This window comes from Rhodococcus sp. YL-1 (genome assembly GCF_001942025.1).
Taxonomy (GTDB): Bacteria; Actinomycetota; Actinomycetes; order Mycobacteriales; family Mycobacteriaceae; genus Rhodococcus_F; species Rhodococcus_F qingshengii.
This window is the reverse complement of record NZ_CP017299.1, coordinates 1395702-2318447: the sequence shown is the minus strand read 5'-3', so window position 1 is coordinate 2318447 and position 922746 is coordinate 1395702. Positions and strand designations below refer to the sequence as shown.

Here is a 922746-nt window from a genome sequence, read left to right as displayed (position 1 = left end):
TGGTTAGCCGGGACGGCTGTATTCACACGAACCCCACCGATAATGTGCGCGCACCTGCATCGACGGTTGTCGCCCGCTTCGCCGAGATCTCCGGACGGTTCGAATTCGTCCGAGTGGAATTCAGTGCTGAGGCGTAGGCATGACCGAAGAAAAAGAGGGCATCGACATCGGCCGACTTACGGCCTGGCCCCTTACCTTGTGCGTGCGTACCGCCACGAGGAAAGGCTAGTCCCCTGAGCAAGATCACTGTCGACCACGAAGACGAAGCAACCGAGAACACCGTTTCCGTCCAGCTCGACGACACCCATGTACCCCCGAGCTTCGCCGAACTCGGTGTCCGCGACGAAATCGTCCGCGCACTGAACGAGATCGGCATCGAGCGCACCTTCGCCATCCAGGAACTCACCCTTCCGTTGGCTCTCGCCGGTGACGACCTCATCGGTCAGGCCCGCACCGGAATGGGCAAGACCTTCGGTTTCGGCGTCCCGCTCCTGCATCGCATCGTCACCGCCGAGAACGGCACAGCTGTTCTCGACGGCACGCCCCGCGCTCTGATCATCGTTCCCACCCGCGAGCTGTGCATCCAGGTTGCCCGCGACCTCGAGAACGCCAGCAAGTACCTCCGGGTCGGCGACCGCGGTCTCCAGGTTCTGCCCATCTACGGCGGCCGTCCGTACGAGGCGCAGATCTCGGCACTCCAGAAGGGCGTCGACGTTGTCGTCGGCACCCCGGGTCGCCTGCTCGACCTCGCCAACCAGTCGCACCTGATCCTGGGCAAGGTGGGCGTTCTCGTCCTCGACGAGGCCGACGAAATGCTCGACCTGGGATTCCTCCCCGACATCGAACGCCTCATGGGCATGGTCCCCGACAAGCGTCAGACGATGCTCTTCTCCGCGACGATGCCCGGCCCGATCATCACCCTGGCTCGTACCTTCCTGACGCAGCCGACGCACATCCGCGCCGAAGAGGCCGAATCCTCCGCGGTGCACGATCGCACCAGCCAGCACATCTACCGTGCACACGCGCTCGACAAGGCCGAGATGGTCGCCCGCGTCCTGCAGGCCGAAGGCCGCGGCGCGACGATGATCTTCACCCGCACCAAGCGCACAGCCCAGAAGGTGGCCGACGATCTCGCGGAACGCGGCTTCTCCGTCGGTGCCGTCCACGGTGACCTCGGACAGATCGCCCGTGAAAAGGCGCTGAAGGGCTTCCGTAACGGCAAGGTCGACGTTCTGGTCGCCACCGACGTCGCTGCCCGCGGTATCGACATCGACGACGTCACCCACGTCATCAACTACCAGTGCCCCGAGGACGAGAAGACCTACGTCCACCGCATCGGTCGTACCGGCCGCGCCGGACGCACCGGCATCGCCGTCACGCTGGTCGACTGGGACGACATCCCTCGCTGGCAGCTCATCGACAAGGCACTGAGCCTCGGAATCCCCGACCCGGTCGAGACCTACTCCAGCTCGCCGCACCTCTACGAAGAGTTGTCCATTCCGGCCGATGCCAAGGGCACTGTTCGCAAGGCCAAGGCCGCACCTGAGAAGGCAGCAACGGACAAGGCAGCAACGGACAAAGCAGACGCGCCGAAGTCGACCGACTCGGACGGCAACGAAGAGAAGGCCGCTCCCCGCCGCAACCGGACCCGTCGCCGCACCCGCGCCGGCGCTTCGACCGACGCCCCGACGTCCACCACCGCCGGCGCCACCACAGCTCCCCCTTCGGCACCCGCGGCAACCGCTGCCGAGAACTCGGACGAAGACGGAGCGGCCAAGCCGCGTCGCCGTCGGCGTCGTCGCCCCGCGGCTTCCGCGACGGCAGGCGCCGCAGAGTAAGCTGCCGATGTGCTGGCTCCCGAAAGGCGTACTCGCTCAGATGTGATCGGTGCGCTGGCAATCGCGCTGGCCGTAATCGTGGCGGTGACCGTTGTGTGGTTGCGCAGTGATGCGCGCGGAACCACCTCGGTCACCGCTGAATCTCCACTCCCACCTCTGTCGACGTCGGTGTTGTTACCCGACATCCTGAAACAGACGTGGGAATCTCCGAGTGCCGACTCGACGGCACCGATCACCGTCGGAAATGCCGTCGTCACCGCCGACGGCTCCGAGGTGATCGGCCGCGATCCGGCAACGGGCGAAGAAGTGTGGCGATACGCGCGCAACATTCCGCTGTGCGGCGCGATCGGTTCGTGGGATCGCGTCGTCAGCGTCTATCAGGATGATCGCGGTTGCTCTCAGGTCACGTCACTGGTCGCCGACACCGGCGCCCGAAAGGACCAGCGCAACAGCGACGCCGATTCCGCGGTCAGCCTTTCAGCGGACGGCACCTACCTGATTTCGCGCGGCAGTGAGCGAATGGAGCTGTGGCGCTCGGACCTCGTCCGAACCCTCGAGTACGGCCGGGTCGACGCGAAGGTGAACCCCAACAAGCAACCTCGCACCGGATGCACGCTGCTCGACGCTGCGTCGAGCGCCAACCGAGTCTCGGTACTCGAGCGCTGCCCCGGTGAAGCCTCCAACAGGTTGACGGTGATGAATCCCGCACCGAAGGACGCCCAGGAACCCGAAGAGTACGGATCCGCGATTCTCCTCGACTCCGAGGGCGCCCGCCTGCTTGCCGTGGCCGGCGAAAAGACGGCCGTCTACCTCCCTGCCGCCAACGGAACCGTTTCTCGCATCACTATTTTCGACGGATCCGGCAATCCGATCGTCGACTATCCGATCGAGGGAACGGTGACCGAAGGCGCCCGCACCCACGCCGACAAGGCTTCGATCACGTGGTGGACCGGCTCGCAGACCGTCAACCTGCGCCTGAGCGATCTGGCTCCGACGTGGATCGTCAACGGAACGTCCGGACCCGGAAGCATGGTTGCCGGTCAGATGCTCATCCCCGTTCCGGGCGGCATTGCAGCCGTCAGTCCGTCGGACGGAGCGGTGCAGCGCATGATCGCAGTCGACCGCGGCGAGACGGCGACACCGATCGTGCTCGCCAGTGCGGGCGAGACGATTCTGGAACAGCGCGGCGATACCTTGTTCGCGCTGCGCTAGAAGCTCACCTTCCTCAGATCGCCAGCTCCGGCGCGAAAGTCACGACTTCGTTTCCAGCCCAATGCTTTACGAGATTGTCCGCGAGTTCACGATAGGCATCCGCACCCTTGTTCTTTCGTCCGGCGAGGACCGTCGCACCCGACGCGGACGCCTCGGCGAACTTGACGGTGCGTGGGATCGGAGGCGCCAGAACGGCCAGGGAGTAGCGGTCGCTGACGTCGGCGAGCACGTCGCGACTGTGCGTGGTTCGAGCGTCGTACAGAGTCGGAAGTGCGCCGAGCAGAACAAGATCCGGGTTGGTGATGGCTTGGACTTCACGAACCGTACGCAGCAGCTGTCCGACGCCGCGGTGTGCGAGGGTTTCGCATTGCAGTGGAACCAGAACCGACTGCGCCGCAGTCAATCCGTTGAGTGTGAGCACACCCAACGACGGTGGGCAGTCGATGATGATGACGTCGTAAGAGCCCAGGAGCGGAGACAGCGCCCGCTTGAGCGCGAACTCTCGACCGGGTCGCATCAGGAGCAGCGCTTCGGCGCCCGCGAGATCGATCGTGGCCGGCAGGAGATCCATACCGTCGTTCGTCTTCAGCACGGCGTCGACCGCGTCGAGATCACCCGCCAGGACCTCGTTGACCGAACGCTCGAGGCGATCCGGGTTGTGTCCGAGCGAGAACGTCAGGCAGCCCTGCGGGTCGAGATCCACCACCAAGACTCGTTGTCCGAGCGCGGACAAAGCCGCACCGAGAGAAGCGACGGTAGTGGTTTTAGCCACGCCGCCCTTTTGATTCGCCACTGCGAGAACCGTCGTCACACGTAGATCCTTGCGCACTTCGCGCCAGGAGGCGAGCTACACACGCGAGGCAGCCTGCAATGATGGTCGACATGACCTCCCAGTCCGCCCCCTCGTCGATCCCCCTCGGTGCTCGCGTCGTACTCATGCGCCACGGTGAAACCGAGTGGGCACGCACCGGGAAACACACGGGCCGGACCGAGGTTCCGCTGACTCCGCTCGGCGAGATGCAGGCAACCGCGACCGGAAATCGCTTGCGAACCCTCGACCTCCGGAACCCCATGATTCTGACGAGTCCGCGGCTGCGCGCACAGTTGACGGGTGATCTCGCCGGCCTGCCGGAAGAGCGAACCTGGGATGCACTGTCCGAATGGGACTACGGCGATTACGAAGGCCTCACGACGCCCGAGATCCGCGCAACGGTGCCCGATTGGACCGTCTGGACGCACCCGTGCCCCGGCGGCGAGCAGGCCGATCAGATCCACGCCCGGACCGACATGGTGCTGTCGATGGTGCGTTCGCAACTACCCGAACGCGACGTGATCCTGATCGGGCACGGCCACTTCTCACGCGCACTCATCGCCCGCTGGCTCGAGCTCCCGGTGACGGAAGGAAAGCGTTTCGCCTTGTCCCCCGGCGCTTACTCGGTTCTCGGTTACGAGCACGGCGCCACCCACCTCGTCCATCACAACGTGCCGCCGCTCGTCGAGGCTTGAGGCCTAAGATTCTCCCTATGATCCGACGCGCCACGCCCGCAGACGTCCAGCCGATCACCGACATGATCTACGAGTTGGCCGACTACCAGAAGGCCCTCGACGAGTGCACCGTGAAGGCGGAACAGATCGGCGAGGCGTTGTTCGGGCCGGCCGCGACGGCCTTCGCGCACGTCGCTGTGAATTCGGCCGACGACGTCGTCGGCATGGCATTGTGGTTTCGCAATTTCTCGACGTGGGACGGCGCTCACGGCATCTACCTCGAAGACCTGTACGTCAAGCCCAGTCAGCGCGGATCAGGCCACGGGAAGGCTCTTCTGGCCGCGCTCGCCAAGGAGTGCACCGACAACGACTACACCCGGCTGTCCTGGTCGGTGCTCAACTGGAACACCCCCTCGATCAAGTTCTACGAGTCACTCGGTGCCGACGCGAAGACGGAGTGGACCACGTATCGCCTGACCGGTACTCACCTCGGAGCTCTCGCCGCCGAAGCTGAGTAGAGCGGAAGCTGAGTAGGTCTGAAGCAGCGTAGGCGTTCCGTCCTACTTGTCCCGCGGCTCTTCGGTCTCGTCCGGGCGCCCCTCTTCCGGCGACACCTCGTCTGCGTACGCTCCGTACTCCGCTGCCATCCATCGAGACGTCGGAGCCGAGAACAGGCAGCCCAGAGCGCCGAGAACGACGACACCCAGAACGATGCCGAGCGGCACCTGATGCGAATCGGTCAGGAGCGACCAGGCGACCGGCAGGAGCAGCAACTGCGCGACGACGGCGATTGCCCGGCCCCACCGGCGGCCCGTCAGCAAAGCGATACCGGCAGCCAACACCGCGCCGCCGAGGATCGCGACCCACGCGGCAAATCCGTATCCGTTGGTGACGCTCTGATCGTGGCCGGTTGCACCGCGAATCACTGCGACGATCGCGAACCCGGCGGCAACCAGCCCTTGAAGCGTCACGAGGGCACCTGCCCATGTGACTGTCTTGGGCAGGGCGTTCGGACTGGCGGTATTCGGCACGAGGCCAGCCTAGAACACGACACCGGATAGGCTCATGCCCCGTGCGCGCACTGCTGATCGTCAACCCCAATGCCACCTCCACCACCGCTGCCGGTCGTGACCTGTTGGCACACGCCCTCGAGAGTCGGGTGCGACTTACTGTGGCGCACACCACACATCGGGGTCATGCCGCCGAACTGGCGCGCGAAGCCCACGAAGACGGCTTCGGCTCGGTGATCGTCCACGGCGGCGACGGAACGGTCAACGAAGTGGTCAACGGACTGCTCGGGTCACCGCATCCCGCGTCGATGAAATCGGTTCCGGTCGGTCCGATCCCGACGATCGCTGTCGTCCCGGGAGGCTCGGCAAACGTTTTCGCGCGCTCACTCGGTATTGCCGCCGACCCGATCGACGCCACGAACCAACTCGTCGACCTCCTCTCCGAACGGACCAGGCGCCGAATCGGGCTCGCACACTGCGACAACCGTTGGTTCACGTTCAACGCCGGAATGGGCCTCGACGCCGATGTGTGCGAGGCCGTAGACGCCAGCCGTAAGAACGGTGACGCCGCCACACCCGCCCGGTATGTCCGAACCGCGATCGCGGCGTTCTTCCGTGCCAAGCGAGCCGAACCAGCGCTGACCGTCCACCTTCCCGATCAGGATCCCGTCTCCGGAGTCCACTACGCATTCGTCTCGAACTCGAGCCCGTGGACATATCTGGAAGAGCGTCCCGTCCACACCAATCCGGGAACGACCTTCGACAGTGGACTCGGCATCTTCGCCATGACGAGCACCAAAGTTCTGCCGTCCCTGCGGGTTGTGCGGCAACTACTCGCACGCGGCGCGGAACCGAAATCGAAGGTCCTCTTACGCACCGACGACGTCCCGACAATCACCATCGAATCGTCGCGACCGATCGGACTCCAGATGGACGGCGACTACATCGGACTTCGTGAAAAGGTCGAATTCACCTCGGTCCCGGATGCACTGGAAGTGTTCGCACCGATTACGACGTGAGTCAGGCAACACGTTTGACCTGCAAAAACTCTGGTGCCAAAAGGTCGAAATCGGGTAAAATGCCGGTGACGCCCAGGTGGCCGTCAGGTGTGTCACAAATTAGTGAGTTGGCCCACGAACCCGTTCAAACCTATTGACATACCGCGAGTTCGTGAAAGCATTCACAAGTAACAGTGCGGAAACATTGATGACGCACACACAAACTCATTGGTACCAAATGGTGTGAATACACACCCAATTAAGGAGCGAAAAAAGATGGACTGGCGCCACAACGCAATCTGTCGCGACGAGGATCCCGAACTGTTCTTCCCTGTGGGAAACAGTGGACCGGCCCTCGCTCAGATCGCTGATGCCAAGGTTGTCTGCAACCGCTGCCCCGTCACCGCCGAGTGCCTGTCGTGGGCTCTCGAGTCCGGCCAGGATGCAGGCGTCTGGGGCGGAATGAGCGAAGACGAGCGTCGCGCACTCAAGCGTCGTAACGCACGTACCCGTGCACGCACTTCCGTCTAGGTAGAACCGAGACGTTCGACTCGCGGCGGAGAACAGCCCCTCTGCACAGTCGAAGACGACAGCCCGGCACCACATGGTGCCGGGCTTTTTGTCTGCTCGAATCGCTAACGCTGCTCGAATCAGTAACGCGCAGAACGTCTACCGAGCGGCACACGCAGAACCGCGTCGGTACCGCCTCCGCTTCCCGGGTGCAGTCCGAGCGAGCCACCGAGCTCGGCTCCCAGCAGAGTCCGCACGATCTGGAGTCCGAGGCGATCGGATTTCTCGAGGTCGAAGTTCTCCGGCAGGCCGCGCCCGTTGTCGTGGATGATCACGTCCAACCAGCGTGCAGAACGCTCGGCACTGAGTGTGACCGTGCCGGTCACACCCGGATCGAAAGCGTGCTCGATCGCGTTCTGCACCAACTCCGTCAGCACCATGACCAGCGGGGTGGCGCGCTCGGCGGAGAACACTCCGAAACTGCCCTCACGCCGAATCGTCACCGGCACACCTACTCCCGCGACATCGGAGAGCATGGGAACCAACCGGTCGATCACCTCGTCGAGATCCACCTCTTCGTCCACCGACATCGACAAGGTGTCGTGAACGAGGGCGATGGACGTCACGCGTCTCACCGACTCTGTCAACGCTTGTCGCGCTTCGTCGTTGCCGGTTCGCCTGGCCTGTAGACGCAGAAGCGCCGCGACGGTTTGCAGATTGTTCTTCACTCGATGGTGAATCTCGCGGATGGTTGCGTCCTTGCTCAGCAGAGCGCGATCACGACGCTTGACCTCGGTGACGTCGCGGACGACGACCGCAGCACCGACATGCCGGCCGCCAGGCTTGAGAACCAGGGCCCGCAGCAGAACGGTTGCCCCGCGCGCCTCGATCTCCATACGGCGACCGGGCTTGTCCGCCAACGTATCTCGGATGTATCCCGCAGCTTCCTGAGACTCGAACGGGTCGGTGACCAACGAACGGGTCAGTGCCGCGAGGTCTTGGCCCACCAGATCCGAGCTCAGACCCATCCGGTGATAGGCCGAGAGGGCGTTCGGGCTGGCATAGACGACTGTGCCTTCGGTGTCGAGGCGGATGAAACCGTCGCCCGCACGTGGGCTCGAGTTCGTGTCGGAGCGCGATTCTCGGATCGGGAAGGTTCCGTCGCTGATCATCTGACACAGGTCTTCGGCGCAATCGAGATACGCGAGCTCGAGTGGACTCTGCGCTCGCTGGTGCGACAAGTTGGTGTCGCGGCTCAGAACCGCGATGACTCGCCCGTCCAGACGCACCGGAACGGCTTCCCGACGCGGCGGCATTCCTTCACGCCACGTCTCGTCTTCCCCGCGCACGACGCGGCCCTCCACGAGAGCGCGAAGAACCTGCGGGTGCTCGGACTCGGAAACGACCGTTCCGACCGCGTCCTCCGGAAAAGCCGTCGATGCCGTTGTCGGCCGGCAATGCGCTACGCAGATGACCGTCCCCTCGGATCGGTTCTTCTCCGATTCGGTGCCCACCCACAAGAGAACGTCGGCAAAGGAGAGGTCGGCGAGCAGTTGCCACTCCCCCACGACGCGCTGGAGATGGTCGACCGCCGCACCGGGAAGGTCGGTGTGTTCGGCGAGGAGGTCGCTGAGAGTGGACATCGTCCGGCTTAGGAGATCACGGCGATCAGATCGCCTTGCTGAATCACGTCGCCGACCTTGACGCCCACCGTCGTCACCGTTCCCGGAACCTCGGCCAGGACGGGAATCTCCATCTTCATGGATTCGAGGATGACCAGGGTGTCGCCGTCCGCAACGACGTCTCCCTCGCTCACGACGACCTGGTAGACCGTCGAAACCATCTCGGCGCGCACGTCTTCTGCCATCGTGAACCTCACTTCTGTCGGAACTGCACTCTGACCACGAAAATACGTCGACGGATCACTCGATCGACCTGCCAATGGAACCACACCGGCATCGGCGTGAAACAATGACGCGAAAGAAACAGAAGGGAGACCAATCATGGGTAAGCGTGGTCGTAAGAAGCGCAGCCGTAAGGGCAACGCCGCTAACCATGGCAAGCGTCCAAACGCCTGACATGTAGCGCAACAAAACGTCCGAGGGGCGGGGAAGCATTGCTTCCCCGCCCCTCGGCGTTACTGCCTTCCGACTGCTGCCGCTCAGATCTTCGCTGACGGGCTAGCTGTCGGTTTCGGTAGTCGTTATGACGATGGTCCGACGCAACTCGACGGTGAGCCTCTGACGCAGGCTTTCCGGCGCGTGGTCTCCACCGCACTTACGGTTGATCAGGCTCTTGACCTTCTCTTCGATCCCGTAGGCCTCGAGGCACGATCCACAATCGTCGATATGACGCTGCAGGCGAGCACGACTTGAATCGTCGCATTCACCGTCGAGCATCAACCAGACGTCGGCGATGACTGCCGAGCAGTCGAGCCTTTCGAATTCGTCCTGCTCACTCATCGTGTGACACCTTCCGTCTCGGTGGCTGCGACTGTGGCTGTGTCGACCGCGCCGTCCCGATTGAATCCCCGGTCTTTTGCGACATCGGCCAAAAGACCACGCAATTGCTTGCGACCACGGTGCAGTCGCGACATCACCGTTCCGATGGGTGTGCCCATGATCTCCGCGATCTCCTTGTACGGGAATCCTTCGACATCGGCGTAGTACACGGCCATACGGAATTCCTCGGGAAGCGACTGCAGCGCCGCCTTGATGTCGTCGTCAGGCAACGCGTCGAGCGCCTCCACCTCGGCCGATCGCAGCCCCGTCGAAGTGTGCTCGGCGGTGGCGGCCAACTGCCAGTCGGTGATCTCGTCCGTCGGATACTGCGCGGGTTGGCGCTGCTTCTTGCGGTACGAGTTGATGTAGGTGTTCGTGAGAATCCGGTACAGCCAGGCTTTCAGGTTGGTACCGGCACGGAACGAACGGAAAGCGGTGTACGCCTTGACGTACGTCTCCTGCACGAGATCCTCGGCATCAGCCGGATTCCGCGTCATGCGCAGGGCAGCGCCGTACAACTGGTCGAGCAGCGGGAGCGCGTCGCGCTCGAACCGGGCAATCAACTCATCCGCAGTTTCGGGCGTTTCGGACACTGCGCCGTCGATAGGTTCAGCTACCCCTGACGGTTCGTCCTTGGGCCGGTCGTGTTCCAGCACTCTGATCCCTTCACTAGCCGTAGGGATCAAGGTTACCGCCAACTGAAGATCCGACCCACGGGCCGGTGGTGGCTCACACACAGCCAGCACGGTCGCTCCTTCGCTTCTCGGGACAAGTTTCATCAACTGGTACCAACACGGGAGTCAGCGACTCTGTTCCCGGCCTGGTCGGATGCACCTGTCGGCGATCCACATAGGGTGTTCCTCATGGCCGGAACAGCGACCCCTGCGACCGTACTTCTCGACAAGTCGAAGACACCGCACCGCGTCCACAGCTACGACCACGATCCTCGCGCCGAATCTTTCGGCGACGAGGCGGTCACTGCACTGGCAGAGTCGACAGGTGTCGTGGCTGCCCAGATCTTCAAGACCTTGGTCGTCAAACTCGACACCGGCAAGCTCGCCGTCGCGGTTCTGCCGGTCCCGGACAAGCTCTCCCTCAAGGCTGCAGCCGCTGCCCTCGGTGCGAGCAAAGCCGTCATGGCCGATCGCGCCGAAGCCGAGCGCTCGAGCGGCTACGTCTTCGGCGGTATCTCACCGCTCGGCCAGCGCAAGAAACTGCCGACCGTGATCGATGCGTCGGCGCTCGACTGGGACCGCGTTCTCTGCAGCGCCGGCCGACGCGGCCTCGAAATCGAGCTGGCTCCGACGGACCTCGCGCAGCTCAGTGGCGCGGTCACGGCGCAAATCACGGCGGGCTGAGTATCCGGTCGCTACGGTCTCACCATGCGACCACACCTGAAAACTCTTGCACTGACCGCTGCGACGGCAGCTCTCACCGTCTCGCTGACGGCCTGCGGGAGTTCGGACAATGCCGCCAAGGAAGTCACGGTAGTCGGATCAGGGCAGGTCCGCGGGGCGCCGGACATCCTCAATGCCGACATCGGCATCGAGGTGGTTGCCCCGGAAGTATCGGGAGCGGTCTCGGAGGCGAATGACAAGGCCCGTCAGATGATCGACGCGATAGTCGCCGCCGGGGTTGCCCCCGAGGACGTGCAGACAAGCGATCTGTCCGTCCAGCCGCAGTACGACGCCAGCGGCGGACCGTTCGTCGGCGGCAACGTGACCGGCTACCGGGCGACCAACTCGGTACGAATCGTCGTCCGCGATCTCGACAAGGCCTCTTCTGTCCTGGACGCCGGCATCGCGGCGGGCGGAAACGCGGCACGGCTCGGTAACGTCGCCTTCGCCATCGACGACGACTCTCAGCTTCTGGCCGACGCTCGCACCCGTGCCTTCGAGGACGCGAAGAACCGTGCCGAGCAGTACGCGGATCTGTCCGGGACGTCGCTCGAAAACGTCGTGACCATCACCGAGGCACACGACACGAGTGGCGGTCAGACCATGCGCGCTCCCGACGCCTCGATGTCCGACATGGTTCTCGCCCCGGGAACCCAGCAGGTCTCGTTCGAAGTGACCGTCACCTGGGCTCTCGGCTGACTGCTAGAGCAGGCTGATCTGCTCGCCGGCACGGTCGACGTCCGGCTCGATCAACTCGTGCCCGTTGTTCTTGACACTGTTGACCAGCGGCCGGACTCGATCGACGTCGATCCGCTCGAAGAGGTCCGGTACCGGTTCGAGCAGAGCCGAATCGACGGTGTTGTCGGGATCGAGCCACGCCTCCCAGCGGTCACGAGGCAGGGCGAGGGGCATGCGGTCGTGGACCTGCTCGAGGTGACCGAGAGAGTCGACCGTGACGATCGAGCAGCTCAGAACGGGGCTCGCGTTCTCGACACTCGGGTCCCGCCAGGCAGACCACACGCCCGCCATGAACAGCCGTGATCCGTCGTCGGGGTGCATGTAGTAAGGAATCTTCGCTGCCTTCTTCCCGCCGGTGGCCTCGGTCTGCCACTCGTACCACCCGTCCATGGGGACCAGGCAACGCTTGAACTTGAAGGCGGTCCGAAACGCCGGCTTCTCCGCCAGCGAGTCGGCGCGGGCGTTGAACAGGACCGGGCCTTTGCCCAGTTCCTTGGTCCACGACGGCACCAATCCCCACCGCATCCGCCGAATCCTCTTGGTCGGATCGCTGTCGGGGTTCTCCCGATCGTGGCGTTCGACGACGGTCAACACCTCGGTCGTGGGGGCCACGTTGTAATCGGCTTCGACGGGCGCCGAGTGGTCGGTCTCGTCGAGCGCGTCGAGTTCCACCGCCAGGGTGGCCGGGTCCGCTGTGGTCGCATACCTTCCGCACATGACACCCAGGGTGGCACGGTTTCGACCATTCCCCCACCGATGAGAGAAGATGGACCATGTGAGTCTGAGTCTGTGGAGCGCCCCGAGGGCCCAAGCACCCGTCGATGCAGTGGTGACGCTGCCCGGATCCAAGTCCATCACCAATCGAGCTCTGATTCTGGCCGCACTTGCGGATGGCCCGTCCACGATCACCGGTGCACTCCGCAGCCGTGACGCCGACCTGATGATCGCAGCTCTGCGTGACCTCGGCATCGGCGTCGAGGAAGCCGGTGATGCGACCACGCTTCGCATCACCCCTGGACCCCTGCGCGGCGGCGAGGTCGACTGCGGCCTGGCCGGCACCGTGATGCGCTTCCTGCCGCCACTCGCCGCGATGGCCGACGGCATCGTCCACTTCGACGGCGACGAGCAAGCACGCACACGACCGCTCGGCACCATCTTGGAAGCACTGCGCGGTCTCGGCGCTCGGATCGAGGGTGACGCACTCCCGTTCACCGTCACCGGAACCGGATCCCTACGCGGCGGGACGGTCACCATCGACGCATCCGGTTCGTCGCAGTTCGTCTCCGGTCTCCTGCTCTCGGCTGCTGCGTTCGAAGAGGGTGTCACCGTTCACCACGACGGCAAGCCCGTCCCGTCCATGCCACACATCGACATGACCGTCGAGATGCTCCGCGAGGCCGGAGTTTCCGTGACGACGCCAGCCACGGGCGGTGACGCGGACACCTGGCGTGTGGCACCGGGGCCGGTGCGCGCCGTGGACTGGGCGATCGAACCCGATCTCTCCAACGCCACACCGTTCCTGGCCGCTGCCGCAGTGACCGGCGGAACCGTCAGCGTCCCGATGTGGCCGTCGTCGACGACGCAACCCGGCGACGCGATCCGCGGGATCCTCGCCTCGATGGGGGCCGACGTCACTCTCGCCGATGGTGTCCTGACCGTCCGCGGCCCGGAGAAACTGCGCGGCATCGACATCGACCTCCACGACGTGGGAGAGCTGACCCCCACCGTGGCGGCCCTGGCCGCTCTCGCCGAGGGCACCTCGCATCTACGAGGAATCGCGCACCTGCGCGGGCACGAGACAGACCGTCTCGCCGCCCTCGCCGACGAGATCAACAAACTCGGCGGTTCCGTCACCGAAACCGATGACGGCCTGACGATCGTTCCCGCGGAACTCCATGGCGGACAATGGCTCTCGTATGCCGACCACCGCATGGCAACAGCCGGCGCCATCATCGGCCTGGTCGTCGACGGCGTCGACGTCGACGATGTCGGAACCACCGCCAAGACACTGCCCGGCTTCGAGAACATGTGGATCGACATGCTCGAGAGTTCGCCTGCGACACCGAAGGCAAGCTTCTGAGTCCGCGGCAGTACGACGAGTCCGACGTCCGGGTACGCCCCGGGCGCGGATCCCGCCCCCGTACGAAGACTCGGCCCGAACATCTCTCGGCCGAATCGGGGATGGTGGTGTCGAAGGATCGTGGCCGTTGGGGTTGCGTCCTCGGCGGCGATCCCGACCGGCTGATCGTCACGATGCGCGCCCGCGAACTTGGCCGAACCCCCATCGTCGTCGGCGATCAGGTGGACATAGTCGGCGATCTGTCGGGCAAAACCGACACCCTTGCGCGCATCGTCCGGGTCTCCGAGCGTTCGACGGTTCTGCGAAGGACCGCCGACGACACCGATCCCTTCGAACGCATCGTCGTCGCGAACGCGGAGCAGCTTCTCATCGTCGTGGCACTCGCCGATCCCCCACCGCGCACCGGCTTCGTCGAGCGCGCACTGGTCGCCGCCTACGTGGGTGGCCTGACGCCGATCGTCTGCCTGACCAAGAGCGACCTCGAACCGCCGGAGGAATTCGCGAGCACGTTCGCCGACCTCGACATCCAAGTGGTCGTCGCCGGTCGCGACGATCCCCTGGACGAACTGACGCAGATCCTCGAGCACAAGTTGACCGCCCTGATCGGACATTCCGGCGTCGGAAAGTCGACACTGGTCAATCGCCTTGTCCCCGATGCCAATCGAGCGGTCGGCATCGTATCCGGCGTCGGCAAGGGCCGGCACACGTCGACGCAATCGGTGGCACTCCCTCTCGCCGGTGGCGGCTGGGTGATCGACACCCCGGGCATCCGTTCGTTCGGTCTGGCGCACATCTCGCCCGAGAACGTGGTGGCGGCGTTCTCGGATCTAGCTGCGGCGATCGAGGATTGCCCGCGTGGATGCACGCACCTCGGACCGCCGGCAGATCCCGAATGCAAGCTCGACCTGTTGGAGGGCAAATCAGCTCGACGCGTCGTCGCTGTGCGACAACTGCTGGAAGCGATCAAGTCCAACGATCAGTACTGAGCGCCCCCGAGCGACGTTCCGGGCGAGAACAGCAAAGCGGCCCGACACCATCGAATGGTGTCGGGCCGCTTGCTGTCTACGGTCAGCGCAGTCGACGATCAGCGCAGGCCGAGGAGGCTGCGCAGCTTTCCGCTCTTGCGCTTACGTGCGATGGCGCTCTTGAGGCCACTGCGACGCCCGGTCACGGGATCGACAGTCGAGGTCAGTTCGCCGTCGAACATCCGCTCCGACGCCGTCTCGGGCGCATTGTCGACGGTGTCCTTGAGGTACTTGTTGGGCAGCGACAGCTTGGCGATGGTGCGCCAGGACTTGGCGTACTGCACGGCAAGCGGGCCCGTCGTGTACGGCAAGTCGTACTTGTCCGCGAGCTGACGCACCGTGACCGCGATGTCCTTGTAGCGGTTGCTGGGCAGATCGGGGAACAGGTGGTGCTCGATCTGGTAGCTCAGGTTGCCCGTCATGAAGTCCATGAGCGCGCTGCCCTCGATGTTGGCGCTGCCGAGCATCTGACGCAGGTACCACTGAGCCTGCGTTTCCTTGTCGATGTCTTCCTTGGTGAACTTCTCGGCACCGTCCGGGAAGTGGCCGCAGAAGATGACCGCGTTGGTCCACACGTTCCGCAGAGTGTTGGCGGTGAAGTTGGCCGACAACGTGCTCTTCCACGCCGGGCCGGTGATGGCCGGGTAGATGACGTAGTCGCGCAGGACCTGCTTGCCGATCTTCTCGCCGACCTCACGGAGCTTGCGCTGCGTCTCTTCCTTGTCGGCGCGGCCCTTGGCCACCTTGCCGAGCTCGAGGTGCTGAGCGGCGATGCCGTACTCGAAGAACAGCGCGAGCAGCGTGTTGTAGACCAGGTTGCCGGCGTTGAAGGGCTTCCAGCGCTGATCGCGGGTGACGCGGAGGAGTCCGTATCCGACGTCGTCGTCCATTCCGAGGACGTTGGTGTACTTGTGATGCAGGTAGTTGTGGGTCTGCTTCCAGTGCGCAGACGGGCCGGTGACGTCCCACTCCCACGAGGTGGAGTGGATCTCCGGGTCGTTCATCCAGTCCCACTGCCCGTGCATCACGTTGTGCCCGAGTTCCATGTTCTCGATGATCTTCGAGAGCGTCAGCAGGCCAACTCCGGCGAGCCACGCCGGACGACGACGGCTGGCGAAAAGCACTGCGCGGCCGCCGATTTCGAGCGAACGCTGCAGACGAATGACGTTGCGCACGTATCGCGCATCCTTCTCGCCGCGCGACTCCTCGATGTCGCGACGAATCGCGTCGAGTTCGCGGCCGAGCGCTTCGATGTCGGCGTCCGTGAGATGTGCGTATTCCTTGACATCTGCAATCGCCATGGAAAGCCTCCTAGCAGTGAGTTAGGCGCAAAGTAGTAAGTGCAGAACGATCATCGATTCGAATCGTTCAGATCAACTGCACCTACTGTAGCGTAACTTACGGCACCGTAGGTTAGGTTTTTCCCGATGTAACCTATATCACTTCCGGCGCTTCGGCATGCGGGAACGGGCCTGCGACTTGAGTGCGGTCAACAAACCGAGACGCTTACCGGTGATCGGATCGGTACGAAGGTCCTCGACCATCGCCATGGCTGCGTCCCGGAATCCCGAGTCGCGGAACCGCAGTTCCGAAGACGTTTCCGGAGCATTGTCCGAGGTTGCGGTCAGCCACTTGTCCGGCAAAGCCAACTTGTGGATGGTGCGCAGAGCCAGAAGATACTGCTTGAAGAGCGAACCGGTGGTGTACGGGAGATCGAACTTCTCGCACAATGCACGCATCTTCACAGCGATTTCGGGATAGCGGTTGCTCGGCAGATCGGGAAACACGTGGTGCTCGATCTGGTAGCTCAGATTGCCGCTCATGAGTCCCATGAGCTTGCCGGAATTGAAGTTCGCACTACCGAGCATCTGGCGCAGGTACCACTCGTGACGAGTCTCCTGCTCGAATTCGGCAACCGTGAACTTCTCGGCACCGTCCGGGAAGTGGCCACAGAAGATGACGACGTACGCCCACAGGTTGCGCACGAGGTTCGCGGTCGCATTGGCCGACATGGTCGACTTCCACGCCGGCCCCGTCAGCGCCGGGAACAAGATGAAGTCCTTGCCCACCTGACGAAAGATCTTGCGCGCGAAGTCTTTGTTCGCCTGCGAGTTCAGCTGCCCCTTTTCCGCGCCCTCCAACTCGGCTGCCGCCGTGAGGTCGTGCAGCGCGATGCCCCACTCGAACGTGGCCGCCAAGATCACGTTGGCGATCGGCTGGAAGAGGTTGATCGGCTTCCACGGCTCGTCACGAGTCATACGCAGAATCCCGAAACCGAGATCCTCGTCCATACCGACGACGTTGGTGTACGTGTGGTGCTGGTAGTTGTGGGCGCGCTTCCAATGCTCGGAAGGACCGGTCTGATCCCACTCCCACGAGACGGAGTGAATCTCGGGATCGTTCATCCAGTCCCATTGCCCGTGCATGACGTTATGCCCGAGCTCCATGTTCTCGATGATCTTCGACAGGCTCAGCAGGGTCGTGCCGACCAACCATGCCGGTCGGTACCGACTGCCGAACAATGCGATACGCCCGCCGAGCTCCAACGCCCGCTGGACGCGAATGACGCGACGAATGTAGCGGGCGTCCCGGATCCCACGAGAGTCTTCGATGTCGAGTCGAATCTGATCGAGTTCACGTCCGAGAGCTTCGACATCGGCCTCGGTGAGGTGCGAAAACTCTTTGATATCGGTGATGGCCACCGTGGTCCTCCGTGTGCCTAGAAGCTATGCGTCCAGCGTACAGTCGCCGGCGGCGGCGGAGATGCACGTCTGGATGCGCTCGCCCTCCGCGTGCTGTTTCCCCGAGCGTAGATCGATCGCGTGGCCGGCAACGAGAGGTACGACACACGTCTGGCAGATGCCCATGCGGCAACCGAACGGCATCAAGGCACCGGACTGCTCGCCTGCCTCCAGAAGCGTCGTCGCACCGTCGACGGTGATCGTCTTACCCGACTTCTCGAACGTGACCGTGCCACCGTCGGCCGAAGCGTCGATGCGCGATACGGCGAACCGCTCCATGTGGAGTCGATCCTCGATGCCTTCCGCCTTCCAGACGTCTTCGAGCTCATCGAGCAACGGGAGGGGTCCGCACGCCCAGGTGTGGCGCTCGCGCCAGTCGGGGCAGACCGTGTCGAGAGAACTGAGTTTGAACTTTCCGTCACGTCGCGTGAGTTGAACGTGGCTCACGAAGTCCTCGTGCTCGGCGTGCAGTGCTGTGAGTTCGTCGGCGAACATCACGTCGGATTCCGTCGGAGCCGAGTGGATGTGCATGACGTCGGGCAATTGACCGCGCCGGTTCATCGTCCGCAACATGCCCATGACCGGAGTGATGCCACTGCCGGCAGTGATGAACAGGATCTTCTCCGGTGGCGGATCCGGCAACGCGAAGTTGCCCGAAGGCGTGGCCAGTCGAACGATGGTTCCCGACGGCACGGCCCCGCTGACGAGGTGGCTCGAGAGAAAGCCCTCGGGCATGGCCTTGACCGCGATGGAAATGCGCTTGTTCTCCCAGTTGGGAGGCGAGGTAAGTGAGTACGACCGCCAATGCCAACGGCCGTCGATATGCAGACCGATGCCGATGTACTGCCCTGGCTGGTAGTTGAAGTCGAATCCCCAACCCGGCTTGATGACGATGGTCGCCGAGTCCGTGGTCTCGGGCCGGACTTCGACGATCTGGCCGCGCAGCTCGCGGGCGGACCACAACGGATTCGCGAGGTGCAGATAGTCGTCGGGAAGCAATGGTGTGGTCAGCCGAGCCGCCGCACCGCGAAGCAGATTGAGCTTCGACCGCGCTGCCGGAACTACCGACGCTGCCGGTGCCTCGATCCAGTCCTTCAGACCCATCAGACCTCCACCTCTCACCTTCCGAACCCACTGCCTACGGTACCGTAGGTTATCAGGTTACGGTACCGTAGGTTACTTCACGGTAAGCACATTCACAGCAGGTCGAGCAAGAACGGCAACTCCTGCGCGGCGTACCACGCCAACTCGTGGTCCTCCGCGTCACCGAGCGTGAACTCGGCATCGGCGTCACCGAGATCTGCCGCGTCGACTATGCCAGCAGCGCGCTCGATGTCCGATTCTGCCTGTTCGAGGTCGACATGCACAGATGCAACCTGAGCCATCGTGACAGGACCCGCCAATCGGACTACCGAATCGTCGAGATCTGGCCGTAACTTCACATCGGCATCGTCGACGTCGGCGGCAACGACAGCACGCCGGAAGGTGACGTCACCCTCGGTTCCGGCGATCAGCCGCAGCGACGCACGCGCAGCCTCACCCATGGCGACCTCGGCCAACTCGTCGTCGTCCCCCGCCGCGTACGACTCACGCAGAGTCGGGGTGACCGCAAAAGCCGTCCGGCTCATCGGGTCGAACTCCTGATCTGCGACCAACTGCTGCAAAATCTCGACCGTCGCCGGTACGTACACCCTCATGAGACCACCTTCATGCTCGTTCGTCACCGACTCGCATCCGTCAATTCCTCGAGTGACTCGAAGATCAGCGAACGAACGACGTCGACGTCCGACATCGCGTCACGGTCGGCATTCAAACCGTAGTAGACATTTCCGTCGTACGACGTCAGGGCGATGCTGAGTGTCTGATTCTTGAGTAGTGGCGACACGGGATACATCTCGAGCATCCGAGCCCCACCGAGGTAGAGCGGAAATTGCGGCCCTGGCGCATTGGTGATCATCAAGTTGAACATTCGCTGCGACAGACTGCTGGCCGCACGCGAGCTCATCGCATGCAGCGTCGCCGGCGCAAACCCGGACATTCGCACCATCGTCTGCGCGGTGACCCGCCGACCCTGACGCGCGAATGCCTCCGTCGCATGGGCCACGTGCGAGAGCCGAACCACCGCGTTGGGTTCACCGACAGGCAGGTCGATGAGGAACGAGGAAACATGTCCGGGCGCTTGCGGATCGTCGACGTCAGGACTCTCCGGGCCGTCGGTGTAGACCGACATGGGCACCATCGCTCGCACGATGGTCGCCTCGGTCACCGGTTCACCGCGCGAGAGCAACCAGTTCCGCATCGCACCTGCGATGACGGTCAGAATCACGTCGTTGATCTCGCACCCGTACCGCGCGCGAATACGTCGATAGTCCTCCAGAGACGTCTTGGCCACCGCAAGGCGTCGATTGCGCGAAATGGTGGCGTTGAGCGGGCTCGACGGGGCTACCTGCGTCGCCGTTCGAACCACTTCCGCGAGTTTCCCGAGTGCACTCACAGCCTCGGTGACGGATGTGGTCACGTCGTTGAACGCTGCACGCGCCCGTGCGATCCCCTCCCCCGGGCTCGTTACGAGATCCGCCAGTGCACTGACCAACAAGCTGGTATCGCTCGGCGGCCTGGCGGGCATCCACAATTCTTCGGGGCCTGGCGCTCGATTCTTCTCCGGATCGAAGATCACCTGACTGATCTCTGGAGCCGCCTCGCCGTCCACCAACGACGAATGAGACTTCGTGAAGATGGCAAATCTGTTTCTGGCCAGCCCCTCGACCAGGTACATCTCCCACAACGGCCTCGTGCTGTCGAGTGGTCTCGACGTCAGCCGCGCGATCAGATCCATCAGCTGTTCGTCGGAACCTGGTTTGGGCAGAGCAGATCGGCGTACGTGATAGGTGATGTCGAAATCCGAGTCGTCCACCCAGACGGGGCGGGCCAGACCGAACGCCACCTCGCGAACTCTCTGTCGGTACCGCGGAACCGATCCGAGCCGCTCTTCGACAAGTCGAAGCAACTCCTCGTGATCGATCCCGTTTCGCAGTTGCCTGAAGATCCCCAACGAGCCGACATGCATCGGCGTCGTCCCAGCTTCGAGGAAGTAGAAAGCGGCATCCTGAGTCGTCAGTCTGTTCACCATGGCTTCGTGTCCCCTCCTTCGCCGAGATCGAACAGAGTCGACAACTCCTCGATGGTCGATTCCGAGCCGACGTGATGGACCCCGACCATCCCGACGGCCACCGCCGCCCGGACGTTGATTTCGAGATCATCCACGAAAACGAAATCCTCCGGCTCGACGCCCAAACGACTCGCTGCCAACAGATAGATCTCGGCGTCGGGCTTTGCCATCTCGACATCACCGGACAAGATCACGTCGTCGACCAAGACCCCGTCGCCGAGATCCCGCAACCACTGAGCACTGGCGCCGCCGGGATCGTTGCTGACGATTCCCGTCACGATTCCGCGGGCCTTCACCGCGCGCACGACCGCGCTCAAGCCGTCGAGATCCGATCCCGGACCGAACAGCACGCCACCGACATCCAACAGAAGTCCCCGCACGCCATCACCCTAAGTCGCGATGGTGATCACGGCGACATCTCGAGCGATTCGTGTCATGCTTCTCACCATCGCTCGGGGGAGCGAAGTCCGAGACAGCTGTCTCGGACGCAGGATCATCCGGGGGGATGTCATGGAGCAGGACTGCAAGATCGTTCTCGAGCCGGCGCCGCAATTCGAGCCTCACCCGCATACCGTCGTGCTGTCGCGGCCCCAGTGCCGGCCAGACCGAACGCAGTGCCGAACAGACCGGATGCTGCGTCGCCCGCGAAAGACGCCACACAACGGAACGTCGCCCAGTACCGGGTTCACTCACGCTCCGGAACCGCGGCTGGTAGGTGCCGACATCTTCTGGAACCGATCACTACGTCTGGTTCTCGAAACCGTCGACCGACGACGAAATCCACGGCAGCTCAAAGGTGTGTTGACGCCGTCCGCCCTGGAAGTTGTTGCGAGACTTTACACTTCGGATTTCTCGGCCCGGAAGCTGGGCGGCGCGGCCGTTCACCGCACCCACGTTCAAGCAGTGTCGGAGAGTACCGCCGAAGTCTGTGCGACGTACACACGAGGCACGCAGACTTTTGCCGTCGCAGGCCGGATCGACCACACAGACGAAACAGGCTGGACGGTCACCGCACTACACGTGGTGTGACCGTCCAGCCTGCCGAGTACTGACTGCGCTAATACCTCAGCGCTTGCGCTTGGACTTCGGAGCTCGATTGCTCTTCGACTGCGTCCGTGCGGCTTCACGACGTTCGCGACGAGAGGCGGCACCGTCGCCGGTGTCGGCAGCCGAGTCACGTGTTGCCTTTGCCTTGCCGTCCTCGTCCGGGCCGGTGTACGTCAGACGCGACGGACCTTCGTCGTCAAGTCCCTTGGCGCGCAACGCCGTCGGGGCGGCAGTTCCGGCTGTCCTGGCCGCAGCCTCCTGCGTGGGGAGCGGCTTGGGCGCCGTGGCGGACGCCGCGGCGGCAGAGCCCGCGGTGACGGAAATTCCACTTGCGGGCTGCGCCGGAGCTGCCTCGACCTGCAGGTTGAAGAGGAATCCGACGGACTCTTCCTTCAATCCGTCGAGCATGCCGATGAACATGTCGTAACCCTCGCGCTGGTACTCGACCAGCGGATCGCGCTGGGCCATCGCACGCAGACCGATTCCCTCCTTGAGGTAATCCATCTCGTAGAGATGCTCACGCCACTTACGGTCCAGGACCGAGAGGAAGACACGACGCTCGAGTTCACGCATACCGTTTTCGCCGGCGATCGCATCGATCTCGGCTTCGCGCTTCTTGTACGCCGCGTGGGCGTCTTCGAGCAAAGCGGTTCGCAGGTCGTCACGGCTCAGGTCACTGTTGATGCCTGCGCCGTCCTCCCCTGCCAACGTCTTGTGATCGATGCCGACCGGGTACAGCGTCTTCAGCGCCGTCCACAGCTGCTCGAGATCCCAGTCCTCGACGTATCCCTCAGCGGTGGCACCGTCGACGTAGGCGGTGACCACGTCAGTGATCATCTGCTCGACCTGGCCTTCCATGTCCTCACCCTCGAGGATCTGGCGGCGCTCCTTGTAGATGACCGTTCGCTGCTGGTTCATGACCTCGTCGTACTTGAGGACATTCTTGCGAATTTCGAAGTTCTGCTGCTCCACCTGGGTCTGAGCGCTCTTGATGGCCTTCGAGACCATTTTGGCTTCGATCGGGACGTCGTCGGGCAGGTTCAGGCGCGTCATGATCGACTCGAGTGCCGAACCGTTGAAGCGGCGCATGAGCTCGTCACCGAGCGAAAGGTAGAACCGCGATTCGCCGGGATCACCCTGACGTCCGGAACGACCACGCAACTGATTGTCGATTCGGCGCGATTCGTGACGCTCGGTGCCCAGGACGTACAGGCCGCCGGCATCGCGGACCTTCTCGGCGTCTGCCTTGACCTCAGCCTTGACCTCGTCCAGGACTGCGTCCCAGGCTGCCTCGTACTCGTCCGGCGTCGTGACCGGGTCGAGGCCCTTCTTGCGCAGCGCGATGTCCGCGATGATGTCCGGGTTACCACCGAGCACGACGTCGGTACCGCGGCCGGCCATGTTGGTCGCGACGGTGACCGCGCCGGAGCGACCGGCCTCGGCGATGATGGTCGCTTCCTTCTCGTGGAACTTGGCGTTGAGGACGTTGTGGGCAACGCCGCGCTTGGTGAACTGCTTGGACAAGTACTCCGAGCGCTCGACGCTGGTGGTACCGATCAGGACGGGCTGGCCGTTCTCGTGGCGCTCGACGACGTCGTCGACCACCGCGTCGAACTTGGCTTCCTCGGTCTTGTAGATGAGGTCGCCGTTGTCGACTCGGACCATCGGACGGTTGGTCGGGATCGGGATCACACCGAGCGTGTAAGTCTGGTGAAGCTCGGCAGCTTCCGTCTCGGCGGTACCCGTCATGCCCGACAACTTGTCGTACAGACGGAAGTAGTTCTGCAGGGTGATGGTGGCAAGGGTCTGGTTCTCCGCCTTGATCTCCACCTTCTCCTTGGCCTCGATCGCCTGGTGCATGCCCTCGTTGTAGCGGCGGCCGACCAGCACGCGGCCGGTGAACTCGTCGACGATGATGACCTCACCGTCGCGGACGATGTAGTCCTTGTCCTTGGTGTAGAGCTCCTTGGCCTTGATCGCGTTGTTCAAGTAGCTCACCAGCGGCGAATTCGCGGCTTCGTACAGGTTGTCGATACCGAGCTGGTCCTCGACCAGTTCGACGCCCGCCTCGTGCACACCGATGGTGCGCTTGCGGATGTCGACCTCGTAGTGAACGTCCTTCTTGAGCAGCGGCGCGATGCGCGCGAACTCGCTGTACCACTTGCTGGAGCCGTCGGCCGGGCCCGAGATGATGAGGGGGGTTCGGGCTTCGTCGATGAGGATCGAGTCGACCTCGTCCACGATGGCAAACGCATGGCCACGCTGGACCAGGTCGTCCAACGAATGCGTCATGTTGTCGCGCAGGTAGTCGAAGCCGAACTCGTTGTTGGTGCCGTACGTGATGTCGGCTGCGTAGGCGACGCGGCGCTCGGCCGGCGTCATGCCCGAGAGAATCACACTGGTCTCGAGGCCGAGGGCGCGGTGAACGCGGCCCATCCACTCGGAGTCACGCTTGGCGAGGTAGTCGTTGACCGTCACCACGTGGACGCCGTCACCCGCGATCGCGTTCAGGTATGCCGGAAGAACACAGGTCAGGGTCTTGCCCTCACCGGTCTTCATCTCGGCGACGTTGCCGAAGTGCAGGGCCGCGCCGCCCATGATCTGCACGTGGAAGTGCTTCTGGTCGATCACGCGCCACGACGCCTCGCGGGCAACCGAGAATGCCTCGGGCAGCAACTCGTCGAGAGTTTCCCCGGCGGCATAGCGCTCACGGAACTCGGTGGTCTTGGCTTTGAGTTGCTCGTCTGTCAGGCCTTCGACATCGGGCGACAGAGATTCCACATGCTCGGCGATGTGCTTGAGCCGCTTGACCATGCGACCTTCACCAACACGGAGCAGCTTCGATAGCGACAGCGACGGCACAGTCTTCTTCGTCCTCAATCTTCGGCGACAGGGGGTCACACACTGAAAATCCGGCCGGGGTCCGAAAACTCCGGCCGGATTCCATGGTAGGCGCTACCGGCGGCGAGCGAGCAAACCCACCACCGATTGGGTCATGTCAGGCGGATCAATCCGTAGTCGAAAGCGTGACGACGGTAGACGACGGACGGCTTGTCCGACTCCTTGTCATGGAAGAGAAAGAAGTCGTGTCCGACCAGTTCCATCTCGTAGAGAGCGTCGTCGATGGTCATCGGCTCGGCCGGGTGATCCTTCGTGCGGACCACGCGTCCCGGGCCGTCGTACTCGTCCGGCTCTTGACCGTTCAGCGAAATGTCCGGTGTGACTCCGAGTGAGTCTGCGTCGACGAGGGAGGCGGTTGCCTCCGCGACGGACACCGGTCGCTTGTCGCCGTAATGGACCTTCTTGCGGTCCTTGGTTCGACGGAGGCGACTCTCGAGCTTGTCGATCACCGATTCGAAGGCGGCGTAGAAGCTGTCTGCGGACGCTTCGGCTCGGGCCACCGGGCCTTTACCTCGAGCGGTGATCTCGACGCGCTGGCAACTCTTGGCCTGTCGTCGGTTGCGTTCATGTTGGAGTTCCACGTCGAAGTGGAATATGGAGGGGTCGAAGTGTTCGAGTCGCGCCAGCTTTTCCGAAACGTAGATTCGGAAGTGATCGGGGATCTCGACATTTCGTCCCTTGACTACGATGTCGGATCTCGGAGCTGCGGCATTCTCGGAACGCTCGATGGTGGCGTCCTCGATGAAAAACGAGGCTTGCGAAGGGGTCGTCACTCGTACCTCCCAATTACGGCCCCGCCCCACGGTGGGCGGCGGCAAATTCTGCAAGTACCGAGAGGGGATCCGCCCGGCACCAGTATCGAAGTACCACCTCCTACCAGTATTTTCGGGTGTGCCGCCGACGCTAGTACGTAACGCGCGCGAGTGCCACTGTTCCAACGAAATTCATCTAAGCCCCTGCAAGGACAAGCACGAGAGTTGTCCGAATCCCACTGAGCGAGAGGGCCCGAACCGACTCTGCCGCAGTCGCTCCCGTGGTGAGGACGTCGTCGAGCAGGACGATGTCACTGTCCCCGGCAATCGAAGAGATCGCAGTGGTGTCGAGAGACACATGACCGTTCACGTTGGTCACCCGGTCGGCCGCGGACAGTCCCACCGAGTCACGTACACCTCGCGTCATCCGGAGAATCGGACAGACACGTACCGGACGACCCGCGACAGAACCAATTTCCCGCTTTCCGCGCATACTTTCGGCTATCCGGCGAACCGGATCGCCCCCGCGAGATCGCGCCGCTCGGGCGCGCGTGGGAGCCGGCACCAGCACGATCGGCGGACGACCCCCGCTGCCGAGCTCGCCCCACCGTTCCAGAGTGGCCAACGCGTCGGCCACAGCGATCCCCAGAGGCATCGCGAGGTCCCGACGACCCCGTTCCTTCATCTCGATCACACTGCGTCGCCTGGGGCCGTCGTAGCGGCCGAGTGCCCAGACGGGCACGCCCGGATCCACGCGCGGACTCAGTTGAAGCGGATGATCGCGCAGCAGTTCCGCGCACTCACCGCACCACAGAGTCCCCGAGCGGCCACACCCACCACACTCGCGTGGCAACAGCAGGTCGAGCAGACCGGCACCGAATTTCTTGTCCCCCATGGCCGAATCATGAACCTGAGCACCGACATGCATCAGAGCGCAGACATTCACCAGAGCGCAGAGACGTCAGCCAGGCAGAACCGGAATCGCCTTCTGTCCGGTCAGCACGGTCACCTCACGCCAGCGGCGATCCCCGGCGGGGTCGTTGTTGTTCAGTTGGAACACCGCACGCGCGTCGGCGACGTACTCGGTGGTCGGCGATGCATCCACGGAGGTGACGGGAGCGGTCAGGTTTCCACTCGGCAGCGCGTCCATCCGTGAGCCGTCGATCGCGACCTGGACGACCGGTATGTCGGCTCCACTGCGCGCGATCACGATGGTGTCGCTGTTGCTCCAGTCGAGTGAGAGCGCGGTACTGCCCAAGCCGGAGGCCACTGCGCGTGGACTCGTCAGGGCGTAGACCCCGCTGGCGGTGCGCACGACCACAGCCAGGTAGACCTTGCCGTCGATGATCATCGCCGCTCGCACGCCGTCCCGCGACAGACGCAGTTCCGAGATCGTGGAACCGACCGACGTCAGGGCCCCGACGTCGACGTTGGTGACCGACACCCGGCCGGTGCCTGGTTCACGGACGACCCGAACGACGGTATTGCCGTTCACAGCCGTCCAGACCGCGTTGTTGTCCAACTCCCACGAAGGCCTGGTGATGGCGCTGCCTTCGAGTACCGGAACGGACCCTTCGCCGTATGTCCCGAGCGACAAGTCGAATCTTGTGCCGGGATCCGGCCGAGCGGTGTCCGCGACGGCTGCCACCAACTTGCCGTCCCGTGAGAGAGCAGCCGCCGTGAGGTTGCCCGCATTGCCCGCGAAACCGGGCACCGGAGTCGCCTCTTGCTCGGTGACACTCACCAGTGAACCGTTGCGCAGTGCATGCAGTCCGACGGTTGCACTCGTGGTGGCCAGTGGGTTGGTGGATGCGACGTCGGCGGTGGTCCAGCCGTCGGCATGAGCCGCGTCCAGCGGTTCGCCGTCGATCTCCAGAACGTACGGCCCTGCCACATCGGCGTTGGCGAGCGTCCAAATGACCTGTGCTGCAAACAAACCGCGAGTAGCAGCATCCATCGGGTTGTCAAGGCGGAAGTTGATGCGCACACCACCGAGACCGACTCCGACCTGTCCCGGCTTACCGTCGGCCTTGGTGATCGGACCGATCACCGACACGCCATTGCCCAGTTCGTTTCGCACAGCCGGCGCCAGCGCTGCCTTCGGTCCGTCGATCATCAGACCGATCAGCTGAGCCGCCACCTGGTCCTGCCCGCCGGAGATCCAGCGAAGATCGGGGACGACCGTCTGGCTGGTGGGGTCGAGGAAGAACAACGACTTCCGCTGGTAAGCGCCGAGGAACTGCGGACGCTCCATGATCACGCCGGGAGGCAGATCACTGATCCGCCATTCGCCGTCGGTCAACGCCAGGGTCATCCTCGCTTCGAAACTGCCCTCTTCGGGAACGTACAGTCCTCCCGGGTCGAGGCGACCGACCTTGTTCACACGAATCGTGTAGACGGCTTCGGTGCTGGTTCGAGAAACCGAGAGCACATCGACCTTGTCGACGATGACAGCACTTGCCGCGTCGTCCCAACGCGCCGAAGCGTCCTTGGTCAGGTACTGACGGGCTGCGGCGTGCCGGTTGGACGGATCGGTACTCGCCTTGACGAAGTCACGTACCAGCAGGTCCGGCTCTCGCCCCGATGCCGGTGATTCGACGGAGGTTCCGGGCACGGCTGTCGCCAGAGTTCCGATTGCTTGTGGCGACGAGGACTCCGGCAAACTCGCGCATGCACCGGTCAGCAACAGAACGCTCAGGGTTGTTGCGAGAAGTCCCAGACGACGGCGGGTTCCGATCATGATCGATCCCCACCGTTGGACTCGTTCCGTGAGTCAGTTTCGCGCGGAGTCGGCAAGGACGATGTGACCTCGCCGACGGTATCGGCGACGATGTCGGCTTCGCTCGGCGTGCGGACGAATTTGGTGGTCGTCGGCTTGAGTGGCAGCGGACTCGACACGACTTTCTTGCCACGGGTGCGCGAGAGCGTCAGCCGGAAGCAGGCTCCGACTCCCGGTTCGCCCCAGGCCTCGAGCTTGCCGTCGTGCAGATTCGCGTCTTCGACGCTGATCGCGAGGCCGAGTCCGGTGCCGCCACTGCGGCGCACGCGGGACGGGTCCGATCGCCAGAACCGGTTGAAGACCAACTTCTCCTCGCCCGGACGCAACCCGACGCCACTGTCGCGGACGATGAAGGCGAGGGCATTGTCGTCGGCGCGAAGGCGAAGCAGAATCGGCTTCCCCTCACCGTGGTCGATGGCGTTGGCCAGGAGATTTCGCAGGATGCGTTCGACGCGGCGCGGATCGACATCTGCCATGACGGGCTCGTCGGGCATGTCCACGATCAGTTCGGTGCCGGATTCGCGGGCGAGATGGCGAACTGTGGAAACGGCCGCTCGCGCACACATACGCACGTCGAGTTGTTCGGATGCGAGTTCCGCGACACCGGCGTCGTGACGGGAGATCTCGAGGAGGTCCGCCAGTAGCCCTTCGAACCTGTCCAGTTCGGCGACAAGCAGTTCCGACGACCGACGCAGCATGGGGTCGAGGTTCTCGCTGCCGTCGTAGATCAGGTCGGCTGCCATCCGGACCGTGGTCAGTGGTGTGCGCAGTTCATGGCTGACATCGGAGGTGAAGCGCTTCTGGAGGCTGCCGAACTCCTCCAGCTGGGTGATCTGTTTGGACAGACTCTCGGCCATCTCGTTGAAGGACATGGCCAGGCGCGCCATGTCGTCCTCGCCGCGGACCGGCATTCGTTCCTTGAGTCGGCCGTCTGCGAAACGCACCGCGATTCGCGAGGCCGATCGGATGGGAAGCACGACCTGTCTGGCAACCAACAGCGAAATCGCCGCCAAGAGCACCAGCAACACGGCTCCACCGATCAGCAGGGTGCTTCGAACAAGAGACAGACTTCGGTCTTCGCTGGCGAGCGGGAAGATCAGATACAGCTCGAGTCCCGATATCGACGACGCGGTGGGGCTACCGATGATCAGCGCGGGTCCGGAGTAACCGTTCGGGTTGGACACCGTCGCGAATTGGTAACTGATCTGGCCGCGTTTGACGAACTCGCGAAGGTTGTCGGGGATCTGATCGACCGGTCCCGAACTCGTCGGCTGGCGCGGCCCGTCCCCTGGCACGATGAGCACCGGGTCGAAGGTTCCGGCCGACCCGGAGGCCTGGCCCGAGGTCTGGTTTCGACGGCTGGTCAGTCCGGATGCAGCGCTTTCCAATTGAACGTTGAGCGCCGTCGAATCGTCGACGCCCGCGAGTTGGTCTTCGACGATGCCGCGGGCTCGGTCCATTTCCTCGGTCGCCGCGGTGATCTTCGTTTCCAACAGCCGATCGGTGATCTGGCTGGTCAGCACGACACCGAGAATGACGATGACGATCAAGGACAACGTCAAAGTCGAGACGACCACTCGCAATTGGAGCGAGCGTCGCCACGTGTGCGCGAGGGTGTTGCTCATCGAGTGACACCACCGCAGAAATGGCGTCAGCCGTCGGTTGAGACGACGACGCCACCTGGAAACTCCGCTCACGGCGGTCCGGCCTTGTAGCCGACCCCCCTGACCGTCAGAACCACTTCGGGATTCTCGGGATCAGTTTCGACCTTGGCGCGCAAACGCTGAACGTGCACGTTCACCAGGCGGGTGTCGGCGGCGTGGCGGTATCCCCACACCTGCTCGAGGAGGACTTCACGGGTGAACACCTGGCGCGGCTTGCGCGCCAATGCGACCAGCAGGTCGAATTCGAGTGGTGTGAGCGAGATCTGCTCGCTGCCGCGGCTGACCTTATGTGCCGGAACGTCGATCACGATGTCGGCGATGCTCAGCAGTTCGGCCGGCTCCTCTTCCGTACGGCGCAGGCGAGCACGCACCCGCGCCACCAGCTCCTTCGGCTTGAACGGCTTCATGATGTAGTCGTCCGCGCCGGATTCGAGGCCGAGTACGACGTCGACGGTGTCGGTCTTGGCCGTCAACATCACGATGGGCACGCCGGAATCCGCACGCAGAACTCGGCATACGTCGATCCCGTTCATTCCGGGAAGCATGAGATCGAGCAGGACGAGGTCGGGCCGGGTCTCACGCACTGCCGCGAGCGCCAGGGTTCCGTCGCCTACCACGTAGGGATCGAAACCCTCACCACGCAGCACGATCGTGAGCATCTCGGCGAGTGCCGTGTCGTCGTCGACAACCAGAATCCTTGGTTTCATATCCCTATCGTTGCATCTCGGAGCGATGAATCAGACCGTTACGAGGCCGTGCGGCGTGCCGCGTCTTTCCCTCTACTGTGCCGGAAAGTTCGAATCCCGGCCGCAAGGGTGACCGATCACGCGAAATCCGCGAGCCTGCGCGCCAGTTCGCCCGGGTCCGTCTCCGGCCCCACGATCCACCAGGGCGAGACCCAGTCCGTCGCTGCCAACTGCTTGTAGAGCTCACCGGTTCTGGCCTGCAGGCCGCCGTCGCGCTCGTAGGCGTCGAGCTGACGCGACGCGTCCTCGGCCTCACGCGAGCGGGCACGCTGCTCGGCCAGAGCTACCGGCACGTCGAGGTACAACTGCAGATCGGGAGCGGGAAGACCGAGTCGACCCAACTCCAATTCACGGACCCAGGCGACCATCTCGCCGTCCACGCTCTGATGCGCGCGCGCCGCGTTGTAGGCGGCGTTGGACGCCACGTAGCGGTCGAGGAGAACAATGTCGTTGGCGGACAACAGGTCCGAGATCCGATCCGCCGCACCCGCGCGGTCCAGGGCGAACAGGACTGCCATCGCGTTCACGGATTCAGCCAGGTCTCCGTGCGATCCTTTGAGTGCCTCGGCAGCAAGATCCGCGTGGATCGACTTCCCGTACCGCGGAAAATCCAGAGTCGCGATCGACGTGCCGCCGCGGCGGAGTTCGCTCTCCACTTTGCCGATCAACGTTCGCTTTCCAGCGCCGTCGAGGCCTTCCAATGCCACCAGTGTTCCCACGGCGGACAAGCCTATCCCCCGGCCTGCTTGCGCAGACCGGGGGACGGCGGACACTACATCCTCAGTGACGAATCACCGGGTCAGTAGCGGTAGTGCTCGGGCTTGTACGGGCCTTCGACGTCGACGCCGATGTACTCTGCCTGATCCTTCGTGAGCTTGGTCAGCGTGCCACCGAGTGCCTCGACGTGGATCTTGGCGACCTTCTCGTCGAGGTGCTTCGGGAGGCGGTAGACCTCGTTGTCGTACTCGTCCGGCTTCGTCCACAGTTCGATCTGCGCGATGACCTGGTTGGAGAAGCTGTTGCTCATCACGAACGACGGGTGGCCCGTCGCGTTGCCGAGGTTGAGCAGGCGGCCTTCGGACAGCACGATGATCGAGTGGCCGTCGGCGAACGTGAACTCGTCGACCTGCGGCTTGATGTTGATCCGCGTGACGTCGCCGGACTTCTCGAGGCCGGCCATGTCGATCTCGTTGTCGAAGTGACCGATGTTGCCCAGGATGGCCTGATGCTTCATGGCCTTCATGTGCTCGAACGTGATGATGTCCTTGTTACCGGTGGACGTGATCACGATGTCGGCCCAGCCGATGGCCTGCTCGACTGTCTTGACCTCGAAGCCGTCCATGAGTGCCTGCAGGGCGTTGATGGGGTCGACCTCGGTGACCGCGACGCGAGCGCCCTGGCCGCGAAGTGCCTCGGCACAACCCTTGCCGACGTCTCCGTAGCCGCAGACCAGCGCAGCCTTGCCGCCGATCAGAACGTCGGTGCCGCGGTTGATGCCGTCGAGCAGCGAGTGGCGCGTGCCGTACTTGTTGTCGAACTTGCTCTTGGTAACCGAGTCGTTGACGTTGATAGCGGGGAACGTGAGTTCACCGGCAGCGGCAACCTGGTACAGGCGCAGAACGCCCGTGGTGGTCTCCTCGGTGACGCCCTGGACGGACTCGGCGATTGCCGTCCACTTGCCCTTGTCGGACTCGAGGGACTGACGCAGAAGTGCAAGGAAGACCTTGTACTCGTCGGAATCCTGGTCGTCGTCCGTCGGCGGGACGACGCCGGCCTTCTCGAACTGTGCGCCCTTGAGCACCAGCATGGTGGCGTCGCCGCCATCGTCGAGAATCATGTTGGCAGGCTCACCCGGCCAGGTCAGCATCTGCTCGGCTGCCCACCAGTACTCTTCGAGGGTTTCACCCTTCCAGGCGAAAACCGGAACGCCCTTGGGCTCTTCCGGGGTGCCGTGCGGACCGACGACGATGGCGGCGGCAGCGTGATCCTGCGTGGAGAAGATGTTGCATGAAGCCCAGCGGACCTCGGCGCCGAGCGCGGTCAGCGTCTCGATCAGCACCGCGGTCTGAATGGTCATGTGCAGCGAGCCGGAAACGCGAGCGCCCTTGAGCGGCAACACCTCTGCGTATTCGCGACGAAGCGCCATGAGGCCGGGCATCTCGTGCTCTGCCAGACGGATTTCCTTGCGACCGAACTCCGCGAGCGAAAGATCTGCAACTTTGAAGTCGATGCCGTTACGGCTCTCGGCCACGGGCGTTGTTGAAACTGAGGTCGTCATCTGCCTCTCCTGGTTGACGTGCATACTCTGCACAAGCCTATCGGTGTACCAGGCTATCGGTTAGACGCCCTCTCCCGCCCGCCCCTCTACTGCGCGGCCCTCGCGCGCCACGTCGATGAACGGCCCGAGCAGTATGCCCAGATCCTCCGCCACCGAAGCCTCGGACTCCGGCGGCATCGAAATGTAGCTCAGCCCGAGACGCGCAATCGCCCTGGCCAGAATTCCGGCGTCGGCGGGTGACGCCTGAATCCACCCTCGCTGGAAACTCTCCGCAAGCCGCGACGACGCGCGCTCGATGATGACCGCACTGTCGGTGGTGATCAGGCGAAGCAGGTCCGGCTTGGCCTCACCGGTGAGCAGAGAGATCACCAACGGGTCGGTTGCACTGGAGGCGAAAAACGATCCGAAACCCGCCGTCAACGCCTCGACTGCACGTCCGTCGTTCGCCACCATGGCCTCGTCCACCGCGTCGACGAAGCCGTCAGCAAGGCGAAGCGCGTACGCCTCGGCAAGCCCTTGCCTCGAGCCGAACTCGTTGTAGAGCGTCTGACGACTCACACCGGCATGCTTGGCCAGAACCGTCAGCGTCACCTCGGACCAGTCGCGCTCGGTCAACAACTCACGCATCGAATCGAGCACCGACGTACGCAGCAGCAGGCGCGACGCTTCTTTCTGCGGCAGACGAGTGGGCGTCGAAGTCATGGTGACGACACTACCGCCGCACCTAGGTCCGTTCGACGCCGACGCATCTCACCGTCGTTCGACCTCAACCATGAAGAAGTCGCTCTTCGCCGCCCCGCAGTCCGGGCAACTCCAGTCTTCGGGAATGTCGTCCCAGCGAGTGCCCGGTTCGATACCGTCCTCCGGCCAGCCGACTGCCTCGTCGTACTCGAAGCCGCATTGCGCGCACTGATACAGCTTGTAGTCGTTCATGATTCACTCCCCGCCGTTGCCGGCATCGGCCCGAAGTCCAGCTTTTCCCTCACGCCGCAGTCCGGACAGCACCAGTCGTCCGGCACGGCATCCCACGGCGTGCCCGCCGGAAACCCTTCTCGTGGTGCACCCTTCGATTCGTCGTAGACGTATTCACAGACCGGGCATCGATAGCTGCTCATCACGCTGCTCCGTACCGAGCAAGGATGCGATCACGCTTGGACGGCTGAACGTTGACGCGGGTGATGTCGCCGCCGTAGTGCGCAAGGACTTTGGGATCCATCACTTTTCGCCACAGCGGTGGAACGTAGGCGAGGATGATCATGCTCGCGTACCCACTGGGCAGGTTGGGCGCACCGTCCATGCTTCGAAGCGTCTGATAACGACGCGTCGGGTTCGCGTGATGATCGCTGTGACGCTGGAGGTGATACAGGAAGATGTTGGTGCAGATGTGATCACTGTTCCAACTGTGCTCCGGTGCTGCACGCTCGTACCGCCCGCTGTCCAGACGACGACGCTTCAGTCCGTAATGTTCGAGGTAGTTGACGGTTTCGAGCAGACAGAATCCGAACACGGCCTGCAGCACCAGGAACGGCAGTACCGAGAGGCCGAAGACGGCGACGAGGACACCGAACAGTACGACGGACATCAACCACGAATGCAGGACGTCGTTGCGAATTGTCCACGGCTTCTTACCCAGTCGATCGAGTCTGGCCTTTTCCAGGGACCACGACGAGCGCAGAGATCCCCACACACTGCGCGGCAGGAAGGTCCAGAAGCTCTCACCGAAGCGAGACGACGCCGGATCCTCGGGCGTGGCGACGCGCACGTGGTGTCCACGATTGTGCTCGATGTAGAAGTGACCGTAAAACGACTGCGCCAGAGTGATCTTCGACAACCAGCGTTCGAGATCGTCCTTCTTGTGACCGAGCTCGTGTGCGGTGTTGATCCCGATTCCTGCGACACAACCGATACTGATTGCCAGACCGATCTTGGAGATCAGCCCAAGTCCCCCGTCGATTCCGAGCCAGGACAGATCGGTCGCCGACCAGAGGTAGCAGGCCAGGACCAGGCTGACCAACTGGAACGGTATGTAGATGTAGGTGCAATACCGGTAGTACTTGTCGTTCTCGAGGCGCTCCATCACTTCGTCCGGCGGATTCTCGCCGTCCGGGCCGAAGAAGATGTCGAGGATCGGGAGCAGGATGTAGACGAGCAGCGGCCCGATCCACCACCACACCGGCGAGACCGCATTCCATCCGAGACTGTTGAACAACGCGACCAATCCGACGGCGATGAAGACCGCCGTCGGCGGCACGAGGCCGAGCAGCCAGAGGTATCTCTTCTTGTCACGCCACTGCTCGGGCGGGAGCGTCTGGCCGGATTGCGAGTCCACGTGCGTCGACACGGTCTACCTCCTCGATTCGGACCGACCCGAAAACTGTGAGTCAGTTCACTATGGGGTAGACAGTACTACTGATTTTGTACAAGTGATAGACAAATCATAAACTTTGTACATCTACTCGATTTCGCCGCGTTCACGCTTCCCGATCATCGAATGCTGCCTGCTGTAGGCAAAGTAGATGACAACGCCGAGGGCCATCCAGACCACGAACCTCATCCAGGTCTCCACCGACAGGTTGAACATCAGCCACAGACACGCGAGGACGGCCAGAATCGGGACCAGCGGGACCAGCGGCACCCTGAATCCGCGAGGTAGGTCGGGACGCGTCCGACGGAGCACGAGAACCCCGATCGAGACGAGAACAAATGCGAACAGTGTGCCGATGTTGACCATTTCCTCGAGGGTGCCGATCGGAAAAACGCCGGCGAGCACCGCGACCACGACGCCGACCAAGATCGTGATCCGCACAGGGGTTCCGTGCTTGCCGGTCGGCGCCAGGCGTCGTGGCATCAGACCGTCGCGTGCCATCGCGAAGAGCACCCTGGTCTGCCCGAGCATCAACACCATCACCACTGTCGTGAGACCGGCCAACGCACCGAACGAGATGACGTTTTTCGCCCACGTGATGTCGTGGAAGGCGAATGCCGTTGCCAGGTTGGAGGTATCGCCCTCGAGCTCGGAGTATTTCACCATCCCGGTCAGCACCAGTGTCACCGCCACGTACAGAACCGTGACGATCAAGAGCGAACCCAGGATGCCGCGTGGCAGCGCCTTCTGCGGCTCCTTCGCCTCCTCCGCCGTCGTGGCGACGACGTCGAAGCCGATGAACGCGAAGAACACCAGACTGGCTGCCGCGAGCAATCCGTACCACCCGAACGTGCTGCCACCGGCCCCGGTCACGTACGAGAACAACGACTGGTGGATGCCCTCTCCCGTCGAGCCCGGCTCCGACGGCGGAATGTACGGCGAGTAGTTGTCGGTGTCGATGTAGAACAGACCGACGATGATCACCAGCAACACCACCGCGACCTTGATCGCCGTGATCACCAGTGACACCCTCGACGAGAGTTTTGTGCCGGTCGCGAGCAGGATCGTGATGACAGCGATCACCAGCACCGCACCCCAGTCGAAGGATATCGGCCCCAACTCGACGATCGGGCTGCGTGAGCCCATCACTTCGCCGAGGTACAGCGACCAGCCTTTGGCGACCACCGAAGACGCCAAGGCGAATTCGAGGATGAGATCCCAGCCGATGATCCAGGCGACGAATTCGCCGAACGTCGCGTACGAGAACGTGTACGCGCTACCGGCAACCGGGACCGTCGACGCGAATTCGGCGTAACACAGCGCTGCCAGTCCGCAGGCGATGGCGGCAATGACGAACGCGAGCGAGACCGACGGCCCGGCGACATTTCCCGCCGTCCGAGCCGTGAGTGTGAAGATGCCCGCACCGATGACGACTGCGACACCGAACACCGTGAGATCCCACGAGTTCAGTTCTTTCCGGAGTTTGGTTTCCGGCTCGTCAGTGTCCTTGATGGACTGCTCGATCGATTTGGTTCGAAACAGCTTCGACCGTCCAGATCCGGCCTGCTCGTCCTTGACAGCCATTGCCGCCTCCTTGCTGGGGACCAGCAGGTCCCACCATGGGCAAGTAGAGAGATGGCATCAGCCTAAGCCCGCAGGCGCAGCTTTGTTCAGGGTTTGTCGGGAGCCTGTAGATCTGTTTCAGGGCGATCTCCTGCGCTGAGACGATCCAGGTCCGGCTCGAGGTAGATCACCCGCGCCGCAGGCACTGCAGCGCGCACGCGAGACTCGGCCTCGTCGATCGCCGTCGCCACGTCCGAGGTCGTCGATCCGATCGGCACCGCAACCTTGGCAGCAACAAGGATCTCCTCGGGACCGAGGTACTGCGTCTTGCAATGAATGACGCGTTCGATACGAGTTCCGTCGACCAGGGCGTTGAGGATCAGTTCGGTCTCCACCGCCGTTGCGCCCTCACCGATCAGCAGCGACTGCATTTCGATGATCAGAATGATCGCGATGATGCCGAGCAGGACACCGATGCACAGAGTCCCGATGCCGTCGAAGACCGGATTTCCGGTCACCATCGTGAGGCCGACGCCGCCGAGTGCAAGGACGAGACCGATCAATGCGCCGGTGTCCTCGAGCAGCACAACCGGGAGTTCCGGGCTACGAGAGGTTCGGACGAAGTTCCACCACGACGCATTTCCCTTGAGCGGTCGTGATTCCTTCGCTGCGGTCCGGAAGCTGTAGCCCTCCAGACAAATCGCTATGACAAGAATCGCGATTGCCACGAAAGCCGAATTGAGTTCTTCCGGATGTTGAATCTTGTGAATACCCTCGTAAATCGCGAACAGCGAACCGAGGGTGAAGAGCACCAGTGCAACGACGAACGAATAGAAGTATCGGTTGCGCCCGTAGCCGAATGGGTGCAGTTGATCCGCGTCACGTTCTGCCTTCTTCTGCCCCAGGAGCAGCAAACCCTGATTGGACGTGTCGGCCACCGAGTGCACCGATTCGGCGAGCATCGACGACGATCCGGTGATCAAGAATCCGGCGAACTTGGCTACGGCGATTCCGGCATTGGCTCCGAGGGCCGCCAGAATTGCCTTCTTGCCACCATGAGCCGACACAATGTCTCCTAGTTTCCGACTACGGCACTGAAAACCTGCGCAGTCGGGGTCCGTGTGCTCAGGTGTATCGCAGGCTCGTCGGCAGCGATCCACGCCGCTCGGCCTCGATCGAGGTAGAGAGTGTCAGTGCCGCACGTCGCAGTGACCGCGCCGTCGGTGCAGATCAGAATCCGCGGGCCTGAAGCGTCGACGACGATGTCCGTGGAATTCGCGTCGAACTCCAGACGCGTCAAACGAAATTCGGGCGCCGGCGTGACGTACTCGTATCTACCTGATCCTGACTGACCTGATCCAGATGACGGGGCCGGATCGAGCACTTCGATATCGGCCCCGACGAAGTCCAGAACCCTCAGCAATTCGGGCACGTCGACGTGCTTCGGTGTCAGCCCACCACGCAGAACGTTGTCGGAGTTGGCCATGATCTCGACCGCGAGTCCATGGAGATACGCGTGGAGATTGCCGGCAGCGAGAAACAGTCCTTGGCCGGGCTCGAGGGTGACGCGGTTGAGCAGCAGTGCCGCCAGAACACCGGCGTCGCCGGGGTACGCCTCGCTCAATTCCAGCGCGGTGCGGATCTCGGTCACGAATTCGGCGTCGTGGTGCGCGACGTAGGTGATGCACCCGGCAAGTACGGCAGGGAGCAAGGTCCCGAGCACCGTGGACGGCAGCGTGATCCATGTCGTGAACAACGCCCGCAGTCCGTCGGAATCGGGTTGGCCTTCGAGCAGACCGATGTACGGCTCCAACTCGTCGACGGCCAGAGCGCGCAGCAGTTTGACAGTCCGCGTCGGCTCGCGGAATCCGGCAAGCGCTTCGAATCTGCTGAGCGCGACAACGAGTTCGGGCTTGTGGCTGCCGTCCTTGTAGTTGCGAATCGGCGATTCCATGGGAACGCCGAGTGCGTTCTCACGACGAAAACCCTCGTCGGCTTGAACGGCGCTGGGGTGCGCTTGAAGCGACAGCGGTTCTTCCGCCGCAAGCAGCTTGAGCAGGAATGGGAGTCGCTCACCGAATGCCTCGAGGTTCTCACGGCCGAGTTCGCGTTCGGGTTCGCGGTGCAGGACCTCGAGCAACGACTCGCTTCCGGATTCGGTGATCACGCGCGCCGGGTCACCCGGGTGCGCGCCCAACCACAATTCCGCTTCGGGATGATTCGACGGAGTCGAAAGACCGCGTAGTTCGGCAATTGCCGTTCGCGAGCCCCACGCGTAAGAACGAAGTGCACCTTCGAGTTCACGCACTTACTTCGCACCGCCCGTCAACTGCACGTACGCCGCGGCCATGTCTATTCGAGACGCCAACACGAATACCTGCTCCATCTCCGATATGACCACGTTGGTCTGGTCTTCGTCTGCCGCAACCACCAGGTCGGCGTCAGCCAGTGCGTCCATCCGGCGCCTCGCCTCCCCGCGCGTGGATTCGGTCGCGAAGACGAACGCCCGCGCCGGCGGGGTCGGCAGCGCGCCGTCGAGTTGCGGATCGTGAAAGAAGGGGTCGTGGAACACCGAATCACGTGAAGCTGCGTCCGGCGCGAACAGTGCCCGCGCCGAACGAATCACCTCGGAGATCTCGGCGGCAGCGGCGTTCAGGCCGGAGCTCATCAACGCAACGCTCGAGAACTCTGCGAGTGCTGTTGTCACGGAACCACTTCCACACAGAACGACTCGCCGGCCGCTCATCCTGGTGGCCAACGACTTGGCCGGGTTGTGGAATACCTCGTTGGCAGGTCCGTCCCGCAGCGCCTCCGCATCAACTGCGTCGGCGATTCGACCGAGCACCGCCGAACGGTCCTCGATCGATCCCTTGCCCTCGATTTCGGCGGCAACCGCGAGGAAGACGGCGAGGAACCGCGTCATAGTGTGCCGGGGCGAGGCGTAGAGCCGCGGTGGCAAGGGCATGGTGCGCCCGGCCGCCACGGCTCGCATGGGCCCCTCGTCGGGAACGGCGACAACAACCTCGGCGCCGCGGCGTACGGCACTGTCAACGGATTCGACGAGGCGTGGATCACCGGCATCGTCACCGGCGACGACGATCACGTCCAATGGCCCGGCCCACGACGGCGTCCGGTCGAGAACGAGGAGCGGGCAACCGACCGAATCTCCGACGAGAGCAAGCGCGATCCTGGCTCCGTGCCGGGCGCCACCCGCGCCGGCGATGAGTACGACGCTGCGCGGACGCAGACCGGCCAATCGGGAGATCACACCCTCACCGACGGCCGACGCGGTGGCCCGAATCTGTGCGCCGCCCATGGCTACAGACCGCAGTAGCCCTTCCGAATCAGCAGCTGACAAACCCTCGCTGTCGTCGAGGTCGAGAAGCGGCATCGGCGCTGTCATCTCACCGCACCCCCTTCTCCGTTAGCAGTTCCCGCACCATCCAGCATTCCAGCTCCACGCGGTCCGTGGTGGCAAAGCCCTCGTTCCCGAGGCCGTCGTTCCTGAGATAGTCCCCCAACTATCCCAGGGCTTCGGCTCACCGACAAACCGATCAGACTCGGATTCAAGCCCGGACGATCGCCAGAATTTCGTTCACCAATGCGTCGACATCGGCGGACGTGGGTGCTTCGACGTTGAGTCGCAGCAGTGGTTCGGTGTTGGACGCGCGCAAGTTGAACCAGGCATTTCCCTCGAGGCTGACCGTGACACCGTCGAGGCGATCCACCGACTCGGTGCGGTCGGCAAATGCCGCCAGTACAGCGGCCGTACGATCTGCCGCGTCAGCCACGGTGGAGTTGATCTCGCCCGAGGCCGCGTAGCGGGTGTACTCCGCCATCAACTCGGAGAGCGGACGATCCTGCTCGCCCAGTGCGGCGAGTACGTGCAGCGCCGCGAGCATGCCGGAGTCGGCGCCCCAGAAGTCGCGGAAGTAGTAGTGAGCGGAGTGCTCGCCGCCGAACACCGCACCGGTCTCGGCCATCTCCTGCTTGATGAACGAGTGGCCGACTCGGGTACGAATAGCGACGCCGCCGAGTTCTTCGACCAGTTCGGGCACTGCCCGTGACGTGATCAGGTTGTGGATGATCGACGCGCCCGGTTCCTTCGCGAGTTCGCGCTTGGCGACAAGTGCCGTCACCGCGGACGGCGAGACCGGGTCGCCCTTCTCGTCTACGACGAAGCAACGGTCCGCGTCACCGTCGAACGCCAAGCCGATGTCCGCTCCGGTTTCGCGCACGTAGGCCTGCAGGTCGACGAGGTTGGCCGGATCGAGCGGATTGGCTTCGTGGTTGGGGAACGTGCCGTCGAGCTCGAAGTAGAGCGGCAGGACGTCGAGGGGCATCGGCCCGAATACGGCCGGCGCGGTATGGCCGCCCATACCGTTGCCTGCATCGACTGCGACCTTCAGCGGGCGCAACGCAGCCAGGTCGACCAATCCGCGGAGGTAGCTCGCGTATTCCTCGAGGACGTCCTTGGTGCTGGCGGTGCCTGCCGGTCCGTCGTACGCGGGAACACCCGAGACGACCTCGGCGGAGATGACTGCGAGGCCGGTGTCCTGACCGACCGGCTTGGCGCCGGCCCGACACATCTTGATGCCGTTGTACTTGGCGGGATTGTGGCTCGCCGTGAACATCGCGCCCGGGCAGTTCAGCAAACCGGATGCAAAGTAGAGCTCGTCGGTCGACGCCAATCCGATGTAGACGACGTCGAGCCCTTGAGCAAGCACGCCGTCACCGAAAGCCGAAGACAGTGTGGGCGACGATGCGCGCATGTCGTAGCCGATCACAACCGTCGTGGCGGCGCCGGCCTCGTCGCGGACCAGTCGGGCGAACGACGCACCGACGTCGCGGACAAAATCTTCGTCGATCTGCTCACCGACCACACCGCGTACGTCGTACGCCTTGATGATTGCAGCAACCGACTCGGCTGTTCGCCCCACTGAAAACTCTCCTTGTGCATGCACCCTCACAGACGGGAACGTCCGGGCGCATGGCGTCCGGAGATTCGCAGTACTCGGGTGTGGAAGTACTCGGGTGTGGAAGTACTCGGTCGAGCCTAGCGTCTACGGCGACGAATCTCGCGTCAGTTGGACGGGTCGGGCAGAACGCGTAGGTGTCCACGACGCCCTGTACGGGCAGTACTCGGAGCTGCGGGACGTATGTCCTCATCTGCATCGACGTTGGACTTGCTGCGATCTCCGAGACCGGCCTCACGTACAGCTTCGGCCAAAGCGGTCAGATCGTCTTCGTCGGGAGTACTCGACGCGAATCCGCCTTCGTGGCGGACGAGTTCCCACCCCTTGGGGGCGGTGATTCGAGAGCCGTGAGTGTCACACAAATCCCATGAATGGGGCTCGGCGACGGTTGCCAGCGGCCCGACAACCGCAGTGGAGTCCGAGTAGACATACGTAAGCGTCGCGACGGCGGGGTTCTTGCACCCGGGGCGGCAGCAGCGACGCAGAGATCTCACAGGTACGGAGCCTAGCCCTCCCCACGTCCGGAACCTACTCGGACACACCGAGCAGTTTCTCCTGTCGTAATCTGGCGCCATGCCACAAGCCCGCCGCCGACGCTCGGTCACCACTCGTTCCATCGAGCGACACGGCCGTGGCCTGCGCGGACCGCTACTTCCCCCGGAGGTGCCCGCCAGGCGTACCCGCGCGGAGAAGTTCGATCTCCTGGTGCTCGACGCCTTCTCTCCCGTCGACCTCACATGGCACGACCGGCTGACGAAACTCGACATCGCAGTGGACGAAGTTCCGAAGATTCACGCGCACGATCCGGAGTCCGTCACATGGCCGCCGGAGGTCATCGCAGACGGCCCGGTTCCACTGTCACGACTGATTCCGGCCGGAATCGACCGTCACGGAAATACGACTCGCGCAAGAATTGTGCTGTTTCGCCGCCCATTGGAGCAGCGAGCGAAGGATCCGGAAGAACTCACGGATCTGGTGCACGACGTGTTGGTCCATCAAGTCGGCACGTATCTGGGCGTCGACCCACAGGTCATCGACCCCACGCTGCCCGACGAGGACTGATACTGCCCGACGAGGACTGACGCACTGTCAGACGAAAAAACTGATGTCACACGAAGAAGTAAATCCACACGAAGAACAAAACAGTCGTTGCTTGACCTGCAATTCCCCGTTGCAGGTCAGACTTTCGAAGACCGCCCGTCAGCCCCGACGCTGACAGAACCGATTCAGCAGCAGATCAGATGATCCCCCGCTTGAGTCGCCGACGCTCGCGCTCGGACAACCCTCCCCAGATTCCGAACCGTTCGTCGTTCGCAAGCGCGTACTCGAGGCACTCGTCACGAACTTCACAACCGAGGCAGATCCGTTTTGCTTCCCTCGTCGATCCTCCCTTTTCAGGAAAGAACGCTTCGGGATCGGTCTGCGCGCAGAGAGCACGCTCCTGCCACTGATCCTCGATGGTGTCGAACAATTCTTCGAAGCCGGTGACGAGACTCAGCACTGGCCGAGTACTCATACCGTCGAACTCACTGCTGCAGGCACCTTCTGCTGCGCCTGCTCGGGAATCGGTCTGCGGTTCGTCGCTTACTGTCATTGCGAGAGAACTGATCTCGACATTTTCATTGGGCATCGTTCCGCCTCCTCACCTGTAATAGCGCAGAATTTTCACTCCATCTTCAACCCCACCCCGTCGACCGTTCGAAACTGTGTTCGAAACCGGCCCCGCTGCAAGTGAACTCACAAGTAGCGGTTGGAATGACACATTTGAGATTACACACGTCCAGCGTGTCGCGGTCAAGCTAAACGAGATGAATCCATTAGTATTCCGGCCCTCAATTGACGGGACCTTCTGCCCGCCAGACACGACGACGCGCCGACCGCCTAGGCTCTGTTGTCGTGAACGTGACTGTATTGGTTGGCGGCGTCGGCGGGGCCCGTTTCCTTCAAGGTGTTCAAAACGCGCTCGGAATCGCCGGTGGTGAATCCCTCGAGAAATACGAAGGCCCACATCGCATCACGGCCGTCGTCAACGTCGGGGACGACGTGTGGATGCACGGTCTGCGCATCTGCCCCGATCTGGACACTTGTATGTACACACTCGGCGGCGGCATCGACACCGAACGCGGGTGGGGGCACGCCGGCGAAACCTGGAATGCGAAAGAAGAACTCGCCGCGTACGGCGCGAAGCCGGACTGGTTCGGCCTCGGAGATCGCGATATCGCAACGCATTTGATTCGCAGCCAGATGCTCCGCACGGGATATCCGTTGTCCGCGATCACCGAAGCGTTGTGCAATCGCTGGAATCCCGGTGTCGCACTGCTTCCCGTCAGCGACGACCGCAGCGAAACACACGTCGTGATCACCGATCCGGAAGACGGTGAGCAGAAGGCGATTCATTTCCAGGAGTGGTGGGTACGCCATCGGGCACAGGTGGAAACGCACAGCTTCGCTCACGTCGGCGCCGAGCAGGCCAAGCCCGCGCCAGGGGTGGTCGAGGCGATCGACGGTGCCGACATCGTGCTGATCGCACCGTCCAATCCCGTCGTGAGCGTCGGCGCGATCCTCGCGGTGCCCGGCATTCGCGGTGCCCTGCGAACAACCGCGGCCAAGGTTGTCGGCCTCTCCCCCGTCATCGGCGGAAAACCGTTGCGCGGCATGGCTGACGAGTGCCTCGAGGTGATCGGGGTCGAGACGACTTCGGAGGCGATCGGTCGCCACTACGGAGCTCGTTCGATCAACGGTATTCTCGACGGCTGGCTCGTCGACGAAGGTGACACGGCCGACATCGACGGGGTGGACGTGCGAAGCATCCCACTTTTGATGACGTCCCCCGAAGAGACCGCGAAAATGGTTCGCACGGCTTTCGAGATCGCCGGAGTCGAACTGTGACCGAGCCCGGAACCGAAGCAAGCCGCGACAGAAATCACTCTCCCGGTGATCACTCCCCCGGCGCCGCAATCGAAGTCATTCCCGTGCTCGGGCTTCCCGAGTTCCGGCCCGGAGACGACTTGGCCACCGCTGTCGTCGACGCGACGCCGTGGCTCGAGAGCGGCGACGTCGTTGTCGTCACGAGCAAGGTGTTCTCCAAAGTCGAGGGTCGCATCGTTTCCTCACCGACCGATCCGGAAGAGCGCGACGCGGCACGACGCCTCCTGGTGGATCAGGAAGCCGTCCGCGTCGTGGCACGCAAGGGCCGCACTCTGATCACCGAGAACAAACTCGGAATCGTGCAGGCCGCATCGGGCATCGACGGCTCCAACGTCGACGGTGCCGAATTGGCGCTGCTCCCCGTGGATCCGGATGCGAGCGCTGCGGGTCTGCGCGCCCGAATTCTCGAGAGCACGGGCAAGTCCGTCGCCGTCGTCGTCACCGACACGATGGGTCGTGCGTGGCGCAACGGGCAGACCGACGCCGCAATCGGTTCCTCCGGCATTCCGGTCCTGCACGGCTACCTCGGAGCACAGGACAATCAGGGCAACGATCTGATCGTCACCGAGATCGCGATCGCGGACGAAATCGCCGCTGCGGGCGACTTGGTCAAGGGCAAGCTGGGCGGCGTTCCCGTCGCCGTCGTTCGTGGGCTTCGGTTCGAGGACGACGGTTCGAGTGGCCAGGATCTGATTCGCCGCGGCCCGGACGATCTGTTCTGGCTGGGCACCGAGGAAGCTACGGCGATGGGCCGTGGCCAGGCGCTGCTGTTGCGTCGATCGGTCCGACAGTTCGTAAGTGATCCCGTCGACGCGGAGATCATTCGCAGCTCGATCGCCGAGGCACTCACCGCTCCCGCACCGCACCACACGAGACCGGTTCGATTCGTGTGGCTACGCACGGAGTCGGTCCGCACGGCTCTTCTCGAGCAGATGCGCGAGAAGTGGGCCGCCGATCTTCGCGCCGACGGTCGCAGTGACGAATCCGTCGAGGCCCGGGTTGCCCGCGGAAACATCCTGTTCGACGCCCCCGAGGTCGTCATTCCCTTCTGCGTGCCCGATGGCGCACACAGTTATCCGGATGCCAGACGAACCGCGGCGGAGTCGACGATGTTCACGGTCGCCGCCGGCGCGGCAGTGCAGGGACTGCTGGTCTCGTTGGCCACCCGCGGCGTGGGAAGCTGCTGGATCGGATCGACGATCTTCGCCGCCGATCTCGTACGCGAACAACTCGATCTCCCGGCGGATTGGCAGCCACTCGGTGCCATCGCAATCGGGCACCCCCTCGAACCACTGACTCCGCGCTCTGTCTCCGCCCCCGGGGACGCGTTGGTGGAGCTGTAGGTCCATGTCAGCCGAATCGCTGCACGCCTCCGCCAAGGGCGTCCTGGAGGGCTGGGAGACGTCCTCCGAAGCGGACGAATCATTGAGGCACACGATGCTCGCGTTCCTCGATTCGGCTCCGGACGGCTGCCTTCGTCGCCACGCACCGGGACACATCACCGCGTCGTCTCTCGTTCTCGACGAGAGTGGCTGCCACGTCTTGCTGACCCTGCATCCCAAGGTGGGCAGGTGGATTCAGCTCGGCGGCCACTGCGAGCCCGACGACGAGACGGTGGTAGATGCGGCATTGCGGGAAGCTCGCGAGGAGTCCGGAATTCACGACGTTCGGATAGACGCGGACCTACTCTCCGCCCACACGCATCCGATCACGTGCTCACTCGGAGTACCGACTCGCCATCTCGATCTACGGTTTCTTGTTGTGGCGCCGGACAATTCACATATCGTCCGCAGCGCAGAGTCCACCGACCTCAGATGGTGGCCGGTGGACGCGCTCCCACCTACAGCGGAACGCGAGACCATCGACCACCTGGTCGCGCTCGCCCGTCAGCGCAAGAATCAGGACTGAATCGGAGAAAGCTGGGGCTGCTTGGCGCTCACTCCGTCGCCCGACGATGTTCCCTTCACGCGCCGAGCTACCCACGGCACCAAGAACTCTCGCGCCCATTGACGATCCTCGCGACGAGTTTCGGCTTTCGTGAGGACCGGCGCAGGCCCGAGATCGGGCGGGGTCAATCCGTGTTCGACGCCGAGCACGTCGAGCACACGCGTCGCCATGTTCTCGTGCCCGGAGGGCGACATGTGGAGGCGATCCCAGTCCCACATCCGAAGGTCTTGATATTCGGAGAATCGCCAGAAGTCGACGAGGGTCGCGTCGTGGCGGTCCGCCACCTCGCGAACAAGCTCGTTGTAGATCGCCAGACGTCCGCGGAGCTTGCCGAAGAAGGCGGACCATCCGGTGTCGTACGCGGTGAACATCAGAACCCGAGCACCGGATGCAGTGAGCTGACCGATTGCCGAATCGTAGCGGGCGACCATCGCATCGATGTCGAGCTTCGGACGCATCATGTCGTTTCCGCCGGCGTAGATGGTCACCAGATCGGGCTTCAACGCCAGAGCGGGTTCCAACTGCTCGTCGATGATCGGTCCGAGTAGGCGACCACGAATCGCCAGGTTGGCGTAGCGGAAGTCGGGATTGTTCACCGCCAGCTGCTCGGCCACTCGGTCTGCCCACCCGCGCAGACCGTTGGGGAATCGTTCGTCGGCGTCGCCGACGCCCTCGGTGAACGAGTCACCGAGGGCAACGTAACGGCTCGGAAGAGAAGTCATACCCGCCAGTATTCCAGTAGGTCAGCTAACGATCACACATCTGTGCTGAAGCGCACGCCACCGTCCGGCAGCGTCACCCCCGGCCACACGCGTGCGCCGCGCAACAATTCACACCGCGCACCGATGTCCGCGCCGTCGCCGATGACAGCGTCGCGGACCAGCGCTCGGGGTCCGATACGGACGCCGAATCCGAGGATCGATCGTTCGACCACCGCCCCGGCTTCCACAACGGCGCCGTCGAAGAGAATTGCACCGTCGAGGCGAGCGCCTGCACCAACTTCTGCGCCTCGACCGACAACCGTGCCGCCGATCAGAACAGCGCCCGGCGCGATTCCGGCCCCGGGGTGAACCAGCGACTCGCCGCGCGGACCTTCGAGAGCCGGCGAAGGTGCGATACCTCGCACCAGGTCGGCGGAACCGCGAACGAAGTCCTCGGGGGTTCCCATGTCACGCCAGTACGACGAGTCGACGTGGCCGAACACCCGCTTGCCCTCGGCCAGGAGATTCGGGAACACCTCGCGCTCGACCGATACCGGTCGTCCTTCGGGGATCTGTTCGATGATCTCGCGCTTGAAGACGTAGCAGCCGGCGTTGATCTGATCCGTCGGCGGATCCTGAGTCTTCTCCAGGAATGCCGAGACTCGTCCGTCCTCGTCGGTCGGAACACAACCGAATGCTCGCGGGTCTCCCACACGAACCAGATGCAGGGTCACGTCGGCGTCCGTCTTCTCGTGGGTCTCGAGAATGCCGTTCAGATCGGTGCCACCGAGCACGTCGCCGTTGAACACCATGACGTTGTCACCGCGCAACTTCGGCAGAACGTTGCGGATTCCGCCACCGGTGCCCAGCGGTTCGGTCTCGAAGACGTAGTCGATCTCGAGGCCCATCTTGGAGCCGTCGCCGAAGTAGTCCTCGAATACCTCTGCCTTGAAGGACGTTCCGAGCACGACGTGCTTGATTCCGGCTGCCTCGATGCGGGCGAGCAGGTGCGTCAGGAACGGCAGGCCGGCGGTCGGAAGCATCGGCTTGGGTGCCGACAGCGTCAGCGGACGCAGCCGAGTGCCTTTGCCGCCTACCAGGATTACGGCGTCGGTCGGATTCGGATCGGACATCATTTTCCCCCGTGGTTCGAAACTGATGGGTTGTCGGTCGAGTTGTCGGTGCGAGCGCGCTCGCGAACTGCAGAAGCTACGGCGATCTTGGATCGCACCGCGAGGCCACCGCGCAAGGCAAGTCGTAGCGGAGCCTGCCACCAGTGCGGATGGCGATCAGCCTGGAACTGGTACGCACTGCGATGATGGGCAGGCAACATCAGTTCCGGATGACGTCCTGCCGCATGGCCTTTGGCATGGGTGACGACGGCCGAGGGGACGAATACGTTGAGCCACCCGGCTTTTCCGAGGCGGTCACCGAAGTCCACGTCCTCCATGTACATGAAGTAACGAGAGTCGAAACCTGAGATGGTGTCGAAGGCGTCGCGTCGCACCAGCAGGCACGACCCGGAAAGCCACCCCACTGCACGCTCGGTGACGGCCTCGTTCTCCTGACGGTAACGAGCAGTCCACGGGTTCTTCGGCCATACGGTACCGAGCAACGCGTGCCCGACGCCCGAGGTGATGTCGGGCACCGTTCGCGCCGACGGATAGACACTGCCGTCCGGTTCGAGGACCTTCGGCCCCAGTGCACCGGCCCTTGGCCACCGATTTGCCGCAGCCACCAATTCGTCGAGTGAACCGGGTGCCCATTGGACGTCCGGGTTGGAAATCACGACGAATTCGATCGACGAATCGATCTCCGCTACAGCCCGATTTATCGCTCCCCCGTACCCGATGTTTCCGCCGGTTCGAAGCAGACGGACATGCTCGTACTTGGCATCGGCGGCCTCGGGGGCACCATCGGTCGACCCATTGTCGGCCATGATGACCTGGGGTTTTTCTGTCGTCGCCACAGCGAGCGTGCTCAAGAAATTCTCGAGATGCTCGCCTGGCGAGTAGGTCACCGTTACCACGGCCAGCTTGGGACTCACGCCGGTCAGCCTAGCCGTCCGCGGCCACTGTCCCGAACAATGCTCACGCCAGAGCGGCGTGCAGAGCCTCTCGCCACGGACGCAGCGGCGTCATTCCCGCGGTAACCCACGCGCGCTCGGACAAGACCGAATATGCCGGGCGCGGGGCAGGGCGTACGAACTCCGCACTACTGCACGGGCGCACCCGAGCAGGGTCTGCTCCGATCTCCTCGAAAACAGCTCGCGCCAACTCGTACCAACTTGCTTGCCCGCCGTTCGTCACGTGGAATGTCGACGCACCCGTGAAGTCCAGCAGCGCGAGTTCGACGATGCCGCCGGCCAGATCGACGCTGTACGTGGGTGACCCGATCTGGTCGTCCACGACGTTCACGAATTCGCGTTCGGCTTCGAGCCTTCTCATCGTGGCGACAAAATCCGTGCCGACACCGGAATACACCCACGCGGTGCGGACAACGGCCGCGTCAGCCCCCGACTCTCGAACAGCGATCTCGCCGTCCAGTTTGGTTCGGCCGTAGACCGTCGCGGGACCGGTCGGTGCATCGACGTCGTATGGCGAGCTTGCATCGCCCGGAAAGACGTAGTCCGTCGAAACGTGGATCAACCGCGAACCCGCCCGCGCACAGGCTTGCGCGAGATTCCGCGGTCCGATCTCGTTGACCGCCCTCGCCGCCTCCTGGTCGGTCTCGGCAGCATCGACGGCCGTGTACGCAGCGCAGTTGATCAGCACCGAATCAGGCGAGACGAAGTCGTCAACCGCGCGGCTGTCGGTGATGTCGAGCTCGCGGGAACCGACGGCCGTCACAGTGTGACCCGCCGACGTTGCGAGAGCATCGATACGTGTTCCGAGCTGCCCTCGGGCGCCGGTGAGCAGGATATTCGTCACACGGTTGAGTCTGGCACGCCGCGTCGAGGTACCCGCGGCCGAGCATCGGACCAGTAACCTGAAGGAGTGTCCCACCAGCAACCGCAGCGCCGCGCGCGTCCACGACCTGCGCCGATTCGGACCAAGACGAGCCCGGCTCGCATAGCGGTCGCGGTGCTGTCCGTGCTCGTACTGCTGGTCACCGGGTTCGCATGGCGGGGTGTGGACTCGTTGAGAAACAGCCTTGCCACTGCCAGCGGACTCGGCCTCGGTGGCGGCAAGGACGGAGCAATCGACATTCTGATGGTGGGAACGGACAGTCGAACGGACGCGCACGGCAACCCGCTCTCACAAAGCGAGCTCGACTCGTTGCGCGCAGGTGAGGAAGTTGCGTCCAATACCGACACCATCATCTTGATCCGCGTCCCCAACGACGGGAGTTCCGCGACCGCGATCTCGATTCCCCGCGACGCGTACGTCAACGTCCCGGGTATCGGTATGTCGAAGATCAACGCCGCGTTCGGTGCCACCAAGGAAACCGAGCGACTGAAGTTGGTCAACAACGGGTCGTCCGACAGCGATGCAGACAAGAAGTCGACGGAAGCCGGCCGGACCGCGCTCATCGGAGCGGTGGCGAATCTGACCGGCATCACCGTCGATCACTACGCCGAAGTCGGACTACTCGGATTCGTCCTGCTGACCAACGCAGTGGGCGGAGTCGACGTGTGCCTCAACGCGCCGGTAGACGAACCGATGTCCGGAGCCAATTTCGCGGCCGGGAAACAGACACTCGACGGCGCCGACGCGCTGAGCTTCGTGCGACAACGACACGACCTTCCTCGCGGCGACCTGGACCGGATCGTTCGCCAGCAGGTGTTCATGGCTTCTCTCGTCAGCAAGGTACTCAGCGCAAAAACCCTCAGTGACCCCGGCAAGCTCAGTCAGCTGACCTCGGCTGTCCAGCGTTCCGTCGTGATCGACGACGACTGGGACATCATCGAGTTCGCCAAGCAGTTGCAGAATCTGGCTGGCGGCAAGGTGCAATTCGAGACAATTCCCGTTCTCGACATCAACGGCATGACCGATTACGGCGAGTCCATCGTCAAGGTCGATCCCAAGGCCGTCAAGAAGTACATCGCGGGATTGGTCGGCGCCGACAGCGAGGACTCGGAGGAGACCTCCGAAGCACCGACCACGGTGAATGCGTCCTCGATCACGGTCGACGTCGCAAACGCCAGTGACATCGCAGGGTTGGCCAGCGGGGTTTCCGAAGCGTTGAGTGCCCTCGGGTACAAGCAGGGTCAGGTCGGCAACAACACCGGCTCCGACGTCACCGAATCGACGGTGTTCGCAAAGTCCGCGGACGACGACGCAGCACTCGCGGTCGCCGAGGCACTCGGCGGTCTGACGGTCAAGGCGGATTCGTCATTGTCCTCGGGCAAGGTTCGGGTTGTCATTGACGAGGACTACAGCGGCCCGCAGTCCGCGGACGCGGTATCCCCGTCCGAAGGAGCGACAAGCACGACTGAATCGTCGAGCACCACCGAGACCAGCCCCACTCCCGCCCCTCCCGGCCCGCCGATCGACGCGGCCTCCAACGGCCCGCGCTGTGTCAACTGAAAAATTGTGTGAACTGAACGGCTGCGTAAGCTGACGACGTGCCTTCGCCTGTAGACAACCTGACCGACGCCCTCCTCGGACCGATCCTGGCTGCCGACCCGGCCGGCCCTCGCGTGACCTACTACGACGACGCCACCGGCGAGCGCATCGAATTGTCTGCGAGCACTCTGGCCAACTGGGCGGCAAAGACAGCGAACATGGTTCGCGACGAGTTCGCTCTCGAGCCCGGCGGCAAAGTTGCCGTGCTGCTTCCCGCGCACTGGCAGAGCGTCGCCGTCTTGCTGGGTGTGTGGTGGGCAGGCGGTGAGGTGGTCCTCTCCCCCGACGCCGACGCCGAACTGGCTTTTGTCACTGCCGACCGACTGGACGATGTTGCGGACGTACCGGAAGTAGCCGCACTCTCCCTCGACGCGTTCGGCAAAGGTTTGAGCGATCTTCCGCTCGGCGTCGCCGACTACGCAACCTCCATCCGTGTGCACGGCGACCAGTTCCGTAGCGCCGGAGCCGGTTCGGCGCTGGAAGGCCGGTCCGTAGCGGACACGATCGACGCGGCACGGGCATCGGCGAAGAACGTCGAATTGGTGTCGACGGATCGTGTCCTCTCCAGTCGCACGTGGGACACGGCAGACGAATTGATCGACGGGCTTCTGGCAGTTCTCGCCGCGGGCGCCTCACTCGTGCAGGTGGCCCACCCGGACGCGGAAGCTACCGCGCGCCGAGTGGGCACCGAGAAGGTCACGAAACAGTTCTGAACGCTAGCTCGCGAGAGCTGTTACCGGTGACACCAGCCCCGCCCGCCTAGCGGGGAGCAGTGACGCGATCACACCGCAGATTCCGCCGATCAACACGATGGCTACCAACTGCACCCACGGCACTGCGCTGAGGGCGACGTCCTCGATCCCGAATACCGATGCGGTACCGGCTGCACCGAACACCATCCCGAACAGCACTCCGATCACCGATGCGACTCCTGCCACGAGCAGCGCTTCCCAGATCAACATGGCTCGAATTCCCTTCTTGGTCAGTCCGAGTGCGCGAAGCAGTCCGGATTCGCGGCGCCGTTCGAGAACGGACAGTGCCATGGTGTTTCCGACGCCGATCAAAGCGATCAACACCGCTACCGACAGCAATCCGGCAACCACCATGAGCATGGTGTCGAGGATCGAATCGAGAGCTGAACGCATCTCGGTCATGCCCTGAACATCGCTGCCCGGCGCTTCCTGGCGTGCCAGTTCCGTGATGCGGTCGGTGGCGGCCAAAGCCTGTTCGTCAGTATCCGTCCCCAGCCTTACCCAGTACGAATCGGTGGTCGGCGCGGTGGCCGCTGCACCGAGATCGCCTCGATCCAGTAGTGCTGGTTGACCTTTCACGCCCTCGACCACGCTGACGTTCACGACGCCGCGATCCCCACGCACCGTCGCCGTATCGCCCGCCGAGAGCTTGTATTCGGTCAGGTCAGCGGGCGAGAGCACCAACTGACCGGCCGCGGGTACCGAGATCTCGGTACGCAGAACATCTTTCACCCGCGCAGCGTCGACGCCGAATCCGGCCAACGAACCGCGCCCGTCGATCGTCAGTTCGGCCTTGTCCAGACCGCTCACCGCGCCGACACCGTTGACCGCGGCGATGTCTGTGCCCAACCCTGCGGGAAGCGGTGCCGAACCTGAACTGCTCACCATGACGTCGACGGGGAATTGACTGTCCATCGCCGCGGGTGCGGCTTCCTTGACCGTCGCGATTCCCACGACGAGCGTGCTCGTCAAGGCAACACCGATCAACAATGCGGTGGCCGTCGCCGAGGTGCGGCGTGGGTTCCTACCGGCGTTGCCTGCTGCCAGGCTTCCCACCGGACCGATCAGTCTCGCCAACACTCCGCCGGCCGCATTGATCAGTGCAGGCACGATTCGACCGGACAGTGCCGCGATCCCCAGGAACGAGAACAATCCACCGGCGGTTGCGGCCGGCACCTGCTGATTCGTCACTCCCAGGACGGTCATCGCGATGCCCGCGAGCAGGGTCACGACGCCGAGAACCCGGCGCACCACCGATACCTGAACGCTCTCGGGCTTGGACTCCATCGGCTGCAGTGCTGCCAGCGGGGAGAGCCTCGTTGCCGCCCGCCCGGGCGCAGATGCAGCGAGCATCGTCATCACGATGCCGACGGCAAGACCGACGAGCACGGTCACCGGGGTGACGCTCAGTGACGAAAGAGGAACCGGCACATCTGCGGCCGTTGCTACGCGACCGATTGCCCAGGCAAGTCCGACACCGAGTCCGACGCCGATCACCGAGGCGATCACGCCGACCGCCGCGGCTTCACTGCGAATGCTCCGGCGAACCTGTTTGGCCGTGGCGCCGACGCATCGCAGCAACGCAAGTTCCTGAGTGCGCGCCGCGAGCAGCACGGCAAATGTATTGGCGATCACCAGCGCGGCAACAACAACGGCGATGGCGCCGAAGGCGAGCAACACCGTGCTGAGGATCTTGGTGCCGCCCATGTATTCGGCTGCGGCGTTGTCTGTGGCTTCTTCGCCGGTCAGCACGGTGGAGTCCGCGGGCAACGCGCTCGAGATCGAATCCACGAGTTCTTGCTGAGAGCGTGAACCGTCACCGGCGACACGGAACTCACGTTCGGCACTGTCACCGGCCCACGCGCTCACCTGCTCGGCGGTGGTGAATATCTTGATCCCGCCCAGTCGTTGCGCCGAACCGGAGAGGTCGACCAGTCCGACTACCTCCGCGGTGGGTGCGGCGGCACCGACCGTCGAATCCCGTGCCGTGACTGTGATTCGGGCACCGATCGGTATCCCGGAGTCCGCGCTCACCAACACCTGCCCCAGACCGGCCGGAATCGATCCCTCCGACACCTTCTCCCAACGCAATTCGGGATTGTCGGCAATCGAGAGCGCATCCCCGTAGGACGCGCCCTTTGCCTCGGAGTCGACACGAACATAGGTCGACACGTCGTCGGCCACCGCCGAGACGCCCGGCACCGCGCTCAGCAGTGCTTCTGTCACGCCTGGACCGGACGCGACGACATCTGTGGTTTCGTATTGCGTCGCAAGTGATTTGCTCACACTCGCGTCGACCGTCGAGCTCAAGGTCAAAGTCGCGACGATGTATCCGACGGCGATCACCACCGCGAGTATCGACGCCACATAGCGCCCGGCATGTGCCCGCGCCTGCGCAAAAGCCAGACCTCTCATCGCAGTGCACCCGAAACTGCAGGAACATCGGCCAGGTCGTCGGCACCGAGAGCTCGCATGGCACCGATCACCGAGTCGACGGTGGGATGGTCGATCTCTCCGGCTATACGCCCGTCCGCGATCAACACGACTCGATCCGCGTACGACGCCGCCACCGGATCGTGTGTCACCATCACGACCGTCTGACCGGTCTCCCGGACACTGGTGCGCAAGAGTCCCAGAACCTCTGTCCCGGAACGGGAATCCAGGTTGCCGGTAGGCTCGTCGGCAAAGATCACGTCGGGCTGGGGCAGTAATGCACGGGCGACAGCTACACGTTGCTGCTGACCGCCGGACAACTCGTGCGGCAGGTGGTCGAGGCGCTGCGACAGGCCCAGCTTTCCGATCACCTCGTCCATCCACTCGGACGAGGGCTCACTACCTGCCAGCTTCATCGGCAGCAGCATGTTCTCCCGAGCAGTGAGCACCGGTAGCAGGTTGAACGCTTGGAAGACGAATCCGATCCGCTCGCGTCGCAGTTCGGTGAGCTCCGTGTCGCCGAGTTTCGTGACTTCGGTGTCGCCCAGGAAAACCTGCCCACCCGAGACCGTGTCGAGTCCGGCCAGGCAGTGCATGAGCGTCGACTTTCCGGAGCCGGACGGGCCCATGATCGCGGTGAACCGCTCGCGACCGAAGTCCACATCGACTCCGCCGAGCGCGTGAACCGTGGTCTCACCGGTGCCGTACACCTTGGTGACACCGCGGGCAGTGATCGCCGGCACTGCGGCTGGTTCCGTCGTGGTGTGCGCATGCATTTTTTGCCCTCCGTAAAGCTTCTCGCTATGACGGAATCGACGTTATTGCAGCGCAAGTGGTCTCCGCGTCGGAGTGCGGGGCGATCTTGGAGAGCCCGGTGTCATCCCGGGGTAGGACTGGACAGGGCGGCGTGTCAGCCCTCGGTGCCGAGGAGATCTGCGCGCCGGACAAGTCCGATCTGGAAGGCGAAGACGACTGCCTGTACACGATCACGAGAATGAGTCTTTGAAAGAACCCGTCCGACATGGGTTTTCACTGTCGTCTCGGAGACGTGGAATTTCGCAGCGATCTCCGAATTCGACAGCCCGTACGCCATGGCTTCGAGCACCTCGACCTCGCGCGGCGTCAACTCTTCGGGCAACTGCGCTTCGGGCGCCGAGCCTTCCAGAAGTGGCCCGACGTGCTGAAGCAGTCGCCGAGTGGCCCGGGCTTCGATCACCGCGTCCCCGCGGTGCACGGTGCGGATGGCGTCGAGCAACTGCTCCGGTGGCACGTCCTTGAGCAGGAAACCACTGGCGCCCGCCCGGATAGCCGACATCACGTACTCGTCGTTGTCGAAGGTGGTGAGCACCACGACCTTCGGCGCATCGGGGTCGGCCAGGAGCCGACGAGTCGCCTCGATGCCGTCCATCTTCGGCATCTGGACATCCATCAGAACGACGTCGACATGACGGGCGGCCAACTCGGTCAGCGCCTGCTGACCGTCCGAAGCCTCGACAACCACCGACAGATCCGGCTGTGAGTCGATGACCATTCGAAAACCTGCGCGGACCAGCTGCTGATCGTCGATCAGTGCCACTGCGATCGGAGCCACGTGTTCGTCCATGCCACTCACCTTAAGACCTTCGGACGTTTCAAGACCTACCCAGACGTTCGTTCGTACGGCAAGACGGCCCGGACGCTGTATCCGCCGCCTGATTTCGGTCCGGCGGTCACTTTGCCTCCGTGCAGCTTGGCTCGCTCGGCCATTCCGATCAGTCCCTGTCCGCCTGGTGACGATTCGACCAGCGCGGCGCTGCCGCCTCGTCCGTCGTCGGTGATACCGAGAACGAGTTCGGTTTCAGCCCATGTCATCTCGACGCTCGCCTGTGCTCCAGGCCCCGCATGTTTGAGAACGTTCGTCAGCGATTCCTGCACGATGCGATACGCCGTCAACCCCGCACCCGCAGAGAGTTCGCGTGGTTCCCCGGTCACGCTGACGGCGATGTCGAGTCCGCTGCTGCGTAACTCGTGGAAGAGACTGTCGATGTCGCCGGCGCCCGGGATCACCGAGAAATCACGGGGCGTGTCCTCACGCAGGACGGACAGCAGCGATCGCATGTCGGTCAACGCTTGGCGGCCGGTGGAGGCAATTGTTTCGAGTGCCTGAATTGCAGCCTGAGGATCCTTGGCCGCGCTGTAGCGTCCACCGTCGGCCTGAGCGATGACAACGGTCAACGAATGCGCGACGATGTCGTGCATCTCGCGCGCAATCCTCGAGCGTTCGCTGATCGTCGCGATTTCCGCTTCCTGCGCACGCTCGAGTTCGAGCAACCGTGCGCGCTCGGTCAGACCTTCCAATTGTTTGGTACGAACTCGACGCAAATCACCGAACGCCCAGACCGCGAGCATGAAGATCATGACGGCCACGGACTGCATGACCTGCGAGGACATCGGGATTCCGTCGTAGCCGAAGTATCGAACAGTCCCGGCAATCGAGCCGAGCAACGCGAGCACCAGCCCGGTGAGTGAACTCCACCGAGCACCATAGGCGGCCAGCGCGTACAGGGAGATGGGGACGACAACGGCCGATGCGAGCAGTGTGTTGCCGATGAAGATCACGTGTAGAACTGCGAACCCTGCGATCACCATGCCGGAGAGTTCGGGGCGCGAGCGTCGCCACGCCAACGGAACGGTCATACCCAGCGAGATGAACACCGCCAGCGGACTCGCCTCGACCGCCACGACAACGCTGAACAGTGCGGCAACCGTCGCAATGCAGATGTCCACACCGCGAGCATGATCCGCGCTCCAACGGACGAAGCGCTCACTAGTCGGAAAACGAGCCATGCCGCCAAGAGTAGCTTTTACTGACGAGCTTTCACTCAGGTGCGGTAACCGCCGTCTTCGAGACCGGCCTCGATTTCGAAGCGGTTGCGCGGCCCGCGATGACGCAGTTCCTCACGCAGGTACAACAACCCGAATATGATTCCGTACCTGGCCCATTGGTCTGCATGAACGGCCTCGTGACGAAGGACGGATCGAGTCGTGTTCCGCCGCGTGAGATACACACCACCGAGAGTTGTTCCCCCTCTGGCGAACCCGCTGAGCAGCCCGGAAGCGACGAAGATCCCGGACTCGTCGTCGAAGCGGATGTCCGCGCCGAGAATCCTGGCGTACAGCAGGGCGACGCGTGTGACGAACGCGGACTGCGCGCTGCCCCGACTCGCTCGGATCAGCGGCAGCCCGCGTCGTGCACACACGAGAAGATCAGCCCAGCAGTTTTTCGCGGAGCGCCTTGTCCTTGTCGAGCACCATCGACTCGAGGCTCTCCTGGAACGCCACCATCCGCTGCTGCAGTGCGGGATCCGAAGCACCGAGAATCCGAGCAGCCAGCAGACCGGCGTTGCGAGCGCCACCGATCGAGACCGTCGCCACCGGGACGCCGGCCGGCATCTGCACGATCGAGAGCAGCGAATCCATACCGTCGAGGTACTTGAGCGGCACCGGAACACCGATGACGGGCAACGGCGTGGCCGAGGCAACCATGCCCGGAAGATGCGCGGCGCCACCGGCACCGGCGATGATGACCTTGATTCCGCGGCCGGAAGCTTCCTTGGCGTAGTCGAGCATCCGCTGAGGCGTGCGGTGCGCCGAGACGACACCGACCTCGAAGCGGATACCGAACTCGGCCAAAGCTTCGGCTGCAGCTTCCATGGTCGGCCAATCCGAATCGCTGCCCATGATCAGGCCGACCTGCGCGCTCTCACTCACCGTGTACATCCCATCCGTCGGTCCAAACTGCGTACGAAAGCCAATGTGCTGCACGCTCGGCGCGTTCCCGAACTGCGGCAACGTAATTCGGATCGTCGATGGATCCGGCGCCGCCCACGATGTTGACGTGTCCGATCTTGCGATCCTTGCGCTCACCCTTGCCGTACAGGTGGATCTTCGCGTCAGGCATCCGCGCGAACAGGTGATGGACGCGCTCGTCCATCGTCATCTCGGGAGCTTCCGGCGCACCGAGAACGTTGGCCATCACGGTGACCGGCGCGATCGGCGAGGTGTCGCCGAGCGGGTAGTCGAGAACTGCACGCAGATGCTGTTCGAACTGAGAGGTGCGTGCGCCGTCCATCGTCCAGTGACCGGAGTTGTGCGGGCGCATGGCCAGCTCGTTGACCACGAGAGTGCCGTCAGTCGTCTCGAAGAGTTCGACGGCCATCGAGCCGACAACACCGAGCTCGGACGCGATGCGCAACGCCAATTGTTCGGCTTCCTCGGCAACGGCACTCGAAAGGGCGGGAGCAGGTGCGATCACGACGGCGCACTGGCCGTTGCGCTGAACGGTCTCGACGACCGGCCACGTAGCGCCCTGGCCGAACGGCGACCGCGCGACCATGGCGGACAGTTCCCGACGCATCGAGACCATTTCCTCGACGATCAGCGGAACACCCTTGTCCAGCTGCTCGGTGACAATGGCCTCTGCTTCGTCCTGATCGTCGGTGATCCAGACTCCGCGGCCGTCGTAGCCTCCGCGAGTTGCCTTGATGACAAGCGGCCAACCGTGTTGCGCACCGAAACGCACGACGTCTTCTGCCCACGTCACTTCGGCGTACGCAGGTACGGGCGCGCCCAGTTCGGCAAGTTTGCGACGCATCAGAAGTTTGTCCTGAGCGAAGATCAGAGCCTGCGGCGGCGGCTGAACGTTCACGCCTTCGGCAACAAGAACCTCGAGATGCTCCGTGGGCACGTGCTCGTGGTCGAACGTCAACGCGTTGGAACCGACCGCTGCGCGTCGAAGAGCGTCGAGGTCGGTGTGGCTGCCGAGCACGACGTCGGGGCTGACCTGAGCTGCCGGCTCGTCCGAAGTCCCGGAGAGCACTCGGAGCGTCTGGCCCAGGGCCACCGCCGCCTGGTGAGTCATCCTGGCCAACTGTCCGCCACCGATCATGGTGACGACGGGCATGGATGCTTTTGCCGGTCGAGGGGTGGTCGGGCGGGCGGGGATCTGCGCGGGATCGTTGTTGCCGGTCACGGCTCTCTATGTTGTCATGTGCCGCGTTCACCCGTTCATTCAGCGTTCCCAATCTGTGATTCTGCTGATGAATCCGCGGCAAATTGGTGGTAACGCGGTTTCGTTTCGTAAACTCATCTGTTGTGCCATTTGTCGACGGGGTCATTGCCCGCATACCCCAACCGTTTCGTGACATCGCTCTGCGTCACAGCGAGCTGATCAAATTCGCGATCGTCGGCGGAACGACCTTCCTCATCGACTCGGGCATCTTCTACACACTCAAGCTGTCGATCCTCGAATCCAAGCCGATCACGGCCAAGATCATCGCCGGCGTCGTCGCGGTGATCGCGTCGTACATTCTCAACCGCGAGTGGTCGTTCAAGAACCGTGGTGGCCGTGAACCAGCGCACGAAGCTGCGCTGTTCTTCATCATCAGCGCCATCGGTGTCGTCATCAGCTTCATCCCGCTGTACATCTCCAGTTACGTCTTCAACCTGCGCGTACCCGAAGTCAGCCTGGCGACGGAGAACATCGCCGACTTCATCAGTGCATATGTCATCGGCAACCTGCTGCAGATGGCGTTCCGATTCTGGGCCTTCCGCAAGTTCGTGTTTCCCGACGAGAATCCGGAACCGCTCGAGCTGTCCGACACCACAGGATTGTCCGAAACCACAGCGTTATCCGGAACCACAGCGCCTGAGCCGGTAATTCCTGACGCCGAAGAGGAGCTCGGGCACTCCTGAGTTTTCCGTCTGCGCCGACCTTTCGGTCAGCGCGGTTCGCGGTGCGGAACGACGTCCGCGGTCGGCGCCGTGTTGGCCACCGGCAGGAAGACGGCGAACAAGGCAGGCTTACGCCTCTGCAGTTCCAGGCGGCCCCCGTCGGCTTCGATCAGTGCACGTGCGAGCGCCAACCCGACGCCGGTGGACCCCGCCCCCGAAAATCCTCTGTCGAAGATGTGCGGCGCCAGATCGTTCTCCACACCGGAGCCTTCGTCGGTGACCTCGACGCACACCATCGAGTCACGGCGAGACGAACTGCGACCCGTACCGTCGATCAAACGCACCGACACCGTGCACGTGCCTTCACCGTGTTCGAACGAATTGTCGACCAGAACGGAAACAGCTTCACGCAGACGCGAACCTGTGGTCGCAGCCATCACCGTGCGATCGCCGCGTAGTCGCAGCCTGCGTCCCTCTCCGTCGAACTGAGCCTGCCAGTCGCGAGTCACCTGTTCCAGCTCGCCGACTACCGACACCAGACTCGCCGATGACCCACTGGTGCGCGACGAGCGAATCAGGTCGTCGATTCCGTCGGTGAGCCTGTCCACTTGCGCCATGGCTTCCTCGGCCTCGTTCACGACGTCAGGATCTTCGTGAACGGACAACTCGTCCAGGCGCAGCCGCACTGCAGTCAGTCGACTGCGCAGTTGATGCGAGACGTCCGCAACCAGCGCGCGCTCTCGTTGCAGCCGCACCGAAATCTCCACGGTTGCCGCATCGAGGACGTCGGACACGCGGTCGAGTTCGGGGATGTCGTGCCGACGAGGATCCGGCCGGAAGTCGCCTTCGGCGAGGCGCGCCGCCCGGTCGGCCACATCCTGCAGCGGATCGGCCAGCCGACGCGCAGTGACCACAGCAACCACGGTGCCTGCCGTGATGGACAGAAGCACGAGCACGCCGACAGCCATCACCGCCTGCTTCTGCTGGGTGCGCAGGTTCTCCGACGGCACCTCGAGACGCAACGAGCCGGACGTTCCCATCGCGAGCGATTCGACGAGTGCGTTCTTGACCGTCGCCTCACCGACGTCGACGCGTGCGGCGCCGTCGACGACGGTCGGATACACGACGACGAGGCGCCCGTCGTTCGGGGTGAGAACCTTGAGCGAATCGGTGTTCAACGCACCTTCGACGAGTCCGTTCGTCCCCTCTTGCGCGATGACCTCAGCGGCCATCCGGTCGAGGCGCACCCGGAGATCACTTCGCGTCACGTCCTCCACCCAGAGCCACGCCGTGTAGATCAGCGGAACCCCCAGCAGCAACGCCGTCATGATCACGACAGCGAGAATCGACTGCAATATGCGACGCCGCATGCCGGCAGTTCCTGATTCTCGAGAAGTTAGTCGGTGTTGATTCGGAAACCGACACCGCGGACGGTGGCAATCCTGCGTTCCACGGCGGGGCCCTCGTCGCCGATCTTGCGGCGCAGCCACGACATGTGCATGTCGAGCGTCTTCGATCCACGAAGCTCGACGTCGCCCCACACCTCACGAAGGATCGTATCGCGCGAGACCACTTCCCCGGCGTGCTCGAGGAGGACCCGCAGAAGCTCGTATTCCTTGTTGGCCAAGGCGATTTCGGAGCCGTTGACGAGTACGCGTCGTGCCGCGGGCTCGAGCCTGATGCCACCGACCTCGACGATCGTGTCCTCGCGGCCACCGTGGCGACGCAGGAGTGCTCGCACACGTGCCATCAACTCGGCGAGACGAAACGGCTTGCTGACGTAGTCGTCGGCGCCCGCGTCCAACCCGACCACGAAGTCGACTTCGTCGGTCCTGGCGGTCAACATCAGCACGGCGAGCGAGGTGCGATGCGCACGAATCTGTCGGCAGACCTCGAGGCCGTCCATGCCCGGAAGGCCGAGATCGAGAATCAACAGGTCGAAATCACCTTCGAGCGCCTGCTGCAACGCAGCGGGTCCGGTCGGTTCGACCGTCACCGAATACCCTTCACGCCCCAAGGCGCGGGAAAGGGGTGCAGCAATGGCCTCGTCGTCTTCGGCTAGCAATACGGCAGTCACACGAACAGACTACGGACAACACGCCTTTGCACGTTGATTACCAGCCATTTCGATCATTCGGGTCGTCGTTTTCACCTGACAGCCACTGCGGTGCCTGCGATGGTGGCTGCTGCATGGAATCGAAAACCTGGTGATACAGCAGGGCGTGAACGTGCTCGACGTCAGGAATGTCGTCGAACTCGAGCGGATCGTCACTGGCAGATGCGATGACCAGAGTTCCGGTCTTGAGCATTCGATCGATCAGGCCGTGACGGAACTGAACATTGCTGATCCGTCCCATGGGAATGTCGATACCCGTGTGCGTGAGCACTCCGTGGCGGATGAGCACTCGCCGATCGGTGACGATGAAATGCGTGAACTTCCAAACCGTGAAGGGCGCAACCGACCGCCAGGCCACGACACCGAGCCAGATGATTCCGACGGCAATGGACGACACGGTGCGAGCCGTGCCGTCCAATCTCGTCTGTGCGAGGCCCAACAAGAACCCGGCGACGGCCGTCGCAAGCACGAACGTCAGCGCCGGAAGCACCAACATCTTCCAATGAGGATGGCGATGCAGTATCAGTTCCTCGTCCTGAGCGAGGGCGTCTTCGGGATATCCCATGACGGGAAGTCTGCCACCCCGCACCGACTTTCAGGCATACCGACTTTCAGGCACACCCGCCTTCAGGGCAACGCTCAGGGCTGCGCGAGCTTTCGCAGCACCAACGGGGTCACGACGATGATGATGCCGTACAGCACCATCCACACGCCGACCACGATGCGGAAGACGTCGAGTGAAAGTTCGGGCTGCAGAAGGACGATTGCACCCGCGACGATGCTGATGACTCCGAGCACGATCGATAGACCGCGATCAACGGTGTGCCCGGACGCCGCGTCGACCAGATCGAGAACGCCACGGAATACCCACCAGGCACCGATCACCAATGCGATCAGAACCACCGTCTGCAGAGGGCTACGGAGAACCAGGAATCCGAGGAGCACTGCCAACGCGCCGGAGATCGCGACGAGCGTGCGAGTTCCACCCGAAGCCGTCACGTCCGCGAACGAACGGATGATCTGGACGATTCCGAATCCGAACAGCTGGATCGCAATGACAACCGCGACCACGAACAGGGTGGCATCCGGCCACGCGAGTACCGCGATACCCAGGCCCAATGTGAGGACACCGAGCAGCACCGTCACGCCGGTGAGTACGCGGCGAGCGCTCTCGGCCGTCTCGGCTTCGGTCGGAACAACGATCGGTGTGGTCATGACGCCCCTAGGCAGCTCGGTAAATCCCGCAGTTGAGTGAAATGAAGGACGGACGGTTGGTTCGAAAACCGGTCCGGGCCAAAAATTAGCACTTTGGTGCCAGAAAATCCGGCAACGTTCACGATTCGGTGACCGGGGCGGCGCGAAGGTGCGTGATATCACCTGCTGCGACCGCAAAGGTCTCCCCATCTGTTCCCTCGATTTCGATGACGACGCGTCCGGAAGTGTCGACGTCGGTCGCGATACCGAACACCTCCTTGTCGCCCGGCAAGACCGCGCGGACTCGTTTGCCCAGCGTCCCGCAGCGCTGCCGGTATTCGGCAGCCAACACAGATGTATCCCATTTCGACGATTCCCAAGCACGGAATTGCGTCGCCAATTCACGGGCGATTGCGCGAACGAGAGTGTCGCGGTCGACAGTCGATGCTTCTTCGATCAGCAGTGACGTAGCGGTCGGGACGGGCAGCTCCTCGACGCCGAGGCTCACGTTCAGCCCGATCCCCACCACCACCGCGGGATCGGGCGCCGTCCTCGCCACCTCGGCCAGAATGCCGGCGACCTTCTTGTCACCGATGAGAACGTCGTTCGGCCACTTGAGTTCTGCGGGCACTTCGGCCACGTTGCGCAGCGCGTCGACGACCGCGATTCCCGACAATAGCGGGAGCCAACCCATGTCCGCGAGATTCATTCCGGGCATCGACAGCAGAACCGACATCGAGATCTGCGCTTGCGGCGGACTCACCCACGTGCGCGAATGACGGCCACGGGCACTCGCCTGATATTCGGCGATCAGAACGTGACGGTCGGCATCCGGATCTGCCGCTCGCGCAAGGAGATCCGCGTTCGTCGAACCGGTCTCCTCGACAACGTCGAGGCGGTTCCAGAAAACGCGCGCGTCGTCGTTGTCACTGCGCACCAGTGCGCGTCGTAGGGCATTGCCGTCGAGGGGCGGTCGGTTCAAGTCGGTCCACATAGCCCCAGCCTATGACGACGGCGAGAATGTACTGGTCAGTAGCTTGAGCCTGCAAGACAGCGACAATCGGACCTGCCTTCGAAGCCCCCCACGCACTCTCGTTAAGCTCACGTCCATGACCACTGTCCAAGAGCCGAACGCGCCGGAGGCGGCGGCCGCACCCGATATCCACACGACCGCGGGAAAGCTCGCGGACCTGCGGAATCGCCAAGCCCAGGCGCAGGCACCGAGCGGCGAAGCCGCCATCGACAAGGTGCACGCCAAAGGCAAGCTGACCGCCCGCGAGCGCATCACCGCCCTCCTCGACGAGGGCTCCTTCGTCGAACTCGACGCACTGGCACGGCACCGAAGTGTGAACTTCGGTCTCGCTGACAACCGCCCGGTCGGCGACGGCGTCGTCACCGGTTACGGCACCATCGACGGCCGCGACGTCTGTGTCTTCTCACAGGACGCCACCGTTTTCGGCGGATCGCTCGGCGAAATCTACGGTGAGAAGATCGTCAAGGTCATGGACCTCGCGATCCGCACCGGGCGCCCCCTCGTCGGCATCAACGAAGGTGCAGGCGCGCGCATTCAGGAAGGCGTCGTCTCGCTCGGCCTCTACGGCGAGATCTTCCACCGCAACGTCCAGGCCTCGGGTGTCATCCCCCAGATCTCACTGATCATGGGACCCGCCGCCGGCGGCCACGTCTACTCCCCCGCACTGACCGACTTCGTCGTGATGGTCGACGAGACTTCCCAGATGTTCGTCACCGGCCCCGACGTCATCAAGACAGTCACCGGTGAAGACGTCACGATGGAAGACCTCGGTGGTGCTCGCACCCACATGGTCAAGTCCGGAGTCGCCCACTACGTCGCTTCCGGCGAGCAGGATGCCCTCGACTACGTCAAGGACCTGCTCAGCTACCTGCCGTCCAACAACCAGGCAGCAGCTCCCCGCGGCGAGATCACCGACCCCATCGTCGGTTCGATCGAAGACAGCCTGACCGCCGAGGACATCGAACTCGACACCCTCATCCCGGACTCGGCCAACCAGCCGTACGACATGCACGAGGTCATCCGTCGCATCCTCGACGACGACGAGTTCCTCGAGGTCCAGGCCGAGCGCGCGATGAACATCATCGTCGGTTTCGGTCGCGTCGACGGACGCTCGGTCGGCATCGTCGCCAACCAGCCCACCCAGTTCGCGGGCTGCCTCGACATCGACGCCTCGGAGAAGGCCGCTCGCTTCGTGCGTACCTGCGACGCGTTCAACGTCCCGATCATCACCCTCGTCGACGTTCCCGGTTTCCTCCCCGGAACCGAGCAGGAATACAACGGCATCATCCGTCGCGGCGCGAAGCTCCTCTACGCGTACGGCGAGGCAACGGTCGGCAAGATCACGGTCATCACCCGCAAGGCTTACGGCGGAGCGTACGACGTCATGGGCTCCAAGCACATGGGCGCCGATGTGAACCTGGCATGGCCGACCGCTCAGATCGCCGTCATGGGTGCATCCGGAGCAGTCGGATTCGTCTACCGCAAGCAGCTTCTCGAAGCCGCGAAGAACGGCGAAGACGTCGATGCATTGCGCCTCAAGCTGCAGAACGAGTACGAGGACACCCTCGTCAACCCGTACGTCGCCGCTGAGCGCGGATACGTCGACGCTGTCATTCCTCCGTCGCACACCCGCGGACAAATCGTTTCCGCATTGCGACTGCTAGAGCGCAAGGCCGTTTCCCTTCCGCCCAAGAAGCATGGGAACATTCCCCTATGACCGCAACCACCGAGGACATTCTCAGCGAAGATGTCGCACTGGCGGAGACCGCACCGACCAACGGTGCGGTCGTCGAGGGAACCGCGACGGATGCTTCGCTCACGGAGCTGACCGAGACGTCGACCTCCGACGCGTCGGTCATCAAGATCGTCAAGGGTTCGCCCACGGACGTCGAGATCGCGGCACTGGTCAGCGTGCTTGCTGCGGCTGCCGGCAGCGGTCAAGCTCCCGAGTCGAACGTTCCCGCGGAGACCTGGGGCGATCCGACTCAGTTCCACCGCACGCGTGCGCCGTTCTCGCCGTACGCGTACCTGAACCCCGCGATCCGTCGCAGCTGACGATCACTCTGCTGACGTGACTCAACTGGTTCTAGCTTCAGCGTCCCCGGCTCGCCTCGCAGTTCTGCGGGCGGCCGGGGTTTCGCCGCTTGTGCGTGTCTCCGGCGTCGACGAGGACAAGATCGCCGACAACCTCGGACCCGACGCCGCCCCCGAAAAAGTCGTGACGGTGCTGGCGGAGGCCAAGGCCGCCGAAATCGTCCCCGGCCTCGCCGCCGACAATCTCACCGACGTAGTCGTTGTCGGGTGCGATTCGATGCTCCTGATCGACGGGCAACTTCAAGGCAAGCCGGGCAGCGTCGATATCGCCCGAAAGAGATGGGCCGCAATGGCCGGACGCAGCGCCACTCTCTTGACCGGGCACTGTGTCCTACGCGTCGCCGACGGCCGCATCGTCCGCATGGCCTCGGATCACAGCGCAACAGTGGTTCATTTCGCGCAACCGTCCACCGAGGATCTCGAGGCATACCTGGCAACGGGCGAGCCGCTCCAAGTCGCCGGAGCATTCACGCTCGACAGTCTCGGCGGCTGGTTCGTGGAGAGGATCGAGGGTGATCCCTCGAGTGTCATCGGTATCGGATTACCTTTGGTACGAACACTTCTCGAGCGTGTCGGGGTTTCCGTCTCGGATCTCTGGCGCACGCAGAGCATCTTCTGACGCGTTTTCTCCAAGCACGTTTTCTCCAAGCACCACTGACCAGCCCCGCATCGGGTCCATGCCGATGCGAAGCTGGTCGTTTTTGTTGTCACCGAAAAGGTTTGACCCTTCAGGTTTTGAAGGTGGTGTTCGCCGGCCTCGGTTGCTGTCCGGGGTCGATCGAGGGCGGCGGAATGAACCACGGCTTGTTGTCGACACCGATCCGAATCGCCCACTTCCCGACGAACCCTGATTTCCGGTGCATCAACCGGTGGTGCGAACGGCACAGCAGGACCAGATTGTTCATCACCGTCGGGCCACCGTTGGCCCAGTGCCGGATATGGTGCGCATCAGTCCACGCCGGTACACATGTGCAACCCGGGAACGCACAGCCTCTGTCTCGGGCAATCAACGCCACTCGCTGTTCGGCGGTCACCAACCTCTTCCCTGGTTTCGCATCGAGCGGCGCGCCGTGATCGTCGAGCAGAACGGTCGACAGGAAACAATCACACCCGAGAAGCCTGGTCTGCGACACCGACAGCGGTCCCAGCCAGGGCATGTGCCCGACATCAAGATCGGACAGCTCCAGTGAGCCGTCATCACCCGAATCCGAAGACTGTGCGGCACAATCCCGATGCTCAGCCAAATCACGAGCATTGATGTGAACATTCACATGCGGACGCTGACCACCATCGGTACCAGTCTTGGCGCAATCGAGATAACGCCGGATCAGTTCGGTGAACCCATCCGCAGTCCGCTTCGCCGCCGACCGGGCATCGGGAGTCCCGTCCGGTGCCGGGGTCGGCATCGTCAGATTCGACAACGCCGACAACAACATTTCCCCGGTGAGGGCATCGAAATCACCACGCACCACCACCCGACCGTTCAACGTCGACGCGATCCGCAACTCATTGAGATCGACATCTTCAGCGGGCGGAATCTCATCCGATTCGAACAACCGCTCCAACGTCGCGATCACGTTCCGCACCTTCGTGGTCGTGGCCTCCACACCCGACGCAGCAGCGAGCAACAAATCGATACAGCGAGGGAGCGCCTCCTCCGGCATCCCCTTCGGCGGTGACTCACAGAACGCCACGATCAACACAGCATGATCGAACGAGCAATCCCCGCCATCGAACCGAGCAGCCACCGCCGGAAACGGCCGCAAAGCCGCACCCAACGCGGCGATCTTCTTCCCGTCCCGAACCTGCAGCATCGTGTTAGCCGCCAACCAGGACCCCACCCCGCGGCTCGCAATCACCTGATCATCCGGCCGCAACGACAACTCGTCCAGCACAGACACACGAACCGCCTCGAGGCGCAGAATCTCCGCACTCGCCTCGACAGCAGCAGCACGCAACTCCGCAGCAGACAACTGCCACAACCGTCCGCGTAACCCCACCGCAGAACCAGACACCACGTCCGACAACAAGACACTCATTGAATCCCCCGATCCCCTGCACACAGGGTACCCGAACACCTGTTCGAGTCAAGGGCAATTTTCAGACCGGCGAATTGACCCGCGGCAGAGCAGTCGACGCCAATCCGATACCGAGCGCAATTGCTGCGATGATCGCGAGCACACGGCGCTGCGCTTCGAGAAATGCTTCGCCGGCCGCCGCGCGAGTCGATGCGTACGCGGCATCAACTGCCACCTGAACGGATTGACCCCCGGCACCGGCGGAGCCGTCCCGGCGACATTCCGGCGCCACCTCCATCGGTGTTCCGGATGCCAATTGGCTTGTCGCGCAATCGACAAAGGCCTTTTCGGCGATGTCGATCAGACCGGGACCAACGCCGGCAGCTTCAAGGTTCGCAACGTACTCGGGCCGCTCCCCCTGCACTGCTTGCGGAGCTTGCCCCGCGACGAGCGAGAAGAACACCACTCCGATCAAGGCCAGTCCGATGGAGCTGCCAACCTGCTGAACGGTAGGAAGCAGTCCCGACACCGAACCCGCGTGCGCGGGTTCGACCGTCGCAAGGATCGCGGTTTGCAGTGGTGCCACGAACAGTCCGAGACCTGCGCCCCCGAGAAGCAGCGGACCGGCGAGCGCGAGCCAGCGTGGATCGGTTCCTTCGCGTTCGAGGATGATCGACAGCGCGATCAGCGAGCCGGCAAAGACGACCATCCCCAGGATCAGAACACGGTTTCCGAGCATCCGGTACACCGCCGATGAGAGAACCGCCGCCACGCCCATTCCGACGGCCCACGGCAGCGTCATGACGCCCGCTCGCAATGCGGAGAACCCGAAGCCGAACTGAAGGGTGAGACTGATGGTGAAGATCAAGGAAGTCAGGGTTCCGAAGAAAACGAACGCAAGAACCGCGCCGATTGTGAAGGCTCGGTCGCGGAAAAGCTCGAGACGAAGGACCGGATCGCCGCCTCGTTTCGCCAAACGCGATTCGTAGAGCACAAACGCCACTGCCACCGGCGCCGACATCGCGAGCATTACGACAAGACCTGTGGGCCATCCGCGCGCCCTTCCCTCGGCCAGGGGAAGGATCAGCAGGAACAGCGCCAGTGATGACAGTGCGGCGCCGATGAGGTCCAGTGAGCGCACATGCTCAGCGCGAGCATCGACGAGATGGAAATATCCGAGAATCAAGGCGGCGATGCCGATCGGGATGTTGACGAAGAAGATCAGGCGCCAGCCCCAGTCGAACAGATTCCACTCGATCAGCAGCCCGCCGATCAGAGGCCCGCTGACCGTTGCGAGCCCGATGGTCGCACCGTAGATCCCGAAGACTCGCGGATGCCTGGCCTTCGGAAACAGACCCGAGATGATGGCGAACGTCTGGGCGGACATCGAACCGGCCGCCAATCCTTGCAGACCCCGGAAGACGATCAACATCGTCGCGCTCTGCGCGAGCCCGCACAGCAACGAGGCAACCACGAATACGGACAAGGCGGTCAGAAAAACAACTCTACGGCCGAACAGGTCCCCCAGCCGCGCTGCAGTGATCAACGAACACGCGAAAGCCAGGATGTACACGCTGACCATGAGCAACTGCGCCGATACGCCTGCTTGAAGATCGACGGCGATACTCGGAAGCGCGACGTTGACGATGGTCGCGTCGAGCAATTGCATGAATGCCGCCGCCAGACTCGTCGCCAACCCGAGCCAGGGCGTCAGAGAACCAGCTCGCCGCCCGCCCTTGTGGTCGGCGCCGACAGCGTCACCTAAAGGGTCCGGAAGCACCGAATGATCCTAATCGAACACAACGCTTCTAGAACCTGTTCTTGTTTAGATTGTAGTATTTCGGACAATTCAGTCCCCCAGATGGGATAGTTCGTCGTCTGCCCATTTTCAGAGCAGGCTTCTCGACGACACACGCAGGAGTTCTACTCGATGGATCTGAACTTGATCACCCATTGGCACCCGCTTCCTGGGCGGGTAATCGAATGGGGCGTCACGCATGCTTCCGCTCAACGAGCCGCCGAAGCCGAGATCGACCGAGAACTACCCCCGACCACGATGCAGGATCGCCACCTGCGACGCGCCCGCGTCACCGCAGAGAAGGGCGATCCGCAGTCTCCGTGGATCGGTATCGCCTTCGATTTCGCAGGAACACTGGACCGCGACGCCATGACGCGAGCCCTTCAGCGCTACATCCGTCGCCACGACACGCTGCACAGCTGGTTCTCGTTCGACGAAGCAACCACCGACGCTGCGGACACCTCGTTCGAGGTCCGTCGACACGTGGTGCCGGTCGAAAGCATCGAACTCGAGTACCGCGTCGGCGACGACGTCTCCGAATCCGAGGCGATCCGCGCGCTCGTCGCGACCAAGTTCGCCACCGAAACCAGCGCGCTGCAGTGGCCGGCCTTCGTGTTCGGTGCCGTCGAGCACCACCATGCCGACCTCGAAGCCGATCCGAGCTTCACCCTGTTCCATGCAGTCGACCACGCCCATTCGGACATGAACTCGATGGTGCTGATGTACGCAGAATTGCGTCAGCTCTACGCCGCGGAAACGACCGGATCGCATCCCGAGCTCGGGCCGGCCGGAAGTTACGCACAGTTCGGTCGCGTCGAACGCGAGCGAACAACCGAACTGACGATGCAGTCACCCGAAGTGCACCAGTGGCTCGGTTACCTCATGCGCAGCGGCGGCTCGTTCCCCGGATTTCCGCTCCCGCTCGGGGCCGAAGACGCGCCCAAACCGGCTATCGGTTCACGCTTCGACCTGGCCGACGACATCGAGTGCGAGAAGTTCGGTGCGGTTTGTAAAGCCAACGGCGCCAACTTCATCGGCGGAATGTTCACCGCGCTCGCGATTGCGGAATTCGAACTCGCCGGACGCGACAAGTACATCGCCCTCTCGCCGGTCAGCACACGAACCGAGGCCGACTCGTTTGCGCAGGGCTGGTACATCAACCTGATCCCGGTCGGCATCGACGTCGACGACAAGCGACGCTTCACCGAGTTGGCAAAGCTCGGGCAGCAGGGGTACCACGACGGCAAGGCACTCCTCGATGTCTCTGTGCAGCAGGTCATCGATCTGGTTCTGTCGAGCTTGGCCGAGTCGGATTCCGCACCCGGCGGACTGTCGAAGACGCTCACCCCGCCGCCGATCGTCTCGTACATCGACGGCCGACGCATGCCGGATCCATACAGTTACGCCGAGACGAAGGCAACGGGAATCGTCGGCGGCAAAGAGACTCAGATCGCGTCGATGTGGATCAACCGGATGCACACCGGAACCTGGATCGCCGTGTCTCACCCCGACACCCCCATTGCCCACGAATCGGCCACCCGCTTCGCCGAGCATGTCTCGAAGATCATCAAAACTGTTGCAGCTCAGGGCGACTACTCGTTCGCGGCACCAGAGGGAGCGGCCTGATGCATGTCACCTCGATCGATCGGTACGGACTCGAGCCCGGAATCGTCACCGAATGGTCGCTCCAGCCCGCGGACGGCGCCGTCACCGAGTCGGAAGTACCACCGTCGTACAACCAGCATTTTCACCTCGAGACTGCGCGAACACACGGCATGGGCCGGAGTGTGTGGATGGCAGCCGCATTCGACCTTCCCGGAGAACTGAATCGGCCTGCACTCGATCTCGCGCTGCGCCTGTTCATCAGTCGCCATGACACTCTGCACACAGGATTCGAGGTGGGCGAGTTCACCACCACCCGAATGGGACTCGATCCCGACGGCACACACATCGAGACTTCGGAACCTCTGAAATTCGATTCGACCGAAGACCTCCGAGCGCATCTTAAGAAGCGATTCACGACGGTATGCGATCCACTGACCTTCCCTGCATACACGTTTGCCACGGTCGAACGCGAAGAGCACTACACGGTCCTGAGCGCGTTCGATCACACACTCGTCGACGGCTACTCGTTGGTCATCGCTCTCGGGGAACTGCGACAGATCTACGAGGGACTGATCGCCCTACCCGATCTGACCGACCACGAGGCCGTCGACGCAGTGATGAGCCGACTGGGTGACCCGGGAAGTTTCGTGCGGTACTGCGAACTGGAGGCAGACGCTCTGCTTCCCGTCGACAACGACCCTCGAATCCGAGAGTGGGCAAGGTTCTACGAGATCTGCGGTGGCACATCACCGAGTTTCCCCTTGGATCTCGGCGTCGAGGGCGGAAAGCCCGCGCCGCAGGGCGCCGATGTGCGCGTGCTGCTCGACGAGGAGTTGACGGCGACGTTCGACGAGATCTGCCTATCCGCCGGCGGTAGCGTGTTCACCGGAATCCTCACTGCGATGGGACTTTCCGTCCACTCGTACACCGGGCAGTCGACGCTTCCGCTGCAATTTCCGCTTCACATTCGCAAAGATCCGCGGTGGGCCGACGCGATCGGCTGGCTCACCACCAGCGCGCCGATCACGGTCCAGATCACTCCCGACGCGGATTTCGGTGCATCCCTTGCACATACGCACGCGTCGTTCCGAGTTGCGTTGACGCTCGAGGGCGTCACCATGGCCCAGGTTCGAGATGCTTTGGGCGACAAGATTCGACGCACGCGCACCGACGTCTTCATGGTGTCGTACATCGATTACCGCAAACTACCCGGCACAGACGATCATGATCTCCTCAACGCCCATCACATCAGCAATGTGACGGTCGCCGACGACGCCCAGTTCTGGATTTCGCGAACGAACCGTGGTCTCTCGCTGCGTTCACGCTTTCCCGACACCGAGACGGCAAACGACACCATGGTGAATTTCCTCACCGAACTCGACCGGATTCTGAGAGAAGTCTGCGCCCGGGGCGTGACGCCGATCGGAAGTGTCACCGAACAATTGAGAGATTCGAGCGTCGGAGCAGGAACACCGAGGATTTAGGGTCGGTAACGGGCACGAGCAGGCAGAACCTGCTTCCGGGCGCCTCACCTTGCGCACAGCGCATAGAATCGATCAAGTCCGTGTTCGAACCGAACGATTCGTCTTCAGGAGTACGCCCGTGCCCGTTGCCCCCGATCCCTCAACCGCGTTTGCCGAGTTCGCGCATCCCGACCGGTTGGTCTCGACGGAATGGCTCTCGGCGAATCTCGGTGCGCCGGGCCTCAAGGTTGTCGAATCCGACGAAGACGTGTTGTTGTACGACGTCGGCCACATCCCCGGAGCCGTGAAGATCGACTGGCATCTCGACCTCAACGATCCGGTCACCCGCGACTACATCGACGGTGCGAAGTTCGCAGAGTTGATGAACCGCAAGGGCATCGGCCGCGACGACACCGTGGTCATCTACGGCGACAAGAGCAACTGGTGGGCGGCCTACGCACTGTGGGTCTTCACTCTGTTCGGCCACGAGGACGTCCGTCTTCTCGACGGTGGCCGCGATGCGTGGATCGCCGAGAACCGCGACACCGCTTTCGACGTTCCCGACATCACGTCAACGGATTACCCGGTCGTCGAGCGCAACGACGCTCCCATCCGCGCATTCAAGGACGACGTTCTCGCGCACTTGGGCGACGGGCCGCTCATCGACGTGCGATCTCCGCAGGAGTACACCGGCGAGCGCACCCACATGCCCGACTACCCCGAAGAGGGTGCGTTGCGTGGTGGACACATTCCCAGCGCGCTCAGCATCCCGTGGGCGAAGGCAGCGGCACCGGACAGCCGCTTCCGCACCCGTACCGAACTCGGCGAGATCTACGGCGACCTGTCGGCCGACGACAACATCGTCGCGTACTGCCGCATCGGTGAGCGTTCCAGTCACACCTGGTTCGTGTTGACTCATCTTCTCGGCTACCCGAACGTTCGTAACTACGACGGTTCATGGACCGAGTGGGGCAATGCCGTGCGCGTCCCGATCGTCCAGGGCGAAGAGCCCGGCGCCGTTCCGTCCTCTGTATCGGCGTCATGAGCGCTCTTCCTTCGGCTCTGGCCGAGATCGTCGACGACTTCGCGGCCGTCGGCGCCTCGGACAAGCTCACCCTTCTTCTCGAGTTCAGCCGAGAGCTGCCGCCGTTGCCGGCGGAGCTCGAGCAGAGCGCGATGGAGCCGGTCCCCGAATGTCAGTCGCCGCTCTTCCTCTCGGTCGACGATTCGGATCGCGACAACGTCCGTCTGTACTTCAGCGCTCCCCCCGAGGCTCCCACGACGCGTGGTTTCGCATCGATCCTCGCGCAGGGGCTCGACGGCCACAGCGCCGACGAGATCCTCGGTGTACCCGACGACTTCTATTCGGCGCTCGGTCTCGCAGAAGCCGTGAGCCCGCTCCGTCTGCGCGGAATGTCGGCCATGCTCGCGCGCATCAAGCGGCACTTGCGGGGCTGAAAACATGGAGTTCACCGAACTGGCCGACTATGCGATTCCGGCCGGCGCACTCGTCGAATGGTTGCCGTGCGCAACCGGGCCCTGGGTTCCGGATCCGCGGCCCGTCTCCTACATTCACGAGGCACATCTCAACCGTTCCGCTGCAGGCGCAGGCGACAAGTCTTGGCTGGGAACAGCTTTCGAGATTTCCGGCCCGCTCGACGTCGATGCGTTCCGAGTCGCTCTCGGCCGGTGGATCGACCGTCACGAAGTTCTGCGCTCGCATACCGTCCTCGAGCCCTCGAGCGGCGAGATCACCCGGCACACGGTCCCGCTCGGCGGAATCGACATCGGGGTCGTCAGCCACGGCTACGACGCGTCCAGCCAGGACAACTTCGACCACCTTCACCGCCTGTTCGACGATTACGCGTCCCCGCACAGTTGGCCGTCGTACGTCTTCGCGACGTTGACGCCCCGCGGTGGCGACGGTCCGTTCACCGTGTTCTTCGCGGCGGACCACTCGATCATCGACGGGTTCTCGATCGTGCTGGTCGCTCACGAGATCGCAGCTCTGTACCGCGAGGCCTCGACCGGTAGTGCTGCAAATCTGTTTCCGGTGGGCAGCTACGTCGATTTCGGTGCCGTCGAACGCGAGCAGATGGCCGACATGGAAGCCGAGAAGGCTGCGGTCGAGATCTGGCGAAAGGCTCTCGGCACGGACGGTCTACCCCAGTTCCCGCTACCGATCGGTGACCGTGGAACCGATTCTCAGAACGGCCTGTCGACCTGGCTGCTCGACGCCGACCAGTCCAAGGCCTTCAGTTCGACGTGTGCAGCCACCGGCGTGGGGTACTTCGCCGGACTTCTCGGCGGACTTGCCGCTGTAGGTCGCGAAGTCGCGGGATCCGATCGATTCGAGGTCGTGACGCCGGTTCACACCCGCAGCGCTCAGGAGTGGGCGGGTGCGCTCGGCTGGTTCGTCGGACTGTGCCCGGTCGAGTTCGCCGTTGGATCGGACTGTTCGTTCGGCGACCTCGCGACACGCGCCGCCGAATCCATCGCTTCGGTCAAGCCTGCCGCAGCTGTCCCGTTCGATCGGATCGGTGAGCACCTCGAAACCCCGATCCGACCGCGATTCGTCGTGTCCTACATGGACGTTCGCTTCGTGCCCGAAGCCGCACAGTGGCCCGAATGGAACGCCAGAGCACTTCGAAGCAAGGCATATACGCACGACGTCTACATCTGGATCAACCGCACACCCCAGGGACTCAACCTCGCGGTCAGGTACCCAGGCAACGAGACGGCGAACGCCGCGGTTCACGCCTACGTGGCCGCACTGCGCCGGACCATCGAAGAAATCGTCACCGAACCGGACGCCGCCGCCTCCGACAGCTACTCATCGGTAGTTTTCGAAACCGTTTCCTAAGCCGGAGTGGGCTTTAGCGATCCGGTTACAACCAGCGCCGAAGCGATGCATACACTCCGAAGTGATGCCAATCCCCCGATGGTGAAATCCCAGAGGAATACACCGCGGAGACAGACTATGCGAACCACAGGAGGCTCAGTGCCCAGTCATGCCAGCGCGCACATTACGAAGGTGCTTGTCGCGAACCGCGGTGAAATCGCGGTACGGGTCATCCGGGCGGCCAAGGATGCCGGCTACGGCAGCGTTGCCGTTTACGCCGAGCCCGATGCAGACGCGCAGTTCGTGAAGCTCGCAGACGAGGCATTTGCCCTCGGTGGACAGACGTCCGCCGAGTCCTACCTCGTGTTCGACAAGATCCTCGACGCAGCCAAGAAGTCCGGCGCCGACGCCATCCACCCCGGCTACGGTTTCCTCTCCGAGAACGCCGACTTCGCCCAGGCCGTCATCGACGCGAACCTCATCTGGATCGGTCCGTCACCGCAGTCCATCCGCGACCTCGGCGACAAGGTCACAGCACGCCATATCGCAGAACGCGCGAAGGCGCCGATGGCAGCCGGCACCAAGGATCCCGTCAAGGGCGCCGACGAGGTCGTCGCATTCGCCAAGGAATACGGCGTCCCGGTTGCGATCAAGGCTGCCTTCGGTGGCGGTGGACGCGGCATGAAGGTCGCCCAGACCATCGAGGAAATCCCCGAGCTGTTCGAGTCGGCCACCCGTGAGGCCATCGCAGCCTTCGGTCGCGGCGAGTGCTTCGTCGAGCAGTACCTGGACAAGGCCCGCCACGTCGAGGCTCAGGTCATCGCCGACCAGCACGGCAACGTCGTCGTCGCCGGTACCCGCGACTGCTCGCTGCAGCGTCGCTTCCAGAAGCTCGTCGAAGAGGCTCCCGCTCCCTTCCTGACGGACGACCAGCGTGCACGCATCCACGCATCCGCCAAGGCCATCTGCAAGGAAGCCGGCTACTACGGCGCCGGAACGGTCGAGTACCTGGTTCAGGGCGACACCATCTCCTTCCTCGAGGTCAACACCCGCCTGCAGGTCGAGCACCCCGTCACGGAAGAGACCGCGGGCATCGACCTCGTGCGTCAGCAGTTCCTCATCGCCAACGGCGAAGAACTCTCCATCAAGGAAGATCCCACCCCGCGTGGACACTCCTTCGAGTTCCGCATCAACGGCGAAGACGCCGGCCGCGGCTTCATGCCTGCCCCCGGCCCGGTCTCCGTCTACCGTGAGCCCACGGGCCCCGGCGTTCGCGTCGATTCCGGTGTCGTTGCCGGCGACGTCATCGGCGGACAGTTCGACTCCATGCTCGCCAAGCTCATCGTCACCGGCGCCACCCGCGAAGAAGCCCTCCAGCGGGCATCGCGCGCTCTGGCCGAGTTCGAGATCGACGGCCTCGCGACCGTTCTCCCGTTCCACCGCCACATCGTCGAGAACCCGGCGTTCATCGGTGACGGCGAGAAGTTCGACATCTACACCAAGTGGATCGAAACCGACTGGGTCAACCCCATCGAGCCGTACGCAGGCGCCGGTGCTCCCGTAGACGACGAGGACGAGGCTCTGCCGCGTCAGAACGTCGTCGTCGAGGTCGGTGGACGTCGCGTCGAGGTTTCCCTCCCGGGCCAGTTCTCGCTCGGCAACGGCGGCGGCGCTGCCTCCGGTGCGATCCGCAAGAAGCCGAAGGCGCGCAAGCGCGGCGGCGCCGGCGGAGGTGCAGCATCGGGTGACGCTGTCACGGCTCCGATGCAGGGCACCGTCGTCAAGGTTGCAGTGACCGAAGGCCAGGAAGTCGCAGAAGGCGATCTGATCGCCGTTCTCGAAGCCATGAAGATGGAAAACCCCGTCAACGCGCACAAGGCCGGTGTCGTCACCGGACTGTCCGTCGAGCCGGGTGCAGCAATCACGCAGGGAACGGTTCTCGCAGAACTGAAGTAGGGCCTCCGGCCCCGTGCGCCTTTCCGGTAGTCCCCACTACCGGAAAGGCGCACAGTCGTTTGAGTAGGCTGTAACGATGGCTGACGTCCCCGACATTCGCATCGGCACTGCAGAACGCGAGCAGGCACTCGATCTCCTGAGCGAGCACTTCGCCGCAGGCCGCCTCACCGTCACCGAGTTCGACGAGAGAAGCGGAATCGTCAGTGCCGCAACAACTCGCAGTGAACTCGTTCCGGTGTTCGCCGATCTTCCGGGCAACTACCAAGCCCCCGGCACCGCTCCACTGTCGATGGTGACGCCTCCCGACGCGCCGGCGGAGCGAGGCTTCAACCCCGACTGGTCCGGTCGCGTCATGGCCGTCGTCCCGATTCTCGCGGTGATCCTGTTCTTCGTCACCGGCACCTGGTTGTGGTTCCTCGCGATTCCCCTGGCCGGTGCACTGCTGTTCGGTACCGACCGGGAACGCAAAGCCAAGCGCCGCCGCGAGCGGGACTCCGACTGATGGAGCCGATCGAGATCAACGCAGGCGGCTGGTATCTACGCGCACTACGCGCAGACGAGCGTGTGGACGACCGCCCCGCCCTTGCCGATGGTGGTATCACCGACCCCGATTACGTGAGTCAGCGAAGCGCTCAGTGGCACGAAAACAGCGTCTACTCCTGGGCAGTGTGCCAACCCAACACCGGTGAGCTTCTCGCCGAGGTCGTTCTGACGCCTCTCGACTCCACCGCCCTGCTCACCGGCTGGGCCCGCGACGGGCACACCGAGGCGCTCACGACGGCCGCCGACGCCGTCACCAGATTCGCCGAAGGTGCACTCGGACTCGTCGTCGTCGAGGGGCAGACGAATTGAAGAACAACCGATACTGGCCGTTGGCGATCGCCGTGGTCATTGCCCTGATCATGCTCTTCTCCCCGGGTTCCACCGTGCCCTCGAGCCCGGAGAACACCGACAAGATCACTCACACGCTGATGTTCGCGGTATTGGCGATCACCTCGTTGCACGCGCGGATCCCGGTGTGGCTCACGGCTGTGTGGTTGTTGATCTTTGCCGCGACGTCCGAGGTTCTTCAAGCAGCGCTGCCCATTTCGCGTTCCGGTTCGATCTGGGACGGCAGCGCCGACCTGCTCGGCATCGCCATCGGGATCGGTATCGTCAGCCTCGTGACGAGGCGACGAACTTCCCGCCGAGACGAGCCGAGCAGGTCCTGATCAGCTGAGCAGGTTGCTTCGCAATTGGTCCTGGGTCGACGCGTCGATCTTCAAGCCGTCGGTGAAGTAGGCCTCGATGGATCCGTGTACCTGCGCGAGCTCTGCCATCGACGCCTCCAGGTACTCGCGCCTGACACCGAGGACACCCTCGAGCAGGGTCGGGTCGATCCCCTTGGCCTCGAATCGCTCGAGGAGCGGCGCGAACATCGGCAACAAAATCTTGTTGGTTTCGAGGTAGTCCGCGAAGACCGCGTCCTCGGAGGCACCCAGGAACAGCAGTAACGCGGCCGCTGCCCAACCCGTGCGATCCTTGCCCGTGGTGCAGTGAATGAGTGCCGGCGAGCTGGGCGGCTGCGCCAAGTCGACGAACAGTTGCCGGTACGACGCGACCGCACTCGGCAAGGTCACGAAATCGCGGTAACTTCCCTGAAAGTACTCGAGCGCCTGGCCGCTGCCCAACGCTTCGGCAGCAAACGCCGGGTCGGCGATCATCTGCTGCATCTGAGCCGGAATGGCGCGATACTGCTTGTCCGCCAATACGTCCAGGCCGATTTCTCGGATACCGTCCGGCGTCAGATCCGGTGCCGTCTCGCGTTCGGATTCGGTGCGCAGATCGTAGATCGTGACGATGCCCAGATCGGCGAGGGTCTGTGCGCCGTCCGCACTGAGCGATGCCAGATCGGTGGAACGAAACACGCTCCCGGTGCGGACGGTGCCACCGAAGCTCGATTCGGGGCCACCGATGTCTCGGAGGTTCGCCAGGGACGGTACGACGGAAGACAGCTTCGGAGTATCGGTCATACCTGAGAATGTATCGGTCGCCGAGAAACCGTGATCGGGGAAGAGCAGCCGGAGAAATAAGATCGAGACACATCATCTCCCGTAATTGCTGCGCTACAGATCCGTAACATGCTCAAGTAATCCTGTGGACATGCCTACAACGAATTCCAGTGGTCTCGGAGCCTTCGATGCGCTCGGTGACCACCAGGCAGTCGCGGCGCTGCTCGAGTGTTGCCATTCCGCCGTGTGGGCACAGGAAATCGCCTCGTCTCGCCCGTTCGCCGATCTGGAAGCTCTGTTCGACAAAGCAGATGCGGTGCTGGCCGAGCTTCCCGAGTCCGAGATCGACGACGCTCTCTCCGGCCACCCACGAATCGGTGAGCGAAGCGAGAGCGCGGCCTCTACCCGTGAACAGTCGGGAGTCTCGTCGGCGACAGAAGACGTACTCGCGGAACTTCGACGGAAGAACGCCGAGTACGAAGAGACATTCGGCCATGTTTACCTGGTCTGCGCGTCGGGGAAATCTGGAACGGAGCTCCTCGACATCCTTCGAGGTCGTCTCCGAAACGACCCGGCGACCGAGCGTTCCGTGCTTCGAACCGAATTGGCCGCCATCAATCGGATCAGACTCGCCCGTCTGATCGATGCACTCGCCGGAGGCACAGCATGAGCAAGACCCTCAGCACGCACGTTCTCGACGCGACGACGGGCAACCCCGCGGCGGGGATTCGCGTCGAACTTCGTGATCGAGACGGCGCCTCCGTCACCACTGCGGAGACCGACTCCGACGGCCGCATCCCCGAACTTGCTCCCGGTGGCCTGACCGCCGGTCACTACACCCTGACTTTCGACACCGGAACGTATTTCGAGACCAACGGACAAGAAAACTTCTACCCGGAAGTGACAGTGACCTTCCGGGTGGACGACACGGCACGGGGCTATCACGTCCCACTGTTGCTGTCTCCCTTTGCTTATTCCACCTATCGCGGGAGCTGAACACGTGACTACCGAAAACATCACGACCGGCAACATCACAACCGGCAGTACGAACACCGAACGGTTGAGCGGATCGATCGAACTATCGGGTCACCAGTACGGCAAAGCGGAAAATCGAGTAGTCCGAATCTATCGAGACACCCCCCGTCACGAAATTCACGACATCAACGTCTCCACCTGCCTGCGTGGAGATTTCGCCGACGCGTACCTCACCGGTGATCAATCGAAGGTTCTGCCGACCGACACGCAGAAACAAACGGCCTACTCCTACGCCAAGGAAAAGGGTCTGATCTCGATCGAGACGTACGGACTCGAACTCGCCCGTCATTTCGTCGACGACATCGAACCGGTCAGTGGCGCGCGGATCGAGATCGAGGAATACGCCTGGGAGCGTGCGATTGTCGACGGCAGCGAGCACGACTACACCTGGATTCGGAAGGGTCAGGAAGTTCGGACGGCGTCGATCACCATCGCCGATACCGGGACATGGGTGATCGGCGGCCTGAAGGACCTGGTGATCCTCAAATCGACCGGTAGTGAGTTCTCGGGTTTTCTCGAAGATCCGTACACCGTTCTCGAGCCGACCGACGACCGCGTCATGGCGACGACGTTGGTCGCCCAGTGGCGATTCGTCACCACCGACGTCGACTGGGAATCGGTCTACACGGGCATCAAGGCACAGATCGTCAAGCAGTTCGCACAGGTACATTCACTTGCCCTGCAGCAGACGCTCTTCCACATCGGCAAGGCAATCCTCGAGGAATTCCCGATCATCGCGGAGGTTCGACTGTCCGCACCCAACAAGCATCATTTCGAATATGCACTCGGCCGCTTCGGAGTGGAGAACGACAACGAGGTGTTCCACGCTGCAGATCGTCCGTACGGCCTGATCCAAGCTGCGGTCAGCCGATCCGACGCACCAGACGCGGGACCGTCGTGGACCACCTACGCCGGTTGGTTGTCGTGACCGAATCAGCTCTCGGGGCAACACTCGTCGTGGCGGGCGCTCATGTGGTCACGATGGACGGCGACCGCTCCGAGTACTCCGACGGCTATGTGGTGATCTCGGGCAACAAGATCGTCGACGTCGGCGCCGGAACGCCACCCGAATACCCGGGTGCGCAAGTGATCGACGGGAGTGGTTGCCTGATCACGCCGGGTCTGGTCAACACACATCATCATCTCTACCAATGGATCACCCGAGGCCTGGCCGCGGACTCGACGCTTTTCGAGTGGCTGACCACCCTGTACCCCGTCTGGGCGGGTATCGACGCCGACGCCGTCCACGTGGCGGCCACCGGCGGCCTCACGTGGTTGGCGAAAACCGGATGTACGACCACCACCGACCACCACTACGTCGTTCCCCGCGACGCCGGCGACGTTTTCGAGGCCGAGATCACCGCTGCTGCGCAGGTCGGCCTTCGATTCCACCCGTGTCGTGGGTCGATGGATCTCGGCCAGAGTTCCGGCGGCCTGCCACCGGATCACGTCGTGGAAAAACTCGATGACATCCTGACCGGCACGCAGTCGGTGATCGACCGTTGGCACGACCCGAATCCCGGATCGATGCTGCAGATCGCGGTAGCTCCCTGCTCACCCTTCTCGGTGACGGAGGCATTGCTCCGCGAGTCCGCGACGCTGGCCCGCGAAAACGGCGTGCGTATGCAAACGCATCTGGCCGAGACACTGGACGAGGAGAGATTCTGCCGCGAGCATTTCGGTTGCACGCCGGTCGAATACATGGAACGAGTCGGCTGGGTGGGCCCGGACGTCTGGTACGCCCACGCAGTCCATCTCGACGACGCCGGTATCGAGACGATGGCGCGAACCGGAACTGCGGCGGCGCACTGCCCGACCTCCAATGCGCGCCTGGGAGCCGGTATCGCCCGTGCCGCCGATCTGGTGAACGGCGGGGTCACCGTGGGGCTCGGCGTGGACGGCGCGGCGAGCAATGAAGCTTGCAGCCTGATCGAGGAGTCTCGTCATGCACTTCTGTTTGCTCGCTCCAAGGGCGGACCGCAGACGATGACGGTGCGAAAAGCCTTGGAATTGGGAACCATCGGCGGCGCACGAGTTCTGGGCCGCGAGGGCGAAATCGGATCGATCGAGGTCGGAAAACTTGCCGACCTGGCGGTGTGGAAACTCGACACCGTCGCACATGCCGGCATCACCGATCCGGTGGCGGCGCTCGTACTCGGCTCGACTCCCCCGCTGAAGTTACTGCTCGTCAACGGGCGAATCGTAGTTGCCGACGGACGAGTCACCACCGTCGACGAGGACGTCGTGGCCTCGGATGTCGCACGCGCACACCGCGATCTACTCGGAAAGGCTTGAGGTCGCGATGGACCTGCACAGCGTCGACGAAGTTCTGGTGCCGCGGACCCGCGCCGAACTCCCCTGTGCGTCACCCGGCATCGGGTTCATCGGTGGCGGCACCTGGCTGTACTCGGAACCGCAGCCGCACCTGACCACCCTTGTCGACCTTGCGGGCTTCGACTGGGAAGCTGTGGCGGTCGGCGATCTCGGTCTCGAGATCGCGGCCACCTGCACCATCGAGGAACTGTGCCGCGCCGAACTTCCCGCATCCTGGCGCGCCGCAGCGCTGTTCCAACACTGCGCTGACGCACTACTCGCATCGTGGAAGGTGTTGCGATACGCGACAGTCGGCGGCAACATCGCGCTCTCCTTCCCGGCCGGAGCGATGACGACTCTGTGTACCGCTCTCGATGCCGAACTGACGATCTGGCGTCCGGACGGTACCGAATACTCGTTCCCCGTAGTCGATTTCGTTATCGACGATTCTCGAAACGTACTCAGGTCCGGCGAGATCATCCGCAGTATCCGGATTCCCGTGCATGCATTGACTGCCCGTACCGCGATGCGAAAGCTGGCTCAGACGTCACTCGGGCGATCGGCCGTAGCCGTGGCCGGACGCTGCGGCGCCGACGGTTTCACGCTGGCGATCACCGCCGCGACCCGCCGTCCGTACGCTCTCAAATTCGACGAACTCCCCGACGCCACAGCACTTGCGGATGCGTTGCGCAGCAGGATTCCGGAAGACGCCTACTTCACCGATGTCCATGGAACTGCGCCGTGGCGGAAGGCGATGACCGAGCTTCTTGCCGAAGAAATCCGAGGTGAACTGGAATGAAGTACTCGGTGGACGGAGTTCCGCGCGACGACCAGCCCCGCCCAGGACAGTGCCTGCGAACTTTCCTCCGCGAGCACGGAGCGAACTCCGTCAAGAAGGGGTGCGATGCCGGAGACTGCGGCGCCTGCTCGGTGCTGGTCGACGGACACCCCACCCATTCGTGCATATTTCCCGCCCATCGCATCGACGGCCGCGACGTCGTCACCGCCTCCGGTCTCGGAACACCGGAGAAACCTCACCCCATTCAACAGGCATTCGTGGATGCGGGCGGATTCCAATGTGGTTTCTGTACAGCGGGAATGGTAGTCACCGCATCAGCGTTGTCGGTCGAGCAAAAATCCGATCTCGCGTGCTCGATGAAAGGTAACCTGTGCCGCTGCACCGGTTATCGGTCCATTCGTGACGCTCTCGCCGGTACATCCAATACGGAGACTGCCAAAATAGGCGGGGCACAAGGGCGTTCGATCGCAGCACCGGCGTCCGCGCGCATCGTCACGGGAACCGAGCAGTACACCATGGACTTCTCCCCGGGTGAGAAGCCGGTCGACCTGCTTCACGTCGCAGTACTCGGCAGTCCGCACGCACACGCACACATAAGCCGGATAGACACGGCAGCAGCCGAAGCGGCGCCGGGCGTCACCGCGGTCCTCACTTTTCATGACAGTCCGGACGTGCTGTTCTCGACCGCCCGGCACGAGGACCGCAACGACGATCCGGACGACACGCGCGTGTTCGACAGCACCCTCCGTTTCCGCGGCCAGCGCGTAGCCGCGGTCATCGCCGAAACCCCGACGCAGGCGGAACGTGCACTCTCGCTGATCGAAGTCGACTACGAGGTACTCGACGCGGTATTCGAACCAGATCTGGCGCGTTCCCCCGGCGCTCCACTCCTGCACGGCGACAAAGACGAGAGCTCGCGGATCGCCGAGGCCCCTCGCAACGTGGTTGCCGCGCTTCACGATGGCGTCGGCGATCTGGACCGTGCGCTCGCGGATGCGACTGCAGTCGTCGAAGGTACGTGGAAAACTGCGCGAGTCCAGCACGTGGCCTTGGAAACTCACGGCGCAGTGGGGTGGCTCGACGAGGAGGGCCGTCTCGTCATCAGAAGCAGCACACAGGTGCCGTTTCTGGTTCGGGACGAATTGGCCCACATCTTCGATCTCGATCGCAGCCGAATCCGGGTGTTCGCAAAACGGGTAGGCGGGGGTTTCGGCGGGAAGCAGGAACTACTCACCGAGGATCTGGTCGCACTGGCCGTCTTGAAGACCGGCAAGCCCGTAGCCTACGAGTTCAGCCGAAGCGATCAGTTCACCATCGCACCGTCACGGCATCCGATGCGAGTATCGGTGCGTGCGGGAGCCGACGCCGACGGAACTCTCACTGCGCTCGCTATCGACGTGCTTTCCGACGCGGGGGCGTACGGGAACCATTCGATCGGAGTCATGTTCCATGGGTGCGCCGAATCCATGGCGGTCTATCGCGCTGCGACCAAACGCGTCGACGCCGAAGCGGTCTACACGAACAACGTTCCCTCCGGGGCCTTTCGTGGTTACGGGCTCGGTCAGATCATCTTCGCCGTCGAGTCGGCCATGGATCAGCTCGCGGATCGTCTCGGCATGGACCCCTTCGAGTTTCGGCGGCGCAACGTCGTCGTTCCCGGAGACGATTTTGTCGACTGGCACGTCGAGGACGGTGATCTCGAGTTCGGCAGCTACGGGCTGGACCAGTGCATCGACCTCGTCGACAGTGCACTGTCAAGCGGACGCGGAGAGGCTGCACCGACTGGGTCGCGTTGGCGGATCGGTCGGGGCATGGCAATTGCCATGATCGCGACGATCCCGCCGCGTGGTCACTTCTCCGACACCACCGTCGCGCTCGAGGCCGACGGTCGGTACGTCGTGAACATCGGCACCGCTGAGTTCGGCAACGGAACCACTACGATTCACCAACAGATCGCGGCCACCGAATTGCGGACGACAGTCGATCGCATCACGATTGTTCAATCCGACACCGATGCCGGCGGATACGACACCGGAGCGTTCGGGTCGACGGGAACGGTGGTCGCCGGAAAGGCGCTCCTGATCGCCTGCGAGCGCCTTCGCGAGCGGATACTGACCCGTGCGGTGCGATCGAGCGGTCGCGGCGCGCAGATCGACGACCTTTCGCCGGACGGTGTCGAAACATCCCACGGTTGCCTCGATTTCGCGACGCTACTCGAAGGTGGCCCGCTCGCCGCTGACGGTCGCCACGAAGGTACACCGCGCTCGGTCTCGTTCAACGTTCACGGTTTTCGCGTTGCCGTCGACACGAACACCGGCCGGGTGAAGATCCTGCAGTCGGTTCAGGCCGCCGATGCCGGCACCGTCATGAACCCGGCACAACTGCGAGGGCAGGTGGAAGGCGGTGTGGGACAAGCGCTCGGCGCTGCGCTGTCGGAGGAGATCGTCATCGAAGAAGGTCGGGTGATCAATCCGCAGTTGCGCAATTATCACGTTCCCCAGATCGGGGATCTGCCGATCACCGAAGTACTGTTTGCCGACACGTACGACAAGCTCGGGCCTTTCGGCGCGAAATCGATGAGTGAGGCCCCCTTCAATCCTGTAGCACCGGCGTTGGCAAACGCGATTGCCAACGCGTGTGGAGTGCGTATGTACTCCACACCGATGACACCGGATCGAGTGTGGGAACAGCTACAGAGGCCCTAGGTCTCGCGTGCGAGCACGCGCTCGACCGCGTCGACCGCGTCGTCCAGCTCACTGGTGGTCACCGTCAGCGCGGGCCGGAATCTGATTCCCCTCTTCCCGGTGGGCAGTATCATCACGTGCTCGTCTTCACGCAGTCGCTGTACGACGCGATCGCGAAGGTCACTGTCTTCCAGAGTGATCGCGCACATGAGGCCACGACCGCGCGGCTCGGTTGCCGCCGCGTACCGCCCGCAGACTTCGGTCAACCGGGCAAGGAGATGCGCACCCGTGAATCGCACGCGGTCGATCAGTCGGTCCTGCTCGACGACTTCGAGTATCCGCCGGGCACGAACCATGTCGGTGAGGTTGCCACCCCACGTCGAATTGATCCGAGAACTGACGTGAAACACGTTGTCATGCACTTCATCCACGCGCCCGCCGGCCATGATTCCGCACACCTGCGTTTTCTTGCCGAACGCCACCACATCCGGACTCAGACCCAATTGTTGGTAGGCCCAGGCAGTTCCGGTGATTCCGCAACCGGTCTGTACTTCGTCGAGAATGAAGAGGGCGTCGTTTTCGTGGCACAACTCCTGCATCGCCTGCAGAAATTCCGGCCTGAGGTGATGGTCGCCGCCCTCGCCCTGGATCGGCTCGGCGATGAAACAGGCAATGTCGTCGGGGTTGTCGGCGAAAGCTCGGCGCGCTTGATCGAGAGCTTGCCTCTCCGCAGCTTCGACATCGCGGCCGTCTGCCAGGTACGGCGAGTCGATACGTGGCCAGTCGAACTTGGGGAATCGCGCGACCTTGCCCGGTTCGGTGTTGGTGAGCGACATCGTGTAACCACTGCGGCCGTGAAAAGCCTCGGTCAGGTGCAGGACCTTTGTCCCCAGATCTGCTGACAACCCGCGGCTTTCGTTCCACCGACTCTTCCAGTCGAAGGCAACCTTGAGTGCATTTTCCACCGCCAGGGCTCCGCCGTCGACGAAGAACAAGTGTGGGAGTGCCGAATCCCCCAGTACCCGAGCGAAAGCCGCAACGAAGCGCGCCATGGGTTCGGTGTAGATGTCGGAGTTACTCGGCTTGTTGGAGGCCACGACAGCCAACTCCTGTTGAAACTCCTCGTCGCCTGCGATCGCAGGGTGATTCATACCCAGGGCCGAAGAGCCGAAGAAACCGAACATGTCCAGATACTCGGTTCCGTCTCGCAGGTCACGGAGATAGGAACCCCGCGACCCTTCGACGTCGAGAATCAGATCGAATCCGTCGACGAGGATGCTGGCCTTCAACACGTCGTAGACCGGAAAGAGCGCACTGTCACCGAAGTCTCGCATCGCAGTACTCATACGCGAAGGCTATGTCAATTTTCCGGGAGTGTCGATAGAGGACCGTAAAAGTTATTGAACAAGCGTCATTCGTCGTAAAAAGTTTGTAGGATGATGGTGCTTCGTGTGTTGACGTTGGCTGCCGTACGGATCTCCTGCAGCAATCGCTCCAACGCCCGAGGTGACGCCACCCGGACCAGGAGGACGTAGCTTTCGCTCCCGGCTACCGAGTGACACGAGACGACCGCCGGCAGATGACGCAAGCGGGCAGGCGCATCGTCGGGCTGCGAGGGATCGAGAGGAGTGATGGCGACAAATGCTGACAGATTGTGACCGAGTGCCTCCGGATCGATCTTCGCGGAGTACCCACGGATCACCTTGCGAGATTCCAAACGACGCACTCGCGATTGGACTGCGGAGATCGAGAGTCCAGCCTTCTCAGCAAGACTCGCGAGAGTGGCACGGCCGTCCAAGACCAATTCACGCATCAAAAGTCGATCGGTTTCGTCGACCGGAACACCGGCAACGTCACTGGTTTCTGTTTCTCGCACCTGCGCAGGCTAACGCAATCGGACATTCGTATGGTTGAAACCTGGGAGCTACGTGCACGGTTCGCAGCGGCCCTCGCCAAGATGTATGGCGACGAGGTCCCCGCTTACAACACCTTGGTAGATGTAACGATGCAGGTGAACCGTGATTTTGCCGCCGAACATCCGGATTCTGCGGAGCGCCTGGGCAGCCTGGCGAGAGTCAGCGCCGAGCGTCACGGCGCCATCAGACTGGGGACTCTCGACGAACTACGTGACGTAGCCACCGTCTTCGGCGGATTCGGTATGTTTCCGGTCGGCTATTACGACCTCCGGCTCACCGACTCCCCCATTCCCGTTGTCTCGACGGCATTTCGCCCCACCGATCCCGCCGAACTCGCCCGGAACCCGTTCCGCGTTTTCACCTCGGTGCTGACCAGTTCCGATTCCAGGTTCTTCGACACCGACCTCGAGCGTCGGATCACCAGGTTCCTGCGTCGCCGGACCCTGTTCTCTCCCGAACTTCTGCAGTGGGCACGGCAATCGAGTCGCGAGGGCGGGCTGACGGAGCCCGAGGCGACACAGTTCGTCGATGCAGCGACCTCGGCGTTTCGGCTCGGCACCGATCCCATCGACGCGGGCTGGTACCGCGAACTCGCCGCAATCTCGCCGGTCGCTGCAGACATTGCGGGGCAGGGCTCGACCCACGTCAATCACCTCACCCCGCGAGTGCTCGACATCGACGAGTTGTACCGCCGCATGACCGAGCGCGGTATCACCATGATCGACCGCATCCAAGGCCCGCCGAGATGGAGCGGACCACCACTACTTCTGCGGCAGACGTCGTTTCGTGCATTGGCCGAAGACAGACTCTTCCGTCAGCACGACGGATCGGTCACCACTGAGCCCGTCCGCGTCAGATTCGGCGAGGTGGAGGCACGCGGAATCGCGTTGACCCGCAGCGGGCGAGCGATCTACGACCGACTGATCGCCACGCCCGAGGACGCCGATTGGGACAGCGAATTTCCGCACTCCGAAAGCGAACTCGATGCCGCGGGGTTGGCGTACTTCACGTACCGAAACGAAGGAACTGTTGTCGTCCGCGACCCGATCGTCTACGAGGACTTCCTACCTGCCTCCGCGGCCGGGATCTTCGCATCCAATCTCGATTCCGTGACCGGATTCGTTTCCGATGCGCCCGGCGCCGAATACGGGCAGGATCGATTGGAGGGCGCCATCGACCGCACCATCGAAGATCCGTTCGAGCTGTACCGCGCACAACAAGAGGCGTCACGTGCCGTGCTGCCTCCCGCCCACAACAACAGAGGACTCCCCAGTGAACCTGCCTGATTCTTCGAGCCTCGCCGATCGCGCCGAAAGCGCCCTTGCCGCGTGCGGTGTCGAGTGGCCCGCCGGCGACCTGAGCGCACGAACCCCCATCACCGGTACGCAACTGCGTACCGTTCGGCAGCACTCCGGTAGAGAAGTCGACGACGCCGTCGACGCGGCGCATCGCGCGTTCCTCACCTGGCGCACCGTCCCCGCTCCGGCGCGCGGCGCGGTCGTGCGCCGGCTGGGCAGCCTACTGACCGAGCACAAGGATGACCTCGCGGAAATCGTGACGTTGGAGGCCGGGAAGGTCACCTCGGAGGCTCTCGGCGAGGTACAGGAGATGATCGATATCTGCGAGTTCGCCGTCGGTCTCTCCCGGCAGCTCTACGGACGCACCATGCCGTCCGAGCGTCCCGGACACCGGTTGACGGAAACGTGGCACCCTCTCGGCGTTGTCGGAGTCATCTCCGCGTTCAACTTTCCCGTCGCGGTGTGGTCGTGGAATACCGCCATCGCTCTCGTGTGCGGTGACGCCGTCGTCTGGAAGCCTTCGGAGACCACGCCGCTGACTGCGCTGGCATGTGACGCCCTCCTCCGACGCGCCCTCGCCGACTGTGATGCACCGATCGACGTGCACCAGTTGATCATCGGCGGACGCGATGTCGGTGAGGCCTTGGTGGTCAACCCACTGGTGGCCTTGGTCAGCGCCACCGGTTCCGTGCGGATGGGCCGCGCGGTGGCTCCGCGGGTCGCCGAACGCTTCGGGCGAAGCCTCCTCGAGTTGGGTGGCAACAACGCCGCAGTCGTCACACCGTCGGCAGATCTCGAGCTTGCCGTACGCGGAATCGTGTTCTCCGCCGCCGGAACTGCGGGGCAGCGGTGCACCTCACTTCGTCGGCTCATCGTGCACGAGTCGATCGCCGATCACGTCGTCGAGCGCGTTGCGGCCGCGTACGCACAGCTCGAGGTCGGCAGTCCCTTCGATTCCGGTGTTCTGGTCGGGCCGCTGATCAACGAAGCCGCGTTCGAGACGATGCAGAAATCGCTCTCGGCCGCACGCGCGGACGGCGGAACTGTGGTGTGTGGCGGGGACCGCGTCGGCGATTCCGGGTTCTACGTGACACCTGCCCTCGTTCGTATGCCCGCACAGACCGAGGTGGTGCGGGCGGAGACTTTTGCACCCATCCTCTACGTCTTGACCTACACCGACTTCGACGACGCCATTGCGCTGCACAACGGCGTGCCTCAAGGACTTTCGTCCTCGATCTTCACACTCGATCAGCGAGAAGCAGAGCGCTTCCTCGCCGCCGACGGCTCCGATTGCGGCATCGCGAACGTGAACATCGGAACGTCCGGTGCGGAGATCGGCGGCGCATTCGGCGGGGAGAAGGAGACTGGCGGCGGACGCGAGTCGGGTTCGGATTCGTGGAAGGCATACATGCGCCGAGCCACCAATACCGTCAATTACTCGGACCAGCTTCCGCTGGCTCAAGGGGTCGAGTTCGGCTGAACACCTGCCGGGCGAAATCGGTGATCGCGTCGATCAACTCCGGGAGCGCCGACAACTGCGGTGCATGGTCGGTGCCCAGGCTGACCACCTGGGCACCGGGGACAAGTCTCTGCATGGCGCGTTGAGCCTCGATCGGCACGGTTCGATCCAGCGTGCATTCGACATACAACCTCGGCACGGTTCCGAATCGCTCTTCCGTCCAGACCGGTGCCATCAGGCGGGCTGACTCCAGTTGTGGAACGAGCATGCGCGCGGCGAAGATCGCATCAGCCACCGGCGCTTCGTGGAAGAACACAGCGGCACCGGCTTCGGGCGGAACAGTCGTCGCATCCCCGTCGTCGGCGGGAACCAACCAACGTGAGATCCCGACCGGACTTTCCAGACCGAGTTCGATGCAGAGCATCCCGAAGTCCGTCTGCGATGGAAGCATCATCCCTGCGACGTACACAAGACCCGTTACCCGCGAAGGCAGCAACTCAGCCACCTGTGAGGCCACGATGCCACCGCCGGAGTGACCGACGAGGGCGCACTGCCCGTCCAAGGACTCGACAACTGCCACAACATGTTCGGCAACGACATCGAGATCGATCACGTCGTCTGAGTTCCAACTTCCCGAGCCGGGAAGCTCCACCACAACAGGATTGAAGCCGGCCGATTTCAGTGGGCCACACACACGATCCCAGACCCACCCGCCGGCCCATGCTCCGTGGATCAGGACGATGTTCCGTGCACTCACTGCTTGACCTCGAGCTCTGCAGCCGAAAGTACCCGAGCCGCCTCACGACCTGCGGCGGCGTTGGACTTCCCCTGCCTCGACCCGGCCAATTTGGCCTTGATGTGATCGCGAACGGTAATGGGTTCGTACTCCAAGCCGGAGTCGTCCTGAAAACTCGGCAAGGTCGCAATCACCGCGTCGACGTTTCCGTCATGGAAGAAGGCCGCCGATCGCCGGCGCTTGATGGTGCCGTTCACCACCGGAGGCGCAACTCGGTGCAGCGTGGACATCCACCTGTCGTTGGTCAGTCGCGCGGTGAGATCCCCGAGGTTGACCAGTAGCGCGCCGTCGTGCGGCCAGACATCGTGCCAGCGTCGGTCGCTCCCGAGTACTTGCAAACCTTCGACCTGATCCGCCCACAGCACGGTGACCAGCCCGAAATCGGTATGTTCGCCCATCCCCTTCAACTCACCGTCCAACGTCACCGTCCCTTCGGGTAACGCGTAGTTGTTCATCCGCAGTACGTCGATGGAGTGGTCGGTGATCGACTCGAAGAATCCTGGGGTCAGCCCGAGCGCGTCTTCGAAAATGGTGGTCAGTGTGCGTGCCACCCGCTCGCCATGGGCGTAGTAATTCTCCACCCGCTCCGTGAAACCAGACACTGCGGGCCACAGGTTGATTCCGTAATCGTCCTCCGACAGTTCGAGTTCGGTGAATGATCGGGCTTCGGTTCCGACGTTGAAGGCCTCGAAAAAGTCGTTCATTCTGGTCGCGGATTCGACGCCGAGGCTCAGGCTCAGCGACTCACTCTTGGGCGGGCTGTACCCACGATTCGCGCCCTCGATTCGGTAGCCCGACTTCGTCTCCATCGGCAGCCCGAAGAAGTCGTCCATCGCTTCGGCGAGGCCGGAAGAAACAGCGGCCGGAACACCGTGGCCCCGAATCTGCATGAAACCTACAGTCCGACAAGCATGGTCGACTTCGGCAGCCACTCGCGCCTTGTCCTGGTCGGCACCACCGAGCACGTAAGGCGAGATGTCGACGACGGGCACTTCGAAGGGATCAGACTGGGACTGTGACACTGGCGTCTCCTGCAGAGCTGGTGGCGGGTTCAGATTTTGCAGTGGCATGGAGGCTCTCTCGCGATCGCCTCGCGAGTTCACCGAGTCGGGTGTGATTGAACAGCAGATTGAGCGAAAAGGCCGAGGCCGCAGCCAAGGTGATGCCGCTACCGAGGAGGATCTGAGCCGAGGAGGGGAATCGCTCGAACATCCCCTCCGCAAATTCCGGAAGAATACCGATCCCCACCGATACAGCGGCGATCGTGGTGTTGATCGGGTCGCTGAGATCGACCTTGCGCAGCGTGTTGATTCCGACCACGGCGACAGTGGAGAACAAGATGATTCCGACACCGCCGACCACCGGATCAGGCAGGGCTGCAACCACTTCACCCATTCGCGGGATGAGGCCGAGGACGATCAGAATGGCACCGCTGGTAGCGGTCACGTACCGGCTGTACACCCGGGTCGTGGCAACGGCGCCGACATTCTGCGAGAAAACGGTGTCGACAAAGGCATTGAAGATTCCGCCCAGAACTCCCGACATCCCGTCGGCCACCAGCCCTCGTGCGAGATCTGCTTTCTTCAAAGGCTTTCCGGTGATCTCGCTGACCGCCAGCATGCTCGCCGTCGACTCTGCGAAGACGACTGCCATGACGATACTCATCGCCACCACGGCGGTGACGGGAAACTCCGGAGCGCCGAAGTGGAACGGCATCGGGAAGCCCACCCAGGCCGAGCCGCCGACGCCACTCAGATCGATCAGGCCCATCGGGATGGCGATCACGGTGCCGATCACAAGCGCCATCAGTACACCGAGCTGCGTCCACATCCCGCGGCCGAGGCAGATGAAGGCCACCGCGACCACAACGACTGCGGCAGCCAGCGCCAGATTCTTCGGGTCGGCGAACGACGGGGAGGTGGGGTCGTTTCCGACGATCAGTCCTCCTGCGACACCGATCAACGAGATGCCGATCACTGTGAGGACGACGCCGGTAACCAGGGGTGGGAAGTATCGGACGATCGTGGCGAACGGCACGGCCAACGCAATGCCGACTACGCCACCGACCAGCATGGACCCGTACACCGCCTGCAGGCCGTACTCCTTGGCGATCAGAATCATCGGCGTCAGCCCGGCGAAGGTCGCCCCGCAGACGATCGGCAGCCGGACACCGGCGACCTTCCCGACGCCCAGGCTCTGAATGATCGTGATGATGCCTGCAACGAGCAAGTCCGCGCTGATCAGCATCGCGACTGTGCTGCGGTCCAGCCCTACGGCGGCACCGAAAACCAGCGGAACCGTGATGCAGCCGGTGTACATGATGAGGACGTGCTGAAGAGCAAAAGCAGACTGGCGGGCAAATGGGAGCCGCTGGTCGACAGGATGGATGGCCATGCGCCGATCTCCGTCCGAAGCTGGAAGTGTTTCGTGTACGGGACTATTCAGCACGTCGATAATTTCTTACCGTGGTCGAATTTGTTTCGTCTGTGTAATCAAAACTTTCACCAGAGCACTGCTATCTTCGGCACATGGACGACGACCAGAAGGCGATAGCGACCGCAATCGGGGCTGCCGTGCGGACGGCACGAAAAGAAGCCGGACTGACGTTGCGCGAGGTTGCCGTGAAGTCGGGCTTGTCCCAGCCCTTCCTGAGCCAGACCGAAAACGGCCACGCAGTACCCAGTGTCATGAACCTTCATCGCCTCGCGCAATCGCTCGGCACCACGGCGCACGCACTCTTGGCACAGGGTGAGCGAACTCCGTCCAGCCTCGTCCGCGCCGGCGAGGGGCGAACCTTCGAACTGGCACACGATTCGGTGATTCGATTCTGCTCCACCGGCTCACGGACCATGGAACCCAACGAGATCACGGCAGCACCTCATTCCGAGGCAGGTGAGCACACCGAGCACGCCGGCGAAGAGTTCATTCATGTTCTCGAAGGATCTGTCGAGGTCGAGGTGGGACTGGACGAGCATCACGTTCTTCACGTAGGCGACACCCTCCTCTACACCTCGACCATCCCGCACCGGTGGTTCAATCGCACCGATGCGGTCGCGAGGTTCCTCATCGTGAGTTCGCCGCCCTCGTTCTAGATGCGCGGCTGTAGTTCCACACCACAACCCCCGGCTCACGGCTTACCCTGACAGCGTGACCATGTGGCCGGAACTTGCGCGCGAAATCGCCGATACCGTTCTGTTTCCCGTCGCCGACAGCGTCGACGCCGACGGAGAAATCCCCAGCAGCCATTTCGACGCGCTCGCCGCCGACGGCTTCTACGGCATCGCCGCCCTCGGTGAGGGTGGCCCCAGCAGCGAAGAACTGGTCGAGGTCCTCGAAACCTTGTGCGGCGGTTGCCTCGCGACGACGTTCACCTGGATGCAGCATCACGGCGTCGTCGGAGCCCTGGCGGCGAGTCCCAATGCACCTCTGCGCGAACAATACTGGGACGGTCTGGTTTCCGGCACGATTCGCGGTGGGGTTGCCTATGCCGGCGCCATCCCCCGCCCACCGCTCCTGTGGGCGAAGCGGGTGAACGACGGCTACGTCCTCGACGGGATCGCCCCCTTCGTCACCGGTTGGGGCATCGTCGATGTTCTCTTGGTGTCGGCGCGCGACGAGTTCGACAATTCCATCGTTCATTCCGTCGTACCGGTAGGCGAGGCCCCGGGTCTGACGATCGAGGAGCTTCCACTGATCGCGGCGCGCGGGAGCAACACCGTCCGAATCGTGTTCGACGCTTTCGAAATTCCCGATACCGACGTCTGTGCTGTCGTCAGCGACGAACAATTCCAGAGCACCCAGCTCCCCGGCTTGTGGCTCAACGGCGCGATGGCCATGGGCATCACCCGCCGCGCTGTCACCGAACTTGCGGATCTGGGAGTCGACACCGACGCGTTCGAGGAACAAGCCACCCGGGCGCGCGCCGATCTCGATGCAGCACTGCGCGACGGCGGCGACATGTCGGCCGCCCGCGCCCGAGCGTCGGAACTTGCGATACGCGCGTCGGCCGCACTCGTGACTGCGACCGGAAGCCGCGCTCTGGTCGGCAGCAACACCCCCGAGCGGCTCATGCGTGAAGCCACCTTCACTCTTGTCGCGGCTGGTCGCCCGGAGATCAAAACAGCTCTCGTGGAACGACTCAGCGGATACTGAGTACGCACGGTTGTACTCGATTACGCTGGGGCTCATGACCAGTGGAGAACCAGTACTCATCCCGGCCGGAACCGTGTTCACGCCGGAGGACCTGACGTTCTATGCCGATCGCGACTCCCGCAGTCTCGACGACGCCATCGCCGAAGCCGACCTTCTTGTCAGTTGCCCACACTCGGGTTCCGCGATTCCAGCAGAACTCTCACGTTTTCTCGCACCCGAGTTCACACAGCGGCTGCAGTTCGACTTCACCGACATGTCCACCAGTCCCATCGTGCGCCGTTGGGCCGAAATCGATTCGCGCATCGTGTACGTGGAGAATCCGCACCCTCGCATGATTCGCGATCCCAACCGTGCGAAGCCCGAAAACCTGGAAGCGTCACTGCGCGAAGCATTCGCCCGCGTCCACGAGGCCGGTGCCGGCAACAAAGCGGACCTCACCGGCGTCGACGCAGTTCGCCCTGTCACCTTCTCGTTCTACCCCCTGCTGCTCGAGCCGACCGACGACGCGGGTTGGAAGGACCTCGCCGAGACCTTCACCGAGACAGCTAAACACGGTTTGGGCGTCTACGAGAGAACTCGCGACGCACTGATCGAAGCCATGGTGGCGAAGAGCTTCGAACTCGGTCGATCGTTCACGACCTTGTCGTTCCACGACACGATGAACCACACCACCCGGCAGGACGGCGCCGTCAATGTCGAACGGCCGGAAGCAGATCGGCTCCCCGACGTCGTCGCACTCTCCAATCGTGGCGATCACGACGGTAATCGACGCGGCGACAATCCCGTGACGATGGATCCGGAGCTCATTCGCACACTGGCGGTCTCACATCGCAAGGGATTTCAGGTCGACGATCCGGATGCCGTCGCTCTCAATCAGCCGTACCTCGGCAGTTTCGAAATCATTCGAGCCGGAGCCAGATTCGCCGAATTGAGCGCCCGCGCCGCCGAAGCCGGGATCACGTTGAGCGCGGTTCAGGCCGAATTCAAACGAGAATTCCTACTGGGAGACGAACTGGCCGCCTACATCATGGAACCCGGCGTCGACTGGCCTACACCCGACGCCGAACGGGTGGACCAGCTCGCCCACGCGTGCAAGGCGAGCTGGGACCACTACCGCAACAGCTGACTCAGCGCTGTCACTCAGGGCTGACTCAGCCGCAATACTCAACCGAGCACCACTCCGAACAACGCGCCGGCCGCAATCGTCGTGACGGCCAAGATGATGGTCGGCAGGAAGAACGAGTGGTCGACGAGCTTGGAACCGAGCTTCGTGCTGCCCGAGAGGTCGAAGTTCGCAGCCGCGATCTGCGAACCGTTTGTCGGCAACAGATAGACGCCGGCAAACGCTCCGGCCCACATTCCGCTCACCAGACCGGGTGCAATCCCGGCAGCGAGACCGATCGGCACGATGGTCCTCGTAGCGGTCGACTGACTGGTCGTCAGTACACAGACCAGGAAGACACCGAGCGCGAAGATCCACGGCGCGGCGTTGACCCAGTCGCCGACGGTGCTCGTGATCAGCTCGGAATGGGCGCTGATGAACGTGTCCGTCAGCCATGCCAGACCGAACAGCGCGATGGCCGAGACCATACCGGCACGGAACACCGTCGACGACGGCACGTCGGCGACATTCGGGCGGCACACCAGCAGGATCAACGTACCCACGACGAACATCAGCATTTCGATGATCGGTGTCATCCCCATCGGAGTACCGTCGGCAGCTTCGGGACGAATCCCCTTGAACAGGCCGAAGATCACGATAGCCAGGACGCCGGCGAGGAAGATCAGTGCCGCGTTTCGTCCGGTCTTCGTCGAGACGAGTTCGGTCTTGGAGGCTGCACCAGGTCCGGCCAATTCGCCCGACTTCATCTTCGCCTGTATCTCCGGGTCGTCGTCGAGATCTTTGCCGAGTCGGTTGACCGCGATGGAGGAAAGGACGATGCCGACAACAGCAGCCGGGAAGGTGATCTTGATGATGTCGATGAGTTCGAAATCGTAAGGCGGCACGTCGGTCAGCGTGACCATTGCCGCCATTGCCGCGGACACCGGACTACACGCCAGCGCCACACCGGTCGAGACAACTGACAGCGACAGCGGTCGTGACGGCCGCACACCGTTCTTGTACGAGACGTCGTAGATGACGGGGAGCAGTGGGTAGAGGATGTTGGACGTGCCGGCACCGACCGAGAACAGGAATGACACCAACGGCGCGATCAGCGTGATCTGTTTCGGGCGAGATTCGATCAACTTGGCCGCGATGGTGACCATCCAGTCGATACCACCGGCCGCCTGCATCATCGACGACGCGAGGACGACGGACAGGACGATGAGGAGAGCGTCGACCGGCGGACTGCCGACGTCCTCTCCGAAGACGAACACGAGGACGGCAACACCTGCGCCGCCCCACAGACCGAGAGCGACACCGCTCGATCTGGTACCCATGACAATCGCCCCGAGCACTACCGCCAGCTCGAGGACAATCTTGACTGCTTCCATCAGGCACTCGCCTTCTCGATAACAAGAGAATCGCTATAACAGGGCAAATAGTATGCTCTGCGCTTCGGCTGCAGGCACGAACACGCTGTCGGTGGGAAGGGGCAATATGGTGGTCGTGACCAACGTCCTCGGTAGGTTCTCGCCCGCCACACGCGAGTGGTTCGGCGGGGCTTTCAGCGCGCCGACTGCTGCGCAGCTCGGTGCCTGGGAATCCATCGCGAGTGGCTCTCACACTCTTGTCGTCGCACCCACCGGCTCCGGCAAGACATTGTCGGCGTTCCTGTGGGCGCTCGATCAACTCGCCGCCAAGGACGAAGGCGAACGCGCCACCAAAGTCCTCTACATTTCGCCGCTCAAAGCGCTGGGTGTGGACGTCGAGCGGAACCTTCGCGCGCCGCTGGTCGGCATCACGCAGACGGCGAAGCGTCTGGGCCTCACCCCGCCCGAGATCACCGTCGGTGTCCGTTCCGGCGATACGTCCCAGGCCGATCGACGCTCGTTGATCAAACGTCCTCCGGACATCCTGATCACCACGCCTGAGTCGTTGTTCCTGATGCTCACCTCCGCTGCCCGGGAAACACTGGTCGGTGTCGACACCGTGATCGTCGACGAGGTTCACGCGGTGGCGGGTACCAAGCGTGGCTCGCACCTTGCGCTCTCACTGGAACGCCTGGACGGCTTGCTCGAGCGTCCGGCGCAACGCATCGGATTGTCGGCCACTGTCCGTCCGCACGAGGAGATCGGGCGGTTCCTCGCCGGTTCGGCACCGATCCGAATCGTGGCACCGCCTGCCGCCAAGACATTCGACCTCACGGTCCGTGTTCCCGTCGAGGACATGACCGAACTGGGGATCGCGACGCCGGACGACGGTTCCGAATCTCCCACCCCGCAAGCCGGTTCGATCTGGCCCCACGTCGAGGAACAGATCGTCGACCTCGTTCTCGACCACCGATCGTCCATCGTGTTCGCCAACTCTCGCCGCCTCGCCGAACGATTGACAGCCAGGCTCAACGAGATTCATGCAGAACGCATCGGTCTGGCCGTCGAGAAAACATCTCGCCCGCCCGCGCAGATCGGGGCTCCCACCGAGGTCAACTACGGCGCAGAACCCCTCCTTGCTCGCGCCCACCACGGATCGGTCAGCAAAGACCAGCGAGCCCTCATCGAAGACGACCTCAAATCGGGTCGATTGCGATGCGTCGTCGCCACCAGCAGTCTCGAACTCGGAATCGACATGGGCGCCGTCGACTTGGTCATCCAGGTGGAGGCACCGCCTTCTGTTGCCAGCGGCCTGCAACGTGTCGGTCGCGCCGGCCACCAGGTCGGCGAGATATCGCGAGGCGTCGTCTTCCCCAAGCATCGCACCGACCTGATTCATTGCGCGGTGACCGTCGAGCGCATGGTCGAAGGCAAGATCGAAGCGATGGCCGTGCCGGCCAATCCCCTCGACATCCTCGCTCAGCAAACTGTTGCGGCCACCGCTCTCGAACCGATCGACGTCGACGACTGGTTCGAGACGGTGCGCCGAAGCGGTTCCTTTGCAACGCTTCCCCGTTCGGCGTACGAATCGTCTCTGGACTTGCTGGCGGGGCGGTACCCCTCGGACGAGTTCGCCGAATTACGTCCTCGCCTTGTCTGGGATCGTGAGTCCAACACGCTCACGGGCCGCCCGGGTTCGCAGCGTTTGGCCGTCACTTCCGGCGGCGCAATCCCCGACCGCGGCCTCTTCACCGTCTACATGGTTGGCGAGAAAGCGTCCCGCGTCGGCGAACTCGACGAGGAAATGGTCTACGAATCCCGGGTCGGTGACGTCTTTGCGCTCGGCGCCACCAGTTGGCGGATCGAGGAGATCACCTTCGATCGGGTTCTGGTCAGCCCCGCCTACGGCATGCCGGGTCGTTTGCCCTTCTGGCACGGCGACGGACTCGGTCGCCCCGCCGAACTCGGACAGGCGTTGGGGCAGTTCGTCCGCGAAACGGCTCTCGGCAACGAAGCCGACGTCGTCGAGCGTTGCCGCGTGGGCGGGCTCGATCACAACGCGACTACCAACCTGATCCAACTCGTCGGTGAGCAGAAGAATGCCACCGGGCAGGTGCCGTCGGATCGAACCCTGGTGGTCGAACGCTTCCGCGACGAACTCGGTGACTGGCGTCTGGTGCTGCATTCCCCGTACGGCCAACGGGTTCACGCACCGTGGGCCCTCGCCATCGGGGCGCGCCTGCAGGAACGATACGGCGTCGATTCCAGCCCGACGGCCTCCGACGACGGCATCATCATCCGACTCCCCGACACCGAGAACGAACCTCCCGGCGCCGAACTGTTCACCTTCGACGTCGAGGACATCGAAGATCTGGTCACCCAGGAGGTGGGCGGCTCCGCGCTCTTCGCTTCCCGATTCCGCGAATGTGCCGCCCGCGCACTGCTTCTCCCCCGCCGCAATCCCGGAAAACGTGCACCACTGTGGCAGCAGCGTCAGCGGTCGGCGCAACTGCTGGACGTCGCCCGCAAGTTCCCGACCTTCCCGATCCTGCTCGAGACCGTACGCGAGTGCTTGCAGGACGTTTACGACCTGCCTGCACTGAAGGAATTGTTCGGCAAGATCGAGAAAAGGCAGATTCGAATCGTCGAGGTGGAGACGGCCTCTCCGTCTCCGTTCGCCAGTGCGCTCCTGTTCAACTACGTGGGTGCGTTCATGTACGAGGGCGACAGCCCCCTCGCCGAGCGACGCGCCGCCGCTTTGTCCTTGGACTCCACGCTGTTGGCCGAACTCCTCGGCCGCGTCGAACTGCGCGAGCTCCTCGACGCCGGAGTGATCGAGCAGGCCGAACGTGAACTGCAACGGCTCGTCCCTGACCGAAAGGCCAAGGACCTCGAGGGTGTTGCCGACCTCCTCCGCATGCTCGGCCCGCTGACCACCGAAGAAGTCACCGAACGCTGTCTCGAGGACCCGGTCTCATGGCTCGAGAAGTTGGTTACGGACAAACGCGCCCTCCACGTCTCGTATGCGGGCGAGAGCTGGTGGACCGTCGTCGAAGATGCAGCGCGGCTTCGCGATGGACTCGGCGTTCCCCTACCCATCGGCGTTCCGGCCGCGTTCATCGAGCCGGTCGATCAACCACTCGACGACCTCCTGAGCCGGTACGCCCGCACCCACGGTCCCTTCACTCTCGCCGACGCGGCTGCACGCTTCGGTCTCGGAGTATCAGTCGCGCGTGACGTTCTCGGTCGGCTCGCGCTCGAAAAGCGGGTCCTGGAAGGTGAATTCCGCCCGTCTGCAACCGGGAGCGAATGGTGCGACGCCGAGGTCCTGCGTCGCTTGCGGCGTCGCTCGCTCGCCGCGGCACGGCAGGAGGTCGAGCCGGTCAGCACCGCGACCCTCGGGCGATTCCTTCCCAGTTGGCAGCACGTGGGCGGCACGCTGCGAGGAATCGACGGTGTTGCAACGGTGGTCGATCAACTTGCCGGCGTTCCGATTCCGGCGTCCGCTCTCGAATCGTTGATCCTGCCGAGCCGAGTTGCCGACTACTCTCCCGCGATGTTGGACGAACTCACGTCGACGGGTGAAGTCCTGTGGTCCGGATCGGGAGCTATCTCGGGCAAGGACGGGTGGGTAGTGCTGCACCCCGCCGACCTGGCACCGATCACGCTCAATTCACCCGCCGACACCGACGTCTCGGAATTGCAGAAGCGCATCCTCGACCTGCTGTCCGGCGGCGGTGCCTACTTCTTCCGCCAGTTGGTCGACGCGTTGCGAACTACGGAGTCGGCTGCGGACACGGTCGACAGTGCGGTGACGACGGCACTGTGGGAGTTGGTGTGGCTCGGACACATCGGTAACGACACCGTTGCACCGCTGCGCGCACTTCTCTCCGACACCACCAGAACAACAACCAGTCACCGATCACCTCGCCGTGTTCCGCGGGCCCGTCCGTACCGCGGAATGGCCCGCGCTTCCACGCCCGCGCGCACGGGACCGGCAACTGCCTCCGGTCGGTGGTTCCAGCTGCCAGGTATCGAACCTGACCCCACTATCCGGGCGCACGCCACGGCTGATCTGCTGCTCGAACGATACGGCGTCGTCACCCGCGGTTCGGTGATGAGCGAGAACGTGCCGGGCGGTTTCGCGTTGATCTACAAGGTACTGAGCACGTTCGAGGACAACGGGCGCGCTCGACGCGGATACTTCGTGGACACCCTGGGCGGCGCTCAATTCTCCACGCCTCCCGTGGTGGACCGCTTGCGGACGTTCGGTGATTCCATCGAGGGGCGCCACACCTCCTCGGCTGCAGTCACTCTCGCGGCGTGCGATCCGGCAAACCCGTACGGCGCGGCGCTGCCGTGGCCGGCGTCGGGGGGCGAAGAGTCACCAGGACACCGACCCGGACGCAAAGCCGGCGCACTGGTAGTTCTGGTGGAGGGTGAGTTGGTTCTGTTCGTCGAGCGCGGCGGTCGCACGATCCTGACATTCACCGACGACGGCGGAACGTTGCGCCTGGCAGCACTGTCACTTGCTCAGAAGGTGACTTCTCGCGCCATCGACAAGTTGGTAGTGGAGAAGGTCGACGGAGAGACCATCCACGGCAACGATTTTGCTCCGGTCCTGGTCGAAGCCGGCTTCGCGGCCACCCCTCGCGGATTCAGGTTGCGGTCATGAGGATTGGGGTCATGATGATTGGGATCGTGGCAGTTGAGATCCTGAAGTGTGGGTGCGGCGACCATGCCTGAGGGCGATACCGTGTGGCGGGCCGCCAATGAACTGCGCGCTGCCCTGGCCGAGAAGGTACTCACCACCTGCGACGTCCGCGTTCCTCGTTACGCCACGGTTGATCTCTCGGGCCACCGCGTGGATTCCGTCGCGAGCCGCGGAAAACATCTCCTGATCCGAGTGGGCGAAGCGTCCATTCACACGCATCTGAAGATGGAAGGTCAGTGGCAGATTTATCGCCCCGGCGAGCGCTGGCGCCGACCCGCCCATCAAGCGCGCATCCTCTTGGCCACCGAAGACTCTGTAGCAGTTGGCTTTTCACTGGGAATCACCGAGATCCTCGAACTCGGGCAGGAACAGGAGGCCGTCGGACATCTCGGACCGGATCTGCTCGGGACCGATTGGGACAGTTCCGTGGCCGCCCGAAATCTTCGGGCTGCCGACTCCGTACCGATCGGAATCGCGCTCCTGGATCAGCGGGTGATGGCCGGACTGGGCAACGCGTACCGAAACGAGATCTGCTTCCTACGAGGTATTCACCCGAAAACGCCGACACATCTCGCGGGGAATCTCGACGCGATAGTGGATCTGTCTTTTCGCACCATCAACGTCAACAAGTCACGTCGCATCCGGGTCACCACCGGCGACACCCGCCCCGGTAGGCAGACATGGGTGTACGGCAGACGCGGAAAACCATGCCGCCGTTGCGGAACTCGCATCACAGAAGACACCCTCGGACCGGATCAGCTCACCGAGCGAAATATCTTCTTCTGCCCGGCCTGCCAGCCCTTCACGCCTGGTTAGCGTTGATCAGCAGCCTGACGCAGTGGCGGACGAATCGTTCACGGTCCACGACGATCGTGCCGTCCAGATAACCGATGAACAGTGTGAACAACGCCCCGACCAGCCCGACTGCCACCAGCTGCTTGTCCACGGGATCAGCGATCTCGGACAACTGGTCGTACACCAGGTCGACGAACGCCGGCATCGATTCGATACCGCGGCCACTCAGGACGGGTTCCGAGAGCGGGGCGATCAGGAGCACTCTCCCCATCGCCGGATCGTCGACCATGAGCTTGACGAAAGCGTCGACCGCAGCGGTGGCGACGGCCTCGGATGCCGTCTCCGACTCCACTGCCGACGCAAGCGCCGACTGCGCGCGCTCGGCGACAAACGTGTGGACCGCGACAACGTACTGATCGCGATCGGTGAAGCTTTCGTAGAAGTACCGCTCGGTCAAACCGGCGGCCTTGCAGACCGCACGCACGTTGACGGCCGGACCGTCGACCGCACCGAGCAGTGTCACTCCGACGTCGAACAACGTCGCCTTTCGAGTGGCCCTGCGTTCTTCGATGCTCACAACTTCCCCACTTCGCCGACACTTGATCTTCAATGCACCCGGTATTCGATCCTTGACTACCGCTGTTGTCGATCCTAATCTGACAACATGCGTAGTCAACTTGACGACAGCAGCACCCCGGTTCCCCTCGGTCCGGATTCCCTGACGTGGAAGTATTTCGGCGACTGGCGCGGGATGCTGCAAGGCGTCTGGGCCGGTTCGATGCAGAACATGCACCCCGGCCTCGGCGCCGGAGTCGAGGAGCATTCACAATTCTTCGACGAGCGGTGGGAACGGCTGTACCGCTCGCTGTATCCCATTGCAGGCGTGGTCTTCGACGGCGATCGCGCGCAGCAGACAGCCGAAGAAGTCCGCGGCTATCACACACGAATCAAGGGCGTCGACAAGTTGGGGCGTCGATATCACGCACTCGATCCCGACACTTTCTACTGGGCGCACGCAACGTTCTTCATGGGCACCATCGTCACTGCCGAGAACTTCTCCGGTGGCTTGACCGAGGCCCAGAAACGTCAGCTCTTCACCGAGCACATTCAGTGGTACCGCCTGTACGGGATGAGCATGCGCCCTGTTCCCGAGACCTGGGAAGCATTTCAGGAGTACTGGGACCACATGTGCCGCAACGTACTCGAAGACAACAAGGCGACCCGCGACGTCCTCGACCTGTCGGGACTCGGCAAGCCCCCGTACATGACGTGGCTACCCGATCCGTTGTGGCGGCTCGCCCGAATCCCCCTCGCCCGCGGATTCGTGTGGCTGACGGTCGGAATGTACGACCAACCGGTTCGAGACCTACTCGGCTACTCGTGGACCAGTCGCGATCAGAAAATTCACAACGCTGTCGGCCGCACCGTCAACGCCGTCTTCCGTCTGGTGCCGTGGCGATACCGGTATCAGCCACGTGCTCGCGCGGGATGGGATCGAGCTGACGGCCGAATCCCCGCCGATGCACCACTGGTCCACACACCGGCGCGCAACCTGCCCCCGCTCGAGCAGCGAGATAACCCGATGCACTACAGCCCCAGGGTCTGATCTGCCATGCTCTGAACATGGAGTGGGACCTGCGAACCCTGCTGAACCGTCCGATCACGTCTCACGGTGCGCCGCTGGGACAAGAACGTGTGGCGGCGAGGACCACCGCGTACATCTACGGCAACATTCTTGTCCTCGCCGCACTCATACCGGTGACGAAATCTCAGGAATCGCTCGGCGCCGCGATTGTGGTCGGCACGGCATTGTCGACATACATTGCCCACACATTTGCCGAGGGCGTCGGCGAGAGCATTCGCAACGATCGCCGACTGACGACCGCGGAGAGAATCGACTCGCTTCGCGATTCCGTCCCGATCCTCACCTCTGCGGTTGTTCCTGTCGTCATTCTCGCGACGGCGTGGTTCAACTTCCTGGAGCCACGGACGGCGCAGTTGATCGCGGAAATCGTCTTGATCCTACGGATCGGTTCCACCAGTTACGTGATCAGCCGACTGCACGGCGAGAAAGTCAGTACGAACACACATCTGGCAGCCTTCGGCCTCGCTGCCGTCGCCACCCTCATAGTCGGGTTGAAGATAGTGCTCACTCATTGACGAGTCCCCCGATCGCGAATCCCCAGGCCTGAAGGGGTACTGCCGTTACCCGGCTGAGCAGTCACTCCCGCCGAACCCCCGGCCGCCGCTACCGTGGACGACATGAGCATCCCGAGTCTGAAACTGAACAACGGCGTCGACATCCCCGCGCTTGGCTTCGGCGTGTACCAGACGCCGCCGGACGAAACACTCGCCGCCGTCGAGTCCGCGCTATCGACGGGTTATCGCCATATCGACACTGCCGCGGCCTACGGCAACGAGAAGGGCGTCGGTGAGGCGATCCGGCGATCCGGACTCGATCGCGCGGACATCTTCGTCGAGACGAAGGTCTGGATCACCGACTACGGATACGACGAGACTCTGCATGCCTTCGACAAGAGCGCAGGCAAACTCGGTGTCGAACAACTCGACCTCCTGATCCTCCATCAGGCGTTGCCGAGCGAGTTCGAGCGCACGATCGACGCGTACAGGGCGTTGGAAACGCTTCTGGCCGACGGCAAGGTCCGCGCCATCGGAGTCAGTAACTTCATGCCGGATCACCTCACCCGACTCCTGGACGCAACGTCCGTGGTGCCGGCGGTCAACCAGATCGAGGTTCATCCGTACTTCAGGCAGTCGACTTTGCTCGAGGCCGACGCCGATCACGGGATTCTGTCTCAGGCATGGTCACCGATCGGCGGAATCACGTTCTACCGCGACGGCTCCCACGGCTCGACCCTCGAGGACGCCACCATCGGCGCCATCGCGACCGCTCACGGCAAGTCGCCTGCACAGGTGATGCTGCGTTGGCACCTCCAGCAGGGCCGCCAGGTGATCCCCAAGTCGGTGACTCCCTCGCGGATCGCGGAGAACTTCGACGTGTTCGACTTCGAACTCACCGCCGAAGAACTCTCCGCAATCGACGCACTCGACACCGGAGTTCGCGGCGGTCCCGAACCCGAGGTCATCACCCGCGAGAAGTTCGGAATCGAGATTCCCGAAGCCTGAACCCGGCAGCTTGAACAACACAGCAGCCCCAGTGATCTAGCTGGCGCTCCACCCGCCGTCGATGGTGTACGAAGCCCCCGTCACCATCGACGCCTCGGTCGATGCCAGCCACCCCACCAGCGATGCCACTTCCGCGGGCTCGACCATCCGTTTGATCGCGCTCTCGGTGAGCATCACCTTCTCGACAACCTCGGATTCACTGATTCCGTGAACCTTTGCCTGGTCGGAGATCTGGGATCGCACGAGTGGTGTCAGGACGTAGCCCGGATTGACACAGTTACTGGTGACACCGTGTGGGGCACCCTCGAGCGCAACAACTTTCGACAGGCCTTCGAGTCCGTGCTTTGCCGTGACGTACGCACTCTTGAATGCCGAAGCGCGGAGCCCGTGGACCGAGGAAATGTTGACGATGCGCCCGAATCCTTTGCGGTACATGTACGGCAGGGCCGCTCTGACCAGGAGGAACGGCGCTTCGACCATGAGGCGTTGAATCTTCCGGAAGTCCTCGACGTCGAAATCCTCGATGGGACTGACCCGTTGAATGCCGGCGTTGTTGACAAGTACGTCCGTCTCGAGTGCCAGATCCACGAGTTGGTCGGTGTCGAGGAGATCGACGGCCAACGCAGTGCCGTCGATCTCGTCGGCCAGCGCCTTCGCGGCGACGTCGTCGAGATCAGCGACGGTGACGTGGGCGCCGCGGGCGGCAAGGAGTCGAGCACACGCCTCGCCGATACCGCTGGCACCACCGGTGACCAGTGCCGTTTTGCCGGAGAGCGTCATGCGGAAACACCGGCCCGCTCGTCGGCGAGCACTCGTGCGTCGGCAGCATCGACGGACTCGAGCGAGATTCCCTTGGTCTCCCGCGCGAAAACGACTGCGACGATAGTGACCAGGGATGCCAGCAGGAGATAGATCGCGATGGGGACCGAGGAGTCGAACTTGCTCAGCAGTCCGGTCGCGATGATCGGAGCAAGTGAACCTGCCACAATCGACGTGACCTGATATCCCAGGGAGACACCGGAATAGCGCATCCGGGTTGGGAACATCTCGGCCATGATCGCGGGTTGGCCGGCGTACATGAACGCGTGGAACACAAGCCCGATGATGATTGCCGACAAGATGACTGCATTGTGCCCGCTGTTCATCATCGGAAAGGCGAAGAATCCCCATGTTCCGGCGGTGACGGCGCCGATCATGTACACCGGGCGTCGACCGATCGTGTCGGACAGTTTGCCTACCAACGGAATCACTGCGAAGTGCACGGCATGTGCCATCAGCATCCACCAGAGGATGTGCGCCGTGTCCGCATGAACGACGACCTTGAGGTAGGTGATCGAGAATGTCACCACAAGGTAGTACATGACGTTTTCGGCGAAACGCAGGCCCATCGCGGTCAACACTCCGCGCGGGTAACGCTTGACCACCTCGAAAACGCTGTACGAGGTTGCCTTGACCAGTTCTGCTTCCTTCTGCGCCGCAATGAAAATGGGAGCGTCGGTGACCTTGGTCCGAACGTAGTACCCGACCAGAACGATCACCGCGGAGAGCCAGAAGGCAACGCGCCAGCCCCAACTCATGAAGGATTCGTCCGAGAGCGTCGACGTCAGGATCAACAGCACGACAGTGGCCACCAGGTTGCCCATCGGTACGCCGGCCTGAGGCCAGGACGACCAGAACCCGCGAGATCGATTCGGGCTGTGCTCGGCGACAAGGAGTACCGCCCCTCCCCATTCGCCGCCGACAGCAAATCCTTGGATGAAGCGCAGCGTGACCAGCAGTGCCGGCGCCCAGTAGCCGATCTGACCGTAGGTCGGTAGGCAGCCCATCAAGAACGTTGCGGCGCCGACCAGCAGCAAACTGAACTGCAACAACTGCTTCCGGCCGAACTTGTCTCCGAAATATCCGAAGACGATTCCGCCGAGTGGCCGGGCGGCGAATCCGACGGCGTAGGTGATGAAAGCCGCGATGATCGCATCCAGCTCGTTGCCGCCGCCAGGAAAGAAGACTTTGCTGAAGACCAGAGTGGCCGCCGTGCCGTACAGAAAGAACTCGTACCACTCGACCACGGTGCCCGCCATCGAGGCGCCGACCACCTTCTTCAGCCCCGATGGTGGGGCTTGGCTCTCGGGTTTCGGCATGTTGTCGACACTCATCGTGGACTCCCTCGTCTTCAGTTCGCGATTCGCCTGCTCTTCACGATCAGGAATGTGACCGCTCGCACATTTTTTGTGACTCGATGAGTATCGGTGCAGATTCTTGGCACGACAATGACAAATCTCGCACCATACAGGTGCAAAAATGCAGATATGACACTCGGACTGAGCCCGGACGACCTACTGGTGCTTCTCGCGGTCGGTCGCACCGGCCGCTTCAACACCGCCGCCGACGACCTGGGCCTCAACCACACCACCATTTCGCGCCGCATCGCCTCGCTCGAGAAGAGCCTCGGCGGCCGTGTACTGGTCCGCTCGTCCGGCGGCTGGGAGTTGACCGACCTGGGCAGACAAGCCCTCAGCGCGGCCGAGCGCATCGAGGCCGCGGTGAACGAACTGGCACTCGACTCCACCGGTCAGCAGCAACTCGACGGCGTCGTGCGGGTCTCGGCCACCGACGGCTTCAGCGCATACATCGCGGCCCCCGCCGGCGCAGCGGTTCGCAGACGCCATCCTCGCGTGAGCGTGGAGATAGTCGTCGCGACCAGAAAGGCGTCGCAGATACGCTCGGGGCTCGACATCGAGGTTGTTGTCGGCAAACCTCAAGTTCACCGCGCCGAGGCCGTCCATCTGGCCGACTACGCGCTGGGTTTGTACGCCTCCCGAGAGTATCTACGTCAGAATGCAGTGCCCGAAAGCGCCGAAGAGCTGGCCGAACACTCGCTCGTGTATTTCATCGACTCGATGCTGCAGGTCGACGAACTCGATCTGGCCCGCAAGCTCACGGTTTCCATGCGCGAGGCCGTCACGTCCACCAACGTGTTCGTCCACATCGAGGCAACGCGCGCGGGTGCCGGCATCGGCCTGCTCCCCTGCTTCATGGCCGAGCAGCACGACGATCTGATTCGCGTGCTGCCGACTCACATCGAAGTCAGACTTTCGTACTGGTTGGTGGCTCGTTCTGAATCCTTGCGCCGACCGGAAGTCGCAGCGGTGGTGACGGCACTTCGAGAGACGGTGGATCGCAAGCGATCTCAACTCCTCGGCTCTCCCGGGGCGAACGAAGCGCTCAGTCCAGAGTCGAACGATGCTGGACGATGACCTTGCGCGCCAACTCGGCGATCTTGACGTTCATGTTCTGCGAGGTTCGCACCAGAATGTCGAAGGCCTCGTCGTCGGACACCCGATGCAATGCCATCAGCAGACCGACGGCCTGACCGATTTCGCGACTGCTCGCCAGACCTCGCCGCAGCGAGTCGGCATCCTCTCCTCGGTTCAGCGCGGTGACGGCCACGGATGCAAACGATGCCAACATGATCGCGTGGTCGGCAACAGTTTCCGTGAATGCTCCCGGAGTGTCGGAGAAGAGGTTGAGGGCACCGAACTTCTGACGATCGACCATCAGTCGGAACCCCATCGAGCCACGAATGGGTGTCTCTGCCACTACTTTCCGAGCGAACTCGGGCCACTGATTCGGAGTGCGAAGATCTGACTCGAGCTGCGGCGCCTCCGTGTCGAGGGCGTCGATGCACGGCCCCTCGCCAGTCGCACGTTCGAGATCGTCTGCATGCTCGGCGATCTCGTCGCTTGCCGCTACCGTGACGTTGGTGTTTCCCCGTCGCAGCATCAGGCTTGCGTGATCGCAACCGGGAATCAACTCGACAGCCGCCGAACAGATCGCGGAGTACACCTCGGCGCTGTCTGCGGCGGAGTAGAGGATCTCCGCCAACGCCGCGAACACTGCCGTGGGTTCTGTCAGTGCTTGGTCGCGCTCAGCCATCTCCATACACCTCGGGGTCTACCGTTCATCGAATTCTTCACCGAACGGTACAAACCTTACTTACTCGAGCGGATGGGGTCGCCGCCGCTCGCCGATTCCCGCCCGTCCGTCCCCTGAAAAGCTTCCGTGGCCGCGCGGTGATGCAGAGCCGTGACGGTGGTGATCTGCTTGGACACCAGGTCGTTGAGCTCGCGGTACTGCTCCTCCGTCTCCCCGGCCGGAATGTCTCTCAGGACCTCCCACATCGCACTCTTGCCGCACAGAGCGGTCCGCATGATCTCGAGAGTTGCCAGCTTCACGAGACGGTTGCGCCAGATGGCGTCGACATGGACGAGGCGCCTGATCCGATTGACCGTCGCGTCGATCTTGGAGTACCGCGGCAGAGATATGCCCTGGGTGTCCTCGATCAGTTGCAGCAGCTGCTCGATCTCGTACTCGAGCTCACCCGGCAACGAGTCCAGCTCACCGTCGGCCCACGCGCCGTACGAGTCCGAGAGTGACCGCGAGAGTTGCAGCCCTACCATCGCTCCGCACAGGTGAGTGACCAGATAAGCAGTGGCTATGTGTTCCTCAGCAGATCTCGACCGACTACCGAACATTGGGATCCTCCTGGGCGACGCTCGACCGGTCTGTGCTGACACGGGTGGTGATTCGACATCCGCCTACCCGCGACAGACCGAGAACAAACGACGGGCGACTCAGACCCGATCCGGCACCACGACGACGGGTTCGAGGATCTCGGCCCGAGACTCCGGCGCTGCGGCGCGCAAGGCGTCGGCCGACTCGTCGTCCGGCTGGGTCTGCGACTCGATCTCCGCTTCGACGCGCGCTCGGTACGTGTCGACCTCGCGCTCGACGGTGGCGGCATCCCAACCGAGAATCGGGGCAACCAATCCGGCAACCTGTTGCGCACAGTTGACACCACGATGCGGGTACTCGATTGCGATGCGCATGCGGCGAGCCAGGATGTCGTCGAGGTGCAATGCACCCTCGGCCGCGGCGGCGTACACAGCCTCGACCTGAAGGTAATCGGGGGCATCTGTGATGGGCTGCAACAACTCCGGCGTCTGTCGGCCGAGTTCGAGGACCTCCGTGATGAGTGAACCGTAGCGGTCGAGCAAGTGCTTGACGCGATACGGATGCAAGCCGTACTGCTCGCCCAGTTGCACAGTCTGATTGATCAACGCGAAGTATCCGTCGGCGCCGACGAGCGGCACCTTCTCCGTGATCGACGATGCCACTCGCGCCGGAATGTCTTCTGCTGCGACGTCGACGGCGTCTTCCGCCATGACCCGATACGTCGTGTACTTTCCACCGGCGATGGCGACCAGGCCTGGAGCCACACGGGCAACGGCGTGCTCGCGCGAGAGCTTCGACGTCTCGTCGCTCTCACCGGCAAGCAGCGGACGCAGGCCTGCGTAGACACCGTCGATGTCGGCGTGCGTCAGCGGCGTGACCAGAACGGAGTTCACGTGGCCGAGGATGTAGTCGATATCTGCTTTGGTTGCCGCTGGGTGAGCGAGATCCAAGTTCCAGTCGGTGTCCGTGGTGCCGATGATCCAGTGACTGCCCCACGGAATGACGAACAGCACCGATTTCTCGGTACGCAGGATGATGGCGGCTTCACTGACGATGCGATCGCGCGGGACGACGATGTGTACGCCCTTCGACGCTCGCACCCGGAACCGTCCGCGCTGACGTGAGAGGGCCTGGATTTCGTCCGTCCAGACACCGGTTGCATTGATGACGACGTGACCCTTGACCTCCGCGGTACGGCCGTCTTCGCAGTCGCGAACACGAACTCCCGAGACCCGGTCCGCTTCACGCAGAAATCCCACGACCTGCGTCGACGTTCGGACGACCGCGCCGTAGTGGGCGGCGGTCCGTGCAACGGTCATGGTGTGCCGAGCGTCGTCGACGACGGTGTCGTAGTACTGGATGCCACCGGTCAGTGAACTGCGCTTGAGGCTCGGCGACATGCGCAGTGCGCCCGCCCGCGTCAAGTGCTTCTGGGAGGGGACCGACTTGGCGCCGCCCATTCGGTCGTAGAGGAAGATTCCCGCGGCCATGTACGGGCGCTCCCACACGCGGTGAGCCAGAGGGAACAGGAACTTCAGCGGCTTGACCAGGTGCGGAGCGAGCGTGGTCAGCGAGAGCTCGCGCTCACGCAATGCTTCACGAACGAGGCCGAATTCGAGTTGCTCGAGATAGCGGAGACCGCCGTGGAACATCTTCGACGAGCGACTGGACGTACCGGATGCGTAGTCACGGGCCTCGACCAACGCAACCTTCAGCCCGCGGGTGGCCGCATCGAGGGCCGCTCCGACACCGACGACACCACCGCCCACCACGACGACGTCGAATTGCTCGGTCTGAAGTTGTTCCCAAGCAGCTTCGCGCTGCTGCGGGCCGAGAAACTGCGCACCTTGCTGCTTACTCAACCCGGTCTCCTGTAAGTCGACGACGAATCCGTTTACAGGCTAGTAGCTTGATCCACATACTGCGACAGCGCACGGATTACTGCGAACACGCCCGAACCTAGGAGCACAGTGAATCAATACATCGCCGCCATCGACCAAGGCACGACGTCGAGCCGCTGCATGATCTTCGATCACGACGGCGCCGTGGTGAGCGTTGCGCAGAAAGAACACGAGCAGATTTTCCCGCGAGCAGGTTGGGTCGAGCACGATCCGGCGGCGCTGTGGATCAACACTCGGGAGGTGGTGGCCGGCGCTCTCGCGAAGGTCGATCTCACGCGGGCCGACATCGCTGCCGTCGGAATCACGAATCAGCGTGAGACGACCGTCGTTTGGGAGCGTTCGACGGGTGAGCCGATCTACAACGCGATCGTGTGGCAGGACACGCGCACGGATCAACTGTGTGTCGAACTGGGCGGCGACGAGGGTCCGGACAAGTATCGAGACAAGACCGGACTACCACTCTCGACCTACTTCGCCGGGCCGAAGATCCGCTGGATTCTCGACAACGTCGACGGTGCGAAAGCAAAAGCGGAGGCCGGCGAATTGTGCTTCGGCACTGTCGACACGTGGATCGTGTGGAACCTGACCGAGGGCGTCCACGTGACAGATGTCACCAATGCGTCACGCACGATGCTGATGGATCTCGAGACCCTCCAGTGGGACGAATCGATCTGTGCGGACTTCGGAATCCCGATGTCGATGCTCCCGGAAATCCGTAGTTCCTCAGAGGTCTACGGCACAGGACGTCCACGCGGCAATCTCGCCGGTGTGCCGGTCGCCGGAATCCTCGGTGACCAGCAGGCAGCCACATTCGGCCAGGCCTGCCTCTCCGAGGGTGAAGCCAAGAACACCTACGGCACCGGCAATTTCATGCTTCTCAATACGGGCACGAAGCCGGTGCACAGCAAGCACGGACTACTGACGACCGTCTGCTACAAACTCGGCGAAGCCCCAGCCGTGTACGCACTCGAAGGTTCCGTCGCCGTGACGGGTTCCTTGGTCCAGTGGCTTCGAGACAATCTCGGAATCATTCAGAACGCCAAGGACATCGAGCCGCTCGCCGCAAGTGTCGACGACAACGGCGGCGCCTACTTCGTGCCCGCGTTCTCCGGGCTGTTCGCACCTCGGTGGCGACCGGATGCCCGGGGTGTCATCGTCGGTCTGACGCGGTTCGTCAACAAGGGACACCTGGCCCGCGCAGCGCTCGAGGCGACGGCATACCAGACCCGCGAGGTCATCGACGCCATGCGAGCGGATTCGGGAGTCGAACTGTCCGCACTGAAGGTCGACGGCGGCATGGTGGTCAACGAAACCCTGATGCAGTTCCAGTCGGACATCCTCGGAGTTCCCGTCATCCGCCCGGTGGTCAACGAAACGACAGCTCTCGGTGCTGCATACGCAGCGGGCCTCGCCATCGGTTATTGGGCCGACACCGAAGACATCCGCAACAACTGGGCCGTCGGCCAAACCTGGGAACCGGCGATGGACGAGTCCGAAAGGTCACGGCTGTACGCGGAGTGGAACAAGGCCGTCGAGCGGACGTACAACTGGTCCGAGTAATCACCCCGATCCTTCCATACCGGAAGAGCTGATCATGGTCGCCTATTGATACTCCTGAGGTATCAATAGGCGACCAAGTTGGTATTGGACGTGACCTACACCACTCTGCGAATCTCATTCAGGCACGCCACGTTTCGGCGCCGCGAATGTTGCAGAGAAAGGTCGCCACGCATGAGTTCACCCACTCGCAGTTCCGAGGAGATCAACGCCAAGGCGCGAAGAGCCGGTATCGCTTCGTTCATCGGAACCACTATCGAGTGGTACGACTTCTACATCTACGGCACTGCCGCTGCCCTGGTATTCGGCGACATCTTCTTCTCCGACACTCTCCCGAACGGAGTCGGAACTCTCCTCGCCTTCATCACACTCTGGGCAGGCTTCCTCGCCAGGCCGATCGGCGGGATCATCTTCGGTCACCTCGGCGACCGGATCGGACGCAAGAACACTCTCGTCATCACCTTGATGATGATGGGTGTCGCCACGGTAGGCATCGGACTCCTCCCCACCTACGCACAGGTCGGGATCTGGGCGCCGATCGGTCTGGTCACCCTTCGCGTCATCCAAGGAGTCGCGGTCGGTGGCGAGTGGGGCGGCGCAGTGCTCATTGCCAGCGAGAATGCACCGAAGGGCAAGAGCATCCTCTACTCCGCGTTCGCCCAACAGGGCTCACCCGCCGGAAATCTGTTGGCCACCATCGCGTTCTTCCTTCTGTCCTCGATGCCGACGCCGTCGTTCCTCCTGTACGGATGGCGCATCCCGTTCATCATCTCGGCGGTGCTGGTCATTCTCGGGATGATCATTCGCCTCAAACTCGAAGAGTCGGACGAGATGAAGGCCGTTCTCGCACGCAAGAAGGTCGTCAAGCTTCCGCTCGCCGAAGTCTTGCGCAAGCACTGGGTACTGGTTCTCCTCGGCGCCGGCGCACTCCCCCTCGCCCAGGTCACCTATTTCAAGAACACCTTCGCATTGTCCTGGGCTACAAAAGAACTCGGATACGATCGAGGAACCTTCCTGGCCGCCATCGCGATCGCGCTCGTCGTGCAGTTCATCGTCCAACCTTTCGGTGCCGTCCTGGTCTCCAAGATCGACATGCGAAAAGCCATGTGCCTGATGGTGATACCGGAGTTCGTCCTCATGCCCGCCATGTTCTTCGCGATCCGAACCGGGAACTTCACCATCGCAGTCGTCGCGATGTGTCTGGCCACGATCCCGCACTCGATGTTCTACGGCGCCATCGCCGGCGTTCTCGCTCGGGCCTTCCCCGCCAACATCCGTTACACCGGTCTGTCGACGGCGTACCAATTGTGTTCCCTTGTCGTCGGCGGCGGAACTCCCGTACTGGCGCAGTGGATGCTCAACACGTCAGGCAATATCGTCGGGGTCGCGATCGTATCCGGGCTGTACGCCCTTGTCTCGCTGATCTGCACCCTGCTCCTGCTCCGACGTACCGGCTACAACGCGGGCGAACTCTCGACGGCCGAACAAGCGGACTACGACGAACTCGAACTCGAACTCGAAAACACTCTTGTCGATATTGCGAACTCGCCGAAGTCCGAAGCGGGTGAGATTCCTACCGGTCGGGCAACCGTCTAGGCCAGGGACGGCAGCGCCTGCTCGGACAATTTCAACACTTCGAGAAGAGCAGGTCTGTCGTCTCCCTCTCGCCAGGCGATACGCAGTTGAAGAGGAGGAGGTGGGTCCATGACCGGAACAAAGACAACATCAGGATTCACGATGCTCTGGGCCACCGAGGAAATGGTCAACGAGCATCCGATTTCCGCGGACACCAGCGCGATCAACGACATCGAATCCGGTGCCGTCTGCACGATGCGAGCCAGGAACCCTGCGTTCTTCGAGGCAGTGAGCAGAGACTCCCGCAGAATCGAACCTGGCTCCGCCGGAAGCGTCACCCAATTCTCGGACTCCAATTCGATCAACCGAACCGAGTCCCTCGACGCCAACGGGTGGTCTTTGGACATGGCCACCAGAAAGTTCTCCTCGGCGATCAATCTCGACGTGATCCCGAGCGGCGGTACGGTCCACCGCACCATCCCGATGTCGAGTCGTCGATCGAGCAGCATCAACAACGCCTCGTTCGCGAAAGCAGAACTGTCGAGCACGAATTCGATACCGGGATTGGTCTTTCTCACCAATTTCGCCCACCGCCCGACGAGCAGATGCGAAGAAGTCCCCGCGAAACCCAGGCGAACGCGACCTGTCGTTCCCTTGCCTGCCGCAGACACCGCGATCTCGGCCATCCGGCACGCGTCCAGAATCTCGCGCGCCGGAAGCAGCAGCGCTTCACCGGCAGCAGTGAGCCGCACAGTTCGAGTGCTCCGATCGAACAACGGCGAACCGAGCTGTTTCTCGAATTGCCTGATCGTTCGACTCAGCGGCGGTTGCGCAATCCGAAGCCGCTGCGCCGCACGGCCGAAATGTAGCTCCTCAGCCACCGCGAGAAATGCGTTGATCTGATGAATTTCCACCCGACATTGTTGCGCCACACCGGCCGAACATGTCAAGTTCCGAAACCGACCGAGTGCGCGAAAGAACAAGAAGAGGTACACACGTGGACAAGACCCTCTCGATGAAAGAGGCCGTCGGCCGATACGTCGAAGACGGGATGACCGTTGCGCTGGAGGGATTTTCGCATCTCATTCCTTTTGCCGCGGCACACGAGATCATCCGGCAGGGCAGAAAGGACCTCACCCTCTGCCGGATGACGCCGGACATCGTTTCCGATCAACTCGTCGCCGCCGGCTGCGTCCGAAAGCTGGTTGCCTCGTTCTTCGCCAGTGGCTCCGCAGGTTCTCTGTACGAGTTACGCAGACGCATCGAGAACCAGGACCCGCTCCCCCTCGAAGTCGAGGAATACAGCCATTACGGCATGGTGTGCCGGTATCAGGCGGGAGCGGCCAGACTTCCCTTCTTCCCGCTGCGGTCGTACGCCGGTAGTGATCTACCCGCACTCAACCCACAACTGAGACTCGTCGAGGATCCGTACGGAGGCGGGAGCGTCTACGTTGTGCCGCCGTTGAATCCGGATGTGACGATCATCGGCGCACAGCGAGCGGACACGTCCGGGAACGCACAGATCTGGGGCATCGCCGGGGTGCAGCAAGAAGCCGTTTACGCCGCGAAGAAGGCGATCGTCGTTGTGGAAGAGCTTGTCGACGACGAGGTCATCAGGTCAGATCCGAGCCGAACTCTGATTCCCTCGCACGCCGTCGACGCGGTTGTCGTCTGCCCGCGCGGCGCGCACCCGTCGTACGCACAGGGATACTACGACCGCGATTGCGGCTTCTACCGACGCTGGACCGAGATTTCCAAAGACCCTTCGTTGCTGAGAAATTGGCTCGACGAATGGGTGTACACACTCGGCGATCACGACGAATATCTCGCCAAGCTCGGAGCCGACTACTGGTCGGATCTCGAGGTCGGATCAAAACTCTCCACACCTGTCGACTACGGGAGCAGACTGTGACCACCACGATTGTCAGCGGTAACACCACCTCCACCGAAACGATCGTCGCCGTCGCGGCACGCGAGTTGGCAGGTAAGCGCCGGGTCTTCGCCGGAGTCGGGCTCCCCACGCTCGCAGTCGATCTCGCGCGCCACACGTCGAATCCGGACGTAGAACTGATCTACGAATCCGGAGTGTGCGGCGCGCATCCGTCGGCGATGGCCGAAGGTATCGCCGACTCCGTCGTGGTCTCCGGCGCCGAATCCGTGCTCAGTATGGCCGCACTCTTCGGTTATGTCCTGCAAGGTGGCAACGTCGACGTCGGTTTTCTCGGGGCGGCTCAAATCGATCGAACGGGAAGCCTGAACACAAGTTTCATCGGTGACTGGAAGAACCCGACGGTCAGACTGCCCGGAGCAGGCGGGGCCGTCGAGATCATCGCGAACGCGGCCGAGATCTTCGTCGTGATGCGTCGCCACGACCTCAGTTCCTTTCCGGCCGCGCTCGACTTCTGCACCTCACCCAGCCCCGCCCGCGCCCACGCCAGCGGAAAGGGCATCATGCCGGCAGGTGCAGGAGTGACAAAGGTGTTCACCAACCTCGGTGTCCTGACACACCAGGGCCCCGGCGGCGAGTTGGAGCTGACCAGTGTCCACGAAGGCATCTCGGTCGATCAGGTGCGAGAGGCGACGGGATGGGATCTGGCCGTCGCCGACCACGTCACCGTCACCACCCCGCCGTCCGGTACGGAGATCGATCTGCTCCGCAACACTATCGACAAAGTCAGGCTGTACCTGCGGTGACACTGTCCCGGAGCCTGCCGACGGCGTCGACCAGCACCGCTTCGGGATACGTCGCGAAACACAGTCGAGCGCTTCGACCAAGGTCCGCTTCGACCGCGAAGGCCGAACCTGGGACAAATGCCACGCCATGCGCGAGCGCGGCACCCAGGAGTTCGGTGGTGTCGACGTCGTCGAGGAAATCCATCCAACAGAACATCCCGCCGCGGACCTCGGAAAAGCGTGCACGCCCACTCAATTCCGTCTCGGCGGCCGTGACCAACGCCTTCGCCCTCGCGCCGTACCCCGCTCGAAGCACGTCGAGATGCGCGTCGAACCATTCGACGTCGGAGAAGAGGTCTGCGGCGATCTGCTGGGTGAGCGAAGACCCGCACAGGTCAGCGCCTTGCTTGATCAGTTCGACCGCCTCGCAGACCTTTCGGTCGCCGTGCAGCCAGCCGACGCGCAGCGCCGGTGCCAACACTTTGGAAGCACTGGACAGCCGAATCACACTGTCCGACAACGCCGCCAGCGGTGCTGGCGGTTTCTCGCCGAAGTACAGTTCGCCGTACGGGTCGTCCTCGAGCACCCAGAACCCGTATCGGTCCGCCAGTGCCGCCAAGTGCGCTCGCCGCTGCGCCGAAAGCACCGCGCCGCGCGGGTTGTGGAAATTGCTCACGGTGTGAACAACTTTGGGCCGAAGACCGGCGGCGAGTTCCGTCTCGAGCGCGTCGGTATCCATTCCGTCCTCGTCCAGCTGGACCGGAACGAGACGGGCCTGCGCCGTTCGAAAGACCTGCAGCGCACCGGTATATGCCGGTTCCTCCACGACCACGACGTCACCGGCGTCGAGGAGGACCTGCGCGAGCAAGCTCAAACCTTGCTGAGAACCGTGGGTGATCACGACTTCGGACACGTCGAGTGTCCGCCCGATCTTGGATGATTCGCGCTCGGCGATCACCTCACGGAGGCGCAGCAGGCCGGAGGTCTCGCCGTACTGAACGGACGAGGGGTCACCGAGTGCGTCGTGGGCTGCCTTCGAGATTCGCTCCCGCGGAATGAAATCGGGATCGGGCAGTCCGCCGGCCAAGCTGATGACGTCAGGCCGGGCAGTCAGGGTGAGCAGATCGCGAATTGCAGAACTACGGAGTCCGTCCATGCGAGCGGACAGCGCGGCGTGTGTCATATGAAGCTCCCAGGCACGCAGAATGAAGGTCAGAGGAAAAACACCCTGAGCCGTCCTGGGTCAACGGGGCGGGAGAGCGCCGAGATACCGACCCTTGATTCGGTCGGTATCTCGACTATCCCACCAATACTTCAGTATGTGAAACAGAGTTCCCACATTGTAAGAAGACTCTGGTCGGTTGTCAGTCCAGGTCGTCGTGACGCATGAGCTGACGAGCAGCCTCGGTGATCGATCCGGTCAGCGACGGGTACACCGAGAACGTCTGCGCCAGGTCGTTGACCGTCAGGTTGTTCTGTACGGCGATCGCGATCGGCAGGATCAGTTCCGAAGCAGTGGGTGCGACCACAACACCGCCGATGACCACGCCGGTAGCCGGGCGGCAGAAAATCTTCACGAATCCGCGACGCAAACCGGACATCTTGGCGCGCGGGTTGGTGTTGAGCGGCAACATGACGGTGCGCGCAGGCACCTCTCCGTTGTCGATCGCTGCCTGCGAAACACCCACCGTTGCAATTTCGGGGCGTGTGAAGACGGCCGACGCGACGGTCTTCAACTTGATCGGGCTGACGCCTTCACCCAGTGCGTGGTACATCGCGATACGTCCCTGCATCGCAGCCACCGACGCGAGCGGGAGCAGTCCGGTGCAGTCACCGGCAGCGTAGATACCGGAAACCGTGGTGCGCGAGACCCGGTCGACACGCAGGTATCCACCCTTGTCCAACTCGATGCCGACCCGCTCCAGGCCGAGACCGTTGGTGTTGGGGACGGAACCGACGGTCATCAGAGCGTGGCTTCCTTCGACCGTGCGGCCGTCGGAGAGCTTGACGACGATGCCCTTCTCGGTGCGCTCGACGGCGTCCGCGCGGGCGTGCTTGACGAGGGTGACACCGCGCTCGGCGAGGGCGTCCTCGAGCACGAGCGCCGCATCGGCATCCTCGCCGGGCAGAACACGGTCGCGACTGGACACGAGCGTGACCTTGACGCCCATCTCGGTGTATGCGGAGACGAACTCGGCACCGGTGACACCGGAACCGACCACGACCAGGTGCTCGGGAAGCTCGTCCAAGTCGTAGAGCTGGCGCCACGTCATGATTCGCTCACCGTCGGGCTCGGCTCCCGGGATGATGCGGGGGCTGGCGCCGGTGGCGATCAACACGACGTCTGCGTCGATGGTCTTCTGCTCGCCGCTTCCGAGCGTCGCGCGAACCTGGTGTGCTGCCATGCCGAGGAGTGGATCGGTCAGTTCGGCGGTGCCGGAGAGAACCTCGACGCCTACCGTCTGCAACCGTGCGCGAATGTCCGAGGACTGGGACAACGCGAGACTCTTGACTCGGGAGTGGATCTTCGGCAGTGACACCGAAGCCTGCTCCGGATCCAGAGTGATGCCGAGGTCGGATGCACGACGCATGTCGGTGCGGATCCCGGTGGACGCGATGAACGTCTTCGACGGGACACAGTCGAACAGCACACACGCACCGCCGACACCGTCCGAATCGACCAGGGTGACCGTGGCCCCGTGCTGCGCGGCTACCAGTGCCGCCTCGTAGCCGGCGGGTCCGCCACCGATGATCACGATCCGGGTCATGTGTCCTCCAAGTCCTCGCGTGGCCGGCAGGGGTCTCCCGTCGACCAGTGTCACGCTATTCGAGCACCACGTGTCGCGCAGTGCTTGTACCAGATTACTTGCGTCCGGTGGTCCGCTTCGCCACACCCTCGGACCACGGTTTAGGCTTGCGCCCGTGTCGATTTATGCCGCCTACGGTTCCAACATGCATCCCGAGCAGATGTTGTTGCGCTGCCCACACTCCCCCATGTCCGGGACAGGGTGGCTGCGAGGCTGGCGCCTGACCTTCAGCGGCGAGGACCTCGGCTGGGAGGGTGCTCTCGCCACCGTGGTCGAAGATCCCGATTCCAGTGTTTTCGTGGTGCTCTACGACGTCCCGGAAGAGGACGAAGTGAGTCTGGACCGCTGGGAAGGTGCCGAACTGGGTCTGCACCGCAAGATCCGCGTGCGGGTCGACACCGCCGGCGACGCGGTACTTGCGTGGCTCTACGTCATGGATGCGTACGAAGGCGGACTGCCGTCGGCCCGCTACATCGGCGTGATGGCCGACGCCGCCGAGATTGCCGGAGCGCCGGCCGAGTACGTACGAGAGTTGCGGACGAGAAACAGCCGCAATGTCGGTCCGGGTAACGGTGTTACCGATTAGATAGCTGTCCTGCTCAAAGCAGCAGGAAATACGCGAGCACTGCCAGTGCTGCGAGCACCACCACAACCGTCACGCCGATGAGCACACGCTTGGAACCGCGCGACTCCGATTCGCCTGCGACAACTGCAGTTTCCGGCTCGGCGGTCGCCACCCCGGCAGCGGTTTCTGCCGCCACCTTCTCGCGTCCCAGGGTGTCGAACACCTCGGTCACGTCGTGTGAAGGCGGCAATCCGATCGGCACGATAGTGTGCGACGTCGAGGTGAATCCGGCAGCCAGAATTGCGGCTCCCAGCGCAGCCGACTGCTCAGGCCCGGGACCGAGTTCACATCTGACACCGAGCTTTTCGGCAATCCCGGCCGCTATGGACATCATGGCCGCTTTGTCTGTCGCCGGTTCGCCGTCACCGGTGACGACTACGGCGTCCAAGTTCTCCGGCATCCAACCGAACGCACCCAGAGCCGTCGCGAGGCGTGAACTCGGCGAACTCCCGTCGCCGGCAAAGCCGAATGCACGGCCGGCCGCGACACCAGAACGCACGAGGGTGACCGCTGCCCCGGTGTCGTCCACGTGATAGATGCCGATGAGCGTGCCGGCGAGTGCCGCGATTTCCGACTCGAACCACGCCGACACGGCCTCGGCATCCGAGACGAGTGTGACCCGTTCGAGGCCCGCGTAGACCAGCGAATCCTGCATGAGGGCCGCTGTCGACGAGTCCCAGCGTGACGGGTAGGTCGCGACGATGTCGGGCGCTCCCCCGCTTCGACCACCACGATCGGGCAGCGGCTCGCATTCCTGCAACAGACAGCGAATCGAGGTCGCCACCAAATCCTCGGCGCGGTAACGAGTATCGGCCGTTCCTGCGACGCCACTCGGGTCCCCGACGCGACCGACAAAGCCCGACCAGCTCTCGGCGAACTCACGGCCGGCACCCAGTTGCTCGGTGCCACCGAGCACCGTCGTTCCGTCCTTGCGTTGATTGAGGATCGTGTCCCTGACCAATACCACCGGATCAGCCGAACCTGGATCGTTCGACGCAACGACAGCCGTCGACACCAATGTGCCGATTCGCACTCCCACACCTATGGACATGCCCGTACCTTCACTCGAACGAACGAAAAACGGTACCCCCGACGGGAACCGGAACTATCCCAGAACCAGGCTCGTGAGAACCTTCACACCGACGCCGAGTGCTCGCTCGTCGAGATCGAAAGTGGGTTGGTGGATGTCGAGCTGATCGCCCTCACCCGACCACACGCCGAGCCGCGCCATGGCACCCGGCACGGTTTCGAGGTACCACGAAAAGTCTTCGCCACCACCGGATTGCGGGGTGTCCGCCAAAGCATCTTGTCCGACGGTCGCGATGGCGTCCTCGAACATCCGAGTGGACACCTCGTCGTTGACGACCGGAGGCACTCCGCGACGATAGTTGAGTTGGTAGCGAACTCCGGTGGGTGCGAGCAGTCCGTGGACGATTTCTTCCACGAGCGGTTCGAGCAACTCCCAGGTGTCGTGATCGCCGGTACGTACCGTGCCCGTCATCATGCCGGTCTGCGGAATCGCGTTGGGCGCCTGACCTGCACTGACCGCGCCCCACACCATGACGGTTCCGGTACGCGGATCGATACGACGGCTGAGCATTCCCGGCAGCCCGGTCACGACGGTGCCGAGCGCGTAGATCAGATCCGTGGTCAAATGCGGCCGCGACGTGTGCCCACCCGGAGAGTCGAGGACGACCTCGATCGTGTCGGCAGCAGAGGTGATCGCACCCAGGCGCATTCCCACCTGGCCTGCCTCGAGTCGCGGATCGCAGTGCAGAGCAAAGATTCTGGACACACCGTCGAGCGCGCCCGCGGCGATGACGTCGAGTGCTCCGCCAGGCATGACTTCCTCGGCGGGCTGGAATATCAGCCGAACCCCGACGGGAAGTTCGGGCAGCGTGGCCAGAGCCAGTCCGGCGCCGAGCAAGATGGTGGTGTGGGCGTCGTGCCCGCACGCATGGGACACACCGGGGACTGTGGACGAGTACGTCGCTCCGGTCGCCTCCTGCATCGGCAAAGCGTCCATGTCGGCGCGCAGTGCGATTCGTGGACCCTCCGGTCCGATATCGCACGTGAGACCGGTGCCACCGGGAAGGATCTTCGGCGACAATCCAGCGGCAGTGAGGCGGGTGGCGACGAATTCGGTGGTCGCGTATTCGCGGCGAGCCAACTCCGGGTTGGCATGGATGTGTCGACGCCACGCGACGAGGTCGTCGGTGTGCGCGTGAATCCACGTGTCGATTGCCGCGTTCACCGGCGATCTACCCCTTCCAACAGACGGGCGCGTTGTTCTGGATCGGACGCTACCCGGACAGCAGTGCGGGCCAACGCAATTGCACCGTCGACTACCGCTCGATCTGCGGAGGTGGTGATACACGCAGCCGCGAACTCCGGCTGATGTGTCACTGCCCCCGATGAATCCAAGCCTATGACCGGGTGAATTCCCGGAATCACATTGGTCACATTACCCATATCCGTACTACCCAGTGGACGGGAGCGCTCCCATTCCGCTGCCAGTGGCACCCGCCCGAGATCGACGATCTGTTCACGGTACGCCGCCGCCAGCCACGGATCGGGGGTCAGCTCGGTGTAAGTAGGCGATACCGTGCGGATTTCGTGGGTGCACCCGGTGCCGAGTGCACCCGAGGCGAAGCACGCGTCGGCACGCTCGGACAGATTGGCCAACGACGCGGCCGTTTCGGCACGCAGGTAGTAGAGCAATTCGGACCGAGCCGGAACGATGTTGGGAGCCGTGCCGCCGTCACTGACGATTCCGTGAATCTGCTGACCTGGCTGCAGGTGCTGACGCAACAGTCCGACCGCCACCTGAGCGAGCGTCGCTGCGTCGGCGGCGTTACGACCGAACTCCGGCGCAGCAGACGCATGCGCCTCGCGACCGTGATAACTCACGGCGATGTCCGCCAAGGCCAGCGAGGTCGCACCGATGATGTCGATCGGCCCTGGATGAACCATCATGGCAGCGCCGACGCCGTCGAAGGCACCACGCTCGAGCATCAGGACCTTGCCGCCACCGGTTTCCTCCGCCGGAGTACCGATCACTCGGACGGTGATCCCCAGTTCGTCGGCCACGGTAGCCAACGCGATGCCGGCCCCGACCGCGGCGGCGGCAATGATGTTGTGCCCACAGGCATGACCGATCTCGGGCAACGCGTCGTACTCGGCGCAGATCGCGATGACCAACTCTCCGCTGCCGTAGGTGGCATCGAAGGCCGTCGGCAGATCGACGATCCCGTGAGTGACCGCGAAACCGTGCTGCGCCAGCAGGTCCGACACTTTGGCAGCGCTGCGGAACTCCTCGAAGGCGAGTTCCGGGTCGCTGTGAATCGAATGCGACAGCGCAATCAGATCGGCCTCTACGGACCTGACTGCGCTGTCGACATTCTGGTTCACGCGATCATTGTCTCACCCGAAGGAGAAGTTGCTCTTGTCAGTCACCTGAGCGAGGTCTGCAAGAGCATCGCGGTGGATGCCTGCCTTGATTTCCGCCAAGTTCTTGCCGTGAGTCGACGTCAGTGCCGACGCCTTGGCCACAGCAGCGGCGAGCACTCCGTCTCCGTCGACCGTTTCCTGCACGATGCCCGCAGCAAGTGCGTCGGCACCGCCGAAGCGACGCCCCGTCGTCATGGCATCGACTGCCGTCTGCTTGGGCAGACGACTGTTCAGCAGTGCAGACATCCCGACAGTGAACGGCATGTTCAGTCCCACCTCGGGCAGGCAGTAGAAGCCGCGGTCCGCGCGCATGATCTGGAAATCGTGCGAGGACGCGAGCATGGCGCCGGCGCCGAACGCGTGCCCCTGCACGGCCGCGACCGTGGCCATCGGGAAGGTCAGCAAACGGCTGTAGATGGTGTGGACCTTGTCCAGGTAGCCGGGCAGACCGTCGAGATTGCCGAAGATCCACGTCGTGTCCAGGCCGTTCGTGTAGAACTTGCCCGTCGCCGTCGTCACCAGGGCTGCGGGCCCCTCGTGCGCTTCGATCTCGTCCAACTTGCTGTGAACAGCGTCGATCCACTCAGGGCCGAAGCGGTTCTCGTTGTCCGTTTCGCCCTCGTTGCCGAGGTACAGGATGAATACGTCGCCGTCGCGTTCGAGATAAGGCATGGATGGGAGAGTAACGCCCGCCAACTCACCCGGCGAACCGACCCGACTCCTCAGTAGGGTTGCTCACATGGGAACGATCGCCGAGGCCGCCGCCGCTGCTCTGTCCGCCATGACTGGCTCTTCGTCACCGTCAGTCGCCATCGTGCTCGGGTCGGGGTGGACCGATGCCGCAGACGTGTTCGGCGACGCCGGTGCGGACGTGACAGCCGAAGTCTCGATGGCGGATCTTCCTGGCTTCGCCCCACCGTCGGCGCTCGGGCACGCGGGCACCATTCGTTCGGTGCGCGTCGGGAATACCGAAGTCCTGCTGCTGCTCGGGCGCGCGCATGCGTACGAGGGCCACGATCTCGCCACCGTCGTCCACCCGGTCCGGACGGCCATCGCTGCCGGCGCCGACACCGTCATCCTCACCAACGCGGCCGGCGGTATTGCTGAAAACTACACAGTCGGTCAACCGGTGCTGATCAGTGACCACCTGAACCTCACGGCCCGCTCTCCCCTCGTCGGCGCAGAGTTCGTCGACCTGGTCGACGCCTACTCGCCGGAACTGCGTGCGCTGGCTCGCTCGATCGACCCGGACCTTGCCGAGGGTGTTTACGCCGGGCTTCCCGGTCCGCACTACGAGACTCCAGCCGAGATTCGAATGCTTCGTACACTCGGCGCCGATCTGGTCGGCATGTCGACGGTTCACGAGACCATCGCGGCTCGCGCGCTCGGCGCTCGCGTTCTCGGCATCTCCATGGTCACCAATCTGGCCGCCGGAATCACGGGCGCCCCGCTCGACCATCAGGAAGTGCTGGCGGCAGGCAAAGCCTCGGCGGCCCGGATGGGAGTGCTGCTGCGTCAACTGGTCGAGCAGCTGTGACACCACTGAACGTCACCGAGTGGATCGACGCCGATCCGGACCCAGTTACCCGCGCAGAATTAGCCGCCCTTTCCGAACATGAACTGACCGAACGCTTTTCCGCACCACTGACGTTCGGCACTGCTGGGCTTCGCGGGCCGGTGCGCGGTGGACCCAACGGCATGAACCTCGCGGTCGTCATCCGGACCACCGCCGGTCTGGCGGCCTGGCTGACAGCTCGCTGCCAGGGCGGGTCCCGCGTTGTGGTCGGCCGCGACGCCCGGCTCGGTTCAGAGGCATTTGCTCTCGCCGCCGCCGAGGTCATGGCAGCGGCCGGGTTCGAGGTGACCCTGCTCCCCCGCCCACTGCCGACACCGCTGGTGGCGTTCGCGGCGCGCAGGCTCGGGGCAGCGGCAGGTATCCAGATCACCGCCTCCCACAATCCTGCCGCCGACAACGGTTACAAGGTGTATCTCTCGGGCGGAGCGCAACTCGTCTCCCCCGCCGATCGTGAAATCGAGAGCGAGATCGCTCGCATCGGTAGTGCCGCCGACGTCGCGCGAGCATCGGTGATTCCGGCCGACGATTCTCTGGTCGAGGAGTACCTCGCCCGCATCGCGACCCTCCCGCACGGCGACGCCCGCTCGATCCGGATTGCGCTCACGGCAATGCACGGCGTCGGGGGTGAGACTGCGACCGCGGCTCTGCGAGCAGCAGGATTCGAGGACCTGCACGTCGTGGCGGAGCAGTTCGATCCCGACCCCACGTTTCCGACCGTCGAGTTCCCCAATCCCGAAGAGCCCGGCGCCGCAGACCGCCTGCTCGCCCTTGCCCGACGTGTCGACGCGGATCTGGCGATCGCACTCGACCCGGATGCCGACCGCTGCGCCGTCGGAGTTCGCGACGGTGATCAGTGGCGCATGTTGCGCGGCGACGAAACCGGGGTGCTCCTGGCCGACCACGTACTGAGCACGGCGCCCGAAGATTCGTTGGTGGCGACGACGATCGTCTCCTCGACCCTGCTCTCGAAGTTGGCGAAAGCCCGCGGAGCCAGGTTTGCGCAGACACTCACCGGATTCAAGTGGCTCACGCGCGCCGGCGACGGACTCGTCTACGCCTACGAGGAAGCGATCGGGCACTGCGTCGATCCGGATGTGGTGCGGGACAAGGACGGAATCTCAGCTGCCGTTCTGGTGGCCGACTTGGCTGCCACCCTCGCGGGCAGCAACAGAACCCTGTTGGACGTTCTAGGCGACTATGCCGTCGAATTCGGACTGCACCGCGGGGACCAAGTATCCCGCCGCGTCGAGGACTCGAGTGACATCGCGGAAATGATGAAACGGCTACGCGCCGATCCGCCTGGCCAACTCGCGGGTGAGCCGGTCACGACCGAGGACTTGTCCCTGGTTCGCGGTGGTATGCGCACTGACGCAGTGATATTCGACGGGCCGTCGATCCGCGTGGTGGTGCGACCGTCCGGAACCGAGCCCAAGCTCAAGTGCTATCTCGAAGTTGTCGTCCCGGTGGCGAACCGCGCCGACCTCGCGAACGCAGTAGAGCAGGCGAAGGCCCGGCTGGCCGAACTCCGAACCTTCGCCCTTTCGCTCTAGCGGGGTCCGAACTGCCGATCGCCGGCGTCACCGAGACCGGGGACGATGAAAGCGTTCTCGTCGAGTCCGTCGTCGATGCTCGCGATGACCAGACGAACCGGGTGGCCGGACGCTGCCAGCGCGTCGACGCCGGCCGGAGCGGCCACGACGCACACTGCCGTGACATCCGTCGCGCCACGCGCAACCAGCAAGTCGATGGTGTGCACCATCGAACCACCGGTGGCGAGCATCGGATCGAGCACGAACACCGGGATCCCGGACAGATCCGCCGGCAGGGATTCGAGGTACGGAACCGGCTGATGAGTCTCTTCGTCACGTGCCATTCCGACAAAGCCGACGCCGGCCGACGGAATCAGCGCACTCGCCTGTTCGACCATGCCCAGACCGGCCCGCAGCACCGGTACCAACAACGGCGGCTTCGCGAGCCGGATGCCCGTCGTCGCTGCTACCGGGGTGTCGACCGGAAATTCCTCGACCTCCGCGTCACGCATGGCCTCGTAGACCAGCATGTGCGTGAGCCTGCGAAGTGCGGAACGAAAAGTCGCGTTCTCACTGCGTGCGTCACGCATTGTCGTCAAGAGGGCCGCCGCGAGCGGATGGTCGACTACGTGCGTTTGCATGACCATCAGAATAGTTCCTCGGGAACCGGAGCACCCCGCGCGGCGTCCAAGAAGGAGTAAGCGCAACGGGGGGAAGACAAGTTGACAAATCTGGATCTGGACACTGAAAGCATCGCGGAGTTCGCCACGCGGTTGGGCACTGTTGCCGACAACGTCGCGCAAGCTCGACAGGACGCGGCGGGTGGCGATCACTTGGCTCTGTCCACTGTGCTGGGGCTGATCGGCGGCGACTTCGTCGATGTCGCGAGCCGAGCACAGCAAGCGCACATCGACGACATCGATCGACTGTCCGCTGTGATCTCCAGCGTCCAGTCAGCCACCCGCGACGCTCACGCCGTCTATCTCGACTCCGAGGAATCTGTAAGAAGGACTCTCGCTGAAGCCGCACGCTCATGATCGACGTCGACGCACTCGCACTCGCACGACCGATCATCGACCTGGTCGACACTGTCGGGACTGGTGTCCCCAGCACAAATGGACCTGACGTCGGCATCCGAATCGCCACGGACGCCCTCGAGATCGCCTACCAACTGGGAAGCGCTGCTCTGAGCGAACTGGCGTCCTCTCAGAGCTCGTCCACGGCACTCACCGCTGCGGTGACCAAAACCGAGCAGACGCAGACGTCGACGCGAAACCTCGCCGATCGCGGAAACGACATCGCCGGCGTCGTGGACGAAGCGACAACGTCCGTGTACGCGGGAATGACCGAACTCGGTGAGATTCTCCAGTCCTTTCTGACACTCGCGATCAAGGCCGGGCCGACGCTGATGACACCGACGGGCCAATTGATGTTGTTGTCGGCCGCGTTGGAGCACCTCGGACGCGCGGTATCGGTTATCGAGCGGGTACGCGGTGAGTTGGCCGGGTCGACCGACAAGATGTCCGCACTCGTCCCGTCCGTCCCGATACCCGATCCCGCACCTGGGGTCTCCGAGTCGGCGGGTGGTTCCGGTTCCGCAAGTGGTTCCGGTTCCGCAAGTGGTTCCGGTTCCGTCGGTGGCGTTGAGGTCGAACTTCCCGACGGCTCGATTGCCACCGCACCGAACGCCGAGGCCGCTGCTGCCGTACGCAACGCGCTCACTCAACAGGGTGTCCCGTACGCCTGGGGAGGCACGACGCCGGGAGTCGGTCTGGACTGCAGCGGGCTGACTCAATGGGCGTACGGCCAGGCCGGAGTCGATATTCCGAGGTTGGCTCAGGAACAGGGAATCGGGAACCAGGTCGATCAGAACAATCTGATGCCGGGCGACCTCGCGGTCTGGGACGGACACGTCGCCATGGTGATCGGCAACGGTCAGATGGTCGAAGCCGGCGATCCTGTCGAGATCAGCGCCATCCGAACCACGAACAGCGGCATGGGCTTTCACGGCTTCTACCGTCCGACGGAATGACAGGGAATCATGCCCGAGAACAAGCGCGAATCACCGCCGATCATCACAGCCGTAGCCGTCAACCGCGCCAGAACCATCGCGGTCCGCGCCACGGAGCACGCCGTGCCCGTGGACCTGCGGATCAGCCAGGACGAACTGCGGTACGGCGGGCAGCGGTTGGCGCAGCAGATACTCACGCTGTGCTCACATGCAGCAATCGAAGCCGGCGCCCGCCATCGTGTGGAGCTCGAGGAGACCGGAGTCCCGGCAGCGATCCTCGATCGGCTCGGTCTACCGACCCGAGACGAACTGGCCGATGTCGACGCCGCCGAGGGCCAGAACCTTCCGTCGAGCTGGATGCGTTCGATATGAGCGAGATTGATCGAATCATGGAGCTGGCGAAACACCGGACGGGACTCTTGCAGGACGCCGTCGACGGGGTCGGCGCTCTTCGGGTAGTCGTCTCGAGCGAGGGTGGGATAGTCACGGCGACTGTCGACGGGCTGGGCGCTCTGGTCGACCTACGGATCACCGACGCAATCACCGCGATGAATTCTCAGACGGTGGCCGCATTGACGGTGGCCACGATTCACCAGGCAGTTCAACAGTCCAACGACGAACGCGAGCGACTGGTCAGTGAGCTCCGAGTAGCCCTGAAACAAACGTGACGAACCCCCGCTATGCCTTTCGCGCTGCGGTGGATAGGCTTCCGCCCATGGCTGGAGACATCGTCCCTATCGAAATCGGACTCACCGACGGAGACCTCGTCACTTTGTGGGCACCTCGCTGGCGCGAGGGCGACGACGAGTGGGAAGCGTTTCTCGGCCATGAGGAAGACCTCTACGGGTTCTCCTCCGTCGCGGAACTCGCGGCCTTCATCCGAACGGACTCCGACAACGACCTGGTCGAGCATCCGGCGTGGGCCGTCGTCTCCGGACTGTCGGCAGCCGAGTTGGAACCGGAAGAGAACTTCACGTTCGACTTCGTCGGCGTGCCGGAACTGGCCGCAGGTGACCCTGAGGCACTGGTGGTCTCGGAACTCGAAGACACCCTGAACATGGCTCGCAACATCGGTGAGGTGTGCGAACTCGACGCGGTCATCCGCTTCTTCAGCGGCCATCCGGTACTCGGCGCGCTTGCCACCGGCGCCGGCACCTTCGAAGGCCGCGAAGGCCTGGAGCTGTGGGACCAGGTCGGCGCTGCGATCGTCAAGGACTGGGACGCCGTTCTCGACGCCATCGACAAGGTGGTCACCTCCCCGAAGGTCGATGCAGCCGCCGTCGCGGTCGCCGAAGCTGAACTGCTCGCTGCCGCCGAGAACACCGTCGACGCCGACGATGTCGCCGAGGAGGGCGAGGACGAGGAATTCGACGAAGACGACCTCGAAGAGGACGAAGACGAAGTCGAGACCTTCTGGGGCGAGGTCGGTGTCGACCCGATCCGCATCATCACCTCGGCCGAGACGTTCTACACTCTGCGCTGCTACATGGGAGATCAGGCGATCTTCCTCGGCAAGGACGGACTGATCACCGTCTTCCGTAGCGAGCGCGCACTCGCTCGCTACCTCGCCGACAACCACGAACACGATCTCTCGCAGGTCAGTACGTACGGCGAAATTCAGAATGCGGCCGTCGACGGTTCACTCGAAATCGAGGTCACGGACGAGAACGTCTACGTTCTGCCCGGTATCGCCGACGACCTCGCCCAGGGCCCGGACGTCGTAGATGCCGAGCAGCTGGAACTCGCAGTCGAATTGTTCACCGATGCAGCAGATTTCGCCGACGACGACTCCACCGAGGAGGCTCTGTCCGCGTCGAACGAGCTGGGTTGGTACGTCTCGTACCTCCTCAACCCCGATCCGTCGCGGATGGCTCCGAGTGCGCCGTTCACCAAGGAATCCGAGGCCTGGCGCGAACTCGAACGCGAGTTCGAGGCCCGGCTTCGATCTGAGTAGTCGGGCGCACGTCATCTAGCCGATGAGCACGGCGTAGCCCGGCTTGATGACGTCGTCGATCAACGCGAGGCGCTCGTCGAACGGGATGAAGGCCGACTTCATCGCGTTGATGGTGAAGCGTTCGAGATCGGTCCATCCGTAACCGAAGGTCTCGACCAACGCGGCCATTTCCCGGCTCATGGTGGTGTCGCTCATCAGCCTGTTGTCGGTGTTGACGGTCACTCGGAAGCGCAAGTCCGCCAAGAGTCCGAACGGATGGTCCGCCAGGGCGGCTACGGCTCCGGTCTGCACGTTCGAACTCGGGCACAGTTCCAGGGGAATGCGCATGTCACGGACGTAGTTCGCGAGCCGACCCAACTCTGCCCCACCTTGCACTCCTACGTCGATGTCGTCCACGATCCGCACGCCGTGGCCCAACCGATCCGCTCCGCAGAAGGCGATGGCTTCGTGGATCGACGGCAACCCGAAAGCCTCACCCGCGTGAATCGTGAAGTGAGCGTTCGCATCACGCATGTACTCGAAAGCATCGAGGTGCCGGCTCGGTGGGTTACCGGCCTCGGCACCGGCGATGTCGAACCCGACAACCCCGCGGTCCCGGAATCGCACCGCGAGTTCGGCGATCTCCCGCGACCGCGCGGCATGCCTCATCGCCGTGAGAAGACAGCCGATGCGGATCTCCCGTCCCGCGACCCTGGCAGCGGATTCGCCGGCCCGGAAACCTTCGAGAACGTGCTCGACGACCTCGTCCAAACTCAGGCCTTGTTCCAAGTGCTGCTCGGGCGCAAAACGGACCTCGGCATAGACGACGTTGTCGTCGGCCAGATCCTCGGCACACTCACGTGCCACCCGTGCAAGCCCTTCGGGGGTCTGCATCACGGCGACTGTGTGCGCGAACGTTTCGAGGTAGAGCTCGAGCGATCCACTGTCAGCGGCAGTTCGGAACCATTGCGCCAGTTCGGATGCCGTATTCGCCGGCAGCTCGTCGTAGCCACATTGCTCGGCCAGTTCGAGAACGGTCTCGGGTCGGAGTCCTCCGTCGAGATGATCGTGGAGAAGAACTTTGGGTGCGCTGCGGATCGTGGTCAACTCCGGTGCGTTCATTCGCCAACGCTAACGCGAATCACCCACAATTCGCTCGATGAGCAACGGTCGCGAAACGGTGTCGGAATCGGTCCCGATCGACCATCCACCGCCGAGGCTTCGTCGCGCTGCATCAAATCTCTCGGGAGTGTCGGTGTGCAGTGTCATCAGCTTCTGCCCGGCACGGACCACGTCGCCAGGCTTTGCATGCATCTCGATGCCGGCACCGGCCTGAACGGCTTCGCCCTGCCGTTCGCGTCCGGCTCCCAGTTTCCAGGCCGCGATGCCCACCGCCATGGCGTCGAGTCGGGTCAGTACGCCGTCTCGGTCCGCGGTGACGACGTCGCTGTGCCGAGCTGTCGGCAGCGTCGCGTGTGGGTCCCCACCTTGGGCGGCGATCATCGCGCGCCACCGGTCCATGGCTGTGCCGTCGGACAGTTTGTCTGCGGGGTCGATACCGTCGATCCCAGCCGCGGACAGCATCTCCCGAGCCAGGACCAGGGTCAGCTCGACGACGTCCGACGGCCCGCCTCCTGCCAGCACCTCGACGGATTCACGTACCTCGAGGGCGTTGCCCGCCGTCAATCCGAGCGGGGTGTCCATCCCGGTGATGAGAGCGCTTGTACGCACGCCGGCGTCGTTGCCAAGCTCGACCATCGTGCGTGCCAACTCTCGCGCGTCGCCGAGGTCCTTCATGAACGCTCCGGAACCGACCTTGACGTCGAGCACCAGGGCGCCGGTTCCCTCGGCAATCTTCTTGCTCATGATCGAACTTGCGATCAGCGGAATGGATTCCACCGTTCCGGTCACGTCGCGCAGCGCGTAGAGCTTCTTGTCCGCGGGGGCCAGATTCGCTCCGGCAGCGCAGATCACCGCGCCGATTTTCGGGTCCGAGAGAATGTCGACCATCTCCGTCCCCGTGAGCTCGGCTCGCCAACCTGGAATGGCCTCGAGCTTGTCGAGAGTTCCACCGGTGTGGCCGAGTCCGCGGCCCGACAACTGCGGGACTGCAAGACCACAGGCAGCGACGAGGGGTGCAAGCGGAAGGGTGATCTTGTCCCCCACTCCACCGGTCGAATGCTTGTCGACGGTGGGCAGCGGCAAGTCCGAAAAGTCCATCCTCCCGCCGGATTCGATCATCGCCTCGGTCCATCGGCCGGTCTCTGCTCGCGACATTCCTCGGAAATAGATCGCCATCGCGAGCGCCGACATCTGCTCGTCGCCGACGACCCCCTGTGTGAACGCCTGAACTATCCAGTCGATCTCGGTTCCCGACAGCTCGCGGCCGTCACGCTTGGCGCCGATGATGGAAACTGCGTCAAACATGGCGGAGCCCCTCTGCTTGTTCCGGCCCGAAAGCATCAGGCAACAGCTCGCTCAGCGGCTTGAACCCACTGCTCGTGTCGACAAGCATCTCACCCCCGCCGTGCTCGAGGAGAAGCTGTCTGCACCGGCCGCACGGCATCAGAATCGAGCCCTTCGCGTCACAGCACGTGAAGGCAAGCAGCCGGCCACCCCCGGTGGCGGCCAAGTTACCGACGAGTCCACATTCGGCACACAGGCTCAAACCGTATGAGACATTTTCCACATTGCATCCTGAGACGATCCGACCATCGTCTACCAGGGCCGCTGCACCCACCGCGTACCCCGAGTACGGCGCATAGGCGTGCCGCATGACCACTTGCGCGTTGTGCCGCAACAACTTCCAGTCGATGTCACCCATGGTTCGTTATCCAATCACGCCGACTGAATGGATGCAGAAACCACGCCGAAACCGTCTCGGCGAGATTGGAAAGGCAAACCTTACAAAGAGTTTGGTACGCGTACGAATCCCGCATCTGATTAGTTCCCGGTTTCACATAGGTTTAGAGTCTGAGTCAAGTCGGTTCAGGATCCCGTCGAGCCCGGGCTGAGGTACATCGAAGCTCTCTGCAGGCTCGACGCGTCCACCAATGACGTTGGAGGCACAGCACTCGATGAGTACTACGACTGAAGCCGCTCCTCAGAAGGAGCGCACGAGGTCGCTTTACCGGGGCGACCCCGGAATGTGGTCCTGGGTTCTACACCGGATCACGGGCGTCGCTACTTTCTTCTTCCTATTCGTACACGTTCTCGATACGGCACTCGTTCGGGTCAATCCCGATACGTACGACGCCGTCATCGACACGTACAAGAACCCCCTCGTCGGCCTCATGGAGATCGGCCTCGTCGGCGTAGTCCTCTACCACGCCCTCAACGGCGTGCGCGTGATGTTGGTGGACTTCTGGTCGAAGGGCCCGAAGTACCAGCGCGTCATGCTCTGGACCATTCTGACGATCTGGTTCCTGGTGATGATCCCAGGCGCCGGACGCATCCTCATCAACATGTTTGCGGAGCACTGACATGGCGACTACTCACGGACCCGAAGCCAAGAGCCTGGGCACCTCATACGACCGTCCCGCAAGCCTGGACAACCCGCGGTCCCCGCGCGCGAAGGCTCGGAACAACTTCGAGTTGTACGCATGGCTGTTCATGCGCTTCTCCGGCGTCGCCCTGATCGTTCTGGTCCTGGGCCACATGTTCATCATGCTGATGCTCGACGGTGGCGTTCACCGTCTGAACTTCGCGTTCGTCGCAGGTCGCTGGTCCAGCCCGTTCTGGCAGTTCTGGGATCTGACGATGTTGTGGCTGGCACAGCTGCACGGCGGTAACGGTCTGCGCACGGTCATCGCGGACTACTCCCGCAAGGACTCCACGCGCTTCTGGCTGACCACGATCCTCGTTCTCTCGATGATCCTGATCACGGGCCTGGGCACGTACGTCATCTTCACCTTCGACCCCAATATCTCGGCGAGCTAGGGGAGCACAGACTTCATGCAGGAACATCGTTATGACGTGGTCATCGTCGGCGCCGGTGGCGCAGGCATGCGTGCGGCAATCGAAGCTGGCCCCCGCGCCCGCACGGCCGTACTGACCAAGCTCTACCCCACCCGCAGCCACACCGGCGCGGCCCAGGGCGGCATGTGTGCCGCACTGGCGAACGTGGAGGAAGACAACTGGGAGTGGCACACCTTCGACACCGTCAAGGGCGGCGACTACCTCGCCGACCAGGACGCCGTCGAGATCATGGCCAAGGAGGCCATCGATGCGGTGCTCGACCTCGAGAAGATGGGTCTGCCGTTCAACCGCACGCCCGAAGGCAAGATCGACCAGCGTCGATTCGGTGGCCACACACGCGACCATGGCAAGGCACCCGTCCGCCGTGCGTGTTACGCCGCCGACCGCACCGGTCACATGATCCTGCAGACGCTCTACCAGAACTGCGTCAAGCACGACGTCGAGTTCTTCAACGAGTTCTACGCGCTCGACATCGCCATCACCGAGACCGAGGACGGCCCGGTTGCCACCGGTGTCATCTGCTACGAGCTCTCGACCGGCGAGCTGCACATCTTCCACGCCAAGTCGATCGTCTTCGCGACCGGCGGCTCGGGACGCATGTACAAGACGACGTCCAACGCGCACACCCTCACCGGTGACGGCATGGGCATCATCTTCCGCAAGGGCCTGCCCCTCGAGGACATGGAGTTCCACCAGTTCCACCCGACAGGACTCGCCGGTCTCGGCATCCTGATCTCGGAAGCCGTCCGCGGTGAAGGTGGCATTCTCCGTAATGCCGACGGTGAACGCTTCATGGAGCGTTACGCACCCACCATCAAGGACCTCGCTCCTCGTGACATCGTGGCGCGTTCGATGGTCCTCGAGGTTCTCGAAGGCCGCGGCGCCGGCCCGAACAAGGACTACGTCTACATCGACGTGACGCACATCCCCGAGGAAGTTCTCGACGAGAAGCTCCCCGACATCATGGAGTTCTCGCGCACCTACCTCGGCGTGGACCCCGTCAAGGAGCCCGTGCCCGTCTACCCGACGTGCCACTACGTCATGGGCGGTATCCCCACCAAGATCAACGGTGAGGTGCTGCGCAACAACGACGAGATCGTCAAGGGTCTGTACGCGGCCGGCGAATGCGCCTGTGTATCCGTACACGGTGCAAACCGTCTCGGTACCAACTCGCTCCTCGACATCAACGTGTTCGGCCGTCGCGCCGGCATCGCTGCCGCCGAGTACGCGAACTCCACCGAGTTCGTCGACATGCCGGAAACCCCGGCCGCGATGGTCGAAGACTGGGTCGGCGTCATCCTGTCCGATCACGGCCACGAGCGCGTTGCGGACATCCGCACCGAGCTTCAGCAGTCGATGGACAACAACGCCTCCGTCTTCCGCACCGAAGAGCGCCTCACCCAGGCACTCAAGGATGTGCGTGCTCTCAAGGAGCGCTACAACCACATCACGGTCCAGGACAAGGGCAAGCGCTACAACAGCGACCTGCTCGAGGCCATCGAGCTGGGCTTCCTCCTCGAAATGGCAGAGGTCACCGTCGTCGGCGCCCTCAACCGCAAGGAATCGCGTGGCGGCCACGCTCGCGAGGACTTCCCGGATCGCAACGACGCCGAGTACATGAAGCACACGATGGCGTACAAGGAGGGTGACGGCCTGCTCTCCGACATCCGTCTGGACTACAAGCCGGTGATCCAGACCCGCTACGAGCCGATGGAGCGTAAGTACTGATGTCTGCGCCTGCTGTAGATGCACCCAAACTCCCCGCTGTTCCCGAGGGGGCCGTCATGGTCACTCTCAAGATCGCGCGGATGAACCCCGAATCGGGCGAGGGCCAGCACTGGGACAGTTTCCAGGTCCCGGCACTGCCCACCGACCGTCTGCTCAACCTGCTGCTGTACGTAAAGGGTTACCTCGACGGCACCCTCACGTTCCGTCGCAGCTGCGCACACGGTGTCTGTGGATCGGACGCCATGCGGATCAACGGTGTGAACCGTCTGGCCTGCAAGCTGCTGATGAAGGACATGCTGCCCAAGGACGGCAAGCCGGTCACCATCACGGTCGAGCCCATCAAGGGCCTGCCCGTCGAGAAGGACCTGGTTGTCGACATGGAACCCTTCTTCGACGCATTCCGCGCCGTGAAGCCGTTCCTCATCACCAGTGGCAACGAGCCCACTCGTGAGCGCATCCAGAGCCAGCACGACCGTGCTCGTTTCGACGACACGACCAAGTGCATCCTCTGCGCATGCTGCACCACGTCGTGCCCCGTGTACTGGAGCGACGGCAGCTACTTCGGTCCCGCTGCCATCGTCAACGCACACCGGTTCATCTTCGACAGCCGTGACGAGGCCGCTTCCGAGCGTCTCGACATCCTGAACGACAAGGACGGCGTGTGGCGTTGCCGCACCACGTTCAACTGCACCGACGCGTGCCCCCGCGGCATCCAGGTGACAAAGGCTATTCAGGAAGTCAAGCGAGCACTGCTCTTCGCTCGATAGTCAGGCCTTCGACCCTGTGCGCGGTTAGGGAGTCTCCGGACTCCTTGACCGCGCACAGCTATGTCGGGGGCATGTTGAGCGGTGTCACAACTTGAACCGGTGACGTCGTAAAGCCGAAGTGAGCGCCCATGGCGCCGTGTTCCTTCATGACCACCTGACAGGCAGTGCGAACATCCGCACGCAGATCGTGGTGGAGCACCGCTGATATTCGCCTCTCCCCCAGCAACTTTCGATTGTCACCGTCGAGATCGTGGGCGATGAAGACACTGCACTCCCGGTTCAGTTCTTCGAACGCGTCGACCGTGGCCAGGTTGCCACCACCGATCGAATACACGGCACGGATCTGCGGATCGGATTCGAGTGCCGCTCGCACCAGTTTCCTACTCGTCTGATCCAGACCGTCACTGTTCGGAATGTCGATCAACCGTCGATGCGGAGCCGAGACTCGCATGGCGGAGCGAAAGCCCATCTCCCGTTCTTCCTCCCCGCGGAAGAACCCGCTGCTCATGCTGACCAGCACGTTGCCGTCCCGATCCCCCAGCCACTGATCGATCAAATACGCGGCGGTGGCTCCGGCGGCTCGGTTGTCGATGCCGATGTAAGCGGCTCGCCTGCTGCCGGCAACGTCGGTCACCAACGTGACGACCGGAATCTTTGCCGCCACGAGCCGATCGATCGCCGCCACGACTTCCGCAGTGTCGGGAGCCTTGACGATGACACCGTGGGACCCGCGTCGGCGAATCTTGTCGAGCGTCGATGTCATCGCTTCTACCGAACCGGTTTCACGAAAGTGAAACCGGGACCGCACCACAGCGGGCGCAAGGGTCGGCAGTTCGGCCTCGAGCGCATCGCGGACGGCGTCGGAAAACCGTGCGGGAGTTTGCAACACGACGTCGACGATGAATGTTCGACCGACCAGTTTCAGTTGCGAGCGTTGACGTTCCAGGTCCGTGATCGCCTGGCGAACCTCCGATCGTGTGCCGTCGCGAACTCCAGGACGGTCGTTGAGCACCCGGTCGACGGTGGCCTCACTCAAGCCCGACTGTTGGGCGATCTCCCGCACTTTGAATCGATGCGCCACAACTACCTCACAATGATGGATATTTGATGGTTTTTCGCTGTTGCTCGAGGTCTTCGTCACAGCCAGACTAAACCCATGACTTCTCCGCCGGGCGTAATCAGGCCCGCACTCCTAGCCGACACTGTCGTACTGGTCAGTGGTGGCTCGCAAGGCGTCGGCGCCGGCGTCGTACGTGCCGCTGTCCGTGAGGGCGCGCAGGTGGCTTTCACCGGCCGACGCCCTGACGTCGGAAAGACTCTCGAGGCAGAACTTCCGGGAACTCACTTCATCGAAGCCGATGTGGCACAGACGGATTCCGCACTCGCCAGCGTTGCCGAGACGATCTCACATTTCGGCCGCGTGGATGCCCTCGTCAATTCTGCCGGGCTCACCTCGCGCGGCACGCTGCTCGACACCACCGAAGAACTCTTCGACCAGCACATCGCGGTGAACCTTCGCGGTCCGTTCTTCACGATGCAGGCAGCAGTCAAAGACATGCGCGAGCGTGCGGTCCCCGGGTCCATCGTCAACATCATCTCCACGTCCGAACTCGGCGGGCAGCCGTATCTCGCGCCGTACGTGGCAGCGAAGGCCGGGCTGGCGGGTCTGACCCGCAACGCCGCCCATGCGCATCGCTGGGATCGTATCCGGATCAACGGTCTCGACATCGGGTGGACACAGACCGAGGGAGAAGACCTCACGCAGAGAGCTTTTCACGACGCCGGTGACGACTGGCAGGAACGCGCGGGCAGCACCCTCCCCATGGGCAAGCTCGGACAGGTCGACGAAATCGCCGACTTCGTCGTCTTCCTGCTCTCCGATCGCAGCGGAGTCGTGACGGGTTCGATCATCGACTGGGACCAGAACGTCTTCGGAGGGCTGGACTGATGGGCGCTCGCATCGGAGTCGTCGGCCTCGGACGAATCGGCAGCTACCACGCCCGAAATCTACTGACGCTAAACGGCGTCGACGCACTGGTTGTCACCGATGTCGACGCACGTCGAACCTCGGACGTGGCAAGCGAACTCGACGTGGAGTCCGCTGCCGATCCCGACGCGCTTCTAGCGTCAGGCATCCACGGCGTTCTGATCGCCGCGCCGTCGAGTTCACATGCCGAATTGATCGAAGCCGCTGTTCGCCTAGACATCCCGACGTTCTGCGAAAAGCCGGTAGCCGACTCCATCGAATCCTCCGTTCGTGTACTCGCGACTGCCGAGCAGACGTCGGTACCAGTCCAGATCGGATTTCAGCGCCGATTCGACCCGTCATTTGTGGCGGCGTACGACGCGGTTCGATCTGGAGAACTCGGTTGGATCCACACTCTCCGATCGACCACCCTCGATCCCGCTCCCCCGCCGATCTCGTACATCGAACACTCAGGCGGCATCTTCCGCGACTGCTCGATCCACGACTTCGACATCGTACGGTGGATCAGCGGCCGCGAAGTCACCACTGTTTTTGCCACCGGCTCGAATCAGGGTGATCGCGGGATCGCCGATGCCGGTGACGTCGACACCGCCGCAACGGTTCTCACTTTCGAAGGCGGAACCATCGCGGTCGTGTCGAATACCCGCTACAACGGCCGCGGCTACGACTGCCGACTCGAGGTACTCGGCTCGGCGGACTCCGTCGTTGCCGGGCTGGACGACCGCTTGCCACTCCGCTCCCTCGACCCCGAAACATCGTTCCCCTCGAAGGAGCCGTACACGTTCTTCATGGACCGCTTCACGTCCGCCTACCGTGCGGAACTCGAAGCATTCCTCGGCGTTGTCGCCGGGCGTCGGGAATCACCGTGCACGCCCGCAGATGCGGTCGAGTCGGCCTGGATCTCCGAAGCTGCAACGCACTCTCTGCGCGAGGGTCGGCCCGTCACGATCACCGAAGTCAAAGATCTGTTCCTTCACGACAAGAATGAGGCACACACATGAGCACTCCTCGCATCGCCGGCGCACCGATCTCCTGGGGCGTGTGCGAAGTCCCGGGCTGGGGCTACCAGCTCGACCCTGCGCAAGTCCTCCGGGAAATGCGCGAAGTCGGTCTGGCGGCAACGGAAATCGGACCGGAGGGCTTTCTGCCGACTGCACCCGCCGAAATGGCCAAGGTGCTCGCGGATCACGATCTGAGCGCAGTCGGCGGGTTCGCACCGGTACTGCTGCATGATCGCGATCATGATCCGGTTCCCGGCATCTCCCCCATCCTCGACGGTTTCGTCGCCTCGGGTGCCGAGGTTTTGGTCCTGGCCGCCGCGACGGGTTCCGACGGCTACGATTCACGCCCGGAACTGGACGAGCAGAGTTGGAAAACCCTGCTGCACAATCTCGATCGCCTCACCGACGCCGCGGCCGAGCGCGGAATCAGGGCAGTTGTCCACCCTCACGTCGGAACGATGATCGAGCAGCGCGACGAGGTCCTGCGAGTGCTCGACGGCTCGGCCATCCCCCTGTGCCTGGACACCGGCCACCTGTTGATCGGCGGCACCGATCCGGTCGACCTGGCGCGTCAAGCTCCCGAGCGCATCACCCACGTGCATCTCAAGGACGTCGACGATGCCCTCGCATCACGCGTTCGCAGAGGTGAGCTCACCTACACCGACGGCGTGAAGGCGGGAATGTACCGTCCACTCGGTGGCGGCGACGTCGACATCGCCGGTGTCACAGCCATATTGCAGCGCCACGGTTTCGACGGGTGGTACGTGCTCGAGCAGGACACCATTCTGGCCGAAGCGCCGTCGGACGAGGGACCGGTGCGCGATGTGCGAGCGAGCGTCGAGTATCTGCGGTCGGTTCTGTGACACCTCCTACCCCGCTGCGGATAGGCATTCTGGGAGCCTCACGCATCGCCGAGAACGCGATGATCAAACCTGCAACGGCCACCGGGCACCGCCTGGTGGCCGTTGCCGCACGCGACCCCGAGCGGGCCAGAGCCTATGCGGCCCAGCATGGGATCGAACGGGTGGTCGGTTCGTACGCCGAGCTGATCTCGGATCCGGAGGTGGAGGTCGTCTACAACGCGCTGCCCAACAGCCTGCACGGACCGTGGAATCTCGCCGCCGTTCAGGCCGGCAAGCACGTGCTGACGGAGAAACCGTTTTCGAGCAACGCGGTGGAAGCGCGTGCTGTAGCCGAGGCAGCACGCGTGAGCGGCGTGACGCTGCTCGAGGGGTTCCACTACCTCTTTCATCCGGTGAACCGGCGCCTGCTGGATCTGGTTCGAAGCGGCGCCGTCGGCGCGGTCACTCGGGTGGAAACCGTACTGCGGATGCCCACACCATCCGAGAACGACCCGCGGTGGGAGCTCGCCTTGGCAGGCGGGTCACTGATGGACCTGGGCTGCTACGGGTTACATGCTTCCCGGACGCTGAGTGACGTCTGTGGTGGTGCGCCAGTGGTGACCGAGACCCGCCACGAGGAATATGCTCCGAGGGTTGATTCGTGGTTCGACATCGAACTCGAATACCCCAGCGGCGCCACGGCATCCGTGGTGACCACGATGTTGGACGAGCGGTATCACTTCACCTTCCGAGTATTCGGCACTGAAGGAGACGTCCTGGTACACAACTTCCTGCAGCCGGACATCGACGACCGTGTCTCCGTCACGGCCGGTGGGCGCACGAGCGTCGAGCATCTGGGCACGAAGTCGTCGTACACCTATCAACTCGAAGCGTTCGCCGATCATCTGTCCGGGGTCTCGGCGCTGCCGATCGGGCCGGGCGACGCGGTAGCCAACATGACGATGATCGACGAGGCGTACATGCATTCCGGCCTCGGGGTTCGGCCGACGACCATCCTGTGACGAAACGACTACAGCCTCGGTTCGATTCGAACCGAGGCTGCAGTCGCGAGGTTTTGATCTAGCGGCGAAGCTCGTGGGTCAGCGTCTCGAGCTCGTCACCGCCCGCCATCTCCTTGGTCAGTTCTTCGAGTGAGATGTCGTCGTACTTGGCGTCGAGCTTCTGCCTGCCTCGGTTGAGGAGCACGAAGTGATCGCCGACCATGTACGCGTGGTGCGGATTGTGCGTGATGAAGATGACGCCGAATCCCTGTTCCTTGGCAGCGGTGATGTAGCGCAACACCATTCCCGACTGCTTGACGCCGAGCGCTGCTGTCGGCTCGTCGAGAATCAGCACGCGCGCGCCGAAGAAGATGGCGCGGGCGATGGCAACACACTGACGCTGACCGCCCGAGAGACTACCGATCGGTGCGTCGACGTCAGGTAGTTCGATGCCCATCTTCGACAGTTCCGAAAGAGTCGTCGCGCGCATGGCGTTGGCGTCGAGCGACTTGATCAGACCGCCCTTGCGCAGTTCCTGCCCGAGGAAGAAGTTGCGCCACACCGGCATCAACGCAACGACGGCGAGGTCCTGATAGACCGTCGCGATGCCTTTGCCGAGAGCTTCTTTCGGCGAGTGGAACGTTGTCGGTTCACCGTCGACGAGTAGTTCACCTTCGCTCTGTTGGTGCAGACCGGCGATGATCTTGATCAGCGTGGACTTGCCTGCGCCGTTGTCACCGAGCACGCCTGTTACTTCACCCGCACCGACGCGCAGGTTGATTCCCTTGAGCGCGATGATGTTTCCGTATTGCTTACCGACGTCCTTGAGCTCGATCAGTGGCACGTTGCCGCCCGAGTTCGAGAGAGCGGGAACTTCAGCTGTGGTACTCATGTGTCACCTTTTCGCAGCGTAGTTGCGGAATGCGTTGTTGGCGATGACCGCGAAGAGCAGCATGGCGCCGAGGAAGAACTTGAACCAGTCCGGGTTCCAGCCTGCGTAGACGATGCCCTGGTTGGTCATACCGAAGATGAATGCACCGATCGCAGCGCCGATCGCGGTTCCGTAACCACCGGTGAGCAGGCAACCGCCGATGACTGCGGCGATGATGTACAGGAACTCGTTACCGACACCCTGACCGGACTGAACGGTGTTGAACGAGAACAGCAGATGCATGCCCACGAACCAGGCAGCAAAGCCGACGGTCATGAACAAGCCGATCTTGACTGCGGTCACGGGCACACCGATCGCGCGGGCACTGTCCTGATTGCCGCCGACCGCGAAGATCCAGTTGCCGATCTTGGTCTTGAACAAAACAAATGTTGCAATCGCGGTGAACAGCAGCCACCACACGACCGTGATCTTGACGGACACCCCGAAGACCGAGAACGACGACGCGAATACCTTTTTGGCGGAATCGAATCCAGCCATGTCGGAGACGCTGGGTGTGGCCACCTGACCACTCACGAGCTTGGTGACGGCCAGGTTGATACCGGTCAACATCAGGAAAGAACTCAAGGTGATGAGAAAGCTGGGAATCTTCGTCTTCATGACGAGGTAGCCGTTGAAGAATCCGACGGCGAGCGAGACGACCAGCGCCAGAATCGCGCCCACCCACAGGTTGAGGTGCAGGTTGTAGGCGATCATCGACGCGGCGAGAGAGGACGTGGTGACTGCGACGCCGGCGGAGAGGTCGAACTCGCCGCCGATCATGAGCAGGGCGACCGCGCAAGCCATGATGCCGATCGTGGAGCTGGAGTAGAGCACTGTCGCAAGCGCTTCCGGCGTGCGGAACGGTGCCGCGACGATACAGAAGAAGATGAAGATGGCGATGGCGCCGACAAGTGAACCCATCTCCGGGCGGAGCAGCAGACGCTGAATGCGCTTTTGCTCCTTCACCCGTTCATCGGTCACGACTTTATGGGCGGCAAGGTCGAGATCTGCCTGAGTGGACATGATTTCCCTTCCGTGCTGGACAGGCGCACGGAGGGCGGACTCTCAGCCCTCCGCGCGCCCGGATCAGCGAGTTCCGTTCTTGGCGTACTCGGCGACCGAGTCGATGTTGGTGTTGTCGATGAACGCGGGTCCGGTCAGGGTGGGCAAGCCACCACCGATCACGTTGCCGTTGTTGAGGTAAAGCCACAGCGAATCGATGGCGAGGTAGCCCTGCAGGAAGGGTTGCTGGTCCACTGCCCACTGCACGTCACCGGATTTGATGGCGTCGACGAGCGCCGCGTTGGTGTCGAAGGTGACGACCTTCGCCTTGCTGCCCGCATTGCCGACCGACGTCACGGACGTCAATGCAAACGGCGCACCGAGCGCGAGAACTCGATCGATTGCCGGGTCCTGTTGAAGTTTCGCGGTGATGGTCGACTCCACCGACGGCATGTCCTTGCCGTTGACGTTGAGAATCTCCGTCGTTCCCTTGAACGACTTCTTCACACCGGCGCACCGTGATTCGAGGCTCACGTTGCCCTGCTCCTGAATCACGCACAGCACCTTGGTCGCACCTTCGGTGTTGAGTCGCTCGCCGGCAGCTTCACCGGCAATCGACTCGTCCTGACCGAAGTACTCCTTGACGCCCATGTCCTTCCAAGTTTCGAGGCCCGAGTTGAGGGCGACCACCGGAATGCCCGCGGCGGTGGCACTTTGGACCGCGGCAACCATGGCGTCGGGCTTCGCGAGGGTAACGGCAATCCCGTCGACCTTGCTGTCGATCGCGCTCTGAACCAAGTTGGCCTGATTCGGTGCCTCGGGATCGGCGGAGTACCGAAGTTCGATGTTGTCCTTCGCCGCTGCGGTTTCGGCTCCCTTGCGCACCAGATCCCAGAACGTGTCACCGGGAACTTCGTGGGTGATCATCGCAATGGTGGCGCGGGGCGTGTCCGCCGTACCCGCGCCCATTCCGGATCCGGATGAATCCGGCTTACCGCCGGTGCTGGAACAGGCGGCCAGACCCAAGACCACGACTGAGGCTCCGGCCAGTACGGCAACGCTCTTGCGCCCCGTGAGAAACGACATGTGAACTCCCTCTCGACATCAACCAACGGCCCGCGAACGGATGGTGCTCGGTTGTATGTGAAAGATGTAATACCCGTCACAGTCGAATGTCAATAGTTTGTTCTGACATTAGGACTGCTTATCAAAGACCAGACAAACTGAAGGGAGTGGAAAGGCCAGGTCAACGCGCTGCAGGTCCAGTTGAACCTCGAACCACTAGTTGTGGTTGCGCGACTATGTCCTTGCCCAAGAGTCCACTTCCGGCGTCGAGACGTTCGGAGATTCGCTCCACCGCGGCGCCACCCAGAAACGCCGTGTCCTGCCCGACACTGGTCAGATCGATGTGCGCCAAACCTGCCAATGCACTGTTGTCGAATCCGATCACGGAGACGTCGCCGGGCACCGAGACTCCCGCACGCAAGAAGACGTCCAGGACTCCTAGCGCGCAACGATCATTGAAAGCGAAGACCGCACTGGGAATCCCTTGGTCGACCATCGACCGCGCGGCGTCCGCGCCGAACTCCTCCGTGAGGCCGCCGGGAAGTATCCGCGATTCCAGTCCGGCCGCCCGCATGGCCTTCCGGTAGCCCTGACGCCTCTCCTGGGCGCCCGGACCGCGTCCGCCGTCGACGTGGACGATCGAGCGGTGCCCGAGTCCGACGAGATGATTCACGGCCATCACGGCGCCCGCCTCGTCGTCCGTGCGGACAACGTCCACATGTGCTGAGGGCATCTTCCGGGCGAGCACGACGACGGGAACCTTGGCCGCCAGGTCGACGATCTCCGATTCCGGCGCCTGCGAACCCAACAGCAAGATCGCCTCGCATCGGTCGTCGAGCAGGGTGCGCACGGCGCGCGAGCCAGGCCTGCGGTCCGAGACAGCGCTGAGAACGACGTCGTAGCGCAAGCGTTCGGCTGCGTCGTAGATCTCGTCGAGCAGCTCCGCGTGAAAGGTTTGCGCGGCAACATAACTGACACCGATCAGGCGGCTGCGATGCTGGCGCAGCAGTCGCGCCGCGTTGTCGGGTCGATAGCCGAGTTCGTCCGCGGCCGCCTTGACCCGTACCCGCGTCGCATCGCTGGCACCCGGGACATCGCGAATGACGATGGACACCAGTGCGCGTGACACACCGGCCAGGTCTGCTACGTCTTGCAAGGTGGGGCGTCGACTGTTCACCTCCACAGACTAGATCGTTCCAGCGAATACACGCCGAAACGTTGACGCACGAGGCAACCAGCGCTTTACTGACACGACTAGAACGATCTAGTTCCTCATCCTCACTCCGAACGGAGCCCCCATGTCTGCCTCTGTTGCAGTCGGTCTGATCGGCGCTGGATGGATCGGCCGTTTCCACGGCGAGTCCGTCGCGCTGCGTATCCCCGGCACCCGTCTCGTCGCCGTCGCCGATCCTGCGCCCGGCGCTGCGGCGTCGTTGATCGAACGTGTCAGTCCCGACGCCCGCGCGTACACCGACGCCCTTGAGCTGATTGCCGATCCGACCGTCGAAGCGGTGCTCATCAGTACGCCCGCATCAACTCACACCGATCTCGTGGTAGCAGCAGCGGAGGCCGGCAAGCATGTCTTCTGCGAAAAGCCGATGGCTTTGACACTCGAGGACGCCGATCGCGCAATCGGCGCATGCGCCGCGAACAATGTTGCGCTGCAGGTCGGTTTCAATCGCCGTTTCGCCGCCGATTTCGCGGCGGCCCACGACGTGATCACCTCCGGCGGAATCGGGACCCCGCAGCTACTTCGCTCTCTGACTCGCGATCCGGGAATCACCGCCGACGTCGCCTCTCGAGTCAAGCCGTGGACGATCTTCAACGAGACACTGATTCACGACTTCGACGCCCTGCTCTGGCTCAACCCGGGGGCACGCGTCGTCGAGGTGTTCGCGCAGGCCGATGCTCTCGTCCATCCGCAGTACAAGGAGCAGGGGTACCTCGATACGTCGATGGTTCAGTTGCGGTTCGACAACGGCGCCTTCGCGTCGGCCGAGGCCAACTTCCAGGCCACCTACGGTTACGACGTTCGCGGCGAGGTTTTCGGTTCCGGTGGAATGGTGAGTGCAGGCGAGGTCACGCGGACCGCGATGCGTCATTACAGCTCACCGGGCGTTCGGGCCGACACACCTCGGGTGAACATCGAACTGTTTCACGACGCCTATGTTGCCCAGCTAGCGCACTTCGCAGACTGCATCCGCTCCGGCAGCGCGCCGTCGGTCGACGGTCTCGATGCTCGCAACGCCCTGGAAATCGCACTGGCTGCAAAAGAATCCGTGGAAACCGGACTGCCCGTATCGCTGCTGTCGGTGCCGCAGTGAGCCCCTTCGATTTGGCGGTCTCTGCCGAGATGACGTTCACCGAACTCCCTGTCGTCGAACGCATTCGGCGGATCTCGGAGGCGGGGTTCGCAGCCGAGATCTGGAGTTGGCAAGACAAGGACCTCGATGCTCTGGTCGCCACCGGGGCTCGGTTCTCCTCGATGACCGGCTATCTTCACGGCGATTTGTTCGACGAAGCGGGCAGCGCCGAACTCGTACGTACAGCGGCGCTATGCCTCGCGCCGGCAGCGAAACTCGGCGTTCCTCGGCTGAACTTCCATACCGGCGAGCTGATCGACGGACAGGCCGCGCGCCCGCAGTATCGAACTACGGGAGCGATGTGGCTGACGGCCCAACGCGCTCTCGAGAAGATCGCGCGACGGGGTGAAGACGCCGGAGTCGTCTTCTGCCTCGAGAATCTCAATACGATCGTCGATCACCCTGGCGTACCGATGGCCAGAGCCAAAGACACTCTGGCACTGGTGGAATCCGTCTCACACCCCAACCTCAAGATGATGCTCGACCTCTACCACGCACAGATCGGCGAAGGAAACCTCATCGAACTCGTGCGGCGTTGTGGTGACAACATCGGCGAGATTCAGGTGGCCGACGTACCCGGCCGATGCGAACCCGGAACCGGCGAGATCAACTACCCAGCCATCGCACGCGTTCTCGCCGAGCAGGGTTACGCCGGCACGATCGGATTGGAGGGCTGGGCATCCGGAGACAGTGACACCGCACTCACTGCTTTCCGGAACGCCTTCACTCTCTAACTCTCACGCAGGAACGTGATCCCGTCGTAGCGCGCAGATTTTCCGTCACCGGTCGAGTCCACGGGGAGCGCCTCCTGAGGTCTTTTTGATGGATTTCAGGGGTAGTTTCGATGGCTTTTCCTTGGCAGTCTTTGAGTCACAGCACATCGTGAACTCCGCAGGAAGGCCCCCGAATGACTCCAGCACTGACCGACCACACCGTGCCGTTCGCGGGTAGGTTGCACCGAGAAGATTGCAACATCGAAGACTTCGCCGCTCTGGTCGCACACGAGACAGACCCCGTCGATTACCCGTACGCCCATTCGGTGGCCGACGGCGTTCTTCTCTACCGCTCGGATGCTCTGGTCGACAAATTGTCGAATCCTAAAATCCGGGCGGAGATTCAGGACGAGATCGCCCGCGCGTTACTCACCGGTCCAGGCATCACGGTCTTCCAAGGCGCGTTCGACGCGGAGGTATTGGATCGCGCCAGTGCGGTCTTCCGTGAACTCATTGCGCGCCAACACGAAGCCGGCGCGGTGTCCGGAGATCACTTCGCCAAACCCGGAGCCAATGACCGGATCTGGGGAGCACAACTGAAGTTGGCGCTCGAAGATCCCAAGGCTTACGTCGACTACTACGCAAACAGCATTGTCGCTTTGGCTTCGGAAGCCTGGCTCGGCCCCATGTATCAGGTGACGTCGGACGTCAACGTCGTCAATCCCGGTGGCGCCGCACAGAATCCACATCGCGACTACCACCTCGGTTTCATGTCGAGCGACGTCGCTGCGAAGTTCCGAGCGCACGTTCATCGCTTGACCCCCGCCCTCACCTTGCAAGGTGCAGTCGCCCATGTGGACATGCCGGTCGAGACGGGCCCGACGAAATATCTGCCGTACTCCCAACAATTCGAATCCGGATACCGCGCGTTCGAGCGTCCCGAGTTCAAGGAGTTCTTCGAGGCCAATTACGTCCAATTACCTTTGGAGAAGGGAGATGCCGTCTTCTTCAACCCTGCACTGTTCCACGCCGCCGGCCACAACAAATCCGCCGACGTCCTGCGCATGGCAAATCTTCTTCAGGTGTCGTCAGCCTTCGGTCGCGCCCTCGGAACCATTGACCGGGACGCGCTCGTCAACGCGATCTATCCGGCACTGCTCGCCCTCAGCGAAGCAGGTTCCGACGAGTCCGTTCGCTGTGCCGTCGCCGCTTCCGCTGAGGGCTACGCCTTCCCGACCAATCTGGACCGAGACCAACCGATCGACGGCCTCGCGCCTCAGACGCAGGCCGAACTAGTGATGGAGGCGGTTCGCGAGCGGATCTCGCCTGACCTTCTGGCCGAGTTGCTGAAGGCACAGTCCGAGAGACGAATGGCCTGAGGGACGACAGCGCTGACGAGACTTGGACCGCCCAATGCCGGTCAGTCGGTACGCTCGTGGCATGGGGTGGGACTTGTTAGTGCTGTTCGCCATGATCGGCCCGTTGGCGGTGTTCGGGTGGGCGGCTGTTCGGGCAAGGCGCCGCGGGCTTGGGGGGTCGTTCGTCGGGCCGTTTCAGGAGATGTTCGATCCCGGTGCGGCGCGAGCACAGACTGTCATCGAACAGATCGCGGAACTTCCGGATCCTGCGGACTCCGGCGACCCGGACAACGACGACGATGTGCCGTACACAGTCGCCTACGAGGGTGTTCGGCTCCACATCAACCCCGGTAAGGCTCGACAGCGCGGAGGCGACGGGACCACCAAGCGAGCTCAGTGAAAGTCGGACCGGATACAACGCGAGGGAGAACTGGTTCAGTCAGGGCCGGCGAAGTTGATAGGTGACACCGTTCTCCAACTCATCTGAGCTGAAGGACTCCGGAGAGAAGTGGCCCAAGCTCACCTCATAGTTTCTCTGGTTTGCGGGGACGGCATCAAAATGTGCGGTGTAGGAGCAGGTGCTCATTCCGTCGGGAAGTTGATCGATTGCCTCGACCTCGAGTGCCGACCTTGTGGATGCAGCGCCGCTGCCCCCGAAAATCTGAATCTGGTCGTTCGGAGCAACACGAATCATGTCGATCACGCACTCTCCAGAGACCGTCTCGGCCTGCTCTGCCTGACCGGTCACCGTTATCGTGGCGGCAAAGGTTTTCGGCACATCGACATTGGTCGTGCAGCTTGTCAGCATCAGCGCTCCCACAGAGCCCGCTGCCGCAGCCGCAACCTGTGCTGACCTTCGCCTCATAGTCGTCAACGGTAGTGCGTCCGAGTCGCCACGGTGCTCGGTTGCCGAATCCGAAGAGTCACACGGGGCCCGTCGCCGGCCGGCCGAACCACGTGGACAGCTGAGTATCCAACTCCGCCTGCGAATCCCCCACCCATGCCACGTGACCGTCCGGCCGAAGCAGGACAGCCGGAGCGTCCAATTCAGTGCTTGTGTCAACGATGTGGTCGGCGCGATCGCTCCAACCATCGACGGACAGTTGGCCACCCTGGTCGAGAAGAAGTCCGCGGCCGGATCGCATCAGGTCGTACAGGTTGCCGCGCGTCAACGCGATGTTCCGCAGCCGCCGACCGAGTAGGTCGTCACCTTCGCCGAAGTCGTAGCGAATCGAGATCGCAGTGATCTTCTCGGTCAGATAACGCATGACGTCTTCGAAGTCCATCAACTCGGAGATCAAGCGTCGCACAGCTTGTGGACCGGCTGCGGTGGAGATCAGCTCCGCCTGCGCGCGCGTGTTGTCGAGAACGTCGGCAGCCACCGGACGCCGTTCCGATTCGTACGTGTCGAGCAGGACGTCCGGTGCCCAGCCGTTGATCTCTGCGGCGAGCTTCCAGCCGAGGTTGAAGGCATCTTGGACACCGAGATTGAGGCCTTGTCCGCCCATCGGTGGGTGGATGTGTGCGGCATCGCCGGCGAGGAACACCCGGTCGCGCCGGTAGTGCTCCGCCAGACGGGTGGCGTCACCGAAGCGCGAGAGCCACCGCGGTGAGTGCACACCGAAGTCGGTGCCCGCAATGGCCAGTAGCTGTTGCTTGATGTCGTCGAGGGTGGTGGGAACCGCGCGACCGTCGGCAACTTCGGCCGCGGGTACCACGACGCGAAAAGCACCATTGCCGGCGGGACCGACTCCGAATCGTTTGTGCGTTTCCCGGATTTCGGCGACAACGGCGGCCAGTTCATCAGCCGGCATGGTCACGTCCATTTCGCCGATCAACGTGTCGGCGCTCGACGGCTCGCCGGGAAACCCGACGTCGATCAGCTTCCGAACAGTGCTGCGGCCGCCGTCGCAGCCCACGAGATAACGCGCGTGAAGTGTTGTGCCGTCGGACAATTCCGCTATGACGCTATCGGTGTCTTGACGGATCGCGACGACGCGCTTCCCTCGCTGAATGTCCGCACCGACTTCGGTGGCATGTTCGGCAAGAATCCTGTCGATCTCGGGCTGAGGAATGCCCAGTACGTACCCGTGCGCAGTATCGAGGTGCGCCGGTGCCGGTTTGCTGATCCCCGCGAAGAATCCACCGAGCGGATATTTGCGGCCGTGCGCGAGGAACTTGTCCAGCAACCCGCGCTGCTCCATTATTTCGATGCTGCGCACATGGATGCCGAGGGCACGGACGAACTGAGTCGGCTCCTCGTCCTTGTCCACGACGACGACATCGACGCCCTGCAGCCGGAGCTCACCTGCCAGCATCAATCCAGTTGGTCCAGCACCGACAATGATGACGTCACTCATGCGATCCCCTCCTTCGGGCAAGGCTTTTGCTTGCTCGCAGCAGACGAGTGTGCACCATCACCGGGGCCTTGCCGCAAGCCCCGGGTCCCGCGTTATGATGAAGGTGGCGGAAGACGCTTCATCATCGGCGCACCAACACCACAGCACCTGCATCGCGTGGGAGCCGCCAACTCTCGATCACCGTCGGCACCAGCATGGCCCCGAGAACACCCAGCGTCAGAGAAAACGGCACTCCGCCGCTCAGATCCCCCGACTCCGCCAACGGTGTGCAGAGCGTGATCACCAACGCGGACAGTGCAATACCCAGACCGGACGCCAACTCTTGCAGCGTTGCATGCAGAGTATTGGCATCGGTCAGCTCACCCGAGTCGACGTCGGCGAACGCCAAGCTGTTGTACGCGGTGAACCCGATGGATCGCAACGCGCCACTGACAAACAGTGCGACAGCGATTACGACGTCCGGTGTCGTCGACGAGATCAGTACCAGCGCACCGAAGCACACCACCGACAGAACTCCGTTTCCCACCAGAACTAGTCTGATCCCGAACCTGCGCATGAGCGGAGTGGTGAGCGGTTTGATCGCGATATTCCCCGCGAACAGAGCCATCACCAGCAGACCGGCCTTGAACGCCGACATTTCGAATCCCACTTGGAACAACAACGGCAGCACAAACGGCACGCCCATGATCACGAGCCGGTACAGCGAGCCGCTCGACGCGACGAGCCGAAACGATCGAAGTCGGAGGACGCCGAGCGCGATGAGCGGATGATCCGACCGGACGAGGTGAATGACGGCCAAGCTCAACAAGATCAGAGCCGCAACGATCCCGAGGCACACTCTTAGCCAGTCGGTTCCGGCACTGTGCACGTTATCGAGCGCCACGACAAGCACTGCGACGCCTGCTCCGATCACCACCAATCCCAGCCAGTCAAGGCTCCGTTTCTGCGTTTGCCGAATGTCGGGCACCATGCGCAATGCCAGCAGAAACCCGACGATCCCGATCGGAACGTTGATCAGAAAGATCCAGCGCCACGAAGCGATCGACACGATGGCTCCACCCACAGCGGGCGCAAGAACCGGCGCTGTGAGCGCCGGCCACGTCAAGTAAGCGATAGCCCGTACGAGTTCCGCCTTCGACGTCACCCGCAATACTGCGAGCCGCCCTACCGGCACCATCATGGCGCCGCCTACCCCTTGTAAAGCACGCATTCCCACCAGCATCGGGAGGGAGGTGCTCAGTGCACATCCCACCGATGCCACCGCGAAAACGGCTATGGCAGAGATGAAGACACGTCGCGTTCCGAATCTGTCGGCCATCCATCCGCTCGCCGGGATCAGGACGGCCAACACCAGGAGGTACGAAGAAACGGCGACATTGACGTCGACGGCATCAACTCCGAAAGATTGGGCGATCGACGGCAGTGCCGTTGCGAGAATCGTCGCGTCCAGCATCTCCATGAACAGCGCTGCTGCCACGAGCAGCGCCAGTCCGCGGGGAAATGTCACTGCACCAGAGCCTTTCGGAGGAGCTGTCGATCAGCCGAGAGAAATCCAGCTGCCGGAGGTCACCGAGGCGACCATCGCGTCCAGAGCCTGTGCGGACGCGACTGCATCAGCGATGGTCGCGCCCTGCGGCGCTCCGTCCACGATCGAGGCGATGAAATTGCGAGCCTCGATCACTTTCAGGTCGTCGTAGCCCATCGCGTTGGCCGCGCCAGGCTGGAAGCGGCCGAACTCACCGGACTCGGGGCCGACCAGAACCGTCGTGACGGATTGGTCCTGATACTTCGAGCCCAGGCTGGTGCCCAGTTCACCCATCCGGCGGTAGTCCCAGAACACGGCACCCTTCGTGCCGTGAACCTCGAATCCGTAATTGTTCTGCTCTCCCACGGCGACGCGGCATGCTTCGAGGGTGCACCGGCCACCCGAGCCGAGGCGCAGCAGTGCGCTGACGAAGTCTTCGTTCTCGACAGCCCCCATCTCCCCACCGCTGGCCCGCGCATGTCCACTGGTAGCGGCGGACGGACGCGCACGCTCCGGGATGAAGATCGCAGTATCCGCAACGAGAGCGTCGACGTCACCGAGAAGATGACGAATCAGATCGATGCCGTGCGAGGCCAAGTCGCCCAGGACGCCGGCGCCGCCGCGTTCACGCTCGTATCGCCAACTCAAAGCACCTTCAGGGTGGGCCGCATAGTCGCTGAGGAAACGAAAACGCGAGTGCGTGATCGTGCCCAACTCCCCTGAGTCGATCAGGCTTTTTGCCAGGGCCACAGCCGGCGCGTTTCGGTAGTTGAAGCCGACGGTCGACTGCACACCGGCATTCGAGACTGCTGCGGCAACAGCTTTGGCGTCTTCCGTGGACAAGCCGACGGGCTTCTCGATCCAGATGTGTTTGCCGGCTTCTGCCATTGCGACGCCGATTTCACGGTGCAAGAAGTTCGGGGCCGTGATGCTCACCGCGTCGATGGCCGGATCGGCTGCGATATCGCGCCAATCCTGGGTGAAAGCTTCGAAACCGAATTGGTCCGCTGCTTCCTCCCCTCGGCCAGGCACCTCGTCGGCGACGGCAGCCAGGCGGATCACGGGAAGCTGGGGATAGTGCTGCCGCAGACGCAGATACGCCTGCGTGTGGACGCGGCCCATCCATCCGAATCCGGCAACTGCTACTGAAATGCCTGTCATGAGGCTCCGTTCGGGTCGAATGATCGAAGGATCGCTGAAATGCTGGGATCACAAATCACCCCCACTGACTCGGTCAGGCGGGTACTCGTGTCACCGGGATCGAGATCTAGCGGTCGACCACGGTGGTGTCGAAGTAGTAACGCGACGCTCGGTAGCAGTGGCTGCCGTACTCGACGGCGCTACCTGAATCGTCAAATGCAGTGCGGCTCATGGTCAAGAGGGCAGCACCCACTTTCTCGTCGAGCAATCCTGCTTCTTCGCGAGTCGCCGCCCGAGCGCCGATTCGCTGCCGCGCGACACGGATGTGAACACCGCGAGTTCGCAAGGTTTGGTACAGCCCCTGCGTCTCCAACTCCTCGGGATCGGGTGCGATGTCCACCGGAATGTAATTGGTCATCACGGCAAGCGGTTCGCCGTTGGTGCTTCGCAGACGCCTGATGGTGGCCACTTCGGCGTCAGGTTCGAGGTTGAGTTCCGCGGCAACGTCCTCGGCGGGAACTCCCACCGTGAACTCGAGCAGCTTGGTCGTCGGCGCCTGGCCGGCCCTCGCAAGGTCGTCGAACAGGCTGGTGAGCTCGACCGGGCGGTGCACCGGACTTTGCACCACCTGTGTTCCGACTCCCCGCTTACGAACAAGTAGTCCCTTGTCCACCAGTTCCTGGATCGCGCGTCGAGTGGTCGGACGTGAGAGATTGAGCCGTTTGGCCAACGCCAGTTCGTTCTCGAAGCGATCACCTGGGGCAAGTTCGCCACCGAGAATAGCGCCCTCGATTGCCTGTGCCAGCTGAAAATACAGCGGCACCGGGCTCGAGCGGTCCAACTCGACGGCGAGTGCTGCGACCACGGCCAACTCCGATCTGTCTTGGGAAGGCGCCGTATCGACGCTACTTCTCTCGGCAGTGTATGCGAACACTAACATTCACTTGACCGCAAGTCATAATGTCCAGACAAACTATTGACAATCGCTATGTCGCGGCGCACAGTTTCAGTCATACATCGGTGCCCTGCGTGGGCAACCCACCACGAACTCTCGGGAGTCAGTTTTGACAAGCATCAACACTCACCAGAGCGGGTCACACATCCCTGACGCACCCTTCGACGTGCTTGCCATCGGCCGATCGGGTGTGGACATCTACCCACTTCAGACCGGTGTCGGACTCGAGGACGTCGAGACGTTCGGCAAGTTCCTCGGCGGCAGCGCAGCCAATGTCTCGGTGGCGGCTGCACGCCTCGGCCGGCGAGCAGCACTGATCTCCGGCGTAGGCAGCGATCCTTTCGGAAAGTTCGTCACACGCGAGTTGGCACGTCTGGGCGTCGACAACAGGTTTGTCGTCACCAATTCCGAGTACCCGACACCGGTGACGTTCTGCGAGATCTTCCCTCCTGACGACTTTCCGCTGTACTTCTACCGCAAGCCGCATGCGCCCGATCTTCGGATCACCCCGGAAGACATCGACCTCGACGCCGTTCGAACAGCGTCCCTCTACTGGTCGACTGTGACGGGGCTGTCCGAAGAACCGAGTCGCAGTGCACACTTCGCGGCCTGGGAAGCCCGCGAACGACGCCCGCTGACGGTCCTCGATCTGGACTACCGCCCGATGTTCTGGTCGACGCCCCAGGAAGCAACCACTCAGGTGCAGCGCGCTCTGGCGCACGTGACGGTAGCCGTGGGGAATCGTGAAGAGTGCGAAATCGCTGTCGGTGAGACCAACCCGAACAAGGCCGCGGACGCGCTTCTCGACCTCGGAGTCGAACTGGCCATCGTGAAGCAGGGCCCGAAGGGTGTACTCGGCAAAACACGAAAGCAATCGATCACCGTGCCGCCCAACGCCGTCGACGTGGTCAACGGGCTGGGAGCAGGCGACAGCTTCGGGGGATCACTGTGCCACGGACTGTTGGCCGGGTGGCCGCTGGAGAAGGTACTGCGGTACGCCAACGCGGCCGGCGCGATAGTCGCATCTCGGCTCGAATGCTCCACTGCGATGCCGACCGCCGAAGAAGTCCACGATCTCGCCGAAGCCACAGCCACGGAGGCAGTCAATGTCTGACAAGCTCGCCGCCCGCCCCCTCGCCACCACCTACGCCGAAGTGACGGAACTGCGTGCGAGCGATCCGCAGATCATCGAAAAGGCCTGGGCAGCGCGAACTCCTCGCGCCACTGTTCGAGGCAATGGTCGACTGATGATCGTCGCTGCCGATCACCCGGCCCGTGGGGCACTGTCTGTCGGTGGCAAGCCGACAGCGATGAACAGTCGTACCGATCTGCTCGACAGATTACGCACTGCGCTCGACAATCCCGGAGTCGACGGCGTTCTCGGCACCGCGGACATTCTCGACGATCTGCTCCTCCTCGGCGCCCTCGACGACAAGGTCGTCTTCTCGTCGATGAACCGCGGCGGCCTGGCAGGCGCGAGCTTCGAACTCGACGACCGCATGACGGGTTACACCGCGGCGGGCACCGCGAAGTTCGGAATGAACGGCGGAAAGATGCTGCTACGCATCGCACTCGACGACGCGGGCACACTGCCCACCATGACGGCATGTGCCGAAGCCGTGGACGAACTGGCCGCGGCCGGACTGATCGCGATGCTCGAGCCGTTTCTCTCCAGTCGCGTAAACGGCAAGGTGGTCAACGATCTCAGCCCTGACGCCGTCATCAAATCCATCCACATCTCCCAAGGTCTCGGCTCCACCTCGGCGTACACGTGGATGAAACTGCCGGTCGTCGACGAGATGGAACGCGTCATGGATGCGACCACCCTCCCGACGCTCCTCCTGGGGGGAGATCCGCAGATCGCGCCGGAAGAAACGTACGCAAAGTGGGACGCTGCACTTCAGCTGCCGTCCGTGCGCGGACTGATCGTCGGACGCGCGCTGCTCTACCCACCCGACGGCGACGTGACCGCGGCCGTCGACACCGCAGTCAAGCTCGTCCACTAGAACCGACCTGGCAGGAGCAAGATGTTCAGCAAGTACTACGTCCCCGCCGGATCGTCCGCCGACCGTGATTTCACGACAGTGGTCACGCCGGAGTCCGCCGGGTGGACCGAATCCAGCTTGTGGACACTCGAACTCGCCCCGGGTGCGAACGTCCACCTGCAGTCCGGCGAGAACGAGATCATCGTCGTTCCACTGGCGGGTTCGGCCGTCGTTGTTGCCGAGGGGACGGAGATTCCCCTGACCGGCCGCGCATCGGTTTTCGACGGTCCGAGCGATTTCGCGTACGTCGGTCGCGACGCCGACTACTCGGTCAGCAGCACGGGCGGAGGCCGCTTCGCCCTGTGCGGAGCGCGCGCCGGCGCCAAGCTTCCCCATCGATACGGTCCCGCGTCCGGAGTCGCGGTCGAACTTCGCGGCGCCGGAAACTGCAGCCGACAGGTTCACAACTTCGCCACTGCAGACACCTTCGAGGCCGACTCCATCATCGCGTGTGAGGTCATCACGCCCGGCGGGAACTGGTCGTCGTATCCCAGCCACAAACACGACGAGAACAGCGACGTCGAATCGGCCCTGGAAGAGATCTACTACTTCGAGATCGACAGAAGCCCCACCGGGACCGAAGGTTTCGGCTACCACCGCGTGTACGGAACTGCCGAGAGACCTATCGAGGTGCTCGAGGAAGTCCGCTCGGGCGACGTCGTCCTCGTGCCGCACGGCTATCACGGCCCGTCCATCGCAGCGCCGGGCCACCACATGTACTACCTCAATGTCATGGCAGGTTCGGGCGAGATCCGGGCGTGGAACATCTGTGACGATCCGCAACACACCTGGCTACGTGGAAGCTGGGATCACCAGGACATCGACCCTCGACTGCCGTTGCAGTCCCACAACTGACGGAAGTGAAAGCTGTGGCACCCACCAACAACGCAACCGGCAATCGTCCACCTCGCGACGAGCCGACCGTATACCTCACCGTTTCTCAAGCTGTCGTCCGCTTCCTCGCCAACCAGTACACCGAACGCGACGGCCAGCGCACCAAGCTGTTCGCCGGCTGCTTCGGAATCTTCGGGCACGGCAACGTCGCCGGACTGGGGCAGGCACTCTTGCAGGCCGAGATCCAGGATCTCGACGCCGGCCGTGAGCCGACACTCCCCTACGTGCTCGGCCGCAATGAACAGGCGATGGTGCACTCGGCTGTCGCGCACGCCCGCATGAAGGACCGCCTGCAGACGTGGGCAGTCTCGTCCAGCGTCGGCCCCGGTGCCACCAATATGATCACCGGCGCGGCACTGGCCACCATCAACCGTCTACCTGTATTACTCCTTCCCGCAGACACTTTCGCGACCCGCGCCAGTGCCCCCGTCTTGCAGGAACTCGAACTCCCGTCGAGCGGCGACGTCACAGTCAACGACGCTTTCAAACCGGTCTCACGATACTTCGATCGGGTATGGCGCCCGGAGCAGTTGCCGAGCGCTCTGCTCGCCGGGATGCGCGTTCTCACTGATCCCGTCGAGACCGGCGCAGTCACCATCGCCATCCCGCAGGACGTGCAGGCCGAGGCTTTCGACTGGCCCGAGTCCTTCTTCGCCGAGCGAGTCTGGCACGTGGCCCGCCCGCTCCCCGAACGATCGGTGATCGAACGCGCCGCCGCGATCATCCGCTCGGCTCGCAAGCCACTGATCGTCGCCGGCGGCGGCGTGATCTACAGCCAGGCCAGCGACTCTCTATCAGCGTTCTGTGCGCAAACCGGAATCCCCGTGGGGCAGAGCCAGGCCGGCAAGGGTTCCTTGGTCTACGACCATCCACAATCCGTCGGGGCGGTGGGGTCCACCGGCACTACGGCTGCAAACGCACTGGCCACCGAGGCTGACGTCGTCATCGGTATCGGCACGCGGTACAGCGATTTCACGAGCGCGTCCCGCACCGCGTTCACCAATCCCGACGTTCGCTTCGTCAACATCAACGTCGCATCACTGGACTCCGTGAAGCAGGGCGGAGTCAGCGTTGTCGCCGACGCACGTGAGGCACTCGACGCGCTGGCACTTGCACTGAACGACTACCGGGTGGACGACGAATACGCGTCCAGGATCGGTGACCTCGCTCGCGATTGGGATGCGATCGTCGAATCCGTCTACAACCCAGCCGAACCCGCTGCCGACGGGTCACTGAATCAGAATCAGGTGATCGGCCTGGTCAACACACTGTCCGATCCACGTGACGTCGTGGTGTGCGCTGCCGGGTCCATGCCGGGTGACCTCCACAAGCTGTGGCGAACCCGTGATTCCAAGGGGTATCACGTCGAATACGGGTACTCGTGCATGGGATACGAAGTTGCCGGCGGTCTAGGCGTCCGCATGGCGTGCCCCGATCGCGACGTGTTCGTGATGGTCGGAGACGGTTCCTATCTGATGATGGCCACCGAATTGGTCACCGCCGTACAGGAACGCCTCAAGGTCATCGTCGTCCTGGTGCAGAATCACGGATTTGCCTCCATCGGTTCACTGTCCGAGTCGCTGGGTTCCCAGCGCTTCGGCACGCAGTACCGCTACCGCTCGAATGACGGACGTCTCGACGGAGGGGTTCTCCCGGTCGATCTGGCCGCGAACGCTGCCAGCCTCGGTGTCGACGTCATCCGCGCCAACACCGCTGCCGAGTTCGCCGACGCGATCAAGGTTGCCAAAGCAAGCGACACCAGCACCGTCATCCACGTCGAAACCGATCCGCTGATCGGCGCCCCGGACAGCGAATCCTGGTGGGATGTACCGGTATCGGCCACCTCCGAACTGGAGTCCACCAAGAAGGCACGGACAACTTACGAGTCCTGGAAGAAGATCCAGCGACCGTACCTCCGTCCATCCGAATGAAAATTCCGCACAACCACACCCCATAAAGCTTGCCCGCGAAAGGAATCTAGACATGAGCGCGATTCGCGTCGGATCAGCCCCCGACTCCTGGGGCGTGTGGTTTCCGGACGATCCACAGCAGACCCCTTACACACGATTCCTCGACGAGGTATCCGCGTCGGGATACGAATGGATCGAACTCGGCCCGTTCGGATACCTTCCGACCGATCCAGCCAAGTTGACGGACGAACTCGGCGCCCGCGGCCTGAAGCTTTCGGCCGGTACCGTTTTCGAACACCTGCACCAGGACGATTCCTGGGATGCCGTCTGGAATCAGATCAAGGACGTCGCCAAGTTGACCGCAGCCGTCGGCGGCAAGCACGTGGTGGTCATCCCTGAGATGTGGCGCGACCCTTCCACCGGAGCGGTACTCGAAGACCGCAATCTGACGCCCGAGCAGTGGCGTAAGAAAACCGACGGCATGAACGCTCTCGGGAAGGCAATGCTCGAGGAGTACGGCGTCATGGCGCAGTACCATCCTCATGCCGACAGTCACGTCGACATCGAGGACAACGTCTACAAGTTCCTCGAAGGGACCGACGAGCGTTTCGTGAATCTGTGTCTCGACACCGGCCACATCAGCTACTGCGGCGGCGACAATCTCGCAATTATCGACAAACATCCGGAGCGCATCGGGTACCTACACCTCAAGCAGGTGGATCCGACGATAGTCGCCAAGGTTGAGGCGGAGGACCTGCCGTTCGGTGAGGCCGTCAAACTCGGTGCCATGATCGAACCGCCGCGCGGAATCCCCGACATGCCACCGCTTCTGGAGGCCATCGAGAAGCTCGGCATCGACGTGTTCGCGATCGTCGAGCAGGACATGTATCCCTGCCATCCCGACACACCGCTGCCCATCGCAGCGCGCACCCAGAAGTACCTGTCCACCTGTGGCGTCCCCGCCGTCCGTTTCAGCTGAGCAACACAATCGAGGAGTACCACCGCATGTCTGACAACCAGGATCTCCGGATCGCAGTGCTCGGCGTCGGCATCATGGGGGCCGATCACGTCGACCGCATCACCAACAAGATCGGCGGTGCCCGCGTCACCGTCGTCAACGACTACTCGCTGGCCCGCGCCGAGGAAATCGCAGCACTGACGCCAGGGGCGCGCGTCGTCGTCGATCCCTTCGATGCCATCGCAGCCGAAGACGTCGACGCCGTTGTTCTCGCAACCCCGGGCCCGACCCATGAGAAGCAGGTTCTTGCCTGCCTCGAAGCGGGCAAGCCTGTTCTCTGCGAAAAGCCGCTGACCACCGACGCGGACAGTTCGCTCGCGATCGTGAAAGCCGAAGCAGCGCTGGGCAAGAAGCTGATCCAGGTCGGCTTCATGCGGCGGTTCGACCACGAATACACCCAGCTCAAGGATTTGATCGACAGCGGCGATCTCGGTCGCCCGCTCGTGGTGCACTGTGCGCATCGTAATCCTGCGGTTCCGAAGGGTTTCGACAGCGCGATGATCGTCAAGGACTCACTCGTCCACGAGGTCGACGTGACGCGTTTCCTGCTCGACGAAGAAATCACCTCCGTCCAGATCATCCGACCGGCCGCGAATTCGCTGGCTCCCGCGGGTATTCAGGACCCGCAGATCGCGATCTTCGAGACCGAGTCAGGCAGGCACGTCGACGCCGAGGTGTTTGTCACCACCGGAGTTGCCTACGAGGTGCGCACCGAAGTTGTCGGCGAACTCGGAAGCGCGATGATCGGACTCGACGTGGGACTGATCCGAAAGACCAAGCCCGGCAACTGGGGTGGGCAGATCACCCCAGGATTCCGCGAACGCTTCGGGCAGGCCTACGACACCGAGTTCGCCCGGTGGATCAAGGCAGTGAAGACGGGCGCCGGCACCGGCAACTACATCGACGGACCAGGTGCTTGGGACGGGTACGCCGCGGCCGCTGTCTGCGCCGCCGGTGTGAAGTCTCTGGAGACGGGTCAGCGCGTCGTCGTGGACATGGTTGCGCGCGACTCTGTGGCCGGAGCTTAGCGATGAAGGTCGCACTCGACCCCACACCTTTCCATCACGATTACTCACTACTCGAGCTACCTCAGGTTGTTGCCGATCTCGGGTACGAGTACCTGCAGCTCACACCGCACGTCGACATGATCCCGTTCTTCAATCACCCGAAAGCCGACGACGCGCTCGTCACCGAGTTCCGGAAGGCCTGCGCGAGTGCGGGAGTCGGCATCGCGTCGGTGCTCCCGGTCCTTCGGTGGTCCGGCCCGGACGAGGACGCTCGCGAAGCAGCCGTGCGCTACTGGAAGCGGGCCATCCAGATCACGGTCGATCTCGGTGTCAACGTCATGAACACCGAATTCTCCGGCCGCCCCGAAAAGGCCGAAGAGTCCGAGCGTGCGTTCTATCGTTCGATGGAGGAACTGGTTCCGATCATCGAACGCGAGGGAATCGACGTCCTGATCGACCCCCACCCGGACGATTTTGTCGAAGACGGACTAGCCGCGATCCGCACGATCCGTGGTGTGAACTCCAAGAACCTCGGCATGGTGATCGTGGCGTGCCACCAATTCCACATGGGTGGGGACCTTCCCGCCATCATGGAGGCCGCCGGCGACATGGTCCGACTCGTTCACGTGGCGGACACCATGGATCATCACCGTTCCCACGGACTGCGCTACATCACCAACCCGCCAGGCAATGCCGTTCGAGTGCATCAGCATCTCAAAATCGGTGACGGAGACGTCAACTGGGACGAATTCTTCGGCGGTCTCGGCAAACTCGGCTTCTACGAACGTGAGAACGCCGTGATGGTGTCGAGCGTCTTCGCCGAGAACGAAAACGCGCACGAGGTTTCCCGGTACCAGCGCGAGACGATGAACGACTACGTCGCCAAGTACACCTCCCCGAACTCCTGAGTCACCAGACCACTAGGAAATACCATGACCAGCACTGATACTCGTGTCATCGCGCACTGGCTGGACGGCAAGCCGTTCGCCGGAACGTCCGAGGACACCGCCACCGTCACCAACCCCGCCACCGGACAGATCACCGGCCGACTGGCCCTGGCGAACCTCGAGGACGCCCGCGCTGTCATCGACGCGGCTGCGGCGGCCTTCCCCGCCTGGCGTGACACCTCACTGGCCCGGCGCACACAGGTACTGTTCAGCTTCCGCGAACTCCTCAACGCTCGCAAAGGTGAACTCGCCGAGATCATCACAGCCGAGCACGGCAAGGTTCTCTCCGACGCCCTCGGCGAAATCAGCCGCGGGCAGGAAGTTGTCGAATTCGCTTGCGGAATACCGCATCTCCTCAAGGGCGGATACACCGAGAATGCATCGACCAAGGTCGACGTCTACTCCATCCGCCAACCCCTCGGCCCCGTCGGCATCATCTCGCCCTTCAACTTTCCCGCGATGGTCCCCATGTGGTTCTTCCCGGTCGCCATTGCCGCCGGGAACACCGTGATTCTCAAGCCCTCGGAGAAGGACCCCACCGCGGCGATCTGGCTCGCCGAACTCTGGGCCGAAGCCGGTCTGCCCCCCGGCGTCTTCAACGTCCTCCAAGGTGACAAGCTCGCCGTCGACGAACTTCTGGAAAACAAAGCAGTCAAAGCGATTTCGTTTGTCGGATCCACCCCCATCGCCCAGTACGTCTATGCCACCGGCACCGCCAACGGCAAACGCGTGCAAGCACTCGGCGGCGCCAAGAACCACGCCATCGTTCTGCCGGACGCCGACCTCGACCTCGCCGCCGACGCAATGGTCAACGCGGGATTCGGCTCCGCGGGTGAACGATGCATGGCGATCTCCGCTCTGGTCGCAGTCGGCGACATCGCCGACGAACTTGTCGCCAAGATCGTCGAACGCACCACTCCCCTCGTCACCGGTGACGGCACAAAGAACTCCGACATGGGTCCGCTCGTCACCAAGGCCCACCGCGACAAGGTCGCCTCATACGTCGATGCAGGCGAGAAGGACGGCGCCACCATCGTGGTCGACGGACGCACAGTCCAGGCCGATGGTGGACCGGACGGCTTCTGGCTTGGGCCCACCCTCATCGACCACGTCACCACCGACATGTCGATCTACACCGACGAAATCTTCGGGCCTGTTCTCTCCGTCGTGCGCGTCGATACCTACGACCAAGCCCTCGAACTGATCAACAACAACCCGTACGGAAACGGCACCGCCATCTTCACCAACGACGGCGGCGCTGCCCGACGCTTCCAGAACGAGGTGGAGGTCGGCATGATCGGCATCAACGTCCCCATCCCGGTTCCCATGGCCTACTACAGCTTCGGCGGCTGGAAGAACAGCCTCTTCGGTGACACCCACGCTCACGGGACAGAAGGTGTTCATTTCTTCACGCGAGGTAAAGCCGTCACCAGTCGCTGGCTCGACCCCAGCCACGGCGGCATCAACCTCGGCTTTCCCGAAAACAGTTAGCCGGCAAGACATCTGTGGCCGAGACTCTCGAAGAGGCTCGGCCACAGATGTTTTCGAGAGGTCTACGTGACCGTGGGGTGGTACGTCAGTACCTGAACTCCGGATTCGTACCGACGATCGTCCTTCAACTCGAGGACGATCTTGTCGGCCGATTCGGGGAACACTCTCCCGCCGGACCCGAGAATGACCGGGAAGACCATCAGACGAAGCTCGTCGACCAGACCGGCCAGCAACAACGCGTGGACGAGCGTCCGACTTCCCGCGACCAGGATCTCGCCGTCGATCTGCTCCTTGAGCTTCGGGACAGATTCCTCGATGGGACCGTCGAGCGCCGTCGAGTTGTTCCATTCGAGCGGTTCGGTCGAACTCGTGACGACGTACTTGGGCATCTCGTTCATCTTGTCCGCAAAGCCTTGGTCGTCCTCGCGCTCGGGCCAGGCACCGGCGAAGCTCTCGTAGGTCCGCCGCCCGAGCAGAAGGACGTCCGCGGCGAGGGTTTCGTCGAGTTTGAACTTCATCTGATCGCCCTCCTGGTACGGAAAGACCCATCCAGTGTGCGCATAACCCGGTTCGCCACCGGGAGCTTCCATCACCATGTCCAAAGACACGAATTCTGTCACCACGATCTTGCCCATACCGATCCCCTGTCGTCAGTGCGTGTGCGCCATTCGAGTAGCCGACTACCCCACTGTTACAGACTCTGCGTGGTGGTGGAACTCATCGGCGGCGATCGTCCACTATGACCGATGTACAAACCGAATCGCCTGTTTTCGATCCCTCTGCTTGCGTCGCGATTCGGACGTTCCCTCAGGTTCGCATACCCTCGTATATCGATGATGTGGCGTCGAAAGTGTGCAGTGGCAGTAGCCGGAACAGTGCTCTCAGGGAGCATTGCGTTTACCGGTGTCGTAGAGACCTCGGGAGTGGCCGGCGCCCAACCGGCCCCGCCGCCGCCCACCACCACCGAAGCGCCGTTCACAACACCCAACACCGACAGCTGCCCTTTCACGAGTAGCCCGGCACCGGCGATCGATCTCTCCGAAGCACCCGCGCCCGGATCTACGGCCCCGACTGCTGTCCCGATTCCGGAAAGCCCTGTCGGTGGAGACAAGCTCGGCGAGTGCGGTGTTGTACTCCCTGACGGCGCTCCCCCGCTCCCGGCGGATATCGCGGCATCCGGATGGGTACTCGCGGACGCCGAAACCGGTGAGGTCCTCGCCGCGAAAGATCCGCACGGTCGCTACCGACCGGCCAGCACCATCAAGATGCTCTTGGCTCTTGTCGCGCTCGACGAACTCGATCTCGACACCGAAATCACCGCAACTGCCGAAGACGCGGACGCTGAAGGTAGCGCTGTCGGCATCGGCAAGGGCGGCAAGTACACCAACCGGCAACTGATGCAGGGTCTGGTCATGGCGTCGGGAAACGATGCCGCGCATGCTCTTGCCCGCCAACTCGGCGGTGACGCTGCAGCCGTGTCGAAAATGAACGCGCTCGCGGCCGAACTCGGCGCCCTCGACACTCGCACGGCAACTCCATCCGGACTCGACGGCCCGGGGATGAGCAGCTCGCCGTACGACCTGGCCGTGATTTTCCATACCGCCCTGCAGAATCCGACGTTTGCCGGTCTGATCCATACCGAGACCGTCGAATTTCCCGGCTTCCCCAAGGATCCGACGATTCCCGACGATCAGGACCGCCCCGGATTCACTCTCGCCAACGACAATCAGCTGCTCTACAACTACGACGGCGCATTGGGCGGCAAGACCGGCTTCACCGACGACGCCCGCCACACGTATGTGGGTGGCGCGGAGCGTAACGGCCGGAAACTACTGGTGACATTGATGGGCGGCGAAGCCAAGCCGATCCGTCCGTGGGAACAAGCTGCCCGTCTACTCGACTACGGATATGCACTCCCCGCGAGCACAACCGTCGGCTCGTTGACGGACCGATCCACCGACGATGCCTCGCCCGAGGTCACTCGCACACCGTCTGCCGCTGCACCAGGCTCGATCTCGGCTGCACCCACCGCTACCGACGCCGAATCCGACACCACTGACCGCATACTCATCGGTGCGGTCGGCGGAGTAGTGGTGATCGCGCTGGTGGCGGGAGCCGTTGCCCTCAACCGTCGGAGGCGCTAGCGCGGCCGACGACGCATGAAGCCCGAAAGACCCAGGCCGGCAACCGCACCCGTGGCGATCAGCGCAGCCACGCGAGACGGTGAAGCACCGTCACTGACAACGATTCGCGGCGAGATCACTGCGGGATCCGGCGGCGGAACGAACGCCAGGGCCATACTTTCCTTGGTCGTCGCCGCCCACGCCGTGCAGAACAGCAGCATCCGTGACGCCGTGAACACGAACACGAGCAAACCGATGATCGGACCGAATGCCACGCCCGCTGGTCCGTTGGTGACGGCAGCGAGGTAGATCGCACCCACCTGCTTGAAGATCTCGAACACAATCGCGGCGATAACCGCTGCCTGCGCAGCGCTACGCAGCGTGACAGGCTCGCGCGGCAGCCGGGCGATAACCCACAGGAACACCGCCCACGTCGCCAGGAGTGAGAGCAACAGTGAAACAACTCTGAGCCCCACGCCGACACCGGTGATGTTCTCGAGGTTGAGCCATTTCACGATCTGAGTCGCAACCGGCCCACTGCTCAGCGCCGACATTCCCAGTGAGACGACCATGGCGAGAGCCAGACCGACGAGGGCCCCTGCGTCACCAAGTTTGGTACGTACGAACCCCTTGGGCTCGCGCTTGCTCTCCCACATCGCCGTCAGCGCGTCGCGAACATTTGCCATCCAACCGAGACCCGCGTACGCAGCACCCAGGAGGCCGAAGATTCCGACGCTCGCGCGCGAGTCGATGGCCGAATCGATCAGCGTGTTGATGGTGTCACCCAAGCTGCCCGGAATGCTCTTGGTGATCTGCTCCTGAATCGACTCCAGGTACTCGGGATGCCCGGCCAATACGAAACCGGCCACTGCAAACGCGACCATCATGATCGGAATCAACGCGAGAACGCTGAAGTACGTGATACCAGCAGCGTAATAGTCGCCTTTTTGCTCTTGAAACCGTCCGGCCGCGCGAACCAGATGATCGAGCCAGGGTCGCGCTGCCCGTTGCTTCTCGAGGAAGCTCGGTGCGTCGTCGTCCGTGTCAGCCATTGCCGTCCCCCTCATGTTCGGTCAGGCGTCGTGAGTCCGAATTCGCGTAAGTCAGCCCTTCGGTGCCAGGAATCCGACCTTGTCATAGACAGCGGCGAGAGTGCGTGAAGACACCTCACGGGCGCGGTGCGCTCCGGCCGCGATGATGCGATCCAGCTCTGCCTCGTCGGCGAGGTAACCGTCGACCTTCGCCTTGAGTGGGGTGACGAACTCGGTCAGCACGTCAGCGGTATCGGTCTTGAGGTCGCCGTACCCCTTGCCCTCGTAACCGGCCACCAGAGTCTCGATCGGTACTCCCGAGAGAGCCGACTGAATGGTGAGCAGGTTGCTGACGCCCGGCTTGGCCTGCGGGTCGAAACGAATCTCGCGCTCATTGTCGGTGACGGCCGACTTGATCTTCTTCGCCGACACCTTCGGATCGTCGAGCAGATTGATCAGTCCGGCCGCACTGGCGGCGGACTTGCTCATCTTCGCGGTTGGATCCTGCAGGTCGTAGATCTTTGCCGTGCCCTTGATGATCTGCGGCTCGGGAACGACGAACGCCTTGCCGTAGCGGGTGTTGAACCGGCCGGCCAGATCGCGTGCGAGTTCGAGGTGCTGACGCTGATCCTCACCCACGGGGACTCGCTGCGGGCGGTACAGAAGGATGTCCGCGGCCATCAGAACCGGATACGTGAACAAGCCGACACTGGCGTTGTCGCTGCCTTGCTTGGCGGACTTGTCCTTGAACTGCGTCATACGACTGGCTTCACCGAAACCGGTGATGCAGTTCAGGACCCACGCCAACTGTGCGTGCTCGGGAACCTGACTCTGCACGAACAGCGTCGCCCGATCCGGATCGATCCCCACCGCAAGGAGCTGAGCCACCGCAACCTTGGTGCGACGACGCAATTCCTTCGGGTCCTGCGTCACCGTGATGGCGTGAAGATCCGGAATGAAGTAGAAAGCGTCGAAATCGTCCTGCAACGGAACCCACTGCTGCAGCGCACCCAGGTAGTTGCCGAGGTGGAAAGAATCCGACGTCGGCTGGATTCCGGAAAGCACGCGAGGCTTTGCGGTGGGCTTCTGTTCTGCAGGGGTCGACATGGTTCCGATCTTTTCACGAGTGGAAATCAGTGCAGTGGCGTGGTGCCCGGGTAGTCGAGTTCGACGAGGTCTTCACCGTGGGCGGTGAGGTCCTCCGCACCGAACTGGTAGACGGTCCGGAAAACGACGGGTTCCCATTCTTCGGCGTAGAAGTCCATCGTTTCGCAGAACCACTCCAACTGATCCTGTTGCTCGGACAGTAGAGAACCCGCGCCTCGGACCACAACTACATATCCGGCGCCGAGTCCGAGGACGTCGTCGAGATCGCGCATGACATCGTCGAAAGCGTCTTTGTTTCGTCCGAAGTGGGACGGAAACTGGAAGGCTGCCGCGAACTCGTCGAAGACCTGCGCCGTTGTTCGCATGTTCTCGCCGCGAACCACCCGAACGACAAAATTCTCGGCACGGAGTTGACGTGCAAGATCATCTGCAACGGCCGGGTCGCTCTGCAGGGCCACCGAAGCCACATCCGAAGACGGATCCAGCCACTGCGCCACGCTGACCGTAGACGAGTCGGACATCAGCGAATCCTCACAAACGTGTCGTAGTGATCGAGGGTGTACCACGCCGAACCGTCGTTGCCGGTGACGATTCGCTCGGCGTCGCGTCCTTGGCCGTTCTTCTTCGGGTTCACGTCCCATTCCTGATAGACGACACGTCCGCCACCGGCACCGACAGCGGGTAGACGTCCTTCGCTGTTGCGGAAGGTGATGCCGCCCTTGGTGCCCGGCGCATTGGCGGAATCCGGCCACCGTCCGGCGTCGATCTCCACCAGCGTGGCGAGCACTCGCGCCGGCGCATCGCTGTTCGTCTGCTGCGTTGTCTTGACAGCGGAGCTCGAGGGCACGGAACTCGACGGCGCAGCCTTGGTGGTAGCACCCGGCTTGGCTTGACCACTCGAGGACTGAACGCTCGAGGACTTCGTACCCGACGACGCCGAACTGTCGGAGTCACGTGAAGAAAGGGTGACCGCCAGTACGAGCGCAACCACCGCCACCACGACGGTGATGATGGCGTTGCGCGTCTTTGCGCTCGGCATTTTCAGACCTTCAGACATACGCGTCTCTATCGGTACGAGACGGTGACAGGCGCATGATCCGACCAACGGAGGTCGTAGGACTCAGCGCGTTCCACGAGCGCGACCTTGGCCCGCTCGGCGTATCCGCGAGTGGCAACCTGGTAATCGATACGCCAACCCGAATCGTTGTCGAATGCCTTTCCGCGGTACGACCACCACGAGTACGGGCCGTCGACACCCGGATGGAGGGTGCGGAAGACGTCCACCCACGCGGAATCTTCGGCGAACAGCAGATCCATCCAGGCGCGCTCCTCGGGGAGGAATCCCGAGGACTTCTTGTTGGTCTTCCAGTTCTTGAGGTCGAGTTCGGTGTGCGCGATGTTCCAATCGCCGCTGACCACCACGTGACGATCGGCAGCCTCGGCCGCCGCAGCGGTGGTAGCGAGGTGAACTGCGAAGGACGCCATGAACCGCTCCTTCTCCTCCTGCTTCGGCGTGAGCGCCTCACCGGAGGGCAGGTACAGGCTCGCGACGGTCAGATCCGCGAAGTCGGCTTCGATGTATCGACCGGCGTCGAGAAACTCGTCGTCCCCGTGACCGATCCGCACCGCGTCAGGTTCCGTGCGTGAGAGCACCGCGACTCCGTTGCGTCCCTTCGCGGACGGCTCGGCGGAGACGAGGAACCATCCGTTGCCGAGCGCTGGTTCGAGAGTCTCGCGAAGCTGATCGTCCGACGCACGCGTTTCCTGAAGGCAGATGAAATCCGCCGACGTCTTCTCCAGCCAGTCGAGCATGCCCTTGCGGGCAGCTGCTCGAACGCCGTTGACGTTCACGGACGTGATGGTGTGGGGCGCGAGAATGTGGGAGTCAGCAGTTTGTGGCACGGCAAGCACCGTAGCCGATTCCACCGACGCGGATGGGCGCCCAGGTCAGCGCGCGGCCCTACGCTGCAGAATCACCGCTACCGCCAGCACGACGAGACCCGCGACGGCCAGCAACGACCCCACCGCTGCCGGCGCGGTGTACCCGTAACCGGCTGCGATGACGACGCCGCCGATCCACGCTCCGAAGGCGTTGGCGATGTTGAGTGCGGCGTGATTGAGAGACGCGGCCAAGGTCTGAGCATCCTCGGCGACATCCATCAACCGTGTCTGGAGGCCAGGCACCATCGACGACCCGGCGAGCCCGATGAGGAAGACGAAGATCAGTGCCGTGTACGGATTGCGCACGGCGATCACGAAGACCGCGAGGATCACAACGAGGGATCCCATCGACAGGAACAAGCCCTTCATCAGTGCGCGATCCGCGAGGTATCCACCGACGAAGTTGCCGGCCACCATGCCCAGTCCGTACAGCATGAGTGCGAGGGGAATGAACGAAGCGCCAAGCCCGGACACGTCGGTGAGAGTCGTACTGATGTAGGTGTAGACGGCAAACATCCCGCCGAATCCGACCATGCCCACGATCAAGGTCATCCACACCTGAACGCGGCCCAGTGCCCCGAGTTCGGTGATCGGATTCGTCACCGGCATACCGTCCAACCGCGGAATCCAGACGAAAAGCGAAGCAACCGTTGCCACTCCGATCACCGCAACCAAGGCGAAGGCGCTGCGCCAGCCGAGTGCCTGGCCGATCCAGGCCGCGACCGGCACACCGATCACGTTGGCCACGGAAAGACCCATCATCACCATCGCGACGGCCTTCGCGCGTTTTCCCGGTTCGGCCAGGTGAGCTGCGACCAGTGCGGCGACTCCGAAGTAGGCGCCGTGCGGCAATCCGGCGACGAAGCGGGCCATCATCAGCGTCGTGTACGAGGGCGCGAAAACCGAAGCGGCATTGCCGACGGTGAACGCGACCATGAGTGCGATCAACAGGGTGCGGCGCGGAACCCGTGCGGTGAGTGCAGCGATCAGTGGAGCACCGACGACAACCCCGAGCGCGTATGCCGAGATCACGTGGCCCGCGATGGGTTCCGAGACACCGAGCCCGGTTGCCATTTCCGGGAGCAATCCCATGGCGACGAACTCGGTGGTGCCGATACCGAAACCGCCGAGGGCAAGAGCGAGCATCGCCGGACCTCTGGCGGAACGAACCCCGGGTGTCGAGGTGTCAGAAAGGGAGAGGGTAGACGAAGTCACTGATCAATTGTGGTCTCACACCTGGTTGAACTTCCAAGTGAGAGCGGGTGAGTTCACTCACTTGAGACCGCGAACACAAATGGGACGCCCGGTTTCCCAGACGTCCCATTTGACAGGTGAAGCGGTGAATCTACTTCGCGGCCATGGCCTTCTGCAGGTTCACGTCGAGCGCGCCGAGGAACTCCTCGGTGGTCAGGTAGCCCTGATCGCCGCCGACCAGCATCGAGAGGTCCTTGGTCATCTGGCCGCTTTCGACGGTCTTGATGACAACGTCTTCGAGCGCCTGCGCGAAGCCGATGACCTCAGGGGTGCTGTCGAGCTTGCCACGATGCTCGAGCCCGCGGGTCCACGCGAAGATGGACGCGATCGGGTTGGTCGAGGTGGGCTTGCCCTGCTGGTGCTGACGGTAGTGACGCGTCACGGTGCCGTGAGCAGCCTCTGCCTCACAGGTCTTTCCGTCCGGTGTCAGCAGAACCGACGTCATGAGGCCGAGCGAACCGAAGCCCTGGGCCACGGTGTCGGACTGGACGTCGCCGTCGTAGTTCTTGCATGCCCAGACGTATCCGCCCTCCCACTTGAGTGCGGAAGCGACCATGTCGTCGATGAGGCGGTGCTCGTAGGTCAGACCTGCAGCATCGAACTCAGCCTTGAACTCGGTCTCGTAGACGTGCTGGAAGATGTCCTTGAAGGCACCGTCGTACGCCTTGAGAATGGTGTTCTTGGTGGACAGGTACACCGGGTAGTTCTGCTGCAGTCCGTAGGTGAGCGACGCGCGAGCGAAGTCACGGATGGACGTGGTGAAGTTGTACTGCCCCTGGACGACGCCGCCCTCTTCGGGGAAGTTGACCAGTTCGTGCTCGATCGGTGCGCTGCCGTCCTCAGGCGTGTAGGTGATCATCACCTTGCCGGGGCCGGGGACCTTGAAGTCTGTGGCGCGGTACTGGTCGCCGAATGCGTGACGGCCGATGATGATCGGCTTGGTCCAGCCCGGAACGAGTCGCGGAACGTTGGAGATGATGATCGGTGCGCGGAAGATCGTGCCGCCGAGAATGTTGCGGATCGTTCCGTTCGGGGAACGCCACATCTTCTTGAGACCGAATTCCTCGACACGTGCCTCGTCCGGCGTGATCGTGGCGCATTTGACGCCGACGCCGTGCTTCTGGATCGCGTGCGCTGCGTCGATGGTGACCTGGTCGTCGGTCTCGTCGCGGTACTCGATACCGAGGTCGTAGTACTCGAGGTTCACATCGAGATACGGATGGATCAACTTGTCTTTGATGAACTGCCAGATAATGCGCGTCATCTCATCGCCGTCGAGTTCGACGACGGTGCCCTCAACCTTGATTTTGGACATGGGTGCTTCGCGTCCTCCTAGGAAGTTTCCCTGGTTACACGGTTGCGGTCACACTTTGTGAGTGGGTCCGCGAACGGTTCGATTATCAAACCTAGACGGTGTGGACTGATCTCGGGAGATGAGTCCCAAACAAGACAAGCGTACTGCTAACCCGTGAGGCCGCAACCGGCAGGTCCACTCATCGGTCTCTACTCGCGAGTAACTTTTGCCTGCTAGTGGGCTGCGTCGCCCTGCCTCGCGTGCGGTTGCGGCTCACATTTCGCCCCGTGTCAGGACTGCGCTCACTTCCCGGTAGAATCCGACTTGGTCATGAGTGCCAGCGTCAAGCCCCGGCTCGCTGGACGGCAACCCTCCAACCGCGGTGGGGTGCCCCGGGTGATGACCAGGTTTCCCGACGTGGATCTGCTCGCGCAGTTCCACCGCAATTCGGGTGACAAGCGCGGGTCCGACAGGGACGGACCCCAGACCGGGCCGAGCCCCACGGAGGTATTTCAGTATGTGTCGCACTTGTAGATAGACCCCAGCACGGGGCGGCGATCATTCGCCCCCGTCCGACATCTATCCGTCAGACCACTGGAGTGAACAGATCATGACCGACAACACAGCCGACGCCGCAGCAACTTCGGATCCGACCGCCAACTGGTCGTTCGAGACCAAGCAGGTCCACGCCGGACAAACAGCGGACACCGCCACAAATGCGCGCGCTCTGCCGATCTACCAGACCACCAGCTACGTCTTCGACAGCACCGATCACGCTGCTGCACTGTTCGGCCTCGCCGAGCCGGGCAACATCTACACGCGGATCATGAATCCCACACAAGACGCCGTCGAGCAGCGCATCGCTGCCCTCGAAGGCGGAGTCGCCGCACTCCTCCTCTCCTCGGGTCAGGCCGCCGAGACCATCGCGATCCTCAACATCGCCGAGGCCGGCGACCACATCGTCTCCAGCCCGTACCTGTACGGCGGCACGTACAACCTCCTGCATTACACCCTTCGTAAGCTGGGCATCGAAGTCACGTTCGTCGAGGATCCCGACAATCTCGAGCAGTGGCGCGAAGCCATTCGCCCGAACACGAAGGCGTTCTACGGCGAAACGATCGCCAATCCGAAGAACCACATCCTCGACCTACCCGGTATCTCGTCACTGGCCCACGAGAACGGTCTTCCGTTGATCGTGGACAACACAGTCGCGACGCCGTACCTGCTTCGCCCACTCGAACACGGCGCCGACATCGTCGTTCACTCCGCCACCAAATACCTTGGTGGACACGGCACCGCGATCGCCGGCGTCATCGTCGACGGTGGCACTTTCGACTGGACGCAGGGTCGCCACACGAACTTCACGACGCCTGATCCCAGCTACCACGGCGTCACCTTCGCGGACCTCGGCGCGCCGGCGTTCGCACTCAAGGCCCGCGTCCAACTGCTGCGCGATCTCGGTTCCGCCGTGGCGCCGTTCAACGCGTTCCTCATCGCGCAGGGTATCGAAACCTTGAGCCTGCGCATCGAGCGCCACGTATCCAATGCACAGAAGGTCGCCGAATTCCTCGACGGTCACGTCGAGGTGGCCTCCGTTTCCTACGCGGGACTTCCCTCCTCGCCATGGTTCGAACGTGGAAAGCAGCTGACGCCCAAGGGAACCGGCGCCATCGTCACCTTCGAGCTGCCCGGCGGTATCGATGCGGGCAAGACATTCGTCAACGCCCTGACGCTGCACAGCCACGTCGCCAACATCGGTGACGTTCGCTCACTCGTCATCCACCCCGCGTCGACGACACACTCGCAGCTCACCCCCGAAGAGCAGCTCGCCTCCGGTGTCACACCCGGGCTCGTCCGCCTCGCGGTCGGCATCGAAGGAATCGACGACATCCTCGCCGATCTCACCGTCGGCCTGGCAGCGGTGGCAAACTCGTGACCGTGAACGAATTGGAGCCCAGGATCGACCTCCTGCCCCCACCCGACGGCCAGGTGGGGTTCGTCGACATCGGTGCCTTGGAACTCGAGAGCGGCGCGGTGCTCCCATCGGTTTCGCTCGCCGTTCAGCGGTGGGGTGAGCTTTCCCCGAACCGCGACAACGTCGTACTCGTCGAGCACGCACTGACCGGAGACTCACACGTCACCGGACCGATCTCCGCGAATCAGCCCTCCCCCGGCTGGTGGAACGGGATGGTCGGCCCCGGCGAACCGATCGACACCGGCGAATGGTGCGTCATCGCAACCAATGTCCTCGGTGGTTGTCGCGGCACGACCGGTCCCAGTTCGCCGGCCGACGACGGCAAGCCGTGGGGCAGCAGGTTCCCGGAGATCTCCATCCGGGATCAGATCGCGGCGGAGAAGAAGCTCGTCGATCTCCTCGGGATCGACCAGTTGGCCTCGGTAGTCGGCGGATCCATGGGGGGCATGCGCACCCTCGAATGGGCAGTTACCTACCCGGACGGCATTCGCTCCGCGTTGGTTCTCGCAACCGGTTCACGGGCCACTGCAGATCAGATCGGCACCCAGACGACGCAGATCGCTGCCATCGTCTCCGATCCGGATTGGCAGGGCGGTGACTACCACGGAACGGGGCGGGCACCTCGCACCGGACTCGGCATCGCCCGTCGCATCGCGCACCTGACGTACCGCACCGAGTCCGAACTGGACGCGCGCTTCGAGAACTCCGCTCAGAACGACGAAAATCCTTGGAACGGTGGACGATACGCCGTACAGAGTTACCTGGAACATCAGGCAGACAAGCTGGTCGACCGCTTCGACCCGAGCACGTACGTCCTCCTGACCGAGGCCATGAACCGGCACGACATCGGTCGTGGACGCGGCGGTGTTGCGGCGGCGTTGGCATCGATCACGGCACCGGTCGTGGTGGGCGGCGTCGACTCGGATCGGCTGTATCCCCTTCGCTTGCAGGAGGAGATCGCCGACGGAATTTCCACGTGCAGCGGCCTCGAGATTCTCAAGTCCAAGGACGGCCACGACGGCTTCCTGACGGAGGCGGACGCCGTCGCCGGACTGCTTCGCCGAACGATGGAGTTCGCACGTACGGCTCGCTGATTCGGCACAGAGCCACGTTTTCAGGATTCGTCAATGTCGGGAAAACCACAGCTGATCTGCGGGTTTTCCCGACATTCTCATTGGCGAACGTGAGCCGGCGCGGCTAGCATCGGCGAACGTGAATCAGCCATGCTCGACGCGCCTGCAGGCTACGTACATTCCCGAGCACATGTCCTTCGCGTTCTGGGGTGACGCAGACCCGGCAGCGCGGCTGTCGGCACTGGGGATGCCGACCGGGTCGCCGGGCGTGTGCAGGCTTGCGATCCCGGTCGACGAGTCGATCACAGCAACCGACGTCGGAGCGCAACTGCTCGACCTCACCACCGCGATCGACGCGTTCCACAACCTCGATGCTGGTCGCGGCGACCTCGGATCGTCGCTGCTCGCGTGGAAGCGCGTCATCGACACCGGCGCACATGACATTCCGACCGCAGCGCATGCCGCTATCGAGCGCGACGACACGAAGATCCGAAGCGCCGAGTCCACGGTGCGGTTGTTCACGGATGCGCGTACAGCCGTGGACAGCCTTCGCCGAGCAAAGATTCAGGCGACTCTTCGCCCGTATCAAATGCAGGGAGTTGCCTGGCTGACGGCTCTGTCGGGTTCGGGTGGTGGGATCTTGGCCGACGAGATGGGTTTGGGTAAGACACTGCAAGCGATTTCGATGATCGCGATCCGCGCCGGCGACGGTCCGCATCTGGTTGTGTGTCCCACCTCGGTGATAGGAAACTGGCGCCGCGAGATCGAGCGATTCGCTCCGCATCTGCCACTGCGCGTTCATCACGGGGCCGCCCGTGCACTTCCCACTCGTATCCCCGCCGGCACTACGGTTCTGACCAGCTACAGCGTCTTGCGTTCCGACGCAGCCCAATTGGCCCCGGTCCATTGGAGTTCAGTGGTCTTCGACGAGGCGCAACAGATCAAGAACCCCGCTTCCCTCGCCGCGAAAGCAGCAATGCAGTTGTCGGCGGACGTCAAGGTAGCGATGACCGGCACGCCGGTGGAGAACCGTCTCGAAGAATTGTGGTCGCTCTTTCGCGTCGCCAATCCCGACGTCCTCGGAACTCGCGCACGGTTTCGTCAACGCTTTGCCGTACCGATCGAATCCGGTCGATCGGCCACCGCGGCGACCAGGCTTGCCGCGGTCATCGATCCCTTCATTCTGCGCAGAACCAAAGACACAGTGGCCAAGGATCTTCCGCCCAAGCAGTTCTCCACGGTCTCGTGCACTCTGACGTCTGAACAGGCGCGCATCTACCGGTCGGCAGTTGCCGATGCTTTCGACTCCGGATTGGGCACGGGAATTGCCCGGCGTGGCAACATCCTTGCGCTTCTGACCACTCTCAAGCAGGTATGCAATCACCCGGCGCAGGTCACCGGCGATACGGACGACCTCTACGGAAGATCCGGAAAGCTCGACCGCGCAACGGAAATGATCGCCGAGATCGTCGACGACGGCGATCACGCGCTGATATTCACGCAGTACCGGACGATGGGCGAGATGCTCTCGCGACACCTGGGAGCCGAACTGGGTATCGGTGCCGTGCCTTTCCTCCACGGCGGCCTGAGCACCGACAAACGAGACGCGATGGTCGACGCGTTCCAGAACGAGACGGATTCACCACCGGTTCTGATTCTGAGCTTGCGCGCCGCCGGCTTCGGCCTCAACCTCACGCGCGCAAGTCATGTCGTGCACTTCGACCGGTGGTGGAACCCAGCCGTCGAGGATCAAGCAACCGACCGGGCACACCGCATCGGCCAGAAACGCACCGTCAACGTCCACACCTTGGTGACGGGCGGTACCGTGGAGGATCACATCGCAGCGATGCACGAGTCCAAACGAGCTGTGGCCGATGCTGTCTCCGGGAACGTCGAGGCCGCCCTGGCAGATCTTCCCGACACCGAACTGCGTGAACTTCTCGAACTCGACGGCGCGGTGATCATCTGATGGCCAACGAATTCGGCGTCACCGCTTGGGGTCGGGCGTGGCTGCGCACAGTGGAGCGGACAGCGGCATCCGGTCCGAACCCGTCCCTGCCGACAGCTCGAACCCTCGCACGCAACGGGTCGGTGGAATTCACCGCGGTCTCATCGGGGACCGTCGTCGCCGAGGTGAGCACCAAAGCAAAAACCTCGTCGGTGACGATTGGTGTCCCACTGTGGACCAAATCCGAAATCGCTGCAGTGAAGAGCCTTCTCCGCTCGGCTGGCAAGGCCAACAGATCCGTCTCCACCGGCGAACTACCGGACAGCGTCGTCACCGAACTGCAGGCTCGAAATATCGCAGTAGCCGTTGATCTTTCGGAGTGTACTGCCAGCTGCGACTGCTCAGGCCGACGCTCGCCGTGCGTTCACCATCTCGCCGCAATCTACGCCCTGGCCGGGCGAATCGACGAGGAACCGGTCCTCGCAGTGACGCTGCGAAGTGCACCGGACAAGGCCGGAAAGAAGTCGGCATCCACTCAGTCACCGGAGTGGATCCCCTTGAGCGACATCAACATCCGCTCGTTCTACGGGAACTGACCTTCTCAGTCGGTACCGAGCGGATCGATGGTCAGGGCGAGCGTCGCGATCAGCACACCCATAACGCCCATCGCCGCAGTGTCGAAGACCCTTCCACGCACCGCGAGCAACCCCACACGGTTCTCGGGAACGAACCACCGAGCGGCAGCTCCGATGATGACGGCAACACCGAAGACGAGGGCGCCGCGGCGCCACCGGTCGGCCAGCACGAGAACCACGGCCGCCGCGATCACGGCGAGGACCGCGAGCATGGGCAGATTCTTCTTCGCGAGGCCGACCAGTGAGGACATCGGACTCAGACTCCGGCCAGAACCCGCTCGGCGCGCTCGACCACGTTGGTGATCAGGAACGCGCGGGTCAGCGGTCCGACACCACCGGGGTTGGGTGAGACGAAGCCGGCGACCTCGCTGACGTCGGCTGCGACGTCGCCGCGCAGGCCGTCGTCGGTGCGACTGACGCCGACGTCGAGGACCGCTGCCCCGGGCTTGACCATGTCTGCGGTGATGAGGCCGGGAACGCCTGCGGCAGCGACGATGATGTCGGCGCGGCGAACCTCGGCCGCGAGATCGCGGGTACCGGTGTGGCAGAGCGTGACCGTCGCGTTCTCGCTACGACGCGTCAGCAGCAATCCGATCGGGCGACCGACTGTGACGCCTCGTCCGACTACCACCACGTGTGCGCCTGCAATAGGGACCTCGTAGCGGCGCAGGAGATGCAGGATTCCACGCGGGGTGCACGGCAGCGGGGCTTCCTTGCCCAACACCAGTCGACCGAGGTTGACCGGGTGCAAGCCGTCGGCGTCCTTGTCGGGGTCGATGCGCTCGAGGGCTGCGTTCTCGTCAAGGTGCTTGGGAAGCGGCAACTGCACGATGTAGCCGGTGCACTCGGGATTGGCATTGAGCTCGTCGATCGTCGCGTTGAGCTGCTCCTGCGTGATGTCGGCAGGCAGGTCGCGTCGCAAAGAATTGATGCCGACCTTGGCGCAGTCGTTGTGCTTGCCGCGCACGTACGCCGCGGATCCGGGGTCGTCGCCCACCAGGATGGTGCCCAAGCCGGGTGTGATGCCCTCTGCCTTCAGAGCGCTCACCCGCACCTTCAGGTCTTCGAAGATTTCGTCGCGGGTAGCTTTGCCGTCGAGGATCGTTGCAGTCACGGCGACCATTGTTCCAGGTTAGGGTCGATGAGTGACAACGGCTCCGGAACTACGCGGCCGGAGGGTGCTCCTCTCCCCCGTCGCGCCCGATCATCACGCCCGTCTGCGGGCAATTCACCTGCACCCGGACGTCGTGCAGTGGTGGCAAAATCCCGACGACGACTGGCCTGCGGCGCCAGAAGCCGGCACCACGCACTACAGCATCTTCCACGGCGACCAACTGATCGGCTTCATCCAGTGGTACGAAGCGGAAGACAACCCCGACTTCCGCCACGCCGGGCTCGACTTGTTCCTCGATCCCGACTTCCACGGCCGAGGGTTCGGTCGCGAATCGATACGGGTGCTGTGTGCCCACCTGATCGACGACCTCGCATTCCACCGTCTGGTCATCGACCCGGAAGTCGACAACTCCGTCGCCATCGCGTGCTACCGATCGGTGGGCTTCAAGGACGTCGGGGTGATGCGCGAGTATTCGCGAGATCGCCACGGTGCGTGGAAGGACGGACTGTTGATGGATCTGCTCGCACGGGAATTCATCCGCTGATCGACTGGGACGAGTTCGAAAGGACCGACATCATGTTGCTGGACAAGGAATTCACGGCCACCCTGCAGAAGAGCGACGCCAAGGGCGGGTGGACTTATGTGATCTGGCCGGAGTCCGCCGAGTTCTTCGGCACCCGCGGCCTGGTCAAGGTACGCGGGACGATCGACGGACATCCGTTCCAGAGTTCGTTCATGGCGCTGGGAGACGGCAACCACAAGCTGCCGGTCAAAGCAGATCTTCGCAAAGCCATCGGCAAGGAGACCGGCGAGCTGGTGACAGTGCGCCTCGAGGAGCGTTTGGAGAGCTAGGCGCTGCTACTTCATGTCGACGACAAGACCGTGAGCCGACGCGTACGCCACCGCCTGCATCAACTCGATCTGTGCGTTTCCGACGGACGCGGACGTCCACAGGCTCGGATCGATCCGCGCACCGCGCAGGTCTGCACCTTCGAGTTTGAGTCCACCCGTGCGAGCACCGGACAGATCCGCCGACGCCAGGACCGCGCCCCGCATGTCGGCCCGAACCAGGTTCGCTTCACGGAAGCGGCATGAGGTGAAGTCGATCTTTCTCAGGTCCGCCCCACCGAGTGAGGTCAACGAGAAGTCGACTTCGTCGAGCGTCAACGGCCGGATGCGGCAACCGTCGAACGTCGACCCGAGCAGACTGCAGTTTCGGAACGTGCTGTGCCACAGGCTGGTCCGGGCAAAATTGCACGAGCGGAACGCAGTTCCCGTGTGCACGGACTCCCCCAGATCGGTGCCGGTGAAATCACAATCCGTGAACACCACCGACTCCGTCGTGAGTCCGGTGAGGTCGGCATCTCGGAAATTGCAGTTGGTGAAAGTGCGCTGACGCCACTTCTGCCCGGCCAGCCGCGCGTCTGAATAGTCTTCGCCGACGACATCGTCGGATTCTTCGGGGAGCATGCCGTCCATACTGCCCCGCCGCACCGACACCGGTTCGATCGCCTAGGTCTCGCAGGCCACGCCGTCACCGTCACGATCAAGCTTGGACGAATAGCCGGGATCGCCGCGGTAGATCGGGGCAGCACCGGCCGCTCGCACGGCTGCACAGTTGGCGTAATACACCCCCGCGTCAGGCACCTTGGCCGGCGGCGGAACGTAGGCGGGTTCCGTTGTCTTCGGGGGCGTGTACGCCGGAGCGGGCGGAACGTACGGCGTTGTCGTGGTCTCCGGAACCTGAGGCACCAGCGGCACGATTGCCACGGTGGTTGTCGTGGTCGGCAGCGTCGTCGCGGTAGTCGTGGTCGGCGGGGCGGACGACGTTGTGGTCTTTGTCGTCGACGGGACAGTGCTCTTGGTTGTCGTCGCTGCAGCTGTCGCCGAAGAGGTCGCAGCAGGCGTCGTCGATTCTTCCGACTTGCCCGCTCCCGTCGCCGCGGCGATGGCAACCAGCCCCACGACTGCCGCGCCGGCGATCCACGGCCACTTACGCCGCGTCTTGCCTTCCTCGGCGTTAGTGTCCGGCGCCGCCGATCCGGGTGCGCCGAAGACCTGCGTGGGAGTGCCGAAAGCCTGAGTGGGTGCGTCGACGCCCTTGGGCCGTGTCTGCGCGGTCCACTGCTGACCGTCCCAGTAACGGTCGATCGTGGGGTCGAAGGGGTCGGGGTTCCAACCGGCGGGAGGGTTCATCAAAATGTCCGTTCTGCGAAGAGTGCCGGAAATAGATTCGCACGGACTGGCCGGTTTGTTACCAAATCGCCCACACTTACCTACCGGTCTTCTCACGGACGTGGGCACCGATACGTCGCCCGGTACAGTTCCTCGAGTGTTCCGAGTGATGTTCCACGAGCCCCGCATCCCACCCAACACCGGAAACGCGATCCGCATGGTCGCAGGCACCGGTTGCGAACTCCACCTGGTCGGCCCTCTCGGGTTCGACTTGTCGGAGCCGAAGCTCAAGCGCGCAGGCTTGGACTACCACGATCTGGCGACTGTCACGGTCCACGAAGACCTGGCCGCTGCCTGGAAAGCCGTCACCCCCGCTCGCGTGTTCGCCTTCACCGCACACGCGACCACGTCGTATGCCGATATCGCCTACCAACCAGGGGATGTCCTGCTGTTCGGGCCCGAACCCACCGGATTGTCCGAGGAAGTGCTGGCGGACGAACACATCACCGAGCGTCTGCGTATCCCGATGCTTCCCGGACGCCGGTCCCTCAACCTGTCCAACGCTGCCGCCCTGGTGACGTACGAGGCCTGGCGTCAGCACGGGTTCAAGGGCGCCGTCTGATCGACGTCAGTAGACGTCTCGGACGTAGCGCTTCTCCGCCGAAAGAGCCTTCACATACGCCTCGGCACTACGAGGGGCCAGTTTTCCGTGTTGCGCGACTACACCGTTGAGGGCGTTGTCGACGTCCTTGGCCATCCGGTTGGCATCGCCGCAGACGTAGAAGTGTGCGCCCTTCTGCAGCCACTCCCACAGCAGCGCACCCCGCTCACGCATCCGGTCCTGCACGTAGACCTTGTCGGCTTGATCCCGGGAAAACGCGAGGTCGAGTTCGGTGAGGAAGCCGTCTTTCCGCAATTCTTCGATTTCCTCGCGGTAGTAGAAGTCGGTCGCGGCGTGCTGTTCTCCGAAGAACAGCCAGTTCGGGCCCGTGTGCCCCAATGCCCGCCGCTCATGCAGGAAGGCACGGAACGGTGCAATGCCGGTCCCCGGACCGACCATGATCATCGGGGTCTCGGGATCGGAAGGTGGCCGGAAGTGGGTCGACTTCTGCACGTAGATACCGATGTCGTCATCGTGAGCGTGGTCGGCGAGGTAAGTCGAGCACACTCCACGCCGTGGGACACCCGCAACGTTGTATCGCACCGCGGACACCGTCAACTGCACTTCGCGTGGGTTCTCCTTCGGACTGGAAGATATCGAATACAGCCGCGGCTGAATCGGTTTGAGCAGCGAGAGCCATTCGTCTGTCGAGGCACGAACGGGCGACTGCGCGAGAATGTCGACGGACTGTCGTCCCCACGACCAGTCTTTGAACGTGGAGACATTCTCCGGCTTCAACAACTCGGCCAGGTCCGAATCGCGGGTTCGTTGATGCACGAATCGAATCATGTCGGTCGAGATTCGAGTGATCTCCAGGCGCTCGGTGAGCGCGGTACGCAGCGTCATTTCCCCGTACTGCCCCAGTTCGACGGTCTCGTCACCGTCGAGGCCAGTAAGGGTGAGCCACTCGTCGACAAACGGAGAGCTGTTTCGGGGCCAGACTCCGAGAGCGTCGCCGGCTTCGTAACTGACCGTGTCACCTGGAAGGTGAAAGCCCAACTGCCGCACGTCTTTGGAAGAACCCGGACGGTTGAGCACGACATTGCGCGTCAAGGCTGTGGTCAGTGGCGCCTTCTTGTTGTATCGCAGCGGCGGCGACATCGCCGGTGAAATCGGCGCGGCTGCAACGGTTGTCCCAGAATTCTTCTTTGCAACGAGGACGTCGGTCGTCTCGCCGGCCACCGAGCTCCGAAGCTCAGCCGTGACCGCCTCCAGCCATCCAGCAGCGGTGTCCTCGAAATCGGGCTCGCAGTCGGCGCGATCGACGATACGACTGGCTCCCAGTTCGGCAAGGCGGGCGTCGAGCTTTCGTCCGTGTCCACAGAAGTCGGCATAGTTCGAGTCGCCGAAAGCGATGACTGCATAACGTGTCTCGGACATGCGGGGCGCCGTGTCAGCAGACAACGCATCCCAGAAACCGCTGCCGTTGTCCGGGGATTCGCCGTCACCGGAGGTACTGGTGATCAGCAGGACCTCTCTGGTAGCTGCCAGGTCGGCGGTCGGGAACTCGTCCATCGCGTGCATCACCACGGGTAAGCCGATTCCCCCGAGACGAGTGGCGCACTCAGCAGCGAATTCTTCCGCGTTTCCGGTCTGCGATGCCCAGAGCACCACGATCGGCGCGCGCTCGGATCCAATACTCGGACTCGATGACAACGCAGGCCCGTCGGTGTCAGGAAGTGAGATCCGCGAGTACAGGCCGGCCAGAACACCGTCGACCCACATCCGCTTTTCGGCATCGAAGGGTGCCGTCGACGGCAAGGTAGGTACCCCGGCAGTGCGATCGGCGTCCGCACGCAACGCGGCGAGAAGGCCGGCCAGGTAGCTCTGTTGGAGCGGATCGAATACCACTGCAGGTGTTCCTGTTTGACCGAGAACGCCCGCGAGGACATCGGTTCGTGACAAAGCCCGATCAGCTGGCGCGGGAGCCACCAGCGCCGCCTCGGCGAGCACCGTTTCAGGTGTGTTCACGGCGACCTTCGTCATAGTGACAGCGCAGGCTTTGAACTCCGGTTGCTGCGAGGCCGGGTCGATGGCGTCGTTGGTGACGGCGTTGATGGACAGATATTCACCGAAGGCGTCGTTCCAGTGAAATGGGGCAAAGCAGTTCCCCGGACGCACTCGGTCGGTGACAACAGCCGGAAGCACAGCGCGACCGCGGCGTGAGGCAACCTCGATCGCATCCTGGTCGACGATACCGAGCCTGGCGGCGTCGTCGGGATGGATCTCGACGAAGGGACCTGGGTTGAGCTTGTTCAACTTGGCCACCTTGCCGGTCTTGGTCATGGTGTGCCACTGGTGCGCGAGACGACCGGTGTTGAGCAGGAAGGGGTAGTCGTCGTCGGGCATTTCGGCGGGAAGCATGTGCGGCCGTGCGAAGAACATCGCACGGCCAGTGGCGGTGGGAAATGCGAGCCTCGGAGTGCTGCCGTCCTCGCGGATCAGGAGTCTTTGACTGACACCGTCATTGACGTATCGGATGGGATGACGGTCCTGATCACTATCTGGCGGGCATGGCCACTGGATCGATGTCTTGCGGAGGCGCTCGTAGGTGACGCCGCGTAAGTCGTAGCCGGTCTTCGGATTCCAGAACTGCTTGATCTCTTCGAACACCTCTTCGGCACAGGTGTAGGTGAACGCTTCGGCGTACCCCATCTCGCAGGCGATCCGGGCGATGATCTGCCAATCAGGCAGCGCCTGCCCGACCGGATCCAGTGCCTGCTGAAAGAGCGTCAGGTTGCGTTCGGAATTGATCATCACTCCGTCGGACTCTGTCCACAGCGAAGCAGGCAGCAGAACATCGGCGTATTCGTTGGTCTCGGTGACCAGGAAAGCATCCTGGGTGATGACGAGGTCGGCCTTCTCCAAGCCGTCGATGACGGTCTTGCGGTTGGCTACCGTCGCAACGGGATTGGTGCAGATGATCCAGCACGCTTTGATGTCGCCCGCCGCCATTCGGGAGAACATGTCGATGGTGCCACCGCCGATGTCGGTGCGCAGCGAGCCTTGCGGGATCCCCCACCTCTCCTCGACGAATTCGCGATCGGCGTCGACCATCACGGCGCGCTGACCTGGCAAACCTGGCCCCATGTAGCCCATTTCGCGCCCACCCATGGCGTTCGGCTGACCGGTCAACGAGAACGGACCGCTGCCGGGCTTGCAGATCGCACCGGTCGCAAGGTGAAGGTTGCAGATGGCGTTGGTGTTCCACGTGCCGTGGGTGCTCTGGTTCAAACCCATTGTCCAACAGCTCATCCAGTTTGCAGCCTCACCGATCCACTGCGCTGCAGTGCGGATGTCGGCCTCGGGGATACCGGTGATCTCGCTGACCTTCGCAGGCGTGTACTCCGCGAGGAAACTGGGCATGACCTCCCAGCCTTCGGTGAAGTCGGCGATGAAGTCCGGATCGGTGTGGCCGTTCACGACGAGCAGGTGGAGTAGTCCGTTGAGTAGCGCGAGATCGGTGCCGGGAGCGATCTGCAGGAACAAGTTCGCCTTGTCGGCGGTGGCGGTGCGTCGAGGATCGACGACGATCAACTTCGCGCCTGCCTTGATCCGCTCCTGCACCCGCAGAAAAAGGATCGGATGGCAGTCCGCCATGTTCGCGCCGGTCACGAAGAACACGTCGGCGTGTTCGAAGTCCTGATAGGAACCGGGCGGTCCGTCGGCCCCGAGTGACTGCTTGTAGCCGGTGCCGGCACTCGCCATGCACAAACGGGAATTCGATTCGATCTGATTGGTCCCGATGAAGCCCTTGGCCAGTTTGTTCGACAGGTACTGAGCTTCGAGTGACATCTGCCCGGACACGTACAACGCAAACGCGTCGGGACCGTGCTCGTCGATTATTGCCCGCAGGCGCTGGGCGGTGTCAGTGATGACTGCGGCCATGTCCGCCGCTTCGATCGCATCACCTCGGCGCGGACGGCGATATGCAGATTCCATGCGCCCCGGGCCGGCGAGCATGTCTGCGGTCGTGGTGCCTTTGGTGCACAGACGCCCGAAGTTGGTGGGATGTGTCTTCAGACCGGAAGACTTCGCAGCCTTCCGACGACCCGTCTCGGGATCGGTGATGATGTCGAGGACAAGACCACAGCCCACCCCGCAGTATGCGCAGAGTGTGTCGACACTGGTGGTGGTGAGTTGAGCGCCCATCGATTCATGCATCCCTTCGACCGAGGATCAAGGTCGACTTCTATCTTCGGATGCAGTTGTTTCGGGAGTTCATGCCCGATGTTGCGTATCAATCACTCTTTCCTCACCGCGACCTTCGGACCGATGTGCGGTCCCGGGACCAGCGGTCGTCGACGTGCAGCTGTACGCGAATGCCCAGTTCTACGCTCTGCCGCCGAATCGAGCGATGTAGTGCCAAACCTTCTTGACGTCCTGCGGATCGAAGGATGCACCCCGTGCGAGCCCCAGGACGGCAGGCGTCAGCCGCCTGCCGTGCGCAATTTCTCGGGCAAGGTCGATCACGGCCGCTCCCCGGTATTCGGGATGTTCGGCTATTTCGTCGACATCGACCGCGTATCCCTCGTGCCACAGCACCGGGCACGTGAGCGAGTGGGCGATCTCTTCGATCCGTGTGCCCCGGTAACTCGGATCCAGAACGAGCGCCTCGACGTCCGTCCCGATGTCGACGACGCCGTGAACGTGCGCCTCGATGTAGTGGTCGAGCGGATCGTCGAGCTCGGCAGCCCGTGCGGCGCCGACCAAGCTCATCGCTTCGGCCGTTCCGAAATGATCAGGCTCGAAGACGCTGTCGGGAAAGCAGAAAGTGGTGCGGTCGAGCGTGTGCTCGGCAAGCCGGAAGTAGGACGAGCCGAACCGAGGGGATGCCCCGTAGGGATCGGAGCGATAGTTCAACGATCCGTACTTCGGCCGTTCCGAGGGCTCTCGCTCGTCGTAAGCTCCGCCGAATATCCGACTCTCCCAACGCCAACGATCGCCGCCGTGATGCGCCGTCAGTCCGCCGTTGCTCGTTCGAGACTCGAACTGGGTCACATAGGTGCCTTGACGTGCGATCGAGGCCAGTGTCAGACCACGTTCAGACGGGAGGTCCGGATGAAAGTGCAACGTCACCCGGTGATTTCGATCCAACGGGCCGCCCTTCGAGAGACCGCTCACGTGCGCAATCGCGGCAGACCAAGGAGTGGAATCAACAGGCATTCGCCCATTATCCGGATATGGAAGCAGCGCCGGTGAAGAAATCGACCAGTGAATACGGTGCGCCTTCACCGAGGCAGAGATCAAGGATCACGTGCGAGTCCGCGGCCTCGGATGCGCTGCGCACGAACATCGCTTCTTCGTACTCGGCGAGTGCCCCTTCGATGTCGTCGGGGTGCGCGGCGATCGCCTTTCCCAGTTCGGCGCCGTCGAACATGGCCAAGTTCGCACCCTCACCGGACGGGGCCATCAGGTGCGCCGCGTCACCGAGGAGCGTCACCCCAGGCACTCGATCCCATCGGTGCTCGTCGGGAAGTGCATGGATCGCGCGCGGAATCGGAGCGGTTTCGCCATCGGTGATCAGCGCCGTGAGTTCCGTTGCCCAACAGTCGAACTCGGCCGCGACCCGCGCTGTCGCAGCGGCGGCGTCGGTGAAATCGATACCGGCAAACCACTCCGCCGGACGGTTCAGCTGAACGTAGGTGTGCACGATGTCTCCCGCCTCTCGATGCGCGGCGATCGCTTTTCCTGGTGCGGGCGCGTACATCGCCCCGTCCCCGACGGCTTCGGCTACAGCCGAATGCTTCTCGTCGACGTCGTAGAGGTAGGTCTCGACGAACGTGGTGCCGACGTATTCCGGCTTCGCATCGGAGAGCAGCGGCCGGATCTTCGACCAGGCACCGTCTGCACCGACGAGAAGGTCGGTGGTCACTGTCGAACCGTCGACGAAGGTCAACTCGTGGCGATCATCTCCGAGCGAGCGCACAGTGTCGACTTTGCGTCCCCATTCGATCGTGTAGTCCGGAAGGGAATCAATCAGGATTCGACGGAGGTCGCCGCGCAGCACCTCGGGACGTGCTCCCGTGCCGTCGTCGGGTTCGTCGAGGAGCACGGCGGCGTGTTGATCGAGTACGCGCGACGCGGCGCCGCCCGCGTGGATGATCGCGCGGAACTCGTCGGTGAGGCCGGCAGCGTCGAGCGCGGCCTGACCGTTGTGTTCGTGGATGTCGAGTTGGCCGCCCTGCGTGCGAGCTTCTGCCGACAGTTCCGCCTCGTAGATCTTCGACGGAATTCCATGAACGTGGAGGACACGCGCGAGGGTCAGACCGCCGAGGCCCGCCCCGATGATCGTTATCGAGTTGCTCATGTTGTTTCCTTTCAGGCTTCGATTGGAACGTCGTTCCAATGACATCTTGGAACGGCGTTCCAGATATGTCAAGATGGTTCGCATGGCGACCAGGAATCAGCGGACCGAACGACGTACGGATGCGCTCTCGAAGGAGCGAATCGTCGAGGCTGCGATCGAGATCCTCGACGACGAGGGCGAAGCCGCGCTGACATTTCGCGCGCTCTCCGCACGCCTGGCAACAGGTAGCGGGGCGATTTACTGGCACGTTGCCAACAAGAGCGAACTGCTCGCCGCGGCGACCGACGACGTCATCGCCCGCGTGACAACCGGTGCAACCGAAGGCGCAGCCCCACGGGAGGCGATCCGGACCATCACCCTCGGCGTGTTCGACGCGATCGACGCCCACCCCTGGGTCGGCACCCAACTCTCACGTGAACCGTGGCAATCAGCGGTGATGCAGATCTTCGAAAGTCTCGGCGAGCAACTCCAGGCGCTCGGCGTTCCCGAATCGGCACAGTTCGACTGCGCGTCCGCGCTCCTGAACTACGTGCTCGGTCTCGCCGGACAGTACGCCGCGGGCGCCCGTCTGCTCCCCCGTGAGACAGATCGGTCCGCTTTCCTCGCGGGCGTCGCCACGCGATGGGAAGAACTCGACTCTGCGAAGTACCCGTTCCTCAATCAGGTGACGGCGCAGTTGCGCGACCACGACGACCGAGAACAGTTTCTGGCAGGCATCGAGCTCATCCTCGCGGGGATCGACACCGTCCGATAGCGGCCGTAGCCGTCAGCGTGAATGAACAGCGGTGTTGGATCCGAGCGCTATATCGAGGAAATCTCTTGCCGCACCGCGCAATCCGCGATCGGGATCCCAGACGGCTTGGAGTCGACGCGGCATCCGCAAGCCGTCGACGTTGACCGCGACCAGTCGGCCGTCCGTCAGGTCGGCGGCAACTGCCAGCGACGACAGAACAGCCGGGGCGTTGCCTGCCACCACCGCAGCCTTGACAGCGGTACACGAGGTGAGCTCGAGCAGCGGCGGCACACAATCGGGAACAGCATTCTCGAGCGTCAGGCGCGTACCGGACCCTGATTCTCGCTGAATCAGCGGTGTGCGTGCGAGTTCCTCGACCGGAACGGGCACACCATTCGCCCAGTCGTGTCCCGGCGGCACAACCACGACGAGGTGATCACGCGCTACTTCGCACGACGCGAGCGCCGACGGCACATCCGGCCCTTCGACAAATCCGATATCGGCCTGGCCGGCCTGAACTTGAGCAGAGACGTCCGAGGAATTGTGCAAGCTCACCGACGCCACGACGTTGGGGAACTTGTGCCGCATCGCGACCGTCCATCCGGGAACCAGATACTCGGCGATGGTCATGCTGGCGGCAACCGTGACGGCAGCATCACGTTCACCGCGAAGTGCGGCAACTCCCGATGCCATTTCCTCGGCACTGACGAGGATGTGACTTGCCCACTCGAGAATCAGACCGCCCTCGGCGGTGGGACGAACACCGGTCGCCGCTCGATCGAACACCTTGATTCCGAGTTGGCGTTCGACCGAACGCACCCGGGCGCTGACCGCCTGCTGACTGAGTCCGTGCTCCCGGCCGGCAGCACCCATGCTGCCCAGACGCCCTACGGAAAGGAGGACGTCGAGGGCACTGAGTTCCGGCACCCGAGGAGACAACGACATAGTCCCAAGATTAGACCCACAAGGCGAGTTTGTGGGCATTCAAGAACAACCGGTCTACCGGTACGGACCGGATGAGACGACAGTGAAATACATGACCACCACAACGAGTTCCACCTTCGCCCACATCACTCCGAACTGGTTCGCGGCAGCGATGGGAACGGGAATCGTGTCGGTAGCCGCCGCTTCGCTCGAACCGGAGATCGAGGGCTTGAAACTGGTCTCCGAGATCTTCTGGGTTCTGGCGGTTCTCGTACTGTGCGCCTTGATCGGAGCATTTGCCACCCATTGGTCACAACATCGATGTCAGGCCCTCGCCTACCTGCACAGCCCCGCGATGTTCCCCTTCTACGGCGCCGTCGCAATGGCACTGCTGACCGTGGGATCCGCAACCGGCATCACCGGCCCGGACTTCCTCGGCCACGACGTGGCGATCACCGTGTCGCTGACACTGTGGACACTCGGCACGGCACTCGGCCTGGTCACCTACGTCGTGATGATGATTCGACTCGTTCGAGATGCCGGGATGGCGACGGCAATGCCGTTCTGGCTCATGCCCGTCGTACCTCCGATGGTCTCGGCCACCACCGGCGCAGCGGTCAGCACCCACATGCCCGAAGGCGCTCCACGCATCGCGGTACTGGTTTTCTGCTACATCCTGTTCGCTCTGGCGCTGACCGCCGCCATCGGCATTCTGGTAGCCGTCGCCAGGCAGTTCGCACGCAACCGTTCGGCCGGCGTCGACGTGATCCCGTTCAATGCCATTCCCTCACTGTGGATTCCGTTGGGCGTGATCGGACAGTCGATCGCGGCATCCAACCTGTTGGCCGCCGCCTCACGGCATGCACTCAGCCCCGAGCATGCCGACACCCTGCACGAATTCGGGATCGCCTACGGAACCGTCGTCGGAATCATCGGCGTGATCGCGTTTGTCACCGTCACCGTCGTCACCATCCACGCACTGCGCCGCGGCTTGGACTTCTCGCTCGGCTGGTGGAGCTTCACCTTCCCCATCGGAGCATGTGCCGTCGGAGCGAATGCCTTCGGAGTCGCCACCGGTTCCACCCTGATCCTGGGAATCGCACTTGCCCTGCTGACCGTACTGATCCCCATCTGGGCAACCGTCGCGGTCAGGACCGTCCGGTCGATCCGCAGTGGAGTTCTACCGGCGGCTGCATGAATTCGCACCGATGAGTTTTGGCTCGCCGTACGGTCTGTACTCACGTAGACCATTGTCGAGAGCAGGAGTACACGGTGAGTCAGTTATTGCGAGTGCAGAATTTCGGCGTTTCGAGTGACGGAATAGCCTGCGGTCCGGACCAGAGCTTCGAGAGCCCGTTCGGCCTGGACCACGGTGAAATGTTTGCGTGGGCAGGAGCTACGGCCAGCTGGCCCAATCGCACCGATCCCGGCGGCAGCCGAGGCCTCGACGACTATTTCACGCGGGACTTCTCCAACAACATCGGCGCCGAAATCATGGGCCGCAACAAATTCTCACCCTACCGCGGCCCTTGGGAGAATCTCGAGTGGCAGGGCTGGTGGGGCGACGAGCCACCGTTCCACACCCCGGTTTTTGTCTTGACCCACCACGTGCGGCCGTCGTTCACGCTATCGGACACGACATTCCACTTCGTCGACGCCGACCCCGCGACGGCCCTCGCGCAGGCACGTGAGGCAGCGCAGGGCAAGGACGTTCGACTCGGCGGCGGAGTCAGCACTATCCGTGAATTCCTCGACGCCGATCTGGTCGACACGATGCACATCGCTGTCTCCCCGATCGAATTCGGATCCGGTCTACGACTGTGGGAGACACCTGACGAGTTACTCGACCGCTTCAACCTCGACGTTGTGCCGAGCCCGAGCGGCGTGACGCACCACCTGTTCTGGCGGAAGTGACGTGTTGGGGCAGCTCCGTAAACGGGAGCTGCCCCAACAGTTACGCACTATTCGCCGGTCTCGACCTGGCGCCCCGACTGGTACCACGCCATCGTTCCACCGGCCACCGAAACGGCATTGATGCCGCGAGCCTGCAGATACTCAGCGGCTTGCAAGCTCCGACCACCGACGGCGCAGATGATGTACACCGTTTCCGCGTCCGGAATTTCACCCACGCGAGAGACGAATTCGCTGAGCGGAATGAGCGTCGCACCGGGAACTCGGACCTGAGCGAACTCGTCGGCCTCACGGACGTCGATCAACGGCTCACCCGCTGCCAAAGCCGTGTCCAGTGCATTCAAATCGACTTCCAACATTTCTTCTGCGCCTGCCTTCGTGTTCGCTGCTGTCCGAATAGACGGTACCCGCGCGTTTTCGTGCAGCTCCCTTTACGATCTGACAATGACCAATACGGTTCCCGAAAAGTCCGGTTTTTGGAGTCGCCCCACCGTATGGAAAGTGCTCCTGCTGATCGTCGTCTACCTGGCGTTCTATCTTGCTGTCGGGCAGGTTACCTCCCGGGTTTTTGCAGACCAGATCGACACGGACAATGTCGTGGCAAGCGCCTCCAGCATCCTCCTCGGCGTCGCATTGCCCATCGCGATCGGCGGGATCGCCCTGCTGGTTTTCACGACAAAGGTCGGCTGGCTGCGCGGCGTCTTCGGCCCACAACCCATTCGTGGGCGCGGTTGGATGTGGATCGGTCCGATCATCGTGGTCGCCGCCATTGTTGCGCATCTGGCGGGAACCGATTGGAGCGCCTGGACCACCGGCGAGGTAATCGCCCTGCTGGTGCTCGGTGCGTGCGTCGGCCTGACCGAGGAATTGGCCACCCGTGGCCTGGCAGTGAAGATGTTGCGCGACGCCGGCCACCGGGAACGCTTTGTCGCCGTCGTGTCTTCACTGGTGTTTGCACTCATGCACACCGTCAACCTCATCGCCGGGATGAAGGCGTCAACCGTTCTGGTCACCGTGGTCTACACCTTCGGTTTCGGTATGTGCATGTACCTGACAATGCGTGTGACGGGCACGATCTGGGCCGCAATCGTGTTACACGGCCTCACCGACCCCACCACAATTCTCTCGACCGGCGGGCTGGACACTTCGGTGACCACGGAAGTGAGCGGCGCCGCCGCCATCACCTCTCTACTGACGGTCCTCTTGGTCGTCTTCGGGGTGATCGCCGTCTTCCTCATTCGAGATCGAATCGGCGAAGATCGGCACACACCCGTCTCGGCCTGACCGACCGCGACCGTACAAGACATACTTGTGCCCATGCCTTCTCGAACCACGTACTCGTTCGCCGTCGTGACTGCATCGTGTCTGCTGGCACTCTCCGGTGCCGTCACTCATGCCACCGCGGGGGTTCCGACAACTCCCGAAGTCGCGACCACCGAATCCATCGCGTCGGAATCGATCAGCGATCTGTATGCAGCCAAGGGTGCGCATGAAGTGGCTGCCGATTCAGTTCCCGGGTACCAACTGTTCTACCCAGCCGGCTTGTCGTCTGATGGCAATCGGCATCCCGTCGTCACCTTCGGCAACGGCAGCTATGCGACTTACGAAGAGTACGAAGCGCTCCTGCAGCATCTCGCTTCTTGGGGTTTTGTCGTTGTGGTGGCCGACAGCAGCGTCACCGGCGACGGGACGGAGATCTTGGGGGCTGCCCAGTACGTCGTCGATCAGAACACCAACGCTGAGAGCATTTTTCACCAGCGGATCGACACCGACAACATTGCCTCGGTCGGACACTCCCAGGGCGCCGGTGGCGCGATCAACGCGGCAACCCAGTCCGCGAATCTGATCACCGCCACGGCGGTACTCGATTTGCCTGACCCGTGGTGGGCCTCGCGACCTGTCGACGTGATCGACGTGGCCCAGTTGACCGGACCGACGTTCTTCATGACCGGCGCCGACGACCCGGTCTCCACCGCCGATCCGCAAGCTGAGTACTTCGACAAAACCGCCGGACCGGCGGTCCGCGGCAGACTGCTTGGCGTCGGCCACAATTGGGCCGCAGATGGCGAAGGATTCCGGGGCTACCTCACCGCGTGGCTGAGATTCACCCTGAGCGGCGACCAGACTGCCGCACGTGCATTTGTCGGCGACTCGGCGGAAATCCTCACCGATCCCCGTTGGGACCGGCAAGCGATCAAGGGTTTGTGATGACGATCTTGCCGTAGGCCTGCCCGGATTTCTGCTGCTCGAAAGCGTCAGCGAGGCGGTCGAGGCTGTAGGAAGAATCTATGACGGGACGAAGCGCCAGGCTCTCCAGCCCGGCGACCATCTCCTCCTGATGTGCACGACTGCCCACCAGAACACCTTCGATGGTGACCTGTTTGGTCAGTAGCGAAGTCAGGTCGATCGACGACGAGGGGCCGTTCATGATGCCAAGCGCGCAGATTCGCCCGCCTGGTCGGACTGCCGCCAGAGATTGGCCGAGGGTGGACGGCCCGCCGACGTCGAGGACGAGGTCGATCCCGCCGCTGAGCCGCATCGCTTCCGAACCCCAGTCCGGGCGCTCACGGTAGTTGACCACGTGATCGGCACCGAGCTCGACCAATCGTGCCATCTTGTCGGGGGCCGACGACGTTGCGATCACCTGAGCTCCAACAGCTTTGGCCAGCTGGACGGCAAACAGCGCCACCGTGCTGGTCCCAGGGATCAACACCGACGACCCTGGGATGATCGGGACTCCGGCAAATAGTGCGCGCCACGCTGACAAACCTGCGGTGGGCAAGGTAGCGGCTTCCTCGTAGGTGTAGTTTCGCGGCATCACTGTCACAGCAGATACCGGCACGGTGACGGTGTCGCGGGCGAACCCGTCGACACCGTCACCCGGCGAATTTCCGAATCCGTCGAAATCCGGTGTGCCGCTCCGCCAATGCGGCAAATAGGTGCTCATCACGCGATCTCCGACGCTGAACTGTGTTACGCCGTCTCCGACCGCAACGACCTCCCCGGCAGCATCGGACAACAGGATCCGCGGACCGTCGGTTGCTATCTCTCCGGTCGCCACGAGGTAGTCATGGTGGTTGAGCGAATTCGCGTGGATCGCGATCGTCACCTCACCCGCACCCGGGCCCGGGGTCTCGATCGTCCTCGATTCGAGGTTGTTCAATCCTCCAGGCGGGAGTACGTACACGGCGCGGTTGGTCATGGTGTGGATCCTCGCACGAATGGTGATCGGGTGACGTTCGGAAAGGGTTCTGCTGCTCAGAGGAGAGAAGCGGTGAACCCTCCGTCGAGAACCAGGCTGCTGCCGTTGCACCACGACGACTGGTCGCTCGCAAAGAACACTGCGGCGGCGGCAACTTCCTCGGTCCGGCCATAGCGCGTCTGCTTCGTGACCATCAAGTCGTCGAATCCCCCGGACTCGAGGCCGAGGGCATTCTCGAAATCCTGCTGGTGACTCTTGACCAGGTCGGTATCGATGAATCCGGGCAGCAATGCATTCGCGCGGATTCCGTGGAAGCGAAGTTCGGCTGACAGGGTTTCGGTGAGATTGCGAACTGCTGCTTTGGCTGCGGCATAGCTGCCGATCAAAGGCGAGCCGGTGGTCGACGAGATCGACGAGATGTTCACGATCGAACCGCCACCGGATGCGACGAGAGCGGGCAGCGAATGACGCACTGTCAAGAACACTCCATCGAGGTTGACCGACATCACTTTCCGCCAGTCCTCGAACGAGGTCTCGATCAGCGGGGTCGTGGTGGCGATACCGGCGTTGGGTACTACGACGTTCAGTCCGCCGAACTCTTCGACCGCTCTGGCGACGAGATCCTTGACCTGCTGTTCGTCGGTGACATCAGTTGTGACAGCGATAGCTCCGTCGATCGAGTCCGCCACTGCCTGTGCTGCGCCACCGTTGATGTCGGAGACCACGACCCTCGCGCCCTCCGCCCCGAACGCCCGGGCAATGGCGGCGCCGATTCCGGCACCTGCGCCGGTGACAATTGCAACTTTGTTCGCGAGAAGATCGGACATGTCAGCGTTCCCCTTCAATTCTCGGTCGGGACGTAGAAAAGCAATTCGGGTCCGGTGTCGCCGGTGGTCGCGATGGCCTCGGACATGTCGAGAGTTCCGTCGCCCAAAGCACTTCCCAACGCCTGCGCGGTGCCCGCGAGATCTTCCGTGTCGAGTTGATAGATGCTCAGGTAGCGGCGCGCGGGCAATGCATCCTCGGGCAGCAACTGCACATCCGCCAGGAAGAATCTGGAGGCGGAGACAACTCCGGGCACTCGTTCGACGACCTGCGGAATATGCACGTCGTCGTACCAGCGGTTGAACGCATCCTCCGAAGACGGATCGGCGGGGTGTACGTGTGCGACGAGAATCGCTGTGCTCATGAAGTTCCTCTTCGACTCGAAGTGCTTTTGGTTCAGCGCGTTTGGAAGGCGACGATATTCACGCGCAAGGCAACTGACCGCGGCTGCGTGTGGTGAATCGATCGCGCTCAAGCGACAACCCTAGGGAGCAAATGTGACCCGCACCATATGCTCGGAGGTCAGAGTTGAGCTCCACATTTGTCCTCTCGGCACAAAACTGTCTCTCGGCACTAACACGGTGGCCAGAATCAGGCGTTAACGGAAGTCTCGCGATTTGGCCGTAACTCGCAGATCCATCAGCTGCATCCGGTCTGCCACGACGGTGACAGCGCCTTCTGCATTCTGCACCTTCCCTCGAATAAGCAACGCCGGCGCCGTATTTGCCAATTTTCGGTACTTTGCCCACAACCCCACCGAACAGACGACGTTGACCATGCCGGTTTCGTCCTCGAGGTTGATGAACGTGACGCCCGCAGCTGTGGCCGGACGCTGCCGGTGTGTGACTGCTCCCCCCACCAGCACACGGTCACCGTCCGGGATGTCGAGAAGTCTCGACGCCGGCACCACGCCGAGCGCGTCGAGCTGTGGGCGGAGGAATTGTGTCGGGTACGTGTCGGGAGATACTCCTGTCGCCCAGACATCCGCCGCCGCTAATTCGACGTCGCTCATGCCGGGCAAGGTGGGAGCTGTGACCGACGCACCGATACCGGGCAAGCGGTCGGGGCGCTCCCCCGCCGCAGCGCCCGCTGCCCACAGCGCTTCTCTACGCGAGATACCGAAGCTGGCTAGCGCACCGGCGGTCGCCAGCGATTCAGCTTGTGCGGTAGTCAGTTCCACCCGCCCGGTCAGATCGAGAAACGACGTGAACGGTCCACCGAGGTCGCGCTGTTCGACAATTTTCTCGGCGAGTGCATCGCCGATGTTGCGCACTTCCCCCAGCCCCAGCCGAACCTCGAATCCACCTGCCTCGACGGTGGCATGCGCGAGGCTGACATTGATGTCTGCACCGTGTACCTGCACTCCGTGCCGGCGCGCATCGGCAACCAAGGACTGCGGCGAGTAGAAACCCATGGGCTGCGCGCGCAGAAGTCCGGCGCAGAACGCAGCGGGATGATGAAGTTTGAACCACGAGGAGTAGAAGACCAGCGCGGCAAAACTCTGTGAATGGCTTTCCGGGAAACCGAAATTAGCGAATGCATACAGCTTTTCGTAGATCCGGTCGGCAACCTCGTCACCGATGCCGTGTAGGTCTCGCATGCCCTGATAGAACCTCGCGCGCAGTTGTTCCATCTTCTCGGTGGAGCGTTTCGATCCCATTGCCCGACGCAATTGATCGGCCTCGGACGGCGTGAAGCCCGCAACGTCGACGGCCATCTGCATCAACTGTTCCTGGAACAGCGGAACCCCCAACGTGCGTTCGAGTGCCTTCTCGAGCGACGGATGGTCGTAGGACACAGGTTCGAGTTTGTTGCGCCGACGAATGTACGGATGCACTGATCCGCCTTGGATCGGCCCCGGACGGATGAGCGCGACCTCGACTACCAGGTCGTAGAAGTTTCGAGGCTTCAGACGCGGCAGTGTCGCCATCTGCGCACGTGATTCCACTTGGAACACCCCCACCGAATCTGCCCGCTGCAGCATCTCGTACACCGCCGTTTCCGACAGATCGAGTTGCGCCAGATCGACTGTGATGCCTTTGTGTTCGGCCACCAGATCCATCATGTAGTGCAAAGCAGAAAGCATGCCGAGGCCGAGCAGGTCGAATTTGACCAGCCCAGCGGCAGCACAGTCGTCCTTGTCCCACTGCAGGACACTACGATTGGCCATTCGCGCCCACTCCACCGGGCAGACGTCGGCGATGGGACGATCGCAGATGACCATGCCGCCCGAGTGGATACCGAGGTGCCGCGGATAGCCTTCGATCTGCGCCGCCAGTTCGAGTACCGGACGCGGAATATCGGTATCCGCATTCTTGTCGATACCGCCCCACCGGCCGACCTGCTTACTCCACGCATCTTGCTGGCCCTGCGAAAAGCCCAGCGCCCGAGCCATGTCCCGCACCGACGACTTTCCTCGATAGGTGATGACATTGGCTACCTGCGCGGCATACGTACGCCCGTACTTCGCGTACACGTGCTGGATCGCCTCTTCCCGGCGATCCGACTCGATGTCCACGTCGATGTCCGGCGGGCCGTCACGTTCAGGCGCAAGAAACCTCTCGAACAGCAGTTTGTTGCGAACCGGATCGACATTGGTGATGCCGATCGCGTAACACACCGCCGAGTTCGCAGCGGAACCTCTTCCCTGACAGAGGATGTCGTTGTTCTTGCAGAACGACACGATGTCATGCACCACCAGGAAATATCCGGGAAAGTTCAATCCCTCGATGATGGCAAGTTCATGTTCGAGCTGTTCGTATGCCTTCGGTGCACCTTCCGGCGGTCCGTAGCGTTCCAGCGCCCCCACCATGGTGAGCTCACGCAACCACGACGCCTCGGTATGCCCGGCTGGCACGTCGAACGGTGGCAATTTGGGCGCGATGAGCTTGAGATCGAAAGCGCACTCACGACCAAGATCGGCGGCACCACTGACAGCCTCGGGATAGAGCGAGAACAGTGCCGCCATCTCCGCGCCGGACCGCAGGTGCGCTCCGCCGGTAGGGGCCAACCATCCTGCTGCCTCGTCCAAGCTTTGACGCGACCGCACAGCCGCCATTGCCATGGCGAGGCGTCGACGCGGAGGAGCGGCGAAGTGCGCGGCGGTGGTCGCCACCGTACGTAGTCCATGCTCTCTCGCCAATTCGGCCAGAACGGCATTGCGCTCGTCGTCCTCCGCCAACCCATGATGAGTGAGTTCCACCGACACTCGCTCCGCCCCGAAACGCTCGACCAGATCCTGCAAAGCCTCCGTCGCCGCGTCGCGACCACCCGACGTCAAGGCTTGCCGCACATGACCTTTCCGGCACCCGGTCAGGATCTGCCAGTGGCCACCGGCCGCTTCGGTCAATACGTCGTAGTCGTACTGCAGTTTGCCCTTCTCGCCGCCCGCCAGATGCGCGGCGGCGATCTCCCGCGAGAGCCGGCGATACCCTTCCTGCCCACGGGCAAGTACCAGGAGGTGCGTTCCACCGGGATCTGCCGTGCCGGTTCTGGGTACCGAATCCAGAGACAACTCGGCCCCGAACACGGTGCGCATTCCCCATTCACGTGCGGCTTCCGCAAACCTCACCACGCCGTAGAAGCCGTCGTGATCGGTGACGGCGATAGCTTCGAGCCCGAGACGCACTGCTTCCTCGACCAGCTCTTCCGGCGGTGATGCACCGTCGAGGAAACTGAAGGCCGAGTGAGCGTGCAGTTCTGCGTAAGGAACTACACCGGCACCACGGGTGAGCTCGCCCGCGTGGTACTCGCCGCGCTTTCTTGACCAGGCGGGGCTGTCGCTTCCATCGCCCGGAAACAAATCCTCGTGTTCCACACGGCCGGGTCGTCCGGAAAGCACCCGTTCCATCTCGGACCACGTCGGCGGCCCATTTCCCCAACCCACACTGACCTCGCACCTGATCGAGTCGGCCGTCAGGGACGACCGACTGCTCGAGGATGCCGAAAGGGAAGACGCACCACATGCATCGAACTGATGTTCGATGCAGATTCAGTCTGACAGGTCACTCACCCACAGTCAACAGAGCGAATCTCAACCCTCACCGTCTCGTCACATTCAGATGTACGCATGTCTGCACTCCGTTCACTTTCGCCCCAGATCATTAGCGGCGTTCATAATCTCCATCCATACTGTTTCCAGGAGTACTACTCGTATGTCGTTCTCGCGCAACACACGTAGGTTGACGGCCGTCGCCGGCGCCGTCGCCGTTCTGGCCGCTGCCGGCTGCAGCAGCAGCGCCGACGAGGCCACCGGCTCGAACGGCGCGACCGTCGATCGCGCCGCGACCGGCGAACTGTCCTCGAACGGTGGCGCTCGTCGCATCGACGGTGATCAGTCGGCCGCAGTGCGCGACGCCGTCAATGCCTCCGGCGCGAAGAACGTCATCCTCCTGATCGGGGACGGCATGGGCGACTCGGAGATCACCGCCGCACGCAACTACGCCGAAGGCGCTGCGGGCAGCTTCCCCGGCCTCGACGCCCTGCCGATCACCGGCCAGTACACGCACTACGCACTGACCAAGGACGGCAAGCCCGACTACGTCACCGACTCCGCAGCCAGCGGATCGGCATGGTCCACCGGCACCAAGACCTACAACGGCGCGATTTCGGTCGACATCAAGGGGCAGGCCCAGTCGACCGTCCTCGAGATCGCCAAGGCGAACGGCAAGGCCACCGGCAACGTCTCCACCGCCGAGGTGCAGGACGCCACCCCCGCAGTGCAGGTCGCGCACGTCAGTGGCCGCAAGTGCTACGGACCGGAGGCGACGTCCAAGTCCTGCCCGGAGAACGCCCTCGAGAACGGCGGCAAGGGATCGATCAGCGAACAGCTCCTCGACACCCGCGCCGACGTCACCTTTGCCGGCGGCGCCAAGTCCTTCGCCGAGACTGCGAAAGCCGGTGACTGGCAGGGCAAGACGCTCAATGAGCAGGCCGCCGCCCGTGGCTACCAGCTGGTGAAGAACGCCGCCGAGATGAACGAGGTCGGCAAGGCCGATCAGGATGCACCCGTGCTCGGCTTGTTCGCCGACGGCAACATGCCCGTCCGCTGGGAAGGCTCTGTCGCCACCCGTGACGGTTACCTGCAACCCGCCGAAACCTGCGTCGACAACCCCAAGCGAACCTCCGACGTGCCCAAGCTCGCGGACATGACTCAGAAGGCCATCGACCTACTGAAGGTCAACGACAACGGATTCTTCCTCCAGGTCGAAGGTGCCTCGATCGACAAGCAGGATCACGCAGCCAACGCATGCGGTCAGATCGGTGAAACCGTCGACCTCGACGAAGCTGTGCAGAAGGCACTCGAATTCGCGAAGACCGACGGAGAAACCCTGGTCATCGTCACAGCCGACCACGCTCACACCAGCCAGATCGTCACCAATGTCAGCGCCGACGACATCGCCACCATCGCCAAGGACCAGAACATCCCGGTCGAGCGCGCCCAGGAAATCGTCTACCCCGGCCTGACCCGCAAGCTGACCACCAAGGACGGCTCGGAGATGACGATCAGCTACGGAACGTCCGAGGATCCGGCCGTCGAGTCCGAAGGACACACCGGAACTCAGTTGCGCGTAGCAGCTTTCGGCCCGCATGCGGCCAACGTCAGCGGTCTCACGGACCAGACCGACCTGTTCTTCACAATGACCGACGCGCTGGGACTCGACCGTTCCAAGGTCGCAGCTCACTGATCCGACAACACCTGAATCCGCCCACCCACAGTCACACCAGAGCAGCCAAGGCGCGCACCCGATCTTCGGGTGCGCGCTTCGGGCAACTGGTGCATTTGCCTTCACCGGGTACCTCGTAGATCAGGCAGCACGACGCCCGCTGCGTGAATCTGCGTCGCCCGAATGCCACCGGCGTCAATGGATTACTTACGCGCACAGCAGATTCTCTGCGATCCACGTCCACGAAACGCGGGACCGGAATGCCCGGGTTCTCACCGCGGAGAACTTCGATCAGACCGGCCGCAAATGCACTTCCGCGCTCCCGCGCATTACCGGCGGCATCGAGGCTGCGATTGGCGATGGAGTCCGTCGTGATCGCCCACAGCGCCTGCTGCCGAACGCCGGAGACCTCGGCGAGTACCTCGATCACGGGATTGAGCGAGCGGAACATCGCGTGGCCCAACTCCGCCACACTCCGCGAGATCGGAATGACCGATCCGGCAGCAAAACCGCCCAGATAGCCGTCGTCACGCAAGAAGATCCGCCCACCGTCCAACGATGGATCGGCCGCGAACCCGGTGACCATCCCGGTTCCGATCGGAATGCCGGTCAGCGTCGAGCTGGCCGAGTACCACCACAACGTGCCGTTCACTCGACTGTCCGCACTCCCCCATCGCTCTGCCGTATCGGCGACACGTGCTGCCAACCACTGGGGGTCGGTCATCAACACCGCGGGCACCGTATCCGGATACGCGCTCAGGTTGTCGAAGAACGGCACAGCTACTGCCATACGGGCGTAGATCCCGGCCACCGATTCCGTCATGCCAGCCCCAATATCTCCATCCGCGGACGTACTCCGCGTTCGACTCGCGCCCTGATGCCGAAAACCTCGGCCAACAACGGCTCGTCCAACACCTCGACCGTAGACCCACACGCGCGGAGTTCACCTTCGGTGAGCACGGCAAGGTTGTCGCAGTACTCGACTGCCAACCGTAGATCGTGCATCGTGACCACAACTGCGAGCCCCGCCGACGCAAGTTCGGTAAGCAGTTCCATCACGATCAACTGGTGACGAAGATCGAGATGATTGGTCGGCTCGTCCAACAACAGAACCTTGGGCTCCTGAGCCAATGCGCGAGCTATCGAGACACGTTGCCGCTCACCACCCGACAGGGTCGATACGTCTCGTCCGGCAAGCTCGACCAAACCGACCTGCTCGATGCACCGGTCCACGATGGCGGTATCGCGCTCCGTGCTTCGGTCCAACCAGCTGCGGTGCGGAGTTCGTCCGAGCGCGATCGATTCACGAACCGAAAGTCCTGCCGAGACAGTGGGTTCTTGAACACTTGCCGAGACAGTTCGGGCGATGTCCTTACGCGAGAGCGTCGTCGAGTCGACTTGATCGATCAGAACTGCGCCACCTGTCGGCGTCAAAGCGTTGTAGCAGCAGCGCAGCGCCGTCGTCTTGCCACTGCCGTTCGGCCCGACCAAGCCCAATATTTCACCGGACTTGACTGCGAAAGTGATGCCGCGCAACACTTCGCGATTTCCGAGCCGCGCCCGGGTCTCGACGAGTTCGAGCGGGGGCGCAGTTTCGGAGTCTTTCGGGAGTGTCACTGTTCTGGCCTGTGTCACTGTTCGAGCCTCCGATACTGCCGGTAGAGCATCCAGACGAAGATCGGTGCACCCACGAGGGCCGTGATCACTCCGACCGGAACTTCAGTGGATTGTGCCACCGAGCGCGCAGCGGTATCCGCGGCAACCATCGCGACGGCGCCCAGCAGGGCTGCAGCAGGGAGCAGTCGAATTGCTCTGGTGCCGACGATGAAGCCGGCCAGATGCGGGATCAGCAGACCGATGAAACCGATTCCACCGGCAACGCTGACTGCTGCGCCCGCGAGTACGGAGACCGCGAGCAAGGACAAGACACGGAACCGTCGGACGTTCATACCGAGTGCAGCGGCCCCGTCGTCACCGGTCTGCAAAACGTCCATCCATCGCGAACTGAACAGAAGGGCTGTGCCGACGACGGCGAGTGCGATCGTCGGGAAGATCAGCGTCGACCATCGTGCATCACCGAATCCGCCGGCAATCCAGTGCATCACCGACGTCACGTGCCGATCATCGGCCAATACCAGGATGCAAAAGGTGATGAGCGCCGAGAATATCTGGGCGAGCGCGACACCCACCAAAATGATCGCGGTCGGCTGCGGATACCGGCCGCCGATCAGCAGTGCGAAAAACAACGGGATCATCGCCCCGGCGAATGCTGCGACCGGAATCGTGAAAACCCCGAGGAGGCCGGCGCCGAAACCCAGCACCGACACGAGCACCACCATGAATCCCGCGCCCGACGAGACTCCGAGCAGATACGGATCGGCAAGCGGATTACGGGTGACAGCTTGAGCAACTGCACCTGCCATGGCCAACGAAGCACCCACTACCGCGGCAGTGAGTGCACGTGGCAGGCGGGAGTCGATCACGATCGACTCCCGCGCCGCGGTCCACCACGTCTCGAAAGTCCCTGGCGCCAAACGGGCTCCGACTATCGCCCAGACGTCACCGACGGGAATGCGAACCGATCCCAAGGAGACGGCCAACCCCAGGACGATCGCCAAGGCGACCGCCAAGCCGACAAGCAGGGCGCCGTACCCGTAACGCGTGCGGGTCACTTCGCCGCGTCAGCGCCTGGATGGAAGGCTGTTGCGATGGTCTGTGCCGAACGCACCAACCGTGAACTCTCGAACAGGTCAGCGAGAGGAACCACGACGAACCGGTTCTGCTGCACAGCAGGGGTGGTCGCCATCAACGGCTGGGCACGGAGGAAGTCGATCTTCTGCTCGGCGGTCTTGTCGCCGTAGTCGATGACCACGATTGCCTGGGGTGCACGCTCGGCAACAGCTTCCCACGATGCGTCGATGTAGGGCTTTGTCCCTTCGGCGAAGATGTTCGAGACGCCGGAGTATTCCGCGACCAATTGACCGACGCCGACTCCGCCGATGGTCGTCGGAACCTGGTCACCGCTGTCGTAGAAGAAGGTCGGTACCGGCGCCGCGTCTCCGACCGAAGCGCGGACGGAATCGAGACCATCGCTGATCTGCTCTGCGACCTCGCGGGCGGAATCTTCGACGCCCAGGACTCGACCGAGTTGCGTGTAGTCGTTCTCGAGCAATCCGATGTCGGGGAAACCGGTGCCACAGTATTCCGAGAAGAGGAAGGTGTTGATTCCGCGCTCGCCGAAAGCGTCTCGGGAACGGCCTTGCTTCTCGTTGAAGGCACTGGTCATTCCTCCGACCACGAAGTCCGGATCGACGTCGAGGACCTGCTCCATGCTGGGGAACGTATCGGAAAGGCTGGGAATCTTGTTGAATACATCGGCGGTCTCGGCAGTTGGCGGGTTGTCGCTGTACGCCCGCCCGACAATCCGATCACCCGCGCCGATCTCGATGAGGGCTTCGGTGACGTGTCCGTTCAAAGACACGATGCGCTGCGGCGGCGAATCGAAGGTCATCTCGCGATCGCAGTTGGTCACGGATACCGGCTGTGCGAAGGATTCCGCAGCAGACGCCGACTCTGATTCCTGACCTTTGGAACAACCTGCCGAAACCAAGGCGACCGCGATGAGAACAGCGGCGGCGCGGGACGGGGAGAACTGAAGTGACACGGGGACCTCGTAAGGGCTCTGAGCCACGAATGAGAATCCGACAGACAACTCCGCCCGCACGCTGATCCTCGGCCAGAGCTCCTGCTGGACTTCCTTTTCGTAGACCACGACGAATGGATGTCGCACACCGCGCGGCGGGTAATCGGGCTTGCCGACACTCGGTGACTACCGAGAATCGACCTACCGTTGCGGGTCAGCGCCGGATTCGGACCGGCTTCCCCCACACGCGTGGCTTGCAAGTGCTTCGAGCAGTATGCATGACGTTTCCGATTCAAGACCAAACGCCCACTACAGTCGATCTGGCCAGACGCCCCCACACACCGGAGTTGATACATGACACGCTGGGCCCAAACCGTCGTCGCCCGGAAATGGTGGGTACTGAGCCTCGCGGTTCTGATAGTTCTCATCAGTGGGGTGTGGGGACTCGGAGTGTTCGGCAAGCTCAGCCAGGGCGGCTTCATCGATCCGGGCAGCGACTCCGCGAAGGTCGCCGACATCATCGAAGACAATCTCGGACCGCAGACCCCGGACATCATCGCGATCTACTCGCCCACGGACGGCAAGACTCTGGACGACATCGGGCCGGCAGTGACAGCCGCCGTCGACCAATTCAAAACCGAAGTGCCGACCGCTTCGGTGAAATCGTATTGGGGAACAGACGCCGCAGCGAAGGCCAGCCTGCTCTCGAACGACGGATCCATGGCGGCCGTTGCGATCACGTTGGCACCGGACTCGGGCGTCACGCCCGCCACTTTCGCCGATCTCCTGCCGAAGCTCGAAGTCGAAGGTGCCGAGGCACAATTCGCGGGTAACACCGTCGTCGGCGTCGCATTCAACACCAAGCTCGAGAAGGACCTGGTGGTCGCCGAAGCCATCGCCATTCCGATCACTCTGGTGCTGTTGGTCTTCATCTTCGGCGGCATCGTCGCCGCTGCCGTGCCCGTGTTCGTGGGTGTACTCAGTGTCCTGAGCGCTTTGGCCGTTCTGCGAATCCTCACGCTGATCACCGATGTGTCCTCGTTCTCGATCAACGTCGCTTCTCTTCTCGGGTTGGGACTTGCCATCGACTACGGACTGTTCGTGGTCGGTCGGTTCCGTGAAGAACTGAATTCGGGCTCGGACCCGGGAGCGGCTGCTCAGCGGACAGTTCTGACGGCGGGTCGCACCGTCATGTTCTCGGGTCTACTGCTGATCTGTGCGTTCAGCGGCATGCTCGTATTCCCCCAGGCCGTCATCCGGTCTCTGGGCTTCGGCGCGATCGCTGCGGTATTGAGCGCGGCCGTCCTGTCGCTGACCGCTGTGCCTGCGCTGCTTGCCATTCTGGGGCATCGCATCAACGCCCTGACGTGGCGCAAGGATGCGGCGCAACGCGGCGAGGAACGCTCGCGCAAGTTCTGGGGCCGCGTCGTCACGTGGGTGATGAAGCGTCCGGTCGCAGTCTCGGTGACGATCGTGGCTGTGCTGCTCGTGATGGCCTCGCCGCTGCTCGGCGCCCGGCTGGGAGAACTCTCGTACACCGCACTACCGGACAACGACCCCGCTCGCGTCGCAATGGACACGTTGGTCAACGACTTCCCGCAAACCGGAAACGGCGCAACGATGATCCTTCAGGCCGAGGACGGGAACACTCTCACCCCGGCCGAAGGTGCAGCGATCGCCGAGTCCGCCGGTCAAGTCGAGGGCATCGGTCAGGCGACCGTCGTCGCGAGCACCAATCAACTCGTCGCGGTTCAGGCTCTCTACAGCGAGGGCTCTACACCCCAATCACAGAGCGCCGCAGTGACAGATCTGCGTGCGATCTCCGCTCCCGACGGAACGGTGCTGCTTGTCGGCGGCGGTCAAGCCATGGTCGACGACGGCAACAACGCCGTCCTGCACTGGCTACCGGTGATGATCCTCATCATGGTCGGATCCACCCTGATCCTGTTGTTCCTCGCGTTCGGTTCGGTGGTGCTGCCGATCAAGGCGGTGCTGATGGCAGCCCTGAGCCTCGCGACCACCTTCGGTGTCCTCACCTTCGTCTTCCAGGACGGACACGGCGTCGAACTCCTCGGGGTCAGTCAAACTCCGCTGGAGGCGACGTTCGTCGTGCTCATCCTGGCGGTGGTGTTCGGATTGTCCACGGACTACGAGGTTTTCCTGATGTCACGGATGGTCGAGGCCAAGAACGCGGGAGCGACGACAGAGGAAGCGGTCAAGTTCGGAACCGAGCGCACCGGCCGCATCGTGACGGCTGCCGCCTTACTCCTGATAGTGGTGACGGGGGCCTTCGCAATGTCAGGGCTGTCAGTGATGAAGTTCCTGGGCGTCGGCATGATCGTCGCGCTGATCGTCGACGCGACCATCATCCGCATGTTGCTCGTGCCCTCGCTCGTGAAGTTGATGGGCGAAGCGAACTGGTGGGCTCCTGTGTGGATGAAAAAGGTTCACGAGAAGGTCGGCATCGGCCACTGATCGCGACTGGATCATGTCGCTGAAGAGTGCCTGGGATCCTGCGGAGAGCCGTGTTTGACTAGGGGTCGTGGATGACTTACCTGAGAGTGTTGTGGTCGGCTCAGCAGTGTTTTCGCGTGTCGACTCGGACGATTCGTTGGCGTGCTGGACATCGATCATCGATGTCCAGGGGGTCGGTGACTCCAGGCCGGTGAGTCTGGTTATCGAGCCGGCCACCGTGCCGGAGTCTGCGGTGTGTGAGCTCGCTGCGACCGTGATGGCCCGGTTCGGTGAGTTTGCCGAAGTCGCCGCCGATTACCTGCGTCAACAGCTGCGTGGGCCACAGTTCGGCCTCCGCCACTCCGAACTCGTGGAGTTGGACGCCACGGAGTCACTGTTCGGCGAACCTGAGGCGGTGATCTGGGCTGACGGAACCTGGCTGCTGCGGTTCGCTGAGTCAAAGCTCGAGATGGCCGATCCTTTCGGGATCGGTGTTCTGTTCGAAGGAACGACTCCGTATGCGGTCGAGGACTTGTCGGGCGCTGAACCGGCCTAGGGTTTGCCGGCCTGTCCACGCCATCGCCTCGACGATGGTGCGCCGGTCTACTGGCGGACGGCGCATGGCCTTCACACCCTCGGAACAACGGCCGCCCACATCTCATCCGAAATCACGTCACGCGACGCAAGGACGAGCGCGCACCCCACTGCGCCCGAAACTCTTCAGCAACAGACCTAGTGGATTTCCCTGATCGGGCAGTCGTCCTCGAGGATGACTGCCCGATCGTCTAAATCGCTCCGCAGGGCGATGTTCTCCGAAGCTGATTTCGTCAGACTTGGAGCATGACAATTTTCGAATGGATCCTTGCAATCCCCGCTCTTGCGCTTGCCGTCGCGTTCTTGTTCTCCGGAATCATCTCCGCGGGCATCGACTTCGACGCCGAGGACGGGGTCATGACGCATTGATGTTCGTTTCCCTCTAGCCGCTGATCTTACTTTGGAGTAAGTTACCGACTATGGCCACATACATCGTCACTGGCGGTACTGGATTTCTCGGACGAGCTGCACTGCCACTCCTGCTCGAGCGTGATCAAACTGCTCAGATCCATGTGCTGGTCAGAGCCGGTTCTGTCGCCAAACTCGAAGAACAGGTGTCGGCAATTCCCGGCGGCGATCGCGTGCATCCGCTCATTGGAGATCTGACCGAGCCTGGGCTGGGCATCGATTCTCCCCCACCTGCCGACCACGTCCTTCACCTCGGCGCGATCTACGACATCACCGCCGGAGACGAGCAGGCTTCGACGAATGTCGAGGGCACACGCTCCGTGGTCGAACTTGCTGCGAAACTGGGAGCCACCCTTCATCACGTGTCATCGGTCGCAGTCGCAGGCGACTATCCGGGCACGTTCAGCGAGACCGATTTCGATTGCGGCCAAGGCTTTCCGACGCCCTACCACCGAACCAAGTTCGAGGCCGAGAAGCTCGTTCGAGAACGAGAAGGCCTCACCTGGCGTGTTTATCGGCCGTCTGCCGTGGTCGGCAACTCCGTCACCGGGGAGATGGACAAGATCGACGGTCCGTACTACTTGTTTCCAGGACTGGCGCTACTCGCGAAACTACCTGCAGCACTCCCCGTCCCGATCCCCAACCTCGGCGCAACCAATGTGGTGCCCGTCGATTACGTAGCCGCCGCCCTCGTCGAATTGATGCACGCGCCCGGCCACGACGGCGAAGCATTCCATCTCGTGAATCCGAAACCTCAACCGGTACGCGAAATCTATGCCGGACTCGCCAAGGCCGCCGGAGCACCCCGGCCCGCACTCAGCCTTCCGGGCGTGATCGCCAAACCCTTTGTCTCGCCCTTGCCGATGGACTCGGCGGAATCGGCACGGAAGGTCTTCCTCGATCGCATCGGCATGCCTGCAGCATTGCTCGACAACATGACGATGGCGCCGACCTTCACCTCGGAGAGAACCGTTGCCGCCCTGGCCGGATCGGGACTGGCGGTCCCCGAGTTCGGGTCGTACTCCACTGTGTTGTGGAAGTACTGGCGCGCAAACCTCGATCCCAATCGCGCACGACGTAACAATCCCGAAGGACCACTCGTCGGTCGGATCGTTCTGATCACCGGAGGCTCTTCCGGAATCGGCAAGGCATCGGCCATTGCCGCCGCTCAGAAAGGCGCCACCGTTCTCCTGATCGCACGCCGCACCGACGAACTCGATGCCGCGGTACGGGAGATTCGATCAGCCGGAGGCAAGGCGTTCGGTTACCCCTGCGACATCACCGACGACGAGTCGGTCCAGCACACGATCAAAAGCATTCTGACAGAACACGATCACGTAGACATGTTGGTAAACAACGCCGGCCGATCCATCCGGCGCGGCATTTACCACTCCACTGATCGTTTCCACGACTACGAACGAACGATGGCCGTGAACTACTTCGGCGCTGTCCGATTGGTGCTCGCCTTGTTACCGACCATGCGCTCTCGCCGCTTCGGCCACATCGTGAACATCAGCAGCGCGGGAGTCCAGGCGGCAACGCCTAGATTCTCGGCCTACGTGGCAAGCAAGGCCGCCCTCGACGGTTTCTCGGACGTAGCCGCCTCCGAAACCCTGACGGACGGAATCACTTTCACGACCATCCACATGCCCCTGGTCGAAACACCGATGATCGCTCCGACCGGCGAATACAACAACGGCCCGATCTCCAGCCCGGAAAAGGCTGCGGCAATGGTGATCCGCGCGCTGATCGACCGCCCCAAACGCATCGACGTACCACTGGGAACCCTGGGTGATCTGGGAACCCTGTTCGCACCGCACACCAAGGACCGAATTCTCAACCAGATGTACCAGGCATTCCCCGACTCTCCGGCGGCAAAGGGTCAGGTAGACAAGGAAACTCCGGCAGACGCTCCGGCAACACCGACGCGACAGCACCACTCGCGCTCGCGCATCCGCAAACTCGGCCGTCGTGCCGCCCGACTCGTGCCCGGTACGCACTGGTGACCGGTGGTGTGACTTCGCCTCGGAGCGTTTCGGCAAGAGGAACGGATCTGTAGGTTCAGTCGGCGAATCCTCACCGGGTCACGCTGACAAAAGCAATCAACCGCCAGTTGCACAGGGTTCCGTATCGGTGCCTGACCCCGGGACCACCAGACCAGACTCGTAGGCGATGACGACAGCGTGCGTCCGATTCTGAGCACCGAGCTTTGCCAGCACGTTCCCGACATGCGTTTTCACTGTCTCCAGGCTCACAACCAGAACCTGAGCAATATCCGAGTTGCACAGCCCGGTGGCCATCAACCGCAATACCTCTTCCTCCTTTGCTGTCAGCGCTGCATTCGGGAACGCCTCAGCGGAGACCAACGGGCGGGGCGTAACCATCCGGCGTAGCGCGGCAGGGAACAGGATCACTTCGCCCGCCGCCACCACACGTACTGCCGCTGCGATCTGCGGGACTGGGAGCCGCTTCAGCACGAAGCCACTCGCGCCCGCACTGAGTGCGGCCGTGACGTAGCCATCGTTTTCGAAAGTGGTGATTACCAAGACTTTCGGCGGTTCGGTGCACTCGGCCTGGAGGTGCCGAGTTGCCTCTATTCCGTTGCGCAGCGGCATCCGCACGTCCATCAGCACCACATCCGGACGAAGTTGCCGCGAAAGCTCCACTGCTTCGATACCGTCGGAAGCCTCGCCGACGACCACAATCCCGGGCTGAGCTGCGAGCAGCATACGCAGGCCGCTGCGGGTAACGTCGTCGTCATCCGCAATCAGCAGGGTGACTGGCATGCTTGCAGGTTTGGCGGCGTCCTCACTCCAATTGGCTTCGGTCATCGTGCCACCCGGACCGGCAACTGAACACTCAATCGCCAGCCCTGGGCTCCGTCCGGTCCAGCCTTGAACTCACCGTTCAAGAGTCGCACGCGCTCGGCCAAACCTGCCAGGCCGCGCCCTGATCTTCGAACTACGTCTGCCTTTCCCCCGGTCACTGCCCCGATGCTGTTGACCACTCTGAGCTCGACGCTCTCCGAGCCGACTGCCACCGTGATTTCGATCGGCCCGCTGTCCCCGTGCCGCAGAGCATTGGTCGTCCCCTCTTGCAGGATCCGGTACGCCGCGCGAGAGAGTGTCCCCTGGATCTGTGAAAGGTCACCCGACAGGTTCACCTCCACAACCGCCCCCGCATGCCGCAACCGATCAATTAACGCAGGCAAGTCCGACAGCGTCCGAGAAGGTACAGCCCCAGGCCTCTCCTCGCGAAGTACACCCAGTACGTAGTCCAGGTCCTCGAGCGCTGCCCGTGTCGACTCCTCGATGCTACGCATGGCGGCCCTCGCTGCGGCAGGATCGGAGGCAAGCACCTCGCCGGCCACCGCCGCCTGGATCGTGGCGGCGGTGAGCGTGTGTCCGATCGAGTCGTGCAACTCGTGAGCGACCCGATTACGTTCGGCCAGTTGCAGTTCACGTTCTTCCGCCAGCGCGAGCCGTTCAGCCGTGGACGGCCCCAACAGTCGTGGCGCCAGCCATCTCAGCAGTGTTGCCACCAGGACACAAATTCCTACCGCAAGCAGGAGGCAGCCGGCCGCCACGACCCAGGTCCATCCACCCGTCACGTCAACCGACGTATCGAACAGACTGATTCGCGCCGTGCCGCCGAGCCAGTTCCCCGGGAGCGAAATCCCCATGATGAAAAGGACGCTGGTCGCGAGCGCCGCCAGCCAACCCACCATGACATGCAGGACAATCCAGAGCGGGGCCCGCCAGCGATCAATGTCCGAGAGGTTAGGAGTACGGTGTCCGAGCGCTGGACTCGGCAGCGACACCTGCAGCAGTCGGCGGGCAGAAACGATGAGCGCGCGTCGCACAGGATGCACCAGGCCGAGTGCTCCTACCAAAGTCACCCATATGAGCAGGACCGAAAGCACCCGGACGAACTCGGGTGCGGATTGCCACGCGAGAGCAGGCAACATCGCAACCACCAGAAGTGGCAGGCTTGCCAACACACCACAAAAGGCGAAAAGTACAGCTGAGTATGTAGAGCCCCGCATCAGCGGTCGTAGTCCGGTGATCATGATTCGACAAGTATGACTGGGCCGCTCGGCGATGGCCTCCCCCGATCGAGGGAGATGGTTTTCCCGCGTCGGAGCGATGCGCGACCAATCCTCCAGCAGACAGGATCGTGTCCAGACCGATCAATCTCTCCAAGGAGTTCTACTGATGCGCCGCCACAGTCGACAGGGCCAGCCTCCCTCACCCCAAAGACAAAGCCGGAAACGGCACCGCGCCCTCTGTTCCGTCGCAATGACTCTCAGCGTGGTCACCCTCGGTGCGTGCTCGTCGTCCGCCGATACCGTCGCTGCGCGGCACGATGCGGTTCAACGCTCCCTCGACGCGCTGGTGAGCGAGGACGGACTACCCGCCGCCCTCGCAAGCATCCAAGACCGAAACGGCAACTCCCACAACTACACCGCAGGAGTCGGTGACCTGACCACCGGATCAGAGGTACCCCCCAACGGCCAGATACGAATCGGCAGCAACACCAAAACCTTCACCGCAGTAGTGGTCCTGCAACTGGTCGCCGAAGGAAAGATCGAACTCGACACCCCCATCGAGACCTACCTACCCGGACTCGTCCGCGGAGACGGGATCGACGGCCACAACATCACCATCCGCCAACTCCTCCAACACACCAGCGGACTCCCCAACTACAGCAACTACTTGGAAGACGAAGTCCGATATTACGACCCACGCGAACTTCTCGACATCGCGCTCGAACATCCTGCCGACTTCGCCCCCGGAACGAGTTGGAAGTACAGCAACACCAACTACGTCCTCGCCGGCCTACTCGTACAGAAGATCACTGAAAAACCCCTCGCCGAGGAGATGAACCGGCGAATCTTCGCGCCGATCGATCTGCAGCACACATACTTTCCTGAACCATACGACGAGAAGATCTCGGAACTTCACCCCCGCGGCTACTACCGGGAGTCATCGGACGCGCCTCCCGTCGACATCACAGAGATAGACCCCTCGTGGGGATGGGCCGCAGGGCAATTGATCTCCACCACCTCGGACCTCAACCAGTTTCTCCACGCACTCCTCGACGGACGACTGCTCCCCGCAGCCCAACTCGACCAGATGCGCACTACCGTCCCCGCGGAGGAAACCTTCGGACCCGATGCCCGCTACGGACTTGGATTGGTCAGCCGCCCGCTACCGTGTGGCGGCCTGTCCTGGAGCCACGGCGGCAGTTTCCCTGGATACGAGACACGCGGGGGCGCTACCGACGACGGACGCGAAGCGAACATCGCGGTCAGCATGCAAGTAGTCGACGACGCCACCCGGAGAAAACTCGAACACGCGGTGGATATCGCCCTTTGTCGCTGAGGCCTCCTGTCAATCACCAAAGGCCGCCTACTCCGAAATAGCTCGTCAAACCGACAGTATCGGCCGCGAGACGCCGGACTCCGAGGTGCAGCCAGCTACACCCCGTACGCTCCGGCACGCACCACCGAGAGACTGCACTTCGCACCATGGAGGACGCGTACGCACGTCAATACTGTTCTCTGCATGTGGAACTCACCACGAGATTCGACGAACAGGAGACCACAACCAATGACCACCCTTCGACGTCGCCCCCTGCTCACCGTGCTTCCGGCAGTCACCGCTGCAGCCCTCATATTGGGCGTGAGCGGATGTGGTGACACCACTGACTCCACTGATTCCACTCGGCAAAGCGACGCTGCCGTGCAACAGGCGCTCGACGGCGTCATCGAGCAGGGGATCCCCGGCGCACAACTCGTGATCTCCGACCCGTCGCGGGGCACTCGCATCATTCGTGCAGGAATGGGAAACACCGCCACCGGCGAGCCTATCCCCGATGATGCGCGGGTCCGAATCGGCAGCAACACAAAGGCCTTCGTCTCGACCGTCGTCATGCAACTCGTCGACGACGGACTGCTCGACCTCGATATGAGCATCGAGCACTACCTGCCCGGAACGGTCGTAGGCAACGGGAACGACGGCAACCGAGTCACCATTCGAGATCTCTTGCAGCACACCAGTGGACTGACGGACTACCTCGCCGCCGGCGGAGCACGGCCGGAAGACATCAAGCCCGGCCAGCTGCTGGTGGGGACAAGCGCACAACCACCGGAGCACTTCTCCCCCACTGAACTGGTCGATATCGCGATGTCTCTTCCACCCGGCCCGGCAGCCAAAGACAAGGCTGTCTATTCGAACACGAACTACATTCTGCTCGGGATGCTCATCGAGAAGGTCACAGGACGCCCTGCCGCGCAGGAGATCACCACCCGCATAATCGATCCGCTCGGACTGATGGACACCTATTTTCCCGCCTCCCGCGAGACACAGATCCGCGGTTCTCATGCACAGGGCTATCACCCGATTGACGGCATTCAGGTCGATGTCACCGATGGCGACGTGTCGTGGGCCGACACCGCAGGTGCGATGGTCGCAACGGGCGCCGACCTCAACACTTTCTTCACGGCTTTGCTACGCGGCGATCTCGTCTCGAATGACAGGCTCGCCGAGATGAAACACACCGTGCCGTTCGACAGGAGCCCGCAGGACAGCTACGGACTCGGACTAGTCCGCGTGAACAGCTCCTGCGGGAAGGAGATCTGGGGTCACGGCGGCGGAATTCCCGGCTTCGGCACCTCGGGCGGAGTCGATACCACAGGACGCGCTGTGACTCTCACCCTCAATCGCATCCCGATGAGCGAGGACGCCTTCGTAGCAGCACAGCGAGTTGTCGACGCAGCGATGTGCGAGAAGTGAAGGAAACATGTTCGTGCACGACTTCGCACGCAACATCGAACAACAATTCTTCCCGAGCGAACGATGTCCCGAACCCTACCAATCCTCAGGAGTTCTACTGATGCGTAACAATATTCGAAAGGGCTTCCCTTCCTCAGATCGCCGGCAGGACCGCAAACGGCACCGGACCTTTTCGGTCGTTGCCGCGGCGGCCCTCGGTGCCATGACGCTGGCGTCCTGCTCGCCGTCATCCGCCCTCAGTCCCGATACCGTCGGTTCTTCCTCCACCGAGTCCGACGCGGTTCAACGCTCCCTCGACGCGCTGGTGAGCGAGGACGGACTACCCGCCGCCCTCGCAAGCATCCAAGACCGAAACGGCAACTCCCACAACTACACCGCAGGAGTCGGTGACCTGACCACCGGATCAGAGGTACCCCCCAACGGCCAGATACGAATCGGCAGCAACACCAAAACCTTCACCGCAGTAGTGGTCCTGCAACTGGTCGCCGAAGGAAAGATCGAACTCGACACCCCCATCGAGACCTACCTACCCGGACTCGTCCGCGGAGACGGGATCGACGGCCACAACATCACCATCCGCCAACTCCTCCAACACACCAGCGGACTCCCCGATTACGGAATACACGTCAATGACGAAGAGATCAGATACCGCTACGCCGACCCCCACGATTTGCTCGACGTCGCGTTCCAACACCCCGCCGACGCACCGCCCGGAACGAGTTGGGGGTACAGCAACACCAACTACATTCTGGCCGGCCTACTCGTACAGAAGGTTGCCGGCCGCCCCCTCGCCGAGGAGATGAATCGACGTATCTTCGCGCCGATCGGCCTGCGCGACACCTACTTCCCATCCCCGGGAGACATGACCATCCGGGGTCCCCATCCCAAGGGATACCACCGCACCGCACCAGACAGCCCACTGAGTGACGTCACAGAGATGGACCCGTCGTGGGGATGGGCCGCAGGGCAGCTGATCTCCACCACCTCGGACCTCAACCAGTTCCTCTACGCGCTACTCGACGGACGACTGCTCCCCGCAGCCGAACTCGACCAGATGCGTACCACCGTCCACGTCGGCGGGCCCACCGGACTCGAGTACGGCCTCGGCCTCACCAGCAGGACTCTCTCGTGCGGCGGGGTCTACTGGGGCCATGGCGGCGACATAGTCGGTTACGAGACCCGCGGCGGCATCACCGACAACGGGCGCGCCGTAAACCTTGCGGTGACTGCTCTTCCCACGACTGCGTCCGCCACGCAACACGTCGTAGACACCGTGGACAGAGCTTTGTGCAGTTAAAGCTCTGGTGACAGCGTCACCCGGAATCTCACCCGAGTGACGCTGTACCGCCCGACGAAACATTCGGTCGGTTATTGGCCGAACGGACCAATGCGGCCTACGTGTCCGCTGCCACACTTCATCAGTCCATGCGGCACAACGCAATTCAGGAGGCATGATGAAGTCGGAACGCGCCACAGTTGAGGAACCCTCGCATAGCGGCGGCAAGTCGATACAAAACATATTGGACAACAAGTCAATTCGTCGAACAACGACTATGACTGTTGGGCTGCTCAGTACGATCTGGATGATCGACATGATAGATCGCGTGATGATCGGGCTTGCACTGCCGATGATCGGAGACGAATTCTCCCTCAGTAATACGCAATTGGGCGGAGTCGTGTCGATCTTCGCCATCTTTTACATGCTCGGGCAGGTCCCCGGCGGCATGCTGGCCGACCGATTCGGACCCCGGCCACTGTTGATCGTTGCGTTGATCCTGTGGTCGGTGTTCACCGCACTGACAGGATTCGCCTGGGGACTCGTCTCGCTGATGGTCATGCGTGCGATGTTCGGTCTCAGCCAGGGTCTCTTCCCAGCAGCGTCGTTCAAAGCTCTGGCTGAGCGAACCCGTCCGAAAACTCGCGCCACGGCCATGGGCTTCATGATCGGTGCAAACAACCTGGGCCCCGGCATCGCACCATTGATCATCGCCCCAGTTCTCATGGCCGTCGGTTGGCGGGACGCATTTTGGCTGGTGGCCATAGTCGGCGCCGTGATCGGCACAGTCGTCTGGTTGGTGCTCCCGGCGCCGTTGGACACAGAGATCACGGAAGATCCGGAGGCCGCACTGCAACCGCTCGCCAGTGAACACTCACGCGCCGCGGTATTCAAGTCCGTTTCGGTCTGGAAGTTCGCACTTCTGTTCTGCCTGGCCAACATGGCCGGATATGGGCTGTTGACCTGGGTGCCGAGCTACCTCCTCAACGAAAAGGGGCTCTCGCTGATCGATACGGGAATCTTCGCGGCGATCCCGTTCATCGTCACGGCATTGGCCATCGTCGTCGGTGGACGTCTGGTGGACAAGTACTTTCACGACAGCGCGCGCATTCTGCTCGTTCCGTGCATGGCCACCTCCGCCATTCTGCTGTTCTTGATGACTACCACCGATACCGTCGCGATGTTCACGTTCTATCAAACCCTCGCGATGGGCGTCAGCGGACTGTGCTCGATGTCGATCTTCGCCCTCCCGTTGCGGGCATTGCCTGCCGAATTCCTCGGTTCCGGAATGGGTTTGATCAACGGTTGTGGACAGCTCGCCGGTTTCATCACCCCCCTCGTGATGGGATGGATGGTGGACCAGTTCTCGTACATGGCCGCGTTCGGAGTCCTGGTCGGCGCGACGGCTGCGGCGGCTTTGGTGGCCATGATCGTTCCGCAAACCCCGGCGAAATTCTGAGGGCTCTCACGTGGTCCGGCGAAGTGGCCGCTGAAGGGTCGTTCCCGGCAGTGGCCGCTTCGCCGATCCGGAGCTGACCCCGGTGCCAGCTCGTCACCTCACTGCATCGAACCCGTTGCGCGAGCGCCGAAGTGCGCGCCCTGTAAGCATCCCCGTCGGCACCCCGTCCGACAGTGCCGGTTGCCCATTGACCACAACGTGCCGCATTCCGGTCGCATACACTCTTGGGTTGTCGTATGTCGCGAGATCCTCTACCTGCGAGGGGTCAAAGATCGCCAGATCGGCGTATCCCCCTGGCGCAATGTAGCCCCGCTTCGCCAAACCGAAGTTTTCAGCAGGAAGGCTGGTCATTCGGCGAACGCATTCCTCGACTGATTGCCCGCCAATGCCGCGGGTGTAGCGGCTCAGAATACGGGCGAAAGTTCCGAATGAACGGGGGTGGACGGGTTGCCCCGCGAAAAGGGTCTCCGTGCTTTGAGCATCGGCATCGGAACCAACCGAAACCCAGGGACGCTCGAAGGCAGTTCGCGTGTTGTCCTCCGACGCAATGAAATAGGCAGCCTCGGCTGTGGGGAGAGCGTCGAGAACAGCCAGTATGGTGTCTACCGGGTCGTGATGCCCCATCCTCCGAGCAATAGATCCCAGAGCTTCCCCCGCTCGGATCCCGAGTGCCGGTACCTCGGACAAGATCGTCACCCCATCGGCGCCTCCGGACGCAGCGTAGAGATTCTCCCAGTCCTCGTCCTCACGATGGATCCTCTCGCGGATCTGCTCTCGGACACCGGTCGAGTTCAGGTGCGTGCGCCCGGCCGTCGTGTCACGACACCGAAACTCCGGTGGCAACGCGGCACTGAGCAGCGTGTTCCCCGCCTCGTACGGATATACGTCCGCGGTGATTCGCACACCGTCCTCGCGAGCCGACTCAACCAATTGCAAGGCCTCGGACATTTTGTGCCAGTGCGACTTACCAGCAACCTTGAGGTGGTAGATCTCCCCGCGCGCTCCTGTCGTTCGAGCGATATCGACCAGTTCCTCGATGCTTTCGAGAAACCTCTGCCCTTCGCTTCGGAGATGGCAGATATGGACGGCATCGTGTCTGGCGAGCACCTGCGAAAATGCTCGCAACTCGCCGGAATCCGCATAGCTTCCGGGTGGATAGATCAGAGCCGAACCCACTCCGAGAGCTCCATTTTCAAGCTCCTCGTCGAGCAGGGCACACGCTTCGGCCAGCTCTTGTTCACTCAACAGGCGATTGTCCACACCCGCAACCACCATGCGCAGATTCGCCGCGCCGACGAAGCTCGCCACGTTGAAACCGACGCCGTTCGTCTCCAAGGATTCGAGAAAATCATGCAACCTCGGCCAATGTGATTGCACCCCAGTTGGAATCGCGCCCAATCCGAGCATCGCCGGAGTCATCGAACCCGTGACCGGTCCGAGAGACACGCCTTCACCGAAGACCTGGGTTGTGACCCCCTGATACAAGTCCGACAATCCTCGTGGGTCTTGCTGCAGCGTGAGGTAACTATGGCTGAGCACATTCACAAAACCGGGAGCCACCATGCAACCGCGAGCATCGATGTCGATCGCCCCCGGCACAGCACCGATCGTTCCGACTTCCACGATCGTGTCACCGGAGATCGCAACATCCGCTTTCCTGGGCGGGCTCCCTCTACCATCGAGCACAGTCCCGTCCCGAACGACGATTGTCGGCAGCATCACGTCTCCTCCACGGTGGCCTTGCTGTCGCGAGATGCGACCCTGTTCACTTTGCTGAATCGTGGAAGCGAAATCTTGTTCCAGACACACATACGCGATGCAAAATTGGTGCCGCCCTACCAAACTGGCCCATGGTTCCGATCATGCCATCGGTCAGCCGACGACCCTGCGGATCTCATTCTCGGAGGCATTGGCGCCCGTGCAGACAACAGCAACGCGCTTGCCAGCGAAGGTGTTCGGATGCGAATAGACCGCAGCAAGTGCGGCCGCACCAGCACCTTCGCTCAAAGTGTGAGCGTCGTAGAGCAACGCCCGCTGCGCGAGGGTGATGTCGTCATCCGTGACGAGCAGGAAGCCTCCTAGCCGTTCACGCAAAACACGTTGTGTCAGTGCGAACCCGGCACCGGTCGCAAGCCCCTCGACACGGGTGGTGTTCGGGCGCTCGACGCACGTGCCGGAACTCCACGAGTCATGTGCGGCTCGTGCGGCCTCAGACTGCACTGCGAACACCTCGAGGTGCGGTGCAAGCGCACTGGCGACGAGACACGCCGCCGCCGCACCGCTGCCGCCACCGACTGGGACCACCACCGCGTCCAGATCAGGTTGTTGTTCGAGGAGTTCGACGTAGGCCGTTGCAACACCGGCGAGGATTGCCGGCTCATTGGCGGCGCTCACGAGACGCAGGCCGTCACGTTCGCTGATGAAATCGGCGTGAGCACGTGCTTCGTCGAAGTTCACACCGTGCTCGATGAGCTCGGCTCCGAGCATGCGGACAGCGTGAGCCTTGACTGGATTCGCCCCAACCGGCATGACGATCACACACCGCACGCCCGCACCCGCTGCGGCATACGCCAAGGACTGAGCATGGTTTCCGGTCGAGTAGCCGACAATCCCCCGCGCCCGCGTCGCCTCATCCAGTCCTGCCACCAGGTTCAGTCCGCCGCGAACCTTGAACGCACCCGTGGGGTGCACGTTCTCGTGTTTGACGAACAATTGGCTGCACGAGCCCGCACCCAAGGTCGGGTGCGATATCAGGGCCGTGACCGGTAGATGCCGTCGGACGACCTGACTGGCACGCTCGATGTCTGCCCATACGGGTGGATGTAGCTGGTTTGATGCCGTGAGATCAGATGCCGGTGCCATGTGATTCACCCTGCCAAACACCGATTCATAGATCCAATACGTGTTTTCGTCCAAAGCATCGAAATCTTCTATGATTTTGGCATGCTCGATCTAATTCGGCTGAGGGTCCTGGTAGCTGTTGCACAGGAAGGATCGGTGACAGCCGCCGCCGATTCTCTCGGTTACGCGCAGCCCTCCATCAGTCACCACCTTCGACAGCTCGAATCAGAAGTCGGGGTTCCACTGTTCCAGCGAGCGGGTCGTGGACTGCGCCTGACGGACGCCGGCGCAGTGCTGGTTCGGCGAGCCACCGAGATCCTCGGCCACGTCGACGCAGCGGTAGCCGAAGTCCAGACGTACGCAGGACTGAGGGCCGGGCGGGTACGACTGGCCGCATTCCCGTCAGCCCTGGCGAGTTTGATTCCGCAGGCGATGGCAGCGTTCACGTCCCAGTACCCCGATGTGTCCATCAGCCTCGTTGATGCAGAACCACCCAAAGCACTTGCACTGCTTCGTAACAACGATGTCGACGTAGCTGTTGTCTTCGCGCACGAGGACACCCCTGAAGTCGGGCTCAAGCAGGTCGCGCAGACGACTTTGCTGGAAGATCCGTTGTACCTGATCACATCTACGCGGAATGCAGATGCCGCCAACGAGATCACGGACTACGCCGGTGAGACCTGGATTGCCGGTTGCCCGAGCTGCCGAGCCCACCTCCTCACCGCTTGCAATCGAGCTGGATTCATTCCGCGGATCGAGTTCGAGACCGACGACTACGTCGCCGTCCAAGCCCTGGTCGCCTCCGGAAGCGGGGTAAGCACCCTTCCGGCCCTCGCCCTCCAGGCACATCAGAACCCGAGTATCCGCGCACACCGCATTCCCGGCGAGCGACGCACTGTCTCCGTCGCAACCTACGGCAAACCTCCACTTGCTCCCGCGATCGACGCGTTCGTCAGAACTCTGACAGCGATATCCGAATCCATGCGTGAGCGCGTCGAATTGGATGGGCACCAAGATAACCGGTGACCTCAGGTCCGGCCGACCACCGCGACTATCAGTGCGGCAAGTTCGCTTCGAGCATCGTCGGGCGAGAGCGCTCCCGCTACCGCCGCATGCGAGAGTGCCTCTGCAGCACCGAATATTGCGGTCATCGAAGGTTGCGCAAGTCCTCCGCCCGCACCAAAGGGAGTCAGCACCTCCCGACATCGTTCGGAATAGGCGTGTTCCGATTCACGCTTGACCCGCTCCAGCTCGGGCGAACCCTCCAGCGCTGCAAGCACACCCGTCAGTTCACGCCCCTGCGCCAGCGAACATCCGACGTAGGAGTCGGCGATGGCATTCGCGCGTCCGTTCAGAGACTCATCCGCGGCATCGAGATACTCCTCGAGCATCACCGTCTGACGATCGTCGAATTCCTTGAAGAGCGCTGCCAACAACGCGGCGCGAGAGGCGAAATGGCTGTATACAACTGGCTTTGCAACGACGGCACGTTCAGCCAACCGACCAAGGGTCAGCGCGTCCGCACCCTCCTCTCGCACCAACGCCCACGACACCTCCACGAGTTGTTCGTACCTGCCGGCTCGCGACAGTCTCGTACGTGCCATCGGACACCTCCTTGCGCTATATACCAATAGTAACCTACTCTTAGTACATAAGCGCACCATCTACCGAAGGACGCTCATGACCACACTCCTCGTAGTCTCCCACCCCGATCCCCAGTCACTTACCCAGCATGTCGCCCGTTCTACCGCCGACGCGATCCGCGACCTGGGCGGCGACGTCGACTTCGCGGACCTACATGCCGAGAATTTCGATCCCCGATTCGCCGAAGCCGATGTGAACCTGTTCCGCGGCAAAGGGACTCCCCCGGCCGACGTTGTAGCCGAGCAGGAGCGAATCGATCGTGCAGACGATCTGATTCTCGTGTTTCCGATGTACTGGTGGTCGATGCCCGCACTACTCAAAGGTTGGATCGATCGAGTCTTCGTCAGCGGATGGGCTTACGAATTCACCCCGGGAAGCGAATTCGTGAAGAAACTGGACCGACTCACCGTCCACCTGATTCCAGTCGCAGGTGACGACGCCGAGAGTTTCGACCGACACGGCGTGTACGAGGCCTTCCGGACACAGATCGAACGCGGAATCATCGAATATTGCGGTGCCACAATGGGATCGACAACCTTCGTTCACGAGTCGGACACGAAGAGCCGAGACGTCCTCGCCGCAGAAATCCACGACCTCAGCGAAAGCATCGCGTCCCGTGTCGCCTACCCTGCGACCGCGACTTCCCGTTGACGGTCAAAAACGGTCAACTGGCGCTTGACCGGCCCGTGGCCGCCCAGTAGCGAAGCGTGTCTCCCGAATGGCCGAGGTTGCGCGACAACTGATCAGCTGGGCGCACGCTATCGAGAAGTCCCCCACACCCTTCGATAACATTACGCGAACCCGCGTTCGTTTCGTCGCAGGTAATCAGGACGCGACTGAGCCCCACCGGGTCGCCGGCATACGTGAGCACTTCCCGCAGAGCAGCCGACGCTATCCCTTTCCGCCGTTCCGACGGCCGAATCCCGTAGCCGATATGACCACCAAGATCCGCCAAGAACTCATTCAAGCTGTGTCGCAACTGGATAGCACCGAGATACCTGCCGTCTCGCACGATCCACCAGTTGGTTGCCGGGACAATGTCGGGCCCCGGCAACGCCTCGGGCTGCGCCAACAACTCCTGAACCCACTGCCCGAATCCATCGCGTGATGCAAGGTCCAGATCCAGACGTTGCGCAACTCCCAACGCCGAACCGGGCTGATCCGCCTGCGGTCCACCCCACTCGTCACGCGACTCCAACCAGGACACCCACAAGGCCTCGTCAGGCGCAACCAAATCGACTGTCATAGCAGCGATGCTACGTCGCACCCGCAATGATCGAGACTTCGCCTCAATCCATCACAAAAGCACATAGTGTCGATGTATGAGTGGACGATTCACAGCTGGGGTCTTTATCGTCGTCGTCAGTGTCGTCGCCGTTGCGTTGGTTTGGACCGGCGTTCGAGACTATGAATCTTTCACTCCACCGGTCGCGACGGCGGTCGATCGGGCAGACTGCCTCGCCCCTGATATCACCGCCGCGCTCGTAGCCCCCGAGGCACGCGACAGCAGCATCGCACTTCGCCCCGAGGGAAGTGGTTACCCGCCTCCTGATTTCAGCCCCGTTGCCGTTGTTCGATGCGAACGCGGAGAAACGTCCGACGGTGGGTTGACCATCGACTCCATACGCCTCGAGGGGGACATCCACGCGGTGGACGATGCATTCCGCGAACAGTCTCGTCGATTTCCTGCCAACGTCCGGGCCGACTGCGCGTACCGTCTCGTCCCGCCAGCCGGTTTGTGGCTGGTAGACGAAGCAGGAGCAGCCATACGCCCTACCTGGCCGACCGCGCCCTGCGGACTGCAAGAGAAACCACACGCAGCCCTGAGCCAACTACATGAGATCAGCCGCGCGCAGCATCCGGTCGACGGCATCTCCTCCGATGACGCCGGAACCTGCGCGGAGTCGATCGGACAACCGTTCGCGACGACCACTGAAGCTGACATGAGTCGCATGGCAGAACACGAAGACACTCACGCGCGCCCACTGACGGAAACAGCTTTGGCTACACCGATTTCCGACGTCGGCAGACTACTGGTGTGCCGCTATTCCACCGAACCGCCGCTGCCCGAGTCCCGAATCCGCTTGTCACGCCAGCAGAGTACTGATCTGATGGAGGTTGCATCCACCGCGCCACCTGCAGGCCCATGCGATCTCGTCGCCCATCACATCGCTTCGATCGACGTACTTCGTCCCGACGGATCGGGCGGCACGCGGATGGCAGTCGAACTCGACGGATGCCAACGCGTAAACCTCCTCGGACAACGTCAATTACCGCCCGCAGTCATTGCGCTCCTGTTGCAGTAGCGATGACCCACACCCGAGTTCATCGAGACTGATCGTAGAAAACCGACGATGAAATCACAGGTCTCGAATCGACGTGACGACAACCGGCCTGACCGGCTTGGGCGCCGCGCCGCAACTCGGTGGACGCGGCGCGAGTTCGGAGACTGCAGTCTCCACGGCCCATTGCCGGCCGTCCACATGTGCGACGACGCATGTCCCGTCACTCGCCTGCTCGATGACAGCCAAGTCGTCGATTCCGCAGGTTATTTGCTGTCGCACAGCAATTTCCGAAGCCTGCCCCGCAGGAGACCAACAACTCCGTCCACGCAGGCCTGGCAAATGGACCTGATCTCGGGAAGCCACCTCCACGGCCGTGACACTCTCACTTGCCGACAGACGGCCGTACGTATTGCCGCTCGGCAACAGGATCATCGACGGCGCGAATCGGTGCCCGCCGGTATGCGAACACTCCCACACCTGGGGTCCGAAGGACGACATCAGCGCTGCGGCGATCGGCCTGCCGAATACAGCGCAGCACTGGTCGCGCTTGCCGTGCGCGCAGACCAATACGACTGGCTCGGTCACTTGCTCGCCCAGTCCTGGTGGCGGCCCATCCAACAAGAAGAAATCGACGTCGAGTAATTCCATCGGCAAATCGATGTGCAACCTTTCACACCATGAGTCGCTCGGATCGGAGCGCGCAAGCAGGACGGTGTGTCCATCAGTCATCGGATCGGTACGCCCGGGTCGCCGAACGAACATGATTCGCACGTTCGCTGCATCGGCTCGGCGGCTCAGCTCGGCGGCAAGGTCCTCCCCCAAGGCCGTACCGTCCAACACGTCACGACCCCACGCGGCATTGAATTCGAGGCATACCCAGCCCCGCACGACGGCAGCGCTGCCTGCCAGCGGCTCATCGACAGCAGACAGTGCGGAACAGGTTTCGGCTTCGATCACGAGGCCCATTGTGTCAGCCTCGCTGGGTGTCGATTCGCAAGTCCCTGTGGCCCAGTGACACGGCAGCTCAATAGAACTTCTTGCCCTCCGCAAGCTGGTTCACGAACTTCTCGATCCGCCTGGCTCGCGTCTCCGGACGCTTTGCCTCCTGCAGTCGGTACGCGATGGTGAATCGGTTGGTGGAATTGAGCGTCGCGTAGAACTCACGAGCCTTCGGGTTTTCCGCGAGCGCATCGAGAAAGTCTTTCGGGACCTCGGCCTTGGCTGATCCCTCGTACGCGCGATCCCATCGACCGTCGGCCTTGGCCTTCTCGATCTCGGCGATGCCGGAAGGCTCGAGAAGTCCCGCAGCGTCGAGGCGGGCGACTATCTCGACGTTGCGTTTGGACCACGGACTCCGCGCGGTGCGTCGCGAAAACTTCTGTACGAAGAAATCGTCGTCGATTCGCCGTGCGAGGCTGTCGATCCAGCCGAAGCACAGGGCAACGTCCAACGCTTGGTCGTAGTCGATCGAACTGTGCGACGAGGTCTTCTTGGCCATTTTCAGCCAAAGGCCGGGGACAACCTCGTGGTTCTCGGACAGCCATCGACGGAACTCTGCTCCGTCAGCGAAGTATTCGGTGCCGAGTTCGACTGCCATCAGTGCTCCTCATTTTCGCGATACCCATACTCTGACAAAACCCTGCGACAAATATCCGAGAGTTCCGAGTGCGAGCACCCATTTGGCAATACTGACGGTCGAAGCGGCGCGAACCCTCGAGTCGGTGATCCTGTCGCGATGATCGAGGAAATGGAGTCCGACCACGTTCTCGACGTAGTCGCCGGCCGCCGACAGTACCGGCACTACGGCAAGGGCGCGCCGAGTTGCCGGGGAAAGGGGAACCCGCTCCCCGAGCCTCGTGCCCGCTGACCGCAAAGCCATCGCGTAGATCGCGGGATGTACGAAGTCGGGGTAGTAGTGACTGCGAAATCGTGCCGTGGCCTCTGCGTCCATGGAGTCCAATATTTCGACGTACCGGCGAGCAGAGAAGGCCGTCTGCACTTCCAATACTTTGGGAGCCACCGGCCCGAGTAGGCGAGCAATATTCGCTTGTGAGACAACAAAAGCGGTGGTCCACAGTGCCATCGCCTTCGCAGATCCAGTTGGTGCCATGCCACGATCGTGCCATCTTCGCACAACAGAACGGAACGGCCCGACGGAAGAGCTCGCCGAAAATGTGAATGAGGTTGTAAAAAGCGGGCATTCCGTATCGATCATCGGTCCGATAGCGGGGAGCGCGCATGTCGCCCAAGTCCAACCCGACTGTTCTGTTCATCCACGGACTTTGGATGCACCCGACCACCTGGGACCCCTGGGCGCAGGTTTTCAGCGCGCAGGGATACCCCACGATGGCGCCGGGGTGGCCAGGGGACGCGTCGACCGTGGGTGAGACGCGTGAACACCCGGAAGACATCGCGGGACACGGCATCGAGGACGTGACGGATCACTACGCCAAGGTGATAGCCGATCTCGACGAACCACCGATCGTGGTGGGGCATTCGTTCGGAGGCTTGATCGCGCAGAAACTTCTGGGCCAGAAGCTGGCGACCGCGGCAATTGCCATCGACCCGGCTCAGCCCAAAGGGGTGTTGAAACTTCCCCTCGTTCAACTGGGCAGTGTTTTTCCGGTCCTGTCCAACCCCGGGAACTACCGGAAGGCGTACTCACACAACAGAGAGTCGTTCCACAAGTCCTTCGCCAGTGCCGTGTCCAAGGACGAGTCCGACGCATTGTTCGAGCAGTATGCGATTCCCGCCCCTGGTCGGCCGTTGTTCGAGGCAGCACTCGCCAACTTCGCGCCCCACAGCCCCGCTGCAGTAGATTTCAACGCCCGCCGCGGGCCACTCCTGATGATCGGCGGCGGCAAGGATCGCACAGTCCCGAAAGCCAGTTCGGACAGCTCGTTCAAGAAGTACGCCAAGGCCCCGACGATCAACGAATACAAGGTCTTCGGCGATCGAGGTCACTCGCTGACCATCGACCACGGCTGGCGTGAGATCGCGGACTACAGCCTTGCCTGGCTCGACAAGCAGGGCATGAGCCCGCCGCAAGGCAAGCACGAAAGTCAGTCTCAGCCGAAAGCTTGAAAACGACGGCGGTACACCTGCGGCGAGATTCCGAGATGCGTCGAAAATGCTCGTCGTAGGGATTCCGAACTGCCGAATCCCGCCAATTGCGCGGCTTCGGTCACCGAGTGGCCGGCATCGAGGAGCGCTTTCGCGGAGTCGAAACGGATCAACTCGACGTATTTGGCCGGCGTCGTACCGAGTTCTTCCCGAAAGAGCCTCGTCAGATGCCGTGGGCTCAGGTGCGCCAGGGCAGCCAGTTCGTCGACCGAGTACTCCCCCGCCGGATCGGCCGCCACCGCCTCGACCACTGCGCGAAGCGCGGGCACCCGGGGCCGCGGCCCGCTCAACGACGGCGAGAACTGTGACTGCCCACCTGGACGTTGGAGAAATACCACCAGAAGCTGTGCGACACGTCGGGCCATTTCTGCACCATGATCGCGCTCGAGCAATGCGAGCGCGAGGTCGATCCCGGCGGTCACACCCGCAGACGAGAACACCGTGCCGTCCTGGATGAAAATGGCGTCGGGAACTACCGTGATCTGCGGATAGGCGCGCGCCAGCGTTGCCGTGTGTTGCCAATGCGTCGTTGCGCGGCGTCCGTCGAGCAGTCCACTCGCCGCCAGGATGAAAGTCCCGGTACAGATCGAGGCAACCCGACCCGAACGTCTCGCAAGATCGCTCGCTGCCTCACGCAATTCCGGACTCACCGGCATCGACGGGAACACGTCGCCACCCATGACCAGCAACGTGTCGAAGGAACCGGAATCTGCGACGTCACAGTCGACCGGAATGCGCATGCCGGTCGACGAGTCGACATCGTGTCCACCCACCGAGCAGATCACCAACTCGTAGTTCGCTCCGCCGCGATTGGCCTCTGCGAACACCTCGCTCGGACCTGCGACGTCGAGCAGTTTGACGCCGTCGAACACCAGGACGGCAACTCGATGCACTGCGGTCACGATCGCTCCCCTTCGTCCTGATCTGTGGACAGTATGGCCGAGATCAGGGTGCGCCCGCGTGCGTGCTCGACCGACACTGGGACAGACCGAGAAATTCGCAGCAGCGACGAGCAGAGCAGGTACCGATGAACACGATCATTGCCGGTGTGAAAATCCCCGATTCGAAGATGGCTGCCGACGCCACCGAACTCGTCCGAGATACGGCGTCCGAGTTACTGTTTCACCACTCGCGACGCGTCTTCCTCTTCGGATCGCTGCAAGGCGCGCGTTTGGGACTGCACGCCGACCCTGAATTGCTCTACGTCGGCGCCATGTTTCACGACCTGGGGCTCACCGAGAAATTCCGGGACAGTACGGCGCGATTCGAATTGGACAGCGCAGACGAAGCGCGGCGATTCCTCACCGGCTACGAAGTCGACGAAACCGACATCCGCAAAGTGTGGGAAGGCATCGCTCTACATACGACGCCCGAGGTCCCCTCGCGACTGGAGCCCGAAATCGCCTTGGTGACAGCGGGTGTGGAGACCGATGTACTCGGAATCGGATACAGCGAACTCGACCAGGCCGACATCGACGCCGTCACCGCGGCCCACCCCCGTCCGGATTTCAAGAATCAGATCTTGAAGGCCTTCACCGACGGCTTCAAGCACCGTCCCGAAAGTACGTTCGGGACGGTGAACGCTGACGTACTCGAACATTTCGTGCCGGGATTTCGGCACATCGATTTTGTCGAGGTCATCCAGAACTCGGCTTGGCCCCAATAGAATTCGCAGTCATTTGGCCGCCTCACTCATCGCAGCGGCATCTTCTGCCCCGAACTTTTCCTCGAGGGTCTCCGGCGAATAGTCGAGGTCGATCTCGGCGACGTCGCGCCCGCGTGCAGACTCGATCGCCGAAAGTCTGCGCTGCGCACGGTCTGCGGCATACTCGAGGAACTCCTGATTGTCCAAACCGAACGGCTGCACCTCGAATTGATCGTTGACCCAGTTGATCATTCCGAGGGCCATGGGCATGAGTTCACCCATCCGCTGCTGAACGACGTCCCAGTTGTGATCGTCGGCGGCGACGTGCCTTCGGCAGGTGAACGTTCCCCAAGCCATGTGCCGTCGTTCGTCGTCACCGATCTTTCGCACCAATTGCTGCATGCCAGGGAGGATTCCGCGCGTCGCACAAACTTTCTGCCAGGCGTAGTAACCCGTCAACGCCAGACTGCCCTCGATGACGTGGTTGTACGTGACGCTGGCACGCACCTGGTTGACCGGGCTGGGGTCTGTCTCGAGAATGCGTAGCGACGACGGCAGCTCCTCGTAGAACAGTTGCCGGTAGTACGGATTGTCAGCGACGTAGGAATGCAGGTCACTGGTCAATCCCACTTCGTCCATCCACAGCCGAAACACCTGGGTGTGCTTGGCTTCCTCGAAACAGAACTGCGTCAAGTACATCTCGTCGCCGAATCGTCCCTCGGTCGACATTGCTTTCATGAACGGTTGAATGTCTTCGGTGACGGCTTCTTCACCGGCGATGAACTGCGCACACAGGAAGGTGGCGCTGCGCTGTTGTTCGCTGGTCAGCTCCTGCCAGTCACGGGCATCCTGCGAAAAATCGAGGTCGGTTGGGTTCCAGAATTTGGCGTTTCCCTTGGTGAACAATCGGAGTGGGAACGAATCCCAGTTCAACCCTCCCGACCGAAGAGAACTGAAACCTTCTCGCCCCGGCGAGGTGACAGTCATGACATTCCTTCTTCCCAAACCGAAGACAGATGCCCCACCAGCATGCCCGCAGAACTGAAACGTGAATCAGTTTTGACGAAATTCGATCTATTCCTTCAGGGAAACACCCTTGGTCTCCATCACTGCGAAGAGCTTGGCGTTCATCTGAGCTGCCAGATCCGGCCGATACGAACCGATGTTGAGCGGATTGGCGAGATTGTTCAGTTCCAAGGGGTCGGCTTGTAAGTCGTACAGTTCGTATTGCGGCGCAGCAACTCCCGCAGGATCGAAGTACATCGTGTACTTCCAGCGACTCTCGCGTATGCACCGAATGTGGTTGGGCTGCGTGACGATGTTCTGACCGTCGGGCGTCGCACAGTTCTGATCGTCGTAGGTGAACAGAATCGTGTCCTGAACCTGCGCGCTGGGACTTTGCGGATACGCCGCAGCGTCGACGATGACCGGTGTCAGATCGGTACCCAGGAAGTTCCACGATTGACGCGCAGGCGCTTGGGCGAGCGTGGCGAGAGTGGGCATCACGTCGATCAACGACGCCAGGGCGTCGGTGCGAACGGGTTCGGGAAACAGCAAGGGGTTGCTGATGACCAGTGGAACGCGCAGTGTTTCCTCGTAGGCGTTGAACACTTTCTGCCGCAAACCTCCGTGGCTCATCCCCATCTCCCCGTGATCGGACATCCGAACGATCACCGTGTCGTCGAGCATCTGTGGAGTGGCTTCGATCGCGTCGAGCACGCTGCCGATGTGTTCGTCGACCACCTTGTGCATATAGGCGTAGAAGTTGATGTAGTTGCGCGCCTGATCGGGTCCGAGCAGCGGCCCGAGCCCGGCTGCCAACAGCAGTTCCGACTGAACCTGGGCTGTCGGTTTGTGATTGAGCGCCAGGATCTCGTCGAAGGTGGGCGGCAAGTCGATACCCTGCTCGAAGGCGCCTGGCGCGTCCGATCCGTAGTTGTCGCACGTGCCGTTCATCGCGTTCCACGTCTGGGGGTACGCGAGGACATCGTGCGGGTTCACGAACGAGACGATCAGCGCCCAAGGCTGTCCGGATGCGACTGCGGGTCCGGAGAGAAACTCGACAGCTTCCTCGGCGACACGGCGATCATGGTCTGCGCACCCGCCACCGAAATGATCCGGATTGGTGTCCTGGCCCGCGTCCGGCGGAATCCACCCCTCGAAGCCGAATCCTGCCACGTCCTCGCTTGTCGGATCACCACCCTCGACGCCTTTGCTCAGATGCCATTTCCCCCGGTACTGGACGTTGTAGCCGGCCGACGCCAGCAGCTTTGCCATGTTCTGTTCGGAGACCTGCAACTGTGGCTCGGTGGGTGAGACAGTGCCACCTTCGGTGAGCGTTCTGGTGACCCCGTGCTGCGCGGGGTAGAGGCCGGTGAAGAACGTACTGCGACTGGGCGAGCACATCGCGGTGTTGCACACTGCCTGGTCGAAACTCAGCCCGTGATCGGCAATCCTCTTGCGGTTGGGCAGATTCTGTTCAGCCCAGCCTTGGGGCCAGTACATCGGCCGGCGTTCCTGATCGGTGATGATGACAACGATGTTGGGTTTCTGCGGAAACCGATCGGCGGGTGCTGCTTGTACCGGCACCGCGCTCACCGCGCCGGCCGCGACGTCTGCCACTCCCACGAGGACAAGGGCACCGACGCCACCGAGGAACGTCCGGCGCGGCAATGAATGACAATGCGGGGCTGGAACGTTCTCTGGGTTCACGGGCGTCGTCCTCTCGGAGGCGTTGTCGCCCCAGAGTTGACCGAATCACTCTTCGCTACACATGCGCGAGCAAACTGCCCGTGCGCTGATCAGTTCGATAACCCGATCCGCACAGCGCAGCGGATCCGGTGTCCGGCCGATACCGAGGGTGTCGACTATCGAAATCGTCCTTCGCACATCAGCCTCCTCGACACCCCACGACCAACCGAAGTCGTGATTCCAGAGCAGAACTGCGTTCTTCCCCGGATGGTGCCTGGCATGAACGGGAAGGACGATCACCGCATCCATGCTCGGCCCCTGCGGCCATCGGACGGTCTCACCGTGAACGGACCGTGCTACCGCGTCGATGTATTCGTGTGCGGACCAGTCGTTGCCGTTGGTATGCATGGAAGTACATTCGGTGCCACACACGTTTCGGATGGGTTCGTGGCATCACCGATCGAGTATTGCGCTTTCAGGAAATGAACGGCAACACAACGGATTCGAATTGGCGATGACCGTCGCGGTGGACACTGTGGCCGGTACGGAAAGAGACCAATTCGCAGCGTGCGACGGTGGCTGCAACAGCGTCGAGGCGAACAGGATCCACCATCCCGCCCAGACCTCCACGCAGGAACAACATGTCAGCCTCGATGAGCGGCAACCGATCCCACCACTGCGGATCCGGTCGGCGGAACTGCTCGAGCGCGGACCGCGTCATCGAGCGATCGAACGTCAACGCGGCTCGCGGATGCCGCACCAAACTTGTTGTGGCGTGCCACAGTTCTGGGACACTCGGCAATTTCCTCGCGAACACCTGTTCCGGGTCACCCGCACGTAGTGGTAACGGCGCTTCCTCGATGACCAACTTCCGCACCGCAGTGGGACGTTTCTGCGCGATCAACGACGCCGCGTGCCCGCCGAGCGAGTGGCCGACCAGGTCCACCTGCTCGAGTTCGAGATGATCACACACGTCCATGACGTCGTCCGCGAACTCCTCGAACAGATACGACGACGCACGAGCGCTCCGGCCGTGGCCGCGAAGGTCGACCGAGACAACTCGCCGGTTGCGTGATCGCAAGGTCCGCGCGAACTTGTCCCAGGTACCGCTGTCGCCGCCCATCCCGTGCACGAGGACTACCGGAGGCAGATCGGCCACACTGGGATGCGAGCCGGAATCGCGGTAGCTGATCTGGACCCCGCCGGCACTTCGTACGTTAGCGACACTCACGAGTTCCCAGGATAGACCCGTCCTCGCGGATTGCTGACGCGGTCAGCCGAGGCTGCAACTCCCCTGGTCGCGTGACCTCGTCGTAGCGACCGAGTCCGATCCTCGCGATGTTTCGCAGCGACTCGCTTGCATCGGCGAAGTAGCCGCAATGCCCTCGAACGGCTCCGGTACCGAAAACAATGGCTCCGTGCTGCGCCCGAACTGGAGACGGGCCGTGGCCTATGCGGCCGATCTTCACGCGTGGGAAATAGCGGATCCAGTCCGACGGACCAAGCGCAGCCCAGAGATTTCCGGCAAAGCACAGGTCTTCGCGCGAACTGGTCCCCATCCCCGGACTACCCAGCACCACGCAATCGTCCACTCGCGCCGACGGGAGAGCGAGTCCGCACACCACGGCCCCGTAGCTGTGTCCGACGAGCGTCACATGCGCCGATCGCGGCAGGATACGAGTCAACCGCGCCAGATCTATCGCACCAAGTTCTGCAAGTGTCCGGGAGAACGACTCGAGAAATCCCCACGGCGTCCGATAACCGACCCACACGATCACCGCGACGCGGTCGTTCGGCCCGAGCGTTCGGAGCATCCTTCCCAGTGTCCATCCGCTCGCGCGTGGTCCTGTCGGACGGTTCTCGTCGAAGTAGTTTCCCAGTCCGTTGTCGTTGCCCGGCACGAAGATCATGATGTGCTCGGCTGTGGCGACATCGCCGAACACCTCCACGATCCGGCCTTCGCCGGTCTCGTCGTACGCCAGAAGTTGTGCGTCGCGTAGCTCCATCGACTCGTAGTGAAGTCGATCGGTTCCGGAAACGTCAGCTCGACCCGCCGTTTTCATGACACTCCTCGCGAAGAGTTGCAACGACGAGAATCATTGCAACAGTGAGTTTTTGAATGTCATCAACGCTAGGCGCCCGATGGCGTCAGTGCGATGGCGCCAGCGCCCCTACTGTTCGTACAGTCGACTCGACCATGTCCGGTACAGCTGGCTGTACCTACGAGCTCATTCGTACACGCCCTCCACCGACCATCCACCGCCTTCACAGATCATCAGCAACGCCCGCGATTCCTCCAACAGCACCTGAGCCCGCGCGGCCGTGCGCGCCGAGGCTGCGTCCCACCATCGCTCGTCCACCGGCCAGGGCCCGGCCCATCCCTGCACTGCCCATTCCTTGCTCCCCCACTTCAGCCTTCCCGGCTGCGAGCTGAAGACACCGCGCTCAGTGACGTACACGGCGTTGCCGGCTACATCCTCCAGCCATACCTTGGGATTGTCGACGAAGATCGACCCCGGAGACGGCTGCGGCAGACGACCAGGCCACGGGGCTGTCGGATCATGAGCAGCTACCCGCTCGTCACCCAAGGGCAACAGGGTAATTCGCTCCGAGGGCCCTCGACCACCGCTCAGGACACCGACCTGAACCGATTCGCCGCCCAGAAGACCTTGCACGCGCACCAATGCTCGCCTGGCCCGCTCCTCCTCGTCGCCGACACCGCCCCACAGCCCCAACTGCAAAGCGCCGGCACTGACCACCTCCACCGGTTCCAGACGCAACACCGCTATGCCTGCGGTCGGCCGGGTCTCACTGCGCCCGGTGAGCCAGCCGTCCAGTTGCCATCGCACTCGATCGGCCGTTCCCTCCGGTGTCAGAGGTTCGGCGCAACGCCAAGTCCGAGAAAGATTTTCACCGTTGCCCGTGCTGGCCGAAATCGACAGGCGGGTACACGCCACTGCGGCAGCCGACAATTTGTCGTGCAGGAGACTCGCCAAGGCGCGCCCGGCAAACGCTGCGGCATCCACCCGCTCGATCGACGGATCGTAATGCTGCTCCACTTCCAGATCCGGCGGAAGCGTCCGCGCCGACGGTGGCCGCTCGGGTTCACCGCGCGCCGCACGATGCGCGAGCACCGCATCGGCCCCGAAACGCGAAGCGACGTCCACTGCCGGTAAATCCGCGAAAGCACCGATGGTTCTGATCCCGAGCCTGCGCAGCAGATCCACCAACTCCCCGCGATGCGGCGCAGACAGACTGGGCTCGGCCGCCAACTCCGGCATGGGTAGCGGCGCCAGAAACCGTGCCCCCTCCCCCGGCGGCACCAGCGCTGCCCGGCGCGCGGCAATGACCGCTGTGGACAGTTGATCCGCCACACCCACCTGACTCTCGACGCCCGCAGCAGATGCCTGATCCACCAATCGTTCCGCCGCGGCTTCCTCCGAACCGAAGTACCGACTGACACCTCGCGCACTGAGCACCAACAAACCAGGACGAAGTACCTCGACGCCCGGTGCCACCGCATCGATGGCCGCGGCCACCGGCTCGAACAATCTGGCGTCGCGTTCCGGATCTGCCATCGCCACATACAGTTCCGGGCAGCGGGCCTGCGACTCGCGTCGGCGCAGGCCTCGTCGCACTCCCTCCGCGCGGGCCGTCGCCGAACATGCGATCACCCGATTACCCGAGGTGACCGCGACAGGATGCGTGGCAGGAAGATCGGCAAGCGCTGCCGCTGCCACCGCCGACCAGTCCGGGCACCACAACGCCAGAACTCTGCTCACAGTGACACCACCCGCGACGACACCACCTGCTCCGACACCACCTGCTCCGACACGGCCTCGACCGGCCGGGAAGGTACCCACTCGACCCGCCCGGCTGCACTACAGATGTCCAGACGCGTGGTCCGGGGCTGGAACGAGCGCCCCCGAGCACGAACCGCGAGGCTCAGGGAACTGAGCCGACCACGCCCCAACTCACGGCCCTGACCGAACCCACCGTAACCATGAACCCGAGCGTCCAACCGAACTTCGGCCCCGTCCCAGTGACCTTCGGTGACAACAAGAGTCGAGCCCTTGCTCCGGGCGCGCGCCACCACCGCTCGCGCACGCGACGGGGATACCGACGCACCCGCCAATCCCAGAATCACCAGATCCATACCGTCAAGCAGCACAGCAGCGATCTCGACCGGATCCGGCCCAGGCGCCGGAATGAGCGCCAGACGTTCCAGTTGCGCACCCATCTCGTACGCCGCCAGCAATCCCAGTCGAGGTTGCCCGATGACTGCCACATGCCCCCCGGACGCCGTCACGGACGCGACCAATCCCAAGAGCAAGGAAGCAGCGCCCTCGACGGACACCACGGTTCCGCGCACCAAACCGCCCTGCGGTAGCAATGCCCCGATACCTTCCGGCACTGGGAGAACACCAGCCTTGTGCGCGCGGTTCACGACCGGTATGTCCCGGTCGGCAACACTCTCGAAGGCTGCTGCACTTGTCCCGGAAACACCAGCCACGGAAACACTCGGTCCCGAAAACGACGTATCGCCGCGAGAGGGAATGGACGCGATCTGTCGGCGGAGCTGTGCCAGCCGATCCTGACGGGACAACCCCGCCGCATCTGCCGACAGCTCCACCAACTCGGTCACCTCGGTCATCCCCATCCTCCGGAACACCGGAAAAACTCACTCGGCAGCAATCCATAACCAGCCGGCAAACCGCGGGGAAGTCGGGTCTGACATGCATCCAACGAACAGCAATTTCGAACATATTTTCGAACTGTTTTCAGTAAACCGTGTCACCCCCGACACGTCAAGCAGAGCAAAAAACCCAGTTCACAGGAGCCTCGAGCGTCACAGTGGCATCAATCCATTAACCTTGAGATGTGACAGCTCAGGAGCAGACCGGGAGGGGCATCGGGCCCGAATACCTGCTGGCGGGGCGGTACCGACTCCGCTCCAAGATCGGCGACGGAGGCATGGGCGCCGTCTGGCTGGCCCGCGACACCCTCCTCAGCCGTGACGTCGCGGTGAAACAGGTCACAAGCACGGAAGGCCTCGACACCGAAACGGCCGAAGAGGTCCGTGAACGTACATTGCGCGAAGGCAGGAACGCCGCAAAGCTCACCCACCCCCACTCCATCGCCATGTACGACGTCGCGATCGAGTCCGGTGAACCGTGGTTGGTCATGGAGTACTTCCCCGCCCGCAGCCTCGCCCAGGCGATGAACCTGGCCGACACGTTGCCACCGCTGGAGGTCGCGCAGATCGGCGCGCAGATCGCTGCGGCACTCACCGAGGCGCACGCCGCCGGCATCGTCCACCGCGACATCAAGCCCGGCAACATCCTGATCGCCGACCGAGGCAAGTCTCTCGGCACCGTCAAGATCAGTGACTTCGGCATCGCCCGCGCAAAGAGCGACGTATCCGACACCCAGGACGAGGTCATCACCGGCACTCCCGCGTACTTTGCACCCGAAGTTGCCCGCGGCGACGATCCCACCGAGGCCAGTGACGTCTTCTCACTCGGGTCGACGCTCTACACGGTGATCGAGGGTCAACCGCCCTTCGGCATCGACTCGGACGCCATCGCTCTACTGCATCGTGTCGCCAAGGCCGAGATCTACCGACCCACCAAGTCCGGACCGCTCACCGACGTTCTCCTTCAGCTCCTCGAGCCGGACCCCACCCGTCGGCCGACGATGGCTCAGGCACGCGACGCGCTCGCTGCAGCCGCGACGGGCGGTGGCACGATCGAGCAGTTGATCGACGCTCCCGTCTACTCGTCCGAAGGCGCCGTGCCGGCGTGGGCTCACCGCACCACACAACTCGCCGACCCACACCGCCGCAATCGCCTGACCGGCTCCACGATCACCGGACTGCCTGCAGTGCAACAGAACACGCCACTGCGGAACGTTCCCAGCCCCATGGACATGTTCTCCTGGCCGCCGCGGATACCGACCGGCCCCGCCGATGCCAGCACCCGCGACAAGGTAGTGGCTTGGGCTCCCCTCGCCATGACAGGCATGGTTGCCGTCATCATCTTGGCCGCACTGATCGTCGTCATCCTGGTGTTCACGGCCTGACCGGACGCTCTACGCGGGCAGAATGTTTGCGTTGAGGTGAAACACGTTGTCCGGGTCGTACTTCGCCTTGACGGCGGACAATCGCGCGTACTTCGCCGCACCGTAGGACGCTCGCACTCGGTCCTCGTCGACATCGGTCATGAAGTTGACGTACCCGCCTTGATTGGACGAGAACGGACGCAAGGCTTCCCAGGTCTCACGCACCCACGATCGATCCAATTCCAGTGTCCCGGCATCGGTGGCCGTAGCCGTCATGTTGCACACGTAATGTGGTGTGCGAGAACCACCGAACGCAGTGTCGTCCTCGCCGACGGAGGTGAAAGCTCCCTGCAGCGGAAAGATCGGCATGAAGGACATCGGCGACGATTTCTTGCCCGCTTGCTCGGTCAGAACATCGATCACGTCGTCGGAGAAATCCACCAGGTCCAAGGCCTTCTCATAGGCGTATGCACCCCATGGTTCCGATTCGTCGAGCATCGACTGTAAACCGATGTACGGGAGCGGGGTGACGAACTCGAACAGCGTCGGCACGCCCTCTCGAATCGGCGCAATCGCGTTCGAGTGTTCCTCTTCCGATCCGAAACCGGCTACCAGCAACGCGTATCCGGGCAGTAGGTGAAACTGATCCGGAACAAACGGTGCCGGAGGCGCGGACAAACCGACGGCAACCATCGCTCCGGCATTTCTCGGCAGGGCAGGCACCACTTCGCGGCACAGACGAAGCGCTGCGGGTCCGTCCTCCATCCCCCAGAAGAACAGTCCCAGATGCACTTCCGGACCGATCTCGCTCAGACGGTACTCGAACTCGGTGACCACTCCGAAGTTTCCGCCGCCGCCGCGCAGCGCCCAGAACAAGTCGCCGTGATCGTTCTCGGAGGCCCGCACGATCGAACCGTCGGCGAGCACCACCTCTGCCGACACCAGATTGTCGATCGCCAGTCCGAGCGTGCGCGTCAACCACCCCATGCCGCCGCCGAGAGTCAGGCCACCGACGCCGGTATCACTGATCACTCCACCGGTCACTGCCAATCCGTGTTCCTGCGTCGCGGCGTCGAGGTCGGCAATCGTCGCACCACCACCGACCCTGGCTCGCTTCGCGGACGGGGCGACACTGACTACGTTGATCGCACTGAGATCGATCATCACACCGCCTTCACACACCGATGTACCTCGGTAGGAATGCCCACCGCCTCTGACCGAAACCTCCAACGAATGGGCTCTGGCAAATGCAAGTGCCACAGACACATCCGACGCCGACCGGCACCTGGCGATCACCGCCGGACGATGATCGATCTGCCCGTTCCAGATCGACCTGGCGTCGTCGTACTCCGGATCTCGGGGGCTGAACACAGAACCCGTGATCGCCGATTTCAGTGGCGCGAACTCGACCGTCGTCATCATGCACCGCCCTCGTCGGGTGTCGCGGTGAGAAGCAGGTACTCCCACTCCATCACGAACGGCTCGCTTCCTCTGCCGTACTTCTTTGCCAACTCGAGCAGATCGCGATCGAGCGCCTGCGTGCGGTCAGGATCGTCGGCGATGTTCCGGTACACCGCGATGGTCGGGCCGTAATTCTTCTTGAAGAAATCGCGGAAATCTTCCGGCCCGCTGAATGTGTCCACACGAAGTACGTCTTTCCTTGCGGCAACATCGCCGAGCAGATCACGAACATGGTTCTCGTCGCCCCACAAAGGCGCCGGCTGCGAACCAGGAGGCGGGGGCGGTGCATACGGCTTCATCGTTTTGAACATCTCGCCGATGAACCCCGTCGGAGTCCAACTCAGCACTCCGATCTTTCCGCCGGGTCGGCATACTCGCAAAAGTTCGTCCGCGGCGCGCTGATGATGCGGGGCAAACATCACACCGACGCAAGAGAGCACTACGTCGAACTCGTTGTCGCCGAACGGAAGAGCCTCGGCATCGGCCTCCTGCCAATCGAGTTCGACACCCGCGAGCGCCGCGGCCTCCCGTCCTGCCACGAACAGTTCGGGAGCCAGGTCGGTGGCGATCACCTGCGCACCCAGCGCAGCCGCCGGAATGGCGGCGTTGCCGGACCCCGCCGCGACGTCGAGCACCCGATCTCCTTTCTGCACGCCGCATTCACGCACCAATACAGGTCCGAGTTCCGCGATGACCTGCGTCGCCACCGCCGGATAGTTACCGAGCCCCCACATTGCCCGGTGCTTGGCCTTCAGCTCCCGGTCCAACCCGAGAGTCCCCGTTGATTCACTCATTACCGTTCTCCTTCAATAATTTTCGTACTCGGAGCCCGACAGCGTTCATGCCGTTACTCCGACGCTACGACGACGGTTCGCTCCTCTCCAGTACGAAATCTGTACCGGAGCACCCCGGAGGCCTACGATCGAGAGATGGGGTCCTCGTACCACCAGTTCTGCCCCGTCGCCAAGGCGATGGAGCTACTCGACGAGCGGTGGACACTGCTTCTCCTCCGCGAACTGATCATGGGAAGCGAACATTTCAACGATCTCCGCCGCGGGCTCCCGCGAATGTCACCGACTCTGCTCTCGACCCGGCTTCACCAACTCGCGGTCGCCGGCATCGTGGAGCGAGAAGAAACCGACTGTGTCGTCAGCTATCGTCTGACCGACGCCGGCCGTGAACTGCGCCCTGTGGTCGAAGCTCTCGGCATCTGGGGTACCAGGTGGATCGGTGAACTGGGCGACGAAGATCTGGATCCGAAACTGCTGCTGTGGGACATGCATCGCCGCGTGGATCATTCCGTGGTGCCTGAAGGCAAGACCGTGGTGCACTTCGCATTCTCCGGAGTACGTGGACATTCGCGGAACTGGTGGCTCGTCATCAATTCCGGGGAAGTGGACATGTGCGATATCGATCCGGGTTTCGACGTTGCAGTGTCGGTCTCTGCGGGCTTGCGACAGATGACCGAGATCTGGCGAGGTAACCTGACCTGGTCGGACGCCATACGGTCCGGTGACGTCACCATCTCTGGGCCTACTGCGTTGCGTCGTAGCTTGCCTTCGTGGTTCGAGCTGTCGACTTTCGCGTCGATCCCGCGCCCCGCGTAGCGCGCGCTCACCAGCCCCGTTCCGTCCTGTTACAGAGCTGTTGCAGACCGTGACACCGTCGACGAACGGTGACCACCTGCCGGTGACACTGACCGAGAAGTCTCTGTTGTATGCCCAGCCACCGCGGAATCATCCGCTTCGTCGCACTCGGTGCAGTCGTGCTCGGTGCGGTCGCGCTCAGCTCCTGCTCGTACACAGAAGAAGCACAGCCGAAGAGCGGTAACTACCTTGCCACTCAGCCTGATTCAGGACCCTCAGGCGGCGAGATCGAGGACGGCATCAGCTTGCAGGACACTCATGTGCCCGCGCTTGCCCGTCTCGATTCCGCACTGCTCGCGGCGCTCCAGTCGGCAGCGGCCGACGCACAGGCATCCGGCGTGGACATGCACGTCACGTCGGGTTGGCGGTCCGCGGCATACCAACAGCGACTGTTCGACGAAGCCGTCGTCAAGTACGGCAGCGTGGACGAAGCGTCCAAGTGGGTGCACTCGCCGAGCCTGTCCAAGCATGTCAGTGGACAGGCCGTCGACATCGGACCGACCGACGCCGACGACTGGCTCATTCAGCACGGCAGCGATTACGGCCTCTGCCAGACCTACGCCAACGAGATGTGGCATTTCGAATTGGCAACCACTCCAGGCGGGGAATGCCCGCCACAACTGAGCAACCCCTCGGACGAGAGAGCGGAAGGCTGATCATGACACGAGTCAAACCAGCGAGACTGATTGCCGCACTGGCACTCTTGATCCTCGGAGTCGTCGAATTCGAATTGGCGGTCAACACCACCGGTGGTCAGATCGTCGACCAACAACTCATGGTGGGCGCGGCCACCTCCGAACGCCTCAGCGTGTTCTCCGCCGAGTTCATCGGCCTCGTCACCCCGATACTGATAGTGGGAGGAGTGCTCGTGGCGCTCATGATCACATTGCGCAACAACCCGATTGCGCTAGCTTTACGCGTCGTCGTCGTGACCCTCGGCCCCATCACGACGGCCTGGGTTCTCAAACAATCGCTGGATCGACCGGACCTGAACGGTCTGGTGATGCACAATTCCTTCCCCAGCGGCACTTTGACGGCCATAGCTGCTCTGGTCTGCGCGATCGTGATCGTCACGCCCTCGAGGTGGCGGGCGGTCGTTGCGGTCAACGGTGCGCTGATCACCATCGGAACCGCGATCTCGGTAGTCGTGCTGCAATGGCACCGCCCGAGCGACGTGATCGGTGCACTACTGCTCGTCGGCTGCTACACCCTCGCTGTGTCGGCATTTCCGTTGAACACCAGCGTCGCCCGGCATGCGGTGCTGGCAGACTCAGGCAACGAGCGACTCTCGCGAGTGTGACCCCTGTACCCTTGGCTGACCGAGATTTCTCCGACCGCAGAAGGCCCCTGATCATGGCGAGTCCAAGGTGAGCTCATGGTGAGCATTCTTTTCATAGAAGACGATCCAGCCGTGGCCGAGGCAATCACGTTGGGACTGAACCGACTCGGGCACGACGTCAGCCATCGCCCCGACGGTAACGGTGATTTCGACGACGCCCTGGGTGCCACGGACCTCGTCCTACTCGACCTCGGGCTGCCGGGTGCCGACGGTTACGAGATCTGCCGACGTATCCGCACCCGAAGTTCGATCCCGATCATCATTCTGACCGCTCGGTCCGACGACATCGACACCGTCGCCGGCCTGGAAGCCGGTGCCGACGACTACGTCGTCAAACCGGCCAGTCCGCGCGTCCTCGACGCTCGTATCAAAGCCGTCGTGCGGCGCTCGGCACCGGCAACGACGCGCCCGGATGCGACGCCGGGTGCAGAGACGTTCGGCGACCTGGAATTGGATCGGTCGTCGCTGCAGGTCCGCAAGGCCGGGATGCTGCTGACCCTCACCCCGACCGAACTCCGACTGATCCTGGCGCTGACCGAGAACCCCGGACAGGTCCTGAGCCGCCGACAGTTGTTGTCCGCAGCCTGGGACCAGGAGTATCTGGGTGATTCCAGAATCGTCGATGCAGCAGTGCAGCGGCTGCGCGGAAAGATCGAGGACGACCCGGCCGCACCGACCGTCATCGAAACGGTGCGCGGGTTCGGGTATCGCTTCAACACCAGCCCAGCCCGATGAGACCGACCTGGCTTCAGGTCGACGGTCTGCGAACCAGGCTCGTGCTCGTGTTCATCGCAATCGTCGTGATCATCGCCGGGGCAACCGCGGGTGTCGTCTCGTTCATGGCACGGTCGTGGATCTATTCCAACGCTCAGGATGTCGCGACCGCACAATTTCGCGACGAACTGCAATACGTCAACGGAACACCGGTAGACGAGTTGACGCCTGCCAACCTCCAACAGATCTTCCAGTCCGACATGACGCTGATCGTCGACGGCGAAGTCATCCGTCAAGGATCCGTGGATGCGGCGACCATTCCGCCCAGCTTCGACGAAGGTTTGGACAGTCCGAAGCTGATCCGTTTCGAGAGGCTCGACTCCCAGCGCATCATGTTGGGAATGTCCGTCAATGTCGTGGACATGAGCGCGGACGACAGCTACGACAACGAGACATTGGTCAAAGCCGTCACCATCCGGCCGCTGGTAGGAGTGCAGGACAAGTTCGACGACCTGCTTCGAGCTGTCGGCCTCACCCTCGCCGCCGGTGTGTTGGTGAGCGGACTACTCGGGCTGTGGATCGCGTCGACGCTTGTCCGTCCGCTCAAACGCCTGGACAAGGCGGCCGCCCGCGCTGCCGACGGCGACCTCAGCGTCCGACTCCCCGAAGACGGAGTAGCCGAACTCGCCCAGGTCACAACAACGTTCAACAACATGGTCGCTCGCAACGAAGCGGTCATCCGAGGTCTGGAAGAATCGGAAGAGCAGTCGAGAAGGTTTGTCGCCGACGTCTCCCACGAGCTCCGGACGCCGCTCGCAGCACTGGTGCCGGTCAGTGAGATCCTCCGTGAAGAGATCCCCAATCTTCCGCCCGACGCCGCCGCTGCCGCGCGCATCGTGAGCAGTGAGATCGGCAAGCTCACTCGACTTGTCGAAGACCTCATCGAAATGTCTCGCCACGACTCTCAGCAAGCGCACCTCGTCCTCGACGACGTCGACCTCGTCGAATTGACCGAGCGCACACTCGAGAGCCGCGGATGGACAGACACCGTCGAACTGCGCGCACCCGAAAGTGTCAGCGCCAGAGTCGATTCGCGTCGGATCGACATTGTCGTCGCCAACCTCGTCGGCAATGCACTGCGCCACGGAGCACCCCCGGTTCGCGTCGAGTTGAGCGTCGAATCCGGTTTCTCCGTCATCACCGTCGTCGACCACGGCCCCGGCATCTCACCCGAAGACCGGCAGGCGATCTTTCGGCGGTTCTACAAGGTCGACACCGCGCGCGGACGCAGCGAGGGCAGCGGACTCGGACTCTCGCTCGCCGTCGAGAACGTGCACCTGCACGGCGGCACCATCGGCGTCGACCAGGTGGATGGTCGCACGGTCTTCACGGTTCGTCTGCCCCGTCGCTGACCCCTTCCCGAGCGAACGTACCTTTCGGCGCACCCAAGGCGATCGTCGTACCGTTCGCTCGAAAAGGGGTGGGCACTTCGCACCCTGAACCGTCCGCGTTCGACCAAATAGTGGGATTCTGGTTTCAACATGTGAAACCACGCGAGTAGCGTCGGCATCGTCGAACAGCGTAGAGATCGGAGGGCACCATGACGCAGGCGTCGCGGCTGGAAAAGACGGCCGTCTCCCCGAAGGCGTGGACGATGCTCGGAATCGGCGTCGCAGCCCAGGCCGCAGGCACCGTCTTCGTCAGCACTCCCGCCTTCTTGATCCCGCTGCTGCATTCCGAGCACGGCCTCTCGTTGACGCAGGCCGGAACTCTGGCCGCTGCAACCACTTTCGGCATGGTTCTCACGCTGGTGGCGTGGGGAGCCATGGCTGACAGATTCGGCGAGAAATGGGTCATCTCCATCGGGCTCGGCCTGACGGCGATCGCCGCGCTGGCCGCGACCACCACCGACAACTACACCCTCCTCGGGATCGCATTTCTGCTGGGCGGAATGGCTGCGGCGAGCACCAATGCTGCCAGTGGACGTGTTGTGGTCGGCTGGTTTCCCAAGGATCGGCGCGGCCTCGCGATGGGAATCCGGCAGATGTCACAGCCCCTGGGCGTGACCATCGCGTCGCTGACCATCCCGACTCTCGCTGCGAACGTAGGAATCGGTTCGGCCGTCGGACTGTCGGTAGCTCTCAACGGCGTTCTCGCCCTGATCTGCGCCGTCGCATTGATCAATCCCCCGCGGCCGGCGGCGCGGCCCACAGACATCCCGGTCGAAACGGTAAATCCTTATCGCTCGAACTGGTTCCTGTGGCGCATTCACGTCGTCTCGGCACTGCTGGTGTTTCCGCAGTTCACCCTCTCGACATTCGGTCTGGTCTGGCTGATCAGCGAGCAAGGATGGGACGCTGCGCCCGCTGGGCTCCTGATCGGGATCTCCCAGTTCGTGGGTGCACTCGGACGCATCGTTGTCGGCATCTGGAGTGATCGCGCCGGAAGCAGAGTAGGCCCGCTGCGGTTGGTTGCCGTCTCCGCGTCTGCGGTCATGTTGGCAATGGCGGCAGCCGGCGCAGCGCCTTGGGGCGTTCCCGCCTTGATCCTGCTGCTGGCAACCACTATCAGCGTCGCCGACAACGGTTTGGCATTCACTTCCGTGGCCGAAGCTGCCGGGCCGAAATGGCAAGGAAAAGCATTGGGCGCACAGAACACCGGGCAGTTCGTTGCCGCGTCAGCGGTGGGCCCGGTGGTCGGTGCGCTGATCGGCGCGGTCGGCTACCCGCTCGCCTTCGCGATAGTCGCGGCATTTCCCGCCGCAGCAATTCCCTTGGTGCCCAGCCGCGATCGCGACATCAGCGTCTAGTCCCTCATCGGATTCGGTTGCACTGCAGGTCCCGTCAGATCACAATGCGGCTTGCATGCAACCGAATCCGCTTCCTGAACAGGCTCTACTGTCGGAGTTCGGATCAGCGTCGCGGCGATCGCTGCACCGACCAACAGCAGTGCCACACAGATGTACATCGCGTACCGGAACCCGTCGGAGAAACTCGTCGGATCGACCAGACTTTCGGCGTCGATACCCACGAGGGCAGGCAAGGCCGCGACGGCAAGAAGTTGGCTCGTGCGAGCAACGGCATTGTTCACACCGGATGCGATTCCGGACTGCTCCACCGGTACCGAACCAAGCACCGCGGCGGTCAACGGCGCGACCATCACCGCCAGGCCGAGCCCGAACACCAGAACTCCCGGCAGCACGACGGTCAGGTACGACGCATCCGGGCCGATCCGCGTCATCAACACCAACCCCACCGCGGCAACGGCGGGCCCGACCGTCATCGGCAATCGCGGTCCATGCGTCTGCGCGTAACTGCCCGCGCGCGAAGACAACAGCAGCAATGCCAAGGTGATCGGTACCGTTGCGACGCCGGCAGCCACCGGCGAGTACCCGGCAACCAATTGCAGTTGCAGCACGAGCAGGAAGAACACACCGCCCAGCGCCGCATAGACCGCAAGGGTCACCAGATTGGCCGCGACGAACATCCGCGAACGGAACAGGGACGGCGGCACAAGGGCACTCGGTGAGCGTCGTTCCACCACGACGAACAGGCAGAGCGCGATCACTCCGATCAGCCCGACTATCGGGTTGACCTCGATCAGCCCGTACGTCAGTGCGCCGAGACCGACTACTGCGCAGGCAGATCCGACCACGTCCAGGTGCTCGGGCGGATGCGGGTCGCGGCTCTCCGGTACATGGCGCACCGCTGCCCACACCACGACGATCGCCAGCGGGATATTGAGCAGGAATACCGATCGCCATCCCGCCACTTCCACCAGCCAACCACCGAAAAGCGGTCCGATGGCGCCGGCAACACCACCTAAACCCGACCACAATCCGATTGCCGCGCCGCGGTCCTCCTCACGAAGTGACGCGGAGATGATGGCAAGGCTGCCAGGTGTCAAGAGCGCAGCTCCCACTCCCTGCAGGATTCGTGCAATCACCAGAAACGTGATGTCAGGTGCAATTCCGCAGAGCAACGACGCGACCGCGAACCAGACCGTCCCCCACACGAATACCCGTCGCCGACCCCAACGATCACCGAGGGCTCCCCCGAGCAGAATCAGCGACGCCAAGGCCAAGGTGTAACCGCTGAGCGTCCACTGCAGTCCGGCGACACCGGAACCCAGTTCTTCACCGATGTGAGGAAGAGCAATGTTGACGACGGTGCCGTCGAGGAGAGCCATGCTCGAGCCGAGAACGGTGGCGGCGACAACCCAACGCCCACGCTTCGACGCGAGCGCCAGTGGTTCCGTCATCGGTCCATGGTGCGCCTTCACACGCAATCGCGAAAGAGCGCGCGGGAATTCAGTCGATCTGGCGGCGATGTGCCCAACGCGTCAACGCATTGCGATTGGACTGCTGAGTCTTTCGCAGGACGTTCGATGCGTGAGTCTCGACCGTCTTCACGGAAATCACCAGGTCCTCGGCGATTTCACGGTAAGTGTACCCACGTGCCAGCAATCTGAGCACTTCGAGTTCTCGCGGAGTCAGCGAGTCGAGTTCCGGATCGAGTTGCGGCTCGGGTGCGTTGGAACGCCCGGTGAAGGAGTCCAGTACGAAGCCTGCCAGGCGAGGCCCGAACACTGCGTCACCACCGGCAACGCGTCGTACACCCTCGGCCAGTTCGGATCCCGAGATCGTCTTGGTCACGTACCCGCGCGCACCGCCGCGGATCACCGCGATCACGTCCTCGGCCGCATCGGAAACGCTGAGCGCCAAGCACACCGGGCCGGAATCGATTCCGCGCAGAACTGCCACTCCACCACCGTCAGGCATGTGGACATCGAGCAGAACGACATGCGGTTTCGTCGAGTTGATACCCGCGATCGCCTCAGCGACGCCACCGGCTTCACCGACTACGTCCATGTCTGCCTCGCGCGAGAGTTCCGCCCTCACCCCGGAGCGGAACACTGCATGATCGTCGACAAGAAATACGCGGTACGGGGGCGGCGCAAGCGAAGTCACTGGGGCTGTTCCTCGGGGTTGTCGACACGGTCAGCAGTCTGGTCCCACTTTAGAGCAGAGTCACCGAGCGGCATGTGCACGCGGATCTCGGTGCCCTTTCCGATGTCGGATCGAACCACGACGCGGCCACCCCGTCGCTCGATGCGACCACGAATCGACTTGGCCAAACCCTGACGGTCCTCCGGCACCGCATTGACGTCGAATCCGACTCCGCGATCACGAACGAACACACTGACCTGGTCGCCCTCGACCTCGGCGAAAAGATTGATTTCCTTCTCCCCCGAGTGCTTTGCCGAGTTCACGAGAGCTTCACGCGTCGCACCGAGGAGCGCGGTGAACGCTTCCTTGGGCAGACCGTTCTCGACGCCTTCGCCTTCGAGTTGTACGTCGCCGACCGTGACGGGGCGGACCGTGACGCCATGCTGGTCCTCCACTTCACCGGCGATGATCTTCAGACCTTCGGTCAGGCTCGTGTGGTCGATATCCCCGCCGCTGAACAACCACTTGCGCAGCTCACGTTCCTGACCACGGGCCAGGCGCGCCACCTCTTGCGGATTGTCGGACTGCTTCTGAATCAGCGCCAACGTCTGAAGTACGGAGTCGTGCAGATGCGAGGCGATCTCTTCACGTTCGTCGTTGCGAATTCGGGCCGCACGCTCGGCGCCGAGAGCCCTCCACATCCGCAGCCACAGCGGCACCGTCAACAAACCGACACCGATCAGCGTCACCACCACGGCCAGCAGGGACGAGCGCAGTGCTTCGAGGTCGACCTGAGCGAGGACGACGACGCCGAGACCCAAGATGATCAAGGTCGCTCCCCCGACCACCCGCGCCCACGTGAGAACGGTAGGCCGCTGCGGCAAGCCGATGACGGTCCGGGGACCGTCGGAGTCGAACTCGCGCCACACCAAAGCGGCACCGATCGCGACGACGAAGAACGGTGCGAGCACCGAACCCGCCGTGCCGCTGAACAGCCAGGACAACGCGGCTGCGCCGCCCAATCCGAGTGCGATCAAGCCGTACGCCCGCTGCCGCTCGGCCGCGGACGGCTTCTGGGTGTCCGTGCCGGCTGAGGTGAAGATCCAGAGGGCGCCGTAAATCACGATGCCGGATCCGGCCATCGCCGCCAGAATCGCGAAGGCGACTCGAACCTTCAGGACGTCGATCCCGAGATGATCGGCGATACCGCCTGCAACACCGGCGACGATGCGACCGCCGGAGCGCCGCTCCAGCTTTCGCAATGGAACACCGCCCGGAATGGGCACACCCTTCTTCATGGGTACGGCATGCACCGGTACCCCGTTGACGGGCGGGCCTCCCGTGAACCCGGGAGCGGGACCGCTCACGAACGGCGGATCTGACAGATATTGCACATAGTCGATACTGGCACGAACCACTCGCAGTCACATCAGGGTCCAACCCTGAATCAGGGCGGCGCCCCTGGCCCCGATCGTCACAAAGATCAGGGTTGGCCCTGATGCGCGGAGGCCGCCCCGGAAGCCAGGATTGATTCATGAACAATCCGACTTTCCAAGAACAGATCCAGGATCTGTGGCGGACCCGCCCCGTGCGTCTGCCGGCACAAGGTCACGTGGCCGGGGTATGCGCCGGAATCGGATACCGGTACGGCATCGACCCCATTCTGGTACGTGTCGCGTTTGTGGCCTCCACTATTTTCGGCGGCTCAGGCATCCTTCTCTACCTCGCCGGGTGGTTGGTGCTCGCCCGCGCCGGTGACGGATCGTCCCCCGCACAGTCGTTGATGGGCCGCGGACACAGCTCCGATTCCAGTACCAAGACCATCGTCTTGCTGGTGGCTCTCGCCATCGCGGCTACGACCGTCGGGCCTGTCGGCGTCGGCCTGGGTGGTTCCGGTCTGATCGGGCTGATTCTGATGGTCGGAGGCCTGTGGCTGCTCTACCAACGAGCGCCGGTCCCGCCTGCACTGCCACAGAGCACGTCACCGTACGTCGGCGCGGGTACCGCGTATCCAGGCACGGGATTCACGCCCGGGCCGTTCACTCCCGGATACTTCGCACCCAATCAGCCGCCCGTGTACACGCCGTACACAAAACTCCCCGACAGCTACGTGCCCGAGGAACCGCCGGCCGAACAGTCACCGCAATCTCAGGCCGATCATCCGACGATCAACCTGTCGAAGGACCCGAGCGCTTCAGCCGCCGCCAATCCGACCGAGGTGATCGGCGAGGGCGCCATCACACCGCCCTCCTGGGATCCGCTCGGCGTCGCTCCGTTCGCCTGGGATCTCCCGGACCCGGCAGTCAAAGCCACGCCGCTGCTGCCTTTGCCACCACGTAAGCGTCGCTCGCGATGGACGCTGACAGTGCTCGGACTCGCGATCATCGTCGCCGCCGTCACCGGGGCAGCGGGCGCGGCAACCGGCAACGAGTGGTTCACTCCGGGCCGAGTCGGTGCTGTCGGACTCGCCGTCATCGCGCTCGGCCTGATCCTCGGGGCATTCTTCCGCAAGGGGTACGGCCTGCTGGTCGTCACCGGACCGCTCGTGGGTTTCGTGCTTCTCGCCTCGTTGGTCTACCCGATCGATTTCGACGCCTCGGGTGAGCAAAGATGGACTCCGGCAACCGCTTCCGAGTTGGATCCGTCGTACTCGGGAGCCTTCGGAAGTTTCACTCTCGACCTCAACGGGGTCGACTTCACCGAGGACAAGACCATCGACGTCGCGGCGTCGTTCGGCGAGTTCGTCGTCATGGTGCCACCAACCGTCAACGTCAAGAACAGCTGCACCGTCGTCATGGGTGACGGATCCGGTTGCCTCGACGGCGGAGTACACCGGGGCCGCGAGGCGACACCGGATTCGCCCACACTGACCATCAACGCCAAAGCAACGTTCGGCAGTCTGAAGGTGACGCAATCATGAGCGAATACGACGAGACCACAGAGCACGACGAGACCCGAGAATCCAAGCGCCCCTCGGCACTTCTGCTGATCGCCGGACTGGCCGCACTTCTGGTCAGTGTGTGGGCGTTGGTCGGGCCATTCTCCCTGGCGCCGGCAGCGAACATTCAATTCCGTTGGCTGTTCGTCGGTGCCGCCGTCGTGGCAGGACTACTGCTGGTGATTCTGCCGAATCGGCGCAACCGGAAGTAAAACTGCTGTGCGCCTTTATTAACCGCGGGGGGTTAATAAAGGCGCACAGTTGTTTTTACTCCCACTCGATAGTTCCCGGCGGCTTGCTCGTCACGTCGAGGACTACGCGGTTCACGTCCGCAACCTCGTTGGTGATTCGAGTCGAGATGCGCTCGAGGGTCTCGTACGGCAGACGCGTCCAGTCCGCGGTCATCGCGTCTTCACTCGAGACCGGACGCAGCACGATCGGATGACCGTACGTCCGGCCGTCACCCTGCACGCCCACGCTTCGGACGTCGGCGAGGAGAACGACCGGGCACTGCCAGATGGTTCCGTCCAAGCCTGCAGACGTAAGCTCTTCGCGCGCAATGGAATCTGCCTGACGCAGGATCTCGAGGCGATCGCGGGTGACCTCACCGATGATGCGGATACCGAGTCCGGGACCGGGGAACGGCTGGCGTCCGACGATCTCTTCGGGCAGGCCGAGTTCGCGGCCCACTGCACGGACCTCGTCCTTGAACAGCAGACGCAACGGTTCGACCAACTTGAACTGCAGGTCTTCCGGCAGCCCGCCGACATTGTGGTGGCTCTTGATGTTTGCGGTTCCCGTGCCGCCGCCCGACTCCACGACGTCCGGGTAGAGCGTGCCCTGGACGAGGAAGTCGACGGTCGCACCATGAGATGCGTTCTCGCCCAGAACATCACTGACTGCGCCTTCGAAGCTGCGGATGAACTCGCGCCCGATGATCTTGCGCTTGGTCTCGGGATCGGTGACGCCTGCCAGCTCACCGATGAAGGTGTCCGCGGCATCCACGGTGATCAGACGAGCGCCGGTTGCCGCGACAAAATCCTGCTCGACCTGCGTGCGCTCACCGGCTCGCATCAAACCGTGATCGACGAAGACGCATGTCAACCGGTCGCCGATTGCGCGCTGAACCAAAGCCGCAGCAACAGCGGAGTCGACGCCTCCGGACAGACCGCAGATGGCGTGTCCGTCTCCGACCTGCTCGCGAACTTGCTCGATCAGCGCATCGGCGATGTTCGACGCCGTCCACGCTGCCGGAATACCGGCAATCTCGTGCAGGAAGCGGCTCAGGACCTGCTGACCGTGCGGGGAATGCAGAACCTCCGGGTGGTACTGCACACCGGCGAGCTTGCGGGCGCGGTCCTCGAACGCCGCGACGGGAGCACCGTCGCTGGTCGCGGTCACCTCGAAGCCGGAAGGCGCTTCGGTGACGGCGTCACCGTGGCTCATCCATACCGGCTGCGTCGAGGGAAGACCGTCGTGGAGCAATCCGCCGGATACCGCGATGTCGGTACGGCCGTATTCGCGGGTACCGGTCTCGGCGACGGTGCCGCCCAGGGCGCCTGCCATTGCCTGGAATCCGTAGCAGATTCCGAAAACCGGAATGTCGTGATCGAACAGTGCGGGATCAAGCTTGGGAGCACCGTCTGCGTAGACACTCGAGGGCCCACCCGAGAGCACAACAGCCAAGGGGTTCTTGGCCACGATCTCCTCGACGGTCGTGGTGTGCGGAATCACCTCCGAGTAGACCTTGGCTTCGCGAACTCGCCGTGCGATCAACTGCGCGTACTGCGCCCCGAAGTCGACGACAAGAACTGGTCTCTGCTGCTCGATATCTGCCACAGGTGCAGTCTAATCGCCGCAGCCAGCGCTTCTGCGCATGCATGGACTCAGCCCGCTACTCGGCCGAGCGAGCGCGAGGTACGTCACTACAAAGGCCGCCCCTCAGAACTGCGCGGTGACCTCGCGCGGATCTAGACCACCGTCCAGGTCAACGGCGCCCCAATCACCCGCACCTTAGCTTCGGCAATCAATTCGGCAGCATCATCGCAGGCCAGAGCCCGAAATGGACGAAGGGTGAATTTTCTGGACGTTTGACCGATTCGCCTCGACCAAACGTCCAGTAAAGGTAATCTCGCCCGTCAAGTGATCAGGATCACGATCGCAAACGGCCGGCGCCGCCGAACGGCGCTCACCTCGAGGAGGACCTGTGCGTCGATTCATACGACGACTCGCCATACCTGTCGCGGCTGTGACGGCTGCCGCCGGACTTCTAGTCCTCGGCACGCCGGCCACTGCTGACGAAGCCCCGCCGACCACTTTCACCGGCACGACCGACAACCTGATCTTCACGAAGAGTGTCATCGGGAACGCGGCAGTTCACCCAGGCGACACCGTCACGTACAAGACCGAGATCAAGCACAACGAAAGCGGCATCGAACGGTCGATCGCAAAGATCCGTGACATCCCGCCCGCAGGATTCGTCCTCGTGCCGGGCAGCGCCAAGGCCACCTACCTGGGTGTGACCAACCGGGCCACGATCAGCAACGAATCAGACGGCGGAGTCTCCGCGAAGTGCTCGAGCGGCTGCACCTTCCTGGTCGGTGGATTCGTCGTCAAGAAGAACCAACCCGTCACACTGGAAGCGACCTACACGGTCCCCGTCGGCACAGCATTCGGGACGTACGACAGCGGCATGCTCTTCGACGTCAACGCCTTCAGCACACAGCAGGGCCTCAACCCGATCAACGTCAACGTCCAGGTAGTCGACCCGTCTGTCGCCACCGGAACCACACTGGTTGCACCGGCAACGGCGAAGGTCGGCACGCCGGTCGACCTGACCGCGACAGTTGCGCCGTCCGACGCGAGCGGCACCGTCCAGTTCAAGGACGGCGGCAACGACATCGGCTCACCGGTCCCGGTTTCGGGCGGTAGCGCCACCCTCTCCCACACTTTCGACAGCGTCGGCGCCCACGACATCACCGCCGCGTACAACGCCGGTCCGGGATTCCACAGCTCGACCTCCGGAGTCCAGACCGTCGACGTCTCCGCGGACACCACCACCACGATCTCGGCCCCGAACGCCGCGCTGGTAGGTGACAGCATCACCGTGAGCGCTGTCGTCACACCGGCAAACGCCGTGGGCACGGTGCAGTTCAAAGACGGCGAGACCAACCTCGGCGCACCGGTGGCTGTGGTCAACGGAACGGCTTCCCTGACCCGCAGCTACGACGCTTCGGGTACCCACAGCTTCACCGCAGTGTTCACCGGCGAGGCCGGTTACGGCGATTCCGTCTCCACCGCAACCCAACTCGACGTCAGCGATCCCGACTGGGGAACCACGACCACAGTTGTCGAACCACTCACCGCTGTTGTCGGTGAACCGACCAACCTCTCGGCCACCGTCTCCCCCATCCCGAGCAGCGGAACCGTGACGTTCAAGGTCGACGGCGCCGAGGTCGGTACCGCACCGGTCGGCACGGGTGACGGCGTCGCGATCCTCCCGCACACCTTCGCATCAGCGGGCGCTGCAGCCGTGACGGCAGAGTTCTCCGGCGGAACCGGATTCATCGGCTCCACGTCCACGTCGTTCACGGTGAACGTGACCGATCCCGAACCCGCGCGCGCCGACACCACGACGTCTCTGACCGTCAGCGGCTCGGCTCAGGTCGGAAAGGCATTGCAGCTCAAGGCCACCGTCGCACCCGGAACAGCAAACGGAATGATCCAGTTCAAGTCCGGCACGACGCCCATCGGCGCACCCGTTGCCGTCGTCAACGGCGTCGCGACACTCACGCACACCTTCGACGACGAGGGAACGTTCGGCCTCACTGCCAACTTCGTCGGCGACGCCGGTTGGAAGAACTCCGTCTCCGGCCCGACCGTCGTGCAGGTCGGCACCGCACCGACCGACGGCGGCGGCACCGGAAGCGTGGACACCGGTTCGCTCAGCGGCCTCATCCCGCTCTTCGGAAGCTAGTCCCCCACATCAGCTTTGGACACCACTCCCGTACCCAGCTCAGGAGAATCCATGTTCGTGTACTCCAGACGTCGCATCGCGGCGCCGATCGCCGCCACGGCACTCGCCAGTGGCGTCATCCTCGCGGGAATCCCCGCATCAGCGGCCCCCGTGACAACAACCTTCGGCACGAGTTGCCTGGCAACCCCGTCCGCTGTCGCCGGTCCGACCACGCAGTCACAGTCCGGCTCGGTCATCGTCGACGCACCGGAATCCATCGGCGCCGGTGAAACCTTCGAAGTCACCATCCAACCCGGCCCGATCGCCTTTCCCGGCTCCGCTTCGGGGGCGACCGTCCAGAACGTCTCCCGCATCAAGGTCGACGTCGACGTTCCTGCGAACGCCACCCTGGTGGAAGCCACCATCGTCCCCGGCACTTCGGCGGGGCTCAGCGGTGTAGCGCCGAACATCCTGCGCGTCAACGAGAACGGCAACGTCGATCCCAACGGAACGATTCTGCGCCTCTCCGGAAACAACCAGGTCATCGGAAACAGCCCCAGCTCGAGCATCAACTCCGAGGGCGGCATCGTCGTCAAGGCGACCGGCAAGAACGTCGATGGTTCCAACAATGCCGACGGCTACACGCAGTTCCAGCTCCCCCAGGTCAAGGCAGTTCTCAAGGCCGGCGATTCAGGGGACGTCGCGATGAAGGTACGCACCGGCGGCAGCGCGGGAGCGTGGAACAACGATCGCAACTTCCTCACGTTCCTCCCCAAGGCCACCCTGGTCATCACCGCCTGGGCACCCACGCGATGCACCCCGCGTGACGCCGAGAACGGTCCGCTCAACAGCGGCGCAGGCCCCCTCGCCACGACGCGGATCATCGAGGCGGACAAGGCAACCACCACCACAGTCGTCGGACCGGCCAACGCCAAGAACGGAACTCCCGTCACCCTGTCAGCCAACGTGAGCGGCGGCGCAAACGGTGGAACCGTCCAGTTCTTCGACGGCGACAACCCACTCGAGGACGCCGTGCCGGTAACCGGAGGGTCGGCCAGCATCTCCCCGACCTTCACCGAGGACGGACCGCACTCCATCACCGCGAGCTACAGCGGAGCCCCTGGGTTCCTGGCGTCGACGTCGGCGTCGGCCAAGATCGTGACCGTCACGACCGATGCACCGCCGGACGCCGTGACCACTACCGCCACGGTGTCGCCGTCGACCGCGAAGGTCGGACAGGACGTCAACCTGACTGCCAAGGTCGATCCGCAGGGTACCGGCGGCACCGTCGATTTCATCGTCGACGGCACCGAAACGGTCAGTGCTCCGGTCGGAACCGACGGAGTTGCCGTCGCTCCGTACACCTTCACCTCGACCGGAACGCACAAGGTTGTCGCGAAGTTCACGGGCTCACCAGGATTCGCCCCGTCCGCTGCCCCGGCATTCCCGGTCAGTGTGACGACGCCGGCTCCGGCTGACGTCGAGACGACCACGGTTCTCGACGCTGTCGGAACTGTTCAGAAGAACACCCCGGTGACGCTCAAGGCAACGGTCGATCCGTCCGGCGCCACGGGCAAGGTCCAGTTCAAGGTCGGTGACACCCTCATCGGTGGACCGGTCGACGTGGTCAACGGTGTCGCAACGGTACCGGCGACGTTCTACAACTCCGGGACCTACAGTGTCACCGCCGAATTCGTGGGCGCTTCGGGCTACACGGCCTCCGCATCCGCGCCGCAGACCCTGACCGTCCCCGGCGATACGGACGGCGGGCCCGGAGGCGGGACCGGCAGCCTCGACCTCGGCACTCTGTTCGGGTCGCTAGGAGGCTGACACTCTGAAACAGAGATGGGGCGTGTCGTCGAATCCTCGACGACACGCCCCATCTTCGTTCGCGGCGAACTATCCGGCTGCCGGCTCCGCCGGAACAGCGGTAGCTGTCTTGCCGCCGGTGATCTTCACGATCGGCAGGACCAGCGCGGCCGGGGCCGACGCCGGCACCACAGGCGACTTGGGTGCAATCGGAGCCAAACGCTCGTAGCCGCTGCCCTGGGCGGGACGCAGGTCGGTCTCCCCCTTGTTCGGCCACAGCGAGGCCGAACGCTCGGCCTGAGCGGCAATGGTCAGCGACGGATTCACGCCGAGGTTGGCCGAGACCGCTGCGCCGTCGACGACGCTGAGCGTCGGGTAGCCGTACACGCGGTGGTACGGATCGATGACGCCGTGATCGGAATCCGACGCGATAGCGCAACCGCCGAGGAAGTGCGCCGTCAGTGGAACGTTGAAGATCTCGCCCCACGTGCCGCCCGCGACGCCGTCGATCTTCTCGGCAACTCGACGCGTCGCCTCGTTGCCCTCCGGGATCCACGTCGGGTTCGGCTGACCGTGGCCCTGCTTGCTGGTGACCTTGCGTCGACCGAACAGGCCCTTCTTCGTGTACGTGGTGATGGAGTTGTCGAGGTTCTGCATGACCAACGCGATGATCGTGCGCTCACTCCAGTCCTTGACCGTCAACATGCGCAACATCTGGTACGGATTCTTCGCAACCACACCGAGGAACTTGATCCATCGGGGCGTCTTGCCGCCGCCGTCCGTCATCAAGGTCTGCAACAGGCCCATCGCGTTCGATCCCTTGCCGTAGCGGACCGGCTCGATGTGGGTGTCGCTGCTCGGGTGGAACGACGACGTGATCGCCACTCCGCGGGTCAGATCGAGTGCGGGATCGACCTTGTACTTGCCTGCACCGACAATGGATTCGGAGTTCGTTCGAGTCAGCTCGCCGAGCTTGTCGGAGAGCTTGGGCAGCGCTCCGGTGTCCTTCATGTCGAACAGCAGATGCTGAGTGCCCCACGTTCCGGCCGCGAGAATGACGTTCGCAGCCGTGTAGGTGCGGCGGTTCTTTCGTCCGAATGCACCGGTTCGCTCGGTGAACACGTCCCACGAACCGTCGCGAGCCTCACGAAGCCCGGACACGGTGGTCATCGGAATGATCTCGGCGCCGGCTGTCTCGGCAAGGCCCAGATAGTTCTTGAGGAGCGTGTTCTTCGCTCCGTGACGGCAGCCCGTCATGCACTCGCCACACTCGATGCAACCGGTGCGCTCGGGTCCGACGCCGCCGAAGTACGGGTCCTTCGCCTTCTTGCCCGGCTCACCGAAGTAGACGCCGACGGGCGTCTGGATGAACGTGTCGCCGACACCCATGTCATCTGCGACGGACTTCATGATCTCGTCGGCGGGCGTCATGTGCGGATTCTGCACGACGCCGAGCATCTTCTGAGCCTGCTCGTAGTACGGGGTGAGCTCGCTTCGCCAGTCGGTGATGTGCGCCCACTGCTTGTCCTGGAAGAACGGCTCCGGCGGCTGGTACAGCGTGTTGGCGTAGTTCAACGACCCGCCGCCGACGCCTGCGCCCGCGAGAATGAGGCAGTCGCGCAACAGGTGCACGCGCTGAATGCCGAAGCACCCCAGCTTCGGAGCCCAGAGGAACTTCTTGAGATCCCAACTGGTCTTCGCGAAATCTTCGTCGGCATACCGTCGGCCGGCTTCGATGACGCCGACCTTGTAGCCCTTCTCCACGAGACGAAGCGCGCTCACGCTTCCGCCGAACCCGGATCCGACGATCAGTACGTCGTAGTCCGTTGCCCGTTGCTTGCCCATCAGGACACCTCCACCGTGAACCGTAGTTACCCGCCAGTATGCACCTATCCCTTGTGACTACCACCACAAGGGGCCCCATAAGCGTAACCGCAAGTATCAGGAACGGAAGAAAGTCCTGCACAACGAACTGTGGCCCCGGTTCACGAAGAACCGGGGCCACAGAAAGGTACAAACTACGCGCGGACTGTCAGCCCGACCTTCTGGAACTCCTTGAGATCGGAGTATCCGGCCTTCGCCATCGACCGACGGAGACCACCGACGAAGTTCAGCGAACCGTACGGATCGTCCGAAGGGCCGCTCAGAACCTGGTCCAGACTCGGACGCTCACCATAGGAAACCGGAAGAAGTGCTCCACGCGGAACCGAAGGATGAGCCGCAGCGGACGGCCAGTACCAGCCACCACCCGGCGCCTCGGCGGACACGGCCAGCGGCGTGCCCAGAACGGCAGCGTCGGCACCGCAGGCGATGGCCTTCGCCAGATCACCCGAAGTTGCGATGTCACCGTCGGCGATGACGTGGACGTAGCGTCCACCCGTCTCGTCGAGGTAGTCGCGCCTGGCTGCTGCAGCATCGGCAATGGCCGTGGCCATCGGAACACCGATGCCCAGGACCTCACCGGTGGTGGTTGCACCCTCGGTAGACCCGTACCCGACGATGACACCGGCAGCGCCGGTACGCATCAGGTGCAGCGCGGTGCGGTGGTCACTGACCCCACCCGCGACAACCGGAACGTCGAGTTCCGAGATGAACGTCTTGAGGTTGAGCGGTTCCTGCTCGGTGTGCACGACGTGCTCGGCCGAGATGATCGTGCCGTGGACGACCAGGAGGTCGATTCCCGCCTTGATCAGCTCCGGCGTCAGTGCGCGCGCATTCTGCGGGCTGACGCGAACGGCAGTGGTGACCCCCGAATCACGGACCTGCGCCACCGCAGCTGCCAGAAGACCGGCCTGCAGCGGAGCCGCATGCAGCTCCTGCAGGTAGCGGATGGCCGCGTCGACGCCACCGTCCTTCTCGGCGATCTCGACGAGACGCCGGAGCTTCTCCTCGACATCGGGGTGACGGCCCCACAGGCCTTCACCGTTGATGACACCGAGGCCGCCGCGCTTACCCAACTCGATCGCGAAAGTCGGCGAGACCAACGCGTCGGTGGGATGTGCGAGGACAGGAATGTCGAACCTGTAAGCGTCGAGCTGCCAAGCAGTCGACACCTCCTTCGACGAACGAGTTCGCCGGGAGGGAACGATGTTCACATCGTCCAACTCGTAGGTACGTCGGGCCGTTCGACCCATGCCGATCTCAACGAGGTCGCGCACGCGCGCCCCTTTCTCGTGTACTGGTTGCTAACGAGCGGTGTAGTTGGGTGCTTCGACAGTCATCGTGATGTCGTGCGGATGGCTTTCCTTCAAACCGGCCGCCGTGATCTGGACGAACTGAGCGTTCTGCAGGTGCTCGATCGTCGCCGACCCCGTGTATCCCATGGCAGCGCGCAGACCACCGGTGAGCTGGTGCGTCACCTGCGAGAGCGGGCCACGGAACGGAACACGTCCTTCGATGCCTTCCGGAACCAACTTGTCCTCGGAAAGTACGTCGTCCTGGAAGTACCGGTCCTTGGAGTACGACTTGGCCTCGCCACGCGACTGCATCGCGCCGAGCGAACCCATTCCGCGGTAGCTCTTGAACTGCTTGCCGCCGACCAGAATCAGTTCGCCGGGCGATTCAGCGGTACCGGCCAGGAGTGAACCCAGCATGGCCGTCGACGCACCTGCGGCAAGAGCCTTCGCGATGTCACCGGAGAACTGGAGTCCACCGTCGGCGATGACGGGCACACCGAGAGGCTTGCACGCGGCAACCGCTTCCAGGATGGCCGTGACCTGAGGGGCACCGACACCGGCGATGACGCGGGTGGTGCAGATGGAACCAGGGCCGACTCCGACCTTGACGGCATCGACGCCGGCTTCGACCAGTGCCAGAGCACCCGCGCGCGTAGCGACGTTGCCACCGATGATCTGAACCCGCTCGCCCAGTTCACGCTTGAGCTTGGCGATCATGTCGAGAACGTTGGACGAATGCCCGTGCGCACTGTCCACCACGAGTACGTCCACACCGGCATCGGTGAGCGCCATCGCGCGCTGGAAGGCGTCATCGCCGGCACCGACTGCAGCGCCGACGAGCAGTCGACCGTCACGGTCCTTGGTGGCGTCGGGATGCTGCTCGGTCTTGACGAAGTCCTTGACCGTGATCAGACCGGTGAGCTTGCCGTTGCCGTCGACGATCGGCAGCTTCTCGATCTTGTGCCGACGAAGAAGACCCAGTGCCACGTCAGCGGTGACGCCTTCCTGAGCGGTGATCAGGGGCATCTTGGTCATGATCTCCGCGACCGGGCGGTTCTGGTCGACCTCGAAACGCATGTCCCGGTTGGTGACGATGCCAACCAGCTGGCCGGCGTCGTCGGTGACAGGCAGACCCGAGATGCGGAAACGAGCGCACTTCGCATCGACCTCACCCATCGTGTCGGTCGGCTTACACGTGACGGGATCGGTCACCATGCCGGCCTCGGAACGCTTGACCGTCTCGACCTGTCCTGCCTGGACCTCAACCGACGAGTTGCGGTGCAGAACACCCATGCCGCCGGCGCGTGCCATCGCAATTGCCATGCGCGACTCGGTGACGGTGTCCATCGCAGAACTGACCAACGGAATCCGCAGACGGATGTCGCGGGTCAGTTGACTGGACGTGTCGACCTGGCTCGGGATGACGTCGGACGCAGCAGGCAACAGCAGCACGTCGTCGTATGTCAGTCCCAGCATCGCGACCTTGTTGGGGTCGTCTCCTCCGGTGTGTACATGTCCTGCAGAACTACTCATGCGGTCAGGACCCTCCATGGACCTAGATTCGCCCAGGGCGACCGCTGTAGCAGCCGCCTCGAAACGGATTACGAAAGCTGGATATCGGATAGAAGGCGCCTGCACGGAAAGAAATTCCTGGCACCTTTTCCCGGCGTTGCACACCATGGTATCGGCTCACTCAAAGGTCCGAACCATCCCACCCACGCTGCGTGTACGCGTAACAAGTGGCGCTGACCCCCCTGACCTGCGTACCGTGGTGCTGTGCGTGATCAACTGCCCCCCGGTCTGCCGCCAGATCCCTTCGCCGGCGACCCAGCTGACCCCTCCGCGGCTCTCGATGCCATCGAGCCGGGCCAACCACTCGACCCCCACGAACGCCAAGCGGTCGAGGAGGATCTCGCTGACCTCGCTGTTTACGAGGCACTCCTCGCTCACCGCGGTATCCGCGGTCTCGTAGTCTGCTGCGAGGACTGCCAACAGGATCACTACCACGACTGGGACATGCTGCGCGCAAACCTGCTGCAGCTGCTCGTGGACGGAACCGTCCGCCCTCACGAGCCTGCCTACGACCCGATGCCTGAGGCATATGTCACGTGGGACTACTGCCGTGGATACGCCGACGCGTCGATGAACGAGGCGATGCACGGCGACGGTTTCGACAGCTGAGCGAAACCTCACCCAAGCTCATACGAAAGTGGCCGACAAGCAATTGCTTGTCGGCCACTTTCGTATGAATTCAGATCGGAACGATGCGATCAGGGCGGGGGTGACGAAGAATCACCCGACGGAGACGAGGCCGGCGCCAGAGGCGTCGTTGTCGTGGTTGTCGTCGTTGTTGTCGTGGTCGTTGCCGTGGGCGACGATGACGGTGTCGACGACGCCGCGCTTGGACCAGGCGCCTGCATGATTCCAGGATTGGGCGTTGTCGTCGTGGTCACACCCCCAGGCAGCTGAGGGTTCGCCGGATTGACGGAGATCCCCGGAATCGCCGTGGGAGAGGTGGCAATCGAGGACTGCTGGTCGGTCGTCGACGGCGGCACTGCGGGTGACGTGGTCTCCTGGACCTGCGTCATCAACTTGCCCCAACGCTCGACGAGGTCGGTCTTGTCCTGCGAGTCCTTGACCGCATCGGCACGGTGAGCTGCGTTGTCCAGCACCATCTTTGCCGCAGGAATGTCTCCGGCAGCCAACAGCCGCTCGGCCTTTTCCAGCTCGGAAGTCGTGTCGATCTTCGCAACTGTCGAGTTGGCCTCGTCGGCGAAGACGACCTGCTTGACACCCCACAGGGCATCGCCGGGCTGGGCGTCGTACGCCATCGCCGTCGCGCCACCGAAGACCACTGCTGCAACAGCTGCAGCGGCGGCGATCGGACGAACCACACGCAATCGAGAACGGGAACGTGAACGCTGACGATCGGAGAAGCCGGACGGCGTCGCTGTGATTGCAGCGATGACATCGTCCAACAACGGACCCTCGGGCATCGGAGTCGCAACGACATCGTCACGCCATTGCGAGAGGATCAACGCAAGTTCGTACTGTTCGGTGCTATCGGTTGCTACCGGCCCACCATTCGAAATGGATTCGATCAGCGCATCGTCACGCCGAACCGCAGCCAAATCCACTGGCGTACCGTCGTCGGCGAGATCACCGAGATTCGAAGCGTCATGCCCCTCGTCTCTAGCCAAAGCTCTCACCTGCTTTCGTCACTTCTTTTTTCAGTTTCGCGATCGCTCTGTGCTGAGCGACTCGTACAGCTCCGGCGGTACTACCGACGGCGACGGCCGTTTCCTCGGCCGACATCCCGACCACCAGGCGAAGTATCAAGATTTCTCGATGCTTCTCCGGAAGTGTGCCGAGAAGTTCGTGCATCTGTCTGCTGGACTCCGAATCGAGAGCTCGCTGTTCGGGACCATCATCCAGTGCTATTACATCCGGTACTTCGGAAACGGGCTCCGACTTGTTACGGGCGGAGCTTCGATGTGCGTCCGCAACCTTGTGCGCGGCAATTCCGTACACAAAGGCCATGAACGGGCGTCCCTGGTCCTGATAACGCGGCAGCGCGGTCATCACGGCCAGACAGACTTCCTGTGCGACGTCGTCAGCGGACAGGTGTCCTCTCTCGGCCGCACCCACTCGACCGCGGCAGTAGCGCACCACCATCGGTCGGATGTTCTCCAGAACCAAAGCTAGAGCTGTACGGTCGCCCTGCGCAGCAGCGGCGACCGCGGTGTCCAACTCATCGCTCGTATTTGTCATCGTCAGCGAAAATCCTGGCGTTACAGTGGCACCTCCCGAGCGGGTGTGCTCCCGCTCTCAGCGGAACCCTCTAAGAGTAACCATCCGGACCGACTGGTCTCCGCATACCTGCCCAGCAGTCGCGATATCGATACAGCTCCTTCTGGAATGTTCTCCGGAGACTTCGGTGGAGTGGTTACGACAAAGGTAGGAGTGATCCACCACGCATCGCAATCAGATCGCCGATCTCCCGGGCACTCGGTGAGGTTCTCTCACCGCTGACACCTTCGATCAACAGAGACGACGCCCAGGCCAGGGGCAGCAGGCCGTATTGCCGGCACCGCGCGAACACATCTGCTGCCATCTTCACGGCTGCGCTCGCGTCTGTTCCGGTCAGCGCGGCGCTACGCAGCAGATCCGACTTCACGCGGTGCCGCACAGACTCTGATTCCGCTGACAATTCGACGGCGCGTTCTGCGTGTCTGCGGGCACGAGCGAAGTCGCCTCCCGCCAACGCCAATTCTGCGGAGACCCATTCGATCCGAATTTCCTGCCGCCACAGCCCGCCCTCGGCATCCAGACGCGCCCGACATTGCGCCAGCAGGCGCCAGCCGAGCGGGAGCCTGCCACAGCCGAGGGCGTCTGCGGCCAGACCGGTCAGAGCGTCACAGGCAGCCTCTGGATCACCTGGCAGGCCGCCGACGATCGCCAGTGCGCGCCCGTCCCACGTGGACGCGAGTGCATGGCGTCCGCTCTGGCGAAGAAACGACGCTCTCGTGCTGGCAGACAGAGAGGCAAGAACTCGATCCGAGTGCGTCGAGAACCCGGCCGTGAGCCGATCGAGGACATCCAATGCAGCCCGCGCTCTTGCGTAGTGGCCCTGACCACCCAGCACTACTGCCGTTGTCCACCAATCTCGGGTAGAGCAAGGCGCCGGGAGGCGGACGAGATCCGGATCCGCACCGAACGCGGCAGACTCGAGGGACCCTGGAAGTGCAGTTGTTTCGTTGGGCACAGGTGATTGAGGGCGCGCAGGTGTCGACACAGGTTGATCATCGCAGCAGCACGAGCAGACATTCGCACGACCGGCGTCACACCAACGATGCCAAAAGTCGCACGAAACACGAAAAGGCAAGTTTGTCGGAGTTAATCAGATATTCAACTGAGATTTGCCAAATGTACTCGTAATGATATTTAACGGGCATATATCCGTGACGTTAACTGCGCATTACTTATTGGACGGATGTCCTAGTTGAAACTTGGGCACTAAGTCCCGAAATGGAGTGCAACCCCGCCCACGCAATATCGGACAAATGACGCAAACCGAGCCGAATGACTGAGTGATTTCGCCGGGCGATCAGCCTCGAACATATCCCTGATCTGTGGGTTTCGCATCTCGAGCTGCCAGGCTTGCCGGCCGCCACCTCGATCGACCCAATTTCGACATCGGCGCAGAACAACGCACGAGGGGCCCGAAATGTAAATATATACTTCGTTAACTCTCGCATTTCGATATATGCCGATCGCCACTGAACGAGCCTATTGACGCGATTTACTCAGCACCCTTACGGTTAGCAAGCGTGAACGATTCAGAAGGCCCGGATAACCTCCGGGCAACTTGGTCCGCTCGTTGATCAACGCGAGCTTGCAGTAAGGAGTCAACATGCCTGCACCGAATCACCTTCCAGGCCCCAACGCAGACATCTGGGACTGGCAGATGCACGGTCTGTGCCGCGGAGTCGACTCCTCCATGTTCTTCCATCCCGATGGCGAACGCGGTAGAGCACGTGCCCAGCGCGAAACCCGCGCAAAAGAGATGTGCCGTCAGTGCCCGGTCCTGATGCAGTGCCGCAGCCACGCGCTGACCGTCGCCGAGCCGTACGGCATCTGGGGAGGAATGTCGGAAACCGAACGTGAACTACACGCGCGCCACCGTCGCACCACCCGCATAGCTTCCTGATACACGTAGGTAGAGCGCACTAGGCCCCCGAGAGTTTTCGGGGGCTTTTGCGTGTGGACGGGACACCGTCGAAAATGCGTGTGGACGGGACACTGTCGAAAAGAATTTCCGACACGACCCATCCGACCGACGCCCGCCTCCGAATGCCTTCTGACAGTGCACCTCAGCACATCCCTTCAGGAAGGCAGACCCATGAACACCTCTACTCGAGTTCTGGCAGTCACCGCAGCAGCCTCTTTCGCCGTCTTCGGCGTGGTCGGTTGCTCCTCGGACGACAACGATTCGTCGACCGACACGTCCAGCGCCGCCATGACGTCTTCTGCCATGGGATCGAGCATGTCTCCCAGCAGCGCGATGGCAGAGCCCGCTTCTGATCTGGTCGGTGCAGGTTGTGCCGACTACGCAGCTGCAGTGCCGAGCGGCGCCGGATCGGTCAGCGGAATGGCCCAGGATCCGGTTGCCACAGCGGCATCCAACAATCCGTTGCTCACCACCTTGACCGCGGCAGTCTCCGGCCAGCTCAACCCGGACGTCAACCTGGTCGACACCCTCAACGGCGGCGAGTTCACCGTCTTCGCACCGATCGACTCGGCATTCGCCAAGATCGACCCCGCCACGATCGACAGCCTCAAGACGGACAGCGCCACGCTGACCAAGATCCTCACCTACCACGTGGTTCCCGGCCAGATCGCCCCTGACGCGATCGACGGAACTCACCCCACCGCCGAGGGCGGAACGGTCACCGTCACCGGATCCGGTGACAACATCAAGGTCAACGACGCAACTGTCGTCTGCGGTGGAGTCAAGACCGCAAACGCCACCGTCTACCTCATCGATTCGGTGCTGATGCCGCAGTAGTCCCCACCTGCTGTGCGCCTTTATCAACCCCCCGCGGTTAATAAAGGCGCACAGCGGCCAACGGCGGGCCAAGAGAAAAGAACCGGACATGCACGCTACGGTTGTACGCGATGAAGCGAGACAACTCTTCGTGAGCGAGCCAGACCATGCGTCGGATGCGGCCGACGCATGCCCGACGGACAATTCTGCGGCCCGCACCGCGCGAATCGCGGAATCACGCGAGCTGGCAGTGATCCTCGCGAACGTCGCCGGTGGCGACCAGAGCGCCTTCGCCGAGTTCTACGACCGAACCAGCTCCCGTGTGTACGGCATGGTTCTTCGTGTACTCCGTGATCCAGGTTTCTCCGAGGAAGCGGTCCAAGAGGTCTACCTCCAAGCCTGGAAATCAGCCGACAGCTTCGACCCCGCCAAGGGGTCCGCGCTCTCCTGGCTCCTGACACTTGCCCACCGGCGCGCAGTGGATCGCGTGCGCTCCGAACAGTCGAGTTCGGATCGACAGGCTCTCTACGACACCACAAATGCCACTCCCGAGTTCGACGTCGTCAGCGACGAAGTGACACGAAGAGACGAGCATCGTGCTGTCACCGACTGTCTCGAAACGCTGACGGACACTCAACGCCAATCGGTGACTCTCGCCTATTACGGCGGCCGAACGTACCGCGAGGTGGCCGAAGATCTCGGCGTGGCGATTCCCACGATCAAGTCGCGAATTCGCGACGGACTACTGCGCCTACGTGGATGTTTGGGGGTGATGTGAGATGGACGAAGAGCTGATCGACTATGCGTACGCCTACGCGATCGATGCGTTGGACCTCGACGAGCGCCGTGAGGTCGACAAACGACTTGCCGCTTCGGACTCCGCGACCCGCGCCGAATTCGACGCCCAGGTCCGGCTCACCGCCGAAACCATGGCCGCGATGACCGTCGTCGACGCCGTCGAGCCCCCGCCGTCGCTGCGCAGCAGCGTCCTTGCCTCGATCGCAGAGCAGGCCGCTGCTCCCAATGCCCCCGTTTCGCTGGCCGAGCGCCGTAACCGTCGACGCCCGTGGACCGTGGCTCTTGCGGCGGCCGCCGCAGTCGCAATCCTGGTCGGCGGCATCGGAATCGGGCGCACGCTGTCCGACAACACGCCGCCGCAGAACGCCGCGTCCGAAATCATGGCAGCACCCGACGTTCATGCCACGACGCGTGACATCCCGGGCGGCGGTAGTGCCACGACGCTGTTCTCGCCCTCCGAAGACGCCGCAGTCCTCGTGATGAACGATGTGACTCCCCCGAGTCCGGATACCGTTTACCAGATGTGGCTGGTGCCGGGCGACACCGACGACACCACGATGATCCCGATGGGGACGATGGCTCCGGGTGACGTCAAACCCACTACCCAGGTGGTGCTCGACGGCATCGGTCCGAATACGAAGTTGGCGTTCACTGTCGAACCGCCCGGCGGATCGCAGCAGCCGACGAGCGAGCCGTTCGCAACGATCCCGCTCATCTGATCGCCAGACGAAAAAAGATCCCCCACCGGAATCCGGTGGGGGATCTCTTATTTGTTGAAACTACGAGCAGCGAGTCAGTGGCTGTGACCGTGTCCGGTGTCGGCAACTTCCTCGGTCGGCTTCTCGACGACGGCGCTCTCGGTCGTGAGGATCATGCGCGCGACGGAAGCGGCGTTGACCACTGCCGAGCGAGTGACCTTGACCGGGTCGACGACGCCGTCGGCAAGCAGGTTGCCGTAGGTGAGGGTGGCAGCGTTGAAGCCTTCGCCCTTGGTCATCTCGGCGACCTTGCTGACAACGACGGAACCGTCGATGCCTGCGTTGCTGGAGATCCAGAACAACGGAGCGTTGAGGGCTTCGCGGACCACGGCAACGCCGGTGGCCTCGTCACCCGTCAAGCCGAGGTTCCCGATCAGAGCCGTACCGGCCTGAACGAGAGCCGATCCGCCACCGGGGACGATGCCCTCGGAAACTGCTGCCTTGGCTGCGTTGACCGCATCCTCGACGCGGAACTTGCGTTCCTTCAGATCGGTTTCGGTGGCTGCGCCGACCTTGATGACGGCCACGCCGCCGGACAGCTTCGCCAGACGCTCTTCGAGCTTCTCGCGGTCCCAATCCGAATCGGTGTTCTCGATCTCGCGACGCAGCTGCGCAACGCGGGTCGCGATGTCGTCAGCGGTGCCTGCACCGTCGACGATGACCGTCTCGTCCTTGGTGACGACAACGCGGCGAGCGCTGCCGAGCAGCTCGAGGCCGGCTTCCTTGAGCGAGAGGCCGACGTCGGTGTTGATGACGGTGCCTGCCGTGACGACTGCGAGGTCGTCGAGGAATGCCTTGCGACGATCACCGAAGAACGGTGCCTTGACGGCGACGGCCTTGATGGTCTTGCGGATGGAGTTGACCACGAGGGTGGAGAGAACTTCACCCTCGACGTCCTCGGCGATGATCAAGAGCGGCTTGCCGGATTCGGCAACCTTCTCGAGCAGCGGAAGGAAGTCGGGAAGTGAGCTGATCTTCTCGCGGAAGAGCAGGATCAGCGCGTCTTCGTAGACGGCCTTCTGCGCATCGATGTCGGTGACGAAGTAGGGCGAGAGGTAGCCCTTGTCGAACTGAACACCTTCGGTGACAACGAGTTCGGTTGCAACGGTGGAGGATTCCTCGACCGTCACGACGCCGTCGGTTCCGACACGGGTGAGTGCCTCGCCGACGAGCTTGCCGATCTCTTCGTCACGTGAGGAGACGGTGGCGACCTGAGCGATCGACTTCTCGCCCTCGACGGGGGTGGCTGCGGCGAGCAGTTCCTCGACGACCTTGTCTGCTGCGGCGTTGATGCCGACGCCGAGAGCCATCGGGTTCGCGCCCGCTGCGATGTTCTTGAGTCCGCCGCGGACGATGGCCTGGGCCAGAACGGTCGCGGTGGTGGTGCCGTCGCCGGCAACATCGTTGGTCTTGGTGGCGACGCTCTTGACGAGCTGTGCGCCGAGGTTCTCGAAGGGATCTTCGAGCTCGATCTCACGGGCGATGCTCACACCGTCGTTGGTGACGGTGGGGCCGCCGAATGCCTTGGCGAGCACGACGTGGCGTCCACGCGGGCCCAAGGTCACCTTGACGGCGTCGGCAAGCTTGTCGACTCCGGCTTCGAGAGCGCGGCGTGCGGTCTCGTTGAACGCAATTTGCTTGGACATCTGTTCTGTCAGCTCCTGAATCTTCGGGGCGTGAACGCATTCCGCCCCGGGATCCTGTGTGGACTCCGGGGCGGATCACGTGTGTCTTACTTGGAGACGACAGCCAGCACGTCGCGTGCCGACAGGATCAGGTATTCCTGGCCGGCGTACTTGATCTCGGTTCCGCCGTACTTGGAGTAGATGACCGTGTCACCCTCCTTGACGTCGACCGGGATGCGGTTGCCCTGCTCGTTGACGCGGCCTTCGCCGACTGCAACGACGGTGCCCTCCTGGGGCTTTTCCTTGGCTGTGTCAGGAATGACCAGGCCGGAAGCCGTCGTCGTTTCAGCCTCGTTGGCCTGGACGAGGATCTTGTCCTCGAGCGGCTTGATGTTGACGCTCGCCACGATGAGCCCTCCACTTTGGGGTATGTGCGTCCGAGGCAATCCTCGGACAGCTGTTTGGGTATGCCGTTTACGGCGCGTCACTGCAGTCCCGTCGTCGCGGGTGCCGGAACTCGATCAGCGCCAATTGGCACTCTATACGTGAGAGTGCCAACCCTCAAGGACTGGGCGCATTTTTCTCTTCGTCCAGAGCGAAACAGGACAGCCGTCCACCACGTTCACCTATTGTTCACTTCGTGACGAACATCAATCGCCGTAGTTTTCTGACCTTCGCCGGACTCGGCGCCGTCGGCGCGGTCAGCCTTGGCAAGCCGTGGGGCCTGCAATATGCAGGCGCGTCGACCATTCCGACGTCAGGTCCTGGCACCACTCTCGAGTCCGTGTCCACCCCCGTCAGCAGCAGCGGCTACACCAAGCTCACCGCCGGACCCGGTTGGGCGAACATCGTGCGCAGCGAGTTGGCCGAGCCGAAGTCGGGACGCGAGGACCGACGCACCGCGCTCGCCTCACTCGTGCAGTTGACCGACGTCCACATCGTCGACGCCCAGTCCCCCATGCGATTCGAGTACGTCCACCAGATCACCGGCTCGGCGTTCCGCCCCCAGGAGACCCTGACGGCGCACGGGCTGATTTCACTTGTCCGCCGGGTCAATTCGATCGGCAGTGGCCCGCACACGTCGCGACCCTTCGATGCCGTCGTCACCACCGGCGACAACACGGACAACAAGGAATTCGCCGAACTCGACTGGTTCCTCACCTCACTCAACGGCGGAACCGTCGTCGCCAACACCGGTGCCAAGGACCGCTACGAGGGTGTACAGAACTCGGGTGCCGATCTCTACTGGAACCCCGAGTCACCGATGCTCGACATGTACAAGAAGGCCGGATTCCCGGAGATCCCCGACTTCTTCGGTGCCGCTTTCACGCCCGTGTCGAGCCCCGGCCTGAACACCCCTTGGTACTGCGTGTTCGGCAACCACGACGATTCGGTGTCCGGCACGGTGCCCAGCGGCATCCCGCCGCTCGAAGCGATGTACACGGGATCTCTCAAATTCGAGGTGCCTGGTTCACCGGAGCAGGCCAAGCAGATCGACGTCGCCACCAAGTTCGATCCCAGTGCGATACCCGGAATCCTGTCCGCCTTCACGACGCCGCCGCGCCAGGTCACCCCCGACCCGTCGCGCGCGCCGTTCACACCGCGACAGTTCATCGCCGCACATCTTGATCCCGCGCACACCGGTCCCGGCCCCGTCGGACACGGTTTCGCCCCCGACGCCGGCGAAACCGGTATCGGTTACTACTCGTTCGAGATCGCACCGGGCGTCGTCGGCATCAGCATGGACTCCACCAACCGCGCGGGCCTCGTCGACGGTTCGCTGGGCGCCGCTCAGTTCCAGTGGATCGAGAACACCCTGCGCGCCGGCAGCAGCACCTACTACGACGCCGCGGGCTCTCGCGTCACCGAGTCGCGAGGTGACACGTATTTCGTGCTGTTCAGTCACCACACGAGCGACACGATGGACAATCTCATTCCCGACCCCGAGAACGTCCTCGAGCCACGCCTGCGCGGTTCACAGCTTCTCGACTTGCTGCATCGTTTCCCGAACGTACTTGCCTGGGTCAACGGACACACCCACGAGAACAAGATCACCCCGTGGCCCGGCGCGACCCCCGAGCAGGGCTTCTGGGAGATCAACACCGCCTCTCACATCGACTACCCGCAACTCGGACGCATCATCGAGATCGCGGACAACCACGACGGAACGGTGTCGTTGCTTGCGACGCTCTTCGAGGCGGAGAGTCCCAATTCCGTCGACTACAGCGACAAGTCGGCAGCCGGGCTCGCCTCGCTGTACCGCGAACTGTCGTTCAACGACATCCACCGCGACCCGAAACTGACGGGTACCGGCGTCGACCAGAACGTCGAATTGTTGGTCCACACCGGACGATGACTCCGATTGCCGCAGTGTCCTAGGTGATTTCAGGTCCGCTCGAATGCGAGCGGTGCGCTTTCGCCCACGACACTGCGGCAACGACGAATCGAACGCCGAATCCGATCAACACCAGATTGCAGACGATCTGAAGGCTCACGAGCCCCCGGGCAAGGTCCGTCTGCGCGGCGATGTCACCGAATCCGACTGTCGAGAAGACGGACAACGAAAAGTACAGCGCCGCCATACGCGACAGCGGTTCGGTGAAACTGCCAGGGCTTGCATGCTCGACCGAAAAATAGGTGATGGACACCAACAACAAGTACGTCGGCATCACCACCGCCACAGCTTCGACCGCCTGCAGAGATGGCACATCGGAACGCAGAATTCGCCACACCTGCCAGGTGGTCACGGCAAGTACCGCGGCGCCTCCACCGATCAAGAGGAAGATTGCACTGGCGGTATGTACATCGATCCACGGCAGAAAGAAATACGCGCATCCGAAGGCGATCACCGTCAGCGTGGGTCGAAGCACTGCACCACGGATCAGCGCGCGTCGTCGTTCCCGGTCGATGTGGGGAGAATCGCCTTTTTTCCGCATGAATCAATGATCGACAATTTCGCAGGTAAAACCACCCTTTCGGTCCGAAAAGGACGTCACGGAGACGAAAAGCACTGAGCAATCCTCACGAACCTTCTGTAACGTTCATATAACGGCGGTCGATTGAACATTGACCGGTATTGACTGTGAGGAGGTGTGCGATGAGTTGTTCACTGGGAATTTCCACTGGATCTTCCGGTGTCTATTCAGCACTCGTCGACACCGATACCAGCACAAACGCGCCAGGCGCCGTGCCTGCCGAGACTCGCTTCGTCTCGGCGGATCAGGCCAATTCCAACGTCGGTGACCTTGTCAGAGCATCCATCAAGCTGATGACGACGCAGGTAACGGACGGATCTGAAGCGCCGCGCTCGATCGGTGTCAGCTATCGCACGGACGATCAACTCGCGAGCATCAGGTCATCTCTTTCGCGCTCGCCGAAGCAGGTCCGTGCAATCCCCGAGCCTGCCGCCGTACACGCGTATCTCGCCGAGACAGGGAAAACCGAGCGGTACGACACGACAGCTCAGGTGGACGTCGGTGATCAAGGTCTGACGGTGTCCGTCGTCGACCACACCGGTGAAGTTCTGCACTCCGACCGTATCGACGCCCTCGCAGGGGCCGGAATCGACCGGGCATTGGTCGACTTCGTGACGGAGAAGGCGCCAGGGCACTTGCGCCGGTACACCGACGCGGAACTTCTTGCCGCCCGGTGCCATGTCGCCAAAGAGCAACTGTCCACGTCCACCAAGGTGACCATCGACCTTCCGATCGACGCGATGGCGATCACGCGCGACGAGTTCGAGGCCATCATCGCCCCGGATATCGAGCGCGCCGTCACCTTCATCCATGAAGTCGTGAAGGGCTCACCGCGGCCCGTCGGTGCCGTTGTACTCATCGGCGGTGGCGCACATATTCCGGCCGTGCGGTCCGCCGTCGCCGCTGCCGTCGACGTCCCCATGGTCGAGATCGTCGAGCCCGAGACTGCGGCAACCAAAGGTGCTGCACTCCTGGCAGATTCGATCACCGCAATTCGTTTCCCGCTGCTGGGCTCCGGAAGTGACCAGCGCTCCGGATCCACCGCCAAGGTCTCGGGAGCGTTGATCGGTGCGCTCGTGGTCGGCGGACTGGTACTCGGTTACGGCGCAAAGGAATTGGTGCCGACCGACGACACCGCGGTCTCGCCCGTCGGAACCGGGTCGACCACGACGACGGTGAGCCCCGAAGCGACACCGAGCACCGGATCGACGATCATTCCGTCTCATGATCCTCTGCCTTCGGTAGCCGGCAGCACGTATCCTCGGTACGGGTATCCCACCACCCCGTTCGACTCGCAGCCTTACGACACGCACTCGTACACAACGCATCAGTACACACTTCCGCCTGCGCCGATCCCGGACACCTCGACGACAACCACGCCGCCGACCACGACAACGACCACTCCGAATTGGCCGACCATTCCCGGAATCACGCTGCCCGATCCACCGGCGTGGTGGCCGACGCTACCGGACACCGAGGCGACGCCCCCGGTCGATCCGACCGAGGCAAACCCCGGCGGCGGTCTCGGCCCGGGTGAGAGCGGCGGCGAGAACCCGACGACGCCGGAGACTCCTGGATCCGGTTCCACCGAAACCGAAATCACGACCCCTGGTGGTGGTGATCCGACGACGAAGCCCGGTGAACCGAATACCTCGATGCCCGAAAACGGTCCCGCGACCACACCGGATCGGGAACCGGCCCCGGTCGGCTGATTCTCAGTCGGCCGATTTTCAGTGCATCAGCTGGCTGACGGAGACCGACAGCCCCGGGTCCGTCGCAACACTCAATTCCGAAGGGCCTGCGCCGTTTCCGATCAGGTGAGCGGCCAACGATGCGATCATCACGCCGTTGTCCGTGCACAGTCGAGGTTTCGGAATGCGCAACGTGATGCCTGCTTCGGCGCAGCGCTGCTCGGCGAGTGAGCGGATGCGCGAATTGGCCGTGGCGCCGCCGCCGAGAACCAACGTGTCGACCCCGACGTCCTTGGCTGCACGCACTGCCTTCATCGTCAGGACGTCTGCAACCGCTTCCTGGAACGAGGCAGCGATGTCCGGGATCGAAAAGGTCTCGCCTGCGCGCTCTTTCGATTCGACATAGCGCGCGACGGACGTCTTGAGTCCCGAGAACGAGAAGTCGTGCCGCGAATCGCGCGGCCCCGTCATGCCGCGAGGGAAGGCGATTGCGTTCGGATCTCCCTCTTGCGCAGCAGCATCGAGTGCCGGTCCACCGGGAAAGCCGAGTCCGAGCAGTCTGGCCACCTTGTCGAAGGCCTCACCGGCGGCGTCGTCGACAGTCGTGCCCAGTTCGACAATGGGCTTGCCCAGATCTTCGACGTGAAGCAGGTGTGTGTGACCGCCGGAGACCAACAATGCGACGCACGAGGGCAACGGACCGTGCTCGAGAGTGTCCACCGAGACGTGACCGCCGAGATGATTGACCGCATAGAACGGGATGTTCCATGCTGCCGCATAGGCTTTCGCTGCGGCTACACCGACCAGCAGCGCGCCGGCCAGTCCGGGTCCGATGGTGACGGCCAGCGCGTCGGGCTTCTCGATACCGGCGGCAGCAAGGGCACGGCGCATCGTCGGCACGATCGCCTCGAGGTGAGCCCGCGAGGCCACTTCGGGAACCACTCCCCCGTACCTGGCGTGCTGATCCACGCTCGATGCCACCTCGTCGGCCAACAATTCGCAGGTTCCGTCACCGTTCCAGCGGACGATACCGACACCTGTTTCGTCGCAAGAACTTTCGACGCCCATGACGATCATGCTTGCTGCTCCTCAATTTCGCGGACACCGAGCACGGCAGGCCGTCTCATCGTGTACGCATCTGCCCCACTGGGCTGGTAGTACTTCTTTCGTGTTCCGACGATCTCGAATCCTTCCCGCCGGTACAGCGCGATGGCAGGTTCGTTGTCGGTGCGCACTTCCAGGAACACCGGGCACTGCCGTGAATCCGCCAGAGCCAGAAGCGCATCGAGCAACGCGCCGCCGATTCCGAGCCGCTGAGCCGAGGGATCTGTACCGATGGTGTGAACCTCGGCCTCCATGTTCGGCGACGCCCCCAACAATGCGACTCCGGCGTAGCCGAGGACGTGACCGTCAGGCTCCCGGGCAACGAAGTAATGATTATGTGCGCCTGCAAGTTCCGAGACGAACGCTTGTGCGCTCCAGGGTCCGTCGCCTGCGAACAACGCGCGCTCCAACTCCGCGCACCGTTCGGCGTCATCGACGTTCATCGGCTCGATGCTGTACTTCATCTGCTCTGTCTCACTTGCCACGTTCTGCAAGGGTCTTCGCGTCCGGGCGTCGGAGGTACAGCGGCTCCAGCGGGGCCGGAACCGAACCGGCCAGGATCTCGCGAGCAGCGACTGTCACCAACCCGGCCGGTGAAGGTGTCTCCGCCGGGTCGACGGGTAGATCGAAGAAGTCCACGTGCGAAGCGGATCCGGCAATCAGCGTCGAAGGCGAAGGATCGACGTCGCCGGCGGAATTCACAGCCGGTCCTTCGACGCGCACTCCGCCGTCATAGCGCGCCCAGTAGATCTCGCGACGCCTCGCGTCAGTCACGACGAGCAGGCTCTGTGTGGTTGGTACCGCAGCCGCGATCGCATCGAGGCTGCACACGCCGTACACGGGAACACCGAGTGCGTCACCGAAGGCAGCGCCCGTCGCCATGCCGACACGCAGTCCGGTGTACGGCCCTGGCCCGACACCCACGACGACGGCGTTCAAGTCGGCCGGTGTGAGTCCTGCCTCGGCGAGGCATTCGAGGACGTGAGGGGTCAAGACCTCGGCGTGCGCACGAGGATTGACCGTGACACGCACGGCAAGCGTCTCCACTGTGTCCGGTGACACTGGGTCCGGTGACGAAGCCGACAGGGAGACGACTCCGGCAGTGACTGCCGGAGTGGAGGTGTCAATTGCGAGAACAAGCACGATTTCTCAGGGTACCCGCACGTGAAGAACTACTTCCGGCCCGGGAGGGTCACGACGTCTGTGACACGAAACGCCGTTTCACGACGTCTGTGACACCAAACTCCCTTTCACGACGTCCAGGACCAACTCGCAGTCCGCACATCCGATTCGGGTTCCCGATGAAGCTGCACTCGCAGGTGCCGTTCGACGAGCCTTTCCACGACGTCACCACCCCATTCGACCACCACCACTGCATCGGTGAGGTCGGTGTCGAGGTCGAGGGCATCGAGTTCGTCGAGCGCATGCGGTCCGCTGTCTCCCAGCCGGTATGCGTCGACGTGGATCATGCCGACGGGAACTCCGCCGCCAGGGCGGGTGCCCGGACGATGCTCACGAGCGATGACGAACGTCGGGGACGTCACCCGGCCCTGCACCCCGAGCCCGGCGCCGATTCCGCGCGTCAACGCGGTCTTGCCTGCCCCGAGTGGACCGTCCAGCACCACCAGGTCGCCGGCAACAAGTCCCGCCGCCAAGCGTCGGCCGAAAGCCTCGGTATCCTCGGCCGTTTCCAACGTGATCTGTCCGGACACGGGAAGTCCCGTGGAGTTCTCAGCCGACATCGGACCGCTCTTCTACCTGCGCTCGCTGCACCAACTTGTCGATTGCGTCCGTCACGATCGCTGGGAACTCGAGCTGCACCAGATGGCCGGCCCCGTGAACTCGCACGAGTTCGGATTCGGGGAGATCGGCAGCGAGACGCTTGGAGCTGATGAACGGAATCATCATGTCTTGATCGCCGCAGATCACGACTGCCGGTGTGTGTGCGAGGACCTCGAGAGAAGCGGACTCGTCGTGCAGTTCCAACGTCCGCAGGAAATTGACGATGGTCACAACCGAGGTCCGGTCGAGCATGCCGTCCGAGAGTTCATGCAGCCGTGGGCTGACATCGGTGCCGTACGAGGCCGCACGCAGGATCGGCGTGATCAATACTCGCGCAGCGCCCCGGGCATGCTGAACCACTCCTGGTGAGGTGCGCACTGCCAACCGGAATCCGTCGATGATCGGATTCTGCAGATTGCGGGTCAGGCCGGTTTCGGCCAGGCCTGCCGCCGTCGTCGCGACCAGCCCCACGCCGATGACTCGGCCCTCGAACCATTCGGGTCGCTGACCGGCGAGCGCGAGTACCGTCATGCCGCCCATCGAGTGACCGACCAGAACTATCGGTCCCTTGGGTACCTTGGCCTCGACGACGGTCGCGAGGTCGCGGCCGAGCTGAGAAACCGTACAACTCTTCGAACGCGGCATGCCCGAGTCTCCGTGTCCGCGCTGGTCGTAGAACACCATGCGAACCTTGTTGCCCCATCGCTCTTCGAGCTGGCGGCGCTGGAAATGCCAGGACAGCGCACTCAGGCAGTATCCGTGCACGAAAACGACCGTCAGCGGAGCGTCGTCCGGTCCCACTTCGCGAACTGCCAGCTCGACACCGTCCTCGGTGCGCACCGTGCTCTTGCGGTCGCGCGTCATGAGGTCGAAATCCTCGTCCGCATAGATTTCCCGGCCCGGACGCGTCGCGGTCTTGAATGCGTTCACACCGGCCATCGAGCCGAGCGCCACGGCGCTGAGCAGGCCACCGAGAATGCTCATCTTTCCTGCAGTCTTCATGACGTCTCTCCCCCGATGTACGTACGCACAGTGCGTCCACGTATCCCGGTCACGACCTCGTAGTGAATGGTGTCGAGTACGTCGGCCCAGGCCTGCGCGTTGGGTTCGCCGTGATCGCCGTTGCCGAAGAAGATCGCGGTGTCGCCTTCGCGAACTCCGTCACCGTCCGGACCCAGGTCCACCAATACCTGGTCCATGCAGATTCGCCCGACAGCCTGGCGACGCTTACCGCCCAACTGCACTTCGAACTTGCCACTCAGTGAGCGAGACAAACCGTCGGCGTAGCCGACGGGAAGCAGCGCCAGAGTGGTGTCGTGCGGTGCGACCCACTGATGCCCGTAGGAGACGCCCTCTCCGGCGGCTACCTTCTTCACCAGAATCACCTTCGCTCGCAGCGTCATCGCCGGTCGTAAACCGAAATCTCCGAGTTCGGGCACCGGAGACAATCCATATATCGCGATTCCGGGCCGAACCATGTCAAACCGCAGGTCAGGACGGGTGACTGTAGCAGCGGAGTTGGAAAGATGAACGACTTCGGGGTCGAATCCGCGAGCGCGGACGTCGGCAACCGCGTCGATCAAACGCTGCTTCTGCATGTCGATGACGTCGTGATGCGGTTCGTCCGAGTGCGCGAGGTGAGAGAACACTCCGCGCAGCCTGATCGTGCCCTCGTCCCGCGCAGTGGCGAGGTCGTCGAGCATCTGCGGCCACTCGGTTCTCGAGACGCCGTTGCGATTGAGACCGGTGTCCACCTTGAGCGTCACCGTCGCCTGTTGTCCCAGAACCCGTGCCGCGTCGACGACAGCGGCCAGGTGTCGCGGGGAGGACACGCCGATCTCGACGTCCGATCGGATCGCCGAGGCGAAATCGGCGTCGACGCCGTGCAGCCAGGCAAGGACGGGAGCGGTGATGCCTGCCTCGCGAAGGACCAGTGCCTCCGCGATGGTGGTGACGCCGAGTTCCCGGGCTCCCGCCGAGAGCGCCGTCCGCGCCACCGCAACTGCGCCGTGGTTGTATCCGTCCGCCTTGATGACCGCCATCAACGCTGCATCCCCGGCAAATTCACGCAGAACACGCACGTTGTGCGCGATCGCGTCCAGATCGACGACTGCCTCCGTCTGCGGCCCTACTGCGTCGTCGAGTCGGCTCGCCTTCCCCTCCGCAGGCTCCTTCGGTGCTCTTCCCTGGGCAAGCGTCATGGCGACAATCCTGCCACCCACGCAGAATCGGACACGTGTTCGGGTTTGAACACCCTCAATCGAGGGCAAAAGAGCGAAGCACACGCACTGATTCCCGCAGACCTCCCAGCAGGGGTGAAGCCGAAATCGGTGCTCCGGCGACATCGCTCTGACCGCCGGCAGCGGCGATGTTCGCAGCCAACGCGTGAGCCCGCGCCCCGACGGCCCCGGCTTCGAGAGGGCTCAGACCCGCCGCCAGCAACGCACCGATCACACCGGAGAGGATGTCACCCGAACCTGCCGTCGATGCCCAGGAGCCGCCGGCGTCGTTGACCAGCACCTCACCGCCGGGATCCGAGATCACCGTCGTATGGCCCTTCAGCAGGACCGTGACTCCGAGGCGTGCGGCAAGAGCACGCGTGGCCGCGATCCTGTCTTCGCCAAGAGTTGTGAATCGAGCGAACTCGCCGGCGTGGGGCGTCAACAGTGTCGGCGCGGTCCGGGCTGCGACAAGTTCGGGACGCTGAGCGAGGAGGGTAAGTCCGTCCGCATCGACAACAACGGGTACATCAGTAGCCAGCACCGACGCCAGAAGTCGCGCGGCGTCGTCGTCGGTACCCATACCGGGGCCGACCACCCACGCCTGAACTCGCCCGGCGGCTTGGAAGGTCTCACTCGCAATCACCTCCGGGAACCGGGCGAGCACCTCGGTGGCGCCGTGCCCGGCGTAGCGGACCAGGCCGGCGGTCGCGGTCACCGCGGCACCGGTACAGAGCACGCCCGCGCCGGGATACTGCTCACTTCCCGCAACGATGCCCACCACACCCTGCGAATACTTGTCGTCCTCCGGACCGGGCACCGGCCACAGCGCACCGACCTCCGCCGGATCGAGCGAACCGAATTCGGGTTCGCTGATGCTCAATCCGATGTCCACGAGTTCGACACGACCACACAGCGGAGCCGCGAGTACGTGTACCGGCTTGAGCGCACCGAATGTGACCGTCACATCAGCGGTCACCGACGGGCCGTCCACTGCGCCGGTGTTCGCGTCGACGCCGCTCGGAAGATCGACCGCCACGATCGGTGCATCCACCTGGCCGACGAGATCGGCCGCGTCAGGCCGTAGACCGCCGTGCCCGGAAATCCCGACGATGCCGTCGATCACCAGATCCGGCGACCCGACTTCGGCGGCGACTCGGCCGCCGGCCTTCAAGAGAGCATCGAGGCCCGCCCGATGAGCGCGCGCCGGATCGAGCAACACGGCCCGCACGCTCACACCTCGTTTGCGGAGCAACGCACCGGCCCACAGGGCATCACCGCCGTTGTCGCCCGTACCGACCAGCAGCGTCACCGACCGATGCGCGACCGACCCTGTACGGGAACGCAATTCGTCCGCGACTACTCGCGCAAGACCGTACGCCGCTCGACGCATCAGCACCCCGTCGGGCAGCTTGTCGAGCAGCGGCGCCTCAGCTGCTCGCACCTGATCGGCTGTGTAGTACCCACGCATGTCGGAACCCTTCAGTTGCCGTCGCTACCCTCGAAACCATGAAATCACGTCTTCGCCCGGCAATCGCGGGTCTCGTGCTCGCTCTCGGTCTGGTCGGGTGCAGTTCCGGCACCGACTCCACACCACCGGCTCCGGAAACGACGGCCAGCGGACCCGTGGTGACCATCTCCGGGATGGCGTACTCCCCCGCGTCCATCACCGTGAATGTCGGCGAGACGGTCACGTGGGTGTTCGACGACAACGGAATGGCCCACGACGTCAACGGCCTCGGGGACGCCAAGGGCAAACTCCGCAGTCCGCTCAAGAAATCGGGAACCTACACCTACACGTTCACCGAACCCGGAACCTACGACTACACCTGCACACCGCATCCCGAGATGCGCGGAACCGTCGTCGTCGAGACGCCGTAACGCGCTCGGGCCCCACAGTCTTGCGACTGCGGGGCCCGATTTTCTAGCGAAAGCTACTCGACCGTAACCGATTTCGCCAGGTTACGCGGCTTGTCGACGTCGTAGCCACGCGCCGCGGCAACCTCGGCCGCAAAGATCTGCAACGGAACCGTGGACAGCAACGGCTGCAGCAGAGTCGGTGACGCCGGAATCTCGATCAGGTGATCCGCGTGCGCCGCGGCGACGGTGTCGCCTTCCTCAGCGATGACGATAGTCGTCGCCCCGCGCGCCTTGATCTCCTGAATGTTGGACACCAACTTCGAGTGCAGGACAGCGCGGCCCTGCGGCGAAGGCATGACGATGATGACCGGAAGGTCCTCCTCGATCAAGGCGATCGGGCCGTGCTTGAGCTCACCGGCGGCAAAGCCCTCGGCGTGCATGTACGCGAGCTCCTTGAGCTTGAGCGCACCCTCGAGCGCCACCGGGTAGCCGACGTGACGCCCCAGGAACAGCACGGTCGACGCGTGCGCGAACTGGCGCGCCAACGCGCGCACCGGTTCTGCCGTCTCGAGTACCTTGCTGACCAATGCGGGCATCGCTTCGAGGTCGGCGTACTCGCGGGCGACCTCGTCCGGATACTTGGTTCCGCGAGCCTGCGCCAAAGCCAAACCGACGAGGTAGTTCGCGGTCACCTGCGCCAGGAACGCCTTGGTGGACGCGACCGCGATTTCCGGTCCTGCCCGGGTGTAGAGGACTGCGTCGGCTTCACGCGGGATCTGTGCACCGTTGGTGTTGCAGATCGCCAGGACGCGTGCCTTCTGGTCCTTGGCGTGCTTGACAGCCTCGAGCGTATCGGCCGTTTCCCCCGACTGCGAGATTGCGACAACAAGCGTCGAGCGATCGAGAACCGGGTCGCGGTAACGGAATTCGCTGGCGAGTTCGACCTCGACAGGTAGACGCGTCCAATGCTCGATCGCGTACTTCGCCAACAGACCGGAGTGGTAAGCGCTACCGCAAGCGACAACGAACACCTTGTCGACGTCGCGCAGTTCCTGATCGGACAACCGCTGCTCGTCGAGGACGATCTTCCCGTTCTCGAAGTGGCCGAGGAGCGTGTCGGCGACAGCGGTCGGCTGCTCTTCGATCTCCTTGAGCATGAAGTAATCGTGACCACCCTTTTCGGCGGCCGCGAGATCCCAGTCGATGCGGAACGGGCGTCCTTCTGCCTCGTTACCCGCGAAGTCGGAGATCCGGTAGCTGTCGGCAGTGATCACCACTGCCTGATCCTGTCCGAGTTCAACCGCATCGCGTGTGTGCTCGATGAATGCAGCGACGTCGGAGCCGAGGAACATCTCGCCCTCACCGACACCGACTACGAGCGGTGTCGAGCGGCGCGCGGCGACAATCGTGTCCGCATGATCAGCGTGCGTGAAGACGAGCGTGAACGCACCTTCCAACCGACGAACCACCGACAGCGCACTCTCGATGAAATCACCTGCCGTCGGCCCCTGGGCGTACGCCCGGGCGACGAGGTGAACCGCGACCTCGGAATCCGTGTCGCTCTGCAGTTCGACGCCTGCAGCCTCGAGCTCCGCACGCAGCGGGGCAAAATTCTCGATGATTCCGTTGTGAACGACAGCCAGCTTGCCCGAGGCATCACGATGCGGGTGCGCATTGCGGTCCGTCGGACGCCCATGCGTCGCCCAACGGGTATGGCCCATACCGGACGTACCGACGAAGTGATCCGCACCGTACTCGCCGAGCTCCGCCTCGAGGTTGGCCAACTTACCGGCCTTACGCTCGATCTCGACCCCACCGGTTCCGTCGAGAATCGCGATTCCCGACGAGTCGTACCCGCGATACTCCATTCGTCGCAAAGCCTCCACCACAACGCCCAGAGCTGGGCGGTGGCCGACGTATCCCACGATTCCGCACATGGTGACTCAGGGTACTTGGACATCGGCGGTAGGCGCATTTTGCGGTTCCCGCACCTGGTTGCGGCGTCCGCTCCGCATACACGAGGCGGCTCATCGGATAACGTCTTCAACCGTGGCACCGAAACTGAAGACACTGACCCGTGAGCTGTCCAAGCGCGGCCCGCACCGGGTTCTCCGCGGCAACCTCGCCCTGGCCGGACAGCCGGGTGTCGTGTACACGCCGGAAACCGGTTTCAATCTCCCCGCCGTTGCCTTCGCGCACGGGTGGATGGTCGGGTCCCACAAGTACGAGCAGACACTCCAGCACCTCGCTTCCTGGGGAATTGTCGCAGCGGCGCCCGACAGCGAACGCGGTCCGGTCCCGTCACATCTCGGATTGGCTGCAGATCTTCGAGCGACGCTCGACATCTGCGTCGGCGTGCGACTCGGCCCCGGACAGATCAGCGTCCAACCCGATTGGGTCGCCTTTGCCGGTCACGGCATGGGCGCGGGCGCTGCGGTACTGGCCGCAGCGCAGCGCGGGGATGTCGGTGCGGTAGCCGCACTGTTCCCGGCCCCGACAGCACCCAAGGCGGAGAACTACGCGTCGAAGATCACAGCGCCCGGATTGATCCTCGCCGGCGAAGACGACGTCGATTCCTTGACCAGCAATGCCCGGCCGCTGAGCGTGGAGTGGGGCGGTCCTGTCATCGCACGTACCGTGAATGACGCCCAAGACGCCGGACTGATCGAAGGCCGCCGACTCCTCGGCGCCCTGGGCCTCGGTGGATCCGAGCGCAAGACACAGGCCGCCACACGGTGCCTGCTCACGGGCTTCCTGTTGTTCCATCTGACCGGCGACAAGAAGTACAAGGATTTTGCTGATCCTGACGTCGAGATTCCGCACACGGCGCCGTTGCTGCCGGTCGAACCTCACTCCGACGCGCGGACCAGCCAGCTGTTGCGTAAGTAGGAGTCCGTACTCGCCACCGACTCCGGCGGCGAGCACGGCGGCGTCGGCGTCGGCTCTGACGCGGATCGCAGATACGGGCCGGACCTGACCGGCCCATCCGTGTCATTCTCGGCGGATGTCGTTTCGGACGGCGGCTCCTGGTGCGATTCCGCGCTCGCTGCGGCCACTCTGCGCTCACGGAAGTCGTCGAGTTGAGAATCGAGGGTTCGACGGATCGCTTCGAACGGCGCGTGAACGGACTTCACAGCGGACCAGCTCCGGCCAACTCAGCGCCCGTCTCTCCGTCGGGAGCCACGATCGACTCGTCGGGGACTGTGGAAGGCGGCTCCGGGTCCGGCGCGGGCGAGAACTCGGCGTTGGATTCAACCGGCACCTCGTGCTCGCGAATCTCAGGGTCGGGAGTTTCGGGCTGGAGTGTCGCAGGCTGGGACGCTTCTTGCGGACGCGCCTCGTGCAGCGACATCTCCGGATCGGCATCGAGCACTATTCTCGGCCAACCATTTTCGCTCAACTCCAGGGTGGCCGACACAGAGTTCCCGTCAGCACCTGCAACATCCAGACTCACCCCACGACCGTCGGACGCAATCGAGAAGCCCCAAGTGTTGCCGCCGATCGAGAAAGAGACAGGAGCGGCGGCGACACCTGATGCACTCGGCTCGGCGATCGGAAAGGTTGACGTGAACGCGTCTGTCACCCACTGGGTCGCGGCGTCAAAAGCATGACCAACCGCGCTCGCGCACTCCGCACACGCCCTGTCGAATTCATCGCGAGTATCGAGATACGCCGAACGAAAAACCGTGTCCAGCCATGGCGCCGCACCACGACCGGTGGAAGCGACGTGAGTCAGCTGGTCGATCTCCCCCGCACCCAGACCGCCGATCGTCGCCCGGTCGAGGCCGGCCACCTTGAAAGCCTTGTCTGCCAAAGCCGTTCGAACCGTCCGCGCGAATTCGTCGGCCAGCGTGATCAACAGTGGCGCCGAATCCGCATCGGACCGAGCTTCACGCCGCGCCGCGAAGGCCTGATCTACGACCGCACCCACGCCGGAAACATTCCACACTGCAGGAAGATTCTCCGCCAGGTGCGTCAGCATCGCGATCTCGGCGACCGAACCGTCCACCGCTGCGGCCATGTCCGACGCATCTCGCATTAGTGTCTCGAAATCGATACCAGCCTCTGCGCGATACGCATCCTCGTAGGACGTAAGCATCCGTTCTTCGAAGCCCAACCGAGAGGCCAGGTTGTGAAATCGATCGAAGAACTGCAATCCCCTCGCACCAGCATCCAGGATTTCGTCGGGATGCACGCGTGAATCACGCAGTGCAAGAATATCTTCGACGCACAAGGAGCCGTTTGATACTGCCTGTGCGGTACCGCTCGTCGGTATCATGAGACCGACCCGCTGGAGTCGCGCAATCGCTGCGCACCCTGACCGTCCACCTCAGCGATCACCTCAGCCGAAGAGGAAAGCCGACGCGCCAACGCATCGAGAAGATCCGCACGGCCAGTCAAGCGAGAATTCAGGACCGCCAATGCCGACGCCAACGCGGCTCCATGCTCGGCGTAATCACGGCCCGAAACGGCACCGCTGAATCGCAAACGCCTGATCGGCTCGGCAGAATCGCGCAGAGCCTGGGCCACCGACACCGCATGGCGTGCCAATTCATCTGTTCCAGCGCGGTCGACATCCACGAGCGCTCCCAAGTTTCAACGGAACCACTCGAACGTCGAGCGGCCTTTGACTCCTTGGACGCAGCAGGGCGCAATTACGTTCCCTCAAAACGCGAACGCGTAATGAGGGGCTAAACCGAACCGACGATCTCGGCCAACTCGTCGGCCAGCTTCTGCGCGAGCGGAAGTTCGGTGGCCTCGACCATGACGCGGACCAGTTGCTCTGTCCCGGACGGGCGCAGGAGCACGCGACCACCGTCACCGAGGACGCGCTCTGCGTCCGCGACTGCTGCGAGTACCGACGGCGATGCTGCGACTGTCGCCTTGTCCCCAACCTTCACGTTGATCAGAACTTGCGGGAGGGTTGTCATCGTTGCGGCCAGCGCGGATGCCGACTTACCCGTGCGAGCCATGCGTCCGAGCAGCCGGAGGCCGGTGAGAATCCCATCGCCCGTGGTGCCGAACGCCGGCAACACGACATGGCCTGACTGCTCGCCACCGAGGCTGTATCCGCCCGCGCGCAGTTCCTCTAAGACGTAGCGGTCACCTACGGCAGCAGTCACGATGTTGATACCGGCCTCGCGCATCGCGATGTGCAAACCGAGATTGCTCATGACAGTCGCGACGAGAGTGTTCTCGACCAACTCGCCGGCGTCGTTCATCGCGATCGCCAGAACTGCCATGATCGCGTCACCGTCGACCACCGCTCCGGTCTCGTCGACGGCCAGGCAGCGGTCGGCGTCGCCGTCGTGCGCGAGGCCTAGGTCCGCCCCGTGATCGACTACGGCTTTCTGAAGATTCTCCAGGTGCGTCGATCCGCAGCCGTCGTTGATGTTGAGGCCGTCGGGATCGGCGCTGATCGCGATGACGCGAGCGCCCGCTGCCGCGTAGGCAACCGGTGCGAGCGCGGAAGCAGCGCCGTTGGCGCAGTCGACCACAACGGTGAGTCCAGCGAGTGGCTCGCTCGCCGCGCTCGCCAGATGCGCAAGGTACAGCTGAGCGGCGTCGTCGACCGTACGGACGCGGCCGATCCCGGCACCTGTCGGTAGGACGGGCGGTGCAGTGCCCTCGAGTGCATCCTCGATCGCCACCTCGACAGCATCATCCAGCTTGTGTCCACCGGCTGCGAAAATCTTGATTCCGTTGTCCGGCATGGGATTATGCGATGCAGAGATCATGACGCCGAGACTGGCGTCGAGCTTTGCCGTCAAGTATGCAACTGCCGGAGTCGGAAGAATACCCACGTCGAGCACGTCGACACCCGCGGAACTCAATCCTGCGGTCACCGCGGCTTGAAGCATCTCACCGCTGGCGCGAGGATCGCGGCCGATCACGGCGGTCGGACGTGCGTCCGAGGTGTCGGCTGTCAGTACGCTCGCCGCGGCAACTGCCAATCTCAATGCAAGATCTGCAGTCAGATCCGAATTGGCAAGTCCACGAACACCGTCAGTACCGAACAACCGACCCATAGAACGACTCCTGAATCCTGTGAACCTCGAGAAGGGAACTCGAGAAGGGAATTTCTCCGAGAAACACAAGAGCGAGCGTCCGGTAACGATGGACGCCCGCTCTTGTGGTGAACAGGTGCCGAAGCAGACCCGTCGGGTCAACCTCGGCAAAGCATCAGCGCTTGGAGTACTGCGATGCCTTACGGGCCTTCTTCAGGCCGTACTTCTTACGCTCGACCGCGCGGGCGTCACGCGTCAGGAAGCCTGCACGCTTGAGGGCCGGACGATCATCAGGGGTTACCTCGATGAGTGCGCGCGCGATAGCCAGACGCAGTGCGCCTGCCTGACCGGACGGGCCGCCACCGTGCAGCAGTGCAATGATGTCGAAAGACTCGGGACGCTCGACGAGCACCAGCGGAGCCTTGATCAGCTGCTGGTGAACCTTGTTGGGGAAGTAGTCCTCCAACGTACGACCGTTGAGCTTGAACTGACCGGTACCGGGAGCCATCCGGACGCGAACGACAGCCTCCTTGCGGCGACCGACGGTCTGGACCGGGCGATCGAGGACGATCGGTGCGAGCGTAGCTGCAGCAACCTCTTCGACGACCTCGACTGCGTCAGAGACAAGCTCTTCCACTGCTTCGATGTTCTCTTCGGACACGTTCTGCTCTTCCGGCGATGTCACTGTGCGACCTGCTTGATCTCGAACGGCACCGGCTGCTGCGCGGTGTGGGGGTGATTCGGGCCCGCGTAAACCTTGAGCTTGCTGCTCATTGCGCGGCCGAGCTTCGTCTTGGGGAGCATGCCGACAATGGCCTTCTCGACGAGACGATCGGGAGTCCTGTCGAGGACCTCACCGACAGTGCGGGACTTCAGGCCACCCGGGAATCCGGAGTGGTGGTAAACGTTCTTGCCCTGCAGCTTGTTGCCGCTGATGGCAACCTTCTCTGCGTTGATGATGACAACGAAGTCACCACCGTCGATGTGCGGCGCGTAGGTGGGCTTGTGCTTGCCACGCAGCAAGTTCGCTGCCTGAACGGCAAGACGGCCGAGCACCACGTCAGTGGCGTCGATGACGTGCCACGTGTGGGTCACATCTCCGGCCTTCGGGGTGTACGTAGACACAGATCTTCCTCGTCTTAATTCATTCCACTGCTGACCATGTGCGTATCGCGTAAACGATCCTCGGCGGCCAGTTGAGACCCGAGAACCGCCGGTCTCCACGCATTTCTGCCGGAGCCCTACGGCACGCCACCGATAGACGATACCGGTCTACCCGCTGCCAGGTCAAAGCGCAGCCATTCCTGCCAACAGCATCATCGTCCAGCACAGCGACGCGAGCGATCGACATGCGCCTGCCCCGGCAACCTGACGGTACCGGGGCAGGCGGGGTGTCATCACGGCATGGGATGTTGTCAGCGACCGAACCCGTTTGCGGCGATCCGATCAGCTTCCTGCATCTTCTCCGAGCCGCTCGCCGTCGCTCCGGCGATCTGCGCGAGAACCATGTTCAGTTCTTCGGAAGCCTGGGCCCAGCGACGCTGTGCGTCGTTCCACGCTTCGGAACCTGCCCCTTCCCAGCCTGCTTGCAGCTTGTCCACGACAACCTTGATGTCGCCCTGTTTGTCGTTGATCGCTTTGGCCTGCTGTTTCATCTGATCGGACAGCATTGCGAGGCCGCTGAAGTCGTACTTGATCCTGTCGGACATAACTGCTCCCGGTTCGGTGTGACTGGAGAGAACTTGTGAGAACTAACTTGTGAGAACTACTGGCTGAGGATTGCTTGACCGGACGATGAAGTGCTGGCGGTCAGGACATGTTCACCGTCGCGCCGCGAAGCGAGCTGACGTTGTCGTCTTCGGTCGAGTCGAAGGTTCCCGCGGCCTGTTTGATCTGCTCGCAGATGTCGGTCAGAGCTGTGTCCAACTTCAGGGCCGCGCTGTTGTATCGCTCCATGATTCCTGCGTATTCGACCTGCGCCGCACCGTTCCACGAATTGTGCGAAGCGTCGGCCTCCGACCGAACAGCGTTGACCAGCCCCCTGATGTCACCGAGATGTCCGTCGATGGTCCCCGCCGAATCGATCAATTCAGCGGTAGTTGCGGTAAAGCCCATGTCGTCCCCCTGGATTCGGTGAGTACCGTTCGGTATCGGCGATCACACACAACGGGCTTTGTCCGTCGGATGTGCACCGGGGTCGAGCGGAACTCCCTGATGTGCGCTACACATACTTTGACGCGACCTTCGTACCAACGGTTCCGGCCCGACCGAAGAATATTTTCAGAACCGACCGATCCGGTCACGGTGTGAATTCGACCGACTGCCACATCCGCAGGCAGTCCGCTTCGAGACTGCCCCACTCACCGACCAGATACTGGCAGCCGATACTCACTTGCCGTCCGTTGTCGACGTATACGTGCCAACGCACCTCGGAGAAATCGTCCGGAAACTCGACGTACACCACTGCCCGTTTTCCTGCGGCATCGTCGAGCACAGCAAACTCTGCGAACCGCAATGGGTCCTCGAACGTCGAAAACTGCTGACGCAAAACAGCTTCGACGGAATCGAATCCCACACCTTCCGCAAGATGTTTCTCGATGACCACGATCTTGCGATCCGCACCCGAACCGGGTACCAAATCGGTACGCCCGCTCGAGGTCCCTCGCGGCAGAAGCTTCCAATCGGAAGGCATTTCTGCCGCAACGCTTCCCACGTCCACACGAGTAAGTTCCGGCGTGGCCCCGGACTCGATCGACGAGATCGAAGTCTTCGGCGCAGGCGTTTCCTGCTCTTTCGACGCCTCCACGATCTCTACTTCGTCTTCCGCCGTGGCTGCGACCGACCCCGTCAACCGAGAGTCGTTTCGATCGCGAGTGGACACCACGACCGTTGCTGCGACCGCACCGGCGACGGCGACCACCGCAAGCGCCGCCGCGAACCATCGACGGCCTCCGCGCCGCCCGCCGACGCGACTCGGCGAAGAGGCATTCGAGTCCGCGCCAGGAATCGACTTCGCGCCATCCGTATCGCCTACCCACCCGGCGCCAAAAGCCGAATTGTCGACGATTCGTCCCGAACTGTCCCGCGCGGTTGTCTGGCGAACGAGCGTCTGAGGATCCACCAGAGACGCAGCCACCCGGCTCTCGTCCAGAATTCGGATGCTCGCGTGGCCGTGAACATTCGTCGACCCCCGTTCGAGCGAAGCCGCAACAGCATGAGAGCTCGGCCCGACCAACACCACAGCGTCCCGAACCGATAGATCCCCGATTGCGGAAAACAACCCCGCAACGTCTGCGATCTCCGAACTTTGTGTTCCGTCGATTCGGAGTTCACCGTCGACCTCAGCGACAACAGAAGCGACCACCGTTCCGCCGCGCAGTTCGAGGACGACACACCGCGATCGCCAAGCCGTATGAGCCGACCTCGCCGCCGCGATCGACGTCGGAACGAGTACGACGTCGTGCGCCACTCGACGTGCGGCATCGAGCAATCGCCGCCTGCGTGGGGCACCCCAATCCGAGGGATGACTGAGATGAAGAATGTCTGCGTCGACGATTCCGCACCCGTCCATCGCACTGGAGATCAGCCTGGCCACCTCCAAGACTGTCGGGACAACCCGACCATCCACGTCGACATAATCGTCGTCGATGTAATCGATCGCATTCTTACCGGCCGCACCGGGGCCCGACGTCGGTTCGCGTCTGAGGTCTGCACTGCAACAGAATTCGCGTTGACCCGATACGACCCAGATATTCGATGCACCCCAATGTAACGAGACCGACACTGCGGACGGAGCGGTCACAGCGGTGGCATCCACGGAACTTGGACAAGTTGGGTTTGCGAGCGGGAAACGTAAACCCCACGGCCTTCCGGCATCGCCGACGCGCGGACAGTGCCGACGAGATTTCCCTCGTCACGACTTCCGCTCATGATCAATCCGGCCGGCGCCATGTCGCGAATTCTCGCAATGACCGGCTCGTACAGTGCTCTGGCCGCACCACCAGAACGGCGGGCAATAACCAGGTGCAAACCGATGTCCTTGGAGTGCGGAATGTATTCGAGCAACGGCGCCACCGGATTTCCACTCGGTGTGGCCACAAGGTCGTAGTCGTCGATCAGTACGTAAATCTCCGGCCCACTCCACCACGACCGTTCCCGCAATTGCTGCTGCGTTGTTTCGGCGTTCGGCATTCTGGCAGCGACGATCCGAGCCAAGTCGACCATCAACTCACCGAAGGTCGTCGACGACGCCGAGTACCCGCCGAGGTGATTCCCTTCGACCACGCCCAGCAGGGAATGCCTATAGTCACCGATAATCAGCTTGGCCTGGGCCGGTGTGTTCGACGCGATGATCCCTTCGGCTATTCCACGCAAGAGAGATGTCTTCCCACACGCGGTGTCGCCGAATATCAACAGGTGCGGGTGTTCCCGGAAGTCCATGTACACCGGGGCGAGGTCGGTCTCACCGAGCCCGATCGGCACGGTGAGGCACCGACCGTCGGCCGCACTCGGTGAGGGCCACCGGGTCCCGACAGCTTCGAGAAGTTCCGCCCGCAAGTAGGAATCCGGGAGCATCCGCACGGTGGGTGCCGGACGCGAATTCGACATGGCTGCAATACGTTCGACCGTCGCCACCACAGCCGTACTCGAGTTCTCACTACCCGGTAGGCCGTCGATTCGAGGTAGTCCGGTGAGAAGGTGGAGTCCGTCGCGAGTGATGCCACGACCCGGTCGACCTTCCGGCACCAGGCCGGCTTTCCGGCGACCCGCATCCGAATCTCCCGGATCACCCAATCGAAGTTCGATGCGAGTACCCAGTTGATCCTTGAGCGCCGGCCGGATCTCGGCCCACCTCGACGTCGTGACGATCACGTGTACACCGAAGGACAAACCTTGACCGGCGAGCGTGTTGATCTGGGGCTCGAGTGATTCGAAATCCGAACGAACGCTTGGCCAACCGTCGACGACGAGGAAGACGTCACCGTACGGGTCCTCTCGGAGTCCCGCAGCCTCACCTTCCCCGGCGGGATCAACTGTTCGCAATCTACGGAAATCGGCCATCGATTCGATGCCGAGGTCACGAAACAGTCGCTCCCGTTTGGCGACCACACCGAGTACCTCGGCAACTGTGCGCCGGACGCGGTCGGAATCCAAACGGTTTGCCACCGATCCGACGTGCGGCAGATCTTTCAATCCGAGGAGCGTTCCACCGCCGAAGTCGAGGCAGTAGAACTGAATCTGTTCCGGCGTGTGCGTCATGCTCAGAGACAAGATCAACGTGCGCAACGCCGTCGACTTTCCCGACTGCGGGCCGCCGACAATCGCGAGGTTGCCAGTCGATCCGTTGAGATCGGCGACGAGTAGATCGCGGCGCTGATCGAACGGCCTGTCGACTATGCCGAAGGGTGCGCTCAGATTTCCGCGAGGTTGATCACCGGTCGCCCACCGCGGCAACAACTGGTCAAGCGTCGGAGATGACTCGAGCGGCGGGAGCCACACTTCATGCGCACGTGGACCGTGACCGCGCATGCGGTCTACGAGGACTCCCATGAGAGTACGTGCATCGTCACCGATTTCACCCATGTCGACGACGTCGGGCTCGACGGGAACGACAACGGCCTCTGGTCCGATCACGGGCTTCGCGGTAAACGGCAGCGGCGCCAGTTCGACGGGGGAATCGACCGAGAATCGAGTGGGCACGATCCGCTCGCCCTCGTACGGGCCTGACACGTACGCACCTTGGAAGCGAACGATCTCAGCAGAATCGGACTTCAGGTATCCCGCACCGGGTGTACCCGGAAGGTGATAAGCATCGGGAACGCCGAGGACGGAACGAGACTCGTTCGCCGAGAACGTTTTCAACCCGACGCGATACGAAAGATGGCTGTCGAGACCCCGAAGCTTTCCTTCGTCGAGTCGCTGACTGGCCAGCAGCAGGTGAATGTGAAGTGACCTGCCCAATCGCCCGATGGCCACGAACAATTCGGCAAATTCCGGCTGTTGACTGAGCAGTTCGGAAAACTCGTCGACGACCACGAAGAGTGCCGGTAACGGATCGAGTGCAGCGCCGGCCAGCCTCGCCCTCTCGTAATCGGACACGTTTGCGAAGTTTCCTGCCGCACGCAACAGTTCTTGTCGACGATTCATTTCGCCGGCGAGCGCGTCCTTCATACGATCGACCATCGCCAATTCCTCGGCAAGGTTGGTGATGATCGCAGCAACATGCGGTGCCTCCTCGAGGCCGAGAAAGGTTGCACCACCTTTGAAGTCGATCAGGACGAGGTTCAGTGCGTCGGGAGAGTGGGTCGCGATCAGGCCGAGCACCAAGGTTCGCAGGAACTCCGACTTGCCAGAACCGGTGGCTCCGATACACAGCCCGTGCGGACCCATACCGTTCTCGGCCGACTCCTTCAGATCCAGTTCGACGGGGTTTCCGTCTTGTCCGACACCGATCGGCACGCGGAGTCGGTCGCGCCCCTGACGTGGAAGCCAGCCATGCTCAGGATTGAACCTCGCAACGTTTCCTATCCCCAACATCTGGCTCCACGTCCGAAGGGATCGGTCGTCGTCAGCTGCGTCGACGGCATTCTGCGATGCCGCACGGAACGGTGCGATGCGACGCCCGAACGCCTGCGCCAGGCTCGTCGTCGCAGCGTCAGGCCTCGCAAAGTTCTCAACTCCTGCGCTGCTCACCGCGCCGATCTGATCGCTACCGACGACCAGTCGCAACCCACGCGTCGCCACCAGCCGCGGGCAGAACCCGCAGAGGTCGAGGACAGTCACCGAGTCGAGCCCGAATTCGGACAACAGGCCGGTGTCACCTTCGAGTAAGCCACCGTCCACGACCAGCACGAGATGCGGAACGCCCGCACTGGCTGGAGTGTTGCGAGCGAATCGAGCACGCATCGAAAGCGGTTCCCCGAGGGAACTTTCGAATTCGAGATACGAACCGAACACCATGCGTGCAGTGCCGGTGCCGTCCTGAGACTGCGGGTGTTGCACGTGTGGGAGCCACTTGACCCACTCCCACTCGGATTCGGTATCGGGACCGCACACCACCGCAACTTGGAGCGTGTCCGGACCGTGGAATGTGCACAGCTGCATCAACATCGAGCGGACAAGCGCACGAGCGGAATCTCTCTGCCCCTCGATGGACATCGCAGCAAATCCGCGAAGCGAGACGGCGGTCGGCAGGTCCTGCACAACCGAATGTGCACGGACGAATCGCCGAAGTGAGACAGCAGCGACGGGTTCGAGATCCTCGACCGGCCCGGTCTCCGGAGACACGAGTCTGGTGGCCAATCGCTGTGTACCCAGACCTACCCGAACGTGGCAGTAGTCCGAGTCGGTGATCTGACGCTCCCACATCCGCACAGTCCCGGCCAGTGTCCAGAGCAGCGACGGCTCGGGATTGCTCCACTCGAGAGCAGCACGCTGCGCACCAGACGTCGCAGCAACATCACTACGCATCTGATCCAGGTACCGGAGGTAGTCCTTGCGGTCCTCGTTCGCTTCGGACGCTCTTGCTCCACCGCTACGACCGCCCCCGGCGAGCATTCCGAGCATCGACACCATCATCATGACCGGAAACAGCAGGGACATCGGATTGCGCGCCATGCCGGAAGAGAACATCAGCGCCACCATGCCGATCATGGCAACCACCATGATCACCGGAAGTAGTTTGGTCAGTAGGTTTCCCGGCGTGACGCGAGGTATCTCCGGTGGGGCCTGAAGCGTCACCTCGCCGCCCGGTGTGCGCGGCGATTCACGTCGTGCTCGACGCGCAAATCTGACAGTGCTCAATTCACCCACCCCCATCGGTGCTGCAGCTGTTGCCGCCAGGCGCCTCGTCCGACTACCGCCGGCCCCCCCAAGGCGTACTCGCGCAATTGCAAGAGAGTAGATCACAACACCGACACTCGGGTCGGTGCCACCTGTTGTCGGCGCTGTCTCCGATACAGGCGCGCAGTTCATGTCGTATTGTTCGGGTGAACTGGGGTGACGCGAAGGGGGAATCGCGTCATGGGAGGGGACAGATCTTGACCAGCACCACTACAACCAGCGCTGCGAACACCGGAAACGGACGAGGCGCGAGTCATTCTGCCGAACTGTGCAGGTTGACGGTACTTTCAGCCCATTCGCAGGTGGATCTTGCGGTGCCGCTTCGTGTTCCACTCACCGTGGTCATTCCGGGCATTGTGGACACAATTGTCAACCACAGCAATTTCAACGAGTTCGACCACACCACCGAACAATTCGAGCCCGTCGACTGGACTCTGTCGAAAGTCGGCAGGGCACCGCTGGCACCGACGCTGTCGCTGCACGAGCACGGAATCCGCGATGGAGAATTGCTCGTACTCGAGGCCTCGGACACCGCTGCCCCGCCCCCACTCTTCGACGACATCATGTACACCGTCGCGGCCACGGATGCGGACGTCTACCGACGCTGGACTCCGGTCACCGCGCGCATTGTCGGCTCGACCGCCGCCCTCGTCGCTGCGCTCGTCGCGGCCCTCGCCCTGGTCCTCGGCGACACGGGACTGATCGGCGCCGTCTGCGGCGGAGTGACGTCTTTGGTGCTCACCGTCGCCGCCGTCGTGGCAGCGCGGGTGTACGGAGACTCTGGAAGTTCCGTCACGCTCGGATGCGCTTCGGTGCCACTGGCGTTCGTCTCCGGCGCACTCTGCGTGCCCGGCACTGTTCTTTCGGCTCATCTGCTTCTCGGTTCGGCATTTGCCGCTGCGGTAACTCTGATCTGCTTCCGCTTGTGCGGCGCCGGATTAGCTGTCTTCACAGCACTTCTCGTCGTCCTTCTCGCGGCGGTGGGCACCTTTGCCGTCACTACCACGCTTCCCGAGGCGCGCACCGCGACCGTCAGCGGCGCGGTGATTGCCGCCGCATTGATCGTTCTCACGTTCACCGCTCGACTGTCGATGTTGTTCGCGCGACTACCGCTTCCCCCTGTTCCGACGCCGAGTAATCCCCTCGACGACGACCGCGACGGACTGCCCGAACCCGAACTACCCGGGCTGACCGAGTTGGCGGAAAGGGCAGGGCGGGCGCGTAGCTATCTGACCGGGCTGATCGTGGCCACGTCAGTGGTCGCGCTCGTCGCTGCCGTCGCACTCGCGTGGTCCTGGCCTGGTCAGGGGATCGTCTGGCCGAATCTTGCTCTCGCATTCGCGACGGCCGTCGTGCTGATGTTTCGCGGGCGCACCTACGCGGGCGCACAGCAGGCTGTGCCACTCATCGCGGCAGGCATCTCGGTGATTCTCGTTCTCCTGGGCGACATGGCATGGACCCATCGCGACCATGCATTGGTCGTCTTCGCCATCACAATGACCGTTCTCCTCCTGGCACTGATTCTGGGAATCCTCGCCCCCCAGAACACATTCAGCCCCGTGATGCGACGCGCTGCCGAGCTGTTGGACCTCGCTGCGATTGCAGCAATCGTTCCGCTGATCTGCTGGGTCAGTGGCCTCTTCGCGCTCATGCGTGGCCTCTGAGCGATCGGTGATCGATGGTGATTCGACGTGCAACAAACATCTGCGCCAGTCTCGTGATCGTTGCCTTCAGCGTTCTCGCCGGGGCAGGTGGCGCATCGAGCGCGGTTCCCTCCCCCATCGATCCTGCAATGCTGCCCGAGGACGGTCCGCCTGCACCTCCACAACCCACCGAACAACGAACCCTGTGCGTCCCAGCCGTGGCAGGTGGTGACGGTGCGGACATTCCACGTTCTCAACGAGATCTGGGATTCGATTCTGTGTGGCCGATCACCAGAGGGGCAGGACAGCGAATTGCTGTCATCGACACCGGTGTCAGCAGACATCCCCGGCTGCCGTCGCTCGACGGCGGCGGTGATTACGTCGGTACCTCCGACGGCACCGACGATTGTGACGCACACGGAACTGTCGTGGCCGGTCTCATCGCCGCCCAGCAAGTCGAGGGTTCCGGATTCTCCGGAGCTGCGCCGGACGCACAGATAATTTCGATCAGGCAGTCCAGTGCCGCCTTCTCGGTGGCCGGCCAACGCGAAGACCCTGCTGTAGCCGAGAACTCATCCGGGTACGGAAACGTCGACACCATGGCATCGGCCGTCCGTCACGCTGCGGACATGGGTGCAAGCGTCATCAACATCTCCGAAGTCGCCTGTAAGCCTGCCGGGGACGGGATCAGCGACCAACGACTCGGCGCTGCAATCGAATACGCCACGATCGCGAAGAACGTCGTAGTCGTCGCAGCTGCAGGGAACGTCGGATCCGGAGGTTGCAAGAACCAGAATCCGCCGCCGGATCCCCTCAATCCCCTGGCCGATCCATGGAAGTCGGTTGTGACGATTGCCAGTCCGGCTTGGTACGACGACTATGTCCTCACAGTGGGGTCGGTAGACCCCAATGGCGCCGCCAGTTCCTTCAGCCTCGGCGGTCCATGGGTCGACGTGGCGGCGCCCGGCACCGGAATCACCTCACTTCACCCAACGGCGCCCGGTCTGACCAACGGGGTCTACGGTTCCGACGGCGCCGTGCAGTCGTTCAACGGGACCAGTTTCGCTGCGCCCTTTGTCGCGGCAACCGCCGCACTGGTCCGGTCGGTTCACCCGGAACTGACTGCGCTTCAGGTCATGCAACGTATCGAAGCCACCGCCCACGCTCCGGCGCAGGGTTGGAATCCCTACGTCGGTCACGGCGTCATCGATCCACTTGCGGCAGTGACGGGCGAATTGGCCCCAGGAGAACGCGTCAAGGTCAACCATCAGTCGGTGTCGATCGATCCCCTACCCACGCCGCCGACCCCCGACAACCGATCTCGCGACACGGCACTCGTCGGAGCCGGAACGGTCGGCACCCTCGCTCTACTGACGCTGTTGGCATCGATGCCTCTTCGTCGAGTAATTCGTCGGCATCTTCCCGAACGCCAGAAAATCGATCCCTGAACCGTCAGCAGTGTTCAGTTCACCGGAGCGGCCGGCGCTGTATCGGGGGCGATTCCGTCGTGAGCTATCAGTGCATTGCTCTTCTCGAGCGCGGGGCCTGATGCAAGTAGGTCGAGCATCTGCCAAGGCGCGCGATCAGGCGTTCGCGTCAATCCGAGCGCGCGAGCGGAGGTTTCGTCCGGTACGCCGTACTTCACACCGGTATCGGCTACGTAGAACACTCCGTCGTGCCTGGTGCTGTTCGTCTCGATTCCGGTCGCTTGAACAAATCCGCCGAATCCCTGTTCGACATGGACGTTGTCGAGATTGTCACCCGATCCGTCCGCCTGCGCCAAGGACACCAACTTGCCACCCTCCGGGATCGGAACCTGCAATCCAGCGACAAGTTTCAGCGTTGCAGAACTACTTTCGCCGCCCTCGACTGCAGGTGCGGGAGCCCATTCCAGACAGCCGACAGGTGCGCCGTGATCATCGACGATCTCCGGAACCACCCGCGGCAACAAGTCGACGGCCAGCTCACTCACCGAGGGAATACGACTGATGGCATCAGGGGCGACGCTCGCGATCCCGGTGGCGCCCTGCGAATCCGAAAAGTAGATCAGTTGGGCGAGCGCCGCACCGATCTTCTGGATCCCGTTCTCGAGTACCACGTAGTACTGCGGGTCCGCACCCACCGAAACCTGGACGACGGAGCCGACAGTCTTGTTCTGCAGAGGAAACCGGGGCGCCGATCCCAGTTGGCGGATTCGCGGAGCCTCGATGCGCGGAACTTCGGGAATCGAATTGAGGAATCCGATACTGATCGGTCGCGCCTGTGCTCCTTCCAGGCCCAAAGCCCGCATGATCGCCGGATCGTCCACATCGATTTCCGCTCGCTTCCCGTCGTACACGAGAAAGTGATCGGAACCCGACTTCACCAGGAATGCACGGTCATTCGTCAGATATGTCGTGTTTTCGCCGACATTGGACGAGCCGACCAGGACCGAAGTCGTCAACGATTTTCTCCCGTCGGATCCGACGGAATCGCACACCGTCCACGCGGCGTTGGTAGGGTCGGCCGATTCCGGCAGCGCGGACGGTGCGCCGGGAATGCCGACGAGCGCGCCCCGGGGTTTCGCCTCGACCTCGGATGCCTTGACTATTGCCGGTTTTCCTGGCGAACCCAGAATCAGTCGAGCGGAGGCCAAGTTCAGCACAGGGCGAAACGTACCCTCCATGGCGACGAACATCGCGCCCGATTCCTTTGCAACGACGATCTCTGCATCGCCGATTCTGTCCTGTGGCCGAAACAGAGCGAGTACAGCGCAACCCGCCAATCCCAGTGCAGCGAGGACTATTCCGACGGTGAACGCGCGCGACTGTGATCGCATCGGATCGTGAAGCATCCGCACGTCTCGTCTGACCAGCGCATGTTCCATCCGCCTGACCAAGAATCGGTACCCGTTGACCTGCCAGCGCGTGGTAGGTGTCGCAGCCATCATTCCCCCCGTGCCTTACATCCCCTTGCGAAGACACAGTACAGTTCCGCTGGGGCGGAAATTTTCGGGTAGTTCGCAGGTCAGGTATCGGGGAGGAACCGTGGACCGATCGCGGTTGAAGCATTGGCCGTCGTCACACAGGATTTCGACGCGCGAGTTCGTGCCGGCACAGCTTTTCGGAATCGGTGCGGGCGGAATCGCGATGGCCAGTGGGCTCGATTGGTTCTGGGCGCTGGCTATCGGTTGTGTGGTTGCCGGATCAATGCTGCTTCATGTGGGCGGTTGGTCGGTAATGTCCTGGATTGTCAGGTACTTTCGCTATCTGCACCGCAAGGACGTCGACCGCAGCACGATCGTCAGTTTTCACACTCCCTCCGAGCAGTCCATCGGGCTCCGAGTGGACGGATCTTCGCTCGTCGCTGTCGTCGAGATCGCTCCCCCACGCGACTACCTGACCAGGATCGGCCGTCATTCGTTCGACGCTTCCCACCTTCTGCCCACGGCAGCCCTCGCCAATTGTCTCTATCAGCACGACATCTCACTCACCGGCATCGACATCGTCAGTCACGGATACCGCGCCGCGTCGGGAACGCCTGCCACCGAAGTCTACGAACGTCTCATCGGACCACTACCAGCCACCGCCACCAGAAGTGTTTGGCTTGCACTACGTTTCGACGCGCTGGAGGGTGGTGCAGCAGTCGAACGCCGGGGCGGGGGCGAACAGGGCGCCGGCCGCGCGATAGCTGTTGCCGCCAATCGTGTCATCCGGGTGCTCGATTCAGCGGGGTGCAAGGCGCGGATCCTGACCGCACCGGAGATCGCGTCGTCCACTGCCCAGGTGACAAGAGGAGTGGCCGGCCACGAGGTCACCGAAACGTGGCGAAGTACCCCCTTGCCTGGCGTGTCCAACGTCGGATTTGGGATCGAACCCCGTTTCATCACCACTGCGACCCTGACCCGAGTGTGGGCAGTGGCAACGGTCGGGACGTCCGTGACAATTCGGTTACGACCCACCGGACAACGCGGAGAGGCGAAGGTCAGTGCGACATGTCGCTTCACCACGCGCAATCCACCTGAGAACGCACCGCTGGCCGGTTTGGTCTCGCTACGTGGGCGCCAGCGCGACGGATTGCTGACCAATTTGCCAACCGCATTGGCCGCGCTGGACGGCATCACGCCGGGCGTTCGCATGGACGGGGGCACACTCGACTCACTCGCTCTACCCCTTGCCGGGTGCGGCCAACTCATCGGCTCGGACCGAAACGGGCACGGTGTCGCGGCCAGAATTTCGGGGCCGGGCGTCAACACCGTTCTTGTCGCCGGCGAACTCTATCTGGCTCAGCAGTTGATCTTTCGAGCCATCGCGACCGGCGCACTGGTACTCGTCCACACCGATCGACCGCAAGCGTGGACCGCGCTCACCGACTCGATGGGAGTGCCTGACCGACTCCGCGTGTCCGGGCAGGGCGGTGGGCCTGAGGGCGCCTTCAACACTGTCGTGTTCGACGGCGTCGAGGGGTTATCTCCGCGTGCCGGCGTGACCGCAATCTATGTGTACGGACATCCACGCCAATGGCCTCGGGTCGACCCTGAAATCTCGATAGTCCAGCCATTCGCACTCGGTGACAAGATCACGGTCGAAACCGGCCGTACACGCGTCGACCTGACTCTGGTGACCATCGCTTCCGAGACATCGTTCATCGGCCGTCCACGAGCCGGCGACGCTCACCAGATGGCGTGATCGCGTATGTCCAAGATCAGCCGGGATAGGGATCACTTGCACGTTGCATCCGCAATCCGCTTCCCCACCAATCCAATTCACGAATCATCTTCTCGCTTGCATCGATCGCAATCGAATCGACGCCGTACGGCTCGTGTCCGAATTGCTTACGCACCCGGTGGATGGTCACGCTTTGACGCACCGAGACCATGTGCAACTCCGCCACCACTTGCCTCAGTTGCTCGACGGCCCGAACACCACCTGAAATCCCGCCGTAGGACACGAATCCGATCGGCTTGGCACGCCACTCGTGTTTCACCGAATCGAATGCGGTCTTGAGAGCAGCCGGATACCCGTGGTTGTATTCGGAGGTCACGGCGACAACAGCGTCGGCGCGCCCGATTCGCCGGCGGAAAACCTCCGTGGCAGGTGAATCCGAGAAATCCTGGGGCAACGACAGCTCTCTGAGGTCGATCACCGATACGTTCCACGACGGGTTCGCGGTTGCGCGCTCGACAAACCAGTCCGCCACTGCTCGTCCCATTCGCCCCTCGCGGACCGAACCTACGATGACTTCGACGTTCAAAGGTGCCATGAACGTCGATGCTAGCGACTGATCACGCAGTGATCCCGTCCGTGATGAGTGCTGCCAGTTCCCGATAAGCGCTGGCATCGTCCAGACCAGTTGCCCGGTAGACCGCGCGTTGCTGGATCCGAACCATCGTCGCCGCAGCGGCATCGGCGACAAATGATGCGTGTACCTGCCGGAAGGCGCCCGAATCGACTCCCTCGACGATGAGCGATCGCACACGATCAGCAGCGATCGACGTGTTCTTCTCGTAGACCTGGCTCGCCGACACCGATTCGGCCAGGTCTTCCATGAACTGACTGGACGCCGCGGACAGCCGATCACCCACTGCTTCGAGATACACCGCGACTCGACGAGTCGGGGCCGTTTCGGCGGCGACTGCACTCTCCACTGCATCGGTCGCCGCCCGGAAGAAGTGCACTGTCACAGCCCGCACCAGATCCTCTTTGCCGGCCGCCACGGTGTACAAGGTGCTCTTGGAGCAGTGCAGACGAGCTGAGATCTCGTCGAGCGTGAGGTGGGCGAAACCCTCACTCAAGAACAGTTCGACCAATTGATCGAACAACTCTGCCCTGCGCGCAGTCGTCTTGTGAACCAGCCTTGCCATACCTAGAACAGTACTGCAGTATCGTTCTCAGTACTATTACCTAGCTAGGAGCCGACCGTGCCCGTCGAACGCCTGATGCCCAGCCAAGAAGCTCGCGATCTCATCGAACTGACGCGTGATGTCGCGGACAAGGTACTCGCGCCCAAGGTCAACGAATACGAGAAGGCCGAGAAGTATCCAGACGGAGTGTTCCCCGCACTCGGACAGGCGGGTCTGCTGAGCCTTCCGTATCCCGAGGAGTTCGGCGGCGGCGATCAGCCGTACGAGGTGTACCTCCAAGTGCTCGAAGAGATCGCCTCACGCTGGGCAGCGGTTGCAGTGGCGGTGAGCGTGCACAGCCTGTCGTGCTTCCCGCTGTTCACCTTCGGCACCGACGAACAGAAGAAGCGCTGGCTACCGGACATGCTGGGCGGCAACACCATCGGCGCGTACAGCCTTTCCGAAGCGCAGGCCGGATCCGACGCCGCCGCGTTGTCGTGCAAGGCGACGCCCACCGACGGCGGCTACCGCGTCAACGGCTCGAAAGCCTGGATCACCAACGGCGGCAAGGCGGACTTCTACAATCTCTTCGCACGCACCAGTGACGACGGTTCACGCGGCGTCTCCTGCCTCCTGGTGGACAAGGACACCGAAGGCCTCAGCTTCGGAAAACCCGAAGAGAAGATGGGGCTACGCGCGGTCCCCACTGCCTCCGCGAATTACGACGACGCCTTCATTCCTGAGGAGCGATTGATCGGTCAGCGCGGCCAGGGGCTGCCGATCGCCTTCAGCGCTCTCGACTCCGGCCGACTCGGAATCGCCGCCGTTGCCGTCGGAATCGCTCAAGGCGCGCTCGACGACGCGGTCGCTTACGCGAAGGAGCGCAAGGCATTCGGCAAGCGGATCATCGATCACCAGGGACTCGGTTTCGTGCTCGCGGACATGGCTGCCGCAGTCGACTCCGCGCGAGCCACCTACCTCGATGCAGCCCGCCGCCGCGACGCCGGAGTTCCGTATTCACGCAACGCGAGCGTCGCCAAGCTCGTGGCCACCGACGCGGCAATGAAGGTCACCACCGACGCCGTTCAGGTATTCGGCGGGTACGGATACACCCAGGACTTCCCCGTCGAGCGCTACATGCGCGAGGCCAAGATCACGCAGATCTTCGAGGGCACCAACCAGATTCAGCGATTGGTCATCGCGCGCCAACTGGCGGGATAGCCCCCCGGTACGAATGCCCTCCCACACAGAGTGGGAGGGCATTTTGCATGGTGATGTTCAGTCGCCGCAGCATCCACCCGAAGACGGAATCTCGCGGGTCTCACGGGTAATCGCGTTGCGGGCAGCCAGTTCCGAGTAATCGGGGTAGTCCACGCGGACCAACGAAAGTCCGTGCGCCGGAGCAACGAGGATGGAACTGGATCGCGACGTTTCGTCGAGCAAACCTGCCACCCAGTCGGCGGTGCGCCGTCCCTCACCGACGGAGAGGACTGCGCCGACAAGACTGCGAACCATCGACCAGCAGAACGCATCGGCATTCACGTACGCCGTGAACACCGTGCCCACTTGGGTCCAGTCGAAACGCTGCAGCTCCCGCACCGTCGTAGCGCCTTCTCGACGCTTGCAGAATGCCGCGAAGTTGTGCAGACCCAGCAGCCGATTCGACGCTTCCTGCATCGCTCCGAGATCGAGTGGTTTGGGATACGAGACGGTGTCGCGTGCGCGTAGTGGTTCCACTCCGAACGCCGCGTTGGTCACCCGGTACTCGTAATAACGTCGCATCGCGGAGAAGCGCGCATCGAAGTCACCCGGAACCACCGATATCTGTTTGACCCGAACGTCCTTGGGCAGAAATCGTGCAAGTCTGCGCACGAGTCGAGACGGATCATCCGGGAGCAACTCTCCCGGAACGTCGACGTGCGCTACCTGACCGGTGGCGTGGACACCGGCGTCGGTTCGACCGGCAACGGTCAACTGAACCGGGCGTCGAAGCACCGTTCCCAACTTGTCTTCGATCTCACCGCACACGGTGCGCAGATCGGTCTGGCGGGCCCAACCCGAGAAGTCGGTGCCGTCGTAGGAGATGTCGAGCCGCAATCGAACGAGCCCGCCGTCCCCGATGGGGGCGGCGGGCTCGTTCGATTCAGCGTGTGCCGAAACCAAGGGAGACTAGTCCTTCTTGGCCTCTTCGGCCTCGGGAGCGTCGGCCGCAGTTGCGGTCTCGTTCTCGATGGCCTCGACGACTGCGTCAGCGTTCTCGACCTCAGCCTCGGTCGCGTCGGCCTCTACGGCCTCGACGACGTTCTCTGCGGCGGGAGCTTCCTGCGAGGACTTGACGCGACGAGCGCGGTCAGCCTCGGAGGTGACGGTCTTTTCCTTGACGAGCTCGATGATTGCCATCGGAGCGTTATCACCCTTGCGGGGGATCGTCTTGATGATGCGGGTGTATCCACCGTTACGGTCCGCGTAGAACGGGCCGATCTCGGCGAACAGGGTGTGAACGACATCCTTGTTGCGGATGACCTTCAGCACCTCACGACGGTGAGCCAGCGTGCCGGCCTTTGCGTGCGTGACGAGCTTCTCGGCGTAGGGGCGCAATGCCTTGGCCTTGGACTCGGTGGTGGTGATGCGACCGTGCTCGAAGAGCGCGGTAGCCAGATTGGCGAAAATCGCCTTCTGGTGGGAAGCCGACCCGCCGAAGCGGGCACCCTTCTTGGGCTTGGGCATGATGATCTCCTAGTAAAGGACCTGAGCTGCTACAGCTGTTCGGTCTCGGCGTAGTCCTCGGTACCTTCGGCATCGCCGAAGGAACCGGCATCAGTGTCACTCCACGTTCCGGTGGCGGCGTCGTAGCCGGCAACGGTGGTGGGATCGAAGGATGCGGGGCTGTCCTTGAGGGACAGGCCGAGCGAATGCAGCTTGACCTTGACCTCGTCGATGGACTTCTGTCCGAAGTTGCGGATGTCGAGCAGATCGGACTCGGTACGGCCGACAAGCTCACCGACGGTGTGAACACCTTCGCGCTTGAGGCAGTTGTAGGAGCGGACCGTGAGGTCCAGATCCTCGATGGGGAGTCCGAAGGAAGCGATGTGATCGGCCTCGGCAGGCGAGGGTCCGATCTCGATTCCTTCTGCTTCGACGTTCAGCTCACGGGCCAGGCCGAAGAGCTCAACCAGGGTCTTGCCCGCCGAAGCGAGCGCGTCCCGTGCGGTGATGGAGTTCTTCGTTTCCACGTCGAGAACGAGCCGATCGAAGTCGGTGCGCTGTTCGACGCGAGTGGCCTCCACCTTGTAGGTGACCTTGAGCACCGGCGAGTAGATCGAGTCGACCGGGATACGGCCGATCTCTGCGCCGGACGCCTTGTTCTGAACGGCGGGGACATAGCCACGACCGCGCTCGACTACGAGCTCGATCTCCAGCTTTCCCTTGTCGTTCAGGGTGGCGATGTGCAGATCAGGGTTGTTCACGGTGACGCCTGCCGGGGGCACGATGTCGCCCGCAGTAACAGCGCCGGGGCCCTGCTTGCGGACGTACATGGTGACCGGCTCGTCCTCTTCGGAGTTCACGACGAGGCCCTTGAGGTTCAGGATGATGTCGGTGACATCTTCCTTCACGCCCGGGACGGTGGTGAACTCGTGGAGAACGCCGTCGATACGGATGCTGGTGACAGCAGCGCCGGGGATCGACGAGAGCAGCGTGCGGCGCAGCGAATTGCCGAGCGTGTACCCGAAACCTGGCTCCAGGGGCTCGATGACGAACTTCGAGCGGTTATCAGCGATGACCTCTTCGGTCAGCGTGGGTCGCTGAGAAATGAGCATTGGTATTTCCTCCTGTACGGACGTCCACTATTTGACGCCCACGATGGGAAAGGGCCTGCGGCCCTGTGAGTGGTTGAGGAGTCCGGAGACTCCTCAACCACTCACGGGGTGCGAAGCGCCTTACTTCGAGTAGTACTCGACGATGAGCTGTTCCTGCAGAGCGATGTCGATCTGCGCGCGCTCGGGAAGCTGGTGAACCAGGATCCGCAGACGCGAGCCGACAACCTGCAGCCACCCGGGAACCGGGCGATCGCCGACGGTCTCACGCGCAACCTGGAACGGAAGCGTGGAGAGCGACTTCTCCTTGACATCGATGATGTCGTACTGCGAGACGCGGTAGCTCGGGATGTCGACCTTCTTGTTGTTCACGAGAAGGTGACCGTGCGTGACCAGCTGACGTGCCTGACGGCGCGTGCGAGCGAGGCCTGCGCGGTACACGACGTTGTCGAGACGCGACTCGAGGATGCGAAGCAGGTTCTCGCCGGTCTTGCCGGGGCGGTTGTTCGCCTCCTTGTAGTACAGGCGGAACTGCTTCTCCATGACGCCGTAGGTGAAGCGAGCCTTCTGCTTCTCCTGCAGCTGGAGCAGGTACTCGCTCTCCTTGATACGCGCGCGGCCGTGCTGTCCGGGCGGGTACGGGCGACGCTCGAATGCCTGGTCGCCTCCAACGAGGTCGACGCGCAGACGACGCGACTTGCGGGTGATGGGTCCGGTATAACGTGCCATTTTCTTCTACCTATCCTTCCCGCTATACCCGACGCCGCTTGGGCGGACGGCAGCCGTTGTGCGGCTGGGGGGTTACATCGGAAATGGTGCCGACCTCGAGGCCAGCGGCCTGGAGGGAACGGATTGCGGTCTCGCGACCGGATCCCGGTCCCTTGACGAAGACGTCAACCTTCTTGACACCGTGCTCCTGCGCCTTACGGGCAGCGCTCTCAGCAGCAAGCTGAGCGGCGAAGGGAGTCGACTTACGCGAACCCTTGAAGCCGACGTGTCCCGAAGACGCCCAGGAAATGACATTTCCGGCGGGGTCCGTGATGGACACGATGGTGTTGTTGAAGGTGCTCTTGATGTGAGCGGCGCCGTGCGGGATGTTCTTCTTATCCCTGCGACGCGTCTTCTGGGTCTTCTTCGGACCGGTGCTACGTGACTTCGGGGGCATTACTTCGCCTTCTTCTTGCCGGCAATGGTGCGCTTCGGACCCTTACGGGTACGGGCGTTGGTCTTGGTGCGCTGACCACGCACGGGCAGACCACGACGGTGGCGCAGGCCCTGGTAGCAGCCGATCTCGATCTTGCGACGGATGTCGGCCTGAACCTCGCGGCGAAGGTCACCCTCGACCTTGAGCGACTCCTCGATGTACTCGCGGAGCTTTGCCAGGTCCTCGTCCGAGAGGTCCTTGCTCCGGAGATCCGGGCTGACGCCGGTGGCGTCAAGGATTTCCTTGGAGCGGGTACGGCCGATGCCGTAGATGTATGTCAGTGCGATCTCCATGCGCTTTTCGCGAGGAAGATCAACACCAGAGAGACGTGCCATGGTGGCATTTCCTTATCGGTGTGCGGAGGTCTGCTCCCAGCCCTTCCCCTGTGCCTCTTGCCGAGTACCGACGCCCGAAGGCGCAGATGATCTCATCAACTAACTCAGTGGGGCCCCGGCCTCCGTGCCGGGGGTGAACCATTGTCCGACCTTGGCGATCGGTGAACGATCGCGTGGGGTCTCGTCAACAATGGCTGGTACTGGGAGGTCTTCTTTGCTTGTTGCCAAGCAGATCTTCGAAAAGCTAGATCTAGCCCTGACGCTGCTTGTGACGCAGGTTCTCGCAGATCACCATGACTCGACCGTTACGGCGAATCACTTTGCACTTCTCGCAGATCTTCTTGACGCTCGGCTGAACCTTCACGTCTTCTGATCTCCTGTTTTGTCGCAGCCCGCCGCGATGAACCGCGGCAGACATACTTCTCCCTGACCCAGGTCAGGTCCGGGAAGTTCGTTACTTGTAGCGGTAAACGATGCGTCCGCGCGACAAATCGTAGGGCGAGAGCTCTACGACAACGCGATCTTCCGGGAGGATGCGAATGTAGTGCTGACGCATCTTTCCGCTGATGTGGGCGAGGACCTTGTGGCCATTCTCGAGCTCAATGCGGAACATCGCATTGGGCAGCGGCTCGACTACTCGTCCTTCGACCTCGATGGCCCCGTCTTTCTTAGCCATATCCTCCGCGATCCGTTTGGTTTGGCATGCTTCGTGCATCGGCTTCCGTTACATTGGCACGCAATGGAAAGATCGTCGGCAGTTCGAAAGGCCTATCCCGGAGCGATCCAGGCGTAGGCACACGAACTATCGACGCGCATAGCGCACCGCCTAGCCATGTTACGCGATGTAAACGACCAGGCCAAATGCGCCTCCGGTCAGGGTGACGACGCACACCGCTCCCCCATCGAAAAAGTCCCAGCCTCGAAATGAGGCTGGGACTTCTCGAACGTGAATCATGCTCGCTGCCAACACTTGTCAGCGACTGTGTCGACTACTCCGGCCGGAGTGTCAGAATCCGCGGACCGTCTTCGGTCACTGCGACAGTGTGTTCCCAGTGCGCCGCACGGGACCCGTCGGTCGTCACAACGGTCCAGTCGTCGTCGAGAATCACCGTGTCGGTGGTGCCGAGCGTGAGCATCGGCTCAATCGCCAGGCACGATCCGACAACCAGTTCAGGACCCTTACCCGGGGCACCTTCATTGGCGAGGAACGGATCCATGTGCATTTCCCGGCCGATTCCGTGTCCGCCGTATCCGTCGACGATGCCGTAGGAACGACCGTGCAACTTCTCGGCGGCATGAGTACCGACCTCGATCGCGTGCGAAACATCCGTCAGACGGTTGCCGGCGATCATTGCCGCGATCCCGGCTTCCATAGAAAGCCGAGTGGCTTCGCTGAGCTCCTGATCGGCGACGCTGATCTCACCGACACCGAACGTCCAAGCGGAGTCACCGTGCCATCCGTCGAGGATCGCGCCACAGTCGATGGAAACCAGGTCGCCTTCAGCCAGGATGTCCTGAGCTGAAGGGATTCCGTGAACGACGCGATCGTTGACCGAAGAGCAGATCGAGCCGGTGAAGCCGTGGTACCCGAGGAACGAGGGCACGGCGCCGGCGTCACGAATGACGGATTCAGCGACCGCGTTCAATTCCAAAGTGCTGACACCGGGCTTCGCCGCAGCGCGAACCGCCACCAGAGCCGAACCCACGATCGCGCCGGCAGCAGCCATCGCGTCGAGTTCGCCCGCGGAGCGGAACGGAACAACCTTGCGTTTGCGCCCGAAGACCATTACTTACCCAACGCTGCCAGTGCGCGAGCGTTGACCTCTTCGACCTCGCCGATCGCGTCGACGGAGACGATGCTGTCCTTGTAGTAATCGAACAGCGGTGACGTCTCGTCGCGGTAGACCCGGAGTCGGTTGCGAATGACGTCCTCGGTGTCGTCTGCACGACCGCGGGCGAGCATACGCTCGACCACGATGTCCTCGTCGACGACGAAGGAGAGGACACCGTCGAGCTTGGTGTCGAGATCCTTCAAGATTCCCTCGAGTGCCTGAGCCTGTTCGACCGAGCGCGGAAATCCGTCGAGAAGGAAACCGTTTGCTGCGTCCGGTTCTGCGACGCGAGCCTTCACCATGTCGTTGGTGATCGAGCTCGGTACGAGTTCGCCGGCGTCGATGTACTTCTTTGCTTCCACACCGAGAGCGGTGGCCTGACCGATGTTCGCGCGGAAGAGATCACCCGTGGAGATATGGGGAACGCCGAACTTCTCGGACAAGATAGCGGCCTGGGTGCCCTTGCCGGCACCGGGAGGACCAAGGAGGACAAGTCTCACTTGAGGAACCCTTCATAGTTACGCTGCATTAGCTGACTCTCGATCTGCTTCACGGTGTCCAGGCCGACGCTGACCATGATCAGCACCGCGGTGCCACCGAACGGCAGGTTCTGCGCGCCGCCGCCATTCCCGATGTCGAGGAACAGGTTGGGCAGAACAGCAATGGTGCCGAGGTAAATCGCACCCGGAAGGGTGATGCGACTCAGCACGTAGTTGAGGTAGTCCGCGGTCGGCTGACCGGGTCGGATACCGGGGATGAAGCCGCCGAACTTCTTCATCTCGTCGGCGCGCTCTTCGGGATTGAAGGTGATGGCGACGTAGAAGTACGTGAAGAAGACGATCAGGCCGAAGTAGATCGCGATGTACACCGGGTTGGCCGGATTCACCAGGTAGGTGTTGATGAGGCGCTGCCACCAACTGGGGTCGACCGCTGTACTGGCCGAAGTCAGCTGTGCAATCAAGTTCGGGAGGTACAGCAGTGAAGACGCGAAGATCACCGGGATGACGCCGGCCTGGTTCACCTTCAGAGGCAGGTACGTCGAGGATCCGCCGTACATCTTGCGTCCGACCATCCGCTTCGCGTACTGCACCGGGATACGACGCTGACCCTGCTCGACGAAGACGACACCGGCGATGATCAGCAGCGCTGCGAGGCAGACGAAGGCGAAGACCAGCGGACCACGGCTGTCGAGGATTGCCTTGCCCTCGCTCGGGATACGCGATGCGATACCGGCGAAGATGAGGAGGGACATACCGTTGCCGACGCCACGTTCGGTGATGACCTCGCCGAACCACATGACCATGGCAGCACCGGCAGTCATGACCAGCACGATGATGACAAGTCCGAAGATCGACTTGTCGGCGATGATGTCGTCACAGCCCTGGAGCAACTGTCCGCGTGCCGCAAGAGCGACGATGCCGGTCGACTGCAGGATTGCCAGAGCAATGGACAGGTAACGCGTGTACTGCGTCATCTTGGCCTGGCCGGACTGGCCTTCTTTCCGAAGTTCCTCGAACTTCGGAATCACCACGGTCAGGAGCTGCACGATGATGCTCGCCGTGATGTACGGCATGATGCCGATCGCAAAGATCGACATCTGCAGCAGAGCGCCGCCGGAGAACAGGTTGATCAGCGAGTAGATACCTGCTGAGTCACCGGAGTTGGCGATATCGATGCACTGACGCACACGGCCGTAGTCGACACCTGGGGACGGGATGAGAGCGCCGACCCGATACAGAGCCACCAAGCCGAGGGTGAAGAGGATCTTCCGCCTCAGGTCTGGGGTCCTGAGGGCCGAGACGAAGGCGGAAAGCAAAGATCCTCCTGGCACGACGGTAGGGAGACAGATCGTTTTGACCTGTCGAACTTTTGAACTCTAACAGTGAGCATTTGGGAACTAGGCGGGCAGACCACGAAAACCGGGTAAGCCGAAGATACATTTGCCACTCGGTGACCAGAATACTGGCCCGTCCGAGCATGCACGACCAATCTGTGACACGACCTCGTACCTGTGACACGACCTCGTAGACGCCGATGGCCGCACCGCAGCAAACGCTGCGCTGCGGCCATCGGACTAGCTACGCGTGATCACTCACAGCTCGGTGGCGGAACCACCGGCAGCAGCAATCTTTTCCTTGGCGGAACCGGTGAACTTGTCGACGGTCACCTGAACGGCAACTGTCAGTTCGCCGTCGCCCAGAACCTTGACGAGCTGGTTCTTGCGGACTGCGCCCTTGGCGACGAGATCCTCGACCGTGATTGCTCCACCTTCGGGGAACAGACGGGCGATGTCGCCGACATTGACGACCTGGTACTCGACGCGGAACGGGTTCGTGAAGCCCTTGAGCTTGGGCAGACGCATGTGAAGCGGCATCTGTCCACCCTCGAAGCCCACGCGCACGGTGTTACGTGCCTTGGTGCCCTTGGTACCGCGACCTGCGGTCTTACCACGCTTGCCGCCCTCACCGCGTCCAACACGAATCTTGTTGGACTTGGATCCCGGAGCGGGGCGCAGGTGGTGCAGTTTGATGGTCATGGTTAGACCTCCTCAACTGTTACGAGGTGGCGCACCACGTTGATCAGACCGCGGTTCTGTGCGTTGTCCTCACGAACAACGGTCTGACGGATGCCCTTGAGACCCAGCGTGCGCAGAGAATCCTTCTGGTTCTGCTTGGTCCCGATGATGCTCTTGATCTGAGTGACCTTGAGATCTGCCATTACTTCACACTCCCAGCAGCCTGTGCGCGAGCGCGAAGCATGCCGGCGGGTGCAACCTCTTCGAGGGTGAGGCCGCGGCGAGCCGCAACTTCCTCGGGACGCTGCAGACCCTTGAGCGCAGCAACGGTCGCATGCACGACGTTGATGGCGTTGTCGCTACCGAGCGACTTCGACAGGATGTCCGCGATACCAGCGCACTCCAGCACGGCGCGCACAGCGCCACCGGCGATAACACCGGTACCGGGGCTTGCCGGGCGAAGCATGACGATGCCGGCAGCAGCCTCACCCTGAACGGGGTGAGTGATGGTGTTGGCGATCATCGGGACGCGGAAGAAGCTCTTGCGAGCCTCCTCGACACCCTTCTGGATGGCCGCGGGAACTTCCTTGGCCTTTCCGTAGCCGACGCCGACCAGTCCGTTGCCGTCTCCGACGATCACCAGAGCGGTGAAGCTGAAGCGACGACCACCCTTGACGACCTTGGAAACGCGGTTGATCGTGACAACGCGCTCGATGAACTGTGACTTCTCCGCAGCGTTTCCGCCACGGCCACCGTCGCGACGGTCACGGCCGCCACCACGGTTGTCCCCACGAGCGTTGCTGTTGTCACCGCTGTTGGGGCCATTCTGTCCGGCGGGTCCGCTTCCGCCGTCACGCCTTTGACGTCCCGGCATCAGGCTGTCCTTCCGTTGAAAATGTTGGTCATCAGAACTTCAACCCGCCTTCGCGAGCCGCGTCTGCCAGGGCCGCGATGCGACCGTGGTAGCCGTGTCCGCCGTGGTCGAAGACAACTGCTTCCACGCCGGCAGCCTTGGCGCGCTCGGCGATCAGCTGACCGACCTTCGCGCTCGCAGCCTTCTTGTCGCCTTCTGCCACGCGCACGTCTGCTTCGATGGTCGACGCGGAGGCCAGGGTGTGGCCGGCCAGGTCGTCCACGAGCTGGACGTGGATGTGGCGCGAGGACCGGTTGACGACCAAGCGGGGACGCTCGGGCGTGCCGGAGACCTTCTTGCGGAGACGGAAGTGACGACGCGTCTTCGAGAGACGACGCTTGGTGGACGCATCCTTGCCCAGCGGAATCCGCTTGGCTTTCTGGTTTGCAGTCTGGCTCATATCACTTACCCGTCTTTCCGACCTTGCGGCGGATCTGCTCACCCTCGTAACGCACGCCCTTACCCTTGTACGGGTCCGGACGACGGAGACGACGGATGTTGGCCGAGATCTGCCCGACCTTCTGCTTGTCGATGCCGGACACCGAGAACCGGGTGGGCGACTCGACGACGAAGGTGATGCCTTCAGGAGCCTCGATCGGCACCGGGTGGCTGAAGCCGAGCGCGAACTCGAGGTCCTTGCCCTTCAGTGCCACACGGTAACCAACACCGTGGATCTCCATCTTCTTCGTGTAACCCTCGGTGACACCGGTGATGATGTTCGCAACCAGGGTCCGCGACAGACCGTGCAGCGCGCGGCTACGACGCTCGTCGTCGGGGCGCGTGACGCTCAGCGAGCCGTCCTCTGCCTTTTCGATTGCGATGGGCTCGGAGATGGTCAGCGCGAGGGTGCCCTTGGGACCCTTGACGGTGACATCCTGGCCGCTGATCGTGACGTCAACGCCCGCGGGGACGGTGACCGGAATCTTTCCAATACGCGACATTGTGGTGGCCTCCCTTACCAGACGTAGGCGAGGACTTCCCCGCCTACTCCTTGATTGGCCGCCTGGCGATCGGTGAGCAGACCGGACGACGTGGAGATGATGGCCACGCCGAGGCCTCCGAGGACCTTGGGCAGGTTGGTGGACTTCGCGTAAACCCGGAGACCGGGCTTGGAAACGCGACGCACGCCGGCGAGGCTACGCTCGCGGCTGGGACCGTACTTCAGATCGACGATGAGGGTCTTGCCGACCTCTGCGTCTTCGGTACGGAAATCGGAGATGTAGCCCTCGCGCTTGAGGATCTCGGCGATGTTCGCCTTGATCTTCGAGTGGGGAAGCTTCACCTCATCGTGGTACGCCGTGTTGGCGTTGCGCAGACGCGTCAAGAAGTCTGCGATGGGGTCAGTCATGGTCATAGGTCGACCTCGACACCTTTCTCGCTGTGGTTCCCATGCAACACCGGACGAATCCGATCGTGGGCCTCCAGCAATTCGGCTGGGCCGTCCGACTTGTGTCAGACGGCGTAAGTTACCGCACCGAGCTGAACGCATGCGTCAGCCACGGCAACCGCTCTAGTGTAGGGAACTTTGGCGCAGGTGTCCACCGGGATCCCATGTCGCCTCCCCCACTGCCGCCCGAAGGATGCGATCGGGAAGCTATCGACGCACCCCGAAATCTGAACTGCTCGTTCGGCACCGAAGAACGACACCGACGAACGATGATCGCTTTCAACCAGAGTCGCAGCGGGGCAGTTCTTTTCAGGATCGGCACGATTCACATCTCGATGAAAAACACGAATGGGCGTGGGTTCCAAAGGAACCCACGCCCATTCACATGCGTGGTGTGACGAAGCCCGAGGGCCTCAGATCACCAAGAGCTCTTGCGAACTCCGGGAAGCTCGCCGGCGTGAGCCATCTCGCGAACGCAGATACGGCACAAGCCGAACTTGCGGAACACCGAGTGCGGGCGACCGCACCGCTGGCAGCGGGTGTAGGCGCGAACCGCGAACTTGGGCTTCTTGTTGGCCTTGTTGACCAATGCCTTCTTAGCCATGCGCTCAGTTCTCCTTGAACGGGAAGCCGAGGTGCTTGAGCAGTGCACGGCCTTCTTCGTTGTTGGTTGCGGTGGTCACGACGGTGATGTCCATGCCGCGGGGGCGATCGATCTTGTCCACGTCGATCTCGTGGAACATCGACTGCTCGTTGAGGCCGAACGTGTAGTTGCCGTTGCCGTCGAACTGGTTGCCCGAGAGACCGCGGAAGTCGCGGATACGGGGCAGAGCGACAGACACGAGGCGGTCCAGGAACTCCCACATGCGGTCACCACGGAGGGTGACGCGTGCACCGATGGGCATACCTTCGCGGAGCTTGAACTGCGCGATGGACTTACGTGCCTTGCGGATCTCGGGCTTCCGGCCCGTGATCAGCGACAGGTCATGGACAGCGCCGTTGATCAGCTTGGCGTCACGGGCAGCGTCGCCGACGCCCATGTTGACGACAACCTTGACGACGCCGGGGATCTGCATGACGTTCGAGTAGTCGAACTCGCTGTTGAGCGCGTCCTTGATCTCAGCGCGGTAGCGTGCCTTGAGGCGCGGCTGGACCTTGTTTTCGGTGGAGGTCATGTCAGATGTCCTTCCCGTTCTTCCGGGAAATCCGAACGCGCTTGCCGGACTCTTCGTCGGTGCGGTAGCCCACGCGGGTGGGGTTTCCGTCCGAGTCGACGACTGCAACGTTGGAAACGTGGATCGGGGCTTCCTGCGTGACGATGCCGCCGGAGGATGCTCCGCGCTCGTTCGCGGAAACCGCGGTGTGCTTCTTGATTCGGTTCACGCCTTCGACGAGGACCTTGTCGGTCGCGGGGTAGGCCTGAATGACCTTGCCCTTCGCGCCCTTGTCCTTGCCGGCGATGACCAGAACGGTGTCACCCTTGTGCACCTTCATCACAGCACCTCCGGGGCAAGCGAAACGATCTTCATGAACTTCTTCTCGCGCAGCTCACGGCCGACGGGTCCGAAGATGCGGGTTCCACGGGGATCACTGTCAGCCTTGATGAGCACTGCAGCGTTCTCGTCGAACTTGATGTAGGAACCGTCCGGACGACGGCGCTCCTTGGTCGTGCGAACGATGACGGCCTTGACGACCTCACCCTTCTTGATGTTTCCACCGGGGATTGCGTCCTTGACGGTGGCGACGATGACGTCACCGATCCCGGCGTAGCGACGTGACGAACCGCCGAGAACGCGGATGCAAAGGATTTCCTTGGCACCCGTGTTATCAGCGACGCGAACTCGCGACTCCTGCTGAATCACTTGATCTCCCTAGACCTGGAATTTCGTGCGCAACGGATTACCGACCCGGTGCGCGCGGTCATTGTTGCCACCTGCGTCGTGTCTGAGCTGCAGTCCCACCGACCGACGTCGGGAGACGATCACTGCAAGCACCGTTCGAGCTGCGCACGTGAAGACACACCTCTGCCACAGGCAACCGTTCTATTGTAGGGAAGGGTTCACCGAATACCAAATCAGCCGTACTCGACGCAACTCGAACCCTTCGCCCGGAAAGCCCCGAAAGCCCCCGGAAAGCCGAATGGCCCACTCCCCCAAGGGGAAGCGGGCCATTCGGTGATACTCGATCAGCTCGAGGATTCGATCAGGCTTACTTGGCCTTTTCGAGGACCTCGACCAGACGCCAGTGCTTCGTCGCGGACAGCGGACGGGTTTCCATCAGCTGAACGCGGTCGCCGACGCCGGCAACGCCGTTCTCGTCGTGCGCCTTCACCTTGGTCGTACGGCGGATGATCTTGCCGTAGAGCTTGTGCTTGACGCGGTCTTCGAGCTCGACCACGATCGTCTTTTCCATCTTGTCGGACACGACGTATCCGACACGGACCTTACGGCTCGCGCGCTCTTCTGTGCTCACTGCTTTTTCCTCACTCATGCCGCGTCACCTGCATCCGGACCCACAGCGAGTCCGAGCTCACGCTCACGCAGGACGGTGTAGATGCGCGCGATCTCGTGACGAACGGTGCGCAGTCGTCGGTTGTTGTCCATCTGGCCGGTAGCCATCTGGAAACGAAGGTTGAAAAGCTCTTCCTTCGACTCACGGAGCCGGGTGACCAGCTCGTCTTCACTGAGCTCGCGGAGCTCTGCTGCTGGGGTTCCAGTAGCCATCAGAACTGCTCCTCTCTGGTCACGATCCGGCACTTGCACGGGAGCTTGTGCATCGCGCGGCGCAGGGCCTCACGAGCAATCTCCTCGTTGGGGTATGTCATCTCGAACAGAACGCGTCCGGGCTTGACGTTGGCAATCCACCACTCGGGCGAACCCTTACCGGAACCCATTCGGGTTTCGGCCGGCTTCTTCGTGAGGGGGCGATCCGGGAAGATGTTGATCCAGATCTTGCCGCCACGCTTGATGTGCCGAGTCATGGCGATACGAGCGGACTCGATCTGCCGGTTGGTGATGTAGGCAGGCTCGAGAGCCTGGATGCCGTAGTCACCGAAGGTCACCTGGGTACCGCCCTTGGCGGCACCCGAACGGCTCGGGTGGTGCTGCTTGCGGTGCTTGACCCGCCGTGGGATCAACATGCGTCAGCCCTCCTGATTCTGTTCAGTTGCGGGAGCATCGGCGGTTGCGGTCGCTGCGCGGCCGGCCTCGGTGCTGGTCGCAGTGGTACCGGTGGCACCGGAACGACGCGGACGGCTCGGACGCTCACGACGCGGGCGATCCCCGGCCGGTGCGGCCGTGTTGGCGGCGAGCTCACGCTTGCCACCGACGATGTCGCCCTTGTAGATCCAGACCTTGACGCCGATGCGACCGAAGGTGGTCTTGGCCTCGTAGAGGCCGTAGTCGATGTCCGCACGAAGCGTGTGCAGCGGCACACGGCCTTCGCGGTAGAACTCCGACCGGGACATCTCGGCGCCGCCGAGACGACCGGAGCACTGAACGCGGATTCCCTTGACGTTGGGCTGACGCATGGCCGACTGGATGGCCTTGCGCATTGCACGACGGAAGGCAACGCGGTTCGAGAGCTGCTCGGCCACACCCTGTGCGACGAGCTGTGCTTCAGCTTCTGCGTTCTTGACCTCGAGGATGTTCAGCTGAACCTGCTTGCCGGTCAGCTTCTCGAGCTCGGAGCGGATGCGATCGGCTTCGGCGCCGCGGCGGCCGATGACGATGCCCGGACGTGCAGTGTGGATGTCCACGCGAACACGGTCACGGGTGCGCTCGATTTCGACCTTCGCGATTCCTGCGCGCTCCATGCCGGTGGCGAGGAGCTTACGGATCGCGACGTCTTCCTTGACGTACTCCGCGTACTGCTTGTCTGCGTACCAGCGAGACTTCCAGTCGGTGGTGATGCCGAGACGGAAGCCGTGCGGGTTGATTTTCTGGCCCACTACTGAGCACTTCCCTTCCGGCGATTACGGGTCGATGTTCCGGTCTTCGGCAGGCTCTCCACGATCACGGTGATGTGACTGGTGCGCTTGCGAATACGGAACGCACGTCCCTGTGCACGCGGCTGGAACCGCTTGAGGGTCGCGCCCTCGTCCACGAACGCCGTAGCAACGACAAGCGTGCTGGGGTCGAGGTCGAGGTTGTTCTCGGCGTTGGCTGCTGCGGAGGCGATCACCTTGGCGACCGGCTCGCTCGCTGCCTGCGGCGCGAACTTCAGGATGTTCAGGGCGTCTTCAACCGAGCGCCCGCGGACCAGGTCCACAACTCGACGTGCCTTCATCGGCGTAACGCGAACGTGCTTCGCTACAGCCTTGGCAGTCGGGTTGGCGGTTTCGGTGTTGCTCATCGCCTCTTCGCCTTCCGATCATCCTTGATGTGACCCTTGAACGTGCGGGTCGGTGCAAACTCTCCGAGCTTGTGTCCGACCATGGAGTCGGAAACGAACACGGGGACGTGCTTGCGGCCGTCGTGAACTGCAAACGTGTGGCCGATGAAGTCCGGGATGATTGTCGAACGACGGGACCAGGTCTTGATGACCTGCTTGGTTCCCTTTTCGTTCTGTACATCCACCTTCGCGAGGAGGTGGTCATCGACGAACGGGCCCTTCTTAAGGCTGCGTGGCATCCTTCACTCCCTCCTAGCGCTTGTTCTTGCCGGTGCGGCGGCGACGGACGATCATCTTGTCGCTTGCCTTGTTCTTGCGGGTACGGCCTTCAGGCTTACCCCACGGGCTGACCGGGTGGCGTCCACCTGAGGTCTTGCCCTCGCCGCCACCGTGCGGGTGGTCGACCGGGTTCATCACGACACCACGAACGGTCGGGCGCTTGCCCTTCCAACGCATACGGCCGGCCTTGCCCCAGTTGATGTTCGACTGCTCGGCGTTGCCGACCTCGCCGACGGATGCGCGGCAGCGCACGTCGACGCGACGGATTTCACCGGAAGGCATACGCAGCGTGGCGTAGCTGCCTTCCTTACCGAGGAGCTGGATACTGGCGCCTGCGGAACGAGCCATCTTGGCTCCGCCGCCGGGACGCAGTTCCACACCGTGGATGGTGGTACCAGTCGGGATGTTGCGCAGCGGCAGGTTGTTGCCCGGCTTGATGTCGGCGCCTGCACCGGACTCGACCGGTGAACCCTGCACCAGGCCCTTGGGGGCGATGATGTAGCGCTTCTCACCGTCTGCGTAATGCAGGAGTGCGATGTTTGCTGTGCGGTTGGGGTCGTACTCGATGTGAGCGACCTTTGCCGGGATGCCGTCCTTGTCGTTGCGACGGAAATCGATCAGTCGGTATGCACGCTTGTGTCCGCCACCCTTGTGACGGGTGGTGATACGACCGTGTGCGTTACGTCCACCGCGACCGTGCAGCGGGCGAACCAGCGACTTCTCGGGGGTCGACCGAGTGATCTCGGCGAAGTCCGAGACGCTCGAGCCACGACGGCCCGGTGTTGTCGGCTTGTACTTACGGATTGCCATGAGTCTTCTCGTCCTCTATGTCTCGTCAAGTCCCGGCGCTTACGCGACCGGTCCTCCGAAGATCTCGATGGGCTTGCTGTCAGCGGACAGGGTCACGAGCGCGCGCTTGGTGTCCTTGCGCTTGCCGTAACCGAATCGGGTCCGCTTACGCTTGCCCTGACGGTTGGCGGTGTTGACGCTGGTCACCTTGACGCCGAAGACCTTCTCGACGGCAATCTTGATCTGCGTCTTGTTCGAGTCCGGGTGCACCAGGAAGGTGTAGGTGCCTTCCTCGATCAGTCCGTAGGACTTCTCGGAGATGACCGGAGCGAGCAGGATGTCGCGGGGGTCAGCGATGGTGCTCACTTGGCGTCCTCCTTGTTCTGAGCGCTCTCTGCGGGCCCGTGGATGAACGCGTTGAGTGCCTCGACGCTGAACACGACATCGTCTGCATTGAGCACGTCGTAGGTGTTGAGCTGGTCGGGTGCAATGGGATGCACGCCTTCCAGGTTCTGCACGCTCTTCCAAGCGGCTACATCCTGGCGACCCACGACGAGCAGCAGCTTCTTGCGATCCGAAATCTCGCCGAGGAACGCGATTGCGCCCTTGGTCGAAGGCGTCTGCCCTGCAACCAGTTCGGTGATGACGTGGATGCGCTCGTTGCGTGCGCGGTCAGAGAGGGCTCCGCGAAGAGCGGCTGCCTTCATCTTCTTGGGGGTGCGCTGGCTGTAGTCACGCGGCTGCGGGCCGTGAACGGTTCCGCCGCCGACGAACTGCGGTGCGCGAGTCGAGCCCTGGCGTGCGCGGCCGGTGCCCTTCTGGCGGTACGGCTTCTTGCCACCGCCGCGGACGTCGCCGCGGGTCTTGGTGGAGTGGGTTCCCTGACGAGCAGCTGCGAGCTGCGCGACGACAACCTGATGGAGAAGCGCGATGTTGGCCGGAGCGTCGAAGATCTCAGCGGGGAGATCGACGGTGCCGTTGGTCTTGCCGCCGGCGACCTTGACGTCCAGGGTCAACTTGGTCTCGGTGCTGGTCATGCCCGTGCACCACCCTTCACTGCACTCTTGACGATCACGAGGCCGCCCTTGCGGCCGGGGATCGCACCCTTGATCAGCAGCAGGCCGTTCTCTGCATCCACCTTGTGGACCGAGAGGTTCTGCGTCGTGATGCGGTCGCTACCCATGCGTCCGGACATGCGCATGCCCTTGAACACGCGGCCGGGAGTTGCACAGCCACCGATGGAGCCCGGGCGGCGGTGAACAGCCTGGGTACCGTGCGACGCGCCCTGTCCCTTGAAGCCGTGACGCTTCATGGTTCCGGCGAAGCCCTTGCCCTTGCTGGTTCCGGTGACGTCGACGTATGCGCCGTCCTCGAAGACCTCGGCGGTGAGCTCCTGGCCGACCTCGTAGTCGGAGGTGTCCGCAACGCGGAGCTCCACTACGTGGCGACGCGGGGTCACACCAGCCTTGGTGAACTGGCCGGAAGTCGGCTTGTTCACCTTGCGCGGGTCGATGGCGCCGAACGCGAGCTGAACGGCGCTGTAGCCGTCACGCTCTTCGGTACGGATCTGGGTTACGACGTTCGGCCCAGCCTTCACGACGGTGACCGGGACAACCCGGTTGTTCTCGTCGAAGACCTGGGTCATGCCGAGCTTGGTGCCCAGGATTCCCTTGATCTTGGTATCAGTCATTGTTTTTGTCTCCGCCGTCACTGAATGTTCACGTCGACACTGGCCGGAAGGTCGATGCGCATGAGCGCGTCAACCGTCTTCGGCGTCGGGTCGAGAATGTCGATCAGCCGCTTGTGAGTACGCATCTCGAAGTGCTCGCGCGAGTCCTTGTACTTGTGCGGCGAGCGGATGACGCAATATACGTTCTTCTCGGTCGGCAACGGCACAGGTCCAACGACGCGGGCACCCGTACGGGTTACCGTCTCGACGATCTTGCGCGCTGACGCGTCGATCGCCTCGTGGTCGTAGGCCTTGAGCCTGATGCGGATCTTTTGTCCCGCCACGCTTAGTGTCCTTTTCTTGCCGCGTTTCGTAGCCCGCCTGGTCAGGCTCGAGCTACCTCGTCTGCACAGTCCTTGCCTGGACGATGACACGACGAACACTGAAGCGATCGGGACCAAGTCCAAGTTCTCGGGAGTACCGAGATTCGGATCGAGATCAGGATCTGCTGCCGCTGTTCGTTTGTCATTGTTCTCCGGTACACGCGGTCGGGCGTGTCGCCTTCTCACTCATCCTGCGCCGGACAATCTTTCGATTATCTGGCGCGTGATGCGTACCGGACGTGTTCGATGTCGAACACAAAGTAGGTACTGCTTCCGTCCTGCATTACTTCTCGTCTTGCATGGTCACAGTCGTTGACCCGATTACCCTGACGGGATCTGCGATCGATCGTCTGTGACGTCTTACCCTTACCCGATCACGGCCGCAATCGACCGCGTCCCGGACAAGGCAACCCGACCAGTATGCCGTACCTGGCCCAAATCCTCAACTCCCCCGAACTGCCTTTTCCGAGTGAGCTGCGCGACAACAACCTTACTCAGAAGTAAGATACGCCTATGACTACCTCCAGCCCTACCTATCGCGGATGGCAGAAATTGCCGGACAACGCCCTCGGACATGCAGTTTTCTCGGCGGCGATGTCCATTCGCGTGCCCTATTTCGCCTCTGTTCTCCCCCGGGTGACCAAGTTGGAACCAGGGCTCTGCGAGGTCCGCTCCCCCAAATGGTGGGGCGTCCACAATCATCTCGGCACTTTCCACGCGATCGCTGCCTGCAACCTCGCGGAGGTCGCAATGGGCATGCTGAGCGAAGCGACGGTTCCGAACTCGCACCGCTGGATCCCCAAGTCCATGAAGGTCGACTACCTCGCCAAGGCCGAGACCGGCCTGCGGGCGGTCGCCCGACTCGAGACTTTGCCGGACTTCGCGGCGATCGAGAGTGGCACGGAACTTCGCGTTCCCATCTCGATCTTCGACCGGGGCGGCAAGGAAGTAGTCCACGCCGAAATCACCACCTGGGTCTCCCCCAAGTAGGCACTCACGAACCCGCCTGCATCGCAACCTGATTCGCCCGCCAAACAGGTTTCGCGGAATTAGGCACCACCGCAGGTTTCGGCGAATGACGATCGTGGAACACCTCCCCGAACGGCGATGGTCGGTCGGGGTGCCGGTGTCCGGAGGTGGGTTGCGTTCCGGGCACCACATTGTCGACCTCGCGTCACGCCGAGCACCGGGAGGCCTCGTGGAAGAGTTCTTGACCACAACGAGTTCCGAAGCAGGCACGCAGACCTCGTCGTATCCGGACGAGGCCGAGGGATTGGACAGCTTCCGGCGCGACCTCGACGCCATCGACGCTCTACTTCTCGAGACGGTGCGGCAGCGGCTGGAACTCTGCCTACGCATCGGCGAGTGGAAGCGCTCCCGCGAGGTTCCGATGATGCAACCCGGCCGCGTCCGCCTCGTGCAGGAGCGGGCGCGTGAATTCGCCCGTAGACACGACCTCTCCCCCGACTTCTTCAACGCCCTGTACGAGCTGATGATTGCCGAGACCTGTCGACTCGAAGACCTGGTGATCAACGCACCTGTTGAGGAGGAGGACACTGTTCGGGAATCCGTCGGACCGAGATCAGGATCATCGACATGAGTTCCCGCACCCTTCTGGTGGACAATTACGACTCGTTCACCTACAACCTGTTCACCCTGTTGACCGAGGTCAACGGGGTTGTGCCGACCGTGGTCCGCAACGACGCGGATTGGGATTCCCTCGATCTCGCGTCGTACGACAACGTGGTCATCTCCCCAGGTCCCGGCCGGCCGGATCGCGACCGTGATTTCGGAATCAGCCGCCGTTTCATCGAAGAAGCGCCTCTCCCACTTCTCGGTGTCTGTCTCGGCCACCAGGGCCTGTGCGAGTTGTTCGGCGCGGACGTGGTGGTTGCGCCCGTCCCGATGCACGGCCGAATTTCGCTGATCGATCACGACGGCTCGGGCATCTTTGCCGGACTTCCGTCGCCGTTCCGAGCTGTTCGCTACCACTCGTTGACCGTCGAGAATCTGCCGAACGCCTTCGTTCGTACCGCGTGGACGTCCGACGGTCTGCTCATGGGTGTCCGGCACCGGACCAAGCCGATGTGGGGCGTTCAGTTCCATCCGGAGTCCATCAGTACCGAGTTCGGCATAGATTTGCTCGCGAACTTCCGCGATCTGTCCGTCGGACGCACTCTGGATTCGGTGATCCGACCCGAACCTGCTCCGCAAACACCCGACCTGCGGCCGGCGATCAACTACGACGTCGACGACGTGACTCTCGATTTTGCAGTGGACCCGTCGGCGGCCTATGCAGCACTGTTCGCCGACGGCCCGAACGCGTTCTGGCTGGACCGCGCGGCAACCGCAGAGCCGAGTGCGCGCTTTTCGATTCTCGGCGATTCGTCGGGGCCGCTGGCCGAGTTCATCACGTACGACGTGCAAGCCGAGGTACTGACTGTCAGCCGAAAAGGCCTGTCCGACGAGCACATTCGAGTTCCATTCTTCGATTACTTGGACGCACAACTCGCGACGCGCTTCGTGCCCTCCCATCCGGAACTCGACTTCAACCTCGGCTACGTGGGCTACCTCGGCTACGAGCTGAAAGCACAGACCGGAGGAAGGGCAGTCCATCCGGCACCCACTCCTGATGCCGCTCTGGTGTTTGCCGATCGCGCCGTCGTCATCGATCACACCGCGGGCCGCACTCACGTTTTGAGACTGCGCGAGAAAGTCCGGGACGCCGGCTATGACGATTGGCTCGAATCGACCGTCGACACCCTGGCGCGGATCGGCGCGGACCTTCCGGAACGCACCCCCGTTCCGCTGATCAGCGACACCGTCTGGACGCAGGCTCGCCTTCGGCATGATCGCGATCAGTACCTGTCGTTGATCGGAACGGCCCTCTCGGAGATCCGGGCGGGTGAGTCCTACGAGGTGTGTCTGACCAACATGGCGAGCGTCGACGAGACGATCGATGCACAGCAGGCGTTCGAGTATCTGCGCTCGATCAATCCGACGCCGTACAGCGCACTTCTCGACTTCACCGGTATCTCGGTGGTCTCGGCCTCGCCTGAGCGGTTCCTTCGTGTCGACTCGGCCGGCAACGTCGAGTCCAAGCCGATCAAAGGGACCCGCCCGCGCGGCGTCACCCGAGCGCGTGATGCTGCCCTACGGCAGGACCTGCTCGACAGCGAGAAGGACCGCGCCGAGAACCTGATGATCGTGGACCTCACCCGCAACGACCTCACCAAGGTCTGCGTTCCGGGAAGTGTCCACGTTCCGAGGCTGTTCGCGATCGAGTCGTACTCGTCCGTTCACCAAATGGTGTCGACGGTGCGCGGACATCTGAGTCCGGGGTCGTCGGCGGTGGACTGTGTGCGTGCCGCGTTCCCCGGTGGATCGATGACCGGCGCCCCGAAGGTACGGACGATGGAGATCATCGACCGTCTCGAATCCGGCCCACGTGGGGTCTACTCGGGATCGATCGGGTACTTCGCGCTCGGTGGCGCCGCGGACCTCTCGATCGTGATCCGGTCGCTGGTCTGCACCGAGAGCGGCGTGACCTTCGGAATCGGCGGTGCCATCACAGCGTTGTCCGATCCGGAAGAAGAATTCGACGAGACCACGGTCAAGGCGTCCACGCTGCTCCGTGCGCTCGACGCGGTGTCCTCGCGGGTCCTCGAGTACGGCGGGTAGACCCAGCCATGACGGCGTCATCAGGCACAGCGACGGTTGTCGGCGGGCTGGGTGCCGTCGGATCCATGTTCGTCGAACTGCTTCGCGCCGGGGGGTCAACCGTCACCGTCGTCGACCCAGCAGGCAGCGATCCCGACGGAGATGTAGTCGTCGGAGACATCACGAAACCCAGTGAGCAAGTCCTCGCGCACGTGGAGTCCTCGCGCATCATCGTGCTCGCGGTTCCCGAACGGGTCGCTCTAGCCGCACTACCGAGCCTTCGGACATCCGGCGCTCTCGTTGTGGACACGCTGTCGGTCAAATCGCGGATGGACGCAGCAATCGCCGACGCCGGCCGAGAAGGGGAGTTCCTCGGACTCAACCCCATGTTCCGTCCGTCGCTCGGGCCACGCGGTCGGGCCGTCATCGCAGTGCCGTACGTCGGCGGTCCGCAGTCCGACAGATTCCTCGGCAGCGTGCGCTCGTGGGGAGCGTCGGTCGCGGTGATGGACGCCGATCGTCACGACCGGTTGGCTGCGGCTACCCAGGTTCTGACACACGCGTCGGTGCTGGCTTTCGGCGCTGCCCTGGCCGAACTCGGAGTTTCCGCGGACGAACTCCTCGCGGTCGCCCCTCCCCCGCATCGGGCCTTGCTCGCGCTCCTGGCGCGTGTAGCCGGCGGCGAACCGGAGGTGTACTGGGACGTACAAGCGGGCAATCCGTACGCAGGTGCGACACGAAAAGCACTGTTCGATGCCACCGCACAGGTGGACAGGGCGGCCGAGACCCTCGGCGACTTCACGACGCTGATGAAAACCGCCGACGCAGCGCTCGACAATCGCTCAGGCGAATTGAACGCGGAGTGCCAGAGCTTGTTCGATCGCATTGCCGAAGGGCACAGAGAGATCGCCGAAGGGCACAGAGAGTAGGGCACGATGAGACCTGGAGTGAGTCCGCCCAGCCTCCCGGAGTACGACGCCTCCGATCCGGTCGAGAGTGCAATCGTCCGCCGCCTTGCGAGCAATTGGGCGCGCCGGGCAACCGTGAAGAAGGCGGAGCCGGAACTGGACGATCTCTTCGATTCGTCGCTGTCCGACTACCCCGAAGCACTTCTCCCGTTCGCGGAGCATCCGACCTACCTGGCATTGAGACCCGAGCAGAAGCAACGCCTGCAAGCCTGGGCATGGATCGCGTTCAACAAGAACGTCATGGACATCGAGAAGTACGTCGTCAATCCCGGCTTCGACGTTCTCGCCGAAGACCGACTCGGCGTCGGTCTCGGAGATTGGGCTGCAGTGGCGGTCAATCAGGCGATGGTCGACGAGCAATATCACACGCTCATGCACTTCAATGCCAGTTCAGCGACCCGTCGAGGCAGGGGCTGGGGGCTTCCGGCCAAGGCACTGCCAGACGTCCTGACGGTCCACACGCGGGCGCAAGCCCTCGACGCAGCCGGTGATCCGCGCAAGATCGCGCTGACACAGTTGGCGTTCATGACCGTCGCCGAGGTGTCGATCACCGCATACCTCGACCTGATCTCGGACGACCCGGGCGTGCAGTCGATCAACCGCGCGACCATTCGGTTGCACGCTCGCGACGAGTACTGCCATGCCTCGATTGCCGGGGAACTGGCGGTACTGGTCTGGGATTCCTTGAATCGTGGAGATCGCAGCTATCTACTGGAAGGCTTCGAGGGCGCCATGCGCGCTTTCAGCGGAACCGACTTCGGCGCGTGGCGAGCAATCATGGAGATCGAAGCCATACCCGGCGGACAGAAGATGCTCGACGACATCGAATCGGGACGGCGCAACAACCTGTTCGTCCAGGACTTCAGCGGTATCGAGAGGTTGTACAAGACCTTGAATCTGGACAGGATGTAGCCGACTCTCACGAATCCACGGGCATAGTGCGGGCTCCGGAACCTGACAGCAGTTTCCGCCATGACAACCGATCGGTTTGCCGGTCGTACATTCGGTACGCCGGCCACAACAGAGCATGCAGAATTGACGTCTTGAGAATCATCAAACGAAGTCGTGTAGTCATAGCCTGGTGATACTCGAGCGTTGTCACCGAAGCCTTGTTGTATGACAGAAACTCGATGGGTCCAGTCTCTCCCCTACGACCGGAGATTTCGCTCCGCATGTCCAGGTCAGTGCCGAACTGCATCCCTGCCTTCATCAGGCACAGCGACAGATCCACGTCTTCGTGAATGTCGGTGCGATCACTGACCTTGTCGCGGATCGAGCGCCACGACGTCGCCCGAATCGCCATATTCGAACCAGTCAGTGCGTGCGCCGGTTTGATTCCGTGGAAATCGCCACGGGCCTCGGCTTTGTTCACCGCTGCTCGTTGAAGACCCGAAAACGGTGACTCGTAAAACAACGAGAAACCGGTAACGGCATCAAGATCATGAGAAGCGAAGGAACTTCGAACCGCTCGCGCCCACCCTGGTGCGACACGCGAATCCGCATCGACCCTGCCGATGAATTCACCCACTGCGATGTCGAACCCGGCATTACGTGCATGAACAACGCCCTGACGCGGTTCTACAAGATATCGAATTCGAGAATCCCGCTGCTCGAAAGAACGCGCGATTTCAGGGGTGCGATCGGTGGAATTGTTGTCGACAACTATTATCTCGAGGATCTCGTCCCCTTGACAAGCGAGGGACTCCAAACACCCGGCGATGTAGTCCTCCTCGTTGTACACGGGAACCACCACTGACAACGTGCCGATATCCATGAGCAGTAGGTTACCTCGCCAGAGGGAGTCGACTTGATGATCGAGTCAGGGGTGCCCGTCGATCGAGTACGAACTCGTAGTATTCGACGAGCATTCAGGACGCGCGAACACGGTTCACACCTGTCGGCGACCCGAAATCAGGCCCGGTATCGGACACTGTGCGATATCGCACAGTCCAGTCGGTCGGCCTGACCGCGGCTTATCGCCAAGCTGCACATTTGCATCGATCCCCACCGCGCGAAGGCCGGAACGAGGTTGTCCCTCCGGTAACATCCACTGTGCATCCGGAGATAGACGTACAAGGTTCCCGCAACCACTGGGGTCCTTACCAGTGACTCCGGCTCGGGCTACGGCTTGCTCGAGAAAGGACAGTGCCGAGAGGCCCTGTCCAAGCACAGCTCGGCCCGAACACCCATGTAGACAGCGGAGAATTGATGCCCTTATCGACGGACGCGGCGGTAGTCGTGGAGGACGTTCACAAGTCCTTCAAGGATGTGCACGCATTGCGTGGCATCAACTTCCAAGCTCCCAAGGGCACAGTGCTCGGCATCCTTGGACCCAACGGCGCAGGTAAGACCACCACCGTCAAGGTTCTGTCCACGTTGATTCGGCCTGACCGCGGCGTCGCAATGGTTGCCGGATATGACGTCGCTCGCAACCCAGCCGACGTTCGCCGTTCGATCATGATGACTGGCCAGTTCGCCGCACTCGACGACGCACTCACCGGACGCGAGAACATCGAACTGTTCGCTCGCCTGATGGGCCTCGATCGCGCATCCGCCAGGCAACGCGCCGTGGACCTTCTCGAGGAATTCGATCTCGTGGAAGCTGGGGGGCGAGCCGTTGCAGGCTACTCCGGCGGCATGCGACGACGCATCGACATTGCGTGTGGATTGGTAGTGAGGCCAGAAGTCGTATTTCTCGACGAGCCGACGACTGGACTGGACCCCCGCAGCCGCCAGAGCGTGTGGAACCTCGTGCAGACTTTGAAGGAGCAAGGCATCACGGTTCTGCTGACCACTCAGTACCTCGAGGAAGCTGACCTCCTCAGCGACAACATCATTGTCATCGACAAAGGATCTGTCATCGCGGAAGGGACGGCCAACGAATTGAAGGCACGAACCGGCGCCAGCTTCTGCGAAATCGTTCCCGCCGAGGCAAGCTTGCTGGGGCCAGCAGCCAACGCGTTGGGTAATTTGGTTCCGCCGGACTTCCGCTTCGATCTGGCAGTCGAGAACGGCCGAATTGCAATTCCCGCACCCCGTGGTTCTGCGACCCTTGCAGAAGCTCTGCGGCGTCTCGATCACGCACGGATACCACTCGCGGACATCGCCCTGCGCAGGCCTTCACTTGACGACGTGTTCCTGTCGTTGACGGGGCAGTCGCGTCCGAGCGAAACAAGCGATGCGACGTGACCATGACGACGAAATACGCAACTCAAGATCTTGCCTTGAAACAGGTAGGTCAACGGTCCATCACGGTGCCAAATGCTGCTCGGATCGGACGCCATCGTCGTCCGCAGCCATCCGCGGTCACACAGTGGTGGACCCTTACCGGCCGTACCGTTCGCGCAATGATTCGCCGGCACGAATTGCTCGTCGCAATCGTCGCGCCATTGATCTTCACGGTCGGCTTTTACCTGCCCCTCAAGTTCGTAATGCAGCTGCAGGGAATCAATTACGCACAGTTCTTGATGCCGATCATCGTCTTGCAGGCGATGGCCTTCACTTCGATCTCAGCGGCGCAGATGTCGGCGACCGAACGCATCACTGGCTTCAGCAGTCGGATGCAAACCATGCCGGTTTTCGGCCCAGTTCCACTGTTTTCGCGGATGAGTAGTGGATTCCTTCGATCCGTCGTCTCACTGACGGCAGCAGTGATCTACGGATACGCGATCGGATTTCGTTTCGTCGGTGGTCTGTCACAGGCCATGCTCTTCTGCGTGATCGCGTTGACTTTCAGTACGTGTTTGTCGCTCGGCGGTGATGCAATCGGCTCGCTGTCGAAGAGCCCACAAGCAACCAGTCAGGCATTGACACTTCCCCAATTGATCCTCGGAATGCTCTCGTGTGGATTTGTTCCGGAGAGCGGATTCCCGGAATGGATCCGGCCGTTCGTACGCAATCAGCCCGTATCTCAGTTCTCCTACGCCATGCGGGACCTGGCTGCCGGCACCCTCACCCCGAATACCTTGGTGCCAGTTGCGGCTTGGTCGATCGGTTTGATAGCGGTATGCGGGCCTCTCGCATACTGGGCAAGTACGAGGCGAGCGTGATGAGTTCTCTCGAGAAGCGTGAGGAGATACGCAGTGGGAGGGCGCTCGCGTTCCCTCTTCCCAACGCGGCACTACCCGAGAACTCGGCCAGCGCGCTCTGGACCCACAGCCTTATTCAGGCGAAGCGGCTTCTGATCAACTGGGCGCGCGATCCTTCAACGACTGTTCAGGCGCTCGTTTATCCCGCGTTGACCTTGATCATGTTTCGCGTTGTTCTGGGAAATTCCATCACAGCTGCCACCGGGCAGCCAAGTATCTATGGGACTGTCCCGCTCATCATTCTCGTGGGGGCGATGTTCGGTTCGATCGCCAGCGCAGTTGGCTTGCGGGGCGAGAGGAAGAGCGGTCTGCTCGGTCGATTCTGGACGCTGCCCGCACACCGAGCATCGGGCCTGGTGGGCCGGATGATCGCTGAAGCCGTTCGAGTTCTACTGACAACGATCGTCATCATCGGCGTTGGTTATGCCGTCGGCTTCCGGTTCACTCAGGGCCCGCTTGCGGCAGTGGCAATGATTCTTCTACCCATCGCCTTCGGCATTGGGTTCGCGGTGATGGTCACGGCTCTCGCCACGATGTCGGAAAATGTCCCGCTCGTCGAATTGGTTTCCATTGGGTGCACCTTGTTGATGTTCTTCAACAGTGGTTTTGTCCCGACAATGGCATATCCGGTCTGGCTACAACCCGTAATTGCCGCACAACCGATGTCCGTCGCAGTCGACGCTATGCGCGGACTTTCGCTCGGAGGCCCGGTCCTGGTGCCAGTTCTGAAAATGCTTGCCTGGTCAGCGGGAATGATCGCTGTTTTCCTATATCCTGCGATTCGGGGTTACCGCCGGGCTGCGGAGACTTCATGACAGACGCATCCAGCGAGTGTGGCCTTATACCAGAATTTAAATATCTAAATACGGTAACAGTCCACAAACAATAACCGACTCAATTCTCTGAATGCGACAAGGTCGCAATCGACAATGAATCAACCGAAAGGTATGAGGTCTTGACGCGAAATTCCACGTCCTGGCGACGCACCGTACAGATCGGTGCATTGGCCGTTGCCGGCTCACTGCTCACAGCCGGTCTCGCGCAGGCCACCCCCGCGCGCGTCGGTGGCGACTCATCCGAAACAGCGTCGACGGGCTCCTACATCAAATCCGTCGAGAAGGTCAATGACCGTCAGCTCGTCGTCAACGTCTATGCGGCGTCGATGGACAAGGACGTTCCGATTCAGGTGATCACCCCGGCCGACAACTCCGAACCTCGCCCGATCGTCTATCTGCTGAACGGTGCCGGCGGCGGAGAAGATGCCGCGACATGGGAACTACAAACTGATGTAGTCGATTTTTTCGCTGACAAGAACGTGAACGTCGCCACGCCTGTCGGTGGGCGTCTCTCCTACTACACCGACTGGGAGAAGGACGACCCCAAGGCCGGACGCAACAAGTGGTCGACCTTCCTGGGCAAAGAATTGCCCCCGTTGTTGAACGAAGAGCTGGGGAGCAACGGTAAGCAAGCCATCTCGGCCATCTCGATGTCCGGTACGTCGGTACTGAACTTGGCGATCGAGTACCCCGGTTTCTACAGTTCTGTTGCCGCTTACAGTGGCTGCGCACAGACCAGCGATCCCCTCGGACAAGCATTCGTCCGGACGACCACGGAATGGATCGGCGGCGTCGACGACATCACGAATATGTGGGGACCATTGGACGGACCGGGATGGGTCGAACACGATCCGCTCGTCAACGCCGAGAAGCTACGTGGGACACCGATCTACATGAGCACGGGCAACGGACTTCCAGGAATTCCGAACGACACCTTCCTCAACCCACGCCTGAGCGATGGTCGCGCGTACACCGAGAACCAGATCATCATCGGCGGCCCGATCGAAGCAGCGACCAACCTTTGCACTTCGAACATGGCCAAGCGCCTGTATGAATTGAATATTCCGGCCGTTGTCGACTTCCAGCCGGTCGGGACCCACTCGTGGGGCTACTGGCAGGATCAGCTACACAAATCATGGCCGTTCATCGCCGGTTCGCTCGGAATCTGAGACAACCGCAGGAACATTCTCAACCAGCCAGCCTGTTCTTCTCGATCAAATGCGAGAAGAACAGGCTGGCTTTCCTCTATACCTCAGTCCGTAGGTACATGGCTTGCGGAATAGCTGACATCAACGAGGGCTTCGCCAGAAAAAGTGACTGAAGTGATCGAAGTGTGAGCCACATCGCGTTCATGCTGCCGACGCCACAATGATTCGCTCCTCAACGAACGCCGCAAGGTACAGATGGGCAGCTCGTGACTGAAGCACACGCCCTCCTTGCCCGCGCTCCGACGCCGAGCCGAATCCAGGGCAGCAGACATACGCCTGACCATCGATTTGTAGCTCTCCCCCCACGAAGGCGTCACTGGATTCCACGTTTTGAGCAGCAACCCGACCGACGGCTTCAGTCTCGGGTCTCCCGCTGCGATCCCGTCGAACCTTCCCTCCCACTCCACAAGATCTTCGTTCTCCTCGATGGGTAGATTCAACAAATCGGCTAGCGGAGTGGCAGTTTCAATCGCGCGTTCGAGCGGGCTGGAGAAGATCGAAGAGATTGGACGATCACCGAGAATCTCGGCGACTGCCTTCGCCTGGCGATTGCCCAATTCGGAAAGCGAGTATCCGGGTAGCCGGCCGTAAATTACTTTCGACGGATTGAACACCTCTCCGTGACGTACAAAATGCACGACAGTGCGAGGTTCGGCCGACCGAGCCGGGGTTTCATCAGTCATGACGAGCGCTTCTCCTGCGTACGTAGGTACTCGGCGACGATCGGCCCGATCAACTCGAGCTTGTCCGGATGCATCATCGACGTGTGATTGCTGTCGATATCGATGTCGGTGATCTGTCCACCGATCATCGATCTCCATTCGTCTGTCACTGTGAAGTCCATGTCCATGCCCGCAGCTGCCCGGAACATCACCACGTCGCCATCATATTTGCGCGGCTCATACCCGGCGATCAATTCACCACTCGCCGAAGCGAAGTCGTAAAGTGCGCCAATCTGTGTCTCAGTCATGAACGACACCGAGTCCAGCGTTTTACCGATGGCGATGATCTGGCTGCGATCAAGAGAATTGACGTCGGCACCTTCACCGAGTTCCACTCCCCAACTAGCTGCCATGTCACGGGTGTTCTCGAGCGCTACATCATCGTCGACCTCCCTCGGATGACGTGGATCCACCATGAACAGAGAGACCTCGAAACCTTGCTCGCGTAGAAGAACAGCACATGCATGGCCGATGAACCCTCCAACTGAGTGGCCGATTATGTTAAACGGCCCAGTCGGATTCACATCGATCATCTCACGCACGTAACGGTGCGCTAGCTCGTCGACAGAGGTCGGTAATGCCCACGCCTCCGTCATTACGGGAGTTTGCAGGCCGTAGATCGGTGTATCTGCCTCGAGATACGGAGCGAAGCCCGAGGCCTTCCACGCCAGACCACTCATTGCATGGATATAGAAGAGCGGTGGCCGCTGTCCCTCGATGCGAACGGGAAAGAGCACGCCGATCGCATGATCGTCCGGTGTCGCCGAACCTGATTCCCGAGCCTCTTCGATCCTGGCAGCGAGTGATTCGGGTGTCGATGCACCGAAGAGCATGCGGACAGGAACATCGAAATCGAGTGTGCTGCTCAAGTTGGCGGTCAATTTCATCGCGATGAGGGAGTTGCCACCCAACTCGAAGAAATCATCATCCAACCCCACCCGATCAACACCCAACACACCCACAAACGCCGACGCCACCACCAACTCCACCGACGACACCGGAGCCCGAAACACCCGAGCCTCGAACACCGGCTCCGGCAACAACGCCCGATCCAACTTCCCCGACGAATTAAGCGGAAACGCATCCAACACCACCACAGCAGCCGGAACCATATAACCCGGAACCCGCTCCCCCACAAACCCCCGCAACACCGACACATCCACAACCGACCCCACCGCCGGCACCACATACCCCACCAACTGATCACCCATCACCGACCCACGCACCACCACCGCAGCCGACAACACCGACCCATGCGCCGTCAACGCCGCCTCGATCTCCCCCAACTCGATCCGCTGACCACGGAACTTCACCTGAAAATCAGTACGACCGATGTACTCCAGATCCCCCTCAGACGACCACCTCACAAGGTCACCCGTCCGATACATCCGCTCACCCGAACCGAACGGCGACGCCACAAACCGATCCGCACTCAAATCCGGACGACCCACATACCCCCGAGCCAACTGCACACCCGACAAATACAACTCACCCGCAACACCCACCGCAACCGGCCGCAAACGCGAATCCAACACAAACACCCGGCAATTCCACTCCGGCACACCAATCGACACCACCGACCCCGACCCAGCAGCCGTCACATCCGCAAACGTAAACGACACCGCAGCCTCAGTCGGACCATACAAATTATGCAACCGCGCCGACGACACCAACCCGAACTCACGCACCGCCTCCACCGGCAACGCCTCACCGATCACCAACACATCACGCAACGAACCCAACAACCCCGGATCCACCAACGACGAAAACGTCGACAACATCGTCGGAACAAAATCCGTCACCGACACACCCTGATCATCAATCACCGACGCCAAATACCCCGGATCCCGATGACCATCAGCCGACGCCAACACCAACACCGCACCCACCCGCAACGGCATGAAAAAACCCCACAACGACACATCGAACGTCGTCGCCGTCTTCTGCAAATACACATCAGACGACGTCAAGCGATACTCGCCCTGCATGAACTCCAACTGATTCACAATCGCCGCATGCGAGACCGCCACACCCTTCGGCCGACCCGTCGACCCCGACGTGAAAATCACATACGCCGTATTCGACGCCCGCAACGGCGACAACCGATCCACATCAGAAACCCGCGCACCCGAAAAACCAGACACATCAACAACATCCACACACACAACCCGACGACCCGACGCCACGAAACCATCACGCTCCGTCGACACCACACACACCGGATCAGCCGAATCCAACACATACTCATTACGCGAGGACGGAGCATCAGGATCCAACGGCACCCACGCCCCACCCGCACGCACAATCGCATACAAACCAACCAACAAATCAACCGACCGCCGAACAGCCAACCCCACCAACGACTCCGGCCCAACACCCAAACCAATCAAATAACGCGCAAACCTATTAACCCTCTCATCGAACTCCCCATACGAAAGCACCACATCCCCACACACCACCGCACGCGAACCCGAACAAACCCCCACCACCGAATCAAAACCATCCAACAACAACCCACCCACAACCGGACGAGACGTGTCATTCCACGACTCGAGCACCAAAGCACGCTCAGACACAGTCATGAACTCGATGTCACCGACCGCTGAACCGGGATCTGCGACCATCGCGCGCAGTATGCGGACAAACCGATCGGTGAAGGCGGACACGGTCGAGGCATCGAACAGATCCGTGGCGTAGAGCCAGGACAGCGCGATCCCTGCGGCATCCCCCGACTCGTTTTCCCGTGGAGCTGCGGTCAATTGCAAATCGAACTTCGCGATGTCGACGCCCGCGTCGAATCCGGAGACACGCAGTCCGGGCAATTCCAGTGCGTCGTCGGCCATGTTCTGGAAGAACAGCGCAACTTGGAACAACGGGTGGTGCGCTTGGGATCGTGCCGGGTCGAGCACTTCGACAAGCCGCTCGAATGGCACATCGGCGTTGGCAAATGCCCCCAGATCGATGTCACGCACATGGTCGAACAAATCGGAGAAGCTTGCTCCTGGATTCACGGCCGTGCGTAACACCAGGGTGTTTACGAACATGCCGATCAGATCGTCGAGTTCGGGTTCCCCTCGTCCAGAGATTGGTGAACCGATCGCCACGTCACCGCTGCCGCTCGACCTTGCCAACAGGACCGCCAGCGCCGCATGGACGACCATGAACAGTGACACGTTGTGGTCAAGTGCGAGTTGCTCCAGGGCACTGTGCAATTCAGCGTCCACGTCCGAACGGTGGACGCCGCCTCTGGTGGAGAGAATTGAGGGTCGTGGACGGTCGGCCGGGAGTTCGATCTTCTCCGGCAGGTCTCGCAAGGTCGTCTTCCAGTACGCGAGCTGCTCGGACATCAACGATGTCGGATCGGAATCCACGCCGAGAACCTCACGCTGCCACATCGCGAAGTCTGCGTACTGCACCGGCAGCGGTGTCCACTCCGGACTCCGGCCGTCCACACGCGCAAGGTAGGCGAACGCAACGTCCCGAACCAACGGCGCTACGGAAACGCCGTCCGCTGAAATGTGGTGCACGACCATCGCCAGGACGTACTCGGACGGATCCGTCTGGAAAAGCTTGACCCGCAACGGAACTGCCGAGCTGACGTCGAATCCGGCGGTAACGAGCGTCAACAGTTCGCCGAGAAGTGCCGAATCGGCCAACGGAACGGGATCGAGGTCGATGTCTGCGGTCGATTCCGGCAGAATTTGCTGATAGCCCACACCGTCGATTCCTGGGTAGACAGTACGAAGGACTTCGTGCCGAGCTAGGACGTCACCGACCGCTGAGGCGAGCGCAACCGTGTCAAGCTCACCACTCAGGCGGAGGACGATCGGAATGTTGTTGACAGCAGATTCGGAATCGAACTGGCTCAGGAACCACATCCGTTGCTGCGCCAGCGACAACGGCACATGTTCCGGACGAATCACCGGCGCAAGCTGTACTCTGACGGACCCCTCCGCCTCGGCTTCGATTCGGGCAGCCAATGCTTCGACCGTCGATACCTCGAAGAGGGTTTTCACCTGAATGCGTGTCCCGAACGCAGCTCCGAGACGTCCAGCCAGCCTTGCTGCAACAAGTGAGTTGCCGCCGAGTTCGAAGAAGTCGTCTTCGGCACCGACCCTCTCGACTCCGAGCAGGTCGGCGAAGGCCGCTGCCACGAGTACCTGTGCAGGCGTTGATGGTTCGCGGTACGCACGCGAGATGAAGATCGGCTCGGGAAGGCTGTCGGTGTCCAACTTACCCACTGGGGTGAGAGGAATCCGGTCGATGACCATGATCGATGCAGGCACCATGTGGCGCGGAAGAACGGCCCGAGCGCTGGCGGTCAACGAGTCTGGGTCCAGCTCGACGTCGGCATTCGCCATGACATACGACACCAGCGCGGCGTCACCTGAGGAACCGGTGATCGCGACGGTGGCGACGAAGTCGACTCCGGGTTGGGCGGCAAGGACGGCATCGATCTCGCCCAGTTCGATCCGGAAGCCGCGAATCTTGACCTGTGAGTCCCCCCGCCCGAGATATTCGAGGTCGCGCTCACCACCGGTCTGATCGGTGGCTCCGCCATCGCCGCCGGTGCGGATCCACCGCACGGTATCGCCGGTCCGGTAGAGCCGCTCCCCGGCACCGCCGAACGGATTTGCGACAAAACTTGCCGCCGTAGTTGCGGACAGGCCGTTGTACCCGCGGGCAAGGTGGGTGCCCGACAGGTAGAGTTCGCCGGCGGTTCCGGTGGCGACCGGCTGAAGTCGAGAATCGAGGACGAACACGCCGACACCACGGACGGGACCACCGATCGTCACGGGACGATCGACGGTCAACTCGGCGATGTTGCTGGCGACGGTGGCTTCCGTGGGTCCGTATGCGTTGAAGAACCGTCGGCCGGGTGCCCAGGTGGACAGCAGCGCGGGTGAACACGCTTCACCGCCGACGACCACCACGGCGAGATTGTCGAACTGGTGGGCGCCGTCAAGGGAAATCGAACCCAGCGCTGCCGGGGTCACAAACGCGTGCGTGATCTTTTCCGACACCAGGAGTTCCGCGAGTTCGTCGCCGCCGAACATGTCCGGACGCGTGATCACCATCGTCGAGCCTGCACCGACGGCGAGCAGCAGTTCGAGCACGGAAGCGTCGAAACTCGGCGAAGCAAAATGCAGTGTCCGCGACGTAGACGTGAGCGCATACCGTTCGACCTGTTCCGCACACAGGTCTGAAAGCCCGGCGTGGGTGACGACGACGCCCTTGGGCCGTCCTGTCGACCCCGAGGTGTAGATCACGTATGCCGGATGATCCACGCGAAGGGTTCGAACGCGTTCGGTATACGAGACCGGATCCGGGGAGATACCGGCCAACTCGGCCGTCAACACGGCGCCGTCCACTTCCAGCCATTGGACGCTGCGAGGACGGTCGATAGCGTACGCGGCCGTGGTCAGCCCTATCGAGGCTGCCGAATCGGTGATCATGTGTTCGACGCGGTCTGCAGGATAGCTGGGATCGACCGGCACGAAAGCTGCGCCGGTCTTGGCCACCGCCCACACCGCACAGACCGACTCGACGGAGCGGGGAATCGACACCGCCACCCGGTCCTCCGGCCCGATTCCGCGGCTGATGAGCAACCGAGCCAGACGCGAGGACAGCGCGTCCACTTCGGCGTAAGTGAGGGTTTGACCCCCGAATGTGATCGCCGGTGCTGCTGGGTTGAGGTCCACTGCAGCTGCGAGTAACTGAGGCAGCAATGGCACCCGCGCGCGCCTGGTGCGTGCCGGTCGTTCGTTCCTGCCGGCGCGAGATGTCTTCCGCCGGGTCGCGTCGTCAGTACTCATACGACCGCCACCTGCGGTCGAACGGTGTGTACGGAGACCCAACGCTGCATCGAGCAACTCACCTTCGCGTCATACTTCTGAACTGTCACTACCGGTCTGTCCAGACTGGACGCCGGGGAACCCACAATTGCATCAGTGGGTTCCCCCAACACATCCAACCCCTACCGCCCATTGTTACAGCCGGTTACACCGATCCGGGCAACGGCACGATCACCTATGAATTCGGCCACTGGCACGGTCGCCGACGGAGCCCGATCTCACCACCCGAGTAGTTCGCCCGTTGCGAGGACGTACTCGAGATCGGGTAAGTCGGTTCGGTCGACGGCCGAGCGGACCTCGTCCGGAAGCACCACATGCGTCACCCAGTCGTCAGCAAGTGAGTCTTCGATTGCCTCGTCGTCACCGAGAATGACGACAGCCGCTCCGGCTGACGCCGCCAGGAGGACTGCGACCGAGTGCTCCGGCGAGCCGACCGCGCCGGCGAATGCCAACCTCGACTCGAAGTCGACGGAATACCGCTTGCGCAGCTCCGCCAGAGAGTTCGACAGGTCGCCGTACGTCAGCACTCGGTCACCGTCGACGATCGCCGGATCGTCCGCCATTGTCGACCGGGCGCGATCGACGTAGCTGATCGGACGATCCGACATCGTCGCCAGCCGAGACTCGATCTCCGGTGACGTCAAGAGCAGCGTCGAGGTGTCGGAGTCATTCGACAGGGTCAGGCTTGCCGGATCCGACGGATGCGCCCCGGTAACGGCTGCGCCGGTCTTCACCACAGACCAGTAGGCGATCACGGCATCGACACCACCACCGATGGAGATCGCAGTGCCGGGACCTGCACCTTCCTCGATGAGCAGGCGAGCCAGACGCGAAGACTTCGCGTCGAGTGCCGCGTAAGCGGTCTCCTCGCCGTCTGTTACCACCGCAGGCGCGTCCGGGTCGCTTTCCACGACGGAGGCGAGCAACTGAGGCAGCAACGTCGTGCTCGCGACTGCGCTGGCTTCGCGAACGCCGTCGGCGACCTCGGACTTCTCCATGTCGGTCAGCAGATCGAGATCGCCGACCTGCCTGGTCGGATCGTCGGTGACCTGCTCGAGTACACGAACGAACCGCTGTGCGAACGACTCGACCGTGGTCTTGTCGAACAGGTCCTCGGAATACAGCCACAGGCCGGAGAGTCCGAGGCCGTCCGCTGCGGTGGTCAGGGTGAGCTGAAGGTCGAACTTCGTGGTCAGGACTCCGCTGTCGACGGCGCCTATGGTCAGGTCTGCCAATGCAAACTCGGTCTGGGCGGTCGGTTCCAGCGACAGGACGATTTGGAACAGGCCCCCCGCCCGAGGCGGCAGCGCCTCCACGATTTCCTCGTAAGGAACATCGGCTTCGCCGAACGCGGCCAGGTCGACGTCGCGCACATGCGAAACGAGATCCTCGAAGCGTGCACCGGCATCGACCGTGGTGCGAAGCGCGAGTGTGTTGACGAACATACCGACGAGATCGTCGAGGGCGCGCTCGCCCCTGCCGCCGACAGCGGTACCGATCGCGAAGTCGGAGCCTCCACCCAACCTCGAGATCAGGACCGCCAGTGCGGCGTGGATTGTCATGAACACCGTGGCGTTCTTTGCTCGGGCGATGTCGCTCAGTCGCGAGTGGACATCAGCGTCGACGGTGAACTGGACTGCCCCCGCTGCGGCGGACTGCACCACGGGACGCGGTCGGTCTGTCGGCAAGCCGACATCGGTAGGCAGATCGTCGAGCGCTGTGCGCCAGAAGTCGAGTTGGCGCGCGGCGATCGTTCCCGCGTCATCTACCGATCCCAGTACGTCGCGTTGCCACAGCGCGAAGTCTGCGTACTGCACTTGGAGTGGGCTCCACGACGGTGCACTGCCCCGGGTACGCGCTTCGTAGGCCACCATCACGTCGCGGGCCAGTGGCCCCATCGACTGCCCGTCGGCCGCGATGTGATGCGCGACGAGTACGAACACGTACTGATCTTCTCCGATCTGGAGAAGATCAGTACGTACCGGAACCTCCGATGACACATCGAATCCGGCGGTCGTCGATTCGACGACCTTCGTGTACATCTGCGCGCCGTCGTGGACCGCTGTCGGTTCCCCGAACATGGGCACGAGGTCGGCGCCGACGATCCGCTGCACCGGCCCCAGCCCGTCGGACGGGTAAAGCGTTCGCAGTGACTCGTGGCGCGAGATCACGTCACGCAGAGCAAATTTCAGCGCGTCGACGTCCAACTGCCCGGCCAGACGCAGCGCCATCGGGATGTTGTAGGTCGAGGCGTCGGTGTCCATCTGGTTGAGCACCCACATACGCTGCTGCGCCAGTGACAGCGGAATGCGCTCGGGGCGATCTTGGGCAACGAGCTGCTTTCGCGAACCGGTTCCGACGTGGACTTCGATCGCGCTCGAGAGTTCTTCGACTGTCCGGGTGTCGAACAGAGTCCGTACGGGGACTACGGCGTCGAGGGATCGGCTCAGTCGTGCCGCCGCCCGGGTCGCGATCAATGAGTTACCACCGAGTTCGAAGAACTCGTCGTCGAGTCCGACCTGAGGAACCTCCAGCAATTCGGCGAATACCGTCGCCACGGCCTTCTCGGTGTCGGACACCGGCGCTCGATATTCGGCGGAAGCGAAGACGGGTGCAGGCAGCCGAGCGGAGTCGAGCTTCCCGTTCACCGTGAGGGGCAAGGCGTCCAACAACACTGTCGCGTCGGGAACCATGTAGCCGGTGAGGAAGTCGGCCGCACTTGTGCTGACCGTGCTCGCGTCGAGGTCCGAACCGGCTTCGGGCACGACGTACGCGATGAGCCGATCGCCCAGATCTGCGTCCTTGCGGACGACGGCCACGGCACGGGCGACACCACCGACTCGGAGCAGGGCCGTTTCGACCTCGCCGAGTTCGATCCGGAAACCTCGAAGCTGAACCTGCGAATCGGAACGCCCCAGGTATTCGAGCTGGCCGGCGCGGTTCCAGCGCGCCACATCACCGCTTCGGTACATCGACTCGCCGTGCGATGCAAACGGATTCGCGACGAACCGCCCGGACGTCAATCCGCTCTGCCCCAGATACCCGCGTGCCAGTTGTCCGCCGGCGACGTAGATCTCGCCGGCCGTGCCGATCGCAGCGGGCTGCAAACGGTCGTCGAGTACGTACACCCGAAGGCCGTCGAGTGGTCGACCTATCAACGACGCCGTCGTGGTCTCCGCGCTCGCACGATCGAGCGGGAGATAAGAGACGTGCACCGTGGTCTCGGTGATTCCGTACATGTTGACCAGTTGCGGCGAGTCGTCGGGATGACGGTCGTACCACCGGGTCAGCTGTGCGAGATCGAGTGCCTCGCCACCGAAGATCACGTACCGGAGCGCAAGATCCGACGCGGTACCGTCCGATCCTCCGGAAACACGGTCTGCCTCCGCAAGCTGGTAGAAAGCCGACGGAGTCTGATTGAGCACCGTGACGCCCTCGGTGGTCAGCAATTGTCTGAACTGGTCTGGCGAACGCGACGTCTCGAAGTCGACGACCACGAGTACACCGCCGTGAATGAGCGGACCCCACAGCTCCCACACCGAGAAGTCGAATGCGTAGCTGTGGAACAAAGTCCACACATCCGAGGAATCGAATGCGAATTCCGTCTGCGCGTTGGCGAACAACTCCACAACGTTCCGATGAGTGACCGCAACACCTTTGGGGCGGCCGGTAGATCCTGATGTGTAGATGACGTACGCCAGGTCTCTCGAACGCAAAGGCCGCACGCGGTCTGCGTCGGTCACGGGGCGGGAGTCGGCAGCGGCGTCCCGGGGCGAGACAGAAGGGCAGGGCAGTTCCCGCAGCGAATCCGGAGCGACGATCGCACACACCGGAGACGCGTCGGCAAGGGTATATGCGATCCGCTCATCCGGATAGCTCGGATCGATCGGCAGATACGCGGCACCAGACTTGACGACGGCGAGCAGCGCCACGACCAGATCGACCGATCGCGGCAAGAGGACCGCTACCAGGTCCTCGGATCCGACTCCCGAATCGATCAGCGTGCGGGCCAGACAGTTTGCGCGGGAATCGATGTCCCGATACGTCAATCGCTCGTCTCCGAAGACCACCGCAATCTCGTTCGGTGATCGGGTCACCTGTGCATCGAACAGTCCGGCCAGAGTGGTCGAGTCGTCGACGACCGCCCCGGGCGTGGCCCACCCTTCGAGTATCGTCCGGCGTTCGTCCTCGCCGAGAATGTCGATGTCGCCGACTGCATTTGACGAATTGGCGACGACGGATGTCAGCACGGCGTTCAGTCGTGACTCGAGGCCTGCAATCGTCGATTCGTCGTAGAGATCGGTGGCGTAGGTGACGGCGAAGGTGAGCCCGCCCGCCTGAGCCGGAGTCTCCCAGACCGTGAACTGCAGGTCGAACTTTGCCAACGTCGGCGCAATGTCGACACCGGAAATGCTCAGGCCCGGAATCTCTACGGATCCGTGCGCACCCTGACCGAGATTCTGGAACGAAAAGCCCACCTGGAAAAGCGGATTACGCGCCTGCGACCGTTCGGGGTCCAGTGCTTCCACCAGACGCTCGAACGGAACGTCAGCGTTCTCGAAACCGGCCAAATCGGTGTCCCGTACCTTCGACAGGAGTGCAGTGAACGACTCGCCCGGGTCGACCTCGGTCCGCAGGACCAAAGTGTTGACGAACATGCCGATCAGATCATCGAGAGCCTGTTCACCTCGTCCGGCCGCTGGTGTACCGATCACAATGTCGGCGGTGCCGGACAGCTTCGCCAGCAGGACGGCCAGCGCACTGTGCAGAACCATGAAGAGTGACACATTATGTTCTCGCGCAACATGATTCAATGATTCGTGCATGGCCGCTTCGATATCGAAGCAGTACTCGGCACCGGAGTGTGAAGCGACTCGCGGACGCGGCCGATCCGACGGCAGGGTCAGTTCGACGGGCAATCCGTCCAGTTGCGACTTCCAGTATTCCATCTGTTTCGAGATCAACGATCCCTGATCGGACTCGACACCGAGTACCCGGCGCTGCCACAGCGCGAAGTCCGCGAATTGGATCGGTAGCGGCTTCCACGTCGGAGCGATTCCCTGCGACCTCGCGGCGTACGCCGAGACGACGTCCCGGACCAGCGGCCCCATCGAAAAGCCGTCACCGCTGATGTGATGGATGGCGAACACCAGAACGTATTGCGAGTCGGCAAGATCGAACAAACGTGCCCGGACCGGCACGTCTGCAGTGACATCGAATCCGGCGAGTACGTATTCCGCCACCCGGTCGGTGACGACGGACTCGTGGATACGTACTGGCGACAGATCAGGCAGTGCATCCGCGGTGTCGAGGACTCGCTGGTATCCGACACCGTCGACTTCCGGATATGTGGTCCTGAGAATCTCATGTCGCTCGAACAGATCACGAAGAGCTGCCTGCATGGCCTCGATGTCGAGATCCCCCGTCAACCGGATCGCGATCGGAATGTTGTCCACTCCGGACGCCGAATCGAATCGGTTCAGGAACCACATGCGCTGCTGCGCGATCGACAGCGGAACCAACTCAGGGCGCTCCTGTGGTTCGAGCGGCGGACGGCCGCCCCGCCCCACGAGCACGTCGATTCGCGCCGCGAGCGACTCCACTGTCGATGCATCGAACAGGATGCGGACCGGCACAGTGGTGTCGAGTGCATGCCCGAGTCGAGCGACGATCTGCGTCGCGATCAGTGAATTACCGCCCAGCGCAAAGAAGTCGTCGTCCAAGCCGACCTGCCCGATACCGAGGAGGTCGGCGAAAATACGCGCAACTTCGACCTCGACCACAGATTCGGGTTCCCGGAAGACCGCGATCTCGACCTCAGGATCGCGCAGTTGCTTCCGGTCGAGTTTTCCCGAGGCGTTGAGCGGCAGTTCGTCCAGAACAACATGTGCCGTGGGCACCATGTATGACGGAAGATGTTTCCCCAGTATCGATTCCAGTTCCAGCCAATCGATCAGAGACTCACCGGCCGCCGTCAGGTACGCGACCAGTTGATCGTTCCGGACGGCAACCACCACCGAACCGACCGACGGATGATCACGCAGGATCGACTCGATCTCCCCCAGCTCGATGCGTAGTCCGCGTAGCTTGACCTGAAAGTCGGTACGTCCGATGTATACCAACTCACCCGACGCATTCCATCGCACCAGGTCTCCGGTCCGATACAGGCGTGAGCCGGCAGGTCCGAACGGATCGGCGACAAACCGGTCCGCGGTGAGGTCCGGCCGAGCCACGTACCCCCGGGCCAACTGCACTCCCGCGAGGTAGAGCTCGCCCGCGACCCCGACGGGCACCGGATGCAGTCGTGAGTCGAGTACCAGAACGCGTGTGTTCCAGACCGGCGCGCCGATCGGCATGGTGGTGGTGTCGGCGTCCGTCACCTCATGGAAGGTGACGTCGACCGCGGCCTCCGTCGGTCCGTACAGATTGTGCAGTTCAGTTCCGGGAAGAACCGTCCGGAACTGCGCGGCCACCTGCGGGGCGAGCGCCTCACCCGAGGCGAAGACTCGGGTAAGGGTAGAAGACCTCGTGACAACCGTATCCGCGAGGAACACTTCCAACATCGACGGCACGAAGTGAATGGTGGTCACTCGTTCGGACGCGATCAGCGCGGCCAGATAGGCCGGATCTCGGTGGCCGTCGACGGCAGCGATCGCAAGTCGAGCTCCGACTTGCAACGGCCAGAAGAACTCCCACACGGAGACATCGAAGGTAAAGGGAGTCTTCTGGAGGACCACGTCGTCGCCGAGGAGGCTGTACTCGGCCTGCATCCAGATCAGCCGGTTGACGATCGCGCGGTGTGACACCGCAACGCCCTTCGGTTTGCCCGTCGACCCGGAGGTGAAGATCACGTACGCCGTGTTCTCCCCTCGCAGCGGGCCGAGGCGGTCCGCGTCGGTGACCGGTGCGTCGGAACAACCGGACAGGTCTACGGTATCGATCCTGACTACCAGCACTCCCTCAGCGTCGAATCCATCTCTCTCTGTGGTCAACACACAGATCGGAGCTGCAGTCGACACGACGTATTCGTTGCGCTCGACGGGCTGATCGGGGTCGATGGGCAGATAGCCGCCGCCGGCCTTGACTACCGCGTACATCGCCACCAGCAAATCGAAGCTTCGGCGAATGGCCAAGCCGACCAGGGTATCCGGGCCGACGCCTTCCGACACGAGTTTGCGGGCGAGTTGATTGACCCGCCGGTCGAATTCGAGATACGTCAGCTGATGCCCATCGAAGGTCAGCGCGATCGAATGGGGAGAGCGGACGACCTGTTCATCGAACAGATCCACCAGCGTCACATCGCGAACATCGTGACCGGTGCTGTTCCAGCGCTCGACGACCAGCCCCAGATCGGAGTCGCCGACGACGTCGACGTCCCCGACCGGCCCAGCGGGGGCAGCCGCGACCGCCGAGAGAGTCGCGGTCAGATACTGGACGAAGGAGGCCACCGTCTTACGGTCGAACAGATCCGTTGCGTAAGTGAAGAGTCCACGGAGTTCACCGTCATGCTCGGTGATCGTCAATTGCAGATCGAATTTCGCCACGGACGCATCGACGTCGAGGGCCGATACCGTGACGCCGTCGATGTCGGCCGATTCGTCGCTGCCCTGGGCGACGTTCTGGAACGTGAGCATGACCTGGAACAGCGGATTGCGTGACTGCGATCGTTCCGGGTTGATGATTTCGACGAGGCGCTCGAACGGCACGTCGGCATGCGCGAACGCTTGCAGGTCCGACTCACGCGTGCTGCGAAGCAATTCCGTGAACGACAGCGACAGATCGACGTTCGTCCGCAACACGAGTGTGTTGACGAACATTCCGATCACATCGTCGAGTTCCTGCTCACCACGCCCCGCGACCGGAGTACCGATCACGATGTCGGAGGTGCCGGACAGGCGCGCCAGCATCACGGCGAATGCACTGTGCACGACCATGAATCGCGAAGCCTGATGCTCACGCGCAATTCGGTCGAGGGAATCGACGACGCCCTGCTCGATGGCAAATTGGTACTCTGCACCACCGTTCGTTGCTACGGCTGGACGTGGCCGATCGGTCGGCAGGTCCAGCTGATCCGGGATTCCCGCGAGCCGGCTCTTCCAGTAGTTGACCTGGCCCGAGATGATCGAGTGCGGATCGTCCTCGCTGCCGAGCACCTCACGCTGCCACAGGGTGTAGTCGACGAACTGGACAGCCAGCGGCGACCAGGACGGCGCACGCCCGTGCGATCGCGCCGCATACGCTGTCACCACGTCACGTACCAACGGCACCATCGAGAAACCGTCTCCGCTGATGTGATGGACGACGAAGACAAGCACGTACTCATCGTCGGCAAGTTGGAAGAGCGCGGTACGGAGAGGGATCTCGACCGTGACGTCGAATCCGGGCTGGATCAGCTCCCGCACACGGAGTTCCACAGTCTCGGCCGGAACTCGAACCGGTGACAGATCGAGATAGACTGCCGCCGAACCGAGAACCTGCTGGTAACCGACGCCGTCGATTTCGGGATAGATCGTGCGTAGGCTTTCGTGACGGTCGATCAGGTCCCGCACGGCCCCCGCCAGAGCCGCCGTGTTCAACGGACCGGTCAACCGCACGGCGACCGGAATGTTGTCGACCCCGGATTCCGGCTCGAACCGGTTGAGGAACCACATTCGCTGCTGCGCCAACGACAGCGGGACTCGCTCGGGACGCTCCTGTGGGACGAGAGGCATCCGCCCCGCGTCGCCGGTGTGAGTGCTCAGTCGTGCGGCCAGGGCCTCGACCGTCGACACGTCGAACAGCAGTCGTACCGGCACTACGGTGTCCAAGGACTGACCGAGCCGTGAGACAACTCGCGTGGCAATCAACGAGTTGCCGCCGAGTTCGAAGAAGTCGTCGTCGAGACCGACCTGAGCTACACCCAGAACATCCGAAAAGATCTGGGCCACAGTTTCTTCGACCACAGTGGTCGGAGCGCGGTATGACAGTGTCGCGAACGTCGGCTCGGGCAGGGCCCGCCGATCGACCTTTCCGTTGGCGTTCAATGGAACCGTCTCGATCGCCACGAACGCAGACGGCACCATGTAGTCAGGCAGACGCGCCGCGACGGTCGAACGTATCGCCGCGATGTCGACGTCGGCCCCGTGTGCTGGTACCAGATAAGCCACCAGGCGGTCTCCGACCAGGCTGTCCTTGTGTACCACCACGACAGCAGCCGATACCGAATCGAGTGCCACCAGGGCCCCTTCGATCTCGCCGAGTTCGATTCGGAGTCCACGGATTTTGACCTGGAAGTCGGTGCGGCCCAGATAGTCCAGCTCTCCCGAACCGTTCCACCGGACCTGGTCTCCGGTACGGTACAGCCGCGAGCCTGCCGACCCGAACGGATTCGCCACGAACCTCTCGGCAGTAAGGTCGAAGCGTCCGCCGTATCCGCGGCTGACTCCCACACCTCCCACGTAAAGCTCACCGACCACTCCGGCCGGGACCAGCTGCAGGCGCGAATCCAGCACGTAGAGTTCGATATTCGGAATCGGAATCCCGATGGGGACTCCGTTGACGTCTCCCGGTGCCGCCTCCTGGAAGGACACTACGTCGGAGGCCTCAGTGGGGCCGTAACTGTTGACGACGCGCACACCGGCGGCCATCAGATCTTTGAGCCGACCAACCTGAATGGGCTCACCACCGAGGAACACGACGTCGAGTGATTCGAGGACGCCGTCCACGTCGGCATCGACCAGTGCATCAAATGCACTCGGCGACATGTTCGCGACCTGGACGTCGTCGTCGGAGACGGCGCGAAGGATCTCGGCGGGGTCGAACCCCGCTGCGGCGACGTGAACACTGCCACCGCTGGTAAGCGGTCCCCACACATTCTTCTGCGTGAGATCGAAACTCGGTGACGACGCAACGACCACACCAGCGGCGTCCGGAAGTTCGGATCGGTACCAGGCTGTCGTATTCTCGATGCCCGCCATCGGTACGACCGTGGGCTTGGGCCGACCCGTCGAACCAGAGGTCGAGATGACGTATCCCACGCGCTCACCTGCGCCCCGCTCACGCCAATGGTCCACCCATTCCGGAACAGAATCGCCGGATTCCGCCCCATCAGTGCTCTCGACCCGCAGCACCGGGAGCGCCGTCTGGACGCCGCCGGACGCGATCACCACGCGGGCACTGGTGTCTTCGAGCAATGTATTCACGCGCTCGGTCGGCAACGTGGGATCGATTGGTGTGTAACCGGCGCCGGTCTTCCACACCGCGAGCATTGCCACTACCCACTGCCACGACCTGGGCAGCACCAGCGCAACCACGTCGTCCGCTCCCACACCCGCAGCGAGCAAGTCCTGAGAGAGCACCGACGACCGCGCATCGAGTTCCCCGTAGGTGAGGGTCCGATCATCGGCCACGACTGCAACCGTCGACCGGTCGCGACTGACATGCCGGGCAAAGAGTGCAAGTGGCGATCTGTCGCCGATCGACACACGCTGCCCCACCGACCAGTCGAGCACGCGGGCTGCCTCGCCGGCGCCGAACAGATCGATCTCGCCGACGAGAACGGCCGGATCGGCAGCGACCGCACCGAGCAATACGGACAGCCTGGAACCGAACGTCTCGATGGTCGAGGCATCGAAAAGGTCACGCGCATAATCGATGACGACTGACAGCCCGCCGACCTCGATGTCTTCCCACACCGTGAACTGGAGGTCGAACTTGGCGACTGCGGACTCGAGCTCGAAACCGCTTACCTCGAGGCCGCCGAGCGTTGCGCCACTTTGTGTTTTCTGGCCGAGATTCTGGAACGCGAGCATCACCTGGAACAGCGGATTGTGTGCCTGCGAGCGTGCCGGGTCGAGCACCTCTACCAGGCGCTCGAACGGGACGTCAGCGTTACCGAATGCATCGAGGTCTGCAATCCGTGCCTGGTTCACCAGCTCGTCGAATGTACTTGCCGGATTGATCTCGGTACGCAGCACCAGGGTGTTGACGAACATGCCGATGACGTCGTCGAGTGCGCGATCGCCACGACCCGCCACCGGGGTGCCGATCGCGATGTCAGTGGTTCCGGACAAACGCGCCAACAGCACGGCGATTGCGCTGTGCAATACCATGAACACCGTGGCCTTGTTCGCCTGCGCAATCGACTCGAGGCGCGCGAGTACGTCCGCACCGATAGTCATCGTGTGCGACGCTCCGCGATAACTCGCGACGGGCGGGCGGGGTCGATCCATCGGCAGGTCTAGCCGCTCGGGGAGCCCGTCGAGCTGCTGTGTCCAGTAATCGATCTGGCGCGATATCACCGATTCCGCGTCGTGCTCGCTGCCGAGGACTGTTCGCTGCCAGATCGAGAAGTCTGCATATTGCACGTCCAGCGGCGTGAATTCGGGTGCGCTGCCAGCCGCCCGACTCGCGTAAGCGGTCACGACGTCGCGCACCAAGGGGCCCATCGAGAAGCCGTCACCACTGATGTGGTGGACGACGAATACAAGGACGTATTCCGACGCGGCCACCTGGAAGAGCTTGACCCGCAACGGCACCTGTGAGGTGACGTCGAATCCCCCGGTGATCTCCGTGATGACACGCTCGGTGATCTCGGATTCGGCCACAGCGACCGGCGACAGATCGAGCTCCACGTCGGAGACGGTCAAGATCTGCTGGTAGCCGACGCCGTCGACCTCCGGGTACACAGTACGCAGGCTCTCGTGCCGCTCGACGAGATCATCGATCGCCGAACGGAGCGCAGCGGCATCGAGCATTCCGGTCAGCCGGAGAACGACTGGGATGTGATCGACTGCCGAGGTCGAGTCGAAGCGGTTGAGGAACCACATACGCTGCTGCGCAAGCGAAAGCGGGATCCGGTCGGGACGTTCCTGTGCAACGAGAGGAGCCTTCGTACCGCGGCCAGCAGAATCGCCTACGAGAGAAGCTAATTCGGATACCGTCGGAGCATCGAAGAAAGCTCGCATGTCGAGTTCCACGCCGAGTTCGGCGTTCGCGCGCGCCACCACTCGCGTCGCGAGCAGTGAATTGCCCCCGAGGTCGAAGAACCCGTCGTCTATGCCGAGATCGTCGCGGCCGAGCAAGTCGGCAAAGATCGCTATCAACGTCTTCTCGACCGGGGTGCTCGGTGCGCGGTATTCGACAACCTGCGCTGTGAACTCGGGCGCCGGCAGCGCCTTGCGGTCCAGCTTGCCACTGGCATTGAGCGGAAACGCCTCGAGTTCGACAAACAGCGACGGCACCATGTAGTCCGGCAGGCGTCCACCCAATTCACGTGCAAGAGCGTCGGTGTCGAGCACAACTCCCGATGCGGGAACCACGTATGCCACCAGATTGTCGCCCAAAGCCGCATCGGAGTGGACGAGAACGGCCGCCTGTGCGATTGCATCGTTGTCGAGTAGCGCTGATTCGATTTCGCCGAGTTCGATGCGCAGTCCCCGCAGCTTCACCTGGAAGTCGGTGCGGCCGAGGTACTCGAGCAGGCGGTCGGCGCCGGCACCGCGCCATCGGACCAGGTCGCCGGTTCGGTACATGCGCTCGCCGTCCGAGGTGGAATGCGCGACGAACCGATCCGCCGTCAGATCGGGGCGGGAGACATACCCTCTGGCCAGCTGGACCCCCGCGAGGTAAAGCTCGCCGGGGACGCCGGGAGGTACTGGACGCAGTGCGTCGTCGAGGACGAGTAGCTCTGTTTCGGCGACAGCACGGCCGATCGGAATGGAGACCTCGTCCTGCGGTCCGGTTGCGTAGTACGTGACGTCGACGGCTGCCTCGGTCGGTCCGTACAGATTGTGCAGTTCCGCGGTGCTGACGTCGCGCAGCCGCGCGGCGGTCTGGGCGGGAAGCGCTTCACCCGAGGCAAAAACGTAACGTAGCGAGGTGATCTCGGAAGCGCGCGGTTCAGCGACGAAGACCGCGAGCATCGAGGGGACAAAATGTACAACGGTGACGCCGTACTCGATCATCGTCGCTGCGACGTAGGCCGGATCACGATGCCCGTCCGGCTTCGCGATCACGAGGCAAGCGCCGACCTGCAACGGCCAGAAGAACTCCCACACTGATACGTCGAACGTAAACGGCGTCTTCTGCAGGATGACGTCTTCGTCGGTGAAGGGATATTCGCTCTGCCTCCATCGGAGGTTGGCGACGATTGCCTCGTGTGACACACCGACGCCCTTGGGCCTGCCGGTCGAACCCGACGTGAAGATCACGTACGCAAGATTGTCGGTGCGCAGCGGTGACAGCCGGTCACCGTCGGCAAGCGGCGCGCCTGAGTGCGCCGAGACATCGATGTCATCGATCCGCAGTACATCGACGTTTTCGGGAATGCCGACCGCGTCCACTGACGTCGTCAGCACGAGGACGGGCGCGGCGACGTCGATCACATACGCCAGACGCTCAGCGGGATGGTCGGGATCGAGTGGTACGTACGCACCACCGGCCTTGACGATCGCGTACATCGCAACCAGCAGTTCGACGGACCGACGGATACCCAGGCCGACGAGTGTGTCCGGTCCGACGCCACGGGCGACGAGCTCGCGGGCGAGCTGATTGACCCGGCCATCGAATTCCGCGTATGTCGACGCCGTGGAGCCGAAACGAAGGGCGACGGCATCGGGGGTACGCGCGACCTGCTCCTCGAACAGACTTACGAGAGTCGACTCGACGACCGACGGAGCCTCGAAAGCAACGACGGAAGTCGCGTCGGCGATGAGCGCACCGACGACGGATTCGAGGCCACCCTCTCGTGTGGCGAGCAACTCCGGCAGCAGCGTGGAGATCACGACGGGTACGAGTGCGTCCGGGCCGAGCGCACCACCCATCGCGGAGTCGAGTGTGGTCAGTTCCGAGTGCAACCGTTCGTAGGTCACCTCGGCGTCTGCATGAACAAGCGCTGTCCGGTCGGGCTCCGCCTCGGCTACTGCAGCGATCAATCTCGGCAGGTCTTCGATCGTCAGCGACTGTGGTCCCGGCATACCGACGGACATCAACACTTCCTCCAACTGACGACAGCACGGCGCAGATCCAACGCACGACTGGTCGTACAGATCAACGCCCATGGGGCAAATACTGCATATTACCCGTCCGTACCGGAACCCTTCCCCAGCGTGGCCTGCGCGTCAGTTATCAAAGACTCGACGAGCGAGGTAATACCGTCGGCGCCCAGTGCCGGAAGAATGCCCGGAACCAGACCGTTCAGCGAAACCGAGACCAACGCATCGGCAGTGAGCGCCGCACCCATCGTCTGCTTCATCACAGCCAGTTTTTCGGCCAGCTGTGTGAAGGTCACCACGGTGTCGCCGTGTGTGAAGGCAACCGCCGTCGGATCTGCTGCGGCGGCCGCTGCTGCGAGGTCCGGAAGGTCCGCGGCCGTTTTCGGCTCGGCTGCCTCGATCAGCGCGCGTTCGAAGTCCGTCACGATGTCGATGGTCCGCAGAACCACCGTCGGATCTGCGGCAACGGCGTCAACCACGGCCCGCAACCTGGCTGCGAACAGTTCCATGGTTGCGGCGTCGTACAGATCGGTTGCATAGGTGAATCGCATCCGGATATCGGACAGCGCTCCGTGCTCGTCGAACTCCTCGATACCGGTGAGCTGCAGGTCGAACATCGCCGAGTCGAATCCGTCGTCCACCGCCGACAGTTCGAGCCCTGGCAGCGCAAACGTGCCAAGTGCCATGTTCTGGAACGTGAGCATCACCTGGAACAGCGGTGAGTATGCCTGTGAGCGCTCACGGCCGACCTGCTCGACCAGACGCTCGAAGGGCACGTCTGCGTTTCCGAACGCCGCGAGGTCCTTCTCCTTCACCTGCTGCAGCAGGTCGACAAACGTGGTTGCCGGTTTCACCTGCGTGCGCAACACCAGCGTGTTGACGAACATACCGACCAGGTCGTCGAGGACTCGCTCGCCGCGGCCCGCCACCGGTGTACCGATCGCGATGTCGTTCGAGCCACTGAGCTTGGACAGCAGCACCGAGAACGCGGCGTGCACGACCATGAACACTGTCGAGTTCTGCTCGCGCGCGATTTCCGCAATTCGACGCGTGGAATCCGCGCCGAGCGTGAACAGGAAGTCCGCGCCCTTCATCGACTGCGTCGGCGGACGAGGACGGTCCGTCGGCAGTTCCAGAAGTTCGGGAACGCCGGCGAGTTCCTGCGTCCAGTAGGCAAGCTGCGTCGACAGTTCACTGTCCGGATCGCCCTCGGAACCCAGAACGTCGCGCTGCCATAACGTGTAATCCGCGTACTGGACTTCGAGCGGAGCCCATTCGGGTGCCGCTCCCCCGGTACGCGCCGTGTACGCGACCATCGTGTCCCTGATCATCGGTGCCATCGAGAACGCGTCGCCGCTGATGTGGTGGACCACGACGATCAGGACATGCTCGGTGGGCGTGATCTGGAAAAGGCGAACGCGCAGCGGAACACCGGCAGTGACGTCGAAGCCCTGACCGACGACCTTCGCGACCTCGGCCCCAATCGTGTCTTCGCCGACATACAGCACGGCCATGTCGACAACGGCTGCCGACTTGGACTGAATCGACTGCGTCGGGCCGTCCCCGAGATCGGGATAGAACGTCCGCAGGATCTCGTGGCGAGCAACAAGGTCGGAGACGGCCGACTGCAATGCTGCGACGTCGAGATCGCCGGACATCCGGATCGCGACCGGGATGTTGTACGCGGCAGACCTGCGGTCGATCTGGTTGAGAACCCACATCCGCTGCTGAGCGAGCGACAACGGAATCTGCGACGGCCGTTCCTGCGCCACCAACTGTGCCCGCGAACCTGAACCGGCATGTTCGAGCACCCGCGACGCCAGCAGTCCGACAGTCGACGCTTCGAAGATGATCCGCACCGGAATCTGGGCGTCAAGTGCCTGACCCAACCTGGCCACGACCTGTGTGGCGATCAGCGAGTTTCCGCCGAGATCGAAGAAGTCGTCGTCCAACCCGACTCGTGGAACGCCCAGGACTTCGGCAAACACCGAGGCCACGATCTCTTCGACCGGATTGCTCGGGGCACGGAACTCCGTTGCCTCGAATTCGGGTTCCGGCAGCGCCTTTCGATCGATCTTGCCGTTGATGTTGAGCGGCAATTCGCTCAGCACCATCAACGCCGACGGCACCATGTAACTCGGCAACTCGCGGACGAGTTCCGCCTTCACGCTGTCGACGTCGACGGTGGCCCCGGCCTGCGGAACGAGGTACCCGACCAGTCGATCCCCCAGTCGCGGATCGGTTTTCGCGACGACAACCGCTGCGTCCACGGACTCAGCAGCTCTGATAACAGCTTCGATCTCACCGAGTTCGATGCGGTAGCCGCGGATCTTCACCTGGAAGTCGGCACGATCGACGTACTCGAGTTCACCGCCACTGCGCCAGACAACAAGGTCGCCGGTGCGGTACAGACGTGTGCCCGGTTCTCCGAAGATGTTGGCGACAAAGCGTTCCGACGTCAGGTCGGCCCGCCCGTGATAACCACGAGCCAGCTGGGTTCCGGCAAGATACAGCTCACCGGTCACTCCGACCGGAACGGGATGCAGTCGCTCGTCGAGCACGTAGACCTGCGAATTCCATTCCGGGGCACCGATCGAGACCGACGAGGTATCGCTCTCGTCCACATCGTGCGCGGTCACTGACACCGCAGCCTCGGTCGGACCGTACAGATTGACGAGTGCCGCGTCGGACATTTTGCGGAACTCTGCCGCCGTTGCCGCGGGCAAGGCCTCACCGATGGCAAGGACGCGCTCAAGCGACTGCGGAAGAGTGCCGTCTGCCGCGGCCGTCAGCATCGAGAGCATGGACGGCACCGCGTGCAGCGTCGTCACCTTCTCCTGGGCAATGAGCGCCAGCATGTACTCGGCGTCCTTGTGGCCGTCCGGGTCGGCGATGACCAGGCGGGACCCGGATGTCAACGCGGACCAGAACTCCCAGACCGAGAGGTCGAATGTTGCTGCGGTCTTGAGCAACATTGCATCGGTCTGGTCGAGACCGTAGCGATCACGCTTCCACAGAAGCTGATTGACGATCGCGGCGTGGGACAGCGCCACACCCTTCGGCTTGCCGGTCGATCCCGACGTGAAGATCACGTACGCGGTATTCGCCGAACGAAGCGGTGCGATCCGCTCGTCGCCGTGTACAGGCGCTCCGGAGACGCCCGACAGATCGAGGGTGTCGATGACCAGAACGTTGTCGATCCCCACGAGCGACGGCGCGTCGTTCTCGGTGCTGAGCACGCACACCGGCGCGGCCATCTCGAGGACATAACCGGTGCGATCGGCCGGATGATCCGGATCGATCGGAACGTAACCGCCGCCGGCCTTGGCAACGGCGTACATGCCGATCACCAGATCGATGGAGCGTCGCATTCCCAACGCCACCAACGATTCCGGACCGACACCCAGTTCGATCAGGTGACGGGCGAGCCGGTTGACCTTGTCGTCGAACTCGGAATACGTCAGCGATTCGAGTCCGTGGACCAACGCGACGGAATCACCGTGCGCGGCAACCTGCTGATCGAACAGATCGACCAGGGTCGCGTCGGAGTCGAGTACATGCTCCGTTGCATTCCATTCCTGCAGAACCTGATTCGACTCATGCGGATCGAGCACGTCGATGTCGCCGACCACGATCGACGGATCGGCAACAACTGCAGCCAGAACGGTGTTGAACCGATCAGCAAAGGACTGGACCGTCGACTCGTCGAAAAGGTCATGGGCGTAGCTGAATACGGCCGAGATGCCGGAGGCAACGCCACGCTCGTCGTAGTTGTCACCGACGATCAACTGCAGATCGAACTGAGCGACGCCGTTGTCGATCTCCAAGCCCTTGACCGTGAGGCCAGGCAGTTCCAGGCTTGCCTGTTCCATGTTCTGGAAGAGGAAGCCCACCTGGTAGAGCGGGTGACGAGCAGTCGAACGGGCGGGGTTGAGAACCTCGACCAGTCGCTCGAACGGAACGTCGGCATGCGCGAAGGCCTGCAGATCGTTCTCTCGCACGCGGGCAAGCAGTTCCGTGAAGCGGTCTGCGCCGTCGACGTGTGTCCGGAATACCAGGGTATTGACGAACATGCCGATCAGATCGTCGAGCGCACGCTCGCCGCGGCCCGCGATCGGGGTGCCCACGGCGATGTCGTCGGTTCCGGACAGGCGCGCCAGCAGGACCGCAAACGCTGCGTGCGTGACCATGAACAGGGTGGTTCCGTGCTCACGGGCCAGCGCCGACAGACCCTGATGCACTGCTGCGTCGATCTCGAAGTGGAGGTAACCCCCACGGTACGACTGCGCGGCGGGACGCAGACGGTCCGTCGGCAGGTCCAACTGGTCCGGCAACCCGGCCAAAGCCTGGCTCCAGTAGGCGATCTGCTCGGACGACACGGATTCCGGGTCGTCCTCGCTGCCCAGCACCTCGCGCTGCCACAGGCTGTAATCGGCGTACTGAACATCCAGCGGAGCCCAACCCGGCGCCGTTCCCTGCGCCCGTGCCGCGTAGGCCATGACGAGGTCGCGGGCGAACGGAGTAGTCGAGGAGCCGTCCGCGGCGATGTGGTGCACCACGACGGCGAGAACGTACTCGTTCTCGGCTACCTGGAACAACCGAATCCGCAGCGGGATTTCGGCCGTCACGTCGAACCTCGTCGACGCCAATTCGACCAGCTTGCCGACAATCTCGGCTTCCGTGACGCTTTCGACGTCCAATTGCACCGGCGTATGTCCTACCGGTTCGATGACCTGGACCGGTCCCGAATCGGTTTCCGGATACACAGTGCGCAGGGTTTCGTGACGGGCAACGACGTCGCCGATAGCCGCACGCATCGCCCCCAGATCGAGTTCGCCGCTCAGTCGCAGAGCAAACGGCATGTTGTAGGCACCGGCGGAGCCGTCGAACCGGTTGAGGAACCACATACGTTGCTGCGCAAGAGAAAGCGGAATCTCTTCCGGACGATCCTGAGCTGTCAGCGCAAGGCGGCTTCCTTCGCCGACGTGCGATTCGAGACGTGCGGCGAGTTCCTGAACGGTGGACGCTTCGAACAGAAGGCGAACCGGTACGGCCGTCTCGAGTTCTTCGGCGATCCGCATGACAACCCGAGTCGCGATGAGGGAGTTGCCACCCAACTCGAAGAAATCATCATCCAACCCCACCCGATCAACACCCAACACACCCACAAACGCCGACGCCACCACCAACTCCACCGACGACACCGGAGCCCGAAACACCCGAGCCTCGAACACCGGCTCCGGCAACAACGCCCGATCCAACTTCCCCGACGAATTAAGCGGAAACGCATCCAACACCACCACAGCAGCCGGAACCATATAACCCGGAACCCGCTCCCCCACAAACCCCCGCAACACCGACACATCCACAACCGACCCCACCGCCGGCACCACATACCCCACCAACTGATCACCCATCACCGACCCACGCACCACCACCGCAGCCGACAACACCGACCCATGCGCCGTCAACGCCGCCTCGATCTCCCCCAACTCGATCCGCTGACCACGGAACTTCACCTGAAAATCAGTACGACCGATGTACTCCAGATCCCCCTCAGACGACCACCTCACAAGGTCACCCGTCCGATACATCCGCTCACCCGAACCGAACGGCGACGCCACAAACCGATCCGCACTCAAATCCGGACGACCCACATACCCCCGAGCCAACTGCACACCCGACAAATACAACTCACCCGCAACACCCACCGCAACCGGCCGCAAACGCGAATCCAACACAAACACCCGGCAATTCCACTCCGGCACACCAATCGACACCACCGACCCCGACCCAGCAGCCGTCACATCCGCAAACGTAAACGACACCGCAGCCTCAGTCGGACCATACAAATTATGCAACCGCGCCGACGACACCAACCCGAACTCACGCACCGCCTCCACCGGCAACGCCTCACCGATCACCAACACATCACGCAACGAACCCAACAACCCCGGATCCACCAACGACGAAAACGTCGACAACATCGTCGGAACAAAATCCGTCACCGACACACCCTGATCATCAATCACCGACGCCAAATACCCCGGATCCCGATGACCATCAGCCGACGCCAACACCAACACCGCACCCACCCGCAACGGCATGAAAAAACCCCACAACGACACATCGAACGTCGTCGCCGTCTTCTGCAAATACACATCAGACGACGTCAAGCGATACTCGCCCTGCATGAACTCCAACTGATTCACAATCGCCGCATGCGAGACCGCCACACCCTTCGGCCGACCCGTCGACCCCGACGTGAAAATCACATACGCCGTATTCGACGCCCGCAACGGCGACAACCGATCCACATCAGAAACCCGCGCACCCGAAAAACCAGACACATCAACAACATCCACACACACAACCCGACGACCCGACGCCACGAAACCATCACGCTCCGTCGACACCACACACACCGGATCAGCCGAATCCAACACATACTCATTACGCGAGGACGGAGCATCAGGATCCAACGGCACCCACGCCCCACCCGCACGCACAATCGCATACAAACCAACCAACAAATCAACCGACCGCCGAACAGCCAACCCCACCAACGACTCCGGCCCAACACCCAAACCAATCAAATAACGCGCAAACCTATTAACCCTCTCATCGAACTCCCCATACGAAAGCACCACATCCCCACACACCACCGCACGCGAACCCGAAGAAACCCCCACCACAGAATCAAAACCATCCAACAACAACCCACCCACAACCGGATGAGAGGTGTCGTTCCAGGTGTCGAGCACCAAAGCGCGCTCAGGCGCGGTCATGATCTCGACGTCACCGACTGCAGTAGACGGCGTTTCACCGATTTCTGTCAGCAGAGTCTCGAGGCGACCCAGCAGGGCCTGCGCGTACGACTCGTCGAAGAAGTCGGGTAGGTAGCGAAGAGTCAGGTGCAGTTGGTCGTCGAGACCGATCAGCAATGTGAGCGGGTAGTTCGTGGAATCGTCGGAGGCGACATCATCGATCACCATGCCGTCCAAGAACTCTGCTTGCGCTGCAAGACCGTCACGGTCGACCGGGTAGGACTCGAAGATCACCAGAGTGTCGAAGAGTCCGCCGACGCCCGCGGCGCTCTGCACGTCGGTCAGGCCGAGGTAATGGTGATCGAGCAATCCCGCCTGTTCGATCTGAACCCGGGAGAGCAATGCCTCGACGGACTCGGCCAGATCCAGTTGGACACGCACGGGCAGCGTGTTGATGAACAGACCCACCATCTTCTCGACGCTGTCGAGTTGTGGCGGACGGCCGGAGACCGTGGCACCGAAGACGATGTCCTGGCGACCGGTCATGCGTCCCAGCAGAATTGCCCAGGCAGCCTGGACGATCGTGTTGGCGGTAACGCCGGTCCTCGATGCCAAACCGGTCAGTGTCGCGGTCACCGATTCGCTGAGCGAGATCTGCAACTTCTGCGACAGCGCACTGAATTCCTGACCAACGACGTTGGGAGCCAACAACGTCGGCTCTTCGACGCCGCCCAGCGCTTTCGCCCAGGCATCCATGGACACACTGCGATCCTGCTGGACCAGCCACGCGAGGTAGTTCCGGTAGCTCAGTGCCCGCGTCTGAGCGGGAATGTTCCCACGCATCGCGTAGTGGCCGAGGAGCGTCTGGAGCAGCAGCGGCATGGACCAGCCGTCGAGGATGATGTGGTGGTTTGCCACAACAAGGCGGTATTCGCTCGCCGCGATCTTGATCAGCGTGAACTTGATCAACGGCGGGTTCGACATGTCGAAGTGCGTGGCCTGGTCCTCGGCAAGAATCCGATCCAACTCTCGGCGTCGTTCTTCGCTGTCGGCGATTGTGGTGAGATCCAGTTCGCGCCACGGCACGTCGATGTCACCGAGAACTACCTGGACCGGTGTACCCGTTCCATCGACCACAAATGCGGTGCGCAGGTTCGGATGACGATCGATGATGGCCTGTGCTGCGGCGTGGAGGCGATCCGCGTCGACGCGGCCGGACAGCGAGAGAACCATCTGCACGGAGTACAGGTCGACGGTCGACTCGGCCATCACAGCGTGGAACAGCAGACCCGACTGCAGCGGAGCCAGCGGCCAGACGTCCTGCACCGCCGGGAAACGCTGCTCGAACCCGTCGAGATCCTGCTGGGTCAGCGTTACCAGCGGCACGTCCGACGGCGTGAGTCCGCCTGCGCCGACGGCCTGTGCGTGCTGCGCCAGCGCTGTGAGTGCTCCGACCCACAGGTCGGCCAGGGCTTGCACCTCGGTGGCGCTCAGCAATCCGTTCGGGAAGGCAAACGATGCTTCGAGCACCGCGCCGTCAGGGCCGTCGTTGACGATGGCATTGATGTCGACAACCTTGTTGGCCGGCATGTCCGGGTCTTCCGGCGCAGCGACTTCGGAGAAGTCGCGTGCCGGAATCCATCCGAGGCCTTGCGCTGCAGCCGGAATATCCTCCGCCACAATGCGGCCCAGGTAGTTGAAGCTGACCTGCCCGCTGCTCAGCTTCGACAGCTCGGTGCGGGTGTCGTCGTTGACGTACCGCAGCAGTCCGTAGCCGACACCCTTGTCGGGAGCGGCGAGCAACTGCTCCTTGACTGCCTTGATCGCCGCTCCCGCAGCAACTCCGGCGTCGAAGGCGTCGTCGATGTCGATACCGGCAAGGTCGAGGGCGACGGGGAAGGCCGCCGTGAACCAGCCGACGGTGCGCGAAAGATCGGCACCCGGGACGACGCCCTCTTCGCGGCCGTGGCCCTCGAGCTGGAGCAGTGCCGCTTCGGTGTCGATGCCCCGGTCACGCCGCCAGCGCACCAGTGCCAGAGCAAGTCCGGCCAGCAAACCGTCGTTGGCTCCGCCGCGGAACATCTCGGGCAGGGTGGTCAGCAGCGTCTCGGTGACGTCTGTGGGCACCTCCACGCGCACACGCTCGACTGTTGCCGCAACGTCGACGGAGGGGTCGAACGCACGCGAACCGAGAATGGGGTCCGGAGTCGACAGCGTCTTACGCCACCGTGGCAGTTCTGCCAGTCGCTTGTCGGATCGTGATTCCGCAGCCAGCGAGTGCGCCCAGGTACGCATGGACGTGCCCGTCGGTTCGAGCACGGGCACACTTCCGCCACTGCGCTGGGCCCACGCGGAAATCAAGTCCGGCACGATAATTCGCCAGGAGACGCCGTCGACGATCAGGTGATGCGCAGCCACGATCAATCGGCCGGTACGCGTGTCACCGAAGTCGATCCACACGAACTGAGCCATGACACCAGCGGCCGGATCCAACCGGCCGAGAGCGTCGTCGAGAGCGCCCGACGCGATGGCCGTCAGCTCTGTATCCGCAATCGCGGGATCCACCTGCACCCGGCGCACCGAACCATCCACGTCGACGGTTCCGGGCGCGGACACAGCCATGCCCGGACCACGCTGATCATCGACCAGACGCGAACGGAACATGTCGTGGTGATCGATGACCGCAGTCAACGTTTCGACAACACCGGTCCGGTCGATTCCCAGCGGCAATTCCAACGTCAACAGCTGGTTGAAACGCTGGTAGCTGCCAGGCCGTTCGAACATGAAGCGCTTGATCGGAGTGAGCGGCATCCAACCGATGCCGCCGCCTTCGATCTCGGCGAGAACAGTGATCGCGTCGGCGTCGGAGCCGAAGACGGCGACCTCGGCCAACTCTGCCACCGTCTTGTTCTCGAACACGTCCTTGGGCGTGAAGAGAACACCTCGGGCCTTGGCGCGGGACACCAACTGGATCGACATGATCGAGTCTCCGCCCTGAGCGAAGAACGAATCGTCGGTACCGATCTGATCGAGGCCGAGAACGTCGGCAAAGACCTCGCTGAGGATGCGTTCCATCTCGGTGGTGGGAGCGCGGAACTCCTTGACCTCGAATACCGGCTCCGGCAAAGCCTTTCGGTCCAGCTTGCCGGCCGGGGTCAGCGGCATGTCGGTCAGAACCATGATCGACGCAGGCACCATGTGCGCCGGCAGAGTGCGTGAGACGAACTCACTCAGATCCGCCGAGCTGACAGCAGATTCCTTGCCGACAAACACGTACGACACCAGCGCCGGAGCACCGGACGTCAGCGTGGTGCCCATCGTCGCGGCGAACTCGACGTCCGAATGTGCCGTAAGGGCGGCGTCGATCTCACCGAGTTCAATGCGGAAGCCACGGATCTTCACCTGGAAGTCGTTGCGGCCCACATACTCAACCTGATATTGGTCAGTCCAACGCACAACATCACCGGTGCGGTACATGCGCTCACCGGGCAGGCCATGCGGGTTGGCAACAAAGCGATCCGCGCTCAATCCCGGGCGGCGATGGTAACCGCGAGTGACCTGAGGACCCGACAGGTACAGCTCACCCGCCACACCGACGGGGACGGGCTGCAGACGCGTGTCGAGAACAAACGCGGCCATGTCGCCGATGGTTTCGCCGATGGTCATCCGGTCGCCCGGCATCAGCGGCACACTGACGTTGGTGACGATAGTGGTCTCGGTGGGACCGTAGACATTGAGGAACGTACGTCGACGGTTCGGCTGATCCGCCCACTTGGCCATCAACTCCGGCGAGTACGCCTCGCCGCCGACACCAACCACCTCGAGATCGTTCAGGCCCGACGGATCCATGGAAGCCAACGCCGCCGGCGTGATGAAGGCGTGTGTGACGCGTTCGGACTTGAACAGCGCGGTCAACTCGTCGCCGCCGAAGATCGACGTCGGGACGATCACCATGGCAGCGCCTGTCGCGACAGCCAGGAACAGTTCGAGCATCGACGCGTCGAAACTCGGCGACGCGAAGTGCAGCGTGCGGGAGTTCGGCGTCACCAGGTAGTGCTGTGCCTGCGTTGCACTGAAGCTCGCGAGGCCCGCACCGGTAGCAACAACACCCTTGGGCAAGCCCGTTGTGCCTGATGTGTAGATCACCCAGGCGGGATGCGCCGGAAGGACGGGGCGAACACGTTCATCTTCACGAATCGGTGAACTATCCTGCGCTGCCATCAGTTCCGCGCAAGCATCACTGTCGATCGCGAGCCACTCCACGGTGTCGGTAAGCCCTGCGAGTTCAGCTTCGAGAGTCAGACCGACCGAGACGCCCGAGTCGGAGACCATATGCGCGATGCGGTCAGCCGGGTAGTGCGGATCGATGGGAACAACCGCGGCGCCCGTCTTGGATACCGCCCACACCAGCAGGACCGATTCGATAGAACGCGGAATCGACACTGCGACCAGGTCTTCGGCGCCCAGACCGCGAGCGATCAGGACGCGGGCGAGGCGCGACGACCACTCGTCGACCTCGGCGTAGGTCATCGACCGATCCTGGTAGCGGAGAGCTTCGTTGGAGGGATACTGCAACGCGGTCTCGGCCAGGATGTCGGCCAACGGCTTCGGCTCGATGCCCGAGGACGCTCGGCGACCGGTCAATTCGATGCGCTCAGGCGCTTGGAGGATCTTGATGTCGCCGACAGCCTGCGTCGCATCCACGGCGACGGCTTCGAGAATTCGAGTCAACCTCTCGGCGAAGGAGACAACTGTCCCCTCGTCGAAGAGATCCGTCGCATACGTGAAGGTCGCAGTCATTCCGTGACCATCGGCAGCTTCCACCAGAGTCAACTGAAGGTCGAACTTCGCTACGGTTTCCGCGATAGCGAATTCAGTGATATCGAGTCCCGGCAGCGTCAGGTTATTCTGCCCCAGGTTCTGGAATGCCAAGGCAACCTGGAACAACGGGTTGTGCGCTTGCGAACGAACCGGATCGAGAACCTCGACCAGCCGCTCGAACGGCACGTCTGCGTGAGCGAAAGCCGCGAGATCACTCTCACGCGCCGACGTAAGCAGATCGAGGAAACGCATCCCCGGATCCACCTCGGTACGAAGCACGACGGTGTTGACGAACATGCCGATCAGATCGTCGAGCTGCGCTTCACCGCGACCGGCCACCGGGGTACCGACTGCGATGTCGGTGGTGCCGGACAACCGGGCAAGAAGTGTTGCCAACGCCGAGTGCATCACCATGAACAGCGATGCCTGGTGCTCGCGACCCACAGCAGCCAGTCCGCGGTGAACATCCGCGGAAATCGGGAAGCTGTAGGTGGCTCCCCGTCCGGTGAACACGGCTGGACGCGCGCGGTCACTGGGCAAGGTGATCTGGTCTGGAACTCCGTCGAGAGCCTTAGCCCAGTAGCCGATCTGCTCTGCGAGTACGGATTCCGTGTCACTCTCGGAACCGAGAACACCACGCTGCCACAACGCGTAGTCGGCGTACTGCACCGGCAACGGCGCCCACGTCGGGGTCTGCCCCTGTGAGCGGGCGTAGTACGCGGTCATCACGTCGCGGATCAACGGGCCCATCGAGAAACCGTCGGTGGAGATGTGGTGAATCACTATCGCCAGTACAAACGAGTCCTCGGCAAGCTGGAAGAGCTTGGCCCGCAACGGAACCTCAGCCGTAACGTCAAAACCTGATGAGACGAACTCCGTCACCGCCGCGACGATGTCGGATGCCTCGAGCGGCACGGGAGCCAGATTCACCGGAACTGCCGCCGCCGGCAGTATCCGCTGGTAGCCGATACCGTCCACCTCGGGGTAGACCGTGCGCAGGACCTCGTGACGCTTCACTACGTCCATGACAGCGTCGTACAACGCCGCCTCATCCAACTCTCCGGTAAGCGTGATCGCCATCGGAATGTTGTTGGCTGCCGACTCGCGATCCAATTGGTTGAGGAACCACATGCGTTGCTGCGCAAACGACAACGGCACCTGCGCCGGACGATCCTGCGCAGTCAACGCCGCACGCGAACCACCACCGACATGAGAACCGAGGCGAGCGGCCAGGCCTTCGACGGTCGACGCCTCGAACAACTCCCGCACCGACACCGCAGCATCAAGAGCCTGACCCAACCGCGACGTCACCTGCGTCGCGATCAGCGAATTACCACCGAGCGCAAAGAAATCGTCATCCAAACCAACACGCTCGGCGCCCAGAACATCCGCAAACGTCTGCGCAACAACCTCTTCCACCACCGACGTCGGAGCACGGAACACCGCAACCTGCAACGACGGAACCGGCAACGCCCGACGATCCAACTTCCCGTTCACCGTCAACGGAATCGAATCCAACACCACAAACGCCGACGGCACCATGTACTCCGGCAACAACGAACCCACACCGGTGCGGACATCCTCGACCGAAACGCTCACACCCGCAGCCGGAACCACATACGCCACCAACCGCTGATCACCCGGAGAATCCTCACGAACAACCACCGCCGTCTGCGCCACCGACACATCCGCCAACACCGCAGACTCGATCTCACCGATCTCGATCCGGAATCCACGGATCTTCACCTGATCATCCGCGCGACCCAGATACTCCAAATCACCAGCACTGTTCCACGACGCGACGTCACCCGTGCGGTACAACACCTCGCCGGCATTGAACGGATTCGCCACAAACCGCGTCGACGTCAACCCCGCCTGACCCAGATAACCCCGAGCCAACTGAACACCAGAGACATACATCTCACCCGCGACACCAACAGGCACCGGAGCCAAACGCGTATCGAGCACGAACACCTGCAGACCCGAAATAGCCTGACCCACAACACTCGCCGACGCATCCGCCGCCAACGCAGCATCCAACACACGATGGCTCACATGCACCGTCGTCTCCGTGATGCCATACATGTTCACCAACGTCGGCGCGAAGTCACCGCGGCGGCCGTACCAATCCGACAAGCGACGCAGCTCGAGCGCCTCGCCGCCGAAAACAACCCACCGCAACGACAACTCAGCGGCCCGACCGGATTCCGACGCCAACCGATCAGCCTCGGCCAACTGATAGAACGCCGACGGAGTCTGATTGAGCACCGTCACCCGCTCAGCAGCAAGCAACTCCAAGAACTGCTCCGGCGACCGCGACGTCACATAATCCACAACCACCAACGTGCCGCCGTACAACAGCGGACCCCACAACTCCCACACCGAGAAGTCGAACGCATAACTGTGGAACATCGTCCACACATCGGATTCGTCGAACCCGTACACACCCTCGGTATTCGCAAACAACTTCGCCACCGTCGTGTGCGGAACCTGCACACCCTTCGGGCGACCCGTCGAACCCGACGTGTAAATCACATACGCAACATTCGACGACCGCAACGGCGCAACACGATCCGCATCCGCCACCACCGAACCATCGAACTCCGACACATCCACCGCGTCGATATCAACCACAGGCAAACCAGCGGGCAACACCAACTCACGCCCGGACCACGAAATCGCAGCCACCGGAGCAGCATCAGCCAACATAAACTCGACACGATCAGCCGGATACGACGGATCCACCGGCAAATACCCCGCACCGGACTTCACCACCGCCAACAACGCCACCACAAGATCCGCCGACCGCGGCAACGCCACCGCCACCAACGACTCCGGACCACAACCCTGAGCAATCAACCTGCGCGCCAAACGATTAGCCCGCACCGACAACTCACCATACGACAACGACTCGCCACCGAACCGCACCGCAACCCGATCACCAAACCGCGCAGCAGCATCATCGAACCACGCCGACAACGTCGAATCCACACCACTGTCGACACCCGTGTCGCTCCATGACAGAACGCGATCCAACTCACCGGCGGTCATAACATCCACGTCGCCAACGGCAGCGGCCGGATTCGCGACAACGCCACGGAGGACGGACACGAACCGATCAGCGAACTCGGCCGCTGTCGACGCGTCGAACAGATCCGTCGCGTAGGTCAGGGTGCCGGACATACCGGCGTCAGCGGCGTCTTCAAGTGTGAATTGCAGATCGAACTTGGCCAGTGCTGCGTCGAATTCCACAGCAGCGGCGGTGAGTCCGGGCAGTTCGAGAGCACTCTGTCCAAGGTTCTGGAACGTCAACGCCACCTGGAACAACGGATGACGAGCCTGCGAACGAACCGGATCGAGAACCTCAACCACACGCTCGAACGGAACATCCGCATGCGCGAACGCCTGCAAATCCACCTCACGCGCCGACGCCAACAACTCGGCAAACGACATCGACGGATCAACCTCGGTACGCAACACCAAGGTATTGACGAACATACCGATCACGTCATCGAGCTCGGCTTCACCACGACCCGCGATCGGGGCACCGATCGCAATGTCGGTCGTCGCGGACAGTCGTGCCAACAGCACCGCCAGAGCCGAGTGAACAACCATGAACGGAGTTGCGTTCGTTGCCTTGCCCAGTTCGTCCAGCTCGGACCACAGCTGCGGTTCGATGGTGAAACTGTGATTGGCGCCGCGCCCTGAAGCAATCTCGGGACGCGGACGATCACCAGGCAGATCCAACTGCTCCGGAAGATCAGCCAACGCATCCGACCAGAACGCAATCTGCTTCGCGATCATGGACTGCGGATCGTCCTCGGACCCGAGAACCTCACGCTGCCACAACGAATAGTCGGCATACTGCACCGGCAACGGCGTCCAGGTCGGAGCCTGGCCGTTGGTTCGGGCGTAGTAGGCGGTCATGACGTCGCGGGTCAACGGGCCCATCGAGAAGCCGTCGGTCGAGATGTGATGCATCACGAACGACAACACGAAGTCGTCATCAGCGACCTGAAAAAGCTTGGCGCGCAACGGAACCTCGACAGTGACATCGAAGCCCTGGGCGAAGAGCGAATACAGCTCCGCCTGGATTCGGTCGTCTGTGACGCGTTCTGCGCCGAGATCGATCGAGACATCTTCTACCGAGCATATCTTCTGGTAGCCGACGCCGTCGACCTCGGGGTAGACCGTGCGCAGAACCTCGTGACGGCCGATAACGTCGTGAACTGCCGAATTCAGGGCCGCCAGATCGAGCGCACCCGTGAGCCGAACGGCAACAGGGACATTGTTGACAGCAGAATCGGTGTCGAATCGGTTGAGGAACCACATGCGCTGCTGCGCCAACGACAACGGCACCCGAACCGGACGCACCTGCGCAGTCAACGCCGCACGTGAACCGCCACCGACATGAGAACCCAAACGAGCAGCCAACGCCTCCACCGTCGACGCCTCGAACAACTCCCGCACCGACACCGAAGCATCCAACGCCTGACCCAACCGAGACGTCACCTGCGTCGCAATCAGCGAATTACCACCGAGCGCGAAGAAATCATCATCCAAACCAACACGCTCGACGCCCAGAACATCCGCAAACGTCTGCGCAACAACCTCTTCCACCACCGACGTCGGAGCACGGAACACCGCAACCTGCAACGACGGAACCGGCAACGCCCGACGATCCAACTTCCCGTTCACCGTCAACGGAATCGAATCCAACACCACAAACGCCGACGGCACCATGTACTCCGGCAACAACGAACCCACCGACACCCGAAGATCGTCGACCGAAACGCTCACACCCGCAGCCGGAACCACATACGCCACCAACCGCTGATCACCCGGAGAATCCTCACGAACAACCACCGCCGTCTGCGCCACCGACACATCCGCCAACACCGCAGACTCGATCTCACCGATCTCGATCCGGAATCCACGGATCTTCACCTGATCATCCGCGCGACCCAGATACTCCAAATCACCAGCACTGTTCCACGACGCGACGTCACCCGTGCGGTACAACACCTCGCCGGCATTGAACGGATTCGCCACAAACCGCGTCGACGTCAACCCCGCCTGACCCAGATAACCCCGAGCCAACTGAACACCAGAGACATACATCTCACCCGCGACACCAACAGGCACCGGAGCCAAACGCGTATCGAGCACGAACACCTGCAGACCCGAAATAGCCTGACCCACAACACTCGCCGACGCATCCGCCGCCAACGCAGCATCCAACACACGATGGCTCACATGCACCGTCGTCTCCGTGATGCCATACATGTTCACCAACGTCGGCGCGAAGTCACCGCGGCGGCCGTACCAATCCGACAAGCGACGCAGCTCGAGCGCCTCGCCGCCGAAAACAACCCACCGCAACGACAACTCAGCGGCCCGACCGGATTCCGACGCCAACCGATCAGCCTCGGCCAACTGATAGAACGCCGACGGAGTCTGATTGAGCACCGTCACCCGCTCAGCAGCAAGCAACTCCAAGAACTGCTCCGGCGACCGCGACGTCACATAATCCACAACCACCAACGTGCCGCCGTACAACAGCGGACCCCACAACTCCCACACCGAGAAGTCGAACGCATAACTGTGGAACATCGTCCACACATCGGATTCGTCGAACCCGTACACACCCTCGGTATTCGCAAACAACTTCGCCACCGTCGTGTGCGGAACCTGCACACCCTTCGGGCGACCCGTCGAACCCGACGTGTAAATCACATACGCAACATTCGACGACCGCAACGGCGCAACACGATCCGCATCCGCCACCACCGAACCATCGAACTCCGACACATCCACCGCGTCGATATCAACCACAGGCAAACCAGCGGGCAACACCAACTCACGCCCGGACCACGAAATCGCAGCCACCGGAGCAGCATCAGCCAACATAAACTCGACACGATCAGCCGGATACGACGGATCCACCGGCAAATACCCCGCACCGGACTTCACCACCGCCAACAACGCCACCACAAGATCCGCCGACCGCGGCAACGCCACCGCCACCAACGACTCCGGACCACAACCCTGAGCAATCAACCTGCGCGCCAAACGATTAGCCCGCACCGACAACTCACCATACGACAACGACTCGCCACCGAACCGCACCGCAACCCGATCACCAAACCGCGCAGCAGCATCATCGAACCACGCCGACAACGTCGAATCCACACCACGATCGATCTGGCCGGCACTGAAGCGGGACAGCAGGTTTCGTTCTCCATCGACCAAGATGTCAACGTCACCCACCGCTACGGTGGGATCAGCAGTCACCGCACGGAAGGTCCTTACCAGCCGATCACCGAATTCCACAACGGTCGACTCGTCGAACAGATCCGTCGCATACGTCAAAGAGGCGGACATTCCGGCGGGTGCGCCGGCCTCGTCGGTTCGTTCGGTCAGGGTCAACTGGAGGTCGAATTTCGCCAGCGCAAGATCGGCACTTTCGATCGACACTTCGAGGTCGCCCAGTTCGAGCGTTGTCTGTTCGTGGTTCTGGAACGTCAATGCCACCTGGAACAGCGGATGACGAGCCTGCGAACGAACCGGATCGAGAACCTCCACCACACGCTCGAACGGAACATCCGCATGCGCGAACGCCTGTAGATCCACTTCACGCGCCGACGCCAACAGATCCGTGAACGACATCGACGGATCAACCTCGGTACGCAACACCAAAGTGTTGACGAACATACCGATCAGATCGTCGAGCTGCGCCTCACCGCGACCCGCGATCGGTGTACCGATCGCGATGTCGGTCGTTGCGGACAAACGAGAAAGTACGACGGCGAGCGCTGCGTGAACAACCATGAATGGTGTCGAGTTACTGCTGTGCGCAATCGAATTGACAGCTTCGTGCAGGGTGGCGTCGATATCGAACTCGACCTCGGCTCCGCGCCCTGAAGCGACCTCGGGACGAGGACGATCGGCAGGCAGATCCAACTGCTCCGGAAGATCAGCCAACGCATCCGACCAGAACGCAATCTGTTTCGCGATCACGGACCGCGGATCGTCCTCGGACCCGAGAACCTCACGCTGCCACAACGAGTAATCGGCGTACTGCACCGGCAACGGCGTCCAAGCCGGCACCGACGCTCGTGTACGTGCTTCGTAGGCAACCATCACGTCACGGGTCAACGGACCCATCGAGAAACCGTCGGTCGAGATGTGATGCACGACGAACACCAGAACGTATTCGCTGTCGCCGACTTTGAAGAGCTTGGCGCGCAACGGGACTTCGGACGTCACGTCGAAGCCGACTGTCGCCAGCTCGGCGACGCCCGCAGCCAGGCGATCTTCCGTGATCGACACGGGGCTGAGGTCGACGACAACGTCTTGGACGTCGAGGACGTCCTGATAGCCGACGCCGTCGACGTCTGGATACACAGTTCGCAGTGATTCGTGTCGGCCCACGACATCGATCACGGCGGCGTCAAGAGCTGCCACATCGAGGGCGCCCGAAATCCTGATCGCCGCCGGGACGTTGTTCACTGCCGACGCGGGTTCGAACCTGTTCAGGAACCACATGCGCTGCTGCGCCAACGAAAGTGGGATCCGAGCTGGCCGGGGCTGCTGCACCAGTGGGGCGGTGGCGCCCGAACCGGCGTGCAGCTCGAGCCGGACGGCGAGTGACTGCACGGTCGACGCTTCGAAGAGCGCACGAACCGGAACGCTTGTGTCGAGCGCCTCTCCCAGCCGAGCGGCGACACGGGTCGCGATCAACGAGTTGCCGCCGAGTTCGAAGAAATCGTCGTCGCGGCCAACCTGTGCGACTCCGAGAACTTCGGAGAACACCTGCGCGACAGTCTCTTCGACGGTCGTGATCGGCGCCTGGTACACCTTGGACTCGAACACGGGCGAGGGCAGAGCCTTGATGTCCGTCTTGCCCGCGGTGGTCAACGGAATCGAATCGAGTACCAGTACCGAGTCGGGGACCATGTAGCCGGTCAGGAACGTCGACACCGACTCGATGACCTGTGCGGGATCCACCTCGGCGCCGGCCTGCGGCACGACGTATGCAACGAGACGATCTCCGAAGTGATCGTCGGAACGAACGAGAGCAACAGCTTGCGCAACGCCCGCGCAACGGGTCAGCGCGGCCTCGATCTCGCCGAGTTCGATACGGAACCCACGGATCTTGACCTGGAAGTCACTGCGGCCCACGTACTCCACTGCGCCACCGTCGATCCACCGGACCACGTCACCCGTGCGGTACAACCGCTCTCCCGGCGCCCCGAACGGGTCTGCGACAAAACGACCCGCTGTCAATGCCGGCTGTCCCAGGTATCCACGAGCGACCTGAACACCCGACACGTACAACTCACCTGCGACACCAACCGGAACGGGCTGCAAGCGGCCGTCCAAGATCCGCGCGGCCATTCCCCGAATCGGGCCGCCGATGTTCATACGATCAAACGCGGTCAGCGTATCGCTGATGTTCGAGGCGACTGTCGACTCCGTCGGACCGTACGCATTGAAGAATCCACGCACACCGCCATCCGGAAGCGGCACCGCCCACTTGGCAACGAGAGACCGCGAACTGGCTTCGCCACCGACGACAACCACCCGCAACGCGTCGAGCCCGCTCGGATCCACTGATGCCAGCGCAGCGGGCGTCACGAACGCATGCGTCACGCCCTCCGAGCGCAAGATCTCGGCCAATTCCGCGCCGCCGTACACCGTCGTCGGCGCAATCACCATCGTCGATGCTGCTCCGAATGCCATCAGCAACTCGAGAACAGAAGCATCGAAACTCGGCGAGGCGAAATGCAGCGTCCGAGCATCCGCGGTCAGCGCATAGCGCTCGACCTGCTCGGCGCAGAAGTTCGCCACACCCGCATTGGTGACCACAACGCCCTTGGGCAGACCCGTGGTGCCAGAGGTGTAGATGACGTAAGCAGGCTGCCGCTCGTCGATCGCACTGCGTCGATCCGAATCACTTACCGGCGCGCAAGATTCTGCCGCGCACGCCGCCATTGTCTTCTCGTCGTCGAGAACAACCCACGTCAACGCCGACGGCAATCCTGCCTCGACGTCACTGAGCGCAAGACCCAGCACCGCACCGGAATCGGAGATCATGTGGGCGATACGGTCAACCGGATACGTCGGGTCGACGGGCACGAATGCAGCACCCGTTTTCACCACTGCCCACAGAGCGAGAACCGAATCGGCCGAACGCGGAATCGCGATCGCGACCCGATCCTCCGGCCCGACGCCCTTCTCAATCAGAACACGAGCGAGTCGCGACGACCGCTCGTCGAGTTCGCGGTAGCTGATCGACTGACCGTCGAAGCGAATCGCATCCGCCGACGGATCCAAAGCGGCCGCCGCTGTGAGGATCTCGACCAGGGTTCCCGAGACCGACTGACCTCCATGAACATCGGCCAGCACACCCCGCTCGGCCGCATCGAGAATATCGATGTCACCAACGACAATCGAAGGAACCGACACGACAGTCTCGAGGATACGAACCAGACGCCGAGCAAACCCCTCGACCGTCGAAACGTCGAACAGATCTGCAGCAAACGTGAATTCGGCCGAGAGCCCTTGCTGGATCCCGTCTTCGCCGATCGACTCTGTTACTGCGAGTTCGAGGTCGAACTTGGCAGTGGTCGTGTCGATTTCGGCGGCCTTGATCGCCAGTCCCGGCAGTTCCAATGCCGTTTGCGCGAGATTCTGCAAGGACAGCACAACCTGGAAGAGCGGATGTCTGGCCTGCGACCGGGCGGGAGCCAAGACGTCCACCAACCGCTCGAAGGGCACGTCCGAGTGAGCGAACGCTCCGAGCGCAGAATCACTCGCCGCAGCCAGCAGATCCGTGAATGCCTGGGCCTGGTCGACCTCGGTGCGCAGAACAAGCGTGTTGACGAACATACCGACGAGATCGTCGAGCGCCTCGTCCCCGCGACCGGCAACGGGAGTGCCCACGGCGATGTCCGAGGTCCCGCTCAGTCGGGCCATCAGAACGGCAAGCGCCGAGTGCAACGCCATGAAGAGCGTCGCGTTGTTCTCCCGTGCCAGCGCGTCCAATCGACGGTGCACATCCCCGGAGATCTCGAACGCGAATCGCTCGCCGCGCATCGACGCCACATCAGGCCGAGACCGGTCCGACGGAAGCTCGATCACATCCGGTAGGTCTGCCAGAGTCTCGGTCCAGTACGAGATCTGCTGCGAGATCAGTGATTCCGAGTCCTCTTCCGACCCCAGAACCTCACGCTGCCACAACGAATAGTCGGCGTACTGCACAGTCAACGGCTGCCACGCCGGCGCGATCCCGTCCTTGCGTGCCGAGTAGGCAATCATGACATCGCGAGCCAGGGGCGCCATCGACCAACCGTCAGCGGCGATGTGATGAACCACGATCGCAAGGGTGTGCTCGGTGTCGCTGACCGTCAACAGGCGGACACGGATCGGCACGTCGACGGTGACGTCGATCGCTGAGGATCCGATTGCAGCGACTCGACTTTCGAGCTCGTCCTGATCCGAAACCGACTCCACGGTCAGCCCGCCGAACGCCTCCGAGAGCGACAGAATCGACTGCTTCGGTCCGGAAGCCCCGTCCGGATATACCGTTCGGAGCACCTCATGCCGGGCCAGTACGTCCTCCAGCGCCATTTCCATCGCGGCAGTATCGAGATGACCAGTCAGGTGCAGAGCAAAAGTGATGTTGTAAGCAGCTGAGTCGGTGTCGAAGCGGTTCAGGAACCACATGCGCTGCTGCGCCAGCGACAACGGAATTTCCGCGGGACGCACCTGTGCGACGAGCGCCTTCTGCCCGCCGCTACCTACGTGCGACTCGATGTGTGCGGCGAGCGCCTCGACGGTGGAAACGTCGAATAGCGTTCGCACCGGCACCGTAGTGTCGAGCGCCCGCCCCAATCGGGAGGTGACCTGAGTGGCCACCAGGGAGTTGCCACCGAGTTCAAAGAAGTCGTCGTCGAGGCCGACTCGTTCCACTCCGAGAACATCCGCAATCACCTGCGCGACAATCTCTTCCACCGGCGTGGTGGGTGCACGAAACTCGCGGACCTCGAAAACAGGCTCCGGCAAAGCCCGGCGATCCAATTTGCCCACCGGGGTCAACGGAACCTCAGCGAGTTCCATGATGACGGACGGAACCATGTAGCTCGGCAGAGCCTCCGCCACGAACGAGGCGAGCACGTCCCGATCGAAACTCGACCCGTCAGCCAGTTCGACGTAGGAAACGAGGGTTGTGACACCCGCCGCGCCTTCGCTTCCGACCGTCACCGCGAAGCGCACAGACTCGTGCGAGGACAGAACTGCGTCGATCTCACCGAGTTCGATACGGAATCCGCGAACCTTGACCTGGAAGTCACTGCGGCCGACGTATTCGAGAACCCCCGCGTCACCGCGCGCGTCTCCGCCGGTCCAGCGCACGACATCGCCGGTCCGGTACATTCGCTCGCCATCCGGCGAATACGGGTTGGCGACAAACCGTTCCGCAGAAAGGCCTCGCCGCTCATGGTAGCCGCGAGCCAATGCAGCGCCCGCAAAGTAGAGCTCTCCCCTGGTACCGACTGGAACAGGATGCAGACGCTCGTCGAGTACCAGTGCCGACATGCCCTCGACGGGACGCCCGATGTCGATCGATCGGCCGATCGCGAGATCGCCGAACGACGAGATGATAGTGGTCTCGGTCGGACCATACCCATTGAAGTAGGCGCGCCCTGGGGCCCATTTCGCCAGCAACTCGGGAGTGGTCACGTCACCGCCGACGGAGACGACTCGCAATTCAGGCAGCTCTGCCGGCTCCATGGTCCCGAGTACTGCGGGAGTGATGATCGCGTGTGTGACCTTCTCGGAATGAAGAAGATCCGACAACTCGTGTCCACCGATAATTGTCGACGGAACGATCACCAAAGTTGCACCCGCGGAGAAGGCGACCATCCATTCGAGTACCGACGGGTCGAAGCTCGGTGAACAGATATGGAGGAAGCGCGAGGACTGTTCTACCCCGTAGCGACGCTGTGCTGCGTCTCTGACGCCACGGAGTCCACCGTGAGTGACGCTGACACCCTTCGGTTTTCCCGTGGAACCGGATGTGTAAATGACATATGCAACGTGAGAACTGTGAATCGGAGCAATTCGGTCCTCGTCCGTGACCGGCGCTGAAGATTGCGCCGACAGTTCTCCGTTCAGCGCCTGGCCGTCAAGGACCAACCATTCTGTGACCGCAGGAAGCTGATCTACGAACTGTCCCGACGTGAGTCCGATCGCGGCCGAAGAATCGGCCAGCATGTGCCGGACACGATCTTCCGGATAACTCGGGTCGACTGGGACGTATGCCGCCCCTGACTTCGCCACCGCCCATACTGCACAGACCATCTCGTACGAGCGAGGAAAGGCGAGAGCAACAATGGTCTCGGGGCCGGCGCCACGTCCGATCAGAACCCGAGCGAGCTTCGACGACTGCTCATCGAGCTCTCGATAGGTGATCGATCGACCCTCGAAGCGCACAGCAACCGAATCCGCCTCAGCCGTGCCGGACAGGAAGATGTCGACGAGACTCTGCCGGGGCATCGTGTCATCCGCGGCTACGACCGTCAGATCGGTGCGCTCGGAGCGTGAGAGCAGGTCGATATCGCCGACGATCGTTTCAGGTCGGGTAGCCACGGCATCGAGGATGCGCACGAACCGAGTAGCGAAAGTGTTCACCGTGGCCGGATCGAACAGGTCCGTGGCATAGGTGAAGGTGGCGCTCAAGACGTCCGAGTCTTCGCTGCCTTCAGGATTCTCGGACACCATGAGCTCGAGATCGAATTTGGCGACCGGGACTTCCAATTCAGCTGCAACTGCTTTGACACCTGAGAATTCCAGTTCGCGTCGTCCACTGATCTCCGCAGTGAGCGCAACCTGGAACAGCGGGTGACGAGCCTGCGAACGCGCCGGACTCAGGACTTCGACCAACCGCTCGAACGGCACATCGGCATGCCCGTAGGCAGACAAGCCCGATTCCCTTACCCGAGCGAGCAACTCTTCGAATCGTTCGTTCGGATCGACCTCGGTGCGAAGCACCAGGGTGTTCACGAACATGCCGATCACGTCGTTGAGCGCTTGATCGCCTCGCCCGCCGATCGGGGCACCGATCGCGATGTCGGAGGTACCACTGAGCCGGCTCAACAGCGTTGCATATGCCGCCTGCAACACCATGAACAGCGAGACGCTCCTCGAGCGCGCCAACTCGTTCAACTTGCGCGTCGTGCGTTCGCTGATCTGAAAATGGTGCTTGGCGCCGTGATTGGACGCGATGGCAGGACGAGGTCGGTCGGTCGGCAGATCCAACTGATCCGGCAGATCGGCAAGTGCCCGGCGCCAGAAGTTGATCTGGCGAGACGACTCCGAGCGCGGGTCTTCGTCGGATCCCAGTGCTTCGCGCTGCCACAGGGCGTAGTCGGCGTACTGAATCGGCACCGGCGTCCACGCCGGCGCAGACTTCTCACTTCGCGCCGAGTAGGCGACGAGAAGGTCACGTGCGAGCGGACGGAACGACAGTCCGTCTGCAGCGATGTGATGGAGAACCATCACCAGGACGTAGTCCGTCGGAGACACCTCGAAGAGGGCAACCCGTACCGGGATTTCGAGCGTCACGTCGAAGCCGCGAGACGCCACGTCGAACAGCGCCGCGTCGAGATGCGAATTCCGAATCTTGACCGGATTCAACTCCACCGCGGCCCGGTCGACCGGCAGAACCAGCTGTTGCGCGGTTCCGTCGACATCAGGGTAGATCGTCCGCAAGGACTCGTGTCGCTCGAGAAGATCCATCACCGCGGCATGCAGGGCGGACGGGTCCACCGAACCGGTGAGCCGGACCGTGAACGGAAGATTGTAGGCGGGCGTCGACGGATCGAGACGGTTGATGAACCACATGCGCTGCTGCGCAAGCGAGAGCGGGACGACCTCGGGACGAGGCTTGGCGATCAGCGGGGTGAGCTGCCTGGCGTTGCCCGCCACCGACTCGGCGCGGGCCGCCAGGGTGGCGACCGTGGTGGATTCGAAGAGCTCTCGAACGCCGAGTTGCACTCCCAATGCCGAACCCACTCGCGTCACTAATTGTGTTGCAACCAGAGAGTTTCCACCGAGCTCGAAGAAGTCGTCATCGATACCGACGCGCTCGACACCGAGAACGTCGGCAAACACGTCCGCCACGATGCGTTCGATTTCGGTGCGGGGCTCGCGGTACTGCTTCGCACTCGCGAACACCGGCTCGGGCAACCCGGCACGATCCAATTTGCCACTCGTGTTGAGCGGCAACGCATCGAGCACCATCAACGCGGCCGGAACCATGTACGACGGGAGGCTTCGGCCGGCGAACTCACTGAGCACCGCAGCATCGATGTTTCGGCCTGGACCCGGCACGACGTAGCCGACCAATTGATCACCGGTCGGGGTGACGGTCACCAAAACGACAGCCTGCGAAACGTCGGGGTGCGCCAGAAGGACGGTCTCGATCTCGCCGAGTTCGATGCGCTGCCCGCGGAACTTCACCTGGAAGTCTGTACGCCCGATGTAGTCGAGATTTCCGTCCTCACGGCGACGAACGAGGTCGCCGGTCCGGTACATACGCTCACCGGCCGTGCCGTACGGATTGGCTACGAACCGATCCGAGCTCAGGTCCGGTCGACCAACGTATCCGCGCGCGAGTTGAACGCCGGCGAGATAGAGCTCACCCGGCTGCCCGATGGGGGTCGGGCGAAGTTGCCCGTCCAGTACGTGCGCCTGAGTGTTCCACTGCGGCATACCGATCGGCACGGAAGTAGTATCCGTGGCCACGGCCTCGTAGTACGTGACCGATACCGCGGCTTCGGTCGGACCGTACAGGTTGTGCAGTCCGGCTCCACAGAGTTCGCGGAAGGCGGAAGACGTCTCGGGCGGGAGCGCCTCGCCGATGACAAACACGTGGCGCAACGAATCACAAGATCCGGCAGGTGCATTCGCAGTGAACAGCGTGAGCATGGATGGCACGAAGTCGGTGATCGTGACGCCGAGCTCCGCGATCTTGTTCGCCACGTAGATCGGGTCGCGATGACCGTCCGGAGTCGCGACGACGAGCGTGGCGCCGACCTGCAACGGCATGAAAAATCCCCACAGCGACACGTCGAATGTCGTAGCGGTCTTCTGCAGGTAAATGTCCGACGCCGAAAGCCCGTACTCGGCGTTCATCCACTGAAGCTGATTGTTGATCGCCGCGTGAGTGACCGCGACACCCTTGGGTCGACCGGTCGAACCCGAGGTGTAGATCACGTACGCAGTGTTCGAGAAATGCAAGGGAGACAGGCGATCCGCGTTGACGATCGGTCTGCTGTCGAGCTGCCCATAGTCCAGTGTGTCGATCTCGATGACCCGTGTGCCCGAGGGCAGATCCACGTCGTCCCGCGCAGTGGTCACAACACACGTGGGCTGCGCCGACTCGAGAATGTAGGCGGTGCGGTCGGCTGGGTGGTCGGGATCCACCGGTACCCAGGCTCCGCCGGCCTTGGCAATCGCGTACAGACCGACCATCAAGTCCAAAGACCTGCGGATCGACAGTCCTACAAGCGATTCGGGCCCAACACCCATGGCGATGAGTTGACGAGCCAAACCATTTGCGCGAGAGTCGAATTCGGCGTACGTGAGGCTGGCGCCTTCGAAAACGACAGCGGTGGCATCGGGAGTTCTCTCGACCTGACGCTCGAATGCTTCGGTGATGGTCTGCGAGGCAACGTGGAAGCCGGTGCGGTTCCACAAGGCAACCTTGTTTCGCTCCTCGTCGGTTGCGACAGGAAGATCCCAGACCTTGCGGCTCGTTTCGGCCGAGACGAACTTCTCGAGAAACTCCACGAACCGCGAGTGATTTCGCTGGGCGTCCGCGGGCGCATACAGATTGGGATTCGACTCGAAGTCGATGTGTGTGCGGGTATCGCCGACGCTCTGATACAGGTTGACACCGAGGTCTTCGATCAAACCCGTGGACAAGATGTGAAGTTCGCCGACGAGGGGCCCGAACGCCAACTCGGTGGAAAACATCATGATGTTGATCCAGGGGCCGAAGAATCCGCCCCGGCCCGGCCCGTCCCCGCCGCGAACCATGTCCTCGTGTCGGTATCGCTGGTGGCGCAGTGCGCCGGACATTTCGTTCCTGACATCGTCCAGAAGCTCCTGGACGGTGGTGTCCGCGGTGACGGTCAGGCGCAGCGGCACGACGTTGGAGACCATGCCTCCGGATCGACGCAGCACGGCTGTTGTTCGACCGGAAACGGGCAGACTCAGCGACACGTCCTCTCGTCCGGTCATCTGAGCGAGGTACGCCGCAAACGCCGCGACGACAGTGCCGGCAACAGTGGTCTTCTCGATGCGCTCGAGGAACCGCCCGAGCAGAGCCTCGACGTGGTTGGACAGCGCTGCACTGTCGATCCGACTGACTGGAGCCGGCGCGGCACTTCGACCCGCGAGGCTCGAGATCTCGTCGAGATTCTCGATCTTGTCTGCCCAGTACTTGCGATCGGTTTCGAAACGACTCGACTGGCGGTACTTGTTGTCCACCTCGTAGACGTTCCGGAGATCGGAGGCCTCACTCGGCTCCGGATCCCGGCCCTCCACGCGCGCCGAGTACAGCTCCGCCACACGAGTGACGAACGTCGACGCACCGAAACCGTCGAGAATTGTGTGATGGACCCGTGTGTACCAGTAGTAGCGATTCTCGCCGAGCCGCAGGATCGTGGCAGAGATCAAGCGGTCCGTGAGCATGTCGATCGGCCGGCTGCGATCTGCTCGCATCCACCGCATGGCAGCGTCGTGCGAGTCGTCTTCACTACGAAGGTCGACGTAACCGACCGAATCATCGAGTGTGGGGTCGATGATCTGGTAAGGCTGGGCGTCGATCTCGAAGATCCGGACGAAGGCAGACCCGATTTCGCGACCGGCGTCTGCGCAGGCCTGGCGAAGGGCGTCAAGTTCCAGAGCACCACGGAGTTCGACGTACTGAGCGATGTTGACCGGAACGGCGGGATCGAGGTGTTGCGCGAACCACATACCGAGCTGGGCCGCGGAAAGCGGGAATGCGTCGGATCGCTGAACGTCTTCCGGCGAGCTGCCGACCTCCGGCTTGCCGCTCCCCAGTTCTCCGTTACCCAGCGAATTCACGCCCACAGCCTCTCTTCCACACCATTGCGCACCCGTGCGAGCCGAACGTCCGATTCGCAGCAGCTACCGACCTCATCCAACCTCGACGAGCCAGAACCACCCATTGTCTCCGATACATAGGTGACAAGAGAAATCCATACCCCGGTGTATCGACGGTTTTGTTGCAATTCGTTACAAATCGCCCAGCTCATCTACCCCCCGATCGCATTGCCGAAACGCACCGTTCAGACGCGGCGCGCGACACCTCTCCCCCTGGGACAATCAATTGCAACCGACGATCTACACCCCAATCCACATCAGTCACCTCGGACAATTTACAGGGCCGCCAGGTACTGGGTGTCTGAGCTCGAACAAGATTCGACAGTCGCTGATCGAGACTATCGGTACTCGCCGACAGACCGACGAAAGAACGCGCCGACCAGCGGTCGGCGCGTTCTTCGATTTACGGTACGAAGCTTCAGGAAAAGCCCACACCAGTCACACTCTTCAGGTGCTCGCTGCTGACCCCTGGAGCCAGCTCCACAAGCAGCAGCCCGTCCGCAGTGACGTCCAGCACTGCCAGGTCGGTGATGATCCGGTTGACGACGCTCTGACCGGTAAGCGGCAGCGTGCAGGCCTCGACGATCTTGGGATTGCCGTCGCGGTCGGTGTGCTCCATCACGACGATGACGCGGCGGGCACCGTGGACCAGGTCCATCGCCCCGCCCATGCCCTTGACCATCTTGCCCGGCACCATCCAGTTGGCAAGGTCACCGGTCTTCGATACCTGCATCCCGCCGAGCACCGCGGTGTCGATGTGACCACCGCGGATCATGCCGAAGGAGAGAGCCGAGTCGAAGAACGCGGCGCCTGAATTGACGGTGACGGTTTCTTTACCGGCATTGATGAGGTCAGCATCGACCTGATCATCGGTCGGATACGGTCCGGTACCGAGGATGCCGTTCTCGCTGTGGAGGACCACCTTGACGCCCTCGGGCAGGTAACTGGGGATCAGCGTCGGCAGGCCGATGCCGAGGTTGACGTACTCCCCCGGCCGCATCTCGGCGGCAGCGCGAGCGGCCATCTCGTGGCGAGTCCAACCGATACGGGTTTCCTCTGCACTGGTCACTTGGTGCCTCCTGAGACGGTCCGCTTCTCGATCCGCTTCTCCTGTGGGCCTGTGTGCACGACCCGCGCGACGAACACTCCAGGTAGGTGCACGTGCGCGGGGTCGATGTCGCCCGGCTCGACGAGGTTCTCCACCTGCGCGATGGTGATCCGGCCGGCCATGGCAGCAAGCGGGTTGAAGTTCATCGCCGTCTTGTTGAAGACGAGATTTCCTTCGGTGTCGCCGTAGTCCGCGTGCACGAGCGCGAAGTCAGCGGTGATCGCCTCTTCCAATACATACGTGCGGCCACCGAACACTGCCGTCGCCTTCGGTGGCGACGCCACGGCGATCGAACCGTCCGGGTTGTATCGCCACGGCAAGCCGCCCTCGGCGATCGGGGTGCCGACGCCGGCCGGAGTGTAGAACGCCGGGATGCCGGTACCGCCTGCTCGCAGCCGCTCGGCCAGCGTCCCCTGCGGCGTCAACTCCACTTCGAGCTCACCGGCGAGATACTGGCGCGCGAACTCCTTGTTCTCCCCCACGTACGACGCCGTCACCCTGGCGATCCGGTGCGCGCCGAGCAGAATGCCGAGACCGTAGTCGTCGACACCGCAGTTGTTGGAGAACACCTCGAGATCGGTGGCGTCGCCGTCGGCGATCGCCGCGATCAGTGCGTCGGGAATACCGCACAGCCCGAAGCCGCCCACTGCGAGCCTGGATCCGCTCGCGATGTCGGCAACTGCCTCAGCTGCCGTATTCACGACTTTGCTCATCCGTTAGTTCTCCTTCTGCTGAAAGATTCCGGCTCGGTGAAGAAGCTTCTCGGCGTGACGGAGAACGGGAGCGTCGACCATCTTGCCCTCGAACGCGAACACACCACGTTCAGTAGACACCGCGGCAAGCACTCGTGTGGCCCAGTCGATCTCTTTTTCCGAAGGTGCGAAGGCCCCGCGGATGACCTCGACCTGACTCGGATGGATCGCAACCTTCACGTCGAAGCCGACTGCGACGGCATCAGCGGACTCGACGCCCAGGCCGACGAGGTCCTTGATGTCGAGGTACACGGAATCGACAGCCAACCGGCCGTAGCTCTTCGCGGCCAGGAGAGACGTCGATCGGACGTGCTTGGCAACGTCGCGGTACGAACCGTTCGGGTGCCTGCTCGAGTTGCCGCCGAGACCGGCAACAAGATCCTCGGCTCCCCACATGACACCGATGGCGTTCGCAGCAAGCGCGATGTCGGCCACGGCGAGGGCTCCTCGCGGGGACTCGACGAGCGCAACCACGTCCGCCGGTGCGAGCGAGAGGACGTCCTCGGCCGATTCGCACTTGGACAGCATGAGACGCGAATAGTGTGTGCCGTCCAGCGCGATCAGATCGAGTTCGTGATCAGGCGTACCGACCGGATTGACGCGCACGACCGTCCGCTCCGGATCGAGAGGCGTGTCGATCAGGGCTGCACGTGCGGCTTCCTTGTCGGCCGGAGCCACACCGTCTTCGAGATCGAGGATCACGACGTCGGCAACAGCCGCGGCCTTCGCATAGCGCTCGGGACGATCCGCCGGGCAGAACAACCACGCCGGCCCCGGCGGTGTCCACGTCATGAGGACACCTCTGCCGGACGCAGTTGCACCAGTGTCTTGCGCGTGGCCAATGCGACGACGTCACCGTGCTGGTTACGCCCGGTGTGCACGAGCGTCACGATGCCTTCACCTGGACGGCTCTTCGACTCGCGCTTGTCCGCGATGAGCGTCTCGGCATACAAGGTGTCGCCGTGAAAGAGCGGCTTCGGGAAGCTGATCTCGGAGAAACCGAGGTTCGCCACGATGGTGCCCTGCGTCAACTGCGCGACGGACAGGCCGACGATGGTCGACAGGGTGAACATCGAATTGACCAGCCGCACACCGAATTGAGTGTCCTCGCTGTACGCGGCATCGAGATGCAACGCCTGCGTGTTCATGGTCAAAGTCGTGAACAGGACGTTGTCAGCCTCGGTCACCGTCCGGCCTGGGCGATGCTCGTAGATCGCGCCGACCTCGAACTCCTCGAACCAGAGCCCGCGCTGAGTGATCTTCTTGGGGTTCGTCACAGCCCTGCCTCACGAGCGATGAGCATCAACTGCACCTCGGTCGTTCCCTCACCAATTTCGAGGATCTTGCTGTCACGGTAGTGGCGCGCGACGGCGTACTCGTTCATGAAGCCGTATCCGCCGTGGATCTGCGTGGCGTCACGGGCGTTGTCCATGGCAGCTTCGGAGGAAATCAGCTTGGCGATAGAGGCCTGCTTCTTGAACGGCTTGCCCGACAACATGAGTGCGGCCGCGTCGTAGTACGCGGTACGTGCGACGTGGGCACGAGCCTCCATACGCGCGATCTTGAACGCGATGGCCTGGTTGTGTCCGATGGGGCGACCGAACGCCTCGCGTTCCTTGGCGTACTTGATCGACTCGTCGACGCAGCCCTGGGCGGCACCGACGCTCAACGCGGAAATAGCGATGCGGCCTTCGTCGAGGATGCGCAGGAAGTTCGCGTAGCCGCGGCCGCGCTCACCGAGCAGATTCTCTTCGGGGACACGAACATCGGCGAACGTGAGCGGATGGGTGTCGGATGCGTTCCAACCGACTTTGTTGTACGCCGGTTCGGCCGTGAAGCCGGGCGTCGTGGTCGGCACGAGGATCGTCGAGATCTCCTTCTTGCCGCCGTCCTTGACACCCGTGACCGCGGTGACCGTCACGAGCTTGGTGATGTCGGTGCCCGAGTTGGTGATGAACTGCTTGTTGCCGTTGATGATCCACTCACCGCTGTCGAACTTCGCGGTGGTCTTGGTTCCGCCGGCGTCGCTACCCGCACCGGGTTCGGTCAGGCCGAAGGCAGCCAACGACTTGCCGCTGGTGAGCTGCGGAAGCCACTCCTGCTTCTGTGCCTCGTTACCGAAACGGTAGATCGGCATGGCACCAAGGGACACACCAGCTTCGAGAGTGATCGCGACGCTCTGGTCGACCTTGCCCAGCTCTTCGAGCGCCAGGCAGAGTGCGAAGTAGTCGCCGCCCATTCCGCCGTACTCCTCGGGAAACGGCAGGCCGAACAGTCCCATGTCGGCCATCCCGGCCACTACCTCGTACGGGAAGGTGTGGTTGGCGTCGTGCTCGGCAGCAACCGGTGCCACTACGGTCTTCGCGAAATCCGCAACCGTCTTGGCGAGCTGCTGGTATTCGTCCGGAAGCGCTCCGGTGGCAAGGTAATCGGACATCAGGCGTCTTCCTTCTGCGTCGTGTTCTCGGTCTTTACTTCTGCAGTCTCTTCGTCCGCGACAGGTACCACGCGGGCCAGAACCTGATCCACCATCACCTGATCGCCCTGACGGACAAGCACTTCCACGATCCCGTCGATCGGGGACGTCAAGGAGTGCTCCATCTTCATGGCCTCGACCACGACGAGTGGTTGTCCCGCGCTCACTGCCGCGCCGTTCTCGACGTTGACTGCGATGACGGCACCGGGCATGGGGCTGGCGATTTCGGCGTCACCGGCATGCTTGTCCTCACCGCGAACGCTGACTTCGGCTACCTCGCGCACGTGCCAGGTTCCGCCGCCTGCCAGCCACAGACCGCCATCGGTCTGGGCGACGACAAACGTGCGTCGACGTCCGTCGATCACCACCGCCAGTTCGGATCCCGTCAGGGTCGCGCTGAATGCGCGAGGCTGTGAACCTTCGACCTCGACCTTTGCATCCGCGGGAACGCCGACGATCGCAACGTGCGCCGTTCGGGTGCCGGCGGAGAGCCTGATGCTGGTCGGAGCGGGAGTTCCGACGCGCCACCCACTCGGGACGTCCCAGGGATCAACGGATTCCGAAGTTGTCCACCGCGAGAGCCAGCGATACGCCGCGGCAGCAATGAGCACCTCGTCGGAGGCGTCGGCTGCGACAAAGTCTTCGACGCGACGATCGAGCAGACCGGTGTCGAGGTTGCCCGCGATCACATCCGGATCAGCGAGGAGGAACCGTGCGAATTCGATGTTGGTCACGACTCCGAGCACTGCGGTGTCACCGAGTGCGCGATCGAGCTTGCGCAGTGCGCCCGCGCGGTCGGGAGCGTGGGCGATGACCTTGCTGAGCATCGGGTCGTAGTCACTGCCGACGACGGTGCCCGCGAGCAGTCCGGAATCGACGCGCACGCCGGAACCTGACGGCTCGACCAGATCGACGACGCTGCCGCCGGTCGGCAGGAATCCACGGCCCGGATCCTCCGCGTACACACGAGCTTCGATGGCGTGCCCGGTCAGCGTGATGTCACTCTGGGAGAAGGCCAACTTCTCCCCTGCTGCCACACGGACCTGCCATTCGACCAGATCCAGTCCGGTCACCATTTCGGTGACGGGATGCTCGACCTGGAGGCGGGTGTTCATCTCCATGAAGAAGAACTCGTCCGGCTTGTCGGCGGAGACGATGAACTCCACGGTGCCGGCGCCGGTGTAATCGACGCTTCGAGCGGTGTTGCACGCTGCCGCGCCGATCCGGTCACGGGTCACCTGATCGAGCAGCGGCGAGGGAGCCTCTTCGATGACCTTCTGATGACGCCGCTGCAGGCTGCATTCGCGCTCACCGAGGTGAACGACGTTGCCGTGCTGGTCGGCGAGAACCTGGACCTCGATGTGCCGGGGCCGCAGGACGAATCGCTCGAGGAACAGGGTGTCGTCGCCGAACGACGACGCGGCCTCACGGCGGGCACTGCGAAGAGCCTCGGCCAGATTGGCCGGATCCTCGACCAGACGCATTCCCTTGCCGCCTCCGCCGGCCGAAGGCTTGACCAACACCGGGTAGCCGATGTCCTCGGCCGCTGCGATCAGTTCTTCGTCGGTCAGATTGGGGCGAGCGATACCCGGGACCACCGGCACGTCGAACGCGGCAACGGCGTTCTTCGCGGTGATCTTGTCACCCATCACCTCGATGGCGTGCTCGGAGGGGCCGAGGAAGGCGATTCCGGCAGCCGCACAGGCAGCCGAGAACGCCGAGTTCTCCGACAGGAAGCCGTAACCGGGGTGAATACCCTGAGCACCGGTGGACTTGGCAGCGTCGATGACCTTGTCGATGACGAGGTAGCTTTCACGCGCCGCGGCCGGTCCGATGTTGACGGCAGTGTCGGCCTCGCGGACGTGGCGAGCATTCGCGTCGGCGTCGCTGTAGACGGCGACGCTGCGAATTCCCAACTCACGCAACGTGCGGATCACGCGAACCGCGATCTCACCGCGGTTGGCCACGAGAACAGTATCGATAGTGCGCAACTCAGTCATTTCGCTCACATCCGGAAGACGCCGTAGGAGACCGGCTCGATCGGCGCGTTCGCGCACACCGAAAGGGCCAGGCCGAGAACAGTTCTGGTATCTGCAGGATCGATGACACCGTCATCCCACAGCCGCGCAGTGGAGTAGTACGGATTGCCCTGAGCCTCGTACTGCTCGCGGATCGGCGCCTTGAAGGATTCTTCGTCCTCGGCCGACCACGGATTACCCGCGCTGTCGAGCTGGTCACTACGAACCGTCGAGAGCACCGACGCGGCCTGCTCGCCGCCCATGACCGAGATGCGCGCGTTCGGCCACATCCACAGGAAGCGAGGTGAATACGCGCGTCCACACATGGAGTAGTTGCCGGCGCCGTACGAGCCGCCGATGACGACTGTCAGCTTGGGGACCCGTGCACACGCGACTGCCGTGACCATCTTGGCGCCGTGCTTGGCGATGCCGCCGGCCTCGTAGTCGCGTCCCACCATGAAGCCTGCGATGTTCTGCAGGAACAGCAGCGGCACACTGCGCTTGTCGCACAGTTCGATGAAATGTGCTCCCTTCATGGCGGATTCGCCGAAGAGCACGCCGTTGTTGGCGATGATGCCGACCGGGTGGCCCTCGATGTGGGCGAAACCGGTGACGAGCGTCTTGCCGTATTCAGCCTTGAACTCCTGGAACGCGCCACCGTCAACGAGCTTGGTGATGACCTCGTGCACGTCGTACGGAGTACGGGGATCAGTCGGAACGACGTCGTACAGCTCGCTCTGATCGGCGACGGGCGGAACCGTGGAGATGACGTCCCACGGGCGCTCGGAGCGGGGGCCGAGCGTGGCAATGATGTTGCGCACGATCCGAAGTGCGTCGCGGTCATCCTCGGCCAAGTGATCGGTGACGCCGGAAACCTTGGAGTGCAGGTCGCCGCCGCCGAGCTCTTCGGCCGTCACGATCTCACCGGTGGCAGCCTTCACGAGCGGCGGTCCGCCGAGGAAGATGGTGCCCTGGTTGCGGACGATCACTGCTTCGTCGCTCATCGCGGGCACGTAGGCGCCTCCCGCGGTGCATGAACCGAGAACTGCGGCGATCTGGGGAATCCCCTTGGCGCTCATGGTCGCCTGGTTGTAGAAGATCCGGCCGAAGTGCTCACGGTCCGGGAAGACCTCGTCCTGGCGCGGCAGGAAGGCGCCGCCGGAGTCGACGAGGTAGATGCAGGGAAGGTTGTTCTGCAGCGCAACTTCCTGCGCGCGCAGGTGCTTCTTCACCGTCATCGGGTAGTAGGTGCCGCCCTTGACCGTCGCGTCGTTGGCAACGATGACGCACTCGCGACCCGACACACGGCCGATACCGGTGATGACGCCGGCGCCCGGGCACTCGTCGTCGTACAGGCCGTTGGCCGCCAGTGGGGACAGCTCGAGGAACGGGCTGCCCTGGTCGAGCAGCGAGTCGACGCGATCTCGCGGCAGCAACTTCCCTCTGCTCACGTGACGCTCGCGAGAGCGCTGGTTGCCACCCAGCGCTGCTTGCGCCAGTTTCTTCTTCAGTTCGTCCACCAGAACGGTGTGATCGGACCGGTAGCCCGATCCTTGCGTGATTCCACTGGGAGTCATCCCGCCGCCTTCGCCATGAGTTAATGCTCGATAACTGAAACTAGATTAACTATGATTAACTGAGTTGTCCAGAACACAAGCGAAGAAAGATCGAGAGAATGACCTCTGAGCAGGTAGCAGCTCCGACGCGACGCGATCAGATGAAGGCCGACCGTCGACGTCAACTCTTGGACGCCGCCGCCCGGTTGATCGCCGAGCGCGGATTCGTGAGTGTGCGACTCGAAGACCTCGGCGCCGCCGTCGGCATCAGCGGCCCGGCCGTGTACCGGCATTTCCCCAACAAGGATGCCGTCCTCGTGGAACTTCTCGTCGGCATCAGCACGCGCCTGCACGAAGGCGGCTCTGCGGCAGCGGAGGCAGCGGACTCACCGAGCGCCGCACTCGACGCACTGGTGGAGTTCCACCTCGACTTCGCGCTCGGCGAGCCGGACCTGATCCGCATCCAGGACCGCGACCTCGAAAGCCTGCCGGCCGACGCGCGTCGACAGGTACGCCAGACGCAGCGCAAGTACGTCGAGGTCTGGGTCGGGGTGCTCGAGCAACTCGATCCCCAACTCGATCAGGCGGACGCACGAATCAAAGCGCATGCCACCTTCGGTCTGATCAACTCGACCCCTCACAGCGCCAACCCCGCTTCGCCGGCACGCGCGCGTCGCGTCCTGCGGGATATGACGCTCGCCGCACTGCGCACCCACTGAAACCGGACACGGCACAATCGGTGGCAGACTGGTTACACCAGCTAACAGATGAGGGTGCCGAACGTGGAAGACAGCAGTGGGGTCAGCAGGGCCGATTTCGCCGAACTGCGGACCGAGTTCTCCCGCTTCATGATGTTGTACCAATTCGGAATCTCCGAACTGATGACCAAGGTGAACATCCTCAAGGACGAGTTCACTCACATCAATCAGTACAGCCCCATCGAACACGTGACGTCACGGGTCAAGTCACCGGACAGCATCCTGCGTAAGGCTCAACGCCTGAACATCCCGCTCACGATCGACGACATCTCGAAGAACATCTTCGACATCGCTGGAGTACGTATCACCTGCAGCTTCATTTCCGACACGTACCGAATCGCCGAGATGCTCACCAGCCAGACGGACCTTCGGGTGATCGAGCGCGAGGACTACATCGCCGATCCGAAACCCAACGGCTACAAGAGCTTGCACTTGATCGTCGAGGTCCCGGTTTTCATGAGTGACCGCGTCAGGCACGTACCGATCGAACTTCAGATCCGCACGATCGCGATGGATTTCTGGGCGAGCCTCGAACACAAGATCTACTACAAGTACAACCGCGAGGTTCCCGTCGAACTCCTCGACGAACTCACCGAGGCAGCGGCCGCGGCACACCGCCTGGACGTCAAGATGGAACGACTCAACGACGAGTTCGCGAAAATCAAAGCGCTACCGCATCCTGACGACGAAATCCTCGAGCAGGATCTGCCGGCGCAGTTCCTCGAGGCGCTGCATCTTCAGCGACGGGCGCTCTGACTTCGGTCCCCCTCCCCTGAGCGAACGCGCCTTTCGGCGCATCTGAGGCGACGAAAGTGCCGTTTGCTCACAACTGGGGTCGGACAACTAGGGCAAACAAAAAGAAGTGCGCCCTCCCGAACTTCGGGAGGGCGCACTTCTCGAATTGGGTCGGCTTGCTATTTCTTGCCCGTGACGGCGCTGTAGCCGATCGAGAGCACGGCCGCCGCGGCGATGCTGATGATCCAGCGGATCCAGTCGATTCCACCCGTGTCGCCCTTGTCCGAGATCGCTCCCCAGACCCAGTACCCGATAAGCGCTCCGGCGATACCCAGCACGACGGTCACGATCATGCCGTACTGCTGCTTACCTGGCAGTACGAGACGAGCCAGGATTCCGATGACTGCGCCGAAAATGATGGTTCCGATAATTTGCCCCATGACAGCCCCTCTCACACGTCGTGCATGCACGCGGACGGAAGATCACCGCTCAGGGAAACAATAACCACAGTCACACACAACTGTCGCTTGTTGACCGAATTGTTGTCCGAGATGCAACCTCGACGCGTTACATCCACGACATTCGCGAGTTATTTTTTCGCAATCAAGCGGACCTACCGTTCCCATCCATGCCAACTTCCGTAAAACTGCCGAACAGCGAGCTCGCGCGACTCGCCAACAAGCCGCCCTGGTACCGATCACTGTTCGTGCAATTGATCGCCGCTATCGTCATCGGTGTTCTCATCGGCTGGTTGTGGCCGGAATTCGGCGCGAACCTCAAGCCCCTCGCCGACGGATTCATCAAGCTGATCAAAATGCTGATCGCGCCGATCATCTTCTGCACCGTTGTGATCGGGATCGCCCACGTCGGGGATCTGAAGGCCGTGGGGCGTATCGGCGTCAAAGCACTCATCTACTTCGAGGTCGTGACCACCTTCGCCCTGTTGTTCGGGCTGCTCATCGGAAATCTGATGAAGCCGGGTGCGGGATTCGACATCGATCCGGAGACGCTGGCGAACGGTGCGGACGCCGTGGCCGCCAAGACCGGAAGTGGCGAACTTCCCCACACCGTCGAATTCCTGCTCAATATCATTCCGGTGTCGATAGTTTCGGCCTTCGCCGAGAACGCACTCCTCCAAGTCCTCTTCTTCGCCGTACTGTTCGGGCTCGCATTGGCCAAGGCGGGTGAGAGTGGACCACCGATCGTGTTCGAACTCGTCGATCGTCTGAGCCATCTGTTCTTCACGATCATCGGCTGGATCATGAGACTGGCGCCGTTGGGCGCTTTGGGCGCGATGGCGTACATCGTCGGTCAGTACGGGATCGCTTCGCTCGGAAGTTACGGAAAGCTGATCGCCGCATGCTATCTCGCCGCCGTCCTGTTCATCCTCATCCTGGCCGCGATAGTCAGGTACTTCGCGGGCGTGAACCTGTGGAAATTCGTCAAGTACATCAAGGACGAACTCTTCCTCGCTTTGGGAACGGCGTCGACCGAAGTAGTTCTGCCCCGAATCATGGTCAAGCTCACCAACGCCGGATGCTCGCGCACTACAACAGGATTGGTGGTGCCTACCGGCTACTCGTTCAATCTCGACGGCGCGACGCTGTACCTGTCGATCTGCATGCTGTTTCTGGCGCAGGCACTCGGCGTGGACCTGACACTCGGTGAACAGATCACTGCCGTCCTGGTTCTGATGCTCACCTCAAAGGGAATGGCCGGCGTGCCGGGATCGTCATTCCTGGCACTGTCCGCCACCGTGGCCGCAATCGGTCACGGCGCAATTCCGGTTGCCGCAGTCGCACTCCTACTGGGCGCGGATCGAATCATGGATTCGATGCGGGTGTCGGTGAACCTGCTCGGGAACTGTGTCGCAACCTTCGTGGTCGCCAATTGGGAGGGGCAGCTCGACGAGGAGCGCATGCGCCGAGTGCTCGACGGAGAAGACGTTCCACCGCTCGAGGAAGTCGATCCGATCACCGGGAAAACTGTTCCGGCACCCGAAGCCGAGGGCGCCGTGCCCCGTTGAGGAGATGGTGACCACCGGCTGCGCGTCGGAATCGGTGCTGAAGGTTCGCGGGGACGTACTTGACCGGAATACTCCGACCAGCACGCCCGAACGCAAATATTTGCAGGGGGTGGCGAGCTTGCCGACTAAGGACTGGTGAATTCACAGATATTCCACGTGCGCTGGGCTAACTCGGCACCAGGGAAAGCATCCTCCACTATCTCAACATTGCTACGCGGTTGCCATTGTTCAGATCCGAAGATCAGCGAACTGCCAGCATTATGTTTGCCGAAAATAGAAGGACTAAAGTCCACTGTTCAGCCGACAAACAGACTCAAGTGAGCAAAGAATCAAACATTGCGAAAACCATTCTTCCGAACACAGAAACGCGCATCTAGCTGCACTTATGTCGACTCCTCGACGGAGTGGGCATTTGCAAAAATGACCGAAATCTCACCACTCCAAATTGCCGAAACGGACACCCATTGCTATCGTAACCTTTGCGAAGGACTGGACTAATTGCCCAGCAAAGGAGCCAAGTGACCGAGTCCATGCAAGAAATTGAACACTTGTCCACTAATCGACTCTCCGTGGTTGTTCCAGTATTCAACGAAGAAAACTCCCTTTCGAACTGCATCGAGCGCTTACTGATCCAGTCCGAAATCGACGAGATTCTGGTCGTCGACAACAACTCGACGGACAGCACCGCATCGATCATTCACAAGTTCGCCGAGAAGCACGACCGAGTGAGATATGTCTTCGAGGCCCGGCAAGGCGTCGTTCATGCGCGGAACGCCGGCTTCGACGCCTCGACCGGCAACATCATCGGTCGGATCGACGCAGACACGCGGGTCCAACCGGGATGGGCCCGTGCGGTCAAAGGTTTCTTCCAGCGCAGCACTGCGCATTCAGCGGTCGCCGGACTCACCTATCTCTTCGAATCGCCGTTTGCTCGAATCCACCGTTTCGCACTGGACCGTCAGGTCAAGCAGGGAAAGTTCGATTGCGAACGTCAGGTACTTGCTGTCGCCGGAGCAAACATGGCGATCAGAAAAAGCGCATGGCTGGCCGTCCGCGAGCGAGTCAGCGACCGGCCGGACATCCACGAAGATATCGACCTTTCACTGTGCCTTCGGAAGGAAGGGATGACGATCGGTCAGATCGCCGACATGCGAGCAGAAACGTCCGGTCGACGCGGTGAAACCCCTCCGTTGGAGTACCTGAAGTACAACCAGGCATCCGAATCGGTTTTGCACCTTCACAACATCATGAATTGGCGCCTCAAACTGACAATCTGGGGCGACTCGATACTCCACGCGCTCGTGTGGCCCGTTTACCGCCTCTACAACTTCGAGCAGGAGCGACTGGAGTTCAGGCGATTGTTTGGCAGATCGCAAGGTCGAATCATGCCGGTTCACCAGTAGCCCATCGATTTCGATACTCACCGCAGATTCGAAGTGATAGTGCAGAATACGGTCTCGTAGCTGATCCACACGATCGTTCGCCGACAACTGGTCGAGGTATACCGATGCCCGGTCACCATCGACGACAATTCGGCCGCGAGGGCGAGGTCGACAACCTCTTCGACGATCACCCGTCGCATTGCGCCATTGATCAGTGGAATCTTGAATACCTTACCGACGGCGGTTGGCAACTCGACGACGAGCTCATGCGCCGAGTACACGGGGGCGAAGACGTTCCATCGCTCGGGGAAGTCGATCCGCACGGGAAGGCCGTTCGGCATAGTTCGATCTGAATCTCGCAGTAAACCTACGCCGAGGCCAAACAGTCGGGCAGTCCGTCTCATCAAGTCATCCACCACGGTATGGAATGCGTGAGATACGGCATAAGTTCTGGCACTCGAACGGCGGCCCGCACATCGACCGACAGCCGGCGCCGCCACAGCCCTCTTATCGATCAGATATCCCGCTACCTGCAATTTTACAAACGCGAATCTCAACAAAAAGAACAAATCGTGCACCAGTAGCCATGCGGCCGTTTCGGCATGGCCTACCTACCCGAGTGCCACGATTTTGAGGGTGAAAAATTGATTGATACCGTTATTTTGTGAAGATTCGCCCAAACCGTAAACCTCAGGAACGATTGTGAAGTCCCCAAAGCAATCGACTGAGAAGCCTAACCGAAATCAATTGTCGGTCGTTGTACCTGTGTTTAACGAAGAGGCAGGAATCGCGGACTGCATTGACCGTCTGCTCGCCCAAGGTGACACAATCGACGAAATCTTGATAGTCGACAACAACTCCACAGACCGAACTGCCTCGATAATAGAACGCTACGCAGGGTCACACGAAAAAGTTCGATATATCTTCGAGTCACGCCAAGGTGTTGTGCATGCCCGAAATGCGGGTTTTGACGCGTCTTCTTGTGAACTGGTCGGCCGAATCGACGCCGACACCCGGGTCCAGACCGGATGGGCGGCCGCGATTTGCGAATTCCTCGGCCCCGACTCCACCCACTGCGCCGTTGCGGGCGTCACATACCTCTTCGAATCCCCTTTCTCGCGCGTCCACCGGTTCGTACTTGACCGACAAATTCGACGTGGAAAGTTCAATCATGATCGCCGAGTGCTAGCTGCTACCGGAGCGAACATGGCTGTGAAGAGATCTGCGTGGCTAGAAGTGCGGAAGAATTTGAGCGAGCGCACTGACATTCACGAAGACATGGATCTCTCGATATGTCTCCAGAAGATCGGGTTGACAATCGGACAGTGCGACTCCATGCGCGTCGAAACATCGGGGAGGCGGGGAGAAACACCTCCGCGCGAATACTCGAAGTACAACCGCGCTTCTGAATCGGTCCTTCGACTCCACAACATCATGAATTGGCGCTTCAAGTTCCTGATCCGGCTGGACACAGTGGTCCACGCCTTGGCATGGCCGATATACCGTGCATACAATTTCGAGCAGGAGCGTTTTGAGTTCAGACGCTTGTTCGGCAAATCGCAAGGACGAATCATGCCGGTCAACCAGTAGCCAATCCAGCCTCGCTATTCACTACAGGTGCGAAGTGACAGTGCAGCAGAGAGCCCCTCGTTGCTGATGCGCACAAAAGTCCGCCGTGTCCTCCACGAGGTACACCGAAACCCGCTCATCGATGACCGTTCGGGCCGCTGACCGCCGAGTACCGAGCGCTTATCCGAGTGTATTAACGGACATGCACCACACCGGATCTCACGACACCTTCAACGCCGTGATGCGGTCTTCACTGGAACGCAACAGCACCTTCTCCCCCGCCCACAGCTCGCGCGGCATCACCCAAGGCGTGAACTCGTCGTCCCCGTCCTGGTCCACCCGAATCTCCCAACTACGTTGGCCTGTACGGACATCCGTTCCGTAGACGTTTCCCTCGTCGATAACGACATCGCCGTGCCAGACAACCTCCCCGGCGCGCTCGGCGTTCGATCGCCACAGGACCTCACCGGTGAAGAGGTCCACGAACTGGACCTCGGGCTCGGAACCAGAACGGGTCACGGCAACCACGTTGCCGATCACCGCCAACGACTGTGCGGTGTCGAAGAGTTCACTGTTGGACCACAATTTCTCGCCGGAAGTCCGGTCGAAACCGCTGTGTCCCAGAATGATCGGAGTCGATCCTCCTGCGGGATTATCTCGGCTGTATCGCCCGCCGTAGTACGAGGACGCCGAGGGCAGTTCGTCTGTCCTGGCGAACTCGCGCCCGTTCTGATCGAGCGCGTACTCACTTGTCGGCCGGCCGTTCCCTTCGCAACCGCCGTCCGACACCAATGTCACGCCGTCCGACGATGTGTGCGCGGTCGAGCAGGTGGAGTAACCGTGCACCCAGCGCTGTTCGCCCGTCTTCAGATCGAATCCCAGAGACTCGTCGAGAGTGATCACGCCCAGATCGCCGTGCACCGACATCACCGGATCGACGTATCCGGCTTCCCACGATCCACCGACGTCGAACGCTTTGGACCAGTTCGCTTCCGGATCGTCGACGGTTCCGCTGTGCACGCGAACGTCGTTGCTCTCGATATCACCCTCGAGCGCGAGGACCGTGTCACCCGAGACAACCGCGATGATCGGTGCCCACGGCGTCTTGATGTCTCGACGCTCTCCTGTCTCGATGTCGAAAAGTGAGTACGAACCACCGGATACGTACGGCCCGGAGAAACACAGCACCGAACTGCCGAGCAGAGTCTCGGAGCAACCACCGACGTCGACCGCCGACGTGCGCCAACGGACAGTGCCGTTGTCGGCATCGAGTGCGACCAATTCCGCGTCGTCCAACGAGTATGCCTGGCGGTCCGGCATACCGATCATCGTGACCACGAGTGATCCGGCGTCGATGAATCCGCCCATGTCCATGTTGAATTCGGTTCCAACAAGCGGGCTCCGGAAGATCGCGAACTCGCGCCCGAGAATCTCGGAGGCCTCGACGCTCCATAGCTGCGACGAGATCGCTGTCGGGTCGGAACTCGTCGACGTGACCACCGTGGCGATGGCGGCAGTGACGGTGACTACGGCTGCGGCGGCCGCGATCCGAAGTCGCGATTTCGGGGAGAATCTGGTGCTCATCGAATCTCCAAGCCTTCGGTCGTCGCGAGAAACTCCAACTGCTCGAACGTCATCGGCACGTTCGGGATCGCAGCCGACGACGAAACCGAGACTTGGGTCCCATTCGGGCGGCTGACGACCACCGACCTACTCGTTTCCTGCGTCGATTCTGCTTTCGAGCCGTCATTTGTCATGGGTACGGTCGAGTAATCCCGTTCGTCTCGCTCGATCACGGATCCATCCGGTCGCGTCACGAACTCCAAGGGGTGCCCGTAGTAGGAGGGGTCGTATTTGTTGGCCTCCTTGGGGAGTGGTTGTCCGCCGGTAATTGTCATGTTGAGCGTCGATTCGCTGTCTCCCGTCCGGGTGAGAAGTCTCTGACATGCAGTGGACTTGTCATTCTCCGCCACCGTCAGAGTGCCCGGTCCGGTATCGAGAATCGGAAAACCCGGAGGTACAGCGCGCCATCTGACTTCGAGTACCGCGTTGAGACGTTCGATCGTCGCGCGATCGAGTTCGGCCACGTCGTTAGAGTCTCGGGGGATCCCGTGGCACCCGGGCGAAAGCGGTGCCGTACCCGGCGGAGCAGGCGTCGTGATTCGCAGTTGCGGCAGGCTGACCAAGGACACCAGTTCGTCGATGGTCAGTGGAAGCGCGCCGCTTGCCTGAACCTCGGCGCCGACTCGATCGGCAGTGTCATCGAGATAGGCGTGAACTCGTGTGCCATCGATGCCGTAAAGGAACGCCGAACGAGAGAGAGTGCGTTGTCCGTTGATTTCACTCCACGAGTCCTGCACGTCCACAACTGAACCATCCGCGAGTGAGCGACGTTCGACGAGAGAACCGGCAATGCACGGAGGAACCGGCGCCTTACTGCTGTTGACCGAGACCGACAGTCCACCACTGGCCTCGCCTCGAAGTATTGTCGCCGACGCATCAGTGGACGCCAGATCCTCGATCGTCCATCCCTCGGGCAACTCGTCCGAGGTCGACGGTGCCGAGATCGGACCGAACTGGAGTGATCGGCTCGGACTGGCGAACTTGATCTCGACGCCGTCCGGAATCGCATCGGCGACCGCATCCGACATCGATACAGCCTTGGCGCCGGAAAACCACGGAAAACGTGGGTCGTCGTACGCGTCGTCGCCGCCGCCTGTCGATGTGAAGATCGAGATTCCGTGGTCGTCGTCCGGCGCTTCGACACTCTCACAACCCGGAATAGTGGTCGGGTACACCGCGCTCGGCGTGACGTACGAGAATTCAGGCACGTCTTCCGCCGGAATCTCGTCCGGTGTGGATGTCATGCTGATCGACGAAGTCGCAGCTACCGAGATGTCATCGGACGGCGAACTGCTCCACCGATCCACCAGCCCGGCAACCACTGTCCCACCGGCGATCAGGGAGACGACCGTCAGCGCGAAGGTCCACTTCTCGGCCCGCTTCAAATCGGTTTGCTCCTTCGACACGTACCCTCGCAGTCACCGTCACGGCCCGCTCCCGATGCGCGTCGCCTCTGGATGTCCTGTCGCGATCACAGCGATTTCTGTTACCAACCGGATGGTTTCCTATCGCACGAGCGCCGTATGAACACAGAAGGACGGGGTGCCAGTTGCTGTGCAACCGGCACCCCGTCCTGACGACCTGAGTGCTTACACCCTCACAGGCACCTGATTCGGGTCTGGATCGGAATTCGGATCCTGCTCGATCGGAATCCGTCGAATCGCTTCACCCTCGATGTCGACGTTCGGCAGGATCTTGTCGAGCCACGCCGGCAACTTCCACGCCGAATCACCGAGAATCGACATGACCGCAGGGATCACGATCATGCGGATGATGAAGGCGTCGAAGAAGACTGCAGCCGCGAGGCCGAAGCCCATCATCTTGCTTGTCGTCTCCGAGGACAGCATGAATGCGCCGAACACGGAGATCATGATGATGGCCGCCGACGCGACCACGCGAGCACCATGGGTGTAGCCGGATATGATGGCGTCCTTGGCCGACAATCCGTGCACGTATTCCTCGCGCATTCGCGTCACGAGGAACACTTGATAGTCCATCGCCAACCCGAAGACCACACCGATCATGAAGATCGGCAGGAACGAGATGATGGGTTGTGTGTGCTCGATCAGCCCGAAGTCGCCCTCCTGGAAGATGGCCACCGTGGCGCCGAAGGTCGCACAGACGGAAAACAGGAATCCGAGAGTTGCGGTCAGCGGCACCAGGATCGAGCGGAAGACGACCATCATGATGATGAACGCCAGCCCCACAACCACGATGAGATACGGGATGAGCGCGGAACTGAGCTTCGACGACATGTCGGCAACGATCGCGGTTTGCCCCGCTACACCGAGTTCTGCGCCTTCCGATTTCACCGTCGATCCGTAATTCCGGATCTGATTCATCAGCTCGTGGGTTTCGGGGCCGCTCGGTGACATCTGCGGGGTGACCGCGATCAGCGCAGAGTTGGCGCCCGCCATCGGGTTTGCCGCGTCGGGTCCGTTTCCGACCCACATCAACTGATCCGGAGTTGCGACGTTGTCGAGGCCCTTGATGTGCGCGACAGTGCCTTCGGCAATCGCGGTGATGTCGGTGCCGTCAGGCGCGTCGAGCACGACGAACAATTCGCCATTGACGCCTTCACCGAACCCACGTTGCAGCAGGGCAAGTGCCGGCCGCTCTTCGTCCTGAGTGAACGAGAGTCCGAGTTCGAGCTTCGTCATCGGAATAGCCGCGATCACCAGAAGCACCAGCGCAGCACCCGCGATCGGCCACGGGTACTTGGTGACTATCTTGGCCCAGCGATGTCCGTTGGATTCCATCGTCTCGGGCTCGTCACCGTGGCGCAGCCCGGGGATACGAGGCGAGAACGCGAATCGGCCGAAGATACCCAGAACCGCTGGGATCAATGTGATTGCGCCGAGCACAGCGATGATGACGGCAACCGCTGCCGAGATTCCCATCTGCGTGATCATCGGAACCCCGACCACCGCCAGGGCCGCCAGCGCAACCACCACTGTCAGGCCTGCGAATACGACAGACGAACCGGCAGTACCTACTGCGCGTCCGGCGGCGGCTTCCCTGGTTCCGCCCAGGTTGAGCTCACTGCGGTAGCGCGACACGATGAACAACGCGTAGTCGATCGAGACTGCGATGCCGATCATCGTGACGATTCCCGTGACGCCTTCGTTGATGTCGAAGAAGCCCGAGCCGAGGGTGACAGTCAGAGTGGCCAGCGCAATTCCCAGAATTGCAGTGAACAACGGGATGAACGCCGCGATGAGTGCACCGAACGCCACGATCATCACGATGAACGCCACCGCGAAGCCGAGCATCTCCGACAGACCGCCCGCGGCCTGCACCTGCATCATCGAGCCGGTTCCTTCGACTTGCAAGCCGCCGGTGCGGAACTTTGCCATCAAGTCGAGGAACGCGGTCTTGTTGGCCTGCGTCTGATCCTCGATGCGAATCGACTGATTGAGCTGGATCAGCCCGACCTTGCCGTTGTCGCCGAGAACGGCCGACGCCACCGCTGGATTGGCCTCCGCGAGGGTGACCGGATTGACGATCTTCTCGGGATCGACGATGTCCGGCAACGTCTTCGCCTGCGCGATCAACTGATCGATCTGATCGCTGTGCGCGGCAAGCCCGTCGTCTGCCGCGATGAGAATACTGGTCGACGCCTGAGTTTGCTGCTCCGCTGCAGCTGCAAAGTTTTCGTTCATCAACTCGGTCGCACGCTGTGAATCGGTGCCCGGAAGGTTGAATTCTTTGGAGAACGTCGGATTTGTGGCGCTGATAGCGCCCCCCACCACCGCAATCACGATAATCCACGCGGCCACCACAAGATACTTGTGGCGGAAAGCGAACTTCCCCAACCTGTAAAGATACGTAGCCAACGTAGGCCTCTCTCGCCGTGGACTGGTCTGTCCGAAGAACACGGAGTCTTTCGGTGCCAAGGTCATACGGTACGGACCGACCGGCTCGTTGGCACCTGGTATATCTGCGAAAACGGCATATCCGGCGCGCTCTCCGTCTCCTTTTCAGACCGCTCGGTACCGTGGACACGACACGGGCAGGCGCCTCACCAGAGCAGACGTCGCGTAGTACGAAAGGCAATCCCATGAATCACGGCCAGGCCGTCGATCGCGATCTCCTCCTTGCAGGCCAACAGCGACTCGACGCGCGAGGGCCACGATTGACGGGATCACCTTCACACCACGCGGTGGTGGAGGAAGTCGCGAACGAACTGACCGAACTGGGTCTCGAAGTCCGGCGTGATTCACACACTTTCGAACGCTGGGATCTACCGGCAACGTCTGACGGACTTCGCATCGAATTGCCGACGGGACCGATCAGAGTTTCGTCCGCATTCCCCTACTCCGGATTGACCGGGCCACAGGGAATCTCCGCTCCCCTGGTCTACGTCAGCGCGCGACGCCCCAAGTGGTCGGCGGCCAAGGGCGCGATCGCAGTGATCGAGGTCCCGCACATCGATCTCCCCCGCAAGCTACTGGTCAGCGAGTGGGGCCCGATCGCCACCGACGAGACACTTCGAAATCCGGTTCTCTCCGCAACACTTCTGGGCCCGAAGCTCGACAAGGCCCGCAAGGCCGGTGTCCTCGGCGTGATCGCGGTGTGGCGTGACATCGCTCCGGACAACGCACTGGGACAATATCTTCCGTTCACGCAGCCATATCACGACATCCCCGCCGTCTGGGTGGCCGGCGACGAGGGCGCGAAGGTTGTCGCTGCAGCTCGCTCCGGTCAGCTGGCGACTCTGGTACTGGATGCGACTCTGCATCCGGACACCCGGACCGACACGGTGTGGGCGGTGTCCCCCGGAACCTCACCCGAAGAGACGATTCTGCTCATCACTCACAGCGACGGAACCAACGGTGTCGAGGAGAACGGCCATCTGGGAATGTTGGCGTTGGCGCGGCACGCCGTGGCGCAGCCGCATCGACGGTCGTACGTTTTTGTCCTGACGACTGGCCACCTTCGTATTCCAGCGGTGTCCAAGCACGGACAGGCAACGTCCACCTGGCTCGAAGCACACCCCGAGATGTGGAAGGGCGAAGCCGGTCAGGCGCGCGCCGTAGCGGGGATCGCCATCGAGCACCTCGGCGCACTGGGTGATACCGAGGACAACTCGACCGGCGGCTATGCCTTGGAGACCACTCCGGAACCGGAACTGCTCTACGCGACGAGTCGGGAAGTGCACGACATCGTTGCACCGCTGTGGCGCGACATTGGAGCGGGCGATCGCCGAATCGTGGCGCCAGGACCGGTCATTCATTTCGGTGAGGGCGAACCACTGTTCGAGCGGAAGATCCCGGCGGTCGCCTTGGTGACGGCGCCGCAGTACCTGCTCGCTCTGCGCGAAGCCGACGCCGTCACGCACGTCGACCTGGACGCGATGATCAAGCAGATCGAAAGCTTTCGGGATCTGCTCGACGCCTTCGACGCAACCGACACCGCGGCTTTCGGTCCGGTGGTCTCGCGCTCGGTGTTCGCGAAGTTCTCGGCGCTACTTCAGTTGATGCAGATTTTGTCGAAAGCCAAGAAATAGTGCTGTGCGCCTTTATTAACCGCGGGCGGTTAATAAAGGCGCACAGCACTTGGGGTTACTTGTCGTGAATGATCACGCCACGGATGTTCTTGCCGTCACGTAGATCCTGGTAGCCCTTGTTGACGTCTTCGAGGCTGTAGGTGTTGGTGATCAGTTCGTCGAGCTTGAGCTGACCGGCATCGTAGAGACGCAGCAGTCGCACGATGTCGTACTGCGGATTCATGGACCCGAACAGCGTGCCCTTGATCGTCTTCTGATTCAGCGTCAGGTCGGTACCCGACACGTGAACGGTCAGCTTGGCGGGGTCGGCGAGTCCCGTGATCACCACGGTGCCACCCTTGCCAATCACTGCCGTCGCTGCACTGACCACGTCCTCGTCGACGGTGCCGACAAGGATGAGCGCAGCGTCGGCACCCTGTCCCCACGTCAGCTCGTTGACCTTGGCAGCGGCGCTCTCGGCGTCTGCAAAGGCATGCGTGGCACCGAACTTCAGTGCGGTCTCACGCTTGAGAGCAACCGGATCGACCACAACGACGTACTTGCAGCCGGCCGAAACCGCACCTTGAACGGCATTAATGCCGAGGCCACCGATGCCGTAGATCACCGCGGTGTCACCGGCGCGGAGGTTGCCTGCGTTGACGGCCGTTCCCCAACCCGACGGCACACCGCAGCCGACGACCACTGCCGTCTCCAAGGGAAGCCAGTCGTCGATCTTGACTACCGAGTGCTGAGAAATGGTGGCGCGCTCGGAGAACGTTCCCAACATGCACATTCCGCCGAAATCCATTCCGTTGCCGTGGAAACGGAAGGAACCGTCGGGCATCGAGCCTTCGAGGATGGTGGCACCCATGTCGCAGAGGTTCTGGCGACCGGTCGAGCAGTAGCGACAGGTGCCGCAGTTGGGGATGAAGCTACACACGACATGGTCGCCCGGCTTGACCTTCGTGACGCCTGGGCCGACCTCTTCGATGATGCCCGAGCCTTCGTGTCCGCCGACGATCGGGTAACGCGGCGGGAGATCACCGTCGGTCAGGTGCAGATCCGAATGGCACAGTCCGGCAGCGGTGTACTTGATCAGTACCTCACCCACACCCGGGCCGTCGAGGTCGAGTTCCATGATCTCGAAAGGCTTTCCGGGCTCGAGCAGTACAGCAGCTTTGGTCTTCACTGGTGATCTCCTTGATTGTCGGACGAGAGAATGAGCGATGGGGTCGGTCAGAGAGCGATGTTGACGGCCTTGGTCTGGGTGTAGAGATCGATAGCCGAAGCGCCGAGCTCGCGGCCCCAGCCGGACTGCTTGTATCCACCGAAGGGCATTGCAGTGTCGAAGCCGTTGTACTGGTTGATCCACACCGAACCGGCCTTCAAGCGCTTCGCCGTGCGGTGAGCCTTGGAAATGTCCCGGGTCCAGATGCCGGCGGCCAAGCCGTAGATGGAATCGTTTGCGGCAGTGATCGGTCCGTCGTCCGCATTGAACGGCAGCGCCGCCACGACGGGTCCGAAGATCTCCTCCTGAACGATGGAGAATTCGGGCTTGACGTCAACGAAGACGGTCGGCTCGACGAAGTAGCCCTGATCGCCCCAGCGGTTGCCGCCCGTCAGTGCACGTGCGCCGTCGGCGATTCCCTCACGCAGGTAGCCGGTCACCTTGTCGAACTGCTCCTGCGAGACCAGCGGTCCGAGCTGGGTGGTGGGATCGAGGCCGGGTCCGATCTTGACCTGACTCGCTGCGTGCGCGACGGCCTCGGTGAACTTCTCGAAGATGGTGTCCTCGACGTACAGACGAGTACCCGCAACGCAGCACTGTCCGTGGTTGAACAGCCACGCGTTGAGCGAACCCTCCACTGCGGAATCGAAATCGGCGTCGGCGAACACGATATTGGGGCTCTTGCCACCGAGCTCGAGCGTAACCTTCTTCAGATTGCCCTTGGCGGCGTCGACGATCTTCTTACCCACCTCGGTGGAACCGGTGAACGCGACCTTGTCCACGTCGTCGTGGCCGGACAGAGCAGCACCTGCATCGCCGAAGCCGGGAACGATGTTGACGACTCCGGGCGGGAAGCCGGCTTCTTCGAAGACCTCCGCGAGAAGCAGTGCGGTGAGCGGGGTCTGCTCGGCGGGCTTGAGGATCACCGTGTTGCCGGCGGCGAGCGCGGGGGCGAGCTTCCACGACGACATCAGCAGCGGGAAGTTCCACGGCACGATCAGTCCACAGACGCCGATCGCCTCACGCAGGGTGTAGGCGTGGAACTCGCCGCCCGGAGAGAAGGGCATCGACACGTTGACAGTGCTGCCTTCGATCTTGGTGGCCCAACCCGCGTAGTAGCGGAAAACGTCTGCGGCCCAAGCCACGTCGACGGCGGTGGCGATGGCAACGGACTTGCCGTTGTCGAGAGCTTCGAGCTGACCGAATTCCTCGGCACGAGCACTGAGAATGTCGCCGACGCGCCAGATCATCCGCTCGCGCTCGTTTGCCTTCATACGTGACCAGGGGCCGTCCTCGAAAGCCGTTCGAGCGGCACGTACCGCGCGGTCGATGTCTTCGGCCTGACCGTGTGCCACGTCTGCGAGCTTCTGTCCGTCAGCCGGGTTGTACGTCGCGAAGGTCTGACCCGAAGCGGCGTCGACGAATTCGCCGCCGATGTAGAGCTTCTTCGGTCCGTTCAGGAAACCCTGTACCGCGGAACTGATGGTGTGTTCGGCTACTGCCGTCATCGGAAACTCCCCTGAAGTAGTGAGGTGCGAATGTGATGCACGCCATACTTCCGCGCTTCCGGGGGTGCTAACTGTCCGAACTTTGTACAACTGAAGTCGGACAGCAAACTACACAGTGATGTCGAGCGCCCGCATCCGTGTGTAGAGAGTGCTTCGGCTGATTCCGAGTTGCGCCGACGCGTGAACCTTGTTGCCGCCGCAGTCTTTCAACGCTCCGATGATCGCCTGGCGCTCGGCTTTCTCCCGCCCTGCCAACCGCGACACCTTGGTCGTGGTGCGATAGTCCTCGGGCAGATCAGCGACGTCGATGCGATTGCTCGAGCGTTCATCCGAGGCGCGATTCAACACGACGCGCAATTCGGCCAGGTTGCCCGGCCAGTTGGCCGCCGCGAGTGCTTCGGCAGCGCTGGCGGTCAATCTCAGTTCTGGTGAGATCCCCTCCAACATGACTTGTGCCAACTCGGCGATCTCAGCCTGTCGCTCGCGCAGTGGGGTGATGACAACCCGGGAGGCGCATCGTGAGAGCAGCGCGGCGATGGTCGGCGGAAGATCAACTGCCGCTCCGCTGGTCAGTACGATTTTCGGCCCCTCGGCGCTGGCGTCGATCAGGTCTGCGACCAGCGGCAACACCGAGTCAGGAAGGAGTTGTACCTGTTCGATCACGACCACGCCCGAACGCTTACGGGATGCTCGCACGAGATCGGTGACCCATTGCTCACGGCCGTCGAACGCGATTCGCGTGGCATCGAGCCAACTCGCATCGACACTGCCGACGACGTCCGATGCTGCCGAGGTTCGGCCGGATCCCGCTTCACCAGAGATCGCCACGGCGGCAGAGGTTGCCCGCGCCCGCATCAGGTCGCGCCGCAGTCGTTCGCCCGGAGACGGTGCCCGCTCGTGCGTTCTGCGGATCGGTGCCCGTTCCCGTTGGAGTGGTTCGACCAGGAAGAGCGCACCACCGTCAGCCCCGGAAATCCGGTCGGCTTGAACTCGCGCCAGCGCGCCGGACGCCAATTCGACTGTCACCAATCGTGATTGGTCCGGATTCAGGTCGGCAATCAAGGAACGGAGCGATACATGGTCTGCGGTGTCGAGCAGATCCAAAGCGGTTCGGTTGCTCAGCAGGATGTCGTCGCCGATGGCCGCGACGGCAATGTGGCGCTGATGTGAAACTCGCTGGAATGCGTCGACCAGCCGCTGCTCCGATGCTTTCGAGCCTTCGAGCAACCGTTTCTCGATGTCCGCTGCAGCACGCGCAAGGAAGGGCGCGAACAGTGGGTTGGCCTGCGAGACAACGCCGGTCATGTCGAGAATGCCCTCGACACGACGTGTGACGGGATGCAGGATCGGCTGTCCGTAGCAGCTCAAACCCTTGAGACTGTCGAGGAAATGCTCGTCACCGTGGATCACCACGCTTCGTCCGACCTCGAGGGGCGTACCAAGCGCGTTGGTGCCGGCGTGCTCTTCACCGAAGCGTGAACCGTTGACGACACCCAACCGCTCGATCGTTCGCTCGACGCGACTGTCGGAGTACACCGAAGCGACCACGCGGCATTCGCGATCAGCAAGCAGCACGCAGAAACCGGTGCCCGCGATCTGTTGCGAAACTTCGTCGAGCACGGGTGCGGCGGCCCGGAGCAGACGAGACTCACCGTCCTGCTCCTCGGTGTCCACGGCGATGGCCGACGACGGGTCGAGGCCACTGAGTCGAGAACGCTTCCAGGAGAGCGCGATCTCGGGGCGTACCGGCTCACGCTCCCCTGGGTTCGCGGACATACTCTCAGGCCTGACCGATCAATTCGATCGCCTGTTCTCGCATCGCGATCTTGCGGACCTTGCCCGTGACTGTCATCGGGAACTCGTCGACGACATGGACGTACCGCGGAATCTTGTAGTGCGCGAGCTTGCCGGTGCAGAACGCGCGGACCGAATCGGCGTCGAGCTCGTCTGCACCTTCGCGCATCTGGACCCACACCATCAATTCCTCGCCGTACTTTGCGTCGGGTACGCCGATGACCTGCGCATCGAGAATGTCGGGGTGGGTGTAGAGAAACTCCTCGATCTCACGCGGATAGACGTTCTCGCCACCGCGGATGACCATGTCCTTGATGCGTCCCGTGATGGCGACGTATCCGGCCTCGTCCATGACTCCGATGTCTCCGGTGTGCATCCACCGGGCAGCGTCGATCGCCTCGGCGGTCTTCTCCGGGTTCTCCCAGTATCCGAGCATGACCGAGTAACCACGCGTGCACAGTTCACCAGGTTCGCCGCGGGGCACCGTCAATCCGGTTGCCGGATCGACGATCTTGATCTCGAGATGCGGCCCTACCCGGCCGACCGTTTCGGTGCGCTGCTCGATCGAATCGTCCGAGCGGGTCTGCAACGACACCGGCGAGGTCTCCGTCATGCCGTAGCAGATGGACACCTCCGACATGCCCATGCGATCGATGACCTGCTTCATCACCTCGACCGGGCAGGGCGAGCCCGCCATGATGCCGGTGCGAAGGGACGACAGATCGAAGCTGTCGAAGTCAGGCAACGCCAACTCCGCGATGAACATCGTCGGAACGCCGTAGAGGGACGTGCACTTTTCAGCCTGAACGGCTTCGAGCGAAGCACGCGGATCGAAAGCCGGACCCGGAATGACCATGGCAGCACCGTGACTGGTGCACGCAAGGTTGCCCATCACCATGCCGAAACAGTGGTAGAACGGCACCGGGATGCACACCCGATCGACCTCGCTGTAGTGGCACAACTCGCCGACGAAATAGCCGTTGTTGAGGATGTTGTGGTGACTGAGCGTCGCGCCCTTCGGGAAACCAGTAGTACCCGAGGTGTATTGGATGTTGATCGCGTCGTCGGCCGACAACGCGGCCTGCGCTGCGGCGAGCGGAGCCGGATCGCTTGCCTGCGCCGCCAAGCCGTCTGCAAGCACCGCGCCCCACTCGGGTGAACCGAGCAGGAGCACCGACGTCAGATCCGGGCACTGCGGCCGCACCGTCTCGATCATCGACGCGTAGTCCGAGGTCTTGAAGCTGGCCGCAGACACCAGCGTCGAGATCCCGGCCTGCTCGAGTACGTACTGCAACTCGTGCGAGCGGTACGCCGGATTGATGTTGACCAGGATCGCGCCGACCTTTGCCGTCGCGTATTGCGTGAACGTCCATTCCGGACAGTTGGGAGCCCAGATTCCTACCCGATCGCCCTTCCCCACACCACGGGAAAGTAGTCCGGCAGCGAGCCCGTTCACCTGCTCGGCGAACTCCCGGTACGTCCATCGTCGACCGCTGGCGTGGTCGATCAACGCATCGCGGTCGCCGTGTGCGGCAACCGTGCGATCGAGGTTGTCTCCGATGGTGTCGCCCAGCATCGGACCGTCCCATACTCCGGACGTATAGCTGGGCAGCGGCGTACTCATGTGTTCTGTCCTCTCCGGTTACCTGTTCAGGCACCTATGAGAGGGGCCGCCGCAGCGGACCCTCTCATCTACGAATTTACTCGATTCGGTGTGATGCACGACATACTTCCCGGTGCGGGGTGGCCGTAACTGTTCAGAGTCCGGACACCCCACCCGCCTGCTGTGCGCCTTTATTAACCGCCGGCGGTTAATAAAGGCGCACAGTGGTTACAGCGCGTGGTCCTTGGTCTCGACGAGCGCCCAGGTGCAGACCAGACTCACCACACCGAGGATTGCCAACATGATTCCGATGGCCATACTCCCGTAGGCCGAGGCCAGCGGTGCGGCGATCAGCGGCGGCACTGCGCCGCCGAGCACTCCGGCGAGGTTGTAGCCGAGGCCGGCACCGGTGTAGCGGTAGCGGGTCTGGAACATTTCCGGAAGCAGCGCACCGCAGGGGCCGTACGCGATTCCGAAGATCATCAGCGTGCCGAACATTCCGAGGATGAACGCGATCGGTGTTCCGGTGTCCAGGAGCGGGAACAGAATGAGCGCCCACACCACAGCCAGACCACAAGAGATCATGATGACCTTGCGACGCCCGATGCGGTCCGAGTACAGGGCGGAGACGATGATCGCGGCACCGAAGACGAAGGCGGAAGCGATACCGACCGACAGGACGAACGGGCGGGAGAAGCCGAGGGTCTTGGTTCCGTAGCTCGTGAGGAACGCCGTGCCCATGTAGAAGAACGCGAACAGGCAAGCGAGGGCGCCGGCCGAGAGGAGGATTTCCTTGGTCTGGAACCGCCAGGCATCCAGGAACGGGAGGGTGCGAGGTGCTTCGTTCTTCTGCTCTGCAACGCGCTCTGCCTGCTCCGCCTTGAAGACCGGGGTCTCCTCGATAGCGAGTCGCATGTAGAGGCCGATGCCGACCAACACGATGGAGAACAGGAACGGGATACGCCAGCCGTAGTCGAGGAAGGCCTGATTGGTGTCGCCGAGAACAGCGCCGGTGATGAGGAATGTACTGCTCGAGAGCACGAAGGCGATTGCGGGGCCGAGCTGCGGGAACATCGCATACAGACCACGTTTGCCCGGTGGGGCGTATTCCGCGGTGAGCAGAGTTGCGCCGGCCCATTCACCACCGACCGCGAAGCCTTGGCCGAATCGCAAGAGCACCAGGATGATCGGAGCCGCAACACCGATGGTTGCCGCACCGGGCAGCAAGCCGATCAGGAGCGTCGAGATACCCATGAGCAGGAGCGTCGAGATCAGCGTCTTCTTGCGACCGATGCGATCACCGAAGTGTCCGAACAACATTGCGCCGACGGGCCGGGCAATGAATGCGACTGCGAAAGTCGCAAACGATGCGACAGTTCCCGCAGTGGCACCGAGCGCGGGGAAGAACACCGTCGGAAAGACAAGTGCCGCAGCGGTTCCGTAGATGAAGAAGTCGTAGAACTCGATAGTCGTGCCGATACAACTCGCGATTGCGACGCGCCGCACACTGGTGGTGTTCTGCGGGGGCTGCGTCGCACCTGCGGCTCTCGCACCCCCGGCGCCGGCGGCACTGGTGCCGCCTGTGGGAGAGACTGTGGTCACTCGATTCCTCCGTGGTCCCGTGGTGTCGCCCTGTGGGCATCACCGTCGATAGGAGGAAAGGTAGTGATGTGGCTCACCCCGCACTACCCCCGAAAGGGGGTACGAGTGATCTAGGTCACGACTTGTATGCAATGGTAACGAGTTTCACGCCCCTCGGCATGCCGCAGGCCGTCCGATTCGTTCTCACGAATCGGACGGCCCTCGAGAAACGGCGTCACGGTGCAACGCTACGGATCAAGCCTTACCGGCAGCCCCGAACAGTTCCTGACGGATCTCGCCCCACACCGTGGCGTAGGAGTCGATGATCGGTTCGGAAATCCACTTGGACTCCCCCGCTTTCACTTTCGCGAGAGCATCCGAGAAGAGATCCTGGTAACGAGACAACCGCGGAACGAATGCCGACAGATCGTCGAACAGGTTTGCAGCCCGGCGATCCAACTCTGCAAGGGAATCCGCATCTGCGTCGTCGATGAGCGCGGCGAACTCCTCGTCCAAGGGAAGGAACGCCTCGTACACCTCACCGATGGAGTCCTCGTCGATCGAGACGCGCTCGGCGTCCAACTGATCTTCGAGTTCTGCCAAACCTTTCTCGGTCAGGCTGATGGCGTTTTCCGCTTCGACCGCTTTGCCCTGCGCGACAAGTGCGTCGTACGCAGCTTGACCGGAAGCCGAGCTGACGCCCAGGTGCTCGGCCAGGACGACCGCTCCGACCCGCTCCTTGAGACGTACCGCTTGGAGCAGTGCCAACTCGTCCACATTGCCAGCGAAGGCCATCGATTTCTCCTACTCACGTGCCGCCTCTGCGGCTCCAGCATCACAGCGGACACCCGTGGGTTTCCGCAGCCCGACAAAGGGCTCGACAGAATCAGATCACACACGCTTAGCCGTGTGTCGAGTAACTTACGATGGGCTCCCCGAATGACAATTCGGACGATCCGGTATGTTTGCAGTGTGATAGCTCCAATGGTGTCTGTAATAATCCCCTGCCTGAACGTCATGAAATACATCGACGTCCAGTTGGTTGCCTTGAGCGAGCAGAACTTCGGCGGAGTTTTCGAGGTCATCGTGAGTGACAATGGATCGACAGACGGTCTCGAACAGCACATTGCAAATCACCCGCTCACGGCTGAGCTCAACCTTCGATATATAGATTCTTCTCAGAGAGCTGGCATCAGCTTTGCCAGGAACAATGGGTCGGCATATGCGCGTGGGCAATTTCTTGCATTTTGCGACGGAGACGACCGTGTTCACAGTTCCTGGCTGACCCAACTGCTTCTTTCGGCCGAATTCGCCGACCTGATCGCCGGCGGCGTGGAATCAGAATCGATCAATTCGTCGGAAGTGCATTCATGGCGGCCACTTGCCTCGACCGACGGGTTGGTTCTCGGCCGCTTTCTCCCTTCTGCGATGGGGTGCAACATTGGAATCTGGAAGCGCGCCTTCGATTCTATTGGCGGCTTTGACGAATCGATGACAGCGGGCGAGGATGTCGAATTTTCGTGGCGAGCCCAGATCTCAGGGCTGTCCTTCGCCCACGCACCTAAGGCAACCGTCGCCTACCGGCTTAGATCAACCCTTAGAGGAACATGGCACCAGACCGTGTCGTACGGCATGGCTGAAGTCGAGCTATTTCTTGCATTTCGGGACTACGGGGTCCAACGACCGACGATGAAATCTTCGCTCACGACGCTTGCCGGCCTGATCTTGCTGAATCCGTTGATTCCACAAAGGCTCAGCGGAATGCCGCGGGGTCGATGGATCGCCTTTGCCGGTCTACAGGTGGGCAAGCTCAAATGCGCCGCCAGGAATCGCACCTTCTACTTCTGAGCGCCCGATATCGTTTCAGGCGACGGAATCGACCTGATCGGGGATCACGCTGCCGTCTGCACGAGTCACGGCGCCTTTCTCCCCGGCCGCGTCGGTGTAAGCATCGGTCGAGCAGCGATAGGGAGCATCCGCCTGTGCTTTCGGTTCGATGAACATGGGGTTGACCAGCCATTTCCCGTCACTGTTGTCGTAGGCATTGCACATCAGTTCGGGATTGTTGCGGTTGATCACCAGGCGCGCACCGGTCGCATCTCCGAGGAACGTCACGTCGGTGACAGAATCACCGGCAGCAAATACCTGACGTCGATCGGCGGCCAACTGCTCGAACGCCGTAGGCCCTTGAACCCCGTAGACAACCTCGTTGACCTGGCACCGCTTGCCGTCGATGTACGGAATGACCGAGTCGTCGCCGTCCGCAACGCCACCACACCCACGCAGGCGCCCGGTGAGAACCCCGCCCTCGACGATGGGCCGAACTCCCATCACGTGATCGGCGTCCAATCCCAGCTGTTCCGCCCAGACTCGAACGACCGGTTCGGCCGACGCGGAGATGATCCGCACGTCGAATCCATGAGCGCCGAGGGATTTCACCAAATCTTCGATTTGCGCGTAGTACCGCACCGAGCCGTCGACTTCCGTCGTACCGACGGTCTGATCGGATCCTTCTGCAGCAGCGAGATTCTCGGCACGCGCTGCGCGGGCGTACTCGGTGACCTCGTCCTCGGTGTGCCCTGCCATCAACTGCACGGCCCACGCGTATGCGGCTTTTGTCCGGCGGTGATCGTAACCGTCGAATGCGGCCTGCCCGTCGCGAGTCTTCTCTTCGAGTACCGCAACGATCTCGTCCGCGCAGTCCAAGTCGGTGCTGGTTGCCAACGGTTGCCCCGGCGCGGTCTCGGAGCCGCACGCGGCGGAAAGTGCGGCAGCGCCGGCTGGCGTCATGAAGCGGCTGGTGGTTGCCCAGTCCCCTCCGGCAGGCTGTAACACCTTGTTGTTCTTGATCATCCAGAATGCGGTGGCGCTTCCGATGTCGTTCTTGACAACTGTGTTGTCCCAGTCGAAGAGCGCCAACGGAGCTCCGTCATCGACATCACCTGCAGCTCCACACGTTCCGAACTCCGTCATCATGGCATCCAACGTCACACGGTTGTCGCCGTACCACGCAAGACTGGGATCCAACACCGCGCAGGATGAACCACTCTGCGCCACATCTTCTTTCGCGGCGCTCTCGGCCGAACTACATGCAGTTGCACTCAACAGGACACTACCTACCGCCAACGCACACAGGGCGCGGGCATGCAGCGAACGGAACATCGATTCCCTCGTTTTCGTCGTGATTCGGGTACGACGGCATACCCGAGTGTCGATCGACCCGGGTATGCCGTGCAGTTGTCAATTAATCGAGCGTCAGCACTTCTCCCGACGCAACGGCGTCGGCGCGAGAGGTGTCCTTGAGGTCGACGCCGGAGCGGCCCAACTGGCGCGCTCCCGCCACCAATCCCAGGACGACACGAGCAGCCTGCTCGTATCCGAGTCCCTCGGGTGGGTGGACATTGGAAATGCAGTTTCGATCCGCGTCGGTACGACCGACGCGCGGAAGGTGAGTCAGATAAATCCCGACGCTGTCCGCAACGGAGAGCCCTGGACGTTCGCCGATCAGGACGATCGCCGTCTGCACTCCCATCGCGGCAGCGATGTGATCACCCAGTGCCACACGGGCATTCGTGGCGATCACGGGCGGCGCAATCGAGTACCGCTCCCCCAACACCGTGACCAACGCAGACAGTAATTGCTCGCCGTGGTCCATCAGTGCTCGCGGCGAGAGTCCGTCGGCGAGGATGAACCCGATTTCCTTGTCGGAACTCGCGATCGCACCCAGGTCAGCCGGTTGGCGCCCCAGGTCGGGTCTCCGGAGATACTCACTGCGGGTGGAGACGCTGCTCGCGACCACCACCGGCGCCCCGATGCCCACCCCTTCGACCCGACTGGCAAGCGTCTCGGAGTCGAGTGGCTCGTGGACCGCGTCGCGGGCTGCGGCGTGAGCTGCCTTGAATTCGAGAACCCGCTTGGTGGGCAACGAATCTCCGGCACGCCCCAGCCCGATACGCGATTGTGTGGTCTTGCGCAGTGGACCCCAGAAATCGAGGATCGGTGCCTGATCTTCGGTCATGAGTTCACCGTCAAAGCCCGCAACGGCGACATTTCGGCATCGATCGGAAGAACCCGACCGTTTGCGTCGGTCATCCCCAAGTTGTGGAGCCAGGTCTCGAACTCCGGGGCGGGCTGCAAACCGAGAACCTTACGCACATACAGCGCGTCGTGGAACGCCAGACTTTGATAGCCGAGCATCACGTCGTCGGCGCCGGGCACCGCGATCACGAACGCCGCGCCGGCGACGCCCAGCAAGGTGAGCAGGTTGTCCATGTCGTCTTGATCGGCTTCGGCGTGGTTGGTGTAGCAGACGTCCACTCCCATCGGCAGCCCGAGGAGTTTTCCGCAGAAGTGATCCTCCAAGCCCGCGCGAATGATCTGCTTGCCGTCGTAGAGATACTCGGGACCGATGAAGCCGACCACGGTGTTGACCAGCAGCGGTTCGAGATCACGTGCCACTGCGTATGCCCTGGTCTCGAGTGTCTGCTGATCGACCGGGGCTCCGCCGGTGCCGTAGTGGGCACCTGAGCTGAGGGCGGACCCCTGACCCGTCTCCAGGTACATGACGTTGTTGCCGACCGTTCCGCGGTTCAAGGAGCGCCCGGCCTCGTTGCCCTCACGCAGGAGCGGAATGTTCACTCCGAAACCGGAATTGGCGCCTTCGGTACCGGCAATCGACTGGAAGACGAGATCGACCGGCACCCCCGATTCGATCAGTCCGATCGTGGTGGTCACGTGCGAGAGCACGCACGACTGAGTCGGGATCTCGAATCGCTGACGGATGTCGTCGAGCAGGTGGAGCAGATCCGAGGTGGCCTGGGGTGAATCCGTCGCGGGGTTGATACCGATGACGGCGTCGCCACATCCCATCAGGAGACCGTCCAATGTGGCCGCCGCGATGCCGCGTGGATCGTCTGTCGGGTGGTTTGGCTGGAGTCGGGTGCTCAGCCGGCCGGGCAGTCCGATGGTCGTACGGAACCCCGCGGTCACGGTGATGGCCTTCGCGACGGCGATCAGGTCCTGATTGCGCATGATCTTGCTGACCGCCGCAACCATCTCGGGGGTGAGCCCGGGACTTACGGCGGACAACCGTGCGGAAGCTTCCGGCGCCGACGCGGTCTCGAGCAACCAGTCTCGTAGTCCGCCGACAGTCAGGTGCGCCACCGGCGCAAAGGCCAGGCGATCGTGGCTGTCGATGATGAGCCTGGTTACCTCGTCGTCCTCGTACGGAACCAACAGATCTTCGAGGAACACCGTCAACGGAAGATCAGCCAGAACCCATTGAGCAGCAGCACGTTCGGCGTCGGAGCTTGCCGCGCAACCGGCTAGTTCGTCACCCGACCGCAGTGGTGTCGCTTTTGCCATCAGATCGACGAGACCGTCGAACGAGTAGTTGGTTCCGGATACCTGCTGGTGATACTTGGCCATCCCGCGACTCATCCCAATTCTTCTTCCGCCTGTGCAAGTACAGCAAACTCCTCGTCCGGCGAGTTGGCAACAAGGTGGTGGCGACTGTAGAGACCGAAGTACGCCATGAGAACACCGAAGGCGACCAACGTCAGCAGTGCCGCAACGGGATCGACCAGGAAGGTGGCGACCACCGACACTGCCGCGATCACGAGCGCAAACGAGGTGGTGGCGATACCGCCGGGCGTGCGGTACGGGCGCGGCATGTTCGGCTCACGCTTACGAAGAACGATGTGACTCACCATCATCAGGACGTAGCTCACTGCCGCGCCGAACACCGCCATGTTGAGCAACATTGCACCTTCACCGGTGAGTGAGAGCGCGAAGCCGATGATTCCGGGTACGACGAGAGCGAGAGTGGGGGCCTTGCGCTTGTTGGTCACCGACAGGTTCTTCGGCAGGTAGCCGGCGCGGGAGAGCGCAAACGTCTGGCGTGAGTAGGCGTACATGATCGAGAAGAAGCTCGCGACCAGACCGGCAAGTCCGATGTAGTTGACGGCCTTTGCCGCTCCGCTGTCCCCCAGAGCCTCGACGAGCGGATTTCCGGAGGTGGACAGGGCGTCTGCGCCGAGCGCACCGGTGGCGAGGAAGAGAACCGTTGCGCCTGTGACGATCAGGATCAACATGCTGATGATGATGCCGCGGGGGACGTTCTTCTCCGGCTCACGTGCTTCCTCGGCGGCCAGCGGTACACCTTCGACCGCAAGGAAGAACCAGATCGCGAAGGGCACGGCGGCCCAGATTCCGAGCAGACCGAATGGCAGGAACGACGACGATCCGACTGCGCTGGTGTCGACGGCGATATCGGTGAGGTTGGACGAATCGAAAAGGCCGACAGCCGAAACCGCGAACACGACCAGGCCGACGAGTGCAATGGCGGTGATGATGAACATCGCCTTGAGTGCCTCACCGGCGCCGGTGAGGTGAATGCCGATGAAGATCGCGTACACCGCGAGGTACACCCACCAGCCGTCGGTGATCCCGAACAGGTTCAGGGACTCGACGTACGCACCGATGAAGGTCGCGATCGCTGCGGGTGCTATCGAGTACTCGATGAGAATTGCTGTGCCGGTGGCAAATCCGCCCCAGGGCCCCATGGCCCGTCTGGCAAACGTGTATCCACCACCAGCGGCAGGAAGTGCCGAAGACATCTCGGCCATACCGAGCACCATCGCCAGGTACATACCCGCGATGACAACCGCCGCGATGAGAAGGCCACCGAAACCACCTTCGGCCAGACCGTTGTTCCAGCCGGCGTAGTCACCGGAAATCACATAGCTGACACCCAACCCCGCAAGCAGCACCCACCCTGCTGTTCCCTTTCGGAGTGTTCGTTTCTCCAGATACGAATTGTCTTCCGCATGGAAGTCTGCGCCGTCGTGGTGTGCACCCGCGGCACCGGCGTTTTTGCCGGTTGCGTGGTCGGAAAGAGACATGTCCATCCTCTGAATCGGTCAAGAATGAGACGACGCACGGTGGATGCGTCGCGTGAAATGAACGGTATGTGGGCGATGTACGGAGAAGGTCGCCTGGAGATGACCGTGCTGTTAACTGGCTGTCATGTGAGCGGCCCCGAGTCTGTTCAGATCTTCTTCAGGCTGCCGTTCTCAAGATCGGGCGGCCGCGCCCGGCACCGGGCAGGCATCGACGGCCTCGGCGACCACCTGGGGAACCGTCGGGGGCAAAGGACGCATGCCCGCTTCCCAATCAGCGCCCACGAGAATGCTCGACGCGCCGAGTGCTTCGTTTTCGTCCGGTGTGAATGCCCTTGCTCGACTGAGGAATCTGAATCCTTCAGGAGACTCCAGGCTGAATCCACTGCCGCGGCCGGGCACGACGTCCAGCACCAACTGGGTGTGCTTCCAGGCTTCGAACTGTGATCCGGAAATCCAGACCTGTACAGCGTCGGTTCCGGTGGGAAGGTCTTCGGGAGTCTCTCCGACAGCAAGTCGGAGATCGACGATTCCGAGTAGTACGTCACGGTCCCCGACGATGAATTCGCCTGAGGGATAACACATCGGGGCCGAGCCGTCGCAGCATCCGCCGGATTGATGCATCATCAGTTCGCCGTGAGTCCCGCTGAGGCGGCGCAGGAGGTCAGCCGCCCCAGCGGTGGTCACCAACCGGGGTGGAACGGCGCCGGTATCGGGTGTGTCCGTGGCGCTCATTCCAACCTCCGTGTGTTTGTGCAGGTTTCGCGTGTTGCAGTCTTGCTCACCGGCACCCGCAGCGAGGGGCTCACGGGTGCCGGTGGGTAGATCAGAAGAAGCCCTGAGCCTTCTGGGCGTAGCTGACCAGGAGGTTCTTGGTCTGCTGGTAGTGCGAGAGCATCATCAGGTGGTTCTCGCGGCCGATGCCGGACTGCTTGTATCCACCGAAAGCTGCGTGTGCCGGGTACTGGTGGTACGTGTTGGTCCAGACGCGACCGGCTTGGATGTCGCGGCCTGCGCGGTAAGCAACTCCGCCGTCGCGGGACCAGACACCGGCGCCCAAACCGTAGAGCGTGTCGTTGGCGATTTCGATGGCCTCGTCGTAGTCCTTGAACGAGGTGACCGAGACGACGGGTCCGAAGATCTCTTCCTGGAAGATGCGCATCTTGTTGTTGCCGGTGAACACCGTCGGCTGGACGTAGTAGCCGCCGGACAGGTCTCCGCCAAGTTCGGCTCGCTCACCACCGGTGATGACCTTGGCGCCTTCGGCCTTGCCGATCTCGATGTACGAGAGGATCTTCTCGAGCTGATCGTTGCTGGCCTGGGCACCGATCATGGTGTCGGTGTCGAGCGGATCCCCTTGGCGCACAGCCTTGGTGCGGATGGCTGCCATCGCGAGGAACTCGTCGAAGATGTCTTCCTGGATCAGCGAACGTGACGGGCAGGTGCAGACCTCGCCCTGGTTGAGGGCGAACATCGTGAAGCCCTCGAGTGCCTTGTCCTGGTAGTCGTCGTTTGAGGCGAGAACGTCGGAGAAGAAGATGTTGGGGCTCTTGCCACCGAGTTCGAGGGTGACGGGGATAAGGTTCTGCGACGCGTACTGCATGATCAGGCGACCGGTGGTGGTCTCACCGGTGAACGCGATCTTCTTGATACGCGGGCTGGACGCGAGCGGCTTTCCGGCCTCGACGCCGAAGCCGTTGACGATGTTGAGAACACCGGCAGGCAGCAGGTCACCGATGATGCCGATGAGGTGCAGGATCGAGACTGGCGTCTGCTCGGCAGGCTTGAGCACGATGGCATTGCCGGCAGCGAGGGCGGGGGCAAGCTTCCACACGGCCATGAGGATCGGGAAGTTCCACGGAATGATCTGGCCGACTACGCCGAGCGGCTCGTGGAAGTGGTACGCCACGGTGTCGGAGTTGATCTCCGAGAGCGAACCTTCCTGTGCGCGAATAGCTCCCGCGAAGTATCGGAAGTGATCGATGGCGAGCGGAATGTCGGCGTTGAGGGTCTCGCGGATCGGCTTGCCGTTGTCCCACGACTCGGCGAGTGCGATGGATTCGAGGTTCTCCTCCATACGATCAGCGATCTTGTTCAAGATGATCGCGCGCTCGGCGACCGAGGTCTTGCCCCAGGCCGGAGCTGCTGCGTGCGCTGCGTCGAGAGCGAGTTCGATGTCTTCTGCGGTGGAACGAGCCACATCACAGAAATTCTGTCCGGTCACCGGTGTCGGGTTCTCGAAGTACTGACCCTTGACCGGAGCAACCCATTCGTTGCCGATCCAGTTGTCGTATCGAGACTGGAAGGACATGATCGCGTCGGCGGTACCTGGGCGGGCGTACACGGTCATTGCAAGCTCCTATGTAAACGTGTTCTTCCTGGGCGCACCCACCAAATCGGTGACTGCAATCCCACCCCCCGGTGGGGTGTGATTCACAACACTAGGAGTTGCAACGTTGCAAGTACGTTGCGTGCGAGAAACGCGGATGATTCTCAGATGCCCAATTGGCGGTCGAGGAGATCAATTCTTGCCTGGACCTGCGAATACAACGGAGATTGAGGATCCAACGTGGACAGGTAGGCCTCCCACACGACTGAGTCTTCGCGGCCGTGCACCGACGTGGTCCACCGGGCCAGAAGGTTGGCGTCACCTCCACGCAGCAGAGCTGCCTGGACCCTGGTGCGTAGTTCTTCCCGCACCTCTTCGATGCCGGGAGACGCCGAGCCCGCCAGCACCGGGCCCGAATACAGTTTCATCGCCGTCGCTGCGTCGCCTCGATCCAACGCTGCCCGCACCTCGCCGACATCTGTCGTGAACTCCGTGATGATCCGATAGGGGCGCGAAGCCAGCCGGTCGGCACCGAAAACCTTACGAAGCCGCGACATTTCCGCGCGAATGGTCACTGCGTCGAGTTCGCCCTCGTCGAGCAGGACCGCAAGGTGGTCGGAGCTGAGACCCTCCGGGTGTTCGGAAAGCAGAAGGAGAATCTCGGCGTGACGCTGCGAAATCGGGATGCGGTCACCGCCGCGAACCAACGTCGGCCGGCCGGCACCGAATGTTTCGAGGCGCGGAGCCGTGGCACTGAGTGGGATGGGCGAGTTCAAGAGATGGAATCGCAATTCCGATTCGGCGGCCGCGACAGTTGCACGGATCAGTGACAGCACTTCGGGAACCGCAACCCTGGGACCACCGGTGATGTCGATGGCACCAAGGATTTGCCCAGTGGTGGGATCGTGGACGGGTGCGGCCGAACAACTCCAGTCGTGCACGGTTCGGTTGAAATGCTCGGATCCGAAAATCTGTACGGAGTGATCGAGAGCAAGCGCCGTTCCCGGCGCATTGGTGCCGACACGATCTTCGCTCCAGTCGGCGCCCTCGACGAAGTTCATGGACAACGCCTTGTCCTTGGCCGAGTTGTCACCCTCCACCCAGAGCAATCGACCGTGTGCGTCACTGATCGCGATCAGTAGTCCGGTCTCGGCAGCATCTTCCACCAGGAGTTTCCGAATCACCGGACGGATCAGTGACATGGGATGCGCGGAGCGATACTTTTCGAGCTCCAACCCTTCGAGCATCTCAGGGTTGCCGACCACATCGGGATTTACCCCCTTGTTGCGGCTCCGCATCCAGGACTCGAGTACGACCGAGCGGACATGGGAGTCGTCGGTCAGCCCCTGGCCGGGCACGCCGCGAGCATCGATGAACGACTGATGGGCAGACGAAAGTCGCCGCGCGAGTAACGCGACGTCATCGCCTGGCCTGACCGCCACCCACGGGTTGCCGGGCACAGCCTGTTCACGTGCCATATTTTGCGTTCCTCCGCTCCGTGGACCACTGTAACGCCGATCACAGCCCATAGGCGAGAACGACCATTCGGTATGACTGCCGACCCAGCCTGCTACCCTCGCGGTCACTCGTCACCGAGCAGAATGGCGCTTGCTCGTTCCGCGACCATCACCGCGGTCGCATGCGGGCCGCGGGTCGGGATCGTCGGCAGGATTGACGTGTCAACAATACTGAGTCCTTGCGCGCCGATCACACGGCACCGACCGTCGACGACTGCGAACGGGTCCGCCTCGGCACCCATCACGCAACTACCGGACATATGCAGCGACGTTCCCAGGCGGGATTCGACCCACTCATCGGTGTACTCCACGACGGGGCGATCGATCAACCCCGTCTCGGCGATCGACTCGAGAAGATTCTCGGCGATCCGCATCCCTTCCCGAATGGCAGCTCGATCGTGCGCCGACGCGACATAGTTGTACCGAATACGCGGCGCCCCAGCGGGATCCCCCGATACCAGTTCGATGCTTCCCCGGCTGTGCGGCGCCATCAGGACCACTCCGACGCCGTGGTCCATGCGAGGCACACCGGGAACCAGGTCTGTGAAAGATGCGGTGTACGGACGGATTTCGATCTCAGCGAGGTTGAGGGCTGTCTCCAGCACCGGAGTCTGCGATCGAATCGTGCGGGGCTTCGAAAAATGGTACGGCAGCAGCACTTCCGGGTGGTCGACGAAGTTCTGTCCGACGCCCGGTCGATCGAGAACGACGGAAACTCCCTGCCCTACAAGTTGTTCCGCTGGACCAACACCGGAATTCAGGAGAATGTGCGGTGTCGCCACCGCGCCCGAACACACGACCACATGGTCGGCACGAATGCGTCGGACATTACCGTCGTCGAGAACGTCGACGCCGATCGCACGGGTACCCGAGAACGCGATGCGAATGACGTTCACTCCGGATTCCACCCGCAGATTCGGCCGGTGCAACGCCGGCATCAGATACCCGATCGCCGTACTGATCCGACGATGATCCGAGACGTTCAGTGGCACTCGGCCCACCCCGAACGAGTCCGGCGCATTCTTGTCGACGTCGTCGGGAAAGCCTGCTCCGAGCGCTGCCGCATGAAACTCGCCGCTCAGTGGATGTAGTTGGTCCCACGCTCGACGCTCGACCGGGATCGGTCCGGCGGTCCCGTGGAACTCGCCCTCGAAATCACGATCCGTTTCGGACTTCTTGAAGTACGGCAAGACGTCGTCGTATCGCCATGAACTCGGCCAATTCTCGAAATCAGCACGGGTCGCGCGGGTGAAGTACGCACCGTTGACGGCTCCGGATCCACCGAGTGTCCGCCCCCGCGCAATTGTGGACGCCCGACGCGGCGTCAGTTCGACCGGATAGGTCCACGTGTATTCGCTCGCAGGTCCGACCGGCAGTCGGTACGGATCACCCAGGACGTCCGGGAGTTCGAGCGCCGATCGATATCCGCTTCCCGATTCGAGGAGCATCACCGTGGCGGATGGATCTTCACTGAGCCTGGCTGCGACCACGCAACCACACGTGCCACCACCGACAACCAGGAAATCTGCGTAGTCGGCTTCTGTCACTTGGTGATTCGAGGTTTCAGCGCCGCCCAGTCGCGGGCGTCGAATGCGCCACGCCAGAGTCCGGCTCCATACGCGATGTCGTCGGCTCGTTTGAAGAAGACGTACCGAACCGGTCCCAGCCCGCCTGGCTCACGGTGGCGATACCAGTCCACCAAACCTTCGGTGACTGCTGCAGCGACGGCCAGCCGCCGAATTCGCCTGGAGGCGATCACCGCCAGGAGCGTCACGGGCCAGTAGTGACGACACATTGCCGAGGCGAGTTGCCAGAATCCGCCGACAACTCCCTGCGCGGTGAGGATCGCCGCGATCCGGGTGGGTTGACTCAGGCCGGTGAACATCTTTCGCAGCCGGTAAACGGTAAACAGCAAAGCGCCGAGTGCGCCGGCAAGACCGGAACGGGTCAGTGTTGCAGCGGCGATACACGCGAAGAGCGTCGAGAACGACATCGCCATCGGCGGAACCGAACCCTCGTGTCTTGCAGCCAACGGCGCCGCACCCGTGCCGTAGAACGCTCTCCTGGCGAACCACTTGTCGAACTGAACTCGATGATCGTGGGCGACATGCGCAACCGGTTCGTACCTCAGTCGCCAACCCGCAGCCTGCAGTCGCCAGCAGAAATCGACGTCCTCGGCTACTTCGAGACTCTCGTCGAAACCGTTGCATTCGAGTGCCACGTCGCGCCGGACGATCACGGCGGCGCTGGGGACATAGGCGACCGGACTGCCCGACTTCACCGCAGCTTCCTTGCGTCCGAGGTCGAGAGACGATCGCATGTTCTCGTACCGCGCCAGCGCCGTTCCGTACGGATCGAGGGCGACGATGCGGGGTGCAACAAGGGCAACCCCCGGATCGCTGAAGTGGCCCAACATCAACTCGAGCCAACCGGCACGCGGTATGACGTCGGAGTCCAGAAAAGCTACGAAACGTGTTTGGGCCGAACGCAATCCCGAGTTTCTCGCTGCCGAGGGACCGCGGGCACTCTCGTGCCGGACCACTGTGATGGTGCCGGTGCCCGGGCAGGCGCGACGGGGCTCCACCGGCACTTCCGAACCGTCGTCGACAACGATGACGGTCAGATCCTTGAGGACGGGCAATAGGCGTTCGACGCCGGCCTGGTTGTCCTTGACCGGAATCACGACCGTGACATCGGCAGCGGACGGCGTCGACATCGGACGAGGATTCGCGACACCTGAATCGAGAAGGTGTCGCGCAACCGCAGCGCTCTGCTGATCGACCACCTCGAGGAAGCCGTCACCGATCATCGCCGCAGCCGTCGGCGCCAGCTTGAGCATCCGCGTCGGAGATCCGCCGATGAGTACCCGGCCACCCGAGTACGTGCGCACCTTGGGGTCCAACCGAATGCCGAAGCCGTCGGGGAGTCTTGCTGGTCGCATCAGATGATCGTAAGGGACGTAGCCCGTCGTGCTGCAACTCGTCGCAGCCTCGAAAGCCGTCGCAGGTGGACCGTCCGCCCCCACTCGGTCGTGGTCGTCACCGAAGCCTCCCATCTGGACCAGGCTCCCACCGGGCCAGTCCATCCGTCACGCGTCCTACCAACTCACCGAAGATGTATGCGCCGTCTTCGGCGGTAGCCCCGACTGGATTGCCGAGAACGCCGTTTTGCGACACAGCGACCATACCGCCCGAACGCATTCCTGGCATCAGGTCCGCGATAGGAGACAAATTTCCTGTCTCAGCAAGGCTCATGTGCACCAAATCGGGCGAAAGGTGCAGCAATAGGCTCGTTTCAGTGTGTCCGGCATGCGCGTCGGCACCCGCAACAGCGCACGGCACCCAAGCAGCATCACGCCCCTCATACCGCAGAAGTGCCACCGCTTTGGCCAATGCGGGACCATTTCCGCCGTGGCCGTTGACGAACAGCACCCGCTTCGTCCATCTGAACGCCGACCTTCCGTATTCGACGACGACGGTTTCCATAGCCTCGGCACCGATCGAAATCGTGCCGGCAAACCCTTCGTGTTCGCCGCTCGCCCCGTATTCGATGGCCGGGGCCACGACGACGTCGGGCAGAGCCTGTGCGACTGCTCTCGCGATCCGAGTGTCGGTATCGAGAGGCAGGTGCGGTCCGTGTTGTTCGAAAGAACCGACCGGGACCACGACGGTGAGCGCAGTGCCCTCGAGCGAAGGACTCGGGATGGCAGCAAGGTCACGCGGAGAACTCATCCCCCGATCGTATTGGTGCGAGCCCCTCCCACCGCAACACTGCATGCGGATACACCGGGGCATTGTTGCGCCCCGGCGTATTCGTCAGTTGTCGCGGTTCACGCCGCGGTGGGTGGGCTGTTCCCGCCGATCGGCTGCTGATACGGATCAACGGACATCGGTGGATAGAACACCGATTTGCGATCCGGTCCGATCTCCACCCGCCACTCCGTGTGATGCAGCGTCCGGTGATGATGACCGCACAACAAGGTCAGATTGTCGAGATCTGTTGGGCCACCATCGTTCCAGTGAACAATATGATGGGCATCGCACCACCCCGATGGTGTCCCGCACCCCGGAAACGCGCAACCACCATCACGAACCGCCAACGCCCGCCGCTGCGGAACCGTCGCCGTTCTCGCTTCCTTGCCGCAGTCGAGCGGAACACCATTCTCATCCAGGAGGATCCGGGTGACGGTGCAGTCGCGCGCCAACATCCGGGCAGTATCAATACTGATCGGACCCACCCAATCCGCCCTCGCAAATCCGAGTTCTTCGGTGGACGGCAGGAGGTCTTTCAACGCTTGCAGGTCCGTCATGTCTTTCGCAGACGCAGTCACCGTGATGTGTGGTTTCACTCAGCCCTCGATCGGACCCAACCCCGCCCGCTCATACCGGCGCAACAACTCGCAGAACCCGTCCGCCCGCCGCAGCGCCGGAGTACGCGTGTCCTTCACGCCGTCCTTCTCCGGCGTCGGCGCCGACAGGCTCGACAACAACGTGATCAACCGTGCCCCGTTCACAGCATCCAAGTCACCCTTCACAGTCACTCTGCCGTACAAGCCTTTCGAGGCGTAGAACTCGTTACGTTCGGAATCCTCGCCGACCGGAACGCCGTCCTCACGCTTGCCGTACTGCTTCTCGATCCGCCGAATCGCCGCCCGCACCGCATCACAATCGGCGATGTTCTTCGACGCCAACCCCAACAAGATCCCGCGAGCCTTGTCCACATCCGCCAGGGTCATGTTCTTCGGTGGATGCTGACAAAACGACGCCACCTGCCGCGCTTTCAACGCATCAATATCCCCGCGGTGGAACGCATCCGCGACAACAGGTTCGAGCATCAACAACCGCGCCAACCCGACTAGCAGACTGCACTCACCGATCTCCAGATTCGTCGAACCATGCAACCACTGCGCGATCGCCCGAAAACCCTTCCCACCGAGAACGTCCCGGGAAAACACCTCCACGATCAACAACACTATCTGCGACTGCAACTCGTGCCGGGCGCGCACCAGATCGAGAACCTCGCTCTTGAGGCCCACGCCATCCAGTTGCCACGCTTCCCGACTGTCCATGCTCAAAACATACTTTCGAGAACCAGGGACAAAACGGACGACTATATCGCCAACGCGGCCCGATGCCCCTCGATGACGGCCGCGTGCGAACGCCTCGGAGACAAGGCGTCACCGATGCGAAATTTCTCGAAACAGCTTCCCTGCAAGGTGTTCCACAACTCGTCGACAGGTTCCTGCTGTGTCGCGAAGACTACCCAGTCGACTGCAACTTCCTCGGTCACACCCGTCGGAAGGTGAACCAAGCTCACGAGCGGCGAGGCCCCAGCGCTCACCGAAGTCACCATCAGATCTGTCCGTTGACCGATCGACTTCTCGAACGCTCGGCGGTTCCACCCCTCGAAATCCAGGGTGATGCTCAGGTCCTGCGCGACCACCATGCCGTTGGTCGCGATCGTGACGGCACAGCCTCGATCAGCGAGGAACTCCGCCACCGACGTACCTTGATGGAATCCCAGTTCGTCGTAGACGAGCACCGTTCCACTCGGCAGAATCTTGCCGTCGAGAACGTCTCGAACACCCACCACACGCTCTGATCTACCCGCCCACGCTGGGCGTAAAGGCCGCGCTCCGGTTGCAATCACGACCACCTCGGGCGCGCGCTCCTCCACGATCGCGAGATCAGCTCCAGCATCCAACTCGATCGTCACACCACTTCGGCGACACTCAGATTCGAGATTCCGGACGAGGTCGGCGAGCTCACGGCGAGCCGGTACCACCGAGGCGGTAAGAATCTGTCCCCCAAGTCTTCGTTCACGCTCGAACAGCGTCACCGCATGACCTCGCTGGGCCGCTGTAGCCGCAGCTTGCAGGCCGGCGGGGCCGCCACCGACCACCACCACCGTGCGGCCCCGTCGCCGCGGCATCGGCAGCGGTACCGATTCCCGACCAGCGCGCGGATTTGCGGTGCACCCCAACCAACGTCCCAGACCCATCCGCCCGACGCATTCCTGGTTGCAGGACAGGCAGGTTCGCACCTGTACCGATTGACCAGCACGCGCTTTGTTCACAAAATCCGGATCGGCGATCTGCCCGCGAACTACGCCCACCAGATCGCATACACCGTCCTCGAGTGCAGCTTCGGCTTGCTCCGGCGTCTTGAAACGGCCGACTCCGACGACTGGAAGATCGATGACCTCCCTGATCGCAGACGGGACGAAGTTGGCGTAGCCGGTGGGTACAGCCATCGATGCTTCGACCAGATGCAGTGTTTCCGTGGCCATTCCGACGGTGGTGTTGATGTAGTCGACGTGACCGTCAGCTTCGATGAGTTGGGCGGTGGTTACCGCGTCGGACAGTTCGATGCCACCCCGCGTTCCTTCGTATCCACTCAGGCGCACACCGAGCACACGATCCGGGCCGATGGCCTTACGCAGTACCCCGAGCACTTCGAGAAGGAAACGCGCACGATTCGCCACGCCCCCGCCGTAGCGATCAGTGCGCAGGTTGGTCGAGGGTGCGAGAAACGCGCGCACGATGGACGACTGCGACGCCTGCAATTCCACCCCGTCGAAGCCACCGGCAACGCAGTTGCGCGCAACAAGGGCGAACCCTGCGAGAATCTCGGCAATGTCCGCGTCGTCGACAGCCTTGGGCACCTCGCGGAACAACGGATCCGCAACGGCGCTCGGCGCCAACAGCGGCGATCGCGAATAGGTTCCAGCGCCCTGACCCCCATTGTGGTTGATCTGCGCGAGAATCGACGAACCATGCGCATGAACGGCGTCGGTGATCCGCCGGTATCCCTCGATCGCTTCCGGCCGATAGCCCGCAATCATCTTCTCGTACGGTCGATCCGAAGGATGCGTCGAGTGCTCCTCGGTGATGATCAGACCCGCACCGCCGCGTGCCCGCGCCTCGTAGTAGCCCGCGTGCTGCTCCGTCGGCAACCCGTTCTCCGCGTAATTGGTCAGGTGTGCGGAGAACACGACCCGATTGCGGAGTGTCAGGTTGCCCAGGCGCAGTGGCGCGAAGAGGCGCGGGTACGGCGTCATCAGACCTTGGAGTTTCCTTGATCGAGAGCGATATGACTTGCCGTGACGGTGCGGGAACCGTCACCGGCGAGCCACAGGACGGTATCGGCGATCTCGTCAGGTTCGGCGAAAGCGATGTCCGAGAGGATCGGAGTGAAGTTGGGAAGGTACTGCGGAAACTTTGCAAATACCTCGAGAGCGCCCTGGTCGACCCCCATCGGCGTATTCACTCCGTAAGGATGGATCGAGTTGACCCTGATCTTGTACTCCCCCAGTTCCTTTGCCGCGGCCTGCGTCAGACCGACGAGACCGAACTTGGCGCTCGCGTAGTGCGCCTGTCCGGGCAGCGCCTTGAGTCCGGCCACCGAACTGACCACGATGATCGATCCACCGCGCCCACCCTCGATGATCGCCGGCACCGAGGCCTTGAGGGTTTTCCAGACTCCGGTCAGGTTGATGTCGATCAGAGTTTCCCACTGCTCGTCCGACATTTCCCAGAATCGATTCCAGTTGCAGACCCCGGCGTTGGCGACCACGATGTCGAGACGTCCGAACTGTTCGACGCCGTCCTTGACCACCGCGGTGAGCGCTGTTCCGTCACGGACATCGACCTCGCGGGCGAGGATCTTCCCGCCCTCCGCTTCCACCAGACGTATCGTCTCGGCAAAGTCCTCGGAAGTTGCTGCGTCGTAGGAATTGTCCGACGCCACCGACGCGCATACGTCGACCGCGATGATCGCTGCTCCCTCGCGCGCCATCTTGACCGCGTGCGCACGTCCTTGACCGCGCGCTGCGCCGGTGATGAAAGCAACGCGACCTTCGAGCGAACGAACTGAACCCTGTGTCATGAGATAGCCCTCTCTGCAGAATTGAAACTCGTTCTAGTAGTAAACCCTGCAAAGCGCCCTTCGCGGATGGATTCGAGAACAGTTCTCGGGGCAACCGAGTCGCCCACCTGAATGTCGGCCTCTTCCTTCAGCGTTTCGTTCGGCAGACGAGGCGAGCAGTCGATCACCACTTCGCACTCGAGCTGCGACCGCTCGCCGGTATGGACGTGTTCGACGCAGACGGCCCCTCGAGCGATTTCGGTGACACGTGACGCGAGCACCCTGGTGACCCCGGCCTGCTGGATGCGCGTGTTGGCACCGACCAGATCCCCACTCGCACCGAGCCTCGAACCGACGATGCTGTCGGGAGTCACAATCGAGACGGAGATGCCATGGGCCGCGAGTGCTTCTGCGAGCGCCACCGCGATCGGTCCACCGAGGGGATCGATCAGCGCGACCGGACCCGGCCCCACGGTGCTCAACTTCTCGAAGGCTTCCGACGCATCCAACCACCGAACCGAATCGTCGACCGGATACGTCGGCGGCCTCGCAGCACTACCGGTGGCAACGACAACAAACTCGCCCCGGCTGCGTGCGTCACCCAGGTCTTGGGCGTCGAGCGCCGCCCCGGTCCGCATCGTCACGCCGCTACGACGGCATTCGTCCTCCAACCACTGCGCGAGGAGTGCGAACCGGCTACGGCCGTCACCTCGCGCAAAAGTTCGGATCATGCCGCCGAACTGCGATGAACTCTCAACGAGTGTGACCGAGTGCCCCGCCACCGCCGAGATCCGTGCGGCTTCCATCCCAGCGGGGCCACCCCCCACGACCAGCACGGCTCCCGGTGTCGAAATCTGCTCTCGCTCATCGGGGTCCACCGTCTCGAAACCCGCGCTCGGATTCCCGACGCACGTCACGACAGGATTGCGAGGATCACGCACGAGGCACGTCTGATTGCAGAGCACACACGGCCGGGGACGATCGCCGCGCGAGGCTTTCACAACCAGGTCCGGGTCTGCGATCTGGGCCCGGGTCATCTCGACGAACTCACCTACTTCCAGCGCTGCGTGAGCGTCGGCGATGTCCACGACGCTCCCCTGCACGACAACAGGAATCGACAGAGCGGCCTTGATCTCACGGCACAGATCGAGGTTGAAGTTCGGCGGGCAGTGAAAATCGGGGCGGTACCGGTCAGACGAATAGAGTCCGCCACGAACGACGACAAGGAGATCGAGGAACGGAGACACTTCACGCGCGATACCGATGGCAAGATCGGGCGTCAGGCCCGCCCATAGAGCTTCCTCGTCACAGGACAACCGCAGGGAGACAACGTGATCCGACCCGACTTCCTCGCGCACTGCCGAGATGACCTCGCGAACAAGAGCAACGCGATCGCTACCGTATCGGTCTTGCCGAGTGTTGGTCAGACCCGAAAGGAATTGTCGCAGAATGCTTCGAGGACCGGCATCGAGTTCCACTCCGTCCATTCCCGAAGCGACGGCCAGCGCCGACGCCTCACGGAAGCCGACTATCAGCTGGTCGATTTCCGGCTGCCCCATTGCCATCGGCAACTCACGCGTCGCCGGGTCGGCCACTCTTGACGGTCCCCACAGCACCGACTGGGAGTATGCGCTCGATCCCTGCATGCCGGTATGACCGAGCCCGGCCAGAACCAGCGTTCCGTACGGAGCACATGCAGCCGCGATCGACTGCCACCCCGGGCCACATTGCGACGCCAACGGCGCCCGCTCGTACGGCCAGTCGTTCTCCGATACCGAGGCCACTTCGGTGACGACGATCCCGGTTCCGCCCTCGGCGCGGCGCTGGTAGTACGCACGGTGCCGATCGGAAAGCGAGCGTCCCACAGCAAGATTGGTCTCGTGCGGACCGAAAACAACCCTGGACCGGACGAGGCGTCCGGCCAGGGTCGTGTGTTCGTCGAGTGTCAACTCACAGCTCTATCGGAGCCGTAATCTCAGCTGGCACCCAATGTGCGTGTGAAGCCTTCCGGAATCACCAGGTCCGCCGGGCTCAGTTCGGTGATGGACGAGTGGCCGAGGCCCATCAGCCCCGAGTCGATGCCCATCCGCATGAGGTCGAGCACGTTCTCGACACCGGCCTGGCCGTTGGCCGAGAGGCCCCACAGGTAGGCGCGCCCGAGCATGACGGCCTTGGCTCCGAGTGCGAGCGCCTTGACGACGTCGCCGCCGCGTCGAATGCCGCCGTCGAGAACAACTTCCACCTGATCGCCCACGGCCTCGGCAATGCCCGGGAGCACACGGATCGGCGCCGGGGTGCCGTCGAGGTTGTTACCACCGTGGTTGGAGACCGAGATAGCGGAGACACCGGCGTCGACAGCTCGCTTGGCGTCGTCGATGCGCATGATGCCCTTGAGCATGAACGGTCCACCCCACTGCTCACGAAGCCAGGCGATGTCTTCCCACGTCGGAAGCGGAGTCTGCATCCACTCGCCGTATGCGCCGAAGAACGTCGGTGCAGGCTGGCCGGGAGCCGCGAGGTTGGGGGTGGTCAGGTCCGGGATCTTGCCGGTCTTGGCGAACTCGAGCAACCACTTCGGGCGCATGATTCCCTCGGGTGCGAACTGGAACATCGCCTTGAGGTCCATCTTTTCGGGGATGGACGGGCTGCCCCAGTCGCGACCGTACGAGAAGGACCAGTCGGTGGTGATGATCAGGCCCTTGGCACCGGCAGCGCGAGCGCGCTCCATACGCTGCAGGAGCACGTCGCGGCTGCCGACCCAATACATCTGGAAGAAGACCTGCGGGTTGGCCGCGGCAACTTCTTCGATGGACTTGCTGGCAAAAGAACTCAGTCCGATGGCTGTTCCCCGTGCTGCAGCCGCACGGGCTACCGCTACTTCACCGTCGGGGTGCACTGCCTGCACACCGGTCGGTGAAATCATGACGGGCAACGAAATGTCCTGGCCCATAATGGTGGTGGACATCTCGCGCTTGTCCGACAGCCCGGCAGCGTGGGGAGCGAAACCCAATTCGCTGAATGCCGCGACGTTGTCGTCGACCGTCAGCCCTTTCTCGGATCCCGCCACCAACGCCGCGTACACGGACTTGGGCAACCTCTTCTTCGCACGGCGCTGTGCTTCTGCCACCGTCTCGAAGAAAGCATTCTTAGCCATTGAACTGACCTCTCTGGGGTGCAGCTTTCGCCGCACTGTCGGTATCGCGCAGTAGTTACTGCATTCCCGCAAGCGGGTTTTCGTCACAAATCTTGGCGGGCGGACGCATCATCAGTGTCAGTGGCACCGATGCACGTGGGGTCTTGCGTTGACCGGAACGGGAGTGGTCGACACTGGACTTCGGGACCTCTCCCGCCGACGCCAGTGCCATTTCACCGTTGCCGATGACGCACTCGGGGTCAGGTCCGTCCATCGGCAGTCCGGTGAAGAACTTGGCCGCCATGCAGCCGCCGCGGCAGGAGTCGTAGTGGTTGCACTTGCTGCAGGCGCCACCGGTTTGGGGCGATCGCAGCTCCTCGAACAGGTCCGAGTGCTGCCAGACTTCCTGGAATCCACCGTCTTTCACGATGTTTCCGGCGAGGAACTGCTCGTGAATCGCGAAGGGGCATGCGTACACGTCACCGACCGGGTCGATCAGGCACACGACGCGGCCCGCGCCACAGAGATTGAGACCGGGCAGTGCATCGCCGAAGGCGGAGAGGTGGAAGAACGAGTCGCCCGTCAGGACGCCTTCGCCATTGGCGACCAGCCAGTTGTAGAGCTCACGCTGCTGCTCCGGACGCGGGTGCAGGTCGTCCCACACGTCGGCGCCGCGGCCCGAAGGACGCAGTCGAGTGATGCGCAGGGTCGCGTCGTACTTGTCCGCGAGAGCCTTGAACTCGTCGAGCTGACTGACGTTGTGCCGCGTGACGACCACCGAAATCTTGGCGTCCTTGAAGCCGGCTTCCTTCAGGTTCGCGAGAGCGCGCTCGGCCATCGCGAACGAACCAGGCCCGCGCACAGCGTCATTGACCTCAGCGGTGGCACCGTCGATGGAAATCTGCACGTCGACGTAGTCACTGGCTGCGAGGCGCGCCGCGACCTTCTTGTCGATCTTCACGCCGTTGGTGGAGAACTTCACACCAACCTGGTGGTCGGTCGCGTAGTCGACGAGCTCCCAGAAGTCGGAGCGTACCGTCGGCTCGCCGCCACCGATGTTGACGTAGAAAACCTGCATACGCTGCAGCTCGTCGATGATGGACTTGCACTGTTCGGTGCTCAGCTCGTTGGGGTCACGACGACCCGACGACGAAAGGCAGTGCACGCAGGACAGGTTGCAGGCGTAGGTGAGTTCCCACGTCAGGCAGATGGGGGCGTCGAGTCCGAGTTCGAACTGATCGACGAGGCGACCCACCTTGGCGGGCGGGGAGGGCTGTTCAAGAACTGAGGTCATGGCTGTGTCCTCGCGAAGAAATGAAGCGGGCGAACGTGCGGAAGGGCTGTTCCGCACGTGGGGGCGAGCGTCTGGCTCAGACAGGCACGATCATGTGCGAGTCGGCGAGAGTGCTCAGCGCGCGGGCATATTGGGGAGCCGCGTCATCTTCGATGCCTTGCGCACGTAGTGCGGACCGGACATCAGGATGGTCTGGCAACGCCTTGACCACCGCAACGATGGTCGTGTTCTTCAGGAACGACAGCTTGCGTGTTCCGAAGTGGTAGAGCAACGCCCCGAAAGGTTCGGGGCGAAGCGCTACCTGCGGGTGGAGTTTCCACCCCGCATCGAGATCCAAAGCAGACACGGTCAGTACACGCCGCACATGCCGTCGATGGAAACTTCCTCCACGAGGGACTCCTCGACGAGGTCGTTCTCGAGCGCCTTGTTGTCACGATCTGACATGGATTCCTCCTGCGGTCGCACTCCGTCTGGAAGTCTGTAGATCAGACTTCCAACCTGGGAGTTGGTGGTCACTAGTGGGACTTCACTGTGACTCGGTTCACCACTGTAATGGCATCGAGTGCAGAATGACACACATGGAGCGAAAAAAGTATGCGTAGCCGCAAGAAACCGTCCGCTCGGATAGGTCGTCGCCCCTCCACAACGAAGGAGGGAATCAGCACGATCGGGATCGAACTGTTCTCGACAGTCGGCTTCAACGAGGTGAGCGTCGACCAGATAGCCGATGCCGCCGGAATCGCGCGTCGGACCTTCTTTCGCTACTTCCCGTCCAAGAACGCCGTCCCCTGGGGAGACTTCGACGGACATCTCGACGAGATGCGCGAGCACCTGGATTCACTGCCCGCTGATATTCCGTTGGTCGACGCACTCGAATCCGCATTGTTGACGTTCAACACCTTCCCACCGGAAGAGACTGCGGTACATCGCAAACGGATGGAATTGATCCTCGAAGTTCCGACGCTTCAGGCATACTCTGTGGTGATGTACGAAGGTTGGCGGCAGGTGGTCGCCGACTACGTCGCACGCCGAATGAATCTCGAGCCGACCGATCACGGCCCGCGCACGGTCGGCTATCTTCTGCTCGGGGTCGCGATGTCGGCGTACGAGCAGTGGCTCACCGACGATTCACTCGAGCTACCGGAACTCTTGAAAACAGGTACGCAGTCCCTGCGGACCGGTATCAGCACCTGAGAAAGCATCACCACCTGAGAAAGGCGATCATGTCCACCATCACGAACGAACCCGTCCTGGATTCCCTGGCGCCGTCGACGCCGGGCTTGTGGTCGTTCGGGCATGTCACCGTCGAACGCGTCGAGTCCGGTCCGATCTCGCTCGATCGCCGAGGCGGTCGCCTCCACGTCAAGCACTCCCTCACTCCCGCCGATCTGAGTGAGCGACTCGTCGCCGGAGTCACCTCGTCGATCCAGGACGCGGAGTTCGGTCAGGACGAATTCGAGTTGACGATGGTCGGCCTGGTTCGCTCCACCGTGGACGGCGCTCTCGAATCCTGGACCACCTACTACCGGAACTCACTTGCCGAACTACTGGACGGCACTGCAGATTTCGCGCCGATTCACGACAAAGCCGAAGAGCTGGTCCGCGGTTCCGTGCTCGATCTGGGTTCCTGCTTCGGTTTCCTGCCCCTGCGGCTCGCGCGCGCCGGAATGGACGTGACCGCCACGGACATCCTGCCCGGAACGATGATCCTGCTCGACGCGGTTGCCCCCGAACTCGGCATCACGATCGACACGGTGATCTGCGACGCGGGTGAAGTACCGGCACCGGACAACAGCGCCGACACCGTCACCGCGATTCATCTCCTCGAACACGTCGACGACGCAGTCGGCGAGGCCGTGATCGCGCAAGCACTCCGGATCGCGCGTCAACGGGTCGTCCTTGCCGTCCCCTTCGAAGACGAAGCCACCGCGTGCCACGGCCACATCCGCACTTTCGATCTCGAGTCACTGCGTGCGGTCGGCCGGCAGAGCCGTGTGCCGTTCGAGGTATTCGAGCATCACGGCGGCTGGTTGGTGCTGGACGCATCGGCCGCCTGAAAAGAACTACCCTTCTTTCAGCGTATGGGCGACAAGCGCATTCGCGTGCCCATGACCCATACCGTGCTCCGACTTCAACCAGTTGACCAATTCCATGTGCTTCGTGAGGTCTGAGCTTCTGATCAGCTCTTGCCATTCACCGATCGGCCGACCGTACTTCTTCTCGATCGACGGAAAATACGACGCCGGGCCTTTCACGGGTTCAGTCATGACCGGAATCTACCTCCACCGCCCGACAATATTCGCGCACCGGCGGCGCCCGCATGTCCGCACCTGCGGAATCGCTGGGTAGATACGCGACCATCGCATTATGGTCGAAGAACACCCACCCGAGAGCACAGGAGTTCAGCGATGCGACTGTCCACACGAAATCAACTCACCGGCACCATAACCGAGGTCAACCTCGGCACCGTCATGGCGACGGTCAAGGTGAAGTTGGACGGCGGGAATCAGATTGTGACCTCGTCGATCACCCGCGATGCCGCACTGGATCTCGATCTTGAACCAGGCCAAGCCGCAACGGTATTCGTGAAGTCCACCGAGGTGACGATCGGCGTCGAGTAACTGGCGAGCGATGTGATCAGGGCCGGGTGAGATGCGTGGTCATCGTGTAGTCCTTGCTCGGCCCCGTCACGGTCCAGACGACAGTCCAGGTCGATCGATCTCCGGCAGTGACGTCGATTCGCCCGCGGTAGGTATCCGCACCGCACAGGTGCTCGACTTCCTCCCCCGGCGCCCAGTCGTGGAACTCTCTGCCGTCTTCGAATGTCACGGCCCACTCGAGGCCGCGCTCGGCAACGAACAGAGTTCGGAACACGGGTAATTCCAGGTCGCCGTCACGCAGCGTGCCGCTCTCGTACCAGCGCATCCGACCGTCACCGGCGTCGGAGATAGTGGTCTCGCCGAATACATGCTTGGTGGAACCAGAAAGGCGGTCGACGATGTCCCGCTCGAAGTGCCACTTTCCTACCAGCGCCCTCGGCTCGATTTTCGCGTCGTCGACCATGTGGCGATTCTAGTGACCCTGCATTGCCCGACGACACCGGAGACCGACTCGAACACACTGCGAGAGTATGTTCCGAGTACACCCGGAACACGCAGGAGATTTTCACAACCATGAACGATTCGGCCGCCCTTCACAAACGCGCAGTGTTCGCCGAGGATCTCGAGATCGGCCAAGTGATCCCATTGGGTTCGTATTCGGTGACCGAAGAGGAAATCGTCGAGTTCGCAACTCAGTGGGATCCCCAGTGGTTTCACGTCGACAAGGAAGCCGCCGAGTCCGGCGTCTTCGGCGGGTTGATCGCCAGCGGGCTGCACACCCTGTCGATCTGCCAGAAGTTGGTGGTCGCCAGTCTCTACGACCAGTGGAACGTGATCGCCGGGAAAACCATGCGCGACGTGAGCTTCCTCCGTCCGCTTCGCCCCGGTGACACCCTGAGCGGAAAGGTCACCGTCGACAACGTCGTGTTCGACAATCGCGCGCGAGGATTGGTGACCATCACAGCGAAATTGGTCGATGCACACGGCAATCGCGTTCTCGACGTGGTCACTGACGCCTACCTGCACTGCCGCTCGACTCGCGGACAGTGAATTATCGGTAAATTTCGCACCACACTGTTCGAATTGCCGTACTTTCAGTGACGTTGCGACGCAACAATACCCATCCCTGCAATCAGGAGTTCCTCACACATGAGCAGCCTCGGCGAGATCAATCCTCTCGGCATTCTTCAGATCCTCATCTACATGCTCTTCGGTGGGTCGTCCAGCACTCCCGAATAGACCCTAGCTTGCCATAGCCATAGTCAGCATCTAGCGTGCTGACTATGGCAATTACTAGTCAGGCATCAGTGGCGGCCGCGCCGTCGACCGACGCAGCGCGTCATCACACCGAATTCGACTCCAGTTGGCGGAGTTTCGACGGCATCCAGGGCGGACTCGCAATTGCACGGATGCTGCGGGTGGCGGCCGACGCGTCCGGAGCCGAACCGCTGGCAGTCACGGCGCATCTGGACCGCCCCGTTCCTCCTGGGCCGGCCGAGTTGACTGTCGGCGAGATGCGGGGCGGGCGGACCGTCAGTTGCCACGTCACGCTGACCGGTTCGGGATCCGCTCTCGTTCGGTTGGCCCGCGACATAGGAGCTACAACAATGTCCGCCCCTGTCGCCGAACCGGCTCCGGCCGACCCGTCAACCCTGCCGCCGCTGGAGATCCCGGTGGATTTTGTGCCGTTCGCCCAGCACCTCGACATCCGGCCGATCAATTCCGCGAGGCCGTTCGCCGGTGGCGACTCCCCTGAATTCGACGTCTGGATCCGCCTGCTCACAGACCTCGATTTCACGGCCCAAGAGCGCGCCGCGGTCCTTCTCGACGCGCTTCCGCCCGGACTGTTCGCGACACTGACGATGCCCGTGGCCATACCGACCATCGAGTTCACCGCGCATTTCACCCCGGAGCACCTCACGACAGATCCCCGAACGCTGTCACCGTGGTATCGCCTACGCCACGGGACTGCCTGGGCGACGGACACTCTCTGTGTTGACGAATCCGAACTATTCGACTCGACCGGACGACTTGCTGCTCGGGCTCGCCAGCTTCGTCGAATTCTGAGTTGAGTTTCAGCTCTCCTACACCTGGAGGTCGCGACGACGGAACGCAACAAGCGATGCTGTCGAAAGCACCACTGCCACAACGATCATTGCCAGCAGTGGCAGAACTGTCACCGGCTCGGCAGGGGCACCCGGCACGTGAGTGTAGGGCGACAGATCCAGCACTACCTGCGGAAGCTTCAGCAACGTGCCGAGTTGCCCGAGCACGATGCATGCCGCCAAGATTCCCCAGGAGAGCGCCGACGCGTACGTCGGAAACAGTCCGAAAGCCAACGACACCAACCCCACGACTACGAGCACCGCAGGCAGATAGGCCAACGCGGCGCCAGTCATGCGAAGTGTGTTGCCGCCGATGTCGTCCGTGACGAGCCCGAAGGCAAATCCGGTGAAGGCACCCATCAAGACGTGCGCGAGGATCACGCCGCCCACAACCACACCCAGGTGGGAAAGCATCCACCTCCACCGCGACAAAGACGTTGCCAGCAACGGTTCGAGCCGTCCCGAAGTTTCCTCGCCCCGCATCCGGAGAAGACTCTGGACCGAATACGCCGCGATGACTATCGACGTGAGCCCCAGAGCAGTGGCCAAGTAGGAATCCACCAGATCCGATCCGCCGCCGCCAAGTTTCTCGAACATCTCCGCGGTCTGCTGCGACGATCCCACCATCGCGTCGATCTCGTTGCCCACAGCGCCGTACGCGAACCCGAGTATGACAACGGCAAAGATCCACCAGAACATCGTCATTCGCTGCATGCGCCACGCCAGGCCCCAAGCCGACGGTAGCCACGATGCCGCGACTGGCGGGCCGGGTCGGGGCTGAACGAGTCCCGCTCCCTGATCGCGATGGCCGATGAGAACAAAAGCCACCACCACGTGCACAGCCGCGAATCCGATCAGCAACAACAGGATCCACCAGGCGTCGTCGTCGAAAGGTCTGATCTGTTGTGCCCATCCGATCGGCGAGAGCCACGACAACCAGCCACTGACCACGCGAGTTCCGTCGTCGACGACCGTACTGTTCACGTCGCCGATCGCGCGCAGCATGAACGCAACGCCGATCGCGGCACCCGCCAGGCCGTTGGCCGTACGAGCACCGTCGGTGATCTGCGCCGTCACGGCTGCCACTCCGGCAAACGCGATTCCGGTCCCACCTATCGAGGCGCCCAACGCGAACGAACCGACGACAGGCAAACCGACGGCGATCGATCCCAGTGCAATTCCCAGTGCAAGAACGACGTTCGCACCGACCGTTACGATCAGTGCGGAGGTCAGGAGCGCTCGTCGACCTACCACCGCTGCACCGATCATCTCGGCTCGGCCGGTCTCCTCGTTCTGTCGCGTATGGCGAACCACCGCAAGGGTGCTCATCAATGCGGCCACCAACGCGAACACGAGCACCGACTGACTGGCGACTATCGCGCCCTGCGAATCACCGGACACGATCCCGTTGGTCGCCAGCGCGACCGGCGATACCGCGGAACTGACTGCGATGTTTCGTAATTCCTCGGGTGTCGAGTACAGCCCGGTCACACTGGCGACAACCAGCAGCATGAACAAGACGATGGAGATAACCCACACGGAGAGCTGAATTCGGTCCCGCCGCAAGGCCAGCCGAACCAGTCGGCGTGTGCCGGTGAATTGACTTGCCGAGGCCGGTACCGGTGGAGCGGCCTCGACAACAACGGTCACGGCCGTACTCCGGTCTCGGCTCGCAGGTGTACCGAAGTCTCCCTGGCCCGTTCGTCACCGTAATGCCGCAAGAAAAGTTCTTCGAGAGTCGGCGGAGTGGAAGTGAGCGCCACGATTCCGAATCCGACCAAGTACGTCATGAGTGGTCCGAGTTGCGCGCTGTCGACTTCGCAGGTGACGTGGTTACCGTCGATCACCGCGTCGTGGACACCGCCGAGTCCGTCGAGTCCACCGATCGGACGCTGCGTCTCCGCCGCGACGGACGTGCGCGTGAGATGCCTGAGTTCGGACAGTGTTCCCTCTTCCACCGTCCGCCCGTCGCGGATGATGCTCACACGATCGCACAGCGCTTCGACCTCGGCGAGGATATGGCTCGACAGCAGTACCGTCTTTCCGGCGTGAGCCACCTCCTCGACGCAGTCCTGGAATACCGCCTCCATCAACGGGTCGAGCCCCGATGTGGGTTCGTCGAGGACGTAAAGGTCGACGTCGGACGAGAACGCGGCCACGAGTGCAACCTTCTGCCGGTTACCTTTCGAGTACGTGCGCGCCTTCTTGGTCGGGTCCAATTCGAAGCGATCGAGCAACTCGCTGCGGCGTTTTCGGTCCAGGCCACCGCGCAGGCCCGCCAACAGATCGATAGCCTCACCGCCGGTGAGGTTGGGCCACAGATTCACGTCGCCAGGCACATAGGCGAGACGTCGATGCAAAGTAACAGCGTCTCGCCACGGATCGCCGCCGAGAACGGTTGCGTCTCCGGAGTCCGAGCGGAGCAGGCCGAGGAGCACCCGAATAGTGGTGGACTTTCCGGAACCGTTCGGCCCCAGGAATCCGTGCACTTCACCCGTCGAGACGTCGAGGTCGAGGCCGTCCAGCGCGCGGGTGGTACCGAAGGTCTTGACGAGGCTTTTCACTGAAATTGCCGCACCCATGAATTTGACCGTACGCCGATTTCACAAATGTGTGAAGATAGAAAAGACGGAAAGATCGAAGGGTTCCGATGACCGACACCAGCCACACCGTTGCACCGGACGAGAGCCGACACTATGTCGAGCGACTCTCACTCGTACTGAGCGACATGGGTTTTCCGCCGATGCCCGCCCGCGTCTGGGCCGCGTTGATGACCAGCGAGACACCCTCGTCCACGCCAGGAGATCTCGGATCTCGGTTGGGAGTGAGCCCCGCCGCCATTTCCGGAGCCGTCCGATACCTCCAGCAAGTCGGATTGATCGAGCGTGTGGCCGTCCCCGGATCGCGGCGTCAGCACTACTGCGTCAGCGTCGACATGTGGGCCGACGCGTTTGTCACGAAACAGTCCTCGCTCTACCAGGTCTCGGCAGTTGCGGACGAGGGCATACGAGTCCTCGGTGAAGGAACAACCGCCGGCGATCGTATGGCAGATCTGCGCGACTTCTTCGACTTCATGGCCGCGGAAATGCCGCGAATGCTCGCGGACTGGCGCTCCCGGCGAAAAGACCGGACACCTGGCAGGTAACTTCAGGTTTACCCGCAATTTCGGCGGGGTACCTCAATTCTCGTTCCAGCATGGTCAGGTGCGGTGTAATCGAGGAGTTGCTGATGAAGCTGTCGATCAGGGGCGCGAACACTTCACCGACTCCACCCTTCGCGCGTACCGCTTCACCCGAAACCTGTGAACGATCGATTTCCCTGAATCGCACCGCCGCCGAGGCATTCGCCGGTGATCACCATGCACTGTCGAAACTACTGGCCCGGTTGCACCCTCGCGTCGTTCTCTACTATCGCGCCAGACTCCTCGGGACGCCCGTCGCGACATTCGCCGACGATCTCGCCCACCAATGCACCCTGGACGTCGTCACACGAATGTCCGACACGATCTCGGCCGACACACGCATCGAGACCTTCGCGTACGAGTTGGCCTCTCGACGAATTGCGTCAATTCCCCAGTCACGCAACATCGACGGACAATTCAAACGCCCGCGTCGCCTGACCGACGACCAACGTGAGGTTCTGGTACTACGAATCGCAGTGGGTCTGACTGCCGAGATGACCGCGTCGACTCTGCGCACAACTCGTTCGAGCGTGCTCCTCGTACAGCATCAAGCGCTGCGCTCCTGGACGGTCTCCGAGCGGAGCTAGATCAGACCTTGCTTACTCGCGGCGTAGACGGCCTCTGCTCGACGGCTCACCTCGAGTTTGCGCATGATGTTGCTGACGTGAAACTTGACGGTGGTCGGTGAGATGAACAATCTCTCACCGATCTTGATGTTGGACAAGCCGTTTGCGAGGAGTCTGAGCACTTCGAGTTCGCGATCGGTCAATCGTTCTTTCGACGACGACTGCCCGTTGAGCGATCGCACGACAGCTGACGCGCTGCGTGAATCGAACGCACTCTCACCCCGCGAGACCGCCCTGATCGCACGCACCAATTCGGTGGTGTCGACGTCTTTGACGACATAGCCGCGAGCACCCGCGTGCACCGCTCGCACCACCAGTTGATCGTCGAGAAACGTGGTGAGAACCAACAGTCCGAGGCCGGGATGCGCCGAGGACAGCTGGCCACACAGGGTCAGTCCCTCGTAGTCGGAACTGGCGGAGAGTTTGAGATCCATCAGGACGATGTCCGGGCCGACCTTGTCGACCACGGCGAGGGCCTCGGCGAGGGACGACGCCTCCCCCACGATCTCGAGATCGCTTTCGCGCTCGAGAACCGAGCGGAGCCCTTGCCGCAGAATTGCATGGTCGTCGACCAGGACGATTCGAACCAATCCCTGAACCGGCGATGCTCCGCGGGTGATGACGGGACGCGCAGTGGTCATGATTCCTCGCTCTCGATTTCAGTTGTGGAGCAAAGGTTTTCCATGCCCGAGTCGAACGGCAGTGGTAGTCGCACGAGAATCTGAATCCCACCGATCCGCGCGCGCCGTACTTCGAGCGCACCACCCAACTCGAGTGTTCGCGCCTGCATGTTCGCGAGACCGCGATGGCGGCCGTCGACGTCGTTGGTGGCTGCGAGTTTGAGGATCAGACGCATTCGCGCAGGGTCGCCGTCACCGTCGTCGGAGACCGACAGCAACACGGAGTCCGCCCGATAGGTCAGACGAAGCACCGCCCGATTCGCGTGAGCATGGACCGCTGCATTGAAGAGAGCTTCCCCCGCGATCCGGAGAAGAGCGTGTTCGGCATCGCCCGGAAGTTCGGTCGGGGTACCGCCGACGCGAACGCTCACCGCCAACTCGTCCGGCATGTGAACCACGCCGAGTTGCTCGAGCATCTCGGGCAACGACGTCCGGTCCGCGTCCGACGAATGATTGAGCGCATAGATCGCCGAACGAAGCTGCTCGACCGCCCTCCTGGTCAAATCCTTTGCCAAGTCCAGTCTTTCACTGCGTTCAGCCTCCGGGATGTCGCTCCGGCAGACCTCGATCTGCATGCCCGCCGACAACACCGCCTGTGTCACACTGTCGTGCAGTTCGCGGGCGATCCGGTGACGTTCGTCGTCGACCACTTGGTGCCGGTGCGCCACTCCGAGTTGACGCTGAGTGGACTCCAATTCGCTGTTGCGCACCGCAAGGTCGGCTGCAGTACGATTGGCCTCCGCATACGCATCTTCGGCACGCTCGAGCAGTAGTTGTCCGCGCTGATAGAGCGCCGAATTCTGCAGAGCCACAGCAGTCTGGCTGGCCAGAATGCTGAGCACGGCTCCGTCCGTCGTGTCGAGGGTTCGGTTGGCCGGCGTCCAGGCTGCAAAGGCACCTACCACGCCGCCACCGAGCACGATCGGCACAAACGCGTAGTGCGCGTCGATCACCGAGTTGGATTCGATTCTTCCGTACCGGATGTCGTCGAGGCATTCGACGACATCCTCCGGAAGTGGCGGCCCCTCGACGTTGTCGACCAGAAAAGGGGTGGCGTCCGGGCCGAGAACCAGTCGCCGTGGTCCGGCGTCGGGCAAAGTTCCGTCAGCCAAGGCGAAGACAATCCAGTTGGCACTCAGATGCGCACGGGCAGCTTCCGCGACCGCGCAGACGAGGGTTTCCGGCCCCTCGACGGTGCGCACCAAAGCCCGCGAGATCAACTCCAAGGCATGCACGACGCGTTCGAGGCGCTCGGCCGCACCGCGATACTGCGGGTAGAACGAACTCTTACCCGATCGTAATCCGGTGAGCCGGGACAGGTCCGCGGTCATCGCCTGCACCAATTCACAGCGGCCCTCTTCACAGCGTCCATCTTCACAGCGTCCATCTTCACAAGGCACCTCGGAACAACGCCACCATCTGTTCCTGCGTCGCTTCCCTGGGATTGGTGGACATGCAGGCGTCGAGCAACGCGAAGCTGGCGAGCCTACTCAGGTCTTCCTCGCGAACACCCAACTCCCCCAGCCCCTTCGGCACACCGACCTCCCGTGCGAGACGTTCGACACGGTCGGCCACTGCCAGCGCTGCTTCCTCCGGGGTGCCGCGTTGCTCGGGAAGACTCAGTGCCGCAGCGATGGCGACAAAGGGGGCGGCGTCCGTGGTGGAATTGAACCGGATGACGTGGGGCAAGAGAATTCCGTTGATGACGCCGTGCGGAAGGTCGAGCATGCCGCCCACCTGATGACTCATGGCGTGCGCGGCTCCGAGTATCGCGTTGGTGAACGCCAACCCGGCCTCGAGGCTCGCCTGCGCCATCACCGATCGAGCTTCCATCTCCATCGGGTCCTGGATCGTGTGCACCAGATTCTCGGTCACTAGGCCGACAGCGCGGAGCGCGTGATGATCGGTCAACGGATTGTGCGCCAGTGAGACGAAGGCTTCGATTCCGTGCGTCAGTGCGTCCAATCCTGTTGCCGCATTGAGCCACTCGGGCATCGTCGTGAGCAACCGCGGATCGATGACCGTCACATCTGGCACCAGCGCCCGGCCGATGATGGTGATCTTGGTGCCGCGGGTCGTGTCCGTGACGATGCAGAACTGCGACACGTCCGCGCCCGTGCCGGACGTGGTGGGAACCATCACCAACGGCGGGATTGGTTTGGTCGCCTGATCTACCCCCTCGTAGTCGAGTATGTTGCCACCGTTGGCAGCGAGGACGGCTACACCCTTAGCCGCGTCGATGACGGAACCGCCGCCGAGCGCGATGATGACGTCACACTCACCTTCCTGGTACACCTCGAAACCGGCCGCGATCTCGAAGTCCTTGGGATTGGGCGTCAGCCCTGACCACACCGTCGCCGTCAATCCCTGCTCCGTGAGATGGTCTTCGAGTTCGCTGACCCATCCCGCGTCGATCAGACCGGGATCGGTGACCAGGAATGGTCGGAACCCGCCGAACCTCAGAGTCGCGTGTGCTGCCTCGACCAGGGAACCGATACCGAAGACGATCTCGGGGGCGTGAAATTTGACCAGTCGAGCAGCAGTGCCGCGGCGATGAACACCGTGGTTCACAGCATCCGGGTATGCCACGGACACGACCCCACTCTCCTCTCGCTGCTCTGAGATCTCCGGTCGGGATTTCGCATCCGTCGCTCTCAGCGCATCAACTCCCACGTGCACAAACTGGTGTGATCCACCTTACAATCGCTGGCCCCGAGCCTACGCGGACAGCAGTCGGGGCACACCCACCGAAGGAGAGGCGCTTACCTACCCGTTCGGGCAGGTAAGGCGTCTCGGGAAAATGAATGGCGCGGCGAGAAGGTCCCGCTGTACTTTCGGTTGCGGCCAGAGTGGCCCGTAGAACCGATTCAGAAGGTGTTTATGACCCAGCCCGCGCCGAGCGCGCCTCCCGCCCCTGCACTGCCGGCAACCTCGAGGGTCACATGCTGATCCTCGAAACGTCGGACTGACAGCCGCGAGGCCCCCTCGGCCTGCTCCTACTGCTTTGTTCACTCAGCTAGGAGTTCTCCAGTGCCTCAATCACACAATTCCATCTCGAAAACCGACACCTTCTCGTGCATTCAGTGCGGACTCACAGTCATGACGTACGGCCCCGATGGTGATCGCCGAAACCACTGCCCCAGTTGCCTGCATTCCCGACACCTGTTCGACCAGGTGGAAGGTGGACCGTCGGACTGCGGAATGCGGATGGCTCCCATTTCGATCGCAGTACTGCGCAGTGGCGATTGGATGATCATCCACCGCTGCGCACAGTGCCTCGAGCTCACCTCCAACCCCGTCAGCCGAGACGACAACCAGTTGTTGTTGATGAGAATGGCAGTGCGACCGCTCGCGCAACCGCCCTTCCCGCTCGAAGCCTTCGGCGACTTGTGAGGGGGAATCAGATGCCACGTAGGAATCCCAGCACCCGCGCGCGGCGGGCACCGCAACGGGCCAAGCACGTACTGCACGGAATCGGCGGAGAACAAGGATCGAGCTTCCGTTGTCTCACATGCCGTTTGGACATCTCCACTGCGGCGCCGGGTACCGCTCATCGGAACCACTGCCCGAACTGTCTGGCCAGCCGCCACGTGGACGGTCGCGTTCCGGGCGACCGAGCACAACAGTGCCGAGGTGCCATGGCGGCGCTGTGCCTGTCGGTCCGTCAAGACGGTGAATGGATGCTCGTTCACCAGTGTGTCGAGTGCAATACGTTGAAAGTCAACAGGATTGCCGGCGACGACAACGTCTTGGTCCTGCTGCGCTTGGCGCTACGTCCGTTGGCAGACCCCCGCCTGCGCTCGCGCGCGTTGCTAGCGCTCTGATGATTCGTCCGGTGTACTCGCGCGGTTCTGCGCACGATTACACCGGACGAAGACCACGAACACGATCCCGGCGAGCAAGCCGACCACAGTCGGTCCGAGGACCAGTCCCGAGTACAACCACGGGGCAGGTTCTGCCGGAAAGAGGTCCATGAATATGGGTCCGGTGTATGTCGGTTCGGAAAACGGCTCCCGATAGGATCCTCCGGTGAGAATGTGCGGTGACGCCAACGACTTCCACCACCACTGAAACACGCCGAGCGCCACAACCCCACACACGGCGCCGAGCACTGTCAGCGCCGCGATCGGTCGCCAGATCGATCCCCTGATTTCGGACATGAGATCAAACTAGTTCACGACAGATCGCGCAGTGACATCGGTGAAGTGCACTGACATCAGCGAAGTGCGTGCCCCAGCTCGGCGGCCTTTGCCATCAGTTGCGCGGCATCTCGGGCAACAACAACCTCGTCGCAGATCTCCGAATACTCCGGCATCGCGCACGATGCCTGGTTCCAGTAACGCTGTGGTTCAGGCGTGATCCAGGCCAGACGGTGGACCTTTCGGCGGAGTTCCTCGAGCTTGTCCGCCTGCGGGGGCAACCCGTTGCACCGACCGTCGCCCACGATGATGACAGACGTCCGTGAGTTCAAGGTGTTTCCGTGCTCGTCCAACAATTCTGTGAGCACCCGCCCGTAATCGCTGCTGGCTTCCAGATCCAGAACCGGGTGCGCGAGTACCGCGGCCAGTGCGCCGTCACCACTACTGGCGAGAAGGGTGTCGGTCACGTCGACCGGACGATCGACGAAGGCGAGGACTTCACAACGATCTGCTCGGCGATGCATTGCCTGAGCCAAGCGCAGAGTGAACGCGGTGATGGGGCGCACGGACAGCGACACGTCGGCGATGAGAAGTAGTCGAACACGATCGGGGCGAGGAGCTTTCACGACCAGATGGAAGGGAATTCCGTCGGTGCGCAGACTCGAACGCACCGTGCGTCGCATGTCGAGATGCCCACGAGAGCGCTCACGGGGCCGAGGTCTGGACGGTCCTCTCATCCGCCGAAGCACTTCGTGGCACGCGAGTTCGATGTCGTTGTGCGTTGCGCCCGCTGCAGATTCACTGTCGGGCGCATCGGGAGCGGTTTCGGCGAGTGCAGCTGCCGAGAGTGCTTGCACGAACGCTTCGACCGCCTCGACGAGCCGGTTCAATTGTGCTTGCGTCAACGGCCCGTCGTCGGAGACATCTGCATACGCTTTGCTCGGGTCGTAGGCATCCAACCAGGCGAGGGTCGACGTCGGATCGTCCCAGGACAGCGAGCCGACCACTGCTGCAGCAACACTGGTGCTCAGGTCACCGACCACCGCCGATGCTGCACGGTCCACGTCGACCGTGTAACTGACTCCGCGTCGACCGGTCTCCGAACCGGTATCGACCGACAGTTCGGCATCGCTCGACGTCATCGACACATCGTCGTCGTCCTTGTGCGGGTTGAAGCCCTTCTCCGCTTCCGGAGTGTCGAAGTAGTCGCCGACCTCGGCCGCACGCTCGTTGTACTCGGCGTACCGACCAACTTCTTGATCCTCGTCGATCCCCAGCGCGGTGGGCAGACCGTCCGCCACCTCGGCGCGCGAACCCATCCGCTCGCCGTGCGCTTTGCCTGCGGCCGGCCGGAACAGCGCGTCGAACGCCCGATCGAAACCGGCCTGCTCGTGAGAGTACTTGGCGCACACTGCCCGAAGACATGCTCGCAACGTCTCACGATCCGAAGCGCCGACCATCGCGAGAACACGCCGAACCTCGATGACCTCGGCCGGTGACGCGGAAACTCCGGCCGCCCTCAGCAATCGGCCGAAACTCGCGGACACCACGTCGAGAACAAAGGACGGTTGCCACACGGCAAGGCCACCGAGCGTCGTCATCGCGTCGAACGGATTCCGCTGCCGCCGCGGATTCCCTGTTGATGAGGGTCACGTCCACCCGTGCCCCGGAACACGGCCGTCGTCGTGTTGGCGGGTTTGCTTGCCACCGTGGCCCGCTCGATCGGCTCGCCACCGTCACGCGACGATGATTCGAAACGCTTTCCGTCGAATCGTTCCTTGGCCAGCGTCACATCGGACGAGTACTTGAGCAACGCCGTGAGCAGGATGTCGCGCACCTTGGCGTCGGAAGCGGTGTCGAATCCGCCGGCCGCGAGCACTGTTGCCGCTCTGGCCGCGTCGATGACCTCCGAGATGGACGGACTCTTGCGCAGCGGGAGGTCACGCAGGATGCGAGCCAATTCGACGACCTCGGTGGCCGTAGCCGAATCCACCTCCGGCGCTCGGGCCGTGACGATCTCGCGTTCACGCTCCGACGTCGGATAGCCGAGATGGTAATGCAGACAACGACGCTTGAGTGCGGGTGAGAGCTCGCGGGTGTCGTTGGACGTCAGGATGACCCAGGGCTGCGAGCGGGCAACGAACGTACCGACCTCGGGAATGGTGATCTGCTGTTCGGCGAGAATCTCGAGGAGCAGTGCTTCCATCGACTCCTCGGTGCGGTCTACCTCGTCGACCAGAAGCACTACCGGATCGGGTGAGAGGATTGCTTCGAGCAGCGGTCGTACGGACAGGAAGTTCTCGGAGTACAAACCGAAATCCTGATCGGCCAGAAACTTGGACGCTTCGGCGACGCTGTCGAATTCGGAAACCTGATCGCTGATCCGGTCGCGGAGCATCTGCACGTGCAGGAGTTGCTTCGCGTAGTCCCATTCGTACAGCGCGCGATTGTCGTCCAGCCCTTCGTAGCACTGCAATCGCACCAGTTTGCGGCCCCCGATCGCAGCCAGAGACTTCGCCAGTTCCGTCTTGCCGACACCGGCCGGACCTTCGAGCAGGAGCGGACGCCCCAGCGCCGTCGCCAGATGAACGACTACCGCGAACTCGTCATCGGCAATGTAGTCCTGCTCTCGCAGAGCATCTTTCACTTCGATTCCGCTGGAGAAACTGCGACCGGACATGGAATACCTTTCGATAGGGGCACAGCCCATGTGCGCCTTTTTGGTAGTGCGGGCTACCAAAAAGGCGCACGGGGCCGAAGGCCCTGCTAGAAGTACGACTTGTTGATCGCGTGATCGACAACCGGGATCATCGACTCCACGGTGACCTCACGGGGATTGCCCGGGGTGCACCAGTCGTCCTGAATGTGCTCGGAGATGGCGCGCACAGTCTTCTCGTCACCCTTGATGACATCACCACGGCCCTCGTACTTCTTGGTGTTCATCTGGTTCTTCGCGTACGAGTCGGTGCGAACCTGACCGAAGTTGTCGGGGATACCGACGTCCTTGGCCAGACGGATGGCAGCCTCGACGGCAGCATCTGCGGCCTGAACCGTGGTGAGGTTGCGAGTGTCGACACCGAGTGCGCCGGCCAACTGGGCGTAGCGCTCGTAGCGCGAAGGCAGGTTGTACTCCCACACACGCGGCAACGCGATGGCGTTGTTCAGACCGTGGTGGCTGTCGAAGAAGGCACTGACCGCGTGCGAGATCGAGTGAACGATGCCGAGGCCACCGGAGTTGAAGGCCTGCCCGGCAATGTACTGCGCGTTCATCATTCCCTCGCGGGCCTTGAGGTTGCGCGGCTCGAAGACGGCCTCGCGCAGGTTCTTCGCGACCAACTCGACCGAGTAGATCGCGTTACCGAGCGAAGGCGCGAAATCGAGACGAGACACGAAAGGCTCACTGCCGTGCGCGAGTACGTCGAAGCCGCAGTACGCGGTGAAATGCTGAGGGCAGGTGTAGTAGAGCAGCGGATCGTCGATCGCCAGGGTGACGATGGTCGCCTCGTCGAAGCCCACCCACTTGTGCGGGTTGTTCATGTCCGACGTGTCGGTGATGACGTACGCCCACGACGTCTCGGAACCCGTTCCGGCCGTGGTGGATACGGCGATATGGGGCGGGTTCTCCTTGTTGGTGGACTTGGCGAAGCCCTCGAACTCGTTGATGTTGCGACCGTCGTGTGCGATCACGACGCGAGCGCCCTTGGCGGCGTCGTGGCTCGAACCACCGCCGATCGAGATGATCGAGTCGCACTTCTCCTTCTGGTAGAGAGCCGCGGCCTCCATGACGTTGTAGTCCTTGGGATTCGACTCGACCTTGTCGTAGAGCACGACCTCGACACCCTGGTACTCGATCTTGCCGACGAGTTCCTCGATGATGCCCGAACCGCGCAGACCGGTCGTCATCAGAAGGGTGCGCTTGAAGCCGAGGTTTTTGGCCTCCACCCCGATGATGTCGTGAGCGCCCACACCCATCAGGGCGCGAGGGAAGGGGTGGAACTCCTTGATGGGAAAGTCCCAGATCTGGTTGAGCTCGATAGCCATCGGTATCTCCTCAGGGATGTGCACGAATGTGACTGCGGGAGGGATTCGAGCCGAATCTTTGTGACCGGCGTCTCACCTGGTTCCCACTGTGTACCGACAAACAGCCCGTGCACAGACTTCGGCAGCTCAACCGCCCGGACGCCGCTCACGAACCGCCCGTTCGGGCAGGTCGACGCCACCCCGGACTGCCAGGACGGCTGGATCAGACCGCCATGGTTCCCGCTGATCGGGAACGTGTTGCTCGGCGACTACGATCCCCAGTAGCTTTTCATCACTGCTAACATTGAACTAGAACACGTTCTAGATGTTGCACTTCACTGACCTGCGCTTTACCCAGCTTCACGAGAGGACTAGCTTCGCGATGACGACAGTCGAGGTACCGCACAGCTCGCGATCGGCGGTACTCACCGTGTCCGGAGTCATCGAAGAGACTTCCGACGCCCGGTCGCTGGTGTTCGAGATTCCCGCAGAACTGAAGGACAAGTTCGACTACAAGCCAGGTCAATTCCTGACCCTGCGCATCCCGAGTGATCAGACCGGCTCGGTCGCACGCTGCTACTCGCTGGCCAGTTCACCCTTCACCGACGACGCCCCCAAGGTGACCGTCAAGCGAACCGTCGACGGCTACGGCTCCAACTGGTTGTGCGACAAGCTCCAGGTCGGCGACACCATCGAAGTGCTGCCGCCGTCAGGTGTCTTCACGCCCAAGTCGCTCGATCACGACTTCCTGCTCTTCGGTGCAGGCAGCGGAATCACTCCGGTGATCTCGATCCTCAAGTCCGCCCTCACGCAGGGCAGCGGCAACGTCGTGCTGATCTACGCGAACCGCGACGAGAAGTCCGTCATCTTCGGCGCCGAACTTCGCGAATTGGCAGCGCAACACCCCGGCCGCCTCACCGTTGTCCACTGGATCGAAACCGTGCAGGGACTCCCCGCCGTCTCACAGTTGGCGACACTGGCCAAGCCATTTGTCGCGTACGAGGCCTTCATGTGCGGTCCAGGCCCCTTCATGGACGCCGTCCACAAGGCACTGGCAGAGGCCGGCATGCCCCGCACGCAGGTTCACGCCGAGGTCTTCAATTCACTCGCGGGTGACCCGTTCCGTGACGTCGAGGTAGCAGAGGTCTCCGACGAGGAAGCAGCCGACGCCGCAACCGTCGAGGTCGAACTGGACGGTGAAACCCACACCCTCGTCTGGCCGCGCAAGCAGACGCTCGTCGACATCATGCTCGCCAAGGGCCTCGACGTGCCGTACTCCTGCCAGGAAGGCGAGTGCGGGTCGTGTGCCTGCACCGTCACCGAAGGCGAAGTTCAGATGGACAACTCCGAAATCCTCGACGCCGAGGACGTGGCGAACGGCTACATCCTCGGTTGCCAGGCGAAGCCGATCACCGATCACCTGAAGATCGAGTTCTGAACCCTGCTTCGATGCATGACGGCCCCTGATTCCCTGCGGAATCGGGGGCTTTGTCATGTTCGGAGTCTCCCGAGTCATCTTCCGAGTCCCGCCGCGAAACCCACGCAGGCGCCGTTGTGGGCAACCTCCACAGCGCAAGAATCAGTGCGAGGGTCACGATCAGGAAACCCTCACGAAGGACCAACCCGAACGGCAGCAGGAGCGGTGACGTCTCGATGAACTGCTGTCCCATACTCGGCCCGCAGTAGACGATGGCCAACCCCAGAGCGGCCGCACCGAACTGCAGCGGCGATCGAAGCCGAAAAAGAACCGTGACGGCGGCAGGCACGAGATACACCCAGTGGTGAATCCAGCTGATCGGCGAAAGAATCGGCGCGCTCAATCCGATCACCAACGCCGCATCGACCGCTCGCCCGACGCGATAGACATCTCGGGCGATCCATAGCGCTACCCCCGCGCACAGCACGGTCGACGGCATCGCCAGAGACGCTGTCCATGGGCCCAGCGCGGCAAGTCCGCCCTGCAGCGAACTGTTGCCGGCACTCGCGATCGCCTGCCCGCTCAAATCCACCCGGTCGCTGAGGTTCCAGACGACGTCCGACCAGAAGGTCCAGCTGACGGCCGGGTCCACCACTGCTGCGACGGCGGTCGCCGCGGCAAATCCGATCGAACTCCAGATCGCGAGTCGCCACTGCTTCGTGACGACGAAGTAGACGATGAAGAGAGCCGGAGTCAGCTTGATCGCGGCCGCGACGCCGATCAGCAGTCCTCGCGGAAACCACCGGCCGAATCTCGAATCCTCTCGGCGAGTCACATCGAGCAGTACGAGCGCCATCAGCACCAAGTTCACCTGGCCGAATGAGATGTGCGCACTGACGATGGGAGTCACCGACACGGCCAGGACCAATGCCGCCATGACGAGCGGCCGCTTGGGGACGCGAGCGGGAGTGAACCTCGCAACCGTCCACACCAACGCCGCGATGCACAATCCCGACCACAGCAGATAGGCAGTCCACCAGTCGAAGAGGACAGTCGGCCAGAGGAAGATCACCGCGAACGGGGTGTAGGTGAACGGCATACCCTCGTCGACGATCAACGGGCCGGACAGATTGCCCTCGTAGATGTTCGATCCCGCTGCGAACGCCTGGGCAGCGTAGCGGTAGACGAGAAAATCAACGGGTTCGACGGCTCGAACGGAGTACACGAGATAACACAGAGCTGCGACGCCGGCAGCGATCAGTGAACCGATCGTCACAATTCGAGACGCCTCGACACGGGTGGCGGGCATACCGAGAATCGTCCCACAACCTACCGAGCGGTACTTCGCTAGCGGGCCGCCCGGAAGTGCGCTCGCTCGTCTGCGGTCAGGTGTTCGCACGCGTAGCTCAGTGCCGTGCGTCCCATGTCTGCTGCATTCTTCGCGAGGAAACCGGTCAACAAATCCCGGTCCACCCGCTTGCCCACCTCGCGGAGCATCCAGCCCATCGCTTTCTGGGTCAGGTCTCGTCGATCACCCAGCACCCGCGCGGCAAGCTCGAGCGTGGTCGACCCGTCGCCGCGAGTGATGAATCCGTACGTCGTCAGCAGCGCCACCCGTCGTCGCCACAGGTCACCCGAATCGGAAAGCTCGAAGATCAGCCGGCGATCTCGGTCGTACAGCCAGCCGCCGAGGATCTGTCCGGCGGACGAATCCACCAGATCCCAATTGTTCACCCGCCCGTCCTCGACAGCGCTGAGATAGAAGTCGGCGATGCGGGAGCGACTCTCGTCGTCGAAAAATTTTGGGCGACTGACCTTTTCGAATCGAGCAACAAGGATCAACAGACCGGCCAAGCGATGCTCGTGGACGTCGCTGTCGAGAAGGAGGCGTACCTGAGGCAACTCGAGACCGACATGCTTCTTCACCACCGAACGCGTCTTCGGTACTCGCACGCCGATGAAGACGTCACCCTCGCCGTACTCCCCCGGCGCTGTCTTGAAGAACTTCTGTAGCTGGACGGCATCCGCGGGATCCGCGAGGTCGGCCAACTGTTCGATCACGTCCTGGGCACTCGATTGCGTCACCCCAGAACCTTCTCACGGGTCGTCTGTGCGGACTCTTCGATTCTCTCAGCGTCCTCACACCGTGTGCCCTGCTCGGCCACAGGTCGGCAGACGACACTCGAGGACAGTCAGTGAAAGGACCACCCATGATCACCGCCGCTATCGCATTCACCACTCTCACCCTCATGGCACTCTCGGGACATATCGCGGCCAGCGCTCCGCGCGGGCTCGTGGCAATCCGGACGAATAGTCACAAATCTTGATATTCGAGCCTCCACATCGCCTCTAACTGCAACGCGAATGCAATTGGCGGAGAGTTGATCTCGATCTGCCGCGGGCGTGTACTACAGGTGGACACACTCTCGTCTTTGGAGGTCTCGTCATGAAGTCGTGGAATCGAATGCAAGATGCCGTCGCGGTGGTTCTCGGCGTCTTTGCGGCTCTCTCGCCGATGTGGCTCGACACCACCGATCGGGCAATGTGGTCACTCGTCGTCCTGGGTGTCCTGGTTGCACTGTCGGGTCTGGCGCACATGGCACGTCCGGACATGGCCATGGCGGATTACGCGATGGGCGTTTTCGGCGTCTTGATGTTCATTTCACCCTGGGTCATGAGCTTCGACGCTCTACGCGGTGCGTCGTGGACGGCCTGGGTGGTCGGGGTCCTGACCGTTGTGGTCGCGGTGAGTGCGATGCCGGTGATGAGTGCGCGGATGCATCACGGGGGTCACGGCGGCGTAGCCGCCCATTGACGGAGCGGAGTAGCCGCCCATTGACAGAGCGGAGTAGCTGCCCATTGATGAATGGCTGGCTGCAGGCTGGATCAGGCTTTGATCGCGCCCAACAACCGCCCGGCGTCGAAGGCTTCGGCGCTGGGCGGTAGCGCGCCCGGACGTCCACTCACGAAAACCTCGACGGTTCCCGATCCTTCACCCGCGTCACCGAGCCCGTCGATCCGCCGCAGGGTCTGTCGTGCAACGGCTTCGGCACTGTCGAAGAGTGTGACACCGGCGGGTAGCCGCGCTGCGATTTCGTCCGCGAGCAGTGGGTAGTGCGTGCAGCCGAGGACAACGCCGTTGACGTCGTCCGGCGTCCGGGCCACTGCGGATTCGATGGCTGCAAGTGCGGCTGCACGATCACCGAGGTCTATCGAATCGGCCAAGCCGTGGCACGGCACCCCGACGACTTTGGCGCCGTTGCCGAACTGTTCGATCAGATCGGCTTGGTACCGGCTGGCAGTCGTCGCGGCGGTAGCCCAGATCGCCACTGAATCGCACGCGGCGGCCGCGGGCTTGATCGCGGGCACCGTTCCGATGACCGGCACACCCGGTCCGACCAGTTCGCGGACGTGTGGGAGAGCGGTGACGCTCGCGGTATTGCATGGAAGAACGATGACCTGAGCCCCACGATCGAGGCTCCGCCGCACCGCACCGAGTACCCGGTCGACGACCCACGGCTCGGGCTTGGGCCCCCAGGGGGCGCCGTCCGGATCGAGGGACAGCACAAGATCGAGATCCGGGCGCAGGCGTCTGAGCCACGCAGAGGTAGGGAGCAGGCCCAGTCCCGAGTCGATGAGTGCAACGATCACCGCACAAATCTATCGCCTCGGAACCGGTCCTGCCTCATCCGTTCAGGCCGGTGTGGACTCCAACACGTCCGAGATGGGCGTGCCGGCTGCGATCTTCGCGCGCATCTTCATCACAGCTCCCGCGCTACCGCCGCCGACGACAGCTGCCAGCACACCGTCGCGCTCGTAGTAGGCGACGAACTTTCGGCCGTCGTCCTTCACGATGTGAACGGTGTCCGTGGGTGCGACGGTCCCCAATGCCTGGATCTTGACGTCGTACTGATCGCTCCAGAAGTACGGAACCTGCGCCGGCGCATCCGGATCACCCGTTCCGGTGATCGCTCCCGCCAGGATCTTGGCCTGGTCCCCAGCATTGGTCCAGTGTTCGACACGCTTGCGTCGATCTCCGATCTGCCAGGACGCGACGTCGCCGACCGCCCAGACGTGTTCGGTGCTGGTGCGGCCGACGCCATCGCAGAGCACTCCGTTGTCGAGTTCGATCCCCGAACCGTCGAGCCATTCCGTGACCGGCACCGAACCGACTCCGATCGCGACCACGTCGACCGGGATTTCCGAACCGTCACTCAAGGTCGCAGCGGCAACCGCTCCGTCGCCGGACAACGAGGTCAAGCCCGTACCGACTCGGACGTCGATGCCCTCGTTCCGATGCAGACGTTCGACGAGGGCGCCGACCGTGGGGCCGAGCACCGACGCCAGCGGCGTCGGCTGGGGTTCGAGCAACACGACGTCGACGCCGTGAGACTTCATGCTCGCGGCCAGTTCGCAGCCGATGAAGCCGGCCCCGACGATCAGTGCACGCTTACCGGGAGCAAGGTCGGCGCGGAGGGCCAACGCTTCCTCGATGGAGCGCAGAACGTGCACTCCGGACAACTCCGGAAGGCCGGAGATGCGACGCGGAGTCAGTCCGGTCGCGATGACCAACTCGTCGTAGTCCAGGGTGGATCCGTCGGCGAACGCCACCGACTTGGCGACCGTGTCCACCGAGGTTGCCGGCGAACCGAGCTTGAGATCGACCTTGTTCTCGACGTAGAACTCGGCCGGACGCAAGGTCGTCTCGTCCTTGTCGCCGCGGATCACTTCCTTCGACAACGGAGGCCTGTCGTAGGGCAGATGCGTTTCTCCACCCGCGAGCGTCAATTCACCTTCGAAACCCGCTCGTCGCAGTTCCTCGACGGTCCGCAGTCCCGACAAACCCGCACCCACGATCACTATCCGTGCCACCACGTACCACCCTGTCCGACCCACGTCACTTGCAGCGCTCACTATGAACGCCGTCACTATTTGCCTCCGACTCTGCCATACCAAATGCCGGAGTAGGTGTGGTGCATCCCGCATGGTCACCTACCAGTCACTACAGTTGGAGGTACTTCAGACGCACGCACTGACACATGAGCAGGGAGCCCCCATGACCAGCGATTCCAGTGAAAAGAACAGCGTCCGATTCGGCGCCGACGGTGGCGCGGAACTAGTCAGCACCCAGGGTAAGACGATCATCGCCGACGCCGTGGTCGCCAAGATCGCCGGTATCGCGACCCGCGAGATCAACGGCGTGTACGACGTCGGCGGGGGCACAGCGCGTGCGGTGGGGGCACTTCGCGACCGCATACCGGGCGCCCGCGTCAACCATGCCCAGGGCGTGGCGGTGGAGGTAGGCGAGAAACAAGCCGCCATCGACATCGGCATTGTCGCCGAGTACGGCGTCGCACTCCACGAACTGGCGGTAGGTATCCGCCGCAACGTCATTGCCGCAGTGGAAAGCATGACGGGTCTCGAGGTCACCGAGGTCAACATCACCGTCTTCGACGTCATGCTCTTCGAGGATGCAGAGAGCGGCGGCAGTACCGATCCGGAAGCCAAGCCGAGGGTTCAGTGAGTACCGCCGACGCCGGCCGCGAGATCGACGCGGCCGAGGTAGTCGCCGACGCGGTTCTTGCCATCCCGGAAGTGGCAGATCTGCACGGAGGACAGTTCGGCGAAGTCGGAACCTACCTCCCCGGACGCCGCATCACCGGCGTCGTCGTCGACGAAAACTCCTGTGCTGTACACATTTCCGTTCACTATCCGGCCGACGTTCGCAGCGTCGCCGAGCGCGTACGAGCGGTGGTGGCGAGATTGGTCGACGTACCGGTGAACGTGACCGTCGGCGACCTGTCGACAGCGGGATATCTACCCGTTGATGCCGAAAACGCAGTCACCGAGCCTGCCACCGTCACAGACATTGCACCGAACATTCGAGAAGGGAACTGACATGAACAGCACCACCGTCGGACTGCTGGTCGGTCTGCTCCTCGCACTCGCCGGAATCATGGGTGGGTTCAGCGGTTTCGTCTTCGCAGTCCTGCTCGGCGCCGCCGGTATGGCGATCGGAGCACACCGCGACGGACATCTCGACCTCGGCGCGATCCTCCGAAGCCGTGGCCGTGGCTGAGCCGTCCGATCCCAGCGCAGCGGACGATCCTGGCCTACGCGGCTCCTTGGTCATCAAGGACCGTGCGATGGCCAAGATCGCCACGGCCGCAGCGGTGAACGTCCCGGGGGTGGTCCGCCAGTCCGGTGGCTTGACCCGCCTGACCGGACGCGATCTTCCGCGAGCCGACATCTCGATGGGTAGCGACGCCGTCGCGATCAATCTCTTCCTCGCCGTGTCCTGGCCGTGTTCGGTCACCGAGTTGACCGGCCGGGTGCGAACGGAAGTCGGTCGCAGCGTCGAATCGCTGACCGGGCTTCCACTCCACGACATGAACGTGATGATCGCGGCAACCGAGGGTTCTGACGACTCCTGTGTTTCCGGCGTCGAGATCGCGGAGGGCCCGGCACAGCAGGCACTCTCGGATCCGATTCCGCCGCGGGTCCCCTCTGCGAACCCGGCGGCCGCGGTTTCGGCCGTCGTCATCGCGTGTGGTCTACTCGCACTCGCCTTCGTCGTCTCGCGCGAATGGTTCATCAACCGTGGAACTTTCGAATCGGCACCCTGGATCCGAAACTCCGTGGAGTGGACGTCTCGTCTGCACTGGCAACCGTGGCTACTTCCGGTGGCAATCGCTGCCGTTGTCGCGGGTGTTGTCCTGATAATGTCGGCGATCAAACGCCGTGCGAAAACCCATGTCCCACTCGGGAACCCGAGCGCATCGACGGTGTGGATGCGGCCGACTGACATTGCACGTCTGTGCAGTAGCCACGCAGCGGTCGTTCCCGGCGTCGGCTCGGCTCACACCAGCGTCGACCGTAAACACGTCAAGGTCCACATCGAATCGACCGGTGGCGATCGAGCTGAACTTGCCGCAGCCGTCGACGCGGCGGTTCGGCCCCACCTCGCGATACTGCAGCGGCCACTGCAACTTTCGGTTGTCGTGCGAGAAACTGTAGTACGACGAAAGGACGCCTCGTGAACCGTTGGATCTCCGCGGTCGATCGGATCATCGTCCTCATCGTCGGAATCGCACTCCTCGCGGCGGGCGCATACGCCATCGCGTGGGACGCGGGCGCGTCGCTGATTCGAACCTGGGTGTCACGCCTCGATCGGGAGGTCCTCTTCGGCCTTCCGGAGGAGCCGTGGTGGCACTGGGTACTGTCGGGCACCTTCGTCCTCTGTGTCTTCGCCGGTTTCGGGCTGTTGTACCTGAACCTTCGCCGGCGCCGCACAAGCGCAGTCACATTGCGGCACAACGAATCCGGTACCGACGTCAGCGTGGATCTCGGACCCGTCGCAGACGGCGTAGCGGCCGAGCTCGCTCAGCTGACCGGCGTGCGGAGCACCAAGAGCAAAGCGACGGTCGATCGCGGACTGCCGACGCTGTCGATTGTCGTCACTGCAGATCCGTCGATCGACGTCGCCGGATTCACCGCTTCGGCCGAACGTATCGCCGGCGCAACCAGGCGCAGCCTGGACGGCTCGACCGTCGCAGTACAGGTTCTGCTGCACCTCGACCGGGTGGAAGCCAACAAGTAAGTAAGAACCACGCAGGCACCCGATCACCGAACACTCGATCACAGGCCAACCGATGGAAGACACAGAAAAGGCGCTCACTCCCCGAAGGGAATGAGCGCCTTTTTCAGTGCTGTGAATCAGCTAGCGAGACAAGAGTCTCACTTGATGATCTTGGCAACCTTGCCGGCGCCGACCGTACGGCCGCCTTCGCGAATTGCGAAGCGCAGGCCCTCGTCCATGGCGACAGGCTGGATCAGCTTGACGGACATCTCGGTGTTGTCACCGGGCATGACCATCTCGGTGCCCTCAGGCAGCGTCACGACGCCCGTAACGTCCGTGGTACGGAAGTAGAACTGCGGGCGGTAGTTGTTGAAGAACGGGGTGTGGCGGCCGCCCTCGTCCTTCGACAGGATGTATGCCTGGCCCTCGAACTCCGTGTGGGGAGTCGTGGTGCCCGGCTTGACGACAACCTGTCCACGCTCGACATCTTCGCGCTTGATGCCACGAACGAGCAGTCCGACGTTGTCGCCGGCCTGGCCCGAGTCGAGCAGCTTGCGGAACATCTCGATACCCGTGACCGTGGTCTTGGTCGAGGTTTCCTTGATGCCGACGATCTCGACCTCTTCGTTGACGTTGACAACGCCACGCTCGATACGACCGGTGACAACGGTGCCACGGCCGGTGATCGTGAAGACGTCCTCGACGGGCATGAGGAAGGGCTTCTCGGTCTCACGAATCGGGTCCGGGATGGACTCGTCGACAGCAGCCATCAGGTCGAGGATGGACTGCGTCCACTTCGGGTCACCCTCGAGTGCCTTGAGTGCCGAGATCGGAATGACGGGGGCTTCCTCGTCGAATTCCTGAGCGGCCAGCAGTTCGCGGACCTCCATCTCGACGAGCTCGAGGATCTCGTCGTCGTCAACCATGTCGGCCTTGTTCAGGGCGACGAGGATGTAAGGAACGCCAACCTGGCGAGCGAGCAGGACATGCTCGCGCGTCTGGGGCATCGGGCCGTCGGTAGCTGCGACGACGAGGATAGCGCCGTCCATCTGAGCTGCGCCGGTGATCATGTTCTTGATGTAGTCGGCGTGACCCGGTGCATCGACGTGCGCGTAGTGGCGCTTTTCCGTCTGGTACTCAACATGCGAGATGTTGATCGTGATGCCACGAGCCTTTTCCTCGGGAGCCTTGTCGATCTGATCGAAGGCCGAAGCCTCGTTCAGGTCGGGGAATGCATCCGCGAGAACCTTGGTGATGGCCGCCGTCGTCGTGGTCTTGCCGTGGTCGACGTGACCAATGGTGCCGATGTTCACGTGCGGCTTCGTCCGCTCGAACTTCGCCTTCGCCACTTTGTGTCCTCCTGGACTGTTGTTGCTTGCCGTATGCAGCAGTGCGGTTGGTTGTTACTAGGTCGTGCTTCGTGCCGGAAGAAACCGAGGTTACTTGCCGGCGCGGGCTGGGGAGCTCGCTGTGCTTACTCGCCCGTCGCCTTGGCGATGATTTCCTTCGAGACGTTCGCGGGAACCTCTGCGTAGGAATCGAACACCATGGAGAAGTTCGCTCGGCCCTGGGTCTTCGACCGCAGGTCACCGATGTAACCGAACATCTCCGAGAGCGGAACCAGCGCCTTCACGACACGGGCACCACTGCGTTCCTCCATGGCCTGGATCTGGCCACGGCGGGAGTTGAGGTCGCCGATCACGTCGCCCATGTACTCCTCGGGCGTTGTGACCTCGACAGCCATGAGCGGCTCGAGAATGACGGGGCCGGCCTTGCGGGCGGCTTCCTTCAGTGCCTGCGAACCGGCAACCTTGAACGCCATTTCCGAGGAGTCGACGTCGTGGTAAGCACCATCGAGCAGCGACAGCTTCAGGTTCACGAGCGGGTAGCCGGCGAGAACACCGTACTGCATCGCGTCCTGCGCACCGGCATCCACGGAGGGGATGTACTCGCGCGGGATACGTCCGCCGGAGACCTTGTTCTCGAACTCGTAGGTAGCACCGTCTTCGCCCACGAAAGGCTCAAGAGCGATGATGACCTTTGCGAACTGGCCCGAGCCACCCGTCTGCTTCTTGTGGGTGTAGTCGTGCTTCTCGACCTTCTTGGTGATGGTCTCGCGGTACGCAACCTGCGGCTTACCGACGTTCGCCTCGACCTTGAACTCGCGACGCATGCGGTCGACGAGGATGTCGAGGTGGAGCTCGCCCATACCGCCGATGACGGTCTGACCGGTCTCTTCGTCGAGCTCGACCGAGAAGGTCGGGTCCTCTTCGGCGAGCTTCTGGATCGCGACGCCCAGCTTTTCCTGGTCGGACTTGGTCTTGGGCTCGATGGAGACCTGGATGACCGGCGCGGGGAACGACATCGACTCGAGGACGATGGGGCTCGCCTGATCGCACAAGGTGTCACCGGTGGTGGTGTCCTTGAGGCCGATCATTGCGTAGATGTGGCCGGCTACGGCCTCGTCTACCGGGTTCTCCTTGTTGGCGTGCATCTGGAAGAGCTTTCCGATGCGCTCCTTCTTGCCCTTGGTTGCGTTGAGCACCTGAGCACCCGGATCGATACGACCCGAGTACACGCGGACGAAGGTCAGCTTGCCGAAGAACGGGTGAGCAGCGATCTTGAAGGCGAGAGCCGAGAACGGCTCGTCCTTGCTCGGCTTGCGAGTGATCTCTACTTCTTCGTCACCGAGCTTGTGGCCGATGACCTCGCCGATGTCCAGCGGGTTCGGAAGGTAGTCGATGACAGCGTCGAGCATGGGCTGAACGCCCTTGTTCTTGAACGCGGAGCCACAGAGAACCGGGTACAGCTCGGAGGCGACCGTCATCTTGCGGATGGCGCCCTTGATCTCCTCGATGGTGAGCTCTTCGCCGCCGAAGTACTTCTCCATGAGAGCTTCGTCGGACTCTGCAACCGTCTCGAGCAGCTTCTCGCGGTACTCGGCAGCCTTCTCGACGAGATCCGCGGGGATCTCCTCGATGGTCGGAGCGGTTCCCGTCGGGACCACGCCGCGCCAGGTGATGGCCTTCATCTCGACCAGGTCGACGACGCCGTCGAAGTCGTCCTCAGCGCCGATGGGCAGCTGGAGAACGAGCGGCTTCGCGCCCAAGCGGTCGATGATGGTCTGGACTGTGAAGTAGAAGTCCGCGCCCATCTTGTCCATCTTGTTGACGAAGCAGATGCGCGGAACGTCGTACTTGGCAGCCTGACGCCAAACCTGCTCGGACTGCGGCTCGACACCCTCTTTACCGTCGAAGACAGCAACTGCGCCGTCGAGCACGCGCAGCGACCGCTCCACCTCGACCGTGAAGTCGACGTGGCCGGGGGTGTCGATGATGTTGATCTGGTTGTTGTTCCAGAAGCAAGTCACGGCGGCAGACGTGATCGTGATGCCGCGTTCCTTCTCCTGCTCCATCCAGTCCGTCGTCGACGCACCGTCGTGCGTCTCACCGATCTTGTAATTGACACCGGTGTAGAACAGGATGCGCTCGGTGGTGGTGGTCTTGCCGGCATCGATGTGCGCCATGATGCCGATGTTGCGGACCTTGTTCAGGTCAGTCAGCACTTCCTGTGCCACAGGTTTCTTCCCCGCTCGTTGCTTGGTTTTCGGGTGTCGGCCTTATCGGTGTGTTCCACCGTCAGGGCCATGGTCTTTCAATTATGTCTCTGCCGAGGCGAACCTGGCCACCTGCGTCCGGAATCCGTCGCGATGATCAGGCCGCCAACGGCGACAAGCGTCGGAGCCCCACCCGATGGCAGTTGCTCCGACGCTTTACATCACCAGCGGTAGTGGGCGAATGCCTTGTTGGCTTCGGCCATCTTGTGAGTGTCTTCGCGACGCTTCACAGCTGCACCGAGGCCATTGCTGGCATCGAGGAGCTCGTTGGCGAGACGCTCGACCATGGTCTTCTCACGACGTGCACGCGAGAAGGTGACCAGCCAGCGCAGTGCCAGCGTGGTGGAACGACCGGGGCGAACCTCGACCGGCACCTGGTAGGTAGCGCCACCGACGCGGCGGCTACGAACCTCGAGTGCAGGCTTGACGTTGTCCAGGGCGCGCTTGAGGGTGACGACCGGATCGGTGCCGGTCTTCTCGCGTGCCTGCTCGAGAGCCTGGTACACGATTCGCTCTGCGGTGGACTTCTTGCCGTCCAGCAGGATCTTGTTGACGAGCTGCGTCACCAACGGGGAACCGTAAACCGGGTCGTTGATGAGCGGGCGCTTCGGAGCGGGGCCCTTACGTGGCATTAGCTCTTCTCCTTCTTGGCGCCGTAGCGGCTGCGTGCCTGCTTGCGACCCTTGACACCCTGGGTGTCGAGGGAGCCGCGGATGATCTTGTAACGGACACCCGGGAGGTCCTTCACACGACCGCCACGGACGAGCACCATGGAGTGCTCCTGAAGGTTGTGACCTTCACCGGGGATGTACGCGGTGACCTCGACCGAAGTCGTGAGGCGAACACGTGCGACCTTACGGAGCGCGGAGTTCGGCTTCTTGGGGGTGGTGGTGTACACGCGAGTGCACACGCCACGACGCTGCGGGCTGCCCTTGAGGGCTGCCGTCTTGACCTTGGCGGTCTTGTCGCGGCGACCCTTGCGGACCAGCTGGTTGATGGTTGGCATTTACCGGCTTTCTTGTGACGAACAGACTGCTCGAGCGAACTCGGGCCGTTCGAAAACGTGGCTGTTCTGAAATTAGGGATCTAGCAGTTGGAGCAAGAGAGCTGCTGCTCCTCACCCACCTCAGAGTCTGTACTCAGCACTTTCATGCCGCGCACTGCCCCCGAGGTCGGGCGTGTCGCATACCCCCACACAGGCAGCCGGATGCTCGTTCATCAGCAGTTTCTGCTCGAACGCGCGCACGGCAATACCTAGCTAGGCACACAGATCGGCCCGGGCATGCCGGACACGACCCATAACGATACCTGTCGGCGCGCCACGAGGTCAAAGTGAGGCCACGGTGATAGTGACCTCACGCTCTGACCAGACACTCTGGCTGCACACTCAGACCACGCAGCCGGACCGGTCGCGATCAGATGCTGCGGTTCAACGTCAACGCGCCGAGCTTTGCCGCAGCCTCGCACGGATCCGCGCCGCCTTGCGGCTCGGTGACCCACCAACCGAACACTCCCCCGGCCGGTGCGCTCGCGCTCACCCCGCAGCTCTGCGGATCGGCCGGCTGGCGAACCTGGTACCCGCCACTGCCGTTGATGTCGATTTTCGCCACCACGTATCCCAGGTGCTCGAATGCAGCGCGCTCGTGATCGAGGGTGCCCGTCTCGAACCAGTTGAAGGTGATCTTGATCGGACCCGCGGTCCCGATGCCGTCCCAACGGCAGATAGCGCCGAAGAACCCACGCCCGACGGCGTCGGCACCCACGGCACCGGCGATCTGCTCGTCGGTGACGGCTTCGCATTCTTGGAGGACGTTCGCGAATTCCTGGCTGTCACTACCGCCGTAGCTGCCCTCCGCACGGGGAGTCCCGGTGACCACCGAGCCGCAGCCTGTCAGCAGAACCAGCGACCCCGCCAAGGCGAGTCCGATCCTTATGCGCTTCACGGCGCCCTCGAACTTCACTGTGCCCTCGAAACTGTTTTTTCCATCAGATCCCGCGCCACCGTGCATGGATCCGCGGTCGGTGGCAGCAAACCGTAGGTGATCGACCAGTGCACGAAGTCTCCGCCGAACGCGATACCCAACTCGCACAACGAACCTGCCGTGGACGCGATGAAGCCCTGGTGTCCACCGATCGTGATGTCGTCGGCAGGACGTCCGAGCAGGTCGGACCCGGCCCGTTCGCGGCCGATCGGGCTACCCCGGTACCAGGAGAAACTGACGCTCGGACCGTTCGAACCGGCGACTTCCCACTGGCAACCGACGCCGTTGCGCGTCGTCGTCGCAAAAGTGCCGAGATTGAAGGCGTTGACAACTTCCTCGTCGGTCACCGAGCCGCATTCGGCGAACATCGGGCCCGGATCCGTAGGTGCGAGTGCCTGCGAACCCGCACCGTCGCCCGGCTGATCGACGGACCCGTCGCCGGAGCTGCAGCCGACCACGGCCGAGAGCACGGCAGCCGAGACCAATACCGAAGTCCCGATCGAAGTGAGAGTGCGTGCGGCCATGGAGCCGACTGTACTTCTCGGTGGCCCCCGACACACGCCACGTGCGCGTCGAGAGCACCGGCGCCGGCCCCGCCGCTACCGATTCAGGGAGTTGCCACCGGTACCCGAACAAGTGTGGAATCCAATTGCGCCGCCCACTGTTTGACCACCTCGGTGCGTCGGCGCGAGTCGTCTGTCAAGACATCAGCCAGCCCCAGCCCGCGGGCCAGGTCCAGGGTCGCCTGTACCAAGCGGTGCGTCACCGGGTCGGAGTCGTCGACACCCAGACTCTCGACGGCCATGCGGTGCGCGATGCGCCCGAATCGTTCCTCGAGGGGCAGTACGCGGGCACGCAGGTCGGGGTCGGAGGCAGCGGCCGTCCACACCTGCAGTGCTGCTTTGAACAGAGTCCCGGTGTAGTACTCCACCAACCGCGAAATGATCGCCTCGGTTCGTCCGGCACCCACCGGAAGGTCGGTCGATTCCTTTCGTGCCTGATCCATCCGGGCGTCGAACATCACCTCGAGCGCCGCGGTGATGAGGTCCTCGCGGGTCGGGAAGTGATGCTGCATGGCGCCTCTGGACACCCCGGCACGCTGCGCGACGACGCTCATCGTCGTTGCGCTCCACCCGAGTTCGGCGAGACACTCCACAGTCACTTCGAGCAGGTGGGAGCGCGTGACTCGACTTCGGTCCTGCTTGGGCTCTCGAGTCATCGCGCCGCCATCCCTTCTACTTCTGTGTTCCAGCGCTTCTGTGTCCCAGCTGCGCAGTTTCTACTGCGCCCAGGCCGCTGGACGCTTCTGCAAGAAAGACATCATGCCCTCACGAGCCTCGTCAGAGGAAAACAGCCGAGCCGACTGCGCGATCATCTCCTCGCCGTCCCGGTCGAATCCAGCCAGGACCGAACGCGTCGTGATCCACTTCGATTCGGCAAGTCCCTGCGGTGAACATTGGCGCAAGGTGCCGAGCAGTTCGGTGATCGACTCCTCCGTGTCCTGCGACGCGGAGGTGACGAGTCCGATGGATTCGGCCTCGTGCTGGCCGAACTTCTCGCCGGTGAGCAGATAGCGGCTCGCAGATCGCTGGTCGAGCCTCGGTAGGACCGTGAGCGAAATGATGGACGCTGCCAAACCCAACCGTGATTCCGTCACCGCGAAGGTGCTCGCCGGTCCGGCGACGACGATGTCGCACGCCCCGACAAGACCCATGCCTCCGGCCCGGACGTGACCGTCGATCCGCCCGATCACCGGCTTGGGAAGCTCGAGAATGCTGCGCAAGAGTGTCAGCATCCCCCGTCCTCGCTCCTTGACGGCGTCCTCCGGTGATGCGGACGAACCGGAGGCCTCACTGAGATCGGCTCCCGCACAGAATGTTCCACCGGTGTGGGTGAGTACCACCGCTCGAACTGCCGGATCGGCGGCAGCCGACGTCAACCCAGCCTGCAACTCCGTGACCAACCGCGTCGAAATCGCGTTGCGGTTGTGGGGTGAGTCGAGAGTGATCGTGGCAGCACCGCCCGATACTTCGTACCGTACGTATGGCTTGTCCTGATCCGTCATGAGTCGCCTCTTCCTAGTAGGACCGTGGCAGACCGAGGGAATGCTGTGAGACGAAGTTGAGGATCATCTCGCGGCTCACCGGCGCGACACGGGCGATACGAGCCGCACCGAGCATGGCGGCCAGTCCGTATTCCTTCGTCAGTCCTGCGCCGCCATGCGTCTGGATCGCCTGATCGAGCGCCTTGATGCTGGCTTCGGCGGCGGCGTACTTGGCCATGTTCGCGGCTTCGGCAGCACCGAAATCGTCACCGCTGTCGTAGAGCACCGCGGCCTTCTGCATCATCAGCTTGGCGAGCTCGAGTTCGATCTTCACCTGCGCGAGTGGATGCGAAATGCCTTGGTGCGCACCGATCGGCGTCTTCCACACCGTGCGCTCGTTGGCGAACTTCACTGCGGCGTTCAGGGCGTAACGGCCCATGCCGATGGCCATCGACGCACCCAGGATGCGCTCGGGGTTGAGGCCGGCGAACAACTGCATCAGGGCGGCATCGGCTTCGCCGACCAGAGCGTCGGCCGGCAGACGGACGTCGTCGAGGAAGAGGATGAACTGGTGGTCCGGTTCGATGATGTCCATCTCCATCTGCGTCTTCACGAATCCGGGAGAATCCGTGGGGACGATGAACAGAGCGGGCTTGAGCTTGCCCGTCTTGGAGTCCTCGGTCCGCGCAACGACGAGGACCGCGTCAGCCTGATCGACACCCGAGATGTAGATCTTGTTGCCGCTCAGGATCCAGTCGTCGCCATCCCTGCGTGCCGTCGTGGTGATCTGATGAGAGTTGGAACCAGCGTCGGCCTCGGTGATTCCGAACGCCATGATCTTGGAGCCGTCGGCGAGGCTGGGTAGCCACTGCTGCTTCTGCTCCGCCGTGCCGTACTTGCCGATGATGGTGCCGCAGATGGCCGGGGATACGACAACCAGGAGCAGACCGGCACCCTGCGCCGCCAATTCCTCCTGCACCAGCGCGAGTTCGTAGATGCCTGCACCGCCGCCGCCGTATTCCTCCGGCAGGTTGACGCCCAGGAATCCGAGTTTGCCCGCCTCGTTCCACAATTCGGTGAGCGGCTCCCCCTTTCGCGCCTTGGGCAGCACGTAGTCGACGTAGTTGAAGCGCTCACCCAGTTTGGAAACGGATGCCCGCAGTTCCTTCTGCTCTTCGGTTTCGATGAAACTCATCATGCTTCCTCTTCTGTAGCGGGTTCTTCCACACGTGCGAGTACCGATCCGACCTCGACCTGCTGGCCGACGGCGACCGGAAGTTCCACCAGGACACCGGCAGTCGGCGCGGTGACGGTGTGTTCCATCTTCATGGCCTCCAGCCACAGAATCGGCTGGCCGGCGGTGACGGTGTCACCGAGTGCGGCACCGAGGCGGATGACCGATCCCGGCATCGGAGCGAGCAACGAACCGGCGGCGACTTCTGCCGACGGATCCACGAAGCGCGGTGCTGCCGTCAACGCGACGGGTCCGAGCGAGGAGTCGACAAAAATCTCACTCCCGTAGGCCGCAACGTCGAACGAGCGCTGTACTCCGCTCTGCTCGAGCACTACCCGGGTCGCAGTTGCCGATACCAGGCGCACGTCGTCGAAGCCTTCTGCACTCAGCACGCCGCTTCGGCTCAGGGAGTAGCGGACGTCGTAGTCGCCCGACGCAGTGGAATAGCTCTTGCTCTGCGGCTGCGACGGGAGGTTGCGCCACCCGCTGGGCAAGCGGCCGATGACGCGGGCCGACGCCCGGTTGTGCGCGGCATCGGCAAGTGCCGCCGCCAGCGCCGAGAGTCTTTCGGCGTCGGTATCGGCCAAGGGCGTAGACAGCTTCTCGAGGTCGTGAGTCTCGAAGAAGGCAGTGTCGGTGTCTCCGGCAATGAAGGCGGGGTGGGCCAGGACGTTGACGAGCAGGTCGCGGTTGGTGCGCAGCCCGTGAATCCTGGTGCGCGCCAGCGTCGATGCGAGCAGCCGGGCAGCTGCGGTCCGCGTCGGCGCGTACGAGATGACCTTGGCCAACATCGGGTCGTAGTGGACGCCGACAACACTGCCGTCGACGACGCCGGAGTCGAGGCGAACGCCCTGCTCACGCAGAACACTGAATTCTTGCGGGTCACCGGGCAACTCGATGTGGTGGACGGTTCCGCTCTGCGGCTGCCAGTTCTTGGCGGGGTCCTCGGCGTACAGGCGCACTTCGATCGAATGCCCACGGATCTCCGGCTGATCGTCCGGAAGTGCTTCACCTGAAGCGACCTGCAATTGCAGTTCCACCAGATCGAGTCCAGTGGTGCACTCGGTGACCGGATGCTCCACCTGCAAACGCGTGTTCATTTCCAGGAAGAAGAAGTCGCCTTTTTCGTCAGCCAGGAATTCAACGGTTCCTGCCCCCTCGTAACCGATGGCGTTGGCTGCGAGCCGCGAGGCGTCGAACAGCTTGTCGCGCATGGCGGGGATGCGTTGCACGAGCGGCGACGGGGCCTCTTCGACCACCTTCTGATGCCGACGCTGGATCGAGCACTCGCGCTCCCCCACCGCCCACACCGCACCGTGGCGGTCGGCCATGACCTGAACCTCGATGTGCCGACCGGTCTCGAGGTAACGCTCACAGAAGACTGTCGGGTCGCCGAAAGCGGACTGCGCCTCACGCCGCGCCGCTTCCAGTTCGCCGTCCAGCGCCGACAATTCACGAACGACACGCATTCCGCGTCCGCCGCCGCCCGCCGACGCCTTGATCAGCACCGGCAGATGAGCCTCGGTCACCGCGGCGGGATCGAGTTCGGAGAGCACCGGCACTCCGGCGGCGTCCATGATCTTCTTGGACTCGACCTTCGACCCCATGAGCTCGATGGATTCGACGGGCGGGCCGATCCACGTCAGTCCCGCGTCGATGACGCTGCGCGCGAACTCCGCGTTCTCGGAGAGGAATCCGTATCCGGGGTGAATCGCGTCGGCGCCCGAAGCCTTGGCGGCGGCGATGACGAGCTCACCCCGCAAGTAGGTCTCGGCAGGCGTGTTACCCGGTAGGCGAACCGAAGCATCGGCTTCGGCGACGTGCGGGCTGTCGGCATCTGCGTCGGAAAATACCGCGACCGTGCCGATTCCGTTCTTGCGGCAGGTTGCAAAGACACGGCGGGCGATTTCGCCACGATTGGCGACCAGTACTGAAGTGATTGTCACGGCGTGCCTCACATACGGAAGACGCCGAAGTTCTCGGTGCCTTCGATCGGGGCGGTGGCGATGGCCGACAGGCACATTCCCACCACGGTGCGGGTGTCTCGGGGATCGATGACGCCGTCGTCGTACAGACGACCCGACAGGAACATCGGAAGTGACTCGGCCTCGATCTGGTTCTCGATCATCGCGCGCATGCCGGCGTCGGCCTGCTCGTCGAAGACCTGGCCGCGGGCCTCGGCAGCAGCGCGTCCCACGATGGAGATGACGCCGGCGAGCTGCGCACCGCCCATGACGGCGGACTTGGAACTGGGCCACGCAAAGAGGAACCGCGGATCGAACGCGCGTCCGCACATACCGTAGTGACCGGCGCCGTACGACGCTCCGAGCAGGATCGAGATGTGCGGAACCTTGGAGTTGGCAACCGCATTGATCATCATCGATCCGTGCTTGATCATGCCGCCCTCCTCGTATTCCTTACCCACCATGTAGCCGGTGGTGTTGTGCAGGAACAGCAACGGCGTGTTGGAACGATTGGCGAGCTGGATGAACTGCGTGGCCTTCTGTGATTCCTCACTGAAGAGCACTCCACGTGCGTTCGCCAGGATGCCGATCGGGTAGCCGTTGAGCTCGGCCCACCCGGTCACGAGGGAGGAACCGTAGAGCGGCTTGAACTCGTCGAAGTCGGAACCGTCGACGATACGGGCGATGACCTCACGCGGATCGAACGGGATCTTCAGGTCGGCCGGAACGATGCCGAGCAACTCTTCCGGATCCTCGAGCGGTTCGATGATCTCCGCGCGCGGCGCCGGCCCCTTCTTGGTCCAGTTGAGCCGCTTGACGATCGAGCGCCCGATGCGGATCGCGTCCTGCTCGTCGGCGGCGAAGTAGTCGGCCAACCCGGACTTGCGAGCGTGCATTTCGGCGCCGCCGAGTGCCTCGTCGTCGGATTCCTCACCGGTGGCCATCTTGACCAGCGGCGGGCCTGCGAGGAACACCTTGGAGCGTTCCTTGATCATCACGACGTGGTCGGACATGCCCGGGATGTACGCACCGCCGGCCGTCGAGTTACCGAAGACCAGTGCAATGGTGGGGATTCCGGCTGCGGACAGCTGAGTGAGGTCACGGAACATACGCCCGCCCGGGATGAACACCTCTTTCTGCGTCGGCAAGTCTGCGCCGCCGGACTCTACGAGGGAGATCACCGGGAGTCGGTTCTGCATGGCGATGTCGTTGGCGCGGAAACCCTTACGCAGCGTCCACGGGTTGCTGGTGCCGCCGCGCACGGTGGGATCGTTGGCGACGATCAGGCATTCGACACCTTCGACGACGCCGATACCGACCACGGTGCTGGCGCCGACCGGAAATTCACTCCCCCACGCAGCGAGGGGACACAGTTCGAGGAACGGTGAATCCTGATCGAGCAGGAGTTCGATCCGCTCGCGTGCCAGGAGCTTTCCCCGCTTGTGGTGCCGCTCGGTGTACTTCTCGCCGCCACCCGCCAACGCCTTGGCGTGCTCGACCTCGATCTCGGCGAGCTTGGTGTTCATGGTCGAAGTTGCGGTCTTGTACACCTCGGAATTGGTGTCCAGTGTTGACCGGATGACACTCATGACTGATACCCCAATCGCTTGGCCGCGAGGCCGGTGAGGATTTCGGTGGTTCCGCCACCGATTCCCAGAATTCGCATGTCCCGGTACTGCCTCTCCACTTCGCTTTCCTGCATGTATCCGAGGCCGCCGAACAGCTGAACAGCTTGGTTCGCAACCCATTCGCCCGTCTCGACTGCCGTGTTCTTCGCAAAGCACACCTCGGCGATCAGATCGCCGTCACCGGCCATGTACCGCTCGATCACCGAGTGCGTGTACACCTTGGCGACGTCGATCTTGCGGGCCATCTCGGTGACGGTGTTCTGGACGGCCTGCCGACTGATCAGGGGGCGACCGAAAGTCTCACGGGCGCGGCACCATTCGAGCGTCAGCTCCAGGCAACGTTCTGCACTGGCATACGCCTGCGCGGCGAGCGCTACCCGCTCGGAGACAAATGCCTGGGCGATCTGCGCGAAGCCGCTGTTCTCTGCACCGACCAGATTCTCCACCGGAACCCGGGCGTCGACAAAGGAGAGTTCCGCGGTATCGGATGCGCGCCAGCCCATCTTCTCGAGTTTGCGCGAGACGGTGAATCCCGGTGTGCCCTTCTCGATCACGAGCAGTGAGACACCACCCGCGCCGGGACCACCGGTGCGCACCGCTGTAACGACGAAGTCCGCTCGAACGCCGGAGGTGATGAACGTCTTGGCGCCGTTCACGACGTAATGATCGCCGTCGCGCTTGGCTGTAGTTGTCAGGTGCCCGACGTCGCTGCCTCCGCCGGGCTCGGTGATGGCGAGCGAGCCGATCTTGTCGCCGCGCAGGGTCGGCTTGACCCACTTCTCGATCTGCGCCTCGTCGCCGGCCGCGATCAGGTGCGGCACCGCGATGCCGCAGGTGAAGAGCGATGCGAACAGCCCGCCCGACGCACCTGCCTGATGCATCTCCTCACAGATCACGATGGAGTCGACGGCGTCGCCGCCCTCACCACCGGCCGATTCGGGTGCACTGGCCCCGAGGAGTCCGAGAGCGCCTGCCTTGCGGTGCAATTCGCGCGGAATCTCGCCGTCGCGCTCCCACTGCGTCAGATGCGGCAGAATCTCCTGGTTCACGAATCCGCGTACGGTCTCGCGAAGCGCAAGCCTTTCCGGTGTGGTCCACACGGTCACCGTGAATCCTCTTTCTCGTCAGTTACGGGGAGTAGCGAAATCGGGATGTCGATGTGGCGCGAACGCAGCCATTCACCAATTCCCTTGGCCTGCGGATCGAACCGCGCCTGCGAGGCGACACCCTGACCGAGAATTCCCTCGATCACGAAGTTGACGGCACGAAGGTGCGGAAGCTGGTAGCGAGTGACGTTCAGGTCTACTGCTTCCGGTAGCAGTTCCTTGAGCATCTCGACGGTCAGTGTGTGCGCCAACCACTTCCACTGATCGTCCGTGCGAACCCAGACGCCGACGTTGGCATTTCCGCCCTTGTCGCCGCTACGGGCACCCGCAATCGTGCCGAGTGGTACCGACAGCGAAGACTGTGGCGGCAACGGCTCCGGACGCTCCGGTTCGCCGACGGGCTCGAGGTCCTGCGTCAACGTGGACGGAGCGATGTCCACGCGCGTGCCGTCCGGCAGTACGGCCACGTGCGGCACCGATCCCGCGTCGACGTAGCCGGGGGTGAACACTCCGTACGGTTGGCCGTTGCTCGGCGGAGCCGTCAGCGAGAAGCCGGGGTAGCTGGCAAGTGCCATTTCCACCGCAACCGCGGAGAAAGGGCGACCGATCACCTTGGGGTCGGAATCGCGAACCACGCAGCGCAGCAACGCACTCGCGGTTTCCTCGGTGTCGGAATCCGGATGATCCGTGCGAGCGAGAGTCCAGACCAGTTCGGCGGGCTTCTTCGTCAGCCAGGATTCGAGCTGAGTCTTCGCCAGATCGGCCTTGGCCTCGATGTCGAGACCCGTGAGGATGAAGGTGGCCTCGTTACGGAACCCGGCCAGCGTGTTCAGGGAGACCTTGTACTGCGGCGGCGGAGCCTCGCCCGTGACGCCGCTGATCAACACCCGGTCCGGGCCTTCCTGGGTGAGCACTGCGTTGTCGATGCGGGTCGTCACGTCCGGGCCCGCGTAGCGTCCACCGGTGATCTCGTACAGCAGCTGCGCCGTCACCGTGCCGACGCTCACCTCGCCGTCCGTTCCGGCGTGTTTGGTGATGACCGAAGATCCGTCCGCGTTGATCTCGGCGATCGGGAAGCCAGGCCGGCCCAGATTGGGAATCTCTGTGAAGAACGCGTAGTTGCCGCCGGTGGCCTGGGTTCCGCACTCGATGACGTGGCCCGCCGCGACAGCACCGGCAAGCTGATCGAAATCATCTCGCTTCCAACCGAAATGGTGAGCGGCCGGACCGACGATCACCGACGCATCGGTGACCCGTCCGGTGACCACGACATCGGCGTCGGCCGACAATGCTTCGACTATGCCCCAGGCGCCGAGGTACGCGTTGGCCGTCAGTGGGGAGCCGAGTCCGAGTTCGTCTGCCCGAGAGATCAAATCGTCGCCCTCGACGTGGGCGATCTTTGCGTTCAACCCCAGCTTGGTGTTGACCTCGCGCAACGCGTCGGCCAGTCCGGCGGGATTGAGACCGCCTGCATTCGCGACGATCTTCACCCCCTTGTCGAGCGCAAGGCCGAGCGTGTCCTCCACCTGCCGCAGGAACGTCTTCGCGTAGCCGAGCGCCGGGTCCTTCATCCGGTCCCGCCCGAGGATCAACATCGTCAGTTCGGCCAGGTAGTCGCCGGTCAGGTAGTCGAGTTCGCCGCCCTCGAGCATCTCGCGCATCGCCGAGACGCGGTCGCCGTAGAACCCGGAGCAGTTACCGATCCGTACCGAACTCATTTGCCCACCTTCGATGCTCGTCCCTCACCGCTGGATCCGACGGCGGCTCGTCCCTCACCGCTGGGTCCGGCAAAGGCCTGCGCGAACCCGAGCCACTCGTCCGCGTCGGCACCCACGGCGACCAGATCGAGATCGGCGCGATTGGCGCGCTGGGTAACCAGCAGGCAGAAGTCCAACGCCGGCCCGGTGACCTTCTGCGGTGCATCTTCCGGCCCCCAGGTCCAGAGCGACCCGTCCGGCGCGGTCAACTCAACCCGGAAATCGTCGGCGGGCGGCGTTTTCTCGTTGACCGAGTACGCGAAGTTTCGCGTCCGCACACCCAGGTGAGCGATGTTCTTGATGCGCGCCGTCGGAGCGCGTTCGACGCCGAGTGCGTCGGCAACGTCCTGCCCGTGCGCCCACGTCTCCATCAGTCGCGCGGTAGCCATGGAGACACCGCCCATGGGCGGGCCGTACCAGGGGAACTTGGTTCCGGCCGGGGCGGCGGTGAGCGCCTCGACGAGAGCGGTGCGCCCCGCTCGCCAATCGGCGAGCAACTCCGCCGGCTGGCGGGCCGCCTGTTCGGCAGCACCGTCGTCGACAAACCCTGCCGGGTTCACGAACGCCGCCTTCAACTGCTCCGCGAACCCGTCCGGGTCGGTGATCGCCAGGATCGCTGCACTGTCCGTCCAGTGCAGGTGCCCGATCTGATGTGCGATGGTCCACCCTTCCGCAGGCGTCATTGTCGCCCACTTCTCCTCGGGCAGATCCGCAACCAGGGCGTCTAGGCTCTCGCCTTCGGCCCGCAAGTCATCGATGAACGTCTGAAGTTCGGCCATGCGACCAGCATCACACCCACATCCATAAAAATCAAGCACGAATGATTGTTATTGCGAAATCCTGTGGTGAGAGACTGAGTTCAACTGCCATCGACAACCAGGAGCACCCATGAGCGACGCCGTACTGATCTCGCGAACCGGCGATGTGGTCACGTGGACCCTCAATCGCCCGGACACCCGCAATGCGATCTCCGAGATCGACATGATCGAGGCCCTCGAAGACGCAGTCACCGCGGTCAACCGAGATCAGAGTGTGCGCACGGTCATTCTGACGGGGGCCGGATCGGCCTTCTCCTCCGGCGGCAACGTCAAGCACATGCGAGACAAGGAGGGCATGTTCGGTGGCGCACCCGGCGAGATCCGCCAGGGCTACCGGCACGGCATCCAACGCATCCCGCTCGCGCTGTACGCGTGTGAGGTGCCGACCATCGCGGCGGTCAACGGCCCGGCCATCGGAGCGGGCTGCGACCTCTCACTCATGTGCGACCTCCGCATCGCCTCGACCGCCGCAGTCTTCGCCGAGAGTTTCGTCAAGGTAGGACTCATTCCCGGCGACGGCGGAGCGTGGCTGCTCCCCCGCGCGATCGGCAACGCCCGCGCGGCCGAGATGGCGTTCACCGGTGAACCGATCGATGCTGCGAAGGCACTCGACTGGGGTCTGGTCTCGCAGGTGACCGAGCCCGAGGAATTGCTTTCCGCTGCGCACGCTTTGGCAGCTCGAGTAGCCGCCAATCCCCCGCAGGTACTCCGCATGACCAAAAAGCTCCTCCGCGAGGGCCAGCACCAGAGCCTCGAGAGCTTGCTCGAACTCTCGGCCGCCATGCAGTCGATCGCCCACCACACCCGAGATCACCACGAAGCCGTCGCCGCGATGCTCGAGCGTCGAAGTCCCGAGTTCACCGGAGAATGAAGGCCGGCAGTCAGCTACTGCCGGTCGGAGCAGTCCTCACGTCGATACTGTCGCTCCAGTTCGGAGCGGCATTCGCGACGACACTGTTCTCGCAGATCGGGCCGGCCGGAGCCACGACGCTGCGGCTGACGATCGCCGCGATCATCCTCGGCGTCATCGTCCGCCCGCGATGGAGCAGATGGTCGAACCGGCAGCGCAAAGGCATCTTCGCGCTGGGCATCGCCCTCGCCGTGATGAACGGCGCCTTCTACCTCGCCCTCGACACGGTGCCCATCGGAACGGCCGTCACCATCGAGTTCCTCGGACCGCTCACCCTGGCCGCAGTTCTGTCTCGTCGGTGGGCCGACGGAGCATGGGTGCTGCTCGCCTTCGGCGGAGTGTTGCTGCTCGGGTTGGGCGATCACGGCGAATCCGGTTTGGACCCGATCGGGGTGATGTTCGCGTTGATCGCCGCTACTGCGTGGGCCGGATACATCGTGGCCGGTTCCCACCTGGCCGCGACGCTCCCGAGCGCCGACGGGTTGGCAGGCGCAAGCATCGTCGCGGCCGTATTGACGCTACCCTTCGGCGTCGTCTCGGGCGGAAGTGAACTGCTGGATCCGACGATGCTCGCCGCAGGCGCAGCCGTCGCCGTCCTCTCGTCCGTCATCCCGTACAGCTTGGAAATGTGGGCGCTGCGCTCTCTAGCCAAGAAAGTCTTTGCCGTCCTCATCGCCCTCGAACCCGCAGCGGCCGCACTGGCCGGAGTCCTCGTGATCGGGCAAACGCTCGACGCGTTCACACTCGTGGCCATCGCACTGGTGGTGGCCGCGGGCGTCGGCACAGTCGTCATGAATCGAAAACCCACAGCGAAGTAGTCCAGGTACCGTCAGAGCACGTCATTCCAACGCACAGGAGAACCATGACCAACCCGATCATCGCCACCGTTCTCGGTAACACCCCGCAGATCGACGAAAGTGCGTTCATCGCACCCAACGCCACCGTTGTCGGCGCGGTGACCATCGCTGCGGGAGCCAGCATCTGGTACGGCGCGGTTATCCGCGGCGACGCAGAATCGATCTCCATCGGCGCTGACACCAACATTCAGGACAACTGCACCGTGCACGCCGACCCGACGTTCCCCGCAGTGCTGGGCGAACGAATCTCGGTCGGCCACAACGCAGTGCTGCACGGGTGCACCGTCGAAGACGACGTTCTCGTCGGCATGGGTGCCGTGGTGCTCAACGGCGCACACATCGGCTCGGGGTCACTGATTGCAGCCGGCGCCGTCGTGTCTCAGGGGATGCAAATCCCGCCTGGATCACTGGTCGCCGGCGTGCCCGCCAAGGTCAAACGTGAACTCTCCGAAGGCGAAAAGGCCGGTATCACCGCCAACGGCGCCGGCTACATCATGCTCGCGAAGGCTCACCAGGACATCGAACAAGCCTGATCGAAACGGCGCTCGCGGCCGGTAGCAGCAAGAGCAACGACTAGCCTCGGGGCCGCAACGTACTGTTCGGCAACTCGGGTGCCGGGAGCGCCGGACCGTCGTATCCCGGCACGACGCCGAAACGCCGGTCCGGGACGCTGCCGTCGAATCCGGAGGCAAGCTCGGCCTGCCACTTGCGTCGATACTCGACGATCTCTTCGTGTGTACGGCCCATGAAGTTCCACCACATGATGACCTGCTCGCCCAACGGTTTCCCGCCGAGAAGTAGCAGTCGAGCCGGTTCGGATCCCGGATTGCGCAAAGTCAGTTTTCCGAAACCCGGTGCTTGATAACCCAACTCGGCCCAGCCGACAGTGGTACCACGCAGAACAACCGATCCTTGATCGACGATCACGCCGTGCTCATGTGAACGATCGACATCGAGGGCGATCTCGGCCCCAGGATCGAGAATCACCTCGGCACCGAGTAATTCGGTGAAGGTAGACACCGGAGACGTTTCACCGGCGAGCGAACCGAGGAACACACTGAGCGTGACACCATCGGTGGTCACCGGCTCCGGTCGATAGTGAACGAACGCGGGTGCGGTATCGCGCGCTGCATCCGGCAGCGCCACCCACAACTGCATCCCGTGCAGAACCTTCGTATTCGGCGTCGACACCTCGGAGTGCGCGATCCCACTCCCGGCCGTCATCAGATTCAGTTCACCCGGCCTCACCATCGCATGGGAACCGATGCTGTCACGGTGCTCGATCTCTCCGGTGAACAGCCAACTCACCGTCTGCAAACCGGTATGCGGATGCGGCGGCACATGCATGCCCGGTCCTGAGCCGACGTCATCCGGACCGTAATGATCTGCAAAACACCATCCCCCGATCAGCGAACGCTCGCGTTGCGGGAGGGTGCGTCGCACTCGCATGGCCCGCGGGCCACCGAGCGGTACGTCGCGCGGGGTGAGGATCTGAATCTCGCTCTCCGCCGGATGGCCTTCGCATTCCTGCTCGACGGGCTGCGCTTCGAGGTTACTCATATCGTCCATCCTGCCTCCAGTCATGACTGCGCGAGACGCAGACGCGTGCACAATTCGGCCAACAGTCGAAGTTCATCAGCGTCCAGGGCCGGTCCGACGTGGCGGCGGATGCTCGCGGCATGACGGCGACCCACTGATTTCTGCAGCGCTGCACCCGTTTCGGTGAGTTGCACGATCGTCCCGCGGCGATCCTGTGGATCAACACTTCTCGTTACCAGACCTTCGCCCTCCAACCGTTCCACCAGGCGACTGAGCGAAGGCTGGCTCAGCAATATCTCCCGATTCAGGTCATGCAGGCGAAGGGAACTACTCGACGCAAGACTCAGCGTGAACAGCACGTCGTACTCGCGCATCGACACCTGATCCCAGACGTCGTCGGCAGAGAGCCGCCGCAGCACCGACACCTGGGCGCGAAACAAGGCTTCCCAGGCGTCGGTGGCGAGTTCGGTGGTGCTGACCGGAACCTCAGGCGGTTGCTCGTCAGGCAGTGACACTGCTTGCCTCACGAGCCGCCTTCATCGACGCGTGAGTGGGCGGGTTGTCCGGCACATGTGCTGGCCGCCTGGCCGCGAACTCACGGCGCAGAACCGGAACAACTTCCTCACCGAGCAGATCGAGCTGCTCGAGCACCGTCTTCAGCGGCAGCCCGGCGTGATCCATCAGGAACAGCTGGCGCTGGTAGTCGCCGAAGAAATCGGCAAACGCCAACGTCTTCTCGATGACCTGCTCAGGGGAACCGACGGTCAGCGGCGTCTGCTCGGTGAACTCTTCGAGTGAGGGCCCGTGGCCGTACACCGGAGCATTGTCGAAATACGGACGGAATTCCTTGACCGCGTCCTGACTGTTCTTGCGCATGAAGACCTGACCACCGAGACCGACGATCGCCTGATCCGCGGACCCGTGGCCGTAGTGCTCGTAACGCCGGCGGTAAAGATTGATCAGCTCGATGTAGTGCTCTTTCGGCCAGAAGATGTTGTTCGCGAAGAATCCGTCGCCGTGATACGCCGCGATCTCCGCGATCTCGGGGCTGCGGATCGAGCCGTGCCACACGAACGGCGCGACGCCGTCCAGCGGGCGCGGTGTGGACGTGAATCCCTGGAGTGGAGTGCGGTACTCCCCTTGCCAGTTCACGACCTCCTCGTCCCAGAGCCGGCGAAGAAGTTGATAGTTCTCGAGCGCCAACGGGATACCGGCGCGAATGTCCTTGCCGAACCACGGGTACACAGGCGCGGTGTTTCCGCGACCCATCATCAGATCGACGCGCCCCTCGGCGAGGTGTTGAAGCATCGCGTAATCCTCGGCGATCTTCACCGGGTCATTGGTGGTGATCAGCGTCGTGGACGTGGAGAGCGTGATCTTCTCGGTCTGGGCCGCGATGTATCCGAGCATCGTGGTCGGAGATGACGGCACGAACGGCTTGTTGTGATGCTCGCCGGTCGCGAAGACGTCGAGACCGACTTCCTCGGCGTGCTTGGCGATGGTCGTCATGGCCTTGATGCGCTCGTGCTCTGTCGGGGTCGCCCCCGTCGTGGGATCAGTGGTGACGTCACCGACCGTGAAGATTCCGAACTGCATGGTTGCTCCTCCGCGAACTAGATCCATGCGTTTGCATGTAACTGATCAAACATTCAACCATCCAGCTGTATTCCACGGCAAAAAGGTGAGGGCGGCACACAAGATGTGTGCCGCCCTCACCTGGACGAACGATCTACCGAAAAGCGGTCAGTGCATAACGATCGGCGTTGCCGTCTCGCCCTCGGCCACCGGCCTGGTGGTCTTGCTCCGCGGCAGGAAGAACGCCGGGATGAGGGTCAGGACGATCAGCACAGTGGCAACGAGGAAGGTGTTACCGAAGGCATCCGACGCCGCACTGAGAATCGAATTCGCAGCAGACTCCTGCGGACTTCCCGGTTCGGTCGGAATGTGCGAGGCCGCACCGACCATCGTCGTGTCGAGGCCACGATCGAGAAGCTGGTTGGTCAAGACCACCGACATCACGGCGGTACCGATCGAACCTGCGGTCTGCTGAACGATGTTCATCAGGGTGGAGCCGCGAGCAATCTGCTCGTTGGAGAGCGTCACGATAGCTGCGGTCATCAGCGGCATCATGGTGCAACCCATACCGAGGCCCATGACGAACAAGGCACCCATCAGCAGCCACGTCGGGGAATCCGAGGCAACCTGTGTGAACACACCCAAACCGATGAGAATCAGCGGCAAACCGGTCAGGACGATCTTGCCCGGGCCGATCTTGTCGACCAGTCGACCAGCGATCGGCATGGTGACCATAGCGCCGAGACCCTGCGGAGCCATCAACAATCCGGCAGCGAGCGTGGTGTGACCGCCGACCTGGATGAAGTAGCTCGGGAACAGCAACCCGGCGCCCATGAAGGCGACGATGAACAGCGACGTCGTGATGACGGCGGTGGTCAACTGACGGTTCTTGAACAGGTGCAGGTCGATCAGCGGGTGATCCTTGTTGAGCGCGTGGAACACGAAGGCGATGATCAGCGCCAGACCGATACCGGCCGACACCAGAACCCGAGCGGACGCGACGGTTCCCACCTCAGGGATGGACGACACACCGAACAGGAACAGCGCCAGGCCGGGCGACAGCAGGATCATGCCGAGGAAGTCGAACGACTCCGAAGGCTTCGCCTTGTCGGACGGCAGAATGATGAATGCTGCTGCCAACGCGATGATGCCGATCGGCAGGTTGATCAGGAAGATCCAGTGCCAGCTCGCGGCCTCGATCAGCCAACCACCGAGGATCGGGCCACCGATGGGGCCGAGCAGCATCGGGATTCCGAGAACTGCCATGACGCGACCGACGCGGTCCGGACCGGCGGCCCGGGTCATGATGGTCATACCGAGCGGCATCAACATGCCGCCGCCGAGGCCCTGGAGCACACGGAAGCCGATGAGCGAGGTGATGTCCCACGCCATCGCACAGGCGACCGAACCGAGCACGAACAGCACCAGGGCCGTCATGTAGAGGCGCTTGGTGCCGAAACGATCGGCAGCCCAACCGGTAACCGGAATGACCGTCGCCAAAGCGAGGGTGTAGGCCGTCATCGTCCACGCGACGGTGGCGTACGAAGTTTCGAAGTCCTCGGCAAAGGTGGTGAGCGCGACGCTCACCACGGTTACGTCGAGAATCGACATGATGGCGCCGAGCACCACCACGGAAGCGATCTTGAGGACCGCCCCGTCAAGTTTGTCGGACGCCGGTGCCGGCGCGTTCGGCGATGTCATCGCGAAGTCTCCTGGTTAAGTGCTCGCAGATAGTCACCCGCGAGAATGGGCTTGAGAGCCTCGAACAAACGAATCCGCTCTGGCTCAGGAACACGCGACGCGAATTCGCGAAGCTGGCCGCGCTTGCACTCGATGTGGTTGGTCGTCACCTTACGACCGGCCTCCGACAAGGAAACCCGCTTGACGCGTCGGTCCCGCTCGTCTTCACGGCGATCGACCAGACCCATGTTCACGAGCTGATCGATGTTCCGCCCCGTAGCTGCCACCGAGAGCCGAAGCTCGTCGGCAACCTCGTTGATCGGGATCGCCGCATCACGTTGTGCAAGTACGAACAGCACACGCACCTGAGAGAACGAGAGATCCAGTTCGATCAACGCATCGATCGACTCCGAATCACCGGCGCTCATCAGGCGAGTGAACAACTCGTCGAGTGCTCCATACAGGTCATCAGAATCGGAAGCGATCACCTGGCAAATGGTAGTGCGGTTGCAACTATTGCCCAAATGAAAACATGTTGCAACTTATTATTTGGTGACCACCATCACGTTGCGAAGAATCATTCCTGCAGCAAAATGGCCTTTCCGAGAACTTTGCCGCTTTCGAGATCAGCCAGGGCAACTGCTGCGTCGGCAAGCGGATACCGTGCCTTGACCAGCGGACGCAAGCCGTTTCGGACGTGTTCTACCAGCGATGCGTGTACCTCGGCTACCGCCTCGGGATTGGTACGCGTGAACTCACCCCATGCCGCGCCGACAATGCTGATATTGCGAAACAGCACCCGGTTCACCTTTACCTCGGGAATACCGCCGCCGGCGAATCCGATCACCACGAGTCGTCCTTCGGGTGCCAGAACCCGGACCGCGTCGTCGAACGCATCGCCGCCCACCGGATCCACCACGATCTGAGCGCCGACGCCGTCGGTCAGTTCCCGAATCCGCTCTCCCCATCCCGGAGCCAGCGCGACCACCTCGTCGGCACCGAGCTCACGCAAGAAGTCATCGACGCCCTCGCGTCGTACCACGGCGATCACCCGGGCACTGTGCGCCTTGGCCAGCTGGATGGTTGCCGTTCCGACTCCGCCTGCAGCGCCGAGCACGACGACAGTCTCCCCCGCGACGATCTTCGCGCGACGAGCGAGCGCGAACTCCATCGTCTGATAGTTGATGATCAGCGAGGCCGCCTCGTCGAAGGCGAGTCCGTCCGGAATTCGGAGTACCTGCGCCGGGTTGACGGCAATCCGCTCTGCATACCCACCCAGATACGCGGCCGCGAGAACACGATCGCCCGGAGCGAAACCCGACCCTTCCGGCGCGGAGACCACGACGCCCGAGATCTCCGCGCCGGGAATGAACGGCGGTTCCGGGCGGATCTGATACTTGCCGTAGGTGATGAGCAGGTCCGGAAAGCAGACGCCACTTGCCTTCACATCGATGAGAACAAGACCTTCGGCTGCGGGCTCGGGAACCTCCTGCGCGACAATTCCTTCGGGACCGGACAGTTCCGTAACCACCATGGCGCGCACAGAAAGCTCCTCTTCGGGACATCTGAAGTCTGGACCGGTAACCCGGTTTTCTCGACTTTAACCCGGTACTCACGTCAGATCATCGTTCGCTCCCGATGTGCAGACGTTCGAGTCCGTCGAGAATCAGATCGAGACCGAAAGCGAATTCGGCGGCGTAGCTGTATCCCGGAGCAAGGACGTGCTCGGTGGTCAACTCGGCCAGGTGCGGATACTGACCGCTCTCGAACGAGCCCATGATCGCCTTCGCCAGTTCCGTCGTTTCCTGCGCTGTTTCGAACGGCAAGCTCACTTCTTGCAGCACGAAGCCGTAGATGTACGCATCCATGATCGAAAAGGCATGCGCAGCAAGGGCGACGGGAAAGTCGGCGGCGCGTAGCGTTCCGATGACGGCATCGTGGTGGCGCAGGGTCGCGGGACCAGGCGTCGTTCGGGACTCCATCAACGGAGTTGCCCACGGGTGCCTCCCCAACACTTCCCTTGTCGATACCGATCGCACGTGAAGTTCCGTGCGCCACGGGCGTCCCGGCGTCGGCAGATCGATCTCCGCGAAGACCGCATCGACCATTCCGTCGAGCAGATCCCCCTTGTCCGAAACATGGTTGTACAGAGACATCGCTTCGACGCCCAGTTCGGTGCCCAACTTCCGCATGGTCATCGAATCGATTCCGACGGAATCGGCAAGCGCGACAGCAGCGTGTACGACGTCGTCTCGGGTCAATCTTGCGCGCTTCTCCACGTTGACAGAACTTACACCGTAAGTGCAATACTTACGCTGTAAGTATTCGACGAACGGAGACTCGCATGCCGAAGGAACTGATGACCGCCGTCGTACAGGATCGCTACGGCGAGGCCGACGTTCTCTACGTCGACCACATTCCGCGCCCCACTGTCGCCGACAACGAAGTGCTGATACGCGTCGAGGCCGCGTCCGTCGACCGCGGGGCATGGCATCTCATGGCCGGACTGCCATATCCGTTGCGCCTCGCGGGTTTCGGGCTGCGCAGACCTAGGAACCGGGTACGCGGACTGGACGTATCCGGCCGAGTCGAGGCCGTCGGCAGTTCGGTGACCCGCGTGGCAGTCGGCCAGGAGGTATACGGGATCGCGGTCGGTTCGTTCGCGGAGTACGCACGCGCACTCGAGACGAAGATTGCCGCAAAACCTGCCCGGTTGTCGTTCGCACAAGCAGCAGCGGTGCCGGTCTCCGCCCTCACAGCGTTGCAAGCCGTGCGCGACCACGGCCGCGTGCAGGCGGGCCAATCCGTCCTCGTACTCGGCGCATCCGGTGGCGTCGGGATCTACGCGGTGCAGGTGGCAAAAGCCATGGGCGCTCACGTCACCGGCGTGTGCAGCACCTCGAAAACCGATACCGTCCGCTCCATCGGTGCCGACGAGGTTCTCGACTACCGCGTCGACGACGCCACCGACGGATCGCATCGGTACGACGTCATCATCGACACCGGCGGCAACCGCCGACTGCGAGATCTTCGACGGGCGCTCACACGCACCGGAACGCTGGTGATCGTCGGCGGCGAGAACGGCGGACGGTGGCTCGGCGGAACCGATCGCCAAATACGCGCACAGTGCTTGTCTCCGTTCATATCTCAGAAAATGGGCACCTTCATCGCTTCGGAGAACGCCGACGATCTGGAGGTCCTGACGCAGATGATCGACGCAGGTGACATCACCCCGGTGATCGACTCCGTTCATCCCCTTGCCGACACCGCCGTCGCCGTGGCACGAATGGTCGACGGCTCCGGCTGCGGAAAGCAGATAATCGCCACTCGCTGAAAAGCCTGACAGAATCGGCTCACTCCAGCGAACAGGAATCTCACGTGAACCCAGATCTCACGCTCGCGCAACAGCCGGACCGAGGACCGATCTTCGTCAAGTCCCGCCCGGTCCGCACCGGCGACATCGACGTCGCCAAGCAGGTCAGGCTCGACGCCGTCGCCCGCTACCTGCAGGACATCGGCAACGACAACATCGAGGCCGCGGGAGCCATCGACACCCATCCGCTCTGGATAGTGCGTCGTACGGTCGTCGACGTCGTACGCCCGGCGATCTGGCCGGAAGAGTTGACGATGACTCGCTGGTGCTCCGGCTTCTCCACGAGATGGGCGAACATGCGTGTGCGCTTCGACGGCAGCAACGGCGCGCTGATGGAAACCGAAGGCTTCTGGATCAACATCAGCGCCGAGTCGGGCATGCCCACGCGGATGAGCGACGACTTCATGCGGCCACTGGAGGAATCCACCGACGAGCATCGCCTGAAGTGGAAGCGGGTACTCGCCGAGAACGCACCGGAGGCGGACGACGCCGGTGTTCTGGACACGCCGTTCGCTCTGCGCGCCACGGATATCGACCCGTTCGACCACGTCAACAACGCCGTCTACTGGCAGGCAGTCGAAGAGGTCCTCAGCGCTCGCACCGAACTACGGACAGTTCCGCATCGAGCACTGATCGAGTACCTCTCCCCCATCGTCTCCAGCGACGACGTCGTCCTGCGCAGCCGCGTCGACGACAAGACCGTCACGGTCTGGTTCCTGGTCGGCGAAGCGCTCCGCGCAGTTGCGCAGGTGAGCGCCCTCTAACGCAGTTTCTGGGTCGCGACAGCCGCGACACCGAACACCAACGCAAGAAGAATCGCGGCCCAGAAACCGAAGAGCCACCACACCACGCCGAACACGACCACTGCCGGGGCAACGGTGATGAAAGCGATGGTGGGGCTTTCGCGTACCACCTCGAGTGCAGTTCGGGCATTAGTTCGATCGAGCTTCTTACCGGCCATCGAAAACCTCCTTCAAGGTCCTGACCATCCAGAGTAACCGGACTGACGGGCACAAAGCGGATACCGTGAACGCATGGCCGACCACCGCACCCTCGTCCTCATGCGACACGGCAAGTCCAGCTACCCCGAGGGCATCCGTGATCACGAGCGTCCGCTCGCCGAACGGGGCCTGCGCGAGGCCCGCATCGGCGGCGAATGGATCCGTGAAAACGTCCCGCCCGTCGACGCCGTTCTGTGCTCCACCTCCCGGCGGACCGTCGAAACCCTTGCCTCGACGGGAATCGAAGCTCCCGCCGGGTTCGAGAAGTCCATCTACGGCGGCTCACCCGCAGACGTCATTGCAGCTGCGCGAACCACGTCCGACCACGTCAAGACGCTCCTGATCGTCGGACACGAACCCGGAATTCCCTGGACTGCACTCGATCTCGCATCGAACGAAAACTCCGAAGCGGCCCAACGTATCCGCGACAAGTTCCCGACTTCGGCGATCGCCGTCCTCTCCGTACCGGTGCCGTGGACCGAACTCGACGACTCCGTCGCCACTCTGCTCGAGTTTCACGTGCCTCGTTAGATCAACCACACTGCTAAACCACCTCACGCAGTAGGCGGTCCGAAAGTGCAAGCGCGTCACGGTCGTACGTCGACGTGGACGCCAGCAATTCGTCGGCACCGGTTCGCTCGGCCAGATCGTGAAGCTGCTGCTTCACCTCGACGGGCGTCCCGTGCAGCGCCGAAGCCGTGAACGACTCGATGCGCCTGGCGTTTCGATCACTGCGCGGGGCGCGCCTGATCTCATCCGGCGACACGAGCGGCGGAAACTCCCCTGTCCGTGACGATTCAGCGAGCGCGTACGCCTCCGGGATCAGCAACTCACGCGCCGCGTCGGTGGTATCGGCAACCGCCACTTCGAGTGAAACCACCACATAGGGTTCGGGATGAGCGTCGGTGGGCCGGAAGGCTCGGCGGTACTCGTCCAACGCATCCACCCGGTCGGTGCTACCGATTCCGAGTATCGGCCCGCCCACGACCACCGGAAGCCCCAGCTGCGCTGCCACTTTCAAGCCTGTGCGCGTGGCGAGCACGAAGATCGGGACTCCAGTCTGCGACGCCGGCCGTGCCGTCACTGCCGCAGAACCCTCCAGGTAGCGCCTCACCTCTTCCAGATCCGACACAAACGTGTCCGGGGCGTCCTTGCTGCGTCGTAAAGCCTGACGAACAGGCTCCGTGAATCCCAGCGATCGACCCAGGCCGAGATCGATTCGCCCCGGGTAGAGAGCCTCCAACATCAGGAACTGCTCGGCGACGATCAGCGGTTGGTGATTCGGCAGCATGACCCCACCGCTCCCGAGTCTGATATCGCGCGTGTGCGCGCCGATCGCGGCAAGCAGCACTGCCGGCGACCCGCTCGCGATCCCGGGCACCGCGTGATGCTCGGCCACCCAGAACCGGTGGTAGCCGAGAGCGTCGGCGTGCGCAGCGCGTTCGACGGAGTGCGTCAGAGCTGCGGAGTCGGGGTATCCGCTCCTGGTTCGGGATCGGTCGAGCAGTGAGAGAAGCACTCTCGGAGCAACAAGGAACTTGGAAAGTTTCATCCGGGCGCTAAACGAGGACCGTTTCTGACCGCAATACCCGCAACACTGGACCTGTCGCCGGAATTCACCATCACATGAAGGGCACGTCATGGACATCAAGCTCGAACTGGTCGCCATTCCCGTCACCGACATCGACCGCGCCAAGGACTTCTACGTCCGCCTCGGATTCAATGCCGACCACGATCACACGGTCAGCGAAGACCTGCGATTCGTCCAGCTGACCCCTCCCGGTTCGGCCTGCTCGATCTGCATCGGCAAGGGAATCACCGACGCCGAGCCCGGCTCGGTCGTCGGCATGCAGGTAGTGGTCAAAGACATCGAAGAGGCCGAGCGCGAGTTCAAGAGCCGCGGCATCGACATCAGCCCGATCGACGACCAGGCCTGGGGGCGGTTCATCTACTTCGCCGACCCCGACGGGAACAAGTGGGCCGTCCAAGAGATCGTCATCCCGGACCTCAGCGGCAGCAGCTCCTGAAAACGTCCCACTCCTGACATGAAAAATCCCCCCACCTCTTTCGAAGTGGGGGGATTTCTACGAACTAACGCTTAGCGGTAGTCGTTGCTGAAGCCGTAGTCGTCCAGCGGAACTGCAGCACCGGTGTTCTGGCCGAAGCCGTCCGGGCTGTAGTACTGGTCGTCGTACGACGGCACTGCGTAAGCAGCGGCGCGTGCCTCTTCGGTGGGCTGAACCTGGATGTTGCGGTAACGGTTGATACCGGTACCCGCAGGGATCAGCTTGCCGATGATGACATTTTCCTTCAAACCGATCAGCTTGTCCGAGCGGCAGTTGATAGCCGCGTCGGTCAAGACACGAGTGGTCTCCTGGAACGATGCCGCGGACAGCCACGAATCCGTCGCGAGCGACGCCTTCGTGATACCCATGAGCACCGGACGGCCGGCTGCGGGCTCGCCACCCTCGGCGACAACGCGGCGGTTTGCCGACTCGAACTCGGCGCGCTCGGTGAGCGAACCGGGCAGGAACTCGGTGGCACCGGAATCGATGATCGTCACGCGACGAAGCATCTGGCGCACGATGACCTCGATGTGCTTGTCGTGGATCGACACACCCTGGCTCCGGTACACCTCCTGGACCTCGTTGACCAAGTGGATCTGAACCTGACGCGGACCCATGACTCGCAGGACCTCGTGGGGATCGGCAGCACCTTCCATGAGCTGCTGTCCGACCTCGACGTGGTCACCGTCAGCCAAGAGGCTTTCGCGACCGTCGGCGTGCTTGAAGACACGCAGACGCTGACGCTTGCTGAGCTTGTCGTAGACAACCTCTTCGCCGCCGTCGTCCGGAACGATGGTGATCTTGTAGAAACGATCGCCGTCTTCGAGCTGTACCCGACCGGTGACGTCCGCGATAGGAGCCTTGCCCTTGGGCACACGTGCCTCGAACAGCTCCTGGACACGCGGCAGACCGCCGGTGATGTCATCTCCTGCGACACCACCCTGGTGGAAGGTACGCATGGTCAGCTGGGTACCGGGCTCACCGATCGACTGTGCGGCGACGATACCGACAGCCTCACCGATGTCGACCAGCTTGCCGGTGGCCATCGAGCGGCCGTAGCAAGTGGCGCAAACGCCGGTGCCGGTGGTGCAGGTCAGGACCGAGCGGACCTTGACCGTCGTGATGCCGGCTTCGAGCAGAGCATCGATCGCGGGGTCACCGAGATCGTGGCCACGCTCGACGATGACGGTGCCGTTCGCGTCGACTGCATCGGCCGCCAAGGTACGGGCGTACGTGCTGGTCTCCACGTGAGCATCGCGGATCATCGTGCCGTCGGCCTGCTTCTCGGCGATCGTGGTGACGATGCCGCGCTCTGTTCCACAGTCGACCTCGCGGACGATGACGTCCTGCGAAACGTCCACCAGACGACGGGTCAGGTAACCCGAGTCGGCGGTGCGGAGTGCGGTATCGGCCAGACCCTTACGAGCACCGTGCGTGTTGATGAAGTACTCGAGAACGGTCAGGCCTTCCTTGAAGGAAGACTTGATCGGACGCGGGATGAACTCACCCTTCGGGTTTGTCACCAGGCCCTTCATACCGGCGAGCGAGCGAACCTGAGTCATGTTGCCGGCTGCGCCGGACTTCACGATCATCGGGATCGGGTTGCTGTCGGGGAAGTGAGCCTCCATGGCCTTGCCGACCTTGTCGGTCGCTTCCTGCCAAATGGTGACCAGAGCGCTGTTGCGCTCCTTCTTGTCCAGAGCACCACGCTGGTACTGCTTCTCGATCTTGTCGGCCTGAGCCTCGAAGTCCTCGATGATGGCAGGCTTCTCCGGCGGCACGAGCACGTCGGAGATCGAGACCGTGACACCCGAACGGGTGGCCCAGTAGAACCCGACGTCCTTGAGCTTGTCGACGGTCTGAGCAACCACGATCATCGGGTACCGCTCGGCGAGATCGTTGATGATCGTCGCCTGGCGCTTCTTCGGCATCTGCTCGTTGACGAACGGGTAGTCCGCCGGAAGCAGCTCGTTGAAGAGCACACGGCCGAGTGTCGTGGTGGCGGTCCAGCCGTCACCGTAGTTCCAGCCCTCGGGGAACAGTTCGTTCTCGAGGTCGCGCGGCGGACGCTGCTGCGTCAGACGCACCTTGATCTGAGCCTGAACCGAGAGCGCGCCGCGGTCGACTGCCATCTGAGCCTCGGCGGGCGAGGAGTACACGCCCTGCTCTGCCTCGTCGTTGGTCGGAGCAACGAGCTCACCGGTGACACCCTCGTCGAGACGGGTCAGGTGGAACAGACCCGTGACCATGTCCAGACGCGGCATGGCGAGCGGGCGACCCGAAGCAGGCGAGAGGATGTTGTTCGAGGACAGCATCAGGATGCGTGCCTCGGCCTGTGCCTCTGCCGACAGCGGGAGGTGAACAGCCATCTGGTCACCGTCGAAGTCGGCGTTGAAGGCCTCACACACCAGCGGGTGGAGCTGAATGGCCTTGCCCTCGACGAGCTGCGGCTCGAATGCCTGGATACCCAGACGGTGCAGCGTAGGTGCACGGTTGAGCAGCACGGGGTGCTCGGCGATGACCTCTTCGAGGACGTCCCACACCTGGACGCGCTTGCGCTCGACCATGCGCTTTGCCGACTTGATGTTCTGCGCGTGGTTCAGATCGACCAGACGCTTCATCACGAACGGCTTGAACAGCTCGAGAGCCATCAGCTTGGGCAGACCACACTGGTGCAGCTTGAGCTGAGGACCGACGACGATGACGGAACGACCCGAGTAGTCGACGCGCTTACCGAGCAGGTTCTGACGGAAGCGACCCTGCTTGCCCTTGAGCAGATCGCTCAGGGACTTCAGCGGGCGGTTACCCGGTCCGGTGACCGGACGTCCACGACGACCGTTGTCGAACAGGGCGTCGACCGACTCCTGCAGCATCCGCTTCTCGTTGTTGACGATGATCTCGGGAGCACCGAGGTCGATCAGTCGCTTGAGGCGGTTGTTGCGGTTGATGACGCGGCGGTACAGGTCGTTGAGGTCGGACGTCGCGAAACGTCCACCGTCGAGCTGAACCATCGGGCGAAGCTCCGGCGGGATCACCGGAACAGCGTTGAGGACCATGCCCATCGGCGAGTTGCCGTTGGTCTGGAATGCCGCAACCACCTTGAGGCGCTTGAGTGCACGCAGCTTCTTCTGGCCCTTGCCGCTGCGGATGGTCTCGCGGAGAGACTCTGCCTCGGCGTCGAGGTCGAAGTTCTGCATCAGGATCTGGATGGACTCTGCGCCCATCGCACCCGTGAAGTACTCGCCGTAACGGTCGACCAGCTCGCGGTACAGGAGCTCGTCGATGATGAGCTGCTTGACGCTCAGCTTGGTGAAGGTGGTCCAGATCTCGTCGAGACGATCCAGCTCACGCTGCGCGCGGTCACGGAGCTGACGCATTTCGCGCTCGCCGCCGTCCTTGACCTTGCGGCGGACATCGGACTTCGCGCCCTCTGCCTCGAGCTCGGCGATGTCGGCTTCGAGCTTCTGCGCACGTGCCTCGAGATCGGCGTCGCGCTGATCTGCGACGGTCTTCTTCTCGACCTGCATCTCGGCTTCGAGGGTGGACAGCTCGTTGTGACGGAGCTCCTCGTCGACACCGACGATGACGTAGGCAGCGAAGTAGATGATCTTTTCGAGATCCTTCGGAGCCAGGTCGAGCAGGTAACCGAGACGGCTCGGAACACCCTTGAAGTACCAGATGTGCGTGACCGGTGCGGCCAGTTCGATGTGACCCATGCGCTCACGACGAACCTTGGCGCGAGTGACCTCGACGCCACAGCGCTCACAGATGATGCCCTTGAAGCGGACACGCTTGTACTTACCGCAGTAGCACTCCCAGTCCCGAGTGGGGCCGAAGATCTTCTCGCAGAAGAGGCCGTCCTTCTCGGGCTTGAGCGTGCGGTAGTTGATGGTCTCCGGCTTCTTGACCTCGCCGTAGGACCAATTGCGGATGTCCTCTGCACTGGCCAAGCCAATGCGGAGTTCATCGAAGAAGTTGACGTCGAGCACGTAACTTCCTTTCCCCGTTGGGGTTACGGTTGCCGGTCACCCGGCAACCTGACTGCCAATTCAAATGTGAACTACGCCCCCGGGCCGCTCTTTCAAGAGCAACCCGGGGACCGAAACCTAGTTCGCGAGGTCGTCGACCGTCGCAGCTTCGTTCCTGGACAGGTTGATGCCCAGGTTCGCTGCGGCCCGCTCCAAGTCCTCGTCGTCGCCGTCCGCCATCGTGATGGCCGCGCCGTCCGAGGACAGCACCTCCACGTTGAGGCAGAGCGACTGGAGCTCCTTGAGGAGCACCTTGAACGACTCGGGGATGCCGGGTTCGGGGATGTTCTCGCCCTTGACGATGGCTTCGTACACCTTGACTCGACCGACCACGTCGTCCGACTTGATGGTCAGCAGTTCCTGCAGCGTGTAAGCCGCGCCGTAGGCCTGCATCGCCCAGCACTCCATCTCACCGAAGCGCTGGCCACCGAACTGGGCCTTACCACCGAGAGGCTGCTGCGTGATCATCGAGTACGGACCGGTCGAACGAGCGTGGATCTTGTCGTCGACCAAGTGGTGCAGCTTGATGATGTACATGTAACCGACCGAGACCGGGTACGGGAACGGCTCGCCGGAGCGGCCGTCGAACAAGGTGGCCTTTCCGTCGGGTCCGACCATCTGCTCGCCGTCACGGTTCGGCAGCGTCGCGCCGAGGAGACCGGTGAGCTCGTCTTCCTTCGCACCGTCGAACACCGGGGTGGCGATGTTCGAGTCGGCCGGAGCGGACAGCATCTCTTCCGGCAGGGTCGCAGCCCAGTCGGGACGAGAGCCGTCGGACGCGATCTGAACGTTCCACCCGGTCTTGCCGATCCACCCGAGGTGGGTCTCCAAGACCTGACCGATGTTCATACGACGCGGGACGCCGTGCGTGTTCAAGATGATGTCGACAGGCGTGCCGTCCGAGAGGAACGGCATGTCTTCCTGCGGCAGGATCTTGCCGATGACGCCCTTGTTACCGTGGCGGCCGGCGAGCTTGTCGCCGTCCTGGATCTTGCGCTTCTGTGCCACGTAGACGCGGACCAGCTCGTTGACACCGGGAGGCAGATCGTCGTCTTCGTCACGCGAGAACACGCGGATTCCGATGACCTTGCCGGTCTCACCGTGAGGAACCTTGAGGGACGTGTCACGAACCTCGCGAGCCTTCTCACCGAAGATGGCGCGAAGGAGGCGCTCTTCGGGGGTCAGCTCGGTCTCGCCCTTCGGCGTGACCTTTCCGACCAGCACGTCGCCGTCACGAACCTCGGCACCGATACGGATGATGCCGCGCTCGTCGAGGTCGGCGAGGACCTCGTCGGAGACGTTCGGGATGTCGCGAGTGATTTCCTCGGCACCGAGCTTGGTGTCGCGGGCATCGATCTCGTGCTCCTCGATGTGAATCGAGGTCAGGACGTCCTCTTCCACGAGACGCTGCGACAGAATGATCGCGTCCTCGTAGTTGTGGCCTTCCCACGGCATGATCGCGACGAGCAAGTTCTTACCCAGCGCCATCTCACCGTTCTCGGTGCAAGGACCGTCGGCCAGAACCTGGCCGGCCTCGACACGCTGTCCCTCGTCCACGATCGGACGCTGGTTGGCGCACGTGCCCTGGTTGGAACGCGCGAACTTGCGCATCCGGTACGTCTTGCGGCTTCCGTCGTCAGCCATCACCGTGACGTAGTCCGCGGAGATCTCCTCCACGACACCGGTCTTCTCGGTGATGATGACGTCGCCGGCATCCACAGCTGCACGCAGCTCCATGCCGGTACCGACGAGAGGTGCCTCGCTGCGAACCAGCGGGACAGCCTGACGCTGCATGTTCGCGCCCATCAGGGCACGGTTTGCATCGTCGTGCTCGAGGAACGGAATCATCGCGGTTGCGACGGACACCATCTGACGCGGCGAAACGTCCATGTAGTCGATGTCGGAGGACGCGACGAACTCGACCTCGCCACCCTTACGGCGGACGAGAATCTTCGAGTCGGTGAAGCGACCCTCGCGGTCGATGGCCGAGTTGGCCTGCGCGACCACGTGGCGGTCTTCTTCGTCAGCGGTCAGGTAGTCGACCTCGTCGGTCACCTGTCCGTCGACGACGCGACGGTACGGGGTCTCGATGAAACCGAACGGGTTGACGCGAGCGTAGACCGACAGCGAACCGATCAGGCCGATGTTCGGGCCTTCCGGGGTCTCGATCGGGCACATGCGGCCGTAGTGCGACGGGTGAACGTCGCGAACCTCGAGGCCGGCGCGCTCACGGGACAGACCACCCGGGCCGAGGGCGGACAGACGACGCTTGTGCGTCAGCCCCGACAGCGGGTTGTTCTGGTCCATGAACTGCGACAGCTGGGAGGTTCCGAAGAACTCCCTGATCGCAGCGACGACGGGACGGATGTTGATCAGCGTCTGAGGCGTGATTGCCTCGACGTCCTGCGTGGTCATGCGCTCACGAACCACACGCTCCATGCGGGACAGGCCCACGCGGATCTGGTTCTGGATGAGCTCGCCGACCGTACGCAGACGACGGTTGCCGAAGTGGTCGATGTCGTCGACCTCGACGGGAACCTCGACGCCGCCCGGAGCCGTCATCGAGGTGTCACCTGCGTGCAGACGCACGAGGTACTCGACGGTGGCGACGATGTCCTCTTCAGTGAGCGTGGATGCAACGATCGGCTGACCCGCGTTCAGGCCGAGCTTCTTGTTGATCTTGTAACGACCCACGCGAGCGAGGTCGTAGCGCTTGTCCTTGAAGAACAGGTTCTCCAGCAGGGTCTGCGCGCTCTCCTTGGTGGGGGGCTCGCCCGGACGCAGCTTGCGGTAGATGTCGAGCAACGCCTCATCGGTGCCGGCGGTGTTGTCCTTCTCCAGCGTGGCCATGAGGATCTCGGAGAAGCCGAAGCGCTCCGTGATCTGCTCGGTGGTCCAGCCGAGTGCCTTGAGCAGGACGGTGACAGGCTGACGACGCTTGCGGTCGATACGGACACCAACGGTGTCGCGCTTGTCGACGTCGAACTCGAGCCATGCGCCGCGACCCGGGATCACCTTGACGCTGTGCAGATCCTTCTCGGTGCTCTTGTCGACGCTCATGTCGAAGTACACACCGGGGGAACGCACGAGCTGCGAGACGACCACACGCTCGGTGCCGTTGATGATGAAGGTGCCCTTGTCGGTCATCATCGGGAAATCTCCCATGAAGACCGTCTGGCTCTTGATCTCACCAGTGTTGTTGTTGATGAACTCCGCGGTGACGAACAACGGCGCCGCGTAGGTCATGTCCTTGTCTTTGCACTCGTCCGTCGAGGCCTTGACCTCGTCGAATCGAGGGTCGGAGAAGGACAGCGACATAGTGCCGTTGAAATCCTCGATCGGAGAAAGCTCCGCGAGGATGTCCTCGAGACCACCGGACACTGCATTGTCGCCGAGTGCCGCTGCTCGTTCACGCCAACTCTGCGCGCCGATCAGCCACTCGAACGAATCTGTCTGTACGTCAAGAAGCCCGGGAACTTCGAGGGGTTCGCGAACTTTCGCGAACGAAACCCTCTTCGGGGCTCCGGGGATTCCGGAAACTGCCTTGGTCTGGCTAGAGACTGCCAAGATGCGTCCTTCCAGCACCTCACGCGGGCCGCTCCGTGCTGTTGCGACCGCCGCTGTATCTGCTTCGAATTTCGCTGGTTACAACCCGAACGAAACCCGTCGCAGAAAGCAAGAAGTACTTGACTTCGCAGCGGTTGAGACGAGGGGTGGACAGGAGGCAGCCAGCGCAACGTCCAAAAGTACACCCTTACTCTGGAAATGTCGAGTCGGGTGTAACTGAGGGTCGAATTCAGATACTGACGTGAGACTGCCGATCACTCGTCCGTGCATGTTCACCGATCAGAGTGGACCTTGCGGACCGCTCCGTCAAGGGCGAGAGCGCGTGTCGCAGCATTCGAACATTCGTGACGCGCATTCGAACACTGCCACCGGGAGTGTAGCCAGCAACGGCGTCACATACGAAAAATCTGGACCGACATCGTGCGTCGATCCAGATCTTCGCGCTGGTGCGCAGGTGCTACTGGTCGCGAATCTCCGAGCTACTGGTCGCGAATCTCCGAGATCAGCCAGTTTCCATCCTGCTTCTCCAGACTCACGATGACCATTCCGGAGCGAGAGTCTGCCGCCACGCCGTTCTGCGTCGAGCTGACGTTCAGTTGGGCGAGCAACTGCGCCCGGTCCTTCTCGAGCCGTGTGATCCCGATCAGCGGGACATCAGCGGTCGTTGCCGTCTGGGTTTGTTCGACGCCGGCCTTCTGCGTGTCCTTGTACTGCGTCAGCTGATCGCGCATCGACTGGTTCAGGCCCTGGACACCCTTGTCGAAATCGGCGTCGAAGGTGTCGGGAGAAAACGTGAAGACTGCAGCCAACGCAGACGGCGTCACACGAAGAACTTCAGCCGTGGCGCCTTCGTCCACCCAGGCGATGTCGTCCGTCTTCGCGCCGACTTCGAAGAAGGCGATGCCGGCGAGGATCGCGACGATGACCGCTGCGGCCCCCAGGATCGCGACCAGGCGCCAACCGGCCTTGGATTGTGTAGGTGTTGTCGCCGACTCCCCCGCGCCCGTCTCCGGGGTAGCAGGGGCCTTGGGCTCGTCTGCGACGGTTTTCGCCGGTTTGGTCAGATCGGGGCCCGGTGTGGATTCCGGAGCGTCGGTTTCCGTCTTCGGCGGCTCGATGTCTCCGGACTCGGCCTTCGTGAGCGTCGGCTTCGCAACCTCCGGCTTCGCAACCTCCGGCTTCGCAACCTCCGGCTTCGAAACCTCCGGCTTCACAGCCTCCTGTGTTTCTTCTTCCGGCTGTTCGATCGTGGGCTCGACCGGATCCGAATCGGACGTCCCCGCGGGGACGTTGAGCGAGCGAGCGCTTCCCGCGATCTTCGGCCGACGGTTCTGCGGGGAGGACGGTCCGCCGGTACGACGTTTGGGTGGCATTACGCGCTTCTCCTTCGAGGGATGTCGGTGTGCAGGTTCGACGAACTACTGGCCACCGGAATCACCACCCTCGGTTGTCGGTGCGGAAGCACCGGAGGCAGGTGCCTCGGTCCCCGAACCGGGTGCGGGCGTTGCGTCAGGAGCAGGCGTGGAGCCGTCGGTGGCCGGCAGGGTGCCGGAGCCGAGATCGAGCCGAGAGCCGATCGGATCAGCCGACTGAGCCTTCCAGACCCCGTCGACCTCGACCATGCCCAGCCGCATGCCGAGCTGATTCTTGACGAACTGGTTGCCCTGGGTCGTGGTGACTCGAACGACGACCAGTGCCGTGGCGGTCCGGTCATCGGTATTGAGCTCGGTCAGCGCGGACTGAACGACTTCGGTGTCAGCCTTCGAGCCCGAGTTACGCAACTCGTCGGTGATGGAATCCTGAACGGTCTGCAGATACGTCGTCATCTCGTCACCGGTCACCGAAGAACGCATGTTCTCGATCGACTGGTCGAGATTGGCCGAATCCGCGTTGTTGAGGTTGATCGCGACTTGCTGCGCACCGATAAGCGCGTCGTCACGCATCTCGGCGGTGGTGCGGTCGGTGGTGAGCGCCCGAACGTACGGGACGCCGAACACACCGAGCACAACCACGGCCGCCAGAAGCAGGACACCGACCGCAATCAGAGACGCTGTCAGCCCCTTCGGTCTACCGGTTGTCGGCGCTCCCGATTCGACTTGCTCGGGCCCGCCGGACTGCGGGGAACTGTTTCTCTGAATCACACTCACTACCCTACTTACCTGTTTTGCCCAGCCTCTGGCCGCGAATCGTCAACTGCCACAACTCAGTAGCCTGAACTGCACAAACTCGACCACATTCGGATCGGTCTACTTCGGTGTCACTCCGAGCAACGGCGCCAACTGCGTCGCGATCGGGTTGAGGTTCAACTTGTCCGGATCGACCTTCGGCTTGAAGTCCCAAGGCTGGATCGTGTCGGGATCGGCGTACACCACGCGGTTGGCACTGCGGACGCCCGTCTCGCTGCCCAGCGGCGTCTCACACGACGCGGCGGTGTTGAGCGGGAAGTCCTGCTGGGTGTCGTCGAAATTGGGATTCTGACGCTTCATCTCGTCCAGGATCGCCATGGTGCCTTCGTAACCCACCGTGCACGAGAGCGGATTGTTGGTCTCCAGCACCAAGCCCTGATGGACCGTTCCGTCGCCGGGAGCAACCGTCGGTGCGGCAGCGGCCAGACCGGGAAGGAAGATCAGGAACGGCTGCAGCGCGATCGTTCGCGGCGCAAGCGTCTTGGTGGTCGCGGCAAGATTGGTCAGGTCAGTCGTCAGGCTCGGGCCCGCCTCGTTGATGAGGGCACCGATCTGATCGCTGGCCGGGATGCCGTTGTCGATCAAGCGACGGATGTCCGGATCACTGGTCCGCAACTGCGCCGTGACAGCATCGAGATCGGTACTGAACTGCTTGATCGCGGAGGACTGATCCGACTGCGTCGTCAGTACCGTCTCACTGTTCCGAATCAGCGCGAGCGTCTGAGGCAGAGTGTCGAGCCCGGACTGCGAGAGACCGGACAGCGAATCGGCCAGGACCTGAATGTCCTCGCCCTTCCCGTTGAACGCTGCACCGAGTTCGACGGCGACGGTGTGGAGCGCGTCGACGGGCACGGACTTGACCAAGCCGTTGGCACTGGTCAGCACATCCTCGATCGGGATCGGAGTTGTGGTGTCCCCCACCGCGATCACCGAGCCGTCCTCGAGAAACGGTCCCTGGTCGGTATCGGGCTGAAGGTCGACGTACTGCTCACCGATGGCGGAGCGGTTGGCCACGACGGCACGGGCCGACGCGGGAATCTCCGGAGCACTGTTGTCGATCTTCAGGTCGACCTGAATTCCGTCCTCGGTCAACGACATGTCGCCCACTCGCCCGACCGGCACGCCGCGATACGTCACCTCGGCGTTGGTGAAAATTCCACCGGACGTGGCCAATTCGGTCTTGACCGTGTACTGACCGAACCCCATGAGGTTGTCCAGGCGCACGTACTTGGCGCCGACGTAGATGAGACCCAGGAGCGCAACCACGACAAAGCCGACGAGCTGCCATCTGACCAGAGCTGATCTCACTGTCCATCACCGCCGATTCCGAACTGTTCCAGCATTCCCTGGATGGGGTTGAGTGGGTTCGCCGCGGGCGCCGGCGTTGCCGGGTCACCCGCTGTTGTGGCGGGAAGGCCGGCGACAACGGGAACCTGCGGCAGGATCGGAGCGATCGGCAGCAGTGACACTGTCGGCCACCCCGGTCGCGGCCCGTTGCCGTTGTAGTACGGGTTGGAGGGGTCGACCACCGGCTTGGGATTGCCGAACTTGGGCTGGCGGTATTCCGGTTCTCCCTGCCCGACACCGAGACCCGAGAGTGTATTGCCGATCTGCAGGTCGACACTCAGGAAGAGGTTGACGGAACCACCCTGTGCAATCTTCTCGACACCGTCCGGGAACGGGAACGTCGGAAGGAACGGAAGTGCCCCCACGAAGTCGTCACCGGAGTCTGCGAGCGCCTGCAGCGTCGGACGCAGAGCCTGAAGATCAGCGATCAGATCGTCCTTGGACTGTGTGAGGACGTCGGTTCCCACTGTTCCGAGTCGATCCACCTGAGCGAGCATCTGCGTCAGCTGCGGACGCTGCTCGTTGAGAACCTGTGTCGCAACGGGGAGTTCCTCGAGAATCTTCCCGATCTTCTCGTTCTGATCGTTGACGCGAGTCGAGAGCACATCCAGGCCGTCGAGGGCGCGTGTGATGTCGTCACGCTGCTCGTTGAGTCCACCGATGAGTGTGTTCGCCTGCTCCAGAAGACTTCTCGTCTTGCCTTCGCGACCGTCGAACGCGGCACCGAGTTCTTCGACGATGGGCTGCAACTGGCCCACACCGCCGCCGTTGAGCAGCAGCGACAATGCGCCGAGAACCTGCTCGATCTCCGTGGCGTGGCGAGTGCGATCCAGCGGAATGAGGTCACCGTCGGCCAGCTTCGCAGAGTCCGGTCCGGACGGCGGGGCCGACAGCTGGATGAACTTCTCGCCGAGCAGGTTGGTCTGCTCGACCGCGGCAATTGCGTTGGCGGGCAGATCAACCGACGAGTCGAGGATGATTCCGACGTCCGCGGTCCATCCGTCCGGTCCGACCGACACGTCGTCGACTCGACCGACGGGAACGCCGTCGACCTTCACAGCGGACTGCGGAACCAAGTCGAGCACGTCGTCGAACTGAATGGTCAAGTGCATCGGATCGGAACCCACATCAGGACCGCCGGGAAGCGGGACAGCGTAGATCCCCTCGGACGAGCAGGCGGTTGCCGAGATCAGGACGGCGCACAATCCGGCGCCGACTATCAACGAACGCTTCACTCGCCCTCCCCGTTTCCACTGGTCAGTCGCGGTGACACGACGCCGGGCACAGTGCCCGGAACTACCTGCATCTGTCGTTCGGAACCGGCAAGGATGCCGAAGGGAAGGTTCAGGCCTGCAGCCTGATTGGCTGCGTCGGTCATCGCAGCGACGTTTGCGCACTGGTCGATAGCCGGTTGCATCTGCCTTCCCAATGCCTCGAACCGCGGATCACCGGGCAACAGCTTGCCGAGGTCCATCAACTTGCAGAGCACGCCGGCCGGGTTCTGAAGATCAGGGAACGCCAGACGTGAAGCCAGCACACCTGATTCGGCGTCGTACGAGTTGACCAAGTTGGAGATCGCCAGCGGAAGCATGGTGAGCGTGTTGGCCAGTGCTTCCTTGTTGTTCGCCAATGTCTGTGTCGGTTCGACGAGACCTTCGGTTGTCTGGACCAGTTGATCGCGGTTGTCGGCCACGAACTTCGCGACGTCGCCGAGCGCAATCGAGAGCTGGTTCAGAGCGGCACCGAGATCGTCGCGCTCACCTGCCAGGAATCCGGTCAGGTCCGACAACTGCGTGTTGAACTGGCGCACCTGCTGATCGTTGGCCGCGAGAGCGCCCACAAAAGTATCCAGGTTCTTGATGGTGAGCGAGATGTTGTCACGCGAATCATTGAGCGTCCGTGCGGCATCCGAGAGGTTGGTGATGCTGTCTCCCAACGCTTCACCGTTGCCCTCCAGGTTGGCCGCACCTGTCTCGACGAAATCGGACAGTGCTCCGTTCTTGTTGGCACCTTCAGGACCGAGAGCCGACGCGAGTTCGTCGATGCTGGAGTACAACTGGTCGACCTCGACGGGCGTCGCCGTCTTCTCGATCGGAATTACTGCACCGCTGGCCATCTTGTCGCCGCCGGTGAAGACCGGTGTCAGCTGGATGTAGCGGTCGGCAACCACCGACGGCGTGATCTGAGCGGCACTGGCACCCGCGGGAATGTCGATCCCACGATCGACACGCAGCTCGACCTTGACCTGATCTCCCTGGGGTTCGACGGATTCGACGGTGCCGACCTTGACACCGAGAACACGAACGTCGGAACCGTCGTAGATACCCACCGACTTGTCGAAGTAGGCGGTGATCTTGGTGGTACCGGCGCGAGTGAACACCCACCACAGCGCGCCACCGATTACGAGTAACCCGATCAGAACAGCGGCGATGATCGCGACCGAGCGCTTCTTGGAGCCGCTTCCGGCTTCGGCAGTATCAGCCATCAGTTGCCTCCCAACGTACGAACGGGGTCACGGTAGCCCGGAATGTCCGGCAGACCCGGCGGAAGGAGGTTCACGACGACCTGGTCGAACCAACGGCCGTTGCCGACCACGTTGGCATACAAGCGAATGAAGGGTTCGTAGAGCTTCAGTGCCTTGTCCAGGTTCTCGTTGTTTGCCTTCAGGATGTCGATGACGCCGTTGAGCTGCGTCAGCGCCGGCCCGATTGCCGCCTCGTTGTCACGAACGAGACCGGTGAGCTGCTGAGAGACGCGCTGAGTTCCGGTGAGCAGCTGCGAAATCGCTTGCTGGCGATTGTTGAGCTCCTGCACCAGTAGTCCACCGTCTCGGATCAGCTGGGTGAATTCCTTGTTGCGGTCAGCAAGAATCTGCGACGTCTTCCCGGTGGCGGCGAAGAGCTTCTGCAAGTCCTGATCGCGGCTCGCGATCGTCTGCGACAGCCGACTGACACCGTCGAGCGAAGCGCGGACATCGCCAGGTGTCTCGGAGAATGCCTGGGACAACGTCTCCATGCTCTTCGCCAACTGGTCGGTGTCGATGTCGCCGACGGTGTCCGCCGCGGCCGAGAAGGCCTGAACGACGTCGTACGGAGAGGTGGTGCGCTCGAGCGGAATCCGATCCTTGGGATCGAGGTTGTCGGTTCCGCGCGGATCTAGTGCGAGGTACTTCTGTCCCAGAATGGTCTTGATCTGAATGGACGCAGAGGTTTGATCTCCCACCCACGCGTCACTGACCTTGAAGTCGACGAGAACACGGTCACCGTCGAGATCGACGGAAGTGACCTTGCCGACCTTCACGCCGGCGATACGAACCTCGTTACCAGGCTTGAGACCCGCGGCTTCGGAGAACTCGGCGGAGTAGGACGAGCCTGCTCCCACGAACGGAAGCGAATCGAGGAAGAACGCGGACAAAGTGGCCAGCAGCACCACGAAGATACCGATGGCTCCGGCCATTGCCGGACTGCGACGTTTACTCATCGACCTTGCAACTCCCTCATACCGTCTTGAGTGCATCGCGTGGCCGCGTTGGTGTAAATCGGCTGATTGACCGTCGGCAGGCCGGTGGGCAGATTCAGCGACGCAGACTGTCCTGGACCGGCAACGATGTCGATTCCGCACAGATAGAACTGGAACCAGGAACCGTAGCTCGCTACGCGTGCGAGCTTCTCGAGCTTGACCGGCAAGGTCTCGAGCACCGCGTTGACGTCGTCACTCCGACGATTGAGTGTGGTCGCCAGTGTGTTGAGCGCCGTGATCGAGCCCTGAATCGACGGCCGCGTCGGCTCGAGCAGGTCTGCCGTCGCGTCGGTCAGGCCGGCGAGTGAGGTGACGGCCGAACCGACCACCCCACGCTCGTTGGCCAACCCGGTGACGAGTTGCTGGGTGTTGACGATCAGTGAATCGAGGTTCTTGTCGTTCGCGTTGACGGTGTCGAGAACGTCGTTGAGGTTCTTGATCACCGCGCCGATGACCGCGTCCTTGTCCGCGACGGTGTTGGTCAGGCTCGCGGTGTTGCGCACGAGCTCACTGATGGTGCCCGATTCGCCTTGGAACACCTGGATGATCTGGTACGACAGCTTGTTGACGTCGTCCGCGCTCAGGGTGGTGAACAGCGGCTTGAAGCCGTTGAAGAGTGTCGTGAGGTTGACTGCCGGGCGCGTCTGAGACAGCGGCAGGGTATCGCCGCCGGTGATCTTCTTGCCTTGGCTGCCTTCACCTTGCGAGAGCGAGATGTACCGCTGCCCCACCAGGTTGCGGAACCGGATGGTGGCGATGGAACTGGCCGGCAACCAATCACGGTCGGATACCGAGAACTGGACCTCGGCCTGGTTGTCGTTGACGATGGCAATCTTCTCGACCTGGCCGACACGAACACCGGCAATGCGAACCTCGTCGCCCTCGTTCAACGAAGTGACGTCGGAGAAGACGGCGTTGAACTTGGTGCCGCCACCGCCGCCGAGGTTGGCGATACTGGCTGCCAGCAGTCCTGTCGCCAGGACCGTCACCACAACGAAGATGATGAGCTTTGTCAGCGGAGCTGCGAGTCCTCTCATTGGACGCTCACCTCCGCACCTGCGAATGCCGGAGCGCTGACCATCGTGGTCCACGCCGGAACATCGTCCGGCGCAACACCGTTGGCCTGTCCGTAGATCACCTTCAACGTATCCTCTTCGAGTTTCGAGCCCGCGTAGCCGGCCTGCTGAGCCGGACCGCTGTTGTTGGTCGAGAACAACTGAGGTCCGGAGCCCTCGGGTGCAGGCAGGAATTCCATGGTGGCGGGACCTGGATTGCGGGAAGGAACCTGGTAGGAACCGTCACCGTACGAACCGCCGGGGTACTGCGGGAACGGACGACCGGGCTCGGTGACGTTGTCGTAGCAAACCGGGCCGCGGTTGTCGACGAGCCGTGGCTCGTCTTGGTTGGGCAGGTAGCGACCCTTGGGGTTCACGATCTGAATACTCGCACGCACACCAGGATTGGGCGCGTCGGTGGACAGGATCTTGGCAGCTTCCGGAGCGGTGTCCGAGAAGCCCTTGAACGTGCACCCGAAGGTCGGAGAGTACTGGGCCAGAAGCTGGAGAGCTTCCTTCGAATCCGCAGCGAGCGTGATGATCGAGGACGAGTTCGCTTCGAGGAAGGCTGCGGTGTCCGACGATGTCACGGTGAGCGACGCCAGCAGTGTCCGCAACTGGTCCTGCTTCTGCACCACCGTGTTACCCGTGGTCCGCAGATTGTCGAGAGCGTTGATCAGATCGGGCGCAGCGTCCGAGTACGTCTGGGAGAAGTCCGCGAACTTGCGCAGATCCTCTTGCACCGCGGGCAGTTCGGTATTGACGCCGCGGAAGATCTCCTCGAGACGATCGACCGTCAGACCGAGCTCGGCGCCGCGTCCCGTCAGACCCTGCGCGAGAGAACCGAGAGTGTTCGCCAGATCCTGCGGCGGAATCGCCTGCAGAAGTGGGAGCAGTCCGTCCAGAACGTCGCCGACCTCGACAGCATTGCCGCTCTTGTCCTGGTGGATCACCGTTCCCGCGGAAATCGGGGTCGCGGTGGTTCCCTCCGGAATGATCAGGGAGACGTAGCGCTCACCGAAAAGCGTCTTCGGGAGCAGACGCGCCGTGACGTTGGACGGAATGAGATCAGCCTTGTCCGGCTCGATCGCGAGGACCGAGGTGACCTGGCCGTCTTTCGTCGACGCGGATCGCACCTCGCCGACCAGCAGCCCACGGACCTTGACGTCCGCGTTGGGTGGCAACGCATTTCCGACTGTGTCGGTCACGAGGTCGATCTTCACGACGTCCTTGAACGTCTTGTTGAAGGTTCCGATGGTGAAGGCCAGGAACAATGCCAACACCACGAAGAACACGAGTCCGAGCACACGGCGGCGCAGGACTGACGGAGCCTCGATCATCCGGCCACCCTCACTGTCGTCGTGGTGCCCCAGATTGCGAGGCTGAGGAAGAAGTCGAGAACGGCGATCGTCACGATTGCGGCGCGAACAGCGCGGCCGACGGCCACGCCGACACCTGCGGGACCACCTGAGGCATGGAACCCGTAGTAGCAGTGGATCAGGATCAGCACGAAGGCGAATACCAGGACTTTCGCAAACGAATACAGCACGTCCTGCGGTGGCAGGAACAGGTTGAAGTAGTGGTCGTAGGAACCCGTCGACTGCCCGTTGAAGACCGTGCTGATCACTCTCGAGGCGAGGTACGCCGCGAGTAGACCCACGATGTACAGCGGAATGACGGCGACGAAGCCGGCGATCATGCGCGTCGTGACCAGGAACGGCACCGACGGAACTGCCATGACCTCGAGCGCGTCGATCTCTTCGGAGATTCGCATGGCACCGAGTTGGGCGGTGAAGCCACAACCAACCGTGGCCGAGAGCGCAAGAGCCGCAACGATCGGAGCGATCTCTCGGGTGTTGACGTATGCGGAGAGGAAGCCGGTCAGGACCGAGCTACCCAACTGCTCCAGAGCGGCGAAGCCCTGGAGGCCGACGACGACACCCGTGAATCCGGACATCATCGCGATGACGCCGATGGTTCCGCCGATCACTGCGAGCGCACCGCTACCGAAGGTCACTTCGGCGAGTAGTCGAAGCGTCTCCTTCCGGTACCGATGCAAGGTGCGCGGGGTCCATGCGATGGCGCGCGCGTAGAACGACATCTGCTCGCCCGCGCGGTCCAACGCGTTCACTGGAATTCTGGCTACTTTGCGACTCTTCAGCAGGAACTGATCGCCGCGGCCTCGTGCGATGGTCATTTAGGTCAAGATCCCTTCGCCGGCACGATCTGGAGGTACACCATCGTCAGAATCAGATTGGCGAAGAACAACAGCAGGAACGTGATGACGACGGCCTGGTTCACCGCCTCACCGACGCCCTTCGGGCCACCGGACGGGTGGAGTCCCTTGTACGCGGAGATCACACCAGCGATGACACCGAACACCGCGGCTTTGATCTCACCGCTCCAAATGTCCGGTAGCTGCGCAAAAGCTGAGAACGACGAGATGTAGGCACCGGGGTTACCGCCCTGCAGGATCACGTTGAAGAAGTAACCACCCGCGATACCGACGACGGACACCAGTCCGTTGAGCAGAACAGCGATCAGCACCATCGCGAGTACACGCGGAACCACCAGGCGCTGAATCGGATTGATTCCGAGGACTTCCATCGCGTCGATCTCTTCGCGAATGGTTCGAGAACCGAGGTCGGCCGTCACGGCCGATCCGGCCGCACCGGCGACCAACAATGCTGTCACCAGAGGGCTACCCTGCTGGATCACCGCCAGGACGCTGGCAGCGCCGGTGAACGATTCTGCGCCCAACTGCTTGATCAGCGAACCGGTCTGCAGTGAGACGACGGCGCCGAAAGGAATGGCTACCAATGCCGTCGGCAAAATTGTCACGCTGGCGATGAACCAGGCCTGCTCGATGAACTCACGGAACTGAAATGGACGCCGGAACGTATTCCTGACGACGTCGACAAACAGTTCGACGATGTTTCCGGCCTGAGTTAATGCTCCGTTGACCGGACTCAGAACCGAGTTGCGGGTAACCCCCATCCGATATGCCTACCCTTGCCCGTGTGTCGTGTTTCCGTAGGGATCGCCCTCGTATGCAGGAATGACCTGCGTGTCTTGCGAGTTGTCGTTCCACTCCCCCTGATAGCCGCTCGCGTCGGCGTACTGGGGAGCGTACTGCCCAGTTCCGTCAACCTCGTCAAGGCTGTCCTGAATTGCCGCCTGAGCGTTAGCTGGGAGGGTGTGCATGATCTGGCGGACGCGCTCCTGGCGACGACGAACAGCCTGACGCTCCGGGTTTCCGGGGGTGGCCTTCATCTGCGGCACGATGCCCTCGACGTCGTCGACACCACCGGCGTGGTGACCGGCGTCGACGAGCGCCTGCTCGTGCGCCATCTGAGCCTCGTCCTTCTCCTCCGACATACCGATCGGACCGATCATCGTTCCGTTGAGGAACTGCTTGACGACGGGCTCGTCCGAGGTGAGCAGCACCTCGCGAGGACCGAACATCACCAACTGACGACGGAAGAGCATGCCGATGTTGTCCGGCACCGTGCGTGCGAGGTTGATGTTGTGCGAGACGATCAGAATCGTCGCGTCCGACTGGGCGTTGATGTCGATCAGCGTTTGGCTGATGTACGTCGTACGCACCGGATCCAGACCGGAGTCGGGCTCGTCGACGAGGATGATCTCGGGATCGAGAACGAGTGCACGCGCCAGACCGGCACGCTTGCGCATACCGCCGGAGATCTCACCGGGAAGCTTGTCCTCGGCGCCGACCAGACCCGTGAGGTCCAACTTCTCCATCACGATCTTGCGGATATCGGATTCCGACTTCTTGGTGTGCTCACGAAGCGGGAAGGCGATGTTGTCGTACAAGTTCATCGAGCCGAACAGTGCGCCGTCCTGGAAGAGAACGCCGAACAGTTTGCGGATCTCGTAGAGCTCCTTGGAGGAGCACTGCAGGATGTCCGTGCCGTCGATGACGATGGAGCCTTGTTCAGGGCGGAGCAGTCCGATCAGGGACTTCAGGAACACCGACTTACCGGTACCCGAAGGCCCGAGCAGTGCGCTGACCTCACCCGCGGGAAGTGTCAACGACACGTCCTGCCAAATCCTCTGCGACCCGAAAGACTTTGTCAGTCCTTGTACCGCTACCTCGACTCCCACCATTACCTCCGCGACGTCCGTTGCATGCATGCACCCGTGTGGGTTGGGTCACTCTATCGCATGGGAGTGGTACCCGTGACTGCGAATACTACTAACGAGTAGGGAAGAAGCATAATTCAGATCACAGCCTAGTTCGGACACCCCTCCCACCTGCATGAATTCCGGCATATCACCCGCGAAAAAAGTTCAAAAAAGAGGGCCACTCCCCGTGGGGAGTGGCCCTCTTCGTTACTACTCGCGAAGAGCAGCGGGAAAACCGTCTTACTTGATGACGATCTTTGCGCCGGCAGCTTCGAGCTTTTCCTTGGCAGCCTCTGCGGCGTCCTTGGCAACCTTCTCGAGGATGGCCTTCGGAGCGCTCTCGACGAGATCCTTGGCTTCCTTCAGGCCGAGGCCGGAAACGACCTCACGGACGACCTTGATGACCTGGATCTTCTTGTCGCCAGCCGACTCGAGGACGACGTCGAACTCGTCCTGCTCTTCAGCAGCTTCTGCGCCGGCAGCCGGTGCGCCTGCAGCGGCGACGGCGACGGGAGCAGCAGCGGTGACCTCGAAGGTCTCCTCGAATGCCTTAACGAACTCCGAGAGCTCGAGGAGGGTGAGCTCCTTGAACTGGTCCAACAACTCTTCGGTGCTGAGCTTCGCCATTGTGGCGGTCCTTCCTGTAAGTCCCATGTCGCTGATCCGCGACCGGGCGGGGTTATAGCAGTGATGCGCGGGTGCGGATCAGCTTTCGGCTTCGGCCTCGGCCGGAGCCTCGGTGGCAGCCTCTGCGGGGGCCTCTGCGGCTCCGCCTTCTGCAGCCTTCTTCTCCTGCAGGGCAGCGGCCAGACGGGCCATCTGCGAAGCGGGAGCATTGAACAGGCCTGCGGCCTTTGCCAAGTTGCCCTTCATCGCGCCGGCAAGCTTTGCCAACAGGATTTCGCGGGATTCGAGATCCGCGATCTTGTTGACCTCTTCCACGGACAGCGCAGCGCCGTCCATGTAGCCGCCCTTGATGATGAGCGCCTTGTTGTCCTTAGCGAAGTTCTTCAGAGCCTTCGCAGCGTCGACCGGTTCGCCCTTGATGAATGCAATGGCGGTCGGACCAACGAACAGGTCATCAAGGCCCTCGATGCCAGCCTCTGCGGCGGCACGCTTGACCAGGGTGTTCTTGGCGACGGAGTAGGTGGCACCTTCTCCGAGAGCGCGTCGCAGTGTCGTGATGTTGCCAACCGAAAGGCCACGGTATTCCGTGACCACAGCGGCGGTCGAACCCTTGAACTGCTCGGTGATTTCCGCAACTGCGGAAACCTTCTCAGGCTTTGCCATACTTCGCCTCCTCTCGTGACAGTCGTTGTCCCACTCAGGAACCGCTGCACCTCATCGGGGTGAACCCGAGAAGACACAGTCCGCGACATGCAAAACGCCCCGGCGCAAGCGCACGGGGCGTACAGAGGAAACATGAAGAAGAGGCTTACGAATCAGCGTAACGATGCAAAGCGAGGCAGTGCATAACCAGGCAAACTGTAGAACCACTACATCAAGCTATCCCCCTACCTCGTTCACCTACGTGGGCCGCCGGGCACTCCCGGACTTTCAACCACACCCATCACTGAGTGCAATCACCAACGGTCTTGGGTAGAACATGATTTTGGGGTGAAGTTCATATCCAGCACTGAACTCCGCCTCGAAGACTACCTGACTGCTCGCTGCACAACCAAATCGGGTTCGTCACGCACCCGATTCCTTCAAGCACCGATAGCCCTGGCGATCTTGTGTTCGATTGCTGCCCGAGCTCGGTCCGGCAACACCAGCAATCCATCGAGTTCCTTGTGGGCCTTCCGGTACGCACTCTGACGTTCCTGTGGCGTCGCGCCCTCGTCCATGGCCAGTCGCAGCAGACGTTGCGCCCTTACCAGGCGTTCTTGTTCGTCGAGGGTGAATCCGCTCCGTCGGCGGCGCTTCGCCTCAGCTTCCGCGATTTCGAAGGCGATCGAGTAAGCGTGCACCGCCTCGCGGTACTCGGTTTGTGCCTGCTGGTTGCCGATCATCGTCTCCGGATTGCCTGGGCGAAGCAGATCGGCACGATATTTGGCTCGATGAAAATCGGCGGTCAAAGGCTCGCGCATGTCCGTCATCATCGGGGTGTCGAGCAGTGTGACCGGATCGAGCTCGTACGCGAACCATCGGGCGTCGACCGCATCGTGCTGCTCGATTGCCTTGGCCAGCTCTCGGCGCTGTGTTTCTTCGTCGGCGTGATGTTGTGCGTTGGCTTGCGCGATGGCGACCTTGGTCTGCTGCTTGAGCCGGAAGCGCTCTTGCCGGCGCTCGATCCGCCTTTCGTTGGCAACCGCGACACCCTTCAGCGCCCCACCGATGGTGCCGCCGAAAACGAAGATCAGCCACCAAAAGTTTCCGAGGAACTGGAACGCTTCGTGCATACCCCGATGATGCCACCGTTGGATCGATACCACCGTTGGACCGATACCACCGGCAGAGGCAGGCCCTCCCGACACAGACAAGAAGGCCGGCAGGGAGTGATCCCTGCCGGCCTTCTTGTTCGTATGCGGACTGCTTACGCGTCTGCAGCATCCTCGAGGAGGTTGCGAGTACGGTTCGGATCCACCGGGATGCCCGGACCGGTGGTGGTCGAGACCGTGATCTTCTTCACGTAGCGACCCTTGGCCGACGAGGGCTTCGCACGCAGGATCTCGTCCAGGGCTGCGCCGTAGTTCTCCACCAGCTTCTCATCGTCGAACGATGCCTTGCCGATGACGAAGTGCAGGTTGGCCTGCTTGTCGACGCGGAAGTTGATCTTTCCGCCCTTGATGTCGTTGACAGCCTTGGTGACATCCGCCGTGACGGTGCCCGTCTTCGGGTTCGGCATCAGGCCACGCGGTCCGAGGACACGGGCGATGCGGCCGACCTTGGCCATCTGATCAGGAGTCGCGATTGCGGCGTCGAAATCGACCCATCCACCCTGGATGCGCTCGATCAGGTCTTCTGCACCGACTACGTCAGCGCCTGCAGCCTCGGCTTCTGCTGCCTTCTCGCCAACAGCGAACACGATGACGCGAGCGGTCTTACCGGTGCCGTGGGGCAGGTTGACCGTTCCGCGGACCATCTGGTCAGCCTTACGGGGGTCGACGCCCAGACGAACTGCAACCTCAACGGTTGCATCCATCTTGGTGGACGACGTCTCCTTGGCGAGCTTTGCAGCCTGAAGCGGGCTGTAGAGCTTGTCTGCGTCGATCTTCTCAGCGGCGGCGAGGTACGCCTTGCTGCGCTTTGCCATTTGTTCTGTCCTTACTTGTCACTGCAGCGAATTACCTGTGCAGTGGTGAATGGTTCAGTTGTGGTCGGGGCCTGGCCGGCCCTCCCACGTAATGCTGTGGAGCGGACTATCAGCCCTGGACCGTGATGCCCATGGAACGAGCGGTGCCGGCGATGATCTTCGCGGCCTGCTCGATGTCATTGGCATTGAGGTCTTCAGCCTTGGTCTTCGCGATTTCGCGCACCTGATCCATGGTCACCGAGGCAACCTTGGTCTTGTGCGGTTCGCCGGAGCCCTTGGCGACGCCGGCTGCCTTGAGGAGCAGCTTGGCGGCGGGAGGGGTCTTCAGCTTGAAATCGAAGGTCCGGTCTTCGTAGACCGAGATCTCGACCGGCACAACGTTGCCGCGCTGGGACTCAGTCGCCGCGTTGTAGGCCTTGCAGAACTCCATGATGTTCACGCCGTGCTGACCGAGCGCGGGACCCACGGGAGGTGCAGGGTTAGCCTGACCTGCCTGGATCTGCAGCTTGATGAGCCCGGCGAGCTTCTTCTTCTTTGGGGGCATCTCTAGTTCCTAGTTTCTAGCTTGGGTGTGTGTCTTGCGTCGAACAAATTGCAAGTTTTGGGGTGGTCAGATCTTCGCGACCTGGTTGAAGTTGAGCTCAACCGGGGTTTCACGACCGAAGATCGACACGAGAACCTTGAGCTTCTGCTGCTCGCCGTTGACCTCGCTGATGCTGGCCGGAAGGGTTGCGAACGGGCCGTCCATGACGGTGACCGACTCGCCGACCTCGAAGTCGACCTCGATGAGGGGCTTGCCGAAGGACTCGGACGGTGCCTCGCCTGCTGCGACGGCGGCCGCTGCAGCCTGCTGCTTCTTCTGCTCCTGCTGCGGGAGCAGGAACTTGACGACCTCGTTGAGGGTCAGCGGCGAGGGACGCGACGTGGCACCGACAAAACCGGTGACACCAGGCGTGTTGCGCACGGCGCCCCACGACTCGTCGTTGAGCTCCATGCGAACGAGGATGTATCCGGGCAGAACCTTGCGGTTGACCTGCTTGCGCTGGCCGTTCTTGATCTCGGTGACCTCTTCGGTGGGAACTTCCACCTGGAAGATGTAGTCGCCGACATCGAGGTTCTGAACGCGAGTCTCGAGGTTGGTCTTGACCTTGTTCTCGTAACCGGCGTACGAGTGGATGACGTACCAGTCACCCGGGGCGCGGCGCAGCGCAGCCTTGAGTTCGGCAACGGGATCCTCGACCTCGAGCTCGGCGGCGGGAGCGGCCTCGTCGGAGTTCTCGGCATCGTCGGAGATGACGTCCTCGGTCGCTGCAGCGTCTGCATCAGTGCCTTCGGCAACGTCTGCATCGGTGCCTTCGGCAACCACGACGTCTACTTCGGCTGCCGCCTCGGCAGAAACACGCTCTTCGGCCAAAGCCTCATTCGTGTCGTTCTCGGGGGTGCTCACTGGGGCACTCGCTTCCTCTCGTTACTCGGACCCGGGTCGGGTCTTGTCGCGCTCGCAGGCAAAGACGCCCGACTGCTACGGCGATCAGCCGAACAGCCAGGTGACACCCTTGATCACAGCGATATCGACGCCGCTGATGAAAGCGACCATGAAGACCACGAACGTCAGCACGACGCTGGTGTAGGTGATCATCTGCTTGCGGTTCGGCCAGATGACCTTACGGAGTTCTGCGATGACCTCGCGGAAGAATTTGCGCAGGCGCTTGAAGATGTTGTCCTTCTTCGCCTTGGGCTTCTTGCCGGGGTTCGTTGCAGTCGGCTTGGCCGAAGATGTCCGGGATGCCGTCCGGGCCGGAGTCTTCACGGTGGACGCGCTGACCGAGGCGCCGCGTGCAGCGCGCTTGCCGGTCGGCTTGTTGGAAACCCCACTGGATGCGGAGGGAGCCTTTTCGGCACCGTCCTTGTCCAACGAAAGATCGGAACGCGTAGTCGCGTCAGCTGCAGTGTCGTCGACACCGGTCGAATCGGCAGACGTTGAAGTCTCCGCATCCGAAGTGTCGGCGTCGCGCTTGGCGCGCTCCTCGCTCACGTCGTTCCTCTCAGTCGCTGGCATCCGGGGGCAGGGGCGACAGGACTTGAACCTGCAACCTGCGGTTTTGGAGACCGCTGCTCTGCCAGTTGAGCTACGCCCCTTTGGTTGACCTCGACAGGTAGACCCTGCCTGAATCAACCGTTCTGCGATCACACAACATACGCGCTACCCGAGGTGAATGTCTTGCAACATTCAGGGCAGCGCGCAGCGCTGAGGAATCCCAGAAATCTCAGTGTACTTCAAAGCCCCGGAACAAACACAATCCGCCCTGCGATCAGGCTAGACGGACCGTGGCAGTGGCACGACCGAAGATCTTCTTACCTTCGGACTTGGCCACAATTGCCAGTACTGCGGTCTTGCTTTCTTCGTCGATCGACTTCACCTTGGCGGTGAACTCGATCTCGGCAGCCTTGTCGGCTGCCACGATCACCGGGCTCGTGAACCGTACGTTGTACTCGGTCACTGCGCCCGGATCTCCCAGCCATTCGGTGACGTAGCCGGCACCGATGCCCATGGAGAGCATGCCGTGCGCGACGACGTCCGGCAAGCCGGCAAGTCGTGCGACCTCGTCACTGAAGTGAATCGGATTGGGATCTCCCGAAACACCCGCGTAGTTGGCGAGGTTTCCACGCGTCAGGGTGACGGACTTCTCGGGGAGAAGTTCGCCGACACTCACGTCGGAAAATTTACGAAGCGACATGCATCATCACGTCCTTGACTGCGTGGGCGATGTTCTCGTCCACTTCCCCACCCGTTCGAGCAACAAGCGTCGTCCACGTGGTGACGACTGCTTCGTCGTTCTGATCGGTGATGATGTTCTTGGTCACGATGATGTCGCTACCTGCGGCCTGCCTGAACGAATCCAGGAAGACGTCGCAGAAGAGTCGGTCACCTACCTGCATGGGCTTGTGCAGCACCAAGCGCTGATCGGTCTGAAGAATCTGACTCAGGTCGTAGCCTGTGACGATCTCTTCGAACAGACGTCGCTGAGCAATGGCACCCACGATGGCGACGAACGTGATGGGAGCGATCAGGCCGTCATATCCGAGGCCCTTGGCTGCCGACTCGTCGTAGTGCGCGGGATGGGCGTCCTGGACGGCGCGAGCGAACTCGCGCACCTTCTCGCGTCCGACCTCGTAGAAGTCTTCGACACGATAGTGGTGACCGACCATCTGGACGGCATGAGCGGCCGGGTCCGTAGGGACCTCGGCCGCTGCCTGGTTCTCTTGCAAATCTGTCACGCGGTGAGACTCTCTTCTAGCTAGGACCCGAAGACGCAGGCCCAGAGAGGGTCTTCCGCGAAAATCGTCGTCCTGTTAAGGACTTACTACTTCGACTCGCGATGCGACTGGTGGGTTCCGCAGTTGGGGCAGAACTTCTTGAGCTCCAGGCGATCGGGGTCGTTGCGCCGATTCTTCTTGGTGATGTAGTTGCGGTGCTTGCATACCTCGCAGGCCAAGGTGATCTTGGGCCGAACGTCGGTCGAGGAGGCCACGGGATGCCTTCTTTCGGGTGTATCTGATTACGAGCAATCAGGGTGGATCATGCATATTGTGTAGCGGTGACCGGACTTGAACCGGCGACGCAACGATTATGAGTCGTTTGCTCTACCAACTGAGCTACACCGCCTCGGTGTCGAGTGTCGCGCGGAAAGCACGGCACCACAATCCAGCGAGCCCCCTAACGGAATCGAACCGTTGACCTTTTCCTTACCATGGAAACGCTCTACCGACTGAGCTAAGGGGGCGTGGCTCAGGAGTGCGTTGCCGCTCTCTTGAAGCCTCCGAAAGATTACACACGAACGAGCGCCAGCACCAAATCCGCTGGTCATCGGGGCAAAAATGGTGCCGGAGCCCATTGTTGCACCGATCGGGGCCGCTGGCGAGGGCTTTGCGGGAACCAGCTCGACCCTGCACTCCCCCTGAAACCATCCCCCGGTGCCCATCCCGAGGCCCCTGAGCCCCCGACACCCCTGAGCCGAAGCCGGCGCCTGCGTCGCCAACGCGCGCTCGACCTCGGTACACGCACAAAAAAGTCAGCCCCGACTCTCGCGAAGAGAATCGGGGCTGACTTGGTGTGGCAGATGTAGGATTCGAACCTACGTAGGCATAAGCCGACGGATTTACAGTCCGCTCCCATTGGCCGCTCGGGCAATCTGCCGTGCTTGCACCAGGCTTCGATCCGGCGCATTCGCAAGTATATCGCGACGTGCGGCGGCCGAAAACGGCTTCCTCGGTGCGGTGAGAAGAATACAACGAACACACCCCCATTTTGCAAACCGGGTGGTAACGGGCGGTGCCGACCCGATAACGTCGAGGTGTCCACCGGTATGGAAGGTGGGCGGAACTCGATGTTCGTGAACTACCGGAAAGCGGGAGTGTGAAGTGGCTGATTCGTCCTTCGACGTGGTGAGCAAGGTTGACCGTCAAGAGGTGGACAACGCCCTGCATCAGGCTGCCAAGGAGTTGACCACGCGTTTCGACTTCCGAAACACGGGAGCGTCGATCGAGTGGTCTGGTGAAGAGACGATCACGTTGAACGCCGACACCGAGGAGCGACTGCTGGCCGCCCTCGACGTGTTCAAGGAGAAGTTGATCCGTCGCGACATCTCGCTGAAGGCATTCGATGCCGGCGAGCCGGCGCAGTCCGGAAAGATCTACAAGCTGTCCGGAACCTTGGTCCAGGGCATCAGCAGCGAGAACGCGAAGAAGATCACCAAGAAGATTCGCGACGAGGGCCCCAAGGGCGTCAAGGCGCAGATCCAGGGTGAGGAACTTCGTGTGAGCAGCAAGAAGCGCGACGACCTCCAGGGCGTCATCTCCCTGCTCAAGGGTGAGGACTTCGGGATCGCCCTGCAGTTCGTGAACTACCGGTAGTAGGGGCTGCGCCCCTGTGCGCCTTTTTGGTAGTTCCGACGACCAGAAAGGCTCACAGGGGCCGAAGGCCCCTACATCCCCGCCATCTTCTCCAAACGCTCGATCCGGTCCGCCATGGGCGGATGCGTCGAGAACAGCTTGCTGACCTTGTCGCCCGCTCTGAAGGGGTTGGCGATCATCAGGTGGGACTGCGCCGCGAGCTTGGGCTCAGGCGGCAACGGCGCGGCTGCGACGCCCGACTCGAGCTTGCGCAGCGCCGACGCCAACGCCAGCGGGTCACCGGTGAGCTCGGCTCCCGATTGATCCGCCTGGTACTCGCGAGAGCGCGAAACGGCCAGCTTGACCACGGTTGCCGCGATCGGTCCCAGCAGGGAGACGAGCAGCAGCGCGATCGGATTGCTTCCCTGCCCGTTCCCTCGGCCGCCGAAGATGCTCGCGTACATCGCGAAGTTGGCCAGGCCAGAGATGACGCTGGCCATCGCGCCGGCCACGGACGAGATCAAAATGTCCCGGTTGTAGACGTGGGAGAGTTCGTGCCCGAGCACGGCACGCAGTTCGCGTTCGTTCAGGATCTGCATGATGCCGCTGGTCACGCACACCGCGGCATGCCGAGGGCTACGACCGGTGGCAAACGCGTTCGGGGCGTTCGTGGGGCTGACGTACAGCCTGGGCATCGGTTGGTGCGCCGTCGTGGCGAGTTCGCGCACGATCCGGTAGATCGCCGGTGCCTCGACCTCGGTGATGGGCTGGGCGCGCATCGATCGAAGCGCCAGCTTGTCGCTGTTGAAGTACACGTAGGCATTCATGCCGACGGCAAACAGAACGGATCCCCACAGAAGGAACGGGCTGTTGAACAGCGAGCCGATGAAGACGATCAGCGCCGACATCCCCACCAACAAGCCGAATGTCTTCGCACCGTTCGCGTAGCCGTGCAAACCGCTCACCTCTTGCCTCGCTGGAGCCGAAGGCTCACCCGAACTCCCCGGTGTATGCACCGGTTCTGTTCAGTCAACGAAGGACAGGGGCATCAGGGTTCCCACCCAGTGACTGTCGGGGTTTCCACCCGGTAGCCCCGATTCGCCGAGGTGTCAGCCGACTCGTTCGATCGTGTAATCGACGAGACGCACGAGCGCTTCGTTGGCCGGTCCCTGCGGGAGCTCAGCCAACTGAGCTTTCGCCGCGACGGCATACTCGCCCAGCTTTGCCTTCGCCTTGACCATGCCCGGCGAACGCTCGAGCAGTTCGAGGGCCTCTTCCACCAGGGCATCTTCGGTGACCGGGCCCGCGAGAAGCTCCCGCAGGCGATCTGCGTCGGCTCCTTCTTCGCGGAACGCGTACAGGACGGGCAGGGTGTGGACACCCTCGCGCAGGTCGGTGCCGGGCGTCTTGCCGGACTGCGCCGATACGGACGAGATGTCGATGATGTCGTCGGAGATCTGGAACGCGGTGCCGACGGCATCACCCAGGCGCTCGAGGCGCTCGATGTGAGCTGCGTCGGCGCCGGAGAAGGTGCCGCCGAAGCGTCCCGAAGCAGCGATCAGCGAACCGGTCTTCTCCCACACGACCTTGAGGTAGTGCTCGACCGGATCCTGCTCCTTCTTGACACCGATCGTCTCGCGCATCTGGCCGGTGACCAGTTCGGCGAATGTTTCGGCGATGATCCGAACGGCCTCGGGTCCGAGCGTCGACACCAGTCGTGATGCGTGCGCGAACAGATAGTCGCCGGCCAGGATCGCCACGCTGTTTCCCCAGCGGGCATTGGCGCTGGGTGCTCCGCGCCGCATGGACGCCTCGTCCATGACGTCGTCGTGATAGAGCGTCGCCAGGTGAACGAGTTCGGTGACAGTCGCTGCGGTGATGATCGACGGATCGTTCGGCACCGGTCCGAGTTGCGCGGTCAGGATCGTGAACAACGGACGGAAGCGCTTTCCACCAGCTCGCGCGAGATGCAGCGCGGCCTCGGTGAGGAAGTCTTCTCCGTCGGACAGCTCGCTGACCAACAACTCCTCGACATCGGAGAGTCCACCACGCACTACTGCGGCGAGCTGTTCGTCGCCCAGGTCGATGCCTGCAACGACGGTGCTCGATGCGGTTGCGTCGGCAGCAGTCTTTTCGGTGCTCACGATGTCAGTACCCATTCCTGTCGTCAGTGACGGCTCGGTTCCCACGGTAGTGAACCTAGCGGTTCGCACTCGGGACGGCCTCGCCACGGTGGCGATCGCGAGCCTGGGAAGATGTGAGTGTGTCCGTAGAAGAGCAGTCCCCCGTCGTCGATTCGCTTCCGAACGAAACCGACATTGTGGTCATCGGCGCAGGTCCCGCGGGTTCTTCGGCCGCAGCGTGGGCCGCCCGCAGCGGCCGAGACGTCGTGCTGGTGGACGCTGCCGTCTTCCCGCGAGACAAGACTTGTGGTGATGGACTCACTCCGCGCGCCGTGGCCGAACTGGATCTCCTCGGCCTCGGCGAGTGGGTTCGGTCACACACGACGAACAAGGGACTACGGTTGTCCGGCTTCGGACAAGAACTCGAACTCGAGTGGCCGGGGACGTCGTTCCCGCCGATCGGCAGCGCCATCCCCCGGACCGAACTCGACGACGCCATTCGCCGGTGCGCCGTCGAATCGGGCGCGGTCATGGTCGAGGGCACCAAGGCCGTCGACGTCGAACTCGACGGTGATCGAGTAGCCGCCGTCGTACTCGCCGGCCCCTCGGGACGCAGCACTCTTCGTTGCCGGACGCTGATCATCGCCGACGGCGTTCGCTCGACGCTCGGCAAGAAGCTGGGACGGCAGTGGCACCGGGACACCGCGTACGGCGTCGCGGCACGCGCGTATGTCGCGACGCCGCGCAGCGCCGACCCGTGGATCACCTCGCATCTGGAACTGCGGGACACCGAGGGCACGTTGCAGGCGGGGTACGGCTGGATCTTCCCGCTCGGCACCGGCGAGGTGAACATCGGCGTCGGGACACTGGCGACGTCCAAGCGCCCGGCGCCGGGTGCCCTGCGTCCCTTGCTCGACTTGTACACCGACCAGCGCCGAAGCGAGTGGCAGTGGAGCAGCGAAATACATTCCGTCGCTTCGGCTTTGCTACCCATGGGCGGCGCTGTCTCCAACATCGCCGGACGCAACTGGGCCGTGATCGGCGACGCCGCAGCGTGCGTGAACCCGCTCAACGGTGAGGGCATCGACTACGGCCTCGAAGGCGGACGTCTGGTGGTCGAACAGCTCGGCGCCGACGACCTCACGGAGCTGTGGCCGACCGTGCTTCGGGAGCATTACGGGCAGGCATTCTCGGTCGCGCGCCGGCTCGCAGGCCTGCTGACGGTTCCGCAATTCCTGCCCGCCTCGGGCCCGATTGCGATGCGCTCACGGGCACTGATGACGGTCGCCGTTCGGGTGATGGGGAACCTCGTCACCGACGCCGACGCCGATCTGACGGCGAAGGCATGGCGTGCGTCGGGGGCCGCGTCGAGAAAGATCGACTCCCGACCGCTGTTCGGTTGAGCAAGTGCTGTGCGCCTTTATTAACCGCCGGGGGTTGATAAAGGCGCACAGCAGTTCAGGCAGTGGCGTAATGCAGCGCCACGATGCCGCCGGTGAGGTTGCGCCACTTGACGTTCTTCCACCCGGCAGCCTCGATCTTGCGGGCCAACTCTTCCTGGGTCGGCCAGGCGCGGATCGATTCGGCGAGGTAGACGTAGGCGTCGGGGTTGCTGCTGACGGTGCGTGCGACCTGCGGGAGCGCCTTCATCAGGTACTCCATGTAGACCGTGCGGAAGGGCCCGAAGACGGGCGTCGAGAACTCGCTGACGACGAGACGTCCGCCCGGCTTGGTGACGCGGGCGATCTCACGCAGTCCGGCTTCGAAGTCGGAGACGTTGCGCAGGCCGAAGGAAATCGTCGCGGCGTCGAACACGTTGTCGGCATAGGGCAGGTACATCGCGTCACCTGCGACCATCGGAACTTTGCGCGAGATTCCGGCCTTGAGCATTCCCTTGGAGAAGTCGGTGGCGACGCACCAGGCACCGGAGCGCCCCAGTTCGACGGTCGAGACTCCGGTTCCGGCGGCGAGGTCGAGTACCTTCTCGCCCGGCTTGAGGTCGAGGGCTTCGCGGGTGGCCTTGCGCCAACCCTTGTCCTGGCCGAAGGACAGCACGGTGTTGGTGAGGTCGTATCGCTCCGCGACGTCGTCGAACATCGACGCGACTTCGTGCGGTTGCTTCTCGAGAGTTGCTCGGGTTCCGTGTGTAGTGGCCACACCCGAAACGCTACCAACCCTCGGGCAGCGAGGGCGTTCAGGCTGCTCTGGCACCCGTTCGCCGCCCGAGGCCCTGCACGTCCTCGTAGTGACGGAGCAACTCTTCGCAGATTGCCGGCCAGGTCCGGTGCAGCACCGAGCGCCTCGCCGCGGAGCCGAACTGCACCCGCAGATCACGCTGACGAAGTGCGTCGACTGCGCTTGGCAGGAGTTCGGTGAACCTGTCCGTCGGCAGGAGGTAGCCGTTGCGGCAATGCGAGATCAGGTCACGTGGTCCGCCGGCGTCCGGTCCGACGACAGGCACACCGCTCGCGAGGGCTTCCTGGACCGCCTGGCAGAAGGTCTCGTGCTCGCCGGGGTGAACGAATACGTCCAGGCTCGCATAGGCGTCGGCCAGCGCGGTACCGCCCAGTTGTCCGGTGAAGATCGCGTCCGGCATCAGTCGTCGTAGGTTCTCGCGGTCCGGGCCGTCTCCGACGACGACGATCTGCACACTGGGATCGCCGGCCAGGGCCGCCAATCGTTCGACGTGCTTTTCGGGCGCGAGGCGACCGACGAAGCCGACCACCAACCGGTCGCTGTCGCCGATCCAGGACTGCCGCAACACCGAGCTACGACGCGAAGGCGCGAATCGTTGTGCGTCGACGCCGCGGGCCCATCGGTGCACGCGCGGAATGCCGTGCTCTTCGAGGGCGTCGACTGCCGACGTGGAGGGCGCGAGGGTCCTGTTGCAGCTCTTGTGGATTCGACGGGTCCACGCCCATGCGGCGCGGCTGGTGACGCCGAGCCCGTAGCTTTCGGCAAATCCGGCGACGTCGGTTTGGTAGACCGCGACGGTGGGGATTCCGAGCCGCTTCGCGACGGCCACTCCTCCGGCGCCGAGCAGGAACGGTGACGCCAGATGGACGACGTCGGGCGCGAAGGTCCGCACGGCCGTGGTCAATCGTGGTTGCGGCAGGCCGACGGGAAGTGAACTGACTTTGGGCACCATGACGGCTGGCACCCGAACCACCTGAACGCCTTCGTGTTCGGTGGCGGCAGAGGTGTCGGATCCGACAGTGTCCGGCGCAATGACCATGGCGTCGTGGCCAGTGCGATCGAGGTGTTCGAGCACGCGTAGTACCGAGTTGGTGACGCCGTTCATGTTGGGCAGGAATGACTCCGCAACGATGGCTACTCTCACACCGAGAACGGTGACAGGGCCAGGAAAAGTCCACGTCATGTTCGTGTGAAGTTCGGGCGAAGCGCGAACTAACTCGAGGCGACCGGCGCCGAACTTGCCGCCTGCGCTTCCCGCTTGCGCAGGTACCAGATCGACGGTCCGGCCAGGAGCCACGTCACGACGATCACCGATCCGGCCGGGATCAGTGCCACCGTCGCGTTACGTCCTGCTACCCGAACCAAATCGGGCTCGGTCCTGTAGTACTCCACCTCGATGCGCTGTCCCACAGTCAGATTGGTGGGGTAGAGCACGCCGAGTTCAGGGTTGTGATTCGCGCCGTCCGGTGTCACGAAGCTGATCGCCGAACGTAGCGAGCCCGCCGAGAGCACCTCGGCGGTTGCGGTCCCCATGTTCGATTCGATGGTCCGATCGTTGCGCCAGGCACCGAGAACCAGAATCACCGCGAGCACGGAAATGCCGACCGCAACCACCAGCACACCGATGCGGAGGCGACGCAGAACCGTTTGCGTCACAGCTGTGCCCGCACGGAAGCGTGGAGTTCGCGCAGCCCACTGCGATCCGTCGCGACCTCGAGCACACGAATGCCGTTGGCCGGTTGCGCCAGCGTCGTTGCCAGGGCGTCGACGGTGACCGCTGCGTGCGGCACGCGGTAGGCCGCACAGAGCGCGGCCAGGTCCATGCCGTGCGGAGTTCCGAAGACTCGCTCGAAGACTCCGGCGTACTGCGGGTCGCCTTGTTCGAGGAGCTCGAAGATACCGCCGCCGTCGTCGTTGGCGACGACGATGGTGAGGTCGCTCGGCCTCGGCTCACCGGTCCCGATCAGCAGCCCGGACGCGTCGTGCAGGAAGGTCAGGTCGCCCATGAGAGCGACGGTCCGGCCGCCCTCGTACGCCAACGCGGCGCCCACCGCCGCCGAGACGGTGCCGTCGATACCTGCGACGCCGCGATTCGACAGCACCCGCACGGCGGGCTTGGGATAGCTCACGAGGGCCGCGTCGCGAACAGGGTTGGATGCGCCGAGCAGAAGCTGGTCGCCGTCCGCGAGAGCATCCATCACAGCAGCTGCCACGTGCAGGCCGGTGGCCTTGGGGTGGGCGTCGAGTTGCTTGCGGACGGCAGTTTCGGCGTGTTCGGTCAGCGCGGCGCATCGAGCGATCCAGGCGGGATCGGGAGTCCCGGTGACCACTGCTCTGGTTCCGGTGGCGAGTACGTTGCCGGATACGTCCGGCCAGCGCGGCCCGGTAGTCAGCGCGTAGACGTCGACGCCTGGGTCGGCCAGCACCTTCGAGACCTGACGATGCAACGTCGGGCGGCCGGTGATGATCGCCTGCTTGGGCTTGAGTTGCGAGAGCGCGAGTGGATGCAGTGCTATCCCGTGCATCGGAGCCGTCGGTTCGGCCACCGTCGGCAGGCCGGCCAGCTCAGGCCGAAGTGCGCTGCCGTGTCCGGAAATGACCACCGTATCTGCGGTGAGGTCCAGATCGACCGGAACATCGAGCGTCGCGTTCTGGGTGGTGGTCCAGGCCGCACCGCCGGGACGGCCCTCCGGGACCGGTCCCTGCACGTGCACGTCCGGCACCAGCGGCTCACGAAGTGGAATGTCGAAGTGCACCGGACCCGCGTTTCCGGATCGGGTTCCGCGGGCAGCGGCGAGGACCCGGCAGACCGCCGAGCGCCACTGGCTGTTCTGCGTCGAATCGTCCTCCGCCAGGCCCAGGCTGATGGTTGCGCGGACTTGACTGCCGAAGAGCCCGAGCTGCTCGACGGTCTGGTTGGCGCCGGTGCCGAGCATCTCGTACGGCCGGTTGGCGCTCAGGACCACCAGCGGCACTCGCGCGTAGTTGGCCTCGAGGACAGCGGGTCCGAGATTCGCGACGGCGGTCCCGGAAGTCATCACGATGGGGACCGGTCGTTTCCCGGCGATTGCCAGTCCGAGTGCCAGAAAGCCTGCTGTCCGCTCGTCGATCCGCATGTGCAGACGCAACCGGCCGTCGAGATCGGCAGCCTGGAGGGCAAATGCGAGGGGCGCGTTGCGAGAGCCTGGACACAGCACGACTTCACGCACGCCACCACGAACCAGTTCGTCGACGACGGCTGTGGCTTGTGCAGTGGACGGATTCACGCCTTCAAGAGTGTCAGATGTTCGGGCGCAAGCATGCCCAGGGGCGGGGACAGCGGCATTATGTGTGGGTGCGCACACTCTTCGATCCAGCCGAGCTCGAACCCCGTCGGTTCTATCAGTTACTCACCGCTTCGGTGGTCCCCCGGCCGATTGCCTGGGTGTCCACCCTGTCGGCGGACGGCGTCGGCAATCTGGCTCCGTACAGCTTTTTCACCGTGGCAAGTTCGGCGCCGCCGATCGTGCAGTTCACGTCGGTCGGACGCAAGGACAGTCTGCGCAACATCGAAGCGACCGGCGAATTCGTGATCAACCTGGCGACTGCCAGGCTTGCCGACGTGGTGAACCAGAGTTCCGCCTTCTACGACGCCGAGGCCGACGAGTTTCTCGAGTTGAACATCCGTAGCGAGCCGAGCGAGCGGGTTCGCCCCGTCCGGGTCGCCGACTCCCCGATCGCCATCGAATGCACGCTCCACCAGGTCGTCGAGGTCGGCAATTCATTTGTCGTGATGGGAAATGTGGTGGCGGTCGCAGTACGTCCCGAGGCTGTCGCCGACGACGGCCTGCCGGACTTCGCGGCAATCGCACCGATGAGCCGACTTGGCCGAGCGCAGTGGGGTCTTCCTCCCGAAGTCGTCGAAAAGGACAGACCCACCACTCCACAGCGACCATAAATCAGGTTAGGGTTACCTGATTAGGTACGAGTAACAGATAATCAGGGAGCAACCAGTCATGGCCAAGCGCGCCAAGTTCGTGAAACCGGCCTCACGCAGCATCGTGTCGGCGCAGGTCGTGGCGAACAAACGAATCAGCCCCAGCTTCATCCGGGTGACCATTGCCGGCGAAGAGCTGTCCACCATCGCTCCGATGGGTGCCGATCAGTGGTTCCGCATGTTCATCCCGCAGGTCGGCCAGAGTGAACTCCGGTTGCCGAGCGCGGCCAGCAATCTCTGGTATGCGCAGTACCTGTTGATGTCCAAGGACACGCGACCCGTCGTGCGCAACTACACGATTCGCGCCTACCGTGCTGCCGGATCCGGTCTCTTCGGCGAGACCACGGAGATCGACATCGACTTCGCTTATCACGGCGACATCGGCCCGGCATCCGCGTGGGCGGACACCGCGTCGGCCGGCGACGAGGTCGCCCTCTTGGACGAAGGCTGCATCTACAACCCCACACCCGAGGCCAAGTGGCAACTGCTCGTCGGCGACGAGAGTGCACTTCCCGCGATCATCGGCATTCTGGAATCCGCGCCCGCAGACCTGCGTGCCGAGGTCTTCGTCGAGATTCCGAACATCGAAGACAAGCAAGACATTCCGGAGTTGGCGAACGTCAACGTGCATTGGCTCGTTCGCGAGGACGAACACGCGACGCCGGGTGTTCTGACCCTCGAGACCGTCCGCGCCGCCGAACTGCCCGAGGGGCCGTCGTACACCTTTGTCGCCGGCGAACAGGCACTCACCACCGGGCTGCGTCGGCACCTCGTGAACGACCGGAAGTTCGCCAAAACCGACATCACCTTCACCGGCTTCTGGCGCCACGGACATTCGGCTCACTGACAAACACACCGAAAACGACGAGTGGCCCGAGAGAAACTCCCGGGCCACTCGTCGTTTTACGTTCGCTTATGCAGCGTGCTTCTGGATCACATCGCCCAGACGCGGCAGAGCTGCAGTCACATGCTTCTTCGCCGAACCGCGCAGCTTCGAGTACATCGACTTGACGACGGCCTTGTCGCTGCCCTCGATACGCTCGTCCGTCACCTCGAGGAGGGAATCGGCAACCGCGTCACCGCGGGCGCTGATGAAATCGGCGAAGCTGCCTTCACCGGAAGCCGAGAATTCCTGCCAGTACGGCTCGAGCTTTGCCACGAAAGCCGGCAGAAGCGCGGTGACGGCGTCCGGCACGATGGACGGGCTCACCTTCTTGACCGCGCCGTAGCCACCCTTGAGAGCCAGCCCTGAGGCCCCCGACTTATCCGAAACCTCTGCGTCGATCAAGGTCTGCACGTCCGCGACGACCGCGGGAACCCGTGATTCCTCGAGCAGGGTTTCGTTCAGAGCTGCAACCACTTTCGATCCCTTCATTCTTCACTGATGTTCATCAGGTCGCGCCCGAGACTATACGAAATTCGGCTGGTCCCTACTGCCGAGTATCCGATGGCAGCGCCGAGCCCGCTCCAGCCACCAGTCGCGCCGGTCCGCGGGCGCGGCCAGCGTCTCGAGCAGAACCGGATCAGGCTCGACGGCACCCACCGACAAAGCACCGTCGACAGCTGCCCCGGTGACCGCGACATCCCGGACGAACAGGCCGCCGGTACCGAGTCCGCAGGCAAACGGAAGGGTGGGCAACGCTGCCGCGGCCGCCAGTCCCGCGGACATCCCCACAGCCGTGTCCAGAGCACTAGAGACCACCACCGGCACCCCGTAGTCCGCCAGCTGCGCCGACAGCGCCACCACAGCACGCATTCCGCCCAGCGGCGGCACCTTCACGACGGCGACGTCCGCTCCCCCCGCTCGTACGACGCGCAGCGGGTCCTCGGCACGGCGAATGCTCTCGTCGGCAGCGATCCGCACACCGGTCCCCGCGGCGCGGACCCTGACCAGTTCCTCGACGCTTGCACACGGCTGCTCGGCGTATTCGAGTTCACCGTCATCGGTGATCGCTCGCAAGGCCGTGATCGCCTCGTCCACGCTCCACCCGCCGTTGGCGTCGACGCGCACGTTCGGGATGTGCCGACGCACCTCGTTCACCCGGGCGACGTCCTGCGCCAGCGACTGTCCCTTCTCGGCGACCTTGACCTTGGCTGTCCGGGCGCCGGGGAAGCGCTCCAGCAATTCCGGAACGGCAGACGCGTCGATCGCCGGCACGGTCGCGTTGACGGGAACTGCGTCACGAAGCGCAGGCGGCGGACCCAGCCACGCCGCTTCGATACCCGCGAGCAGCCACTGCGACGCCTCGTCGTCGTCGTACTCGACGAACGGGGCGAATTCTCCCCACCCGGCCGGGCCGCGAACGAGCAGGGCCTCACGAGTCGTGATGCCGCGAAAGCGAACTCGCATCGGTAGTGCGAGCACCACGGCGTCCGCGATCAGATCGTCGAACGAGGGGAACATGTCAGGGCTGTCCCGGAAGCAGTTCGATCATGAGCGCCTCACCGTCGGCGAGGAGCTTGCCGTCGAGATCGGTCAAGCGCGCGCTGACAAAAGTCTTGCGACCCTCGACCCGATCCACCTGCCCCTCGATCACCAGTTGTTGATTGAGCGGAGTGATCGCGCGGTAATTGATGTGGAGGTAGCCGGTGCGGGAGATCGGACGGCCACCCGCGTGGACCGTCATCCCGAAGACGTCGTCGAACAGCAAGGGCAGGACACCGCCGTGAGCGGCGCCGTTGCCGCCCAGGTGGTAGCGGCGGAAGACGCCGGTACTGCGGACTCCTTCGGTGTCGAACTTCTCGACCATCCACGGGAGCATGAGGAGGCTGCCGCGTCCGGGCAGTTGGATGTTCGAGCCTGCGGGCGACTTGCCTTCCGGGACCTCGTACGGAGTCAACCGATCGGCAAGCTCTTCGGCTTGCGTAGCGATGTCTGCGAGTACGTCGTCGGGAACATTGGTCGAGACGGCAAGGTCCTGCAACCTGCGCATCGCTTCGACGAAGCGGCCGAAGTCCGGACCTGCGGGAGTGTGCCGGAACCGTGGAAATCCGCCCCGCTTCTCACCGTCTGTGACGATCTCCGTGCCGTCTGCGGTTTGTTCGCTCATGACCTGCACGTTAGCGCGCCCGGGAACGTGTTCTACCTCAGGTATCCGTTAGACGCGCGAGCCGTGCCTCTATCGTGGCTCAGGTGACCTTCAACCCGCAGCTCTGGCGCCCTGTCCCCGGATTCGAGAACCTCACCGACATCACCTACCACCGGCATGTCAGCCAAGGCACCGTTCGCGTCGCCTTCGACCGACCGGAAGTGCGTAATGCGTTCCGCCCGCACACCGTCGACGAGTTGTACCGCGCGCTCGATCACGCCCGGATGACCTCCGACGTGGGAGCGGTGCTCCTGACCGGCAACGGACCGAGCGAGAAGGACGGCGGTTGGGCGTTCTGCTCGGGCGGAGACCAGCGCATCCGTGGCCGCAGCGGCTACCAGTACGCCGAAGGTGAAACGGCGGACACCGTCGACAAAGCACGCGCCGGGCGCCTGCACATCCTCGAGGTCCAGCGCTTGATCCGCTTCATGCCGAAGGTCGTGATCTGCCTGGTCAACGGCTGGGCTGCGGGCGGCGGCCACAGCCTGCACGTGGTGTGCGACCTGACGCTCGCCAGCCGCGAGCACGCACGGTTCAAGCAGACCGACGCCGACGTCGGAAGCTTCGACGGCGGCTACGGCAGCGCCTATCTGGCAAAGATGGTGGGCCAGAAGTTCGCTCGCGAGATCTTCTTCCTGGGTGAGACGTACACCGCCGAGGAAATGCATCAGATGGGCGCGGTCAACAAGGTTGTCGACCACGCTGAACTCGAAAACGTCGCGATCGACTGGGCCGGCAAGATCAACGGCAAGTCGCCGCAGGCACAGCGGATGCTCAAGTACGCGTTCAACCTGCAGGACGACGGGTTGGTCGGCCAGCAGCTGTTCGCCGGTGAGGCAACACGTTTGGCGTACATGACCGACGAGGCCGTCGAGGGTCGTGACTCGTTCCTCGAAAAGCGTGATCCCGACTGGTCACCATATCCCTGGTATTTCTGACACAGTAGGTGCGAGAGGGAGGTCGGACGTGGAGATTCTGAGCAGTCGGACGATATTGCGCCCGAGCGAGTACGAACGAACGCTGAGCTTCTACCGAGACACCCTCGGTCTGGCGATCGCTCGTGAATATCCCGGCGGCACAGTCTTCTTCGCCGGCCAAGGTCTGATCGAAGTCGCTGCGCACGGCGGCACCGGCGAGGGCGGCTTTCGCGGCGCGATCTGGCTGCAGGTCCGGGACCTCACTGCCGTTCAGACCGAACTGGTTCTCGCCGGGGTCAAGATCGCGCGCGAGGCAAGACACGAACCGTGGGGTCTACACGAGATGTGGATCGCCGACCCGGACGGGACACCGATCGTGATGGTGCAGATCCCGGAGGATCATCCCATCCGACGCGATTCCCGGCCACCGTCCGCGTAGTCGAGACACCGCTGTAGCCGAGACACAGCTGTAGCCGAGCAGTGACAGATGCCCGCCACGACTTTCGTGGCGGGCATCTGTCGGTTCTTCGCAGAGATCAGTTGCGCGTGCTCAGCGCCTGAGAGATCTGATCTGTCTGGGCCTGACCCTCGAGCAGTTGGCGAACCAACCACAGCCGCAGCACCTTTGCCACCGATGCGGCCAGGAAGAGTGCGGCACCGACCACTGTCAGGGCGAGGAAAACCACGGTGAGGATCTGGTACGACACCAGATCCCGCAGGTCCGAGAGCGTCAGCGAAGAGATGTAGACGACGAAGGCGCCGACCACACCGACGACCATGAGCACCAGGCCCGCGATGCGCGTCGCCGCGTCGCCGCCTGCCTGCTTCTTGTCCAGCTTCAACTCTGCGATGTTCTTCTTGAATTCCTCACGGCGATCTTCGGCGAGAGTAGTCATCGTCATCCTCCTAGATAACTGGTAGAAAGTTCGTTTTCGATGTCGTGTGGATCGCCGGTCTTGACGACGCGTCCCTGCAACATCAGTGCGGCCGAGGTCGCGATGGGCAGCACCGCTCGTGCGAACTGCTCGGCGACGAGAATGGAAATGCCTTCGGCTGCAAGCGAGCCGACGACGTCGTACATCTGCGAGACGATTCGAGGTGCGAGACCCATCGACAGCTCGTCGAGCAGGAGCACCGTCGGGTGAGTGCCGAGTGCCCGTGACAGCGCCAGCATCTGCTGCTCACCACCGGACATCGATCCGGCCAACTGTCCGCGCCGCTCCCCCAGGATCGGGAACCTGCCGTACGCAACCTCTTCGAGTTCGGCCAGCCCGACGCCCGTTCCGGTGGCGATCCACAGGTTTTCCCGCACAGTGAGGTTGGCGAAGATCCCGCGTCCTTCGGGGATGGAGCAGACCCCCAGCCGAGCCAACTCCGAAGGCTCGACTCCGTTCACGACCTGGCCCGCGAGCCGGAACTCGCCGCGGGTGACCGGAAGGACGCCCGAGCAGATCTTGAGCGTCGACGTCTTGCCGCCGCCGTTGGGTCCGAGTAGCGCCACCACGGCGCCCGGTTCGAGTACCAGATCCACCCCGTGCAGAACTTCGATGGATCCGTAACCGGCGCGGACACCGGACAGTTCGAGCAACGGTTCGGCGCGGTCGGGGCTGCGTATACCCTCGTCGATTTTCGCCTCGCCAATTTTCGCTGACGTCATACCGCCTCCTCCTCGGTCCCGATGTAGGCCGCGATCACTTCCGGATCTGTCCGGATCTTCTCCGGATCACCCGAGGCGAGGACTGCGCCGTAGTCGAGCACGTGGATGGTCGAGCACACTTTCATCACCAGCGGAATGTCGTGCTCCACCAGACAGATTCCGAGTCCACCCGCAGCAAGTTCGGTGAGCATCTCGGCAAAGACCTCGGTTTCCTGCTCGGTCTGACCCGAGGCCGGTTCGTCGAGCAGCAGCACTCGCGGGTCGGTCATGAGCGCCCGTGCAACTTCGACGACGCGGGCGCGTCCGGTGGGGATGTCCGCGACGTCCTTGTCCGCGACATCCGTCAGCCCGGTCAGCTCCAGCAGACGATCCGTCTCGCTGTCCACGTCGATCTTGTTGCGGCCGTTCGCCTTGTGGATGTCTCCGGCGACGCGCAGGTTGTCACGCACCGACAGCGAGACGAACAGTTCGAGCCGCTGGAAGGTACGTGCAAGCCCGCGACCTGCCCGCTTGTGCGGCGGTAGCTTCGTCACGTCGACGCCGCCGAGGAACACCTGACCGGACGTGGGTTTCTGCAGCCCGGTGATGGTGTTGAAGAGCGTCGTCTTGCCCGCACCATTCGGTCCGATGAGTCCCGTCACCGTGCCGGGTTGCACGGTGAGCGAAACGTCCTTGACCGCGACGTGTCCACCGAAACGAACGCTCACACCGCGCGTTTCGAGAAGTGGTGTATCAGACATGGACGGTCAACTCCTTCGGCGAGCCACCCTGGTCCTGAGGAATCCCCAGTTCGCGGTCGATCTCGTCACGGATCTCGGGGCTGTAAGGGACATCGATCCCGATGTCCTCGGGAACGACTGTCGCTTTGGCGGCCAGTTCCTCCGGAGTGAGAACCGCGCTGGGCATGACCATCTCACCGATCACCGGCAGCATGAACACCACCGCGATCGTGATGGACGCGAACCACCAGTTGCCGAGTACACCGGTCAGAGCAAGGACGTAGGTCAGCAGAACGACTGCGGCGCCGCCGATCAGAACAGGCTTGGCACCGGCGAGCCGTCGGTAGCCCTCGATCACGCTGTGGACCGTTCCGCTGGGGTTCGCGCCGACGCCGATGCCGATCAGTGCCGGGCTGACTGCCGCGATGTTGCCGAAGAGCAGCCACATTCCCTCCAACTCCGGTTGCGCCGAAGCCAGATTGGTGAACGAGACCATGATGACCGCAAACCCGATTCCGGCCATCAGTCCACCGAACAGGGCGCCGGTGACGTATCCGATACCCGCGACGACGGTCAGCATGAGCAGCGAGAGGCTGACCATGATGGCAAAGCTCTCGCCCGAGACGGACCCCATGGCGCTCGACATCAGAATGCCGCCGAGACCGGCGATCCCCGAAGAGATCATGAAGACGCTCAGCTTGAGCCGAACCAGGCTCTGTCCGAGCATGGCCGAACCGGCCGGGCTGTCCTTCATCGCCGCGAGTCGGCGCCCGTAGCCGCTGTTACGCAACGCGATGACGCCGACGCCGAGTATCGAGAACAGCGCGGTCACGGTCATCAGGAACACCGTCTCGTTGCTCAGATCGAGCGGACCGATCTTCAGCGGCGGGAGGGCGATGTTCCCGTCCTTGAACAGCGAGTACTTCATGCCGAACATCTCGTGTTCGGTGGTGTCACGAAGAACCATGTTGGAGAGGAACACTCCGAAGGCCATGGTTGCCAGCGCGAGATACAGCCCTCTCAGCCGCAGCGCCGGTAGGGCGACGAGGCCACCGATCACGGCGGTGACGAGGACTCCGACGACGATGCCCCACAGGTTGAGGTGCGCAGCCAACCCGGAACCGGAGATCCCGAAGTGGAAGGCCACGATGGTAGCGATAGCGCCGAAAGACACCGGCGCCAAGTTCAATTCACCCGCGTAACCGGTGAGGAGTGTGAGCGAGAGCGCGATGATCGCGAAAGTCATTCCGATGGTCAGTGTGGTGACGGCGGACGTCACCATCAGCAGACGGATCAGGTAGACGATGACGATCAGTGCCAAGCCCCAGACGACGGCCTTGCGCACGCTCGGCACGTGGTAACGCTCGCGAGTACGGGTGACCGCTCCACGCAACCGGTCCTGTGGGAGCACGATCAGCACCACGAACAGCGCGATCATCGGCAGGGAGACACGGAAATTCGACGTCCAACTCCAACTCGTCGGGAAGTACGCCAATACGTACGTACCGGCAATCCCGAGGACCACGGCGCCGACGAACGTGCGCGGAATGCTGCGCAACCGGCCGAACATGGCCGCGGCAAACGCGTCGATCACCAAGAGTGTCAACATGTTCGCCTCGAGTGTGCCGCCACTGATCGGGGTGATCAGGATGCCGGCCAGGACTGCGAGCGTCGAACCCATCGCCCAGGACAGGGCCGCAAGACGCTCCGGATTGTGGCCGTTGAGGCGCAACAGTTCCGGATCGTCGACGACGCCGCGCATCGCGACACCGGCGCGGGTGCGCGTGAACAGGATGCGCAGGCCGACGGCGATGGCGATCGCAACGAGGATGCAGATCAACTCGTGGTAGCGGATGCTCGCGCCGAACACCGTGATCTTGGACTGGTCGCCGAAGAACATCTGCATCGTCCGAGCGGTCTCGGGGTGCCAGAACCAGTGCGAGATCGAGAGCATTCCGAGCAGGATCGAGACCGTCACAACGATTTTGGTGACCTCGGCGGTATCGCGCAGACCCTTCATGATCAGGACGTAGAGGCCGAGGCCCATCAGTGGCCCGACCAGGACGAGTGAAATCAGCAAAGCGACGACGGTGGGAAGTTCCCAGCCGTAGCGCAACTGCCAGTAGATGAACGCACCGAGCATTGCCTGTGCACCGTGCGCGAAGTTGAAGATGCCTGACGTGTTGTACGTGAGTACCAGCCCGGAGGCGGCGATCGCGTACACCGACCCCAGGACCAGGCCCAGGATCGTGAAAGTGACAAAAGTGTTCATGGCTGAACCCTCGTTAGGGACTCGGGCGGCGGTTGGCGCTCGCCGCCCGAGTCGGAAGAATCAGGACTGCGGCTTGATGACGTTGGCGTTCTGGTACTTCGTCGACACGCGGTCAGCGCCGAGTTCGGTCCCCCAGGTGCTCTTTTCGGTCGCGACGAGGTACTTGGGGTCACACTTGAATTCGCCCGCGGTGGACGGGAACGCCTGCGCGTAGCTACTGCCCTTCAACGAGGTCATGAGTCCGCAGGTGGCCGGCATGTTCTTGCCGGGATCGGTGACGGCGTGCAATCCGCCGCCGTCCCACTCGTGAATGTTCGAGAGTTCGTTCACCATGCACTGACGCGTCAGATCGCTACCGCACTCGTCCGCGGCGGCCGCCCACAGCAGGAAGGACGACGCCGCCTGCATACCGAGGAGCGCGGTCTTGCCACCCTGCTCGGAGACCAGATCGACGTACTTCTTCACTGCGGGCACCTTGTCCGCGTTCTCGAGCATCTGGAAGGTCATGCCCGCGTTGAGGTTGTCGAGCAGTCCGGTGTCCTTGTTCCAATCGGAGACGGTCGCGCCGTACCAGGTGGCTTCACCGAAGAAGATGGGATCGATCCCGACCTGGTCGAGGGCCTTCACGAAGTTCAGCTCCGACGGGCTTGCCGATCGTGACGTCCAGATCCCCTTCGCGCCGCACTCCTTGTACTTCTCGGCGAACGGCACATAGCTCGATTCCCCCTCGTAGTTGAGTGTGACGCCGCAATCCTTGAGCTTGAAGCCCGCAGCCTCGGCGATCGAGCGAATCTTCGTGGTGGAGCTGATGATCGTGGGCATCGTGCTGTTGACGACGTCGAAGTCGTTCACCAGATCGGGGTGCATCTCGGCCATCTGGAACCACTGCGAACCGTTCGCGTAGTCGACCGGGAACGGGACACCCTGGAATGTCATCGGTCCGTTGGCTGCGTCGGGTGACACGGTGAAGCCTGGCACGGACACCAGGTTGCACGCGACACGCGTCTGCTCGGTGGTCTGATCCATCGCGAAGCCGTAGCCGACCATCATGAACTGGCTCGCGCACGCTTCCTGCATGACCGAGTTGGCCTGCGTCATCGCGGCGTCGTAGTCGGTACCGACAACCTTGCGGCCGTTGATGCCGCCCTGATCGTTGCACCAAGAGATGAGCGCGTTCACCGCATCGCTCATTTCCTTGTTCAGCCCAGGAGACTTCACATAACCGCGGTCGTCACCGAACCCGATCTTGATCTCGGTGTCGCTGACGCCTTGATCGGTTGCGCCGGTGGCGTCGCCTTCACCACAGGGCGAATCGAGGGTGCCGAACTTCGCGTCGGATGTGCTCGACGCAAGGTCTGCGCTGACGCCGGGTCCGCCGACAGCGACGGCGTAGGGATCGTCACCACGATTCGATGCGCAGGCTGACGCCAGAACGGCGGTCGCGGCGAGTGCCACGATCAGCTTCGTGGACTTGTTGGGCTTCACGGTCGGAGCTCTCCTTCTCACTGACAGACACCGAGAAACAGGGGTGAAACCCCTGTTCCGGTGCGCTCGGTGCCCGTAGGTAATCAGCGTTTAAAACGGTCCGAATGTGCCTTCCCGGTGAGTGAGACCAAAAAGTGAGGTCCCACACAGGGTTCCGATTTCGTGGCGCTGAACACATCGCGAACGGCAGCGCCGCAGCCCACGCGCGGGGACGTACTCCGCGGAGCCCCTGTTCGCATCCCGTTCGCTGTACTTTTACGCGTTCGATACGCACAATTCACGTTGTGACCGCAGAGCTCGTAATCCTCCTGGTGGTAGTTGTCACCGCCCTCGCGTTCGATTTCACGAATGGTTTTCACGACACCGGTAACGCAATGGCCACCTCCATCGCGACCGGAGCACTCAAGCCCAAAGTTGCGGTCACACTTTCCGCGATCCTGAACCTGGTCGGTGCGTTCCTGTCCGTCGAGGTCGCTGCGACCGTGGCCAAAGGCGTCGTCAACCTCGGCGCGGTCAGTGGGCAGGATCTGCTGCTGATCGTCTTCGCCGGTCTCGTCGGCGGAATCATCTGGAATCTGGCGACCTGGCTGCTCGGATTGCCGTCGAGCTCCTCACACGCACTGTTCGGCGGATTGATCGGCGCCGCAATCGCCTCCATCGGTATGGGCGGCGTCGAGTGGGGTGGAGTTCTGACCAAGGTCGTCGTCCCCGCGATCCTCGCGCCGGTCGTCGCGGCCCTGGTCGCAGGCGTCGGTACCAAGCTCGTGTACCGAATCACCGCATCCGTCAAGGAAGACGAGCGTGAGCGCGGTTTCCGTTTCGGCCAGATCGGCACCGCCTCATTGATCTCACTTGCGCACGGCACCAATGACGCCCAGAAGACTATGGGCGTCATCTTTTTGGCCCTGGTCGCTCACGGCACCATCACCGCCGAGACCGAGATGCCGTTCTGGGTGAAGTTCACCTGTGCCGTCGCGATCGCTCTCGGCACCTACCTGGGCGGTTGGCGCATCATCCGCACCCTGGGCAAGGGCCTTGTCGAGATCGCCGCGCCGCAGGGTCTGGCAGCCGAAGCGTCGTCCGCCGCCATCATTCTCACGTCGAGCCACCTCGGACTCCCCCTCTCGACCACCCACGTCGCCACCGGATCGATCCTCGGTACCGGCATCGGGCGCAAGGGCGCCGAGGTCCGCTGGGGCGTCGCAGGCCGGATGGCCGCCGCCTGGTTGATCACCTTGCCGTCGGCCGCAGTGGTCGGCGCCATCTGCTGGGCACTCGCGCATCTGATCGGCGGCCTGGCCGGCGTGCTCGTCGTCTTCGCTGCCCTCATCGCGTTCGCGATCTTCATGTACCTGCGTTCGCGTAAGGAACCCGTAGACGCCGCCAACGTGACCGCCGAATGGGACGAAAATCCGGATGCGGCGGCTCGCGAGATTCCGACTGCTGATCCCACTCCGTCCACCGAACCCACTCGCAACTCCTGAAAGGGGCGCAAGAGAATGCATCTACTCACCGATACCCTCGATTCGCTCTGGCAGGTAGTGGCAGTCGGACTGCTCTTCGGAGCCGGACTGCCGGCGATCTTCGCCTTCGGCCTCAAGTCGCTGAGTCTGCCGAACGCCGACGGCACCGAAGGACCGTCCACCCTGGGTAAAATGGGTGCGTACCTCTGTTTTGCGGTCGTGCTCGTCACGATCTTCGCCGGAATTCTGTTGTTGATGAAGAACTTCTTGGCCAGCACGTTCGGAATCCACGTCTTCTGAGTGGTCGTCGCGGCGCACCACTGAAACCACCGAAACGAAAATGAGGCCGAGGATTTGAGCAAGTATTCATTGCGCAGCGTGCTCGACTGGCTGCGTGCCGGGTATCCCGAGGGCATCCCGGACAAGGATCATTTTGCGCTGCTCGCCGTTCTCCGTCGTCGTCTGACCGACGAGGAGATCGAGCAGGTCGTTTCGATGTCCATCGAGTCGGCACACGAAGTGCCGGACCGCCACGTCGACTACGACACCATCCGCGCCATCATCGAGGGAATCCTCAACGAGGAGCCGTCCGAGGACGACGTCGATCGTGTCACCGAAAGGCTGCGCGCAGGTGGGTGGCCGGTCATCGAAGACGTGGACACCGACAACGAAGTTCGAGACGTGAGCTGACGTCATGGCCCTTCCGCCCTTCCTTACGTCGATAGTCGGCTGGTTGCGGGCCGGCTATCCCAATGGCGTCCCCGAGCAGGACTACATCCCACTTTTCGCGCTCCTCACTCGCAGACTCTCCGAAACCGAGGTCGACGCCGTCGCCGATGCGTTGATCGAGGACGGCGATCTGCCCATCGAGAAGACCGACATCCAGGTCCTCATCACGAAGATCACCAACGAGATGCCACTCGAAACCGACGTCGACCGCGTACGAAGCCATCTGGCTGCCGGTGGTTGGCCGCTGGCCGGGCCGGACGTCCGGTGAACGTTCTTCGCACACTGGCCGTTCCACAGGGTGAGGCGGTCTTCGAGGTACTGCCTGCCATCGCGCAGATCCTGGACGGCGTGCACGACGCCGTGCTTCCCGTCCCGGCGGCCGACGCACGCGAGACGGCCCGACTGAGCGACGCTCTGCACCCCGATCAGCCCATCGACGACGGCATCTCGCTGGTGGTCGCCACGTCGGGGACCACCGGAACCCCGAAGGGCGCGATGCTCGCCGCGAGCGCACTGCGAGCCAGCGGCGACGCGACCCACGAACGCCTCGGCGGCACCGGATCCTGGTTACTGGTTCTCCCCCCGCACCACATCGCCGGGATGCAAGTTCTGTTGCGCAGTGTCCTCGCCGGAACACAACCGGTGATCGTCGACGTCAGTGCGGGTTTCGACCCTGCCGCATTGCCGGGCGCTGTCGCCGCGATGAGCGGACCGCGCCGCTACACCTCGTTGGTGCCGACGCAGTTGGTCAAGGCACTCGGTGATCGCGCCGCGGTCGAGGCTCTGGCTTCGCTCGACGCGGTTCTGCTCGGCGGCGCTGCTACTCCCGCACCGGTACTCGCGCAGGCCACCGAAGCGGGCATCACCGTCGTCCGCACCTACGGGATGAGCGAAACGTCCGGCGGTTGCGTCTACGACGGAATCCCGTTGTCCGGAGCGCAGATTCGTATCGACGACGGCCGAGTTCTGCTGGGCGGTCCGATGCTCGCGTCCGGGTACCGCGGGCTTCCCGACCACCCCGCTTTCGCCGAGCCCGGGTGGTTCCGGACCGACGACGCCGGATCAGTGGTCGACGGAGTCCTGCGCATCACCGGCCGGTTGGACGAGGCAATCTCCACCGGCGGGCTGACCGTCGTACCGCAGGTGGTCGAGGCCGCGCTGGCCGATCACCCCGCCGTTCGCGAGTGCGCGGTGATCGGCATCGAGGACCCGCGGCTGGGGCAGCGGGTGGTGGCCGTCGTCGTACCAGAGGGCGAAGCTCCGACGCTCGACGAACTGCGCGCACATGCTCAGCGGACACTCGACGTCACCGCGGCGCCGCGGGAACTCTTCGTCGTGGACGCGCTCCCCCTGCGTGGACCGGGCAAGCTCGACCGCGCCGCCCTGGTGGCTCGGTTCAGCTAGCAGCCGCAGCCCGATTGTTCAGCCGCAGGCCTGATCAGCGCCGCGGCTGCACAATCAGCGCGCGGCTCCGCGGAGGCAAGCCCGCTCGAACCTTTCGCGGACACGTTCGAAGTCGCGAAGATCCGCCCATACCCACCGGAACACCTCGAACCCCGCGTCCCGGATCGCGTCCTCCCGCAGTTTCTCGCGCTCTACCGCCCTCCCCGGATTGTCGCCGCGATACTTGACCATCCCGTCGAACTCGCCCACCACACCGTGCTCTTTCCAGAAGAAATCGACTCTCCCGATGAACCGGCCACCGTGACGGATCTCGTGCTGCAGGGTCGGCATCGGCCAACCGTCGTCGCGCATGCGTACCCGGCTGATGGACTCCCCCGGACTCTCGGCACCTGGTTCGATGAACGTCGCCGCCACTCGAGCGCGACTCATTCCCAGCCGTCCGCGCGCATGATCGAGCGAAGCGTCGACGTTCTCACGCCTCATCCCACGTCCCAGGGCGCAATCACCGATCACCACGGCGGTCTCGAACGGCGTCGTCCGTGCGAGGTCGACGAACGTTCGCGCAAGCGACGTGGTTGCGACGCCGTCGATCAGCACGACCTCCTCGGCCGGGACCACTGCCGGATGAAGATGCAAGGTTTGACTCTTCCGCCCACCCGAGCACCGGTTACGCGTCATGTGCACGGTGTCCAATCGCAATCCGCCGCAATCCAATCCGTGCATGACCGCTGCCGAAGCGTGGCTCACGATTGCGCCTGGTCCACAGCTTTCGGTGGCTACCATGACAGCGCAGCGGTGGCGTGCTCTCGCATCGAGTTCGCGGAAGTGATCGGCGCGCATGTAGATCCCCGCTGCGATTCGGTGCAGCTCGCCGCGCCTGACCGCTCGCTGCAACTGCGCGTCGCTGGTGCCGTCCCGGTGAGCCTGTGCCCGCGTAAGAATCTCCATGCAGCGAGCGTGATGCCGCCGCGCCCGCACACCGACAAGCAAGATCCGTCTGGGGATTGTTTGCCGGTTGTGGAGCACCGACCTCGCGCGCTGTGCAAGTAACCGCAAGTTCCACGCAAGGTCCATGCAAGATCGGTCTGCCAAGCTTCATCCCATGAACCACACAGCTTCGCCTCTTGCCATCGAGGCCGACGGACTCGTCAAGAAGTTCGGCGAGCACCGCGCGGTCGACGGCGTCAGCCTCACCGTCCCCACCGGCTCGGTGTTCGGCGTCCTCGGGCCGAACGGCGCCGGCAAGACCACCACCGTCCGCATGCTCGCCACTCTCCTTCGCCCCGACGGCGGTGAGGCGCGCATCTTCGGCCACGACGTCAGCCGTGAACCCACCGCGGTCCGATCCCTGATCGGCGTCACCGGTCAGTACGCCTCCGTCGACGAGGATCTGACCGCGACCGAGAACCTCGTGATCTTCTCCCGGTTGCTCGGCCTGAGCCGCCGCGATGCGCGCACCAAGTCCCTGGAACTCCTCGAGGAGTTCGATCTGGTCGAGGCCGCGACCAAACCGCTGAAGAACTTCTCCGGCGGCATGCGTCGACGCCTGGATCTGGCGGCAAGCCTGATCGCGCGCCCGCCGCTGCTGTTTCTCGACGAGCCCACCACCGGCCTCGATCCGCGCACCCGCGCCCAGATGTGGGTGACCATCCGGCGACTCGTCGCCGAGGGTTCGACGGTGTTGCTCACCACGCAGTACCTCGACGAAGCCGATCAACTGGCCGATCGCATCGCGGTGATCGACCGCGGCCGCGTGATCGCCAACGGCACCGCCGACGAACTCAAGGCTTCGGTCGGGATCTCCTCGCTCCAACTCAAGCTGGTCGATCGTGATCGCACCGAGGAGGCTCGCTCGCTCATCGCCGCTGCGCTGAGCGTCGAGGTGGGTGTCACTCCCGAGGTCGGGCGGATCACCGCACCACTGAGCGACCCGTCGATCACGGCGGACCTGTTGATCCGTCTGCGTGAGCAAGGTATCGCCGTCGACGAGATCAACGTACAGAAACCCAGCCTGGACGAAGTGTTCCTGACCATCACCGGGCACCAGCCCGAAGACGGTGGTCGCAACGACGCCCAGTCCGACAACGACTCCGATCGGAGCGTCGCATGACAACCACCCTCACCAAACCCCGGTCGCCGATAGCCCAGCCGGATGCCGCACCCCGCCGCATCAGCCTGCAGCAGAGCTTCGCGAACACGTTCACGATGGCGTACCGCGGAATTCTCAAGATCAAGCACAACCCCGAGCAACTGTTCGACGTCGTCATCCAGCCGATCATCTTCACGTTGATGTTCACCTACATCTTCGGCGGCGCGATCGCCGGTGACGTGACGGCATATCTGCCGACGATCATCCCCGGCATCCTCGTCCAAACCGTCATCACCGGTTCCATCGTCACGGGCACGCAGCTTCGTGAGGACATGGACAAGGGCGTGTTCGACCGCTTCAAGTCCCTTCCCATCGCTCGTATCGCCCCGCTGTCCGGTGCATTGCTCGCCGACGTCGTGCGCTACGGCATCGCCACGACCATCACGTTCATCGTCGGTTTCGCGATGGGTTACCGCCCCGCAGGCGGCGTGGTCGGCATTCTGTCTGCCGCGATCCTGGTCATGGTGTGCGCCTTCTCCATCAGCTGGATCTTCGCTCTCATGGGCGTGCTGATGAACAAAGCGTCCACGGTGCAGGGTGTTTCGATGCTCGTGCTGTTCCCGCTGACGTTCCTGTCGAATGCGTTCGTCGATCCTGCCACCATGCCGAGTTGGCTTCAGAAGTTCGTGAACGTCAATCCGGTCTCACACCTGGTGACCGCGGTTCGCGAGCTGGCCAACGACGGCCACTTCGGTATCCACGTCGTGTGGTCGCTGGTGGGCGCCGCGGTGATCGTTGCCGTCATGGCACCTTTGACCGTGCGGATGTACATGCGCAAGACATAAGTCCCGCACCATCGTCCAGACCTAGTCCAGCACCGGTCCGCGAAGCACAGCCAACACTGCTTCGCGGACCGCTCTGCGTGAGTAACCCGATACCTTCTCGGTTTCCACAGACCACCTGTCGGCTCCGACCAGACCAACCGCGAAGTCGGAGAGGCGCGCGTGATGGAGCGAGACGAAGTCTTGTCTCCCCGGCATTTTCAACGACAAAGCCATCAGTTCGACTCCGCGTTCGATGTTGCCCGTGACAAGATCGAACGACCCGATCGCCGACGCCAACGAACCCGCGAGCGGCAGGTCCGCGTAACCGTTGGGATCGAGCTTGAGAGCACTCGACTCCTTCATCTGCAGAACGCGGCCCGCCACCAGTTCGTGCCGGCCGTGAACTGCGTGAGCGCACACAGCCGCGGCACCGAGCAGAACGACGAAGGGATCACCGAAGATGTTCTCGATCGCAGAACCCAACAGCTCCAGCGCTTCTCGATACCGAGCCAAGCCCTCGTCGATACGGCCGTCCGCGAGATCCGCCTCGGCGATACTCGCTATGAGCGCCGCGCGCCGTTGATCGGTTTCGATGGCCCCGGTCCCACCCGAATGCGCCAATGCCGGACGTGCACGATCGAGAAGCACCCGACCACCAGCGGTGTCACCGGCCGCGATCATTGCTCCGGCTTGAAAGCAGATGAGCTGCATCGCCTCGTCACGCGCACCGAGGCGTTCCATCGACGCCGCCGCGATCGCGTAGAACTCGATGGCCTCGCCATAGCGGGCGGATTGGCTGTGAACCGACCCGACATGTTGGGCCGCCATCGCCAGACCCCACTCGTCACCGATGCTGGTGGCGTAGTCGAACAGAGTCTCCCCGTCCAGCAACGCACCGCGCAGATCTCCGATGTTCTCCCGCATGTTCGAACGCGCGGACAGCGCCGCCATTCGGGTCTCGGGATCGGAACTGCGAACGCCTTCGGCCACCAACCGCGCAAGTTTGTGGTTGGCGATCCCACTCGTGGTCAGCTTGATCAGAAATGCGAACAACGGACCGAGATCATCGCGCTCACGCAACAGCTTTCGAAGTCGGATCCGCGCACGGGCATGGTTTCGATCGGCCTCTCCGAAGAAGAGATGCATCGCCACCAGGATGAACGTAGCGCCCACCAGTTCTGCATTCACGTCGCGCAGATCGTTGTCCGCGGTCGCCCCGACGATCTTCGACGCCCAGTTCGAGATTTCCGAGTTCGATCCTCGTACGGCCCACAGAATCGCAAGGACGGGGAAGACGTTGGCTACGGTCACCGCGTCGCCGCGTTCCACGGCCCAGCGAAGTACAGCCAGAAGGTTGTCGTGCTCGGCGTCGAGGTCGGCAATCAGACGGAGCTGATCCGTCCGTGCACGCACGACGGCATCCTCGGCGATCGCAATCGCCCAGTCGTCGAGGCGCCGAATCACTTCCGGTCCCTCCCCGGACGCGGCGAGTTGCTCCTCGCCGTATTCACGGACAGTCTCGAGCATGTAGTACCGAAGATCTCCCTGCCCGTCGCTGACGGAAAGAAGTGACTGATTCACCAGCGCTTCGACGGCACTTGCCACATCGGTCAACTCGCCCCACCCGGCAACGGCCTGCGCCGAAGAAAGGGTGAAGCCGGCCGGGAATCGGCACAATCGACGCAACGCGATCTGATCCCCGCTGCCCAACAGATTCCAGCTCCAGTCGATCACCGCGTGCAGGGTGCGATGCCGATCCGGAGACGTCGGATCATCGGAGCGCAACAACGCGAACCTGTCTCGCAGTCTCGAACCGATTTCGTCGACGCTCATGGTACGGACCCGAGCGGCAGCGAGCTCGATCGCCAGCGGGAGTCCGTCGAGCGTCGTACACAGCTTGACTACCGCGTCGACGTCCAGATGAACAGACGGCCGCACCGCACGGGCTCTCGCCGAGAAGAGTTCGACTGCCGAGCCGGTTCCGTCTTCGATCGCCAACGGCGGCAACGGGTACACCGCCTCGGCACTGATCATGAGCGGAGAACGACTGGTGGTCAGTACCGTCAGCTGACGACCGGCCGCGATCATCTCGGCCACGATCTCCGAACACGCGCCGATCACGTGCTCACAATTGTCGAGGATGAGCAACATCGGACCGGCGGACAGCGCCTCTTTGAGTCGCTCTCTCGCCGAATGCGTTCGGCCGACGGTCAATTTGCCTGGCGCCAGATCGGATTCGCTGATTCCGAGGGTGCCTCCGATGGCCGCGATGACATCTTCGCTGCTGCGCAACGACGCCAACTCCACGAGGACCACCGAGACGCCCGGCTGGTTCACGGATCCGCGCAGGCCCAATTCGTGTGCGAGACGGGTCTTTCCGGCGCCACCAGGTCCGAGAATGGTGACGACGCGCGAGCGGGCGAGCAAGGATTCGATCTGGTCGATGTCGTTGTCGCGACCGAGCAAGGTGTTGGGGGCAGCGCGCAGACCGATCGCACGCGCGGCCCGCGGTGTAGCCGCAGGTGCCCCGAGAAGTTCCGCGTTGAGAGTCACCAGTGCGGGTGACGGATCAGCGCCCAGGCGATTGGCGAGGTGGTTGCGGAACTCCGCGAACACTTCGAGTGCCTCGTTGACTCGGCCTGCTCCGGCGAGCGCACGCATCAACGCCTCGGCCGCTGTGTCGTCGAATGGGCTCGCCAGATGGCGTCCGCGCACCAGGGGAATGGCTGCCGCGTACTCCCCCAATGTGAGCAACGCGTCGATCTGCGCCGTCTCCAGTTCGTCGTACACCCGGCCTGCGTCGAGCGCCAGACGATCTGCAACGTCGCCGACGACGTCACTCCCGGGGGTACCGCGCCACAGGCGCAATGACGCGGTCGTGACGGCGAGCGCTTCGGACGCGTCGGCGCCGACGGTGCGCAGACCACGGGCGGCGTCCGCTGCCCTGGCCAGGTCGACACGCTCCCGAGCGAGAGTGAGCCGGTATCCGGCCGCCGTGACTTCGAGGGCCCCGTCCGGGAGTGCAGATCGCAGGCGCGAGACCTGAGTGTGGAGGGCGTTCATCGGTGAGCGCGGCGGCTCCAGCCCCCAGACGTCGTCGATCAGGCTCTGCGCGGTACGTGGCTCACCCGGATTGCGAGCCAGCGCAACCAGCAGAGTTCGAGCTCGCGGACCCGGCAACGGAACCAGACGACCGCCCACTTTGGTCGAAACGGGTCCGAGCAAGGCAATGTCTGCCAGGTCTTCGCCCGACTGCGCGTACCTGGCGCGCTCACTCACGTCTCGAGTCATGTGCTGATCCACCGCGTTCGATCGTATTGCACAGTGCAAAGATCGTTGTATGGCAACAGCTGCTCAATGGATCGAAGGCGCGAGGCCGCGCACACTCCCGAACGCGATTGCGCCCGTGCTGGTCGGCACCGGAGCCGCGGCGTCCCTGGACCTCGCAGTGTGGTGGAAGGCGCTCCTGGCACTGATCGTCTCCTTGGCCTTGATCGTCGGGGTGAATTTCGCGAACGACTACTCCGACGGAATCCGCGGAACGGACGACGACCGCGTCGGGCCACTGCGCTTGGTCGGATCGAAGTTGGTCAGTCCCGGAGCCGTGAAGGCCGCGGCGATCAGCTGCTTCACCGTTGCCGCGGTAGCCGGGTTCGTTCTGGCGGCGACCACAGCCTGGTGGCTGGTTGCGGTCGGCGTGTTCTGCATCATCGGTGCCTGGTTCTACACCGGCGGCAAGAAGCCGTACGGATACAGCGGGTTCGGCGAGATCGCCGTGTTCATCTTCTTCGGACTGATTGCAGTGCTGGGAACTCAGTTCGTACAGGCCGAGCGGGTGGATCTGGCCGGGCTGGCCGGCGCGATCGCCATCGGTTCGTTCTCGAGTGCGGTGCTCGTTGCCAACAATCTTCGAGACATCCCGACCGACACCGAGTCCGGAAAGATCACTCTCGCAGTCCGGCTCGGCGACGCCAGGACCCGCACGCTGCACGTGATCCTGCTGGCCGTCCCGTTCGTCGCGACCCTGCTGCTGATCCTGCGTACTCCGTGGGCATTGCTCGGATTGCTGGCGTTGCCACTGGCAATCCGAGCCAACGCCCCACTGCGTTCGGGCGGGCAGGGTATGGCCCTGATCCCCGCGTTGCGCGACACCGGACTCGCCATGCTCGTCTGGGGTGCCGCGACCGCAGTTGCGCTCAGTCTCGCCTGAAAGTCGACGGACTCAACGGTTGTCCGGGACGAACGCGCTGAGCAAAAAGTTCACGATCGAGATGATCAGCGCGCCCCAGACTGCCGTCCAGAAGCCGTCGACCGTCAAGCCGTAGGACGTTCCGGACGAGATCCACGCCGTCAGCATCAGCATGAGGGCGTTGATCACGAGCGTGAACAATCCGAGAGTCAGGATGAGCAGCGGTAGCGAGAGAAGCTGCACTACCGGCTTGATGAACGCGTTGACCACCGTGAAGATCAAAGCGATCACCGCGATTACGAGAACCGTGCCCCAGGTGCCGTTGTCGTGGTTGGCGATCGTGATGCCGGTGACCCACGCCGACGCCAGCCAGATGGCTATGCCGTTGATGATGAGACGTGCCAGAAATGTCATGTCTGAATGCTGGCACATCCCGCCCCGTGCATGCGGAGCCGTGCCGAATCTAGGCGGCGCGATTCATCTTCGCTTCCAAGCGCTCACGGATCACCGACATCGTGACCTGCGTTTCGAGGGCCTGACGGGTAGGCCCGTCGGCGACACGCAGGATGCCGAGCAGGATGTGTTCGGCACCGATTCGATTGTCCTTGTGCGCGAGCGCTTCACGGAGCGAGAGTTCCAACACCTTCTTGGAGTCCTTCTCGAATCGTGAACGAGGGAACCCGAATCGGCTCTTGCGAGAAGTGTCGACGCCGTCCGGCACAGGAGTCTCGTCCAGCACACCTTCGCCGAAGGACTGCTCGAGACTCTCCCGAACCGCATCGAGATCGATGCCGATCGACTTGAGTATCTCGGCGTCGTCGTCGAAATTGTTGGAGCTACCTTCGTTCGATCCGGCGCCGGCGTGGCGGATCACGTCGAGCGTGACACCAGACTCGGTGAGCACCTCGGTGGCGATGCCCCGATCAGAGGTGAGCAGCGCGGTCAGAAGTTCCATCGGCGTGACAGGACCGGAGCCGGCGACAGCATCGACAACGACGCCTCGAGCCTGTGCGGAGAACCTTTCGAACATGGCAATTACCTGCCCTTCTCGCGCAGTGAACGCAGCATCGATTCCGACTGCGCGGACGCGTATTTCTTGTGGACGGCTTGACGGCTGACCTCGAGAGCTTCCGCGATCGCCTGCCAGGACCATCCGTGACGGCGCGCATTGGCGACCTGAATGGCCTCGAGTTTTTCGAGAAGACGACGCAGCGCTCGAACAGCACGCAATCCCTCGGTGGGATCCGGGCTACCGGCGGCAGCAGCGAGAGAGGTTGCTTCGGTCATGATGTCAATTTAGGTTGACAACCGGAATCTGTCAACCAAAATTGACAGGCGCGCCTAGTATCCGGCGACGGCCCCGTTCACTGCCACCTGCAAATCCGCCTGCACAGTTCGGGCGATATCCATCGGCTTGTCCGGAAGTTCGGTCACCGGCATTCCGACAAAGACACTCGCAGCCTTGACGTCGCCGGCCACCGGACCGTAGTTGATGCCGATCGACACCAGAGCCGGTGAGCATCCCAATTTCTCGGCGCGCGCGATGATGTGGCCGATTCCACTGTTGACGTGCTGCAACCGCGTCGGATCTTCGGTGTTGCACGTCCCTTCCGGGAAAATCGCCAGACAATCCCCGTTGCCCAGACGCTCGGCCGCGACGTCCATCATCACTCGGCCGGCATCCGAAACAGCCCGAAGGCCGTAGTTCTTGCTGCGAAAAACCGGGATGCTGCCCATCATGTCGACCTTCTTGCGCTGTGAAGGATCAACGAAGAGTTCGTCTTTGGCGAGGACCCGGGTCCGTCCGATCACTCGACGCAACGGAGTACGCCACGCGGTCGCGGCGAGCGTGAACTGGTCGCTCTCGGTCAGATGATTGACCGCCACGACCAACTGCGTCTTACGTTCCAGCAGAGTCTTCAGCGCAGCTTCCGCACCCGGCGCGTACCTCACTCGCGGGCGGTACTTCAGCGCCAATGCGGCATAAGCGAGCTTCGCCACGAATCGGTTCTGCTGATGACTGCGGTAGTACTCGTACACAGCCTCGTAATTGTCGAGTGAAACTTCAGGATTGCCCATGGTCCGCCCTCGCTGGAGAAGTGCCCCTTGACCAAACGATACACAACCTACGGTTGCGTAGGTTTGCGTTACAGAAGGCGTAGCGCTGGGAGAAACTCCACTCTCGAGGTAAAACGGTTTCTGTGATCCGCTCGGCCATATCCACCGACCTACCCGCACTGCAACAGATCGAGATCGCCGCGGGCGAACCGTTCCGAGACATCGGGATGGACGCCATCGCAGACGATCCACCGCCGACGCTCGACGAGTTGAACGATTTTCTCGCAGCCGAGCACATCTGGGTTCAGACCGACGCAAACGACGTACCCGTTGCGTACGCGCTCGTCGAGATCGTGGACGGCGGTGCGCATATCGAACAGGTCTCCGTTCACCCCGATCATGCCCGCAAAGGCCTCGGAGCTCAGCTGATCGACGCCGTCACCGAATGGGCGGCGGACCATCACCACGATCTCGTGACTCTGACGACGTTCGTCGACGTTCCGTGGAACGCGCCGTACTACGAGCGACTCGGGTTCGTGCGTCTGGCCGAGAACACGCTCTCTCCCGGCCTGATACGCATCAGAACGGACGAGCAGTCGTCCGGGCTGGACGCCTGGCCGCGGGTGACGATGAGCCGCCCGTCACACGGTCCGGCGCCGGCGATTCAGGAACTGGCCGTCCACGCACCCGAACGGACGAACTCGTCCAGCACTGCCGTCGGACCGAGCAGGTCGATCCCTTCCGACGCCACCCATTCGTCGTTGTAGTACGTCCCCGAGTAACGCTCTCCGCCGTCGCACAGGAGGGTGACGACGCTGCCGCTGCGCCCGGCCGCCATCATTTCGGCAATCAACGCAAAAGCTCCCCACAGGTTCGTCCCCGTCGAGCCGCCCACTTTGCGCCCCAGGGCCGCGCTGGCGTGCCGTGCGGCCGCGATCGAGCCTGCGTCCGGCACCTTGATCATTCGGTCGACCACCTGACCGACAAACGACGGTTCGACGCGCGGACGGCCGATGCCCTCGATCCGGGAACCTCGAGTACCGACGATCGACGGATCGCTCGCTCGCCACGCGTCGAAAAACACGGAGTGCTCCGGGTCCACCACGCACAGCCCCGTGTCGAATTTCCGGTAACGAAGAAAGCGGCCGATCGTGGCACCGGTTCCGCCCGTCCCGGCTCCGACGACCACCCAGTCGGGAATCGGATGTTCCTCGTGTTCGAGCTGAGTGAAGATCGATTCGGCGATGTTGTTGTTTCCGCGCCAATCCGTCGCGCGCTCGGCGTGGGTGAACTGGTCCATGTAGTGACCGTTCAACTCACTCGCGAGCCGATGCGATTCCGAGTAGATCGACGACGGATCGCTCACGAAATGACAACGTCCCCCCTGCGCCTCGATCAACGCGATCTTGGCGGGACTCGTGCTCGCGGGCATCACCGCGACAAAATCCAGGCCCAGCAACTTCGCGAAATACGCCTCGCTGACAGCAGTCGATCCGGACGACGCTTCGATGACAGTGGTCTCTTCGGTAACCCAGCCGTTGCAGATCGCGTAGAGGAAAAGCGACCGTGCGAGTCGATGCTTGAGACTCCCCGTGATGTGGGTCGACTCGTCCTTCAGATAAAGCTGGACGGTCCAGTTACTCGGCAGCGGATAGCGCAGCAGGTGAGTGTCCGCGCTGCGTTGCGCGTCGGCTTCGATCAACCGCACCGCGTTGTCGACCCACTGGCGTGAGGTCCGACGGTCGACGTCGAGCGAGCCCGTGGTCACCGCCCGTCTCCGCGCAGCTTGGAGCGAAGATCGTCACGATCGGACCGACGCTGGGCGTCGACCGCCGCAATGCCCGCATTGACACGCTTGCGCAGTTTCGCGAAGAGCAGCAACGACAGCGGCAGCGCGATCAGAACTGCGAACAGCGCCGCGACGATCAAGGGAACGTCCGTGCCGGCGAGCTTTCCGCCACCGATGATGACGGCACCGATCACGACGACAAGCAGCAGCCGAGCGACCGAGTACAGCACCACGTCGCGGGCTAGTTGACCCTTGGTCACCGGCCCGGAAGCTGACTTTGCTTGCCCAGAGTTTGCGGAAGGTTTACTGGCCTTGACCGGCTCAGAAGGAACATTTTCGGGGTTTTCAGACAACTGACTCACCCTCTCAGGTTACCCATTCCGAATACGGGTGGGACCGAGCCCGCTATATCCATTTTGTCCTTTACTTAAACATTACTTTTTCTTGAAAGATCGACTACCCGGCTATATCTGTGCAAACATTGCGCTACCACTCAGAAAACGGTCGAATGTGAGCGAAGGACTTCGAAACAAACTCGACGCAGGTTTTTGGCAACTGGTCGACACACCGGTTCGGAACCAAAGTTCGGAATCACTGCTCGGTTCGGAATCACTGTTCGTCAAACGTTCGACATCAACATGGAGGACCTCACAATGAGCGCACCAACCTTCAATACCGCCGCAGACGCACTCATGACGCCCGGACAGGTAGCGGCATTGTTTCATGTCGATCCCAAGACCGTGACCCGCTGGGCACACGCAGGACGACTGGGCTCGCTTCGCACGCCAGGAGGACATCGTCGATTCCGTGAGACCGAGGTCATGCAGCTTCTGCGCTCGCTGACCACCGAAGCAGACAACAACTGAGCAACTTCAGCTCACTTCGAAGCACTTTGCAGTACCCGACAGATCTTGCAGTACCCGACAGATCTTGCAGTACCCGACAGATACAGCACTAGCGCACTGAGCCGAAACGCTTGTCCGCACCACTTCTGGTGAAGCGGGGCGGAGACTGAGTAGGCTCGACTTCAGTTCCCTGAGGAGGTGCGCCGTGTTGTATCTGTTGGCGTTGGTGGGTTTGGTGACATTGATCGTTCTGATGTGGAAGGCATTCGGGCCCGATCCGTCGACGCGCACCCCGGTGAGCGGTGTACGCGGGCCGGATGACGATCCCGAATTCCTGTGGAATGTGAACCAGCAAACACGACGCAAGCGCACGGAAGGTCCGGACGTACCGCCGACTGACGCGTCGACGTAGCGTCCGGGCTCACCCGGCTATCCGATTACCGCCCCGTCAACGCGAACGGGGAGGCCGGAAAGTCCTGCGCAACCACCGCAGCCAACTCCAGCACCGCTTCCCGAGTACCTGGACGCAGCCGGTCCAGATCGATTTCGGCGCCCTCTTCCAAATGCGGATCGAACGGAATCAGTTTCACCGCTCGACAGCGCTGCTCGAAGTGCTCGACGACCCGCGGCAGATCAACCTTGCCCGAGCGAGGCCGTACCGCGTTGATGACAGCTACGGACGTGGCGACCAGCCTGATGTAACCGTGAGCGTCGAGCCAGTCAAGTGTTGCGGAGGCGCTACGTGCACCGTCGACGGAACCGGAACTGACGACGATCAACGAATCTGCACCTTCGAGAATGGCCTGCATCGCCGAGTGCATCAATCCGGTGCCGCAATCGGTCAGAACTATGCTGTAGAACTTCTCGAGCATGTCGACCGTGCGCGTGTAGTCCCCGCCGCTGAAGGCCTCTGAAACTGCTGGATCGCTGTCGGAGGCAAGCACTTCGAGCCGGTGTCGATTTTGCGATGTGTAGCCACGGACGTCGCTGTACTTCTCGATGCTGTTCTCGTCGCGCAGCAGGTTTCGCACTGTTGCCGGAGTTTCGAGCGGGATCTTCTGGCTCAGCGTTCCCCGGTCGGGGTTTGCATCGACAGCGACGACGCGATCGCCGCGGATCGAGCCGAACATCGACCCCAGTGTCGCTGTGGTCGTGGTCTTTCCGACGCCGCCTTTGAGACTGAGCACCGCAACCTTGTAGCAGCCCTGCAGCGGCTGGTTGATCTGGCGCGTCAACTCGACGAGGTGCTGCTCTTTTGCACCGTTTCCGAGGTTCACCGATCGGCCGGACAACGTGTACAGCGCCTTGCGCCAGCCACCCACCGGGGCAGGCCGGACAGGCCGCTTGACGAGGAGCGCAGCCGAGAGATCTTGCGCAGTCATCGGGAGAGCGGACTCGAAGCGACTGTCCGTAGCCGAGGTGAGTCCGGTCTGCGGCATCGGAGCGCGAGTAGGTGGCGCCGTCGGCGGGGCCATCGGCACGGCCTGACCATTCTGGAGGGTGTGGCCGTTCTGCACCGGCGCAGCGCCGGGATGACCGAACTGCCGAATCGCGGGATTGGGCGGATGGACGCCGGGCGAAAAAGGTGCCTGCGGTTGCTGGAGCGGTCTCGCGGATGAATGCGCCGTCGGGCCGGGCTGCAGGTTCTGAACAGGCTGCGAGTTCCGAACAGGCTGCGAATTCTGAACAGGCTGCGAATTCTGAACAGGCTGCGGAACGCCAGTTCGTGAATCCGGAAGCGACCCTCCACGATTCGTAGGTTCGTAGGTCTGCATCGGCATCGCAGGCGAGGTCGAGAACTGGCCGTTGATCGGGCCTGGCTGCGCTGCCGGATACTGGATGACCGGAGTCTTGGGACCTGGTACCGGAGCCGCTGGGGTCGGCGGCGGAGCGGCGGGTGCACCGGGCGCCTGGCCGGCGACTTGCTGGAGCGGCCCGGAGTCGACCGGGGCCACGAAGAGACTACGAACGTCGCTGGGAACCGAGTCCGATGACGGCTCGGGCGCGGATGCGCGCGGCTCGGGCCGCGTCGGCTCGGCAGGGCGCACCGGCTCCCACAATCCTGCTCCGGCGTCTTCAATCTTGTCGGCCATCTCGCCGCTCCCCCTCGTCGATCCCACAGCTACCAGACAGCTAGTAATTCGCCAAGCTGCATCGTAACTGTTGCCCGCCCCTGACGTACCTACCGGTAATACCTACAGACCGGTCGGCAGCCACCCACGGTACCTCGAGAGGATCAGGTGAGTCCCGCGTAGGAGTGCAAGCCGGAGACGACCATGTTGATGATGAAGAGATTGAACAGCATCGCAACAAAACCGGCGATGTTGATCCAGGCGGCCTTCGTCTCCCGCCACCCGGACGTTGCCCTCGCATGCAGGTAGGCCGCGTAGATCACCCAGGCGATGAAGGACATCGTCTCCTTCGGATCCCAACCCCAGAAGCGTCCCCACGCAGCTTCCGCCCAGATGGCACCGAGGATGACGCCGGCGCCGAACAGCGGAAACGCGATGATCGTGCTCTTGTACGCCAAGCGGTCGAGAGTCTGGGCATCCGGCAGTCGCTCTGCGATCCGGCCACCGATACTCGTGCCTTCGTCACCGGGCGGGAACTTCAGTCGCAGCAGGAACAGAAGGCTCGCGATACCGCCGATCATGAAGATTCCGGAACCGACGCTGACGATCGTCACGTGAATCGGAAGCCAGTACGAGCGCAGCGCCGGAACCACGGGAGCCGCGTCGGCGTAAAGGACCGTGCCGGCGAGGAACATCAAGATCAGAACCGGCACCAGCAAGAAGACCCACATCGGACGGTACGCCGGCTTGATCAACAGGACGTGCCCGACCAGCAACGACGCCGCACACGCCATCGCCACGAATTCGTACATGTTGCCGAGCGGGAATCGTTCCGTCGCAAATCCGCGGAGCACGATCGACGCGATGATCAGCACCGTTCCGACGACCAGGACAGCTCGGCCCATTCCGCCGAATCGTTCCGAGAGCGACTTGCTCGGAGTCTCCGCGACCCTGCCAGGCACGGATGCGTCGACACCGCCGGCGGAGACCAGTTCCTTGTCCTGAACCGCCTTTGCTCTGGCCGACGCGTACTGCACGATGAGCAGCACAAACGCCAGCACGAGCACGGTGAAGGCGGACTTGAAGGCCCAGTCGCTGTACTGCGCGAGTGTCTCGTTCGTTGTCATCGGGCGTTCTCCTGCGCGTGCGGTTGGTTCACCGCGGTGGTCGGATTGCTTTTCAGCAAGCGGTCGGCGAGGCGGTCGAACTCGTCGCCCCAGCCTGCGTGGTCGGTGCGGGCAAGCCCACCAAGTTCTACTACAGTACGTCGTTCGTCATCTGGATAGATACGTGCCCAGACGCGGCGACGCTTGATCACGAGCGAGACGAGTAGGCCCGCCATCATGGTCAACGCCGAAACCAACACCCACACCTGAGCGGGATCGTGGGAGACCTGCAGGTTCACGAAGTCGACGGCACCATCGAATCGCACCTGGGTTCCATCGGCAAGCGTCGCGCTCTCCCCCGGAAACAGATTGACTCGATCCTGCTTGACCAGTCGGCCCTGATTGATCAGTTCGGTGTTGAGTTCGAACAGCGATTGCGGGTTACCGGTATCGAGTCCGGTGTCGCCCTTGTAGATGTCGATGGCGACTGCCGGATCGTTCATCGCCGGGTAACTCGACGACAGCAGGTTGCCGTGGAACAGCGCGGTGGGCGCGAACAATCCTTCGATGGCAATCTGATTCTTCCGACGCTCGTCCGCATCGGGATACATGCCGCCCGGCGGGTCGAAGCGCATCGCGCCACTGCTCAGGAACGTCGTGGCGTCGTCCGGACGCCACTGGAGCGTCTCGGTGCGGGTCTCACCGTTCGGGAACGTGACGGTGAACGTCGGCGCGTATCCGTGTCCCTGCAGGTACACACGATCGCCGGCGATCCGCAGCGGGTGGTTCACCTGGATGGTCGTGTCCCGCCAGGTATCGGACTCGAGGTCGTCGCCTGCCTGGTACGAGATGTCCGAGGTGAACATCTCGGCCTGACCGGTCTCGAGGTAGTCGGCCTGGAAATTCTTCACACGTACACACAGCGGGGTCATGCCGGTGCCGTCGAGGCTCAGACCGGCGACGAAGGAGTCGAACACTGCCGGCGAGGTCGTGCAGAACCCGGGGCCGTCGTTGGCGATGACGATGCGATTGCCCTCGTAGCCGAACAACTTGCCCGCGGCGATCGCGATCAACAATCCGACCAGCGAGAGGTGGAACACGAGGTTGCCGAACTCGCGGAGGTATCCCTTCTCCGCCGAGATGGTGATCTCGCCTTCGCGTCGTGATTTCGAATCGCCGCGACGCGTTTCGACGCGCCACCCGCGCAGTTCTTTCGACACCCGGGCAGCAAGTTCGTCGGGAGTCTCGCCGTCCACGACGCTCTTGGTGTGGTGCGGCAGGCGAGCAAGATTGCGCGGCGCATTCACCGGACGGGTGCGCAGCGCCTTCGCGTGCTCCACGCAACGCGGCAGGATGCAGCCGACCAGCGAGATGAAGAGCAATGCATAGATCGCGGTGAACCAGAAACTGCTGAACACGTCGAACAATTCGAGGCGGTCCATCCACGGACCGAGCGTCGGACGCGCGGCGATGTAGTCGGTGACCTTGCCCTCGTTGAGGGTTCGCTGTGGCAGCAGGGCGCCGGGGATCGCAGCGAGCGCGAGGAGGAACAGCAGTACCAGCGCGGTCCGCATCGAGGTGAGCCCGCGCCAGGTGTTGCGCCCGAGTGCAACGACTCGACCGATCACCGACTGCTTCGGCAGCACGGGTTTCGGGTGGTCGTTATTGTCGTCAGCTGTCATATCGGCAGCGTCACCTCCGAGATAAATGCGTCGCGAACCCAGCCGACGAACTGGTCCCACGCGCCGGTGACGAGGGCGATTCCCACTGCCACCAACATGATTCCGCCGAAAATTTGAATGGTGCGTGCATTACGACGCAACCAGCCGACGCCGGTCAGCGCGCGCGCCGATCCCAGCGCCAAGATGATGAACGGCAGGCCGAGTCCGATGCAGTACGCGACGATCAACGTGACACCACGCGCGGCGGTCATCCCGTCGGTTCCCGCCGCTACGGACATCACGCCTGCCAATGTCGGACCGAGGCACGGCGTCCAGCCCAGAGCGAACACTCCCCCGAGCAGCGGCGCACCCACCAGTGACGACACGCGACGCGGTTCGAAACGAACGTCCTTCTGCAGCGCCGGAATCAGCCCGATGAAGACGAGACCCATTGCGATGGTGACGACACCGCCCACTCGCATCAGGACCTCGCGGTTGACGAGCAGCGTGGAGATCACGCCGAATACCGACGCGGTCGCGAGGACGAACACAACGGTGAAGCCCGCGACGAACAGTCCGGCCGCACCGGCCACCCTCAGTCGACTGCTCCGGGTGATCGTCCGCGTCTTCGCCTCTTCGGCCGTGATCGCGGGAGCGTCGGCACCGACGACGCCGGCCAGGTAGGACAGGTAGCCGGGAACGAGCGGCACGACGCACGGTGAAGCGAACGACACCAGACCGGCGAGCACACAGGCGCCGAGGGCGAGCAGAAGCGGACCGGACGACGCCGCGTTCTGAAACGCTTCGCCCACACCGGCACTCAATGTGTCGCTGCCGGCCAGCAGCGTAGTGGTCGTGGTTGTCATCTTTACTGCGCGTCTTCCTGAGCTACTCGCTGGACGACGGGCAGCAAATCCTCGGCGAGAAGTTCTTGGAGGAACACCGCGGCGACGCGATGCTGGCGGTCCAGGACGATCGTCGTCGGAATGACCGACGTGGGGTAGCCGTCACCGAGGGCGATCAGCGAACGCATCGACGGGTCGTAGATCGACGGGTACGAGACCTTGTTGTCGACCACGAAGTCCTGCGCTTTGTTCTTGGTGTCGTCGCGGACGTTGATGCCGAGGAACTGCACGCCCGAATCCTTGGTCTGCTCGTAGACCTGTTCCAGGTCGTCGGCTTCGGCGCGGCACGGTCCGCACCACTGACCCCAGACGTTGAGAACGACGACCTTGCCCTCGAAGTCCTCGACACCGACCTTCTGACCTTCGTTCATCAGATCGGGCCCGGAGAGCTTGCCGATGGTGCCTCGGTCGGACGGCGGATCGTAGAAGATCTTGGTTTGTCCGCCCGGTGAGACGAAGTCGAAAGTTCCGCCCTGTGCGACGGCGTCGTCGCCGGTCGCGCAGGACGAGAGAAGAAGCATCGCCGACGCAGCGGCTGCGAATGCTGCGGCGATGCGGCGCGAAATCATGCTCCTGTCACTCTCGGGTCGGAGGCGCCGGCAGGTTCGGAGTAGACGATGTCGACCAGGGTGTCGCCTTCGTAGACCAGTGAAGTCAACGAGGCCAGTCCACACTGACGGTGACGGGGATCGTGCCAGAGACGCTCGCCCTGCAGGAATCGACGCAGTGTCCAGACCGGAAGTTGATGGCTGACGACGACGGCTTCGTGTCCGACTGCCGCGACGCGTGCGGCATTGACGGCTGCGAGCATGCGATGCGCGATCTGCAGGTAGGGCTCGCCCCAGGACGGGGTGAACGGGTCACGCAGTTTCCACCAGTGACGCGGACGCGAGAGCGCACCGTCCCCGACGGCAACCTTGAGACCCTCGAACTCGTTGCCTGCCTCGATCAGGTTTTCGTCCGTGACGATGTCGAGCTTGTGTGCCTCGGCGATCGGAGTCGCGGTCTCTTGCGCCCGCTGCAGCGGCGACGCGACCACGTGGGTGATGTCGTGATCGGCGAGCACCGACGCGACCGCACGAGCCTGAGCTTCGCCCGCCACCGACAACCGGAAGCCCGGGAGCCGTCCGTAGAGGATCCCGCGCGGGTTGTGTACTTCGCCGTGGCGCAGGACGTGGACGATGGTGCGGGTGGACGTGTGGTCGGGGTGATCGGCGTCGGTCACAGTCGAGGGTCCTCGCTGAAGATGATGGATGTCGGAAGCGTGCGGGTGTTCTGGAATGGGAACTGGTCAGGGCTTGACGGCAGCAGCTGCGGCCTTGGCTGCGTGCGGCATGGCGTCGGCGATGATCGAGAAGGCTCGATCGTCGAGTGCTGCGGAGACGAACCACGCTTCGAACGCGCTCGGCGGCGGGTACACGCCGCGGGAGAGCAGTGCGTGGAAGAAGGCGGGGAATCGCCAGGTCTGCGCGGCTTTGGCTTCGTCGTAGTTGGTCACCGTGTTCTCGGTGAAGAACACGCTCACCAAGGTGCCTGCGTACTGCACTCGGTGTTCGACGCCTTCGGCGGTGAGTGCTTGGGTCATGAGGTCGCCGAGGGCGGTCGCGTTCCGGCCGAGCTTGGCGTACACCTCGGCGTCGGCGGCGCGCAGGCTCGCGAGTCCGGCGGCGACGGCTACGGGGTTACCCGAGAGGGTGCCTGCCTGGTAGACGGGACCGTCCGGTGCGAGGTGGCCCATGATGTCGGCGCGGCCGCCGAATGCTGCGGCGGGCAGGCCGCCGCTCATGACCTTGCCGAAGGTGTAGAGGTCGCCTGCGACGTTGTCGATGCCGTACCAACCCGAGGCACTGACGCGGAATCCGGTCATCACCTCGTCCATGATCAGGAGTGCGCCGTGCTCACGGGTGAGACGACGCAGACCCTCGTTGAAACCGGGAAGCGGTGCGACGGCGCCCATGTTTCCGGCGGCAGCTTCGGTGATGACACACGCGATGGCCCCGGGATTGGCCTCGAACGCCGCGGCCACCGCGTCGAGATCGTTGTAGCGCACGACGATGGTGTCTTCTGCTTGAGCGCCGGTCACGCCGGGAGAGGTCGGCAGCCCGAACGTCGCGAGGCCGGATCCGGCGTCGGCGAGAAGGGCGTCGACGTGGCCGTGGTAGCAACCGGAGAACTTGACGATCTTGGTCCGCCCGGTGAATCCGCGGGCGAGGCGGACTGCGCTCATCGTGGCTTCGGTTCCGGAGTTGACCAGGCGAACCTTTTCCACGGGCGCGACGCGGGCGACGATTTCCTCGGCGAGGGCAACTTCGCCTTCGGTCGGCGCACCGAAGGAGAGACCTCCGAGGGCTGCTTCGCGAACGGCTTCGACGACTGCCGGGTGAGCGTGCCCGAGAATCATCGGACCCCAGGACGACACCAGGTCGACGTAGTTGTTTCCGTCGACGTCGGTGAGGGTGTAGCCGGATGCTTCGCGAATGAATCGCGGTGTTCCGCCGACCGAACCGAACGCGCGGACGGGCGAGTTGACGCCACCCGGAATCACGTTGCCGGCACGTTCGAAGAGCCGAGCGGAGTTCGTTGCATGCACGTCGGGATCACCGGAAGACACAGTCACGGCTTCCAGTGTCCCAGTTCTGTCGAATCTGACAACGACAGGGTGTAGGACTTCGGTGCTCGAGGCGAGTTTTCCGGTCGAACCGGGCCCCGCGTGAGACGATTCCGGGCATGAAGCGACTGTTGACGACGCTGATGGTCTCGGCTGCGATTCTTCTCACATCGTGTGGTTCGGACGCTTCGAACGACGACAAGGCGACAGTTTCGTCGCCGCCGAGTGCCACCGACTCGGCTCGAACCACCGCGGCGACGAGCACCGACCCCGCGTTTCTCGGCGGGTGTTCGGCGGTGTCCGTCTACGTTCAGCAGCGTGTTCAGAGCGGCGACACGTCGACCCAGACGGCGGGCGCCGACTTCCTGAAGATCGTCGAGAACGACCCTTCGTACCAGGCTATGTCCGAGAGCGAGAAGGAACTCTTCCGCCAAGGAATCGAAGCGGGTGCCGCGGGCTCCTGCTGAATGTGAGGTTGGGATCGAACCGGGTTGCCCGCGGTGCGCTACGCGCTATCGTCGGTTCCATGGCCACCACAGCGGACCACCTCAGGACAACACTCGACGGACGCTGGCGGGAGGTGCGTGAGCGCGTTCGCGGCGAATTGAACGACGAACGTTTTGCTCCGCACTACACACCCAACACCGCCATTGCGCGCTCCAAGGCTCTCGAACAGATGCGGGTCCTCGCCGATCTCGGGTACGCCGCAAACGGTTTCGCGGTCTCTCACGGCGGAACGGGCGACGCGGGTGGCGCCGTCACCAGCATCGAGATGCTCGCGATGTCCGACCTCTCACTGATGGTCAAGGCCGGCGTCCAGTGGGGTCTGTTCGGCGGCGCCATCGAAAACCTCGGCACCGAGCGTCACCACCAGGCGTACGTCAAGCCGCTGATCGATCTGGACCTGCTCGGTTGCTTTGCGATGACCGAGACCGGTCACGGCAGCGACGTCCAGGAACTCGAAACCACGGCGACCTACGACGTCGAGACGGGCGAGTTCGTCGTCAACTCCCCCACTCCGTCCTCTCGCAAGGACTACATCGGCGGCGCTGCCCAGCACGCCACCGTCGCAGCGGTGTTCGCACAGCTGATCACCGGAGGCGAAAGTCAGGGCGTCCACTGCTTTGTCGTGCCGATTCGTGACGACGCCGGCAACGACCTCCCCGGCGTCACGACGTCCGACTGCGGGCTCAAGGGTGGACTGCCCGGAGTCGACAACGGCCGCATCGTCTTCGACCAGGTCCGCATCCCGCGTGAGAATCTACTCAACCGTTACGCCGACGTCGCCGAGGACGGCACGTACAGCTCGGCGATCGAGAACCCGAACCGTCGTTTCTTCACGATGGTCGGCACACTGGTTCGTGGACGTGTCACCGTCGGTGGTTCCGCGGCAGCGGCCGCCCGCGTCGGATTGGCCATCGCCGGTCGATACGCCCTGCAGCGCAGGCAGTTCAGTGCTCCGAAGAGTGACGACGAAGTCCTGATCATGGACTACCTCGTCCACCAGAAGCGTCTGCTGCCGTTGATCGCCCGCTCGTACGCTCTGCAGTTCGCACAGAACGAACTCGTAGCCGCGATGCACGACATCCAGAGCAGCGACGACCCGGATCCGCAGGAGCAGCGCGAACTCGAAGGTCGCGCCGCCGGACTCAAGGCCGCCAACACCTGGCATGCCACTCGGGCCATCCAGGAGGCACGCGAAGCCTGCGGCGGCGCAGGCTATCTCGCCGAGAACCGCCTCACCGCACTCAAGGCGGACACCGACGTCTTCACCACGTTCGAGGGTGACAACCACGTTCTGACGCAGTTGGTCGCAAAAGAACTCCTCACCTCCTACGCCGACGAAGTCCGCGGCATGAGCCCGGTCGACTGGATGCGCTTCGCCGCTACGACGGTCTCCGACGTGGTCAAGAAACGCACGGCAGCGCAGCAGATCCTGCAGACGATCGTCGACACTCGCCAGGACAACGAAGAGGACGGCAGCCTCTTCAATCGCGGCACCCAGATGAAGATGTTCGAAGACCGCGAAGAGTACCTACTCGCCACTGCGGCAAGGCGATTGCAGGCAGCGCAGAAGCGCGAGGAGAACCCGTTCGACGCGTTCAACTTCGTGCAGGACCACGTGCTCAAAGCCGCTCAGGCGCACATCGAGCGCGTCATCCTGGAAGCATTCGTCGCCGGCATCGACTCGTGTGAGGACGAGACCGCAAAGGAACTCTTCGGCGAGGTGTGCGATCTCTACGCACTGTCCGTGATCGAAGAGGACAAGGCCTGGTTCATGGAGCACCGGCATCTGTCGGTGGAGCGTTCGAAGGCCGTGACGCGCGGAATCAACGAGCGTTGCCGCACCCTGCGCCCCCACGTCGAGACACTGATCGACGGGTTCGGCATTCCGGACATCCTGCTGGGGTCCGCGATGCTCGACGGACCGGGCACCGACGCGGTACGGCTGAAGTAAAGGGTTCGGGTGGGGTCGGCAATCGCCGGCCCCACCACACTCAGTGCGCTGCTGCCTTTTTCGACTGGCGAGAGGCGAGCAGTCCGGTCAGGCCGAGTGCCGCGACCAGCCAGATCCCCAGAACGAGCAGGTGCGGTCCGGCGCCGTTGCCACTGAAGTAGATGACGGAGCGGATGGGCTCCATGGCTGCCGATCCGAGCCAGAACGAATGGATGTGCTGCCAAAATCCCGGCAGGAACGACACCGGAATGGCACCACCCGAACTCGGGAAGTTGATGAAAACGAGCACCGTCAGCACCGCGAAGATCGCGGCTTGGCCGAGCAGTCGATTGAGCAGAATGCTCACCGCACCGACGGTGAACGTGTAAACCATCGAGATTCCCAGCAGTTGCAGGATCTGGCCGAATGACGCCCCGAAGGCGTGCATGAAGATGCTGGTGATGCCGAAGGCTATGAGCGGGGTGAGTATCGCCGCACCGGCCAGGATCGAATACTGCTCTCGCAACCGCATTCTCGGCGCAACCTGACTGAGCACCGTGATGGTCAGGTAGCCACCGAGGGTGCAGACGATCAGGAAGTAGAAGAGTCCGACAGTCGAGGAGTCGCGCGCCGTGACAGGCGCCGAGTCGATCACCGTGACCTGCTGCCCCGTCTGCTCCGCAACCGAATGCGCCAAGCTGCTCACCACGGAAACCGTCGAGGCGCCCGCGCCGGTGGCGATATGTGCGGTCACGGTGTCACCGATCTCGATGGCGCCGATCGCATCGCGGTTGTCGATCCGAGAGAGTGCGTCGGCGGCGTTGGCTGTGGCAACGATGTCGAACTTGTCACCCGACGAAGCCTGGATTCCGTCGATCAGCGGGGCCGTGACGGACGGCGACCCGACCACCACGATCGGTGCCTGATTCGGCGTCGGCGAATGGAAGGCGCTGACGTAGCACAAGCAGAACATGATGACGAAGAACAACGGAAATGCGAGTCCACTGCCCACCATCTTCCAATTGGTCGGCGGATCGACAACTTCTTCGCTGGGTGCTCGGACGTCGGTATCTGTCATATTCCACGCTCTCTTCACTAACCGCATCTAGCTGTCAACACCGTTGACAGACTCAACAGTCAACACCGTTGACACGTTATAGTCAACGCCGTTGACAACGCGGTCGGCGAGCGAGCACAGAGGTCGATGTCGTGACACCCACGAGGCACACGCCAGAGCAGGAGCACCCCTCGACATCCGAGGCGATTCGCGCGGCGGCGTTCCAACTGTTCGGCGAGCACGGGTTCGGCGGCACGTCAGTTCGCGCCATCGCCAAAGTTGCCGGAATCGATCCGGCCCTGGTCATCCGGCATTTCGGGTCCAAAGAAGCACTGTTCCTGGAAACCACGCCGGTTGCGGACTACTTCGAAGGCCAGTTCGACGGCCCACTCGACACCCTCGGTGAGCGAATCGCCGCCTTCGTCCTGGGCAAGGCCGACGCCCGGATGCTGTCGGTGTACACAGCGCTCATGCGAGCGTCGGACAGTCCACGCATCCGGGAGCGACTCCGAGACATGACCGGAGTATTCGCCACCAATCTCGCCGCTCGTCTAGACGGCGAAGACGCGTACACCCGCGCACTCCTGGTCTCCGCCCAGGTGTCCGGGCTGTTGAGCGTCCTCAGCGACGAAAGTATCCCCCAGTCCGCAGATCGCGACGAGTTGGCAAAACTCTACGGCCGGGCGATGCAGACGCTGATCGATCAGTACTGAGCGATGACCTCCTCGGCAAACCGCCGAATGGAGTCGAGTCGTCCCTGACGATCACCGGAGTCAACTCCGTAGTGATACCAGGGCAAAACTCTGATTTCCGTGACTCCGAGAGTCTCGAGTTCGCGATATCCGTCCAGATCACGAACATCCGTCGGCGAGACGTTGACGCCGAAAGGAACATCGGCACGACCGTACTCGACCCGCAATTCCGTGAGACGATCGATGGCGCAGGCTAATTCGGCTTTGGTCGTGTTCACCGACATCCAACCGTCAGCCAGCCTGGCTGCACGACGCAACCCCGGTTCGCTGTGCCCACCGATGTAGATCGGAACCGGAATCTCCGGAGCAGGACTGATCATCAGAGCGTCGAAATCGTAGTGCTTGCCGTGGTATTCGACCCATTCCGGCCCACGTCCCGCACACACCGCCTTGATGATCTCGATGGCTTCGTCGGTACGCGCGCCGCGGGTGCGCATCTCGGTACCGGTGAAGGTGAATTCCTCGGGAATCCAGGACAAACCGACGCCGAGAGCGACGCGGTTCCTCGACATCACGGCCATGGTCGCGACCTGCTTGGCAGTCAACAGCGGATCGCGCAGTGGAAGTTTGAACACGTTGGTGTAGAACTGAATTCGCGATGTGACGGCCGCCATCGCCGCCATGGCAATGAACGGATCAGGCATCGGCGTCTCGGGCGCCCACATCCGCTTCCCGTCAGCAGTGTACGGGTACGGCGCCGACACCTGCTCCGGATAGAACACGGAATCCGGCATCGCGATTCCGTCGAACCCCACCTCTTCGGCGACCTGCGCCAACTCGCACAGTTCCAGCGCGTCGATCATCGCACCCGCCAAGGACCACTTCATCGTTCCACCGTTTCGCCGTTGGGCGAGATCCAAGCGCCGCCCAAGAACATGATGTCGGTGATGTTGCGAACGACGCCGTGAACGTTGCCGTCCCATGCGGTCAACACCGACGCCGGCCCCCAGATCACGTAAGGCACAGTCGCGTTGGCGTACTCCTGCACCTTGCTGATCGCCTCACGGACAGCATTGTCCGTCGATGCCGTCTGCACAGCTGTGATCATCGCGTCCATCTCCGGGTCCGCGAAGCCGGACGGGTTGTTCTTCGAATCACTGGCCATACTGTTGTACAAATTGAGGTACGGCGCTTCTTCTCCGACCGGAGCGCCACCTCTGGTCATGTCGAAATCGTGGTCCTTGTATACCCGTCGAACCAGATCGGTCACATCGGTCGCGTAGTCGATGGTGACGTCGAAACCGATCGCGTTCAGCGACGCCTGAACCGTCAGTGCCGTCGCCTGTTGGCTCGGCTCCGAGGTGGTGAGGTAGCGGAGTTTCCCGTCGTACCCGTCGGACTTCGCTTGATCGAGCAGCGCCTTTGCCTTCACCTGATCGAACGGAATGCCTGCTGTGTTGTTGTACCAACGTGACGTCTGCGGGACCAGTTCGGAACTGGCGGTGCCCAATCCGTTGTTCGCCCGGGTATTGACCGCCGCCGGATCCACCCCGTAGGCGATCGCCTGACGGACGCGAACATCGGCCCCGGGCTTGCCCTCACGGTTGTTGATCGTGCCGATCCCGTTCTGTCCGGTCGGACTGAGGTAACCCGAGTATCCGTCGTCGAGAGCTTGTTCGATCACGGCCTCGTCGCGGAGGATGTACGTCATGTCGATCTGGCCGCTCTTCAACGATTCGTACGGAGACTGCGCACCCGACGTGGGAACAAACCGCACTGTGTCCAGTGGAGGTTTACCGCCCTGATAATCCGTGCGTGCGGCGAGTACCAGTTCTTCGTGCGGGGCGAACTTGGCCAAGGTGAACGGACCCGCCCCGATCGGTGTGAACGCTCTCTCCCCGGTTCCTGAAACCGACCCTGCCTCTCCCCCTGAACTTCGCGCAACGATCATTCCGGGCCCGAGCGACAACAGCGCCGGGAATTGACGCCAGGGCCGCTCGAGCACGAATTCGACTGTGGTGGCGTCGGGCGTCTCGATCCGATCCACGATGTTGAGCCAGGTCTGCGATACATCACCCTTGCCTGCCACGAATCGATCGATACTCCACTTCACCGCTTCCGCGTCGAGCGGACTTCCGTCGCTGAAGGTGAGGCCGTCAGCCAAAGTGACGGTGTACGAGGTGAAGTCGCTGTTGTTCGACAGTGTCTTCGCGAGTTGTGGCACGAAGCTCCCGTTTGTGGAGTCGCTGCGTACCAGCGTGTCGTAAATCGCGGCCATTTCGGTTCCGCCGGTCGAACCGGCGGCTTGCGTTCTCGTGGGGTCCAACGAGGAAGGGAACGAATAGGACCCGAAGGTGAGAACACCGCCGTCGATCCGCTCCCCCACATCTGGGGCGCCCACAAAACCAGCTGCGCCACTACTGCTCGGTGAAGCCGATCCCGAGTTGTCCCCACTGCTCGACGCGCAGCCGGCCAACATCAATGCACCGGCAAGCCCGAGCGCGACAAAGCGAGGGCCGAACCTAATCTTCCTGGTGTACATACGTTCCCAATCTCCGTCAGCGTGTCAGATCTTGACTACCTTCGACGTCGGGATCGGGTGCGAGTCCGCCTTGATCCAGCGCAGCGCCCATGTCCCCTCGGCATGCGAATCGGTGTCGATCCAGTTGCCATAACCCGGATCCTTCGCCGCCACGACGATTGTCATGGTGCCGTCGTCGTTGAGCTTCGCGGTGTGATTGTTGATGTAGATGTTCGTGCGGTTGTAGTCGAGGGACTCGACCCAGAAGTTCTGCAGCACGAAGTTGAAGTACTCGCAGTTCGGAACCTCGGTCTCGATGACCCACGCCTCGTCCTCGGCGAGCTTCCAGTAACCGTGGAAGTAGAAGATCGTCGGATCGCCGCCGGCATCCTGGAAGTAGTCCTGTCCCCAGTCGAAGATCTCGTTGGTGTGCGGCTGGAATTTGCGCGACCATTCCAGGAAGGTCTCCGCCATCCCCTTCACGATCCCGACGGACTTGGTGAGGCGCTCGCCGATCTCTTCCGGAGTCAACGGGACGAACTCCCCGTCCGGGTTCAGGCATTCGATGGTCAGATCACCGACAATCTCGTTGCGTCGATCCTGGTGAGTTTGCCGAACGGAGATGAGGTTGCTGTCGGGCGCCAAAGGCAGCCAAGCGCCCTCATCGGGCTTGTCGACGCTCGCGATGAACTCGAAACGGCCGTTCTCGTCGACCTCGAGGTCGTGGATATGCAGATCGCCGGTCTGCAGCATGGTGCCGTCGATGTGGTACCGATTTACGCGCGAGCCGAAGGTGATCAGCGGGACGGTGCCTCGGGTGCCGATGATCCGGTAGTTGTACTTACCGGAAATGTTGGCGCGCATGTAGACGTTGTCCGGGTTGTCGGCACCGATCTTCGTCATCATGTTCGGGTTCGGAGCCGACGAGAACTGCGGCCACCGCGGATCGGTGTACTCGACACAGTTGATCGTGCCGTACCGAAGCAACCGACTCAGGTAGCGGACGCCCTCGGCTTGAGTCAGCGGATCCTGAGGGACGATCTCGTCTTCCAGGACCTTTCCGACCTCGAGCAGATCTGCGCAGAACTTTTCCCAAACAGCATTCATGTGAATCTCCTTGTTTCGGTTGGGGCTTCGCCCTGTGCGCCTTTTTGGTAGTCGGCACTACCAAAAAGGCGCACAGGGCCGGAGGGCTTCAGGGTGTGGTGGCGAACTTCGCTTCGACGTCGGCAGCGCTCACGCCGAAATCCTCGAGCGAATAGCGATGCGACGGACGACGGTGCTCGGCAAGGCTGGCCTGATGCGACGCCTCCACCGCGGCGCGGGCGTCGTCTGTGAAGGGCAGGGCGAACTGTGCATAGATCTTCTCGACGGTGCCGACCGCATCGGCGATGAAGTCCTTGTAGTCGACGTCGATGAACTGATCGGGGTTGTAACGGCTACGGGCATTGTTGAAGTTCGCATTCCCTCGCGCCCACAACTCCAGTTGCGTGCGCCCGATGGCCGGACGATCGAAGGCCCTCGACATGTCGTGTCCGCCCTGCTCTACGAGGCTGAAGGTGGACGCCATCGATGTCAACGGGTCCCGGAAGGTCCGAACGAACAGTGCATCCGGATAGACCGACATGATCTCGTCGATCGCGAAGACATGGCTCGGGCTTTTGAGCACCCACCGTCTGTCCTGGTCGTGCAGCCCGATCAACTGCAGGTTCTTCTTGTGCCGCGCATATGTTTCGGTCCAGTCCTGCTCCGCCAGCCACCGGGTGTAACTCGGCACGTACGCCACCGTCTCGAACGCGGTCGAGAGCATCGTCTGCTGCAGCAGCCGCCAGCATTCCTCGACCTCCTCCGCCCCCATGAAATGAACCTTCATCAGGTCTGCCTCGTTACGCTGGCGAGCACGGTAGAAGGCGTCGGAGCGAACGTAATCTTCGTTCTCCGACCACGTGTCGCGCTCGGGGCGCGGCTGCGGCGTCTCGGCGAGCCACATCTCGGCGCCCTGATGCGCTGGGTCGGCACCGAGCAAGCGGTGCAGCGCGGTGCTGCCGGTGCGGGTCAACCCGACCACGAAGATCGGGCGTTCGATCGGAACATCTACGTGCTCTGGATATTTCGCGAATCCGGCCTCACTGGTCAGGCGACCCGCGAGCGCTCCGACGATCATCTTGCGAGCGATCACCTTGCCGTGAGGAGTGAGGTCGGCCTCGTTCTGGAACGACTCGAGGAGAACTCGAAGTCCTTCGAGATAGCCTTCGCTGCCGAAGTTTTCGTACCCGGCCGCCTCGCGCGCAGCCTGGTGCAGGTGATCGATGGAACCGATGCCGTCGTAATCCTGTGTCATGGCTAGTCCTTGTATGAGTTGATCAGTGGTGCGTGTGACCGCAGTTGACGTCGAGACATTGCCCTGTGATGGCCCTGGCTGAATCGGACAGGAGGAAGACGACAGCGTTTGCGATGTCATCTGGCTCCGGCAATCGGCGCAGATCGGCGCCCGCTGCGATCTCGTCGTAGATCACCTTGGGGTCGACTCCTGCCTCCGCCGCCTTCTTCTCGAACATGTTCTTGACCGAGTCCGCCCAGATATAGCCGGGAGCAACCGAATTGACTCGAACGCCCTTGGGACCGAGATCGATCGACAAACTGCGTGCCATTGCCAGGAGCCCGGATTTCATGATGCGGTAGGCCCCGAACCCGGGAAGCTGGTTGCGCAACACCATGGACGTGACCATCACGACGGACCCGTGCGACTCGATCAATGCCGGAGCAAATTCTCTGGTGACGTTCAACGCCGCGAGCAAGTTGATGTCGATGCCCGACTGGATGGACGCCACGTCGGCGTCCAGGAGCGGGACCTGCGCGGGTTGAACAAATGCGTTGTTCACCAAGCAATGCACCGCACCGAACTCAGCGACAGTTGTCTCCGCCAACGAAGCGATCGAATCGACGTCGGTGAGGTTCGTCGGGACGGCCAACGCGATTCCGCCGCGGTCTCGAATCTCCGTTGCCACCGATTCCAAGCGCTCGGGTGTGCGGGCAGCCAGAACAACCTTCGCTCCGGCCGCCGCGCTCTGCAGCGCAATCGAACGACCGAGCGCCGGGCCCACTCCCGAGACGACGACAACCTTGCCTGCCAGCAGGCCCTGATGGGTCAGCACAGCGCCTGCGGATCGAGAACAACACTCAGGGAGATGATCTTGCCGTTCTCGTCGAACTCGAACACATCGGTGGCAGCGAAGTCAGGGATACCGGCGCGCTGCACCCGAAGCTGCATGGCTGCGTACTTTCCCGTCACCGAAATCGGACCGAGCAGGCTGACTGTGAAATCGACCTGCGCGTTCGCGGTATCGAATTCGCGAATCTCGTCGATTCCGCGGTAGGTCTGGACCCCCAGCGGTTCGTGTTGAACTGCGTCGGGCGCAAACAGCGCAACCAGTCCGTCGACGTCGTGACGTCCGAGACACTTGACGTAATCTTCTACGGCAGAAACTATTTCAGCCCTGTCAGGCATGGATGCTCCTCGTGTTCAGGCGGATCAAGAAATGGTTCCGCGGGCGCGGAGATGGTCGACGATCGCGATCGCAGCGTCCTCGGTCGTCGTGACACTGGTGTCGATGTGAATGTCAGGGTTCTGCGGCGGTTCGTACGGCGAATCGATGCCGGTGAAGTTCACCAACTCGCCCCGTCGAGCCTTCTTGTACAGCCCCTTGGGATCTCGCTCCTCTGCGACGGCAAGCGCGGTGTCGACGAAGATTTCGACGAACTGTTCGTCGCCGATCAATTCGCGGGCGGCATGACGCTCGGCCTCGAACGGTGAAATGAAGGACGCGAGCACGATCAGACCGGCGTCCGCCATCAGTCGGGTGACCTCGGTGACGCGACGGATGTTCTCGACGCGGTCGGCTTCGGTGAATCCGAGGTCTCGATTCAGCCCGTGACGGACGTTGTCTCCGTCGAGGAGGTAGGTGTGCGCGCCGAGTGCGTGCAGTTGACGCTCGACATCGTTCGCGATGGTCGACTTTCCCGAACCGGAGAGACCGGTGAACCACAGAACTGCGGGTTGGTGTCCCTTGAGCCTGGTGTGCGCGGCCTCGTCGACGTCGACGGATTGCCAGTGAATGTTGTCCGATCGACGCAGCGAGTGCGTGATCATGCCCGCACCGACAGTGCCGTTGGTGAGGCGGTCGATGAGGATGAAGCTACCGGTGTCACGGTTGCCGACGTACGGGTCGAACGGGACCGGTCGATCGAAACTGAGGTTGCACACACCGATTTCGTTGAGCGCGAGAGTAGTCGTTGCGGTCTTCTCGATAGTGTTGACGTTGATCTTGTGTTTCGGTTTGGTGATGCGCGCAGTGACTGTGACGGTACCGATCTGGCACAGGAACGGCCGTTCGGGCAGCATGGGAGCCTCACCCATCCAGACGATGCAGGCCTCGAACTGATCGGCTACGGCCGGCGGATTGTCGCCGATGGACAGCACATCACCGCGACTGATGTCGATCTCGTCGGCGAGCGTGATGGTGACCGAGCGGCCCGCACCGGCAACGTCGAGGTCGCCACCCATGGTCACGATGCGCTCGACTGTGGACGTCTTTCCACTGGGGAGCACGCGGATGGGATCTCCGGGAGATACGGTGCCTGAAACGATCTGGCCGGAGAATCCGCGGAAGTCGAGGTCCGGCCGGTTGACCCACTGCACCGGCATCCGGAACGGAGCCGCGGCGGCAGCATCGTCGATGTCCACGCTTTCGAGATGCTCGATCAGGCTTGGTCCGGAATACCACGGGGTATTCGCACTGCGCTCGGTGAGATTGTCACCCATGTATGCCGACATCGGGATGGCGACGAACCCGTCCAGACCGATCTCGTGAGCGAACTCTGCGTAATCCGCGGTAATGGCATCGAAGACCTCTTGCGAGTAGTCGACGAGGTCGAGCTTGTTCACGGCAAGCACCACGTGCTTGATCCCCAGCAACGACACCAGATACGAGTGCCGGCGGGTCTGAGTCAGTATCCCCTTGCGGGAATCGACAAGGATCACAGCAAGATCGGCGGTCGACGCGCCCGTCACCATGTTTCGGGTGTACTGCTCGTGCCCCGGAGTATCGGCGACGACGAACTTGCGTCGCTCGGTCGTGAAGTAGCGATAGGCGACGTCGATCGTGATGCCCTGCTCACGTTCGGCGGCGAGACCGTCGACCAGGAGCGCGAAATCGAGCCCCTCCCCCTGGGTTCCGCTCTTGCGCGAATCGGCTTCGAGCGCCGTCAACTGGTCGTCGAAGACGAGTTTCGATTCGTAGAGCAGACGGCCGATCAAGGTGCTCTTGCCGTCGTCGACGCTGCCGCACGTGATGAATCGCAGCATGCTCTTGTTCGCATGACGTTCGAGGTACGCCTCGATGTCGTCAGCGATCAGATCCGAGGAAACAGTCATCAGAAGTACCCCTCTTGCTTCTTCTTCTCCATCGACGCACTGGAGTCGTGGTCGATGACCCGTCCCTGGCGTTCGGAAGTGGTGGTGAGCAACATTTCCGAGATGATCTCGGTCAGGCTCGTGGCGGTCGATTCGACGGCTCCGGTCAGCGGGTAGCAGCCGAGGGTGCGGAAACGAACGCTCTTGAGTTCCGGAGTCTCTCCCGGCAGCAACGGCATCCGGTCGTCGTCGACCATGATCAGCGCACCGTCCCGCTCGACGACGGGCCGCTTGTCGGCAAAATACAGCGGAACGATCGGAATCTCTTCCTGGCGTATGTATTCCCACACATCCAGCTCGGTCCAGTTCGAGAGAGGGAAGACGCGCAGGCTCTCGCCCGGCGCTTTGCGGACGTTGTACATCCGCCACAGTTCCGGTCGCTGCTGCTTGGGATCCCAACGGTGCGCAGCTGATCGGATCGAGAAGATGCGTTCCTTGGCGCGGGATTTTTCTTCGTCACGTCGGGCGCCGCCGAATGCAGCGTCGAACTTGTAGTGATCGAGGGCTTGTTTGAGGCCTTCGGTCTTCCACATATCGGTATGGACGGCCGAGCCGTGAGTGAACGGGTTGATCCCCTGCTTCACGCAGTCCGGGTTGGTGTGGACGATCAGATCGAGATCGCCTGCAGCAGCGGTACTGTCACGAAGTTTGTACATTTCACGGAACTTCCACGTGGTATCGACGTGCAGAAGCGGAAACGGCAGCTTCGACGGATAGAAGGCCTTGCGCGCCAGATGCAGCATCACGGCGGAGTCCTTGCCCACCGAGTACAACATCACCGGGTTCTCGCTCTGGGCAACAGCTTCACGCATGATGTGAATGCTCTCGGCTTCGAGTCGTTCGAGGTGCGTCAGTGTCGCGGTCATCGGCCCAGTTCCTCCAGTGCTTTCGGGGCGAGTTCTGGTCGGCAGATCAGCAGATCCGGCAACCACGGGTTTTCCTGGTTGTAGCGCAGTTCGCTGCCATCGATACGCGAAACATGCAGTCCCGCAGCACGTGCGACAGCAACGGGCGCCGCCGAATCCCACTCGTACTGTCCGCCCGCATGTGCATAGATGTCTGCCTCACCCGAGACGACCGCCATTGCTTTGGCTCCGGCGGATCCCATTTCGATCAACTCCGCGCCCATCGAGTCGGCCATGCGCATGACCGGTTCCGGACGACGCGTCCGCGATACGACGACTCGAACCGGCGTCGCGGCATCCCGTTCGGTTCGATCATCGCTGCTCGAATAGGTGACGCCAAGGGCAGGCATTGCGACCGCACCGGTTGTGAGGACACCGTTTTCGGTCAGTGCAACATGAACGGCCCAGTCCGGTCGTCCGGCCTCGCCGTACTCACGGGTGCCGTCAAGAGGGTCGACGATCCACACCCGATCCGCAGCCAGCCTCGCGAGGTCGTCAGCCCCTTCCTCCGACAGCACTGCATCCGCAGGAAAGCGTCGGGCAAGTTCGGCGACGATGAATTCGTGACTGAGCCGATCGGCCGCGTTCTTGAAAGTCGCGACATCACCGTCGTTTTCGCCGAGGGATTTCCGATGGTCGAGCAGAAGTTCTCCAGCCGCAGCGGCGATGTCGATCGCCGCGCGTTCATCGTTAGTGCGTGTCATAGGTACTCCACAACTGTGTAGACCTCCCGATCGATACGGGAAGAAAGGTCAGGCCGACCGCAGAGTGTCCAGCACTTTGCACTGGCCTCGATGTGGTCTGCGCCATACCGTAACACCAGAATGAACGATGTTCATTCTATTTCGAACAATGTTCATTCTATGATCTGAGTCACATCGAATTCTGGACGGCGCTCGACAACGAACAGTGTTCGATGTGAATTGAGGATGCCGACCACCGCGACTACGGTGATCAAATGAGCAGTACCAGCAGCAAGTCGATCTACGGCGACGCCGAAGTGCGTCGACGCCGAACTCTCGACGCGGCGATCTCGCTTCTGGACGAAGGAGGCTACTCCGCGCTCACGATCCGCGCTGTCGCCAAACGAGCCGGCACCAGCACTGGCCTGATCTACCAGTACTTCGTCGACAAGCAGGACATCTTCGCCGCCCTCCTCAGCGAAAGTCAGCTGGAAATGGCGGACTTCGTGAACTCGCTCCCCCGCGAGCAGGGACTGAGCGCCTTACTCGAGTCCATGATTTCCGAGTTTGCTCGGCACTGGGCACGGGTGGGTCGACTCACCACGACTTGGCGCGACATCGAAGGCATGGCCGGGTCCGACCGAGAAAGCATGCGGGAACTTCACGCATCCGTAGCGGTCTACAACTCGGCATTGATTCGAGCGCTCACCGAATCTGCTGCAGCCGAAGGGAGCCGGTTGATCGACGACCCCGCGTTGATCCATCTCGTGCTCTCCGGACTCAAAGGCCTGTCGGACACCATCGTCATCAACATCGCCAAAGAAGTCACACCCGAGTACTTCGTGAGCTTCTCCGCCCGGGCGCTCGCGCGGTCCATCACGGAGTGACGGACCGACACCTTACGAACGAACGAGGCGAGCGATGGCCGCCTGAGCTTCCTTGATCTTGACGTCCGCTTCCGGACCACCCTGCTTGGCAGCTTCGACGACGCAACCCGCAAGGTGGGCGTCGAGAAGCTTCAGGGACACGGACTGCAACGCGCTCGTCGCGGCGGATACCTGGGTGAGCACGTCGATGCAGTACCGGTCGTCTGCGACCATGCGTGAAATTCCGGCTACCTGACCTTCGATACGACGAAGGCGCTTGAGCAGATCGTCCTGCTCGGGGCTGTAACTACTCATACCGCAACTATACCCCCTACCCGTATGAGGGCTACTGCGATGCGACGAAGCCCACCCGGACGCGGCGCACGACATCGATGGCCATCAGCCCCGCAACCAGAATCGACAACCCGGCGCCCGAGATCCAGAGACCGTCGTAGTGCGTGCTCTCGAACGGTGGAGCGCCCTCCAGTATCGGTCCGAAGTCGGACGTCGTCGTACCCGCTCGCCAGCACACGACCGCCAGAATCGTTGCGGCGACGATACCGAGTACACCGATCCACGTCTTCACGTCGACACGCGGGGATGGCTGTGGCTCAGTCATCGGCAGACCCGTCCGGTTCGACACCAACCACAACGACCTGACTCAACGCCTCGCGCAGTGCCTGATCGTCCTTTGCCCACGCCCGCACCAATCCCCCGGTGGTCAAACGTAAGCCGATACCGTGCCGACGCCTGGGCACTCCGGACAGCTCACCGAGCGCGCGTGCCGTTTCCCACGGTTCCATTTCGTCCTCGTAGGCAGCGTCGTCGGACTCCGGGAACACCTCGGCGATCTCGGTGATCGGCACCTCTTCGGTTCCCTGACGCAACGTGGTCGCGGTCAGAAGTACGCTCGCGTGCCGCCGTGCTGCGATCACCTGCACGTAGACCAATCCGGTGAGGATCACGGCGAACATCGCCAGACCGAACCAATGCACCACCGGGCCGGTGAACAGTTCGATGACCAAGGCGATCAGGCAGAAGATCGGACCGAACGCGATGGCCCACCACCGAGAACCCGGTTCGTAGTACAGAACGTCCGGGCCGATTTCCGGCGCGCGATCAGCCACGGGCAAACCAACTTCGGGTGGTGTCGCGGTAGATCGCGACGCAGGCACAGATCAGCATGACGGGAACAACCAGCGCGAGCACGGTACTGATCCCGGCGACGACCAGCGCGATCTGCAGCACCGCGAACACTCCGGACACGATCACCAGGATCCGTCGGCACAACGCCCGTCCGGCGCGAGTGGGACCGGCGAGGCCGCCGATCGCGAGGCCGGTCAACAGCAGAACCAGCCCGGACACCCGCACGAAGGTGACGTAGATGTCGATGTTTCCGGCCGAAACGCCTTGATCGGTGAACTGCTCACGCAACGAATACGAAGCGCTGGTGACATTGATCAGGCCGAAGAGTATGAGCAGGAACGCGCTGGCGATCCACAGCCAGAATGCTGCCTCGACAGCCGTCGGGCGCCTGACCTTCGTAGAGATACTCACGGGTTCAAGTGTGCGCTATCCGCTGACGATGCCCGGAATCATGAGCATCAGGAGTGTCACCAGAACAGAGGCTCCGAGGATCGCGAACAAGATCACTTCGGTGCGTGAACCACGTTGGCGCAGTGGCGCGTCGTGGGTGCTTTCCGTACGCAGGGCTTCCTGAGAACTCATCGCGTCCGACCTCTCCCCTACCACTTCAGTGACCCGTTTCACAGTACCCCGAGCTACCTACCGGTTCCCCGCCGGGGGGAAACGAAGAAAGTACGGATTGGACTCTTTTCGGTGCATCATCACGATCGCCCCGACAGCAGCAACTGCCTGCAGGATTTCCGCTCCGCCGAACAGCAGAGTGGCCGCGCCGCCGTCTCCGCCGAGCCCGAAGATCACCGGGATCGCGGAGACCAGCATGAAGACGCCACAGAACGTCAGCAACATTCGAGCCCAGTTCCTGCCGCGACTCATCGCGCGCACGAACAGAAGGAACACCGCGGTGACGATCACGACCAAAACCGCAGAGAAAACGATGACCAGTGGGAACATGCCCTCCACGTCGGAACGCGTCAGACCGGCGTCGACAGCTGCCTGATTTCTGAGCATCTCGTCGACGAACATCGACTTCTGCCCGAGCAGCATCCAGATCATCGCGCCGCCCTGGACCAACCCGAGCGCCGTCACAGCCCACCACAACTGAATCGCAGTCACGACGTCCGTCGGCGGCTCGGGTTTCGGCGCAGGTCCCGGGTATCCGTTGTAACCGGGGCCGTATCCCGGGATCTGACCCGTCGGCATCGGTCCGAGTTCGCGGTACGGCTGATTCTCGAACGGCTGGTTCTCGTAGGGAGGTTCCCGGCGGGGCGGTTCCTGGCGCGACGGCGGCCACTGCTCGGTCATGACACCAGCGTATCGGTCGATACCGGCGCAGCCACCATGCGTGACTCCGTCACAGCCATCCGGCAACTTCCGACGCCCAGTAGGTGAGGACCACGTCGGCACCGGCGCGGCGAATGCTGATGAGCGATTCGAGAATCGCCGCGTCCCGATCGATCCACCCGTTCTGCGCGGCCGCGGTGATCATCGAGTACTCCCCCGAGATCTGGTACGCAGCGACCGGAACCGGGGACCGGTCGGCGGTCTCACGCAGAATGTCCAGGTAGGACATTGCAGGCTTGACCATCACCATGTCGGCGCCCTCGGCGACGTCGAGGTCTACCTCGCGCATCGACTCGCGGCGATTGGCGCCGTCCTGCTGATACGTACGACGATCGCCTTGCAGTGAGGATCCGACGGCTTCACGGAACGGCCCGTAGAACGCTGACGCATATTTCGCGGCATAGGCGAGCTGACCGACATCGACATACCCCGAAGCATCGAGTGCACCGCGGATCGCAGCCACCTGACCGTCCATCATGCCGCTGGGACCGAGCAGGTGCGCACCCGATTCAGCTTGTGCGAGAGCCATTTCGACGTATCGGATCAAGGTCGCGTCGTTGTCGACAGCGCCGCCGGCAGTCAACACGCCGCAGTGGCCGTGATCGGTGAACTCGTCGAGGCAGGTATCGGCCATGATGACCGTCGAATCGCCGAGTTCGTTTGCCAGAGCGCGCAATCCGACGTTGAGGATTCCGTCGGGATCGGAGGCACCGGACCCCTGGGGATCCTTGTCCTCCGCCTTCGGGACACCGAACAGCATCAGGCCACCGACGCCGGCTTCCACCGCTTCCACCGCTGCGGACCGCAGCGAATCGAGAGTGTGCTGGAAAACGCCTGGCATGGAACTGATCTCACGCGGTGCGTCGATGCCGTCGGCGACGAACATCGGCAAAACGAGGTGCCGGGGTTCGAGCGAGGTCTCTGCCACGAGTCGCCGGAGCGCAGGAGTGCGCCGGAGCCGGCGAGGGCGATGAGTGGGAAACACGAGAAGTAGCCCTCCTTCGTCGGAACCTGTGAGCGGTTGAGGAGTCCACAGACTCCTCAACCACTCACGGGTGCGCTAGCGCCTTCGAGACTTCTTGCGCGGGGGCGGCAAAGCACCTTCGGCGCGCAGACGAGCAGCATGCTCGGCGAGAGCCTCCACCAGCGGTCCCACCTGCGAGGTCTCGGGCTGCACGTCGACGCGCAGACCGAACTCGATAGCGGTTTCGGCCGTCTTCGGGCCGATGCACGCGACCAACGTGCGGGCGTGCGGCTTGCCGGCGATGCCGACGAGGTTGCGCACGGTCGAGGACGAGGTGAAGCAGACGGCGTCGAATCCACCGGTCTTGATCATCTCGCGGGTCTCGGCCGGCGGCGGCGCTGCCCGGACGGTGCGGTAGGCGGTGACGTCGTCGATCTCCCAACCGCGTTCGCGCAGGCCCTCTGCGAGGGTTTCGGTCGCAATGTCCGCCCGCGGCAACAGAACCCGGTTGACCGGATCGAAAACGTCGTCGTACGGGGCGAATTCGGCCAACAGGCCTTCGCTGGACTGCTCACCGGTCGGGATCAGCTCGGGGTTGATGCCGAACGAGCGCACCTTGGCTGCGGTTGCTTCACCGATGCAGGCGATCTTCACACCGGAGAAGGCGCGAGCGTCGAGGCCGAACTCTTCGAACTTCTCCCACACTGCGCGAACAGCATTGGTGGAAGTGAAGACGACCCACTGGTAGCGACCGTCGACGAGTCCCTTGACCGAACGCTCCATCTGAGCCGGGCTGCGAGGCGGCTCGACGGCGATGGTCGGAACCTCGATCGGGATCGCTCCGTGAGTGACCAGACGGTCGCTCATCTCGCCGGCCTGATCCTTGGTGCGCGGCACGAGGACGGTCCAGCCGTACAGAGCGCGCGATTCCCACCACGACATCTTGTTGCGCTGCGCGACAACCTTGCCGACGGTGACGATGAGCGAGCCCACCAGTTCGGATCCGGCTTCGTTGAGCGTCGCGAGAGTTGCCTCGACGGTTCGCTGCTGACGAGTGGTACCGCGGACGGTGATCGCAGCAGGCGTCTGCGGGGCCAAGCCGTTCTCGACCAGCGCGCTGGCGGTCTCGGCGAGATGTCCGGACGTCGCGTGCAGGACAAGCGGTCCCGGTGCAGCGGCCAGAGCAGCCCAGTCGACTTCACCGCGAACGTCGGCCTCGGTGTGACCCGAGCCGAGCGCCATGCCGGCGTAGCTCGGCACAGCCGAACCGGAAGGCAGACCCGGGAGAACCTCGAACTGAACCTGCGTACGGGCGACTGCGGTGACCTCTGCGATCACGGAATCCGTGGTCAGCGGGTCGCCGGAGACCAGACGCACGACGTCGTGGCCGTTCTTGGCCTCGTGCACCAATGTCTTTGCAACCTCGGCAGGCTCGCCGAGTGCCGGACGCACGTCCGCGATCAGCTCGCCGGTCTCCTCGTCGCGGCCCATGTCGATGCCGACGAGTGCGACGACGCCCTTGTCGACATCCGGATCGGTGAATGCCATTGCGGCGCCGGTGAGGACGTCACGTGCGCGAACGGTGAGCAGGGCGGGGTCGCCCGGTCCCGATCCCACGAACAGGATCCGTCCGGGAGTGTTCTTTCGGACTCGGGTCATCGGTGATTCTCCAGTGCGCTGTATCGAAATGGGAACTTGGTGCAAGTGCAAAGTGGGGCGTCAAACATCGGCTGCCTCGCCTGTAGTCACGTTCATCAACTCGCGGGCGCCGAGTTCGAGTAACTCGCGCGCTACCGCTCGGCCGAGTTCCTCGGCCTTGTCCGGCGCACTCACGGCGCCGGTACGGATGACGTCCGAACCGTCGATGGCGGCTGCGCAGCCGCGTACCGACAGTTCGTCGAAGATTCTGCCGTCGTCGTCGAGGGATTCGACGATCTCCGCGATCGCTCCCACCGGAGCGGTGCAGCCGGCTTCCAACTCGGCGAGCAGGGCGCGCTCGGCCGTAACTGCCGCCCGGGTACCCGCGTCGTCGTGCTCGGCGAGGATCGCCGCCAATTCCGCATTGGCAGAAAGGCATTCGACGGCCAGAGCACCCTGCGCCGGAGCGGGGAGCATCTGCACGGGCTCGATGTTCTCGGTGATGAGATCGAGCAGACCGATACGAGACAGGCCGGCGCGAGCGAGGATCACGGCGTCGAGTTCACCGGATTCGACTTTGCCGAGACGGCGCTGCAGGTTGCCCCGCAACGGCACGATGTCGAGGCCGAGACCGAGTGCCTTCAGCTGCGAAACACGGCGCGGCGCGGAGGTTCCCACCTTGGAACCGGCCGGAAGCTCCCCGAGGACCAGACCGTCACGGGCGACCAGCGCGTCACGCGGATCTTCGCGTGGCGGAATCGCCGCGATGACGAAACGCGGGTCCTGCGCGGTCGGTAAGTCCTTGTAGGAATGCACCGCAACGTCGACGCGGTTGTCCAGCAAGGCTTCTCGAAGCTCTGCCGTGAACACTCCGACGCCGATCTTCTGGACGGGATCGGTGGACTGGTCGCCCTTGGTCTTGATGATGACCAACTCGGCGGGATGTCCGGCCGCAATGAGGGCATCGCGCACGGTACCGGCTTGCGTGGTCGCGAGAAGACTTCCGCGAGTGCCGATCCGCAGCGGGCTCCCCGATCGAGGGGTGGTGACGCTCATGCCTGCAGGTCCCTTCCAGTGCGGTCGCCGTCCACCAGATCGGTGGGTGTGGCCACGGCCGCGGGAGATCCGGGGCTGAGTTCGAAGAGTTCGCGCAGCGCTGCTGCGTAGGAGTCGCCGCCGGGGGCCGACGCCAGTTGCTTGACGCGCACGGTCGGGGCGTGGAGCAGCTTGTCCACGACGCGTCGCACGGTGCGTGCAACCTCGTCGCGCTGCGGATCGTCCAGGCCGGGCAGACGCGAATCGAGTCGCATCAGTTCGGCTTCGACGACGTCGGCGGCGCGCTGACGCAAAGCCGTCACGGTCGGAGTGACCTCGGCGAGGCGCTGTCCGGCAAGGTAGGTCGCAAGCTCGCCGGCGACGATGGTGCGTGCGGCATCTGCGTCGGAGGCGGCTGCGCCCGCCGCTGGATCACGCTGCAGCGTCTCCATGTCGAGAACGGTCACACCCGGCAGGCCGGCGACGGCGGGATCGATGTCGCGCGGCAGCCCGAGGTCGCAGATGACGAGGTGCTTGGTGTTGTCGCGATCGGGCTCGGCGAGTGCGCGGTGCACATCCGCCAGGGTGACCACTGCCCCGACCGCGCCGGTACAGGTGACCATGACATCTGCCTGCGCCATCGCGGCCGAAAGCTGATCGAAGGCAACACCGTCGGCGTCGACGCCGTTGGAGCGTGCCGTCTCTGCCAGGTGCTCGGCGCGTTCCTGTGTCCGGTTGACGACGACGATGCGTGCGATTCCGGCGCGGGTGAGATGCGCAACCGACAGACCGCCCATCGAGCCTGCACCGACAACCACGGCAGTGCGGCCGACCAGGCCGCCCTCACCGATGATGCCCGCTGCACGATCGAGAGCCACGGACACGACTGATGCTCCGGCGGAGTCGATTCCGGTTTCGGAATGCACTCGCTTGCCGACGCGCAGTGCCTGCTGAGCCAGTTCGTGGACGACGCGTCCGGCGGCCTGCTGCGCATCCGAAGATGCGTAGGCCGAACGGATCTGGCCGAGGATCTGCTGTTCGCCGATCACCATGGAATCGAGGCCGCTGGCCACCGCGAAGAGGTGCTCGACGGCTGCTTCGCTGTAGCGGACGTACGCGTGAGCGTGCAGCGCTGTCAGGTCGAGACCCGAATGGTCGGCCAGGATTTCACCGACCTCGGTGAGTGCACCGTGGAACGCGTCCACCACCGCGTAGACCTCCACCCGGTTACAGGTGGAGACGATCATCGCTTCGGAGATGTGCGAAGACGCCAGAAGCTTGTCGATCAGCTTCGGACGATCGGTGTCGGTGACAGCTACTCGCTCGAGCACCGGGACGGGCGCGGTTCGATGCGAGACCCCGACAAGCAGAACACTCACGGCGCGATCACTGATCCGTTTCTTGTCGAACCTGCTCCGACCGGAGCGGGTGAACTGGTGGATGGGACTGACGAAGCGGATGCGGCGTGAGCCACTCGTACTCGCGGCGCGCTGGATGCCTGATCGGCATTGCGCGCACTGTTGAAGGAGAGAACCTGCATCTCGACGGCTAGATCTACACGTCGCAGTTCCACGTGATCGGGAACGTCGAGGGCGATCGGCGAAAAACTCATGATGCAGCGCAGCCCGGCGCTGACGAACTGGTCGCACACGCCCTGAGCTGCCTCGTCCGGTGTGGAGATGACGCCGATGGTCGCATTCAGTTCACGGCAGGCGACGGTCAGTTCCTCGGTGCTGCGCACGACGAGATCCCCGACTCTGCTTCCGATTCGATCTGCATCACTGTCGAAGAGTCCGACCATCTCGAAACCGCGGCGGCTGAATCCGCCGTAGCCGACCAGCGCCTTACCGAGGTTTCCGACTCCGACGAGAACGACCTTGTGCCCACGATCGAGTCCGAGTGCACGCTCGATGCGGATGCGGAGCCTGTTGACGTCGTACCCGACGCCGCGGACACCGTTGGGGCCGAGGAACGACAGATCCTTACGCAACTTCGCTGATCCGACACCTGACGCCTGCGCGAGTTCCTCGCTCGAGACGATGGAGGTACCCCGGTCGGACATCACTCCGAGGACCCGCAGGTATGCGGCCAAGCGCGTCACCGTAGCCTGGGGGATGACGCGATCCTGAGCGATCGGGTCGGTAACCGAGGCGCTGGAAGCGTCGGTGACGGAAGAGCCCGCAGCGCCGGTGACGCGCTGAGCCACAGGCTCATGCGTCTGGTGCGGTTCGGTCACGTCGCTGGCTCCTCGTCCGGTCGACACGACTGTCGACCTCCACGATGCTCCGGGGGAATGTTCACACCACGGTAACCGCTTGTGAACCCATGCACAAAGTTGCTCGAGACGGGTTCGATGTGCCGTTCACCTGCAAAGCGGCTCCGCGGACAACTTTGAGGGTTGCCTTACTTGCGTAAATCGTCACGAAGGCGCTCCTCGTCGACTTCCCAGTAACCGTGCTCGCGTCCGTCGAGAAGAATGACGGGCAATCTGTCTCCGTACTCCGCTCTCAGCTCTGGATCCGTCGCGGCAGCTTCGTCCACGTCGATGCACGTCAATTCCAGCTCGAACTCGGAACAGACCCGTCGCAGGACCTCCGCCGCGCCGACGCAGGACGCGCATCCTGCGCGTGTCAACAGGGTCACTTCATGCGTAGCTGCAGTCATCGACGCATACCTTTCTTCTACGGGGACGCCATCTACTTGATCGGTCGAGTGTGCCTCCGGAGCCCCACTCGGTACCAAATCGGCGGAGAGGAACGTCACACACCACAGGGAAGGTCACCATCCAACCCATCGGGCCTCATCGCGGAGGATAGGCTGACTCGAAGAGTTCTCTGCTCGAGAATGCAACACGGGAGGTGCGGGTGCCTGCGCGATCACTACCGAACGGCTCCGGATTCGGATCAGGGCTTGCCGGGGTCATTCTCCCCGGACGTCGCCACGTGAAGAATCCGCTGGGCCCGAGTGAGTCGGAAGTTCGAGCCAATCTCGCCGGCGAGGCGAGCGCTGACGCAGCTCTGGCATTGCACGAAGCTGCCAACCCCACAGAACCGGAAGCCGGCGGCGAAGAGCCCCCGGCCGTTCCGCGCGACCTCACGGCCGCCGCATTCTTCGACGTCGACAACACCATGGTGCAGGGTGCGTCGATCATCCACTTCGCCCGTGGTCTCGCTGCACGAAAGTATCTCAAGACCTCGGATCTGGTGGATTTCGCGTGGAAGCAGATCAAGTTCCGAGTCACCGGCCGAGAAAGTAGTGACGACGTCGCCGAAGGCCGCGAGAAAGCACTGTCCTTCGTGGCCGGTCGATCCACCGCCGAACTCGCCCGCCTCGGCGAGGAGATCTACGACGAGGTCATCGCCGACAAGATATGGCCAGGCACGAGGGCGTTGGCCCAGATGCACCTCGACGCCGGACAACAGGTGTGGTTGGTGACGGCAACTCCGGTCGAACTGGCTCAGGTCATCGCCGAGAAACTGGGATTGACCGGCGCCTTGGGCACTGTCGCCGAGAGTGAGGACGGCGTCTTCACCGGCCGACTCGTCGGCGACATCCTGCACGGCATGGGCAAGGCGCACGCCGTACGGACGTTGGCGGTGCGTGAAGGACTCAATCTCAAGCGCTGTTCCGCCTACTCCGACAGCCACAACGACGTTCCGATGCTCTCGTTGGTGGGGACACCGGTGGCGATCAATCCCGACGCAGATCTTCGTGAACTCGCGAAGAACCGCGGGTGGGAAGTTCGCGATTTCCGCACCGGACGAAAGGCCGCCAAGATCGGCGTACCGACGGCGCTGGTGCTCGGAGCGGTCGGCGGGGCGCTCGCGGCAATTCTCGCCAGGCGCAAAGAACAGAACGCCTGAGCGGGTTCGGTCCGGATCGAGCAGCGATCCGGACCGAACTCAGCCGAGAAAGACGTTGCGACGCTTGGCCAACAGTCGATACAGCGTCTGCTGAATCGTTTCTCGGACGTGGTCCGTGACCTCGAACAGGACCATCGGATCGTCGGCGGCACCGCTCTCGAAGGTATCGGTGACGATGGGCTTTCCGAACTCGATGTACCACTTCGACGGCAACGGAACCAGGCCGAGCGGCCCGAAGTGTGGAAACAGCGGTGTCACCGGGAAATACGGAAGACCGAGAACGCGTGCGAGTGTGGTGAGATCACCGATTTTGGGATAGATCTCCTCCGAACCCACGATCGAGCACGGAATGATCGGAACACCGGTTCGCATTGCGGCCGACACGAAGCCACCGCGCCCGAACCGCTGCAACTTGTACCGCTCACTGAACGGTTTCCCGATGCCCTTGAATCCTTCCGGGAACACGGCCGCGACTTCACCGTCGTTGAGCAGACGCTCGGCGTCGGGGTTGCAGGCCAACGTATGACCGGCTTTGCGCGCCAGTCCACCCACCACCGGCATCTCGAATGCCATGTCCGCAGCCAACATTCGCAGTGGACGATGCGCTGGATGGTGATCGTGCACGGCAACCGACGTCATCAGTCCGTCGATCGGGATCACACCGGCGTGGTTGGCGACCACAAGCGCTCCCCCGGTGAGGGGAATGTTCTCGATCCCACTGACCTCGACGCGAAACCACTTCTCGAACAACGGGCGCAACATCGGCATGACGACGTTGTCCGCGAAATGCGGGTCGAACCCGAACTCGTCGACCTCGTAGTCGCCGGACACCCGACGTCGGAGGAATTCTGCTGCCGAGGCGATCTGGTCGACGATCGCCGACCTGGCAGAATCGACGAACGTGCTCTCACCGCCGTGGTCGGCCGCCGAGGACACTCCGGACGGATGCCGGCGCTCACTTTGTTCACGGATGTCACGCTCTGCACCGGTGACGGACTCACGCGAACGGGAAGTTGCCGACTTTCCGGTGTGAGTTGCGCTGGGCCGCAGGGGAATTACCTTCGCCACGTCAGTCACCCCTTCACCGCACTTCGTCCCGACAGCGGCATGTGCATCACGTCTGCACTTGTTGCCGCCGCGGCGGCGTCACCGCCGAGGATGGTGGTCAACGCATTCTCCGCCCGATCGATCCACTCGGACTTGATGATCCGGCGCGTCTCCATCGCACGCATGAAATCGTCGAGTGCTTGCATGGTGGTCCATCGCGGCTCGAACCCCAACTCGCTGCGCATGCGAGTGGTGTCGAGTCCGCAGCCGAACCGGAAGTACTCGAGTTGCTCGTCGGTGTACAGCCTCATGGACGACCCCACCAACGCGCTCCCGACGCTGCGGAACAGAGCGAGCGGCATGGGAACTTCCACCCTGCCTGCCCGGCGGATCGCCTGCGACATCATGACCACTCCGTCGCCGGCGATGTTGTACGTACCCGAAGCGTGTCCGATGGTCGCCTTCTCCAGCGCCGCGAGGGCATCCTCGACGTGGAGCAATTGCAGGCGCGCGTTGCGCCCGACGATGGTGGGCACGAGTGGGGCGGTGACGTAGTGCCCGACGGTTGCAGTCAGCTGAGGTCCGATCAACGGCGCCAACCGCAGAATCCCGACCGAGATGTCCGGGCGCCGACGCCCCATTCCGCGGAGGTATCCCTCGATCTCGAGGCTGTCGCGGGCATATCCGCCCGGCGGCCGGCGGCGCGCACTCATTTCTTCGGTGAACTGAGCGGGATCCTTGGCACTGCACCCGTAGACGACCGAAGCCGAGCGCAGGACCACCTTGCGAACCGTCGGAGCTTTCTGGCAGACCGCGAACAGTTGCATGGCGCCGATGACGTTCATGTCCTTCATCGCGGCGCGGCTGCCGGCTTTGGGGGCTTTCTGAAGCGTCGACGCGTGCACGACGGTGTCGACCTCGGCGTTTCGGATCACTTTGCCGATCAGCGGATTGCGGATGTCTGCTCGCACGAATTCCGCGCGGCCCATTCTGCGCATCATGTCCTTGCTCGGACTGACGGCGTCGACGGCGATGACACGCTCGATCGACGGATTCTGCGCAAGCCTGGTCACCAGGTAGCCGCCGAGAAATCTGCTCGCCCCGGTCACCAGTACGACGCGAGGCGTCGTGCCCCCTGAAGTGTTGTCACCTTCAACCACCAAGTACCCCCATATCCAGTAGAAACGCGCTCTGCCGAAGCGTCCCTCCCGCGATTTTCCCCCACTTTACGGGCAGAGGGGGTCCCGCGCTGACTACCCAAATTTCGGCCATTCAAGACAAACCGCCCAGCCAATGAGACGTGGCACACATCGCTTCCCCCCGAATATGCTGATGCCCGCCACCCCGGAAGGGGTGGCGGGCATCAACAGGTACTGCTTATTTACCGAGTTTCCTGCGCTGTACTCGGGTACGACGAAGCAGCTTGCGGTGCTTCTTCTTCGACATGCGCTTGCGACGCTTCTTGATCACTGAACCCATAGCGGGTGTCCCTCACGTTCTTCTCTAGCGTTCCTGCGCACGCCGGTCACGTACGCCTGCGCCAAGCAATTGGCGCCTGGCCCTCGTTTTAACTAGCTCAGCGCCTTACGACACCAGCTTGCTGGTACGACAGTGACTCATCGTACCGGTGTGGAGTCACTCGGCATAAACCGAGCCTCCGGCACAGCAACCGCTGTGCCCACGACTCGGCTCACGCCGAGGTCATCCTCTTCGAACCGGCTGGTCAGCCGGCATCGAAGTACGAGGTTTCGAGGTAATCGTGTACTGCCTTCGCATGTACACGGAACGAACGGCCCACTCGTACAGCAGGCAATTCGCCACTGTGTACCAACCGGTACACAGTCATTTTCGACACCCTCATCAAAGTTGCTACCTCAGCAACAGTGAGGAATTGCGTGCCGGCCACTGCCGGCTTTCCGTCGTGGGACGAACCCATGGACGGCTTGTTTGCAGACACCATTAATCCACATACCTCCAGCACGACTCGCGCCGCCGGCTTCCCCTCCGGCGGAACAGACACGTACGTACTAAGTCGAGCTTAGCTGTACTGGTGGGGTTAAAGCGACGGGTGTGGCTAAACGGACGACTAATCCGCAGCTGCACCCATCGCGGCCGAGCGCGACTTGGCGGCATCCAAGGCATCGAAGAACGCCGTCCGCAGGCCGCCCGCTTCGAGCTGACGCAGTGCCGCAGCCGTCGTTCCGCCCGGTGACGTCACCGCGGCGCGAAGATCCGTCGCGCTGTCGCCGGTGCGATCGAGCATCGCTGCGGAACCGACCATCGTCTGCACCACCAATTCGGTAGCGACCGGGCGCGTCAGGCCGAGACCGACTCCCGCGTCGATCATCGCTTCGGCGACCAGAAAGAAGTAGGCCGGGCCGGAACCGGAGACAGCCGTGACCGCGTCGATCTGCGATTCGGGAACCGTGACCACCTTGCCGACGCTGCCGAGGATGCCGCGTACGAGCTCGAGATGCTCGGCCTTGACGTGCCGTCCGGGCGAGAGCACGCTCACGCCCTCCCCGACCAACATGGGGGTGTTCGGCATGACGCGGATGACCGGGAACCCTGCGGGCAGACGCGTTTCGAAGAATCCCGTCGAGATTCCCGCCGCAAGGGAAACGATCAATTGTTCGAGGTCGCCGTCCAGATCGACCTTCGTCAACGCCGTGAGCGCTGACTCGACGTCGTTCGGCTTCACCGCGATGACGATGACGTCCGCACCCTCGGCGGCATCGGCGACCGTGCTGACCCGGATGGAGTATTCGGCGATCAATTCGTCTGCGCGAGGCTGATACGGCTCGGCGACGACCAGATCCTTGATGGCGTGGCCGGCCTGCAACAGCCCGGAGATCAGCGCCTCGCCGATCTTGCCGCCACCGATAATCGCAATTCTTGTCATGGCGAACAGCCTGCCACGACCGCAGCGATCGACCCTAGCGGGGCATCATCGCCAATTGACGACTCTGGACGACGACTGCGCCCGTCGAATCGAGAACAGCATGATCCTCTTCGAACCACGTGCTGCCCAGAACATCCGAGCTCGCCCGCACGCGAAGCCATCCCGGCATCGGCAGTCGGCGCAGGTACGTCGTCAACTGCACGGTCGGCGCCCACCCGAACAGGCCGCGGTTCATCGTCACCGGCGCGCTGATGTCACCCGCCATGATCGCGAACAGCACAGCGGTGTCGAGGTCGTTTTCGTCCTCGGGTCGAGGACGGACCCACATCCTGACCTCGGCCTCGCCTTGGCTGCCGGTCAGGAAGTGCGCCGAGGTGGTGTCGATTCGCATGTCGCAACCCTGGCCGACATGCACGACCTGCGCCATCGGGTGATCGCCGATGACTGCCACCGCACTCTCCGGCGGTTCCGGTGACATGTCGTCGATCGACGAGGCCGTGACGAAGGTGGGGTCGCCGTCATCGGGGAATCCGAGCGTGACCGCCGCGCGAACAGCGCTGCGGCCCGCCTGGCTCAACTCGACGTCGAACAACGCGACCTGGCGTCCCTGCTTTCGGACGATCACCTCCAGTTCGACTTCACCCGGATCTGGGGCCGACAGATAGTTGGCGCTCACCGCGAGTGGCTGCATCTTCAGAAGCGAGTCGTTCTCACCTGCGCCGTCTCGCAGACATCGACGCGCGGCCGCGGCGCACACAGCCATCATGGAGCCGCCGTGCACTTTCGGCCCGATGGTCCAGATCGAATCGATCGTTGCGGTGTATCGCCCGTCGCCGAGCGAGGTGAGGCGATTGAGATCTTGAAAGGGACTGGTGCTCATCGATTTTCCTGTTCGGTGCTTTCTCGGTGTTGCGGGAAATGTCGTGCGGCCAAGTCTTGGTGCGCCAGGCGTCGCAAAGCTGTCAGGACGGGTTCGTACATGGCGGTTCCGAGGACCGCATAGCGAATGCCGTCCTCGGTCGAACTGGTAGGCATCAGCTCGATTTCCACTTCGGCAATCCCTCGGATGTGGTCGCCGTAGGCGCGCAGGCGCTCGTCCGAGAGACTCAGTCCTGCATCCTCGAGGCCGATCAGTGCCCGCTCGAGGTGCGCGACCGCCACGTACCTCGGCTCGAAGACCTGACCGAGAAACTCCAGAACCTTGCGAGCTCTGGGGAACTCTGGATCCGGTTCAGGTTCGACGTACGGGGGTAGTTGCGCGATTGCGCGGCCGAAAGTCTCGAATTCGGATCGCTCGTCACTGTCCACCAGTTCGAGCACCGCGCGAATCCGTGGAATCGCGAGTCCCGCCCCGGCCAGGGCCCTGACCAACGCGAGTCGCCGGACGTGCTGTTCGCCGTACCTCGCTCCCGTTGCGCTGGTCGGCTCACCAGGCATCAGCAGACCTTCACGGAGGTAGTACTTGATAGTGGCCAGTGCAACGCCGGACTGTGCGGCCAGTTCGGAAACCTTCACCGCTCCTCCGTCCAACTCGCTCGACCCATTACTGGATAGTGATGCTATCCAATGGGGGCCGAGCATCGGTAAGGAGGACACGCCTTGCGCTAGGGTTGAACCTTCTTTGCGCACACCACCAGAAATTTCCGAACGGAGCGAACAGGCGGAATGACGGATTTGCAGTCGGAGGCTCAGCCCGACGAACAGTGGCGCATCGTGGAACCACTGACGCTGACTCCCCTGCTCACCGCCGCACTCGAGGTGTTCCACGAACTCGGTTACCACGGAGCGTCGGTTCGTGACATCGCAAAACGTGCCGGTGTCACCGTGCCGACGCTGTATTACCACCACGGCAACAAACAGGGCATCCTCGTCGCGCTGATGGAACCGGGCATCGAGAACGTCACCGCACGCGCGAGCGCTGCGGTCGACGCTGCCGGACCGTCGCCGACGGCACAGTTCGGCAATCTCGTCGAGGCGTGCGTTCTGCACATGACCAGTCGCTCCGACATAGCCTTCCTCGATTCCGAACTGCGATACCTCGAGGACGCGGAACGAAAGAGCTACGCCGCCAAGCGAAAGAAGCTCGAGAACCTACTCGTCGACGTACTGACGGCAGGCGTCGAGAGCGGTGAGTTCACGGTCCCGGACATCACCGGAACGGGCCGTGCGCTACTGGGAATGTGTCAGTCCGTCGTCCTCTGGTATCGACTCGACGGACCGCAGACTCCGCGCGAAGTCAGTGTTCTCTACCGCGAGATAGCCCTGAAAGCCGTCGGCGTCACTTCTTGAGCACTGAACTTCCCGGCATGTCCGATTAGCCCTTAACTGACGAACGTCACACCTGTCGGCTGACACCGAAACCGGGACGCGCCCACGGTCGCGGGTCCACACTTAGAAGCAGAGATGCGCGGGGTGGATCCGCAGACCGAGGGAGTTCTTGACGTATGGCCAACAGCAATCCATTTGTTCCTCCTAGCGCGGTCGACGTCGACCTTTCCGCGGTCGCCTGGGGGGCGAACCGCACGATGTCCGACTTCGAGACTGGAATGTGGCGGATGGAAGAGGCGCAGCCGCAACTGCGCTCACCGATCGTTGCGGTGGAGGTTCTCGATCGTGCCCCGGACTGGGATCGACTTCTCGACGCAGTCGAGTGGGCATCGCACGTGGTTCCGCGTATTCGTATGCGAGCAGTGGAACCGGCAATGCAGCTGGGCAATCCGGTGTGGTCCGTCGATCCCGAGTTCGACATCGGCTACCACCTACGACGCGTCCGCTTACCTGCACCGGCGGACTTCGATCACGCACTGCGCATGTGTCGTCACCTTGCGACGGAACCTTTCGACAAGGCTCGACCGCCGTGGAGCGCGCTGCTCATCGAAGGTCTCGACGACGGTCGCGCCGTGTTCGTGGTCAAGACTCACCACTCCATCACCGACGGCATGGGCGGCATCCAGATGATGACGCTCCTGCACAGCAGACGCCCGGACCCCACTCCGAACAAGCCCGACCGCACACCGCCTGCTCCTGAGCATCTGTCGTCGGTGGGCGCCTTCGGCGAGGAGGTGGTCAGCGAGATCCGGCGTGCGCCCTCGCGTATCGCCAAGCTGGTCCGTGGTGCCACCAATGTTGCGACCACGGCGATCTCGAGTCCGATCACGACAGCTTCCGAGGTCCTCGGTTACGCCAATTCACTCCGCAAGATCGTCACTCCCCCAGCTCGTTCCGGTTCCCCTCTGCTCCACGATCGTGGTCTCGGACGGTGGTTCGGAACTCTCGAAGTGGGTGTTCCCGAGCTCAAGGCCGGAGCAAAAGCTGCCGGCGGCTCACTCAACGACGCGTACGTCGCCGCTTTGCTCGGCGGCTTCCATCGCTACCACGAAGCCTTCGGACAATCCGTCGAGAGCATCCCGATGGGTATGCCGATCAGCATGCGTACGGGCGCGGATGCCAACGGCGGCAACCGGTTTGCAGCCGTTCGCTTCAACGGCCCGGTCGCCGAAACGGATCCGGCCAAACGCATCAGGCAGGTGCGAGAGATCGTTCTGAGTCTGCGTGAGGAACCGGCGTTGGACGCTATCGACGTCGCCGCCCCGATCCTCGCTCGCCTGCCGAACTATCTACTCGCGAACTGGTATCTGTCCCAGTCGACAGGACTGGACCTGCAGGCGAGCAACGTCGCCGGCGTACCGGTACCGGTCTATCTCGCCGGAGCGAAGATCGAGCGGATGTTCCCGTTCGGCCCGGCGCCCGGTTGCGCGGCGATGGCGACACTGGTCTCCCACGTCGGGGTGTGCTGTATCGGAATCAATCTCGACACCGCCGCGATCACGAAGCCCGCGCTGCTGATGCAGTGCTTGCAGGAGAGCCTGGACGAGATCGTCGCTCTCGGAGTCACAACGGAAGGTGCGTGAGTCATGAGCGAGAACACGACCAACCCGCGCGTGTACCTCACCGAAACCATGACAGAGGCCGAAGCCGGCGTGCTGCGAAAGTGGCTTGCCGACAAGGCAAGCTCATCCGAAACTCGGCCGGTCACCGTCAACATCACCGACAAGACCCTGGCAGAACTGGCGGCACGGACCGACGACCCGATGCTCGCACCGCTTCGCGTGGTGTGGATTCCGGACACCCATACCAAGCACAACGTCGCGGTGCGACTACGTGATGCGCTGGCACCACGCGATCCTCTCCACCCCGGACGCGGTGCACAACGCAGAACCCTGCGCACCGACCCCTCTCGGTGCCAGGTCATCGAAGGTGAACCCGCACCACTGAGCGATCTCGAGCGTCGCCTCGAAAAGAGCGGTGGCGGTTCGCTACCGGAGTTCATCCGACGGCAGGCCGCTCTGGCACTCGAACGCGCCGAATTGGGCCTACTGGGTGGCCAGTACAAGGTGTCACGGTTCGTCGTCGACGAGATCACCGACACCCGCCGATTCGCCACCGAGGTCATGGCTTTGGCCGACCGGTTGAACATCGCCGTCGCCGAAGTCGATCGCCGCGCACGTGAAGCTCTCGAAGAAATGGTTGCCACCCAGAGTCGCCAAGCCATCGCGGTGTGGGATCGCCTGGGCCGCTACTTCGCTCGCGCCTACAAGCTGGACGTGGACACGAGCCGCTTCGAGGAACTCCGTGAGCTGAACAAGGAACACTCACTGGTCTTCCTCCCCAGTCACCGTTCGTACCTCGATCCCCTCGTCCTGCGTCCGGCGTTGATCGCGAACGGCTTGCCGCTCAATCACGTCATGGGCGGCCTCAACATCAGTTTCTGGCCCATGGGCTCGATCCTCAAGCGCAGCGGCACCGTCTTCATTCGTCGAAGCATCGGCAACGACGAGGTCTACAAGTGGTCGATGCACGAGTACATGCGCTATCTGCTGACCAAGCGCTTCAATCTGGAGTGGTACATCGAAGGTGGACGCGGACGTACCGGGAAACTACGCCCGCCGCGCTTCGGTCTCCTGACCTACCTGACCAAGGCATTTCAGGTCAGCGGAGCGTCCGACGTGTACCTCGTCCCGGTTGCGCTGAGCTACGACCAACTCTACGAGGTCGGGGCCATGGCTGCCGAGGCGCTCGGCGCCGAGAAGACACCGGAAGGCCTGCGCTGGATGGTGGGTTACGTACGCGCCCAGGGAAAACGCAACGGTGTCGCGCACGTGACCATCGGCCGGCCGCTCTCACTCGCGGACGCACTCAGCCAGGAAACCGATCAGCGCCTCGCCATTCAGAAGGCCGGCATCGAGGTGTGTCACCGCATCAACGAGGTCACCCCGGTGACCGTGTCTTCACTGGCGATGTTGGCGTTCCTCGGAATCGAAGACCGGGCGTTGACAGTTCGTGAACTCACCGCGATTCTCACGCCGCTGTTCGGCTACATCACCGCGCGAAATCTTCCGATCGCCGGCGACGTCGAACTGTCCGATCCGCGTGTCATCGAGAAGGCATTGCAGACACACGTCGATTCCGGGGTGCTCGAGCGCTTCGATCGGGGCGGCGAGCAGGTCTTCTACCTCGGCAAGGACCAGCATCTTGTCGCTGCCTTCTACCGCAACAACACGATTCACTTTCTTGTCGTGCGTGCCATCACCGAACTCGTACTTCAGGCAGCCGTCGAAGAACGGTTCGAGGACCCCATCGGGGACGGGTGGGCAGAGGCCAAGCGCATCCGAGATTTGTTGAAATTCGAGTTCTTCTTCAGTGACCGGGACACGTTCGAGCAGGAGATGCGGACCGAGCTGACGCTGATCGACCCCGAGTGGGAAACCGTCATGGCCGACGACAAACGAACCGAGCACATGATCGAGACGGTTCGCCCGTACCTCGCGCACCGCGTGCTCCAACCGTTCCTCGAGGCGTACCAGGTTGTCGCCGATCAGCTTGTGCTCGCGCCGATTTCGACATCGTTCGACGAAAAGTCGTTCATCAGCAACTGCATCGACGTCGCACATCAGCGTCGACTGCGGCAGCAGATCGCCAGCAACGAATCCGTCTCCGGCGAATTATTCTCCACCGCACTGAATTTGGCGCGCAACCGTAACTTGATCGAAGTCGACGACGACGGAGTCCGGGCCAGGCGCCTGGCATTCGCTGCCGAGATCAAGGTTCAGGTCGAGCGCCTGCGTCACCTTCGCGCACTCGCGCATGCACGACTCGATCAGGTGGCGATGCCGGTACCGGACGCCGCCGCGGTAGTGACCATTCCAGAAGCAAACCGAGCGCCCGCCGCGAACGAGGAAGTAGGACTGTGACCGGACTCGAGCGTCTGCACTCCGCCATCGAAGCCGCCCCGCCCGGGCCCGGAACGATCGCCGCCTTCGACCTCGACGGCACCTTGATCAGCGGGTACTCGGCCAGCGTTGTGTACCGAGACCGCCTGCGACGCTTGGATATCAGCGTCGGCGAACTCTTGCGCACCACCGGTGCCGCGATCGACACCCAATTCCGCGGTGCTGACGTCGGAGCACTCATGGACATCGGCGTTCGAGCCTTGGGCGGCCGTACCGTCGAGGAACTCAACGACTGGGGCCGACGGCTGTTCAAGCAGGAGATCGCCGCGATGATCTACCCGGAAGCCCGCGGGCTACTGGCGGCACACCGGCGAGCCGGCCACACGATCGTGATGGCTACGTCGGCGACTCCGTTCCAGGCCAAGTACGTCGCCGAAGATCTCGACATCGAAGACGTGCTGTGCACCGAGCCCGAAGTCGTGGACGGCATGCTCACCGGCGAACTGTCTTCGCCCGCACTGTGGGGGCCGGCCAAGGCCAATGCCCTTGCAGGCTATGCCGAGAAGATGGGCGCCGATCTGAAGAACGCGTTTGCGTACTCCAACGGTGTCGAAGACGTCTTCATGCTCGAGGCCGTCGGGCGACCTGTCGCGTTGAATCCCGATCGTGGTCTGGCCAAGATCGCGTTGCGCAATCACTGGCCTTCGGTCAGCCTGCGTAAACCGCAACGAGGCGCAACACCGATCTCCACGATCCGAACGGCGACGGCCATGGGCGCGCTTGCTGCCACCGCCGCCCTCGGTGCGTCGGCAGGCATTGTCACCGGGAACCGTCAACTGGGTGCGAACCTGGTCGGCACGTACGGCCCCGACATCTCGCTCTCACTGCTGGGCATCGACGTCGAGATCGACGGCGAGCACAACGTGTGGGATCACCGCCCGGCGGTGTTCATGTTCAACCATCAGAGTTCCCTGGACATGTTGGTCCTGGGCACCGTGATCAAGCGTGACGTGACCGGCGTCGCGAAGAAGGAAGCGGCAAGCGATCCGCGGTTCATGCCCGTCGGTGCACTGCTCGACGTCGCCTACATCGACCGCACCGACACCACGAAGGCGAAGGCTGCACTGCAACCGGCAGTCGACAAGCTGAAGAATGGTGTCTCGATAGTCATAGCTCCGGAGGGCACCCGTTCTCCGACGCCACGTCTGGGCCCTTTCAAGAAGGGTGGATTCCACTTGGCGATCCAAGCCGGTGTGCCGATCGTGCCCGTGGTGATTCACAACGCGGGTGAACGGATGTGGCGCAATTCGCTTGTCGCCCATCCAGGCCCGGTCTATGTCTCGGTGCTCGATCCCATCTCGACCGAAGGCTGGGAGACCAAAGACCTCGACGCACACGTCGAGAAGGTACGCGCGCAGTTCGAAGCTGCGCTACTTGCCGGCCACCGCTGAGCGTGCCAGGTGCTCGCGTGCAAACGCGAGCGCCTGCGCCAGCATCGACGACCGCTCCCGCCGGGTGCGCGCGTTCTGCGTGTTGATCTCGATGACTGCCTGGCCGCTGAATTCGCTCGCAGCCAATTGCTGACACAACTCCGCGCACGGCTGTGAGCCGTGCCCCGGAATCAGGTGCTCGTCCATCGACGCCCCGCGACCGTCGGCCAGGTGCAGGTGCTCGAGCCCCTTGCCCATACGGGAGGCCAACTCCAGGGCATCCATGCCCGCCGTCGCGGTGTGCGACAGGTCGAGTGTGTAGTGAGCATGATCGGAATCGGTCGGGTCGTACGACGGACTGAACGCGGACAACGCTGCCCCTGGACCGCCACGTTTACGCAGACGCTCCGCGGACTTGTCCTTGCCGCCGAAGAAGCTGTCGGCGCGCATGGGGAACATGTTCTCCACCGCCACCACGACGCTGCTCTTCGATTCGAGATCGACAACCTGTTCCGCGAAGCCTTCGGCGTACTTGCGCTGCCACCGGAACGGCGGGTGGACGACCACCGTCGTCGCTCCCAAGGTTTCGGCGGTGCGCACCGAACGCTCGAGTTTCTCGACCGGATCGGAACCCCACACGCGCTGCGAAATCAGAAGACACGGCGCATGCACGGCCTGCACCGGAATGGCGTACTTGCGAACGAGGGCGGCAACAGCACCGACGTCCTGACTCACGGATTCGGCCCACACCATCAGTTCGACACCGTCGTATCCGAGATCAGCGGCGTAGCGAAATGCTGCTTCCGTGTTCTCCGGATATACCGAAGCCGTCGACAGGCCGACGGCTATCGGCCGACGAACCATGCGCTGCGATCCCCCGATCATCGTCCGATCAACCCGAGGTCAACAAGAACGCCAGTGGACCGAGCGTCACGATCATGCCGACGACCACCGCGATCACGAAACTCGTGATGTCGTCCGTCTTCCGCAGAACCCGCACGACGGCAACCAGGCCGACGATCACGATCAGCGCGAGCACCAACGCCACCCACGGCAGCATGTCCCACAGCTTCTCGAAGCCCTTGAACATCGCGCCGCCGACGATCAGTGCAACAACCACCTGAGCGGCAAGCACTGCCCATTCACGGATCGAGTTACGCTCGCCTGCCTCTTCCGCTGCCGGTTCGGCTTCGACATCGGACTCCGCGGCGGCACTGGTCTTTTTTGCACCGTCATCGACAGCCGGCGCCTTGACCAGATCGACCACGGCGGTGGATTCGGCCTCGCCGGCATCCGCGTCTGCGATCTTGTCGATCAGTTCGGTGCTCTCTTCCGGCGCGGCCGGAGCGGGAGCGGTCTGTGCAGGTGCCTTGGCGACGGGAGTGGGGACACGCGGCGGCAGGATCGGCGGACGCAACGACGGCGACTGCGTTGCGGCGCGCTCCTGACGCATCAGGTCGCCCGCCAGGGTCTGACCCGACAGCAGGGCTGGTTCCTGCGTTACCTGCGTCGGTGACGAGGAGTTGAGCGGTGCCCGGCTCACCCACTGCCCGGGCGAGGACTTCGAGGTCTGTCCCGGCGAAGGTGTGGAAGTCGGCTTCGGAGTGGTGACCGGCGGCGCAGCAACCGGCTTCGACTCACCCTTGGGTGCCTGCGGCTCGTCATCGTCATCGTCGTCGTCGAACGAGACGGCGAAGGCTGCGGTGCGATCGGCGGGAACCTTCGGTGCCGGTTCGGCTGACTTGGCGGTTTCCGCGACAGCCTCGGCCGGCGCTGAAGGTGCAGAGTTTTCCGGCGCAGCGGCTTCGGGCCGGGCTGCTGGTTCGTCGGACTCGGGCTCGGCGGCCGCGCGCGATCCCGACTGGCGAACGATCGGGATCTCACCCGTCAGTTCGGCGACGGAGATGCCACCGGCTACGCCGCGCCGGCGTCGTCCACCTCGGGATTCGACGCTCTGACCGTTCCGCTTGAGCAGTTCCGCTACGGAAATCTGCTGACTGTCCTCGGTCATCAAGCACTCACCACCAATTCACCGCCCATTTCTGTGTCGAGCTTTCGCAGAATCAGACCCTCACGCAGTGCCCAGGGACAAATTTCCAGTTCGTCCACTCCGAGCGCCCGCATGGTTGCCTCTGCGATGAGCGCGCCGGCCACAATCTGCTGTGACCGATCCGAGCTCACTCCTTCCAATTCTGCACGGTCCGCCGCCGTCATCCTGGATATGAAGGCTATGAGTTGCCTGAGTCCGCTGGAAGTCAGGGTCCGTTTTGCCCGGGGGCCTGCGGCAGAAGGGGCCGCGCCGGTGAGCCGAGCCAACGATCGGAAGGTCTTCGAAGTCCCGACCGTGCGGTCCCAGTCGCCGGCGGCGCGCAGTTCCTTGGCTGGTCCGACCAACTCCGCGTCCAGCCAGTCGCGCAACACAGCGACCCGGCGCTTGCCCGGCGGATCGGCCTGTAGCCAGTCGCGCGTCAACCGTCCGGCACCGAGTTGCAGTGAGAAGGCGACGTCCGGATCCTCGTCACCACCTGCGGTGAGTTCCAGCGAGCCGCCGCCGATGTCCAGGTTCAGGATGCGTCCGGCGCTCCAGCCGTACCAGCGGCGCACGGCCAGAAAGGTCAAGCGGGCTTCGTCGACCCCGGAGAGAACCTCGAGGTTGACTCCGGTCTCGGCGCGGACGCGTGCGAGTACGGCTTCGGAATTGTTGGCGTCACGGACCGCGGAAGTGGCAAAAGCCATCATTTCCTCGCACCCGGACGTCTTGGCGATACCGGCGAATTCGGAAACCGTCGAGACCAACCGATCGGCTCCTGACGTGGTGATATCGCCGCGGTCGTCGGTGTTCTCTGCCAGCCTCAACGTGGACTTGGTCGAGCTCATGGGTGTTGGGTGGCCGCCCCGATGGGCGTCCACAACCAATAGATGGACGGTATTGCTTCCGACGTCGAGTACCCCTAGTCGCACATCGCCACGTTACTGGGTCTACGGTCGGCCCTTGTGACAGCAGGTAACCCAGACCGATCCCACAAGATGACTCCGAGCCCCGAGGTCGATCTCGATTTCCCGCGCGAATGGGTCGAATTTGTCGATCCGGATAACTCCGAACACCTCATTTCCGCTGATATGACGTGGTTGCTCTCGCATTGGACCTGCGTGTTCGGCACGCCGGCGTGTCAGGGCATCATCGGAGACCGCCCGGACGACGGTTGCTGCTCGCACGGCGCTTTCCTCTCCGATCAGGAAGATCAGGACAAGCTCGATGCGTCAGTGAAAATGCTCACAGCGGAAGACTGGCAGTTCATGGAAAAGGGTCTCGGCAAGAAGGGCTACGTCGAAGAAGACGACCTCGAGGACGAGCCCGCGCTGCGCACCCGCCGCTACAAAGGAGCGTGCATCTTCCTCAACCGGCCGGGATTTGCCGGAGGCGAGGGCTGCGCTCTGCATTCCATGGCGCTCAAGAAGGGCATCGAGCCGCTCGAGGTGAAACCGGACGTGTGCTGGCAGCTACCGATCCGCCGCACCCAGGACTGGGTCGACCGGCCGGACGGCGTCCAGATCCTCAAGACCACGATCACCGAGTACGACCGCCGCGGCTGGGGTGAGGGCGGCGACGACCTCGCCTGGTACTGCTCCGGCTCCCCCGACGCTCATGTCGGGGAGCGGCAGGTCTGGCAGTCCTACGGGCCCGAGTTGACGGAACTTCTCGGAAAGCGCGCGTACGACGAGCTGGCTCGCCTCTGCAGGCGTCGCGCGGGCCTCGGCCTCATCGCAGTCCATCCGGCGACCACGATCGCTCAGAACAAAGCTCAGGGCTGACTCCGCCTGAACAAAAAGAATTCAGCCGCTCACACCATCGTGTGAGCGGCTGAATTCTTCTCGACATTTCCTCCTCGACATTTCTTCTCGACGAGGTTCGATCACGCTTCGAGCTTGTAACCCAATCCACGGACCGTGACCAGATGTTCCGGCTTGGCCGGATCCGATTCGATCTTCGAACGCAACCGCTTCACGTGTACGTCAAGGGTTTTGGTGTCACCGACGTAGTCGGCGCCCCAGACGCGGTCGATCAACTGTCCGCGGGTCAGCACCCGACCGGAGTTGCGGAGCAGGTACTCGAGGAGATCGAACTCCTTGAGCGGCAACGTCACCGGGTTACCCGCGACCTGCACGACGTGGCGCTCGACGTCCATCCGTACCGGTCCGGCCTCGAGCACCCCGTTGTCGGAGGCGAGGTCCGCCTCGTTCTCCACCCCGCGGCGCAGCACCGCACGGATGCGAGCGATCAGCTCACGCGCCGAATACGGTTTGGTCACATAGTCGTCCGCACCGAGTTCCAGTCCGACGACCTTGTCGATCTCACTGTCACGCGCCGTCACCATGATGACGGGGACGCCGGAGCGCGACCGCAGCGCCTTGCAGACGTCCGTGCCACTCATGCCGGGCAGCATGAGGTCGAGCAGGACGATGTCCGCTCCGGAGCGATCGAATTCCGCCAACGCCGACGGTCCGTCGTTGACGATGGTGGTCTCGAAGCCTTCCTTGCGGAGCAGGAACGCCAGCGGGTCCGCCAAGGACTCCTCGTCCTCCACGATCAGCACACTCGTCATCGTTTGGCCTCCATGCCGTTTTCTCTACTGCCTTGTTCTCGTCTGCCGATCCGCGTGGAACCGGCGGTTCCCGCGTCGTCAGAGTCGATGTCGTCGTCCGACTCCACGTGTGCCGGTATCTGCAACGTGAAGGTAGACCCTGTACCCGGTTTGCTCCACAGTTCGATGGAGCCGTTGTGATTGGCCGCGACGTGTTTGACGATCGCCAGCCCCAGACCGGTTCCACCGGTCTGCCGTGACCGCGCCTTGTCCACGCGGAAGAATCTCTCGAACACTCGCTCCTGGTCCGCTTTCGCGATGCCTTCTCCTCGGTCGGTGACTGCGATCGCGACATTGTCGCCGCGTACCGACCGACTGACGGAAACCGGAGAACCCTTGGGCGAGTATGCAATAGCGTTCTCGATGAGGTTGGACAATGCCGTGACGAGGAGAGTCTGATCCCCGAGTACTTCCAGCCCACTCGGATGGTCGGTGGTGACCGTGATCCCGGCGGCCTCGGCCGACAGATTCGACCTCGACAGTGCTTCGGACACCACGGTGTCGACGTCGACCACGTCGAGATCCGGCAGCTTCTCGGCACCTTGCAGACGCGAGAGTGCGATCAACTCGGTGACCATCTTGCCCAGACGAATCGACTCACCGAGCACCCGTTCGCCGAAGTGGCGCACCGATTCCGGGTCGTCAGCGGACTCGAGCAGCGCCTCCGCGAGCAGGCTCATCGCACCGACCGGCGTCTTGAGTTCGTGGCTGACGTTCGCGACGAAATCGCGTCGGGTCGCCTCCATGCGGACCTGCTCGGAATCGTCGTCGGCGAACAGGACCACGAAGTTGCGATCGTCCTTGCTGAGCAACCGGGCCGTGCCACGTACCGCGATCTTGTCGCGGCCCCGCTGAGCGGTCTGCGCCGTCAGATCGACCTCGACAGGTTGACCGGTCCGCAGAACTTCCTGAGCAGCCCGCCAAGCTCGCTCGTCGACCAGACGATTCTTGACGAGACCGAGTTCCTCGGCGCGAGGATTGAAGAGCACGACGTCGTGAAAACCGTCGACGACGGCGATACCGCTTTCCGAAGCCAACACGATGAGGTCGAGAACCTGGGACATCGTGAGCCCGGTCTGTTCGTCCGAGCGCTGACTCTGGCGCGACGACAGCCTGGGTACCAGCACCCCGCCGACGAGGTAGCCGACCAAGCCGGCGACCACGACCAGCAGCACTGCAATCACGACACTCACGGCGCAATCGTACGTTCGCGCGAAGAGTCGGTTACGGCGGGTTCGGACGTTCCCACCCGTGTAATCCGCCAGGTGGACGGCGTTGGTTCGTCGTTCATCTGCTGTTGGCCGAGGCCCCCCGAAATCACTGTTCGGGGGGCCTCGACGCACATCATCGGGTTGCTACTTTCCGCCCTGATTCGCCACCGCGGCGGCGCCGGCAGCTGCGGCCTCCGGATCCAGGTAGGTGCCGCCGGGATTGAGCGGCTTCAGGTTCTCGTCGAGGTCGTAACGCAGCGGGATTCCGGTCGGGATGTTCAGGCCCGCGATGTCCTCGTCCGAGATGCCGTCGAGGTGCTTGACCAACGCACGCAGCGAGTTGCCGTGCGCGGTGACCAGCACGTTCCGACCGGCGAGCAGCTCCTGGGAGATGGTGTCCTCCCAGTACGGGATCAGACGCTTGACGACGTCGAGCAGGCACTCGGTCAAGGGGACCTCGTCGAGGTTCGCGTACCGGGGATCGGTGTCCTGGCTGTACTCGCTGCCGGCTTCGATGGCGGGCGGCGGGGTGTCGTAGCTACGACGCCAGAGCATGAACTGCTCGTTTCCGTACTCTTCCTTGGTCTGCGCCTTGTTCTTACCCTGCAGAGCGCCGTAGTGGCGCTCGTTGAGACGCCAGTCGCGCACTACCGGGATCCAGTGGCGATCGGCGGCGTCGAGCGCGAGGTTTGCGGTGCTGATCGCGCGGCGCAGCAGAGACGTGTAGAGAACGTCGGGCAACAGGTTGTGCTCGGCGAGCAGTTCGCCGGCGCGCTTGCCCTCGGCCATGCCCTTGTCTGTCAGGTGTACGTCCACCCAGCCGGTGAACAGATTGAGTGCATTCCATTCGCTCTCGCCGTGGCGGAGCAGGACCAGGGTTCCGATACTCATGGCGTTCATCCTGGCACGAGTACCGGAACCCTTCTTGATCAACCCTGTCCGGAAATCAGCTCGGGGCTACTTCCGCAGTTCGCAGATCCTTGCGGAGGATCTTTCCGGCCGCGGATTTCGGCACGGTGCTGATGAATGAAACCTGGCGGACCTTCTTGTGCGGCGAGACGCGCTCGGCGACGAAGGTGATCACGTCGGCTTCGGTCAACTCGGCGCCGTCCTGGAGCACGACGAATGCCTTCGGGACCTCTTCGCCCTCGGCGTCGAGCACACCGATCACTGCGGCGTCGGCGATCTGCGGATGGGTCAGCAGCAAGGCCTCGAGTTCCGCCGGGGGAACCTGGTAGCCCTTGTACTTGATCAGTTCCTTGAGGCGGTCGACGATCTTGACGACGCCGTCGCCGTCGACGGTCGCGATGTCACCGGTGTGCAGGTAACCGTCGTCGTCGAGGGTGTCCTTGGTGGCCTGGTCGTTGCCGAGGTAGCCGAGCATGATGTTCGGGCCCTTGCACCACAGTTCGCCGGGCTCGCTGACGCCGTCCGAGCCGAGAGCCGGGTACGCGACCTCTTCGCCCGTTCCGGGGTCGACGAGCTTGCATTCCATGTTGGCGATGGTCGGACCGCAGGTGTCGAGCGCGATGTCGTCGCGGTCGAACGGAATCGCGTGCGAGACCGGGCTCATCTCGGACATGCCGTAGCCCTGGCGGACGTGGCAGTTCAACCGGTCGGCGACGGCCTTGCCGAGCGCCGCGTCGAGCGGGGCCGCACCGGAGAAGATGGTGTGCACGCTCGAGAGGTCGTACTGATCGACGAGCGGGTGCTTTGCCAGCGCGACGGCAACGGGCGGTGCGACGAAGATGTACGTCGACTTCTGCTCGGCGACGATCCGCAGGAACTCGACGAGATCGAACTTCGGCATCGTGATGAGGCTCGCGCGGCGGTAGAGCGCTGCGTTGAGCAGGACAGTCATGCCGTAGATGTGGAAGAACGGCAGGACCGCGAGAATCTTGTCGTCGGTCTCGATACCCATCCGCGGAATGATCTGGCAGACGTTGGCCACGAGGTTGCGATGAGTGAGCATGACCCCCTTGGGTCGGCCGGTGGTGCCCGAGGAGTACGGCAGCACCGCGAGCTGGGTAGCCGGATCGAAGGAGACCTCGGGCGCCGCTGCGCCCTCGCCGAGCAGATCACGCAGCGAGAGGTGGCCTTCGGCACCGTCGAGCACGAACACGTTCTCAGCCGGGATACCGACCAGGTCAGCAGCGGCCTTTGCCTGCGGCAGGAGCGGCGAGACGGTGAAGAGGAACTTGGCCTTGGAATCGGTGAGCTGCTTGGCGATGTCCTCGGCGGTGTAGAGCGCGTTGATCGTGGTCGCGACGCCACCGGCACGAAGGATGCCGTGGAAGACGGAACCGAAGGCCGGGACGTTGGGCGAATGCAGCCCGACCACGTCGCCGACGGCGAGTCCGCGCGCTGCGAGAGCGCCTGCAACGCCGTTGATCTGTGCGATCAGCGAAGCGTATGTGGTGACTGCGCCCGAACTGCCCTCGACGAAGGCCGTCTTGTCGAGGTCTGCGGGGTCGGTGTTTCCGAACAGGAAGTCGTAGACGCTGAGGTTGGGGATTTCAACGTCGGGGAACGGACTCTTGAAGCTCACTGTGCTCCTCGAAAAGTTGCGCGGCGGGGTGGTGTGACCAACTTACTGTGACTCACGGGAACAGTATTATTCCGTGACGACAGTCACAAGTAAAGGCCACTTTACGTGACACATCCGCGATGTGTCTCACCCCGCTCGATCAGCTCTGCGCGGGCTCTTCCTCGATGAGGTGCTTGAACGGTTCGAGATTCGCCAGCGACTCACCTCGCGACACCCGCCACGCCCACTCACGCTTGATGGACGAGGAGAAGCCGAGTTCGAGGATGACGTTGAAATCGCCGTCGGCGGCTTCGAGAACCTGACCGAGCACTCGGTCGAGTTCATCGCCGGTCACGGCATGCTCTGCGATCTTGCCGACGAGGTAAATGTCCCCGACCTTGTCGAGTGTGTACGCCACCCCGTACAGACGACGGTTGCGCTTGAGCAGGAATTTGTAGACGCCTTCGAAGTTCTCGTCCACCTTGCGGCACACGAAGGCCTCGACCCGCACACCGTGATTGCCGACGGTGAGCAGAGTCGACGTCTTGAGTTTGTGTTCACCGGGAAGTTCGACGATGAAATGCGCGTCGTCTTTTCTGGTGAAGTCGAGTTCGCGCTCGGTGAGAGCCTGCTCGATGGTGTCCGAAATGCTGCTCATGTACGCACTCCCCCGGTCCGGCGCAGACGCCACAGACCCCGCGCACGGCGGGGCGAGAAGTCGCTGGGACCGGTTCCGTTGTTGTAGTTGACTGCGGCTTTGCGATAGCTCTCGAGCAAACCGTCCGCGGTGTGTTCCCACGAGAAATTTTCGGCGTGACGCGGTGCCTGCGCAGCGAGTTCGGTCAAACGCGTCGGTGCTGTCACCAAGGATTCGAGGGCGCCGGCCCAATCTTCGGTGCGGTGTCCTTGAACCAGCAGGCCGGTCTCACCGTTGCGCACGGCCACTCCCAGCCCGCCGACGTCGGCAGCGATCACCGGGGTTCCGCAGGCTTGAGCTTCGATCGCCACCAACCCGAAGGACTCCGAATAGCTCGGCACCGCAACCAGATCCGAGGCACGGTAGACATCGGCGAGACGCTCAGGAGCCTGCGGCGGCAAGAACGTCACCTGCGCGGTGATGCCGAGTGAGCGTGCCAGTTCGATCAGCACGTCCGGCCGCGCGAGGCCAGTTCCCGACGGCCCGCCGACGACGAGGATGCGCAACGGCAACTCGGGGCGACGGCTGATCACTTCGGCGGCAGCACGCAGCAGAACGTCCGGTGCTTTCAGAGGTTGGATCCGGCCGACGAAAGTCACGACGATCTCGCCCGGGTCCAACCCCAACGACGCGCGGGCGGAATCGCGATCGCCCGGGCGGTAGCGGGTGAGATCGGCGCCGGGAGCCACGACGTCGATACGCGTGGGGTCTGCGCCGTACAACTCGTGCAGCGCCTTGGCTTCGTCGGTGGTGTTGGCGACCAGGCGATCGGACTCGGCGACTACTTGCTGCTCGCCGATCTGACGTGCTGCCGGCTCCGGAGTGTCTCCCTCGGCAAGCGAAAGATTCTTTACCGCCGCGAGGGTGTGGGCGGTGTGTACGAGGGGCACGCCCCAGCGGTCGCGGGCCAGCCAGCCGACCTGACCGGACAACCAGTAGTGCGAGTGAATCAGGCTGTAGTACCCGGGCTCGTGGCGCGCTTCCTCCCGTAGAACTCCTGCGACGAAGGCACACAGTTGAGTCGGCAGATCCGCCTTGTCCAGCCCTTCGAAGGGACCAGCAGCAATGTTCCGAACCCGCACTCCGGGAGCGGCGTCCACCACAGGTGCGTCGGCCGAGGACGTCGCGCGGGTGAATATCTCCACCTCGACGCCACGTTTGGCGAGCTGAATGGCGGATTGCAGAACGTAGACGTTCATCCCACCCGCGTCACCGGTGCCGGGTTGCGCCAATGGCGAGGTGTGGACCGAGAGAACGGCCACCCGGCGAGGGCGCGAAATGTGCATGGGCGTCACGACTCCATACTGCCCCCTCACCGGGCGCGAACTCTAACCGAGGCTCGAGATGAACGTTCGCACTTCGGACACGAATCGTGTCGGATCCTCCACGAACGGGCCGTGATTGCAGCCTTCCCAGTACGACGCCTGGGACTTGGGAATCAGTTCCTCGGCGTGCTTACCTGCGCTCACGTCGACGACGGAGTCGTCGGTTCCGTGCAGAACGAGGACCGGGATGTCCAGGTTGCGAAGCAACTCGTCGTGACCGACAGCACGGTTGAACAGTGCTGCGCGCACCCGCGGACGCGTCGAGAGGCTGTACCCGAACAAGGCCTGCGACGCTGCACCCTTGCCCTCGGGTGGGCCGGTGAGAGCATTGCCGAAAGCGCCGAGTGCACGGATCGCCTCGCGGGGATCTTCGGACATCGCGCCGGGAACTGCGCTACGCATCGCCGAGCCGACCTTGCCACCTTTTTCGCCGCGCCCGATGCTGGTGATCGCCCCGACCAGAACCGCGCCCGCCACCGCGCCGGTGCCGTGCGCTGCCAGGTAATCGCAGATCACCAGACCGCCGTACGACCAGCCGAGCAGGATCGCGTTCTCGGTGACGCCTTCGGCCGCAAGAACAGCCGCGACGTCGCCGGCCCAGTTCGCGGAATCGTCGTATCCGGATTCGGGCGCATCGGAGTAACCGTGGCCGCGCAGATCGACGGCGATCAGCCGATAGTCCGCGGCCAGGTCCGCGAGGACCTGCTCGCCCCAGCACTGCGAGGACTGAGCCCAGCCGTGCAGCAACACCAGCGGGGTCCCCGCCGAATTTCCGGTTACTCGATAGACGATGGACGTGCCGTCGACGCTGACGGCTTCACGAATAGACATGCCGTCACGATAGAGGCTGCGACTGCGGCGCCGACGGCGAGCATGTAGGCCGACGGGACGCCGTAGCGATCGATCAGCTGTCCGGCCAGCGCAGACCCCAGCGCCACGCCGACGCCGAGGCCGGTCACCGTCAGGGTCATTCCCTCGGTGAGCTTTTCCGGCGGGACGATCTGTTCGACCAGGGCTGTCGCGATGATGAGCGTCGGTGCGATGGTCGCGCCCGCCAGCACGTAGGCACCCGCAAGTGCGGCCACGTTTCCGACCAACAGAAGCGGGACGCTGAGAACGGCGACCGCCGAGGACGCGATCATCAACTGCCCGCGCAGCGATCGCGCCGGGTGCATCGACCCGAAGATCAGTCCCGCGATTCCCGAACCGCCGGCGAACAGCGCGAGGACCAGCGTCGCCGACTCCGGCGAATTCTGTTCCTTGGTGAACGCGATGGCGCCGACGTCGATGACGCCGAAGATCGTTCCGAGCATCACCATGATCACGATGACGATCCACATCACGTGGTTACCGAGAACCGATCGTCCGCGGCCGGGTCGACGCGGATGCACCTTCGGTTCGGTTCTGCGCTGTATGACCAGCAGCAGGGTTCCGGTGACCAGCAGGATCAACCCTGCCAGTGGTCCAGCCTCGGGGAAGAGCCCGATGCTCAGACCTACCGAGATGACCGGGCCCGCCACGAAGCAGAGCTCGTCCACCACCGATTCGAAGGCGAAGGCGGTGCGCAGCTGAGGTTTTCCGACATAGATCGCCACCCACCTGGCGCGAATCATCGCGCCGATCGTCGGAGTGGCGCCGCCGGGGACGACCAGAACGAACAGCAGCCAGTCGGGAGCTTCCATCCGGACTGCGAGCAGGAGCGCCCCGATCGCGGTGACGCTCACGGCTGCGGCAATCGGCAGGACCGCTCGCTGTCCGAAGCGGTCGACCGCACGCGAGACCGCGGGCGCGATGATCGCCGACGAGAGCGCAAAAACCGCGGCGAGCGCGCCGGCGAGCGCGTAGTCACCACGAAGTTGCGAGATCATCGTCACGATTCCGATACCGATCATGGCCATCGGCAGCCTTGCGACAAATCCGGCGGCCGAGAAGGCGACCGATCCGGGGGCCGAGAATATCTCGCGGTAGGCGCTCAGCAGGCCTTTGTTGGTGGATTCGCTCATGTCAGCTTCTCGTGCACTGAACAAGGTTCACAGAGCCGAGGCCGACTCGACAAATCGTTTTCACTGTGCGCTCGGGTTGACCTGTCGGTAACTTGCCTTACGATTGCGCGAATGAGTGTCCTGGTGTGTTTCCACGCCCATCCCGATGACGAAGTTTTCACTACGGGCGGCGTGATGAGAATGGCCGCCGACGCAGGTCACCGCGTCGTAGTCGTCACCGCTACCGACGGTGCTCTCGGTGAATTCCCCGACGGACTGTTGGACGAATACGAGACGTTGGCTCAGCGCCGCAGCCGTGAGCTCGAGGCGTCCACCGACGCGTTGGGTGCCAGTCGCGTCGTGTCCCTGCACTACCCGGATTCGGGGATGGTGGGTACGCCCGAGAACGAGAATCCGGAAGCGTTCTGCAACGTCGACGTCGAGAAGGCCGCCGAGCGTCTGGCCGAGGTTCTTCGTGAAGAGAACGCCGATGTCCTGACCATCTACGACCCCAACGGCGGATACGGCCACCCGGATCACATCCAGGTCCACCACGTCGGCGTTCGTGCTGCAGAACTCGCGGGCACGCCGTTCGTCTACGAGGCGTCCACCAACCGCGATCACATGAAGATGCTGATGCAGGCCAACCCCGAGTGGACCGAGGAGGCGCAGCCGCCGGACATCGAATCGTTCGGGCTTCCGGCTGACCAACTCACCACCGCGGTCGATGTCAGTTCGGTGATCTCGTCCAAGCGCGCGGCCATGTACGCGCACGCAACGCAGGTCGGCGATTTCGGCCCGTTCCTCGAAATGCCGACGGAGCAGCTCGCCGCGGCATTCGGCACCGAGTGGTTCCGTCGCCGCAACGCGCCGGAAGGACTGTCGGAAACCGCCCTGCCCCTGTGAGTCACCGCCCTCGATAAACCGAAGTCCCGACGGAGGTTTCGGAGGCTCGTTAACATCGGTAGGCATGGACCTCGAACAACTTGTCGCGAGCATGCCTTTTGCAGTTCACACCGGAATTCAGTTGGACAGCGCGGCACCCGAACAGGTTGTCGGCCATCTGGATTGGGACAGCCACCGCACCACCGCCGGCAACGGAATGCACGGCGGCGCCTTGATGACGCTGGCAGACAGCGTCGGCGCCGTCTGTGCATTCCTCAATCTGCCGCCCGGCGCAAGTACGTCCACCACCAGTTCGTCGACCGTCTTCACTCGCGGCGTGCGCAAGGGCACGGTCACCGCCACCGCCCGGCCACTGCACGCGGGGCGCAGCACCGTCGCGGTGGTGACCGAGATCCGCGACGACGAGGGCCGCCTCGTCGCTCAGGTCACCGCATCACAGGCAGTACTGGGACCGTGAAGCTTCCCGCGTACCGCGCCTCGGGTGCCACCCTGCCGTACGGCAATCTGCTTGCCTCCCATGACGTTGCGATGGAGGGTTACTTCTGGCGATTCACGATGCCAGACAGCGGACGGGTGGTGATCGCGCTCGCCGGAATCAACAAGGCCGACGGCGGCAGTTGGTCGACGCTCGGCCTCGCGGCACACCCAGGCGGATTCCTCCGCACTGCTGAGCATCCGAATGGATCGGCCGATCCCCGTATCCTGGGGGCCTACGCCGACAACGCTTTCCGCGGCAATGCCGATCGACTCCAGGTCGATTTCGGCGACAGTCATCTCGACGTACGCATCAGCAATCAGCGATTCTGGCCGCACCGCCGCTTCGGGGGGTCGAGTTACTTCCAATCAGTTCCCGCACTCAATCAGTACTGGCATCCGTGGCTGCTCGGCGGCCGGGTCGAGGGAAGCGCCGTCATCGACGGACAGAGCTGGGATCTCACCGGAGCGCAGGTGTACGGCGAGAAGAACTGGGGAAAGGGAGGATTCCCGGAATCCTGGTGGTGGGGACAGGCACAGGGGTTCACCGATCCTCGAGCCTGCGTGGCGTTTGCCGGCGGACAGGTCAGCGCCGGACCTCTGCGCACCGAAGTCACCGCCGTCGTTGCCGCGCTACCGGACGGAACGGTGTTGCGGCTGGGTAATCCTCTGACGTCACAGGTGGAGACGACGGTGTCCGACGATCGCTGGACGCTTCGGGGTTACAGCCGGAAGTGGAGCGTCGACATCGACGGGACCGCACCCATCGCCGACGCACACATACTTCCTGTTCCGATACCTGCCGAGCGTCGAAACGTGCCAGGAGCGCTCGAGCATCTCGGTGGAACGATGTCGGTCATCGTCCGGCGACGCGGCACCATCGTCTGGAAGGACAGGTCGAGGTTGGCTGCTCTCGAGCACGGCGGATTGGATCGGGCGCAGGCCGAACTCACTCGGCGGGAACAGCTCTCGCAAGATCGATGAGAGCAGAGGCCGCCGGATTCTTGCCGCCCGACGAACGCCAGACCAATTCCAGCCGAGATCGTGCTTCCGGTTCGAGATCGATCCGATGCAACTCCCCCACTGTCGACTCCGGAAGCACGGCCATTCCCAGCCCCTGCGCTGCCAATGAAACGATGATGCCGAGGTTGCTTGCCTCGAGCGCAACCGTCGGCTTGGTGCCGGCTGCGGCGCACGCGAAGTCCAGACACGTTCTGATGCCGGTTCCCTCCGGCAGACAGATGACCGATTGCGTCGCGAGTTCGGCAAACGGCAGAGACGACACCTCGGCCAGCGGATGATCCGCCGCCACTCCGGCCACCAGTCGTTCGTCGGTGATCACCCTCGATTCGAGCCCTTCCGGCAGCTTGCCCGCCACCCCGATGACGGCTATGTCGAAGGTTCCGTCCGACACTCCGGCAAGCAAACTGCGCGAATCGCCCTCGGCCAGCGAAATGTCCAGGCCGGGGTGTCTGGTGTGCAACCGACTGAGCAGATCTGTGAGGTCGGCGGAAGCGCAGGCGGTAACCATCCCGACCGAAACGGAACCCCGAACCAGCCCGTTCAAGGCATCGACAGCGTCGCGGGTGCTCTGAACGGAAGCGAGTGCAGCGTAGGCGTGCGGGAGGACAGCTCGCCCGGCGTCGGTCAGACAAACGGTTCGACCACTACGATCGAGCAATTCCTGCCCCAACTCACGTTCCAGCCGTTTGACCTGCGCACTCACACCCGGTTGGGCTACGTGAAGCCGCTCGGCGGCGCGAGTGAAGTTGGCTTCCTCCACTACCGTGACAAAGTATTCGAGCTGCCGAAGTTCCATAACTGTTGATTCTAGCTGCGAGACAAACTAGATCTTGGACTTATCACCTGTGCGGTAGAACGATGGAAGCATGACAACAACAGATGACGTTCAGAAGGCCGGAACCCCGGAAGACATCGCGAAGCTTTTTGTGCAGTTCGCCAACGCTGGTGACGCAGACGCCGTCGCCGCACTCTACGAGGAGGATGCGGTGATGGCCTTCCCGCCCGGATCACTCACCGTGGGCCGCCAAGCCATCCGCGAGGTGATCTCTCAGATGCTGGCAGCTGCACCGAGATTCACCGTCGAGGAAGCCCTACCAACGGTGATCAGCGACGACCTCGCCATGACCTCGACCAAACCTTCCGACGGAACCGGCGGACGCATACAGGTGGCGCGCCGCCAGCCCGACGGTTCGTGGTTGCGGGTGCTCGATCGACCGGAACTCTGACTGCCCTCTTCGCAGTCAGACGGCCGACGCACGCCGCATGGCCGCCGCCGGATCGGCGAACAGCGAGCTCAGTGACACGACCGTGGAAGCGTATTCCTGAACCCGATTGCCGAAACCGGTAATTCGAATGTCCTTACGCTCCAAGGAGGATGCCGTCGAGAAGGCCTCGGCGACATGGGGCACCCCGGCCGGATAGTCGGTGAATGCCTGACCACCCAGAATCACCCGATCCGGGTTGAACAGGTCACGCAGCATCGCCACTGTCCGGCCGAGGACGCGTGCTCGATCAACCAGAAGCTCGTGTGCCGGAATGGAACCCGACGACGCTGCCCGGTAGACGTCCGCGATCGTGACACGCTCGCTGCCCTGGATCACGGCGCCCGAAGACAAAGCCTGCGCGACTACGGCGCGGTCACTGATCGTCGCTTCAAGGCAACCCACGGCTCCGCAGGTGCACCGTGCGGACGAACCGGTGGGGAGGTGCGCGATCGAACCGGGTCCGCTGGACGGCGTGTGTACTCGCCCTTCGAAAGTGATTGCGATGCCGGCAGTTTCACGAGCATAGAAGTACAGGCCGGTAGTGCCCGGCGTCGGGGCTTCGGCACGATCGGTGCTGAGCAGAAGTTCCGACGCAGCCATCGCCTCGACGTGGGCGGCTACCGATACAGGGAGATCCAAGCCGGCTCCGATGATGGACCCGACCTTGGCGCCCTTCCATCCCAGACGCGGGTGATCGACGACTCCGGTCGCTGAATCGACGCGACCGCCGATGGCCACGCCGACGGCGAGCGGACGACGCTTGTGCCACCGCGAGGCAAAGGATTTGGCCGAGCGCGCAATGGTGGCAAGCGCGACAGCAGAATTGGTGGCAGGCGTCGGAATCTCGACGGCGCCGAGCACCTTTCCACGAATGTCGCTGGCAATGATGCTGGTGACGACGGCACCGATGTGGATGCCGACTGTCAGATAAGGCTCGTGGTTGACCTCGAACGGAACTCGCGGACGCCCGATTGCTCCGGAGGCCGTCAGGTCCGCGCGTTCGCGCAGGATCCCGAGGTCCAGCAGGCTCGTGACCTGCCGGTTCACGGTGGCGATGCTCAGTCCTGATGCCTTTGCCGCAGTGTCACGTGAGAGCGGCCCACGGGATCGAGCAATGCGCAACACAGTCGCGGACGGGCCGTCGGCGATGCGTAGTTCGGGCGCAACTATCTGGGTACGGGTCCGGGTTCCCGAGAGCGCGGTTCGCGATCGGATGTTCGGAATGGCGGAGATTGTGGGTGTCGACATGGCTGTCCCTTGCAGAAGGAGGAGAAGGCGCATATCTCTGTCGACCGAGAAATCAGCGTTTCCACTGGTCACACGAAGAAATAGACAGAAAAGGCGCAGAAATTAGCTGCAGAAAGAACGGCGGCGACAACACAGCTCTCGCGCCAGAGGCAGACGCGAACCAAGCGCAGCGGTCACATAGGTGACCCGCAAAGCGGCAGGCTGGTCGGTCGACATGGCTCCAAAAGTAGCAGCTTCACCGAGATTCACAAATCAGGTGCGGTAACGATCACACTGAACGCAACCCTGTCGGGGCGAAATCTCGCGTGTTTGGGTGGGCACACTCCCCACGAAAGGTGCACCATGTCTACAGCTTTCGCCAAGCCGACCCTCACGAATTCGGCATCAACGAACGGAGCGGCCGTTGACGCCGCTCGCGGCACTGTCACCACCCTCGGCGCGCATATCGGCGCCCGAATCGACGGAATCACTCTCGGCGGGCATCTCGACCCGGCGACGATTTCCCTCATCCGGCAAGCACTTCTCGAACACAAGGTGATCTTCTTTCGCGGGCAAGACCACCTCGACAACGATTCGCAGTACGAGTTCGCCCATCTGCTGGGTACCCCGACCACTGCCCACCCCACCGTGAAGTCGCACGGCGCAAAAGTTCTGCCCATCGACTCGGACCTGGGCAAGGCCAACAGCTGGCACACCGACGTCACCTTCGTCGACCGCATCCCCAAGGCTTCGATCCTGCGCGCGGTGCAGCTACCCGAATACGGCGGTTCCACGACGTGGGCGTCAGGGGTAGCCGCCTACAACGGACTGCCGGATCCGCTCAAGGCGCTCGCGGAGAACCTCTGGGCTCGCCACACAAACGTCTACGACTATGCGGCAACCAGCGCCGAGCGGCTCACCGAAGATCGCACGGCCGCCTACCGCGAGGAGTTCCAGTCCACGTACTTCGAGACGGAACACCCGGTGGTGCGGGTCCACCCCGAAACCGGAGAACGCACGCTCGTCCTCGGACATTTTGTCAAGAACTTCGTCGGGTTGAGCACCGAACAGTCGAACGGTGTATTCAAGCTCTTGCAGGATCACGCCATCAAGCTCGAGTACACGACGCGGTGGAACTGGGAAGCGGGTGACGTCGCGATCTGGGACAACCGCGCCACCCAGCACTACGCGATCGCCGACTACGACGATCAGTACCGGCGTCTGGAGCGCATCACCCTTGCCGGCGACATCCCGGTCAACATCCACGGGGAACGAAGCCGCAGCATCGCCGGCGACGCTTCCGAATACTCGATCATCGAAGGCGCCTCGACTCTCCCATGACTTCACCGGATTCCGCCCCTCCTCCGCACGCCCGCGGATACGAAGGCTTCGAGGGTCGAATCGGCCGCACCGCAGCCGATTCGACCCCGTCGTGGCCCACCTCCACGACCCCGATTCCCGGATCACCCAACATCGTCGTGGTTCTGATCGACGACATGGGGTACAGCGACATCGGGCCGTTCGGCTCCGAGATCGAGACTCCCACCCTCGACCGCCTTGCCGCGCAGGGCATTCGGATGACCAACTACCACACGACGCCCCTCTGCTCGCCGTCGCGCGCAGCTCTTCTCACCGGCCTGAATCCGCACCGCGCCGGGTACGGTTTTGTCGCCAACGCCGATCCGGGCTACCCCGGACTGCGTCTGGAATTGGCCGACGACGTCCAGACACTCCCCGAAATCCTCCGCGGCGCGGGCTATGCGACCTATGCCGTCGGCAAGTGGCACCTCGTACGCGACGCCAACCTGGCCCCGGGACGAAGTCGTGACTCCTGGCCGACGCAGCGCGGTTTCGATCGCTACTACGGCTCACTCGAAGGCCTCAACTCCTTCTACTATCCCAATCAACTGATCTCCGACAATTCTGTGGTCGACGTGGACGAGTACCCCGAGGGGTACTACCTCACCGACGATCTGACCGACAAAGCGGTCGGGTACATCAAGGACCTCCGCGCCCACGATCAGGACAAGCCGTTCTTCCTCTACTTCGCACACGTCGCCATGCACGGACCGTTGCAGGCCAAGCCTGCCGACCAGGAAAAGTACCGCGGCCGCTACGACGAAGGGTGGGATCGAATCCGCGAGTCGCGGTTCGCCTCTCAGCTCGTGCAAGGCCTCTTTCCGGAAGGTACGCAACAAGCACCGCGAAACTCCGAACCCGGCTTCGACGTCCCCGAATGGGAATCACTCACGCCGGAAGTGCAGTCCAGGTTCGCCCGCTACATGGAGGTGTACGCGGCGATGGTCGACTCGATCGATCAGAGCGTCGGACGCATCGTCGACACCCTGGACGAACTCGGCGAGCTCGACAACACGATCATCGTCTTCACCTCCGACAACGGCGGCACCGCCGAGGGCGGTTCGGACGGGACCCGAAGCTACTTCGCACAGTTCGCGCATATTCAGGATCCGGACTGGGTGGGCGATGTCCCCCACGACGAATCCCTCATCGGCGGACCTGAATTGGGCGTCCACTATCCACGTGGATGGGGACAGACGTCCAACACCCCGTTCCGGTTCTACAAAGGGCAATCCTTTGCCGGCGGGATCCGTGTTCCTTTTCTCCTGTCCTGGCCCGCTGGACTGAAACCCGGAGCAGACGACAACGGGATTCGCGACCAGTTCGCGTACGTCACCGACCTGACCCCTACGCTGCTCGAACTGGCCGGAATCGACGCACCCAGTGTGCGAAACGGGCTCCCGGTGAAAGAGTTCGACGGGGTGTCTTCCGCGTCCGTTCTGCGTTCGTCTGCCGCTCCGAGCACTCACACCGAGCAGTACACCGAGATGACCGGCAACCGTGGCTACTACAAGGACGGCTGGAAACTGCTGGCTCTCACCCCGGCGGACATCGACAAACCGCACTGGCAGTTGTTCGACGTCCGCACCGACCCGACCGAGCTCGACGACCTGGCATCACGGTTTCCCGACAAGGTTCGCGAACTCGCCGAGGCCTGGGACCACTCGGCGTGGGCGAACACCGTGTTTCCTCTACTCGGCAATACCGTCGGCGCGGTTCGCCGTCCGGAGGAAGGAGCACTCTCACGCCCGGTGCGACTACTTGCCGGAACGCCCCCGCTGGAGCGCTACCGCTCATCCAAGCTGATCGGGTTCCGCGACTTCGACATCACGGTCGAACTCGAGGGTTACCGCGAAGGTGACGCCGGTGTCCTTGTCGCCCATGGCGATCCGCAGGGTGGGTACCTTCTCTACGTCGAGGACGGGCACCTGCATCTCGGGTACAACGCGTTCGGTTCCTACTCCGTTGTCGACGCCGGACCGCTGGCGCTCGGCACCGAACGCATCGAGCTGTCGGTGACGGTGGTACCGCGGTTGCGTTGGGATCTCCACGTCAGCGTCGACGGCATTCACGCGGGCCGGCTGCTCGGGCAAGTACAACTGGTGGGAATGGCGCCGTGGACCGGTATCTCGGTCGGTGTCGACGCCAGGGGACCTGTGTCGTGGGAGGTACGACGACGCCATGGTCCCTTCCGGTACAGCGGCGCGCTGCGCGCCGTCACCTACACACCCGGCCGGATACAAGTACCGCGTCGTCACATCGAATCCATCGAACGGGAAGCAGAGTATGCCGCCGACTAGCCCTACGATTGCATCATGACCATTTCTTCCGATGCCCGCATCGCCGTAGTCACCGGAGCCAGCTCCGGCATCGGTGAGGCCACCGCCCGCACCCTGGCAGCTCAGGGATTCCACGTCGTGATCGGTGCTCGCCGCGTCGATCGTCTCGAGAAGATCGCCGAGGAAATCGGTGGTACCGCTCTCGAACTCGACGTCACCGACGAGGATTCCGTCGACGCGTTTGCGGCCGTGGTCCCCCGTGTCGACGTGTTGGTCAACAACGCGGGTGGTGCAAAGGGTCTGGCAACAGTCCTGGACGCCGATCTGGACGACTGGCGGTGGATGTGGGAGACCAATGTTCTGGGCACGTTGCGTGTGACGAAGGCACTGCTGCCCAAGCTGATCGATTCGGGTGACGGTCTGGTCGTGACCATCACCTCGGTGGCCGCGCTGGAGGCATACGACAACGGCTCGGGCTACACCACCGCCAAGCACGCTCAAGCCGTCCTTCATCGGACATTGCGTGGTGAACTGTTGGGCAAGCCCGTTCGACTGACCGAAATCGCGCCGGGAGCCGTCGAGACGGAGTTCTCACTCGTCCGGTTCGAGGGCGATCAGGACAAGGCCGACAAGGTGTACGAGGGAATCACACCGTTGGTGGCGCAGGACATCGCCGAGATCATCGGTTTTGTCGCGTCGCGGCCGTCACATGTGAACCTCGATCAGATCATCGTCAAGCCGAGGGATCAGGCAAGCCCCGGTCGGTTCCACCGCACCACCAGCTAGTTCGAATCGTTCTGACTAACCAGTGCGAATCACCCGGTGCAGGACGAGGCCGAGATTGCGTGCAATCTCGGCCTCCGTCATTTCCGTGGAAGCGCTACGGGCACTTACGGTTTCACCAGCGGTGACGATGTACCGACCATCTCCGGCATAGTCGTACCAGTGGAACGTTATTCCGTCGTCTGTCGGTCTGCTGTCCACCGCTCCTCCCGGGTATGTGGTGACTTCACCGATCGAGGTCCGCTCTCGGCCGAAGAATCTGCTCACTTCCTCGCTCCCGCGCGCACCGGCAGCACTGCTCAGAAAGCTCGCTCTACCGGAAGTTTTCGGCCTTTCGATGCTCACACCACGCTCCGATCCAGCGGGGCAGGTCGGCAGGTGATCGACGAGCATCCGTGGAATTGCCGATGGGCGTACCACGGTGAAAACCACGTCGGAGCCACAGTCGACAGTCCTGCCGGGCAGTTGAGTCAGGAGCACCCCCAGGTCGCCGGCAACAACGCCGTGCAATCGCGTCACCGTACTCATGTTCTGCCCGTGAAAACCGGAAACCTCCACGCGAGCATCAGGATTCGCAAGAGCACCGAGAACGTGATGCAGCCGATCGTCGAGCAACCAAGCCAGGTGTGCTCCCGCTCGACGTCGCTCTTCTGTCAGCTCGTTCATGGTTTCGGCCGTCGGACGAAACCGCAGCGGGTACGGGAGTCGGTCACGTCCGACCGCTTCCCAGAGAATCTGGAATTCGAGGCCGGTGAACTGCCACTGCATGGTGGTCATTCGCCCAGCACCGCCGGGGAGACCATCGGTAGGTCGCCGACCAGGGCATTGCCGTTCTCGACTGTGACGAGGTAGCCGGGGGTGTCGTGAACGTTGTCTTCGTCTTGCCCTTGCCCTCGTCCCGGTGCCATGCCGCCGACGCCACCCATCGCGCCCCGACCGCTCTGCGCGCCCGTCGCCGAGGTACCGCCAGTTCCGTTGACGCCCCCACGCCCGCCACCGGCGAGGCCACCGGTGCCGCCAGGGCCGAGGGCTCCGACTCCGGTTCCGCCTGGCCCGAAGCCTCCGGTACCGATTCCACCAGCAGGACCACCACCCGAACCGCTACCTACCAGGCCTGACGGCGTTCCGGAACCAAGTTGAGCACCATTCGGAGTTGCACGAGCTAGGCCATCTGGCGCTGCACCGGCCGACAGTGGACCGGCATGTGCCGCCGTGGTCCCGGCCGGGTCGGAATCGGTTCCGGATCGAACTGCATCGACGTTCGGATTCCCTTGGGCATCAACGCCGCTACGGTTGTCACCATTTCCGGAATCGGTGCCGGATGGATTCTGACCGGAACCGTGTCCGGGCGGGTTTGCCCCGCCGGAGTTTCCACCGTCCGCTCCCCCGCCAATTCCGCCACCCGATGTAGATGGCGTGCCGAGCCCGTTTCCTGGACCCGAAAAGTTCCCGCCGTCGGCACCACCACCACCGAATGCGCCGCCACTTCCAGCCCCGCCACTTCCAGCCCCTCCACCGCCGGTGACCGGATTGAATGCGGCCGGGAGGATCGGCACCTGATCGTCCGCACGCTTCATGGACGGCAGATACACGTCCTTCATCACCTGGCGCGCTTGACGTTCGGCTTCTTCCGCTTCGTATTGGGCCTGCTTCCATGTAGCCCCGGGAACCATGCTGAGAAACCTCTCGACCGTCGAGGCGCCGTCGGGGGCCGGAATCGAGCGTTTGGCCTCGTCGAGTGCGATCTTCGCCTCCTCGATCTTGTTCGAGATCAGATCGACCCGCACCTTCAGCTCACCCGCATCAGCCGAGTAGGCCAGCACTGCTTCCAGCGCAGCCGAGCCGCCGCGCCCCTGCCAGCCTTCGGTGATCGCACCGTTCACGTCGTTCTGGAACTTCCCGATGCCGGCTTCGACCCGGCCTGCAATGGCCTTCCAAGCCTCACCGATCGCACTCAGGGTTGCCGGATTCATCTCGTTGACGTGGTCGAAGATTTCGGAGTGCGACATCGCATCGAACGGATCGTCGTCCACGATTGCGTGTTCGCTGTACTCGAGCGACGACGTCTGGGCGGTGAGGGCATCGCGCTCACCCCAGGCTCGTGCGCGCTCCACATCGGCGTCGACGGTCGCAGCAGCCATCTCGTCGTCGAACGCGCCGCGGTCGTCGGTTATGGATTGCACCAGAGCAGATGTAGCGATTGCGCTCGCGATGGGAGTGCCGACAACTGGCAATGCCGCCACGCCAGGAGGCACGGCCTGCGTCGCTTCGGAGATTCTTCCCAGCACGTCTTCCAGAAATGGAATGCCCACCGCTGTCCCCCTGAAGTCGAAAACCCCCGTCGGACTCCCCCGAGCCGACAGCACTTACCTGTACAGACGCAAGCAGAGCCCGGACGGTTCCCTCATCCACGGATTTACCGCAGTACAGAGTTACGGCAGTGCCGACATCGACTTCCAGGTCGGCAGATCGATTGCCCAGTCGTAGATGTCGCCGTCCGCAGGAGACAGGTCGATCGACGTGCCGGTCACCTCTACGGGGTCACCGTAGAGGGCGGTTCCGAAGTATTCCTGCGCGTCGGATGTCGACAGGTTGATGCAACCGTTCGTGACGTTCGACGAGCCCTGCACCCCGGTGGTCTCAGGATTGGCGTGGATGAATTCGCCGTTGTTGGAGATGCGCACGGCCCAACGCTCACGCACGTTCTCGTAGAACGGCGGATTGGACATCATGAAGTCTTCGTACTTCTCCGTCACCATGTGAATGCCGCTGCGCGTGACGTTGCGAGGTTCGTTTCCCTCGCCGTAGCTGACGGGAATGTCCATGATCGTCTGACCGTCGCGCACCACCTGCATGCGGTGGCTGGGCGCATTCGCCTTCACGATCTGGCTACGACCGATCGTGAAGTCGAGCGTGAGATCCTGGTCGCCGAAGGCGCCACCGCCGTAGTTCAAGCCGTAGAGCTTGGCGTCCAGATGGACAGTCGTGCCCGGCACCCAGTAATCGGCCGGACGCCAATGGGCCCGCGATCCGCCGTTGTCGTCGGCCAGCCAAGCCCACGATCCGGCGGTGGGCGGCACGGTGGTCACGACAAGCGCCTTCTCGACGGCCGCCTTGTCGACGACGGAGTTGTCGAACTGCAACGTGATCGGTGCCGCGATACCAACTTCTTGGCCGTCGGCGATGTTGAGGGTGGCGCCAGTGGTCGACTCCGGGGCAACCGTCGTAAAGCTCCCTTGGACTGGCACGGATTTACCGTCGGTTCCGGTTGCCGAGCCTGACCACGAATACGTGGTGCCGTAGCCGAGTGCCTCACTGACGGTGAACGATGTCTTGTCGGGCGACAGTTGTCCGGCGACGGCTTTACCGGCTGCGTTGCTGAGGTTGACGTCGGACAGCGTTCCCTGGGTCACGGCTACCGAGACGGGAGCGACCGGGCTGACATCTTTGGTGCCGGGCGCCGGCGTCGACACCACAGTCGCCACCGGTGCTGGTTCGGCGGCCGCCGCGCCGCCCTGTCCGTCCTTGCCGCCGATCGTGCAGCCGACGACGGCCACCATCACAGCGAGCAATACAGCTACCAACGCAACAAGACGCGAACGACTTCTCCTACCACCCAGCTCATGCACTTCAACAGGCTACCTGCGGGCTCTGTCAGGAATCAGACGGTGCAGCCCACAGTTACCGGTTCCGGTTCCAGGCGGACGCCGAACGCGGCCTCGACTCCGTCGCGCACTGCCCGCGCGAGCGAGACCACATCCGCACTCGTTGCGGACCCTCTGTTGGTCAACGCCAAGGTGTGTTTGGTCGACAGCCTGGCCGGTGCATCTTCGCCGGGATAACCCTTCGAGAATCCGGCCCGTTCGATCAACCATCCGGCCGAGAGCTTGGTTCCACCACTGCCGGGGAACTGCGGCACGGTGACGTCGCCGAGCTGTTCGGCGATGGCTGCGAGCACGGCAGGCAGCTTGTCGTCGGGCACCACGGGGTTAGTGAAGAAGGAACCCGCGCTCCAGGTGTCGTGGTCGTACGGATCGAGCACCATCGCCTTACCCGTCCGAAGTCCCAGAACTGCCTCGCGGACCTGCGACGCAGGTAACCGCTCGCCTTCTTCTGCCCCCAGTGCGGTGAACAGTTCGCGGTACGCGAGCGGGGCGCTCAATCCGTCGGTCGACGCGTCGAATTCGACGGCGAGAACCAGTGCTGCGTCCGAATGCTTGAGGACGCTCGACCGGTAACCCAAGTCGAGTTTCGACGGTTCGACCCACGACACTTCGCCATTGCGTCGGTCGAGCAGTTGAACTCGCCGGAGTCGCGAGCCCACCTCGACGCCGTACGCGCCGACGTTCTGCACCGGCGTCGCACCGGTCGAGCCCGGAATCCCGGACAGGCACTCGAGGCCACCCAGTTCCGCGGCGACCGATTGACCGACTACTTCGTCCCACACCGCGCCCGCTTCGGCGACGACGCGGTCCGTGTCGAGGCTCACGGTGGTGTTGGCCACACGAACGACAACTCCGTCGAATCCCGAGTCGGAGATCACGAGATTGGATCCGCCGGCGAGAATCAGCGTCGGGATCTGCTCGCGATCGAGCAGCGTCACGACGTCGATCAACGACTGCGTCGTCGGACATTCGGCGAGCAGCCGCGCCGGTCCCCCGATTCGGAGCGTCGTCAATCCCGACAAGTCAACGTTCTCGGACACGAAAGCGCCTGATTCCACGACGCGTCTGCCAATGGTTACGTCCCACACATCGATAAACGGTAGCCTCCACAATCGTGAGCCGTCGCATCGAGCATTCGTCGAAGTACACAGTCCCCGCCGAGAAGGTCCATGAGGCGGTGACCTCCGAGCAGTACTGGCGCGACCGAATCGTCGCTGTCGGTGGTCCCGGCGCAACGATCGAAGAGCTGACCGTTCGCGACGAGACCGTCGCGGTCACGATGTCGCAGATCATTGCCGCAGAGCATCTCCCCAGCATGGTGTCGAAAGTCGTCAACGGCGACATCGTCATCAAGCGCAGTGAAACGATGGCGCCTTTCAAGGACGGCAAGGCCACCGGCACCTTCTCCGCCCACGTCGACGGCGTTCCCGCCCGTGTCGAGGGCACGCAGGTGCTGACAGGTGACGAGAACTCCGCCACTCTCGAGATCGACGGTGAGGTCGAGGTCAAGATCCCGTTCCTCGGCGGAAAGATCGAAAGTGCGATTGTCGACGAGGTTGTCCGGCTCATCCAGGCCGAACAGGACTTCACCCGGGAGTGGATCGCGAAGTAAAACCCTGCGGGCGGCGGCAGTTGTGGATACAGCCGATTTGGCTTGTCACAGCGTGTAACCGGTATTCTTTTCGATCATGGCTCGCCGCATCGACTACTCCGCCCGCTATCAGCACTCCCCCGAGCAGGTCTATGCGGCGCTGGCGGACCGCTCGTACTGGGAGGCCCGTGTCGAGGAGATGCGCAAGCATTCCGAGAACCATGTGGAACATTTCGAGGTCACCGATTCCGGAATCGATCTCGTGCTCCACCACATTCTTCCGCGCACGGATTTGCCCGACATCGCTCAGACAGTGATGAAGAAGGATCTTGTCATCACTCGTAAGGAGTCGTACGGCGCCTTCGGCGACACCGTGACCGGAACGTACGAAGCGTCCATCCCGGCCGGGCCGGGGAGTTTGTCCGGCACCATGGAGTTGTTCGCGACCGATACCGGGTCCACGCTGCGAACCACGTCCGAGGCCAAGGTCTTCATACCGTTCATCGGCGCGAAGTTGGAGCAACTGATGCTCATCAACCTCGTAGATCTGTTCCGCACCGAAGCCCAGGTCACCGCGACCTGGCTCGCCGCACGCTGAACCCGCCGTGAAGAAAGCTCCACCCCCGAAGATCGAGGGGGTCATCACCCGTGGCACGACGGGAATCAACAGACTGCGACGTAGTGACCGGTGGATCGTGCACAACCGCACTATCGCGCACGCCCTGAACAACGCGACCGATCCGTTGATCGTCGACCTCGGGTACGGGGCGAGGCCGGACACCACCTTCGAGATGGCAAGCCGCCTCACCGCTGTCCGGCGGGATCGACGCGTCATCGGGCTCGAGATCGACCCCGCCCGCGTGGTCGAGAGTCGTGACGGTGTCAGCTTCGCCCGTGGTGGATTCGAACTTGCCGGTCTCACACCCGTCTTCGTACGCGCCTTCAACGTGCTCCGGCAGTACCCGGAGGAGGCTGTGGACTCTGCGTGGGCACACATTCAGTCCGGTCTCGCACCGGGCGGGCTGCTACTCGACGGAACCTGCGACGAACTCGGGAGACGTTGCGCCTGGGTGCTTCTCGACGCTGATCGTCCATTGACCCTGACACTGGCCTGGGATCCCTTCGACATCGAGCGCCCTTCCGACATCGCGGAACGTCTCCCGAAGGCTCTCATCCACCGCAACGTTCCCGGTGAGCCGATCCACGCGTTGCTCAGCGCGGCCGATCGAGCCTGGGCCACCGCCGCGCCGCACGCCTCGTTCGGACCTCGCCATCGTTGGGCTGCCGCATTGGAAATTCTTCGGGCGCAAGGAATTCCCGTGCAGCCCGCGCGGCGACGTCTTCGTGACTGCATCCTGACCGTGCCCTGGCACGTCGTAGCGCCGAATCCCTGAACTCACAGACGGGAAACGCCCCGCCGCGGAGGTGTTCTCCGCGGCGGGGCGTCCGTGTGCAGGCGTCGGGCTAGGACCCGAAGATGTTTTCCAGGCTTCCCAGTGAACCGGTCGAACTGCCGCCGTTGCCGGGATCGCCGCCGTCGGACTCTGCCGTGACCTTGACGGTGACTGCGGCCTGGGTCTCGGAACCGAGATAGCCGTCAGTTCCGCTGAACACCGCGGTGATTCGGCGATCTCCGAGTTCGGTGAAGGTGTGCGAGAGCGTGGCCTTACCGTTCACCACCGCAACTGGTCCACCGATCGGGGTGGTTCCGTCCATGAACTGAACCGTTCCTGCGCTGAGCGTAGGTACCACTGCCGCAACAAGATCGACCTTCGCGCCCTTGACCGCTGACGCCGGAGCGCTCACGGTGATGGACGTTTCCTGATCCTCCGCGGCCGGAGCCGTGACCGAAACCGACTGAGCAGCCGAGGTAGAGGTGAGGAATCCCGCGGCACCCGAGTACACGGCCGTGATGTCATGCGTGCCGACGCTCGCGAACTCGTGCATGATCGACGCCTTGCCCTCGACGACCGGCACCGGCGAGCCGAGATTGCCCGCGCCGTCCTTGAACTGCACTGTGCCGCCCACCGGCGTCGGCGTGACGGTTACCGACAGACCAACTGCCGTACCGGTTTTTGCATCCGCCGGAACGGTCAAGACCGTCTGGGTCTGCTGGTCGGTGGGAGCCGGCGCCTTGACGTTCACGGTCTGGGCGTTCGATGTCGAGCCCAGGTAGTTACCCGAACCCGAGAACACTGCGGTGATGCTGTACTCACCCGCCACGTTGAAGGTCGGCGTGGTTGTTGCCTTACCCGAGGCGTCCACGGGAACCGGGGATCCCAGATCCCTGCCACCTTCCTTGAACTGCACGGTTCCGCCTGCAGCACCGGTCGAGACGGAGGCAGTGAACGACAAGGCCTCCCCTGTCGAACCTGTCGACGGGCCGACGAGGGTAGTCGTTGTGTTCTCCTCGACCACCACCGGAGCGACTGTCAACGCATGTGGCGCCGACGTCGAAGTCTGGTAGACACCGGAACCGGAGTACACCGCCACGATCGAATGCGCTCCGACTGCATAGGAATTCGTCAGCGAAGCCTTGCCGTTGGCATCGACGGGAACGGCGCCGCCGAGGTCGGTTGCACCGTCCTTGAACTGCACCGTGCCACCCGCCGGAGTGGGCGACACCGTAGCCTCGACGGTCACGGACTCACCTGCAACTGCACTTGCGGGACCGGTGATCGCGGTTGCAGTGCTCTTGTCCGCTTCGGACACTACGACGTCGACAGCCGACGACGTGGAAGTCGCCACCTTTGCATTACCGAGATACTTGGCCGTCACGCTGTGGGTTCGGACGTCAGCCGGTGTCCAGGCAAGCGTTGCAACACCATTGGCGAGCGCGCCCGCACCGATCTTGGAACCGGCGTCGAAGAACTCCACCGAATCACCGTCGGCACCACCGGTCACCGTCGCACTCAACGTCACCGGTTGCCCCACCTGAGCGCCACCGACGGGCGCAAGTGCCGTCGTCGACACGTTCTTCTGAACCTTGACCGAAGGACCACGACCATTTGTCGTGTCATTCACCCAAGCCGAACCGTCGAAATGCACTGTGCTTGCCAGATCGGTCCCGCGCTCACATCCTGCGCCGACCCGATACTGAAACTCGAACGACTTCGTATTGTTCTGATACAACGGCCAATCCGTGATGCTCGCGCTCACACGCACAGAATCAGCGCTCACCGGCGTTTCCGGGGAATAGGCCTTCCCGTTCACCTTCGCCGAGCCCTCGACATACGTCATGCACGACGGATGAAAATCCCGAACCGCGTAGAGGTAATTGACCACAAAGTCGGTCCGCTTGAACACTGTCGTAGAGGTGATCACATCACCTTCCGACGGCGTCGCGTTACTGATCGTTCGTGTGATCTTGTAACCACTCGAATTGAACTCCGCCGTCACCGGAGCCGCACCAGCAACCCCGACACCCGCAACCACCGCGAAACCCGCAGCAACAGCAAACACACTCAAACCTGCACCTGCACGGCGTGCAGAACCTACAGACATAGCTTTTCCTTCTCGAGAAGTGAGCGAAATGGGTGATGCCCCACCGCCGAACGCGGGCGGGGCATCACCAGGTGTCGGCGGCTAGGAGCCGAAGATGTTGCCGAGGCTGCCCAGCGAACCGGTGCCGTTGCCTGGTTCTTCACCGTCGACGGGTGCGGCGATCTGGACGGAGACCTGATCGGACGATGCCGTCACCGTGCCGGCGCCCGAGTACTCCGCCGCGACAACTCGCTGTCCCTGAGTTGCGGGCTTCCACGAAAGGCTGGCCTTTCCGGATGAATCGACCGTAGCCGAGCCGATGACGGTCTCGCCGTCCTTGAAGGTGACTGTGCCACCCGCATTGGCGGGGCTGATTTGAGCGGAGATCGTCTGGGCGACGCCGACCTGGCCCGCTACTACGCTGAGATCTGTTGTGGAGCTTGTTGTTCCGGCGGGCTGTTCGGCGACTGTCACATTCGCGGTGGTACTCGACCCAGTGACGCCGGATCTGCCGGAGAATACGGCTTCCACCGTCTGTGCACCGGCGACCGTCGGAACCCAGGCATAGGTCGCTTCACCGTTGCCTGCCACCGGCACCGAAGCGAGCACCGTTCCGCCGACCTTGAACGTGACCGTTCCACCGGTGCCCGACGCGGACACAGTCGCTTTGAGATTGGTCGACTTGCCGACCTGCGCGCCCGAGATCGGCGCCAGAGTCGTGCTGGACTGAGCATCGGCCTGCGAAACGTTCACGATCAGCGCTGCCGAAGCGGAGCCGACGGCACGCGCCGTGTCGGCGAACTTCGCTGTGATCGAGTGGTCTCCACGGGTGGTCGGTGTCCAGGCAAGTGTTGCAACACCATTGGCGAGCGCGCCCGCACCGATCTTGGAACCGGCGTCGAAGAACTCCACCGAATCACCGTCGGCACCACCGGTCACCGTCGCACTCAACGTCACCGGTTGCCCCACCTGAGCGCCACCGACGGGCGCAAGTGCCGTCGTCGACACGTTCTTCTGAACCTTGACCGAAGGACCACGACCATTTGTCGTGTCATTCACCCAAGCCGAACCGTCGAAATGCACTGTGCTTGCCAGATCGGTCCCGCGCTCACATCCTGCGCCGACCCGATACTGAAACTCGAACGACTTCGTATTGTTCTGATACAACGGCCAATCCGTGATGCTCGCGCTCACACGCACAGAATCAGCGCTCACCGGCGTTTCCGGGGAATAGGCCTTCCCGTTCACCTTCGCCGAGCCCTCGACATACGTCATGCACGACGGATGAAAATCCCGAACCGCGTAGAGGTAATTGACCACAAAGTCGGTCCGCTTGAACACTGTCGTAGAGGTGATCACATCACCTTCCGACGGCGTCGCGTTACTGATCGTTCGTGTGATCTTGTAACCACTCGAATTGAACTCCGCCGTCACCGGAGCCGCACCAGCAACCCCGACGCCCGCAACCACCGCGAAGCCCGCAGAAACAGCAAAAACACTCAACCCACCGACAACACGACGAACACCACTCACGGACATCCAGATCCCTCTCGACAACGGGGCAGACAGGCGTCCAGGACAAGCGTCCGTCTGCTTTCGATGCCGTGACGTTATCCCATTGACTGTAAAGTAACTACGCTTTTCGCAGATTTAGTTCATCGGCGACATCGCCGAACTGCAATAACAGTGGGCTGAACGTCCCGAACCGCACATCTGGATGCGTTCTTACCTGCGCTAAAGACAAAACAGTCGCCCGAAAATAGCGATTTACAAATCTCTGATATCGGCGTCATATTCGATTTCGGGCGTGATGCCAGAAGGTCGCAGGAGCCTCGAAGATCTCTCTCGGCTACAGGCTTGCGGCCAGAGCCAACTCGACCCGAACAGCAACGTCGACGCTCGCGTTCTCACACGAGAGATACAGCTCGTGCGCGTCCAGTCGACCTATCGCGACCGCATCGGCGACTACTTCGTTGAGCAGGACTTGAGAAATTCCACCGGAAGCGAGGTCGTGCACGGTACGCAAAGGCGTGGTGATGCGGATGGGCCCGATCTGTTCACACTCGTCGTCCGCGAGCGGCAGTCGGTGCAGCGCTACCTGACGGGTCGGCGCCGCGAGAGGGTGCGCAACGGAGAGGTGAATGAAGCGAGGTTGCAGGTGCCCGAGGCCATGCAGATCTGCGGCACTGTAGTGCGAGACGGTGGCGCTACCGGCGAACCACGTGCACCACTTCGCGAACTCGTCCAAGGCGGTATGTCTGACGCGTTCGAGGCGAAAAAGTCCGCGACACTCACATGTCCATGTTCCGGATTCCGTCATTTCTTCCATCAACGCCAGACCGAAACCCAGTTCGGATGCCTGGAGAGCCGTGACAAATCCGCACTGTCGCAGCGCCAGCAGCTCGAGTGATTCGTAGTCCGAAGCCATGACCACCTCCGGTGACCGTCGAAAACGCCGTTTCGAACAGACTACGGGCGAGTGTGTCGCGCATCACAGGAATGAGGAAGTGCGTATTCACAGAGTTCGTTCAGACTCGTCGGGAAGAATCTGGCGAATGACTGTCGCAGCGAACAACCCTCGTCCGCGCAACCGAGTGCTCATCATCCTTCTCGTGGTGATCGCCGTACTCGTCGCGGCGCTCGTCGGTGGAGAACTGTACGTACGCAACCAGGTGAAGACCTGCATGGCCGATCAGTTCCAGAGCGAACTGGGATCCCAGGTCGACGTCGGGTTGAGCTGGAAGCCCGTACTCCTGCAGGCAGTCGACAAGAAGGTGCCGTACATCAGCATCGACAGTGACGACTCTTCGTTCGGCCCCGCAACGGGAATGCAGGTTCACGCGAAGGTGAACGACATCAACTTGCAGCCCTCGGCGGGCAACAGCGGCACCATCGGCAGCTCCAGCGCCGACGTCACCTGGTCTACCGCAGGCATTCTCGCCACCTTGCAGGAACAGACCTTCGGCGGGCTCGTCTCCGGCGTCACCGCCGACTCGAGCGCCGGAACACTCGCGTTCGACGTCGGTCCGGTCGGGCTCGCGAAGCTCACGGTCAAGCCCACCGTCACCAACGGTGTGGTCGACGTCCAGACCGTCGGCGCCGAGATTCTCGGATTGGGTCTGCCGACCGATCTGGTCGACGGCATCGTCCAGACACTCACCGACAGCCTGCAGACCTACCCGCTGGACATGAAGCCCACGAAGCTGACCGTCACCGACGACGCTATCCTGATCTCGTTGGAGGGCGGCGCTTACGCCATGCCCGTCGCCGACGCGAACAACCAGAACACCTCGGCGGTTCCGGACAGCTGCGGCCTGCTGACCTAGTCGGCCAGACCGTCCAATACTGCTCGACTTCCGGATAGTCCGAGGCGGGTGGCGCCGGCCGCGATCATGTCGAGCGCTGCCTGCGTCGTACGTATTCCGCCACTGGCCTTGACTCCCACGCCCGGGCCGACCGTCTGCGCCATCAGTGCGACGGCCTCGACCGTCGCTCCACCCGCGGGGTGGAAGCCGGTGGAGGTCTTGACGAAGTTCGCCCCGGCACGCACAGCTGCGCGGCAACATTCGACGATGGCCTCGTCGGACAGCGCTGCGGTTTCGAGGATCACTTTGAGGATCGCACTCTCCCCCATCGCCTCGCGGACGGTGAGAATATCGGCCAACACCGCGCTGTAGTCGCCGGCGACCGCCGCTCCTACGTCGATGACCATGTCGATCTCGGCTGCGCCTTGATCGACGGCCAGTCGCGCTTCAGCACCCTTGACCAGCGAATGATGCTTCCCCGACGGGAATCCGACGACGGCCGCCGTCACAAGTCCCTCGGCGCGAATCGGCAACATCGACGGCGAGACACAGACAGCCAGCACACCGAGGCTGCGTGCTTCGTCGATCAGGGCGGTCACATCGGCCGCGGTGGCTTCGGGTTTGAGGAGAGTGTGGTCCACCATCGCGGCAACCTGGGAACGAGTGAGTGCAGCTTCAGACATGTTGGAAAGCTTGGCACACCACCACGCGACCGTCGCTGCAGCCGCACCTGAGAGACTAGGCCGCATGACCGCTGCACCATCGATCGATGATCGTCGCTATGTTCTGTCCCTCGGCTGCCCCGACACCACGGGCATCGTCGCACGCATCTCGACCTTTCTCACCGACGTCGGTGGATGGATCGTGGAGGCCGCATACCACGCCGATGCCGACACCGGATGGTTCTTCACGCGTCAGGCGGTCCGTGCATCGTCGGTGAGCATGAGCATCGACGAGCTTCGTGAACGGTTCAAAGCTGTTGCGGCCGAGATCGGTCCGGAAACCGAGTGGACTCTTCACGACTCCGGCGCACCCAAGAAGATCGTGTTGCTCGTGAGCAAGGAAGGTCACTGCTTGCATGACCTCCTTGGCCGCGCCGCGGGCGGGGAACTCCCCGCAGAAATCAGCGCCGTCATCGGAAACCACGAAGATCTGCGCAGTGTCACCGAGCGCCACGGGATCGACTTCCACCATGTTCCGTTCGCCAAGGACGCGGCAGAACGGGGACCGTCCTTCGAGAAGGTCCGCGCCCTGGTCGACGCTCACAATCCCGACGCCGTGGTGCTTGCCCGATTCATGCAGGTGCTGCCCGAATCACTGTGCGAGCACTGGGCCGGGCGCGCGATCAACATCCACCACAGCTTCTTGCCGTCGTTCATCGGTGCCCGCCCCTATCACCAGGCTTTCGCCCGCGGCGTGAAGTTGATCGGCGCCACCTGCCACTACGTGACCGCCGAACTCGATGCCGGTCCGATCATCGAGCAGGACGTGATCCGTGTGGACCACGCCGACGATGTCGCCGACATGGTCCGTCAGGGTCGAGACATCGAAAAGCTCGTACTCTCCCGCGGACTGCGCTGGCACCTCGAGGATCGTGTGCTGGTCCACGGGCGCAAGACGGTCGTCTTCAGCTAGAGCTGCGTTGCGCTAGAGATTGCGCAGTCGCACGATTTCCTTGTCGAACTCGTCGATGTTCTCGATCGACGACATGTGACCGACGCCCGGCAACACGATCAACCGTTCGAGGTTGCCGGCGTCGTCGAGGACTTGCGCAAGCTTGCGCGCATGGACCGGCGGAGTGAGCCGATCGAGCGAACCGACGAGCACCGTGGTCGGCACTTCGAGATTGTCGAGTCCCTCGTGAATGTCGAGGGTGCTCAGCGCTGCTCCCCAACCTCCACGGATGCGGGGCTTGCACTCACGAACGATGTTCTCGCAGAACTGAATCTCGGCCTTGGTCGCGTTCGGTGACATCGAGACGTACTGGATCGCCTTCGTCATGGCGCCCGAGGAGACGAACGGAACGGGCGAACTGAGGATGGCGCGGCCCACGGGGACCGGCACGCGAGGGAAACGATTAGGCAGTGGGATGACCGTGGTCTCGGCGATCAACCTTTCGCTCGCGGTGCTCGCGAGCATGACCGCCGACGCGTACTTCTTGACCTCGTCGGGGTGACGACCCGCCCAGGCGATGATACTCATCCCGCCCATGCTGTGACCGACGATGACGGCCTTCTTGTCCTCGCGAACCGTGGCCGCCAGCACTGCAGAGAGATCGTCGGCAAGGACGTCCGGGCCGAGCGGAAGATTGCCGACGGTGCTGCGGCCGTGACCGCGCTGATCGTAGGTGATGACGCGATATTCGCCGGCAAGCGCATTGACCTGCGGGTACCAGAATTCGGTGGAGCACGTCCAGCCGTGACTGAGAACGATCGGATCGCCGTCGACGGGACCGTAAGCCCGGACATTGATGATCGCACCGTCGTCGGTGGTCAGTTCGCTGATGTCAGCTTTGAGCGTCGGAGTCTTCAGGAGTGCATTGGGCTCGACGTCGCTCGACAGAGTCAACCCTCGCGTGGATCGCCGATGACGGATCCCAGCGACGGCCGCGACGAGTGCTCCCACTCCGACGGCGCCTGCCAGTACTCGAAGCTCTGTGGTGCGCGAACGACTGGACATGCATTTACCCCTGACTGCTGCTGACGACAGACGGATGCAATCTATGTGTGACTGCCGTTAACCGACACTATCACTCGAACAACGCCCGTTGTCAGCGTTGGCGAGAAGAGTGGGGCAGCACACCATGAGCCGAGAACCACGGCTCGGAATGAGCGGGAGTGCGGCAAACTACCAGCGAGAACCGCCGTGCTGAATGTCGTCCACCCGCGGGCGAACGTCGACGAGATACACGCACACTGCAACGACCGCGATGATGCCCAGGAGCCCGACAGGGGACGTCGCCAAGAGAATCAATGCCGCGACGATCAGAATTCCCAGCCAGATCGGCTTGGTCAATTTGTTGACCGCGGTGAAAGCGTCAGGACGCTGCCTGACGGCATGAACGATCGCGTAGACAGCACCCACCAATGCGAGCACTTTGAGTGCGAGAAAGATCAGACCGACTAACCCATCGACTTGAGTCACAACTACATCCTAAGTTCTCATCCGGTTCCCGACGAACACGAAGGCTCCCACACTCGGCTGAGCGCGGGAGCCTTCGTCAGGTGGAGCTGGGCAAATCAGGCCTTCTTGGCCGGAGCAGCCTTCTTGGCCGGAGCCGGTGCGGTGGCCTTGGCCGGAGCAGCCTTGGCGGGTGCAGCCTTGGCCGGAGCGGCCTTCTTCGCGGCGGTGGTCGCGCGCTCCTGGACGTCGGAAGCAGCAGCGGTCACGCGAGCGGCAGCTTCCTTGGAAGCCTCGTCAGCCTGGTCACCGAGGTCGAGGACCTTCAGTGCAGCCTCGTCGCCTGCGTCGGCGATCTTCTCACCGGCGTCAGAGATCTTCTCGCCGACCTCTTCTGCGGTGTCGGAGATGCGTCCGGCAGCGCGGCCGGCCAGCTTGGCAGCCTGCTCGCCCACGGCGCGCGTCTGACGAGCAACGGTTCCGAGTGCGTCTTCGGTCAGCTCGACGGCGTCGCCGAGTGCCGACTCTGCAGCAGCGATGCCTTCTTCGACTGCGGGCTGCTTGCGGATGCGCTCGACTGCGTCTTCGCCACGTTCTGCGAGGGAGTTGTACAGATCTCCGGCAACCTTGAGGTATGCCTCGGCGACCTTGCGGAGTTCCTCGGGTGAGAACTTCTCGCGCAGCTCGGCAAGCTCTTCGGGCAGCTCGGACGGCAGGCCGGCGAGACGCTCGCGCAGCGCATCGACGCTCTCGGCAACGTCACCCTGGACGGAAGCGAGCTTCTCGCGAGCACCGTCGACACGGCCGTTGACATCGCCCTGGGTGTTCTCGGCGCGCTCACGAACCTGAGCAACTACATCGGCCACGGCCTGGACAACCAGGTCGCCTGCGCCGACGGCGGCGTAGAGCGAGGTCTTGACGCTGTCGATGGCGTTCTTGTCAGTCATCTTGTTCTCCTAGTGAAGTCTCGGTGTCTGGAATTGCGGCCGATTCAGCGAAATCGGGCGCTGCGGCTGGTCTTGACGACTCGTTCTCGCGACAGAACGAGTCGTAGATTTCGAGCAGTACTTGCTTCTGCCGTTCGTTGATGGCCGTCTCGGCCAACACCGCGTCCCTGATGGGACTGTGCGGGCGTTGCTCGAGATATCCCGCTTGGACGTACAGCACTTCTGATGAGACTCGAAGGCCCTTGGCGATTTGCGCCAGTACGTCCGCCGACGGTTTGCGCAATCCGCGTTCGATCTGACTCAGATACGGATTGCTGACGCCGGCGAGTTGAGCGAGTTGGCGCATCGAAACTTGGGCGGCTTCCCGCTGTGCACGAATGAACCCCCCGATGTCGTGTGCCGCAGAGCTGACGACGCGAGCTGCCAAGTCGCTTGCTCCGGCTGCGGCACCGGATGATTCACGATCTCCGTCATCGGAGTTCGTCGACTTCGCTGGCATTGCGTCCTCCCTTTCCAGTGGACATTTCCCAGGATAGGAGAGGGTGCTAACTATTGCAAGCACTACTGCTAGCACTCGTGGTGGACGTCACATACCGGACAGCTCAGCCGAAGATGAGCGTCGAAATCGTGTAGATCAGCAGTCCGGCGATCGAGCCCACAACGGTGCCGTTGATACGGATGAACTGAAGATCTCGACCGACCTGCAACTCGATCTTCTGGCTCGCTTCGTCGGCGTCCCACCGCTCGACGGTGTCACTGATGACTCCAGTGATCTCGTCGGTGTAGTTCTCCGCGATGTACTTGGTGCCCTGCACCAGCCAGCCGTCGACCTTCTCACGCATGGACTCGTCGTCACGCAGCCTGACTCCGAAGCCGGCGACGTTCTCGGCGACCTTGGTCCGCAGGGTGCTGTTCGGATCGTCGACGGACTCCATGATGAGCCGCTTGGCAACCTGCCATGTCGACGACGCCAGACCCGTCACTTCCTCGCGACCCATGATCTCGGCCTTGATCCCCTCGGCCTTCTTGATGGTCTCCGGGTCGTTCTGCAGATCATCGGCGAAGTCGATCAGGAAGCGGTTGGCGGCGAGGCGTACCTCGTGTTCGGGGTTGGAACGGACCTTCCAGGTGAACTCGACTAGTTCCTTGTAGATCTTCTCCCCCAGCATGGCGTCGACGAACTTCGGCGACCACGCGGGCGAATCGCGAACGATCACACGATCGATCGTCTCCTGGCTGCCGAGAGCCCACTGATGTGCCCGCTCGGCAAGCAATTCGATGATCGGCAGTTGCTTGTTGTCCTTGAGAAGTTCACCGAGCACTCGGCCGATCGGCGGTCCCCACATGGGCTCGGCCAGACGCTTCACGATCGTGTTGTCGATGATCTGGGCGATGTCCTCGTCGCGAAGAACCTCGACCATGCCGCGCAAGACCGTCGACGTCTCGGCGGCGACGCGAGCGGCGTTGGCAGGTTCGGCCATCCACGTTCCGAGCCGCAGCGGAATCTGCGCCTGCTGCACCTTGGCCGACACAACCTCGGGAGCCAGGAAGTTTTGACCGACGAATGAGCTCAGGCTGGCTCCGAGCTGGTCTTTCTTACGCTTGATGATGGCAGTGTGCGGGATGGGAAGGCCCATCGGATGACGGAAGAGCGCGGTGACGGCAAACCAGTCGGCAAGCGCGCCGACCATGCCCGCCTCGGACGCGGCCCGGACGTACCCGACCCACTCTCCGGCGCCGCGGGATTCCTGCCACCGGCAGAAGATGTAGACCACCGTCGCGAAGCCCAGAAGGCCAGTAGCGAAGACCTTCATCTTGCGAAGGTCCCGACGCTTGGCGGCGTCGTCGAAGGCGGAGAGGCTCAGTTGCTGCACCCTCGCCATTGTGCCGAAAGGTGTGACGCGGCGTAGCGCGAGCGACACGAAGTCCGATTCTGCAGGACCTAATCCCCCGAACTGCGGATGTGAGTGCCCGAGATAAAGGCGCGGACATTAAGCTGGACCGGAAAGTAGACCGATCGGACGTGGCTCGCACCACAGATATGAGATGACTCGTGGCCAAGAATGCCGTGCAGGACAACGAGCAGGTAGACGGCCCAGTCGTTGCTGATGCGAAGCCCGAGAAATCCGACGGTCGTAAGCGTCGTTGGCGTGAGCACAAGATCGCTCGCCGCGAGGAACTCGTCGACGGCACCATCGCCGCCATCCGCGCGCGCGGCCGTGAGATCGGCATGGACGAGATCGCGTCCGAGATCGGTGTCTCCAAGACCGTGCTCTACCGATACTTCGCCGACAAGAGCGACCTCACCACCGCCACGATGATGCGGTACGTCGAGACCATCCTGTCGCCGCGTATCTACGAAGCGATCAGTGGCGATCTCGACGATTTCGAACTCACCCAGGCGAGCATCACCGCATACGTCGAGACGGTGGCATCCGACCCCGACATCTACCTCTACGTCATGGCCAACGGCGCCGGCGCCAACCGCGACGTCGTTGCCGATTCCGAGCGCATGATCGCCGAATTGCTCTCCACGGTGTTGGGCAATCGTCTTCGCGAGATGGAGATGGATTCCGGCGGTTCGCTGCCGTGGGCGTTCGGGATCGTCGGCGGAATTCAGCTCGCGACGCACTGGTGGATCTCCAACAAGTCGATGTCCGCGGAATCGCTGATCGACTACCTCACGATGATGACGTGGGGCGGCATCACCGGCATAGCGGCGGTCAACGGATCACCGGCCAAGTTCAAGTCGGTTCCGCATCCCCTCGTCAAGCCTGCCGAGGACTGACTCGCCCGAGACCGAACTTTCGAGCCGCCGGGCGCGATCCTGTGGCACTCTTTCGGCATGGCACAAGACTCGCTGTGGGAAACACCGGCCGCCAAGACCCTGCGGGCGGAGCCCGGGTTCGAACTCGATCAACTCGATCGCAACAGCACTCCGGGATTCACCGGAAACAAAGCTGACGGCGAACGTCTGCTCGAGGAGCGCGGCGCGGTTCTGTCCGACCTGCAGGAGTTGCTGTACGCCAACGGCCGGTCAGGAAACAGTCGTTCAGTCCTGCTGGTTCTGCAAGGAATGGACACCGCAGGCAAGGGCGGCATGGTCCGACACGTGATCGGTCACGTGGATCCTTCGGGAGTTCAGCACGCGGCCTTCGGCGTCCCGACCGAAGAGGAAAAGCAACATCACTACCTTTGGCGGATCAAGAAGGAACTCCCCCGCGGCGGCTATCTCGGTGTGTTCGATCGCTCCCACTACGAGGACGTCCTGGTAGTGCGCGTCCACGATCTTGTCCCGGAGGATGTCTGGAGCAAGCGCTACGACGAGATCAACCAGTTCGAAAAGGAACTCGTCGACGCCGGAACCACTATCGTGAAAGTCGCGATGTTCGTCTCGCTCGACGAGCAGAAGAAGCGACTCGAAGAACGTCTCGACCGCCCGGACAAGTATTGGAAGTACAACCCCGGCGACGTGACCGAACGCGGTTTGTGGCCTGCATATCAACAGGCGTATCAGGCAATGCTCGACAAGACGTCGACCGAGCACGCGCCGTGGTACGTCGTGCCGTGTGATCGGAAGTGGTACAGCCGCATTGCGGTCACGGAGCTACTGATCGACGCTCTGGAAAAGCTCGATCTCGACTGGCCCCCTGCCGACTTCGACATCGAGGCGGAGAAGGCACGACTCGCACAGTCTTGATCAGAAGCAGGCCTGATCAGAACAGGTGTGGGGATTCGCGGTGCACTTTGTGGTCGTGACGCACAGTACTGGCGTACAGGGCTACCGCGAGGCCGATGCACGCGACGCCGGCGAGGCCGGCGATCAATGCCCAACCACCCTGGCCTGAACCTGCCGCCACCAGAAAACTGCCGAGGCAGACCACTGTGGCCAGCACCAGGAAATACGACGCCCACGCTGCAAAGAGATTGAGCTTCATCGTTCGCTCCTCCGGTCGGATCTCTTTCGTTTCGACCGTACGCCGGAGCATGACGGTCGACAAGACACCGCACTCGCGAGGTTTCCCGACGTCTACGCCGGGTAGCCGAATTACATGGACATCGGAACTCTTTATCGCGGAATCGAATCCGCTCGCGGACTGGACGGTCCGTCCACTGGCCTCAGGCGCAGAATCCTCGAGATCACGGAGCGATCCGACCGATCGCGCACTGTCGCCGCACTTCTGCGCGGCGCCGCCGTCGGGCATCCCATCCATCCTGCCCTCGTGACCATTCCCGCGGGCGCGTGGACGGCTTCGTTGATCTTCGATGTTCTAGGCGATCCGCAGACTGCACGACGGCTGATCGGGCTCGGATTGGTTTCGACTCCGCCGGCTTTGCTGACGGGATGGCTGGACTGGTCCGAACGTGGCGACGTCGCACGCCGAGTGGGGCTGGTGCACGCGGCGTCGAATGCAGTGGGGATCTGGTCTTTTGCGGCGTCGTACAGGCTACGCGGAAAGGACTCACTCGCGCTGGCGCGAGTGCTGTCGGTGCTGGGGCTCACCGCGGTCGGTGTCGGTGGCGCGCTCGGTGGTCACATCGTTTTCAAGCTCATGGACGATCCGGCCGTCGAGGCTGCAGCGACTCCGGTTCTCGATCCCATCCTGGATGTAGTCAACTGAGCCGATCGGACCTCGATACTGTTCAGGCGTAAGCACTTCCGGAGTAGCTCCGCAGTTCTCGCGCGGTCTCGTCCGAATCCGCCAATGGTCTGTTCATGACCCAGTGTGGGCTGCGCGTACCCAGTGTCGCGGCAAAATCGGCGACGGCGTCCGGGGTCGGCACTGCGTGTTCGCCCAGATATCCGAGAACGATGAGGTCCTCCCCTGATCTGGTCTCCACGGCCAGGGCCCAACCGCACGTCTCCTCCCACAGCAAAGCCACCTCGCGCCCGGGGAAACGCGGCACAGTTCGGTCCAATGCGATGTAAGCCTCCAGAGGGTGCTCGCGCCTGCAACACCACTGCTCGATGCCGGCCCCCACACCGACCGCCACCCGTTGTACGTACCGCTCGAACCCGAGTCCGACGGTTGCGTCGACCAGCATTTGTTCTGTCATCGAACCTCACTCCTCGCCATCGTGTTTGGAATGTGCCCAGCGCTGACCGCGTCGAAACCCGGTTCAGATCACGGACTCCGGGTATCCCCAGACGAACCGATCAAGTGGAGAGGGGACCCGATGAAGTACTCGCCCGCTATGGCTCCCGGACGAATGCTGAAGATCTCCATGGTGTCGGTGAACGCCGATCCACTCGCACCGGTGGGCTGCTCGGCAGCCGGTGCACAGAACCTGCACGTCGACGAACTGTCTGCCGCCTTGGTTCGTGCCGGACACGACGTCACCGTCTTCACCAGGCGTGCCCACGTCGGTGGGCCGGACCGCGTTCGCGCCCGCGCCGGGTACTCCGTCGACTATCTCGAGGCCGGCCCGACGCAGGCTCTTCCGGATGCCGACATCCTCCCTCACCTGGGAACCTTTGCCAGCATTCTGCGCGCTCAGTGGAGTACCGACCGACCCGATGTGGTGCACTCGCACTTCTGGATGTCCGGTGTGGCAACGGAACTCGCGACCCGATCGCTCGGCATCCCCGTACTTCAGACATTCCATTCCCTGGGATCTGCGGCGCACCGCCACCTTGGAGCAGCCGACGACAGCCCCTCGGAGCGGACTCACCTGGAACCGTTGATCGCCAGGGGCGCAACCCATGTCATCGCGACCAGTTCGGACGAAATCTTCGATCTGGTCCGGCAGGGATCACCGCGATCACGGACCACGATGGTGCCCTCGGGCGTGGACACCGAAGCATTCACCCCGGAGGGACCCGCCGCGAAGAAAACCGCACCGCATCGATTGATCTGCGTCGGAAGACTGGTGGAGCAGAAGGGCTTCGATGTTGCCGTCGCCGCGCTGGCTTCGCTGCCGGATACGGAGTTGGTGGTGATCGGCGGGCCACCCGTCGCGCAACTGAGCACCGACGAAGTGGCGATCCGCTTGGTCAAGCTCGCCGAGCGCCTCGGCGTCGCAGATCGCGTCCAATTGTTGGGACGGGTTCCGCACCGCCAACTACCGAAACTGATGCGATCGGCCGACGCCCTCGTGTGCACCCCTCGATACGAACCGTTCGGAATCGCGGCGCTGGAAGCAATGGCGTGCGGAGTTCCCGTAGTCGCGACTCCTGTTGGCGGACTGCGGGATACGGTGATCGACGGACTCACCGGGCGTCGGGTCCCGGTCAACAACCCGGTGGAAACCGCGCGCGCAGTCCGCCATCTTCTCGACGACGAGGACGAAGGCGCGGCGTTTGCACGGCAGAGCCGGGCCCGAGCGTGCGAATCGTATTCGTGGGATCACGTCGCCACCGAAGTGGTCCGCACCTACGGCCGCTGCGTCACAGCACCGCCGAGAGCCCGCCAACACAAGGGCACTCACCGAAGTGAAGTGCACTGACGCTGACGGGCTCTACGAAACTGAATTTCACGAAGCTTGGACTGAAACTGCGTGATCAAGCGGGGAAACGTCGGGTCTCTTCGAGTCCGATTGCATGATCGAGCGACTCGTAGCAGGCAAACATCGACTCCTGACCAGCTGCTTTGAGCAACCTTTGCACCGGGCGGGCGCAGACGAGCGCGAGTGTGCCGCCCACGTCGCGTGATCGCGTCGACAGGACCGACAGTACGGACAAGCCGCACGTCCCCATGAATTCGAGTTCGGATAGATCGACGACCAGCGTCCGGTCCGCGGCCACGTGGTACGTCAAGAAGTCACGAAAAGCATTGGCGCTCATCAGATCGATCTCACCACGAACTTTGATCACAGCGGTGTGTGCACTGATGCGGTGCGCGTGAAACGATGCGGTCGCTGTCCCGGTCGCGGGAGGTCCGTAGTCTACCGATCCCTTCGCCGCGTTCGTAAAGCCTGAAATAGATGATCCTGGAACAACAGTCATGGTTCTCCCATCCCGCAACGGTTTACACTCTGCAAAAGAGAAGGGACCTCCGAAGGAGACGCACGATGAACGGGTCTCCAGAAATACGGATAAATCCCTCATCGGCTGTGTGCTCAACCTCGGTTTGAAACAGTACGCCAGCATGACGGACGTCACAAGTGCGTTGCGACCATTCGTTTCGGTGTTCCGAACAAAAATGTGGTTTGGTCTGCGGTTCCGCGAGGTAATCCGATGTTGCGATCGCCAACGGTCGTGAGCAGAATCGTGTCGTTTACCCCGACACCACCATCGACCAAATTTCGTGTTCGGGGGTCACTGTGAAGGTCGGGATGGGTATCGTTCTCGGCACCAGACTTCACCGCGACCCCTGGTACGACGATCCGGAGAACTTATGGCACACCTCAGCGCACTCGAGCCCGATCAGGATCAGACTCAGCCAGTTGTGGAGTTGAGGATTCAAGCGACTCTCGATCAGCTGTCGATTTTGCGTGCACTGGCCGCCACCGTTGCCATTCAGGAAAACTTCGACCTCGACGCCATCGCCGACATCAAACTGGCCATGGACGAAATCTGTACGCATCTGATCGTTCGCGCTGCGCCTGATTCGGTTCTGGTGTGTCGGTTCGTCTTCACGCCCCCGCAATTGCACGTGTCCGTGTCCACGACGACCACGGAGTACGAGGACAGCAGTCAGCGTTCGTTCGGGTGGCACATCCTCACCGAACTCACCGATTCGATTTCGCTCGACCAGGAAGAGAACCTCGGCGGCGTCGGCTACATCACCACCATGAAGTTCACCAAGGCCCTCAGCGGGCGCCTGTGACCGCTTCCGCAGACGGCCCGTCACGCCCGCGTCGGCGGTCCACCGACGAATATCGGGACGTAATACCAGTTTTCGAGGAACTGCGGACCCTCGAGCCCCACAGCCCGGAGTACGAACGAGTGCGCACTGCACTCATCACCAGATGCCTACCGTTGGCCGAGCACATCGCCAGACGATTCGACGGTCGTGGCGAGGCACACGACGATCTGGTTCAGGTGGCGCGTCTCGGTCTGGTCAACGCCGTCGACCGTTTCGATTCCACGCGCGGATCCGATTTCGTCTCGTTCGCAGTTCCCACCGTCATGGGCGAGGTTCGACGACACTTCCGCGACACCGGTTGGGCATTGCGGGTTCCCCGCCGGATGAAGGAGTTGCACTTCCAACTCGGGCAGGCCATCAGCGAGCTGTCACAACAGCTCGGGCACGCGCCGACCGTCGACGAGTTGGCCGAGACGTTGGGGATCGAACGCGAAGAAGTTGCCCAGGCCTTGATCGCCGGCAACGCGTATCAGACGGTCTCGGTCGACGGTGCCGCGTCCAATCACACCGACGATCTCCCGCTCGTGGAAACACTCGGTGACTACGACGCAGCACTCGAGAACGTCGAGAATCACGAGGCGTTGCGTCCGCTTCTCGACAAGCTGCCCGAGCGAGAGCGGACGGTGTTGATGCTCAGATTCTTCGGAAATCTGACGCAGACACAGATCGCCGAGAAAGTCGGTGTGTCCCAGATGCACGTGTCGAGGTTGCTCGCGAAGACATTGAGTAATCTTCGCGAGCAACTCGACTGAGCTCCGCGAACAATTCGACTGAGCAGGACCGGGCGGGTCAGATCGTTGCGGTGTCGATCACGAATCGGTATCGGACGTCGCTCTTGATCACGCGCTCGTAAGCGTCGTTGATGTCGCTCGCCGGGATCAGTTCGATTTCTGCGCCGATGCCGTGCTCGGCGCAGAAGTCGAGCATCTCCTGTGTCTGCGGGATACCGCCGACCATGGAGCCGGCGAGGCTACGACGGTTTGCGGCGAGCGAGAATGCTCGAACTTCGATCGGCTTCTCGGGCAGGCCGAGTTCGACGAGAGTGCCGTTGATGGCGAGCAAGGACATGTAGGCGTCGATGTCGAGGTTGACCGAGACCGTGTTGAGGATCAGGTCGAACTCGCCACGAAGAGCCTTGAACGTCTCACGGTCGTTGGTCGCGTAGTAGTGATCGGCACCGAGACGAAGGCCGTCTTCCTTCTTGCCGAGCGTCTGGCTCAGGACGGTGACTTCCGCGCCGAGCGCCTTGGCGATCTTCACACCGACGTGACCGAGGCCGCCGAACCCGATGATGGCGACCTTCTTGCCGGGGCCGGCATTCCAGTGCCGCAGCGGTGAGTACAAGGTGATGCCCGCGCACAGGAGCGGCGCTGCAACGTCGAGTTCGATGCCCTCCGGGATCGAGAGCACGAAGTGCTCGGTGACGACGATGTGCGTCGAGTAGCCACCCTGAGTGCGCTCGCCGTCGCGGCCGGTGGCGTTGTACGTACCCGTCACACCCTTGCGGCAGTACTGCTCTTCACCGGCGGTGCAGGCGTCGCACTCCCCGCACGAGTCGACGAAGCAGCCGACGCCCACGCGGTCGCCGACCTTGTGCTTGGTGACATCGGACCCCACGGCGGCGACGACGCCGGCGATTTCGTGTCCGGGGACGATCGGGTACTTGGCTCCGCCCCACTCGTTGCGAGCGGTGTGGATGTCGGAATGGCAGATGCCGGCAAATTTGATGTCGATGAGAATGTCCAGTGGACCGAGCTCGCGGCGTTCGACAGTGGTCTTCTCGAGGGGACCGTCAGCGGACGTCGCGGCATAAGCAGCAGCAGTAACCATGCACACATGCCTACCCGTGCATGGAGGGACCTGCAACTCGCAGGCCCCTCCATGACTTGTTCTTTACGTGACTTACCCGGCGTCGCGCTCGGCTTGCTCCGCCCGACGACGCAGGCGCCTCGCGGCCGCAACCATATTGCGCAGCGAAGGCTCGAGTTGCCACGGATGGCGGGTCTTGAGGCCGCCGTCCGGATTTGCCCACAATCGATCGAGAGAGATCGATTCGCTTGCCTCGGTGAGCAATTCGTCGAGTTCGTCGATGTCGGGAATCCGAGCCGAGCGAGATTCGTAGACACCGGGGCCGACGCCGTGCGTGAGCGCGCCTTCCTTGAGTGCTTCGAGAACCCACGTGATGGAGCGGGTCGCGACGATAGCCGTCACATCGGCGTCCAACCGTTCGATGGCGTCGACCACCGACGACCGAGCGGAGTACGTCAAATGTGTGTGGATCTGTGTTTCCGGCTTCGCTCCACCCGTTGCCAGACGGAACGCGTCGACGGCCCACTCCAGGTAGGCCTCCCGGCCGTCCTCACGCAGTGGCAGCAGTTCACGAATTGCCGGTTCGTCCACCTGGATGATGGCGATTCCGGCAGCTTCGAGATCCGCGATTTCGTCTCGAATGACAAGTGCCAGTTGCTCTGCCGTTTCGTAGAGCGGCTGATCCTGGCGAACGAACGAACGGGCGATCATGGTGACCGGACCCGTCAGCATGCCCTTGACCGGCTTGTCGGTCAGCGACTGCGCGTACGCAATCCACTCGACCGTCATCGGCTTCGGACGTGCGATGTCGCCGTAGAGGATCGGCGGACGCGTGCAACGAGATCCGTAGGCCTGAACCCAACCGTTGTGCGTGAAGGCATAGCCCTCGAGCAGTTCGGCGAAGTACTGGACCATGTCGTTGCGCTCGTGCTCGCCGTGCACGAAAACATCGAGACCGATGTCCTCTTGCAGACGGATTGTGCGCTCGATCTCTTCCTGGATGCGCTTGTAGTAGTCGTCCCACTCCAAACGCCCCTGGCCGAGTTCGTAACGAGCCTGGCGAATCGCGTCGGTCTGCGGGAACGAACCCAGTGTCTGGGCCGGCACCAAGGGCAGATTCAACCGTTCCTGCTGAGCCTTACGACGCTCCTCGTACGGTGCACGCACACGATCTTCGGGCTTGATCGCGTTCACCCGAGCACGGACAGCGTGCTTGAGCTTGAAGTGCACCTTCGTCGGACGCTTACGCCACTTGTCCGAAGGACCTTCGGTGAGCGCCTTCGCCAGTGAGACGACTTCGCCGACCTTCTGCTTCGCAAAAGCCAGACGGTCTGCGACGTCTCCCGGAATGTCGTACTCGGAGAGCACGTCGTACGGCACGTGCAGCAGCGACGACGACGTGGAGACGACGAGGTCAGGCACAACGTCTTTGAGTTCGTTCAGGTACGTCAAGGTGTTGAACCGGTCGACGCGCCAGACGTTGCGACCGTCGACGACGCCCGCGTAGATGCGCTTGCGCTTGATGTTCGGCACCGCGGCCAGTTCCTCGGCCGTGATCTTGCCGTGCACCAGGTCCAGACCGAAGGCTTCGATCTTGGTGGGCGCCAAGATGTTGAGGGCTTCGCCGAACTTGCCGTACGGACCCGTCACCAACAGGCGCGGGCGCAGCGGGGCCGTCGAAAGCTTCTCGTACGCACGTCCCAGAGCGGCTAGCTCCTCGGGGGTGCGGTCCTCGGTGACCGAAGGCTCGTCCAACTGAACACAGGTCGCACCGGCCTTGGCGAGCTGCTCGAAGAGCTTCTCGTACTCGGGCAGGAGCGCGTCCAACAGGTCGAGCGGGGTGAAGTTCGGATCGGACTTCTCGGTGGCAGGTCCGACCTTCGAAAGCAGAAGCAGCGAGACGGGCCCCATGATGACGGGGCGCAATTCGATGCCGCGCGCCTTCGCACGTTCGAACTCGTCGAGAAGTGCATCCGAGTTGAGCGAGAACACTGTGTTCGCGTCGATCTCGGGCTGACGGTAGTAGTAGTTCGTACCGAAGAAGCGCACCAGCTCGAGAGGCGGGAAGTCCGGGCGGCCGCGGGCCATAGTGAAGTAGAAATCGAGCGGCTCGAGGGCGCCCTCGAGCGGCTTGAACCGCTCCGGCACTGCGCCGAAGAGCAGCGCATTGTCGAGCACGTGATCGTAGAAGGAGAAGGTGTTGCCGGGAACCTGGCTCAATCCCGTCGCAGCCAATTCGCTCCAGGTCGATTCCTGGAGTTCCTTGGCGACCGCGAGAAGTGCGTCCTTGTCCGAAGTGCCGTGCCAGTAGGACTCGAGGGCGCGCTTGAGCTCACGGCGCGGCCCGATGCGCGGATACCCCAGGACGCTGGAGCCGAATGCTGCAGTGCTGCTGGACATGCGGTCGACCTTTCTAACCGAGGGGCGCGAGCGCCCTGTGCGCCTTTGTGGTAGCCGGAACTACCAGAAAGGCGCACAGGGGCGTTGGGCCTTAGCTTGCCTGCTTGGTGGAGCGACCGTTGTCGGCGTACTCGTAGAAGCCCGCGCCGGACTTCTTGCCGGTCAAGCCTGCTTCGACCATACGCAGGAGCAACGGCGGAGCGGAGTACAGCGGCTCCTTGAACTCTTCGTACATGGAGTCGGCGATGGACTTGACGGTGTCGAGTCCGACCAGGTCCGTCAGAGCCAGCGGACCCATGGGGTGCGCGAGGCCGAGAACCGTTGCCTTGTCGATGTCTTCCTTGGTCGCGAAGCCCGACTCGACCATGCGGATCGCCGAGAGCAGGTACGGCACCAGGAGTGCGTTGACGACGAAGCCGGAGCGGTCGGCACTGCGGACGACCTGCTTGCCGAGGATGTCGCTGGCAAAAGCCTCGGCGCGCTGCGAGACGGAGGCACTGGTCTTGAGCGTCGTCACCAATTCGACGAGCGGCAGAACCGGAACCGGGTTGAAGAAGTGCATGCCGATGACTCGCTCGGGACGCTTGGTCGAGATGCCGAGCTTCATGATCGGGATCGACGACGTGTTGGACGCGAGAACCGCATCCGGGTCCGTCACGACCGCGTCGAGCTCGGCGAAGATTTCGCTCTTGATCTTCTCGTCTTCGACGACGGCCTCCACGACGAGCTGGCGGTCCGCGAAATCTCCCAGATCGGAGGTGAAACGCAGACGCCATGCGGCCTGCTCACGCTCACGTTCTGTGATCTTTCCGCTGCTCACGCCGCGGTCGAGCGAACGCAGGATGCGTGAACGCCCGGCTGCTGCAAGCTCGCGAGTCTGCTCGAAGACCAGAACATCGACATGTGCGCGGGCGCACACCTCGGCGATTCCGGCACCCATGATTCCGGCGCCGATAACGCCGACGCGCTGAATTTTTTCGCTGGTCACGTCAGCTCCTTGTTTGTCTCGTGGAGTTTGTCTGGTGAAGGTGTTGCAAAACAAGCACTTCGAACTGCGTCGACGCTGGTGGCCGACGCAATCGGAACTGCCTTGAAGACGAGAGAAAGTAGTGCGGTGATACAAGCAGGGGAGAGACCCGAAGCCGAGCCTCTCCCCCACCCGAAGTCAGTTCTTAGTGGAACTGTCCCTCTTCGGTGGAGCCCTTGAGAGCTGCCGTCGAGGTGTTGGGGTCAACGGTGGTGGCGATGGTGTCGAAGTAGCCGGCGCCAACCTCACGCTGGTGCTTGATGGCGGTGAAGCCACGCTCTTCGGCAGCCTTGAACTCGCGCTCCTGCAGGTCGACGAATGCCGTCATGCCTTCGCGGGCGTAGCCGTAGGCAAGGTCGAACATGCCGTAGTTGAGCGAGTGGAAGCCGGCCAGCGTGATGAACTGGAACTTGAAGCCCATTGCGCCGAGCTCCTTCTGGAACTTCGCGATGGTCGCGTCGTCCAGGTGCGCCTTCCAGTTGAAGGAAGGGGAGCAGTTGTAGGCCAGGAGCTGGTCCGGGAATTCGCTGCGAACGGACTCGGCGAACTTCTTTGCAACCTCGAGATCCGGCACGCCGGTCTCCATCCAGATGAGGTCTGCGTACGGTGCGTAAGCCTTGGCGCGAGCGATGCAGGGCTCGATGCCGTTCTTGACGCCGTAGAAGCCTTCAGCCGTGCGGGTTCCGTCGAGGAACGGGCGGTCACGCTCGTCCACGTCGGAGGTGATGAGGGTTGCGGCCTCAGCGTCGGTGCGGGCGATGATGACGGACGGAACGTCCGCGACGTCGGAAGCCAGGCGAGCCGAGGTCAGGGTGCGGATGTGCTGCTGCGTGGGGATGAGCACCTTGCCGCCGAGGTGGCCGCACTTCTTCTCCGAAGCGAGCTGATCCTCCCAGTGGACACCGGCAGCGCCGGCGCCGATCATGGCCTTCTGCAGCTCGTAAGCGTTGAGAGCGCCACCGAAGCCGGCTTCGGCGTCGGCAACGATCGGAGCGAGCCAGTTGCTGACGGAGGTGTCACCCTCGGTCTTGGCGATCTCGTCGGCGCGCAGCAGTGCGTTGTTGATGCGACGGACGACGGTCGGAACCGAGTTGGCCGGGTAGAGGCTCTGGTCCGGGTACGTGTGGCCCGAGAGGTTCGCATCGCCGGCAACCTGCCAACCGGAGAGGTAGATGGCCTTCAGGCCGGCGCGAACCTGCTGCACAGCCATGTTGCCGGTAAGTGCACCGAGGGAGTTGATGTAGTCCTCGTTGTTCACGAGATCCCACAGGATCTCGGATCCGCGACGAGCGAGGGTCTGCTCCTCGACGACGGTGCCCTGGAGCTTGACGACCTGATCGGCCGTGTAGTTACGAGTAACGCCCTTCCAGCGAGGGTTGGTGTCCCAATCCTGCTGGAGCTCAGCTGCGGTCTTCGGGGTGCCGGTGGTCGACATCAAGACTCCATCTCTTTGATCTGCTGGTCCGGCCTGTTGTGAGCAGTACGTGCGTACTACTTCACATACTTGCCAGGCCCTTCTTGTGTACTTACCGAGAATGGCACATCGAAAAAGTGCCGTCTACCTGTTGCTAATGCCAATCTTCGCTACCTTTTCAACACACTTTGCTAAGTCTGTGAAGATTCCTACGCGGCTGGTACTACCCAATCGGACAGGTTCCGTACTGGCGAGTAGGAAAGAAACCGCAGGCTGTGAACGAAATGCACTCAACTCTGCCGCTTGCGAATTCCGGCAGTTCGCACGCCACTCGGAACAGGCCTGTCCGCTACTTCGGAGCCAACTTCACTACCCGCGAGTGACCGCAATCACTCCTCGGCAACAGCCTTCGCTCGGGCGATTCCAGGGATCTACCCGTCAGAAAGCCACAGACAACCCATTCGCCGGCCATATGCTGTCGAACCATGACTTGTCGTTCGACGCCCCCGACCGGGCGATAAAGCGGTGCCGGACAACTATCAGCGGCCACCGAACAACCAGGCATGGTCGCAATCCGGTCCACAGCCGCCGCAGTTGGGCTACCGAGCCGCGCCGCAGTCGTATCCCCCGCCCCAGGGATTCCCGCCTGCACCGCCACGTGGAAATCCGCCGCCGCGTCGGCCCGGCTGGGTGATTCCGGTATCCGTAATCGGAGTCATCACTGTGTTGGCTCTCTTCGGCGGGCTTGCCTGGGTCCTCTGGCCGAAGGACGTCCCCAACTCGGCCGCCGGTGGCGCCGCCCACACCACCATCAGCGCCGCGAACACACCCGGCACCACGACAACCGCTCCCAGCACGACATCCCCGACGACCACACGCGCCGCGAACTTCCCGGCCGGTGCGTCCGCCTGCCCCGGCGGGCAGCCGGCCGGAAGTTACAAGGAGTCCGCGACAAGTGGGGGCAAAACTTCATGTGAGTTTGCCGAGGCGGTTCGGATCGCCTACGGGAACTCCGGTGCAACCGGTGCATCCAGCACCGTGTCCGCACGTAGTCCGGTGACCGGCAAGGAGTACACGATGGCATGCAAGGTGACCTCCGGCATCGTCACCTGTACCGGCGGAGACAACGCGGTTGTGTACTTGCGCTGACGGGCGCAATTGCGGCATCGGCAACCCGGTGCGTGTCGTTCCAGTGTCGCACTTACGGATCCTCCGATAGCGTGACCGCATGCCTCTGTACGAGTTTCGCTGTACCGGCTGCGGCCCGCTCGAGCGGTCGTTCGCGATGGCCGAAGTGCCCCAGTCGATTACTTGCCCCCAGTGCAGTCTCGAGTCCAAGCGGGTGGTCTCGTCTCCCCGGTTGAGTCACGCGTCGCCGGCCGCGATGGGTCTACTGGACAGCACTGCTCGATCGGCTCACGAGCCTGCCGTGGTCAGTGGGTCGCTACCCGGCCGCGGCCGGCAATCTCCGCCGACGACATCCAATCCGTTGCACCGCAAGCTACCTCGCCCCTGAGCGTCTTCACCGCGCGTCCTCGCCGTGAGTCCCGATCCGACACGAAAGTCCTGCCGCCACGAGTTTTCCGTTTCTTCGAGAATGAGGAGTGCATATGCCTGAACTGCTGTTTCCACTCGATTCCGCCAAGAAATTCACCGACCAGGCAATCGTCGGCCACAATCGGTGGCACCCGGACATCCCAGCGGCGGTGACGGTGAAACCCGGTGATGCGTTTCGTGTCCATTGCCGCGAATGGTTCGACGGCGCAATACACAACGACGACTCGGCCGACGACATTCTGAATGCACCACTGACCACGGTCCACACGCTGTCCGGCCCCTTTGCCGTCGAAGGCGCGAAGCCCGGCGACCTCTTGATCGTCGACATCTTGGATATCGGGCCTATCCCCCAAGAAGATTCGGGTCCGTTGGCCGGCCAAGGCTGGGGGTACACCGGCATCTTCCCTCGGAACAACGGCGGTGGCTTCCTCACCGAACAGTTCCCCGACGCGTACAAGGCCGTCTGGGATTTCTCCGGCCAAACGGCGACGTCGCGTCACATTCCGCACGTCTCGTTCACGGGCATCGTCCACCCGGGACTCATGGGCACGGCTCCGTCGGCAGCCTTGCTCGCCAAGTGGAATGCCCGCGAGGGCGCCCTCATTGCCACCGATCCCAATCGGGTTCCCCCGCTTGCACTTCCGCCCGAGCCCCGCGATGCAGTACTGGGAACCTTGACCGGTGACGAGTACACACGCGTGGCCGGCGAGGCGGCGCGCACCGCTCCCCCTCGCGAGAACGGTGGAAACCAGGACATCAAGAACCTCACCAAGGGCAGCCGAATCTTCTATCCGGTATTCGTGGACGGTGCGAATCTGTCGGTCGGCGATCTTCACTTCTCCCAGGGCGACGGAGAGATCACTTTCTGCGGTGCCATCGAGATGGGCGGCTTCATCGATCTTCGTGTGGACATCATCAAGGGCGGAATGGATACCTACGGCGTTTCCGAGAACGCCATCTTCATGCCGGGCAACACGGATCCGCAGTATTCCGAGTGGCTTGCGTTCTCGGGCACTTCCGTCACGTTGGACGGCGAACAGAAGTACCTGGATTCACATCTGTCCTACCAGCGTGCGTGCCTGCATGCGATCGAGTATCTGACCAAGTTCGGGTACGCGCCAGAGCAGGCGTACCTGCTACTCGGCGCGGCGCCGATCGAGGGCCGCCTGTCGGGTGTCGTGGATATCCCCAACTCGTGTTCGACGGTCTATCTCCCGACTGCGATCTTCGACTTCCCCCTTGCACCCTCGTCGAGCGGGCCGTTCCAGATCGATCCCGGAATCGGCGCCCCGCGTTCGGAGAACAGGGTCTAGGCCTCCGGCCCCGTGAGTGGTTAGGGAGTGCCGAGGCTCCTCAACCACTCACGGGGGCGGAGCCCCTGTGCGAAGACTGCGAACCCACCTTTGCGAAGCCGGACTGTCACTCGTATCCTGGGAAAATGTCGAAAACCTTTGTCGGTGTCCGGCTCCGCCAACTGCGGACCGAGCGCGGGTTGAGTCAGGCTTCGCTGGCCAAGACGCTCGAGATCTCGGCAAGCTATCTCAATCAGATCGAGCACGACGTCCGGCCACTCACCGTGCCGGTGCTCCTGCGAATCAGTGAAGTCTTCGGTGTCGACACCACCTTCTTCTCCCCGCAGGACGACACACGCCTGATCGCGGAAATGCGTGAAGTTGCCCTCGATCAAGAGATGGGTATCGACGCCGACGCCCACGAAATCGCGGAGATGGTCTCCACCCACCCGGGCCTGGCCAAGGCGATGGTGAACATGCATCGCCGCTTCCGGAACACGACGGCGCAGCTCGCCGCAGCCACGGAGGACCGTTTCTCGGACGGCAGCGGCAGCGGTTCGATCACCATGCCGCACGAGGAAGTGCGCGACTACTTCTATCAGCGACAGAACTACATCCACGATCTCGACACCGCGGCCGAAGAACTCACTGCCCGGATGCGCTTTCACCGTGGCGACGTCGCCGGCGAGATCGCCAGACGCCTCGAGTCCGTCCATGACGTGCAGATCGTTCGACGAGTCGACTTGGGCGAGAACATACTTCACCGTTACGACCCGGACACCAGGGTCCTGGAAATTTCCGCAAGGCTCTCCGGCGGGCAACAGGTCTTCAAGTTCGCGACAGAACTCGCATACCTCGAGCATGGCGACCTGCTCGACTCGTTGGTGGCCGAGGGCAACTTCACCAGCGAAGCGTCGGTCTCCCTGGCGAAGCTTGGTTTGGCCAACTATTTCGCCGCGGCCACCGTGCTGCCCTACAGCCAGTTTCACGAGGTTGCCGAGGACTTCCGGTACGACATCGAGCGCATGTCCGCCTTCTATTCCGCGAGCTACGAGACGATCTGCCACCGCCTCTCGACCCTGCAGCGCCCCAAACTTCGCGGGGTTCCGTTCATGTTCGTGCGTGTCGATCGTGCCGGAAACATGTCGAAGCGTCAGTCCGCCACCGGATTCCACTTCTCCACCAGCGGCGGTACGTGCCCGCTGTGGAACGTCTACGAGACGTTCTCGTATCCGGGCAAGATCATGCCTCAGATCGCGCAGATGCCCGACGGTCGTCGATACCTCTGGGTTGCGCGCACGGTCGAACGTCGAGCGGCTCGATACGGACAGCCCGCAAAGATCTTCGCCATCGGATTGGGATGCGAGATTCGACACGCCCACCGACTCGTCTACAGCGACGGTCTGGATCTGGACGAGTCGAATCCGGGAACGCCGATCGGCTCGGGCTGCCGTGTCTGCGAACGCCTCAATTGTCCGCAGCGTGCCTTCCCTCCGTTGGGTAAAGACCTCGACATCAGCGAGCACCGGAGTTCGATTTCGCCGTACGTGATTCGCTGACCGCGCTAACGCACGTGGTCGCGTAGGAACGCGACTGTGCGATCGAACGCGATCACCCCGTCCACGGTGTCGAGGTCGAACTGATATTCGTGGTCGAGTGCAGGCTCGTGATCGTCCGGGTAGAACAGTGCATCGACCTCGACGCCCAGATCGGCGAGCCGTTCTGCCATGGGTTTCGACTGGTTGGCGGTCAGTGGGTCGATGTTTCCGCCGGTGATGAACGTCGATGGAAAGGTCGAGGTGACGTGCCCGAGTGTCGACATCTGACCCACTGCAGTCGACCCGTCGAAGTCTCTTGTTCCGAGGTATCCCCACAGCGATTGCTTGTCGACGCCCCAACCGAGGTACTTCCCCTGTGACAGCAACGGTTTCAGATCGTAGACCCCACAGTCGAGGACAACTCCGCGTATCTGCTCGGGACATAATGCCGGCTCCACACCCATTTCCGACGCGTAGTCAGGGCTGGTCATGACGGTCGCCAACTGACTGGACAACTGCGCGCCTGCCGAATCTCCGGCAAGAAAGAGGTTGTTCGAATCGACATGCAACCTGTCCGCATTGCTCACGATGAATCGATACGCGTCGTTAAGCTGATTCACTGCGGTGGGGTAATACGCGTCCGGCCCCAGTGAATAGTCCACCGAAATCACAGTGAACCCTTGATCGGCCAGTAGTTTGAAGTAACCGTCGGTGTCGGTTTTCGAACCCGCTATCCAGCCGCCGCCGTGCACCCAGACCACCGTCGGTAGCGCCGAAGTGGACTCCGACGGGTAGTAGACGTCGAGTTGTGCATCGTCGTCGCCTTCGCGGTACGACTGATCGAGGACCGAGACGATTCCTGATGGTGCATGTCTGTCGAGTTGTGCGTGTGTCGCTTCGGAGCCACCCGCTGACATCCACCGTACGACGAGAACTCCTGGCCACGGACTGACGAGTGCCGCGGTTACCCCGGACAGCAGAATGACGACGAATACCGCCGCGGTTCCGACAATGCGCCTTCGCCGTCTGTCGGGGGAAGACGCGCGCACAACAACTCCTGGGGTCGGATCGGATTCACCCAGGCTAGACCAAAAGGACTAGTTGAGAATTCCCTGGCAATGCACCCCGCGGAGCTTTGTCCAAAATGACCATTTTCGCAGTGGTTCACCACAATCCGACATTTAGCCGGTATGAGCCTCGAGAAACTGAACCGTGCGATCGAGCGCAGTGAGACCGTCGGCATTGTCCAGATCGAACTGATACTCGTGACCGAGCGCCGGAACGTGATCGGCCGGATAGAACAGTGTGTCGACCGCAACTCCCAACCCGGTCAATTTGTCAGCCATCGGTTTCGACTGAGAATCCGTCAACGGATCGGCGTTGCCGCCGCTGATGTAGGCAGGCGGAAATCGATCGGTGACGTAGTTCAAGGTCGACATCTGATCCGCTGCGTCGGTACTCATGAAGTCACGCACACCGGTATACGCCCAGAGGGACCGATCAACTCCCCAACCGATGATGCCGGGTCCGCCGACCAGGTTCCCGACGTCGTAGATTCCACAGTTCAGGATTACTCCACGTAACTGATCCGGCCGCAGCGACGGGACCACGCCCACACGGTTCGCATAGGCGGGATCAGTGATGAGAGTGGCGAGCTGACTCGAGAGTTGCGCTCCCGCAGAATCACCCGCCAGAACGACCGTCGTCGGATCAACATGCAGCCGTTCCGCATTCGCGACGACGTACGCGTGAGCGTCGTTGAGCTGCCGCACTGCCGTCGGATAGTGGTGCTCAGGTCCGAGTGAGTAGTCCAGGGACACAACTGTGTAGCCACGCGAGGCCAGCAACTCGTAGTACGGCGCGTAGTTGGACTTGCTTCCCGAGATCCAGGCACCGCCATGAGTCCAGATCACCGTAGGCAATGCGGTCGTCGTCGCTGCGGGAAAGTAGACATCCAGGTATGCGTCGTCGTCATCGGCGCGGTACTGCTGGTCCTTGATCGAGTCGACGCCTTCGGGCGCGTGCTTCTCGAGCGCCTCGGTGACTTTCACCGCATCACGATCGAAGACCCATCGCACGGTGAGTGCGCCAGGTCTCGGGCTCAGAACGAAGGCCAGAACCACGGCTCCGACCAGAACGAACACAATTGCCAGAGCCCACAGCAAGCGCCTGCGCCACCGATGCGGTGAAGGGTTCGTCATCGGGTTTCCTTCACTCTCGGCACAATGTCCGGATCAGCGTAACGCGAAGCCGGTACCGCCAAGTGCGATCAGCCGAGTTCAGCGATCCGCCTCTGCGCGAGTGCCTTGACTTCACCCTTGGCTACTTTGCCGCCTGCCGCCATCGGCAATTCGGCGACCGTCATCACGTACTCGGGTATGTACTCGCGGGTCACTCCTCGGCTCTGCAGCCAGGCGGTCAGATCCTCCGAACTCAGATCGTCATCGGCGGACACGACGACCGCACAGACCTTCTCACCGAACAGCGGATCGTCGACCCCGACCACGGCGACCAACTCCACCGAAGGGTGCGCGCGCACGTACTCCTCGACTTCGACCGCGGAGATGTTCTTGCCGCCACGAATGATGATGTCGGCTTTGCGCCCGACCACACGCACCCGTCCTGTCTCGTCGATCTCGACGATGTCGCCGAGAAGCATCCAACCGTCATCGGTGTACAACTCGTCGTTCGCATCGGTGTCCCCCCAATAGCCCTGACACATCAGCGGTCCGTTCACCCCAGGCTGACCGCGGCGGACGGAGCCGGTCATTTCCTTTGCCGCATCGTCGAATACACGAACTTGCATGCGATCGATGACGTGGCCGCACGTCTTCAGTCGGGTATCGGAACCGTCCGAAACCGTCGTCACCGAGACGGCGCCGGTTTCGTTCGATCCGTAGAACTGCAGGACAGCCGCTCCGGTACGTTGTTCGAAGGCCAGTGCCTCCGAATACGGCACGGCTTCACCACCGGTGAACATGAAACGAAGTGACGAGAGATCGGCCGATTCCGCGGCCTCCGAACGCAACAGCATCTTGAATTGTGTACTCACACAATTCAAAGCAGTCACCCGTTCGCGCTCGATCAACTCGATCATCACCGAAACGTCGAAGCGTTCCATGACGACATTGCGAGCACCGAGTAGTGCCGGCAGGAAATGCGAAGTCCAGAGGCCGAATCCGAAAGGTGCCGGAACCGCGCCGAGGAACACCTCATCCGAACCGATCGCCGCCGCCTCGGCGGCAATCTCGGAGAAACCAACCCAACGATCCTCGGTTTGTGTGACCAGTTTGGGTAGGCCCGTTGTGCCGGAGGTCGAGTTCAGCATCGAAACGGCTGACGTGACAAAACACGGACTGGTTGCGGGGAACTGCTTTAACTCGACCGGCAACGAGGTGAGTTCGCCGTTCGCGCTCACGCGTTCGAAACTCACGTCGGCGCGTTCGTCGGCGAAGACGACGTCCAGTCCGGGATGCTCTGCCCGCAGACTCGCCACGAGTTCGGCGGTATCGACGCCGCGCAGCGTGCGAGTGGTGACGAGAACGGAGGCTTCCGAGCGGGCGATCAGATGAGAGATCTCGCGAATACCCGAGCGCGAACCGATTCCGACCGCGACGCGGCCGGTACGAAATGCTGCGCAGAGAGCCGCATGAAAGACAGCGGTGTCGGGGAGCAACACGGCTACATGTCCGTACCCCTCACCAGCTAGATCCAGCGCCGACGCGATCGCATCGGCAGCCGCGTCGTACTGCTTCCACGACACCCTCGATTCCGGAGTGACAAAGGCGGTTTCGTCCGGGATGGTCTCAGACCAATGCCTGACCATTTCGCTGATGCTGACGCCGGCGAAGCGGTCCGGATTCGTGGCGAATTCACCGACGGTGAAGTCGAGTGTCTTCGTTTCAAGCATGATCGTCGATCATCTCCCGTCGGCGCTGAGGACGCCCATCGATTGTTTGTACGCGTTGTCCAGTGTCGCTGCGGAATCGCATTCGTGGACGAGTTCGCCGCGCTGCATGACATATCCGCGGTCGACAACCGATTTCAGTGCAGTAAGTGCCGGTTCCGTCACGATGACGGTCACACCCTCGGCGGCCAGACCCCCGACCAATGCTCGCAGCTCCGCGACGATTTTCGGTGCCAGTCCTGTCATCATCTCGTCGAGGAGCAACACCTTCGGGGTTTCCAGAAGGGCCCGCCCCAGAACCAACATCTGCTGCTCACCACCGCTGAGGACCCCGGCATAACTCTCCGAGCGTTCACGCAGGATCGGGAACCTCTCGAAAGCTGTTTCCACGGCTTCGGCTTTCAATCCCAGCAGGTCTGCGCCCACGCGTAGATTCTCGCGAACGGACATTCGCATGAACAGTTGCCTGCCTTGGGGAACGTAGGCAAATCCGCTGCGGACACGATCCAGTGCCGATAATTTCTGGATCTCTCGACCATCGAATTTGATTGTCCCGGTGGCGGGAACCGAGCCGTAGATGGATCCCGCCAAGCTGGTCTTGCCCGCACCGTTCGGCCCGACGATGGCTGTCACTTCACCGGCGGGAGCGGCAAGGGAGACTTCCCGGACGGCGACAGCGGATCCGTATCGAACTGTGACTCTGTCGAGTTCGAGCATGTCAGGCGCCTTCCTCGTATTCGGAACCGAAATAGACTTCTCGCATCGCGTCGCTGGCCAAGCACTCCTGCGGTGGTCCGTAGAACGCCACTGATCCGAAATTGAGCAGCACGATCTTGGTTGCGAGCGCCGCGATGAGATCGACGTTGTGATCAACCAGGACTACTCCTTTGCCCTGCGCGGCAATCGATCGCACGGCACCGGAGATGGCAGCGATGCCGTCGTGATCCGCGCCGGCAAACGGTTCGTCCAACAGGAGGACTTCGGGTTCGGTCGCCATCGCCCGCGCCACCTCGACCAGACGCTGCGCCCCCAAACTGAGATCCCCGCAAGCACTCTCGACGTCGGTGACCGAGTATCGCGCAGCAATCTCCCGGGCCCGCTGTGCTGTCCGGTCCCAGTTCTCGAAAGGTCCTTTGATCGCCCACCACAGCGAGTGCAGAGGTGAGGTGATCTTGTGCCCGTACAGTCCCGGGATGATGTTGTCGACGGCGTCGAGTTCCGCCGCGAGCTGCGGATGTTGAAACGTGCGCGAGAGCCCTTGCCGTGCACGGCGCTCCGACGGCCCGGTCAAGGGAGCACCCGCGAGCGCGACGGTTCCGGAGTCTGCTTGCTGAGTGCCGAAGATGCAGTCCACCAGTGTGGTCTTGCCTGCCCCGTTCGGGCCGACCAGTCCGATCACCTCTCCCTGTCCGACGCTGAACGAGACATCGTCGACAGCGCGGACGCCTCCGTAGGACTTGTGGAGCCCGCTCACTTCGAGTAGCCGAGTCATCGATTGCCACGCTCCTTGTACAGACGGTTCATTCGACCCAGAACGTTCTGACTCCACCCGATCACCCCACCAGGCGCGACGATGAGGATCACCAGGACGGCTCCGGCAAGCAGGAGTTCGCCACTTCCCTGGTACCCGGGCATATTCAGCGTCACGATCACCACGATCAATGCACCGAGCGGAGCACCCCACGCCGAACCGCGACCGCCGATGATCGGCATGAAGATTGCGAGGAAAACAATACTGAGAGTGAAGGTTTCAGGAGTGACAGCCTGCACCGACACGGTGAACAGCGATCCGCCGGTCGACGCGATCGCAGCACCGATCGCCAGCGCCACGACGGTCAGGTGCGCAGGATTGACGCCGGAAGACCGTGCGACATTACGATTGTCGCGGGCAGCTTGCAACATCAGCCCCCACACCGATTTCCGGAGTCGATCCACAGCGACCGCGATCAGACACACGAACAAGATCGCGAACACGACCAACACATAGCGCGGTGGCTCCCAGCCGAACATCGTCACAGTCTCGACACCCGAGATCCCGGCCGATCCGCCGGTGAAACTCGGCCCGTCGATCAACCAGTGCTCGAAAGCGATACCGAACAACAAGGTCACCGCGGCAAGGTAGAAGCCGGAGAGTTTCTGTGTTGCCAAGCTGAGGAGTACTGCAACCGCTGCAGCGGCGAGGGCGCCGAGAATCCATCCCCACCACATCGACAACCCGGTCCGAACCGAGATCAGCGCAACGGCATACGCGCCGATCGCCGCATACGCGCTGTACGCCATCGACAGTGATCCCGCGAGCACGAATGGCACGTACATGCCGAGTGCGATCAGCGAATACGTCGCAGCGAGGAACACCAGATCCTGCCGGTACAGACTCGGCCCCATCCACAGCAGCACGGCAGCAACCACGACCACGGTGATCAGCGCTTCTCGTGACAGGGCGAGCATCCTCGTCCGGGAACGGCCGGATGTAGTGGGCGGATTTGACGTCAGCGGACTGGTAGAAAGCGAGGCCATCAGACGCGAACCTTCCTCGAGAGCAAGCCTTCCGGACGGAAAGCGAAGAACACCAGGGCAATCAACAGAATCGCGGTTTGCGCAGCACTCGCACCGAAGTAGTACGGGGCGAATACCTGGACGACGCCCAACACCATTCCGCCGATCAGCGGAGCCCAACTTCGGCCGGTACCACCGATGACGAGTGCGATGAATGCCGTCAGCGTCCATGACAGACCGCTCGTGAACTGAACACCGGCCTTGGGAGCGAACAGAAGTCCGGCGACGGCGGCGATCACACCCGCGAGGGTGAACGCGATGAGGCGTACCCGATCCACCGGCAAGCCCAGGACGCGGGCGGCATCCGGACTGTCGCCGACGGCGCGTAGCAGACGGCCCGAGGTGGACCGGTTCAGCCACAGTCCGATACCGACGAAGATCACGGCAGTTCCGACGACGAGTACAACGGTCGAACTGTCGACGGTGGCACCGAGCACCGATATCGGATCGAAGTCGAAGATCTTCTGTCCGGGAAGTGGTGTTCGGCCGAAGACCGTGCCGGCGAGCTGCTGGATCCCGAACAGTACTGCGGTCACCGCCACCAACGCCGGTAGTTCCCCACGACCCGAACGCTTCTGAACCTGTTTGACCACAAGCTTTTCCGTCAGGATCGACAGCGCCACCGCTACCGCGATCCCCAGCGGCATGGCAATCCAGAGAGCGAGCCCGTAATTGATCGCGACCCAACTCGACGCCATGGCCGCAGCCATCGCGTACGGGCCCATCGCAAAGTTGAAGAAATCGGCGCCGACCACCACGAGATACATTCCGAGGGCTATCAGCGAGAAGAAGGCACCGATCTCGATGGCTGCGAGCCACAGTTGTGCGTCTGTCATGTCAATGCTCCTCGGTTATCCGCACGGGGGCTGGTAGGAATCCCACGGACGGGCAGGCTTGTTGTCCTCACCGAATTCGACGAGTACCAGGCCGCAGAGGCTGTCCGGAGCCAGGTGATCCTGCGAGGAGAACGACAGTGTCAATCCGTCCTGGCCGAAGCTGGCGGGAAGTGCCGAAACCTGTTGAAGAGCATCACGAACGGCCGTCCGATCTCGGTGGTCGCCGGCAATTTCGATTGCCTCGGCCAACATCATGACGGCGTCGTACGCCTGTGCGTCGTAGGCGGTCAGTTGATAATCAGGCCCCTTCACCGCCTGCACCTTGCGACGCAGTTCGGCGGTTCTCGGGTTGTTCTCACTGAGCGAGCCCATGTACACCATGCCGCTCAACGCCTTCGGGTCCGCCAAAGCCCAAGATGCGGGCTGGTTTCCGATGGAAGCGAGTGAGAAGCGTTGCGTCTGCGGGGTGACCTTCGACAAGGTGTTGTGCGCGAGGATTTCGAAGTGCCCGCCGATACTGGCGACCAGAATCGCGTCCGGTTCGGTTTCCGCGAGACGTGAGACCTGTGCGGTGATGTCCGCGGCATCGACCGGCGCCTTTTCGACGCCCGTCACTCTCGCGCACTTCTCGAGCGCCGGCCGCAGGGTCTTGATGATTCCGTCGATGGACGCACTCGCGTCACCGAGAATTCCCAGGGACTTGTACCCCATCTTCTCGAAAGCCCCGCAGTACACCTGGGCGTACTGCTTCAACGAGTTCGGAATCATGAACGAGAAGTCGTTGTCGGGCGCCGAGGCAAAGGCGTCGCTGAGAACGACCGGAGCTATCGCAGGAATCTTCGACTGCTGGAGAATCGACTTGGCCTGCAGCACCGACCCGCTGCCCGTGGCGAGGATGACCGCACTGGACCCGTGATCGACCAACTTCCGAATGATCGACGGGGTTTTGGTGGGACTGCTCTCGTCGTTCTCGACAACCAATTCGACTTGCTTACCGTTGATTCCGCCCGCCTGGTTGATCAGGTCGACGGTCATCCGCACCGTCTTGCCGGCGATCGTGCTGTACGACGCACCGGGCCCGGTGGAGTCCTCGTCCAAACCGATGACGATGGTGTCTTCGGGAATGACACCGGCAGATGCGCACGCGCTCGCCCCGAGGACCACTGCCGCGCAGACGGCGATCGCCTTTCCGAGTCTCACATCGAACTCCCGTCCAAACTGTGCTTGGTAAATCAAACAAGCGCTTGATTTACGAGTGTGGACAGAAGTATGCACTGGGTCACACTGATAGTCAAAATCCGAACTACACGCGCAGGAACTGCGGTGTTACGGCTTCTGCAGCTGCCGGATCGACGAGCTGAGTTCGCGAATGACGGACTTCAATTCGTCGACATCAGAGCGGAGTTCGGCAAGGTCCGAGTCGGGAGATTCGGTCTGCGCTTCCTTCTTCGCCGTGCGCCGCGCAATGCGTGCCACCGGCTCGCCGTCGACGGAACGTGCGGCAAAGCCGTCCAGGAAAACCGAAATCAGATTGCGCTGCAGATCTTCGGCCAATTCGGAAAGCTGCGGGCGATACTGCGCGACGGTGGACCAGACGGATTCACGCAGGAGACGGTGAAACTGTTCGGGATCGATGTCTTCCCGAAACTCCGCGTCGGCAATTCCGCGAGCGATAGCCGATCGCCAGTAGCTGTGTGCCTTCTGAACCAGGATGGTGATGGGCGCGTCCGCCGGTTGCGACGAAAGTATGGCTTCTCCCTGATAGACCTCCGTGGCATACGGGTGATCCACCGCCGAGGCAAAAGAGACCGACACCATCGTGGCCAGGCGATTTCGAGCCGAACCTTCCGGTTCGATCGAGTCCTCGTACCGGACGTTGAGATCTTCGAGGAACCGGACGACGATCTCGTTGGCTATCGCATCCTTGGAGTCGAAGTAGTGATAGAGGCTGCCGGAGAGGATCCCGACTTCGTCGGCGATGTCTCGCACCGTCGTCGCGGCGATCCCCCGCTCACTGAACAGCTTGGCCGCATGAGCGAGTATTTCGTCCCGTCGGGTCGAGCGCACGAGAAGATCCTTCCGACGTTCCGATCGTCAAGCGAGTGCTTGATCAATTTCTCGTCGATGCTAACACCGCACCCTCGCTGACCTGCGGTGTGAGGTCCTGGACACCCAATCGAAACACCGGACACACACTTGTCACCGACAGTCATTCCACCGCAACAACTTCCACCTACTCTGTGCACTCGACGAATACAGCGTTGTATACGCACTCCGGATACAGATCTGTCAGAGCCATTGTCTGCCAGAGCCATCGACACGAAAGGCCCGTACATGCGAACCTTCTCGAAGCGCACCCTTGCCGCGCCGGCCGCTCTCGCCGCGCTGGGCTTGGTTCTCACCGGCTGCGGAAGCAAGGCAACAGACACCGCATCGGGAGATTCGACGGCTACGTCGTGCGTCGACACCTCGGGGGACACGATCAAGGTCGGTTCCCTGAATTCACTCTCGGGCACCATGGCCATCAGTGAAGTGACGGTCCGCGACTCCATCTCGTTGGCGGTGCAGGAGATCAACGATTCCGGCGGTGTACTGGGTAAGAAGATCCAGATCGTGGCAGAGGACGGCGCGTCGGAGCCGACAGTGTTCGCCGAGAAGGCCGAGAAACTGATCAGCAGCGATTGCGTCGCAGCAGTTTTCGGTGGCTGGACCTCCTCGAGCCGCAAGGCCATGCTGCCCGTGTTCGAGGACAACAACTCTTTGCTCTACTACCCGGTCCAGTACGAGGGACTGGAAGATTCGAAGAACATCTTCTACACGGGCGCAACGACCAACCAGCAGATCATCCCGGCTCTGGATTACCTGAAGGAGAAGGGCGTCAAGTCGCTGTATCTGGTCGGCAGCGACTACGTGTTCCCGCAGACCGCCAACCGCATCATCAAGGCGTACGCGGCAGCGAACGGCATCGAGATCAAGGGCGAGGATTACACGCCTCTGGGTTCGACCGACTTCTCCACCATCGTGAACAAGGTCCGCACAGCCGACGCCGATGCCGTGTTCAACACACTCAACGGCGATTCCAACGTTGCATTCTTCCGTGAATACTCGAATGTCGGCCTGAAGCCCGCCGACATGCCCGTCGTCTCCGTCTCCATTGCGGAGGAAGAGGTCGGTGGTATCGGAGTCCAGAACGTCGAAGGCCAGCTGACGGCGTGGAACTACTACCAGACCATCGACTCCCCCGAGAACAAGAAGTTCGTCGCGGCGTACAAGGCAAAGTTCGGCCAGGACAAGCCCACGTCCGATCCGATGGAAGCGGCATACACCTCCGTCTACCTCTGGAAGAACACCGTCGAGAAGGCCAACTCGTTTGCGGTCAAGGATATTCAGGACAACGCCGACGGTGTGACCTTCCAGGCGCCCGAAGGACTCGTCACCATCGACGGCGACAACCACCACATCACCAAGACTGCCCGGATCGGCGAAATCCGTTCCGACGGACTGATCTACACGGTCTGGGATTCGGGACAGCCGATCGAGCCGGATCCGTACCTGAAGAACTACCCCTGGGCTGAGGGGCTCGGTAGCTGATCGACAAAAGGCGGAATTGACGGAATCGACGAGTAGAGAGGTGGAGCGTCTGTCATGGATGTTGTGATCGGGCAGTTGTTCACGGGTTTGAGTATCGGATCGATTCTCCTGTTGGCAGCGTTGGGGTTGTCTCTCACGTTCGGGCAGATGGGTGTCATCAACATGGCACACGGCGAGTTCATCATGGCCGGCTCGTACACCGCATACGTAGTGCAGCAGGTGATCTCGAATGCAACGGGATCGTTGATCATTTCTCTGCTCGTCGGTTTCGTCGTCGGCGGACTGATGGGTGTCGTGCTCGAAGTGGTCCTGGTATCGCGGATGTACCACCGACCCCTCGACACGCTGTTGGTGACATTCGGCGTCGGATTGATCCTTCAGCAGTTGGCGCGCGACATCTTCGGCGCGCCGGCAGTCAATGTTTCGGCGCCGAGCTGGCTTTCGGGCGGGGTCGATATTTTCGGCGCCGTGGTGCCGAAAACCCGCATCTTCATTCTGGTGTTGGCGATCGCAGCGGTGATCGCACTTTCGGTCGCACTGAAGCAGTCGTCGATGGGTAGACGCATCCGGGCCGTCGTCCAGAATCGCGATCTGGCCGAGACGAGCGGAATCTCCTCTCGTCGTACGGACATCACGACCTTCTTCCTCGGTTCCGGGCTCGCCGGCGTCGCGGGTGTCGCGTTGACGCTCATCGGTTCCACCAGCCCGACCATCGGCCAGTCCTATCTGATCGACGCCTTCCTGGTTGTTGTCGTCGGCGGTCTCGGTCAGATGAAGGGAGCCGTGATCGCAGCCTTCGCCCTCGGCATCTTGAACTCGTTCATCGAGTACTCGACGACGGCGTCGATCGCGAAGGTGATCGTGTTCGTCATCATCGTCGTCTTCCTTCAAGTTCGGCCGCAGGGCCTGTTCGCAGTCAAGACGAGGAGCCTCGTATGAGCATCCTGAACAATTCCCGAATTCGGGTGTGGGGCGGTTTTGCACTTGCCGCGATCGTGCTGTTCGCCGTCGCTCCGGCTGTGCTCTCGGACTTCAGGCTGTCACTGTTGGCCAAATTCCTGTGCTTCGCCATAGTCGCTGTCGGTATCGGTTTGGCTTGGGGCAGAGGCGGAATGCTCACGCTCGGCCAGGGCGTCTTCTTCGGAATCGGCGCATACGTGATGGCGATGCACCTCAAGATCGCCGATGCAGAACTCAAGGGCGACGCGGTCCCGGACTTCATGTCCATCGCCGGCAAGACCGAACTGCCGGGATACTGGCAACCGTTCGCCTCGCCATTCGTGGCGATCTTCGCCATACTTTTCCTGCCGGCCGCTGTTGCCTTTCTCCTCGGACTCGGTGTGTTCAAGCGGAGAGTCAAGGGCGCGTACTTCGCGATCCTCTCGCAAGCACTCGCCGCGGCTTTCGCGATCCTCTTGATCGGCCAGCAGTCGATCGGTGGCAGCAACGGCCTCAACCGCTTTCGCACGTTCTTCGGTTTCAACCTCAACGATCCGGCGAACAAGCAGATGTTGTTCTTCATCGCCGCCGGAGTTCTTCTCGCATCGGTCGCTCTGATTCGCCAGCTGATGAACTCCCGATACGGCGAACTCCTCGTCGCCGTCCGCGATCAAGAGGAGCGCGTACGTTTCCTCGGATACGATCCGGCGAACATCAAACTGGTCGCCTACGTGACCGCGGCGTTCCTCGCCGGTATCGCCGGCGCGCTGTTCGTTCCGATCGTGGGCATCATTTCCCCCGCCGACGTCGGGATCGTCCCGTCCATCGCTTTCCTCATCGGGGTCGCGATCGGCGGCCGCGCAACGCTTCTCGGTCCGGTACTCGGTGCGATCGGCGTCGCATGGGCACAGTCGACATTCTCGGAGAAACTCCCTTCGGGATGGATCTACGCGCAAGGGCTGATGTTCATCGTCGTGGTCGGATTCTTCCCGGCAGGTGTGGCCGGATTGTTCGCCCTGATGCGCCACCGCAAGAAGCGTGAGACCCCGGCCGACCCACCGGTCAAGGTCTCCCAACCCGAACCAGTGGAGGTGTCGTCATGACCAACACAACCGCCACCAGCGAACCCACACCGGCACTGGGCGGCAACGCCGGAATGTCGTCCGAGTACCTCGAAGTACGGAATCTTTCGGTCAGCTTCGACGGCTTCAAGGCCGTCGACGGCGTCGACTTGACCCTCATGCAGGGCGACCTGAGGTTTCTCATCGGCCCGAACGGGGCTGGAAAGACAACGTTGGTCGACGCCATCACCGGACTCGTTCCCGCGACGGGTTCCATCACTAAGTCCGGCGAGCAACTGCTCGGCAAGAAGGTTCACAAGATCGCCCGCCTCGGCGTCGGGCGAACCTTCCAGACGGCAAGCGTCTTCGAAGAACTCTCGGTGCTGCAGAATCTCGACATCGCGGCGGGAGCCGGTCGCTCGGCGTGGAACCTGCTCCGAAGGCGCAAAGGTGTGCTTCCCGAGATCGAAGAGGCGCTGGAGACAACCGGGTTGGAGCACCTCAGGGACACCGCCGCAGGCATTCTGGCGCACGGACAGAAGCAGTGGCTCGAAATCGGAATGTTGTTGGTACAGAACTGTTCCGTGCTCCTGCTCGACGAGCCCGTCGCAGGCATGAGCCTCGAGGAGCGCGAGGAGACCGGGAACCTTCTGCGGCGCATCGGCGGTGCGCGAACCGTCGTCGTAGTCGAGCACGACATGGACTTCATGCGATCCTTCGCCACGTCCGTCACAGTGCTCGCCGCTGGGAAAGTGCTTGCCGAAGGAACTGTGGCGGAGGTCCAAGCCGACCCCAAGGTGCAAGAGGTCTACCTCGGCACAGCCGCTGCCGGAACCGATCTCGGCGCCGACACCGAACCGACCCCGGAGGACTGAATCATGCTCGAGCTCGTCGACATCCGCGCCGGCTACGGACGCACCGAAGTGATCCACGGCGTATCCCTGCTGGTTCCCAGCGACGGAGTTGCGGCAGTCATGGGTCACAACGGTGCGGGTAAAACCACCTTGCTGCGCGCCGCCGTCGGTCTGATCAAACCTACACGGGGAAAGGTACTTCTGAACGGTGAAGACATCACCGGTCTACGGCCGAGCGCCCGCGTCGCTCGCGGACTTGCCTACGTACCCCAGGGTCAGCAGTCGTTCGGACAACTGACAACTGCCGAGAATCTTCGGGTGGTCGCCGACGGGCGCAAACGCGGAAAGGCACTCATCGCAGAGGCATTGGATCTGTTTCCCGCACTCACCACGCTCCTCGACCGTCGCGCGGGACTTCTCTCCGGTGGGCAGCGACAACAGCTTGCCATCGCTCGCGCCCTGATCACCGAGCCCAAGATCCTCATTCTGGACGAACCAACCGAGGGCATTCAGCCCAACGTGGTCGCCGAAATCGAAAGAACCGTCATGGAACTCACCGAGCGCGGCGATCTCGGTGTCCTCCTCGTAGAGCAGCACATCGGTTTCGCGCTCCAATCTGCTCAGCATTACAGCATTCTCGCGGCCGGACACGTGACCTCGACCGGTGAGGGCGGCACCACGTCCACCGAGGCGGTTCGTCGAGCGATGGCAATCTGACATGAGTGTGCGGCCGCCGCTGCGCGAACAGGTTTACCGGTCGATCCGAAACGATCTGATGTCCGGTCAGATCGCGCCCTCGGAACGACTGGGCGAGGAACGCCTGGCCCATCTCTACGGTGTCTCGCGAACACCGGTGCGCGAAGCGCTCGCGAAGTTGGAATCCGACGGGCTGGTCGAGCGCGACGAACACGGCCTCTTTCCGTACCGACCGCACCTCGACGAGTTGGGTGGCCTCTACGAGCTGCGCATACTCCTCGAGGTACACGGACTTCGGCGGGTACTCGACGGTGAGGCCCCCGCTCATGATCGAGACGCGCTCGGTTCCGAACTCGACAAGTGGTACGCATTTCTCAAACAGATGCCGGTACCGGACGCCGGTTTCGTGACGCTCGACGAGGAGTTCCACATCGCGCTCCTCGCCTCGTCCGGAAACCACGCGTTGGTCGACGCTCTTCAGGCCGTCAACTCGAAGCTGCGCCCCGTGCGGATGTTCGACTACCTGACTCCCGACCGTATGAAGGCCACCGTGGAGGAACATATCGCCGTCGTCGAGCTGGTTCTGGACGGCAAGATTCCGCAAGCACACGAGGCACTGGTGTCGCACATCGACATCTCTCGTGCGGTTGTCCTCGACCGTGCTCGTCAGGCCCTCTCGTTGGCCGCCATGGCCAACGCTGTGCGGAACTGATCGAGCGGGAGTCACCGCCCCTCCGAAAATCGCACTTGCTCAGCGTGGGAAGGCTCTCGGAAATAGGAATGGACTCACAGCGGTTGCACCTCACAACGACGCTTGCGTTCTATTCGCTGAGAAAGGCACCACATTCATGGCCGTCCCACTTTCCATCCTCGATCTCGCCCACATCGGCGACAACGAAACCGCCAAAGACAGCTTCGACGCCAGCGTGACCTTGGCGCAGCGCGCCGAGGAGTGGGGTTACAAGCGAATCTGGTATGCCGAGCACCACAACATGGGTTCCATCGCGTCTTCGGCCACCAGCGTTCTGATCAGCCACGTCGCCGCGCACACCAGCAAAATCCGCCTCGGCGCCGGTGGAATCATGCTGCCCAACCACGCGCCGCTGACGATCGCCGAGCAGTTCGGCACCCTCGAGACTCTGCACCCGGGTCGCATCGATCTCGGTCTCGGTCGCGCGCCCGGTAGTGATCAGAAGACCATGCAGGCTTTGCGACGCGACCCGAGTTCCTCGGACAGCTTCCCGCAGGACGTACTCGAGCTTCAGGGCTACCTCGGCGACACTTCGCGCGTCCCCGGAATCAATGCCGTTCCCGGTAAGGGCACTCACGTTCCGCTCTACATTCTCGGATCGTCACTGTTCGGAGCCAAGCTCGCCGCGATGCTCGGCCTGCCGTATGCATTTGCCTCGCACTTCGCCCCCAACGCCCTGCGCGACGCCGTCGCGATCTATCGACGCGAGTTCAAGCCGTCGGAGCAGTTGGCGGAGCCGTACGTCATCGCGGGCGTCAACGTCATCGCCGCCGACACCCATGAGCAGGCTCAGCAGGACTTCCTCGCGGCCAAGCGTTCGCGCGTCAGCCTTCTTCTCGGACGCGGACGCAAGTTCACGGACGACGAAGCGGACATGCTGCTCGACTCCCCCGCGGGTCAGCAGGTTCTGCAGATGACCAAGTACAGCGCCATCGGCACGCCCACGGAGGTCCGCGCCTACCTCGACGAGTTCACCGAGCATGCACAGGCCGACGAGCTGATCACGGTGTCGACCGGCACCAACCGCGAGGCTTGGTTGCGCACGTTCGAACTCCTCGCCGACGTGAGCGATCTGGTACCCGCCTAAGCTGCCGGTATGGGCGATCCATCCCGTCGCGGGTTCATCTCGGTACTGGCAGTTCTACTTTCGACGGGTTGGGCCGCCAACCACTTTGCTTCGCTCATCCCGGTTCTCCGGGTGGACGAGGGTCTTTCGCATACCGTGCTCGACGGTGTTTTCGGTATCTACGCGCTCGGACTCCTACCCGGCCTGTTAACCGGTGGAGCACTGTCGGATCGCGTCGGCCGAGCTGTAGTCGTCCTGCCCGGAGCGCTCATAGCCTCGCTCGGAACCTTGATTCTTCTTCTCTGGCACGACGCGCCCGGGCTCATGGTCGGGCGCCTCGTTGTCGGTATCGGTGCCGGTCTGGCAATCGGCGCCGGCACCGCGTGGGCGGCTGACCTTCGCGGCAAGTCCGGAACCGTGATGGCGGGCGTAGTACTCACCTCGGGTTTTGCACTGGGACCACTATTTTCGGGTCTGTTGGCACAATTTGCCGCCTTCCCACTCGCTACGCCCTTTGTCGTCTCGGCCGTCTTGTCGGTGGGTTCGGTTACCGCGGCAGCTGTGTGGAGTCGTACACCTGCTCCCACCAAAGCTGCAATGTTCACACAGATTCCCGACCGCGCAGAGCGGTCGGGAACCGGTGTGAAGGTCGCACTGCTCTGGGCACTTCCGTTGGCGCCATGGGTGTTCGCCAGCGCAACAGTGTCTTTCGTGACCATGACGGCCAGGCTCGGGGACCGCTACTCAGGTCCTCTCCTTCCGGGTTTCGCGGCGGCGCTGACTCTGGGTGCTGGAATCCTGGTTCAAACCGCTGCGCGCCATCGCAATTGGGGTCCTCAGGCCGGCACGGTCGGCGCCGCACTGGCGGCGCTCGGATACTGCCTGGTCGCCGTCGGCGGCGCGCACCCCGCGCTCGGGTTGTTCATCGTCTGCGCGCTCGTCCTCGGTACGGCCTACGGACTGTGTCTACGCGAGGGACTGCTCGACCTCGAGTCGCTGGCTCCCCCCGCCTCGCGGGGCGCCCTGACCGGGATCTTCTACGTCGGCACCTATCTCGGATTCGGACTGCCGGTGCTACTGGTTGTCATCGAACCCACGATGGGTCCGTCGCTGCCGTTGGTGATCCTCGCCGCTGTTGCCGCCGTCGTTGCCGTGGTCCGATTCCGTCGATTGCGGTCGACCCAGGCTTCCTCGTCACATCCGCGTCTCGAAGCCGCATCGGTCTGAACACCCGTTCGGACGGAGTTGGCGGTACTTGCAGTCGCAGCTACCCGGCGGTGTTAGCGTCGGAGGACCAGAAGGTCACTGCGTAGGGACACAGCAATGGGCAAGAGCGAGGCGGGCAAGGCCGAATCGGCCAAGAGTAGTGCGGACGACCTGACGGGTCGGCGCATCCTGATCACCGGCGCTGCCCGCAATATCGGTTCTTCGCTGGCCAGACGCCTGTACGACCGTGGTGCGTCCGTGGGACTGCTCGGCCTCGAGCCGGAACTTCTCGAGCAAGTCGCCACTTCCTGCGGCCGCGCGCCGTGGCAGTTGTGCGACGTCGCCGACCTCGAGCAGGTATCTCGCGGCGTCGACTACATCGCTCAGAAGCTGGGAGGCATCGACGTCGTCGTCGCCAATGCCGGTGTCGAGGCGAACTCGTCGATCCTCGGCGGCGACCCTGCGGACATGCGCCGCGCCGTCGAAGTCAACCTCATGGGCACGTACTACACCCTGCGCGCAGCCGGTCCGCACATCAGTCACGAAAACGGTTACGCCCTGGTGGTCGCCTCGGCTCACGGCGCCGCCAAGCATCCGTTTCGCGGACCGTTCGGTGCTTCGCGCGCCGGCGTCGAAGCCTTGGGTGACGCGTTGCGCTTGGAAATGAAACACCTCGGCACCAAGGTGGGCGTCGCGTATATCGGCGACATCGACACCGATACCACCGCACTGTCGTTCGACGGAGCACGCGGAACCCTCGCCAGCGCCGGCACCACGACCGTCGCTGACGCCGTCGACGCGTTCGAGCGCGGTATCGTCGGCCGGAAGTCACGCGTACACGCGCCACGCCGCAGCGCCGCGGTTCGCCACATCGCGCAACGAGCTATCGACCTCCGTCCCTCTCACATCCGTGGAGTCGCATGAACCCCCGCATCCCGCCCGGCCGATTCAAGGACCTCGGTCCGATCAACTGGGGAATCTGGCGTGTCCTGTCGAAGGCTGCCGGAGCACCCGATGCGCATCTGTTCAGCACCTTGGGGCGCACGGGCGGACTCTTCCGCGGTTGGCTGCACTACTCCGGCTCACTCATGCCCGGCGGCAAGATCTCTCGCCACGACACCGAACTGATCATCCTGCGGGTCGCGCACCTGCGGGACTGCGGTTACGAGATGGATCACCACATCAGGCTCGGCCGCAAAGCCGGAATCGACGCAGAAGAACTGGCCCGAATCATCGAGGGCCCTGGCGCTTCCGAGTTGAGTCCGCGTCACCGTGCGATCTTGACTGCGGTCGACGAGTTGGTCACCACCAAGGACGTCACCGACGACACGTGGGGAACGCTCTCGCAGCATCTCGACGATCGTCGGTTGATCGAATTCACCTTGTTGGTCACCCAGTACGACGGCCTGGCCACCACGATCGGAACCTTGCGGGTTCAGCGCGACTTCTCCTGAAGTTCCGCGGAGGCCGTAACTCAGCTCTAACCCGAAGACATCTGGACGAAACACCTGATCAATAGCGTATACAGGTATGTCGACAGGGATGAATACGGCGCCGGAGCCACTGCGTGAGGTGGTCTACCGGGAACTACGCACCGAACTGGTCAACGGGACTATCAGGTTCGATCAGCGCCTGACGGAACCGAAACTCTCCACGCGTTTCGGCATTTCTCGCACACCAGTACGGGAAGCGTTGACGATGCTGTGCGCCGATGGACTCCTGCGCCGGGAAGAGTACGGGTTCTCCGCCGTGCGCCCGAGTATCCCGCGGATCCGAGATCTGTATGAACTCCGAATCACGCTGGAACTACAAGGAATTACCCGGGCGATCGCAGATCCGACGATCCGGCACGACCGAACAATCCTCGACGACGAATTGGTGCGGTGGCGTGCCCTGGCTCTCGATCCGCCCGCTCAGGAACCGGGGTTCGTCGAACTGGACGAGGAATTCCACGTCGCCGTACTGAGGGCGTCGGGAAACAATGAACTGGTCGCGTCGCTGCTGTCGGTGAATTCCCGTATCCGGCACGTTCGGATGTACGACTTCATGGTCAACGGCCGCATCGACACCTCGATCGCGGAGCACATTCGAATCCTCGAAGAACTACGTGCCGGCAATCTGCCCGAGGCCCGCACGCTTTTGCACCAGCACATCGGCGAGTCTCTCGACGTCGTCCTCGACCGGGTGACCCGCGCGATCACCGCGCTCTCACTCGCCAACATCACGGACTGATCGGAGCAGTACACACCATGACCATCGCAGCAGAAGTTTTCACCCCGACAGCCCGGGTCGAGCAGGCATTCCAGCGGATCGAGGAAGTAGATCGCCCCGAAGTCTGGATCACGTTGCGCCGCAGGGAAGATGTGCTTGCCGATGCCGCTTCGGTCGAAGCCAGAATCGCCACGGGCGAGCATCTTCCTCTGGCTGGGCGTCTGGTCGCCGTCAAGGACAACGTCGACGTCGCCGGTCTGCCGACCACAGCGGCGTGCCCCGAATTCGCGTATTCGCCGGACGAAACCGCCAGTGCCGTTGCGCGGTTGATCGAGCACGGGGCTGTTGTTCTGGGGAAGACCAATCTGGACCAGTTCGCCACCGGACTGGTCGGAACGCGCAGTCCGTACGGAGCCGTTCGCTGCGCCTGGGACGAAGAGTTGATCTCGGGCGGTAGTAGCTCCGGATCCGCCGTCGCTGTCGCGCTGGGAATTGCAGACATCGGAATCGGCACCGACACTGCCGGTTCGGGCCGGGTGCCGGCAGCGTTCCACGGGATCTACGGACTCAAGCTCTCGCTCGGCGTCATCCCCGCCCACGGAGTAGTGCCCGCCTGCGTCGACTACGACGCTCTGACGGTATTTGCCGACGACCTCGAATCGGCAACCGCGGCAGCGGCAATCATGATCGGCCACGAACCTAGGGATCCCCGCAGCCGCGTCTGGCCTTCCGACGTTCGTCTCGCGGCGGCGCCGAATCCCCGCGTCGCCGTCCCCCGAATCGAGGATCTCGCTCAACTGAGCCCGTCGTATACAGCAGCATTTCAGGACACTGTGACAGCTCTGGTAGCCGGCGGCGCCGAGACCGAGACCGTCGACATATCCGGACTGCTCGACGCGGCCCGATTGCTCTACGACGGCGCCGTGGTGGCGCAGCGATACGCCGCTGCCGGCGAGTTCCTCGAAACTCGTCCTGCCGGAGCAGATCCCGCGGTGTCCGACATCGTGCTCGGTGCGAAGCACCCCACCGGATACCAGCTAGTCGACGATCTCGATGCTCTCACCCGCGCCAAGGCTGCCGCCCGGGAACTCCTCGCCGGGTTCGACGCCCTACTGCTTCCCACCACCACCGAACACCCGACGATTGCCGCCGTGACCGAGGATCCGTTCGGAATCAACCGCCGGATGGGAACTTTCACCAACTTCTGCAACCTGCTCGACATGGCGGCCGTCGCGGCGCCCGGACACCGCACTGCCGAAGATCACCCGTTCGGCGTCATGTTCGTCGTACCCGCTTTCGACGACCAGATCGCCATCGACCTCGCTGCGCGACTCGGTGGTGTGCCTTCACCCACCCTCGTCGATACCGGAATCGACCTCGCAGTATTCGGCGCTCACCTGCGCGGGCAACCCCTCAACACACAGTTGGTCGACCTCGGCGCGCGGTACGTCGAAACCGTCACGACCTCGGATGCCTACCGGCTCTTCGCTCTCGACACGACGCCACCGAAGCCCGGCCTGGTACGCCGTGGCCCTGGACTCGGCGCACCGGTCGTCGGCGAGATCTTCCGAATCTCACCGGCCGGGCTGGGAACATTCCTCGCCGCCTTGCCTGCACCGATGGCGCTCACGAGCGTCGAGTTATCCGACGGCAGAACGACAGTCGGTTTCAGCTGCACTCATGACGCCGTAAACGGCGCAGCTGACATCACCGACTACGGCGGTTGGGCCGCGTACCTCTCTCGCTGACAGTCACGGCTTGCAGATTCGAGTGACGGCCTCGCGCACCACTTCACGGCGGCGCGCGATCTCGTCGGCGTCGACGTTCTGGTTGTCGGCCACACCGGGGGTCACCACCCAGCCGAACACGAGGCCGAACAGCATCGTGATCAGGTCCTGGGGGTCCCAGTGCTTCGAGATGAGGCCGTCTTCTTGAGCCTTGCGAATCGTGGCCATTCGCGGAACCCAGCTGGAATGTTCCTCGGCCAACTTCTTCATCCGTGGTGCCTCACCCTGCAATTGACCCCAGATCATCATCCGTTGAATCTGTGGTTTGCCGAGCATTGCGTCGAACAGTTCGACGGCATGCGCGGGCATGTCTTCACCGGTGAACTCGACGGATTCCATCGCCTGCTCGAAGTCGACGTCGAGCACCGCGTGGAACAACGCGACCTTGTCACCGAAATAGGCGTAGAGGCGCTCCTTACTGGCGTTTCCGTTCTTCGCAATCCGATCGATGCGCGCACCGGCAAGCCCGTAGGTGCCGAATTCTTCTTGCGCAGCGTCGAGGATTCGCTGTTTCGTCGCGGTCACGTCAGTGGGAGCCATAGTGATGATGGTAACCGAACGAACTATTTCGTTTGACTCACCCGAGAAGGCTGGAATACCTTTTTCCAATGACCACCACGTCCCACGTCGACGGCGGCACTCTGCCACCGATCCCGGCTGTCTCCGAGAATCCGAATCATCAACGTCGCTGGCTGGTGCTCTGCATCGTCGCGTTCGCTCAACTCATGGTGGTGCTCGACGGCACCATCGTTTCCATCGCCCTACCGGCAGCCCAGGAAGAACTGGGCATCAGCGACCTTGACCGCGCGTGGGTGGTCACGTCGTACGCCTTGGCGTTCGGTGCGCTGCTGCTCCTCGGCGGACGTATCGCCGACTACTGGGGCCGCAAGCGCTCCTTCATCGTCGGCATGGCGGGCTTCGCGGTTGCCTCCGGCATCGGCGGCATCGCGCAGAGCGGTATCGAACTGTTCATCGCCCGCGCCGGCCAGGGCGTCTTCGCAGCACTGCTCGCGCCCGCCGCGCTGTCGATGCTCACCACCACCTTCATCGGAGAGAAGGAGCGCGCCAAGGCTTTTGCCGTCTACGGCGCGATCTCCGGCGGTGGCGCTGCTATCGGCCTTCTCCTCGGTGGAGTGCTGACGCAGTACGTCGACTGGCGCTGGTGCCTGCTCGTCAACATCCCGATCGCGCTGATCGCCATCGCTGCGGCCGTCCCGATCGTCAAGGAAACCAAAGCGCACGGCGACACGAGCTACGACCTTCCCGGCGCTGTCCTCATCGCCCTGGGGCTCGGCTCACTGGTCTACGGATTCACACGCGCCGAGCACGGCTGGGGTCAGGCGGACACTTTGCTGTTCATCGCACTGGGCCTGGTCTTCCTCGCGATCTTCGTGGTCGTCGAGAGCCGCAGCAAGAATCCGCTTCTACCGCTGAGCGTTCCGTGGCATCGCGATCGCGGCGCTGCTCTGATCGGCTCCATGCTGGTGGGCGCCGCCCTGCTCGGCGGCACGTTGTACCTGACGTTCTACCTGCAGATCGTGCTCGGATTCAGCCCGGTCATGGCCGGCGTCGGATCGCTGCCGATGGCGTTCTTCATCGTCTTGGCGTCGACCATCGCAGCGCAGTTGTCCACCAAGATCGGCCCCAAGCCGCTCATGGTCGCCGGCCCGCTGGTGGCAGCAGTAGGACTGCTCATGCTGACCCAGATCGAGGTACACAGCTCCTACTGGACGCACGTGTTCCCCGGCCTCGCGATCTTCGGCTTCGGACTCGGTCTGCTGATGGTGCCGATGCAGAACCTCGCACTGATCGGTGTCCCCGACCACGACGCCGGCGCTGCCAGTGCCCTGGTCAACGCCACCCTGCAGATCGGCGGCGCACTCGGAACCGCACTGTTCACCACGATCTACGCTTCGGCAAAGTCGGCCTTCACCGCCGACAACGCGGCGCCGATCCCGCCGGAAGGCATTCCTGTCGACATGTCGAACGCGACCATCCCGACTGGTGACCAATTGGCGCTACTCCCCCAGCCGGTGCAGGACTTCGTCGCCTCGATGACGGACTACTTCTTCGGCGCCGAGGTATCCGGATACTCGGCCGCATTCGGTTGGGCGGCAATCCTGTTGGCGATCATCGCACCGGTAGTGCTGGTTCTGGTCCGCGCCAAGAAGGGTGATCTGCCCGCCGAGGGTGCAGTCCACATGGGGTAACCCCCTGTGCGCCTTTATTAACCGCCCGCGGTTAATAAAGGCGCACAGCAGGTCAGGCCTTCTTCAACACCTCAGCCACCGGAGTGCTGCTGCGGCCGATCAACTTCTGCAGGTCACCGGACTCGGTGTCCAACGCCCCCTTGGCAATTGCAGCATCGGAATCCGCGAGAATCTCTGCGACCGGGGCAGGCAGTCCGACGCTCTCGAGAATCCCCTTGTATGCGTCCTCGCTCACGAACTGGTACGCGACAGGCTTGCCGGCAAATTCGCTGATCTTCTCGGCCAATTCGGCATAGGTGAGCCTCTCGTCACCGCCCAACTCGTACACTGCGCCTTCGTGGCCATCGGTGGTCGCGACTACTGCTGCGGCGTCGGCGTAATCCGCACGCGCCGCAGCCGCGATCTTGCCTTCCGCTCCCGCACCGACCAGTGCGCCGCGTTCGATCACACCGGCCAGGTCGTTGGTGAAGTTCTCCCAGTACCAACCGTTGCGCAACAGCGCGAACGGAATACCGCTCCGAGTGAGCACGTCCTCGGTCGCTTTGTGCTCGGCCGCAAGCTTCATCGGCGTGTCCTGAGCATTCAAGATGCTCGTGTAGGCGATGAATCCGACGCCGGCAGCCTTCGCCGCGTCGATGATGTTGGTGTGTTGCGCGAGCCGTGACCCCACTTCACTTCCCGAGATCAGCACCAGCTTGTCGACGCCCGCCAATGCGGTTTCCAACGCCGAGGCATCGGCGTAGTCCGCTTGGCGTACAACTACTCCGCGGGCGGCGAGGCTTTCCGCCTTCTGTGGATTGCGGACCACTGCGACGATGTCGGACGCGGCGGTTCCCCGCTCGATCAACGACTCGACTACCAGTTGTCCGAGGTTTCCGGTTGCGCCGGTGACTGCAATGCTCATGCGAACTCCCGATCCAGGTTGAAGCGTAAATGCGTTCTGCAACCATCATGCACTTATTTTTCGTAAGTGCAACACGTCAAGTTAGCGCTATGGGATCGTGCAGTAGTAGCCTGGGTTCATGACCAGCACCGACTCACCTTCACGTGCTGCCCAGACTCCTGATCCGAATGCCGACGTCGTGGACCCAACCCTCGAGGCTGACGTCTTCGCTCGCGGGTGCAACTCTCGGGCGGCATTGCAGAATGCAACCGGGCGCTGGGGCGCACTCGCGCTGGCGGCATTGAACGAGGGTCCGTACCGGTTCAGTGCCCTGCGCCGACGCGTCGACGGAGTCAGCGAGCGCATGCTCTCGCAGACCCTGCAAACACTCGAGCGGGATGGCCTCGTGCACCGTGAGGTACTCGAAACCATCCCGCCCAAAGTGGAATACAGCTTGACCGAACTCGGCGCCGACGTCGCCGCAAAGATCACGGCCCTGATCGAACTACTCGAATCGCAGGTGCCGAAAATCGTTGCGTCACAAGCGTCGTACGACGCCCGGAATCAGCTCAACTTGTCCGAGAGCTGAGCGATGAACTCGTCGAATGCGTAGGGAACGCTCAGCACCGTCGGAGCGGACGTAGCCATCGCGTAGTCCATTCCGACCGGACGAACCAGACGGCCGTTCGACACCGAGGTCATGTTCGCGAACGGACCGAAGGACATCAGCTTGTCCAGGTTGGTGCCGTCGGCGTCGACGAGAATGAAGACGTCGGCGTCGAGTGTGTCGATGGATTCCATGCCCACGGACACCGAACTGTCGCCGGAAGTGCACACTGCGTCGACACCGGGCGAGGTCTTCACCCCGAGCTGGCCGAGAAGACGGATCCGCGGGTCGGTGCCGCAGAAGACGATCAGGCCCTCGTCGGTGCGCATTGCATACGTTGCGGTTTTGCCCTGGAACTGTGGGTGATCAGCGGCCTGCTTCTCGAAGTACGCCCCGGTCTCGTCGATCAGCGTCTGAGCCTGCTCCGGCTGTCCGAGCGCTGCACCGATCATGCTCATCTGCTTGTCCCACGCCGTATCCCACGGCTGGTCGGGGAACGCGACGGTCGGCGCGATGTCACTGAGACGCTTGTACTCGCCCTCGTCGATGCCGGAGTACACGGCGAGGATCACGTCGGGATCGAGCCCGAGGATCTGCTCGAACGGGATATCGGGATTGGTCGTCATGAGAACAGGCTTGGCACCGTTCAGACGCGAAGCGTCCCAGGGCAGGATGTTGTTCTCGATGCCGGCGCCGGAGAAGCTCTCCATGGCGACCGGAACCTTGTTCAGTGCGATCACCGCATCCTGGCCACTCCATCCGATGGTCACGATGCGCATAGGCTCCGCGTCGATCGTCGTCGAACCGTAGGCGTGGTCGACGGTCACGGGGAACGCCCCCACCTCGGCGGCACCCGAAGCTTCGGCGTCCGATCCGGAGTCACCTGAGGTTCCACAGGCGGAGAGCGTCAGCGCGACGCAAGCCGCGAGCAGTACGGAACGAGTTTTCATGAGTGGTCCTTCGAAAGCCGAATGGTCGACTCGGGACGCTAATGCGTTGCGCGCCTACACCCCGACTCGAAGGCCTCAGATGGCGGTTTCGCAACACAACTCGACACAAAAGACGAAAAACCCCGTGTGCCTTTCCGGTAGTGCGAACTACCGAAAAGGCGCACGGGGCCGAAGGCCCTGCCGTCAGAAGTTGATCATGTGGCCTGCGAGGCCGTGGATCGCTTCCTGCAGTGCCTCACTGAGTGTGGGGTGGGTGTGGACGTTGCGTGCCAACTCGTTGACCGTGAGGTCCCACTTCTGGGCCAAGGTCAGCTCGGGCAGCAGTTCCGAAACGTCCGGTCCGATGAGGTGCCCGCCGAGCAGTTCGCCGTACTTCTTGTCGGCGATCAGCTTGACGAAACCGGTCGGGTCACCGAGACCGTGTGCCTTGCCGTTGGCAGCGAACGGGAAGTTCGCGACCTTGACGTCGTAGCCCTCGGCCTTGGCCTGCTCCTCGGTCAAACCGAACGAGGCGACCTGCGGCTGGCAGAACGTCGCACGCGGCATCATCCGGTAGTCACCGAGTGTCTGCGTCTCCGCGCCGCCGATGGTCTCGGCAGCGACGACAGCCTGAGCTTCTGCGACGTGCGCGAGCTGCAGCTTGGCGGTGACGTCACCGATGGCGAAGATGTGCGGGACGTTGGTGCGCATGTAGTCGTCGATCGCGATGGCGCCGCGATCGGTCAACGCGACACCGGTGTTCTCGAGACCGAAGCCCTCCACGCGCGGTGCGAAGCCGACGGACTGCAGAACCTTGTCGACGACCACGGTCTCGATCTCGCCGGACTTGTTGTCCTTGATCGAGACGGTGACCTTGCTGCCGTCGTCGCTGATGGACTGCACAGCGGCACCGGTCTTGATGGTGACGCCGAGCTTCTTGTACTGCTTGGCGATTTCCTTCGAGACGTCGGCGTCCTCGTTGGGCAGTGCCCGATCGAGGAACTCGACGATCGTGACGTCGACGCCGTAGTTCTTGAGGACGTAACCGAACTCCATGCCGATCGCGCCGGCACCGACGATCAGGATCGAACCCGGAAGGTCACGGGTGAGGATCTGCTCTTCGTAGGTCACGACGTTCTCGCTCAGCGAGGTGCCGGGCAGCAGCTTGGTGTACGAACCGGTCGCGATGATCGCGTTGTCGAACGTGATCGTCTCGGTGCCACCCTTGCTCAGCTCCACGCTGATGGTGTTGGCGTCGACGAACGTGCCCTTGCCGTCGTACTCCGGGATCTTGTTCTTCTTCATCAAGAAGTGAATGCCCTTGACTCGCCCGTCCGCGACCTTGCGGCTGCGATCGAAAGCGGAGCCGAAATCGAAGGACACGTCTCCGGACATGCCGAACGTCTTCGCTTCTTTCGTGAAGATGTGCGCGAGTTCGGCGTTACGGAGAAGCGCCTTGGACGGAATGCAGCCGACATTCAGGCATACACCGCCCCAGTACTTCTGCTCGATGATGGCGGTGCTCAGGCCCAGTTGTGCCGCGCGGATAGCAGCGACGTACCCACCGGGGCCGGCTCCGAGGACAACGACGTCATAGTGTGAGGTCACGATTCACCAGGGTAGTCCTGCATCGTTTCGCTGTCCCCAGATGGTCGTATTACCCGTCGGTAGCCCACACTTCTCGGGCAACTCGGGCGAAATTTCCGCCGTACACGGCCTCGATCGACGGCTCGTCGAAGCCCCGCTCACGCAATACCTGATCAAGTGTCAGCACCTCCTCCGGAGGAGTCCACTGCAGTGGCCCCCACGCGGTGTACGCCTCGGAGAACGACGACGGGTTCTGCTCGATCTCTTCGCGGAAGTCGTCGGCGTCGAATGAGAAGTCGGAGCCGATCCCGACATGATCGATGCCGACGAGTCCCACAGCCTCTTCGATGTGGTCGGCCATCGCGGACAGCCGAGCCTGGTCGTCATCCGGTCCGTTGACGCCGAGGAATATGCCCACGCCGTTGATCCCGACGACGCCGCCGGTCTCCGCACACGCTCTGGCCTGATCGTCGGTGATGTTGCGCGGATGCTCCCACAACCTTCGGAGGTTCGAGTGGCTGTAGATCATTGCTCGCTGGGTGATAGCTGAGATGTCCAACCCCGTCTGTACAGAACAATGTGAGCCGTCGACCGTCATTCCGACGCGATTCATCTCGGCAACCAGGTCACGGCCGTATCCACTCAACCCCGTGTCCGCCAGGTCCAAGCAGCCGCAGCCGGCAGCGTTCATGTAGTTATACGTCGGCAACATCGAGCGGACTCCGAGGTCGTAGAAGTACGAGACGTTGGCCAGGTCTCCCTCCAGCGGATTCGAGTCCTCCAGGTCGAAGGCCAGGGCGATTCCGCCGGACTCCTGAATCTCGACGACGCCGTCGACGGTGAAGACAGGGGTGATCTCCGGGAACTCGACCCGCGCCTGCCACGCGAAACTCTTGGCGATTGCCGTCGAGTCCGCGCGAGTCTGCGGCGAGTAACCGACGTTCACCGAAACGTAACTCCCCGCTGGGCGCTGATATCGGAGAAGATCTTCGACAGACGCGTTCGACTGCAGAGGTAGGCAACAATGTTGTTCCCATAGTGGATATGTCCGGTTCACTCACTAATCCCGTCGATGATCAGGGAAATTCACCTGAAACTGGTCGTACGTTCAGCAAATCTCTGGTTCACTGGCGGATAACGCACCGATGCGGTAGAACTTACAAGACTCACACGCCCTGTACCTATCGACAGAGCATGTACCCAGCATGAATTCCCGTACGGGAACAGCAACAAAGGACCGTTCACTCCTGGGCGGATTCGAAGGAATTTTAGGTGGAGGTTTCTGAACGTATGCGTGCTCGCACTTTCAAGCGTGGCCGTCTGGTCGCCGCTGTAGCCGCAGTATCCGTGCTGCCGATGCTGATCAGCCCTGCAGTGTCGTCCGCAGGCGGAGATCCGTCGACCACCACGGCAACTGTTGCCAAGGCAAACACAACGGGTTCCAAGCTCTCGAGCCGCACGGACAACGGGCGCATCGCCACCATCAAGGTGTACTCACCTTCCATGGGACGCGACATTCCGCTCGAGGTCATCCTCCCGGCAGACGGCAGCGAACCCCGCCCGACCCTCTACCTGCTCAACGGTGCAGGCGGCGGCGAAGACCGGGCGACGTGGCAGCGTCAGACCGACGTCAACGAGTTCTTCGCTGACAAGAACGTCAACGTCGTCACCCCGCTCGAAGGTGCATTCAGCTACTACACCGACTGGGTGAACGACGACCCGTCCCTCGGCCGTCAGAAGTGGCAGACGTTCCTGACCCAGGAACTCCCGCCCGTCATCGACGCCGAGTTCAACACCAACGGCGTCCAGTCGATCTCCGCGATCTCGATGACCGCGACCTCGGTCCTCAACCTCGCCATCGCAGCTCCGGGCCTCTACAAGGGCGTCGGTGCATACAGCGGATGCGCCGAGACCAGCACACCGGTCGGCCAGTCCTCCATCGAACTGGTTGTGGGCATGCGCGGCGACGCTGACGTGACCAACATGTGGGGCCCCCTCGACGGCCAGGGCTGGATCGACAACGACCCCGTCGTCAACGCCGAGAAGCTCCGCGGCACCGAGCTCTTCATCTCCACCGGCTCCGGACTCCCCGGCCCGCACGACACCCTGAACAACGAGGCGATCAACGGACAGGTCGGCACACTCGCCAACCAGGTGATCGTCGGCGGCGTCATCGAGGCAGCAGTCAACTACTGCACCCACAACCTCGCCTACCGCCTCAACGATCTCAAGATCCCGGCCACCTTCGACTTCAAGCCGACCGGCACCCACTCGTGGGGCTACTGGGAAGACGATCTCCACAACTCCTGGCCGATGCTCGCTCGTTCGATGGGCATCTGACCGAAATCGTTCCGACTCGACCCCGCTCCCTGCACTTCCGGGAGCGGGGTCGAGTGCTTGTCTGGGCCGATTCGGGGGTTGATTCGGGGGTTAATTCCGGGGCCAATTCAATTGTCAGGCAATCGAATCGCGTCACTTTCTGCGCCCGCTCTGCTTTACTGACACATAACAAAAAGTGAACCTGTTCCAGTAAGGGCTCACAGGCACTTCGATCCGTTCCGGATCCGAAGACATTCAGGTGGAGGATCCGAACGTATGCGTGCTCGAATTTTCAAGCGTGGCAGTGTGATCGCAGCTCTCGCAGTGGCCACGGTGCTGCCGATGCTGATCAGTCCGGCGACAGCTTCTGCGGGCGGTGACACGTCCGGATCGCACGTCGTGAGCAACACCAAGACCGGCGACCGCAAGGTCACCATCTCGGTCTTCTCCCCGGCGATGGATCGCAACATCCCGCTCGAGGTCATCCTCCCCGCAGATGGCAGCGAACCCCGCCCGACGCTCTACCTGCTCAACGGTGCAGGCGGCGGCGAAGACTCGGCGACCTGGCAACGCAAGACCGACGTCATGAACTTCTTCCAGGACAAGAACGTCAACGTCGTCACTCCACTCGAAGGCGCGTTCAGCTATTACACCGACTGGGTGAACGACGATCCGGTTCTCGGTCGTCAGAAGTGGCAGACGTTCCTGACCCAGGAACTCCCGCCCGTCATCGACGCCGAGTTCAACACCAACAAGGTCCAGTCGATCTCCGCGATCTCCATGACCGCGACCTCGGTCCTCAACCTCGCCATCGCGGCTCCCGGCCTCTACAAGGGCGTCGGGGCGTACAGCGGATGCGCTGAGACCAGCACCCCCGTCGGTCAGAGTGCGATCGAACTTGTCACAGGTACCCGCGGCGGAGCTGACATCACCAACATGTGGGGCCCGCTCGACGGTCAGGGCTGGAAGGACAACGATCCGGTCCTCAACGCCGAGAAGCTCCGCGGCACCGAACTCTACGTCTCCACCGGCTCCGGACTCCCCGGCCCACATGACACTCTCGCCAATCCCGCGATCAACGGTCAGGTCGGTGCGCTCGCCAACCAGGCGATCGTCGGCGGCGTCATCGAGGCAGCGGTCAACTACTGCACCCACAACCTCGCCTACCGCCTGAGCGATCTGAAGATCCCGGCCACCTTCGACTTCAAGCCGACCGGCACCCACTCGTGGGGCTACTGGCAGGACGATCTCCACAACTCCTGGCCGATGCTCGCTCACTCCCTGGGCGTCTGACCCGATTCGTTCTCACTCGACCCCGCTCCAGTGTTTCGGGAGCGGGGTCGAGTGCTGTCGGGAGCGAGCAGTAAGAATGGACGTATGACTTCCGATCAGCAGCCCACCACCGGCGACGACCCCTACCTCTGGCTCGAAGACGTGACCGGTGAGTCTGCACTCGATTGGGTCCGTCAGCACAATGCCGTGACCGAGGAGCAGCTCACCGACAACGAGCGCTTCGATCGACTACAGAGCGACGTGCGCGAGATCCTCGATACCGACGCGCGAATCCCCTACGTCCGCCGTCGAGGTGAGTTCCTCTACAACTTCTGGCGCGACAGCACCCACGTTCGCGGATTGTGGCGACGCACGACGTTCGATCAGTACGTCACCGACGACCCGGAATGGGACGTCCTGGTCGACCTCGACGCCCTGGCCGAGGCCGAGGGCGAGAACTGGGTCTGGAAGGGCACGCAACTTCTACGGCCACACCGCAACCGTGCATTGATCAGCCTCTCCCGCGGCGGGGCAGACGCGGCGGTCGTTCGCGAGTTCGACATCGACAAGCGCGAGTTCCTCGCTCCCGAGGGCGAGAATCCCGGCTTCTACCTTCCCGAGGCCAAGACCGACATCGACTGGATCGACATCGATACCGTCTACGTCGGAACGGATATCGGACCGGGGTCGCTCACCGATTCCGGATATCCCCGTCTGGCCCAGCGGTGGAAGCGCGGCACTCCCCTCTCCAGCGCCGAGACCGTCTACGAGGGCCAGGCCACGGACGTGGCCATCTCGGCTTCGCACGATCCGACGCCCGGGTTCGAACGGGACTTCGTCACTCGCTCGGTCGATTTCTACAACTCTCAGCATTTCGAAGTTCGCCCCGACGGTGAACTGGTGCTCGTGGACGTCCCCGAGGACGCCGGGATCTCGATTCACCACGAGTGGTTGTTGATCCGCACCAAGTCCGTGTGGGCCGTCGAGGACACCGAATATCCGACCGGCGCACTGCTTGCCATCCGTTACGACGATTTCCTTGCCGGCTCACGAGCACTGACATCGATCTTCGAACCCGACGCACATTCCTCGCTCGAGCACTACACCTGGACACGCGATCATCTGATTCTGGTGGTCCTGACCGACGTGCGCACGACGCTGCGAATCCTGACGCCGGGCGAAAACGGCTGGGAGGATCGACCTTTCGAAGGGCTTCCAGAACTGACCAGTATCGAAATTCTCGACACCGACCCTGATGTCAGCAACGAGTACTTCGTCAATTCGAGTGGATACACCTCCCCTGCAACTCTTTTGCACGGCGTGATCGGCGAAACCGAACCCACTGCCCTCAAGCAGGCTCCCGCGTTCTTCGACGCCGAGGGCATCACCACGGAGCAGTTCTTCGCCACCTCTGCCGACGGCACCCAAGTTCCGTACTTCGTGGTGCGCAGTCCGCGTAGCGAGCCCGGCCCTACCCTGCTCTACGGGTACGGCGGATTCGAGATCTCGCTGACACCGTCGTACAGCGGTTCTCTGGGCCGTGCCTGGCTGACGCAGGGCGGAACCTATGTGGTTGCGAACATTCGTGGTGGCGGCGAGTACGGACCCGGTTGGCACACACAGGTTCTCAAGGCCGGGCGCCACAAGGTGCACGAAGACTTCGCTGCCGTCGCGAGAGACCTCGTCGATCGCGGAATCACGACCCCGGATCTTCTGGCAGCTCAGGGCGGTAGCAACGGCGGCCTGCTGATGGGCATCATGCTGACCAAGTACCCCGAGCTCTTCGGCGCCATCGTCTGTCAGGTCCCGCTGCTGGACATGCGCCGATTCCATCTCCTGCTGGCCGGCGCGTCGTGGATGGCCGAATACGGTGACCCCGATGTCCCGGAGGAGTGGGCATTCATCTCGGAGTACTCGCCGTATCAGAACATCGACGCCGCCGCGTCGTACCCACCGATCCTGATCGCGACGTCCACCCGCGACGACCGCGTCCACCCCGCGCATGCCCGCAAGATGGCCGCACGGCTGGAAGAGCTGGGCAAGCCGGTGCTGTATTTCGAGAACATCGAGGGTGGCCACGGCGGCGCCGCGGACAATGCTCAGCTGGCCTTCAAGACTGCGCTGACCTACGAGTTCCTCTGGCAGAAACTCGCCTGATCTTTCAGCGGTCGCGCAACCACGCGACGACGCGCTCGCTCACAGCGGTGGGATTGCGTATCCAACCGTTGTGACCGAGTGGTTCGTCGATGTGCGTCATCGTCACTTGGGCCCCGGAGAGCTTGTCCACCAGGTTCTTTGCCGACCGGCGTGGAGCGAGATCGTCCCCTTCGATCGTGATCGACAGAACCGGCAAGGTCAGGCGAGCGATCCGCTCCTCGTAGCCGATATCCGCACCGACGGGTTCCATGCGACCGGTCCTGGCGAACCGGGCCCAATCGGTGATCAGTACTTTCGACTGTCGACCGAAGCCGCCGACGTTGACCCGGTCTCCAGGCCAGAAGCCGGCGATGTTGGCTGTCACCGACATCGCGGACGAACCCAGATAGAGTCCGGGCGCACGGATTCCGGGGAATCCGCGGTGATACGGCGATCCGGAGGCAACCAGGATCAGTCCGCCGAGCCGGCCCCGAATCCTCGACGCGTACATGACCCCGATCTGGCCGCCCATGCTGTGCCCCATCAGAAATGGTGTGCTGGCCGGAAACCGCTCACGCACCACCTCGAACGTCGCCGGACAATCGATCGAGACCAGTTCCTGATATCCGAAAACACTCGACGCGCTCGGGCGCGGTTTGCTGTCACCTTGGCCACGCAGTTCACCGATGGCCGCATTGAAGCCGGCTTCGACCAGGGCCTGCGCCACCGGATCGTAGAACCCGGCGGGAACTCCGAGCCCGGGCAACATCACCACCACGGGTGCGTCGTCGTTCGGTCCGGGAAACAGACGGATCGGGGTCACGGTGCCGTCGGGGAGTTGGATCGGTACGGTCTCCATTCAACTCACACTAACCACCCACGCCGCGGATGGGCAGAGCCCACGCGCCGACTATTCGAGGCTTCCCACGATCAGCGGATCCGGAGTACCCACGATCTCGTAATCCTTGTTGTCGTAATCGAACTGACTGAGCACGTGACGCATCGCGTTTATCCGCGCGCGTTTCTTGTCATTGCTCTTGATGACGGTCCACGGAGCGGTGTCGGTATCGGTGAACCGAATCATCTCTTCCTTCGCCGCCGTGTACGCATCCCACTTGTCCAGAGAAGCGATGTCCATCGGCGAAAGCTTCCACTGCCGAACGGGATCGACCTGTCGGATCGCGAACCGCGTGCGCTGCTCCAGCGGTGAAACCGAGAACCAGAACTTGATCAAGCTGATGCCGTCGTCGACGAGCATCTGCTCGAACAACGGCACCTGGCGCAGAAAACGCTCGTGCTCCCCGTCGGTGCAGAAGCCCATGACCCGCTCGACCCCGGCCCGGTTGTACCAAGACCGATCGAACATCACCAGTTCCCCAGCGGCGGGAAGGTGCTGCACATAGCGCTGGAAGTACCACTGCGTCGACTCGCGGGCCGACGGCTTCTCCAGCGCCACGACGCGAGCGCCTCGAGGATTGAGGTGCTCCATGAATCGTTTGATCGTTCCGCCCTTGCCGGCAGCGTCGCGTCCTTCGAACACGATGGCGTGCCGTGCGCCGGTTTCCTTCGACCAGTTCTGCAGCTTGAGGAGTTCGATCTGCAGCAGACGCTTGGACATTTCGTACTCGTCCCGAGGCATCCGTGCCTCGTACGGGTAGCCCTCCCGCCAGGTGTCGACCTCGAAACCGTCCGGCGACGTCAGCAGCACCGGATCGTCGTCGTCATTGTCGTCGACGGTGAAGGCGGCGGTGTCGGCCAGATCGACGGCGGTCGAGAGATCCGCGAAGGCGCTGAGGAACGGTCGGCGTTCTGCTAAATCGGTCACCGCCGACAAGTTAGTCTCCCGCAGCAACTGTTCGGTGAAGCTGGGATGAACTACCGGGGTATGACACGGCGGCCTCAAAAGATCAGGGTGCAGATGGGGGTCGTCCCCGATGGTGCGCGGCGCCATCTCGCTTCAGAATTGAAGCATGACATTCGAAAGCAACACACCTCGCCCCTTCACCCGTTCCAACGACAAGAAAATGTTCGCCGGAGTGTGCGGCGGAATTGCAGATTACTTCGGCGCCGACGTAAATCTTGTCCGTCTACTCGCCGTTATCGCGGCTATTTGCACGGGTGGAACCGCGGCTTTGGTATATCTCGCCGCCTGGATGCTCATGCCGTTAGGTTGAGAATTCCGGCACTTGACATGGCGAGAATTACGCGCCGACAAAAGGTATTTCGGGGCCTACGCGCCAACACGAGCAGGCCCCGAAATCAACAATCTACTTGGCGGCCTTCAACTCTCCACCGCTGAGCGCAGCGAGGGCCTCGAGACCCTTGACGGCCAGGCCACTGACGCTGCCCAACCCCTGACCGATGATCGCACCGACTGAGCCGGCAGCGTCCATGACAGATCCTTCAAGCATGACGTTCTCCTTTAGATGTTCAGTGGTTCACTTGGGACGAGCAAATGACGCCGATCAGAAAACTCAGGGAACGACAGGCGGCGTAAAGCTGAGGGTGTCGAGAGATCCGAAGATTCCACCGGCGGTATCAGCCAGTGAACCGAAGAGGTTTGCACCGACATTGTCCAATCCCAGCAGCATTGTCAGCAAAGCCTGCATCGGTGCACCGTCCCCATTCGGACCACCGAGAATATCCATCAACGAACCCATGTTCAGCTCCTCGCGTAGGTGATTCTTTTTACCGTCGGTGACGATTATCGAACCAGTCCGGCGGTAGACACTCGACGTGTCGACAGTCACATTAATCCGCGAGATAACGACTCGACACCACTACGGACAATTACCTTAATTAGGACGAATTCGACAGAAATTTCCCGAACACAAATCGTCGATTCACCACAAGTTCCGACGCAAGTTACTCTTTATCGTTCGACTACCTCACGATTTTGGTCAGAAACTGCCTGCAGAAGCGTCGTGAACCCCACCCGCAACAATTCGACATAGTGCTCGATATCCGGCATCGTCTCTCGCGAGACGATGACATTGAGCGTCAGAGAACCTCCACGCGCGGCAATGAGGAAGTGGCGCAGAATGTCTCCGTCGACCGGCGCCTGCCCGCCGAGAACTGCCACCGCCGGCGCACCTTCGAAAACATTGCCGTCGACCGATACCGGGACATTGCTGATCGTCGTGTTCTGAATGACCTTGTGCGAAGGGTCCAGCTTGTTGAGCCGACGCGAGAGACCGGTGAGTCTGAGCAGAGCCGCAGGCGAGGTTTCGATGCGTGTGCCGTAACGACGGACGGCTGGGTGCGAACTCCGCCCCTTTGCCATCAGCGCCGAATCCCTGATCAGTGTCAGCCGCTCGACCGGATCTTCGACGTCCGTGTGCAGATCGACCGTCAACAGCGCCAGTTGGTTGGCCGATTCCCATTCGGCTATCTGCCGCATCGATCGGGGAACCATCGCCGCCAACCCACTGGCCGACTTCTCGCCCTTTTCCGACAGGTATGCGTCGAGAGCACCGGCGACGACGGTCAGGAAGATGTCGTTGACCGTCACGTCCGGAACGGCCGCTCGGATCGCCTTGATGTCTGGGCCGTCCAGCGTCAGGAAATCGATCGTGATGTCTCCGCCCAGCACGCCGTTGAATCGGGTCGGTAGGCGGTCGGCCGAGTACGTAGGCAGCTCTCCGGCCTCTTCCGCCTCCCGAACCGTCTCGGCCGCAACCTTTGTCACGGACAGACCCCGGCCGAAACGGATCGCCTGGCCGGGCAGACCCACGACCGTGCGCCCGATCAAATCCAGCGACGAAAGCCCCGAACCGGCACGCTTCGTCTCCGGTTTCGGCGGACCGGAGAACAGAAGGTTGGTCAGATCGCGGATCGCCAGACCGTCACCGGCCCCGTGGTGGGTCTTGAGCATGATCAGCGTCAGATTGCCCGGTAGCTCGTCGATCCCGTGCACGCCGGTCATGACGTGCAACTCCCAAGGCGGCCGGGACAGGTCCATCGGCTCCCCGAGCGAGCGCCCGAGCAATTCACGAACCGGCGCCCACCCGGCAACAGGGGCACGATGGACGTGCACGTGATCATCGACGTCGAAATCGGCCGGGACCCAATAGGGATAGTCCAGATCCAGCGGAACTCGCTGGAGCCGACTCGTGAACAGTGGCCAGTACCCGAATCTTTCGGTGATCCACCGAACCGCGTCGTCGTGCGTCATCTCTGCGAGCGGATGGCCCGTCGTGTCGAAGAAGTAGGCGCAGACCATGTGGCTCAGATGTCCGCCGGACTCGTTGTAGACGAACTCCGCGTCTCGCGGTCCCATCTGAGATACCGCGGCTGGCAACGAGTTCCGAAAGATCATGCATGCCCCTCAATTCCGACGCTGAACGAATGTCCGAATTGTAGCGAGCTGACATGCAGATCCTCTGGGTTCTGCTCGGAATCGTTGGGTGTCACCAAATCCAGCAATCGGAGAAGGTGCCTGCGATTCCGATCGATCAGGAGGCAACCTCTTGGTTAGGTGAATCCGCAGTCTGCATCGCGGCTGCCGCTGCCAAGTCATCGAAACTTGCTCGCAGTAGTTCGATGTAATGGTGGAGATCGGGCATGGTCGCGGTGTCCGCGATGACGTTGAGGGTCAGTCCCCCACCTGCTGCGGCGACCATGAAATGCCGTAGCCCATCCCCGTCGATGGGCGCTTGCACTGCAAGCACAGCCGCGCCCGGGGCGCCGGCAAGCGTCAACCCTTCGACCGAGAGTGGAATGTTACTCACCATCGTGTGCTGGTAACGCGGTCGATCGAGGCTGTGATCGTTCTGCTTGCGCGCATACGCCATCAATCTCATCAAAGGCGCGGGCGTGGTCTCGACTGCGGCCCCGGCACGCCTGACCGCGGGATGGGACGTGCGCGCCTTCTCCGACCGTGCCGAACTCGAAATGAGCGCCAACCTCTCCAATGGGGACTCGACCTGGGTGTGCATATCCACCAGCATAGCCACCAACTGATTCGCCGACTCCCACGCTTCGACCTTACGCACCGAGCGAGGAACCATCGCGATCAAGGAATCGCTTGGCCTTTCATCCTTTTCCGTGAGGTAGCGCGTCAGAGCGCCTCCGACAACGGCGAGTAGAACGTCGTTGACAGTGGCACCGGGCACCGAATCCTTGATCTCACGGACCTGCTCCCCGGACATTGTCATCGGTTCGAGTGAGGCAGCTCCACTCACCTTGCCGTTGAATCGAATTGCAGGCCTCTCGTTGAGGCTCTCCACCCATTCTCCTGCCTTCTTCGCAGCGTCAGCATCTCTCTGAGCGCGTCGGTTGCCTGGTACCTGCCTTGCGAAGCGATATATTCGGCCGGGAAACCCCAGTAGCGACTTGGTGAATATCCTCGCTCGCACAAACGGCACAGACGGTTCGGACCCAGCCTGCTGCACCTTGCCCGAAAAGATAGCCTCGCCCAACGTCCTGATGGCGATACCGTCAGCTGCACTGTGGTGAGACTTGAGCACCACCGCCGTCAGTCGGCCCGGCAATTCTTCAAGTCCCTCCAAACCTACGAAGAAGTGCAGTTCCCACGGCGGACGGCGCAGGTCCATCTTCGTGGTCAACAACGCGCTCAACGGCTTTTGCAGCGCTGCCCATCCTGTGTCGTTGATCTTGTTGACGTACACGTGCTTTCGGACGTCGAAGTCAGGGTCTGTCACCCAGTAGGGATGGTCCAGTCCCAACGGAGTCCGTTGGACTCGTTGAGTGAACATGCGATCACATCCGAGGCGTGCGGTAACCCAGTCCACTGCCTGTTCTGCCGTGAATTCCGCGCTTGGGTGCAACGATGTCTCGAAGAAGTACACAGCGATCAGATGGTTCAGGTGACCAGCGCCCTCGTGATAGATGAATTCGGCATCGCGTGGGTTCAGCTGCGCCATCCTTGCGCCTGACGTGTTGGACGCGCCCATTGAACTCCTTGTATCGCGGCTGGTTGCCCGCACATTCGCCTGAGTGCAAAGCTTGTGACTATAAGGCCAGTGATTGCAAAACCGATGGTCCCCGAAGCCAGAGGGCTACGGGGACCAAAGTTTCAAGCAAGTGCAGGTTGTGCAGGTTCGCCTGACTGCTCCGCTACGATGCTGTCCTCGAAACCGAACAATATGATGCAGTCGCTGGAGTGATCACGGCTTTTGTGGAGGATCCTTGATGATCTTGCTTCCAGTGGAAGTGAGACCAAGCATGTTCGATACCCACGTGATCATTCCGGTTAAATAAGTTTGCAGCATGACCGATTCCGTTCTTTCTATGGCGTGGGGGAAGACGACAGCGCGTTCAAATACTTCACAAACGTGCCCACGAGATCGACCGATCCGAAATCGACGATCTTGGACAGGTAGTCCAGGAAGAGATCGAACATCTTTTCTCCTTCTCCTTTTACAGGCCGGCTACGGAGCCGAGGACCGATTGGACGCTGCCCGCCGCAGCCTCACCGAGCGCACCGCCCATGTTGAGGCTTCCGGTGATCGACACGAAGATTCCGTCAACGACCTTGACCAAGTAGAACAGTGGATCCACGAGGGATCCGACGTCAACGCTTGCGAGCGCACCTATCAAACTAGCTGTGTCCACCGTATTTCACACTCCTTGAGATTGATTTCGTTCACTGGCTAAAGCAATTCACTTCTCAGTCGACGTTCGGGAACCAGCCGAAGTCAACCGAGGCGATAAACGGGGTAAACAAAGCCATCCCGAGAATGTTTTTGATCAACCCCCCGGCCTCGCCCTCGAGAACGTCCGCAATCGATCCCAGATCCATCATTCGCTCCTGTCATCAAAAACATTGGAAGAAGAACTTGCAGGTGCCGTCAACTGAGGTCGATTGCCGAAACCAACGATCCGGTGACCCCGTCGATTCCCGGCATGAGCGAACCGGACCAGACGTTACCCAGCAGGTCGGTGAACAATGCCGCCGTTGTCTGCAGGAACATGACGATCATATTGAATCCCACGCTTTCGATTGGCCGCGAATACTCACGGAACATTTACATTGGAATGCTTGATGCAGCCCACAAAGAACCGGTCCGAGCAGCAATTAAAGAATCCCAGTCGAACGATGAAGCCGAGATCCTCCGGGGCTGGTGCCCACTTTCCGCGGCTGTGACTGACATCAAGGTAGTGCAATAGGATCCGGTTTGGGTGCTTTTTGCCCAAGAATTTCAGATGGATCTGAAACCTGTTCCATATTCGCAGGTCTAGCGTCCAAGACGCCTGAAAATCGAGCAAAATGGAATAGCAACCGGAATTTACGTCGTCCGAAAGGCTTAGTACTTGAGGGTATTCAGGACAGAATTATCCACCAAAAGAACTAGACGTATCCGCACTTCACAGGTTAGCGGAGGCGAACAATCGGGACGGAAAATATCAAACATCCTTCAACATTCGGATAGATGAAGCTTCTCGTTCCCCACCTTCTCGATACACCTGTTACGCCATGAGGTTGTCCACACACACGCGGCCATCCACAAAGTGGCTTCTGAATCCGCGTCGTCAGGCTCTTGCCGCCACAGTGCATACGTGGAAGTTGTCACAAGAAACCAGTTGCTCGAGCAGGGCACTTCGCGCAGTTCGATCTCCCGATCCACGCGGTCAGGGCGACTCCATCGAATCCTGCCGTCGGTGTACTCCACCGAAGAACCTGGATACTTCGAGCGTTGCGTCGCGGTCACACTGTGGAAGCCTGAGGCCGTCCTCAGCCATACCAGCGCAGCCTGGCTGTGGGATCTCCTGCCGGAGGAACCACTCTTCGTCGAGGCCACCGTGGCTCCCAGCGTCCGAGCAGCCAGTCCGCAGTGGGTACGGCTTCACCGACGAACAGGAGTCTCGTCGGATGAGTGGATGGGTTTACCGATCGTGCCGATCGAGCAGTGCTTCATCGACGTCGCGACCACGTTGCCACGGCCCGCACTCGAGGCCTTCTTCGACGCGGCGGTATCGACCCGAGTGCCGTGGAAGTCGATAGCCCAACTGTGTGATGCGAGCCGCGGCAGGCACGGGATCCCCGCCGTACGCGAACAACTCCGCACCTGTTGCCCGCTCACTCGTTCGGAACCGGAGCGAGCAGTCGCCCGTGCACTGACTGCGCGCAACGTTCACCTGGAGATCAACGCTCGGGTCGGACCCTACTTCGGCGATCTGGTCGACACGCGAGCCCGGGTGATCGTGGAGATCGACGGGCGCGAATTCCATACCGACCCCGCAACTTTCAACAACGATCGACGGCGTCAGAACGCACTCGTTCTCGACGGATGGATGGTGTTGCGTTACTCCGCCGCCACCGCGATGGCCCATCTCGACGCTGTGGCGGACGAAATCATCACAGTGGTCCGAAGACGCCGACACAACCGGGCGTAAGCGCGGGCGTAAACGCACACAGCATCGAGCGCGCAACGGGAAACCGCGATCGCGTCGCAGTAGTGGACAAAAATGCCCGCAAATACCTCCGCACAAGCAAAAGCCCGGCCCACCAAACGGTGGGCCGGGCTCTAGGAGCTAGGTGGAGATGGACTCAGAAGTCCATGCCGCCCATGCCGCCGGTCGGATCGCCTGCAGGCGCTCCGGCCTTCTCGGGCTTGTCAGCGACAACGGCTTCGGTCGTCAGGAACAGAGCCGCGATGGACGCTGCGTTCTGCAGTGCCGAGCGGGTGACCTTGACCGGGTCGTTGATGCCTGCAGCGAGCAGGTCGCCGTACTCGTTGGTCGCAGCGTTGAGGCCGTGACCTGCGGGCAGGTTGGAGACCTTGTCCGCAACAACGCCGGGCTCGAGGCCTGCGTTGAATGCGATCTGCTTGAGCGGAGCGGACAGTGCAACGCGAACGATGTTCGCGCCGGTTGCCTCGTCACCTTCGAGCTTGAGGTCGTCCAGTGCGGGAGCTGCCTGGAGAAGTGCAACGCCACCGCCGGCGACGATGCCCTCTTCGACGGCTGCCTTTGCGTTACGCACTGCATCTTCGATGCGGTGCTTGCGCTCCTTGAGCTCGACCTCGGTAGCAGCGCCGGCCTTGATGACTGCAACGCCGCCGGCCAGCTTGGCCAGACGTTCCTGCAGCTTCTCACGGTCGTAATCCGAGTCGCTGTTCTCGATCTCGGCGCGGATCTGGCTGACACGACCGGCGATTGCGTCGGCGTCGCCGGCACCCTCGACGATGGTGGTCTCGTCCTTGGTGATGACGACCTTGCGTGCCTGGCCGAGGAGCTCGAGGCCTGCGGTCTCCAAGGAGAGTCCGACCTCTTCGCTGATGACCTCGCCACCGGTGAGGATGGCGATGTCGGCGAGCTGAGCCTTACGACGGTCACCGAAGCCGGGAGCCTTGACGGCAACAGACTTGAAGGTGCCACGGATCTTGTTGACCACGAGGGTGGAGAGAGCTTCGCCCTCGACGTCCTCGGCGATGATCAGGAGCGGCTTGCCGGACTGGATGACCTTCTCCAGCAGGGGCAGCAGGTCCTTGACCGTGGAGATCTTGGAGCTGACGAGCAGGATGTACGCGTCTTCGAGGACGGCTTCCTGACGCTCTGCATCGGTGGCGAAGTACGCCGAGATGTAGCCCTTGTCGAAGCGCATGCCCTCGGTGAGCTCGAGCTGCAGGCCGAAGGTGTTGGACTCCTCGACCGTGATGACGCCTTCCTTGCCGACCTTGTCCATAGCCTCGGCGATGAGCTCACCGATGGACGGGTCGCCGGCGGAAATACCGGCGGTAGCAGCGATCTGCTCCTTGGTGTCGATCTCCTTGGCGGTCTCGAGCAGGCGAGCTGTGACAGCCTCGACAGCCTTCTCGATGCCGCGCTTGAGGCCGAGCGGGTTCGCGCCGGCTGCGACGTTGCGCAGGCCTTCACGGACCAGAGCCTGTGCGAGAACGGTAGCGGTGGTGGTGCCGTCGCCAGCGACGTCGTCAGTCTTCTTGGCGACCTCCTTGACGAGCTCGGCGCCGATCTTCTCGTACGGGTCGTCGAGTTCGATCTCCTTGGCGATGGAAACACCATCGTTGGTGATCGTGGGGGCGCCCCACTTCTTTTCGAGAACGACGTTGCGACCCTTGGGGCCCAACGTCACCTTGACAGCGTCGGCGAGGGCGTTGAGGCCTCGCTCGAGGCCACGACGTGCCTCTTCGTCGAACGCGATGATCTTTGCCATTGCGAAGTGATCCTCCGGATAGGGGGTGACACACAAGGTGACCGCTCGTCGGGTCACCTCATCGGCACAAGGCGACCGTTTGACCAGTCACCTCATTACACGGGCGACCGATTTGCCTGGTCACCCATCTACGCCTGTGGTCTAGTCAGTGCCCGCGACGGACGACCGGGGGTGTCTATGGTTCCCGGTCTCACTGCCTCGACCTGGCACTCACGGTTCGCGAGTGCCAACTGCATTTTTAGCACTCGAGCGTGCCGAGTGCAAGGTTGAGCCTCAGCCCGCGATGCAGAACTGTCCGTTACTCAAATTGACCGCAAACGAGAGCACTCCGACGCAGTCGACGCCGTTGGCATCGGCCGTAGCGCCCGCTCCGTAACCAGCGATGGCGAAGGTGACGTTGCCGTCAGCCGCCCCGGCCCGCGCGATACCGCCGCCGAGCGCAAATGCCTGCGCCTGACCGTTACCGCGAGAAGCCCCCAGCGCGGTTCCGAAGCCGTTTGCATATGAATTGGAGTAGCCGTTGTCGGCGGCGACGCTCACAGCGGTACCGCTCTCGGCAGCACCGGCCTGCGAACGGCCGGCTCCGACGGACTGCGCGCCGCAGCTCGCGGTCTCGGAGACCTGGATGTCATTGGCCGACGGCGGCGAGACACACGTGACGGGGGCTGCCGAAGCAGCTCCCGCACCGGTCAGCGCCAGCCCGGCGGCGAGCCCCATACCTACAGTCATCACAGCCCCTGTTCTCGCCAGGCGGCCCCCCAACCGACTACTGGAAATTCCGCTGACTCGAGAGGATGAGCGACGGAACCAGACTGACGAGATCAAGGGCATAGAAAACTCCTTCGTGGAACAAGTTCATTGGATTCGGGCGCGAGAGTACCCGCTCGAGTGAAGTCCGTCACCCCCGCCTGGTCAAGCCTCGAGGACGACCCCGAGAAGGGCCGGAAGATCCGCGACCGAATCGATGACATGATCAGGCTTCTGAACCGACAGATCGAGCACTGTTTGCCGAAACTTGCCTGTGCGCACCAGAACTCCGGTCAAGCCGACTCGTTGTGAGGAGAGGACGTCCCCGATCAGGTCGTCGCCGACCATCACCGTCGCCTCAGGTTCGACATGCATCAGCTCCGTGGCTGTCAGGAACCCCGTGAGAGACGGTTTACCCACTGCGGCGATATTTACACCTGCCACTTCCTCGAAGCCCGGCAAGTACGTTCCGGTGTCGATCCGAAGGCCGTCTACGGTCTCCCACATCATCCCGCGGTGCATCGCGACGACGGGCACACCGGCGAGCAGGAGTTCGAGCACTCGGCTCAGCGCCTCGTGAGTGAACTCCGGGCCGGCACCGCCGAGAATCACGACCTCAGGATCGGCGTCGTCGAATTCGATTCCCTCGAGATCGGCAGACACGTCACCGTGATTGAGGACCCACGCCCGCGCGTCCGGATACGTCGCCCGCACGTACTCCCCCGTGAGCCTGGCGGCAGTAACTATCTGGCTCGCCTCGACCTCGATACCGGCGTCGCACAACCCCTGCGCGATGAGCGTCGAACTGCGCGAGGTTGTGTTGGTCAGAAACCCACAGGCCAATCCGCGCCGCCGAACTTCGCGTACTGCTTCCCCTGCTCCCTCGATCGGCTGCCAGGACGTGAGCAGGACTCCGTCGATATCGAACAGAACACCTTCGATGTCGGCCATTGCACCAGCCTATATTCGCCATCGAGGTCCTGCCGAGGCGTCGGAACCCGAAATCCGTCGATCGCTCAGTAGGCTCCCACCCATGGACCTGCGCGACGACGACCTATTCTCCGTTGCCGGTTCTCTGGCCGAATTGCTCGGCGCTCCCGTCACGATCGAGGACGAGAACTCGACTGTCCTCGCGTACTCCGGCGGCGAGCAGGCCGTGGACGAAGCCCGCATCGGCACGATCCTCGGCCGGCAGGTACCCAGCCGATTCCGCCAATTACTCTCCGATGCAGGAGTATTCGATCGTCTCCACCGAGAGAGCGACCCAATCTACGTTGATCTCGAAGACCCTGCGATCACGCCGCGCCTGGTCATCGCAGTTCGCGAGAACGATCACCCCGTCGGCTCGATCTGGGTCGCACTCGCCGGAACACCGACGCCCACACAGGAATCGATACTTCGATCCGCGGTATCTGTCGTGGCCGAGAGAATCGCCTCGGAGCGTGACCGGGTCGACAGCACACGCCGTCGCCAATCCCAGCGCGTCCAAGCTCTGATCGGCGGTGGCGAACCCGCATTCCGCGCCGCAGACGACTTGCGGTTGGCAGGCCCGCTCACCGTCGTCGCCGTCGGAACCGTTGCGGGACCACTGCCGGCGGGGTTGGTCGCGTCCTTGAGCTTGTACCTCGACACTCTGGCCGTCGACGCCGTTGCCGCTCAACTGTCCGAGACCATCTACCTTGTCATCGCGACCGACGAGACCAACGCTCGCCGATTGTCCGCCGACTTCCTCACCCGCGCCCGTGGCCGCGAATTCCTGGCAGTGGCCGTCGGTCGGACAGTGAAGTCTGCAAGCGAATCACATCTTTCGCGCTCGGACACCGACCATGTTCTCGGAGCGCTTCGTCATGGCCGGTCCGGCGGAACCGTCGCGGGAATGAGGGACACGTTGGCCTCCGTTCTCGCCCTGCACGTCGCCGACATCATCGACGGACTCGGCGACTCCACACCACTCGGAAGCCTCGAACGTCACGACTCTCAGCACGGCAGCGATCTGGTCGCGACGGCAAAGGCCTTTCTCGAGCACGGCGGTGACGTGGCGAATTCTTCTGCCGCACTGCATGTTCACCCCAACACGCTCCGCAACCGCCTGCGTCGAGGCAAGGAGATGTGCGGCGTCGACCTGACCGACGCCGACACCCGCTTGATTCTGATGCTGCAGTTCAAACTCGGTCGCTGAGCAGGCGCGGCGGTGCGTTGTGCGAATCCACAACGAGGTAGCTCCGACGATGGCCGAACGGCCAGTCCTTTTGCCGCCCCCGCGATTCATGCTTGAGAGAAGAGCCGGATGTGACCGGCGTCTCGGTTCGAGCAGAGTCTGTAGAAGGAGTGCGTCATGGGAACTCGTCAGAGCCCCGATCGTGTGGTCGTGGTCGGTGCGGGTGTTGTCGGATTGTCGACGGCCTGGTTCTTGCAGGAACGTGGAGTCGAGGTCACCGTCGTCGATCGCGACGGCGTCGCAGCCGACGCGAGCTGGGGCAACGCCGGTTGGCTTGCCCCCGCATTGACGCTTCCGCTGCCCGAACCCGCAGTGCTCCAATACGGCTTGCGCGCGATGCTCAGCCCGTCGTCCCCGGTGTACGTGCCACTGACCACCGATCTGAAGCTGATTCGGTTCCTGGTCGGGTTCGCGCGCCACTGCACGCCGTCGAAGTGGCAGGAAGCGATGTCGGTCTACACCGAGGTCAACCGAACAGCCTTGGGCGCGTACGACGAACTCGCCGACGGTGGCGTCAAAGAGCTGACGCGCCTGGCCGATCCTTTCCTCGCCGCGTTTGCGTCCGAGAAGGACCGACAGACCTTGGTGGACGAGTTCCACCACGTCGAAGCTGCCGGCGGAGAAGTCGACTTCGACCTCCTCGACTACGACGCGATTCATTCGCTCGAGCCTTCACTCGGCCAGGGTGTGAAAGCCGGTTTGCGCCTGCGCAATCAGCGTTTCATCGATCCCCCGTTGTTCGTGAACTCGTTGGCGGACGCGGTTCGTGAACGCGGTGGAGAAATCGTCAGCGGTTTCGACGTCACGCAGATCGACGATCGGGTCGGCGGAGTCACTGTTCGCAGTGCACACGGTGATTCACGCGACGGCGACGCCGTGGTCATCTCGAGCGGTGCCCGCTTGAACAAGCTCGCTGCACCGTTCGGTGTGCGCAAACTGGTGCAGGCCGGACGCGGATACAGCTTCAGTGTCAAGCCTGAGCACCTCCCCAAGAACCCTGTGTATTTCCCCACCCAGCGCGTCGCATGCACTCCGTTGCACGATCGCTTCCGAGTGGCCGGAATGATGGAATTCCGCAGCCCTGACGCGCCGCTGGACCCGCGCCGCGTGCAGGCGATCATCGATGCGGCCAAGCCGATGCTCAGCGGCATCGACTGGACTGCGCGGGAAGAGGAATGGGTGGGATCACGACCGTGCACTACCGACGGCTTGCCGTTGATCGGAGCCACGCGCTCGCCGCGCGTGCACGTCGCCGGTGGTCACGGGATGTGGGGAATCGCTCTGGGTCCGTTGACGGGAAAGATGGTGGCCGACTCGATGACCGGTGCTCAGACGCCGACCGTCATGAGTCACTTCGATCCGCTGCGCTGACAGCCGGTTTCACCCACTTGTAGTACGCGCCCGTCAGCAGAACCAGCCATCCGGCGCCGACGAGCAGCGCAACTCGGGTATCGGCGATGACGCCGAGCAACATGATGACAAAAGCCAGGAACACGATCGCGAAGATCTGACCGTACGGCCACAGCGGCACTGGAAACTTCAGTGCCGCTGTTTCGTCTGCACTCATCTGAGCGCGGGAACGGAACTGCGAGAGCAGGATCATGATCCAGACGAAAATGGTGGCGAAGGTCGCCAGCGAGGCGATGACGAGGAACACCTGGTCCGGGATCAGGTAGTTGAGCACTACTCCCACCAACAGGGCAACGGTCATGATGACAACGGTCATCCACGGAACACCGTTGGCGGAGACTCTCTTCATCACCTGCGGGGCCTGGCCGGCATGCGACATTCCGAACATCATGCGACCCGCACCGAAAACGTCGCTGTTGATGGCTGACAGGGCTGCGGTGATGACGACGATGTTGAGGATCGATGCGGCCGTTCCCAATCCGAGGTTCTCGAAGATCTGGACGAACGGGCTGTTGTCGGAGTTGATGGTCTGCCACGGAATGATCGCCATGATGACGGCGAGGGTGCAGATGTAGAAGAGAATGATGCGCACCGGGACCGTGTTGACGGCTTTCCTGATGGTCTGCGCCGGATCCTCGGCTTCGCCCGCGGTGATACCGATGATCTCGGTGCCACCGAACGCGAACATGACGATCGCGAAACACGCGACGAATCCGCCGAAGCCCGTCGCGAAGAACCCGCCGTCCGACCAGAGGTGGCTGATTCCGGCATCGGTGTCGTGAACGCCGAATCCGAACACGATGATCGCGATGCCGCCGGCGATCATCGCGATGATGGCGGTGATCTTCACGAGCGTGAACCAGAATTCCAGTTCGCCGAACACCTTGACGCTCAACAGGTTTATCGCGCCGATGAAGAAGACGACAGCCAGAACCCAGATCCATCTCGGTACGTCCGGGAACCAGAACTGCATGTACAGGCCGAAGGCGGTGACGTCGGCGAGGCACACGATCACCATCTCGAACGTGTACGTCCACCCGGTCATGAAACCGGCGAGTGGTCCGAGGTGCTTGTTCGCGTACTCGCTGAACGAACCGGAAACCGGGTTACGGACCGCCATCTCGCCGAGCGCTCGCAACACCAGGTAGACCGCGATACCGCCGATCAGGTAGGCCAGGAGCACCGACGGGCCGGCTCGTTTGATGGCCTCGGCGCTGCCGTAGAACAGTCCGGTTCCGATGGCTGATCCGAGGGCGATGAAGCGGATATGGCGCGCTGTCAGCCCTCGCTTGAGGCCATCCTGCGTCGCGGCGTCGCTGTTCACTTCTCGGTACTCCAGTCGGATGGATCGTCATACGTGCGCGAACCATTGTCCGCTACCACCGCGCGTGTTCCCGCACGACCCTGTTGGACGGCCGTACAGTGACCTGACACACATGGTCCATTGACGGATCGCTTACGATCGACAAAAGTGTTTGTAACTTTACGTAGCATCAACTCGACTGGAGAGACTGTGTCCAACACCCTCGAAGCAAGCATCGACATCGACGCATCACCGCAGGACGTGTGGGCAATCGTCGCCGACCTGCAGCGCATGGGCGAATGGAGCCCCCAGTGCAAGGTGATGAAGGTAATCGGCGGGACCGTGCGTGAGGGCGCCAAGACGATCAACGTCAACCGCAAGGGCCTGCTGGTCTGGCCGACGTCGTCGAAGGTCGTTCGCTTCGAGCCCAACAAGTCGGTGGCGTTCCGCATCGCGGAGAACCGCACGATCTGGTCCTACGAACTCGAGCCGACCGCTACCGGCACCAAAGTGACCGAGCGTCGCGAGGCTCCCACCGGAACGTCGAAGGTCTCGCAGTTCCTCGTCAAGACCGTCCTGGGCGGAAACGCCGACTTCGAGGTCGAGCTCGTCGAAGGCATGAATGCCACCTTGAAGCGTGTGAAGAGCGAGGCCGAGGCGGCTGCACGCACCTCTGCTTGACCCTCGACCTGGTCGAGGCATCAGGATCCGTTCCATGGATCCCGTGATGACACAGATAGCGCAGGCACAAGAATTGGCGAGCTCCGGCAATCGAGCCGGGGCTCGCTCTGCGTTCGAGAAGATGTGGGAAGAGATCAGCGCCGCCCCCGATGCGCTCCACATCGTCTCCCTCGCGCACTACATGGCCGACGTTCAAGACGACCCGGCTCAGGAGCTCTGCTGGGACCTGCGCGCCCTCGACGCTGCCGATTCGTTGACCGACGCGCGAGCCCAGGAACACCACGCATCGCTGCAGGTCGCCGGTTTCTATCCATCGCTGCACCTCAACCTGGCTGCCGACTACCGCAAACTCGGACGCGACACCGAGGCCGTCGAGCATCTGACGAAGGCCGAGGCGTCGGTCGGCACACTCGCCGACGACGGTTACGGCCGGATGATCAGGGGCGCTATCGAGCGACTGCGGGCAGAATTGATCCGTGACCACTAGTTCCGCCCTCTTGACGATCGGCGAGATGTCCAGGGCGTCGGCGCTCCCGATCAGCGCGCTGCGGTTCTACGACAAGGAAGGCGTGCTCGTCCCGCATTCCGTCGATCCGCACACCGGTTACCGCTGGTACACCGACGATCAGCTCCGCGACGCCCGCATGATCGCCGGTATGCGACGCGTCGGTGTTCCGATCCGCGACATGATGGCCGTCCTGACCGGGCCGGAACCGCATTCGTGCCTGGACGCCCATCTGCGCAACCTCGAGGACGGTCTCGCCGACGCCCGCGCCGAACTGGGGCGAATTCACCGGCTGATCGATTCGCTACCTGCCTCCGGCGGCGTGGACATCGACTCGTGGGATCTACGACGCGCACTCGACGCCGTGCTGTTCGCAGTGAACGAGGAATCGGAGTTCCCGATACTTCGCGGCGTCCACCTCGACATTCACGACGGCGTCGCTGCGTTTGTCACCACTGATCAGTTCCGGCTCGCGGTCGCCGAGGTGAAAGTTCACTCCGCTCTGACGGTGTCCGCTGTCGTTCCCGTCACCTTCGCGCGATTGTTACGCGACGTCGCCGGCGTCGTGACGTTGACTTTCTCCGCGCGCACGGTGACTGCGTCGTATCCGGGAGGTGAGGTGTCCAGTCCCCTGATCGAGGACGGAGAGTTCCCTGATCACCGAATCCTGCGCGAGCACCACAACGCCGTCGAACTGAGCGGCGACCACCTTGCTGCCCTGCTCAACGGCACCGAGGACAGTGCCGTCGTCAGCGTCGGCGAAGACGGTGGTGCCCGGGTGGATCCGGGCGGAACAGATCCCCGTGAGAAGTTCCGAGTACTGGTCGACCGGCAGCGACTGCGCGACGCCGCCGCAGCCCAACCGGGGCGGCAACTGGTGATCCGAGTAAGCGGTGCGACGCTCCCGCTGGCGATACGCACCGGCGACTGTGTCGGGTACTACTCGTACTTGATGCCACTACAGCCTGTAGGAGAGAAGGCGTTCACGTAATCTATGGATGCTCTACCGCCCCGTACTGTCAGTGCGACCAGCAGAAGACCTACCGAGTAGTTAGAGGAGCCTGTGGCACGCCGACCCACACCCCCCGGAACCCCGCAACCCACCGGGATCGGACATATCGTCGATCTGGTTCGCCATGCGATTCCGCCACTTCATCCCGCCGGCCTGCCGTTCGTGCTGGCCCCGCTGGGAGTTGCAGCTCTGGGCCGCAACCGTAAGTGGGTGCGCCGAGCCGGTCTGACCACCGCCGCCGCATGCGCCACGTTCTTCCGTCACCCGCACCGGGTGCCGCCCAACCGCATCGGCGTCGTCGTCGCACCCGCCGACGGCGAGGTGGCGTTGGTCGACAACGCCGTTCCGCCCGCCGAGCTCAATCTCGGAAGCGAGCCGCGCCCGCGCGTCAGCATCTTCCTGTCGGTTCTCGACGTGCATGTCCAGCGCAGCCCTGTCGGTGGAACGGTCAAAGAGGTCGTTCACCAGGCAGGCAAGTTCCTCTCCGCAGATCTCGCCGACGCCAGCGAGGTCAACGAGCGCAACAGCATGCTGATCGAAACCGCCGATGGTCACGACGTTGCGGTTGTCCAGATCGCGGGACTGCTTGCACGCCGCATCGTCTGCTACGCCGGTGTCGGTGACGTCCTGCCGATCGGCGACACGTACGGACTGATCCGTTTCGGCTCACGCGTCGACACCTATTTCCCCGCCGGAACCACACTCCTGGTCGAGCCGGGACAACGCACGATCGGTGCTGAAACAGTTATCGCGCAACTGCCGTGAAGACGCCGAAGATGAAGTCAGCCGTGAAGAAGCCGGGAGCAGCCCAACCCGGCGCGAAGATGCCCAAACGCACCCAGGCGGTGCGGTTGCTGCCGTCCGTCATCACCATCCTGGCGCTGTGCGCCGGGCTGTCCGCCGTCAAATTCGCTCTCGACGGACAACCCGGTACCTCGCTCGCGATGATCGGCGCAGCTGCCGTCCTCGATTCACTCGACGGCCGCATCGCGCGACTGCTCGACGCCACCAGCAAGATCGGCGCCGAACTCGACTCACTGGCCGACTCCATCTCCTTCGGCGTCGCCCCGGCCCTGGTCCTGTACGTGACCTTGCTGGACGGCACCAGCATCGGCTGGATCATCGCGTTGATCTACGCGGTCAGCATCGTGTTGCGACTCGCACGTTTCAACACTCTGCTCGACGACGACGACGTCCCCGCGTACGCACGTGAGTACTTCGTCGGCGTTCCGGCTCCGGCCGGCGCACTCATCGCCCTCACTCCCCTGGCCGCGACGGCTCAGTGGGGTGACGGCTGGTGGTCTTCGCACTTCGTCGTCATCGTGTGGACGCTCTTCTCGGCTGCACTGATCGTCAGCCGCATCCCGACGCTGGCGATGAAGTCGGTATCCGTGCCGCCGCACATGGCGGCCGGCCTGCTCGTCCTGGTGACGTTGGCTGCAGCCGCACTCATCACCTACCCGTACATCCTGCTGATCGTTCTCATCGCGATCTACCTGGTGCACATCCCGTTTGCCGTGCACTCGAAGCGGTGGGTGGCAGCACGTCCCGAAACCTGGGACATCAAGCCTTCCGAACGCCGCGCGATCCGACGCCAACCCAACGTCGGTGGCCGCCGCTCGGCCGCTCGTCTCGGATTGCGGCGACCCCGCTAGTCCACGACGTACTCTCGAGAGGTGACTTCGCCGGAACTCGCCCTCACAGTTCGACTCAACACCTCTGCCGCCGACCTACGCCGCGGGGTCGTGCGCTTGCACCCCGAAGCGTTGGCGGCGTTGGGCATCCGCGAATGGGATGCCATCGCACTCATGGGAGCCCGCGGCACCGCGACCGTCGCGGGCCGTGCACCCACCGGAACCCCGGCAGGCACGATCCTTCTCGACGACGTCACCATGTCGAACGTCGGCCTGACCGAGAACTCTTCCGTCGTGGTCGGTCCGGTGACGGTGTACGGAGCGCGATCCGTCTCCGTCACCGGCTCGTCCATGGCGACAAATTCGATCAGCTCGACGGTTCTGCGACAAGCTCTTCTGGGCAAGGTCGTCAGCGTCGGCGACACGGTCTCGCTCCTCCCCCGCGATCTCGGTCCGGGTACGAGCACTTCCGAAGCCACCCAAGCGCTTTCCCGTACCTTCGGCGTCGCGTGGACATCCGAACTGCTCACCGTCACGGCCGTCGAACCTGCCGGTGGTCCGGTCAGCGTCCAGCCGAATTCGGCAGTCAACTGGGGTTCCGGCTCGGCGGGCACACTGACACCGAGTGCGCTTGTTTCCAGTCCGGCCGCCGTCGCGATCGAGCCTGCACCGTCGGTTCCGCTGGATCACCTCGCCGGCGCGCAAGCGCAGGCAGCCAAGCTGACCGAGTGGCTCGGCCTGGCACTCGACGAACCAGAACTGCTCCGTACGCTCGGCGCCTCACCGCACCTCGGCGTCCTCATCACGGGCCCCGCCGGCGTAGGCAAAGCCACGTTGGCCCGCTCGGTCCTGTCCTCGCGCAAACTGGTCGAACTCGACGGCCCGGGAGTCGGTGCCACCGAGGCGAATACCCGCCTGCAGCGAATCGTCGACGCCGTTGCTGCCGTGCGCGGCGGTGGTGTACTGCTGATCAGTGACATCGACGCTCTGCTTCCGGCCACCGCGGAACCGGTATCCGCACTGATCCTCGAACAACTGCGCAGCGCCGTCGCAACCCCGGGCGTGGCATTCGTCGCGACCTCCGCCCATCCGGAGACCGTCGACGCGCGCCTTCGCGGCCAGGATCTCTGCGATCGAGAACTCGCACTTACCCTGCCGGACGGCGCAACCCGCAAGGCGTTGCTCGAACTCCTGCTCCGCCGCGTGCCCACCGGAACCCTCGAACTCGACGCCATCGCCTCGCGCGCACCGGGATTCGTGGTCGCCGACCTCGCGGCGCTCTGCCGTGAAGCTGCCTTGCGAGCGGCGACGCGGGCGTCCAAATCCGGTGATTCTCCGGAGATCACGCAGGAAGATCTTGTCGGTGCCCTCGAAGTGATTCGGCCACTGTCTCGTTCGAGTACCGAAGAACTGTCGATCGGCAGCGTCACCCTCGACGACGTCGGCGACATGGTCGAAACCAAACAGGCCCTCACCGAAGCGGTGCTGTGGCCGCTACAGCACCCCGACTCCTTCGCACGCCTCGGTGTCGACCCACCCCGCGGCGTGCTCCTCTACGGCCCTCCCGGCTGCGGTAAGACGTATCTCGTTCGTGCCCTTGCCAGCTCAGGTCACCTCAGCGTCCACGCCGTCAAAGGTGCGGAGCTGATGGACAAGTGGGTCGGCGCCTCCGAAAAGGCCGTACGCGAGTTGTTCCAGCGCGCACGCGATTCGGCGCCCTCGTTGATCTTCCTCGACGAAATCGACGCCCTTGCCCCGCGTCGTGGTCAAAGTTCCGACTCCGGGGTGTCGGATCGCGTCGTAGCCGCGTTGCTGACCGAACTCGACGGCGTCGAACCGCTACGCGACGTCGTGGTGTTGGGCGCCACCAATCGACCGGATCTGATCGACCCGGCTCTCCTGCGCCCCGGCAGACTCGAACGTCTCGTATTCGTACCGCCGCCGGATGCGGAGGCCCGCAAAGCGATTCTGCGTGCTTCCGGCAAGTCGGTACCGCTCGCCGAAGATGTCGATTTGGACATTCTGGCCGTCGATCTCGAGGGATACTCGGCAGCAGACTGCTCGGCTCTCCTGCGTGAGGCTGCACTCGCCGCCATGCGTCGGAGCATGGACGCGGCCGACGTGACGGCCGCGGACGTGGCAACCGCCCGTGAGAAGGTACGTCCCTCACTCGATCCCGAGCAGGTGGCACACCTACAGGCGTACGCGGACAACCGATAAGGACTGACCATGGCTGCTGATCTGGTTCTGTACGGCGACATCGTGACCATGCACGAGGAAGCACCACGCGCCCAGGCGCTCGCCGTGACGGGCGGCCGGATCACAGCCGTCGGCGCGCGCACGGACGTCGAGGAACTGGTGGGGCCGGATACCCGCGTCGTCGACGTCGGAGGTGCCACTGTTCTGCCGGGGTTCATCGAGCCACACGGTCACCCTTTGGAAGAAGCCATCGTGCTCGGGCCTGACGTCGTCGACATCCGGCCTGTCACGATCGCCGAGGCGGACGCCGTAGTTGCTGCCGTCGTCGACACTGTTCGTTCGCGAGGTGCTGCCGGCGCTTCTCTGAACGGTTGGGACCCGTTGCTGCAGAAGGGCCTACCCGACCCGACCATCGACTGGCTGGACTCCGTAGCGCCGGAGTACCCCCTCGTGATCATGCACAACTCGGGACACGTCGCGTATTTCAACACGGCGGCAGCAGTGCAGGCCGGCATCACCCGCGATACCCCCGATCCGATCGGCGGATCGTACGGCCACGACGCGACGGGCGCACTCGACGGAGCCGCGTACGAAATGCCTGCGGTGTTCGCAGTCGCGGGCCACGCAGTCACTATCGGTGACGACTTCCCCGCACTGGTGGCGGCCGAATGCGCCCGACTGAACGCCGCCGGAATCACCACCATCGCCGAATTGTCGTTCGACCCCAAGATGCGGCCCGCCCTGGCCGCAATAGCCGACGCCGGACTGCTCACCACCCGCCTGCGGCTCTACGAAATGTCCAACGACGCACGCACTACCGAGGCGTCGCCGGGCGACGGAAACGACCTGGTGCGCCAGATCGGCATCAAGGTCTGGTCCGACGGTTCGCCGTGGGTCGGCAACATCGCCACCAGTTTCCCGTATCTCGATACCGAAGCCACCCGTGCGCTCGGGATCGCCTGCACGCACGGGCATGCCAACTACACCGGCGAACAGATCCACGACATCAGTTCCGCTTACTTCGCCAAGGGGTGGCAGATGGCGTGCCACGCCCACGGCGACGACGCGATCACCATGGTTCTCGACGCGTGGGAGCAGCTTCTGAAGGAGCACCCCCGGCCCGATCACCGGTTGCGCCTCGAACATGTCGGCGCGATGCGTCCGGATCAGTTCGCCCGCGCAGCGGAACTGGGCGTCACGGTCAGCATCTTCATCGACCACTTGCACTACTGGGGTGACGTTCTGGTGGATGACCTGTTCGGCCCCGAATACGGATCCGTCTGGGCCGCAGCAGGATCTGCACTCGCGGCCGGGCAACGGTTCACCTTCCACAACGACGGTCCCGTCACCCCCGCCAATCCGCTACGGAATATGCAGGACGCCGTCACCAGACTTTCGCCCAGCGGCCGCGTCGTGGCACCCCAGGAACGGATCCCCGTGGATGCCGCAGTGCGCGCCCACACGGTCAACGCCGCGTGGCAGCTGTTCAGCGAAGATCACATCGGGTCCATCTTTCCCGGTGCCTACGCGGATTTGGTTGTGCTGTCGGCAAATACCCTCGACGTCGAGCCGGCCGAGCTGGCCGACATCACGGTGCTCGCCACCGTCCTGGAGGGCCGGACGGTGTACGGGGACCTGAGCGCGATCGGCTGATCGGTCGCCGAACGCCGTGGACAAAGGCCGATAACCTTCTCTGCTCGAGTTCCAAGGATTGTTGCGAAACCGGAGACGGCGCAGGTGGTCTCAGGGTTCAGTGCGGATGTCGTCAACGACCTGAGCGATCGCATGTTTCGCCCAGGCCGTGATCTGCTCGTTCGTGTCGCGGTAGTACGGCAAGGCAACCAATGCAATCGACAGAGCCCATGCGCGGCCACGCGTCCAAGTGCCCTCGTCCACGTCAACATGAAGCCGGAATGTATGCCGAGTGCTCGGCGTCAGCAGAGTCCATGCAATGAGGCAGTCGAGATTGCCTGCCGCAAATCGAATGAAGATCCGAAAAGTCCCAAAAATCGGAATTGTCGAAAATTATTGCATAGGAACAGTTTTCGAGATTCAAGTCTTGTGCTCGAAACTTTGTTCGATTAGACTTTTAGCATGGACAGTCGGGAAGCGTGGCAGCTGGATGGTGAGGACCTCAAGAGTGAGGTTCTCGATCTGGCGCGTGCCCGGCACGAGTTGCAGTCGCGGATGGTGTTGTTGATCGTGGAAATGTTTTCCCGTGAGGTTCTCGGGGGGAAGGGTTTTCGGGCGATCGCGCAGTGGTTGCATGGTTCGACGAATTTGGAGATCGGTGAGTGCAGTCTGCTGGTCGGGTTGGCGCGGTTGTTGATGCTCGAACCTGTTGTGGCGGATGTGTTTCACCGCGGTGATGTGGATGCGTTGAAGGCGCGGCAGGTGGCGTCGTTTTGTCAGCATCCGCCGAAGAACATGACCCTGGCGGATGTGGACAAGGCTCGCGGGATCCTGCTTGGCCTGGCGTCGCAGAATATTGCTGATTGTGATGCGGTGCGGGCGGCGATCCGCCGGATCGAGAAGCAGTACGGCAAACGCGACGGTGTTCCGGTCGGGGAAGATTCCGAACGTAACGAGTTCTACGCCTCGAAAGGCCTGTACGGCAGAGTAACTGTGAAGGGCGACCTAGATGCTGTGAACGGGGCCCGGTTGATCACGTTGTTGTCGAGCCTGTCTGCGCCGACGCCGGAGAAGGACGGCGTCAAGGACGCCCGCACGCCGGCGCTGCGGCGTGCGGACGGGTTTTGTGAGTTGTTGCGCCGGTATGAGCGGGCGGGGTTGGGCCCGATCGAGGGCGGGGTGAAACCGCACATCACGGTCACCGCCAGCGCGAAAGACATGACGGATCTGCAAGCGTTGAAGGACTTGCTGCCGTCGACCGATGAACTCGGGTTTGCGTGGACGGATTGGGTAGGTCCGATCAGTATCGATACCGCGCGGATGTTGGCGTGCGACTGCACCGTGACGCGGATTTTGTTGGATGAGAATGGTGTTCCGCTCGAGTGCGGTAAGGAAGCGAGAACAGCGACGGTGCCGCAGAGGCGGGCGTTGGCGGTTCGTGATGGTGGGTGTGCGTTTCCGGGATGCGGGACACCGTCGGGGTGGTGCGATGCTCATCATATTGTTCACTGGAACGATGGTGGCCCAACAGATCTCGACAATCTGATCTTGTTGTGCGGTCATCATCATCGGACGATGCACCACACCGAGTGGCGGGTGGAGATCGGGCCGGATCGCAAATCGGTGTTCTATCCACCGATGTCGATCGATCCGTATCAGCAGCCGATCGGCGGGAACAGCCCACCGACAGCAGCCTGAAGTGAAACAACTCGAGACGCGAGCACCGGGGCACGATCATGCCCCGGTGCTCATGCTGCGTTCCGCCATCTTCGCGGAGACGTACGGCCTACCAGCGGTTCCGAACCTCCTCGGCAAATCCGAGGAGATCTCGAACCACCACGGAGGTACCGTCGTCGAGGATTACTGTGCCGGAGAACTTTCCGAACACCTGATGCTGAATCGAACGCAGCACCCCGACGTCGAAAGTCGCGGCACGGTCGATGATCGGCTCGAAAGTCATCTCGAAGCGACCATCGTTGCTCGAGAAGTTCCACGGAGCGCCGTCGTACGTTCCCTGCGGGATGCCGAAGTCGATCCTGTCCAGTTTGTGTGCCCGCCCTCCGACAAACACGATGTTCTCGCTGGCCGCCGTAGTATCGCCGAAGCCGTACCCGATGTTGAATCCGAACCGCTCGCCGTTCACCAGTCCGGATGCAGAACCCCAGTACCAGGTGTTGTCGTAAGTCCAGACTCCCCTGCCCCAATCGAGAACGCCGAACGAGTCCTCCGAGCGAAATGTGAAGTCGTCGCTCCCGATTCGCACGGTCCCGGCAGCGGGCAGGCAGTTGATCTTCTGGTTGTAGTAAAACGAACGGGACGCCTTCGGAAACGGTGTGGCGATCACCATCCGGTCATCGGCAGGACTCGCCAGGAACAAATCGGCATGAAGGCCTCGCCCACCGTCGAAAGCCGGGTAGTCGACAATCAGGTGGCGCCCACCGTCCACATGGCGAAACTCGAAGCGAGCTTTACCTTTCGACACCACCACATCACCGTCGTCCGCGCTTTCGGGCAGACCGAGCCTTCCCATCGGGAACGGCAGCATCACGTTTTCGGTGATCTCGTGTGGTGTTCGGAAATCGAGCCAGGAGACTCCGAGCAAGCCCATGTACCCGTTGTCGGCGACGGTCAACGCGATGCCGTAATCCGCAGTGAGAACGCAGTAGTAGTCCCACTCCTTGATCCGGAACTTGGGAGCGGTGATCGCAGAGCGTCGATACTTGCGAATCTCCGATGGGGCCCAACCCGTCTCGACCAAATGTCCGCGATCGTCGAGAAGCGGGCCGGGCGACATCAGTGTCTGCATTCTTACTTCCAGCGTCCCAAGATCTCGTTCGCACGGTTGGCCAATGCCATCTGGAAGAACGGACCGAAGCTCACACGTGCCACTCCGAGCGGACCGAAACTTGCCGGGTCGTCCTGGTCCGGGATTCCGATCGCATTGATCGGAAGTGGGAGCTCGGACGTCAGGCGGCGCTGGGTCGCGTCGTCATGCCGCCCGACGGGGTAGAGAACGTCGGCGCCGGCGTCGGCCGCCAGCTTGAGGCGTGCGATGGCGCGATCGACGCGATCGGACTCGTCACCGACCTGCTTCACGAACAGGTCGGTGCGCGCGTTGACGACAACGTGAACTCCGGCTGCGTCGGCGGCCTGACGAAGCCCACCCACGAAGTCGGCGTGCTCCTGCGCCTCGCGCAAGCGTCCGCCTTCACTGTGAACGGTGTCCTCGATGTTGAGTCCGACAGCGCCGGCATCGATCAACCCGTCGATGAGAACTGCCGGCTCGAGCCCGTAACCACCCTCGATGTCCACCGAGATCGGGGCGTCGACCGCACCGGTGATCTGCTTGATCCGGTGCAGAAGTTCATCGAAGGTGATGCCCTCGTTGTCCGGCTTGCCGATGGAATCGGAAACCGGATGACTGCCTACCGTCAGGGCTGCAAAACCGGCAGCCACCGCAAGATTCGCCGACCACGCGTCCCACACCGTCGGGAGAATGACCGGATTACCTGGCTGGTGCAACGCCAATAGAGCAGTTGCCTTGTCGTTGATCGAAGTCATGCGGTGGCTCCTCGAGATCGTGGGGTGTACCTCTCACCTACCGACTCTAGTGAGCGACCGGGCAGCCTGTGCTCTTGTAATCGACCTGGAACTCCTTGATGCCGTTGATCCAACCCGAGCGCAGACGGCGCGGATCACCGATCTTGGTGATGTCCGGGACGTTGTCGGCGATCGCGTTGAACATCAAGTCGATCTCCATACGAGCGAGGTTGGCACCGATGCAGAAGTGCGCGCCCGTTCCGCCGAAGCCCAAGTGCGGATTGGGGTTACGAGTGATGTCGAACGTCATCGGGTTCTCGAAGACGTCCTCGTCGAAGTTCGCGGAGCTGTACAGCATCACCACGCGCTGCCCCTTCTTGATCGACACTCCTGCCAATTCCGTGTCCGCGAGCGCGGTGCGCTGGAAGGCGGTGACGGGTGTCGCCCAACGGACGATCTCGTCGGCCGTCGTCTTGGGACGTTCCTTCTTGTACAGCTCCCACTGCTCGGGGTTGTCCAGGAACGCGATCATTCCGTGCGTGATGGCGTTGCGAGTGGTCTCGTTCCCTGCGACCGCCAGGATGAGCACGAAGAACCCGAACTCCTCCGGGCTCAAGGAGTCGCCGTCGATGTCGGCCTGGACCAGAGTGGTGACGATGTCGTCTGCCGGGCAGGTACGACGCGCGTCTGCCATTTGGTACGCGTATCCGAGGACCTCGGTGGACGCGACTGCCGGATCACCCTGATATTCCGGGTCGTCGTAGCCCATCATCTCGTTGGACCACTTGAACAGCTTGTCCCGATCGTCCTGCGGTACACCGATCAGATCCGCGATCGCTTGGAGCGGCAGCTCGCTGGCAACCTGCGTCACGAAGTCGCCCGGGCCTTCGCTCACAGCGGTGTCGACGATGCTCCGTGCACGACGGTCCAATTCGTCGCGCATGCCGTTGATCGCGCGAGGCGTGAACAGCTTCGAAATCAGCTTGCGGAGCTTGGTGTGCTCCGGTGCATCCTTGTTGAGCAGAAGATGCCGGAGCATCTCGACGGCCTCACGTGGCATGTCGTCGGCGAAACGCGCGATCGCGGTGTTCTCCCAGCTCGAGAACACATCGCTGCGCTGGCTGACCTCTTTGACGTCAGCGTGACGCGAGACCACCCAGTAGCCCTCGTCCTGGAATCCACCGACCGTCGGCGGCTGCTCACACCACCACACGGGTGCGTTGCGACGCAGTTCGGCGAATTCCTCGAAAGGGATCCGCTCCCCGAGGACAGCAGGATCGGTGACGTCGAATCCGGCCGGCAGGTCAGGCGTGCGTGTTGTGTCCGAGATGGTCATGGCGTCCTCTGATCGGTCGAATGTGCGCTACACCACAGAGTAGCTTTCACTAACGGACTGTCAAGTGAAAGACGGAGAGTCTCGTGCAACTGACCCGTGAGAGCCCCCGCGGCACTAGGATCCTGGTAATGACAGATACCTCCGGCAGACTGACGCTGCGAGAGAAGCAGAAGCAGCGAACCCGCGCAGACCTCGTGGATGCCGCCGGCGCGCTCTTCACCGAACGCGGATACGCGGCTGTCACCGTCGAGGACATCGCCGGCCGGGTCGGTTGCAGCCGAGCCACCTTCTACCTGCACTTTCCCGGAAAGATCGACATCCTCAAGGCGCTCGGCTCGAACACCGTCGTATCCAGCACCCTCGCCATATTCCAGGATCTCGACCACGTACTCGATTCCGGTTCGCGCGAAGAATTCGCCGGCTGGATCAACCGCGCTCTCGACTGGTGCCGCGATCACCACCACATGATGCGGGCGTGGGACGAGGCCATGGTCCTCGAACCCGAGTTCCGCACACTGGCCCGCGAAGGCATCTCTGCACTGCCCAACGCGATGCCGTCGTACCTCGCCCGTTGGCCGCAGAGCCGACACGACGAGGCGAAACTCCGGGTCGAACTCCTGCTGACACAGGTCGAGCGCTTCTTCATTCGCTGGGCGGAACAGGGCGCGATCACCGCGGGCGCGGACGTCGCAGCAGACGTTCTCACCGACATCTGGTTTCCGGCACTCACGCCGCCCACGACCGATGTCGCGGCGCCGCGATAGGTTGGCCCGATGCCACTCGATCTTCGAGCGATCCTCACCACCGTCGCTGCGCTCCTGTCCGGGATACTCGCGGCGCTGGCCCTGACCAATCCGGTTGTCCGTGACTGGGCCATCGTGGCCTCCCCGTCGGAAGTAGATCGCTGGATCAGCAGTGGACCGACTGCTGTCGGGCTCGGCGCCGTGGTTGCCGTACTTGCCTGCGCACTCTCACAGCGTCGCGGCTCCCGTCGGGCAGCCTGGATCGCGATCACCGTCGGGGTCGCCGTCATCGCGATCATTCGGACAGTCGTGCCCGAGGTTGCGTCACTGGACCTGCTGATCGCCGTGATCATCGTCAAAAGTGTTGCAGCCGGCGCGATTCTGGGTTGTGTGGTTGCCGTCAGTTGGGATCGCACCGCCACGAAGAACGCCACCCTCCTCGGCGTGCTTGCCGCCTTCCTCGCGGTTCGCACGTTCGCCGGCGGGACGGGCCGAATGAGTACGTCTTCGGTAGGTGAGCCGTCGTGGTGGCTGATCGGCGCCACGGCCGCAGCAGCAATCGCCTGTGCAGTGACCGCGCAATCCGGCTTCCGGATCCGCAAGCCCGACGCGGGCGAAATCCGCATCGCGCTCGTGGTGATCGCCGCGCTGGCGATCGGGCATCGAGTGCTCGGCGCCGTGATCGATCGCCAGCAGTACGCGTCCGAGGCAACTGCCTGGATCGTCATGGTCTTGGCAGCGGGCGCTGCGCTCGCGTTGACATGGATCGCCGCCTACCGTCTCGGCGACACCTCCGGTGCTGGTGGCAAGTTCCTCTGGGCCGCAACCGCTCTGGCCGCTGCGTCGGCTCCGCTGTTCGTCGACATCGCGAAGGGTTCCGGCCACTGGGGAGACCTGAAGTCCCCCTGGGTACTGGTGCTTTTCGCAGCCCTGCCGGTCGCCGTCGGATTGCGACTGCACAAGCAGGTGCCAAACCTCGTTCCCATCGCCGTTCTCGTTGCGGTACCGCTGTCAGAACTACTGCCCTTCGACTCCACGCACGGTGTCTGGTCAATCGCACTGAAGATCGCCTCGCTGGGTCTCGCCGCCGGATTGCTGTTCGGTGCCCTGGCTCCCGGCAGCCTGGTCGACGCCACACTCGGACTCGCCATTCCCTTTGCCGCAATGACCTTCTCGTCGATCGCCATTCTCACCGATCAGCTCACCGCGCCGCCAGAGTTGACAGCGGCAGACATTCAGCGATTGATGGAACTTCCCATCCCGGCGCACGTCAGCGCCAACGGAGGACTATTCGGACGCGGAATAGGCATCACCATCGACTACGTCACCCCTCAGACCGTCGGCGCTGCAATCCTCTTCGCCTTGATCATCGGCTTCTGCGGTGCAGCGATCCTCCGACGGTCCCATCCACCCTTCGACACCACGGAATCTCGGATCGAACCGGAGCCAGTCGACTGACACACCGTCACCGGACTGAGACCTGCTATTGCGGTGCAACTGGTACCGGATTGACTATTTTGGAGCAGTGCCCATCGCCCGCAGGACGCTGCTCGTCGCGCTGAGTGGTGTGACGGCATTCGTCGTCACCGTCGTCGCCTTGGCACCGTTCGTGAACAGCCAGTCGACGTCGATTTCGACGGGCGACAGGTTCTGGTCGATCTCGACGATCGGCGCCGGCGTTCTGGCTGTCGTCGCGGTCGGGACAGCCGCGATGATGGCCCGCTGCCGCTTGCGGACCGCGGCCATGACGGTCTTCGGTGGACTCCTACTCGAACTGCCCGGGCTCTACGATCACAACTTCGAGGCACTCTCACCCGTGGGTGCGGGAGTCGCTGTCGGCGCGGTCACGGTTGCTGCCGCTCCCCGGGTCCGAGCCGCTTCCGTCGCGGGAACGATTGTTGCCGTGCATGTCTCGGATTCACTCCTCGACGAAGACGCTATTCCTCGGCGGTACGCGGACTACATCGCCGACAACACCAACCAGTTTCAACCACCAGTGTTGGGGGCAACACTGCTCGCGCTCGCTTTGGCCGCCGCCTGCGTCGCCGCGTTCTGGTTCCACGACTTCGACAAGGACCACCCCAAGGAACGGATGGCCGTTCGACCGGTGACTATCGCGGCGGTGCTCACTCTCTTCGGGGTCGCTGCGAATTGGTGGTTCGAGATCACCACCGTCACGGCGGCGGTGCCTCTACTACTCGTCGCGCTGGTGATCACGGTGATCTGCGCGCGGGTGCTGGGCGACGGCAGTCGAATCCTGCTGATGTGTACCGCTGCCGTCGCAACTCTGGCGGCGGTCTCGGCGAACCGTCCCGCAACCGAAGCCATGGAATGGTCGAAAACCCCCGCCTCCACCGCCGTCGTGATCGGACTCGTCATCGTCGCCGCGGCAGCGATCGGCGCGATCGCTCCCTCGCGAGTCGTCGGCTACGGATTGCTCCTGACGGTCACGGTCGCCGGGATCGTCAGCTACGCCACGTCGCCGTCGCCGAAGATCGGTGACGTTCTCACGATCAGCGATCTTCTTGTCGCCTTCACCGCTGCGGTCGTCACATACGCGATCGCCAGCGCGATGTACCGAGAGCCACCGCGGACCGGAGCGTCGCGAGCACTCGTCGGACTCGGTGTCATCTTCGGCCCGACGGCGCTGGCCCTGCTCGTCTATCCGCAGTTCGACTACGGATGGACGGCGTACACGCCGCTCGACGAGAACAAGCCCTTCAACGGCATCACGACGGTCGGCCCGTTCGAAATCTCGACCGACATTCTGATACTCGACGCCGTGGCGCTGATCATCGTGGCCGTCTGCGCCTACGTGAGTCTCCGATTGGGGCGGATCAATCGATCCGTTCCTCCGCCGATCAGTCGATCAGATCCATCGACGCCAGGCGATGGAACACTTTGAGCGATCCGGGCGCCACCTCGTCCATCGCTGCGTACTCGGCGAGCGTGAAGTAGCGGAACTCGGCGATCTCGCTGGTCGGGTGCGGGTCTCCGGCCATCTCCGCCAGATAACAACTCATGTGCAGGCCCGTGTCCGCGGAATGTCCGAAAGCGTGAGCCTCGAAGACGTCGAGGAACGTGACCGTCCCGTCGACCAGATCGACGTCGAGTTCCTCCCGAATTTCGCGGTGCAGTGCCTGCTCGGGCGTCTCCCCCGGGTCGATCTTTCCGCCGGCCATGTAGAACGCCGTCTTGCCCACGGAGCGGGTCTGGATCAGCTTGCGGTCACGAATGTGTGCAAGGGCAGCGGTACGGATGATCGTGGTGGGTGTCGACGAATTCACGTCGTCCAACCTACGTGTATCAGCGAGTGCCGATGATGTCCGAATCGACTCGCTGCACATCGAAACTGCCACGCCCGGTAATATGTACGCAAAGACAACCTCTCCGACAAGGTGAATTGTCTCGTTAATCCGATAGGTTCGATTTTGTTCGGACACCCCGCCGCCCGCTGACAACACGACGGAGTGCCTTTTGCTCGCTATCTTGCTTGCCCATGCCGTTGCCGCCCTCTTGGCTCCGCTTGTGGTGCGCAGGTTAGGGCGAAACGGCTTCTTCCCCCTCGCGATAGTCCCCCTCGCCGGCCTCGGCTGGGTCATCGACAAATGGGGCACCGTCGAGACGCTGCACATCACCTGGGTTCCAGGGCTGTCGATGGACATCGACTTCAGGTTCGACGCGCTCTCGGCCATCATGGCCGTGCTCGTCCTGGGTGTCGGCACGCTCATCCTGGTCTACTGCGCCCGCTACTTCACCGACGACGAACCTCGACTCGGTATCTTCGCCGCCGAGATGGTCGCCTTCGCGGGTGCCATGTTCGGGCTAGTGACCAGCGACAACATGCTGCTTCTCTACGTGTTCTGGGAACTGACGACGGTCCTGTCGTTCCTGCTCGTGGGTCACTACGCCGAACGCGCCACCAGCCGCCGCGCCGCGACCCAGGCACTGCTGGTCACCACCGCGGGTGGTCTGGCGATGTTGGTCGGCATGATCATCCTCGGCCAGGTCGGCGGCAGCTACAACCTGTCCGAACTGGTCGCGAACCCGCCGACGGGGTGGCTCCCGTCCGTCGCGATCGTCCTGATCCTGATCGGTGCGCTCTCCAAATCGGCAATCGTGCCCCTGCACTTCTGGCTTCCCGGTGCAATGGCCGCGCCAACCCCTGTCAGCGGTTATCTTCACGCTGCTGCAATGGTCAAGGCCGGTATCTACCTCGTCGCGCGCCTGGCTCCCGGGTACGCCGATTCGCCGCCGTGGCGCATCACCATCATCAGTTTGGGTCTGCTGTCGATGATCCTCGCCGGTTGGCGAGCCATGCGCGCGTACGACCTCAAACTCGTCCTCGCCTTCGGAACGGTCAGCCAACTCGGCTTCATGATGGTCCTGGTCGGCATCGGCACGCGTGACGCCGCCCTGGCCGGCATGACGATGGTCGTGGCGCACGCGATGTTCAAGGCCGCACTCTTCATGGTCGTTGGCATCATCGATCACACGACCGGCACCCGTGACCTGCGCAAACTTGCTCACCTGGGTAAAGCGGCACCCGCTCTCGCGATCATCGCGAGCCTCGCTGCCGCCAGCATGGCCGGTCTGCCACCGCTACTCGGATTCGTCGGCAAGGAAGCCGCACTCGAATCGGTGCTCGAAACGAACGCGCTCGGCCACTGGTCGTCCATCGCCGTCGTCACGGTGATCGTGTTGGGCTCGATCCTCACCGTCGGCTACAGCGTCCGCTTCATCTGGGGCGCCTTCGGACGTAAGACCCTGAGCAAGCCGAGCCCAGCCGTGAGCAAGATGCACAAGCCGGGTTGGCTGTTCCTGTTCGCGCCAGGCCTGCTCGCTGTTCTCGGTCTGGCCGCCGGCATTCTCTCGCCCCAGCTCGAGAAGCTGCTGACGCCGTACTCCACCACGCTGGCCCCCGGACCGCACGCCGACTACCACCTCGCGCTGTGGCACGGATTCAACACTCCGCTGCTGCTCACCTGCATCGTCATCGCCGGCGGCATCGCGCTCTACATCGCGCAGCGTCAGATCAGCCGACTGCACTTCGAGCACCCGCCGCTCGGCAACGCCGACCGTATCTACGACGCGACCCTGCGCGGCATGGACACCATCTCGATGCGCCTGACCGGTGCCACTCAGCGTGGTTCGCTCCCTCGCACACAGTCGACGATTCTCGCGACGCTGGTCGTTGTGCCGCTGTTCCTGCTGATCATCGACACCGATGGCGGCGGAGTCGACCTTCGGATGTGGGATTCACCCATCCAGTTCACTATCGCGCTGATGATGATCTCGGCCGCCATCGCCGCGACGCTGATGCGCAACCGACTCGCCAGCGTCATCCTCGTCGGACTCACCGGCTACGGCTGCGGCGTGTTGTTCGCGCTGCACGGCGCACCCGACCTCGCGCTGACCCAGTTCCTCGTCGAGACACTGACACTGGTGATCTTCGTGCTCGTTCTCCGGAAGTTCCCCGCCGAAGTCGACGAGAGCAAGGCGATCGGCTTCAAGTGGCCGCGTGCCGCACTCGCCATCGCCGTCGGTATCACCGTCACCACCATCGCGGCCTTCGCGACCAATGCCCGAAACACTCGTCCGATCTACGAGCTGCTTCCCGACGCTGCCTACGACCTGGGCAACGGCAAGAACGTCGTCAACGTCCTACTCGTCGACATCCGCGCATGGGACACCCTCGGTGAGATCTCGGTGCTGCTGGTAGCTGCGACAGGCGTCGCCAGCCTCGTCTTCCGCAACCGCCGGTTCGGTATCGCGCCGCGCGTCGCGGACGCCCCCTCCGTCATCGTCGACAAGGCAGCTGCCAACTCGGACACGACGTGGTTGCGCGGCGGAGACCTCATCGATCCTCGACACCGTTCGCTGGTTCTCGAGGTCACCACGAGGTTGATCTTCCCGACCATCATGGTGTTGTCGATCTACTTCTTCTTCTCCGGTCACAATGCCCCCGGTGGCGGTTTCGCCGGAGGCCTGACGGCGGGCCTGGCGCTGGTACTTCGGTACCTCGCCGGCGGACGCTACGAACTCGGTGAAGCCGTACCCATCGACGCGGGCAAGATTCTCGGCCTCGGTTTGGCGCTGGCCGCGGGCACCGCCCTGGTGTCGCTGTTCCTCGGCGCCCCGGCGCTCTCGTCCGCCGTCTTCGAGTTCACACTCCCGCTCATCGGCCACGTCAAACTGGTCACCGCACTGTTCTTCGACCTGGGCGTCTACCTCATCGTGGTCGGCCTGGTCCTGGACGTACTCCGAAGTCTCGGCGCCCGCCTCGACGCAGAAATCGAGGTGAAAGCACCATGAGCGCAAACATCGGAATGCTGATGCTGATCGGCGTCCTCACGTCGGCCGGTGTCTACCTGCTGATCGAACGAAGCATCACTCGGATGCTGCTCGGTCTACTTCTATTCGGCAACGCCATCAACCTCTTGATCCTGACCGTCGGTGGATCGGACGGGAATCCGCCCATCGTCGGCCGAGATTCGGTCCACGAGGAAATAGCGGATCCGCTCGCCCAGGGCATGATCCTGACGGCGATCGTGATCACGATGGGTATCGCCGGCTTCGTTCTGGCACTGGCGTACCGGTCTTACAAGATCAACACCGCCGACGCCGTCGAGGACGATCCCGAGGACACCAAGGTTCTCAAGCGTCGCCTGCCTGCCGACGCTCCCGACCACGACCGCTCCGACGACCCGGTCACCGGTGCCCCGAGCATCGGCGGCGACGCATTCGACAAGGACGGCAACCCTATTCCCCTCGAACAACTGGTCAACCTCGAGGACATCGAATGCTACGACGACCTCCACGACGGCGACTTCGAGGACGAACCGGTACCCGACTGGGCCACCGACCTTGCTCGTAAGAAGGAATCCGAGAAGCGGCGCAAAGACGCTCGCCAGACCAAGATCGAGGGAGGTGGAGGCGCATGACCATCTCGGACAACCTGATGGGAGCCCTTGCGCCCCTGCCCGTCTTGATCCCGATGCTGGCCGCTGCTGCGACGCTGGTCGTCGGCCGACGTCCTCGTTTCCAGCGCGTGATCACACTGATCGCGCTCGTCGGCGTCGTCGCGGTGTCGGGCTTGCTGCTCTACCTCGCCGACCGCGACGGTACGACGGCCGTTCAGGTCGGCGGCTGGGACTCCCCCATCGGCATCACACTCGTGGTCGACCGTCTCTCGGCGATGATGCTCGTGGTCTCGTCGGTGGTGTTGCTCGCCGTCATGATCTACGCGATCGGTCAGGGTATTCGCGACGGCAGCGAGGCCCAGCCGGTCTCGATCTTCCTGCCGACCTATCTCGCATTGACCGCCGGTATCTCCAACGCGTTCCTCGCCGGTGACCTCTTCAACCTGTACGTCGGATTCGAGGTTCTGCTCGCTGCGAGTTTCGTGCTCCTGACGCTCGGTGCCAGCGCCGACCGCGTCCGGGCCGGTGTCTCGTACGTGATGGTCTCGATGGTGTCCTCGCTGATCTTCCTGGCGGGCATCGCCTTCGCCTACGCGGCGACCGGCACCCTCAACATGGCCGACATGGCCCTGCGCTTCGACAACATTCCGCCGGGCACACGAACCGCCATCTTCGCTGTCCTTCTCGTGGCGTTCGGCATCAAGGCCGCGGTCTTCCCGCTGTCTGCGTGGCTACCGGACTCGTATCCGACCGCGCCCGCACCGATCACCGCCGTCTTCGCCGGGTTGCTCACCAAGGTCGGTGTGTACGCGATCATCCGCGCGCATTCACTGCTGTTCCCGCAAGGGGAACTCGACAACGTACTGATGGTGTGCGGCCTGCTCACGATGGTGGTCGGCATCATGGGTGCCATCGCGCAGAGCGACATCAAACGTCTGCTCTCGTTCACACTGGTCAGCCATATCGGTTACATGATCTTCGGTATCGCACTGTCCACGACGTCCGGGCTGTCCGGCGCGATCTACTACGTCGCCCACCACATCATCGTGCAGACGACGCTCTTCCTCGTCGTGGGTCTGATCGAACGACAAGCCGGGTCGTCGTCGCTGCGCCGTCTCGGCGGTCTGGCGGCGGCCAGCCCGATCCTCGCGATCGTCTTCCTGATCCCGGCGCTGAATCTCGGCGGTATCCCGCCGTTCTCGGGCTTCATCGGCAAGGTCGCGCTCCTTCAGGCCGGTGCGGCCGACGCCAGCGCGTTGGCTTGGATCCTCGTTGCCGGCGGCACGATCACCAGCTTGCTGACGCTCTACGCCGTCGCCCGCGTGTGGACCAAGGCTTTCTGGCGAGCCCGGGCCGACGCGCCCGAAGGTGACCTCGCCGACGTCAGCCCGTCAGCGTTGATCGACGAGTCCGAAGAGGACATCGCGTTCGTCGACCGCGAGGATGTCGGCAAGATTCCGCTCTTCATGCTGATTCCGACGGTCGGACTTGTCATCGTCGGTCTGGCACTGACGGTGTTCGCGGGCCGGATCATCGACATCAGCGACAGAGCGGCGAAGGATCTGCAGGACCGGTCCATCTACATCGACGCGGTTCTCGGCAACCACCGGCCCGTGCCGGTCGACGAAGCTCCCGTCGCTGCAGACGACCCCGCAGCCGTTCCGAATACCGAGGCCCCGAACACCGACGTCCCGAATACCGAGGAGGCTCCGCGATGAAACGCGAACAGGTACTCCGCGTCGGGATCCTGCTGTGGCTGATGGTCGTATGGATCCTGTTGTGGGGCAACATCAGTTTCGGCAACATCTTCGGCGGACTCGCCGTCGGCCTGATCATCATGGTCCTGCTTCCCCTCCCCCGCGTACCGGTCGAGGGTCGGGTACATCTGCTGTCGATTCTGCGTCTGTTGTGGATGATCGTGTACTACGCGATCCAGTCGAGTATCCAGGTCGCGTGGCTGGCGATCCGTCCGTCGCCGCCGCCGGTCACCGGAGTTCTGCGGTACCAACTCGGGATCAAGTCCGACCTGGTTCTCACGCTGTGCATCGACGTTCTCAACCTGATCCCCGGCACGATGGTTCTCGAGATCGACCAGAACCGACGCATCGTCTACGTCCACGTGCTCGACGTCGGCTCGCAGAAAGCCGTCAGCGCGTTCTACCGCTCGGTGGAGGACCTCGAGCGGTTGTTCATCGCGTCGTTCGAACGTGATTCGGACTGGCAACCCAGCCCATGGCACCAGCGCGACTACGAATTCGATGCACCCCGGCAGGAGGACCAACCATGAACGGGTTCATCACCACAATCTTGATCATTTCCGGAGTGATTCTGCTGATCGCCGCCGTACTGACCACGTTCCGATTGCTCGACGGTCCGAGCTCACTCGACCGCCTCGTCGCCCTGGACACGATCATCGCGGTCTCGATGTGTGGACTCGCGGTCTGGGCCGCGTACAGCAAAGACACGACCATCGTTCCCGCGATCGTCGCGCTGGCGCTGGTCGGCTTCATCGGTTCGGTGTCCGTCGCGCGCTTCCGGGTGAGTGACCAGTGATCGGCAACATCCTCGACACGATCGGGGCCATCTCCATCTTCCTCGGCGCGCTGCTCGCGCTGACCGCCGCGGTGGGAATCGTTCGCTTCCCCGACACTCTGCGGCGTATGCACGCGGCCACGAAACCTCAGGTGGTCGGACTGATCTTGGTCCTGATGGGCGCCGTGTTCCTGCTTCGTGGGAGCGTCGACATCTGGATGTTGGTCCTGGTGGGCATCTTCACGCTGCTGACGGCGCCCGTGATCGCGCACAGCGTCGGCCGAGTCGCCTACCGCGAACAGCGCGAAGAGGACGACCTCATGAAGATCAACGAGCTGGAAGACCCGGACTCTCTCCTGTAACGGCATCCCACTCGCCGTCGCGCTCGCCCCACACCGCAAGAGCAGTGCCGGGGCGGGCGAAGAAGGTGGCGAAGTACGCCACCGACATCAGAACCAGGACAGCCATCAGCAGCGGCCCGAAGATCGCCGGGTACTCGGCCATCTGCACCGCAGCGAACCGGTACGAGAGCAACAATCCCGCGAGTAGTGCCGAGCCACCGATCAACAGACGCACTCGGAACCACCCCCAGCCTCGCTCCGGATCCCGTAGCGCCGCATCGAGGGTCAAGCACAGGACGGCACCGGCAATGAGGTCGACGCCGTAGTGGAATCCGAAACCGAGCGTCGCGGTCAGGGTCGCAACGAGCCAGAACGATCCCAGGCTGCGAATCCACCACGGCCCGCTGCGCGAGTGGATGAACAGCGCGACTGCCCACGCGGTGTGCAGGCTCGGCATGCAGTTTCGCGGTGCGGCGTCGTCGAACGGCAGCGACGACGGTGATGCGAAGTCGAAGTTGGGCACGATGTTCGGCCAGTAGTCACCGATCTGGAATCCGAACCCACGCGGACCGAAGGCGAACACCGGGCCGACCACCGGGAACAGGACGTAGAAGATCGGGCCGATCAGCCCGATGAGCAGGAACGTGCGCAGCAGGTGATGCGACGGCCATCCCTTACGTACTTGATAGAGAGCAACCACGATCACCGCGACCGGCAGTTCGACGTAGATCCAGTCGAGGGCTGCTGCACCGACGGGGCCCATGGCGTCGACGATCTGGCCCATCACCCACGACGGATTCCCGAGAGCCTGGTCGGCGAGGAACACGTACTCGTCCCACACGTCGGTGCCGACGAGAATGGTGATCTCCAGCCACGTCTCGGCAACCTTGGCCGCGATGATGAGCAACGCGCCCAGCGCGACGCCGTGCAGAACGCTGAGTCGACGCTCACCGGACAACTTCCACACCGCGTACACCGCGATGGCCGTCAGCACCCAGGTGCCGCCGGTGCCCATCGTCAGCGGTCCACCCGAGAACCAGCGGATCGCGCCGACGACCACGTCGATCACGACGGCCGCGGATACCGCGTAGATGCGTTCTTTGTTGTTCAGTCCGACGAGCGCGAGAGCGAGGCCCACCCAAGGCATGGTCGCGGAGCGGGGAACGAGGAAGTAGTCACCGAACAGGCTTTCCACCGGACCGAGATAGCCCTTGTACGACGCGAACGCCTGCACGCCCAGGACCAGCAGGGTCAATGCTGCTGTGCCGATCAGAAGGAGTCGGTGAGAACTCGACCACGAACGGTCCGACTGTCCGGGTGCGCCCCCTCGTTGGGACCAACTGTCTATCAACACCGGACAATAGTAAACGGCGTGTGAACTGAATATGGACACCCACTGGACAAACGGTTGGTATGCCCGGATTTCCAGTCCGCGAAACAGTCCTTCGCACTGGAACCTGCTAGGTGCCCAACTCTGCGACCAAGGCGTCGACGACCGCAACCAGATCGCCGCCCGTCGCTTCCGCGACACGACGTTGCCGCTGGTAGGACGCGCCGCGACGGGGAATGTCCGCCACCGACGCCAACTCGTCCGCGCAGCCGAGCGAGACCGCGATCGGCGCCAAGTCGTCGAGTAGGCGATCCAGATCGTCAGTGACGAGGCACTCGTTTGCGTCGGAGTCGAGGATGATCTCGGCATCCAGTCCGTATCTCGCTGCGCGCCACTTGTTTTCCTTGACGTGCCACGGCTGCATGTTCGGCAGAGTCTCACCGGCACTCAGTCTGCGGTCCAGATCGACGATGAGGCAGTGGACCAGAGCAACGAGAGCACCCAGTTCAGCGCGTGTCGAGACGCCGTCGAACACCCGGACCTCGATGGTTCCCCACTTCGGCGCGGGACGGATGTCCCAGTGCATGCCACCGATCTTGGTGATCACACCGGTCTTCATCTGGTCGTCGATGAACGACTCGTATTCGGCCCAGTTCTCGAACTGGTACGGAAGGCCCGCGGTGGGGAGCTGCTGGAACATCAACGCGCGATTGGACGCATAGCCGGTGTCCACACCGGCCCACATCGGCGAGGACGCCGACAGCGCCAACAGGTGCGGATAGCGCTGCAGCAGTGCGTTGATGATGGGGAAAACGCGATCCGCGGACGAGACACCCACATGAACGTGCACGCCCCAGATCAGCATCTGCCGACCCCACCACTGCGTGCGTTCGATGAGCTCGTCGTAGTCGGGCGTCCGTGTGACCAACTGAGTCGACCATTGCGCGAACGGGTGCGTGCCCGCGCTGATGAGGTCGACGCCCAGCGGATTCGCGGCGCGACGCAGCAGATCCAGTGACCTGTCGAGATCACTCATCGCCTCGCCGACCGTCGAATGAATACCCGTGACGAGTTCGACGGTATTTCGCAGTAGTTCCTTGGTGATGTGCGGGGTTTCGGAGCCGGCAAGCTCTTCGACCGCCGAAAACACCTCGGCTGCTGTGTTGGAGAGATCTCTGGTCTTGCGATCGACCAGCGCGATCTCCCACTCCACGCCCAGCGTCGGGCGCGGCGAACCTGGAAATGGAACTACCACGCAGAGAATCCAATCACAGTGTCGGTAAAAACACCGTGCTGGCTACTGCGTGGTAGTCGCCGGAAGTGATGCAAAACTCAGGTGAGTTGTCAGCTCTTGGTGATGACACCGCAAGCAACGCGTCCGCCTGCGTCACCGGTGTCTAGAGTCTGCTGGTCCGGTGCCGGCGCGTAACGCGTCGGGATGTTGCCGAAGTTGTCCGCTCCGGCGTGGATCATCACGGATGTTCCACCGTTTGCGACCAGTTCGTCGACGGTGAATGCATCGGTCGTGGTGACCAGCGTGGCGGTGCCGTCTTCGAGGACCTGAACCGAAGTGAGGTCGCCGCTCGCCGGGTGGCCCGTGTGACCCTCGGCCTGGAAGTGTCCGCCTGCCGAGAGGAAGTTACCCGGCTCTCCGCCGCTGGGGGCAACGGAATTGGTCTCGCACTTGGCGACCTGGTGGACGTGGAATCCGTGGAAGCCGGGGGTGAGGCCCTTGGCGTCGAGGGTGACCTTGACGTCGCTACCTTCCTGCGCGAACGTAACCGTTCCGACCTTGGCGCCGTCGGTGCCGTTCAGCGTTGCGGTGACCGTTTCGGCAGAAGCGCCGGCGTGAGCCGTCTCGGAACCGTGGCCGCCCGCGCTTTCGTGCGCGCTGGGATCGGCTGCACCGGTCCACACCGGAGGAGTCGTGCCGGGGACGCTGCTGGGCTCTTCGCTGTTACTGCAAGCGGTCAAGCCGAAAGCGGCAATCGCGACTACAGGGGCAACGACGCGCCAGGACATACGCCGGGTGCTGCTGGGGGCCATCGAACCGCTCCTTTGAGGTGGCGAGAAAGTGCTTCTGATCATAACGGCGCGTGTAGTAGCTGGAACCGACGGGTCAGTTCCACCTTCACGACCGGTCAGTTGGAGGTCACGATCACGATCACGCCAGGTGACGCGTTCGCGATGCCGGCGAATCGAGGCTCTGCGGAGACTCCGAGTTCAGCCGCGATCTTCTGCGCCGCTGCCTTCTCCGCCGCGGACGATCCGTAATACACCGTCGTCGTACTGACGGTGCCCTCGCTGTAGTTACCCGTCTCCTCGACGTTCCAACCTGCTGCCGTCAATTCCTCGGCGGTACCTGCTGCCAGACCGGAGACGGTGCTGTTGTTGAGAACTCGAACGCTGACATTCGACGTGTCGGTGCCGCTCGCGGAGCTGGAAGTCGTGGTCGTCGCAGTTCCCGAGGGACGCGAGGTAGTGGTGGTATCGCCCGAAGCGGGTTGCGTCGTCGCTGCCGGCTTGGAAGTGGCAGGTGCCGGCGCGGGGGCGCTCGTCGTGGCAGGCGCCGAGGATTCGGTCTGCTCTGCTGCGGTGTTCTCGTCGCCCGATCCACCGTCGCTCGATCCACCCAGTGAGGCTGCTCCGAGACCGATGAACACGATCGCCAACGCGATCAACACCATGGCGATCGCGCGAAGCGGAGGTCCGGACGGCTGCTCTTTCGGGGTACTCACGATGTCGACCTTATCGCCAGTGCGTGGACAGCCCGATCATATGTACGCGTGATTCAGGTGACCTCGAAGCCGAGGCGGCGGGCGGCCCTGGCCTTCTGACGGCTGGCACGCAGACGACGCAGGCGCTTGACCAGCATGGGATCAGCCGCCAAGGATTCGGGGCGATCGACCAAGGCGTTGAGAACCTGGTAGTAGCGGGTTGCCGACATGTCGAACAACTCCTTGATGGCTTCTTCCTTCGCACCGGCGTACTTCCACCACTGACGCTCGAAGGAGAGGATGTCGTGCTCCCGGCGGGTGAGGCCGTCTTCGCCCACCTCGTGCATGCCTGCTGTATCTACTACCGAATCGTCGGCGCCAGTGCCTTCGGACTGGTTCCGACTACGCGCGGTTGCGCCGTCCATGTCACTCCTCGACTGCTGTGCTCGGCGTCAGCGAGACTCGTATGCCCGGTGTTCTTTTTCCGACCGAATTCTCGCGGCCGTGAGTTTCCCGGTCCCCTGGCCCGAAGGTAACTCACAATTTCCCCCGCGGCCCACGTTCCGACCGAGCAACGAATTACATCGCTGTTCTTCAGCAACCATTGAACCATGATCGAGTGTGCGGGCCGTGATAACTACGCGGGCGCGCCGCACTATCCTTGTCCGCATGGCTATCCTCCCCATCCGAATCGTCGGCGACCCGGTACTGCACAAGGCGACAGAGCCGGTCACTCAGTCCCCGGCCGAGATCGCCGAACTGATCGCAGACATGTACGAGACGATGGACGCTGCCAACGGCGTCGGTCTGGCGGCCAATCAGGTCGGTGTTCCACTGCGAGTCTTCGTCTACGACTGCCCCGGCGACGACCGCAGCAGCGAGCGTCGACGCGGCGTCGTCGTGAACCCGGTACTCGAGACGTCCGAAATCCCCCAGACGATGCCCGACCCGGACGAAGACTTCGAGGGTTGCCTGTCCGTTCCCGGCGAGCAGTTCCCGACGGGTCGCGCCGATTGGGCGAAGGTCACCGGCACCGACGCCGACGGCAACCCGATCGAGGTCGAGGGCACCGGATTCTTCGCACGGATGCTCCAGCACGAGACCGGGCATCTCGACGGTTTCCTCTACACGGACGTACTGATCGGCCGCAACGCGCGCGCTGCCAAGAAGATCATCAAGCGTTCCGGTTGGGGCAAGCCCGGTCTGACCTGGACGCCGGGGACCGTCGACGATCCGTTCGGTCACGACGACGATTACGAAGACTGAGAATTCTGCTCTGAACGGCAACATTTCGATCGGTAGCCGGGTGGTTTTGCGATACAAGCTCCCACCCGGCTATTCGCATCCCATGACCGACGTCATCGGCATCCTCGAGGGCGCCGATCCCATCGCCGTCCGCGCCGGCGACGGTCGGCTGGTCCAGGTCTCCGCCGATCAGGTGATCGCGCTCAAGAGTCTCTCGGCCCGCCCGATTCGCATCGGCGAGATTCGAAACCTCGAAACGGCTGCTGCGGCGGCGTGGCCGGGTGTCGAGCAGGCGTGGATCGACGGTTGGTTGCTGCGCGCCGGTCACGGTGTCACCGGCCGCGCCAATTCGGCTTTGCCGCTCGGTGGTGCGGGGGCGGTTGCCGGCTTCGACGCGAGCACCATCGAGCGGATACGCCAGTGGTTCGGTGACCGCGGCCTGCCGACCCTGCTGCTCCTCCCCGATCGACTCGGCACCGCTCCGGACGGGTGGACCAGCGAGAAGGAAACCATCGTGATGGCCGCCGATCTGGGCAATGTCACGCTGCCGCTCGGTCCTCCGGTCACCTCGTTCGCCGACCGCCCCGACCACAACTGGCTGTCGATGTACGACACCCACGGCGATCCGGCGTACGTCGAGGCGGTCCTCACGGCTGTCGTGGGCACTGCAACTTTCGGCGCGATCGGAAACACCGACACGACGCTTGCCATCGGGCGCGCTGCGCTCACCGAGGCACCCGACCACAAACGCTGGGTAGGACTGACCGGCATTCACGTCGCCCCTGAACACCGTCGTCACGGAATCGGGTCGCTGATCTGCGGAGATCTACTCTCCTGGGGTCGTGAGAACGGTGCGACGCACGCGTACCTCCAGGTTTCGGCGGACAACTTCGCGGCGATCGCGCTCTACGAGCAGCTCGGATTCGTCGAACACCACCGCTACCGATACGCCACCGATCCTGTCGGCGGCTGACGCTAGGCTTGCCCTCGTGCGCATCGCTACCTGGAACGTCAACTCCGTCCGTGCCCGTACCGACAGGATCATCGACTGGCTCGGTCGATCCGACGTCGACGTCCTGGCAATGCAGGAAACCAAGTGCAAGGACGAGCAGTTTCCGTACGAACGCTTCAAGGAAATCGGCTACGAGGTCGCCCACGTCGGGTTGAGCCAGTGGAACGGTGTCGCCATCGCTTCCCGCGTCGGCTTGGACGACGTGCAGATCGGATTCGAGGATCAGCCCGGGTTCGACAAGGATCCCGAGGCAGACCCGGTCCGCGAGGCACGTGCGATCGGTGCCACCTGCGGCGGTGTGCGGGTGTGGAGCCTGTACGTCCCCAACGGCCGTGAGCTGGAAGACCCGCATTACGCCTACAAGCTGGATTGGCTGGCCAAGCTGCGCGACGACGCGGAGGGCTGGCTCAAGCAGGATCCCGACGCGCAGATCGCCCTGGTCGGCGACTGGAACGTCGCTCCCACGGACGACGACGTGTGGGATCCCGCTTTCTTCGAGGGCAAGACCCACACGTCGGAGCCGGAACGAGCTGCGTTCACCGCCTTCACCGAGTCCGGGTTCGCGGACGTAGTTCGCCCGTACACACCCGGTCCCGGCGTGTACACGTACTGGGATTACACGCAGCTTCGCTTCCCGAAGAAGCAGGGTATGCGAATCGACTTCATCCTCGGCTCACCGGCATTCGCAGCACGCGTCGAGGCGGCCGAGATCGATCGAAACGAGCGAAAAGGCAAGGGCGCCAGCGATCACGCTCCGGTGATCGTGAATCTCGGGTGATCGTGAATCTCGGAGCCTGATCGTCTGTTTGCACCCTCGGGCTTCTAGTCCTCGACGAGCAGTTCCAGATACTCGGGGTGCTCGCCGAGGTACCGCTGAACATAGGTACACACGGGCCGTACCGACCATTCACGTTCACGGGCGCAGTCCATTGCGAACTGCACGAGTACGGCTGCCAGTCCCTGCCCGCCGTACTCCTCTTTGACGACGGTATGCATGTACGCAACCACGTCGCCCGCTTCGGCTCCGCTCCCCGAAATCTCGTCTTCGTCGCGGTATCCGAGGATGCCGACCAACTCGTCGTCGGAGAGCAGTTCGAATCGTTCGTGCGACGGATTGTCCACGAGCGTGACTTCCGGTGAGGTTCCGGTTTTCGAATTTTCGATGTCGTTCATTGCGGCGACCTCCACGGCACGATGTGCACCTGCGCGATCGGCGACAGCTGCGTTCGCACGCTCTCCATAACTGTGATCCATGCCACTCATAGAATCAGCTACCGACGACGCTGTCCCGGGTTCGACCAATTTTTGCACCGGGAACGACCGGATCGCAATCGCAGTTTGCGCCGTCGTTCCCGCGAGAGGTGGGACCGAGCTGCCGTTTCCCCAGGTCCGATCGGTAGGCTCGTCGTCGTGAAGCTGCTGCCCCTGACCCCCGCCGGACAGACCCCGATTCGGGCATTGACCATCGCCGGAACCGACTCCGGTGGCGGAGCCGGCATTCAAGCCGATTCCCGCACGATGGCGATGTGCGGAGTGCACGCCTGCGTGGCCGTCGCCGCAGTGACGGTCCAGAATTCGGTGGGAGTCAGCGGATTCCACGAGATTCCGCCGGAGATCGTCGCCGACCAGGTGCGCGTCGTGGTCTCGGACATCGGCGTCGGTGCGGCGAAGACGGGAATGCTCGCGTCGACGACGATCATCGAAGCGGTGGCCGCGGTTGCCGCCGAGGTTGGGATCGGCCGCGACCGTCCGATTCCGCTCGTGGTCGACCCGGTGTGCGCGTCGATGCACGGCGATCCGCTGCTGCACGAAGAAGCTCTCGACGCGGTCCGCAACACCTTGATTCCGGCAGCCACGGTGGTCACTCCGAACCTCGACGAGGTTCGGTTGATCACCGGTATCGAGGTCGTCGACGACAAGAGCGCCCGCCAAGCGGCAGAAGCGCTGCATGCGCTCGGCGCTCAATGGTCCATCGTCAAGGGTGGCCACCTTCGTACTTCGGAGTTGTCCACCGACCTGTTGTTCGACGGCGACCGTTTCCTCGAATTCAGCAGTGCCCGGATCGACACCGGCAACGATCACGGCGGCGGAGACACGCTGGCTGCTGCGATCACTTGCGCTCTCGCACACGGCTATTCCGTTCCGGACGCGGTGGCGTTCGGCAAAGAGTGGGTGACCAAGTGTCTCGAGGCGTCGTACGACCTCGGCGCGGGACACGGTCCGGTGTCCCCGCTCTGGCGGCTCCAGGTCTAGCGCTCGAGGTCCAGGGCGCTAGTTCCGGCGCACGCGCCAGATTCCCAGGTCGACGGGAACTCCGTTGGGCGTGGTCGCGAAAAACCCTCGCCGCCATGGCCGGATCGTGAGATCGAGATCCTCCAGGGTGCCGGCTTCGAGTTCCTCGAGAGTTGTCGCCGACATCATGACGTTGCCGTCGCCGCCCAAGCCCATCATCCGGGCGGCGATGGTCACGTCGACGCCGAGCCAGTCGTCACCGATCTGACGCGGGGTACCCGTGTGTAGGCCGACGCGCATGCGCGGGGTGTATCCGTCGAGATCGACTTCCGCGAGCGCGTCCTGCGCGGTGAACACCGCCTTCAATGCCGCATCCGGGCGAATGAACACTGCCATCAGACCGTCGCCCATCCGTTTGACGACGTGTCCGCCGTTGTCGGTGATCGGAGTTTCCACGGCCTGCGCCACCGCACGCAGAAGGGTCAGCGTCGCGCCGTCACCGGCTGCGAGCGACCAGGTGGAGAAGCCCACCAGATCGGTGAAGACGATGGTCAGTTCTTGATCGCCACGTCCGCGGCCCATCTTTTCCAGCGCTGCCTGCCACACCTGCAGTGCTCCGAGGCTCACTTCGCGAGTGGCTGCCGGCTTCTGATCGAGCAATCTGTCAGCGACGCGCGCCACGGCGCGCGCACCGCCGGGGCCGGCGAGCGAGAGCGGATCCCCAAACCCTGGATCACCGGGTAGTGCCCGCCTGAGGCGTCGTAGCGCGTCGATGAGCTGCTGCCGACGGTTAAGTTCTGCCGCAGAGTTCAAGACGACGTCGACGACGCCTCGAACCGAGGAGGAAGAAGCACCTGCCGTGTCGGTGTTCTCCGGGGACAGATCAGCCATAACTCAAGCGTAACTCAGAGTTACAGACAGTGTGCTGCCGCCGTTCTCGCACAGTGGCCTCCTGGTCGCTCGCACAGTCGATCATTCGGTCAGTCGATCATTCGGTCAGTCGATCATTCGGTTCTGGCCTGTGTCCGGGCATCGCCGACGGGAACTCCGTTCGGCCCGCTCAAATCCTGGGCATACGTCGCAACTCCGAAGGCTACTGCAGAAGCGTTGGCAGCGAGCGCTTCGCGATCGATGTTCGCGAGGTTGTCCTGGGCACTGTGGTAGTTCGGGTCGAAAGTCTCCTCCGCCTCTCCGCCCCACTTCTCGGCCTGTGCCGGCGTCTTGCGCTCGTCCGCGCCGCTGAACACTCCGCCCGCCGGGATCCCGATCTCGATGAACGGGCCGTAGTCGGAGCGCCCGTCGAAGTCCGTTCCGTCCGCCGCAATCCCTCGCCCGGCGAGAAAATCGACGAAGGTGCGCTCGATGCCCGCCGACCCCTCGGGCCCGGGCCCCTCCCCGACGGCATCCGAGTTGTCGCCGTCGTAAGCCAGGTATCCGGCGTTGGGCGAACCGAGCATGTCGAAATTCAGGTACAGGGCGATGTCGGCCCGTTCCTGATCGCTCAGACCCTCGACGTAGCGGGTGGAGCCGACCAATCCCACTTCTTCCGCTCCCCAGAAAGCGAAACGCACGGCATTCTCGATGCTCGGTGAGCTTCCCATCTGCAGCGCGGTTTCCAGTACGGCTGCGGTACCGCTTCCGTTGTCGTTGATTCCGGGACCTTCCGGCACACTGTCCAGGTGGGCGCCCACGACAACCACGTTGTCGGTCGCGCCGGTCTTGGTCTGCGCAATCACGTTGCGCGACTTCGTCGTTTCCGTCGACGTGTCGAGAATCAGCGTGAGGTCTCCGGGCGCTGCGGCAAGAGCCTCGCCCGACGCCTTACTCACCCCGCCGGTCGGAATGCGGGCGTCTTCGGGTTCACCCAAGGTAGCCCCGCCCAGCATTGCGTCCTCGTTGTTGGCAACCAGCAACGCCGCCGCGCCGCGATCAGCGGCGATCTTCTGCTTGTCGCCGAACGGGCACACTCCGCGGGTGACCAGCACGATTGCACCGTTCACGTCGCGGCCGTCGTAGTCGGTGGCCTCGCAACCGGGGGTCTCGTCGGCGGGAATCGCCACCAGACGCGCCGTGATTCCGGTCGGTCCCGTGGAGGTGGAATATGTCAGCGCCCGCACCGGAACATCGGAGCCGTCAGCGGCTTTCAGGGATTCGGTGCCGGGATCGAAGGAGCTGAAGTCGAATTCCGGGGTGCTGACCTCGAAACCCTTGTCTTCGAGCAGGTTTGCCACGTAGTCGACACTGGCGTCGTAGCCGGGGGTACCGGCCGATCGATTGCCCTCGTTGTTGGCGGCGATCTTCTCGAGTTGCTCCAGATGCCCGGTCACGGCGTCGACCGTGACGGTCTCGGAGAATGCAACCGGGTCTGTCGGGACGGCCGCTTCACTTCCCGACGAGCATCCACTCACCACGAGTGCTCCAGCCATTGCGACCACAACCACACCGAAGAGTCTCATCTTCGGAGGATATCGGCCGAAGCACAGGAAAGGGACCCAGTACGAATGGTTTTTCGTACTGGGTCCCTACTCTGCTGTCACTCCTGGTTCTCGGTAGGTCTCCCGACAACACCTACCGAGGGAGCGACAAGATCAGGCGTCGCGACGATTCACGATGACGATACTTGCTCCGAAAATCACCAGAACGAAGGCCGCGAAGTAGATCAGGCTGCCCCAGGGTCCCCAGTGGAAGTCGACGCCACCGCTGCTCGCACTGAGGAAGTGGTTTGCATTCGCGAACGGCAGGAACGGGGTGATCTTCTCGCCGAAGCTGCCGAACAGTCCGAACAGGCTCTCGATGAGCAGCGGCCAGAGCAGGAGCAACGCAATTGCGCCGGCCGACTGGCGAATGATCGATCCGACGCCGACAGCGAGAATCACGCACAGGAAGGCGTAGATCGGGATGCCGTAGATCGCGCGCCAGTCACTGCCGCTCGACAGGGTCAATCCGGCACTCGCCTCGGTACCGGCGATGGCCTTGGCCATGGCGTACGCGCCGAAGGCGAGAACAAATGTCAGTACAGCACCGAAAGCACCGATGAGGCCGGCTTTGGCGATCAGAACCGAGGCACGGTTCGGAACGGCCTGGAAGGTGGTGCGGATGGTCCCGAAGCGGTACTCACTGGTGACCGCGAGGGCCGCCATGATCATGAGAACCATGATTCCGAAACCCGAGATGCCGGCCGTGGCAACGGCGGTGTCGAGGTCCGGTGCTCCCTGGACGTCGGAGGACGTCAGAGCCGACTTGGCAACCGCGCCCATGATGGCCGCGAAGCCGAGCGCGAGCACGACGATGATGACCGAGCACCACAGCGGCGACTTGGTCGTGGTGATCTTGATACGTTCAGCACTGAGAACAGCCATTACAGTGCACCTCCCATAGCCTGCTGCGTGTTTGCCTGCTGTGTATTTGCGTGGTGTGCACCGACACCCGGATCGATACCGGATGCGTGGTACTGGACATCGTCCCCGGTCAACTTCATGAACGCATCCTCGAGCGACCCCTGCTGAGAAGCCAACTCGTACAACACGATTCCCTGCGAACCAGCTAAACCACCGATCACATCGGTGGTCGAATCCACGACCACCAATGCCGGGGCAACGCCGGAACCGTCTTCACGCACCGTCAGCCCCTGCGAGAGCAACACACTGCGCAACGCATCGAGCTGTGGGCTGCGCACGCGCACCGTCGACTCCGACGAACGATCCACGAACTCCGCGACCGTCGAATCCGAAATCAACCGACCCCGACCGATCACCACCAACTGCTCCGCCGTGAGCGCCATCTCCGACAGGAGGTGACTCGACACCAGCACCGTGCGGCCCTCGGCCGCCAACCGCTGCATGAACTTACGAATCCAGACGATGCCCTCCGGATCGAGACCGTTGACCGGCTCGTCGAACAACAACACCTTCGGATCCCCCAACAACGCACCCGCCAACCCCAGACGCTGCGACATACCGAGCGAGAACCCGCCGGCCTTCTTGCCCGCCACCTCGGACAACCCGACCAACCCGAGCACCTCGTCGACGCGGGACTTCGGGATCCCGTTCGAAGCAGCCATCCACTGCAGATGTGCACGCGCACTGCGATTGGGGTGCACCCACTTCGCATCCAGCAACGCGCCGACAGTCCGCAACGGCGTCTTGAGCTCGCGGTACGGCTTGCCCTCGATCAACGCCGCACCCGACGTCGGCTGATCCAGACCCAGGATCATCCGCATCGTCGTCGACTTACCTGCACCGTTCGGGCCCAGGAAGCCCGTCACGATGCCCGGCTTGACCGTGAACGACAAATCGTCCACCGCTTTCGTCGGTCCGTAAACCTTGGTCAATCCCCTCAGTTCAATCATGAGGAGAACTTTGCCCTACCGGCAATGACCAGCACATCGGCCACAGGTCTAGTTCCGAGTGGTACTCAGGTAGGACACGAAGCCGGATAATCCGGGCATAACCCTGAGAAAACACCCGGAAATGGTCCGTCAGGACGATGCTTGGGCCCAGAACCGCTTGGGAATCCGGCCGGCGTGACGCGCTTCGAAACCTGCTACCACTGCGTGCCGCATCGCCGACGCCATCAACGCGGGATTCTTGGCCCGCGTCACCGCTGTCGCAAGCAGGACGGCGTCGCAGCCCAACTCCATGGCAAGGGTGGCGTCGCTGGCCGTTCCGATTCCGGCGTCGAGGATGACGGGCACACCGGCGCGCTCGACGATCATCTCGATGTTGTGCGGATTCGCGATACCCAGCCCTGTCCCGATGGGTGAACCGAGCGGCATGACTGCCGCGCAGCCGACCTCTTCGAGGCGAAGCGCCAGCACCGGATCGTCCGTCGTGTACGGCAGGACGGTGAATCCGTCGTCCACCAATTGTTCTGCGGCGGAGACGAGTTCGATTGCGTCGGGCAGCAGAGTCCGCTCGTCGGCGATGACTTCGAGTTTGACCCAGTTCGTCTCGAGCGCTTCGCGTGCCAACTGCGCCGTCAGGACCGCTTCGGCGGCGCCTCGACACCCGGCGGTGTTCGGCAACGGTTCGATTCCGAGGCGACGAAGCAGGTCCAGAACGCCGGTGCCGCCGGCCGCGTCGACTCGCCGCATCGCGACGGTGGTCAGTTCGGTACCGGAGGCGACAAGCGCTTCCTCGAGCACCGCAAGGTTGGCGGCGCCGCCTGTCCCCGTGATGAGCCGGGAACCGAAACTGCGGCCCGCGATAGTGAGAAGGTCCTGCTCAGCCACCCTGCACCGCCGTGAGGATCTCGATTTCCCAACCACGTCCGAAGGATTCGTCCCAACGCCCGCGAGGAAAGAGCGCACCGTCGACGGCGACGGCGATGCCTTTGCTCGGCAACTCGAGGTGCGTCAGAAGTTCGGTCACCGTGACTGCTCGATCGAACTCGAGATCTTCGCCGTTGACGGTGATCCCGATCGGGACCTGCTCACTCATGAATTTTCCTTAGCTACTGCGAACCGCTCGGGTTCGGTTCCTTTTACCTCGACCAAAGATGTGCCGTTCAGCAACGCGACCGTCGCATCGGCGGTGACGGGCGTCAGCAGGACCCCGTTGCGGCCGTGCCCGGTGGAGACGACAACACGATCGGACACGCGCCCGATCAACGGCAGGTTGTCCGGCGTCATGGGACGCAGACCTGCCGCGCACTCGTACAGTTCGTATTCGCCGATCGCCGGCATCAGTGCCTCGGCGTCGTTGATCAGGTCCCGTACTCCGGCCATCGTGACCTGTGTATCCTCACCAGACTCGTATTGTGTTGCGCCGACGACGATTCCGTCACCGCGTGGGACGAGGTAGGCGGGCCGCCCGTGGACGCTTCCACGGATGGTACGGCTGGGCGCCGGGGTGACTCCAGGCCTACTGCGCAAGCGAAGGATTTCGCCCTTGACCGGGCGTACCGGTAGCCCGGGCCACAGCTTGGGTGACGCGATACCGGCGGTGAGCACTATCTGATCGGTATCGAGTTCGGCGAGGTCCTCGACGGCCCGCGCGATCAATTCGACGCCGGATTCCGCACAGGCCTTCTGCAACGCCGCCAGCAGAAGTCTGTTGTCGACGGCGGACTCACCAACAGCCATCAACCCCGACCGGATGCCCCGGCCCAGCATCGGTTCGAGTTCACGGATGCGCGCGCGACCGAGAACTTCGAGTTCGTGCCCCTGCGAGCTCACCCACTCGGCGATGGTCTGCAGGTCCTGCGCGTCGGCAGCGTCGAGTGCAACCGTCAGCGAGCTGTCCGCGGTGAAGACCGATTGCCCGAATTTTCCGAGCTCCTCACCGAACGTCGGCCACCGTTCCAGGGACGCTGCACCAACCGTCAACGCGGTTTCTTCACCCGGCCAGCCTTCGGAAAGCGGGGCAAGCATTCCGCCCGCCACCCACGAAGCACCTGATCCAATGGACGGGTCGTACAACCGAACGGCCCACCCGTCGCGGGCTGCTCGCCACGCGATAGCGAGACCGATGACACCGCCGCCGACAACCGACACCGTACGAGCGTGTGTACTCACGAAACTCCACCTCCACTTCCTGCGCCGGCATGATCCGGGTCAGGTCTGACGGTCGGGATCTGGTCGCGATCCCCTCTCAGCCCAACGAACCTCGCAGTCACGACAAAAAGTGACGACGACGTTTCAGGACTCCCGTGTCGAACCTTGCTCCCTAGAGGCTACCGTTTGCTCCGTGCACCCCACACATCCCAGTAACGACATCGACCGGCGCGAGCGCCTGGCAGCAGCACGGCTGTACCTGTGCACCGACGCGCGCCGCGAGAAAGGCGACCTCGCGCAGTTCGCCGAGGCAGCATTGTCCGGCGGAGTCGACATCATCCAATTGCGTGACAAAGGCTCTGCCGGTGAGCGCGAGTTCGGCCCGCTCGAGGCCAAGGACGAACTGGTAGCGCTGGGCATTCTCGCGACCGCAGCGCGACGCCACGGCGCATTGTTGGCCGTCAACGATCGCGCGGATCTCGCGATGGCTTCCGGCGCCGACATCCTCCACCTCGGCCAGAACGACATTCCCGTCCCCTACGCGCGAACTGTTGTCGGTGAAGACGTCGTCATCGGCCGTTCGACGAGCAGTCGCGCGCAGGCGAGTCTGGCCGCCATCGAGGAGGGCGTCGACTACTTCTGTACCGGGCCGGTCTGGGCGACACCGACCAAACCGAATCGAAGTGCGTCCGGTTTGGAACTGGTTCGATCGACCGCCGACGCCGCACCGCCGCGGCCCTGGTTTGCGATCGGCGGCATCGACGAGGAACGTCTGCCAGAGCTGCTCGATGCCGGCGCCACGCGCATCGTCGTCGTGCGTGCAATCACGCAAGCATCGGATCCCCAGGCGGCCGCGCAACGCCTCGCCGCAGCCGTCGCTGGGCGCTGAAAGCCGGTAACTGGCGTTCGTCAAGTGTTTGCCGGGCGATTTCCGCACAGTTACGGGTCAGCACGCCTGACTCGAATTGTGAACGGAAGTTGTCCGATCAGACAACAAACTCCCAGTTCCTAGGTGCGATTGGATGTCCGAAAAGTCGGATTAAGTGATCTTGCTCACAGTTGCTTCGATTGCGTGTCACATCCCATTCGGTTTGTTGTAGTTTACCTCCAGTTACTAACTGAACCTAGGAGCACTAAATGGGATCCCTCGACACCGGCTCGCTCAGCACCGAATCGCTCGAAGACCTGAACCTCGGCAAGATCAGCGAGCTGCTCAAGCTCGGTATTACCGCGGTCAGCTTCATCACGGCGCTGAACTCGCTCAGCTGAGCCTCGTTTCGGTCGACGACCGAAACACCGAAGGGCCGGACTCCCGCGGAGTCCGGCCCTTCTGCTGTGTATGAACTGTGAAGACTCGACTGCTACGACTGGGTACTGCTCGCCTCGGACAGGTTCTGGTCGCTGCCTGCCTGGTCACCGCGTGCCTGGTCGCTGCCTGCCTGGTCGCTGCCTGCCTGGTCACTGCCGTGGTGGGAACTACCCGACAACCATCCGAATCCGCCGTCCTCGAGCACGACGGTGTGCGGATCGCCGTCCACGGCCACAACAGGCTCGGTCCGGAGGTCGGGCCATGAGGAACCGAAGCCCGGATGCAGCGGCAGTGAGTCGACGTCGGCTTCGCGTACCCACCGCAACTCGGTGCTCTCACCATTGGCAACCGTCGACAGTGGATGCGCCGCGTCAGCCACGACGGTGGTGTAAGTCCACCCGCTCTCGGCGCGCATCGTCACTACTTCCCCGCGGACACGGACGGCGTCCTCGGCGATACCTGCTTCTTCGTGTGCCTCCCGGACGGCAGCGTGCGTCGTGCTCTCGTGTGAGTCCCGCGCACCGCCGGGCAGTGCCCACGTTCCGCCCTGATGGCTCCACGCCGCACGATGCTGCAGCAAGACCATGGGTGATCCGTCCGAATCGGGGGCACGCAGAAGCAGTCCTGCAGCTCCGTGTTTACCCCAATGCCGAGTACCGTCCGATCCGATGGACCAACCGTCACCGTCACCACGCATCGACTACCTCGCTCCGCCCGCTCTCGCCGTTGTCCCACACTAACCGTTTCAATCTGCTCCAGGTGTAGGTGATGCTTATATGCTCGCGAAGATGCCCTGAATCATTTCTCGGCGGCATCATTTCTCGGTAGCCCGCCTACAGCGAAGTGAGGTGCTCGATGGTCGACCGTGTCGTCCCGTCCATCGAACCCCGGTCGCTGCCGCACTCCGAGGCCACATCAGTGTCGGCGGAGGACGAGCAGGCACTTCTGCGGCGCGAACTGCAGGCCTTCATGTCCTCGACGCCTGGCCGGTTGACCGTCGTCGGACTGATCCTGATCGCGATCACTTTGATCTCCGGACTCCTCGCCACCGCAGCGATCGAGAACCGCCAGGCGAACCTCGACCTCCTCCTCGTCGAAACCGAGCCTCTCGCCAACTCGGCCCAGAATCTCTACAGTGCGTTGTCCTTGGCAGACGCCGCCGCGGCCACCGCCTTCATCTCCGGCGGCCTCGAACCCGCCGAAGTCCGCGACCGATACACGCAGTCGATCGGTGAGGCCTCTGCGGAGATCGTCCAGGCGTCGGCCGGTCTCGACTCGACCGATCTTGCCGGTCACAGCGCGTTGACCACAATCTCGACCGACCTCTCCGTCTACACCGGGCTGGTCGAAACTGCACGGGCGAACAATCGCGTCGGAAACCCGGTCGGGGCAGCATATTTGAGCGAGGCCTCGCAGTTGATGCAGACCTCGCTGCTGCCGATGGCCCAGCAACTGCACGCCTCGCAGGAGACGCTGGTCTCCCAAGTACAGCGCGATTTCGAGACTCCACCGTGGTGGCCGATCGTGGCGTTCGTCTTCGTGCTGTGCGCGCTGGTGGCGACACAGATGTACTTCTCCCGCAAGAGTCGCCGACGCTTCAATCTCGGGTTGATCCTTGCCTCGCTCGCGGTCGCTGCAGCTCTGCTGTGGCTGCTCACGGTCGGACTGGTCTCCGCACTGGCCACCGGGCGCGCGCTCGACGCCGGGGCCGAGCCACTGCACGAACTGACCGAGGCACGAATCATGGCGCAGCAAGCACGCACCGTGGAAACCCTCACGCTGGCGAGGCGGGATTCGACCGCCGAGGACAACGTGACGTTCACCCGCAAGGTCGATGCTCTGCGGGACATCCTCGAGGGCCTGCAAAGCGACGAACGCGCCCGAGTGAACAGCGAAGTGCTGACCGCCGCACTCGACTCGCGCCAGCAGTGGGTGGCTGCGCACACGCGCATGTACGACCGTCTCGGAAACGGCGACTTCACGTCCGCCGCAGCCATCACCATCGGCGCCGGAGAACAGGATTCGGCCGCGGAGTACGGAAAGCTCGATCACGAACTCTGGCAGGGAATCGTGGATTCGCGCACGAATCTTCGGTCCGACGTCTCGTACGCCTCCCGGGTGTTGGCTGCCTCTGCACCGGGCATGTCTGTATTGGCAGTTCTCGGAGTTGCCGGAATCTTCATCGGATTCTGGCCTCGACTGCGGGAGTATCAGTGACGGGAGTACCGGTGATGCGGAGGAAGAGCCCGGCCGTATGTGTCGCGGTTCTGGCAGCGGCCATGCTGGTGCTCGCCGGTTGCGGTGCGGATCGAGCCGAAGACTTGGACAACGCAGGCGCCACGTCGTACACGGAACCGCCGCTGCCGGCCGAGGCCACCATCGCTCCCAGCCCGACACCGACGACTACCGCGTCGTGCACCAACCTCACCGCGAGCCTGCGGCCCACCCCCGCAGACGCATCTCCGCAGCCACCCACGCCGAGCCTCGACGCCATCCGCGCCCGCGGGCGGCTGATCGTGGGCCTGGACACCGGTTCCAACCTCATGAGCTTTCGCGATCCGGCCACCGGGCGCCTCGAGGGTTTCGACGTGGACATCGCCCGCGAAATCGCCCGAGATCTGCTCGGTGACCCGGAGAAGATCGAGTACCGAATCCTGACGTCGGACGATCGGATCGCCGCACTCCAGGAATCGATGGTCGACGTGGTCGTCAAGACCATGACCATCACGTGCGAGCGGCGCGAGAAGGTCGACTTCTCGACGCAGTACTTCTCCGCTGAACAACGAATTCAGGTCTTGCAGGGGTCATCCGTCCGCGGCATCGACGACCTCGCAGGCAAGCGGGTCTGCGCTGCCCGGGGAACGACCTCGGCGACTCGAATCCAGCAACTCCAACCCGAAGCGACCGTCGTCACCGTCCCGATGTGGTCCGACTGCCTCGTCGTCCTCCAGCAGGGGCAGGTGGACGCGATCAGCACCGACGACACGATCCTCGCGGGCCTCGCCTCGCAAGACCCGTATCTGATGATGGTCGGTGGCTCACTGGGCGTCGAACCGTACGGAATCGGAGTGAACAAGGACAACCCCGACTTGGTCCGATTCGTCAACGGAACACTGGATCGGATCCGGAGCGACGGGACCTGGAACCGTATCTACGACCGCTGGCTCAGCGTCCTCGGTCCTTCGCCCGGTCCCCCGCCGGCCGTCTACCGGGATTGAGGCTGACATGACCGAAGAAACCGGCCCCGAGCCCGACGCCACGCAGGCTTCCCTGCGTCCCGAACCCGAAGCCACCGGCGCCTACGAGCGGCCCGAGCCCGAAGCCACGGGCGCCTACGAGCGTCTCGAACCGACCTCGGCCCAGATACGAGGAACCACGCCGTCCGCATCCTCCTCCCCGACCGGCCGCTCCACTCGATCCCGCCGCAGCCGGTCGGGACGAAAGCTGCGCCTCGGCGGCGGCCTGGTCGAGGTTCCCCCCGTCCCTCAGATCGACCCCGCATCTGCGGTGATGAGTGACCCGACCGTCCCCGAGCGGAAACGGTTCTGTTGGAAATGCAACGAACCAGTCGGTCGTAAGAGCGCAAGCACCAAGGCAACTCAGCACGGCACCTGCCCCAAGTGCGGTTCCACTTTCGACTTCCGTCCACTCCTCGAAGAGGGCGAATTGGTGTCCGGTCAGTACGAGGTTCAAGGGCCCATCGCGCACGGCGGCCTGGGATGGATCTACCTCGCGATCGATCGCAATGTCAGCGACAGGTGGGTAGTTCTCAAGGGGCTCTTGCATTTCGGTGATTCCGAAGCGCAAGCCGTTGCGGTGGCCGAGCGTCAGTTCCTCGCCGAGGTCGCCAACCCCAGCATCGTCAAGATCTTCAACTTCGTCGAGCATCCGCGCCCGGATGGCACACCCATGGGGTACATCGTCATGGAGTACGTGGGTGGGCGATCATTGCGCGAGGTGCTGGCCGAATTCCCGGACGGCAAGCACATGCCGATCGAGCAGGCAATCGGCTACGTACTGGAAATCCTTCCGGCGCTGAGCTATCTGCATTCTACCGGCCTGGCCTACAACGACCTCAAACCCGAGAACGTGATGGTCACCGAGGATCAGTTGAAGCTGATCGATCTCGGCGCCGTGTCCGGAATCGAAGACTACGGGTACCTGTACGGTACCGCCGGCTATCAAGCACCCGAGATCATCGAGACCGGTCCGACCATCGCCTCCGACATCTTCACCGTCGGAAGAACACTCGCGGTTCTCACCCTCGACATGCCCTCGAAGCACGGACGGTACCTCGACGGCCTTCCCGAACCGGAGGACGAGCCACTATTGCGCGACCACGAGTTCTTTCACCGTCTACTGCTACGCGCCACCGACCCGGATCCGAAGAAGCGATTCCAGTCCGCCGAGGAAATCGCGGGACAACTCACCGGCGTTCTGCGAGAAATCCTCGCCGAGCAGACCGGGCAGGAGAATCCCGGACTCTCGCTCGTGTTCAGCAGGCAGCGAACGTCTTTCGGCACCGATGAATTGGTCGGGCAAACCGATGTGTACGTGGACGGTGTCAGCCACGACGCCGCTCTCGATCCGCGCGAAGTTGCGCACGCACTTCCCATTCCGTTGGTCGACCCCACCGATCCCAGCGCGCCGTTGCTGGCAGCGGCGGTGCACAGCGAACCGTCTCAGACTCTCGATGCTCTCAAGCATGCCCGCGAGAACGGAATCGACCGAACGTCGGGCACACCCGCGGCCGCCGTCTCGGGCGAAGTTCGACTGGCCGAGGCCAAGGCTCATCTCGATCTCGGTGATCCGGAAACCGCACTGACAGTTCTGGGCGAACTCCAGCAGAACATCGGGGACCACTGGAAGATCGAGTGGTATCGAGGACTTGCGGCGTTACAACTGGACCGATTCGAGCCCGCTTTCAGTCACTTCGAGGCAGTTCTCACCGCACTGCCCGGCGAGGCTGCCCCCAAGCTGGCGTTGGCAGCGACGGCAGAACTGATTCTCCAGCACTGGGAGAGCGACGACCCGGACCAATGGTGCCGCTTCTCCGAGAAGTACTACCGCACCGTCTGGCGGACCGAACGAAACTACGTGAGCGCAGCATTCGGGCTCGCCCGACAACTCGCCGATCACGGCAACAAGAAGGCAGCCATCGCCGCCCTCGACGAAGTACCCACGTCTTCCCGGCACTACAACGTCGCACGGATGTCCAGCGCTCTGACGATGCTGTCCGGCGTTCCGATCGCCGAACTCGACGAATCGACTCTGCGGGAAGCCGCCCGTCGTGTTCGGGCGCTACCTGCTGAAGAGAGCCGAAGCCTGCAGATGCGAACCCTGGTGTTGGGCACGGCACTCGATTGGATTCGCTACGGCAATCGCTCGCACACCGAACTCGAACCCATCCTCGACCTGCCCTTCACCGAGCAAGGTCTGCGCACCGGAGCCGAAGCCTGCCTTCGCGCCCTCGCTCGCGCCACGACCTCCCGCACGCACCGCTACGCCCTCGTGGACCGGGCGAATGCGGTGCGTCCGCGCAGCAATTTCTGACGGACTCCCCGAGGCTTACAGTGCTGCAGAAACCTACAGTGCGGCCACCAAAGCCTTCGCCGCGCGGGCGATCGCCAACTCCTCGCTGGTGGGGACCACCAGCACCTCGACGGCCGACGAGGATGCGGAGATACGACGCTCGTCGCGACTCTTCGCCTCGTTGAGAGCCGGGTCGACCTCGATACCGAGACGGGAAAGCCCGGCCAGGCTGTCGCGTCGCACGTCGATGTTGTTCTCCCCGACGCCACCGGTGAAGGTGATGACGTCGACGCCACCGAGTTGAACGATGAAGGCGCCGATGTACTTACGGAGCATGTGCACGTAAACGTCGTACGCAAGTTGTGCGTCTTGGTCGCCGCCCTCGATCAGTGCGAGCAGGGCACGGAAATCGTTGACTCCCGACAGTCCCTTCAAACCGGAGCGCCGGTTGAGGAGGTCGTCGATCTCGTCGACCTTCATTCCCGAGTTGCGGTTGAGGTGCAAGATGATGCCTGGGTCGATGTCGCCGCTGCGGGTGCCCATGACAAGACCCTCGAGCGGGGTGAGGCCCATCGTGGTGTCGATGGCCTTGCCGCCCTTGATTGCCGAGGCCGAAGCGCCGTTTCCGAGGTGCAGGACTATCTGATTCAGCTCGGCGGGATCCTTGCCGAGGAACTCCGCGACCCGTCCAGACACGTATTCGTGTGAGGTCCCGTGGAAGCCGTACCGGCGAATCTGGTTGGCCTTGGCCACATCCCGATCGATCGCATAGGTGGACGCCGCCGCGGGCAGTGTGTGAAAGAAGGCGGTGTCGAACACTGCGACGTGCGGAACGTCTGGCAGTTCTTCGCGCGCCACCTCGATACCGATCACGTTGGCCGGATTGTGCAGCGGCGCAAGGTTCGACAAATCCGCGATGGCTTTCACGACGCCGTCGTCGATGAGAGTCGGCGAATAGAAGATGTCACCACCGTGCACGACTCGGTGACCGACTGCGATGATTCCGGCCTCACTCAGCGGCCGTCCGACCTCGGCGACGATGTCGAGCACCATCTTCAGACCTGCGCGGTGATCGGCGATCGGAAGGCTCCGGTCTTCGACTCCGGTGCGGTGGTTGTAGACGATGTGGCCGTCGGGCTCACCGATGCGCTCGATGAGACCGTGTGCCACCGATTCCGCCGTATCCGGATGCACGAGTTGAAATTTGATGGATGACGAGCCGGAATTGATGACCAGTACGGTGCCGTCGCTCACGCTTGCGCTCCCTGTGCCTGTATTGCCGTGATAGCCACGGTGTTGACGATGTCCTGGACCAACGCTCCACGCGAGAGGTCGTTGACCGGCTTGTTCAGTCCCTGCAGAACCGGCCCGACGGCGATAGCACCGGCGCTACGCTGCACTGCCTTGTACGTGTTGTTGCCGGTGTTCAGGTCCGGGAACACGAACACCGTTGCTTTGCCCGCCACCAGCGAATCCGGCATCTTCTTGTCGGCGACACTCTGCTCGACGGCGGCGTCGTACTGAATGGGCCCTTCCACCAACAGATCCGGTCGACGCTCGCGCACCAAAGCGGTCGCGGTGCGAACCTTGTCGACGTCGGCTCCGCTGCCCGAATCCCCGGTGGAGTACGAGAGCATCGCGATGCGCGGATCGATCCCGAACTGCGACGCCGTCTGTGCGGACGAGATCGCGATATCCGCCAACTGCTCCGACGTCGGGTCCGGAACCACGGCGCAGTCACCGTAGGAGAGAACGCGGTCGGCCAGGCACATCAGGAAGATGCTCGAGACCGTCGAGACACCGGGGGCGGTCTTGATGATCTCGAACGAGGGTCGAATCGTGTGAGCGGTGGTGTGTGCAGCGCCGGACACCATGCCGTCGGCAATTCCCAAGTGCACCATCATCGTTCCGAAGTACGAGATGTCGGCGATCACCTCGCGGGCCCGCTCGATGGTCATGCCCTTGTGAGCACGCAGCGCGGTGTATTCCTGTGCGAAGCGCTCGGTGTACTCGGACTGCGCGGGTGCGAGTACCTGCGCGCCACTGATGTCGACGCCGAGTTCCGCTGCGCGTCGACGCACACTGGGTTCGTCACCGAGGATCGTCAGGTCGGCAACCTGGCGCTGCAGCAGCCGGCCGGCCGCGCGCAGGATCCGGTCGTCGTCACCCTCCGGGAGGACGATGTGCTTGCGATCGCGTCGAGCGCGGTCGATCAGCTTGTACTCGAACATCTGTGGGGTCACGACGGACGGGATCGGCAGTGCCAGTCGGTCCATCAGGACGTCGGTGTCGACGCGCTGTTCCATCAAGCTCAACGCGGTGTCGACCTTGCGCTGCGAACCGACTGCCACGCGTCCGCGGGTTTGGGCTGCGGCGCTTGCGGTGTCGAAGGTACCGAGGGTTGTCGTCAGGATCGGAAGACGCTGTTTGAGGCCGGCCATCAACGCTGCGATGGCCGGGTGCGGTGTGATTCCGCCGTTCATGATGATGCCCGCGAGCGACGGAAATCCTTCCGCCTCATGTGCATTGAGCAATGCGAGCAGAACGTCCGAGCGATCGCCCGGTGCGATGACGACCATGCCCTCGACCAGACGCTCGAGGATGTGCTCCGCGGTCATGCCGCCCACCATCACCTTGAGGGCTTCGCGGTGCAGCAGTTCCGGGTCACCCGAATACAACTCGCCGCCGGTGGCCTCCATCAACTCGGCCATCGTGGGCGAGACGAGCAACGGAATCTCCGGCAGGCTCCACGTCGGAACACCGATGTCGGACAGCGCTGCGGTGACCTCGTCGAGCTTGTCGGGATCGCAACGATTGGCGACGACGGCGAGCAGATGAGCGTGGTTGGCGGCCAACTCGGCGGCGCATAGATGCGCGAGCTGGGCGACCTCCTCGACACTGCGCCGAGCGCCGCGTACCGCCAGCAGAACCGGCGCGCCGAGGTTCACGGCGATGCGGGCGTTGAAGCTCAGCTCGCTCGGGCTTGCTACGTCGGTGTAGTCACTTCCGATGATGACGACGGCGTCGCACTGCTCGGCCACGGTGTGGTACTTCGCGACGATGTCGGCCAGCGCGGCTTCAGGATCGGCGTGAACCTGCTCGTAGGTGACGCCGAGTGCGTCGGCGTAGGAGAGATTGGCGGTGGTGTGCTCGAGCAGCAGTTCGAGGATGTAGTCGGTTTCCTCGGTAGAGCGGGCGATCGGGCGGAAGACACCGACCCGGGCGACGGTCGCGCACAGCATCTGCAGCACGCCAAGCGCGATGGTGGATTTTCCGGTGTCACCTTCAGGAGAGGCAACGTAGACACTCGACACGGCAGCGGGCGCTTCTGGCATGCCCAACAGCCTAGTGTGGGCCGCCGCCCACCTTGCCACTGATCGTGGTCACGCTCACGCTCGTGCCGACAACCGGCGGCTACGAGAAAGACGAACGGTGCCTGCCACACGTCGAGTGGCAGACACCGTTCAGTTGATCTCGAGGATCAGCCCAGAGCACGCAAGCGAGGCGCGAGGTCACGCTCGAACAGTTCGAGGAACCGGCGCTGATCATGGCCCGGTGCGTGGAACACCAGGTGATTGAGACCGGCATCGACGTAGGCCTTGACCTGCTCGACGGCGTCGTCCGGATCGGAAGCGACGATCCAGCGCTTGGCCACCTGCTCGATGGGCAGAGCGTCGGCAGCGGCTTCCATTTCGATCGGATCCTCGATGCTGTGCTTCTGCTCCGGCGTCAGGGACAGCGGAGCCCAGAAGCGGGTGTTCTCGAGCGCAGCCTCCGGATCGGTGTCGTAGCTGATCTTGATCTCGATCATCTTGTCGATGTCGGCGACGTCGCGCTCGGCCTTGGCTGCGCCCTCGGCAACGGCTGGAAGCAGCTTCTCGGTGTAGAGCTCCATGCCTTTTCCGGAGGTGCAGATGAAGCCGTCACCGGCACGTCCCGCGTATCGGGCGACAACGGGTCCGCCGGCCGCGATGTACACGGGAATGCCTCCCTCGGGAACGTCGTAGATCGACGCGCCACGAGTGGTGAAGTACTCGCCTTCGAAGTCGACACGATCGCCCAGCCACAGCTCACGCATCAACCGCACGGACTCACGCAGCCGCGCGAAGCGTTCTTTGAACTCGGGCCACTCGCCCTGGAAGCCGGTGGCGATCTCGTTGAGAGCCTCACCGCTGCCGACGCCGAGCATGATGCGTCCCGGGTAGAGACATCCCATCGTCGCGAACGCCTGAGCGATGACTGCCGGGTTGTAGCGGAACGTCGGCGTCATCACGGACGTGCCGATCTGCACGCGCTCGGTGCGCTCACCGACGGCGGTCATCCAGGCGAGCGAGAACGGTGCGTGGCCACCGTTGTGGCGCCACGGCTGGAAATGATCGCTCACCGCAACGGAATCCATGCCGTGCTGCTCTGCCAGAACTGCCAGCTCTACCAGTTCGCGAGGGCCGAATTGCTCAGCCGATGCCTTGTATCCGAGCTTGAGTTCCTGCGCCACCGTGCACTCCCTTGTCGTCTGTTTCGTTTACTTCTCTGACATGCTTCACGTTCTTTGCAGACTATCCAGACACCGCTCGGACTTCTCTGCGTATCTCAGCGAGCGAGGCTGGTGACCACCGTTGCCACGCCGGCTGCGACGGCAACCCCGGCCAGTGCCAGTGCAAACAGCCACAAAGCGTGCGGTTCCGGCATCGCCGCTCCGTCCTCGAGCGCCTTCTTCACCTGTAGCCAGCGTCGCATACCTACCAGTGCGGCCGCCGCCGCGAGTGCGATCAGGGTCAGACCGAGAGTCGTGCGAACCCACCCGGTACTCCATTCCGGTACCAATTGGACGACGGCGATGCCTCCGGCCAGCAGGGCGAGTGAGCTACGCATCCAGGCGAGGAAGGTGCGCTCGCTGGCAAGGGTGAAGCGCTCGTCCGGGCGGTTCGGTTCACTCATGCGTGCTCACCTCCGTGCGGTGCCACCAGATCCGGGTCCTGACGCCAGTCGTAGACGACCTCGGTGCGCAGAACGATGTCCTGCAACGAACGTCGTCGTCGATCGACCGCCGACCACAGCAATCCGAAGGCGAAGAGCACGCAGAGCACCGCACGGATGAAGGCCAACGGCCAGCGCACGAGGCGATGCCCGGACGTGATCACCCGCAGCCCCATCACGAGGGACCCGACGGTCCGACCGGTGGTCGCCCAGCAGGCGGTCAGATACGCCACCGAGACACCGAGAAATGCCGTCGTGGACAGGAAGATTCCCGGTTCCGAGAAAGTGAAACTCTGTGGCGAGAAGAGCAGTCGGACGAAGGCGAAGCCCACGTACACGGAACCCATCAGGAGCAGGACGACGCCCAGGTCGATCAGTCCGGCGAGTCCACGGGTGACGATGCCGGCTGGGCCGGAACTCTCCTGGGCCACTAGCGTTCGCCTGCGTTCGTCTTCGGATCGGTCTCTGTCGACGGTTTTTCTGGTGAAGGTTTATCTGATGACGGTGCGCTGTCGCGGCCGAAGAGTCGCCCGACGAAGCCGGCGACAGCGTCGTCCGCCTGCATGCCCTGCACTCGAGCTCCGTGCACGGCTTCCGTGGAGAGTGAACCGGTCGATTCACGAATCATCTGGGGCAGGTCGACGCCCTCGATGACCTGGTCGGCGATCTTGACGAGGTCGATGCGGTTGACCTGGCGTTCGAGGTCGACCGTGTCGACTATCCCGTCGAGATCGAGGCGATCGATCACCGCTTTGACGTCGAGGCGGCTTGCGATCTCGTCCACGTCGACCCGGTCGATGATCGGTTCGAGCGAGACCCGTTCGGCAATCTTGTCCACGTCGATGTTCTCGGCGATCTTGTCGATGTCCACGTGGTCGACGACGATCTTGGTGATGTCGACTTCGGACAGAGCAGCGTCGACGACAGCTTTGATCACCGTCCGCAAGGTCGAGTCGGCGAACTCCACGGTCGAGTGCATCGCTTCCGTGCCGCGAGTGGTGACCTGGGTGATCGCGCCGTCGAGTGCGTCACCGACGACAGGGATCCGCTGCACGGAATCAAGTGCGAGACCAGCGGTTCTGCGCGCCGCACCAACCGTGATCGCGGCCAGCCCGAAGGCCAGCCGAATCACGTCGGATTCGGGGTGGTGCGACTGCGATCCCACGCAATTGTCTCCATCTTCTTATACGACTGTTACCCGGACATTCGTCACTCCTCTTCGCATTGTGCCACTGTTGGAAGGCACAAATACGCTGTCCGGCTTGCGCCTGGGGGGAAATATGAAGAAACGTCGTTTCACGGTTCGGCTGACGATGGCGGTGGCCATGGCCGCCGGCTTTCTCGGCCTCAGCGCGCCGACCGCGAGTGCGGATTCCGTGGTCAGTCGCATCGACGTCTACTCCCCCTCGATGGACCGCTGGATCGCCAACGACGTGATTTCGCCGGCCGGAGGAGGCCCGGCCCCGACCTTCTATCTGTTGACCGGTGTCGGCGGCGGCGAGGACGGGATCTCGTGGTTCAACAACACCGGAGTTCGTGACTTCTTCGACGACAAACACGTCAACGTGGTCATGCCGGTCGGCGGCAAGTTCAGCATGTACACCGACTGGAACGCCGACGATCCGGTGCTGGGCCGTAACAAGTGGCAGACGTACCTCACCAAGGAACTACCGGCGGCGGTCAACGCTCGGTACAACACGACCGGTGTCAACGCACTCGGTGGTGTGTCGATGGCAGGCGGACCGGTTCTGGACCTCGCGATCCAGTCGCCGGGCACCTACCGCGCAGTCGGCTCGTACAGCGGCTGTCCGCGCGCCGGCGACCCGCTCGGCCAGGCAGCGGTGCGCTCGATGGTCGAGATACTCGGCGGCGGCAACGCGGCCAACATGTGGGGGCCGTGGGGTAGCCCGCAGTGGGCGGCGCACGACCCGTTGATCAACGCCGAGAGACTGCGTGGCACAGCGCTGTTCATCTCGACCGGCAACGGCCTCCCCGGCCCGGTGGACGGAATCAACTCGCTGGCGATGGCCGCCGGCGTCGTTCCCGGCGCGGTCCTCGAAGGCATCACCAACATGTGCACCGCTGCCCTGCAGGGGCGATTCGGTCAGCTCGGCATTCCCGCGACGTTCAGCTTCCGACCCGAAGGCACCCACACCTGGGGGCTCTTCGAAGCCGACATGCGCGCGTCGTGGCCGATGATCGCGGGCGCTATCGGGGCGTGAGCCTCACGGCCCTCCTTACAAGCCATGGCGTCAGGTGAGACTGCGCGCCCAGTCCCGCATCCCGGCGGGGCCAGTGCCGGTGGCGTATTCAGCGAACCACACCCGGGTCACACCGAGCGTGATCGCGGCACCCATACACATGAGACATGGTTCGAGATTGACCGCCAATGTCAATTCACCGGACGCTCGAGTGAATCCGAGAGCCTCGTCGGCCTGCAAGAGCGCTTGAAGGTCCGCATGGACTACCCGTCGGCCGAGTGCCCGTTCTTGCGTATACGCCCGCCCGAGCACACGGTCGTCGTCGAACACGACTGCGCCGATCGGCATCTCCCCGAGCTCCATGCCCTCACGCGCTACGTCAAGAGCAACCGCAAGGGCATCTCGAGGTGAAAACATCACTCGACACTAATGGACCAAGGCAAACTCACGCTGCCAGTAGTGCGGGTAGTCCCCATTCCTTGGCAAGCAGCTCGTACGAGCGCAGACGATCCTCGTGCCGATGGGTCACCCCGGTGATTACCAATTCGTCCGCTCCGGTGAGCTTCTGCAAACTGTCGAGCCTGTCGGCGACGGTAGACGGTGAACCGACGAACTGCGTGATCAACCGATCCTCCACCACTGCTGTGTCGGCGTCGGAAAGTGGGAGCGCTGTGGCCGGATCGGGGTACGGGATGGCGCCGTGTCCGCTGCGAATGCTGTGCGTCCAGTGCGCGAAGGTCGACGCCAACTCTCTCGCCGTCGCATCGTCTTCCGCAGCAACAACATCCGCGGACACGACGACATACGGCTCCGACAGGACGTCCGACGGACGGAATGCTGTGCGGTATGCCTCGACGGCATCGAGCGTACTCGACGGCGCCACATGGTAATTCGCACCGAACGGCAATCCGAGTCGTCCGGCGAGCTCGGCACTGGGGCCCGCGCTGCTTCCGAACACCCACAGTTCGACGTCGGCATTCTCGCCGGGACTGGCGTGCAATTCGATGCCGTCGCGGGTTCTGTAGGTACCGTTCAGGAGCGAGCGTATGTCGTCGACCTGCTGCTCGAAATCGGGCGCCTGCGCGCCCGGAAACGCCAATGCCTCGAACGACGCCTGCAATCGCGGTGACGTGAGAAGACCGGTTGGATCGAAGGGCGCCGGGATCACGACACCGTCGCGTACGACGTTCTCTCGCTTCGATTCTGCCGGCGCAGGCGTTCCGGCAGCGACGGCGCGAAGTGCCTCCACCCGACGCTGTCCGCTGCGCCCGATACCGAGATCGATACGACCCGGATACAACGCTTCGACGGTACCGAAGGCCTCGACCACCTGAGCCGCCGTGTTGTTGCCCAGCAGCACGGCGGCCGAGCCGACACGAATGGTGTTGGTGGCAGCCGCGATCAGCCCGACAAGCACTGCTGGCGACGAAGAGGCAACACCGACGAAGTGGTGTTCGGCGACCCAGTAACGCTTGTATCCCCACGCTTCGGCAGAACGAGCGAGGTCCAGCGAGTTCCGCAAAGCCTGGCGGGCCGTTCCGCCCTCACTGATCGGCGAGAGGTCGAGTACGGACAGCGGCGCGCTCACCTCGGTCCGCTTTCGGAGCGGGTGTCCGGTGTCTTCTCGCCGGCTTCCACCGCGAACGCCAGGCGGTTCTCGGCGGGGGCCACCGGGCACGTCGCGTAATCGGTGAACGCGCAGGGCAGGTTCGACGCCCGATTGAAATCGAGGACTACCGCGCCACCGGGTTCAGGTGCGCTCACGTGCAGCGAGCGTGCGGCCGGGTAGGTGGACACACCACTGGTCGCGTCGGTGAACAGGATGTGAAAGCCGTTGTCCTTGCCCGCGAACGCAATCAGCGTATACGTTGCACCGTCGTGTTCGAAGCTGATGGTTCCTAGGGCGTCGTGATGATGCTCGAGGCGCTCGACGACCGCGCCCGTCGTCACCGTGCGAGCCTCCTCGAAAGCTGTGAAGACACCCTCGATGCGCCACTGCGGGTTCGGCTCGAAGGTCGGGATACCACTGAACTGCGCCAATGCCGGGGCCGACGAATCGTGGATCCGCAGAGCCACCTCGCCGGTGCGGCGGATGACCTCGACCAACCGCGCGCCCTGCTTGACGATCAGTCCCGGCGCCCCCTCGATCGGATTCAGAGTGGCCGAACCGTCCACTGCGACGCCGTCGATCGACAAGTCGTCTGCGGGCGTCGCGGTGACGACAACGGCATTCGCGTCGGCGCGCCATGCACCGGGCAGGTCCGCGAAGGTGGAATCGGTGTCCACCAGCCAATGCAACGCAGTCAGGCTCAGCCAGCCGAGGGGTTCGCCGAAGGTGGCGTCGCGCGAGGCGTGCCAGGCATTCCAATCGCCGGTGAAGGTACTGGTGGAAGTGTCGGTAACGGTCATGATGCGCGGACTCCTTCAGCCTGCTCGTGCGGGTGGCGCAGCCCGAGATGGCTGCGCAGGGTGGTTCCTGAGTACTCGGTCCGGAAACTGCCGCGGTCCTGAAGTTCCGGTACGACGGTGTCGATGAACTCGTCGAGGCCCGCGGGGGTGATGTGGGGAACGAGGATGAATCCGTCGCTTGCGTCGCCCTGGACGTAGCTGTCGATCTCGGCAGCGACCTCGGCGGCGCTACCCACGAACTGTTGGCGGGCAGTCACTTCGATGATGAGTTCACGGATGCTGAGGTTTTCGGCCTCGGCCTTGGCACGCCACTGATCTGCGACCGCTCGTGGATCCTTGACGTGGCGGACGCGTCCACGGGTGATGTTGACGTCGTCCGACGGATCTTCCTTCGGCAACGGGCCGTCGGCGTCGTACTGGGAAAGGTCTCTGCCCCAAACCTGTTCGAGAAAAGCGATGGCAGTCTGGGGTCCGACCTGCTGCCGCCGGATGTGATATGCCTTCTCCTGTGCGTCCGCGGCGTTGTCACCGAGGACGAAGGTGGCGGCGGGGAGAATCTTGAGGTCTGCGTGCGTGCGTCCGTACTTGGCCAAGCGTCCCTTCACGTCGGCGTAGAACGCCTTGCCTGCTTCGAGCGTTCCGTGCCCGGTGAAGATGGCATCGGCCTTGGCCGCGCCGAACTCGCGTCCTTCGTCGGAGTCACCGGCCTGCAACAGAACTGGGTGCCCCTGCGGACTCCGTGGAACTTCGAAGCGTCCGGCGATGTCGAACTGCTTACCGGAGTGCTGGAACTGGCCGACCTGCTGGTCGGTGGCGAAAACACCGCGCTCACGGTCGACGATCGGACGGTCGACGCTCCAGCTGTCCCACAGCGTCCGTACTGCGTCGACCAACTCGTTGGCGCGTGCATACCGCTCGGAATGCTCCAGATAGCCACCGCGGCGGAAGTTCTCGCCGGTGAAGGCGTCCGAGGAGGTGACCAGGTTCCAGGCGGCGCGGCCGTCGGAGAGATGATCGAGCGTCGAGAACTGCTTGGCCAACTCGTACGGTTCGTTGAATGTGGTGTTGATCGTCCCGGCCAGGCCGAGATGCGTTGTCACACCGGCAACCGCATTGAGAATGCTGAAGGTGTCCGGGCGACCGACTACGTCGAGGTCGTGAATTTTGCCCTGATGCTCGCGTAGGCGCAAACCCTCTGCGAGGAAGAAGAAGTCGAACAATCCGCGTTCGGCACTGCGGGCGAGATGCTCGAACGAGCTGAACTCGATCTGACTCTTGGACGCCGGATCGGTCCACACCGTGGTGTTGTTCACGCCGGGAAAGTGAGCGCCCAGATGGACTTGCTTGCGAATCCTGTTCTGTGTCATCGGTGTTCCTGTTCTCTACTCGCGCTACGCGAACTGATTGACGGGCAACTGGAAGCCCAACCGCTCGCGCAGCGTCGGGGCGGTACTCGGTCGCGGATTGAGAGTTGGCACTACGTCCGTCGCGATCTTCTCCACGGCGGCGGCCAGCGCCAGTGGACGCAGAACCACACCGTCGATCCCGGCGAGCCCACCGATCTCACGCAGCAGCGCAGTCAAACCCGCGCTGTCACCGCGATAGAACAGCGAGTGCGGGGCATACGGCGCTCCCGCCCATTCCTCGAGTTCCGCCAAAGCGTCGTCGGCGGCACCGCGATCGGCGCCGAGGAGCACGTCGACGTCGAGGAGAACCCGCACGCTGCGCCCGAGGGCGGCGGCACTCGCGTGGACCAGCTTGGCCGTAGTTTTGGCCTCGGCGAGATCGGTTGCCGAGATCCGAATCAGATCTCCGCGCGCAACAGCGAGCTCGCGTGCCTCCGGCCTGCTCGCGTCGACGGCGATCAGCGGCTGCCCCTGCGGGGAGCGCGGCGTGATGGACGGCCCTTTGACGGAAAAGTTCTTTCCCTCGAAGTCGATGTAGTGCAGCTTGTCTCGATCGATGAATCGTCCGCTCGCAGCGTCCCGTATCTCGGCGTCGTCCTCCCAGCTGTCCCACAGCCGACTGACCACCTCGACAGCCTCGGACGCTTCCTCCCACGCGGACTCGGGGCCCTGCACTGCCTTTCGGCCGAACAACGACGCCTGCTCAGCGGTGTCGGACACCGCGACCTGCCAGCCGGCCCGCCCCGCTGAGGAGTAGTCGATACTCGCGACGGCCTTGGAGATGTGGAACGGCTCGGTGTGCGTGACTGTCGCGGTGGGGATCAGGCCGATACGCGAGGTCACAGCACTCAGCCGCGCCGCAGTTGCAACCGCCTCCAATCTGCCCCGCACTGCGTGCTGGCCCTCGGATTGCAGTCCGAACGAGTCGGGGAGGAACGCCAGATCCACCCCACCCCGATCCGCGGCGGTCACCAGGTCCACCCAGTACGAGGGCGTGAACAGATCTTCGGCGCGCGAATCCTCGCGTCGCCAGGAGTACGGATGAGCTCCGGTTCCCTCGAATTCGAGGCCGACCAGGAATGCTCCGGAACTACGCTCGGACATGTTCGGCCTTTCGTGTCGAATGATCCCGCCCGGGGATCGCGTCGAGAAGTGTGCGTGTGTACTCGTTTCGGGGATTGTCGAAAATCTCGGTGGTAGTGCCGATTTCGAGCAATCGCCCGGCCTGCATGACGCCGACGACGTCGCTGATCTGGCGAACAACCGCAAGATCGTGGGAGATGAAGAGATAGGTCAGGCCCAGTTCGCGCTGCAACTCGTCGAGTAGCGCCAGAATCTGCGCTTGCACCGAGACGTCGAGAGCGGACACAGGTTCGTCGAGAACGAGCAGGTCCGGCTTCAACGCGAGCGCACGAGCGATCGCCACCCGTTGACGCTGGCCGCCCGAGAGTTCGGCCGGTTTGCGGCTCAGAAACTGCTCGGGAAGTGCAACCTGATCGAGCAACTCTGCCGCACGAGTCTGCTGCTGACTGCGTCCACCAACCTTGAAGGCCCGCAGCGGCTCCGCAACGATGTCCTGGACGGACAATTTCGGGTCTAGTGATGCATAGGGGTTCTGGTACACGAGCTGGATCTTTCGGCGCAGCTCGCGCAGATCGCTGCCCTTGACCTTCGTGATGTCGTGTCCGTCGAAGGAGATGGTGCCGGCATCCGCCTGCTCCAACCGCACGGCGATGCGCGCCGTGGTCGACTTGCCGGAGCCCGACTCCCCCACCAGCGACACCGTCTGACCCCTCGGAACAGTCAGCGACACTTCGTTCACCGCGGTGATCGAACTCCCGCGTCCGACGTTGAAGTGCTTGGTGATTCCCGTCAGGGTCAGCAACGGGCTGGTGTCCTGGCGGACCGGGCGAACGACTGGTCCCGAGGACAGGCTCGGCGCAGAGCTCAGAAGTTTCTTCGTGTACTCGTCTCGCGGGTTGTCCAGAATATCCGCGGTGCGGCCGGATTCGACGATCCTGCCGCCCTGCATCACCAGGATCCGGTCCGCGCGGTCTGCGGCCACACCCAGGTCGTGCGTGATCAGGAGCACGGCGGCACCGGATTCGGCAATCCGCTCGTCGAGATGGTCGAGAATGCGCCGTTGAACCGTGACGTCCAGAGCACTGGTCGGCTCGTCGGCGATTACGAGGGCCGGGTTCGCGACAAGCGCGATACCGATCAGAACTCGTTGCCGCATACCGCCGGAGAGCTCGTGCGGGTACTGGCGTGCTCGGATTTCCGGCCGGTCGATACCCGCGCGCTCGAGCACCTCGACGGCGTCCAACCGGGCTTTGCGACGGTCTGCGAGGCCGTGGATCCGGAGGACTTCTGCAACCTGGTCGCCGATCCTCGTCACCGGGTTGAGCGAGGTCGTCGGATCCTGCGGCACCAAACCGATACGCGCGCCGCGGATTCGCTGCCACGCACGGTCGGAATACGAGTCGATCTGTTCACCCTCGAACTCGACGGTCCCGCCGGTGACGTGGCCACTGCCGGCGAGCAGACCCAATATCGCGTGGGCCGTGGTCGACTTACCGGAACCCGATTCCCCGACCACCGCAACTACTTCGCCCCGACCGACGGTGAAGCTCACGCCGGATACCGCGGGCTCGGCGCCGTAGGCGATCTGTAAGTCGGCGACGGAAAGCAACTGTTCCTCGGTCGTGCTCATCGCCGGTTGTTCCTTTCGATCTCGTGGCCGATACGGTGTGCCGAGATGACCACGGCGACAATCGCGAGACCGGGAAGTGTGGTCATCCACCAGGCATTGGCGAGGAAATTACGTCCCTCGGATACCAGCGATCCCCATTCCGGGGTAGGCGGAACGGCGCCGAATCCCAAGAAGCTCAGAGCCGACACCGCCAGTACTGCCTGCCCGAACTCGACAGCGGACAGCGCGACCACCGGCGCGTAGGAGTTGGGAAGCACGTGCCGACGCAGGACACCGAGCCACTGCACACCCGAACTGAACGCGGCCTCGACGTACTGAGCTCCGCGCACCCGCATCACTTCGGCACGCATCACTCGCGCGAAATTGGCGACCATACTGACGCCGACAGCAATGGCGACGTTGATGGTGCCGAAGCCGAGTGCGGTCACCAGTGCCAACGAGAGCAGCAGCGCCGGAATGGACAGCAGCACGTCGACGATGCGCATCAGCACGGCGTCGACGACGCCACCGACAAAGCCCGCGAGCAAACCGATTATCGATCCCGCCACCAATGCGATTCCGACCGCCACCAAGGTTGCGGTCAGGGACAGCGCGGCGCCGTGCACGAACCGTGTGTACAGGTCACGACCGAGATTGTCGGTTCCGAACCAGTGAGCCAGGCTCGGGCCCTGCAGTTTGTCCGCCGGGACACCGGACAACGGATCGCCGCTGGCAAAGAATCCGGGTGCGACGGCAAAGCCGATGGCAAGCAACACGATCAACACCGGAATCACCAAGCCGGGCTTTCGGATCCAGCCGATGGCCGTGGACTTTCGGCGCGAAACAACAGGTGCCTTCGCCTCGACGGTCGGATCGAGGAGTAGGGGTTCGATCAATGTGTCAGACATGAGCCGGCTCCAGATCGGTCGAGCTTTCGGTATTCGACTCTTCGGTGTGACTCTTCTTCGTCTGGATGATCCGTGGATCTATCAAGGGGTAGAAGAGGTCGACCGCGAGGTTGACGAGCACGAACACGAGAGAGGCGAACACAACGACTCCCTGCACCACCGGGATGTCCTGCGCCATCACCGACGTCTGTGTCAGACGGCCGACGCCCGCGCGAGAGAACACCGTTTCCACAACCACCGAGCCCGCCAGCAGCGTGCCGACCAGTACACCGGCGATGGTGAATGCCGGAATGCTCGCCAGTCGCAACGCATGACGGGTCTGCACGCGCCAGCGGCTGGCGCCCTTGGCATACGCAGTCTCCACGTGCGGCGAACGCAGCGTCGACTGCAGGCTGGTCGTGAGTACCTGCGCGATCACCGCGCCGGTCGGGATCGCCAAGGTGATCGCCGGAAGAATCACCGTTGCGAATCCCTTGTCTCCGAAAGCGGGGAAGATGTGCAGACGGAACGAGAACAGCTGCAGAAGAATCAGGCCAACCCAGAAGGTAGGCACCGCCACACCCAGCGGCGGCAGTGAGAACAACAGATTCGCGAGCCACCGCTTGCGGGTGTAGGTAGCGAAGAACGCGATCGCCACTCCGAACAACACGGCCAGAACCAAAGCGGTAGTTGCCAAGACCAGAGTGCTCGGCAGCGCCGAGAAGATGGCATCCGTCACCGACTGACCGGTGGAGATGGACGTACCGAAATCGCCGCGAAGAGCATTCGTCAGCGACGTCCAGTACTGCACCCACACCGACTGGTCCAAGCCGTACCGTGCCCGAAGCTGATCGAGCGCAGCCTGATCCACTGCAACACCCTGACCGGACGAGTCGGCAGCCATGCTGACGGGATCACTGGGCAGGAGGAACAGAATCACGAACGAGATGGTGAAGGCGGCCCACAGAACCACTGCGGCCTGGCCCAGTCGGGTGAGTACGTATCGAGTCATGATTACTTACCCGACAACCATGCGTCGTAGAACTGCAGGCGCGAGGAGGCTTCGAAGTTCAGGTCCTGCACACTCGATCCGGCGCCGATGGCCTGCGAGAGCTCGATGGTGGGGATGGAGAGTCCACGGTCGAGGATCAATTCCTGTGCGGTGGATACCAGTTCGCCGCGTTGGCCGTTGTCCGTGGCTGCAAGCTGGTCTGTGAGTACCTTGTCGAGCTCCGGATCTGCGCCGCGACGGTTCAGGTTGCGGCCTTCGGTGCTGAACGATGCCCGCAAGATGTCGGCGTCCGCGCGAGTGCTGTTGTAATACAGCGAATCGTAATCACCCGATACTCCCTTCTCGGTCCATTCACCGTTCGAGACCAAGTTGAGCTGCAGGTCGACGCCGACCTTCTTGAGCTGCTGCTGCACGAGCTCGAGGATGGCCTGGTTACCCGAGAACACCGGACTGAAGGTGACGCTGAAAGTGAGCTTCTGCCCGTCCTTCTCGCGGATACCGTCGCTGCCGGTCTTCCAACCAGCCGCGTCGAGGAGTTTCGCCGACTTGTCGGCGTCGTACGTCACGACACTGGATTCGTCGCTGTAGAGCGGAGTGGTGTGAGCCAGCGGGCTCGTGGCCGGGAAGAACGACGGATCCAGAACGGTGTCGACGAGTTCTTGGCGGTTGATCGCGGGAATGATGGCCTGACGAACAGCCTGATCAGCGAGAACGCCGCGACTGACGTTGGGCTGGAAGAAGAAGCTCACACCCGGGTTCGGCCTTGTGAGGATTCGTCCACCCGCGCCCTCGATTTGCGGCGCATCCTGCGGAAGCGCATCGCTGACCGCATCGAGCTGGCCGGAGGCCACGCTGCCCGCCCGCACACCGGATTCGGGAACCACCGTGAAGTCGACGCCATCGAGGTACGCCTCGCCCTGATGCGCGACCGCATCCGAGGCCCAGTTGTATCCCGCACGCTTGGCGATCTTGACGCTCTTGTCCTGCTGCCAGTCGGTGTACACGAACGGTCCGGAGGCGATCACCGCTGCACCGGGGCAGCGCTGCTCGGATGCCAGCGCGGTGGTGGAATCGGCGAGGATTCCGAGCTGTGGCGTCGAAGTTGCTTGCAGGAACTGAACATTGGGTCCGGAGAAATTGATCTTCGCCGTGTGAGCATCTACGACGTCGGTACCGGTGTACGAGGACAGGTAACTCTTCGCCAACGACGCGTTCGGTCCCAGGTTCTTGACCGAGTCGAAGGTCTTCTTCACCGAATCCGCCGTCACCGGTGTGCCGTCACTGAAGGTGGCGTCGTCGCGAAGGACGAACGTGAAGCTAGCGGCGTCGGGGCTGATCTCCCAACTCTTGGCGAGCCACGGGGTGATCTCTCCGGTGTCGGGATTTTGATCGGTAAGCGAATCCACCACTGTCCGAGTGACATACACGGTCTGGTTACTGCCGGCCTGGGCCGGATCGGCGCACGTCGGCGCCTGCGACAGACCGTAGCGAAGGGTTCCGCCGGACTGGGCGGGGCCTGCGTCGGCAGCACTGTCACTCCCGCTGCTGCAGCCGGCGAGGACGGTGCCGAGAACCGAGACAGCACCGATACCGGCGATTACGGTCGCGCGTTTGCGGGCACCGAATGAGGGCGAAGACACCAAGAACTCCTAAAGAGGCATGCCGAAGAGCGCACCCGTCGCCTGAGACGAAAAAGGCGATCGAGCACGAATCACTTGTGAGAGAAGAGAAAACAGACTTGTCGACGACTCGCCTGAGTGTGAATGACTGACCGAGAGGTCAGTTGGTACAGAAAGATCCCGCGGTGCGGCACAGGTCTACGTGACGACGCGACCAGGCGGTATCGAAACCGCCTTCGACTGCCTTCATTTCGTGTTCCTCCATCGGTCCTGGCGGTAGCACCCGCACCCGATCACTCGGGGGGTTGCTGCGACTTCAATGAGCCAGGTCTCTCGGTCGCTCTGGATGGTCGTTCGCAAGTCTACGAGGTCAAACCCGGGTGTTGTCAACCCGGTCGGTAGGAATTGCTGCTCGAGTCACATTTTCGAGCACCCGAAGTTGTTTCTCGAACGGGTGGACGCCCACCTCTTCGGGCGAGAGTGAAGCGTCGTAAAGCGGTGTGTATCCACTGGACAGATACAGCGCGACGGCCTCCGGCTGCCGAGGACCCGTCGTGAGAAACACACGGTTGTATCCACGAAGTTCGATCTCTCGTTCCAACTCGCGAACGACGGCCTTGCCGAGGCCGCGCTTCCGATAGTCGACCGACGTCCAGATTCTCTTCAGTTCGGCAGTGGTGGAATCGAATTGACGAAACGCACCACCGGCGATCGGCAGACCGTCGTGGGTGAGCACCAGAAGCGCACCCTGCGGGTAGGCAAATTCTTCTGCCGGATACGTCGTGAGATCATCGAGCATCGCTTCGCGAGTCCCGCCGTAACGCGAACTGTATTCGAGTGCCAACTCCGCGATCAGTGGAGCTGCCAAGGGATCGTCCTGCGATACCGAATAGACCTCTACCGCTCCGATACCCTCGAGCTGCCGAGTTCCGAGCTCCAGTGCCACAACACTTTCCTCCATGAATCTGGTCAACGCTCCCCCAGCCTGAAAACTTCCGGAGCGAGGGTGGTTCCGTCGACGAGGTCCGCCACAAGTTCACCCAAGGCCGGACCGAACTTGAACCCATGCCCCGAGAACCCCGCCGCCACTGTGACGGCGCCGACTCGGTCGATGACGAAGTTACTGTCCGGCGTGCTCGTGTACAGGCAGGTGAGCGACTCGACACGGGTGGAATCGACACCGGGCAACCACGACTCGGCGTACTGGGCCAATCGCCGCTCTCCGTCGACGTCAGGGGTGTAGTCACGGGTCTGCGGAGTCACCACCGGCCCGGTCGCGTGTTCGCCGATCTTGATCCCGTCCTCGGAACCAAGCCCGTAGATCCCCGCGGTCTCCAATTCTGCGCCGGTGTGGTGAACGAAACTCGGCCACTCGACTCCGGGATCGAGCGGTGCGAAGTGTGCTGGTTGTTCCTGTGTCGTGCGCAGTGTCGGCAATACGATCTCGGAGCCGAGACCGCTGTCTGCGATCAGGTCCGCAGTCCACGCACCGGCCGCGATCACGACCTGACGAGCTGCGAGCGTTCCACTGTCCGTCACCACGTCCACGCCGTAGGACGCTCGCGCGAGTGCCAACACCCGAACATCGTGACGGACCTCGGCACCGGCAAACACCGCTCCCGCCTTCAGAGCGGTCACGGCGCGGTCCGCGTGCAACCGGCCTGCGTCGGGATGATGGAGCACCGTGGTGTCGAATCGCAGCCCCGGCCAACGGGCGGACGCCTCGGCAGGGGTGAGGATCTCACCCTTGATGCCCGCCTCGAGAAGTATCTTCGCCTTGGACTGCACGGCCTGCGGCAGGCCGTGATCAACGGCACCGGTGAGTTCCAGGAACCCGATGTCCGTCGTGGTCTCCAACTCCCGCCACAGCGGCAGCGCGTCGGCCGCCAAACCTGTGTACAGGTGATTGTCGTACGCCTGCCGGTAGATGCGCGAAGTACCGTGCGACGCACCGTGCTTGTGCCCCGGCCCGAACTGTTCCAGCTGAACGACGCTACGTCCGCGTGCCGCGAGCCGCCAGGCGGCGGAGGACCCGACGAGTCCTCCGCCGATGACGATCACATCGAAAATCTCACTCATGGACGAGAGCTCACTTGGTCTTCGGAAGGCCGGGCGGGTTGATCAGGGACGTGTCGACGGCTTCGCTGGTGATGTTCCAGCGCTCGAGGATCTGCTGGTACGTGCCGTTCTCGATCGTGTGGTTGATCGCGTCGTTGATCGCCTTGATCAGGCCGTTGTCCTTCTTCACCAGCACCGCGATCTGCCCCTGCAGGGTGTCGCCGGCCCCGGAGAACTCACCGACAACCTCGGTCTCCCCCGACTGCTTGGCGTGGAACTGCGACGACGGGTTCGGGCCGAAGTAGGCGTCGATCCGGCCGGACTGCAGCGGGAGGTAGTAGTCGGTGGTGTTCTGGTAGTAGGAGATGTCGGTAGGCGCCAGGCCGGCCGCGACGTTCTGCTCACTCCACTTGACCAGCAGCGCTTCCTGATTGGTGCCCGAGGAGACGGCGATCTTCTTGCCCGCGACGTCCTTGGGTTCCTTGATGGAGATTCCGGCACCCTTCTTGGCTTCGAAGGCGAGGGTGTCGAGACGGTAGGTCGCGAAGTCGTACTTCTCCTTACGCTCCTCTGTGACAGTCACATTGGAGAGGAAGGCGTCGGCCTCACCGGAGTCGATCCGGACGAAGTTCTGTGCCCAATCTGCTGTCTGCAGGTCGACCTTCAAGCCGAGAACGTCACCGATCAGATAGGCGAAGTCGGTCTCGGAACCGATGAGGGTGGTGTCGTCGTCGGCGTAGAAACGGAGCGGCGGAGCGGAACCGGCACTACCGGTGACGCGCAGTGTGCCACGATCGCGGATGTCCTGAGGTAGCTCGGCGGCGATGGAATCCACCTTGTCGGTGCTGATGCGGTTCTGATCGGCCGTGAGGTTGTAACCCGCAGCAGCGGTGACCTGGGCGCCGTCGGACTCGGCGTCCGCGCTGCTGCATGCAGCGCTGAGCAATCCGACGGTGGCAAGCGCCGAGATCAGAAAAGTCGCGCGACGGGATGTGGAGAACATCAATTTTTCCTTCCGGGAATGAGTCTGGGTCGCGTCAGAGGACGCGGGAGAGAAAGGCTTTGGTCCGTTCGTGGACCGGATTGTCGATCACCTGCGAAGGCGGGCCCTGTTCGACGATGACGCCGCCGTCCATGAAGACCGCAGTGTCCGCCACTTCCCGAGCAAATCCGACCTCGTGTGTGACGATCACCAAGGTGGCGCCGTCACGGGCCAGCTGAGCCAGGACTTCGAGAACCTCGCCCACCAGTTCCGGGTCGAGCGCCGACGTCGGCTCGTCGAAGAGAATGACCGCCGGCCGCAGTGCCAGCGCTCGCGCTATCGCGACGCGCTGTTGCTGGCCACCGGAGAGTTGGCGGGGATACTCGTCCGCCTTGTCCCCCACTCCCACTCGCTCGAGCAGTGCGCGGGCCTCGCGGTACACCTCGTCACGATCACGCTTCTGGGCCGAGAGCGGCGCTTCCACCACGTTTTCCAACGCGGTCAGGTGCGGAAACAGGTTGAAGTTCTGGAACACGAATCCGATGTGCGAACGCTGTTTCAGGATCTCGCGGTCACGCAGTTCGTGGAGTCGATTTCCCTTGCGCCGGTATCCGATCAGCTCTCCGTCGATCCGTACGGTTCCGCGGTCGACTTTTTCGAGGTGATTGAGGGTTCGCAGCAAGGTGGACTTACCGGAACCCGACGGACCGAGAATGACGGTCACTTCGCCCTTGCGGACCAGGAGATCAACGCCGGCAAGTACTTCCAGCGTGCCGAAGGACTTGTGAATTCCGCGCGCTTCGACGGCATACACCGTCTCTTCGGCCAGTTCTGCGGTCATCGGGTCGCACCTCTCGGAATATCGAGACGCGCATCGCGAATCTCTTCGAACTTCTTGCGCGCCTTCTGTACCGGAGTCAACGGAAGAGCACGGGCGGATCCTCGTGCATAGTGGCGCTCCACGTAGTACTGACCGATCGAGAGCAACGTCGTGAGGATGATGTACCAGATCGTGGCGACCATCAGCAGGGGCACGACTCGTCCGTTGCGTCCGAAGATGACCTGCACCTGGTAGAACAGTTCGGCGATTGCCATGGTGGAGACGATCGACGTTCCCTTGAAGAGTCCGATGACCTCGTTGGCGGCGTTGGGGAGGATCGCCCGCATTGCCTGCGGGAGAACGATCTTGAAGAACTGGCGACTGCGCGGAATGCCGAGCGAGTGAGCAGCTTCGATCTGACCGTGATCCACCGAGATGATTCCGGAGCGAATGATCTCGGCCGAGTATGCAGCCTGGTGCAGCGCCAAACCGATGACTGCCGCGGTGAATCCGCCGATCACACCGCTGACCTGGAAGGTGAAGAACTCGGGACCGAAAGGTATTCCGAGAGAAAGTGTCTGGTACAGGTAAGTGATGTTGAACCAGAAGAGCAACTGCACGATGAGTGGAATCGAGCGGAAGGCCCAGATGTAGGTCCAGGCGATCACCTGCAGGACCGGATTCTTCGACAACCGACCGAGTGCCAGGAAAACACCGAGACCGAACCCGAGGATCGTCCCCCACAGGGTCAGTTTGATCGTCATCCACAACGCGGCGAGCACTGATTTCGCGGTGAAGTACTGCGCGAACGTCGGCCAGTCCCAGCCGGGGTTGACGACGAGCCCGTGGATGAACTGAGCAAGCAGGACCAGCACGACCGCACTGATCACCCAGCGCAGCGGGTGCCAGGTGCGAGCGACGACAAGCTCCGAGTCGGGAAGTTGCGACTCGGACACCGACTTTTCGGGGCGGACATCGGTGGGCGCGCTCACGGCGCGCTACCTGACGGAGTGGACATCACGAATAGACCTTTCGGGGAAATGGGAACGCAGCTGTGTCCTCGAGTTGGTGCGCTCGAGTTGCGAAGACGACGAGAGTTCGGTCAGCGACAGTGACACGAAGCGGTGCGGCACAGATCGATGTGACGTCGCTTGTGCGCAGCGTGCGAAGTGGTACCCATGTGATGCCTTCCATCGGTCCTGGCGGTAGCACCCGCTCCCGATCACTCGGGGGGTTGCTGCGACGTCGACGAGCCAGGTCTCTCGGTCGCTCTGGATGGTGAGCAAAGACTAGACGCGAAATGTCGAGTCGTCAAATGTTGTATTTCCCTGCACTGCAAGGGAAATGAAGTGTCTACGATGTTGAAATCGCATTGATTTCAACGGTGTCCGAAGCCGCGTTCGGCGTGTTGAATGGAGCGTTCGAATGAAGACCGGGACCGCCGTCCGGACTGACTTTTCCTCTGCCGTACCGTCTGCGGAGTGAGTGGACTCGACGCTTTCTTCATCTTGTTGGCCGGTATCGGCGCGGGCGCGATCAACGCCGTGGTCGGCAGTGGAACGCTGATCACGTTTCCCACCCTGGTCGCCTTCGGCATGCCGCCCGTGACCGCAACCATGTCCAACGCGGTCGGGCTCGTCGCCGGCGGAGTTTCGGGTACCTGGGGCTACCGACGTGAGCTGTCCGGACAGTGGGACCGACTGAAGTGGCAGATTCCGGCGTCCCTCGCCGGAGCACTACTCGGTTCGTGGTTGCTCATGCACCTACCCGAGAAACTGTTCGAGACCATCGTTCCGGTGCTCTTGGTCCTCGCTCTCGCGCTCGTCCTCCTCCAACCACGCATCCAGGCGTGGGCCAAGAAGCGTTCCACCGAAGAAACGACGCTGTCCACCAAGAGGCTGATGCTCCTGACCGCCGGCACTTTTGCAGTCGGCATTTACGGCGGATACTTCACTGCCGCGCAGGGCATCCTTCTCATCGGTGTGATGGGTGCCATCCTCCCGGAAACCCTCCAGCGCATGAACGGCGCGAAGAACCTGCTGTCGCTGCTCGTCAACATCGTTGCAGCAGGGATGTACATCACTCTGGCATTCGATCAGATCAATTGGGCAGCAGCCGGTTTGATCGCCGTCGGCTCACTCGGTGGTGGCGTTCTCGGTGCCCGCTACGGACGGCGCCTGTCCCCCACTGCATTGCGCTACACGATTGTCGTCGTCGGCCTGATCGGACTGTGGCGCCTTCTCGCTTGACCGCCCACATCGGGCGCCACCCGCACATACTGGAGTAATGACCAGTACAGAAGATCAGACCGGTTGGACCTACCTCATGGACATGGACGGGGTTCTCGTCCACGAGGAGCACTTGATACCTGGAGCGGACACGTTCCTGGCAGAGCTGGCGTCGAACGACATCCCGTACATGGTGCTCACCAACAACTCCATCCGCACCCCGCGTGACCTGCGAGCACGCCTGCTCAATTCGGGACTCGACATCCCGGAGAAGTCGATCTGGACGTCAGCGCTCGCAACCGCGACGTTCCTGGCCAACCAGCGGCCGGGCGGCAGCGCCTACGTGGTCGGCGAATCGGGCCTGACCACTGCCCTGCACGACATCGGTTACGTGCTGACGGACAGCGACCCCGACTACGTCGTCCTCGGCGAGACGCGAACGTACTCCTTCGAGGCAATCACCACCGCCATTCGCCTGGTCGAGCGTGGATCGCGGTTCATCGCCACCAACCCGGACGCCACTGGACCGTCGCGAGACGGCTCGCTGCCGGCCACCGGCTCTGTCGCGGCACTCATCACCAAGGCAACCGGACGCGATCCCTACTACGTCGGCAAGCCCAACGCCTTGATGATGCGCTCAGCCCTGCGGTCCATCGGCGCTCATTCCGCCAATACGTTGATGATCGGCGACCGCATGGACACCGACATCGTCTGTGGCCTCGAAGCCGGACTGCAGACGATTCTGGTGATGACCGGGATCTCGACCCGCGCGTCGGTAGAGCTCTATCCCTACCGCCCGACCATCGTCCTCGAGTCGGTCGCCGATCTTGTGGGAACAACAACCGATCCATTCCGTAGCAACACAAACAATTGATTCAAATTGCAAAACAAAACCGAAACTCGGTAATTAACTGGTAAAAAACAGCAGATTTGCCAGGTTCCGACTCGTCCGCTTTGTCCAACTGAACAAACCAGCGGTTTTATTCGCACCAAACTTACAAACGAGTAGTTAGACGCAGGTCAAAGATCATTTCGACACCGAGTGACAGTTGGACTCCAGTCGTAAAATTGATTTTTCGAAAAGTGGTAACGAATCGTTTGCCGTGTCTGATACTCATGTCTGAATGGCCCCATTTCGGGTCCCAGACATGAAATGAGATTTTCATGAAGAAGCAGACCAAGGGTGCGATCGCTGCTGCGGCGGCCGGTGCCCTCCTCCTCGGCGGTGCCGGCTCGCTCGCAGTCTGGAGCGATTCGGCCGACGTCAGTGGCGGCGGGCCCGTCACGTCCGGCGCCCTCGACCTGAGCTCTTGCGCACCGGTCGGTGGCGGGTGGAACTCCCTCAACCCGACGAAGACCGCGATCACCAACATCTCGGCTTACCGAATAGTCACCACCGAGAGCATCGAATACACCTGCGACGTCACTGTGACCGCAGTGGGCGATCGTCTCGCGGCTGTTCTGACCGCTGATACGGCCGGAATCGTTCCGGGTGCGAACAGCGCCGAGCTTGCCGCTGCTGTCGTGCCCGTGACGACAATCAAGGACACTGGCGGCAACCCGATTTCGCAGATCACCAAAGCCCAGAACGGAACGATCGTCCACGTCGGAGTCCGGCTGAACTTCAACGAGGTGGCCAATCAGGTCGCGCAGAACCAGTCGCTGAACTTGTCGGCGATGAAGTTGGTCGTCACTCAGACAGCACTGACACCGGCCCCGTAATTTCATGAGGAAAAAGGTCTGGGGAGCGATCGCAGTCGCGGTGGCTGCTGTAGCGGTGTTTGCATCGTCACAGCAGTCGCTCGCGCTGTGGTCCGATTCGGCGAGCGCGAATGGCGGTACGGCGACAGCCGCCAGCGTCAACCTCACGGTTGGTACAACTGCCGGAACCAGTGCGGCGTACACCCTGGCGAACTTGACGACGGCCGCGACGCCCGTTGTCCCGGGAAACACGGTGCAAGCACCGCTCACCGTCAAGAATTCGGGGACTGATCCTCTGCAATGGCGAATGCAGTCGACGACCGCACTTACGGGATTCACGTTGACCACTTACGGAGTCGCCAACGAAGGCGCCTGCCCTGCCGGCGTCAACACCGCGGCTCCGGCAGTGACCCCACTGACGTCCGGATCGATGGATGCATCGCTGCAGTACCCGGTTTCACCGGCGTACATGCCGAGTCCACTGGTCTCAGGCGGTACGTACATTCTGTGCTTGCGACTCACGGTAGGCGTCGGGGCGGTCTCAGGTGCAACAAGCACCACGACCTTGACCTTCCAGGCAGGTCCGGTATGACAAAACACTCCACGAAGCGCACCGATCGCACCGGCCCACTCTGGTGGATCACCTCTATCGTCAGTTGGACACTGCTGCTGGCAATTTCGGCAGTCATCGTCGCAACGATTGTCGTTCCCTTCTTTGCCGGAGCACAGCGCTTCACGATTCTGACCGGTTCGATGCGCCCGACGTACAACCCTGGATCACTGGTAGTGGTCAAACCTGTCGATCCGTCCGAACTGGGGATCGGTACACCTATTACGTACCAGCTGGAATCGGGTCAGCCGACCGTCGTCACGCACCGGATCATCGCCACAAGTGAAAACCAGAAGGGTGAAAGAACTTTCATCACCCAGGGCGATGCGAACGGTGAGCCTGACGAGAAGGAAGTGCGGCCGGTGCAGATCCGGGGAAAGGTCTGGTACAGCCTGCCTTATCTCGGTTACGTGAACACCTGGCTGACGGGAGAGCAGCGCACCGTGATCGTGGTGATCGTAGTGACCGCTCTACTGCTGTACGCGTCGTACATGATGATCAGCGGCATCCGTGACGGCCGGAAGGAGCGAGCTCGAGCCCGATTGGCTCCTGACCCTGCAACTTTCGCGCCCGCAGACTCCGCCCAGATCGAGAAAGGCCAGCACGATGCCCTCGCGCCCTGACCGTCCGGCCCATCGGATTCGTCACCTGTTGACCAGCACGCGTTTTCGCGCGCTGCTCGCGCTGGGGATGGTGCTTGGTGTCGGCGGAGTGACCACGCTCGCGGCCTGGACGTCTTCCGCCACGGCAACCTCGGGCAACATCACGACGGGTTCTATCAATCTGCAGTTGAACAGCACCGCCCAGCCCACCCTGACCAAGTCCCTGAATTTCAGTGAGCTTGGCAAGTCCGGAATGATTCCCGGTGATTCGAACACCGCTCTGATCAAGGTCAACAACCTGGGCACAGCGGCAACTGTCCCACTGAAGTACACGATCACGTCTACGAGTAGCGGTGCGTTGACGACTTCTCTACGAATGACGGTTTCCTCCAACGGAACTGTTGCCAACAAGTGCACTGACGGCGCCAACGTTGTGTCCTCGCTCGCGCTGACACTCACCGCGAATCAAGCCATCGGTAGCCCCGACCGCCCACTGGCGGTCGGGGCTACCGAGAATTTATGTGTCTCGGTGCAGCTTCCGACAACACCGACACCGCCGACGAACAGCACGTCGAACATCGTCCTGACCTTCACGGCAAAGGTGTGATGGCAATGGCTCGACACACGAAAAAACATGCAAAGGCCTCGATGCAGAACCGGGTACGGGAAGTCCTGCTCAGCCTGGGAGCCCTCGCAGGCTTGGTATCCATCATCATTTTCATCGCCGGTCTGGCTTTCGGTATCACCCCGCTGATCTTTCGGAGTGGATCGATGTCACCCACGATCGATACCGGTGCTCTCGCATTCGCGCGCACCGTGCCTGCTTCGGAAGTGCTGGTCGGTGACATCGTCAGCGTCTCCGACAGCCAAGGCACGCGCATCACCCATCGTGTGGAATCAATAGATCAGCAGGGCAACAACCTTGCCGTCGCACAACTGCGTGGTGATGCAAATCCGATCGCCGATCCCGATCCCTACGTCATCACCGAAGCCGATCGCGTCTTCTTCAGCATCAACCGCCTCGGATACGTGGCAGTCTGGCTGTCCGGACCGAGTGGGCTTGTGCTTGGTGCGATTGCCGTCGGCGGGCTCCTGTACATCGCGTTCCGTCGACGTGAGGCTTCCGACGCGGAGGAACCTCAGCGGGATCGTCAGGACATACGCGGCGACTCCCATGCCCTCAAGGCCATCGTCGCCTTGGCTACGGTCGGTCTCACGGTGGTCGGTGTGTCCCAGATCGGTGGTACCAAGGCGGGGTACACCGACACAGCCGCGGCAACAAGCATTCAGTTCGGCACTGCTGCAACCTTTCCCACGTCGCCAAGCACAGCCAGTTGCGCGGTGAATTTTGCGCTCGTTGTTCCGGTCGCAGTAACGATCACTTGGCCCGCGACTGTCGGAAGCTCATACCGCCTCATCGCTCGCGACGCCAGCGGAAACCTTTTGGGGTCGAACGACTACACCGCAACGTCTACTACAGGCTCCATGAGATACGGCTCGGGCGGTACAACAGTCGCGTTCCCGCTCATAGTCGGCACCTACAACATCGAAATCCATGGACTGAGCGGCACGTCGGTCACGCCGTCGTACTCCGGCTACCAATTCAGCATTCTCGTCGGCCTGCTCTACTCGTGTGGCGGTCCGATCAGCGGGACATCTGCTCTCAGTCGATCGGCAGCGCCGGCACTGGCGGCAGACGCTCCGAGCACTCCTACTACGGCCGTCACTTCCACGACCGCCTCATCCACCACGCCCACCACGACATTGGCGCCGGCTGTGACAACCACCAGCACAACTGCACCGTCGACAACCACCAGCACAACTGCACCGTCGACAACCACCTCGTCACCGGCTACAACTACGGCGCCCCAGACGACGACCGCTACAACGACAACGACAACGACAACGACAACGGTGCCACCAACTACGACCACCCCGAGCGAGGTTCCCGTCGACGCCCCGGCGACCACGACCGGTCTCAGCGCCCAGAAGCTCTCGACTGCCAGCGGAACGGTTGTGTCCGTGTCGAATTCATCGGGCGCTGAGGTATATCGAGGTCCCGTTGACAGCGACGCTGTCCTGCATTGGCTCACCGGTACCGATCAGCTATACGTAATCACCCCTTCCGGAGTCACCGTCATCGACACGTCAACGGGAGTCTGGGCCGAATCTCCTACCCCGAGCGAACTTCCGGACGAAATCAAGGCACTGGTGCCGTGATGAAGAAGACGACGAAGGCTGCAATGGCAGTCGCCGCGGCCGGAGCTGTATTGCTCGGCGGCTCGGGCACATTGGCGAAGTGGACCGACAGTGCGACCCTGACAAGCGCCGCTGTCCAGTCCGGGACCCTGGATCTGGGAGCATGCGTGACCACGAACGGCGGGGGCTGGTATTCGCAGGTCTACGTCAACGCGCCCACCAATCCGAATCCACTCGTATATATCCCGGACATCACTACCTACCGGCTCAAGCCCGGATTCAACTACACGTATTTCTGCGATTCGAAGGTGATGGCCACCGGCCCACGTCTGAAAGCGAACGTGACAGTCGACAAGACCAAGTTGAGCGGCGGGCTCGCAGCCGCCAACATCGACCTTCGCACGTACGTCACGGATCAGAGCAACAATCTGCTGTACGACAGCACAGCACCGACGCCGAACCTCATCGCGGTCACGTCGGCCCTGAACAACACCAATCTGACGGCGCAGGTGTTGTTCACGATCTACCCCACCGACACGACAAGCTCAGGTCTCACACTGAATACGACGGCGTTGACGATCGACGTCAAACAACTGGGTCTCACGCCCGCACCGTAGAACGCCTTGCCGTCGGAAGTTCGAGGCAAGGCGCTCCAGCGATTCAGCCGAGTGCTCGCTTCAGATCAGCCAACAGATCAGCCGTGTCTTCGAGCCCGACGGACAGACGGACAACGCCGTCTGTAAGACCCACTGCTGCACGGCCTTCCGGCCCCATGGCCCGGTGCGTTGTCGTGGCGGGGTGAGTGATCAACGACTTGGAATCTCCCAAGTTGTTGGAGATGTCGATGACGCGCAGGCCGTTGAGAACCTCGAACGCCCGCTTCTTGCCCTCTCCGTCAGGCGCATCGAGCTCGAACGTGACAACCGTTCCGCCACCGCTCATCTGAGACTTCGCGAGCTCGTGCTGCGGATGCGACGTCAGGTACGGATACTTGACCCACTTGACGCCGGAGTGTCCTTCGAGGAATTCGGCGATCTCGAGTGCCGAAGCCACGGAGTGCCGAATACGAACCGGCATCGTCTCCAGGCCCTTGAGCAGAGTCCACGCATTGAACGGGCTGAGCGCAGGACCGGTGTGCCGCATCAGTTCTCGAACGGGACCGCTGATGTATTCCTCGGTACCGAGAATCGCGCCACCAAGCACGCGCCCCTGACCGTCGATGTGCTTGGTGCCGGAGTACACCACGACGTCGGCCCCCAGATCGAGGCTGCGCTGCAGAAGCGGCGTCGCGAAGACGTTGTCCAGCACTACCTTTGCACCGGCTGCATGAGCAAGCTCCGACACCCGTCGAACGTCGACGAGAGATTGCATCGGGTTGGACGGCGTCTCGAAGAACACTGCCGTGGTAGGCACGGACAGCGCCTCTTCCCACTGCGCGTTGTCCTCACCGTCGACGAAGACGACCTCGACTCCCCAGCGCGGAAGAATCTCGTTGCACACCACGAAGCAGGATCCGAAGAGACTGCGCGCAGCCACCAATCGGTCGCCGTTGGCCAACAGTGCGCCCAACGCCGTGAAGACTGCCGACATTCCGCTGGCAGTCGCAAAGCAGGCTTCTGCACCTTCGATGAGACGCAGACGCTCTTCGAACATCTTGACGGTCGGGTTGCCGTAGCGGGAGTAGACAAAATGATCCACCTCGCCGGTGAAGGCTTGTTCGGCGGCTTCTGCACTCTCGTAGACGAATCCGGAGTTGAGGAACAGCGCTTCGGAAGTCTCCTCGAACCCGGTACGCATCAGTCCGCCGCGAACACCGAGGGTGCCGAGACCGACGTCGTCCGGCAGCGCTCGTTGAAATGCGCCACCCTGGGGAATTCCGCTCACTGCTGCCTCCATGGCAAGCCGATGGCCCGCCAACCTACAAGTCCGCGATGTCCGTCGGCACCCAATGCGCCTTCGAACCCGTCGAGCACGTTGTACGACGGGCCGATGCCCGCCGCAGTCGCAGCTTCCGCCGCACCGATGGAACGTTGTCCGGATCGACACAGGAAAATCACCGGACGCTCCGACCCGGAGGAATCAGCAGTGATGCCGGCTTCCTTCAACTGGTCGACGAAGTTGTCATTGCGCGCGCCGGTCGGGTGGCTCACCCATTCGATCAGTGCAGCCTGCTTGCCGAGGGAGGACACATCGGGGACACCGACGTACTTCCACTCCGCATCGGTCCGCACGTCGACCAGCACGGCGTCGGGGTTTTCGCGGAGCAGCTCCCAGGCTTGCTCCGGCGTCAGATCGCCTGCGTAACTCACGTAGTCCATGTTTTCACAAGACTGCCGTGAGCGCCTGAGCGGGCCGTCAGTTGCAGACGACCCAACGGTTGCCGTCACGGGTCAGGGCCCAGGTCGAGACTCGCTCGCCCGCTCCGCCACCGGTGATCGTCACGTCGGCCCGGGCGCGATCGCCGTTGACCGCGACCCCGTCCACACCCTTCAGCTCGACCGTCCCGTCGACGCCGGCCATAGGACCGTTGCTCGAATTGAAGCTCGCGCAGGTCAGGGTCTTGATCGTCTCCGCGTCATTCCGATTCTCGGCATCGACGTAGTCGGTGACGGAGCGGCTCACGCGGTCCGACTCGGTGACGTTCTCCTCGGCCGGCGAGATCCACGATGCGACGAAGATTCCACCCAGGATCAAGGCGACGATGGCGACAGCCAAGAGGAACGGCCCCGCAGACGCCTTCTTGCCATCGATGTTGTCGGATTCGCGCAGCTCGTCACTCATAACGCCAATAGTCCCCCACAACTTGAAATTGTGGCCCGTCAAGGATCAGGCCCCTACCCCGGATACCCGAGACAACAGGAGAATGGGAGGAAAGAATAGGTTTACCCACAACCGATCGAGTGAGAGTGTGGATCCGTTCGGCCGCAACCGAGGCACTGTGCTTAGGTTCGGCTAAATTGGATACTTGTCGATATGTTGTCCGAACTTCGAAGAAGGTAGCTGTCCTCACGATGACTGACTCCAACCGCCCACTCCGGGTCGCGATCGTCGGCGCCGGCCCCGCCGGCATCTACGCCGCCGACGCCCTCATGAAATCCGACACCGCAGTTTCCGGCCGCGGCGTCAGCATCGACCTCTTCGAGCGCATGCCCGCGCCCTTCGGCCTGATTCGTTACGGCGTCGCGCCTGATCATCCGCGCATCAAGGGCATCATCACCGCCCTGCACAAGGTGCTCGACAAGCCTCAGGTACGCCTGCTCGGCAACATCGACTACGGCACCGACATCACCCTCGACGACCTGCAGTCGTTCTACGACGCGGTCATCTTCTCCACCGGCGCCAACGCCGACCGTGCGCTCGGCATCCCGGGCATCGAACTCGACGGCAGCTACGGCGCGGCCGACTTCGTCTCCTGGTACGACGGCCACCCCGACGTACCGCGTACGTGGCCGCTCGAAGCCGAGAAGGTCGCCGTCCTCGGCGTCGGCAACGTTGCCCTCGACATCGCCCGCGTTCTCGCCAAGACCGGCGACGAACTGCTGCCGACCGAGATCCCCGCCAACGTCTACGAGGGCCTCAAGAACAACAAGGCCGTCGAGGTTCACGTCTTCGGACGCCGCGGCCCGGCCCAGGCCAAGTTCACCCCTCTCGAACTGCGCGAACTCGACCACTCGCCGACCATCGAGGTCATCGTCGACCCCGAGGACATCGACTACGACGAGGGTTCCGAGCAGGCTCGCCGCAACTCCAAGCAGGTCGACATGGTTGCGAATACGCTGCAGGACTGGGCAATTCGCGACGTCGGAGCCCGTCCTCACAAGCTGTTCCTGCACTTCTTCGAATCTCCCACGGAGATCCTCGGTGAAGACGGTAAAGTCGTCGGCCTGCGCACCGAGCGCACTCAGCTCGACGGCACCGGCAACGTCAAGGGCACCGGCACGTACAAGGACTGGGATGTCCAGGCCGTGTACCGCGCCGTCGGTTACCTCTCGCAGAACATCACGCAGTTGCCGTTCGACGACCAGGCCGGCACCGTCCCCAACGACGCCGGACGCGTCGTCGCCGACGACAACGCCGAGGGCGCAGCCCGGTTCATGCCGGCCACCTACGTCACCGGCTGGATCAAGCGCGGCCCCGTCGGCCTCATCGGCCACACCAAGGGTGACGCCAACGAAACCGTCGCGAATCTTCTCGAGGACTCCGTCGACTTCGCGGGCGCCGCGAACCCCGACGAGAACGCCGTCATCGAGTTCCTCGAAGGCAAGCAGGTTCCGTACACGACCTGGCAGGGCTGGTACCGCCTCGACGCGCACGAGCGCAGCCTGGGCGAGCCCGAGGGCCGTGAGCGCATCAAGGTCGTCGAGCGTCACGACATGCTGAAGGCATCCGAGCCCGACCGCGCGAACTGAGTGCGCGGAAGTAACTGAACAGAAGCCCTCCACCGGCCCGACGCGACCCAGGTCACATCGGGCCGGTGGTGTGTGCAGGGACCCAGGGCAACAGGGCAAAATAGACCCCGTGTTTGACGCCCATGTGCATATCATCGACCCGCGCTTCCCGCTGGTCGAGAATCACGGGTACCTGCCTGAGCCCTTCACCGTGGCCGATTACCGGGCCCGGATTGCCTCGCTGAAGGGCCTCAGCGTTGACGGCGGCGCGGTGGTGACCGCGTCGTACCAGGGCAATGACCAGGAATACCTGAAAGCTGCCTTGTCCGAACTTGGCGAAGGCTGGGTGGGCGTCACTGCTTTGCCGCTCGATGCGACGGATGAAGACATCGTTGCTCTGGACGCACTGGGAGTACGTGCCGTCCGGTTCAACCTGCGCCGCGGCGCCACCGACCTGCGTCTGCTTGCCGATCTTGCCAACCGCGCATTCGATCTGGTCGGTTGGCACGCCGAGTTCTACGTCGATGCCACGCTGTTGCTGTCGTTGGAACCGGTCTTCGCCAAATTGCCCGCGGTGAGCATCGACCATTTGGGAATGTCCACCCGCGGACTGCCGTATCTCCTCAACCTCGTCGACCGCGGAGTGCGCGTCAAAGCCACCGGGTTCGGCCGCACCACCATCTCCGACGTCAGCGATGTGCTGCGCCAGATCCACGCGGTCAATCCCGCTGCGCTGATGTTCGGCACCGATCTACCCGGTACACGGGCACGTCGAGCGTTCGAGGTCCACGACCTGGACGTGATCGCCGACGCTGTCGGCGACGACCTGCCCGCGGTCATGTGCGACAACGCCCGCTCCTGGTACCGCTGCGCTCAGGTGAACGCAACGGCTCCCAGCCACAGCCCCGCCGCGATCAGCGCTCCGAACAGTTCCACCAGCATGGACAATCCGACTGCCTTCACCGCGTGAAGCGTCGACGACCAAGCGATGTCGTAACGGCGCAGCCGCGCTAGTTCCGCGAAATACGTTCCGACGATGAATCCGAGGAACAACCCCACGACCGGAATCACGAAGAACCCGATGATGCCGACGACGCCGCCGACCACCACCGACAGGTTGGGCACTCCCCCGGACTTCATCCGCTTGCCCGGCCACGTGTACTTCACGATCCCGGTGACCACCAGTGCCAGCGCGGACAGCGCGAACACCGTCCACGCCGTGGCACCACCGGTCATGATCGCCCACACCAGAATTGCACCGAAAACGAGAAGCGTCCCCGGGAGAATCGGAACGACGACACCGATCAGACCGACCAGGATGACCAGCCCGACGAGGACCTCGGCCGCTGGACTCATCCGACGGGACGCACCTTCGACGCAGCCTCGCGAGCACGGTCGCGTGCAGTAGGCACATCGGCGGCCGTCGACACTGCAACACCCATGCGACGACGCGTGAAGCTCTCCGGCTTGCCGAAGAGCCGCAGGTCCGTCTCGGGAACCGCGAGCGCCTCGGCGACGCCGTCGAATCCGATCCCCTTTGCCTCCACTCCGCCGTAGATCACTGCCGATGCTCCCGGAGACGTGAGCGTCGTGTCGACCGGCAAGCCCAGGATCGCGCGGGCATGCAGTTCGAACTCCGAAAGTCGCTGCGTCCGCAGAGTCACCAATCCGGTGTCGTGCGGCCGTGGGCTCACTTCGGAGAAGAAGACGTCGTCGCCCTTCACGAATAGCTCGACGCCGAAGATGCCTCGCCCGCCCAGAGCCGTGGTCACCTTCTCGGCGACGTCTCGGGCCGAGGCGAGGGCAACCGCGGACATCTGCTGCGGCTGCCACGATTCGATGTAGTCTCCGGCCTCCTGCAGGTGCCCGATCGGTTCGCAGAACGACGTCTCGACCTGACCGCTCTCACCGACGGCTCGAACTGTCAATTGCGTTATCTCGTAATCGAAATCGACAAAGCCTTCGACGATCACCCGGCCGTGATTCACACGACCTCCGGCCATCGCGTAATCCCATGCGGCGTCGAGATCTTCGGCGGATCGAACCGTCGACTGTCCCTTCCCCGACGAGGACATGACTGGCTTGATGACGCACGGGAAACCGATTCGGTCTGTCGCTGCCTGCACTTCGGCAAGCGAGTCCGCGAAAGCGTACGGCGAAGTGGGCAGGCCCAACTCCTCGGCCGCGAGCCGACGGATTCCCTCACGGTTCATCGTGAGCTGGGTGGCTCGGGCGGTCGGAATGACCACCGCACCCCCGCGTTCTTCGACGAGTGCAAGCGCATCCGTCGCGATGGCCTCGATCTCGGGAACCACGAAGTGAGGCTTTTCCAACTCGATGACGGCAAGCAGTGCTTCCGGATCGGTCATGTCGACGGTATGAGCACGATGAGCCACCTGGTGCCCAGGGGCATCGGGATACCGATCCACCGCAATCACTTCGACGCCCAGACGCTGCAGCGCGATGACAACTTCCTTACCCAACTCGCCTGATCCCAACATCATCACGCGGATGGAGTTCTCGGTCAGTGGGGTTCCGAATCGGAGCGGAAGCGTCGGCAGGGGCGAAGGCGTCGAATCAAGCTGCATGGGTGCGACTATATGCCAATCCCGATGCAGGTCAGCGCGGTTATCGGCCGTCCACCACACCTTCGCGGCCAAATCCTCGCCGGATCGTTCGGGGTAGCGCAGGTTTGCGATAGGTGTGGGTGGCAGTGTCCGGCTCGGAATTCCGTTGCGGCACGGTGTCGTTGCCGACGCGGTGCACTTTCACGAGGTTGCGCCCAGCACGCTTGGCGTCGTACAGAGCCTCGTCTGCGACGCTCATGAGGGTCGACAGCGCCGGCGTCGCATGATCGACCCACGCGACGCCGACGCTGACGGTGCTCGTCACATCTGATTCGGCCGAGTACTCGACTTGCGCGCCGCGGACCGCCTCGGCGACATCGATTGCTCGCGCGTAGCTGCAGTCCGGAAGCAGAACGGCGAACTCCTCGCCGCCGAGCCTTCCGATCAGATCGCCGTCCGACAATCGGTCAGCGGCCCGCTCGGCGAAGTTCGCGAGAACGCTGTCACCGGTCATATGTCCATGCGTGTCGTTGATGCTCTTGAAGTGGTCCAGGTCGAGCATCAGCAGGCCGACCGGAGATTGTGTGCGAGTCGCGTCGGCAAGTTCCGCTTCCGCGTGGCCGAGGAACGCACCGCGCGAGAGGACCCCGGTCAGATGGTCGAATTCGACGGCAAGGAAGAGCTCACGCTCGGCAGCACGGCGTTCCTCGGTCGCACAGGCAACCGCTATCGGCCCCAACGCGATCAGGGTGACCGCTATGGATGTGATGACGTCCTCGTTCCACGTCGAGGCGGCTTGATCTCCGATGTCGAGTCGACCGCTACCCGCCATCATGAGTGACCACACCGACCAGACCACTGAAACGAAGGCAGTGCTCGGAACCGAGATGCGAGTGGCACACCAGAGGAGAGCTGGAATCGGCAAGACCAGCGCAATCGGCCCTTCGATACTGAGGGCGATCGGCACGCAGGCTGCAGTGGCGAGTAGCGGAACGCTCAGAGCGGCGACAGTTCTGGCGGTCAGTTTCCTGCGGAACTCGGCAAGACTCGATGGGATGGTGAGAGTGAGAATGAGAGGAAGGACCAGCAGGTACGCCATGACCTCGGTGGCACCCCAGTGGAAAAACGTGTCGGCAAAGGACTGACCGCGTAAGAGCCGGTCCAAGGCGCCGGCCGTGGCCGCGGTACCAGTCGCCGCGACGAACGAAACGAAGACCATCCATACCAGCGACTGCGAATCGACCAATCGGAACGGTGTGCGCTTCAAGTAGTACAGAACGAGAACACCGAGCGTCACTCCGGCGAGGTTGGCCCCGTTCAGCTGCAGGGCAAGCGACAGCGAGTTGCCCGTAATCAGGTCAGCGCAGACGTATCCGACGGCCGCGGCGATCCACGTCCGCCATTCGATCAGGACCGGCCATCTGACCATCATTCCCAGCAGAATGGCGTTGGCGCACCAGAAAGTCGCGAGCAAACCTGGTGGGCGCGTGAGGATGCCGATCAACGATGCCGCAAGTACGACGGCCAGCACTAGGAGAAGGCGCAGAAAGCGACTCGTCCCTACCATGCGTCACCTCGCGGTCGGCTACCTCTGAATTCGGGAGCACCGGACGTCGCGGTGACCGTATGCCGATGTCGTCGAACCATCGTACGCAGGTGCTGCCACTCGCAGTTCTGTGTTCACATGCCAAAACGGCAGCTGCGACCATCTCCGCAAACACGAGTGCCCTCCGGCCACGACAGTGGACAGAGGGCACCTGCATGCAATCCGATCGGCAGAGCCGAATGGACCTGCCGGAAGGGATGACTACTCGGCGGATCCGCTGGACAGACCCGAGAGTGAACCGGTGGACGAGCCCTCGCCCTTGCCGGACAGCGATTCGGTGGGAACGGACTTGAGGAAAGCTCCGAGCGCGGTGAGCAGGGGTCCGAGGGTGCTGAGTGATCCGAACATAGGAGGTTCTCCTGTATGTGAGGTGATGTGATGTTCCAGCGCCATTCCGGCCGCAGGCGGTGGCCGAGATGGTTCGGGAACTTCTGCCGCACGGATGGCTGAACCGCCCCCCGAACAACATCCCGAGCTGTGATGTAGCGCACTTACTTGGCGCTGCCTGCATTTATAGACCGGCTTTCCACACTTGTCTAGCTACCTAATAGCTATCAATGCGGACTTTCGGTCACACCTTTACGGATAATTGCAGTTCAAAGCGCAAATTCACCCTCTAGAATGTCCCATAATGTGATTTAGATCACAGTGAAAAGCCGAAAAGTGTGACCCGCAGACAACTGCGAGCCACACTTTCGGACAAACTGGACTTACTTATCGGCCGCCGATCCCGTCCCAGGGGTGAGAGAGCCACCACCGAGTGCCGTGAACAGGTCCTTGAGCACCGGAATGAACGTCTTGACGACGCCGCTGAAGTCTTCGAATGAACCCATGTCGGGCCTCCTTTTGTCGGAATGCAGTTGAGATGAAGTGAGGACCGAGAACTACTCGGCGGCCGAACCGGCCGAACCCGAGCCGTCTGCCGATCCCGCGTTCAACTTGGTCACGAATGCAAGAACGCTCTTGAGGAAGGCGTCGAGATTCTGAATCGAGGTCATGCGACTACTCCTGTGTTGTTTCGGAAGATTTCTCGAGGTCGAACGTCAGGAGTTCGAGCTCGCGGTGTCCAGCCCCTGAAGGGTTTTGAGCATGTTGACCAGGGGCAGAAGCTGGAGAATGCCCCAGCCCATACCGTTGGCCTTGAGGAGGTTTCCGAGGGATCCCATATGTGACTCCTTGCATGAATATCTATGACGCGGCGCACGTTTTGTTCGCTGCACGTTTTTGTAGCCAAGCTAAATACGTACGTCCAGTTTGTTTCTGTCCAATCGAAAACGTGACACATTGGATGAATATGTAAACCTGCAGTTCAGGTGCTGTGACCTGAATCCAATCTCGAATTCGAGTGTGTTCGAGATCACAGTCAATTAGGACAAAAGGATGCAATCGTCAGAGTCGGTGCCAACCTCGACCGCGATCTGTCATACCGTGTGCGTGTGATCAATCGCGAACGAGTGGCAACCGAGGCAACTCACCGGGAACCGTCGTGCTAGCAAAACTCCTCAAGACGTACCTGCCGCCGTACCGCTGGTTGCTTGCCGGGGTCCTCGCACTGCAACTCTTCGGGGCCATCGCGTCGTTGGTCCTCCCCACACTCAACGCGCGGATCATCGACGACGGCGTCGCCCGAGGCGACACCGGATTCATCATGTCCACCGGCGGGATCATGCTCCTGGTCTCGCTTGCGTCGATCATCGCGTCGGTCGCATCGACCTATCTGGCTGCAAAATCGTCGATGGGCTTCGGCCACGACGTTCGAGGCGCCTTTTACAAGGCAGTCGGCAGTTTCTCGGATCGCGAATTCAACAGTTTCGGTGCGCCGACGCTGATCACACGCAACACCAACGACGTCCTGCAGATCCAGGCCCTGGTCATGCTGACGTCCTCGATGCTCGTCAGCGCCCCACTTATGTGCATCGGCGGCATCATCATGGCTCTGCGCGAGAACCTGCAGATGTCCTGGCTCCTGACGATTTCGGTACCACTGCTCGGCATCACCGTCTCGGTCGTGGTGGCCAAGCTGATCCCGCATTTCCGGACGATGCAGACGCGGATCGACAACATCAATCGATCACTGCGCGAACAGCTCACCGGTATGCGTGTCATTCGCGCCTTCGTTCGCGAACCCGACGAAACGATCCGCTTCGACAAGGCCAACAAGGAACTGACCGACACTTCGCTCCTCATCGGCCGGTACCAGGCGGTTCTGCTGCCCACCGTCATGTTGATCGCCAACCTGTCGAGCGTCGCGGTGCTGTGGTTCGGCGCGCATCTGGTCGATACCGGAGACATGCAGATCGGCCAGATCAGCGCCTTCCTCGCCTACGTCATGCAGATCCTGATGTCCGTGGTCATGGCGACCATGTTGGCCGTCGTGATCCCCCGCGCGGCCGTGTGCGCCGACCGCATCACCGAAGTACTCGACACCGAGCCGACCGTGCCCGCGCCGGCCCAGCCCCTTCGCCCGACCAGCCCCTACGGCGTGGTCGAGTTCGGTGGAGCCGGATTCACGTATCCGGGAGCTGAAACGCCGGTCCTGTCGAATGTCTCGATGCGATGCATGCCAGGAACGGTCACCGCGATCGTCGGCAGTACCGGTAGTGGCAAATCGACCCTCGTCTCACTCATCCCCCGACTGTTCGACGTCACGGCCGGCGCCGTCTTGGTCGACGGCTTGGACGTCCGTGGCTGGGATCAGGACGAACTCTTCGCCAACTTCGGATACGTGCCCCAGAAGGCCTATCTGTTCGCCGGCACGATCGCGAGCAATATCCGCTACGGAAACCCGACCGCCACCGACGACGACATCTGGGCAGCCCTCACCATCGCCCAGGCAGACGACTTCGTCCGGGAACTCTCCGACGGTCTCGAGTCACCGATCGCGCAGGGCGGCGGCAATCTCTCGGGCGGACAGAAACAACGTCTCGCCATCGCCAGAGCGGTGGTCCGCAGACCCCGGATCTTCGTCTTCGACGATTCGTTCTCCGCTCTCGACATGCATACGGACGCCGCGGTCCGACGCGAACTCCGGACGGTTTCGACTCATTCGACGGTCATCATCGTGGCTCAGCGCGTCGCGTCGATCATCGATGCCGACCAGATCATGGTCCTCGAAGACGGTGCGCCGGTCGGCCTCGGCGACCATCAGTTCCTTCTGGCCAACTGTCCGACGTACCAAGAGATCGTGGCTTCCCAGATTCCCGCGGAGATGAGCGCATGACCAGCCCGCAGGACCCGACATGGGGCGGCCCCAACAGCCAGTACTTCGACGATGCCCCGACGGTGGTGTTCGCCAAGATCCCGAGCGAACCTGAATCCGCGGACGGGGATGCGAAGTCGAGTAACCCCGAGACCCCCGACAAAGAGCCGAAGCCCGCGCTGACCGCGACGGACACCAAACCTCGCCACTTCAAGGCGACGATGAAGCGGCTTCTCTCGCTTCTGCAGCCGCACAAGTTTGCAGTCTTCTGTGTCGTCGTTGCGACGATCGCCAGCATCGCGCTGTCGGTCGCAGTGCCGAAAATCCTCGGTCACGCGACAGACCTCATCTTCGCCGGGTTCATCGGCAAGAGCCTGCCCGCCGGACTGACCCGCGAGCAGGCCGCAGACGCCATCCGGGCATCAGGGAATTCGACGTTCGCCGATCTTGTCGCCAACTCGACCGACGTCGTTCCCGGTGTGGGTCTGAACTTCGACGCCATCGGCAAAGTCGTCATGCTCGCGATCGGCGTGTACTTGCTCTCGTCGCTGCTTGCCTGGTTGGAAGCATTCCTCCTCAACATCATCGTCCAGAAGACCATCTACAACCTGCGTGCCTCGGTGGAGGCGAAGCTTCACCGTCTCCCCCTTCCGTATTTCGACAAGACACCGCGCGGCGAGATCCTCAGCCGCGTCACCAACGACATCGACAACATCTCGTCGACGCTGTCGTCGACGTTGACCTCGCTCCTGACGTCGGTGCTCACCGTCCTCGGCGTCCTGACGATGATGTTCGTCATCTCTCCGATGCTCGCCCTGATCGCACTGATCGCGGTGCCGGTATCGGTGCTCCTCGTTGCCAGGGTCGCCAAGCGAGCACAGGTGTTGTACAAGGCTCAGTGGACCGAGACGGGCAAGATCAACGCGCAGATCGAGGAGAACTACAGCGGTCGCGACCTGGTACGCGTGTACGGGCATCAGGCCGAAGCCGAGCGTGAATTCGCCGAGCAGAACAAGAAGCTCCTCGACGCGTCCTTCGGCGCACAGTTCCTCTCCAGCCTGATCATGCCGGTCATGAACTTCGTCGGAAACATCACCTACGTGCTGCTCGCTGTGGTCGGCGCTCTCAAGGTCGCCAGCGGCAACATGTCACTCGGTGACGTTCAGGCCTTCATCGTCTATTCGCGCCAGTTCAGCCAGCCACTGACGCAGATCGCGTCCATGTCGACCAGCCTGCAGTCCGGAGCCGCGTCGGCGGAGCGGGTCTTCGAGCTTCTCGACGAACCCGAGCAGTCGCCCGACATCGACGTGCCGCTCCTCCCCGAGCCCGCCGGACGTCATCGCAACGTCGGTCACATCGAGTTCGAGAACGTCTCGTTCCGGTACGAGCCGGACAAGCCGTTGATCGAGAACGTGTACCTCACGGCCCGGCCCGGGCAGATGGTCGCCATCGTCGGGCCCACCGGTGCCGGCAAGACCACCTTGGTCAACCTGCTCATGCGCTTCTACGAAGTCGACTCCGGCCGAATCACTCTCGACGACGTCGACATCTCGCAGATGCGCCGCTCCGACTTGCGCAAGCACGTCGGCATGGTTCTGCAGGACACCTGGCTCTTCGGCGGCACGATCCGCGACAACATCGCATACGGCCGACTCGACGCCAGCGAATACGAGATTCACGAAGCCGCACGCGCTGCCTTCGTCGACCGCTTCATCCACACCCTCCCGGACGGGTACGACACCGTGCTGGACGAGGAGGCGTCGAACATCAGCTCCGGCGAGAAGCAGCTCATCACGATCGCTCGTGCATTCCTGTCGGAGCCGTCGCTGCTGATTCTCGACGAGGCGACGAGCTCGGTCGACACACGTACGGAACAGCTTGTGCAGCAAGCAATGTCCGCGTTGCGCGTCGGGCGGACCAGCTTCATCATCGCGCACCGGCTTTCGACCATCCGTAACGCCGATCTGATCGTCGTGATGGAGGCGGGCAAGATCGTCGAGCAGGGCACACACGACGAACTCATCGCAGCGGCGGGCGCGTACTTCCGTCTCTACAACGCTCAGTTCGAGGGTGCCGCCGTCTAGTGATCGGCGCCTCCCTCGGTGGACACAGTGCCCCGGAGCACACCTGATCGATTCGACACGTTACCGTCGGGTCAGAAGTGTTGTCACCGTCTGAATTGGGAGTGCGTGTGTCTGCAGAAGCTGTGGAGAAGAAGGGCCCGCTCGCGGGCATTCGGATCGTGGAATTCGCTGGATTGGGACCGGGCCCGCACGCCGCGACACTGTTGGCGGACATGGGCGCCGACATCGTCATCGTGCAGCGCGCAGGGCAGATTCCGCAGGACTCGAACGCAACCGACCAGATCAAGCGCGGCCGCCGCATCGTCGAGGCCAACCTGAAGGACCCGGCCGACGTCGCGAAAGTGCTCGATCTCCTGGGCCGCGCCGACGTCCTCATCGAGGGTTTCCGCCCCGGCGTCATGGAACGCATGGGACTCGGACCCGACGTGGTCTCGGAGCGCAATCCGCGCCTCGTCTACGCCCGTATGACGGGCTGGGGACAGGAAGGACCGCTCGCCAACGCCGCCGGTCACGATATCAACTACATCTCACTGACCGGTGTCCTCAACGCCATCGGACGCAAGGGTGAACGTCCCGTGCCGCCGCTCAACATGGTCGGCGATTTCGGCGGCGGTTCCATGTTCCTGATCTTCGGCATTCTGTCGGCTCTCGTCGAGCGCTCGACGTCCGGTAAGGGCCAGGTCGTCGACGCGGCAATGGTCGACGGAACCCTCGCGCTCTCCCACATGATGTGGGCATTCCGCGGTCGCGGCGTCTGGTCCGACGAGCGCGGCGTCAATCTCCTCGACACCGGCGCTCCGTTCTACGACACCTACGAGACCTCCGACGGCAAGTACATGGCCGTCGGATCCATCGAACCGCAGTTCTACGCATTGCTGCTCGAGGGCCTCGAACTCGATCCCGCGACGCTCCCTCACCAGATGGACACGTCCAAGTGGGACGACATGAAGAAGCTCTTCACCGAAAAGTTCCTGTCCAAGACTCGCGACGAGTGGGCCAAGATCTTCCTCGGCACCGACGCCTGCGTCTCCCCTGTCCTGACTTTCGCCGAGGCTCCGTCCAACGAACACATCGCAGCCCGCGGTTCGCTCATCGAACTGGACGGCGTCACCCAGCATGCTCCCGCACCGCGCTTCTCGCGCACGCCCACCACGACGCCTGCTGCGCCAGCGCGTGAGGCGACGGATATCGATACGGTCTGGACCTAGGGCCTTCGGCCCCTGTGCGCCTTTTTGGTAGTTACTGCAACCAAAAAGGCGCACGGGGCGTCAGCCCAACCTGTAGAACCTGAACATCTCGTGCTCGATCGGCAGCACGTCCACCCGCTCGAAACCTGCCGCCTTGGCATAGCTTTCGAGTGTCGAGTGCCTCATCACCGTCCCGGTGGCAATGCTTCCCGGATGCGAAAGACTGTCCGGTAAGCAGCAGGTCAGCGAAAATCCGTACAGCAATTGCTCGATCGGACCCGCCTCGGGATCGAACTCATCCGCCGTTCGTTCGTCCATCACGATCACCGGAGCGCCCGGCTGGGCAATCGCCCGAGCCGTGGACAGAAAACCCACCGGATCCGGAACGTCGTGAAGGCACTCGAAAGCGAAGACGGCGTCGTAGGTCCCGGCATCGGCTCGCCCGGCCTCAGGAGCCTGTCCGGCGACGTCGACCAACGAGAAATGCACGCGGTCGTCCACCCCCCGATCATGAGCGTTACGACGGGCAGCGTTCACCGACGCCGCGTCGACGTCGAAGCCGTGCACTTCGATCTTCGGGTATCCGAGGGCGAGCGCGATCGACGACCAGCCCTCCCCCATCCCGAGATCAGCGACCTGCCCGCCGTCCGTAAGTGTGGCGTGCAGGTCGGTGACTACCGGCAGAAACTGCTGACAGAGCTGCTGGAGATACATCGGCCGGTTCAGCAGTGCCTGACCCTCGCGAGCATCGGGGCCCATCGATTCCCACGTGACTCCCCCGCCGTGACGATAAGCGTCGAGTAGACGTGGCATCGACGACGTCGTCGCGACGAACAGCCTCGCCAACGGCGCCAGGAAAAGAAGGTTCTCGTCGTCGACCAGAACATCGGCGTGGGCCTGCGGCAGGCTGTACCGGCGATCGGCATCCGAATTGACGTCCACATAACCGGCGACGGCCTGCTGCTCGAGCCACTCCCGCGCATATCTTTCGACGGTCCCTGTCCGGTCCGCCAGCTCCGTCGACGTGAGCGGGCCGTGATCGCTCAGCGCGCGGTACCAGCCCAACCGGTCGCCCAGATACACGGCCTGCAGTTCCGATGCCCCGAGCGTGGCCGCGAACAATCGTTCTGCGAGCGCTTCCGCCGCACTGGTTCCCGCTGCGCCTGTACCGTCTACCGCCGTCATGCCCTACCTCCTGGTTTCACACCACTTTCAGGGTGTGTACCCAGTTCTCAGACGACGACCATTCGTTGGTCTGCCGTGTCGCGATCCGTCGCGAGAGTGTCGTACGCAGCGGCGATGGACGCAACGCCGCGAATGAGGTCCTCGGGAGAACGTGCGTACGGCACGCGGATGAATCGTTCGAACGCACCTTCTACGCCGAAACGGGGGCCGGCGGCAAGGAGTACGCCGAAGTTGGGTGCCACCGCCGCCAACGCCGTCGAGACGGGCGCGGACATTCGCATCCAGACCGACATTCCGCCGGAACCGATGGTGGGACGCCAGTCCGGCAGATGCTCGGCCACCGCACCGAGGAGTACCGCACGCTGTTCTCGCAGAACTTCGCGACGCTGTTCGAGCAACGAGCGGTCGTCGGCGAGCAAGTAGGCGGCTGCCAACTGATCCATGACGGGAGTACCGAGGTCGACCGCGGCACGCGCCCCCACCAACTGGGTGATGAGCGCGGCATCGGCGCGAATCCAACCGACACGTAGCCCGCCCCACAGCGACTTCGCGGTCGAACCGAGCGTCACCACTTCGGTTTTCGCTGCGCCTCGCCCATGTGAGGCGACCGGCGCCGGCGGTGGTGCGTCGAGCCACAGATCCACCATCGTCTCGTCGACGACCAGAGTCATTCGCGTTTCGTGCGCAATCTTCGCAAGCTCGGCGCGGCCGGAAGAGTCCATGCAGAGGCCGGTCGGGTTGTGAAAGTCAGGGATCAGGTATGCCATTCTGGCTGCGGTTTGCCTTGCTGCACTTCGAATCCCGTCGAGATCCCAGGCTCCGGCTGCCGCGAACTCCGGTCGGACCGGAACCGGTACGGGCCGAGCGCCGTTTCGCCGAATCGCTTCCAGCGCATTGGGGTACGTCGGATGATCGACCAGCACTCGCTCGCCGGGTGAGGTGAGCACCGACAGCAACAATCGAAGCGCATGCTGCGCACCCGAGGTCACCATGATCTGTTCGGCGGTGGTGGGAAGACCCCGCGCCGTGTAGCGCTGCGCGATCACGTCACGCAAGTCGGCGATCCCGACCGGTTCCATCCCGTGCGTGGGCAGGAAGTTCGGAAGTTCCTGCAGCGCAGACGCATACGCCAGTTCGACCTGAGCGGCGGGAGCTGCCATCGCCGCGTAACTGAGGTCGACGACGGGTCCACTCGGCCCGGGTTGATGGGAGCGGAACATCAACCCGTTCGGCCGCGCGCCGGCAGGCAATGCCACGGTGCTTCGCGACCCCTGCCTGCTGATCAGGTACCCCTCGTCTCGCAGCACCGAGTACGACGACGTGATCGTGGTTCGACTGAGTTCGAGTACCGCCGCAAGTTCACGCTCACTCGGCAGTGCGACTCCCAGCGGAACGCGACCGTCGTGCACGAGCAGGCGGATACCGTCGGCAAGCGCACGGTACGCGGGCCTGCGTCCGGACTCTTCCTGCCAGGATCCCAGATCGCGCGCAAGCGAACGGGCACCGAGAACTCGAGTCATCATGCAGTCCAGTATCGACAACTTGGCTATGTAACTCAATACCAGTCGAGTTGATCATATGTCCATGACTACCTTCGCAACCCTGATCGGCATCGGACTCTTCGTGGCACTCGTCTACTTCTTCGCGCCCGCTGAAGGTGAAGGTACATACATTCGTTTGGAGCAGTTTCGCCTGGCAGCACCCCTCGGCGGCATCTTCCACGACAAGACTTCAGACCGCGAGAACGACGCTGTGAGACCCCCGTGCGATTGTGATCAGGGGGAAGAATTCACTGATCTCAGTCCAGTTGCGTAAAACTGGACTCTTTTCGCACTCAGAAAGTCTCCAGAGAGGGTTCCCATGCCGGCTTCCAAAAAGATTCTCTATATCGATCTCGACAACACCTTGGTCAACTTCCAGTCGGGCATCGATCGCCTGACCCACGGCGTCCGAGAGAAGTACCAGAACGACCTCGACGAAGCGCCGCACATCTTCTCTCGCATGGATCCTCTCGACGGCGCTATCGACGCCTACCACCAACTGGCACAGCAGTTCGACACCTACATCCTCTCGACAGCGCCGTGGAAGAACGCCACAGCCTGGCACGACAAGGTTCTGTGGGTACAAGAGCACCTCGGAATGGAGGAAGGCAGCGTCGCATACAAACGTCTGATCCTCTCGCACCACAAACACCTCAATCGTGGCGACTACCTCGTCGACGACCGCGGAGCAAACGGAGCAGATCGATTCGAGGGCGAGTGGATCAAGTTCGGCAGCACCAAGTTTCCCGACTGGAAGACTGTCACCGCGCACTTGTCGAAGCTGGCTTGAAACACGAAATCCCCGCTCATGCTTGCATGAGCGGGGATTTCGAGGGAACGAACTAGCGGACGATCTCGCGCCGGACGATCGTTTCGTCGCGGCCGGGGCCGACACCGATGCAGGAGATGAACGCACCCGAAAGCTCTTCGAGCCTAAGCACGTAGTTCTGCGCATTCTGCGGCAGTTCCTCGAAGGTGCGAGCCTCCGAGATGTCTTCCCACCAGCCGGGCATCTCTTCGTAGATGGGCTTGGCGTGGTGAATGTCGCTCTGTGACATCGGCATTTCGTCGTGGCGGACACCATCCACCTCGTACGCGACACAGATCGGCACGGTGTCGAGGCTGCTCAGCACGTCCAGCTTGGTGAGGAAGTAGTCGGTGATGCCGTTGACGCGCGTCGCGTAGCGCGCGATGACAGCGTCGAACCATCCCGTACGACGAGCGCGTCCGGTGGTGACACCGACCTCGCCGCCCTGCTTCGCCAGGTATGCGCCGTGATCGTCGAACAGCTCCGTCGGGAACGGACCGGAACCGACACGCGTCGTGTACGCCTTCAGGATGCCGAGCACGGTGGTGATCTTGGTGGGACCGATTCCCGAACCGACCGCCGCACCACCCGAAGTGGGGTTGGACGAGGTCACGTACGGGTACGTGCCGTGGTCGACGTCCAGCAGAGTGCCCTGCGAACCTTCGAGCAGAACGGTCTCGCCGCGCTCGAGGGCGAGGTTGAGTTCCAGGCGCGTGTCCGAGATGCGGTGCTTGAAACCCTCGGCCTGCGTCAGTACCTCTTCGACGACCTGCTGCGGGTCGAGTGCCTTGCGGTTGTAGATCTTGACCAGCACCTGGTTCTTGAATTCGAGTGCTGCTTCGACCTTCTGGGTCAGGATCTTCTCGTCAAGGACGTCCGCGGCACGGACACCGACACGGGCGATCTTGTCCTGGTAGCACGGGCCGATACCGCGGCCGGTCGTGCCGATCTTCTTCGCTCCCAGGAAGCGTTCGGTGACCTTGTCGATGGCCACGTGGTACGGCATGATCAGGTGCGCATCAGCAGAAAGCAGCAGGCGGGACGTGTCCACGCCGCGCTCTTCCAGGCCTGCCAATTCGGTCAACAACACACCCGGGTCGACGACGACACCGTTACCGATGACGTTGTTGACGGCGGGGGTGAGGATTCCGGACGGGATGAGGTGCAGTGCGAACTTGTCACCGTTCGGCAGAACCACGGTGTGTCCGGCGTTGTTACCGCCCTGGTATCGCACGACCCACTGAAGCTGCTCGCCCAGTAGATCTGTAGCTTTGCCCTTACCTTCGTCGCCCCACTGGGCGCCGATCAGGACGATTGCCGGCATGACGTTGTCTCCTACGGTCGACGTGCAGCAGTTGTCCCGCCGCATTGGTACTGCCTGGCTTCCGCGCACATGATGCAGCGCCGAACTGTTGCAGTGACCGAAGGAGCAGTCTAGCCCAGAGCATCAGACCAGACCTGACGGTCCAGAATTTGGCCGGTGACCATCACGATTGCGAGTCGACACAGAGACTCGCACTAAGATCGTCGGCAGTGATTCGGACGGCCATTTCGGGGAAGGGTGGCGAGGTCCCACTACCCGAGAAGAAGTCTTGATCGAGCTAGGAGTGGCTTTGACCCCTGTGGTGCTCAAATGTGGCGATTCGCCGGTTCCACTCCCCCTGGGTGAACTCACGTCGTTCACTGTCCCTGAACTTCCGGAGAAGCAAGACTTCGACGAGGCACTGTCCCAACTGCAGGTCGTGACGGAGCCTCGCTTGATCGTCGTGGGTAACGACGGCGCGTTTGCCGCGGCATTGACGCGGTTGATGCGATTGGAGCGACTCAACGTCGAACTCGCCTACGTCACCGAGAACAGGTCCGACGCAACCGACGCGTACAAACTCGCGACCGGTGCACGAGCTGCGCGCACGGCCTTGAAAGGCACAGTCCACACCGTGCCGCTCATTCGCGACGACGCCGGAATCGCGCTGGTAGGTGCAGCAACTGTCACGGGTCCGGCGGATGCAGACGAACTGATCGGCGAGGCCTACGTCGACGACAACAAGCTGTTCTCCGGCACAGTCCCCGGCATCCGGATAGTGCCGAGCCCCAAGCTCCCCGGGATCAAGGCATCAGTCGACCGCAAGAGCCGCTGGAGCGGGCGACGCTGGCTGGAAGGCCGAGCCATTCAACTGGGCTCGCCGGCAGCGCGACTGGTTCGCGACGGGGTGGCCAACCCACGCGATCTGAAGCGTTCGACCTTCTACCGGCACGACAAGACTTGGTTGTTGGTCAGGTGAGAACCGGAGCAGCACGGTCGGCGGTTCGGCCGAGCCCTGTCTTCCTCGGCGTCGTTGCGATCACTGTCATCGCCGGAATCGTCGCTTGGAACTCGACGTGGGGTTCCATCGCGGGCCGCGCGGGTGTTTTTGTCCTCGTGGTTGCCGGCTGGGTGGTCACGCTCTGCTTGCACGAATTCGCGCATGCCTATCTGGCGTGGCGTCATGGAGACACCGACGTCGAGGCTCGTGGCTACCTGACGCTCAACCCGCTCAAGTACAGCCATCCGATGCTCTCGATCGGTCTGCCGGTGCTGTTCATCGCATTGGGCGGCATCGGGCTTCCCGGCGGCGCCGTGTACCTGCGCACCGGGATGTTCCCGCCCAAGGTGCAGGCCCGAATATCGCTCGCCGGTCCGTTCACGAATGCCGTCGCCGCCGTGATCCTCCTCGTCGTCATACGTACGTACGGCTCATCGGCCGAGCATCTGACGTTCTGGGCCGGCCTCAGTTTCCTGGCTTTCTTGCAGGTCATGGCAACAGTTTTGAACCTGCTCCCAGTCCCGGGTCTGGACGGTTACAACGCGCTGGAGCCCTACCTCGCACCCAATACACGGCACCAACTCGACCAGTTCAAGCCGTACGGACTGCTCCTGCTGGTTGCGCTCCTGTTCGTCCCACAGATCAATGTCGTCTTCTTCGACGCGATCTACTGGACCTTCGAATTGAGCGGTGTGTCCGACTACTACGCCATGCTCGGTAACGCCCTCATGCGTTTTTGGACGTGATCGAGTGCGCTGGAGGAGACTCGTGAGAGTCTGACATTTCAGACATTCATTCTTCTTCAGGGGAGCATCGATGATTGCGACGTCATTTCAGTCCGGCGGAGTGGAGTACACCCTCACGCGGGCCGAGATTCGACACGTGGAGGCACTGATCGACTTGCTCGCCGACGACCCGATCGGCAGCACCCGGGAGACGACCAACCCCGAAGCCCGAACGATCTACGAGGACGCGTTCAAGCGAATCGACGAGGATCCGGCTCAACTTCTCGTCACCGTTCTGGTCGGCGACGCGGTAATCGGCACAATGCAATTGACCTTCATTCCGGGTATGAGCCGGATGGGTGCCACGCGACTGCAGATCGAAGCTGTTCGCGTCCACGAGGACTACCGAAGTAAAGGCATCGGCAGTTCGATGATCCGATGGGCCTGCGAAGAAGGTGCCCGGCGCGGCGCGTTTCTGGCGCAGCTCACCTCGGATCAAACTCGCAAGGAAGCTCACGACTTCTACGAGCGACTCGGATTTGTGGCCTCCCATGTCGGGTTCAAGAAGTCACTGAGCTGACGCCCTGCCACAAAACTCCCAAACTCGGGGACTCCCAAACGCGAGCTCGAGCACCGGGGCATGGTTGTGCCCCGGTGCTCACGTCTTCAGTTGTCGCGATTCACGCCGCGGTGGGCGGACTGTTCCCGCCGATGGGCCGCTGATACGGATCAATCGACATCGGTGGATAGAACACTGTTTTTCGGTCGGGGCCGATCTCGACCCGCCATTCGGTGTGGTGCAGCGTTCGATGATGATGACCGCACAACAAGGTCAGATTGTCGAGATCTGTTGGGCCACCATCGTTCCAGTGAACAATATGATGGGCATCGCACCACCCCGGCGGTGTCCCGCACCCCGGAAACGCGCAACCACCATCACGAACCGCCAACGCCCGCCGCTGCGGAACCGTCGCCGTTCTCGCTTCCTTGCCGCAGTCGAGCGGAACACCATTCTCGTCCAACAAAATCCGCGTCACGGTGCAGTCGCACGCCAACATCCGCGCGGTATCGATACTGATGGGGCCCACCCAATCCGCCCACGCGAAACCCAGTTCCTCGGTGGACGGCAACAGGTCTTTCAGAACTTTAAGGTCCGTCATATCTTTTGCCGACGCGGTCACCGTGATGTGCGGTTTCACTCCGCCCTCGATCGGACCCAACCCCGCCCGCTCGTACCGCTGCAGTAAATCGCAGAACCCATCCGCACGCCGTAATGCAGGCGTGCGTGTGTCCTTCACGCCGTCTTTTTCCGGTGTCGGCGCAGACAGGCTCGACAACAACGTGATCAACCGGGCCCCGTTCACAGCATCCAGATCACCCTTCACGGTCACCCGCCCGTACAAGCCTTTCGAGGCGTAGAACTCGTTGCGCTCCGAATCCTCACCCACCGGGACGCCGTCCTCACGCCTGCCGTACTGGTTCTCGATCCGCCGGATCGCCACTCGCACCGCATCACAATCCGCAATGTTCTTCGACGCCAGGCCAAGCAGGATCCCGCGAGCCGTCTCCACGTCCGCCGGCGTCATGTTCTTCGGCGGATGCTGACAGAACGACGCCACCTGCCACGCCTTCAACGCATCCACGTCACCACGGTGAAACGCATCGCCGACAACAGGTTCGAGCATCAACAACCGCGCCAACCCGACCAGCAGACTGCACTCACCGATCTCCAGATTCGTCGAACCATGCAACCACTGTGCGATCGCCCGAAAACCCTTCCCGCCGAGAACCTCACGGGAAAACATCTCCACGATCAGCAACACCATCCGCGACTGCAACTCGTGTCGGGCGCGCACCAGATCCAGAACCTCACCCTTGAGGTCCTCGCTATCCAGTTGCCATGCTTCCCGACTGTCCATGCTCAAAGTTTAATCGAACATACTTTCGATAACCAGAGACAAACCGGACAACTTCAAGAAGACCTACACTCGAGAGCTGTTGAGATGCATCGCTATTCGCGCAACCGCCGACGCGATTCGTTGACAGAGACTCGCAACTCCCCCAAAGGCACTTCACGACCCGACTCACTGCGCACCTCGACGCGAACGCGCTCACCAGTAGCGTCGTCGGCCACCTCCAACGGTCCACCTTTTCCGCCGTGCAGATACTTGTCGCCCCACTGCATCAGCGCGAGAACCGCCGGCAGCAGGTCACGGCCCTTCTCGGTGAGCACATACTCGTGCCGCGTCCGCTTTCCAGGCTCCTTGTACGGCACACGCTCGAACAGTCCCGCCTCAGTGAGTTCTTTCAGCCTCGCCGACGCAACCGCCTCGGTGATGCCGACTCGCGACGCGAAGTCGTCGAAACGCGTTGTGCCGTAATAGGCCTCTCGCAGAATGAGCATCGCGGATCGAGTGCCGACCACTTCCATGGCCCGCCCGATCGAACAGTGCGTGGCCCGCCAGGCGTCGCGATCTTCGAGCACTCCGGTCAGTCGTACAGCGTCCATGCAATTCACCATACCCCCTGGCTTGCCATAACCATAGCCAGAGTCTAGATTGCTGACTATGGAACTTCATAGCCAGCCGGTGCGGACCGGACCCCTGCTCGCGATACTGTCGGGGGCGCCGTTTGTCGCCAGCCTCGATCTTTTTGTGGTCAACGTGGCCTTCGGCGACATCGCCAAGAGCTACCCAGGTCACTCGCTGGGCGAGTTCAGTTGGATCCTCAACAGCTACGCGATCGTCTACGCCGCACTGTTGATACCCCTCGGACGCTGGGCGGACAGGATCGGGCACAAGCGCGCCTTCATCGCCGGCCTCGCACTGTTCACCCTCGCCAGCGCCGCCTGTGCCTTCAGCCCGTCCTTGTGGGCACTGGTGGCCTTCCGTATCGTCCAGGCAGTCGGCGCCGCTGCGCTCACCCCGGCCAGCCTCGGGCTTCTGATCAATGCGCTTCCCGCCGCGAAACGTCAATCCGGCGTTCGCATCTGGGCAGCCGCCGGCGCTGCAGCAGCTGCATTCGGCCCTGTCGTGGGCGGCATCCTCGTAGAGGCCTCGTGGCGCTGGGTCTTCCTGATCAATGTTCCAGTGGGCATCGTGTTGCTCTACTTCGCAGTCCGACTCGTACCGGATACAACACACAAGGACCCCGATGCCGGTATCGACTTCGTCGGCGCTGCCCTCCTCACCGTCGGAATCGGCTCTCTCGCCCTGGCACTCGTCCAGGGTCCGGACTGGGGATGGACCGACAATCGCGTTCTGATCGCCTTCGCCGTGGCCGCCGTGACACTACTCTCGTTCTGGTGGAGCAACTCTCGTCACCGGACTCCGTTGATTGCTCCGGATCTTCTGAAGATCCGCTCGTTTGCCTGGTCCAACGTCACCGCCATCCTGTTCAGCGCAGCATTCGCCGCGGGTCTTCTCTCGAACATCCTGTGGCTCCAGGAAGCCTGGGGATACTCGGCTCTGCGAACCGGTTTCGCCGTCTCACCGGGTCCACTTCTCGTTCCGCTGTTCGCCATCGCCGGCGGATCGCTGACGCGCAGGTACTCGGCGGGACGCGTCGCCGCACTCGGCAGCCTTCTGTGGGCAGTCGGAACCGTACTCGTTCTCGTCTCGGTTGATACGACGCCCAACTACGCGACCGGACTCCTACCAGGCTGGATCATCGCCGGGATCGGTGTCGGTCTTGCCCTGCCGACCATTCTGTCGCAGGCCACGGCGGATCTGGCACCTGCCAGATCGGCCACCGGTAGCGCAATCGTCAGCATGAGCCGACAGATCGGAACCGTTCTCGGCGTGAGCGTTCTGATCGCGGTTCTCGGCTCTGCTGTCGACTACGACACCTTCCGCCAGGCCTGGTGGGTGATCTTTGCCGTCGCGCTTGTGTCTGCCCTGGCATCACTGGGAATGACGCCTGCGACCACACCCACCCCGGTTGTCCCTGTTGAATCCGCCATCCCTGAAAGGAATTTGTCATGAGAGACGCAGTTATCGTCGAAGCCGTTCGCACTCCGATCGGCAAGGGAAAGGCGAACGGCGCCCTGCACGGCATCAACGCCGTCGACCTCCTCGCCCACAGCCTCAAGGCGGTAGTCGAACGCACTGGAATCGATGCAGCATTGATCGACGACGTCATCGGTGGAGCGGTAAGCCAAGTCGGTGAACAGAGCCAGAATGTCACTCGCACTGCCCTTCTCGCCGCAGGCTACCCTGAGTCGGTACCGGGAACCACCGTCGACCGACAGTGTGGAAGTAGCCAACAAGCAGTTCATTTTGCCGCTCAGGGCGTCATTGCCGGTGCGTACGACATCGTTGTCGCTGCCGGAGTCGAGTCGATGAGCCGAGTCCCTATGGGCTCGAGCAGCATCGGGCGCGAATCACTCGGCGTGGGTTTCGAAGAGCGCTATCCGGACGGTCTGGTACCGCAGGGCATCAGCGCCGAATTGATCGCCGCCAAGTGGGGACTGAGCCGCACCCAACTCGACGAGTTCTCGGCGTCGAGTCATCGGAAAGCCGCGCTGGCAACCGAGAGTGGTTACTTCACCAAGGAACTCGCCACGCTCCCGCAGCTGTCGGTCGACGAGGCCATCCGCCCCGGCACCACGGTCGAGACCCTGGCCGGCCTACGGATCGCCTTCAAATCCGACTACTACGCACAGCGATTCCCACAGATCGACTGGTCCATCACCGCGGGCAACAGCAGCCCGCTTTCGGACGGCAGTTCGGCGGTGATGATCACGACCAGTGAGATCGCCGCGAAACTCGGCCTCACCCCGAAGGCACGATTGCACAGCTTCGCAGTTGCCGGCGACGATCCGCTCTACATGCTCACCGCGGTCATCCCGGCTACGCAGAAGGTCCTGGCCCGTGCGGGATTGACGGTCTCGGACATAGATCTGTTCGAGGTCAACGAGGCCTTTGCCCCAGTGGTCCTCTCGTGGGCAGCGGACACCGGCGTCGACCTGTCCAAGGTCAACGTCCACGGCGGCGCCATCGCGCTCGGCCACCCACTGGGCGGCAGCGGAACGCGGATCATGACCACCCTGGTCAACGCGATGGAGCAGCGCGGCGCGCGCTACGGACTCCAGACCATGTGTGAGGCAGGTGGGTTGGCCAACGCGACCATCCTGGAGCGCCTGGGCTGAGCAATCCCCGATGGACGGCATTCCGACATCAGTGACCGAGTGCCGTCCATTCGGGATCCGGCTTGCGCGCAACGACCCGAAACACGATTCCGCCCCGGCCGCTGCGCTGCACCTCGTCGATCAGGAAACCGGCGTTTTCGAGGTATTCAACCGGTTCACGGGTGAGATGATCGGCACCGAACCGAACAAAAAGCGGTTCGACGACCTTCATCAACGTACGAGCAACAACGTTCTTGCTCGGTCCGTGCTCGGCGAGGACGAATCGACCACCGGGTACCAGGACTCGAAATGCTTCGTTCGCAACTCGGTACGGATCGGGGATCGTGCAAAAGGCGTAGGTCGAGACCAACGTGTCCACGCACTCGTCGGGAACATCGAGTGCTTGCACGTCTCCGAGTCGTAGGTCGACTTCGGTCTTCACTCCTTCGGAGACCTTGAGCCTGGCCTGATCGAGCATCGCAGTCGAGATGTCCACGCCGATGACGTAATCGACGTCGTCTCCGTAGAGAGGCAGGTTCAGTCCGGTACCCACGGCGATCTCGACCACGCGGCCATGCGCCTGGTCCACGGCCCATTTCCGGGCGTCACCGAGCACAAAGCGTTCGAAGCGCCCGATCTGTCGGTCGTAGTGCGCCGCCATTGCGTCGAAAGTCTTGGCGACCTGTGCAGTGTCTGGTTCACGCATAGTGCCCCGTTTCGATCGATCTTCTGTGCAGTCTTACACGCGAGCACCGGGTCGGGAAGACCTTTCGTGACGAAGGGCAACCGACCTCGCGAGGTCGTCCCTGACGGATGCCCCCGGTATCGTTCCAGGTGACCTGACCTCACCTACGACGATCATGGATAGAGACCTCGTGCGATCAAGTAACTGCGTCACCGGTTCGGTCCGGCCACCTTTTTCCACTGATTCCACTGGAGGTCTGTGATGGCCGGCGGACTCTTCGCCCTGCTCGACGACGTCGCAGCCCTGGCTCGCATGGCTGCCGCCTCGATCGACGACGTTGCCGCCGCAACCGGTAAGGCGACCGCCAAAGCGGCCGGCGTGGTCATCGACGACGCAGCCGTCACGCCGCAGTACGTCCGTGGGCTCGCAGCCGAACGCGAGTTGCCCATCATCAAGCGCATCGCCATCGGATCGCTGCGCAACAAGCTGCTGATCATCCTTCCGATCGCCCTGCTGCTGAGTCAGTTCCTCCCCTGGCTGCTGACGCCACTGTTGATGGTCGGCGGCTGTTACCTCAGCTACGAAGCGGTTCACAAGATCTGGGGTGCAATCTTCGGCCACGGTGACCACCACGAGGCCGCTGACGAGCATCCTCGCGACGAAGAAGCAGTGGTTTCGGGCGCCGTCCGCACCGACCTGATCCTGTCCGCCGAGATCATGGTGATCGCACTCAACACCATCGCAGGCGAAGGCTTCTGGAGCCGATTGGTGATCCTTGCCGTCGTGGCGGTCGTCATCACCGTGGTCGTCTACGGCGTCGTCGGACTGATCGTGAAGATGGACGACATCGGATTGAAGATCGCCGAGACGTCGTCTGGCTTCACCCACAAGGTCGGCCGAGGCCTCGTTCGCGGCATGCCTCACGTGATGTCGGTGCTCTCGGTGGTGGGTACCGCCGCGATGCTGTGGGTCGGTGGCCACATCCTGTTGGTCGGCATCGACGAACTGGGCTTCCACCCGCTCTACGACGCCGTTCATCACGGCGAAGAAGCAGTCAGTGACATCGCCGGAGTCGGCGGGGTACTGGCGTGGATCGTCAACACACTTGCGTCGGCGGCACTGGGTCTGGTGGTTGGCGCCGTCATCGTCGCCGCTCAACTGGGTATCACTCGCCTGCTCGCAAAGCGTTCTGCAACGGCCTAGTCACTGCGAGTGTGGCGGAGCACCATCTGCTCCGCCACGGTGCGTATCCCTTCACGCAAAGACGAGGGTTCGAGCACCTCGACGTCGGCTCCCAGCCCGATCAACTGGGAGAGCGCGACATCTTCGCTCTCGAGTTTCAGCTCGGCACTGACCCATCCGTCGTCGTCCTCGGGCCCCACTCCGACGGCAGCGGCGAGCTCTCCCACCACATCGGGGAGCCTGCGCCTCCCCTCGGGCGACAACCGCACCCGGCAGTAGAAGCGAAGCAGCGACCGGTCGAACTCGGCCATCGACGCTGCCCACCACGACGGCAGGTCGAAATCCGCCGGGCGGGCGAACGAATCATCCTCTACGACGGCGTTTTTGATGCGGCCGACCCGGAACGAGAGCGTACGTCCGTTCATCCCCGCCACCAGATACCAAACACCGGCTTTGATGACCAGACCCAGCGGATCGACCGTCCGCTCGCGATCGCGATAGGCGAAGCGCAGTCGACGCGAGTCCAGCACAGCGGATGTGACGATCGGAAGCGCCGAGATGTCGTCGACGCCGCCGAACCAACCCGGAACGTCCACGAGAATGCGGTCCTGCCACAGTCGTGCACTCTCGCGCAGGGGACCGGGCAGGGAGCGGAGCAGTTTGGCCCCCGCCGAACCGACGGCGTCGGATCGCCCGAGATCTGCAGCGATGGACGGCACACCCAACAGCATGAGTGCGGACGTCTCGTCGTCCGTCATGCCGGACAACTTGGACTGCCATCCGTCGAGCAGACGGATGCCACCACCAGGGCCGCTCTCGGTCCAGATCGGCACACCGGCAGCCGACAACGAGGCCACGTCGCGGTAGATCGTCCGCACTGACACACCGAACTCGTCGGCCAACTGCTCGGCGACGACGCCGCGACTCCCCTGCAAACGCAGCATGAGTTGGAGTAACCGCGCGGATCTCATGGACCGAACATTACCGAGAATCACTGACAGAAGTTGTCAGGAATAGGGGTGCACAATGACCGTCATGGTCACCTGGAAGCAGTTCTCCGAAGAAGTACCCGCTCTTGCCGACGCGGTCCAAGCACGATTCAAAGCCCACAAGCATCACGTCCTCGCAACGCTGCGCAAGGACGGTTCACCACGGGTCAGCGGCACCGAAGTCGAAATCCTCGACGGGCGTCTGGTGCTCGGTTCGATGTTCGGCGCACTCAAGGCGAAGGACCTCATCCGTGACGGGCGCTACGCCCTCCACAGCAATCCCGGTGAGCACACCATGGAGGGCGGTGACGCGAAGATCGCCGGACTCGCACGCGAGGTGACCGGCGACGAGTTCGAAGCCGTGCTCGCAAGCTACACCTACGAGGTTCCGAAGCCTCTGCACCTCTTTGTCCTCGACATCGACGAGGTGGTGCACACGACTGTCGACGACGAACACATGTATGTCGACCTCTGGAAGCCGGGCAAAGATATCACCCGCTTCACCAAGTGACGTTCTTCTCGCAGTGCTCTCCGTTGGCACACGATTCCACCTGGACGGTGGCGTGGGAAAGACCGTGACTCTCGAGGACGGTGCGCGCGGATTCCAGAACGTTCGACGAATTCGCGTCACTGGTCAGGTGGACCGTGGCGACATCCATGCCGGTGGTGAGAGTCCAGACATGTAGGTCGTGGACACCCATCACGCTCGGCAGCGCCGCCAGGTCGGCCTCGACTGCTTCGACGTCGACGTCGGCCGGCGACGCCTGCGTCAGAATGCGCAGCGATGCTGCGGCCAGTTTGATCGCACGCGGCACCACCCACAGCGAGATGAGAACACCGACGACGACGTCTGCCCACGTCCAGTTGAACAGCAGGACAAGGCCACCGGCGATCAGAACGCCGACGCTACCGACGGCGTCGGCAAGCACTTCGAGGTAGGCGCCACGCACGGCCAGGCTGTCCTTGGAATCGCCGCGCAGCATCAGCATCACGACGATGTTCGCGGCCAGGCCGGCGGCCGCCGTGATGATCAGGGCGCCGCCCGGGATCTCGGGTTCGTTACCGATGCGGCCGATTGCCTCGTAGAAGACCCAGGCGGCGACGGCCAGCAGCATCACCGCATTGGCCATGGCGGTCAGCACTTCGGCGCGGTGCCAACCGAAGGTCCTGGCCGCGGTGGTGCTGCCCCTCTTCGCGAGCAGCAGCGCCGTCAGTCCCATGGCCATACCCACCACGTCTGTGAGCATGTGACCGGCGTCGGCAAGCAGAGCCAACGAGTTGATCAGGATGCCGACCGTGGCCTCCAGTACGAGGAACGCAACGAGGATCGCAAGCGCGATCGCCATTTTTCTGATGCGTTGCGGTGACGGTCCTACGCCGACCGAATCTGCTGCCGAGTGGCCATGTGAATGACCGTGCCCTGCTCCCATTTGTCCTGTTCCCTCCCAAGTCCTTCTCAGAGCATATGCATACATTCGCATACATACAATGAGTTGCTCAGTGAGCGGGAAACGGCAGAGGTCAGTGATCCGGCTCGTAGGCGGGATGAGGCACGGTGGGCGGCAGAGTGGCGATCGACGAGATTCGCTTCATGCCCGCGACCTGCAACAGGTCGACGACCAGCGATCGAATCTGGGCGAACACCACCGTCGAGGACAAGCCCGCGTTCTCCACTATCGCCGGTTTCAGTTCCTTCGCGACCGAGCGCAGGACGCGCGCTGCTTCGGCCTGATCAGGCTGCTCCCCCGGCTCCGCCAGGATCATGTCCTCGAGAACTTCGACGGCTTTCGACAAGCGCTCGACCTGAGCCACCAGACGCGGATCGAGGATCTCGTCGTCCCTGACCAACGTCAACGAACGACGCGCGAGCACTCGAATGTTGCGCATCGCGTTGTCGATGGGATCGGCTGTCGCCATGAGCCTTTCGAGGCGAGGCCGACTGTTCCAGTACAGCGGGGAGATTCGGCTGATCTCGCGCCCGCCGAGAAGGTTACTGCGCAACCCGTCGATGGCACCCTGAGTTGCGCGCGCCTTCTGCAGTGCCTTCACGATCGGGTCCGGGTCATTCGCGACGAGGCCGTCTGCCACCAATTGCAGTACCTCGGAAGCGGTTCCGAGGATCGATGCGGCATCCTTGCGCGCGCGTCGTACCGGGTGGGTGGGGATGATCGCGACCACCGCGATACCCACCAGGCCACCGACAAGTGCATCGATCATGCGATCGGGACCGCCGCTGCCGCCCGGCGGGATCAGCGTCGCCACCAGCACAGCCGAGTTTCCCGCCTGCATGGAGAAGATCGGCCCGCTGTTCAGTAGCACCGCGACGGACATCGCCAGCACGACAACCAAACTGATCTGCCACGGTCCGCTCCCGATACCGGAGATGATCAGATCACCGATTCCGATACCGACCGTGACTCCCGCAACCAACTCGAACGAGCGTCGTAGTCGTGCACCCAACGACAGACCGAGCGAGACCACAGCGGCAATCGGCGCGAAGAACGGCGCGTGGTGCCCGATCACCGTGGTGGCAACCCACCACGCCAATCCGGCCGCCAAGGCACATTGAATGATCGGTAGCGCCGACGTCTGAAGTCGACGCACCGATTTGCGAGCCCGGTCCTTGATGCCGGCCCGGCTCGGACGGAAACTGCTAACCGAGGCCAAGCGCTTCGGCGGCGTTGGGATCGCAGTCTTCGAGCAGATCGAGGCAACGCGCGTACTCGTCGGCTTCACCGATCGTCTTCGCGGCCTTGGCCAGGACTGCGACGCAACGCAGGAAACCACGGTTCGGTTCATGGCTGTAGGGCACGGGACCGAAACCCTTCCAACCGTTGCGACGCAGTTGGTCGAGTCCGCGGTGGTATCCGGTACGCGCGTAGGCGTAGGCCGTGATGGTTTCGCCCTTGTCCAGTGCAGCCTCGGCCAGGTAGGCCCACGCAATGGAGGCAGTGGGGTGGTCGGCCGCTACCTGGGCCGGTTCAGCGTGGTTGAGCAGTGCCGATTCCGCGTCGTCGTCGCCGGGAAGCAGAGTGGGCTTGGGTCCGAGCAGGTCACCGAATTGGGTCATGCGCTCATTGTGCCCGCTACGCCTTTCTGCCACAGGACCGCCTCGCCGACGGTCGGAGTTATGCAGGCTACATACCGGTCGTTACCCTGACATGGTCATTGCTGCATAAGACCGAAGGGTTACCCGTGCCGGACTCGAAAGACGACAACTCGAAAAAGAGCGCAGCACCGAAGGGTGCGCCCGAGAAGTCGGCCCCGACCGAACCTGCGACTGTGGCGATCCAGAAGACAGACAAGGCCTCGAAAGCGGACGGCGACGCCAAAGCTGCCAGCGCACCAACCGTCGCGATCCCCAAGGCAACTCAGGCACCCACAGCAGCACCGACACCCCAGCCCAAGCCGGAGCCCGCCACCGTCGCGATTCCGAAAGCCACGCAGCCGACACCACCACCCCGGCAGGCTCCGATCCCACCACCACCGCAGCAGCGCGCCGCGCCTCAACGTGTGGGTGTCGCAGCGACCCCACCGCCGGCTCAGCCGATGCCGACTCGCATCGAGCCCGCCGCGCCGGAGAAGACCAAGCGCAGCGGCAAGGGCTGGTACATCGCGGCAGCAGCGGCCGGCGTCGCCGTCCTCGCGGCGATCGGCGTCGCCGTATTCGTCTCGTCCAACAGCGGTAGCGGTGAAAGCTCACCCGAAGCTCAGGTCCAGACCGCCATCTCGACGTATGTCGACGCTCTGCAGACCGGCGATCTGGCAACGCTGCGAACGTCGACCTGTGGGGCGTTGGGCGAGTACTACCGCACCATTCCCGACGCAGCGTTCGCGCAGGTCCACGACAATGCCGTCGCGCAGAAGACGATCCCGCAGGTCGGAGCCGTCGACGCGGTGCGCATCACCGACGACACCGCGATCGCTCAGGTCCAGGCGAGTTTGCCGAGCACGGGCGAGCAGTCGTGGCGCACGTTCGACCTCGAGCGCCAGGACGGCACGTGGAAGGTCTGCGATCCCAGCAAGTAGGTACCTGAACAGAAAATGCGCGCCGGCGAGAATTTCGCCGGCGCGCATTTTGTTCTGTGAAGCGCAGTTGTGAAACCGATCAGCCTGCCGACACCGAGCGTCCGGCCGACTTCAGGTCGTTGCACGCCTCGACGACGCGAGCCGTCATGCCGGCTTCGGCCTTCTTGAGGTAGCTGCGCGGGTCGTATGCCTTTTTGTTTCCGACCTCGCCGTCGACCTTGAGGACGCCGTCGTAGTTGGTGAAGAAGTGTCCGGCGATCGGACGGGAGAACGCGTACTGGGTGTCGGTGTCGACGTTCATCTTGACGACGCCGAAGTTCAGCGAGTCCTCGATCTCCGACTTCAACGATCCCGATCCACCGTGGAAGACGAAGTCGAAGGGCTGCGAACCGGAAGCCAGGCCGAGCTTGGCAGCGGCGACCTTCTGGCCCTCTTCGAGAACCTCGGGCTTGAGCTTGACGTTGCCCGGCTTGTAGACGCCGTGGACGTTGCCGAAGGTGGCGGCAAGGAGGTACTTGCCCTGTTCGCCGATGCCCAGAGCATCGACCGTCTTCTCGAAGTCTTCGCTCGAGGTGTAGAGCTTGTCGTTGATCTCGGCTTCGACGCCGTCTTCTTCGCCGCCGACGACACCGATCTCGACCTCGAGGATGATGCGTGCAGCCTTCGAGAGGGCGAGCAGTTCCTTGGCGATGGCCAGGTTCTCGTCGATCGGGATAGCCGAGCCGTCCCACATGTGCGACTGGAACAGCGGGTTACGACCGGCGTCGACGCGCTCCTGCGAGATCGCGAGCAGCGGACGCACGTAGGTGTCCAGCTTGTCCTTCGGGCAGTGATCGGTGTGCAGCGCGATGGTGACGTCGTACTTTGCCGCGATCACGTGTGCGAACTCGGCGAGCGCAACAGCGCCGGTGACCATGTCCTTGACGCCCAAACCGGAACCGAACTCGGCGCCGCCCGTCGAGAACTGGATGATGCCGTCACTGCCGGCGTCCGCGAAGCCCTTGATGGCTGCGTTGATGGATTCGGAGCCGACACAGTTGATGGCGGGGAAGGCAAAGGAATGCTCCTTGGCCCGACCAAGCATCTCGGCATAGACCTCGGGAGTTGCGATAGGCACGGCGGGAGTCCTCCATATACGTGTCGTTCGGAGCGCTCGGCGATGTGAAAGCGCTTCGTGTGGTCCTAGCAGTATGGCAAGTCCGACTCGTCACGTCTCTTTGCGGTCTCGGCCCGCCGCCACCGACGCGATGACCTGCGGTGGTGGGAAACACTCAGATTCGGCCGGTACTCTGGCCACCGTGAATGTGCAGGCAGCAACTGAATCCGTGACGAACCTGGCCTTGCTGCCCGGCTTCCTCGATCCCGTGAACCTCTTGAATTCCTTCGGAACGTGGGTTCTGGTGGGATTGCTTCTGGTGGTCTTCATCGAATCAGGCCTGCTGTTTCCGCTCTTGCCCGGCGATTCGCTCCTCTTCACCGCAGGGCTGATCGCGGCGTCCAAGTCCACCGAGATCGAACCGTTCGCGCCGCTGTGGGTGCTCCTGGTGACCATTCCGATCGCCGCGATTCTGGGTGACCAAGTCGGGTTCTACATCGGCGCCAAGGGCGGAACTGCCCTGTTCAAGACGGACGACGCGCGGTTCTTCAAGAAGAAGTACATCGACGAGTCACACGCCTTCTTCGAAAAGCACGGCCCGATCACCATTATCCTGGCTCGGTTCGTGCCGATCGTGCGTACTTTTGCTCCGGTTGTCGCCGGCGCTTCGAAGATGAAGTACTCACTGTTCCTGACGTACAACATCGTCGGCGGCATCCTGTGGGGTGCCGGCGTGACTTTGCTCGGCTACCTCCTGGGGCAGATCGAATTCATCCGCGACAATGTCGACTACATCTTCATCTTGATCGTCCTGGTGTCGGTTCTGCCGATCGTCTTCGAAATCGGGAAGCGAATTCTGGCGTCGAGACGTGGTGAAACGGCGAATACTTCCACTACGGACAATTCGACGGTGACAGTCCCCGAAGACCCCACCCCCTGATTGCAGAACGAGGCGAAGAACTGACGACGATGACGCTCGCATCCGGCAGTTTCTCCCCGCTCGAGACTGCCGGGCCTCTGTTGGTCTGGATCATCGTCGTCACGTTCGTCTTCATCGAGTGCGCGATCATCCTCGGGTTGTTTCTCCCCGGTGATTCGCTTCTGATCACAGCCGGAATCGTTCTCGCCGGCCACGAATCCGGCGCGGGCCACGTGTGGGCGTTGTCTGTCGGTGCGATGATCGCGGCCATTGCCGGCAACCAGGTCGGGTACGTCATCGGCCACCGGACCGGCAATCACATCAAAGCCCGTAAGGGCGGCAAGTACTTCACCGAGAAGAACCTGCACCGCGTGAACATCCTGTTGGAAAAACACGGATTCTGGGCGGTCCTGATTGCTCGCTGGGTTCCGTGGGTGCGCACCCTGTGCCCGATGGTCGCGGGCGCAGCCAAGATGAACCACACGCGCTACACCATCGCGAGCACCATCGGCGCGATCATCTGGGCGCCCGTGCTCCTGCTACTCGGTTTCTACGGTGGCTCGTTCCTCGATCGCGTGCCGTGGTTGCTGCCCGCCGTGCTGATCGTGATGATGGTCAGCTTGGTCATCGGTACTGCGCTGGGAATCTGGCAGTACCGCAAGGAGATGGCCCGACCGGCCGAAGACGTCGAGGTCGAAGAAGTCCTCGACTAGAAGCTGACTGCTCAGTGCAGGTGTCCCTGGTCCCACGCCGGCAGCGGGTCCTCGTAGCGAGTCCATGCCCGCGGTCCTTCGCGTAGTTCGTCATCGGTCAGCAGAGCCGGATCGAGGATTCGTGACGGCGCCGCCGGGTCCAGTTTCACTCCGATGAACACGATCTCCTGCCCTGGCACCTCCGCCGCCGACGCCCACAGTTGAGCCGGTTCGATGACGAGGTTGGGGCCTGCCTGCGACCAGATCGCGGCGAACTCGGGCCGACTGGCGATCCAGCAGAATCCCTTGCTCCGCAGGAGTCCGGCGAACTGACCGAGCGCGGCCTCGAGTCGCGCCGGATGAAAGGGTCGCGAGGCGCGGTATGTGACGCTGCGTATTCCGTATTCCTCGGTTTCCGGGGTGTGCCCACCGGCCAGTTCCTCGTCCCAACCGGATACCTGCGCAGCAAGTTCCGGGTTGTAGAGACCGGTTTCGAGGACACGGTCGAGGGTGACTTTGCCGTGATCTGTTCGAATCAGTTGAGCGGTGGGGTTGAGCCTACGAAGCGTCGCCTCGACGGTTCCTGCCGCCCGCGGGCTCACCAGGTCGGTTTTGTTCAGCAAGATGACGTCGGCGAACTCCACCTGATCGACCAGGAGATCGGAGATGCTGCGTCCGTCCCCCTCCCCTGCTTCGAGGTTGCGTTCGTCCAGTCGTTCGCCTTTTGCCAGCTCGCCGAGGAAGGTCGACGCGTCCACCACGGTCACCATGGTGTCGAGCTTCGCGAGCGAGCCGAGGCTGAAACCGTCCTCGAATTCCCAGTCGAAGGTGGCCGCCACCGGCATCGGTTCGGAGATGCCGGTGGACTCGATCACCAACTGATCGAATCGCCCCTCTCGGGCCAGGGCGCCGACGGCGTCGATCAGATCCTCACGCAGCGTGCAGCAGATGCATCCGTTGGTCAGCTCGACCAACTTCTCTTCCGTGCGGTCGAGATGACCCTGGCCCGCGACGAGGGCCGCGTCGATGTTGATCTCGCTCATGTCGTTGACGATGACGGCGACCCTCCGGCCATCGCGATTGGCGAGAATGTGGTTGAGGAGTGTGGTCTTGCCTGCGCCCAGAAATCCGGACAGCACGGTTACCGGTAGCTGCTTCATTCCTTAATGGTAACCATTGTCATTATCGACAACAGCGGGCGGGCCTACTGCACTGCAGAGGCACTACCCGAGAACTGGCTCTCGGGCCTCGGCAAACCGAAATGATCACGAAGGGTCGTACCCGTGTATTCAGTCCGGAAAAGACCGCGATCCTGCAGGATCGGGACCACACGCTCGGTGAAGATCTCGAGCCCACCCGGGTAGTACGGCGGCATGACGTTGAAGCCGTCAGCAGCACCGCTGGTGAACCATTCCTCGATCGTGTCAGCCACCTGCTCGGCGGTTCCGGCAAACACCCGGTGCCCGCGCGCACCCGCCAAACGATGAAGCAGTCCCCGAACCGTCGGACGCTCACGCTCGACGATGCCGGCGATCACCTGCAATCTACTTTGCTTGTTGTCGGTGACATCACCTGCCGCCGCGAACAATTCGACGGGAACCGGTGCATCCAATTCCAGATTCCGAACATCGGTCCCGGTGAGTGCACCGAGTTGCGCGAGCCCGTACTCCGGCGAAGTCAACTCGTTGAATTCTCGCTCGAGCGCCTTGGCTTGTTCCTCGGTGTCACCGATGAACGGGCTGATTCCCGGCAGAATCTTGACATGATCGGAGTTGCGCCCGAACTGCGCAGCCCTCGACTTGATGTCGGTGTAGAACGCCTGCGCATCGGAAAGTCTCTGGTGCGCTGTGAAAATCGCCTCCGCATACTGACCGGCAAACGCGCGACCGTCGTTGGACGCACCGGCCTGCACCAGCACCGGGTATCCCTGCGGAGTTCGCGGTGCGTTGAACGGTCCCCGCACCCGCAGATGCCGGCCGACGTAGTTGATCTCGTGAATCTTGTTTCTGTCCGCGTAGATTCCGTTCTCCCGGTCCAGACTGATCGCGTCGTCCTCCCAGCTGTCCCACAACCGCACCACCGCGTCGACGAATTCCCGTGCACGCGAATACCGGTCCCCGTGATCCGGGTGCTTGGCCAGCCCGAAGTTGGCTGCCGCCAGATCCGTACCCGTGGTGACGATGTTCCACCCCGCGCGTCCGTTCGAGATGTGGTCGAGCGAGGCGAACAGCCGAGCCAGGTTGTACGGCTCGTAGTACGTGGTCGACGCCGTCGCGATCAATCCGATTCGCTCGGTCGCCACTGCAATGGCCGTCAACAAGGTGATCGGCTCCAATGTCCCTGCGGGACCGTGCTCGACGTCGCTGCGCAACGCGGGACCGTCGGCGAAGAAGATTCCGTCGAACTTCGCCGCCTCAGCAGTGCGAGCGATCTCCTGGAAATACGTGACGTCGAACAGACGTTCCGGGGTTGTCCACGGATGACGCCACGCCGCTTCGTGATGACCGGCGGGGTGGATGAACGCGTTGAGGCTCAGTTGGCGCGGAGAATCAGACATGCCTGAATGCTGGCAACTGCCGCCGCAGTCCGACAGGGTTAGGGTTCGCGTGATTCCAACTCAGGGTGGGCAGGTCGGTATCGTCACATGGGTGAGCCGCGTAGTCGTAGCCGAGTTCGTACCGTCCGGAGCGACAGCAACTGTTCTTCATCAGTGGTGTGAGGTGTTCGCCGAAGGCCAGCGTCACCTGTCCGGGACTGCGCCGACAGCGACTGCGCTGATGGAAATGATCGAGGCCGAAGACAATTCGGCCGATGTACGGCGTTGGATTGCACGCGACGCCGGCACCGACGAGGTCCTCGGCATCGCCCAGGCACGACGCAACTCGGCCGAAGCCGATCTCGCAGAGTTTCGGATGTGCGTGACACCCCACGCGCAGCGACGAGGGGTGGGACGAGCGCTTGCCGAACTCGTCGAAGTCGACATCGCCGGGTTCGGCGTGCGAAGAATCAGAGTGACGGCGCTCGTCGGAAGCGCAGCCGAGCATTTCCTGCGATCGTTCGACGGTCACCGCGTGTTGCTTCGGTTGGCCAACCAGGTCCAGCACCTCAGTGCTCCCACCGCACACAGCGCTCGCCCCGGCTATCGAATCGTCAGTTGGCGCAACCGAACCCCGGACGAGCTGGTCCACTCCTTCTCGGAGGCATTGAACCGACTCCTCGACGCGCCGGGCGCCGAACTGCAGGTGCCCGAACGCAATTGGGGAGCCGACGAGGTCAGATCGTGGGAACAGAAGATGACGGACGGCTCTCAAGTGCTCCTGGTGTGCTGCGCGGTCGACGACAGCGTCGGCGAAGTAGCCGCAGCGACAGTGGTGACGGTGGACGAACATGACAGCACCCACGCATCGCAGCACGACACCGTGGTACTTCCCCAGCACCGCGGGCACGGTCTCGCTCAGTGGGTCAAGGAGCAACAAGCGTCTGTATTGGCAGCTGAATTTCCCTCCCTGCGAAAGATTTACACAACGGTGAACGCGGAGAATCACCCGATGCTGACCGTCAATCGGAGCCTGGGATACCAGACCGTCGCGGAGCGGATCCTGGTGGAAATCAGGAGAGCCGAGAGTGCGCCGCACAAGCCTCGGTGACGATCTTCCTCCACAGGAGCGGGTGAGACTGCCAGAAGTTGTGCGCGACACCGTCGACGACCTCGAAACTACCGTTAGGCACGAGCTCGGCCAGTTGCTGCAACGGCCACGACGGGCGAATGTCGTCGGCCGCCGCGAGAAATGTCATGGGCACTGGTGAGTCGGCCAACTGCCGAAACAGCTGTGGTTCATGGATCCATTCGATGAACGATTCTTGAAGCGATTGCCAGACAACAGGTTCCCAAGGTATCTGCGGGTCCGGCTCGATTCCCGCTTCGTACTGCTTCGACCATGTCCGGTCCTTGTGGAGGCCGTGCCCCGCGATGCCGACGACGCCGGACACCGATTCCGGACAGTCGAGTGCGTACCGCACCGCCAAGTCGGATCCCCACGAGTGCCCCAGCACGACCCAGCTGTCGATCTCGAACGTGCGTCGGACGAGTTCGAGGTCCGCAACGGCCTGCGCCATCGTATGAGCGCCGCCACCGGACCGGCCGACTCCGCGTGGCTCAGGGCACCACGCGCGCATTCCTTCCGGAACCAGCTCGTCGTGAGCAAGATAGTGAACGCATCCCGGGCCGCCGGAGAGAACCAGAACGTCCGCCCCTGCCCCACCGACATCAATGTGAAGACGTACGCCGTCCGTGTCGACCGCGTGCCCGGATTCCATGAGGGAAAAGCCTAACGCTTACGCGGGTATCCAGCCGCCGAGACGACAAATGCCGCCTCCATGAGCATCCACCCACCTACCTGCACCGAGAGGTCTCGCTCGGGCACGCTCGACGAGCGCACGGTTCCGGCGGCGAAGGTGGCGATGTCGCCGGACAGACTCGGCAATTGAGCATCCTTGGTCCAGTCGTGCCCGAACAGCGGCAGACCTTCGATCTGCAGTCTGTTGTTCCAGGCCGCTTCCGCGGAGGACAGAACGATCTGCGCTGCGAGTTCGCGCGCTCGCAGGTCCTCGTGAGTCTCCCAGGACAGGTTCACCACCACGAACGCGAGGTAGCGAGCCAGGATTGCGTTGAACAGTCCGCCGTCGCCTCCGCCACCGCCCGTGATGACTCCGTACTCGGTCATGCCGTCGTACACGGCGTCGACGAGTTTGTGGACTCGCTCGCGGTGGCGCGGTTCGCCCAATCGTGTCGACAACTCGGTTTCCAACCCCAGCGTGACGCCCTGACAGTACGAATAGATCGCGCGCTCGAGGGTGCCGTCGCGGCGGATACCGTCGAAGATCAGTCCGGAGTCCGGATCCCGCAGTGTCTCGTCGATCCAGTCGGCCGTTGCCTGCGCACGCCAGAGTTTTCCGGTGCGCGCCAGCATGATTCCGGCGGGTCCGTTTGCCGGTGTGTTGTAGAAATCGGAGCCTTTGCACCACGGAATACCGCCGCCGTCGGCCGGGGACCACGAATCGAAGAGTTGCGATTCGAGCGCCTGAACCGCGGTTCGGTGATCGACCGAGAACATGCGTTGCGCACGTTCGAGCGAGAGGCCCAGCCACGCCATGTCGTCGTAGTAGTTGTTGGTCCACGCCGAGACGTTGCGGACCCGCACACTGCGGGCAACCTTCGCGACCCGGCGACGACGCTTGGGGGTCGGGTCACGTTCGAGTGCGTCGATCGCAGTATCAAGCAGGTGTGCTTGCCACCAGTAGTGCCACGGCTTGAACATCCGCTCGCGTCGAACAGCAGGCCAAGCAACCACGCCGAGTGCTGTCCGGGGCATTCCCCACAGGCGCCGAAGGTGACGACTGACTATCGCGCCCTCAGCCGCATCGGCCCGCTCTGCCCACACTTCCTGCATAACTACCTATCCTGTCTGGTCGAGGCGCTACACGCTAGCCGGAATTCGCGAGCGAGATCAGCGGGAATCGGCGAGATCGGCATGCTCACGTACCCACGCGTGCATCGCGATGCCGGCCGCGACACCGGCGTTGATGCTGCGAGTCGAACCGAATTGTGCGATCGAGACCGTCATGGACGCAACCTCTTTCGCATGATCGGTCACTCCGGGGCCTTCTTGACCGAACAGCAGGATGCACTCCCGCGGCAGGCTTGCCGTTTCCAGCGGCACCGACCCCGGGGTGTTGTCGACGGCCACGATCGTGAGTGAATTCTCACGGGCGTACTCGACGAGTTCGCCGATGTCTGCATGGTGAACGATGTGTTGGTATCGATCGGTCACCATGGCGCCCCGCCGATTCCAGCGCCGACGCCCCACGATGTGGACCGCGGCCGCGGCAAACGCGTTGGCCGTGCGGACCACCGTGCCGATGTTGGCGTCGTGCGCGAAGTTCTCGATGGCGACATGCATCGTGTGACGGCGCGAGTCGATGTCCTCGACGATCGCTTCCCGCGTCCAGTACCGATACTCGTCCAAGACGTTTCGACGATCACCCTCGGCCAGAAGTACCGGGTCGTAGCGCTCGTCGGTCGGCGGTTCCGTGTCGTGCTCCTCGGCCCAGGGTCCGACGCCGTTGGGATTCTCGCCCCACTCGGTGGGTCCCGGTTCACCGGCTCCGCCGGACACGTCGTCGGCTGCGACTTCGGTCATCAGAACACCTCGTTGGAATCTGCAGCCACGGTGAAGCCGTGCGTGGTCTGATCGTTGACACACGAGACGTCTGTCGCGGTGGTCGTACAGGTGAAACCCAGTTTGCTCAGCGGTTGACCGGCCGCCAACACCGGATCGGCGTCGGGGCCGCCAGAGGTGTACACCTCTCCGCCCGAACACATGAAAGCACCCTCACCCTCGTCGGTGACGCGAATACCGTTGCCCCAGTTGACCATGCAGCTCTCCGGCCGCGGCGGAACGGGAGTGGTCGTTCCCTCGCACCCGGCTTCGATTCTGGTGGGCAACTTGATGATGCCGCACTGGAAGTTTCCGTCGGGAGTGGTGAAGTAGTACGACTCGTTGCGCTCGAACTGCACGTCCGTGAGTGTCGTCGTCGGTGGCAGCGTCGTGGTCGGTGGTTCGGTGGTCGTGGGGACGACGGGCGCGACGGTGGTGGTTGTCGTCGGCACTGCGGTAGTGGTGGACGAACTGGGCTGCGCCGCTACGGTCGGCGCTGAATCCGCCTCCCCGCTGCACCCTGCGAGCACGAGCGCCGACCCGACGCCCAACAAGACGAACCCCACCCGAACACGAACCACCCGACTACCTCCACACACGTCATCTTGGCCCAGCAACAGCCGACAGTGCACTCTATCGTGCGGTCGACTAAGTGCTGGTGACGCGCTTGTTCATCAGCCGTGAGAGCCACGCGGGCGAGAACCGCGACGCGCTGAGGAAGAGCTTCGCCTGAGTTCCGACCGGGTAGTGAACCTTGTGCATCCGTCCGGCGCCGCGTGTGGCCGCCCACAGTTCCTGCGCGACGTCGGTTGCAGTCAGCTTGATACCCAACGATCTGGTGGCTCCGGTGTCCATTCCAGTGACCATCGCGGTCTGGACGAACAACGGCCAGAGCGCGAGAACACGGATGTCGTGCTGTGCCCATTCCAGATCGAGCGCCTCGGTCAGGCCGCGGATCGCGAACTTGGTTGCACCGTACGTCGCCAGTTCGGGCTGGCCGTAGATCGCCGAAGCGGAGCACAGATTGACCACCTGGGCGCCGACGGTATCGCGGAGGTACGGGAAAGCCGTGTGCGTGCCGTTGAGGGTGCCGGTGATGTTGATGTCGACCATTCGGCGATGCGCCGCAAGAGAAATATCCTCGAACCGTCCCGACGAGAGCACGCCCGCATTGTTGATCAGGATGTCCAGACGCCCGGACTCCCCGGCAAAATCGGCCAGACGCTGCGCCCATCCCGCCGGATCGGTGACATCCAGGACACCCGTCACGACACTGCCGCCGAAACCGTCGATCTCGGCCTTCAGGGAGGCAAGGCCGGCGTCGTCGATGTCGAACGCGCCGACGCGGTATCCGTTGCGCGCGAACAACAGCGACGTCTCCCGCCCGATTCCAGCCGCAGCACCGGTGATGAAGACGTTCGGTTCGCTCATCCGGTCAGGCTATCCTGGATGTGGAGGAAATCTGATGAATCACCGTCGCGTCGTACACACCGTGTGTTTCATCGCGGTGGGGTATCTGATCGTGCTCGCCGTGTGGCTCGGATGGCTGGTCGAGCACACTCCGCCTGGCACGCTGCCCTATCAGATCGGCGGGCTGCTCGCCGCTTTCGGCTCGGTTCTCGGATTCGGAATGGCATGGGCCAACCGCCCGACCCGCGCCGAGCGCAAACTCGAAAAGCACGGCCTCGAAGGGTGGGCACGAATCGACACCGTCACACCCCTGCGCCGAACCGTCGACGGCGAATTGGCCAAGCTCGCACTCCACCTCACGGTTCCAGGTTCCGATTCGTACTCGGGCCGGATCGAGTACGAGATCCGACCCGAGTACAAAGACAAGATCACTCCCGGATCCACGGTCACCGTCATGGTGGACCCGAAGAACCGAGACCGAATCATGCTGTGCCCGTGAAAGACTAGACGCTCTTCTTGCGCCCCAGCGCCAACATGCCCTCCACCAGCATCAGCTGCGCTCCCGCGTACGACGCCAGGATCACACCCTCGGCAGCAGCGCGGCCGGCGGTCCCGCGGATGAACAGACGACGCACCACGATCAGTCCGTCGGATGCGGTGAAGAGCACTCCGCCCAATCCGAGCCAGGAGCGTCGATCCTTGTTCGGGACGACCACGTCGAGCACGGCCTTGGACTGCGGTGCCAGAGCGGGGTCCGCCGACAACGTCGAGGTGGTTCCCAACATCAATCCGTATCCGGTGAGCGGCGTCGACACGCTCGGGGCCTTGGCACGGAGCAGTCCGGACGCCGTCGACCAACCGCTGATGCGGGGCCGCAGGGCAGCGCGGGTCGGCCGAGCGCCGCGCCGCAGCAGGAGCGCCGAGTAACTGGCCTGCATCACCGCGAACGAGGACGCGCCCTTGATCAGACGAGCATCGTTGTCCGGGTCGATCATGAACACGTCGCCGACAGTTGCAGCGGCGAGACCGGCCAGAAGCAGTGCGGTATCGGCAGTTTCCGTCTCCGAGCGCTTGCGCAGCACTCGGGCGGCCAGAGCGGGTGCGATCAACGGCTTCGCGATCTGCTGAACCCGCTCGTTACCGACTACTGCCCCGACCACTGTCGCTGCCGTCGCCGCCGCAAAAACTGCGTGCTCGATGCCCCACTTGCCCGCCATCACAATCCTCCTGTTGGTTACACGTCCAACAGCGACCGTACTGGGTCACTCAGGCGGCATCGCCGGATTTGACGTCCGCGCCGTAGACATCGACGTATTCCTGCCCCGACTGGTCACAGAGCACTGCCATCAATTCGTCCGTCGCCGCACGCACGACGGCCTGGTAGCCACGAAGTTCGCGGTACCGAGAGAAGTCGATCGGCTCCCCTACCGTGATCCGGACCTTGCTGAAGCGCCACATCCGCGTACCCGGCGGGTTGACTGCGTCGCCGCCGTGTACGACGACGGGAATGACCGGCGCCCCGGTTTCCAAGGCAACTCGAATCGCTCCGGTCTTTCCCTTGTACAGGCAACCGTCGGGTGATCGTGTTCCCTCGGGGTAGATCCCCCAGACACCACCCTTGTCGAGAATCCCGATGGCCGTGTCCAACGCCGCACGGGAGGCGTCGGCGCCGCTACGGTCGATCGGCACCTGACCGGCCCCACCGAAGAACCAGCGCTGCATCGCGCCCTTCACACCGGTCCCGGTGAAATATTCACTCTTCGCGACGAAGGTGATGCGTCGGCGCACCATGAGAACCAGGAAGAACGAGTCGACGACTGCCCGATGGTTGCCGGCGAGAATCACCGGCCCTTTCTTGGGGATGTGGTGCTGACCCTCGATCGTCGGCCGCCCGAACAGCCAGAGGACCGGGCCGATCAGGACGTATTTGAACAGCCAATAGAGCACAGGGCATCACCTTTTCCGTCTAGTAGACAGTGTCTACGACAAGAATAGTAGACACTGTCTTCCATGACTGTCAGCAGCCTTCGCGAAACACTCGTCGCCACCGGCGTCGAGATTCTCGATGCCGACGGCGCCACAGAACTGACGCTACGGGAGATAGCGCGTCGGGCGGGCGTGTCGCACGGCGCCCCGCGGAGATACTTTCCGACCCACAACAGCCTGCTAGCCGCAATTGCCTCACACGGCCTGCGCGATCTCGCCGACAGACTCGATCCCGTCCTCGCCGGCAAACAATCCGCTCGTAGCCGATTGATCTCGGCAGCAATCGAATACGTGTCATTCGCCCAGGAGCGACCGGCGATGTTCGAGTTGATGTTTCGCCACGACCTCCTCGAGGGCGCAGGCAGCAACCTCCGAGAGTCTTCTCTCCCACTCTTCGCCGCCCTGCAATCCCTGACCGAAGAGGCCGACGCCTCCGATCCCACCACATCTGCGTTGAACATCTGGACCGGAACCCACGGCATCGCAGTGCTGGCGGCAAATCGAAGCCTCGCACTCGTCGCACCCGACCTCGATGTGCCGTCGCTGGTAGCCACCGCCGTGACGGACCACCTTCCACGGACTCGTTGATTTACATAGTTAACCTATGCAATAATATTCTTCGTGACAGACGAAGAACAGCAACTGCACGAACTACTCGTCGACCTCGTGAGCAATACGCACCGCTTCGCGAAGCTGGCAGGCTCCTTCGCGTCCGATCAGTACCCACGCGCCTGGCTGCGCGCACTCTCGTTACTCGAGGAATACGGCGAAATGCGGATCAGCGACTTCGCTCGACTCGACAGAAGCTCGCAGCCCTCTGCCACTGCACTACTGCGCAAACTCGGCGAGAACGGTTACGTCGAACGCCGCGCCGACCCCGAAGACGCCCGGGCAGTTCGAGTGGCCATGACGGACAAGGGCCGAAAGATCTTGAACGACGGTCGAAACGAGATCGCCGACGCTCTAGTCCCCCACTTCGTCGAACTCGGGCCTGAGCAGATCAAGAAACTGGCCGACGGATTGGCCGAATTGCGGTCCATCATCAAGACTTCCGATCCCAGCTGAAACACCCACCACTGAAAAAGGAGGTGGCCGTGAGCAACACGACCGCGACATCAACGCACCAGAACGAGGCTCCGCCGAGCCTCCTGAAACAACCGAAAGCGGTGTGGGCGGTAGCCTTTGCCAGCGTCATCGCCTTCATGGGCATCGGATTGGTCGATCCGATCCTCAAGCCGATCGGCGAACAACTCGACGCCACACCGTCGCAGGTTTCGCTGCTGTTCACCAGCTACATGCTCGTCACCGGCGTGGCCATGCTCATCACCGGTGTGGTGTCCAGCCGCATCGGCGCCAAGAAAACACTTCTTGCAGGCCTTGCCATCATCATCGTGTTCGCTTCTCTGGCAGGCGCTTCCAGCACCATCGGCCAGATCGTCGGATTCCGTGCGGGCTGGGGACTCGGCAATGCACTGTTCATCGCAACGGCGCTCGCGGCAATCGTCGGCGCGGCCAGCGGCGGCGTGGCACGGGCGATCATCCTGTACGAGGCTGCATTGGGCATCGGTATCGCAGTCGGACCGCTGGTCGGCGGAGTTCTCGGTGACATCAGCTGGCGCGCACCGTTCTTTGGCGTCGCAGCCCTGATGGCGGTCGCCTTCATTCTCATCGTGGTGATGCTTCCGAGCGCACCCAAGCCCGAACACCGCACGTCCATCGCTGCGCCCTTCCAGGCGTTGCGGCACCGCGGGCTACTCACCGTTGCCATCACCGCGCTGCTCTACAACTACGGATTCTTCACGCTGCTCGCGTACACGCCGTTCCCCCCTCGACATGGGGGCGTACCCGATCGGATTCATCTTCTTCGGTTGGGGCCTGATGCTGGCGATCTCGTCGGTTTTCCTCGCCCCTCGCCTGCAACGACGCTTCGGCACCCTGCCGATGATGATGCTGGCACTGACCCTGTTCGCACTCGACCTGGGCATGATGGCGCTGTTCACCGAGAACAAGATCGTCTTGATCGTCGGTGTCGTCCTCGCCGGTTTGTTCCTCGGCGTGAACAACACACTCATCACCGAAACCGTCATGATCTCAGCTCCCGTGGAGCGGTCGACCGCCTCGGCTGCTTACAGCTTCGTTCGATTCGTCGGCGGCGCCGCTGCTCCGTGGGTAGCCGGCAAGCTCGGCGAATCCAACGTCCACATGCCGTTCTGGGTCGGCGCGGTGCTCACCCTCGCCGCCGTATTCGTCCTGTCGAGCGGACGTAAGGTTCTCGCTCACGTCGACGACCACGATCCCGCGCCGCACAGCGTCGACGAAGCACTCGCCGTCACCGTAGGCGACTGACCCCTGTGAGTGGTTGAGGAGCGCAGGGACTCAACCACTCACGGGGCGTCAGCTCAGGTTCAGATCTTCCAGGCCCAGCAGCGAGCGGTACTCGACGCCCTCGGCACCGATCACCGCATCCGCACCCGTCGCGCGATCGACGACCGTAGCGACTCCGACCACGGTGGCCCCTGCCTCGCGCAGGGCCTTCACTGCTGTCAACGGCGAATTGCCCGTCGTGGTCGTGTCCTCGACAACCAGGACACGCTTGCCGACGATGTCCGGGCCCTCGATCTGGCGCTGCATCCCGTGGGCCTTCGCGGCCTTGCGGACGACAAACGCATCGATCGGTCGGCCGGGAGCGTGCATCACTGCCATAGCGACCGGATCGGCGCCCATCGTCAAACCGCCGACGGCGTCGAAATCCCAGTCCGCGACCAGTTCACGCAGCAGCGAGCCGATCAGCGGCGCTGCCTTGTGGTGAAGTGTCGCGCGGCGAAGGTCGACGTAGTAATCGGCTTCCTTGCCCGAGGACAACGTCACCTTTCCGTGTACAACAGCCAATTCGCGCACCAGCGCAGCCAAATCCTCACGATCGCTCATGAGTGCTCAGCCTACCGACCACTGCCTTGTGTTCGGCTTCTGCCTCTGGGCTACGTCCGGCTTCCGCCTCTGGGCTACGTCCGCCCGCGGCCTCGTCCGACGATGTTGGTCAGCCGGCGAACCAGCCCCTTGGGAACGCGACGCCCGGCCGTCGTGAGGACCTTGTACTGGAATCCCGGAATACTGATGACCTTGTCGTCACCGAGATCCTTCATCGACGCCGCAACCACCTGGTCGACGCTCAGCCACATCGGCTTGGGGATCGTGGACATCTCGATGCCCGCGCGCTCGTGGAACTCGGTGCGAATGAAGCCCGGGCACAGCGCCTGCACGCGCACTCCCGTCCCGGCCAACCCGCCGGACAGCCCTTCGGTGAACGAGATGACATAGGCCTTGCTTGCCGAATACGTCGAACCCCGCCCGGACAGCAGGCCCGCGACGCTCGCCACGTTGACAATCGTTCCGTGCGCCGACGCGATCATGCTGGGCAGCGCCGCACGGGTCAGCCGCATCACGGCGGTGACGTTGACGTCGAGTTGAGACTGAAGGAGCGCCGGATCGGCGGTCCAGAACTCGCCGGAGGTACCGAATCCGGCGTTGTTCACCAACACCTCGACGCCCTTCTCCAAACGAAGCGCGACCGTGTCGCGTCCGGCCTCCGATGCGAGATCGGCAACCAGAATCTCCGACTCGGTGCCGAACATCGTCTTCAACTCGGACGCGAGGTCGTGCAATCTGACCTCGTCACGTGCGACGAGAACCAGGTCGTATCCGAGGGAGGCGTATTTCTTGGCGAAACCGGCGCCGAGACCAGAGGTGGGTCCGGTCACCAGGGCAACGGGACGCACAGGGCGATCCGAGTGGGAAGTCGACATACCGGCCACGCTAGTGGTTATCGCGCCTGGACGGGAACCTTAAAGGTCAGTCGACCGGGCGAATTGTGCCCGAGCGCTGCGACGCCGGGCGCTGAGCCGGCTTGTCAGCCGCCTCGGGCTTGCGCAGCGATTGATCCGGACGTGGCGCAGATTCCCGCGGTGCGGGCTCACGCGGTGCGGACTCACGCGGTGCGGACTCACGCGGGGCAAATTCACGCGGCGGAGCGTCACGGGGCGGCTGCTCTTGACGCGAACGGGGCTGTTCTACCGGATCCGGAGTTGGGCGAGACTTCTCGGCGCCCGGCCGCGGGCGGCTCGGATCGTGATCGACCTCGAGTTCGTTGGGATCGGTGACGGGAGGCAGGACATGCAGAATGCCGGACAGGCGCGCAACCGACTCGATTGCCGCGTCCCAGTCCCGGCCGTTACTGGTCACCGGAAGCGAACCGAGCGTCCACTGCCCTTCGCTCCACAGCATGCTGATCGACGGCGGAACCGATTCGGTGAACGCCACCATGCGCTGATCACAGACACGACGTGCGATCTCGAGATCGGTCGCGAAGACGACTCGTGAACCGATCGCACCCAACAGGTTCAGGTCGCCGTCCTTGGGCGGAGCCGTCGACTTCAACCGAAGATCGATGTCGACGTCCGACCCGATCTCGCGGCGAACAGCCACGATGGTTGCGGTCTCCTCCAGGTCGAACAGCACGAACTGCTCTCCGCGACGGCGGCCGCGGACGACGTCGGTAGCAGTGAGGTAGTCCTGCTTGGCCATGACCGCGCGGTGCCATTCGCCTGCCAGCTGATCGTCAGTGGCCGTGTACGTGTAACCCTGCGCCTTGGCCCAGATCTGACGCACTCGCCCGGATTGATCTCGCCTCGTCCTGTCGACGTACAGAAGCGCACCCGCGCCTGCGAGTGCAATTGCTGCCAGTCCGAACCACATTCCAGTCATCACCCTCCAGGGTAGCGACTCGTGGCCTCAACCTCCCGCGACACCCTGGTGGACTCGCCCGATGTGTCGTGAACGACTCAGTTGCCGAACTTCGGCAGCGACGTACTCAGAATCGTGTTGGCGGTCATCGTGCCGTTCTCCACCGGCGTTCCGTCGACGACGATGTTGTCTCCCGGTTGCAGATCGGCGATGGTGGCGCGGTTGAGCGCGATGAGCGTGGTGTCCGCGGTGGTCAGAATCGTCACCTGCGAACCCCCGATCGAATCGATGACCAACGTGCCGCCGTCGTTCGACTTCACGGTGCCGACGGCTCCCCCGGCGTCACCGATGACTTCGCCGAGCCCGCCTGGAAGCTGGCTGAGCGGAGAATCCGTCGTCGGAGTCGGCGCCGTGGTGCTGGCCTTCGGCGGTGTCGTGGTCGGCGCCTGCGTCGTGGTGGTCGGGGGAACGAAAGCGGTCTGGGTGCCCTTGTCGTTCGAGCCGAACGCCGAGAACGCGATGATCGCGATCACGGCGACCAGGATCCCGACCACACCGGCGGCCACCCACGTCGCGAGCTTGCGCTTCTTACCGCCGCCCGACGATCCATCGTCGATGAACGGCTGTTCCGGCGGAACTCCACCGCCACCACCGGCAACTGGATACTGCTGTGTATTTCCGTACTGCTGCGTGTTCCCGTACTGATCCGGGTTCCCGTACTGCTGAGCGGTGTACGGCGGATAGGCCTGCGTCGCACCAGGCGGCGGCGCCTGCGGATCGAACTGCGGGTTGTAGGCAGGGAACGCCTGAGTGGGATTCGGCTGCTGACCCTGCTGCCCCAAATACTCCGTGTTCTGATCCGGTCCGCCGTAGGGATACTGCTGTGCCCCCGGATACTGCTGTGCCCCCGGCGGCTGACCGAAATACTCCGTCGGCTGGTTCGGATTCTGGCCGGACACCGTCCCGTACTGCTCCGTCGGCTGGTCGGGCGTACGCCCCCACACCTCGGTCGCCTCGGGATCCTCACGGCGCGGCCCACCCGAGTTACGCGGATCGTTCTGATCGGTCATGCCTGGCTCACCTTCGGTTGGGACGAAAGAGCGTCGAAGTCGTTCGGAGAGGCGCGAGTGCACTCGTCCCCGGTTCGAGCATCCAGCCATCCAGGGTAGAACAAAATGCGAGTGCCCCGCCGATCCAAGTGGATCGACGGGGCATTCCGCTTACCGAATCAGGAGAGAACCAACTGATCTGCGTCCTCGCTGACACCGACGTGCACGGTGTCGCCGTCCTGGACCTTGCCGGCCAGGAGCAGCTTGGCGAGCTGGTCGCCGATCGACTGCTGAACGAGTCGACGCAATGGCCGAGCGCCGTACAGCGGGTCGTAGCCGCGCACTGCGAGCCACATCCGAGCCGCACCGTTCACCTCGAGGGTGAGACGACGCGCAGCCAGACGCTTCTGCAACTGCTCGAGCTGGATGTCCACGATGTGCTCCAACTGCTCCTCGGAGAGCGAGTCGAAGATGACCACGTCGTCGAGACGGTTGATGAATTCCGGCTTGAACGCGTGGCGTACCGCATCCATGACCTGCTCCCGCGTGCCACCGGATCCCAGGTTGGAGGTCAGGATCAAGATGGTGTTGCGGAAGTCCACCGTGCGGCCTTGACCGTCGGTCAGTCGGCCTTCGTCGAGTACTGCGAGCAAGACGTCGAACACGTCGGGGTGTGCCTTCTCGACCTCGTCGAAGAGGACCACCGAGTACGGGCGTCGTCGAACTGCTTCGGTGAGCTGGCCACCGGCTTCATAGCCGACGTATCCCGGAGGAGCACCGACGAGTCGGGCCACCGAGTGCTTCTCACCGTATTCGCTCATGTCGATGCGGATCATCGCGCGCTCGTCGTCGAAGAGGAAGTCCGCCAAGGCTTTGGCGAGCTCCGTCTTGCCGACGCCGGTCGGGCCGAGGAACAGGAACGAACCGGTGGGCCGATTGGGGTCGGCGACACCTGCTCGGGCGCGGCGAACCGCATCCGAGACGGCGACGACGGCGTCGGTCTGGCCGACGACGCGCTTGCCGAGTTCGGACTCCATGCGGAGCAGCTTCTCGGTTTCGCCTTCCATCATCCGGCCGGCGGGGATTCCGGTCCAGGCTGCGACCACTTCTGCGACGTCGTCGGGCCCGACCTCTTCCTTGAGCATCACGTCACCGTCGGAGGCAGCTCCGGAAGCGGCTGCTGCCTCTTCCAGTTCCTTCTCGAGCGCCGGGATACGGCCGTAGCGCAACTCGGCTGCCTTGCCCAGATCGCCGTCACGCTCAGCGCGTTCGGACTCTCCTCGCAGGGTTTCGAGCTGTTCCTTCAGCACGCGCACCGAGTCGATGGCCTGCTTTTCGTTCTGCCAGCGGGTGCTGAGCTGATTGAGCTTTTCGCGGTCGTCCGCGAGTTCCTGACGCAGCTTCTCGAGCCGCGCCTTGGACGCGTCGTCGGTTTCCTTCTCGAGTGCCACTTCTTCGATTTCGAGTCGGCGAACCGTGCGTTCCACCTCGTCGATCTCGACGGGACGCGAGTCGATCTCCATACGAAGTCGCGATGCGGCTTCGTCCACGAGGTCGATGGCCTTGTCCGGCAGGAACCGCGACGTGATGTAGCGGTCCGACAGCGCGGCAGCCGCCACCAACGCGGAGTCGGTGATGCGCACGCCGTGGTGCACCTCGTAGCGCTCCTTGAGGCCGCGCAGGATACCGATGGTGTCCTCGACCGAGGGCTCACCGACGAGCACCTGCTGGAAACGACGCTCGAGTGCTGCGTCCTTCTCGATGTACTTGCGGTACTCCTCGAGTGTGGTCGCACCGACCAGCCGCAGCTCACCACGGGCGAGCATCGGCTTGATCATGTTGCCTGCGTCCATCGCGGATTCACCGGTGGCTCCGGCGCCGACGATGGTGTGCAACTCGTCGATGAAGGTGATGACCTGTCCGGCACTGTTCTTGATGTCGTCGAGGACAGCCTTGAGGCGTTCTTCGAATTCACCGCGGAACTTGGCACCGGCGACCATGGACCCGAGATCCAGGGACACGACGGTCTTGCCTCGCAGCGATTCCGGGACGTCACCCGCGACGATGCGTTGGGCAAGGCCCTCCACGATCGCGGTCTTGCCGACGCCGGGCTCACCGATGAGTACCGGGTTGTTCTTGGTACGACGCGAGAGCACCTGCACGACACGGCGAATCTCGGTGTCGCGACCGATCACCGGGTCGAGCTTGCCGCTACGTGCAGCTTCGGTGAGGTCGGTGGAGTACTTTTCCAGCGCTTGGTAGGTGCCTTCGGGCTCCGGGCTGGTGACGCGAGCGCTGCCGCGGACGGTGGTGAAGGCTTCACGCAATGCGTCCTGGGTAGCGCCATGACGTACGAGCAACTGTGCGACGTCGGAGTCCCCGCCGGCCAGTCCGTAGAGGACGTGCTCGGTGGAGACGTATTCGTCGTCCATCTCGGTGGCGAGGTGCTGAGCAGCAGTGAGTGCCGCGAGTGCCTCACGCCCGAGTTGCGGGGTGGAGCTTGCGCCGGTTGTCTTGGGTAGGCGATCGACGATTGCCTGTGCTTCACGGTGTACGACCGTGGGGTCGACGCCTACAGCTTTGAGTAGTGGGGCAGCGATGCCGTCGGTCTGGTCGAGCAATGCGACCAGCAGATGGGCAGGCCGGATATCGGGGTTACCCGCCGACGACGCCGACTGCAGTGCAGCCGTCATCGCAGCCTGGGTCTTGGTTGTTGGTGTGAACGAGTCCACTTGTCACCTTTCTGGCGAAGTCGAACGGGAAGAGCCGCGACCGGTTGGTATTGCGACTGTGTCAATATGCTCAACGCGGACAAACTTGAGTCTATTCCGCTCAAGTTTGTTTTCGCCAGGCCGAGTTGGTTTCGTAGGTCACATTTTCAGCCGTACTAGAATTGTGGCGAGAGTTGCAGCTGGTGCGAAAGGGGGATGGATTGGATCCGACAGTGATCGCCCGTCTGCAATCCAGCCTCGATTCTCTGACCGACGACGAAGAGAGCCGTGCGCACTTCTCGGCAGTGTTCTACACCGGCCTCTTTGCGGAACATCCTCTGTACCGCTCATTGTTCCCCGCCGGGATGGAATCGCAGGGCCACCGTTTCTTCAGAGCCATCGAGTTCGTCGTGAAGAATCTGCCCCAGCATCGCCGAATCCGGAAGTTCCTCACACAACTCGGCCGCGACCACCGTCGCTACGGCGTCGAGCGTGAGCACTACGAGGCCGCCGGCGTCGCTCTGAAGCGCGCGGTTCGGTCGATGTACGGCACGAGCGCGCACAGCCGCTACAAGTGGACGCCGGAGCTGGACGAGGCCTGGTCTCAGTTCACCGACCTCGTCGTCGGCACGATGGCCGACGGCGCCGAATCCGATACGACCCCGGCGCTCTGGGGCGCAACCGTGGTCAGCCACGAACGAGTCCTCGACGATCTGGCGATTGTTCGCCTCGAAGCCGACCCACCCATTCCGTACGGGGCGGGGCAATACGTAGGTGTTCAGATTCCCCAGCGCCCGAAAATGTGGCGGTATTACTCACCGGCGATTCCGACCAACCCTTTCGGTCAGCTCGAGTTCCACATCCGCAAGGTGTCGGGAGGATGGGTCAGCCCCGCGATCGTCAGCGAAACCAACGTCGGTGACCGCTGGGTCATGTCCACTCCCCTCGGCGGCCTCGAGGTCGACTTCACCAGCGACCGTGACGTTCTCATGATCGGGTCCGGCACCGGTATCGCTCCACTGCGGGCACAGGTGATGGAAATGTCTCAACGCGCGCACAACCCGCGCGTGCACCTGTTCGTCGGCGGCCGCTATCCCTGCGATCTGTACGACCTCGAAACCCTCTGGCACATCTCGCTCAGCAACCCGTGGTTGACCGTCGTGCCGGTTTCCGAAGAACCCGAAAACCCTTGGTGGCACAACGGACCGGTGCTCGAACCACCGTTCGGAATGCACAGCCGGCTGATCGGACCGATCGGAAAAGTGGTCGCGCAGTTCGGTTCGTGGGCCGACCGTCAGGTGCAGATCTCGGGGTCACCGTCGATGATCAAGACAACCGTCTACGCCTTGCGTGCCGGCGGAACTCCGCTCGACCAGATCCGGCACGACCCGCTCTACTGACTACAGGAGAACTTTCATGGCCCAGCGAACCTGGTCGAGCACAGTCGTCGAACATCACCGTCTCCGTGAGGATCTGGCGGTTGTTCGTCTTGTCGGCGACGTCGTCCCGTTCCGACCGGGCCAGTACGTCGACGTCAGCGTCCCGCAGAACTCGCGGTTGCTCCGTCGACTCTCCCCCGCACTGCCTCCCTCACACGACGGGAAGTTGGAGTTTCACGTCAAGACGGTTCCCGGTGGTTGGGTCAGCGGTTCGATAGTCAAGGACACCCAGCCTGGTGACGTCTGGCAGATCCTCGACCCGCGCGGCAACCTGTCCGTCGACGAGAACGGCCCCACCGTCATCATGGTCGCGGGCGGAACCGGTTTGGCCCCACTCCGGTCGATCATTCTCGATCTGGCTCAGACCCCGAACCCGCCGCAGGTGTACCTCTTCTTCGGTGGCCGAACGCTTCGTGATCTCTACGCTGCGGACATGCTGTGGCTGCTCGCCGACCAGTTTCCGTGGTTGCAGCCCATTCCTGTCGTCGAAGATCTCTCCGACGGCGGCCCGCCCGACGGATGGTTCGACCGGTTGAACGTCGACATCGGATTCGGCGACGATCATCTCATCGAAGGCACGCTCGCCGACGTCGTCGCGTCGTACGGTGCGTTCACCGAACATCAGGTCCTGGTGTGCGGATCGGCGGCCATGGTTCGGTCGACGCGTGATCGATTGATCGAGGCCGGAACGCCGGCCGAGGTCATTCAGTTCGATCCGTACTGACGGTCAGTACGTCGGGTCGTTGCGAACGGTGTCGACGTCGATGCCCACTGCGCGAAGCCTGAATTTGGTGCTGTTGACCATGGATTCGCTGCCGACGACCTGAATGTCGTAGCCCGCCCAGTCCCCGAACGAGGTCACGACCTTACCGACCTTGCCGACGATGCGCCGCTTCATGCCGATCGGCGGCAGTGGCTCCGCTTCGGTGTGCCACCACGGATTCTCGTCTTCTTCGGAGACCGGGATGATCGTGAGCCACGGGTACTTCTCGGCCAGCTTCCACAGATGCGGAAGGTCGTAGAGATCGCACGGATGCTGTCCGGAGTAGAACAGTTGGACCTTGCGAGTGTTGCCGCGTCGGATCAGTTCGAGGATCTGAGCGCGAAGAGGCGCGACACCTGTTCCCGACGCGATCATCAAAAGGTCCTTGGAGTTCTCCGGAATCCCCAAGGCGCCGATGGGCGAACCGACCACCCAGGTGTCACCGACAGCGGTCTGGTTCACCATGACCGGGCTGACCCACCCGCCGGTGACCTGGCGGATGTGGAACTCGAGGATTCCGGTCCCGTCGTACGGCGTGGCCGGAGAGAGGTAGCGCCACATCCGTGGCCTCGCGGCGACCTGCACGCTGACGTACTGACCGGCGCGGTACTCCATCGTCTGGTCGAGTTGCAGCCGCACGACGGCGACGCCCTTGATGACCGGGCGGCATTCGATGACCGTGGCACTCCACGCGGGCGGACCGTCTTCCGCGTTGGCGGCATCCATCATCGCCGCCGAGATGATCGCGAGCGCGTTACGCCACGCGCTGTCGACCTCGTCGGTCCACATTTCGGCGCCACCGAAGGTCTCGAGTGCTTCGATCAAGGCATTGCCGACTGCCGTGTAGTGCTCGTCGGTGACGCCGTACTTACGGTGATCGCGGCCGAGCTGTGCGAGGTACTCGAGTATCGCGTCGGACTCGTCGAGGCGTTCGACGACGTGAGCGATAGCGCTGACAAGCCGGTCACGCTGCACATCCATCGCTGCCGGAAAGAACTCCCGGGTTTCGGGCGATCGAGCGAACAGGATCGAATAGAAGGTACGGGCGAGCCGTTCCGGACCATCTTCTACCGCAGCGACGGATTTGAAGCTCGACCGGACCAGAGAGATTGCTTGCGAATCCACGCTCATCCTCGTCCCGACTAGACGCGGCAAGACCCGCCGCGGAATTTCGTCTGCAGCTTATGTCACAAATGTCTGACTCGTAAATCATTCTGGACAAGTGTCACAATGCGACCCCATTTCGCGGTGTGACCGTCCCTTTCTTATTCTTGCGTGCAAGATAAACAAGAGCTTCGACACTCTCGATCGCCGAGCTAACGTTCAGCGAAATCTCAACCAGCCAAACAGGAGTCGTGCCGTGGATTTTGTTCGACAGGACGAATTGCCCACCGATAGCGGGCTTACGTCCCAGATCGCCTCCACTACCCCGACGCTGACCGAGCTTCAACGTCGGGAACTCGAGTGCGTCGAATTTTTCGACTCTCCGGAACTGGGCCACCTCCCGACGTCTCGGCGGCGTGAGGCCTTGCGTGAACTCCATCGGACCGGCACCTACACGCACACAGCGGAGGAATTGCTCGTCGGCGCCAAACTCGCGTGGCGAAACCACGCCAGGTGCGTCGGTCGCGCGCATTGGCGGACCCTCAAACTCATCGACGCGCGCGATGCCGTCACGGCTTCCGCTCTCGCCGAAGCATGCTGGGAGCACCTGCGACTGTCGACCAACGGCGGCGCTCTGCAGTCGGTCGTGACGGTCGGGCCACTCCCCCGCGAGGACGGTCAGGAGTACCGAATCCTCAGCCCGCAACTGATCCGCTACGCCGGCTACCGGCAGCCTGACGGCACCATTCTGGGCGACCCGTGGCACGTCGATCTGACTGCTCAGGTCACCGCGATGGGGTGGAAGGGCGCCGGTACGCCGTTCGACGTTCTCCCCGTACTGATTTCGGTTCCCGACGAACCCCTGCAGTACTTCGACGTCCCGACCGACCTGGTTCTCGAGGTCGAGATCGAGCACCCCGAATACAGCTGGTTCGCTGATCTGGGGCTTAAATGGCATGCCGTCCCTGCGGTCTCGGACATGAACCTCGACATCGGCGGAATCGTCTATCCCTGCACGCCGTTCAGCGGTTGGTACGTCAGCACCGAGGTAGGCGCACGCAACTTCAGCGACACCGATCGCTACAACATGTTGCCCACCATCGGAGCGATGATGGAGCTCGACATGAGCCACGACCGCACGCTCTGGAAGGACCGCGCACTGGTCGAACTGAACCGTGCAGTTATCCACAGCTACCGCAAGGCCGGCGTCATCATGGTCGACCATCACACTGTCGCAAAGCAATTCATCGATCACATCGCGCGTGAGGACAAGGCCGGGCGCAAGTGCCCGACCGACTGGTCATGGGTGAACCCGCCCATGTCCAGCTCGCTCACGCCGACGTTCCACCGCCTGTACGACGAGCCCGATCTCGACATCCGGCCCAATTTCGTGACAAAAAAGAAGAAGGGCACCGACCAAGGCCGGTGCCCCTTCCACAACTGATCGCGCTCAGAAGGGGATCTGCCCCAATCCGACGCCGACCACGAGCATCGTGATCGAGATCAGGCCCGCTCGCCACAGAACCTTCTTGTGGTGATCCGCCAGAGAAACACCGGCGAGTGTGACCAGTAGCAGGATCGCCGGGACCAGCGGGCTCTGCATGTGCACGGCCTGCCCGGTGATCGAGGCGCGCGCCATCTCCACCGGCTCGATGCCGTACTGCGCTGCAGTCTCGGACAGCACCGGCAGCACACCGAAGTAGAACGCGTCGTTGGTCATGAAGAACGTGAGCGGGATACTCAGGACGCCCGTGATGACGGCGAGGTGCGGGCCCATCGCGTCGGGGATGACCTGAAGCAGCCACTCTGCCATCGCCTCGACCATGCCGGTTCCCTGGAAAACGCCGGTCAGCACCGCTGCTGCCAGCACCATCGCGACCACCGAGACGATGCTCGACGAATGGCGTGCGATTGCTTCACCCTGATCCTTGACCGCCGGGAAGTTCACCGCGAGGGCGATCGACGACGCGATCATGAACAGCACCGGGATGGGCAGGATGTCCATCACGAGTACGACGAGAAGGATCGTCGTCAGCGCAGCGTTGAACCAGAGCAATTTCGGCCGCAAGGTGTCCCGCTTGGGGTCGAGGCCGTCGATGAATCGTCCGGTGTCGCCGCCGTCGTCCTCGGAGTCGTTCGAGCCGCCGGTGCCGGCGCTACCGGTGCTGGAACTTCCACCGTTTCCGACCTTTTCGAGGATGCGCTCAGAAGTCAGGACCAAAGTCCCGATCCTGCGGCGCTCCATGATCCCGAGGTGAATCGCGAATCCGAGCACCATGATCAGGCCGACGATCAACGACGGCACCATCGGCACGAACACGTCGGAGGGTGAGAGTCCCAGCGCGCTCGCGGCCCGGACGGTCGGGCCGCCCCACGGAATGATGTTCATCGTCGCGTTGGACAGGCCGGCGATCACCGTCAGAACGACGGGACTGACACCGAGTTTGAGGTAGAGCGGAAGCAGCGCCGAGGTCACGATGATGAAGGTCGTCGAACCGTCTCCGTCCAGCGAGACCACCATCGCGAGCACTGCGGTTCCGACCACGAGCCTCATCGGATCGTCTCGCACCATCCGCAGGATGAGCTTGACCAGCGGATCGAAGAGGCCGACGTCGATCATGATTCCGAAGAAGATGATCGCGAAGAACAACAGCGCCGCGGTGGGTGCGAGCGACTTGATGCCGTCGGTGATCATGTCGCCGATTCCGAGGCCGGCCCCGGCAAGTAGTCCGAAGGCCACCGGAACCAGAGTCAGTCCCACCACCGGGGTCGCGCGTTTGGTGAGAATCAGGAACATGAACACCGCAACCATGAGGAAGCCGAGTGTGACGAGCATGATGAACTCCTTTAGTGCTGAATTGCCGAGAAAAACGGCACGGCAAATCGAGCCGGTGACCTTCGTGGAGGTGAAACGAAACTTCGGTAGTGCTCAGTTGATGCCGGGCGGATCGAGTGTTGCGTCGACGAACCGGGATTGATCGGTGAGGAATGCGGAGAACTCGGGTTCGGTGAGAACTGCACTGTTCCAACCGTTTCGGCGAGACAGCTCGTTCCAGCGCGGGCTTGCCGCCAGATCCCGCACCAAATTCTGCAAGTGCTGACGCTGATCGTCCGTCAGGCCCGGCGGCGCCATGAGACCCCGCCAATTGGTGAACGTGACGTCGACGCCAGACTCCGCCATCGTGGGCGCATCCACCGCCGGGGTACGGGCCGGCGAACTGACCGCAAGGACCCGAACCGTGCCTGCCGCAATCTGATCGAGGTATTCACCGATACCGGTGGCGGCTACGTCGACCTGCCTCGTGAGCAGTGCGGGAAGCAGTTCGCCGCCGCCGTCGTAGATGCGGTACGGGGAGCGCGACGGATCGACGCCGACCGCCCGTGCGAACAGAAGGCGGAACAACCCGTCCGGTCCACCTTCACTCGAACCACCGCCGATCGAGATCGACGACGGATCCGCCACCCAGGCCTGCGTCAGATCGGCGAGAGTTTTGTACGGTGAATCTGCTGGAACCAGTAGCGCTTCCGGTTCTTCGACGAGTCTCGCAATCGGTGTCACGTCGGCAAGTGTGTGCTCGGACGGCAGTATCTCGAGCGAACCGAGAACTCCGAGCCCCATGACCATGAGTAGGTCGGGATTCCCGCTTTCGAGAGCCAACCGGTTGAGTCCGACGATGCCGCCCGATCCGGGCAGCACAACGACGTCGGCGTCGACGGTCCCTTCGTCGGCCAGTGCTTGCACCATGGTCCGGGCGGTCAGGTCGTAACCACCACCGGCCACCGAGGGCACCAGTACGCGCAGTTCTTCGGAACTCTCACCCGCTCGGCCACCGGCGAAGAAGGACTCGACCGGAGTGCATCCGGTCGAGAGCACGAGAGTCATCGCGCAGGCACCGAGCAGGGCGATATGCCTGCTCAGCCCCTTCGATGTGCTCATGGCTTCGTCCTTGTCTGCCGGTACCGATGTGTGAACAGGTTTCATACTGACGCACTTTGTGACTGGGGTCACCATTGGGAAAGCAAATTGATTTGTGCTCATTGTGCTCACGAACGGCCGCTTTCCCGGCATCGAACTGAAGGCTAGGGTCTGGCTGGTGTCCTCAGGAAACGAGCAGGCGGAGCGAGAGAGCAAGTCGTCTCTGTTTGCCCGGCTGTTTCGCCGCCGGCACACTCTGGCGACACAACTTCTCGAACTGCAACTTCTGATCGTCGTTGCAGTTCTCGTGTGCGTCACCGCCCTCTCCCTCGCGCAGTCGTCCGCGAGTTTCCAACGCGAGGAGGGACGTCGCGCACTCTCGGCAGCGGAATCGCTCGCAGCCAATCCGGCAGTACGCGAGCTACTCCCCCAGGCGCAGACCCGCCTCCGCTCCGGACTACAAGGTTCGGTCGACTCGGTACGCGCCATCTCGGGCGTCACCTACGTCTCGCTTGCCGACGCCGACGGCAGTGTCGTCATTTCGACGCGTCCCGGTGATGTCGGCATCGACGCACGTCAGACGGAGGATCGGTCGTGGACGGGTTTGGTCGACACGCCCTCCGGCAAGGCCGTGGAGGCGCACGTTCCGATTCTCGGCAGCGAAGGAGCGATTACCGGAACCGCGATCGTCGGCATCGAGTACCCCTCGATCTGGACACGGCTGCTGCAGTCTGCACCGAATCTCCTGGTATACCTCGCGGTGGCATCCCTTCTCGGCGGCGTCGGGTCGATCCTGTTGGCCCGCAGGGTAAAACGGCAAACCCTCGGCATGGAAGCCGGCGAGATCCTGGACCTGGTTCGCCAACGTGAAGCAATGCTGCGCGGTCTCAAGGAAGGCGTCATCGCATTCGACGCGCAGGGAAAGGTGGTGCTGATGAGCGACAGTGCCCACCAACTCCTCGACATCCCACGCGGCAGCGCCGGTAGATCGGTGCGGGACCTCGGTCTCGACGACCGCCTCCAGAGTGTACTGACCTCCGGCACAACCGAATCCGATCAGTTGGTTCTTGTCGGCGATCGCCTGCTCGTCCTCAACACCGTCTTGATCGAATCGAAAGGCCGCACCATCGGGTCGGTCACCACTTTCCGCGACCGCACCGAATTGCGCTCCGTGGAAGAAGAACTCGACGTGACCAAAACCAGCACCGACGCACTACGCGCCCACATCCACGAGTTCGACAATCAACTGCACACCATCTCCGGCCTCATCCAGCTCGGCGAATACGACGAGGTGGTCGGCTACGTCGAGGGTCTGACCATGGAGCGCGCGCAGGTCAGCGCGACCGTGACCGAGAAGATCGCCGACGTCGGCACCGCCGCACTCGTGATCGCCAAGATAGGTGCTGCTGCACAGGGGTTGGTCACGGTCGAGCTGGCGGCGGACACACATCTGGAGACGGTGGACCGCAGACTCGGACGAGATCTCGTGACAGTGGTCGGAAACCTCGTCGACAATGCCATCGACGCCGTCGGTGAGATGCCGGAAGCCGCGCGCCGCAAGGTTCGGTTGTCGATTCGGGGCCGTGGCACCGCGGTCGAAGTGCGGGTCGAGGACGCCGGCCCCGGTATCGCGCCGGAGAATCGCGACAGGGTGTTCGGCCAGGGTTGGAGCACCAAGGGACAATCGAGCGACGGACACGGTTTCGGTTTGGCGCTGGTGCGCCTGACGTGTCGTCGGCGGGGCGGCGACGTCACCGTGAGCACTCGTTCGGCAGAGGACATCGAGTGGACTGTCTTCAGCGCAGTCCTACACGACGGAGAGGGCGCATGATCCGGGTACTGGTGGTCGACGACGACTTCATGGTGGCGAAGGTGCACAGCGGATTCGTCTCACGGATAGACGGTTTCGAAGTGTGCGGCGTTGCCCATTCGGCCGAGACCGCGCTGGCCGCAGTCGGTGAGTTGCAACCCGACCTGGTGCTTCTCGACGTCCACCTGCCTGGCACCACCGGACTCGATCTGATCGCCCCGTTTCGCGAGCTGGCACCGGAGCTGGATGTTCTTGTCATCACTAGTGAGCGCGAGGCCGGCTCGGTCAAGAAAGCGCTGCGCAGCGGCGTCGTGCATTACCTGATGAAGCCCTTCACGTTCGAGGTTCTCCGTGAGCGTCTCGAGCGTTACCGATCGACATACGCAAACCTCGACAGCTCCGGCGAGGCAGAACAGGAGGCGGTGGACGAGGCTTTCGGCGTGGCAGGTGGCGCGACAACGGCGTCGTCCCTCAAGGGTCTACCGAAAGGACTCAGTCCTGAGACCCTTCAGCTGGTCGAGGCAGCACTACGAGACGAAACCGAACCCGCCTCGGCCACAGACATTTCCGAGAGGGTCGGCATCTCACGCGCGAGCGCGAGGCGCTACCTCGAATACCTCTACGAAACCGGGCGGTCCACCACTTCGCTGAAATACGGAGTGGTGGGCCGCCCGGAACGTCGTTACGTCTGGAAACGCTGACCCTTCGCTACACGACGCTGGTTCCTAGACCGCGCGGGCGCTGGTCTCCCAGTACCGCGCGCGCAGCGCCTTCTTGTCCAGCTTGCCCAGCGGTGTCAGCGGGAGTGATTCCACGAAGTCGATGCTCTTGGGAGCGTGAACCGAACCCTTGGCTGCCTTCACCTTGTCGACCAGTTCCTCGGTGTCGACGGTCAGTCCGGCACGAAGTACGACACAGGCCTTGACGGCTTCGCCCCACTTGTCGTCGGGCACACCGACTACCGCCACCGACGCGACGGACGGATGCGCCGAGATCACGTCTTCGATTTCGCGGGGGAACACGTTGAAACCACCGGTCACGATCATGTCCTTCTTGCGATCGACGATGGACATGAACCCGTCCTTGTCCTTGCGCGCGATGTCGCCGGTGTGCAGCCAACCACCCCGGAACGCCTCGGCGGTTTCGGCCGGCTTCTTCCAGTAGCCCTTCATGATCAGCGGGCCACGGACGCAGATCTCACCGAGTTCTCCCTGCGGCACCTCGTTGAGGTCGTCGTCGAGCAACCGGACGTCGAGCCACGGCACCGGACGCCCACACGTGGCGAGGCGGGCCGGATCGTCGGCGAGGTGTTCTTCCTTGCGCAGCACCGAGATAGTCATGCCGCACTCGGTCTGACCGTAGAACTGGAAGAAGATCTGACCGAACTTCTTGATGCCCTCCTGCAGTCTGGCGGGAGACATCGCGGACGCTCCGTAAAACAGCGTCTGCAAACTCGAGACGTCCCGCTTGGGCAGATCGGGGTGGTCCATGAGCATGTAGATCATGGTGGGCACCAACATGGTTGCCGTGATCTTGTGCTTCTCGATCGCTTCGAGCACAGCACCTGGCTCGAAGGCAGGCAGGACGATCAACGCACCGCCGCGCAGCAAGGTCGGGATGAAGAACGCTGCACCTGCGTGTGAGAGTGGCGTGCAGATGAGGAAGCGGTTGTCCTCGGGCCACTGCCACTCCGACATCTGGATCTGATTGAGCGCAGCACCCGAACGGAAGGATCCGACAACACCTTTGGGCTTGCCGGTCGTTCCACCGGTGTACACCATGCTGCTGGCGTCTTCGGCGTCGACGTGCGCTGCCTTCAGCGGCGCGGGCTCGAACGTGGCAGCCAGCGCGAGGATGTCGATTCCCACCTCGGACGGCCCCATCGAGAGCACGTTGGTCAACGAGGGTGACGACGCCTTCAACTCGGCGGCGCGCTCTTCGAAGGCATTGGGATCGAAGATCAGCGTCTCGATCTCGGCGTCGTCGACGATGTACTTGTGGTCGTCGAGCGATCCCATCGGGTTCAAGGCGCTCGCCCGGCAGCCGGTGATCATGGTCGCGCCCATACTGATCAGAACCTCGGGGCGATTCTTCGACAGCATCGCGGTGCTGGTGCCCTGAGTGATTCCCAAAGACGCGAGCGCCTGGGCGAAGCAGCTGATCTGATCGCGCATCTGACCGCCGGTGAGGATCACGTCGCCGAGGTACAGCGCGGGCTTGTCGTGATTGCGTTCCAGAGCGGTGATGAGCAGGTCCGGACCGTATACCGGTCGGTGCAGGTCAGCGAACTCGTCTGTCATCTGGTCTTCCTTCTGCTCGGCGCGTGCAGTCATCGAGATGTGCTCCCGGTCACGGATACGATATCCAGAATTGCACAAAACTGGAACAGGTTCCACCTCTTCGATCGAATCCGAGAATGCTCCCGATCAGCGGGAAGCCCGTCGTCACCCGCGTGAGCGGTGGTTAGCGTCGATGTACCCACCGAGACGACAGCGTCTCGGTCGCGTCCAACGGAGAGTGTCATGACTACCAACCTCGGTACCGCCCACTTCACGGCAACTGCTCCGCGTACTGCCACCACGCTCCTCTCCGATTTCGACTCGTTGTACGGCACCGTGCGCTCGGCACCCGACGGGGCCGTCGTCGAGCAGGACGTCGTGTTCTTCGGACGCCCCGATCCCGGCGCACTGCTCACCGGATCCGTGAGGGCGTTGAGTTCGACACTCGAGCGGATCACCGAATACCACGACCAGACCGGACATCTGGTGGCCGAGGTCTTCGTCCGGGAAGTCCCGACAGCGGGCACCGGAACCGATCCCGTTGCCGCCCTTGCTGATTTCGCTGCTCGTCGTTACGGCTCGGCGTCACTACGACGCTTCCGCGGACGTTCCACCGCGACTTCCACGGGAACAGATCTGCACTGCTCCGTGACAGTGCTCGCGACGTACGAGAAGGACCACGAGAGCGTGGCCGACGTAGCTCTGGTCGCCACCGATCCCGCTGGGGTCGTCACTGCCCGGGCCTGGGCGACTTACGCGATCGACGATGTGGCGACACTCGCGAGCTGAATCTCTGCAGGTCACCGAGTAGGCGTTCCATCCAGCGGGAACTGCCGTATCTCCAGCGGACGCTTCGTCGTTGTATGAGACGGATCACATCACTGGAGCGTCGCAAGACGCGGCTCGGAGGAAGACATGGCACTCGGAACCGGCCCACTCACCACTACGGACACCCCGACGCAGACGGGCGCCGGCGAGGAAATTCGAGAAATCGAAGCGGCAGCGCCTCCCGCACGGTTCGCACGTGGATGGCACTGCCTCGGACTGAGCAATACCTATCGCGACGGTCAGCCCCACCAGATCGAGGCATTCGGCACCAGCCTTGTCGTCTTCGCCGACAGCAAGGGCGACATCAAGATTCTCGACGCCTACTGCCGCCACATGGGTGGCAACCTTGCTCACGGAACCGTCAAGGGCGATTCGATCGCCTGCCCGTTCCACGACTGGCGTTGGGGCGGTAACGGAAAATGTACGGCGATCCCCTACGCACGACGCGTTCCGCCGCTGGCCAAGACGCGGGCATGGATCACTCTCGAGAAGAACGGTCAGCTGTTCGTCTGGCACGATCCCCAGGGAAATCCCCCGCCCGCCGAGGTCACGATCCCCGACATCGAGGGCTTCGGAAGCGATGAGTGGAGCGCCTGGAGCTGGAACACGCTCACCATCGAAGGCTCTCATTGCCGCGAAATCGTGGACAACGTCGTGGACATGGCCCACTTCTTCTACGTTCACTACTCGTTCCCCAAGTACTTCAAGAACATCTTCGAAGGTCATGTCGCGAGCCAGTACATGGAATCGGTGGGACGTGAGGACGTCATCAGCGGCACCAACTACGGCGATCCCAACGCTGTGCTCCGTTCGGATGCTTCATATTTCGGACCGTCGTACATGATCGACTGGATCAAGAGCGAAGCCAACGGGCAGATCATCGAGACCGTCCTGATCAACTGCCACTACCCGATCTCGAACAATGCGTTCGTCCTGCAGTACGGCGCGATGGTCAAGAAGCTACCCGGTATGGACGACGAGTCCACTGCCGCGATGGCCGCGCAGTTCACCGAGGGCGTCGAGATGGGATTCCTTCAGGACGTGGAGATCTGGAAGAACAAAGCTCCGATCGACAACCCCCTGCTCTCCGAGGAGGACGGCCCGGTTTACCAGTTGCGTCGCTGGTACAACCAGTTCTACACCGACGTCGAGAATGTCACGGAAGACATGACGAAGCGCTTCGAATTCGAGATCGACACCACCCGCGCAGTGGAGAGCTGGAAGCGGGAAGTCGCCGAAAACGTTGCCGCACGCGACGCCCAGGCACTCGAGACAACCTCCTGATCCGCAGTCGAAAACACTGCTGAGACAAACAGACTGGATGCAAGGAACAACATGACGTACGAAGTGCTCGAACAGATCAACGCGATGGCCGACGACATCTTCGCCGAAGGCATCGAGGCCGAGCGGATCGGCCGGGTGGCCGACGACACCGCCAAGAAGATGAAGGCAATCGGTTCCATCCGCATGCTGCAGCCCAAGGAACATGGCGGCATGGAGGCGCATCCGCGCGAATTCGCCGAAACCGTCATGCGGATGGCTTCACTGAACCCGTCGGCCGGCTGGGTCCACGGGATCGTCGGAGTTCACCCGTGGCAACTCGCGTTCGCGGATCCCAAGGTGCAGCAGGAGATCTGGGGATCCGATCCCGACACCTGGATGGCATCGCCGTACATGCCCGGCGGAATGTGTATCCCCACCGACGGCGGCTACAAGTTCTCCGGTCGCTGGCAGTTCTCCTCCGGTACCGACCATTGCGACTGGGCATTCCTCGGCGCGATGGCGTGTGACAAGGACGGCAACATGGAGATGCCGCCGCGCATGCTCCATGTGATCATTCCGCGCACCGACTACGAGATCATCGAAGACTCGTGGGATGTCATGGGACTTCGCGGCACCGGCTCCAAGGATCTCGTAGTCAAGGATGCGTATGTCCCCGATTACCGCGTCATGGACTGCGACGAGGTCATCGACGGCACGGCAGTGCGCAAGTACGGGCGCACCGAGACGCTGTACCTCATGCCGTGGTCGAACATTTTCCCCCTCGGAATCACCGCCGCCACGATCGGCATCTGCGAGGGAATGCTCTTCCACGCCAACGAGTACCAAGCCGATCGCATCAACGCGCAGGGCACGGCGATCAAGGACGACCCGTACACCTTGTTCGCCATCGGTCAGGCAACCGCCGACATCCGGGCTGCGCGCGACACCCTGCTTGCCAACGTCGACCGCATGTGGGATCGAGTGGACGCTGGCAAGGAAGTGACCTTCGAGCAGCGCGCGGAGGGACGTCAGACTCAGGTACAGGCCGCCTGGCGCGCCGTCAACGCAATCGATCAGGTCTACCCACGCTGCGGTGGCAACGCATTGCGGATGGACAAGCCGCTTCAGCGATTCTGGCGCGATGCTCATGCTGGACAGCATCACGCAATTCACGTGCCGAGCACCGTTTTCCACGCCGCATCACTGAGCCGTCTCGGCGCAGACCCGCAGGGTCCGCTGCGGGCGATGATCTGATCAGACTTCGACACAAGAAATCGACAGGAAAAAGACACGATGACACGCACTGACATCAAGGGACTTGGCTACGCCAAGATCTCGACCAACGACATGGCACGTTGGCGCACTTTCGCTTTCGACGTTCTCGGCTTCGCCAAGGGCAGTGGGCCGGACGAGAACGCGCTCTACCTACGACTCGACGAGCGTGCTGCTCGCATCGTCGTCGTCGAGGGTGAGCGCGACGAGATCGTCAACATCGGTTGGGAGGTCGCCGACCACGCCGCACTGCGCCGCGTTCAAGAAGCACTCGAAAAGAACGGCACCGAGGTCGAGCAGCTTTCGCTCGCCGAAGCAGATGCTCGACGGGTCGAAGAGGTCATCGCCTTCACCGATCCCGGCGGAGCAGCCATCGAGGTCTTCCACGGAGCGATCCTCGACCACAGCCCCGTGGTGACGCCCTTCGGCGCTCGATTCGTCACCGGCTCACAGGGTCTCGGCCACGTCGTACTCCCCGTCATGGACAGTGCTGCGAGCTTCGACTTCTACACCGAGGTGCTCGGCTTCTACCCGCGCGGCGCCTTCCGCCTGCCGGCCCCGCCTGAATTCGGGCCGCTGCGAATCCGTTTCATGGGCGTCAACGAGCGTCACCACAGCTTGGCCCTGTGCCCGGCACCGCACGGCGGCGCACCCGGCCTGATTCACATCATGGTCGAGGTGGACACCCTCGACGCCGTCGGCCAGGCACTCGACCGCGTGATGAAGGACGGATTCTCCGTGTCGTCGACCCTGGGTCGTCACACCAACGACAAGATGATCTCCTTCTACGTCCGCGCACCCGGCGGCTGGGACATCGAGTTCGGCACCGAGGGCGCGAGGGTGGATCAGGACTCGTACTCCTCCGAGGAGATCACCGCTGACAGCTACTGGGGCCACGACTGGTCCGGAAGCGAACCACTGGCAGCTATGTAGTACCCGCCGGTGGCGATCAATACCTGCCGGTGGCGATCAATACCTGCCGGTGGCGATGTAATACCTGCCAGTAGTTAAACGACGAGGGGGTTTGCGCGAGCATTCGCGCAAACCCCCTCGTCGTTTCCACCCGCGACGCGCCCGAAAACAGACCGGTGATCCACTTCACAAATCCGTAACTCTATGACACTATTTCTAATTGAAATAGCCAGTTCACTGGTTGTGGAGCTCTAAGAGAAGTGAGGTACACGATGACACTGCAGGCTGTGGATGCTTTAGGCGCCGATTCGGCCCCGACAGCAATTCTCGATCGCGTCTCGCTGGTTCTCGACGCCTTCGACGGTCCCGGCAGGTTGACGCTCGCTCAAGTCGTTCGGAGCACGGGCCTTCCCCGCTCGTCTGCCCACCGCATGCTCGAACGTCTTGTCTCGATGCGTTGGCTGCGTCGCGACGGCCGTGACTACGAACTCGGTATGCGCCTCGTCGAACTGGGATCGCTCGCGGTTCATCAGGACCGCCTCCACGCTGCAGCCATGCCCCTTCTCCATGAGCTCTACCGAGTCACCGGATTTGTGGTTCACCTCGGCATCCTCGACGGGCCCGATGTGGTCTACATGGAGAAGATCGGCGGACGCCTCGCCGCCGCAGTGCCGACGCGTGTCGGTGGTCGACGCCGCGCCGAGACCACTGCGATCGGTCAGGCACTGCTCGCGTTCGGTTCGCCGAAGTCCTCGGGCTACGCACTGCCCCACCTCGCCAGAATCCGCGAGTCCGGGGTGGCCTTCGAATCCGGAAACGGCCTACCGGGATTCAGCTGTCTTGCGGCACCGATCGGCCCCATCGGCCGCGCCGTCGCCGCGGTATCCATCTGCGCGCCGTCGAAGGCCCTCCGCCTCGACCACGTCAGCGCAGCGCCGGTCCGTATGGCGGCCGCTGCCATTTGGCGAGGCATCGACGGCGGATCGCTGAGCGTCACTCCGACTTTGCAACGTCGTCATCTGCTGCGCAACATGCCGACCGCAGCCGGGGCCTGACTCAGATACTCGAACCGTTGCCGGTGAGCCCGGCTTGCTCGAGCGCCAACACGTACTCCTCGACGTTCTTCCATTTGCCAGGCGTCGAGGGCAACGGTGATCCCAGTCGGTCGTGCTCGGCGACGTTCGCGAACTCGGCGGTCGCACGATCGATGTCGTCGAGCAGTTCGCGAGCAAGTTCGATCTCGGCTCGGAAGTACCGTTCCGACCATCGCAACGTCATGACCGGGAACGACCAGGCCGGCTCGTTCTCGGCATGATCTGCGTGGAGTTTCGCGCGTCGAATCTGCTCTTCGACATTGGCGATGTGGGCTTCCACCAGCGCCTTCAGTCGCTCGGGCTCGTTGAGGTGTCCCATCCACAGACGCAACATCACACCGTGCTTGAGCACCGGAACTTCCACCGGTGCCTCCCGTGACCACGTCCGGACGGCGTCGGTTCCTGACTGAGTAATGGAGTAAAGGCGCTTGCCTCGCACCCCTGGTTCGGAGACGACCCGGGACTCCACGAACCCGATGCTTTCGAGCTTCTTCAGTTCTGCGTACACCTGGCTGATGGACGGGCTCCAATAGAAGAAGCCGACACTCCAGTCAGCCCACTTCTTCAAATCGTTTCCGGTCAGCTCCTCCCCGAACGTCAGCATCCCGAGCACTGCCCAGCTGGTAGCGGGAAGTCCTCGGGACACGTCATCAGGTTCGGACATGCCCGAAGTCTAACAATCACTGGTCATTTGCTGGTTTCGTAGAATCCGAACGGACCGCTGAGCGGGATCAAATTTGCTCGAAACCCCTCCACCTGCCACTCGGTCGGTCCTGACCCGTGCCGAGAAGCCATTGCTGCCATTGAGTGGGACTGCCGCTGGATTACGGCCGCGGCGCCACACATCGTTGCTTCTGAAGCTGTTTGCAGAGTTTTGAACAAAAGATTTGAACAAGGAGACGACATGACCGTGGAAAACGCCGAGCCGCCAGTTCTGGACGGACGCACACTTCGCAACGTGATGAGCAATTTCTGCACCGGCGTCACCGTCATCACCGCTCACGACGGAAATTCACCCCTCGGTTTCACCTGCCAGTCCCTGGTCTCGGTATCGCTTGATCCCCCGTTGCTCTCGTTCTGCCCGGCGAAGACGTCGACAAGTTGGCCGAAGCTTCGCGAAACGGGAACTCTCTGCATCAATGTTCTCGCCCACGATCAGCAGGACATGTGTTCGGCGTTCGCTCGCGGCGGGACGGACAAGTTCCTCGGCGTCGATTGGGATGCCGCCGGCAACGGTGCTCCGGCGCTGAGCGGCGCGCTCGCCCGCATCGAAGCAACGGTCGAGCAGGAGCACGACGCCGGTGATCACACCATCGTCGTCGCACGCATCACCGATCTGAACGTGCTGCGCCACGACGGTCCGCTTCTGTTCTACCGCGGCGGGTTCGGACGCTTCGACGCCTGAGTGCTCAGGCTGTCCCGCTGCGTGGGAGATGCCGGCGCCGAATCGAGCCCGCACCGATAGCGTCCGAAGTAGTTGTCAGACCCTGAACTTCTCGACTGATCGGACTAACTCGATGACCACTCTCGAACCAGACACCACGGCCGCGATCACGGCGACGGTTACCACCTACCTCGACGCCGTGGCTCGCGGATCGTCAGCGGACATCGCCGCCCTCTACGCCGAGAACGCGACGCTCGAAGACCCGGTCGGCAGCGAACCCCGCGTCGGCAAGGCCGCGATCACCGAGTTCTACGGCGCTCTCGAGGGCGGTTCGCAAGAGACGGAACTGCTTACCTTGCGGGTGAGCGGATCCAGCGCGGCCTTCCACTTCCGCGTCGTCACACCGGTGGGCGATCAGGTCTACGAGGTCGAACCGATCGACGTCATGACTTTCGACGAGGACGCCAAGATCACGAGCATGCGCGCCTTCTGGTCACCGGCCGATCTGATTGCACGCTGATGCGTCAGGTCAGTTGCCGCAACTGCGGAAATCGCGTCCTCGTCGAGAAGTACAGCGAAGCGCACACCAGCGTCCAATGGCTCGAAGAGTCGCAGGAAGTGTGCCCGGAGTTGGGTCGCGTGAACAGCCGTGCCAACGCTCAACGGACGTGTGGCGCTCTGCGCCAGACGATCAACGACCTTGCCGACGCCGGTGAGCTGGAGATGAGCCTGCGCAGCTACCCGGTGCCGGGCAAGCTGTCCTGAACGCTTCCGCGTAGCATTTCGGCGAACATGCGCGCCGATTCCAGGTCGTCGGCGTTCGGCCGCCCCTTCCGGATACCGCCGAACGGCTTGAACGGGAGATAGGTATCCCACGCACGGGACGAGAAGGCTGCGACCACATCGAAGCCCTTCTGTTCGAGCAACTGAACCAGTGGACGCGAGAAGCGATGAATCCCCTTGTCAGGAAAACCACTGGTGGCGAAGACAAAAGCCTTGGATCGCCGTTCTTCGGGGAGTGCCTCGACGAACGAGCGTAAATCTGCGTGGTACGAGCGTAGGTAGATGCCGGAGCCGAACCCCACCAGGTCGTAGTCGGCGAGCTGCGCGGCGTCGATGTCACCGGGCTCGACCACGCGAGCATCGAGAACTTCTCCGATGACGTCGGCGATCAGCTTCGTATTGCCATGGGAGACAGAGGTACACACGATGATTGCTTTCATCGGCTGAGTTCTCTCATTTTGGACATACGCATCCCTCCGCCTGGTTTGTCACTGACAGTTCCAGGATAGAGGCCCCGGCGAAGCTACGGAGAAGGGTGGCGATGGGGAATGATGCCGGTATGTCAGCAAGGTTGAAGGGATGAAGACGTGCGGTGAACGCGCTGCTCGTCGACGTCGAACGATGGGCCGCTGAGCACGATGACGTCAAAGCTGTAGCGCTGGTCGGGTCCTACGCGCGCGGCGCGGAGCGTATGGCGAGTGATCTTGATCTGATGATCCTGGCCGACGACGCGAACGCGCTCGCAAATGAAGACTGGTTCGACCGGCTCCGCCCCGACGCGCGATTCATCAGAGCCGCCAACTGGGGGCCAGTCCGAGAACGACGCTTCCGCCTACGGTCCGGTCTTCTCGTCGAACTGAATTTCGCGAGCGAGAGCTGGGCCGACCTTCCGCTCGACGCGGGCACTCGACGCGTCCTCGAAGACGGCCACCGAATCCTGTACGACACCGGGCCTCTTCGCGTCGCTACGAGCGCGGGAAGAACTGCTCGATGAGCACCAAGACGGTCTTCGAGACCTTGGCCGCCGAAATAAACGCGCTGCGCGGCTCTCCCGTCGTCGCGATCGACGGCGTCGACGGGAGCGGCAAGACGACATTCACGAAAAGTCTTGCAGCACAGCTGAATGAACGCCCCGCCATTGTGATTCACGTCGACGACTTCCTCAATCCGCCGGAGATTCGCCATCGCAGAGGTCGGCTGTCACCGGAAGGCTTCTGGCTCGACAGCTACGACTACGACGCCCTCGAGCGTCATGTTCTCGCCCCTCTGAGACCGGGAGGTGACCGCGAGTACCGACCACGACGGGACAGCGACGCGTACTTGCATGCAGCCGACGGAGCCGTGGTCCTCGTCGAGGGACTCTTTCTGCATCGGGACGAATTTGCTTCCCGATGGGACTATTCGATCTTTCTCGACGTGCCCTTCGAGATCACCGCCGAGCGAATGAACCTTCGCGACGGAACGAACGCGGATCCGGAACACCCGTCGATGAACCGTTATGTCGGCGGCCAACGTCTGTACTTCGCGGCTGCAGAGCCCTGGACCCGCGCGGACAGTGTCATCGACAATTCAGACCCGAAACTGCCTCGAATCACGACACATGCCGCCCACTGGAGTTGGCAGTCCGCATCGCCGGCCCCGCGTTTCATCGGTGCGCTGTGGATGTGAATTGGAAGGTTGCGGCATCCACGATCTCAGCGGGCGTGATGTCGATTTCGCCGTTGAGCCAGGCCGTCACCAATTCGGCCAGGCCGCCCACGAACAGTAATCCGTTGATCTCACCCTGATGGGGAGGCCAAGCTCGATCGCCGTACAAGAGCGCAGCCTCGTCGGCCACCATCTGCGCGAACCCACGCAGCGCTCCCCGCCTGTGAGTGCGCAGCGGCTCGTAAGCCACCGACTCGACCATCGCGACACGCCCTTTTCGAGGATCGTCCGTCAGGATGTTGACGAACGAAGCAATGGCGCTCCGCACGCGCTCCTCCCGTGTCCCATCGGTCGTTCGGAGTGCAGCCATTCCGGCCACGCGCACCTCGTCGACGATTCCGTCGAAAACCTGCTGGAGGAGTTCGTCCCTGCTGGTGAAACTCTCGTAGAAATATCGCTCTGTCAGCTTGGCATGCGCACAGATGGCGGTCATGGTGGCACCCTGCCTGCCCGCGGCTGCAAACACGTCCAGTCCTGCTGCGAGCAAGCTTTCACGCCGAAGCGCGGCCCGCTGCTCACCACTCAGACCGGCATATCGACGGGGTGTGGGAGAAGCCATGAGTCGATCTTGACAGACAACGCGACTGTGACGCAGACTACCCCCATCTGACAGGCGCCACTGTCAGATGCAAACGGAAGGCAGGTACGTGATGTCGAAAATCCTGGCCGCTCCACCCATCCGGTCGCAGTTGCGTCCCATCTCAGGCAATTCGGGACTACCCGGAATAGGGCAAACTTTCGAATACATCCGCGACCCTCTAGCTCTGATGCAAAAACGCTGGGATCGTTACGGCGAGGTCTCGTGGTTCTCGATGGCCGGTAGACGGTGGGTCGCAGCCCTCGGACCCGACGCATGCCAAGAAGTTCTCCAGAACAAGGACCGCGCTTTTGTCAACAGCGACGGGTGGTCAGTGCTCATCGGTCCCTTCTTTCACGGGGGTCTGATGCTTCTCGACTCCGAAGAGCACCTACGACAACGACGCATCATGCAACAAGCCTTCACGAGATCGCGTCTCGAAAAGACCGTGGACGTGCTGAATCCCGCGATCGCCTCCGCGCTCGACGCCTGGACTCCGTCCGATGGCTTCCGCGCCTACACCGCTCTCAAAGCTCTCACACTCAACCTCGCGACCGACATCTTCATGGGCGGCGCGGAAGGGACCACTGACAACGAAATCGACTCTGTGAAAAAAGCTTTCGTCGATTGCGTGCAAGCTGCAACCTCGGTGATCCGTTATCGAGTTCCCGGCACCAGATGGAAGCGCGGCCTCGACGGGCGCCGAACCCTCGAAAACTTCTTCCGCCGCTACCTACCTGCGCGCCGTTCACGCGAAACCGACGACCTGTTTTCCGTTCTCTGTCACATCGAATCAGACACCGGACAGCGCTTCAGCGACGGCGAGGTGATCGATCACATGATCTTCCTGCTGATGGCCGCACATGACACCTCCACCATCACCATCTCGACAATGATGCAATATCTCGGCCAGAATCCTCAGTGGCAGAACAGATGTCGGGCGGAATCACTCGCACTGAGTACGTCGACGCCGAGCTATGCCGAACTCGACCAACTCGCCGGCTTGGACCTGGTGATGAAAGAATGCCTCCGACTCGTCGCTCCCGTGCCGGTCATGGCTCGCCGAGCGGTGTGTGACACCCAGATACAGGACCACTTCGTACCCGCTGGGACCTACGTGTCAGTGGTGCCACATTTCACTCACCACATGCCGCAGTACTGGCCCGACCCCGAACATTTCGATCCCGAACGTTTCGCGGACCACCGACGTGAAGACAAGGTGCACCGGTATGCCTGGGAACCGTTCGGTGGAGGCGTGCACAAATGCCTCGGCATGCACTTCGCCGGCGTCGAAATCAAAGCGATCATGCACCACCTGCTCACACGCTTCGATTGGCAGGTCGCGCCCGGCTACACCGCCCCTCTCAACTACATGTCCTTGCCGTTCCCCTCCGACGGACAACCGATCGATCTGAAACCACTCACGACTTCTCATGACCGGTAGCGACCGAACCGACGTCAAGATCGACTCGCACATGACTACCGGCACAGACGCTTTCGAAATCCAGAGGAAAACATGAGCACTCGGCCCGCCCGAAACCGGCATGCACGCGCTGCTCCGAAACCAGAGGTCGTCGCAGCGGCGGAGTTCCTACTCGCAGAATCCGACGCCCATGTCTTCCGTCGCCGCTATCTCGAACTGCTCACCCACACCACAGCGCCGGATGGCGCAACCGTCACGGACTACACGGTCGCCGAAAGGTATCTACTCAACTCTGCAGCAAAGAGACGTGCTGCGCGGCGCCCGGCCACTCCTTAGCCACGATCGCCGGTCGGGCAGCGCTCGCGGCGAACGTCGAGAACATCGGTACGGGGTTCACGAATTCGTCTTGGGGTAACGACGAAGAATAGAGTGCGCTGCCTGGGTGACGGTGGTGCGATCGTAGGTTTGCACGAAGTCGAAGGTCCGCTCGAGATCTGGACCGTTGTCATGAAGATCTCGCGCCGACAGCATCGCCGCATGGTGTGGTCCCAGAGTGACGACCGTCCACTCGTTGACGAGATCATCACCCGGGTCGAGCGGTGCGTGTTGAACTTTACCGTCGAGCATCACGGACAGTCCGACACCGTAGACACCGGCAAACCCTACGGTATCGGCGAGGTGACGCCACCGTGCTGTTGTGGATGCGGTGAAATGCTCGGCTTGTTGAAAGGTGCCCAGAACAAGCATCGAGGAACCCGATGTGGCGGCTTGCGCTTCGAGGGACTTGCTCAGTTGGATCAACAGACGCTTGGTACCGCGCCGGATCCGGCTGTGAGCAGACACGATCGAGTAGGGAGTGCCCACCTCGGGGATGGGATCACTCCACACCGGACTGTCGGGCATCGCGACGACCGGTTCGGACAACAGTGAACTCGGATCGTCGACTGCGGGATACAACTCACCCGTTCCGTATGTGGCTCCGATGGTGATTGCGGCAAGACGGGACGATTCCGAGTCGACACCCTCGGCAAGGATAATCGCGTTCGATCGCTCGACGTAGGCGCCGAGCGCGTGCACCGTCGTTCCCACTTCGAAATATGCTGCCTTGGAAAGCAATTCAGCGGAAGTGATAATGATGTCGGGTTCGACCAAAGACAGAAGTGTCGCCGAGTGCCTGTCGATGCCGACACCGTCGAGTGCAATCAGACGCCCGCCCGCGCGGGCTTCTCTGATCACTGCCAGAGAGTTGTGGGGATCGGTAAGCACCGATGCGCTGTCAACCGTGATGACGATCCGTTGCAGATTTCTCGTCGCTCCTTCGATACCAGGAGCGTTCAGAGCTGCTCGGGAAGCCGAGTCGACTGCCACCAGCAACGGCAGGCGATCCGCGACGGTGCATGCGAGTGCAGTACGGGACATGGCCAGTTTGTGACTGTCGAATTCCGAGCGTTGCTGCATCAACTGCGAGGCGCGACGGAGGGCATGCGCCGAACACAGAGAGGAATTGTCAGGCCCACGCAATTGCAACTCGGCGCCTGCAAGTGCGTGGTCGTCGAGGCGGCGTATCGGTGCGAACTGCATGCTTACTTCCAGACCAATCACATCGGAGAACTGGGTGATCGGAGAATTCGACGATGTCGAACCGTTGCTGGTGTCATACGCCATGGTGTGGCTCTTCACTACGAGTCGGGACCACCAAGCGTTCATGCGGCCGGACGCGTCGATGGCAGCGCCGGCTGCTCGACACCGAACGAGACTACCGCAAATCTCGGCGCAACCCGGTGACGACAACCTGATCCCGCGCCGCAAAGTGCACATCGACACGCAGATCAGACCAGATACCAAGTCAACGCGTATCGAGCACTGCTCACTTTACATCGTTCGTGGGAGTTGTTTCCGGCTCAAGCACCGAGAGCATCAGCGGTCGACGTGGCAACGCCCGCAATGAGTTCGGAGGCGCCGAGAGCCTGAAAGATCATGGAGACCGCTCGCGTCGGGGCAAACAAGCGAATGCGGTTGTTGCCACGCCCCGCAGCATCGACAACGGCATTCGCCACTCCGGACGACATGAAGGTCACGCCGGAGAGATCGACGTGAATATCGGTTCCGATCAGGAGAAGTCGGTCGAGCGCGTGCACCAATTCCACCCGCTGACCCATGTCCAATTCTCCGGCAAGTCTCAGTACCGCATACGAAGGGGTGTAGCTTTCCACGTCGATACTGTACCGATGCCCTTCTCGGCCGGCGCTGTCAAAGAGATCGAGAACATTTGCAGCTGAAGAACGTTCGTTGATCGTAGTCATGAAAGCCTCTTGTCTGGACTCGGCGTGCCCCACCGCCCGAATCAGCGATGAATCACTGTGCGTCGGATAACCAACCGTGTCGGTCACTGCGTTCCAGACGAACTCTGCCACCGGCAGGTTTCGCCGACACAACCACATCTATAACGCTAGGGTCTCGAAAACGTCACAGCGCGATATCGCACTCTTGGCGCCACCCCTGACGCACTGAATTTCTACCTCGCCTGGCCCCCGGGGCGACGTCTCTGCGGCGTCGACCACTGACTTTCTCGCTCATCGGGAAGGTGGGTTCGCCGCACCACCATTCCGCAATACCTTCTGTGACATGGATAACATTGTCGACGTACTCGTCATCGGATCGGGCGCTGCCGGATCGGCCGCAGCGCTCCAAGCGCACGCCGACGGCGCATCGGTCGTGATTCTGGAAAAGAGCGGACCTGATTCCGCGGGCGGCAACACTCGACTGTCCGGCAGTGGATGGTTCGTCAACCAGGACCCCGCTGCCGCCCGAACCTTCCTGCGTTCGTTGAACGGGGAGTTCCCCGTTGCCGAGGACGTCATCGATGCCTGGGCCGAGAACACTCACGGACTGTCCGACTGGATCCGCAGTCTGGGTGCAACTGTAGCGATGACCGGCGATTTCCATTCCGCGGCAGAGTTCGCCGAACTTGACGGAAGTTCTTGTTACGCAGGGATGGACACCGTCGAAGGGAAGATGGGCAATGAGCTTCTCTACCGGTTCCTCGTCTCCGCTCTCGCTGAACGCGGCGTCACAACACTATTCGACACCGAAGCCACCGGACTGCTGACGGATGAATCCGGAGCGGTGACCGGAGTCGAGATCCGTTCGGGTGAAAAGACTTCGCAGATCCAGGCACGCCGGGGCGTCATCCTTGCCACCGGAGGATTCGAAGCAAATCCGACGATGGTGCGCGACTACTTGCGTCTGGAGAATCCGAAGATCTGGGGCTCACCATCGGCAACCGGCGACGGTCACCGCATGGCACAGGCCGTGGGCGCCGATCTGTGGCACATGAACAACATGATGACCATTACGGGAATTCCCGGCGACCTCGAAAATCCGACTGGATTCTTCCTCGCACTGTGGAACGCGCACAACTATGTGTTCCTCAGCCGGGAAGGTAGACGCTTCACCGACGAGTCAGCCGAAATGCGGCATGGTCATGTGTTCAGAGAGGGTTCCTACCAACACTTTCCGGTGCAACCGATGAACGTCGTCTTCGACGAGACGATGAGGTTGGCCGGACAGCTGAGCCCCGGCCGCGACGCACTGCCCGTCGGCCACAGGGTTCTCGACGAAGGGTACGAGTGGAGCTCGGACAATCAAGCCGAGATCGACAAGGGATGGATCCTCAAGGCGGACACGCTCGCCGAACTCGCCGAGAAACTCGGACTGGACCCAACAGTCGTGGAAACGAGCGTGCGACGCTACAACGAGGCGTGCGCGGACGGCATCGACCATTCGTTCGGCCGCAATCCCGAAACTTTGGCCCCGGTGGCCACCGCTCCGTTCTACGCCGTCTCCGGGTCGCCACTGCTGGGATGGAGTAGCGGTGGGCCGCGCCGCGACGGTCATTCCCGCGTACTCGATACTGCCCGCAATCCAATTCCTGGCCTCTACGCCGCGGGCGCGGTCAGTTCCACCTACAGCGCGGCGAAGGACGGCGGATTCCACATTGCCGACGCCTTCGCATTCGGCCGTGTCGCCGGGGCCCATGCCGCCGCGCGTAAAGCTTGATATCGCCGGCCTTTCGACTGACTAGCCATGCACGATTACGTGGCTGGTCAGTGGTGGTCGATCGTCACGCAGATGAATCCTCTGCGCCGGATGAAACCGGGATTCGTACCGGGACGCTATCGTGGCAGCGTACGACATGCTCGCCGAGAGAATCCGAATCATCCGCGCCGAAGGTCTTCTGCCGATTCACGCCCGAGCAGCCTTGACCTCGTCGAAGAACGCGATGACGGCTGCCTCGTTCTCCGGCGGAACAGTCAGCGATGCCCGTGGACCCGCTACCGCGATCGAGTCGTCGGCGAGCCTGTTCCCGATGGTGAGTTTCAGTCCCGACTTCGACGGTTTCGCCTTCACCGCAATGTGTTCGACATGCCAACGAGCCACTTCGCTCGTGCTCGCGGCGGTGCGGTCGAAGACCTCCACCGTGCGGTGGTCGAGGACCATCACGATGTTGGTCCCGACGGTGACTTCCAGATAGCGCCGTTCCGCCACGGTGTACGCCTTTCGGTTAGGTGAAACCGACGCTACACACCGTGGCGGAACTCAGCGTGTCAAAACCTCAGCTGTTCAAGATTTCAGCTGTTCAAGATTTCAGCTGTTCGAAACCTCAGCGGGACGAACTTCCTGCATCCACCGGCAGGGCGACCGACGTGATGTAGCGAGCCTCGTCGGAAGACAGGAACAGAGCAGCGTTCGCTACGTCCACCGGTTCGATCCACGGAATGGCGAGCATGTTCATCGTCATCGCTGCGGCAGCAAATTCTTCGCGCGTCGGGTTCTCGAGATCGGGGCGGAACTTGCCGCGCACCAACGGGTTTTGAATCATGAGGGTGTCGACGTTGGTGGGATGGACCGTATTGACGCGTACGTTGTGCGGAGCCAGTTCCTTTGCCAGCGAACGCATCAGACCAACGACTCCATGCTTGGCTGCGGTGTAGTGCGCGACTCCGACCAGCCCCCGAAGTCCGGCGATGGAGCTTGTGAGTGTCATCGATCCCCCGCCCCGCGCGATCAAGTGCGGAGCCGCGACGGTCGTGGTGTGCCACACGCCGGTCAGATTGACGTCCACCATGGTCTGCCACATCGTTTCCGACATGGTCAGGGCCCCGTCGGAGGACGTGATACCAGCTGTAGCGCAGACGATGTCGAGACCACCGAGCGTTCCGACGGCCGAGTCCACGGCACTGCGCAGTGCCTCGAGATCCCGAACGTCCACTACCGCAGATTCGACCTTTCGCCCCAGCGCCCGGATCTGCGCCACTGTCTCATCGAGATCGGCCTCCGTCGCGGGCGGCGTGACTGTGGTTTCCACCGAGGTGCACACGTCGACCGCGATGATGTCCGCGCCCTCTTCGGCAAAACGCACGGCCTGAGCCCGCCCGATTCCTCGTGCCGCACCCGTGATCAGCGCGATCTTGCCTTCCAATCGAGAAGTCATCAATTCACACTTTCTGGGTCAGGCCGGCGTCGACAACCAACTGACAGCCGGTCATGTAGCGGGACTCCGCGGATGCGAGGAACAGGACCGCATTACTGACGTCCACCGGATCGACCCAGGGAACGGGCAGCAAGTTGCGAGCGCTGAGCACTGCAGCAGCGTCTGCTTCGGTGGGATTCTCGATGTCCGGGCACAGGTTCGCGAACACTCGCTCGTTGATGATCATCGGGGTACGTACCGAACCCGGATGCACGGAGTTGACGCGGATACTCTGCGCCCCCAACTCGTTGGCCAGCGTTCTGGCCAGGCCCACCACGGCATGCTTGGCTGCGCTGTAATGACTTGCTCCGGCAATACCTTTGATTCCCGCTGTCGAGCTGACCAGAACGACGGATCCACCGTCGCCGAAGTGCGGAACGCAGGCCTTGACGGTGTGCCACGCCCCGGTCAGATTGACGTCCAGCGAGCGGTTCCACACTGCAGGATCGATGGTCCACGACGGTCCCGGCGTGTCGTAGACGCCTGCATTCGCGACCACGACGTCCAACCCGCCGAGTTCGGTAACGCACTCGGCCACGACGGCGGCCAGACCGTCGAAGTCCCGAATATCCGCCACACCGGTGACCGCGACACCGCCTCGATCACGCACTGCCTGAGCGGTTTCCGCCAACCCCGATTGCGCCTGTTCGACATCCAACGCGATCACGGACGCGCCTTCCTCGGCGAGCCGCTCACAGTGTGAGCGTCCCATTCCTCCGGCAGCACCCGTCACGAGTACCCGCTTGCCCTCCAGCCGGCTCATGCGTGCACCGCGCTGTTCAGCTCGAAGCCTCGGTATCCCGCTGCTGCCACGTCTGCACAGATGTCGGAGTAGACACCGAAGCCTCCGATGAAGGGCATGAATATCCTCGGCTTTCCCGGGATGTTGGCTCCCATGTACCAGGAGTTCGCGGATGGGAACAATGTTGCCGACGCCCGGCGTGAGCACTCCTCGAGCCAGTTGTCCACGGCTTCGGCACTCGGCTCGATGGTGTCGATGCCCGCCGAATCGAGGTGGTTGATCGCGTCGGCGATCCAGTCGACGTGCTGTTCGGCAGCGAGAATCATGTTGGACAGCACACTCGGGCTGCCCGGCCCGGTGACGATGAACAGGTTCGGGAAGCCGTGAACTCCCAAACCAAGATAGGTTCTCGGACCCGCATGCCAGTTCTCTCGCAAGGTCTCGCCGTTGCGGCCACGGATCTCGATGCGATCGAGTGCCCCGGTCATCGCATCGAAACCGGTGGCGAACACCAATGCGTCGAGTTCGTAGTGCGAGTCGGTCGTCTTGATCCCGGCCTCGTCGATTGCCTCGATCGATGCGCTCTTGAGATCGACCAGGCTCACGTTGTCACGGTTGTAGCTCTGGTAGTAGTCGGTGTCCGTCACGATCCGCTTGGTCCCGATGGGGTGGTCGTTCGGGATCAGCAGGTCGGCGATGGCCTGATCTTCGACCACCGATCTGATCTTGGCCTCGGCAAATGCGGCCGCCGTCGCGTTGGCGTCGATGTTGCTGGTCTGGTCTGCGAAGGTTTTGGCGAACAGAACACCGCCGAGCTTCCACCGCTCCTCGTAGGCCGCGTTCCTCTCGGCCTCGGACACCTCGAGCGCGCTGCGAGGATCCGAAACGAACGGAGATCCACCGCCACTGCGCTTGGACAGCGCTCGACGCTCGGCGTAGTCGGCCTTGATCTCTGCGCGTCGTTTGTCATCGAGAGGCGTGTTTCCCGCCGGCACACTGTAATTCGCGGACCGCTGGAACACGAAGAGGTGATCGGCCTGCTCGGCGATCAACGGAACGGACTGGATGCCCGACGATCCGGTGCCGATCACTCCCACTCGCTTGCCGGTGAAATCGACGCCCTCGTGCGGCCAGAAGCCGGTGTGGAAGACCTCACCGCCGAAAGTCTCGCGACCTGCAATGTTCGGAACGTTCGCGGTCGAGAGGCTGCCCGTGGCGCACACCACGAACCGCGAGGTGACGTCATGACCACCGTCGGTGTGCACTCGCCACGTCGACGAGTCCTCGTCGAACTGTGCGCTCAGGACACGGGTATCGAAAGTGAACCCACTGCGTAGGTCGAAGCGATCGGCGACGTGATCGAGGTAGGACAGGATCTCCGGCTGCGCGGCGTACTTCTCGCTCCAGTCCCAATCCTGTTGCAACTCTTCGGAGAACGAGTAGGAGTAGTCGAAACTCTCGACATCGCAGCGTGCGCCCGGGTAGCGGTTGAAGTACCACGTGCCGCCCACTCCGGAGCCCGCCTCGAAGCCGTGGACACGCAGCCCCTGCTCGCGAAGTCGGTGCATGGCGTACATGCCGGCGACGCCGGCGCCGATGACTACGACGTCGAGTGGTGCGGTGGAGAAGTCAGGATCGGTCATGGTGGCCACGCTACGAGTGGGTTGAATGGTAGAGGAACAGGTTCTCCCGCTGGGTGGGCGGAGCCTCCACCCCATGACGCTGGGTGGGCGGAGAGCGCTGTGTCCACCGATCGGGGGACAGCGATGTCGTCCAGCACTCGGACCCGTAGGTGGACAGACCCGAAGGGATTTCGGGGCCATAGTTGTCTCATCACAGAAACACACGGTCACCAAGACCGACAAATCGAGGAGAACATGATGAGCACCAACACAATTCGACCTGAAGCACTTTCCTTCTCCGGCCTCAGCATGGCAGCTCTGGTTGCCCGCTCCGCCGGTGCGAACACGGTGAAGTCGATGACCGACCCATCCGTCACGACGGCGATGATCAGCAATTCGGGTCGCGGGGCCCTGTATCTGGTCGACGCATCCAACCCGAACGGCGACTGGGTCGTCCCGCCGGCGGACTACATCCTCCCCAACATGAACGTGAACGTTGTGGCCACGAGCAAGAACCAGAACGACTTCCCCATCGTGCTCACGTACCGCTCCGACGACGGTGGAGTGTTTGTCTTCAGTGCTACCAACTCGAAGACCAGGGCGGATGCCGGAGGTACGTACGCCCCCGACAGCCACGACGTCACGGTGACGATGACCTCGGGTTACCCGGCCATGAACGTCACGTACGTGCTTCGGTGACGCTTGCTCACTCCAACAATCCCTGCCGCATCGCAGCGGCGACGGCGGCGCCTCGATCGTTGACTCCGAGTTTCTCGTAGAGGCGCTGCACGTGAGTTTTGACGGTGGAGGGCGCAAGAAAGAGTTGTGAGGCGATGACCGGGATGCTGGCGCCCTGCGCGATCAATCCGAGAACCTCACGTTCGCGGGCGCTGAGCGTCGGACCGGACGGTTCACTACGACGCCGAACCTCTCCTACCAATCCGGCGGCGATACTGGGCGGCAACACATCTCGTCCCGCAGCACAGTCGAGCACGGCACTCACGATCTCGGCGCGAGTGGATTCCTTCGGCAGGAATCCGGCAGCACCGGCTTGCAGGGCCTGGTACACGACAGACGATTCGTCGTGAGCGCTGAGCAGAAGCACACGCGTCGGAAGCTCGTCTCGAACGACTGCGGCGGCGACCTGAGTTCCATCCAGGTGCGGCATCCGGAAGTCGAGCAGCGCGACCTGCGGGCGTAATTCGCGGATCATTGCGAGCGCTGCTGCGCCGTCGTCGGCCTCGCCCAGGACGTCGATGCCGTCACTGCCGGTCAGAGCCCGAACCACGCCCTCACGGAACAGTGGGTGATCGTCGCCGACCACCACGGAAACCTTGCCGGCCAGCGGCTTCGTGCCTTCGCGCATTGCTCACTTTCTCACGCCCGTACCAGCAATGCGAGCACTTACGCCTCCCCCGATCGGGGGACAAGAGATTCAACCCCGCCACGGCCCCGTCGGCGGACATACTGCAGCACTCATTCGCGACAAGATTGATTCATCGCCGAGAACGGCAACCACACACCATCCCAGGAGCAGACATCATGCGTACCAACACCACTCGCTTCGTAGCAGTCACCGCAATCGCCCTCGCTGTCGGCGGAACCGCACTGGGAACCGCAGCGATCGCCAACGCCGGCACCATGCCCACCGACGGCCCGACGGTTGCCATGACCATCACCAACAACACCGACAACCCGATGCTGCTGGACAGCGCGTCCAACCCCTACGGACAGTGGATCAACGGCCCCCGCTCCTACCTGGCCCCGCACACCACCGAGATCGTCACCGCCTACAGCAGCGATCCCCGCGGTATCGGTGTCGACGTCACCTACAACGTCGCCGACGGCGTCCAGACGGTCATGGCTGCCAACAACTACGTCGGCAACCCCACCCTCGACGGGACTCGCATCATCGGCGACCCGACGCACGTCATCCTCACCGACTACATGGCCACCGGCTACCCCACGATGAACGCCTCCTACGACGTCTTCACGCAGAACTGAACCAAGCGTTGATGCAACCACGAACTTGATCCGCTACGGCCCACGACCCGGTATCCGCATGGATGTCGGGACGTGGTGTGCGCTGACCAGCTCAGACGCGTTCGACCAACACGCAGCGGGCGCCACTGAAGATCGTGGGCATGCACTTGTTGCAGTGGATGCACAGTGATTGGGTATCGGATTCGGCCGCGATCCGATTGATCAGATCCGGTTCTCTGAGCAGCGCCCGTGCCATGGCGACGAACTCGAACCCTTCCGCCATTGCGGTATCCATGCCCGCTTTGTCCGTGACACCCCCGAGCAGCACGAGCGGCAACTTCACCGCAGCACGAATCTGCCGAGCCTCTTCCAGCATGAACAACGGCTTGTACGGATAGGTATGCAACATGCTCTTCCCCACCAACTGCACACCGAGTCGAACAGGTTGCGGCATCGCCGCGGCGAACTCGCGGATCGGCGCATCGCCCTTGAACAGGTACATCGGGTTGAGCAGTGAACTGCCCATCGTCAACTCGAGCGCGTCGACGCTTCCGGATGCTTCGAGCCACTGCGCCACCTGGATTGCTTCGTCCACCCAGAATCCGCCTGGCACACCGTCGTCCATGTTCAGCTTGGCCAAGATCGCGACCTTGTCACCGACGGCATCGCGCACACTGCGTGCAGTTTCGAGTACGACGCGAGCCCGGTTCTCCAGCGATCCGCCGTAGGAGTCCTTACGACGGTTGAGTTTCGGGCTCAGGAACGAGCTCGCGAAATAGTTGTGACCGAAGTGGATCTCGACGGCGTCGAATCCTGCCTCGACGGCAAGTCGCGCAGCGCTCCCGTGCGCGGCCGCAATTCTGGTGATGTCCGCTGTCGTGGCAGTGCGAATCATCCTCATGCTCAACGGATTGAACGAACTCGACGGTGCCAGCGCGGGCAGTCCGGTCGACTTCTGATTCGCCACGGGACCGGCATGGCCGAGCTGCGCCGACGCAGCAGCACCTTCGGCGTGAATGGCATCGGTGAGCCGCCGAAGCCCGGGGAGGGCATCGGGCCGCATCCAGAGCTGGCCGTATTCGGTGCGCCCTTCCGGTGCGACGGCGCAATACGCGACGGTGGACATCCCGACTCCGCCGGCGGCTGGGCGACGATGGAACTCGATCAGCTCGTCGGTGACCAGGGCGTCGGGAGTTTTGCCTTCGAATGTCGCGGACTTGATGATTCGATTTCGAAGGGTCACCGGGCCGAGCTTCGCCGGGGCGAGCACGTCGGGAGCAGTGGTCATCGAGTTTGCCTCTCGCGGGAGTTGTTTGCAGGACGGTAGATCGATGGCCCCGAGCCGGCTAGGGCCCGTGCCACGGAGCGGGAAACGGCTTCAGCCCGGCCGAGGTGGCCGGGCTGAAGCCGTCATTGCAGTTCAGACGCGTCCGAAATACGCATCCTTGAGCACTGCCAGGTCGTCGATGTCCTTGGCATCGGCGTCGAGAACCACCTTGCCGCTGTCGAGGACCGTGACATGATCGGCGACGCTCATCGCGGCCTCGACTGCCTGCTCGACCAGTAGAACAGCCAGGCCGGTTTCCTTGAGTTGTTGGACGCGGTCCATCACCTCACCGACGATCACGGGAGCGAGACCGCCCGAAGGTTCGTCGAGAAGGAGCAACCTCGGCTGCGCCATCAGCGCTGCGCCGATCGCGAGCATCTGCTGCTGACCGCCCGACATGGAACCGGCGGGAAGCGAACGCTTCTCCCCCAGGATCGGAAACATCTCGTACATCGATTCGACGGATTCCATAAGCTCGCCGCGCTTTGCCTTGCGGGTGTACCCGCCCAGCAGGAGGTTCTGCTCGACGGTCTGCTTGTGGAAGACCCGCTTGCCCTCCTGCACGTACGCCATCCCCTGTCGTACCCGTTTGTGCGCGGGGACTCCGGTGATGTCGGCACCGTCCATCTCGACGGTTCCGGAGGCCACCTTGTTGAGGCCGGACAGGGCACGGAGCGTGCTCGTCTTGCCTGCGCCGTTGCGTCCGAGCAGGGCGGTCACCTGACCGGGATAGACGTCGAACGAGACATCCCAGACGACGCGCAGATCGCCGTACCCGGTCTGCAAGTTTCGGACCTTCAGAATCGGTTCCATCACTTCACCTCACTGGTCTGATGGTCTACCGCGCCGATTTCTTCGAGAAGTGCTTCTTCGTCACCGGACTTGACTCCGAGGTACTCGCTCAAGACGCGTGGGTGATGTTCGATGGTTGCCGCATCGCCGGTGGCGATCACCTGCCCTTGCGCCAGCACGACTATCTCGTCGGCCAGCGAGAGGACGAGGCGGAAGTTGTGCTCCACCAACACCACTGTCGCCCCGGCATCTCGCAGTACCCGGATCAGATCTGCCAGGCGTTCGAGTTCGTCCTCGTCGAGGCCCGAGGCCACCTCGTCGAAGAGGACGACCCTCGGTTCGGCGATGACGGCGCGAGCAACCTCGAGCATGCGACGCATCCCCAGGGGCAGCGACGTCGCGATCTCGTTGCGCAAGTGCGACATCCCCACGAGTTCGAAGACACGCTCGGCCTCGACGATGTCGGCCTTCGCGATCCTGCGGAAGCTGGGCAGGCGAAGCACAGCCGACGCCATCGACGCTCGGTGCACCGAATAACGTCCGGATGCAACAGCTTCCAGAACCGTGATGTTTTCCGGAATCGTCGGAGTTTGGAACGTGCGCGCCACACCCACGCGCGCCACCTTGTGCGGCGACGACTGCGAGACCACCGTGTCACCGATCGTGATCACGCCCGCATCTGCGGTGTAGAAGCCGCAGATCATGTTGAGCATGGTCGTCTTACCCGAACCGTTGGGCCCGATCAACGCGGTGACCTTACCGGCCTCTGCGGTCAGGGTTGCCGCATTGAGCGCCTGGTTGCCACCGAACGCTTTGGACACTCCGTCGACCACCAACCGTGCTCCGTTGATCGGCGCCAGTTCCGGTGTCCCACCGCTGTTTTCCTTTGCGGTGACTACGCCCAGGCCGGCCTTGCGATCGAGTTTCGAGACGATCGCTCGCCCGACCTTGGTCAAACCCCCGGAGAGAAGCACACCGCCGATGATCAGGAAGCCGCCGTAGAAGATCAGCGAATACTCCTGGAACGCCGTCGACTGGTTGGGACCGAGCTGCATGATCGCGGCACCGACCACGGCGCCGTACACACTTGCCGCACCGCCGAGGATCGACGCCGCCAGAACTGCTGTGGCAAAGGTGAACCCGAAGGCTTCCGGCGAGATGAACAGGTCGGTGTTGGCGAACAGCGCACCCGCCAGACCGGCGGGGAACGCACCGATGGCATAACCGAGCAGCTTCATCCGGTACACCGATACACCCTGCGACGACGCCAGAACCGGCGACTGCTTGAGCGTGCGGAACGCGATGCCGTGCCGCGAGACCACCAGGTTACGCATCACCGCGAACCAGAGCACGGTCACGACGACGACCACCATGTAGTACTGCTGGGTGTCGAGTTCGGAACCGAAGAACGTCGGCGGCTCCATACCGGTGAGGCCGTTTCGGCCGCCGGTCTTGCCACCGAAGATCGCCAGTACGTCCGGTACCAGCAGAACCAGGAAGAACGACGTCATCGCCAGGGACCAGTTGCCCAGGCGCAGACCGGGAACACCGGTCAGGATTCCGACCGCCAGTGCCACTGCTCCGGAGGCAGCAAGCTGAAGCAGAATGTCGGTGTGACCTGCCTGGGACATCAGACCCGCGGTGTAGGCACCGGCCGCGTACATCGCTGCCTGGCCGAGTGCCAGTTCACCGGCAAAGCCGAGGCTCAAGTTCAGGCCACTGACCACAAGTGCCAGGATGCAGGCCAATTGAATCTGACGTGATGTCGACAGGTCGAGTCCCATCACGGGCAGCAGCAGGATCACCACGGCCAGGACGAGTGGGATGATCCAGCTCGGTAGGGAACGGAAAGTCCGCCACGCACTTACCATCTCACACCACCCGTTCTCGGACATTGCCGAACAGTCCAGCCGGTTTGACCATCAAGATGACGATCAGCACCGTGAAGACGGCGATATTGCTGTACTGACTTCCCGCCCACAGGGCGGTGAACGATTCCACCAGGCCGACGGTCAGACCGCCGATCAAAGCGCCAGGCAGAGAGCCGAACCCGCCGATCGCCAACGCCACGAATCCCTTGAGGGCCAACGCTGCACCCAACGTCGCAACTGCAAACGTCTTGGGGCCGACGAAGAGTCCGAGGACACCGGCCAAGGCACCCGAGAAGGCAAACGCTCCCAGTGCCAACCGTCGTACGTTGACTCCTCGCAGCATCGCCGCTTCACGATCCTCGGAGATGCCGATCAGAGCCAGACCCGTCATCGTTTTCTTCGAGACGTAACTCAACCCGACGACCAGTGCGATCGCCGCAACCAGCAGAGCGATCTCGACCGGGTAGGTACGGCCGCCGAGCAGGGTGATCGGTTCGTTCGATCCGAAGAACGGAACCGTGAGAGGTTCACTACCCCAGATCAATTGAGTGGCGCCGTTGAGCAGAGTTGCGACACCCAACGTCGTGACCAACTGGTTCTGGTGATCGGCCACCGGTCTGATCGCGACGATCTCCTCGACCGAGGCGAGGAGCATCACGGTCACGGTAGCCATGACGGCCACCACGAGAACGGGGAGTTTCAGGGTCACCAGACCCGTGTAGGCGACAAAGGTGCCCACCATCATCAGCTGAGCTTGAGCGAAGTTGAATGTGTTGGAGGAAACGAAAACGATGTTGTACCCGATGGCAACCAGCACGTAAACCGCGCCGAGCGCCAATCCGGACCACAGAATGGTCATGACGCAGCCGGGTTTCCGAACTGACCGTTGAGGATCTTCGTCGGGCTGATGAACTTCAGCTCGCTGGTGTCCGGGTTCGGGCCGTGGTTGTCGGAGCTGAAGTTGTAGCGCGAGAGGAATGCGGTCTTGGCATTCTCCTGGACCTCAGTGGTTTCCAGTGCTTCGGCGAGCTTCTTCGGATCGGTCGAACTGCCGACCTTCTCCGCTGCCGCCGCGACGAGGGGGAAAGCGTCGTGGTTGTCCGCGAGGATCAGCGTCGACGGGATGGAGCCCAGCGAAGCCATCGTGTCCACCATCGTGTTGACGAGTGCGTTGTTCGGATCGAACACCGTGCTGCTGAACACCTGCGTCACCAGGTTCTTCACCTGCGGGGTGCCGAGCACACCGGCCGGCGGATCATTCGCGATCAGGTTGGTGGCAGACACCGAGGTGTTTCCGACCAGCGGCACGTCCCAGCCGAGTCGCTCGAGGCTTTGCAACACGTATCCGAGAGGAGCGCCGTACGCATCCAAGGCGATTGCCGCGGCACCCGAATTCTTGAGCGACTGCAACTGCGCCGTCATGTCCAAAGCGGCGGCGTCGTACTCCTCGTTACCGGCGGCCTTCAGACCTGCGGATTGCAAAGCACTGGTCATTTCTTCGCCGAACAGCTCACCGTAAGCGGTGCTGCCGTGCAAGACTCCGACGCTGCTGTAACCCTTGGACTTCGCGTACTCGGAAATTCCGCGAGCGGTATCGGTCGCACCCGGAGCCAGATCGAAGTTGAGCGGGAACTTCGAGGGGTCCGTCGAATCGGGCGAGGGAGCCATGCTCATCGAGAGAATGTTGTTCTGCTTGAGGATCGGCAGAACCGCAGCCGCGATCGACGACGGACCCGAGTTCAGGTAGAGGTCAGGCTTGTTCCCCGAATTGATGGCTTCGCGCAGCTTGGTGACGGCGATGGTTGCGTCACCCGCGTCGTCCACCGTAGTGAGCTCGATCTGACGGCCACCGATCCCCCCGGCTTCGTTCTGGACCTGAACGCCCGCCTTGGTGGCGAGCAGCGAGGTCTGCGAATTAGCCGCGAGGACTCCCTGTGCACTGATCCCGCCGGTCAGCAGCACACGGTAGGGCGAGTCCGCACCTCCGTCGGACTCCGAAGAACCACTGCACCCTGCAAGAGCCAGAGCCGTCACGGCAACTGCCGCAACAAGAATGGGCCGACGATTCATGTCTGCACTCCTAGAACACATGTATGCACCGAACGTCAGGCGAATACCTGACGAAAGAATGATCGGCCGGTGGACGTGCCTGATTTCGAGCACCAGCCAACCAAGCACCCGCTTGATGATCTAGCAAGCAGTTGCTTGGGATGGAGCATAGAATGTGATCTGGATAACGTCAAACGCTGAAAAGTGGAGTCATGGAAGCGGACGCTATGCACATTGAGGCGGCGTCGACAGATCTCTTCCCGCTGGGTGGAAACGCCGAAACGGCTCCACGCCCTGGCGGATTCGACGAAATGAATCCGACAGGGCGTGGAGCCGTTTGTGTAAAGGTCCGACTATCGCTGGTTGCGGGGCTTCCAGACCACCAACGCGTTGTTGCGCGGAATCGGCACGAGATCCCGGCGATAGCCCGCATGGACTTTCGCGATCTCCTCGGCCAATTCGCGGACGCGATGCTGCAGAGCCTCGACCTGGTTGGTCAGTTCGATGATTCGTTTGATTCCGGCAAGGTTGACTCCCTCGTCCTGCGAAAGCCGTTGTACTTCACGAAGAAGCGCAACATCGCGCGGGGAGTAGCGTCGTCCGCCACCGGTGGTTCGATGCGGGGTGACCAACCCGAGTCGGTCGTAGTTACGCAAAGTCTGCGCGTGCATTCCGGCCAACTCGGCTGCCACCGAGATCACGAAGATCTGAGCGTCAGGATCGACCGTCGCATCCCATTGATTCTGCGGTCGCTCTGTCATCATGCACCGGCCCACCCGGCCCGTGGATCGAACCCGCTCGCCTTCTCGGCTTCGAGATAGGTTTTCAGCGCTTCGATCGCCGGGTCGTCCAACTTCTGCGGAACGGATACCTTGACCGTGACCAGAAGGTCACCGGCACCGTCCGGCCGCTTGGGGATACCGCGTCCGCGAACTCGCAGAATGCGTCCGTCCACCGTTCCAGCCGGAACCTTCACTCCGACACGGCCTTCCAAAGTCGGCACGGACAGTGTCGTTCCCAGCACCAGCTCGCCGTAGCTCACCGGAACCGTCAGTGTCAGGTCGTCGCCGTTGCGTCCGAAGACACTGTCCGGCTTGACGCGGATGTTGACGAACAGGTCGCCGGCCGGAGCGCCGCGGAGTCCCGCTTCGCCCTTGCCCTTGAGTCTGATCTTCTGACCGTCGCTCACACCGGCAGGCACGCGAACCGTGATGGTCCGTGTGCGATTGGTGACGCCGCTACCGTGGCAGTCTTCACACGGCGAGTCGATGATCGAGCCGGTTCCCCGGCAATCGTCACACGGCTCACTGAATCCGAAGGCGCCCTGGTTCCGGCTGACCACGCCGGTTCCGTTGCAATGTGGGCACACTCGCGGGCTGGTGCCTGGCTTTGCGCCGCTGCCGTGACACGTGGTGCACGACGTAGGGCTGGTCAGACGAAGAGGGACGGTGACACCGAGCGCTGCTTCACGGAAGGCGAGCGTCGTCTCGGTCTCGAGATCCTTGCCTCGACGCGGGCGGTTGGGCGCAGCTGTTCGCTGGCCCGCTCCCCCGCGGTTGAACAATCCGCCGAAGATGTCTCCGAGACCCGAGTCCTGCCCACCGGCCCCGCCGCCGAACAGGTCGTTGATGTCGAAACCACCAGCGCCGGGGTTGAATCCGCCGCCGCCCTGCGCGCGGGGGCCGAAGCCGCCGCTGGCAAAGAGGCGCCGAGCCTCGTCGTACTCCTTGCGCTTGTCCGGATCAGACAGAACGGCATGAGCTTCACTGACGGACTTGAAACGCTCTTCGGCCTTCGCATCGTCAGGGTTGGCGTCGGGATGAAGATCCCGAGCCAGCTTGCGATACGCCTTCTTGATTTCGTCGGCCGTCGCGGTGGACGAGACGCCCAGCTCCTTGTAGAAGTCCTTCTCGATCCACTCCCGTTGACTCACTGGGCGTCTCCTCCTCTCACTGTTACTTCGCTTCTTGTTCTGAACCGTCTGCAGGCTTGTCGCCTACCCGGTCCGTCACGGCCACCATTGCGGTCCGAAGGACCCGGTCGCCGAGCTTGTATCCCTTGCGCATGACCGTCCCGAGTACCGGGTCGTGGCCTTCGCCTTCATGTTGCACCGCTTCGTGGAGTGCGGGATCGAAATCGTCACCCTCGCTACCGAAGTCGGTCAAACCCAGACCCGTCAGGGTCGTGTTGAGTTTGTCTGCGAGTGCACGCAGTGGACCCGATTCGAGGTCACCGTGTGCCCGAGCGCGATCCAGGTCGTCGAGAATTCCGATGAGCTCGGTGATGACCGAAGCCCGCGCGGTTTCCTTGATGACCTGCTTGTCACGCTCGACGCGACGACGGTAGTTGGTGAACTCCGCCTGAAGTCGCTGCAGATCCGCAGTCCGTTCGGCGAGCTGATCGGTGGCGGATGCTTCCTCCACGATCGACTCTGCTTCCTGAACTACCCCTGTGTCTTCCGAGTCGAGCTGCGGCAGGGATTCCCCCGCCGCCTCTCCCTGTGCACCGGTCTCGGGGTCGACCGGGTTGTTCTCGGGGTTGTCCGAGGTCACTTCTTGTCCGAGTCGGTGGGCTCGTCGACAACCTCGGCGTCGACGACGTCGTCGTCATTGCCTGCGCCGTCGGTGTTTCCGGCCTCGTTTGCAGCGGAAGCCTCGTAGATGGCCTGGCCCAGAGCCTGCGACTCGGTGCCCAGCTTCTCCACTGCGGTCTTCACTGCAGCGATGTCGGTGCCTGCCAGGGCGTCGTTGACGTCCTTGACCGCTGCCTCGACCTTGGTCAGGATCTCCTCGGAGACCTTGCCCGCGTTCTCACCTTCACGCTGCTCCTTGACGAACTTCTCCGTCTGGTGGACCAGCGACTCGGCCTGGTTGCGAACCTCTGCCTCTTCGCGACGGGCCTTGTCTTCCTCGGCGTGAGCCTCGGCGTCCTTGACCATGCGCTCGATCTCTTCCTTGGACAGACCGGAGCCGTCCTGGATCTTGATCGTGTTTTCCTTGCCGGTGCCCTTGTCCTTCGCCGTCACGTGCACGATGCCGTTGGCGTCGATGTCGAAGGTGACCTCGATCTGCGGAACGCCACGCGGGGCGGGCGGCAGATCGGTGAGCTCGAAGGAGCCGAGCAGCTTGTTGTGCGAAGCGATTTCGCGCTCACCCTGGAAGACCTGGATCTGCACCGAAGGCTGGTTGTCGTCAGCGGTGGTGAAGGTCTCGGAACGCTTCGTGGGGATCGTGGTGTTGCGCTCGATGAGCTTGGTCATCACGCCACCCTTGGTTTCGATGCCGAGGGAAAGCGGCGTGACGTCGAGGAGCAGAACGTCCTTGACCTCACCCTTGAGCACACCGGCCTGGAGTGCGGCGCCGACGGCGACGACCTCGTCCGGGTTGACGCCCTTGTTGGGCTCACGGCCACCGGTCAGTTCACGAACCAGATCGGAGACGGCCGGCATACGGGTGGAGCCACCGACGAGCACGACATGGTCGATGTCCTTGACGGCGATTCCACTGTCCTTGATCACTGCCTGGAACGGCGCACGAGTGCGATCGAGCAGGTCCGAGGTGATCTTCTGGAACTCGCTGCGGGTGAGCTGCTCGTCCAGGAAGAGCGGGTTCTTGTCCGCGTCGACCGTGATGTACGGGAGGTTGATGGAGGTGCTCTGCGAGCTGGAGAGCTCGATCTTCGCCTTCTCCGCAGCCTCACGCAGACGCTGCAGGGCCATCTTGTCCTTGGTCAGATCGATGCCGTTCTGAGCCTTGAACTTGTCGACCAGCCAAGCGACGACGCGCTCGTCCCAGTCGTCGCCACCGAGGTGGTTGTCACCGGAGGTTGCGCGAACCTCGACGACACCGTCGCCGATTTCGAGCAGGGAGACGTCGAAGGTGCCGCCACCGAGGTCGAAGACCAGAATGGTCTGCTCGGTGTCACCCTTGTCGAGTCCGTATGCCAGTGCAGCCGCGGTGGGCTCGTTGACGATACGAAGGACGTTGAGGCCGGCGATCTGGCCGGCTTCCTTGGTTGCCTGACGCTGTGCGTCCTCGAAGTACGCGGGGACGGTGATGACGGCGTCGGTGATGTCTTCGCCGAGGTAAGCCTCCGCGTCACGCTTGAGCTTCATGAGCGTGCGGGCGCTGATTTCCTGCGGCGTGTACTTCTTGCCGTCGATTTCCACGTTCCAGTCAGTGCCGATGTGGCGCTTGACGGAGCGGAGGGTGCGGTCGACGTTCGTGACTGCCTGGTTCTTCGCGGGCTGACCGACGAGAACCTCGCCGTTCTTGGCAAATGCGACCACCGAGGGGGTGGTACGTGAGCCTTCGGCGTTGGCGACCACTACGGGCTCGCCGCCCTCCAGCACTGCAACTACCGAGTTGGTCGTACCGAGATCGATACCGACTGCACGAGCCATAGTGTTCCTACCTTTCGTTCTGCGGTTCTCTGCCCGAGTGGTTGATCTCGAACATGACCGCGAGTTTTTCGCTTGGTGAGCGTCCTCCGCTCAAGTTTGCCTCCGACCGTGGCCGGGAGTCAACTTGAAGTTGAGCCGAGGGCGCTCAAGCTTGTCGAAATGGTCAACTACAGCCCACGTAGATTTGTTCCCGCCTTCCCCGAAAAGCCGGAAAAGTGCGCCACATCACTTCCGTATCTCTCCGAATGGCTACGATCGGCCGGTGACCGATCCCGACAATTCTCCCGCGCGACCTCCTCGCCCGTCACCTCCACGCCCGGCACCCGAGCGACCCGACGTCTCGGTTCGGCCGCTCCGACCTGCAGCGAGCGACGAGACACCCAAAGCCGTGACATTGTCTACCTCTGCCTGGATCGGCTCGTTCGTCGTCCTGGCCGGAATCGCCGGAGTGGTAGTCACCAGCCTCGACGACGTCCGGTCGGCTCTCGAAGAATCGACTGCGCGCGACAATCCCGGATACTCGTCCACCGACATCTCCGATGCCGTGACCGTCGTACTCGCGGGCAGCGGCGGCGGCGCTCTCGTCCTGGTCCTGCTCGCACTCATGAGCCTTCAACTCCTCCGCGCACGCAAGAACGCCGGGCGGGTGATGACGGCGATCGTGGGAGTCGTGAGCATCGCGGCCGGACTCGGCTTCATGTCTCTGGTCGACGGCGCAGCAGACATCGGCGCCGGAGTTCTGAGATGGGGCCCGATTCTCTACTGCGCCCTGGTCGCGGTGGCGGCGATCGCTCCGTTCGCTCCCGGTGTCAGCACCTGGCTGCGGGGACGCCGATGAAGGTTCACGTACAACTGGACTCCGCGCCGGGCGCGGGCGCTGCTCGTAGCCGTGAACTCGCGGAGACCGGCGCCGGTGGCCTGTTCACGTTCGAGGGACCACACGACGTGTTCTTCCCGCTCGTCGAAGCAGCATCGGCCGTCGACCTCGACCTGATGACCAACGTCGCCATCGCATTCCCCCGCAGTCCCATGCATCTGGCGCATTCGGCCAACGACCTGCAGTTGCTCAGTCGCGGCCACTTTCGACTGGGTCTCGGATCGCAGATCAAACCGCACATCGAAAAACGCTACAGCGCAACGTGGTCGCGTCCGGCGGCCCGCATGAAGGAGACGGTCGCAGCGGTCAAGGCGATCTTCACTGCGTGGGAGAACACCTCGACGCTGAACTTCCGCGGCGAGTTCTTCACCCACACGCTGATGCCTCCGACGTTCGATCCCGGCCCCAACCCCTATGGGCCGCCGCCCATCCTGATGGGTGCGCTCGGACCGGTGATGACCAGGACGGCTGCCGAGGTGGCCGACGGACTATTGGTCATGCCGTTCCACACGCAACGCCATTTCCTCGAACGAACACTTCCGGCCGTCGGTGCCGGTCTTCGCGAATCCGGCCGCACCCGAGACGAATTCACGATCATCCCGCAAGTCATCGTCGGCGTCGGCCGCGGCGACGATCAACTTGCCGCGGCCGCCAGAGGCGTCCGAGCCCTGCTCTCGTTCTACGGTTCGACGCCCGCATACCGTCCGGTGCTCGACGTCGAAGGGTGGGGCGAGGTCCAACCGGAACTCAATGCCCTGTCGAAGCGAGGTGGCTACACCGAGATGGCGTCGCTGATCACCGATCCGATGCTGACCACACTCGCCGTCGTCGGCACTCCCGAAGAGTGCGCCACCGAGATTCGGCGGCGGTTCGGCGAACATGCCGACGAAGTGTGCTGCTATTTCCCCGGTTACGACGTAGAACCGTCAGACGTGGCGTCGATGATCTCGTCTCTCACCTGAACCCGGTCGAACTTCTTGATCAGGCCCCCAAGGTACGGGCCAGCTCGGTCAACGACTCCCGGGCAGCACGCAGGCTCGCGTCACCCTGCTCGATCAGAGGTGCCATCGCCGGAATACGTTGCGCCAAAGTCAGTTCCGCGGTGATGACGGAGACATCCATTCCCATCGACACCCCGAGCACCTGAACGAGTGGCGGGACGGTGTGATCGTTGGCCTCGTTTCCCGAGCCCGGCGCATAGGTGTTTCCGCGGCTGGAGACGATCACCACCGGCTTACCTGCCAGAGGCTGAGTACGCGTGTCGAAAGGCACCGTAGTCCCCAGGACGTGTACGTAGTCGATCCACGCCTTCAACGTGGACGGGATCGACCAGTTGTACATCGGCGCACCGATCACGACGACGTCTGCAGCGGTAAGTTGCTCGATGACCCGAGCCTGGAGTGCTTCCGCGGCGGGATCCGGAATCTCGCCCTCGACTCGCAAGCGTGGTGCATAGTGCAGGGCCGCGTCCGCGAGGTGCGGCAAGGGATCCCGGTGCAGGTCCAACGTCACCGTCGTGTGATCCGGACTGTTCTTCGACCACTGCTGAGCGAACAGTGCGGTCAGATCACGTGAGGTCGAGTGGTGGAGTTCGGCGGACGAATCGATGTGAAGTAGCTGTGGCATCCCTCATCACTACCAGAGCGCGCTCAACTCTTCTCCGCGGCTAGATCGGATTCCGCCGCGTACTGCGCCAGCAGGACTCGTTCGCGCTCGCGACGCGGATAGAAGAACGTCACCACCGCGGCACCGGCACACACGATGATGATCGCCGCGATGTAGGCGTTTGTATCCCCGTCCAGGAAGGCGTTTTTGGCGGCGGTCATGATTTGGTCCGCGTATTGCGGGTAGCGTTCCGCGAGAACTTCGGCGCTGGAGAAGGATTTGGTGAGCGCGGCCTGAGTTTCGGGAGTCACTTCGGATGCGTTCGGCGAGGACGAGATCGCATTTCCCAACGATTTTGCGTACCCGGCCGTGAGTATTCCGCCGAGAATCGACTGCATGATGGCGCCGCCCAGGTCGCGTTGCAGGTCCGAGGTTCCCGACGCCATACCAGCGCGGTGCACGGGAACGGATCCGGTCAGCGAACGCGATGCCGGTGTACCGGCCAGACCGACGCCGATGCCGACAAGCGCATAGGCCAGCGCGACCTGCCAATAGTGTGTGCTTTCGTTCCACAGGAACAGCGCGACGAACAACCCGAGAACCACGAACAGGTAGCCGGCGAGCAGCGTGACGCGGGCGCCGTACCTTTCGATCATGGTCGCCGAGCGCGGCGCAACGATCACCATCGCCAGCGCAGCCGGAATGATCGCCGCACCGGCTGCCAGCGTCGAGTACCCGAGGACGTTCTGCAGGAACTGCTGGCCGATGAACATCGCGCCCATGAGCGAACCGAACACGACCAACCCACCCACCGCCGCGACCCAGAAGGTCGGGCGCGCAGCTACGTGAAGATCGAACAGCGGATTGGCCGCGCGTCGCTGTTGCAGGAAGAACCCGATACCCGCGACAACTGCTATCGCCCCGAGCACCAGAGCCAACGTGCCCGAACCCTTCACCGGCGCAAAGTTGATGGACAACACCAGAGCCCCGATGAAGACGATCGACACTATGCCGCCGAGGTGATCGACTCGCTCGGTCGTCTCGTTGACGTGAGCGGGAACCAACACCAGGGAACAGATCAGTGCCACAAGGGCCAAGGGAAGGGTGACGAAGAAGACCGAACCCCAGTGAAACTGCTCGAGCAGCGCCCCCGAGACGATCGGACCGAGTGCTGAAATCGCGCCACCGATTGCCGACCACATGGCAATCGCCTTGGTTCGTGCCGGTCCGGCCCACAACGCCGTGATGATTGCCAGCGTGGTCGGGAACGCCAGACCTGCCGAGACGCCTCCGACTATCCGAGCGAGGAACAGCACTTCGAAGTTCCCGGCGAATCCCGCCACGATCGACGCCGGAATGGACAGCGCCATGCCGGTGACCAGCAACATCTTGCGGCCGTATCGGTCTCCCAAGGCCCCCAGGTAGAGCACCGTTCCGGCCAGGCCCAGCGAGTAGCCGACCGCGATCAGGTTCAGTTGCGTCTGACTGGCGTCGAAAGCCCGCCCGATATCGGGCAAAGCGACATTCGCGACCGAGAGATTGAGGTTCGCGACCGCAGCGACCAGGATGAGCGTCCCCAGGACGAGGGTGGCTCGATCCGGTGAAGCGGACTTGATGTCACTCGCCATGCGCGTGCTCCCATCGAGGTGGGACCCGAACCTGGGAGTTATGTCCGGATCATCCCGAACTCAAGATAGAACCCTCGTCCGGCGCTCGCATAGTGAACGGGTCCCTATTCGGGCACAATTTCAGCCAGGACGCCCTCGGCGCTGCGGGCGGCGACCAGGCAGGCGCGCGAGGTGAACCTGTCGAAGAGCGGATGTCTGGACAACTCGCGCCATCTGCGGACAGCCGCCGTGGCCCGCGCACGCTGCACCTCCGGCGATTCTTCCGGTTCGCAGCCCAACCGGTCACTGGCCCGGATTCCGTAGCCGCCGATCAGTCTTTGCAGTTGTGCCAGGTCGTCGGGTGGCAGATCCGTGTGTACCGAACGAAGACGCCCGAGCAGGCGAAGTTCGTGAAAGCCGTGAACATCGGCAAGCAACCGTTGCGCCTCCGCCGCGATCTGATCGCCTTCCTCGCTCGGATCGGCTTCGAGGATTCTTCCCAGCGTCACCAGCGCCGTGTGCGATTTGAGCTGATCTGCCCGCTGCCCGAATTGAACGTCGATCACCTGACGCAGTTCGTCCAGGCCGCTGCGCTCCAACAATTCGGCCGCCAGGGACGGTGAATCGGTCGCCCCCAACTTGATCGACGTCACGGCGAGGCGAATTCCGAAGAGCCCGAACCGATCGGCCAATTGCGCCCGCATCGCCGCATCGACCGGCAGCGGACTGTCCTGCCTGGCAAAGCGATCCGCGGAGAGCAGTGCAAGGCTCAGATCCTCGGCCGGAACCTGCGCGAGCGCCGAGAAGGCCGCGAACTCGCTCTGCCTCATCGTCCGAGCAGCGAGCGCGAGTAGACCTGCCACCGGAACCACCGACTGGCACAGGCCGGTTCGCTCCAACTCCTCGGCGAATCGCGCCGCGACGTCCTTCGCCGAAGACAACGCGTCGAGCCTGCCTGCGCCGACCTCATCGGCACGCGAGAGCACTCCGATCACTCCGAGTGGCCCGGATTCTCCGCCCACGTGATCCGCGATCTTCCCGAGGAACTGCATGTCACTGGCGTTGAGAGCCCGCAAGAGGTAGACCACTGCATCCGCGCCCGGTGCCTCACCGTCGGGAACGAGCATGTCCCAGGTGCGGGCCGAGACCTCGGTCGAGAGCGACGAGGTGCCCGGTGTGTCGATGATCGTCGTACGAGCCAATGCCGAAGACGGCCAGTCGACGTCGATGCGGTCCACCGAGTCTGCGGTGTACTCGCCCAGATCGAACGTGAGCCTGCCGTCGCGGCGCGTCACCGGCACGTTGAACTCGGCACCGTTCTCGGCCGTCGCGGTCACCTGCGGCGTCGTCGCGTTCCGATACCAGGTGACGACGCGTGTGCATTCCGTCGCGTCGGTAGGCGCTATATCCTGTCCGACAAGCGAATTGAGCAGCGTCGACTTACCCGCTTTGAGGGAGCCGGCGAGCGCCACCCGGAGTGGCTCGTCGAGCCTGGCCGCACATTCTTCCAACTGGGCGCGCGTCTGCGGCTGATCGGCGTAGGCACGTCTGGCGTGGTCGATCAGGGCGTGTGCCGACTCCACTGCGGTCACGGTGGTCGTGGCATTCATGCGTTGGTCACCTTTGCCGAGGCAGGAGCGGGAGTTTCGCCGATCAGCGTTCCGGCAACGGCGTCGAGCTCCGCGACGACGCGCATGTCGGTCTCCAGACGCTTGATCCGAGCGGCATGTTCACTCGATTCCAACTGCGCGGCTTCCTGAGTGGCGCGGAGGGATTCGTTGATCGAGCGCAGCGCCTGCTCGGCGATGTCGGTGAAGTGATCCCGCAGGAGTCGCTGCACCAGGCGCAGGCGGTCCTTCGACTCCTTGCCCACCTGGAAGCTGACGTCGTCGGCAAACCGTCGGATAGCCGCTTTCGCCTCAGCGCGACGCTTGAGCACCTGAGCCTGCTTGTCTTCACGATAAGCCTTGGTGCCCAGCAGAACCCCGGCGCCGATGGAGATCGGGTTGACCAGAGCCATGCCCATCATCGTGGTGATCAAGCCGAACATGAGCACGCCGCCGTACGAGCCGCGCATGCCGACCAGGACTTTCTGAGTGATGCCGATTCGGCCGGATTCGAGGTCCGCCAATGCACCGACCGGTTCCAGGAAACCGTCGGTGTCGGCGACGTCGAGATGCGGGAGCGCGACGTCACCGGTCTCCGCAAAGTGCTGCGCCACAACTTCTGCCAGCCACTGTGCGCGATCATGCGCCCACACGAAGTTGTCACCGATCGCGGTGGCGATCTCCTGTTCGAGCCACTCCCCCACGACGTCCCAGTCCTTACCGGGATCGCCTTCGTCGACCGTCTCCTCGGCCTGGCGGGTCACCCGGCGCAACCGGTCCCGGAGGTCGTGATCGATGTCGGCGGCGAGGTCTGCGATGCCGTCACCGAGGCTCTGCTGCCACAGTGAGGTCTTCTTGTGCAGTTCCTCGGCCGCTGCCCGGGCACGCTGCAGTCCCGCGACCGCTGCCTGAGCGGTCGACGGATCCTTCAGCGCCGCAAGCTCACTGCCCATCTCCAACGTCAGATGCGCTGCCGCAGAACGCACATCCATCGCAACTGCGCGTCGAGTATTCGATTCGGCACGCGCAACGACGTTGTCCCGCAAGAACTGATAGAGGTCCAAAAATCCGGATTCCGCTTCGAGTTCCTTGTCCCCCAGCCTCAGCGCGTGCGAGCGCAGTACCGAGGAGATCGGAATGAGCGGCAGATCCAACCCGGCACGCTGGAGATGTCCGCGATCGGCGTCGAGGATCTGCCGCCAGTGCGGGTACAGATCGGTCTTGCTGATCAGCCCGGCTACCGCAGGACACAGATTGACGACCTGGCGGATGAATCCCAGCTCCGGTTCGGTGAACTCCTGGCTGGAGTCCGACAGAACCAACACTGCATCGGCCGCAGTGATCAATCCCAATGTTCCTGCAGCATGAGGATTTCCATGACCGCCGACACCGGGGGTGTCGATCAGAACCAAACCGTCGGCCAACAGCGGACTGGGAACACCCACTTCCACACGCAGAACCTCACGCCCTTCGGCGCGAGGCGTGGCCGGGGTGATCCCCATGAGTTCCTCGAGCGGGAGGGGCACCCGAATGGGCGCCGCACCCGGATCGGCGAGAATCAGTTCGGCGACCGCGGTCTCCGCGTACTGAACTACCGTCGCCACGGCCGTGGTCTCGTCGTCACCGACCGAGCACACGTCGATGCCGAGCAGAGAATTGACGAACTGGCTCTTGCCCTGCTTGAGGGGTCCGACCACCACGATGCGAATACGCGGGTCGTTGACCCTCGCCTGAGCGTTCTCGAGTCGACGCACCAGATCCGTGCGCCCGAAATCCTTCGCCACGACGGCTGTTCGTTCGAGCAACGACGCCGTCGACGACGCGACGCGCGCCTTCCGGCTGCTTACCTGACTCGCTGAATCACTCATGAGCTACGTTGACCCGCAATTCTTCCCGACTCGAATATCCGGCCCTGCGAACGCATAGCGCACGCAGGGCCGGATTTGTTACATCAGGTCATTTTGACCGATTTCAGTTCCTGCGTCAGCAGATCAGGGATGCAGGTGATCGACAACCGCTACCGGGTCGATGGGATCGACCGGCGCTGCAACCGAATCCTCGGCGAAGAGCGAGTGTTCGGTATCGGCGCTCAGACCCGAAGTGGAACCCGAACCGAAAGCATCGGTCGCATCGATCGACGACCACGGGTTCAGCGCACCGGTCAACGAACTCGTCAGATCGGACACTCCGCTCACTGCTCCACCGAGGGATCCGCCCAGGTCAGCGACTCCGCCGCCGCCAACGGTACCGCCGCCGTCGACTGTGCCACCGGCAGCTGCGGCTGCGTCGGCACCGATCGAACCCGTCACGTCGGTGACTGCTCCGACAGCCCCGCCGAGCGATCCACCGAGATCGGTGACGCCGTTCAGTGCGCCGCCGAGCGACCCACCCAAACCGGCCGCAGCGTTCGTGGCCGCGTCGAGACCTGCTGTTGCGTCCAGCGCGCCGCCCACAGTTGCTCCGAGGTCGCCGGTCACACCGCCGAGGTTCAGGCCTTCTGCCGCGATGCTTCCGAGGTCGACGGAAGGCAGTTCAGCGGAGATCGGGCCGAGGTTCACAGCGCCGAGGTCGACGGAGGGCAAGTCGGCACCGATCGAACCGGTGTCGATTCCGCCGAGGTTCAGTGCCGTGTCCAGCGCTCCACCGAGTGCACCTTCGGCACCGAGAACGCTGTCGAGAGAGCCCCCCAGCCCGAGGCCCGCGCCCAGCGCACCGTCCAGCGCGCCGGTCAGGTCCGTGCCCACGGAACCGACAGCACCCAAGCCGCCTGCACCTGCGAGGGCGGTGTCGAGAGCTGCAGCGACACCGGCTGCCAAGCCTGCTTCACCGCCCAGACCGAGTGCACCACCGAGGTCGATTCCGGTAAGTCCGCCTGCGCCCAGCGCTGCGTCGAGAGCGCCGCCGAGCCCGCCCGCGAGCCCGGCATCGACGCCGAGTGCCGAACCGAGAACACCCTCGAGGGCCGTCGACAGATTCGCGCCTCCGCCCAGAGCTGCCGCGAGGTCTGCGCCGAGACCACCTTCGAGGTCGAGTGCTCCCCCGAGCAGTCCACCGAGTGCGCCACCAAGGTCGGCTCCGACCGTTCCCCCGGCACCGAGGGCGCCGGAGAGTGCCGCGCTGAGCTGCGCGCCGAGGTCTGCGCCGCCGCCGAGTACGGCGTCGAGGTCGAGTCCGCCGCCGAGACCCAGTGCTGCGTCGAGTGCGCCGCCCAATGCAGTTTCCAGACCGCCGCCGACGCCGAGTGCTCCGCCGAGGGCGCCACTCAGGGCAGCACCGAGATCGAGGCCGCCCGCGATATCGGTGAGAACGCTGACATCCGTGATCGCGCCGAGGACGCCACCGAGCGATGCACCCAGATCGGCGCCGATCGTGCCGCCGGCTCCCAGGACGCCCGAGAGCGCGCCGGACAATGCCGTGCTGAGGTCGCCTGTCAGAGCGCCGGCGAGATCCAGGCCGCCGCCGAGTGCAAGAGCGGATTCCAGTGCGCCGGTCAGGCTCGCGCCCAGTTCGCCGCCGATGTCAAGGAGACCGCTGAGGTCTGCTGCGCCGCCGAGGAGTCCACCGAGAGCCAGGCCGAGATCGGCTCCGAGGTCACCACCGATGGCGAAGACGGGTGCGAGAGCTCCGCTGAGCCCTGCCGTCAGGTCGAGTCCGCCGACTGCGCCGATCGCGGCGTCGAGGGCTGCTCCCAGCTCCGCAGTCAGGCCGCCGGTCACACCGAGGGCGCCGCCCAGAGCCGCGCTGAGCTGTGCGCCCAGATCGAGAGCTCCTTCGAGATCGAGTGCGCCGCCCAAACCGAGACCGGCTTCGATCACAGCGCCGAAGGCTGCGCCGAGTTCGGCACTGATCTCGCCACCGATGGCAAGCGCAGCGCTGAGGGCTGCTGCGAAGTCGCCGACCAGGTCAAACTGGCCGCCGAGGGCGCCTCCGACTCCGATTCCTGCACCGGCGCCGAGACCCAGGCTGCCGCCGAGCCCACCACCGAGACCACCGGTGAGTCCACCACCGAGACCACCGCCGAGTCCGAGACCGCCGCCGATTGCACCGGCAGCGGACGCACCGGCGTTGACGATCGCGGACAGGTCGGCGCCGCCACCGGCAAAGAGTCCGGACTCGGCGACCAGCGGAGCGACCGCGACGATGTCGGCGGGGCTGACGTCGCACAGACCGGCAGCATCGAGTGCCGCGGTCGGGTTGGCGCAGTAGTTGGCAGCTGCCTCGTCGTCACGAAGTAGCCCGAGGATGAATTCGAGTACGGCGTTCGTTGCCATGGCGGGTTCTCCTGAAGTTCGTTGACCGGGTTGTTGCCGGTGGGTAGTTGCCGGTGGTCCGGAAACTGGTGCGCTGCCAGAGGTAGCGAGTGGAATCAACGCTAAGAACTTTTGCGACTGGGGCCAACGGGGAGCACCCCCCTCTTCTCCAGGGACAGGTGGGGAAGCCCCCCCATTGGGCTACGCCCGGTCGAAATAGGGGATTTGCCCCGATTAGGGGATCGGTCCCCTACTTCGTCGCGACGCCTCCGATCCGGTAACGATCTAGGTCCTGAAACCGACATCGCAGACAACCGCGACAGTCCTTCTGTCGCCCACGACCAGGGGAGTTCGTTCATGGCGGCAGGGCTCGGCATCAGCATCGGTTCGGCCACTCTCGTAGCTGTCACCGACGGCTCGACCGGTGAAACGCAACAGGTCCGCTTACCCAGTGCGCTGCAATTGGACGACGGATCCGTCATCACCGGATTTGTCGAGCGCGTCGGGGACCCGATTCCGATACTTGCCGCCGACGGTACCGAGTACGGCGGCGAGGCTCTCGCGGCGACAGCGGTCGGCGCACTGGTAGACCAGGCAGGCGGTAACGAAGGGCCAACTGTCGTCCTGGCTCACCCGGTGGGGTGGAACCGCCACACAGCACGCACCATGGAGTCCGCTCTGGACGACGCCGGAATTCACGGGGCGACTCTCGTCGCCGAACCCGCAGCCGTCATGGCGTGGCTCGCCGCTTCCGGAACTGTCGTCAGCGACGGTCTGACCGTCGTCTACGACCTCGGTGCTCGCTCGCTCGACGTCACGATGATGTCCACGACCGACGGACGAAGCGAGATCTTCGGTAAGCCGCTGCGCAGCGAGGACATCGGCGGCGACGAATTCGATCACCTCGTCACCGTTCACCTGCTCGATGCGGTTTCCGACCAGTTCGCAACCCTTGATCCCTTTGCACCCGAGACGATTGCAGCGCTGGAAACTCTGCGCGAGCATGCCCGCGCAGCCAAGGAGGAACTTTCCACCGAGACGGAAACCGTTGCCCGCGTGGCGCTTCCCGGTGCCGTCAGCGACGTTCGACTCGTTCGTTCCGAACTCGAAGATCTGATCCGGCCCGCCCTCACCGAATCGGTGGCATTGGTTCGCGAAAGCCTGCGATCTGCCGGCGTCGAGTCCAGTGACGTCAATCAGGTTGTCCTGGCCGGCGGAAGCTCGTCAATTCCCCTTGTCGCCGAACTACTGTCCGCAGAGCTTCGTGTCCCGGTGATCGCCGACGCCGATCCAGCGTCGTGCGCGGCGTCCGGCGCCGCGGCCCTCGCACTCGACGCCAGAGACTCGCAAGTACCGGCCGCCGCCACTGCAGTGATTCCCGCCGAGCCGTCTCGCAAGCCCGCACCAGTTCCCGCCTTCTCCACTCCGTTGCTTGCCGAGCCGACCGAAGAAGAGAACACGGCGACTCGACGCTCGTCGAGGGTCGGCGTAGTTGCTGCAGTGGTGGGAGCATTCATCGTGCTCGCCGCAGGCGGGCTCGGAATCGGAACTGCCATGGACAAGATCAACGTTCCGTCCAGTTCGGCGAACACCACCAGCGAGTCCACCTCCTCGACCGCATCGACCACCGCGGGCTCTACTCCCGGCAGCACCACGGCAGCGGAAGCGGCAGGCACCGGATCCACGACTGCGAACAACGGCACTCGAAGCAATCAGCCCGGTTCTCCTGCTGCCGCAGGCGGCTCTACGACGGCGCCGGGGGCAGTTCCGGTTGCCGGCGCACCGGCGGGATCCTCGCCCGCACCGGGCGAGACCGCTCCGTCGGCGCCTGCACCTGCCGCACCCGGCGCCCCGGCGCCCGCACCCGCTCCCGCCCCGGCACCAGCACCCGCACCCGCGCCTGGATCCGGCGTCGGGACCGGTGTCGGTGACGCTGCGACCGGCATCGGAAACGGAGTCGGCGGTCTGGTCGACGGTGTCGGCAACGGAGTCGGCGGCGTGGTCGGAGGTCTCGGTAACGTCGTCGGTGGTGTCGGAAACGTGGTCGGTGGTGTCGTCGGCGGCGTCACCGCACCGATCCGCTGACCGGCGGTCTTTCGATGAACCGTGACAACGGCACCGAATCGTCGTTCATCGCAGGACTTTTGCGCGACGTCGACCTGACTGCATCGCCACTGCGCCTGTTCGTCACCGGGACCGATGCCAGCGCTCGGCCCCAAGTGACGAGGGTTGTACGGAAGCGAATCGAATCGGGTGACAAGCCCGTGGTCACCGCAGTCACGCATGACGTCCCCGCCGACGCGATTGTGGTGATCGCGGACGCGCAAGCTCTGACCTCCGATGAAATCCGTGCCCTGAAAGAGCTTGTCCAACGTGACGACCTCGGAGTTGTCGTAGCCTCCGATCGGATCGATCCACCACTCGCACCGATCTACTCGAACATCTCGAGTTTCGGCACGGTGTTGCATCTGAACCCGTTGAACCGAAACGATATTCGGAAGATCGCGGCCGAGCGAAAAGTCCCGCTCGACGACCGCGCCGTGGTGGCGCTCGAGCATCTGTCCGGTGGTTCCTTCGGGGCGATCGAAGCGTACTTCACCGCCGCCTCGGCAGGCCGCCCGGAAATGCCGAACGCCATACGCACACACATCCTCCACCAGGTCACCGCTCTGCATCCGATCGAGCGCGAGATCCTCGAAGTTTCACTCGCCGTCCCGGACATCGACGCCTTCGAGCTCGATCTGGGACAGGAGAAGTTCAGCCTCACAGCTGCATTCGACCGGGCACTGGCGACCGGACTGTTCGGTTCGCGATCACCACTCGTCGCGAGCGTGCTCGCCGAGTCGACGAGCACCGGGCGTATCCGCAGCGAGCTGATCAGAATCGTCGAATCACGCGCACACACGAGAACCCTCGATATCGACGCAGCACGAAGACTTTTCGACTCCGGAATCCGCCACCGCGATCTCACGGGTGTACTACGAGACGCCGTCGAGGCGAGCACGCCGGCGGTCGCGGCAGATCTCTTTCGCCGCGTGAATTCGATCGAGCCTCTCGGCGTGGCCGACACGCTGCTGTACGCCCAGGTCTCGGCTCGCAGTGGTGACCTCGACACTGCCTGCCGTCTGGCCGATTCCGTCATCGCCGCACCCGATCTCGACGACGCGAGATTGGCTGCGGCGGTGCGAATCCGCGCAGCTTCGTCCGCAGCATGCGGCCAACTCGGCGCCGCTGCAGATCTCTACACCTGGCTGGGGCCAGGGCGCACCGGAAACGAATCCCCCTTCGTCGCAATCACTTTCCTCGGCATCGGCAAGGTCGATGACGCGAACGCCGCGCTCACCGGACACACCGGATCACCGTCGAGCTCGACGGTCGGCGCTACCACACTGGCCAACGGACTGATGCAATCGGTCACCGGGAGCGCGCCGAGTGCGCTCAACACGATGTCGCGCGCACTCTCGCTCCCCGGCGGAGCCGACACATCTGAATTCCAGCCTGATTCCGCCCCGGCGCTGGTAGCTCTCGCACTCCTGCACAACGGCGCCCATGAACGGGCCGCCGCTGTCGTCACGGCCGCGATCGCCGCCGACGACGCAAGCAGCCACACGTGGGCGCGACTTCACCTTCTCGGCGCCTGGATCGCGATGGTCCGCGGGCAGGACGCGATTCTCGAAGACCTACCGCAGGAGGTAGTCCGCGGCCCCCTCCGTGAGCGTGACGCACTGTTTCTGCATGCTCTGATCGTGGGTCTCGCTCGGCGTTCCGGCGATCTCGCCCAGCTGCGTCGAGCTTGGTCGGGCGCGGCAGGCACCCTCTCGTCCTGCAGCGTTGATCTATTCAATCTGCTTCCCATCGGCGAACTGTGGCTCGCGGCAGTACGGCTCGAGGAGACCGAGCAGGTCGAGCATCTCGTCGACGACGCGCGCTCACTCCTCCGCGCGCTCGGCGAGCCGCCGCTGTGGTCGTCGCCGCTGCATTGGTACGGCGTCCAGGCGTCGATCCTCTCGCAGTCGCCGGCCGATCTCCTCCCACACGCCCATACACTCGCCGAATCAGCCAAAACTCACACTTACGCAGCCGGTTTGGCGATCGCCGGACGCCAGTGGCTCCTACTCATGCAAGGCAACGTCGACGCAGACGGTGTCGAAGCCGCCGCACGAACGCTCAGTCGGATCGGACTCCCGTGGGACGCCGCTCGCCTCGCCGGCGAAGCAGCGCTGCGCACCCCGGACACCAAATCGGCCACGGCACTGCTCCACGTTGCGCGCTCGCTACGCACAACGTCGACGGCCGAGACAAGTGCAACCGATACCGCCACAAGTGCGGCGCCACCGTCGGTGCTGACCGAGCGCGAACAAGAAGTTGCCGAACTCGTCGTCGTCGGACTGACGTATCGGGAAATCGGCGAACGCCTCTACATCTCCGCTAAAACCGTCGAGCACCATGTCGCACGGATCAAGCGGCGCGTCGGGGCGCGGTCTCGTTCGGAACTGCTCACCATCCTTCGCAGCATGACACCGCCGAACAAGTAGTTAGCTGCATATTGTCCAGAGGGTTGCGTATATTCGTTTAAGTGATAGTTTTCACAGGAATCAGGGCATGCCTGCCGAGCGAAGTTCGGTAACTGTGAAACGGGGATCGCTATGAAGTGGGGAGTCGGACTCGCCGTCGGCAACAAACGAAGCATTGCTGCGATCGCGAGACCTGACTCGGAGCTGGTGACCCTCGAACGCGAATCGGTTCTGCACCACGCCCCCGACGGCACCGTGCAGCTAGGCGGAACCGCGGCGGGGTCCACCGGGTTGCGCGGGTTCCTCGACAGGGTCGGCACCGACGATACCGACAACTTCTCCGAGCACATGACGCGAGGGGAGGAACTGGTAGCGACAGCAATGTATTGCCTGGTCAAGGAAGTCCGAACACTCACCGATCAGAACCTGAACATCTCTGCGGTGATCCCCGCAGGTTGGTCGAGCGATTCCGTCGACGTACTGCGCGGCGCACTCGACAGCATGAATCTCGACGGCGTCGAACTGATTTCAGAAGATGAAGCCTCTGCGGCTTGGCTCGCGGATCCTGACGCCGACGACCGTGCTGCTCGCGGAGCCGCAGCGTTGGCCGCACCCTTCTCGATCACCTCTACCTGTCCCGAACCCCAGCCAACCGATTTTGCCGAGCCAGAGGACACCCCCGAAGAGTTTCCGCCGTTCGTTCTGATCGAACCGGAGCCGGAATCCGGCGTGGAGGCACCGGTCACGAAAGAACCGAGCATCGACGGTTGGCTGAATCGCCAGTGGCGGTCGGAGCGCCGACCGATCATCGCCGCAGCAGCCGCCGCAGTCTTTCTGACGGTGTCTGGTTGCGCGGCAGCGGTCATCATCGGACACACTCCGACCATTTCAGCGCCCGGGATTCTCGACGCACAATCTTCCCTGTCCCCCGGGACGGACACAGCTGCCACCCCGACGAGTTCATCCGGGACAGGCACGCAATCAGCGACCTCACCCCCACCGGAAGTACCCGCTCTCGGCGCGCAGCCGACGGCGCAGTCGTGGGCATCCGAAGCGGAATCGACCTCATCCGAATCCCAGCCCATCCCGGTGAGTCCGGGCACCGGTACAGAGAAATCCACTACGGCGAACGTCCCCGCGCAACAGGGATCGCCGATCACCATCCAGATCGATCCCCTTCGGATCGAGAACCTGCCGCCGGTCGTCGGACCGCTGGATCCGGTCGATCCGGATACCCCGGACACTCCCGCCGTGACCGACCCCACTGATACACAGACAACGCCGACGCAGCCGTCCAACGCGACCGACACAACCGATCCGGTGGTTCCGAATCCCGACATGCCCGTCATGCCATCGGCCCCGAGAACCGGAATGCCAAGTTAGACAGAATAATTCGACTTGCCGACAACAGGCACATATTCCTCGTCGAAACTTTTCCCCTATGGTGGGTGCGGTACCTACCGGCTCGGTGCCGGGGACTTGAAGGGATTTCATGCGTAACTCGTTGGCGATCCGCACCGCTGTGGTCGGCGCCTCGGCACTACTGCTCGCAGCTCCATTCACCACGACGGCATCGGCAGAGCCCGCCTCCGACACGCATGTCGAACAGCTCGGGGCAGATCAGCTTCCGGCTGAGCTGATCGAGGCGATCACACGCGATCTGAAGATCTCCCCACAGGAGTATCTGGACCGCGCTGCCAAAGCTCAGGAACTCGGTGCATACGCCCAGGAATTCAAGTCCGAGCGCCCTGGCGACTACGCCGGCTCGTGGATGGGACTCGACGGTCAACCCGTCGTAGCCGTCACCACCACCGAAGCTGCACGCATCGCGGCCGACGACGGTTACCGCACGCACGTCGCCCCCGTCTCCGCCGACACCCTCGAGAAGACGCTGGCCGACGTCAACGGATGGATTGCCGGGCTGCCCAAGGAAATCTCACGCGCAGTCAATTCAGCGACTATCGACGTCCTGAACAACCAGGTCGTCATCGACGTCGCGAACAGCCCCGTCGGGCAGGCGCTCAATCTTCCGACCCTGCTCGAGAACACCAAGATCGTTCTCAGCCCGGACGGTGGCGGATCGGTTGATCCCGGAGCACTCGGCGGCGACACCTACATCACGTCGACAGGCCCCATTCGCGAGACACCGACCGAGAACATCTCGGTCTGCTCGTTCGGGTTCAACGCCGTCGACGATCAGAACAATGCTCTCAATATCAGTGCCGGACACTGCAATCCGGCCGAGGGTTCGAAGTCGCCCGTCTACCTGCCGAATCACGCGAACGTCGACGACAGTCAGTTGATCGGAGCATTCTCACAGTCTTCCGTCGGCAACAACGCCGGCGATCTCGATTACTCGGTCATCAAGTTCGACCAGTCCGGCATCGACGCGGGCCTCGACCGTGCTGCCGTCCGCGGTGCCAACGGGACCACCCTCGCGATCACCGGAACGGCACGTCCCGTGATCGGCGCTCCCATCTGCAAGTCCGGCCAGACGTCGTCCTTCACTTGTGGTGTCGTGGCAGCCGATCGCGTCGAAACTCAACTGGTCATGGCGGACGGTGATTCACGAACCGTTCGCGGATTCGCCGGCACCGCGTGCACCCTCGCCGGGGACAGTGGCGGCGCCATCGTCTCCGGAACCTTGGCTCTGGGCATCACCAGCGGCTCCAACAGCAGCGGAGCACCCAGTTGCAACGAAGCGAACCTGGTACTGGCGACCTCCGGTGGAACCTCGAATCTGGGTATTCCGGTCGGAGACATCCTCGACGCGGCAGATCGCGCTTCCGGTGGCGGTGTCGGTGCCGGAATCCGCGTCCGCACTGCAGGTTGACCAACCACTGATTCACGCACTGTGCCCGCCGATCCGTTTCGCGATCGGCGGGCACAGTGCTGTTGTCGGTCGGGGTCAGCGCTGTCTGCTCATGTAACGGGTGGGAATAGCGCGTTCGAACCCATATAGTCATGGTCGACTGTGATCGGCTCACCACAAGTCCGTGAGCCGTATCCGTGTGCTCCCAGGGGGGTGGTACGCGGTCAACGAAGTGGAAAGGCCCACATGCGAAGCTCCATCGCACGTCGCGCCGCAGTGTTCGGTTCGGCCGCGCTGCTGCTCCTCGGACCGATTACCGCGGTCGCGAACGCAGAACCGAACGAATCCGGGGTATCCGATCAGGCAGCCCATCTGCCCGTCGAACTCGCCGAAGCCCTACAGCACGACTTGGCGCTGACGCCCGACCAGTTCGTCTCGCGTTCCGAACTCGCGCAGAAGCTCGCGGAGTTCGCCGCCATCGCGCGCGTCCAGTTTCCCGACTCTTTTGCCGGAGTGTGGCTCGACGACCTCGGCAAGGGCATCGTCGCTCTCGCTGACGGTCGCGACAAGGATGCTGCCCGCGAGGCCGCCGAGAAGGCCGGTTTCGAGGTCAAGGACGTCGCGCAGAGCGAGCAGGCTCTGCAAGGTCAACTTTCGGCACTCAACACCTGGCTCGATTCGCAGCCTGCCGAGGTCGCAGACCTCGTGCGTGGCATCGCCGTCGACGTCGTCGGCAACGGAGTCGCCCTCACGGCCGATCCTGCCGCCGGCATCGAATTGCCTGAATTCCTGAAGCGGACCGTCGTCCATACCGCTGCTCCGCTACTGGTTCCCCCGATCGTCGCGGACCTCATCCCCGCAACCGGATCCGCAACCGGCGACGCTGCACTGGGCGGAGACGCCTTCGGCGCAACCTCCGGTAACACAGGACTGCGTTGTTCGTTCGGCTTCAACGGCACCGACGGTTCAGGACGCACAGTCAACATCAGCGCCGGTCACTGCGATCCCAACCGTGCCGCTGCCGGCACCTCGAACTCCAGCCAGGTCTTCCCGATGGTGAACAACCAGACCGGGCCCCGCGTCGGGTACTTCGCCAAGAGCAGCTTCGACGGGCGCGACTACTCGATCATCAACATCGACGACAACGCGAAGTACCGCTTCGAGAACAACAGCGTGCGGGTCCCGTTCAACCGCTCGGTCAACATCACCGGTACCGCCGATCCTGTCGTTGGCGCCCCGGTCTGCAAGGCAGGATCGACCACAGGCTTCAGCTGCGGCGTCGTCACCGGCGTCAACCGCGTCGCAAAGGTTTTGGATCACACCCTCGACAACGGCTTCACCACCAACATCTGCGTCCTGCAGGGTGACAGCGGTGGCCCCATCGTCTCCGGAACGTTGGCAGTGGGCATCACGAGTGCGTCCAACGTCGCCACCTCTCCCCTGTGCGAGATCGCTCAGGCAGAGACACTGTTTGGGCAAGAAGCCCCGACCCAGTACGCGACGCCGATCAACGACATCCTCGCCGCCAACCCAGGCCTGAAGGTTCGCGACTTCTGATCACACGCATTCCTCGAGACAGCAAAACGGGCGCCACACCTTCTGAAGGTGTGGCGCCCGTTTCGGCGTTCGTGACGTTCTACTGGAAGAGAGTTGTTCCAGCCGGAGCGTTCAGAACCTTGATCAGGTCCAAGCCCGCGACGACGGCGGTTCCGCCACCGGCGAGGATGGTACCGGCGACTCCACCGATACCGGCCCCTGTGACCATGCCGGGCAGGCAGCCGACGACCAGGCCGGGCAGACCCACGATGCAACCGATGACCGCCCCGACGATCGTGCCGGTGAGGCTACCGATCTGCGTGGCAAGCCCGAGCTGTGACTGGAACTTCTCGATTGCCTTCTGATCCTCGTCAGGCGAAGCAACCGGGGTGAACTCGGCAGCGACCGGCTTCGGCTTGGAGCTGGCCGGGTCCAGGTTCGGCTTGAGGGTGAGGGTCTTGCCGTCCTCACTGACGGTCTCGTCGAACGGGAACTGAACGTCGCCGAGGTTGAACGCGAGCGGAAGGCTCACGAGAGTTGCGCCCTGGCTGTTCTGCAAGTCGACGTGAGTTCCGTCGCCCGAGACCCGGAATGCTCCGGCGTCGATGGTGGTGACAACGGCCTGGTCGACGACCTCGGCGGTGTACGAAACGTCGGGTGACGTCTCCGGAGCTGCGTAAGAAGTACCTGCAGCGATGCCCGTAGCGGCAATGGTCATCGCTGCGACGGCCGCAGCTTTTCGAATGAACATTTTTGATCCTCCCCGGGATCGGGCGGGCGTCAGTCGATGACTCACACCACCCGTTTCCCCTGTGCGTGACGGGCGTAACGATAACAGCCGGTCGGTTGTTCTCACCTGCTCGGAACCCGACTTAGGGCTGCCTGACAGATGGACACCTGACGGGCACCGCCTAACGTGACGACCAGACATGTCTGCGTCTGGCCCAGCCCGTCCGACGCAGAAGATCGATCTCTCCAGGCCACGAGCGGTTACCAGCCGGTACCTACAGGCTGGTAATGCTAGTTACTGGCGGGTAACATAACGCAGGTTAGTATCAGTGGGCTGTCCCGAGGTGGCCGACGCGTCGCCCTGAAACGAAAGGCCGCGACATGAATGCCCTGACGATTACGTTGGGCACGATTGGTGCTCTGCTGAGCTTGGTGTGTTGGTACATCTTCCTCTCAGGCGCGCTGAGGATGTTCAACACCGTGCGCATCGGCCAGTCGGCACCCGATCGATGGCGCCCGTTCTTCCCTCGCTTCAAGCAGATGATCATCGAGTTCATCGCGCACACGCGCATGAACAAGTTCCGCAGCGTCGGCTGGGCCCACTGGCTCGTCATGGTCGGCTTCCTCGGTGGGTTCCTGCTGTGGTTCGAGGCCTACGGCCAGACGTTCAACCCCGAATTCCACTGGCCCATCTTCGGTAACACGTGGGCGTGGCACCTGTGGGACGAGATCCTCGGCCTGGGCACCGTCATCGGTATCACCACGCTGATCGTGATCCGTCAGCTCAACCACCCGCGTCTGCCTGCACGCCTGTCCCGTTTCGGCGGCTCCAACTTCAAGGCTGCCTACGTCATCGAGGGCATCGTCCTGCTCGAGGGCCTGGGCATGATCATGGTCAAGGCAGGCAAGATCGCGACCTACGGTCACGCCAACCCGTGGACCGACTTCTTCACCATGCAGGTCGCGAAACTGCTTCCCGCCAGCCCCGTCATGATCTCGGTGTTCGCATTCGTGAAGCTGATGACCGGCATGATCTGGCTCGCGATCGTGGGCCGCAACATCACCTGGGGCGTCGCGTGGCACCGCTTCTCGGCGTTCTTCAACATCTACTTCAAGCGTGAAGACGACGGCACCGTCGCGCTCGGCGCGGCAAAGCCCATGATGTCCAAGGGCAAAGTCCTGACGATGGAGAACGTCGACCCCGACACCGACACTCTCGGCGCCGGAAACATCGAAGACTTCTCCTGGAAGGGCTGGCTCGACTTCACCACCTGCACCGAGTGCGGTCGTTGCCAGTCCCAGTGCCCCGCGTGGAACACCGGAAAGCCGCTCTCTCCCAAGCTGCTCATCATGTCGCTGCGTGACCACGGCTACGCCAAGGCCCCGTACCTGCTCGCTGGTGGACGCAAGGACATGGGCGGCGACGAGATCGGTCTCGTCGACAGCGAAGGCAATGTCAAGGAAGGCGCCCTCGCAGCCATCCCCGAGGCCGCACGCCTCGAGGCCGACCGCAAGCTCGTCGGTGAAACCGTCGAAGGCGAGATGGCCCCGGTCATCGACGCCGAAACCTTGTGGAGCTGCACCAACTGCGGCGCCTGCGTCGAACAGTGCCCCGTCGACATCGAACACGTCGACCACATCATCGACATGCGTCGCTACCAGGTCCTGATCGAATCGGAGTTCCCCTCCGAGCTCGCCGGCCTGTTCAAGAACCTCGAGAACAAGGGCAATCCCTGGGGTCAGAACTCCAAGGATCGCCTCAACTGGATCAACGAGATGGACTTCGAGATCCCCGTCTTCGGCAAGGACGCCGACAGCTTCGAGGACTACGAGTACCTCTTCTGGGTCGGCTGCGCCGGCGCCTACGAAGACCGTGCCAAGAAGACCACCAAGGCCGTTGCCGAACTCCTCGCCACCGCGGGAGTGAAGTTCATGGTCCTCGGCGCCGACGAAACCTGCACCGGCGACTCCGCACGTCGTGCCGGCAACGAGTTCTTGTTCCAGCAGCTCGCGATGCAGAACATCGAGATGCTCAATTCGGTCTTCGACGGTATCGAGCAGAAGAAGCGCAAGATCGTCGTCACCTGTGCGCACTGCTTCAACGCCCTCGGCAACGAGTACCCGGAGGTGGGCGGCGACTACGAGGTCGTGCACCACACTCAGCTGCTCAACCGTCTGGTGCGCCAGAAGAAGCTGATCCCGGTTGCGTCCGTGAGCGAAGACGTCACCTACCACGACCCGTGCTTCCTCGGACGCCACAACAAGGTTTACGACGCTCCCCGTGAACTCATGGAAGCCTCAGGCTCCAAGCTCGTCGAAATGCCGCGTCACGGCGAACGTTCCATGTGCTGTGGTGCCGGTGGTGCTCGCATGTGGATGGAAGAGAACATCGGCAAGCGCATCAACGTCGACCGCGTCGACGAAGCGCTCTCCACCAACCCCAAGAAGATCGCCACGGGTTGCCCGTTCTGCCGCGTCATGCTCACCGACGGCGTCACTGCCCGCCAGGAGCAAGGCCAGGGCGAAGGCGTCGAGGTCGTCGACGTCGCGCAGCTGATGCTGAACTCCGTCACTCGTCTCGATCCCGCCCAGCTCGGCGAGAACATCAAGGTGATCCCACGCGAGAAGGCACCGGTCGCTGCTGAGGCAAAGGCTGAGACCGTCGAGCAGGATCGGGTCGCCGAAGTCGAGGAAGCCGCCGCGACTCCGGAAGCCAAGGCTGCACCGGCAGGCAAGGGTCTGGCCATGAAGGGCCTCGCCAAAGCACCAGGTGCAAAAGCTCCCGGCGCCAAGGCACCCGGCAAGGGGCTCGGAATGGCCGGCGGGGCCAAGGCTCCCGGCGCCAAGAAGGCGGCTCCCGCCGCAAGCGCGGAAGCTCCCGCTGACGAAGCTGCTGCACCGGCAGCACCTGTCGCAAAGCCCAAGGGTCTCGGCTTGGCAGGCGGGGCCAAGGCTCCCGGCGGCAAGGGACTGCAGATGAAGGGCGCCGCCAAGGCACCCGGAGCAAAGGCCGCTGCCGCGCCGGCAGCGGAAGCTCCGGCTGCTGAGGCTGCTGCACCCGAAGCTGCTGCACCCGTCGCCAAGCCGAAGGGTCTGGGCCTGGCGTCCGGCGCCAAGGCACCCGGCGGCAAGGGACTGCAGATGAAGGGTGGGGCCAAGGCTCCTGGTGCAAAGGCTGCTCCTGCTTCTGAAGCACCTGCTGCTGCTCCGGCAGAGGCTCTGGCAGAGGCTCCGGCTGCACCGGCAGAGGCTCCGGCCGCCGAGGCGGAAGCCCCGAAGGCTCCGCCTGCCGCCAAGGCCGGCGGACTCGGATTCAAGTCGGGCGCAAAGGCTCCCGGTGCCCGGAAGGCAGCTCCCGCTGCGGCCCCGGCGCCGGCTGCTGAGGCCCCGGCTCCCGAGGCCGAACCTGTGAAGGCAGAACCCGCCGCCGAACCTGTGAAGGCAGAACCCGCCGCTGAAGCGCCTGCTGAGGCGTCCGCACCCGCGGAAGCTCCGGCGCCTGCTGCCGCGCCGCCCGCCCCCAAGGCAGGCGGACTCGGATTCAAGGCCGGCGCGAAGGCTCCTGGCCGCAAGAAGTAAGCGCACCACACGCGAATGCCCTCACCGTCACGGTGAGGGCATTCGTGTTTGTGCGGGAGCCTTTGCCGACCGAGCACCCTTTCCCTCGACCCGACACACCGTCCAGCACACGGAAACCGGTGCTCGCCCTGTGCAAGTGGTGCTCACTCCCCCGCCAACTCGAGGCCGGCGTGTCAATCGGCGACAAGCATCACCGCACCGCGCGCACGCCCGACGCCCCTTTCCTGCTGCCGGCCGATGACGTATCGTCCCGGAGCGATGCCGGTCGCGCCGTGCTCCGGGTGGATGAGGTACGCGGTCACTCGGGTGTCGAGCATGCCGAGTGCAAGGCCCCGAGCATCTTTCACCGGCGTCGACCACGTGCACTCCCCTTCGTCTGCAACCAGACTGTGGGGGTTCCCTCCCGCCGCACTTCGCAGCAGTTCCACGCCGGAGAGCGGCACTCTCACAGAGCGTGTCCATGGCAGAGGCGCCACGATATTTGCGAGCAGCGAAAACGGGATCACGATGAGATCGCCTTGCGCCTGAAGTCCGTCGATCACAGGAATGGACACTTCCTGGTCCAGGTAGTCGAAGACATCGAGGCCGGTGAGGCTGGTGAGAGCGGACAAGGTCATGTTCGAGTTCATAAGTATCACCCAAGGTTTGAGGATTGAGGGTAGAGGGTTCGGGATTCAGGTTCGACGAACGAGACGGGAATAGTCGGTACCGGTGATGCCGTAAGTCCATCCGGCGGCATCCAACGCGGAGGTAAACCATCCGGGTACGTGAAGGCCGTATCGACGCCGATGCCCGTCGCGTTCGAGAGAACCGTTGACCGCGAGGAGAATCCGTCCACTTCGACCCCAGCCCTCCGGCGACGCGTAGAGCTGCAGCAGGCAACCGGCGTTACCGGGATCGTCGGTTTGGTCGACCAGTGTCAGGCCCGCCAGCTCGATGTAGGAATCCCAGCCGATCCGCTCGATTGCACATCGACGGATCTCGACGTTGCGCTCGTGCGCGATGCGTTCGGCGGTGGGGTCGAGCACTACCCACTCTGGAACGATCGCTCCGTGTAGAACGAACGCCGTTGTACCGTCTACGAATTCGATTGCGGGGGAATCAGAATGATGCAAGCGCCGTGCTCCCTGCGCGCTGCCCGGAATCGGTTCGGCATGTAAGGCGGTGGGACGTTCCGCCATGATGCACACGTCGTCGAACGCCCACCACCACCCGGTCGAGTCGGCCAGTGCGGTCTGCACGTCGAGGAGTTCACGGTCTTCCGAGCGGAAAGTCGCAAGACCGAATCGATGACATGTGTCGTAGTACGCGATTCGATGTGCGTCCTGCTGCCCGTACCAGGTCACTTCCCCGGCCACCGGGGTCGACATCGTTCGTATCGCAGCTGCGACGCCGTCGAACAGCGTGGTGTGCAACGATTCCCAAATGGACGCCCTGATCAGGCGCTCCCCCTGCCGGCGTTCCATCTGCCAGCCAGTTCTCCGACATTCGATTCGCGCGTCCATGCGTCGGCGCGATGCCGCAAACATGCTCGCGATATACCCGGAAGCGCAGTCGAGGCCGGTGCCGTCCAATGACATCTTGGTCGACAGTCCTTCGGTGACGATCAGGTCCGAACCAGCAGACGGCGACGGGACCCAGACGAACTCCGGTTTCGGGAGCCCGGAGCGTCGATACAGTTGCGCGACAGAGGCTTCTGCGGTGTTTCGATCAGCAGGACGAGTACACAATCCGAGTTCGAGCCACACGTCGCGGATCTTTTCCAGGGCCAGACTGTCTTCATCGAAGAGATTGAAGTTCTCGGGCAATGTCGCTCGATGTGATGCCGACGAGCGAATCGGTGCGGCGCTCACGCGACGGTGGCGGTGTCCGCCTTTCCTGTAGTCATAGTTGAACAGCCTGGCACGCGAACGCTCCGGACGCAAGGGTTTCCTAGAGCGCGACACCGGGAACCTGCCACCGTTTCCCATACCGAACACCCTCTCCAGCGACGCGAAACCGGTTCGAGCTGTAAACAAGTGGTGTTCACTCACGGCTATCCACACCCCCGGGGTCACGGCTTCCTTTCCAGCGCCGGGCACAGCAAGATCGATCGACATGGGGGAACAGACACATATCATCCGCAGGCCGGACCAACTGTCGATCGGTCGCACCGATGCCGAGATCCGACAGGCCTGCGCTAGTGGAACCTGGGCCAGAATCCATCGTGGTGCGTACGTGGACAGCGGCCACCTGTCCCGCCTCGACGCATACGGACGACATCGATTACGGGCAGAGGCCGTGGCCTGCGCCGCTTCACCCGGTGCCACTGTCAGCCACGTCTCGGCTGCGGTTCTGCACGGTTTCGAACTCTGGAACACTCCGCTCGAGGTCGTTCACCTGTCCCGGAACCGGCGAGGTGGTGGCCGAAAGTCCGCTCGACGTCACGTGCACTCGACATGGCTGGCGGACAACGAGATCACCGAAGTCGATGGGCTGCGCGTCACGACTCCGGCACGAACTGTTGCGGATCTCGCGAGGACACTCACTTTCGAACAGGCTCTCGTCGTGGGCAATTCAGCGTTGCACCGTTCAAGGTTGCCCAAGGACGCGGTTGCAGCATCGCTGGCACTCAGCCCGAACAATCCGCGCCATCGACATGCGCTCCACGCGCTCACCGCGATGGACTCCCGTATCGAAAGCGTCGGTGAATCACGGAGCCTCGCATTGTTCCTGCACGAACACTTACCGCTCCCCGAACCCCAGGTCGACATCCACGACGCTCGAGGGTTCGCCGGCCGCGTCGACTTCCTGGGGCGTGAGCAGCGCACCATCGGAGAGTTCGACGGCCGCGTCAAGTACGGCCGACTGGTGCCCGCCGGTCGCAGCCCCGAGGACGCGCTCTGGAACGAGAAGCTCCGCGAAGACCGACTCCGTGACGAGGGTGGGAGGTCGCGAGGTGGACGTGGGCCGACCTGTCGACCCCGTCACTGGTGGCAAGTCGGATCCTGGCGGCCTTCGCGCGCAGCCACGGGGCCGTCAGCTACTGATCGCAGGCTTCCACAGCTCGAGCGTCGGAATGCCGGGTGGAGTGAATCCGAGCACCTGCCCGTAGAAGGACAGCTCGGCGTTGCGTGAGCTGATGATGGTCGACTGCTTGCGGAATCCGTGAGATTCACCCTCGTAGGCCAGGTACGCGTGCGGAATGCCCTTGGCCACCAGAGCATCCCGGAATCGCTCCGCCTGCGAGGGTGGCACGATCGGATCGTCGAGACCCTGGAGAAGCAACACCGGGCAGTTCAACCCGTCGACGTTGTTGAGTGGAGCACGTTCCGCGTACAGGTCGGCAGATTCCGGCAGCGGGCCGATCAAACCGTCGACGTAACGCGATTCGAAATCGTGAGTTTCCTGCACGAACAGGTCCAGTTCGGCCACGCCGAAATAGGAGGCACCACAAGCGAACACGTCGGACGTCGTCAGTGCGGCCAGAACGGTCCAACCACCGGCGGATCCGCCTTCGATGGCAAGGCGGGCCGGATCGGCAAGCCCCTGCTCGGCCAACCCGTTGACGGCGGTGACGACGTCCTGCACGTCGACGACACCCCACTGACCACGCAATCGATTACGGTACTCACGTCCGTAACCGGTCGACCCGCCGTAGTTCACGTCGACGACGCCGATTCCGCGGCTGGTGAAGAAGGCGTAGACGAGGTTGAGGGCCGGTGCGACGTGCGCCGTCGGCCCACCGTGAACAAACGCGACATACGGCGGCAGTTCATCGTCGGGCCCTTTGTATCGCGGACTGCGCGGCGGATAAGCAACGGCGTGAACTTCTCGCCCGTGTCCGTGAGCCACGACGGCTCGCGCTTCCGGAAGATAGGCAGACTCGGGCAATTCTTCGACCGACGAACGGATTTCGGTGAGTTCGCCGGTACCGAGGTCCAGTTCACGTAGCGCGCCCGCCAGTTTCGCGCCTCCCGAGATGAGCAGTAACCGATCTCCGCGAACCTGCATGAGGCCGATGCTGGTGACACCCGGGATCGTGATGTCGCGCAGTTCCCCCGACGCCGGGTCGAGTACCGCCAGCGTGTCGGTTCCGACGGTGCGTGCGGTGAGCAGGTGCCCGTTGCCGAGTTCGACGAACCAGCGCCCACCGAAGCGCCACTGCGGGCCACCGAAATCCGCGTTCACCGGGCAAATCGGGCTGATCTTGCCGCCGACGCGATAGATGTTCCACCAGCCGCTGCGATCGCTGATTGCGTAGAGTTCGTCGTCGGTGATCCACTCCGGCTGCAGGACGGACTCTTCAAGTCCGCCGATCAGCACGGAATACGCCTGAGCGACGCCGTCGACGAGTGGAGCTACCCGTAGTTCGGTACCGTCCCAGGGCATTTGCGGATGGTTCCATGCGATCCAGGCGATCTTGGTTCCACTCGGCGAAAGCCTCGGTGACGAGAGGAAGTCCGAGCCGCCGACGATCGAGCGGATGTTGCCGGAACCGTCCAGCGGAATCGCGCAGATATCGCGAGTGATCGCCCCGTCCTCCGCGTGCGCTTCCCGAACCGCCCACACCTCGCCGTTCACGATCTGCAGGTCTGCGTATCGCCACGCGGCCGGCGACGCCGGTTCGGGCGTCAACGCCCGTGGGGTGACTCCTTCGAGGATGTACACCCGTTGATCGGAGAATTCACTGAAGACCAGTTTTCCGGACTCGGTGACCGTCCAGGCGCCACCGCCGTACTCGTGAACCCTGGTACGCGCGTTCCACGGCGCGGGGAGGATGTCGACGGGTTGGTTGTCGAGACCAGATCGACGGATCGAGGTCCGACCACCCTCGGTCGGACGAAGTTCAGCCCACCAGATCTCGTCACCGACGTATCGTCCACCCTCGACAGGGTGCCCACCTGCAGCCAGATCAGCTGCTCCGATCGGAGAAGTCCACGATCCGTACGGGGCTGCAATCTGCTCGCTGGGGGTCATCGCTCGACAATAGCCAACGGGGCGTGCGACACGGTCCCCGACAATGCACTTGCACAGTGGTGGAATCATGTAACTCGTGAGCACACCAGAACCCGTCCGCCACCGTCAGCCGCAGCGCGAGCTGGAGCAGTCGTCGAAGCTCCAGAACGTCCTGTACGAAATCCGTGGACCGGTACACGCGCATGCCGCCCGGTTGGAGGCGGAAGGACACCGGATCCTCAAGCTCAACATCGGCAACCCGGCACCGTTCGGATTCGACGCCCCCGATGTGATCATGCGGGACATGATCGCCGCCCTGCCCTATGCACAGGGCTATTCGGAGTCGAAGGGCATTCTGTCGGCGCGGCGCGCAATCGTGACGCGTTACGAGCTGGTTCCCGGCTTCCCCGAGCTCGACGTCGACGACATCTACCTCGGCAACGGTGTTTCCGAACTGATCACGATGACCATGCAGGCCCTCCTCAACAACGGCGACGAGGTTCTGATCCCAGCACCGGACTACCCCCTGTGGACTGCGATGACGAGCTTGTCCGGAGGCACGCCCGTCCACTATCTCTGCGACGAGGCCAACGACTGGAATCCCGATATCGCCGATATCGAATCCAAGATCACCGACAAGACCAAGGCTCTCCTCGTCATCAACCCGAACAACCCTACGGGTGCGGTGTACTCGATGGAGGTTCTGCAGCAGTTGGTCGATCTGGCACGCAAGCATCAGCTTCTGCTGCTCGCCGACGAGATCTACGACAAGATCCTCTACGACGACGCCAAGCACATCTCGCTGGCAACACTTGCCCCTGATCTGCTGTGCCTGACGTTCAACGGCCTCTCGAAGGCCTACCGCGTCGCCGGCTACCGCTCCGGCTGGGTGGCGATCACGGGCCCGAAGGATCACGCGGCCGGCTTCCTCGAGGGACTCGATCTCTTGGCGTCGACCCGTCTGTGCCCCAACGTCCCCGGACAGCACGCCATTCAGGTCGCCCTCGGCGGTCACCAGAGCATCGAAGACCTGATCCTGCCCGGCGGCCGCCTGCTCGAGCAGCGCGACGTCGCTTGGGAGCGATTGAACATGATTCCGGGCGTTTCGTGTGTGAAGCCTCGCGGCGCGCTCTACGCGTTCCCTCGTCTGGATCCGAACGTCTACGAGATCCACGACGACGAGAAGTTGGTTCAGGACCTGCTTCTCCAGGAGAAGATCCTGATGGTTCAAGGCACCGGGTTCAATTGGCCGAATCACGATCACCTTCGGATCGTCACCCTTCCGTGGGCCCGAGATCTCGCCGTGGCCATTGAGCGATTCGGCAACTTCCTCACCAGTTACAAACAGTAGATTCTCACGCTGAATCCGGCTGAAATCGAGTAAACAATTCGTTGTACAAATGCCCCGTAAACGTAAAACTGCGGGGCATTTGTGCGACCTTGGTCACATTTTTCGCAAACCATGCGGTTTGATTGACTCTTTAACTATTTAGTGACCTGCCCCGATGTGAAAACGGTCCAACCGGTACGTGATTCGTTGTGAAATTGGTAGTTGGACAACGCGCCAAATCGGTTTGAAATTGGGTACATTAGTTAGCAGCACTTCGGTGCCGCGAGCACCTGGTATCCCTCCCCCCCCTGTGGATACCAGGTTGGTGGCGGGGACAACCCCCCCTGTTCCCCGCCACCCAGCTCGACCAATCCCAGTTTCACAACCCCTCATCGGTAGCATCGGTTTTCGCCGACTCTGCCTTGCAGCGACACTGCCTTTCACCGACACTGCCGTCAGAAGCTGACCATTCGCTTCGGAGCCGATAACATTGCACCGGTGCAAATCCCCAGTCCGACACTCAGTTTCCGATGAGTCACGGCCACGGCCACGGTGGCCCCATTCAGATCGGCCCCACCGCATCACGCGTCGTCATCGGGTTGCTCGTCGTCATCGGCATGGTCGTCGTCGCGGCAGCTGTCGCACTGTGGCCGGACAAGAACACCATTCCCGTCCCACTCCCCTTCCAGAATGCCGACGGCAGCTCGGTGGAAACCGAGGCGGGCACCGTCACGATGCAGGATCTCGGTGACTGCGGAAGTTCCTCTGCCGGAAGGGTATTCGTCGGTGCCCCGCAACCGCCGCCTACCTCCGCCTACCAGTGCCAGCGAAGTATCGTCGATATCGAATCCGGGCCGAATGCCGGAACGAAGACATTGCTCGAGGTCATTCCGGGCGCCGGTCAGCCGGACCTTCGCGTGGGTGACCACATTCGCCTGGTGCGTCAGACCGACCCGAACGGAAACACGCAGTACTCCTTCGAAGACTATTCGCGTGGGCTCCCGCTGGCGTTGATCGTCATCGCGTTCGCCGTCGTCATCATCGCAGTCGCACGGTGGAGAGGGCTGCGCGCACTCGTCGGCCTGGTGATCGCCTTCGGCGTAGTCGTCGGGTTTCTCCTACCCGCTCTGCTCGACGGCAAGCCTGCGATACCGGTTGCGCTGGTCGCCGGGGCGGTGATCTTGTACGCGGTTCTCTATCTGGCGCACGGGGTCTCACTCAAGACCAGTTCTGCTTTGCTCGGCACCCTTGCCGCCATGGTGCTCGCCGCGGTTCTCTCCTACCTCTGCATTGAACTGACACACCTCACCGGTTTGTCTGAAGAGCAGAACACCAATGTTCAGACCTATATCGAGCACATAGACATCACCGGCCTGCTGCTGGCGGGCTTCATCATCGGCTCGCTCGGCGTTCTCAACGACGTCACCATCACCCAGGCATCCTCGGCATTCGAGTTGGCCGAACTCGACAAGCATGCGTCCCGTCGAAAAGTCTTCGGCGGTGCGATGCGGGTCGGACGTGATCACATCGCCAGCACGGTCTACACCTTGGTTCTCGCGTACGCGGGTGGGGCGCTGCCACTGCTACTGCTCTTCAGCGTCAGCGGGCGCCCACTTCAGGACGTCCTGGTCGGTGATGCCGTCGCAATCGAGATCGTAAGGTCCGCTGTCGGCGGAATAGCCCTGGCGCTTTCGGTTCCACTCACCACTGCCATCGCCGTGATTCTCGCCCGTCCGCCCGGTAGCGCGGTCAAGGCCGGCCCCACGTCAGGTGGCCGACACTCCAAACGCTGAAAGCGAGCCTCAGAGTCCGGGAATCGGTGGGAGAACCGGCAACAGAATCGGCGGAAGCCCCGGGATGTAGATCGCCGGCGGTGGCGGCGCGGGCGCGGGCGCGGGCGCGGGAGGCACGTAAGTGTCCTGCACGACTGGCGGAGCCTCGACGACCGGAGGGGCTTCCTCCGTCGTCGTCGGGGGCGCGGTCGTTGTGGTCGTAGGCGGCGGGGTAGTCGTGGTCGTCGGTGCCGTCGTGGTCACCTCGGTTGCCACGGGTCCGGCGTCCTCGGAATCGAAGACCTTTCCTCCGTAGCCCAATCCCAGCCCCACGATCACGATCGCCGCGATCACACCGGCGCCGAGGCCCGCGAACCGTAGCGGGTTTCTCGGCTCTTTGGATGTCGATTCAACGGGTTGTGTCCCGGCGAGCCAGGACGGGTGTGCGGTTCCTGCCCCGGGTCCCTCGCCTTCGTACATCGCCGAGTACGCCTGGGCGTCAACCATCACGGCCTCGGTGTCTGCGTCACGTTCTGTGCCGAATCCGTCCGTGGCCTGGTCGCTGTCGGCGACCACGAGATCTGCGGCCGGATCGAATCGTTGCTCGTGTCGGTTCGGTCGCGGCTGAGGCAGTTCCGCCGCGTAAGGGCTCGGCACCTGTTCCTGCGGAACGGACTTCGTACCGGAAGCGGCTTCGGACAAGGCATTCGGCCGCTCCGATTCCGTGAGCGTTGCCACCCCTCCGTGGCTGAACGCCTGAACCGGAACGGGTACCTCCGCCGGGGTGTGGATCGGATACGGCGCAAAGATCGGCGCTACAGCCGGAACCTGAACCGGGGCAGATACCGCGCGCGCCGATGGCGTCATCGACGACTCCGCGATCAGCGCAGCGCCTTGCGCAGTCACGAGTTCCGGCTGCTCGGGCGCGATGAGGGGGCACTCCAGCCACGCGGCGAGGGTCGCCCGCACGATCGGAATGCGTGCACCGCCACCGATCAGGAGAATCGCGTCGGGGTTACGGCCGGACGTTGCGATGACCTCTCGTATCTCGCGTGCGAAGGCCTCCACCGACGTGACGACCAACGAATCGAAAACTTCCCGCGACAGCAGGAGAAGCCCGCCGGGGCCGGGCAGGCACACCGCACTTCGTGAGGACAGCTGTTCCTTCGCGAGTCGGCATCGCGCCTGCAGTTCGGCATCGCCGCCCGGGTCGGCCGGCGTAGCTATACGGCGACGCACGGTCTGATCCGAGTAGACGAGCTCGTCGAAGTGATCTCCACTGACCCGCGTCGACCGGGCGGTGACGACGGTAGACCGCATCTGCCTGTCCACAATGCTGATCGTCGATCCAGAACTACCGATGTCGACGACGACGAGTGTGCTCTGGTCGGTCAACGCACCGGACTCCTCGAGCATTCGAAGCGTCGCGACTACTTCGGGAACCAGCTCGAAGTTGTCGATGCCTTTCTGTTCGAACGCTGTTTGGAGTGCTCCGGCCTGCGCTTGATCCCGGTAGGCGACGACCGTATTGCTGCCGAGGTCGGCATTCTCGGTCAAGGCCACGCCGGTTGCCTCCGCTGCGACTTCCTCGGGAATCTCGCGGCCTCGATCGACCGCTCTGGATCGGAACACCGGACCACTGTGGTCGGGCGTCCCCGGGCGCGCCAAACGCACAGCGCTGGCTCCCACCGTCACACCCAAAACCAAGTTCATGATCCACCTTCGTCGACCGTCGACGGGTTCCGTCACCAGACCCCGTCATTCCCCGGCCGGAAGTCTACCCACTGGGCATGGTCTGCGAGGTTCGCGCATCTCACCTAAGGCCTTCTCGCAGCTATTTTTTCGCTACCTGGACGTTCGACCTACCGCCCCAATCCGCGATAGTTCCAACCGGCGGAGCGCCACAGGTCCGGATCGAGGCAATTTCTGGCGTCAACGATCACCCGCCGCCGAACGAGTGGTTCCAAATCGGCGGGCACGAGTGAGGCGAACTCGTCCCATTCAGTGGCGATCAAGACCACATCAGCATTCCTGCAAGCTTCTGACGTGGAGGTTGCGTAGTGAAGGGTGGGAAACAGTCGGCGAGAATTATCCATTGCCTTCGGATCGAAAACGGTGACCGCCGCCCCGTGCAACTGCATCATTCCTGCAACGTTGAGCGCAGGCGAATCGCGCACATCGTCGGATTCGGGCTTGAACGCAGCTCCCAGCACCGACACGTTAGCTCCCAGCAAACTGCCATCGCAGGCTGCCGTCACCAGTTCCACAGCTTTTGTCCGTCGTCGCATGTTGATGCTGTCGACCTCGCGGAGGAAGTACAGCGCCTGGTCGACACCCAACTCCCCGGCGCGTGCCATGAACGCCCGAATGTCCTTCGGCAGGCAACCACCGCCGAACCCCAAGCCCGCATTGAGGAACCGTCTACCGATCCGAGCGTCGTACCCGAGAGCGTCGGCCAACATCGTGACGTCGGCCCCGGTCGCCTCGCACACCTCCGCAATCGCATTGATGAAGGACACCTTGGTCGCGAGAAACGCATTCGCAGATCCTTTGACCAACTCGGACGTCGCCAGATCGGTCACGAGGAAGGGCACCCCCGCGTCCAGTATCTCGGCATACACCTCGCGAAGAACGCCTTCGGCGTTTCCCGGCCGGTCACGATCGATCCCCAGAACCAACCGGTCAGGGCTCAAGGTGTCCGCGATCGCGTGTCCTTCACGCAGGAACTCCGGATTCCAGGCCACCTCTACCGAGCCACCCGCCGGCGCAGTCGCTCGGAGTCGCTCGCCGAGAGCCGCTGCCGTGCCTACCGGCACCGTCGACTTCCCGACTATCAGCGAAGGCTTTCGCAACAACGGCGCCAACATGTCGATCACCGAATGAACATGACTCAGATCTGCGGCGTACTCCCCCTTCTTCTGGGGCGTCCCCACACCGACGAAATGGATGTCCGCAAAATCCGCGGCATCGGAGTAGGAAGTCGTGAACTGCAGCCGACCCGACGCCAGATTCTTCTCCAGCATGTCGGTCAGACCCGGCTCGAAGAACGGGACCTCCCCACGAGACAACTTGTCGACCTTGGACTGGTCGATGTCGACTCCCAGCACGTCGTGGCCAAGTTCGGCCATACACACTGCGTGGGTCGCCCCCAGGTATCCCGTTCCGAACACGGTCATCTTCATGTGTTGTTGGTATGCGTCCGAACTTTCCGAAACGCGTACGCCAGGTGGGCGCGAAACCAACATCGGGCATACGACGAGTGCGTCGCGTGTGCAACCTATGCTTCTGCCATGCACGTTCTCTTCGTTTGTACGGGAAACATCTGCCGATCACCCACGGGCGAACGCCTTGCACGTGCTTATGCCGCCGAAGCCGGGGTCACCGGATTCACCGCGTCGAGTGCCGGAACCCGGGCGATGGTCGGACACCCGATCGAGCCGACTGCTGCGAGGGTTCTCGCGGGGCTCGGCGGCGACCCCACGGAGTTTCAAGCCCGACGCATGACAACAGCGCTGGCCTCGGACGCCGACCTCATTCTCACGATGACCGAAAGTCAGCGAGACAAAGTCCTGGCGTTGGCTCCGGCGCGGCTCAAGCGCACGTTCACACTTCGAGAAGCCGCACGGTTGGGCTCGCTCGCAGATGCAGGAACTGTCGAGGACCTCGCCGCCGCCAGACCCCGATTTCGTGCCACCGAACCCGAGGACGTCATGGATCCGATGGGTAAGGAAGAGAACGTGTTTCACGAGATCGGACTCGAGATCGCCGATCTCCTCGGCCCGCTGCTCAGCCGACTTCGCTTCGGTGAGCGCTGAGCGCGGGCACCGCGGTCAACTGCGGTAGCGACTTGTCCGACTCGTAGTAGTAGCTGTACTCGTACGCATTGCGTCCGCGAGACGGCGTCATCGTGATGACAGTGCCCAGGACGTGTGCACCCACACTCTGTAGGTTTCCGACCGCGCGCGCCAGTTGATCGCACTTCGTGGAGCCGTGTCGGGCGATCACCAGTGCACCGTCCGACATCGCGGCCAGGACCGCGGCATCCGTGACGGGTAGCAACGGCGTGGCGTCGATGATGACGTAGTCGTATCGCGCCCGCAGTTCCTCGAGAACATGTTTGGCCGTGTCCGTGCCGAGTAGTTCGCTCGGGTTCGGCGGGATCGGTCCGGAGGCGAGCACTGTCAGCCCGTCGAACTCAGTCGGCTGAAGCACATCGTCCAGCGTCGCTTGACCGGAGAGCACCGAACTGACGCCGACACTTCCGAGCAATCCCAAATACTTCGATACTCGCGGCTTCCGGAGGTCGCCTTCCATCAGGCACACTGATTTGCCGGCCTCCGCCAAGACGAGAGCGATGTTCACGGCCGTGGTCGTCTTACCTTCGGAGGGAAGCGAACTCGTGACGACGATGACACGCGGTGGATGGTCCACCTCGAGGAACTGAAGGTTGGTGCGCAACTCACGAAAGGCTTCGGCACTCACGGAACTTCCGTCACTGAAAGCGATCGCGTGATTGACTTCGACGTCCTTGTCGAACGGGATCGTGCCCACCATCGCCGAACCCGCGATCTCTTCTACAGTTCGACGATCTTTCACCGTGTTGTCGAGTCGATCACGAATCAACGCAAGCGCGATCCCCACAACCAGTCCCGCCACTGCGCCGAGCGCGAGGTTGCGCGAAGTCTTGGGTGACACCGGAACAGTCGGCTGTTGAGCCTGCTGTTCGACGACCACACGTGCAGGCGGTGTTCCGCCGTTCTCGGGTGTCTCCAGTTCCTTTGCCAATGCCACGAATTCGGATGAGAGAGTGTTCGCGATCTCGCGTGCGAGTTCCGGTGACGCGTCCTTGACTGCGAGGTCGATCAACACAGTGTCGGGCGCCGACGTCGCAGTGACCTTGGAGGCCAACTCGTCAGCCGACATCCCGCCGACCACCCTCGGTCCCAGTTCGTCGATCGTCCGCTGTGCGAGTGTTCGGCCGGTCAGGAGTTTTGTGTAGGACAGAACTCGCTGCTGTGAAAGTTGACTGCCCTGCAGTGCCTCGTTGACCGAGGTACCCGCCGACGTCGAAACGAACAGCCTCGTCGAGGCCTGGTAAACGGGCGTCGAAAGAAGAGAAGCGCCAAGGGCTCCGAGGATTCCGAGCACGGTTACAGCAGCGACGATTCGCCATCTGGCTTGCAATATCTTCAGGTAGTCGACAATTTCCATCTTGATGTCTCCTTCGGCTCACGCATGTCCACTGCGGGTCTGAGCGGTCTTTGCCGGTCGGACCGCGAGGGCGAACCGGGCTTTATCAATTTCGATATAGATCAGCTGCGACGGACGAGACGTCCTGTGCTCACGGGCGTCCCAGTCCGCGGTAGTTCCAACCTGCGCCTCGCCAGTCGTCGGGGGAAAGGCAATTGCGCCCGTCGACGATCACTTTGTTGCGAACCACCGAATCGAGATCGGACGGCTGCAACTTCAAGAATTCGAGCCACTCGGTCAATACCAGGACGACGTCGGCACCTTCGCAGGCCTCCAATGCATTTGCCGAGTAGGTCAGCGTCGGGAACAGCGCGCGCGAATTGTCCATGGCCTTTGGGTCGTACACGTTCACTGCAGCACCTTGGAGCTGAATCTGACCCGCGACGTTGAGCGCCGGCGAATCACGAACGTCGTCCGAGTCCGGTTTGAACGCGGCACCCAGAACTGCGACTCTCGCACCGAGAAGCGATCCGCATGCCTCCCGCGCCAGTTCGACCATGCGTGTACGTCTGCGCATATTGATGTTGTCGACTTCGCGCAGGAACGTCAGTGCTTGGTCGGCACCGAGTTCACCGGCGCGAGCCATGAAGGCGCGGATGTCCTTCGGCAAACACCCTCCGCCGAAACCAATTCCCGCGTTGAGGAATCGACGTCCGATCCGAACGTCGTGCCCGATCGCGTCGGCGAGCACTGTGACGTCAGCGCCCGCGGCCTCGCACACTTCGGCGATGGCGTTGATGAACGAGATCTTGGTGGCCAGGAAAGCGTTCGCTGACGCTTTCACCAACTCCGCCGTCGCAAGGTCCGTGACGAGAAACGGAATCTCCTCATCGAGGAGCTCTGCATAAACTTCGCGCGCAACAGATTCCGCTCGACCGCGGACATTTCGATCGACTCCGAGCACAAGTCGGTCCGGGTGCAACGTGTCCTGGACGGCAAATCCTTCACGGAGAAACTCGGGATTCCACGCGACTTCGACGCCGTCACCGATCGGTGCCAGTTCCCGCGCGCGTTTGCCGAGCCGTTCCGCGGTGCCCACCGGTACTGTGGACTTGCCGAAGATGACCGAGGGCTTGGTGAGCAGCGGCGCCAAAGTCTCGATCACGGCATCCACGTAGACCATGTCCGCGGCGAACTCACCCTTCTTCTGCGGCGTACCGACCCCGAGGAAGAACACGACCGCAAATTCTGCGGCTTCCTCGTACGACGACGTGAACTTCAGTCGCCCTCGATCGATGTTGTTTCGTAGGACCTCGCCCAACCCTGGCTCGTAGAACGGAACTTCACCTGCTGCCAGTTTCTCCAGCTTTGCCGCATCGACATCCACTCCGAGGACCTCGTGACCGAGTTCGGCCATACAGGCCGCGTGTGTCGCGCCCAGGTATCCCGTGCCGAATACTGCTATGCGAGTGCTCATGTTGCTCGATCTGCTTTCTCGAGAGTGTGCGAAGTGTGTTGATGGGAAAAGTGATTCAGGTGCGTACGGCACCGATGTTGTCGCGGTACCACGAGATCGTCGACGCGATTCCTTCGCGCAATCCGATTGTCGGCCGCCATCCGAGTTCACGAATCATGCTCACGTCCAGCAGTTTCTGCATCGTTCCGTCAGGCTTCGAGGTGTCCCACTGCGTCTCGCCGGTGTATCCGACCTCGTCGGCGACCATCGAAGCGATCTCGCGAATTGTGTGGTCTTCGCCGGTTCCGACGTTGACATGCGATGCACCGTCGTAGTTGTCGAGCAGATGCAGACACGCCGACGCCAAGTCGTCGACATGCAGGAATTCACGTCGCGGATTGCCACTCCCCCAGTTGACAACCGACTGGACTGCCGACGACTGCGCCTCGTCGTAACGCCGAACGAGGGCGGGAAGTACGTGCGATCCGCGCGGAGAAAAATTGTCTCCCGGGCCGTACAGGTTGGTGGGCATAGCTGAGATCCAGGGGCGACCATGCTGCCGCCTGGCAGCTTGAACATGGAGTATTCCCGCGATCTTTGCTATTGCATAGGCGTCGTTGGTCGGCTCGAGATGCCCGGTGAGCAGGTATTCCTCCTTGATCGGTTGCGGTGCCAATTTCGGGTAGATGCACGATGATCCGAGGAACAGGAGACGCTCGACGCCGTGTGCGAGGGCAGCGTCGAGCACGTTCACCTGGATGCGCAGATTCTCCGACAGGAAGTCGACGAGGAAAGTGCTGTTCGCCGCAATCCCCCCAACTTTTGCTGCTGCGAGGATCACGTTGGTCGGCTTTTCGCGGGCGAAGAAATCGAAAGCAGCTTCCCGGTCACGTAGATCGAGTTCGGCCGACGTCTTTCCGAGCAACCTGGTGAAGCCCGCAGATTCCAGGTGTCGCCACACCGAAGAGCCGACCAGACCTCGGTGGCCGGCCACGTAGAACGGTGCGCCTCGATCGAGTGGTCGCGCTGCGAATGAATCACTCATCGCGTCGCCGACCAGTCGGGAAGTGCCGGAGTGTCGATCCACGGTCGCCCTTCGTGTTCGAGCGCTTCGATGTCTGCCTCGACCATGATCCGGGCCAGTTCGGGTGTGTGCACGCCGGCCTTCCAACCGAGTTTGCGCTCGGCATGACTCGGATCCCCGATCAGTGCGTCCACCTCGGTCGGCCGAAGATACCGTTCGTCGAATCGAACGTGGTTTTCCCAGTTCAGACCTGCATGTTCGAACGCGACGGTCAGGAAGTCGCGCACCGAGTAGTTGCCACCGGTGGCGAGCACAAAATCCTCAGGCTCGTCGACCTGCAGCATGCGCCACATTCCCTCCACGTACTCCGGCGCATATCCCCAGTCGCGAATCGCATCGAGATTGCCCATGTACAGATGATCCTCGATACCTGCCTGGATGCGTGCGACCGCGCGCGTGATCTTCCGCGTCACGAATGTCTCACCACGCCTCGGGGATTCGTGATTGAACAGAATTCCGTTCACAGCGAAGATCCCGTATGCCTCACGATAGTTCTTGGTGATCCAGTACGAGTACACCTTCGCCGCACCGTAGGGCGAACGTGGGTAGAACGGTGTCTCCTCGTTCTGCGGTGGCGGTGTGGCACCGAACATCTCGGAACTCGACGCCTGGTAGAACCGGCAGTCGAGTCCGGCCATCCGAACCGCTTCGAGTAGTCGGATCGACCCGACGCCAGTGGTGTTCCCGGTGTGTTCGGGTTCGTCGAAGCTGACCCTGACGTGAGACTGCGCAGCGAGGTTGTACACCTCGTCCGGCTTGATCTGCGCGAGTAGTGTCACCAGGCGCGCTCCGTCACTGAGGTCACCGTAGTGAAGAAAAAGTCGAGCATCCGCATCGTGCGGGTCAACGTAGATGTGGTTGATCCTCGAAGTGTTGAACGTCGAGGATCGACGGATCAGTCCGTGAACCTCGTAGCCTTTGGAGAGCAGCAACTCGGCAAGGTAAGAGCCGTCCTGCCCCGTGATTCCGGTAATCAGTGCGCGTTTCATCCTGCGTTCCTTCCGTTGCGGGACAGCCCGCCTGATAGTTGCGAAACCACGGTTGTGGTCCGTAGTCCTCCGAATCGCTCGGCAGTCTTGATCTCGCTCATGCGCGTTCCCCCAAACGGCCGAAGACTTTTCGTATGTCACGTGATGCCAGCCGTACGAATGTCGAGTTACCGAACAGGTAGCGCCGCCACAGACGTTTGGGTTCGGATACAAGTCGATACAACCACTCGAAACCCGAGTTCTGGACGAAAGATGGTGCCTCCGAGACAGTTCCGGCCAAGAAGTCGAAGGCCGCGCCGACACCGACGGCCACGTAGTCGGTTCGATCCGCTATCGCCTTCGTGACAAAGTCCTGCTTCGGCGCACCCAGACCGACCCACACGATGTCCGGTGACGTCGGATCGACCTTCGTGATGATGTCGTCGACGAACTCCTTGCTGAACGCGGCAAACGGCGGGGCATATGTGCCGGCCACCTTGATTCCCGGGTACAACTCCTCGACTCGATCCGTCAAGAGACTCAACGTCTCTTCTGTCGTGCCGACAAAATGGTGACGAAGGCTGTAGCGGCGTCCCTTGTCCAGGGTGGCCTCGAAGAACGACGGACCCCGGACTGGTCGAACACCGACGTGATCGGCGGTGCCGCCGATCAGGCGCATCACCCAGCTGACCGGGGTTCCGTCTGCGAAGTTCACACCGGGACCCTTCAAAACCGCGGAGTAGTCGCGATCACTGTGCGCCGCCGACACGCAGTAGGAATTCGACAACCTCACGGAGACTCCGGTTCCGGCTCCCTCTCGTCTGTCGTTGACCACCCAATCGGTAGCTCTCTCGAGATTGGTCGCGGCAAACGGAATGCCACCCACCTCGATGACCTCGAACGGACTGCTCATCTGTCTCACCACTTTTCCGAGTTCGTTTGTCGACGTTCATTGCACTGGCCGTAGCTGCGCGACAAGACCGATGTCAACCGGGACCGAGTCCAATCACGTTGCGGTTCAAAGAGAGAAAGCTCGGTCTCGACAATCGATCGAGCGATACGAGAGGCGAGAGTCGACGCCGGAGCAACCGGGATCGTCACGGCGTTCCTACCTGCCAGTGTCGGCACACCGCCGAGATCCAGACAGACCACCGGCAGGCCCACCGCAGCCGCTTCGGCCGCCACCCAGCCGCCCGAATCGTGCATGCTCGGGAAGAGCAGAGCGGAGGAGGCCCCCATCTCGCCCACCACTTCCGATCTGTCGCGCCATCCGCGAAGCGTGACCTGACCGCGCCGATACGGAAGCGACTTCTCGATCCGCCCGCGGGCGGGTCCCTCCCCGACAAAGGTCATGGACCACTCGGTACCCAGCTGCTCGAGCGCATCCAGAATCAGGTCGATTCCTTTGTATTGCAACAGTCTTCCTACGAACAAGAGCCTTCGTTTCGGCCGGGGTACCGCTTGCTTCTCGATTCCGTCGTAGTCCAGAACACAATTGGGTTGGACGACGACGTTTCTTGCCCGCGGTGCGCCGCGTCCGCTGTCGGAATTCATCGCGATGAAAGTGTCAACTCGTCCAGCCATGAAGATGTGCGTCAGTGACCGAACGGCTTTCGTCGAGCAGGTTCGAACTGCCGTGGTTGCCAGATACCGCATGCCGATGCGCTTGGCGAGCGGCATCGGCGGGTAGGTGTTGCCCCCGGCAGGCCCCCATACGAGTCGTGCGCCGCCGGCTCCACCGAACAGCACCGGTGGGGGCAGCCAGTCAGAGGCGAAAGTTGCATGGTGCAGGACGTCGAAGTTTGCCGCTTCACGCCGAACGAACAGTGAAGTGTGCCAGAGCCATCGGAGGTATCGGCCGTACGATCCGGCTTCTTCCGCGGGCAAAGTCGCTATTCGCACGACACGAACTTCGCAACCGAGCTGTTCACACTCTGATTCCAATGCGGGAGCCTCACCGGAGCGAGTCACCACCGTGATCGACTCACACAGTTCGGAAGCCGCCGAGAGAAGCGCCCAACCCGCACCGGATTCACTCCCCTGATTCGGATCGCAGGCGTATGCCGTCATCAACAACCGTGTCATCGCGTTACCACCAGCCTCTGTGCGCGCGGCGTCCGAGAATCGCTGCGGCTGAATCGCTCTGAGAACCAACCGATGTTGCGTGCACCGTTGTCTAGAACCACGCGCTTGATTCGTGGACTGATCAAGGCAACGGGGATCAACGCCGCCGACGCGAGTACGAGCAGAGCGCGTTTGGCACTCTGAGCCGCCAACAGTGGCAGCTCGAGCTGTCCCTGACAGACCGCGAGGATTCGTCCGTTGTTGACATACCGGGCGAAGAGCCAGGAATCCCGACGCCGATCCTCGCCGACGGGTTCGTACGCAAGCGCCTCGTCGCACCACAACAACCGGACACCGCCGGCGCTCATCCTGAGCGTGAACTCGGTGTCCTCGCCGCCAGGTAGATCCCAGTCGTCACTGAAGTTCAAGCCGTTCAAAGCCTTCAGGTCCAACAACAGATTTCCAGCGCCTGCAGACGCAACCGGGGTGCCGGTCGAATGGCGAACGCGAGTGTGCAATGGAAGTTCCGAGGCAGGCAGACCCACCGGAATCACAGGACCGGCCACAGCACCTGCGTCGAAATCTGCGGCGCAGGTGAGGAGATTCGACAGCCAGTCGACATCGACGTACTCGTCGTCGTCGACGAAGACGATGTAACGACGATCTCGTGCACGGGCGAGATCGACCAGCGCACGTCGCGCCGGAGATACCCCGCCGAATCCGAGATGCAGTCGTTCGATCCCGTCGGCAACATACGTCGGCGTGGTGGATTCCGGATCGTTGTCGCCTACTACGACCTGGGCGGAGGCACCGGAAGCCTGGATCGATGCCCGGACGCTGTCGATGCAGACAGCCAGTTCCGATTCACGACGAAAGGTCAGAATCGCCACTACGACGCCGTTGGGATTCTTCATGAGAGGTCAACTTTCGGTCGGGCGTCACGGTTCATCGAAACCAGAAGTGCGACGCTCGCGCTGGCGCACGCCGACACGGCCAATGCTCCTGCGACGTATACGGCGCTGTCGGTCAGTCCCGCCCCGAGAACGATCAGAAACTGTAGAGGCAACAGCATGGCGCGAAATGTGTTGAGGTTTGCGGTCTTGTCCACGACGCGGATCGAGGTACCGACGCCCAGAAGAATCCCATTGAACGCCACCGCCAACCCGCACAGCAGAATGACCGGTATCAAGTTCGGAAAGTGCGGCCCGACCAGATGATCCATCAATCGCACTCCCGAGAGTCGAATCTCGAGCGTGAGACAGATCAGCGAAACGCAGATGATCGAAACCCAGAAGATCTGCAAGCCCACTCGGCGGCCGAGTGCCATGCACTCGCTCGGGCTCATCGCTTCGACACCACTGCCGAACTTACGCATCAGAATTGGCGAGATGCCCGCGAACATCAAGGACAGCGGACCGAGCAGTGTCTGGGCAGTTCTGATCTCACCGATCATCGAGATCGACGCCACCACAGTGAGTATCAAGAACATCGCCTGCTGAGCAGCTGATCCCATCAATATCTCGATCGCAAACGGCACGGATCTATATCGGTGAGTGCGCGAGTACCTGATCGACGGTACCGGCGGTACCAGACGCATGGATGCGTGACCGAGAGCGAGCGCGACGAAGACACCGACCGTATAGGTCACGAGTGCAAGTGTCAGATTCTCGACCAGGAAAGCTGCAATAAGGACGAACGAGAGTGTCACGATCTGTATCGACACAGAGATCCAACTCGCACCGTCGTGCATCAGCATCGTGCGTATCACGTCCAACACCACGAAACCAGCTGCAGCCAAGGCGTATACCGTGAGATTCATCGAGTCCGAGCCGGCGATCACGAACAGTGCCCACACCGATGTCACCGATACCGCCGCCAGCACGATCGTGGGCGCCAACGCCGGTCCACGCTCGTCAGACCCCGCCCCTCGCGACAGCCAGACGTCGACGCCGATCGCTCTCCCCAGTGCCAGTGCCAACAGACCCGCCGATTGAATCACGGCAACCTGGCCGACTTCGATCGGACCACCGAGTCGTGCCACCGAGGTGAGAACGACAAAAGTGAGGACGCTCGAAAGCCCTTGATCGGCCATGAATGTCACATGCCGAGTGCGATCTTTCACGATCTCACCTCGTCGATGAGCTCACGCATCGACGTCGCCGCTTTGCGCGATGTGAAGCGATTCGAGTAGTGACGATAAGCGGACCTGCGTATCGCCGATCGATCGTCCGCTCCGAAGATTCGATCGAGGGCCTCGCGTATCGACGACTCTTCCAAGGTATTGAGAGGCGTTCCGCCCGGTCCGACGATGTCCGCGAGTGCACCGTTGGTTGCGTAGATGACCGGGGTGCCAACCGACATCGATTCGATCGCAACGCG

Annotated in this window: 859 protein-coding genes, 4 tRNA genes, 2 pseudogenes and 5 riboswitches (1 of these 870 cut by a window edge); of the genes and pseudogenes, 329 read left to right on the top strand and 536 right to left on the bottom strand. The window is 62.8% G+C overall.

The window, feature by feature from the left end; all coding sequences use genetic code 11:
• Positions 1–233 precede the first annotated feature (233 nt).
• Together BH682_RS10855 and BH682_RS10850 are read left to right on the top strand one after the other, a co-directional pair.
• Complete coding sequence (locus BH682_RS10855; protein WP_075832864.1) at positions 234–1838, top strand: DEAD/DEAH box helicase; 1605 nt, start codon at positions 234–236, stop codon at positions 1836–1838.
• A gap of 9 nt (positions 1839–1847) precedes the next feature.
• Entirely contained in the window at positions 1848–3050 is a 1203-nt protein-coding gene (locus tag BH682_RS10850) for an Rv3212 family protein (RefSeq protein ID WP_030534999.1), read from the top strand.
• 13 nt (positions 3051–3063) lie between these two features.
• Here the strand turns inward: BH682_RS10850 and BH682_RS10845 are convergent, their stop codons facing one another.
• A complete protein-coding gene (locus tag BH682_RS10845) occupies positions 3064–3861 on the bottom strand; it encodes a ParA family protein (RefSeq protein ID WP_075835237.1) in 798 nt (265 codons plus the stop codon).
• Between the two features lie 71 nt (positions 3862–3932).
• Between BH682_RS10845 and BH682_RS10840 the strand changes: the two genes are divergently transcribed.
• Both BH682_RS10840 and BH682_RS10835 read left to right on the top strand, forming a co-directional pair.
• The gene (locus tag BH682_RS10840) at positions 3933–4556 is read left to right on the top strand and encodes an acid phosphatase (protein ID WP_080552758.1); all 624 of its coding nucleotides are present in this window, start codon (positions 3933–3935) and stop codon (positions 4554–4556) included.
• Positions 4557–4573: 17 nt separating this feature from the next.
• A complete protein-coding gene (locus tag BH682_RS10835; protein WP_003940724.1) occupies positions 4574–5053 on the top strand; it encodes a GNAT family N-acetyltransferase in 480 nt (159 codons plus the stop codon).
• 42 nt (positions 5054–5095) lie between these two features.
• On the opposite strand, the gene BH682_RS10830 is transcribed toward BH682_RS10835, so the two are convergent.
• The gene (locus tag BH682_RS10830; RefSeq protein WP_019747799.1) at positions 5096–5566 is read right to left on the bottom strand and encodes a membrane protein; all 471 of its coding nucleotides are present in this window, start codon (positions 5564–5566) and stop codon (positions 5096–5098) included.
• Positions 5567–5607: 41 nt separating this feature from the next.
• On the opposite strand from BH682_RS10830, the gene BH682_RS10825 reads away from it, so the two are divergent.
• A complete protein-coding gene (locus tag BH682_RS10825) occupies positions 5608–6564 on the top strand; it encodes a diacylglycerol/lipid kinase family protein (RefSeq protein ID WP_007731209.1) in 957 nt (318 codons plus the stop codon).
• 255 nt (positions 6565–6819) lie between these two features.
• Positions 6820–7074, top strand: coding sequence for a WhiB family transcriptional regulator (locus BH682_RS10820; protein ID WP_003940950.1), 255 nt, complete (start codon positions 6820–6822; stop codon positions 7072–7074).
• A gap of 119 nt (positions 7075–7193) precedes the next feature.
• On the opposite strand, the gene BH682_RS10815 is transcribed toward BH682_RS10820, so the two are convergent.
• Positions 7194–8696, bottom strand: a complete 1503-nt coding sequence (locus tag BH682_RS10815; RefSeq protein WP_003940890.1) for a sensor histidine kinase — start codon at positions 8694–8696, stop codon at positions 7194–7196.
• An 8-nt stretch (positions 8697–8704) separates the two neighbouring features.
• Positions 8705–8920: a biotin/lipoyl-binding carrier protein gene (locus BH682_RS10810; protein WP_007731208.1), complete on the bottom strand. Its 216-nt coding sequence runs from the start codon at positions 8918–8920 to the stop codon at positions 8705–8707.
• Positions 8921–9056: 136 nt separating this feature from the next.
• Here BH682_RS10810 and BH682_RS37290 point away from each other — a divergent pair, with 136 nt between their 5' ends.
• Positions 9057–9131: a 50S ribosomal protein bL37 gene (locus tag BH682_RS37290; protein WP_022597109.1), complete on the top strand. Its 75-nt coding sequence runs from the start codon at positions 9057–9059 to the stop codon at positions 9129–9131.
• A gap of 102 nt (positions 9132–9233) precedes the next feature.
• Here the strand turns inward: BH682_RS37290 and rsrA are convergent, their stop codons facing one another.
• Together rsrA and BH682_RS10800 are read right to left on the bottom strand one after the other, a co-directional pair.
• Entirely contained in the window at positions 9234–9515 is a 282-nt protein-coding gene (rsrA, locus tag BH682_RS10805; protein ID WP_003940722.1) for a mycothiol system anti-sigma-R factor, read from the bottom strand.
• The gene (locus tag BH682_RS10800; RefSeq protein ID WP_042922166.1) at positions 9512–10210 is read right to left on the bottom strand and encodes a sigma-70 family RNA polymerase sigma factor; all 699 of its coding nucleotides are present in this window, start codon (positions 10208–10210) and stop codon (positions 9512–9514) included. The genes rsrA and BH682_RS10800 overlap by 4 nt, the downstream gene beginning before the upstream one ends.
• Before the next feature lie 207 nt (positions 10211–10417).
• Here BH682_RS10800 and ybaK point away from each other — a divergent pair, with 207 nt between their 5' ends.
• On the top strand, positions 10418–10912 hold the full coding sequence (ybaK, locus tag BH682_RS10795; RefSeq protein ID WP_058039127.1) for a Cys-tRNA(Pro) deacylase: 495 nt from the start codon (positions 10418–10420) through the stop codon (positions 10910–10912).
• Between the two features lie 24 nt (positions 10913–10936).
• Positions 10937–11650 carry an SIMPL domain-containing protein gene (locus tag BH682_RS10790; RefSeq protein WP_075832862.1) on the top strand — a complete coding sequence of 238 codons (714 nt, stop codon included), beginning with the start codon at positions 10937–10939 and terminating at the stop codon, positions 11648–11650.
• Between the two features lie 3 nt (positions 11651–11653).
• Here BH682_RS10790 and BH682_RS10785 read toward each other — a convergent pair whose 3' ends face one another.
• On the bottom strand, positions 11654–12406 hold the full coding sequence (locus BH682_RS10785; protein ID WP_030535007.1) for an SOS response-associated peptidase: 753 nt from the start codon (positions 12404–12406) through the stop codon (positions 11654–11656).
• Between the two features lie 49 nt (positions 12407–12455).
• Here BH682_RS10785 and aroA point away from each other — a divergent pair, with 49 nt between their 5' ends.
• Positions 12456–13769, top strand: coding sequence for a 3-phosphoshikimate 1-carboxyvinyltransferase (gene aroA / locus BH682_RS10780; protein WP_075832860.1), 1314 nt, complete (start codon positions 12456–12458; stop codon positions 13767–13769).
• A complete protein-coding gene (gene rsgA, locus BH682_RS10775) occupies positions 13718–14755 on the top strand; it encodes a ribosome small subunit-dependent GTPase A (RefSeq protein WP_037129054.1) in 1038 nt (345 codons plus the stop codon). Before aroA ends, rsgA begins: the two co-directional genes overlap by 52 nt.
• A 98-nt stretch (positions 14756–14853) precedes the next feature.
• On the opposite strand, the gene BH682_RS10770 is transcribed toward rsgA, so the two are convergent.
• The 6 genes from BH682_RS10770 to BH682_RS10745 all read right to left on the bottom strand — a co-directional run bounded on the left by BH682_RS10770 (position 14854) and on the right by BH682_RS10745 (position 21084).
• Entirely contained in the window at positions 14854–16095 is a 1242-nt protein-coding gene (locus BH682_RS10770; protein WP_003940700.1) for a fatty acid desaturase family protein, read from the bottom strand.
• Between the two features lie 138 nt (positions 16096–16233).
• Positions 16234–17496, bottom strand: coding sequence for a fatty acid desaturase family protein (locus BH682_RS10765; protein ID WP_003940901.1), 1263 nt, complete (start codon positions 17494–17496; stop codon positions 16234–16236).
• Positions 17497–17520: 24 nt separating this feature from the next.
• Entirely contained in the window at positions 17521–18639 is a 1119-nt protein-coding gene (locus BH682_RS10760; protein ID WP_003940928.1) for a ferredoxin reductase, read from the bottom strand.
• Between the two features lie 92 nt (positions 18640–18731).
• Positions 18732–19232 carry a DUF6912 family protein gene (locus BH682_RS10755; protein ID WP_030535010.1) on the bottom strand — a complete coding sequence of 167 codons (501 nt, stop codon included), beginning with the start codon at positions 19230–19232 and terminating at the stop codon, positions 18732–18734.
• Positions 19233–19255: 23 nt separating this feature from the next.
• Positions 19256–20665 (bottom strand): WS/DGAT/MGAT family O-acyltransferase, encoded by a 1410-nt coding sequence (locus tag BH682_RS10750; RefSeq protein ID WP_075832858.1) that lies wholly within the window; start codon positions 20663–20665, stop codon positions 19256–19258.
• Positions 20659–21084, bottom strand: a complete 426-nt coding sequence (locus BH682_RS10745) for an HAD-IA family hydrolase (RefSeq protein ID WP_075832856.1) — start codon at positions 21082–21084, stop codon at positions 20659–20661. The genes BH682_RS10750 and BH682_RS10745 overlap by 7 nt, the downstream gene beginning before the upstream one ends.
• 130 nt (positions 21085–21214) lie before the next feature.
• Here BH682_RS10745 and BH682_RS10740 point away from each other — a divergent pair, with 130 nt between their 5' ends.
• Positions 21215–21733 (top strand): Rv3235 family protein, encoded by a 519-nt coding sequence (locus tag BH682_RS10740; RefSeq protein WP_225320335.1) that lies wholly within the window; start codon positions 21215–21217, stop codon positions 21731–21733.
• A gap of 36 nt (positions 21734–21769) precedes the next feature.
• Here the strand turns inward: BH682_RS10740 and secA are convergent, their stop codons facing one another.
• The 18 genes from secA to BH682_RS10650 all read right to left on the bottom strand — a co-directional run bounded on the left by secA (position 21770) and on the right by BH682_RS10650 (position 42269).
• A complete protein-coding gene (secA, locus tag BH682_RS10735) occupies positions 21770–24613 on the bottom strand; it encodes a preprotein translocase subunit SecA (RefSeq protein ID WP_007731191.1) in 2844 nt (947 codons plus the stop codon).
• A 131-nt stretch (positions 24614–24744) separates the two neighbouring features.
• Positions 24745–25425: a ribosome hibernation-promoting factor, HPF/YfiA family gene (gene hpf / locus BH682_RS10730; protein ID WP_075832854.1), complete on the bottom strand. Its 681-nt coding sequence runs from the start codon at positions 25423–25425 to the stop codon at positions 24745–24747.
• 175 nt (positions 25426–25600) lie between these two features.
• A complete protein-coding gene (locus tag BH682_RS10725; protein ID WP_003940811.1) occupies positions 25601–26332 on the bottom strand; it encodes a ComF family protein in 732 nt (243 codons plus the stop codon).
• Between the two features lie 33 nt (positions 26333–26365).
• Positions 26366–28144, bottom strand: a complete 1779-nt coding sequence (gene lpqB / locus BH682_RS10720; protein WP_042450111.1) for an MtrAB system accessory lipoprotein LpqB — start codon at positions 28142–28144, stop codon at positions 26366–26368.
• Positions 28141–29880 carry an MtrAB system histidine kinase MtrB gene (gene mtrB, locus BH682_RS10715; RefSeq protein ID WP_042450112.1) on the bottom strand — a complete coding sequence of 580 codons (1740 nt, stop codon included), beginning with the start codon at positions 29878–29880 and terminating at the stop codon, positions 28141–28143. Before mtrB ends, lpqB begins: the two co-directional genes overlap by 4 nt.
• A complete protein-coding gene (gene mtrA / locus BH682_RS10710) occupies positions 29877–30554 on the bottom strand; it encodes an MtrAB system response regulator MtrA (protein WP_003941013.1) in 678 nt (225 codons plus the stop codon). The genes mtrB and mtrA overlap by 4 nt, the downstream gene beginning before the upstream one ends.
• 116 nt (positions 30555–30670) lie before the next feature.
• Entirely contained in the window at positions 30671–31312 is a 642-nt protein-coding gene (locus BH682_RS10705; RefSeq protein WP_075832852.1) for a dTMP kinase, read from the bottom strand.
• Between the two features lie 80 nt (positions 31313–31392).
• On the bottom strand, positions 31393–32871 hold the full coding sequence (gene ahcY, locus BH682_RS10700; RefSeq protein ID WP_003940766.1) for an adenosylhomocysteinase: 1479 nt from the start codon (positions 32869–32871) through the stop codon (positions 31393–31395).
• Positions 32872–32931: 60 nt separating this feature from the next.
• Complete coding sequence (locus tag BH682_RS10695) at positions 32932–33573, bottom strand: TetR family transcriptional regulator (protein WP_003941024.1); 642 nt, start codon at positions 33571–33573, stop codon at positions 32932–32934.
• A 48-nt stretch (positions 33574–33621) separates the two neighbouring features.
• The gene (locus tag BH682_RS10690; protein ID WP_003940894.1) at positions 33622–33804 is read right to left on the bottom strand and encodes a rubredoxin; all 183 of its coding nucleotides are present in this window, start codon (positions 33802–33804) and stop codon (positions 33622–33624) included.
• Positions 33801–33986 carry a rubredoxin gene (locus BH682_RS10685; protein WP_075832851.1) on the bottom strand — a complete coding sequence of 62 codons (186 nt, stop codon included), beginning with the start codon at positions 33984–33986 and terminating at the stop codon, positions 33801–33803. Before BH682_RS10685 ends, BH682_RS10690 begins: the two co-directional genes overlap by 4 nt.
• A complete protein-coding gene (locus BH682_RS10680; protein ID WP_030535014.1) occupies positions 33986–35212 on the bottom strand; it encodes an alkane 1-monooxygenase in 1227 nt (408 codons plus the stop codon). Before BH682_RS10680 ends, BH682_RS10685 begins: the two co-directional genes overlap by 1 nt.
• A 111-nt stretch (positions 35213–35323) precedes the next feature.
• Complete coding sequence (locus BH682_RS10675; RefSeq protein ID WP_075832849.1) at positions 35324–36820, bottom strand: amino acid permease; 1497 nt, start codon at positions 36818–36820, stop codon at positions 35324–35326.
• 86 nt (positions 36821–36906) lie between these two features.
• Positions 36907–37866, bottom strand: a complete 960-nt coding sequence (locus tag BH682_RS10670; protein WP_075832847.1) for a cation diffusion facilitator family transporter — start codon at positions 37864–37866, stop codon at positions 36907–36909.
• An 8-nt stretch (positions 37867–37874) separates the two neighbouring features.
• Positions 37875–39107, bottom strand: coding sequence for a mannose-6-phosphate isomerase, class I (gene manA, locus BH682_RS10665; RefSeq protein ID WP_064688946.1), 1233 nt, complete (start codon positions 39105–39107; stop codon positions 37875–37877).
• Positions 39108–40202, bottom strand: coding sequence for a hypothetical protein (locus BH682_RS10660; RefSeq protein ID WP_058039087.1), 1095 nt, complete (start codon positions 40200–40202; stop codon positions 39108–39110). It abuts the gene before it with no gap.
• 163 nt (positions 40203–40365) lie between these two features.
• On the bottom strand, positions 40366–41739 hold the full coding sequence (locus BH682_RS10655; RefSeq protein WP_003941022.1) for a phosphomannomutase/phosphoglucomutase: 1374 nt from the start codon (positions 41737–41739) through the stop codon (positions 40366–40368).
• A gap of 143 nt (positions 41740–41882) precedes the next feature.
• Positions 41883–42269, bottom strand: a complete 387-nt coding sequence (locus tag BH682_RS10650) for a DUF3499 domain-containing protein (RefSeq protein WP_007731177.1) — start codon at positions 42267–42269, stop codon at positions 41883–41885.
• A 79-nt stretch (positions 42270–42348) separates the two neighbouring features.
• Between BH682_RS10650 and BH682_RS10645 the strand changes: the two genes are divergently transcribed.
• A complete protein-coding gene (locus BH682_RS10645) occupies positions 42349–42837 on the top strand; it encodes a metallopeptidase family protein (protein ID WP_075832845.1) in 489 nt (162 codons plus the stop codon).
• Positions 42838–43012: 175 nt separating this feature from the next.
• Here BH682_RS10645 and BH682_RS10640 read toward each other — a convergent pair whose 3' ends face one another.
• Positions 43013–43291, bottom strand: coding sequence for a WhiB family transcriptional regulator (locus tag BH682_RS10640; RefSeq protein WP_020907098.1), 279 nt, complete (start codon positions 43289–43291; stop codon positions 43013–43015).
• A gap of 380 nt (positions 43292–43671) precedes the next feature.
• On the opposite strand from BH682_RS10640, the gene cofD reads away from it, so the two are divergent.
• Genes cofD through BH682_RS10625 form a run of 3 tightly spaced genes read left to right on the top strand, consistent with a single transcriptional unit; the run spans position 43672 to position 46611 of the window.
• A complete protein-coding gene (cofD, locus tag BH682_RS10635) occupies positions 43672–44664 on the top strand; it encodes a 2-phospho-L-lactate transferase (RefSeq protein ID WP_003940958.1) in 993 nt (330 codons plus the stop codon).
• Positions 44661–46046 carry a coenzyme F420-0:L-glutamate ligase gene (locus BH682_RS10630; protein WP_075832843.1) on the top strand — a complete coding sequence of 462 codons (1386 nt, stop codon included), beginning with the start codon at positions 44661–44663 and terminating at the stop codon, positions 46044–46046. Before cofD ends, BH682_RS10630 begins: the two co-directional genes overlap by 4 nt.
• Before the next feature lie 4 nt (positions 46047–46050).
• The gene (locus BH682_RS10625; RefSeq protein ID WP_003940680.1) at positions 46051–46611 is read left to right on the top strand and encodes an NUDIX hydrolase; all 561 of its coding nucleotides are present in this window, start codon (positions 46051–46053) and stop codon (positions 46609–46611) included.
• Here BH682_RS10625 and BH682_RS10620 read toward each other — a convergent pair.
• Genes BH682_RS10620 through rfbD form a run of 4 tightly spaced genes read right to left on the bottom strand, consistent with a single transcriptional unit; the run spans position 46602 to position 50281 of the window.
• Positions 46602–47372 (bottom strand): SGNH/GDSL hydrolase family protein, encoded by a 771-nt coding sequence (locus BH682_RS10620; protein WP_003940765.1) that lies wholly within the window; start codon positions 47370–47372, stop codon positions 46602–46604. The two genes, BH682_RS10625 and BH682_RS10620, sit on opposite strands and share 10 nt — an antisense overlap.
• A gap of 32 nt (positions 47373–47404) precedes the next feature.
• The gene (locus BH682_RS10615; RefSeq protein ID WP_037125580.1) at positions 47405–48487 is read right to left on the bottom strand and encodes a sugar phosphate nucleotidyltransferase; all 1083 of its coding nucleotides are present in this window, start codon (positions 48485–48487) and stop codon (positions 47405–47407) included.
• The gene (locus tag BH682_RS10610; RefSeq protein ID WP_003940999.1) at positions 48484–49398 is read right to left on the bottom strand and encodes a glycosyltransferase family 2 protein; all 915 of its coding nucleotides are present in this window, start codon (positions 49396–49398) and stop codon (positions 48484–48486) included. Before BH682_RS10610 ends, BH682_RS10615 begins: the two co-directional genes overlap by 4 nt.
• A 43-nt stretch (positions 49399–49441) precedes the next feature.
• Positions 49442–50281 (bottom strand): dTDP-4-dehydrorhamnose reductase, encoded by an 840-nt coding sequence (gene rfbD / locus BH682_RS10605; RefSeq protein ID WP_054802243.1) that lies wholly within the window; start codon positions 50279–50281, stop codon positions 49442–49444.
• Between the two features lie 66 nt (positions 50282–50347).
• On the opposite strand from rfbD, the gene BH682_RS10600 reads away from it, so the two are divergent.
• Positions 50348–51880 carry an LCP family protein gene (locus tag BH682_RS10600; protein WP_269750907.1) on the top strand — a complete coding sequence of 511 codons (1533 nt, stop codon included), beginning with the start codon at positions 50348–50350 and terminating at the stop codon, positions 51878–51880.
• 38 nt (positions 51881–51918) lie between these two features.
• A complete protein-coding gene (locus BH682_RS10595) occupies positions 51919–52632 on the top strand; it encodes a TIGR03089 family protein (protein ID WP_003940786.1) in 714 nt (237 codons plus the stop codon).
• A gap of 3 nt (positions 52633–52635) precedes the next feature.
• Here the strand turns inward: BH682_RS10595 and BH682_RS10590 are convergent, their stop codons facing one another.
• The 7 genes from BH682_RS10590 to BH682_RS10560 form a co-directional block, all read right to left on the bottom strand.
• Complete coding sequence (locus tag BH682_RS10590) at positions 52636–55086, bottom strand: ABC transporter permease (RefSeq protein ID WP_075832841.1); 2451 nt, start codon at positions 55084–55086, stop codon at positions 52636–52638.
• Positions 55083–55880 (bottom strand): ABC transporter ATP-binding protein, encoded by a 798-nt coding sequence (locus BH682_RS10585; protein ID WP_007731166.1) that lies wholly within the window; start codon positions 55878–55880, stop codon positions 55083–55085. The genes BH682_RS10590 and BH682_RS10585 overlap by 4 nt, the downstream gene beginning before the upstream one ends.
• Positions 55881–56014: 134 nt before the next feature.
• Positions 56015–56707: a response regulator gene (locus BH682_RS10580; protein WP_003940960.1), complete on the bottom strand. Its 693-nt coding sequence runs from the start codon at positions 56705–56707 to the stop codon at positions 56015–56017.
• A 35-nt stretch (positions 56708–56742) separates the two neighbouring features.
• The gene (locus tag BH682_RS10575) at positions 56743–57930 is read right to left on the bottom strand and encodes a sensor histidine kinase (RefSeq protein WP_075832839.1); all 1188 of its coding nucleotides are present in this window, start codon (positions 57928–57930) and stop codon (positions 56743–56745) included.
• A 35-nt stretch (positions 57931–57965) separates the two neighbouring features.
• The gene (locus tag BH682_RS10570) at positions 57966–58343 is read right to left on the bottom strand and encodes a hypothetical protein (protein ID WP_075832837.1); all 378 of its coding nucleotides are present in this window, start codon (positions 58341–58343) and stop codon (positions 57966–57968) included.
• Between the two features lie 7 nt (positions 58344–58350).
• Positions 58351–58863, bottom strand: a complete 513-nt coding sequence (purE, locus tag BH682_RS10565; RefSeq protein ID WP_039973205.1) for a 5-(carboxyamino)imidazole ribonucleotide mutase — start codon at positions 58861–58863, stop codon at positions 58351–58353.
• Complete coding sequence (locus BH682_RS10560; RefSeq protein ID WP_245361607.1) at positions 58847–60046, bottom strand: 5-(carboxyamino)imidazole ribonucleotide synthase; 1200 nt, start codon at positions 60044–60046, stop codon at positions 58847–58849. The genes purE and BH682_RS10560 overlap by 17 nt, the downstream gene beginning before the upstream one ends.
• Before the next feature lie 191 nt (positions 60047–60237).
• On the opposite strand from BH682_RS10560, the gene BH682_RS10555 reads away from it, so the two are divergent.
• On the top strand, positions 60238–60837 hold the full coding sequence (locus tag BH682_RS10555; protein ID WP_063316643.1) for a GtrA family protein: 600 nt from the start codon (positions 60238–60240) through the stop codon (positions 60835–60837).
• Between the two features lie 26 nt (positions 60838–60863).
• Here the strand turns inward: BH682_RS10555 and BH682_RS10550 are convergent, their stop codons facing one another.
• The 5 genes from BH682_RS10550 to BH682_RS10530 form a co-directional block, all read right to left on the bottom strand.
• Entirely contained in the window at positions 60864–62186 is a 1323-nt protein-coding gene (locus BH682_RS10550) for a sensor histidine kinase (RefSeq protein WP_007731154.1), read from the bottom strand.
• Between the two features lie 26 nt (positions 62187–62212).
• Positions 62213–62893: a response regulator transcription factor gene (locus BH682_RS10545; protein ID WP_003940916.1), complete on the bottom strand. Its 681-nt coding sequence runs from the start codon at positions 62891–62893 to the stop codon at positions 62213–62215.
• A gap of 37 nt (positions 62894–62930) precedes the next feature.
• Entirely contained in the window at positions 62931–63497 is a 567-nt protein-coding gene (locus BH682_RS10540) for a PH domain-containing protein (protein ID WP_075832835.1), read from the bottom strand.
• A gap of 74 nt (positions 63498–63571) precedes the next feature.
• Positions 63572–64147, bottom strand: coding sequence for an HdeD family acid-resistance protein (locus BH682_RS10535; RefSeq protein ID WP_007731150.1), 576 nt, complete (start codon positions 64145–64147; stop codon positions 63572–63574).
• A 118-nt stretch (positions 64148–64265) separates the two neighbouring features.
• Entirely contained in the window at positions 64266–65120 is an 855-nt protein-coding gene (locus tag BH682_RS10530) for a biotin--[acetyl-CoA-carboxylase] ligase (protein ID WP_003940755.1), read from the bottom strand.
• Between the two features lie 115 nt (positions 65121–65235).
• Between BH682_RS10530 and BH682_RS10525 the strand changes: the two genes are divergently transcribed.
• The 3 genes from BH682_RS10525 to BH682_RS10515 are packed head-to-tail and all read left to right on the top strand — an operon-like array spanning position 65236 to position 67872.
• Complete coding sequence (locus BH682_RS10525) at positions 65236–66876, top strand: acyl-CoA carboxylase subunit beta (RefSeq protein ID WP_003940853.1); 1641 nt, start codon at positions 65236–65238, stop codon at positions 66874–66876.
• The gene (locus BH682_RS10520) at positions 66873–67214 is read left to right on the top strand and encodes an acyl-CoA carboxylase subunit epsilon (protein WP_007731147.1); all 342 of its coding nucleotides are present in this window, start codon (positions 66873–66875) and stop codon (positions 67212–67214) included. The genes BH682_RS10525 and BH682_RS10520 overlap by 4 nt, the downstream gene beginning before the upstream one ends.
• Before the next feature lie 16 nt (positions 67215–67230).
• Complete coding sequence (locus BH682_RS10515) at positions 67231–67872, top strand: Maf family protein (RefSeq protein ID WP_007731146.1); 642 nt, start codon at positions 67231–67233, stop codon at positions 67870–67872.
• A gap of 109 nt (positions 67873–67981) precedes the next feature.
• On the opposite strand, the gene BH682_RS10510 is transcribed toward BH682_RS10515, so the two are convergent.
• Together BH682_RS10510 and BH682_RS10505 are read right to left on the bottom strand one after the other, a co-directional pair.
• A complete protein-coding gene (locus BH682_RS10510) occupies positions 67982–69292 on the bottom strand; it encodes an HNH endonuclease signature motif containing protein (protein WP_075832833.1) in 1311 nt (436 codons plus the stop codon).
• 61 nt (positions 69293–69353) lie between these two features.
• Positions 69354–71051: an MFS transporter gene (locus BH682_RS10505; protein WP_042922151.1), complete on the bottom strand. Its 1698-nt coding sequence runs from the start codon at positions 71049–71051 to the stop codon at positions 69354–69356.
• A gap of 150 nt (positions 71052–71201) precedes the next feature.
• Here BH682_RS10505 and BH682_RS10500 point away from each other — a divergent pair, with 150 nt between their 5' ends.
• The 9 genes from BH682_RS10500 (at position 71202) to BH682_RS10460 (ending at position 80146) form a co-directional block, all read left to right on the top strand.
• Positions 71202–72695 (top strand): condensation domain-containing protein, encoded by a 1494-nt coding sequence (locus tag BH682_RS10500; protein ID WP_063316645.1) that lies wholly within the window; start codon positions 71202–71204, stop codon positions 72693–72695.
• On the top strand, positions 72695–74158 hold the full coding sequence (locus BH682_RS10495; RefSeq protein ID WP_075832831.1) for a condensation domain-containing protein: 1464 nt from the start codon (positions 72695–72697) through the stop codon (positions 74156–74158). Before BH682_RS10500 ends, BH682_RS10495 begins: the two co-directional genes overlap by 1 nt.
• A gap of 118 nt (positions 74159–74276) precedes the next feature.
• Positions 74277–75182 carry a sulfurtransferase gene (locus BH682_RS10490; protein WP_003940962.1) on the top strand — a complete coding sequence of 302 codons (906 nt, stop codon included), beginning with the start codon at positions 74277–74279 and terminating at the stop codon, positions 75180–75182.
• Entirely contained in the window at positions 75179–75595 is a 417-nt protein-coding gene (locus BH682_RS10485) for a SufE family protein (RefSeq protein WP_003940804.1), read from the top strand. Before BH682_RS10490 ends, BH682_RS10485 begins: the two co-directional genes overlap by 4 nt.
• Positions 75596–75599: 4 nt before the next feature.
• A complete protein-coding gene (locus tag BH682_RS10480) occupies positions 75600–77000 on the top strand; it encodes a condensation domain-containing protein (RefSeq protein ID WP_042449590.1) in 1401 nt (466 codons plus the stop codon).
• A 138-nt stretch (positions 77001–77138) separates the two neighbouring features.
• Positions 77139–78935, top strand: a complete 1797-nt coding sequence (locus tag BH682_RS10475; RefSeq protein ID WP_030535031.1) for an acetyl/propionyl/methylcrotonyl-CoA carboxylase subunit alpha — start codon at positions 77139–77141, stop codon at positions 78933–78935.
• Between the two features lie 76 nt (positions 78936–79011).
• Entirely contained in the window at positions 79012–79437 is a 426-nt protein-coding gene (locus BH682_RS10470; RefSeq protein WP_003940708.1) for a DUF1707 SHOCT-like domain-containing protein, read from the top strand.
• A complete protein-coding gene (locus BH682_RS10465; RefSeq protein ID WP_003940792.1) occupies positions 79437–79787 on the top strand; it encodes a hypothetical protein in 351 nt (116 codons plus the stop codon). Before BH682_RS10470 ends, BH682_RS10465 begins: the two co-directional genes overlap by 1 nt.
• Positions 79784–80146: a VanZ family protein gene (locus BH682_RS10460; RefSeq protein WP_042922147.1), complete on the top strand. Its 363-nt coding sequence runs from the start codon at positions 79784–79786 to the stop codon at positions 80144–80146. Before BH682_RS10465 ends, BH682_RS10460 begins: the two co-directional genes overlap by 4 nt.
• Here BH682_RS10460 and BH682_RS10455 read toward each other — a convergent pair whose 3' ends face one another.
• On the bottom strand, positions 80147–80947 hold the full coding sequence (locus BH682_RS10455; RefSeq protein ID WP_007727222.1) for a tyrosine-protein phosphatase: 801 nt from the start codon (positions 80945–80947) through the stop codon (positions 80147–80149).
• Between the two features lie 130 nt (positions 80948–81077).
• On the opposite strand from BH682_RS10455, the gene uraD reads away from it, so the two are divergent.
• The 6 genes from uraD (at position 81078) to BH682_RS10425 (ending at position 87778) form a co-directional block, all read left to right on the top strand.
• The gene (gene uraD, locus BH682_RS10450; protein ID WP_030535033.1) at positions 81078–81596 is read left to right on the top strand and encodes a 2-oxo-4-hydroxy-4-carboxy-5-ureidoimidazoline decarboxylase; all 519 of its coding nucleotides are present in this window, start codon (positions 81078–81080) and stop codon (positions 81594–81596) included.
• Positions 81593–81922 carry a hydroxyisourate hydrolase gene (gene uraH / locus BH682_RS10445; RefSeq protein WP_007727227.1) on the top strand — a complete coding sequence of 110 codons (330 nt, stop codon included), beginning with the start codon at positions 81593–81595 and terminating at the stop codon, positions 81920–81922. Before uraD ends, uraH begins: the two co-directional genes overlap by 4 nt.
• Positions 81923–81986: 64 nt before the next feature.
• Positions 81987–82889 (top strand): factor-independent urate hydroxylase, encoded by a 903-nt coding sequence (gene pucL / locus BH682_RS10440; RefSeq protein WP_065352890.1) that lies wholly within the window; start codon positions 81987–81989, stop codon positions 82887–82889.
• Positions 82890–82942: 53 nt separating this feature from the next.
• The gene (locus tag BH682_RS10435; RefSeq protein ID WP_232354239.1) at positions 82943–84256 is read left to right on the top strand and encodes an 8-oxoguanine deaminase; all 1314 of its coding nucleotides are present in this window, start codon (positions 82943–82945) and stop codon (positions 84254–84256) included.
• 7 nt (positions 84257–84263) lie between these two features.
• Positions 84264–85073, top strand: coding sequence for an FAD binding domain-containing protein (locus tag BH682_RS10430; protein WP_030535037.1), 810 nt, complete (start codon positions 84264–84266; stop codon positions 85071–85073).
• The gene (locus BH682_RS10425; RefSeq protein ID WP_075832829.1) at positions 85070–87778 is read left to right on the top strand and encodes a molybdopterin-dependent oxidoreductase; all 2709 of its coding nucleotides are present in this window, start codon (positions 85070–85072) and stop codon (positions 87776–87778) included. Before BH682_RS10430 ends, BH682_RS10425 begins: the two co-directional genes overlap by 4 nt.
• On the opposite strand, the gene lat is transcribed toward BH682_RS10425, so the two are convergent.
• Together lat and BH682_RS10415 are read right to left on the bottom strand one after the other, a co-directional pair.
• Positions 87775–89103 carry an L-lysine 6-transaminase gene (gene lat, locus BH682_RS10420; protein ID WP_047271731.1) on the bottom strand — a complete coding sequence of 443 codons (1329 nt, stop codon included), beginning with the start codon at positions 89101–89103 and terminating at the stop codon, positions 87775–87777. The two genes, BH682_RS10425 and lat, sit on opposite strands and share 4 nt — an antisense overlap.
• 65 nt (positions 89104–89168) lie before the next feature.
• Complete coding sequence (locus tag BH682_RS10415; protein WP_003940830.1) at positions 89169–89633, bottom strand: Lrp/AsnC family transcriptional regulator; 465 nt, start codon at positions 89631–89633, stop codon at positions 89169–89171.
• Between the two features lie 30 nt (positions 89634–89663).
• Between BH682_RS10415 and hglS the strand changes: the two genes are divergently transcribed.
• Both hglS and amaB read left to right on the top strand, forming a co-directional pair.
• On the top strand, positions 89664–90959 hold the full coding sequence (gene hglS / locus BH682_RS10410; protein ID WP_075832827.1) for a 2-oxoadipate dioxygenase/decarboxylase: 1296 nt from the start codon (positions 89664–89666) through the stop codon (positions 90957–90959).
• Positions 90946–92451, top strand: coding sequence for an L-piperidine-6-carboxylate dehydrogenase (amaB, locus tag BH682_RS10405; protein WP_075832825.1), 1506 nt, complete (start codon positions 90946–90948; stop codon positions 92449–92451). Before hglS ends, amaB begins: the two co-directional genes overlap by 14 nt.
• On the opposite strand, the gene BH682_RS10400 is transcribed toward amaB, so the two are convergent.
• Genes BH682_RS10400 through BH682_RS10390 form a run of 3 tightly spaced genes read right to left on the bottom strand, consistent with a single transcriptional unit; the run spans position 92402 to position 95620 of the window.
• Complete coding sequence (locus BH682_RS10400) at positions 92402–93187, bottom strand: alpha/beta fold hydrolase (protein WP_075832823.1); 786 nt, start codon at positions 93185–93187, stop codon at positions 92402–92404. The two genes, amaB and BH682_RS10400, sit on opposite strands and share 50 nt — an antisense overlap.
• Positions 93184–94248: an isopenicillin N synthase family dioxygenase gene (locus BH682_RS10395; RefSeq protein ID WP_042449601.1), complete on the bottom strand. Its 1065-nt coding sequence runs from the start codon at positions 94246–94248 to the stop codon at positions 93184–93186. Before BH682_RS10395 ends, BH682_RS10400 begins: the two co-directional genes overlap by 4 nt.
• Positions 94229–95620: a uracil-xanthine permease family protein gene (locus BH682_RS10390; protein WP_075832821.1), complete on the bottom strand. Its 1392-nt coding sequence runs from the start codon at positions 95618–95620 to the stop codon at positions 94229–94231. Before BH682_RS10390 ends, BH682_RS10395 begins: the two co-directional genes overlap by 20 nt.
• 134 nt (positions 95621–95754) lie before the next feature.
• Between BH682_RS10390 and BH682_RS10385 the strand changes: the two genes are divergently transcribed.
• The 3 genes from BH682_RS10385 to BH682_RS10375 are packed head-to-tail and all read left to right on the top strand — an operon-like array spanning position 95755 to position 98504.
• Positions 95755–96318, top strand: a complete 564-nt coding sequence (locus tag BH682_RS10385) for a helix-turn-helix domain-containing protein (protein WP_007727247.1) — start codon at positions 95755–95757, stop codon at positions 96316–96318.
• Between the two features lie 55 nt (positions 96319–96373).
• Positions 96374–97378 (top strand): acyl-CoA dehydrogenase family protein, encoded by a 1005-nt coding sequence (locus BH682_RS10380; protein WP_081377504.1) that lies wholly within the window; start codon positions 96374–96376, stop codon positions 97376–97378.
• A 34-nt stretch (positions 97379–97412) separates the two neighbouring features.
• Complete coding sequence (locus BH682_RS10375) at positions 97413–98504, top strand: N-formylglutamate amidohydrolase (protein WP_075832819.1); 1092 nt, start codon at positions 97413–97415, stop codon at positions 98502–98504.
• A gap of 38 nt (positions 98505–98542) precedes the next feature.
• On the opposite strand, the gene BH682_RS10370 is transcribed toward BH682_RS10375, so the two are convergent.
• Complete coding sequence (locus tag BH682_RS10370; RefSeq protein WP_003940851.1) at positions 98543–99874, bottom strand: anaerobic C4-dicarboxylate transporter family protein; 1332 nt, start codon at positions 99872–99874, stop codon at positions 98543–98545.
• Positions 99875–99980: 106 nt separating this feature from the next.
• Between BH682_RS10370 and BH682_RS10365 the strand changes: the two genes are divergently transcribed.
• Complete coding sequence (locus tag BH682_RS10365) at positions 99981–104528, top strand: ATP-dependent helicase (protein ID WP_075835231.1); 4548 nt, start codon at positions 99981–99983, stop codon at positions 104526–104528.
• A gap of 63 nt (positions 104529–104591) precedes the next feature.
• Positions 104592–105383, top strand: coding sequence for a DNA-formamidopyrimidine glycosylase family protein (locus BH682_RS10360; RefSeq protein WP_075835229.1), 792 nt, complete (start codon positions 104592–104594; stop codon positions 105381–105383).
• Here the strand turns inward: BH682_RS10360 and BH682_RS10355 are convergent.
• Positions 105370–105939 carry a TetR/AcrR family transcriptional regulator gene (locus tag BH682_RS10355; RefSeq protein WP_003941028.1) on the bottom strand — a complete coding sequence of 190 codons (570 nt, stop codon included), beginning with the start codon at positions 105937–105939 and terminating at the stop codon, positions 105370–105372. The two genes, BH682_RS10360 and BH682_RS10355, sit on opposite strands and share 14 nt — an antisense overlap.
• Before the next feature lie 87 nt (positions 105940–106026).
• On the opposite strand from BH682_RS10355, the gene BH682_RS10350 reads away from it, so the two are divergent.
• The 3 genes from BH682_RS10350 (at position 106027) to BH682_RS10340 (ending at position 108509) form a co-directional block, all read left to right on the top strand.
• On the top strand, positions 106027–106968 hold the full coding sequence (locus tag BH682_RS10350) for an oxygenase MpaB family protein (protein WP_042449607.1): 942 nt from the start codon (positions 106027–106029) through the stop codon (positions 106966–106968).
• Positions 106969–106985: 17 nt separating this feature from the next.
• On the top strand, positions 106986–107522 hold the full coding sequence (locus BH682_RS10345) for a hypothetical protein (protein ID WP_003940745.1): 537 nt from the start codon (positions 106986–106988) through the stop codon (positions 107520–107522).
• 102 nt (positions 107523–107624) lie between these two features.
• Positions 107625–108509 carry an aldo/keto reductase gene (locus BH682_RS10340; protein WP_064689003.1) on the top strand — a complete coding sequence of 295 codons (885 nt, stop codon included), beginning with the start codon at positions 107625–107627 and terminating at the stop codon, positions 108507–108509.
• Between the two features lie 36 nt (positions 108510–108545).
• Here BH682_RS10340 and BH682_RS10335 read toward each other — a convergent pair whose 3' ends face one another.
• Together BH682_RS10335 and BH682_RS10330 are read right to left on the bottom strand one after the other, a co-directional pair.
• Positions 108546–109289 carry a 3-hydroxybutyrate dehydrogenase gene (locus BH682_RS10335; RefSeq protein ID WP_064688928.1) on the bottom strand — a complete coding sequence of 248 codons (744 nt, stop codon included), beginning with the start codon at positions 109287–109289 and terminating at the stop codon, positions 108546–108548.
• The gene (locus tag BH682_RS10330; RefSeq protein WP_003940819.1) at positions 109286–110662 is read right to left on the bottom strand and encodes an MFS transporter; all 1377 of its coding nucleotides are present in this window, start codon (positions 110660–110662) and stop codon (positions 109286–109288) included. The genes BH682_RS10335 and BH682_RS10330 overlap by 4 nt, the downstream gene beginning before the upstream one ends.
• A gap of 153 nt (positions 110663–110815) precedes the next feature.
• On the opposite strand from BH682_RS10330, the gene BH682_RS10325 reads away from it, so the two are divergent.
• Positions 110816–111763: a LysR family transcriptional regulator gene (locus BH682_RS10325; protein WP_058039067.1), complete on the top strand. Its 948-nt coding sequence runs from the start codon at positions 110816–110818 to the stop codon at positions 111761–111763.
• Here BH682_RS10325 and BH682_RS10320 read toward each other — a convergent pair.
• From BH682_RS10320 to BH682_RS10310, 3 genes are all read right to left on the bottom strand, one after another.
• The gene (locus BH682_RS10320) at positions 111732–112448 is read right to left on the bottom strand and encodes a GAF and ANTAR domain-containing protein (RefSeq protein WP_003940742.1); all 717 of its coding nucleotides are present in this window, start codon (positions 112446–112448) and stop codon (positions 111732–111734) included. The genes BH682_RS10325 and BH682_RS10320 overlap by 32 nt on opposite strands.
• A 50-nt stretch (positions 112449–112498) precedes the next feature.
• A complete protein-coding gene (locus BH682_RS10315; RefSeq protein WP_003940921.1) occupies positions 112499–113041 on the bottom strand; it encodes a hypothetical protein in 543 nt (180 codons plus the stop codon).
• A 99-nt stretch (positions 113042–113140) separates the two neighbouring features.
• A complete protein-coding gene (locus BH682_RS10310; protein WP_003940825.1) occupies positions 113141–114883 on the bottom strand; it encodes a glycerol-3-phosphate dehydrogenase/oxidase in 1743 nt (580 codons plus the stop codon).
• Positions 114884–114991: 108 nt separating this feature from the next.
• On the opposite strand from BH682_RS10310, the gene glpK reads away from it, so the two are divergent.
• Entirely contained in the window at positions 114992–116482 is a 1491-nt protein-coding gene (glpK, locus tag BH682_RS10305) for a glycerol kinase GlpK (protein WP_058039065.1), read from the top strand.
• A gap of 171 nt (positions 116483–116653) precedes the next feature.
• Positions 116654–118075 (top strand): MFS transporter, encoded by a 1422-nt coding sequence (locus tag BH682_RS10300; RefSeq protein ID WP_075832817.1) that lies wholly within the window; start codon positions 116654–116656, stop codon positions 118073–118075.
• Here BH682_RS10300 and BH682_RS10295 read toward each other — a convergent pair.
• On the bottom strand, positions 118072–118968 hold the full coding sequence (locus BH682_RS10295) for a LysR substrate-binding domain-containing protein (protein ID WP_030535055.1): 897 nt from the start codon (positions 118966–118968) through the stop codon (positions 118072–118074). The two genes, BH682_RS10300 and BH682_RS10295, sit on opposite strands and share 4 nt — an antisense overlap.
• Before the next feature lie 83 nt (positions 118969–119051).
• Between BH682_RS10295 and BH682_RS10290 the strand changes: the two genes are divergently transcribed.
• Together BH682_RS10290 and BH682_RS10285 are read left to right on the top strand one after the other, a co-directional pair.
• Positions 119052–119966 (top strand): CoA transferase subunit A, encoded by a 915-nt coding sequence (locus tag BH682_RS10290; protein WP_003940930.1) that lies wholly within the window; start codon positions 119052–119054, stop codon positions 119964–119966.
• Positions 119963–120748 carry a 3-oxoadipate--succinyl-CoA transferase subunit B gene (locus tag BH682_RS10285; protein ID WP_003940707.1) on the top strand — a complete coding sequence of 262 codons (786 nt, stop codon included), beginning with the start codon at positions 119963–119965 and terminating at the stop codon, positions 120746–120748. Before BH682_RS10290 ends, BH682_RS10285 begins: the two co-directional genes overlap by 4 nt.
• Here BH682_RS10285 and BH682_RS10280 read toward each other — a convergent pair.
• Positions 120729–121910, bottom strand: a complete 1182-nt coding sequence (locus BH682_RS10280; RefSeq protein WP_063316655.1) for an aminotransferase-like domain-containing protein — start codon at positions 121908–121910, stop codon at positions 120729–120731. The two genes, BH682_RS10285 and BH682_RS10280, sit on opposite strands and share 20 nt — an antisense overlap.
• A 181-nt stretch (positions 121911–122091) precedes the next feature.
• Complete coding sequence (locus tag BH682_RS10275) at positions 122092–123495, bottom strand: NAD(P)H-quinone dehydrogenase (protein WP_003940987.1); 1404 nt, start codon at positions 123493–123495, stop codon at positions 122092–122094.
• 154 nt (positions 123496–123649) lie between these two features.
• Here BH682_RS10275 and BH682_RS10270 point away from each other — a divergent pair, with 154 nt between their 5' ends.
• Complete coding sequence (locus BH682_RS10270) at positions 123650–124120, top strand: gamma-glutamylcyclotransferase (RefSeq protein WP_003940753.1); 471 nt, start codon at positions 123650–123652, stop codon at positions 124118–124120.
• A 13-nt stretch (positions 124121–124133) separates the two neighbouring features.
• Here BH682_RS10270 and BH682_RS10265 read toward each other — a convergent pair whose 3' ends face one another.
• Genes BH682_RS10265 through BH682_RS10250 form a run of 4 tightly spaced genes read right to left on the bottom strand, consistent with a single transcriptional unit; the run spans position 124134 to position 128281 of the window.
• Positions 124134–125210 (bottom strand): hypothetical protein, encoded by a 1077-nt coding sequence (locus tag BH682_RS10265; RefSeq protein ID WP_030535059.1) that lies wholly within the window; start codon positions 125208–125210, stop codon positions 124134–124136.
• A 54-nt stretch (positions 125211–125264) separates the two neighbouring features.
• Positions 125265–126413, bottom strand: coding sequence for a M20 family metallopeptidase (locus BH682_RS10260; protein ID WP_003940741.1), 1149 nt, complete (start codon positions 126411–126413; stop codon positions 125265–125267).
• The gene (locus BH682_RS10255; RefSeq protein ID WP_003940688.1) at positions 126410–127570 is read right to left on the bottom strand and encodes a M20 family metallopeptidase; all 1161 of its coding nucleotides are present in this window, start codon (positions 127568–127570) and stop codon (positions 126410–126412) included. Before BH682_RS10255 ends, BH682_RS10260 begins: the two co-directional genes overlap by 4 nt.
• A 12-nt stretch (positions 127571–127582) precedes the next feature.
• A complete protein-coding gene (locus tag BH682_RS10250) occupies positions 127583–128281 on the bottom strand; it encodes an enoyl-CoA hydratase-related protein (RefSeq protein WP_075832815.1) in 699 nt (232 codons plus the stop codon).
• Positions 128282–128348: 67 nt separating this feature from the next.
• Here BH682_RS10250 and BH682_RS10245 point away from each other — a divergent pair, with 67 nt between their 5' ends.
• Positions 128349–129146: a purine-nucleoside phosphorylase gene (locus tag BH682_RS10245; protein ID WP_047271756.1), complete on the top strand. Its 798-nt coding sequence runs from the start codon at positions 128349–128351 to the stop codon at positions 129144–129146.
• On the top strand, positions 129143–130735 hold the full coding sequence (locus BH682_RS10240; protein WP_075832812.1) for a phospho-sugar mutase: 1593 nt from the start codon (positions 129143–129145) through the stop codon (positions 130733–130735). The genes BH682_RS10245 and BH682_RS10240 overlap by 4 nt, the downstream gene beginning before the upstream one ends.
• Here BH682_RS10240 and upp read toward each other — a convergent pair.
• On the bottom strand, positions 130732–131355 hold the full coding sequence (gene upp, locus BH682_RS10235) for a uracil phosphoribosyltransferase (protein WP_007727319.1): 624 nt from the start codon (positions 131353–131355) through the stop codon (positions 130732–130734). The genes BH682_RS10240 and upp overlap by 4 nt on opposite strands.
• Positions 131356–131436: 81 nt before the next feature.
• Between upp and BH682_RS10230 the strand changes: the two genes are divergently transcribed.
• Genes BH682_RS10230 through BH682_RS10210 form a run of 5 tightly spaced genes read left to right on the top strand, consistent with a single transcriptional unit; the run spans position 131437 to position 134679 of the window.
• Positions 131437–131751, top strand: coding sequence for a type VII secretion target (locus tag BH682_RS10230; protein ID WP_007727320.1), 315 nt, complete (start codon positions 131437–131439; stop codon positions 131749–131751).
• Positions 131748–132746, top strand: a complete 999-nt coding sequence (locus tag BH682_RS10225) for a C40 family peptidase (protein WP_075832810.1) — start codon at positions 131748–131750, stop codon at positions 132744–132746. The genes BH682_RS10230 and BH682_RS10225 overlap by 4 nt, the downstream gene beginning before the upstream one ends.
• Before the next feature lie 9 nt (positions 132747–132755).
• Positions 132756–133097: a hypothetical protein gene (locus tag BH682_RS10220; RefSeq protein ID WP_065352208.1), complete on the top strand. Its 342-nt coding sequence runs from the start codon at positions 132756–132758 to the stop codon at positions 133095–133097.
• Positions 133094–133393 (top strand): YbaB/EbfC family nucleoid-associated protein, encoded by a 300-nt coding sequence (locus BH682_RS10215; protein ID WP_007727324.1) that lies wholly within the window; start codon positions 133094–133096, stop codon positions 133391–133393. The genes BH682_RS10220 and BH682_RS10215 overlap by 4 nt, the downstream gene beginning before the upstream one ends.
• A 47-nt stretch (positions 133394–133440) precedes the next feature.
• Complete coding sequence (locus BH682_RS10210) at positions 133441–134679, top strand: hypothetical protein (protein WP_003940713.1); 1239 nt, start codon at positions 133441–133443, stop codon at positions 134677–134679.
• A gap of 15 nt (positions 134680–134694) precedes the next feature.
• On the opposite strand, the gene BH682_RS10205 is transcribed toward BH682_RS10210, so the two are convergent.
• From BH682_RS10205 to BH682_RS10195, 3 genes are read right to left on the bottom strand one after another with little or no spacing between them, the layout of a single operon-like run.
• Positions 134695–135780, bottom strand: coding sequence for an adenosine deaminase (locus BH682_RS10205; protein ID WP_050654872.1), 1086 nt, complete (start codon positions 135778–135780; stop codon positions 134695–134697).
• 9 nt (positions 135781–135789) lie between these two features.
• The gene (locus BH682_RS10200) at positions 135790–137085 is read right to left on the bottom strand and encodes a thymidine phosphorylase (RefSeq protein ID WP_075832808.1); all 1296 of its coding nucleotides are present in this window, start codon (positions 137083–137085) and stop codon (positions 135790–135792) included.
• A complete protein-coding gene (locus BH682_RS10195) occupies positions 137078–137482 on the bottom strand; it encodes a cytidine deaminase (RefSeq protein WP_042923516.1) in 405 nt (134 codons plus the stop codon). Before BH682_RS10195 ends, BH682_RS10200 begins: the two co-directional genes overlap by 8 nt.
• A gap of 253 nt (positions 137483–137735) precedes the next feature.
• Between BH682_RS10195 and sdhC the strand changes: the two genes are divergently transcribed.
• The 4 genes from sdhC to BH682_RS10175 are packed head-to-tail and all read left to right on the top strand — an operon-like array spanning position 137736 to position 141131.
• Positions 137736–138140, top strand: a complete 405-nt coding sequence (gene sdhC / locus BH682_RS10190) for a succinate dehydrogenase, cytochrome b556 subunit (RefSeq protein WP_020969155.1) — start codon at positions 137736–137738, stop codon at positions 138138–138140.
• A 1-nt stretch (position 138141) separates the two neighbouring features.
• Complete coding sequence (locus tag BH682_RS10185) at positions 138142–138597, top strand: succinate dehydrogenase hydrophobic membrane anchor subunit (RefSeq protein ID WP_075832806.1); 456 nt, start codon at positions 138142–138144, stop codon at positions 138595–138597.
• Between the two features lie 15 nt (positions 138598–138612).
• Positions 138613–140364, top strand: a complete 1752-nt coding sequence (gene sdhA / locus BH682_RS10180) for a succinate dehydrogenase flavoprotein subunit (protein ID WP_003941011.1) — start codon at positions 138613–138615, stop codon at positions 140362–140364.
• Positions 140364–141131 (top strand): succinate dehydrogenase iron-sulfur subunit, encoded by a 768-nt coding sequence (locus BH682_RS10175; protein ID WP_003940925.1) that lies wholly within the window; start codon positions 140364–140366, stop codon positions 141129–141131. The genes sdhA and BH682_RS10175 overlap by 1 nt, the downstream gene beginning before the upstream one ends.
• Positions 141132–141189: 58 nt before the next feature.
• Here BH682_RS10175 and BH682_RS10170 read toward each other — a convergent pair whose 3' ends face one another.
• Complete coding sequence (locus BH682_RS10170) at positions 141190–142212, bottom strand: LacI family DNA-binding transcriptional regulator (protein ID WP_075832804.1); 1023 nt, start codon at positions 142210–142212, stop codon at positions 141190–141192.
• 75 nt (positions 142213–142287) lie between these two features.
• Here BH682_RS10170 and BH682_RS10165 point away from each other — a divergent pair, with 75 nt between their 5' ends.
• From BH682_RS10165 to BH682_RS10150, 4 genes are read left to right on the top strand one after another with little or no spacing between them, the layout of a single operon-like run.
• Positions 142288–143079 carry an SDR family oxidoreductase gene (locus BH682_RS10165; RefSeq protein WP_075832802.1) on the top strand — a complete coding sequence of 264 codons (792 nt, stop codon included), beginning with the start codon at positions 142288–142290 and terminating at the stop codon, positions 143077–143079.
• Positions 143079–144119, top strand: a complete 1041-nt coding sequence (locus BH682_RS10160) for a Gfo/Idh/MocA family protein (protein ID WP_075832800.1) — start codon at positions 143079–143081, stop codon at positions 144117–144119. Before BH682_RS10165 ends, BH682_RS10160 begins: the two co-directional genes overlap by 1 nt.
• Positions 144116–144982, top strand: coding sequence for a TIM barrel protein (locus tag BH682_RS10155; protein WP_007727332.1), 867 nt, complete (start codon positions 144116–144118; stop codon positions 144980–144982). Before BH682_RS10160 ends, BH682_RS10155 begins: the two co-directional genes overlap by 4 nt.
• The gene (locus BH682_RS10150) at positions 144979–145983 is read left to right on the top strand and encodes a Gfo/Idh/MocA family protein (RefSeq protein WP_075832798.1); all 1005 of its coding nucleotides are present in this window, start codon (positions 144979–144981) and stop codon (positions 145981–145983) included. The genes BH682_RS10155 and BH682_RS10150 overlap by 4 nt, the downstream gene beginning before the upstream one ends.
• 58 nt (positions 145984–146041) lie before the next feature.
• On the opposite strand, the gene BH682_RS10145 is transcribed toward BH682_RS10150, so the two are convergent.
• From BH682_RS10145 to BH682_RS10130, 4 genes are all read right to left on the bottom strand, one after another.
• The gene (locus tag BH682_RS10145; RefSeq protein ID WP_007727336.1) at positions 146042–146854 is read right to left on the bottom strand and encodes an ATP-binding cassette domain-containing protein; all 813 of its coding nucleotides are present in this window, start codon (positions 146852–146854) and stop codon (positions 146042–146044) included.
• Positions 146855–146857: 3 nt separating this feature from the next.
• Entirely contained in the window at positions 146858–147916 is a 1059-nt protein-coding gene (locus BH682_RS10140) for an ABC transporter permease (RefSeq protein ID WP_003940759.1), read from the bottom strand.
• A 63-nt stretch (positions 147917–147979) separates the two neighbouring features.
• A complete protein-coding gene (locus BH682_RS10135; RefSeq protein ID WP_007727338.1) occupies positions 147980–148981 on the bottom strand; it encodes a substrate-binding domain-containing protein in 1002 nt (333 codons plus the stop codon).
• 160 nt (positions 148982–149141) lie between these two features.
• Positions 149142–150143, bottom strand: coding sequence for a LacI family DNA-binding transcriptional regulator (locus BH682_RS10130; RefSeq protein WP_075832796.1), 1002 nt, complete (start codon positions 150141–150143; stop codon positions 149142–149144).
• Positions 150144–150258: 115 nt separating this feature from the next.
• Here BH682_RS10130 and BH682_RS10125 point away from each other — a divergent pair, with 115 nt between their 5' ends.
• The 4 genes from BH682_RS10125 to BH682_RS10110 all read left to right on the top strand — a co-directional run bounded on the left by BH682_RS10125 (position 150259) and on the right by BH682_RS10110 (position 153794).
• Positions 150259–151284 (top strand): Gfo/Idh/MocA family oxidoreductase, encoded by a 1026-nt coding sequence (locus BH682_RS10125; RefSeq protein ID WP_007727343.1) that lies wholly within the window; start codon positions 150259–150261, stop codon positions 151282–151284.
• Positions 151281–152057: a TIM barrel protein gene (locus BH682_RS10120; protein ID WP_083954659.1), complete on the top strand. Its 777-nt coding sequence runs from the start codon at positions 151281–151283 to the stop codon at positions 152055–152057. Before BH682_RS10125 ends, BH682_RS10120 begins: the two co-directional genes overlap by 4 nt.
• Positions 152058–152230: 173 nt before the next feature.
• Positions 152231–153415 (top strand): phytanoyl-CoA dioxygenase family protein, encoded by a 1185-nt coding sequence (locus tag BH682_RS10115; protein ID WP_075832794.1) that lies wholly within the window; start codon positions 152231–152233, stop codon positions 153413–153415.
• Between the two features lie 61 nt (positions 153416–153476).
• The gene (locus tag BH682_RS10110; RefSeq protein WP_037125592.1) at positions 153477–153794 is read left to right on the top strand and encodes a hypothetical protein; all 318 of its coding nucleotides are present in this window, start codon (positions 153477–153479) and stop codon (positions 153792–153794) included.
• Between the two features lie 39 nt (positions 153795–153833).
• Here the strand turns inward: BH682_RS10110 and BH682_RS10105 are convergent, their stop codons facing one another.
• The 5 genes from BH682_RS10105 to BH682_RS10085 form a co-directional block, all read right to left on the bottom strand.
• On the bottom strand, positions 153834–154259 hold the full coding sequence (locus BH682_RS10105) for a hypothetical protein (RefSeq protein ID WP_100245418.1): 426 nt from the start codon (positions 154257–154259) through the stop codon (positions 153834–153836).
• A gap of 58 nt (positions 154260–154317) precedes the next feature.
• Positions 154318–155754, bottom strand: a complete 1437-nt coding sequence (gene iri / locus BH682_RS10100) for a rifampin monooxygenase Iri (protein ID WP_075832792.1) — start codon at positions 155752–155754, stop codon at positions 154318–154320.
• Between the two features lie 121 nt (positions 155755–155875).
• Positions 155876–157261: an MFS transporter gene (locus BH682_RS10095; RefSeq protein WP_083954658.1), complete on the bottom strand. Its 1386-nt coding sequence runs from the start codon at positions 157259–157261 to the stop codon at positions 155876–155878.
• 30 nt (positions 157262–157291) lie between these two features.
• A complete protein-coding gene (locus BH682_RS10090) occupies positions 157292–158440 on the bottom strand; it encodes a Gfo/Idh/MocA family protein (RefSeq protein ID WP_075832790.1) in 1149 nt (382 codons plus the stop codon).
• A gap of 106 nt (positions 158441–158546) precedes the next feature.
• Entirely contained in the window at positions 158547–159284 is a 738-nt protein-coding gene (locus BH682_RS10085; protein ID WP_003941006.1) for a GntR family transcriptional regulator, read from the bottom strand.
• Between the two features lie 199 nt (positions 159285–159483).
• On the opposite strand from BH682_RS10085, the gene iolC reads away from it, so the two are divergent.
• From iolC to BH682_RS10045, 8 genes are read left to right on the top strand one after another with little or no spacing between them, the layout of a single operon-like run.
• On the top strand, positions 159484–160488 hold the full coding sequence (gene iolC / locus BH682_RS10080; protein ID WP_172933431.1) for a 5-dehydro-2-deoxygluconokinase: 1005 nt from the start codon (positions 159484–159486) through the stop codon (positions 160486–160488).
• The gene (locus BH682_RS10075) at positions 160481–161380 is read left to right on the top strand and encodes a Cgl0159 family (beta/alpha)8-fold protein (protein WP_021332504.1); all 900 of its coding nucleotides are present in this window, start codon (positions 160481–160483) and stop codon (positions 161378–161380) included. Before iolC ends, BH682_RS10075 begins: the two co-directional genes overlap by 8 nt.
• Positions 161381–161401: 21 nt before the next feature.
• Complete coding sequence (gene iolB, locus BH682_RS10070; protein WP_063316668.1) at positions 161402–162274, top strand: 5-deoxy-glucuronate isomerase; 873 nt, start codon at positions 161402–161404, stop codon at positions 162272–162274.
• 14 nt (positions 162275–162288) lie between these two features.
• Entirely contained in the window at positions 162289–164244 is a 1956-nt protein-coding gene (gene iolD / locus BH682_RS10065; RefSeq protein WP_064074955.1) for a 3D-(3,5/4)-trihydroxycyclohexane-1,2-dione acylhydrolase (decyclizing), read from the top strand.
• Positions 164245–164296: 52 nt separating this feature from the next.
• Positions 164297–165202 (top strand): sugar phosphate isomerase/epimerase family protein, encoded by a 906-nt coding sequence (locus BH682_RS10060; protein WP_075832788.1) that lies wholly within the window; start codon positions 164297–164299, stop codon positions 165200–165202.
• Positions 165203–165228: 26 nt separating this feature from the next.
• Positions 165229–166269, top strand: a complete 1041-nt coding sequence (locus tag BH682_RS10055) for a Gfo/Idh/MocA family protein (protein ID WP_075832787.1) — start codon at positions 165229–165231, stop codon at positions 166267–166269.
• Positions 166270–166271: 2 nt separating this feature from the next.
• Positions 166272–167156: a sugar phosphate isomerase/epimerase family protein gene (locus BH682_RS10050; RefSeq protein ID WP_007727374.1), complete on the top strand. Its 885-nt coding sequence runs from the start codon at positions 166272–166274 to the stop codon at positions 167154–167156.
• A 24-nt stretch (positions 167157–167180) separates the two neighbouring features.
• Positions 167181–168686 carry a CoA-acylating methylmalonate-semialdehyde dehydrogenase gene (locus tag BH682_RS10045; protein WP_003941032.1) on the top strand — a complete coding sequence of 502 codons (1506 nt, stop codon included), beginning with the start codon at positions 167181–167183 and terminating at the stop codon, positions 168684–168686.
• Positions 168687–168748: 62 nt separating this feature from the next.
• Here the strand turns inward: BH682_RS10045 and BH682_RS10040 are convergent, their stop codons facing one another.
• A complete protein-coding gene (locus tag BH682_RS10040) occupies positions 168749–169321 on the bottom strand; it encodes a dihydrofolate reductase family protein (RefSeq protein WP_003940686.1) in 573 nt (190 codons plus the stop codon).
• 198 nt (positions 169322–169519) lie between these two features.
• Here BH682_RS10040 and BH682_RS10035 point away from each other — a divergent pair, with 198 nt between their 5' ends.
• Positions 169520–170830: a D-alanyl-D-alanine carboxypeptidase family protein gene (locus BH682_RS10035; RefSeq protein WP_083954748.1), complete on the top strand. Its 1311-nt coding sequence runs from the start codon at positions 169520–169522 to the stop codon at positions 170828–170830.
• Here BH682_RS10035 and yhjD read toward each other — a convergent pair.
• From yhjD to BH682_RS10000, 7 genes are all read right to left on the bottom strand, one after another.
• Positions 170827–171861 (bottom strand): inner membrane protein YhjD, encoded by a 1035-nt coding sequence (gene yhjD, locus BH682_RS10030; RefSeq protein ID WP_007727380.1) that lies wholly within the window; start codon positions 171859–171861, stop codon positions 170827–170829. The genes BH682_RS10035 and yhjD overlap by 4 nt on opposite strands.
• Positions 171862–171912: 51 nt before the next feature.
• Positions 171913–172947 carry a tryptophan--tRNA ligase gene (gene trpS / locus BH682_RS10025; protein ID WP_003941025.1) on the bottom strand — a complete coding sequence of 345 codons (1035 nt, stop codon included), beginning with the start codon at positions 172945–172947 and terminating at the stop codon, positions 171913–171915.
• A 26-nt stretch (positions 172948–172973) separates the two neighbouring features.
• Entirely contained in the window at positions 172974–173468 is a 495-nt protein-coding gene (locus BH682_RS10020) for a barstar family protein (RefSeq protein ID WP_030535081.1), read from the bottom strand.
• Positions 173468–173986, bottom strand: coding sequence for a ribonuclease domain-containing protein (locus tag BH682_RS10015; protein ID WP_075835223.1), 519 nt, complete (start codon positions 173984–173986; stop codon positions 173468–173470). Before BH682_RS10015 ends, BH682_RS10020 begins: the two co-directional genes overlap by 1 nt.
• Before the next feature lie 26 nt (positions 173987–174012).
• Positions 174013–174858 (bottom strand): exodeoxyribonuclease III, encoded by an 846-nt coding sequence (locus tag BH682_RS10010; protein WP_080726638.1) that lies wholly within the window; start codon positions 174856–174858, stop codon positions 174013–174015.
• Positions 174859–174894: 36 nt separating this feature from the next.
• On the bottom strand, positions 174895–176034 hold the full coding sequence (locus tag BH682_RS10005) for an MFS transporter (protein ID WP_075832786.1): 1140 nt from the start codon (positions 176032–176034) through the stop codon (positions 174895–174897).
• A gap of 199 nt (positions 176035–176233) precedes the next feature.
• A complete protein-coding gene (locus tag BH682_RS10000; RefSeq protein ID WP_003940772.1) occupies positions 176234–177457 on the bottom strand; it encodes an NADP-dependent isocitrate dehydrogenase in 1224 nt (407 codons plus the stop codon).
• Positions 177458–177762: 305 nt separating this feature from the next.
• Positions 177763–177903, top strand: a riboswitch (SAM riboswitch).
• A 143-nt stretch (positions 177904–178046) separates the two neighbouring features.
• On the opposite strand from BH682_RS10000, the gene BH682_RS09995 reads away from it, so the two are divergent.
• The 4 genes from BH682_RS09995 to BH682_RS09980 all read left to right on the top strand — a co-directional run bounded on the left by BH682_RS09995 (position 178047) and on the right by BH682_RS09980 (position 183028).
• Entirely contained in the window at positions 178047–179372 is a 1326-nt protein-coding gene (locus tag BH682_RS09995) for a bifunctional o-acetylhomoserine/o-acetylserine sulfhydrylase (protein ID WP_007727392.1), read from the top strand.
• Positions 179369–180505: a homoserine O-acetyltransferase MetX gene (gene metX / locus BH682_RS09990; protein ID WP_007727395.1), complete on the top strand. Its 1137-nt coding sequence runs from the start codon at positions 179369–179371 to the stop codon at positions 180503–180505. The genes BH682_RS09995 and metX overlap by 4 nt, the downstream gene beginning before the upstream one ends.
• A 118-nt stretch (positions 180506–180623) precedes the next feature.
• A complete protein-coding gene (locus BH682_RS09985; RefSeq protein ID WP_223304436.1) occupies positions 180624–182453 on the top strand; it encodes a DEAD/DEAH box helicase in 1830 nt (609 codons plus the stop codon).
• Entirely contained in the window at positions 182453–183028 is a 576-nt protein-coding gene (locus BH682_RS09980) for a hypothetical protein (RefSeq protein WP_075832784.1), read from the top strand. The genes BH682_RS09985 and BH682_RS09980 overlap by 1 nt, the downstream gene beginning before the upstream one ends.
• Before the next feature lie 5 nt (positions 183029–183033).
• Here BH682_RS09980 and BH682_RS09975 read toward each other — a convergent pair whose 3' ends face one another.
• Positions 183034–183318, bottom strand: coding sequence for a DUF3017 domain-containing protein (locus tag BH682_RS09975; RefSeq protein WP_003940740.1), 285 nt, complete (start codon positions 183316–183318; stop codon positions 183034–183036).
• A gap of 5 nt (positions 183319–183323) precedes the next feature.
• Positions 183324–184181 carry a bifunctional methylenetetrahydrofolate dehydrogenase/methenyltetrahydrofolate cyclohydrolase gene (locus BH682_RS09970; protein ID WP_174519480.1) on the bottom strand — a complete coding sequence of 286 codons (858 nt, stop codon included), beginning with the start codon at positions 184179–184181 and terminating at the stop codon, positions 183324–183326.
• 31 nt (positions 184182–184212) lie between these two features.
• Between BH682_RS09970 and BH682_RS09965 the strand changes: the two genes are divergently transcribed.
• Entirely contained in the window at positions 184213–184725 is a 513-nt protein-coding gene (locus BH682_RS09965) for a GNAT family N-acetyltransferase (RefSeq protein ID WP_223304435.1), read from the top strand.
• Between the two features lie 32 nt (positions 184726–184757).
• Positions 184758–185033 (top strand): DUF1905 domain-containing protein, encoded by a 276-nt coding sequence (locus BH682_RS09960; protein WP_007727403.1) that lies wholly within the window; start codon positions 184758–184760, stop codon positions 185031–185033.
• Positions 185034–185039: 6 nt separating this feature from the next.
• Here the strand turns inward: BH682_RS09960 and BH682_RS09955 are convergent, their stop codons facing one another.
• Entirely contained in the window at positions 185040–185660 is a 621-nt protein-coding gene (locus BH682_RS09955; RefSeq protein ID WP_003940770.1) for a pentapeptide repeat-containing protein, read from the bottom strand.
• 33 nt (positions 185661–185693) lie between these two features.
• Positions 185694–186377: an excalibur calcium-binding domain-containing protein gene (locus tag BH682_RS09950; protein WP_058039043.1), complete on the bottom strand. Its 684-nt coding sequence runs from the start codon at positions 186375–186377 to the stop codon at positions 185694–185696.
• 136 nt (positions 186378–186513) lie between these two features.
• Here BH682_RS09950 and BH682_RS09945 point away from each other — a divergent pair, with 136 nt between their 5' ends.
• Positions 186514–186978, top strand: coding sequence for a tRNA (cytidine(34)-2'-O)-methyltransferase (locus tag BH682_RS09945; RefSeq protein ID WP_075835219.1), 465 nt, complete (start codon positions 186514–186516; stop codon positions 186976–186978).
• Positions 186979–186984: 6 nt separating this feature from the next.
• Here BH682_RS09945 and BH682_RS09940 read toward each other — a convergent pair whose 3' ends face one another.
• From BH682_RS09940 to BH682_RS09930, 3 genes are all read right to left on the bottom strand, one after another.
• The gene (locus BH682_RS09940) at positions 186985–191169 is read right to left on the bottom strand and encodes a bifunctional nitrate reductase/sulfite reductase flavoprotein subunit alpha (protein ID WP_075835217.1); all 4185 of its coding nucleotides are present in this window, start codon (positions 191167–191169) and stop codon (positions 186985–186987) included.
• Between the two features lie 180 nt (positions 191170–191349).
• The gene (locus tag BH682_RS09935; RefSeq protein WP_075832783.1) at positions 191350–192183 is read right to left on the bottom strand and encodes a DUF3626 domain-containing protein; all 834 of its coding nucleotides are present in this window, start codon (positions 192181–192183) and stop codon (positions 191350–191352) included.
• Positions 192184–192190: 7 nt separating this feature from the next.
• A complete protein-coding gene (locus BH682_RS09930) occupies positions 192191–193327 on the bottom strand; it encodes an FAD-dependent oxidoreductase (RefSeq protein ID WP_075832781.1) in 1137 nt (378 codons plus the stop codon).
• Between the two features lie 73 nt (positions 193328–193400).
• Between BH682_RS09930 and BH682_RS09925 the strand changes: the two genes are divergently transcribed.
• Positions 193401–194081 (top strand): TetR/AcrR family transcriptional regulator, encoded by a 681-nt coding sequence (locus tag BH682_RS09925; protein ID WP_007727412.1) that lies wholly within the window; start codon positions 193401–193403, stop codon positions 194079–194081.
• Positions 194082–194093: 12 nt separating this feature from the next.
• On the opposite strand, the gene BH682_RS09920 is transcribed toward BH682_RS09925, so the two are convergent.
• Positions 194094–195005, bottom strand: coding sequence for a LysR family transcriptional regulator (locus BH682_RS09920; RefSeq protein WP_030535095.1), 912 nt, complete (start codon positions 195003–195005; stop codon positions 194094–194096).
• 91 nt (positions 195006–195096) lie between these two features.
• On the opposite strand from BH682_RS09920, the gene BH682_RS09915 reads away from it, so the two are divergent.
• Together BH682_RS09915 and BH682_RS09910 are read left to right on the top strand one after the other, a co-directional pair.
• Positions 195097–196182, top strand: coding sequence for a TDT family transporter (locus BH682_RS09915; protein ID WP_042449826.1), 1086 nt, complete (start codon positions 195097–195099; stop codon positions 196180–196182).
• 74 nt (positions 196183–196256) lie between these two features.
• Positions 196257–196898, top strand: a complete 642-nt coding sequence (locus BH682_RS09910) for a dihydrofolate reductase family protein (RefSeq protein ID WP_003940771.1) — start codon at positions 196257–196259, stop codon at positions 196896–196898.
• 47 nt (positions 196899–196945) lie between these two features.
• Here the strand turns inward: BH682_RS09910 and BH682_RS09905 are convergent, their stop codons facing one another.
• A complete protein-coding gene (locus tag BH682_RS09905; protein ID WP_003940684.1) occupies positions 196946–197254 on the bottom strand; it encodes a rhodanese-like domain-containing protein in 309 nt (102 codons plus the stop codon).
• An 85-nt stretch (positions 197255–197339) separates the two neighbouring features.
• Here BH682_RS09905 and BH682_RS09900 point away from each other — a divergent pair, with 85 nt between their 5' ends.
• Complete coding sequence (locus BH682_RS09900; RefSeq protein ID WP_039972807.1) at positions 197340–198179, top strand: CPBP family intramembrane glutamic endopeptidase; 840 nt, start codon at positions 197340–197342, stop codon at positions 198177–198179.
• 33 nt (positions 198180–198212) lie between these two features.
• Positions 198213–199103 (top strand): dienelactone hydrolase family protein, encoded by an 891-nt coding sequence (locus BH682_RS09895; protein ID WP_007727417.1) that lies wholly within the window; start codon positions 198213–198215, stop codon positions 199101–199103.
• Here BH682_RS09895 and BH682_RS09890 read toward each other — a convergent pair.
• From BH682_RS09890 to BH682_RS09875, 4 genes are all read right to left on the bottom strand, one after another.
• Positions 199090–200097, bottom strand: coding sequence for a zinc-dependent alcohol dehydrogenase family protein (locus BH682_RS09890; RefSeq protein ID WP_007727420.1), 1008 nt, complete (start codon positions 200095–200097; stop codon positions 199090–199092). The two genes, BH682_RS09895 and BH682_RS09890, sit on opposite strands and share 14 nt — an antisense overlap.
• Positions 200098–200153: 56 nt before the next feature.
• On the bottom strand, positions 200154–200924 hold the full coding sequence (locus BH682_RS09885; protein ID WP_003940866.1) for a glucose 1-dehydrogenase: 771 nt from the start codon (positions 200922–200924) through the stop codon (positions 200154–200156).
• A 14-nt stretch (positions 200925–200938) separates the two neighbouring features.
• Positions 200939–201286, bottom strand: a complete 348-nt coding sequence (locus BH682_RS09880) for a hypothetical protein (RefSeq protein ID WP_007727425.1) — start codon at positions 201284–201286, stop codon at positions 200939–200941.
• A 234-nt stretch (positions 201287–201520) separates the two neighbouring features.
• Entirely contained in the window at positions 201521–204808 is a 3288-nt protein-coding gene (locus BH682_RS09875; protein WP_075832779.1) for an error-prone DNA polymerase, read from the bottom strand.
• A gap of 268 nt (positions 204809–205076) precedes the next feature.
• On the opposite strand from BH682_RS09875, the gene phoA reads away from it, so the two are divergent.
• The gene (gene phoA / locus BH682_RS09870; protein WP_003940796.1) at positions 205077–206609 is read left to right on the top strand and encodes an alkaline phosphatase; all 1533 of its coding nucleotides are present in this window, start codon (positions 205077–205079) and stop codon (positions 206607–206609) included.
• A gap of 31 nt (positions 206610–206640) precedes the next feature.
• Here phoA and BH682_RS09865 read toward each other — a convergent pair whose 3' ends face one another.
• From BH682_RS09865 to BH682_RS09850, 4 genes are read right to left on the bottom strand one after another with little or no spacing between them, the layout of a single operon-like run.
• Positions 206641–207411: a (2Fe-2S)-binding protein gene (locus BH682_RS09865; RefSeq protein WP_075832778.1), complete on the bottom strand. Its 771-nt coding sequence runs from the start codon at positions 207409–207411 to the stop codon at positions 206641–206643.
• Positions 207408–208223 carry an ABC transporter ATP-binding protein gene (locus BH682_RS09860; RefSeq protein ID WP_411561101.1) on the bottom strand — a complete coding sequence of 272 codons (816 nt, stop codon included), beginning with the start codon at positions 208221–208223 and terminating at the stop codon, positions 207408–207410. Before BH682_RS09860 ends, BH682_RS09865 begins: the two co-directional genes overlap by 4 nt.
• Entirely contained in the window at positions 208220–209260 is a 1041-nt protein-coding gene (locus tag BH682_RS09855; protein WP_075832776.1) for a FecCD family ABC transporter permease, read from the bottom strand. Before BH682_RS09855 ends, BH682_RS09860 begins: the two co-directional genes overlap by 4 nt.
• Positions 209257–210252, bottom strand: a complete 996-nt coding sequence (locus tag BH682_RS09850) for an ABC transporter substrate-binding protein (RefSeq protein WP_054188177.1) — start codon at positions 210250–210252, stop codon at positions 209257–209259. The genes BH682_RS09855 and BH682_RS09850 overlap by 4 nt, the downstream gene beginning before the upstream one ends.
• Before the next feature lie 116 nt (positions 210253–210368).
• Positions 210369–210514, bottom strand: a riboswitch (cobalamin riboswitch).
• Between the two features lie 71 nt (positions 210515–210585).
• Between BH682_RS09850 and BH682_RS09845 the strand changes: the two genes are divergently transcribed.
• From BH682_RS09845 to BH682_RS09835, 4 genes are all read left to right on the top strand, one after another.
• Entirely contained in the window at positions 210586–212706 is a 2121-nt protein-coding gene (locus tag BH682_RS09845; RefSeq protein WP_075832774.1) for an MMPL family transporter, read from the top strand.
• A 67-nt stretch (positions 212707–212773) separates the two neighbouring features.
• Positions 212774–213241 (top strand): hypothetical protein, encoded by a 468-nt coding sequence (locus BH682_RS09840; RefSeq protein WP_223304434.1) that lies wholly within the window; start codon positions 212774–212776, stop codon positions 213239–213241.
• Between the two features lie 284 nt (positions 213242–213525).
• The gene (locus BH682_RS37060; RefSeq protein ID WP_003940840.1) at positions 213526–213648 is read left to right on the top strand and encodes a hypothetical protein; all 123 of its coding nucleotides are present in this window, start codon (positions 213526–213528) and stop codon (positions 213646–213648) included.
• A 50-nt stretch (positions 213649–213698) separates the two neighbouring features.
• On the top strand, positions 213699–215693 hold the full coding sequence (locus tag BH682_RS09835) for an SDR family oxidoreductase (RefSeq protein WP_075832772.1): 1995 nt from the start codon (positions 213699–213701) through the stop codon (positions 215691–215693).
• 96 nt (positions 215694–215789) lie between these two features.
• On the opposite strand, the gene BH682_RS09830 is transcribed toward BH682_RS09835, so the two are convergent.
• Both BH682_RS09830 and BH682_RS09825 read right to left on the bottom strand, forming a co-directional pair.
• Positions 215790–216518, bottom strand: a complete 729-nt coding sequence (locus tag BH682_RS09830; RefSeq protein WP_007727444.1) for a response regulator transcription factor — start codon at positions 216516–216518, stop codon at positions 215790–215792.
• Positions 216515–217756 carry a sensor histidine kinase gene (locus BH682_RS09825; protein WP_047271820.1) on the bottom strand — a complete coding sequence of 414 codons (1242 nt, stop codon included), beginning with the start codon at positions 217754–217756 and terminating at the stop codon, positions 216515–216517. The genes BH682_RS09830 and BH682_RS09825 overlap by 4 nt, the downstream gene beginning before the upstream one ends.
• 229 nt (positions 217757–217985) lie before the next feature.
• Here BH682_RS09825 and BH682_RS09820 point away from each other — a divergent pair, with 229 nt between their 5' ends.
• The 4 genes from BH682_RS09820 (at position 217986) to BH682_RS09805 (ending at position 223219) form a co-directional block, all read left to right on the top strand.
• A complete protein-coding gene (locus BH682_RS09820; protein ID WP_228232550.1) occupies positions 217986–219071 on the top strand; it encodes a serine hydrolase domain-containing protein in 1086 nt (361 codons plus the stop codon).
• 228 nt (positions 219072–219299) lie between these two features.
• Entirely contained in the window at positions 219300–220484 is a 1185-nt protein-coding gene (locus BH682_RS09815) for a serine hydrolase domain-containing protein (RefSeq protein WP_075832771.1), read from the top strand.
• 100 nt (positions 220485–220584) lie between these two features.
• Positions 220585–221781, top strand: coding sequence for a serine hydrolase domain-containing protein (locus BH682_RS09810; protein ID WP_232354236.1), 1197 nt, complete (start codon positions 220585–220587; stop codon positions 221779–221781).
• Positions 221782–222067: 286 nt separating this feature from the next.
• A complete protein-coding gene (locus tag BH682_RS09805) occupies positions 222068–223219 on the top strand; it encodes an MFS transporter (protein WP_223304655.1) in 1152 nt (383 codons plus the stop codon).
• Between the two features lie 93 nt (positions 223220–223312).
• Here the strand turns inward: BH682_RS09805 and BH682_RS09800 are convergent, their stop codons facing one another.
• Positions 223313–224938, bottom strand: a complete 1626-nt coding sequence (locus BH682_RS09800) for an N-acyl-D-amino-acid deacylase family protein (protein WP_075832769.1) — start codon at positions 224936–224938, stop codon at positions 223313–223315.
• Between the two features lie 153 nt (positions 224939–225091).
• Positions 225092–226081 carry a threonine ammonia-lyase gene (locus tag BH682_RS09795; protein WP_075835211.1) on the bottom strand — a complete coding sequence of 330 codons (990 nt, stop codon included), beginning with the start codon at positions 226079–226081 and terminating at the stop codon, positions 225092–225094.
• 81 nt (positions 226082–226162) lie between these two features.
• On the opposite strand from BH682_RS09795, the gene BH682_RS09790 reads away from it, so the two are divergent.
• Complete coding sequence (locus BH682_RS09790) at positions 226163–227086, top strand: LysR family transcriptional regulator (RefSeq protein WP_054782056.1); 924 nt, start codon at positions 226163–226165, stop codon at positions 227084–227086.
• A 2-nt stretch (positions 227087–227088) separates the two neighbouring features.
• Here the strand turns inward: BH682_RS09790 and BH682_RS09785 are convergent, their stop codons facing one another.
• Positions 227089–227664 carry a TetR/AcrR family transcriptional regulator gene (locus BH682_RS09785; protein WP_007727466.1) on the bottom strand — a complete coding sequence of 192 codons (576 nt, stop codon included), beginning with the start codon at positions 227662–227664 and terminating at the stop codon, positions 227089–227091.
• 76 nt (positions 227665–227740) lie between these two features.
• Between BH682_RS09785 and BH682_RS09780 the strand changes: the two genes are divergently transcribed.
• The gene (locus BH682_RS09780) at positions 227741–228355 is read left to right on the top strand and encodes an NAD(P)H-dependent oxidoreductase (protein WP_075832767.1); all 615 of its coding nucleotides are present in this window, start codon (positions 227741–227743) and stop codon (positions 228353–228355) included.
• Between the two features lie 13 nt (positions 228356–228368).
• Here the strand turns inward: BH682_RS09780 and BH682_RS09775 are convergent, their stop codons facing one another.
• Positions 228369–228950, bottom strand: a complete 582-nt coding sequence (locus BH682_RS09775) for a GNAT family N-acetyltransferase (protein ID WP_007727469.1) — start codon at positions 228948–228950, stop codon at positions 228369–228371.
• A gap of 76 nt (positions 228951–229026) precedes the next feature.
• Here BH682_RS09775 and BH682_RS09770 point away from each other — a divergent pair, with 76 nt between their 5' ends.
• Complete coding sequence (locus BH682_RS09770; protein WP_003940911.1) at positions 229027–230010, top strand: hypothetical protein; 984 nt, start codon at positions 229027–229029, stop codon at positions 230008–230010.
• Between the two features lie 54 nt (positions 230011–230064).
• Here the strand turns inward: BH682_RS09770 and BH682_RS09765 are convergent, their stop codons facing one another.
• The 3 genes from BH682_RS09765 to BH682_RS09755 are packed head-to-tail and all read right to left on the bottom strand — an operon-like array spanning position 230065 to position 232099.
• Positions 230065–230955: a sucrase ferredoxin gene (locus BH682_RS09765; RefSeq protein WP_064689602.1), complete on the bottom strand. Its 891-nt coding sequence runs from the start codon at positions 230953–230955 to the stop codon at positions 230065–230067.
• A gap of 58 nt (positions 230956–231013) precedes the next feature.
• The gene (locus BH682_RS09760) at positions 231014–231586 is read right to left on the bottom strand and encodes a YdeI/OmpD-associated family protein (RefSeq protein WP_007727476.1); all 573 of its coding nucleotides are present in this window, start codon (positions 231584–231586) and stop codon (positions 231014–231016) included.
• A 9-nt stretch (positions 231587–231595) separates the two neighbouring features.
• On the bottom strand, positions 231596–232099 hold the full coding sequence (locus BH682_RS09755; protein WP_075832765.1) for a hypothetical protein: 504 nt from the start codon (positions 232097–232099) through the stop codon (positions 231596–231598).
• A 128-nt stretch (positions 232100–232227) separates the two neighbouring features.
• Between BH682_RS09755 and BH682_RS09750 the strand changes: the two genes are divergently transcribed.
• The gene (locus BH682_RS09750; RefSeq protein ID WP_054188135.1) at positions 232228–233073 is read left to right on the top strand and encodes an alpha/beta hydrolase; all 846 of its coding nucleotides are present in this window, start codon (positions 232228–232230) and stop codon (positions 233071–233073) included.
• Here the strand turns inward: BH682_RS09750 and BH682_RS09745 are convergent.
• Complete coding sequence (locus BH682_RS09745) at positions 233058–234014, bottom strand: GlxA family transcriptional regulator (RefSeq protein WP_007727480.1); 957 nt, start codon at positions 234012–234014, stop codon at positions 233058–233060. The two genes, BH682_RS09750 and BH682_RS09745, sit on opposite strands and share 16 nt — an antisense overlap.
• Before the next feature lie 125 nt (positions 234015–234139).
• On the opposite strand from BH682_RS09745, the gene BH682_RS09740 reads away from it, so the two are divergent.
• Positions 234140–234778, top strand: a complete 639-nt coding sequence (locus BH682_RS09740) for an HD domain-containing protein (RefSeq protein WP_007727481.1) — start codon at positions 234140–234142, stop codon at positions 234776–234778.
• A gap of 9 nt (positions 234779–234787) precedes the next feature.
• Here BH682_RS09740 and BH682_RS09735 read toward each other — a convergent pair whose 3' ends face one another.
• From BH682_RS09735 to BH682_RS09705, 7 genes are all read right to left on the bottom strand, one after another.
• Positions 234788–235744: a R2-like ligand-binding oxidase gene (locus BH682_RS09735; RefSeq protein ID WP_003940790.1), complete on the bottom strand. Its 957-nt coding sequence runs from the start codon at positions 235742–235744 to the stop codon at positions 234788–234790.
• A gap of 87 nt (positions 235745–235831) precedes the next feature.
• On the bottom strand, positions 235832–237469 hold the full coding sequence (locus BH682_RS09730; RefSeq protein WP_075832761.1) for a sulfatase-like hydrolase/transferase: 1638 nt from the start codon (positions 237467–237469) through the stop codon (positions 235832–235834).
• Positions 237470–237514: 45 nt separating this feature from the next.
• Positions 237515–237856 (bottom strand): DUF6292 family protein, encoded by a 342-nt coding sequence (locus tag BH682_RS09725; protein WP_003940902.1) that lies wholly within the window; start codon positions 237854–237856, stop codon positions 237515–237517.
• Positions 237857–237923: 67 nt separating this feature from the next.
• Entirely contained in the window at positions 237924–238679 is a 756-nt protein-coding gene (locus BH682_RS09720; protein ID WP_030535116.1) for an alpha/beta fold hydrolase, read from the bottom strand.
• Complete coding sequence (locus BH682_RS09715; protein WP_054828055.1) at positions 238666–239511, bottom strand: alpha/beta hydrolase; 846 nt, start codon at positions 239509–239511, stop codon at positions 238666–238668. Before BH682_RS09715 ends, BH682_RS09720 begins: the two co-directional genes overlap by 14 nt.
• 165 nt (positions 239512–239676) lie before the next feature.
• On the bottom strand, positions 239677–241230 hold the full coding sequence (locus tag BH682_RS09710; protein ID WP_075835209.1) for a DNA polymerase Y family protein: 1554 nt from the start codon (positions 241228–241230) through the stop codon (positions 239677–239679).
• Entirely contained in the window at positions 241227–242102 is an 876-nt protein-coding gene (locus BH682_RS09705; RefSeq protein WP_064689598.1) for a hypothetical protein, read from the bottom strand. The genes BH682_RS09710 and BH682_RS09705 overlap by 4 nt, the downstream gene beginning before the upstream one ends.
• A 227-nt stretch (positions 242103–242329) precedes the next feature.
• Between BH682_RS09705 and BH682_RS09700 the strand changes: the two genes are divergently transcribed.
• Positions 242330–243529 (top strand): serine/threonine-protein kinase, encoded by a 1200-nt coding sequence (locus BH682_RS09700; protein WP_003940952.1) that lies wholly within the window; start codon positions 242330–242332, stop codon positions 243527–243529.
• 9 nt (positions 243530–243538) lie between these two features.
• On the opposite strand, the gene BH682_RS09695 is transcribed toward BH682_RS09700, so the two are convergent.
• Both BH682_RS09695 and BH682_RS09690 read right to left on the bottom strand, forming a co-directional pair.
• Positions 243539–244930: an FAD-binding oxidoreductase gene (locus BH682_RS09695; protein WP_030535121.1), complete on the bottom strand. Its 1392-nt coding sequence runs from the start codon at positions 244928–244930 to the stop codon at positions 243539–243541.
• Positions 244927–245763, bottom strand: a complete 837-nt coding sequence (locus BH682_RS09690) for a class I SAM-dependent methyltransferase (protein ID WP_058039029.1) — start codon at positions 245761–245763, stop codon at positions 244927–244929. The genes BH682_RS09695 and BH682_RS09690 overlap by 4 nt, the downstream gene beginning before the upstream one ends.
• A 135-nt stretch (positions 245764–245898) precedes the next feature.
• Here BH682_RS09690 and BH682_RS09685 point away from each other — a divergent pair, with 135 nt between their 5' ends.
• The 6 genes from BH682_RS09685 (at position 245899) to BH682_RS09660 (ending at position 251477) form a co-directional block, all read left to right on the top strand.
• Complete coding sequence (locus BH682_RS09685; RefSeq protein WP_003940889.1) at positions 245899–246576, top strand: winged helix-turn-helix transcriptional regulator; 678 nt, start codon at positions 245899–245901, stop codon at positions 246574–246576.
• 110 nt (positions 246577–246686) lie between these two features.
• Positions 246687–247271, top strand: a complete 585-nt coding sequence (locus tag BH682_RS09680; RefSeq protein WP_003940687.1) for a M15 family metallopeptidase — start codon at positions 246687–246689, stop codon at positions 247269–247271.
• A 2-nt stretch (positions 247272–247273) separates the two neighbouring features.
• Positions 247274–247915: a phosphatase PAP2 family protein gene (locus tag BH682_RS09675; protein WP_047270193.1), complete on the top strand. Its 642-nt coding sequence runs from the start codon at positions 247274–247276 to the stop codon at positions 247913–247915.
• Positions 247916–247990: 75 nt separating this feature from the next.
• Entirely contained in the window at positions 247991–248689 is a 699-nt protein-coding gene (locus tag BH682_RS09670) for a response regulator transcription factor (protein WP_058039028.1), read from the top strand.
• Entirely contained in the window at positions 248686–250080 is a 1395-nt protein-coding gene (locus tag BH682_RS09665; protein WP_003940854.1) for a sensor histidine kinase, read from the top strand. Before BH682_RS09670 ends, BH682_RS09665 begins: the two co-directional genes overlap by 4 nt.
• A 188-nt stretch (positions 250081–250268) precedes the next feature.
• Positions 250269–251477, top strand: coding sequence for an MFS transporter (locus tag BH682_RS09660; protein ID WP_075832759.1), 1209 nt, complete (start codon positions 250269–250271; stop codon positions 251475–251477).
• Here BH682_RS09660 and BH682_RS09655 read toward each other — a convergent pair.
• Genes BH682_RS09655 through BH682_RS09645 form a run of 3 tightly spaced genes read right to left on the bottom strand, consistent with a single transcriptional unit; the run spans position 251474 to position 254914 of the window.
• A complete protein-coding gene (locus tag BH682_RS09655; protein WP_042449833.1) occupies positions 251474–252928 on the bottom strand; it encodes an MFS transporter in 1455 nt (484 codons plus the stop codon). The two genes, BH682_RS09660 and BH682_RS09655, sit on opposite strands and share 4 nt — an antisense overlap.
• Positions 252929–252977: 49 nt before the next feature.
• Positions 252978–253637, bottom strand: coding sequence for a response regulator (locus BH682_RS09650; protein WP_003940972.1), 660 nt, complete (start codon positions 253635–253637; stop codon positions 252978–252980).
• Entirely contained in the window at positions 253634–254914 is a 1281-nt protein-coding gene (locus BH682_RS09645; protein ID WP_037125680.1) for an ATP-binding protein, read from the bottom strand. The genes BH682_RS09650 and BH682_RS09645 overlap by 4 nt, the downstream gene beginning before the upstream one ends.
• A gap of 236 nt (positions 254915–255150) precedes the next feature.
• On the opposite strand from BH682_RS09645, the gene BH682_RS09640 reads away from it, so the two are divergent.
• A complete protein-coding gene (locus BH682_RS09640) occupies positions 255151–256536 on the top strand; it encodes a PspC domain-containing protein (RefSeq protein WP_075832758.1) in 1386 nt (461 codons plus the stop codon).
• Positions 256533–256766 (top strand): hypothetical protein, encoded by a 234-nt coding sequence (locus BH682_RS09635; protein WP_003940832.1) that lies wholly within the window; start codon positions 256533–256535, stop codon positions 256764–256766. The genes BH682_RS09640 and BH682_RS09635 overlap by 4 nt, the downstream gene beginning before the upstream one ends.
• A gap of 55 nt (positions 256767–256821) precedes the next feature.
• Here BH682_RS09635 and guaA read toward each other — a convergent pair whose 3' ends face one another.
• Positions 256822–258393, bottom strand: a complete 1572-nt coding sequence (guaA, locus tag BH682_RS09630; RefSeq protein ID WP_007727510.1) for a glutamine-hydrolyzing GMP synthase — start codon at positions 258391–258393, stop codon at positions 256822–256824.
• 367 nt (positions 258394–258760) lie between these two features.
• Here guaA and BH682_RS09625 point away from each other — a divergent pair, with 367 nt between their 5' ends.
• Entirely contained in the window at positions 258761–260530 is a 1770-nt protein-coding gene (locus BH682_RS09625) for an Ig-like domain-containing protein (protein WP_003940887.1), read from the top strand.
• 51 nt (positions 260531–260581) lie between these two features.
• Positions 260582–262339, top strand: a complete 1758-nt coding sequence (locus tag BH682_RS09620; protein WP_003940813.1) for an Ig-like domain-containing protein — start codon at positions 260582–260584, stop codon at positions 262337–262339.
• 69 nt (positions 262340–262408) lie between these two features.
• Here the strand turns inward: BH682_RS09620 and BH682_RS09615 are convergent, their stop codons facing one another.
• The 3 genes from BH682_RS09615 to guaB form a co-directional block, all read right to left on the bottom strand.
• Positions 262409–264163 (bottom strand): GMC oxidoreductase, encoded by a 1755-nt coding sequence (locus tag BH682_RS09615; RefSeq protein WP_003940689.1) that lies wholly within the window; start codon positions 264161–264163, stop codon positions 262409–262411.
• 173 nt (positions 264164–264336) lie between these two features.
• Positions 264337–265476: a GuaB3 family IMP dehydrogenase-related protein gene (locus tag BH682_RS09610; RefSeq protein ID WP_003940976.1), complete on the bottom strand. Its 1140-nt coding sequence runs from the start codon at positions 265474–265476 to the stop codon at positions 264337–264339.
• Between the two features lie 27 nt (positions 265477–265503).
• Entirely contained in the window at positions 265504–267027 is a 1524-nt protein-coding gene (gene guaB, locus BH682_RS09605; protein ID WP_003940903.1) for an IMP dehydrogenase, read from the bottom strand.
• A gap of 243 nt (positions 267028–267270) precedes the next feature.
• Between guaB and BH682_RS09600 the strand changes: the two genes are divergently transcribed.
• The gene (locus tag BH682_RS09600) at positions 267271–267675 is read left to right on the top strand and encodes a DUF5319 domain-containing protein (RefSeq protein ID WP_003940777.1); all 405 of its coding nucleotides are present in this window, start codon (positions 267271–267273) and stop codon (positions 267673–267675) included.
• An 89-nt stretch (positions 267676–267764) separates the two neighbouring features.
• Here the strand turns inward: BH682_RS09600 and BH682_RS09595 are convergent, their stop codons facing one another.
• The 3 genes from BH682_RS09595 to BH682_RS09585 form a co-directional block, all read right to left on the bottom strand.
• A complete protein-coding gene (locus tag BH682_RS09595) occupies positions 267765–268703 on the bottom strand; it encodes an anti-sigma-D factor RsdA (protein ID WP_228402069.1) in 939 nt (312 codons plus the stop codon).
• Complete coding sequence (locus BH682_RS09590; protein WP_003940953.1) at positions 268687–269265, bottom strand: sigma-70 family RNA polymerase sigma factor; 579 nt, start codon at positions 269263–269265, stop codon at positions 268687–268689. The genes BH682_RS09595 and BH682_RS09590 overlap by 17 nt, the downstream gene beginning before the upstream one ends.
• Positions 269266–269440: 175 nt before the next feature.
• The gene (locus BH682_RS09585) at positions 269441–270139 is read right to left on the bottom strand and encodes a hypothetical protein (RefSeq protein WP_003940892.1); all 699 of its coding nucleotides are present in this window, start codon (positions 270137–270139) and stop codon (positions 269441–269443) included.
• Between the two features lie 768 nt (positions 270140–270907).
• Here BH682_RS09585 and BH682_RS09580 point away from each other — a divergent pair.
• The 4 genes from BH682_RS09580 to BH682_RS09565 all read left to right on the top strand — a co-directional run bounded on the left by BH682_RS09580 (position 270908) and on the right by BH682_RS09565 (position 273558).
• Complete coding sequence (locus BH682_RS09580; RefSeq protein WP_003940939.1) at positions 270908–271204, top strand: WhiB family transcriptional regulator; 297 nt, start codon at positions 270908–270910, stop codon at positions 271202–271204.
• 192 nt (positions 271205–271396) lie between these two features.
• Entirely contained in the window at positions 271397–272062 is a 666-nt protein-coding gene (locus BH682_RS09575; RefSeq protein WP_007728616.1) for a fasciclin domain-containing protein, read from the top strand.
• An 88-nt stretch (positions 272063–272150) separates the two neighbouring features.
• Positions 272151–272819, top strand: coding sequence for a sigma-70 family RNA polymerase sigma factor (locus BH682_RS09570; RefSeq protein WP_007728615.1), 669 nt, complete (start codon positions 272151–272153; stop codon positions 272817–272819).
• A gap of 1 nt (position 272820) precedes the next feature.
• Entirely contained in the window at positions 272821–273558 is a 738-nt protein-coding gene (locus BH682_RS09565) for an anti-sigma factor (protein ID WP_075832756.1), read from the top strand.
• A 74-nt stretch (positions 273559–273632) separates the two neighbouring features.
• Here BH682_RS09565 and groL (BH682_RS09560) read toward each other — a convergent pair whose 3' ends face one another.
• Positions 273633–275243, bottom strand: coding sequence for a chaperonin GroEL (gene groL, locus BH682_RS09560; protein ID WP_003940715.1), 1611 nt, complete (start codon positions 275241–275243; stop codon positions 273633–273635).
• Positions 275244–275329: 86 nt separating this feature from the next.
• Complete coding sequence (gene groES, locus BH682_RS09555) at positions 275330–275629, bottom strand: co-chaperone GroES (RefSeq protein ID WP_003940763.1); 300 nt, start codon at positions 275627–275629, stop codon at positions 275330–275332.
• Positions 275630–275862: 233 nt separating this feature from the next.
• Here groES and BH682_RS09550 point away from each other — a divergent pair, with 233 nt between their 5' ends.
• Complete coding sequence (locus tag BH682_RS09550) at positions 275863–277578, top strand: TIGR03767 family metallophosphoesterase (RefSeq protein ID WP_007728613.1); 1716 nt, start codon at positions 275863–275865, stop codon at positions 277576–277578.
• A gap of 19 nt (positions 277579–277597) precedes the next feature.
• Here the strand turns inward: BH682_RS09550 and BH682_RS09545 are convergent, their stop codons facing one another.
• On the bottom strand, positions 277598–278158 hold the full coding sequence (locus tag BH682_RS09545; RefSeq protein WP_042449733.1) for a potassium channel family protein: 561 nt from the start codon (positions 278156–278158) through the stop codon (positions 277598–277600).
• Between the two features lie 161 nt (positions 278159–278319).
• On the opposite strand from BH682_RS09545, the gene BH682_RS09540 reads away from it, so the two are divergent.
• Positions 278320–279909, top strand: a complete 1590-nt coding sequence (locus BH682_RS09540; RefSeq protein WP_075832755.1) for an Hsp70 family protein — start codon at positions 278320–278322, stop codon at positions 279907–279909.
• A gap of 18 nt (positions 279910–279927) precedes the next feature.
• On the opposite strand, the gene tsaD is transcribed toward BH682_RS09540, so the two are convergent.
• From tsaD to BH682_RS09505, 7 genes are all read right to left on the bottom strand, one after another.
• Positions 279928–280965, bottom strand: coding sequence for a tRNA (adenosine(37)-N6)-threonylcarbamoyltransferase complex transferase subunit TsaD (gene tsaD / locus BH682_RS09535; protein ID WP_054827677.1), 1038 nt, complete (start codon positions 280963–280965; stop codon positions 279928–279930).
• A complete protein-coding gene (gene rimI / locus BH682_RS09530; RefSeq protein WP_054831463.1) occupies positions 280962–281456 on the bottom strand; it encodes a ribosomal protein S18-alanine N-acetyltransferase in 495 nt (164 codons plus the stop codon). The genes tsaD and rimI overlap by 4 nt, the downstream gene beginning before the upstream one ends.
• Positions 281457–281466: 10 nt before the next feature.
• Positions 281467–282135, bottom strand: coding sequence for a tRNA (adenosine(37)-N6)-threonylcarbamoyltransferase complex dimerization subunit type 1 TsaB (tsaB, locus tag BH682_RS09525; RefSeq protein ID WP_075832753.1), 669 nt, complete (start codon positions 282133–282135; stop codon positions 281467–281469).
• A gap of 107 nt (positions 282136–282242) precedes the next feature.
• Positions 282243–282734, bottom strand: a complete 492-nt coding sequence (gene tsaE / locus BH682_RS09520) for a tRNA (adenosine(37)-N6)-threonylcarbamoyltransferase complex ATPase subunit type 1 TsaE (protein ID WP_003940673.1) — start codon at positions 282732–282734, stop codon at positions 282243–282245.
• The gene (locus BH682_RS09515) at positions 282724–283776 is read right to left on the bottom strand and encodes an alpha/beta fold hydrolase (protein WP_003940782.1); all 1053 of its coding nucleotides are present in this window, start codon (positions 283774–283776) and stop codon (positions 282724–282726) included. The genes tsaE and BH682_RS09515 overlap by 11 nt, the downstream gene beginning before the upstream one ends.
• Entirely contained in the window at positions 283773–284975 is a 1203-nt protein-coding gene (gene alr, locus BH682_RS09510; RefSeq protein ID WP_042449740.1) for an alanine racemase, read from the bottom strand. Before alr ends, BH682_RS09515 begins: the two co-directional genes overlap by 4 nt.
• A gap of 55 nt (positions 284976–285030) precedes the next feature.
• On the bottom strand, positions 285031–286464 hold the full coding sequence (locus BH682_RS09505) for an NAD(P)H-hydrate dehydratase (protein WP_075832751.1): 1434 nt from the start codon (positions 286462–286464) through the stop codon (positions 285031–285033).
• A 38-nt stretch (positions 286465–286502) separates the two neighbouring features.
• Between BH682_RS09505 and BH682_RS09500 the strand changes: the two genes are divergently transcribed.
• Positions 286503–286874 (top strand): plastocyanin/azurin family copper-binding protein, encoded by a 372-nt coding sequence (locus BH682_RS09500; protein ID WP_003940908.1) that lies wholly within the window; start codon positions 286503–286505, stop codon positions 286872–286874.
• 53 nt (positions 286875–286927) lie between these two features.
• On the opposite strand, the gene glmS is transcribed toward BH682_RS09500, so the two are convergent.
• Positions 286928–288790: a glutamine--fructose-6-phosphate transaminase (isomerizing) gene (gene glmS / locus BH682_RS09495; RefSeq protein ID WP_003940837.1), complete on the bottom strand. Its 1863-nt coding sequence runs from the start codon at positions 288788–288790 to the stop codon at positions 286928–286930.
• 112 nt (positions 288791–288902) lie between these two features.
• Here glmS and BH682_RS09490 point away from each other — a divergent pair, with 112 nt between their 5' ends.
• Entirely contained in the window at positions 288903–289742 is an 840-nt protein-coding gene (locus BH682_RS09490; RefSeq protein WP_075832749.1) for a poly(ethylene terephthalate) hydrolase family protein, read from the top strand.
• On the opposite strand, the gene BH682_RS09485 is transcribed toward BH682_RS09490, so the two are convergent.
• From BH682_RS09485 to eccCa, 10 genes are all read right to left on the bottom strand, one after another.
• Positions 289703–289987 (bottom strand): hypothetical protein, encoded by a 285-nt coding sequence (locus tag BH682_RS09485; protein ID WP_054827679.1) that lies wholly within the window; start codon positions 289985–289987, stop codon positions 289703–289705. The genes BH682_RS09490 and BH682_RS09485 overlap by 40 nt on opposite strands.
• Entirely contained in the window at positions 289984–291048 is a 1065-nt protein-coding gene (locus tag BH682_RS09480; protein WP_223304656.1) for a hypothetical protein, read from the bottom strand. Before BH682_RS09480 ends, BH682_RS09485 begins: the two co-directional genes overlap by 4 nt.
• A gap of 80 nt (positions 291049–291128) precedes the next feature.
• Entirely contained in the window at positions 291129–291434 is a 306-nt protein-coding gene (locus tag BH682_RS09475) for a hypothetical protein (protein WP_003941002.1), read from the bottom strand.
• Between the two features lie 110 nt (positions 291435–291544).
• Positions 291545–292882, bottom strand: coding sequence for a phosphoglucosamine mutase (gene glmM / locus BH682_RS09470; protein ID WP_050655854.1), 1338 nt, complete (start codon positions 292880–292882; stop codon positions 291545–291547).
• 154 nt (positions 292883–293036) lie between these two features.
• On the bottom strand, positions 293037–293546 hold the full coding sequence (rpsI, locus tag BH682_RS09465; protein WP_007728596.1) for a 30S ribosomal protein S9: 510 nt from the start codon (positions 293544–293546) through the stop codon (positions 293037–293039).
• Complete coding sequence (gene rplM, locus BH682_RS09460; protein WP_003940842.1) at positions 293543–293986, bottom strand: 50S ribosomal protein L13; 444 nt, start codon at positions 293984–293986, stop codon at positions 293543–293545. The genes rpsI and rplM overlap by 4 nt, the downstream gene beginning before the upstream one ends.
• A gap of 290 nt (positions 293987–294276) precedes the next feature.
• A complete protein-coding gene (locus BH682_RS09455) occupies positions 294277–294570 on the bottom strand; it encodes a WXG100 family type VII secretion target (RefSeq protein WP_042449746.1) in 294 nt (97 codons plus the stop codon).
• A gap of 100 nt (positions 294571–294670) precedes the next feature.
• Positions 294671–294976: a WXG100 family type VII secretion target gene (locus BH682_RS09450; RefSeq protein WP_003940986.1), complete on the bottom strand. Its 306-nt coding sequence runs from the start codon at positions 294974–294976 to the stop codon at positions 294671–294673.
• 184 nt (positions 294977–295160) lie between these two features.
• Positions 295161–296663 carry a type VII secretion-associated protein gene (locus tag BH682_RS09445; protein ID WP_075835207.1) on the bottom strand — a complete coding sequence of 501 codons (1503 nt, stop codon included), beginning with the start codon at positions 296661–296663 and terminating at the stop codon, positions 295161–295163.
• A complete protein-coding gene (eccCa, locus tag BH682_RS09440; protein WP_064073943.1) occupies positions 296660–300664 on the bottom strand; it encodes a type VII secretion protein EccCa in 4005 nt (1334 codons plus the stop codon). The genes BH682_RS09445 and eccCa overlap by 4 nt, the downstream gene beginning before the upstream one ends.
• A gap of 236 nt (positions 300665–300900) precedes the next feature.
• Here eccCa and eccD point away from each other — a divergent pair, with 236 nt between their 5' ends.
• A complete protein-coding gene (gene eccD, locus BH682_RS09435; RefSeq protein ID WP_064073945.1) occupies positions 300901–302367 on the top strand; it encodes a type VII secretion integral membrane protein EccD in 1467 nt (488 codons plus the stop codon).
• A gap of 14 nt (positions 302368–302381) precedes the next feature.
• On the top strand, positions 302382–303794 hold the full coding sequence (mycP, locus tag BH682_RS09430) for a type VII secretion-associated serine protease mycosin (protein ID WP_064073934.1): 1413 nt from the start codon (positions 302382–302384) through the stop codon (positions 303792–303794).
• A 14-nt stretch (positions 303795–303808) separates the two neighbouring features.
• Here the strand turns inward: mycP and eccB are convergent, their stop codons facing one another.
• Positions 303809–305275 carry a type VII secretion protein EccB gene (eccB, locus tag BH682_RS09425; protein ID WP_082893135.1) on the bottom strand — a complete coding sequence of 489 codons (1467 nt, stop codon included), beginning with the start codon at positions 305273–305275 and terminating at the stop codon, positions 303809–303811.
• A 97-nt stretch (positions 305276–305372) separates the two neighbouring features.
• Here eccB and eccE point away from each other — a divergent pair, with 97 nt between their 5' ends.
• Positions 305373–307013, top strand: coding sequence for a type VII secretion protein EccE (gene eccE, locus BH682_RS09420; protein WP_075832745.1), 1641 nt, complete (start codon positions 305373–305375; stop codon positions 307011–307013).
• Between the two features lie 16 nt (positions 307014–307029).
• On the opposite strand, the gene BH682_RS09415 is transcribed toward eccE, so the two are convergent.
• Positions 307030–307587, bottom strand: a complete 558-nt coding sequence (locus BH682_RS09415) for an NADPH-dependent FMN reductase (protein WP_003940967.1) — start codon at positions 307585–307587, stop codon at positions 307030–307032.
• A gap of 22 nt (positions 307588–307609) precedes the next feature.
• Positions 307610–308188, bottom strand: coding sequence for a TetR/AcrR family transcriptional regulator (locus BH682_RS09410; protein WP_003940885.1), 579 nt, complete (start codon positions 308186–308188; stop codon positions 307610–307612).
• A 57-nt stretch (positions 308189–308245) separates the two neighbouring features.
• Between BH682_RS09410 and BH682_RS09405 the strand changes: the two genes are divergently transcribed.
• On the top strand, positions 308246–309388 hold the full coding sequence (locus BH682_RS09405) for an acyl-CoA dehydrogenase family protein (protein ID WP_019747558.1): 1143 nt from the start codon (positions 308246–308248) through the stop codon (positions 309386–309388).
• Positions 309389–309445: 57 nt separating this feature from the next.
• Here BH682_RS09405 and truA read toward each other — a convergent pair whose 3' ends face one another.
• The 32 genes from truA to rpsJ form a co-directional block, all read right to left on the bottom strand.
• Positions 309446–310330, bottom strand: a complete 885-nt coding sequence (gene truA / locus BH682_RS09400) for a tRNA pseudouridine(38-40) synthase TruA (protein ID WP_003940839.1) — start codon at positions 310328–310330, stop codon at positions 309446–309448.
• 6 nt (positions 310331–310336) lie between these two features.
• Positions 310337–310894: a 50S ribosomal protein L17 gene (gene rplQ / locus BH682_RS09395; protein WP_003940748.1), complete on the bottom strand. Its 558-nt coding sequence runs from the start codon at positions 310892–310894 to the stop codon at positions 310337–310339.
• Between the two features lie 29 nt (positions 310895–310923).
• Positions 310924–311985 (bottom strand): DNA-directed RNA polymerase subunit alpha, encoded by a 1062-nt coding sequence (locus BH682_RS09390; RefSeq protein ID WP_003941016.1) that lies wholly within the window; start codon positions 311983–311985, stop codon positions 310924–310926.
• Positions 311986–312105: 120 nt separating this feature from the next.
• A complete protein-coding gene (gene rpsD / locus BH682_RS09385) occupies positions 312106–312711 on the bottom strand; it encodes a 30S ribosomal protein S4 (RefSeq protein WP_003940769.1) in 606 nt (201 codons plus the stop codon).
• A gap of 22 nt (positions 312712–312733) precedes the next feature.
• Positions 312734–313147: a 30S ribosomal protein S11 gene (gene rpsK / locus BH682_RS09380; protein WP_003940683.1), complete on the bottom strand. Its 414-nt coding sequence runs from the start codon at positions 313145–313147 to the stop codon at positions 312734–312736.
• Positions 313147–313521 (bottom strand): 30S ribosomal protein S13, encoded by a 375-nt coding sequence (gene rpsM / locus BH682_RS09375; protein ID WP_003940834.1) that lies wholly within the window; start codon positions 313519–313521, stop codon positions 313147–313149. The genes rpsK and rpsM overlap by 1 nt, the downstream gene beginning before the upstream one ends.
• A gap of 250 nt (positions 313522–313771) precedes the next feature.
• Positions 313772–313885: a 50S ribosomal protein L36 gene (gene rpmJ / locus BH682_RS09370; protein ID WP_003938068.1), complete on the bottom strand. Its 114-nt coding sequence runs from the start codon at positions 313883–313885 to the stop codon at positions 313772–313774.
• Positions 313886–313975: 90 nt separating this feature from the next.
• On the bottom strand, positions 313976–314197 hold the full coding sequence (gene infA / locus BH682_RS09365; RefSeq protein WP_003418601.1) for a translation initiation factor IF-1: 222 nt from the start codon (positions 314195–314197) through the stop codon (positions 313976–313978).
• Positions 314198–314510: 313 nt separating this feature from the next.
• Entirely contained in the window at positions 314511–315308 is a 798-nt protein-coding gene (gene map / locus BH682_RS09360) for a type I methionyl aminopeptidase (RefSeq protein ID WP_003940806.1), read from the bottom strand.
• A complete protein-coding gene (locus tag BH682_RS09355; protein ID WP_003940868.1) occupies positions 315308–315853 on the bottom strand; it encodes an adenylate kinase in 546 nt (181 codons plus the stop codon). The genes map and BH682_RS09355 overlap by 1 nt, the downstream gene beginning before the upstream one ends.
• The gene (secY, locus tag BH682_RS09350) at positions 315850–317169 is read right to left on the bottom strand and encodes a preprotein translocase subunit SecY (RefSeq protein ID WP_003940773.1); all 1320 of its coding nucleotides are present in this window, start codon (positions 317167–317169) and stop codon (positions 315850–315852) included. The genes BH682_RS09355 and secY overlap by 4 nt, the downstream gene beginning before the upstream one ends.
• A 276-nt stretch (positions 317170–317445) precedes the next feature.
• Complete coding sequence (gene rplO, locus BH682_RS09345; RefSeq protein ID WP_003940829.1) at positions 317446–317889, bottom strand: 50S ribosomal protein L15; 444 nt, start codon at positions 317887–317889, stop codon at positions 317446–317448.
• A gap of 2 nt (positions 317890–317891) precedes the next feature.
• Positions 317892–318071, bottom strand: a complete 180-nt coding sequence (gene rpmD, locus BH682_RS09340; RefSeq protein WP_003940751.1) for a 50S ribosomal protein L30 — start codon at positions 318069–318071, stop codon at positions 317892–317894.
• On the bottom strand, positions 318071–318742 hold the full coding sequence (gene rpsE, locus BH682_RS09335; RefSeq protein ID WP_003940718.1) for a 30S ribosomal protein S5: 672 nt from the start codon (positions 318740–318742) through the stop codon (positions 318071–318073). The genes rpmD and rpsE overlap by 1 nt, the downstream gene beginning before the upstream one ends.
• Positions 318743–318773: 31 nt before the next feature.
• The gene (rplR, locus tag BH682_RS09330; protein WP_003940996.1) at positions 318774–319181 is read right to left on the bottom strand and encodes a 50S ribosomal protein L18; all 408 of its coding nucleotides are present in this window, start codon (positions 319179–319181) and stop codon (positions 318774–318776) included.
• 1 nt (position 319182) lies between these two features.
• Positions 319183–319722 (bottom strand): 50S ribosomal protein L6, encoded by a 540-nt coding sequence (gene rplF, locus BH682_RS09325; protein WP_003940970.1) that lies wholly within the window; start codon positions 319720–319722, stop codon positions 319183–319185.
• 14 nt (positions 319723–319736) lie between these two features.
• Positions 319737–320135: a 30S ribosomal protein S8 gene (gene rpsH / locus BH682_RS09320; protein ID WP_003940873.1), complete on the bottom strand. Its 399-nt coding sequence runs from the start codon at positions 320133–320135 to the stop codon at positions 319737–319739.
• A 451-nt stretch (positions 320136–320586) separates the two neighbouring features.
• Positions 320587–320772, bottom strand: coding sequence for a type Z 30S ribosomal protein S14 (locus tag BH682_RS09310; RefSeq protein WP_003940698.1), 186 nt, complete (start codon positions 320770–320772; stop codon positions 320587–320589).
• Positions 320773–320776: 4 nt separating this feature from the next.
• Complete coding sequence (gene rplE / locus BH682_RS09305) at positions 320777–321343, bottom strand: 50S ribosomal protein L5 (RefSeq protein WP_075832743.1); 567 nt, start codon at positions 321341–321343, stop codon at positions 320777–320779.
• 1 nt (position 321344) lies between these two features.
• Positions 321345–321662, bottom strand: coding sequence for a 50S ribosomal protein L24 (gene rplX, locus BH682_RS09300; RefSeq protein ID WP_003941019.1), 318 nt, complete (start codon positions 321660–321662; stop codon positions 321345–321347).
• Positions 321662–322030, bottom strand: a complete 369-nt coding sequence (gene rplN / locus BH682_RS09295) for a 50S ribosomal protein L14 (RefSeq protein WP_003940951.1) — start codon at positions 322028–322030, stop codon at positions 321662–321664. Before rplN ends, rplX begins: the two co-directional genes overlap by 1 nt.
• A 346-nt stretch (positions 322031–322376) precedes the next feature.
• Positions 322377–322658 (bottom strand): 30S ribosomal protein S17, encoded by a 282-nt coding sequence (rpsQ, locus tag BH682_RS09290; protein ID WP_003941020.1) that lies wholly within the window; start codon positions 322656–322658, stop codon positions 322377–322379.
• Positions 322655–322891: a 50S ribosomal protein L29 gene (rpmC, locus tag BH682_RS09285; protein ID WP_003940734.1), complete on the bottom strand. Its 237-nt coding sequence runs from the start codon at positions 322889–322891 to the stop codon at positions 322655–322657. The genes rpsQ and rpmC overlap by 4 nt, the downstream gene beginning before the upstream one ends.
• Entirely contained in the window at positions 322891–323307 is a 417-nt protein-coding gene (gene rplP, locus BH682_RS09280) for a 50S ribosomal protein L16 (protein WP_003940899.1), read from the bottom strand. Before rplP ends, rpmC begins: the two co-directional genes overlap by 1 nt.
• 3 nt (positions 323308–323310) lie before the next feature.
• A complete protein-coding gene (gene rpsC / locus BH682_RS09275) occupies positions 323311–324117 on the bottom strand; it encodes a 30S ribosomal protein S3 (protein ID WP_003941003.1) in 807 nt (268 codons plus the stop codon).
• A complete protein-coding gene (gene rplV, locus BH682_RS09270) occupies positions 324117–324521 on the bottom strand; it encodes a 50S ribosomal protein L22 (protein WP_003940717.1) in 405 nt (134 codons plus the stop codon). Before rplV ends, rpsC begins: the two co-directional genes overlap by 1 nt.
• On the bottom strand, positions 324518–324799 hold the full coding sequence (gene rpsS / locus BH682_RS09265) for a 30S ribosomal protein S19 (RefSeq protein ID WP_003940820.1): 282 nt from the start codon (positions 324797–324799) through the stop codon (positions 324518–324520). The genes rplV and rpsS overlap by 4 nt, the downstream gene beginning before the upstream one ends.
• Before the next feature lie 13 nt (positions 324800–324812).
• On the bottom strand, positions 324813–325649 hold the full coding sequence (rplB, locus tag BH682_RS09260; protein ID WP_003940895.1) for a 50S ribosomal protein L2: 837 nt from the start codon (positions 325647–325649) through the stop codon (positions 324813–324815).
• A gap of 39 nt (positions 325650–325688) precedes the next feature.
• Positions 325689–325994 carry a 50S ribosomal protein L23 gene (rplW, locus tag BH682_RS09255; protein WP_003940990.1) on the bottom strand — a complete coding sequence of 102 codons (306 nt, stop codon included), beginning with the start codon at positions 325992–325994 and terminating at the stop codon, positions 325689–325691.
• Complete coding sequence (gene rplD, locus BH682_RS09250) at positions 325991–326665, bottom strand: 50S ribosomal protein L4 (protein ID WP_003940723.1); 675 nt, start codon at positions 326663–326665, stop codon at positions 325991–325993. The genes rplW and rplD overlap by 4 nt, the downstream gene beginning before the upstream one ends.
• A complete protein-coding gene (gene rplC, locus BH682_RS09245) occupies positions 326662–327318 on the bottom strand; it encodes a 50S ribosomal protein L3 (protein ID WP_003940826.1) in 657 nt (218 codons plus the stop codon). The genes rplD and rplC overlap by 4 nt, the downstream gene beginning before the upstream one ends.
• A 17-nt stretch (positions 327319–327335) precedes the next feature.
• A complete protein-coding gene (gene rpsJ / locus BH682_RS09240) occupies positions 327336–327641 on the bottom strand; it encodes a 30S ribosomal protein S10 (RefSeq protein WP_003938093.1) in 306 nt (101 codons plus the stop codon).
• Positions 327642–328193: 552 nt separating this feature from the next.
• Here rpsJ and BH682_RS09235 point away from each other — a divergent pair.
• The 5 genes from BH682_RS09235 (at position 328194) to BH682_RS09215 (ending at position 333220) form a co-directional block, all read left to right on the top strand.
• Positions 328194–328670, top strand: coding sequence for a hotdog fold domain-containing protein (locus tag BH682_RS09235; protein WP_075832740.1), 477 nt, complete (start codon positions 328194–328196; stop codon positions 328668–328670).
• 85 nt (positions 328671–328755) lie between these two features.
• Positions 328756–329280, top strand: a complete 525-nt coding sequence (locus BH682_RS09230) for a chorismate mutase family protein (protein ID WP_019747551.1) — start codon at positions 328756–328758, stop codon at positions 329278–329280.
• Positions 329277–331361 (top strand): aminodeoxychorismate synthase component I, encoded by a 2085-nt coding sequence (gene pabB / locus BH682_RS09225; RefSeq protein WP_003940870.1) that lies wholly within the window; start codon positions 329277–329279, stop codon positions 331359–331361. Before BH682_RS09230 ends, pabB begins: the two co-directional genes overlap by 4 nt.
• Before the next feature lie 8 nt (positions 331362–331369).
• Positions 331370–332269, top strand: coding sequence for a prephenate dehydrogenase dimerization domain-containing protein (locus tag BH682_RS09220; RefSeq protein WP_075832737.1), 900 nt, complete (start codon positions 331370–331372; stop codon positions 332267–332269).
• A 6-nt stretch (positions 332270–332275) separates the two neighbouring features.
• Positions 332276–333220, top strand: coding sequence for a diiron oxygenase (locus BH682_RS09215; protein ID WP_075832733.1), 945 nt, complete (start codon positions 332276–332278; stop codon positions 333218–333220).
• Between the two features lie 7 nt (positions 333221–333227).
• On the opposite strand, the gene BH682_RS09210 is transcribed toward BH682_RS09215, so the two are convergent.
• The gene (locus BH682_RS09210; RefSeq protein ID WP_054188114.1) at positions 333228–334082 is read right to left on the bottom strand and encodes a glycosyltransferase family 2 protein; all 855 of its coding nucleotides are present in this window, start codon (positions 334080–334082) and stop codon (positions 333228–333230) included.
• A gap of 434 nt (positions 334083–334516) precedes the next feature.
• On the opposite strand from BH682_RS09210, the gene BH682_RS09205 reads away from it, so the two are divergent.
• The 4 genes from BH682_RS09205 to BH682_RS09190 all read left to right on the top strand — a co-directional run bounded on the left by BH682_RS09205 (position 334517) and on the right by BH682_RS09190 (position 338401).
• Positions 334517–335497, top strand: a complete 981-nt coding sequence (locus BH682_RS09205; protein WP_054188113.1) for a daunorubicin/doxorubicin resistance ABC transporter ATP-binding protein DrrA — start codon at positions 334517–334519, stop codon at positions 335495–335497.
• Between the two features lie 2 nt (positions 335498–335499).
• The gene (locus BH682_RS09200) at positions 335500–336357 is read left to right on the top strand and encodes an ABC transporter permease (RefSeq protein WP_075832730.1); all 858 of its coding nucleotides are present in this window, start codon (positions 335500–335502) and stop codon (positions 336355–336357) included.
• Entirely contained in the window at positions 336357–337211 is an 855-nt protein-coding gene (locus BH682_RS09195; RefSeq protein ID WP_054188169.1) for an ABC transporter permease, read from the top strand. Before BH682_RS09200 ends, BH682_RS09195 begins: the two co-directional genes overlap by 1 nt.
• Positions 337212–337351: 140 nt before the next feature.
• The gene (locus BH682_RS09190) at positions 337352–338401 is read left to right on the top strand and encodes an alpha/beta hydrolase (RefSeq protein WP_075832728.1); all 1050 of its coding nucleotides are present in this window, start codon (positions 337352–337354) and stop codon (positions 338399–338401) included.
• Between the two features lie 83 nt (positions 338402–338484).
• Here BH682_RS09190 and BH682_RS09185 read toward each other — a convergent pair whose 3' ends face one another.
• The 11 genes from BH682_RS09185 to BH682_RS09135 form a co-directional block, all read right to left on the bottom strand.
• Complete coding sequence (locus BH682_RS09185) at positions 338485–339123, bottom strand: histidine phosphatase family protein (RefSeq protein ID WP_075832727.1); 639 nt, start codon at positions 339121–339123, stop codon at positions 338485–338487.
• Positions 339120–344978, bottom strand: coding sequence for a non-ribosomal peptide synthetase (locus tag BH682_RS09180; protein WP_075832725.1), 5859 nt, complete (start codon positions 344976–344978; stop codon positions 339120–339122). Before BH682_RS09180 ends, BH682_RS09185 begins: the two co-directional genes overlap by 4 nt.
• Positions 344979–345235: 257 nt before the next feature.
• Entirely contained in the window at positions 345236–358984 is a 13749-nt protein-coding gene (locus BH682_RS09175; RefSeq protein ID WP_075835205.1) for a non-ribosomal peptide synthetase, read from the bottom strand.
• A gap of 89 nt (positions 358985–359073) precedes the next feature.
• Complete coding sequence (locus tag BH682_RS09170) at positions 359074–387744, bottom strand: non-ribosomal peptide synthetase (RefSeq protein WP_075832723.1); 28671 nt, start codon at positions 387742–387744, stop codon at positions 359074–359076.
• Between the two features lie 451 nt (positions 387745–388195).
• Positions 388196–388801, bottom strand: a complete 606-nt coding sequence (locus tag BH682_RS09165; protein ID WP_190287658.1) for a 3-oxoacid CoA-transferase subunit B — start codon at positions 388799–388801, stop codon at positions 388196–388198.
• A 41-nt stretch (positions 388802–388842) separates the two neighbouring features.
• Positions 388843–389598, bottom strand: a complete 756-nt coding sequence (locus BH682_RS09160; RefSeq protein ID WP_007730192.1) for a CoA transferase subunit A — start codon at positions 389596–389598, stop codon at positions 388843–388845.
• A gap of 3 nt (positions 389599–389601) precedes the next feature.
• Positions 389602–390429 (bottom strand): HpcH/HpaI aldolase/citrate lyase family protein, encoded by an 828-nt coding sequence (locus tag BH682_RS09155; RefSeq protein WP_003942031.1) that lies wholly within the window; start codon positions 390427–390429, stop codon positions 389602–389604.
• Positions 390426–390914, bottom strand: coding sequence for a MaoC family dehydratase (locus BH682_RS09150; protein ID WP_003942078.1), 489 nt, complete (start codon positions 390912–390914; stop codon positions 390426–390428). Before BH682_RS09150 ends, BH682_RS09155 begins: the two co-directional genes overlap by 4 nt.
• Entirely contained in the window at positions 390911–392074 is a 1164-nt protein-coding gene (locus BH682_RS09145) for an acyl-CoA dehydrogenase family protein (protein WP_007730190.1), read from the bottom strand. Before BH682_RS09145 ends, BH682_RS09150 begins: the two co-directional genes overlap by 4 nt.
• Entirely contained in the window at positions 392074–394113 is a 2040-nt protein-coding gene (locus tag BH682_RS09140; RefSeq protein ID WP_042453639.1) for an acetyl-CoA carboxylase biotin carboxylase subunit, read from the bottom strand. Before BH682_RS09140 ends, BH682_RS09145 begins: the two co-directional genes overlap by 1 nt.
• A 5-nt stretch (positions 394114–394118) precedes the next feature.
• Positions 394119–395708, bottom strand: a complete 1590-nt coding sequence (locus BH682_RS09135) for a carboxyl transferase domain-containing protein (protein WP_075832720.1) — start codon at positions 395706–395708, stop codon at positions 394119–394121.
• Positions 395709–395806: 98 nt separating this feature from the next.
• On the opposite strand from BH682_RS09135, the gene BH682_RS09130 reads away from it, so the two are divergent.
• Complete coding sequence (locus BH682_RS09130; RefSeq protein WP_003941968.1) at positions 395807–396406, top strand: SACE_7040 family transcriptional regulator; 600 nt, start codon at positions 395807–395809, stop codon at positions 396404–396406.
• Between the two features lie 48 nt (positions 396407–396454).
• Positions 396455–397201, top strand: a complete 747-nt coding sequence (locus BH682_RS09125; RefSeq protein WP_019744227.1) for a GTP pyrophosphokinase — start codon at positions 396455–396457, stop codon at positions 397199–397201.
• Positions 397202–397359: 158 nt separating this feature from the next.
• Here BH682_RS09125 and BH682_RS09120 read toward each other — a convergent pair whose 3' ends face one another.
• On the bottom strand, positions 397360–397620 hold the full coding sequence (locus BH682_RS09120; protein ID WP_003942027.1) for a GlsB/YeaQ/YmgE family stress response membrane protein: 261 nt from the start codon (positions 397618–397620) through the stop codon (positions 397360–397362).
• Positions 397621–397808: 188 nt separating this feature from the next.
• On the opposite strand from BH682_RS09120, the gene dctA reads away from it, so the two are divergent.
• Both dctA and BH682_RS09110 read left to right on the top strand, forming a co-directional pair.
• Entirely contained in the window at positions 397809–399206 is a 1398-nt protein-coding gene (dctA, locus tag BH682_RS09115; RefSeq protein WP_075832718.1) for a C4-dicarboxylate transporter DctA, read from the top strand.
• Between the two features lie 569 nt (positions 399207–399775).
• Complete coding sequence (locus BH682_RS09110) at positions 399776–400609, top strand: glycosyltransferase (protein WP_232354235.1); 834 nt, start codon at positions 399776–399778, stop codon at positions 400607–400609.
• Positions 400610–400626: 17 nt separating this feature from the next.
• On the opposite strand, the gene BH682_RS09105 is transcribed toward BH682_RS09110, so the two are convergent.
• Positions 400627–400929, bottom strand: a complete 303-nt coding sequence (locus BH682_RS09105) for a hypothetical protein (RefSeq protein ID WP_054186885.1) — start codon at positions 400927–400929, stop codon at positions 400627–400629.
• Positions 400930–401290: 361 nt separating this feature from the next.
• Between BH682_RS09105 and BH682_RS09100 the strand changes: the two genes are divergently transcribed.
• A complete protein-coding gene (locus tag BH682_RS09100) occupies positions 401291–402178 on the top strand; it encodes a glycosyltransferase (protein WP_075832714.1) in 888 nt (295 codons plus the stop codon).
• Positions 402179–402376: 198 nt separating this feature from the next.
• Here the strand turns inward: BH682_RS09100 and BH682_RS09095 are convergent, their stop codons facing one another.
• The 3 genes from BH682_RS09095 to BH682_RS09085 all read right to left on the bottom strand — a co-directional run bounded on the left by BH682_RS09095 (position 402377) and on the right by BH682_RS09085 (position 407616).
• Positions 402377–403741: an outer membrane protein assembly factor BamB family protein gene (locus BH682_RS09095; protein WP_075832712.1), complete on the bottom strand. Its 1365-nt coding sequence runs from the start codon at positions 403739–403741 to the stop codon at positions 402377–402379.
• Positions 403738–405186 (bottom strand): hypothetical protein, encoded by a 1449-nt coding sequence (locus tag BH682_RS09090; protein ID WP_075832710.1) that lies wholly within the window; start codon positions 405184–405186, stop codon positions 403738–403740. The genes BH682_RS09095 and BH682_RS09090 overlap by 4 nt, the downstream gene beginning before the upstream one ends.
• A 183-nt stretch (positions 405187–405369) precedes the next feature.
• Positions 405370–407616: an MMPL family transporter gene (locus BH682_RS09085; RefSeq protein ID WP_039973144.1), complete on the bottom strand. Its 2247-nt coding sequence runs from the start codon at positions 407614–407616 to the stop codon at positions 405370–405372.
• A gap of 224 nt (positions 407617–407840) precedes the next feature.
• On the opposite strand from BH682_RS09085, the gene BH682_RS09080 reads away from it, so the two are divergent.
• Positions 407841–409289, top strand: coding sequence for a hypothetical protein (locus tag BH682_RS09080; RefSeq protein WP_065455891.1), 1449 nt, complete (start codon positions 407841–407843; stop codon positions 409287–409289).
• Between the two features lie 55 nt (positions 409290–409344).
• Here BH682_RS09080 and BH682_RS09075 read toward each other — a convergent pair whose 3' ends face one another.
• The 6 genes from BH682_RS09075 to BH682_RS09050 all read right to left on the bottom strand — a co-directional run bounded on the left by BH682_RS09075 (position 409345) and on the right by BH682_RS09050 (position 417777).
• Positions 409345–410457, bottom strand: a complete 1113-nt coding sequence (locus BH682_RS09075; protein ID WP_003942086.1) for an NDMA-dependent alcohol dehydrogenase — start codon at positions 410455–410457, stop codon at positions 409345–409347.
• 47 nt (positions 410458–410504) lie between these two features.
• Positions 410505–412004: an aldehyde dehydrogenase family protein gene (locus BH682_RS09070; protein ID WP_019744236.1), complete on the bottom strand. Its 1500-nt coding sequence runs from the start codon at positions 412002–412004 to the stop codon at positions 410505–410507.
• Between the two features lie 108 nt (positions 412005–412112).
• Positions 412113–413780 (bottom strand): sigma-54-dependent Fis family transcriptional regulator, encoded by a 1668-nt coding sequence (locus BH682_RS09065; protein ID WP_058038111.1) that lies wholly within the window; start codon positions 413778–413780, stop codon positions 412113–412115.
• A gap of 4 nt (positions 413781–413784) precedes the next feature.
• Positions 413785–415422: an AMP-binding protein gene (locus BH682_RS09060; protein WP_075832708.1), complete on the bottom strand. Its 1638-nt coding sequence runs from the start codon at positions 415420–415422 to the stop codon at positions 413785–413787.
• A gap of 207 nt (positions 415423–415629) precedes the next feature.
• Complete coding sequence (locus BH682_RS09055) at positions 415630–416907, bottom strand: MFS transporter (RefSeq protein ID WP_020906868.1); 1278 nt, start codon at positions 416905–416907, stop codon at positions 415630–415632.
• A 330-nt stretch (positions 416908–417237) separates the two neighbouring features.
• Positions 417238–417777: a hypothetical protein gene (locus BH682_RS09050; RefSeq protein ID WP_075832704.1), complete on the bottom strand. Its 540-nt coding sequence runs from the start codon at positions 417775–417777 to the stop codon at positions 417238–417240.
• 144 nt (positions 417778–417921) lie between these two features.
• Between BH682_RS09050 and BH682_RS09045 the strand changes: the two genes are divergently transcribed.
• On the top strand, positions 417922–418830 hold the full coding sequence (locus BH682_RS09045; protein WP_082900974.1) for a glycosyltransferase: 909 nt from the start codon (positions 417922–417924) through the stop codon (positions 418828–418830).
• A gap of 15 nt (positions 418831–418845) precedes the next feature.
• Here the strand turns inward: BH682_RS09045 and BH682_RS09040 are convergent, their stop codons facing one another.
• The 18 genes and pseudogenes from BH682_RS09040 to mftA form a co-directional block, all read right to left on the bottom strand.
• Positions 418846–420144: an HAD-IB family phosphatase gene (locus BH682_RS09040; RefSeq protein WP_075832702.1), complete on the bottom strand. Its 1299-nt coding sequence runs from the start codon at positions 420142–420144 to the stop codon at positions 418846–418848.
• A gap of 82 nt (positions 420145–420226) precedes the next feature.
• A complete protein-coding gene (gene eutC, locus BH682_RS09035; protein ID WP_075832699.1) occupies positions 420227–421000 on the bottom strand; it encodes an ethanolamine ammonia-lyase subunit EutC in 774 nt (257 codons plus the stop codon).
• A complete protein-coding gene (locus BH682_RS09030; RefSeq protein WP_019744243.1) occupies positions 420997–422421 on the bottom strand; it encodes an ethanolamine ammonia-lyase subunit EutB in 1425 nt (474 codons plus the stop codon). The genes eutC and BH682_RS09030 overlap by 4 nt, the downstream gene beginning before the upstream one ends.
• A complete protein-coding gene (eat, locus tag BH682_RS09025) occupies positions 422418–423890 on the bottom strand; it encodes an ethanolamine permease (RefSeq protein ID WP_003941913.1) in 1473 nt (490 codons plus the stop codon). Before eat ends, BH682_RS09030 begins: the two co-directional genes overlap by 4 nt.
• Positions 423891–424055: 165 nt before the next feature.
• Positions 424056–424616, bottom strand: coding sequence for a DUF779 domain-containing protein (locus BH682_RS09020; RefSeq protein ID WP_058038116.1), 561 nt, complete (start codon positions 424614–424616; stop codon positions 424056–424058).
• Positions 424617–424707: 91 nt separating this feature from the next.
• Entirely contained in the window at positions 424708–426231 is a 1524-nt protein-coding gene (gene adh / locus BH682_RS09015; RefSeq protein ID WP_007730158.1) for an aldehyde dehydrogenase, read from the bottom strand.
• A 143-nt stretch (positions 426232–426374) separates the two neighbouring features.
• Positions 426375–427688, bottom strand: a complete 1314-nt coding sequence (locus BH682_RS09010; protein WP_047268928.1) for a helix-turn-helix domain-containing protein — start codon at positions 427686–427688, stop codon at positions 426375–426377.
• A gap of 104 nt (positions 427689–427792) precedes the next feature.
• Complete coding sequence (gene mftG, locus BH682_RS09005; protein ID WP_007730154.1) at positions 427793–429274, bottom strand: mycofactocin dehydrogenase MftG; 1482 nt, start codon at positions 429272–429274, stop codon at positions 427793–427795.
• Positions 429271–430668 carry a mycofactocin biosynthesis glycosyltransferase MftF gene (gene mftF, locus BH682_RS09000; RefSeq protein ID WP_007730153.1) on the bottom strand — a complete coding sequence of 466 codons (1398 nt, stop codon included), beginning with the start codon at positions 430666–430668 and terminating at the stop codon, positions 429271–429273. The genes mftG and mftF overlap by 4 nt, the downstream gene beginning before the upstream one ends.
• 97 nt (positions 430669–430765) lie before the next feature.
• Positions 430766–431458, bottom strand: coding sequence for a mycofactocin biosynthesis peptidyl-dipeptidase MftE (mftE, locus tag BH682_RS08995; RefSeq protein WP_064114054.1), 693 nt, complete (start codon positions 431456–431458; stop codon positions 430766–430768).
• 98 nt (positions 431459–431556) lie between these two features.
• Positions 431557–432795, bottom strand: a pseudogene (locus tag BH682_RS08990) (DUF222 domain-containing protein).
• A 41-nt stretch (positions 432796–432836) separates the two neighbouring features.
• Complete coding sequence (locus BH682_RS08985) at positions 432837–434786, bottom strand: mycofactocin system FadH/OYE family oxidoreductase 2 (RefSeq protein ID WP_063314733.1); 1950 nt, start codon at positions 434784–434786, stop codon at positions 432837–432839.
• On the bottom strand, positions 434786–435613 hold the full coding sequence (locus BH682_RS08980) for a mycofactocin-coupled SDR family oxidoreductase (RefSeq protein WP_063314734.1): 828 nt from the start codon (positions 435611–435613) through the stop codon (positions 434786–434788). The genes BH682_RS08985 and BH682_RS08980 overlap by 1 nt, the downstream gene beginning before the upstream one ends.
• Entirely contained in the window at positions 435610–437541 is a 1932-nt protein-coding gene (locus BH682_RS08975) for a mycofactocin system FadH/OYE family oxidoreductase 1 (protein WP_075832697.1), read from the bottom strand. The genes BH682_RS08980 and BH682_RS08975 overlap by 4 nt, the downstream gene beginning before the upstream one ends.
• Positions 437542–437567: 26 nt before the next feature.
• Positions 437568–438746: a pre-mycofactocin synthase MftD gene (gene mftD / locus BH682_RS08970; protein WP_003942047.1), complete on the bottom strand. Its 1179-nt coding sequence runs from the start codon at positions 438744–438746 to the stop codon at positions 437568–437570.
• A gap of 55 nt (positions 438747–438801) precedes the next feature.
• Positions 438802–440019, bottom strand: a complete 1218-nt coding sequence (gene mftC / locus BH682_RS08965; protein WP_003942089.1) for a mycofactocin radical SAM maturase — start codon at positions 440017–440019, stop codon at positions 438802–438804.
• A gap of 76 nt (positions 440020–440095) precedes the next feature.
• On the bottom strand, positions 440096–440383 hold the full coding sequence (mftB, locus tag BH682_RS08960; RefSeq protein WP_007728309.1) for a mycofactocin biosynthesis chaperone MftB: 288 nt from the start codon (positions 440381–440383) through the stop codon (positions 440096–440098).
• The gene (mftA, locus tag BH682_RS08955; RefSeq protein ID WP_063836238.1) at positions 440368–440463 is read right to left on the bottom strand and encodes a mycofactocin precursor MftA; all 96 of its coding nucleotides are present in this window, start codon (positions 440461–440463) and stop codon (positions 440368–440370) included. The genes mftB and mftA overlap by 16 nt, the downstream gene beginning before the upstream one ends.
• A gap of 150 nt (positions 440464–440613) precedes the next feature.
• Between mftA and mftR the strand changes: the two genes are divergently transcribed.
• Both mftR and mftM read left to right on the top strand, forming a co-directional pair.
• Complete coding sequence (gene mftR / locus BH682_RS08950) at positions 440614–441213, top strand: mycofactocin system transcriptional regulator (protein ID WP_007728311.1); 600 nt, start codon at positions 440614–440616, stop codon at positions 441211–441213.
• A gap of 29 nt (positions 441214–441242) precedes the next feature.
• Positions 441243–442076: a mycofactocin oligosaccharide methyltransferase MftM gene (mftM, locus tag BH682_RS08945; RefSeq protein WP_075832695.1), complete on the top strand. Its 834-nt coding sequence runs from the start codon at positions 441243–441245 to the stop codon at positions 442074–442076.
• A gap of 6 nt (positions 442077–442082) precedes the next feature.
• On the opposite strand, the gene BH682_RS08940 is transcribed toward mftM, so the two are convergent.
• Positions 442083–442286 carry a DUF4287 domain-containing protein gene (locus tag BH682_RS08940; protein WP_007728313.1) on the bottom strand — a complete coding sequence of 68 codons (204 nt, stop codon included), beginning with the start codon at positions 442284–442286 and terminating at the stop codon, positions 442083–442085.
• Positions 442287–442427: 141 nt separating this feature from the next.
• Between BH682_RS08940 and BH682_RS08935 the strand changes: the two genes are divergently transcribed.
• A complete protein-coding gene (locus BH682_RS08935; RefSeq protein WP_003942061.1) occupies positions 442428–442640 on the top strand; it encodes a TOBE domain-containing protein in 213 nt (70 codons plus the stop codon).
• 16 nt (positions 442641–442656) lie between these two features.
• On the opposite strand, the gene BH682_RS08930 is transcribed toward BH682_RS08935, so the two are convergent.
• Complete coding sequence (locus tag BH682_RS08930) at positions 442657–443082, bottom strand: DUF6314 family protein (RefSeq protein ID WP_042920992.1); 426 nt, start codon at positions 443080–443082, stop codon at positions 442657–442659.
• Between the two features lie 110 nt (positions 443083–443192).
• On the opposite strand from BH682_RS08930, the gene BH682_RS08925 reads away from it, so the two are divergent.
• Together BH682_RS08925 and BH682_RS08920 are read left to right on the top strand one after the other, a co-directional pair.
• Positions 443193–443669, top strand: coding sequence for a MaoC/PaaZ C-terminal domain-containing protein (locus BH682_RS08925; protein ID WP_007728315.1), 477 nt, complete (start codon positions 443193–443195; stop codon positions 443667–443669).
• A gap of 233 nt (positions 443670–443902) precedes the next feature.
• Positions 443903–444691, top strand: coding sequence for a thioesterase family protein (locus BH682_RS08920; protein ID WP_075832693.1), 789 nt, complete (start codon positions 443903–443905; stop codon positions 444689–444691).
• 12 nt (positions 444692–444703) lie between these two features.
• On the opposite strand, the gene BH682_RS08915 is transcribed toward BH682_RS08920, so the two are convergent.
• Both BH682_RS08915 and BH682_RS08910 read right to left on the bottom strand, forming a co-directional pair.
• Positions 444704–446374 carry an ABC transporter permease gene (locus BH682_RS08915; protein WP_063314736.1) on the bottom strand — a complete coding sequence of 557 codons (1671 nt, stop codon included), beginning with the start codon at positions 446372–446374 and terminating at the stop codon, positions 444704–444706.
• The gene (locus BH682_RS08910) at positions 446371–447306 is read right to left on the bottom strand and encodes an ABC transporter ATP-binding protein (RefSeq protein ID WP_003942009.1); all 936 of its coding nucleotides are present in this window, start codon (positions 447304–447306) and stop codon (positions 446371–446373) included. Before BH682_RS08910 ends, BH682_RS08915 begins: the two co-directional genes overlap by 4 nt.
• Before the next feature lie 68 nt (positions 447307–447374).
• Here BH682_RS08910 and BH682_RS08905 point away from each other — a divergent pair, with 68 nt between their 5' ends.
• Positions 447375–447869 carry a GbsR/MarR family transcriptional regulator gene (locus tag BH682_RS08905; RefSeq protein ID WP_007728322.1) on the top strand — a complete coding sequence of 165 codons (495 nt, stop codon included), beginning with the start codon at positions 447375–447377 and terminating at the stop codon, positions 447867–447869.
• 83 nt (positions 447870–447952) lie between these two features.
• A complete protein-coding gene (locus tag BH682_RS08900) occupies positions 447953–448492 on the top strand; it encodes an RNA polymerase subunit sigma (protein ID WP_075835201.1) in 540 nt (179 codons plus the stop codon).
• On the opposite strand, the gene BH682_RS08895 is transcribed toward BH682_RS08900, so the two are convergent.
• From BH682_RS08895 to BH682_RS08885, 3 genes are read right to left on the bottom strand one after another with little or no spacing between them, the layout of a single operon-like run.
• A complete protein-coding gene (locus tag BH682_RS08895) occupies positions 448489–449172 on the bottom strand; it encodes a MadR family response regulator transcription factor (RefSeq protein ID WP_003942005.1) in 684 nt (227 codons plus the stop codon). The two genes, BH682_RS08900 and BH682_RS08895, sit on opposite strands and share 4 nt — an antisense overlap.
• Entirely contained in the window at positions 449169–450542 is a 1374-nt protein-coding gene (locus BH682_RS08890) for a MadS family sensor histidine kinase (protein WP_003941844.1), read from the bottom strand. The genes BH682_RS08895 and BH682_RS08890 overlap by 4 nt, the downstream gene beginning before the upstream one ends.
• 58 nt (positions 450543–450600) lie before the next feature.
• Entirely contained in the window at positions 450601–451806 is a 1206-nt protein-coding gene (locus tag BH682_RS08885; protein ID WP_003942060.1) for an iron-containing alcohol dehydrogenase, read from the bottom strand.
• 435 nt (positions 451807–452241) lie between these two features.
• Here BH682_RS08885 and BH682_RS08880 point away from each other — a divergent pair, with 435 nt between their 5' ends.
• Both BH682_RS08880 and BH682_RS08875 read left to right on the top strand, forming a co-directional pair.
• Positions 452242–452604: an RNHCP domain-containing protein gene (locus BH682_RS08880; protein ID WP_003941922.1), complete on the top strand. Its 363-nt coding sequence runs from the start codon at positions 452242–452244 to the stop codon at positions 452602–452604.
• Between the two features lie 11 nt (positions 452605–452615).
• Positions 452616–453035, top strand: coding sequence for an RNHCP domain-containing protein (locus BH682_RS08875; RefSeq protein ID WP_054187804.1), 420 nt, complete (start codon positions 452616–452618; stop codon positions 453033–453035).
• Here the strand turns inward: BH682_RS08875 and BH682_RS08870 are convergent.
• The 4 genes from BH682_RS08870 to mdo all read right to left on the bottom strand — a co-directional run bounded on the left by BH682_RS08870 (position 453024) and on the right by mdo (position 457391).
• Positions 453024–453371, bottom strand: coding sequence for a hypothetical protein (locus tag BH682_RS08870; protein WP_054187805.1), 348 nt, complete (start codon positions 453369–453371; stop codon positions 453024–453026). The two genes, BH682_RS08875 and BH682_RS08870, sit on opposite strands and share 12 nt — an antisense overlap.
• Positions 453372–453427: 56 nt before the next feature.
• Positions 453428–454951: a MadC family VWA domain-containing protein gene (madC, locus tag BH682_RS08865; protein WP_075832691.1), complete on the bottom strand. Its 1524-nt coding sequence runs from the start codon at positions 454949–454951 to the stop codon at positions 453428–453430.
• Positions 454948–456030: a MadB family AAA-type ATPase gene (locus BH682_RS08860; protein ID WP_042453145.1), complete on the bottom strand. Its 1083-nt coding sequence runs from the start codon at positions 456028–456030 to the stop codon at positions 454948–454950. Before BH682_RS08860 ends, madC begins: the two co-directional genes overlap by 4 nt.
• 86 nt (positions 456031–456116) lie before the next feature.
• Positions 456117–457391 (bottom strand): NDMA-dependent methanol dehydrogenase, encoded by a 1275-nt coding sequence (gene mdo / locus BH682_RS08855; protein ID WP_003942095.1) that lies wholly within the window; start codon positions 457389–457391, stop codon positions 456117–456119.
• A gap of 361 nt (positions 457392–457752) precedes the next feature.
• On the opposite strand from mdo, the gene BH682_RS08845 reads away from it, so the two are divergent.
• Positions 457753–458808, top strand: coding sequence for a ferredoxin--NADP reductase (locus BH682_RS08845; RefSeq protein WP_003941851.1), 1056 nt, complete (start codon positions 457753–457755; stop codon positions 458806–458808).
• On the opposite strand, the gene BH682_RS08840 is transcribed toward BH682_RS08845, so the two are convergent.
• Positions 458780–460096 (bottom strand): glycosyltransferase 87 family protein, encoded by a 1317-nt coding sequence (locus BH682_RS08840; RefSeq protein ID WP_075832689.1) that lies wholly within the window; start codon positions 460094–460096, stop codon positions 458780–458782. The genes BH682_RS08845 and BH682_RS08840 overlap by 29 nt on opposite strands.
• Positions 460097–460134: 38 nt before the next feature.
• The gene (locus BH682_RS08835; RefSeq protein WP_007728380.1) at positions 460135–460872 is read right to left on the bottom strand and encodes a DNA alkylation repair protein; all 738 of its coding nucleotides are present in this window, start codon (positions 460870–460872) and stop codon (positions 460135–460137) included.
• A 361-nt stretch (positions 460873–461233) separates the two neighbouring features.
• On the opposite strand from BH682_RS08835, the gene BH682_RS08830 reads away from it, so the two are divergent.
• Positions 461234–461602, top strand: a complete 369-nt coding sequence (locus BH682_RS08830) for an SPW repeat domain-containing protein (RefSeq protein WP_003941901.1) — start codon at positions 461234–461236, stop codon at positions 461600–461602.
• A gap of 71 nt (positions 461603–461673) precedes the next feature.
• On the opposite strand, the gene BH682_RS08825 is transcribed toward BH682_RS08830, so the two are convergent.
• Positions 461674–462438 carry a glutamate racemase gene (locus BH682_RS08825; protein ID WP_003941981.1) on the bottom strand — a complete coding sequence of 255 codons (765 nt, stop codon included), beginning with the start codon at positions 462436–462438 and terminating at the stop codon, positions 461674–461676.
• Positions 462439–462480: 42 nt separating this feature from the next.
• On the bottom strand, positions 462481–463716 hold the full coding sequence (locus BH682_RS08820; RefSeq protein WP_232354234.1) for an NAD(P)/FAD-dependent oxidoreductase: 1236 nt from the start codon (positions 463714–463716) through the stop codon (positions 462481–462483).
• Positions 463717–463843: 127 nt separating this feature from the next.
• Here BH682_RS08820 and BH682_RS08815 point away from each other — a divergent pair, with 127 nt between their 5' ends.
• From BH682_RS08815 to BH682_RS08795, 5 genes are read left to right on the top strand one after another with little or no spacing between them, the layout of a single operon-like run.
• Positions 463844–464311, top strand: a complete 468-nt coding sequence (locus BH682_RS08815; protein WP_003941912.1) for an Asp23/Gls24 family envelope stress response protein — start codon at positions 463844–463846, stop codon at positions 464309–464311.
• The gene (locus BH682_RS08810; RefSeq protein WP_042453130.1) at positions 464308–464685 is read left to right on the top strand and encodes a hypothetical protein; all 378 of its coding nucleotides are present in this window, start codon (positions 464308–464310) and stop codon (positions 464683–464685) included. Before BH682_RS08815 ends, BH682_RS08810 begins: the two co-directional genes overlap by 4 nt.
• A 1-nt stretch (position 464686) precedes the next feature.
• Positions 464687–464866: a hypothetical protein gene (locus BH682_RS08805; RefSeq protein ID WP_003942043.1), complete on the top strand. Its 180-nt coding sequence runs from the start codon at positions 464687–464689 to the stop codon at positions 464864–464866.
• Positions 464853–465827, top strand: coding sequence for an Asp23/Gls24 family envelope stress response protein (locus BH682_RS08800; protein ID WP_007728390.1), 975 nt, complete (start codon positions 464853–464855; stop codon positions 465825–465827). The genes BH682_RS08805 and BH682_RS08800 overlap by 14 nt, the downstream gene beginning before the upstream one ends.
• Complete coding sequence (locus BH682_RS08795; protein WP_003942084.1) at positions 465824–466387, top strand: hypothetical protein; 564 nt, start codon at positions 465824–465826, stop codon at positions 466385–466387. The genes BH682_RS08800 and BH682_RS08795 overlap by 4 nt, the downstream gene beginning before the upstream one ends.
• Before the next feature lie 137 nt (positions 466388–466524).
• Here BH682_RS08795 and tuf read toward each other — a convergent pair whose 3' ends face one another.
• The 14 genes from tuf to BH682_RS08725 all read right to left on the bottom strand — a co-directional run bounded on the left by tuf (position 466525) and on the right by BH682_RS08725 (position 482476).
• Positions 466525–467715, bottom strand: coding sequence for an elongation factor Tu (tuf, locus tag BH682_RS08790; RefSeq protein ID WP_003941926.1), 1191 nt, complete (start codon positions 467713–467715; stop codon positions 466525–466527).
• Positions 467716–467840: 125 nt separating this feature from the next.
• Entirely contained in the window at positions 467841–469943 is a 2103-nt protein-coding gene (gene fusA, locus BH682_RS08785) for an elongation factor G (RefSeq protein ID WP_007728394.1), read from the bottom strand.
• 200 nt (positions 469944–470143) lie between these two features.
• Positions 470144–470614, bottom strand: a complete 471-nt coding sequence (rpsG, locus tag BH682_RS08780; RefSeq protein WP_003941856.1) for a 30S ribosomal protein S7 — start codon at positions 470612–470614, stop codon at positions 470144–470146.
• Entirely contained in the window at positions 470614–470988 is a 375-nt protein-coding gene (gene rpsL / locus BH682_RS08775) for a 30S ribosomal protein S12 (RefSeq protein ID WP_003941908.1), read from the bottom strand. Before rpsL ends, rpsG begins: the two co-directional genes overlap by 1 nt.
• Before the next feature lie 409 nt (positions 470989–471397).
• On the bottom strand, positions 471398–471943 hold the full coding sequence (locus BH682_RS08770) for a DUF3558 domain-containing protein (RefSeq protein WP_064074181.1): 546 nt from the start codon (positions 471941–471943) through the stop codon (positions 471398–471400).
• A complete protein-coding gene (locus tag BH682_RS08765; RefSeq protein WP_047268916.1) occupies positions 471940–472488 on the bottom strand; it encodes a DUF3558 domain-containing protein in 549 nt (182 codons plus the stop codon). The genes BH682_RS08770 and BH682_RS08765 overlap by 4 nt, the downstream gene beginning before the upstream one ends.
• 83 nt (positions 472489–472571) lie before the next feature.
• Positions 472572–473183 carry a TetR/AcrR family transcriptional regulator gene (locus BH682_RS08760; protein WP_003942008.1) on the bottom strand — a complete coding sequence of 204 codons (612 nt, stop codon included), beginning with the start codon at positions 473181–473183 and terminating at the stop codon, positions 472572–472574.
• A 60-nt stretch (positions 473184–473243) separates the two neighbouring features.
• Positions 473244–474029, bottom strand: coding sequence for an enoyl-CoA hydratase family protein (locus BH682_RS08755; protein WP_007728400.1), 786 nt, complete (start codon positions 474027–474029; stop codon positions 473244–473246).
• A 13-nt stretch (positions 474030–474042) separates the two neighbouring features.
• A complete protein-coding gene (locus BH682_RS08750) occupies positions 474043–475203 on the bottom strand; it encodes an acyl-CoA dehydrogenase family protein (protein ID WP_003942033.1) in 1161 nt (386 codons plus the stop codon).
• A complete protein-coding gene (locus BH682_RS08745) occupies positions 475203–477188 on the bottom strand; it encodes an acetyl/propionyl/methylcrotonyl-CoA carboxylase subunit alpha (protein WP_050656406.1) in 1986 nt (661 codons plus the stop codon). Before BH682_RS08745 ends, BH682_RS08750 begins: the two co-directional genes overlap by 1 nt.
• 8 nt (positions 477189–477196) lie before the next feature.
• On the bottom strand, positions 477197–478795 hold the full coding sequence (locus BH682_RS08740) for an acyl-CoA carboxylase subunit beta (protein ID WP_075832687.1): 1599 nt from the start codon (positions 478793–478795) through the stop codon (positions 477197–477199).
• Positions 478792–479940 (bottom strand): acyl-CoA dehydrogenase family protein, encoded by a 1149-nt coding sequence (locus BH682_RS08735; protein ID WP_007728404.1) that lies wholly within the window; start codon positions 479938–479940, stop codon positions 478792–478794. The genes BH682_RS08740 and BH682_RS08735 overlap by 4 nt, the downstream gene beginning before the upstream one ends.
• Entirely contained in the window at positions 479937–481658 is a 1722-nt protein-coding gene (locus BH682_RS08730) for an acyclic terpene utilization AtuA family protein (protein WP_075832685.1), read from the bottom strand. The genes BH682_RS08735 and BH682_RS08730 overlap by 4 nt, the downstream gene beginning before the upstream one ends.
• Positions 481655–482476 carry a TIGR03084 family metal-binding protein gene (locus tag BH682_RS08725; RefSeq protein ID WP_003941918.1) on the bottom strand — a complete coding sequence of 274 codons (822 nt, stop codon included), beginning with the start codon at positions 482474–482476 and terminating at the stop codon, positions 481655–481657. The genes BH682_RS08730 and BH682_RS08725 overlap by 4 nt, the downstream gene beginning before the upstream one ends.
• A 109-nt stretch (positions 482477–482585) precedes the next feature.
• Between BH682_RS08725 and BH682_RS08720 the strand changes: the two genes are divergently transcribed.
• The 3 genes from BH682_RS08720 to BH682_RS08710 are packed head-to-tail and all read left to right on the top strand — an operon-like array spanning position 482586 to position 484815.
• Positions 482586–483386, top strand: a complete 801-nt coding sequence (locus BH682_RS08720; RefSeq protein WP_075832683.1) for a crotonase/enoyl-CoA hydratase family protein — start codon at positions 482586–482588, stop codon at positions 483384–483386.
• Positions 483383–484243, top strand: a complete 861-nt coding sequence (locus BH682_RS08715; protein ID WP_007728407.1) for an EamA family transporter — start codon at positions 483383–483385, stop codon at positions 484241–484243. Before BH682_RS08720 ends, BH682_RS08715 begins: the two co-directional genes overlap by 4 nt.
• Before the next feature lie 44 nt (positions 484244–484287).
• Complete coding sequence (locus BH682_RS08710; RefSeq protein WP_003941993.1) at positions 484288–484815, top strand: gamma carbonic anhydrase family protein; 528 nt, start codon at positions 484288–484290, stop codon at positions 484813–484815.
• 40 nt (positions 484816–484855) lie between these two features.
• Here the strand turns inward: BH682_RS08710 and BH682_RS08705 are convergent, their stop codons facing one another.
• The 7 genes from BH682_RS08705 to BH682_RS08675 all read right to left on the bottom strand — a co-directional run bounded on the left by BH682_RS08705 (position 484856) and on the right by BH682_RS08675 (position 491355).
• Positions 484856–485842 carry a pirin family protein gene (locus BH682_RS08705; RefSeq protein WP_039972959.1) on the bottom strand — a complete coding sequence of 329 codons (987 nt, stop codon included), beginning with the start codon at positions 485840–485842 and terminating at the stop codon, positions 484856–484858.
• Positions 485843–485862: 20 nt separating this feature from the next.
• Positions 485863–486336, bottom strand: a complete 474-nt coding sequence (locus BH682_RS08700; RefSeq protein WP_054187814.1) for a MarR family winged helix-turn-helix transcriptional regulator — start codon at positions 486334–486336, stop codon at positions 485863–485865.
• A complete protein-coding gene (locus tag BH682_RS08695) occupies positions 486323–487417 on the bottom strand; it encodes an LLM class flavin-dependent oxidoreductase (RefSeq protein ID WP_007728412.1) in 1095 nt (364 codons plus the stop codon). Before BH682_RS08695 ends, BH682_RS08700 begins: the two co-directional genes overlap by 14 nt.
• A 147-nt stretch (positions 487418–487564) precedes the next feature.
• Positions 487565–489097: a DHA2 family efflux MFS transporter permease subunit gene (locus BH682_RS08690; RefSeq protein ID WP_003942006.1), complete on the bottom strand. Its 1533-nt coding sequence runs from the start codon at positions 489095–489097 to the stop codon at positions 487565–487567.
• Positions 489094–489564: a MarR family winged helix-turn-helix transcriptional regulator gene (locus tag BH682_RS08685; RefSeq protein WP_003941890.1), complete on the bottom strand. Its 471-nt coding sequence runs from the start codon at positions 489562–489564 to the stop codon at positions 489094–489096. Before BH682_RS08685 ends, BH682_RS08690 begins: the two co-directional genes overlap by 4 nt.
• 89 nt (positions 489565–489653) lie before the next feature.
• The gene (locus tag BH682_RS08680) at positions 489654–490619 is read right to left on the bottom strand and encodes an NADPH:quinone oxidoreductase family protein (RefSeq protein WP_058038138.1); all 966 of its coding nucleotides are present in this window, start codon (positions 490617–490619) and stop codon (positions 489654–489656) included.
• Positions 490620–490698: 79 nt separating this feature from the next.
• Positions 490699–491355, bottom strand: coding sequence for a TetR/AcrR family transcriptional regulator (locus BH682_RS08675; protein WP_075832681.1), 657 nt, complete (start codon positions 491353–491355; stop codon positions 490699–490701).
• Between the two features lie 65 nt (positions 491356–491420).
• Here BH682_RS08675 and BH682_RS08670 point away from each other — a divergent pair, with 65 nt between their 5' ends.
• A complete protein-coding gene (locus BH682_RS08670; RefSeq protein WP_007728421.1) occupies positions 491421–492410 on the top strand; it encodes an NAD(P)-dependent alcohol dehydrogenase in 990 nt (329 codons plus the stop codon).
• A 44-nt stretch (positions 492411–492454) separates the two neighbouring features.
• Entirely contained in the window at positions 492455–493213 is a 759-nt protein-coding gene (locus BH682_RS08665) for an acyl-[acyl-carrier-protein] thioesterase (protein ID WP_007728423.1), read from the top strand.
• On the opposite strand, the gene BH682_RS08660 is transcribed toward BH682_RS08665, so the two are convergent.
• Positions 493210–493410 carry a hypothetical protein gene (locus tag BH682_RS08660; RefSeq protein WP_003941897.1) on the bottom strand — a complete coding sequence of 67 codons (201 nt, stop codon included), beginning with the start codon at positions 493408–493410 and terminating at the stop codon, positions 493210–493212. The genes BH682_RS08665 and BH682_RS08660 overlap by 4 nt on opposite strands.
• 73 nt (positions 493411–493483) lie before the next feature.
• On the opposite strand from BH682_RS08660, the gene BH682_RS08655 reads away from it, so the two are divergent.
• Complete coding sequence (locus BH682_RS08655) at positions 493484–493981, top strand: SixA phosphatase family protein (RefSeq protein WP_007728426.1); 498 nt, start codon at positions 493484–493486, stop codon at positions 493979–493981.
• A 13-nt stretch (positions 493982–493994) separates the two neighbouring features.
• Here BH682_RS08655 and BH682_RS08650 read toward each other — a convergent pair whose 3' ends face one another.
• The gene (locus BH682_RS08650; protein ID WP_075832679.1) at positions 493995–495002 is read right to left on the bottom strand and encodes an LLM class flavin-dependent oxidoreductase; all 1008 of its coding nucleotides are present in this window, start codon (positions 495000–495002) and stop codon (positions 493995–493997) included.
• 88 nt (positions 495003–495090) lie between these two features.
• Here BH682_RS08650 and BH682_RS08645 point away from each other — a divergent pair, with 88 nt between their 5' ends.
• On the top strand, positions 495091–495477 hold the full coding sequence (locus tag BH682_RS08645; RefSeq protein WP_042921033.1) for a glyoxalase superfamily protein: 387 nt from the start codon (positions 495091–495093) through the stop codon (positions 495475–495477).
• Between the two features lie 71 nt (positions 495478–495548).
• Here BH682_RS08645 and BH682_RS08640 read toward each other — a convergent pair whose 3' ends face one another.
• The 27 genes from BH682_RS08640 to BH682_RS08510 all read right to left on the bottom strand — a co-directional run bounded on the left by BH682_RS08640 (position 495549) and on the right by BH682_RS08510 (position 522818).
• Entirely contained in the window at positions 495549–499505 is a 3957-nt protein-coding gene (locus tag BH682_RS08640) for a DNA-directed RNA polymerase subunit beta' (RefSeq protein ID WP_003941914.1), read from the bottom strand.
• Between the two features lie 117 nt (positions 499506–499622).
• Positions 499623–503129: a DNA-directed RNA polymerase subunit beta gene (gene rpoB / locus BH682_RS08635; RefSeq protein WP_003942068.1), complete on the bottom strand. Its 3507-nt coding sequence runs from the start codon at positions 503127–503129 to the stop codon at positions 499623–499625.
• A gap of 461 nt (positions 503130–503590) precedes the next feature.
• Positions 503591–504484, bottom strand: a complete 894-nt coding sequence (locus tag BH682_RS08630; protein ID WP_075832677.1) for a hypothetical protein — start codon at positions 504482–504484, stop codon at positions 503591–503593.
• A 45-nt stretch (positions 504485–504529) separates the two neighbouring features.
• Positions 504530–505258: a hypothetical protein gene (locus BH682_RS08625; RefSeq protein WP_075832675.1), complete on the bottom strand. Its 729-nt coding sequence runs from the start codon at positions 505256–505258 to the stop codon at positions 504530–504532.
• Between the two features lie 99 nt (positions 505259–505357).
• Positions 505358–506605, bottom strand: coding sequence for an MCE family protein (locus tag BH682_RS08620; RefSeq protein ID WP_003942085.1), 1248 nt, complete (start codon positions 506603–506605; stop codon positions 505358–505360).
• Positions 506602–507879 carry an MCE family protein gene (locus tag BH682_RS08615; RefSeq protein WP_003941859.1) on the bottom strand — a complete coding sequence of 426 codons (1278 nt, stop codon included), beginning with the start codon at positions 507877–507879 and terminating at the stop codon, positions 506602–506604. The genes BH682_RS08620 and BH682_RS08615 overlap by 4 nt, the downstream gene beginning before the upstream one ends.
• Positions 507876–509129 carry an MCE family protein gene (locus BH682_RS08610; protein ID WP_003941941.1) on the bottom strand — a complete coding sequence of 418 codons (1254 nt, stop codon included), beginning with the start codon at positions 509127–509129 and terminating at the stop codon, positions 507876–507878. Before BH682_RS08610 ends, BH682_RS08615 begins: the two co-directional genes overlap by 4 nt.
• On the bottom strand, positions 509129–510124 hold the full coding sequence (locus tag BH682_RS08605) for an MCE family protein (RefSeq protein WP_003942053.1): 996 nt from the start codon (positions 510122–510124) through the stop codon (positions 509129–509131). The genes BH682_RS08610 and BH682_RS08605 overlap by 1 nt, the downstream gene beginning before the upstream one ends.
• On the bottom strand, positions 510121–511200 hold the full coding sequence (locus BH682_RS08600; protein ID WP_003941932.1) for an MCE family protein: 1080 nt from the start codon (positions 511198–511200) through the stop codon (positions 510121–510123). The genes BH682_RS08605 and BH682_RS08600 overlap by 4 nt, the downstream gene beginning before the upstream one ends.
• Complete coding sequence (locus tag BH682_RS08595) at positions 511197–512558, bottom strand: MCE family protein (protein ID WP_003942007.1); 1362 nt, start codon at positions 512556–512558, stop codon at positions 511197–511199. The genes BH682_RS08600 and BH682_RS08595 overlap by 4 nt, the downstream gene beginning before the upstream one ends.
• Positions 512555–513415 carry an MlaE family ABC transporter permease gene (locus tag BH682_RS08590; protein WP_003941894.1) on the bottom strand — a complete coding sequence of 287 codons (861 nt, stop codon included), beginning with the start codon at positions 513413–513415 and terminating at the stop codon, positions 512555–512557. The genes BH682_RS08595 and BH682_RS08590 overlap by 4 nt, the downstream gene beginning before the upstream one ends.
• Before the next feature lie 5 nt (positions 513416–513420).
• Positions 513421–514215, bottom strand: coding sequence for an MlaE family ABC transporter permease (locus tag BH682_RS08585; protein ID WP_003942038.1), 795 nt, complete (start codon positions 514213–514215; stop codon positions 513421–513423).
• A 9-nt stretch (positions 514216–514224) separates the two neighbouring features.
• Positions 514225–515346 (bottom strand): ABC transporter ATP-binding protein, encoded by a 1122-nt coding sequence (locus BH682_RS08580; RefSeq protein WP_024487305.1) that lies wholly within the window; start codon positions 515344–515346, stop codon positions 514225–514227.
• Positions 515347–515604: 258 nt separating this feature from the next.
• The gene (rplL, locus tag BH682_RS08575; RefSeq protein WP_003941857.1) at positions 515605–515991 is read right to left on the bottom strand and encodes a 50S ribosomal protein L7/L12; all 387 of its coding nucleotides are present in this window, start codon (positions 515989–515991) and stop codon (positions 515605–515607) included.
• 78 nt (positions 515992–516069) lie between these two features.
• Positions 516070–516654 (bottom strand): 50S ribosomal protein L10, encoded by a 585-nt coding sequence (gene rplJ / locus BH682_RS08570; protein ID WP_003942074.1) that lies wholly within the window; start codon positions 516652–516654, stop codon positions 516070–516072.
• A 419-nt stretch (positions 516655–517073) separates the two neighbouring features.
• Positions 517074–517766: a hypothetical protein gene (locus tag BH682_RS08565; protein ID WP_063314754.1), complete on the bottom strand. Its 693-nt coding sequence runs from the start codon at positions 517764–517766 to the stop codon at positions 517074–517076.
• A gap of 134 nt (positions 517767–517900) precedes the next feature.
• On the bottom strand, positions 517901–518620 hold the full coding sequence (rplA, locus tag BH682_RS08560) for a 50S ribosomal protein L1 (protein ID WP_003941982.1): 720 nt from the start codon (positions 518618–518620) through the stop codon (positions 517901–517903).
• A 109-nt stretch (positions 518621–518729) separates the two neighbouring features.
• Positions 518730–519164: a 50S ribosomal protein L11 gene (rplK, locus tag BH682_RS08555; RefSeq protein ID WP_003941896.1), complete on the bottom strand. Its 435-nt coding sequence runs from the start codon at positions 519162–519164 to the stop codon at positions 518730–518732.
• 66 nt (positions 519165–519230) lie between these two features.
• A complete protein-coding gene (gene nusG / locus BH682_RS08550; RefSeq protein WP_003942049.1) occupies positions 519231–520067 on the bottom strand; it encodes a transcription termination/antitermination protein NusG in 837 nt (278 codons plus the stop codon).
• Positions 520068–520151: 84 nt separating this feature from the next.
• Complete coding sequence (gene secE, locus BH682_RS08545; RefSeq protein WP_020968963.1) at positions 520152–520655, bottom strand: preprotein translocase subunit SecE; 504 nt, start codon at positions 520653–520655, stop codon at positions 520152–520154.
• A 31-nt stretch (positions 520656–520686) separates the two neighbouring features.
• A tRNA-Trp gene (locus tag BH682_RS08540) sits at positions 520687–520759 on the bottom strand.
• A gap of 173 nt (positions 520760–520932) precedes the next feature.
• On the bottom strand, positions 520933–521358 hold the full coding sequence (gene hadB, locus BH682_RS08535) for a (3R)-hydroxyacyl-ACP dehydratase subunit HadB (protein ID WP_003941909.1): 426 nt from the start codon (positions 521356–521358) through the stop codon (positions 520933–520935).
• On the bottom strand, positions 521345–521899 hold the full coding sequence (gene hadA / locus BH682_RS08530) for a (3R)-hydroxyacyl-ACP dehydratase subunit HadA (RefSeq protein ID WP_019744315.1): 555 nt from the start codon (positions 521897–521899) through the stop codon (positions 521345–521347). Before hadA ends, hadB begins: the two co-directional genes overlap by 14 nt.
• Before the next feature lie 86 nt (positions 521900–521985).
• Positions 521986–522153 carry a 50S ribosomal protein L33 gene (gene rpmG / locus BH682_RS08525; protein WP_003941903.1) on the bottom strand — a complete coding sequence of 56 codons (168 nt, stop codon included), beginning with the start codon at positions 522151–522153 and terminating at the stop codon, positions 521986–521988.
• A 61-nt stretch (positions 522154–522214) separates the two neighbouring features.
• Positions 522215–522287 (bottom strand) — tRNA-Met (locus BH682_RS08520).
• 45 nt (positions 522288–522332) lie between these two features.
• Positions 522333–522405, bottom strand: a tRNA-Thr gene (locus BH682_RS08515).
• A 330-nt stretch (positions 522406–522735) separates the two neighbouring features.
• Positions 522736–522818, bottom strand: a tRNA-Tyr gene (locus tag BH682_RS08510).
• Positions 522819–523042: 224 nt separating this feature from the next.
• On the opposite strand from BH682_RS08510, the gene BH682_RS08505 reads away from it, so the two are divergent.
• Positions 523043–523534 (top strand): YajQ family cyclic di-GMP-binding protein, encoded by a 492-nt coding sequence (locus tag BH682_RS08505; protein WP_003941854.1) that lies wholly within the window; start codon positions 523043–523045, stop codon positions 523532–523534.
• Between the two features lie 71 nt (positions 523535–523605).
• On the opposite strand, the gene htpX is transcribed toward BH682_RS08505, so the two are convergent.
• Both htpX and BH682_RS08495 read right to left on the bottom strand, forming a co-directional pair.
• Positions 523606–524469: a zinc metalloprotease HtpX gene (htpX, locus tag BH682_RS08500; protein WP_007728460.1), complete on the bottom strand. Its 864-nt coding sequence runs from the start codon at positions 524467–524469 to the stop codon at positions 523606–523608.
• 153 nt (positions 524470–524622) lie between these two features.
• Positions 524623–525672: a polyprenyl synthetase family protein gene (locus BH682_RS08495; protein WP_037129929.1), complete on the bottom strand. Its 1050-nt coding sequence runs from the start codon at positions 525670–525672 to the stop codon at positions 524623–524625.
• 104 nt (positions 525673–525776) lie between these two features.
• Between BH682_RS08495 and BH682_RS08490 the strand changes: the two genes are divergently transcribed.
• A complete protein-coding gene (locus tag BH682_RS08490) occupies positions 525777–527039 on the top strand; it encodes a geranylgeranyl reductase family protein (protein WP_371735119.1) in 1263 nt (420 codons plus the stop codon).
• Positions 527040–527094: 55 nt separating this feature from the next.
• On the opposite strand, the gene BH682_RS08485 is transcribed toward BH682_RS08490, so the two are convergent.
• From BH682_RS08485 to menD, 4 genes are all read right to left on the bottom strand, one after another.
• On the bottom strand, positions 527095–527793 hold the full coding sequence (locus BH682_RS08485) for a demethylmenaquinone methyltransferase (RefSeq protein WP_003941879.1): 699 nt from the start codon (positions 527791–527793) through the stop codon (positions 527095–527097).
• 37 nt (positions 527794–527830) lie between these two features.
• Complete coding sequence (locus BH682_RS08480) at positions 527831–528976, bottom strand: glycosyltransferase family 4 protein (protein WP_197523597.1); 1146 nt, start codon at positions 528974–528976, stop codon at positions 527831–527833.
• Positions 528977–529044: 68 nt separating this feature from the next.
• Positions 529045–529488: a DUF3592 domain-containing protein gene (locus BH682_RS08475; protein ID WP_003941990.1), complete on the bottom strand. Its 444-nt coding sequence runs from the start codon at positions 529486–529488 to the stop codon at positions 529045–529047.
• Positions 529485–531098, bottom strand: coding sequence for a 2-succinyl-5-enolpyruvyl-6-hydroxy-3-cyclohexene-1-carboxylic-acid synthase (menD, locus tag BH682_RS08470; RefSeq protein WP_003942063.1), 1614 nt, complete (start codon positions 531096–531098; stop codon positions 529485–529487). Before menD ends, BH682_RS08475 begins: the two co-directional genes overlap by 4 nt.
• A 68-nt stretch (positions 531099–531166) precedes the next feature.
• Between menD and BH682_RS08465 the strand changes: the two genes are divergently transcribed.
• Together BH682_RS08465 and BH682_RS08460 are read left to right on the top strand one after the other, a co-directional pair.
• Positions 531167–531769 (top strand): flavin reductase family protein, encoded by a 603-nt coding sequence (locus BH682_RS08465; protein WP_054187848.1) that lies wholly within the window; start codon positions 531167–531169, stop codon positions 531767–531769.
• Between the two features lie 58 nt (positions 531770–531827).
• Positions 531828–532655, top strand: coding sequence for a siderophore-interacting protein (locus tag BH682_RS08460; protein WP_042453072.1), 828 nt, complete (start codon positions 531828–531830; stop codon positions 532653–532655).
• 66 nt (positions 532656–532721) lie between these two features.
• Here BH682_RS08460 and BH682_RS08455 read toward each other — a convergent pair whose 3' ends face one another.
• Genes BH682_RS08455 through BH682_RS08445 form a run of 3 tightly spaced genes read right to left on the bottom strand, consistent with a single transcriptional unit; the run spans position 532722 to position 534858 of the window.
• Entirely contained in the window at positions 532722–533168 is a 447-nt protein-coding gene (locus tag BH682_RS08455) for a DUF6918 family protein (protein ID WP_003941973.1), read from the bottom strand.
• Between the two features lie 48 nt (positions 533169–533216).
• Complete coding sequence (locus BH682_RS08450; protein ID WP_054187820.1) at positions 533217–534212, bottom strand: o-succinylbenzoate synthase; 996 nt, start codon at positions 534210–534212, stop codon at positions 533217–533219.
• A gap of 1 nt (position 534213) precedes the next feature.
• On the bottom strand, positions 534214–534858 hold the full coding sequence (locus tag BH682_RS08445; protein WP_037129937.1) for a PaaI family thioesterase: 645 nt from the start codon (positions 534856–534858) through the stop codon (positions 534214–534216).
• A gap of 83 nt (positions 534859–534941) precedes the next feature.
• Here BH682_RS08445 and BH682_RS08440 point away from each other — a divergent pair, with 83 nt between their 5' ends.
• Together BH682_RS08440 and BH682_RS08435 are read left to right on the top strand one after the other, a co-directional pair.
• Complete coding sequence (locus BH682_RS08440; RefSeq protein WP_024487301.1) at positions 534942–535835, top strand: 1,4-dihydroxy-2-naphthoyl-CoA synthase; 894 nt, start codon at positions 534942–534944, stop codon at positions 535833–535835.
• Between the two features lie 28 nt (positions 535836–535863).
• Positions 535864–536253: a VOC family protein gene (locus tag BH682_RS08435; RefSeq protein ID WP_075832673.1), complete on the top strand. Its 390-nt coding sequence runs from the start codon at positions 535864–535866 to the stop codon at positions 536251–536253.
• Positions 536254–536350: 97 nt separating this feature from the next.
• On the opposite strand, the gene BH682_RS08430 is transcribed toward BH682_RS08435, so the two are convergent.
• From BH682_RS08430 to BH682_RS08410, 5 genes are read right to left on the bottom strand one after another with little or no spacing between them, the layout of a single operon-like run.
• Positions 536351–536710 (bottom strand): hypothetical protein, encoded by a 360-nt coding sequence (locus tag BH682_RS08430; protein ID WP_003942018.1) that lies wholly within the window; start codon positions 536708–536710, stop codon positions 536351–536353.
• A 2-nt stretch (positions 536711–536712) separates the two neighbouring features.
• Positions 536713–537471 (bottom strand): ABC transporter ATP-binding protein, encoded by a 759-nt coding sequence (locus BH682_RS08425; RefSeq protein WP_054187821.1) that lies wholly within the window; start codon positions 537469–537471, stop codon positions 536713–536715.
• Complete coding sequence (locus BH682_RS08420) at positions 537468–538211, bottom strand: ABC transporter ATP-binding protein (RefSeq protein ID WP_007728482.1); 744 nt, start codon at positions 538209–538211, stop codon at positions 537468–537470. The genes BH682_RS08425 and BH682_RS08420 overlap by 4 nt, the downstream gene beginning before the upstream one ends.
• Positions 538204–540462, bottom strand: a complete 2259-nt coding sequence (locus BH682_RS08415; RefSeq protein WP_075832671.1) for an ABC transporter permease — start codon at positions 540460–540462, stop codon at positions 538204–538206. Before BH682_RS08415 ends, BH682_RS08420 begins: the two co-directional genes overlap by 8 nt.
• A 60-nt stretch (positions 540463–540522) precedes the next feature.
• The gene (locus BH682_RS08410) at positions 540523–541947 is read right to left on the bottom strand and encodes an ABC transporter substrate-binding protein (protein ID WP_075832669.1); all 1425 of its coding nucleotides are present in this window, start codon (positions 541945–541947) and stop codon (positions 540523–540525) included.
• A gap of 284 nt (positions 541948–542231) precedes the next feature.
• Here BH682_RS08410 and BH682_RS08405 point away from each other — a divergent pair, with 284 nt between their 5' ends.
• The 5 genes from BH682_RS08405 to menE are packed head-to-tail and all read left to right on the top strand — an operon-like array spanning position 542232 to position 545543.
• Complete coding sequence (locus BH682_RS08405) at positions 542232–543431, top strand: inorganic phosphate transporter (protein ID WP_075832667.1); 1200 nt, start codon at positions 542232–542234, stop codon at positions 543429–543431.
• A 15-nt stretch (positions 543432–543446) separates the two neighbouring features.
• Positions 543447–543710, top strand: a complete 264-nt coding sequence (locus BH682_RS08400; RefSeq protein ID WP_003942079.1) for a hypothetical protein — start codon at positions 543447–543449, stop codon at positions 543708–543710.
• 54 nt (positions 543711–543764) lie between these two features.
• A complete protein-coding gene (locus tag BH682_RS08395) occupies positions 543765–544100 on the top strand; it encodes a DUF3349 domain-containing protein (protein WP_003941853.1) in 336 nt (111 codons plus the stop codon).
• A gap of 4 nt (positions 544101–544104) precedes the next feature.
• On the top strand, positions 544105–544407 hold the full coding sequence (locus BH682_RS08390) for a DUF3349 domain-containing protein (RefSeq protein WP_003941976.1): 303 nt from the start codon (positions 544105–544107) through the stop codon (positions 544405–544407).
• Positions 544404–545543: an o-succinylbenzoate--CoA ligase gene (gene menE, locus BH682_RS08385; protein ID WP_075832665.1), complete on the top strand. Its 1140-nt coding sequence runs from the start codon at positions 544404–544406 to the stop codon at positions 545541–545543. Before BH682_RS08390 ends, menE begins: the two co-directional genes overlap by 4 nt.
• Positions 545544–545597: 54 nt before the next feature.
• Here the strand turns inward: menE and BH682_RS08380 are convergent, their stop codons facing one another.
• Positions 545598–546491 carry a type IV toxin-antitoxin system AbiEi family antitoxin domain-containing protein gene (locus BH682_RS08380; RefSeq protein WP_075832663.1) on the bottom strand — a complete coding sequence of 298 codons (894 nt, stop codon included), beginning with the start codon at positions 546489–546491 and terminating at the stop codon, positions 545598–545600.
• A 154-nt stretch (positions 546492–546645) separates the two neighbouring features.
• On the opposite strand from BH682_RS08380, the gene BH682_RS08375 reads away from it, so the two are divergent.
• Positions 546646–547653: a daunorubicin resistance protein DrrA family ABC transporter ATP-binding protein gene (locus tag BH682_RS08375; protein WP_003941960.1), complete on the top strand. Its 1008-nt coding sequence runs from the start codon at positions 546646–546648 to the stop codon at positions 547651–547653.
• Positions 547650–548477 carry an ABC transporter permease gene (locus tag BH682_RS08370; protein WP_003941848.1) on the top strand — a complete coding sequence of 276 codons (828 nt, stop codon included), beginning with the start codon at positions 547650–547652 and terminating at the stop codon, positions 548475–548477. Before BH682_RS08375 ends, BH682_RS08370 begins: the two co-directional genes overlap by 4 nt.
• 21 nt (positions 548478–548498) lie before the next feature.
• Here BH682_RS08370 and BH682_RS08365 read toward each other — a convergent pair whose 3' ends face one another.
• Positions 548499–551747, bottom strand: coding sequence for a BTAD domain-containing putative transcriptional regulator (locus BH682_RS08365; RefSeq protein ID WP_075835199.1), 3249 nt, complete (start codon positions 551745–551747; stop codon positions 548499–548501).
• Between the two features lie 49 nt (positions 551748–551796).
• Here BH682_RS08365 and BH682_RS08360 point away from each other — a divergent pair, with 49 nt between their 5' ends.
• The gene (locus BH682_RS08360) at positions 551797–552666 is read left to right on the top strand and encodes a 1,4-dihydroxy-2-naphthoate polyprenyltransferase (RefSeq protein WP_007728497.1); all 870 of its coding nucleotides are present in this window, start codon (positions 551797–551799) and stop codon (positions 552664–552666) included.
• A gap of 12 nt (positions 552667–552678) precedes the next feature.
• Here the strand turns inward: BH682_RS08360 and BH682_RS08355 are convergent, their stop codons facing one another.
• The 4 genes from BH682_RS08355 to BH682_RS08340 are packed head-to-tail and all read right to left on the bottom strand — an operon-like array spanning position 552679 to position 554724.
• Positions 552679–553059 (bottom strand): phage holin family protein, encoded by a 381-nt coding sequence (locus tag BH682_RS08355; RefSeq protein WP_003941998.1) that lies wholly within the window; start codon positions 553057–553059, stop codon positions 552679–552681.
• A gap of 49 nt (positions 553060–553108) precedes the next feature.
• Entirely contained in the window at positions 553109–553675 is a 567-nt protein-coding gene (locus tag BH682_RS08350) for a Clp protease N-terminal domain-containing protein (protein WP_003941949.1), read from the bottom strand.
• Positions 553676–553680: 5 nt separating this feature from the next.
• Entirely contained in the window at positions 553681–553932 is a 252-nt protein-coding gene (locus BH682_RS08345) for an HTH domain-containing protein (protein WP_003941869.1), read from the bottom strand.
• A gap of 54 nt (positions 553933–553986) precedes the next feature.
• On the bottom strand, positions 553987–554724 hold the full coding sequence (locus BH682_RS08340) for a lysophospholipid acyltransferase family protein (protein WP_054828445.1): 738 nt from the start codon (positions 554722–554724) through the stop codon (positions 553987–553989).
• 122 nt (positions 554725–554846) lie between these two features.
• On the opposite strand from BH682_RS08340, the gene BH682_RS08335 reads away from it, so the two are divergent.
• Positions 554847–555470, top strand: a complete 624-nt coding sequence (locus BH682_RS08335) for a GNAT family N-acetyltransferase (protein ID WP_063314764.1) — start codon at positions 554847–554849, stop codon at positions 555468–555470.
• Here BH682_RS08335 and BH682_RS08330 read toward each other — a convergent pair.
• Both BH682_RS08330 and BH682_RS08325 read right to left on the bottom strand, forming a co-directional pair.
• On the bottom strand, positions 555368–556471 hold the full coding sequence (locus BH682_RS08330; protein WP_063314765.1) for a PLP-dependent cysteine synthase family protein: 1104 nt from the start codon (positions 556469–556471) through the stop codon (positions 555368–555370). The two genes, BH682_RS08335 and BH682_RS08330, sit on opposite strands and share 103 nt — an antisense overlap.
• Entirely contained in the window at positions 556468–556854 is a 387-nt protein-coding gene (locus BH682_RS08325; protein WP_030535490.1) for a DUF4229 domain-containing protein, read from the bottom strand. The genes BH682_RS08330 and BH682_RS08325 overlap by 4 nt, the downstream gene beginning before the upstream one ends.
• A 291-nt stretch (positions 556855–557145) precedes the next feature.
• On the opposite strand from BH682_RS08325, the gene BH682_RS08320 reads away from it, so the two are divergent.
• Both BH682_RS08320 and BH682_RS08315 read left to right on the top strand, forming a co-directional pair.
• Positions 557146–557358, top strand: coding sequence for a BldC family transcriptional regulator (locus BH682_RS08320; RefSeq protein WP_003942029.1), 213 nt, complete (start codon positions 557146–557148; stop codon positions 557356–557358).
• Positions 557359–557542: 184 nt separating this feature from the next.
• Positions 557543–557749 carry a hypothetical protein gene (locus BH682_RS08315; protein ID WP_003941996.1) on the top strand — a complete coding sequence of 69 codons (207 nt, stop codon included), beginning with the start codon at positions 557543–557545 and terminating at the stop codon, positions 557747–557749.
• Positions 557750–557774: 25 nt separating this feature from the next.
• On the opposite strand, the gene BH682_RS08310 is transcribed toward BH682_RS08315, so the two are convergent.
• The 7 genes from BH682_RS08310 to hemL form a co-directional block, all read right to left on the bottom strand.
• Positions 557775–559112, bottom strand: coding sequence for a MinD/ParA family ATP-binding protein (locus BH682_RS08310; RefSeq protein WP_411561121.1), 1338 nt, complete (start codon positions 559110–559112; stop codon positions 557775–557777).
• Positions 559113–559573: 461 nt separating this feature from the next.
• Positions 559574–560536 (bottom strand): c-type cytochrome biogenesis protein CcsB, encoded by a 963-nt coding sequence (ccsB, locus tag BH682_RS08305; RefSeq protein WP_003941951.1) that lies wholly within the window; start codon positions 560534–560536, stop codon positions 559574–559576.
• Complete coding sequence (resB, locus tag BH682_RS08300) at positions 560533–562197, bottom strand: cytochrome c biogenesis protein ResB (RefSeq protein ID WP_003942064.1); 1665 nt, start codon at positions 562195–562197, stop codon at positions 560533–560535. Before resB ends, ccsB begins: the two co-directional genes overlap by 4 nt.
• Complete coding sequence (locus BH682_RS08295; protein ID WP_007735278.1) at positions 562194–563042, bottom strand: cytochrome c biogenesis CcdA family protein; 849 nt, start codon at positions 563040–563042, stop codon at positions 562194–562196. The genes resB and BH682_RS08295 overlap by 4 nt, the downstream gene beginning before the upstream one ends.
• Before the next feature lie 2 nt (positions 563043–563044).
• Positions 563045–563650: a TlpA disulfide reductase family protein gene (locus tag BH682_RS08290; RefSeq protein WP_007735280.1), complete on the bottom strand. Its 606-nt coding sequence runs from the start codon at positions 563648–563650 to the stop codon at positions 563045–563047.
• Positions 563647–564306, bottom strand: coding sequence for a histidine phosphatase family protein (locus BH682_RS08285; protein WP_003941868.1), 660 nt, complete (start codon positions 564304–564306; stop codon positions 563647–563649). The genes BH682_RS08290 and BH682_RS08285 overlap by 4 nt, the downstream gene beginning before the upstream one ends.
• A 66-nt stretch (positions 564307–564372) precedes the next feature.
• Positions 564373–565698, bottom strand: coding sequence for a glutamate-1-semialdehyde 2,1-aminomutase (gene hemL / locus BH682_RS08280; protein WP_064074192.1), 1326 nt, complete (start codon positions 565696–565698; stop codon positions 564373–564375).
• A 110-nt stretch (positions 565699–565808) separates the two neighbouring features.
• Here hemL and BH682_RS08275 point away from each other — a divergent pair, with 110 nt between their 5' ends.
• On the top strand, positions 565809–566156 hold the full coding sequence (locus BH682_RS08275; protein WP_007735283.1) for a hypothetical protein: 348 nt from the start codon (positions 565809–565811) through the stop codon (positions 566154–566156).
• 59 nt (positions 566157–566215) lie between these two features.
• Complete coding sequence (locus tag BH682_RS08270; protein WP_024487810.1) at positions 566216–568147, top strand: acyl-CoA dehydrogenase family protein; 1932 nt, start codon at positions 566216–566218, stop codon at positions 568145–568147.
• 40 nt (positions 568148–568187) lie between these two features.
• Here BH682_RS08270 and BH682_RS08265 read toward each other — a convergent pair whose 3' ends face one another.
• Positions 568188–569204 carry an ABC transporter permease gene (locus BH682_RS08265; RefSeq protein WP_075832659.1) on the bottom strand — a complete coding sequence of 339 codons (1017 nt, stop codon included), beginning with the start codon at positions 569202–569204 and terminating at the stop codon, positions 568188–568190.
• A 131-nt stretch (positions 569205–569335) separates the two neighbouring features.
• Here BH682_RS08265 and BH682_RS08260 point away from each other — a divergent pair, with 131 nt between their 5' ends.
• A complete protein-coding gene (locus BH682_RS08260; protein WP_007735287.1) occupies positions 569336–569896 on the top strand; it encodes a TetR/AcrR family transcriptional regulator in 561 nt (186 codons plus the stop codon).
• Here BH682_RS08260 and BH682_RS08255 read toward each other — a convergent pair.
• The 9 genes from BH682_RS08255 to BH682_RS08215 all read right to left on the bottom strand — a co-directional run bounded on the left by BH682_RS08255 (position 569887) and on the right by BH682_RS08215 (position 579478).
• Positions 569887–570762 (bottom strand): TIGR03619 family F420-dependent LLM class oxidoreductase, encoded by an 876-nt coding sequence (locus BH682_RS08255; RefSeq protein WP_007735289.1) that lies wholly within the window; start codon positions 570760–570762, stop codon positions 569887–569889. The genes BH682_RS08260 and BH682_RS08255 overlap by 10 nt on opposite strands.
• Positions 570759–572417 (bottom strand): ABC transporter substrate-binding protein, encoded by a 1659-nt coding sequence (locus BH682_RS08250; protein ID WP_075832657.1) that lies wholly within the window; start codon positions 572415–572417, stop codon positions 570759–570761. The genes BH682_RS08255 and BH682_RS08250 overlap by 4 nt, the downstream gene beginning before the upstream one ends.
• A gap of 24 nt (positions 572418–572441) precedes the next feature.
• Positions 572442–573503 (bottom strand): DUF1214 domain-containing protein, encoded by a 1062-nt coding sequence (locus tag BH682_RS08245; protein WP_042925645.1) that lies wholly within the window; start codon positions 573501–573503, stop codon positions 572442–572444.
• 88 nt (positions 573504–573591) lie between these two features.
• Positions 573592–574737, bottom strand: a complete 1146-nt coding sequence (locus BH682_RS08240) for a sulfotransferase family protein (RefSeq protein ID WP_075832655.1) — start codon at positions 574735–574737, stop codon at positions 573592–573594.
• 22 nt (positions 574738–574759) lie between these two features.
• Complete coding sequence (locus tag BH682_RS08235; protein WP_075832653.1) at positions 574760–575551, bottom strand: SDR family oxidoreductase; 792 nt, start codon at positions 575549–575551, stop codon at positions 574760–574762.
• Positions 575545–575904, bottom strand: coding sequence for a nuclear transport factor 2 family protein (locus BH682_RS08230; RefSeq protein ID WP_007735299.1), 360 nt, complete (start codon positions 575902–575904; stop codon positions 575545–575547). Before BH682_RS08230 ends, BH682_RS08235 begins: the two co-directional genes overlap by 7 nt.
• Before the next feature lie 24 nt (positions 575905–575928).
• The gene (gene cysN / locus BH682_RS08225; protein WP_075832651.1) at positions 575929–577830 is read right to left on the bottom strand and encodes a sulfate adenylyltransferase subunit CysN; all 1902 of its coding nucleotides are present in this window, start codon (positions 577828–577830) and stop codon (positions 575929–575931) included.
• The gene (gene cysD, locus BH682_RS08220; RefSeq protein WP_019744365.1) at positions 577830–578735 is read right to left on the bottom strand and encodes a sulfate adenylyltransferase subunit CysD; all 906 of its coding nucleotides are present in this window, start codon (positions 578733–578735) and stop codon (positions 577830–577832) included. Before cysD ends, cysN begins: the two co-directional genes overlap by 1 nt.
• Complete coding sequence (locus BH682_RS08215) at positions 578732–579478, bottom strand: 3'(2'),5'-bisphosphate nucleotidase CysQ (RefSeq protein ID WP_064074197.1); 747 nt, start codon at positions 579476–579478, stop codon at positions 578732–578734. Before BH682_RS08215 ends, cysD begins: the two co-directional genes overlap by 4 nt.
• A 254-nt stretch (positions 579479–579732) precedes the next feature.
• On the opposite strand from BH682_RS08215, the gene BH682_RS08210 reads away from it, so the two are divergent.
• Complete coding sequence (locus BH682_RS08210; protein WP_003942004.1) at positions 579733–580344, top strand: TetR/AcrR family transcriptional regulator; 612 nt, start codon at positions 579733–579735, stop codon at positions 580342–580344.
• Positions 580345–580356: 12 nt separating this feature from the next.
• Here BH682_RS08210 and BH682_RS08205 read toward each other — a convergent pair whose 3' ends face one another.
• The 12 genes from BH682_RS08205 to BH682_RS08155 all read right to left on the bottom strand — a co-directional run bounded on the left by BH682_RS08205 (position 580357) and on the right by BH682_RS08155 (position 589111).
• Positions 580357–580638: a metal-sensitive transcriptional regulator gene (locus BH682_RS08205; protein WP_003942012.1), complete on the bottom strand. Its 282-nt coding sequence runs from the start codon at positions 580636–580638 to the stop codon at positions 580357–580359.
• Positions 580639–580669: 31 nt separating this feature from the next.
• On the bottom strand, positions 580670–580942 hold the full coding sequence (locus tag BH682_RS08200) for a hypothetical protein (protein WP_007735305.1): 273 nt from the start codon (positions 580940–580942) through the stop codon (positions 580670–580672).
• Positions 580935–581450: a hypothetical protein gene (locus BH682_RS08195; protein ID WP_003941872.1), complete on the bottom strand. Its 516-nt coding sequence runs from the start codon at positions 581448–581450 to the stop codon at positions 580935–580937. The genes BH682_RS08200 and BH682_RS08195 overlap by 8 nt, the downstream gene beginning before the upstream one ends.
• Positions 581443–581880, bottom strand: a complete 438-nt coding sequence (locus BH682_RS08190) for a hypothetical protein (RefSeq protein WP_003942066.1) — start codon at positions 581878–581880, stop codon at positions 581443–581445. Before BH682_RS08190 ends, BH682_RS08195 begins: the two co-directional genes overlap by 8 nt.
• A gap of 15 nt (positions 581881–581895) precedes the next feature.
• Positions 581896–582051, bottom strand: a complete 156-nt coding sequence (locus BH682_RS36360) for a hypothetical protein (protein WP_003941930.1) — start codon at positions 582049–582051, stop codon at positions 581896–581898.
• A gap of 57 nt (positions 582052–582108) precedes the next feature.
• The gene (locus tag BH682_RS08185; RefSeq protein ID WP_007735307.1) at positions 582109–582771 is read right to left on the bottom strand and encodes a hypothetical protein; all 663 of its coding nucleotides are present in this window, start codon (positions 582769–582771) and stop codon (positions 582109–582111) included.
• Between the two features lie 49 nt (positions 582772–582820).
• On the bottom strand, positions 582821–583795 hold the full coding sequence (hemB, locus tag BH682_RS08180; RefSeq protein ID WP_075832649.1) for a porphobilinogen synthase: 975 nt from the start codon (positions 583793–583795) through the stop codon (positions 582821–582823).
• A gap of 75 nt (positions 583796–583870) precedes the next feature.
• The gene (locus BH682_RS08175) at positions 583871–585433 is read right to left on the bottom strand and encodes a uroporphyrinogen-III synthase (RefSeq protein WP_003941969.1); all 1563 of its coding nucleotides are present in this window, start codon (positions 585431–585433) and stop codon (positions 583871–583873) included.
• 60 nt (positions 585434–585493) lie between these two features.
• Positions 585494–586468, bottom strand: coding sequence for a hydroxymethylbilane synthase (hemC, locus tag BH682_RS08170; RefSeq protein WP_075832647.1), 975 nt, complete (start codon positions 586466–586468; stop codon positions 585494–585496).
• Positions 586465–587826 (bottom strand): glutamyl-tRNA reductase, encoded by a 1362-nt coding sequence (locus tag BH682_RS08165; protein WP_003941867.1) that lies wholly within the window; start codon positions 587824–587826, stop codon positions 586465–586467. The genes hemC and BH682_RS08165 overlap by 4 nt, the downstream gene beginning before the upstream one ends.
• Positions 587823–588710 (bottom strand): redox-sensing transcriptional repressor Rex, encoded by an 888-nt coding sequence (locus tag BH682_RS08160; protein WP_007735314.1) that lies wholly within the window; start codon positions 588708–588710, stop codon positions 587823–587825. Before BH682_RS08160 ends, BH682_RS08165 begins: the two co-directional genes overlap by 4 nt.
• A 140-nt stretch (positions 588711–588850) precedes the next feature.
• Positions 588851–589111, bottom strand: coding sequence for a glutaredoxin family protein (locus BH682_RS08155; protein WP_003941953.1), 261 nt, complete (start codon positions 589109–589111; stop codon positions 588851–588853).
• A 200-nt stretch (positions 589112–589311) separates the two neighbouring features.
• Between BH682_RS08155 and BH682_RS08150 the strand changes: the two genes are divergently transcribed.
• The gene (locus BH682_RS08150) at positions 589312–590310 is read left to right on the top strand and encodes an HAD family hydrolase (protein WP_075832645.1); all 999 of its coding nucleotides are present in this window, start codon (positions 589312–589314) and stop codon (positions 590308–590310) included.
• Between the two features lie 39 nt (positions 590311–590349).
• Here the strand turns inward: BH682_RS08150 and BH682_RS08145 are convergent, their stop codons facing one another.
• From BH682_RS08145 to BH682_RS08115, 7 genes are all read right to left on the bottom strand, one after another.
• Entirely contained in the window at positions 590350–591387 is a 1038-nt protein-coding gene (locus BH682_RS08145; protein ID WP_007735315.1) for a lysophospholipid acyltransferase family protein, read from the bottom strand.
• Positions 591384–592517 (bottom strand): NAD-dependent epimerase/dehydratase family protein, encoded by a 1134-nt coding sequence (locus BH682_RS08140; protein ID WP_075832643.1) that lies wholly within the window; start codon positions 592515–592517, stop codon positions 591384–591386. Before BH682_RS08140 ends, BH682_RS08145 begins: the two co-directional genes overlap by 4 nt.
• 217 nt (positions 592518–592734) lie before the next feature.
• On the bottom strand, positions 592735–592836 hold the full coding sequence (locus BH682_RS08135; protein ID WP_003402602.1) for a 30S ribosomal protein bS22: 102 nt from the start codon (positions 592834–592836) through the stop codon (positions 592735–592737).
• A gap of 244 nt (positions 592837–593080) precedes the next feature.
• Positions 593081–593317: a helix-turn-helix domain-containing protein gene (locus BH682_RS08130; RefSeq protein ID WP_003941845.1), complete on the bottom strand. Its 237-nt coding sequence runs from the start codon at positions 593315–593317 to the stop codon at positions 593081–593083.
• Between the two features lie 126 nt (positions 593318–593443).
• Complete coding sequence (gene proC, locus BH682_RS08125) at positions 593444–594259, bottom strand: pyrroline-5-carboxylate reductase (protein ID WP_075832641.1); 816 nt, start codon at positions 594257–594259, stop codon at positions 593444–593446.
• Positions 594260–594293: 34 nt separating this feature from the next.
• The gene (locus BH682_RS08120; protein WP_075832639.1) at positions 594294–595139 is read right to left on the bottom strand and encodes a thioesterase family protein; all 846 of its coding nucleotides are present in this window, start codon (positions 595137–595139) and stop codon (positions 594294–594296) included.
• Positions 595136–595774, bottom strand: a complete 639-nt coding sequence (locus tag BH682_RS08115) for a MerR family transcriptional regulator (RefSeq protein ID WP_075832637.1) — start codon at positions 595772–595774, stop codon at positions 595136–595138. The genes BH682_RS08120 and BH682_RS08115 overlap by 4 nt, the downstream gene beginning before the upstream one ends.
• Before the next feature lie 150 nt (positions 595775–595924).
• Here BH682_RS08115 and BH682_RS08110 point away from each other — a divergent pair, with 150 nt between their 5' ends.
• The 4 genes from BH682_RS08110 (at position 595925) to BH682_RS08095 (ending at position 601940) form a co-directional block, all read left to right on the top strand.
• Positions 595925–596548, top strand: a complete 624-nt coding sequence (locus tag BH682_RS08110) for a TetR/AcrR family transcriptional regulator (RefSeq protein ID WP_003942051.1) — start codon at positions 595925–595927, stop codon at positions 596546–596548.
• 155 nt (positions 596549–596703) lie between these two features.
• Positions 596704–598170, top strand: coding sequence for a wax ester/triacylglycerol synthase domain-containing protein (locus BH682_RS08105; protein WP_003941881.1), 1467 nt, complete (start codon positions 596704–596706; stop codon positions 598168–598170).
• Positions 598171–598173: 3 nt separating this feature from the next.
• Positions 598174–600510: a glycerol-3-phosphate 1-O-acyltransferase gene (locus tag BH682_RS08100; protein ID WP_075832635.1), complete on the top strand. Its 2337-nt coding sequence runs from the start codon at positions 598174–598176 to the stop codon at positions 600508–600510.
• A complete protein-coding gene (locus tag BH682_RS08095; protein ID WP_003941905.1) occupies positions 600507–601940 on the top strand; it encodes an HAD-IB family hydrolase in 1434 nt (477 codons plus the stop codon). Before BH682_RS08100 ends, BH682_RS08095 begins: the two co-directional genes overlap by 4 nt.
• Here BH682_RS08095 and BH682_RS08090 read toward each other — a convergent pair.
• Genes BH682_RS08090 through BH682_RS08080 form a run of 3 tightly spaced genes read right to left on the bottom strand, consistent with a single transcriptional unit; the run spans position 601920 to position 604880 of the window.
• On the bottom strand, positions 601920–602804 hold the full coding sequence (locus BH682_RS08090) for a sugar phosphate isomerase/epimerase family protein (protein WP_003941889.1): 885 nt from the start codon (positions 602802–602804) through the stop codon (positions 601920–601922). The two genes, BH682_RS08095 and BH682_RS08090, sit on opposite strands and share 21 nt — an antisense overlap.
• 7 nt (positions 602805–602811) lie before the next feature.
• Entirely contained in the window at positions 602812–603930 is a 1119-nt protein-coding gene (locus BH682_RS08085) for a hypothetical protein (RefSeq protein ID WP_075832634.1), read from the bottom strand.
• Complete coding sequence (locus BH682_RS08080; RefSeq protein WP_003941975.1) at positions 603930–604880, bottom strand: Ppx/GppA phosphatase family protein; 951 nt, start codon at positions 604878–604880, stop codon at positions 603930–603932. Before BH682_RS08080 ends, BH682_RS08085 begins: the two co-directional genes overlap by 1 nt.
• A gap of 66 nt (positions 604881–604946) precedes the next feature.
• Here BH682_RS08080 and BH682_RS08075 point away from each other — a divergent pair, with 66 nt between their 5' ends.
• On the top strand, positions 604947–605732 hold the full coding sequence (locus BH682_RS08075) for a hypothetical protein (RefSeq protein ID WP_003941928.1): 786 nt from the start codon (positions 604947–604949) through the stop codon (positions 605730–605732).
• Between the two features lie 101 nt (positions 605733–605833).
• Here the strand turns inward: BH682_RS08075 and BH682_RS08070 are convergent, their stop codons facing one another.
• The 8 genes from BH682_RS08070 to BH682_RS08035 form a co-directional block, all read right to left on the bottom strand.
• Positions 605834–606523: a response regulator transcription factor gene (locus tag BH682_RS08070; protein WP_003942020.1), complete on the bottom strand. Its 690-nt coding sequence runs from the start codon at positions 606521–606523 to the stop codon at positions 605834–605836.
• On the bottom strand, positions 606520–607755 hold the full coding sequence (locus BH682_RS08065; protein WP_003941938.1) for a sensor histidine kinase: 1236 nt from the start codon (positions 607753–607755) through the stop codon (positions 606520–606522). The genes BH682_RS08070 and BH682_RS08065 overlap by 4 nt, the downstream gene beginning before the upstream one ends.
• 162 nt (positions 607756–607917) lie before the next feature.
• Positions 607918–608673, bottom strand: coding sequence for a phosphoglyceromutase (locus BH682_RS08060; protein WP_003941992.1), 756 nt, complete (start codon positions 608671–608673; stop codon positions 607918–607920).
• 46 nt (positions 608674–608719) lie between these two features.
• The gene (locus tag BH682_RS08055) at positions 608720–610321 is read right to left on the bottom strand and encodes an AMP-binding protein (protein WP_064688317.1); all 1602 of its coding nucleotides are present in this window, start codon (positions 610319–610321) and stop codon (positions 608720–608722) included.
• A 139-nt stretch (positions 610322–610460) separates the two neighbouring features.
• The gene (locus BH682_RS08050; protein ID WP_047268888.1) at positions 610461–610958 is read right to left on the bottom strand and encodes a YbjN domain-containing protein; all 498 of its coding nucleotides are present in this window, start codon (positions 610956–610958) and stop codon (positions 610461–610463) included.
• A complete protein-coding gene (mshA, locus tag BH682_RS08045; RefSeq protein ID WP_075832632.1) occupies positions 610955–612283 on the bottom strand; it encodes a D-inositol-3-phosphate glycosyltransferase in 1329 nt (442 codons plus the stop codon). Before mshA ends, BH682_RS08050 begins: the two co-directional genes overlap by 4 nt.
• Positions 612284–612325: 42 nt before the next feature.
• Positions 612326–613153 carry an alpha/beta fold hydrolase gene (locus BH682_RS08040; protein ID WP_042452989.1) on the bottom strand — a complete coding sequence of 276 codons (828 nt, stop codon included), beginning with the start codon at positions 613151–613153 and terminating at the stop codon, positions 612326–612328.
• A complete protein-coding gene (locus BH682_RS08035) occupies positions 613099–614325 on the bottom strand; it encodes an MFS transporter (protein WP_075835197.1) in 1227 nt (408 codons plus the stop codon). Before BH682_RS08035 ends, BH682_RS08040 begins: the two co-directional genes overlap by 55 nt.
• A gap of 111 nt (positions 614326–614436) precedes the next feature.
• On the opposite strand from BH682_RS08035, the gene BH682_RS08030 reads away from it, so the two are divergent.
• The 3 genes from BH682_RS08030 (at position 614437) to BH682_RS08020 (ending at position 616668) form a co-directional block, all read left to right on the top strand.
• The gene (locus BH682_RS08030) at positions 614437–615210 is read left to right on the top strand and encodes a PIG-L family deacetylase (RefSeq protein ID WP_003942001.1); all 774 of its coding nucleotides are present in this window, start codon (positions 614437–614439) and stop codon (positions 615208–615210) included.
• Positions 615211–615274: 64 nt separating this feature from the next.
• Positions 615275–615667 (top strand): PaaI family thioesterase, encoded by a 393-nt coding sequence (locus BH682_RS08025; protein ID WP_003942017.1) that lies wholly within the window; start codon positions 615275–615277, stop codon positions 615665–615667.
• Positions 615664–616668, top strand: a complete 1005-nt coding sequence (locus tag BH682_RS08020; protein WP_007735336.1) for a tocopherol cyclase family protein — start codon at positions 615664–615666, stop codon at positions 616666–616668. The genes BH682_RS08025 and BH682_RS08020 overlap by 4 nt, the downstream gene beginning before the upstream one ends.
• On the opposite strand, the gene BH682_RS08015 is transcribed toward BH682_RS08020, so the two are convergent.
• Positions 616634–617503 carry a LysR family transcriptional regulator gene (locus BH682_RS08015; RefSeq protein ID WP_075832630.1) on the bottom strand — a complete coding sequence of 290 codons (870 nt, stop codon included), beginning with the start codon at positions 617501–617503 and terminating at the stop codon, positions 616634–616636. The genes BH682_RS08020 and BH682_RS08015 overlap by 35 nt on opposite strands.
• 70 nt (positions 617504–617573) lie before the next feature.
• Here BH682_RS08015 and BH682_RS08010 point away from each other — a divergent pair, with 70 nt between their 5' ends.
• Positions 617574–617933, top strand: coding sequence for a YybH family protein (locus BH682_RS08010; RefSeq protein ID WP_075832628.1), 360 nt, complete (start codon positions 617574–617576; stop codon positions 617931–617933).
• Between the two features lie 15 nt (positions 617934–617948).
• On the opposite strand, the gene BH682_RS08005 is transcribed toward BH682_RS08010, so the two are convergent.
• A complete protein-coding gene (locus BH682_RS08005; protein ID WP_074447122.1) occupies positions 617949–619220 on the bottom strand; it encodes an ROK family transcriptional regulator in 1272 nt (423 codons plus the stop codon).
• A gap of 342 nt (positions 619221–619562) precedes the next feature.
• Here BH682_RS08005 and BH682_RS08000 point away from each other — a divergent pair, with 342 nt between their 5' ends.
• Genes BH682_RS08000 through BH682_RS07990 form a run of 3 tightly spaced genes read left to right on the top strand, consistent with a single transcriptional unit; the run spans position 619563 to position 623623 of the window.
• Complete coding sequence (locus BH682_RS08000) at positions 619563–620540, top strand: TauD/TfdA dioxygenase family protein (RefSeq protein ID WP_007735342.1); 978 nt, start codon at positions 619563–619565, stop codon at positions 620538–620540.
• Entirely contained in the window at positions 620537–622858 is a 2322-nt protein-coding gene (locus tag BH682_RS07995) for an arylsulfatase (protein ID WP_007735344.1), read from the top strand. The genes BH682_RS08000 and BH682_RS07995 overlap by 4 nt, the downstream gene beginning before the upstream one ends.
• Positions 622859–622873: 15 nt before the next feature.
• The gene (locus BH682_RS07990) at positions 622874–623623 is read left to right on the top strand and encodes an SDR family NAD(P)-dependent oxidoreductase (RefSeq protein ID WP_003942076.1); all 750 of its coding nucleotides are present in this window, start codon (positions 622874–622876) and stop codon (positions 623621–623623) included.
• Between the two features lie 15 nt (positions 623624–623638).
• Here BH682_RS07990 and BH682_RS07985 read toward each other — a convergent pair whose 3' ends face one another.
• The 4 genes from BH682_RS07985 to BH682_RS07970 all read right to left on the bottom strand — a co-directional run bounded on the left by BH682_RS07985 (position 623639) and on the right by BH682_RS07970 (position 628325).
• Complete coding sequence (locus BH682_RS07985) at positions 623639–624397, bottom strand: ESX secretion-associated protein EspG (protein ID WP_007735346.1); 759 nt, start codon at positions 624395–624397, stop codon at positions 623639–623641.
• Entirely contained in the window at positions 624394–625932 is a 1539-nt protein-coding gene (locus tag BH682_RS07980) for a hypothetical protein (RefSeq protein ID WP_075832626.1), read from the bottom strand. The genes BH682_RS07985 and BH682_RS07980 overlap by 4 nt, the downstream gene beginning before the upstream one ends.
• A 120-nt stretch (positions 625933–626052) precedes the next feature.
• Positions 626053–627249: a L,D-transpeptidase gene (locus BH682_RS07975; protein ID WP_039973478.1), complete on the bottom strand. Its 1197-nt coding sequence runs from the start codon at positions 627247–627249 to the stop codon at positions 626053–626055.
• 32 nt (positions 627250–627281) lie between these two features.
• Positions 627282–628325 carry a UDP-N-acetylmuramate dehydrogenase gene (locus tag BH682_RS07970; protein ID WP_007735350.1) on the bottom strand — a complete coding sequence of 348 codons (1044 nt, stop codon included), beginning with the start codon at positions 628323–628325 and terminating at the stop codon, positions 627282–627284.
• A 74-nt stretch (positions 628326–628399) separates the two neighbouring features.
• On the opposite strand from BH682_RS07970, the gene BH682_RS07965 reads away from it, so the two are divergent.
• From BH682_RS07965 to BH682_RS07955, 3 genes are all read left to right on the top strand, one after another.
• Positions 628400–628897, top strand: coding sequence for a DUF2505 domain-containing protein (locus BH682_RS07965; RefSeq protein ID WP_003942023.1), 498 nt, complete (start codon positions 628400–628402; stop codon positions 628895–628897).
• A gap of 76 nt (positions 628898–628973) precedes the next feature.
• Positions 628974–629474, top strand: a complete 501-nt coding sequence (locus BH682_RS07960) for a DUF2505 domain-containing protein (protein WP_007735352.1) — start codon at positions 628974–628976, stop codon at positions 629472–629474.
• 7 nt (positions 629475–629481) lie between these two features.
• A complete protein-coding gene (locus BH682_RS07955) occupies positions 629482–630270 on the top strand; it encodes a hypothetical protein (RefSeq protein WP_007735354.1) in 789 nt (262 codons plus the stop codon).
• 70 nt (positions 630271–630340) lie between these two features.
• Here the strand turns inward: BH682_RS07955 and BH682_RS07950 are convergent, their stop codons facing one another.
• The 3 genes from BH682_RS07950 to BH682_RS07940 all read right to left on the bottom strand — a co-directional run bounded on the left by BH682_RS07950 (position 630341) and on the right by BH682_RS07940 (position 634787).
• Positions 630341–632380 carry an Ig-like domain-containing protein gene (locus BH682_RS07950; RefSeq protein ID WP_075832624.1) on the bottom strand — a complete coding sequence of 680 codons (2040 nt, stop codon included), beginning with the start codon at positions 632378–632380 and terminating at the stop codon, positions 630341–630343.
• Between the two features lie 81 nt (positions 632381–632461).
• A complete protein-coding gene (locus BH682_RS07945; protein ID WP_075832622.1) occupies positions 632462–633898 on the bottom strand; it encodes an Ig-like domain-containing protein in 1437 nt (478 codons plus the stop codon).
• A gap of 310 nt (positions 633899–634208) precedes the next feature.
• Positions 634209–634787, bottom strand: coding sequence for a type IV toxin-antitoxin system AbiEi family antitoxin domain-containing protein (locus tag BH682_RS07940; RefSeq protein ID WP_003941523.1), 579 nt, complete (start codon positions 634785–634787; stop codon positions 634209–634211).
• Positions 634788–634914: 127 nt separating this feature from the next.
• Between BH682_RS07940 and BH682_RS07935 the strand changes: the two genes are divergently transcribed.
• Entirely contained in the window at positions 634915–635685 is a 771-nt protein-coding gene (locus BH682_RS07935) for an LmeA family phospholipid-binding protein (protein ID WP_075835195.1), read from the top strand.
• Here the strand turns inward: BH682_RS07935 and deoC are convergent.
• A complete protein-coding gene (gene deoC, locus BH682_RS07930) occupies positions 635682–636347 on the bottom strand; it encodes a deoxyribose-phosphate aldolase (RefSeq protein WP_047268935.1) in 666 nt (221 codons plus the stop codon). The genes BH682_RS07935 and deoC overlap by 4 nt on opposite strands.
• Before the next feature lie 64 nt (positions 636348–636411).
• Between deoC and purU the strand changes: the two genes are divergently transcribed.
• The gene (gene purU, locus BH682_RS07925; RefSeq protein WP_075832620.1) at positions 636412–637299 is read left to right on the top strand and encodes a formyltetrahydrofolate deformylase; all 888 of its coding nucleotides are present in this window, start codon (positions 636412–636414) and stop codon (positions 637297–637299) included.
• A 12-nt stretch (positions 637300–637311) separates the two neighbouring features.
• Here the strand turns inward: purU and BH682_RS07920 are convergent, their stop codons facing one another.
• The 5 genes from BH682_RS07920 to BH682_RS07900 form a co-directional block, all read right to left on the bottom strand.
• Positions 637312–638343: an alpha/beta fold hydrolase gene (locus tag BH682_RS07920; RefSeq protein ID WP_021333908.1), complete on the bottom strand. Its 1032-nt coding sequence runs from the start codon at positions 638341–638343 to the stop codon at positions 637312–637314.
• A gap of 168 nt (positions 638344–638511) precedes the next feature.
• Positions 638512–638808, bottom strand: coding sequence for a DUF2516 family protein (locus BH682_RS07915; protein ID WP_003941505.1), 297 nt, complete (start codon positions 638806–638808; stop codon positions 638512–638514).
• Positions 638809–638903: 95 nt separating this feature from the next.
• Complete coding sequence (locus tag BH682_RS07910; RefSeq protein ID WP_003941552.1) at positions 638904–639731, bottom strand: heparin-binding hemagglutinin; 828 nt, start codon at positions 639729–639731, stop codon at positions 638904–638906.
• Positions 639724–640230, bottom strand: coding sequence for a helix-turn-helix domain-containing protein (locus BH682_RS07905; protein ID WP_003941483.1), 507 nt, complete (start codon positions 640228–640230; stop codon positions 639724–639726). The genes BH682_RS07910 and BH682_RS07905 overlap by 8 nt, the downstream gene beginning before the upstream one ends.
• A 103-nt stretch (positions 640231–640333) precedes the next feature.
• Positions 640334–641614, bottom strand: a complete 1281-nt coding sequence (locus BH682_RS07900) for a DUF445 domain-containing protein (protein ID WP_020968906.1) — start codon at positions 641612–641614, stop codon at positions 640334–640336.
• Between the two features lie 170 nt (positions 641615–641784).
• On the opposite strand from BH682_RS07900, the gene BH682_RS07895 reads away from it, so the two are divergent.
• Positions 641785–642519 (top strand): TetR/AcrR family transcriptional regulator, encoded by a 735-nt coding sequence (locus BH682_RS07895; protein WP_003941527.1) that lies wholly within the window; start codon positions 641785–641787, stop codon positions 642517–642519.
• 57 nt (positions 642520–642576) lie between these two features.
• Positions 642577–643431, top strand: a complete 855-nt coding sequence (locus tag BH682_RS07890; RefSeq protein WP_042923278.1) for a polyphosphate kinase 2 family protein — start codon at positions 642577–642579, stop codon at positions 643429–643431.
• Between the two features lie 16 nt (positions 643432–643447).
• Here BH682_RS07890 and BH682_RS07885 read toward each other — a convergent pair whose 3' ends face one another.
• On the bottom strand, positions 643448–643669 hold the full coding sequence (locus BH682_RS07885; protein ID WP_039973486.1) for a hypothetical protein: 222 nt from the start codon (positions 643667–643669) through the stop codon (positions 643448–643450).
• Between the two features lie 114 nt (positions 643670–643783).
• Between BH682_RS07885 and BH682_RS07880 the strand changes: the two genes are divergently transcribed.
• Positions 643784–644353 (top strand): DUF2231 domain-containing protein, encoded by a 570-nt coding sequence (locus tag BH682_RS07880; protein WP_007735369.1) that lies wholly within the window; start codon positions 643784–643786, stop codon positions 644351–644353.
• Between the two features lie 22 nt (positions 644354–644375).
• On the opposite strand, the gene BH682_RS07875 is transcribed toward BH682_RS07880, so the two are convergent.
• On the bottom strand, positions 644376–644789 hold the full coding sequence (locus BH682_RS07875; protein WP_003941464.1) for a DUF6292 family protein: 414 nt from the start codon (positions 644787–644789) through the stop codon (positions 644376–644378).
• 120 nt (positions 644790–644909) lie between these two features.
• Here BH682_RS07875 and BH682_RS07870 point away from each other — a divergent pair, with 120 nt between their 5' ends.
• Positions 644910–646178: a glycosyltransferase gene (locus tag BH682_RS07870; RefSeq protein ID WP_003941555.1), complete on the top strand. Its 1269-nt coding sequence runs from the start codon at positions 644910–644912 to the stop codon at positions 646176–646178.
• Positions 646179–646233: 55 nt separating this feature from the next.
• Here BH682_RS07870 and BH682_RS07865 read toward each other — a convergent pair whose 3' ends face one another.
• Positions 646234–646677 carry an STAS domain-containing protein gene (locus BH682_RS07865; protein WP_007735372.1) on the bottom strand — a complete coding sequence of 148 codons (444 nt, stop codon included), beginning with the start codon at positions 646675–646677 and terminating at the stop codon, positions 646234–646236.
• 391 nt (positions 646678–647068) lie between these two features.
• Here BH682_RS07865 and BH682_RS07855 point away from each other — a divergent pair, with 391 nt between their 5' ends.
• Together BH682_RS07855 and BH682_RS07850 are read left to right on the top strand one after the other, a co-directional pair.
• On the top strand, positions 647069–647500 hold the full coding sequence (locus tag BH682_RS07855) for an ATP-binding protein (protein WP_003941553.1): 432 nt from the start codon (positions 647069–647071) through the stop codon (positions 647498–647500).
• Positions 647497–648291, top strand: coding sequence for an RNA polymerase sigma factor SigF (locus tag BH682_RS07850; RefSeq protein WP_003941515.1), 795 nt, complete (start codon positions 647497–647499; stop codon positions 648289–648291). Before BH682_RS07855 ends, BH682_RS07850 begins: the two co-directional genes overlap by 4 nt.
• Positions 648292–648328: 37 nt before the next feature.
• On the opposite strand, the gene BH682_RS07845 is transcribed toward BH682_RS07850, so the two are convergent.
• From BH682_RS07845 to aceA, 4 genes are all read right to left on the bottom strand, one after another.
• On the bottom strand, positions 648329–649369 hold the full coding sequence (locus tag BH682_RS07845) for an NAD(P)-dependent alcohol dehydrogenase (protein ID WP_042452947.1): 1041 nt from the start codon (positions 649367–649369) through the stop codon (positions 648329–648331).
• Positions 649370–649441: 72 nt separating this feature from the next.
• Complete coding sequence (gene metE, locus BH682_RS07840) at positions 649442–651748, bottom strand: 5-methyltetrahydropteroyltriglutamate--homocysteine S-methyltransferase (RefSeq protein WP_003941510.1); 2307 nt, start codon at positions 651746–651748, stop codon at positions 649442–649444.
• Positions 651749–651839: 91 nt separating this feature from the next.
• Complete coding sequence (locus BH682_RS07835) at positions 651840–652736, bottom strand: 3-hydroxybutyryl-CoA dehydrogenase (protein ID WP_003941541.1); 897 nt, start codon at positions 652734–652736, stop codon at positions 651840–651842.
• Positions 652737–652920: 184 nt separating this feature from the next.
• Positions 652921–654210 (bottom strand): isocitrate lyase, encoded by a 1290-nt coding sequence (aceA, locus tag BH682_RS07830; protein WP_003941533.1) that lies wholly within the window; start codon positions 654208–654210, stop codon positions 652921–652923.
• Positions 654211–654714: 504 nt separating this feature from the next.
• Between aceA and BH682_RS07820 the strand changes: the two genes are divergently transcribed.
• The 4 genes from BH682_RS07820 (at position 654715) to ramB (ending at position 658597) form a co-directional block, all read left to right on the top strand.
• A complete protein-coding gene (locus BH682_RS07820; RefSeq protein WP_223304378.1) occupies positions 654715–655338 on the top strand; it encodes a serine/threonine protein kinase in 624 nt (207 codons plus the stop codon).
• A 79-nt stretch (positions 655339–655417) separates the two neighbouring features.
• On the top strand, positions 655418–655705 hold the full coding sequence (locus tag BH682_RS07815) for an FmdB family zinc ribbon protein (protein WP_075832616.1): 288 nt from the start codon (positions 655418–655420) through the stop codon (positions 655703–655705).
• A 94-nt stretch (positions 655706–655799) separates the two neighbouring features.
• Positions 655800–657059: a formamidase gene (gene fmdA, locus BH682_RS07810; RefSeq protein ID WP_042923284.1), complete on the top strand. Its 1260-nt coding sequence runs from the start codon at positions 655800–655802 to the stop codon at positions 657057–657059.
• 125 nt (positions 657060–657184) lie between these two features.
• The gene (gene ramB / locus BH682_RS07805; protein WP_003941547.1) at positions 657185–658597 is read left to right on the top strand and encodes an acetate metabolism transcriptional regulator RamB; all 1413 of its coding nucleotides are present in this window, start codon (positions 657185–657187) and stop codon (positions 658595–658597) included.
• Positions 658598–658602: 5 nt separating this feature from the next.
• Here the strand turns inward: ramB and BH682_RS07800 are convergent, their stop codons facing one another.
• The 9 genes from BH682_RS07800 to BH682_RS07760 form a co-directional block, all read right to left on the bottom strand.
• Complete coding sequence (locus tag BH682_RS07800) at positions 658603–659625, bottom strand: alpha/beta hydrolase (RefSeq protein WP_075832614.1); 1023 nt, start codon at positions 659623–659625, stop codon at positions 658603–658605.
• Positions 659626–659757: 132 nt separating this feature from the next.
• Positions 659758–660777, bottom strand: coding sequence for an alpha/beta hydrolase (locus BH682_RS07795; RefSeq protein ID WP_075832612.1), 1020 nt, complete (start codon positions 660775–660777; stop codon positions 659758–659760).
• A 68-nt stretch (positions 660778–660845) separates the two neighbouring features.
• Complete coding sequence (locus BH682_RS07790; protein WP_003941478.1) at positions 660846–662486, bottom strand: class I adenylate-forming enzyme family protein; 1641 nt, start codon at positions 662484–662486, stop codon at positions 660846–660848.
• 9 nt (positions 662487–662495) lie between these two features.
• Positions 662496–663200 carry an ABC transporter ATP-binding protein gene (locus BH682_RS07785; RefSeq protein ID WP_054781647.1) on the bottom strand — a complete coding sequence of 235 codons (705 nt, stop codon included), beginning with the start codon at positions 663198–663200 and terminating at the stop codon, positions 662496–662498.
• Between the two features lies 1 nt (position 663201).
• Complete coding sequence (locus tag BH682_RS07780; RefSeq protein WP_075832610.1) at positions 663202–663975, bottom strand: ABC transporter ATP-binding protein; 774 nt, start codon at positions 663973–663975, stop codon at positions 663202–663204.
• The gene (locus BH682_RS07775; protein ID WP_054781648.1) at positions 663972–665000 is read right to left on the bottom strand and encodes a branched-chain amino acid ABC transporter permease; all 1029 of its coding nucleotides are present in this window, start codon (positions 664998–665000) and stop codon (positions 663972–663974) included. The genes BH682_RS07780 and BH682_RS07775 overlap by 4 nt, the downstream gene beginning before the upstream one ends.
• A complete protein-coding gene (locus tag BH682_RS07770; RefSeq protein ID WP_020906730.1) occupies positions 665000–665875 on the bottom strand; it encodes a branched-chain amino acid ABC transporter permease in 876 nt (291 codons plus the stop codon). Before BH682_RS07770 ends, BH682_RS07775 begins: the two co-directional genes overlap by 1 nt.
• Before the next feature lie 15 nt (positions 665876–665890).
• On the bottom strand, positions 665891–667075 hold the full coding sequence (locus BH682_RS07765; RefSeq protein ID WP_064074216.1) for an ABC transporter substrate-binding protein: 1185 nt from the start codon (positions 667073–667075) through the stop codon (positions 665891–665893).
• Between the two features lie 126 nt (positions 667076–667201).
• Entirely contained in the window at positions 667202–667942 is a 741-nt protein-coding gene (locus BH682_RS07760) for a TetR/AcrR family transcriptional regulator (protein WP_003941474.1), read from the bottom strand.
• Positions 667943–668209: 267 nt separating this feature from the next.
• Here BH682_RS07760 and urtA point away from each other — a divergent pair, with 267 nt between their 5' ends.
• The 12 genes from urtA (at position 668210) to atzF (ending at position 679998) form a co-directional block, all read left to right on the top strand.
• A complete protein-coding gene (gene urtA, locus BH682_RS07755) occupies positions 668210–669466 on the top strand; it encodes an urea ABC transporter substrate-binding protein (protein WP_007735391.1) in 1257 nt (418 codons plus the stop codon).
• A gap of 54 nt (positions 669467–669520) precedes the next feature.
• The gene (gene urtB, locus BH682_RS07750) at positions 669521–670405 is read left to right on the top strand and encodes an urea ABC transporter permease subunit UrtB (protein WP_003941514.1); all 885 of its coding nucleotides are present in this window, start codon (positions 669521–669523) and stop codon (positions 670403–670405) included.
• Positions 670402–671508 (top strand): urea ABC transporter permease subunit UrtC, encoded by a 1107-nt coding sequence (gene urtC, locus BH682_RS07745; protein ID WP_007735392.1) that lies wholly within the window; start codon positions 670402–670404, stop codon positions 671506–671508. Before urtB ends, urtC begins: the two co-directional genes overlap by 4 nt.
• Complete coding sequence (gene urtD / locus BH682_RS07740; protein WP_007735393.1) at positions 671505–672341, top strand: urea ABC transporter ATP-binding protein UrtD; 837 nt, start codon at positions 671505–671507, stop codon at positions 672339–672341. Before urtC ends, urtD begins: the two co-directional genes overlap by 4 nt.
• A 3-nt stretch (positions 672342–672344) precedes the next feature.
• On the top strand, positions 672345–673037 hold the full coding sequence (gene urtE, locus BH682_RS07735) for an urea ABC transporter ATP-binding subunit UrtE (protein ID WP_003941544.1): 693 nt from the start codon (positions 672345–672347) through the stop codon (positions 673035–673037).
• 1 nt (position 673038) lies between these two features.
• Positions 673039–673728, top strand: a complete 690-nt coding sequence (locus BH682_RS07730; protein WP_042923309.1) for a GntR family transcriptional regulator — start codon at positions 673039–673041, stop codon at positions 673726–673728.
• A gap of 136 nt (positions 673729–673864) precedes the next feature.
• Positions 673865–674854, top strand: coding sequence for an LLM class flavin-dependent oxidoreductase (locus BH682_RS07725; RefSeq protein ID WP_039973481.1), 990 nt, complete (start codon positions 673865–673867; stop codon positions 674852–674854).
• A 9-nt stretch (positions 674855–674863) separates the two neighbouring features.
• A complete protein-coding gene (locus tag BH682_RS07720; RefSeq protein WP_075832608.1) occupies positions 674864–676060 on the top strand; it encodes an MFS transporter in 1197 nt (398 codons plus the stop codon).
• 96 nt (positions 676061–676156) lie between these two features.
• Entirely contained in the window at positions 676157–676963 is an 807-nt protein-coding gene (locus BH682_RS07715; RefSeq protein WP_075832606.1) for an SDR family NAD(P)-dependent oxidoreductase, read from the top strand.
• Positions 676960–677493, top strand: coding sequence for a carboxymuconolactone decarboxylase family protein (locus BH682_RS07710; protein ID WP_003941526.1), 534 nt, complete (start codon positions 676960–676962; stop codon positions 677491–677493). Before BH682_RS07715 ends, BH682_RS07710 begins: the two co-directional genes overlap by 4 nt.
• A 76-nt stretch (positions 677494–677569) precedes the next feature.
• A complete protein-coding gene (locus BH682_RS07705) occupies positions 677570–678271 on the top strand; it encodes a GntR family transcriptional regulator (protein WP_075832604.1) in 702 nt (233 codons plus the stop codon).
• A gap of 17 nt (positions 678272–678288) precedes the next feature.
• Entirely contained in the window at positions 678289–679998 is a 1710-nt protein-coding gene (gene atzF / locus BH682_RS07700; RefSeq protein ID WP_075832602.1) for an allophanate hydrolase, read from the top strand.
• A gap of 3 nt (positions 679999–680001) precedes the next feature.
• Here atzF and BH682_RS07695 read toward each other — a convergent pair whose 3' ends face one another.
• A complete protein-coding gene (locus tag BH682_RS07695; protein ID WP_075832600.1) occupies positions 680002–680577 on the bottom strand; it encodes a TetR family transcriptional regulator in 576 nt (191 codons plus the stop codon).
• Positions 680578–680645: 68 nt separating this feature from the next.
• Between BH682_RS07695 and BH682_RS07690 the strand changes: the two genes are divergently transcribed.
• Positions 680646–682247 (top strand): MFS transporter, encoded by a 1602-nt coding sequence (locus tag BH682_RS07690; RefSeq protein WP_003941517.1) that lies wholly within the window; start codon positions 680646–680648, stop codon positions 682245–682247.
• A 52-nt stretch (positions 682248–682299) separates the two neighbouring features.
• On the opposite strand, the gene BH682_RS07685 is transcribed toward BH682_RS07690, so the two are convergent.
• Entirely contained in the window at positions 682300–683151 is an 852-nt protein-coding gene (locus BH682_RS07685; RefSeq protein ID WP_075832598.1) for an SDR family oxidoreductase, read from the bottom strand.
• A gap of 118 nt (positions 683152–683269) precedes the next feature.
• Between BH682_RS07685 and BH682_RS07680 the strand changes: the two genes are divergently transcribed.
• On the top strand, positions 683270–683719 hold the full coding sequence (locus BH682_RS07680; protein ID WP_007735410.1) for a winged helix-turn-helix transcriptional regulator: 450 nt from the start codon (positions 683270–683272) through the stop codon (positions 683717–683719).
• Here the strand turns inward: BH682_RS07680 and BH682_RS07675 are convergent.
• From BH682_RS07675 to BH682_RS07665, 3 genes are all read right to left on the bottom strand, one after another.
• Positions 683695–684687, bottom strand: coding sequence for an iron-siderophore ABC transporter substrate-binding protein (locus BH682_RS07675; protein ID WP_075832596.1), 993 nt, complete (start codon positions 684685–684687; stop codon positions 683695–683697). The two genes, BH682_RS07680 and BH682_RS07675, sit on opposite strands and share 25 nt — an antisense overlap.
• A 183-nt stretch (positions 684688–684870) precedes the next feature.
• Complete coding sequence (lpdA, locus tag BH682_RS07670) at positions 684871–686274, bottom strand: dihydrolipoyl dehydrogenase (protein ID WP_003941477.1); 1404 nt, start codon at positions 686272–686274, stop codon at positions 684871–684873.
• A 49-nt stretch (positions 686275–686323) separates the two neighbouring features.
• A complete protein-coding gene (locus tag BH682_RS07665) occupies positions 686324–687310 on the bottom strand; it encodes a dipeptidase (protein ID WP_058038501.1) in 987 nt (328 codons plus the stop codon).
• Between the two features lie 233 nt (positions 687311–687543).
• On the opposite strand from BH682_RS07665, the gene BH682_RS07660 reads away from it, so the two are divergent.
• From BH682_RS07660 to BH682_RS07650, 3 genes are all read left to right on the top strand, one after another.
• A complete protein-coding gene (locus BH682_RS07660; protein WP_021343370.1) occupies positions 687544–688593 on the top strand; it encodes an alpha/beta hydrolase in 1050 nt (349 codons plus the stop codon).
• A 255-nt stretch (positions 688594–688848) separates the two neighbouring features.
• The gene (locus BH682_RS07655) at positions 688849–689865 is read left to right on the top strand and encodes an alpha/beta hydrolase (RefSeq protein WP_046378180.1); all 1017 of its coding nucleotides are present in this window, start codon (positions 688849–688851) and stop codon (positions 689863–689865) included.
• A gap of 84 nt (positions 689866–689949) precedes the next feature.
• Complete coding sequence (locus BH682_RS07650; RefSeq protein ID WP_075832594.1) at positions 689950–692001, top strand: prolyl oligopeptidase family serine peptidase; 2052 nt, start codon at positions 689950–689952, stop codon at positions 691999–692001.
• A gap of 4 nt (positions 692002–692005) precedes the next feature.
• Here the strand turns inward: BH682_RS07650 and BH682_RS07645 are convergent, their stop codons facing one another.
• The gene (locus tag BH682_RS07645) at positions 692006–692839 is read right to left on the bottom strand and encodes an alpha/beta hydrolase family protein (RefSeq protein WP_075832592.1); all 834 of its coding nucleotides are present in this window, start codon (positions 692837–692839) and stop codon (positions 692006–692008) included.
• A gap of 51 nt (positions 692840–692890) precedes the next feature.
• Positions 692891–693805 carry a polyphosphate kinase 2 gene (gene ppk2, locus BH682_RS07640; protein ID WP_075835193.1) on the bottom strand — a complete coding sequence of 305 codons (915 nt, stop codon included), beginning with the start codon at positions 693803–693805 and terminating at the stop codon, positions 692891–692893.
• 145 nt (positions 693806–693950) lie between these two features.
• Here ppk2 and BH682_RS07635 point away from each other — a divergent pair, with 145 nt between their 5' ends.
• On the top strand, positions 693951–694154 hold the full coding sequence (locus tag BH682_RS07635) for a PspC domain-containing protein (RefSeq protein ID WP_003941534.1): 204 nt from the start codon (positions 693951–693953) through the stop codon (positions 694152–694154).
• Between the two features lie 93 nt (positions 694155–694247).
• Here the strand turns inward: BH682_RS07635 and BH682_RS36355 are convergent, their stop codons facing one another.
• From BH682_RS36355 to BH682_RS35860, 7 genes are all read right to left on the bottom strand, one after another.
• Complete coding sequence (locus BH682_RS36355; RefSeq protein WP_003941503.1) at positions 694248–694391, bottom strand: hypothetical protein; 144 nt, start codon at positions 694389–694391, stop codon at positions 694248–694250.
• Between the two features lie 63 nt (positions 694392–694454).
• Entirely contained in the window at positions 694455–694640 is a 186-nt protein-coding gene (locus BH682_RS07630) for a hypothetical protein (protein ID WP_223304379.1), read from the bottom strand.
• 212 nt (positions 694641–694852) lie between these two features.
• The gene (locus BH682_RS07625) at positions 694853–696298 is read right to left on the bottom strand and encodes a wax ester/triacylglycerol synthase domain-containing protein (protein ID WP_075832590.1); all 1446 of its coding nucleotides are present in this window, start codon (positions 696296–696298) and stop codon (positions 694853–694855) included.
• Between the two features lie 136 nt (positions 696299–696434).
• Positions 696435–697895, bottom strand: a complete 1461-nt coding sequence (locus tag BH682_RS07620) for a wax ester/triacylglycerol synthase domain-containing protein (protein ID WP_075832588.1) — start codon at positions 697893–697895, stop codon at positions 696435–696437.
• Between the two features lie 466 nt (positions 697896–698361).
• Positions 698362–698556 (bottom strand): hypothetical protein, encoded by a 195-nt coding sequence (locus BH682_RS35865; RefSeq protein ID WP_031331808.1) that lies wholly within the window; start codon positions 698554–698556, stop codon positions 698362–698364.
• 55 nt (positions 698557–698611) lie between these two features.
• Positions 698612–698746 (bottom strand): hypothetical protein, encoded by a 135-nt coding sequence (locus BH682_RS37055; protein ID WP_257232983.1) that lies wholly within the window; start codon positions 698744–698746, stop codon positions 698612–698614.
• Between the two features lie 46 nt (positions 698747–698792).
• A complete protein-coding gene (locus tag BH682_RS35860; protein ID WP_153212751.1) occupies positions 698793–698936 on the bottom strand; it encodes a hypothetical protein in 144 nt (47 codons plus the stop codon).
• A gap of 565 nt (positions 698937–699501) precedes the next feature.
• On the opposite strand from BH682_RS35860, the gene BH682_RS07610 reads away from it, so the two are divergent.
• The gene (locus tag BH682_RS07610; protein ID WP_054781533.1) at positions 699502–700338 is read left to right on the top strand and encodes a DUF559 domain-containing protein; all 837 of its coding nucleotides are present in this window, start codon (positions 699502–699504) and stop codon (positions 700336–700338) included.
• A 154-nt stretch (positions 700339–700492) separates the two neighbouring features.
• On the opposite strand, the gene groL (BH682_RS07605) is transcribed toward BH682_RS07610, so the two are convergent.
• From groL (BH682_RS07605) to BH682_RS07595, 3 genes are all read right to left on the bottom strand, one after another.
• Positions 700493–702118: a chaperonin GroEL gene (gene groL / locus BH682_RS07605; protein ID WP_003941476.1), complete on the bottom strand. Its 1626-nt coding sequence runs from the start codon at positions 702116–702118 to the stop codon at positions 700493–700495.
• Between the two features lie 273 nt (positions 702119–702391).
• Entirely contained in the window at positions 702392–702949 is a 558-nt protein-coding gene (locus BH682_RS07600) for a DUF6764 family protein (RefSeq protein WP_019744475.1), read from the bottom strand.
• Positions 702950–703030: 81 nt separating this feature from the next.
• The gene (locus BH682_RS07595; protein WP_003941506.1) at positions 703031–703816 is read right to left on the bottom strand and encodes an HAD-IIA family hydrolase; all 786 of its coding nucleotides are present in this window, start codon (positions 703814–703816) and stop codon (positions 703031–703033) included.
• Positions 703817–703898: 82 nt separating this feature from the next.
• Between BH682_RS07595 and BH682_RS07590 the strand changes: the two genes are divergently transcribed.
• Together BH682_RS07590 and BH682_RS07585 are read left to right on the top strand one after the other, a co-directional pair.
• Positions 703899–705044: a PucR family transcriptional regulator gene (locus BH682_RS07590; protein WP_020906710.1), complete on the top strand. Its 1146-nt coding sequence runs from the start codon at positions 703899–703901 to the stop codon at positions 705042–705044.
• A gap of 156 nt (positions 705045–705200) precedes the next feature.
• Positions 705201–706454 carry an NAD(P)/FAD-dependent oxidoreductase gene (locus BH682_RS07585; protein ID WP_021333986.1) on the top strand — a complete coding sequence of 418 codons (1254 nt, stop codon included), beginning with the start codon at positions 705201–705203 and terminating at the stop codon, positions 706452–706454.
• On the opposite strand, the gene BH682_RS07580 is transcribed toward BH682_RS07585, so the two are convergent.
• Positions 706426–707817, bottom strand: coding sequence for an amino acid permease (locus BH682_RS07580; protein WP_064075621.1), 1392 nt, complete (start codon positions 707815–707817; stop codon positions 706426–706428). The genes BH682_RS07585 and BH682_RS07580 overlap by 29 nt on opposite strands.
• Before the next feature lie 189 nt (positions 707818–708006).
• On the opposite strand from BH682_RS07580, the gene BH682_RS07575 reads away from it, so the two are divergent.
• The 7 genes from BH682_RS07575 (at position 708007) to BH682_RS07545 (ending at position 715480) form a co-directional block, all read left to right on the top strand.
• The gene (locus tag BH682_RS07575; protein ID WP_003941500.1) at positions 708007–708477 is read left to right on the top strand and encodes an SRPBCC family protein; all 471 of its coding nucleotides are present in this window, start codon (positions 708007–708009) and stop codon (positions 708475–708477) included.
• Positions 708478–708511: 34 nt separating this feature from the next.
• Positions 708512–708964, top strand: coding sequence for a hypothetical protein (locus tag BH682_RS07570; protein ID WP_075832586.1), 453 nt, complete (start codon positions 708512–708514; stop codon positions 708962–708964).
• Entirely contained in the window at positions 708954–709973 is a 1020-nt protein-coding gene (locus BH682_RS07565; protein WP_070160505.1) for a DNA polymerase III subunit beta family protein, read from the top strand. Before BH682_RS07570 ends, BH682_RS07565 begins: the two co-directional genes overlap by 11 nt.
• Before the next feature lie 72 nt (positions 709974–710045).
• Positions 710046–710759 carry a phosphatidylserine decarboxylase gene (locus BH682_RS07560; RefSeq protein WP_003941540.1) on the top strand — a complete coding sequence of 238 codons (714 nt, stop codon included), beginning with the start codon at positions 710046–710048 and terminating at the stop codon, positions 710757–710759.
• Positions 710760–710818: 59 nt separating this feature from the next.
• Positions 710819–711649, top strand: coding sequence for a CDP-alcohol phosphatidyltransferase family protein (locus BH682_RS07555; protein WP_029254795.1), 831 nt, complete (start codon positions 710819–710821; stop codon positions 711647–711649).
• Positions 711650–711670: 21 nt separating this feature from the next.
• A complete protein-coding gene (locus BH682_RS07550) occupies positions 711671–713848 on the top strand; it encodes an AAA family ATPase (protein WP_075832584.1) in 2178 nt (725 codons plus the stop codon).
• Positions 713849–713857: 9 nt separating this feature from the next.
• Positions 713858–715480 carry an amidohydrolase gene (locus BH682_RS07545; RefSeq protein WP_075832582.1) on the top strand — a complete coding sequence of 541 codons (1623 nt, stop codon included), beginning with the start codon at positions 713858–713860 and terminating at the stop codon, positions 715478–715480.
• A 90-nt stretch (positions 715481–715570) separates the two neighbouring features.
• Here BH682_RS07545 and BH682_RS07540 read toward each other — a convergent pair whose 3' ends face one another.
• Positions 715571–715723: a hypothetical protein gene (locus BH682_RS07540; RefSeq protein ID WP_047268844.1), complete on the bottom strand. Its 153-nt coding sequence runs from the start codon at positions 715721–715723 to the stop codon at positions 715571–715573.
• Positions 715724–715921: 198 nt separating this feature from the next.
• Between BH682_RS07540 and BH682_RS07535 the strand changes: the two genes are divergently transcribed.
• Positions 715922–717157 carry an HNH endonuclease signature motif containing protein gene (locus tag BH682_RS07535; protein ID WP_075832580.1) on the top strand — a complete coding sequence of 412 codons (1236 nt, stop codon included), beginning with the start codon at positions 715922–715924 and terminating at the stop codon, positions 717155–717157.
• 88 nt (positions 717158–717245) lie between these two features.
• Here BH682_RS07535 and BH682_RS07530 read toward each other — a convergent pair whose 3' ends face one another.
• Genes BH682_RS07530 through BH682_RS07520 form a run of 3 tightly spaced genes read right to left on the bottom strand, consistent with a single transcriptional unit; the run spans position 717246 to position 720335 of the window.
• Positions 717246–718265: a DUF2804 domain-containing protein gene (locus tag BH682_RS07530; RefSeq protein ID WP_029254792.1), complete on the bottom strand. Its 1020-nt coding sequence runs from the start codon at positions 718263–718265 to the stop codon at positions 717246–717248.
• 2 nt (positions 718266–718267) lie between these two features.
• Positions 718268–719020 carry an isocitrate lyase/PEP mutase family protein gene (locus tag BH682_RS07525; protein WP_007730096.1) on the bottom strand — a complete coding sequence of 251 codons (753 nt, stop codon included), beginning with the start codon at positions 719018–719020 and terminating at the stop codon, positions 718268–718270.
• Positions 719021–719066: 46 nt separating this feature from the next.
• On the bottom strand, positions 719067–720335 hold the full coding sequence (locus BH682_RS07520) for a cytochrome P450 (RefSeq protein ID WP_075832578.1): 1269 nt from the start codon (positions 720333–720335) through the stop codon (positions 719067–719069).
• A 128-nt stretch (positions 720336–720463) separates the two neighbouring features.
• On the opposite strand from BH682_RS07520, the gene BH682_RS07515 reads away from it, so the two are divergent.
• The 3 genes from BH682_RS07515 (at position 720464) to BH682_RS07500 (ending at position 723983) form a co-directional block, all read left to right on the top strand.
• The gene (locus BH682_RS07515) at positions 720464–721099 is read left to right on the top strand and encodes a TetR/AcrR family transcriptional regulator (RefSeq protein ID WP_042926208.1); all 636 of its coding nucleotides are present in this window, start codon (positions 720464–720466) and stop codon (positions 721097–721099) included.
• Positions 721100–721108: 9 nt separating this feature from the next.
• Positions 721109–722536, top strand: a complete 1428-nt coding sequence (locus BH682_RS07510; protein WP_075832576.1) for a hypothetical protein — start codon at positions 721109–721111, stop codon at positions 722534–722536.
• 67 nt (positions 722537–722603) lie between these two features.
• Complete coding sequence (locus BH682_RS07500; RefSeq protein WP_223304380.1) at positions 722604–723983, top strand: hypothetical protein; 1380 nt, start codon at positions 722604–722606, stop codon at positions 723981–723983.
• On the opposite strand, the gene BH682_RS07495 is transcribed toward BH682_RS07500, so the two are convergent.
• Entirely contained in the window at positions 723940–724365 is a 426-nt protein-coding gene (locus BH682_RS07495) for an NUDIX hydrolase (protein WP_007730102.1), read from the bottom strand. The two genes, BH682_RS07500 and BH682_RS07495, sit on opposite strands and share 44 nt — an antisense overlap.
• 190 nt (positions 724366–724555) lie before the next feature.
• Here BH682_RS07495 and BH682_RS07490 point away from each other — a divergent pair, with 190 nt between their 5' ends.
• The 6 genes from BH682_RS07490 to mnhG are packed head-to-tail and all read left to right on the top strand — an operon-like array spanning position 724556 to position 730895.
• Positions 724556–727393, top strand: a complete 2838-nt coding sequence (locus tag BH682_RS07490) for a Na+/H+ antiporter subunit A (protein WP_047268846.1) — start codon at positions 724556–724558, stop codon at positions 727391–727393.
• Positions 727390–728022: a Na(+)/H(+) antiporter subunit C gene (locus tag BH682_RS07485; RefSeq protein ID WP_075832572.1), complete on the top strand. Its 633-nt coding sequence runs from the start codon at positions 727390–727392 to the stop codon at positions 728020–728022. Before BH682_RS07490 ends, BH682_RS07485 begins: the two co-directional genes overlap by 4 nt.
• Entirely contained in the window at positions 728019–729719 is a 1701-nt protein-coding gene (locus BH682_RS07480; protein WP_003945059.1) for a Na+/H+ antiporter subunit D, read from the top strand. Before BH682_RS07485 ends, BH682_RS07480 begins: the two co-directional genes overlap by 4 nt.
• The gene (locus BH682_RS07475) at positions 729716–730288 is read left to right on the top strand and encodes a Na+/H+ antiporter subunit E (protein WP_003945063.1); all 573 of its coding nucleotides are present in this window, start codon (positions 729716–729718) and stop codon (positions 730286–730288) included. Before BH682_RS07480 ends, BH682_RS07475 begins: the two co-directional genes overlap by 4 nt.
• Positions 730285–730554 carry a monovalent cation/H+ antiporter complex subunit F gene (locus BH682_RS07470; RefSeq protein WP_003945061.1) on the top strand — a complete coding sequence of 90 codons (270 nt, stop codon included), beginning with the start codon at positions 730285–730287 and terminating at the stop codon, positions 730552–730554. The genes BH682_RS07475 and BH682_RS07470 overlap by 4 nt, the downstream gene beginning before the upstream one ends.
• On the top strand, positions 730551–730895 hold the full coding sequence (gene mnhG / locus BH682_RS07465; RefSeq protein WP_003945045.1) for a monovalent cation/H(+) antiporter subunit G: 345 nt from the start codon (positions 730551–730553) through the stop codon (positions 730893–730895). The genes BH682_RS07470 and mnhG overlap by 4 nt, the downstream gene beginning before the upstream one ends.
• Here the strand turns inward: mnhG and BH682_RS07460 are convergent.
• The 5 genes from BH682_RS07460 to BH682_RS07440 all read right to left on the bottom strand — a co-directional run bounded on the left by BH682_RS07460 (position 730861) and on the right by BH682_RS07440 (position 735346).
• Entirely contained in the window at positions 730861–732228 is a 1368-nt protein-coding gene (locus BH682_RS07460; RefSeq protein WP_047268848.1) for a phosphatase PAP2 family protein, read from the bottom strand. The two genes, mnhG and BH682_RS07460, sit on opposite strands and share 35 nt — an antisense overlap.
• A 106-nt stretch (positions 732229–732334) precedes the next feature.
• Positions 732335–733459, bottom strand: a complete 1125-nt coding sequence (locus tag BH682_RS07455) for a glutamate--cysteine ligase (protein ID WP_003945034.1) — start codon at positions 733457–733459, stop codon at positions 732335–732337.
• An 89-nt stretch (positions 733460–733548) separates the two neighbouring features.
• Positions 733549–734250 (bottom strand): superoxide dismutase[Cu-Zn], encoded by a 702-nt coding sequence (sodC, locus tag BH682_RS07450; RefSeq protein WP_007730117.1) that lies wholly within the window; start codon positions 734248–734250, stop codon positions 733549–733551.
• 95 nt (positions 734251–734345) lie between these two features.
• A complete protein-coding gene (locus tag BH682_RS07445) occupies positions 734346–734942 on the bottom strand; it encodes a LytR C-terminal domain-containing protein (RefSeq protein ID WP_003945058.1) in 597 nt (198 codons plus the stop codon).
• 53 nt (positions 734943–734995) lie between these two features.
• Positions 734996–735346, bottom strand: coding sequence for a DUF3263 domain-containing protein (locus BH682_RS07440; protein ID WP_007730120.1), 351 nt, complete (start codon positions 735344–735346; stop codon positions 734996–734998).
• A gap of 244 nt (positions 735347–735590) precedes the next feature.
• Here BH682_RS07440 and BH682_RS07435 point away from each other — a divergent pair, with 244 nt between their 5' ends.
• The 3 genes from BH682_RS07435 to BH682_RS07425 are packed head-to-tail and all read left to right on the top strand — an operon-like array spanning position 735591 to position 737956.
• Positions 735591–736187: a peptide deformylase gene (locus BH682_RS07435; protein WP_075832570.1), complete on the top strand. Its 597-nt coding sequence runs from the start codon at positions 735591–735593 to the stop codon at positions 736185–736187.
• 10 nt (positions 736188–736197) lie between these two features.
• On the top strand, positions 736198–737139 hold the full coding sequence (locus BH682_RS07430) for an N-acetylglutamate synthase, CG3035 family (RefSeq protein WP_442971966.1): 942 nt from the start codon (positions 736198–736200) through the stop codon (positions 737137–737139).
• 16 nt (positions 737140–737155) lie between these two features.
• Positions 737156–737956 (top strand): exodeoxyribonuclease III, encoded by an 801-nt coding sequence (locus BH682_RS07425; protein ID WP_003945060.1) that lies wholly within the window; start codon positions 737156–737158, stop codon positions 737954–737956.
• 44 nt (positions 737957–738000) lie between these two features.
• Here BH682_RS07425 and BH682_RS07420 read toward each other — a convergent pair whose 3' ends face one another.
• Positions 738001–738351 (bottom strand): GNAT family N-acetyltransferase, encoded by a 351-nt coding sequence (locus tag BH682_RS07420; RefSeq protein ID WP_003945052.1) that lies wholly within the window; start codon positions 738349–738351, stop codon positions 738001–738003.
• 237 nt (positions 738352–738588) lie between these two features.
• On the opposite strand from BH682_RS07420, the gene thiD reads away from it, so the two are divergent.
• A complete protein-coding gene (gene thiD, locus BH682_RS07415) occupies positions 738589–739431 on the top strand; it encodes a bifunctional hydroxymethylpyrimidine kinase/phosphomethylpyrimidine kinase (RefSeq protein WP_003945044.1) in 843 nt (280 codons plus the stop codon).
• 18 nt (positions 739432–739449) lie between these two features.
• Here thiD and BH682_RS07410 read toward each other — a convergent pair whose 3' ends face one another.
• The 7 genes from BH682_RS07410 to thiO form a co-directional block, all read right to left on the bottom strand.
• Positions 739450–740301: an adenylate/guanylate cyclase domain-containing protein gene (locus BH682_RS07410; protein ID WP_007730127.1), complete on the bottom strand. Its 852-nt coding sequence runs from the start codon at positions 740299–740301 to the stop codon at positions 739450–739452.
• A 113-nt stretch (positions 740302–740414) separates the two neighbouring features.
• A complete protein-coding gene (locus BH682_RS07405) occupies positions 740415–741866 on the bottom strand; it encodes a M20/M25/M40 family metallo-hydrolase (protein WP_187781773.1) in 1452 nt (483 codons plus the stop codon).
• Positions 741867–741998: 132 nt separating this feature from the next.
• Positions 741999–742769 carry an ABC transporter permease gene (locus BH682_RS07400; protein ID WP_047268852.1) on the bottom strand — a complete coding sequence of 257 codons (771 nt, stop codon included), beginning with the start codon at positions 742767–742769 and terminating at the stop codon, positions 741999–742001.
• Complete coding sequence (locus BH682_RS07395; RefSeq protein WP_058038516.1) at positions 742769–743758, bottom strand: ABC transporter ATP-binding protein; 990 nt, start codon at positions 743756–743758, stop codon at positions 742769–742771. Before BH682_RS07395 ends, BH682_RS07400 begins: the two co-directional genes overlap by 1 nt.
• Before the next feature lie 129 nt (positions 743759–743887).
• The gene (locus tag BH682_RS07390) at positions 743888–744640 is read right to left on the bottom strand and encodes a thiazole synthase (protein ID WP_007726857.1); all 753 of its coding nucleotides are present in this window, start codon (positions 744638–744640) and stop codon (positions 743888–743890) included.
• Entirely contained in the window at positions 744633–744848 is a 216-nt protein-coding gene (gene thiS / locus BH682_RS07385; RefSeq protein ID WP_075832566.1) for a sulfur carrier protein ThiS, read from the bottom strand. The genes BH682_RS07390 and thiS overlap by 8 nt, the downstream gene beginning before the upstream one ends.
• On the bottom strand, positions 744845–745924 hold the full coding sequence (thiO, locus tag BH682_RS07380) for a glycine oxidase ThiO (protein WP_075832564.1): 1080 nt from the start codon (positions 745922–745924) through the stop codon (positions 744845–744847). The genes thiS and thiO overlap by 4 nt, the downstream gene beginning before the upstream one ends.
• Positions 745924–746070, bottom strand: a riboswitch (TPP riboswitch). (Overlaps the previous gene by 1 nt.)
• 26 nt (positions 746071–746096) lie before the next feature.
• Here thiO and thiE point away from each other — a divergent pair.
• Entirely contained in the window at positions 746097–746792 is a 696-nt protein-coding gene (gene thiE / locus BH682_RS07375) for a thiamine phosphate synthase (RefSeq protein ID WP_003944422.1), read from the top strand.
• A gap of 248 nt (positions 746793–747040) precedes the next feature.
• The gene (locus BH682_RS37050; RefSeq protein ID WP_003944354.1) at positions 747041–747172 is read left to right on the top strand and encodes a hypothetical protein; all 132 of its coding nucleotides are present in this window, start codon (positions 747041–747043) and stop codon (positions 747170–747172) included.
• Between the two features lie 92 nt (positions 747173–747264).
• On the opposite strand, the gene BH682_RS07370 is transcribed toward BH682_RS37050, so the two are convergent.
• Positions 747265–747909, bottom strand: coding sequence for an NUDIX hydrolase (locus BH682_RS07370; RefSeq protein ID WP_007726853.1), 645 nt, complete (start codon positions 747907–747909; stop codon positions 747265–747267).
• Between the two features lie 158 nt (positions 747910–748067).
• Between BH682_RS07370 and BH682_RS07365 the strand changes: the two genes are divergently transcribed.
• Genes BH682_RS07365 through BH682_RS07355 form a run of 3 tightly spaced genes read left to right on the top strand, consistent with a single transcriptional unit; the run spans position 748068 to position 752765 of the window.
• Complete coding sequence (locus BH682_RS07365) at positions 748068–749429, top strand: hypothetical protein (RefSeq protein WP_007726852.1); 1362 nt, start codon at positions 748068–748070, stop codon at positions 749427–749429.
• A gap of 14 nt (positions 749430–749443) precedes the next feature.
• Positions 749444–750430 carry a glutamate ABC transporter substrate-binding protein gene (locus tag BH682_RS07360; RefSeq protein WP_003944406.1) on the top strand — a complete coding sequence of 329 codons (987 nt, stop codon included), beginning with the start codon at positions 749444–749446 and terminating at the stop codon, positions 750428–750430.
• A 7-nt stretch (positions 750431–750437) separates the two neighbouring features.
• Positions 750438–752765, top strand: a complete 2328-nt coding sequence (locus tag BH682_RS07355; RefSeq protein ID WP_075832562.1) for a serine/threonine-protein kinase — start codon at positions 750438–750440, stop codon at positions 752763–752765.
• Positions 752766–752798: 33 nt separating this feature from the next.
• Here BH682_RS07355 and BH682_RS07350 read toward each other — a convergent pair whose 3' ends face one another.
• The 6 genes from BH682_RS07350 to BH682_RS07325 form a co-directional block, all read right to left on the bottom strand.
• Positions 752799–753998, bottom strand: coding sequence for an acetate kinase (locus tag BH682_RS07350; RefSeq protein WP_075832560.1), 1200 nt, complete (start codon positions 753996–753998; stop codon positions 752799–752801).
• Complete coding sequence (pta, locus tag BH682_RS07345) at positions 753995–756079, bottom strand: phosphate acetyltransferase (RefSeq protein WP_075832558.1); 2085 nt, start codon at positions 756077–756079, stop codon at positions 753995–753997. Before pta ends, BH682_RS07350 begins: the two co-directional genes overlap by 4 nt.
• Positions 756080–756225: 146 nt before the next feature.
• Positions 756226–757239: a glucose-6-phosphate dehydrogenase (coenzyme-F420) gene (gene fgd, locus BH682_RS07340; RefSeq protein ID WP_003944371.1), complete on the bottom strand. Its 1014-nt coding sequence runs from the start codon at positions 757237–757239 to the stop codon at positions 756226–756228.
• A gap of 95 nt (positions 757240–757334) precedes the next feature.
• Entirely contained in the window at positions 757335–757682 is a 348-nt protein-coding gene (locus tag BH682_RS07335) for a YidH family protein (protein WP_003944317.1), read from the bottom strand.
• Complete coding sequence (locus BH682_RS07330) at positions 757679–758152, bottom strand: RDD family protein (protein WP_003944375.1); 474 nt, start codon at positions 758150–758152, stop codon at positions 757679–757681. Before BH682_RS07330 ends, BH682_RS07335 begins: the two co-directional genes overlap by 4 nt.
• A complete protein-coding gene (locus BH682_RS07325; RefSeq protein WP_075832556.1) occupies positions 758152–758886 on the bottom strand; it encodes a hypothetical protein in 735 nt (244 codons plus the stop codon). Before BH682_RS07325 ends, BH682_RS07330 begins: the two co-directional genes overlap by 1 nt.
• 115 nt (positions 758887–759001) lie before the next feature.
• Here BH682_RS07325 and BH682_RS07320 point away from each other — a divergent pair, with 115 nt between their 5' ends.
• Positions 759002–759943 carry an alpha/beta hydrolase gene (locus BH682_RS07320; RefSeq protein ID WP_075832554.1) on the top strand — a complete coding sequence of 314 codons (942 nt, stop codon included), beginning with the start codon at positions 759002–759004 and terminating at the stop codon, positions 759941–759943.
• Between the two features lie 30 nt (positions 759944–759973).
• On the opposite strand, the gene BH682_RS07315 is transcribed toward BH682_RS07320, so the two are convergent.
• From BH682_RS07315 to BH682_RS37285, 16 genes are all read right to left on the bottom strand, one after another.
• On the bottom strand, positions 759974–760339 hold the full coding sequence (locus BH682_RS07315) for a nucleoside deaminase (RefSeq protein ID WP_075832552.1): 366 nt from the start codon (positions 760337–760339) through the stop codon (positions 759974–759976).
• A gap of 28 nt (positions 760340–760367) precedes the next feature.
• Positions 760368–761510, bottom strand: a complete 1143-nt coding sequence (locus BH682_RS07310; RefSeq protein WP_075832550.1) for an LLM class flavin-dependent oxidoreductase — start codon at positions 761508–761510, stop codon at positions 760368–760370.
• On the bottom strand, positions 761507–762331 hold the full coding sequence (locus BH682_RS07305; RefSeq protein ID WP_042925888.1) for a DUF1684 domain-containing protein: 825 nt from the start codon (positions 762329–762331) through the stop codon (positions 761507–761509). The genes BH682_RS07310 and BH682_RS07305 overlap by 4 nt, the downstream gene beginning before the upstream one ends.
• Positions 762328–763698: an NtaA/DmoA family FMN-dependent monooxygenase gene (locus tag BH682_RS07300; protein ID WP_042925886.1), complete on the bottom strand. Its 1371-nt coding sequence runs from the start codon at positions 763696–763698 to the stop codon at positions 762328–762330. The genes BH682_RS07305 and BH682_RS07300 overlap by 4 nt, the downstream gene beginning before the upstream one ends.
• 24 nt (positions 763699–763722) lie before the next feature.
• Positions 763723–764841 (bottom strand): LLM class flavin-dependent oxidoreductase, encoded by a 1119-nt coding sequence (locus tag BH682_RS07295; protein WP_075832548.1) that lies wholly within the window; start codon positions 764839–764841, stop codon positions 763723–763725.
• Positions 764828–766450: a dipeptide ABC transporter ATP-binding protein gene (locus BH682_RS07290; protein ID WP_075832546.1), complete on the bottom strand. Its 1623-nt coding sequence runs from the start codon at positions 766448–766450 to the stop codon at positions 764828–764830. The genes BH682_RS07295 and BH682_RS07290 overlap by 14 nt, the downstream gene beginning before the upstream one ends.
• On the bottom strand, positions 766447–767337 hold the full coding sequence (locus BH682_RS07285) for an ABC transporter permease (RefSeq protein ID WP_042925872.1): 891 nt from the start codon (positions 767335–767337) through the stop codon (positions 766447–766449). The genes BH682_RS07290 and BH682_RS07285 overlap by 4 nt, the downstream gene beginning before the upstream one ends.
• A complete protein-coding gene (locus tag BH682_RS07280) occupies positions 767330–768328 on the bottom strand; it encodes an ABC transporter permease (protein ID WP_075832544.1) in 999 nt (332 codons plus the stop codon). Before BH682_RS07280 ends, BH682_RS07285 begins: the two co-directional genes overlap by 8 nt.
• Before the next feature lie 2 nt (positions 768329–768330).
• Positions 768331–769968 (bottom strand): ABC transporter substrate-binding protein, encoded by a 1638-nt coding sequence (locus tag BH682_RS07275; RefSeq protein WP_003944291.1) that lies wholly within the window; start codon positions 769966–769968, stop codon positions 768331–768333.
• Between the two features lie 139 nt (positions 769969–770107).
• Positions 770108–770197, bottom strand: coding sequence for a putative leader peptide (locus BH682_RS37185; RefSeq protein WP_310504006.1), 90 nt, complete (start codon positions 770195–770197; stop codon positions 770108–770110).
• A gap of 8 nt (positions 770198–770205) precedes the next feature.
• Positions 770206–770300, bottom strand: a riboswitch (SAM riboswitch).
• A 17-nt stretch (positions 770301–770317) separates the two neighbouring features.
• The gene (locus tag BH682_RS07270) at positions 770318–770908 is read right to left on the bottom strand and encodes a GNAT family N-acetyltransferase (RefSeq protein WP_190287651.1); all 591 of its coding nucleotides are present in this window, start codon (positions 770906–770908) and stop codon (positions 770318–770320) included.
• 8 nt (positions 770909–770916) lie between these two features.
• Complete coding sequence (locus BH682_RS07265) at positions 770917–772026, bottom strand: FAD-dependent oxidoreductase (RefSeq protein WP_075832542.1); 1110 nt, start codon at positions 772024–772026, stop codon at positions 770917–770919.
• A gap of 10 nt (positions 772027–772036) precedes the next feature.
• Positions 772037–773008 carry an ABC transporter substrate-binding protein gene (locus BH682_RS07260; RefSeq protein ID WP_063314821.1) on the bottom strand — a complete coding sequence of 324 codons (972 nt, stop codon included), beginning with the start codon at positions 773006–773008 and terminating at the stop codon, positions 772037–772039.
• Positions 773009–773042: 34 nt separating this feature from the next.
• A complete protein-coding gene (locus tag BH682_RS07255; protein WP_020968833.1) occupies positions 773043–773828 on the bottom strand; it encodes an amino acid ABC transporter ATP-binding protein in 786 nt (261 codons plus the stop codon).
• Positions 773825–774799, bottom strand: a complete 975-nt coding sequence (locus tag BH682_RS07250; RefSeq protein ID WP_003944440.1) for an amino acid ABC transporter permease — start codon at positions 774797–774799, stop codon at positions 773825–773827. The genes BH682_RS07255 and BH682_RS07250 overlap by 4 nt, the downstream gene beginning before the upstream one ends.
• Positions 774800–774909: 110 nt before the next feature.
• Complete coding sequence (locus BH682_RS37285) at positions 774910–774987, bottom strand: putative leader peptide (protein ID WP_350318888.1); 78 nt, start codon at positions 774985–774987, stop codon at positions 774910–774912.
• A 7-nt stretch (positions 774988–774994) separates the two neighbouring features.
• Positions 774995–775089: riboswitch (SAM riboswitch) on the bottom strand.
• Positions 775090–775288: 199 nt separating this feature from the next.
• Here BH682_RS37285 and BH682_RS07245 point away from each other — a divergent pair.
• The 8 genes from BH682_RS07245 to BH682_RS07210 all read left to right on the top strand — a co-directional run bounded on the left by BH682_RS07245 (position 775289) and on the right by BH682_RS07210 (position 781764).
• Positions 775289–776056, top strand: a complete 768-nt coding sequence (locus BH682_RS07245; RefSeq protein ID WP_003944404.1) for a sulfite exporter TauE/SafE family protein — start codon at positions 775289–775291, stop codon at positions 776054–776056.
• A 37-nt stretch (positions 776057–776093) separates the two neighbouring features.
• Positions 776094–776909: an HAD-IIA family hydrolase gene (locus tag BH682_RS07240; protein ID WP_003944345.1), complete on the top strand. Its 816-nt coding sequence runs from the start codon at positions 776094–776096 to the stop codon at positions 776907–776909.
• A gap of 290 nt (positions 776910–777199) precedes the next feature.
• On the top strand, positions 777200–777757 hold the full coding sequence (locus tag BH682_RS07235; protein WP_047269467.1) for an alternate-type signal peptide domain-containing protein: 558 nt from the start codon (positions 777200–777202) through the stop codon (positions 777755–777757).
• Between the two features lie 4 nt (positions 777758–777761).
• Positions 777762–778328 carry a hypothetical protein gene (locus tag BH682_RS07230; RefSeq protein WP_075832540.1) on the top strand — a complete coding sequence of 189 codons (567 nt, stop codon included), beginning with the start codon at positions 777762–777764 and terminating at the stop codon, positions 778326–778328.
• Positions 778325–778969 (top strand): signal peptidase I, encoded by a 645-nt coding sequence (locus BH682_RS07225; RefSeq protein ID WP_063314823.1) that lies wholly within the window; start codon positions 778325–778327, stop codon positions 778967–778969. Before BH682_RS07230 ends, BH682_RS07225 begins: the two co-directional genes overlap by 4 nt.
• Positions 778953–779555 carry a SipW-dependent-type signal peptide-containing protein gene (locus tag BH682_RS07220; RefSeq protein ID WP_063314824.1) on the top strand — a complete coding sequence of 201 codons (603 nt, stop codon included), beginning with the start codon at positions 778953–778955 and terminating at the stop codon, positions 779553–779555. Before BH682_RS07225 ends, BH682_RS07220 begins: the two co-directional genes overlap by 17 nt.
• 5 nt (positions 779556–779560) lie before the next feature.
• A complete protein-coding gene (locus tag BH682_RS07215) occupies positions 779561–781168 on the top strand; it encodes a signal peptidase I (protein ID WP_190287649.1) in 1608 nt (535 codons plus the stop codon).
• Complete coding sequence (locus BH682_RS07210) at positions 781168–781764, top strand: alternate-type signal peptide domain-containing protein (RefSeq protein ID WP_054782213.1); 597 nt, start codon at positions 781168–781170, stop codon at positions 781762–781764. The genes BH682_RS07215 and BH682_RS07210 overlap by 1 nt, the downstream gene beginning before the upstream one ends.
• 43 nt (positions 781765–781807) lie before the next feature.
• Here BH682_RS07210 and BH682_RS07205 read toward each other — a convergent pair whose 3' ends face one another.
• The 3 genes from BH682_RS07205 to BH682_RS07195 are packed head-to-tail and all read right to left on the bottom strand — an operon-like array spanning position 781808 to position 783928.
• Positions 781808–783031 (bottom strand): O-succinylhomoserine sulfhydrylase, encoded by a 1224-nt coding sequence (locus BH682_RS07205; RefSeq protein ID WP_172403504.1) that lies wholly within the window; start codon positions 783029–783031, stop codon positions 781808–781810.
• Entirely contained in the window at positions 783028–783456 is a 429-nt protein-coding gene (locus BH682_RS07200) for a rhodanese-like domain-containing protein (protein WP_007726822.1), read from the bottom strand. The genes BH682_RS07205 and BH682_RS07200 overlap by 4 nt, the downstream gene beginning before the upstream one ends.
• 46 nt (positions 783457–783502) lie before the next feature.
• Positions 783503–783928, bottom strand: a complete 426-nt coding sequence (locus BH682_RS07195; protein WP_007726820.1) for an Rv0361 family membrane protein — start codon at positions 783926–783928, stop codon at positions 783503–783505.
• Positions 783929–784158: 230 nt separating this feature from the next.
• Between BH682_RS07195 and BH682_RS07190 the strand changes: the two genes are divergently transcribed.
• Both BH682_RS07190 and BH682_RS07185 read left to right on the top strand, forming a co-directional pair.
• The gene (locus tag BH682_RS07190; RefSeq protein ID WP_003944405.1) at positions 784159–785556 is read left to right on the top strand and encodes an FAD-dependent oxidoreductase; all 1398 of its coding nucleotides are present in this window, start codon (positions 784159–784161) and stop codon (positions 785554–785556) included.
• Between the two features lie 109 nt (positions 785557–785665).
• The gene (locus tag BH682_RS07185; protein WP_223304639.1) at positions 785666–786505 is read left to right on the top strand and encodes an amidohydrolase family protein; all 840 of its coding nucleotides are present in this window, start codon (positions 785666–785668) and stop codon (positions 786503–786505) included.
• On the opposite strand, the gene BH682_RS07180 is transcribed toward BH682_RS07185, so the two are convergent.
• The 6 genes from BH682_RS07180 to BH682_RS37040 all read right to left on the bottom strand — a co-directional run bounded on the left by BH682_RS07180 (position 786409) and on the right by BH682_RS37040 (position 790874).
• Positions 786409–786891: a DUF456 domain-containing protein gene (locus BH682_RS07180; protein ID WP_042924222.1), complete on the bottom strand. Its 483-nt coding sequence runs from the start codon at positions 786889–786891 to the stop codon at positions 786409–786411. The genes BH682_RS07185 and BH682_RS07180 overlap by 97 nt on opposite strands.
• Complete coding sequence (gene purT / locus BH682_RS07175) at positions 786888–788123, bottom strand: formate-dependent phosphoribosylglycinamide formyltransferase (RefSeq protein WP_003944342.1); 1236 nt, start codon at positions 788121–788123, stop codon at positions 786888–786890. The genes BH682_RS07180 and purT overlap by 4 nt, the downstream gene beginning before the upstream one ends.
• Positions 788124–788163: 40 nt before the next feature.
• Positions 788164–789669: a GGDEF domain-containing protein gene (locus tag BH682_RS07170; protein WP_223304638.1), complete on the bottom strand. Its 1506-nt coding sequence runs from the start codon at positions 789667–789669 to the stop codon at positions 788164–788166.
• A gap of 240 nt (positions 789670–789909) precedes the next feature.
• Positions 789910–790056 (bottom strand): hypothetical protein, encoded by a 147-nt coding sequence (locus tag BH682_RS07165; RefSeq protein ID WP_007726811.1) that lies wholly within the window; start codon positions 790054–790056, stop codon positions 789910–789912.
• Between the two features lie 362 nt (positions 790057–790418).
• Entirely contained in the window at positions 790419–790541 is a 123-nt protein-coding gene (locus BH682_RS37045) for a hypothetical protein (RefSeq protein ID WP_019749478.1), read from the bottom strand.
• 210 nt (positions 790542–790751) lie between these two features.
• A complete protein-coding gene (locus BH682_RS37040; RefSeq protein ID WP_003944443.1) occupies positions 790752–790874 on the bottom strand; it encodes a hypothetical protein in 123 nt (40 codons plus the stop codon).
• Between the two features lie 320 nt (positions 790875–791194).
• Here BH682_RS37040 and BH682_RS07160 point away from each other — a divergent pair, with 320 nt between their 5' ends.
• From BH682_RS07160 to BH682_RS07150, 3 genes are all read left to right on the top strand, one after another.
• Positions 791195–792928 (top strand): ABC transporter ATP-binding protein, encoded by a 1734-nt coding sequence (locus BH682_RS07160; protein WP_021333951.1) that lies wholly within the window; start codon positions 791195–791197, stop codon positions 792926–792928.
• Positions 792925–794991, top strand: a complete 2067-nt coding sequence (locus tag BH682_RS07155; RefSeq protein ID WP_003944426.1) for an ABC transporter ATP-binding protein — start codon at positions 792925–792927, stop codon at positions 794989–794991. Before BH682_RS07160 ends, BH682_RS07155 begins: the two co-directional genes overlap by 4 nt.
• Positions 794992–795098: 107 nt before the next feature.
• Positions 795099–796199: a CaiB/BaiF CoA transferase family protein gene (locus tag BH682_RS07150; RefSeq protein WP_042924245.1), complete on the top strand. Its 1101-nt coding sequence runs from the start codon at positions 795099–795101 to the stop codon at positions 796197–796199.
• A gap of 60 nt (positions 796200–796259) precedes the next feature.
• Here the strand turns inward: BH682_RS07150 and BH682_RS07145 are convergent, their stop codons facing one another.
• Complete coding sequence (locus tag BH682_RS07145; protein WP_054781779.1) at positions 796260–797363, bottom strand: class I SAM-dependent methyltransferase; 1104 nt, start codon at positions 797361–797363, stop codon at positions 796260–796262.
• Between the two features lie 47 nt (positions 797364–797410).
• Positions 797411–798886: a MocR-like transcription factor YczR gene (yczR, locus tag BH682_RS07140; protein WP_019749471.1), complete on the bottom strand. Its 1476-nt coding sequence runs from the start codon at positions 798884–798886 to the stop codon at positions 797411–797413.
• Between the two features lie 61 nt (positions 798887–798947).
• Here yczR and BH682_RS07135 point away from each other — a divergent pair, with 61 nt between their 5' ends.
• Both BH682_RS07135 and BH682_RS07130 read left to right on the top strand, forming a co-directional pair.
• Entirely contained in the window at positions 798948–799178 is a 231-nt protein-coding gene (locus BH682_RS07135) for a hypothetical protein (RefSeq protein WP_003944349.1), read from the top strand.
• Positions 799179–799223: 45 nt separating this feature from the next.
• Positions 799224–799694: a 5' nucleotidase, NT5C type gene (locus tag BH682_RS07130; RefSeq protein WP_075832538.1), complete on the top strand. Its 471-nt coding sequence runs from the start codon at positions 799224–799226 to the stop codon at positions 799692–799694.
• A gap of 52 nt (positions 799695–799746) precedes the next feature.
• Here the strand turns inward: BH682_RS07130 and BH682_RS07125 are convergent, their stop codons facing one another.
• Entirely contained in the window at positions 799747–801036 is a 1290-nt protein-coding gene (locus tag BH682_RS07125) for an adenylosuccinate synthase (RefSeq protein ID WP_003944351.1), read from the bottom strand.
• A 283-nt stretch (positions 801037–801319) separates the two neighbouring features.
• On the opposite strand from BH682_RS07125, the gene BH682_RS07120 reads away from it, so the two are divergent.
• The 3 genes from BH682_RS07120 (at position 801320) to BH682_RS07110 (ending at position 803320) form a co-directional block, all read left to right on the top strand.
• Positions 801320–801994 carry a hypothetical protein gene (locus BH682_RS07120; protein ID WP_080961056.1) on the top strand — a complete coding sequence of 225 codons (675 nt, stop codon included), beginning with the start codon at positions 801320–801322 and terminating at the stop codon, positions 801992–801994.
• The gene (locus BH682_RS07115; protein WP_075832536.1) at positions 801991–802761 is read left to right on the top strand and encodes a site-2 protease family protein; all 771 of its coding nucleotides are present in this window, start codon (positions 801991–801993) and stop codon (positions 802759–802761) included. The genes BH682_RS07120 and BH682_RS07115 overlap by 4 nt, the downstream gene beginning before the upstream one ends.
• Before the next feature lie 70 nt (positions 802762–802831).
• On the top strand, positions 802832–803320 hold the full coding sequence (locus tag BH682_RS07110; protein ID WP_007726792.1) for a GNAT family N-acetyltransferase: 489 nt from the start codon (positions 802832–802834) through the stop codon (positions 803318–803320).
• A gap of 100 nt (positions 803321–803420) precedes the next feature.
• On the opposite strand, the gene BH682_RS07105 is transcribed toward BH682_RS07110, so the two are convergent.
• Positions 803421–804659: an HNH endonuclease signature motif containing protein gene (locus BH682_RS07105; protein ID WP_075832534.1), complete on the bottom strand. Its 1239-nt coding sequence runs from the start codon at positions 804657–804659 to the stop codon at positions 803421–803423.
• A 92-nt stretch (positions 804660–804751) separates the two neighbouring features.
• On the bottom strand, positions 804752–805249 hold the full coding sequence (locus BH682_RS07100) for a winged helix-turn-helix transcriptional regulator (RefSeq protein WP_003944415.1): 498 nt from the start codon (positions 805247–805249) through the stop codon (positions 804752–804754).
• A 58-nt stretch (positions 805250–805307) separates the two neighbouring features.
• On the opposite strand from BH682_RS07100, the gene BH682_RS07095 reads away from it, so the two are divergent.
• Together BH682_RS07095 and BH682_RS07090 are read left to right on the top strand one after the other, a co-directional pair.
• Complete coding sequence (locus BH682_RS07095; protein WP_042452157.1) at positions 805308–806723, top strand: MFS transporter; 1416 nt, start codon at positions 805308–805310, stop codon at positions 806721–806723.
• The gene (locus tag BH682_RS07090) at positions 806720–807889 is read left to right on the top strand and encodes a thiolase family protein (RefSeq protein ID WP_075832532.1); all 1170 of its coding nucleotides are present in this window, start codon (positions 806720–806722) and stop codon (positions 807887–807889) included. Before BH682_RS07095 ends, BH682_RS07090 begins: the two co-directional genes overlap by 4 nt.
• A 28-nt stretch (positions 807890–807917) precedes the next feature.
• Here BH682_RS07090 and BH682_RS07085 read toward each other — a convergent pair whose 3' ends face one another.
• On the bottom strand, positions 807918–808574 hold the full coding sequence (locus tag BH682_RS07085) for a class I SAM-dependent methyltransferase (protein WP_075832530.1): 657 nt from the start codon (positions 808572–808574) through the stop codon (positions 807918–807920).
• 240 nt (positions 808575–808814) lie between these two features.
• Between BH682_RS07085 and BH682_RS07080 the strand changes: the two genes are divergently transcribed.
• Positions 808815–809756 carry a DUF808 domain-containing protein gene (locus BH682_RS07080; RefSeq protein ID WP_054826588.1) on the top strand — a complete coding sequence of 314 codons (942 nt, stop codon included), beginning with the start codon at positions 808815–808817 and terminating at the stop codon, positions 809754–809756.
• Here BH682_RS07080 and BH682_RS07075 read toward each other — a convergent pair.
• Entirely contained in the window at positions 809753–810706 is a 954-nt protein-coding gene (locus BH682_RS07075; protein ID WP_075832528.1) for a helix-turn-helix transcriptional regulator, read from the bottom strand. The two genes, BH682_RS07080 and BH682_RS07075, sit on opposite strands and share 4 nt — an antisense overlap.
• 64 nt (positions 810707–810770) lie before the next feature.
• Between BH682_RS07075 and BH682_RS07070 the strand changes: the two genes are divergently transcribed.
• Positions 810771–811235, top strand: a complete 465-nt coding sequence (locus tag BH682_RS07070; RefSeq protein WP_047269507.1) for a pyridoxamine 5'-phosphate oxidase family protein — start codon at positions 810771–810773, stop codon at positions 811233–811235.
• Here BH682_RS07070 and BH682_RS07065 read toward each other — a convergent pair.
• From BH682_RS07065 to BH682_RS07055, 3 genes are all read right to left on the bottom strand, one after another.
• Positions 811225–812154 carry a cation diffusion facilitator family transporter gene (locus tag BH682_RS07065; RefSeq protein ID WP_007726784.1) on the bottom strand — a complete coding sequence of 310 codons (930 nt, stop codon included), beginning with the start codon at positions 812152–812154 and terminating at the stop codon, positions 811225–811227. The genes BH682_RS07070 and BH682_RS07065 overlap by 11 nt on opposite strands.
• A gap of 91 nt (positions 812155–812245) precedes the next feature.
• Positions 812246–813391, bottom strand: a complete 1146-nt coding sequence (locus tag BH682_RS07060; protein WP_003944297.1) for an FUSC family protein — start codon at positions 813389–813391, stop codon at positions 812246–812248.
• Positions 813378–813794 (bottom strand): DUF3151 domain-containing protein, encoded by a 417-nt coding sequence (locus BH682_RS07055; protein WP_007726781.1) that lies wholly within the window; start codon positions 813792–813794, stop codon positions 813378–813380. Before BH682_RS07055 ends, BH682_RS07060 begins: the two co-directional genes overlap by 14 nt.
• Positions 813795–813919: 125 nt before the next feature.
• On the opposite strand from BH682_RS07055, the gene BH682_RS07050 reads away from it, so the two are divergent.
• Positions 813920–814753 carry an Rv0361 family membrane protein gene (locus BH682_RS07050; RefSeq protein ID WP_075832526.1) on the top strand — a complete coding sequence of 278 codons (834 nt, stop codon included), beginning with the start codon at positions 813920–813922 and terminating at the stop codon, positions 814751–814753.
• Positions 814754–814832: 79 nt separating this feature from the next.
• Here BH682_RS07050 and fbaA read toward each other — a convergent pair whose 3' ends face one another.
• Complete coding sequence (gene fbaA, locus BH682_RS07045; RefSeq protein WP_007726777.1) at positions 814833–815870, bottom strand: class II fructose-bisphosphate aldolase; 1038 nt, start codon at positions 815868–815870, stop codon at positions 814833–814835.
• A 181-nt stretch (positions 815871–816051) separates the two neighbouring features.
• Between fbaA and BH682_RS07040 the strand changes: the two genes are divergently transcribed.
• A complete protein-coding gene (locus tag BH682_RS07040) occupies positions 816052–816789 on the top strand; it encodes a VTT domain-containing protein (RefSeq protein ID WP_003944390.1) in 738 nt (245 codons plus the stop codon).
• A gap of 29 nt (positions 816790–816818) precedes the next feature.
• Positions 816819–817481, top strand: coding sequence for a DedA family protein (locus BH682_RS07035; RefSeq protein ID WP_003944306.1), 663 nt, complete (start codon positions 816819–816821; stop codon positions 817479–817481).
• Positions 817482–817492: 11 nt separating this feature from the next.
• On the opposite strand, the gene BH682_RS07030 is transcribed toward BH682_RS07035, so the two are convergent.
• Entirely contained in the window at positions 817493–818620 is a 1128-nt protein-coding gene (locus BH682_RS07030) for a GTP-binding protein (RefSeq protein WP_075832524.1), read from the bottom strand.
• Between the two features lie 44 nt (positions 818621–818664).
• Complete coding sequence (locus BH682_RS07025; protein WP_075832523.1) at positions 818665–820017, bottom strand: LLM class flavin-dependent oxidoreductase; 1353 nt, start codon at positions 820015–820017, stop codon at positions 818665–818667.
• A gap of 91 nt (positions 820018–820108) precedes the next feature.
• On the opposite strand from BH682_RS07025, the gene BH682_RS07020 reads away from it, so the two are divergent.
• On the top strand, positions 820109–821107 hold the full coding sequence (locus BH682_RS07020) for a GNAT family N-acetyltransferase (RefSeq protein WP_223304624.1): 999 nt from the start codon (positions 820109–820111) through the stop codon (positions 821105–821107).
• On the opposite strand, the gene BH682_RS07015 is transcribed toward BH682_RS07020, so the two are convergent.
• The 5 genes from BH682_RS07015 to BH682_RS06995 all read right to left on the bottom strand — a co-directional run bounded on the left by BH682_RS07015 (position 821070) and on the right by BH682_RS06995 (position 825109).
• Positions 821070–821777, bottom strand: a complete 708-nt coding sequence (locus BH682_RS07015; RefSeq protein ID WP_047269488.1) for an alpha/beta fold hydrolase — start codon at positions 821775–821777, stop codon at positions 821070–821072. The two genes, BH682_RS07020 and BH682_RS07015, sit on opposite strands and share 38 nt — an antisense overlap.
• Positions 821778–821788: 11 nt before the next feature.
• Positions 821789–822910, bottom strand: a complete 1122-nt coding sequence (locus BH682_RS07010) for a glycoside hydrolase family 76 protein (protein WP_003944321.1) — start codon at positions 822908–822910, stop codon at positions 821789–821791.
• Between the two features lie 57 nt (positions 822911–822967).
• A complete protein-coding gene (locus tag BH682_RS07005; RefSeq protein ID WP_007726764.1) occupies positions 822968–823660 on the bottom strand; it encodes a TrmH family RNA methyltransferase in 693 nt (230 codons plus the stop codon).
• The gene (locus tag BH682_RS07000) at positions 823660–824259 is read right to left on the bottom strand and encodes a DUF6636 domain-containing protein (protein WP_003944380.1); all 600 of its coding nucleotides are present in this window, start codon (positions 824257–824259) and stop codon (positions 823660–823662) included. The genes BH682_RS07005 and BH682_RS07000 overlap by 1 nt, the downstream gene beginning before the upstream one ends.
• A 67-nt stretch (positions 824260–824326) precedes the next feature.
• A complete protein-coding gene (locus tag BH682_RS06995; protein ID WP_063314839.1) occupies positions 824327–825109 on the bottom strand; it encodes an SDR family oxidoreductase in 783 nt (260 codons plus the stop codon).
• Between the two features lie 34 nt (positions 825110–825143).
• Here BH682_RS06995 and BH682_RS06990 point away from each other — a divergent pair, with 34 nt between their 5' ends.
• Positions 825144–825587, top strand: a complete 444-nt coding sequence (locus tag BH682_RS06990; protein WP_007726759.1) for a hypothetical protein — start codon at positions 825144–825146, stop codon at positions 825585–825587.
• Between the two features lie 4 nt (positions 825588–825591).
• Here BH682_RS06990 and BH682_RS06985 read toward each other — a convergent pair whose 3' ends face one another.
• Together BH682_RS06985 and BH682_RS06980 are read right to left on the bottom strand one after the other, a co-directional pair.
• Positions 825592–826305, bottom strand: coding sequence for a lysoplasmalogenase (locus BH682_RS06985; protein ID WP_007726757.1), 714 nt, complete (start codon positions 826303–826305; stop codon positions 825592–825594).
• A 49-nt stretch (positions 826306–826354) separates the two neighbouring features.
• A complete protein-coding gene (locus BH682_RS06980; protein WP_003944312.1) occupies positions 826355–827035 on the bottom strand; it encodes a lysophospholipid acyltransferase family protein in 681 nt (226 codons plus the stop codon).
• 63 nt (positions 827036–827098) lie between these two features.
• Here BH682_RS06980 and BH682_RS06975 point away from each other — a divergent pair, with 63 nt between their 5' ends.
• The 3 genes and pseudogenes from BH682_RS06975 (at position 827099) to BH682_RS06965 (ending at position 829420) form a co-directional block, all read left to right on the top strand.
• Positions 827099–827662 (top strand): TetR/AcrR family transcriptional regulator, encoded by a 564-nt coding sequence (locus BH682_RS06975; RefSeq protein WP_007726755.1) that lies wholly within the window; start codon positions 827099–827101, stop codon positions 827660–827662.
• Positions 827663–827695: 33 nt separating this feature from the next.
• Positions 827696–828139: a MarR family winged helix-turn-helix transcriptional regulator gene (locus BH682_RS06970; protein WP_003944339.1), complete on the top strand. Its 444-nt coding sequence runs from the start codon at positions 827696–827698 to the stop codon at positions 828137–828139.
• A 23-nt stretch (positions 828140–828162) separates the two neighbouring features.
• Positions 828163–829420, top strand: a pseudogene (locus BH682_RS06965) (MFS transporter).
• A gap of 48 nt (positions 829421–829468) precedes the next feature.
• Here BH682_RS06965 and pyrE read toward each other — a convergent pair.
• From pyrE to clpB, 5 genes are all read right to left on the bottom strand, one after another.
• Entirely contained in the window at positions 829469–830002 is a 534-nt protein-coding gene (pyrE, locus tag BH682_RS06960) for an orotate phosphoribosyltransferase (protein WP_003944385.1), read from the bottom strand.
• A 74-nt stretch (positions 830003–830076) separates the two neighbouring features.
• On the bottom strand, positions 830077–830877 hold the full coding sequence (locus BH682_RS06955) for an SDR family NAD(P)-dependent oxidoreductase (protein WP_075832519.1): 801 nt from the start codon (positions 830875–830877) through the stop codon (positions 830077–830079).
• A gap of 46 nt (positions 830878–830923) precedes the next feature.
• Positions 830924–831826: a hypothetical protein gene (locus BH682_RS06950; protein WP_075835187.1), complete on the bottom strand. Its 903-nt coding sequence runs from the start codon at positions 831824–831826 to the stop codon at positions 830924–830926.
• Positions 831827–831912: 86 nt separating this feature from the next.
• Positions 831913–832884: a hypothetical protein gene (locus BH682_RS06945; RefSeq protein ID WP_064688856.1), complete on the bottom strand. Its 972-nt coding sequence runs from the start codon at positions 832882–832884 to the stop codon at positions 831913–831915.
• 158 nt (positions 832885–833042) lie between these two features.
• Entirely contained in the window at positions 833043–835595 is a 2553-nt protein-coding gene (gene clpB, locus BH682_RS06940; RefSeq protein ID WP_075832517.1) for an ATP-dependent chaperone ClpB, read from the bottom strand.
• Positions 835596–835777: 182 nt separating this feature from the next.
• Between clpB and BH682_RS06935 the strand changes: the two genes are divergently transcribed.
• The gene (locus BH682_RS06935) at positions 835778–836974 is read left to right on the top strand and encodes an FAD-binding oxidoreductase (protein ID WP_007726748.1); all 1197 of its coding nucleotides are present in this window, start codon (positions 835778–835780) and stop codon (positions 836972–836974) included.
• A 16-nt stretch (positions 836975–836990) separates the two neighbouring features.
• Positions 836991–837737: an FAD-binding oxidoreductase gene (locus BH682_RS06930; protein WP_003944435.1), complete on the top strand. Its 747-nt coding sequence runs from the start codon at positions 836991–836993 to the stop codon at positions 837735–837737.
• Between the two features lie 3 nt (positions 837738–837740).
• Here the strand turns inward: BH682_RS06930 and BH682_RS06925 are convergent, their stop codons facing one another.
• Positions 837741–838901: a globin domain-containing protein gene (locus tag BH682_RS06925; protein ID WP_003944359.1), complete on the bottom strand. Its 1161-nt coding sequence runs from the start codon at positions 838899–838901 to the stop codon at positions 837741–837743.
• A 235-nt stretch (positions 838902–839136) separates the two neighbouring features.
• Here BH682_RS06925 and BH682_RS06920 point away from each other — a divergent pair, with 235 nt between their 5' ends.
• A complete protein-coding gene (locus BH682_RS06920; protein ID WP_042924169.1) occupies positions 839137–840324 on the top strand; it encodes a nitric oxide synthase oxygenase in 1188 nt (395 codons plus the stop codon).
• 6 nt (positions 840325–840330) lie between these two features.
• Here BH682_RS06920 and BH682_RS06915 read toward each other — a convergent pair whose 3' ends face one another.
• Together BH682_RS06915 and BH682_RS06910 are read right to left on the bottom strand one after the other, a co-directional pair.
• Positions 840331–841716: a CitMHS family transporter gene (locus tag BH682_RS06915; protein ID WP_003944372.1), complete on the bottom strand. Its 1386-nt coding sequence runs from the start codon at positions 841714–841716 to the stop codon at positions 840331–840333.
• 93 nt (positions 841717–841809) lie between these two features.
• The gene (locus BH682_RS06910; RefSeq protein WP_063315135.1) at positions 841810–842862 is read right to left on the bottom strand and encodes a Bug family tripartite tricarboxylate transporter substrate binding protein; all 1053 of its coding nucleotides are present in this window, start codon (positions 842860–842862) and stop codon (positions 841810–841812) included.
• A 112-nt stretch (positions 842863–842974) separates the two neighbouring features.
• Here BH682_RS06910 and BH682_RS06905 point away from each other — a divergent pair, with 112 nt between their 5' ends.
• Together BH682_RS06905 and BH682_RS06900 are read left to right on the top strand one after the other, a co-directional pair.
• Positions 842975–844627, top strand: coding sequence for a sensor histidine kinase (locus tag BH682_RS06905; RefSeq protein WP_223304623.1), 1653 nt, complete (start codon positions 842975–842977; stop codon positions 844625–844627).
• A complete protein-coding gene (locus tag BH682_RS06900; RefSeq protein WP_003944308.1) occupies positions 844624–845307 on the top strand; it encodes a response regulator in 684 nt (227 codons plus the stop codon). The genes BH682_RS06905 and BH682_RS06900 overlap by 4 nt, the downstream gene beginning before the upstream one ends.
• A 24-nt stretch (positions 845308–845331) precedes the next feature.
• Here BH682_RS06900 and BH682_RS06895 read toward each other — a convergent pair whose 3' ends face one another.
• The gene (locus tag BH682_RS06895; protein WP_039972740.1) at positions 845332–846906 is read right to left on the bottom strand and encodes an AMP-binding protein; all 1575 of its coding nucleotides are present in this window, start codon (positions 846904–846906) and stop codon (positions 845332–845334) included.
• 222 nt (positions 846907–847128) lie between these two features.
• Between BH682_RS06895 and BH682_RS06890 the strand changes: the two genes are divergently transcribed.
• The 5 genes from BH682_RS06890 (at position 847129) to BH682_RS06870 (ending at position 852215) form a co-directional block, all read left to right on the top strand.
• On the top strand, positions 847129–847674 hold the full coding sequence (locus BH682_RS06890; RefSeq protein WP_063314844.1) for a hypothetical protein: 546 nt from the start codon (positions 847129–847131) through the stop codon (positions 847672–847674).
• A gap of 126 nt (positions 847675–847800) precedes the next feature.
• Entirely contained in the window at positions 847801–848997 is a 1197-nt protein-coding gene (locus BH682_RS06885; RefSeq protein WP_058038551.1) for a Rieske 2Fe-2S domain-containing protein, read from the top strand.
• Between the two features lie 51 nt (positions 848998–849048).
• Positions 849049–850230 (top strand): acyl-CoA dehydrogenase family protein, encoded by a 1182-nt coding sequence (locus BH682_RS06880; RefSeq protein WP_003944352.1) that lies wholly within the window; start codon positions 849049–849051, stop codon positions 850228–850230.
• Positions 850231–850269: 39 nt separating this feature from the next.
• The gene (gene bphC / locus BH682_RS06875) at positions 850270–851181 is read left to right on the top strand and encodes a biphenyl-2,3-diol 1,2-dioxygenase (protein ID WP_075832515.1); all 912 of its coding nucleotides are present in this window, start codon (positions 850270–850272) and stop codon (positions 851179–851181) included.
• Between the two features lie 251 nt (positions 851182–851432).
• The gene (locus BH682_RS06870; RefSeq protein ID WP_007726735.1) at positions 851433–852215 is read left to right on the top strand and encodes an IclR family transcriptional regulator; all 783 of its coding nucleotides are present in this window, start codon (positions 851433–851435) and stop codon (positions 852213–852215) included.
• 1 nt (position 852216) lies between these two features.
• Here the strand turns inward: BH682_RS06870 and BH682_RS06865 are convergent, their stop codons facing one another.
• Positions 852217–852918, bottom strand: coding sequence for a PadR family transcriptional regulator (locus tag BH682_RS06865; RefSeq protein WP_003944324.1), 702 nt, complete (start codon positions 852916–852918; stop codon positions 852217–852219).
• Positions 852919–853158: 240 nt separating this feature from the next.
• On the opposite strand from BH682_RS06865, the gene BH682_RS06860 reads away from it, so the two are divergent.
• The 3 genes from BH682_RS06860 (at position 853159) to BH682_RS06850 (ending at position 854403) form a co-directional block, all read left to right on the top strand.
• On the top strand, positions 853159–853659 hold the full coding sequence (locus BH682_RS06860; protein ID WP_075832512.1) for a flavin reductase family protein: 501 nt from the start codon (positions 853159–853161) through the stop codon (positions 853657–853659).
• Between the two features lie 112 nt (positions 853660–853771).
• A complete protein-coding gene (locus BH682_RS06855; protein WP_003944423.1) occupies positions 853772–854158 on the top strand; it encodes a nuclear transport factor 2 family protein in 387 nt (128 codons plus the stop codon).
• Complete coding sequence (locus BH682_RS06850) at positions 854158–854403, top strand: hypothetical protein (RefSeq protein ID WP_003944366.1); 246 nt, start codon at positions 854158–854160, stop codon at positions 854401–854403. The genes BH682_RS06855 and BH682_RS06850 overlap by 1 nt, the downstream gene beginning before the upstream one ends.
• On the opposite strand, the gene BH682_RS06845 is transcribed toward BH682_RS06850, so the two are convergent.
• Complete coding sequence (locus BH682_RS06845) at positions 854376–854861, bottom strand: flavodoxin family protein (protein ID WP_003944338.1); 486 nt, start codon at positions 854859–854861, stop codon at positions 854376–854378. The genes BH682_RS06850 and BH682_RS06845 overlap by 28 nt on opposite strands.
• A gap of 152 nt (positions 854862–855013) precedes the next feature.
• On the opposite strand from BH682_RS06845, the gene BH682_RS06840 reads away from it, so the two are divergent.
• Positions 855014–855415: a nucleotidyltransferase domain-containing protein gene (locus tag BH682_RS06840; RefSeq protein ID WP_003944289.1), complete on the top strand. Its 402-nt coding sequence runs from the start codon at positions 855014–855016 to the stop codon at positions 855413–855415.
• Complete coding sequence (locus BH682_RS06835; protein ID WP_075832510.1) at positions 855412–856089, top strand: AAA family ATPase; 678 nt, start codon at positions 855412–855414, stop codon at positions 856087–856089. The genes BH682_RS06840 and BH682_RS06835 overlap by 4 nt, the downstream gene beginning before the upstream one ends.
• Here the strand turns inward: BH682_RS06835 and BH682_RS06830 are convergent.
• Positions 856067–856687, bottom strand: coding sequence for a TetR/AcrR family transcriptional regulator (locus BH682_RS06830; RefSeq protein ID WP_039972697.1), 621 nt, complete (start codon positions 856685–856687; stop codon positions 856067–856069). The two genes, BH682_RS06835 and BH682_RS06830, sit on opposite strands and share 23 nt — an antisense overlap.
• A 91-nt stretch (positions 856688–856778) precedes the next feature.
• On the opposite strand from BH682_RS06830, the gene BH682_RS06825 reads away from it, so the two are divergent.
• A complete protein-coding gene (locus BH682_RS06825; protein ID WP_007726721.1) occupies positions 856779–858149 on the top strand; it encodes a cytochrome P450 in 1371 nt (456 codons plus the stop codon).
• A gap of 72 nt (positions 858150–858221) precedes the next feature.
• The gene (locus tag BH682_RS06820) at positions 858222–858464 is read left to right on the top strand and encodes a hypothetical protein (protein ID WP_042452212.1); all 243 of its coding nucleotides are present in this window, start codon (positions 858222–858224) and stop codon (positions 858462–858464) included.
• Between the two features lie 57 nt (positions 858465–858521).
• Here the strand turns inward: BH682_RS06820 and BH682_RS06815 are convergent, their stop codons facing one another.
• Together BH682_RS06815 and BH682_RS36680 are read right to left on the bottom strand one after the other, a co-directional pair.
• Positions 858522–859793, bottom strand: coding sequence for an EAL domain-containing protein (locus BH682_RS06815; RefSeq protein WP_080726745.1), 1272 nt, complete (start codon positions 859791–859793; stop codon positions 858522–858524).
• A 236-nt stretch (positions 859794–860029) separates the two neighbouring features.
• Positions 860030–860341 carry an STAS domain-containing protein gene (locus tag BH682_RS36680; RefSeq protein WP_223304622.1) on the bottom strand — a complete coding sequence of 104 codons (312 nt, stop codon included), beginning with the start codon at positions 860339–860341 and terminating at the stop codon, positions 860030–860032.
• Positions 860342–860753: 412 nt separating this feature from the next.
• On the opposite strand from BH682_RS36680, the gene BH682_RS06805 reads away from it, so the two are divergent.
• Entirely contained in the window at positions 860754–862187 is a 1434-nt protein-coding gene (locus tag BH682_RS06805) for an FAD-dependent oxidoreductase (RefSeq protein ID WP_054187130.1), read from the top strand.
• 186 nt (positions 862188–862373) lie between these two features.
• Here BH682_RS06805 and BH682_RS06800 read toward each other — a convergent pair whose 3' ends face one another.
• The 4 genes from BH682_RS06800 to BH682_RS06785 form a co-directional block, all read right to left on the bottom strand.
• Positions 862374–862676, bottom strand: a complete 303-nt coding sequence (locus tag BH682_RS06800; RefSeq protein ID WP_042924156.1) for a hypothetical protein — start codon at positions 862674–862676, stop codon at positions 862374–862376.
• A gap of 115 nt (positions 862677–862791) precedes the next feature.
• The gene (locus BH682_RS06795; RefSeq protein WP_063314848.1) at positions 862792–863622 is read right to left on the bottom strand and encodes a mycofactocin-coupled SDR family oxidoreductase; all 831 of its coding nucleotides are present in this window, start codon (positions 863620–863622) and stop codon (positions 862792–862794) included.
• A 4-nt stretch (positions 863623–863626) separates the two neighbouring features.
• Entirely contained in the window at positions 863627–864424 is a 798-nt protein-coding gene (locus tag BH682_RS06790) for a mycofactocin-coupled SDR family oxidoreductase (protein ID WP_058038555.1), read from the bottom strand.
• Positions 864421–866046: a flavin-containing monooxygenase gene (locus tag BH682_RS06785; protein WP_075835183.1), complete on the bottom strand. Its 1626-nt coding sequence runs from the start codon at positions 866044–866046 to the stop codon at positions 864421–864423. The genes BH682_RS06790 and BH682_RS06785 overlap by 4 nt, the downstream gene beginning before the upstream one ends.
• Positions 866047–866283: 237 nt before the next feature.
• Between BH682_RS06785 and BH682_RS06780 the strand changes: the two genes are divergently transcribed.
• Positions 866284–866724, top strand: coding sequence for a hypothetical protein (locus BH682_RS06780; protein WP_075835181.1), 441 nt, complete (start codon positions 866284–866286; stop codon positions 866722–866724).
• Positions 866725–866731: 7 nt separating this feature from the next.
• Here BH682_RS06780 and BH682_RS06775 read toward each other — a convergent pair whose 3' ends face one another.
• Positions 866732–867391 (bottom strand): response regulator, encoded by a 660-nt coding sequence (locus tag BH682_RS06775; protein ID WP_063314849.1) that lies wholly within the window; start codon positions 867389–867391, stop codon positions 866732–866734.
• Positions 867392–867567: 176 nt separating this feature from the next.
• On the opposite strand from BH682_RS06775, the gene BH682_RS06770 reads away from it, so the two are divergent.
• Positions 867568–868029, top strand: a complete 462-nt coding sequence (locus tag BH682_RS06770) for a hypothetical protein (protein WP_007726708.1) — start codon at positions 867568–867570, stop codon at positions 868027–868029.
• 91 nt (positions 868030–868120) lie between these two features.
• Here BH682_RS06770 and BH682_RS06765 read toward each other — a convergent pair whose 3' ends face one another.
• The 9 genes from BH682_RS06765 to dnaK form a co-directional block, all read right to left on the bottom strand.
• Positions 868121–869296, bottom strand: coding sequence for an NADH:flavin oxidoreductase (locus tag BH682_RS06765; RefSeq protein ID WP_054827517.1), 1176 nt, complete (start codon positions 869294–869296; stop codon positions 868121–868123).
• Between the two features lie 132 nt (positions 869297–869428).
• Entirely contained in the window at positions 869429–870148 is a 720-nt protein-coding gene (locus BH682_RS06760; RefSeq protein ID WP_075832508.1) for an ABC transporter ATP-binding protein, read from the bottom strand.
• The gene (locus tag BH682_RS06755; RefSeq protein WP_075832506.1) at positions 870148–871998 is read right to left on the bottom strand and encodes a branched-chain amino acid ABC transporter ATP-binding protein/permease; all 1851 of its coding nucleotides are present in this window, start codon (positions 871996–871998) and stop codon (positions 870148–870150) included. The genes BH682_RS06760 and BH682_RS06755 overlap by 1 nt, the downstream gene beginning before the upstream one ends.
• A 1-nt stretch (position 871999) precedes the next feature.
• Positions 872000–872857 carry a branched-chain amino acid ABC transporter permease gene (locus tag BH682_RS06750; RefSeq protein WP_007726703.1) on the bottom strand — a complete coding sequence of 286 codons (858 nt, stop codon included), beginning with the start codon at positions 872855–872857 and terminating at the stop codon, positions 872000–872002.
• The gene (locus BH682_RS06745; protein ID WP_075832504.1) at positions 872854–874068 is read right to left on the bottom strand and encodes an ABC transporter substrate-binding protein; all 1215 of its coding nucleotides are present in this window, start codon (positions 874066–874068) and stop codon (positions 872854–872856) included. Before BH682_RS06745 ends, BH682_RS06750 begins: the two co-directional genes overlap by 4 nt.
• 332 nt (positions 874069–874400) lie before the next feature.
• Complete coding sequence (locus tag BH682_RS06740; RefSeq protein WP_003944355.1) at positions 874401–874811, bottom strand: heat shock protein transcriptional repressor HspR; 411 nt, start codon at positions 874809–874811, stop codon at positions 874401–874403.
• Positions 874808–875980, bottom strand: a complete 1173-nt coding sequence (gene dnaJ / locus BH682_RS06735; RefSeq protein WP_003944329.1) for a molecular chaperone DnaJ — start codon at positions 875978–875980, stop codon at positions 874808–874810. The genes BH682_RS06740 and dnaJ overlap by 4 nt, the downstream gene beginning before the upstream one ends.
• 22 nt (positions 875981–876002) lie before the next feature.
• On the bottom strand, positions 876003–876599 hold the full coding sequence (gene grpE / locus BH682_RS06730) for a nucleotide exchange factor GrpE (RefSeq protein WP_075832502.1): 597 nt from the start codon (positions 876597–876599) through the stop codon (positions 876003–876005).
• A complete protein-coding gene (gene dnaK, locus BH682_RS06725; protein ID WP_003944365.1) occupies positions 876596–878449 on the bottom strand; it encodes a molecular chaperone DnaK in 1854 nt (617 codons plus the stop codon). Before dnaK ends, grpE begins: the two co-directional genes overlap by 4 nt.
• Before the next feature lie 262 nt (positions 878450–878711).
• On the opposite strand from dnaK, the gene BH682_RS06720 reads away from it, so the two are divergent.
• Entirely contained in the window at positions 878712–879287 is a 576-nt protein-coding gene (locus BH682_RS06720) for a hypothetical protein (RefSeq protein ID WP_039972689.1), read from the top strand.
• Positions 879284–880288, top strand: a complete 1005-nt coding sequence (locus tag BH682_RS06715) for a TIGR03617 family F420-dependent LLM class oxidoreductase (protein ID WP_042926298.1) — start codon at positions 879284–879286, stop codon at positions 880286–880288. Before BH682_RS06720 ends, BH682_RS06715 begins: the two co-directional genes overlap by 4 nt.
• A gap of 19 nt (positions 880289–880307) precedes the next feature.
• Here BH682_RS06715 and BH682_RS06710 read toward each other — a convergent pair whose 3' ends face one another.
• The 5 genes from BH682_RS06710 to BH682_RS06690 all read right to left on the bottom strand — a co-directional run bounded on the left by BH682_RS06710 (position 880308) and on the right by BH682_RS06690 (position 888416).
• On the bottom strand, positions 880308–880952 hold the full coding sequence (locus BH682_RS06710; RefSeq protein WP_007726694.1) for an FMN-dependent NADH-azoreductase: 645 nt from the start codon (positions 880950–880952) through the stop codon (positions 880308–880310).
• A gap of 23 nt (positions 880953–880975) precedes the next feature.
• Positions 880976–882559 (bottom strand): MFS transporter, encoded by a 1584-nt coding sequence (locus BH682_RS06705; protein WP_075832500.1) that lies wholly within the window; start codon positions 882557–882559, stop codon positions 880976–880978.
• Positions 882560–882663: 104 nt separating this feature from the next.
• Entirely contained in the window at positions 882664–884148 is a 1485-nt protein-coding gene (locus tag BH682_RS06700; RefSeq protein ID WP_075832498.1) for a dynamin family protein, read from the bottom strand.
• Entirely contained in the window at positions 884145–886013 is a 1869-nt protein-coding gene (locus BH682_RS06695; RefSeq protein ID WP_075832496.1) for a dynamin family protein, read from the bottom strand. The genes BH682_RS06700 and BH682_RS06695 overlap by 4 nt, the downstream gene beginning before the upstream one ends.
• 123 nt (positions 886014–886136) lie before the next feature.
• The gene (locus tag BH682_RS06690; RefSeq protein ID WP_075832494.1) at positions 886137–888416 is read right to left on the bottom strand and encodes an IniB N-terminal domain-containing protein; all 2280 of its coding nucleotides are present in this window, start codon (positions 888414–888416) and stop codon (positions 886137–886139) included.
• 336 nt (positions 888417–888752) lie between these two features.
• On the opposite strand from BH682_RS06690, the gene BH682_RS06685 reads away from it, so the two are divergent.
• The 5 genes from BH682_RS06685 to BH682_RS06665 all read left to right on the top strand — a co-directional run bounded on the left by BH682_RS06685 (position 888753) and on the right by BH682_RS06665 (position 897278).
• Positions 888753–890480 (top strand): Hsp70 family protein, encoded by a 1728-nt coding sequence (locus BH682_RS06685; protein ID WP_075832492.1) that lies wholly within the window; start codon positions 888753–888755, stop codon positions 890478–890480.
• Positions 890481–890494: 14 nt separating this feature from the next.
• Positions 890495–892930: a LuxR C-terminal-related transcriptional regulator gene (locus BH682_RS06680; protein WP_075832490.1), complete on the top strand. Its 2436-nt coding sequence runs from the start codon at positions 890495–890497 to the stop codon at positions 892928–892930.
• A gap of 111 nt (positions 892931–893041) precedes the next feature.
• Positions 893042–894292, top strand: coding sequence for a hypothetical protein (locus BH682_RS06675; protein ID WP_075832488.1), 1251 nt, complete (start codon positions 893042–893044; stop codon positions 894290–894292).
• 109 nt (positions 894293–894401) lie between these two features.
• A complete protein-coding gene (locus BH682_RS06670; RefSeq protein WP_054187118.1) occupies positions 894402–895742 on the top strand; it encodes a S1 family peptidase in 1341 nt (446 codons plus the stop codon).
• 225 nt (positions 895743–895967) lie between these two features.
• Positions 895968–897278, top strand: a complete 1311-nt coding sequence (locus tag BH682_RS06665) for a S1 family peptidase (protein WP_064443252.1) — start codon at positions 895968–895970, stop codon at positions 897276–897278.
• A 79-nt stretch (positions 897279–897357) separates the two neighbouring features.
• On the opposite strand, the gene BH682_RS06660 is transcribed toward BH682_RS06665, so the two are convergent.
• Complete coding sequence (locus tag BH682_RS06660) at positions 897358–898008, bottom strand: glycine zipper family protein (RefSeq protein WP_003943407.1); 651 nt, start codon at positions 898006–898008, stop codon at positions 897358–897360.
• A gap of 359 nt (positions 898009–898367) precedes the next feature.
• Here BH682_RS06660 and BH682_RS06655 point away from each other — a divergent pair, with 359 nt between their 5' ends.
• On the top strand, positions 898368–901565 hold the full coding sequence (locus tag BH682_RS06655) for a (Fe-S)-binding protein (protein ID WP_058038563.1): 3198 nt from the start codon (positions 898368–898370) through the stop codon (positions 901563–901565).
• Between the two features lie 173 nt (positions 901566–901738).
• Here BH682_RS06655 and BH682_RS06650 read toward each other — a convergent pair whose 3' ends face one another.
• Both BH682_RS06650 and BH682_RS06645 read right to left on the bottom strand, forming a co-directional pair.
• Complete coding sequence (locus BH682_RS06650; RefSeq protein ID WP_003943690.1) at positions 901739–902194, bottom strand: hypothetical protein; 456 nt, start codon at positions 902192–902194, stop codon at positions 901739–901741.
• A 45-nt stretch (positions 902195–902239) separates the two neighbouring features.
• Positions 902240–903418, bottom strand: coding sequence for a DUF6745 domain-containing protein (locus tag BH682_RS06645; protein ID WP_075835179.1), 1179 nt, complete (start codon positions 903416–903418; stop codon positions 902240–902242).
• A 244-nt stretch (positions 903419–903662) separates the two neighbouring features.
• Between BH682_RS06645 and BH682_RS06640 the strand changes: the two genes are divergently transcribed.
• A complete protein-coding gene (locus BH682_RS06640) occupies positions 903663–904682 on the top strand; it encodes a hypothetical protein (protein WP_223304621.1) in 1020 nt (339 codons plus the stop codon).
• Here BH682_RS06640 and BH682_RS06635 read toward each other — a convergent pair.
• Positions 904584–906524: a S9 family peptidase gene (locus tag BH682_RS06635; protein ID WP_058227559.1), complete on the bottom strand. Its 1941-nt coding sequence runs from the start codon at positions 906522–906524 to the stop codon at positions 904584–904586. The genes BH682_RS06640 and BH682_RS06635 overlap by 99 nt on opposite strands.
• Before the next feature lie 76 nt (positions 906525–906600).
• Between BH682_RS06635 and BH682_RS06630 the strand changes: the two genes are divergently transcribed.
• A complete protein-coding gene (locus BH682_RS06630) occupies positions 906601–907854 on the top strand; it encodes a pyridoxal phosphate-dependent aminotransferase (RefSeq protein WP_003943683.1) in 1254 nt (417 codons plus the stop codon).
• 509 nt (positions 907855–908363) lie between these two features.
• Positions 908364–909626 carry a YibE/F family protein gene (locus BH682_RS06625; RefSeq protein ID WP_003943628.1) on the top strand — a complete coding sequence of 421 codons (1263 nt, stop codon included), beginning with the start codon at positions 908364–908366 and terminating at the stop codon, positions 909624–909626.
• Between the two features lie 9 nt (positions 909627–909635).
• On the opposite strand, the gene BH682_RS06620 is transcribed toward BH682_RS06625, so the two are convergent.
• Together BH682_RS06620 and BH682_RS06615 are read right to left on the bottom strand one after the other, a co-directional pair.
• Entirely contained in the window at positions 909636–911318 is a 1683-nt protein-coding gene (locus BH682_RS06620; RefSeq protein ID WP_223304620.1) for an Hsp70 family protein, read from the bottom strand.
• A gap of 149 nt (positions 911319–911467) precedes the next feature.
• Positions 911468–912787, bottom strand: a complete 1320-nt coding sequence (locus tag BH682_RS06615) for a UDP-glucose dehydrogenase family protein (protein ID WP_007726649.1) — start codon at positions 912785–912787, stop codon at positions 911468–911470.
• A 108-nt stretch (positions 912788–912895) separates the two neighbouring features.
• Between BH682_RS06615 and BH682_RS06610 the strand changes: the two genes are divergently transcribed.
• Entirely contained in the window at positions 912896–913420 is a 525-nt protein-coding gene (locus tag BH682_RS06610) for an arsenate reductase/protein-tyrosine-phosphatase family protein (RefSeq protein WP_075835178.1), read from the top strand.
• Here the strand turns inward: BH682_RS06610 and BH682_RS06605 are convergent.
• The 9 genes from BH682_RS06605 to BH682_RS06565 all read right to left on the bottom strand — a co-directional run.
• Positions 913392–914816 (bottom strand): polysaccharide biosynthesis tyrosine autokinase, encoded by a 1425-nt coding sequence (locus BH682_RS06605; protein WP_075832483.1) that lies wholly within the window; start codon positions 914814–914816, stop codon positions 913392–913394. The genes BH682_RS06610 and BH682_RS06605 overlap by 29 nt on opposite strands.
• Positions 914817–914946: 130 nt before the next feature.
• Entirely contained in the window at positions 914947–916272 is a 1326-nt protein-coding gene (locus tag BH682_RS06600) for a UDP-glucose dehydrogenase family protein (protein WP_075832481.1), read from the bottom strand.
• A gap of 55 nt (positions 916273–916327) precedes the next feature.
• Positions 916328–917296 (bottom strand): GDP-L-fucose synthase family protein, encoded by a 969-nt coding sequence (locus BH682_RS06595; RefSeq protein ID WP_039972726.1) that lies wholly within the window; start codon positions 917294–917296, stop codon positions 916328–916330.
• Positions 917293–918324 carry a GDP-mannose 4,6-dehydratase gene (gene gmd, locus BH682_RS06590; RefSeq protein WP_007726640.1) on the bottom strand — a complete coding sequence of 344 codons (1032 nt, stop codon included), beginning with the start codon at positions 918322–918324 and terminating at the stop codon, positions 917293–917295. The genes BH682_RS06595 and gmd overlap by 4 nt, the downstream gene beginning before the upstream one ends.
• Before the next feature lie 97 nt (positions 918325–918421).
• Positions 918422–919216, bottom strand: coding sequence for a WecB/TagA/CpsF family glycosyltransferase (locus BH682_RS06585; RefSeq protein WP_075832479.1), 795 nt, complete (start codon positions 919214–919216; stop codon positions 918422–918424).
• Positions 919217–919221: 5 nt separating this feature from the next.
• A complete protein-coding gene (locus BH682_RS06580) occupies positions 919222–920388 on the bottom strand; it encodes a glycosyltransferase family 4 protein (RefSeq protein ID WP_075832477.1) in 1167 nt (388 codons plus the stop codon).
• Positions 920385–921281, bottom strand: coding sequence for a glycosyltransferase family 2 protein (locus BH682_RS06575; protein WP_075832475.1), 897 nt, complete (start codon positions 921279–921281; stop codon positions 920385–920387). Before BH682_RS06575 ends, BH682_RS06580 begins: the two co-directional genes overlap by 4 nt.
• Positions 921278–922489: a hypothetical protein gene (locus BH682_RS06570; RefSeq protein ID WP_054187552.1), complete on the bottom strand. Its 1212-nt coding sequence runs from the start codon at positions 922487–922489 to the stop codon at positions 921278–921280. Before BH682_RS06570 ends, BH682_RS06575 begins: the two co-directional genes overlap by 4 nt.
• Positions 922486–922746 carry the 3' end of a glycosyltransferase family 4 protein gene (locus tag BH682_RS06565; RefSeq protein WP_075832473.1) on the bottom strand. 951 nt of this gene lie beyond the right edge of the window, so 261 of the gene's 1212 nt are visible here — the last part of the coding sequence; its start codon lies beyond the right edge, outside the window — the gene reads right to left on this strand; its stop codon occupies positions 922486–922488. The genes BH682_RS06570 and BH682_RS06565 overlap by 4 nt, the downstream gene beginning before the upstream one ends.

What these genes read in the sequence shown, in the direction of transcription:
- BH682_RS10840 (WP_080552758.1), top strand. Translation starts at nt 3,933, where the DNA reads ATGACCTCCCAGTCCGCCCCCTCGTCGATCCCCCTCGGTGCTCGCGTC.
- BH682_RS10835 (WP_003940724.1), top strand. Translation starts at nt 4,574, where the DNA reads ATGATCCGACGCGCCACGCCCGCAGACGTCCAGCCGATCACCGACATG.
- BH682_RS10820 (WP_003940950.1), top strand. Translation starts at nt 6,820, where the DNA reads ATGGACTGGCGCCACAACGCAATCTGTCGCGACGAGGATCCCGAACTG.
- BH682_RS10815 (WP_003940890.1), bottom strand. Translation starts at nt 8,696, where the DNA reads ATGTCCACTCTCAGCGACCTCCTCGCCGAACACACCGACCTTCCCGGT.
- BH682_RS10810 (WP_007731208.1), bottom strand. Translation starts at nt 8,920, where the DNA reads ATGGCAGAAGACGTGCGCGCCGAGATGGTTTCGACGGTCTACCAGGTC.
- rsrA (WP_003940722.1), bottom strand. Translation starts at nt 9,515, where the DNA reads ATGAGTGAGCAGGACGAATTCGAAAGGCTCGACTGCTCGGCAGTCATC.
- ybaK (WP_058039127.1), top strand. Translation starts at nt 10,418, where the DNA reads ATGGCCGGAACAGCGACCCCTGCGACCGTACTTCTCGACAAGTCGAAG.
- BH682_RS10790 (WP_075832862.1), top strand. Translation starts at nt 10,937, where the DNA reads ATGCGACCACACCTGAAAACTCTTGCACTGACCGCTGCGACGGCAGCT.
- BH682_RS10785 (WP_030535007.1), bottom strand. Translation starts at nt 12,406, where the DNA reads ATGTGCGGAAGGTATGCGACCACAGCGGACCCGGCCACCCTGGCGGTG.
- aroA (WP_075832860.1), top strand. Translation starts at nt 12,456, where the DNA reads ATGGACCATGTGAGTCTGAGTCTGTGGAGCGCCCCGAGGGCCCAAGCA.
- BH682_RS10770 (WP_003940700.1), bottom strand. Translation starts at nt 16,095, where the DNA reads ATGGCGATTGCAGATGTCAAGGAATACGCACATCTCACGGACGCCGAC.
- BH682_RS10760 (WP_003940928.1), bottom strand. Translation starts at nt 18,639, where the DNA reads ATGGGTCTGAAGGACTGGATCGAGGCACCGGCAGCGTCGGTAGTTCCG.
- BH682_RS10755 (WP_030535010.1), bottom strand. Translation starts at nt 19,232, where the DNA reads ATGAGGGTGTACGTACCGGCGACGGTCGAGATTTTGCAGCAGTTGGTC.
- BH682_RS10750 (WP_075832858.1), bottom strand. Translation starts at nt 20,665, where the DNA reads ATGGTGAACAGACTGACGACTCAGGATGCCGCTTTCTACTTCCTCGAA.
- BH682_RS10740 (WP_225320335.1), top strand. Translation starts at nt 21,215, where the DNA reads ATGGAGCAGGACTGCAAGATCGTTCTCGAGCCGGCGCCGCAATTCGAG.
- BH682_RS10725 (WP_003940811.1), bottom strand. Translation starts at nt 26,332, where the DNA reads ATGCATGTCGGTGCTCAGGTTCATGATTCGGCCATGGGGGACAAGAAA.
- lpqB (WP_042450111.1), bottom strand. Translation starts at nt 28,144, where the DNA reads ATGATCGGAACCCGCCGTCGTCTGGGACTTCTCGCAACAACCCTGAGC.
- mtrA (WP_003941013.1), bottom strand. Translation starts at nt 30,554, where the DNA reads ATGAAACCAAGGATTCTGGTTGTCGACGACGACACGGCACTCGCCGAG.
- ahcY (WP_003940766.1), bottom strand. Translation starts at nt 32,871, where the DNA reads ATGACGACCTCAGTTTCAACAACGCCCGTGGCCGAGAGCCGTAACGGC.
- BH682_RS10695 (WP_003941024.1), bottom strand. Translation starts at nt 33,573, where the DNA reads ATGACTTCGACGCCCACTCGTCTGCCGCAGAAAGAAGCGTCGCGCCTG.
- BH682_RS10690 (WP_003940894.1), bottom strand. Translation starts at nt 33,804, where the DNA reads ATGAACGACTACAAGCTGTATCAGTGCGCGCAATGCGGCTTCGAGTAC.
- BH682_RS10685 (WP_075832851.1), bottom strand. Translation starts at nt 33,986, where the DNA reads ATGAGCAGCTATCGATGCCCGGTCTGTGAATACGTCTACGACGAATCG.
- BH682_RS10675 (WP_075832849.1), bottom strand. Translation starts at nt 36,820, where the DNA reads ATGGCTGTCAAGGACGAGCAGGCCGGATCTGGACGGTCGAAGCTGTTT.
- BH682_RS10660 (WP_058039087.1), bottom strand. Translation starts at nt 40,202, where the DNA reads ATGACAGCGCCGATGCCGCTTCTCGACCTCGACGACAGCGAGGGTTTG.
- BH682_RS10645 (WP_075832845.1), top strand. Translation starts at nt 42,349, where the DNA reads ATGCCACAAGCCCGCCGCCGACGCTCGGTCACCACTCGTTCCATCGAG.
- BH682_RS10640 (WP_020907098.1), bottom strand. Translation starts at nt 43,291, where the DNA reads ATGAGTACTCGGCCAGTGCTGAGTCTCGTCACCGGCTTCGAAGAATTG.
- BH682_RS10625 (WP_003940680.1), top strand. Translation starts at nt 46,051, where the DNA reads ATGTCAGCCGAATCGCTGCACGCCTCCGCCAAGGGCGTCCTGGAGGGC.
- BH682_RS10620 (WP_003940765.1), bottom strand. Translation starts at nt 47,372, where the DNA reads ATGACTTCTCTTCCGAGCCGTTACGTTGCCCTCGGTGACTCGTTCACC.
- BH682_RS10615 (WP_037125580.1), bottom strand. Translation starts at nt 48,487, where the DNA reads ATGATGTCCGATCCGAATCCGACCGACGCCGTAATCCTGGTAGGCGGC.
- BH682_RS10590 (WP_075832841.1), bottom strand. Translation starts at nt 55,086, where the DNA reads ATGAGAGGTCTGGCTTTTGCGCAGGCGCGGGCACATGCCGGGCGCTAT.
- BH682_RS10585 (WP_007731166.1), bottom strand. Translation starts at nt 55,880, where the DNA reads ATGCATGCGCACACCACGACGGAACCAGCCGCAGTGCCGGCGATCACT.
- BH682_RS10580 (WP_003940960.1), bottom strand. Translation starts at nt 56,707, where the DNA reads ATGGACGAACACGTGGCTCCGATCGCAGTGGCACTGATCGACGATCAG.
- BH682_RS10575 (WP_075832839.1), bottom strand. Translation starts at nt 57,930, where the DNA reads ATGGCTCGTTTTCCGACTAGTGAGCGCTTCGTCCGTTGGAGCGCGGAT.
- purE (WP_039973205.1), bottom strand. Translation starts at nt 58,863, where the DNA reads ATGTACACGGTGAGTGAGAGCGCGCAGGTCGGCCTGATCATGGGCAGC.
- BH682_RS10560 (WP_245361607.1), bottom strand. Translation starts at nt 60,046, where the DNA reads ATGCCCGTCGTCACCATGATCGGTGGCGGACAGTTGGCCAGGATGACT.
- BH682_RS10550 (WP_007731154.1), bottom strand. Translation starts at nt 62,186, where the DNA reads ATGCGGCGTCGCATATTGCAGTCGATTCTCGCTGTCGTGATCATGACG.
- BH682_RS10540 (WP_075832835.1), bottom strand. Translation starts at nt 63,497, where the DNA reads ATGGGATATCCCGAAGACGCCCTCGCTCAGGACGAGGAACTGATACTG.
- BH682_RS10535 (WP_007731150.1), bottom strand. Translation starts at nt 64,147, where the DNA reads ATGACCACACCGATCGTTGTTCCGACCGAAGCCGAGACGGCCGAGAGC.
- BH682_RS10530 (WP_003940755.1), bottom strand. Translation starts at nt 65,120, where the DNA reads ATGTGGACCGACTTGAACCGACCGCCCCTCGACGGCAATGCCCTACGA.
- BH682_RS10525 (WP_003940853.1), top strand. Translation starts at nt 65,236, where the DNA reads ATGACCACTGTCCAAGAGCCGAACGCGCCGGAGGCGGCGGCCGCACCC.
- BH682_RS10520 (WP_007731147.1), top strand. Translation starts at nt 66,873, where the DNA reads ATGACCGCAACCACCGAGGACATTCTCAGCGAAGATGTCGCACTGGCG.
- BH682_RS10510 (WP_075832833.1), bottom strand. Translation starts at nt 69,292, where the DNA reads ATGAGTGTCTTGTTGTCGGACGTGGTGTCTGGTTCTGCGGTGGGGTTA.
- BH682_RS10500 (WP_063316645.1), top strand. Translation starts at nt 71,202, where the DNA reads ATGGATCTGAACTTGATCACCCATTGGCACCCGCTTCCTGGGCGGGTA.
- BH682_RS10495 (WP_075832831.1), top strand. Translation starts at nt 72,695, where the DNA reads ATGCATGTCACCTCGATCGATCGGTACGGACTCGAGCCCGGAATCGTC.
- BH682_RS10485 (WP_003940804.1), top strand. Translation starts at nt 75,179, where the DNA reads ATGAGCGCTCTTCCTTCGGCTCTGGCCGAGATCGTCGACGACTTCGCG.
- BH682_RS10480 (WP_042449590.1), top strand. Translation starts at nt 75,600, where the DNA reads ATGGAGTTCACCGAACTGGCCGACTATGCGATTCCGGCCGGCGCACTC.
- BH682_RS10470 (WP_003940708.1), top strand. Translation starts at nt 79,012, where the DNA reads ATGGCTGACGTCCCCGACATTCGCATCGGCACTGCAGAACGCGAGCAG.
- BH682_RS10465 (WP_003940792.1), top strand. Translation starts at nt 79,437, where the DNA reads ATGGAGCCGATCGAGATCAACGCAGGCGGCTGGTATCTACGCGCACTA.
- BH682_RS10455 (WP_007727222.1), bottom strand. Translation starts at nt 80,947, where the DNA reads ATGACCGATACTCCGAAGCTGTCTTCCGTCGTACCGTCCCTGGCGAAC.
- uraD (WP_030535033.1), top strand. Translation starts at nt 81,078, where the DNA reads ATGCCTACAACGAATTCCAGTGGTCTCGGAGCCTTCGATGCGCTCGGT.
- uraH (WP_007727227.1), top strand. Translation starts at nt 81,593, where the DNA reads ATGAGCAAGACCCTCAGCACGCACGTTCTCGACGCGACGACGGGCAAC.
- BH682_RS10435 (WP_232354239.1), top strand. Translation starts at nt 82,943, where the DNA reads ATGGACGGCGACCGCTCCGAGTACTCCGACGGCTATGTGGTGATCTCG.
- BH682_RS10430 (WP_030535037.1), top strand. Translation starts at nt 84,264, where the DNA reads ATGGACCTGCACAGCGTCGACGAAGTTCTGGTGCCGCGGACCCGCGCC.
- BH682_RS10425 (WP_075832829.1), top strand. Translation starts at nt 85,070, where the DNA reads ATGAAGTACTCGGTGGACGGAGTTCCGCGCGACGACCAGCCCCGCCCA.
- lat (WP_047271731.1), bottom strand. Translation starts at nt 89,103, where the DNA reads ATGAGTACTGCGATGCGAGACTTCGGTGACAGTGCGCTCTTTCCGGTC.
- hglS (WP_075832827.1), top strand. Translation starts at nt 89,664, where the DNA reads ATGGTTGAAACCTGGGAGCTACGTGCACGGTTCGCAGCGGCCCTCGCC.
- BH682_RS10390 (WP_075832821.1), bottom strand. Translation starts at nt 95,620, where the DNA reads ATGGCCATCCATCCTGTCGACCAGCGGCTCCCATTTGCCCGCCAGTCT.
- BH682_RS10385 (WP_007727247.1), top strand. Translation starts at nt 95,755, where the DNA reads ATGGACGACGACCAGAAGGCGATAGCGACCGCAATCGGGGCTGCCGTG.
- BH682_RS10375 (WP_075832819.1), top strand. Translation starts at nt 97,413, where the DNA reads ATGACCAGTGGAGAACCAGTACTCATCCCGGCCGGAACCGTGTTCACG.
- BH682_RS10370 (WP_003940851.1), bottom strand. Translation starts at nt 99,874, where the DNA reads ATGGAAGCAGTCAAGATTGTCCTCGAGCTGGCGGTAGTGCTCGGGGCG.
- BH682_RS10365 (WP_075835231.1), top strand. Translation starts at nt 99,981, where the DNA reads ATGGTGGTCGTGACCAACGTCCTCGGTAGGTTCTCGCCCGCCACACGC.
- BH682_RS10360 (WP_075835229.1), top strand. Translation starts at nt 104,592, where the DNA reads ATGCCTGAGGGCGATACCGTGTGGCGGGCCGCCAATGAACTGCGCGCT.
- BH682_RS10350 (WP_042449607.1), top strand. Translation starts at nt 106,027, where the DNA reads ATGCGTAGTCAACTTGACGACAGCAGCACCCCGGTTCCCCTCGGTCCG.
- BH682_RS10345 (WP_003940745.1), top strand. Translation starts at nt 106,986, where the DNA reads ATGGAGTGGGACCTGCGAACCCTGCTGAACCGTCCGATCACGTCTCAC.
- BH682_RS10340 (WP_064689003.1), top strand. Translation starts at nt 107,625, where the DNA reads ATGAGCATCCCGAGTCTGAAACTGAACAACGGCGTCGACATCCCCGCG.
- BH682_RS10335 (WP_064688928.1), bottom strand. Translation starts at nt 109,289, where the DNA reads ATGACGCTCTCCGGCAAAACGGCACTGGTCACCGGTGGTGCCAGCGGT.
- BH682_RS10330 (WP_003940819.1), bottom strand. Translation starts at nt 110,662, where the DNA reads ATGAGTGTCGACAACATGCCGAAACCCGAGAGCCAAGCCCCACCATCG.
- BH682_RS10325 (WP_058039067.1), top strand. Translation starts at nt 110,816, where the DNA reads ATGACACTCGGACTGAGCCCGGACGACCTACTGGTGCTTCTCGCGGTC.
- BH682_RS10320 (WP_003940742.1), bottom strand. Translation starts at nt 112,448, where the DNA reads ATGGAGATGGCTGAGCGCGACCAAGCACTGACAGAACCCACGGCAGTG.
- BH682_RS10315 (WP_003940921.1), bottom strand. Translation starts at nt 113,041, where the DNA reads ATGTTCGGTAGTCGGTCGAGATCTGCTGAGGAACACATAGCCACTGCT.
- BH682_RS10300 (WP_075832817.1), top strand. Translation starts at nt 116,654, where the DNA reads ATGAGTTCACCCACTCGCAGTTCCGAGGAGATCAACGCCAAGGCGCGA.
- BH682_RS10280 (WP_063316655.1), bottom strand. Translation starts at nt 121,910, where the DNA reads ATGACACACGCCGCGCTGTCCGCTCGCATGGACGGACTCCGTAGTTCT.
- BH682_RS10275 (WP_003940987.1), bottom strand. Translation starts at nt 123,495, where the DNA reads ATGACCCGGATCGTGATCATCGGTGGCGGACCCGCCGGCTACGAGGCG.
- BH682_RS10265 (WP_030535059.1), bottom strand. Translation starts at nt 125,210, where the DNA reads ATGTCCATAGGTGTGGGAGTGCGAATCGGCACATTGGTGTCGACGGCT.
- BH682_RS10250 (WP_075832815.1), bottom strand. Translation starts at nt 128,281, where the DNA reads ATGCCTTATCTCGAACGCGACGGCGACGTATTCATCCTGTACCTCGGC.
- BH682_RS10245 (WP_047271756.1), top strand. Translation starts at nt 128,349, where the DNA reads ATGGGAACGATCGCCGAGGCCGCCGCCGCTGCTCTGTCCGCCATGACT.
- upp (WP_007727319.1), bottom strand. Translation starts at nt 131,355, where the DNA reads ATGCAAACGCACGTAGTCGACCATCCGCTCGCGGCGGCCCTCTTGACG.
- BH682_RS10225 (WP_075832810.1), top strand. Translation starts at nt 131,748, where the DNA reads ATGATCGACGTCGACGCACTCGCACTCGCACGACCGATCATCGACCTG.
- BH682_RS10220 (WP_065352208.1), top strand. Translation starts at nt 132,756, where the DNA reads ATGCCCGAGAACAAGCGCGAATCACCGCCGATCATCACAGCCGTAGCC.
- BH682_RS10215 (WP_007727324.1), top strand. Translation starts at nt 133,094, where the DNA reads ATGAGCGAGATTGATCGAATCATGGAGCTGGCGAAACACCGGACGGGA.
- BH682_RS10210 (WP_003940713.1), top strand. Translation starts at nt 133,441, where the DNA reads ATGGCTGGAGACATCGTCCCTATCGAAATCGGACTCACCGACGGAGAC.
- BH682_RS10205 (WP_050654872.1), bottom strand. Translation starts at nt 135,780, where the DNA reads ATGAACGCACCGGAGTTGACCACGATCCGCAGCGCACCCAAAGTTCTT.
- BH682_RS10200 (WP_075832808.1), bottom strand. Translation starts at nt 137,085, where the DNA reads ATGTTTGACGCAGTTTCCATCATCGGCGCCAAGCGTGACGGCCGCGAG.
- BH682_RS10195 (WP_042923516.1), bottom strand. Translation starts at nt 137,482, where the DNA reads ATGGGTGACATCGACTGGAAGTTGTTGCGGCACAACGCGCAAGTGGTC.
- sdhC (WP_020969155.1), top strand. Translation starts at nt 137,736, where the DNA reads ATGAGTACTACGACTGAAGCCGCTCCTCAGAAGGAGCGCACGAGGTCG.
- BH682_RS10185 (WP_075832806.1), top strand. Translation starts at nt 138,142, where the DNA reads ATGGCGACTACTCACGGACCCGAAGCCAAGAGCCTGGGCACCTCATAC.
- sdhA (WP_003941011.1), top strand. Translation starts at nt 138,613, where the DNA reads ATGCAGGAACATCGTTATGACGTGGTCATCGTCGGCGCCGGTGGCGCA.
- BH682_RS10175 (WP_003940925.1), top strand. Translation starts at nt 140,364, where the DNA reads ATGTCTGCGCCTGCTGTAGATGCACCCAAACTCCCCGCTGTTCCCGAG.
- BH682_RS10165 (WP_075832802.1), top strand. Translation starts at nt 142,288, where the DNA reads ATGACTTCTCCGCCGGGCGTAATCAGGCCCGCACTCCTAGCCGACACT.
- BH682_RS10160 (WP_075832800.1), top strand. Translation starts at nt 143,079, where the DNA reads ATGGGCGCTCGCATCGGAGTCGTCGGCCTCGGACGAATCGGCAGCTAC.
- BH682_RS10155 (WP_007727332.1), top strand. Translation starts at nt 144,116, where the DNA reads ATGAGCACTCCTCGCATCGCCGGCGCACCGATCTCCTGGGGCGTGTGC.
- BH682_RS10145 (WP_007727336.1), bottom strand. Translation starts at nt 146,854, where the DNA reads ATGAGTACCACAGCTGAAGTTCCCGCTCTCTCGAACTCGGGCGGCAAC.
- BH682_RS10140 (WP_003940759.1), bottom strand. Translation starts at nt 147,916, where the DNA reads ATGTCCACTCAGGCAGATCTCGACCTTGCCGCCCATAAAGTCGTGACC.
- BH682_RS10135 (WP_007727338.1), bottom strand. Translation starts at nt 148,981, where the DNA reads ATGTCGTTTCTCACGGGGCGCAAGAGCGTTGCCGTACTGGCCGGAGCC.
- BH682_RS10125 (WP_007727343.1), top strand. Translation starts at nt 150,259, where the DNA reads ATGTCTGCCTCTGTTGCAGTCGGTCTGATCGGCGCTGGATGGATCGGC.
- BH682_RS10115 (WP_075832794.1), top strand. Translation starts at nt 152,231, where the DNA reads ATGACTCCAGCACTGACCGACCACACCGTGCCGTTCGCGGGTAGGTTG.
- BH682_RS10110 (WP_037125592.1), top strand. Translation starts at nt 153,477, where the DNA reads ATGGGGTGGGACTTGTTAGTGCTGTTCGCCATGATCGGCCCGTTGGCG.
- BH682_RS10105 (WP_100245418.1), bottom strand. Translation starts at nt 154,259, where the DNA reads ATGAGGCGAAGGTCAGCACAGGTTGCGGCTGCGGCAGCGGGCTCTGTG.
- iri (WP_075832792.1), bottom strand. Translation starts at nt 155,754, where the DNA reads ATGAGTGACGTCATCATTGTCGGTGCTGGACCAACTGGATTGATGCTG.
- BH682_RS10090 (WP_075832790.1), bottom strand. Translation starts at nt 158,440, where the DNA reads ATGACAGGCATTTCAGTAGCAGTTGCCGGATTCGGATGGATGGGCCGC.
- BH682_RS10075 (WP_021332504.1), top strand. Translation starts at nt 160,481, where the DNA reads ATGTCTGACAAGCTCGCCGCCCGCCCCCTCGCCACCACCTACGCCGAA.
- iolB (WP_063316668.1), top strand. Translation starts at nt 161,402, where the DNA reads ATGTTCAGCAAGTACTACGTCCCCGCCGGATCGTCCGCCGACCGTGAT.
- BH682_RS10060 (WP_075832788.1), top strand. Translation starts at nt 164,297, where the DNA reads ATGAGCGCGATTCGCGTCGGATCAGCCCCCGACTCCTGGGGCGTGTGG.
- BH682_RS10055 (WP_075832787.1), top strand. Translation starts at nt 165,229, where the DNA reads ATGTCTGACAACCAGGATCTCCGGATCGCAGTGCTCGGCGTCGGCATC.
- BH682_RS10050 (WP_007727374.1), top strand. Translation starts at nt 166,272, where the DNA reads ATGAAGGTCGCACTCGACCCCACACCTTTCCATCACGATTACTCACTA.
- BH682_RS10045 (WP_003941032.1), top strand. Translation starts at nt 167,181, where the DNA reads ATGACCAGCACTGATACTCGTGTCATCGCGCACTGGCTGGACGGCAAG.
- BH682_RS10040 (WP_003940686.1), bottom strand. Translation starts at nt 169,321, where the DNA reads ATGGGCAAGATCGTGGTGACAGAATTCGTGTCTTTGGACATGGTGATG.
- BH682_RS10035 (WP_083954748.1), top strand. Translation starts at nt 169,520, where the DNA reads ATGATGTGGCGTCGAAAGTGTGCAGTGGCAGTAGCCGGAACAGTGCTC.
- yhjD (WP_007727380.1), bottom strand. Translation starts at nt 171,861, where the DNA reads ATGGCTGACACGGACGACGACGCACCGAGCTTCCTCGAGAAGCAACGG.
- trpS (WP_003941025.1), bottom strand. Translation starts at nt 172,947, where the DNA reads ATGTCGACCCCTGCAGAACAGAAGCCCACCGCAAAGCCTCGCGTGCTT.
- BH682_RS10020 (WP_030535081.1), bottom strand. Translation starts at nt 173,468, where the DNA reads ATGTCCGACTCGTCTACGGTCAGCGTGGCGCAGTGGCTGGATCCGTCT.
- BH682_RS10015 (WP_075835223.1), bottom strand. Translation starts at nt 173,986, where the DNA reads ATGCCGAGCGCAAAGACGCGCAACGCCATCATCACCGTCGTGGTGGCG.
- BH682_RS10005 (WP_075832786.1), bottom strand. Translation starts at nt 176,034, where the DNA reads ATGCTCGCTCTTGCCCTCGGCGGTTTCGGTATCGGCACCACCGAGTTC.
- BH682_RS10000 (WP_003940772.1), bottom strand. Translation starts at nt 177,457, where the DNA reads ATGTCCAAAATCAAGGTTGAGGGCACCGTCGTCGAACTCGACGGCGAT.
- BH682_RS09995 (WP_007727392.1), top strand. Translation starts at nt 178,047, where the DNA reads ATGACCGACAACACAGCCGACGCCGCAGCAACTTCGGATCCGACCGCC.
- BH682_RS09980 (WP_075832784.1), top strand. Translation starts at nt 182,453, where the DNA reads ATGGCCAACGAATTCGGCGTCACCGCTTGGGGTCGGGCGTGGCTGCGC.
- BH682_RS09975 (WP_003940740.1), bottom strand. Translation starts at nt 183,318, where the DNA reads ATGTCCTCACTGGTCGGCCTCGCGAAGAAGAATCTGCCCATGCTCGCG.
- BH682_RS09960 (WP_007727403.1), top strand. Translation starts at nt 184,758, where the DNA reads ATGTTGCTGGACAAGGAATTCACGGCCACCCTGCAGAAGAGCGACGCC.
- BH682_RS09955 (WP_003940770.1), bottom strand. Translation starts at nt 185,660, where the DNA reads ATGGACGGCATGCTCCCCGAAGAATCCGACGATGTCGTCGGCGAAGAC.
- BH682_RS09950 (WP_058039043.1), bottom strand. Translation starts at nt 186,377, where the DNA reads ATGAACCCTCCCGCCGGTTGGAACCCCGACCCCTTCGACCCCACGATC.
- BH682_RS09940 (WP_075835217.1), bottom strand. Translation starts at nt 191,169, where the DNA reads ATGGGCGCTCAACTCACCACCACCAGTGTCGACACACTCTGCGCATAC.
- BH682_RS09935 (WP_075832783.1), bottom strand. Translation starts at nt 192,183, where the DNA reads ATGCCTGTTGATTCCACTCCTTGGTCTGCCGCGATTGCGCACGTGAGC.
- BH682_RS09930 (WP_075832781.1), bottom strand. Translation starts at nt 193,327, where the DNA reads ATGAGCAACTCGATAACGATCATCGGGGCGGGCCTCGGCGGTCTGACC.
- BH682_RS09925 (WP_007727412.1), top strand. Translation starts at nt 193,401, where the DNA reads ATGGTTCGCATGGCGACCAGGAATCAGCGGACCGAACGACGTACGGAT.
- BH682_RS09920 (WP_030535095.1), bottom strand. Translation starts at nt 195,005, where the DNA reads ATGTCGTTGTCTCCTCGGGTGCCGGAACTCAGTGCCCTCGACGTCCTC.
- BH682_RS09915 (WP_042449826.1), top strand. Translation starts at nt 195,097, where the DNA reads ATGACCACCACAACGAGTTCCACCTTCGCCCACATCACTCCGAACTGG.
- BH682_RS09905 (WP_003940684.1), bottom strand. Translation starts at nt 197,254, where the DNA reads ATGTTGGAAGTCGATTTGAATGCACTGGACACGGCTTTGGCAGCGGGT.
- BH682_RS09900 (WP_039972807.1), top strand. Translation starts at nt 197,340, where the DNA reads ATGACCAATACGGTTCCCGAAAAGTCCGGTTTTTGGAGTCGCCCCACC.
- BH682_RS09895 (WP_007727417.1), top strand. Translation starts at nt 198,213, where the DNA reads ATGCCTTCTCGAACCACGTACTCGTTCGCCGTCGTGACTGCATCGTGT.
- BH682_RS09890 (WP_007727420.1), bottom strand. Translation starts at nt 200,097, where the DNA reads ATGACCAACCGCGCCGTGTACGTACTCCCGCCTGGAGGATTGAACAAC.
- BH682_RS09885 (WP_003940866.1), bottom strand. Translation starts at nt 200,924, where the DNA reads ATGTCCGATCTTCTCGCGAACAAAGTTGCAATTGTCACCGGCGCAGGT.
- BH682_RS09880 (WP_007727425.1), bottom strand. Translation starts at nt 201,286, where the DNA reads ATGAGCACAGCGATTCTCGTCGCACACGTACACCCCGCCGATCCGTCT.
- phoA (WP_003940796.1), top strand. Translation starts at nt 205,077, where the DNA reads ATGTCGTTCTCGCGCAACACACGTAGGTTGACGGCCGTCGCCGGCGCC.
- BH682_RS09865 (WP_075832778.1), bottom strand. Translation starts at nt 207,411, where the DNA reads ATGACGGAATCGGTGGCCGGGATCTACGCCCGTATGGCAGTAGCTGTG.
- BH682_RS09845 (WP_075832774.1), top strand. Translation starts at nt 210,586, where the DNA reads ATGACACGCTGGGCCCAAACCGTCGTCGCCCGGAAATGGTGGGTACTG.
- BH682_RS37060 (WP_003940840.1), top strand. Translation starts at nt 213,526, where the DNA reads ATGACAATTTTCGAATGGATCCTTGCAATCCCCGCTCTTGCGCTTGCC.
- BH682_RS09835 (WP_075832772.1), top strand. Translation starts at nt 213,699, where the DNA reads ATGGCCACATACATCGTCACTGGCGGTACTGGATTTCTCGGACGAGCT.
- BH682_RS09830 (WP_007727444.1), bottom strand. Translation starts at nt 216,518, where the DNA reads ATGACCGAAGCCAATTGGAGTGAGGACGCCGCCAAACCTGCAAGCATG.
- BH682_RS09825 (WP_047271820.1), bottom strand. Translation starts at nt 217,756, where the DNA reads ATGATCACCGGACTACGACCGCTGATGCGGGGCTCTACATACTCAGCT.
- BH682_RS09820 (WP_228232550.1), top strand. Translation starts at nt 217,986, where the DNA reads ATGACTCTCAGCGTGGTCACCCTCGGTGCGTGCTCGTCGTCCGCCGAT.
- BH682_RS09815 (WP_075832771.1), top strand. Translation starts at nt 219,300, where the DNA reads ATGACCACCCTTCGACGTCGCCCCCTGCTCACCGTGCTTCCGGCAGTC.
- BH682_RS09810 (WP_232354236.1), top strand. Translation starts at nt 220,585, where the DNA reads ATGCGTAACAATATTCGAAAGGGCTTCCCTTCCTCAGATCGCCGGCAG.
- BH682_RS09805 (WP_223304655.1), top strand. Translation starts at nt 222,068, where the DNA reads ATGATCGACATGATAGATCGCGTGATGATCGGGCTTGCACTGCCGATG.
- BH682_RS09800 (WP_075832769.1), bottom strand. Translation starts at nt 224,938, where the DNA reads ATGCTGCCGACAATCGTCGTTCGGGACGGGACTGTGCTCGATGGTAGA.
- BH682_RS09795 (WP_075835211.1), bottom strand. Translation starts at nt 226,081, where the DNA reads ATGGCACCGGCATCTGATCTCACGGCATCAAACCAGCTACATCCACCC.
- BH682_RS09790 (WP_054782056.1), top strand. Translation starts at nt 226,163, where the DNA reads ATGCTCGATCTAATTCGGCTGAGGGTCCTGGTAGCTGTTGCACAGGAA.
- BH682_RS09785 (WP_007727466.1), bottom strand. Translation starts at nt 227,664, where the DNA reads ATGGCACGTACGAGACTGTCGCGAGCCGGCAGGTACGAACAACTCGTG.
- BH682_RS09780 (WP_075832767.1), top strand. Translation starts at nt 227,741, where the DNA reads ATGACCACACTCCTCGTAGTCTCCCACCCCGATCCCCAGTCACTTACC.
- BH682_RS09775 (WP_007727469.1), bottom strand. Translation starts at nt 228,950, where the DNA reads ATGACAGTCGATTTGGTTGCGCCTGACGAGGCCTTGTGGGTGTCCTGG.
- BH682_RS09770 (WP_003940911.1), top strand. Translation starts at nt 229,027, where the DNA reads ATGAGTGGACGATTCACAGCTGGGGTCTTTATCGTCGTCGTCAGTGTC.
- BH682_RS09765 (WP_064689602.1), bottom strand. Translation starts at nt 230,955, where the DNA reads ATGGGCCTCGTGATCGAAGCCGAAACCTGTTCCGCACTGTCTGCTGTC.
- BH682_RS09760 (WP_007727476.1), bottom strand. Translation starts at nt 231,586, where the DNA reads ATGGCAGTCGAACTCGGCACCGAATACTTCGCTGACGGAGCAGAGTTC.
- BH682_RS09755 (WP_075832765.1), bottom strand. Translation starts at nt 232,099, where the DNA reads ATGGCACCAACTGGATCTGCGAAGGCGATGGCACTGTGGACCACCGCT.
- BH682_RS09750 (WP_054188135.1), top strand. Translation starts at nt 232,228, where the DNA reads ATGTCGCCCAAGTCCAACCCGACTGTTCTGTTCATCCACGGACTTTGG.
- BH682_RS09740 (WP_007727481.1), top strand. Translation starts at nt 234,140, where the DNA reads ATGAACACGATCATTGCCGGTGTGAAAATCCCCGATTCGAAGATGGCT.
- BH682_RS09735 (WP_003940790.1), bottom strand. Translation starts at nt 235,744, where the DNA reads ATGACTGTCACCTCGCCGGGGCGAGAAGGTTTCAGTTCTCTTCGGTCG.
- BH682_RS09725 (WP_003940902.1), bottom strand. Translation starts at nt 237,856, where the DNA reads ATGCATACCAACGGCAACGACTGGTCCGCACACGAATACATCGACGCG.
- BH682_RS09715 (WP_054828055.1), bottom strand. Translation starts at nt 239,511, where the DNA reads ATGAAAACGGCGGGTCGAGCTGACGTTTCCGGAACCGATCGACTTCAC.
- BH682_RS09705 (WP_064689598.1), bottom strand. Translation starts at nt 242,102, where the DNA reads ATGACCGAGGTGACCGAGTTGGTGGAGCTGTCGGCAGATGCGGCGGGG.
- BH682_RS09695 (WP_030535121.1), bottom strand. Translation starts at nt 244,930, where the DNA reads ATGATGACGACGGTCGAGTTCGCGCCACTGAAATCGGCGATCACGGGT.
- BH682_RS09690 (WP_058039029.1), bottom strand. Translation starts at nt 245,763, where the DNA reads ATGAGTGAATCAACGGGGACTCTCGGGTTGGACCGGGAGCTGAAGGCC.
- BH682_RS09685 (WP_003940889.1), top strand. Translation starts at nt 245,899, where the DNA reads ATGGGGTCCTCGTACCACCAGTTCTGCCCCGTCGCCAAGGCGATGGAG.
- BH682_RS09680 (WP_003940687.1), top strand. Translation starts at nt 246,687, where the DNA reads ATGCCCAGCCACCGCGGAATCATCCGCTTCGTCGCACTCGGTGCAGTC.
- BH682_RS09675 (WP_047270193.1), top strand. Translation starts at nt 247,274, where the DNA reads ATGACACGAGTCAAACCAGCGAGACTGATTGCCGCACTGGCACTCTTG.
- BH682_RS09670 (WP_058039028.1), top strand. Translation starts at nt 247,991, where the DNA reads ATGGTGAGCATTCTTTTCATAGAAGACGATCCAGCCGTGGCCGAGGCA.
- BH682_RS09665 (WP_003940854.1), top strand. Translation starts at nt 248,686, where the DNA reads ATGAGACCGACCTGGCTTCAGGTCGACGGTCTGCGAACCAGGCTCGTG.
- BH682_RS09660 (WP_075832759.1), top strand. Translation starts at nt 250,269, where the DNA reads ATGACGCAGGCGTCGCGGCTGGAAAAGACGGCCGTCTCCCCGAAGGCG.
- BH682_RS09655 (WP_042449833.1), bottom strand. Translation starts at nt 252,928, where the DNA reads ATGACGGAACCACTGGCGCTCGCGTCGAAGCGTGGGCGTTGGGTTGTC.
- BH682_RS09645 (WP_037125680.1), bottom strand. Translation starts at nt 254,914, where the DNA reads ATGAAGAAGGGTGTGCCCATTCCGGGCGGTGTTCCATTGCGAAAGCTG.
- BH682_RS09640 (WP_075832758.1), top strand. Translation starts at nt 255,151, where the DNA reads ATGAACAATCCGACTTTCCAAGAACAGATCCAGGATCTGTGGCGGACC.
- BH682_RS09635 (WP_003940832.1), top strand. Translation starts at nt 256,533, where the DNA reads ATGAGCGAATACGACGAGACCACAGAGCACGACGAGACCCGAGAATCC.
- BH682_RS09620 (WP_003940813.1), top strand. Translation starts at nt 260,582, where the DNA reads ATGTTCGTGTACTCCAGACGTCGCATCGCGGCGCCGATCGCCGCCACG.
- BH682_RS09615 (WP_003940689.1), bottom strand. Translation starts at nt 264,163, where the DNA reads ATGGGCAAGCAACGGGCAACGGACTACGACGTACTGATCGTCGGATCC.
- guaB (WP_003940903.1), bottom strand. Translation starts at nt 267,027, where the DNA reads ATGAGTAGTTCTGCAGGACATGTACACACCGGAGGAGACGACCCCAAC.
- BH682_RS09590 (WP_003940953.1), bottom strand. Translation starts at nt 269,265, where the DNA reads ATGACAAATACGAGCGATGAGTTGGACACCGCGGTCGCCGCTGCTGCG.
- BH682_RS09580 (WP_003940939.1), top strand. Translation starts at nt 270,908, where the DNA reads ATGCCTGCACCGAATCACCTTCCAGGCCCCAACGCAGACATCTGGGAC.
- BH682_RS09575 (WP_007728616.1), top strand. Translation starts at nt 271,397, where the DNA reads ATGAACACCTCTACTCGAGTTCTGGCAGTCACCGCAGCAGCCTCTTTC.
- BH682_RS09570 (WP_007728615.1), top strand. Translation starts at nt 272,151, where the DNA reads ATGCACGCTACGGTTGTACGCGATGAAGCGAGACAACTCTTCGTGAGC.
- BH682_RS09565 (WP_075832756.1), top strand. Translation starts at nt 272,821, where the DNA reads ATGGACGAAGAGCTGATCGACTATGCGTACGCCTACGCGATCGATGCG.
- groL (WP_003940715.1), bottom strand. Translation starts at nt 275,243, where the DNA reads ATGTCCAAGCAAATTGCGTTCAACGAGACCGCACGCCGCGCTCTCGAA.
- BH682_RS09545 (WP_042449733.1), bottom strand. Translation starts at nt 278,158, where the DNA reads ATGCGGAAAAAAGGCGATTCTCCCCACATCGACCGGGAACGACGACGC.
- BH682_RS09540 (WP_075832755.1), top strand. Translation starts at nt 278,320, where the DNA reads ATGAGTTGTTCACTGGGAATTTCCACTGGATCTTCCGGTGTCTATTCA.
- tsaD (WP_054827677.1), bottom strand. Translation starts at nt 280,965, where the DNA reads ATGATCGTCATGGGCGTCGAAAGTTCTTGCGACGAAACAGGTGTCGGT.
- rimI (WP_054831463.1), bottom strand. Translation starts at nt 281,456, where the DNA reads ATGAAGTACAGCATCGAGCCGATGAACGTCGATGACGCCGAACGGTGC.
- tsaE (WP_003940673.1), bottom strand. Translation starts at nt 282,734, where the DNA reads ATGTCGGCTGAGAACTCCACGGGACTTCCCGTGTCCGGACAGATCACG.
- BH682_RS09515 (WP_003940782.1), bottom strand. Translation starts at nt 283,776, where the DNA reads ATGAAGACTGCAGGAAAGATGAGCATTCTCGGTGGCCTGCTCAGCGCC.
- alr (WP_042449740.1), bottom strand. Translation starts at nt 284,975, where the DNA reads ATGACGCTTGCCCAGGGAAGAGCACCGAAGGAGCCTGCGGAGGGGAAG.
- BH682_RS09505 (WP_075832751.1), bottom strand. Translation starts at nt 286,464, where the DNA reads ATGCGTGGGTACTACACAGCCGATCAGGTGCGAGCAGCTGAGGCGCCG.
- BH682_RS09500 (WP_003940908.1), top strand. Translation starts at nt 286,503, where the DNA reads ATGAAATCACGTCTTCGCCCGGCAATCGCGGGTCTCGTGCTCGCTCTC.
- glmS (WP_003940837.1), bottom strand. Translation starts at nt 288,790, where the DNA reads ATGTGCGGAATCGTGGGATACGTCGGCCACCGCCCAGCTCTGGGCGTT.
- glmM (WP_050655854.1), bottom strand. Translation starts at nt 292,882, where the DNA reads ATGGGTCGGTTGTTCGGTACTGACGGTGTTCGTGGACTTGCCAATTCG.
- BH682_RS09455 (WP_042449746.1), bottom strand. Translation starts at nt 294,570, where the DNA reads ATGTCCGACAGGATCAAGTACGACTTCAGCGGCCTCGCAATGCTGTCC.
- BH682_RS09450 (WP_003940986.1), bottom strand. Translation starts at nt 294,976, where the DNA reads ATGGGCTTTACCGCAACTACCGCTGAATTGATCGATTCGGCGGGGACC.
- mycP (WP_064073934.1), top strand. Translation starts at nt 302,382, where the DNA reads ATGGTGATTCGACGTGCAACAAACATCTGCGCCAGTCTCGTGATCGTT.
- eccB (WP_082893135.1), bottom strand. Translation starts at nt 305,275, where the DNA reads ATGATGGCTGCGACACCTACCACGCGCTGGCAGGTCAACGGGTACCGA.
- BH682_RS09415 (WP_003940967.1), bottom strand. Translation starts at nt 307,587, where the DNA reads ATGGCACCTTTGAACGTCGAAGTCATCGTAGGTTCGGTCCGCGAGGGG.
- BH682_RS09410 (WP_003940885.1), bottom strand. Translation starts at nt 308,188, where the DNA reads ATGGCAAGGCTGGTTCACAAGACGACTGCGCGCAGGGCAGAGTTGTTC.
- rplQ (WP_003940748.1), bottom strand. Translation starts at nt 310,894, where the DNA reads ATGCCCAAGCCCAAGAAGGGTGCCCGCTTCGGCGGGTCGGCTTCCCAC.
- BH682_RS09390 (WP_003941016.1), bottom strand. Translation starts at nt 311,985, where the DNA reads ATGCTCATTTCTCAGCGACCCACGCTGACCGAAGAGGTCATCGCTGAT.
- rpsD (WP_003940769.1), bottom strand. Translation starts at nt 312,711, where the DNA reads ATGGCACGTTATACCGGACCCATCACCCGCAAGTCGCGTCGTCTGCGC.
- rpsK (WP_003940683.1), bottom strand. Translation starts at nt 313,147, where the DNA reads ATGCCCCCGAAGTCACGTAGCACCGGTCCGAAGAAGACCCAGAAGACG.
- rpsM (WP_003940834.1), bottom strand. Translation starts at nt 313,521, where the DNA reads ATGGCACGTCTCTCTGGTGTTGATCTTCCTCGCGAAAAGCGCATGGAG.
- infA (WP_003418601.1), bottom strand. Translation starts at nt 314,197, where the DNA reads ATGGCTAAGAAAGACGGGGCCATCGAGGTCGAAGGACGAGTAGTCGAG.
- map (WP_003940806.1), bottom strand. Translation starts at nt 315,308, where the DNA reads ATGGTCTTCGGGCGCAAACGCAAGGTTGTTCCGTTCCGCTCCGCGGGC.
- rplO (WP_003940829.1), bottom strand. Translation starts at nt 317,889, where the DNA reads ATGACCATCAAACTGCACCACCTGCGCCCCGCTCCGGGATCCAAGTCC.
- rpmD (WP_003940751.1), bottom strand. Translation starts at nt 318,071, where the DNA reads ATGGCAGATCTCAAGGTCACTCAGATCAAGAGCATCATCGGGACCAAG.
- rpsE (WP_003940718.1), bottom strand. Translation starts at nt 318,742, where the DNA reads ATGCCGGGACGTCAAAGGCGTGACGGCGGAAGCGGACCCGCCGGACAG.
- rplR (WP_003940996.1), bottom strand. Translation starts at nt 319,181, where the DNA reads ATGAGCCAGACTGCAAACCAGAAAGCCAAGCGGATTCCGCTGGGCAAG.
- rplF (WP_003940970.1), bottom strand. Translation starts at nt 319,722, where the DNA reads ATGTCGCGTATTGGAAAGATTCCGGTCACCGTCCCCGCGGGCGTTGAC.
- rpsH (WP_003940873.1), bottom strand. Translation starts at nt 320,135, where the DNA reads ATGACCATGACTGACCCCATCGCAGACTTCTTGACGCGTCTGCGCAAC.
- BH682_RS09310 (WP_003940698.1), bottom strand. Translation starts at nt 320,772, where the DNA reads ATGGCTAAGAAGGCATTGGTCAACAAGGCCAACAAGAAGCCCAAGTTC.
- rplE (WP_075832743.1), bottom strand. Translation starts at nt 321,343, where the DNA reads ATGACCTCCACCGAAAACAAGGTCCAGCCGCGCCTCAAGGCACGCTAC.
- rplX (WP_003941019.1), bottom strand. Translation starts at nt 321,662, where the DNA reads ATGAAGGTGCACAAGGGTGACACCGTTCTGGTCATCGCCGGCAAGGAC.
- rpsQ (WP_003941020.1), bottom strand. Translation starts at nt 322,658, where the DNA reads ATGAGTGAGGAAAAAGCAGTGAGCACAGAAGAGCGCGCGAGCCGTAAG.
- rpmC (WP_003940734.1), bottom strand. Translation starts at nt 322,891, where the DNA reads ATGGCTACTGGAACCCCAGCAGCAGAGCTCCGCGAGCTCAGTGAAGAC.
- rplP (WP_003940899.1), bottom strand. Translation starts at nt 323,307, where the DNA reads ATGTTGATCCCACGGCGGGTCAAGCACCGCAAGCAGCACCACCCGAGC.
- rplV (WP_003940717.1), bottom strand. Translation starts at nt 324,521, where the DNA reads ATGAGCAACACCGAAACCGCCAACCCGACTGCCAAGGCTGTAGCGAAG.
- rpsS (WP_003940820.1), bottom strand. Translation starts at nt 324,799, where the DNA reads ATGCCACGCAGCCTTAAGAAGGGCCCGTTCGTCGATGACCACCTCCTC.
- rplB (WP_003940895.1), bottom strand. Translation starts at nt 325,649, where the DNA reads ATGGCAATCCGTAAGTACAAGCCGACAACACCGGGCCGTCGTGGCTCG.
- rplD (WP_003940723.1), bottom strand. Translation starts at nt 326,665, where the DNA reads ATGACCAGCACCGAGACCAAGTTGACCCTGGACGTCAAGGTCGCCGGC.
- rplC (WP_003940826.1), bottom strand. Translation starts at nt 327,318, where the DNA reads ATGACTGATACCAAGATCAAGGGAATCCTGGGCACCAAGCTCGGCATG.
- BH682_RS09235 (WP_075832740.1), top strand. Translation starts at nt 328,194, where the DNA reads ATGACTACCTCCAGCCCTACCTATCGCGGATGGCAGAAATTGCCGGAC.
- BH682_RS09230 (WP_019747551.1), top strand. Translation starts at nt 328,756, where the DNA reads ATGACGATCGTGGAACACCTCCCCGAACGGCGATGGTCGGTCGGGGTG.
- pabB (WP_003940870.1), top strand. Translation starts at nt 329,277, where the DNA reads ATGAGTTCCCGCACCCTTCTGGTGGACAATTACGACTCGTTCACCTAC.
- BH682_RS09220 (WP_075832737.1), top strand. Translation starts at nt 331,370, where the DNA reads ATGACGGCGTCATCAGGCACAGCGACGGTTGTCGGCGGGCTGGGTGCC.
- BH682_RS09215 (WP_075832733.1), top strand. Translation starts at nt 332,276, where the DNA reads ATGAGACCTGGAGTGAGTCCGCCCAGCCTCCCGGAGTACGACGCCTCC.
- BH682_RS09210 (WP_054188114.1), bottom strand. Translation starts at nt 334,082, where the DNA reads ATGGATATCGGCACGTTGTCAGTGGTGGTTCCCGTGTACAACGAGGAG.
- BH682_RS09205 (WP_054188113.1), top strand. Translation starts at nt 334,517, where the DNA reads ATGCCCTTATCGACGGACGCGGCGGTAGTCGTGGAGGACGTTCACAAG.
- BH682_RS09200 (WP_075832730.1), top strand. Translation starts at nt 335,500, where the DNA reads ATGACGACGAAATACGCAACTCAAGATCTTGCCTTGAAACAGGTAGGT.
- BH682_RS09195 (WP_054188169.1), top strand. Translation starts at nt 336,357, where the DNA reads ATGAGTTCTCTCGAGAAGCGTGAGGAGATACGCAGTGGGAGGGCGCTC.
- BH682_RS09185 (WP_075832727.1), bottom strand. Translation starts at nt 339,123, where the DNA reads ATGACTGATGAAACCCCGGCTCGGTCGGCCGAACCTCGCACTGTCGTG.
- BH682_RS09180 (WP_075832725.1), bottom strand. Translation starts at nt 344,978, where the DNA reads ATGAGTACTGACGACGCGACCCGGCGGAAGACATCTCGCGCCGGCAGG.
- BH682_RS09175 (WP_075835205.1), bottom strand. Translation starts at nt 358,984, where the DNA reads ATGTCCGTCGGTATGCCGGGACCACAGTCGCTGACGATCGAAGACCTG.
- BH682_RS09165 (WP_190287658.1), bottom strand. Translation starts at nt 388,801, where the DNA reads ATGGCCGCTCGCGCTGCCGCCGAGATGCGGCCGGGGGAGTACGTCAAC.
- BH682_RS09160 (WP_007730192.1), bottom strand. Translation starts at nt 389,598, where the DNA reads ATGAGCAAAGTCGTGAATACGGCAGCTGAGGCAGTTGCCGACATCGCG.
- BH682_RS09155 (WP_003942031.1), bottom strand. Translation starts at nt 390,429, where the DNA reads ATGACGTGGACACCGCCGGGGCCGGCGTGGTTGTTCTGCCCGGCGGAT.
- BH682_RS09145 (WP_007730190.1), bottom strand. Translation starts at nt 392,074, where the DNA reads ATGTCCGATTACCTTGCCACCGGAGCGCTTCCGGACGAATACCAGCAG.
- BH682_RS09140 (WP_042453639.1), bottom strand. Translation starts at nt 394,113, where the DNA reads ATGACTGAGTTGCGCACTATCGATACTGTTCTCGTGGCCAACCGCGGT.
- BH682_RS09135 (WP_075832720.1), bottom strand. Translation starts at nt 395,708, where the DNA reads ATGACTCCCAGTGGAATCACGCAAGGATCGGGCTACCGGTCCGATCAC.
- BH682_RS09130 (WP_003941968.1), top strand. Translation starts at nt 395,807, where the DNA reads ATGACCTCTGAGCAGGTAGCAGCTCCGACGCGACGCGATCAGATGAAG.
- BH682_RS09125 (WP_019744227.1), top strand. Translation starts at nt 396,455, where the DNA reads ATGAGGGTGCCGAACGTGGAAGACAGCAGTGGGGTCAGCAGGGCCGAT.
- BH682_RS09120 (WP_003942027.1), bottom strand. Translation starts at nt 397,620, where the DNA reads ATGGGGCAAATTATCGGAACCATCATTTTCGGCGCAGTCATCGGAATC.
- dctA (WP_075832718.1), top strand. Translation starts at nt 397,809, where the DNA reads ATGCCAACTTCCGTAAAACTGCCGAACAGCGAGCTCGCGCGACTCGCC.
- BH682_RS09105 (WP_054186885.1), bottom strand. Translation starts at nt 400,929, where the DNA reads ATGCCGAACGGCCTTCCCGTGCGGATCGACTTCCCCGAGCGATGGAAC.
- BH682_RS09095 (WP_075832712.1), bottom strand. Translation starts at nt 403,741, where the DNA reads ATGAGCACCAGATTCTCCCCGAAATCGCGACTTCGGATCGCGGCCGCC.
- BH682_RS09080 (WP_065455891.1), top strand. Translation starts at nt 407,841, where the DNA reads ATGAATCACGGCCAGGCCGTCGATCGCGATCTCCTCCTTGCAGGCCAA.
- BH682_RS09070 (WP_019744236.1), bottom strand. Translation starts at nt 412,004, where the DNA reads ATGACGGCAGTAGCCGAACACACCATCAGTTCCGCGGTACAGGGTTTC.
- BH682_RS09065 (WP_058038111.1), bottom strand. Translation starts at nt 413,780, where the DNA reads ATGTCCGCGAACCCAGGGGAGCGTGAGCCGGTACGCCCCGAGATCGCG.
- BH682_RS09060 (WP_075832708.1), bottom strand. Translation starts at nt 415,422, where the DNA reads ATGAGTACGCCGCTGCCCAGCTATACGTCCGGAGTATGGGACGGTCCG.
- BH682_RS09050 (WP_075832704.1), bottom strand. Translation starts at nt 417,777, where the DNA reads ATGGCCTTCGCTGGCAATGTGGACGAGTTGGCACTGCTCCAAGCGGTA.
- BH682_RS09045 (WP_082900974.1), top strand. Translation starts at nt 417,922, where the DNA reads ATGACAATTCGGACGATCCGGTATGTTTGCAGTGTGATAGCTCCAATG.
- BH682_RS09040 (WP_075832702.1), bottom strand. Translation starts at nt 420,144, where the DNA reads ATGTTCCGTTCGCTGCATGCCCGCGCCCTGTGTGCGTTGGCGGTAGGT.
- eutC (WP_075832699.1), bottom strand. Translation starts at nt 421,000, where the DNA reads ATGACCGAAGATCAGGCACCGATCCTCGATTTCTGGGGTCCACTGCGC.
- BH682_RS09030 (WP_019744243.1), bottom strand. Translation starts at nt 422,421, where the DNA reads ATGAGTCGCGGGATGGCCAAGTATCACCAGCAGGTATCCGGAACCAAC.
- eat (WP_003941913.1), bottom strand. Translation starts at nt 423,890, where the DNA reads ATGGACATGTCTCTTTCCGACCACGCAACCGGCAAAAACGCCGGTGCC.
- BH682_RS09020 (WP_058038116.1), bottom strand. Translation starts at nt 424,616, where the DNA reads ATGAGCGCCACGGACACACCCGATACCGGCGCCGTTCCACCCCGGTTG.
- adh (WP_007730158.1), bottom strand. Translation starts at nt 426,231, where the DNA reads ATGACCGTGTACGCCCGCCCAGGTACCGCCGACGCGATCATGTCCTTC.
- BH682_RS09010 (WP_047268928.1), bottom strand. Translation starts at nt 427,688, where the DNA reads ATGGCACGTGAACAGGCTGTGCCCGGCAACCCGTGGGTGGCGGTCAGG.
- mftF (WP_007730153.1), bottom strand. Translation starts at nt 430,668, where the DNA reads ATGCGACCAGCAAGACTCCCCGACGGCTTCGGCATTCGGTTGGACCCC.
- mftE (WP_064114054.1), bottom strand. Translation starts at nt 431,458, where the DNA reads ATGAGTTCTCCGCGTGACCTTGCTGCCATCCCGAGTCCTTCGCTCGAG.
- BH682_RS08985 (WP_063314733.1), bottom strand. Translation starts at nt 434,786, where the DNA reads ATGACGCCGTACCCGCGCCTCTTCGCGCCACTGCGCCTGGGCAACCTG.
- BH682_RS08980 (WP_063314734.1), bottom strand. Translation starts at nt 435,613, where the DNA reads ATGACACAGGGTTCAGTTCGTTCGCTCGAAGGTCGCGTTGCTTTCATC.
- mftD (WP_003942047.1), bottom strand. Translation starts at nt 438,746, where the DNA reads ATGGCTAAGAATGCTTTCTTCGAGACGGTGGCAGAAGCACAGCGCCGT.
- mftC (WP_003942089.1), bottom strand. Translation starts at nt 440,019, where the DNA reads ATGACCTCAGTTCTTGAACAGCCCTCCCCGCCCGCCAAGGTGGGTCGC.
- mftA (WP_063836238.1), bottom strand. Translation starts at nt 440,463, where the DNA reads ATGTCAGATCGTGACAACAAGGCGCTCGAGAACGACCTCGTCGAGGAG.
- mftR (WP_007728311.1), top strand. Translation starts at nt 440,614, where the DNA reads ATGCGTAGCCGCAAGAAACCGTCCGCTCGGATAGGTCGTCGCCCCTCC.
- mftM (WP_075832695.1), top strand. Translation starts at nt 441,243, where the DNA reads ATGTCCACCATCACGAACGAACCCGTCCTGGATTCCCTGGCGCCGTCG.
- BH682_RS08940 (WP_007728313.1), bottom strand. Translation starts at nt 442,286, where the DNA reads ATGACTGAACCCGTGAAAGGCCCGGCGTCGTATTTTCCGTCGATCGAG.
- BH682_RS08935 (WP_003942061.1), top strand. Translation starts at nt 442,428, where the DNA reads ATGCGACTGTCCACACGAAATCAACTCACCGGCACCATAACCGAGGTC.
- BH682_RS08930 (WP_042920992.1), bottom strand. Translation starts at nt 443,082, where the DNA reads ATGGTCGACGACGCGAAAATCGAGCCGAGGGCGCTGGTAGGAAAGTGG.
- BH682_RS08925 (WP_007728315.1), top strand. Translation starts at nt 443,193, where the DNA reads ATGAACGATTCGGCCGCCCTTCACAAACGCGCAGTGTTCGCCGAGGAT.
- BH682_RS08920 (WP_075832693.1), top strand. Translation starts at nt 443,903, where the DNA reads ATGGCAATTACTAGTCAGGCATCAGTGGCGGCCGCGCCGTCGACCGAC.
- BH682_RS08910 (WP_003942009.1), bottom strand. Translation starts at nt 447,306, where the DNA reads ATGGGTGCGGCAATTTCAGTGAAAAGCCTCGTCAAGACCTTCGGTACC.
- BH682_RS08905 (WP_007728322.1), top strand. Translation starts at nt 447,375, where the DNA reads ATGACCGACACCAGCCACACCGTTGCACCGGACGAGAGCCGACACTAT.
- BH682_RS08900 (WP_075835201.1), top strand. Translation starts at nt 447,953, where the DNA reads ATGAAGCTGTCGATCAGGGGCGCGAACACTTCACCGACTCCACCCTTC.
- BH682_RS08895 (WP_003942005.1), bottom strand. Translation starts at nt 449,172, where the DNA reads ATGACCACTGCGCGTCCCGTCATCACCCGCGGAGCATCGCCGGTTCAG.
- BH682_RS08890 (WP_003941844.1), bottom strand. Translation starts at nt 450,542, where the DNA reads ATGACCGCGGACCTGTCCCGGCTCACCGGATTACGATCGGGTAAGAGT.
- BH682_RS08875 (WP_054187804.1), top strand. Translation starts at nt 452,616, where the DNA reads ATGCCACGTAGGAATCCCAGCACCCGCGCGCGGCGGGCACCGCAACGG.
- BH682_RS08870 (WP_054187805.1), bottom strand. Translation starts at nt 453,371, where the DNA reads ATGTCCGAAATCAGGGGATCGATCTGGCGACCGATCGCGGCGCTGACA.
- madC (WP_075832691.1), bottom strand. Translation starts at nt 454,951, where the DNA reads ATGACGACGCTCGGTGGCCTTGCCGTGTGGCAACCGTCCTTTGTTCTC.
- BH682_RS08860 (WP_042453145.1), bottom strand. Translation starts at nt 456,030, where the DNA reads ATGTCCGGTCGCAGTTTCTCCAGCGGAATCGAAGTGAAAGATGCTCTG.
- mdo (WP_003942095.1), bottom strand. Translation starts at nt 457,391, where the DNA reads ATGGCTATCGAGCTCAACCAGATCTGGGACTTTCCCATCAAGGAGTTC.
- BH682_RS08845 (WP_003941851.1), top strand. Translation starts at nt 457,753, where the DNA reads ATGACGACAGTCGAGGTACCGCACAGCTCGCGATCGGCGGTACTCACC.
- BH682_RS08840 (WP_075832689.1), bottom strand. Translation starts at nt 460,096, where the DNA reads ATGCCCGCCACCCGTGTCGAGGCGTCTCGAATTGTGACGATCGGTTCA.
- BH682_RS08830 (WP_003941901.1), top strand. Translation starts at nt 461,234, where the DNA reads ATGAAGTCGTGGAATCGAATGCAAGATGCCGTCGCGGTGGTTCTCGGC.
- BH682_RS08815 (WP_003941912.1), top strand. Translation starts at nt 463,844, where the DNA reads ATGACCAGCGATTCCAGTGAAAAGAACAGCGTCCGATTCGGCGCCGAC.
- BH682_RS08805 (WP_003942043.1), top strand. Translation starts at nt 464,687, where the DNA reads ATGAACAGCACCACCGTCGGACTGCTGGTCGGTCTGCTCCTCGCACTC.
- rpsG (WP_003941856.1), bottom strand. Translation starts at nt 470,614, where the DNA reads ATGCCACGTAAGGGCCCCGCTCCGAAGCGCCCGCTCATCAACGACCCG.
- rpsL (WP_003941908.1), bottom strand. Translation starts at nt 470,988, where the DNA reads ATGCCAACCATCAACCAGCTGGTCCGCAAGGGTCGCCGCGACAAGACC.
- BH682_RS08765 (WP_047268916.1), bottom strand. Translation starts at nt 472,488, where the DNA reads ATGGCCGCACGCACTCTCACTTCGATCGGGACTTCGGTATTGGTCTCG.
- BH682_RS08760 (WP_003942008.1), bottom strand. Translation starts at nt 473,183, where the DNA reads ATGACTCGAGAGCCCAAGCAGGACCGAAGTCGAGTCACGCGCTCCCAC.
- BH682_RS08755 (WP_007728400.1), bottom strand. Translation starts at nt 474,029, where the DNA reads ATGACGGATCAGGACAAGCCATACGTACGGTACGAAGTATCGGGCGGT.
- BH682_RS08750 (WP_003942033.1), bottom strand. Translation starts at nt 475,203, where the DNA reads ATGAGTTTCATCGAAACCGAAGAGCAGAAGGAACTGCGGGCATCCGTT.
- BH682_RS08740 (WP_075832687.1), bottom strand. Translation starts at nt 478,795, where the DNA reads ATGAGTGTCATCCGGTCAACACTGGACACCAATTCCGAGGTGTACAAG.
- BH682_RS08730 (WP_075832685.1), bottom strand. Translation starts at nt 481,658, where the DNA reads ATGAGTTCGGTACGGATCGGTAACTGCTCCGGGTTCTACGGCGACCGC.
- BH682_RS08725 (WP_003941918.1), bottom strand. Translation starts at nt 482,476, where the DNA reads ATGGCCGAACTTCAGACGTTCATCGATGACTTGCGGGCCGAAGGCGAG.
- BH682_RS08720 (WP_075832683.1), top strand. Translation starts at nt 482,586, where the DNA reads ATGAGCGACGCCGTACTGATCTCGCGAACCGGCGATGTGGTCACGTGG.
- BH682_RS08715 (WP_007728407.1), top strand. Translation starts at nt 483,383, where the DNA reads ATGAAGGCCGGCAGTCAGCTACTGCCGGTCGGAGCAGTCCTCACGTCG.
- BH682_RS08710 (WP_003941993.1), top strand. Translation starts at nt 484,288, where the DNA reads ATGACCAACCCGATCATCGCCACCGTTCTCGGTAACACCCCGCAGATC.
- BH682_RS08705 (WP_039972959.1), bottom strand. Translation starts at nt 485,842, where the DNA reads ATGAGTAACCTCGAAGCGCAGCCCGTCGAGCAGGAATGCGAAGGCCAT.
- BH682_RS08695 (WP_007728412.1), bottom strand. Translation starts at nt 487,417, where the DNA reads ATGCAGTTCGGAATCTTCACGGTCGGTGACGTCACCACTGATCCCACG.
- BH682_RS08690 (WP_003942006.1), bottom strand. Translation starts at nt 489,097, where the DNA reads ATGACATCGCCGAACGCGCCGGCACCGGCGTCCGACAAACTTGACGGG.
- BH682_RS08670 (WP_007728421.1), top strand. Translation starts at nt 491,421, where the DNA reads ATGCCGAAGGAACTGATGACCGCCGTCGTACAGGATCGCTACGGCGAG.
- BH682_RS08660 (WP_003941897.1), bottom strand. Translation starts at nt 493,410, where the DNA reads ATGGCCGGTAAGAAGCTCGATCGAACTAATGCCCGAACTGCACTCGAG.
- BH682_RS08655 (WP_007728426.1), top strand. Translation starts at nt 493,484, where the DNA reads ATGGCCGACCACCGCACCCTCGTCCTCATGCGACACGGCAAGTCCAGC.
- BH682_RS08650 (WP_075832679.1), bottom strand. Translation starts at nt 495,002, where the DNA reads ATGAAACTTTCCAAGTTCCTTGTTGCTCCGAGAGTGCTTCTCTCACTG.
- BH682_RS08645 (WP_042921033.1), top strand. Translation starts at nt 495,091, where the DNA reads ATGGACATCAAGCTCGAACTGGTCGCCATTCCCGTCACCGACATCGAC.
- BH682_RS08630 (WP_075832677.1), bottom strand. Translation starts at nt 504,484, where the DNA reads ATGCCACCCAAACGTCGTACCGGCGGACCGTCCTCCCCGCAGAACCGT.
- BH682_RS08610 (WP_003941941.1), bottom strand. Translation starts at nt 509,129, where the DNA reads ATGGCTGATACTGCCGAAGCCGGAAGCGGCTCCAAGAAGCGCTCGGTC.
- BH682_RS08605 (WP_003942053.1), bottom strand. Translation starts at nt 510,124, where the DNA reads ATGAGTAAACGTCGCAGTCCGGCAATGGCCGGAGCCATCGGTATCTTC.
- BH682_RS08600 (WP_003941932.1), bottom strand. Translation starts at nt 511,200, where the DNA reads ATGAGAGGACTCGCAGCTCCGCTGACAAAGCTCATCATCTTCGTTGTG.
- BH682_RS08595 (WP_003942007.1), bottom strand. Translation starts at nt 512,558, where the DNA reads ATGATCGAGGCTCCGTCAGTCCTGCGCCGCCGTGTGCTCGGACTCGTG.
- BH682_RS08590 (WP_003941894.1), bottom strand. Translation starts at nt 513,415, where the DNA reads ATGACCATCGCACGAGGCCGCGGCGATCAGTTCCTGCTGAAGAGTCGC.
- BH682_RS08585 (WP_003942038.1), bottom strand. Translation starts at nt 514,215, where the DNA reads ATGGGGGTTACCCGCAACTCGGTTCTGAGTCCGGTCAACGGAGCATTA.
- BH682_RS08580 (WP_024487305.1), bottom strand. Translation starts at nt 515,346, where the DNA reads ATGGTGGGAGTCGAGGTAGCGGTACAAGGACTGACAAAGTCTTTCGGG.
- rplL (WP_003941857.1), bottom strand. Translation starts at nt 515,991, where the DNA reads ATGGCGAAGCTCAGCACCGAAGAGTTGTTGGACCAGTTCAAGGAGCTC.
- rplJ (WP_003942074.1), bottom strand. Translation starts at nt 516,654, where the DNA reads ATGGCAAAGCCTGAGAAGGTTTCCGCAGTTGCGGAAATCACCGAGCAG.
- BH682_RS08565 (WP_063314754.1), bottom strand. Translation starts at nt 517,766, where the DNA reads ATGCACGAAGCGTTCCAGTTCCTCGGAAACTTTTGGTGGCTGATCTTC.
- rplA (WP_003941982.1), bottom strand. Translation starts at nt 518,620, where the DNA reads ATGGCAAAGCGCAGCAAGGCGTACCTCGCCGCCGCTGAGAAGATCGAC.
- rplK (WP_003941896.1), bottom strand. Translation starts at nt 519,164, where the DNA reads ATGCCCCCAAAGAAGAAGAAGCTCGCCGGGCTCATCAAGCTGCAGATC.
- hadB (WP_003941909.1), bottom strand. Translation starts at nt 521,358, where the DNA reads ATGTCGCTTCGTAAATTTTCCGACGTGAGTGTCGGCGAACTTCTCCCC.
- BH682_RS08495 (WP_037129929.1), bottom strand. Translation starts at nt 525,672, where the DNA reads ATGGGTACTGACATCGTGAGCACCGAAAAGACTGCTGCCGACGCAACC.
- BH682_RS08460 (WP_042453072.1), top strand. Translation starts at nt 531,828, where the DNA reads ATGGCCAAGCGCGCCAAGTTCGTGAAACCGGCCTCACGCAGCATCGTG.
- BH682_RS08450 (WP_054187820.1), bottom strand. Translation starts at nt 534,212, where the DNA reads ATGTTCCCCTCGTTCGACGATCTGATCGCGGACGCCGTGGTGCTCGCA.
- BH682_RS08445 (WP_037129937.1), bottom strand. Translation starts at nt 534,858, where the DNA reads ATGAGCGAACAAACCGCAGACGGCACGGAGATCGTCACAGACGGTGAG.
- BH682_RS08430 (WP_003942018.1), bottom strand. Translation starts at nt 536,710, where the DNA reads ATGACTACTCTCGCCGAAGATCGCCGTGAGGAATTCAAGAAGAACATC.
- BH682_RS08425 (WP_054187821.1), bottom strand. Translation starts at nt 537,471, where the DNA reads ATGACGTCAGCGAAAATTGGCGAGGCGAAAATCGACGAGGGTATACGC.
- BH682_RS08420 (WP_007728482.1), bottom strand. Translation starts at nt 538,211, where the DNA reads ATGTCTGATACACCACTTCTCGAAACGCGCGGTGTGAGCGTTCGTTTC.
- BH682_RS08415 (WP_075832671.1), bottom strand. Translation starts at nt 540,462, where the DNA reads ATGAACACTTTTGTCACTTTCACGATCCTGGGCCTGGTCCTGGGGTCG.
- BH682_RS08400 (WP_003942079.1), top strand. Translation starts at nt 543,447, where the DNA reads ATGCATCTACTCACCGATACCCTCGATTCGCTCTGGCAGGTAGTGGCA.
- BH682_RS08390 (WP_003941976.1), top strand. Translation starts at nt 544,105, where the DNA reads ATGGCCCTTCCGCCCTTCCTTACGTCGATAGTCGGCTGGTTGCGGGCC.
- BH682_RS08380 (WP_075832663.1), bottom strand. Translation starts at nt 546,491, where the DNA reads ATGGAGATTCTTACGCGGGCACAGGCTCACCGGGACGGCACCAGCGAC.
- BH682_RS08375 (WP_003941960.1), top strand. Translation starts at nt 546,646, where the DNA reads ATGAACCACACAGCTTCGCCTCTTGCCATCGAGGCCGACGGACTCGTC.
- BH682_RS08370 (WP_003941848.1), top strand. Translation starts at nt 547,650, where the DNA reads ATGACAACCACCCTCACCAAACCCCGGTCGCCGATAGCCCAGCCGGAT.
- BH682_RS08365 (WP_075835199.1), bottom strand. Translation starts at nt 551,747, where the DNA reads ATGACTCGAGACGTGAGTGAGCGCGCCAGGTACGCGCAGTCGGGCGAA.
- BH682_RS08360 (WP_007728497.1), top strand. Translation starts at nt 551,797, where the DNA reads ATGGCAACAGCTGCTCAATGGATCGAAGGCGCGAGGCCGCGCACACTC.
- BH682_RS08355 (WP_003941998.1), bottom strand. Translation starts at nt 553,059, where the DNA reads ATGACATTTCTGGCACGTCTCATCATCAACGGCATAGCCATCTGGCTG.
- BH682_RS08350 (WP_003941949.1), bottom strand. Translation starts at nt 553,675, where the DNA reads ATGTTCGAAAGGTTCTCCGCACAGGCTCGAGGCGTCGTTGTCGATGCT.
- BH682_RS08345 (WP_003941869.1), bottom strand. Translation starts at nt 553,932, where the DNA reads ATGACCGAAGCAACCTCTCTCGCTGCTGCCGCCGGTAGCCCGGATCCC.
- BH682_RS08340 (WP_054828445.1), bottom strand. Translation starts at nt 554,724, where the DNA reads ATGGGCAATCCTGAAGTTTCACTCGACAATTACGAGGCTGTGTACGAG.
- BH682_RS08320 (WP_003942029.1), top strand. Translation starts at nt 557,146, where the DNA reads ATGAGCGCACCAACCTTCAATACCGCCGCAGACGCACTCATGACGCCC.
- BH682_RS08310 (WP_411561121.1), bottom strand. Translation starts at nt 559,112, where the DNA reads ATGCAGACCTACGAACCTACGAATCGTGGAGGGTCGCTTCCGGATTCA.
- ccsB (WP_003941951.1), bottom strand. Translation starts at nt 560,536, where the DNA reads ATGACAACGAACGAGACACTCGCGCAGTACAGCGACTGGGCCTTCAAG.
- resB (WP_003942064.1), bottom strand. Translation starts at nt 562,197, where the DNA reads ATGACAGCTGACGACAATAACGACCACCCGAAACCCGTGCTGCCGAAG.
- BH682_RS08295 (WP_007735278.1), bottom strand. Translation starts at nt 563,042, where the DNA reads ATGACAACCACGACCACTACGCTGCTGGCCGGCAGCGACACATTGAGT.
- BH682_RS08290 (WP_007735280.1), bottom strand. Translation starts at nt 563,650, where the DNA reads ATGATTTCGCGCCGCATCGCCGCAGCATTCGCAGCCGCTGCGTCGGCG.
- BH682_RS08275 (WP_007735283.1), top strand. Translation starts at nt 565,809, where the DNA reads ATGAAGCGACTGTTGACGACGCTGATGGTCTCGGCTGCGATTCTTCTC.
- BH682_RS08270 (WP_024487810.1), top strand. Translation starts at nt 566,216, where the DNA reads ATGGCCACCACAGCGGACCACCTCAGGACAACACTCGACGGACGCTGG.
- BH682_RS08265 (WP_075832659.1), bottom strand. Translation starts at nt 569,204, where the DNA reads ATGACAGATACCGACGTCCGAGCACCCAGCGAAGAAGTTGTCGATCCG.
- BH682_RS08255 (WP_007735289.1), bottom strand. Translation starts at nt 570,762, where the DNA reads ATGAAGTGGTCCTTGGCGGGTGCGATGATCGACGCGCTGGAACTGTGC.
- BH682_RS08250 (WP_075832657.1), bottom strand. Translation starts at nt 572,417, where the DNA reads ATGTACACCAGGAAGATTAGGTTCGGCCCTCGCTTTGTCGCGCTCGGG.
- BH682_RS08245 (WP_042925645.1), bottom strand. Translation starts at nt 573,503, where the DNA reads ATGAATGCTGTTTGGGAAAAGTTCTGCGCAGATCTGCTCGAGGTCGGA.
- BH682_RS08240 (WP_075832655.1), bottom strand. Translation starts at nt 574,737, where the DNA reads ATGACACAGGATTACGACGGCATCGGTTCCATCGATCACCTGCACCAG.
- BH682_RS08230 (WP_007735299.1), bottom strand. Translation starts at nt 575,904, where the DNA reads ATGCCTGACAGGGCTGAAATAGTTTCTGCCGTAGAAGATTACGTCAAG.
- cysN (WP_075832651.1), bottom strand. Translation starts at nt 577,830, where the DNA reads ATGACTGTTTCCTCGGATCTGATCGCTGACGACATCGAGGCGTACCTC.
- cysD (WP_019744365.1), bottom strand. Translation starts at nt 578,735, where the DNA reads ATGACCGCGACACTGACGCACCTCGAACGACTCGAAGCCGAGAGCATT.
- BH682_RS08215 (WP_064074197.1), bottom strand. Translation starts at nt 579,478, where the DNA reads ATGACACGCACTAACGATGAACGCGCGGCGATCGACATCGCCGCTGCG.
- BH682_RS08210 (WP_003942004.1), top strand. Translation starts at nt 579,733, where the DNA reads ATGAGCAGTACCAGCAGCAAGTCGATCTACGGCGACGCCGAAGTGCGT.
- BH682_RS08205 (WP_003942012.1), bottom strand. Translation starts at nt 580,638, where the DNA reads ATGAGTAGTTACAGCCCCGAGCAGGACGATCTGCTCAAGCGCCTTCGT.
- BH682_RS08200 (WP_007735305.1), bottom strand. Translation starts at nt 580,942, where the DNA reads ATGACTGAGCCACAGCCATCCCCGCGTGTCGACGTGAAGACGTGGATC.
- BH682_RS36360 (WP_003941930.1), bottom strand. Translation starts at nt 582,051, where the DNA reads ATGAGTTCTCAGGAAGCCCTGCGTACGGAAAGCACCCACGACGCGCCA.
- BH682_RS08185 (WP_007735307.1), bottom strand. Translation starts at nt 582,771, where the DNA reads ATGACCGAGCAGTGGCCGCCGTCGCGCCAGGAACCGCCCCGCCGGGAA.
- BH682_RS08175 (WP_003941969.1), bottom strand. Translation starts at nt 585,433, where the DNA reads ATGACCCGAGTCCGAAAGAACACTCCCGGACGGATCCTGTTCGTGGGA.
- hemC (WP_075832647.1), bottom strand. Translation starts at nt 586,468, where the DNA reads ATGAGCGTCACCACCCCTCGATCGGGGAGCCCGCTGCGGATCGGCACT.
- BH682_RS08155 (WP_003941953.1), bottom strand. Translation starts at nt 589,111, where the DNA reads ATGACTGCAGCTACGCATGAAGTGACCCTGTTGACACGCGCAGGATGC.
- BH682_RS08135 (WP_003402602.1), bottom strand. Translation starts at nt 592,836, where the DNA reads ATGGGTTCAGTGATCAAGAAGCGTCGCAAGCGCATGTCGAAGAAGAAG.
- BH682_RS08130 (WP_003941845.1), bottom strand. Translation starts at nt 593,317, where the DNA reads ATGGTGTCTGCAAACAAGCCGTCCATGGGTTCGTCCCACGACGGAAAG.
- proC (WP_075832641.1), bottom strand. Translation starts at nt 594,259, where the DNA reads ATGACAAGAATTGCGATTATCGGTGGCGGCAAGATCGGCGAGGCGCTG.
- BH682_RS08120 (WP_075832639.1), bottom strand. Translation starts at nt 595,139, where the DNA reads ATGAGCACCAGTCCCTTTCAAGATCTCAATCGCCTCACCTCGCTCGGC.
- BH682_RS08110 (WP_003942051.1), top strand. Translation starts at nt 595,925, where the DNA reads ATGACGGATTTGCAGTCGGAGGCTCAGCCCGACGAACAGTGGCGCATC.
- BH682_RS08105 (WP_003941881.1), top strand. Translation starts at nt 596,704, where the DNA reads ATGGCCAACAGCAATCCATTTGTTCCTCCTAGCGCGGTCGACGTCGAC.
- BH682_RS08100 (WP_075832635.1), top strand. Translation starts at nt 598,174, where the DNA reads ATGAGCGAGAACACGACCAACCCGCGCGTGTACCTCACCGAAACCATG.
- BH682_RS08090 (WP_003941889.1), bottom strand. Translation starts at nt 602,804, where the DNA reads ATGATCGGGGGATCGCAGCGCATGGTTCGTCGGCCGATAGCCGTCGGC.
- BH682_RS08085 (WP_075832634.1), bottom strand. Translation starts at nt 603,930, where the DNA reads ATGACCGAGGACAGTCAGCAGATTTCCGTAGCGGAACTGCTCAAGCGG.
- BH682_RS08075 (WP_003941928.1), top strand. Translation starts at nt 604,947, where the DNA reads ATGACTCCGAGCCCCGAGGTCGATCTCGATTTCCCGCGCGAATGGGTC.
- BH682_RS08070 (WP_003942020.1), bottom strand. Translation starts at nt 606,523, where the DNA reads ATGACGAGTGTGCTGATCGTGGAGGACGAGGAGTCCTTGGCGGACCCG.
- BH682_RS08060 (WP_003941992.1), bottom strand. Translation starts at nt 608,673, where the DNA reads ATGAACGCCATGAGTATCGGAACCCTGGTCCTGCTCCGCCACGGCGAG.
- BH682_RS08050 (WP_047268888.1), bottom strand. Translation starts at nt 610,958, where the DNA reads ATGAGCAGCATTTCGGACACCATCGAGCAGGCTCTCACCGAGCGCGAA.
- mshA (WP_075832632.1), bottom strand. Translation starts at nt 612,283, where the DNA reads ATGCACATTTCGCGCCCTCGCCGGGTGGCCGTTCTCTCGGTCCACACC.
- BH682_RS08040 (WP_042452989.1), bottom strand. Translation starts at nt 613,153, where the DNA reads ATGTCTATTCGTGAAGCCGTCAGCGTCGACGGCACGTCCATCGTCTAT.
- BH682_RS08035 (WP_075835197.1), bottom strand. Translation starts at nt 614,325, where the DNA reads ATGAGCGAATCCACCAACAAAGGCCTGCTGAGCGCCTACCGCGAGATA.
- BH682_RS08030 (WP_003942001.1), top strand. Translation starts at nt 614,437, where the DNA reads ATGAGTGTCCTGGTGTGTTTCCACGCCCATCCCGATGACGAAGTTTTC.
- BH682_RS08025 (WP_003942017.1), top strand. Translation starts at nt 615,275, where the DNA reads ATGGACCTCGAACAACTTGTCGCGAGCATGCCTTTTGCAGTTCACACC.
- BH682_RS08015 (WP_075832630.1), bottom strand. Translation starts at nt 617,503, where the DNA reads ATGGAACTTCGGCAGCTCGAATACTTTGTCACGGTAGTGGAGGAAGCC.
- BH682_RS08010 (WP_075832628.1), top strand. Translation starts at nt 617,574, where the DNA reads ATGACAACAACAGATGACGTTCAGAAGGCCGGAACCCCGGAAGACATC.
- BH682_RS08005 (WP_074447122.1), bottom strand. Translation starts at nt 619,220, where the DNA reads ATGTCGACACCCACAATCTCCGCCATTCCGAACATCCGATCGCGAACC.
- BH682_RS08000 (WP_007735342.1), top strand. Translation starts at nt 619,563, where the DNA reads ATGTCTACAGCTTTCGCCAAGCCGACCCTCACGAATTCGGCATCAACG.
- BH682_RS07995 (WP_007735344.1), top strand. Translation starts at nt 620,537, where the DNA reads ATGACTTCACCGGATTCCGCCCCTCCTCCGCACGCCCGCGGATACGAA.
- BH682_RS07990 (WP_003942076.1), top strand. Translation starts at nt 622,874, where the DNA reads ATGACCATTTCTTCCGATGCCCGCATCGCCGTAGTCACCGGAGCCAGC.
- BH682_RS07985 (WP_007735346.1), bottom strand. Translation starts at nt 624,397, where the DNA reads ATGACCACCATGCAGTGGCAGTTCACCGGCCTCGAATTCCAGATTCTC.
- BH682_RS07960 (WP_007735352.1), top strand. Translation starts at nt 628,974, where the DNA reads ATGGCTCGCCGCATCGACTACTCCGCCCGCTATCAGCACTCCCCCGAG.
- BH682_RS07950 (WP_075832624.1), bottom strand. Translation starts at nt 632,380, where the DNA reads ATGTCTGTAGGTTCTGCACGCCGTGCAGGTGCAGGTTTGAGTGTGTTT.
- BH682_RS07945 (WP_075832622.1), bottom strand. Translation starts at nt 633,898, where the DNA reads ATGTCCGTGAGTGGTGTTCGTCGTGTTGTCGGTGGGTTGAGTGTTTTT.
- BH682_RS07940 (WP_003941523.1), bottom strand. Translation starts at nt 634,787, where the DNA reads ATGGCTTCGGACTACGAATCACTCGAGCTGCTGGCGCTGCGACAGTGC.
- BH682_RS07935 (WP_075835195.1), top strand. Translation starts at nt 634,915, where the DNA reads ATGACTGTCGCAGCGAACAACCCTCGTCCGCGCAACCGAGTGCTCATC.
- deoC (WP_047268935.1), bottom strand. Translation starts at nt 636,347, where the DNA reads ATGTCTGAAGCTGCACTCACTCGTTCCCAGGTTGCCGCGATGGTGGAC.
- purU (WP_075832620.1), top strand. Translation starts at nt 636,412, where the DNA reads ATGACCGCTGCACCATCGATCGATGATCGTCGCTATGTTCTGTCCCTC.
- BH682_RS07920 (WP_021333908.1), bottom strand. Translation starts at nt 638,343, where the DNA reads ATGTCCAGTCGTTCGCGCACCACAGAGCTTCGAGTACTGGCAGGCGCC.
- BH682_RS07910 (WP_003941552.1), bottom strand. Translation starts at nt 639,731, where the DNA reads ATGACTGACAAGAACGCCATCGACAGCGTCAAGACCTCGCTCTACGCC.
- BH682_RS07905 (WP_003941483.1), bottom strand. Translation starts at nt 640,230, where the DNA reads ATGCCAGCGAAGTCGACGAACTCCGATGACGGAGATCGTGAATCATCC.
- BH682_RS07900 (WP_020968906.1), bottom strand. Translation starts at nt 641,614, where the DNA reads ATGGCGAGGGTGCAGCAACTGAGCCTCTCCGCCTTCGACGACGCCGCC.
- BH682_RS07890 (WP_042923278.1), top strand. Translation starts at nt 642,577, where the DNA reads ATGGCACAAGACTCGCTGTGGGAAACACCGGCCGCCAAGACCCTGCGG.
- BH682_RS07885 (WP_039973486.1), bottom strand. Translation starts at nt 643,669, where the DNA reads ATGAAGCTCAATCTCTTTGCAGCGTGGGCGTCGTATTTCCTGGTGCTG.
- BH682_RS07880 (WP_007735369.1), top strand. Translation starts at nt 643,784, where the DNA reads ATGGACATCGGAACTCTTTATCGCGGAATCGAATCCGCTCGCGGACTG.
- BH682_RS07875 (WP_003941464.1), bottom strand. Translation starts at nt 644,789, where the DNA reads ATGACAGAACAAATGCTGGTCGACGCAACCGTCGGACTCGGGTTCGAG.
- BH682_RS07870 (WP_003941555.1), top strand. Translation starts at nt 644,910, where the DNA reads ATGAAGTACTCGCCCGCTATGGCTCCCGGACGAATGCTGAAGATCTCC.
- BH682_RS07865 (WP_007735372.1), bottom strand. Translation starts at nt 646,677, where the DNA reads ATGACTGTTGTTCCAGGATCATCTATTTCAGGCTTTACGAACGCGGCG.
- BH682_RS07855 (WP_003941553.1), top strand. Translation starts at nt 647,069, where the DNA reads ATGGCACACCTCAGCGCACTCGAGCCCGATCAGGATCAGACTCAGCCA.
- BH682_RS07845 (WP_042452947.1), bottom strand. Translation starts at nt 649,369, where the DNA reads ATGGTTACTGCTGCTGCTTATGCCGCGACGTCCGCTGACGGTCCCCTC.
- metE (WP_003941510.1), bottom strand. Translation starts at nt 651,748, where the DNA reads ATGTCCAGCAGCACTGCAGCATTCGGCTCCAGCGTCCTGGGGTATCCG.
- aceA (WP_003941533.1), bottom strand. Translation starts at nt 654,210, where the DNA reads ATGTCGACCACCGGCACCCCGAAGACCGCAGCTGAGCTCCAGCAGGAT.
- BH682_RS07815 (WP_075832616.1), top strand. Translation starts at nt 655,418, where the DNA reads ATGCCTCTGTACGAGTTTCGCTGTACCGGCTGCGGCCCGCTCGAGCGG.
- fmdA (WP_042923284.1), top strand. Translation starts at nt 655,800, where the DNA reads ATGCCTGAACTGCTGTTTCCACTCGATTCCGCCAAGAAATTCACCGAC.
- ramB (WP_003941547.1), top strand. Translation starts at nt 657,185, where the DNA reads ATGTCGAAAACCTTTGTCGGTGTCCGGCTCCGCCAACTGCGGACCGAG.
- BH682_RS07795 (WP_075832612.1), bottom strand. Translation starts at nt 660,777, where the DNA reads ATGACGAACCCTTCACCGCATCGGTGGCGCAGGCGCTTGCTGTGGGCT.
- BH682_RS07790 (WP_003941478.1), bottom strand. Translation starts at nt 662,486, where the DNA reads ATGCTTGAAACGAAGACACTCGACTTCACCGTCGGTGAATTCGCCACG.
- BH682_RS07785 (WP_054781647.1), bottom strand. Translation starts at nt 663,200, where the DNA reads ATGCTCGAACTCGACAGAGTCACAGTTCGATACGGATCCGCTGTCGCC.
- BH682_RS07780 (WP_075832610.1), bottom strand. Translation starts at nt 663,975, where the DNA reads ATGACTCGGCTACTCGAAGTGAGCGGGCTCCACAAGTCCTACGGAGGC.
- BH682_RS07775 (WP_054781648.1), bottom strand. Translation starts at nt 665,000, where the DNA reads ATGGCCTCGCTTTCTACCAGTCCGCTGACGTCAAATCCGCCCACTACA.
- BH682_RS07770 (WP_020906730.1), bottom strand. Translation starts at nt 665,875, where the DNA reads ATGACAGACGCACAACTGTGGCTCGCAGCCATCGAGATCGGTGCCTTC.
- urtA (WP_007735391.1), top strand. Translation starts at nt 668,210, where the DNA reads ATGCGAACCTTCTCGAAGCGCACCCTTGCCGCGCCGGCCGCTCTCGCC.
- urtB (WP_003941514.1), top strand. Translation starts at nt 669,521, where the DNA reads ATGGATGTTGTGATCGGGCAGTTGTTCACGGGTTTGAGTATCGGATCG.
- urtC (WP_007735392.1), top strand. Translation starts at nt 670,402, where the DNA reads ATGAGCATCCTGAACAATTCCCGAATTCGGGTGTGGGGCGGTTTTGCA.
- urtD (WP_007735393.1), top strand. Translation starts at nt 671,505, where the DNA reads ATGACCAACACAACCGCCACCAGCGAACCCACACCGGCACTGGGCGGC.
- urtE (WP_003941544.1), top strand. Translation starts at nt 672,345, where the DNA reads ATGCTCGAGCTCGTCGACATCCGCGCCGGCTACGGACGCACCGAAGTG.
- BH682_RS07730 (WP_042923309.1), top strand. Translation starts at nt 673,039, where the DNA reads ATGAGTGTGCGGCCGCCGCTGCGCGAACAGGTTTACCGGTCGATCCGA.
- BH682_RS07725 (WP_039973481.1), top strand. Translation starts at nt 673,865, where the DNA reads ATGGCCGTCCCACTTTCCATCCTCGATCTCGCCCACATCGGCGACAAC.
- BH682_RS07720 (WP_075832608.1), top strand. Translation starts at nt 674,864, where the DNA reads ATGGGCGATCCATCCCGTCGCGGGTTCATCTCGGTACTGGCAGTTCTA.
- BH682_RS07715 (WP_075832606.1), top strand. Translation starts at nt 676,157, where the DNA reads ATGGGCAAGAGCGAGGCGGGCAAGGCCGAATCGGCCAAGAGTAGTGCG.
- BH682_RS07710 (WP_003941526.1), top strand. Translation starts at nt 676,960, where the DNA reads ATGAACCCCCGCATCCCGCCCGGCCGATTCAAGGACCTCGGTCCGATC.
- BH682_RS07705 (WP_075832604.1), top strand. Translation starts at nt 677,570, where the DNA reads ATGTCGACAGGGATGAATACGGCGCCGGAGCCACTGCGTGAGGTGGTC.
- atzF (WP_075832602.1), top strand. Translation starts at nt 678,289, where the DNA reads ATGACCATCGCAGCAGAAGTTTTCACCCCGACAGCCCGGGTCGAGCAG.
- BH682_RS07695 (WP_075832600.1), bottom strand. Translation starts at nt 680,577, where the DNA reads ATGGCTCCCACTGACGTGACCGCGACGAAACAGCGAATCCTCGACGCT.
- BH682_RS07690 (WP_003941517.1), top strand. Translation starts at nt 680,646, where the DNA reads ATGACCACCACGTCCCACGTCGACGGCGGCACTCTGCCACCGATCCCG.
- BH682_RS07685 (WP_075832598.1), bottom strand. Translation starts at nt 683,151, where the DNA reads ATGAGCATTGCAGTCACCGGCGCAACCGGAAACCTCGGACAACTGGTA.
- BH682_RS07680 (WP_007735410.1), top strand. Translation starts at nt 683,270, where the DNA reads ATGACCAGCACCGACTCACCTTCACGTGCTGCCCAGACTCCTGATCCG.
- BH682_RS07675 (WP_075832596.1), bottom strand. Translation starts at nt 684,687, where the DNA reads ATGAAAACTCGTTCCGTACTGCTCGCGGCTTGCGTCGCGCTGACGCTC.
- BH682_RS07660 (WP_021343370.1), top strand. Translation starts at nt 687,544, where the DNA reads ATGCGTGCTCGCACTTTCAAGCGTGGCCGTCTGGTCGCCGCTGTAGCC.
- BH682_RS07655 (WP_046378180.1), top strand. Translation starts at nt 688,849, where the DNA reads ATGCGTGCTCGAATTTTCAAGCGTGGCAGTGTGATCGCAGCTCTCGCA.
- BH682_RS07650 (WP_075832594.1), top strand. Translation starts at nt 689,950, where the DNA reads ATGACTTCCGATCAGCAGCCCACCACCGGCGACGACCCCTACCTCTGG.
- BH682_RS07645 (WP_075832592.1), bottom strand. Translation starts at nt 692,839, where the DNA reads ATGGAGACCGTACCGATCCAACTCCCCGACGGCACCGTGACCCCGATC.
- BH682_RS07635 (WP_003941534.1), top strand. Translation starts at nt 693,951, where the DNA reads ATGACATTCGAAAGCAACACACCTCGCCCCTTCACCCGTTCCAACGAC.
- BH682_RS36355 (WP_003941503.1), bottom strand. Translation starts at nt 694,391, where the DNA reads ATGCTTGAAGGATCTGTCATGGACGCTGCCGGCTCAGTCGGTGCGATC.
- BH682_RS07630 (WP_223304379.1), bottom strand. Translation starts at nt 694,640, where the DNA reads ATGGGTTCGTTGATGGATATTCTCGGTGGTCCGAATGGGGACGGTGCA.
- BH682_RS07625 (WP_075832590.1), bottom strand. Translation starts at nt 696,298, where the DNA reads ATGATCTTTCGGAACTCGTTGCCAGCCGCGGTATCTCAGATGGGACCG.
- BH682_RS07620 (WP_075832588.1), bottom strand. Translation starts at nt 697,895, where the DNA reads ATGGGCGCGTCCAACACGTCAGGCGCAAGGATGGCGCAGCTGAACCCA.
- BH682_RS37055 (WP_257232983.1), bottom strand. Translation starts at nt 698,746, where the DNA reads ATGATGGATCTGGGATCGATTGCGGACGTTCTCGAGGGCGAGGCCGGG.
- groL (WP_003941476.1), bottom strand. Translation starts at nt 702,118, where the DNA reads ATGGCAAAGATCATCGCGTTCGACGAAGAGGCACGTCGTGGCCTCGAG.
- BH682_RS07600 (WP_019744475.1), bottom strand. Translation starts at nt 702,949, where the DNA reads ATGCCCTTGATCTCGTCAGTCTGGTTCCGTCGCTCATCCTCTCGAGTC.
- BH682_RS07595 (WP_003941506.1), bottom strand. Translation starts at nt 703,816, where the DNA reads ATGGCCGACATCGAAGGTGTTCTGTTCGATATCGACGGAGTCCTGCTC.
- BH682_RS07590 (WP_020906710.1), top strand. Translation starts at nt 703,899, where the DNA reads ATGGACCTGCGCGACGACGACCTATTCTCCGTTGCCGGTTCTCTGGCC.
- BH682_RS07585 (WP_021333986.1), top strand. Translation starts at nt 705,201, where the DNA reads ATGGGAACTCGTCAGAGCCCCGATCGTGTGGTCGTGGTCGGTGCGGGT.
- BH682_RS07570 (WP_075832586.1), top strand. Translation starts at nt 708,512, where the DNA reads ATGGATCCCGTGATGACACAGATAGCGCAGGCACAAGAATTGGCGAGC.
- BH682_RS07555 (WP_029254795.1), top strand. Translation starts at nt 710,819, where the DNA reads ATGCCCAAACGCACCCAGGCGGTGCGGTTGCTGCCGTCCGTCATCACC.
- BH682_RS07545 (WP_075832582.1), top strand. Translation starts at nt 713,858, where the DNA reads ATGGCTGCTGATCTGGTTCTGTACGGCGACATCGTGACCATGCACGAG.
- BH682_RS07535 (WP_075832580.1), top strand. Translation starts at nt 715,922, where the DNA reads ATGGACAGTCGGGAAGCGTGGCAGCTGGATGGTGAGGACCTCAAGAGT.
- BH682_RS07530 (WP_029254792.1), bottom strand. Translation starts at nt 718,265, where the DNA reads ATGCAGACACTGATGTCGCCCGGCCCGCTTCTCGACGATCGCGGACAT.
- BH682_RS07525 (WP_007730096.1), bottom strand. Translation starts at nt 719,020, where the DNA reads ATGACTTCGATCAACGACAAGGCAACTGCTCTATTGGCGTTGCACCAG.
- BH682_RS07520 (WP_075832578.1), bottom strand. Translation starts at nt 720,335, where the DNA reads ATGACCATCTCGGACACAACACGCACGCCTGACCTGCCGGCCGGATTC.
- BH682_RS07515 (WP_042926208.1), top strand. Translation starts at nt 720,464, where the DNA reads ATGACAGATACCTCCGGCAGACTGACGCTGCGAGAGAAGCAGAAGCAG.
- BH682_RS07510 (WP_075832576.1), top strand. Translation starts at nt 721,109, where the DNA reads ATGCCACTCGATCTTCGAGCGATCCTCACCACCGTCGCTGCGCTCCTG.
- BH682_RS07485 (WP_075832572.1), top strand. Translation starts at nt 727,390, where the DNA reads ATGAGCGCAAACATCGGAATGCTGATGCTGATCGGCGTCCTCACGTCG.
- BH682_RS07480 (WP_003945059.1), top strand. Translation starts at nt 728,019, where the DNA reads ATGACCATCTCGGACAACCTGATGGGAGCCCTTGCGCCCCTGCCCGTC.
- BH682_RS07475 (WP_003945063.1), top strand. Translation starts at nt 729,716, where the DNA reads ATGAAACGCGAACAGGTACTCCGCGTCGGGATCCTGCTGTGGCTGATG.
- BH682_RS07470 (WP_003945061.1), top strand. Translation starts at nt 730,285, where the DNA reads ATGAACGGGTTCATCACCACAATCTTGATCATTTCCGGAGTGATTCTG.
- sodC (WP_007730117.1), bottom strand. Translation starts at nt 734,250, where the DNA reads ATGGCCCCCAGCAGCACCCGGCGTATGTCCTGGCGCGTCGTTGCCCCT.
- BH682_RS07440 (WP_007730120.1), bottom strand. Translation starts at nt 735,346, where the DNA reads ATGGACGGCGCAACCGCGCGTAGTCGGAACCAGTCCGAAGGCACTGGC.
- BH682_RS07435 (WP_075832570.1), top strand. Translation starts at nt 735,591, where the DNA reads ATGGCTATCCTCCCCATCCGAATCGTCGGCGACCCGGTACTGCACAAG.
- BH682_RS07420 (WP_003945052.1), bottom strand. Translation starts at nt 738,351, where the DNA reads ATGAACGACATCGAAAATTCGAAAACCGGAACCTCACCGGAAGTCACG.
- BH682_RS07410 (WP_007730127.1), bottom strand. Translation starts at nt 740,301, where the DNA reads ATGGCTGATCTGTCCCCGGAGAACACCGACACGGCAGGTGCTTCTTCC.
- BH682_RS07405 (WP_187781773.1), bottom strand. Translation starts at nt 741,866, where the DNA reads ATGAGACTCTTCGGTGTGGTTGTGGTCGCAATGGCTGGAGCACTCGTG.
- BH682_RS07400 (WP_047268852.1), bottom strand. Translation starts at nt 742,769, where the DNA reads ATGGCTGTTCTCAGTGCTGAACGTATCAAGATCACCACGACCAAGTCG.
- BH682_RS07395 (WP_058038516.1), bottom strand. Translation starts at nt 743,758, where the DNA reads ATGATTGAACTGAGGGGATTGACCAAGGTTTACGGACCGACGAAAGCG.
- thiS (WP_075832566.1), bottom strand. Translation starts at nt 744,848, where the DNA reads ATGAGTGAGCAGGTCCCGATCGGGATCACCGTCAACGGCGAAGATCTC.
- BH682_RS37050 (WP_003944354.1), top strand. Translation starts at nt 747,041, where the DNA reads ATGGGATCCCTCGACACCGGCTCGCTCAGCACCGAATCGCTCGAAGAC.
- BH682_RS07370 (WP_007726853.1), bottom strand. Translation starts at nt 747,909, where the DNA reads ATGCGTGGTGACGGTGACGGTTGGTCCATCGGATCGGACGGTACTCGG.
- BH682_RS07365 (WP_007726852.1), top strand. Translation starts at nt 748,068, where the DNA reads ATGGTCGACCGTGTCGTCCCGTCCATCGAACCCCGGTCGCTGCCGCAC.
- BH682_RS07360 (WP_003944406.1), top strand. Translation starts at nt 749,444, where the DNA reads ATGCGGAGGAAGAGCCCGGCCGTATGTGTCGCGGTTCTGGCAGCGGCC.
- BH682_RS07355 (WP_075832562.1), top strand. Translation starts at nt 750,438, where the DNA reads ATGACCGAAGAAACCGGCCCCGAGCCCGACGCCACGCAGGCTTCCCTG.
- pta (WP_075832558.1), bottom strand. Translation starts at nt 756,079, where the DNA reads ATGCCAGAAGCGCCCGCTGCCGTGTCGAGTGTCTACGTTGCCTCTCCT.
- BH682_RS07335 (WP_003944317.1), bottom strand. Translation starts at nt 757,682, where the DNA reads ATGAGTGAACCGAACCGCCCGGACGAGCGCTTCACCCTTGCCAGCGAG.
- BH682_RS07320 (WP_075832554.1), top strand. Translation starts at nt 759,002, where the DNA reads ATGAAGAAACGTCGTTTCACGGTTCGGCTGACGATGGCGGTGGCCATG.
- BH682_RS07315 (WP_075832552.1), bottom strand. Translation starts at nt 760,339, where the DNA reads ATGTTTTCACCTCGAGATGCCCTTGCGGTTGCTCTTGACGTAGCGCGT.
- BH682_RS07305 (WP_042925888.1), bottom strand. Translation starts at nt 762,331, where the DNA reads ATGACCGTTACCGACACTTCCACCAGTACCTTCACCGGCGATTGGAAT.
- BH682_RS07300 (WP_042925886.1), bottom strand. Translation starts at nt 763,698, where the DNA reads ATGACACAGAACAGGATTCGCAAGCAAGTCCATCTGGGCGCTCACTTT.
- BH682_RS07295 (WP_075832548.1), bottom strand. Translation starts at nt 764,841, where the DNA reads ATGTCCGAGCGTAGTTCCGGAGCATTCCTGGTCGGCCTCGAATTCGAG.
- BH682_RS07290 (WP_075832546.1), bottom strand. Translation starts at nt 766,450, where the DNA reads ATGAGCACGACCGAGGAACAGTTGCTTTCCGTCGCCGACTTACAGATC.
- BH682_RS07285 (WP_042925872.1), bottom strand. Translation starts at nt 767,337, where the DNA reads ATGTCTGACACATTGATCGAACCCCTACTCCTCGATCCGACCGTCGAG.
- BH682_RS07280 (WP_075832544.1), bottom strand. Translation starts at nt 768,328, where the DNA reads ATGACTCGATACGTACTCACCCGACTGGGCCAGGCCGCAGTGGTTCTG.
- BH682_RS37185 (WP_310504006.1), bottom strand. Translation starts at nt 770,197, where the DNA reads ATGAAGGCAGTCGAAGGCGGTTTCGATACCGCCTGGTCGCGTCGTCAC.
- BH682_RS07270 (WP_190287651.1), bottom strand. Translation starts at nt 770,908, where the DNA reads ATGGAGGAAAGTGTTGTGGCACTGGAGCTCGGAACTCGGCAGCTCGAG.
- BH682_RS07265 (WP_075832542.1), bottom strand. Translation starts at nt 772,026, where the DNA reads ATGAGTGAGATTTTCGATGTGATCGTCATCGGCGGAGGACTCGTCGGG.
- BH682_RS07260 (WP_063314821.1), bottom strand. Translation starts at nt 773,008, where the DNA reads ATGTTCTCCACATCCCGTCGCGCGACTTTTCTGATCTCGGCGCTTGCC.
- BH682_RS07255 (WP_020968833.1), bottom strand. Translation starts at nt 773,828, where the DNA reads ATGACCGCAGAACTGGCCGAAGAGACGGTGTATGCCGTCGAAGCGCGC.
- BH682_RS37285 (WP_350318888.1), bottom strand. Translation starts at nt 774,987, where the DNA reads ATGGGTACCACTTCGCACGCTGCGCACAAGCGACGTCACATCGATCTG.
- BH682_RS07240 (WP_003944345.1), top strand. Translation starts at nt 776,094, where the DNA reads ATGACCAGTACAGAAGATCAGACCGGTTGGACCTACCTCATGGACATG.
- BH682_RS07235 (WP_047269467.1), top strand. Translation starts at nt 777,200, where the DNA reads ATGAAGAAGCAGACCAAGGGTGCGATCGCTGCTGCGGCGGCCGGTGCC.
- BH682_RS07230 (WP_075832540.1), top strand. Translation starts at nt 777,762, where the DNA reads ATGAGGAAAAAGGTCTGGGGAGCGATCGCAGTCGCGGTGGCTGCTGTA.
- BH682_RS07225 (WP_063314823.1), top strand. Translation starts at nt 778,325, where the DNA reads ATGACAAAACACTCCACGAAGCGCACCGATCGCACCGGCCCACTCTGG.
- BH682_RS07220 (WP_063314824.1), top strand. Translation starts at nt 778,953, where the DNA reads ATGCCCTCGCGCCCTGACCGTCCGGCCCATCGGATTCGTCACCTGTTG.
- BH682_RS07215 (WP_190287649.1), top strand. Translation starts at nt 779,561, where the DNA reads ATGGCTCGACACACGAAAAAACATGCAAAGGCCTCGATGCAGAACCGG.
- BH682_RS07210 (WP_054782213.1), top strand. Translation starts at nt 781,168, where the DNA reads ATGAAGAAGACGACGAAGGCTGCAATGGCAGTCGCCGCGGCCGGAGCT.
- BH682_RS07195 (WP_007726820.1), bottom strand. Translation starts at nt 783,928, where the DNA reads ATGAGTGACGAGCTGCGCGAATCCGACAACATCGATGGCAAGAAGGCG.
- BH682_RS07190 (WP_003944405.1), top strand. Translation starts at nt 784,159, where the DNA reads ATGACTGACTCCAACCGCCCACTCCGGGTCGCGATCGTCGGCGCCGGC.
- BH682_RS07180 (WP_042924222.1), bottom strand. Translation starts at nt 786,891, where the DNA reads ATGAGTCCAGCGGCCGAGGTCCTCGTCGGGCTGGTCATCCTGGTCGGT.
- purT (WP_003944342.1), bottom strand. Translation starts at nt 788,123, where the DNA reads ATGCAGCTTGATTCGACGCCTTCGCCCCTGCCGACGCTTCCGCTCCGA.
- BH682_RS07170 (WP_223304638.1), bottom strand. Translation starts at nt 789,669, where the DNA reads ATGGTAGGGACGAGTCGCTTTCTGCGCCTTCTCCTAGTGCTGGCCGTC.
- BH682_RS07165 (WP_007726811.1), bottom strand. Translation starts at nt 790,056, where the DNA reads ATGTTCGGATCACTCAGCACCCTCGGACCCCTGCTCACCGCGCTCGGA.
- BH682_RS37045 (WP_019749478.1), bottom strand. Translation starts at nt 790,541, where the DNA reads ATGGGTTCATTCGAAGACTTCAGCGGCGTCGTCAAGACGTTCATTCCG.
- BH682_RS37040 (WP_003944443.1), bottom strand. Translation starts at nt 790,874, where the DNA reads ATGGGATCCCTCGGAAACCTCCTCAAGGCCAACGGTATGGGCTGGGGC.
- BH682_RS07155 (WP_003944426.1), top strand. Translation starts at nt 792,925, where the DNA reads ATGACCAGCCCGCAGGACCCGACATGGGGCGGCCCCAACAGCCAGTAC.
- BH682_RS07145 (WP_054781779.1), bottom strand. Translation starts at nt 797,363, where the DNA reads ATGACGGCGGTAGACGGTACAGGCGCAGCGGGAACCAGTGCGGCGGAA.
- yczR (WP_019749471.1), bottom strand. Translation starts at nt 798,886, where the DNA reads ATGATGACTCGAGTTCTCGGTGCCCGTTCGCTTGCGCGCGATCTGGGA.
- BH682_RS07135 (WP_003944349.1), top strand. Translation starts at nt 798,948, where the DNA reads ATGACTACCTTCGCAACCCTGATCGGCATCGGACTCTTCGTGGCACTC.
- BH682_RS07130 (WP_075832538.1), top strand. Translation starts at nt 799,224, where the DNA reads ATGCCGGCTTCCAAAAAGATTCTCTATATCGATCTCGACAACACCTTG.
- BH682_RS07125 (WP_003944351.1), bottom strand. Translation starts at nt 801,036, where the DNA reads ATGCCGGCAATCGTCCTGATCGGCGCCCAGTGGGGCGACGAAGGTAAG.
- BH682_RS07110 (WP_007726792.1), top strand. Translation starts at nt 802,832, where the DNA reads ATGATTGCGACGTCATTTCAGTCCGGCGGAGTGGAGTACACCCTCACG.
- BH682_RS07105 (WP_075832534.1), bottom strand. Translation starts at nt 804,659, where the DNA reads ATGGACAGTCGGGAAGCATGGCAACTGGATAGCGAGGACCTCAAGGGT.
- BH682_RS07100 (WP_003944415.1), bottom strand. Translation starts at nt 805,249, where the DNA reads ATGGACGCTGTACGACTGACCGGAGTGCTCGAAGATCGCGACGCCTGG.
- BH682_RS07095 (WP_042452157.1), top strand. Translation starts at nt 805,308, where the DNA reads ATGGAACTTCATAGCCAGCCGGTGCGGACCGGACCCCTGCTCGCGATA.
- BH682_RS07090 (WP_075832532.1), top strand. Translation starts at nt 806,720, where the DNA reads ATGAGAGACGCAGTTATCGTCGAAGCCGTTCGCACTCCGATCGGCAAG.
- BH682_RS07085 (WP_075832530.1), bottom strand. Translation starts at nt 808,574, where the DNA reads ATGCGTGAACCAGACACTGCACAGGTCGCCAAGACTTTCGACGCAATG.
- BH682_RS07080 (WP_054826588.1), top strand. Translation starts at nt 808,815, where the DNA reads ATGGCCGGCGGACTCTTCGCCCTGCTCGACGACGTCGCAGCCCTGGCT.
- BH682_RS07075 (WP_075832528.1), bottom strand. Translation starts at nt 810,706, where the DNA reads ATGAGATCCGCGCGGTTACTCCAACTCATGCTGCGTTTGCAGGGGAGT.
- BH682_RS07070 (WP_047269507.1), top strand. Translation starts at nt 810,771, where the DNA reads ATGGTCACCTGGAAGCAGTTCTCCGAAGAAGTACCCGCTCTTGCCGAC.
- BH682_RS07065 (WP_007726784.1), bottom strand. Translation starts at nt 812,154, where the DNA reads ATGGGAGCAGGGCACGGTCATTCACATGGCCACTCGGCAGCAGATTCG.
- BH682_RS07055 (WP_007726781.1), bottom strand. Translation starts at nt 813,794, where the DNA reads ATGACCCAATTCGGTGACCTGCTCGGACCCAAGCCCACTCTGCTTCCC.
- BH682_RS07035 (WP_003944306.1), top strand. Translation starts at nt 816,819, where the DNA reads ATGACGCTCGCATCCGGCAGTTTCTCCCCGCTCGAGACTGCCGGGCCT.
- BH682_RS07030 (WP_075832524.1), bottom strand. Translation starts at nt 818,620, where the DNA reads ATGAAGCAGCTACCGGTAACCGTGCTGTCCGGATTTCTGGGCGCAGGC.
- BH682_RS07025 (WP_075832523.1), bottom strand. Translation starts at nt 820,017, where the DNA reads ATGTCTGATTCTCCGCGCCAACTGAGCCTCAACGCGTTCATCCACCCC.
- BH682_RS07015 (WP_047269488.1), bottom strand. Translation starts at nt 821,777, where the DNA reads ATGGAATCCGGGCACGCGGTCGACACGGACGGCGTACGTCTTCACATT.
- BH682_RS07010 (WP_003944321.1), bottom strand. Translation starts at nt 822,910, where the DNA reads ATGCAGGAAGTGTGGGCAGAGCGGGCCGATGCGGCTGAGGGCGCGATA.
- BH682_RS07005 (WP_007726764.1), bottom strand. Translation starts at nt 823,660, where the DNA reads ATGACCGAAGTCGCAGCCGACGACGTGTCCGGCGGAGCCGGTGAACCG.
- BH682_RS06995 (WP_063314839.1), bottom strand. Translation starts at nt 825,109, where the DNA reads ATGAGCGAACCGAACGTCTTCATCACCGGTGCTGCGGCTGGAATCGGG.
- BH682_RS06990 (WP_007726759.1), top strand. Translation starts at nt 825,144, where the DNA reads ATGAATCACCGTCGCGTCGTACACACCGTGTGTTTCATCGCGGTGGGG.
- BH682_RS06985 (WP_007726757.1), bottom strand. Translation starts at nt 826,305, where the DNA reads ATGGCGGGCAAGTGGGGCATCGAGCACGCAGTTTTTGCGGCGGCGACG.
- BH682_RS06975 (WP_007726755.1), top strand. Translation starts at nt 827,099, where the DNA reads ATGACTGTCAGCAGCCTTCGCGAAACACTCGTCGCCACCGGCGTCGAG.
- pyrE (WP_003944385.1), bottom strand. Translation starts at nt 830,002, where the DNA reads ATGAGCGATCGTGAGGATTTGGCTGCGCTGGTGCGCGAATTGGCTGTT.
- BH682_RS06955 (WP_075832519.1), bottom strand. Translation starts at nt 830,877, where the DNA reads ATGTCGACTTCCCACTCGGATCGCCCTGTGCGTCCCGTTGCCCTGGTG.
- BH682_RS06950 (WP_075835187.1), bottom strand. Translation starts at nt 831,826, where the DNA reads ATGTGGTTCGGACTGGCAGCAATTGCACTCGCAGGCGCGGGTGCGCTT.
- BH682_RS06945 (WP_064688856.1), bottom strand. Translation starts at nt 832,884, where the DNA reads ATGACCGATCAGAACGATCCGCGTAACTCGGGTGGGCCGCGCCGTGAG.
- BH682_RS06930 (WP_003944435.1), top strand. Translation starts at nt 836,991, where the DNA reads ATGGCCCAGCGAACCTGGTCGAGCACAGTCGTCGAACATCACCGTCTC.
- BH682_RS06915 (WP_003944372.1), bottom strand. Translation starts at nt 841,716, where the DNA reads ATGCTCGTCACACTCGGCTTCCTCATGGTTGCGGTGTTCATGTTCCTG.
- BH682_RS06910 (WP_063315135.1), bottom strand. Translation starts at nt 842,862, where the DNA reads ATGAAACCTGTTCACACATCGGTACCGGCAGACAAGGACGAAGCCATG.
- BH682_RS06900 (WP_003944308.1), top strand. Translation starts at nt 844,624, where the DNA reads ATGATCCGGGTACTGGTGGTCGACGACGACTTCATGGTGGCGAAGGTG.
- BH682_RS06895 (WP_039972740.1), bottom strand. Translation starts at nt 846,906, where the DNA reads ATGACAGACGAGTTCGCTGACCTGCACCGACCGGTATACGGTCCGGAC.
- BH682_RS06890 (WP_063314844.1), top strand. Translation starts at nt 847,129, where the DNA reads ATGACTACCAACCTCGGTACCGCCCACTTCACGGCAACTGCTCCGCGT.
- BH682_RS06885 (WP_058038551.1), top strand. Translation starts at nt 847,801, where the DNA reads ATGGCACTCGGAACCGGCCCACTCACCACTACGGACACCCCGACGCAG.
- BH682_RS06880 (WP_003944352.1), top strand. Translation starts at nt 849,049, where the DNA reads ATGACGTACGAAGTGCTCGAACAGATCAACGCGATGGCCGACGACATC.
- bphC (WP_075832515.1), top strand. Translation starts at nt 850,270, where the DNA reads ATGACACGCACTGACATCAAGGGACTTGGCTACGCCAAGATCTCGACC.
- BH682_RS06870 (WP_007726735.1), top strand. Translation starts at nt 851,433, where the DNA reads ATGACACTGCAGGCTGTGGATGCTTTAGGCGCCGATTCGGCCCCGACA.
- BH682_RS06865 (WP_003944324.1), bottom strand. Translation starts at nt 852,918, where the DNA reads ATGTCCGAACCTGATGACGTGTCCCGAGGACTTCCCGCTACCAGCTGG.
- BH682_RS06860 (WP_075832512.1), top strand. Translation starts at nt 853,159, where the DNA reads ATGACCGTGGAAAACGCCGAGCCGCCAGTTCTGGACGGACGCACACTT.
- BH682_RS06855 (WP_003944423.1), top strand. Translation starts at nt 853,772, where the DNA reads ATGACCACTCTCGAACCAGACACCACGGCCGCGATCACGGCGACGGTT.
- BH682_RS06850 (WP_003944366.1), top strand. Translation starts at nt 854,158, where the DNA reads ATGCGTCAGGTCAGTTGCCGCAACTGCGGAAATCGCGTCCTCGTCGAG.
- BH682_RS06845 (WP_003944338.1), bottom strand. Translation starts at nt 854,861, where the DNA reads ATGAAAGCAATCATCGTGTGTACCTCTGTCTCCCATGGCAATACGAAG.
- BH682_RS06835 (WP_075832510.1), top strand. Translation starts at nt 855,412, where the DNA reads ATGAGCACCAAGACGGTCTTCGAGACCTTGGCCGCCGAAATAAACGCG.
- BH682_RS06830 (WP_039972697.1), bottom strand. Translation starts at nt 856,687, where the DNA reads ATGGCTTCTCCCACACCCCGTCGATATGCCGGTCTGAGTGGTGAGCAG.
- BH682_RS06825 (WP_007726721.1), top strand. Translation starts at nt 856,779, where the DNA reads ATGTCGAAAATCCTGGCCGCTCCACCCATCCGGTCGCAGTTGCGTCCC.
- BH682_RS06820 (WP_042452212.1), top strand. Translation starts at nt 858,222, where the DNA reads ATGAGCACTCGGCCCGCCCGAAACCGGCATGCACGCGCTGCTCCGAAA.
- BH682_RS06815 (WP_080726745.1), bottom strand. Translation starts at nt 859,793, where the DNA reads ATGGCGTATGACACCAGCAACGGTTCGACATCGTCGAATTCTCCGATC.
- BH682_RS06805 (WP_054187130.1), top strand. Translation starts at nt 860,754, where the DNA reads ATGGATAACATTGTCGACGTACTCGTCATCGGATCGGGCGCTGCCGGA.
- BH682_RS06795 (WP_063314848.1), bottom strand. Translation starts at nt 863,622, where the DNA reads ATGACTTCTCGATTGGAAGGCAAGATCGCGCTGATCACGGGTGCGGCA.
- BH682_RS06790 (WP_058038555.1), bottom strand. Translation starts at nt 864,424, where the DNA reads ATGAGCCGGCTGGAGGGCAAGCGGGTACTCGTGACGGGTGCTGCCGGA.
- BH682_RS06785 (WP_075835183.1), bottom strand. Translation starts at nt 866,046, where the DNA reads ATGACCGATCCTGACTTCTCCACCGCACCACTCGACGTCGTAGTCATC.
- BH682_RS06780 (WP_075835181.1), top strand. Translation starts at nt 866,284, where the DNA reads ATGAGCACCAACACAATTCGACCTGAAGCACTTTCCTTCTCCGGCCTC.
- BH682_RS06775 (WP_063314849.1), bottom strand. Translation starts at nt 867,391, where the DNA reads ATGCGCGAAGGCACGAAGCCGCTGGCCGGCAAGGTTTCCGTGGTGGTC.
- BH682_RS06770 (WP_007726708.1), top strand. Translation starts at nt 867,568, where the DNA reads ATGCGTACCAACACCACTCGCTTCGTAGCAGTCACCGCAATCGCCCTC.
- BH682_RS06765 (WP_054827517.1), bottom strand. Translation starts at nt 869,296, where the DNA reads ATGACCACTGCTCCCGACGTGCTCGCCCCGGCGAAGCTCGGCCCGGTG.
- BH682_RS06760 (WP_075832508.1), bottom strand. Translation starts at nt 870,148, where the DNA reads ATGGAACCGATTCTGAAGGTCCGAAACTTGCAGACCGGGTACGGCGAT.
- BH682_RS06755 (WP_075832506.1), bottom strand. Translation starts at nt 871,998, where the DNA reads ATGGTAAGTGCGTGGCGGACTTTCCGTTCCCTACCGAGCTGGATCATC.
- BH682_RS06750 (WP_007726703.1), bottom strand. Translation starts at nt 872,857, where the DNA reads ATGACCATTCTGTGGTCCGGATTGGCGCTCGGCGCGGTTTACGTGCTG.
- BH682_RS06745 (WP_075832504.1), bottom strand. Translation starts at nt 874,068, where the DNA reads ATGAATCGTCGGCCCATTCTTGTTGCGGCAGTTGCCGTGACGGCTCTG.
- BH682_RS06740 (WP_003944355.1), bottom strand. Translation starts at nt 874,811, where the DNA reads ATGATGACAGAGCGACCGCAGAATCAATGGGATGCGACGGTCGATCCT.
- dnaK (WP_003944365.1), bottom strand. Translation starts at nt 878,449, where the DNA reads ATGGCTCGTGCAGTCGGTATCGATCTCGGTACGACCAACTCGGTAGTT.
- BH682_RS06715 (WP_042926298.1), top strand. Translation starts at nt 879,284, where the DNA reads ATGAAGGTTCACGTACAACTGGACTCCGCGCCGGGCGCGGGCGCTGCT.
- BH682_RS06710 (WP_007726694.1), bottom strand. Translation starts at nt 880,952, where the DNA reads ATGCCACAGCTACTTCACATCGATTCGTCCGCCGAACTCCACCACTCG.
- BH682_RS06705 (WP_075832500.1), bottom strand. Translation starts at nt 882,559, where the DNA reads ATGGCGAGTGACATCAAGTCCGCTTCACCGGATCGAGCCACCCTCGTC.
- BH682_RS06700 (WP_075832498.1), bottom strand. Translation starts at nt 884,148, where the DNA reads ATGAATGCCACGACCACCGTGACCGCAGTGGAGTCGGCACACGCCCTG.
- BH682_RS06695 (WP_075832496.1), bottom strand. Translation starts at nt 886,013, where the DNA reads ATGAGTGATTCAGCGAGTCAGGTAAGCAGCCGGAAGGCGCGCGTCGCG.
- BH682_RS06690 (WP_075832494.1), bottom strand. Translation starts at nt 888,416, where the DNA reads ATGGCAACGAACGCCGTACTCGAATTCATCCTCGGGCTACTTCGTGAC.
- BH682_RS06685 (WP_075832492.1), top strand. Translation starts at nt 888,753, where the DNA reads ATGGCGGCAGGGCTCGGCATCAGCATCGGTTCGGCCACTCTCGTAGCT.
- BH682_RS06680 (WP_075832490.1), top strand. Translation starts at nt 890,495, where the DNA reads ATGAACCGTGACAACGGCACCGAATCGTCGTTCATCGCAGGACTTTTG.
- BH682_RS06675 (WP_075832488.1), top strand. Translation starts at nt 893,042, where the DNA reads ATGAAGTGGGGAGTCGGACTCGCCGTCGGCAACAAACGAAGCATTGCT.
- BH682_RS06670 (WP_054187118.1), top strand. Translation starts at nt 894,402, where the DNA reads ATGCGTAACTCGTTGGCGATCCGCACCGCTGTGGTCGGCGCCTCGGCA.
- BH682_RS06665 (WP_064443252.1), top strand. Translation starts at nt 895,968, where the DNA reads ATGCGAAGCTCCATCGCACGTCGCGCCGCAGTGTTCGGTTCGGCCGCG.
- BH682_RS06660 (WP_003943407.1), bottom strand. Translation starts at nt 898,008, where the DNA reads ATGTTCATTCGAAAAGCTGCGGCCGTCGCAGCGATGACCATTGCCGCT.
- BH682_RS06655 (WP_058038563.1), top strand. Translation starts at nt 898,368, where the DNA reads ATGAATGCCCTGACGATTACGTTGGGCACGATTGGTGCTCTGCTGAGC.
- BH682_RS06650 (WP_003943690.1), bottom strand. Translation starts at nt 902,194, where the DNA reads ATGAACTCGAACATGACCTTGTCCGCTCTCACCAGCCTCACCGGCCTC.
- BH682_RS06640 (WP_223304621.1), top strand. Translation starts at nt 903,663, where the DNA reads ATGGGGGAACAGACACATATCATCCGCAGGCCGGACCAACTGTCGATC.
- BH682_RS06635 (WP_058227559.1), bottom strand. Translation starts at nt 906,524, where the DNA reads ATGACCCCCAGCGAGCAGATTGCAGCCCCGTACGGATCGTGGACTTCT.
- BH682_RS06625 (WP_003943628.1), top strand. Translation starts at nt 908,364, where the DNA reads ATGAGTCACGGCCACGGCCACGGTGGCCCCATTCAGATCGGCCCCACC.
- BH682_RS06620 (WP_223304620.1), bottom strand. Translation starts at nt 911,318, where the DNA reads ATGAACTTGGTTTTGGGTGTGACGGTGGGAGCCAGCGCTGTGCGTTTG.
- BH682_RS06615 (WP_007726649.1), bottom strand. Translation starts at nt 912,787, where the DNA reads ATGAAGATGACCGTGTTCGGAACGGGATACCTGGGGGCGACCCACGCA.
- BH682_RS06610 (WP_075835178.1), top strand. Translation starts at nt 912,896, where the DNA reads ATGCACGTTCTCTTCGTTTGTACGGGAAACATCTGCCGATCACCCACG.
- BH682_RS06605 (WP_075832483.1), bottom strand. Translation starts at nt 914,816, where the DNA reads ATGGAAATTGTCGACTACCTGAAGATATTGCAAGCCAGATGGCGAATC.
- BH682_RS06600 (WP_075832481.1), bottom strand. Translation starts at nt 916,272, where the DNA reads ATGAGCACTCGCATAGCAGTATTCGGCACGGGATACCTGGGCGCGACA.
- BH682_RS06595 (WP_039972726.1), bottom strand. Translation starts at nt 917,296, where the DNA reads ATGAGTGATTCATTCGCAGCGCGACCACTCGATCGAGGCGCACCGTTC.
- gmd (WP_007726640.1), bottom strand. Translation starts at nt 918,324, where the DNA reads ATGAAACGCGCACTGATTACCGGAATCACGGGGCAGGACGGCTCTTAC.
- BH682_RS06585 (WP_075832479.1), bottom strand. Translation starts at nt 919,216, where the DNA reads ATGAGCAGTCCGTTCGAGGTCATCGAGGTGGGTGGCATTCCGTTTGCC.
- BH682_RS06580 (WP_075832477.1), bottom strand. Translation starts at nt 920,388, where the DNA reads ATGACACGGTTGTTGATGACGGCATACGCCTGCGATCCGAATCAGGGG.
- BH682_RS06575 (WP_075832475.1), bottom strand. Translation starts at nt 921,281, where the DNA reads ATGAAGAATCCCAACGGCGTCGTAGTGGCGATTCTGACCTTTCGTCGT.